Source organism: Gordonia sp. JH63, assembly GCF_009856645.1.
In the GTDB taxonomy this organism is placed as follows: Bacteria; Actinomycetota; Actinomycetes; order Mycobacteriales; family Mycobacteriaceae; genus Gordonia; species Gordonia hongkongensis.
Genome location: NZ_CP047235.1, coordinates 3,449,510 through 4,372,255 on the forward strand (window position 1 = coordinate 3,449,510; position 922,746 = coordinate 4,372,255).

Annotated in this window: 791 protein-coding genes, 4 tRNA genes, 3 rRNA genes, 1 other RNA gene, 13 pseudogenes and 1 riboswitch (2 of these 813 only partly in view); of the genes and pseudogenes, 328 read left to right on the forward strand and 484 right to left on the reverse strand. The window is 68.3% G+C overall.

What is annotated here, in order from left to right:
* The 14 genes from GR168_RS15365 to GR168_RS15430 all read right to left on the reverse strand — a co-directional run.
* Positions 1 to 197: the 5' portion of an FkbM family methyltransferase gene (locus GR168_RS15365; RefSeq protein ID WP_159371125.1), read on the reverse strand. 910 nt of this gene lie to the left of the window's left edge; the window shows 197 of its 1,107 coding nt (coding positions 1-197); its start codon is at positions 195 to 197; its stop codon lies beyond the left edge, outside the window.
* Positions 198 to 271: 74 nt separating this feature from the next.
* A complete protein-coding gene (locus GR168_RS15370; protein ID WP_159371126.1) occupies positions 272 to 1,249 on the reverse strand; it encodes an amidohydrolase family protein in 978 nt (325 codons plus the stop codon).
* A 104-nt stretch (positions 1,250 to 1,353) separates the two neighbouring features.
* Positions 1,354 to 2,598 (reverse strand): radical SAM protein, encoded by a 1,245-nt coding sequence (locus GR168_RS15375; RefSeq protein WP_343213064.1) that lies wholly within the window; start codon positions 2,596 to 2,598, stop codon positions 1,354 to 1,356.
* A 53-nt stretch (positions 2,599 to 2,651) separates the two neighbouring features.
* Entirely contained in the window at positions 2,652 to 3,803 is a 1,152-nt protein-coding gene (locus GR168_RS15380; RefSeq protein ID WP_159371128.1) for a radical SAM protein, read from the reverse strand.
* The gene (locus tag GR168_RS15385) at positions 3,775 to 4,092 is read right to left on the reverse strand and encodes a PqqD family protein (RefSeq protein ID WP_159371129.1); all 318 of its coding nucleotides are present in this window, start codon (positions 4,090 to 4,092) and stop codon (positions 3,775 to 3,777) included. The genes GR168_RS15380 and GR168_RS15385 overlap by 29 nt, the downstream gene beginning before the upstream one ends.
* Positions 4,093 to 4,865: 773 nt before the next feature.
* Entirely contained in the window at positions 4,866 to 5,726 is an 861-nt protein-coding gene (locus tag GR168_RS15390; RefSeq protein WP_159371130.1) for a DegV family protein, read from the reverse strand.
* 4 nt (positions 5,727 to 5,730) lie between these two features.
* Positions 5,731 to 6,555: a diglucosylglycerate octanoyltransferase gene (octT, locus tag GR168_RS15395; protein ID WP_159371131.1), complete on the reverse strand. Its 825-nt coding sequence runs from the start codon at positions 6,553 to 6,555 to the stop codon at positions 5,731 to 5,733.
* A gap of 13 nt (positions 6,556 to 6,568) precedes the next feature.
* The gene (locus tag GR168_RS15400; RefSeq protein ID WP_065632728.1) at positions 6,569 to 7,282 is read right to left on the reverse strand and encodes a histidine phosphatase family protein; all 714 of its coding nucleotides are present in this window, start codon (positions 7,280 to 7,282) and stop codon (positions 6,569 to 6,571) included.
* Complete coding sequence (gene rsfS, locus GR168_RS15405) at positions 7,279 to 7,641, reverse strand: ribosome silencing factor (protein ID WP_004023080.1); 363 nt, start codon at positions 7,639 to 7,641, stop codon at positions 7,279 to 7,281. The genes GR168_RS15400 and rsfS overlap by 4 nt, the downstream gene beginning before the upstream one ends.
* A 10-nt stretch (positions 7,642 to 7,651) precedes the next feature.
* On the reverse strand, positions 7,652 to 8,431 hold the full coding sequence (gene nadD / locus GR168_RS15410) for a nicotinate-nucleotide adenylyltransferase (protein ID WP_058252105.1): 780 nt from the start codon (positions 8,429 to 8,431) through the stop codon (positions 7,652 to 7,654).
* Between the two features lie 48 nt (positions 8,432 to 8,479).
* Positions 8,480 to 9,874 (reverse strand): VWA domain-containing protein, encoded by a 1,395-nt coding sequence (locus GR168_RS15415; RefSeq protein ID WP_065632726.1) that lies wholly within the window; start codon positions 9,872 to 9,874, stop codon positions 8,480 to 8,482.
* Positions 9,874 to 10,818, reverse strand: a complete 945-nt coding sequence (locus tag GR168_RS15420) for a MoxR family ATPase (protein WP_175401209.1) — start codon at positions 10,816 to 10,818, stop codon at positions 9,874 to 9,876. The genes GR168_RS15415 and GR168_RS15420 overlap by 1 nt, the downstream gene beginning before the upstream one ends.
* A complete protein-coding gene (locus GR168_RS15425) occupies positions 10,818 to 12,131 on the reverse strand; it encodes a glutamate-5-semialdehyde dehydrogenase (RefSeq protein ID WP_159371132.1) in 1,314 nt (437 codons plus the stop codon). Before GR168_RS15425 ends, GR168_RS15420 begins: the two co-directional genes overlap by 1 nt.
* A gap of 105 nt (positions 12,132 to 12,236) precedes the next feature.
* Positions 12,237 to 12,503 (reverse strand): metal-sensitive transcriptional regulator, encoded by a 267-nt coding sequence (locus GR168_RS15430; protein WP_137808987.1) that lies wholly within the window; start codon positions 12,501 to 12,503, stop codon positions 12,237 to 12,239.
* A gap of 192 nt (positions 12,504 to 12,695) precedes the next feature.
* On the opposite strand from GR168_RS15430, the gene GR168_RS15435 reads away from it, so the two are divergent.
* The gene (locus GR168_RS15435) at positions 12,696 to 13,100 is read left to right on the forward strand and encodes a DUF302 domain-containing protein (protein WP_159371133.1); all 405 of its coding nucleotides are present in this window, start codon (positions 12,696 to 12,698) and stop codon (positions 13,098 to 13,100) included.
* A 38-nt stretch (positions 13,101 to 13,138) separates the two neighbouring features.
* Positions 13,139 to 13,744, forward strand: coding sequence for a DsbA family protein (locus GR168_RS15440; protein ID WP_159371134.1), 606 nt, complete (start codon positions 13,139 to 13,141; stop codon positions 13,742 to 13,744).
* A gap of 50 nt (positions 13,745 to 13,794) precedes the next feature.
* Here GR168_RS15440 and GR168_RS15445 read toward each other — a convergent pair whose 3' ends face one another.
* From GR168_RS15445 to GR168_RS15455, 3 genes are all read right to left on the reverse strand, one after another.
* The gene (locus GR168_RS15445) at positions 13,795 to 14,565 is read right to left on the reverse strand and encodes an HNH endonuclease family protein (protein WP_159371135.1); all 771 of its coding nucleotides are present in this window, start codon (positions 14,563 to 14,565) and stop codon (positions 13,795 to 13,797) included.
* 117 nt (positions 14,566 to 14,682) lie between these two features.
* Complete coding sequence (gene recG / locus GR168_RS15450) at positions 14,683 to 16,929, reverse strand: ATP-dependent DNA helicase RecG (protein ID WP_159371136.1); 2,247 nt, start codon at positions 16,927 to 16,929, stop codon at positions 14,683 to 14,685.
* Positions 16,926 to 18,575, reverse strand: coding sequence for a DAK2 domain-containing protein (locus GR168_RS15455; RefSeq protein ID WP_065632722.1), 1,650 nt, complete (start codon positions 18,573 to 18,575; stop codon positions 16,926 to 16,928). The genes recG and GR168_RS15455 overlap by 4 nt, the downstream gene beginning before the upstream one ends.
* Positions 18,576 to 18,856: 281 nt before the next feature.
* Between GR168_RS15455 and rpmB the strand changes: the two genes are divergently transcribed.
* Together rpmB and GR168_RS15465 are read left to right on the forward strand one after the other, a co-directional pair.
* A complete protein-coding gene (gene rpmB / locus GR168_RS15460; RefSeq protein ID WP_004023092.1) occupies positions 18,857 to 19,048 on the forward strand; it encodes a 50S ribosomal protein L28 in 192 nt (63 codons plus the stop codon).
* Between the two features lie 107 nt (positions 19,049 to 19,155).
* Positions 19,156 to 19,995: an enoyl-CoA hydratase-related protein gene (locus tag GR168_RS15465; RefSeq protein WP_159371137.1), complete on the forward strand. Its 840-nt coding sequence runs from the start codon at positions 19,156 to 19,158 to the stop codon at positions 19,993 to 19,995.
* A gap of 229 nt (positions 19,996 to 20,224) precedes the next feature.
* On the opposite strand, the gene GR168_RS15470 is transcribed toward GR168_RS15465, so the two are convergent.
* Genes GR168_RS15470 through GR168_RS15480 form a run of 3 tightly spaced genes read right to left on the reverse strand, consistent with a single transcriptional unit; the run spans position 20,225 to position 22,531 of the window.
* A complete protein-coding gene (locus GR168_RS15470) occupies positions 20,225 to 20,908 on the reverse strand; it encodes a uracil-DNA glycosylase (RefSeq protein WP_065632720.1) in 684 nt (227 codons plus the stop codon).
* A gap of 26 nt (positions 20,909 to 20,934) precedes the next feature.
* On the reverse strand, positions 20,935 to 21,456 hold the full coding sequence (locus GR168_RS15475; protein ID WP_159371138.1) for a gamma carbonic anhydrase family protein: 522 nt from the start codon (positions 21,454 to 21,456) through the stop codon (positions 20,935 to 20,937).
* Positions 21,457 to 21,487: 31 nt separating this feature from the next.
* Positions 21,488 to 22,531 (reverse strand): thiamine-phosphate kinase, encoded by a 1,044-nt coding sequence (locus GR168_RS15480; RefSeq protein ID WP_159371139.1) that lies wholly within the window; start codon positions 22,529 to 22,531, stop codon positions 21,488 to 21,490.
* A gap of 225 nt (positions 22,532 to 22,756) precedes the next feature.
* On the opposite strand from GR168_RS15480, the gene GR168_RS15485 reads away from it, so the two are divergent.
* Positions 22,757 to 23,002, forward strand: coding sequence for an Lrp/AsnC ligand binding domain-containing protein (locus GR168_RS15485; protein WP_058252118.1), 246 nt, complete (start codon positions 22,757 to 22,759; stop codon positions 23,000 to 23,002).
* Between the two features lie 84 nt (positions 23,003 to 23,086).
* Entirely contained in the window at positions 23,087 to 23,680 is a 594-nt protein-coding gene (locus GR168_RS15490; protein ID WP_068970242.1) for a DUF3515 domain-containing protein, read from the forward strand.
* A gap of 14 nt (positions 23,681 to 23,694) precedes the next feature.
* On the opposite strand, the gene GR168_RS15495 is transcribed toward GR168_RS15490, so the two are convergent.
* Positions 23,695 to 24,702, reverse strand: a complete 1,008-nt coding sequence (locus tag GR168_RS15495; protein WP_058252120.1) for an NAD(P)H-dependent glycerol-3-phosphate dehydrogenase — start codon at positions 24,700 to 24,702, stop codon at positions 23,695 to 23,697.
* A gap of 144 nt (positions 24,703 to 24,846) precedes the next feature.
* On the opposite strand from GR168_RS15495, the gene cofC reads away from it, so the two are divergent.
* The 3 genes from cofC (at position 24,847) to GR168_RS15510 (ending at position 28,834) form a co-directional block, all read left to right on the forward strand.
* Positions 24,847 to 25,584 carry a 2-phospho-L-lactate guanylyltransferase gene (gene cofC, locus GR168_RS15500; RefSeq protein ID WP_065632753.1) on the forward strand — a complete coding sequence of 246 codons (738 nt, stop codon included), beginning with the start codon at positions 24,847 to 24,849 and terminating at the stop codon, positions 25,582 to 25,584.
* 74 nt (positions 25,585 to 25,658) lie between these two features.
* Positions 25,659 to 27,857 carry an RNA degradosome polyphosphate kinase gene (locus tag GR168_RS15505; RefSeq protein WP_065632752.1) on the forward strand — a complete coding sequence of 733 codons (2,199 nt, stop codon included), beginning with the start codon at positions 25,659 to 25,661 and terminating at the stop codon, positions 27,855 to 27,857.
* Positions 27,858 to 27,901: 44 nt separating this feature from the next.
* A complete protein-coding gene (locus GR168_RS15510) occupies positions 27,902 to 28,834 on the forward strand; it encodes an NUDIX hydrolase (RefSeq protein ID WP_065632716.1) in 933 nt (310 codons plus the stop codon).
* A gap of 103 nt (positions 28,835 to 28,937) precedes the next feature.
* Here the strand turns inward: GR168_RS15510 and GR168_RS15515 are convergent, their stop codons facing one another.
* From GR168_RS15515 to leuC, 3 genes are all read right to left on the reverse strand, one after another.
* Positions 28,938 to 29,567 (reverse strand): HU family DNA-binding protein, encoded by a 630-nt coding sequence (locus GR168_RS15515; protein ID WP_159371140.1) that lies wholly within the window; start codon positions 29,565 to 29,567, stop codon positions 28,938 to 28,940.
* A 173-nt stretch (positions 29,568 to 29,740) separates the two neighbouring features.
* Positions 29,741 to 30,334 carry a 3-isopropylmalate dehydratase small subunit gene (gene leuD / locus GR168_RS15520; protein ID WP_065632714.1) on the reverse strand — a complete coding sequence of 198 codons (594 nt, stop codon included), beginning with the start codon at positions 30,332 to 30,334 and terminating at the stop codon, positions 29,741 to 29,743.
* Positions 30,335 to 30,385: 51 nt separating this feature from the next.
* The gene (gene leuC / locus GR168_RS15525) at positions 30,386 to 31,849 is read right to left on the reverse strand and encodes a 3-isopropylmalate dehydratase large subunit (protein WP_159371141.1); all 1,464 of its coding nucleotides are present in this window, start codon (positions 31,847 to 31,849) and stop codon (positions 30,386 to 30,388) included.
* Between the two features lie 107 nt (positions 31,850 to 31,956).
* Here leuC and GR168_RS15530 point away from each other — a divergent pair, with 107 nt between their 5' ends.
* The gene (locus tag GR168_RS15530; protein WP_058252125.1) at positions 31,957 to 32,691 is read left to right on the forward strand and encodes an IclR family transcriptional regulator; all 735 of its coding nucleotides are present in this window, start codon (positions 31,957 to 31,959) and stop codon (positions 32,689 to 32,691) included.
* A gap of 60 nt (positions 32,692 to 32,751) precedes the next feature.
* On the forward strand, positions 32,752 to 33,249 hold the full coding sequence (locus tag GR168_RS15535; protein WP_058252126.1) for a PPOX class F420-dependent oxidoreductase: 498 nt from the start codon (positions 32,752 to 32,754) through the stop codon (positions 33,247 to 33,249).
* A 130-nt stretch (positions 33,250 to 33,379) separates the two neighbouring features.
* Here GR168_RS15535 and GR168_RS15540 read toward each other — a convergent pair.
* The 5 genes from GR168_RS15540 to GR168_RS15560 all read right to left on the reverse strand — a co-directional run bounded on the left by GR168_RS15540 (position 33,380) and on the right by GR168_RS15560 (position 36,781).
* A tRNA-Glu gene (locus GR168_RS15540) sits at positions 33,380 to 33,452 on the reverse strand.
* Positions 33,453 to 33,506: 54 nt separating this feature from the next.
* A tRNA-Gln gene (locus tag GR168_RS15545) sits at positions 33,507 to 33,578 on the reverse strand.
* An 86-nt stretch (positions 33,579 to 33,664) separates the two neighbouring features.
* Positions 33,665 to 35,143 carry a glutamate--tRNA ligase gene (gene gltX, locus GR168_RS15550; RefSeq protein ID WP_159371142.1) on the reverse strand — a complete coding sequence of 493 codons (1,479 nt, stop codon included), beginning with the start codon at positions 35,141 to 35,143 and terminating at the stop codon, positions 33,665 to 33,667.
* A 46-nt stretch (positions 35,144 to 35,189) separates the two neighbouring features.
* Entirely contained in the window at positions 35,190 to 36,014 is an 825-nt protein-coding gene (locus tag GR168_RS15555; protein ID WP_065632710.1) for an alpha/beta hydrolase, read from the reverse strand.
* Positions 36,011 to 36,781, reverse strand: coding sequence for a fumarylacetoacetate hydrolase family protein (locus tag GR168_RS15560; protein WP_058252129.1), 771 nt, complete (start codon positions 36,779 to 36,781; stop codon positions 36,011 to 36,013). Before GR168_RS15560 ends, GR168_RS15555 begins: the two co-directional genes overlap by 4 nt.
* Before the next feature lie 151 nt (positions 36,782 to 36,932).
* Here GR168_RS15560 and GR168_RS15565 point away from each other — a divergent pair, with 151 nt between their 5' ends.
* A complete protein-coding gene (locus tag GR168_RS15565; RefSeq protein WP_159371143.1) occupies positions 36,933 to 38,162 on the forward strand; it encodes an MFS transporter in 1,230 nt (409 codons plus the stop codon).
* A gap of 74 nt (positions 38,163 to 38,236) precedes the next feature.
* On the opposite strand, the gene GR168_RS15570 is transcribed toward GR168_RS15565, so the two are convergent.
* Positions 38,237 to 39,244, reverse strand: coding sequence for a 3-isopropylmalate dehydrogenase (locus tag GR168_RS15570; RefSeq protein ID WP_159371144.1), 1,008 nt, complete (start codon positions 39,242 to 39,244; stop codon positions 38,237 to 38,239).
* Positions 39,241 to 40,836, reverse strand: a complete 1,596-nt coding sequence (gene serA, locus GR168_RS15575; protein ID WP_159371145.1) for a phosphoglycerate dehydrogenase — start codon at positions 40,834 to 40,836, stop codon at positions 39,241 to 39,243. The genes GR168_RS15570 and serA overlap by 4 nt, the downstream gene beginning before the upstream one ends.
* 340 nt (positions 40,837 to 41,176) lie before the next feature.
* Here serA and GR168_RS15580 point away from each other — a divergent pair, with 340 nt between their 5' ends.
* Positions 41,177 to 41,842 (forward strand): trypsin-like peptidase domain-containing protein, encoded by a 666-nt coding sequence (locus tag GR168_RS15580; RefSeq protein WP_058252132.1) that lies wholly within the window; start codon positions 41,177 to 41,179, stop codon positions 41,840 to 41,842.
* A gap of 137 nt (positions 41,843 to 41,979) precedes the next feature.
* Here the strand turns inward: GR168_RS15580 and GR168_RS15585 are convergent, their stop codons facing one another.
* The 4 genes from GR168_RS15585 to GR168_RS15600 all read right to left on the reverse strand — a co-directional run bounded on the left by GR168_RS15585 (position 41,980) and on the right by GR168_RS15600 (position 46,600).
* A complete protein-coding gene (locus tag GR168_RS15585; RefSeq protein ID WP_203235863.1) occupies positions 41,980 to 42,831 on the reverse strand; it encodes an alpha/beta hydrolase in 852 nt (283 codons plus the stop codon).
* A gap of 172 nt (positions 42,832 to 43,003) precedes the next feature.
* Entirely contained in the window at positions 43,004 to 44,017 is a 1,014-nt protein-coding gene (gene ilvC, locus GR168_RS15590) for a ketol-acid reductoisomerase (protein WP_058252140.1), read from the reverse strand.
* Positions 44,018 to 44,135: 118 nt separating this feature from the next.
* Entirely contained in the window at positions 44,136 to 44,639 is a 504-nt protein-coding gene (gene ilvN / locus GR168_RS15595) for an acetolactate synthase small subunit (RefSeq protein ID WP_058252141.1), read from the reverse strand.
* A complete protein-coding gene (locus tag GR168_RS15600; RefSeq protein WP_058252142.1) occupies positions 44,636 to 46,600 on the reverse strand; it encodes an acetolactate synthase large subunit in 1,965 nt (654 codons plus the stop codon). Before GR168_RS15600 ends, ilvN begins: the two co-directional genes overlap by 4 nt.
* A 347-nt stretch (positions 46,601 to 46,947) precedes the next feature.
* Between GR168_RS15600 and GR168_RS15605 the strand changes: the two genes are divergently transcribed.
* The 3 genes from GR168_RS15605 to ilvD all read left to right on the forward strand — a co-directional run bounded on the left by GR168_RS15605 (position 46,948) and on the right by ilvD (position 50,930).
* Positions 46,948 to 47,403, forward strand: coding sequence for a PH domain-containing protein (locus GR168_RS15605; RefSeq protein ID WP_068972332.1), 456 nt, complete (start codon positions 46,948 to 46,950; stop codon positions 47,401 to 47,403).
* Between the two features lie 66 nt (positions 47,404 to 47,469).
* Positions 47,470 to 48,816 carry a magnesium transporter gene (gene mgtE / locus GR168_RS15610; protein ID WP_065632697.1) on the forward strand — a complete coding sequence of 449 codons (1,347 nt, stop codon included), beginning with the start codon at positions 47,470 to 47,472 and terminating at the stop codon, positions 48,814 to 48,816.
* A gap of 269 nt (positions 48,817 to 49,085) precedes the next feature.
* Positions 49,086 to 50,930: a dihydroxy-acid dehydratase gene (gene ilvD, locus GR168_RS15615; protein ID WP_065632696.1), complete on the forward strand. Its 1,845-nt coding sequence runs from the start codon at positions 49,086 to 49,088 to the stop codon at positions 50,928 to 50,930.
* A gap of 70 nt (positions 50,931 to 51,000) precedes the next feature.
* Here the strand turns inward: ilvD and GR168_RS15620 are convergent, their stop codons facing one another.
* Positions 51,001 to 52,230, reverse strand: a complete 1,230-nt coding sequence (locus tag GR168_RS15620) for a DoxX family protein (RefSeq protein WP_159371146.1) — start codon at positions 52,228 to 52,230, stop codon at positions 51,001 to 51,003.
* A gap of 198 nt (positions 52,231 to 52,428) precedes the next feature.
* Here GR168_RS15620 and GR168_RS15625 point away from each other — a divergent pair, with 198 nt between their 5' ends.
* Complete coding sequence (locus tag GR168_RS15625; protein WP_137809058.1) at positions 52,429 to 53,532, forward strand: PQQ-dependent sugar dehydrogenase; 1,104 nt, start codon at positions 52,429 to 52,431, stop codon at positions 53,530 to 53,532.
* 539 nt (positions 53,533 to 54,071) lie between these two features.
* Positions 54,072 to 55,310 carry an IS110 family transposase gene (locus GR168_RS15630; RefSeq protein WP_137808541.1) on the forward strand — a complete coding sequence of 413 codons (1,239 nt, stop codon included), beginning with the start codon at positions 54,072 to 54,074 and terminating at the stop codon, positions 55,308 to 55,310.
* A 45-nt stretch (positions 55,311 to 55,355) separates the two neighbouring features.
* Here the strand turns inward: GR168_RS15630 and gatB are convergent, their stop codons facing one another.
* Positions 55,356 to 56,861 (reverse strand): Asp-tRNA(Asn)/Glu-tRNA(Gln) amidotransferase subunit GatB, encoded by a 1,506-nt coding sequence (gene gatB, locus GR168_RS15635; protein WP_065632694.1) that lies wholly within the window; start codon positions 56,859 to 56,861, stop codon positions 55,356 to 55,358.
* A gap of 131 nt (positions 56,862 to 56,992) precedes the next feature.
* Between gatB and GR168_RS15640 the strand changes: the two genes are divergently transcribed.
* Complete coding sequence (locus tag GR168_RS15640; RefSeq protein ID WP_065632747.1) at positions 56,993 to 57,226, forward strand: PspC domain-containing protein; 234 nt, start codon at positions 56,993 to 56,995, stop codon at positions 57,224 to 57,226.
* A gap of 14 nt (positions 57,227 to 57,240) precedes the next feature.
* Here GR168_RS15640 and GR168_RS15645 read toward each other — a convergent pair whose 3' ends face one another.
* The 3 genes and pseudogenes from GR168_RS15645 to GR168_RS15655 form a co-directional block, all read right to left on the reverse strand.
* Positions 57,241 to 58,275: a 6-phosphofructokinase gene (locus GR168_RS15645; RefSeq protein ID WP_137809003.1), complete on the reverse strand. Its 1,035-nt coding sequence runs from the start codon at positions 58,273 to 58,275 to the stop codon at positions 57,241 to 57,243.
* An 89-nt stretch (positions 58,276 to 58,364) separates the two neighbouring features.
* Positions 58,365 to 59,015: pseudogene (locus GR168_RS15650) on the reverse strand (response regulator transcription factor).
* Positions 59,016 to 59,024: 9 nt separating this feature from the next.
* The gene (locus tag GR168_RS15655; protein ID WP_159371147.1) at positions 59,025 to 60,317 is read right to left on the reverse strand and encodes a histidine kinase; all 1,293 of its coding nucleotides are present in this window, start codon (positions 60,315 to 60,317) and stop codon (positions 59,025 to 59,027) included.
* 164 nt (positions 60,318 to 60,481) lie between these two features.
* On the opposite strand from GR168_RS15655, the gene GR168_RS15660 reads away from it, so the two are divergent.
* Complete coding sequence (locus GR168_RS15660; RefSeq protein ID WP_238994910.1) at positions 60,482 to 61,183, forward strand: hypothetical protein; 702 nt, start codon at positions 60,482 to 60,484, stop codon at positions 61,181 to 61,183.
* Positions 61,180 to 62,427, forward strand: a complete 1,248-nt coding sequence (locus GR168_RS15665) for an alpha/beta-hydrolase family protein (RefSeq protein WP_159371148.1) — start codon at positions 61,180 to 61,182, stop codon at positions 62,425 to 62,427. The genes GR168_RS15660 and GR168_RS15665 overlap by 4 nt, the downstream gene beginning before the upstream one ends.
* 45 nt (positions 62,428 to 62,472) lie before the next feature.
* On the opposite strand, the gene gatA is transcribed toward GR168_RS15665, so the two are convergent.
* A complete protein-coding gene (gene gatA, locus GR168_RS15670) occupies positions 62,473 to 63,978 on the reverse strand; it encodes an Asp-tRNA(Asn)/Glu-tRNA(Gln) amidotransferase subunit GatA (RefSeq protein ID WP_159371149.1) in 1,506 nt (501 codons plus the stop codon).
* Entirely contained in the window at positions 63,975 to 64,286 is a 312-nt protein-coding gene (gatC, locus tag GR168_RS15675; protein ID WP_065632687.1) for an Asp-tRNA(Asn)/Glu-tRNA(Gln) amidotransferase subunit GatC, read from the reverse strand. The genes gatA and gatC overlap by 4 nt, the downstream gene beginning before the upstream one ends.
* A 179-nt stretch (positions 64,287 to 64,465) precedes the next feature.
* On the opposite strand from gatC, the gene GR168_RS15680 reads away from it, so the two are divergent.
* Positions 64,466 to 65,134 carry an amino acid-binding protein gene (locus GR168_RS15680; RefSeq protein ID WP_159371150.1) on the forward strand — a complete coding sequence of 223 codons (669 nt, stop codon included), beginning with the start codon at positions 64,466 to 64,468 and terminating at the stop codon, positions 65,132 to 65,134.
* A 34-nt stretch (positions 65,135 to 65,168) separates the two neighbouring features.
* Positions 65,169 to 65,684, forward strand: coding sequence for an O-acetyl-ADP-ribose deacetylase (locus GR168_RS15685; protein ID WP_159371151.1), 516 nt, complete (start codon positions 65,169 to 65,171; stop codon positions 65,682 to 65,684).
* A 7-nt stretch (positions 65,685 to 65,691) separates the two neighbouring features.
* Here the strand turns inward: GR168_RS15685 and ligA are convergent, their stop codons facing one another.
* The 10 genes from ligA to GR168_RS15735 form a co-directional block, all read right to left on the reverse strand.
* Entirely contained in the window at positions 65,692 to 67,782 is a 2,091-nt protein-coding gene (ligA, locus tag GR168_RS15690) for an NAD-dependent DNA ligase LigA (protein ID WP_065632684.1), read from the reverse strand.
* Positions 67,783 to 67,919: 137 nt separating this feature from the next.
* Positions 67,920 to 68,306 carry an MmcQ/YjbR family DNA-binding protein gene (locus tag GR168_RS15695; RefSeq protein ID WP_159371152.1) on the reverse strand — a complete coding sequence of 129 codons (387 nt, stop codon included), beginning with the start codon at positions 68,304 to 68,306 and terminating at the stop codon, positions 67,920 to 67,922.
* A gap of 42 nt (positions 68,307 to 68,348) precedes the next feature.
* On the reverse strand, positions 68,349 to 69,365 hold the full coding sequence (locus GR168_RS15700) for a vitamin-B12 independent methionine synthase (RefSeq protein WP_159371949.1): 1,017 nt from the start codon (positions 69,363 to 69,365) through the stop codon (positions 68,349 to 68,351).
* Positions 69,362 to 70,480, reverse strand: coding sequence for a tRNA 2-thiouridine(34) synthase MnmA (gene mnmA, locus GR168_RS15705; RefSeq protein ID WP_159371153.1), 1,119 nt, complete (start codon positions 70,478 to 70,480; stop codon positions 69,362 to 69,364). The genes GR168_RS15700 and mnmA overlap by 4 nt, the downstream gene beginning before the upstream one ends.
* Positions 70,480 to 71,700: a cysteine desulfurase family protein gene (locus tag GR168_RS15710; protein ID WP_203235864.1), complete on the reverse strand. Its 1,221-nt coding sequence runs from the start codon at positions 71,698 to 71,700 to the stop codon at positions 70,480 to 70,482. The genes mnmA and GR168_RS15710 overlap by 1 nt, the downstream gene beginning before the upstream one ends.
* Before the next feature lie 69 nt (positions 71,701 to 71,769).
* A complete protein-coding gene (locus GR168_RS15715; RefSeq protein ID WP_159371154.1) occupies positions 71,770 to 72,249 on the reverse strand; it encodes a DUF4334 domain-containing protein in 480 nt (159 codons plus the stop codon).
* Positions 72,250 to 72,312: 63 nt separating this feature from the next.
* A complete protein-coding gene (locus GR168_RS15720) occupies positions 72,313 to 73,257 on the reverse strand; it encodes a lysophospholipid acyltransferase family protein (RefSeq protein WP_159371155.1) in 945 nt (314 codons plus the stop codon).
* Positions 73,254 to 74,240, reverse strand: a complete 987-nt coding sequence (locus GR168_RS15725; protein ID WP_159371951.1) for a GNAT family N-acyltransferase — start codon at positions 74,238 to 74,240, stop codon at positions 73,254 to 73,256. Before GR168_RS15725 ends, GR168_RS15720 begins: the two co-directional genes overlap by 4 nt.
* 100 nt (positions 74,241 to 74,340) lie before the next feature.
* Complete coding sequence (locus GR168_RS15730) at positions 74,341 to 75,297, reverse strand: electron transfer flavoprotein subunit alpha/FixB family protein (RefSeq protein WP_159371156.1); 957 nt, start codon at positions 75,295 to 75,297, stop codon at positions 74,341 to 74,343.
* A 53-nt stretch (positions 75,298 to 75,350) separates the two neighbouring features.
* Complete coding sequence (locus GR168_RS15735; RefSeq protein WP_004019278.1) at positions 75,351 to 76,136, reverse strand: electron transfer flavoprotein subunit beta/FixA family protein; 786 nt, start codon at positions 76,134 to 76,136, stop codon at positions 75,351 to 75,353.
* 186 nt (positions 76,137 to 76,322) lie between these two features.
* On the opposite strand from GR168_RS15735, the gene GR168_RS15740 reads away from it, so the two are divergent.
* From GR168_RS15740 to GR168_RS15750, 3 genes are read left to right on the forward strand one after another with little or no spacing between them, the layout of a single operon-like run.
* Positions 76,323 to 77,141 carry a class I SAM-dependent methyltransferase gene (locus GR168_RS15740; protein WP_159371157.1) on the forward strand — a complete coding sequence of 273 codons (819 nt, stop codon included), beginning with the start codon at positions 76,323 to 76,325 and terminating at the stop codon, positions 77,139 to 77,141.
* A gap of 2 nt (positions 77,142 to 77,143) precedes the next feature.
* Entirely contained in the window at positions 77,144 to 78,706 is a 1,563-nt protein-coding gene (locus GR168_RS15745) for a glycoside hydrolase family 57 protein (protein WP_159371158.1), read from the forward strand.
* A complete protein-coding gene (locus GR168_RS15750; protein ID WP_159371159.1) occupies positions 78,703 to 79,977 on the forward strand; it encodes a glycosyltransferase family 4 protein in 1,275 nt (424 codons plus the stop codon). Before GR168_RS15745 ends, GR168_RS15750 begins: the two co-directional genes overlap by 4 nt.
* 39 nt (positions 79,978 to 80,016) lie before the next feature.
* Here GR168_RS15750 and GR168_RS15755 read toward each other — a convergent pair whose 3' ends face one another.
* Complete coding sequence (locus GR168_RS15755; protein WP_065632672.1) at positions 80,017 to 80,769, reverse strand: acyltransferase; 753 nt, start codon at positions 80,767 to 80,769, stop codon at positions 80,017 to 80,019.
* A gap of 125 nt (positions 80,770 to 80,894) precedes the next feature.
* Here GR168_RS15755 and GR168_RS15760 point away from each other — a divergent pair, with 125 nt between their 5' ends.
* Positions 80,895 to 82,232, forward strand: a complete 1,338-nt coding sequence (locus GR168_RS15760; protein WP_159371160.1) for a PQQ-binding-like beta-propeller repeat protein — start codon at positions 80,895 to 80,897, stop codon at positions 82,230 to 82,232.
* Between the two features lie 70 nt (positions 82,233 to 82,302).
* Here the strand turns inward: GR168_RS15760 and GR168_RS15765 are convergent, their stop codons facing one another.
* The 3 genes from GR168_RS15765 to GR168_RS15775 form a co-directional block, all read right to left on the reverse strand.
* Complete coding sequence (locus tag GR168_RS15765) at positions 82,303 to 83,502, reverse strand: class I SAM-dependent methyltransferase (RefSeq protein ID WP_159371161.1); 1,200 nt, start codon at positions 83,500 to 83,502, stop codon at positions 82,303 to 82,305.
* Between the two features lie 19 nt (positions 83,503 to 83,521).
* A complete protein-coding gene (locus GR168_RS15770; RefSeq protein ID WP_159371162.1) occupies positions 83,522 to 84,496 on the reverse strand; it encodes a class I SAM-dependent methyltransferase in 975 nt (324 codons plus the stop codon).
* Between the two features lie 62 nt (positions 84,497 to 84,558).
* The gene (locus tag GR168_RS15775) at positions 84,559 to 85,347 is read right to left on the reverse strand and encodes an enoyl-CoA hydratase-related protein (RefSeq protein ID WP_058252172.1); all 789 of its coding nucleotides are present in this window, start codon (positions 85,345 to 85,347) and stop codon (positions 84,559 to 84,561) included.
* Between the two features lie 127 nt (positions 85,348 to 85,474).
* On the opposite strand from GR168_RS15775, the gene ligD reads away from it, so the two are divergent.
* A complete protein-coding gene (gene ligD, locus GR168_RS15780; RefSeq protein ID WP_159371163.1) occupies positions 85,475 to 86,455 on the forward strand; it encodes a non-homologous end-joining DNA ligase in 981 nt (326 codons plus the stop codon).
* On the opposite strand, the gene GR168_RS15785 is transcribed toward ligD, so the two are convergent.
* A complete protein-coding gene (locus GR168_RS15785; protein WP_137809016.1) occupies positions 86,436 to 86,867 on the reverse strand; it encodes a MarR family transcriptional regulator in 432 nt (143 codons plus the stop codon). The two genes, ligD and GR168_RS15785, sit on opposite strands and share 20 nt — an antisense overlap.
* Positions 86,868 to 86,941: 74 nt before the next feature.
* On the opposite strand from GR168_RS15785, the gene GR168_RS15790 reads away from it, so the two are divergent.
* Positions 86,942 to 87,541, forward strand: a complete 600-nt coding sequence (locus tag GR168_RS15790) for a maleylpyruvate isomerase family mycothiol-dependent enzyme (protein WP_159371164.1) — start codon at positions 86,942 to 86,944, stop codon at positions 87,539 to 87,541.
* A gap of 12 nt (positions 87,542 to 87,553) precedes the next feature.
* On the opposite strand, the gene GR168_RS15795 is transcribed toward GR168_RS15790, so the two are convergent.
* Together GR168_RS15795 and GR168_RS15800 are read right to left on the reverse strand one after the other, a co-directional pair.
* Positions 87,554 to 88,381, reverse strand: a complete 828-nt coding sequence (locus GR168_RS15795; protein ID WP_137809018.1) for an NUDIX domain-containing protein — start codon at positions 88,379 to 88,381, stop codon at positions 87,554 to 87,556.
* Positions 88,382 to 89,218 carry an ABC transporter ATP-binding protein gene (locus tag GR168_RS15800; RefSeq protein ID WP_058252176.1) on the reverse strand — a complete coding sequence of 279 codons (837 nt, stop codon included), beginning with the start codon at positions 89,216 to 89,218 and terminating at the stop codon, positions 88,382 to 88,384.
* Positions 89,219 to 89,317: 99 nt separating this feature from the next.
* Here GR168_RS15800 and GR168_RS15805 point away from each other — a divergent pair, with 99 nt between their 5' ends.
* Positions 89,318 to 90,319, forward strand: coding sequence for an LLM class flavin-dependent oxidoreductase (locus tag GR168_RS15805; protein WP_159371165.1), 1,002 nt, complete (start codon positions 89,318 to 89,320; stop codon positions 90,317 to 90,319).
* Positions 90,320 to 90,340: 21 nt separating this feature from the next.
* On the opposite strand, the gene GR168_RS15810 is transcribed toward GR168_RS15805, so the two are convergent.
* Genes GR168_RS15810 through ctaD form a run of 4 tightly spaced genes read right to left on the reverse strand, consistent with a single transcriptional unit; the run spans position 90,341 to position 94,608 of the window.
* A complete protein-coding gene (locus GR168_RS15810; RefSeq protein WP_137809019.1) occupies positions 90,341 to 90,790 on the reverse strand; it encodes a cupin domain-containing protein in 450 nt (149 codons plus the stop codon).
* Positions 90,787 to 91,563 (reverse strand): peptidyl-tRNA hydrolase, encoded by a 777-nt coding sequence (locus GR168_RS15815; protein WP_159371166.1) that lies wholly within the window; start codon positions 91,561 to 91,563, stop codon positions 90,787 to 90,789. Before GR168_RS15815 ends, GR168_RS15810 begins: the two co-directional genes overlap by 4 nt.
* Before the next feature lie 14 nt (positions 91,564 to 91,577).
* Positions 91,578 to 92,819, reverse strand: a complete 1,242-nt coding sequence (gene serB / locus GR168_RS15820; RefSeq protein ID WP_068970709.1) for a phosphoserine phosphatase SerB — start codon at positions 92,817 to 92,819, stop codon at positions 91,578 to 91,580.
* A 4-nt stretch (positions 92,820 to 92,823) separates the two neighbouring features.
* Entirely contained in the window at positions 92,824 to 94,608 is a 1,785-nt protein-coding gene (gene ctaD / locus GR168_RS15825) for a cytochrome c oxidase subunit I (RefSeq protein WP_065632663.1), read from the reverse strand.
* 291 nt (positions 94,609 to 94,899) lie between these two features.
* On the opposite strand from ctaD, the gene GR168_RS15830 reads away from it, so the two are divergent.
* Positions 94,900 to 95,949: an ABC transporter substrate-binding protein gene (locus tag GR168_RS15830; protein WP_159371167.1), complete on the forward strand. Its 1,050-nt coding sequence runs from the start codon at positions 94,900 to 94,902 to the stop codon at positions 95,947 to 95,949.
* A 140-nt stretch (positions 95,950 to 96,089) separates the two neighbouring features.
* Complete coding sequence (locus GR168_RS15835; protein WP_065632744.1) at positions 96,090 to 96,578, forward strand: carbonic anhydrase; 489 nt, start codon at positions 96,090 to 96,092, stop codon at positions 96,576 to 96,578.
* A gap of 33 nt (positions 96,579 to 96,611) precedes the next feature.
* On the opposite strand, the gene GR168_RS23755 is transcribed toward GR168_RS15835, so the two are convergent.
* Positions 96,612 to 96,785, reverse strand: coding sequence for a hypothetical protein (locus GR168_RS23755; RefSeq protein ID WP_091344398.1), 174 nt, complete (start codon positions 96,783 to 96,785; stop codon positions 96,612 to 96,614).
* Positions 96,786 to 96,938: 153 nt separating this feature from the next.
* Here GR168_RS23755 and GR168_RS15840 point away from each other — a divergent pair, with 153 nt between their 5' ends.
* Positions 96,939 to 99,941, forward strand: a complete 3,003-nt coding sequence (locus GR168_RS15840) for a DEAD/DEAH box helicase (protein ID WP_238994911.1) — start codon at positions 96,939 to 96,941, stop codon at positions 99,939 to 99,941.
* Positions 99,938 to 100,747 (forward strand): hypothetical protein, encoded by an 810-nt coding sequence (locus tag GR168_RS15845; RefSeq protein ID WP_159371168.1) that lies wholly within the window; start codon positions 99,938 to 99,940, stop codon positions 100,745 to 100,747. The genes GR168_RS15840 and GR168_RS15845 overlap by 4 nt, the downstream gene beginning before the upstream one ends.
* Positions 100,748 to 100,752: 5 nt before the next feature.
* Here the strand turns inward: GR168_RS15845 and nrdF are convergent, their stop codons facing one another.
* The 6 genes from nrdF to GR168_RS15875 all read right to left on the reverse strand — a co-directional run bounded on the left by nrdF (position 100,753) and on the right by GR168_RS15875 (position 106,680).
* Positions 100,753 to 101,727, reverse strand: coding sequence for a class 1b ribonucleoside-diphosphate reductase subunit beta (gene nrdF / locus GR168_RS15850; RefSeq protein WP_065632743.1), 975 nt, complete (start codon positions 101,725 to 101,727; stop codon positions 100,753 to 100,755).
* Positions 101,728 to 101,744: 17 nt separating this feature from the next.
* Complete coding sequence (locus tag GR168_RS15855) at positions 101,745 to 102,485, reverse strand: NUMOD3 domain-containing DNA-binding protein (RefSeq protein ID WP_238994912.1); 741 nt, start codon at positions 102,483 to 102,485, stop codon at positions 101,745 to 101,747.
* A gap of 51 nt (positions 102,486 to 102,536) precedes the next feature.
* Positions 102,537 to 104,729: a class 1b ribonucleoside-diphosphate reductase subunit alpha gene (nrdE, locus tag GR168_RS15860; RefSeq protein WP_065632658.1), complete on the reverse strand. Its 2,193-nt coding sequence runs from the start codon at positions 104,727 to 104,729 to the stop codon at positions 102,537 to 102,539.
* An 85-nt stretch (positions 104,730 to 104,814) separates the two neighbouring features.
* The gene (gene nrdI, locus GR168_RS15865) at positions 104,815 to 105,279 is read right to left on the reverse strand and encodes a class Ib ribonucleoside-diphosphate reductase assembly flavoprotein NrdI (protein ID WP_159371170.1); all 465 of its coding nucleotides are present in this window, start codon (positions 105,277 to 105,279) and stop codon (positions 104,815 to 104,817) included.
* A gap of 188 nt (positions 105,280 to 105,467) precedes the next feature.
* Entirely contained in the window at positions 105,468 to 105,701 is a 234-nt protein-coding gene (locus GR168_RS15870) for a redoxin NrdH (protein ID WP_004019249.1), read from the reverse strand.
* 421 nt (positions 105,702 to 106,122) lie between these two features.
* Complete coding sequence (locus GR168_RS15875; RefSeq protein WP_078112944.1) at positions 106,123 to 106,680, reverse strand: NAD(P)H-dependent oxidoreductase; 558 nt, start codon at positions 106,678 to 106,680, stop codon at positions 106,123 to 106,125.
* Between the two features lie 118 nt (positions 106,681 to 106,798).
* Between GR168_RS15875 and GR168_RS15880 the strand changes: the two genes are divergently transcribed.
* Both GR168_RS15880 and hpxO read left to right on the forward strand, forming a co-directional pair.
* Positions 106,799 to 107,425 carry a TetR/AcrR family transcriptional regulator gene (locus tag GR168_RS15880; RefSeq protein WP_065632656.1) on the forward strand — a complete coding sequence of 209 codons (627 nt, stop codon included), beginning with the start codon at positions 106,799 to 106,801 and terminating at the stop codon, positions 107,423 to 107,425.
* A gap of 108 nt (positions 107,426 to 107,533) precedes the next feature.
* Positions 107,534 to 108,691 (forward strand): FAD-dependent urate hydroxylase HpxO, encoded by a 1,158-nt coding sequence (gene hpxO / locus GR168_RS15885; protein ID WP_159371171.1) that lies wholly within the window; start codon positions 107,534 to 107,536, stop codon positions 108,689 to 108,691.
* 23 nt (positions 108,692 to 108,714) lie between these two features.
* On the opposite strand, the gene eccB is transcribed toward hpxO, so the two are convergent.
* Positions 108,715 to 110,211 carry a type VII secretion protein EccB gene (eccB, locus tag GR168_RS15890; RefSeq protein ID WP_159371172.1) on the reverse strand — a complete coding sequence of 499 codons (1,497 nt, stop codon included), beginning with the start codon at positions 110,209 to 110,211 and terminating at the stop codon, positions 108,715 to 108,717.
* Positions 110,212 to 110,435: 224 nt separating this feature from the next.
* Between eccB and eccE the strand changes: the two genes are divergently transcribed.
* Positions 110,436 to 112,151 carry a type VII secretion protein EccE gene (gene eccE, locus GR168_RS15895; protein WP_238994913.1) on the forward strand — a complete coding sequence of 572 codons (1,716 nt, stop codon included), beginning with the start codon at positions 110,436 to 110,438 and terminating at the stop codon, positions 112,149 to 112,151.
* 10 nt (positions 112,152 to 112,161) lie between these two features.
* Here the strand turns inward: eccE and manA are convergent, their stop codons facing one another.
* The 3 genes from manA to GR168_RS15910 all read right to left on the reverse strand — a co-directional run bounded on the left by manA (position 112,162) and on the right by GR168_RS15910 (position 115,210).
* The gene (gene manA, locus GR168_RS15900; RefSeq protein ID WP_159371174.1) at positions 112,162 to 113,448 is read right to left on the reverse strand and encodes a mannose-6-phosphate isomerase, class I; all 1,287 of its coding nucleotides are present in this window, start codon (positions 113,446 to 113,448) and stop codon (positions 112,162 to 112,164) included.
* On the reverse strand, positions 113,445 to 114,602 hold the full coding sequence (locus GR168_RS15905; RefSeq protein WP_159371175.1) for a hypothetical protein: 1,158 nt from the start codon (positions 114,600 to 114,602) through the stop codon (positions 113,445 to 113,447). The genes manA and GR168_RS15905 overlap by 4 nt, the downstream gene beginning before the upstream one ends.
* A 98-nt stretch (positions 114,603 to 114,700) precedes the next feature.
* Positions 114,701 to 115,210, reverse strand: coding sequence for a DUF3499 domain-containing protein (locus GR168_RS15910; RefSeq protein ID WP_203235865.1), 510 nt, complete (start codon positions 115,208 to 115,210; stop codon positions 114,701 to 114,703).
* A 142-nt stretch (positions 115,211 to 115,352) separates the two neighbouring features.
* On the opposite strand from GR168_RS15910, the gene GR168_RS15915 reads away from it, so the two are divergent.
* A complete protein-coding gene (locus GR168_RS15915; protein ID WP_058252540.1) occupies positions 115,353 to 115,874 on the forward strand; it encodes a metallopeptidase family protein in 522 nt (173 codons plus the stop codon).
* Between the two features lie 64 nt (positions 115,875 to 115,938).
* On the opposite strand, the gene GR168_RS23760 is transcribed toward GR168_RS15915, so the two are convergent.
* Positions 115,939 to 116,196 carry a WhiB family transcriptional regulator gene (locus GR168_RS23760; RefSeq protein ID WP_171011557.1) on the reverse strand — a complete coding sequence of 86 codons (258 nt, stop codon included), beginning with the start codon at positions 116,194 to 116,196 and terminating at the stop codon, positions 115,939 to 115,941.
* A 689-nt stretch (positions 116,197 to 116,885) separates the two neighbouring features.
* Here GR168_RS23760 and cofD point away from each other — a divergent pair.
* The 3 genes from cofD to GR168_RS15935 are packed head-to-tail and all read left to right on the forward strand — an operon-like array spanning position 116,886 to position 119,868.
* Complete coding sequence (gene cofD / locus GR168_RS15925; RefSeq protein WP_159371176.1) at positions 116,886 to 117,923, forward strand: 2-phospho-L-lactate transferase; 1,038 nt, start codon at positions 116,886 to 116,888, stop codon at positions 117,921 to 117,923.
* On the forward strand, positions 117,920 to 119,269 hold the full coding sequence (locus GR168_RS15930; protein WP_159371177.1) for a coenzyme F420-0:L-glutamate ligase: 1,350 nt from the start codon (positions 117,920 to 117,922) through the stop codon (positions 119,267 to 119,269). The genes cofD and GR168_RS15930 overlap by 4 nt, the downstream gene beginning before the upstream one ends.
* Positions 119,266 to 119,868, forward strand: a complete 603-nt coding sequence (locus GR168_RS15935; RefSeq protein ID WP_159371178.1) for an NUDIX domain-containing protein — start codon at positions 119,266 to 119,268, stop codon at positions 119,866 to 119,868. Before GR168_RS15930 ends, GR168_RS15935 begins: the two co-directional genes overlap by 4 nt.
* A 33-nt stretch (positions 119,869 to 119,901) precedes the next feature.
* Here GR168_RS15935 and glgC read toward each other — a convergent pair whose 3' ends face one another.
* A complete protein-coding gene (gene glgC, locus GR168_RS15940; protein WP_078112951.1) occupies positions 119,902 to 121,116 on the reverse strand; it encodes a glucose-1-phosphate adenylyltransferase in 1,215 nt (404 codons plus the stop codon).
* A gap of 129 nt (positions 121,117 to 121,245) precedes the next feature.
* Here glgC and glgA point away from each other — a divergent pair, with 129 nt between their 5' ends.
* Entirely contained in the window at positions 121,246 to 122,409 is a 1,164-nt protein-coding gene (gene glgA / locus GR168_RS15945) for a glycogen synthase (RefSeq protein ID WP_203235866.1), read from the forward strand.
* On the opposite strand, the gene GR168_RS15950 is transcribed toward glgA, so the two are convergent.
* The 10 genes from GR168_RS15950 to GR168_RS15995 form a co-directional block, all read right to left on the reverse strand.
* Positions 122,388 to 123,359: a putative RNA methyltransferase gene (locus tag GR168_RS15950; protein ID WP_159371179.1), complete on the reverse strand. Its 972-nt coding sequence runs from the start codon at positions 123,357 to 123,359 to the stop codon at positions 122,388 to 122,390. The two genes, glgA and GR168_RS15950, sit on opposite strands and share 22 nt — an antisense overlap.
* Before the next feature lie 2 nt (positions 123,360 to 123,361).
* Positions 123,362 to 123,529, reverse strand: coding sequence for a DUF3117 domain-containing protein (locus GR168_RS15955; RefSeq protein WP_004019232.1), 168 nt, complete (start codon positions 123,527 to 123,529; stop codon positions 123,362 to 123,364).
* A 105-nt stretch (positions 123,530 to 123,634) separates the two neighbouring features.
* The gene (locus tag GR168_RS15960) at positions 123,635 to 124,033 is read right to left on the reverse strand and encodes a DivIVA domain-containing protein (RefSeq protein WP_055475940.1); all 399 of its coding nucleotides are present in this window, start codon (positions 124,031 to 124,033) and stop codon (positions 123,635 to 123,637) included.
* A gap of 138 nt (positions 124,034 to 124,171) precedes the next feature.
* Positions 124,172 to 125,200, reverse strand: coding sequence for a glucosyl-3-phosphoglycerate synthase (locus GR168_RS15965; RefSeq protein WP_055475896.1), 1,029 nt, complete (start codon positions 125,198 to 125,200; stop codon positions 124,172 to 124,174).
* Positions 125,197 to 126,021, reverse strand: coding sequence for a dihydropteroate synthase (gene folP / locus GR168_RS15970; RefSeq protein WP_137809065.1), 825 nt, complete (start codon positions 126,019 to 126,021; stop codon positions 125,197 to 125,199). Before folP (GR168_RS15970) ends, GR168_RS15965 begins: the two co-directional genes overlap by 4 nt.
* A gap of 71 nt (positions 126,022 to 126,092) precedes the next feature.
* Entirely contained in the window at positions 126,093 to 127,898 is a 1,806-nt protein-coding gene (locus GR168_RS15975; protein ID WP_159371180.1) for a long-chain-acyl-CoA synthetase, read from the reverse strand.
* Positions 127,899 to 127,953: 55 nt separating this feature from the next.
* Positions 127,954 to 128,511 (reverse strand): TIGR00730 family Rossman fold protein, encoded by a 558-nt coding sequence (locus tag GR168_RS15980; protein ID WP_159371181.1) that lies wholly within the window; start codon positions 128,509 to 128,511, stop codon positions 127,954 to 127,956.
* 43 nt (positions 128,512 to 128,554) lie between these two features.
* Positions 128,555 to 129,334 (reverse strand): TIGR00730 family Rossman fold protein, encoded by a 780-nt coding sequence (locus GR168_RS15985; protein ID WP_058252572.1) that lies wholly within the window; start codon positions 129,332 to 129,334, stop codon positions 128,555 to 128,557.
* A 46-nt stretch (positions 129,335 to 129,380) separates the two neighbouring features.
* Positions 129,381 to 130,478, reverse strand: coding sequence for a succinyl-diaminopimelate desuccinylase (gene dapE, locus GR168_RS15990; protein ID WP_159371182.1), 1,098 nt, complete (start codon positions 130,476 to 130,478; stop codon positions 129,381 to 129,383).
* Positions 130,479 to 130,482: 4 nt separating this feature from the next.
* The gene (locus GR168_RS15995) at positions 130,483 to 130,998 is read right to left on the reverse strand and encodes a DM13 domain-containing protein (protein WP_159371955.1); all 516 of its coding nucleotides are present in this window, start codon (positions 130,996 to 130,998) and stop codon (positions 130,483 to 130,485) included.
* A gap of 178 nt (positions 130,999 to 131,176) precedes the next feature.
* Here GR168_RS15995 and dapD point away from each other — a divergent pair, with 178 nt between their 5' ends.
* Both dapD and GR168_RS16005 read left to right on the forward strand, forming a co-directional pair.
* Positions 131,177 to 132,142 (forward strand): 2,3,4,5-tetrahydropyridine-2,6-dicarboxylate N-succinyltransferase, encoded by a 966-nt coding sequence (gene dapD, locus GR168_RS16000; RefSeq protein ID WP_159371183.1) that lies wholly within the window; start codon positions 131,177 to 131,179, stop codon positions 132,140 to 132,142.
* A gap of 48 nt (positions 132,143 to 132,190) precedes the next feature.
* Complete coding sequence (locus tag GR168_RS16005) at positions 132,191 to 132,433, forward strand: DUF3072 domain-containing protein (protein ID WP_065632638.1); 243 nt, start codon at positions 132,191 to 132,193, stop codon at positions 132,431 to 132,433.
* Between the two features lie 12 nt (positions 132,434 to 132,445).
* Here the strand turns inward: GR168_RS16005 and dapC are convergent, their stop codons facing one another.
* Positions 132,446 to 133,588, reverse strand: coding sequence for a succinyldiaminopimelate transaminase (gene dapC, locus GR168_RS16010; protein ID WP_159371184.1), 1,143 nt, complete (start codon positions 133,586 to 133,588; stop codon positions 132,446 to 132,448).
* Positions 133,589 to 133,598: 10 nt separating this feature from the next.
* Positions 133,599 to 133,928 carry a ferredoxin gene (gene fdxA / locus GR168_RS16015; RefSeq protein WP_058252527.1) on the reverse strand — a complete coding sequence of 110 codons (330 nt, stop codon included), beginning with the start codon at positions 133,926 to 133,928 and terminating at the stop codon, positions 133,599 to 133,601.
* Positions 133,929 to 134,369: 441 nt separating this feature from the next.
* Here fdxA and GR168_RS16020 point away from each other — a divergent pair, with 441 nt between their 5' ends.
* Positions 134,370 to 135,023, forward strand: a complete 654-nt coding sequence (locus GR168_RS16020; protein WP_159371185.1) for a cysteine dioxygenase family protein — start codon at positions 134,370 to 134,372, stop codon at positions 135,021 to 135,023.
* The gene (locus GR168_RS16025; RefSeq protein WP_159371186.1) at positions 135,020 to 135,394 is read left to right on the forward strand and encodes a rhodanese-like domain-containing protein; all 375 of its coding nucleotides are present in this window, start codon (positions 135,020 to 135,022) and stop codon (positions 135,392 to 135,394) included. The genes GR168_RS16020 and GR168_RS16025 overlap by 4 nt, the downstream gene beginning before the upstream one ends.
* Positions 135,395 to 135,424: 30 nt before the next feature.
* Here the strand turns inward: GR168_RS16025 and cofG are convergent, their stop codons facing one another.
* The 7 genes from cofG to typA all read right to left on the reverse strand — a co-directional run bounded on the left by cofG (position 135,425) and on the right by typA (position 144,663).
* Positions 135,425 to 136,672 carry a 7,8-didemethyl-8-hydroxy-5-deazariboflavin synthase CofG gene (gene cofG, locus GR168_RS16030; RefSeq protein ID WP_159371187.1) on the reverse strand — a complete coding sequence of 416 codons (1,248 nt, stop codon included), beginning with the start codon at positions 136,670 to 136,672 and terminating at the stop codon, positions 135,425 to 135,427.
* Complete coding sequence (locus GR168_RS16035; RefSeq protein WP_159371956.1) at positions 136,669 to 138,174, reverse strand: NAD(P)/FAD-dependent oxidoreductase; 1,506 nt, start codon at positions 138,172 to 138,174, stop codon at positions 136,669 to 136,671. The genes cofG and GR168_RS16035 overlap by 4 nt, the downstream gene beginning before the upstream one ends.
* 53 nt (positions 138,175 to 138,227) lie before the next feature.
* Positions 138,228 to 139,367, reverse strand: a complete 1,140-nt coding sequence (locus GR168_RS16040; RefSeq protein WP_159371188.1) for an FO synthase — start codon at positions 139,365 to 139,367, stop codon at positions 138,228 to 138,230.
* Positions 139,368 to 139,426: 59 nt separating this feature from the next.
* On the reverse strand, positions 139,427 to 139,816 hold the full coding sequence (locus GR168_RS16045) for a facilitated glucose transporter (protein WP_159371189.1): 390 nt from the start codon (positions 139,814 to 139,816) through the stop codon (positions 139,427 to 139,429).
* A gap of 12 nt (positions 139,817 to 139,828) precedes the next feature.
* Positions 139,829 to 140,713 carry an N-acetyl-1-D-myo-inositol-2-amino-2-deoxy-alpha-D-glucopyranoside deacetylase gene (gene mshB / locus GR168_RS16050; RefSeq protein ID WP_137809045.1) on the reverse strand — a complete coding sequence of 295 codons (885 nt, stop codon included), beginning with the start codon at positions 140,711 to 140,713 and terminating at the stop codon, positions 139,829 to 139,831.
* Positions 140,710 to 142,683, reverse strand: a complete 1,974-nt coding sequence (locus GR168_RS16055) for an ABC transporter family substrate-binding protein (protein ID WP_065632737.1) — start codon at positions 142,681 to 142,683, stop codon at positions 140,710 to 140,712. The genes mshB and GR168_RS16055 overlap by 4 nt, the downstream gene beginning before the upstream one ends.
* A 69-nt stretch (positions 142,684 to 142,752) precedes the next feature.
* Positions 142,753 to 144,663 (reverse strand): translational GTPase TypA, encoded by a 1,911-nt coding sequence (gene typA, locus GR168_RS16060; protein WP_058252521.1) that lies wholly within the window; start codon positions 144,661 to 144,663, stop codon positions 142,753 to 142,755.
* Positions 144,664 to 144,872: 209 nt separating this feature from the next.
* Here typA and GR168_RS23765 point away from each other — a divergent pair, with 209 nt between their 5' ends.
* Positions 144,873 to 145,049 carry a hypothetical protein gene (locus GR168_RS23765; protein WP_091344396.1) on the forward strand — a complete coding sequence of 59 codons (177 nt, stop codon included), beginning with the start codon at positions 144,873 to 144,875 and terminating at the stop codon, positions 145,047 to 145,049.
* A 7-nt stretch (positions 145,050 to 145,056) separates the two neighbouring features.
* Here the strand turns inward: GR168_RS23765 and GR168_RS16065 are convergent, their stop codons facing one another.
* The 4 genes from GR168_RS16065 to GR168_RS16080 form a co-directional block, all read right to left on the reverse strand.
* Positions 145,057 to 145,905 (reverse strand): EamA family transporter, encoded by an 849-nt coding sequence (locus GR168_RS16065; RefSeq protein WP_065632736.1) that lies wholly within the window; start codon positions 145,903 to 145,905, stop codon positions 145,057 to 145,059.
* A gap of 70 nt (positions 145,906 to 145,975) precedes the next feature.
* Entirely contained in the window at positions 145,976 to 147,019 is a 1,044-nt protein-coding gene (locus tag GR168_RS16070) for an ABC transporter ATP-binding protein (protein ID WP_137809046.1), read from the reverse strand.
* Positions 147,016 to 148,671, reverse strand: a complete 1,656-nt coding sequence (locus tag GR168_RS16075) for an ABC transporter permease subunit (RefSeq protein WP_159371957.1) — start codon at positions 148,669 to 148,671, stop codon at positions 147,016 to 147,018. The genes GR168_RS16070 and GR168_RS16075 overlap by 4 nt, the downstream gene beginning before the upstream one ends.
* A 7-nt stretch (positions 148,672 to 148,678) precedes the next feature.
* Complete coding sequence (locus GR168_RS16080) at positions 148,679 to 149,746, reverse strand: thiamine ABC transporter substrate-binding protein (RefSeq protein WP_159371190.1); 1,068 nt, start codon at positions 149,744 to 149,746, stop codon at positions 148,679 to 148,681.
* Positions 149,747 to 150,045: 299 nt separating this feature from the next.
* Here GR168_RS16080 and GR168_RS16085 point away from each other — a divergent pair, with 299 nt between their 5' ends.
* The 5 genes and pseudogenes from GR168_RS16085 to GR168_RS16105 all read left to right on the forward strand — a co-directional run bounded on the left by GR168_RS16085 (position 150,046) and on the right by GR168_RS16105 (position 154,909).
* Positions 150,046 to 150,876, forward strand: coding sequence for a hypothetical protein (locus GR168_RS16085; RefSeq protein WP_159371191.1), 831 nt, complete (start codon positions 150,046 to 150,048; stop codon positions 150,874 to 150,876).
* A gap of 243 nt (positions 150,877 to 151,119) precedes the next feature.
* A pseudogene (locus tag GR168_RS16090) lies at positions 151,120 to 151,777 on the forward strand (GAP family protein).
* Between the two features lie 234 nt (positions 151,778 to 152,011).
* A complete protein-coding gene (locus GR168_RS16095) occupies positions 152,012 to 152,914 on the forward strand; it encodes a hypothetical protein (protein WP_065632627.1) in 903 nt (300 codons plus the stop codon).
* 52 nt (positions 152,915 to 152,966) lie between these two features.
* Positions 152,967 to 154,250, forward strand: a complete 1,284-nt coding sequence (locus GR168_RS16100) for a lipase family protein (RefSeq protein WP_159371192.1) — start codon at positions 152,967 to 152,969, stop codon at positions 154,248 to 154,250.
* Positions 154,247 to 154,909, forward strand: a complete 663-nt coding sequence (locus GR168_RS16105) for a lysoplasmalogenase family protein (RefSeq protein ID WP_065632625.1) — start codon at positions 154,247 to 154,249, stop codon at positions 154,907 to 154,909. The genes GR168_RS16100 and GR168_RS16105 overlap by 4 nt, the downstream gene beginning before the upstream one ends.
* Before the next feature lies 1 nt (position 154,910).
* On the opposite strand, the gene GR168_RS16110 is transcribed toward GR168_RS16105, so the two are convergent.
* Positions 154,911 to 155,456 carry a hypothetical protein gene (locus tag GR168_RS16110; RefSeq protein ID WP_159371193.1) on the reverse strand — a complete coding sequence of 182 codons (546 nt, stop codon included), beginning with the start codon at positions 155,454 to 155,456 and terminating at the stop codon, positions 154,911 to 154,913.
* A 49-nt stretch (positions 155,457 to 155,505) separates the two neighbouring features.
* Here GR168_RS16110 and GR168_RS16115 point away from each other — a divergent pair, with 49 nt between their 5' ends.
* A complete protein-coding gene (locus GR168_RS16115; protein WP_159371194.1) occupies positions 155,506 to 156,093 on the forward strand; it encodes an HhH-GPD-type base excision DNA repair protein in 588 nt (195 codons plus the stop codon).
* A 69-nt stretch (positions 156,094 to 156,162) separates the two neighbouring features.
* Positions 156,163 to 157,116: a hypothetical protein gene (locus GR168_RS16120; RefSeq protein ID WP_159371195.1), complete on the forward strand. Its 954-nt coding sequence runs from the start codon at positions 156,163 to 156,165 to the stop codon at positions 157,114 to 157,116.
* A 27-nt stretch (positions 157,117 to 157,143) separates the two neighbouring features.
* Here the strand turns inward: GR168_RS16120 and GR168_RS16125 are convergent.
* The 3 genes and pseudogenes from GR168_RS16125 to GR168_RS16135 form a co-directional block, all read right to left on the reverse strand.
* A pseudogene (locus GR168_RS16125) lies at positions 157,144 to 158,909 on the reverse strand (DUF222 domain-containing protein).
* 434 nt (positions 158,910 to 159,343) lie between these two features.
* A complete protein-coding gene (locus GR168_RS16130; protein WP_159371196.1) occupies positions 159,344 to 160,639 on the reverse strand; it encodes a WS/DGAT domain-containing protein in 1,296 nt (431 codons plus the stop codon).
* A 26-nt stretch (positions 160,640 to 160,665) separates the two neighbouring features.
* Positions 160,666 to 161,907 carry an acyl-CoA dehydrogenase family protein gene (locus GR168_RS16135; protein WP_159371197.1) on the reverse strand — a complete coding sequence of 414 codons (1,242 nt, stop codon included), beginning with the start codon at positions 161,905 to 161,907 and terminating at the stop codon, positions 160,666 to 160,668.
* A 184-nt stretch (positions 161,908 to 162,091) separates the two neighbouring features.
* On the opposite strand from GR168_RS16135, the gene GR168_RS16140 reads away from it, so the two are divergent.
* The 4 genes from GR168_RS16140 to GR168_RS16155 all read left to right on the forward strand — a co-directional run bounded on the left by GR168_RS16140 (position 162,092) and on the right by GR168_RS16155 (position 168,368).
* Positions 162,092 to 164,488: an acetyl-CoA acetyltransferase gene (locus GR168_RS16140; protein WP_159371198.1), complete on the forward strand. Its 2,397-nt coding sequence runs from the start codon at positions 162,092 to 162,094 to the stop codon at positions 164,486 to 164,488.
* A gap of 143 nt (positions 164,489 to 164,631) precedes the next feature.
* Entirely contained in the window at positions 164,632 to 165,873 is a 1,242-nt protein-coding gene (locus tag GR168_RS16145) for an AI-2E family transporter (RefSeq protein ID WP_159371199.1), read from the forward strand.
* A 90-nt stretch (positions 165,874 to 165,963) separates the two neighbouring features.
* The gene (locus GR168_RS16150; protein WP_159371200.1) at positions 165,964 to 167,196 is read left to right on the forward strand and encodes an acyl-CoA dehydrogenase family protein; all 1,233 of its coding nucleotides are present in this window, start codon (positions 165,964 to 165,966) and stop codon (positions 167,194 to 167,196) included.
* 20 nt (positions 167,197 to 167,216) lie between these two features.
* Positions 167,217 to 168,368: an acyl-CoA dehydrogenase family protein gene (locus GR168_RS16155; protein ID WP_159371201.1), complete on the forward strand. Its 1,152-nt coding sequence runs from the start codon at positions 167,217 to 167,219 to the stop codon at positions 168,366 to 168,368.
* A gap of 61 nt (positions 168,369 to 168,429) precedes the next feature.
* Here GR168_RS16155 and GR168_RS16160 read toward each other — a convergent pair whose 3' ends face one another.
* The gene (locus tag GR168_RS16160; RefSeq protein ID WP_159371202.1) at positions 168,430 to 169,218 is read right to left on the reverse strand and encodes an enoyl-CoA hydratase; all 789 of its coding nucleotides are present in this window, start codon (positions 169,216 to 169,218) and stop codon (positions 168,430 to 168,432) included.
* A gap of 59 nt (positions 169,219 to 169,277) precedes the next feature.
* Here GR168_RS16160 and GR168_RS16165 point away from each other — a divergent pair, with 59 nt between their 5' ends.
* Complete coding sequence (locus tag GR168_RS16165) at positions 169,278 to 170,363, forward strand: NADH:flavin oxidoreductase/NADH oxidase (RefSeq protein WP_159371203.1); 1,086 nt, start codon at positions 169,278 to 169,280, stop codon at positions 170,361 to 170,363.
* 62 nt (positions 170,364 to 170,425) lie between these two features.
* Here the strand turns inward: GR168_RS16165 and GR168_RS16170 are convergent, their stop codons facing one another.
* Positions 170,426 to 171,103 carry a TetR/AcrR family transcriptional regulator gene (locus tag GR168_RS16170; RefSeq protein ID WP_159371204.1) on the reverse strand — a complete coding sequence of 226 codons (678 nt, stop codon included), beginning with the start codon at positions 171,101 to 171,103 and terminating at the stop codon, positions 170,426 to 170,428.
* A gap of 82 nt (positions 171,104 to 171,185) precedes the next feature.
* Between GR168_RS16170 and GR168_RS16175 the strand changes: the two genes are divergently transcribed.
* The gene (locus tag GR168_RS16175; RefSeq protein WP_159371205.1) at positions 171,186 to 172,493 is read left to right on the forward strand and encodes a cytochrome P450; all 1,308 of its coding nucleotides are present in this window, start codon (positions 171,186 to 171,188) and stop codon (positions 172,491 to 172,493) included.
* A 277-nt stretch (positions 172,494 to 172,770) separates the two neighbouring features.
* A complete protein-coding gene (locus tag GR168_RS16180; protein ID WP_058252500.1) occupies positions 172,771 to 173,106 on the forward strand; it encodes a transglycosylase family protein in 336 nt (111 codons plus the stop codon).
* A 105-nt stretch (positions 173,107 to 173,211) separates the two neighbouring features.
* On the opposite strand, the gene GR168_RS16185 is transcribed toward GR168_RS16180, so the two are convergent.
* Both GR168_RS16185 and GR168_RS16190 read right to left on the reverse strand, forming a co-directional pair.
* The gene (locus GR168_RS16185) at positions 173,212 to 173,631 is read right to left on the reverse strand and encodes a hypothetical protein (RefSeq protein ID WP_058252499.1); all 420 of its coding nucleotides are present in this window, start codon (positions 173,629 to 173,631) and stop codon (positions 173,212 to 173,214) included.
* A 149-nt stretch (positions 173,632 to 173,780) separates the two neighbouring features.
* Entirely contained in the window at positions 173,781 to 173,960 is a 180-nt protein-coding gene (locus tag GR168_RS16190) for a hypothetical protein (protein ID WP_065631044.1), read from the reverse strand.
* Between the two features lie 58 nt (positions 173,961 to 174,018).
* On the opposite strand from GR168_RS16190, the gene GR168_RS16195 reads away from it, so the two are divergent.
* Entirely contained in the window at positions 174,019 to 174,759 is a 741-nt protein-coding gene (locus GR168_RS16195) for a guanylate cyclase (protein WP_065631045.1), read from the forward strand.
* 24 nt (positions 174,760 to 174,783) lie between these two features.
* On the opposite strand, the gene GR168_RS16200 is transcribed toward GR168_RS16195, so the two are convergent.
* Complete coding sequence (locus tag GR168_RS16200) at positions 174,784 to 175,386, reverse strand: TetR/AcrR family transcriptional regulator (protein WP_065631046.1); 603 nt, start codon at positions 175,384 to 175,386, stop codon at positions 174,784 to 174,786.
* A 106-nt stretch (positions 175,387 to 175,492) separates the two neighbouring features.
* On the opposite strand from GR168_RS16200, the gene GR168_RS16205 reads away from it, so the two are divergent.
* Positions 175,493 to 176,314, forward strand: a complete 822-nt coding sequence (locus tag GR168_RS16205; RefSeq protein WP_065631047.1) for an SDR family NAD(P)-dependent oxidoreductase — start codon at positions 175,493 to 175,495, stop codon at positions 176,312 to 176,314.
* Between the two features lie 18 nt (positions 176,315 to 176,332).
* Here the strand turns inward: GR168_RS16205 and urtE are convergent, their stop codons facing one another.
* From urtE to GR168_RS16235, 6 genes and pseudogenes are all read right to left on the reverse strand, one after another.
* Complete coding sequence (gene urtE, locus GR168_RS16210; protein ID WP_065631048.1) at positions 176,333 to 177,025, reverse strand: urea ABC transporter ATP-binding subunit UrtE; 693 nt, start codon at positions 177,023 to 177,025, stop codon at positions 176,333 to 176,335.
* Between the two features lie 3 nt (positions 177,026 to 177,028).
* Positions 177,029 to 177,925, reverse strand: a complete 897-nt coding sequence (gene urtD / locus GR168_RS16215; RefSeq protein ID WP_238994914.1) for an urea ABC transporter ATP-binding protein UrtD — start codon at positions 177,923 to 177,925, stop codon at positions 177,029 to 177,031.
* Complete coding sequence (gene urtC / locus GR168_RS16220) at positions 177,922 to 179,034, reverse strand: urea ABC transporter permease subunit UrtC (protein ID WP_068970914.1); 1,113 nt, start codon at positions 179,032 to 179,034, stop codon at positions 177,922 to 177,924. Before urtC ends, urtD begins: the two co-directional genes overlap by 4 nt.
* On the reverse strand, positions 179,031 to 179,918 hold the full coding sequence (urtB, locus tag GR168_RS16225) for an urea ABC transporter permease subunit UrtB (RefSeq protein ID WP_058252491.1): 888 nt from the start codon (positions 179,916 to 179,918) through the stop codon (positions 179,031 to 179,033). The genes urtC and urtB overlap by 4 nt, the downstream gene beginning before the upstream one ends.
* A 102-nt stretch (positions 179,919 to 180,020) precedes the next feature.
* Positions 180,021 to 181,334: an urea ABC transporter substrate-binding protein gene (gene urtA, locus GR168_RS16230; RefSeq protein WP_091344393.1), complete on the reverse strand. Its 1,314-nt coding sequence runs from the start codon at positions 181,332 to 181,334 to the stop codon at positions 180,021 to 180,023.
* A 277-nt stretch (positions 181,335 to 181,611) separates the two neighbouring features.
* Positions 181,612 to 181,929 (reverse strand): annotated as a pseudogene (locus GR168_RS16235) (DUF2236 domain-containing protein); the annotation flags it as partial.
* Here GR168_RS16235 and GR168_RS16240 point away from each other — a divergent pair.
* A complete protein-coding gene (locus GR168_RS16240; RefSeq protein ID WP_064571128.1) occupies positions 181,917 to 182,525 on the forward strand; it encodes a TetR/AcrR family transcriptional regulator in 609 nt (202 codons plus the stop codon). The pseudogene GR168_RS16235 and the gene GR168_RS16240 sit on opposite strands and share 13 nt — an antisense overlap.
* Here GR168_RS16240 and GR168_RS16245 read toward each other — a convergent pair.
* Positions 182,506 to 183,744 carry an MFS transporter gene (locus GR168_RS16245; RefSeq protein WP_159371206.1) on the reverse strand — a complete coding sequence of 413 codons (1,239 nt, stop codon included), beginning with the start codon at positions 183,742 to 183,744 and terminating at the stop codon, positions 182,506 to 182,508. The two genes, GR168_RS16240 and GR168_RS16245, sit on opposite strands and share 20 nt — an antisense overlap.
* Positions 183,745 to 183,811: 67 nt before the next feature.
* Entirely contained in the window at positions 183,812 to 184,513 is a 702-nt protein-coding gene (locus tag GR168_RS16250) for a TetR/AcrR family transcriptional regulator (protein ID WP_159371207.1), read from the reverse strand.
* A 105-nt stretch (positions 184,514 to 184,618) separates the two neighbouring features.
* On the opposite strand from GR168_RS16250, the gene GR168_RS16255 reads away from it, so the two are divergent.
* Positions 184,619 to 185,605, forward strand: a complete 987-nt coding sequence (locus GR168_RS16255) for an ATP-binding cassette domain-containing protein (RefSeq protein WP_159371208.1) — start codon at positions 184,619 to 184,621, stop codon at positions 185,603 to 185,605.
* Positions 185,602 to 186,426: an ABC transporter permease gene (locus GR168_RS16260; protein ID WP_159371209.1), complete on the forward strand. Its 825-nt coding sequence runs from the start codon at positions 185,602 to 185,604 to the stop codon at positions 186,424 to 186,426. The genes GR168_RS16255 and GR168_RS16260 overlap by 4 nt, the downstream gene beginning before the upstream one ends.
* A gap of 15 nt (positions 186,427 to 186,441) precedes the next feature.
* On the opposite strand, the gene GR168_RS16265 is transcribed toward GR168_RS16260, so the two are convergent.
* Positions 186,442 to 186,951, reverse strand: coding sequence for a carboxymuconolactone decarboxylase family protein (locus tag GR168_RS16265; protein WP_159371210.1), 510 nt, complete (start codon positions 186,949 to 186,951; stop codon positions 186,442 to 186,444).
* 43 nt (positions 186,952 to 186,994) lie between these two features.
* A complete protein-coding gene (locus GR168_RS16270; protein ID WP_058252485.1) occupies positions 186,995 to 187,327 on the reverse strand; it encodes a hypothetical protein in 333 nt (110 codons plus the stop codon).
* Positions 187,328 to 187,453: 126 nt separating this feature from the next.
* On the opposite strand from GR168_RS16270, the gene GR168_RS16275 reads away from it, so the two are divergent.
* Positions 187,454 to 189,496: a DUF2339 domain-containing protein gene (locus GR168_RS16275; protein WP_065631056.1), complete on the forward strand. Its 2,043-nt coding sequence runs from the start codon at positions 187,454 to 187,456 to the stop codon at positions 189,494 to 189,496.
* 66 nt (positions 189,497 to 189,562) lie between these two features.
* Here GR168_RS16275 and GR168_RS16280 read toward each other — a convergent pair whose 3' ends face one another.
* Positions 189,563 to 190,432, reverse strand: coding sequence for a formate/nitrite transporter family protein (locus GR168_RS16280; protein WP_065631086.1), 870 nt, complete (start codon positions 190,430 to 190,432; stop codon positions 189,563 to 189,565).
* A gap of 253 nt (positions 190,433 to 190,685) precedes the next feature.
* Between GR168_RS16280 and cynS the strand changes: the two genes are divergently transcribed.
* On the forward strand, positions 190,686 to 191,138 hold the full coding sequence (gene cynS / locus GR168_RS16285; protein ID WP_058252560.1) for a cyanase: 453 nt from the start codon (positions 190,686 to 190,688) through the stop codon (positions 191,136 to 191,138).
* Here cynS and GR168_RS16290 read toward each other — a convergent pair.
* Positions 191,126 to 192,718 (reverse strand): PucR family transcriptional regulator, encoded by a 1,593-nt coding sequence (locus GR168_RS16290; RefSeq protein WP_065631057.1) that lies wholly within the window; start codon positions 192,716 to 192,718, stop codon positions 191,126 to 191,128. The two genes, cynS and GR168_RS16290, sit on opposite strands and share 13 nt — an antisense overlap.
* A gap of 88 nt (positions 192,719 to 192,806) precedes the next feature.
* Between GR168_RS16290 and GR168_RS16295 the strand changes: the two genes are divergently transcribed.
* Both GR168_RS16295 and GR168_RS16300 read left to right on the forward strand, forming a co-directional pair.
* Entirely contained in the window at positions 192,807 to 193,304 is a 498-nt protein-coding gene (locus GR168_RS16295) for a nucleoside deaminase (RefSeq protein ID WP_159371211.1), read from the forward strand.
* Positions 193,304 to 194,275: a 2-oxoglutarate and iron-dependent oxygenase domain-containing protein gene (locus GR168_RS16300; protein ID WP_159371212.1), complete on the forward strand. Its 972-nt coding sequence runs from the start codon at positions 193,304 to 193,306 to the stop codon at positions 194,273 to 194,275. Before GR168_RS16295 ends, GR168_RS16300 begins: the two co-directional genes overlap by 1 nt.
* Positions 194,276 to 194,479: 204 nt before the next feature.
* Here GR168_RS16300 and GR168_RS16305 read toward each other — a convergent pair.
* From GR168_RS16305 to GR168_RS16315, 3 genes and pseudogenes are all read right to left on the reverse strand, one after another.
* Positions 194,480 to 195,425: pseudogene (locus tag GR168_RS16305) on the reverse strand (arabinofuranosidase).
* Positions 195,426 to 195,764: 339 nt separating this feature from the next.
* Positions 195,765 to 196,316, reverse strand: coding sequence for a putative immunity protein (locus GR168_RS16310; RefSeq protein ID WP_159371213.1), 552 nt, complete (start codon positions 196,314 to 196,316; stop codon positions 195,765 to 195,767).
* 22 nt (positions 196,317 to 196,338) lie between these two features.
* Positions 196,339 to 196,980: a GNAT family N-acetyltransferase gene (locus GR168_RS16315; RefSeq protein WP_238994915.1), complete on the reverse strand. Its 642-nt coding sequence runs from the start codon at positions 196,978 to 196,980 to the stop codon at positions 196,339 to 196,341.
* A gap of 134 nt (positions 196,981 to 197,114) precedes the next feature.
* Here GR168_RS16315 and GR168_RS16320 point away from each other — a divergent pair, with 134 nt between their 5' ends.
* Entirely contained in the window at positions 197,115 to 198,473 is a 1,359-nt protein-coding gene (locus GR168_RS16320; RefSeq protein ID WP_159371214.1) for a trypsin-like peptidase domain-containing protein, read from the forward strand.
* A gap of 16 nt (positions 198,474 to 198,489) precedes the next feature.
* Here the strand turns inward: GR168_RS16320 and GR168_RS16325 are convergent, their stop codons facing one another.
* The 5 genes from GR168_RS16325 to GR168_RS16345 form a co-directional block, all read right to left on the reverse strand.
* A complete protein-coding gene (locus GR168_RS16325; RefSeq protein WP_078113685.1) occupies positions 198,490 to 198,927 on the reverse strand; it encodes a VOC family protein in 438 nt (145 codons plus the stop codon).
* 140 nt (positions 198,928 to 199,067) lie between these two features.
* On the reverse strand, positions 199,068 to 199,559 hold the full coding sequence (locus tag GR168_RS16330) for a peptide-methionine (S)-S-oxide reductase (protein WP_159371215.1): 492 nt from the start codon (positions 199,557 to 199,559) through the stop codon (positions 199,068 to 199,070).
* Between the two features lie 7 nt (positions 199,560 to 199,566).
* Positions 199,567 to 200,646: a redox-regulated ATPase YchF gene (gene ychF, locus GR168_RS16335; RefSeq protein WP_065631064.1), complete on the reverse strand. Its 1,080-nt coding sequence runs from the start codon at positions 200,644 to 200,646 to the stop codon at positions 199,567 to 199,569.
* A gap of 57 nt (positions 200,647 to 200,703) precedes the next feature.
* On the reverse strand, positions 200,704 to 202,002 hold the full coding sequence (locus GR168_RS16340; RefSeq protein ID WP_065631088.1) for an AI-2E family transporter: 1,299 nt from the start codon (positions 202,000 to 202,002) through the stop codon (positions 200,704 to 200,706).
* Positions 202,003 to 202,086: 84 nt separating this feature from the next.
* A complete protein-coding gene (locus GR168_RS16345; RefSeq protein WP_223258998.1) occupies positions 202,087 to 202,425 on the reverse strand; it encodes a hypothetical protein in 339 nt (112 codons plus the stop codon).
* Positions 202,426 to 202,543: 118 nt separating this feature from the next.
* On the opposite strand from GR168_RS16345, the gene GR168_RS16350 reads away from it, so the two are divergent.
* From GR168_RS16350 to GR168_RS16365, 4 genes are all read left to right on the forward strand, one after another.
* Positions 202,544 to 204,097, forward strand: coding sequence for an AlkA N-terminal domain-containing protein (locus GR168_RS16350; protein WP_159371216.1), 1,554 nt, complete (start codon positions 202,544 to 202,546; stop codon positions 204,095 to 204,097).
* 83 nt (positions 204,098 to 204,180) lie between these two features.
* Entirely contained in the window at positions 204,181 to 204,807 is a 627-nt protein-coding gene (locus tag GR168_RS16355) for a methylated-DNA--[protein]-cysteine S-methyltransferase (protein WP_159371217.1), read from the forward strand.
* A 56-nt stretch (positions 204,808 to 204,863) separates the two neighbouring features.
* On the forward strand, positions 204,864 to 206,117 hold the full coding sequence (locus GR168_RS16360) for a DNA recombination protein RmuC (RefSeq protein ID WP_058252555.1): 1,254 nt from the start codon (positions 204,864 to 204,866) through the stop codon (positions 206,115 to 206,117).
* Positions 206,118 to 206,121: 4 nt separating this feature from the next.
* Positions 206,122 to 207,027, forward strand: coding sequence for a DUF6542 domain-containing protein (locus GR168_RS16365; protein WP_159371218.1), 906 nt, complete (start codon positions 206,122 to 206,124; stop codon positions 207,025 to 207,027).
* 3 nt (positions 207,028 to 207,030) lie between these two features.
* Here the strand turns inward: GR168_RS16365 and GR168_RS16370 are convergent, their stop codons facing one another.
* From GR168_RS16370 to GR168_RS16395, 6 genes are all read right to left on the reverse strand, one after another.
* Positions 207,031 to 207,615, reverse strand: coding sequence for a nucleosidase (locus GR168_RS16370; RefSeq protein WP_159371219.1), 585 nt, complete (start codon positions 207,613 to 207,615; stop codon positions 207,031 to 207,033).
* Positions 207,616 to 207,635: 20 nt separating this feature from the next.
* Positions 207,636 to 208,430, reverse strand: coding sequence for a fructosamine kinase family protein (locus tag GR168_RS16375; protein WP_159371220.1), 795 nt, complete (start codon positions 208,428 to 208,430; stop codon positions 207,636 to 207,638).
* Complete coding sequence (locus GR168_RS16380) at positions 208,427 to 209,350, reverse strand: SDR family oxidoreductase (protein WP_065631070.1); 924 nt, start codon at positions 209,348 to 209,350, stop codon at positions 208,427 to 208,429. Before GR168_RS16380 ends, GR168_RS16375 begins: the two co-directional genes overlap by 4 nt.
* A gap of 83 nt (positions 209,351 to 209,433) precedes the next feature.
* On the reverse strand, positions 209,434 to 210,456 hold the full coding sequence (locus tag GR168_RS16385; protein WP_159371959.1) for an N-acetylmuramoyl-L-alanine amidase: 1,023 nt from the start codon (positions 210,454 to 210,456) through the stop codon (positions 209,434 to 209,436).
* Between the two features lie 197 nt (positions 210,457 to 210,653).
* A complete protein-coding gene (locus tag GR168_RS16390; protein WP_159371221.1) occupies positions 210,654 to 211,712 on the reverse strand; it encodes a GTP-binding protein in 1,059 nt (352 codons plus the stop codon).
* Complete coding sequence (locus GR168_RS16395; RefSeq protein ID WP_159371222.1) at positions 211,712 to 212,569, reverse strand: rhodanese-related sulfurtransferase; 858 nt, start codon at positions 212,567 to 212,569, stop codon at positions 211,712 to 211,714. The genes GR168_RS16390 and GR168_RS16395 overlap by 1 nt, the downstream gene beginning before the upstream one ends.
* Before the next feature lie 196 nt (positions 212,570 to 212,765).
* Between GR168_RS16395 and GR168_RS16400 the strand changes: the two genes are divergently transcribed.
* The 3 genes from GR168_RS16400 to GR168_RS16410 all read left to right on the forward strand — a co-directional run bounded on the left by GR168_RS16400 (position 212,766) and on the right by GR168_RS16410 (position 215,140).
* The gene (locus GR168_RS16400) at positions 212,766 to 213,392 is read left to right on the forward strand and encodes a hypothetical protein (protein ID WP_238994916.1); all 627 of its coding nucleotides are present in this window, start codon (positions 212,766 to 212,768) and stop codon (positions 213,390 to 213,392) included.
* Between the two features lie 265 nt (positions 213,393 to 213,657).
* Entirely contained in the window at positions 213,658 to 214,002 is a 345-nt protein-coding gene (locus tag GR168_RS16405; RefSeq protein ID WP_058252466.1) for an Lsr2 family protein, read from the forward strand.
* 91 nt (positions 214,003 to 214,093) lie between these two features.
* Positions 214,094 to 215,140 (forward strand): PHP domain-containing protein, encoded by a 1,047-nt coding sequence (locus GR168_RS16410; RefSeq protein WP_159371223.1) that lies wholly within the window; start codon positions 214,094 to 214,096, stop codon positions 215,138 to 215,140.
* A 37-nt stretch (positions 215,141 to 215,177) separates the two neighbouring features.
* Here GR168_RS16410 and GR168_RS16415 read toward each other — a convergent pair.
* The 6 genes and pseudogenes from GR168_RS16415 to GR168_RS16440 all read right to left on the reverse strand — a co-directional run bounded on the left by GR168_RS16415 (position 215,178) and on the right by GR168_RS16440 (position 221,268).
* A pseudogene (locus GR168_RS16415) lies at positions 215,178 to 216,271 on the reverse strand (LLM class flavin-dependent oxidoreductase).
* 185 nt (positions 216,272 to 216,456) lie between these two features.
* Positions 216,457 to 217,530: an ABC transporter substrate-binding protein gene (locus GR168_RS16420; protein ID WP_065631076.1), complete on the reverse strand. Its 1,074-nt coding sequence runs from the start codon at positions 217,528 to 217,530 to the stop codon at positions 216,457 to 216,459.
* A 32-nt stretch (positions 217,531 to 217,562) separates the two neighbouring features.
* A complete protein-coding gene (locus GR168_RS16425; RefSeq protein ID WP_159371224.1) occupies positions 217,563 to 218,351 on the reverse strand; it encodes an ABC transporter ATP-binding protein in 789 nt (262 codons plus the stop codon).
* A gap of 40 nt (positions 218,352 to 218,391) precedes the next feature.
* Entirely contained in the window at positions 218,392 to 219,135 is a 744-nt protein-coding gene (locus tag GR168_RS16430) for an ABC transporter permease (protein ID WP_223259000.1), read from the reverse strand.
* Positions 219,136 to 219,364: 229 nt separating this feature from the next.
* Entirely contained in the window at positions 219,365 to 219,964 is a 600-nt protein-coding gene (locus tag GR168_RS16435; RefSeq protein ID WP_065631078.1) for a DUF1707 domain-containing protein, read from the reverse strand.
* Positions 219,965 to 220,032: 68 nt separating this feature from the next.
* On the reverse strand, positions 220,033 to 221,268 hold the full coding sequence (locus GR168_RS16440; protein ID WP_159371225.1) for a serine hydrolase domain-containing protein: 1,236 nt from the start codon (positions 221,266 to 221,268) through the stop codon (positions 220,033 to 220,035).
* A 93-nt stretch (positions 221,269 to 221,361) separates the two neighbouring features.
* Between GR168_RS16440 and ygiD the strand changes: the two genes are divergently transcribed.
* Entirely contained in the window at positions 221,362 to 222,237 is an 876-nt protein-coding gene (gene ygiD / locus GR168_RS16445) for a 4,5-DOPA dioxygenase extradiol (protein WP_159371226.1), read from the forward strand.
* Between the two features lie 3 nt (positions 222,238 to 222,240).
* Here ygiD and GR168_RS16450 read toward each other — a convergent pair whose 3' ends face one another.
* Together GR168_RS16450 and GR168_RS16455 are read right to left on the reverse strand one after the other, a co-directional pair.
* A complete protein-coding gene (locus tag GR168_RS16450; protein WP_058252460.1) occupies positions 222,241 to 222,726 on the reverse strand; it encodes an SRPBCC domain-containing protein in 486 nt (161 codons plus the stop codon).
* Positions 222,727 to 222,729: 3 nt separating this feature from the next.
* Positions 222,730 to 223,101 (reverse strand): metalloregulator ArsR/SmtB family transcription factor, encoded by a 372-nt coding sequence (locus tag GR168_RS16455; RefSeq protein WP_159371227.1) that lies wholly within the window; start codon positions 223,099 to 223,101, stop codon positions 222,730 to 222,732.
* 176 nt (positions 223,102 to 223,277) lie between these two features.
* Here GR168_RS16455 and GR168_RS16460 point away from each other — a divergent pair, with 176 nt between their 5' ends.
* Positions 223,278 to 224,648 carry an LLM class flavin-dependent oxidoreductase gene (locus GR168_RS16460; protein ID WP_159371228.1) on the forward strand — a complete coding sequence of 457 codons (1,371 nt, stop codon included), beginning with the start codon at positions 223,278 to 223,280 and terminating at the stop codon, positions 224,646 to 224,648.
* Between the two features lie 6 nt (positions 224,649 to 224,654).
* On the opposite strand, the gene GR168_RS16465 is transcribed toward GR168_RS16460, so the two are convergent.
* On the reverse strand, positions 224,655 to 226,316 hold the full coding sequence (locus GR168_RS16465; protein ID WP_159371229.1) for an ABC-F family ATP-binding cassette domain-containing protein: 1,662 nt from the start codon (positions 226,314 to 226,316) through the stop codon (positions 224,655 to 224,657).
* Between the two features lie 114 nt (positions 226,317 to 226,430).
* Here GR168_RS16465 and GR168_RS16470 point away from each other — a divergent pair, with 114 nt between their 5' ends.
* From GR168_RS16470 to GR168_RS23955, 5 genes and pseudogenes are all read left to right on the forward strand, one after another.
* Positions 226,431 to 227,630: an FAD/NAD(P)-binding oxidoreductase gene (locus tag GR168_RS16470; protein WP_159371230.1), complete on the forward strand. Its 1,200-nt coding sequence runs from the start codon at positions 226,431 to 226,433 to the stop codon at positions 227,628 to 227,630.
* A gap of 111 nt (positions 227,631 to 227,741) precedes the next feature.
* Positions 227,742 to 228,173 (forward strand): annotated as a pseudogene (locus GR168_RS16475) (DUF1801 domain-containing protein); the annotation flags it as partial.
* Between the two features lie 232 nt (positions 228,174 to 228,405).
* On the forward strand, positions 228,406 to 228,783 hold the full coding sequence (locus tag GR168_RS16480; RefSeq protein WP_159371231.1) for a VOC family protein: 378 nt from the start codon (positions 228,406 to 228,408) through the stop codon (positions 228,781 to 228,783).
* 109 nt (positions 228,784 to 228,892) lie between these two features.
* Complete coding sequence (locus GR168_RS23950; RefSeq protein WP_238994917.1) at positions 228,893 to 229,519, forward strand: hypothetical protein; 627 nt, start codon at positions 228,893 to 228,895, stop codon at positions 229,517 to 229,519.
* Positions 229,516 to 229,869 (forward strand): hypothetical protein, encoded by a 354-nt coding sequence (locus GR168_RS23955; protein ID WP_238994918.1) that lies wholly within the window; start codon positions 229,516 to 229,518, stop codon positions 229,867 to 229,869. Before GR168_RS23950 ends, GR168_RS23955 begins: the two co-directional genes overlap by 4 nt.
* Positions 229,870 to 229,896: 27 nt before the next feature.
* On the opposite strand, the gene GR168_RS16490 is transcribed toward GR168_RS23955, so the two are convergent.
* Positions 229,897 to 230,589: an alpha/beta hydrolase gene (locus tag GR168_RS16490; protein WP_238994919.1), complete on the reverse strand. Its 693-nt coding sequence runs from the start codon at positions 230,587 to 230,589 to the stop codon at positions 229,897 to 229,899.
* A gap of 22 nt (positions 230,590 to 230,611) precedes the next feature.
* Positions 230,612 to 232,330: a CocE/NonD family hydrolase gene (locus tag GR168_RS16495; protein ID WP_159371233.1), complete on the reverse strand. Its 1,719-nt coding sequence runs from the start codon at positions 232,328 to 232,330 to the stop codon at positions 230,612 to 230,614.
* A 144-nt stretch (positions 232,331 to 232,474) separates the two neighbouring features.
* Here GR168_RS16495 and GR168_RS16500 point away from each other — a divergent pair, with 144 nt between their 5' ends.
* From GR168_RS16500 to GR168_RS16515, 4 genes are read left to right on the forward strand one after another with little or no spacing between them, the layout of a single operon-like run.
* Positions 232,475 to 232,831, forward strand: coding sequence for a VOC family protein (locus GR168_RS16500; RefSeq protein WP_159371234.1), 357 nt, complete (start codon positions 232,475 to 232,477; stop codon positions 232,829 to 232,831).
* Positions 232,828 to 233,181 carry a metalloregulator ArsR/SmtB family transcription factor gene (locus GR168_RS16505; protein ID WP_159371235.1) on the forward strand — a complete coding sequence of 118 codons (354 nt, stop codon included), beginning with the start codon at positions 232,828 to 232,830 and terminating at the stop codon, positions 233,179 to 233,181. Before GR168_RS16500 ends, GR168_RS16505 begins: the two co-directional genes overlap by 4 nt.
* On the forward strand, positions 233,171 to 233,704 hold the full coding sequence (locus GR168_RS16510; protein ID WP_159371236.1) for a hypothetical protein: 534 nt from the start codon (positions 233,171 to 233,173) through the stop codon (positions 233,702 to 233,704). The genes GR168_RS16505 and GR168_RS16510 overlap by 11 nt, the downstream gene beginning before the upstream one ends.
* Before the next feature lie 17 nt (positions 233,705 to 233,721).
* Positions 233,722 to 234,021, forward strand: coding sequence for a YciI family protein (locus GR168_RS16515; protein ID WP_159371237.1), 300 nt, complete (start codon positions 233,722 to 233,724; stop codon positions 234,019 to 234,021).
* Positions 234,022 to 234,080: 59 nt separating this feature from the next.
* Here the strand turns inward: GR168_RS16515 and GR168_RS16520 are convergent.
* The 3 genes from GR168_RS16520 to pgm all read right to left on the reverse strand — a co-directional run bounded on the left by GR168_RS16520 (position 234,081) and on the right by pgm (position 236,771).
* A tRNA-Ala gene (locus GR168_RS16520) sits at positions 234,081 to 234,153 on the reverse strand.
* A gap of 129 nt (positions 234,154 to 234,282) precedes the next feature.
* Complete coding sequence (locus tag GR168_RS16525) at positions 234,283 to 235,035, reverse strand: DsbA family protein (RefSeq protein WP_065631552.1); 753 nt, start codon at positions 235,033 to 235,035, stop codon at positions 234,283 to 234,285.
* A 92-nt stretch (positions 235,036 to 235,127) separates the two neighbouring features.
* Entirely contained in the window at positions 235,128 to 236,771 is a 1,644-nt protein-coding gene (gene pgm, locus GR168_RS16530) for a phosphoglucomutase (alpha-D-glucose-1,6-bisphosphate-dependent) (protein ID WP_159371238.1), read from the reverse strand.
* A gap of 121 nt (positions 236,772 to 236,892) precedes the next feature.
* Here pgm and GR168_RS16535 point away from each other — a divergent pair, with 121 nt between their 5' ends.
* Positions 236,893 to 237,528 carry an alpha/beta hydrolase gene (locus GR168_RS16535; protein ID WP_203235952.1) on the forward strand — a complete coding sequence of 212 codons (636 nt, stop codon included), beginning with the start codon at positions 236,893 to 236,895 and terminating at the stop codon, positions 237,526 to 237,528.
* 2 nt (positions 237,529 to 237,530) lie between these two features.
* On the opposite strand, the gene GR168_RS16540 is transcribed toward GR168_RS16535, so the two are convergent.
* A complete protein-coding gene (locus tag GR168_RS16540) occupies positions 237,531 to 239,312 on the reverse strand; it encodes a long-chain-acyl-CoA synthetase (protein WP_159371240.1) in 1,782 nt (593 codons plus the stop codon).
* A gap of 157 nt (positions 239,313 to 239,469) precedes the next feature.
* Between GR168_RS16540 and GR168_RS16545 the strand changes: the two genes are divergently transcribed.
* The 7 genes from GR168_RS16545 (at position 239,470) to GR168_RS16575 (ending at position 246,002) form a co-directional block, all read left to right on the forward strand.
* Positions 239,470 to 240,705, forward strand: a complete 1,236-nt coding sequence (locus tag GR168_RS16545) for a CaiB/BaiF CoA-transferase family protein (RefSeq protein WP_159371241.1) — start codon at positions 239,470 to 239,472, stop codon at positions 240,703 to 240,705.
* Between the two features lie 20 nt (positions 240,706 to 240,725).
* Positions 240,726 to 241,565, forward strand: a complete 840-nt coding sequence (locus GR168_RS16550) for an ABC transporter ATP-binding protein (protein WP_159371242.1) — start codon at positions 240,726 to 240,728, stop codon at positions 241,563 to 241,565.
* A complete protein-coding gene (locus GR168_RS16555; RefSeq protein ID WP_159371243.1) occupies positions 241,562 to 242,698 on the forward strand; it encodes an ABC transporter permease subunit in 1,137 nt (378 codons plus the stop codon). Before GR168_RS16550 ends, GR168_RS16555 begins: the two co-directional genes overlap by 4 nt.
* On the forward strand, positions 242,695 to 243,336 hold the full coding sequence (locus GR168_RS16560; RefSeq protein WP_159371244.1) for a class I SAM-dependent methyltransferase: 642 nt from the start codon (positions 242,695 to 242,697) through the stop codon (positions 243,334 to 243,336). Before GR168_RS16555 ends, GR168_RS16560 begins: the two co-directional genes overlap by 4 nt.
* Before the next feature lie 64 nt (positions 243,337 to 243,400).
* Positions 243,401 to 244,324: a metal ABC transporter substrate-binding protein gene (locus GR168_RS16565; protein WP_159371245.1), complete on the forward strand. Its 924-nt coding sequence runs from the start codon at positions 243,401 to 243,403 to the stop codon at positions 244,322 to 244,324.
* On the forward strand, positions 244,321 to 245,127 hold the full coding sequence (locus tag GR168_RS16570; protein WP_159371246.1) for a metal ABC transporter ATP-binding protein: 807 nt from the start codon (positions 244,321 to 244,323) through the stop codon (positions 245,125 to 245,127). The genes GR168_RS16565 and GR168_RS16570 overlap by 4 nt, the downstream gene beginning before the upstream one ends.
* The gene (locus tag GR168_RS16575; RefSeq protein WP_159371247.1) at positions 245,124 to 246,002 is read left to right on the forward strand and encodes a metal ABC transporter permease; all 879 of its coding nucleotides are present in this window, start codon (positions 245,124 to 245,126) and stop codon (positions 246,000 to 246,002) included. Before GR168_RS16570 ends, GR168_RS16575 begins: the two co-directional genes overlap by 4 nt.
* 55 nt (positions 246,003 to 246,057) lie before the next feature.
* Here GR168_RS16575 and ssrA read toward each other — a convergent pair.
* Positions 246,058 to 246,431, reverse strand: a transfer-messenger RNA (tmRNA) gene (ssrA, locus tag GR168_RS16580).
* Between the two features lie 61 nt (positions 246,432 to 246,492).
* Entirely contained in the window at positions 246,493 to 247,074 is a 582-nt protein-coding gene (locus GR168_RS16585; RefSeq protein ID WP_159371248.1) for a helix-turn-helix domain-containing protein, read from the reverse strand.
* Between the two features lie 145 nt (positions 247,075 to 247,219).
* Here GR168_RS16585 and GR168_RS16590 point away from each other — a divergent pair, with 145 nt between their 5' ends.
* Entirely contained in the window at positions 247,220 to 247,576 is a 357-nt protein-coding gene (locus GR168_RS16590) for a hypothetical protein (protein ID WP_159371249.1), read from the forward strand.
* Positions 247,577 to 247,908: 332 nt separating this feature from the next.
* A complete protein-coding gene (locus tag GR168_RS16595; RefSeq protein ID WP_159371250.1) occupies positions 247,909 to 248,256 on the forward strand; it encodes a hypothetical protein in 348 nt (115 codons plus the stop codon).
* A gap of 1 nt (position 248,257) precedes the next feature.
* Here the strand turns inward: GR168_RS16595 and smpB are convergent, their stop codons facing one another.
* From smpB to GR168_RS16630, 7 genes are all read right to left on the reverse strand, one after another.
* Positions 248,258 to 248,734 (reverse strand): SsrA-binding protein SmpB, encoded by a 477-nt coding sequence (smpB, locus tag GR168_RS16600; RefSeq protein ID WP_159371251.1) that lies wholly within the window; start codon positions 248,732 to 248,734, stop codon positions 248,258 to 248,260.
* A gap of 90 nt (positions 248,735 to 248,824) precedes the next feature.
* Positions 248,825 to 249,733, reverse strand: a complete 909-nt coding sequence (gene ftsX / locus GR168_RS16605) for a permease-like cell division protein FtsX (RefSeq protein ID WP_058253666.1) — start codon at positions 249,731 to 249,733, stop codon at positions 248,825 to 248,827.
* Positions 249,734 to 249,787: 54 nt separating this feature from the next.
* On the reverse strand, positions 249,788 to 250,474 hold the full coding sequence (gene ftsE / locus GR168_RS16610; protein ID WP_058253667.1) for a cell division ATP-binding protein FtsE: 687 nt from the start codon (positions 250,472 to 250,474) through the stop codon (positions 249,788 to 249,790).
* Between the two features lie 91 nt (positions 250,475 to 250,565).
* Positions 250,566 to 251,192 carry a hypothetical protein gene (locus GR168_RS16615; protein WP_159371252.1) on the reverse strand — a complete coding sequence of 209 codons (627 nt, stop codon included), beginning with the start codon at positions 251,190 to 251,192 and terminating at the stop codon, positions 250,566 to 250,568.
* Complete coding sequence (locus GR168_RS16620) at positions 251,192 to 252,148, reverse strand: mechanosensitive ion channel family protein (protein ID WP_159371253.1); 957 nt, start codon at positions 252,146 to 252,148, stop codon at positions 251,192 to 251,194. The genes GR168_RS16615 and GR168_RS16620 overlap by 1 nt, the downstream gene beginning before the upstream one ends.
* Entirely contained in the window at positions 252,145 to 253,260 is a 1,116-nt protein-coding gene (gene prfB / locus GR168_RS16625; RefSeq protein ID WP_068971868.1) for a peptide chain release factor 2, read from the reverse strand. The genes GR168_RS16620 and prfB overlap by 4 nt, the downstream gene beginning before the upstream one ends.
* Positions 253,261 to 253,306: 46 nt before the next feature.
* A complete protein-coding gene (locus tag GR168_RS16630) occupies positions 253,307 to 253,699 on the reverse strand; it encodes a hypothetical protein (RefSeq protein WP_159371254.1) in 393 nt (130 codons plus the stop codon).
* 19 nt (positions 253,700 to 253,718) lie between these two features.
* Between GR168_RS16630 and hisN the strand changes: the two genes are divergently transcribed.
* Positions 253,719 to 254,531: a histidinol-phosphatase gene (gene hisN / locus GR168_RS16635; RefSeq protein WP_159371255.1), complete on the forward strand. Its 813-nt coding sequence runs from the start codon at positions 253,719 to 253,721 to the stop codon at positions 254,529 to 254,531.
* A 116-nt stretch (positions 254,532 to 254,647) separates the two neighbouring features.
* On the opposite strand, the gene GR168_RS16640 is transcribed toward hisN, so the two are convergent.
* Together GR168_RS16640 and GR168_RS16645 are read right to left on the reverse strand one after the other, a co-directional pair.
* Positions 254,648 to 255,307, reverse strand: coding sequence for an MBL fold metallo-hydrolase (locus GR168_RS16640; protein ID WP_159371256.1), 660 nt, complete (start codon positions 255,305 to 255,307; stop codon positions 254,648 to 254,650).
* A 17-nt stretch (positions 255,308 to 255,324) separates the two neighbouring features.
* Positions 255,325 to 255,783 carry a DUF2752 domain-containing protein gene (locus tag GR168_RS16645; RefSeq protein ID WP_159371257.1) on the reverse strand — a complete coding sequence of 153 codons (459 nt, stop codon included), beginning with the start codon at positions 255,781 to 255,783 and terminating at the stop codon, positions 255,325 to 255,327.
* A gap of 179 nt (positions 255,784 to 255,962) precedes the next feature.
* Between GR168_RS16645 and GR168_RS16650 the strand changes: the two genes are divergently transcribed.
* The gene (locus GR168_RS16650; protein ID WP_159371258.1) at positions 255,963 to 257,333 is read left to right on the forward strand and encodes an acyl-CoA dehydrogenase family protein; all 1,371 of its coding nucleotides are present in this window, start codon (positions 255,963 to 255,965) and stop codon (positions 257,331 to 257,333) included.
* Between the two features lie 33 nt (positions 257,334 to 257,366).
* Positions 257,367 to 258,590 carry an acyl-CoA dehydrogenase family protein gene (locus GR168_RS16655; protein ID WP_068971866.1) on the forward strand — a complete coding sequence of 408 codons (1,224 nt, stop codon included), beginning with the start codon at positions 257,367 to 257,369 and terminating at the stop codon, positions 258,588 to 258,590.
* A gap of 73 nt (positions 258,591 to 258,663) precedes the next feature.
* On the opposite strand, the gene crcB is transcribed toward GR168_RS16655, so the two are convergent.
* The 5 genes from crcB to GR168_RS16680 form a co-directional block, all read right to left on the reverse strand.
* Positions 258,664 to 259,032 carry a fluoride efflux transporter CrcB gene (crcB, locus tag GR168_RS16660; protein WP_175404384.1) on the reverse strand — a complete coding sequence of 123 codons (369 nt, stop codon included), beginning with the start codon at positions 259,030 to 259,032 and terminating at the stop codon, positions 258,664 to 258,666.
* The gene (locus GR168_RS16665; protein WP_159371259.1) at positions 259,029 to 259,493 is read right to left on the reverse strand and encodes a CrcB family protein; all 465 of its coding nucleotides are present in this window, start codon (positions 259,491 to 259,493) and stop codon (positions 259,029 to 259,031) included. Before GR168_RS16665 ends, crcB begins: the two co-directional genes overlap by 4 nt.
* A 14-nt stretch (positions 259,494 to 259,507) precedes the next feature.
* Positions 259,508 to 259,990, reverse strand: a complete 483-nt coding sequence (locus GR168_RS16670) for a DUF6790 family protein (protein WP_159371260.1) — start codon at positions 259,988 to 259,990, stop codon at positions 259,508 to 259,510.
* Between the two features lie 4 nt (positions 259,991 to 259,994).
* Positions 259,995 to 261,875 carry a propionyl-CoA synthetase gene (locus GR168_RS16675; RefSeq protein WP_159371261.1) on the reverse strand — a complete coding sequence of 627 codons (1,881 nt, stop codon included), beginning with the start codon at positions 261,873 to 261,875 and terminating at the stop codon, positions 259,995 to 259,997.
* A gap of 109 nt (positions 261,876 to 261,984) precedes the next feature.
* Positions 261,985 to 262,428 carry a MarR family transcriptional regulator gene (locus tag GR168_RS16680; RefSeq protein ID WP_065631567.1) on the reverse strand — a complete coding sequence of 148 codons (444 nt, stop codon included), beginning with the start codon at positions 262,426 to 262,428 and terminating at the stop codon, positions 261,985 to 261,987.
* Positions 262,429 to 262,500: 72 nt separating this feature from the next.
* Between GR168_RS16680 and GR168_RS16685 the strand changes: the two genes are divergently transcribed.
* Positions 262,501 to 263,394 (forward strand): alpha/beta fold hydrolase, encoded by an 894-nt coding sequence (locus tag GR168_RS16685; protein ID WP_159371262.1) that lies wholly within the window; start codon positions 262,501 to 262,503, stop codon positions 263,392 to 263,394.
* A gap of 10 nt (positions 263,395 to 263,404) precedes the next feature.
* Here the strand turns inward: GR168_RS16685 and GR168_RS16690 are convergent, their stop codons facing one another.
* The gene (locus GR168_RS16690) at positions 263,405 to 264,004 is read right to left on the reverse strand and encodes an MSMEG_1061 family FMN-dependent PPOX-type flavoprotein (protein WP_159371263.1); all 600 of its coding nucleotides are present in this window, start codon (positions 264,002 to 264,004) and stop codon (positions 263,405 to 263,407) included.
* A 26-nt stretch (positions 264,005 to 264,030) separates the two neighbouring features.
* A complete protein-coding gene (locus GR168_RS16695) occupies positions 264,031 to 264,672 on the reverse strand; it encodes a universal stress protein (RefSeq protein WP_159371264.1) in 642 nt (213 codons plus the stop codon).
* Between the two features lie 159 nt (positions 264,673 to 264,831).
* Between GR168_RS16695 and GR168_RS16700 the strand changes: the two genes are divergently transcribed.
* Complete coding sequence (locus tag GR168_RS16700; RefSeq protein ID WP_065631570.1) at positions 264,832 to 266,004, forward strand: histidine kinase; 1,173 nt, start codon at positions 264,832 to 264,834, stop codon at positions 266,002 to 266,004.
* A complete protein-coding gene (locus GR168_RS16705) occupies positions 266,001 to 266,687 on the forward strand; it encodes a response regulator transcription factor (RefSeq protein ID WP_159371265.1) in 687 nt (228 codons plus the stop codon). The genes GR168_RS16700 and GR168_RS16705 overlap by 4 nt, the downstream gene beginning before the upstream one ends.
* Before the next feature lie 11 nt (positions 266,688 to 266,698).
* Here the strand turns inward: GR168_RS16705 and GR168_RS16710 are convergent, their stop codons facing one another.
* Positions 266,699 to 267,958: a helix-turn-helix domain-containing protein gene (locus GR168_RS16710; RefSeq protein WP_159371266.1), complete on the reverse strand. Its 1,260-nt coding sequence runs from the start codon at positions 267,956 to 267,958 to the stop codon at positions 266,699 to 266,701.
* A gap of 155 nt (positions 267,959 to 268,113) precedes the next feature.
* Here GR168_RS16710 and GR168_RS16715 point away from each other — a divergent pair, with 155 nt between their 5' ends.
* Positions 268,114 to 269,979: an NAD(P)/FAD-dependent oxidoreductase gene (locus tag GR168_RS16715; protein ID WP_159371267.1), complete on the forward strand. Its 1,866-nt coding sequence runs from the start codon at positions 268,114 to 268,116 to the stop codon at positions 269,977 to 269,979.
* Positions 269,980 to 270,035: 56 nt separating this feature from the next.
* Here GR168_RS16715 and rrf read toward each other — a convergent pair.
* The 4 genes from rrf to GR168_RS16735 form a co-directional block, all read right to left on the reverse strand.
* Positions 270,036 to 270,152, reverse strand: a 5S ribosomal RNA gene (gene rrf / locus GR168_RS16720).
* 114 nt (positions 270,153 to 270,266) lie between these two features.
* Positions 270,267 to 273,395, reverse strand: a 23S ribosomal RNA gene (locus GR168_RS16725).
* Positions 273,396 to 273,849: 454 nt separating this feature from the next.
* Positions 273,850 to 275,372 (reverse strand): 16S ribosomal RNA (locus GR168_RS16730).
* Together the 16S, 23S and 5S rRNA genes form the textbook arrangement of a ribosomal RNA operon.
* Before the next feature lie 791 nt (positions 275,373 to 276,163).
* A tRNA-Met gene (locus tag GR168_RS16735) sits at positions 276,164 to 276,240 on the reverse strand.
* A gap of 218 nt (positions 276,241 to 276,458) precedes the next feature.
* On the opposite strand from GR168_RS16735, the gene GR168_RS16740 reads away from it, so the two are divergent.
* Positions 276,459 to 276,743, forward strand: a complete 285-nt coding sequence (locus GR168_RS16740) for a hypothetical protein (RefSeq protein ID WP_058251883.1) — start codon at positions 276,459 to 276,461, stop codon at positions 276,741 to 276,743.
* Positions 276,744 to 276,786: 43 nt separating this feature from the next.
* Here the strand turns inward: GR168_RS16740 and GR168_RS16745 are convergent, their stop codons facing one another.
* Positions 276,787 to 279,777: a UPF0182 family protein gene (locus GR168_RS16745; RefSeq protein ID WP_068970008.1), complete on the reverse strand. Its 2,991-nt coding sequence runs from the start codon at positions 279,775 to 279,777 to the stop codon at positions 276,787 to 276,789.
* Positions 279,778 to 279,964: 187 nt separating this feature from the next.
* Between GR168_RS16745 and GR168_RS16750 the strand changes: the two genes are divergently transcribed.
* Positions 279,965 to 280,510: a PPA1309 family protein gene (locus GR168_RS16750; protein ID WP_065631883.1), complete on the forward strand. Its 546-nt coding sequence runs from the start codon at positions 279,965 to 279,967 to the stop codon at positions 280,508 to 280,510.
* 20 nt (positions 280,511 to 280,530) lie between these two features.
* On the opposite strand, the gene GR168_RS16755 is transcribed toward GR168_RS16750, so the two are convergent.
* On the reverse strand, positions 280,531 to 281,595 hold the full coding sequence (locus GR168_RS16755) for a PDZ domain-containing protein (RefSeq protein WP_203235867.1): 1,065 nt from the start codon (positions 281,593 to 281,595) through the stop codon (positions 280,531 to 280,533).
* Between the two features lie 147 nt (positions 281,596 to 281,742).
* On the opposite strand from GR168_RS16755, the gene GR168_RS16760 reads away from it, so the two are divergent.
* From GR168_RS16760 to GR168_RS16770, 3 genes are all read left to right on the forward strand, one after another.
* Positions 281,743 to 283,215 (forward strand): zinc-dependent metalloprotease, encoded by a 1,473-nt coding sequence (locus GR168_RS16760; protein ID WP_058251886.1) that lies wholly within the window; start codon positions 281,743 to 281,745, stop codon positions 283,213 to 283,215.
* 88 nt (positions 283,216 to 283,303) lie between these two features.
* Positions 283,304 to 284,245 (forward strand): hypothetical protein, encoded by a 942-nt coding sequence (locus GR168_RS16765; RefSeq protein ID WP_091344360.1) that lies wholly within the window; start codon positions 283,304 to 283,306, stop codon positions 284,243 to 284,245.
* Positions 284,246 to 284,260: 15 nt separating this feature from the next.
* Positions 284,261 to 285,577 carry an AarF/UbiB family protein gene (locus tag GR168_RS16770; RefSeq protein WP_058251887.1) on the forward strand — a complete coding sequence of 439 codons (1,317 nt, stop codon included), beginning with the start codon at positions 284,261 to 284,263 and terminating at the stop codon, positions 285,575 to 285,577.
* Positions 285,578 to 285,640: 63 nt separating this feature from the next.
* Here GR168_RS16770 and GR168_RS16775 read toward each other — a convergent pair whose 3' ends face one another.
* Together GR168_RS16775 and GR168_RS16780 are read right to left on the reverse strand one after the other, a co-directional pair.
* Complete coding sequence (locus tag GR168_RS16775; protein ID WP_058251888.1) at positions 285,641 to 285,931, reverse strand: WhiB family transcriptional regulator; 291 nt, start codon at positions 285,929 to 285,931, stop codon at positions 285,641 to 285,643.
* Positions 285,932 to 286,538: 607 nt separating this feature from the next.
* Positions 286,539 to 288,686, reverse strand: coding sequence for an ATP-dependent DNA helicase UvrD2 (locus GR168_RS16780; protein ID WP_078113374.1), 2,148 nt, complete (start codon positions 288,684 to 288,686; stop codon positions 286,539 to 286,541).
* A gap of 81 nt (positions 288,687 to 288,767) precedes the next feature.
* On the opposite strand from GR168_RS16780, the gene GR168_RS16785 reads away from it, so the two are divergent.
* Positions 288,768 to 289,052, forward strand: a complete 285-nt coding sequence (locus GR168_RS16785; protein ID WP_058251890.1) for a mycoredoxin — start codon at positions 288,768 to 288,770, stop codon at positions 289,050 to 289,052.
* A 42-nt stretch (positions 289,053 to 289,094) separates the two neighbouring features.
* On the opposite strand, the gene nudC is transcribed toward GR168_RS16785, so the two are convergent.
* The 4 genes from nudC to GR168_RS16805 all read right to left on the reverse strand — a co-directional run bounded on the left by nudC (position 289,095) and on the right by GR168_RS16805 (position 298,060).
* Entirely contained in the window at positions 289,095 to 290,030 is a 936-nt protein-coding gene (gene nudC / locus GR168_RS16790) for an NAD(+) diphosphatase (protein ID WP_159371269.1), read from the reverse strand.
* Between the two features lie 31 nt (positions 290,031 to 290,061).
* Positions 290,062 to 291,132: a potassium channel family protein gene (locus GR168_RS16795; RefSeq protein WP_058252009.1), complete on the reverse strand. Its 1,071-nt coding sequence runs from the start codon at positions 291,130 to 291,132 to the stop codon at positions 290,062 to 290,064.
* A 102-nt stretch (positions 291,133 to 291,234) separates the two neighbouring features.
* Complete coding sequence (locus GR168_RS16800; protein ID WP_159371270.1) at positions 291,235 to 294,639, reverse strand: UvrD-helicase domain-containing protein; 3,405 nt, start codon at positions 294,637 to 294,639, stop codon at positions 291,235 to 291,237.
* On the reverse strand, positions 294,632 to 298,060 hold the full coding sequence (locus GR168_RS16805) for an ATP-dependent DNA helicase (protein ID WP_159371271.1): 3,429 nt from the start codon (positions 298,058 to 298,060) through the stop codon (positions 294,632 to 294,634). The genes GR168_RS16800 and GR168_RS16805 overlap by 8 nt, the downstream gene beginning before the upstream one ends.
* Before the next feature lie 108 nt (positions 298,061 to 298,168).
* On the opposite strand from GR168_RS16805, the gene GR168_RS16810 reads away from it, so the two are divergent.
* Together GR168_RS16810 and GR168_RS16815 are read left to right on the forward strand one after the other, a co-directional pair.
* Positions 298,169 to 298,945: an alpha/beta fold hydrolase gene (locus tag GR168_RS16810; RefSeq protein ID WP_159371272.1), complete on the forward strand. Its 777-nt coding sequence runs from the start codon at positions 298,169 to 298,171 to the stop codon at positions 298,943 to 298,945.
* 23 nt (positions 298,946 to 298,968) lie between these two features.
* Positions 298,969 to 299,271, forward strand: coding sequence for an MGMT family protein (locus tag GR168_RS16815; RefSeq protein ID WP_058251895.1), 303 nt, complete (start codon positions 298,969 to 298,971; stop codon positions 299,269 to 299,271).
* An 86-nt stretch (positions 299,272 to 299,357) separates the two neighbouring features.
* Here the strand turns inward: GR168_RS16815 and GR168_RS16820 are convergent, their stop codons facing one another.
* The 8 genes from GR168_RS16820 to GR168_RS16855 all read right to left on the reverse strand — a co-directional run bounded on the left by GR168_RS16820 (position 299,358) and on the right by GR168_RS16855 (position 309,362).
* Complete coding sequence (locus GR168_RS16820; RefSeq protein WP_159371273.1) at positions 299,358 to 300,101, reverse strand: sirohydrochlorin chelatase; 744 nt, start codon at positions 300,099 to 300,101, stop codon at positions 299,358 to 299,360.
* A gap of 17 nt (positions 300,102 to 300,118) precedes the next feature.
* Positions 300,119 to 301,303 carry a uroporphyrinogen-III synthase gene (locus GR168_RS16825; RefSeq protein ID WP_058252010.1) on the reverse strand — a complete coding sequence of 395 codons (1,185 nt, stop codon included), beginning with the start codon at positions 301,301 to 301,303 and terminating at the stop codon, positions 300,119 to 300,121.
* Positions 301,304 to 301,308: 5 nt separating this feature from the next.
* Positions 301,309 to 301,716: a nitrite reductase small subunit NirD gene (nirD, locus tag GR168_RS16830; RefSeq protein ID WP_175404326.1), complete on the reverse strand. Its 408-nt coding sequence runs from the start codon at positions 301,714 to 301,716 to the stop codon at positions 301,309 to 301,311.
* A 26-nt stretch (positions 301,717 to 301,742) separates the two neighbouring features.
* Positions 301,743 to 304,331 carry a nitrite reductase large subunit NirB gene (nirB, locus tag GR168_RS16835; RefSeq protein ID WP_159371275.1) on the reverse strand — a complete coding sequence of 863 codons (2,589 nt, stop codon included), beginning with the start codon at positions 304,329 to 304,331 and terminating at the stop codon, positions 301,743 to 301,745.
* A 37-nt stretch (positions 304,332 to 304,368) separates the two neighbouring features.
* Positions 304,369 to 305,874, reverse strand: a complete 1,506-nt coding sequence (locus GR168_RS16840; RefSeq protein WP_078113367.1) for a nitrate/nitrite transporter — start codon at positions 305,872 to 305,874, stop codon at positions 304,369 to 304,371.
* 237 nt (positions 305,875 to 306,111) lie between these two features.
* Complete coding sequence (locus GR168_RS16845; RefSeq protein WP_055475607.1) at positions 306,112 to 306,966, reverse strand: TIGR02569 family protein; 855 nt, start codon at positions 306,964 to 306,966, stop codon at positions 306,112 to 306,114.
* A gap of 85 nt (positions 306,967 to 307,051) precedes the next feature.
* Positions 307,052 to 308,260 (reverse strand): adenylyltransferase/sulfurtransferase MoeZ, encoded by a 1,209-nt coding sequence (gene moeZ / locus GR168_RS16850; protein WP_055475546.1) that lies wholly within the window; start codon positions 308,258 to 308,260, stop codon positions 307,052 to 307,054.
* Positions 308,261 to 308,318: 58 nt separating this feature from the next.
* Positions 308,319 to 309,362, reverse strand: coding sequence for a DUF3152 domain-containing protein (locus GR168_RS16855; protein WP_159371276.1), 1,044 nt, complete (start codon positions 309,360 to 309,362; stop codon positions 308,319 to 308,321).
* 66 nt (positions 309,363 to 309,428) lie between these two features.
* On the opposite strand from GR168_RS16855, the pseudogene GR168_RS16860 reads away from it, so the two are divergent.
* Positions 309,429 to 310,049: pseudogene (locus GR168_RS16860) on the forward strand (TetR/AcrR family transcriptional regulator); the annotation flags it as partial.
* A gap of 358 nt (positions 310,050 to 310,407) precedes the next feature.
* Here the strand turns inward: GR168_RS16860 and GR168_RS16865 are convergent.
* Both GR168_RS16865 and GR168_RS16870 read right to left on the reverse strand, forming a co-directional pair.
* Positions 310,408 to 310,638 carry a DUF3107 domain-containing protein gene (locus GR168_RS16865; RefSeq protein WP_004023442.1) on the reverse strand — a complete coding sequence of 77 codons (231 nt, stop codon included), beginning with the start codon at positions 310,636 to 310,638 and terminating at the stop codon, positions 310,408 to 310,410.
* Between the two features lie 125 nt (positions 310,639 to 310,763).
* Complete coding sequence (locus GR168_RS16870; RefSeq protein WP_083207443.1) at positions 310,764 to 311,477, reverse strand: ferritin-like fold-containing protein; 714 nt, start codon at positions 311,475 to 311,477, stop codon at positions 310,764 to 310,766.
* Between the two features lie 287 nt (positions 311,478 to 311,764).
* Here GR168_RS16870 and GR168_RS16875 point away from each other — a divergent pair, with 287 nt between their 5' ends.
* Together GR168_RS16875 and GR168_RS16880 are read left to right on the forward strand one after the other, a co-directional pair.
* Positions 311,765 to 313,369, forward strand: a complete 1,605-nt coding sequence (locus GR168_RS16875) for a DEAD/DEAH box helicase (protein ID WP_065631904.1) — start codon at positions 311,765 to 311,767, stop codon at positions 313,367 to 313,369.
* A 16-nt stretch (positions 313,370 to 313,385) separates the two neighbouring features.
* Complete coding sequence (locus GR168_RS16880; RefSeq protein ID WP_159371277.1) at positions 313,386 to 314,660, forward strand: hypothetical protein; 1,275 nt, start codon at positions 313,386 to 313,388, stop codon at positions 314,658 to 314,660.
* A 30-nt stretch (positions 314,661 to 314,690) separates the two neighbouring features.
* Here GR168_RS16880 and GR168_RS16885 read toward each other — a convergent pair whose 3' ends face one another.
* Both GR168_RS16885 and GR168_RS16890 read right to left on the reverse strand, forming a co-directional pair.
* Positions 314,691 to 315,479 (reverse strand): AAA family ATPase, encoded by a 789-nt coding sequence (locus GR168_RS16885; protein WP_159371278.1) that lies wholly within the window; start codon positions 315,477 to 315,479, stop codon positions 314,691 to 314,693.
* 100 nt (positions 315,480 to 315,579) lie between these two features.
* The gene (locus tag GR168_RS16890) at positions 315,580 to 316,011 is read right to left on the reverse strand and encodes a hypothetical protein (protein ID WP_055475551.1); all 432 of its coding nucleotides are present in this window, start codon (positions 316,009 to 316,011) and stop codon (positions 315,580 to 315,582) included.
* Positions 316,012 to 316,140: 129 nt separating this feature from the next.
* Here GR168_RS16890 and GR168_RS16895 point away from each other — a divergent pair, with 129 nt between their 5' ends.
* A complete protein-coding gene (locus GR168_RS16895) occupies positions 316,141 to 317,091 on the forward strand; it encodes a diacylglycerol kinase family protein (protein WP_176455944.1) in 951 nt (316 codons plus the stop codon).
* Here GR168_RS16895 and GR168_RS16900 read toward each other — a convergent pair.
* Positions 317,028 to 318,218: pseudogene (locus GR168_RS16900) on the reverse strand (MFS transporter). The gene GR168_RS16895 and the pseudogene GR168_RS16900 overlap by 64 nt on opposite strands.
* A gap of 414 nt (positions 318,219 to 318,632) precedes the next feature.
* Here GR168_RS16900 and GR168_RS16905 point away from each other — a divergent pair.
* Entirely contained in the window at positions 318,633 to 318,887 is a 255-nt protein-coding gene (locus GR168_RS16905) for a WhiB family transcriptional regulator (protein ID WP_004023450.1), read from the forward strand.
* 121 nt (positions 318,888 to 319,008) lie between these two features.
* On the opposite strand, the gene GR168_RS16910 is transcribed toward GR168_RS16905, so the two are convergent.
* The 4 genes from GR168_RS16910 to GR168_RS16925 all read right to left on the reverse strand — a co-directional run bounded on the left by GR168_RS16910 (position 319,009) and on the right by GR168_RS16925 (position 322,280).
* Positions 319,009 to 320,514 (reverse strand): sensor histidine kinase, encoded by a 1,506-nt coding sequence (locus GR168_RS16910; RefSeq protein ID WP_065631872.1) that lies wholly within the window; start codon positions 320,512 to 320,514, stop codon positions 319,009 to 319,011.
* Positions 320,515 to 320,556: 42 nt separating this feature from the next.
* Positions 320,557 to 320,772: a biotin/lipoyl-binding carrier protein gene (locus tag GR168_RS16915; RefSeq protein ID WP_055475555.1), complete on the reverse strand. Its 216-nt coding sequence runs from the start codon at positions 320,770 to 320,772 to the stop codon at positions 320,557 to 320,559.
* A gap of 414 nt (positions 320,773 to 321,186) precedes the next feature.
* The gene (gene rsrA, locus GR168_RS16920; RefSeq protein ID WP_055475556.1) at positions 321,187 to 321,474 is read right to left on the reverse strand and encodes a mycothiol system anti-sigma-R factor; all 288 of its coding nucleotides are present in this window, start codon (positions 321,472 to 321,474) and stop codon (positions 321,187 to 321,189) included.
* Positions 321,471 to 322,280 carry a sigma-70 family RNA polymerase sigma factor gene (locus GR168_RS16925; protein WP_078113362.1) on the reverse strand — a complete coding sequence of 270 codons (810 nt, stop codon included), beginning with the start codon at positions 322,278 to 322,280 and terminating at the stop codon, positions 321,471 to 321,473. The genes rsrA and GR168_RS16925 overlap by 4 nt, the downstream gene beginning before the upstream one ends.
* 177 nt (positions 322,281 to 322,457) lie before the next feature.
* Between GR168_RS16925 and ybaK the strand changes: the two genes are divergently transcribed.
* The gene (ybaK, locus tag GR168_RS16930) at positions 322,458 to 322,955 is read left to right on the forward strand and encodes a Cys-tRNA(Pro) deacylase (protein ID WP_159371279.1); all 498 of its coding nucleotides are present in this window, start codon (positions 322,458 to 322,460) and stop codon (positions 322,953 to 322,955) included.
* Between the two features lie 64 nt (positions 322,956 to 323,019).
* On the forward strand, positions 323,020 to 323,781 hold the full coding sequence (locus GR168_RS16935; RefSeq protein WP_159371960.1) for an SOS response-associated peptidase: 762 nt from the start codon (positions 323,020 to 323,022) through the stop codon (positions 323,779 to 323,781).
* 102 nt (positions 323,782 to 323,883) lie between these two features.
* On the opposite strand, the gene GR168_RS16940 is transcribed toward GR168_RS16935, so the two are convergent.
* On the reverse strand, positions 323,884 to 325,365 hold the full coding sequence (locus GR168_RS16940) for an NAD(P)/FAD-dependent oxidoreductase (RefSeq protein ID WP_159371280.1): 1,482 nt from the start codon (positions 325,363 to 325,365) through the stop codon (positions 323,884 to 323,886).
* 119 nt (positions 325,366 to 325,484) lie between these two features.
* Between GR168_RS16940 and GR168_RS16945 the strand changes: the two genes are divergently transcribed.
* Positions 325,485 to 326,702 carry an MFS transporter gene (locus GR168_RS16945; protein WP_159371281.1) on the forward strand — a complete coding sequence of 406 codons (1,218 nt, stop codon included), beginning with the start codon at positions 325,485 to 325,487 and terminating at the stop codon, positions 326,700 to 326,702.
* On the opposite strand, the gene malQ is transcribed toward GR168_RS16945, so the two are convergent.
* The 6 genes from malQ to GR168_RS16975 all read right to left on the reverse strand — a co-directional run bounded on the left by malQ (position 326,674) and on the right by GR168_RS16975 (position 332,986).
* Entirely contained in the window at positions 326,674 to 328,806 is a 2,133-nt protein-coding gene (malQ, locus tag GR168_RS16950) for a 4-alpha-glucanotransferase (protein ID WP_159371961.1), read from the reverse strand. The genes GR168_RS16945 and malQ overlap by 29 nt on opposite strands.
* Before the next feature lie 79 nt (positions 328,807 to 328,885).
* Positions 328,886 to 330,292 (reverse strand): FAD-binding oxidoreductase, encoded by a 1,407-nt coding sequence (locus tag GR168_RS16955; RefSeq protein WP_159371282.1) that lies wholly within the window; start codon positions 330,290 to 330,292, stop codon positions 328,886 to 328,888.
* Positions 330,273 to 330,926, reverse strand: coding sequence for an SDR family oxidoreductase (locus GR168_RS16960; RefSeq protein WP_165629752.1), 654 nt, complete (start codon positions 330,924 to 330,926; stop codon positions 330,273 to 330,275). The genes GR168_RS16955 and GR168_RS16960 overlap by 20 nt, the downstream gene beginning before the upstream one ends.
* Before the next feature lie 168 nt (positions 330,927 to 331,094).
* Positions 331,095 to 331,370, reverse strand: a complete 276-nt coding sequence (locus tag GR168_RS16965; RefSeq protein ID WP_004023462.1) for a GlsB/YeaQ/YmgE family stress response membrane protein — start codon at positions 331,368 to 331,370, stop codon at positions 331,095 to 331,097.
* Between the two features lie 180 nt (positions 331,371 to 331,550).
* Complete coding sequence (locus tag GR168_RS16970; RefSeq protein WP_058251911.1) at positions 331,551 to 331,994, reverse strand: lipoprotein LpqH; 444 nt, start codon at positions 331,992 to 331,994, stop codon at positions 331,551 to 331,553.
* A 56-nt stretch (positions 331,995 to 332,050) separates the two neighbouring features.
* On the reverse strand, positions 332,051 to 332,986 hold the full coding sequence (locus tag GR168_RS16975) for a ParA family protein (protein ID WP_159371283.1): 936 nt from the start codon (positions 332,984 to 332,986) through the stop codon (positions 332,051 to 332,053).
* Positions 332,987 to 333,360: 374 nt separating this feature from the next.
* Between GR168_RS16975 and GR168_RS16980 the strand changes: the two genes are divergently transcribed.
* From GR168_RS16980 to GR168_RS16995, 4 genes are all read left to right on the forward strand, one after another.
* On the forward strand, positions 333,361 to 334,002 hold the full coding sequence (locus tag GR168_RS16980; protein ID WP_159371284.1) for a hypothetical protein: 642 nt from the start codon (positions 333,361 to 333,363) through the stop codon (positions 334,000 to 334,002).
* Between the two features lie 84 nt (positions 334,003 to 334,086).
* Complete coding sequence (locus GR168_RS16985; protein WP_159371285.1) at positions 334,087 to 335,922, forward strand: hypothetical protein; 1,836 nt, start codon at positions 334,087 to 334,089, stop codon at positions 335,920 to 335,922.
* Positions 335,919 to 336,209 (forward strand): hypothetical protein, encoded by a 291-nt coding sequence (locus GR168_RS16990; protein ID WP_159371286.1) that lies wholly within the window; start codon positions 335,919 to 335,921, stop codon positions 336,207 to 336,209. The genes GR168_RS16985 and GR168_RS16990 overlap by 4 nt, the downstream gene beginning before the upstream one ends.
* Positions 336,184 to 337,533 (forward strand): hypothetical protein, encoded by a 1,350-nt coding sequence (locus GR168_RS16995; protein ID WP_159371287.1) that lies wholly within the window; start codon positions 336,184 to 336,186, stop codon positions 337,531 to 337,533. The genes GR168_RS16990 and GR168_RS16995 overlap by 26 nt, the downstream gene beginning before the upstream one ends.
* Positions 337,534 to 337,540: 7 nt before the next feature.
* Here GR168_RS16995 and GR168_RS17000 read toward each other — a convergent pair whose 3' ends face one another.
* Together GR168_RS17000 and GR168_RS17005 are read right to left on the reverse strand one after the other, a co-directional pair.
* A complete protein-coding gene (locus tag GR168_RS17000; RefSeq protein ID WP_078113354.1) occupies positions 337,541 to 337,741 on the reverse strand; it encodes a hypothetical protein in 201 nt (66 codons plus the stop codon).
* A 101-nt stretch (positions 337,742 to 337,842) separates the two neighbouring features.
* A complete protein-coding gene (locus tag GR168_RS17005; RefSeq protein WP_159371288.1) occupies positions 337,843 to 338,316 on the reverse strand; it encodes an NUDIX domain-containing protein in 474 nt (157 codons plus the stop codon).
* A gap of 83 nt (positions 338,317 to 338,399) precedes the next feature.
* On the opposite strand from GR168_RS17005, the gene GR168_RS17010 reads away from it, so the two are divergent.
* Positions 338,400 to 339,614 (forward strand): pyridoxal phosphate-dependent aminotransferase, encoded by a 1,215-nt coding sequence (locus GR168_RS17010; protein WP_159371289.1) that lies wholly within the window; start codon positions 338,400 to 338,402, stop codon positions 339,612 to 339,614.
* Complete coding sequence (locus tag GR168_RS17015; RefSeq protein ID WP_159371290.1) at positions 339,611 to 340,816, forward strand: serine hydrolase domain-containing protein; 1,206 nt, start codon at positions 339,611 to 339,613, stop codon at positions 340,814 to 340,816. Before GR168_RS17010 ends, GR168_RS17015 begins: the two co-directional genes overlap by 4 nt.
* A gap of 518 nt (positions 340,817 to 341,334) precedes the next feature.
* On the opposite strand, the gene GR168_RS17020 is transcribed toward GR168_RS17015, so the two are convergent.
* Entirely contained in the window at positions 341,335 to 342,594 is a 1,260-nt protein-coding gene (locus tag GR168_RS17020; RefSeq protein WP_159371291.1) for an HNH endonuclease signature motif containing protein, read from the reverse strand.
* Between the two features lie 698 nt (positions 342,595 to 343,292).
* On the opposite strand from GR168_RS17020, the gene GR168_RS17025 reads away from it, so the two are divergent.
* The 6 genes from GR168_RS17025 to GR168_RS17050 all read left to right on the forward strand — a co-directional run bounded on the left by GR168_RS17025 (position 343,293) and on the right by GR168_RS17050 (position 350,794).
* A complete protein-coding gene (locus GR168_RS17025; RefSeq protein WP_159371292.1) occupies positions 343,293 to 344,675 on the forward strand; it encodes an FAD-binding oxidoreductase in 1,383 nt (460 codons plus the stop codon).
* 32 nt (positions 344,676 to 344,707) lie between these two features.
* Complete coding sequence (locus GR168_RS17030) at positions 344,708 to 345,898, forward strand: helix-turn-helix transcriptional regulator (protein WP_159371293.1); 1,191 nt, start codon at positions 344,708 to 344,710, stop codon at positions 345,896 to 345,898.
* Between the two features lie 201 nt (positions 345,899 to 346,099).
* Positions 346,100 to 347,923 (forward strand): acyl-CoA dehydrogenase, encoded by a 1,824-nt coding sequence (locus GR168_RS17035; RefSeq protein ID WP_159371294.1) that lies wholly within the window; start codon positions 346,100 to 346,102, stop codon positions 347,921 to 347,923.
* Between the two features lie 65 nt (positions 347,924 to 347,988).
* Entirely contained in the window at positions 347,989 to 348,750 is a 762-nt protein-coding gene (locus GR168_RS17040) for an SDR family oxidoreductase (RefSeq protein WP_159371295.1), read from the forward strand.
* A gap of 30 nt (positions 348,751 to 348,780) precedes the next feature.
* Positions 348,781 to 349,299: a PH domain-containing protein gene (locus GR168_RS17045; RefSeq protein WP_159371296.1), complete on the forward strand. Its 519-nt coding sequence runs from the start codon at positions 348,781 to 348,783 to the stop codon at positions 349,297 to 349,299.
* Positions 349,286 to 350,794, forward strand: coding sequence for a PH domain-containing protein (locus GR168_RS17050; protein ID WP_159371297.1), 1,509 nt, complete (start codon positions 349,286 to 349,288; stop codon positions 350,792 to 350,794). Before GR168_RS17045 ends, GR168_RS17050 begins: the two co-directional genes overlap by 14 nt.
* 25 nt (positions 350,795 to 350,819) lie before the next feature.
* Here GR168_RS17050 and chrA read toward each other — a convergent pair whose 3' ends face one another.
* On the reverse strand, positions 350,820 to 352,274 hold the full coding sequence (chrA, locus tag GR168_RS17055; protein ID WP_159371962.1) for a chromate efflux transporter: 1,455 nt from the start codon (positions 352,272 to 352,274) through the stop codon (positions 350,820 to 350,822).
* 172 nt (positions 352,275 to 352,446) lie between these two features.
* Between chrA and GR168_RS17060 the strand changes: the two genes are divergently transcribed.
* From GR168_RS17060 to GR168_RS17075, 4 genes are all read left to right on the forward strand, one after another.
* On the forward strand, positions 352,447 to 352,923 hold the full coding sequence (locus GR168_RS17060) for a Chromate resistance protein ChrB (protein ID WP_065631859.1): 477 nt from the start codon (positions 352,447 to 352,449) through the stop codon (positions 352,921 to 352,923).
* A complete protein-coding gene (locus GR168_RS17065) occupies positions 352,920 to 353,351 on the forward strand; it encodes a chromate resistance protein ChrB domain-containing protein (RefSeq protein WP_004023491.1) in 432 nt (143 codons plus the stop codon). Before GR168_RS17060 ends, GR168_RS17065 begins: the two co-directional genes overlap by 4 nt.
* A gap of 149 nt (positions 353,352 to 353,500) precedes the next feature.
* Positions 353,501 to 355,333, forward strand: coding sequence for an FAD-dependent oxidoreductase (locus GR168_RS17070; RefSeq protein WP_159371298.1), 1,833 nt, complete (start codon positions 353,501 to 353,503; stop codon positions 355,331 to 355,333).
* Positions 355,334 to 355,374: 41 nt separating this feature from the next.
* Positions 355,375 to 356,040 (forward strand): TetR/AcrR family transcriptional regulator, encoded by a 666-nt coding sequence (locus tag GR168_RS17075; protein ID WP_068970092.1) that lies wholly within the window; start codon positions 355,375 to 355,377, stop codon positions 356,038 to 356,040.
* Here the strand turns inward: GR168_RS17075 and GR168_RS17080 are convergent.
* A complete protein-coding gene (locus GR168_RS17080) occupies positions 355,971 to 356,489 on the reverse strand; it encodes an NUDIX domain-containing protein (protein ID WP_159371299.1) in 519 nt (172 codons plus the stop codon). The genes GR168_RS17075 and GR168_RS17080 overlap by 70 nt on opposite strands.
* Before the next feature lie 77 nt (positions 356,490 to 356,566).
* On the opposite strand from GR168_RS17080, the gene GR168_RS17085 reads away from it, so the two are divergent.
* Entirely contained in the window at positions 356,567 to 358,276 is a 1,710-nt protein-coding gene (locus GR168_RS17085; RefSeq protein ID WP_159371300.1) for a nucleobase:cation symporter-2 family protein, read from the forward strand.
* A gap of 28 nt (positions 358,277 to 358,304) precedes the next feature.
* On the opposite strand, the gene GR168_RS17090 is transcribed toward GR168_RS17085, so the two are convergent.
* On the reverse strand, positions 358,305 to 358,682 hold the full coding sequence (locus GR168_RS17090; protein WP_159371301.1) for a cupin domain-containing protein: 378 nt from the start codon (positions 358,680 to 358,682) through the stop codon (positions 358,305 to 358,307).
* A gap of 156 nt (positions 358,683 to 358,838) precedes the next feature.
* On the opposite strand from GR168_RS17090, the gene GR168_RS17095 reads away from it, so the two are divergent.
* The 4 genes from GR168_RS17095 to rsgA all read left to right on the forward strand — a co-directional run bounded on the left by GR168_RS17095 (position 358,839) and on the right by rsgA (position 361,893).
* A complete protein-coding gene (locus tag GR168_RS17095; protein WP_159371302.1) occupies positions 358,839 to 359,078 on the forward strand; it encodes a hypothetical protein in 240 nt (79 codons plus the stop codon).
* Complete coding sequence (locus tag GR168_RS17100; RefSeq protein WP_058251932.1) at positions 359,079 to 359,462, forward strand: VOC family protein; 384 nt, start codon at positions 359,079 to 359,081, stop codon at positions 359,460 to 359,462. It abuts the gene before it with no gap.
* A gap of 72 nt (positions 359,463 to 359,534) precedes the next feature.
* Positions 359,535 to 360,836 (forward strand): 3-phosphoshikimate 1-carboxyvinyltransferase, encoded by a 1,302-nt coding sequence (aroA, locus tag GR168_RS17105; protein ID WP_065631853.1) that lies wholly within the window; start codon positions 359,535 to 359,537, stop codon positions 360,834 to 360,836.
* Between the two features lie 22 nt (positions 360,837 to 360,858).
* The gene (rsgA, locus tag GR168_RS17110) at positions 360,859 to 361,893 is read left to right on the forward strand and encodes a ribosome small subunit-dependent GTPase A (protein ID WP_159371303.1); all 1,035 of its coding nucleotides are present in this window, start codon (positions 360,859 to 360,861) and stop codon (positions 361,891 to 361,893) included.
* 12 nt (positions 361,894 to 361,905) lie between these two features.
* Here rsgA and GR168_RS17115 read toward each other — a convergent pair whose 3' ends face one another.
* From GR168_RS17115 to raiA, 9 genes are all read right to left on the reverse strand, one after another.
* Positions 361,906 to 363,105, reverse strand: coding sequence for a fatty acid desaturase (locus GR168_RS17115; RefSeq protein WP_065631851.1), 1,200 nt, complete (start codon positions 363,103 to 363,105; stop codon positions 361,906 to 361,908).
* 72 nt (positions 363,106 to 363,177) lie between these two features.
* Complete coding sequence (locus tag GR168_RS17120; protein ID WP_159371304.1) at positions 363,178 to 364,521, reverse strand: fatty acid desaturase; 1,344 nt, start codon at positions 364,519 to 364,521, stop codon at positions 363,178 to 363,180.
* A gap of 232 nt (positions 364,522 to 364,753) precedes the next feature.
* Positions 364,754 to 365,872, reverse strand: a complete 1,119-nt coding sequence (locus GR168_RS17125) for a GNAT family N-acetyltransferase (protein ID WP_159371305.1) — start codon at positions 365,870 to 365,872, stop codon at positions 364,754 to 364,756.
* A gap of 106 nt (positions 365,873 to 365,978) precedes the next feature.
* Positions 365,979 to 367,094 carry a ferredoxin reductase gene (locus tag GR168_RS17130; protein WP_159371306.1) on the reverse strand — a complete coding sequence of 372 codons (1,116 nt, stop codon included), beginning with the start codon at positions 367,092 to 367,094 and terminating at the stop codon, positions 365,979 to 365,981.
* Between the two features lie 74 nt (positions 367,095 to 367,168).
* Positions 367,169 to 367,735: a hypothetical protein gene (locus GR168_RS17135; RefSeq protein WP_159371307.1), complete on the reverse strand. Its 567-nt coding sequence runs from the start codon at positions 367,733 to 367,735 to the stop codon at positions 367,169 to 367,171.
* A 38-nt stretch (positions 367,736 to 367,773) separates the two neighbouring features.
* A complete protein-coding gene (locus tag GR168_RS17140) occupies positions 367,774 to 369,264 on the reverse strand; it encodes a wax ester/triacylglycerol synthase domain-containing protein (RefSeq protein ID WP_159371308.1) in 1,491 nt (496 codons plus the stop codon).
* 55 nt (positions 369,265 to 369,319) lie between these two features.
* Positions 369,320 to 369,841 carry an Rv3235 family protein gene (locus GR168_RS17145; RefSeq protein ID WP_319005263.1) on the reverse strand — a complete coding sequence of 174 codons (522 nt, stop codon included), beginning with the start codon at positions 369,839 to 369,841 and terminating at the stop codon, positions 369,320 to 369,322.
* Positions 369,842 to 370,104: 263 nt separating this feature from the next.
* Complete coding sequence (gene secA, locus GR168_RS17150; protein ID WP_058251941.1) at positions 370,105 to 372,933, reverse strand: preprotein translocase subunit SecA; 2,829 nt, start codon at positions 372,931 to 372,933, stop codon at positions 370,105 to 370,107.
* A 152-nt stretch (positions 372,934 to 373,085) separates the two neighbouring features.
* Positions 373,086 to 373,907: a ribosome-associated translation inhibitor RaiA gene (gene raiA, locus GR168_RS17155; protein WP_159371309.1), complete on the reverse strand. Its 822-nt coding sequence runs from the start codon at positions 373,905 to 373,907 to the stop codon at positions 373,086 to 373,088.
* A 395-nt stretch (positions 373,908 to 374,302) separates the two neighbouring features.
* Here raiA and GR168_RS17160 point away from each other — a divergent pair, with 395 nt between their 5' ends.
* Positions 374,303 to 374,932 (forward strand): ComF family protein, encoded by a 630-nt coding sequence (locus tag GR168_RS17160; RefSeq protein ID WP_137810668.1) that lies wholly within the window; start codon positions 374,303 to 374,305, stop codon positions 374,930 to 374,932.
* A gap of 17 nt (positions 374,933 to 374,949) precedes the next feature.
* Here the strand turns inward: GR168_RS17160 and lpqB are convergent, their stop codons facing one another.
* Genes lpqB through mtrA form a run of 3 tightly spaced genes read right to left on the reverse strand, consistent with a single transcriptional unit; the run spans position 374,950 to position 379,051 of the window.
* Positions 374,950 to 376,698 (reverse strand): MtrAB system accessory lipoprotein LpqB, encoded by a 1,749-nt coding sequence (lpqB, locus tag GR168_RS17165; RefSeq protein WP_058251943.1) that lies wholly within the window; start codon positions 376,696 to 376,698, stop codon positions 374,950 to 374,952.
* Entirely contained in the window at positions 376,695 to 378,368 is a 1,674-nt protein-coding gene (gene mtrB / locus GR168_RS17170; protein WP_058251944.1) for an MtrAB system histidine kinase MtrB, read from the reverse strand. Before mtrB ends, lpqB begins: the two co-directional genes overlap by 4 nt.
* On the reverse strand, positions 378,365 to 379,051 hold the full coding sequence (gene mtrA / locus GR168_RS17175) for an MtrAB system response regulator MtrA (RefSeq protein WP_091344371.1): 687 nt from the start codon (positions 379,049 to 379,051) through the stop codon (positions 378,365 to 378,367). The genes mtrB and mtrA overlap by 4 nt, the downstream gene beginning before the upstream one ends.
* 88 nt (positions 379,052 to 379,139) lie before the next feature.
* Here mtrA and GR168_RS17180 point away from each other — a divergent pair, with 88 nt between their 5' ends.
* Positions 379,140 to 379,793, forward strand: coding sequence for a dTMP kinase (locus GR168_RS17180; RefSeq protein ID WP_159371310.1), 654 nt, complete (start codon positions 379,140 to 379,142; stop codon positions 379,791 to 379,793).
* Positions 379,794 to 380,076: 283 nt separating this feature from the next.
* Entirely contained in the window at positions 380,077 to 380,712 is a 636-nt protein-coding gene (locus GR168_RS17185) for a hypothetical protein (protein ID WP_238994921.1), read from the forward strand.
* Between the two features lie 80 nt (positions 380,713 to 380,792).
* On the opposite strand, the gene ahcY is transcribed toward GR168_RS17185, so the two are convergent.
* The 12 genes from ahcY to GR168_RS17245 all read right to left on the reverse strand — a co-directional run bounded on the left by ahcY (position 380,793) and on the right by GR168_RS17245 (position 389,782).
* On the reverse strand, positions 380,793 to 382,262 hold the full coding sequence (gene ahcY, locus GR168_RS17190; RefSeq protein ID WP_159371312.1) for an adenosylhomocysteinase: 1,470 nt from the start codon (positions 382,260 to 382,262) through the stop codon (positions 380,793 to 380,795).
* Positions 382,263 to 382,370: 108 nt separating this feature from the next.
* Positions 382,371 to 382,550 carry a methionine/alanine import family NSS transporter small subunit gene (locus GR168_RS17195; protein ID WP_058251948.1) on the reverse strand — a complete coding sequence of 60 codons (180 nt, stop codon included), beginning with the start codon at positions 382,548 to 382,550 and terminating at the stop codon, positions 382,371 to 382,373.
* Positions 382,547 to 384,124, reverse strand: a complete 1,578-nt coding sequence (locus tag GR168_RS17200) for a sodium-dependent transporter (protein WP_159371313.1) — start codon at positions 384,122 to 384,124, stop codon at positions 382,547 to 382,549. Before GR168_RS17200 ends, GR168_RS17195 begins: the two co-directional genes overlap by 4 nt.
* 188 nt (positions 384,125 to 384,312) lie before the next feature.
* The gene (locus GR168_RS17205) at positions 384,313 to 384,615 is read right to left on the reverse strand and encodes a WXG100 family type VII secretion target (RefSeq protein WP_058251950.1); all 303 of its coding nucleotides are present in this window, start codon (positions 384,613 to 384,615) and stop codon (positions 384,313 to 384,315) included.
* A 46-nt stretch (positions 384,616 to 384,661) separates the two neighbouring features.
* A complete protein-coding gene (locus GR168_RS17210; protein ID WP_065631840.1) occupies positions 384,662 to 384,985 on the reverse strand; it encodes a WXG100 family type VII secretion target in 324 nt (107 codons plus the stop codon).
* A 118-nt stretch (positions 384,986 to 385,103) separates the two neighbouring features.
* Complete coding sequence (locus GR168_RS17215) at positions 385,104 to 385,934, reverse strand: ESX secretion-associated protein EspG (RefSeq protein ID WP_159371314.1); 831 nt, start codon at positions 385,932 to 385,934, stop codon at positions 385,104 to 385,106.
* A complete protein-coding gene (locus GR168_RS17220; protein ID WP_078113321.1) occupies positions 385,931 to 386,989 on the reverse strand; it encodes a PPE domain-containing protein in 1,059 nt (352 codons plus the stop codon). Before GR168_RS17220 ends, GR168_RS17215 begins: the two co-directional genes overlap by 4 nt.
* A 77-nt stretch (positions 386,990 to 387,066) precedes the next feature.
* Positions 387,067 to 387,378: a PE family protein gene (locus GR168_RS17225; RefSeq protein WP_065631837.1), complete on the reverse strand. Its 312-nt coding sequence runs from the start codon at positions 387,376 to 387,378 to the stop codon at positions 387,067 to 387,069.
* Entirely contained in the window at positions 387,375 to 388,667 is a 1,293-nt protein-coding gene (locus tag GR168_RS17230; protein WP_238994922.1) for a hypothetical protein, read from the reverse strand. Before GR168_RS17230 ends, GR168_RS17225 begins: the two co-directional genes overlap by 4 nt.
* A 47-nt stretch (positions 388,668 to 388,714) precedes the next feature.
* Positions 388,715 to 389,023, reverse strand: a complete 309-nt coding sequence (locus tag GR168_RS17235) for a type VII secretion target (RefSeq protein ID WP_058251955.1) — start codon at positions 389,021 to 389,023, stop codon at positions 388,715 to 388,717.
* Positions 389,024 to 389,081: 58 nt separating this feature from the next.
* Positions 389,082 to 389,393 carry a YbaB/EbfC family nucleoid-associated protein gene (locus GR168_RS17240; RefSeq protein WP_159371963.1) on the reverse strand — a complete coding sequence of 104 codons (312 nt, stop codon included), beginning with the start codon at positions 389,391 to 389,393 and terminating at the stop codon, positions 389,082 to 389,084.
* Positions 389,394 to 389,401: 8 nt separating this feature from the next.
* Positions 389,402 to 389,782 carry a hypothetical protein gene (locus tag GR168_RS17245; RefSeq protein WP_065631835.1) on the reverse strand — a complete coding sequence of 127 codons (381 nt, stop codon included), beginning with the start codon at positions 389,780 to 389,782 and terminating at the stop codon, positions 389,402 to 389,404.
* Positions 389,783 to 390,155: 373 nt separating this feature from the next.
* Here GR168_RS17245 and GR168_RS17250 point away from each other — a divergent pair.
* Positions 390,156 to 391,800 (forward strand): annotated as a pseudogene (locus GR168_RS17250) (AAA family ATPase).
* Between the two features lie 251 nt (positions 391,801 to 392,051).
* Here the strand turns inward: GR168_RS17250 and GR168_RS17255 are convergent.
* Positions 392,052 to 392,678 (reverse strand): DedA family protein, encoded by a 627-nt coding sequence (locus tag GR168_RS17255; protein ID WP_065631897.1) that lies wholly within the window; start codon positions 392,676 to 392,678, stop codon positions 392,052 to 392,054.
* Positions 392,679 to 392,919: 241 nt separating this feature from the next.
* Between GR168_RS17255 and GR168_RS17260 the strand changes: the two genes are divergently transcribed.
* From GR168_RS17260 to GR168_RS17270, 3 genes are read left to right on the forward strand one after another with little or no spacing between them, the layout of a single operon-like run.
* Positions 392,920 to 393,996 carry an alpha/beta hydrolase gene (locus GR168_RS17260; protein ID WP_065631833.1) on the forward strand — a complete coding sequence of 359 codons (1,077 nt, stop codon included), beginning with the start codon at positions 392,920 to 392,922 and terminating at the stop codon, positions 393,994 to 393,996.
* Between the two features lie 34 nt (positions 393,997 to 394,030).
* The gene (locus GR168_RS17265; protein ID WP_159371316.1) at positions 394,031 to 394,555 is read left to right on the forward strand and encodes a hypothetical protein; all 525 of its coding nucleotides are present in this window, start codon (positions 394,031 to 394,033) and stop codon (positions 394,553 to 394,555) included.
* Positions 394,556 to 394,614: 59 nt separating this feature from the next.
* Positions 394,615 to 395,280, forward strand: a complete 666-nt coding sequence (locus tag GR168_RS17270; protein WP_159371317.1) for an NINE protein — start codon at positions 394,615 to 394,617, stop codon at positions 395,278 to 395,280.
* Between the two features lie 89 nt (positions 395,281 to 395,369).
* Here GR168_RS17270 and truA read toward each other — a convergent pair whose 3' ends face one another.
* From truA to infA, 8 genes are all read right to left on the reverse strand, one after another.
* Positions 395,370 to 396,308, reverse strand: coding sequence for a tRNA pseudouridine(38-40) synthase TruA (gene truA, locus GR168_RS17275; RefSeq protein WP_083207441.1), 939 nt, complete (start codon positions 396,306 to 396,308; stop codon positions 395,370 to 395,372).
* Entirely contained in the window at positions 396,265 to 396,885 is a 621-nt protein-coding gene (rplQ, locus tag GR168_RS17280; protein WP_065631830.1) for a 50S ribosomal protein L17, read from the reverse strand. Before rplQ ends, truA begins: the two co-directional genes overlap by 44 nt.
* Positions 396,886 to 396,967: 82 nt before the next feature.
* Entirely contained in the window at positions 396,968 to 398,020 is a 1,053-nt protein-coding gene (locus tag GR168_RS17285) for a DNA-directed RNA polymerase subunit alpha (RefSeq protein WP_058251963.1), read from the reverse strand.
* Between the two features lie 91 nt (positions 398,021 to 398,111).
* On the reverse strand, positions 398,112 to 398,717 hold the full coding sequence (gene rpsD / locus GR168_RS17290) for a 30S ribosomal protein S4 (protein ID WP_058251964.1): 606 nt from the start codon (positions 398,715 to 398,717) through the stop codon (positions 398,112 to 398,114).
* Between the two features lie 24 nt (positions 398,718 to 398,741).
* Entirely contained in the window at positions 398,742 to 399,149 is a 408-nt protein-coding gene (rpsK, locus tag GR168_RS17295) for a 30S ribosomal protein S11 (protein ID WP_004023536.1), read from the reverse strand.
* Positions 399,149 to 399,517, reverse strand: a complete 369-nt coding sequence (rpsM, locus tag GR168_RS17300; protein ID WP_004023537.1) for a 30S ribosomal protein S13 — start codon at positions 399,515 to 399,517, stop codon at positions 399,149 to 399,151. The genes rpsK and rpsM overlap by 1 nt, the downstream gene beginning before the upstream one ends.
* A gap of 210 nt (positions 399,518 to 399,727) precedes the next feature.
* Entirely contained in the window at positions 399,728 to 399,841 is a 114-nt protein-coding gene (gene rpmJ, locus GR168_RS17305; protein WP_005207978.1) for a 50S ribosomal protein L36, read from the reverse strand.
* Between the two features lie 117 nt (positions 399,842 to 399,958).
* Entirely contained in the window at positions 399,959 to 400,180 is a 222-nt protein-coding gene (gene infA / locus GR168_RS17310; protein WP_004023539.1) for a translation initiation factor IF-1, read from the reverse strand.
* Positions 400,181 to 400,364: 184 nt separating this feature from the next.
* Here infA and GR168_RS23960 point away from each other — a divergent pair, with 184 nt between their 5' ends.
* The 6 genes from GR168_RS23960 to fdhD are packed head-to-tail and all read left to right on the forward strand — an operon-like array spanning position 400,365 to position 403,336.
* A complete protein-coding gene (locus GR168_RS23960; RefSeq protein WP_238994923.1) occupies positions 400,365 to 400,574 on the forward strand; it encodes a hypothetical protein in 210 nt (69 codons plus the stop codon).
* Between the two features lie 16 nt (positions 400,575 to 400,590).
* A complete protein-coding gene (locus GR168_RS23965; RefSeq protein WP_238994924.1) occupies positions 400,591 to 400,773 on the forward strand; it encodes a hypothetical protein in 183 nt (60 codons plus the stop codon).
* A gap of 27 nt (positions 400,774 to 400,800) precedes the next feature.
* Positions 400,801 to 401,193 (forward strand): phage holin family protein, encoded by a 393-nt coding sequence (locus tag GR168_RS17320; RefSeq protein WP_058251965.1) that lies wholly within the window; start codon positions 400,801 to 400,803, stop codon positions 401,191 to 401,193.
* Positions 401,190 to 401,939, forward strand: a complete 750-nt coding sequence (locus GR168_RS17325; protein WP_137809588.1) for an SIMPL domain-containing protein — start codon at positions 401,190 to 401,192, stop codon at positions 401,937 to 401,939. The genes GR168_RS17320 and GR168_RS17325 overlap by 4 nt, the downstream gene beginning before the upstream one ends.
* A gap of 40 nt (positions 401,940 to 401,979) precedes the next feature.
* Positions 401,980 to 402,429, forward strand: a complete 450-nt coding sequence (dtd, locus tag GR168_RS17330) for a D-aminoacyl-tRNA deacylase (RefSeq protein WP_065631828.1) — start codon at positions 401,980 to 401,982, stop codon at positions 402,427 to 402,429.
* A 40-nt stretch (positions 402,430 to 402,469) separates the two neighbouring features.
* Positions 402,470 to 403,336: a formate dehydrogenase accessory sulfurtransferase FdhD gene (gene fdhD / locus GR168_RS17335; RefSeq protein WP_065631895.1), complete on the forward strand. Its 867-nt coding sequence runs from the start codon at positions 402,470 to 402,472 to the stop codon at positions 403,334 to 403,336.
* Here fdhD and ugpC read toward each other — a convergent pair.
* The 6 genes from ugpC to GR168_RS17365 form a co-directional block, all read right to left on the reverse strand.
* Entirely contained in the window at positions 403,308 to 404,438 is a 1,131-nt protein-coding gene (gene ugpC, locus GR168_RS17340) for a sn-glycerol-3-phosphate ABC transporter ATP-binding protein UgpC (protein ID WP_159371318.1), read from the reverse strand. The genes fdhD and ugpC overlap by 29 nt on opposite strands.
* Positions 404,439 to 404,487: 49 nt before the next feature.
* On the reverse strand, positions 404,488 to 405,801 hold the full coding sequence (locus GR168_RS17345) for an ABC transporter substrate-binding protein (protein WP_137809587.1): 1,314 nt from the start codon (positions 405,799 to 405,801) through the stop codon (positions 404,488 to 404,490).
* 105 nt (positions 405,802 to 405,906) lie between these two features.
* Entirely contained in the window at positions 405,907 to 406,743 is an 837-nt protein-coding gene (locus tag GR168_RS17350; RefSeq protein ID WP_137809586.1) for a carbohydrate ABC transporter permease, read from the reverse strand.
* A 116-nt stretch (positions 406,744 to 406,859) separates the two neighbouring features.
* Entirely contained in the window at positions 406,860 to 407,774 is a 915-nt protein-coding gene (locus GR168_RS17355) for a sugar ABC transporter permease (protein ID WP_171011599.1), read from the reverse strand.
* Positions 407,775 to 407,862: 88 nt separating this feature from the next.
* The gene (locus GR168_RS17360) at positions 407,863 to 409,950 is read right to left on the reverse strand and encodes a phosphatidylglycerol lysyltransferase domain-containing protein (protein WP_137809598.1); all 2,088 of its coding nucleotides are present in this window, start codon (positions 409,948 to 409,950) and stop codon (positions 407,863 to 407,865) included.
* A gap of 147 nt (positions 409,951 to 410,097) precedes the next feature.
* Positions 410,098 to 410,868: a hypothetical protein gene (locus GR168_RS17365; RefSeq protein ID WP_238994925.1), complete on the reverse strand. Its 771-nt coding sequence runs from the start codon at positions 410,866 to 410,868 to the stop codon at positions 410,098 to 410,100.
* Between the two features lie 383 nt (positions 410,869 to 411,251).
* Between GR168_RS17365 and GR168_RS17370 the strand changes: the two genes are divergently transcribed.
* Positions 411,252 to 412,862, forward strand: a complete 1,611-nt coding sequence (locus GR168_RS17370; protein WP_159371319.1) for an HNH endonuclease signature motif containing protein — start codon at positions 411,252 to 411,254, stop codon at positions 412,860 to 412,862.
* Between the two features lie 92 nt (positions 412,863 to 412,954).
* Here the strand turns inward: GR168_RS17370 and map are convergent, their stop codons facing one another.
* The 9 genes from map to rpsH all read right to left on the reverse strand — a co-directional run bounded on the left by map (position 412,955) and on the right by rpsH (position 418,570).
* Positions 412,955 to 413,752 (reverse strand): type I methionyl aminopeptidase, encoded by a 798-nt coding sequence (gene map, locus GR168_RS17375; protein ID WP_058251973.1) that lies wholly within the window; start codon positions 413,750 to 413,752, stop codon positions 412,955 to 412,957.
* A gap of 54 nt (positions 413,753 to 413,806) precedes the next feature.
* Positions 413,807 to 414,361 carry an adenylate kinase gene (locus GR168_RS17380; protein WP_004023564.1) on the reverse strand — a complete coding sequence of 185 codons (555 nt, stop codon included), beginning with the start codon at positions 414,359 to 414,361 and terminating at the stop codon, positions 413,807 to 413,809.
* Positions 414,358 to 415,686, reverse strand: a complete 1,329-nt coding sequence (gene secY / locus GR168_RS17385; RefSeq protein WP_058251974.1) for a preprotein translocase subunit SecY — start codon at positions 415,684 to 415,686, stop codon at positions 414,358 to 414,360. Before secY ends, GR168_RS17380 begins: the two co-directional genes overlap by 4 nt.
* A 206-nt stretch (positions 415,687 to 415,892) precedes the next feature.
* A complete protein-coding gene (gene rplO, locus GR168_RS17390) occupies positions 415,893 to 416,333 on the reverse strand; it encodes a 50S ribosomal protein L15 (RefSeq protein ID WP_004023566.1) in 441 nt (146 codons plus the stop codon).
* Complete coding sequence (rpmD, locus tag GR168_RS17395; protein ID WP_058251976.1) at positions 416,330 to 416,515, reverse strand: 50S ribosomal protein L30; 186 nt, start codon at positions 416,513 to 416,515, stop codon at positions 416,330 to 416,332. The genes rplO and rpmD overlap by 4 nt, the downstream gene beginning before the upstream one ends.
* 2 nt (positions 416,516 to 416,517) lie before the next feature.
* Positions 416,518 to 417,165, reverse strand: coding sequence for a 30S ribosomal protein S5 (gene rpsE / locus GR168_RS17400; RefSeq protein WP_058251977.1), 648 nt, complete (start codon positions 417,163 to 417,165; stop codon positions 416,518 to 416,520).
* A gap of 46 nt (positions 417,166 to 417,211) precedes the next feature.
* Positions 417,212 to 417,616: a 50S ribosomal protein L18 gene (gene rplR / locus GR168_RS17405; RefSeq protein WP_159371320.1), complete on the reverse strand. Its 405-nt coding sequence runs from the start codon at positions 417,614 to 417,616 to the stop codon at positions 417,212 to 417,214.
* A 3-nt stretch (positions 417,617 to 417,619) separates the two neighbouring features.
* Complete coding sequence (rplF, locus tag GR168_RS17410; protein WP_058251979.1) at positions 417,620 to 418,156, reverse strand: 50S ribosomal protein L6; 537 nt, start codon at positions 418,154 to 418,156, stop codon at positions 417,620 to 417,622.
* 15 nt (positions 418,157 to 418,171) lie between these two features.
* Positions 418,172 to 418,570, reverse strand: coding sequence for a 30S ribosomal protein S8 (gene rpsH / locus GR168_RS17415; RefSeq protein ID WP_004023571.1), 399 nt, complete (start codon positions 418,568 to 418,570; stop codon positions 418,172 to 418,174).
* 273 nt (positions 418,571 to 418,843) lie between these two features.
* Between rpsH and GR168_RS17420 the strand changes: the two genes are divergently transcribed.
* From GR168_RS17420 to GR168_RS17510, 19 genes are all read left to right on the forward strand, one after another.
* Positions 418,844 to 419,944, forward strand: a complete 1,101-nt coding sequence (locus GR168_RS17420; RefSeq protein WP_159371321.1) for a PQQ-dependent sugar dehydrogenase — start codon at positions 418,844 to 418,846, stop codon at positions 419,942 to 419,944.
* A gap of 284 nt (positions 419,945 to 420,228) precedes the next feature.
* Positions 420,229 to 420,570: a LuxR family transcriptional regulator gene (locus GR168_RS17425; protein ID WP_137809582.1), complete on the forward strand. Its 342-nt coding sequence runs from the start codon at positions 420,229 to 420,231 to the stop codon at positions 420,568 to 420,570.
* Between the two features lie 124 nt (positions 420,571 to 420,694).
* Positions 420,695 to 424,438 (forward strand): nitrate reductase subunit alpha, encoded by a 3,744-nt coding sequence (locus GR168_RS17430; protein ID WP_159371322.1) that lies wholly within the window; start codon positions 420,695 to 420,697, stop codon positions 424,436 to 424,438.
* Positions 424,438 to 426,126, forward strand: a complete 1,689-nt coding sequence (gene narH, locus GR168_RS17435; RefSeq protein ID WP_159371323.1) for a nitrate reductase subunit beta — start codon at positions 424,438 to 424,440, stop codon at positions 426,124 to 426,126. Before GR168_RS17430 ends, narH begins: the two co-directional genes overlap by 1 nt.
* Positions 426,123 to 426,788, forward strand: coding sequence for a nitrate reductase molybdenum cofactor assembly chaperone (narJ, locus tag GR168_RS17440; RefSeq protein ID WP_159371324.1), 666 nt, complete (start codon positions 426,123 to 426,125; stop codon positions 426,786 to 426,788). Before narH ends, narJ begins: the two co-directional genes overlap by 4 nt.
* An 8-nt stretch (positions 426,789 to 426,796) precedes the next feature.
* A complete protein-coding gene (gene narI / locus GR168_RS17445) occupies positions 426,797 to 427,546 on the forward strand; it encodes a respiratory nitrate reductase subunit gamma (protein WP_058251983.1) in 750 nt (249 codons plus the stop codon).
* Complete coding sequence (locus GR168_RS17450; protein ID WP_159371325.1) at positions 427,543 to 428,751, forward strand: MFS transporter; 1,209 nt, start codon at positions 427,543 to 427,545, stop codon at positions 428,749 to 428,751. Before narI ends, GR168_RS17450 begins: the two co-directional genes overlap by 4 nt.
* A gap of 85 nt (positions 428,752 to 428,836) precedes the next feature.
* Positions 428,837 to 429,448, forward strand: coding sequence for a DUF4262 domain-containing protein (locus tag GR168_RS17455; protein WP_058251985.1), 612 nt, complete (start codon positions 428,837 to 428,839; stop codon positions 429,446 to 429,448).
* A 138-nt stretch (positions 429,449 to 429,586) separates the two neighbouring features.
* Positions 429,587 to 430,987: an O-antigen ligase family protein gene (locus GR168_RS17460; RefSeq protein ID WP_159371326.1), complete on the forward strand. Its 1,401-nt coding sequence runs from the start codon at positions 429,587 to 429,589 to the stop codon at positions 430,985 to 430,987.
* A 32-nt stretch (positions 430,988 to 431,019) separates the two neighbouring features.
* Positions 431,020 to 431,976, forward strand: a complete 957-nt coding sequence (locus GR168_RS17465; protein WP_159371964.1) for a glycosyltransferase family 1 protein — start codon at positions 431,020 to 431,022, stop codon at positions 431,974 to 431,976.
* A complete protein-coding gene (locus GR168_RS17470) occupies positions 431,966 to 433,588 on the forward strand; it encodes a flippase (RefSeq protein WP_159371327.1) in 1,623 nt (540 codons plus the stop codon). The genes GR168_RS17465 and GR168_RS17470 overlap by 11 nt, the downstream gene beginning before the upstream one ends.
* Positions 433,585 to 434,682 carry a glycosyltransferase family 4 protein gene (locus GR168_RS17475; RefSeq protein WP_159371328.1) on the forward strand — a complete coding sequence of 366 codons (1,098 nt, stop codon included), beginning with the start codon at positions 433,585 to 433,587 and terminating at the stop codon, positions 434,680 to 434,682. Before GR168_RS17470 ends, GR168_RS17475 begins: the two co-directional genes overlap by 4 nt.
* 62 nt (positions 434,683 to 434,744) lie before the next feature.
* Positions 434,745 to 435,836, forward strand: a complete 1,092-nt coding sequence (locus tag GR168_RS17480) for a cellulase family glycosylhydrolase (protein ID WP_159371329.1) — start codon at positions 434,745 to 434,747, stop codon at positions 435,834 to 435,836.
* A gap of 144 nt (positions 435,837 to 435,980) precedes the next feature.
* Positions 435,981 to 437,375, forward strand: coding sequence for a hypothetical protein (locus GR168_RS17485; protein ID WP_159371330.1), 1,395 nt, complete (start codon positions 435,981 to 435,983; stop codon positions 437,373 to 437,375).
* Positions 437,365 to 438,471 carry a glycosyltransferase gene (locus GR168_RS17490; protein ID WP_159371331.1) on the forward strand — a complete coding sequence of 369 codons (1,107 nt, stop codon included), beginning with the start codon at positions 437,365 to 437,367 and terminating at the stop codon, positions 438,469 to 438,471. Before GR168_RS17485 ends, GR168_RS17490 begins: the two co-directional genes overlap by 11 nt.
* Positions 438,458 to 439,729, forward strand: a complete 1,272-nt coding sequence (locus GR168_RS17495) for a hypothetical protein (RefSeq protein ID WP_203235868.1) — start codon at positions 438,458 to 438,460, stop codon at positions 439,727 to 439,729. The genes GR168_RS17490 and GR168_RS17495 overlap by 14 nt, the downstream gene beginning before the upstream one ends.
* Positions 439,726 to 440,943, forward strand: coding sequence for a lipase family protein (locus GR168_RS17500; protein WP_137809572.1), 1,218 nt, complete (start codon positions 439,726 to 439,728; stop codon positions 440,941 to 440,943). The genes GR168_RS17495 and GR168_RS17500 overlap by 4 nt, the downstream gene beginning before the upstream one ends.
* A gap of 43 nt (positions 440,944 to 440,986) precedes the next feature.
* Entirely contained in the window at positions 440,987 to 441,655 is a 669-nt protein-coding gene (locus tag GR168_RS17505) for a GAF domain-containing protein (RefSeq protein ID WP_137809571.1), read from the forward strand.
* 131 nt (positions 441,656 to 441,786) lie between these two features.
* Entirely contained in the window at positions 441,787 to 443,280 is a 1,494-nt protein-coding gene (locus GR168_RS17510) for a sugar transferase (protein ID WP_159371332.1), read from the forward strand.
* A 22-nt stretch (positions 443,281 to 443,302) separates the two neighbouring features.
* Here the strand turns inward: GR168_RS17510 and GR168_RS23770 are convergent, their stop codons facing one another.
* Both GR168_RS23770 and GR168_RS17515 read right to left on the reverse strand, forming a co-directional pair.
* Positions 443,303 to 443,443, reverse strand: coding sequence for a hypothetical protein (locus GR168_RS23770; protein WP_165629719.1), 141 nt, complete (start codon positions 443,441 to 443,443; stop codon positions 443,303 to 443,305).
* 257 nt (positions 443,444 to 443,700) lie between these two features.
* The gene (locus tag GR168_RS17515) at positions 443,701 to 445,143 is read right to left on the reverse strand and encodes a PLP-dependent aminotransferase family protein (RefSeq protein WP_238994927.1); all 1,443 of its coding nucleotides are present in this window, start codon (positions 445,141 to 445,143) and stop codon (positions 443,701 to 443,703) included.
* 191 nt (positions 445,144 to 445,334) lie between these two features.
* Between GR168_RS17515 and GR168_RS17520 the strand changes: the two genes are divergently transcribed.
* The 8 genes from GR168_RS17520 (at position 445,335) to GR168_RS17555 (ending at position 455,715) form a co-directional block, all read left to right on the forward strand.
* Positions 445,335 to 446,450, forward strand: coding sequence for a DUF559 domain-containing protein (locus GR168_RS17520; protein ID WP_068972020.1), 1,116 nt, complete (start codon positions 445,335 to 445,337; stop codon positions 446,448 to 446,450).
* Positions 446,432 to 447,112, forward strand: coding sequence for a hypothetical protein (locus GR168_RS17525; protein ID WP_058251995.1), 681 nt, complete (start codon positions 446,432 to 446,434; stop codon positions 447,110 to 447,112). The genes GR168_RS17520 and GR168_RS17525 overlap by 19 nt, the downstream gene beginning before the upstream one ends.
* Positions 447,113 to 447,116: 4 nt before the next feature.
* Positions 447,117 to 450,500, forward strand: a complete 3,384-nt coding sequence (locus GR168_RS17530) for a DUF87 domain-containing protein (protein ID WP_159371333.1) — start codon at positions 447,117 to 447,119, stop codon at positions 450,498 to 450,500.
* Positions 450,501 to 450,546: 46 nt separating this feature from the next.
* Positions 450,547 to 451,974 (forward strand): AIM24 family protein, encoded by a 1,428-nt coding sequence (locus tag GR168_RS17535; RefSeq protein ID WP_159371334.1) that lies wholly within the window; start codon positions 450,547 to 450,549, stop codon positions 451,972 to 451,974.
* 81 nt (positions 451,975 to 452,055) lie between these two features.
* Positions 452,056 to 452,664: a DUF4262 domain-containing protein gene (locus GR168_RS17540; RefSeq protein WP_159371335.1), complete on the forward strand. Its 609-nt coding sequence runs from the start codon at positions 452,056 to 452,058 to the stop codon at positions 452,662 to 452,664.
* A 214-nt stretch (positions 452,665 to 452,878) separates the two neighbouring features.
* Positions 452,879 to 454,171: an HNH endonuclease signature motif containing protein gene (locus GR168_RS17545; RefSeq protein ID WP_137809566.1), complete on the forward strand. Its 1,293-nt coding sequence runs from the start codon at positions 452,879 to 452,881 to the stop codon at positions 454,169 to 454,171.
* 369 nt (positions 454,172 to 454,540) lie between these two features.
* Positions 454,541 to 454,993, forward strand: coding sequence for an SRPBCC family protein (locus GR168_RS17550; RefSeq protein WP_159371336.1), 453 nt, complete (start codon positions 454,541 to 454,543; stop codon positions 454,991 to 454,993).
* Between the two features lie 266 nt (positions 454,994 to 455,259).
* The gene (locus tag GR168_RS17555) at positions 455,260 to 455,715 is read left to right on the forward strand and encodes an SRPBCC family protein (protein WP_065631889.1); all 456 of its coding nucleotides are present in this window, start codon (positions 455,260 to 455,262) and stop codon (positions 455,713 to 455,715) included.
* A gap of 107 nt (positions 455,716 to 455,822) precedes the next feature.
* On the opposite strand, the gene GR168_RS17560 is transcribed toward GR168_RS17555, so the two are convergent.
* From GR168_RS17560 to rplN, 4 genes are read right to left on the reverse strand one after another with little or no spacing between them, the layout of a single operon-like run.
* A complete protein-coding gene (locus GR168_RS17560; protein ID WP_004019490.1) occupies positions 455,823 to 456,008 on the reverse strand; it encodes a type Z 30S ribosomal protein S14 in 186 nt (61 codons plus the stop codon).
* Between the two features lies 1 nt (position 456,009).
* Positions 456,010 to 456,591 carry a 50S ribosomal protein L5 gene (rplE, locus tag GR168_RS17565; RefSeq protein ID WP_055475154.1) on the reverse strand — a complete coding sequence of 194 codons (582 nt, stop codon included), beginning with the start codon at positions 456,589 to 456,591 and terminating at the stop codon, positions 456,010 to 456,012.
* 1 nt (position 456,592) lies between these two features.
* Positions 456,593 to 456,910: a 50S ribosomal protein L24 gene (gene rplX, locus GR168_RS17570; protein WP_065631805.1), complete on the reverse strand. Its 318-nt coding sequence runs from the start codon at positions 456,908 to 456,910 to the stop codon at positions 456,593 to 456,595.
* Position 456,911: 1 nt separating this feature from the next.
* A complete protein-coding gene (gene rplN / locus GR168_RS17575; RefSeq protein WP_004019493.1) occupies positions 456,912 to 457,280 on the reverse strand; it encodes a 50S ribosomal protein L14 in 369 nt (122 codons plus the stop codon).
* 604 nt (positions 457,281 to 457,884) lie between these two features.
* Here rplN and GR168_RS17580 point away from each other — a divergent pair.
* The 7 genes from GR168_RS17580 to GR168_RS17610 all read left to right on the forward strand — a co-directional run bounded on the left by GR168_RS17580 (position 457,885) and on the right by GR168_RS17610 (position 476,847).
* Positions 457,885 to 471,738 (forward strand): non-ribosomal peptide synthetase, encoded by a 13,854-nt coding sequence (locus tag GR168_RS17580; protein ID WP_159371337.1) that lies wholly within the window; start codon positions 457,885 to 457,887, stop codon positions 471,736 to 471,738.
* Positions 471,735 to 471,992, forward strand: a complete 258-nt coding sequence (locus GR168_RS17585) for an MbtH family protein (protein ID WP_159371338.1) — start codon at positions 471,735 to 471,737, stop codon at positions 471,990 to 471,992. The genes GR168_RS17580 and GR168_RS17585 overlap by 4 nt, the downstream gene beginning before the upstream one ends.
* On the forward strand, positions 471,985 to 473,229 hold the full coding sequence (locus tag GR168_RS17590; protein ID WP_238994928.1) for an ATP-binding cassette domain-containing protein: 1,245 nt from the start codon (positions 471,985 to 471,987) through the stop codon (positions 473,227 to 473,229). The genes GR168_RS17585 and GR168_RS17590 overlap by 8 nt, the downstream gene beginning before the upstream one ends.
* The gene (locus tag GR168_RS17595) at positions 473,219 to 474,001 is read left to right on the forward strand and encodes an ABC transporter permease (protein ID WP_058252001.1); all 783 of its coding nucleotides are present in this window, start codon (positions 473,219 to 473,221) and stop codon (positions 473,999 to 474,001) included. The genes GR168_RS17590 and GR168_RS17595 overlap by 11 nt, the downstream gene beginning before the upstream one ends.
* A gap of 91 nt (positions 474,002 to 474,092) precedes the next feature.
* A complete protein-coding gene (sigK, locus tag GR168_RS17600; protein ID WP_058252002.1) occupies positions 474,093 to 474,701 on the forward strand; it encodes an ECF RNA polymerase sigma factor SigK in 609 nt (202 codons plus the stop codon).
* Positions 474,702 to 474,708: 7 nt separating this feature from the next.
* Positions 474,709 to 475,653 (forward strand): anti-sigma factor, encoded by a 945-nt coding sequence (locus GR168_RS17605; protein WP_159371340.1) that lies wholly within the window; start codon positions 474,709 to 474,711, stop codon positions 475,651 to 475,653.
* 231 nt (positions 475,654 to 475,884) lie between these two features.
* A complete protein-coding gene (locus GR168_RS17610) occupies positions 475,885 to 476,847 on the forward strand; it encodes an alpha/beta hydrolase family protein (protein ID WP_238995099.1) in 963 nt (320 codons plus the stop codon).
* A gap of 26 nt (positions 476,848 to 476,873) precedes the next feature.
* Here GR168_RS17610 and GR168_RS17615 read toward each other — a convergent pair whose 3' ends face one another.
* Positions 476,874 to 477,233 (reverse strand): LuxR C-terminal-related transcriptional regulator, encoded by a 360-nt coding sequence (locus GR168_RS17615; RefSeq protein ID WP_159371341.1) that lies wholly within the window; start codon positions 477,231 to 477,233, stop codon positions 476,874 to 476,876.
* A gap of 126 nt (positions 477,234 to 477,359) precedes the next feature.
* A complete protein-coding gene (locus GR168_RS17620) occupies positions 477,360 to 478,034 on the reverse strand; it encodes a LuxR C-terminal-related transcriptional regulator (protein ID WP_159371968.1) in 675 nt (224 codons plus the stop codon).
* A gap of 390 nt (positions 478,035 to 478,424) precedes the next feature.
* Between GR168_RS17620 and GR168_RS17625 the strand changes: the two genes are divergently transcribed.
* Both GR168_RS17625 and GR168_RS17630 read left to right on the forward strand, forming a co-directional pair.
* Positions 478,425 to 479,180 carry an acetoacetate decarboxylase family protein gene (locus GR168_RS17625; RefSeq protein WP_159371342.1) on the forward strand — a complete coding sequence of 252 codons (756 nt, stop codon included), beginning with the start codon at positions 478,425 to 478,427 and terminating at the stop codon, positions 479,178 to 479,180.
* A 55-nt stretch (positions 479,181 to 479,235) separates the two neighbouring features.
* Positions 479,236 to 480,252, forward strand: coding sequence for a pirin family protein (locus tag GR168_RS17630; protein WP_159371343.1), 1,017 nt, complete (start codon positions 479,236 to 479,238; stop codon positions 480,250 to 480,252).
* A 7-nt stretch (positions 480,253 to 480,259) separates the two neighbouring features.
* Here the strand turns inward: GR168_RS17630 and GR168_RS17635 are convergent, their stop codons facing one another.
* The gene (locus GR168_RS17635) at positions 480,260 to 480,931 is read right to left on the reverse strand and encodes a CE1759 family FMN reductase (RefSeq protein ID WP_159371344.1); all 672 of its coding nucleotides are present in this window, start codon (positions 480,929 to 480,931) and stop codon (positions 480,260 to 480,262) included.
* Positions 480,928 to 482,028, reverse strand: a complete 1,101-nt coding sequence (locus GR168_RS17640; protein ID WP_159371345.1) for an LLM class flavin-dependent oxidoreductase — start codon at positions 482,026 to 482,028, stop codon at positions 480,928 to 480,930. The genes GR168_RS17635 and GR168_RS17640 overlap by 4 nt, the downstream gene beginning before the upstream one ends.
* Before the next feature lie 132 nt (positions 482,029 to 482,160).
* On the opposite strand from GR168_RS17640, the gene GR168_RS17645 reads away from it, so the two are divergent.
* Together GR168_RS17645 and GR168_RS17650 are read left to right on the forward strand one after the other, a co-directional pair.
* Complete coding sequence (locus GR168_RS17645; RefSeq protein WP_065631796.1) at positions 482,161 to 482,694, forward strand: DUF4878 domain-containing protein; 534 nt, start codon at positions 482,161 to 482,163, stop codon at positions 482,692 to 482,694.
* 80 nt (positions 482,695 to 482,774) lie between these two features.
* Positions 482,775 to 483,410 (forward strand): DUF4190 domain-containing protein, encoded by a 636-nt coding sequence (locus GR168_RS17650; protein WP_159371346.1) that lies wholly within the window; start codon positions 482,775 to 482,777, stop codon positions 483,408 to 483,410.
* A 120-nt stretch (positions 483,411 to 483,530) separates the two neighbouring features.
* On the opposite strand, the gene GR168_RS17655 is transcribed toward GR168_RS17650, so the two are convergent.
* From GR168_RS17655 to GR168_RS23970, 8 genes are all read right to left on the reverse strand, one after another.
* Positions 483,531 to 483,848 carry a hypothetical protein gene (locus tag GR168_RS17655; protein WP_006360233.1) on the reverse strand — a complete coding sequence of 106 codons (318 nt, stop codon included), beginning with the start codon at positions 483,846 to 483,848 and terminating at the stop codon, positions 483,531 to 483,533.
* Between the two features lie 305 nt (positions 483,849 to 484,153).
* Positions 484,154 to 484,381, reverse strand: a complete 228-nt coding sequence (locus GR168_RS17660; protein ID WP_006360234.1) for an MbtH family protein — start codon at positions 484,379 to 484,381, stop codon at positions 484,154 to 484,156.
* A gap of 121 nt (positions 484,382 to 484,502) precedes the next feature.
* On the reverse strand, positions 484,503 to 498,395 hold the full coding sequence (locus GR168_RS17665; protein WP_159371347.1) for a non-ribosomal peptide synthetase: 13,893 nt from the start codon (positions 498,393 to 498,395) through the stop codon (positions 484,503 to 484,505).
* 75 nt (positions 498,396 to 498,470) lie between these two features.
* The gene (locus tag GR168_RS17670) at positions 498,471 to 538,829 is read right to left on the reverse strand and encodes a non-ribosomal peptide synthase/polyketide synthase (protein WP_238994929.1); all 40,359 of its coding nucleotides are present in this window, start codon (positions 538,827 to 538,829) and stop codon (positions 498,471 to 498,473) included.
* A gap of 58 nt (positions 538,830 to 538,887) precedes the next feature.
* Complete coding sequence (locus GR168_RS17675; protein ID WP_159371348.1) at positions 538,888 to 546,975, reverse strand: non-ribosomal peptide synthetase; 8,088 nt, start codon at positions 546,973 to 546,975, stop codon at positions 538,888 to 538,890.
* Positions 546,976 to 547,347: 372 nt separating this feature from the next.
* Positions 547,348 to 548,214 carry an ABC transporter permease gene (locus tag GR168_RS17680; RefSeq protein ID WP_068970123.1) on the reverse strand — a complete coding sequence of 289 codons (867 nt, stop codon included), beginning with the start codon at positions 548,212 to 548,214 and terminating at the stop codon, positions 547,348 to 547,350.
* Positions 548,211 to 549,038 (reverse strand): ABC transporter permease, encoded by an 828-nt coding sequence (locus GR168_RS17685; protein WP_159371349.1) that lies wholly within the window; start codon positions 549,036 to 549,038, stop codon positions 548,211 to 548,213. Before GR168_RS17685 ends, GR168_RS17680 begins: the two co-directional genes overlap by 4 nt.
* 1 nt (position 549,039) lies before the next feature.
* Positions 549,040 to 550,539 (reverse strand): ATP-binding cassette domain-containing protein, encoded by a 1,500-nt coding sequence (locus tag GR168_RS23970; protein WP_238994930.1) that lies wholly within the window; start codon positions 550,537 to 550,539, stop codon positions 549,040 to 549,042.
* Positions 550,540 to 550,865: 326 nt separating this feature from the next.
* Here GR168_RS23970 and GR168_RS17695 point away from each other — a divergent pair, with 326 nt between their 5' ends.
* On the forward strand, positions 550,866 to 551,363 hold the full coding sequence (locus GR168_RS17695) for a phosphoribosyltransferase (RefSeq protein WP_159371350.1): 498 nt from the start codon (positions 550,866 to 550,868) through the stop codon (positions 551,361 to 551,363).
* Entirely contained in the window at positions 551,360 to 551,731 is a 372-nt protein-coding gene (locus GR168_RS17700; protein ID WP_159371351.1) for a GNAT family N-acetyltransferase, read from the forward strand. Before GR168_RS17695 ends, GR168_RS17700 begins: the two co-directional genes overlap by 4 nt.
* A gap of 25 nt (positions 551,732 to 551,756) precedes the next feature.
* On the opposite strand, the gene GR168_RS17705 is transcribed toward GR168_RS17700, so the two are convergent.
* The 15 genes from GR168_RS17705 to rpsJ form a co-directional block, all read right to left on the reverse strand.
* Positions 551,757 to 552,878: a hypothetical protein gene (locus GR168_RS17705; protein ID WP_159371352.1), complete on the reverse strand. Its 1,122-nt coding sequence runs from the start codon at positions 552,876 to 552,878 to the stop codon at positions 551,757 to 551,759.
* A complete protein-coding gene (locus GR168_RS17710; protein ID WP_238994931.1) occupies positions 552,875 to 554,143 on the reverse strand; it encodes an ATP-binding protein in 1,269 nt (422 codons plus the stop codon). The genes GR168_RS17705 and GR168_RS17710 overlap by 4 nt, the downstream gene beginning before the upstream one ends.
* Positions 554,140 to 555,249, reverse strand: a complete 1,110-nt coding sequence (locus GR168_RS17715) for a hypothetical protein (protein ID WP_159371353.1) — start codon at positions 555,247 to 555,249, stop codon at positions 554,140 to 554,142. Before GR168_RS17715 ends, GR168_RS17710 begins: the two co-directional genes overlap by 4 nt.
* A complete protein-coding gene (locus GR168_RS17720) occupies positions 555,246 to 556,535 on the reverse strand; it encodes an ATP-binding protein (protein WP_159371354.1) in 1,290 nt (429 codons plus the stop codon). The genes GR168_RS17715 and GR168_RS17720 overlap by 4 nt, the downstream gene beginning before the upstream one ends.
* A gap of 123 nt (positions 556,536 to 556,658) precedes the next feature.
* Positions 556,659 to 556,949, reverse strand: coding sequence for a 30S ribosomal protein S17 (rpsQ, locus tag GR168_RS17725; RefSeq protein WP_058252339.1), 291 nt, complete (start codon positions 556,947 to 556,949; stop codon positions 556,659 to 556,661).
* On the reverse strand, positions 556,946 to 557,179 hold the full coding sequence (gene rpmC / locus GR168_RS17730) for a 50S ribosomal protein L29 (protein WP_004020547.1): 234 nt from the start codon (positions 557,177 to 557,179) through the stop codon (positions 556,946 to 556,948). The genes rpsQ and rpmC overlap by 4 nt, the downstream gene beginning before the upstream one ends.
* A complete protein-coding gene (gene rplP / locus GR168_RS17735; RefSeq protein WP_004020548.1) occupies positions 557,179 to 557,595 on the reverse strand; it encodes a 50S ribosomal protein L16 in 417 nt (138 codons plus the stop codon). Before rplP ends, rpmC begins: the two co-directional genes overlap by 1 nt.
* Positions 557,596 to 557,598: 3 nt before the next feature.
* The gene (gene rpsC / locus GR168_RS17740; RefSeq protein WP_004020549.1) at positions 557,599 to 558,405 is read right to left on the reverse strand and encodes a 30S ribosomal protein S3; all 807 of its coding nucleotides are present in this window, start codon (positions 558,403 to 558,405) and stop codon (positions 557,599 to 557,601) included.
* A gap of 2 nt (positions 558,406 to 558,407) precedes the next feature.
* A complete protein-coding gene (gene rplV, locus GR168_RS17745) occupies positions 558,408 to 558,818 on the reverse strand; it encodes a 50S ribosomal protein L22 (RefSeq protein ID WP_004020550.1) in 411 nt (136 codons plus the stop codon).
* Positions 558,818 to 559,099 (reverse strand): 30S ribosomal protein S19, encoded by a 282-nt coding sequence (gene rpsS / locus GR168_RS17750; RefSeq protein WP_004020551.1) that lies wholly within the window; start codon positions 559,097 to 559,099, stop codon positions 558,818 to 558,820. Before rpsS ends, rplV begins: the two co-directional genes overlap by 1 nt.
* A gap of 17 nt (positions 559,100 to 559,116) precedes the next feature.
* Positions 559,117 to 559,953 (reverse strand): 50S ribosomal protein L2, encoded by an 837-nt coding sequence (gene rplB / locus GR168_RS17755; RefSeq protein WP_004020552.1) that lies wholly within the window; start codon positions 559,951 to 559,953, stop codon positions 559,117 to 559,119.
* Between the two features lie 30 nt (positions 559,954 to 559,983).
* Positions 559,984 to 560,289: a 50S ribosomal protein L23 gene (rplW, locus tag GR168_RS17760; protein ID WP_058252341.1), complete on the reverse strand. Its 306-nt coding sequence runs from the start codon at positions 560,287 to 560,289 to the stop codon at positions 559,984 to 559,986.
* 1 nt (position 560,290) lies between these two features.
* The gene (gene rplD, locus GR168_RS17765) at positions 560,291 to 560,980 is read right to left on the reverse strand and encodes a 50S ribosomal protein L4 (RefSeq protein WP_058252342.1); all 690 of its coding nucleotides are present in this window, start codon (positions 560,978 to 560,980) and stop codon (positions 560,291 to 560,293) included.
* Positions 560,977 to 561,633, reverse strand: a complete 657-nt coding sequence (gene rplC, locus GR168_RS17770) for a 50S ribosomal protein L3 (protein WP_159371355.1) — start codon at positions 561,631 to 561,633, stop codon at positions 560,977 to 560,979. The genes rplD and rplC overlap by 4 nt, the downstream gene beginning before the upstream one ends.
* Positions 561,634 to 561,652: 19 nt before the next feature.
* Positions 561,653 to 561,958 (reverse strand): 30S ribosomal protein S10, encoded by a 306-nt coding sequence (rpsJ, locus tag GR168_RS17775; RefSeq protein ID WP_003938093.1) that lies wholly within the window; start codon positions 561,956 to 561,958, stop codon positions 561,653 to 561,655.
* Positions 561,959 to 562,363: 405 nt separating this feature from the next.
* On the opposite strand from rpsJ, the gene GR168_RS17780 reads away from it, so the two are divergent.
* The 10 genes from GR168_RS17780 to GR168_RS17825 all read left to right on the forward strand — a co-directional run bounded on the left by GR168_RS17780 (position 562,364) and on the right by GR168_RS17825 (position 574,433).
* On the forward strand, positions 562,364 to 562,840 hold the full coding sequence (locus GR168_RS17780; protein ID WP_159371356.1) for a hotdog fold domain-containing protein: 477 nt from the start codon (positions 562,364 to 562,366) through the stop codon (positions 562,838 to 562,840).
* Positions 562,841 to 562,961: 121 nt separating this feature from the next.
* Positions 562,962 to 564,761 carry an N-acetylglutaminylglutamine amidotransferase gene (locus tag GR168_RS17785; RefSeq protein ID WP_159371357.1) on the forward strand — a complete coding sequence of 600 codons (1,800 nt, stop codon included), beginning with the start codon at positions 562,962 to 562,964 and terminating at the stop codon, positions 564,759 to 564,761.
* The gene (locus tag GR168_RS17790; protein WP_159371358.1) at positions 564,758 to 566,671 is read left to right on the forward strand and encodes a prolyl oligopeptidase family serine peptidase; all 1,914 of its coding nucleotides are present in this window, start codon (positions 564,758 to 564,760) and stop codon (positions 566,669 to 566,671) included. The genes GR168_RS17785 and GR168_RS17790 overlap by 4 nt, the downstream gene beginning before the upstream one ends.
* An 8-nt stretch (positions 566,672 to 566,679) precedes the next feature.
* Complete coding sequence (locus GR168_RS17795) at positions 566,680 to 567,372, forward strand: GntR family transcriptional regulator (protein ID WP_159371359.1); 693 nt, start codon at positions 566,680 to 566,682, stop codon at positions 567,370 to 567,372.
* Between the two features lie 123 nt (positions 567,373 to 567,495).
* The gene (locus tag GR168_RS17800) at positions 567,496 to 569,139 is read left to right on the forward strand and encodes an NCS1 family nucleobase:cation symporter-1 (protein WP_238994932.1); all 1,644 of its coding nucleotides are present in this window, start codon (positions 567,496 to 567,498) and stop codon (positions 569,137 to 569,139) included.
* A 138-nt stretch (positions 569,140 to 569,277) separates the two neighbouring features.
* Positions 569,278 to 570,285, forward strand: a complete 1,008-nt coding sequence (locus GR168_RS17805; protein ID WP_159371360.1) for an alpha/beta hydrolase — start codon at positions 569,278 to 569,280, stop codon at positions 570,283 to 570,285.
* A complete protein-coding gene (locus tag GR168_RS17810) occupies positions 570,282 to 571,142 on the forward strand; it encodes an SDR family NAD(P)-dependent oxidoreductase (RefSeq protein WP_058252350.1) in 861 nt (286 codons plus the stop codon). The genes GR168_RS17805 and GR168_RS17810 overlap by 4 nt, the downstream gene beginning before the upstream one ends.
* Before the next feature lie 43 nt (positions 571,143 to 571,185).
* Positions 571,186 to 572,109: a hypothetical protein gene (locus GR168_RS17815; protein ID WP_058252351.1), complete on the forward strand. Its 924-nt coding sequence runs from the start codon at positions 571,186 to 571,188 to the stop codon at positions 572,107 to 572,109.
* A gap of 10 nt (positions 572,110 to 572,119) precedes the next feature.
* Positions 572,120 to 573,613, forward strand: coding sequence for an NAD(P)/FAD-dependent oxidoreductase (locus GR168_RS17820; protein WP_058252352.1), 1,494 nt, complete (start codon positions 572,120 to 572,122; stop codon positions 573,611 to 573,613).
* Between the two features lie 4 nt (positions 573,614 to 573,617).
* Positions 573,618 to 574,433, forward strand: coding sequence for a MerR family transcriptional regulator (locus tag GR168_RS17825; protein ID WP_231742456.1), 816 nt, complete (start codon positions 573,618 to 573,620; stop codon positions 574,431 to 574,433).
* On the opposite strand, the gene GR168_RS17830 is transcribed toward GR168_RS17825, so the two are convergent.
* The 5 genes from GR168_RS17830 to mftE are packed head-to-tail and all read right to left on the reverse strand — an operon-like array spanning position 574,392 to position 579,096.
* Entirely contained in the window at positions 574,392 to 575,048 is a 657-nt protein-coding gene (locus GR168_RS17830) for a hypothetical protein (RefSeq protein WP_175404339.1), read from the reverse strand. The genes GR168_RS17825 and GR168_RS17830 overlap by 42 nt on opposite strands.
* Complete coding sequence (locus tag GR168_RS17835) at positions 575,035 to 575,466, reverse strand: PPOX class F420-dependent oxidoreductase (RefSeq protein ID WP_058252353.1); 432 nt, start codon at positions 575,464 to 575,466, stop codon at positions 575,035 to 575,037. Before GR168_RS17835 ends, GR168_RS17830 begins: the two co-directional genes overlap by 14 nt.
* 56 nt (positions 575,467 to 575,522) lie before the next feature.
* Positions 575,523 to 576,863, reverse strand: coding sequence for a mycofactocin system GMC family oxidoreductase MftG (mftG, locus tag GR168_RS17840; RefSeq protein WP_058252354.1), 1,341 nt, complete (start codon positions 576,861 to 576,863; stop codon positions 575,523 to 575,525).
* On the reverse strand, positions 576,860 to 578,389 hold the full coding sequence (mftF, locus tag GR168_RS17845; protein WP_058252355.1) for a mycofactocin biosynthesis glycosyltransferase MftF: 1,530 nt from the start codon (positions 578,387 to 578,389) through the stop codon (positions 576,860 to 576,862). Before mftF ends, mftG begins: the two co-directional genes overlap by 4 nt.
* Positions 578,386 to 579,096: a mycofactocin biosynthesis peptidyl-dipeptidase MftE gene (gene mftE / locus GR168_RS17850; protein WP_058252356.1), complete on the reverse strand. Its 711-nt coding sequence runs from the start codon at positions 579,094 to 579,096 to the stop codon at positions 578,386 to 578,388. The genes mftF and mftE overlap by 4 nt, the downstream gene beginning before the upstream one ends.
* 180 nt (positions 579,097 to 579,276) lie before the next feature.
* Here mftE and GR168_RS17855 point away from each other — a divergent pair, with 180 nt between their 5' ends.
* Positions 579,277 to 580,389 carry a CaiB/BaiF CoA-transferase family protein gene (locus GR168_RS17855; protein WP_058252357.1) on the forward strand — a complete coding sequence of 371 codons (1,113 nt, stop codon included), beginning with the start codon at positions 579,277 to 579,279 and terminating at the stop codon, positions 580,387 to 580,389.
* A 240-nt stretch (positions 580,390 to 580,629) separates the two neighbouring features.
* Here the strand turns inward: GR168_RS17855 and GR168_RS17860 are convergent, their stop codons facing one another.
* From GR168_RS17860 to mftA, 5 genes are all read right to left on the reverse strand, one after another.
* Complete coding sequence (locus GR168_RS17860) at positions 580,630 to 581,442, reverse strand: mycofactocin-coupled SDR family oxidoreductase (protein WP_058252358.1); 813 nt, start codon at positions 581,440 to 581,442, stop codon at positions 580,630 to 580,632.
* A gap of 61 nt (positions 581,443 to 581,503) precedes the next feature.
* Positions 581,504 to 582,703, reverse strand: a complete 1,200-nt coding sequence (mftD, locus tag GR168_RS17865) for a pre-mycofactocin synthase MftD (protein WP_058252359.1) — start codon at positions 582,701 to 582,703, stop codon at positions 581,504 to 581,506.
* A 102-nt stretch (positions 582,704 to 582,805) separates the two neighbouring features.
* Positions 582,806 to 584,101, reverse strand: a complete 1,296-nt coding sequence (gene mftC / locus GR168_RS17870; protein ID WP_058252360.1) for a mycofactocin radical SAM maturase — start codon at positions 584,099 to 584,101, stop codon at positions 582,806 to 582,808.
* Between the two features lie 73 nt (positions 584,102 to 584,174).
* Complete coding sequence (gene mftB, locus GR168_RS17875) at positions 584,175 to 584,525, reverse strand: mycofactocin biosynthesis chaperone MftB (RefSeq protein ID WP_058252361.1); 351 nt, start codon at positions 584,523 to 584,525, stop codon at positions 584,175 to 584,177.
* Positions 584,525 to 584,632, reverse strand: coding sequence for a mycofactocin precursor MftA (mftA, locus tag GR168_RS17880; RefSeq protein WP_058252362.1), 108 nt, complete (start codon positions 584,630 to 584,632; stop codon positions 584,525 to 584,527). The genes mftB and mftA overlap by 1 nt, the downstream gene beginning before the upstream one ends.
* 158 nt (positions 584,633 to 584,790) lie before the next feature.
* On the opposite strand from mftA, the gene mftR reads away from it, so the two are divergent.
* From mftR to GR168_RS17895, 3 genes are all read left to right on the forward strand, one after another.
* On the forward strand, positions 584,791 to 585,408 hold the full coding sequence (gene mftR, locus GR168_RS17885; RefSeq protein WP_058252363.1) for a mycofactocin system transcriptional regulator: 618 nt from the start codon (positions 584,791 to 584,793) through the stop codon (positions 585,406 to 585,408).
* Between the two features lie 131 nt (positions 585,409 to 585,539).
* A complete protein-coding gene (locus GR168_RS17890) occupies positions 585,540 to 586,598 on the forward strand; it encodes a ferredoxin--NADP reductase (protein ID WP_058252364.1) in 1,059 nt (352 codons plus the stop codon).
* Positions 586,599 to 586,650: 52 nt separating this feature from the next.
* On the forward strand, positions 586,651 to 587,040 hold the full coding sequence (locus tag GR168_RS17895; protein WP_058252436.1) for a hypothetical protein: 390 nt from the start codon (positions 586,651 to 586,653) through the stop codon (positions 587,038 to 587,040).
* A gap of 8 nt (positions 587,041 to 587,048) precedes the next feature.
* Here the strand turns inward: GR168_RS17895 and GR168_RS17900 are convergent, their stop codons facing one another.
* The 10 genes from GR168_RS17900 to GR168_RS17945 form a co-directional block, all read right to left on the reverse strand.
* Positions 587,049 to 587,786: a DNA alkylation repair protein gene (locus tag GR168_RS17900; RefSeq protein ID WP_058252365.1), complete on the reverse strand. Its 738-nt coding sequence runs from the start codon at positions 587,784 to 587,786 to the stop codon at positions 587,049 to 587,051.
* Between the two features lie 7 nt (positions 587,787 to 587,793).
* Positions 587,794 to 588,987, reverse strand: a complete 1,194-nt coding sequence (locus GR168_RS17905) for an FAD-dependent oxidoreductase (protein ID WP_058252366.1) — start codon at positions 588,985 to 588,987, stop codon at positions 587,794 to 587,796.
* Positions 588,988 to 589,075: 88 nt separating this feature from the next.
* The gene (locus tag GR168_RS17910; RefSeq protein WP_058252367.1) at positions 589,076 to 589,648 is read right to left on the reverse strand and encodes a hypothetical protein; all 573 of its coding nucleotides are present in this window, start codon (positions 589,646 to 589,648) and stop codon (positions 589,076 to 589,078) included.
* Positions 589,645 to 590,283 carry a hypothetical protein gene (locus tag GR168_RS17915; RefSeq protein WP_058252368.1) on the reverse strand — a complete coding sequence of 213 codons (639 nt, stop codon included), beginning with the start codon at positions 590,281 to 590,283 and terminating at the stop codon, positions 589,645 to 589,647. The genes GR168_RS17910 and GR168_RS17915 overlap by 4 nt, the downstream gene beginning before the upstream one ends.
* A gap of 28 nt (positions 590,284 to 590,311) precedes the next feature.
* Positions 590,312 to 590,851, reverse strand: a complete 540-nt coding sequence (locus tag GR168_RS17920; RefSeq protein WP_058252369.1) for a hypothetical protein — start codon at positions 590,849 to 590,851, stop codon at positions 590,312 to 590,314.
* Positions 590,848 to 591,444 carry a hypothetical protein gene (locus tag GR168_RS17925; RefSeq protein WP_058252370.1) on the reverse strand — a complete coding sequence of 199 codons (597 nt, stop codon included), beginning with the start codon at positions 591,442 to 591,444 and terminating at the stop codon, positions 590,848 to 590,850. The genes GR168_RS17920 and GR168_RS17925 overlap by 4 nt, the downstream gene beginning before the upstream one ends.
* Positions 591,445 to 591,455: 11 nt before the next feature.
* A complete protein-coding gene (locus GR168_RS17930) occupies positions 591,456 to 592,385 on the reverse strand; it encodes an SDR family oxidoreductase (protein WP_058252371.1) in 930 nt (309 codons plus the stop codon).
* Between the two features lie 75 nt (positions 592,386 to 592,460).
* Entirely contained in the window at positions 592,461 to 593,093 is a 633-nt protein-coding gene (locus GR168_RS17935) for a TetR/AcrR family transcriptional regulator (protein WP_058252372.1), read from the reverse strand.
* A complete protein-coding gene (locus tag GR168_RS17940; protein ID WP_058252373.1) occupies positions 593,090 to 593,323 on the reverse strand; it encodes a hypothetical protein in 234 nt (77 codons plus the stop codon). Before GR168_RS17940 ends, GR168_RS17935 begins: the two co-directional genes overlap by 4 nt.
* Before the next feature lie 100 nt (positions 593,324 to 593,423).
* Positions 593,424 to 594,437: an o-succinylbenzoate synthase gene (locus GR168_RS17945; protein ID WP_058252374.1), complete on the reverse strand. Its 1,014-nt coding sequence runs from the start codon at positions 594,435 to 594,437 to the stop codon at positions 593,424 to 593,426.
* 84 nt (positions 594,438 to 594,521) lie between these two features.
* Here GR168_RS17945 and GR168_RS17950 point away from each other — a divergent pair, with 84 nt between their 5' ends.
* Positions 594,522 to 595,457 (forward strand): oxygenase MpaB family protein, encoded by a 936-nt coding sequence (locus GR168_RS17950; protein ID WP_058252375.1) that lies wholly within the window; start codon positions 594,522 to 594,524, stop codon positions 595,455 to 595,457.
* Between the two features lie 321 nt (positions 595,458 to 595,778).
* Here GR168_RS17950 and GR168_RS17955 read toward each other — a convergent pair whose 3' ends face one another.
* The 3 genes from GR168_RS17955 to GR168_RS17965 all read right to left on the reverse strand — a co-directional run bounded on the left by GR168_RS17955 (position 595,779) and on the right by GR168_RS17965 (position 598,627).
* A complete protein-coding gene (locus tag GR168_RS17955) occupies positions 595,779 to 596,525 on the reverse strand; it encodes an alpha/beta fold hydrolase (RefSeq protein WP_058252437.1) in 747 nt (248 codons plus the stop codon).
* 85 nt (positions 596,526 to 596,610) lie between these two features.
* Positions 596,611 to 597,582 (reverse strand): alpha/beta hydrolase family protein, encoded by a 972-nt coding sequence (locus GR168_RS17960; protein ID WP_058252376.1) that lies wholly within the window; start codon positions 597,580 to 597,582, stop codon positions 596,611 to 596,613.
* A 151-nt stretch (positions 597,583 to 597,733) separates the two neighbouring features.
* On the reverse strand, positions 597,734 to 598,627 hold the full coding sequence (locus GR168_RS17965) for an SHOCT domain-containing protein (protein ID WP_231742459.1): 894 nt from the start codon (positions 598,625 to 598,627) through the stop codon (positions 597,734 to 597,736).
* Positions 598,628 to 598,823: 196 nt separating this feature from the next.
* On the opposite strand from GR168_RS17965, the gene GR168_RS23975 reads away from it, so the two are divergent.
* Both GR168_RS23975 and GR168_RS23980 read left to right on the forward strand, forming a co-directional pair.
* The gene (locus GR168_RS23975; protein ID WP_231742461.1) at positions 598,824 to 599,147 is read left to right on the forward strand and encodes a hypothetical protein; all 324 of its coding nucleotides are present in this window, start codon (positions 598,824 to 598,826) and stop codon (positions 599,145 to 599,147) included.
* 45 nt (positions 599,148 to 599,192) lie between these two features.
* Positions 599,193 to 599,717, forward strand: coding sequence for a CDP-diacylglycerol diphosphatase (locus GR168_RS23980; RefSeq protein WP_323055852.1), 525 nt, complete (start codon positions 599,193 to 599,195; stop codon positions 599,715 to 599,717).
* A 102-nt stretch (positions 599,718 to 599,819) separates the two neighbouring features.
* Here the strand turns inward: GR168_RS23980 and tuf are convergent, their stop codons facing one another.
* From tuf to GR168_RS18000, 6 genes are all read right to left on the reverse strand, one after another.
* Positions 599,820 to 601,010 carry an elongation factor Tu gene (gene tuf, locus GR168_RS17975; protein ID WP_058252377.1) on the reverse strand — a complete coding sequence of 397 codons (1,191 nt, stop codon included), beginning with the start codon at positions 601,008 to 601,010 and terminating at the stop codon, positions 599,820 to 599,822.
* 105 nt (positions 601,011 to 601,115) lie between these two features.
* Positions 601,116 to 603,221, reverse strand: coding sequence for an elongation factor G (gene fusA, locus GR168_RS17980; RefSeq protein WP_065629671.1), 2,106 nt, complete (start codon positions 603,219 to 603,221; stop codon positions 601,116 to 601,118).
* Positions 603,222 to 603,368: 147 nt separating this feature from the next.
* Positions 603,369 to 603,839, reverse strand: a complete 471-nt coding sequence (gene rpsG / locus GR168_RS17985; protein WP_004020595.1) for a 30S ribosomal protein S7 — start codon at positions 603,837 to 603,839, stop codon at positions 603,369 to 603,371.
* 6 nt (positions 603,840 to 603,845) lie between these two features.
* Positions 603,846 to 604,217 (reverse strand): 30S ribosomal protein S12, encoded by a 372-nt coding sequence (gene rpsL, locus GR168_RS17990; protein WP_004020596.1) that lies wholly within the window; start codon positions 604,215 to 604,217, stop codon positions 603,846 to 603,848.
* Positions 604,218 to 604,667: 450 nt separating this feature from the next.
* The gene (locus GR168_RS17995; RefSeq protein WP_231742464.1) at positions 604,668 to 605,441 is read right to left on the reverse strand and encodes a hypothetical protein; all 774 of its coding nucleotides are present in this window, start codon (positions 605,439 to 605,441) and stop codon (positions 604,668 to 604,670) included.
* Entirely contained in the window at positions 605,438 to 606,313 is an 876-nt protein-coding gene (locus GR168_RS18000) for an exodeoxyribonuclease III (RefSeq protein WP_058252440.1), read from the reverse strand. The genes GR168_RS17995 and GR168_RS18000 overlap by 4 nt, the downstream gene beginning before the upstream one ends.
* An 88-nt stretch (positions 606,314 to 606,401) precedes the next feature.
* Between GR168_RS18000 and GR168_RS18005 the strand changes: the two genes are divergently transcribed.
* Complete coding sequence (locus tag GR168_RS18005; protein ID WP_139114214.1) at positions 606,402 to 608,039, forward strand: helix-turn-helix domain-containing protein; 1,638 nt, start codon at positions 606,402 to 606,404, stop codon at positions 608,037 to 608,039.
* A gap of 8 nt (positions 608,040 to 608,047) precedes the next feature.
* Here the strand turns inward: GR168_RS18005 and GR168_RS18010 are convergent, their stop codons facing one another.
* Positions 608,048 to 609,166 (reverse strand): HPP family protein, encoded by a 1,119-nt coding sequence (locus GR168_RS18010; RefSeq protein ID WP_159371361.1) that lies wholly within the window; start codon positions 609,164 to 609,166, stop codon positions 608,048 to 608,050.
* A 209-nt stretch (positions 609,167 to 609,375) separates the two neighbouring features.
* On the opposite strand from GR168_RS18010, the gene GR168_RS18015 reads away from it, so the two are divergent.
* The 3 genes from GR168_RS18015 (at position 609,376) to GR168_RS18025 (ending at position 612,785) form a co-directional block, all read left to right on the forward strand.
* Positions 609,376 to 610,878, forward strand: a complete 1,503-nt coding sequence (locus GR168_RS18015) for an aldehyde dehydrogenase family protein (RefSeq protein WP_065629673.1) — start codon at positions 609,376 to 609,378, stop codon at positions 610,876 to 610,878.
* A gap of 40 nt (positions 610,879 to 610,918) precedes the next feature.
* Entirely contained in the window at positions 610,919 to 612,037 is a 1,119-nt protein-coding gene (locus GR168_RS18020) for an NDMA-dependent alcohol dehydrogenase (RefSeq protein ID WP_058252381.1), read from the forward strand.
* 109 nt (positions 612,038 to 612,146) lie between these two features.
* Positions 612,147 to 612,785, forward strand: coding sequence for a Pr6Pr family membrane protein (locus tag GR168_RS18025; protein WP_159371362.1), 639 nt, complete (start codon positions 612,147 to 612,149; stop codon positions 612,783 to 612,785).
* Here the strand turns inward: GR168_RS18025 and GR168_RS18030 are convergent.
* The 5 genes from GR168_RS18030 to GR168_RS18050 form a co-directional block, all read right to left on the reverse strand.
* On the reverse strand, positions 612,782 to 613,435 hold the full coding sequence (locus GR168_RS18030; protein ID WP_058252383.1) for a TetR/AcrR family transcriptional regulator: 654 nt from the start codon (positions 613,433 to 613,435) through the stop codon (positions 612,782 to 612,784). The two genes, GR168_RS18025 and GR168_RS18030, sit on opposite strands and share 4 nt — an antisense overlap.
* Before the next feature lie 8 nt (positions 613,436 to 613,443).
* Entirely contained in the window at positions 613,444 to 614,616 is a 1,173-nt protein-coding gene (locus tag GR168_RS18035; protein ID WP_058252384.1) for an acyl-CoA dehydrogenase family protein, read from the reverse strand.
* Positions 614,617 to 614,676: 60 nt separating this feature from the next.
* A complete protein-coding gene (locus tag GR168_RS18040; protein ID WP_159371363.1) occupies positions 614,677 to 615,837 on the reverse strand; it encodes an acyl-CoA dehydrogenase family protein in 1,161 nt (386 codons plus the stop codon).
* Positions 615,838 to 615,946: 109 nt separating this feature from the next.
* Positions 615,947 to 616,747: a TIGR03084 family metal-binding protein gene (locus GR168_RS18045; RefSeq protein WP_078113130.1), complete on the reverse strand. Its 801-nt coding sequence runs from the start codon at positions 616,745 to 616,747 to the stop codon at positions 615,947 to 615,949.
* A 540-nt stretch (positions 616,748 to 617,287) separates the two neighbouring features.
* Positions 617,288 to 618,199 carry a hotdog domain-containing protein gene (locus GR168_RS18050; RefSeq protein WP_159371364.1) on the reverse strand — a complete coding sequence of 304 codons (912 nt, stop codon included), beginning with the start codon at positions 618,197 to 618,199 and terminating at the stop codon, positions 617,288 to 617,290.
* Between the two features lie 103 nt (positions 618,200 to 618,302).
* On the opposite strand from GR168_RS18050, the gene GR168_RS18055 reads away from it, so the two are divergent.
* The 3 genes from GR168_RS18055 (at position 618,303) to GR168_RS18065 (ending at position 621,691) form a co-directional block, all read left to right on the forward strand.
* Positions 618,303 to 618,764, forward strand: coding sequence for a hypothetical protein (locus GR168_RS18055; protein ID WP_159371365.1), 462 nt, complete (start codon positions 618,303 to 618,305; stop codon positions 618,762 to 618,764).
* A gap of 207 nt (positions 618,765 to 618,971) precedes the next feature.
* Positions 618,972 to 620,561, forward strand: coding sequence for a fatty-acid--CoA ligase FadD1 (fadD1, locus tag GR168_RS18060; protein ID WP_159371366.1), 1,590 nt, complete (start codon positions 618,972 to 618,974; stop codon positions 620,559 to 620,561).
* Positions 620,558 to 621,691: a TIGR03857 family LLM class F420-dependent oxidoreductase gene (locus GR168_RS18065; RefSeq protein WP_068971219.1), complete on the forward strand. Its 1,134-nt coding sequence runs from the start codon at positions 620,558 to 620,560 to the stop codon at positions 621,689 to 621,691. The genes fadD1 and GR168_RS18065 overlap by 4 nt, the downstream gene beginning before the upstream one ends.
* Positions 621,692 to 621,694: 3 nt before the next feature.
* Here GR168_RS18065 and GR168_RS18070 read toward each other — a convergent pair whose 3' ends face one another.
* Positions 621,695 to 622,558 (reverse strand): mycofactocin-coupled SDR family oxidoreductase, encoded by an 864-nt coding sequence (locus tag GR168_RS18070; RefSeq protein WP_159371367.1) that lies wholly within the window; start codon positions 622,556 to 622,558, stop codon positions 621,695 to 621,697.
* A 255-nt stretch (positions 622,559 to 622,813) separates the two neighbouring features.
* Here GR168_RS18070 and GR168_RS18075 point away from each other — a divergent pair, with 255 nt between their 5' ends.
* Complete coding sequence (locus GR168_RS18075) at positions 622,814 to 623,860, forward strand: phosphotransferase (protein ID WP_159371368.1); 1,047 nt, start codon at positions 622,814 to 622,816, stop codon at positions 623,858 to 623,860.
* A gap of 3 nt (positions 623,861 to 623,863) precedes the next feature.
* On the forward strand, positions 623,864 to 624,862 hold the full coding sequence (locus tag GR168_RS18080) for an NAD-dependent epimerase/dehydratase family protein (protein ID WP_159371369.1): 999 nt from the start codon (positions 623,864 to 623,866) through the stop codon (positions 624,860 to 624,862).
* Positions 624,863 to 625,264: 402 nt separating this feature from the next.
* Here GR168_RS18080 and GR168_RS18085 read toward each other — a convergent pair whose 3' ends face one another.
* The 8 genes from GR168_RS18085 to GR168_RS18120 are packed head-to-tail and all read right to left on the reverse strand — an operon-like array spanning position 625,265 to position 632,237.
* Positions 625,265 to 626,173 carry an SDR family oxidoreductase gene (locus GR168_RS18085; RefSeq protein ID WP_078114116.1) on the reverse strand — a complete coding sequence of 303 codons (909 nt, stop codon included), beginning with the start codon at positions 626,171 to 626,173 and terminating at the stop codon, positions 625,265 to 625,267.
* Positions 626,170 to 627,438, reverse strand: coding sequence for a hypothetical protein (locus tag GR168_RS18090; protein ID WP_058252395.1), 1,269 nt, complete (start codon positions 627,436 to 627,438; stop codon positions 626,170 to 626,172). Before GR168_RS18090 ends, GR168_RS18085 begins: the two co-directional genes overlap by 4 nt.
* A gap of 6 nt (positions 627,439 to 627,444) precedes the next feature.
* Positions 627,445 to 627,990 carry a hypothetical protein gene (locus tag GR168_RS18095; protein ID WP_058252396.1) on the reverse strand — a complete coding sequence of 182 codons (546 nt, stop codon included), beginning with the start codon at positions 627,988 to 627,990 and terminating at the stop codon, positions 627,445 to 627,447.
* A 54-nt stretch (positions 627,991 to 628,044) separates the two neighbouring features.
* Positions 628,045 to 628,236: a ferredoxin gene (locus GR168_RS18100; protein WP_058252397.1), complete on the reverse strand. Its 192-nt coding sequence runs from the start codon at positions 628,234 to 628,236 to the stop codon at positions 628,045 to 628,047.
* Positions 628,236 to 629,603, reverse strand: a complete 1,368-nt coding sequence (locus GR168_RS18105) for a cytochrome P450 (RefSeq protein WP_159371370.1) — start codon at positions 629,601 to 629,603, stop codon at positions 628,236 to 628,238. The genes GR168_RS18100 and GR168_RS18105 overlap by 1 nt, the downstream gene beginning before the upstream one ends.
* Positions 629,600 to 630,412, reverse strand: coding sequence for an SDR family oxidoreductase (locus GR168_RS18110; protein WP_159371371.1), 813 nt, complete (start codon positions 630,410 to 630,412; stop codon positions 629,600 to 629,602). The genes GR168_RS18105 and GR168_RS18110 overlap by 4 nt, the downstream gene beginning before the upstream one ends.
* Complete coding sequence (locus GR168_RS18115; protein ID WP_159371372.1) at positions 630,412 to 631,656, reverse strand: cytochrome P450; 1,245 nt, start codon at positions 631,654 to 631,656, stop codon at positions 630,412 to 630,414. Before GR168_RS18115 ends, GR168_RS18110 begins: the two co-directional genes overlap by 1 nt.
* The gene (locus GR168_RS18120; protein ID WP_033206302.1) at positions 631,656 to 632,237 is read right to left on the reverse strand and encodes a TetR/AcrR family transcriptional regulator; all 582 of its coding nucleotides are present in this window, start codon (positions 632,235 to 632,237) and stop codon (positions 631,656 to 631,658) included. The genes GR168_RS18115 and GR168_RS18120 overlap by 1 nt, the downstream gene beginning before the upstream one ends.
* Positions 632,238 to 632,301: 64 nt before the next feature.
* On the opposite strand from GR168_RS18120, the gene GR168_RS18125 reads away from it, so the two are divergent.
* From GR168_RS18125 to GR168_RS18175, 11 genes are all read left to right on the forward strand, one after another.
* A complete protein-coding gene (locus tag GR168_RS18125) occupies positions 632,302 to 633,768 on the forward strand; it encodes an aldehyde dehydrogenase (RefSeq protein WP_159371373.1) in 1,467 nt (488 codons plus the stop codon).
* A gap of 328 nt (positions 633,769 to 634,096) precedes the next feature.
* Complete coding sequence (locus tag GR168_RS18130; RefSeq protein WP_058252401.1) at positions 634,097 to 634,837, forward strand: SDR family oxidoreductase; 741 nt, start codon at positions 634,097 to 634,099, stop codon at positions 634,835 to 634,837.
* A complete protein-coding gene (locus GR168_RS18135) occupies positions 634,834 to 635,715 on the forward strand; it encodes an NAD(P)-dependent oxidoreductase (RefSeq protein WP_058252402.1) in 882 nt (293 codons plus the stop codon). Before GR168_RS18130 ends, GR168_RS18135 begins: the two co-directional genes overlap by 4 nt.
* On the forward strand, positions 635,712 to 636,101 hold the full coding sequence (locus GR168_RS18140) for a carboxymuconolactone decarboxylase family protein (RefSeq protein WP_058252403.1): 390 nt from the start codon (positions 635,712 to 635,714) through the stop codon (positions 636,099 to 636,101). The genes GR168_RS18135 and GR168_RS18140 overlap by 4 nt, the downstream gene beginning before the upstream one ends.
* A gap of 8 nt (positions 636,102 to 636,109) precedes the next feature.
* Entirely contained in the window at positions 636,110 to 637,438 is a 1,329-nt protein-coding gene (locus GR168_RS18145) for an alpha/beta hydrolase domain-containing protein (RefSeq protein ID WP_159371374.1), read from the forward strand.
* A 124-nt stretch (positions 637,439 to 637,562) separates the two neighbouring features.
* The gene (locus GR168_RS18150; RefSeq protein ID WP_159371375.1) at positions 637,563 to 638,438 is read left to right on the forward strand and encodes an ABC transporter permease; all 876 of its coding nucleotides are present in this window, start codon (positions 637,563 to 637,565) and stop codon (positions 638,436 to 638,438) included.
* A gap of 5 nt (positions 638,439 to 638,443) precedes the next feature.
* Positions 638,444 to 639,217: an ABC transporter ATP-binding protein gene (locus GR168_RS18155; protein ID WP_159371376.1), complete on the forward strand. Its 774-nt coding sequence runs from the start codon at positions 638,444 to 638,446 to the stop codon at positions 639,215 to 639,217.
* Positions 639,210 to 640,832, forward strand: coding sequence for an FAD-binding protein (locus GR168_RS18160; RefSeq protein WP_058252407.1), 1,623 nt, complete (start codon positions 639,210 to 639,212; stop codon positions 640,830 to 640,832). The genes GR168_RS18155 and GR168_RS18160 overlap by 8 nt, the downstream gene beginning before the upstream one ends.
* A complete protein-coding gene (locus tag GR168_RS18165) occupies positions 640,829 to 641,179 on the forward strand; it encodes a ferredoxin family protein (RefSeq protein WP_058252408.1) in 351 nt (116 codons plus the stop codon). Before GR168_RS18160 ends, GR168_RS18165 begins: the two co-directional genes overlap by 4 nt.
* A gap of 46 nt (positions 641,180 to 641,225) precedes the next feature.
* Positions 641,226 to 642,260, forward strand: a complete 1,035-nt coding sequence (locus GR168_RS18170; RefSeq protein WP_058252409.1) for an NrtA/SsuA/CpmA family ABC transporter substrate-binding protein — start codon at positions 641,226 to 641,228, stop codon at positions 642,258 to 642,260.
* Positions 642,257 to 642,406 (forward strand): hypothetical protein, encoded by a 150-nt coding sequence (locus GR168_RS18175; protein ID WP_231742467.1) that lies wholly within the window; start codon positions 642,257 to 642,259, stop codon positions 642,404 to 642,406. Before GR168_RS18170 ends, GR168_RS18175 begins: the two co-directional genes overlap by 4 nt.
* Before the next feature lie 212 nt (positions 642,407 to 642,618).
* On the opposite strand, the gene GR168_RS18180 is transcribed toward GR168_RS18175, so the two are convergent.
* The 4 genes from GR168_RS18180 to GR168_RS18195 are packed head-to-tail and all read right to left on the reverse strand — an operon-like array spanning position 642,619 to position 647,715.
* On the reverse strand, positions 642,619 to 643,791 hold the full coding sequence (locus GR168_RS18180; protein ID WP_065629695.1) for an alpha/beta hydrolase family protein: 1,173 nt from the start codon (positions 643,789 to 643,791) through the stop codon (positions 642,619 to 642,621).
* Positions 643,788 to 645,245: a wax ester/triacylglycerol synthase domain-containing protein gene (locus GR168_RS18185; protein WP_058252411.1), complete on the reverse strand. Its 1,458-nt coding sequence runs from the start codon at positions 645,243 to 645,245 to the stop codon at positions 643,788 to 643,790. Before GR168_RS18185 ends, GR168_RS18180 begins: the two co-directional genes overlap by 4 nt.
* Positions 645,246 to 645,248: 3 nt before the next feature.
* Entirely contained in the window at positions 645,249 to 646,901 is a 1,653-nt protein-coding gene (locus GR168_RS18190) for an AMP-binding protein (protein WP_058252412.1), read from the reverse strand.
* 16 nt (positions 646,902 to 646,917) lie between these two features.
* Positions 646,918 to 647,715, reverse strand: coding sequence for a lysophospholipid acyltransferase family protein (locus tag GR168_RS18195; protein WP_058252413.1), 798 nt, complete (start codon positions 647,713 to 647,715; stop codon positions 646,918 to 646,920).
* A gap of 196 nt (positions 647,716 to 647,911) precedes the next feature.
* Between GR168_RS18195 and GR168_RS18200 the strand changes: the two genes are divergently transcribed.
* From GR168_RS18200 to GR168_RS18210, 3 genes are read left to right on the forward strand one after another with little or no spacing between them, the layout of a single operon-like run.
* Complete coding sequence (locus GR168_RS18200) at positions 647,912 to 648,553, forward strand: PaaI family thioesterase (protein ID WP_078114121.1); 642 nt, start codon at positions 647,912 to 647,914, stop codon at positions 648,551 to 648,553.
* Positions 648,553 to 649,608, forward strand: coding sequence for an alcohol dehydrogenase catalytic domain-containing protein (locus GR168_RS18205; protein WP_078114122.1), 1,056 nt, complete (start codon positions 648,553 to 648,555; stop codon positions 649,606 to 649,608). The genes GR168_RS18200 and GR168_RS18205 overlap by 1 nt, the downstream gene beginning before the upstream one ends.
* A gap of 44 nt (positions 649,609 to 649,652) precedes the next feature.
* On the forward strand, positions 649,653 to 650,567 hold the full coding sequence (locus GR168_RS18210) for an amidohydrolase family protein (protein WP_058252415.1): 915 nt from the start codon (positions 649,653 to 649,655) through the stop codon (positions 650,565 to 650,567).
* A 13-nt stretch (positions 650,568 to 650,580) separates the two neighbouring features.
* Here the strand turns inward: GR168_RS18210 and GR168_RS18215 are convergent, their stop codons facing one another.
* The 4 genes from GR168_RS18215 to GR168_RS18230 form a co-directional block, all read right to left on the reverse strand.
* On the reverse strand, positions 650,581 to 651,390 hold the full coding sequence (locus GR168_RS18215) for an amino acid ABC transporter ATP-binding protein (RefSeq protein WP_068971161.1): 810 nt from the start codon (positions 651,388 to 651,390) through the stop codon (positions 650,581 to 650,583).
* A 4-nt stretch (positions 651,391 to 651,394) separates the two neighbouring features.
* Positions 651,395 to 653,224: an ABC transporter substrate-binding protein/permease gene (locus GR168_RS18220; protein WP_176455983.1), complete on the reverse strand. Its 1,830-nt coding sequence runs from the start codon at positions 653,222 to 653,224 to the stop codon at positions 651,395 to 651,397.
* Between the two features lie 576 nt (positions 653,225 to 653,800).
* Positions 653,801 to 654,070, reverse strand: a complete 270-nt coding sequence (locus tag GR168_RS18225; RefSeq protein WP_058252418.1) for a DUF2277 domain-containing protein — start codon at positions 654,068 to 654,070, stop codon at positions 653,801 to 653,803.
* Positions 654,071 to 654,146: 76 nt separating this feature from the next.
* The gene (locus tag GR168_RS18230; RefSeq protein ID WP_078114123.1) at positions 654,147 to 655,121 is read right to left on the reverse strand and encodes an NADPH:quinone oxidoreductase family protein; all 975 of its coding nucleotides are present in this window, start codon (positions 655,119 to 655,121) and stop codon (positions 654,147 to 654,149) included.
* A 50-nt stretch (positions 655,122 to 655,171) separates the two neighbouring features.
* Here GR168_RS18230 and GR168_RS18235 point away from each other — a divergent pair, with 50 nt between their 5' ends.
* Positions 655,172 to 655,870, forward strand: coding sequence for a class I SAM-dependent methyltransferase (locus GR168_RS18235; protein ID WP_078114124.1), 699 nt, complete (start codon positions 655,172 to 655,174; stop codon positions 655,868 to 655,870).
* A 21-nt stretch (positions 655,871 to 655,891) separates the two neighbouring features.
* Here GR168_RS18235 and GR168_RS18240 read toward each other — a convergent pair whose 3' ends face one another.
* From GR168_RS18240 to GR168_RS18250, 3 genes are read right to left on the reverse strand one after another with little or no spacing between them, the layout of a single operon-like run.
* The gene (locus tag GR168_RS18240; RefSeq protein WP_078114125.1) at positions 655,892 to 656,647 is read right to left on the reverse strand and encodes an SDR family oxidoreductase; all 756 of its coding nucleotides are present in this window, start codon (positions 656,645 to 656,647) and stop codon (positions 655,892 to 655,894) included.
* Positions 656,644 to 657,597: an alpha/beta fold hydrolase gene (locus tag GR168_RS18245; protein WP_058252422.1), complete on the reverse strand. Its 954-nt coding sequence runs from the start codon at positions 657,595 to 657,597 to the stop codon at positions 656,644 to 656,646. The genes GR168_RS18240 and GR168_RS18245 overlap by 4 nt, the downstream gene beginning before the upstream one ends.
* Entirely contained in the window at positions 657,594 to 658,970 is a 1,377-nt protein-coding gene (locus tag GR168_RS18250; protein ID WP_058252423.1) for an NAD(P)-binding domain-containing protein, read from the reverse strand. Before GR168_RS18250 ends, GR168_RS18245 begins: the two co-directional genes overlap by 4 nt.
* A gap of 168 nt (positions 658,971 to 659,138) precedes the next feature.
* On the opposite strand from GR168_RS18250, the gene GR168_RS18255 reads away from it, so the two are divergent.
* Together GR168_RS18255 and GR168_RS18260 are read left to right on the forward strand one after the other, a co-directional pair.
* Positions 659,139 to 659,741 carry a TetR/AcrR family transcriptional regulator gene (locus GR168_RS18255; protein WP_171011674.1) on the forward strand — a complete coding sequence of 201 codons (603 nt, stop codon included), beginning with the start codon at positions 659,139 to 659,141 and terminating at the stop codon, positions 659,739 to 659,741.
* Between the two features lie 112 nt (positions 659,742 to 659,853).
* Positions 659,854 to 660,711: an LLM class F420-dependent oxidoreductase gene (locus GR168_RS18260; RefSeq protein ID WP_058252424.1), complete on the forward strand. Its 858-nt coding sequence runs from the start codon at positions 659,854 to 659,856 to the stop codon at positions 660,709 to 660,711.
* A 386-nt stretch (positions 660,712 to 661,097) separates the two neighbouring features.
* On the opposite strand, the gene GR168_RS18265 is transcribed toward GR168_RS18260, so the two are convergent.
* The 4 genes from GR168_RS18265 to GR168_RS18280 are packed head-to-tail and all read right to left on the reverse strand — an operon-like array spanning position 661,098 to position 665,850.
* The gene (locus tag GR168_RS18265; protein ID WP_058252425.1) at positions 661,098 to 662,153 is read right to left on the reverse strand and encodes a prenyltransferase; all 1,056 of its coding nucleotides are present in this window, start codon (positions 662,151 to 662,153) and stop codon (positions 661,098 to 661,100) included.
* A gap of 25 nt (positions 662,154 to 662,178) precedes the next feature.
* Complete coding sequence (locus GR168_RS18270) at positions 662,179 to 662,910, reverse strand: class I SAM-dependent methyltransferase (protein ID WP_078114126.1); 732 nt, start codon at positions 662,908 to 662,910, stop codon at positions 662,179 to 662,181.
* Positions 662,897 to 664,171 (reverse strand): glycosyltransferase family 4 protein, encoded by a 1,275-nt coding sequence (locus GR168_RS18275; protein ID WP_078114133.1) that lies wholly within the window; start codon positions 664,169 to 664,171, stop codon positions 662,897 to 662,899. Before GR168_RS18275 ends, GR168_RS18270 begins: the two co-directional genes overlap by 14 nt.
* Positions 664,172 to 664,173: 2 nt before the next feature.
* The gene (locus GR168_RS18280) at positions 664,174 to 665,850 is read right to left on the reverse strand and encodes an FAD-dependent oxidoreductase (protein ID WP_078114127.1); all 1,677 of its coding nucleotides are present in this window, start codon (positions 665,848 to 665,850) and stop codon (positions 664,174 to 664,176) included.
* Between the two features lie 100 nt (positions 665,851 to 665,950).
* On the opposite strand from GR168_RS18280, the gene GR168_RS18285 reads away from it, so the two are divergent.
* Entirely contained in the window at positions 665,951 to 666,778 is an 828-nt protein-coding gene (locus GR168_RS18285; protein WP_078114128.1) for an acyl-ACP thioesterase domain-containing protein, read from the forward strand.
* A gap of 7 nt (positions 666,779 to 666,785) precedes the next feature.
* Here GR168_RS18285 and GR168_RS18290 read toward each other — a convergent pair whose 3' ends face one another.
* From GR168_RS18290 to GR168_RS18300, 3 genes are all read right to left on the reverse strand, one after another.
* Positions 666,786 to 667,337, reverse strand: coding sequence for a DUF3558 domain-containing protein (locus tag GR168_RS18290; protein WP_078114129.1), 552 nt, complete (start codon positions 667,335 to 667,337; stop codon positions 666,786 to 666,788).
* Positions 667,334 to 668,221, reverse strand: coding sequence for a DUF3558 family protein (locus GR168_RS18295; RefSeq protein WP_078114130.1), 888 nt, complete (start codon positions 668,219 to 668,221; stop codon positions 667,334 to 667,336). Before GR168_RS18295 ends, GR168_RS18290 begins: the two co-directional genes overlap by 4 nt.
* 181 nt (positions 668,222 to 668,402) lie before the next feature.
* The gene (locus GR168_RS18300) at positions 668,403 to 668,597 is read right to left on the reverse strand and encodes a hypothetical protein (RefSeq protein ID WP_058252431.1); all 195 of its coding nucleotides are present in this window, start codon (positions 668,595 to 668,597) and stop codon (positions 668,403 to 668,405) included.
* 525 nt (positions 668,598 to 669,122) lie between these two features.
* Between GR168_RS18300 and GR168_RS23985 the strand changes: the two genes are divergently transcribed.
* A complete protein-coding gene (locus tag GR168_RS23985) occupies positions 669,123 to 669,743 on the forward strand; it encodes a hypothetical protein (RefSeq protein WP_238994933.1) in 621 nt (206 codons plus the stop codon).
* A 428-nt stretch (positions 669,744 to 670,171) separates the two neighbouring features.
* Positions 670,172 to 671,416, forward strand: a complete 1,245-nt coding sequence (locus GR168_RS18315) for an HNH endonuclease signature motif containing protein (RefSeq protein ID WP_159371378.1) — start codon at positions 670,172 to 670,174, stop codon at positions 671,414 to 671,416.
* Between the two features lie 283 nt (positions 671,417 to 671,699).
* On the opposite strand, the gene GR168_RS18320 is transcribed toward GR168_RS18315, so the two are convergent.
* The 6 genes from GR168_RS18320 to GR168_RS18345 form a co-directional block, all read right to left on the reverse strand.
* Positions 671,700 to 673,421 carry a hypothetical protein gene (locus GR168_RS18320; RefSeq protein WP_159371379.1) on the reverse strand — a complete coding sequence of 574 codons (1,722 nt, stop codon included), beginning with the start codon at positions 673,419 to 673,421 and terminating at the stop codon, positions 671,700 to 671,702.
* Positions 673,422 to 673,541: 120 nt separating this feature from the next.
* Positions 673,542 to 675,215: an allophanate hydrolase gene (atzF, locus tag GR168_RS18325; protein ID WP_159371380.1), complete on the reverse strand. Its 1,674-nt coding sequence runs from the start codon at positions 675,213 to 675,215 to the stop codon at positions 673,542 to 673,544.
* Complete coding sequence (locus GR168_RS18330; protein ID WP_159371381.1) at positions 675,212 to 677,281, reverse strand: 5-oxoprolinase/urea amidolyase family protein; 2,070 nt, start codon at positions 677,279 to 677,281, stop codon at positions 675,212 to 675,214. The genes atzF and GR168_RS18330 overlap by 4 nt, the downstream gene beginning before the upstream one ends.
* Positions 677,282 to 677,339: 58 nt before the next feature.
* Positions 677,340 to 678,020, reverse strand: coding sequence for an urea amidolyase associated protein UAAP2 (locus tag GR168_RS18335; protein ID WP_159371382.1), 681 nt, complete (start codon positions 678,018 to 678,020; stop codon positions 677,340 to 677,342).
* A gap of 27 nt (positions 678,021 to 678,047) precedes the next feature.
* Positions 678,048 to 678,899, reverse strand: coding sequence for an urea amidolyase associated protein UAAP1 (locus GR168_RS18340; RefSeq protein ID WP_159371383.1), 852 nt, complete (start codon positions 678,897 to 678,899; stop codon positions 678,048 to 678,050).
* Between the two features lie 330 nt (positions 678,900 to 679,229).
* Positions 679,230 to 680,819: an amino acid permease gene (locus GR168_RS18345; RefSeq protein WP_159371384.1), complete on the reverse strand. Its 1,590-nt coding sequence runs from the start codon at positions 680,817 to 680,819 to the stop codon at positions 679,230 to 679,232.
* Between the two features lie 278 nt (positions 680,820 to 681,097).
* On the opposite strand from GR168_RS18345, the gene GR168_RS18350 reads away from it, so the two are divergent.
* Positions 681,098 to 681,727 (forward strand): TetR/AcrR family transcriptional regulator, encoded by a 630-nt coding sequence (locus GR168_RS18350; RefSeq protein ID WP_159371385.1) that lies wholly within the window; start codon positions 681,098 to 681,100, stop codon positions 681,725 to 681,727.
* A 52-nt stretch (positions 681,728 to 681,779) separates the two neighbouring features.
* Here GR168_RS18350 and GR168_RS18355 read toward each other — a convergent pair whose 3' ends face one another.
* The 3 genes from GR168_RS18355 to GR168_RS18365 form a co-directional block, all read right to left on the reverse strand.
* A complete protein-coding gene (locus GR168_RS18355) occupies positions 681,780 to 682,814 on the reverse strand; it encodes a hypothetical protein (RefSeq protein ID WP_159371386.1) in 1,035 nt (344 codons plus the stop codon).
* A gap of 8 nt (positions 682,815 to 682,822) precedes the next feature.
* Positions 682,823 to 701,242, reverse strand: coding sequence for a non-ribosomal peptide synthetase (locus tag GR168_RS18360; RefSeq protein WP_159371387.1), 18,420 nt, complete (start codon positions 701,240 to 701,242; stop codon positions 682,823 to 682,825).
* 642 nt (positions 701,243 to 701,884) lie between these two features.
* The gene (locus tag GR168_RS18365) at positions 701,885 to 702,376 is read right to left on the reverse strand and encodes a DUF4188 domain-containing protein (RefSeq protein WP_068970986.1); all 492 of its coding nucleotides are present in this window, start codon (positions 702,374 to 702,376) and stop codon (positions 701,885 to 701,887) included.
* Positions 702,377 to 702,427: 51 nt separating this feature from the next.
* Between GR168_RS18365 and GR168_RS18370 the strand changes: the two genes are divergently transcribed.
* Together GR168_RS18370 and GR168_RS18375 are read left to right on the forward strand one after the other, a co-directional pair.
* Complete coding sequence (locus tag GR168_RS18370; protein ID WP_068970985.1) at positions 702,428 to 703,024, forward strand: TetR/AcrR family transcriptional regulator; 597 nt, start codon at positions 702,428 to 702,430, stop codon at positions 703,022 to 703,024.
* 72 nt (positions 703,025 to 703,096) lie between these two features.
* Positions 703,097 to 703,600: a MarR family transcriptional regulator gene (locus GR168_RS18375; protein ID WP_058253826.1), complete on the forward strand. Its 504-nt coding sequence runs from the start codon at positions 703,097 to 703,099 to the stop codon at positions 703,598 to 703,600.
* A gap of 59 nt (positions 703,601 to 703,659) precedes the next feature.
* On the opposite strand, the gene GR168_RS18380 is transcribed toward GR168_RS18375, so the two are convergent.
* The 4 genes from GR168_RS18380 to GR168_RS18395 form a co-directional block, all read right to left on the reverse strand.
* Positions 703,660 to 704,511 (reverse strand): type IV toxin-antitoxin system AbiEi family antitoxin domain-containing protein, encoded by an 852-nt coding sequence (locus tag GR168_RS18380; RefSeq protein WP_238995102.1) that lies wholly within the window; start codon positions 704,509 to 704,511, stop codon positions 703,660 to 703,662.
* A 152-nt stretch (positions 704,512 to 704,663) separates the two neighbouring features.
* Positions 704,664 to 705,533 (reverse strand): 3-hydroxyisobutyrate dehydrogenase, encoded by an 870-nt coding sequence (gene mmsB, locus GR168_RS18385; protein WP_078113642.1) that lies wholly within the window; start codon positions 705,531 to 705,533, stop codon positions 704,664 to 704,666.
* Positions 705,534 to 705,574: 41 nt separating this feature from the next.
* A complete protein-coding gene (locus GR168_RS18390; RefSeq protein WP_159371389.1) occupies positions 705,575 to 706,750 on the reverse strand; it encodes an acyl-CoA dehydrogenase family protein in 1,176 nt (391 codons plus the stop codon).
* A 6-nt stretch (positions 706,751 to 706,756) separates the two neighbouring features.
* The gene (locus GR168_RS18395) at positions 706,757 to 708,289 is read right to left on the reverse strand and encodes a CoA-acylating methylmalonate-semialdehyde dehydrogenase (RefSeq protein ID WP_065629789.1); all 1,533 of its coding nucleotides are present in this window, start codon (positions 708,287 to 708,289) and stop codon (positions 706,757 to 706,759) included.
* 158 nt (positions 708,290 to 708,447) lie between these two features.
* Here GR168_RS18395 and GR168_RS18400 point away from each other — a divergent pair, with 158 nt between their 5' ends.
* Positions 708,448 to 708,888 (forward strand): flavodoxin domain-containing protein, encoded by a 441-nt coding sequence (locus tag GR168_RS18400; protein ID WP_058253830.1) that lies wholly within the window; start codon positions 708,448 to 708,450, stop codon positions 708,886 to 708,888.
* A 25-nt stretch (positions 708,889 to 708,913) separates the two neighbouring features.
* Here the strand turns inward: GR168_RS18400 and GR168_RS18405 are convergent, their stop codons facing one another.
* Positions 708,914 to 709,807, reverse strand: coding sequence for a DMT family transporter (locus tag GR168_RS18405; RefSeq protein WP_159371390.1), 894 nt, complete (start codon positions 709,805 to 709,807; stop codon positions 708,914 to 708,916).
* Positions 709,808 to 709,922: 115 nt separating this feature from the next.
* On the opposite strand from GR168_RS18405, the gene GR168_RS18410 reads away from it, so the two are divergent.
* The 4 genes from GR168_RS18410 (at position 709,923) to GR168_RS18425 (ending at position 713,641) form a co-directional block, all read left to right on the forward strand.
* Positions 709,923 to 710,216, forward strand: coding sequence for a hypothetical protein (locus tag GR168_RS18410; RefSeq protein WP_159371391.1), 294 nt, complete (start codon positions 709,923 to 709,925; stop codon positions 710,214 to 710,216).
* Entirely contained in the window at positions 710,213 to 710,707 is a 495-nt protein-coding gene (locus GR168_RS18415) for a histidine phosphatase family protein (protein WP_159371392.1), read from the forward strand. The genes GR168_RS18410 and GR168_RS18415 overlap by 4 nt, the downstream gene beginning before the upstream one ends.
* Positions 710,708 to 710,728: 21 nt before the next feature.
* Complete coding sequence (gene nadE / locus GR168_RS18420) at positions 710,729 to 711,553, forward strand: ammonia-dependent NAD(+) synthetase (RefSeq protein ID WP_159371393.1); 825 nt, start codon at positions 710,729 to 710,731, stop codon at positions 711,551 to 711,553.
* A gap of 66 nt (positions 711,554 to 711,619) precedes the next feature.
* On the forward strand, positions 711,620 to 713,641 hold the full coding sequence (locus tag GR168_RS18425) for an NAD(+) synthase (protein WP_159371394.1): 2,022 nt from the start codon (positions 711,620 to 711,622) through the stop codon (positions 713,639 to 713,641).
* A gap of 317 nt (positions 713,642 to 713,958) precedes the next feature.
* Here the strand turns inward: GR168_RS18425 and GR168_RS18430 are convergent, their stop codons facing one another.
* The 3 genes from GR168_RS18430 to GR168_RS18440 all read right to left on the reverse strand — a co-directional run bounded on the left by GR168_RS18430 (position 713,959) and on the right by GR168_RS18440 (position 718,196).
* Complete coding sequence (locus GR168_RS18430; RefSeq protein ID WP_065629730.1) at positions 713,959 to 715,359, reverse strand: wax ester/triacylglycerol synthase family O-acyltransferase; 1,401 nt, start codon at positions 715,357 to 715,359, stop codon at positions 713,959 to 713,961.
* Between the two features lie 132 nt (positions 715,360 to 715,491).
* On the reverse strand, positions 715,492 to 716,316 hold the full coding sequence (locus tag GR168_RS18435) for a fibronectin type III domain-containing protein (protein ID WP_159371395.1): 825 nt from the start codon (positions 716,314 to 716,316) through the stop codon (positions 715,492 to 715,494).
* The gene (locus tag GR168_RS18440; RefSeq protein ID WP_159371396.1) at positions 716,316 to 718,196 is read right to left on the reverse strand and encodes a serine/threonine-protein kinase; all 1,881 of its coding nucleotides are present in this window, start codon (positions 718,194 to 718,196) and stop codon (positions 716,316 to 716,318) included. The genes GR168_RS18435 and GR168_RS18440 overlap by 1 nt, the downstream gene beginning before the upstream one ends.
* A 105-nt stretch (positions 718,197 to 718,301) precedes the next feature.
* Between GR168_RS18440 and GR168_RS18445 the strand changes: the two genes are divergently transcribed.
* From GR168_RS18445 to GR168_RS23775, 6 genes are all read left to right on the forward strand, one after another.
* A complete protein-coding gene (locus tag GR168_RS18445; protein WP_065629733.1) occupies positions 718,302 to 718,853 on the forward strand; it encodes a nuclear transport factor 2 family protein in 552 nt (183 codons plus the stop codon).
* A gap of 347 nt (positions 718,854 to 719,200) precedes the next feature.
* Positions 719,201 to 720,193 carry an acyl-ACP desaturase gene (locus GR168_RS18455; RefSeq protein WP_065629734.1) on the forward strand — a complete coding sequence of 331 codons (993 nt, stop codon included), beginning with the start codon at positions 719,201 to 719,203 and terminating at the stop codon, positions 720,191 to 720,193.
* A 59-nt stretch (positions 720,194 to 720,252) separates the two neighbouring features.
* Complete coding sequence (gene dusB / locus GR168_RS18460) at positions 720,253 to 721,419, forward strand: tRNA dihydrouridine synthase DusB (RefSeq protein ID WP_275406227.1); 1,167 nt, start codon at positions 720,253 to 720,255, stop codon at positions 721,417 to 721,419.
* Between the two features lie 177 nt (positions 721,420 to 721,596).
* Positions 721,597 to 723,852 carry an LCP family protein gene (locus GR168_RS18465; RefSeq protein ID WP_159371398.1) on the forward strand — a complete coding sequence of 752 codons (2,256 nt, stop codon included), beginning with the start codon at positions 721,597 to 721,599 and terminating at the stop codon, positions 723,850 to 723,852.
* A 107-nt stretch (positions 723,853 to 723,959) separates the two neighbouring features.
* Complete coding sequence (gene phoU, locus GR168_RS18470; RefSeq protein WP_058253532.1) at positions 723,960 to 724,622, forward strand: phosphate signaling complex protein PhoU; 663 nt, start codon at positions 723,960 to 723,962, stop codon at positions 724,620 to 724,622.
* Between the two features lie 165 nt (positions 724,623 to 724,787).
* On the forward strand, positions 724,788 to 724,937 hold the full coding sequence (locus tag GR168_RS23775) for a hypothetical protein (RefSeq protein ID WP_165629676.1): 150 nt from the start codon (positions 724,788 to 724,790) through the stop codon (positions 724,935 to 724,937).
* Between the two features lie 80 nt (positions 724,938 to 725,017).
* Here the strand turns inward: GR168_RS23775 and pstB are convergent, their stop codons facing one another.
* From pstB to pstS, 4 genes are all read right to left on the reverse strand, one after another.
* A complete protein-coding gene (pstB, locus tag GR168_RS18475; RefSeq protein ID WP_004022008.1) occupies positions 725,018 to 725,794 on the reverse strand; it encodes a phosphate ABC transporter ATP-binding protein PstB in 777 nt (258 codons plus the stop codon).
* Positions 725,795 to 725,839: 45 nt separating this feature from the next.
* Positions 725,840 to 726,739: a phosphate ABC transporter permease PstA gene (gene pstA, locus GR168_RS18480; protein WP_058253533.1), complete on the reverse strand. Its 900-nt coding sequence runs from the start codon at positions 726,737 to 726,739 to the stop codon at positions 725,840 to 725,842.
* A 2-nt stretch (positions 726,740 to 726,741) separates the two neighbouring features.
* Entirely contained in the window at positions 726,742 to 727,770 is a 1,029-nt protein-coding gene (gene pstC, locus GR168_RS18485; RefSeq protein WP_137810317.1) for a phosphate ABC transporter permease subunit PstC, read from the reverse strand.
* A gap of 142 nt (positions 727,771 to 727,912) precedes the next feature.
* The gene (pstS, locus tag GR168_RS18490) at positions 727,913 to 728,992 is read right to left on the reverse strand and encodes a phosphate ABC transporter substrate-binding protein PstS (RefSeq protein WP_159371399.1); all 1,080 of its coding nucleotides are present in this window, start codon (positions 728,990 to 728,992) and stop codon (positions 727,913 to 727,915) included.
* A 232-nt stretch (positions 728,993 to 729,224) separates the two neighbouring features.
* On the opposite strand from pstS, the gene GR168_RS18495 reads away from it, so the two are divergent.
* The 3 genes from GR168_RS18495 (at position 729,225) to GR168_RS23995 (ending at position 731,527) form a co-directional block, all read left to right on the forward strand.
* A complete protein-coding gene (locus GR168_RS18495) occupies positions 729,225 to 730,523 on the forward strand; it encodes a hypothetical protein (protein WP_159371400.1) in 1,299 nt (432 codons plus the stop codon).
* Between the two features lie 105 nt (positions 730,524 to 730,628).
* A complete protein-coding gene (locus GR168_RS23990) occupies positions 730,629 to 731,258 on the forward strand; it encodes an alpha/beta fold hydrolase (protein ID WP_238994935.1) in 630 nt (209 codons plus the stop codon).
* On the forward strand, positions 731,255 to 731,527 hold the full coding sequence (locus tag GR168_RS23995; protein WP_238994936.1) for a hypothetical protein: 273 nt from the start codon (positions 731,255 to 731,257) through the stop codon (positions 731,525 to 731,527). Before GR168_RS23990 ends, GR168_RS23995 begins: the two co-directional genes overlap by 4 nt.
* Here the strand turns inward: GR168_RS23995 and mshD are convergent.
* Both mshD and GR168_RS18510 read right to left on the reverse strand, forming a co-directional pair.
* A complete protein-coding gene (gene mshD, locus GR168_RS18505) occupies positions 731,518 to 732,441 on the reverse strand; it encodes a mycothiol synthase (protein WP_058253538.1) in 924 nt (307 codons plus the stop codon). The genes GR168_RS23995 and mshD overlap by 10 nt on opposite strands.
* Positions 732,422 to 733,228, reverse strand: coding sequence for a response regulator transcription factor (locus tag GR168_RS18510; protein WP_058253539.1), 807 nt, complete (start codon positions 733,226 to 733,228; stop codon positions 732,422 to 732,424). Before GR168_RS18510 ends, mshD begins: the two co-directional genes overlap by 20 nt.
* 211 nt (positions 733,229 to 733,439) lie before the next feature.
* Between GR168_RS18510 and GR168_RS18515 the strand changes: the two genes are divergently transcribed.
* The 4 genes from GR168_RS18515 to GR168_RS18530 all read left to right on the forward strand — a co-directional run bounded on the left by GR168_RS18515 (position 733,440) and on the right by GR168_RS18530 (position 736,814).
* Positions 733,440 to 734,297 (forward strand): DUF2993 domain-containing protein, encoded by an 858-nt coding sequence (locus GR168_RS18515; protein ID WP_058253540.1) that lies wholly within the window; start codon positions 733,440 to 733,442, stop codon positions 734,295 to 734,297.
* 389 nt (positions 734,298 to 734,686) lie between these two features.
* On the forward strand, positions 734,687 to 735,526 hold the full coding sequence (locus GR168_RS18520) for a sulfurtransferase (protein ID WP_078113655.1): 840 nt from the start codon (positions 734,687 to 734,689) through the stop codon (positions 735,524 to 735,526).
* A 5-nt stretch (positions 735,527 to 735,531) separates the two neighbouring features.
* Positions 735,532 to 735,837: a DUF1416 domain-containing protein gene (locus GR168_RS18525; protein WP_010840619.1), complete on the forward strand. Its 306-nt coding sequence runs from the start codon at positions 735,532 to 735,534 to the stop codon at positions 735,835 to 735,837.
* 266 nt (positions 735,838 to 736,103) lie between these two features.
* Positions 736,104 to 736,814, forward strand: a complete 711-nt coding sequence (locus GR168_RS18530) for an FABP family protein (RefSeq protein WP_078113629.1) — start codon at positions 736,104 to 736,106, stop codon at positions 736,812 to 736,814.
* Positions 736,815 to 736,820: 6 nt separating this feature from the next.
* Here GR168_RS18530 and GR168_RS18535 read toward each other — a convergent pair whose 3' ends face one another.
* The 14 genes from GR168_RS18535 to GR168_RS18600 form a co-directional block, all read right to left on the reverse strand.
* The gene (locus GR168_RS18535; RefSeq protein WP_231742640.1) at positions 736,821 to 737,837 is read right to left on the reverse strand and encodes a hypothetical protein; all 1,017 of its coding nucleotides are present in this window, start codon (positions 737,835 to 737,837) and stop codon (positions 736,821 to 736,823) included.
* A 118-nt stretch (positions 737,838 to 737,955) separates the two neighbouring features.
* A complete protein-coding gene (locus GR168_RS18540; protein WP_078113628.1) occupies positions 737,956 to 740,079 on the reverse strand; it encodes a heavy metal translocating P-type ATPase in 2,124 nt (707 codons plus the stop codon).
* A gap of 347 nt (positions 740,080 to 740,426) precedes the next feature.
* Positions 740,427 to 741,122: a hypothetical protein gene (locus GR168_RS18545; protein ID WP_231742641.1), complete on the reverse strand. Its 696-nt coding sequence runs from the start codon at positions 741,120 to 741,122 to the stop codon at positions 740,427 to 740,429.
* Entirely contained in the window at positions 741,122 to 742,027 is a 906-nt protein-coding gene (locus GR168_RS18550) for a hypothetical protein (protein WP_058253544.1), read from the reverse strand. The genes GR168_RS18545 and GR168_RS18550 overlap by 1 nt, the downstream gene beginning before the upstream one ends.
* Positions 741,991 to 743,424: an MlaD family protein gene (locus GR168_RS18555; protein ID WP_058253545.1), complete on the reverse strand. Its 1,434-nt coding sequence runs from the start codon at positions 743,422 to 743,424 to the stop codon at positions 741,991 to 741,993. The genes GR168_RS18550 and GR168_RS18555 overlap by 37 nt, the downstream gene beginning before the upstream one ends.
* On the reverse strand, positions 743,424 to 744,707 hold the full coding sequence (locus GR168_RS18560) for an MCE family protein (protein ID WP_058253546.1): 1,284 nt from the start codon (positions 744,705 to 744,707) through the stop codon (positions 743,424 to 743,426). The genes GR168_RS18555 and GR168_RS18560 overlap by 1 nt, the downstream gene beginning before the upstream one ends.
* Complete coding sequence (locus GR168_RS18565) at positions 744,704 to 745,978, reverse strand: MlaD family protein (RefSeq protein ID WP_078113626.1); 1,275 nt, start codon at positions 745,976 to 745,978, stop codon at positions 744,704 to 744,706. Before GR168_RS18565 ends, GR168_RS18560 begins: the two co-directional genes overlap by 4 nt.
* A gap of 1 nt (position 745,979) precedes the next feature.
* Positions 745,980 to 747,200: an MCE family protein gene (locus GR168_RS18570; protein WP_078113625.1), complete on the reverse strand. Its 1,221-nt coding sequence runs from the start codon at positions 747,198 to 747,200 to the stop codon at positions 745,980 to 745,982.
* Entirely contained in the window at positions 747,197 to 748,255 is a 1,059-nt protein-coding gene (locus GR168_RS18575) for an MCE family protein (RefSeq protein WP_078113624.1), read from the reverse strand. Before GR168_RS18575 ends, GR168_RS18570 begins: the two co-directional genes overlap by 4 nt.
* Positions 748,248 to 749,369, reverse strand: a complete 1,122-nt coding sequence (locus GR168_RS18580; RefSeq protein ID WP_078113654.1) for an MCE family protein — start codon at positions 749,367 to 749,369, stop codon at positions 748,248 to 748,250. The genes GR168_RS18575 and GR168_RS18580 overlap by 8 nt, the downstream gene beginning before the upstream one ends.
* A gap of 57 nt (positions 749,370 to 749,426) precedes the next feature.
* Positions 749,427 to 750,278: an ABC transporter permease gene (locus GR168_RS18585; RefSeq protein WP_004022039.1), complete on the reverse strand. Its 852-nt coding sequence runs from the start codon at positions 750,276 to 750,278 to the stop codon at positions 749,427 to 749,429.
* A 3-nt stretch (positions 750,279 to 750,281) separates the two neighbouring features.
* Positions 750,282 to 751,046, reverse strand: coding sequence for an ABC transporter permease (locus GR168_RS18590; RefSeq protein ID WP_065629749.1), 765 nt, complete (start codon positions 751,044 to 751,046; stop codon positions 750,282 to 750,284).
* Between the two features lie 63 nt (positions 751,047 to 751,109).
* On the reverse strand, positions 751,110 to 752,000 hold the full coding sequence (locus GR168_RS18595) for a 3-oxoacyl-ACP reductase (RefSeq protein WP_078113623.1): 891 nt from the start codon (positions 751,998 to 752,000) through the stop codon (positions 751,110 to 751,112).
* Positions 752,001 to 752,082: 82 nt separating this feature from the next.
* Positions 752,083 to 752,277: a ferredoxin gene (locus GR168_RS18600; protein WP_065629750.1), complete on the reverse strand. Its 195-nt coding sequence runs from the start codon at positions 752,275 to 752,277 to the stop codon at positions 752,083 to 752,085.
* 147 nt (positions 752,278 to 752,424) lie between these two features.
* Here GR168_RS18600 and GR168_RS18605 point away from each other — a divergent pair, with 147 nt between their 5' ends.
* The 6 genes from GR168_RS18605 to GR168_RS18630 all read left to right on the forward strand — a co-directional run bounded on the left by GR168_RS18605 (position 752,425) and on the right by GR168_RS18630 (position 760,235).
* Positions 752,425 to 753,627, forward strand: a complete 1,203-nt coding sequence (locus tag GR168_RS18605) for an acyl-CoA dehydrogenase family protein (RefSeq protein WP_058253575.1) — start codon at positions 752,425 to 752,427, stop codon at positions 753,625 to 753,627.
* 232 nt (positions 753,628 to 753,859) lie between these two features.
* Positions 753,860 to 754,984: an acyl-CoA dehydrogenase family protein gene (locus GR168_RS18610; protein ID WP_159371401.1), complete on the forward strand. Its 1,125-nt coding sequence runs from the start codon at positions 753,860 to 753,862 to the stop codon at positions 754,982 to 754,984.
* Positions 754,981 to 756,513 carry a long-chain-fatty-acid--CoA ligase gene (locus GR168_RS18615; RefSeq protein ID WP_159371402.1) on the forward strand — a complete coding sequence of 511 codons (1,533 nt, stop codon included), beginning with the start codon at positions 754,981 to 754,983 and terminating at the stop codon, positions 756,511 to 756,513. The genes GR168_RS18610 and GR168_RS18615 overlap by 4 nt, the downstream gene beginning before the upstream one ends.
* Positions 756,514 to 756,608: 95 nt before the next feature.
* On the forward strand, positions 756,609 to 758,213 hold the full coding sequence (locus GR168_RS18620) for an IS1182 family transposase (protein ID WP_159371972.1): 1,605 nt from the start codon (positions 756,609 to 756,611) through the stop codon (positions 758,211 to 758,213).
* 806 nt (positions 758,214 to 759,019) lie between these two features.
* Positions 759,020 to 759,406: a hypothetical protein gene (locus GR168_RS18625; RefSeq protein WP_159371403.1), complete on the forward strand. Its 387-nt coding sequence runs from the start codon at positions 759,020 to 759,022 to the stop codon at positions 759,404 to 759,406.
* A gap of 232 nt (positions 759,407 to 759,638) precedes the next feature.
* Positions 759,639 to 760,235 carry a hypothetical protein gene (locus GR168_RS18630; RefSeq protein ID WP_159371404.1) on the forward strand — a complete coding sequence of 199 codons (597 nt, stop codon included), beginning with the start codon at positions 759,639 to 759,641 and terminating at the stop codon, positions 760,233 to 760,235.
* Positions 760,236 to 760,345: 110 nt separating this feature from the next.
* Here the strand turns inward: GR168_RS18630 and GR168_RS18635 are convergent, their stop codons facing one another.
* Positions 760,346 to 761,950, reverse strand: coding sequence for an IS1182 family transposase (locus GR168_RS18635; RefSeq protein WP_159371972.1), 1,605 nt, complete (start codon positions 761,948 to 761,950; stop codon positions 760,346 to 760,348).
* Between the two features lie 557 nt (positions 761,951 to 762,507).
* Here GR168_RS18635 and GR168_RS18640 point away from each other — a divergent pair.
* The gene (locus GR168_RS18640) at positions 762,508 to 763,260 is read left to right on the forward strand and encodes a DUF1275 family protein (protein WP_137810441.1); all 753 of its coding nucleotides are present in this window, start codon (positions 762,508 to 762,510) and stop codon (positions 763,258 to 763,260) included.
* A gap of 63 nt (positions 763,261 to 763,323) precedes the next feature.
* On the opposite strand, the gene GR168_RS18645 is transcribed toward GR168_RS18640, so the two are convergent.
* Complete coding sequence (locus GR168_RS18645) at positions 763,324 to 764,463, reverse strand: nitronate monooxygenase family protein (protein WP_159371405.1); 1,140 nt, start codon at positions 764,461 to 764,463, stop codon at positions 763,324 to 763,326.
* Positions 764,464 to 764,485: 22 nt separating this feature from the next.
* Complete coding sequence (locus GR168_RS18650; protein WP_159371406.1) at positions 764,486 to 766,111, reverse strand: acyl-CoA synthetase; 1,626 nt, start codon at positions 766,109 to 766,111, stop codon at positions 764,486 to 764,488.
* A gap of 102 nt (positions 766,112 to 766,213) precedes the next feature.
* On the opposite strand from GR168_RS18650, the gene GR168_RS18655 reads away from it, so the two are divergent.
* A complete protein-coding gene (locus GR168_RS18655) occupies positions 766,214 to 767,035 on the forward strand; it encodes a crotonase/enoyl-CoA hydratase family protein (protein ID WP_159371407.1) in 822 nt (273 codons plus the stop codon).
* A 47-nt stretch (positions 767,036 to 767,082) separates the two neighbouring features.
* Here the strand turns inward: GR168_RS18655 and GR168_RS18660 are convergent, their stop codons facing one another.
* Together GR168_RS18660 and GR168_RS18665 are read right to left on the reverse strand one after the other, a co-directional pair.
* Positions 767,083 to 767,712 carry a PAS and ANTAR domain-containing protein gene (locus GR168_RS18660; RefSeq protein WP_238994937.1) on the reverse strand — a complete coding sequence of 210 codons (630 nt, stop codon included), beginning with the start codon at positions 767,710 to 767,712 and terminating at the stop codon, positions 767,083 to 767,085.
* Positions 767,713 to 767,949: 237 nt separating this feature from the next.
* Positions 767,950 to 768,987 (reverse strand): LLM class F420-dependent oxidoreductase, encoded by a 1,038-nt coding sequence (locus tag GR168_RS18665; protein WP_159371408.1) that lies wholly within the window; start codon positions 768,985 to 768,987, stop codon positions 767,950 to 767,952.
* Positions 768,988 to 769,078: 91 nt separating this feature from the next.
* On the opposite strand from GR168_RS18665, the gene GR168_RS18670 reads away from it, so the two are divergent.
* Genes GR168_RS18670 through GR168_RS18680 form a run of 3 tightly spaced genes read left to right on the forward strand, consistent with a single transcriptional unit; the run spans position 769,079 to position 772,338 of the window.
* Entirely contained in the window at positions 769,079 to 770,110 is a 1,032-nt protein-coding gene (locus GR168_RS18670; protein WP_058253577.1) for an OB-fold nucleic acid binding domain-containing protein, read from the forward strand.
* Entirely contained in the window at positions 770,110 to 771,153 is a 1,044-nt protein-coding gene (locus tag GR168_RS18675; RefSeq protein WP_058253562.1) for a thiolase domain-containing protein, read from the forward strand. Before GR168_RS18670 ends, GR168_RS18675 begins: the two co-directional genes overlap by 1 nt.
* Positions 771,154 to 771,159: 6 nt before the next feature.
* The gene (locus GR168_RS18680) at positions 771,160 to 772,338 is read left to right on the forward strand and encodes a thiolase domain-containing protein (RefSeq protein ID WP_058253563.1); all 1,179 of its coding nucleotides are present in this window, start codon (positions 771,160 to 771,162) and stop codon (positions 772,336 to 772,338) included.
* Positions 772,339 to 772,381: 43 nt separating this feature from the next.
* Here GR168_RS18680 and GR168_RS18685 read toward each other — a convergent pair whose 3' ends face one another.
* The 5 genes from GR168_RS18685 to GR168_RS18705 all read right to left on the reverse strand — a co-directional run bounded on the left by GR168_RS18685 (position 772,382) and on the right by GR168_RS18705 (position 775,987).
* Positions 772,382 to 772,930, reverse strand: coding sequence for a carboxymuconolactone decarboxylase family protein (locus tag GR168_RS18685; RefSeq protein ID WP_159371409.1), 549 nt, complete (start codon positions 772,928 to 772,930; stop codon positions 772,382 to 772,384).
* The gene (locus tag GR168_RS18690; protein ID WP_238994938.1) at positions 772,927 to 773,505 is read right to left on the reverse strand and encodes a hypothetical protein; all 579 of its coding nucleotides are present in this window, start codon (positions 773,503 to 773,505) and stop codon (positions 772,927 to 772,929) included. The genes GR168_RS18685 and GR168_RS18690 overlap by 4 nt, the downstream gene beginning before the upstream one ends.
* A 32-nt stretch (positions 773,506 to 773,537) precedes the next feature.
* Positions 773,538 to 774,017 carry an RNA polymerase sigma factor gene (locus GR168_RS18695; RefSeq protein ID WP_058253566.1) on the reverse strand — a complete coding sequence of 160 codons (480 nt, stop codon included), beginning with the start codon at positions 774,015 to 774,017 and terminating at the stop codon, positions 773,538 to 773,540.
* A gap of 201 nt (positions 774,018 to 774,218) precedes the next feature.
* Positions 774,219 to 774,671, reverse strand: a complete 453-nt coding sequence (locus GR168_RS18700) for a nuclear transport factor 2 family protein (RefSeq protein ID WP_065629762.1) — start codon at positions 774,669 to 774,671, stop codon at positions 774,219 to 774,221.
* Positions 774,668 to 775,987 carry a cytochrome P450 gene (locus GR168_RS18705; protein WP_058253568.1) on the reverse strand — a complete coding sequence of 440 codons (1,320 nt, stop codon included), beginning with the start codon at positions 775,985 to 775,987 and terminating at the stop codon, positions 774,668 to 774,670. The genes GR168_RS18700 and GR168_RS18705 overlap by 4 nt, the downstream gene beginning before the upstream one ends.
* A 337-nt stretch (positions 775,988 to 776,324) precedes the next feature.
* Between GR168_RS18705 and GR168_RS18710 the strand changes: the two genes are divergently transcribed.
* Entirely contained in the window at positions 776,325 to 777,488 is a 1,164-nt protein-coding gene (locus GR168_RS18710) for a steroid 3-ketoacyl-CoA thiolase (RefSeq protein ID WP_078113652.1), read from the forward strand.
* Positions 777,488 to 777,979 (forward strand): nitroreductase family deazaflavin-dependent oxidoreductase, encoded by a 492-nt coding sequence (locus GR168_RS18715; RefSeq protein ID WP_058253570.1) that lies wholly within the window; start codon positions 777,488 to 777,490, stop codon positions 777,977 to 777,979. The genes GR168_RS18710 and GR168_RS18715 overlap by 1 nt, the downstream gene beginning before the upstream one ends.
* Before the next feature lie 369 nt (positions 777,980 to 778,348).
* Here GR168_RS18715 and GR168_RS18720 read toward each other — a convergent pair whose 3' ends face one another.
* Positions 778,349 to 778,972, reverse strand: coding sequence for a TIGR03086 family metal-binding protein (locus GR168_RS18720; protein ID WP_159371411.1), 624 nt, complete (start codon positions 778,970 to 778,972; stop codon positions 778,349 to 778,351).
* Positions 778,973 to 779,066: 94 nt separating this feature from the next.
* Between GR168_RS18720 and GR168_RS18725 the strand changes: the two genes are divergently transcribed.
* Positions 779,067 to 780,026: a WYL domain-containing protein gene (locus tag GR168_RS18725; RefSeq protein WP_058253578.1), complete on the forward strand. Its 960-nt coding sequence runs from the start codon at positions 779,067 to 779,069 to the stop codon at positions 780,024 to 780,026.
* 76 nt (positions 780,027 to 780,102) lie between these two features.
* Positions 780,103 to 781,221 (forward strand): DUF5685 family protein, encoded by a 1,119-nt coding sequence (locus GR168_RS18730; RefSeq protein ID WP_159371412.1) that lies wholly within the window; start codon positions 780,103 to 780,105, stop codon positions 781,219 to 781,221.
* A 148-nt stretch (positions 781,222 to 781,369) separates the two neighbouring features.
* Here the strand turns inward: GR168_RS18730 and fadD8 are convergent, their stop codons facing one another.
* Complete coding sequence (gene fadD8 / locus GR168_RS18735; protein WP_159371413.1) at positions 781,370 to 783,016, reverse strand: fatty-acid--CoA ligase FadD8; 1,647 nt, start codon at positions 783,014 to 783,016, stop codon at positions 781,370 to 781,372.
* 156 nt (positions 783,017 to 783,172) lie between these two features.
* On the opposite strand from fadD8, the gene GR168_RS18740 reads away from it, so the two are divergent.
* Positions 783,173 to 783,829 carry a GNAT family N-acetyltransferase gene (locus tag GR168_RS18740; RefSeq protein ID WP_078113612.1) on the forward strand — a complete coding sequence of 219 codons (657 nt, stop codon included), beginning with the start codon at positions 783,173 to 783,175 and terminating at the stop codon, positions 783,827 to 783,829.
* 74 nt (positions 783,830 to 783,903) lie between these two features.
* Here the strand turns inward: GR168_RS18740 and GR168_RS18745 are convergent, their stop codons facing one another.
* The 3 genes from GR168_RS18745 to GR168_RS18755 are packed head-to-tail and all read right to left on the reverse strand — an operon-like array spanning position 783,904 to position 786,017.
* Positions 783,904 to 784,284 carry a nuclear transport factor 2 family protein gene (locus GR168_RS18745; RefSeq protein ID WP_058253928.1) on the reverse strand — a complete coding sequence of 127 codons (381 nt, stop codon included), beginning with the start codon at positions 784,282 to 784,284 and terminating at the stop codon, positions 783,904 to 783,906.
* Entirely contained in the window at positions 784,281 to 785,177 is an 897-nt protein-coding gene (locus tag GR168_RS18750) for an SDR family oxidoreductase (RefSeq protein ID WP_159371414.1), read from the reverse strand. Before GR168_RS18750 ends, GR168_RS18745 begins: the two co-directional genes overlap by 4 nt.
* 51 nt (positions 785,178 to 785,228) lie before the next feature.
* Positions 785,229 to 786,017, reverse strand: a complete 789-nt coding sequence (locus GR168_RS18755) for an SDR family oxidoreductase (RefSeq protein WP_058253930.1) — start codon at positions 786,015 to 786,017, stop codon at positions 785,229 to 785,231.
* A 91-nt stretch (positions 786,018 to 786,108) separates the two neighbouring features.
* On the opposite strand from GR168_RS18755, the gene echA20 reads away from it, so the two are divergent.
* From echA20 to GR168_RS18785, 6 genes are all read left to right on the forward strand, one after another.
* Positions 786,109 to 786,894, forward strand: coding sequence for a (7aS)-7a-methyl-1,5-dioxo-2,3,5,6,7,7a-hexahydro-1H-indene-carboxyl-CoA hydrolase (echA20, locus tag GR168_RS18760; protein WP_058253931.1), 786 nt, complete (start codon positions 786,109 to 786,111; stop codon positions 786,892 to 786,894).
* A 1-nt stretch (position 786,895) separates the two neighbouring features.
* On the forward strand, positions 786,896 to 787,789 hold the full coding sequence (locus tag GR168_RS18765) for a CoA-transferase (RefSeq protein WP_058253935.1): 894 nt from the start codon (positions 786,896 to 786,898) through the stop codon (positions 787,787 to 787,789).
* Positions 787,786 to 788,577: a CoA-transferase gene (locus GR168_RS18770; protein WP_159371415.1), complete on the forward strand. Its 792-nt coding sequence runs from the start codon at positions 787,786 to 787,788 to the stop codon at positions 788,575 to 788,577. The genes GR168_RS18765 and GR168_RS18770 overlap by 4 nt, the downstream gene beginning before the upstream one ends.
* The gene (locus GR168_RS18775; RefSeq protein ID WP_058253933.1) at positions 788,574 to 789,686 is read left to right on the forward strand and encodes a nitronate monooxygenase; all 1,113 of its coding nucleotides are present in this window, start codon (positions 788,574 to 788,576) and stop codon (positions 789,684 to 789,686) included. Before GR168_RS18770 ends, GR168_RS18775 begins: the two co-directional genes overlap by 4 nt.
* A gap of 144 nt (positions 789,687 to 789,830) precedes the next feature.
* Entirely contained in the window at positions 789,831 to 790,631 is an 801-nt protein-coding gene (locus GR168_RS18780; RefSeq protein WP_058253934.1) for an ATP-binding cassette domain-containing protein, read from the forward strand.
* A gap of 314 nt (positions 790,632 to 790,945) precedes the next feature.
* Positions 790,946 to 792,190, forward strand: coding sequence for an HNH endonuclease signature motif containing protein (locus GR168_RS18785; protein WP_159371416.1), 1,245 nt, complete (start codon positions 790,946 to 790,948; stop codon positions 792,188 to 792,190).
* Between the two features lie 224 nt (positions 792,191 to 792,414).
* On the opposite strand, the gene GR168_RS18790 is transcribed toward GR168_RS18785, so the two are convergent.
* From GR168_RS18790 to GR168_RS18820, 7 genes are all read right to left on the reverse strand, one after another.
* Positions 792,415 to 794,151 (reverse strand): ABC transporter ATP-binding protein, encoded by a 1,737-nt coding sequence (locus tag GR168_RS18790; protein ID WP_159371417.1) that lies wholly within the window; start codon positions 794,149 to 794,151, stop codon positions 792,415 to 792,417.
* Positions 794,148 to 796,052 carry an ABC transporter ATP-binding protein gene (locus GR168_RS18795; RefSeq protein WP_078112632.1) on the reverse strand — a complete coding sequence of 635 codons (1,905 nt, stop codon included), beginning with the start codon at positions 796,050 to 796,052 and terminating at the stop codon, positions 794,148 to 794,150. Before GR168_RS18795 ends, GR168_RS18790 begins: the two co-directional genes overlap by 4 nt.
* Before the next feature lie 61 nt (positions 796,053 to 796,113).
* Positions 796,114 to 796,761 carry a TetR/AcrR family transcriptional regulator gene (locus GR168_RS18800; RefSeq protein WP_058249973.1) on the reverse strand — a complete coding sequence of 216 codons (648 nt, stop codon included), beginning with the start codon at positions 796,759 to 796,761 and terminating at the stop codon, positions 796,114 to 796,116.
* Between the two features lie 87 nt (positions 796,762 to 796,848).
* The gene (locus tag GR168_RS18805; RefSeq protein WP_078112633.1) at positions 796,849 to 798,378 is read right to left on the reverse strand and encodes an aldehyde dehydrogenase family protein; all 1,530 of its coding nucleotides are present in this window, start codon (positions 798,376 to 798,378) and stop codon (positions 796,849 to 796,851) included.
* A 192-nt stretch (positions 798,379 to 798,570) separates the two neighbouring features.
* Entirely contained in the window at positions 798,571 to 799,728 is a 1,158-nt protein-coding gene (locus GR168_RS18810) for an acetyl-CoA C-acetyltransferase (protein WP_078112634.1), read from the reverse strand.
* A gap of 37 nt (positions 799,729 to 799,765) precedes the next feature.
* Positions 799,766 to 800,605 carry an SDR family oxidoreductase gene (locus GR168_RS18815; RefSeq protein ID WP_058249907.1) on the reverse strand — a complete coding sequence of 280 codons (840 nt, stop codon included), beginning with the start codon at positions 800,603 to 800,605 and terminating at the stop codon, positions 799,766 to 799,768.
* Position 800,606: 1 nt separating this feature from the next.
* Positions 800,607 to 801,866, reverse strand: a complete 1,260-nt coding sequence (locus tag GR168_RS18820; RefSeq protein ID WP_078112635.1) for an acyl-CoA dehydrogenase family protein — start codon at positions 801,864 to 801,866, stop codon at positions 800,607 to 800,609.
* Positions 801,867 to 801,908: 42 nt separating this feature from the next.
* Here GR168_RS18820 and GR168_RS18825 point away from each other — a divergent pair, with 42 nt between their 5' ends.
* Positions 801,909 to 803,495: a FadD3 family acyl-CoA ligase gene (locus tag GR168_RS18825; RefSeq protein WP_159371418.1), complete on the forward strand. Its 1,587-nt coding sequence runs from the start codon at positions 801,909 to 801,911 to the stop codon at positions 803,493 to 803,495.
* Between the two features lie 21 nt (positions 803,496 to 803,516).
* Entirely contained in the window at positions 803,517 to 804,212 is a 696-nt protein-coding gene (locus tag GR168_RS18830) for a hypothetical protein (protein WP_238994939.1), read from the forward strand.
* 43 nt (positions 804,213 to 804,255) lie between these two features.
* Here GR168_RS18830 and lysS read toward each other — a convergent pair whose 3' ends face one another.
* The 3 genes from lysS to GR168_RS18845 all read right to left on the reverse strand — a co-directional run bounded on the left by lysS (position 804,256) and on the right by GR168_RS18845 (position 807,681).
* Positions 804,256 to 805,824, reverse strand: coding sequence for a lysine--tRNA ligase (gene lysS / locus GR168_RS18835; protein ID WP_091344212.1), 1,569 nt, complete (start codon positions 805,822 to 805,824; stop codon positions 804,256 to 804,258).
* A 59-nt stretch (positions 805,825 to 805,883) separates the two neighbouring features.
* Positions 805,884 to 806,366 (reverse strand): hypothetical protein, encoded by a 483-nt coding sequence (locus tag GR168_RS18840; protein WP_058249903.1) that lies wholly within the window; start codon positions 806,364 to 806,366, stop codon positions 805,884 to 805,886.
* 172 nt (positions 806,367 to 806,538) lie between these two features.
* The gene (locus GR168_RS18845) at positions 806,539 to 807,681 is read right to left on the reverse strand and encodes an FAD-dependent oxidoreductase (RefSeq protein WP_058249972.1); all 1,143 of its coding nucleotides are present in this window, start codon (positions 807,679 to 807,681) and stop codon (positions 806,539 to 806,541) included.
* A gap of 48 nt (positions 807,682 to 807,729) precedes the next feature.
* On the opposite strand from GR168_RS18845, the gene GR168_RS18850 reads away from it, so the two are divergent.
* Positions 807,730 to 808,233: a TetR/AcrR family transcriptional regulator gene (locus tag GR168_RS18850; RefSeq protein ID WP_231742215.1), complete on the forward strand. Its 504-nt coding sequence runs from the start codon at positions 807,730 to 807,732 to the stop codon at positions 808,231 to 808,233.
* Between the two features lie 10 nt (positions 808,234 to 808,243).
* Here GR168_RS18850 and GR168_RS18855 read toward each other — a convergent pair whose 3' ends face one another.
* Entirely contained in the window at positions 808,244 to 809,209 is a 966-nt protein-coding gene (locus GR168_RS18855) for an alpha/beta hydrolase (protein ID WP_159371419.1), read from the reverse strand.
* Between the two features lie 60 nt (positions 809,210 to 809,269).
* Here GR168_RS18855 and GR168_RS18860 point away from each other — a divergent pair, with 60 nt between their 5' ends.
* The gene (locus GR168_RS18860; RefSeq protein WP_058249902.1) at positions 809,270 to 809,857 is read left to right on the forward strand and encodes a TetR/AcrR family transcriptional regulator; all 588 of its coding nucleotides are present in this window, start codon (positions 809,270 to 809,272) and stop codon (positions 809,855 to 809,857) included.
* Between the two features lie 201 nt (positions 809,858 to 810,058).
* Here the strand turns inward: GR168_RS18860 and GR168_RS18865 are convergent, their stop codons facing one another.
* From GR168_RS18865 to GR168_RS18880, 4 genes are read right to left on the reverse strand one after another with little or no spacing between them, the layout of a single operon-like run.
* Complete coding sequence (locus GR168_RS18865; RefSeq protein WP_058249901.1) at positions 810,059 to 810,862, reverse strand: type III pantothenate kinase; 804 nt, start codon at positions 810,860 to 810,862, stop codon at positions 810,059 to 810,061.
* Positions 810,863 to 810,879: 17 nt separating this feature from the next.
* Complete coding sequence (gene panD / locus GR168_RS18870) at positions 810,880 to 811,320, reverse strand: aspartate 1-decarboxylase (RefSeq protein ID WP_065629606.1); 441 nt, start codon at positions 811,318 to 811,320, stop codon at positions 810,880 to 810,882.
* A gap of 2 nt (positions 811,321 to 811,322) precedes the next feature.
* Positions 811,323 to 812,270, reverse strand: a complete 948-nt coding sequence (panC, locus tag GR168_RS18875) for a pantoate--beta-alanine ligase (protein ID WP_058249899.1) — start codon at positions 812,268 to 812,270, stop codon at positions 811,323 to 811,325.
* Positions 812,271 to 812,290: 20 nt separating this feature from the next.
* Entirely contained in the window at positions 812,291 to 813,325 is a 1,035-nt protein-coding gene (locus GR168_RS18880; RefSeq protein ID WP_058249898.1) for a DUF2520 domain-containing protein, read from the reverse strand.
* A 312-nt stretch (positions 813,326 to 813,637) separates the two neighbouring features.
* On the opposite strand from GR168_RS18880, the gene GR168_RS18885 reads away from it, so the two are divergent.
* Positions 813,638 to 815,050 carry a serine/threonine-protein kinase gene (locus GR168_RS18885; RefSeq protein ID WP_058249897.1) on the forward strand — a complete coding sequence of 471 codons (1,413 nt, stop codon included), beginning with the start codon at positions 813,638 to 813,640 and terminating at the stop codon, positions 815,048 to 815,050.
* Positions 815,051 to 815,076: 26 nt separating this feature from the next.
* On the opposite strand, the gene GR168_RS18890 is transcribed toward GR168_RS18885, so the two are convergent.
* From GR168_RS18890 to hpt, 9 genes are all read right to left on the reverse strand, one after another.
* Positions 815,077 to 815,862 (reverse strand): hypothetical protein, encoded by a 786-nt coding sequence (locus GR168_RS18890; protein ID WP_058249896.1) that lies wholly within the window; start codon positions 815,860 to 815,862, stop codon positions 815,077 to 815,079.
* A gap of 160 nt (positions 815,863 to 816,022) precedes the next feature.
* Positions 816,023 to 817,378 carry a DUF6779 domain-containing protein gene (locus GR168_RS18895; protein ID WP_058249895.1) on the reverse strand — a complete coding sequence of 452 codons (1,356 nt, stop codon included), beginning with the start codon at positions 817,376 to 817,378 and terminating at the stop codon, positions 816,023 to 816,025.
* Between the two features lie 115 nt (positions 817,379 to 817,493).
* Positions 817,494 to 818,009 carry a DUF3180 domain-containing protein gene (locus tag GR168_RS18900; protein WP_058249894.1) on the reverse strand — a complete coding sequence of 172 codons (516 nt, stop codon included), beginning with the start codon at positions 818,007 to 818,009 and terminating at the stop codon, positions 817,494 to 817,496.
* A complete protein-coding gene (folK, locus tag GR168_RS18905) occupies positions 818,006 to 818,524 on the reverse strand; it encodes a 2-amino-4-hydroxy-6-hydroxymethyldihydropteridine diphosphokinase (protein ID WP_058249893.1) in 519 nt (172 codons plus the stop codon). Before folK ends, GR168_RS18900 begins: the two co-directional genes overlap by 4 nt.
* Positions 818,521 to 818,892 carry a dihydroneopterin aldolase gene (gene folB / locus GR168_RS18910; protein ID WP_058249892.1) on the reverse strand — a complete coding sequence of 124 codons (372 nt, stop codon included), beginning with the start codon at positions 818,890 to 818,892 and terminating at the stop codon, positions 818,521 to 818,523. The genes folK and folB overlap by 4 nt, the downstream gene beginning before the upstream one ends.
* Positions 818,885 to 819,739, reverse strand: coding sequence for a dihydropteroate synthase (gene folP, locus GR168_RS18915; RefSeq protein WP_058249969.1), 855 nt, complete (start codon positions 819,737 to 819,739; stop codon positions 818,885 to 818,887). Before folP (GR168_RS18915) ends, folB begins: the two co-directional genes overlap by 8 nt.
* A gap of 50 nt (positions 819,740 to 819,789) precedes the next feature.
* Positions 819,790 to 820,401 (reverse strand): GTP cyclohydrolase I FolE, encoded by a 612-nt coding sequence (gene folE / locus GR168_RS18920; protein WP_058249891.1) that lies wholly within the window; start codon positions 820,399 to 820,401, stop codon positions 819,790 to 819,792.
* Between the two features lie 9 nt (positions 820,402 to 820,410).
* On the reverse strand, positions 820,411 to 822,801 hold the full coding sequence (gene ftsH / locus GR168_RS18925) for an ATP-dependent zinc metalloprotease FtsH (RefSeq protein WP_058249890.1): 2,391 nt from the start codon (positions 822,799 to 822,801) through the stop codon (positions 820,411 to 820,413).
* A 171-nt stretch (positions 822,802 to 822,972) separates the two neighbouring features.
* Positions 822,973 to 823,536, reverse strand: a complete 564-nt coding sequence (gene hpt, locus GR168_RS18930) for a hypoxanthine phosphoribosyltransferase (protein ID WP_159371420.1) — start codon at positions 823,534 to 823,536, stop codon at positions 822,973 to 822,975.
* A gap of 334 nt (positions 823,537 to 823,870) precedes the next feature.
* Here hpt and GR168_RS18935 point away from each other — a divergent pair, with 334 nt between their 5' ends.
* Positions 823,871 to 824,575, forward strand: a complete 705-nt coding sequence (locus GR168_RS18935; RefSeq protein ID WP_159371421.1) for a glycine zipper family protein — start codon at positions 823,871 to 823,873, stop codon at positions 824,573 to 824,575.
* A gap of 28 nt (positions 824,576 to 824,603) precedes the next feature.
* On the opposite strand, the gene tilS is transcribed toward GR168_RS18935, so the two are convergent.
* Genes tilS through dacB form a run of 3 tightly spaced genes read right to left on the reverse strand, consistent with a single transcriptional unit; the run spans position 824,604 to position 828,069 of the window.
* Positions 824,604 to 825,560, reverse strand: coding sequence for a tRNA lysidine(34) synthetase TilS (gene tilS, locus GR168_RS18940; protein WP_058249887.1), 957 nt, complete (start codon positions 825,558 to 825,560; stop codon positions 824,604 to 824,606).
* Positions 825,539 to 826,669 (reverse strand): zinc-dependent metalloprotease, encoded by a 1,131-nt coding sequence (locus GR168_RS18945; protein WP_058249968.1) that lies wholly within the window; start codon positions 826,667 to 826,669, stop codon positions 825,539 to 825,541. Before GR168_RS18945 ends, tilS begins: the two co-directional genes overlap by 22 nt.
* Positions 826,666 to 828,069, reverse strand: a complete 1,404-nt coding sequence (dacB, locus tag GR168_RS18950; protein WP_078112648.1) for a D-alanyl-D-alanine carboxypeptidase/D-alanyl-D-alanine-endopeptidase — start codon at positions 828,067 to 828,069, stop codon at positions 826,666 to 826,668. The genes GR168_RS18945 and dacB overlap by 4 nt, the downstream gene beginning before the upstream one ends.
* Positions 828,070 to 828,233: 164 nt before the next feature.
* Here dacB and GR168_RS18955 point away from each other — a divergent pair, with 164 nt between their 5' ends.
* Positions 828,234 to 828,746, forward strand: a complete 513-nt coding sequence (locus GR168_RS18955) for an inorganic diphosphatase (RefSeq protein ID WP_058249886.1) — start codon at positions 828,234 to 828,236, stop codon at positions 828,744 to 828,746.
* Between the two features lie 162 nt (positions 828,747 to 828,908).
* Here the strand turns inward: GR168_RS18955 and GR168_RS18960 are convergent, their stop codons facing one another.
* Both GR168_RS18960 and GR168_RS18965 read right to left on the reverse strand, forming a co-directional pair.
* Entirely contained in the window at positions 828,909 to 829,409 is a 501-nt protein-coding gene (locus GR168_RS18960) for a hypothetical protein (RefSeq protein WP_159371422.1), read from the reverse strand.
* Positions 829,406 to 830,278, reverse strand: a pseudogene (locus GR168_RS18965) (aminotransferase class V-fold PLP-dependent enzyme); the annotation flags it as partial. The gene GR168_RS18960 and the pseudogene GR168_RS18965, both read right to left, overlap by 4 nt.
* 73 nt (positions 830,279 to 830,351) lie before the next feature.
* Positions 830,352 to 830,465, reverse strand: a riboswitch (SAM riboswitch).
* Positions 830,466 to 830,572: 107 nt separating this feature from the next.
* On the opposite strand from GR168_RS18965, the gene GR168_RS18970 reads away from it, so the two are divergent.
* Together GR168_RS18970 and GR168_RS18975 are read left to right on the forward strand one after the other, a co-directional pair.
* Positions 830,573 to 831,649: an isochorismate synthase gene (locus tag GR168_RS18970; protein ID WP_137810002.1), complete on the forward strand. Its 1,077-nt coding sequence runs from the start codon at positions 830,573 to 830,575 to the stop codon at positions 831,647 to 831,649.
* A 50-nt stretch (positions 831,650 to 831,699) separates the two neighbouring features.
* Entirely contained in the window at positions 831,700 to 832,644 is a 945-nt protein-coding gene (locus GR168_RS18975; protein WP_058249882.1) for an ERCC4 domain-containing protein, read from the forward strand.
* An 83-nt stretch (positions 832,645 to 832,727) separates the two neighbouring features.
* Here GR168_RS18975 and GR168_RS18980 read toward each other — a convergent pair whose 3' ends face one another.
* The 3 genes from GR168_RS18980 to GR168_RS18990 are packed head-to-tail and all read right to left on the reverse strand — an operon-like array spanning position 832,728 to position 834,822.
* On the reverse strand, positions 832,728 to 833,945 hold the full coding sequence (locus GR168_RS18980) for an O-succinylhomoserine sulfhydrylase (RefSeq protein ID WP_137809956.1): 1,218 nt from the start codon (positions 833,943 to 833,945) through the stop codon (positions 832,728 to 832,730).
* Positions 833,942 to 834,355 (reverse strand): rhodanese-like domain-containing protein, encoded by a 414-nt coding sequence (locus GR168_RS18985; protein ID WP_058249965.1) that lies wholly within the window; start codon positions 834,353 to 834,355, stop codon positions 833,942 to 833,944. The genes GR168_RS18980 and GR168_RS18985 overlap by 4 nt, the downstream gene beginning before the upstream one ends.
* Positions 834,352 to 834,822, reverse strand: a complete 471-nt coding sequence (locus tag GR168_RS18990) for a hypothetical protein (protein ID WP_137809957.1) — start codon at positions 834,820 to 834,822, stop codon at positions 834,352 to 834,354. The genes GR168_RS18985 and GR168_RS18990 overlap by 4 nt, the downstream gene beginning before the upstream one ends.
* Before the next feature lie 170 nt (positions 834,823 to 834,992).
* On the opposite strand from GR168_RS18990, the gene GR168_RS18995 reads away from it, so the two are divergent.
* Together GR168_RS18995 and GR168_RS19000 are read left to right on the forward strand one after the other, a co-directional pair.
* Positions 834,993 to 836,018 carry an ABC transporter substrate-binding protein gene (locus GR168_RS18995; protein WP_137809958.1) on the forward strand — a complete coding sequence of 342 codons (1,026 nt, stop codon included), beginning with the start codon at positions 834,993 to 834,995 and terminating at the stop codon, positions 836,016 to 836,018.
* A 181-nt stretch (positions 836,019 to 836,199) separates the two neighbouring features.
* Complete coding sequence (locus GR168_RS19000; RefSeq protein WP_137809959.1) at positions 836,200 to 837,597, forward strand: FAD-dependent oxidoreductase; 1,398 nt, start codon at positions 836,200 to 836,202, stop codon at positions 837,595 to 837,597.
* Between the two features lie 224 nt (positions 837,598 to 837,821).
* Here the strand turns inward: GR168_RS19000 and GR168_RS19005 are convergent, their stop codons facing one another.
* Positions 837,822 to 838,328, reverse strand: coding sequence for a hypothetical protein (locus tag GR168_RS19005; protein WP_078112747.1), 507 nt, complete (start codon positions 838,326 to 838,328; stop codon positions 837,822 to 837,824).
* A 269-nt stretch (positions 838,329 to 838,597) separates the two neighbouring features.
* On the opposite strand from GR168_RS19005, the gene GR168_RS19010 reads away from it, so the two are divergent.
* Genes GR168_RS19010 through GR168_RS19020 form a run of 3 tightly spaced genes read left to right on the forward strand, consistent with a single transcriptional unit; the run spans position 838,598 to position 841,607 of the window.
* A complete protein-coding gene (locus GR168_RS19010; RefSeq protein WP_137809960.1) occupies positions 838,598 to 839,641 on the forward strand; it encodes an iron ABC transporter permease in 1,044 nt (347 codons plus the stop codon).
* On the forward strand, positions 839,638 to 840,771 hold the full coding sequence (locus GR168_RS19015; RefSeq protein ID WP_137809961.1) for an iron ABC transporter permease: 1,134 nt from the start codon (positions 839,638 to 839,640) through the stop codon (positions 840,769 to 840,771). The genes GR168_RS19010 and GR168_RS19015 overlap by 4 nt, the downstream gene beginning before the upstream one ends.
* Positions 840,768 to 841,607: an ABC transporter ATP-binding protein gene (locus GR168_RS19020; protein WP_065629583.1), complete on the forward strand. Its 840-nt coding sequence runs from the start codon at positions 840,768 to 840,770 to the stop codon at positions 841,605 to 841,607. The genes GR168_RS19015 and GR168_RS19020 overlap by 4 nt, the downstream gene beginning before the upstream one ends.
* 5 nt (positions 841,608 to 841,612) lie before the next feature.
* On the opposite strand, the gene GR168_RS19025 is transcribed toward GR168_RS19020, so the two are convergent.
* Together GR168_RS19025 and GR168_RS19030 are read right to left on the reverse strand one after the other, a co-directional pair.
* The gene (locus tag GR168_RS19025; protein ID WP_159371423.1) at positions 841,613 to 842,941 is read right to left on the reverse strand and encodes a ClC family H(+)/Cl(-) exchange transporter; all 1,329 of its coding nucleotides are present in this window, start codon (positions 842,939 to 842,941) and stop codon (positions 841,613 to 841,615) included.
* A gap of 26 nt (positions 842,942 to 842,967) precedes the next feature.
* Positions 842,968 to 844,005, reverse strand: a complete 1,038-nt coding sequence (locus GR168_RS19030) for an AsnC family transcriptional regulator (protein WP_159371424.1) — start codon at positions 844,003 to 844,005, stop codon at positions 842,968 to 842,970.
* Positions 844,006 to 844,150: 145 nt separating this feature from the next.
* On the opposite strand from GR168_RS19030, the gene GR168_RS19035 reads away from it, so the two are divergent.
* Positions 844,151 to 845,716, forward strand: a complete 1,566-nt coding sequence (locus tag GR168_RS19035; protein ID WP_159371425.1) for an MFS transporter — start codon at positions 844,151 to 844,153, stop codon at positions 845,714 to 845,716.
* Between the two features lie 15 nt (positions 845,717 to 845,731).
* Here GR168_RS19035 and GR168_RS19040 read toward each other — a convergent pair whose 3' ends face one another.
* From GR168_RS19040 to GR168_RS19070, 7 genes are all read right to left on the reverse strand, one after another.
* On the reverse strand, positions 845,732 to 846,211 hold the full coding sequence (locus GR168_RS19040; protein WP_223258887.1) for a hypothetical protein: 480 nt from the start codon (positions 846,209 to 846,211) through the stop codon (positions 845,732 to 845,734).
* Positions 846,212 to 846,243: 32 nt separating this feature from the next.
* Positions 846,244 to 847,125, reverse strand: coding sequence for an LLM class flavin-dependent oxidoreductase (locus GR168_RS19045; protein ID WP_159371426.1), 882 nt, complete (start codon positions 847,123 to 847,125; stop codon positions 846,244 to 846,246).
* Positions 847,126 to 847,233: 108 nt separating this feature from the next.
* Positions 847,234 to 848,517: a fatty acid desaturase gene (locus GR168_RS19050; RefSeq protein ID WP_159371427.1), complete on the reverse strand. Its 1,284-nt coding sequence runs from the start codon at positions 848,515 to 848,517 to the stop codon at positions 847,234 to 847,236.
* A 9-nt stretch (positions 848,518 to 848,526) separates the two neighbouring features.
* On the reverse strand, positions 848,527 to 849,639 hold the full coding sequence (locus tag GR168_RS19055) for a ferredoxin reductase (RefSeq protein ID WP_159371428.1): 1,113 nt from the start codon (positions 849,637 to 849,639) through the stop codon (positions 848,527 to 848,529).
* 142 nt (positions 849,640 to 849,781) lie between these two features.
* On the reverse strand, positions 849,782 to 850,261 hold the full coding sequence (locus tag GR168_RS19060) for a DUF456 domain-containing protein (RefSeq protein WP_058249871.1): 480 nt from the start codon (positions 850,259 to 850,261) through the stop codon (positions 849,782 to 849,784).
* 15 nt (positions 850,262 to 850,276) lie between these two features.
* Entirely contained in the window at positions 850,277 to 851,959 is a 1,683-nt protein-coding gene (gene purT / locus GR168_RS19065) for a formate-dependent phosphoribosylglycinamide formyltransferase (protein ID WP_159371429.1), read from the reverse strand.
* A gap of 79 nt (positions 851,960 to 852,038) precedes the next feature.
* A complete protein-coding gene (locus GR168_RS19070; protein ID WP_159371430.1) occupies positions 852,039 to 852,395 on the reverse strand; it encodes a UBP-type zinc finger domain-containing protein in 357 nt (118 codons plus the stop codon).
* Positions 852,396 to 852,438: 43 nt separating this feature from the next.
* Here GR168_RS19070 and GR168_RS19075 point away from each other — a divergent pair.
* Positions 852,439 to 854,031, forward strand: a pseudogene (locus GR168_RS19075) (Na+/H+ antiporter).
* A gap of 193 nt (positions 854,032 to 854,224) precedes the next feature.
* Positions 854,225 to 854,623, forward strand: a complete 399-nt coding sequence (locus GR168_RS19080; protein WP_159371431.1) for a hypothetical protein — start codon at positions 854,225 to 854,227, stop codon at positions 854,621 to 854,623.
* A 9-nt stretch (positions 854,624 to 854,632) separates the two neighbouring features.
* Here the strand turns inward: GR168_RS19080 and GR168_RS19085 are convergent, their stop codons facing one another.
* Complete coding sequence (locus GR168_RS19085) at positions 854,633 to 856,186, reverse strand: adenylate/guanylate cyclase domain-containing protein (RefSeq protein ID WP_159371432.1); 1,554 nt, start codon at positions 856,184 to 856,186, stop codon at positions 854,633 to 854,635.
* 242 nt (positions 856,187 to 856,428) lie between these two features.
* Here GR168_RS19085 and GR168_RS19090 point away from each other — a divergent pair, with 242 nt between their 5' ends.
* Positions 856,429 to 857,514 carry an IS110 family transposase gene (locus GR168_RS19090; protein ID WP_137808695.1) on the forward strand — a complete coding sequence of 362 codons (1,086 nt, stop codon included), beginning with the start codon at positions 856,429 to 856,431 and terminating at the stop codon, positions 857,512 to 857,514.
* Between the two features lie 463 nt (positions 857,515 to 857,977).
* Here GR168_RS19090 and GR168_RS19095 read toward each other — a convergent pair whose 3' ends face one another.
* A complete protein-coding gene (locus GR168_RS19095) occupies positions 857,978 to 859,264 on the reverse strand; it encodes an adenylosuccinate synthase (protein WP_065629574.1) in 1,287 nt (428 codons plus the stop codon).
* Positions 859,265 to 859,345: 81 nt separating this feature from the next.
* Here GR168_RS19095 and GR168_RS19100 point away from each other — a divergent pair, with 81 nt between their 5' ends.
* Complete coding sequence (locus GR168_RS19100) at positions 859,346 to 860,002, forward strand: hypothetical protein (RefSeq protein ID WP_159371433.1); 657 nt, start codon at positions 859,346 to 859,348, stop codon at positions 860,000 to 860,002.
* Positions 860,003 to 860,010: 8 nt separating this feature from the next.
* On the opposite strand, the pseudogene GR168_RS19105 reads toward GR168_RS19100, so the two are convergent.
* The 5 genes and pseudogenes from GR168_RS19105 to GR168_RS19125 all read right to left on the reverse strand — a co-directional run.
* Positions 860,011 to 861,294: pseudogene (locus GR168_RS19105) on the reverse strand (MFS transporter); the annotation flags it as partial.
* A gap of 61 nt (positions 861,295 to 861,355) precedes the next feature.
* On the reverse strand, positions 861,356 to 862,174 hold the full coding sequence (locus GR168_RS19110; RefSeq protein WP_159371434.1) for a polysaccharide deacetylase family protein: 819 nt from the start codon (positions 862,172 to 862,174) through the stop codon (positions 861,356 to 861,358).
* Between the two features lie 49 nt (positions 862,175 to 862,223).
* Positions 862,224 to 863,138 carry a cation diffusion facilitator family transporter gene (locus GR168_RS19115; protein ID WP_159371435.1) on the reverse strand — a complete coding sequence of 305 codons (915 nt, stop codon included), beginning with the start codon at positions 863,136 to 863,138 and terminating at the stop codon, positions 862,224 to 862,226.
* 48 nt (positions 863,139 to 863,186) lie between these two features.
* Positions 863,187 to 864,311 carry an FUSC family protein gene (locus tag GR168_RS19120; RefSeq protein WP_137809975.1) on the reverse strand — a complete coding sequence of 375 codons (1,125 nt, stop codon included), beginning with the start codon at positions 864,309 to 864,311 and terminating at the stop codon, positions 863,187 to 863,189.
* Between the two features lie 42 nt (positions 864,312 to 864,353).
* A complete protein-coding gene (locus GR168_RS19125) occupies positions 864,354 to 864,806 on the reverse strand; it encodes a DUF3151 domain-containing protein (protein WP_065629570.1) in 453 nt (150 codons plus the stop codon).
* A 379-nt stretch (positions 864,807 to 865,185) separates the two neighbouring features.
* On the opposite strand from GR168_RS19125, the gene GR168_RS19130 reads away from it, so the two are divergent.
* Both GR168_RS19130 and GR168_RS19135 read left to right on the forward strand, forming a co-directional pair.
* The gene (locus GR168_RS19130; RefSeq protein ID WP_137809976.1) at positions 865,186 to 866,976 is read left to right on the forward strand and encodes a hypothetical protein; all 1,791 of its coding nucleotides are present in this window, start codon (positions 865,186 to 865,188) and stop codon (positions 866,974 to 866,976) included.
* Complete coding sequence (locus GR168_RS19135) at positions 866,973 to 867,263, forward strand: hypothetical protein (protein WP_238994940.1); 291 nt, start codon at positions 866,973 to 866,975, stop codon at positions 867,261 to 867,263. The genes GR168_RS19130 and GR168_RS19135 overlap by 4 nt, the downstream gene beginning before the upstream one ends.
* 90 nt (positions 867,264 to 867,353) lie before the next feature.
* Here the strand turns inward: GR168_RS19135 and fbaA are convergent, their stop codons facing one another.
* Positions 867,354 to 868,391, reverse strand: a complete 1,038-nt coding sequence (gene fbaA / locus GR168_RS19140; RefSeq protein WP_068971816.1) for a class II fructose-bisphosphate aldolase — start codon at positions 868,389 to 868,391, stop codon at positions 867,354 to 867,356.
* A gap of 227 nt (positions 868,392 to 868,618) precedes the next feature.
* On the opposite strand from fbaA, the gene GR168_RS19145 reads away from it, so the two are divergent.
* Positions 868,619 to 869,353: a VTT domain-containing protein gene (locus GR168_RS19145; protein WP_068971817.1), complete on the forward strand. Its 735-nt coding sequence runs from the start codon at positions 868,619 to 868,621 to the stop codon at positions 869,351 to 869,353.
* 6 nt (positions 869,354 to 869,359) lie between these two features.
* Here GR168_RS19145 and GR168_RS19150 read toward each other — a convergent pair whose 3' ends face one another.
* From GR168_RS19150 to GR168_RS19175, 6 genes are read right to left on the reverse strand one after another with little or no spacing between them, the layout of a single operon-like run.
* On the reverse strand, positions 869,360 to 870,061 hold the full coding sequence (locus GR168_RS19150; RefSeq protein WP_159371436.1) for an RNA methyltransferase: 702 nt from the start codon (positions 870,059 to 870,061) through the stop codon (positions 869,360 to 869,362).
* On the reverse strand, positions 870,054 to 870,632 hold the full coding sequence (locus GR168_RS19155; RefSeq protein WP_137809980.1) for an orotate phosphoribosyltransferase: 579 nt from the start codon (positions 870,630 to 870,632) through the stop codon (positions 870,054 to 870,056). The genes GR168_RS19150 and GR168_RS19155 overlap by 8 nt, the downstream gene beginning before the upstream one ends.
* Before the next feature lie 38 nt (positions 870,633 to 870,670).
* Positions 870,671 to 871,582 carry a hypothetical protein gene (locus GR168_RS19160; RefSeq protein WP_137809981.1) on the reverse strand — a complete coding sequence of 304 codons (912 nt, stop codon included), beginning with the start codon at positions 871,580 to 871,582 and terminating at the stop codon, positions 870,671 to 870,673.
* A gap of 37 nt (positions 871,583 to 871,619) precedes the next feature.
* Positions 871,620 to 872,621, reverse strand: a complete 1,002-nt coding sequence (locus GR168_RS19165) for a D-2-hydroxyacid dehydrogenase (RefSeq protein ID WP_159371437.1) — start codon at positions 872,619 to 872,621, stop codon at positions 871,620 to 871,622.
* Positions 872,618 to 873,295 carry a YoaK family protein gene (locus GR168_RS19170; RefSeq protein ID WP_137809983.1) on the reverse strand — a complete coding sequence of 226 codons (678 nt, stop codon included), beginning with the start codon at positions 873,293 to 873,295 and terminating at the stop codon, positions 872,618 to 872,620. The genes GR168_RS19165 and GR168_RS19170 overlap by 4 nt, the downstream gene beginning before the upstream one ends.
* Positions 873,292 to 874,278: an Lrp/AsnC family transcriptional regulator gene (locus GR168_RS19175; RefSeq protein WP_159371438.1), complete on the reverse strand. Its 987-nt coding sequence runs from the start codon at positions 874,276 to 874,278 to the stop codon at positions 873,292 to 873,294. Before GR168_RS19175 ends, GR168_RS19170 begins: the two co-directional genes overlap by 4 nt.
* A gap of 134 nt (positions 874,279 to 874,412) precedes the next feature.
* On the opposite strand from GR168_RS19175, the gene GR168_RS19180 reads away from it, so the two are divergent.
* From GR168_RS19180 to GR168_RS19230, 11 genes are all read left to right on the forward strand, one after another.
* Positions 874,413 to 875,522, forward strand: coding sequence for an NAD/NADP-dependent octopine/nopaline dehydrogenase family protein (locus GR168_RS19180; protein WP_137809985.1), 1,110 nt, complete (start codon positions 874,413 to 874,415; stop codon positions 875,520 to 875,522).
* Positions 875,519 to 876,508: a 3-hydroxybutyryl-CoA dehydrogenase gene (locus GR168_RS19185; RefSeq protein WP_137809986.1), complete on the forward strand. Its 990-nt coding sequence runs from the start codon at positions 875,519 to 875,521 to the stop codon at positions 876,506 to 876,508. Before GR168_RS19180 ends, GR168_RS19185 begins: the two co-directional genes overlap by 4 nt.
* Before the next feature lie 204 nt (positions 876,509 to 876,712).
* On the forward strand, positions 876,713 to 878,074 hold the full coding sequence (locus tag GR168_RS19190; RefSeq protein ID WP_065629561.1) for an MFS transporter: 1,362 nt from the start codon (positions 876,713 to 876,715) through the stop codon (positions 878,072 to 878,074).
* A gap of 74 nt (positions 878,075 to 878,148) precedes the next feature.
* Entirely contained in the window at positions 878,149 to 878,754 is a 606-nt protein-coding gene (locus GR168_RS19195) for a DJ-1/PfpI family protein (RefSeq protein ID WP_137809987.1), read from the forward strand.
* Entirely contained in the window at positions 878,751 to 879,197 is a 447-nt protein-coding gene (locus GR168_RS19200) for a helix-turn-helix domain-containing protein (RefSeq protein WP_137809988.1), read from the forward strand. The genes GR168_RS19195 and GR168_RS19200 overlap by 4 nt, the downstream gene beginning before the upstream one ends.
* Positions 879,198 to 879,242: 45 nt before the next feature.
* Positions 879,243 to 880,565, forward strand: a complete 1,323-nt coding sequence (locus GR168_RS19205) for an aminotransferase class III-fold pyridoxal phosphate-dependent enzyme (RefSeq protein WP_159371439.1) — start codon at positions 879,243 to 879,245, stop codon at positions 880,563 to 880,565.
* A 20-nt stretch (positions 880,566 to 880,585) separates the two neighbouring features.
* Positions 880,586 to 883,570, forward strand: coding sequence for an FAD-binding and (Fe-S)-binding domain-containing protein (locus tag GR168_RS19210; RefSeq protein WP_137809990.1), 2,985 nt, complete (start codon positions 880,586 to 880,588; stop codon positions 883,568 to 883,570).
* Positions 883,567 to 885,075: an NAD-dependent succinate-semialdehyde dehydrogenase gene (locus GR168_RS19215; RefSeq protein ID WP_137809991.1), complete on the forward strand. Its 1,509-nt coding sequence runs from the start codon at positions 883,567 to 883,569 to the stop codon at positions 885,073 to 885,075. Before GR168_RS19210 ends, GR168_RS19215 begins: the two co-directional genes overlap by 4 nt.
* A gap of 48 nt (positions 885,076 to 885,123) precedes the next feature.
* Positions 885,124 to 886,317, forward strand: coding sequence for a M24 family metallopeptidase (locus GR168_RS19220; protein WP_159371440.1), 1,194 nt, complete (start codon positions 885,124 to 885,126; stop codon positions 886,315 to 886,317).
* A 394-nt stretch (positions 886,318 to 886,711) separates the two neighbouring features.
* The gene (locus GR168_RS19225; protein WP_159371441.1) at positions 886,712 to 887,950 is read left to right on the forward strand and encodes a PLP-dependent aminotransferase family protein; all 1,239 of its coding nucleotides are present in this window, start codon (positions 886,712 to 886,714) and stop codon (positions 887,948 to 887,950) included.
* Positions 887,947 to 889,155, forward strand: coding sequence for a M20 family metallopeptidase (locus tag GR168_RS19230; protein WP_159371442.1), 1,209 nt, complete (start codon positions 887,947 to 887,949; stop codon positions 889,153 to 889,155). Before GR168_RS19225 ends, GR168_RS19230 begins: the two co-directional genes overlap by 4 nt.
* On the opposite strand, the gene GR168_RS19235 is transcribed toward GR168_RS19230, so the two are convergent.
* The 4 genes from GR168_RS19235 to GR168_RS19250 form a co-directional block, all read right to left on the reverse strand.
* Positions 889,152 to 890,537 carry an MFS transporter gene (locus GR168_RS19235; protein ID WP_159371443.1) on the reverse strand — a complete coding sequence of 462 codons (1,386 nt, stop codon included), beginning with the start codon at positions 890,535 to 890,537 and terminating at the stop codon, positions 889,152 to 889,154. The two genes, GR168_RS19230 and GR168_RS19235, sit on opposite strands and share 4 nt — an antisense overlap.
* Positions 890,538 to 890,612: 75 nt before the next feature.
* A complete protein-coding gene (locus GR168_RS19240) occupies positions 890,613 to 891,401 on the reverse strand; it encodes a GntR family transcriptional regulator (RefSeq protein WP_159371444.1) in 789 nt (262 codons plus the stop codon).
* A 10-nt stretch (positions 891,402 to 891,411) separates the two neighbouring features.
* Positions 891,412 to 891,948 (reverse strand): DUF3830 family protein, encoded by a 537-nt coding sequence (locus tag GR168_RS19245; protein WP_159371445.1) that lies wholly within the window; start codon positions 891,946 to 891,948, stop codon positions 891,412 to 891,414.
* On the reverse strand, positions 891,945 to 893,351 hold the full coding sequence (locus tag GR168_RS19250; RefSeq protein ID WP_159371446.1) for an amidase: 1,407 nt from the start codon (positions 893,349 to 893,351) through the stop codon (positions 891,945 to 891,947). Before GR168_RS19250 ends, GR168_RS19245 begins: the two co-directional genes overlap by 4 nt.
* Before the next feature lie 54 nt (positions 893,352 to 893,405).
* Between GR168_RS19250 and GR168_RS19255 the strand changes: the two genes are divergently transcribed.
* Complete coding sequence (locus tag GR168_RS19255) at positions 893,406 to 894,158, forward strand: maleate cis-trans isomerase (protein WP_159371447.1); 753 nt, start codon at positions 893,406 to 893,408, stop codon at positions 894,156 to 894,158.
* A 686-nt stretch (positions 894,159 to 894,844) separates the two neighbouring features.
* Here the strand turns inward: GR168_RS19255 and GR168_RS19260 are convergent.
* The 10 genes from GR168_RS19260 to GR168_RS19305 all read right to left on the reverse strand — a co-directional run bounded on the left by GR168_RS19260 (position 894,845) and on the right by GR168_RS19305 (position 905,768).
* The gene (locus GR168_RS19260) at positions 894,845 to 895,774 is read right to left on the reverse strand and encodes an aminoglycoside phosphotransferase family protein (protein WP_159371448.1); all 930 of its coding nucleotides are present in this window, start codon (positions 895,772 to 895,774) and stop codon (positions 894,845 to 894,847) included.
* Positions 895,771 to 896,475 (reverse strand): response regulator, encoded by a 705-nt coding sequence (locus GR168_RS19265; RefSeq protein WP_058249833.1) that lies wholly within the window; start codon positions 896,473 to 896,475, stop codon positions 895,771 to 895,773. The genes GR168_RS19260 and GR168_RS19265 overlap by 4 nt, the downstream gene beginning before the upstream one ends.
* Entirely contained in the window at positions 896,472 to 899,021 is a 2,550-nt protein-coding gene (locus GR168_RS19270) for a sensor histidine kinase KdpD (protein ID WP_159371449.1), read from the reverse strand. Before GR168_RS19270 ends, GR168_RS19265 begins: the two co-directional genes overlap by 4 nt.
* 19 nt (positions 899,022 to 899,040) lie before the next feature.
* A complete protein-coding gene (locus GR168_RS19275; protein ID WP_068971212.1) occupies positions 899,041 to 899,676 on the reverse strand; it encodes a potassium-transporting ATPase subunit C in 636 nt (211 codons plus the stop codon).
* Between the two features lie 4 nt (positions 899,677 to 899,680).
* Entirely contained in the window at positions 899,681 to 901,795 is a 2,115-nt protein-coding gene (gene kdpB, locus GR168_RS19280) for a potassium-transporting ATPase subunit KdpB (RefSeq protein WP_238995103.1), read from the reverse strand.
* 44 nt (positions 901,796 to 901,839) lie between these two features.
* The gene (gene kdpA / locus GR168_RS19285; protein WP_159371451.1) at positions 901,840 to 903,645 is read right to left on the reverse strand and encodes a potassium-transporting ATPase subunit KdpA; all 1,806 of its coding nucleotides are present in this window, start codon (positions 903,643 to 903,645) and stop codon (positions 901,840 to 901,842) included.
* Positions 903,646 to 903,649: 4 nt separating this feature from the next.
* Positions 903,650 to 903,748 carry a potassium-transporting ATPase subunit F gene (locus GR168_RS19290; RefSeq protein WP_083229393.1) on the reverse strand — a complete coding sequence of 33 codons (99 nt, stop codon included), beginning with the start codon at positions 903,746 to 903,748 and terminating at the stop codon, positions 903,650 to 903,652.
* A 246-nt stretch (positions 903,749 to 903,994) separates the two neighbouring features.
* Positions 903,995 to 904,390, reverse strand: coding sequence for a PPOX class F420-dependent oxidoreductase (locus tag GR168_RS19295; RefSeq protein WP_068971209.1), 396 nt, complete (start codon positions 904,388 to 904,390; stop codon positions 903,995 to 903,997).
* The gene (locus GR168_RS19300; protein WP_159371452.1) at positions 904,387 to 905,133 is read right to left on the reverse strand and encodes an Asp/Glu/hydantoin racemase; all 747 of its coding nucleotides are present in this window, start codon (positions 905,131 to 905,133) and stop codon (positions 904,387 to 904,389) included. The genes GR168_RS19295 and GR168_RS19300 overlap by 4 nt, the downstream gene beginning before the upstream one ends.
* A 29-nt stretch (positions 905,134 to 905,162) precedes the next feature.
* On the reverse strand, positions 905,163 to 905,768 hold the full coding sequence (locus GR168_RS19305) for a DNA-3-methyladenine glycosylase I (protein WP_159371453.1): 606 nt from the start codon (positions 905,766 to 905,768) through the stop codon (positions 905,163 to 905,165).
* Positions 905,769 to 906,023: 255 nt separating this feature from the next.
* Here GR168_RS19305 and sigK (GR168_RS19310) point away from each other — a divergent pair, with 255 nt between their 5' ends.
* Together sigK (GR168_RS19310) and GR168_RS19315 are read left to right on the forward strand one after the other, a co-directional pair.
* Positions 906,024 to 906,578, forward strand: coding sequence for an ECF RNA polymerase sigma factor SigK (gene sigK, locus GR168_RS19310; RefSeq protein ID WP_159371454.1), 555 nt, complete (start codon positions 906,024 to 906,026; stop codon positions 906,576 to 906,578).
* Between the two features lie 328 nt (positions 906,579 to 906,906).
* The gene (locus tag GR168_RS19315; RefSeq protein WP_159371455.1) at positions 906,907 to 909,144 is read left to right on the forward strand and encodes an NADP-dependent isocitrate dehydrogenase; all 2,238 of its coding nucleotides are present in this window, start codon (positions 906,907 to 906,909) and stop codon (positions 909,142 to 909,144) included.
* 326 nt (positions 909,145 to 909,470) lie between these two features.
* On the opposite strand, the gene GR168_RS19320 is transcribed toward GR168_RS19315, so the two are convergent.
* Positions 909,471 to 910,424 (reverse strand): adenylate/guanylate cyclase domain-containing protein, encoded by a 954-nt coding sequence (locus GR168_RS19320; protein WP_159371456.1) that lies wholly within the window; start codon positions 910,422 to 910,424, stop codon positions 909,471 to 909,473.
* A gap of 511 nt (positions 910,425 to 910,935) precedes the next feature.
* Between GR168_RS19320 and GR168_RS19325 the strand changes: the two genes are divergently transcribed.
* The 3 genes from GR168_RS19325 (at position 910,936) to GR168_RS19335 (ending at position 912,770) form a co-directional block, all read left to right on the forward strand.
* A complete protein-coding gene (locus GR168_RS19325; RefSeq protein ID WP_159371457.1) occupies positions 910,936 to 911,718 on the forward strand; it encodes a hypothetical protein in 783 nt (260 codons plus the stop codon).
* Entirely contained in the window at positions 911,715 to 912,218 is a 504-nt protein-coding gene (locus tag GR168_RS19330; RefSeq protein WP_159371458.1) for a hypothetical protein, read from the forward strand. The genes GR168_RS19325 and GR168_RS19330 overlap by 4 nt, the downstream gene beginning before the upstream one ends.
* Before the next feature lie 225 nt (positions 912,219 to 912,443).
* A complete protein-coding gene (locus GR168_RS19335; RefSeq protein ID WP_159371459.1) occupies positions 912,444 to 912,770 on the forward strand; it encodes a hypothetical protein in 327 nt (108 codons plus the stop codon).
* Positions 912,771 to 912,922: 152 nt separating this feature from the next.
* Here GR168_RS19335 and GR168_RS19340 read toward each other — a convergent pair whose 3' ends face one another.
* From GR168_RS19340 to GR168_RS19350, 3 genes are all read right to left on the reverse strand, one after another.
* A complete protein-coding gene (locus GR168_RS19340; RefSeq protein ID WP_238994941.1) occupies positions 912,923 to 913,393 on the reverse strand; it encodes a hypothetical protein in 471 nt (156 codons plus the stop codon).
* 497 nt (positions 913,394 to 913,890) lie between these two features.
* Positions 913,891 to 914,427 carry a hypothetical protein gene (locus GR168_RS19345; RefSeq protein WP_238994942.1) on the reverse strand — a complete coding sequence of 179 codons (537 nt, stop codon included), beginning with the start codon at positions 914,425 to 914,427 and terminating at the stop codon, positions 913,891 to 913,893.
* 18 nt (positions 914,428 to 914,445) lie between these two features.
* Positions 914,446 to 914,979, reverse strand: a complete 534-nt coding sequence (locus GR168_RS19350; protein ID WP_159371460.1) for a hypothetical protein — start codon at positions 914,977 to 914,979, stop codon at positions 914,446 to 914,448.
* 385 nt (positions 914,980 to 915,364) lie between these two features.
* Here GR168_RS19350 and GR168_RS19355 point away from each other — a divergent pair, with 385 nt between their 5' ends.
* Positions 915,365 to 916,087, forward strand: coding sequence for a hypothetical protein (locus tag GR168_RS19355; protein WP_159371461.1), 723 nt, complete (start codon positions 915,365 to 915,367; stop codon positions 916,085 to 916,087).
* A gap of 12 nt (positions 916,088 to 916,099) precedes the next feature.
* Here GR168_RS19355 and GR168_RS19360 read toward each other — a convergent pair whose 3' ends face one another.
* Together GR168_RS19360 and GR168_RS19365 are read right to left on the reverse strand one after the other, a co-directional pair.
* Positions 916,100 to 916,915 carry an SDR family oxidoreductase gene (locus GR168_RS19360; protein ID WP_159371462.1) on the reverse strand — a complete coding sequence of 272 codons (816 nt, stop codon included), beginning with the start codon at positions 916,913 to 916,915 and terminating at the stop codon, positions 916,100 to 916,102.
* Positions 916,916 to 917,011: 96 nt separating this feature from the next.
* Complete coding sequence (locus GR168_RS19365; RefSeq protein ID WP_159371976.1) at positions 917,012 to 918,109, reverse strand: GIY-YIG nuclease family protein; 1,098 nt, start codon at positions 918,107 to 918,109, stop codon at positions 917,012 to 917,014.
* A gap of 108 nt (positions 918,110 to 918,217) precedes the next feature.
* On the opposite strand from GR168_RS19365, the gene GR168_RS19370 reads away from it, so the two are divergent.
* The gene (locus GR168_RS19370) at positions 918,218 to 918,802 is read left to right on the forward strand and encodes a TetR family transcriptional regulator (protein ID WP_159371463.1); all 585 of its coding nucleotides are present in this window, start codon (positions 918,218 to 918,220) and stop codon (positions 918,800 to 918,802) included.
* Entirely contained in the window at positions 918,799 to 920,346 is a 1,548-nt protein-coding gene (locus GR168_RS19375; protein ID WP_159371464.1) for an MFS transporter, read from the forward strand. Before GR168_RS19370 ends, GR168_RS19375 begins: the two co-directional genes overlap by 4 nt.
* A 6-nt stretch (positions 920,347 to 920,352) precedes the next feature.
* On the opposite strand, the gene GR168_RS19380 is transcribed toward GR168_RS19375, so the two are convergent.
* From GR168_RS19380 to GR168_RS19390, 3 genes are all read right to left on the reverse strand, one after another.
* Complete coding sequence (locus tag GR168_RS19380) at positions 920,353 to 921,279, reverse strand: ABC transporter substrate-binding protein (protein WP_159371465.1); 927 nt, start codon at positions 921,277 to 921,279, stop codon at positions 920,353 to 920,355.
* A gap of 25 nt (positions 921,280 to 921,304) precedes the next feature.
* Complete coding sequence (locus GR168_RS19385; RefSeq protein ID WP_159371466.1) at positions 921,305 to 922,021, reverse strand: class II aldolase/adducin family protein; 717 nt, start codon at positions 922,019 to 922,021, stop codon at positions 921,305 to 921,307.
* A 65-nt stretch (positions 922,022 to 922,086) separates the two neighbouring features.
* Positions 922,087 to 922,746, reverse strand: the 3' portion of a protein-coding gene (locus GR168_RS19390; RefSeq protein ID WP_159371467.1) for an LLM class flavin-dependent oxidoreductase. It continues 513 nt past the right edge of the window; 660 of the gene's 1,173 nt are visible here — the last part of the coding sequence; the start codon falls outside the window, past its right edge; it ends in the stop codon at positions 922,087 to 922,089.

A 922,746-nucleotide genomic window follows, 5' to 3' on the forward strand; every position in this document is an offset into this window, starting at 1 on the left:
CTGTCTACCGCCCGATAGTGAACGGGGTCAATGACCAGACCCGGAGCGTCTACCGCCTCGATTACAGAGAGGCGCTCAACCTGCCTTCCCGACCGTCCGACAGCAGACAGGAAGGCGGTCAAGGACGGATCAGGATTGGAGCGGTCCACCACACAAAGCGTGCTGAATGCGGCGATGACGGGATCGGGCGCAGGCACGGGTAATTTACCGAGTGCATGTAGCCTGTCGTCGATTTCTCGGCGAAGCTCCCCTTCTAGCACCCTAGTATCCTTCATACGCTCCCGTAAAACTCATCTGCGTTCCGTGAACGAATGCGTTCTGCTATCTCGGGCGGCACCGGGCCTAGCTGATCGTCAATAAGGCTTCGCGACGCCGGCCAATTACTGACAGTGTGCGGATAGTCAGATCCCCACATTACGTTCTTCAACAGACCATGATCGACCGTGCGCAAACCGAAACGGTCCTCTTGGATCACAAACAAGAACTGATCTCTTACGTACTCGCTTGGCAGTTTTTTCAACTGCGGGACGGCACCACTCCATCGCAATCGCTCGTAATTGAGGTCCATCTGCTCGCAGAAAAATGGAATCCACCCAACGCCAGTCTCCCCCACCGATATCCTTAGCTCGGGAAAACGGTCGAAAACTCCTGTTCCGATGAACTGCGCGACGACGTACTCAGTGTGTCCCGCAAACGGCGCCAAGAGGTATGCGGTCGACGTGCCACGCGAACCCTGCTCCGCGCCGAGCCCACCCCCGACACCGATGTGAAAGCTGATCGGGACGCCGGACGCCGATGCCCAGCTCCAGAACACGTCGTCCTCGGGCCCGATCCACGGACCCCCCGCCGGCCATTGTTGGAAAGAGATTCCGCGGATACCTGCAAGTCGAGCAGCCCTGGATGCCTCAGAGACGGCTAGTTCAGCACTCGCGTGCGGCAGGACGGCCATCCCCCACAGCCGGTCCGCAAACGTGCTGCAATATCCACTGAGCCAATTGTTATACACCGATGCGAGGTCGACACTTAGCCCTGGATCGATCGTGGATGCGGCGAGCAGGTCAAACGTCAGTGCCGGGTATAACACTTCGGCAGCCACGCCATCGAGATTCATGTCGGAGACTCGATCTTCACTGCTAAAAGATTGCCCGTCTCCCTCGACTTCCCAGTCCGGCAACTCGCCATCGGGACGCCACTCGACTGCGCCCAAGTAGGAGCGCGCAACGCGGCTGTCGAACGTTCCGGAGGCCACGGATCGCCGAAGAGGACCGATAAGATCGTCCGGGCACCAGGTTGCGGTAGGGACCTCTAAGTGGCTGTCAGCCGAGACTAGCCGCGACCCGTTGTCGATTGGTTTCATGTGACGAACTCCGTCGAGCAAAACGCCGTATAACACTCATAGAGCGCGGCTGTGATATCGGCGGCGGACATAGTCGATGTGTAAGCGACGGGTTCGGTCAGCCATCGCGTGTCTTCATACCAGTAAGGGTCATCCATAATGATGCCAAACTTTTTGGCATGCGCGTACATGGGCGTGCCAGGACGCGGTTCGAAAGGATTGAATGTCGCTACAGTCGGATTAATCTCGCGCACGAAATCAAGTGTGTCTCGAATTGTTTGTGGGGTGTCGCCCGGCGCACCCACAATGAACGAGGCATGTAGCTCGAGCCCAGCGGCTTGCACTGTCCGGGCCACTTGGAGACTCCGCTGCAGTTCGCGACCTTTGCCCATCAATTTCAACGAGTCATAGTTGACGCTTTCGAAGCCGGTGAACACTCGATAGGCGCCAGCAGCACGCATCCGCTCTAACAGCTCTGCATCCACATCCATGCCTCGGATGTTGGAAGTCCAGGCTACCGGGAGGCGACGTGATTCGATCGCTTCACAGATCGACAATAGACGTCTTCGGTCGCCAGCAATGGTGTCGTCGCCGAAGTAGATCGAGGTGAACCCAGCATCTAAAACAGCAATGATCTCGTCGATCACATACTGAACACTGTGTGCTCGATATGTGCGCCCGGCTGCCTGTGTCGAGCAAAAGGTGCAGTGACTAGGACACCCACGGGCAGACACAACGACCGTTTCGTAGTCGTTGTCCAAGTAGGTGGCAAGATCAAAGATTGAGCGGTCAGGGTGCCCGAGCGCGTCGAGATTCATGAGCGGCGCAGCCGCAGCAGTCCGAATGATTCCGCTATCAGTTCGCATAGAGAGCCCTGGTATTGAGCGCGGACGTCCGACACTGGGCTCGGCGGCCAGAGAATCAGCCAGATCGACGATCGAAGTCTCAGCATCGAACCTAAGGACGAAATCGACTGACTCGTGCCGGTTCAGGCACTCATCGTCAATGAAAGTGACGTGTGGCCCGCCCAAGACGGTCGGGACACGTCGATCCCAGTCTCTGACCGCCCGTGTCACCTCAAGCGCTTGGCGATAGGACTGAGCCACGCACGAAACCCCGACTAGCTCGGGCGTGAAGTCATCGAGGACTTTGGCCAGCGGCGCGATCTCGTTGCCGATCAGCGGCAGATCAACGTGACACACCTCGTGACCAGCTGCCTTGAGGGTAGTCGACATGTGCCCGTACGCGAGTGTGGGGTGCATGAGATAGCTGCCAGGATCGTACGGCGCGTGTGCACTGACGAATAGGACTTTCACTAGATCCTCTTCGGCGTCAACGGGAGCAAGACGCGACCCTCGGCATCATTGCCGGCAGCAGGCATGGGAACGCCGTCAGCTGGTATGGGGAAGGCTGACACTTCTGGGAACCGCGAGGTCGAGCACCGAGCATCTACGTTCTCATCAGCACGATGAAAGGCTAGACATCCAGTGCTGCACGAAGAAGAAAGATCACATCCCTGGCATGCCCCCGCCCCCGGGCGCTTCACCGGCCGGTAGTGGTTAACAAGACGCTCCCATATCCCCTGGAACGGCTCGTCGCGAACGTTGCCGAAGGACTCACGAAGAAAGTTACAGCCAGTTACGTTCCCAACCGGATCGATGGAGACCATGCTCGTGCCGACGTTGCACACGTTGGCTCCCACGAAAGACTCATACGCAGCTCGATCGTCCCGGAGTCGGTCGTCGATGAGGTGCAGCATGAACGGATCGTGGCTATAGATATCAATGACTCCTCGATACTGCAGAGACAACTCATAAATTTGCCGGCACACGGACTTGTAGACTCCCAAGAACTGCGAGCCGAGCGTATGCCCAGACATATATCGAGTCTGCATGAAGCTGACATCGGTCATTCCCAGCTCAATGGCCAACTCAACGATGTCCTTCAGAGCGCCGTAGTTGTATTCATCCATAGCGACCGAGAAGCCGACGTTCGCGATGCCGGCGTCCTTGAGAAGACGCACAGCTCTAATGGCGACGTCGTAACTGCGAGCGTTCCCGCGATGCTGGTTGTGGACGTTGGGTTCGGCGTGGTCGAGGGACACCAGTGCCTTATTAATCCCGGCGGCCACAAGCGACGCCGCAAAAGAGGGCTCACGTACATAGAACCCATTGTTCATGAGTGTCTGATGGAACCCGCGGTCCGCGAATAGTTGAGCTATGTCCAAGAAGTCACGGCGGATGAGGCTCTCACCGTGCGAGTAAGTCAGCGCCATCGATCCAACCGCTACGAGTTCGTCTGCTAATTGCTCCAACTCACTAAGCGAGAACTCACGGCGGTCTCGAAGGTCCAATGCGTAACAGTGCTCGCAAGTCAAGTTGCATCGGTAGGTCACGCCGAGCTGTACGAGAATTGGTACCGGCTGGGCGTGCTGATAGTCACTGGGATGTTGATCGTGAACCGTCATGTGTCTCGGTCGCTAGCGTAAGGATGCCCAGTTTGAGAAAATCGTTCAAGAATCGGCGAGTCTCTTGTTCGACCTCACCTGAGTTGCCGACAAAAGAAGAACACATCCGATCAACGACCTCGTCTTCACAGATGGGACCATCAGCGATCAACTTGGCTATTTCGGTGGCGGTCTCGTTGAGCTCGTACATGATGCCTGTCACCCTATTGAAGAGCATCACAAGACCGGTGTTCGTCTGACGGAACGACACACCATCGGCCAGGATTATGACCACTTCAGCAGCCTCCACTTCGACGTCCGACAAACTTAACGCGGGGCCGAATCCACGGACGCTTACCGGAGACGACGTGTTTGACCGTCGGAGGCTGACAGGTACGTCGTTGTTCGAACCCCGAATTGTCCGCGGATCGTAGTGCTCGCCCCTTCGACGAGACGCTCACAACAGTCAACAGCCCATCCGCACGTGCCGCGCACGCCACTGCGGCTTCCGCCAACGCCGCGAATCTTCTTCACGATTTGGGAGCCTCTCCGCGTCCGCGGCGTTCTCCGAATTCAGACTGTCTACAACAAGCTCGCGGCTGCGAGCGTCAGGGGTCTCCACGATCAGGCCTCCGTCCTCGGACCCATAGAGTAACAGGACGTGCCACTGCCGTCTTGCTTCGCACGAAGTGGGTGTATTTTGCCCAGTGTTACCTGCTGTCACACTTCTCGACGACCTCAATCTGCGAGGTCCGATACATGCGCAGGTTGCCGCGGTGCCCATCGTGGTGGGCGCCGGCCAGCATGAGTTCCGCGAGACGGGCGCCTCGACGATTCTCGACACACGTAAGAAGTCGACGGGTGGGATTCGTTGTCAGCGCTTATTGTAAAGGTGGCAACTATCGAGTGCCGTCACGAGCGCTTTAGCGACGCGAAATCCGCTGGACAGACTGGCGCCGAGGCCGAGTCATCGGGGCGGCGGACCGGCGTTAATCTGGGTTGCGCATCGCATGAGGCGACCTCCGGCGACCCTCGTCGACTCGCACTCTGCGCGAACTTCTAGGCCACGCGGGACGCCGACCGTCAGTCTTTCTCGAGACCCTCGATCGGTTCGAGGTGCGCGGCGATCACGACGCCCACCGCGCCGGGGCCGACGTGGGTGCCGAGGATGGGACCGAGATCGACGGTCAGCTCGGAGGTCACCACCCGCAACTTGGCGTGGACTGCCGCGCGCAGTTCCTCGGCGACGTCCGGGCTCTGACAGTGCTGGATGCCGACCGTGACCGCACGCCCGCCCGCGGAGTCGGCGGCGGCGTCGACCATCTTGTCCAGCGCCTTGGAGAACGTGCGATGACGTTCCTTCAGCGTCAGGGTCCCGTCGACCATGTGCAGGATCGGTTTGATGGACAGCGCTGATCCGAAGAGTTTGCCCGCGGCGCTGATCCGGCCACTGTTGCGCAGATTGTCGAGCTGCTGCACACACAGCAGCGAGTCGACGGTCGCTGCCTGTCGGATGGCGGACTCGTAGACGCGGTCCCGGTCGGCTCCCCCGGCAGCGGCCTGGGCGGCCGCGACGGCGGTGAAACCGACTGCGAGACCGACAGATCGGGAATCGACGACGCGAACCTGCCCGGAAAACTTCTCCGCGGCCATCCGCGCCGAACTCCAGGTCCCCGACAACCGACGGGACATGTGGACGGCGACGACGCCGGCACCCTGACTCGCCTCGAGCGCGGACTCAAAGTGTTCGGAGAGGTCGTTGGGGTTGGCCCCGGAGGTGGTCACGCCCGGTGTCGTCACGATGTCGGCCGGGATGTCGTCGACACCTTCGCGGTAGTCCTTGTCGCCGACGGCGAGGTGCAGTGGAACCTGCCGTATGCCGTAGTGCTCGGTCACCGACCGCGGCAGTCGGGACGAGGAGTCTGTGACGACGACGACAGGCACGCGTCTACGTTAACGGGTTCACGCGCCGGGCCTCCACGGGCGTCGGGGTCGGGCCCCCGGCGTCGCGATTCGCGCGCCGCCGGACGGCGTCGACGACCGGGGCGACCACGTCGGCGATCCCCCGATGGCACGAGAAACCCCAGTGGATTCCGTCGGGATTCATCTCGGCGGTGTCGTCGTCGAAGGCGTCCCGGGTGACCGGGTAGAAGTCGACACACGGTAGGCCGTGGCTCGACGCCCATCGCGACATCGCCGCGGTCGTCGGGATCCGCCCGGCATGGACGTTGCCGTAATACGGACTGCGGTGGGTGGGCGGCAGGCACACGACAATCGGGAGGTCCGGACGCAACTGGGCGAGCGCCGCGCGGATCTTCTCCAGGTACTCGATCGTGACGTGCGGCGGCAGCGCGAGCGGCCATCCGAGGTGCGACCCCCGCGGTTGTATCCACGCATAGGCCGCGCGTACTCGTTGCCGCAACCCGTCTGGCCTGATGTAGCGGATCTGCTCCCGGAAAGCCGTCGGAAGCGGCGAGGGCAGAGTGTCCATCCCTCCGAATGCGAGCACGACGACGTCGGCGCGGGGCACGGTGGCCCAGATGTTCGGGTCCTGGGTGAGGGCCCACCAGACGTCCCGGCTCGTCCACCCGATCCGGCCGAACAGCCGCACCTCCGAACGCGTCGCAGCGCCCACGAGCATCGGCCAGATCCGAGGGTCATCCGCGGGCAGACCGCCCTGCGGACCGTAGTACGCGAGCGAGTCGGACAACACCAGCACACATCGCTCCCGCGCATCGGCAGCGTATGGACCGGGTCCGGCGGCCTCGGTCATCGGCGGACGTCGCTCACTGCACCGCCGGGTCGGAGTCCTCGGCGGACGCGTTCCACACGTCCAGGCGCCACCGCGGCAGTTCGCCGGGCATGCTGTGCCCCGACAGCTGCACCCAACTCGTGTTCGCGAGCCCCCCGAAGACGGGCCAGTTCTCGACCGGCAGCCCGAGCAGCGCCGCGGTCATCGCCGCGATCACTCCCCCGTGGGCCACCAGCACCACCGGCGCCTCCGGGTTGTCGCCGACGCCCCACTCCGGCAGCAGCTCGATCAACTCGTCGACCAGGGGGGTGGAGCGGCGGGCGACGTCGACGCGGCTCTCCCCACCCGGCGGCGTCCAGGTCGCGTCATCGCGCCAGACGGCGCGCGCGCCCGGCATCGCGGCATCGACGTCGAGGTGCGTCAGACCCTGCCACTCACCGAGGTGTGTCTCCCGTAGGCGCACGTCGGTGGTCACCGGCAGACCGGTTCGATGCGCGAGCGCCTCGGCGGTGTCGCGGGCCCGCCGCAGATCCGACGACCAGATGACCACCGGTTGCCGCTTGGCGAGCTCGACCGCCGCCGAACCAGCTTGCCGGACACCGAGTTCGGACAAGTCGGTGTCGATCTGGCCCTGCATCCGACTCGCCGCGTTGTACTCGGTCTGCCCGTGCCGCAACAGGATCAGGCGCCGCACCACCGGGGTGAGACGTTCGACGGCGGTGTCGTGTGAGTCGGGACCGCCACTCACGACAGCCCGTCCACCTCGACCACCGGGCAGTCCTTCCACAGACTCTCCAGCGCGTAGAAGCGTCGTTCGTCGGTGTGCTGGATGTGCACCACGATGTCGGCGTAATCGAGCAGTGCCCAACGACCTTCGCGCGTGCCCTCGCGCCGCAGCGGCTTGTGGCCGGCCTCCCGCAGCTTCTCCTCGACCTCGTCGACGATCGAGTTCACCTGACGCTCGTTGTCGGCGGAGGCGATCACGAAGGCGTCGGTGATCACCAACTGCTCCGACACGTCGATCACCGTCACCTCGTGGGCGAGCTTCTCGGCCGCGGCCAGGGCGGCCACCTTGGCCATCTCCAGCGCTTCAGCTGACGCAGTCACACTTGTCCTCTCATTCGGTCACGGCCTGTTCGCCCAGGGCGCGGCCCGACCCGTCGGTATCGCCCTGCAACTCCCCGGGAGGAATTTCCTCGGGCGGGAGCCGCTCGGGGCGGTTGGCCCCCGGAAGCGCCGGGGCGGAGACACCGGGCGACGACGCCCGGGGCGCACGATACAGCTTCCGCTTGGCGATGTACTGCACGACGCCGTCGGGCACCAGGTACCAGACGGGCCGACCCTGCAACGCGCGCGTCCGGCACTCGGTGGACGAGATCGCCAGCGCCGGGATCTCCAGCAGATGCAGGGTGTCGGCGGGCATGGCCTCGAGATGGTGGGCCAGGTGCGTGGCGTCGAGCTCGTACCCCGGGCGGCTCACGCCGACGAATCGGGCGAGGCCGAACAGTTCCTCCCAGTCCTGCCACGACAGGATGGATTCCAGCGCGTCGGCACCGGTGATGAAGTACAGCTGGGCTTCCGGGAGCAGCGCTCGCAGGTCGCGGAGCGTGTCCACGGTGTAGGTGTCGCCGTCGCGGTCGATGTCGACACGACTGACGCTGAACTGCGGATTCGACGCGGTCGCGATGACCGTCATGAGGTAGCGGTCCTCCGGCGGGCTCACCGTCGTCGCCTCGCCGATCTTCTGCCAGGGACGGCCGGTCGGGACGAAGATCACCTCGTCCAGCGAGAACCGGTGGGCGACCTCGCTGGCCGCGACGAGGTGCCCGTTGTGGATCGGGTCGAACGTGCCGCCCATCACGCCGATACGGCGCGCACGCGGGCGGTCGGGTGACATGGACGGTCAGTCTACGCGTCGAGCACTGGTGCGAATCGGCAGCGCTGGTCAGATCGGCAGGAGGTCGGCGATGACCGTGCCCAGTTGTGTGGCGTTCCGGCATTCGAACATGTCGATCACGTCCGCGTAATCGGTCGCGACCGAGTCACCCGTGCCCCAGTGCTGCTTGGCCTCCGGGTTGAGCCAGTAGGCGTGCCGGGCCCGTTCCACCAGTTCGGCGAGCGCGTCGGCGTGCGGATCGTGATAGTTGTTCCGCCCGTCCCCCAGGATCAGCAACGCACCCCGGTGGGTCAGCGTATCGCCGTAGTCGGCGACGAACCCGGCCAGCATGTTGCCGTAGTCCGAGTGACCGTCGCGGGTGGAGATCCGCGCGGTGGAGATCATGTGGTGCATCGCCGCACCGAAATCCTCTTCGCCGTGGTCGAAGTAATCGGTCACCTCGTCGACGGTGTCGACGAAGGCGAACACCCGCACCTTCGAGAACTGTTGCCGCAGTGCATACACCAAGCGCAACGTGAACTGACTGAACCCGGCCACCGACCCCGAGACGTCGCAGATGATGATGAGTTCGGGCCGCCCCGGTCGGGGCTTGCGGTGACTGAGTTCGATGGGTACCCCACCGGTGGACATCGAGGCGCGCAGCGTCTTCCGGACGTCGACCGCGCCGCGGTGAGCGCGCCGTCGCCTCGTCTCGAGCTTCGCGGCCAGCAATCTGGCCAGCGGTTCGATGGTCTTGCGGATCTCCACCTGTTCTTTGGCACCCGCCGACAGGAAGTTGACGTTCTCCGGTAACGGGGGCACCGCATAGGCGCCGACCTTCTCGCGGCCGTTGCGGTCGGCCATGCGCCGCTGGGTCTCTCGCTCGATCGCCGCACGCAGATCGTTGGCCTTCTGGCGCGCCGCCTGCCGGTAGAGCGGTTCCGTACCGGCCCGCCCGCCGTCCCCGTCGCCATCCCCGGCCATGGCCGCCGCGATCTTCGCGATCAGTGTCTGCGGACTCACCGCGGTGATGGCCTGATAGGCCGAGAACGCCTCGCCCCGAGTCGATCCGTAACGCCCCAACTCGTCGACGATCATCGCGATGGCCTGGTCGAGCCGGCCGTCGTTCGCCGACGCGTCGTCGGCGAGCATCTCCGCCAGCGCGTCCCGGACCGCCTCGACATCGAGCTCGCCGTCGGGGGTGCGCGGGAGATCCTCGGTCACGGTGCGCATTCCGGCGCCGACCGGGAACCACAGGTCGAAGACCCGGTCGAACACACCGCGATGGGCGTGATCGACGAGCAGTGTCGTCGCGAGCCCCTCGCGTAGACGGGGGCGTTCGAGGAGGTCGAGGACCTCCATGGCACTCGCCGCATCGATCAGCGCCGACGGCCCGACCACGATCCCGCGACGACGCAACTCGTCGACGAAATCGGTGAGGTGCGCGACGAGCGGAGCCGTCATCAGCCCAGCTTGAGTTCTTTGAGAGCCGTCTTGAGGTCCGGCCGGTGCTTCAGCACGACACCGAGAGTCCGTGCGATGAGTCCGTCGTCGAATCCGCCACCGCTCTTGGCCGTGGCCTTCTCCCCGGCTCCCAGCGCCAACAGCGTGTTCGCCCAGTCGATCGTCTCGGCCACCGACGGCTTCTTGCGGATGTCGAGTGTGCGTAGGACACCGACGATCCGCACCAGCTCGGCGCTGAGCGAATCCGACAGGTTCGGCACCCGCGATGCGAGGATCTCCTTCTCGCGCTCGGCATCCGGGAAGTCGATGTAGAGGTACAGACAACGACGCTTGAGTGCCTCGGACAGCTCGCGGGTCGCGTTCGACGTCAGCAAGACGATCGGACGACGCTGAGCGGCAACGGTTCCCATCTCCGGGATGGTGATCGCGAAATCGCTCAACACTTCCAGCAGCAGCCCCTCCATGTCGACGTCGGCCTTGTCGACCTCGTCGATGAGGAGCACGGTGGCACCCTCGCGCGAGATCGCCTTGAGCAGCGGCCGCGGCAGGAGGAACTCGTCGGAGAAAATGTCGGCCTTGGCCTCATCCCACGCGCGGTCCCCCGTCGCCTGGATGTGCAGGATCTGCTTGGCGTGATTCCACTCGTACAGCGCGCGGGCCTCGTCGATGCCCTCGTAGCACTGCAGGCGGATGAGTTCGGCATCCGTGGCCGCCGCGATGGACCGGGCGAGTTCGGTCTTGCCGACACCCGCGGGTCCCTCGACCAGCAACGGCTTGCCGAGACGGTCGGCCAGGAAGGTCGAGGTCGCGGTCGCGTCGTCGGCGAGGTAACCCGTCGCCCGCAGGCGACCGACGACGTCGTCGACACCCTCGAACGACGGCACGACGGCCGGGCCCGAGCCGGTGTATCCCGCGGTCCCCGCGTCCGGGGTCGTCGCGCTCATCAGGCGGGCCGCACGTGGCCGTTGCCCCAGACCACCCATTTGGTCGAGGTCAGTTCCGGCAGACCCATCGGGCCGCGGGCATGGAGCTTCTGGGTGGAGATGCCGATCTCGGCGCCGAAGCCGAACTGCTCGCCGTCGGTGAAGGCGGTCGATGCGTTGACCATGACGGCGGCGGCATCCACGCGCCGGGTGAACTCGTCGGCGGCCGCCAGGTCGGTGGTGATGATCGCCTCCGTGTGGCCGGTTCCGTAGGTGTCGATGTGGGCGACCGCGGCGTCGAGCCCGTCGACCACCTTCATCGCGATGTCCATCGACAGGTATTCCATGGACCAGTCGTCCTCGGTGGCCGGCTCCATACCCGGCTCGTCGCCGTGGATGACCACGCCCTGGGTCTGCAGCACCGAGGTGATCCGCGGCAGCGCGTCGGCCGCGACGGCCTTGTCGATGAGCACGGTCTCCGCGGTGTTGCAGACACTCGGCCGGCGGGTCTTGGAGTTGAGAATGACACGCGCCGCGACATCGAGGTCGGCGAGTGCGTGGACGTAGACGTGGCAGTTGCCGACGCCGGTCTCGATCGTCGGGACCGTCGCATTCGACACCACGGCCTCGATGAGCCCCGCGCCGCCACGGGGGATGACCACGTCCACGAGTCCGCGCGCCCGGATGAGCGCGGTCACGCTGGACCGATCGTCGCTGGGCAGCAGCGACACCGCATCCGCGCTGACCCCCTTGGCCGACAGGGTCTCCCGCAGCACGCGCACGAGTTCGGCGTTCGACGACGCGGCCGACGACGAGCCACGCAGCAGCACCGCGTTCCCGGACTTGAAGGAGATCCCGAACGCATCGACGGTGACGTTGGGGCGCGCTTCGTACACGATGCCCACGACCCCCAGGGGCACGCGCAGCTGACGCAGCTGCAGCCCGTTGGGGAGGGTCTTCCCCGCAACCACCTCACCGATCGGGTCGGGGAGCACGGCGACCTGCCGCAGACCGTTGGCGATACCGGCCACGCGCGAGGCGTCGAGCCGCAGCCGGTCGAGCAGGCTCACCTCGATGTCGGCCGCCTCGGCACGTGCGATGTCCTCCGCGTTCGCGGCGAGGATGGTGTCGGTGGCCGCCTCGATGGCGTCGGCCGCGGCGAGCAGGACCTCGTTCTTGCCCGCGGTCGTCAGACCGCTCAGCAAACGGGACGCCGATTTGGCGGCACGGGCAAGCCCGAGAACGACCTTCTCCGTGTCGGACTTCTCGGTGTCGGACTTCTCGGCGCCGGAGCCGCCTTCGGCAACGGACTGCTCTGCGGTGGGTGCGCTCATCAACATCCTCGACTTCGGTGGTTCCGGGCGCGACCGCCCGGAAAGTGCCGTTCTCAGAGTAACGCCGCAGGTTCGGAGTCCCCAACGAGATCCACGGTCGGCGCCTCAGGCGAGTGTGAGGAAGAGCTTCTCCAGCTCTGCCTCGGTCAACGGCGGTTGCTCACCGTCAACAGTCTCGATGCACTGCCGCATTCCCGAGGCCACGATCTTGAAACCGGCGCGGTCGAGCGCACGGGACACCGCGGCGAGCTGTGTGACGACGTCCTTACAGTCGCGCCCCGCCTCGATCATCGCGATCACACCGGCGAGTTGCCCCTGAGCTCGGCGTAACCGGTTGAGGACCGCGGCCGTCGTCTCGTCGTCACCGGTCATCACTTCTCCTCCAGTTCGCGGGTGGCGGCACCACGTACGGGCGACCCGAGCGGGTCGGCCGTGGTTTGGCCGGCCACGTACATCGGTACCCGACATCGGTGTCGGCGACCAGGATACCCCCAGGGGTATGGTGGTCCCGGGTGCAATACCCCAGGGGGTATCTACCGTGCCATCGAACAGAAAGGAATCGCGATGTCTCTCGCTCTGGCCACCACGCTGCCGGTCCCGTTCGCGGAGGCCGTCGAACGAACCCGCACCGCACTCGCCGACCAGGGATTCGGCGTTCTCACCGAGATCGACGTCCAGGCGACGCTCAAGACGAAACTCGACGAGGACATGGAGCCGTACCTGATACTCGGCGCCTGCAATCCGCCGCTGGCGCATCGGGCGCTCGGCGTCCAGCGGCAGATCGGGTTGCTGTTGCCGTGCAACGTCGTCGTGCGCTCCGACCCGGGCAATCCCGACCACACGCTCGTCGAGGCGATGAACCCCGACCTCATGGTCCAGGTCTCGGGCGAACCCGACCTCGAACCGGTCGCACGTGATGCCGCGGAGAAGTTGCGCGCCGCGATCGATTCCCTGACCGCACAGTCCTGAATCCCCTTGCACATTCGTCCGAGACCAACGGAGTTCTCATGACCCACTTCGATTTCCACTTCGACCCCGTGTGCCCCTTCGCGTGGGCGGCCTCGCGGTGGCTCATCGACCAGGCGCAGGCACACGATGCCTCCGTCGACTGGCACGTGATGAGTCTGGCCATCCTGAACGAGGACCAGGAGCCGGATTCCGACGAGCAGCGGCAGCAACTCGACACCTCGCGGAGGCTCGGACGTGTGTTGATGGCGGCCGTCGACGAGTCCGGGACCGACTCCCTCGAACCGCTCTACTCGGCGATCGGCCGACGGCTGCACCACGCGGGCGACGAGATGACTCCCGCGACGGTGTCGGAAATCCTCGTCGACACCGGCCTCCCCGCCGGCCTGGCCGAGGCCATGGACGACGAATCGTTCGACGACGCCCTGCGCGCGTCGCATCAACGCGGCCAGGATGCTCTGGGCGAGGCCGGCGGCAGCCCCATCACCGGGATCGACGGCAACCATTTCTTCGGTCCCGTCCTCTCCGACATCCCGACCGGCGACGACGCGGAGGCGCTCTTCTCCGCACTCGTGACCCTCGCCGGCACCGAGGCCTTCGCGCAGATCAAGCGTCCCGCCGACGGTCCGCCGTCCTTCTCGCCGTGATCCCCGGGCCCGGCCGGAGTCCGCTCCACCCTGTCATCGGCGCGGCGGCGTCACTCACACCGCAGCGCCTCCGACAGGACGCGTCGGGAGGGTTCGTCGATCGCCAATCCGTATGTAGCCGTGACGATCACGAACTGAATCGCGTACTGGCACCAGAATCCACGGGCCGGTGGCATCCAGCGCGCGGGTTCGGAGTCGCTCTTGTCCTGGTTCGAACGCCCGTCGACGGCAACGAGATTGGCGGGGTCGTTCGCGAAGTCCAACCGCCGGTCGGGCGGCCACGCCCACGCTCCCATGTCCCAGGCATACGACAGCGGGACGATGTGGTCGATCTGCACCGCCGACGCGCTCCGATCGCGCCGGAAGACGACGAAGTCGCCGGTGTACGGGCTCCGCAGTTCGCCCGCCAGTACGGCACGCGGACAACTCGACGTCGGGCCGGCTCGGATGTCGTGGAGATCCCGAGCCAGCACGTCGTTACGGGTGTCGCACCCGTTGCCGCCTCCGGGAACGGACCCGGCGTCCGACCAGGCGCTGCCGAACGCGGCCCGGTCGTAATCCTGTCGGTCGGTACGCCCCGCACTGATCGGGATCGAGGCGAGCGACGACGCCGCCTGCCCCGCCATCGCCCGAATCTTCGGGTCGGTGTCGGGACCGGCCCGAAAGGCGTCGACCCCGACGGCGACCACCACCGCCGTGACGACGGCGGCGACGAGCACCGCCCACTGCCGTGGCGACCAGGACGGCGAGTCCCGCGGCGTCCAGCGCATCCATCGGATTCGCATGCGGAGTCGTCGCAGCGTCGGCGAACGCATCACCATGCATTCTCAGACGCACACGGCGACCTTCTGGTTCCGTGTGTCGATCGGCCCGGCACCGGTGTCGCAGAACGTGGCGCCAGGCGCACGACACACGACAACTGGCGCTCGGGGCGTCGGTCAGGACTTGTCGAGGTACGCGATCTTGTTCGGCACGAGGATTCCGTCGACGAGGTCGGCGAGCGGCCGGTGTTCGAGCAGCGTGATGTCCTCGCTCACCACGTCTTCCGCGAGTTCGCGGGCGTCCTCGATGACCTCGACGTCCTCGAGCAGGGACAGGAACCGCAACGACGTGTTGACGCCCGACTGTAGGGACCCGAGCAGATCACCCTCCCGGCGTTGCTCGAGATCGACTCGCGCGAGCTCGAATCCGTCGTTCGAACCGGCCACGGCGCGGAGGCGGTCCATCGACGGCGAGCCGTCCCGGGCATTCGTCATCAGCAGGCACAGGCCCGCATGCCGCCCGCGTCCCACACGACCGCGCAACTGATGCAGCTGGCTCACGCCGAACCGATCGGCGTCGACGATGACCATCGTGGTCGCATTGGGCACGTCGACACCCACCTCGATGACGGTGGTGGACACCAGCACGTCCACCTCGCCCCGACCGAAGGCATCCATGACGGCGTTCTTCTCGTCGGCGGGTAGGCGGCCGTGCAGGAGCTCCACGCGTCGGTGCGCGAACGGGCCGGCGACGAGGGCCTCGTACTGCTCGAGGACCGAGGTCGTCCGCGGGCCCTTCTCCTCGTTGTCGTCGGGCTCGGGTTCGGGCCCGTCGCCGATACGCGAGCACACGACATAGACCTGACGGCCGGCGTCGATCTCCTCGTTGGCGCGCGACCACACCCGGTCGACCCATGAGGATTTCCCGGTGGGCACCACCGACGTGGTGATCGGCTGCCGGCCGCGCGGCAGCTCCCGGAGGACCGAGGTCTCGAGGTCACCGAAGGCGGTCATGGCGACGGTCCGCGGGATCGGCGTCGCGGTCATCACGAGGAAATGCGGTATCCGCCCGTTGCGGCCCTTGCCGCGCAACACATCTCGCTGCTCCACGCCGAAGCGGTGCTGTTCGTCGATCACGACGAGTCCGAGGTCGAAGAACTCGACCTTGTCCTCGAGGAGCGCGTGGGTCCCGATCACGATCCCGGCCTGGCCCGTCACCACGTCGAGGAGCGTCTCGCGCCGGCCCTTGGTCTTCATCGAACCCGTCAGCAGCGCGAGGCGCGTCGCGCCGTCGGCCGCGGTCAGTTCGCCCGCCTCGGCGAGGTCGCCCAGCATCGTCTTCATCGTCCGGTAGTGCTGTGCGGCAAGCACTTCCGTCGGGGCCAGGATGGCGCACTGGTACCCGTTGTCGACGACCCGCAGCATTGCCAGCAACGACACGAGTGTCTTCCCGGACCCGACCTCGCCCTGCAACAGCCGCGACATCGGCTGCGCGCGGGCCAGATCCTCGGCGAGCTCCTCCCCCACCTCGACCTGACCGTCGGTCAGGGTGAACGGGAGTCGGTCACGCAACTTGTCCTCGAGACCGCCGGGCACGCGTGGACACGGTGGCGCCGACTCGCTCCGCCCCGCCAGCCGGCGCTGCGCCAGCACGGTCTGGATGGCCAGCGCCTCATCGAACTTCAGCCGATGGGCGGCGACCTTCACGTCGTCCTCGGCATCGGGCAGGTGGATCTTGCGGATCGCCTCGTCGGTGCTGACGAGACCCCGCGCGCGGCGTTCGGCTTCGGTAAGTGCGTCGGGAATCGGCGCGCTCTCACTCAGGACCCGACGGACCGCGCCGAGGATGTCCCAGGTCTGAATGTTCTTGTTGGCCGGGTACATCGGCAGGATGTCGCGGTCGAACATGGTGACCAGGGGGTGATCGCCGCGCTCTCCGGTGATCTGCTCCTCGATCGCGTACATCTCGGTCAGCATCTTGGAACCGACGACGTCCTCGATCTCCGGATCGCCGTCGGGAAGGATCATCCATTCCGGATGCGACAACTGGATCTGGTCGCGGAAGTACTTGACCGCGCCGGCCATCATCACCCGTGCACCGGGTCGGAACAGCCCCTTGAGGCGGTGGGCGTTGAAGAAGCTGGCCTCGTAGACGTCGTTGTCGTCGGTGACCTTCACCTTGAGGAACGACCCTTTGCGGCTCCTCATCTTGATGAGATCGGACTTGGTGATCCGTCCGACGATCGTCAGCCACTCACCCGGTTCGGGCCGCTCCTGGTCGACCACGTGGCCGCGTCGGATGTACCGGCGGGGCGTGTACCGCAACAGCTCCCCGACCGTGTGCACGCCGACGGTGGCGAGCTGTTCGGCGGGCTTGGTCCCCAGGACGTCGGACAGCGAATCCGACAGTGCCAGTTCGGTCACTCCACACCCACCTGGACGAGATCGGTGCGCTGTCCGGTGCGGTACACCGCCAATTCGATGCCGGGGTAGCTGCGCCGCATCTGCTCCGCGACGGCCTCGAGGGCGGCCTCGTCGACCTCGACCCCGGCGAGCACCGTGACGAGCTCGCCTCCGGTGGAGAGCATGAGGTCGACGAGGGCGGTGCACGCCGACGTCTGATCCGGCGCCACGACGAGCACGTCGTCGCCGATCAGCCCCAGCACGTCACCGACCTCGCTCATCCCCGCCAGCGTCATCATCCTCGTGGTCGCCGACTGCAGCGATCCCCAGCGTGCCCCGGCGGCGGCCTCGGCCATCGCGTAGGCGTCGACGTCGGGGACCTCGCTCGGATCGTGCACGGCGAGAGCGGCGAGGCACTGGGTCATCGACGACGTCGGCAGCATCAGGACCGAGCGCTGGGTGGACCGCACCTCGGTGGCGACCGTGACGAGATCCTGCGATGTCAATGCGCCGTTGGCCATGACGACGACGTGCGCGCTGTCGGTGTCGCGGATCGCGCGGCCCAGCTCGTGGGCGGAGAGTCCGTCGTCGGCGCGCAGCACGACCGCACCGGCCTCGCCGAACAGTTCGGCCGCGCCGTCACCGGACACGACGACCACCACCGCCCGTTTGTGCCGGGGCGGCGGCTCAGCCGAATCCGCCTGTGCCCGAATGGCATCGAGAGCGAAGCAAGTGATCCGGACATCCGAGAGCTGCCCGAGGCCCGCGCCGGCCTCGACCGCCGCACCCGGGTGGCAGGTGTGGACGTGTACCGAGAAGCGTTCGCCCTCACCGCTGGAACTGTCGCCGACGATCACCACCGCGTCGCCGAGTTCGTCCAGACGTTCGCGCAGTTCGGCGATCTGCTCGCCGGCCGCGCCGTCGAGGAGGTACATGACCTCGAAGTCCTGGTCGCTCCCGTCGAGGCAGCTGTCGTCCGGTCCGTGACCGAGCGTGGTGCTGTCGGTGAGGATGCCCCGGTAACGCCGGCGGCGGTGCGAGACGCCGGTGATGACCTTGACCATGGCGTCCACGATCGCGAGGAAGCCACGCCCGCCCGCGTCCACCACGCCCGCGTTCGCGAGCACCGACAGCTGTTCCGGGGTGCGTTCGAGCGCTTCGGCACAGTCGTCGGCGACGGCGCGCACCTGGTCGGCCGGGGACTCGTGCTCGTGCGCCGCGGCCGATTCGGCGGCGACCCGCACCAGCGTGAGGACCGTACCCTCGCGCGGTTCGCTCACCGCACGGGTCGCCGCGAGCGAACCGAGACGCAGACCCAGCGTCGAGAACTCGGCGAAGGTCAGGGCGTCGGTGTCGCCCAGGATCTCCGCACCGTCCGCGAGTCCGACCAGCACCTGCGAGAGGATGATCCCCGAGTTGCCCCGCGCCTGCGCCACCGCGCCGTCGGCCATCGCGCGGGCGACCTCGGGCAGCGACGCGTCGGGCGGCGTCTTCTCGACCGCCTCGGCCGCGGCCCGCATCGTGAAGAGCATGTTGCTCCCGGTGTCCGAATCGGGGATCGGGAACACGTTGAGGTCGTTGATCTCGCCGCGCAGCGACTCGAGCTGTTCGACCGAGACTCGGGCCCAATCGCGCAGCAACTGCGGGTTGACGGTGCGGGCGATCACACGGTGGCTCTTTCTCGCAGACGCGGCGCGCGACGTACTGTGCTCTCGCGCGCAACGTGACCGGCTGGTGAGGTTGTGGGCAAGGTTACTCGGGGTGTCCGACCGTGCGGCGCGCCCGAGCGGGACCGGGTGGCGGATCGGCTCGGATTTGGTCACGCCACCACGACCTGGTTATCCTTGCAGGGTTGCCTTTCGCCTCGAGCGCGCACACCCACCGGTGGTGCCGATCGATCCGAGCGGCTGAACACCAGACCATGATCATCTACCAAGGGAGTTCGACGATGGCTGCCGTCTGCGATATTTGCGGCAAGGGCCCGGGCTTCGGCAAGTCGGTGTCTCACTCGCACCGCCGTACCAACCGCCGCTGGAACCCGAACATCCAGTCCGTTCGCGTGGAGGTCGCCCCCGGCAACCGCAAGCGCAAGAACGTCTGCACCTCCTGCCTGAAGGCCGGCAAGACCGCAGCTGTCTGACCTCCTCGCCCGTCCGCGGGTGGGAGTTCGAGAGCACGAGACCCGATGCCATGAGCGCAAGCTCCCCGGCATCGGGTTTTTGGTGTGTGCGCGATAGGGTTTCGCGCATGGCCTCATCGAACCCCACCGCCCCCGCTGCCGTAGACGACACCGACGCTCTGGTGCACGAGCGCAACGGCGTCCTCACCATCGCGGTCTCGACGGCGGGCGCGGGCAACTCGCTCGACGACGCCGCCCTCGCCGCGGGAACCCAGGCACTGCGCGAGGTCGCGCGTGGACAGCGTGACGTGGGGGCGGTCCTGCTCGTCGGGCTGGGCAAGAACTTCTGCGCCGGCGGCAACGTCCGCGCCTTCGCCGGTGCGGACGACCGCCCGACCTATCTGCGCGAGATCGCCGACAACTTCCACCAGCTCGTCGGCGCCCTGTACGAGGCGAACCGCCCCGTCGTCGTCGCCGCGAAGGGCTGGGCCGCCGGCGCGGGCATGTCGCTGGTGTTGCACGCCGACGTCGCCGTCGGTGGTCCGTCGACCCGGCTGCGGCCCGCCTACCGCGGTATCGGTCTCACTCCCGACGGGGGTCTCACCTGGACCCTCCCCCGCGCCGTCGGCGCTGCCCGGGCACGCCAGATCATCCTGACCGACCGCGTCATCGGCGCCGACGAGGCCCAGCAGTGGGGGCTGCTGTCGGAGATCGTCGCCGACGACGAGGTCGAGTCCGCCGCGCGCACGGCCGCCGAGGCCATCGCGTCGGGTCCCCGTGACGCCGACGCGATGACCAAGCATCTGTTGGCCGTCTCCGCCGACACCACGTTGGTCGAGCACCTCGCCCTCGAAGCCCGCTCCATCTCCGAACGGTCCGGACTGCCCGAGGGCATCGAGGGAGTTGACGCCTTCGTCGGCAAGCGCGCGCCGGACTTCACCCGGGGCCGTGCCACCACCGCCCCCTGATCCGAAAGAACTACATAACCATTGCTCCCTGAGGTGCGAGGAGCGCCAGCGACGAGCCACGAAGGGCCTGGTGAGACAGGTTGCGGAGCCCTTCGTGGCTCGCTTCGCTCGCACCTCAGGGAGCAGAGATGTGGACGCTCAAACAGTGTTCTTTCGTAGTCCACGACGGCCGCCAGGCCGCAGGTACTGAGGTGCGAGGAGCGCGTCGAGGTCGACGAGCCTCGAAGGGTCACGGCAGACGCCACTCCACCGGTTCGGCGCCGAGGTCCATCAGTTCCTCGTTGGCCCGGCTGAAGGGTCGGGACCCGAAGAACCCGCGCGAGGCCGACAACGGTGACGGATGCGCCGACACGATGGTCGGGACGTCGGGCAGCCACTTCTCCAGTCCCGCGGCGTCCCGGCCCCACAGGATCGCGACGAGCGGCTCGTCGCGGGCGGCAAGCGCCTTGATCGCGCACTCGGTCACCTCTTCCCAGCCCTTCCCCCGGTGAGAGGCCGGCTCGCCGGGGGCCACCGTGAGCACGCGGTTCAACAGAAGCACACCGTTGTCCGCCCAGGGCGTGAGATCCCCGGTGGTCGGCATGGGGTAGCCGAGATCGGCGCAGTACTCGGTGTAGATGTTCGTCAGGGAACGCGGGATCGGGCGCACGTCGGGCGCCACCGAGAAGCTCAGTCCGACGGCGTGTCCGGGCGTCGGGTATGGATCCTGCCCGACGATCAGCACGCGCACGTCGTCGAGGGGGCGCGTGAATGCCCGCAGGACATGTTGTCCCGCAGGCAGATAGCGCCGCCCCTCGGCGATCTCGGTGCGCAGGAACCGGCCCATCTCGGTGATGAGCGGCTCGACCGGGGCGAGCGCCTGCGCCCAGCCCGGGTCGATCAGTTCGGCAAGGGGTTTGGGTGGTGCGGTCACTCGATTGCCTCCGTCGTGGGCGGTCGTCAGTCCAGTCGTTTCAGGGCGGTGCGATAGTGCTGCGCGTTCTGGAAGTACATCTCGCAGTTGAGTTCGGTGTGCCCCTCCGGTACCACGTAGCCGTCGCGGAGCCGGGCCGGTACACCGAGCGCCATCCGTCGCGAGGGAACGTCGAACTTGAACGGGACCACCGCGCCGGCTCCGACGATCGCGCCATCGCCGACCGTGGACCCGTTCAGGACCACCGATCCCGAGGCGATGAGGCAGTCGTTTCCGATCGTCGCGCCCTCGATGTGCGCGTTGTGTCCGACGACGCACCGTTCGCCGATCACGGTCGGGTCGAGAACCGTGCAGTGGATGACGGTGCCGTCCTGGATGTTGCTGCGGGCGCCGACGGTGATGGTCCCGTAGTCGCCGCGGAGTACCGCGCCCGGCCACACCGAGACACCGTCGCCCAGGGTGACCGCGCCGATCACCACCGCGTCCGGGTGCACGTAGGTGTCCTGTCCCAGGACCGGTTCTCGGTCGTCGAGTGCGTAGATCGCCATGAGGCGACTCTAATGGTGCGCCCCGGGGACCTCAGTCACCAGTCGGGTCGGCGAAGGACTGCCACCCGTGCAGTTCGAGACCGTCGGGCCCACCGACCCGGCGGTCGTCGACCCAGACCTCGGGCGCCGACGAGGACTTCTCCCCCACCGAGCCGATGACGGTCCACCCTGGCGGCACCACCGCGGGCCCGCCGAACGCCGCGAGCAGGTGATGGTCCTCGCCGCCGGCCAGTACCCAGCGGTCGACGTCCGCCCCGAGTTCGCTTGCCGCGGCAGCCAGATCCGGGCGCCGCGGTACGGCGTCGCCATGCACGGTCATGGCGACCTGGGCAGCCCTCGACATCGTGAGCAGTTCCTCGACCAGACCGTCGGAGATGTCGGTCATGGCGTGCGCACCTGCCGCCGCGGCGACCGGCCCCTGGGTGAGGTCGGGGTTCGGAACTCGGTGCAGTGCAACCAGTTCCGACCAATCGCTGACCACCGGACGCGGATCGGACAGCACCGCGAGTCCCGCGGCGCTGGCCCCCAGCGGACCGCTCACCGCGAGGACGTCACCAGGCCGGGCACCGCCCAGCGAGACGGGGGGCCGACCCTCGAGCGCGCCGACCGCGGTGACACTCACCACCACCTGACCGGCCGCGACGAGGTCGCCGCCCAGCACCCGGGCCCCCTGTCCGTGTGCCGCGCGGACCACGCCGTCGTTGAGGTCGAGGACGACGCCGACCGGCGTGTCCGACGGACACGCGATGGACACGACGAGACCCGTTGTGCGGCCGCCCATCGCGGCGACGTCGGCGGCACTCTGCACCACCGCGCGGGCGCCGACCTGCTCCGGCGTCGACCAGTCGAATCGGAAGTGGCGCCCCTCGACGACGGTGTCGGTGCTGATCACCGCCGATCCCCCGATGTCGAGAACGGCTGCGTCGTCACCGGATCCGATCACGATGTCGTCGGCGGGCTCACCGGAGGTCGCGGACGCGGTCAACGCGGCGATCACGGCACGCTCACCGATCGCCCCGACCGTGTCGGTCCGGTCGATCGCGCGGTCCTGCCGACCTGTCTCGTCGAAGGTCACTCGTCGGGGCCTTTCCTCTTCCGGTCGCGCGCGCACGGGGTTGTCGGTGACAATGTGTGCCACAGTGTATGGGGCCGCCGGGCGAGAGCGATCCGCAACAGTCCGGCCGCCCGCGGCAGTCGTGCACTGCCCGACGACCGCGCATGCGCCGAGCCGCCGGTACGACAGCCCGTGTCGACGATGTGCCCCATACGATGTGGCCCGGGAACGACACAGACGGAGAGGATGTCCGTGGTTCAGGCATACATACTGATCCAGACCGAGGTCGGCAGGGCCGCCCTCGCAGCCGCGACCATCGCCGAGATCGCCGGGGTCGCCTCGTCGGAAGAGGTCAGTGGGCCGTACGACGTGATCGTCCGGGTCGACGCCTCCGATGCCACCCACCTGACCGAGAACGTGGTTCCGCAGATCCAGAAGGTGGACGGGATCACCCGCACCCTGACCTGCCCGGTGGTCCCCACGACGCGCTGAGGGGCGTCGGCCGGCCGCCCACGACGGGTGATCGTGACGGGTCCCCGTGCGCGGGTTCGGCAGACCGACTCCTACTGTTGTGGGGTGACGTCAGCAGGTTCGGATGACACCCAGCAGGATCCCGTCGACGGCGAATCCGCCGAGGACTCCGCGCGGTATGGCGGCGGCGGACGTCTCAGCCCCGCACTCGTCGCGACCCTGGTAGCCATTCCGGTGATGGTGCTCGCCGGCTTCATCGTGTTCGCCGCGATGCGCCCCGATCCGGTGACCCCGATCGAGTCCTACGACTCCGTCGGCCCGGTCGCCGCGGAGTGCACCCGCTTGCTCACCGAAGCACCGGACACCTTCGAGGGTTTCGGCACCAAAGAGGTCTCCGGCGACCGCGCGACGTGGCCGTCGACCGGCCCGGGCGACGACATGACACTTCGGTGCGGGGTGACCCGACCTGCCGAGCTGTCTCCCACCAGCAATCTCCAGGAGATCCACGCCGCCGGCCAGGCCGGGGTCCAGTGGTTCATCACGGACACGGTCGACGGCTCGGGCCAGGCCTATGTGTGCGTCGACCACCGGCCCTATGTCGCGATGTGGATTCCGACGAACGCCGGCAACGGACCCATCACCGACATCTCGGGACTGATCGACCGCACCCTCGAACGGGGACCGCTCGACTTCGGCTGATCGGCGGCGGGCGCTCAGTCCCGGTAGATCTCCGGCTTGGTGCTGCGGCCCAACAGCGAATTGACCGCGTCGGCCACCGACATGCCGTCGTGACAGACCTGGTGGACCGCGTCGGTGAGCGGCATCGGCACCTGGTGTCGCTCGGCCAGCGCACGCACCGACGAGCACGACTTGACGCCCTCGGCGACCTGCCCGTTGGTGGCCTCCTGAGCCTGCGCCATGGTGGCACCCTCCCCCAGCCGCGCGCCGAACGTGCGGTTGCGCGACAACGGCGACGAACACGTCGCGACGAGATCCCCGATCCCGGCGAGACCCGCCAGCGTCTCGATCTGCGCGCCCACCGCGACGCCCAACCGGATCGTCTCGGCGAGCCCACGAGTGATGATCGTCGCCAGGGTGTTCTGACCGAACCCGATGCCGCTGGCCATCCCGCAGGCCAGCGCGATGACGTTCTTCGCAGAGCCGCCGATCTCACATCCGACGACGTCGGTGTTGGTGTACGGCCGGAAGTATCGCGTACTGAACGCGCTCTGCAGCGTCACCGCCCGCGCCTCGTCGGCACAGGCGATCACGGTCGCCGCCGGTTGACCCTCCGCGATCTCGCGTGCCAGGTTCGGCCCGGTCAGCACCGCGATCCGGTCGTCGGCGACACCGGTCACCTCGGCGATGACCTCACTCATCCGCAGCAGGGTGTTGGATTCGATGCCCTTGGCGAGCGACACCAACGACGCATCCGACCCGATGTAGGGCGTCCACTGCGTCAGGTTGGGGCGCAACGACTGCGACGGGACACCGCAGACGACGACGTCGGCGCCGAGCAGGGCATCGACCGCCGAACTCGTCGCGGTGAGCGCGGCGGGCAGCGCGATGCCGGGTAGATAGTCGGCGTTGACGTGCTCGGTGTTGATCGCCTCGGCGAGTTCGGGTCGCCGCGCCCAGATCACGGTGTCGGTACCGGCATCGACCAGCACCTTCGCCACCGAGGTTCCCCAGGAACCCGCACCCATCACCGCTGCGCGCACCGCAACCTCCCACCGGGCAAGCCCAATTCCGTATTCCCACCGCCGGCGCCGGCCGGACGGCCGACCCTGCTCACCCTAGTGCCTGCCGGGTATGGCCGACCCGGAATGTCACCGACCAGGGGTCGGTGCATCATGATGGTCGGCATGGAACACAGCACCGTCGGCGCGGGCGCCGACTCGACGGTCGTCGACGCGGGGGGCAACGAGCCCGTCGCGACGTCGGTCGCGGCCGTGCTGGCGGTCAAGAATCTGCACCGCGCGAAGTCACGACTGGCGGCGACGCTGTCCACCGCATTCGAGGGTGACGACCCCGTCGCCCGGGGTTCCCTCGTCCTGGCGATGTTCCTCGACACCGTCGACGCCTTGCGCGGCGCCGGGATCTCTCGGCTCGTCGTCGTCAGCCCCGACGACGAGGTGCTCGCCGCGGCGCGGCGCTCGGGCATGCGCGGCCTGAGCGAGTCGCCGCACCGGGCACCCGCGGACGCCGGTCTCAACTCCGCGTTCGTCGAGGGTGCGCGCTGGGCGCGCGAGGCGTGGCCCGAGTCGACGGGCCTGATGTACGTGCAGGCCGATCTGCCGGCGGCGACGAGCACGTCCGTCGCCGCCGTGTTGCGCGCCGCCGGTGAACACCGCTCGAGCTTCGTCACCGACCGGGACGGATCCGGGACGGTGCTGCTGCACGGCACCGGTACCGGCGTCCCCGCTCCCCGTTTCGGTCCCGGTTCGGCGGCCGCCCACCGGGCCGCCGGCGCCGTCGAACTCGACCCGGCCGGCCGGGAGTGGGCCGACCTGCGCACCGACGTCGACACCGCGGCGGACCTGGGCGTCGCCCGCGAGCTCGGCCTCGGACCGCACACCGTCGCTGCGCTGCGTCATCTCTGACCCCGACCCGCAATCGACAAGCGTCCGACCGGCGGGCGTGTACGCCGGGGACGGCGATGGGTCATCATTGGGGGGTGAGCCCCGCCGACGATGACGTATCGCAGACCGCCACGGTCACCACGACACCGATCCCGCATGCCCCGCCGGCCGCCACCCTGGTGCCCGACGAATCCGCCGACCTGCCCGAGGACCGTTACCTCAACCGGGAATTGAGCTGGCTGGACTTCAACTCCCGGGTGCTCGCACTCGCCGAGGACACCTCCCTGCCGCTCCTCGATCGTGCGAAGTTCCTCGCCATCTTCGCCTCGAACCTCGACGAGTTCTTCATGGTGCGGGTGGCCGGACTCAAGCGGCGCGACGAGACCGGCCTGTCGGTCCGGTCCGCCGACGGCCTGTCGCCGCGAGAACAACTCATGCGCATCGCCGGACGCGCGCAGACCGTCGCCGACCGGCACGCGCGCGTCTTCCTCGATTCGGTCCGACCGGCGTTGGCCGACAACGACATCTACGTGGTGTCCTGGTCGCAGCTCACCGCCGAGCAGCAGGCGCGGATGACCGATTATTTCCAGGACGAGGTATTTCCGGTCCTGACGCCCCTGGCGGTCGACCCCGCTCATCCGTTCCCGTACATCAGCGGGTTGTCGCTGAACCTCGCGGTCACGGTCCGCGACGTCAACGAGAGCGGCGAGCACTTCGCGCGGGTCAAGGTACCGGACAACGTGAACCGCTTCATCCGCGTCGACCGGCTGTCGCCCGCTCGGGCGTCCGACGACGACAAGGCCGCCAGGAGCGCGGTGTTCCTACCGTTGGAGAGTCTGATCGCGGCCAACCTCGGGACGTTGTTCCCGGGTATGGAAATCGTTGAGCACCACGTCTTCCGGATCACCCGCAACGCCGACTTCGAGGTCGAAGAGGACCGCGACGAGGACCTCCTCCAGGCGCTCGAGCGAGAACTCGCGCGCCGTCGGTTCGGCTCGCCGGTGCGGCTCGAGGTCGCCGACGACATGAGCGAGCACATGCTCGAGTTGTTGCTGCGCGAGCTCGAGGTGGACCCCGCCGACGTCATCCAGGTGCCCGGACTCCTCGATCTGTCATCACTTTTCGAGATCTACGCGCTCGACCGCCCGCATCTCAAGGACCGTCCGTTCGTCCCCGCCACCCACCCCGCGTTCGGCGAGCGAGAGACACCCAAGAGCGTGTTCTCTACTCTTCGCGACGGTGACGTACTCGTCCACCATCCGTACGACTCGTTCTCGACGAGCGTGCAGCGGTTCATCGAGCAGGCCGCGGCCGACCCGCAGGTCCTGGCCATCAAGCAGACGCTGTACCGCACCTCCGGCGACTCCCCGATCGTCAACGCGCTCATCGACGCCGCCGAGGCCGGGAAGCAGGTCGTCGCGCTGGTGGAGATCAAGGCCCGCTTCGACGAGCAGGCGAACATCAAGTGGGCCCGCAAACTGGAACAGGCCGGCGTCCACGTCGTCTACGGCCTCGTCGGTTTGAAGACCCACTGCAAGACCTGCCTGGTGGTGCGTCGCGAGGGCTCGACGATCAAGCGGTACTGCCACATCGGGACCGGCAACTACAACCCGAAGACCGCGCGGCTCTACGAGGACGTGGGCCTGCTGACCGCCGCCCCCGACATCGGCGCCGACCTGACCGACCTGTTCAACACCTTGACCGGCTACTCCCGCAAGCAGGAATACCGCAACATCCTCGTTGCGCCGCACGGCATCCGGGCGGGCATCATCAAACGGATCCATCGCGAGATCGAGCTGTTCCGCGACGGCGACACGCGCGCGAGAATCCAGCTCAAGGCGAATGCACTGGTCGACGAGCAGGTGATCGATGCGCTGTACCGGGCCTCGCAGAGCGGGGTACCCGTCGACGTCGTCGTCCGTGGCATCAGCGCGCTGCGGCCCGGGGTCGAGGGTTACAGCGACAACATCCACGTGCGGTCGATCCTGGGGCAGTTCCTCGAGCATTCCCGAATCCTGTATTTCGGTGCGCAGAACGAGTACTGGTTCGGCAGCGCGGACATGATGCACCGCAATCTCGATCGGCGCGTGGAGGTCATGGTGAACGTCCGTGACGAGCGTCTGGCCGGTGAACTCGGTGACATCTTCGCCTCCGCCCTCGATCCGCGGACCCGCTGCTGGGTCCTGCAGTCCGACGGGAGCTGGGTGGCCTCACCCGCCGAGGGCGAAGAGGTGCGCGACCATCAGCGACAGATGATGCGGCGCAATCGTCGTCGGCCGGAGACCAGTTCGTGACCGGCACCGACGCGTAACCTTCGACCTCTACGATCACCATCGACATGGCGAAGAAGACGAATGAGGTGTGGGCCGCCGGCGGTGTGGTCTGGCGACCGGTTGTCCCCGGTCCGACCGGGAACGATGCCGCCGAGATCGACGATGTCGAGATCGCGGTCGTCCACCGCCCCAAGTACGACGACTGGACGCTGCCCAAGGGAAAGGCCGAGCCGGGCGAGACCCTCATCGACACGGCGGTGCGCGAGATCGCCGAGGAGACGGGCCAACACGTCGTTCTCGGCCGGCACCTGGACGACGTCCACTACGACCTCGGCAGTACCCGCAAGCATGTGCGCTACTGGTCGGCGCGAGCGTCCGACGGAGAGTTCGTCGCCGGGCACGAGGTCGACGAGCTGCGGTGGCTCTCCGTCGACGAGGCCCGGGAGATGTTGAGCTATCCGCTCGATCGCACGATCCTCGAGGAGTTCGTGCGGCTACCCGCGGACCTGCACACGTTCCTGTTGGTACGGCACGCCAAGGCCGGCCGGCGCTCGACCTACAAGGGCGACGACCGGTTGCGGCCCCTCGACAAACTCGGCCGGGCGCAAGCCGCCGCCCTCGCCCCATTGCTGATCGCGTTCGGGGCGAGCCGGGTGCACTCGGCCGATCGCGTCCGCTGTGAGCAGACCCTGGAACCGCTACGCGACCGGCTGGGGGTCGAGTTGCACAGCGAGCCGGATCTGTCGGAGGAGACGTATCGGACCAATCCGGCAGCGGCGCAACGCCGGATCCTCGAACTCGCCGCCGACACGACGTCGACCCTGGCGGTCTGCAGTCAGGGCAAGGTGATCCCGCCCCTCATGGACTGGTGGTCCGAGCGCGACTCGATCCCGCTTCCCAAGGCCTCCAACCGCAAGGGCAGTGTGTGGGTTCTGTCCCTGTTCGACGGCCGGCTGGTGGCGGCCGATCACATCGCCGGGCCGCTCCCGACAGCCTGAGTTCCCGCGCCCCCCGCCGGTTGACCCCGAACACGATTCAGCCCCCGGCGGGGGAAGTACGCCGGGGGCTGAATAGGGATCGTCGACCGCGGTTGTCCGCAGGTCAGCGACGGGTGGTCTTCTTCGCCGCGGTCTTCTTCGCGGCAGTCTTCTTGGCCGGAGCTTTCTTTGCGGCGGTGGCCTTCTTCGCCGGCGCCGCCTTCTTGGCCGGAGCCTTCTTCGCCGCGGTGGTGGTCTTCTTGGCCGCCGTGGTCTTGGCCGGAGCCTTCTTCGCCGCGGTGGTGGTCTTCTTGGCCGCCGTGGTCTTGGCCGGGGCCTTCTTCGCCGCGGTGGTCTTCTTGGCGGCGGCGGTCGTCTTCTTGGCGGCGGTCTTCTTCGCCGGCGCAGCCTTCTTGGCTGCCGTGGTGGTGGCTCCGCTTCCGCGCTTCACAGCCGGACCGGTCGCGGACAGCTTCTGCTTGCCCGCCACAACGGCTTTGAACTGAGCGCCCGGACGGAACGCCGGCACCGAGGTCGCGCGGACCTTGACGGTCTCGCCGGTGCGCGGGTTACGGGCGACGCGCGGTGCGCGCTTCCGCTTCTCGAATACGCCGAAGCCGGTGATCGTCACGCTCTCGCCCTTGTTGACCGCGCGCACGATCGTGTCGACGACGAGCTCGACGGCTTCAGTCGCAGTCTTGCGATCCGCGTCGAGCTTCTTGGTCAGCTCATCAATGAGCTCCGCCTTGTTCATGAGTACCTCCGCAAGCTGATCTGACCGAGTTTCGGCCAGCTACCAACACACGGTAAACGTCGAATTTGAAAACGTCCATCTTCCACGCCAATTAGGACGCCGTGTTGCGAAATGGCATGGCAGCTCACGATGGTGCCGCCGCGGCGAGATGACCCCGCCGCGGCGGTGCGAAATCAGTCCGCGAGGGTGCGCGGCTTGAATGCCGGACGCGCCGACTCGTACTCGGAAATCGCCTCTACCTGGCGCAACGTGAGTCCGATGTCATCGAGACCCTCCATCAGGCGCCACCGCGTGTAGTCATCAATTGCCAACGGCACCACGAGGTCTCCGGCGGTGACCGTCTTATCGACAAGGCTCACCGTCACTTCGAGGCCCGGAGTCTCCTCGAGGCGCTTCCACAGCAGTTCGACGTCGGACTGCTCGACCTGCGCGGCCACCAGACCCGCCTTGCCCGAGTTGCCGCGGAAGATGTCGGCGAAACGCGACGAGATCACCACGCGGAAGCCGAAATCGGACAGCGCCCAGACCGCGTGCTCACGCGACGACCCGGTGCCGAAGTCGGGACCGGCAACCAGGACCGACCCGCGGCTCCAGGGCTCGTTGTTGAGGATGAAATCGGGATCGGTCCGCCAACCGGCGAACAGACCGTCCTCAAAGCCGGTGCGCGTCACCCGCTTCAGATAGACGGCCGGGATGATCTGGTCGGTGTCGACGTTGCTGCGACGCAGCGGGACACCGATTCCGGTGTGTTCGGTGAACGGTTCCATGAGAAAGCCCCTGTTCGAATGATGTGGCAGGAATGTGGGTCGGACCGTGACTCAACCGAGATCGGCGGGCGCCGGCTGCGAGTCCAGATCGGCGGGCGCGGACAAGGTGCCGCGCAGCGCGGTGGCCGCTGCCACTCCCGGAGACACAAGGTGCGTTCGGCCACCCTTGCCCTGGCGCCCTTCGAAATTGCGGTTGGAGGTCGACGCACACCGCTCCCCCGGGGCGAGCTGGTCCGGGTTCATGCCCAGGCACATCGAGCACCCGGCCTGCCGCCACTCGGCGCCGGCCGCGAGGAAGATCTCTCCGAGTCCCTCGTCCTCGGCCTGTGCACGCACCCGCATCGAACCGGGCACGATGAGCATCCGCATCCCGTCCGCGACCCTGCGCCCCTTGAGGATGCCGGCGACCTCGCGCAGGTCCTCGATCCGGCCGTTCGTGCAGGAGCCGACGAAGACCGTGTCGACCTTGATGTCGCGCAGCGGCGTTCCGGGCTCGAGGCCCATGTACTCGAGCGCCTTGGCCGCGGCACTCGCCTTGACCTCGTCGCCGTACTCCGCCGGGTCGGGTACCGCCGCGCCGAGCGGGGCACCCTGTCCCGGATTGGTCCCCCACGTGACGAACGGGGTCAGCGAGGCGGCGTCGATGTGCACCTCGGCGTCGAAGGTGGCGCCGGGATCGGTGCGCAGACTGTCCCAATAGTCAACGGCAGCATCCCAATCGGCACCCGAGGGGGCATGCGGGCGGCCCTTGAGGAACTCGTAGGTGACCTCGTCGGGTGCGATCATCCCCGCCCGGGCGCCTGCCTCGATCGACATGTTGCACACCGTCATCCGCGCTTCCATGGAGAGCTTGCGGATCGCCTCCCCGCGGTACTCCAGCACGTAACCCTGCCCGCCGCCGGTGCCGATCTTCGCGATGATCGCGAGGATCAGGTCCTTGCTCGTCACGCCGGGCGGGAGCTCGCCGTCGACGTTGATCGCCATCGTCTTGAACGGGCGCAGCGAGAGGGTCTGCGTCGCCAGGACGTGCTCGACCTCACTGGTACCGATACCCATCGCGATCGCTCCGAAGGCACCGTGTGTGGAGGTGTGGCTGTCACCGCACACGACGGTCATGCCGGGTTGGGTCAGGCCCAGCTGCGGCCCGACCACGTGGACGATGCCCTGCTCGGCGTCACCCATGGGGTGAAGGCGGACGCCGAATTCCTCGCAGTTGCTGCGCAGCGTGTCGACCTGGGTCCGCGACACGGGATCGGCGATGGGCTTGTCGATGTCCACCGTCGGGACGTTGTGGTCCTCGGTCGCGATGGTCAGATCCGGTCGGCGGACCGGACGACCGGCGAGGCGCAGGCCCTCGAAGGCCTGGGGACTGGTGACCTCGTGGACGAGGTGGAGGTCGATGTAGATCAAGTCGGGATTGGTGTTGCCGGACGCATCGACGTCACCGGGGACGACGACATGGTCGCGCCACACCTTCTCGGCGAGAGTCAGCGGCTGGGCTGGGCTGTTGCTCATGGCTTCACTCGTTATCTGCTCGGGTTCTTCGGACTCTGCACGCGGTGTTGACGTTCTGGCTGTGTTTCGAACGTGCATCTCACTATTTGGACAGCTAGTATCGTCCTATGGGAAAGGATACCGCATCCGCGGTCAGCAGCGGAATCGGAGTGCTCGACAAGTCCGTGGCGGTGCTGCACGCGATCGCCGAGGCGCCGTGCAATCTCTCCGAGCTCTGCGAGCGCACCGGTCTGCCCCGGGCGACGGCACATCGACTCGCCGTCGGACTCGAGACGCACCGCTTTCTGACCAGGGATGTCACCGGCCGCTGGCAGCCCGGCCCCGTCCTCGGCGAACTCGCCTCCTCGGCACACGATCCCGTCACCGAGTCCGCTCTCATGGTCCTCCCCCGGCTCCGCGACATCACCGGCGAATCGGTTCAGGTCTATCGCCGCGAAGGGGCCGAACGCGTCTGCGTCGCCGCGATGGAACCACCGACCGGCCTGCGTGACACCGTGCCGGTGGGCACCCGGTTCCCCATGAGCGCAGGGTCCGCGGCGAAGGTCCTCCTCGCCTGGGCCGACCCCGCCACCCAGCGCGCGCTCGTGCCGGACAGCGTCTTCAGCGAGCGCGCACTGCACGAGATCCGCCGGCGCGGGTGGGCCCAGAGCGCCGGTGAACGCGCCGCCGGAGTCGCGAGCGTGTCGGCTCCCGTGCGCGACGGCAACGGTGACGTGGTCGCCGCGATCTCGGTGTCCGGGCCGATCGACCGAATGGGCCGGCGACCCGGTGCACGCTGGGCCGCCGATCTGCTCGCCGCCGCCGACGCCATCCACAAACGCCTCCAGGCCGCACGTCCCTGACCCAGAGCCGTTGCACCCGGAGCGGTTCCGATGAACCCGCCGGTGGGCTAGCGTCGGGGAATGGGAGTCAACCAACGCAATCAGATCGTCATGTCCGAGGCCGAGATCGCGGAGTTCGTGGCGCGCAGTCGGACCGCGACCCTCGCCACCACCGGAGCGGACGGGAGCATCCACCTCGTGGCGATGTGGTACGGGATCATCGACGGCGAGATCTGGTTCGAGACCAAATCCAAGTCGCAGAAGGCGGTCAACATCCGTCGCAACAACCGGTGCTCGGTGATGATCGAGGACGGTGACACCTACGACACACTGCGCGGCGTCACCTTCGAGGGCACTGCCGAGATCCTCGACGACCCGGACTCGTGCCTGAAGGTCGGCATCAGCGTCTGGGAACGCTACACAGCGCCCTACACCGAAGAATCGCGACCATTCGTCGAGCAGATGATGAACAAGCGCGTCGCCGTCCGGATCCGTCCGTCCCGCACCCGTTCCTGGGACCACCGCAAGCTCGGCATCCCCGAGATGCCGGCCTCGGGCACCACCGCCGAATTCCTCTGACCGCAGTCCCGGCGCGACACCTTCTGACCCTCGTCCGTGTTTCGGTGTGATCATCGCAACACGGACGAGATGGTCTGTCGCGCAATGAAAAACACCCTCCCCCTGCATCGCAGAGGAAGGGTGTTTCTCGTAGCCCCGACGGGATTCGAACCCGCGCTACCGCCTTGAGAGGGCGGCGTCCTAGGCCGCTAGACGACGGGGCCATGGGAACTTCCGGCGATCAAGACCTTAGCACGGTCTCGATCTCTTTCTGTCCGCTGGGGTACCAGGACTCGAACCTAGAATGGCGGTACCAGAAACCGCTGTGTTGCCAATTACACCATACCCCATTGGCTTGATTCTCCTTGCGGAAAACTGCCGAGAAAGAGAGTATCAAAGGGTCACCGTAAGTCCACAAACGTGCAGCTCAGCGGCACTATTTGGCTGCGATCTCCCGTGCCGAGGCCAGCCGCGCGAGCGTCTTGTCGCGACCCAGGATCTCCATCGATTCGAAGAGCGGCGGACTGACCTGGGAGCCGGTCACCGCCACGCGTACCGGACCGAACGCCTTGCGCGGTTTGAGCCCCAGATCGTCCACCAGCGCAGCATTCAGTGCGTCCTGCAGTGCGGCGGTGGTGAAGGAGCCCAGCGACTCGACCGCGGCGATGGTGGCGTCCAGGACCGGCACCGCGTCGGCGCCCAGGTTCTTGCTCGCCGCCTTCTCGTCGATCGTGAACTCGTCGTCGGAGACGTAGGCGAAGGAGATGAGGTCCCACGCGTCGCCGAGGACCTGGATACGCGTCTGCACCAATTCGGCCAGAGCCGCGAAGGTCTCGTCGTCGGCGCTCTCGGGGAGCTTGCCCTGCGCGACGAGATACGAGCGCAGCCGCGCCGTGAAGTCGGCGACCTCGAGCATCCGGATGTGCTCGGCGTTGATGGCGTCGGCCTTCTTCTGATCGAACCGTGCGGGGTTCGAGTTGACCTGTCGCACATCGAAAGCCGCGATCATCTCGGCCAGGCTGAAGACGTCGACATCGCTCTTGTAACCCCAGCCGAGCAGCGCGAGGTAGTTGAGCAGACCCTCGGGGATGAAACCGCGGTCGCGATGGTGGAAGAGGTTCGACTGGGGGTCGCGCTTGGAGAGCTTCTTGTTGCCCTCACCCATCACGAAGGGCAGGTGCCCGAAGGCCGGCACGGCGTCGGCGACGCCGATACGGATCAGCGCGTCGTACAGCGCGAGCTGCCGCGGAGTCGACGACAGGAGATCCTCGCCGCGCAGCACATGGGTGATCTTCATCATCGCGTCGTCGACCGGGTTGACCAGCGTGTAGAGCGGATCGCCGGTCGCACGGGTCAGCGCGAAGTCGGGAACGGTACCCGCCTTGATCGTCGTCGTGCCGCGCACGAGATCGTCCCAGGTGAGGTCGGTGTCCGGCATCCGCAGGCGGACAACGGGTTTACGTCCTTCGGCGAGGTAGGCCGCACGTTGCTCGGGCGTCAGGTCACGATCGAAGTTGTCGTACCCGAGCTTGGGGTCGCGTCCGGCGGCGCGGTGCCGGGCCTCCACCTCTTCCGGGGTCGAGAACGCCTCGTAGGCCTCGCCGGCCTCGAGAAGGCGGGCGACGACGTCGGCATGGAGTTCCCGCCGCTCGGACTGCCGGTAGGGACCGTAGGGTCCGCCCACCTCCGGCCCCTCGTCCCAGTCGAGACCGAGCCAGCGCAAGGCGTCGAGGATGGCCTCGTAGGATTCTTCGCTGTCTCGCGACGAGTCGGTGTCCTCGATGCGGAAGACGAAGGTGCCACCGTCGTGCCGGGCCTGCGCGAAATTGAAGAGCGCGGTCCGCACGAGTCCCACGTGGGGAGTGCCGGTCGGGGATGGACAGAATCGGACGCGAACGGCCTCACTACTGGTCATGAGGCTCAGCGTATCGAAGCCGACCGCCGCCCCCGCACGCCCGCCGTCAGGCCCGGTGGCGCTCGCAGAACTCCACCAGGACCCGGTTCACCTCGGCCGGCTGTTCGAGATAACCGAAATGACCGGCCCGCTCGATCTCGACGTACTCCGCGCCTGGAATGGCTTCGGCGACTTCGCGCGCCAGCTTCGCCGGCAGGGTCCGGTCGTCGGCGAATCCGACGACCAGCGCGGGCCGGGTGATGCCGCGGTACGCCGCGAGACGGTTGGACTCCTTGTTGTGGAGTTCGAGCTGTGCGCGGACGCCCGGGGTGATCGTCTGCGGGGAGAACCCGATGATGTCGAGCCAGTCTCGCGCGGTGCGGTCGTCGTCGAGCGTGTGCGGCGACAGGTTGAGATGCGCGGTGATGGCGGCCTCGTACTCCGGTGGCAGCTTGATCTTGTTGTCGTAGAGGGCCCGCTCACCGGCCGAGATCGCTTCCTGCAGTGGGGTGTTGCGGCCGTACGTCGCAACCATCACCGCCGCCTTGACCACGTCGGGGCGGGCCAGCGCCAGCTCCTGGGTGATCCGGGCACCCAACGAGGTGCCGATCACGATCGCCGGACCGCGGCCGAGGTGTTCGATCAGGGCCGCGGTGTCGGCGACCATGTCGTCGAGCGTGAAACCCTCGGCGCACTCCGACGACGGTGCGACACCGCGGTTGTCGAACGTCACGACGGTGAAGCCGGCTTTCACCAGCGCGGGTTCCTGATGCGCCTTCCAGACGCGGCCGGGACTTCCGGTTCCCATGACCATGACCACGAGCGGGCCCGACCCGGCGAGGCTGTAGGAGATGTCGATCCCGTTGACACGGGCCGTGCTGGGAGCTGTCACTTGTCCACCACCGGGTTGGAGAGCGTACCGATACCGTCGACGGTCACCGAGATACGTTGACCGGCGACCATGGGCCCGACCCCTTCCGGGGTGCCCGTGAGGATCACGTCGCCGGGCAGCAGGGTCATCACGCGCGAGATCCACTCGACGATCTCACCGACGTCGTGGAGCATCAGCGATGTCCGGGTCCGCTGCTTGACCTCGCCGTCGAGTTCCGTCACGAGTTCGACGTCCGACGGATCGAGCGAGGTGTCGATCCACGGGCCGAGCGGACAGAAGGTGTCGTACCCCTTGCCGCGGGTCCACTGACCGTCGGCCTGCTGGTGGTCGCGGGCGGTTACGTCGTTGGCGACCGTGTATCCGAGGATCACGTCCTTGGCCTGCGCGGCCTTCACGTCCTTGCACGGGCGTCCGATGACGGCCGCGAGCTCCCCCTCGTAATCGACCCGTTGCGACGACGGCGGACGCACGATGGGCACCTCGGGGCCGATGATCGAAGTGTTGGGCTTGAGGAAGATCACCGGGTCGGCGGGCGCCTCGCCGCCCATCTCCGCCGCGTGTGCGGCGTAGTTCTTGCCGATGCAGATCACCTTGCTGGCGAGGATCGGCGCCAACACCCGGACATCCGCCAGCTTCCACGACCGGCCGGTGAACGTCGGCGTACCGAAGGGATGTTCGGCGATCTCCTTGACGACGGCGTCGTCTCCGTCGCCCTCGACGGACACGAAGGCCACGCCGTCAGGACTCGCAATTCGACCTAAGCGCATGTCCAGACCCTATCGCACCGCCGATCCCACACGTTGGGAGACGAGTTGGCGGACGTCGGTGCCGGTTTTACAATGTGGTCACACTGTTTCATATATTGAGATATTCAACCCCGGTTCACCGGGTCCGGACAGACAGCGAGGTGAGTAGACCATGACCGATGTCGACGACATCACCACTGCCCGAAGGTGGATCATCCTCGGGTGCTCGCTGCTCGCCGCGCTCACCACGACTTGTGTGGTCAGCGGTGTCGCCTACCTGATCCCCACGCTGCACACCGACGCCGGACTCACCCTCACCCAGGCCTCGGCGCTTGCCGCGATCCCGACGGTCGGACTGATGGCGGCGACGATCCCGTGGGGAATCCTGTTGGACCGCTACGGCGAACGACGGATCCTCCTGCTGTCGCTGTCGATCTCGCTCGCCGGCGCGACCGGGGCGACCGTCGCCGCGTCAGCCGATGCGTCCTATGCCGTCGTGGGTGCCGCGCTCTTCGTGGGCGGTCTCGGCTCGGGGGCGGCGAACGGGGCCAGCGGTCGCATCGTCGTCGGCTGGTTTCCCGCACGCCAGCGTGGGACTGCGATGGGCATCCGGCAGATGGCACAACCGCTGGGGATCGGCGTCTGCGCTCTCACCATGCCGGTTGTCGCAGCGAGTTCGGGACCCGCTGCGGCACTGGCGATCCCAGCCGTGGTGACTGCTGCAGGACTCGTCGCGGTGGTCGTCGGCATCACCGATCCGCCGCGTCGGCCGGCTCCCGCGTCGACGGTCGGCAACCCTCCCCCGCGCACGAATCCCTACCGCGACAACTCTTTCCTCGCACGCATCCACATCGTCAGCATGCTGCTGGTCATCCCCCAGTCCATGCTGTGGACCTTCGTACCGACCTGGCTGATCGTCGCGCACGGGTGGTCACCGGCCGGCGCCGGAACCCTGATCACCGTGACCCAGATCATCGGTGCACTGGGCCGGATCGTCGCCGGACGGTGGTCGGACGCCTGGATGTCGCGGATGCGACCGGTCCGCGTGATCGCGGTGGCCGGTGTCGCCGCCATGTCCGCGCTCGCGATCGCCGACTGGTTCGACAGCCCACTCGCGCCCGCGCTCATGGCGGTGGCGAGCGTCATCTCGGTGGCCGACAACGGCTTGGCGTTCACCGCCATCGCCGAGTACGTCGGACCGGAATGGAGCGGCCGCGGACTCGCCGTACAGAACACCGGACAGTATCTGGTGACCGCGGCGACCACACCGCTTCTCGGAGCACTCATCGCGACCGTCGGTTTCCCGATCGCCTTCGCCGCGACCGCCCTGGCACCGCTTATCGCGACGCCCCTGGTCCCGCGCGACCGGATGCGAGTACCCGATGAGCTGGTCGACGCCTGAACCCACCACCAAGGGACGAACCCGCCACCGAATTGGTGGCGGGTTCGTCCCTTGCTGGTGAATATGCCTGCGAACTACAGCCGTTCGCGGATACGCGCACCGATCTCGGAGGTGCTGAACGTACCGCTGCGCTCGGCGAGGTCGTCGGCGACTGCCTTCTCGATCCGGGCGGCGGCGTCGTCGTCGCCGAGATGCTGGAGCAGGAGCGCGACCGACAGGATCGCGGCCGTCGGATCGGCCTTGCCCTGCCCGGCGATGTCGGGTGCCGAGCCGTGCACCGGCTCGAACATCGACGGGTTGGCACCGGTGGCGTCGATGTTGCCCGACGCGGCCAGCCCGATACCACCGCTCACCGCGGCGGCGATGTCGGTGATGATGTCGCCGAACAGGTTGTCGGTGACGATCACGTCGAAGCGGCCGGGGTCGGTGACCAGGTAGATGGTCGCCGCGTCCACGTGGCAGTAGTCGGTGGTGACGTCGGGGAACTCGGCACCCACCTCCTCGACCGCGCGACTCCACATCGACCCGGCGAAGGTCAACACGTTTGTCTTGTGGACCAGCGTCAGCTTCTTGCGACGCTGCTGGGCACGCTGAAATGCGTTGCGCACGACGCGTTCCACACCGAACCGGGTGTTGACGCTGACCTCGGTGGCGACCTCGTGCGGGGTTCCGACACGAATCGCGCCACCGTTGCCGGTGTAGGGCCCCTCGGTCCCCTCCCGAACGACCACGAAGTCGATGTCGGGGTCGCCCGCGAGGGGCGAGGAGACACCGGGGAAGCGGCGCGACGGCCGCAGGTTGACGTGGTGGTCGAGTGCGAATCGCATCGTCAGGAGCAGACCGCGCTCCAGCACGCCCGACGGCACGGACGGATCGCCGATGGCGCCCAACAGGATCGCGTCGTGACGACGAAGCGACTCGAGGTCGTCCTCGGTGAGCAGCTCGCCGTTGCGGTGGTAGCGGCGTGCGCCGAGGTCGAACTCGGTGGTGCTCACCGACGGTACGACCGAGTCGAGGACGCCCAGCGCCTCGCCGATGACCTCGGGACCGATGCCGTCGCCGGCGATGACTGCGAGTTTCATGCGAGGTCGACCTGTTCGATGAGGGTTGCGCTGACCGCGTCACCGATCGCGGCGACGACCTCGTCGTCGAGGACGCTGCTCACGCGCAGCATCATGGTCGCGCCGCCGCCCTCGGCGTCCTGCGACAAACCGGCCGCCAGGATGTCGATGCCGGCGTTCCCGAGCAGCGTTCCGATCTTGCCGAGGGAACCCGGCTGGTCGGCGTAGCTGACGATGAGGTTGTGCCCTTCGGCACGCAGGTCGAAGTTGCGGCCGTTGATGTTGACGATCTTCTCCACCAGGCGCGGACCCGACAGGGTGCCCGAGACATTGTGGGTCGAGCCGTCGGCGAACACGGCCTTCACGTCGACCACGCTGCGGTGGTTGGGACTCTCCGGCGCGGTGGTGACCTCGCTGGTCACGCCGCGTCCCTCGGCGACCGCGGGGGCGTTGACGAAGGTGACCGGCTCGTCGAGCACCGCGGAGAACAGGCCGCGCAGCGCGGACAGGCCGAGCACGTCGACGTTGTTCGCGGTGAGTTCGCCCCGTACGTCGACGACGATGGAGGTCGGCGGCTCCTTGCTGATGGCCCCGACGAGCACGCCCGCCTTGCGAGCGACCTCGAGCCACGGTGCGACCTCTTCGTCGACGGCGCCCCCGGTGATGTTGACGGCGTCGGGGACGAAGTGACCGGCCAGCGCCAGTCGGACGCTCTTGGCGACGTCGGTGCCCGCGCGATCCTGCGCCTCGCTGGTCGATGCGCCGAGGTGGGGCGTCACGACGACCTGCGGCAGCTCGAAGAGCGGCGAGTCGGTGCAGGGCTCGGTGGCGAAGACGTCCAGGCCGGCCGCGCGGACCTGACCGGAGTTGATCGCGTCGGCCAGTGCCTGCTCGTCGATGAGGCCACCGCGGGCGGCGTTGACGATGACGACGCCCTTCTTGGTCCGGGCGAGCTGCTCGGCGCCGATGAGGCCCAGGGTCTCCGGGGTCTTCGGCAGGTGGACGGTGATGAAGTCGGCGCGTTCGAGGAGTTCGTCGAGGCTGACCAGCTCGATCCCGAGCTGGGCCGCACGAGCCGGCGACACGTAGGGGTCGTAGGCGATGATGTGGGTTTCGAAGGCTGCCAGCCGCGCGGCCACCAGCTGGCCGATGCGGCCGAGTCCGACGACACCGACGGTCTTGTCGAAGATCTCGACGCCGTTGAACGACGAACGCTTCCAGGTCTTCTCGCGCAAGGTGGCGTCCGCGGCCGGGATCTGGCGCGACGCGGCCATCAGCAGCGCGACGGCGTGTTCGGCCGCGGTGTGGATGTTCGAGGTCGGGGCGTTGACGACCATGACGCCGCGCTCGGTCGCGGCAGGCACGTCGACGTTGTCCAGACCGACACCCGCCCGGGCGATGATCTTCAGCTTCTTGCCCGCGTCGAGGACCTCGGCGTCCACGGTCGTCGCGGAGCGGACCAGGATGGCGTCGGCGTCGACGACCGCCTCGAGCAGCTTGGGACGATCCGGGCCGTCGACCCATCGCACCTCGACACCGTCACCGAGTGCTTCCACGGTGGACGGCGCCAGCTTGTCGGCGATGAGTACAACCGGGCGGCCAGCAGAGCTCACAGTCATTTCTCCAGGTTCGGGGAGTGCGGTTTCACGAACGTCGGTATGGAGTGTCGGTGACGACTCCGTACGACAGCTTAAAGGTGTGGTAGGTCCCGTCGAGCATGCGGTCTACCCCGAAACGAGAGCCCTGTCCCCCGGCACGAGTAGAGTGTGACGCGCATTACGGCAAACTCGCGCGGCGCATCACAGAAGTGTTGCAAACCGACCGCGGCTCGATCCCACGCCGCCGTGCGCGCGTGGGGCGCCCGGTACGGTGTGCTTGCCGCCCATCGCGAAGTTCCCGACGGGCGGCGATGCCCGTGATCGAGAACTGGTAGACCCGAGAAGTGGAGTGCGGATGACGAAGAAGCTGACAGTACTGTTGGCGGTTTTGGCTGCGACGGTGCTGGCCGGCTGGGGAGGGGGCGTCGCGGTCGCCGCACCGGCGAAGATCTTCATGGGAGGCGGGTCCGGAATCCTGGTGCTCAAGGGCGGCAACTCGGCCGCGGCCTGCACCCTGACCACCATCGGCCGCTCGAAGACCAACAAGCTCATCGGGGTCACCGCGGGACACTGTGGCACTCCCGGCCAGAAGGTCTACTCCGAGACGTTCCAGGACCGCGGCCAGGCAGGCACCATCACCTACACCGCGCCGGATCTCGACATGGCGATCATCGAACTCGACGCCTCTCGAGTCGTGCCGCTGCGCACGGTCCGCGGCGTGACGATCCGCTCGGTCGACCAGGCGCCGCTCGCCTTCCCGACCATCGCCTGCAAAGAAGGCCGAACCACCGGCAACACCTGCGGCATCGCCTGGTTCTCCGACGGCGACGTGCACGTCAGCCAGATGTGCGTCATCGAAGGTGACTCCGGTAGCCCCGTGGTCGTCGGCGACCGGCTGGTGGGCATGGTGAACGCCTACTACTTCCTCGGTTGCCTCGGCCCCGAGACCGGCACCAACATCCAGCCGATCCTGAAGCGGATCGCTTCCCTCGACGCTTACAAGGGATTCCGGGTCGCCTGACGACTCTGGGTCCCACCCCCACCGACGCCCCGGATGGTTTCCCTCCGGGGCGTCGTCGTGTGCGGGGTGACGTGCGCAGTGAGGCGCCGGGACGACTGCTCGGGCCGAGCACGACCCGGGTGGTCAGCCGGCTTCGGTCACCGGGTGACCCCGAGCCAGTCCTCGATCTCCCGGGTGACCGCTGCCGTCGCCTCCATAGGTGCGAGATGTCCGACACCGTCGAGGATCACGGGGTCGCGGCGGTCGGGCAGGAGGTCTCGTAGCTGCGTGGCCTGCTCGACGGGAATCCACGGATCGTCGGCGCCCCAGCCGATTCGCGTCGGGCACCGGACCTCCGACAGGCGTTCCGCGACAGGTCTCGTGTGCTCCGGCCGCAATGCCGCGATCTGACGATAGAACCCGGCCTTGCCGTCCCTGCCGAGCCACGGACGAGTCAGCTCGTCGAGGTCATTGTCCGTCAGCCGATGCCGCGCGGCACCGGCGATGTACTCGCGCACCAACGCCGCGTGCAAGGGGTCGGGAAGTTGCTCGAAGACCTCGGTGTTGTCGGCGACCAGTCGAAAGAAGGGCGACCCCCACGGATCCAGAGTCACGATGTCCCAGAGGAACAACGACGCGTACTCGCGACCGTGGAGCAGATGCGCACCCAGTGCCACCGCACCCCCGATGTCGTGTGCGATCACGTGCGGCCGCGTCAAACCCCACTGAGACTGCAGCACAGCGAATCTCGACATCTGGGTCGCCAGATCCACCGGTGCGTCCCTGACCATCGACTGCCCGTATCCAGGCATGTCCCACAGGAAGACTCGGCGACCGAGGCCGATCTGTTGCGCCACGCCGGCCCACACGTACGCCGACCACGGAGTCCCGTGGCACATCACCACATCGATGTCGGTGTGCCCCGCCGGCTCGAGAACATATGTCGCAACACGCTCCCCGTCGACGTCGACATAGACCGGCGGCGGCAGAACGATTCCTTGGCTGTCCACGAGTCAGACATTAAACCCGTCGAGCCGAACCCACCCTTTTTCGGTATTTCCTCACCCCGCGACCCCGGTGGGATTGCCGAAAAGGGGTGGGTCTGCGGAGACGCAAGCGGGTCCGCACCATATCGGTGCGGACCCGCTGTCGGCGCTGCGTTCAGCGCAATACCGCTGCGACTCAGGCGGTCTCGGTGATCGGACGATCAACCCAGCTCATCAGGTCGCGCAGCTTCTTGCCGGTGACCTCGATCGGGTGCTCGGCGTTCTCCTTGCGCAGGCCCTCGAGCTCCTTGTTGCCGCCCTCGACGTTGGCGACGAGGCGCTTGACGAAGGTGCCGTCCTGGATGTCGGTGAGGATGCCGCGCATGCGCTCCTTGGTGTCGGCGTCGATGACCCGCGGGCCCGACACGTAACCGCCGAACTCGGCGGTGTCGGAGACCGAGTAGTTCATGCGCGCGATGCCGCCCTCGTACATGAGGTCGACGATCAGCTTTAGCTCGTGCAGCACCTCGAAGTAGGCCATCTCGGGGGCGTAACCCGCCTCGACCATCACCTCGAAGCCGGTCTTGACCAGTTCCTCGGTGCCGCCGCACAGCACGGCCTGCTCGCCGAAGAGGTCGGTCTCGGTCTCTTCCTTGAACGTGGTCTTGATGATTCCGGCACGACCACCGCCGATGGCGCTGGCGTAGCTCAGCGCAAGCGCCTGGCCCTCGCCCTTGGGGTCCTGGTGGACGGCGATGAGCGCGGGAACGCCCTTGCCGTCGACGAACTGGCGGCGCACGAGGTGGCCGGGGCCCTTCGGGGCGACCATCGCGACGGTCACGTTCTCCGGCGCCTTGATGAGGCCGAAGTGGATGTTGAGACCGTGGCCGAAGAACAGCGCGTTGCCGTCCTGCAGGTTCGGCTCGATGTCCTCGGTGAAGATCTTCGCCTGCGAGGTGTCGGGCGCCAGCACCATGATGACGTCGGCCCAGGCGGCGGCCTCGGATGCGGTGAGCACCTTGAGGCCCTGCTCCTCGGCCTTGGCCTTCGACTTGGAGCCCTCACGCAGACCGATCACGACGTCGACGCCGGAATCGCGCAGCGACAGCGAATGCGCATGGCCCTGGCTGCCGTAACCGATCACCGCGACCTTGCGACCCTGGATGATCGACAGATCCGCGTCGTCGTCGTAGAACAGTTCGATGGCCACTATGTTTCCCTTCGATATGTGGTGTCCCTGGCGGATTCTCGGAATCCGTCGGGATTCGTAATTCCCTTGTCGCTCCTCGCCGATGCTCAGATGAGCGCGAGGACAGCGGGATTCTCTGTCAGCGGTTGGCCGACATGCTCTTCGGTCCCCGACCGAGGGTCACCGCGCCCGATTGCGCGATCTCCCGGATTCCATACGGATCGAGCATCCGCAGAAGTGCTTCGAGTTTTTCCGACGTGCCGGTGGCCTCGATCGTCAGCGACTCGGGCGAGACGTCGATCACCTTGGCGCGGAACAGATTCACCACCTCGATGACCTCGGTGCGCACCGTCGAATCCGACCGCACCTTGACCATCATCAGCTCGCGCGAGACCGAGCTCGCCGGGTCCTGCTCGACGATCTTGATCACGTTGATCAGCTTGTTGAGCTGCTTGGTGACCTGCTCGAGGGGGAAGTCCTCCACCGAGACCATGATGGTCATCCGCGAGATGCCCTTGAGCTCGGTGGGGCCCACGGCGAGTGACTCGATGTTGAATCCGCGCCGCGAGAACAGCGCCGAGATCCGCGCGAGGACGCCGGGTCGGTCTTCGACCAGGACACTGAGGGTATGGGTGGTGCTCACTGCTCGTCCTTCTGGTTTGCGCGATCGGCCGGCGCGTTGTCGACCGTTTGATGGCCATCCATCGCCTGGTGGATCTCCACCGGGCCCGACGCCGACTCGTCGTCGTCGAACAGCGGCCGGATGTCGCGGGCGGCCATGATCTCGTCGTTGCCGGTACCGGCGGCGACCATCGGCCACACCTGGGCGTCCTTGCCGACGATGAAGTCGATGACCACCGGGCGGTCGTTGATCTCCCGCGCCTTCGCGATCACCTCGTCGACGTCCTCCTCGCGCTCGACGCGGAAAGCCACGCAGCCCAGCGCCTCCGAGAGCTTGACGAAGTCCGGGATCATCCGCGAGTGCGTCGACAGATCGGTGTTCGAGTAACGCTCTTCGTAGAACAGCGTCTGCCACTGGCGCACCATACCCAGGTTGCCGTTGTTGATCAGCGCCACCTTGATCGGGATGCCCTCGATCGCGCAGGTGGCGAGTTCCTGGTTGGTCATCTGGAAACAGCCGTCACCGTCGATCGCCCAGACCTCGGCGTCGGGGTCGGCGGCCTTGGCGCCCATGGCGGCGGGCACCGCGTAGCCCATCGTGCCCAGACCACCGGAGTTGAGCCAGGTGCGCGGCTTCTCGTAGGAGATGAACTGTGCGGCCCACATCTGGTGCTGGCCGACACCTGCGCAGTACACCGCGTCCGGGCCGGCGGCCTTGCCGAGGGCCTGGATGACGAACTCCGGCGACATCGAGCCGTCGGTCTGACGGTCGTAGCTCAGCGGATAGGTCCGACGCAGGTTGTCGAGGTAGGACCACCACTGCGAGATGTCGGGAGTCGAGCCGCTGGTCGCCCGCTCCTCGCGCAGCGCCTCGGTGAGCTCGGCGATGACCGCCTTGCAGTCACCGACGATCGGCACGTCGACGGGCCGGTTCTTGCCGATCTCGGCGGGGTCGATGTCGGCATGGATGACCTTGGCGTTCGGCGCGAACGACGACAACTGTCCGGTGACCCGGTCGTCGAAGCGTGCTCCGAGGGTGATCAGCAGATCGCTGCGCTGCAGGCCCGCGACCGCCGCCACCGTGCCGTGCATGCCGGGCATGCCCAGGTGCAGCTGGTGGCTGTCGGGGAACGCGCCGCGTGCCATCAGCGTGGTGACCACCGGGATGCCGGTCAGCTCGGCCAGTTCCAGCAGCTCGGCCGACGCGTTCGCCTTGATGACACCGCCGCCGACGTAGAGCACCGGCGACTTCGCGGCGTTGATCATGCGGGCCGCCTCGCGAACCTGCTTGCCGTGCGGCTTGGTCACCGGACGGTAACCGGGCAGGTCGATCTGCGGCGGCCAGGAGAACGTGGTCTGGGCCTGCAAGATGTCTTTGGGGATGTCGACCAGGACCGCGCCGGGACGACCGCTCTCGGCGATGTGGAACGCCTCGGCGATGGTCTTCGGGATGTCGATCGCCCGGCTGACCAGGAAGTTGTGCTTGGTGACGGGCATCGTGATACCCGAGATGTCGGCCTCCTGGAACGCATCGGTGCCGATGAGCGCGCGACCGACCTGGCCGGTGATCGCGACGACCGGCACCGAGTCCATCTGGGCGTCGGCCAGCGGGGTCACCAGGTTGGTGGCACCGGGACCGGACGTGGCCATCATGACGCCGGCCCGCCCGGCGACCTGGGCGTACCCGGTCGCGGCGTGACCTGCGCCCTGCTCGTGACGGACGAGGACGTGGCGGACCTTCTGCGAGTCCAGCAGCGGGTCGTAGACCGGCAGGACCGCGCCACCCGGAATGCCGAAGACGACCTCGACACCGAGCTCCTCGAGGGAACGAACCACAGACTGGGCGCCGCTGACACGCTCGGGAGCAACGGTGTGCTGGGTTACCGCACGGAGGTTGCCCGCCGCCGGAGACTGCTGCCGCAGTCCTGCGTTGCGCGTCGGCTCGTTGCGGCCGGCGTCGGTGCGTGCTGTTGGTGCGCTCACTGCACGATCCTCATCTTGGTTGTGGAATCCGATATCGGTGATGGAAGTACCTGGCATGAAAAAACCCCCGACAGCTTCCGCTGTTCGAGGGTGGCGCGTCGATGCCGGTTGGGGGTCTGCGAGGTGACCGGTCAGGCGAAGACGCGCCAGCCGATTACTACGAGGATCCCGTTCTGCATCACGGGTTCACGGTAGGACTGTGTTCGGTTCCGAGTCAAACTCCGGACCACACCGTCTCACCATCTGGGAAAACACTGGTCGAGTCGGTTGTCTGCGCACCTCGATTTCGGTCCGGCGCGACGAACCCGTCGGCGAGAGGCCTCGGGGCCGGTTGGCACAATGGAGCGGTGCCGACTGATTCCACCGACCCCGTAGACCCGAAGACCAGCGCGACCCCTGCCGACGACGTCGCATTCGACTATCCGGTGACGTTCCGTATCAACCGGACCGCCTACTTCACGGTCCCGATGGCCGCGCTGGTGGTCGTGCTCCTGGTCGGCGCCTCCCCGTGGTTTGCCTTCGCCCTGATCGTCCCGGTCCTGGTCTGGTTGTGGATCCACCGGTTGCGGACCGTGGTCACCGAGAACGGACTCACCTCGGTGCGGATGTTCTCGACCACCGAGATCGCCTGGTCCGACATCGCCGGACTGCAGTTCCCGAAGTGGAGTTCGGTGCGTGCGGTCCTGACGGATGGCAGTCGAGTTCGTCTGCCCGCCATCGGTTTCCGTGATCTTCCCGCGTTGTCGCTCGTCAGTGGTGGCCGCATTCCGGACCCCTTCGAGGCGGCCCGGTCCGCCGAATAGGCGTCGCGCCCGGACGGCACCCGTCTGGTGACCCCTCGCCTCGCGTCCCGGCGATAGAGTGCGGCCGTGGAGCACACCCGAACATTCGACGCCGGTGAACTCGACGAACTGATCTCGGCAGGTCGCCTCGCAGACGTCGGGACGACGCTGTCCGCGATGCCCGCGGGCGACATCGCCGCCCTGCTCGACCGGCTCCCCCACAAGTCCCGTGGCGTCGCGTTCCGTCTGCTGGCCAAGGACCTCGCGGTGGAGGTGTTCGACGATCTGTCGGCCGGCTCGCAGCGCCGCCTCATCGACGATCTGGGCACCGCGGACGTGGCCGCCGCCTTCGACCACCTCGACCCCGACGATCGCGCCGAGTTGCTGGACGAGTTGCCCGCGGGAGTCGCCAAGTCGCTGATCCAGCAGTTAACCCCGGCCGAACGCGACATGACCGCGGTGGTTCTCGGCTACCCGCGCGGTTCGGTGGGGCGTCGGATGAGTCCCGAGTTCGTCCACGCCCGAGAGGACGAACCGGCCGGCGACGCGTTGGCCCGCGTGCGAGAACGCGGACACGCCGCGGAGACGATCTACACGGTGCCCGTCCTCGACGGCGCTCGCTCGCTGTGCGGTGTGGTCAGCCTGCGCGACCTCCTCCTGGCCGACCCGGCCGAACCCGTCCACGACCTGATGAACAAGCCGATGTTCGCTCATGCCGAGGATGACGCCGAGGCCACCGCACAGAGGTGTGTGGACCGGGGAATCCTCGCCATGCCCGTCGTCGACAGCGACAGCCGCCTGGTCGGCGTCCTGACGATCGACGATGCCGTCGACGTCGTCGAGCAGGCCCGGGACACCGACGAGGCCCGTGCGGGCGCGCGTGAACCCCTCCGCGACCCGTACCTGTTCTCGTCCATCCTGTCGATCACGCGCGCCCGGATCGTGTGGCTGTTCGTGCTCGCGGTGTCGGCGATCCTCACCGTCAACGTGCTGGAGATCTTCGAGGGCACCCTCGAGCAGCGGGTCGCGCTGGCACTGTTCATCCCGCTGCTCACCGGGATCGGCGGGAACACCGGTTCGCAGGCGGCGACGACCGTGACCCGCGCACTCGCCACCGACGAGGTCGCCCCGCGCGACGTCGCCCGCGTCGCCGCCAAGGAGGTCCGCGTCGGACTGACCATGGGCGCGCTACTCGGACTCGCCGGGTTCACCGTCGCCGCACTCGTCTACGGCCTCGAGATCGGTGTGGTGATCGGCCTGACGATCCTGTCGGTGTGCACCCTTGCCGCGACCGTGGGCGGCGTGATGCCGCTGATCGCGAAGTCGATCCGCGTCGATCCCGCGGTGTTCTCCACGCCGTTCATCTCGACGTTCTGCGACGCCACCGGCCTTCTCCTCTACTTCTCGATCGCCAAGACGGTGCTGGGGATCTGACCCCGACCGAGGACGGCACCGGCGCGGCCCGGCCCGCACGCCCGAATGGTTTTGTTACCCATCGTCACAGCGGAGTAGCCTGCTTCTCGGTGCTCCCTCACGCCCACCCTCAGCGAGGCGGCGCCCGTCAACACAGTTTCACCCCCGGCCACAGCCCGTGGGAACACACCCGGGGTCGCGGTGTTGAGCCGAAGAGTCCGGCGCCGGTCCGTCACCGCACGTCCGATCGCGCCGGGCCGCCTGAGCCACACGATCGATTCGAGGAACCCATGCCTGCTCTGAGGTCACGTACCACCACCGTCGGCCGCGAAGCCGCCGGCGCCCGCTCCCTGTGGCGCGCCACCGGGATGACCGACGACGACTTCGGCAAGCCGATCGTGGCCATCGCCAACTCCTACACCCAGTTCGTGCCGGGGCATGTGCACCTGAAGGACGTCGGCGACATCGTGGCCGAGGCCGTGCGGGCCGCCGGTGGCGTGCCGCGGGAGTTCCACACCATCGCCGTCGACGACGGCATCGCGATGGGTCACGGCGGCATGCTCTACTCGCTGCCCAGCCGCGAGATCATCGCCGACTCGGTCGAATACATGGTCAACGCCCACACCGCGGACGCGCTGGTGTGTATCTCCAACTGCGACAAGATCACTCCCGGCATGCTCAACGCCGCGATGCGCCTGAACATCCCGACGGTGTTCGTCTCCGGCGGGCCGATGGAAGCCGGCAAGGCAGTCGTCGTCGGCGATGTCGCACATCCGTCGTCGGACCTGATCACCACGATCTCGGCGTCGGCGAACAGTGCTGTCGACGACGCCGGACTCGACGAGGTCGAGCGGTCGGCGTGCCCCACGTGCGGTTCGTGCTCGGGCATGTTCACGGCCAACTCGATGAACTGTCTGACCGAAGCTCTCGGACTGGCACTGCCCGGCAACGGCTCGACGCTGGCCACCCACGAGGCCCGCCGCGCCCTGTTCGCGCGCGCCGGCACGGTCGTCGTCGATGCGGCGACACGTTGGTATCGCGACGACGACGCATCGGTGCTGCCGCGGAACATCGCCACGCCGACCGCGTTTCGCAACGCGATGGCCCTCGACGTCGCGATGGGCGGTTCGACCAACACCGTCCTGCACATCCTCGCCGCCGCGCAGGAGGGAGAGGTCGCCGATTTCGACCTCGGAGTCATCGACGAGATCAGCCGCAACGTGCCGTGTCTGTCGAAGGTCTCGCCGAATTCGGACTACCACATGGAGGACGTCCACCGGGCCGGCGGAATCCCGGCGATCCTCGGGGAACTGCGCCGCGCGGGCCTGCTCGACGACACCGCGTCGACCGTGCACACCCCGACCATGGCCCAAGCGCTCGACGACTGGGACATCCGCGGCGGCAAGGCTATCGACGAGGCCGTCGAACTCTTCCACGCCGCACCGGGCGGCGTCCGCACCACCACTCCGTTCTCGACGTCGAACCGGTGGAGTTCGCTCGACACCGATGCCGCAGGCGGTTGCATCCGCGACCTCGAGCACGCCTACACCGTCGAAGGCGGTCTGTGCGTGCTGCGCGGCAACCTCGCCCCCGACGGCGCTGTCCTGAAGACCGCGGGCATCGACGAGGACCTGTGGCACTTCGAGGGCCCGGCCCGTGTCGTCGAGAGCCAGGAAGACGCCGTCCAGGTCATCCTCTCCAAGACCATCCAGGCCGGCGAGGTACTCGTCGTGCGGTACGAGGGTCCCGCGGGTGGCCCCGGCATGCAGGAGATGCTGCATCCGACAGCCTTCATGAAGGGCACCGGGATGGGCAAGAAGTGCGCCCTCATCACCGACGGCCGGTTCTCCGGCGGGTCATCGGGCCTGTCGGTCGGTCACATGTCCCCCGAAGCCGCGTCGGGTGGTGCCATCGGACTCGTCGAGGACGGCGACCCGATCCTCATCGACGTCAAGACCCGCCGCCTCGAGGTCCTGGTCGACGACGAGGTGCTCGCCGAGCGCCGCGCCAAGATGGAGGCCTCCGAACGGCCGTGGCAGCCGAAGGACCGTCAGCGCACGGTGACCACCGCACTGCGCGCGTACGCCAAGCTCGCGACGTCGGCCGACCGCGGCGCGGTGCGTCAGGTCGACTGACTACTCAGCACAGAGTGCGGGGGACGTATCGGATTCCGATACGTCCCCCGCGTTCTGTGTCGGTGCCGACTCAGATGAGCGGGTTGCTCCCGTTGGCCAGGACCCAGACCGCGACGGCTGCCGCCACGCCGACGATGAGCCAGAGGAACGAGCCGACGAACGGCCGTCGCGCCCAACCCCGTGGATAGTCGAGTGAGTACAGACCCGGGCCGGTCAGGATGACGACCGCCGCGGCCACCGCGAGGAAGAGCTCGAACTCGACCCCGCCGGCGGCAGCGAAGAACGAGAAGCCATCGGCCATCGACATCTTGTAGGCCGCGGCGACGAGCATGGTGCCGAGGATCGCCGACGCCCCGATCGGGGTCAGCAGCCCGAGGATCACCATCAGTCCACCGATCGTCTCCGACAGCGCACCGACGATCGCGAGGATCTGGGCGTAGTCGGCGGTGAAGCCGGCGTCGACGAGCATGGACTCGAAGCCGCTCAACCGCGGACCGTTCCACAACCCGAAGAGTTTCTGCAGGCCGTGCGCACCGACCAGGCCGCCGAGCGCAACACGCAACAGCAGCAAACCCAGGTCGATGGTGCCGCGCCGCGATTTCGCGAGCGCGTCCTCGAGGTCGTCGTCGGCCCCGGCACCGCGCCGATCATCGGTGTCGTCGTCGGTTCGGCGCCGCCCGAACCGACGTCGACCGCGCGGCTCGTCGTCGAGCACTTCGGTGTCGGACGCGGCGTCGTGCGCTCGGGCACGGGAGATCAGATCGTCGTCGTCATCGACGAAGTCGTAGCGCGCGGTGCCGACCGGCGGCAGGGCGGGCTCCGGGGTGGTGACCGCGTCGTCGGCGGTCTGCACGCGCGCGGGGCCGGGCTGTTTGGCGAACTGTACGGTCTCGAAGTCGTCATCGGACGGTGCACCCGTTCCGGCGGCAGGCCGTGAGGTCGCCGCGACCGGTCGCGTCGGCGCCGGGCCGGGCCGAGGAGTCGCGGCCGGACCAGCGGCGACCGAACGGGTCTCGACGTCGCCGGGATCGAGGTCGTCGAGATCGTCCACCCGGGAGTAGGGGGCCGGCGACCGCCGGGCATGCCGGTTGTAGAAGTCGTCGCGGTCGGTCACCGCGGGTGGCGTCGGCGGCCCGGCGTCGGGACGCGAACTGCCCGCCCCGGGTCCCGTGCCGGGTGCGCCCGGTGCGCCGGCTGCGCCTGCGCCGCCCGGGACCGGGATCTGTCCGGTCGGTTCGTCGTAGGGACTCGTCGCCGGTGTGTCGCGCTCGCTGGTGCCCGACGTGTCGCGTTCGCTCACACGCCCGACTCTAGAGGCTCGCGGACTGCGGTCACCGGACCCCGACGGGGTGAGTCGGGGCACCACGCTCGGGGCACCGCCACCCGGAGCACCATTACTGTGGACGGCATGTGGAAGGGGCGCCCGACGGGCACGCGCGACGATGCCCGGACGAGTTCAGCCGCGACGGCGGACCGCCGGGTGTGGGCCCGGTGGCGAGTGCTGGTGACGTTGCTGACGGCGGTCGTGGTGCTGGTCGGCGGCTGCGCGGACTTCAGCGCCCAGGACAATCAACGCGAGGCGGGTGCGTTCAGCCCCAACAACCGGCCGAGCGGCCAGCCCGAACCGACGCCACCGCCGGAAACCCCGCGCGAGACGCAACCGCCACCGACCGGCCCGTGCGTCGACCCCGACCCCGCGGTGATCGCGACGTGCCTCGCGTCCACCGGCGGTGTGATGCCCGGCGACGAGCAGGGCGAGGTCACCGTCGTCGCCGAACGTACGACCGGCAAGATCATCACAACCAAACGCTACGGGCCTGCCCGGACCCTGGGAGAGACGCCGGTCGATGCGTCCGGTGACGGCGGTCTGATCGATTTCGCCTACTCCCCCACCTATTCTCAGGACCGGTTGATCTACGCCTACATCACGACCCCGTCGGACAACCGCATCGTCCGCCTGGCACCGGGAGACGTGCCCAAGCCGATCCTGACCGGCATCCCCAAGGGCGCCACCGGGAACATGGGCGCGATGTACTTCCGGTCGCCGACCGAACTCGTCGTCGCCACCGGCAATGCGGGGAATCCCGCGGCCGCGGACGATCCGTCGTCCCTCGCCGGCAAGGTACTGCTGGTGACCTCGTTCACCTCTGGCGACGGCCCTCGGCCGGCGATCCTCGCATCCGGCTTCGGGTCGTCGGTGGCGTTGTGTCCCAACGCTTCCACGGGGACGGTCTACGTCGCCGACCAGACGGCCACCGAGGATCGCGTGCAGGTGCTCGAAGAAGGCGGGCCCAAGGTGCTGTGGACGTGGCCGGACCGGCCGCAGATCGCGGGTTGCGGGGTCGCCGGCGGCAGCATCTTCGTCTCGACGACGCGCACCCAACGGATCGAGGCCATCAACGAGCCCACTCGCGAGGAGCCGACGATCACCGCTCCTGCTGTCGTGCTCGACCGGCGGTACGGTGCCCTCGGCCGGATGGCCGCGCTTCCCAACGGACTGCTGCAGGTGGCGACCGTCAACAAGGAGGTGGGTTCAGCGAAGCCCACCGATGATCGCGTGTTCCGCTTCCTGCCCTCCGGCGGTGGCAACGACCGGACGTGACCGGGACGCCTCGCGCCGTCGTGCACAACGAAAGAACCTCCGCTCCCTGAGGAGGCCGGAGCTTGCGGATGGCGCGGCCAACCCCCGCTCCCTGAGGAGCGCCCGGAGCTTGCGGAGGGCGCGTCACGAAGGGTCCTGGCGAGGTGCGTCGCGAACCCTTCGTGGCTCGTCGCTAACGCTCCTCGCACCTCAGGGAGCAAAGGGAGGACATCGCTTGCACCCCTCAGGCCAGCGGTTTGGTCGTTCTTTCGGATCAGGGGGCAGAGGGGGTCGCCCCTGCTCCTCAGTATCTGCGGCCTGGCGGCCGTCGTGGGGGTCGAAGAGTTCGTGCTGGTCACCGGCGCGTGGGGGGTTGATAGTGGAGGGGTGGGATGCGGTGACCTTGAATTCCTCCCTTGTGCCGAAGAGCCAGTACCTCAGTGTGAGGCGCGGGGCCTGCCACGGGAATCGTGGATTGTTGCTACGAGCACGCGGATTAGACTCCTGCATTTGTTTGCCCCGTCCGCAGCCCACTTCCGAGGACTCGAAAGGAAACCGAGATGGAAGTGCTGCATCCCCGATGCGCCGGGATGGATGTCTCCAAAAAGGATGTGAAAGTCTGTGTCCGCCTGGCTAGTCCGGGCCGAAAGACCGTGCAAGATACCACGACCTGGTCGTCGATGAGCGGCGACATTCTGCGGCTGCGGGACTATCTGATCGCCGAGCAGGTGACGTGTGTGGTCATGGAAGCCACCGGCGACTACTGGAAACCGTTCTACTACCTCCTCGAAGACGCCCCGTTCGAGGTGATGCTGGTCAACGCCCACGACGCCAAGAACCTCCCGGGCCGCAAAACCGATGTGTCGGATGCGGCGTGGCTGGCGCAGCTGGCCGCCCACGGGCTGTTGCGGGCCTCGTTCGTGCCGCCCGAACCGATCCGACGGTTACGCGATCTGACCCGCACCCGCACCGCGATCACCCGCGAACGCGGCCGCGAGATTCAACGGTTGGAGAAAGTCCTCGAAGACGCCGGCATCAAACTGTCGGTGGTGGTCTCCGATATCAACGGGGTCTCGTCACGATTCATGTTGCAGGCGCTGGTCAAGGGTGAACGCGATCCCGCCGTGTTGGCGGAGTTGTCGGTGAAACAACTCCGCCGCAAAATCCCCGCGTTGACCCAGGCGTTGCAGGGCCGCTTCACCGACCACCACGCGTTCCTGGTCGAGTTGCATCTGGATTTCATCACCGAACACACCACCCGGATCGACGCGTTGACCGAGCGCATCGAGAAGGTGATGGCGCCGTTTCAAGCCAAACGCGACCTGATCTGCACGATCCCGGGTATCTCCACCACCACCGCCGATGTGATCATCGCCGAGACCGGCGGCCAGATGGCCCAGTTCCCCACACCAGGCCATTTGGCCTCGTGGGCGGGAGTCTGCCCCGGCCAGCACCAATCCGCCGGACGGGTCAAAAACGTCAAAACCCGCCCCGGTAACCGTCACCTCAAAGGTGCTCTCGGGGCTACAGCGTTATCGATCGCCAGCCACAAAGGCACGTTCCTCAACGCCAAGTACCGGCGCCTGGTCCGCTCTCGCGGCAAACCCAAAGCGATCGTCGCCCTCGAGCACACCCTGCTCACCGTGGTCTGGATCATGCTCACCGACAACGTCGTCTACGACGAACCCGGCCCCGACTACCACCAGCAACGCCACCCCGAACGCACCAAGAACCGCGCCATTTACGACCTACACAAACTCGGATACGACGTCACCATCACACCCCACGGAGCGGCCTGAGCAGCCACCTCACCTAACTCTTCGGATTAGGGAGAGGCTGCGCCCTCAGGAACAGGCCGCGATGACGAGTTCTTTGACGCGGGCCGGGTCTGCTTGTCCGCGAGTCGCTTTCATGACATCTCCGACGATCTTGCCGGCGGCCTGGACCTTCCCGCCGCGGATCTTGTCGGCGATGTCGGGGTTGGCGGCGAGCGCGTCGTCGACCGCCTTCTGGAGCGCGGAGTCGTCCCGAACCACCTCGAGGCCGCGGTCGGCGACGATCTGGGCGGGCTCACCCTCACCGTCGAGGACGGCGGTCGCGACCTGCTGCGCCAGCTTGGTCGTGAGTTTGCCCTCGTCGACCAGTCCGATGATCTCGGCGACCTGCGCCGGCGTGATGGACAGGTCGGCGAGTTCGACTCCGCGAGAATTGGCCTGCTGCGCAAGGAAGGACACCCACCAGCCACGCGCCGCCTCGGGTGCTGCCCCGGCGTCGACGGTGGCGATGATGAGATCGACCGCGCCGACGTTGACGAGGTCACGCATGACCTCGTCGGAGACTCCCCAGTCCTCCTGGATGCGAGCGCGACGTAGCCACGGCAGCTCGGGCAGGTTCGCCCGCAACTCCTCGATCCAGGCCGAATCCGGCTGCACCGGAGGAAGATCCGGCTCCGGGAAGTAACGGTAGTCCTCGGCGGTCTCCTTGCGGCGCCCGGCCGACGTGGTGCCGTCGGTCTCGTGGAAGTGCCGCGTCTCCTGGACGATCTCGCCCCCGGCCTTCAGGATGGCGGCCTGACGGCGCATCTCGTAGCGAACCGCCACCTCGACGCTCTTGAGCGAGTTGACGTTCTTGGTCTCGGTGCGCGTACCGAACTCGGTGGCGTCCTTCGTCTTCAGCGACAGGTTGACGTCACAACGCATCGAGCCCTGGTCCATGCGCACGTCCGACACGTCCAGCGACTTGAGCAGATCACGCAGTGCCGACACGTACGCCCGGGCCACCTCGGGCGCGCGTTCCCCCGCGCCCTCGATGGGCCGCGTCACGATCTCGACGAGCGGCACGCCCGCGCGGTTGTAGTCGAGCAGCGAATGACTCGCCCCATGGATTCGACCCGTCGAGCCGCCGATGTGCAGCGACTTGCCGGTGTCCTCCTCCATGTGGGCGCGCTCGATCTCGACCCGCCAGGTGGTGCCGTCGCCGAGCACGACGTCGAGGAAACCGTCGTAGGCGATCGGCTCGTCGTACTGCGAGATCTGGTAGTTCTTCGGCTGATCCGGGTAGAAGTAGTTCTTCCGCGCGAAGACGCTCGACGGCCGGATAGAACAGTTCAGCGCGAGTCCGATGCGGATCGCGGACTCGATGGCCTTGGCGTTGGCAACCGGGAGCGAGCCGGGCAGTCCGATACACACCGGGCACACCTGGGTGTTCGGGTCGGCACCGAACTCGGTGGGGCACCCGCAGAACATCTTGGTCGCGGTGCCCAGCTCGACGTGCACCTCGAGACCCATCACCGGATCGAATGCGGCAAGCACCTCGTCGTAGTCCAACAGGTCGACGGCTGCGGAAGTCATAGCGGCCAGTTTATGCGGCGATATCCCAGGGGCACGTTCAGGGTGATCACCGATGCCGGGAGCCGGACCCGCTCGTAGCGTGGATGTCACCGGCGAACGACGCCGGACCACAATCCACACAGGAGGACGAGATGACCACCCCGCAACCCGCCTACAGCGGCCCCCGCCTGATGCGTTCGCGCAGCAACTCGTGGCTGGGCGGTGTCTGCGGCGGTATCGCCGAGCGTTGGGGCTGGGATCCGACGCTCATCCGCGCGTTGTTCATCCTGTCGATGCTGCTGCCCGGACCCCAGGTCCTGATCTACCTGGCGCTCTGGATCATCATCCCGCGCGAGCCGGCTGCGACGGTCACCCCGGTGGCCTGAGGCCCCGAAGTCACTCAGCCGAAGATGACCCGGATCTCCTTGTACTGATCCAACGGCACCGTCTTCAGTTCACCGAGTGCCTCGTCGAAGGTGATGCGTGCGATCTCGGTGCCGTGCAGAGCGACCATCTGCCCCCAGCCCTTCTCGGCGACGAGGTCGGCGGTCGCCATCCCCATGCGGGTCGCGAGCACCCGGTCGTAGGCCGACGGCACGCCGCCGCGCTGGATGTGGCCGAGGATGGTGGCCCGGGTCTCGATCCCGGTCCGCTCCTCGATGAGCGGGGCGAGCACCTCTCCCACGCCACCGAGACGGGGACGGTTGAACCCGTCGAGACCTTTGGTGGAGTACGCCTCCTTCATCTCCGGGAGCTTGAACCCCTCGGCGACGACGACCATCGGCGAACGCCCGCGCGACTTGACGCTGGTGACCCAGGCACAGATCTGGTCGAGACTCTCGGGGTTCTCCGGGATCAGGATGACGTGGGCGCCGCCGGCGATCCCGGAGTGCAGGGCGATCCAGCCCGCGTGGCGACCCATGACCTCGAGGACCATGCACCGTTTGTGCGAGTTGCCGGTGGTGCGGAGGCGGTCGATGGCCTCGGTCGCGATCTCCACCGCGGTGTTGAACCCGAAGGTGTAGTCGGTGGCGGCGATGTCGTTGTCGATGGTCTTGGGAACCCCGACGATGTTGATGCCGTCGTCGAACAACCGCTTCGACGCCGCCGCAGTGCCCTCGCCGCCGATCGCGATCACGCCGTCGATCTCGAGGTTCTTCAACACCTTCTTGATGTTCTCGGGACCGCCGTCGGGTTCGGAGTAGGGACCGAACCGGCTCGTGCCGAGAATGGTGCCGCCCTGGTTCGACAGGCCGCGGACCGTCGACCGGTTCAGTTCGACGATGTCGCCGTAGACCAGTCCGGCCCAGCCGTCCCGGAAGCCGACGAACTCGTGGCCGTACACGGTCTCACCCTTGAGCACTGCGCCGCGGATGACCGCGTTCAGTCCGGGGCAGTCTCCCCCGGAGGTCAGAATGCCGAACCTCTTGGCCACTGGTGAGACCACCCTCCCTGTCGTCATCGGTCAACCTGCCCGAGCAACCCCAATCTAGTGCCCCGGCGAGCCCGGCGCTGGTCGCGAGATCACTTGATGCCGTTCTCGTAGGCGAACACGACGGCCTGCGCCCGATCCCGGAGCCGGAGTTTGTTCAGGAGACTGCTCACATGGGTCTTCACCGTCTGCTCGGTCACGAACAGGTCCGCGCCGATCTCGGCGTTGGACTTGCCGTCGGCCACCAGGTCGAGCACCTCGCGCTCCCGCGGGGTGAGCGTGTCGAGCTTCTGATCCCGCGCCGGCCGCCGGCGCCTGGCGGTGACCTCGGTGATCAGCCGCCGTGTGATCGACGGTGCCAGCAACGCCTCACCCGCGGCCACGACGCGGACCGCTCGCACCAGCTCATCGGCGGGCGCATCCTTCAGCAAGAATCACGATGCCCCTATGCGCAGCGCCTCGTACACGTAGTCGTCGATGTCGAAGGTCGTCAGCATCAACACGCGCGTGGGTGGTTCGGCAGACGACGCGAGTATCTGCTCCGCGGCCCACAGTCCGTCCTTGCGCGGCATCCGCACATCCATCAGCACGACGTCGGGACGCACCCGATGACACACCTCGACGGCCTCGACCCCGTCGGCGGCATCGCCGAGGACCGAGAGGTCGGGTTGCGCGGCGAGCAGCGCCGAAAAGCCCTGACGCACCATGGCCTGGTCATCTGCGATGACTACGGTGATCGGCACGCCGTCACGCTACCGTCGTCGTGACGACGGTTCACCGGAACCCGTGGAGGTCACGACCGACTCGGGGACTACCACGTCCCGCCGCGGCGTCGCCGGGATGCGAGCCCGCACCGCGAATCCGCCGGTCGGGGTCGGCACGGCGACCAGCGAACCACCCACCGCCTGAGCGCGATCGATCATCCCCGGGATACCCACTCCGCTCCCACCGATCTGCAATGGTTCAGCGGTCGCGGCCGTGTTGACCACGGCGACGTCGACGAGATCGCCCTCCCCGTGCGTCACCTCGACGTCCACGCGCCCGCCGGGGGCGTGCCGGGTGGCATTGGCCAGCGACTCCTGCACGATCCGATAGATCACCAGCGCGGCCGATTCACCGACGTCGTCGGCGTCGATGGCCAGGTCCAGCACGACCTCGGCACCCGCGCGGCGTGTCTCGGTGACCAGCGAATCGAGTTCGGCCAAACCGGGATTGGGTGCCGCCGAAGCATCCGCACCCTCGACGCGCAGGACCCCGAGCAACTGTCGGACCTCGTCGAGGGACGTACGTGCCGCCTCCGCGATGGCGTCGAATTCCGCTGCGGCAGAAGGGCTCACATCCGGCAGGCGATATCTGGCGGTCTGTGACATCACCACCACCATCGACATCCGGTGAGCGACCACATCGTGCAGGTCCCGGGCGATGCGCGCCCGCTCCTGGAGTACGGCCGCCTCGGCTTCGGCGGCCTCGGTCTGCTCGGTGCGCACCGCCAACTGCCGGCGCGAAGCCATCAGTCCGCGCAGCAACGCGACCAGGACCGCGAGCACCGAGATCCCGAAGACCCACCCGACGCGCGCGGTCGGTTGCACGGCGAAGGCGATGACGATCGACGTCGAGACCCAGACCACCGGAATCCATCGCAGCGGGCACTTGAGGAAGGCCATGAACGTGAGGACCAGCAGTTCGATCAGGTGGGTGACCTGGATCGTCAGCTCCCACCCGCCCCGGGTCGGGACGACGATGCCGATGAGTTGGGCGGAGACCACCGAGATCGCCCACCCCAGCAACGGGGCCGACCACGCGAGGGCGATCGGCAGGGCCGCGAAGGCAGCGACCACGGGTAGCACGAACACCGGCATCGAGTGGGTGATCGGCAGCGTCGGCCACGCAACCGAGTACATGACCAGTGCGACGAACAGAAAGAACCAGTTGAGGCGCGACGAGAAGTAGTGGCGCACCGCGGGGTCCTGGGCCACCGGGGCGGTCGAGGCCCATTCGAGTGAGGACGCCCCCACCGCGCGGAGCTTCTTGCGGTATCCGAACATGCCCTCACCCTAGGCTCGCCGACCGCTCGAAGACCTCATACTTCCGAGGGAGACGACCCGATACCGTCGTAGCGTTTCGGCGTCGACGAACCGGCCTGGGGACGACCGCGGCCGGTCCCGCGGAGCGATGTGCCGGCCGGATCCGGACTCATAGCGTCGATGACATGACCGGATCAGAGAACATCCGAAAGCTTCCGTCGGACAACGTCTTACACCAGCACCGCGATCTCTCCGCAACCACTCGCCGACGACGGTCGCGGTGGTGGGCGGCGATGCTCACCCTGGCCGTACTCGTCACCGGCCAGTGGATCTCGACCGCACACGCCGTCGCGGGCCCGCTCCTCGCAGCATCGAGCCCGGCGGTGACGGCGCCGGCGGCCGATGCGACCAATCCCTACGCGGCCGTGGTCGTCGCCCTCGTGGGACCGCACCCGGCCACCGCACTGACGTCCCTTCCGCCGTCCTTCGTCGTGGCGCAGGGGTACTCCCCGCGGATCGTCGACGGATACCCGATCGACCCGGATGGGGACTGCTCGTCGCCGGTTCCGTTGCCACCGCACTTCACCCCGCTGTGCCGCACCCACGATCTCGGCTACGACCTGTTGCGGGCGGCGCAGCGAAACGGCAAACCGCTCGGCGCCTGGGCCCGGATCGCGCTGGACCGCATGCTGATTGACCGGATGTACGCCTCCTGCCGGACAGTTGCCTGCACGACCGCCACGCACGGCGCTCGAATCGGGTTGGCGTGGAACACGTGGCGCCAGTACGGCGGTCCCCCGGCCCGGGGCGAGTCGTTGTCGGCCTTGGTCCACACGACCGTCGAGCGCGCCTTGGTCGATCCCGACGAGCGCGAGGTGCGGCGATGACGAAGTACCGAGACGCCCGTTGGCTGCGTGACGGCCCGTTCCGATCGTGGCCGCATCCCGCGATCAGTGTCGCGGTGACCCTCGGTTACCTCATCGCGGTCTATCCGGGCACCCTGCCCCGGGACGCGACGACGACCGCGATCGTGACCGCGGCATTGAGCGCACTGGGTGCGATCATCGGGATGGTCGCCGCCCGGCGCAGTCGGCGACAGCCGGACGACCAGGCACGGCGCGTCGTGTTCTGCTCTTGCCTGGTGATCCTCGGATGCGCGGTCGGCGTGGCGGTCTGGTGGCAGAACCTCATCCGTGCGGCGGTCGATGTCGCACCCGTCGGGCCCGGATGGGTGGCGGCGGCCACGATCCCGCCCGCCGTCCTCGTCCTGGCGATCGTCGCCGTCCCGCGTAGCTGCGCTCTGCTCGCGGCCGGCGCAGTCGCCCTCACGGCGGGACTGCTGGCACCCGCCGACGCCGGCGCCGACGAACAGCCGGTGCCGGCGTCGTCGACGACGGTGGCGACGCATTCGGACGTCCTGGCCCGCGGGGAGCTGAGCACCGATGGATTCGACCGCGCCGCTGCACAACTCGTGCGGACGTGGACGCGTTCGGGCGGACTGTCGACGCGGGCGGTCGTGGTCGCGGTGCCGACCGGATCGGGATGGATCGACCCGGCAGCTGTCGACGGTTTCGAGAGCCGGTTCGCCGGCGACGTCCGGGTCCTCGCACTCCCCTACGACGACGTGCCGTCGTGGCAGGCCTTCGTGTCCGACCGCTCCCGATCGGCGGACTCGGCGATCGCGGTGGTGTCGGCTCTGACAACCGTCCTCGACGGTGTTCCCGACCGCGAACGTCGGCGGGTGATCCTCTACGGGCAGAGTCTCGGTGCCGTGGGCGCCGACGCCGCCCGGGTATGGCTGGAGAACGAGCGCCCCGCTCTGCTCGACGAGACCGTGCTGGTCGCGCCGCCGGCGGGCACCGTCGCTCCGGATTCCCGCACCTCGCGAACGGTTCTCGCCAATTCCAGCGACCCCGTCGTGCGCTGGTCACCCGCCGGACTGTGGAGGCCGCACCGCGCCACCGAGGACACCCACATCCGCGGTCCGCGGGTCCCGTCGGCGCCGTGGCTACCCGTGGTCAGTTTCGTACAGACGAGCATCGACCTTCTCGGCGCACTCGACGGTGCGGCCGGGGTCGGCCACCGGTACGGGTCGGAACAGTCCGGACCGCCGCAGCCGATGCGGAACTGACGGCCCGCGGCGGCGTGCACCGAAGACGGCACGCCGCCCGGGTCGTCAGACGATCGGCCCCCGAGCCGCTTCGTACGACGCTCCCACGCGGTACAACCGCTCGTCGGCCAGGGCGGGCGCCATGATCTGGAGCCCGACGGGCATGCCGTCGTCGACCGACAGCCCCGACGGCACCGACATCGATCCGATGCCGGCGAGGTTCACCGGCAGCGTGCACAGGTCGAACAGGTACATCGCGAGTGGGTCGTCGACCTTTTCCCCGATCGGGAACGCGGTGGTCGGCGTGGTCGGCGAGATGAGCACGTCGACCTTCTCGAAGGCCGTGGCGAAGTCGCGAGAGATCAGGGTGCGCACCTTCTGCGCCTGGCCGTAGTAGGCGTCGTAGTAGCCCGAGGACAACGCGTAGGTCCCGATCATGATGCGGCGCTTGACCTCTGGACCGAATCCCTGTTCCCGGGACAATGCCATGACCTCGTCGGCCGAATGCGAGCCGTCGTCGCCGACCCGCAGTCCGTAGCGCATCGCGTCGAACCGCGCGAGGTTCGACGACACCTCCGACGGGAGGATCAGGTAGTAGGCACCCAGCGCGTAGGTGAAGTGCGGACAGCTGAACTCGACCACCTCGGCGCCGCGCTCCTCGAGGAGCTTGACGGCCTGGTGGAAGGAGTCGAGCACGCCGGACTGGTAACCCTCGCCCTGCAGCTCGGTGACGACACCGATCCGGACGCCGGCGAGATCCCGCTCGGCCCCTTCGCGGGCCGCCGAGACGACGTCGGGCACCGGCACATCGATCGAGGTCGAGTCCCGCGGGTCGTGCCCGGCGATGATCTCGTGCAGCATCGCGGTGTCGAGGACGGTACGGCCACACGGGCCGCCCTGGTCGAGCGACGAGGCGCACGCCACGAGCCCGTAGCGCGAGACCGTGCCGTACGTGGGCTTGACGCCGACCGTCGCGGTGACCGCGGCCGGCTGGCGGATCGAGCCGCCGGTGTCGGTACCGATCGCCAGCGGGGCCTGGTACGAGGCCAGCGCGGCGGCGCTGCCACCCCCCGAACCACCCGGGATCTTGCTGGGATCCCAGGGGTTCCGGGTGAGCTGGTAGGCGGAGTTCTCGGTCGAGCTGCCCATCGCGAACTCGTCCATGTTGGTCTTGCCCAGGATCGGAATACCCGCGGCGCGCAGGCGTGCGGTGACCGTGGCGTCGTAGGGCGGAACCCAACCCTCGAGGATCTTGGACCCGCACGTGGTCGGTGCGTCGGTGGTGGTGAAGACGTCCTTGAGGGCGATCGGTACACCCGCGAGGGCCGACGGGGCGTCCCCGGCGGCGATCGCGTCGTCGGCGGCCTTCGCGGCGACCAGCGCTTCGGCGCCACTGACGTGGAGGAACGCGCCGAGTTGGTCGTCGATCTCGGCGATACGGTCGAGGTGGGCCTGGGTGACCTCCACCGAGCTGACCTCGCGGGCACCGATCCGGGTGGCGAGTTCGGCGGCGGACAACCCGGTCAGATCACCGTCGGGACGCGGCGCGGCGGCGCTGGAATCGGGACTCACTGCTCTTCTCCCAGGATCTGCGGAACCGCGAAACGGTCCTGCTCGACGGCCGGTGCACCGGACAGCGCGGCGTCGGTCGTCAGCCCCGGGACGACGACATCGGGGCGCAGCACATTCGCCAGTTCGGCCGGGTGGGCCGTGCCGGGCACGTCGTCGGCGGCCACTTCCGACACCGACGCGACGTGGGTCAGGATCGAGTCCAGCTGCTCGGCGTAGACATCGAGTTCGTCCTCGCTCAACGCCAGGCGCGACAGACGCGCCAGATGCGCGACTTCGTTGCGCGATATGGACTTCGGTTCGCCAGCCACCGCAGCGTCCTTCCTTCCATCACTGTTCGTTCGGGTCTCGTCGTCCCCGCCGTGTCGTCGACCGATGTCGTGTCGGCGTCTGGGCGACGTCTCCAGACTATGGGAACCCGCGACGACCGCTTCCCCCAGCCACCGGTTGGCAGCCGTGCGCTGCGCGCCGCCCGCGCGTGGGTGCGAGAATGTCGCACGTGTCCTACCTGTTGCGGGTCTATCTCGAAGACCGGCCGGGCAGCCTCGGCGTGCTCGCCGTGCAGCTCGGCTCGGTCGGCGCAGACATCCTGTCCCTCGAGGTCGTCGAGCGCGGCAACGGTTACGCCGTGGACGACCTCGTCGTCGAGGTGGCGCCCGGGGCGCTGCCCGACAGCCTGATCACCGCGGCCGAGAAGGTCAACGGCGTGCGTGTCGACTCGATCCGCCCTTACTCGGGCGTGCTCGACACCCATCGAGAACTCGAGTTGGTCGATCAGGTGGCCACCGCCCGACGTGATCGGTTGCAGATCCTGGTGGACAACGCACCCCGGGTCCTGCGCGTCTCGTGGGCGATGGTGGTCACGCCCGCCAGCGGCGGCGTGCTGCAGCTCTTCGGTTCGTCCGGCGCCCCGGAGACCCCGCTGACCAGGGCGGACTGGCTACCGCTCGCCAGGGCCATCGAGCTCGACGCCGACGGCGATTGGGTGCCGGGTGCCTGGCAGGACATGGACACCCGTCTCGCCGCGGCCCCCCTGGGCTCGGAGTCGAAGGCGATCCTGCTCGGACGTATCGGCGGACCGGACTTCCGGCCGTCGGAGGTCGCCCGACTCGGCTATCTCGCCGGCATCGTCAGTACCGTGCTGCGCGCCGAGAGTTAGCCACAGCCGGCCGGTCCGGAGGCATCATGGTCTGATGACGTCCATCACGCTGACACAGGGCGACATCACGACACAGTCGGTCGACGCGATCGTGAATGCCGCGAACTCCACACTGCTGGGCGGCGGCGGGGTCGACGGCGCGATCCACCGGCGCGGCGGCCCGGCGATCCTCGCCGAGTGCAAGGAGCTGCGGGCGGGCACCTACGAACGTGGACTACCCGTCGGCGAGGCCGTGGCCACCACCGCGGGAGACCTCGACGCACGCTGGGTCATCCACACCGTCGGACCGGTGCACTCCTACGACGAGGACCGTTCATCTCTGCTCGTCTCCTGCTACCGCGAGTCACTGCGCGTCGCAACCGAACTCGGCGCCACCTCCATCGCCTTCCCGGCGATCTCGACCGGCGTCTACGGCTGGCCGATGGACGACGGCGCCCGCAAGGCGGTCGACACGGTGCGTGCCACGCTGCCGGAGACCTCGATCGAGGAGGTCCGTTTCGTCCTTTTCGACCAGCGTGCCTTCCGCGCGTTCGAGTCCGCTCTGGGCTGATCGACGGTCACTCGGGGCTGCCGGTCTCCAGCAACTTCTTGAACGCGTCCTCGTCGAGCACCGGCACGCCGAGCTGTTCGGCCTTGTCGGCCTTGGTGCCCGGCGAATCCCCCACCACCACGTAGTCGGTCTTCTTCGACACCGAACCCGACGCCTTGCCGCCGCGTTGCAGGATCGCCTCCTTGGCCCCGTCACGGGAGAAGTCCACCAGCGAACCCGTCACGACGATCGTCTTGCCCTCGAGGGTCCGCGGGATCGACTCGTCGCGCTCGTCTTCCATGGAAACGCCTGCGGCGCGCCACTTCTCGACGATGTCTCGATGCCAGTCGACGGTGAACCAGTCGTGGATCGACTGGGCGAGGGTCATTCCCAACCCCTCTACGCCGGCGAGCTGGTCGATGTCGGCGGCCTCGATGGCCTCGAGGGAACCGAATTCGGTGGCGAGGGCGCGGGCGGCGGTGGGCCCGACATGGCGGATCGACAGCCCGACCAGCACGCGCCACAGCGCCACGTCCTTGGCTTTGTCGAGGTTCGCCAGCAACCGCTTGCCGTTGGCCGAGAGCGCCCCCGCCTTGGTGGTGAACAGATCCGTGCGGATCAGGTCCTCGGCCGTCAGCGAGAAGAGGTCACCCTCGTTGGTGAGCACCCCCGCCGACAGCAGGGCCGACGCGGCCTCGTAGCCGAGCGCCTCGATGTCGAAGGAACCCCGACCGGCCAGGTGGAAGAGCCGCTCGCGCAACTGGGCCGGACAACTCTCCTGGTTCGGACAGCGGAGGTCGGCGTCGCTCTCCTTTTCGGGACGCAGCGGCGTCTCGCAGGCCGGGCACAGTTCGGGCATCTCGAACTCCACCTCGGTGCCGTCGCGGAGATCGACGACGGGCCCGAGGACCTCGGGAATCACGTCGCCGGCCTTGCGGATCGTGACGGTGTCCCCGATCAGCACGCCCTTGCGCTTGACCTCCGAACCGTTGTGCAGGGTCGCGCGCGAGACCGTGGACCCGGCGACCAGCACGGGTTCGAGGACTGCGAAGGGTGTGACCCGGCCCGTGCGTCCGACGTTGACCTGGATGTCGGAGAGCTTGGTGGTGGCCTCCTCGGGCGGGTACTTGTAGGCGATCGCCCACCGCGGCGCCCGCGAGGTGGAACCGAGGCGACGCTGCACGGTGACGTCGTCGACCTTGACCACGATGCCGTCGATCTCGTGCTCGACGTCGTGACGGTGTTCGCCCCAGTAGGCGATCTTGTCGATGATCTCGTCGGCGCCGGACACCTTGGTGGTGTGGGTCGACACCGGCAGACCCCAGGCCCCGAGCGCCAGGTAGGCGTCGTGCAACGACTCCGGTCGCCAACCCTCGGTGTGCCCGATCCCGTGACAGATCATCCGCAGCTTGCGACGGGCCGTGACCTGCGGATTCTTCTGCCGCAGCGAGCCGGCGGCCGAGTTGCGCGGGTTCGCGAACGGCGGCTTGCCCTCCGCCACGAGCGAGGCGTTGAGCGCCTCGAAGTCCTCCACCCGGAAGAAGACCTCGCCACGCACCTCGAGGACCTCGGGAATCGGGTACTCCGGGGACTCGGTCAGGCGCATCGGGATGTCGTCGATGGTGCGCGCGTTCAGTGAGACGTCCTCACCGGTGCGTCCGTCGCCACGGGTGACACCTCGCTCGAGAACCCCGTTCCGGTAGACCAGCGCCAGGGCCACGCCGTCGATCTTGAGCTCGCAGAGGAAGTCGGCCCGGGCGCCGGCGTCGGCGACCACGCGGTCGACCCAGGCGCGCATCTCGTCGTGGTCGAAGACGTTGTCCAGCGACATCATTCGCTCGAGGTGGTCCACTGCGGAGAACGCCGTGGAGAAGCCACCCCCGACGAGCTTGGTGGGTGAGTCGGCGGCCGCGAGTTCGGGGTGCGCGTCCTCGAGCGCCTGCAGGCGTCGGAGGAGCAGATCGAACTCGCCGTCGGTGATGACCGGCGCGTCCTTCACGTAGTAGCGGAACTGGTGCTCGCGGATCTCCTCGGCGAGCGCGGTCCACTCCTCACGCAGGTCCGCCTCCGGCCCCGACTGCTCGGTGACCGGCTGACCCGACTCCGTTGTATCTGCCACGTTCCGAGGGTATCGGAGTGGTGGGACAGACCCAGCTCGTCAACCGATGCCTCATTCGCGCGGTACTGCTTCCCTCCCGCTGATCGGATCCGATCAGCGGGACGGAGACGGGACCGCGGGAGTTTCCGCGCCGACGATCACAACGGACCGAGCTTCGCCACCGACCGTTTGGGTGCGATCTGGCGGTAACTCGTGTCGAGGAGTTCGGCGACCTCGTCCCAGTCGGTCTCGGCGTCGAGGATCAGCCCCACCCAGCCGGCCGGCCCGAGGTAGGCCGGCAGGAAGAACCGCGGGTCCGCCAGGAGTGCCGGCCGTTCGGATTCGTCGGCGACGAACAGGATCGACTGGTCATGGCGCACCTTGCTGCCCTTGACGCCACCGCCGTAGTTGCCGAACATCTTGCCGCAGCGGAAGGTCGGGCGACCGTGCGCGACGACCTCGGTCGCGTCGGGCAGCGCGAGCGCGATCTCCCGTATGCGGCCCAGATAGGGATCCGCGTCGTCGAACATGATCGGGTGCGGCATACCGACGAGAATAGGTCCGCGACGCCGGGCCCGCAGGGGTTTTCAGAGCGCGGAGGGATCGCTGCCGAGCAGCTGACCGGCCTCTGCGGTGATCGCCAAGGCCGTCTTGGCCCACTTCGCCGACGCCCCGGCCAGACCACAGGTAGGCGTCACGATCACGTTGTCCGACAACACTTTGCGGTCCAGCCCGATGCGGTCGGTCAGCGCGGCGAGTTCGGTCGCCACGTGTTCGGCGGCCAGCGGACGATCGGGCGCGGTCGACGGCACACGACCTGCGAGCAGGACGCCGCCGCGGTCGACGAGCATCCCGACCCCGTCGAGATCGGTCGCCGACGGTGTGGTGATGTCGATCGAATACGCAACCCCGGGAAGATGTTCGAGGAGGTCCCACCGCGGTGTGCCGCAATCGTGCAAGACCACCGGGACGCCGACGTGGTCGACGAGATCGGTGAGTGCGCGAGCCACCTCGACCGCCGGTATCGCCCGGATGGGGTCGAAGCGGGTCAGTGGCTTCACCGTGCCGTCGATGACCTGGCCGACCATCGGCTCGTCGATCTGGACCACCACGCGCGCACCAAGTCGGCGTTCCACCTCGGCGACGTGCTCGCGCACACCCTCCGCCGTCGACTCGACGATGTCGCGGACGGCTCCGTGGTCTTTCAGGACTCGTTGCCCGTTCGTCAGCTCGACAGATGCCGAGGTGGTGAACGGACCGGCCACCTGCACCTTGAAGATGCGGCCGGTACCGATGAAACCCGCTGTCTCCCAGAGTTCCTCGACGACGTCGAGGTCCTCGGCAAGCAGGTCCGCGGCGCGTCGGGCCAGGCGGGAGTGGCGTTGCGCCAGCCGGTAACCCCATGTCGCGGTGTCCATCGGCAGGTCGACGAGGATCGCCGCCATCCGGCCGATCAGATCCGCACCGATACCTCGCGCGGGCAGTTCGACGAGGTGGGCGAGATCGAGTTCCCCGTTCACCACCGCGGCGGCCGCACGTGCGTCGGTGCCGGGCATCGACCCCACGCCGGTGCCCACTCCGGTGGGCAGTGCCGCTCCGGTCACCGAGATGCGACGACAGTCGGCTGCGATGAGGTGGTGGCGATGCGTCCGCACCCGACGACCTGGTCGCCGCGTCGGGCATCGGGCAGGTACAGCACCGCGGCCTGACCGCGGGCGACGCCGGTGAGCGGCTCCTGCAGCGCGATGTCGATGGCGGGTTCACCGTCGATCGTGGTGGCGGTCGCGCGCACCGGCGCGAGCCCGCCGTGGGCTCGCACCTGCACCATCGCGTCGAAGGGTTCGTCCGGAGTGACCCCGGAGGTCCAGACCGCGCGCGTCGCGGTGATGCCCCAGACCTGCAGATCGGCTGCCGTCCCGACAGTCACCGTTCCCGAATCCGGGTCGATCTCGGTGACGTAGCGGGGCTTGCCGTCGGCGGCCGGCGCCTCGATCCCCAGGCCCTTGCGCTGCCCGATGGTGAAACCGTGGACCCCGTCGTGCTCGGCGAGGCGCTCGCCCGACGTCGCGTCCACGATCGCGCCCGGCCGGACGCCGATGCGGGCGCCGAGGAACGCGCGGGTATCGCCGCTCGGGATGAAGCAGATGTCGTGGGAGTCCGGCTTGTCCGCGACGGCCAGGCCGCGCCGGGCCGCCTCGGCCCGGATCTCGGACTTCGGGGTGTCACCGATCGGGAACATCGCCCGCGACAGCTGATCACGCGTCAGCACGGCCAGCACATACGACTGGTCCTTGTCGGCGTCGACCGCTCGTCGTAACTCGCCGTCGGTCAGTTGCGCGTAGTGACCGGTGGCCAGCGCGTCGAAGCCGAGCGCCATCGCCTTGTCGGCGAGGGCCGCGAACTTGATCTTCTCGTTGCACGTCAGACACGGGTTCGGGGTGCGTCCGGCCGCGTAGGCCTCGACGAACTCGTCGATCACATCGTCCTTGAACCGGTCGGCGAAATCCCACACGTAGAACGGGATTCCGAGGACATCGGCGGCGCGGCGGGCGTCGGAGGCGTCCTCGCGCGAGCAGCATCCGCGCGAACCGGTGCGCAGCGCACCCGGAGCCGTCGACAACGCCAGATGAACTCCGACCACCTCGTGACCGGCCTCGACCGCCCGGGCAGCGGCAACCGCCGAGTCGACGCCGCCGCTCATCGCTGCCAATACGCGCATCAGGAGATCCTTCCGCCGGGGACCGAGACCAGTCCGGCCGCCCGCGCCCGGTCGACGACCTCGTCGATGACCGCGGCGACCGCGTCGATGTCGGCCTCGGTGGTGGTGTGGCCGAGGGAGAACCGCAGCGACGACCGCGCGTCGGCCATGTCCAGGCCCATCGCCAGGAGGACATGGCTGGCCTGGGCGACCCCGGCGGTGCAGGCCGATCCGGTGGAACACTCGACGCCCTTGGCGTCGAGAAGCATGAGCAGCGAGTCACCCTCACAACCGGCGAACGACACGTGCACGTTCCCCGGGAGGCGACGATCGCCGTCGGCACCGTTCCGCACCGTTCCGTCGACGCCGAGGAGAATGTCGGTCAGCCGGGTCTGCAGGGCGCGGACGTGCGCGGTGTTCTCGTCGAGGTGCTCGACGCACCACGACAGTGCGGCGGCCATGCCGGCCGCACCGGCGACGTCCTGGGTTCCCGAGCGCACGTCGCGTTCGTGGCCGCCGCCGTGCAGCAGCGGCACGCACCCGACGTCGCGACCCAGCAGCAGGGCACCGACACCCTGCGGGCCGCCGAACTTGTGGGCGGTCAGGCTGAGCGCCGAGAGGCCGCTCGCGGCGAAATCGACCGGCAGATGGCCGACGGCCTGGATCGCGTCGGAATGCACCGGGACGCCGAATTCGGACCCGACCGCGGCGAGCTCGGCGATCGGCTGGATCGTGCCGACCTCGTTGTTGGCCCACATCAGCGAGATGACAGCTGTCTCGGCAGCGTGCTCCTCGAGCTCCGCGCGCAGGTCGGCGGGCGAGACGACACCGTCGGCGTCGACCGGGAGCAGGACGAGCTCGGCGCCGGCCTGCTCGGCCAGCCATTGCGCGGGGTCGAGGACGGCGTGATGTTCGATCGCCGAGGTGATGATCCGGCGACGGCGGGGGTCGGCGTTCCGCTGTGCCCAGTAGATTCCCTTGACCGCCAGATTGTCGGCCTCGGTGCCGCCGCCGGTGAAGACGACCTCGGAGGGCCGGGCACCGACCGCCGCGGCGATGGCCTCGCGCGCCTCCTCGAGCCGACGACGTGCGGTGCGACCGGATCCGTGCAGCGACGAGGCGTTACCCGGCTGCGCGAAGACGGCCGTCATCGCCTCGACGGCCTCGGGCAGCATCTGCGTCGAAGCGGCGTGGTCGAGGTAGACAGGCGCCTTCACGGGCGGTCGGCTTGGCACGGGCATCGCTAGCAAGGATAAACGCGCGTAGGTCGCCGACAAATTCCGCGATCGGACGCGGAACGACAGCCCGTCTCAGACCCGCTCGAGGTAGAAGTACAAGTGACGGCCGTCGATGACTCCGCCTTTGCCGTTCATGATCCCCATCACCGTGGTGTCGTCGACGCGCTTGAAGTGGTCGATGACCGGCTGACCGTCGTAGACCATCGACGCGGTGATCTCGCCGCGGAACTCGATCGCCCACAGGCTGGCCTCGCCCTTGCCGAGTGTGGTGTTGGAGTAGAGGTTGCCGTTCTCGTCGCGGCACACCAGCGGTTGGACGTCGCTGCGTGAGGTGAACGTCTTACCGAACCAGTTGGCCTTGGCGAGCGCACCGTTGATGGCGTGCCCGGTGGTGAACTCGCCGCCCTTCCATGCGCCGAGCATCTCCTCGGGCCGTAGCGGCGACAGTCCCGCCCACACGGTGTCGAGGTCGGCGTCGTCGACCCGGCCGTCGACGTCCCGGAGTTCGAAGAACTTGGCGCGCGCGGCTTCTCGGGTCTGAGTGGACGTCATCGTCGGCCTCCTGGAGGTACGCGGTTGATCGTCCGCAGAGCTGCGGACGGCTACCGGAGAAACCTATATCAGGGAACGGGTGATGTCACTTTCCGCGGCCGGGAACCGCCCCGCCACGACGCGCTCACACCGACGCGCCAGCTCGCGACGATCTGCGCCGGGTTCCTCGGGCGGGTGGATGACCATCGTCACGACGAGACCACGCGCCCGCAGGACCCGCCGCAGCGTGTCGGCCGGGGTGTCGGCGCCGATGAAACTCGGTGCCGTCGCCGTGGTCCCGTCGCTGCCGACGAAACGCAACCTCACCGGCACGACCGGCACGTCCGCATCGATCGCGGCCTGGAAGAACGCGGGTCGGAATGCACCGGCCGAGCGTCCGCAGTACGTGGTGCCCTCGGGGAACACGATGACCGACGAGTCACGGTGCAGCCGCCCGGCCACGTCGCCGACCGTCCCCGGCAGACCGCGGAGTGTGCCGCGGTCGACGGCGATGACGCCGAACCGGCGCGCGAGGGACGACACCACCGGCATCCCGACGACATCGGATTTGGCCACCACGTCAGCAGGGCTGATCAGCGCGAGCGCCAAGACGTCGAGGAACGAGATGTGGTTGGCAACCACGAGTCCGGCGCGGGCCGGGCCACCGCGCCGGTCCTCGACGCGGACGGCGATGCCCAGGGCCGCCAGCAGTGCACCCGACGCGGGTCGACGCAGGGGGCGCGGCGGACGGCGACGCAACCGCGCCACTGCGCCGGCGGTCAGCGCCGCCCAGACGATCCACACCACGACCACGACGAGTCGGCACAGACGCCACGCGACGATCGTCGCGCCGGTGACCGCGTCGAACCGCCCGGCCCGCGGTGCACCGATGCAACCGTCGCCACAGGTGCTGATCGGGAACCACGGGTGCGCGAGCGCGCCGGCCGGGCGGGCAGGCGGACACGCGGCGTGTCCGCGTCGGGGACGCTCGGAGCGAGGGGCGACCGGACCGACCAGCAGGGCGGTCATCGTGCCGCGCCCCCGGGCTCCGGCGTGGCGTCCGCGCGGGCCGAACCGAGCCGTCGGGCACTCGATCGCAGCCGGTCGAGGTATCGCTTGTTGGCCCCTTCGCGGTCGAGCAGGGTCAGGAAATCCGCGACGTCGAAGACGTCGTCGACCGCCGGCTCGCCACAGATGCGGGCGCCGAGGCGGAGGTATCCACGCATCAGAGCCGGCATCGCGACCGTGTCGGACGGCACGATGTCGTCGAGCAGGCGTCCGCCGATGCGCGCCGGCGCCAGCGGGTGTGCACGGCGCTCGGGGTCCTGGTGGTCGTCGCGCAGACGGTCGCGCAGGGCGCGCAGCGACGACCCCGGCAGCCATTCACCCGGCGTGTGCAGGGGCACCGACACACAGCCCATCAGGTATCGCAGGTCGGCGTCGTCCATGTACTGCAGCAGCGCCGCCCACATCAGCGCGGTGACCGACCCGTCGCGGTACTCGGAGTGGACACACGCCCGACCCAATTCGACGGTGGCGGAGACGATGTCGTTCATCTCGCGGAGGTCGAACTCGGTGGCCGAGTACCAGCCGCCGGCGGCGATCGCCCGCGCCGGGGAGAGCAGGCGCGCACACCCGACGACCCCGTCGTCGGCGTGGCGGACGATGAGGTGCTCGCAGAAGGCGTCGAACCGGTCGGCGTCCCGTCCGGTGACCGCGTCACCGATGCGGTTGGAGAAGCCGGGTTCGTCGGCGAAGACGCGATACCGCAGTTCCTGGGCGGCGACGATGTCGGCGGGATCGTCGGACACGAGGACCCGGATGGGCCCCGCGGTGAGCAGGGTCGTCGGCACGGCCCGCGAGAACCGAGCGCGCGCGACATGGCTGGTGCGGACTGGCGACTGCATGGCGTTCATGACTCGAATGGAAACGAGACCGGGCATCGGCAGGACCACCGCAGCGTGTCGTGTCGGTGCGGGTTCGATGAACTCGGGCCGCCACCGGATGAACAGGCCTCGCCACGGCCACCTGCGGGTGAACGACCCCCGAACGCACGGTGACCCCCGACGGGGAGTCGGGGGTCACCGGGTCCTGCAGTTGATCAGCTCATGATCACTTGCGCTTCTTGACCTCTTCGGTCAGCTGCGGCGCAACGTTGAACAGGTCGCCGACAACGCCGTAGTCGGCGATCTCGAAGATCGGGGCCTCTTCGTCCTTGTTGACGGCCACGATCGTCTTCGAGGTCTGCATGCCGGCGCGGTGCTGGATGGCGCCCGAGATGCCCAGGGCGACGTACAGCTGCGGCGACACGGTCTTACCGGTCTGACCGACCTGGAACTGACCGGGGTAGTAACCGGAGTCGACGGCCGCGCGCGAAGCGCCCACGGCGGCACCGAGCACGTCGGCGAGTTCTTCGACGACGGAGAACTTCTCGGCGCTGCCGACACCGCGACCACCCGAGACGACGATCGACGCCTCGGTCAGTTCGGGACGATCGCCGCCGACGTTCGGCTCGACCTTGGTGATCTTGACCGCGCCCTCTTCCTGAGCCGGGACCTCGACGTCGACACGCTCGCCGGCGCCGGCCTGCGGCGCGGCCTCGACGCCACCGGGGCGGATCGAGAAGACCGGGACCTCGCCCTTGGCCTGGGCGTCGACGGTGTAGGCGCCACCGAAGATGGAGTGGATGCCCACGCCGCCTTCCTTGACGTCGACGATGTCGGCGAGGACGCCAGAGCCGAGGCGCACGGCCAAGCGGCCGGCGATCTCCTTGCCGTCGGCGGTGGCCGCGACGAGGATGCCGGCCGGCGAGGCGGTCTCGGCGATCGCGGCCAGCACGTCGACCTGCGGGGTGATGAGGTAGCTACCCGCATCGTCGGACTCGGCGACGTAGATCTTCTCCGCGCCGGCCTCCTTGAGTCCGTCGAGGATGCCGTCGGCCGAGCCGGGCTTGCCGACGACGACCGCCGACGGGGTGCCGAGTGCGCGGGCGGCGGTGATGAGCTCGCTGGTGACCTTCTTCAGGGCGCCTTCGGCGTCCTGTTCCACGAGAACGAGTACTTCTGCCATGGTGGTTTTCTCCTGAATGTCTGGGGGTTCGCCGGTGGTCTGCGTGGAGAAGGTCAGATGATCTTCTGGCCGACCAGGTACTCGGCGACCTTGGTGCCGCCGTCGCCTTCGTCGGTGACGCGCTCGCCCGCGGTCTTCGGCGGCTTCGGGGTGTTCGCCGTCACGACCGAGCCGGCGTTCTCCAGGCCCACATCGCTTGCCTCGACGTCGATCTCGGCGAGGGTCAGGACGGTGACCTCCTTCTTCTTGGCGGCCATGATGCCCTTGAAGGAGGGGAAGCGCGGTTCGTTGATCTTCTCGTTCACGCTGACGATGGCCGGCAGGCTGGCCTCGACGTGGAAGATGCCGTCGTCGGTCTCCCGCTCGCCCTTGAGGGTCTCGCCCTCCAGGGTCAGCTTGCGCAGGTGGGTCAGGTGCGGGAGCTCGAGGTACTCGGCGATCATGGCCGGGATGGCGCCGACGCGACCGTCGGTGGCCTCGTTGCCGGCGATGACCAGCTCGACACCCTCGACCGTGCCGAGCGCCCGGGCCAGCACGTAGGCGGTCTGGACCGCGTCCGAGCCGTGCATGAGGTCGTCCTTGATGTGGATCGCCTTGTCGGCGCCCATGGACAGGGCCTTGCGGATGGCGTCGGTGGCGCGCTCGGGACCAGCCGTCAGGATGGTGACCTCACCGCCGTCGGCCTCCTTGATCTTCAGCGCTTCCTCGACGGCGCGCTCGTTGATCTCGTCCAGGACGGCGTCGGCGGCCTCACGGTCCAGGGTGTAGTCGTCGTCGGACAACTTGCGCTCGGACCATGTGTCGGGAACCTGCTTGATCAGTACGACAATGTTTGTCATGGGTCTACGTCGACCTCCTGCATCGGGTTCGGCAACTTACCGGCGGGTAAGGCCATGGGTCCCCACCACTTTAGCGTCTCCTATGCTTCCACTAAACATCGACTACCTCACACAATGCACGCTACCGTTCGCTCGCTCGGTACGACGGCCCCGGCGGTCCCCGGGGCATGCCCTACTCTCTGTCAGATGACTGACGCAGACCTCGGATCGTCGCGCGGGACGGCAACCACTGGTCTCGAGGCGCTCGACACCGACCAGCAATTGGCGCTGACCGGCGAGCGGACGGTCCCGGGGATTCCCGCCGAGAACTACTGGTTCCGGCGCCACGAGATCGCCTACCGCCACATCGCCGACCGGTGCGCGGGCCACGACGTCCTCGAAGCCGGCTCCGGCGAGGGGTACGGCGCCGCGATGATCGCCGACGCCGGGGCGTCGTCGGTGGTCTGCGTCGACTACGACGCCGCCGCGGTCGAACACACCCGACGCCGCTATCCCCAGCTCGTCGTCCACCAGGGCAACCTCGTCGACCTCCCCCTCGCCTCCGCCTCGGTCGACATCGTGGTCAACTTCCAGGTCATCGAACACCTCTGGGATCAGCCGCGATTCGTCGCCGAATGCCACCGCGTGCTGCGTCCGGGCGGGGTCCTGCTCATGTCGACGCCCAACCGCATCACCTTCTCCCCCGGTCGCGACACACCGCTCAACCCGTTCCACACCCGTGAGCTCGACGCGGCCGAACTCACCGAACTGCTTCTCGACGGCGGCTTCGTGATCGACGCGATGTGGGGAGTCGTCCACGGACCGCGCCTTCGCGCCCTGGACACCAAATGGGGCGGTTCGCTCATCGACGCCCAGACCGAGCGTGCGCTCGCCGGCGAGCCCTGGCCGGACGAGCTGGCCGCGGATGTCGCCGGCGTGGTCGCCGCGGACTTCGATGTCGTCGATTCCGGCGTGTACGACATCGACGACTCGCTCGACCTGTTCGCCGTCGCGTTGCGGGGCTGAGGGTGACCACCCGCACCGAACCCGTCCCGGGCCAGTTCACGCTGGTCCTGCACTCGCATCTGCCGTGGCTGGCCAATCACGGCCGTTGGCCGGTCGGCGAGGAATGGCTGTATCAGTCGTGGGCCGCGTCGTACCTGCCGCTGTTCGACATGCTCGAGCGGCTGGCCGCCGACGGTTTCACCGACCAGCTCTCCCTCGGGATCACGCCGGTGCTGGCCGCGCAACTCGACGATCCGCACTGTGCGTCGTCGATGTACGAGTGGCTCGCCGACTGGCAGCTCCGGGCCACGCAGGCAGCGATGTCCCGCGACGCCGACCGAGCCGCGGCGGGCCGCCGTGAGTACCTCGACGCCCAGCGCGCGCTGGACACCTTTGCCTCCCGATGGCGTCACGGCGCGTCACCACTGATCCGCGGACTGGCCTCGAGCGGTGTCGTCGAGATCCTGGGCGGCCCCCTGGCCCACCCGTTCGCACCGCTGCTCGACCCGCGACTGCGCCGGTTCTCGCTGACCGAGGGGCTCGCGGACGCCCATGCGCGGTGGGGTGTCGAGCCGACCGGGATCTGGGCACCCGAGTGCGCCTTCGCGCCGGGGATGGAGATGGAGTACGACCGCGCGGGCGTGCGCCACTTCATGGTCGACGGGCCCGCCTTGCACGGCGACACCGCGCTGGGACGCCCCGTCGGCGACAGCGCCGTCGTCGCCTACGGACGTGACCTGACGGTGAGCTATCGCGTCTGGTCGCCGAAGTCGGGCTATCCGGGTCATGGCGCCTATCGGGATTTCCACACCTATGACCACGAGACCGGGCTCAAGCGATTCCGGGTCACCGGCCGGACCGTGTCCGGAAAGGACAAGAAGCCCTACGACCCGGCGCGCGTCGACGCGGTTCTGGGCCGGCACGTCGAGGACTTCGTCGCGCATGTGCGGCAGCGTCTGGTCGACGAGTCCGCGCGGATCGGCCGGCCCGCGCTGGTGGTCGCCGCGTTCGACACCGAATTGTTCGGGCACTGGTGGCATGAGGGCCCGGTCTGGCTGGAACGGGTGCTGCGACGTCTGCCCGAGGTCGGGGTCACCGTCGGGACACTCGCGGGCGCAACGCAGGCCGGGCTCGTCGGCGCGCCCATCGACCTCCCCAGGTCGTCGTGGGGGTCGGGTAAGGACTGGCGGGTGTGGAACGGCCCCGCCGTGCAGCACCTGGTCGACCTGAACGCCGAGGTCACCGAGACGGCGCTCGACGCGATCGCCAAGCTGCGGCAACAAGGAAGTGCACGCAGCCGGGTCGCCGATCAGATCGTGCGCGAGGCGCTGCTGACCGTGTCCTCGGACTGGCCGTTCATGGTGTCGAAGGACACCGCGGCGCAGTACGCTGTGTCGCGAGCTCACACGCATGCGCATGCCACCCGCGAGATCAGCGACGCGGCGATGCGGGGCCGCGACGACGCAGCCGAGACGCTCGCCGCCGCCTGGGCGCGTGCCGACAATCTCTTTCCCGCACTCGATGCGCGCCGGCTGCACACGGCTCTGACCGCCGACCGGGTCGGTGTCGAGGGGGGAATCCGATGAAGGTGTTGTTCGTGTCGTGGGAGTACCCGCCGGTGGTGGTGGGCGGACTCGGCCGGCATGTCCATCACCTCGCCACCGAGATGGCCGCCGCCGGGCACGACGTGGTCGTGCTGACCCGGCGTCCGTCGGGGACCGACGCGGTGACTCATCCGACGACGGACACCGTCGTCGAAGGTGTCCGGGTTCTGGCCGTCGCCGAGGACCCGCCGGAGTTCGAGTTCGGGCAGGACATGATGGCCTGGACGCTGGCCATGGGGCATTCGTTCGTGCGGGCGGGACTTCGGATTCTGCACGGCGGCGCCGGGAGCGGAGCGATCGGGTCGCGATGGGTGCCGGAGGTCGTGCACGCGCATGATTGGCTGGTCGCCCACCCGGCCATCGCGCTGGCCGAGTTCTTCGATGTGCCACTGGTATCCACGATCCACGCGACGGAGGCCGGGCGGCACAGCGGCTGGGTGAGCGGTCGGACGAACCGGCAGGTGCATTCGGTCGAGTGGTGGCTGGTGTCCGAATCCGACGCTCTCATCACGTGTTCGGCGTCGATGCGCGACGAGGTGAACCGACTGTTCGGCTACGACGCCACCGACATCACGGTGATCCACAACGGCATCGACATCCGTACGTGGCCGTTCGCCGAACGCGCTCGGACGAGCGGTCCGGCCGAGCTGCTGTTCGCGGGGCGGCTCGAGTACGAGAAGGGCGTGCAGGATCTGCTCGCGGCGCTCCCCCGGATCCGGCGCAGCCATCCGGGTACGACGCTGACGATCGCCGGTGACGGCACCCAGCGGGACTGGCTGATGGAGCAGGCGCGCAAGCATCGGGTCGGCAAGGCGGTGCGGTTCGTCGGCCCGGTCGACCACACCGAGTTGGTGACGCTGATGCACCGCTGCGACGCCATCGTGCTGCCGAGTCGCTACGAGCCGTTCGGGATCGTGGCGCTGGAGGCGGCGGCAACCGGCGTGCCCTTGATCGTGTCCACGGCCGGGGGTCTGGGTGAGGCGGTTCGCGAGCCGGACACCGGGCTGACGTTCGAGCCCGCGGATGTCGCCGGTCTGGCCGCGGCGGTCCGGGCCACGCTGTCCGATCCGGGCGCGGCCGCGCAACGAGCACTGCGGGCGCGGGCACGACTCACCGCGGAGTTCTCCTGGGCCGAGGTCGCCGAGCGCACCGCGAGCGTGCACCTCGCCGCGAAGCGTCGAGTCCGGCACGCGATCGGACGGCCCGACATCCCGGAACGTCCGCTGCCCGAACGGGACCCGGGCCAGCCATAGCCCCCTGCTCCCTGAGGAGCCCGGAGCCTGCGGAGGGCGTCACGAAGGGTCCCGCTCGGCCGCGGCCTTCTTCCGTTCGATGTCGGCGAGGGCGCGTTCGAGTTCGGCGCGTTCGGCGGCGTTCGACGCCCAGTCGTCCATCCGGTTCTTGACCACCCGGGCGGGTGCGCCGACCGCAATGGCGTAGTCGGGGATGACGCCCTTGACCACCGCGTGCGAGCCCAGCACGCATCCTCGCCCGACGATCGTGTTGCGCAGCACCGACACCTTGGCTGCGACCCACGTGTCCGGCCCGATGCGCACCGGGCCCTTCACGATGCCCTGGTCTTTGATCGGCAGCGTGATGTCGTCCATCTTGTGGTCGAAGTCGCAGATGTAGCACCAGTCGGCGATGAGGGTGGAACCGCCGATCTCGAGGTCGAGGTAGGAGTTCACCACGTTGTTGCAGCCGAAGACGGTCTTGTCGCCGATGCGGAGGCTGCCCTCGTGGCAGCGGATGGAGTTGCCGTCGCCGATGTGGACCCAGCGACCGATCTCCATGCGCGCGAGTTCCGGCGTCGCGTGGATCTCGACGTTGCGCCCGAGGAACACCATGCCCCGCAGCACGATGTGCGGATTGGCGAGGCGGAACCGCGCCAGGCGGTAGTAGCGCACGAGGTACCACGGTGTGTACGCCCGGTTGCGTCTGATCCAGCGCAGCGAGTCCAGCGTGAGAAAACGCGCCTGGTCGGGGTCGCGGCGTCGGCCTGCGCGCCGGCGGGACCGGTACGACGCATTCCACATGGTGGTCATGACCAGAAACCCTAATCGACGCGATTTTCGCGCACGATAGGCTCACTGCTGGCGCGGAGTGCCGTTCGATGGCATGCCCGGCGCCTGGACCCGACGCTGAACAGGGCACGACGACGAGGAGCAGGATGGCTTTGGCACGACCGCAGGTGTCTCGACGCCGCCGATCCGCGCTGACCCGCCTGCTCGTCGCGCTGACGGCCGTGTGCTCGATGGCGCTCGCCGCCTGCTCGGACGGCCACATCGACGTCCGCTCCGTGCCGAGCGTCGGCTGGCCCAGCTACGGAGGTGTCCCGGGCAACGCCAACTTCGCGTATGCCGATGTGCCGGAAGACCTGACGCTGAGCTGGACACGCCCGACCGGCGGCCCGGTCACCGCACCGGTGACGATCTCCGGCAAGGGGAACGTGGGCGTGACGTCGAATGCGGCGCAGGGCTGCAACGTGCTCGTGCTCGACAGCCGCTCCGGACGCAAGAACTTCTGCAAGGACATGCGGGCCGGTGTCGAGATCAACGCGATGCTCGTCGATCAGTACGACCAGCCCTATCTCGGCGAGGAGACGACCTTTCTCGCCTTCAATGCCGGCGGCGCCATCCGCTGGCGGGCCGGCGTGATCGGCGTACCGCTGTCGGCGAAGTTCGCGGCCCCGAACGAGGTGCTGGTCGCCACCACACAGGGTCAGATCCTGCTGATCGACACCCAGCGCAACGAACTCCTCGCGCCTGAGGTGAGACTGCGCGACGACGCCGATCCCGCGCAGCCGCTCCGCGGCTTCGGCGACTGCGTGAGCAACGGGCCGCAGTGCGCGATCCCCGCCCCCGCTGCCGTCGACACCGAACGAGAACGCTTCTTCCTCAACTTCTTTCCCCAAGGCGCAGCGACGTCGCAGATCCGCGCGATGAAGTACGGCGCCGTTGCCGGGAACCGCGAAGTCCGGACCGCGTGGCAGGCCGACGTCCCCAGCGGCGTCATCGGGACCCCGACGCTCTCGGCCGACGGCGCGACCCTCTATGCGTTCTCGCGCGACGGCAAGATCGTCGCCCTGAACGCCGAGGACGGATCGACGCGGTGGACCTACGACATCGGCGGCCACGGATTCGCGACGATGACCGTCTCCCCGGACGGCCTGATCATCCCGACCGGTTCGCTCGGCGCCCCGCTGACCCTGCTGCGTGATCGGGGCGATGGTGCCGAACAGGTCTGGCAGCGCACCGATCTGGCGACGGTGAGCCTGTCCGCCTTGACCCAGCAGCAGACCGCGTGGACGGTCGCCCGCGATCCCGGCAAGGACTCCCTGTCCCTGGTCGAGGTGTCCACGACCGACGGCGCGACGAAACGGACTCTGCCGCTGCCGAATTCGCGCGGTTTCGCGACCGGCGTCTCGGTGTCCTACTCCGGACAGATCGCGACCGCGACCAATCTCGGCGAGGTGTACTTCTTCGACAGCAAGGCCGATCTCGAGTAGGTGTTCGTAGAGTGCGGGATTCGTACCGGAAACCGATACAGATCCCGCACTCTGCGTGGTCGGGTTCGTTTCAGAACCGGACACCCGGCTCACAGATGAACGCGACACCCTTGCGCCCGATCCGGGTCAGCACCACCGACAACGGCCGGGAGCCTCTGAGCTTGAGCTTCTTCCGCAATCGGTCGGGGTCGACGTCGAGTCCGCGGACGAGGATCTCGAGGGGGCCGCAGTCGAGCGCCGCGAGCGCCTTCCGGAGCGCCTTCTCGGTCACGCCCGTCTGCTCGATCACCCGGAATCCGCGGGCGCCGTCGGGGACGGAATCACCCGTGAGATAGGCGATCTGCGGATCGAGTTGCCAGAGCCCGGACCGGTGCGCGTAGTGCTTGACCAGCCCGGCGCGCACGATCGCCCCGTCCGGGTCGACGATCCACTCCCCCGCCTCACCGGCCGGCACCTCGTCGTCTTCGCGGTCGGTGACCTCGACCTCGGCGACTGTTCCGTCGGCGCGGGTGCGGAGCACGGTGGCCCGACGGCCGGGCTCCACACCCGGGCCCGTCCACAGGCACGCCTCGCGCACGCCGCCGTCGAGTGAGGTGACCTGGACCTCGCCGTCGAAGCCATAGCGGTTTCGCAGCATCTGATGATCCAGTCCGGGAGCGCATTTCACGATGAGCGCGCGGCCGGGGTAGGTGGTCAACAGCTCGAAGAGCGGTGGGGTCAGCTGATCGAGTCGGAAGATGCGGCCCGCGTCCGATCGCCGCGCGGGATCGGCGAGGAGCACGTCCGCGGTCGAGGTCGGGGTGAGCGCGTCCGCGACCAGCAGCGTCGCCTCCGGCACGTTGGAACGCGCCATCGCGAGCCGGACCCGGTCGATGTCGCTGCCGATGACACCCGAGATACCGTTGGCGCGCACCAGCTCTCGCAACTCCGCCCCGATCGAACAGGTCAGGTCGTGCACCACCGATTCCGGGAACCGCGCCGCGATTTCGGCCGCACGGTGCGCGGCGACCACCGACGCGGTCGCCTGCTGCAGGGCGTCATCGGTGAACAGGAGACCCTCGGCATCGCGCAGCTTCGAGCGGGCGCGCCTACGACACTGCACCGTCTCGATCAGCGCGGCGTCGTGGGGCGCGTATCGGCTGCGTACCTCGGTGATGTCGGCCAGCATCGTCGACGGGGTGAGCTCGAGGCCGGCCACCGTGTCGAGCGCCTTCTCGCCGTGCCGCGACCGCAGGAACGCGACATCGTCGAGATCGAAGGAGTAGCCCATGGCCTGACGACGGAACCGCCTACTGCGGCTTCGTCCCCGTCACCACGACGTTGTAGAAGAACTTCGGGGGTACGACCTTGCGCAGCACGTTCTCGTCGAGCCAGGTCAGCCGCTTCCAGCCACCGAAGGCAAAGCGGGCCCAGCCCCAGCCGAGCTTCTCCGGCGGCACAGCGGCCTCGAAGGAGCGGACCGGCCAGCCGAGCATCGCGGCGGCCAGTTCCTCGGTGGCGGTGGCCACCTTCTGCGCGCCGGCGGCGCGGGCGATGCCGGCGAGCTCGTCGGGATCGAAGGTGTGGATGTCGACGACGGCCTCGAGCGCGGCCGCACGCGAGGACTCGTCGAGTTCCTCCTGCGGGCGCCGCCACCCCTGCAGCGGACCGAGCTTCGTGACGTTCGTCGTGGCGAACCACGTCGCCCGACTCATCCAGCGCGCGTAGAAGTCACCGATCGTCGACGGCTCACCCGCGAAGATGAACCGCCCGCCGGGCTTGAGGACCCGCAGCACCTCGCGCAGCGCCTGCTCGACATCGGGAATGTGGTGCAGCACAGCATGTCCGACGACGAGGTCGAAGGTGTCGTCGTCGTACGGGATCTTCTCCGCGTCGGCGACCCGGCCGTCGACATCGAGACCGAGGTTCTCCGCATTGCGAAGGGCGACCTTGACCATCCCCGGCGAGAGGTCGGTGACCGACCCCTTCGACGCGACACCCGACTGCATCAGGTTCAGCAGGAAGAAGCCGGTGCCACAACCGAGTTCCATCGCGCGGCCGTACGGCAGGGGCTCCTCGGTGGCCACGGCGTCGAAACGGCCACGCGCGTAGTCGATGCAGCGTTCGTCGAAGCTGATCGACCACTTCTCGTCGTAGGTCTCGGCCTCCCAGTCGTGGTAGAGCACCTGGGCGAGTTTGGTGTCGGTGAGGGCCGCCTTGACCTGTTCCTCGGTGGCGTGCGGATTGGGAGCGGGATCGGTGCCCGGTGTGGCGTCGGTGGTCATGATCGCTTCCTGTGTGCGTGGTGATGGGGTGCTGTGGTCGAGGGGTACGCGGCGACGACGGCTCAGCGGCCGACGAATTCCGCCTTCCCGGGGCCGTTCTCGAGGAACGAAGTCAGACCGATGGCGCGGTCCTCGGTCGCGAATAGCGGGGCGAACAACTGCTCTTCGATCTTGAGCCCGGTGTCGAGGTCGACGCCGAGCCCCTGATCGACGGCCTTCTTGATCGCGGCGAGCGCCACCGAGGCGGCGCCGTCGAACTGTCCGGCCCAGGCGAGCGCGGCGTTGTAGACCTCGTCCGGCGCGACGACCTCGTCGACGAGTCCGATCGCCAGTGCCTCCGCGGCGTCGACGAAGCGGCCGGTGAACATCAGATCCTTGGCCTTCGACGGCCCGATGAGACGTGCCAGCCGCTGCGTGCCGCCGCCGCCGGGGATGAGACCGAGCAGGACCTCGGGCAGCCCGAGCTTCGCGTTGTCGCCCGCGATCCGTCGGTCGGCACCCAACGCGACTTCGAGGCCACCGCCGAGCGCGTACCCGGTGATGGCCGCGACGGTCGGCTTCGGGATGGCGGCGATCGCGCCGAGATCGCTCTGCAGGCGACCCGCCACCCGGCTCATCTCGGCGTAGCCGACGTCCCGCATCTCCTTGACGTCCGCGCCGGCCGCCAGGATCTTCGGGCCGCCGTAGACGACGACGGCCTTGATGTCGGCGCGGACCGTGGCCTCCTCGGCCGCGGCGGCCAGTTCGGCCTGCACCTGCCGGCTCAACGCGTTCATCGGCGGCCGGTGCAGCAGGATGGTGCCGACCCCCGGATGAGCGTCGGAGCACTCGAGGGTCACGAACTCAGGCATGGTCGAAGGCTACCGGTAGGTAAGTCCGATCGATGCCCCAGCCCGACGACCCAGGCCGACGACCCGGCACGCACGACGCGGCCCGGAGTCCGCCGCCCACCGGCATCGGAGCCATACAGTGGCGGTCATGGCGAAAACGTCGGGTTCCGCAGGTGATCCCATCGAGCTCGAGGTCGGCGACCGCACCGTCCGGCTGTCGAGTCCCGACCGCGTCTACTTTCCCGAGCGCGGTGAGACCAAGCGCGATCTCGCCGAGTACTACCTGTCCGTCGGCGACGGGATCGTCCGTGCGCTGCGCGACCGTCCGTGCATGCTGCACCGGTTCCCCAAGGGCGTCAGCGGCAACAAGGTCCACCAGAAGCGCATCCCCGCCGGTGCGCCGGACTGGCTGGAGACCACCGAGATCTACTTCCCGCGGTACGGCCGCACCGCCGACGAACTGTGCGTCACCGAACTGGCATCGGTGATCTGGGCGGTGCAGATGTCGACCGTCGAGTTCCACCCCTGGAACTCACGACGCGACGACCCCGAGTCGCCCGACGAGTGGCGTATCGACCTCGACCCGATGCCCGACTGCACGTTCCCCCGGATCCGGCGCGTGGCGCACGTCGTCGAAGAAGTGCTCGACGAACTGGGTATGCGCGGGTTCCCCAAGACCTCGGGCGGTCGCGGGCTGCACATCTACGTCCGCATCGCGCCGGAGTGGGGCTTCCCGCAGGTCCGGCGTGCGGCTCTCGCGTTCGCCCGGGAGGTCGAACGTCGGGCGCCCGACGACGTGACGACGACCTGGTGGCGCAAGGACCGCGACCCGGCGGCGGTCTTCGTCGACTACAACCAGAACACCCGCGACCACACCATGGCCTCGGCCTACTCGGTGCGTGGCAACGAGCGGGCCACCGTGTCGACGCCGATCACCTGGGCCGAGATCGACGACATCGAACCCGACGATTTCACCATCGCCACCGTGCCGGCCCGGTTCGCCGAACTCGGAGACCTGCACGCGGAGATCGACGACGTCGCGCACCGACTCGACACCCTCATCGACTGGGCCGACCGCGACGACATCGGCACCGACGAGGACGCCGAGATCATCGATATGGATCGGTGACGTCGCGTAACGACCGCAATGCCTCTTCCAGGGCGGCGAACTGAGCGTCGCCGAGATGCTCGCGCCACTCCTGCTGCTGCGCCTCGACCTCACGCGCGGCGACCTCGCACAGGTGAACGCCCCGCTCACTCAGCGTCACCAGCCGGGCGCGACGGTCGGACGGGTCCGGCACCCGGGTCAGGTAGCCAGCCGCCTCGAGCTGGTCGACGATGCCGCCCGCGGTCTGCTTGGTGACACCCGCCTGCTCGGCGAGATCGGTCAGCCGCATGGGTTCGGGTGCCAGCCGCTGTAGCACCCGGGACTGCGCCGGAGTGATGTCGTCGGCCCCTTCCTCGGCGATCCGTGCCAACACCCGGCGCTCGGTCGCGCGATGGGCGATGAACATCAGGACGGCGATCTGCGGGTCGGACACGACGTTGACTTTAGTACGAAACCCTGACTAATATCAGTCAGGGAACCTGACTATCTGTGCGGCGGGAGCGACCGATGGACACCGACCTCATCTGGCAACGCATCGACGAGCAACGACTCGAACTCGCCGGACTGATCGAGACCCTCACGCCCGAGCAACTCGCCACCCCGTCGCTGTGCGACGCGTGGACGGTGCGCGACGTCGCGGTCCACCTCACCCACTCCCACACCTCACCGGCACGAGCGATGATCGCCGCGTGCCGATACGGATTCCGGTTCAACACGATGATCCGCGAACTCGCGCTGCGCGACGACACCACGGCGGATCAGGCCGCCTCGAAGTTGCGCGCCATGGTCGGTTCGCGTCGGCATCCGATCGGGACGACTCCCATGGCGCCGCTGCTGGATTCGCTCCTGCACGGGCAGGACATCGCGGTCCCGCTCGGACTCGACCGGCCGATGCCGACCGACGCCGCGACGGCGTGCGCAGACTACCTGTGGTCGACGGGTTTCCCGTTCCACGCACGTCGCCGAAACGAGGGACGACGCTACGTGGCCACCGACAGCGACTTCGCGGCCGGGACGGGCGCGGTCGTCGAGGCGCCGATCCGCGACATCGTCATGCTGTTCGGCGGACGGACGAACGCCGCCGGGGCACTGGCGCCCTCAACCTGACAGCGCGTCCGGTCAGAGCGTGATCTCGGGCGGCTGCTGATCGCCGAGAGTCCGGAAGTACTCGTCGGAGCCGGGGAAACCGAGGCCGGCCAGCCCGGCGCCGGGTGTCACGTTCGGCAGGATCGGTTCGATGACACGCTCGGCGTCGAGCAGTTCGTCGATGGTCGAGAACTGCGAGACGTAGTTGAGCTGCGACCACGTGGGCGGCATGAGGAAGTGCTGGCCCGCGGCCCAGGAATCGATCGCGACCCGGGCGTTCACCCACCGGGCGACCTCGGCTTCGGTGGTCTCGGCGTCGGCGTGCTGTCCGTCGGGCATCGCGGCCAGGAAGAACCGGGTGTCGTAGCGTCGCTTCTCGTTCACCGGGGTGATCCAGTGCGCGAGCGGACGCAGCAGATCGGCACGCAGCGTCAGTCCGCGCGCGGTGAGGAACTGCGCGAACGACAACGACTTCTCGACGAGGCGTTGCCGATCCTCGGCCAGTCCCTCCGGGTCGGCGAAGGCGCCGTCGGCATCGGTCGCGAGCAGGACGCCGCACTCTTCGAACGTCTCGCGGACGGCCGCGCACACCAGGGCCTGGGCGATCTCGGCGTCGCTGCCGAATTGCCCGGCCCACCAGGTGGCCTCGGGACCCGTCCACGCCAGGTCGGCGTCGGCGTCCCGCTTGTCGACGCCGCCGCCCGGGAACACCGTCATTCCCCCCGCGAAGGCCATCTGCTTGACGCGGCGTTGCAGGAAGACCTCGATGCCGTCGGCAGCGTCGCGGACGAGCACGACGGTCGCGGCATCCCGCAACGGTGCGGACACGATGTCCGGGCCCTGCTGCTGTGTCGACGTCATTCAGTTACCTCCTGCTGCTCGACGGTGGCCACCCGCACGGCGCCGGCGCCGCGCGAAGTACCGGCCGTCGACTTTGTCCAGAACGATCTGCTGGCGGAAGGCGGCGGTGAGGTTCTCACTCGTGAGTACCTCCTCGAGCAGCCCCTGGGCCACCACGCCACCCTCGGACAGGATCATCGCATGTGTGAAACCTTCGGGGATCTCCTCGACGTGGTGGGTGATCAGCACGATGGCCGGGGCGTCGGGGTCGGCGGCCAGACGCGCGAGACGATCGACGAGTTCTTCGCGGCCACCCAGGTCGAGCCCGGCGGCCGGTTCGTCGAGCAAGAGCAGTTCGGGGTCGGTCATCAGCGCGCGCGAGATCACGACACGCTTGCGCTCGCCCTCGGACAGCGTGCCGAAGCGACGGTCCGCGAGGTGCTCGGCGCCCATCGATTCCAGCGATTCGACGGCCTGCGCACGGTCCATGGCGTCGTAGCTCTCGCGCCACCGCCCCAGGACCGCATATCCCGCCGAGATGACGACGTCGCTGACGATCTCCTCCGGCGGCACTCGATCGACCAGCGACGGGCTCGAGACCCCGATCCGGGTCGACAGCTCGCGGATCTCGACCCGGCCGAGCTTCTCGTTGAGCACGAAGGCGGTGCCCGACGTCGGGTGGATCTCCGCCCCGGCCAGTCGGATCAGTGTCGTCTTGCCCGCGCCGTTGGGTCCGATGATCACCCAGCGTTCGTCCAGTTCCACCTGCCACGACAGCGGGCCGACGAGAGTCTTGCCGCCTCGAACGACGGCGACGTCGCGAAAATCGATCAAGAGGTCGGGATCGGATTCGGTCACTCCCCCATCCTGCACCACGAGGGAATGGTCGACCCGTTCGACTCACGGCAGACCGGACGGCGGGAATAGTCCGGGGCGTCGGCCGCATTGAACATCGTCGTGACCCCTTCGAACCTCCCCTTGTCGATCCTGGATCTCGCGCAGATCGGTCGTGACGAGACTGCCGCGCAAAGCCTGTCCGCCAGTGTCGATCTCGCACAGAACGCGGAGAAGTGGGGCTACCGCCGGATCTGGTACGCCGAGCACCACAACATGTCGGCCATCGCGTCGTCGGCGCCGGCGGTGCTCATCGCACACATCGCCGCGCACACCTCGACCATCCGTCTCGGCGCCGGCGGCGTGATGCTGCCGAACCATTCCCCGCTGACCATCGCCGAGCAGTTCGGCACCCTCGCCGAACTCCATCCCGGGCGCATCGACCTCGGGCTCGGGCGCGCGCCCGGCAGCGATCAGCAGACCTTCGCGGCCCTGCGCCGCACCCACGCCTCCGCGGAGCGGTTCCCGCACGACGTCCTGGAGCTGCAGGCCTTCCTCGGCGACGAGTCGCGTATCGAAGGCGTTCGCGCGACCCCGGGCGCGGGCACCCACGTGCCGCTCTACATCCTCGGCTCGTCGCTGTTCGGCGCGCAGCTCGCCGCGGCCCTCGGACTTCCGTACGCCTTCGCCTCCCACTTCGCGCCGCAGGCGCTCACCGAGGCCGTGGCGTTGTACCGCCGCGAGTTCCGGCCGTCGGAGGTCCTCGCCGAGCCCTACGTCATCGCGGGTGTCGGAGCGATCGCCGACGAGGACGCCGACCGTGCGCAGGCGCAGCTGCAGATCGCGAAACGTCAACGCGTGTCGCTGCTCTACGGCCGCGGCCGGACCTTCACCGACGAGGAAGCCGACGCCATCCTCTCGATGCCGCAGGGACGCCAGATCGACGAGATGCTGACGTACTCGGGTGTCGGGACGCCGGGCGAGGTGCGCGACTACCTCTCGTGGTTCGCCGGGCACGCCGACGCAGACGAGCTGATCGTCGCGTCGCTGGCGCCCGATCGTGACGTGTGGCTGGGCACCTTCGGCCACCTCGCGCCGGTGAACTCACCGGTCGCCGCCGGCTGACCGAGATCCGAGGGCAGACCGTCAGGCCAGCCGGAAGTCCTCGAAGTCGAACCCGGGCACGACGATACAGCTGACTAGTGACGGCTCGTCCCCGGCGGGCCGTGCACGCTGCCACACGCCCGGCGGCACGAGCGCCTGGGGTCGGTGACCGGCCTCGATGTCGGGTCCGACGAGAACTGTCGTCGGGTCACCGGGGACATCGGCGTCCCCGCCGAGATCGAGTTCGACCGGCGCTCCTCGATGGTGCAGCCACAGTTCGGCGCCGCGTACCGTGTGCCACGCCGACTCGTCGCCCGGCATGAGGACGAAGTAGATCGCCGTGCCGGCGGCACGGTCGCCGGTATAGCCGTCGGCAAGCGACGCCGACGGCACGACGACGTCGCTCCGCCACGTCTCCCGGAACCAGCCGCCTTCCGGATGGGGTTGCAGATCAAGAGCTTTCACCCATTCCGGCGGTACCGCAGCGCTCACGTGTCCTCCTGGGCCCGGATGACCTCGGCGATGACGGTCACCGAACCGGGCGCGATCTCGGTGAACCCGGCGTCTCGAACGGCCACCGCCCTCCCGGCGGCATCGGCGGAGAGCAGTTCTCGCCACCGCCCGGGCGTGGCCTGACGGACCGCGAGCGGGCAGTCGTCCCGACGCCACTCGATCGCGTCGTCCGCGGAGAGGAGCTTGGCCGCCAGCATCGACGCGTGACCGACCTGCGCGGCCAGTTTGCCGACAGTCATCGGCAGGTCGGGATTGGTCCACAGCACGACGCCCGAGACCGGCGGCTGCTCGGGCAGCTCTCCCTCGACCTCGGTCCCACCGATCTGCAGCTTCGCCACACGCCGGTCGAGGTCACCGACGCGGCCGGGCACGAACGCCCGTGCCGACGCCCCGCCCTCGGTCGCGGTCACACCCCAGACCTCCTGCGCGGCAGCCCATTGCGCGCCACGCGCGCGCCGGGCGATCTTCCGGATTCGTGCGTCGCACCAGGCGTCCATCGCCGCCGACCACGGACCGTCGCCCGCACTTCGTTCGTCGAGGCACAGTAACGCCACCGCTCGCGCTGCCGCGGTCAGCAGTTCGGTGCGGTCGGGCGGATCGTTCTTCTCGATCCGGAGCACCATCGCCATCGCCAGGACGTCGGCGGGGTCAGACGGGTCGTCACCGCCTCCGACGTAGGCGACCAGCCGCCGATGATCGGCCACGATCGCTTCCGGATCGACCTGCGGAGAGACCGTGCGCTCGGATCCCATGGAGCGGTGCGAGGTCAGCCCAGGGGTACCCGGCGATAGACGCCGTCGGCGGCGTCGGCCGCCTCGATCTCGTCGCGGGAGACGCCCAGGATGAACAGGACCCCGTCGAGAAACGGGTGATTCAGCGTGGCGTCGGCGACCTCGCGCAGCGCCGGCTTCGCGTTGAAGGCGATTCCCAGCCCGGCGACGCTGAGCATGTCGATGTCGTTGGCGCCGTCGCCCACCGCGATCGTCTGCTCCATCGGCACCCCGACCTGATCGGCGAACGACCGCAGCGCGTGCGCCTTGCCCATCCGGTCGACGACCTCGCCGACGACCCGGCCGGTCAGTTTCCCGTCGACGATCTCCAGGGTGTTGGCCCGGACGAAGTCGAGTTCGAGTTCGTGCGCGAGTCCGTCGATGACCTGACGGAAACCGCCGGACACGAGACCGCAGTGGAATCCGAGGCGGTGCAGCGTACGGATCGTCGTCCGAGCACCGGGGGTCAGTTCGAGTGACTTGGCGACATCGTCGAGAACACTCGCGTCGAGTCCGGCCAGGGCCTTGACGCGTTCGTGAAGGGACTGCGCGAAATCGAGTTCACCTCGCATCGCCGCCTCGGTCACCGCGGCGACCTCGGCTTCGCGGCCCGCGTGCGCGGCGAGCATCTCGATCACCTCGCCCTGGATGAGGGTCGAGTCGACGTCGAAGACGATCAGGCGCTTGGCGCGCCGAGCGAGTCCGCCGCGCTCCACGGCGATGTCGACCGAATGCTTCGCAGCAACCTCGGCGAGGCCTTTGCGGAGGGCGGCGTCGGCGGCGACACCACCCCGGCCGGCAACGCTGACCATGAGTTCGAGGCCGGTGAGCGGGTAGTCGGCGATTCCGCGGATCGAGTCGATGTTGCCGCCCTGGCTCGCCAGTTTCGCCGCGACGGCGCTGAACGCGGTGGCGGTGACCGGGCTGCCGAGGATGACGACGGCATGCGACGACGGCGAACGGCTACCGGGATCGACCCCGATCTCCACCCGGACGTCGAAACCGATGGACGCCATCGCCTGTTCGACGACTTCCTGCAGCGCCTCGGGGTCGCCGGTGGAGGACACCAGCACGCCGAGGGTCAGCTGTCCGCGGATGACCACCTGCTCGACGTCGAGCAGTGCAACGGCCTGACCGGCCAGGGCACCCATGAGAACAGAGGTGACACCTGGCCGGTCGGGACCGGTGACAGTGACCAGGACGGTCGTACCGGAACTGGCTGTCGAGTCCTTGCTCACCGGGTCAGCGCGGGTCGGGATCCGGGGATCCCTCGTGCGTTCCCACGGTGAACGGCTCGCGACGAGCCTCTTCCATCTGACGGTCCTTGCCCGCGGCGTGACCCGGGCCGACGTGTGCCTCGGCACGCATGCGGTCGATCATGTGCGGGTAGTGCAGCTCGAACGCCGGTCGCTCCGACCGGATGCGGGGCAGCTCGGTGAAGTTGTGGCGCGGCGGCGGGCAGGAGGTGGCCCACTCGAGCGAGTTGCCGAAGCCCCACGGGTCGTCGACGGTCACGACCTCGCCGTAGCGGTAGCTGCGGAAGACGTTCCACAGGAACGGCAGGGTCGACAGGCCGAGGATGAACGCGCCCACGGTCGAGATCATGTTCAGCGTCGTGAAGCCGTCCGACGGGAGGTAGTCGGCGTAGCGACGCGGCATGCCCTCGTTGCCCAGCCAGTGCTGCACCAGGAAGGTCATGTGGAAGCCGATGAACGTCAGCCAGAAGTGGATCTTGCCGAGTCGCTCGTCGAGCATGCGCCCGGTCATCTTCGGGAACCAGAAGTAGATGCCGGCGTAGGTGGCGAACACGATGGTGCCGAAGAGCACGTAGTGGAAGTGCGCGACGACGAAGTAGCTGTCGGACAGGTGGAAGTCCAGCGGCGGGCTCGCGAGCAGCACACCGGTCAGACCACCGAAGAGGAACGTCACGATGAAGCCGACCGAGAACAGCATCGGGGATTCGAACGTGATGTGACCGCGCCACATCGTTCCGATCCAGTTGAAGAACTTCACGCCGGTGGGCACCGCGATCAGGAACGTCATGAAGGCGAAGAACGGGAGCAGCACGGCGCCGGTGACGTACATGTGGTGGGCCCACACCGCGGCCGACAGGGCGGCGATGGCGAGCGTGGCGTAGATCAGACCGGAGTAGCCGAAGATCGGCTTCCGCGAGAAGACCGGGAAGACCTCGGACACGATGCCGAAGAACGGCAGGGCGATGACGTACACCTCGGGATGTCCGAAGAACCAGAACAGGTGCTGCCACAGGATGACGCCGCCGTTGGCCGGGTCGTAGATGTGGGCACCGAACTGGCGGTCGACCTCGAGACCCATCAGCGCCGCGGTCAGCAGCGGGAAGATGAGGAGGATCAGCACGCTGGTCACCAGGATGTTCCAGGTGAAGATCGGCATGCGGAACATCGTCATGCCGGGTGCGCGGAGACAGATCACGGTGGTGACCATGTTGACGCCACCGAGGATGGTGCCGAGACCCGAGACGGCCAGACCCATGATCCACAGGTCGGCGCCGATGCCGGGGCTGTGCACGGCGTCGGTCAGCGGCGTGTACGCGGTCCAGCCGAAGTCGGCGGCGCCACCGGGCGTGATGAAGCCGGCGACGGCGATGGTCGAACCGAAGACGAACAGCCAGAAGCCGAGTGCGTTGAGTCGCGGGAAGGCGACGTCGGGCGAACCGATCTGCAGCGGCAACACGAAGTTGGCGAAGCCGATCACGATCGGCGTCGCGTACATCAGCAGCATCACGGTGCCGTGCATCGTGAAGAGCTGGTTGAACTGCTCGGTGGACAGGAACTGCATGCCCGGCATCGCGAGCTCGCCACGCATCAGCAGGGCCATGAGGCCGCCGATGAGGAAGAACGCGAAGCAGGCGGTGATGTACATCATGCCGATCAACTTGTGATCGGTCGTCGTCAGCAGCTTGTAGATGAACGAACCCTTGGGCTGATAGCGCTCCGGGAACGGACGCACTGGAGCCACTTGCGTGGTGGGTTGGTCTACCGCGGTCACAGATCCTCCTCTTGCCCGAACCCGACGCCGAACCCCTTCGGCCGTCGGTCGGCACATGAACAAACCGAGCGCTGGTTACTGATCCTAAACCCTCACCGGTGCCCGGGCCGAGCGGGTCCTACGATCTGTCGTATTCGATGTCGGAGCCACCGGATCGGCAGTGCTCATCGGCGGTTTCTTCGACGACGCGCCAGGCTCTCGGAGCACCCCTCCGATCACCGGCGTCCGGCGCCCGGGAGTGCGCATCCGAGCCTACGCCGGGTGTCTCGGGACCGGTGCTAGGTTGGGCGGGTGCAACGGAGGGTCACGGTCGCGAACGAGGCCGCCAGAAGTGTCGAGGCAGCCACCGGCGAGACCCGGTGCTCACTCGTCCGACGCATTGGCCTGGCGACCACGATCGGGTTGACCGTGGTCGCGCTGGCCGCCTGTTCGGGCGAGGAGCCGCTGACGACTCCGGACGGCTCCCCCATCTCCACCGTGACGACACGGGTGGCGGAGGTGAACATCGTCTCGGCCGACCGTGATTACGCGAAGACCTGCCTCGCACCCACCGCGCCGGATCCGGATGAGGCCGACGTCGAACGCATCGTCGTGACCGACCCCGCTGTTCTCGACGCGCTGTGCGCCCTCGGGCTCGGCCCCGAGGTCGTCGCGGTGGCTGCCGAGCCCGGTTCCGTGCCCGAGTATCTCGGTCCCCAGCTGACCTCGGTCCCGGCCATCGGACCGATGCCCGACGCCGCGGCGGTCGCCGACGCCGACGCCGGACTCGTCCTCACCACCGCCGACACCGCGGACTCCGCCCGCGCGTTCCCCGGTGTCCGCACCGTCACCGTCCCGACCGACGGCACCTGGCAAGAGCAGTTCCAAGCCGTCGCCGACGCCGTGAACCGCAGCGGGTCGGGTCGGACACGCCTCGCCGAGTACACGACCGAGGCCACCAAGACCGGCCGGCGGATGGACGCCTCGCACACCCAGGTGTCGCTGGTGCGCTTCGGCGACGACTCCGAGACCATCGCCGGGATGAACACCTTCGCCGGCCAGGTGCTCGGGGACATCGGCGTCCAGCGGCCCGGCCCGCAGCGCGTGCCCGACTCCTTCGCCCTCACCGACGACGACCTCCGCGACGCCGACGCCGACCTCATCTATGTGAGCTTCGAGGGCGAGGAGGGCCTCGCCCACGGGGAAGAGGTCCTGCTCAGCGACGAATGGCTCAGCCTGGGCGCACCCGTGTGGAAACGTGTGCTCGCCGTCGACGACGACGTCTGGTACGAGTCCTCGGGACTCGCCGCCGCCTGGCTGGTCCTCAACGACGTCAAGGGCTCACTCGACGGCAACTCCTGACGGTCTCCGATCGGCAGGTGTCGCACATCGTTGCCCCAGGCGCAACGATGCACTACATCTGCCGGGTGCCGTTTCGGTCACTTCCGATCACCGACGTCCAAACCCTCGCCGGGGCGACGTCGACACATCAGGATCGGCGCATGAGTGTCACCGACGAATACCTCGCGAACAACGCCGAATACGCCAAGACCTTCACCGGGCCGTTGCCCCTGCCGCCGGCCAAGCACGTCGCGGTGGTGGCCTGTATGGACGCCCGGCTCGACGTCTACCGCATCCTCGGATTGAACGAGGGCGAGGCCCACGTGATCCGCAACGCCGGCGGGGTGGTGACCGACGACGAGATCCGCTCCCTGGCCATCAGTCAGCGACTGCTCGGCACCACCGAGATCATCCTCATCCACCACACCGACTGCGGCATGCTGACGTTCACCGACGACGACTTCAAGCGCCAGATCCAGGACGAGATCGGGCAGAAGCCCGCGTGGTCGGCGGAGGCGTTCGCCGATCTCGACGAGGACGTCCGCCAATCGATCACCCGGATCCAGAACAGCCCGTTCGTCACGAAGACCACGTCGTTGCGCGGGTTCGTCTTCGACGTCGCGACCGGACTCCTGCGCGAGGTGTCCTGACCCAGGTGTCCTGACCCGGGTAACTCAACCCTCCTACGAGTCGCCGCCCTCGGAGCGCTGGACCGCTTCGGGGGCGTTCTCGCGGGTGGCCATCCCACCCTCGCGTCCGTGGTCCTGCGGGCCGGGCGGATCCTTCTCGACTTCGGTGTCCGGACCCTTGCCGGTATCCCTGTCCCCCGAGGTCGCGGAGCTCTCGGACTGTCCCATCGGTACCTCCTACGATCTTCCGGCCGGTCTGCCGGGCGACGATCGTCGATACCCGGCTCCCCGAGCGGGCAAACCACTGTCGGTGGTCTCGCGCACCGTCCGCCGTCGACGACTGGTGTCGGAGCCCGTCGCTAAACTGGCCGACGATCCTCCATGCCACATGATGCGCCGTCCAGCGGGCAGCCTGCCACCGACTCTGCCCCGAAGCCCAGCCCCGCCGAGCCCCTGCACGCCCTGTGGCGACCGGGCGTCGGCCTGGCGGTGTGGGTCGACGGGGACCCGTCCGATCTCGCCGCGCCCCTTCGCGACCTACTCGACGGCCGTCGCTTCCGCAGCGAGATCCCCGTCGTCGACGCCGACGGCCACCGACGTTTCGTCCGCGCCGCGACGTTGGGCATGACGTCGGCGATCACGCTCCTCGACGCGTCGCGATCCATCGCGGTGACCGGCGATGTCCGCTGGTATCGATATCTCCTCGACGGTGTGCGGGCCTTCGTGCGGTCGGGCACCGTGGCGCCGTCGGTCCAGCAGGTGGCCGGCGAGTGGATGGTGCGCTGGGTCGTCGTCGCGACGCCGACGTGGCGCAGCTGGCATGCCGTCGTCGTGGGAAGCGCGCCGGATGCGCTGCTGCACAACGGGTCCGCACCCGCCCTGGACGACTTCCTCGCCGAACTCGTCGACCACGAATGCCGTTCCGCCATCGCGCGTTCCGCCGTCCGCCTCGGCGAACCACGGCCCGCGTCACCCATCGTGCGGGCACTGCTCCCCGACGCCGATCCCCGCCCGCCCAGCTCCCCCGAACGGCTCGCCGCCGCCGCGGGTGGCTGGTCGCGGTGGAACGCCGGCGCTCCGCGCGACGATCGCTCGCTCATCTTCCGGCTGCACGAACCCGAGTACGACGACCTCGCCGACGTTCCGTGGGCCGACGCATGGGACGACGACACGGTCGACCCGCCGAGCCGCGCCGAGGTGGCCGAGACCTCGCGGTGGCGACTGCAGGTCTGTCGTCGGAGCATCGACGGACAGGTCGAACCCGTCGCGCCGCACCGCCTCGACGCCCACGAACTCGACGAACTGACGACCGAGTTGGCCACGGCAGTCCGCGAATTCCCCGAACTGGGCCGCGCCGACCCCGATCGGGGTTCCCTCGACTTCCTGCTGCCGACCGCGATCGCGGAAGAACTGTTCGCCACGGGCGCGGCGGCGCTCGGCGCCGTCGGCATCCCGGTTCTGTTGCCGAGGACGATCGCCGAGGTCCGTCCGAGTCTGACCTTGCGCGCGCTCGCCCCGCCCGGCGGCGGCGCACCGGCGGCGATGGTCGGCCTGCGGGAGATCCGGGAATTCGAGTGGCGTCTAGCCCTCGGCGACACCCCCGACGCGATCACGCTCACCGATGCCGACCTCGACGAATTGTCCGGCCAGAAAGGCGATCTGGTCCGCGTGCGCGGGGTGTGGATGCGCGCCGAGGGCGCCGCGCTGACCCGGGCAGCCACGTTCGTCGCCACCCAGCGCGCGCTGGCCGCGGCCGAACCGCCGAGCGACTTCGGCGAGCTGTTCAATCTCGTCACAGGCGAGTCGGACCGTCTACCCGTACCGGTGTCACGAGTCGAAGGCCTCTCCTGGCTCGACGACGTCGCCGACACCGGCGTCCTTCGACCTGCATCCGTCGCGCCACCGACGGGGTTGACCGCCACCCTGCGTCCCTACCAGCAGCGCGGCCTGGACTGGCTCGCCCATCTGTCGACTCTCGGTGTGGGCGGCGTGCTGGCCGACGACATGGGCCTGGGCAAGACCCTGCAGGTCATCGCTCTGGAATGCCACGAGCGCAGCGATCCGTCCGCGTCGCCTGCCGATGATCGTCGGAAGCCGACGCTCGTCGTCTGCCCGATGTCCCTGGTCGGCAACTGGGCGCGGGAGTTCGCCCGGTTCGCGCCCGCGCTCCGTGTGGCGATCCACCACGGGCCGTCCCGCGAGTCCGGGGCGGCGTTCGCGGGCATCCGCGAGTCCGTCGACATCGTGGTCACCACCTTCGCGATCGCGGCGCGCGACCACGAGTTGCTGTCCTCGCGACCCTGGCATCGGATCGTGGTCGACGAGGCCCAGCACCTCAAGAACGTGAACACCATTGCGGCCAAGGCGGTTCGGACGGTCCCCGCCGACCATCGCCTCGCTCTCACCGGCACCCCGGTCGAGAACCGCCTGGAGGATCTCCGCGCCGTCATCGACCTGGTCAACCCTGGACTACTCGGCTCCGCGTCGGTGTTCCGTGCACGCTACGCCGAACCGATCGAACGGGATCGTGACCCGGCCGCCCTCCGACGGTTGTCCGCGATCACCCGGCCGTTCATCCTGCGCCGCGAGAAGACTGATCCGGCGATCGCCGCCGACCTCCCGGAGAAGGCGGACTTCGCCGTCCGGGCCAACCTCACCGTCGAGCAGGCGGCGCTGTACCGCGCGGTGATCGACGAACTGATGGCGGCACTGCGCGACAAGCAGCAGCGCACACTACGACGCCGCAACGTGCTGGCCGCACTGACCCGCCTCAAGCAGGTGTGCAATCACCCCGCGCACTATCTGGCCGACGGCACCGACCTCGTCCGCGACGGCGAACACCGCTCCGGCAAGGTCGAACTGCTGGCCGACATCGTCTCCACCGTCGCCGAGGAGGGCGACCGCGCATTGGTCTTCACCCAGTTCGCCGCCTTCGGCGACATGCTGTCGTCGTGGTTGTCCGCGGAGTTCGGCAGCGAGATCCCGCTTCTGCACGGCGGTCTGGGTCGCACCGAGCGCGACCGCCTGGTCGCCGACTTCCAGTCCGACGACGGGCCGCCGGTCCTGCTGGCGACGCTGAAAGCCGGCGGCACCGGGCTCAACCTGACCGCGGCCAACAACGTCATCCACGTCGATCGGTGGTGGAACCCGGCCGTCGAGGACCAGGCCACCGACCGCGCCTACCGGATCGGCCAGGACCAGAAGGTGTCGGTGCATCGGTTCGTCTGTGTCGGCACCATCGAGGAGCGCATCGACGACATGATCGCCAAGAAACGTGAGCTGTCCCGGCTGACGGTCGCGGCCGGCGAGAACTGGGTGTCCGACCTCGCCGACGACGAACTCTTCGAACTCATCCGGCTGCGCGACGAGGCGGTCAGCGAATGACGGTGCGCAAGAAGGGCACGCAGCGACGCGGTGAGCGTGGCACGATCGCGGTCCGCGGCTATGGCCTCACCTCATGGTCACGCGCCTTCGTCGATGTCGTCGAGGGACGCGGCGCCGACGGCGAATCGGTCGCGGACAGCCGGCGTATCACCAAGGCGCGCAGGTATTTCCGCGATCGGCATCTGCGCGGCCTGCGGATCGGCGCCGGCCGGGTGACCGCCTCGGTGGAGGGCACCCAGCTCGAGCCGTTCGACGTCATCCTGACCACCCGCACCGTCGACACACCGACACTTGCGAACCTTCTCCGCGAGCGCAACGCTGTCGATGAACTCATGCTGCTCACCCGCGGCGAACAGCCGCCGGCGCTGGGTGAGCTGCTGGTGCCTACGGAGTCCGCCGACGTCGAGACCGACTGCACGTGCCCCGACGAGGCGCCGCGGTGCATCCATGCTCTCGTCACCTGCTACGAGGTGGCAGCCGAGATCGACCGCACCCCGTTGACCCTGCTGACCGTGATGGGCACCGACCTGCGAGCACTGCTGGCCGAGATCGATTCTCGCCCACCGGTATCACGGACCGCGGACGACGCCCAGTCCGCGGAGTCGTTGCAAGTCGACGACTACTACGGCACCGCCTCGACGTTGCCTCCGCTGCCGTCGCCGTCGCGGATGAACCCGCTGACCGCGCTCGACGGCGGCGAACTACGGGCGGCGTTGCGCGCCACCGGTGTCGCGCCCGCCGACATCGCCGAGGCGATCGACGAGCTCGGCGATCTCTACGACCGCCTCACCGCCGGCGATTCGTAGCGAGACTAGAAGTCCCAGTCCTCGTCCTCGGTGTTGACGGCCTTGCCGATGACGTAGGAACTGCCCGACCCGGAGAAGAAGTCGTGGTTCTCGTCGGCGTTGGGCGACAGCGCCGACAGGATCGCCGGGTTCACGTCGGTCTCGTCGCGCGGGAACATCGCCTCGTAGCCCAGATTCATCAGGGCCTTGTTCGCGTTGTAGCGCAGGAACTTCTTGACGTCCTCGCTCAGCCCGACCTCGTCGTACAGAGCCTCGGTGTAGTCACTCTCGTTGTCGTAGAGCTCGAACAGCAACTCGAAGGTGTAGTCCTTGAGCTCCTGACGACGCTCCGGGGTCTCGACCTCGAGTCCGCGCTGATACTTGTAGCCGATGTAGTACCCGTGCACCGCTTCGTCGCGGATGATGAGGCGGATCAGGTCGGCGGTGTTGGTGAGCTTCGCGCGGCTCGACCAGTACATCGGCAGGTAGAAGCCGGAGTAGAACAGGAACGACTCGAGCAGCGTCGAGGCGACCTTGCGCTTCAGCGGGTCGTCGCCACGGTAGTAGTCCATGACGATCTGCGCCTTGCGCTGCAGCTGCTCGTTCTCCTCCGACCAGCGGAACGCCTCGTCGATCTCCTTGGTGGAGCACAGTGTCGAGAAGATCGAGCTGTAGCTCTTGGCGTGCACCGACTCCATGAAGGCGATGTTGGTGAGCACCGCCTCCTCGTGCGGAGTGGTGGCGTCCGGGATCAGCGACACCGCGCCGACCGTGCCCTGGATGGTGTCGAGCAGGGTGAGACCGGTGAACACCCGCATGGTGAGCTGCTTCTCGTATTCGGTGAGCGTGCCCCACGACGGGATGTCGTTGGACACCGGCACCTTCTCGGGCAACCAGAAGTTGCCGGTGAGGCGATCCCACACCTCGGCATCCTTCTCGTCGGGCACGCGGTTCCAGTTGATCGCCGAGACCCGGCTGACCAGCTTAAGCTTCTCAGACATGGCAGATGTCGCTTTCTTCACTCATCGGGTTTGGCTACATCGTCGATGCAGTACTGACACGTGCTCTTGAACACGCCTTTGTTCGTGTGGTGCCTGGTGTGGGCATTCCGTTTGCTCGAGGGCTTTGGACGCCCCCTCTGAGCGTCGGACATCTTGCGGCGTGTCTCCTCGCTCGCGCGCCGCCCGAAGTTCGGATTTCCCTCGCCTTTTCGTTGCTCCGACAGTCGAGCGCGAGCTTCCTCCGACATGACGCGCCCGTAGCTGGGGTGAGCAGGTCCGAACTTCCCGAAGTTCGGATTTGCTTCTCCGGTGATAGAGCCTCTGCGCTGGACCGACCACTTCTCACGCTGTTCGTCGGAGTGCTTGAGACCATAGAACGGATTGTCATCCGCAAACCGGCTCAGCCCCTTCCGTCCAGTGGAACGAACCCGAGCCGCTTCTCGCATCTCCCCGGTCCAAACCACCCCGGTAGGACCCAATCCGCCCTCTGCCAGGTTCAGCAGCGGTTGGCCGTCGCGCTTGAGGTAGGCGATCCAAGCGATCTCGGCCTCCCCCAACTCGTTGAGTCCTTCGACGAACTGCAACTCGTCCGCCAAAACGTTGTCGCGATCTTGCAATCGGAGCCAGTCATAGAACGGTGTCTTTCTTCCGGCCGCCGCGACTTTGAAGTGTTGCCGCAGCCGCTGCTGCCCAGTTTTTGTGGTGAGCCCGATGTAGCGATAGTCATACGCGGCCCGCAACCGAACCCCGTAGATCACGCCGCCTGTGGCCGGAACCCTGTTCGTATGCAATGGTTCACACTCAACAGGTCACAACATGCAGCTGACGCAATTTTCCACCTCGGTCCCCTCGAGCGCGATCTGGCGCAGGCGGATGTAGTAGAGCGTCTTGATGCCCTTGCGCCATGCGTAGATCTGCGCCTTGTTGACGTCGCGCGTGGTGGCGGTGTCCTTGAAGAAGAGCGTCAGGCTGAGGCCCTGGTCGACATGCTGCGTGGCCGCGGCATAGGTGTCGATGATCTTCTCGTACCCGATCTCGTACGCGTCCTGGTAGTACTCCAGGTTGTCGTTCGTCATGTACGGCGCCGGGTAGTAGACGCGGCCGATCTTGCCTTCCTTGCGGATCTCGATCTTGGCGGCGACCGGGTGGATCGAACTGGTCGAGTGATTGATGTAGCTGATCGAACCGGTCGGCGGGACGGCCTGCAGGTTCTGGTTGTAGATGCCGTCACGCTGGACGGCGGCCTTCAGCTCACGCCAGTCGTCCTGGGTCGGGATGGCGATCCCGGCCTGCCCGAACAGGTCTCGCACCTTCTGGGTCGCCGGCTCCCACACCTTCTCGGTGTACTTGTCGAAGAACTCACCGCTCGCGTACTTCGACTTCTCGAAGCCGGTGAACGCCCGGCCGCGCTCGGCGGCGATCCGGTTCGACGCGCGCAGCGCGTGATAGAGCACCGTGTAGAAGTAGATGTTCGTGAAGTCGATGCCTTCTTCGCTGCCGTAGAAGACCCGCTCACGCGCCAGGTATCCGTGCAGGTTCATCTGCCCCAGGCCGATGGCGTGAGACTGGTTGTTGCCGTGCTCGATTGAGGGCACCGACGTGATCGTGGTCTGGTCGCTCACCGCGGTGAGGCCGCGGATCGCGGTCTCGATGGTCTGGCCGATGTCGGGCGAATCCATCGTCTTGGCGATGTTCAGCGAACCCAGGTTGCACGAGATGTCCTTGCCCACTTCGGCATACGACAGATCGTCGTTGAAGGTCGACGGCGTCGACACCTGCAGGATCTCCGAGCACAGGTTGGAGTGGGTGATCTTGCCGTCGATCGGGTTGGCCCGGTTCACCGTGTCCTCGAACATGATGTACGGGTATCCCGACTCGAACTGCAGCTCGGCGAGGGTCTGGAAGAACTCGCGCGCCTTGATCTTGGTCTTGCGGATGCGACGGTCCTCGACCATCTCGTGGTACTTGTCCGTCACGTTGACGTCCGCGAACGGTACGCCGTAGACACGTTCGACGTCGTACGGACTGAACAGGTACATGTCGTCGTTGGCCTTGGCCAGCTCGAACGTGATGTCCGGGATGACCACACCGAGCGACAGGGTCTTGATACGGATCTTCTCGTCCGCGTTCTCGCGCTTGGTGTCGAGGAAGCGGTAGATGTCGGGGTGGTGTGCGTGCAGGTACACCGCGCCCGCGCCCTGCCGGGCACCGAGCTGGTTGGCGTAGGAGAAGGAGTCCTCGAGCAGCTTCATGATCGGGATGACACCCGAACTCTGGTTCTCGATCTTCTTGATCGGCGCACCGTGCTCACGGATGTTACTGAGCAGCAAGGCAACTCCGCCGCCGCGCTTGGAGAGCTGCAGGGCCGAGTTGATCGACCGGCCGATCGACTCCATGTTGTCCTCGATACGCAGCAGGAAGCACGAGACGGGTTCGCCGCGCTGCTTCTTGCCGGAGTTGAGGAAGGTCGGCGTCGCCGGCTGGAACCGGCCCTCGATGATCTCGTCGGTGAGGTTGCGGGCGAGGGCCGTGTCGCCGTCGGCTAGGGTCAGCGCCACCATGCACACGCGATCCTCGAAACGCTCCAGGTACCGCTTGCCGTCGAACGTCTTGAGCGTGTAGCTCGTGTAGTACTTGAACGCCCCGAGGAAGGTCGGGAAACGGAACTTCTTGCTGTAGGCGTGCCCGAAGAGGCTCTTGACGAACTCGCGGTCGTACTTCGCGAGGACCTCGGGCTCGTAGTAGTTCTCCTCGACGAGGTAGTCGAGCTTCTCGTCGAGATCGTGGAAGAAGACCGTGTTCTGGTTGACGTGCTGCAGGAAGTACTGGTTCGCGGCTTCGCGATCCTTGTCGAACTGGATCTTGCCCTCGGCGTCGTACAGGTTGAGCATCGCATTGAGAGCGTGGTAGTCGAGCTCGCCCGGGTCGTGTCCCGAGGGCCCGGGGTGCACACCCGACTTGCTGGCTGAAGTGGTGTCCGAGACGGCGGCGGTGGGCGACACGACAGATGACTCCTGCGGGTAGTGGGCCGGTGAAGGCAGAGTATCGATGGGGTACGACAGGCCTTGGAAGGCGCGAAGCGCCAAATCAGGCGGGCGAGGCGCTGAGCGACACGCTCGCCGCGAACGCCGGACTCTGGGCGAACTCGGCGAGTCCCGCGCGGACGCGGTCGACATCGTCGGAGGTGCCCATCAATTCGAATCGGTAGAGATAGGGAACGCCGCATTTGCGTGCGATGACGTCGCCGGCATAACAGAACTCCTCGCCGAAGTTCGTGTTACCCGCCGCGATCACCCCTCTGATCGATGATCGATTGTGTTCGTCGTTGAGGAAGCGGATGACCTGCTTGGGAACGTAGCCGCCGGGTTGCCCCGTCGCCTTGCCCCCGCCGTAGGTCGGGCAGACCAGGACATACGGCTCGTCGACACGGAAAACACCGGTCCGATCGAGGACCGGGATGCGCACGGCGCGCATGTCCAGTTTCTCGACGAACCGGTGGGTGTTCTCCGAGACGGAGGAGAAATACACGATCAACGGCGATTCTGCCGCCATGTCTCCTCCAGCCGGTAGTTCTCGTGATCTCGCCGGCCGTGTCCGGCCCGGCACTGTCGGTGTCAACGCCGTGAGCGGCGTGACCATTTCCTCGATGACCTCGCGATGCGATGTGATCCGGCTTCCCCGTCGGATCGCCTCTGCACCGCCGGTCGGGCGGGCGATGTCACCGTGATGGTGACGGCAGATCAGGCAGCGGCGGTGGCGAGTGCCTTGATGCGGTCGGGACGGAAGCCCGACCAGTGCGCGTCACCGGCGACCACGACGGGTGCCTGCAGGTAGCCGAGCGCCATCACGTAGTCACGCGCCTCGGCATCTTCGCTGATGTCGACGATCTCATAGGACAGACCCTGCTTGTCGAGGGCCTTGTAGGTGGCATTGCACTGGACGCAGGCCGGCTTCGTGTAGACGGTGATAGACATTCGGAGGTACTCCTCGGGTCGTAGGAATCGCCAGTGACGTGCGGTTTCCCAGCGTGAAGATGGTGACCTGGATCACCATCGTGGTGGCTTTCTCCGAGGAGTCGAACTGCTTCTCGTCGTCTGCCTGACTGGTAGCTCAAACACTACACCTAGTGGCTGACATTTCTGGTCACCACAAGGGCTTGTGAATAACATTGATGGAAGACATGCAGGTCGGAGCGGTGCACGATCACAAATCCCCCGCGTGTCCTCCGCGTGTCCGGCGTGTCGTTCACAGGCTGTCCCGAGGCGGTCCACAACATGTCCACCGACCATCCACATCCGCCCCCGGTCGCACTCGCGGCCCGACGCCGGCACCCCCGGACACGACGACGCCGCGCCGGGCAAGGGCCGGGCGCGGCGTCGGGACGTCGGTGTGGGGTCAGGCGCTGACAGCGACCTCGTCGACGAGCCGGGTGACGGACGCGACGACCTTCTCGACGACCTCCGGAGAATCCAGGCCGGCCTCGGGCAGTGCCGCGAGCTGCAGACCGAGGTCGGCTTCCGCGATCGCGCGACCGCCGGCGATGCCGACCGACTTACGGGTGTCCTCACGGGTCCACGCGCCGCCGTACTGGCCGAGGGCCGCGCTCAGCACCGCGACGGGCTTGCCCGTGAGCGCGCCGGTGCCGTAGGGCCGAGACAACCAGTCGATGGCGTTCTTGAGTGCGGCGGGGATGGTGCCGTTGTACTCGGGGGTTGCGATCAGCACGCCGTCGGCGGCGCCGACGACCTGGCGCAGGTTCGCCACGGCTGGGTCGAGCTGCTCCTCGATGTCGATGTCCTCGCTGTAGAACGGCAGCGAGCCGAGATTGTCGACGACCGTGATGGAGACTCCCGACGGCGCATTGTCCGCGGCCAGGTGGGCGAGCTGGCGGTTGACCGAGGCCGTACGCAGGCTTCCGACCAGCGCGACCAGTTCGACGACTCGTTCCGACATGTGATTCCTCTCGATGGCACAGAGGTCCGTGAAAGTCCACGTGACCTTGTCTACGACATGCTCTAACCGGACCAGGGTCCGATTCATTCCGCATCTGGTCAAGGGTTACGCTCATCACGTGCCAAACGGGCCCGACCACTCCCCTCTCCACATCTCTCTCAATTCTTCGGGGACCGAACGTGCCGACGCCGCACGTAACCGGCGTCTGTTGCTGGCTGCCGCCAAGAACCTCATCGATCACCACGGTGCGGCCGCGGTGACGATGGAGGCGGTTGCCCGCGAAGCGGGTGTGGGCAAGGGCACAGTGTTCCGGCGCTTCGGCAGCCGGACCGGGCTCATGCTCGCTCTCCTCGACCACAGCGAGTCCGAGATCCAGCAGGCGTATCTGTCCGGTCCGGAGCCGCTGGGTCCCGGCGCTCCCCCGCTCGACCGACTCCTCGCCTACGGTCGCGCTCGCCTCAAGCTCACCGCCGACCACCTCGACATCCTGCTGGAGGCCGGTGCCGGCGCCGAGGACTTCATGAGTCACCCGGTGGCCCGAACGTCCACCCAGCATGTGCAGATCCTGTTGCGCCAGTTGGGTTTCGACGGCGCGCTGGATTTCCTGGCCCTCACTGTCCAGGCGCCGCTCTCGGCGAGTTCGGTCCGCTACCTGTTGGTGGACGTCGGGCTCGACCTCGAGACGATCACCCATCAGTGGCAGGACATGGTCACCGCGCTCGTCACCGGACACGACCGGTCCTGACCCGTCGGTCCATCCCGGTCACGACTTCCTCGCGGCGGCGGTCAGGCGGCGAGGTGTCCGGCGTACTCGCCGCGCGCCGCGGCTCGCGGACACCTAGCCTGGGTTCCTGTGAAAGCTGTGATCATCGGCGCCGGTATGGGCGGGACCTCGGCGGGCATCGCGTTGCGACAGCTCGGGCACGAGGTCGAGATATACGAGCAGGTCACCGAGAACCGCCCCGTCGGCGCGGCGATCTCGGTGTGGTCCAACGGGGTCAAGTGCCTGAACCACCTCGGCCTCGAAGCCGAGACCGCCGCGCTGGGCGGCATCGTCGATTCGATGAGCTACATCGACGCATTCACCGGAGAGACGATGTGCCGCTTCAGCATGGCACCGCTCATCGACGAGGTCGGGCAACGTCCTTACCCGATCGCACGCGCCGAACTCCAGCTCATGCTCATGAACGCCTTCGGCCACGACGAGATCCGGTTCGGCAAGAAGATGGTCGCCGTCCACGACGGTCCGGACGGCGCCACTGTCGAATTCGCCGACGGCACCACTGCCCAGGGTGATGTCGTCATCGCCGCCGACGGTGCGAGATCGCTTGCCCGCGACCATGTGCTCGGTCACGCGGTCGAGCGTCGTTACGCGGGGTACGTGAACTTCAACGGACTCGTCCCGATCGACGAGGACATCGGACCGGCCACCGAATGGACCACCTACGTGGGCGATTCGCGTCGGGTATCGGTGATGCCGGTGGCGGGCAACCGGTTCTACTTCTTCTTCGACGTGACCATGCCCGAAGGGGTTCCGTTCGAACGTGGAACCGCACGCGAGGTGCTCGCCGAGGAGTTCGCCGGATGGGCGCCCGGCGTCCAGAAGCTCATCGAGACACTGGATCCCGCGACCACCAACCGCGTCGAGATCCTCGACATCGATCCGTTCCACACCTGGGTCCGGGGACATGTAGCACTACTCGGCGACGCCGCACACAACACCACCCCCGACATCGGGCAGGGTGGTTGTTCGGCGATGGAAGATGCGATCGCCCTGCAGTTCGCCTTCCGTGATCACCCCGACGACCTGCACGCGGCCCTCACGACCTATGAGGCGTCACGCACCGAACGGGCCGCCGACCTCGTGCTCCGCGCACGCAAGCGCTGCGACGTCACGCACGGCAAGGACCCGGAGGCGACCGCGGCCTGGTACGAGGAACTGCGATCCGAGGACGGCACCAACGTCATCCGCGGGATCGTCGGCAACATCGTCGGCGGCCCGCTCACGTAGGGCCGCGGCGGGAGCGCCGTCGATCATCCGCCGGTCGAGGGTCCTTCGGTGTGCTCCGCGCCGGCGTCGAGTCGTGCGGTCTCCAGGCCGTCGTGCGCGACGAGGGCGTTCTCGCGCGAGAGGGTCGGCCCGGGCGCCAGCAGCGACACCACCGACCACGGCGCGCGGGACGGTGAATCCCCGAGCCCGAGGATGCCGCCGGTCTCGAAGTCCGGTACGCCGAACCGCACACCCGAATCGTTGACATAGAACAGCGATTCGGTACGCGAGCTGTCCGCCTCGTTGCCGGTCACCTGCAGATACTCACCCGAGCCCGGCGGCATGTAGACCGCGTCGAGGTTCGGTCCGGCACCATCGGACGACGTCAGCCGGACCGGCACCGCGTCCGACGCGAGCGGCAGTTCGCGCCCCGCGAGCAACGTCGTCTGTGCGCGGGGCTCCCCCGTCCCGCGGGTCCAGGTGCGGCACAGCGTCGGATCGCCGCTCACGTCCAGCAGCGTCGGCGCGACTTCGGGAAAGTCCGAGACGGGTTCCGACTCCACGGTTCTCAGCGCGGCGAGCTGCCCCGGGGCGACGGTCGTCACCGGCGCTGCGTCGGAGTCGGCCAGCCGCATGAGTTCGGCGGTCGGGGCGCTGATCTCCTGCACCCCGTCGCGCAGGACCAGGTGATAGGACGTCGTGTCGTCGACACCGACCGACTTGACGACACTGCCGACGCTCGCGCCGTCGACTGCCCCGGGCCGGCCGGCGCCCGAGATCTCCGGCACGGCAAGCGGATCGACCAGTGGGAAGGTGTTGAGCAGGCCGGTGGACATCTGCCGGGGCGTGGCCCCCTCGAGACCGAGAGCCCGCATGACGGGCGCGCTCTCGGTGTCGACAGCGGCACGGACCGGACTCCAGACACCGTCCCGGAACAGCTGATACACCAGGAAGGTCTGGTCCCCGCCGTCGACGAGCACGGCGTCGGCGGGGTTCGCCGTCCCGATCGCGTCACCCAGACGCGGCGTCTCGGCGATGACGGTCTGCTCGATCGACTCGACCGGCGCCTCCGACACGGTCGACGAATCGCAGACCGTCCAGGTGGAGGAGTCCGGGTGTGACGACTTCGGCAGTGCCGCCGGCGCACCCGGGATGCCCAACAGGGGTCCGCGCGGGTACGGCTTGAGCTTGTTGTCCCCGACCGAGGTCGGCGACTCCGAGCTACCCGTCACCAGCCGTGCCGAGGCCAGGTTGAGGACGGGATGCAGGGTGTCCTCGATCAGGACGTAGGTGCTGCCGCTGTTCTTGCTGACGATGATCGTGGCGTCGCCGACGGACCCCTGCGGCCGGATCAGGCCCCAGATTCCGCACCCGCCGAGGACCAACAAGCCGAGGACGGTCCCGACCACGAGCGCCTGCAACTGTGAACGCATGGGATCGTGCAACATCCGGACATCGCGTCGTACCAGCGCGTGCTCGAGCCTCTTGATCAGGAAACGGTAGCCGTTGACCTGGGCTTTGGTCGTCAGCTGACGTGCCACGGCTCCCCCTGTCCGCACCCGGGCCGCGGCGTCGGACCTTCTCCGGCGGCGAGCGGGTTGTGATCTCCTGCGGCATACCCCCTGCCGCGCGGTAGTAGCCTAGCCGACAAACATGCCCCTGACGTGTGGGGCTCCACCGCTTGTGCACACTCTCGGTGGACGGCACGCGGCAGTCGGCAGCGGTGATCGAGGGGGTCGCAACCGTGGAGCGGAACAGACGTGGGATGGCACTGCCCACACTCGTCGTGATCGAGGCGGTGCTGGCACTCGGACTCGTCGTCTGGGTGGTGTCCGGCAGCGTCTGGGGTGCAACCGCACTCGGCGTGGCCGCGGTCGTCTCCGCAGGTCTGGTGCGGGTCGGCGGCCGGCCGTCGGTGTTCGGCCGAATCGTGGCGAATCTGTCGTTCTCGTGGTCGCGGATGCGCCGCGACCACGGCGATCTCGCCCCGGCCCCGTTCGACATACCGCTGCCCGCCCCCAGCACCCACGCCACCGCACGGCGGACATCGGCTCCGACGACCATCGGCGCGAGGTGGGTCGGCGACACCCTGGTCACCGTCGTCCGGGTGGACCCGGGCAGCCCGGCCGTCACCTACCTGACCCCGGGCCACAGCGAACTCGGCGACGAATCGGGCCAGGTGGTGCCCCTCGGCGTCCTGGCCGAGTGCATCAGTCCCTACGACATCCGGCTCAGCTCCATCGAGGTCATCAGTCACGGTGTGCGCGTGTGGGGTTCGGGCATCGCGCCGGACACCTACGACCGCACCCTCGGCCCGCTGTCGGCGACGGCCCAACGGTCAGTGTTGGTCGTCCTCCGGCTCAATCCCCTCGACTGCGCCGACGCCGTCGCCCGCCGCGGGGGCGGCGCGACCGGTGCACTGCGCACCGCGACGGTGACCACCCGCCGCGTCGCCAAGAGGCTCGCCGAACACGGCTTGTCGACGACCATCCTGTCGGCGGCACAGATCACCGCCATCACGGCGCAGCTCATCGAGGGCGCGAGCCTCGACTCGCTCGCCGAGGAACGCGACTCGGTCGGCGTCGCCGGTCTGCGGATGCGCAGCGCCGCCGTCGAACCGGCCGCCCTGACCGACGTGCTGCGCGGCATCTGGGTCAACTCCGCGGTCTCGACGACCGTCACCGTGAAGTTGTGCCCACGAGTCACCGAGGGCAGGCGTCGCGGCGATCGCACGACGGTCGAGGTGTCCGGGATCGTCCGCGTCAACGAGTTCCCCGCCGCGAGGCGCGCACTCGGTGGATGGCCCGCGGGTCTGATCCCCCTCGACGGCCGCCAGTTCGACGCTCTCGCAGCGAGTCTCCCCATCTCGACGCCGACCCGGCTCGACCGGGCCGTACCCGCACTCACGGGTTCGGAGGCGGAGGCGTTCCTCGCCTCGGCGCGTATCCCGGCAGGCGGTTGCGGCCAGCTCATCGGCGCCGATCACGCCGGCCGCGCGGTCGCCACCCGGCTCGTCGGACCCGGTATCTCCACGGTCTCGGTCGCCGCGGGCATTCACGTCGTGGCCCAGATCGCTCTCCGCGCAGTGGCGGTCGGTGCCGCGGTGCGCGTGCACACCGACCGCCCGCACCGGTGGACCCCGGTGGTCACCGCCGTGGGCGATCCGAGCGCGCTGTCGCTCTCGGGCGACCGCCCCCCGGCGCGCCCCGGCCCGGGCCTGGTCATCGTCGACGGTGTGGCGCCACCTTCCCCACAGCCCGACACCACGCGGATGATCGTCGTCGCACCGGGCCTCGACGAACCCGCCGACGGCGCCACCGTCGCGCTGCGTCAGAATCCGCGCACGCCACAGGACATCGCACTCGACACCGGCGGGCGGCCGATCCTGGTCACCATGGTCGCGACCCCCGACGAATGGAACCTGATCGGCGGCTACCCCGAACCCGCGGGCACCGCTGCGGCTACTCCGGTTCGGCGCTGACGGACTGACATCATTCGGACGCGGACGCCACCGGTGAGGTCAGGTCGGGTTGCGCCGAGACCGCGGCCGGCACCAGCGCGCGGTAGAAGACCGCACGAGCCGACGCCGCGCGGACGATGACGTCCGGGTCGTCGTCGGTGATCCACACCGCCCGTCCGGCCGTCACGGTGAGCGGGTTCCCACCCGCCGGTCGGACCTCCACCGCGCCGCTGAGCACGGCGAGGATCTGCGGGCCCGGCATGTCGAAGCAGATCGACGAGGCGTGGTGGAGGCCCGTCCCGTCGAGTTCGACACGCGACAGCCGGAATTCGGGAGCGGGGGTGAGGTACACGCGCTCGGCGCCGACGGTCCGGATCTGCGGGGTCAGGTCCGAGACATCGACCGGGGTGAAGTCGAGGACGCGCAACAACTCGGGAACGTCGATGTGTTTGGGCGTCAGTCCGCCCCGCAGCACGTTGTCGGAGTTCGCCATGATCTCCACGCCCGTACCGCGGAGGTAGGCGTGCAGGTTGCCCGCGGACAGATAGAGACCCTGCCCGGGTTCGAGGTGAATGTTGTTGAGCAGCAACGATGCCAGCACACCGGGATCGTTCGGGTAGGCCTCCCCGAGTTCACACACCGTCCGCAGTTCGGCGACGAACTCCGTCTCACCTGTGCTCAGCACGGTGACCGCGCCGGCGAGTACCGCCGGGACCAGCTGACGGAGCAGCGACTCGGGCAGCGTCAGCCACGTCGTGAAGAGCGCCCGCAGCCCCTCCGAGTCCGGCTGCCCCGCGAGCATCCCCAGATAGGGGTCGAGCTCACTGACCTGCAGTGCGCGGAGCAACCGGATGGTGTCCTCCGGTCGACGGAAGCCGGCCAGGGCGTCGAACGGTGTCGTCGCGACGATCAGTTCGGGCTTGTGCCATGGATCGCGGTAGTTGCGGTCGCGGGCTTCGAGCGCGACACCGCGGGCGTTCTCGCGTTCGAATCCTGCCCGGGCCTGTTCGGCGGACGGATGTGCCTGCAGGGACAGCGGTTCCTCGGCGGCGAGCACCTTCAGGAGGAACGGCAGACGCTCGCCGAAGGCCGCCGTGCTCGCCGCGCCGAGCGTGCCGATCGGATCCGCGTCGATCACGTCGACGAGATCCTGCTCGATCCCGGCGACATCGACGCACCGAGCCGACCCCGCGGGATGGGACCCGAACCACAGCTCCGCCTCCGGGTGCGCCGACGGCACGGACCTACCCTGCATGGACGCGATCGCGGTCCGCGACCCCCAGGCGTATGGCCGCACCACTCCGTCGATGATCCTCATTGCAACGCGTTCCCAACCAGGCGGAGGTACACCGCCGCCATCTCGACCCGTAGTGCCACGATCAGGAAATCCAGTACATCCCCCGGGCCGTCGGCCACCGGATCCTCACCCGGCGCCGGACGCCGGTCCTCCCACTCGCGGCCGTCCGCGCCCCCGGCGGCCGAAGTCTCTTGCGCACGATCGATTCCGACGAGGAGATCGACCTCGCCGAGGCCGGTGACCCGCTGACGCGTGAACCATTCCCGCCGCCCGGTCGAGACGACCTGGACACGCGGCGCGGGAGCTGCCGGCGGTCCGTCGAAGTCGGGATCGTAGAAGATCGAGTCCGCACTCGGTGCGACATCCGAGCGCGACCCGAGCAACTGCACCATTCGCGAGACGTCCGTGAGTTCGGCTGCGGCGCTGACGATCCCGGAGAGTCCGACGAGCCCGGCGACCGCATGCCGGGCGATGGCCGCGCCGGCCGGGCTGTCCGCCGTCCAGACGGTGGGGCGGCCCTGGACGCGCAGCGCCAGCGATTTGGCGCGATTGTGGAAGGCGTCGCGGGCCGGGTGTCCGGTCGAGGCCTCGTCGTCGAGTGCGTCGGCGAGGTCGTCGAGTGCGGGCACGCTCCCGGTGAACCGGACCTGGGTCAGCGCGCCGAACACCGCGAGCAGCGCGGCGGCGAACCCCACGAAGCGGAAGCGGGGTTCGATGTCGAACCGCGGCGCGAGGTTGATCCCGTTGCCGCCCAGCGCATCTCGCAGAGGCCCGGCCACGGGTGCGACCACCACGACCTCGGCCCGCCGGCGTAACGCCCGCGCGGCGGCGTCGGCGAGCGCCATGTCCCCGGCATCGTCGCCGGCGACGATCACGACGTCGAGCGGGCCGATCCACCCGGGCAACACCGGACCACTGACCACCGGGACGTCCACCCGGGCCCCGAGCGTGGCCACCGCGAAGTCGGTCGCCCGATGGGAGACGCCGCTGGAACCGTGGACCACGATGACGCTACGGGGACGCAGGTCCGCGAGCGGGGCGAGCACGCCTTCGCGTACCGCTTCGGCGACGGCGCGCACCTGTGCGCCGGCGAGCGCGACCGCTCTCAGCAAACCGTCGACATCGGCCGAGATCAGCTCCTCGGCGTCGTCGAGGTCGGGGGAACCGGTTCGCATGTCACCAGGGTAGCCAGGTCGCGAAGTCGGCGCGCACGTACTCGGCACAGTTGCGGCGATGCCTTCGGGGTCCACGCCCCCCGCGCGGTGGTGACCGGTCAGTCGACCGGGTCCGGCAGTACCCGCAGGTGTCCGCGGCGCCCCGGGCGCGGCCGGGTCTGGTGACGCGGCGTCCCGGCGGTCGGGGCGGGCGCATCGACCGGGCCGGCGCGGTGCCGACCCGTCCGGCGGTCGTCCACGGCATCGCGATGGGCCTCGACGAACGCGGTGTCCTCGAAGGCATCGAGGGCGTCGATCGGACTGCGGTCGACGTACCGCGGGCGTCCACCGCCGGCGACGGCTCCGGCTTCCCGAACCGCCTCGGCGAGCGCGGTCAGCTCTTGATCCTCGGCCGGCGGCGCGGAGAATCCCCGCTCGCTGCGCAGCATCTCCCAACCGCGCGGGACGGTGATCCGGCGGGCGTGATCGTCGCACAGGTCCCACGAGTGCGGCTCCTGCGACGTCGCGAGCGGACCGATCACCGCGGTCGACTCGGCATAGACGAAGGTCAGGGTAGCCACCGCGGATCGGGCGCAGCCGGGTCGGCAGCACAGTCGGGGAAGCTTCACGTGACGAGATTAGCCCTCGTCGCTCGCAACCGCGTCGGCGACACGCTCACCGGGCGGGCGCCCGGCGAAGACCCGGACCGCCGGAGCAGACACGCAGCGACCGGAGGAGACACGGACTCGTCCGACCTCCTACACTCTCGCCATGCGTATCGACCCGAAGCCGACTCCACGTGGCTCCTCCGGCCTGCCGGAGGCGCGCCGCGGTCGTCGGCGGACGGGTCGTCACCGCGATCGTCGCGGACGGGGACTGCGCTCGCCGTTGCTGCCACAGGGCGTGCCCGCCCACAACAGCCGGTCCGATGAATTCGACGCGGTCGCCCTGGAGGCGTTCGCCGAGATCGACGCGCAGTGGCATGACCAGATCGCCGGACTCGACATCGCCGTCGACGAGATCCCCCGGCTCCTGCCCCGTGACCCCGAGACGGTCGAGTGGCCCGACGAGGTGACCGCCGACGGTGCGGTGCCGCTCGCACGGCTGATCCCGGCCGGGATGGATGTGAACGGCGCACCGACGCGGGCGCAGATCATCCTGTTCCGCCGGCCACTGGAGTCCCGGGCCAAGAAGGGCACCGAGTTGCTGGATCTGATCCACGAGGTACTCGTGCAACAGGTGGCGACGCATCTGGGCGTCGACGAAGACACGATCGACCGCGGACCAGAGTGATCCGCGGTCGATGATCGGTGGGGACGACTCCGTCGCGAGCCGTCCGGTCAGATGGTGACGCCGGTCAGATGATGCCGCGCTTGAGACGCCGGCGCTCACGCTCCGACAGGCCACCCCAGATACCGAAGCGTTCGTCGTTGTGCAGTGCGTACTCGAGGCATTCGGACTTGACCTCGCAGCCCTGGCAGATCCGCTTGGCCTCACGTGTCGACCCACCCTTTTCCGGGAAGAACGCCTCGGGGTCGGTCTGCGCACACAGGGCACGGTCCTGCCACTGCTCTTCGACGGCGTCGAAGAGATCGTCGAAGTCGTTGGGCACCAACGAAAGATGACGACGACCCGGGTCGGCGTCGTCGGCGACGGGCCCGTGCGGCGACCCGAAGTCGGTCCCGATGCCGATGGCCGACGCGGCGGCAGTGCCGCCGATCATCGAATCATCAACGGGGCCAAGGGTGTTGAATTCGGCGGTGAATTGCGGGCGGTTCTGTGGTTCAAGCGGATTGCCGATCGGGTTTTCCAAAGCCATCGTCGGCGCCTCCTAGCTCGGGATGTTGGTAGTTTCTGCGTCCTCTGCGAACACGGCCTGTGTGCCGCACCCACCACTGTTGCCACACCACTTGTACTACGGATGTGGAAACACCCACATCAGACGTACACAGCGCCCGAGCGACGGCCCGCGAAGTGCCGGAACCGACCCTCTCCCGAGTTCGAACATACGATCGAATCCGTTGAAGTCCAGCGGTTTTCGATCCGGAGGTTCTCGATCTCAAACTCGGAATGACACTGATGTGATTACACACGCCCAAGGCGGTCCCGGTCAAGTTGAAGTCAAAGATTCTCTGTTTACCACCAGGATCCGACAACCCTGTGACTCGACACGACATTGACCTCAACCCGACGTGAATGTCACACCGAACCCGGCACGGGTCGAAACCATCCGCACCGCACCGACAGCGCCTGACCGCCGACTCGCACCGCGCACTACAGTGGCGGTGTGAAGGAGTACCTGCTGTGAAGGTGACCGTACTCGTCGGGGGCGTCGGAGGGGCACGATTCCTCCTCGGTCTGCGCGAATTGTTCGGCCCGACGGCGTTCCCGGCCCCCCAGGACGACGCGTCCGGCGCCCCGGCGACCGAGCACGAGATCACCGCCATCGTGAACGTGGGCGACGACGCCTGGATGCACGGCGTCCGCATCTGCCCCGACCTCGACACCTGTATGTACACCCTCGGGGGCGGGATCGATCCCGAACGCGGGTGGGGTCGGCGCGACGAATCCTGGCGCGCGAAAGAGGAACTCGCCGCCTACGGGGCCGACCCGGATTGGTTCGGACTCGGCGATCGCGATCTCGCGACCCACCTCATCCGGACCCAGATGCTCGACGCCGGGTACCGGCTGTCCGACGTCACGGCCGCCCTGTGCCGGCGCTGGGTCCCCGGGGTGCGGCTCCTGCCCGTCACCGACGATCGTCACGAAACCCACGTCGTGGTCGCCAAACCCGACGGCGAGGACGGCGAACGGGTCGCGATCCACTTCCAGGAATGGTGGGTACGCCATCGCGCGCAGATCCCCACCTTCGGCTTCGCGCAGGTCGGTTCGGACGACACGGCGCCGGCACCCGGCGTCCTCGACGCGATCGCCGACGCCGACGTCATCCTCCTCGCGCCGTCGAACCCGGTCGTGAGCATCGGCGCCATCGTCAGTGTTCCCGGGATGCGCAGCGCGCTGCGCCAGACCAAGGCCCCGGTGGTCGGGATCTCACCGGTCATCGACAACCGTCCCCTGCGCGGCATGGCCGACGAGTGCCTGTCCGTGATCGAGGTCGAGTCCTCGGCACAGGGGATCGCCGGACACTACGGCGCCCGCAGCGGCAACGGGATTCTCGACGGTTGGCTCATCGCCGAGGGTGACCACGCCGCTGTCGACGGCATCGCCGTCGGCGCCGCACCGCTGCTCATGACCGACCCCGCGGCCACCGCGCAGATGGTGCGTGCGGCCTGCGCGCTCGTCGACGTACCGCTGCCCGAGACCAACAAGGGCGTGCGGTGACCGCTCGCCCCGACCACCGCGCACCGGGACATCTCGAGATCCGGCCGGTGACCGGCCTGCCCGAGTTCACCGCCGACTCCGACGTCGCGGGTAAGATCCTCGGCGCCGCACCCTGGCTCGAGTCCGGCGACGTCCTGGTGGTCACCAGCAAGATCATCTCCAAGGCCGAAGGGCGGATGGTCGACGCGCCCAGCGACCCCGAGGAGCGGGACGCACTGCGTCGTCGCCTCGTCGACGCCGAATCGGTGCGCGTCCTGGCCCGCAAGAACCGAACCCTGATCACCGAGAACCGCCTCGGCCTGGTGCAGGCAGCGGCCGGGATCGACGGCTCGAATGTGCGCAGCGACCAACTGGCACTCCTGCCGGAGAACCCCGACCGCAGTGCGGCGTCACTGCGGCGTGCCATAGCCGACGCCGCCGGCCTCGACGTCGCGGTGATCATCACCGACACGATGGGTCGGGCCTGGCGGACCGGACAGACCGACGTCGCCATCGGCGCGGCCGGCATCGCCGTGACCCATCCCTACGAGGGCGGCGTCGACGACTACGGGAATCCGTTGATCGTCACCGAGATAGCGGTGGCCGACGAACTCGCCGCTGCGGCGGACCTCGTCAAGGGCAAGCTCGCCGCCGTCCCGGTCGCCGTCGTCCGCGGATTCGCTCCGGCCGACGACGGCACCACCGCCGCCGACCTCATCCGTCCCTACGACGAGGACCTGTTCCGTCTCGGGACCGAAGAGGCGATCGCACAGGGCCGCCGAGAGGCCATCCGCACCCGGCGTTCGGTGCGCACCTTCGCCGACCGGCCCGTCGACCCCGCGGAGATGCGCGACGCCCTCGCCGAGGCGCTCACCGCCCCGGCACCCCACCACACACATCCGGTCCGCTTCGTGTGGCTGCGTTCCGCCTCGCGACGCCGCGAACTGCTCGACGCCATGACGCGCGACTGGCGCATCGACCTCGAATCGGACTCCAAGACAGCCGAATCCATCGAGAAGCGACTTCGACGCGGGCAGATCCTCTACGACGCCCCGGAACTGGTGATCCCGTTCCTCGTACCCGAGGGCGCCCACGACTACCCCGATGATCGTCGCAACGCCGCCGAGCACACGATGTTCACCGTGGCCGCGGGCGGGGCGGTCGCGACCCTGCTCACCGCGCTGGCGGTCCGCGACATCGGCAGCTGCTGGGTCGGGTCGACCATCTTCGCCGCGCCGACGGTGCGCCGCGTCCTCGATCTGGATCCGAGTTGGGAACCGCTGGGGGCCGTCGCCATCGGACATCCGCTCGAACCGGCCGGGTTGCGCGACCCCGCCCCCACCGCGGAGTGGGTCGTCGAACTGTGACCGCCGAGTCGCTGCACGCCTCCGCCGTCGAGGCCCTGACACGGTGGGAGACACCCGATCCCGCCCAGGACTCCCTGCGTCACGCATATCTCGCGTTCCTCGCCGCGTCCCCGGACGGGTGTCTTCGGGCCTGCGCACCAGGACATCTGACGGGTTCGGCGATCGTCTTCGACGCGACGCGCCGACACGTTCTGCTGACCCTGCACCCCCGCGTCGGGAAGTGGATACAGCTCGGCGGTCACTGCGAACCCTCCGACGATTCCCTCGCCGGCGCGGCGCTACGCGAGGCGCGAGAAGAGTCGGGCATGCCCGAACTCGTGCTCGACACCGCCGACCCCACGCTCGCCGGTGACGGGATGGTCCACCTCCACACCCACCCGATCACCTGCTCCTTGGGAGTCCCCACCCGCCACCTCGACGTCCGCTACCGGGTGGTCGCCGCCCCGACGCCCGACGGTGAACTCCCCCGCGTCGTATGCAGTGACGAGTCCGTGGACCTCCGCTGGTGGCCGGTCGACGCGCTTCCGCACGACGCCGGAGACGACATCGCGACGCTCATCGACGCGGCCCTACGCGACGGGCCAACCCCCGCTCCCTGAGGTGCGAGCGAAGCGAGCCACGAAGGGCGGTCGTCAGACCTGGATGTTCTTGCCGACGGTGACCACACCGCCGGCGCTCACCGAGAACCGTTCGCGGTCGGCCTCGAGGTCGACACCGAGTTGCTCGCCGTCACCGACCACGACGTTCTTGTCGAGGATGGCCTTGCGGACCACCGCGCCCTTGCCGACGCGCACGCCGGGCATCAGCACGCTGCCCTCGACCACCGCGCCGTCCTCGACGATGACGTTCGACGACAGCACGGAGTTGCGCACCGTGCCGGCGGAGATGATGCATCCGGAACCGACCACGGAGTCCTCCGCGACCCCGCCCTGGACAAACTTGGCGGGCGGCAGGTTGTGGGTCTCGCCGCGGATGGGCCAGCGGCCGTTGTAGAGGTTGAAGATCGGGTGGACCGACACCAGGTCCATGTGTGCCTCGTAGAACGCATCCAGTGTTCCGACGTCGCGCCAGTAACCGGTGTCGCGTTCGGTGGCACCGGGTACCTGATTGTCCTTGAAGTCGTAGACGAAGGCGGTGTCCCGGCGCACGAAGGCCGGGATGATGTCACCGCCCATGTCGTGGTCGGAGTCCGAGTCGGCGGCGTCGGCGCGCAGCGCGTCGACCAGCGCCTCGGTGGTGAACACGTAGTTGCCCATCGACGCGAACGTCACGTCGGGATCGTCCGGCGTGCCGGGCGGATCGGCCGGCTTCTCCAGGAAGCGGGTGATCTTCCCGCTCTCGTCGGAGTCGATGCAGCCGAAGGCCACCGCCTCTGCTCGGGGCACGCGGATCCCGGCCACCGTGACGTCGGCGCCGGATTCGATGTGCGCGGCCACCATCTGCGACGGATCCATCCGGTACACGTGATCGGCTCCGAAGACGACGATGTACTCGGGTCGTTCGTCGGTGATGAGGTTCATCGACTGGAAGATCGCATCGGCACTGCCGGTGTACCAGCGTGGTCCGAGTCGCTGCTGGGCCGGCACCGGGGTGATGTACTCGCCGTGGAATCCCGACGTCCACCAGGTCTGCGAGATGTGCCGGTCCAGCGAATGCGACTTGTACTGTGTCAGCACGCAAATGCGCTCGTAACCGGCATTGACCAGGTTGGACAGCACGAAGTCGATGAGTCGGTAGGCACCGCCGAAGGGCACCGCAGGTTTGGCGCGGTCCATCGTCAGCGGGTACAGACGCTTGCCTTCGCCGCCTGCGAGGACGATGCCGAGGACGTGCGGCTCAGATCTCACTCCCCCAACTTAACCGCGATCGAAGCCGTCGGCCAGATGACCGGGCGGTCAGTATGCGTGGCGTCGGCCGCGACCGGGGTTTGGCAGCACCGATGGCGATCTGCGCGCGTTGGCACTAGCGTCGAGATCATGCGGGTGGCGATGATGACACGGGAATATCCACCTGAGGTCTACGGCGGCGCCGGGGTCCACGTCACCGAATTGGTCCGGTATCTGCGCGATCTCATCACCGTCGACGTGCACTGCATGGGCGCCGAGCGGGAGACTGCCTCGGTGTACACCCCCGACCCGGGGTTGGCCGGGGCGAATGCGGCGATCACGACGCTGTCGGCCGACCTGCGGATGGTGGTGGGTGCGTCCGGTGCCGACGTCGTGCACTCCCACACCTGGTACACCGGCCTTGCCGGGCACCTGGCGGGACGGCTCTACGACGTGCCGCACGTGCTGACCGCCCACTCGCTCGAACCGTCGCGCCCGTGGAAGGCCGAGCAACTCGGCGGCGGGTACCGGGTGTCGAGCTGGGTGGAACGCAACGCGGTGGAGTACGCCGACGCGGTGATCGCGGTGAGCTCGGGGATGCGCACCGAGATCTGTGACACCTACCCGCGTCTGGACCCTGAGCGTGTGCATGTGGTGCGCAACGGGATCGACACATCTCAATGGTTCCCGGTCGACGATCCGTTCGGACCCGACTCGACGCCGACCGCACTCGGGCTCGACCCGGACCGCCCGATCGTGGCGTTCGTCGGCCGGATCACCCGGCAGAAGGGCGTCGCACATCTGGTGGCCGCGGCGCACCGGTTCGATCCGGACATCCAGCTCGTCCTCTGTGCTGGTGCCCCCGACACGCCGGAGATCGGCGCCGAGATCGAGAGCGCGGTGGGCGAACTCTCCGCCTCGCGTCCCGGCGTCCACTGGGTGCGCGAGATGCTCCCACTCCCCCGGATCCGCGAGATCTTGACCGCGGCAACGGTCTTCGTGTGCCCATCGGTGTACGAACCGCTGGGCATCGTCAACCTCGAGGCGATGGCCTGCGGTACCGCGGTGGTGGCCTCGGCGGTCGGCGGCATTCCCGAGGTGGTGCGCGACAACGTCACCGGCCGCCTCGTGCGGTACGACCCCGTCGATCCGGCGACCTTCGAACACGATCTCGCCGACACGGTGAACGCGGTGGCCTCGGATGCGGCGGCGTCGGCGATGGGGGTGGCCGGCCGCGAACGCGCCGAGGCCGAGTTCTCCTGGGCGTCGATCGCCGAACAGACGCTGGGTGTCTACGAGTCCGTACGGCGCTGAGCGGGTGAGCGTCCGCGGACGGGCCGACACGTGGTCACCACGACCGACACCGTGGCCGGCACCCGACCGTCCCCGGCGAAGGCCGCGGCCCGCGAGCGGATGTCGGCCTCGTCGGAGTGAAATGCCGACGGGCCCATGGCGACCAGATCCCCCACGGTCTGCGCGTCGACGTCTGCAGAGTACCGGACAGGTGACTCGTCGACCACTTCGAAGCCCGCGTCGAGCGAGGCACGGAGGCGCTCGGATTTGGCCTCGTCGACACGCAGCATCGCCATCGGCTCGATGAGTTCGCCGAGGTGGTCGGGCCCCGGACTCACGATGATCAGTGCGCCATCAGGGGCCAGTACGCGGGCGAACTCGCTCGCGTTGCGCGGCGCGAACACCGAGAGCACCACCGCGACAGCGTCATCGACGACGGGCAGTCCGCGCCAGACGTCGGCGACGACGGCAGCGAGGGGCCGGGGTCCCCGCGCCATGGCCCGCGCGCAGTACTTCGAGAGGTCCAGGCCGATTCCGGCGGCCGAGGACCGTCCGTCACCGCCGGGCACCCCACTCGCCTCGACCGCGGCGCGAAGATAGTGTCCGCCACCGGCCCCCGCGTCGAGGATCACCGGCCGGTCGTGTCCACCCGTGACCTCGGCCGCGCGGCCGGCGACGAAATCGACCACGGGGAGCAGGAAACCGGAGTCGTGCACGCGGGCTCGGGCGGCCACCATGGCTGCGGTGTCGGCGCGCAGCGCGCCGGACCGGCCGTCGAGCAGTGAGACATAGCCCTGACGGGCGAGGTCGAAAGAATGCGCCTGCGGACAGCGCAGCGACGCGCCGTCGGCCGACAGGCGCCCGGTACACACCGGGCAGCGCAGGATCTCGAGTACCGGAGTGAGGTCATGCGCCCGGTGCGGAGTCGGTGGGTCCGCCCGGGCCTCATGGGAACTGCCCTCGTGGGGCATGTTCAGCCGGTTACCCCGCGGAGTTCCTCGCCCAGCGCGGCTGCTTCGTCGGCGGTCAGCTCGACGACCAGTCGACCTCCACCTTCGATCGGAATCCGGACAACGATTCCACGCCCTTCTTTGGCCGCTTCGAGGGGGCCGTCCCCAGTACGTGGCTTCATTGCCGCCATTCTCAAGCTCCCTTCAAGGTCCCTGCTCCGAACATGATACGTGCCCGGGTCGCACACGATTGTCAGTGCGCGACGCGCGCGCCGCGCGGTCTCGACGTACGGCCCCTACTGGGGGGTGCTCGGCGGGCCGGACCGCCCGGCGTCCACGCCGCCGTTCCCGGTGATACCAGCGGCGGGATCGTCCGGAGCCGCGCCCGCTTCCGCCCCGGGCACCGACTCCCGTTCGCGCAGACGCGTGATCACCGACCGCAGGTCGTCGACCTCACGCGCGAGACGTGCCAGCGCCCAGTCGACTTCGGCCTGCTTGTAACCACGCGGGGTCTGGGCGAAGCGCAACGCACGCACGTCGTCACCGGTGATGCCCACCGACGGCAACCGGGTGAGCGTGGTGTCGGGCTCGACCGGCGGCAGATCTTCTCCGCGTCCGAACACGAACCAGACGACAGCGAACACGATCGCGACGACGAGTCCCATGATCAGCAGGTACAGCAGCAGCGTCTGCATGCGTTCCATCCTGGCAGAAGCGCCCGGACGACGGCCCGGCACAGCACCGACCCGGCGACGGCCACCCGCGTCAGGGCGGGCGGCGTCGCCGGGTCGGGGCCGGGTTCATCAGGTCCGGCCCATCAGGTCCGGAGCCGCCTAGGAGGCCATCTCCTCGGCCTTGGGGGTCAGGGCGCGCACGGTGTTCATCGGCGGACGATCCTCGAGATAGACCTCGGTGGTGTGCGGCGTGAAGGAGCCGTCGGGTTCGGCGGTGAACTGGGTGAGCCCGACGCCCGAGTCCTCGATGCCGCAGCGGCGCATCAGGGTTCCGACGATCTGGCGGCTCATGACCCCCAATTCCACCAGCGGGCGGTTGCGATGGGTTCGGACCCCGAGGTTGACCTGACCGATCCCGGCCAGGCCGTACCGGTCATAGGTGTCGATGAGAAGGCCGATCTCGACCCCGTAGCCCGGCGCGAACGGCACCGACGAGAGCAACTCGCGGGTGCCGGCGTACTCGCCGCCGAGTGGCTGGAGGACCGCGGTGAGATCCGGCTTCTGGGATGCCAGGAGGGGGCGTGCCACGAGCTCGGTCACGCGTCCGCCACCGTTCGCGTCGTGCGTACCGCCCGTGCGCAGCGGGCGCCGGTAGTAGCCCTTCACGAGCTGGATCTCGGGGTTCAGCAGGAGCGGACCGAGCATCTTGGGCACGAACATCGGGTCCGGGTCGATGAGGTCGGAATCGACGAATGCGATGATGTCGCCGGTCGCCACGGCGACCGAACGCCACAGCACCTCACCCTTGCCCTTGACCGGGTCCAGCTCGGGTACCGCCTCCTCGCGGGAGATCACCTGCGCGCCGGCGGCGAGCGCGCGCTCGGCGGTGGCATCGGTGGACCCGGAGTCCAGCACGATGATCTCGTCGACCAGGGTGCCGTACAGCGGCATGATCGTGGCGATGACGTCGGCGACGGTCTCTTCCTCGTTCAGCGCGGGCAGCACCACCGAGATGGTCCGGCCGTTCTTCGCGTCGACGAGGTCGTCGATCGTCCAGTCCGGCTGCTCCCAGGTGTGGGTTGCCGACCAGCGCTGCTCGGTCCCCGGGGTCTGGGCGACCGTCGGCCACATGGCGGCCTTGTCCCGGCTGACGGTGCTGGGCTTACGTCGCTTCTGCTGCTTGGTCATGCGAGTCCCCTGACTGTTCGGGCGGGTGGTTTCGCTCCCGCGATGGCAGCGACCATGTCGACCACGCGACGAGTGGCAGCGACTTCGTGGACGCGGAAGATCCGGGCGCCTTGGGCGGCGGCCAGACTTGTCGCGGCCAGAGTCCCTTCCAATCGGTGCGTTAGGTCTGTACCCAGAGTCTCCCCTACGAAATCCTTGTTGCTCAGCGCCATCAGGACCGGCCAGCCCGTGTTAACAAGATCTTTTACACCGCGTAACAGAGCCAGCCCGTGGTGAGTGTTCTTGCCGAAATCGTGCGTCGGATCGATAACGATCGAGTCTCGACGCACCCCGGCAGCGAGCGCCCGGTCGGCCGCGGAGGTCACCTCCCGGATCACGTCGGCCACCACCGCGTCGACCGAATCCCCGTATGCGACGCGGTGCGGCCGGGTCCGCACCCGCGCGCCACCCGTGTGCGAGCAGACGATCCCGGCCCCGCGTTCGGCGGCGACGTCGACGACGTCGGGGTCGAATCCCGCCCAGGTGTCGTTGATGAGATCCGCGCCGGCGGCGCAGGCCTGGTCGGCGACCTCGCTGCGCCAGGTGTCGACGCTGATCAGCACGTCCGGATGGCGGTCGCGGATCCAGGCGATCATGCCGACGACCCGGGCGGCCTCGGTCGCGGCGTCGACCTCGCGTCCGGGTCCGGCCTTGACCCCACCGACGTCGATGATGTCGGCACCCTCGGCGACGACCCGGTCGACGTGCGCCTGGGCGGCGGCGTCGTCGAAGCTCGCACCTCGGTCGTAGAACGAATCAGGGGTGCGGTTGACGATCGCCATCACCAACGCGCGGTCGGTCGGCACCCGCCGCCCGCACAGCGTGTCCGATGCCGACGTCTCCGGGTCGGAACTCACCCCTTGGGCACCTTGGCGGCGGCGACGTCGTCGGGGTAGTCGTCGTAGAACTCCGTGTAGCCCTTCTCCTTGCCGAGCAACACGTAGAGCCGTTCGGCCTCGGCGTCGGAGTACCCCTCCTTGCGCAGCTCGACCTTGCGGTTCTTGAAGGTCGAGGTCTGCTCGAAATCGTCGACGATCCGAACGAACAGCGGCACCGCGTACGACGGCAGCGCGTCGTAGAGATGGCGGGCGAACGCGCCCGGGTCGAGGTCGGCGCCCTCGCGCAGCTTGATCGCGATCATCCCGGCGCGACCGTCGGTGCCGGGGACCTCGACGCCGTACGCCACCGACTGGGCGACGGCCTGATAGGAGTCGACCGCCCCCTCGACCTGGGTCGTGGCGACGTTCTCGCCCTTCCAGCGGAAGGTGTCACCGAGCCGGTCGACGAAGGCGATGTGCGCGAACCCCTGATCGCGGACAAGGTCACCGGAGTTGAAGTAGGAGTCACCGTCCTTGAAGGCGTCGCGGATGATCTTCTTCTCGGTCTCCTCGGAGTCGGTGTAGCCGTCGACGGGCACCCGGTCACTGATCTGCGCGAGCAGCAGGCCGGTACCGCCCCGGCCGACCTTCACGAGCCGGCCGTCGTCGCCGCGCTTGGGGTTACCCTCCTCGTCGTATTCCACGATCTTGTACGGGAGCGGGCAGAAGCCGGCGGTCTTGTCGACGCTGAACGCGTTGACGAATGCGAGGTTCAGTTCGCTGGCCCCGTAGAACTCGACGACGCGGTCGACCCCGAAACGCTCGCGGAACTCGTCCCAGATGTCCGGGCGCATACCGTTGCCGACCACGGTGTGCACGGAATGCTGGCGATCCGTGGGCTTCTCGGGCTGCGCGAGGAGATAGCGACACAGCTCGCCGATGTAGCAGAACGCCGTCGCACGGTTGAGGATCACGTCGTCCCAGAACTTCGACGCCGAGAACGAGCGTCCGATGGCGATGCACGCACCCGAGGCGAGGACCGAGGACAGTGACACCGACAACGCGTTGTTGTGGTAGAGCGGCAGCGGCACGTACATGGTGTCGCTGTGGCGCAACCGCACCGCGAGACCGCCGATGCCGGACAGGCTCGCCAGCCACCGGTTGTGGCTCATCACGCTGGCCTTCGGCATCCCCGTGGTGCCGGAGGTGAAGATGTAGAACGCCTTGGTCGACGCGGGCAGCTGCTCGGTGACCTCGGGATCGGCTTCCGAGAGTCCCTCGGCCGCGGCGTCGAACGCGGCGAAATCGTAGACGTGTTCAGGAAGAACCGATTCCGGGATCGACTCGAAGGCCTCCGCGCACTCGGGATCGTGGATGAGGACCTTGGCCTCGAGGAGGCCGACGCTGTGCTCGAGCACCTCGCCGCGCTGGTTGTAGTTCAGCATCCCGGCGATCGCGCCGAGTTTGACGGTGGCGAGCATCAGCAGCAGGTCGGTCGTGCAGTTCTTGGAGAGCAGCGCCACCACGTCGCCCTTGCCGACGCCGTCTGCGGAAAGTGCTGCGGCGTAACGGTTCACGCGGCGGTTGGCCTCGCCGTAGGTGGTCGTGCGGCCCTCGAACCGGACGAACGGCCGGTCGGGGTGTTCGGCCGCGTGCTTCTGGAAGACCGAACCGATGGTCCGCTTGGCCTCCGGTGGGCGTCGGATGAGCCCGGGTGCGTGCTTGATCATCCCGGTCGCATGTGGCGCCATCTTCACCACGCCGCGAAGGATGTCGGGGATACCGACGGTCTTCTTCACACTCTGCTGCCGACTGTCCTGCTGCTCGACCCCTTGGGACATCTGCCCTCCGCTCTCCCGCTGGCGTTTCGAGTGCCCCGCGCACTCAGGCGCTACCTTACCGGCCGGTAGCAAGGCCTTCCCGTGCTGTCGCCAACTCCACCGCGTCGGCGACCGACCGCGTGATGAGCAGCCGGTCGAGCGATCGTCGGGCGACGAACCCGGTTGTCGACAACTCTCGCAGCCAGTCGAGCAACGGCGCGTAGAAATCGACAGGATCGAGCAGGACGACCGGTTTGTCGTGCATCCCGAGGTAGCCCCCGGTCCAGGTCTCGAAGAGCTCCTCGAGCGTCCCAATCCCGCCGGGGAGGGTGATGAACCCGTCGGCGCGCTCGTCCATGAGGCGTTTGCGTTCGCGCATGGTCTCGGTGACCACGAGTTCGCCCGACCCGAGGTCGGCGACCTCGTGCTTCATCAGTGCGCGCGGGATGATGCCGACCGTGTGGCCACCGGCCTCGCGAGCGGCGGTGACCAGCGCGCCCATCATGGAGATGTTCCCACCGCCGGAGACGACCACATGCCCCTGTTCGGCGAGCGTCCGACCCACTTCGGCGGCGAGATCGAGGTAGGGCTGGTCGACGGGACCGGAGGCGCAATAGACGCAGACAGCACTCACCGGGCAATCGTGCCATCGTCGGCCGGGAAGGTCATATCGACCCTCAGGGTGTCGCGGCCTCGATCGCGGCGACCACGTCGTCGGGGTCGTCGACGACGGTGAGCAGGTCCAGATCCTCGGGCGAGATCATCCCGCGCGCGGCGAGGACGTCGCGCATCCAGTCCAGCAGGCCGCCCCAGAAGTCGCTGCCCACCAGCACGATCGGGAACCGGACCACCTTCTTGGTCTGCACCAGGGTCAGCGCCTCGAAGAGTTCGTCGAGGGTGCCCATCCCGCCAGGGAGACAGACGAACGCCTGCGCGTACTTCACGAACATCGTCTTGCGCACGAAGAAGTATCGAAAGTTCATGCCGAGATCGACCCAAGGGTTGAGACCCTGCTCGAAGGGCAGCTCGATGTTGAGTCCGATCGACTGCGCCCCGGCCTGATGGGCCCCCTGGTTCGCAGCCTCCATCGCACCGGGTCCGCCACCGGTGATGACCGCGTAACCGGCCTCGCCCAGCGCTCGGCCCACGCGGACACCGAGCGCGTATTCCGGCGACTCCGGATGCAGTCGCGCCGAGCCGAAGACGGTCACGGCCTCGGCGACCTCGCTCATCGCATCGAACCCGGCGACGAACTCGGACTGGATGCGCAGGACCCGCCAGGAGTCGCGCATGGTCCGTTCGGAACGACGCGTGGCGTCGCGCGGGTCGACCCATTCCAGCAGGCGGCGGTCCGTGGTCTTGCCGCGCTGGTCTCGCCGGATCCGGATCGGGCCGACGTAGCAGGTGTCGGGGTTCGTTCCGTCTTCGACGGGTTCCGGTTCGGGCGTGGTCGACATGGCGGTCACGCTAGCAGCGCCGTCCGACTCCGCCGGTCCTGCGAGGTCAGGACAGGTAGGTGCGCAGCAGGTCGGTCACCGCGCGGATCTGCTCCACCGGTACCCGTTCGTCGACGCGATGCGCGAGATTGGGATCGCCGGGGCCCAGGTTCACCGCGGGGATCCCCAGCGCCGAGAACCGCGACACATCGGTCCAGCCGTACTTCGCGCGGAAGCGTCCGCCCGCGGCCGCCACGAGCGCCGCGGCCGCCGGGTGCCCCAGCCCGGGCAGGGCGCCGGCCGCGGAATCGGTGACCTCCAGCCCGATCCTGCCGTCGGCCAGGTCGGCGCCGAACACCTCGCGGACGTGGTCGAGCGCCTGGTCGATCGAACGGTCCGGTGCGAAGCGGAAGTTGACGTCGACGTGCGCGGCGTCGGGGATCACGTTGCCGGCCACCCCGCCGCCGACCGCGACCGCCGACAGGCCCTCGCGGTACTCGCAGCCGTCGATGTCGACCCGACGGGCCTCATACCCCGCCAGCGTGGTCAGGACACCGCCGAGCTTGTGAATGGCGTTGTCGCCCATCCACGATCGGGCCGAGTGCGCTCGGGTTCCCGTCGTCGACAACCGAACCCGCAGCGTCCCCTGGCATCCGGCTTCGATGAGCCCCGCGGTCGGCTCGCCGAGGATCGCCACGTCACCGGCGAGCCACTCGGGGAGTTCGCGTTCGATGTCGTTCAGGCCGTTGAACTCCGCGGCGATCTCCTCGCAGTCGTAGAAGATCAGCGTCAGATCCGAGGCCGGCTCCGGCAGCGTCGCCGCGAGGTGGAGGAACACCGCGTCACCGGACTTCATGTCGACGGTGCCGCATCCGTGCAGCACGTCGCCCTCCGCCGGATCCGTCTCGCGGCGGTGCGGGAGGTTGCCGGCGACCGGCACGGTGTCGAGGTGCCCGGCGAGGATGACCCGCTGGGCGTGCCCCCGGTCGGTCCGTGCGAGGACCCGGTTGCCGTGGCGGAGGATCTCGAATCCGCTCGTCTGCGCGCGCAGGGCGGCCTCGACCGCGTCGGCGATGGCCGACTCGTTGCGCGACTCGCTCTCGATGTCGACGAGCGCGGCGGTCAGTTCGACGGGGTCGGCGGTCAGGTCGAGGTCGGTGCTCACTCCCTCACCGTAGTGAGCCCATCTCGGCGGCGCCGAAGGAGACGCTGAACTTCACGCACCAGAGGAACACCGACGGATAGTCGGCCAGCTCGACGTCGGCGGGGATCTCGTAGACCTGGTTGCCCTTGTTCCCCTTGATCATGCCGAGGTCGACGTGCGGGACGTCCGCGGCCGTTCGCCACCCGGCGAACCCCTCGACCACGTCCCCTTGCGACAGCCACACGTGGACATCAGGGCCGGTGGTCGTGTCCAGGTCCTCGATCGCCAGCACGCGTGAGCCGTCGGGCTGTTCGATGATCGAGACCGTTCCGGATGTCGAGTGCTCGTGGCTGATCAGGCTGCCGCGCGAGATGACCGCCGGCCCGGCGGGCGGCGGCTGCCCCGGCGTCGACGTCGTGGGGGTGGCCGCGACCGGGATGGCGTCGTCGACCTCGGTGTCGACGAAGATCAGCCACGGCTGGAAGACGACGGCCCCGACCGCCAGCGCCGCCACGATCACGACGCCGACCCCGCCCAACACCCACGGCCAGCGGCGTCGGCGGCGCCGGGGCGGTACAGATGGCTGGGGATGACCGGTCATGCTGGCGACCCTACGAGCGGCGCACAGCACGTGACCAGGTCTTTGGGCCGAATGGATGACGCCGGGGCACCGGTGGCGGGGCGGGGGCGCCGGTGTCGATCACCTAGACTCACCTGTCGTGACATCTACTGGCGCACACGCAACTGGCATCGCGACCGTGATCGACGGGGGTTCGACTCCCGGCGTCGTCCTCGACGTCTGGTTCCCCGAACCCGAACTCGACGGGGTCGAGACCGCGGAGACCGTGATCCTCGACGACGAGTCGACACCGGCCCACCTCCGTGAGTTGGTGGGCGTCGATGAGGCCCGCGGGGTCAAGACCGTCGCGGTCCGCACCGGCATCGCCGACATCTCCGCCGCACCCATCGACGCCTACGACGTCTACCTCCGACTCCACCTGCTGTCGCATCGCCTCATCACCCCGCACGGCGCCAACCTCGAGGGCATCTTCGGGATGCTCACCAACGTGGTGTGGACCAATCACGGCCCGTGTGCGGTCGAGAACTTCGAGTCGGTACGGGCGAAGCTGCGCGCCCGCGGACCGGTCACCGTCTACTCGATCGACAAGTTCCCGCGCATGGTCGACTACGTGGTGCCCGGCGGCGTACGGATCGGCGACGCCGACCGCATCCGCCTCGGCGCGCATCTCGCGGCCGGCACCACCGTGATGCACGAGGGCTTCGTCAACTTCAACGCCGGCACCCTCGGGTCGTCGATGGTGGAGGGTCGCATCTCCGCGGGCGTCGTCGTCGGCGACGGCTCCGACATCGGCGGCGGCGCCTCGACGATGGGCACCTTGTCGGGCGGCGGCAAGGAGATCATCGCGCTGGGCAAACGCTGCCTACTCGGCGCGAACTCCGGCTGCGGCATCCCGCTGGGTGACGACTGCGTCATCGAGGCCGGCCTCTACGTCACCGCCGGCACCAAGGTCACCGGACCCGACGGCACGCAGATCAAGGCGCGCGACCTGTCCGGCCAGTCCAATCTGCTCTTCCGTCGCAACAGCCTGACCGGAGCGGTCGAGGTCGTGCCGTGGAAGGGCGACGGCATCGCCCTCAACGAGGCGCTGCACAAGAACGACTGACGCCCTGGCTCACTGGCCGGATCTCCCATCCCGACGTATGGTGGGCACATGAGCACATCGAACAATCGTTCGACGAACGATACCGACGACGTCCTCGGCGCGGGCGCCGGAAACTCCACCGAGAAGGACCCGGACGACTGGGTGACCGGCGACGAGCCGATGACCGGCGCGCAGCGAAGCTATCTCGACACCCTCGCACGGGAGGCCGGCGAGACCCTCTCGGCCGACCTCACCAAGGCCGAGGCGTCCGAGGAGATCGACCGCCTACAACAGAAGAGCGGTCGCGGCTGAGCAGGGCCGGTGTCAGGCCGTCAGACGAGCGACGGCCGCATTGATCCGCTCATCGGTTGCGGTGAGCGCCATCCGAACGTGGCGCTCACCCGCCGGACCGTAGAAATCGCCTGGAGCACAGAGAATTCCGCGGTCGGCGAGCCAGGCGACGGTCTCCCGGCACGGTTCGTCCCGGGTGGCCCAGAGATACAGGCCCGCCTCGGAATGGTCGACCCGGAAGCCCGCACCCTCCACGGCTGCTTTGAGCAGCCGACGACGCTCGGCATAACGCTCGCGCTGCTCGTCGACATGTGCGTCGTCGGCCAGTGCGGCGGTCATCGCTCCCTGGACGGGGAACGGCACGATGAGTCCGGCATGCTTGCGGACTGCGAGCAATTCGGCGATCAGTTCGGGGTCGCCGGCGAAGAATCCGGCGCGATACGACGCCAGGTTCGAGATCTTGGACAGTGAGTGGACCGCGAGCAGTCCGGTGTGGTCGCCGTCGCAGACCCTCGGGTCGAGGATCGACAGCGGCTCGCCCTCCCAGCTCAGACCGAGATAACACTCGTCGGACACGACGACGGTCCCCCGCTCGCGCGCCCATCCCACGACTTTGCGGAGATGATCGAGGCCGAGGACCTTGCCGGTCGGATTCGACGGCGAGTTGATGAACATCAGCGCCGGGTTCATCGGTCCCAGCGCGACGGTCGAATCCGCCCGCACCGCCCGCGCACCGGCGAGCAGGGCGCTCACCTCATAGGTCGGGTAGGCGACCTCGGGGATGACCACGTCGTCGCCGGGTCCGAGCCCGAAGGTCGAGGCCAGGCCGGCGATCGCCTCCTTGGTACCGATGACCGGCAGGATTCCCGTCTCGTCGAGCGACGTGACCCCGTGGCGTCGGATCAGCGACTCCGCGGCCGCCTCCCGCAACTCGCGGGTCCCGATCGTCGTCGGGTAGCCCGGGAACGCCGAGTTCTCGGCGAGTGCGTCGCGGATGAGTGCGGGCACCGGGTCGACGGGCGTCCCGACCGACAGGTCGACGATGCCGTCGGCGTGGGCCTGAGCCGTCGCCTTCGCATCGGCGATCGTGTCCCACGGGAAGTCGGGCAGACGCCCGCTGACGCGGGTCGAGGAGACGCGCAGGGGCGCAGCCGTACGGGAGACAGGACTGCTCATGCGGAGGCGGTCAGTCCTCTTCGTTCATCGGCGGGAGACCCTTGATGAACGCCGGATCGGCCTCGGTCTTGCCGACCTTGCTGGCGCCGCCCGGGGAGCCGAGGTCGTCGAAGAAGTCGGCGTTCGCGCTGACGTAGGGCTCCCATTCGTCGGGAACATCATCCTCGTAGAAGATCGCCTCGACCGGGCACACCGGCTCACACGCACCACAGTCGACGCACTCATCCGGCTGGATGTAGAGCATGCGTCCACCCTCGTAGATGCAGTCGACGGGGCACTCCTCCACGCAAGCCTTGTCCAACACGTCGACGCAAGGCTCCGCGATGATGTAGGTCACCACTCACTCCTTCGCTAGGGAAGATCCGGGTCGGCGCGACGAGAAACGCAGTTCGGCGTCGAACGGCACTCCGGCGTCGGCGCCGGTGCGGCCCGAGGGCTGGTCGAACCGCACCCCACAGTATCCGCCCCGGGAGACGCTGCGACGAAATCGACCCCCGTCCAGAGGCGCCCGAATCCGGGTTTGAGTAACGAGGATCACATCGCCGACCGCGAGACGCCGCTCCGGGTTTCGTTCAGCGTGCCGCCAAACCTCGACGCCGCGACGATCCGCGTGCAGAGTCGGGCGCATGATCGTCGTCGACGAATCCGTCCTCACCGGACACCGACCCGCGGGCGCGTGTGCCCGGGTGCCGCACCGACCCACCGCGCGGTCGATGTCGATGTGCTGTTGCTGAACCGATCGGCCTCACCACATCCTCTTCGACTCTCGCAAGGATTCGCCATGACCTCCACCCTCGCCCGCACCGAACGAGCGCCTCAGTCCGCCTTATCGTCTCTTTCCTCCGCCCGGAATCGTGCTCGGACGTCTTCGCCGCTGCGCGAGCGTCCGGGTACCGCGGCCCCGCGCGCCCTTGGTCACCTGCCGACGCGGCTCCGGCCCGCCGACCTCCTCCGCATCACCGACCAGGGCGTCGCAGACGTCCTCGACGGTCGCCACGACGACCTGCTCCCGGAGGTCTGGGACGAACGGCATCGCTGGGCGACGCGCCTGCACGCCGACGACGACGTCGACGTGTGGCTGATCAGCTGGACGCCGGGCGAGGCCACCGAACTGCACGACCACGCCGGTTCGCTCGGAGCCCTGACGGTGTTGTCGGGCAGCTTGCGCGAGTACCACTGGACGGGAGACGATCTGGCGGTGCGCATCCTCGACGCCGGCGACCAGGCCGCCTTCCCTCTCGGGTGGGTGCACGACGTCGTGCGGAACCCGGTCGTCGCCGCCCCGGAGATCGGTGCGGAGACCAGCCCGCTGGTGACCCCGACGCTCAGCGTGCACGCCTACTCACCGCCGCTGACCGCGATGTCGTACTACGACATCTCCGAGGGCGGCCACCTGCGCCGCAACCGGACCGTTCTCACCGACCAGCCCGAATGAGCACTCCCCGCACCATCGACGACGTGCTCGCCGACGCACGGTCGCGGATCGCGCGGGTCGAGGCCGCGGACGTCCCCGCCGAGCTGGCCGACGGGGCGGTGCTCGTTGACATCCGTCCCGCGGCGCAGCGCGCGGAGGAGGGCGAGGCCCGGGGTGCTCTCGTCATCGAACGGAATGTCCTCGAATGGCGGTGTGACCCGGCGAGCGACGCCCGCATCGACCAGGCCGTCGACCATGACGTCCGCTGGATCATCCTGTGCTCCCAGGGTTATACGTCGAGCCTCGCCGCCGCGGCGCTGCAGGATCTCGGGTTACATCGCGCCACCGACGTCGTCGGCGGATACGAAGCGCTCGCACCGGTTCTCGGCTGACTGCCACGCACCCGACGACAGGTGCTTCCCTCAAGCAACCGCCGGCCACGGACGCGGAGCCGGGCGGGTGTCGACGGCGAGGCCGGTCACCGGGTCGGCGAGCGCGGCGACGTGCTGGGTCAGTGCCGGGTCGATCCAGTCGGCACCGTTCAGCACATACGGCGGCTGCGCGGTGATGCGTTCGGTGAGAACGAAATCCGATTCCGCGGTGCGGGCGGCCAGGGCGTCGAGGTGAGGCCACGGGCGTTCCGGGTTGACGTGGTCGGGAGTCAGCGGCGACACCCCACCCCAGTCGTCGACGCCGGACGCGATCAGCGCGGCACATTCCGCGGGCGACACCAGATTTGGCGGCGCCTGAATCCGCATGTGTGGGCCGAGGACAACCCGGGCGACCGCGACGGCGGCGAGGAACTCGGTCATCTCCGCGTCGGGGGTCGAGCGCATCGCGGTGTCCGGCTTCGCCCGGAAGTTCTGCACGATCACCTCCTGGATGTGCCCGCCTCGGGCGTGCACATCGGCGATGGCCAGCAGCGATTCGGCCCGCTCGGTGAGTGATTCGCCGATCCCGACCAGAATCCCGGTGGTGAACGGGACGCGAGCGGTGCCCGCATCGCGCAGCACCTGCATGCGGACCAGCGGGTCCTTGTCGGGACTTCCGTAGTGTGCCTGGCCTTTCTCGGTGAACAGGCGACGCGACGTCGTCTCCAGCATCATGCCCATCGACGGTGCGACCGGGCGCAGGCGGAGCAGTTCCTCGAGGCTCATCACCCCGGGGTTGAGGTGCGGCAGCAGACCCGTCTCCGACAACACGGCGACCGCGGCGGCACGAACGTAGTCCAGCGTCGAGGAGTAACCCCGTTCGGCCAGCCACTCGCCGGCCTGCGGCCACCTGTCCTCGGGGCGGTCACCCAGCGTGAAAAGCGCCTCCTTGCAGCCGAGTTCGGCACCGCGGCGCGCGAGGTCGACGACCTCGTCGAGTTCCAGATAGAGCCCCTCCCCCGCGCGGGCGAGTTTCCCGGGGACCGTGACGAAGGTGCAGTAGTGGCACCGGTCGCGGCACAGGCGCGTCAGCGGGATGAACACCTTGCGGGAGTAGGTGATCTGCCGGGACCGGCCGACCGCGGCCAGCCCCTCGTCGCGGAGCGCCCCGGCGATCGATTGCAGTTCGACCAGGTCGTCTCCTGCGCAGGACAGGAGCGTCACGGCCTCGTCGAGACCGATCGGCGCCCGGTCGCGCGCGGCGTCCAGGGCCGCGCGGACGGTCAACTTCTCGGTCATTCCTCACCCTCCTCAGGTGTTCCGGTGCCGGCGTCGTCGGGACGGGGTTCGTACGGTTCGGGGTCGAAGGTGCCGTTGCGTTCGCGAAACGACGCCGCAGTGCCCGGCCACAACAGGGTCAGGCGACCGCTGTCGGGGTCGACATACCAACTCTCACAACCGGTCAGCCACACCGTCGACTCGCTGCGAGCGTCGATCTCCCGCGTGTATTCGTCTTCGGCGGCAGGCGAGACCGCCAGCGTCGTGATCCCGCTGCCGGCCATGTACTCCAGCGCGCCCAGGACGTAGTCGAGTTGCGTCTCGATCATGTAGATCGCCGAGTTGTGGCCGAGCGCCGCGTTGGGCCCGTCGAGGACGAACATGTTCGGGAATCCGCTGACCACGGTCGAGGCATAGGACGTCATGCCCGCAGACCAGTGGTCGGACAGCCGCCGACCGGCACGACCGGTGATGCGCGATGCGGCGGGCGGGCGTGCGGATTCGAAACCGGTTGCCATCACCAGGACGTCGAGATCGTAGGTGTGACCACTGTGCGCGGTGGCCTTGGTCTCGGCGACCGACGTCAGAGCACTCGACTCGAACACCACGTTGGAGCGTTGTAGCGCCGGATAGAAGTCGTCGCTGAGCAGGATTCTCTTGCAACCGATCTCGTAGTCGGGGGTCAGCTGTTCACGGAGGTCGGCATCGGCCACCTGCCCGTGGAGGTGATCCCGCGCACGGGAACGGATCTCGTCGATGTCTGGATGCAACCCGAGCCGCTGCCGGAACGCCCCGTCGGCTTCGGTGAGCAGTCGGTCGCGCACCTCCGCCGCGACGACGGGGTCGAGCATGGCGGCCCGCTCGTCGTCGGTGTAGAGCCGGTCCGCGCGCGGCACGACATACGGTGGCGTGCGGCAGAACACGACGAGATCGTCCGCGGCGTCGGCGAGATGCGGGATGAGCTGCACCGCCGACGCACCGGTTCCGACGACCCCGACCCGCGCACCCGCGACGTTGACGTCGTCGTGCCAGGCGGCCGTGTGGACGACCTGTCCCGGGAAGGTGTCGAGTCCGTCGATGTCGGGGATGCGCGCCTCCGACAACCGTCCGACCGCCAGCACCAGCGAGCGAGCGCGGAAGGTGACGTCCCGGCCGTCCGGCGCCGCCGCCGTGATCACCCAGTGCGCCCCCTGCTCGTCCCAGACCGCTTCGCGGAGTTCGCGATTGAGTTCGATGCGGTCGGCGAGTCGTTCGTCGACGACGATCTGTTCGAGATAGCTGCGGATCTCGGCGCCACGAGCGAATCGCGCCGACCAGTCGGCCGGCGGCCGGAACGAGAACGAGTACAGATGGGCGGGGATGTCGCAGGCGATGCCGGGATAGGTGTTGTCGCGCCACGTGCCCCCCACGCCGTCGGCGCGTTCGAGCACGACGAAGGACTCCCGCCCGCGGCGCGCGAGCTGCGTCGCCATCCCGAGCCCGGCGAAGCCCGCGCCGATGATGGCGACATCCACGTCGTCCATCGTCAGCGCGCGCTGCTGCGCTCCGGCCGCCCGCCCGGAAGACATGCTCCGGCTCACGCGGACACCTGTGGCAGCGGGAGTTGCCTGTCGGGCTCCGGCACCCCGTAGCGGGTGGTGCGCTGGCGCGGCCTGCGTCCGGCTCGTGCCGCGATGTCGACGACAGCCGCGGCGTCGAGGACACGACCTGATTCCGGTCCCGCGCCCGGCATCAGGGTGCCGTCGAGCAACAGCCCACCCAGATCATCTGCCCCGCCGCGCAACACCAGATCGACGGTGGCCGCGGGCAGTTTGGTCCACGCCACCTGCAGATGGTCGAGGAGGCCTGCGGTCATGAGGCGGGCGACGGCGTGCAACGCGCGGGTCTCCCGCTCCGACGCGGTCCGCGAGGCGGTGTCCGCCAGGTGGGGCGGCACGTTCTCGGGAAGCAGTGGCATCAGGATGAGTTCGCTGAAACCGCCCGTGCGACGCTGGATCTCGAGTAGCAGTCGAAGATGGGCGATCTGGTGTGCGGGCGTCTCGACGTGCCCGTAGAGCATCGTCGCGGTGGAGAAGAGACCCACGCGGTGGGCGGTCTCGATGACGTCGACCCAGCTGCCGACCGGCGGCGCCGTGCCGGTGGGTGAGAGTGTCGCGCGAACGGTGTCGTCGAGGATCTGGGCGGCGGTCCCCGGCACCGACCCCAGGCCCGCCGACCGCAGCCGCTCGAGGTGTTCGACGATCGTGATCCCGGCACGCTCGGCGCCGTCGACGATCTCCGGGGCCCGATAGGCGTGCAGGTGGAGCCCGTCGGCGGCACCCGTGATGTCCTCCACGAGTCGGACGTAGTCGTCGGCCGGCAGTTCGGCGGGCAGGGGTCCCTGCATGCAGATCTCGGTCGCGCCGAGTGCGACCGCCTCGGCGACCAGTTCGTCGAGACCCGGGTCGTCGGGTCCGAGTCGGCTGACGATCCCGGTGTCGAAGTTGCGGTTGACCACGAAGGTCAGCACATCCGGATCGGTGACGCGACGACGCACGGAGTCGGCGAGGTCGCACAATTCGTCGAGCTGCGCACCCGAGGCACCCAGCAGGGCGACCCAGCCGTCATCGTCGAGGGCGTCGGCCCCGAGAGTCGGGTCGTCACGGACACGGCTCAGTGCGGCCGTGACGCGCTCGATCGGGGCCTTGATGTCTTCGGCCCACGCGCGCAGAAGCATGTCTCTCACTCTAACGCCGCCCGTCACGACACAACGCGGAGCGCCCCTGCGGCCGGTGGTCAGTCGGGTTCGGGCAGCCGCCCCGTCCAGCCCAGCGCGGCGGACGGCCCGACGCCGAGGACCACGAGCAGCAGGGTCTGTACGAGGTAACCACTGCTGATCGAGAGCACGACGTCCCCGCCCGGGCCGGGGAACCCGCCGGCGATCACGACGACGAGCCCCCACGCGGCGAGTGGCCCATACCGCCACGGCGTCGCGGTGAGGCCGGACGCGAGCCAGAGCAGGGCCGCATTGACCACGCCGGCGGCAAGTGCCGCGACGGGCAGCGCGACGCCGCCGAAGCGCTGATAGGTGAACGCGACAGTCAGGAGCCCGACCGCGAACCCGTCGACGACGAGGAATCCCAGGAGCAGTCGGTCGAGGACGGAGCCCGATACGGGCCGAACCATGCGGGCCACGGCTCAGTCGACCCCGGCGAACAGGTCCGACTCACGCTTCCCGTCCGGGGACCCGTGACGCTCCGGCTCGACCAGAATGTAATGCTCCGCACCGGCGATCGGCTGCACGATGTTGTTCGACAGTGCGTACTCCGTCCCGGACGCCGCGACGGTCACCTGTGTGGCGTGGGCGGCCAGGGCGGCCACCTTTCGTGGGAGGTACGCGCTGATGTCGATCTCGGTGGTGATGTCGGCGTCGGGATAGCTCGGCAGCTCACCGTCGCGGGGCATCCGCCAGCCGTCGGGTACCGCGGCGACACCGGCGAGCCCGGAGTCCAGTGCGCTGCGTTCGGTCACCGATTCGTAGATCTTGTCCGGGCCCGGACCGACTTCCCGGGCGCGGGCGACCGCGGCCGTCGTGACCTCGTGCACCAGTTTGTGATCGGGATGGCCGTACGTACCCGAGGCGTCGTAGCTGACGACCACCTGGGGTGCGAAGTCGGTGAGCACGTCGACCAACGCCTCGACGGGCTCGTCGAACGGTGCCCGCACGAGTGCGCGCGGGTGGTTCGCGGACGGGGCGCCGGCCATCCCGGAGTCCCGCCATCGGCCCGCACCGCCGAGGAATCGCGGCCGCAACGCGGGTCGGCCGGCGGGACTGAGCTCGGCCAGTGCCCGCGTGAGTTCGAGGACCCGGAACCCGCCGAGCTGGTCGGCGCCGCCGTCGGCGACCAGCTGCGCCCACTCGTCGCCGATCACCTCGCCCTCCTCCCCGAGCGTGAAGGTCAGCACCCGCACGTCGACGCCCTCGGCGAGATATCGGGCGATGGTGCCGCCGGTCATGATCGTCTCGTCGTCGGGATGAGCGTGGACGAGCAGCAGCCGGCGATCCGCCGGGACACCGGTCACGTCAGCTCCCAATCGACCGCGGTCCCGAAGATCGAGACCTGGATGGGTCCGGTGAGCGGGACGTCGCGCACCGCGGACGTGGTGCCCACGACCATCGAGTCCTGGTACAGCGGCCGGTAGATCGCCTGCGCGGCGAGGAGCGGCTCGGCCTCGTTCAGCGTCGGGATCGGGTCGTCCTCGGAGAGTGCGGTGCGCGCGAGCTCGATGAGCCGCGGGTCACACAACCCGGACACGTTGCTGGCATAGCTGTCCCCGGGATCGCCACCGCTCGGCGCGATGCTGGTGGGCGTCGGCGGCGTCGCGGGCGACGGTTCGGTACCGGGCTTGGGCTGGTTGCAGTCGACCTGCGACGCGAGCGACGACGCCGGCGGCACGCCGAGCCCCGACCACCCGACGACCAGGTCGACGCGCTGGTTGGTGAGCGCCGACCCGTACAGCTCGCTGTTGGGCAGCGTCACGACCTGAGCGCGCACCCCTGCACCTCGGAGCTGGTCGACGATGCTCGACGCGGCCGACGTGGTCCGCGGATCGCCGGCGACCGCACCGACACGGACGATGAGGTCCTGCCCGTCGCGCTGGAACGGCAGGATTCCCTCGGGCAGTTCCGGTACCTCGACCAGACCCTCGGTCGGGGTCTCGCTCACCCCGGGCGTCGCCGACCCGCCGGCGGACGGCGCCTCGGACGCGGGCGTGGACCCGGACGGGGACGACGGCGACACCGAGGAGGGCTCCGACGACGACGCCGACGGCACCGGGGATGCCGAGCCGACGGGCTCGGGCGCGGCGCGGCGGTAACCGGCAGCGCCGAGCAGGGCGTCGACCTCGGCCGCCCCGAGGCGCGGGCGGTCGACCGGTGAATAGCCCGGATCCGACGGCGCGAAGACGGTGTTCGCGAACGGTTCGACGACCCAGTCGCCGGCACCGGCGAAGGTGGTCAGTCGCGGATCGACCAACCCGAGGATCGCGCGCCGGACCTCCACCGAGCTCATCGCGTCGGTGCGGGCGTTCACGCTGACACCGAGTGACCGCGACGTCAGGCTGCGGGCGGTCTCGAGACCGGGCAGCGCGGTCAGTTCCGCGTCGGTGGCCGGCGAGGCGCCGAGGGCCACGATGGCCGAGTCGCCGGATCGTACGGAGTCGAGCATCTGGGCCGATGTGCCGGCGCGGCGGAGGACGATCTGATCCAACCGGGGCGGGGTGACCCAATACCGGTCGTTGCGGGCGAGGCGGACCTCGTCGCGGGTCTTGTCGATCCCCACGATCGCGTAGGGCCCGGCCGAAACCGGCTTGCCGGTGTCCATCCCGGTCTGGAAGCCGGCCGGCGCACCCTTGAGCACGTGACTGGGCAGCAATCCGGTGAACAGCTCTCGCCACGCGGGGTACGGCGACTCGAACCGCACCTCGACGACCTTGCCGCCCTCCCGGGACTGCACCGAGTCGATGAGCCGGTAGCCGGCCGGTGCCACGACGTTGGGCTGCCGGGACATCTGCTGCCACAGGAAGTTGAAGTCGTCGCCCGTCACCGGCAGGCCGTCGGACCACTGGGCGTCGGTGTGGATGCGGTAGGTCACGGTGAACGGCGCCCGCGACGTCACCTCCGCGGAGGTGACGAACGAGCGCTGCAGTTCCCACACCGTCCCGCCCGGGGTCTGGACCGGCGCGAACGCGCTGGGCAGCGTCATCGCCGCGACCGCCGTGGTCACCGGATTCTGGTCGGCGGCGATGTGCGGGTTGAAGCCCGATCCGACCGAGTCGGTGGCGATGTAGATCGTCTTCTCCACCGGGTACTCGGTCGGGGTCGGCGGTGGCCCGGTGTCGCGGACCGGGGGCGGCGGATCCGACATGCAGGCGGTCAGCACCACGAGCAGGGCGACGCTGCACGAGAGCATGCCGAGCAACCGCCCACGGACCCGGTTCGCGGCCTCGCGGCCCGGTCGTGGTCTCGCGCGATTCACCTCGGATACCCCCATGACGAAGAAGCTTCTCGGTCCGTCGGACGCGCCCGCCACCGTAATGCGGCGCCGGAGCGCCATCGACACTCAGCTGACGGCGGCATCCCGGGACTTGGCCCGCGAGCGCTCACGGGCGCGCGTCGTCGAGTCGAGGTGCACCTTACGCACTCGCACGACCTCCGGGGTGACCTCGACACACTCGTCCGCGGCGCAGAATTCCATGGCGCCCTCGAGGTCGAGTTGCATCGGCTTGGCGAGGGTCTCCATCACGTCGGCCGAGGACTGACGCATGTTGGTCAGCTTCTTCTCGCGGGTGACGTTGATGTCGAGATCCTCCTGGCGCGGGTTGATCCCCACGACGTGGCCCTCGTACGAGTCGTCGCCCGGGTTGACGAAGAACGTGCCGCGGTCGGCGAGCTGGATCATCGCGAACGGGGTGACCGTTCCCGACCGGTCGCTGACGAGCGAACCCGTGTGGCGGGCCCGGATCTCGCCCGCCCAGGCGTCGTAACCCTGGAACACCGCGTTGGCGATGCCGGTGCCGCGGGTCTCGGTGAGGAAGTCGGTACGGAACCCGATGAGGCCGCGCGAGGGCACGATGAACTCCATCCGGACCCAGCCGGTGCCGTGGTTGTTCATCTGCTCCATACGGCCCTTGCGGGCGGCGAGCAACTGGGTGACCGCGCCGAGGTACTCCTCGGGCACGTCGACGGTCAGATGCTCGAACGGCTCCTGGACCTTGCCGTCGACCTTGCGAGTGACGACCTGCGGCTTGCCGACGGTCAGCTCGAAGCCCTCACGACGCATCTGCTCGACGAGGATGGCCAGGGCGAGCTCGCCACGTCCCTGCACCTCCCAGGCGTCGGGCCGGCCGATGTCGAGCACGCGCAGCGACACGTTGCCGATCAGCTCGGTGTCCAGACGCTGCTTGACCATGCGGGCGGTCAGTTTGTGGCCCGACACCCGGCCCGCCAGCGGCGACGAGTTGGTGCCGATGGTGACCGAGATCGCCGGCTCGTCGACGGTGATGCGCGGCAGCGGCTGCGGGTTCTCCAGGTCGGCGAGGGTGTCGCCGATCATGATCTCCGGCATACCGGCGACGGCCACGATGTCACCGGCCGATGCGGACTCGGCGGGCGCCCGGTCGACGCCGACGGTGGCGAGGAGCTCGGTGATCTTGGCGCGCTCGACGACGGCTTCACCGTCGACCTCGCGGCACCAGGACACCTGCTGGCCCTTGCGGAGGGTTCCGTTGTGGATGCGGACGAGCGCGAGACGGCCGAGGAAGGCCGACGCGTCGAGGTTGGTGACGTGTGCCTGCAGCGGCGCGTCCGGGTCACCCTTGGGCGCCGGGACGTGTTCGAGCAGGACGTCGAAGAAGGAGTCGAGGTTCTCCCCCGCCGGGATCTCGCCGTCGGCCGGCTGCTCGGTGCTGCAGACACCGGCGCGGCCCGAGGCGTAGAGCACGGGGAGCTCGAGGACGAGTTCGGCGGCCTTCGCGGCCTCCTCGTCCAGGTCGGAGGCGAGGTCGAGGAGCAGATCCTGCGTCTCGTCGACGACCTCCTGGATGCGGGCGTCGGGACGGTCGGTCTTGTTGACGACGACGATCACCGGCAGCTCGGCGGCCAGCGCCTTGCGGAGCACGAAGCGCGTCTGCGGCAGCGGGCCCTCGGAGGCGTCGACGAGCAGGACCACGCCGTCGACCATCGACAGGCCGCGCTCGACCTCACCGCCGAAGTCGGCGTGGCCGGGGGTGTCGATGACGTTGATGACGACCTCGGTGCCGTCCGGCTGGCGCCGGTGGACCGCGGTGTTCTTGGCGAGGATGGTGATGCCCTTTTCACGTTCGAGGTCACCGGAGTCCATCACCCGGTCGACGACCTCGGCGCGCTCGCCGAAGACGCCGGACTGGCGCAGCATGGCGTCGACGAGTGTGGTCTTTCCGTGGTCGACGTGCGCGACGATCGCGACGTTGCGGAAGGTGGGGACAGCGCTCACTGGCTCTCTTTCGTGTGGTTGGGGACCGGCAGCGGCGGCCGGCGTCCGGGTCACTGCCGAACGTCTGGAACGTTCGCAGCCGAACGGCTCTGACCGGCGCGGGGAGCAGATCACCTAGGGATTCAACGTCACAGACTATCGGCTCGGGCGGTGAGACCGCGATCACAGCACCCACAAGAGTTGTAGTTAGGGTCTGCTAACCTCGCCGTATGGGCAAGGTCGACCCGACCAAGGTGGGCTCTCTGAAGCCCAAGAAGAAGTGTTGCAAGAGTTCGACGCGCTGTGTTCGCTGCCCGGTGGTCATTCACCGGATGCGCAAGCTCGACACCTCCGACATGTCGAAGAAAGAGCTGCACAAAGCACTGAAGAAGGCGCGCGCCGCCTGATTCCCGGTCACCCCGGCGGCATCTCCGCCTCGCGATCGTCGGACCGGCTGTCGTCGTCGACCGATCGCACGGCCACCGCCACCGCGACGAGCGCGATCCCTACCGCTTCGAGGGGCCGCGGCACCTGCGCCAGCGCGAGCAACCCGATCACCGACGCCGTCACCGGCAGCAGCGCGAGCAGGATCGCGAACCTTGCCTGGCCGACCCGCCGCAGCACGATCTGGTCGAGTGCGTAGGGCACCGCGGTCGACGCGATGCCGAGCAGCAACCCCTGGGCCAGGACCACCGGCAGCGCGGCCCCCGCGCGTACCGCGTCGGCCACCCACCACGCGAGCGGCGCGGTGAGCAACGCGGCCACCGCGAAGCCGGTCGCCAGATCCTCGACGCCCGTGCCTCGCGCCGCGACCCGTTTGCCCAGGACGATGTACCCCGCCCAGCAGGCGGCCGCGGTCAGCGCCAGGACGACGCCGATCGCCGTTCCCGACCACCGGACATCGGCGATCAGGACCACGCCGACAGCCGCCAGGACGAGTGCGGCGACATCGCGACGCGTCGCAGAACCCAAGGCGGCCACCACGATCGGGCCCAGGAACTCCAGGGCGACGGTCGTGCCCAGGGGCAGATGCGCGAGCGCCTCGTAGAAGGCGATGTTCATCCCGGCGGTGATCAGCCCGAAGCATCCGGCGAGGCGCAATCGCTCCCAACGCCAGGCCGTCCGGGCCGGTCGCACCCACAGCAGCAACACCAGCGCGGCCCCGGCGATCCGCAACCACGCGACGGCGGCCGGGGAGATGACGTCGAACAGGCCGACGGCGACGGCCGCGCCGAGATACATCGACGTCGCTCCGACGACCATCAGTCCCGGCGGGACCAGCAGGTCCCGTCGTGTCACCGGCACGACGACCGCCTCGCCGGCCCACGCGGCGTCACGACCCGATCACCGCGACCCGTTCCGGCACCAGACGCACCCGCATCCGGTCGCCGATCGCGACGAAGGCGTCGGTGACCGCATCGATCTCGCCGACCGGGGTGTCGATGCGCACGCGCGGCCCGGCCGGGAGTTCGGCGACGAGCACGACGGTCGCTGTCGCTGCCGTGTCCTCGTCCGCCCCCGGCGACGCCGGGCCGATCGAGACCGACTCGGGCCGCAGACCGAGCCTGCGACTGCCGTCGGGGAGGTCGAGTGGCATCTCGCCGAGCACGGTGTCGGCAACACCCGACCGGACCTGCGCATCGACGACGGTCGTGGCGCCGAGGAAACGCGCGGTCCACTCGTCGACCGGGTGTCGCCACAGCGCCGCCGGAACGTCGGTCTGGATCATCACCCCGTCCCGCATGACCGCGATCTCGTCGGCCATGGTGGCCGCCTCGGCGTGGTCGTGGGTCACCACCATCGTCGGCACGCCGGCCGCTCGCACGATCTCCGAGATCTCCACGGCCAATTCGTCTCTCAACCGCCGGTCGAGCGCGGCGAGCGGCTCGTCGAGCAACAGCAGACGCGGACGCGGGGCCATGGCACGCGCGAGCGCGACCCGTTGGGCCTGGCCGCCCGACAGGGTTTCCACGAGACGCTTGTCGTAGCCGGTGAGTCCGACGACGTCGAGCATCTCGGCGACGCGATCGGCGATGGCGCGACGCGACCAGCGCCGCACCTTCAGCCCGTACGCGACGTTCGACGCGACACTGCGCCCGCCGAAAAGTTGCCCGTCCTGGAAGACGACCCCGAAGTCCCGCCGATGGACCTCGACGCCGGCGAGGTCGACTCCGCCGAACCGCACCGTTCCACCGACCGGCGACTCGAGTCCGGCGATCGTCCGGATCAGGGTCGACTTGCCGCACCCCGACGGGCCCAGGATCGCGGTTACCAGTGACCCTTCTCCCCCGAGCCGCCACGACAGACCGTCGATGACGGTCTCGCCGCCGTACGCGACCGTGAGGTCGGAGATCTCCAATGAACTCTGCGTGGTCACAGCAGCGGCACCTCCGAGCGGGGGCGGAACGCCTCGACCACGACGACTGCGACGACCGTCGCGATGACGAGGACCACCGAGGCGGCCATGGCGGTGGCCAAGTTCTCGGCGCCTGGGCGGTTCAGGGCGGACCCGATGAGTACCGGAAGGGTGGTCGCGTCCGCGCGGGCGAGGAAGCTCGTCGCGCCGAACTCGCCCAGGGCCATGACGAAGGCGAACCCACCGGCAGCCCCCATCGACCTTCCGACGATCGGCAGGTCGACGGTCGCGAACACGCGAAACGGCGTGGCGCCCAACGTCGCCGCGGCATGCCGCAACCGGACCGGCACCGACTCGAGTGCGGGCATCATGATGCGGATGACCACCGGAATCGCGATGAGGGCCTGGACCAGTGGGATGACCGCGGGCGATGCGGCGATCTCGTACGGCAACGACGCCAGCACGATGAGGTAGCCGAATCCGAGTGTGACAGCACTGATCCCGAGCGGGATGAGCGAGACGGCCGAGCCGATCGCCCCGACGACTCCGTGCGCGCGATGCAGCGCGACGGCGGCGAGCGTACCGACCACCAGGGCGATGGCGGTCGCCGCGGTGGCGGTCACCAGCGAATAGCGCAGGCTCTCCAGGGGTGTCACCCCGTTGACGGGTTCGGCCAGTGCGCGGTAGCCGGCGAGGGTCCAGTCGCCGCGGGCGACCGGTCGGACCGACCGCACCATCAGCACCAGGACCGGTCCGACGAGGAGGACTGCTGTCCACGCCCCCACCACCCAGACCACCGGCCGCGTCCAGCGGCCGCCGGCGACCCTGCGGTTCCGTTCGGCCCGCCGGGCGCCGCCACCCGATCCGCGGCTCGCCGGATCGGCGAACACCCGCGTCAGCAGCAGCGCCGCCATGACCACCACGATCTGCAGCATCGACAGCGCGACCGCCTCGGGAATCCGGAAGTATCCGATGGCCTGCGTGTAGATCTCGGTCTCCAGGGTCCGCAGCTCCCCGGCGCCGAGAATGATCACGACGCCGAAACTGGTGGAACAGAACAGGAAGATCAGCGCGGCCGCCGACGCCGTGGCGGGCACCAGGCGCGGCACGACCACGGTCATGGTCGCCCGAATCCGGCCCGCCCCGAGCGACCGTGCCGCCTCGAGCAGCCGCGGGTCGAGGTTGCGCCAGGCCGCCCCGACGACGCGGACGACGACGGCGATGTTGATGAACATGTGCGCCGCGAGCACGGCCGGCAGCCCGGATTCGATGTGCAGGAACGCCAATGGGCCGGACAGCAGAGAACGGAAGGCGACACCGACGACGACCGTCGGCAGCACGAATGGCACGGTCACCACGACGGCGAGCACGACCGCGGTGGTCCCGCGGACCCGGGCGAACAACAACGCGATGGGTGCGGCGGCGACGAGCGCCAGGACCGTCGAGGCGGCCGCCTGGCCCAGGGTGACGCCCAGAAGCCCCAGGGCGTCGGTACGGTCGAGCAGTTCGATCAGGCCCACCCCGGAGTCACGGGCGATCGTGACGGCGCGCCGGACGAGCGCGATCACCGGCCAGGCGAACAGCACCACGACGAACAGCGCCGGGACCACCCACAGCGCAACCGGTCCGGCGGCCCGGGCCACCCGGGTCACCACTGTCCCGGCCGGGGTCACCGAGTCGTCACCGGCCGACCGCGGCAAGCCACTGGTCGAGCCACATCTCGCGGTTCTCCGCGATCGTGGCGGGCGGCAACGACGACATCCAGGTGGGCACCTCCGCGCGCGCCGGCCATCCCTCGGGCAGCGGGGTGTCGCGCTGCACCGGGTAGACGTACATCGAGTTCGGGAGTTCTTTCTGCACAGTGGGACTCAGCATGAAATCGACGAGCCTGCGGGCGCCGGTCGAGTTCCGGGTGCCCTTCAGGATGCCGATGTACTCCACCTGCGGGAAGCAGCTGTCGAGCAGCGCGCTCGTCCCGGGCGTCGCCGCCGGCGACGAGGCGTAGGACAGCACGATGGGTTTGTCGCCACGGCCCTCTCCGGCGGTGAAAAGCTGGTTGTAGGCGACCTCCCAGCCCGAGACGATGGTCGCGCCGCCGCCGACGACCTGCTTCCAGTAGTCCTGCCAGCCGTTTCCGAGCGCACCGACGGTGGTGAGCAGGAACGCCGTGCCCGGCGAGGAGGTCGCCGGGTCGGTCACCGCGGTGAGCGAGGCGAATTCCGGGCGGGTCAGGTCGCGGAAGCTCGCCGGCGGGGTCAGAGACCTGGATTCGAACCAGCCGTCGTCGATGTTGAGGCACACATCCCCGCGGTCGACGGCCGTGAGCTGCCCCTCCGCGCCGGGCACCGCGAAATCGGCGGCACCGTCGGCCGCGGCGGGTGACTCATAGGACTCCAGGGCGCCGGCGTCGATCGGACGCGAGGCGAAGGTGTTGTCGATGCCGAAGACCGCGTCTCCCTTGGGCGCACCCGGGGTCAGTGACACCGTCGACGCCAATTGCCCGGCGTCCCCGGACTTCACGATCTTCAGGGTCAGTCCGGTCTCCTGGCGGAACTCGTCGATCACCGACTCCGGCAGTTCGAAGGAATCGTGGGTGAGCAGCGTGACCTCGCCGCCCGACGACGAGTCGTCGGCACACGCACTCGCCGACGTCGCGGCGAGAATGACGGCGGCCGCACCGACCACCAGTCGCGTCAGTCGCGACCTTCCGCGTGGGCGACCCGACGCGTCAGCGCGCAGCTCTGTCACTTCAGACTCCTGTTCGACCGTCCCCGATCCCCGATTCTCACCATCCAACCAGGTTGCCGCCTGTCCGTACGATTCAACCGTTCCGACGTCACTTCGATAACAATTGCATCAATTACCTCAACAACCCCACCCGTAACAGGCCGGCGGTCTGGACAGTGGAACCCGCGGGGGGCTTAAAATGACCCGCGACGACCCGGGTGAGAGGATGGGCTGTCCGCTACCCGACACCCGGGCGGATGACACAACCCGCGAGGCGCTGATCGACTGATCGTCGGCGCCACGACCGTTAGGACACACCAGTGCGTTTCTCCCGGCCACTGAGGTTGAGATACGGCCATGCCCCGCGTCGACTCCGGACCCGTCGACTCCTCGTCGCCGTGTCGGCGCTCGCGGCGGCGACCTCACTCGCGATGCCGATGGCCGCGCAGGCCGCGCCGGCCCCGAAGGTCGACCAGCGCGTGCTGGACTCGCTCGGCGCGTTCGCTCCCGCGATCATCGGCTCCGTGGCGACACCCGGACCCGACGGCAAGGTCTCGGTCGACCTGCTCCGCCAGGCCCAGTCGTTCGCCGACACCCCCGGTATGCCGGCTGAGGTCAGCAAGATCTGGCGCTCGATCGCCGACTTCCTCGGCGAACCCGGCCGCAAGCAGGCCGCGCGTCAGCTCGCCGCCGAGCCCAAGCCCGGCGATCCCGAGATCCCGCAGGGCCCGAACGCCCCGAAGATCCAGGAATTCCTCTACCCGACCTTCGGCCTCGGCTGCATCCCCGGCGGCGGTTCGCTCGGTCGGGCCCTGGTCACCGCCGGACCGCAGGAGGCACCGGCCCCCGGCCCCAAGCGCGGCGAGAGCGGTTACGTCTACACCTCGCTCGGCACGGGTCCGGCGATCGACAACAAGGCCGCGCCGCTCACGGTCAGCTGGTTCAACGTCGACACCGGTCGCACGGGTACCACGACGCTCAAGCGGAACCCGAAGATCAATGTGAAGGAGGGCCCCGGCACCTTCACCGGTATCTCGCGAACCGGCAAGGGCCGCGTCATCTCGGCGATCCACGGCAACGTCACCACGAAGACGAAGGGCAAGGTCGTCTCCTGCACCATCGTCCCGGTGATCGGGCTCGCGATCATCTGATCTCTTTCTCCTCTCACGACGAAGGCACCCCGGCTCGCAGACGGGGTGCCTTCGTCGTGAGAGGACCTGCGCTCAGGGCGCCACTATCGGAAGGCGCGGCAGATCACGTGAACATCGGCCGAACAGAACGCGAAATGGCATGCAAGACATATCAAGACCGTCCGTCACGCAAACAGTCCGACATTCGCCACTCTCATGGCGTACAAACGTCATCTGTCGGCACCATGTCGTGAGGAGTTCTCGATGGGACCCGTGCTCGGTGAGTTACTACCCCTTGCGGTGGGGTGTCGCGGTGTCGCCGATCCCGATCATCGCGGCGATCCTCATGCTCCTGGGACGCCATGCGCGCACGACGAGTATCGGTTTCGCGATCGGCTGGCTTGTCGGCATCGTCGTCGCGGTGGCCGTCTTCGTGGCCCTCGGAAGCGCCGTCGACCTCGACGGATCGTCGTCGAGCACCGGTTGGGTGAAGATCGCGCTCGGTGTCGTCCTGCTCGTCGTCGGGTTGCGTCAGTGGCGTTCCCGGCACGCGGAGTCCGCGACGCCGAAGTGGATGTCGGCCATCGACGAGATGCGTCCGGTGACCGCCATGGGTATCGCGTTCGCGCTGGCGGCGATCAATCCGAAGAATCTCGTTCTCTGCGCGGCGGCGGGTGTCTCGATCGCCTCGGGTGCGCTGTCGATGCCGCAGGACGTGATCGCGGTGGCGGTCTTCGCACTCCTGGCCTCGACCTCGGTCGTGGTCCCGGTCGTGGGCTACCAGCTCGCCGCGGCCCGTCTGCGCGAACCACTCGACCGCCTCAAGTCGTGGCTGCAGGCGAACAACGCGACGGTGATGGCGGTGCTGATCCTGGTCATCGGAGTCGTGTTGATCGGCAAGGGAATCGGCGGCGCGAGCTGAGAGTGCCGGTGGTGGTCGGCCTCTGTGCGGCGGTCCGAGGCCGTGCTCAAGGGCACTGAACCCGCAGGTCGTCGCGGGTTCGGTCTCTCGCGGATCGCGCCCATGTCACAGGTCGGTGTCGCGACTTGCCGGGTTCCGAGTCTTCGTGGTCTCTTGTAACTCGAGTCCCATCTGTCACACCCGCCACACGTGGCGGGTGCTCGGCCGTCACAGCCGGTTGCCCCAAGGAGAGCCATGTCCCTCACGTCTCGGTTCACGCGTTCCGACGCTCCGCGTCGCGTCACTCGCAGCCGCGCGATCCAGCGCTGCGGCGCCGGTCTCATGGGTGTGGCGATCGCGGCGGCCACCCTCACCGCCACCTCGGCGCCGGCGACGGCCGAGCCCCTCATCCCCGCCAACCTGCTCGGCGCGCTGTCGATCCCGTTCGACGCCGAGCTGGCCGGAGCGGTCCGCCTGCTCAAGGCCGCGGGTGTCGACCAGATCGCCGTGCAGGCCGCCCAGACGATCATGGGGAGCGCCGGACAACTCTCGGTCGAGGACATCGCCGGGCGTGCGGGAGCTCTCCCGCTCCCCGCGGCCGCCGAGGGCGCGCCCGCGTCGGCCGCCACTCCGGTCGCGGCCCCGACCGACCCCATCGCTCTGCTGCGCACGCTCGGGATCCAGACGCTCACCCCGTCGGTGTCGCCGTTCTGCACCGCCCCCACCGCCGACAACCCGCTCGGACTCGTCACCGCCGGTGCAGGCGCCGTGGCGGGTCCGTGGCCGATGAAGACCGACCCGCTGACCCAGCTCAAGCCGCTGCTCGACATGATCCCCGGCGTGAAGCTGCCCGAGAAGCTCAACCTCGTCGAGAAGGGCGAGACCGCATACGCTTTCGTGCCCGCCTCGCCGACGGCCGGTAGCGGCGGCACAATGCAGGTCGCCTGGTTCAACACCAGCACGCTCCAGGGCGGCTTCGCCGATCTCGACCCGATCACCGACCGCACCGCGCTGACGGCGCTGCCCCTGCTGTCCGGGGTCCGGCTGGCACCGGTGAAGACCGGCAGCGGCACCATCCTGTCGGCAGTCTTCGGCAACGCCAGCAACGGTACCCAGAACTGCTGGTTCCTACCTGCCGTCGGCATCGTCAATGCTTGACGCACAACGCTTTTCGCATCCGGTCACGCCTCACAGAACGAACTGACGACACATGAACCCCCACGGCAACACTTCGAAACCACGGAGTGCCCACCTCGCACGCGCCCTCGCGGCCGCAGCCGCCCTGACGATCGTCGTGGCCCCGGCCGCCGTCGGCATGACGGCGACGGCCGCGGCCGAACCGACTCCGGGAACATCGACGCCAGGCGTGGCCGAGCCGTCGGCGGAACCGTCGTCGACGGACAACAGCGCGCCCGCCGACGACAATGCGGGCACCGTCGACACGCGAGGTCCGGGACAGACGCCGGGCGCCGTCTACGCCAATCGCGAACTCCCCCGGGCACGTACGGTCGCGGGCGCCGGGTCCGGAAATGACTTCACGTACTGGAGCACCGGCGCCGACGGCAAGGCCCATCTGTCCTCGGGCGTGTTGATGGTGCCGGGCGGGCGGGCGCCGGCCGGCGGTTGGCCGATCGTCGCCTGGGCCCACGGTTCGCGCGGCATCGCCGACCGGTGCGCACCGTCGTCGCGGCCCACCGCCGAGGACACCGATGAGCTCAAGCGATGGCTCGGTCGTGGATATGCCGTCGTCAGTACCGATTACGCGGGTGTCGGGACCCCCGGCACGCCGCAGTACTACGATCTCGAGGCCACTGCCCGCAACATCGTCGACGCGGTGCGCGCCTCTCGGGACATCGCCGACAACCTGTCGCGCTCGTGGGCAGTGGTCGGCGAGGGCCAGGGAGCCGCGGCCGCGATCACGCTGGCCCGACTGGCCCCGACCATCCAGGGCGGCAAGCTCGACTTCAAGGGTGCCGCGGCGAGTTCGATTCCCGCCCAGTTCGGTTCGCTCGTGGCCAATCTCGGGCCGTCGTCCGCGGCGATGCCGTCCGGGCTGGCCGCCGACGCGCTGTACACGCTGAGCGCGATCCGCAACGCGCAGTCCGACCTCGATCTCGACGCCTACCTCACCGACACCGGCAAGAAGTGGCTGACCAAGGCCGCCGCGTCGTGTGTCACCGAGTTCGCGCGTGAGGTGGACGGTCTCGCCATCGGCTCGCTGTTCACCAAACCGCTGTCGGGGAACACCGAACTCACCGCCCTGCTGACCAAGGCGACCGAGCTGCCCACTCGCGGCTTCGAGCGTCCGGTCCTGATGACGCAGACCCTACAGGACACCTCCGTCGTCGTACCGCTCACCCTCAAGTACCTCAACGACGCCCGGGTCGGCGACAGCAAGGTGTCGGCGCGTACCTATCTGACGCTCGACGGTGCCCAGTCGAAGCGGTTCTCCGACACCGACATCCGCGCGTTCGTCGCCCGCGTCCTGCGGTGAACCGAACGTTCCGGATCGCCTATGCGGCCACTGCCGCGGCAGCGACGATCGCCGGGTCGGCCGGTGATCGACGCAGCGCCGCGATCACCAAACCGCTGCCGATCGCGCTTCTCGCGGCGCGGGTGGCCGCCGGAGCACGACGCCGCCCGGTCGCCGACACCGTCGCCCTGGCGTCCGTCGTCGGGTTCTCCGCGCTCGGCGACCGGTTCATGTTGCAGGAGGAATTCGAACACGACGACCCGGCCACGAAGGATCGTTTTCTCCGCAGGGGTGCAACGTCTTTCGCGGGCGCACAGTTGAGCTACGCGGTCGCGATGTGGCGTGCCGGCGCACGACCGACGGTTCGGTCCGTCGCGCCGCGGGTGGGCGTTCTCGCCGAGTCGGCGACGGTGCTGAGCCGACACCGCCCTGCCCTGCTGCCGGTTCTGGGGACGTACGGCAACACGCTCGCGACGATGTCGGCGCTGGCGGCGGACGTGCCGACGCCGCAACCGCGCTTGCGGGCGGGCGGGTGGTTCTTCCTGCTCTCCGACCTCGCGATCATCAATCGACGACACCTGGTCACCGACCCTCGACTCCGGGTGGCCGGCGAGGCCTGGGTGCTCGCAAGCTATTTCACCGCGCAGTACCTGCTGATCGGCGGACTCGCCGACCGGTGAGTCAGGCGACCGCGCGGCCCGAGCAGGTCGAGTACTTCGGATTGGTCATCGGGAAGAAGGCCAGCGCACCGATCTTCTGGCGGATCGTGAAGGCGACGGGACCGCTGCCTGGATGGATGTCGACCTGCCATTTGATGGTGTACCCGCGGCCCGGAACAGTGGTGACGCCGGTACGTCCGGTCCGCAGGTTCCGCCACGACACCGACACCTCGTAGGTGTATTCGAGGGCCACTGCTCGGGCACGGTCGGTGCCGATGAGCGCGATGACGGGTCCGGGTAGTCCGTCCGCGGGGTGCCGGATCTGGTTGAACACGTCCACGCGGACCTTGACCGTGCCTGCCGGCCACGGGTTGACGCTGTCGCACCGCAGGGTGGTGACGTAGTTCGCCCCGTCGTCTGCCGGTGCGGCCCCGGCGGCGCCAGTACCGAACAGCGACACGGCCAGCGCCAGCACGGCGCCGGCCACCGTCGCGACCGTTCCCACTCCGACGCGCCCCCGCCGACGTCTGCCGTTCTCGAAGCCGACCGTGTTCTCCCCGCTCATCATGGGGGCAGTCTAGAGCCGCACGCGGGTGCCGTCTGCCAGAATCGACCCCATGCCGAAGATCCAGATCGCGCAGGAACCCGCGGCCGACGAACTCCTGTCGAACGATTCGTTCGCCCTCCTCACGGGAATGCTCCTCGACCAGCAGTTCCCGATGGAACGGGCCTTCGCCGGGCCGGCCAAGATCCGTGACCGGTTCGGCACGATGGATCCGGTCGAGATCGCCGACGCCGACCCCGAGGCGTTCGCCGACCTGTGTGCCACTCCCCCGGCAATCCACCGCTACGGTCGGTCGATGGCCGGCCGGGTCCAGGCGCTCGCGAAAGTCGTCGCCGAGGAGTACGGCGGCGACGCCGCGCGCATCTGGACCGAGGCCGCCGACGGCGCGGACCTGATGAAGCGATTGCGCGCCCTGCCCGGGTTCGGCGACCAGAAGGCCAAGATCTTCGTCGCGCTCGTCGCCAAGCAGCTCGACGTCAAGCCGTCGGGCTGGACCAAGGTCGCCGGCGACTACAGCAAGAAGGGGTTCCGGTCGGTGGCCGACGTGACCGGCCCGGAGTCGCTGCAGAAGGTCCGCGACTTCAAGAAGGCGGCGAAGGCCGCCAAGGCGGCAGAGGCACCGGCGACCGGTGCGCGGTAGCGACACCGCCCTTCGGAATCACCGAACCCTCGCCCCGAACGCCGGTCGGTTGGCCTAGGGTCGGAAAGCATGGAGTCCCTTCCGGATCGGCCGCTACCCGACCGTCGCCGCGCCGACCGTAGACCGGTGGCCACGGCGGACGCGGGCCGTGCGCTCGTCGAGATGCCGTTCCGACTCGGTTTCGCGGTCACCGGGGTGGTGCTCAGTGCAGCCGAGTCCGCAGTCGCCATCGCCCGCATCACGGCCGGGAGCGTGCAGAACGAGATCGCACTGGCAGTGGGCGTCGACGCGGACGAGCTCGGATCACTCCGGACTCCGCTCGCCCTCCTCAACCAGCTGTCCGAACTACTCGGCCCCGAGCGGCCGTTCGGCAGGATCCTGGCCAACGGCGGTCCGCTGGAGCGACTGCTCGATCCCGGGGGTGTCGTCGACCGGCTCACCGCTCCGAACGGTCCGCTCGACAAGCTCACCGCCGAGGGCGGACTCCTCGACCAGGTCGCCGAGGAACGAGGCATCCTGGTGCGCCTCACCGCGAAGGGTGGACCGCTGGACCGGCTGACCCGGCCGGGTGGTGTGGTCGACCAGTTCACCGAGAACGAGGGCATCCTCGAGCGCCTCACCTCCGAGGGCGGGATCGTCGACAAGTTGACCGCGCCCGACGGTGTGCTCGAGAAGGTGACCGCCGCGGGAGGCATCCTGGACCGGCTCGCCGAGGACGACGGCCTGCTCGATCAGCTCCTGGGCGAGAACGGCGCGGTCGAGCGTGCGATCGCACCGGGCGGGCCGCTGGACCGGATCTCCGAGCTCACCGAGGTCATCGGGCAGCTCGGACCCAACCTGCTCGCCATGCAGGAAACGGTCCACGAGCTCGCCGAGACCGTCGACCTGCTGAACCAGACGGTCGCACCGCTCGGCGGTCTCGCCGAGCGGCTTCCCAAACGCCTCACCCGTCCGCCGAAGGGGTCGGGCGGCAATGGACACGGAGACGCTCCGGCGGACACGAACCGGTACCCGCGGGGTTAGCCGCCACAGGCCACGCCGAGCGCCGGGTCAGAATGGCGGGGGCTCGTCGTCGTGGGTTGTCGCTTGATGGTGGGTTGCTTCGCTCCGGGCGCGCCGGTTCGCTTCGCGTTGTGCCTTGTTGCGGGCACGTTCTTCTCGCCGCTTCGCGTGTTTCGCGGCGGTGCATTCGGTGATCGTGCGCGGTTGTCGGCCTTGCTGTTGTCTGCCTTGCCGTTCGGGCACGATGATCCGCGGTGTCGGTGGGGCTTTCGCGGCTTGTTCGAACCGGATGCGACGCAGGTTGGGGAAGAGGTCTTCGAGGGTCTCGGCCTCGCCGGGGATCACAAAGCCCTCGGGCGTGACGTATTCGGTGACCAGGCGGCCCTCGTCGTCGCGGTACTGCACATCGGTCCAGTCACCGTGGGTCTTGTAGAGATGACCGGGACGGCATTTGGCGTTGAGGTTCTCACTCGAGGTCGCACCCCCGCGTGCCGGTCGGGCGTGGTCGTACTCGGCGACGTGATCGACATCGGCGGTGAATGCCGAACGCGTGCAACCCGGCTCGGTGCAGTAGCCGTCGCGCACCCGCACGAACTCCGCACACGCACTCGTCGGACGATACGGGTCACCAGGCAGGGCAGCCGGGTAGACCACCACCATCTCCGACGACGGCGGCTCCGTCGACGCGTCACTCGCGCCGCCGGTGTCATCTGTAGCCTGCTGTGGCGCGGCGATGTTCGACGCCTGCGTAGTGGTGTCGTCGTATCCGTCCTCGCCGGTCACGGCTGGCCCGCCGGCGACGACCTGCGACGGTGGTGTGCGGACCGGGATGACCGGTCTGATCGTCGCGTCGGGCCGGGCGGCGAGGTCACGCACATGCTCGTCGGAGATCACCCCATGCCCGTCGACCCAGCCGGGTCCGGACCCGCCGGCCAGGGTGTCGGCGTCGGTCACCACGTGAATCACGATCTCGGTACCCGCGGTGGCGCCGGCAGGATCGACAAATGTTGCGGTGCAGTCGGACTGACCGCACGCACACGTGAACGCTGTTCGGGTGAGCAACGCGCACATCGCGTCGGACTTGCGTTCCCCGAGGGTGCGGCCATCCCGGTCGCACACTGATGCGGCCAACTCCCGTACCGAGGCGTTGGAAGCCCGGATGTTCTCGGCGGCCATGACCGCGGTGATCTCACCGGTGCCGTCACCGTGGTTCTCGGTCCACACCCCGCGTTTGTCGAGCGCTTCGCGGCGCCGTTCCCGGACGGCGTCGGCGTCGTGGCCGAAGACCAGGCGGTCGATCATGTCGCGCAAACCCGACGTCGACCACGACCCGGACCGAGAGCGCAGCAGGTCGGCGATCGATTCGTCGAGCACCTCGATGATCCGGCGGCTGTCGGGGTCGTCGGGGTGAGAAGGTCATCATCGGACACCAAGTGCGTGCGGCCGATGATCTCCCGGATCTGGTGCGGCCCGATGACACCGTCGCGCAACGTCTCCAACACCCGCGGCAACCGATCACGAAGACACAACGCCTCGTCGACCAGCATCCCCGCCCGGTAGCGGGTGATCCCGGCCTCGCGCGAGACCCGGGCGACGATGTCACCGAAACCGTCGGACACGTAACTGTTGCCGACAGTGGTCAACAGCCGATCGCACAACACCAGGATCGTCTGGTAGCGGCACCACGCCAGATACGACTCGCCCGCGCGGATCGACCCCAAGCGCTGCATATGGGTGGCGGTGTCCGCATCGGCCGGACAGGCAGGATCGACCCCGGCGAGGAACTCGCCCGGCAGATCCGTCCATGCCCCCACAGTGACTCCCCCCGAAGTCGTTGCCACCCGGCCTGGTTGACCGGTCCAACTGATACATCCAAGGTAGACCCGACCACCGACAAGAAATCGCGCCCGACGAGCAGTCCTCGACATCTGGCTATGGTCGGCGGCGCAGTCACGTCGAATTTGATGAGACCGATGGCATTTCGTCGCCAGACCCTTCGTGACGCGGCCCGGCCGCCGTCGTGGATCACGAAAGAACCGTTGTGCGCAGAGCGAGCCCTTCTACTGTTCTCTGAGGAGCGAGCTTGCGAGCGTCACGAAGGGTCATGGTGAGTCGGGTTGCGAAGACCCTTCGTGACGCGCCCTCCGCAAGCTCCGGGCGCTCCTCAGGGAGCAGGCGTAGACGCGCCCTCCGCAACTGGGTCTGGGGTTCTTTCGGTGTAGAGCGGAGGGGCCGCCGCGGCGCGCAGTCAGCCACCCAGCGCTCGCGCGAGCAGTTCCACGTACCGGTCCACATCGTTCACGACATCCGGGCTCGTGGTCACCGAGATCGCGATCCGGTCGCCGATCCCGTGTACGCCGTGAGTCAGTCCCTGAGCCGGCGACAGCGCGGGAAACCCTGTGCTGAAGAGGATCTCGCCTCCATCGAGTTCGAAATCGGCGGCTCCGCGGTTCACCGACGAGACCACGGTGACGCCGGTGACCGTCGCCGGCGGGGTGTCGAGATCGAAGGATCGGATCCCCCATCGGGTCAGGATCGCCGGTGTCGACTCCGACGCCCGACGCTGCGCGACCCGCAGCGGTTCCGCCTCGGCCGCGCGTGCGGCGGCGATCTCGGCGCCGATGAGTCGTGCGCGCTCGCCCAGATCGTCGGTGTCGATGTGCAGATCGATCCCCGCATTGCGAAAGTGATTTCGCGCTCGACGTTCTCCGCCGCGCCCGACCGTCAGCTCCGCGCCGTATCGTCGATTCCCGTCCCCCAGATACTCTGGGAGCGCCACCGAGATCGCGGTGAGTACGGCGACCGTGACCGGTACTCCGGGGCCGCTGAGTTGATCACGCGCGACGACCAGCACACGCAGGGTCCGCCGCGGTCCGGGCGGGACGTTCAACCGAGTCGGCGCATATCCCGCCGTGCCCGGCACGGATGCCGCGGCGAGCCGCGCCGCGCGAACCCCTCGCCACGCTGTCGTGACGAACTCGCCGGGGAATCGAAGCACTCCGCCGAGCGCCGTACCGGCGTCGACCATCAGCTCGCGGAAGGGTGAACGCACCTCGGACAGCGGTCGTCGTGGGGTGGCGGGAGCCGTGAACCAGTCGCGCGCGATCCGCGACATCCGACGCCCGTCACCCAGGGCGTGACAGACCTGGAGCACGACGACGACCACCGGACCCGTCGCTGCCGGGACGTCGGCGACCGGACCGAAGAGGTGCGCCCGCCACGCCTCCCTCGTGGGATCGAGCGGCTGGGCGATGAGCCCGGCGATCTCCGTCAGACACGACGACCACGTGCGGCTCGACGCGTCCACGCGGACCTGGTCGTCGGCGGGCCGGACGGATTCCCAATACGGGCGGTCGGCGGTGCCCGGGACATCTCGTATCCGGAGGCACAGATCGTCGACGTGCGCCGCCCGCAGCCGGAGTCGCGCCGCGCAGTCCTCGATCGAACCGCGCGGCGCGGCAAAGCAATACACCAGGAACTCGTCGTTCGGGATGCGCTGCGACATCCAGTACGACACCGCGTCCGCCGCGGCCATCCGGTGCATGGCCGCCAGCGTAGCGGCACGGCGTGCTACTTCTGTCCGGCGCTCCAGGCGTACGGCAGGTCGGTGCCGTTGAGCACGTGGTCGCCGACCGCCTGCAGCTTGAAGATCAGCGGGTTGTGCACCGAGATCACCCGGGCGTTGCGCCAGTGGCGATCCAGGCGCAGACGCTCGGAGGTGATCGACGCGCCGCCGACCTCGAAGAGCTGCGTGGTCGCGTCGAGCACGGCGGGGATGACGGCGGCCTGGGCACGGGCGACATCGAATTCGACGCGGTCGAGGAGCGCGGCGTCCTCCCAGCCGGCGAGCGCGAGCTCGTCGAGCTCGTCGGCGATGTCGAGGACCAGCGTGCGCGCGGTGTAGGCCGCCGCCGACAACCGGCCGATCACCTGCTGCACCAACGGATCATGGCGCGGCAGGTCGGCGGTCGAATGCGTGAAGGTGCGAGTGCGGTTGCGCACCCACTCCACGACGTCGTCGGTGGCGCGTGCCGCGATACCCGCGAGCACCGAGAGCTGCACGAGTTGCAGATACGACGTCGCGTACGTGCGCCCCTCCCCGCCGTACCCCGGGCCGAGGACACGCTCGGCCGGCACCTCGACATTCGCGAACTCGGTGGTGCCGCTGGCGGTCAGGCGCTGACCGAAGCCGTCCCAGTCGTCGTGCTGGGTGACGCCGTCGGCGTCGGCGTCGACGAGTACCGAGACCCGCTCACCGTCTTGGTCGGCGGCGACGAGGATGTGGTCGGAGTAGAGGCTGCCGGTGCTGTAGTACTTGGTGCCGTCGAGCCGGAACCCGCTGCCGCCGGCGCTCGCCGGATCCGGGGTCAGGCGCGTCTGATACCGGTCGATGGCGCCGACGCCGGGCTCGGTGATCGCGTTGCCGACCAGCGTCCCCTCGCCGACCTTGCGCAACCACTGCTGCGCAGCCTCGTCCGGGAGGGCGGCGAGCTGGTCCTCGACGAACGACCAGTGCACCCGCAGGGCCTGCGGGAGATTGGACTCCGCGGCGGCCAGATCGATGAGCAACCGGAACAGCTGACGGATCGACGCGCCATAACCGCCGAATTCCACCGGCACGCGCAACGCGCCGAACTTCGCCTCCCGTAGCCACGAGACCTCGTCGTATGCAAGCCTGCGGTCGTCCTCGCGCTGCACGGCGCCTTCGGCGATCCGGGCGAAGATCGGTGCGAACACCTCGTCGAGACGCTCGTCCGTCGTTCCGGTGGCGGGCCGGTTAGTTTGCTCGGTGGACGGCACAGTGGACGTCATCGGGGGTCCTTTCGATCGCAGACTGGTCGGCGACAGTCTGGTCGGCCCGGCACCGGCCGACCACGGTTGCAACCGCGCTGACCGCAACGCTGACGTTCTGGGCGCGTGCACCGCACACTGGCGCTCCGACGCTCGTCGGCCACCTCCGATGAGACCCCGGTCACGCCATGTGTCAATGTTTGGTATGCCAACAACGCTCGTTGATATCGATCCGACCACCCCCGTCGTCGTCGGCGTGGGCCAGGCATCGGAACGCCTGACCGATCCCGGATACGAGGCGCTCGGCGAGGCCGACCTCGCCGCCCGGGCGGTGACCGCCGCATTCGCCGACTCCGGAGGCGACGTCGCCGGGTCGATCGACACGATCGCCGCGATCCGCTCGTTCGAGATCTCGAGCCCGTTGTCGTCGTCACCGCTGGGCCGACCGGACAACATGCCGCGCGCGGTCGGCAACCGGATCGGGGTGGACCCACGCCGCGCCGTGCAGGCCGTGACCGGCGGCCAGACCCCGCAGACGATGCTCACCGAACTCGCGGCGGCCATCGCCGCCGGCGACTCCGAGGGGGCCGTGGTGTTCGGCGCCGAGGTGATGTCGACGGTCCGCCACCTCATGTCACAGCCGGAGCACCAGCGCCCGAGCTTCGCCGAGGAGGTCGGTGGACAGCTCGAGGACCGCGGCTTCGGGCTCAAGGGCATCATCTCGGTAGCCGAGATGCGGCACGGCCTCGCGTCGGTGTTGCCGCAGTACGCCCTGCTGGAGAACGCCCGCCGGCACGCCTCCGGCCTGGGCCGCGACGCCTACATCGCCACGATGGGTGAGTTGTTCGCGCCGTTCACCGAGGTCGCCGCCGCCAACCCGCACTCGGCCGCCCCGACGGCGCGCACCGCCGACGAACTCGTCACCGTCACCCCCGAGAACCGGATCGTGTCCGATCCGTTCACCCGGTACATCGTGGCGCGCGATCAGGTCAACCAGGCCGCAGCCGTGGTCGTGATGTCGGTGCGGGCCGCGCAGGCCGCCGGCATCGACCCCGCGAAATGGGTTTTCCTGCACGGTCATTCGTCGACGGTGGAACGCCCGGTCCTGGCTCGCCCCGAATTGTCCTCCGCTCCTGCGGCTCCCGCGGCGGTGCGGCATGCGCTGCAGGTCGCCAGGATCGGGCTCGACGACATCTCCGTGGTCGACATCTACAGCTGCTTCCCGATCGCGGTGTTCAACGTCCTCGACGGGATCGGCATGTCGCCCGACGATCCGCGCGGACTGACCCTGACGGGTGGCCTGCCGTTCTTCGGCGGGCCGGGCAACAACTACTCGCTCCACGCGATCGCCGAAGTCGTCACCCGCGTCCGGCGATCGCCGGGTGACTACGGTCTCGTCGTCGCCAACGGTGGTGTGCTGAGCAAGCATGCCGCGGGTGTCTATTCGACGACGCCGGCACCGTGGCGCCCGGACACCAGCAGTCCGGTCCAGGCCGAGCTCGACGCGGTACCGACCGTTCCCACGATCGCCGACGCCGACGGCGCCGCGATCATCGAGACCTACACGGTCATCCCGCAGAAGAACGGCCGCCGCACCGGTGTGGTCATCGGCCGGCTGGTCGACCCGACCGTTCCGGAGGGACTCGGCGCCCGCTTCGTGGCCAATCTCGATTCCGACGACGACGAACTCTTCGACCTCCTCCTCACCTCCGACGACCCCGTCGGCACGCCGATCGTCGTGCGGTCCTTCGACAAGGGCAATCGGGTGGCCCTGACCGCCGCGGCCATGAACTCCCGGCATCCGGTCGTCGCGCCGGCGTTCCGCGACTCCTACGAGCACGTCGAGATCCGTCGCGACGGCCGGCTGCTCGAGGTGACCATCAACCGGCCCGATGCGCGCAACGCGTTGAACCCCGCCGCGAACGCCGAACTCGATTCGATCTTCGAGGCCTACTTCGCCGATCCCGACCTGTGGGTGGCGATCTTGACGGGCAAGGGCGACAAGGCCTTCTCGGCGGGCAACGATCTCGCGGCGACCGCGGGCCCCGCCGCCCTGTCGGTGCCGAAGAACGGGTTCGCCGGACTCACCTCGCGGCGCAGCCTGCCCAAACCGGTGATCGCGGCGGTCAACGGCTTCGCGCTCGGCGGCGGCTGCGAGATCGCGATGGCCTGTCACATCGTCGTGGCCGACGAGGACGCGTCGTTCGGACTGCCCGAGGTGAAGGTGGGTTTGGCGGCCGCCGCGGGTGGTCTGGTCCGCCTGCCGCGGATGATCCCGCCCGCGCTCGCACGCGACATGATCCTGACCGGGCGTCGGATCTCCGCCGCCGAGGCCGCCTCCGCCGGACTGGTGAGCCGGATCGCCCCGGCCGGAAAGGTTCTCGAGACCGCACGCGGCGTGGCCGAGGAGATCCTGGCCGCCTCTCCGACGTCGGTACGGGCGTCGATCGCCACCATGGAGCAGTCCGACGCCATCACCGACACCGTCGACGCCGTCCACGCCAGCACCTCGGTGCTCGACTCGCTCGTGATCAGCGGCGACACCCTCGAAGGGATCATGGCGTTCGTGATGAAGCGGACGCCGAACTGGAAAGGCCACTAGAGACTCATCGAAGACGAAAGCGCACGGAAGACGCGCGCACGGTCGTCGGATGCTGAACACTTGACGGCGGCCACTCCGCGCGCTCCCGCGTGTGGGTGGCCGCTGTTTCGACGTAACAGTCGTGTCCAGAAAGGCGGCACACCATGTCCGGTAGCAGTGAGGCACGCGGAACCAAGTCCTCCAAACGCACACCCCCACCACCGTCGTACCGGGTCGATCCCCCCGACTGGACACTGCCGCGGGGCACGATCGTGCTCCTCACGATCGCCGGCCTCGTCGTCGCCATCGGCGGCATCAAGTCGGTGGCGTCGCTGGTCGGGCCGGTCTTTCTCGCGCTGATGCTCACCGTCGCCGTCCAGCCGGTCCCGAACTGGTTGCGCAAGAAGGGCTTCCCGCGGTGGGCCGCCTTCGTGACGACGGTGCTCCTCGTCTACGGAATCCTCATCGGGCTGTTCGCGGCGCTGGTGTTCTCCGTCGCGCGCCTGGCATCGATCCTGCCGCAGTACGACGACAAGTTCGACGACCTCGTCACCGGCTTCCAGAACTTCCTCACCAGCCACGGCGTCAGCCACGACAAGGTGCAGGACATGATCTCCCATGTCGACACCAGCAAGGTCGTGGGTGCCGTGACCGACGTGCTGAGCAGCACGTTCAGCGTGGCCTCGGCGCTCGTGCTCGTCCTCGCCCTGCTGCTGTTCATGGCCGCGGACTCGGTCGGCTTCGACGACCGGATGAACATCCTGGACCGGATGCGCCCCGACATCGCATCGGCCTTCCGTTCGTTCTCGCAGGGGACACGCAGCTATCTGTGGGTGTCGACGGTCTTCGGCCTGATCGTCGCCGTGCTCGACAGCGTGGCCCTCGCGTTGCTGTCCATCCCGCTCCCCATCCTCTGGGGCCTGCTGTCGTTCATCACCAACTACATCCCGAACGTCGGCTTCATCATCGGTCTGGTCCCACCCGCGCTGCTCGGGCTCCTCGTCGGGGGGCCCACGAAGATGATCGTCGTCATCGTCGTCTACAGCGCGATCAACGTCATCATCCAGTCGGTCATCCAACCGAAATTCGTCGGCGACGCGGTCGGGTTGTCGACCACCCTGACCTTCCTGTCCCTGCTCTTCTGGGCCTGGGCGATCGGGCCGCTTGGCGCGATCCTCGCGGTGCCGCTGACCCTGCTCGCCAAGGCCTTGCTCATCGACATCGACCCCGCCACCCGCTGGGCAGACGTGCTGCTGTCGTCGGGCGGGCAGCCGAAGAGCCCGGACCCGGCCGAGGCGGGAACCTCCGACGACGACACGAGAGAACCCGCGAAGACCACGGGCACGAAGGGTGAGGATCCGCCACCCGGATCGGCCCCGGGCGTCACACTGGAACCGGAAACGTGAGGCGGGCTACGCACCGCGCCGATCATTGGGTAGATTCCCTTTCGACCCCAATCTGACCACAACCGTTTACAGATAGGTTGCGCACCGCTCATGGACATGAACTGGTCTCCGGACGACGCTGCGTTTCGCGACGAGGTCCGCGCGTTCCTCGACGAGAAACTGACCCCCGAACTACGCGCGGCGGGCACGCTGCGCACCAGCGTCTACTCCGACCACGAGGCCTCGATGGAGTGGCAGGCGATCCTGCACGAGCGTGGCTGGGCCGCTCCCGCGTGGCCGGTGCAGTACGGCGGATGCGACTGGTCGCAATCCCAGCACTACATCTTCAGCCGTGAGTCGATCCTCGCCGGCGCGCCGTCGCTGTCGCCGATGGGCATCCGCATGGTGTCGCACGCGATCATGGCGTTCGGCACCGACGAGCAGAAGAACTTCTTCCTGCCGGGCATCCTCGACGGCAGCGTCTTCTTCTGCCAGGGCTACTCCGAGCCGGAGTCCGGCTCGGACCTCGCGTCGCTGTCGATGGCCGCGGTCGACGACGGCGACGACCTCGTCGTCACCGGTTCCAAGATCTGGACCACCCACGCCTCCGAGGCGAACTGGATCTTCTGCCTCGTGCGGACCTCGCGCCAGGAACGCAAGCAGCAGGGCATCACGTTCGTGCTCATCGACATGAACTCGCCGGGCATCGAGGTGCAGAACCTCGTGTTCGCGTCCGGCGAGCAGGTGCAGGCGCAGGTCTTCTTCGACGGCGTGCGCGTGCCCAAGAAGAACGTCCTCGGCAAGATCGACGAGGGGTGGACCGTCGCGAAGTACCTGCTCGTCTTCGAGCGTGGTGGCGGCGCGGCCGCCCCGGCGCTGCAGGTCATGGCCGAGCAGCTCGGCCGGGACGCGGCGTCGGTGACGGCGCCGAACGGCGGCCCGCTGTCGGAGGATCCGGCCTTCGCGGCCAAGCTCACCGACCTGCAGGTGCGCGCGAAGATCCTCGAGGTCCTCGAGTACCGCGCGCTCGCCGCGATGAGTTCGGGCAAGGACCCCGGTTCCATCGCGTCGATGCTGAAGATCCTCGGCACCGAACTGAGCCAGGAGATCACGACCCTCAGCCTGGAGGCCGCGGGCCCGCACGGACGCGTCTTCCAGCCCCACGCCACGAAGCCGGGCGGACCCATCTTCCAGTACACCCCGCCCACCGACGGCTACGTCAGCGGCGAACCGTGGCAGGCCGTCGCGCCGCTGCACTACTTCAACGACCGCGCGGGCTCGATCTACGCCGGCAGCAACGAAATTCAACGAAACATCCTCGCCAAAGCGGCTCTGGGTCTCTGACGGGTCACAGGAGATAACCAATGGACTTCACACTCACACCCGAACAGCAACTGCTGTCCGACGGTCTCGACAAGTTCCTCGACGCGCGGTACGACCTGCAGGTCAGCCGCGACGCCGCGAAGGTCGGCGAGGGCTGGCAGCCGAAGATCTGGAAGGCCTTCGTCGAGGACCTCGGGGTCGTCGGCGCCTGTCTGCCGGAGGACATCGGCGGATTCGGCGGCGGCCCCGAAGAACTGATGGTCGTCACCGAAGCGCTCGGGCACGCCCTCGTGGTCGAGCCGTTCGTCGACACGGTCGTGCTCGGTGCGGGCCTGCTGCACGCGACCGGCAACCCGGTCGCCCTCGAGGCCGCCGGTCGCATCGCCGAGGGCGAGGCGCTCAGTGCACTCGCCGCGCTCGAGGACGGCTCGGGCGGGGTCCTCTCCCGCATCGAGACCTCCGCCGACCGGGACGGCGACGAGTGGGTGCTCAACGGCACCAAGGCCGTCGTCACCACGGCGCCGCTCGCCGACTACCTGATCGTCAGTGCCCGCACAGCAGGCGAACCCCACGATCCCGCCGGCGTCTCGCTGTTCCTGATCGATCTCGCCGACAGCGGGCCGACGGGTCTCGAGCTGCACAAGCTGCGCACCATCGACGACCGCCAGGCCGCCGACATCACGTTCACCGACGTGCGCCTGCCCGGCGACGCGCTCATCGCCGACGAGAACGCCATCGAGATCCTCGAGAAGGCGTGGGACACCGCAACCGCCGCGGTCGTCTCCGAGGCCGTCGGCCTGATGCGCAAGGTGTTCACCGACACCGTCGAGTACTCCAAGCAGCGCGAGCAGTTCGGGGTCCCGATCGGCAGCTTCCAGGTGCTGCAGCACCGGATGGTCGACATGCATCTCGAGCTCGAACAGTCGGTCGCCGCACAGTATTTCGCGGTCCTGTCCCTCGAGGGCTCCCCGGCGGAACGGGCGGCGGCGGTCTCGGCCGCCAAGGCCACCGTCAGTCGCGCCGCCCGGTTCATCGGACAGAACGCGGTGCAGTTGCACGGCGGGATGGGGATGACCGAAGAGCTGGCCATCGGCCACTACTTCAAGCGTCTCACCGCCATCGAGTACGAATTCGGCACCGCGGACGCCCATCTCGCCCGTTTCGCGACCGCCACCGCGCAGATCGACGCCTGACCGCATCGCCGAATCGCCACCTTCCGGTTCCGGAGGTGGCGATTCGGCGTCCGGGCCTGACTCAGCTGTCGGTCCAGACCGGCTTCCGCTTCTGCAGGAACGCCGACATACCCTCCTGCGCATCGCAGGTCATCGCATTGGTCGCCATCGTCTCACCCATCTCGTCATACGCCGCCGACTCGTCGAGCTCGACCTGCCGGTAGAACGCCTGCTTGCCGATGGCGACGGTCCGCGCACTCGAGCCGGCGATGTGGAGCGCCAGCTCCCGCACCGAGTTCGCGAGCTCGTCGTCGTCGACGACGCCGCTGAGCAGCCCCCAGTCCGCGGCGGTCCCGGCGTCGATGGGTTCGCCGGTGAGCAGCATGTGCATGGCGCGTTTGCGTCCGATCGCGCGGGACAGCGCGACCATCGGAGTCGAGCAGAACAGCCCGATCCGCACACCCGGCGTGCTGAACCGCGCGCTGCGTCCCGCGACCGCCAAGTCACACGTCGCGACCAGTTGACACCCCGCCGCGAAGGCCATGCCGGCGACTTCGGCGATGACGGGCTGTCGCACCTCGTGGACCGTCCGCATCAGTTCCGTGCACGTCGCGAAGACGGCCCGCTCGTCGTCGAGGGTCCGGTCGACGAGTTCACCGAGGTCGTGCCCGGCGGAGAACGCGGGTCCGAGCGCCCGGATCACGATGACCCGCACGCGCGGATCGTCGTCGAAGTCCCGAAGGGCGGCGGTGATGGCGCGCATCGTGCTCGTGGACAACGGGTTACGACGCCGCGCGTCCCCCAGCGTGATCACCCCGAGTGGTTCGGCGATCTCCGTCGACACCGCCTCGTGCAGGATTTGTTCGGTCATGCCCCGACACTATGCAGTGCCGCGGGAATACGACGTCGGATCGATCGTTGTGTCTCGTCGTGACCAGTACCGCGCTCTTCGAACCGATCACCCTCCGCGATGTCGCGATCCCCAACCGGATCTGGCTCGCCCCGATGTGCCAGTACAGCTGCTTCGCCGGCGACGGGGTGCCCACCGACTGGCACCTGACGCATCTCGGTTCCCGAGCTGCCGGCGGCTTCGGACTGATCCTCACCGAGGCGGCGGCCGTGGTGCCCGAAGGTCGGATCAGCGCACACGACGCCGGTCTGTGGAACGACGACCAGGCCGCGGCCTGGGGACGCATCGTCGACTTCGTCCACTCGCAGGGCTCGGTCATCGGCACCCAGCTCGCCCACGCCGGCCGCAAGGCCTCCACCTACGCACCGTTCGACGACCGCTCCGGCGCCATTCCGCTCGACGACGGCGGCTGGACGACATTCGGCCCGTCCGACGACGCCTTCGAGGGACTGCCCGCCCCCACCGCCATGACGACCGAGCAGATCGCCGAGGTCGTGGACGCGTTCGCACAGGCCGCCCGTCGCGCCGACGACGCCGGGTTCGACGTCGTCGAGATCCACGCAGCGCACGGCTACCTGCTGCATCAGTTCCTCTCCCCGTTCTCGAACCGGCGCACCGACGCCTACGGTGGCGACTTCGAGGGACGTACGAGGCTGACCCTCGAGGTCGTGGACGCGGTCCGCGCGGTGTGGCCGTCGTCGAAGCCGCTGTTCGTCCGGGTGTCCGGCACCGAATGGACCGAGGGTGGGTGGGACGTGGACGACTCCGCCCGTCTCGCCGCCCTCCTCGCCGGCCGCGGTGTCGACCTCGTGGACGTCTCCTCGGGTGGCAACGTCCTCGCCGACATCCCCGTCGGACCCGGCTACCAGGTCGACCTCGCCCGGTCGATCCACCGCCAGTCGGGTGTGCCCACCGCTGCCGTCGGCCTCATCACCGAACCCGATCAGGCCGAGAAGGTCGCCGGCGACGACGACATCACCGCCGTCTTCTTCGGACGCGTCGCGCTGCGGGAGCCGTCGTGGCCGCTGCGCGCCGCACACGAGCTGGGCATCGACAAGCGCGAGGCGCCGTATCCGCCGCAGTATCAACGCGGTTCGTGGCACTGAGCCCGGTCCCCGTTCCCTGAGGAGGCCCGGAGCTTGCGGAGGGCCGTCACGAAGGGTCTGCCTCACACCGGCCGCGGCGTCACCAGCGCGAGGGACGCCGCGGTCGCCGGCTCGACGATCGATGCGAGCGGGGCGCCGGACTCGACGGCACCGGCGGTCAGCTCACGGAAGCCACCCCACAGGAAGATCGCGCGCTGACGGTCCATCGGCACCACCCCCGCCGAGGCCATCGTCGGGGTCGAGGTGAGGCCGACGAAGAGTTCGATCCACGCTTCCAGGGCCTCGTCCTTGACCGCCTGGGCGGCGCTGCCGAGCGCGGGCAACTCGCGGATCCAGCTCAGCGTCAGACCCGGATACCGCTCACTCGCTGCAACATATGACGACACCGCTTGTCGCACCTGCTCTTCGATGGAGGCTTCCGCATCCACGCGCCGCGCGATCTCGGCGATCATGAACTCGTTGGTCACCGTCAGCAGCGCGAAGAAGCATGACTGCTTGTCGGCGAACTCTTGGTAGAACGACCGCCTCGAGGTCCGCGCGACCCGCACGATGTCGGCGACCGTGGTGTCGCGGTAACCCGCTTCGACGATGCACTCGAGCATCGCCGCGAGCAGCCGGTCCCGGCTTGATGCCCCCGCCGACGAGGTCAACCAGGGCGCCGGGAGCGAAGCGAGCGGGCCCGACGTCGCAGGCGCCGGGAGCGAAGCGAGCGGGCCCGATCCAGTCACGCCTTCGAGCATAGGCCCTTGTCTCGACCGGTACGTGAGCGTACCGTCGGGTGGTACGTGCACGTACCACCGCTGCGGCGAGAGGACCTCACTCGTGAACACCCCGACCCTGAGCGGTGAGGCGGTTCTGCCGCCCTCCACGTCGATCCCGTCCACCATCCAGGGGCTCGGCGCGGTCGTGTCGCGGCGACATTTCTTTCGATATCTCCACGACCGGCACGGCTCGGCCTTCACCGTGAACCTGCCCGTCTTCGGCCCTTCCGTCGTCATCTCCGATGCCGCGATGGCGCGCGAGCTGTTCACCGCCGGCGACCAGGTCGAGAACGTCCAGCCCAACCTCGGCCGCATACTAGGCACCGGATCGATGTTCGCGCTGGAGGGCGCCCGACACCGCGCCCGGCGCAAACTGCTCACCCCGCCGTTGCACGGCAAGCCGATTCGGTCGTACGAACAGATGGTGGTCGACGAGGTTCGCGCCGAATCAGCGTCCTGGCCCACCGGGGTCGAGTTCGCCTCCATCGAACCGATGATGCGCATCACCCTGAACGTCATCCTCCGCGCGGTTTTCGGCGCCGAGGGCAGCGAGCTGGACCGACTCCGCGACATGATCCCACCGATGGTGACCGTCGGTTCGCGCGCCGCGACGGTACCCCCACTCCCACGCCTTCTCCGGCCGATCGACCCCAATCACCGGTACGCGCGACGCAATGCCGACTACCGAGATTACGTCGGCGGGCTGATCACGAAGGCGCGCAACGATTCTCGCCTGGATGAGCGCACCGACATCCTTGCGATCATGCTGCGCAGCACCTACGACGACGGCAGTCCGATGACCGACGACGAGATCGCCGAGGAACTGGCCACGATGCTCGCCGCCGGACACGAGACCACGGCGACGACCCTCGCGTGGGCGCTCGAGCGGCTGCGCCGGCACCCCGAGGTGGTGCGCGAACTGGTGGCCGAGGTGGACGCCGGTGGCTCCGACTACCGCCACGTCACCATCCTGGAGGTCCAGCGCAGCCGACCCGTCATCGACTTCGCCGGCCGGCATGTCGTCGCCGACCATCTCGACCTCGGCGAGTGGCGGATCCCGAAGGGATACAACGTCCTCGTCTCGATCGCACTCCTCCACGACGACACCAGCGAGTTCGCCCGGCCCGAGGTCTTCGACCCGACCCGTTTCCTGGGCACCAAGCCTCCGTCGGCCTGGCTGCCGTTCGGCGGCGGCACACGGCGGTGCATCGGGGCGGCATTCGCGACCATGGAGATGGACGTGACCCTGCGGACACTGCTGGCGGACTTCGAACTGCTGCCGACCAGCGCCAAGTCCGAACGCTGGTTCTCGCGCGGGGTGGCGTATGCCCCGTCCCGCGGTGGTCGTATCGCTGTCGTTCCGCGCTGACCCCAGCTCGACGCCCGGGGGCCGACGTGACGAGCCCCACATCCACGCTGTGACCTTCGTCATCGAACGCGGCCGAACATCGGCGACGGCGAGCCCCCGCCGAATTGCGGTATGCGCTGCGAATTCGCCGTAAAGCTAACAGCGTTATCTCGGCGTTATCCGAATCGCCCAGGTCACGGACTCGACGTGACCAAGCCGTTACCCAACCCGTATGGTCGCCCACGGTCCGAGATCAACCGCCCTGCCAACCCCGGGGTGGTGAGGAGGAACGAAGACCATGCGAATGACCAAGACCCACATGACCAAGCTCGTCGCCCGCGCCGCCATCGTCGGCGCACTGACTGCCGCCCCCTTCGGGATGCTGGCGTCCACCGCGCACGCAGCAGGCGGCAACTGGGACGCGGTCGCTCAATGCGAGAGCGGCGGCAACTGGGCCATCAACACCGGCAACGGCTACTACGGTGGCCTTCAGTTCTCGATGAGCACCTGGCAGGCCAACGGCGGAACCGGCAATCCGGCGGACGCCTCCCGCGAGGAGCAGATCCGCGTCGCGGAGAACGTGCTCGCCACCCAGGGCCCCGGCGCCTGGCCGGTGTGCGGCGCCAACCTCTGACGCAGGCACCGGCGCAGCACGTGCCGTGAGGCCGTGCAGTCGTCGACACGACGAGGCCGGCGAGTCCTTTCCAGGACTCGCCGGCCTTGTTGCGTCTGCCGCTGTCTACGGCGTGGGCGCGGCGTCGTCGCCGCTGTCCCCGATCGTCGTGTCCAACGCACTCACCGCGATGCCGTACGGCAGGAACCGCACGTTGCGTCGCGGATCGGTGTTGGTCTTGTTGGCGCGTAGGGCCTCGAGTTCGGTGGCGTAGACCTGCTCGACGCGGGCACCGCCGTCGTCGTCGACGACGAACACCGCCCAGACACCCGAGCCGGCCTCACCGGTGGTCTCCTCACGGGGCTTGGTGCGAGTGCGGCCGCGGGCGGCCTCGTCGAAGAACATCGAGAAGGCTGCCGGTCCGGCCTGCCCCTCGAAGAGCTTGCCGAACACGTCACGCAGTCCGTCACCGGCCTCGCGCGCAAATCGGTCGAAGTCCTCGGGGCCGAAATTGAACGGTCCGCCGGAGCCGCTGTTGTCGGTCATGATGTTCCTTCCTCCGGCCACCCTGACGAGCCGCCGGTCAACGCTGTCCAGTGTCCTCAGGAATCAGTGGCTCCGCCACTCCGGTCCTCAGGAATCAGTGGCTCCGCCACTCCGGTCCTCAGGAATCAGTGGCTCCGCCACTCCGGTCCTCAGGAATCAGCGGTTCCGCCACCCGCAGTCTCCGTCTCGTCGAGCCGCTGATGGAGGCGTGCCCGGACATCGTCGGCCGAATAGGACTTCCGCTGCCGCTGGTCACGCGCGACCATCACCCCGCCGGTGGCCACCCCGACCGCGCCCGCCAATCCCAGCCATTTCCACAGGTTCCTCATGCGGGCAGGATAGGTCGCGCGGGCGTCGTGCGTGCTCCGGACGCATTAGCCTGCTCTCGTGCCCACCAGCAGAATTCTCCTCGGCCGAGACCGCGCCGACGCCGGCATCTCGTTGACCGACGCACTCGACGCCACCCGCACCGGCGACATCTGGCTCTTCCGCGGCCATTCCGGACCGGACCGGGCCATCCGCACCCTGACCAACGCTCCCGTGAACCATGTCGCGATGGCGGTCTGCATCGACGATCTGCCACCGCTGCTGTGGCACGCAGAGCTCGGCGATCGGCTGACCGACGTGTGGACCGGATCGAATCATCGCGGCGTGCAGCTACACGACGCTCGAGAAGCCGCGGAGCAGTGGATGATCCGCTACAAGCAGGCGTGCTGGTTCCGACAGCTCACGCCGGAGGTCTCCCCGGATCAGGAGAACGCTCTCCTCAAGGTGATCGCCGAACTCGACGGGACGCCGTTCCCGACCACCGCGCGCCTGGCCGGCCGGTGGTTTCGCGGCCGGGTGCCCAACTCGACCGACCTCGTCCGGGGCATCCCCTACCTCGACCGCAAGGTCCGTCAACGACGCGACGAACGGCAGCAACGGAAAAGCCAGAACACCGAGGGCGTCGGATTAGAAGCCGCCTACTGCGCCGAGGTGGTGGCCATCACCTATCGGGAGATGGGCATCCTCGACGCGTCCAAGGACTCCAACTGGTTCGACCCCGGGCGATTCTGGAGCGGCGACAATCTCCCCCTCCACGCGCCGCACGAACTCACCCCCGAGATCGGAGTCCGGCTGGACTGACGACGGCGCGGACCGGGCCGACCGTCATCTCCCTCCGAAGGCCCGGAGCGTCGCCTCGACGAGTGCGTCGGCGTAGATGTCGGTCAGCGGGCCGCTGCGGTGCAACCACCGCTGGAACAACGGGGCGTAGAGCATCTCCAGAAACAGGTCGAGGTCGGTGTCGGGGGGCAGCTGGCCCGCCCGCTCGGCCGTGCGAAGCCGAGCCTTCTTGGCGTCGTCCAGCGGTCGCGACAGCTTCTCCCGGTACTCCGCCGCAAGGTCGGCGTCATTCGCGATCTCCGTGTTCACCGCCCGGATCAGGCGATCGAAGGACGGATCGGCGAACTCTGCCACCGTCTCCCGCATGACCTGTTTCAGGTCCGCCTCGAGATCTCCGGTATCCGGCAGTTCGACCGACTGCCCGTCGGCCCCCTCGCTCAGTGCGAGCACCGCTGCGAAGACGACCGCGCTCTTCGACGGCCACCGTCGATAGATCGTCTGTTTGCCGACACCGGCCCGGGCCGCGATCGCCTCCACCGTGACCTTGTCGTACGACTGCTCCACGACCAGGGCTCGGGTCGCTTCGAGGATCGCCTGGCGAGACCGCTCTCTGCGGCGTGAGTGATCGGGACCTGCAGCTGTCGTCATGGGTCGAGCCTAGTTCATGAAACGAGACGTTGCGTTTGACAAGCGAGGCGGACTTGGCCATAGCCATTCTGAGACGGACCGTTCCGTTTACTTAGGAGGAAATTCGATGATCGACGCACGGGTCTGGTTCATCACCGGCGCATCCCGCGGACTCGGACGCGCGTTCACCGAAGCGGCACTTGCCGCCGGCGACGAGGTCGTGGCCGTCGCCCGCAACATCGAACCGCTGGCGTCGCTGGCCACGCGACATCCCGATCAACTCCATCCCCTGTCGCTCGACGTCACGGACCGGCAGGCCGTGTTCGACGGCGTCGATGCAGCGGTCACCGCGTTCGGCCGACTCGACATCGTCGTCAACAACGCCGGCGGAATGCTCTACGGGATGGTCGAGGAAGCCACCGAGGCCCAGATCAGGGCGCACCTCGACCTGAACTTCTTCGGTGCCGTCTGGGTCGCGCAAGCCGTGCTGCCCCACCTGCGCGCCGGCGGCGGCGGACGCCTGCTGCAGGTGACGTCGATGGGCAGCGGCGGAGGAATGGCCACCGTCGGCTTCTACGGAGCGGGCAAGGCCGCGCTCGACTCGGTCAGTGAGGCGCTGGCGATGGAGGCCGAGCAATTCGGCGTCAAGGTCACCATCCTGCAGATGGGCGGTTACGACACCGGGTTGTTCACTGCCGGTACGACGAACACCGAACCGATGCCGGAGTATCGGGACCTGCGAGCCGAGATGGAATCGTCGTGGGGTGACGACGCCGGACCTCCGCCGACCACGGCCGCGCCGGTCATCCTGGAACTCGTGGCGCTCCCCGACCCGCCTCGGCGCCTGATCGTCGGCAGCCAGTCGTTCGACCACGTGCTCGAGATGGACCGCGCACGTGACCGGGACTACCACAAGTGGGAACACCTCAGCCGGCAGGCGCCCGGCTGAGGTGGCCCGCGCGTCGTACTAGATCGTCATCGCCTCGCGCACAGCACTTTCGGCGGTCGTGCCGCCCTCACCCGACGACGTCACGCGGCCGCTCTCCAGCACGTAGTACCGCTGCGCCGCCTCGAGGGCGAACCCGATGTGCTGTTCGACGAGGAGTACGCCCAGCCCCCCGCGCTGGGTGAGCGTGGTGATGGTCTGCTCGATCTCGGCGACGACCGACGGCTGGATGCCCTCGGTCGGTTCGTCGAGGATGAGCATCCGCGGCTCGGTGATGAGCGCCCGCGCGATCGCCAGCTGCTGACGCTGGCCGCCGGACAACAGGCCGGCGCGTCGTCCCAGCAGCTCCTTGAGTGCCGGGAACATGTCCAGCATCTCGGCGACCAGCTCCTTGCCGCGTTTGCGGCCGTCGGCCACCACCTGCAGGTTCTCGGCGGTGGTGAGGTGGCCGAAACTCTGCTGCCCCTGGGGCACGTAGGCGATGCCGTGCCCGACCCGTACGCTCGGACGCGCCCGGGTGATGTCGACGCCGTCGAACGTGATGGTGCCCTTGGTGGTCTTCACCAACCCGACGGCCGCGCGCAGCAGGGTCGTCTTGCCGGCCCCGTTGTGTCCCATCACCGCGACGACGCCGTCGGCCGGTACCTCGATGTCGACCCCGTGGATCACCTCGGTCCGACCGTAGCCCGCATGGACTCCGGAGATCTTCAGCATGGTTCAGCCCTTCTCCGTGATCGGTTGCGTTGCAGCCCCGCTCGCCGAAGTCGCGGTCGTGCCGGGATCGACCTCGGCGGCGATCTCCTCGAGTTCCTCACCGCCGGCCGCGGTCCCGAGGTACACCTCCTGGACCTTCGGGTTCGCCTGGACCTCGGCGACCGTGCCCTCGGCGAGCACCCGCCCTCGCGCGAGCACGGTGACCGACGTCGCGAAGGACCTCATGAAGTCCATGTCGTGCTCGACGACCACGACGGTGCGCTCACCGCCGATGCGGCGCAACAGGTTTCCGGTCTCCTCACGCTCTTCGTGGCTCATCCCGGCGACCGGCTCGTCCAGCAGCAGCACCGAGGCGTTCTGCACCAGCAGCATCCCGATCTCGAGCCATTGCTTCTGACCATGGGCCAGTACGCCCGCGGGTGTGTCGGCCAGGTCCTGCAGGCCGATGGTTTCGAGCGCCTCGGCGATCGAGTCGGGGATCTGCGCCGGTCGACGCCGCAGCATCGTCCACACCGAACGCCCGGCGCCCGCGGCGATGTCGAGGTTCTGCAGCACACTCAGTTCCTCGAAGACGCTCGCGGTCTGGAAGGTCCGGCCCACCCCGAGCCGCGCGATCTGGTGCACCTTCTTGCCGACCAGTTCGACACCGGACTTCTGGATCGAACCGGTGGACTTCACCAGGCCGGTGATGGCGTCGATGATGGTGGTCTTGCCGGCACCGTTGGGACCGATCAGGAACCGCAGATCACCCTGCAGCAGTGTGAGATCCACGTCGGAGACGGCGTTGAAACCGTCGAACTCCACGCTGAGACCGCGCACCTGGAGGTAGTCGCTGTCCATCCCGGCGTTGCCGCCGGCGACCGGCGGGTGCCCGACGACCGTCGATTCTGCTTCGGTCATGACGACGCTCCTACCTTGCTGCTGGTGTGTTCGTCGATGTCGCCGGTCGGGGACGAATCCGGTGCTCTCTTCCGGCGCCACTTGACCAGTGCTCCCAGGCCGGCCAGCCCGGCCGGGAAGAACCCGACGACCACGATGAACAGGATTCCCTGCGCGTATGTCCAGCCGGACGGGAAGCTCTCCGACAGACTGGTCTGCGCCCAGGCCACCGCGATGGCGCCGAGGACCGGCCCGAGAAGCGTTGTGCGCCCGCCGATGGCGACGCCGATCAGGAAGGCGATCGACGGCACGATCCCGACGTCGGCGGGCGAGATGATGCCGACGATGGGAACGAACATGGCCCCCGCGATGCTCGCGAACAACGCCGCGATGGCGTAGGCGACGACCTTGGTGTTGGCCGGGTCGTAGCCGAGGAACCGGACCCGCTCCTCCTGGTCGCGGACGGCGACCAGCAGTTCGCCGTACCGGCTGTACATCAGCTGACGGGTGATCGCCACGACGGCGAGCAGGATGGCCGCGGTGATGAAGAACAGCAGCTGCCGGTTCACCGGGTCGTTCAGGGCGAGCCCGAAGAAGCTGCGAAAACGGTTGAGTCCGTTGCTGCCACCGGTGGTCTGCTGACCGATGAGCAGGATCGCGAAGGCGGCGGCCAGCGCCTGGGACAGGATGGCGAAGTAGGCACCCTTGACGCGCCGTTTGAACACGCCGAGACCCAGCAGGATCGCCAGCAACGTCGGTACCAGCAGGATGCCCAGGATCGTCACCACCGGTGAGGCGAAGGGCTTCCAGTACCCGGGCAGTTCGCTGATCCCGGCGATCTGCATGAAGTCGGGCACGTCGTCGCCGCGCAGTTCCGCGTCGGAGATCTTGAGGTGCATTGCCATGATGTACGCACCCAGCCCGAAGTACACACCCTGGCCGAGGGTGAGCATGCCACCACGACCCCAGGCCAGGCCGATGCCCACCGCGACGATGCCGAAGCAGAGGAACTTGCCGAGCAGGTTGAGACGGAAGTCCGAGAGGACGGCGGGCGCAACCGCGAACAACAGGATGGCGGCGACGCCGAAGCCCGCCCAGACCTTCCAGGAACTGCTGAAATAGTCCTTCACACAAGACTCCTCGACTGGACCGTGAACAGCCCCTGCGGCCGGATCTGCAGGAAGATCACGATGATGACGAACACGGCGACCTTCGCCACCGACGCGGTCGTGTTGTATTCGATGAACGAGTTCAGGACGCCGAGCGCGATGGCCGCGATGACCGCGCCCTTGATCTGGCCCAGCCCGCCGATGACGACGACCAGGAATGCGTCGATCAGATAGGTCATCCCGGTGTTCGAGCTGGTGGAGCCGATCAACGTCAGTGCGACCCCGGCGATGCCGGCGAGTCCCGAACCGATGAAGAACGTCGTGATGTCGGTTCGGCGGCTGGAGATCCCGCTCGTCTCGGCGAGATCCCGGTGCTGGACGACGGCGCGGATGCGACGACCCATCGGCGTGTACTTCATGGTCACCGCGATCGCGGTGACCGCGACAATGGCCAGCAGCATGATGAACAGGCGCGTCTTCGGGACGACCGCGCCGAGGATGTCGACGCCGCCGGACAACCACGACGGTGCGACGACGTCGACCGCCGGCGCGCCGAAGATGTCGCGGGCGAGCTGCTGGAGGATCAACCCGACACCGAACGTCACCAGGAGTGTGTCCAGTGGGCGGTCGTACATCCGCTTGATCAGGGTGACCTCGAGGAGAACGCCCATCAGGCCGCCGACGAGGAACCCGATGACGAGCGAGACCAGCAGGGACACCCCGGCATTGGAGATCAGGTATTCCTGCACCGTGTACGCGGTGTAGGACCCGGCCATGATGAACGACCCGTGGGCCATGTTGATCACGCCCATCTGACCGAAGGTCAGGGACAGGCCGAGAGCTGCGAGAAGCAGGATCGAACCGAGACTGAGCCCGGTGAAGAGCTGTCCGATAACGGTTTCCACGTGTCTATCCGTTCGTCGTCGGCGAGTGCCGCGTTCGCCGGGAGGGACCGTGCGCGACCCGTCCCGCGTCGCTGGAGGACGCGGGACGGGTCGTCGACGGTGTCAGTTGCTCAGGCCCTCGGCCCACGGGTACGACTTCAGGTAGGGGTCCGGCTCGATCGGCTGACCCGAATCCCACACCGTGTAGATCAGTCCGTCGCCACGGATCTCACCGATGCGCGCGGTCTTGGTGATGTGGTTGTTCTCGCCGTCGATCGTGACGAGGCCCTCCGGAGCGTCGAAAGTGACTCCGCCGGCAGCCTTCTGGACGTCGGCGACGGCGAACGACTGGGCCTTCTCGACGGTGTTCTTCCACAGGTAGACCGAGACGTAGGCGGCCTCCATCGGGTCGGAGGTCGGCTTGTTGGCGCCGTATGCGGCCTTGTAGTCACGGACGAACGAGGCGTTCACCGGGTTGTCGACGGTCTGGTAGTAGTCCCACGCGACCAGCTGGCCCTCGATGTTGTCCACACCGATACCGCCGACCTCTTCCTCCGCGATGGACACCGAGACGACCGGCATGGCCTGCGGGGTCAGGCCGACGTTCTTGTACTCGCGGAAGAACGCGACGTTGGAATCGCCGTTGAGAGTGTTGAACACGGCGTCGGCGTCGGCGGTACGGACCTTGTTGACGATCGTCGAGAAGTCCGTCGAACCGAGCGGGGTGTAGTCCTCGCCCTTGATCTCGATGCCGTTGGCCTCCGCGTACGCCTTGATGACACGGTTGGCCGTCTGCGGGAAGACATAGTCGCTACCGACGAGGTAGAGCGACTTCACGCCCTCCTCTTTCAGGTACTCCAGGGCCGGCACGATCTGCTGGTTCGTCGTGGCGCCGGTGTAGAAGATGTTCGGCGACGACTCCAGGCCCTCGTACTGCACCGGGTAGTACAGCAGCGAGTTGTTGTCCTCGAAGACCGGCAGCATGGCCTTGCGGCTCGACGACGTCCAACCGCCGAACACCGCTGCGACGCAATCACTCGAGATCAGCTTCTCGGCCTTCTCCGCGAAGATCGTCGGCTCGGAGGCCCCGTCCTCGCCGATGAGCTGAATCTGTTTGCCCAGCACTCCGCCGTTGTCGTTGATCTGATCGACGGCGAGCTTGATCGAGTCACGCACGGTGACCTCGGAGATCGCCATGGTGCCCGACAGCGAGTTCAGCGAGCCGACCTTGATGGTGCTCCCGGAGGTGTCGACACACGATTCGGCGCTCGATGCCGATTCCTCGCTGGCCGAACTGCCACAGGCGCTCAGGACCAGCGCCACCGCGGACAGCGCCGCGGGGACCAGGATGCCGTACCGCCGACGGCGTGACCGGGTCGGGGCGGACGGCGGGATGTCCGCCGGCGGGGGGCCGGGCGGCAACGGAACAGACGGCATCGGCGAAGCCTTTCTCATTACGTCTCAGGTCCACTCAGATGGGGGCACGACGAACACGCGGCCTGTCACCGCGTGACCCCCGATGAGATACGCGTCGCAAGCCTTGCGATCTGGCGTATGGGAGGTAAACGTAAATTGACTTTGTTACACCGGCGTGACGTGAGATGAAATCGATGTTTCCGCTTCCGGACCCGCCGTCACGATCTGATGCCGGCGAATTCCGTTGCCTTCATTGATGTTTCGGAGCGACCCGGTTTGACACGAGCGCCCACAGCGGCTAACGGGCGAACGAGGCCTCGATTTCGGCACGGGTACGCTCGGGGTCGGATCCGAGTTCATAGCGCGGAAGCGTGTGCGGCACCGTCGTCCCGTGCGCCACGCGACGACGAGCGGCTGCGAACTCCGGCGCCTCCCCCATCGTCAGGTGGGCGGAGTTGATCAGGCCCCACACCACACTCCGGCGCGCACGCCGTTCGACCGGATTGGGCGGACGATACATGATGAGCTGCTGGGCCCAGCGGGGCATCGTGTCACGGATCGCCCAGTCCACGACGCCCTGGGCCGGGTTGCGTACGTGAGCAGATGTCCTCACCGACCCGCTGGGCGGGCGTACCGCTCGCGGACCGGCGCGCGGAGCGTAGAGCGGCCCTGATCGCGGCCGCCTTCGACATCTTCGGAGGCGTCGGCGCGGAAGCCGAGCTGTCGGTTCGCTCGGTGTGCCGGTATTGCGGCTACAACACCCGGTACTTCTACGAGAGCTTCTCCGACACCGACGATCTGCTCGGCGCGGTCTACGACACCGCGACGGCGGAACTCGGTGCGGTGGTCGAGGCCGCGATGCGCGAGGCGGGCCCCTCGGTCCGGTCACGCACCCGCGCGGGTATCCGTGCGGTCCTCGGCCACGCGTCGTCGGATCCGCGGCGCGGCCGCGTGTTGTTCACCGCCGGGGTGACCAATCCCGTTCTCGCCGAACGGCGGGCCACCACCCAGGGCATGCTCCGCGACCTCGCGTTCGCCGAGGCCGACGCCCGCGACACCGACCGGCTCACGAGCCGGGTGCGGGCCGCGATCTTCACCGGCGCGATGTCCGAACTGGTGCAACAGTTCTTGGCCGGCAGCCTGGGTGACGACCTCGACCGCGTCGTCGACGAGGCGATGGCGACCCTCCTGCCTACCCGAGACGTTTCATGAGACCGCGATCGAGGGCCCGGATCATGACCAGGCAGCCGAGGCCGGACAGGATCAGGCCGGTCGCGAAGATAGCCGGGAAGCCGAACAGGTCGCCGACGACCCCGGCGGCGAACCCGGCCGCACCCTGCACGCCGACCACGGCGCACGCGAACAAGGTGTAGTCGCTGCCCTCGTAGCCCTTCTGGCACGCATCCATCATCAGGGTGAACACCGCGACGGTCGCCGCGCCACCCAGGATGTGCTCGGCGAGGCTGGCCGTGACCACCAGCGAGAAGCCGCCGACGCCGATCGACGCGACCAGATACAGTCCGAGACTGAGTGTCTGGGTGACACCGCCGACGAGTAGTGCGCGCCGCCGACCGTAGGTGTAGGCGAGCCACCCGCCGAGCGCGGCTCCGCCGAGCGCCCCGGCCGACGACAACGCACCTTCGACGAGCGCGATCTGGCCCAGCGTGAGTCCGATGTCGGACATGAACGGGCCGACGAGCGCCGACGCCATCGAGTTGCCGAACTTGAACGCTCCGACGACGAGGATGAACGCGATCACGCCCGGACGTCGGAGCCGCGACGACCAGCCCGTCAGCAACAACCCGGGCGACACCCGCTTCGACGGTGTCAGTGGCGCATCGCCGGTCGGTCGGCTCGGCTCACGGGCGAGAAACCACACGCCGACGGTGACCGCGAACAGGAGCACCGCCATCACGACGAACAAGGTGCGCCAGCCGGCAAACGAGAACAGCCAGAGGAGCCCGCCGCCGCCGGCGATCATGCCGATTCGGTACGCGCCCACCTGGATTCCGTTGCCCAGACCGCGCTGACGCGGCTCGAGCATCGACACCGCCAGCCCGTCGGTCGCGATGTCCTGCGTCGCCGACAGCAGGTTGATGACCGCGATGCCGATCAGGAGCCAGACCAGGGACCCGGACAGATCGAGCGTCGCCAAGACGAGTGCGACGACCGCCGACGACAACTGCAGGGACACCAGCCATCTGCGCCGGGTGCCGTAGGCGTCGACATAGGGCGCCCACAGGAATTTCAGGCCCCAGGGCGCGAACAACAGTCCGTACACGCTGATCTGGGTCAGTGAGTAACCCTCCTCGCGGAGGATGACCGGCACCGCCTGGCTGAAGAATCCGTAGGGCAGGCCCTGCGCGAAGTAGAGAACGGTGAGCAGCGACAGCGTGCCGACCGCGAGCCGGCCCGAGCGCACAGTCGACATGGGTGACATCATGCCGCACCGATGCGAGTGCGGCGGTGGGCGGCCGGTCAGCGTGCCCGGTGACGCGTCAGGGCGAGCCGGTGGCGCGCGATGCGATGCCGTCGAGAATGAGCTGCAGCCCGAATTCACGGTCGTCGGACTCCCCGCCCGCGCTCTGCATCGCCGCGAACAGGTACGGATACTGCGCGGGATCGGCGAGACCGGTCAGCACCTGCTCGAAGTCCGACTCCACATCGGTACCCGTCGCACGCCGCATCTCGATCTCCAGCCGGGTTGCCGACAGCACATACTGGGCGAGCAGGCCGAGGATCTCGAGTTTGTCGTCACCGGGCAGGTCGAAGTCCTTCAGGATCTCGAAACCCGCCTCCATCCAACGCATTCGACGCGGACCCGGGACCGCGACCGTCAGCGGCAGTTCGAGGAACCAGGGGCGTTCGACCATGCCGTCGATCTGCGCCCGCGTCCACGCCGCCAGATCCTCGCGCCACTCCCCTCGGCGCGGCGGCAACGGGAGCTGACCCGCCACCGCGTCCACCATGAGGCTCAGCAGCTGAGCCTTGCCGGACACGTGGCGATACAGGGCCATGGCCGAACAGCCGAGCGCCTCACCCACGCGCGCCATGGAAACCGCGTCGAGGCCGTCGGTGTCGGCGATCGCGATCGCGGCGTCGACGATGCGGTCGAGATCGAGGGCCGGTTTGGGACCACGGCTGCCCGCCCTGCCACCTGTCCACAGCCGTTGCAGCGTCCCGTCTCCACCCTCTGCCATTCGCGGTCCTCTCGGTCGGCGACCCTTGCCGTCGCGCACAACTGCGTCTACTGTACGCAGTTACTGCCATAAACAGTTTTAGCCATAAACAGATTGGAGTCCGACATGACCGTCCCGGACCGTTCGTCACCCATGCCGGTCGAGGCCGTCGGCCTCACGAAATCGCTGGGCCGCGGGGACTCCCGGGTGCCCGTCCTGCGCGGGCTCGACCTCGACGTCGGCGCCGGGGAGGTCGTCGCCCTGCTCGGCCCCAACGGCGCGGGTAAGACGACCACGGTGCGCATCCTGTCCACCCTCACCCGCCCCGACGGAGGGACCGCCCGCGTCGGCGGCTTCGACGTCGTCGCCGATCGCCGCCGGGTCCGCGAGATCATCAGTCTCACCGGGCAATACGCGGCCGTCGACGACAAACTCACCGGTCGCGAGAACCTGAGGATGATGGGTCGGCTCGCGCACCATCCCCGCCGCACCGTCGATCACCGCGTCGACGAACTCCTGCTCGCCTTCGATCTCACCGACGCCGCCGACCGACTGGTCGCGACGTACTCCGGCGGTATGCGCCGGCGTCTCGATCTCGCCGCGGGACTCCTCGACCGGCCGGTGGTCCTCTTCCTCGACGAGCCGACCACCGGCCTCGACCCGCGCAGCCGTCAGATGCTCTGGCAGGTGATCGACGACGTGGTCGCGCAGGGCACGGCAGTCCTTTTGACCACGCAGTATCTGGAGGAGGCGGACCGCCTCGCCGACCGCGTGGCCCTCATCAGTGGCGGCCGGATCGGGACCGCCGGTACACCGGCCGACCTGAAACGCCGCGTCGGCGAGGCCGCGCTCGAGTTCGTCGTGCCGACCGCGGCCGACGCCACCGCCCTCGCCTCCGACCTGGCGGCTTTCGGGCCGTCGGTCCAGTCGACCATCGTCCGCGTGCCCACCGACCGGTCGGTGGCCCACACACGCGCGGTCCTCGATCTCGTCGATCGGACCGTCGCCACCGTCGATTCCTGGGAATTGCGTTCTCCCACACTGGACGACGTGTTTCTCGCGGCGACCGGACAACCCGCCGAACCGGCCACCGGGAACGAGGTCGCGGCATGAGTCTCACCACTGCCCTCGCCGACGGCTCGTCGTCGAAGCGACTCCGGCACCTGCAGATCGACGCGACCACGATGTTCGGGCGATCGCTGCGCATGATGAGCCGCGATCCGGACGAGTTGATCCTCGCGCTCGTCCTGCCGATCGCCATCATGCTGATGTTCGTCTACGTCTTCGGCGGCGCGATGTCGGTGGGTACCGACTACATCACCTACGCGACTCCGGGAGTCATCCTGCTGTGCGCGGGCTACGGCGCGTCCAATACCGCACTGGCGGTGGCGAATGACATGAGCGGCGGCGTCATCGACCGCTTTCGGTCGATGCCCATCGTGGGCGCGACCATGGTGTTCGGCCATGTCGCGGCCAGCCTGGTGAAGAACTCCGTGTCCACCGCGGTCGTCCTGATCGTCGCGGTCGCCATCGGTTTCCGGCCGTCGGCGTCGCTGTTCGAATGGCTCGGTGCCGCCGGGATGGTCCTCGCCTACATCCTGGCCATCACCTGCCTCGCCGCGTTCATCGGCGTGGCGGTGCGAACACCCGCCGCGGCAGGCGGTTTCGGCTTCGTCATGCTCTTCCTGCCGTATGTCTCGAGTGCGTTCGTGCCACCCGAGACGATGCCGGCCTGGCTGCGCGGCTTCGCCGAGGCACAACCGGTCACACCGGTGATCGAGTCCATTCGAGCCCTGCTGGTCGGCATGGGCACCGGCGGGTCACCGGTGCACGATCTGGCGTCGACAGCGGCGACGGGCCTCGCCTGGTGCGCGGCGATCGCGCTGGTGTCACTCGCGGCGGCCGGCTGGGTGTTCGCGCGCAAAGGGCGGTGAGGCGAGGACGGCCGACTAGCCGTTCGCGCCACCGGTGAACGGAGTTGCCGCCTTCTGCGGCGAGGCGCCGGGCCGGGGGCGGTACCCGCTCACGATGGACATCCGGTTGAACGCGTTGATGGTCACCGCCGCCCAGATCAGCACCGCGGTCTGGTCGGTGTCGAGGATGTCCGTCGCCCGGTCGTAGGCGAGGTCGGCCGCGTCGTGCGCCGGCAGTTCGGTGACGAGCTCGGCGATCTCCAGGGCCGCCTGCTCGACGTCGTCGTAGAGGTCCGGCGCATCCCGCCACCCGGCCATGACGTCGATCTGCTGCGTCGTCAGACCCGCGGTGCGGCCCAGTTGCGCATGGAGATCCATGCAGAAGGCGCAACCGTTGAGCTGCGAACACCGCAGGTTCACCAATTCCACGAGGGACCGACTCAGCCCGATCGATTCGGCGGCCGCGGCGACCTCCGCCGATACCGCGATCAGCTTTCGGTAGACCTGCGGCGTGGTCTTGTCGATTCGCACCCGTTGCGCAGGCATGGCCCCACAGTAGACATCAGCCCGTCACAGTGGGAAACAGGCATCAGCCCGCCATCGCGGGAAACGCCAGCGCCACGAGCATGAGGGCGAACAGGAACCACGCCGCGCCCTGCCACATCGGCCAGGTGCCGCCCCGGCGATAGGTGCGGTAGGCGTTGACCAGTGCACCGATCCCGCCGAGAAGGAACACACCGGGGACGAGCGACGCGAGGGCGATGTTGGCGGGGTCGACGGCGAGGAAGACCGCGCAGGCCACCGCGCCGAGCGCGACGACGGCCACGACATACAGGGCCGCGGACCGGTAGCTTCCGGTGTCCTGCCAGCGCTTCTCGACGTCGGCGCGTCCACGGTCGGCAGCATTGTGCGGATCAGTCATGGTCCAGCGATACCCTGCCGGGCCGTCCGGCAATCACGTCGCCGCGCACCCCGTCACACGAATCCCCCACCCCTGGTGGGTAGGACTACTCATCCATGCCGGGGCGCGACCGGTCATCGTCGACACATGAACTCTCCCAGCAGCACATTCGGCGGCGATCCGAGTACTGCCACCCTGGCGCGGATCTCGACCGAGTTCGACGCGATAGCACGCCAGATGTCCACCGTGTCAGCCGAATTCGCCGAGCTGCGACGTATCGTCGCCGAGCCCGACGAGCCTGCTCGCGACGTCGCCCCCGCACCGCAATCCGCCGTGCAGCCACCCGCCGCCGGCCTCACCCCACCGACGGTGGCGGCAGCTCCTGCGCAGGCCGCGGGACCTCGGCCCACACCCCCGTCCCGGCCCTGGTTGCCGACGGCGCCGCCACCGGTCGGCCACCAACGACCCCCGATCGCTCCGCCGGGCCCGCAAGGTCCTCCGCCGATGCCCCGCCCGGCGAGTGCGCGACCGTATCCGCCGGTCGCGTCGCCTCCGCGGCCGGCCGGGCCGTCGATGTCCGAACGGATCGGCGCGGCCGCCGAACGCGGATTGATCGGCAAGATCCTCGCCACCGCCGGCGTGGGCGTGACCCTCATCGGTGTCGCACTGCTCCTCGTCCTGGCCGCACAGGCCGGATTGCTCCGCCCGGAATTCCGCGTCGCGGGTGGCGCGGTCCTCGCCGCGGCGCTCGTCGCCGGCGGGATCTGGTCGCGCGGCCGGCCCGACGGCCGGATCGGTGCCATCGCGCTGACGGCCACCGGGATCGCGGCGGGTTACCTCGACGTCCTGGCCGCGACCAAGATCTACGACTGGTTGCCCATCGTCGTGGGCCTCGGAGTCGCGGGACTCGTCGCCGCGGCTGGGCTCGCGCTTGCCCATCGGTGGCGCAGCGAACACCTGGGGCTGCTCGTCGTCGTGCCGTTGATCGCTCTGGCACCGGTGCTCACCGGCGGACTGGACACCACCCTCATCGCGTTCATGGTGGTCCTCGCCGCGGCATCGGCGTGGGTCCAGCTCGGTCGCGACTGGATCTGGCTGCATGCCGTGCGGCTCGCCGCGCCCACGATTCCGTTGACCCTGGTCGGTGTCCTCGCGCTGGCCGGCTGGACGTCGGCCGGTGCCGCCGACACCGTCTTCGCGGCCGCGGTCGTCGTGGTCGTCGTGCTGGGGGTCGCCGGCGCCCTGATCGCGATGCCCACCACGCAGTTCCGGGAGACGCTGGCCGGTCTGGCGAGTGCGACGACCATCCCCGCGTTGTTCGCCGGAGCGGTGATGAACATGCCGGGCGCGGTGATCCTGCAGACCTGCATCGCCGGCGCGCTGATCGGAACCGTGTTGATCGGATCGGGGCTTCCCGACTCGCGTACCGGCTCCACCCCGCGCGTGCCCGACGTCGTTGCGCAGATCTGGTCCGCGACCGCCCTTCTGCTGCTGTTCGTCGCCGTTCTGGTGGCCTTCGACGGCACGGTGGCGATCACCGTCCTGCTCGGCCTGGCAACGGTGACCGCGCTTGTCGCCCGGACATGGTCGACGACCTCGCGGGTACTTCTCGCCGGTGGCTCGGTCCTGTGGGCCATCGGTTTCGCGGCGCTACTCGACGCGGCGCCGCCGTATGTGCTCGCCGATGCGGACCTGATGCGACGGGACGCGTCTCTGGGGATCGTCGTGGCGAGTGTATTCGCGGCCGCCGGCGCCCTGGTCCTGGCCGCCGGGTGGGCCCGCCTCACCGACGAGAAGGTCTCGCGCGCAGCCCATATCGCCGCCGGAGTGGTCGTCGTCTACGCACTCACCGCGATCAGTGTGACCGCAGGCGTCCTGGTCGCCGGGTCGGACGGCTTTCTCGCCGGTCACGTGCTGGCGACCACCTGCTGGATGGTCCTCGCGGGGACGGCCCTGGCCTATGCCCGGCGTCGCACCGGTGCCGCACGTACCGCCGCGGTCACCGGGGGTCTCGTCCTCGTCGCGGCCGCGATGGCGAAACTGTTCCTCTTCGACCTGGCCACCCTCGACGGGATCTTCCGCGTGATCGTGTTCATCGTGACCGGACTCATCCTGCTCGGCCTGGGCGCCTGGTACGCCCGCGCCCTCCAGGACGACCCGGCCGAGCCGGATTCGGCGACAGCCGTATGACCCTGCCGAACAGTATGACGTCGTGCCCGGAATGCGGGCACGACGTCATACGGGTCGGCGTCGGGACTAAGCGGTCGTCGTACGGACCGGCGCGGCCACGTCGACCTCGGTCGTCGCGTCGTGGGCGGGGGGTCGACGATCCGGAGCGGTCCGTACATGGGTGAAGTACAGCGTCAGACCGACGAAGGTGAGTCCGCCGACGAGATTGCCGATCACCGTGGGGATCTCGTTCCAGACGAGGTAGTCGGCGATCGAGAAGTCACCGCCGAGCATGAGACCCGAGGGGAAGAGGAACATGTTGACGATCGAGTGCTCGAAGCCCATGTAGAAGAACAGCATGATCGGCATCCACATCCCGATCACCTTGCCGGGCAGGGATGTCGACATCATCGCGGCGACGACACCGGTGGACACCATCCAGTTGCACAGCACGCCGCGGATGAACAGCGTCAGCATGCCGGCCGCCCCGTGCTCGGCGTAACCGACGGTACGGCTGTGGCCGATCTCGCCGAGCCGCTGTCCCACCTCGTCGGGTGCGACGCTGAATCCATAGGTCAGGATGACCGCCATCATCACCGCGACCAGGATGGCGCCGAGGAAGTTCCCGAGGAACACCAGACCCCAGTTGCGCAGCATCGACCGGACCGTGACTCCTCGTCGCTTGTCGAGCAGTGCGAGTGGCACCAGCGTGAACACACCGGTGAGCAGGTCGAATCCCATCAGGTAGAGCAGGATGAAGCCGACCGGGAACAACAGCGCCCCCAGCAGCGGCTGGCCGGTCTGCACGGTGACGGTCACCGCGAAGGCCGCGGCCAGAGCCAGGATCGCGCCGGCCATGAACGCCCTGATCAGGGTGTCGCGGGTGGACATGAACGCCTTGGACTCGCCGGCGTCGACCATCTTCACCGCGAATTCGGACGGTTTCACATAGGACATGTGGTTCTCCTCGAACTCCTCAGTTGATGCGCCCATGGAACCGAGGCCACATGTCCGTTCGGTGTCATCGACGAGTCTCCCTGTTACACCGCCCTCACTCGGTCCAGGTCGCGGTGTGAAGTTCTGGTGTCGCCGCGGTCTGCGGTGGGCGTGTCGATCGTGTGAACACTGCCGAAAGTCGCTGACTCGACTTGGCATCGTGCCCGCCGATGGGCAATGTGGGTGTGGTCCAACACTATCGATGGAGATGACGATGACCACCCCGATCATGCCGAAAACCGATGCCGCAGAGCTGATCAACGCCGCGCGGATTCGCCAGGGACTGACGTGGGCGACAATTGCCGAGAAGATCGACGCCCCGTTGGTCTGGACCGTCGCTGCGCTGCTGGGCAAACATCCGGTCCCGGCCACGAAGGCCACCGCCGTGGTGGAACTGCTCGGCCTCGGCGAGGGCGTCGCCGAGAGTCTGCGGCAACAGCCGACGCGTACACCCGACGAGGCGGCGACGAGCGACCCCACCATCTACCGCTTCTACGAGGCGCTCGACGTCTACGGGCCCGCGCTGAAGGCACTCATCCACGAGGAGTTCGGCGACGGCATCATGAGCGCCATCAACTTCAACATCGACATCCGACGCCGGCCCGACCCGAACGGCGACCGCGTGGTCGTGACCTTCGACGGGAAGTTCCTCGACTACAACTGGTGAGCCACCTGGTGAACCTCGCGGGTCACCGAACGCAGGGCCAGCATCGTCGACGCGTAGACGGCCGGGTCGGTGGGGTCGAAACCGAGCACAGTCCGGATCCGTTCGAGCCGCTGATAGAGGCTCTGCCTGCCGATGTGGAGCGCCGCAGCCGACCGCGTCGCGCTGCAGCCGTGCGCCAGGTGCACCGCCAGGGTCCGGACGAGGTCCGACGAGGAGCGTCCATCGGCCGCGACGAGTGGTTCCACCAGGGACCGCAGCTCCGTCCGAAGAGCGGGATCCAGCGCACCGATCGCCTCGTCGACGAGGAGTTCGCGCGAGGTGAACACCCGTCGTCCCGCCTCGAGACCCGCGGCGGTGGACGCCGCGAGCCCAAGTTGTCGCCCGCATCGACGCAGTGAGGCGGAGAGGGCGGACGCCACATCGGCGCCGGGCCCGACATCGTCGATGACACAGGGGTTTCCGACGACGACCGTGGTGCGTCCGATTCGGTTGCCCTGCCGTGTCAACGAGGACGCCACCCGGTCGACCGGGTCGGTGGCGCCCTCTCCTCCCCCGGCCGGCACCGCGGCCAGTGCGTAGACCGTGGCGTCGACGATGCTGCGTGCCACCGAATCCAGCTCGGCGCCGGCGACCGCGGCATCGGCCATCCGCGGGTCGGGGGCCTCCGCCGCAAGGGGCACCACCACGGTGGGCGCCCCCACGGACACCCCCGCGGCGGCCAGGCGTGCCCGCAGATCCGCGGGTCGCATCGGTCTGGCGTCGACCAGGTCTTCGACGAGCCGCGCGGCCAGGGCCGAACCCCGGACCCCGGTCCGGGTCAGGCCGACCGCCACCGGACCGGCGGCCGCACGCAACAGACTCTGCGCGAACGGGACCGGGCCGTCGTCGGTGCGCTCGCCCACGATCAGCCGGGCGATCGGACGTCCCTTGCTGTGGACCGTGGCGTCCGATACGGCCCGGTCGACGACCCGCCACGCCGCCGAGTCGTCGTCGACGCCGTGCGCGGACAGCAGCGCCCCGGATGTGGACACGAGAACGACAGGCGCATGCAGGGTTTCGGCCACATGGCCGAGCATGGGCGCGACCCCGGCACCGGCCGCCAGGTCGTCGTGGAGTGACTCCACGAGAGTCGAGCGGACTCGTAACTCGTCGACCTCGCGGGCGGCGATCGCGGTGTTGACCGCTCGGCACACGTCGATGAAGGGGACCACCGCCCGGAGTTCGATGATCGGCAGCCGGACCGCCGATCCCGCCCGCACCATCTCCTCGGGTACCGCCTCGAACGTCCGACCCACTTCGATCGCGACCGCCGCGACCCCGCGCTGCGACAGGTCCTGCACATAGTGCTTGCGGGTGCCGGCATCGAGTCCGCGCAGACCGAGCCCCGTCGTGAGCAGCAACTCGCCGCCGGTGAGCAGCGGCCCGATCTCGTAGATCTCGCTCGAATGCACCCACCGCACGGGTGCGTCGAGACGTTCGTGGCCGCTCAGAACCCGCGGCTCGGCGACCGCCAGGTGGTCGTCGAGGATCTCCCGAAGCGTCGGGGTGGCGGTATCCGTCGGGGGTCGATCGAGCGTCATGGACGAAGACAATATGCACCGGCGGCCTCGGCCGCAGTACGACGATCTGTCAGTTGTCACCGTCGGAGCCACCCGGCACTCTCGAAGCATGACGATCTCGCTGCCCGGCCATGCCGGTCTCGACGTGTCCGGGATGCTCGACGTCGCCTACCGGGAGGCACGGACGAGCCTCGACGAGGGCGGCATCCCGATCGGCGCGGCCCTCTTCGCGGCCGACGGCACGCTGCTCGGCGCGGGCCACAATCGGCGCGTGCAGGCCGACGATCCGTCGGCGCACGGCGAGACCGATGCATTCCGCGCCGCGGGGCGGCAACGGGATTACGGGCCGACGATCATGGTGACGACCCTGTCGCCGTGCTGGTACTGCTCCGGCCTCATCCGCCAGTTCGGCATCGGCACGGTCGTCATCGGCGAAAACACCTCGTTCTACGGCGGAGAGGACTGGTTGCGTGAGCACGGTGTCGAGGTCATCGTGCTCGACGACGAGCGGTGCGCGGAGATGATGTCGTCGTACATCGCGGCCAATCCTGCGGTGTGGAACGAGGACATCGGGGTCGCCCCGGCCGACGAGAACGTGGAGATGTAATGACCGACAGCCCGGTACTCACCGTCGACCTTCGGGAGTGGCAGGCCGGAGGTGCTGCCGCGCAACGGGTCTGCGCCGCTGTCGATGAATCCCTGCAGCAGGCCGGGTTCCTGCTCGTCACCGGGCACGGACTCGATCCCGAGTTGCCGAGCTCCCTTCGCGCGGCGGCCCGTCGGTTCTTCGCTCTCCCGGCCGACGTCAAGAGCCGGTACTCCGCCGGTGTCGGCGGCCGCGGTTGGATCGGTCCCGGCAAGGAGGCCAACGGTTTCGCCGAGGGCACCGAGACCCCGCCGGACCTGAAGGAGTCGTTCACCTCCGGTGCGCAGACGCCGGTGGGCATACCCGAGATCGACGGGTACTGGTTCGCCCCCGACGTGTGGCCGGCAGAGACGCCCGAACTCCGAGAACTGTTCACGGCGTGGACGTCTCAGATGCGGCGGCTGTCCGACGACCTGCTGGCGCTGATGGCCGCCGCACTCGGCCTCGTCGGCCCGGACAATCCGTTCCGCGACCTCGCGTCGACGCCGACGTGGTCGTCCAACATCAACCACTACCCGCCGCTGCACGACGTCGGAACCCCCGAACCCGGCCAGTTCCGCATCGGACCGCACACCGACTTCGGCACCGTCACCATCCTCGACCGCGAACCCGGCGCCGGCGGATTGCAGGTCTACAGCGAGCAATCGGGGTGGGCCGACGCACCGTGGAACCCCGACGCCCTGACCGTCAACATCGGGGATATCCTCGAGTACTGGTCGGCCGGGCGCTGGCCCGCGGGCCGGCACCGCGTCCTGCCACCGCAACCCGACGCACCCGCCGAAGACCTCGTCTCGCTGATCTTCTTCTACGAACTCGATCACGACGCCCTCGTCTCCCCCGTCGCCCCACCCGCGGGCCGCCGCGCCGGACTCGAACCGGTGGTGTCCGGGGACTTCATCCGACAGCGCCTCGACGCGATCACCGTCGGCTGAGACCTGGCCCTCCACTAATTCGAATGAAACGCATAACCCCCTGCTCGCTTCGCTCGCACCTCAACCGGCGGCCGGCCGGGGGAAAATTCCATCCCCGTGAGCAGGATCGAAGGGCAATATTCCCTTCGATCCTGTTGAGCGGGACGCGAATCGCGCGTAGCGCCAGACCCCGCCTGCAAAGCGGTGCGTGCGGACCCGTCGCCGTCAGGCGCGCTCGCGCATCACGCCCACGTGGCGGACCGTCCCGGAGATGCCCGGGATCTGTTTCACCGGCGACCAGGTGCGCATCCCATCGGTGCTGTCGGAGTAGAGGTATCGGCCGTTCCGGTAGGCGTCGAGGTACATCCGCCAGGCGCCGTTCGGTAGCTGGACGACGGACGGACCCTCGACGAGACGACCCCAGTTGCCCGGCGGCACGAACCGGTAGGGCCCGAACAGCGAGCCCGAGACCGCGTGCTCGATGAACTTTCGCGTCTCGTTCTTGGTGAACGCATGATAGGTCGGCCCAACCTTGATGACCGTGGTGTCGATGTGGTCGGCGCCGATGCTCAACAGCGGCACGGGCGGACTCCACATCCGCAGCCCGGGATCGAGCGCCGTCATCACATACGGGACGAAACCACCACCGGTCGACATCGACAGGATCACGTTGACCCGGCCACCCTCCACGAACCATTCGGGCGCCCAGGCCTTGGTCGTGAACGGCGACAACGACGGACCGTCACTCGAACCCGCCCGACCCGGACGAGCCGGACGAACCTGATCCGCTCGAGCCGAATCCGTTGCCGTCACCGGTCCCCGGCAAGAACGCACAGCACAGCGGCACCGGCCAGTTGTACAGGAAGTTCCAGTTGACGCGGTCGCGGCTGCGCGCGAACCCGATACTCGCCCCGTCGGCGGTCGTGTACGTCACGTAATACCAGCCGTCGGTGTGCCGGAAGATGCTCGCATCCCGGACGTAGCCCGTCGGCGGCCGGTACGCGGACCTGCGCACCAGGGTGTACTCGAGGCCGTCTGAGGACTCGTACACGTCCATGTCGCGCGCACTCGCATTGCTGAACGCGACCATCGTGTACCGCCAACCCGAGGGCGCGGCGGCACTGCTCGCCGGCGTCGGGACGAGAAGCCCGGCCACCGCGAGCAGGACCACGATGGCCGCGGCGAGCACGGTTCGTCTGGAAGGAGTCACCGATGCAATATCGACGACGAACGGCGCACGATGTGCACTTTCACCCGGAAGGTCGTACCCCTAGCTGCCGTTGGCGTAGAGCGCCAGGAGCGGACCGATGAAGGCGAACAGCATGGTGAGACCGAGTTCAGACGAGGACACTGGAGACCTTTCGACATGTGCCAACTGGAAGGCCGACGAGCTCGACTGCGCACATCGGCCAGGCAACACCATGTCATGCGACATGTCGTTTGTCAGGCGAATGATCAACAAAAACCGTTCCTGCACAGGGGATTTGATGTGCGCGAGCGGCCACTCGTCTCAGTCAGGCGTCCCAGTCGTCCGTCTGCCCGACGCCCGCAACCGGCTGTCGAGTTCGGCCATCAGGCGGGCCGCCCGTGATGCCCCGGCATCCGGTTCCGGGTACCGACACAGCACATCGATGAGCTCGGGTGGTGTCCGTTGGCACACGGCCTCGACCATCTCGTTCCCCACCGCCGGGTCTCCACCGCTCTCTAGTTCGGCGATGTACGCCCGGTTCGCCGCGGCCCGCAGGATGTGACCGACCTGGTGCGCTTTCGCGATCGGATGCAGATATGCCGCCGCCGCCGAGTCGCCTGCGGCTTGGGCGGCCAGTCGGGCAGTCTCCGACGGGGCGTCCTTCGCGGCACGATGCGCCGCAAAGGCGGCCGTCCGCTGGCGCGTCGATCTGCGTGCGCCGGCGGCGAATTCCCGGGCCGCCTCGATGGCCGCGCGGGGACGCGGGTCGTCGGGCCGCGTTCGCTCGAAGACCGGCAGCACTTCCTCGGCCCACTCGGTGGCACAGCGCACGACGACCCGCAGGTCGTCGTCGGTCAACTCGAAGTCCGCCATCGGCCGAACGCTAGCAGTGTCCTCACACGGTCGCCGACAACCCGCCGCCATCCGGATCGCGGAGCATCGAATGGACGACGAGGCCCGTGTCGACCGGAGTCGTTGCGGTGACGACGAACCCGGCACGTTCGTAGATCATCACATTGCGATCGTCGGAGGTCTCGAGCGCGACGCACGCACCCGGAGGAGGAGTCCTGTCGTCGACCGCGGCGAGTCCGGCGCGGACCAGCGCGCTTCCCAGCCCCTTGCCCTGGCGGTCCGGGTGGACTCCGAGTGTCGCCAGGTTCCATGCGCCTGCCGGGTGCGCAGGGGTCTCGGCCCGGGCGACCGCGGCCAGCCGATCGCCGTGCAGGGCGACCGCTTCGGCCTGAAACTGTCCATCCGGCTCCGGCACATCCGGGGGCAGCAGGGCGATCATGCCGCACCGGTCCGTGGTGACCAGCACGACACCGTGGTCGAAGGCGTATCCCAGATACATCCGTTGTAGTCGGTGCAACCGTTCCCGATAGCCGTCCTCGGGAATGGACCATCGAGTCCAGGGATAGGCGTCGAAAGCGGCGGCGAGAGTGCCGGCGGCATCGTCGAGATCCGCGATGATCGCGTGGTCGATGGAAATGTCACTGTCCTCGAGGGTTGAGTCGGATGCGGGTGGTCGGCGGGTCACATTACCGCGGAACCACATTCGGTCGACACTGATATCTCGTGGCGCGGGAAATCCGCAGTGGACAGGTCAGAGACACCTGAGAGTCCGCGTCGAGCTTGTCAGCAAATCCGCAGGATTTCCGTAGCCCTGTTCACATGAGGCGCAGGCATCGTGGTGCCGTGAACACGCCCCAGACCCCCATGCCCGACGACGACCACGACCCGATCACCGAACCCTTTGCGCCGCCGCGCGGACCGGTGCCGCCGCCCGGGCCCTGGGCGATGAACCCGCAGGCCACCCCGCCGCCGTTCGTCTCACCCCCGCCGCCTCCTCCGGTCGCGCGGCAGCGGGCCGGCGTGACGAAGCCGATCATCGTCACCGCGCTCCTCGCGGGACTGCTCGGCGGCGCCGTCGGCATGGGAGGCAGTTCGCTGCTCGGGCACGACGCCGCGTCGGTACCGATCCTCAACTCGCAACCGGCCGCCGCGGCCAATGCCGCCGACGCGCAACCCGGTTCGGTGACGTATGCCGCGAGCGTGGCGTCGAAGTCGACGGCCGACATCAAGGTCCAGACCGCGAACGGAACCGCGGTGGGCAGCGGCATCGTCCTCTCCCCCGACGGTTACGTCCTGACGAACCACCACGTCGTCGCCGGGGCCGGCTCCGGCAGCACGATCGTCGTCACCACCGGCGACGGGCATCAGCACAACGCCACCGTCACCGGGAACGCCCCGTCATACGATCTCGCGGTCATCAAGCTCGAGGGTGCGTCGGGATTGACCCCGGCGACACTCGGTGATTCGGATGCGCTGAAGGTCGGCCAGCAGGTGGTCGCCGTCGGCAGCCCGGACAGCCTGACCAACACGGTGACGTCCGGCATCGTCAGCGCGCTGTCGCGTACGGTGACCGCCGGCGACGCCAGTGGTTCGTCGCTCACCGTGTACAACGGTCTGCAGACCGACACCCCCATCAACCCCGGCAATTCCGGTGGGCCACTGGTGAATCTGCAGGGGCAGGTGATCGCGGTCAATTCGGCGGTGGACACCGGCCAGGCCGCGTCCGGTGGACCGCAGTCCTTCGGGTTGGGTTTCGCGATCCCGATCAACACCGCCAAGCGCATCGCCAATCAACTGTTGCAGGACGGTCAGGCCACCAAACCCGTGATGGGAGTGTCGGGTTCACTGTCGGCGGGCGACCGGACCGAGGGCGCGACCGTCTCGTCGGTGCAGCGTGGCGGGCCCGCGGCAGACGCGGGTATCCGAGAGGGCGACGTCATCACCAAGATCGGGGACACCACCGTCTCCGACTACGCCGACCTCATGGCGCAAATCCTCACCCACGAGCCGGGTGAGACCGTGCCGGTGACCACCGGTTCCGGTTCGGGTGCCTGGACGGTCCAGGTGAAGCTGGGCAGTGCCGTCGACGAGCAGGAGACGACGGTGCCGGAATCCGGCAGCGGATCGGGCGGTTCCCCGTTGCCGTTCGGCGGCAACCCCTTCGGCCAGAACCCCTGACCCGAGCTGCGCCGGATCAGCCCGGCGAGAGTCGTTGGGCGAGCATGACGAGGATGTCGCTCGGCCCGCGCACGTAGGTCAGTTTGTACACGTCCTCGTAGGTGGCGACGCCGCGCACGGGATGACACCCGTGCCGTGCCGCCACCTCGAGGGCCTCGTCGATGTCGTCGACCGAGAACGCCACCCGGTGCATCCCGATGTCGTTGGGCTGCGTGGGTGGCGTCTCGATGGCCTCGGGATGGATGTACTCGAAGAGTTCGAGCCGCCCGTGACCGTCGGGGGTCTGCAGCATCGCCATCTTCACGTGGTTGCCGTCGAGCCCGACCGCCGTGTCGGCCCACTCCCCGCGGACCGTGTCCCGGCCGATGACGTCGAGACCGAGGTCGGTGAAGAAGGCGATCGCGGCGTCGAGGTCACGCACGGCGATGGCGACGTTCTCGAGTGTGATGGACATGGAGGTCACGCTAGCAACGATGGGCGACGGCCATGAGCGTGTCGCGAGACCGTGCACGGCCGGCCGGCCGGGGATGGTCGGGCACTCGGCGCGGAGGGTTCAGCAGCAGGTATCGCTGAGGGATACCCATTGCTGAACCGTCAGCCGCGGTACTTGGTCAGCAGCTCCTGCGGAAGGTGGCACGCGCTCTCCGGATACCGTGCGAGCCGATCCTGGTGCTCGTCGGCGCTTCGCACATAGTTGGTCAGCGGAAGCACCTCGACGGCGATGCGATCCGCGTCGGCCCGCGCACCGATGAAGGCTCGCGCATGTTCGAGGTGCTCCGGCCGGTCGGAATACACACCGGTGCGGTACTTCTCGCCGACGTCGGGCCCCTGTCGGTTCACGCTGTATGGATCGATGATCTCGAAGAGGTGCGAGACCAACTGGTCGACGCTCACGACAGCCGGATCGAACCGAGTCCGCACGCATTCGGCGTAGCCGTCGTACTCACCGTCGAGGGTGTGGCTCATGCCGTTGGCCCGGCCGGCCTCGGTGAAGGTCACCCCCGGCAGCGTCGCGACGAATGCCTGCACACCCCACAGGCAACCGCCCGCGAGGTAGATCTCCTCGTTCGGCGGCACGGACGTCATCGCTTGTCTAGACGTTGAACCGGAACTCGACGACGTCACCGTCTTTCATGACGTAGTCCTTGCCCTCCATGCGCACCTTGCCGGCGGACTTGGCCGCGGCCATCGAGCCGGCGGCGTCGAGGTCGTCGAACGAGACGATCTCGGCCTTGATGAAGCCCTTTTCGAAGTCGGTGTGGATGACACCGGCCGCCTTGGGCGCGGTGTCGCCCTGGTGGATGGTCCAGGCGCGGGATTCCTTGGGGCCGGCCGTGAGGTAGGTCTGCAGGCCCAAGGTGTGAAAACCCGCGCGCGCCAACGAGGTCAGACCCGGCTCGTCCTGCCCGATGGAGTCGAGCAGCTCCTGGGCGTCCTCCTCGTCGAGTTCGAGGAGTTCGCTCTCGACCTTGGCGTCGAGGAACACCGCGTCGGCGGGTGCGACGGCGGCGCGCAGCTCCGCCTTACGGGCGTCGTCGGTGAGCACACCCTCGTCGGAGTTGAAGACGTAGAGGAACGGCTTCGCGGTCATCAGGTGCAGCTCGCGCACCGACGCCAGGTCGAACGAATCCTTCTGCGAGAACAGTGTTTTGCCGGTGTCGAGGATCTCCTGCGCCTTCTTGGCGGCAGCGAGGGTCTCGGCCAGGTCCTTGTTCTTGCGCGCGTCCTTCTCCAGACGCGGGATGGCCTTCTCGAGCGTCTGCATGTCGGCCAGGATCAGCTCGGTCTCGATGACCTCGATGTCGGCGAAAGGATCGACGCGACCGTCGACGTGGACGACGTCACCGTCGTCGAAGACCCGGACCACCTGGCAGATGGCGTCGGCTTCGCGGATGTTGGCGAGGAACTGGTTGCCCATGCCCTCACCTTCCGACGCACCCTTCACGATGCCGGCGATGTCGACGAAGGACACCGTGGCGGGCAGGATCCGCTCGCTGCCGAAGATCTCCGCGAGGCGGCCGAGACGGCTGTCCGGCAGTTCGACCACGCCGACGTTCGGCTCGATCGTCGCGAACGGGTAGTTCGCCGCGAGGACGTCGTTACGGGTCAGGGCATTGAACAGGGTCGACTTACCGACGTTGGGCAGACCGACGATTCCCAGGGTGAGACTCACGGGCGCCCAGTCTATCGGCAGGCAGCGCGACGCCCGGCGGGGCGTCGGTCCGAGGAGTCAGTCCCGGTCGAGCAACCCCTTCACCGGGTTCGGGGGATCCTTCGGCGGGTCATCGTTCGGAACACCGACCTGGGTCGTCACCGGTGTGTTCGCGGGTGGCAACGACTCGCCGGCCCGCTCGGCGATCTGCTCGTTCAGGTAGCGGAGCACCACGGCGAGCGAGGCCACGGCGGGAACCGCGAGGAACGCGCCGGTGATACCGAACAACGTGCCGCCCAAGGTCACCGACAGCAGCACGATCACCGCGTGCAGATCCATCGACTTCGACTGCAACCACGGCTGGAGCACGTTCCCCTCGAGTTGCTGCACCGCGAGGATGATGCCCAGCACGATCAGGGCCGTGGTCAGACCGTTGGACACGAGTGCGATCAACACCGCGAGCGCGCCGGCGACAAAGGCACCCACGATCGGGATGAATCCGCCGAGGAAGGTGATGACCACCAGCACAGACGCCAACGGGACGCCCAGGATGAACAGACCGAGACCGATCAGCGCGGCGTCGACGAAACTCACGATCGCCTGTGTGCGGATGAAGCCGCCGAGGCTGTTCCACATGCGGGTCAGCACCTCACCGAGGTGGTTGCCCGAGGGCTTGCCGACGGTGCGGTCGAGCCACGGCACGAACTTCGGACCGTCCTTGAGGAAGAAGAACACGAGCACGAGCGACGTGAACATCGTGATCAGCAGCGACGTCGCCGTTCCGACGCCGCTGAACACACCGGCCGCGATGGTCGACGCGCTCGACTGCAGTCGGTCGGTGATGGTGCTGACCATGTTGTCGAGCTGCTGGTCGTCGACGTTCAGCGGCGGACCCTGCACCCAGTCCTGCAGACGCTCCACACCATCGGTCGCACGGCTCGCCAGTTCGGGCGCCTGGTCGACGACCGACGGGACGATCAGCCCGATCACACCGGCGAACACACCCAGTCCGATGAGCATCATCAGGAACGACGCCGCGGCGGCCGGCACGCCCTTGTTGCGCATCCACCGCACCGGCGGCCACAGGATCGTGCACGCGATGATGGCCAGGAGGACCGGCAACAGGATCACCCAGAACTTGCCGAGCAACCAGAACAGCACCCACAGCGCGGCGGCCACCAACACGATCTGCGCGCCGACCGTCGCGCACGACCGCAGGCCGGTCATCATCACCTGGAGCCGGGTCGGATACGTCTTCTCACCGCCGCCGAGCACCGCATCGCCGCCGAGGACGGCGTCGGCACCGACCTTGGTGGTGTCTGGTCTTGCGTCGGCGGACGAGTCGTCCGCGCGCTGATCGTCCGAGCTGTCGGTCACCCGAGGATCCTCACACATCGGCATGACAATGCGACATCGACGCGGCGACAGTCGTACGAACATGTGGTCCGTCCGACGACATGATCAGCGGCGGCGGAATTTCCGTCCGAGGTAGCGAACCAGCGAGTTGATGGCCTCGAGTTCGGCGTCGACCTGGTTGAAGACGACCGGGGTGTCGTCGCGCCCGGCTGGCCCGGCGTCCGATCGCGGCGGGGGCTCGGCCGACGACGGAGCGCATCCGGCGGCCGGGGCGACCCGCTCTGCCCGCGCCGTGATGCCGAGCTCGGTTTCCTCGGCGCAGGCACGCCTGATCGTCTCCGGGCCGTAGAGGCCCATCATCATCTCCAGCCCCCACGCGGGGAGTCCGGACAGGGACTGGTCGTCGTGCCGACTTCTGCGGCGGCCATCGAACCGGGTGGTCATGGCGCCATGCTGCCACAGACATGTAACCCAGATCACACTTTTCGTCCGCTCAGTGGGATGCCGTCGCGATGTCCGATTCCCGCCAGACCGGGACGTCGACGGATGACACAGTGGACGGGTGAGCACAGGCACCGCAACAGAACCCGACACCGGGGGTTTCGCGCCGGACTTCGACCGGTGTTATCGCGCAGTGCAGGCCCGCGACGCCCGCTTCGACGGTCAGTTCTTCGTGACGGTCCGCACCACCGGCATCTACTGCCGTCCGTCGTGTCCGGCACAGACCCCCCGGCCCGCCAACGTGGCGTTCGTCCTCACCGCGGCGGCCGCCCAGCAGCAGGGTTTCCGTGCTTGTCGACGCTGCGCACCCGACGCCGTTCCGGGGTCCCCGCTGTGGAACATCAACGCCGACATGTCGGCTCGCGCGATGCGACTCATCGCCGACGGCGTCGTCGAGCGCGAAGGGGTCGACGGACTCGCGGCGCGTCTGAGGTATTCACCCCGGCACCTCACCCGCGTGCTGACCCGGCATCTCGGAGCCGGGCCGCTCGCGCTCGCCCGAGCACATCGCGCCACCAACGCCCGCGTGCTCATCCAGTGCACGACGATGCCGATGACCGACGTCGCGTTCGCCGCCGGATTCGCCAGCGTGCGCCAGTTCAACGACACCGTCCGCGCCGTTTTCGGGCTCACCCCCACCGAGCTTCGACGCCTGCACAGCCGCAGGAAGGATGCGATCGGCACCGATTCCGCCCCGGGAAGCGTCACCCTGCGCCTGCCGTTCCGCGCGCCCTATCGCTGGCCATGGATGCGCTGGTTCCTGGAAACGCACGCCGTGGCCGGGGTCGAATCCGTCGTCGACGCCCCGGACAGTCCGCACGGCTGGCGTTACCGCCGGGTCCTCGCCCTACCCCACCGAACAGCGTCGGCGGAGGTGGAGCCGCAGGACGACCACGCCGTCGTCGCCCTTCACGGACTGGACATGCGTGACGTGGGGGTCGCGGTCAACCGGATCCGGCGTCTGCTCGACCTCGACGCCGACATCACCGCGGCCGAGGACGCACTGGCCGCCGACGCCACGATGCAGCGACTGCTGCGCCGGGCGCCGGGCCTCCGTGCGCCCGGCAGCCTCGACCCGGCCGAGACGATCATCCGGACCATGCTCGGTCAGCAGGTGAGTCTCGCCGCCGCGCGCAACCAGGTGAACCGGCTCGTCGAGGCCCTCGGCGAACCGGTCGGCGACGCCTTCGCCACCCCGTCCGAGACGGCGACGACAGTCGACGGTCCGGCGTCGAAGTCCTTCCCGACGCCGGGTGTCATCGCCGCCCGTGGACACGAGGTCCTCCGCGGCCCGCGGCGGCGGATCGATGCCGTGATCGGCGTCGCGGCGGCACTCGCCGAAGGTCGGGTGGAACCGCATGTGGGGGTCGATGCGTCTGATCTTCGTGCCCAGCTTCTCGAGTTGCCCGGCATCGGCCCCTGGACCGCCGACATCGTCACGATGCGAGTCACCGGCGATCCCGACGTCCTGCTCACGAACGACCTCGTGGTCGTCCGGGCAGCCGCCGACCTCGGGATCGATCTGCGGGACACGCGGCACTGGGCGCCGTGGCGCTCGTACGCGACCATGCACCTGTGGCGACACCGACTCGACGCCGCCGGACAGGCCGTGTGACGAGCGGTGAGCAGACTCCGATGACCGGCATCTCGTAGCGATCCCTTCTCCGATCACATCCCAGCGATCCGCAAGGAGCGACAATGTCCGCACCGACCACCACCCCCGCCACCTCCGGGCCCGACACCCCTGAACCGGGGAGTGCCCAATCCATCGGCCACACAACGACAGTCGGCGGCTACGCCACCGTCACCACTCCCAACGGGGCGTTCACCGTCGTCGCCGATCCCGACCACCGGGTCCTGGCGTCGGGGTGGACCGACGATCCCGCCTACCTGACGGCGCTCGTCCACCGCGCGCTACGACCGGAATCGATCCAGCCGTCCGCCGCGCTCGGCACCATCACCGACGCCGTGTCGGCGTACTACGACGGCGATCTCGCCGCGCCGTCGCGGATTCCGGTCGTCCAACGTTCCGGCGGGACCTTCCTCGGTCCGGCCTGGGACGCCCTGCGCCTGGTCGAGGCCGGGAACCCCGTCACCTACACCCGCTTCGCCGAACTGGCCGGTCAGCCGGCGGCGGTCCGGGCCGCGGCAGCCGCCTGCGCGCGCAACGCGGCTGCCCTGTTCGTGCCCTGCCACCGGGTGAAGCGCAGCGACGGAAGCCTCGGCGGTTTCCGCTACGGCCTGCCCACCAAGCAGTGGCTGCTCGACTTCGAGGCCGGCGCGCGGAGCGGCCCGGACGAGCGGAGCGGTTCCGACGACCGATAGTGCCGTCGCCCGCGGCCCGGCCGAACTTGTCGGGGGTGTCCGACACCATCGTCGACATGACTGCTGCCGCTCTCTCGCTCGTCGTCGGCCTCGCCCTGGGGATCGCCCTGGGCTGGTGGGCGCACGCCGCTCGCAGTGCCGCGACCGTGGCGGCGGCTCGCGCCGAGGTGGAGATGCTGCGCGCCGCCCGCGACGACGTCGCGTCCTCGTTGTCGTGGGCCACCGAGGACGCGGCACGCCGGCAGTCGTCGGCGATCGGCAGCTCGGTTGCGCACATCGTCGAGCCGTTGCGCGCCAACCTCGCCCAGCTCGCCGACGAACTCCGCCGGGTCGAGAACAACCGAATCGGCGCGTACGCCGGACTGACCGAGCAGGTGCGCGGGATCCACTCGGCGTCGATCGCGCTCAACGACCAGACCCGCCAGCTGGCCAACGCGTTGCACAGCCCGCACGCCCGCGGCCGATGGGGTGAGGTCCAGCTCGAGCGCGTGGTCGAGCTCGCCGGCATGACCAAGCATTGCGACTTCAGCACCCAGGTGTCGGTCACCGACCCCTCCGATCCGAACGGTTCGGGAAACGGCCGGGGTGCCACGACGCTGCGGCCGGACCTCGTCGTCCACCTCGCCGGCGGCCGCGACATCGTCGTGGACGCCAAGGTGCCCCTCGACGCCTACCTGCGGGCGGCCGAGGCCACCGACACGTCCGTTCGCGACAAACTCATCCGCGAACATGCTCGCGCCCTGCGCGCGCACATCGCACGACTGTCCGCGAAGTCCTACTGGTCCGCCTTCGACAACACACCGGAGATGGTGGTGCTGTTCGTGCCCGGCGACGTCGTCCTGGAAGCCGCCGCCCGCACCGACCCCGACCTCCTCGAGTTCGGCTTCGCACGCAACGTCGTCATCGCCACCCCGACCACCCTCATCGCGTTGCTACGGACCGTCGCACTGGGATGGCGTCACGATGCGATGGCTCGCGACGCCGCGGTCATCCACGATCTCGGTCTGCAGCTCCATCAGCGGCTCGCCGGGGTGCTCACTCACCTCGGCACCCTCGGCACGTCGCTGCAGCGCACGGTCGACGCCTACAACTCGACGATCGGTTCGGTGGACAGTCGCCTCGGCGTCACCGCACGCCGGTTGGCCGAGCTCGACGCGCTGGGCGATGTCCCGGACGCCCCACGACCACCGGTGATCCACGACACCTGCCGCCCGGCGGGGCCGACCGCCCGGCCTGGGACGGCGCCGGAGGCGGCATCGACGCCCCGGTCCGGGGGTGAAACGATTTCTGTCGAGGACCCGGTACCGTGACCATGTGCCTTCCCCGCAACGTCTCCAAACCGCGGTACCACTGGACCAGCAGTCGGTACTGCCCGCGGTCCGCGGTGTGCCGTGGTGGGGCGCCGTTCTCCTGGCCACCGGGATCACGGGCCTCGGTGCGGCCATCGACGCCGGCAGCAACGATTCGCTGGGCTCGATCTACAAATTCTGCTACCTCGTCGGATGTGTGATCGCCGCGCTGGCGGTGCGTCGTCGTGCCCTGTTCACCGCCGCCGCGCAGCCCCCGCTCATCGCCTTCTTCGTCAGCATCGTCACGCTGTACGGACTCAATTCCGAGCAGGCGTCGTCGGGACTGAAGAGCCTCGTCTTCAATGTCCTGCTCCCCATCGCGGCGGACTTCCCCTGGATGTTGACGACGTTCCTCGTGACCCTGGGGATCGTGCTCGCCCGGTGGTTCCTGACCCGCGAGGCCGCCGAGCCGGCGAAACGCCGGGCCGCGGGTCGCGACAAGGCGGGCCGGACGCCCCCGAGCAGGTCCGCGGCCGGGAGCGGCGACGCCGACCGGCCCTCGGGCCGCGCGGCAACGCATCGTCGCGCCAAGGGGCCCGGCTCGTCCGGAGCCGCTACCGAGGCCCCGTCTGCGTCTCCCGAGAAGAACCGATCGGCAGCGCAGTCTTCGCCCTCCTCGACCAAGGCCGCGCCGCGATCGCGACCGAAACCGCGTTCGACCGGAGCCTCGGACCGGCCGTCCGCGACGTCCCGCTCGGCGACGAAGGGTTCTCGTACCGCAACGGGCGCACCGCGACCTACTGTCGCCGACCTCGCGGCCCCCGACCTCACGCCGTCGGACGCCACGCCCGCGCCGCGACGCCCGGACATCCCGACGTACGAGTCGGCAACCGACATCCCCCCGGCCGGAGTCGCCGACACGCGGTCCTGAGCCTCAGCTCGCGACGTTGCGTTCCAGCCAACGCCCCAGCCGACGCGCTGCGGCGTCGACGAGCGCGGGCCACTCCATCGCACCCTCGTCCGCGTTGTCGGTGACCGCCTTGATCAGGCGGCAGGGCACGCCGAACTCGGCACTCACGTGGGCGACCGCGCATCCCTCCATGTCGACGAGGTGGGCATGCCGGGCGAGTTCGCGCCGACGAACCGGATCCGCGACGAAGGTGTCCCCGGACGCCAGCACCGTTCCGTCGCCGCCGGGTAGCTCCCAGCGGTCGGTCATCTCATAACCCATCGCCCGTAGTTCGGCGCTACTGATGTCGTGCTCGAGCACGGCCGACGGGAGGAACAGACCCAACTCGGCGTCGCCGCTCACACCGTCGCGCAGGGCCCCCGCGGTACCGATGTTGATGACCTCGGAGACCGGCGCCCCGCCGGCGAGTTCCCGGCTCAGCGCCATCGTCGCGCGCACCTTGCCGATGCCCGTCACGAGCACCCGCATCCCCGGCGGCACATGTCTGGCCTCGGCCCGCGTCGCCGAGACGACGAGGACACCGGGTCGGGGCAGCGCGTTGTGAGTCACGCCGACGATTATGGCGTGTGTCAGCGGGCGAGCGCGGCGGACGCCCGCGCCGCGCGGCCCAGCGACGAGCCGTATCCGGGTCCGTGGCCGGCCGCGTGCACGGCGAGCGGATGCAGTTGGTGGACGTCGACGCGGTCCTGCCAGCCGGGGACGAGCGGGTGCTCGTCTCGATATCCGTCGAGGACCGCATCGAGGTGCGGGCACCCGAACAGTGCGAGCATCGCCAGATCGGTCTCCCGATGACCGCCGTGCGCGGCCGGGTCGATCATCACGACGCCCCGCGGAGTCCACATCACATTCCCGTTCCAGAGGTCGCCGTGGATGCGTGCCGGCCCCTCGTCGTCGTCGAACACGCCGTCCGCGATCAGGGCACATGCGTCGCGGACCGCGTCCTCGTCCTCGGTCGTGAGGTTCCCGGCCGCGCGTGCCGGGGCCAGATACGGTTCCACCCGTTCCCGGACATAGAACTCACCCCACGACCGGTATTCGACCGAGCTCAACTCTCGGCGACCGATGAACAGCTGACCGGAGAACGGTGTTCCGTCCGCGTCAGCAGGCGGGGAACCGAACTGCGGGGCGCCCCCGTCGTGCATCCGAGCGAGCGCGACCCCGAACTCCCGTGCCGCTCCGGGCGATGGCCGACCGCGTTCGAGACGTTCGAGTTCGATGGCGTCTTCGCTCACCGAGATCACTTGTACGACAGGCGCTCCCGACGCCGACAGCCAGCGCAACCCGGCGGCTTCGGCCGCGAAGAAGTCGGGATGACCGCCCCGCGGGCCGCTCTCGCGCAGCGTCTTGGTGAAGGCGGGACTCACCGGGAGGAATGCTCGTCGGTCGCCGTCGCCTCGAGACTCTTCGCACTCACTCGCGCGAGCCGGTCGAAACGATCGTTGGCGACTCGCATCGCGATCTCATACGGCAGTGCGAACTTTCGCGCCCACCAGTACCCGAACCGGATGTCGAACGAGGTGTAGACCATGAAGCGGTTCTTGCGAATCCCGGTCAGGATCGCCGCCGCCGCCACGTCGGGCGACACCGCGACCTTGTGAAATCCGTTGATGGCGGCCTTGACCCGCGGGTTCTCGCGGTCGATGCCGACGATCTCCACGGAGTCGACCAGTGGCGTGTCCACCCCGCCGGGGCATACCAGGGACACCCCGATCCCGTGACGCCGCAGATCGAATCGAAGAACCTCCGACACGCCCCGCAGCCCGAACTTGCTGGCGCTGTATGCGGCGTGCCAGGGCAGCGCCAGCAGTCCGGCGGCCGAGGAGACGTTCACGATGTGTCCACCGCGCCCCCGTCGGATCATCTGCGGCACAAAGCTTTCGATGATGTGGATCGGCCCCATCAGGTTGACGTCGACCAGCTTCCGCCAGTGCCGGTGTTCGAGATTCTCCACCGTTCCCCACGCCGAGATCCCGGCGATGTTCATCACCACGTCCATGACGCCGACCTCGGCGTCCACCTGGCGGGCGAACCCGGCCACCCAGTCGAAGTCCGAGACGTCCCCGGCCACGTGGTAGAGGACCGTTCCGTCGGCCGCGGTGATGGCCGCGACGACCTCGTCGAGCTGATCCGCGTGCAGGTCGGTGAGCACCAGTTCGGCGCCCCGGGCGGCGGCGGCCTGGGCGGTGGCCCTGCCGATTCCGCTCGCCGCGCCGGTGATGAGGACCTTGCGGCCACGCAGCGACGGCACCGGGGTGTCCATGAACAGCAGCTCTTTGAGACCCATGACGCGAGGTTAGCCGTCCGCCGCGGCGGACCTCAGCCAATCGACGGATCGCCCACGCCGGATCGGGCCGCGCGCCGGCGACGTCAGCCGATCGGCAGTTTCCCGTCGAAGAGCGCGTAGACGATGGTCAGCATCGCCTTGAGCACTTGTGCGGACACGTCCTGGCCCTGGGTCATCAGCAGCCGCGCCACGGCTTCGGGGTCCTCGGTGGCGAGGAGCTGCTCGACGAAGGGGATGACCGAGGACAGTCCGCTGGCGTCGTCCGTCGGCACCGACGGCGCCGGGCCCGCTCCGGTCGCGGCGTTCCCGTTGACGTAGTTCAGGATTCCGTCGGTGATCGCCATGGCGTACTTGACCTGACCGTCACGGCCGGCGAGCGCCTTGGCCTCACCGGGGTTGGCGAGGTTGCCCATCTCGATGAACACCGCCGGGACCTTGGTCAGGTTCACCGCGGCGATGTCCGGACGGGTCTGGATCCCGTCGCGGACGCCGGCGTAGTTCGCCGAGGGGAACCCGGCCTTGACGAAGGCGTCGCGCATAGTGGTCGAGGCCTTGCGTCCCTCGCCGGACTGCACGCGGTCGACGGTGGCATCCGGGACCGGCAGCGACGGCACGATCATGTGGAAGCCCTTCTTGGACTCGTCGGCTCCCCGCGCCGTCGAGTCGGCGTGCAGGCTGACCGCGACCGCGGCTCCGGAGCGACTGGCCGCGGCGGCGCGTTCGTCCACACAACCGCCCCAGCCGGTGTCGTCCGGCCGGCTCAGGACCACACGAGCCCCCTGGCTCTCGAGGCCGGCCTTCACGAGTTGCCCGATCTGCCAGTTGACCGTGTGCTCCTTGGCGCCGTTCACACCGGTCGCGCCGCTGGTCTGGCAGTCCTTCTTGCCACCGCGCCCGTCCGGCACCTGTGCCCTGAGGTCGTGACCGGCGGCAGAGGCCTGGTGACCGGGGTCGAGGAAGATCGTCTTCCCCGCCAGTGCCGTCCCGCGGGCGGGGGCCGCTTCGGCGGGCGCCGCGACCACATTCGAGGCGACCGCCATCGACGTGGCGGCCACCATGGCGAAGCCGATCGTGGCAAGGCGTTGGGCTGTCGTCTTTCGGAACATTGCGCTGTCGAGGCCGCGACGCGCCGAGGCGCTGGTCACTTGCCTCACTCCCTCCCGTTGAGTACCACTGGTCACACTGGTCACAGACATAACAGTGAAACAAACGAATGCGGGATTCCGAAATGGTCGTCCTGGGACAACGGCATTTCGTTAGGGAGCTGTGACCTCTCCGATCGGCGTGTCGAGCGTGTCGCGGGTCAGTCCGCCAGGTGCCGCAGGATTCCGAGGATGCCGTTCTCGTCCGCAGCGTCCTCCGGTCGGGCGACGGCGGCCTCCAGTTCGGCGCGCACGGCCGCCTCGTCGAGACCGCGCCCGATCGCGACGAGTTCGGTGGCCGGACGCCGCCCTTCCCAGGATTCGCGCATCACGCGCACGAAGCCGCCGACTCCGTGCACGACGAACCGCTGCCGATGCCTCGGTACGTCGAAGTGGACGATTCCCTTGATCCGGAAACAGCCACTGGGCGGACGTTCGAGAAATCGCGCCAGGCGCCGCGGATCCATCGGCCGGTCGCTGGAGAACGACACCGACTCGTATTCAGCGTGCAGATGCTCGTGGTCAGCGTGACCCGCGTCGTCGAGCAGCAACTCGTCGAAGGCCATCTGGCCGGACCGAGCCTGCGCGACGTCGCGCTGAACGACATCGAACAGCAGCGCCGGATCGATCGCGGCATTCCGGGTCGCCACCCGCGGTGCGGTCGCATTGAGTTGTGCGACAAGCTCTTCGACGACGCGCCGGGACTCATCCGGGATCAGGTCGACCTTGTTGACGAGCACGAGGTCGGCGATCGCGACGTGCGAGTCCAGCTCCGGATGCGTACCGCGCACCTCCTCGACATGCGCGGCGTCGACCACGTAGACCAGTCCGCCGTAGCGGAGTCGTGCGTCCGCCACCGACGTCACCATCCGGATGAGCGCTTTGGGTTCGGCGATCCCGCTCGCCTCGATCACGATGGCGTCGATCCCCGCGCTCGGACGAACCAGCGAGGTGAGCGCGTCCGCGAGGCCGTCGGCGTCGACGGTGCAGCACATGCACCCGTTCCCGAGGCTCACCGTGCCGTCCGCCTGCGCCGAGACGAGCAGCGCATCGATGTTCACCTTGCCGAAGTCGTTGACCAGCACGCCCAGCCGGGTGCCGGTGCGCCCGGCAGACCGCAACAGATGATTGAGCAGTGTCGTCTTTCCCGAACCCAGATACCCGGCCACCACGACGACCGGAACCGGACCGCGGCGATCGGGGGTCTTCGCAGCGCTCATCACCGGCGGTCGGGTTCCAGACAGTCCGCACAGATCACGGCGAGGTCGCGGCCGTCTCGATCGGGGTGATTGGCGACATTGCTCGTCGGACGACGGCATTCGACGCAGCGGCCGAGCACCTCCGCGTGGTCGGAGAACTCCACGCCCATGCGGTCGTCGAAGACGTAGAGCGAACCCTGCCAGAGCCCGTCGTCGCCGTACCGCTCGCCGTAACGCACGATGCCGCCGTCGAGTTGGTAGACCTCGGCGAACCCGCGGTTCCGCATCACCGTGCTGAGGACCTCGCAGCGCACGCCGCCCGTGCAGTACGTGACGATCGGCCGGTCCTTGAGGTGATCGAACGCGCCGCTCTCGATCAACGGCACGAAGTCCCGGGTGGTGCGCGCCTTGGTCGTGACCGCGCCGGCGAATCGCCCGACCTCTGCCTCGATCTCGTTGCGCCCGTCGAAGAAGACCACGTCGTCGCCGCGGGCGTCCACGAGCTCGTGCACCTGCTCCGGACTCAGCCGTGTTCCGGTGCCGACGACCCCGTTCTCGTCGACCTCGATCTCGTCCGGAACCCCGAAGGTCACGATCTCGGGCCGGACGCGCACGCTCAACCGCGGGAAGTCCCGGCCCGTGCCGTCGGACCATTTGATGTCCGCCCCCGCGAACCCGGGGTACGCGCGGGTCGTCCTGACGTAGCGTTTGACCGCGGCGATGTCGCCACCGACGGTGCTGTTGATCCCGTGGCGTGACACGATGATCCTGCCCCGGACCCCGAGCGACTCGCACACCGCCAGCTGCCACAACCGGATGGCCTCGGGATCGGGCAGCGGAACGAAGACGTAGAACAGGACGATCTTGGGGGTCGGCACAGTGCAAGGGTACGGAAATCGGCGACCCCGCCCCGAATCCACATCACGGTCCCGCGACCGCCGATTCCTGCGCGTGATCTGCGCAACCGCGGCAATCGGGACTCTGACCGTTTCGGTCGCACTCGCCGGATGCTCCCTGCCGTCGGACTCCGGCCCGTCCCGAATCGTCATTCCGCCCACCGACGAGTTGTCGACGGTGACCGAAATCGAGTCCTCGTCGACGACATCGACCACCGGCGAGGACTCGGCGCGGAATCTGCCCGACTGGACAATCGGGCGAGTCGTCGCAATGGCACCACGCGTCGACAACTCGCGTTTCCACCAGGGCTCGGTGACGGAGGATTCGCCGCTGCAGGACTCGTCCGGTTTCCATTTCTCGACGCCGGATCGGGCGGTGAACTGCTCGACCGGTACCAACGGTTCGTCGGCCCTCGCCTGTCGGATCGATGAGGATGCGGACGAGGATTCCTCGGCGGAACGTCCGTCGTCCGCGTCGGGCGCCTGCGACTGGGCTCGGGATTACGCCGTCCTGGGACCGGATGGACCGCAGCGCGGTGCGTGCGCCAATCGATATCCCGTTCTGTATCGCAGTTCGATTGTCGACTTCGGTCGCACTATTTCGATATCGCGATTTTCTTGTCTCGTTGAGACCGTCGGTATGTTCTGTCTCGAATCGCGTTCTCAATCAGGATTCGCAATCACCCCGAACGGTTACCGAACCATCTATGCAGCGGATCGGGCACCCGAAGCGTTGGTGAGCGTGTCACCGGAGGAATCGGACGAATCGTCCCGGCGGACGACCGGGGCAGTGCCCACGAGCTAGCGCACACCTACTTCGAACCGGACCGCCACTGCGCGTAACCCGCCGTCGAGACCAGCGTGGATCCGACTGGTTAACAAACGGCCGTGTCTCGACTTCCCTAACGCTATTCAATGATTTATGGTCTAGGCGGGGGTTCTCAGCAAGTACTCATGGTTTGGGTCTAAGCTGTGCACAGTTGGAATAGATCAAAACGGGGGGACGCAGGTTTTCGGGCCTTGCACGTCCGTCTTGGTCGGATGACACAATTCGAGGGGACAAGCATTTCATGGCGAAAAAGGAAATCGTTCAGGTCATCGACGATCTCGACGGTAAGGTGCTGGATCAGTACGAAACCGTCCGGTGGTCGCTCGATGGAAAGAACTACGAGTTCGACACTTCGTCGAAGCATGCGCAGCAATTCCGCGATTCGCTGTCGAAGTACCTCGACATCTCCCGCCAGACCGGTCGCGTGACCAAGCGCACCGCAACGGCGTCGACTGCGACCGGGGGCGGACGCAACAAGGAGACCACCAAGGCGATTCGCGAGTGGGCCATCCGCGAAGGTTACGAACTGAGCGATCGCGGTCGCATCCCGCAGAGCATCATCGAGGCCTTCGAAGCCGCACACTGATCGGTCAGACCTGACCGTCATCACACATGAGACCTGTTGCCCGGCCGCCTTTCGCGTGCCGGGCAACAGGCGTTGAAAGGGCTGTTCGCGAATGAGGCCCCTGACCCCGCTGTCGGCTCCGGTGGACCCGATTCGCGCACTCGAGCGCATCTCGTGGCTGCTCGAGCGGCGTCGGGAGAGCACGTACCGCGTGGAGGCCTTCCGCCGCGCCGGGCAGGCGGCCGCCGGACTCGACCCGTCCGAGCTACACGCGCGGGTTGTCGCCGGCACTCTCACCGCGATCAAGGGAATCGGCAAGACCACCGCGGCGGTCATCGCCGAGGCCGCCGACGGTGAGCTACCGGGGTACCTCGCACGTTTGCAGGCCGAAGATCCACCCATCGCCCCCGACGGCGCCGAGGGCCTCGTCGAGGCCGTTGTCGGCGACCTGCACGCCCACACCGACTGGAGCGACGGCGGGGCGCCCATCGAGGAGATGGCCGCGGCTGCGGAGGCCTCCGGCCACGACTGGCTCGCGATCACCGACCACTCGCCGCGCCTCACGGTCGCGAACGGACTGAGCGCGGAACGGCTCGCCGCCCAGATCGAGGCGATCGACAACTGGAACACCGGTCACAGCAGCCACTTTCGTCTCTTCCGTGGAATCGAGATCGACATCCTCGACGACGGCACGCTCGATCAGACCGACGAGATGATCGCCCGACTCGACGTCGTGACCGCATCCGTGCACTCCAATCTGCGCATGGCGCACGACGCCATGACCGACCGGCTCATCGCCGCGGTCTCCGACCCACGGGTGCACGTCCTCGGCCACTGCACCGGCCGGCGAGTGCTGAGCGGCCGGGGCCACCGCCCACCCTCGACCTTCGACGCCGAGGCCGTGTTCGCCGCCTGCGCGGCCCACGACACCATCGTGGAGATCAACTCCCGTCCGGAGCGGGTCGACCCGCCCGACGAACTGATCGAGATCGCCGACGACGCGGGCTGCCTGTTCGCGATCGACTCCGACGCCCACGCACCCGGGCAACTCGACTTCAAGATCCTCGGCGCGCGGCGGGCCGTCGACCACGGCATCGACCCCGACCGGATCGTCACGACATGGTCGTCGGACCGGTTGTCGGAGTGGCTCGCCCGCTGAGCTGTCCCGCCGGGCCCGAGCGGCCCAGAACGTGCTGTCAGCTCAGGGCCTCGACCCGGTCCCGGATCACCGGCAGCACGCCTTCGGCGAACCAGTGCGCTTCCTCGATGTGCGGATAGCCCGACAGGATGAAGTGGGAGAAGCCCTCGGACTCGTACTCGCCGATCAGCGCCGCGACCTCGTCGTAGCTACCGACGAGCGCGGTGCCGGCTCCCCCACGGATGAGCCCGACCCCCGCCCACAAGCCGGGATGGATCTCGAGCGCATCCGACGTCCGCCGTGGAGTTCGGCCATCCGACGCTGACCGGTCGAGTCCGAGACCGAGTGCAGGGCGAAGGCGGTCTCGATCTCCTCATCGGAGATCCCTTGCAGCAGCGTGTCCGCGACCCGCCACGCCTCCTCGGAGGTCTCGCGGGCTATGACATGCAGCCGCACACCGTATTCGAGCGACCGGCCGACCGTCTCGGCGCGTCGCGCCACCTCCGCGATCTTCTCTCCGGCCACCGCCGGCGGCTCGCCCCACGTGAGGTAGACCTGGGCACGCGAGGCCGCAACGGTCAGAGCCGGGTCCGACGACCCGCCGAAGTAGATCCGCGGTGGATCGGTCGGCGGATCCGCGAGGAACGCCCCGGCGATCCGGTAGAACTCTCCGTCGAAGTCGACGGTCTCACCGGACCAGAGCCGGTCGACGATCTGCACGAACTCGTCGGTGCGCGCGTAACGGCGGTCGTGGTCGACTCAGTCACCGAACCGGCGTTGCTCGACCTCGTCACCGCCGGTCACGATGTTGACCGCGATCCGTCCACCCGAGAATCGCTGGAGCGTCGCCGCCTGCTGTGCGGCCAGGGTCGGCGAGATCAGCCCGGGGCGGAACGCGACGAGGAAGGTCAACTGCTCGGTGTGGGTGATCGCGGCGGCCGTGGTCAGCCACGCGTCCTCACACCAGGTTCCGGTCGGGGTCAGGACACTCTCGTAGCCGAGCCGATCGGCGGTGCGTGCGACATCGATCAGGTACGGCAGGTCGGGCGCCCGATAACCCGGTGGGTGCCGTTTCGTCGCCGATGCATGTGAGGCTCCGACAATCCCGCGGCTGTCACCGGCGGTCGGCAGAAACCAGTGGAAATGGCTCATGGGCATGTTCCCTTCTCGCATCACTAGTGGTGTGTCTCGGAAATAGGTGGCCGGTATCCGGTGGAGCGATCGGTGGTCTGGCAAGGCGGAGGAGGGAGGGATAGCGGAGCTATCTCGACCGACGACAACGCAGCCAGGCGCCGATCGAGCGCCGGAGACCAGTCACTTATTCCCGAGACGCACCACTAGGACTGGGGCGTGCCGAACAGCGGTGCCAGGGCCTCGTCGTAGCGGTTGTCGACGAACTTCGCGAAGTCGACCTGCCCTTGGAGTTGCCCGGAGTCGGCGAAGGCGTCGGCGAGCTCCTGCTCCGACGCCACGACGCTGTCGTCGAGTGCGATCGCGGGTCGGAGGCTGCGGCCCTGGGCGATCGCGCCGGCCCGCGGGTCGATCCCGACCTCGGCGGAGTACTGCTCGGCCCACTCTTCCGGGTTGGCCTTGGCCCAGTTGGCGGCCCGCGCGATCCCGAGCGCCAGTTCCCGTACCGCGGTGTTGCGACGCGGGTCGGCGAGCGCCTCGTCGCCCGCGATCCCGAAACCGTAACCGTTCGAGACGCCTTCGGCCGTGACGAGCGTCTTCGGGTTGTTCTCGAGCTGGACGATCGCGGTGTACGGGTCCCAGATCGCCCATGCGTCGACGTTGCCGGAGGTGAACGCGGACAACGCATCCGCGGGCTGCAGGAAGACCGGCTCGACGTCCTTGCCGGGCCCCAGGGTCAGATTCACCTTGTTCAGTTGCAGCAGCAGATGTCCGTGTGCCGAGCTGCCCTTCGCCACGGCGACCTTCTTGCCCTTGAGGTCGGCGACCGACGCCAGCGTCGACGTTCCCGGGATCAGGATCGCGTCGCCGCTGGCGTTGTTCGCGTACCCGGTGACGATCTTGACCTTCGCGTTCGCCGCGGCGCCGAAGATGGGCGGCGTGTTCCCGGTGACCGCGAAGTCGATCTTGCCTGCGGTGGCGGCCTCGATCTGCGGCGGGCCGGAGGTGAAGGTGGAGAATTCGATGGTGAACGGGAGCTTCTCGAGTTCGCCCGAGGCGTGCAGTAGGGCTTCGGTGCCGCCCTTCTGGTCTCCGACTCGGAGGGTCAGGTCCTGCAGTGAGGCGACGTCGACCGTCTCGTTCGCGATCGATTCGGCGGTGTCCTCCCGCTGCACACAGCCCGCGAGGCCCAGGGTCAGGGCGGCGGTGGCCAGCACGGCGGCGAGCACGCGGCGCCGTCGGGGCCGGGATGCGCGCACGGAAAGATGGTGGTGTGTCATCGAGATCGGCTTTCGGTCAGGGAACGGGAGGGTCAGCGCGCCGGATCGGCGACGCCGAGTGCGGTCAGCAATTCGGCTCGCAGGCGCGGGATCTCGGAGTCGGGGTCATCGGCGTCGCCGGTCTGACGTGGACGGGGCACGGCGAGATCTTCGACGATCTCGCCACCGGCCAGGACGGCGACGCGGTCGGCCAGCCGCAACGCCTCGTCGACGTCGTGGGTGACGAGGAGTGCACCGAACCCGTTGTCGCGCCACAGCGAGATGAGCAGTTCGTGCATCGTGCGCCGAGTGAGGGCGTCGAGTGCACCGAACGGCTCGTCGAGCAGCAGCAGTTGCGGACGGGCCACGAGCGCACGGGCGAGCGAGACCCGTTGCGCCTGACCACCCGAGAGTTGCGCGGGCCACGCAGCCGTCTTGTCGCTCAGGCCGACCTCGTCGAGGGTGCGGCGCGCGCGTTCGCGGGCCTGTGACTTGCCGACCTTCTCGCGCACGAGGCCGAAGGCGACGTTCTGTAAGACGGTGCGCCAGGGGAAGAGTCGCGGTTCCTGGAAGGACACCGCCGGGTGACCGGCGGTCCGGACGCTGCCCGACTCGGTCTGCGACAGGCCCGCCAGCAGGCGAAGCAGCGTCGACTTGCCGCTGCCGCTGCGTCCGATGAGCGCGACGATCTCGTGCGCCCCGACCCGTAGGGTGACGTCCCGCAACACGAGATTGTCCCCGTAGCTCAGGCTCGCGTTCTCGACTTCCGCGGCGTATCCGGCGGGGTCGACCAGGTCGTCGGCGGACGGGACCTCGAGATCGCGGGTGGCGATGGCGGTCATGGTAGGGCCTCCTGGACTCGGGATGTGCGGGTTGGGGGCGTCACCGGTTCTGGTATCGGGTCGTGTAGCGCTCCAGCGCACGCACGATGGCGTCGGTGATCAAACCCAGTGCGGCGTAGACGATCAGGCCGAAGAAGATGATGTCGGTGCGCAGGAAGTCGCGCGCGTTGTTGATCAGGTATCCCAGCCCGGACGTGGCCGCGATCTGCTCGGCGACGATGAGGCTGAGCCATGCGATCGCCAGGGCCTGGCGCAGACCGACCAGGATCTGCGGCATGGCACCCGGGATGATGAGATCGCGGATGGTGGTCAGCCGCGAGAAGCCCAGCACGCGAGCGGTTTCCACCAGGCGGCCGTCGATCTGGCGAATCGCGGCGGAGGTGTTCAGGTAGAGGGGGAACAGCGCGCCGAGGGACACGAGCAGCACCTTGGGCATCTCGCCGATGCCGAACCACAGGATGAACAACGGGATCAGACCGAAGAGCGGAAGTGCGCGTATAGCCTGCATGTTCGGGTCGATGGCCGAGTCGGCGAACTTGCTCAGGCCGACCAGCAAGCCCAGACCGATCCCGACCGCGACGCCGATCGTCAGTCCGATCGCGACCCGCTGCGCCGACGCCGCGATGGCGTCGAGGAGTTGTCCGTTGTTCAGGACCTCCCACCCGGCCTCGGCGATCAGCGACGGTGCGGGCAGCTTGTCCTGCGGGATGATCCCCAGTGCGCTGCCCACCTGCCAGAGCACGAGAACGGCGATGGGTGACAGCGCGCGCAGGATGGTGTGCAGCCGGGACGACCGGCCCGCCTTGGCCGATGGGGAGTCGGACGACCCCGGGTCCACCGCCCGCGGATCGCCGGGCGCGCTGATACTGAGTGTTCGGTCGGCCACGTGCGGCAACGTTACGAATCGGGAAACACTCGCGACACCGTTGAGTTCAGCGTGAGCACAAGTAGGCCACCCGCCCAGCGTTCGCGTAACGGCGAGCGGTCAGCCCCGGTCGATACGGTTCGGTGCGTCAGCTCCGTTTGATGACGATGCCGGTCATCCCCGACGCCGAACCCGTCAGCTCGATCACCGGTCCGCCCGGACGCGTCGGTGCGCCGGCCTTGTCCTTCACCTTCGACCATCCGGAGAGTTGCAGGTCGCCGTACCTGATCTCCTGATCGGGGCCGATCCGGAGCTTCACCGTGGTGATGGAGACCTGCAGCTGCAGGATCGTCGACGGCCCGGGGAACGTCGCATGGGTGAAGTCCATGTCGACGGTGCCCATGCTGCCGGTGACCAGCGTCGACGGCGGAACATGCCACGTGCCCTTGCGTCGAACCGTCTCCCACTCGGCCGCGAGGTGCACGGGCCCGGTCGAAGGGACGGCGACGGCCGGGGTCGCGGCTACGGCCTGGCCCGGCTCGTTGAACAGGCGACCGGCGTTCGGCAGGTGTTCCAGGACGGCTCGCAGGTCCGCGCGGGTCTTGGCGGCGTACACCAGACCGGACCGCTCCTCGAACTCCGCGATCTCCAGATATCCGGACGAGAAGGCATCATTGAGGAGAGTCACGGCCCGCTCGCGTTCCGGGTTTCCGACCCGTAGATCGTCGTCGGGGAGGCGGTCGACCATACCTGCCACCATATGGCACCCGCGCTGGGTGGGTTTTCGCAGCACGACGGCCGGGCCTCGCGGCGGCGTCAGTTCCGCGGGATCGGTGGCGCGGAGTCGGGGGCCATCAGGGCGCCGATCTGCGCGAAGATCGGATTGCCGCCGTTGGCGTACGAGCCGTCCGGACCGAACGCCTCGGAGTCGTAGGTCACCGCCACCGCGATGGCGATCTTCTCCGACGGGAGATACCCGACGACCGCCGCGTAGCCGTTGAACAACGGGTTCTGCACGATCCAGCCGCCGGTCAGCACGACTCCCATGCCGTAGGTGTACTCCTCGTTCATCGGCCGGCACGTCGAGCAACCGGCCAGCGGACGCGCCACGCCGCGGAGCCGGGTGGAGACCATGGTGTCGTAGCCCTCGGCCGACAGCGTCTCCCCCGCGAAGAGTTTCCGGGCCGTCGCCTCGACGTCGTAGATGTTCGACGTCTGAATCGCACCGTGGGTGATGCTCCACGACGGGTTCCAGCCGGTCGTCTCCTCATAGAACGGCGTCGTCGGCGGGAGGTTCATAATCCCGCGACGCTCCGACGAGTAGGCATGCAGGGCGGGCTCCGGGATCACCGCCGTCAGATCCGACACCGTGTTGTCGAGGTCGAGCGGCTCGGAGATCCGCTGCCGGAGTAGGTCCGCGACCGATTCACCGGTGATCTTCTCCAGCGCGAGGCCGAGGATCACGTAGTTGGTGTGCGCGTAGTTCCAGTTCGTCCCCGGCGCGTAGAGCAGCGGCTTGTTCACCGCGTAGGACAACATCTCGTCGGTCGTCCACGCCTTGAACGGGTTCGTCAGCTCCTCGATCTCGAACGCGTCGTTACCGAGCACATAGTCCTGATACCCCGACGTCATCGTCGCCAGTTGCCGGAGAGTGACCCGGTCGCTGTTGGGGATCTGGGGCACCCATTTCGCGATGATGTCGTCGAGGGCGACCGCCTTCTCGTCGACGAGTTGCAACAACACCGCCGCGACGTAGGCGATGGCGACCGACCCGTTGCGGAAGTGCATGTCCGCGGTGGCGGGTACACCGGTCTGCGACTCGCCGAACGCCTTGGTGGTCACCTCCTGGCCGTCCTCGGTGACACGCACGATCACCGACTTGAGGTGCTGGGACTCCATCAGACCTTCGACGATCTGCTCGATCTGCGCCGCCTGCTGCGGGCTCGACGACGAGGCCGACGAGGACGCGGGTTCGGAACCGCCCCCGGTGCCGCACGCCGCCAGAGCGATCGCGAGGACCGCGGCAATCAGCATTGACCAGCGCTTATGCATTGTATTGTTCCACGGGCGCCGAACCCCTGTCGGCGACTTCGGCGATTCCGGAGTAGCGTCGACTCCGTCCGCAATCGGCCGGAGGAGGCGACGATGTCAGCGGTAGACGCGACGAGCTCGGGGACGATGCCGGTCGCGTTCATCGGTCACGGCAACCCGATGAACGCCCTGGAGCGCAACAAGTACACCGAGGCCTGGGCCGCTCTGGGTGCATCGGTGCCGAAACCGCGAGCGATCCTGGTGATCTCGGCGCACTGGTACACCAACGCCACCGCCGTGACGGCGATGCCACGGCCGCGGACGATCCACGACTTCTACGGTTTCCCGCAGGACCTCTTCGACGTGGAGTACCCCGCCCCGGGCGACCCGGATGTCGCCGACATGGTCTCCGATGTCGTCAAACCCACGTGGTGCGGTCACGACATCGACAGTTGGGGTATCGACCACGGGACGTGGTCGGTGCTGGTGCACACGTTCCCGGATGCGTCCGTACCCGTACTCCAGTTGTCTCTCAACGCTTTCAAGGACTACGAGCACCACTACGAACTGGGCCGCCGGCTCGCCCCGCTCCGCGACCAGGGTGTGCTGATCATCGGCAGCGGCAACATCGTGCACAACCTACGCGCGGTCGACTTCGCGAAGCCCGACAGCGGATTCGACTGGGCCCACCGGTTCGACGACGCGGCCCGAGAGGTGTTGCTGGACAAGCCGTCGAGTGTGCTGAGTCTGGACGGACATCCCGACTTCGACAAGTCCGTGCCGACCCCGGACCACTATCTACCGATGCTGTACATCGCCGGACTCGCCGGAGACGCCCCGCTGGATCTGCTCGTGGACGGCCATGCCGCCGGGTCGATCTCGATGGCCGCCTACACGCACGGGCTGGACGTCGAGCCCACGGGGTCCGGCGCCGGTGGCCCGGCCGCCGAACTGCCCGAGGGGTTTCCGACGCTCAACTCGAACCTGTGACCCTCAGGCCGCGAGGAACTCGTCGATCTGGTTGATCGCCGACGACGCACCTTCGACGACTCCCATGTCGAGCACCTTCTGCAAGGCCTCGGCCGAGTCGTAGGTGCTGATGAAGGTGGCGACGGTCTTACCGTCCGTCTCGGTGAATGCGTAGGAATTGCGGGATTCGGGCATGTCGGTGATCGGGTTGAGGTCCCCGTCGGCAAAGCCGTCCAGGAAGGTGAAGCCGGTGGGCTCGTCCACCGATTCGACTTTCCAGTAGCCGCCGAACTTCTCGCCCTCGGGACTGGTCATGTAGTACGTGACCTTGCCACCCGGGCGCAGGTCGTGGTCGACGACGGTCGCCGGATAGGTGGGCGGGCCCCAGATCTTCTCGAGCTGACGCGGATCGGCGTAGATCTGCCACACCCGTTCGATCGGGGCCGCGAACTCGGCGTTGATGGTGATCGTCCGGGCGTCCAGGTCGGGTGTCACATCGATGACAGGCATTGTTCATTCCTCCGCTGTGGTTGTGGGTGAGGGTGATTCGAGCGTGAGCAGATCGTCGATGCGGGCGATACGACCACGCCACACCGCTTCGAGCTCGGTGAGCATCGAGGCCACCGAACGCACTGCCGCGACATCGCCGCTGGCCAGCTGCTCGCGTCCGGAACGACGCTTGGTGAGTAGACCGGCCTTCTCCAGGACGGCGACGTGCTTCTGTACCGCCGCGAAGCTCATGTCGTATTTCGCGGCGAGCACCGAGACCGAGTGTTCGCCGGCGAGCACGCGTCGCAGGATGTCACGACGGGTGCGGTCCGACAGCGCGTGGAACAGGGCGTCGGCCCGGTCCTCGTCTGTCGGTTCGCCTGCGTTCTCGGCCACGTCTCAAACATACAACCAATTGGTTGTATGTCAAGGGTCTGTTGCGATCACGGCGGGCTCAACTCTGGCCGCCGGTGGACCCTGCGCCTTGACTTGTCCCGACCGTCTCGCCGCATCCGTCGCGCGTCGCCGCCATCGGACCGACTCCGCGATGCCGAACCCGAAGGACCCCACTCGTGACCCGTCAGCTCCACCTCGGTGGTTTCTTGATCGCCTCCCCCGTCACCCACTCGCACGCCGCATGGCGTCATCCCGGGTCGGAGACCGACTACTTCGGGCCAGACCACTACCACCGGGTCGGCCGCATCCTCGAACGCGGCAAGTTCGATTTCGCCTTCTTCGCCGACCTGCTCGCCGCACCGGTCCGGTTCGGCGGCGACCAGTCCGAACCCTTCCGGCGCGGCACCCAGGCCGCGGCGACGATCGATCCGAGCCTGGTCGCGGCGAGCATCGCCGCCGTCACCACCCGGCTCGGTATCGCGGTCACCAAGTCCACCACCTACTTTCACCCCTACGAACTCGCGCGCGTCTTCGGTTCCCTCGATCACCTCACCCGTGGACGGATCGCGTGGAACATCGTGACGTCGCTGTCACAGGCCGAGGCGCAGAACTTCGGCTTCGACGACCACGTCGGACACGACGAGCGGTACGTGCGCGCCGAGGAGTTCGTCAGCACGGCGATCAAGCTGTGGTCGAGCTGGGATGCCGACGCCGTCACCGCCGACAAGGAGTCCGGCGTCTGGGCGGATCCGTCGAAGATCCACACCGTCGACCACGAGGGCACGCACTACCGCACGCGGGGTCCGCTGAACCAGCCCCGCTCACCGCAGCATCGCCCGGTACTCATCCAGGCGGGGTCGTCGAACACCGGCAAGGACTTCGCCGCGCGGTGGGCGGAGGCGATCTTCGAGATCGACCCGACCCCGGAGGGACGCCGGGCCTACTACGACGACGTGAAGTCGCGGGCGGTGAACTTCGGCCGAAATCCCGACCACGTCAACATCTTCCCGTCGTTCATCCCGTTCATCGGCGAGACCGAGTCGATCGCCCGGGAGAAGCAGGCGTTCCACAACGAACTCGCCGATCCGATCTCCGGCCTGATCACGCTGTCGGTTCACACCGACCACGACTTCTCCGCCTACGATCTCGACGCTCCCGTCGAAGACGTCCAGGTGAGCGGCACACAGGGGCTGTTCGACGTCGCCCGACGCCTCTCCGAGCGGGACAGTCTCACCCTCCGCGACATCGGCAAGCTCTACGCCCAGGGAGTCCTGCTGCCGCAGTTCGTCGGCACGGCCGCCGATGTCGCGGATCAGATCGAGGAGTCCTTCACCGGCGGTGAGGCCGACGGGTTCATCGTGTCGAGTGCGCAGACCCCGGGCACCTTCAACGATTTCGTGGACTACGTGGTGCCGGAGTTGCAGCGCCGCGGCCTGTTCCGCACGGAGTACGAGGGCACGACCCTGCGCGAGCACCTCGGGCTCGGGAGCGCCGAGGAGGATCTGCCCGCGGACGTGCGTGGGGTAGACACCCGGCTCGCGGGCTGAGAGAACTCAGCGCTCGCCGACCCGGCCGCCGTCGACGTCCCAGTGCCGGTCGACGCGCACGTTCTGCAGCATGCGCCGATCGTGGGTCACGAGAAGCACTGCGCCGTCGTAGGAATCGAGGGCGGACTCGAGTTGCTCGATGGCCGGCAGGTCGAGGTGGTTGGTCGGCTCGTCGAGGACGAGGACATTGGTGCCCCGCGCCTGCAGCAGGGCGAGCCCGGCCCGCGTGCGCTCGCCGGGCGACAGCTCTCCGACCGGCCGGTCCACGTGATCGGCCCGCAAGCCGAACTTGGCGAGCAACGTCCGCACGTCCGCGGTGGAGTATTCGGGGACCAGCGCTTCGAACCGTTCGGCCAGCGGCCGGGGACCGGTGAACAGGCCACGCGCCTGGTCGATCTCGCCGATCGCGACGTTGGTCCCGAGTCGCGCGGTCCCCTCGTCGGGTTCGACGCGACCGAGCAGTAGCCGCAGCAGCGTCGTCTTGCCGGCACCGTTGTGGCCCGTGATGCCGATGCGTTCGCCGGCGTTCACCTGTAACGACACCGGGCCCAGCACGAAATCTCCCTGTCGCACAACCGCTTCGTTGAGAGTGGCGACCACCGAGCTGGAGCGCGGCGCGGACCCGATGGTGAACTCGAGGACCCATTCCTTGCGCGGTTCGGCGACCTCGTCGAGCCGTGCGATCCGGCTCTCCATCTGCCGGACCTTCTGCGCCTGCTTCTCACTGGACTCGGTGGCGGCGCGGCGTCGGACCTTGTCGTTGTCCGGCGCTTTCCGGATGGCATTGCGGACACCCTGACTCGACCATTCACGCTGGATCCGAGCCCGGGCGACGAGGTCGGCCTTCTTGGCCGCGAACTCCTCGTACTCCTCGCGACGGTGACGACGCGCAACCGCCCGTTCCTCGAGGTAGCTCTCGTATCCGCCGCCGTACACGGTGTTGGTGTGCTGCGCGAGATCGAGTTCGAGCACCCGGGTGACGCTGCGCGCGAGGAACTCTCGATCGTGACTGACCAGGACGACGCCGCCCCGCATGCCGGCCACGACCTCCTCCAGGCGCGCGAGACCGTCGAGATCGAGGTCGTTGGTCGGTTCGTCGAGGAGCACGATGTCGAACCGCGAGCACAGCAGCGCGGCGAGCCCGACCCGCGCGGCCTGCCCACCGGACAGATCCGCCATCAGGGTGGCATCCGGGTCGATGACGCCGTCACCGAGCCCGAGGTCGGCGAGGACCGCGGGCAACCGCTCGTCGAGATCGGCCGCCCCGGTGGCCAACCAGTGGTCGAGCGCGGCCGCATACGTCTCGGCCGGATCTCCCGGCGCCGCGGCGTCGGGGTCGGCCAACGCGTCCGCCGCCGCGTCCATCGCCGCCGTCGCCGCCGCGCACCCCGTCCGGCGGGCGACGTACGCACGCACCACCTCACCGGGAACCCGTTCGTGCTCCTGCGGCAACCATCCGACGAAAGCGTCGGACGGTGCACGGGTCACCGTCCCCTCCAGGGGCGCGAGATCACCGGCGAGTACCCGCAGCAGCGTGGTCTTCCCGGCGCCGTTCGCGCCGACCACACCGATCACGTCGCCGGGTGCCACCGTCAGATCGAGGTGGTCGAAGAGGACGCGGTGGGCATATCCCCCGGCGACGTCCTTGGCGACGAGCGTGGCGGTCATCGGTCCATGGTCGCACCCAGCACCCGGACCACGAGGACCCGGCCGAGCGGCCCCGGCACGCGGCACAGCCGGCTCCCCCGGTTTTCCCGACCGCCCGGCCGGGTATTGACCCGCATGACCTCATCTCGCGAGACCCGACACTTCGACGTCGTCATCGTCGGCGGCGGGAACGCCGGCCTCAGCGCGGCGGCGCGACTGCTGCGCCTGGGCGTCACCGATGTCGCGGTCATCGAACCGCAGGCCGTCCACACCTACCGCCCCCTGCTCTCCTACGTCGGCGGAGGTCAGGCGACACTGCAGGACGCCGAGCGCACGCAGCGATCGGTGACGCCGGACGGGGTGACGTGGTTGCGAGACACCGCCGTCGTCGTCGACGCGCGAAAGCGGACGATCCGCTGCGCCTCGGGCGCCGACATCGGCTACCGAGACCTCGTCCTGGCCGTCGGACTCGTACCGGATCACGACGCGATGCCGGGGATCGAACTCGCGATCGCCGACCCGGCGGTGTCCAGCAACTATCTCGACCGGGCCGAACAGACCTGGGATCTCGTCACCTCGATGCCGCGGGGTGGACGGGCGGTGTTCACCGTCCCGCGTCCGCCGGTCAGCTGCACCGGGACCACACTCAAACCACTCTTCCTGGCCGCCGCCCACTGGCGGCGTCGAGGCATCCTCGAGTCGCTCGACATCACCTTGATCGTTGACCGGCCCCATCTGCTCGGAGTCGCGGCCCTCGACGCCCGCCTCTCGGAGTGCCTCGACGAACTCGGCGTCCGCGTGCTGCTCGACAGTTCCGTACGACTACATCCGGTCGATCGCCGGGTCACCGTCGTCACCGGCTCGGCCACCCGAGATGTGTACTACGACATGCTGCACCTCGTCCCGCCCTTCCGAGGCGCCGACCTGGTGACCGACTCGGGCCTGGCCGGCGCCCGCGGCCGGGGGCTCGTCGACATCGATCCCCACACGCTGCGTCACCGCACCCATCCGTCCATCTGGGGAGCCGGTGACGGCGCCGCGATCGCGACCGACCCATCGGGCGGCGGGCTGCGCCGGCAAATCTCGGTGCTCGCAGACAACATCGCGGCCGCGCGGGCCGGTGAGGAGCTCACCGCCTACGACGGGTACACCGTCGCTCCGATCGCGACGGACGCACATCATCTGATCGCCGCCGAGTTCGACCGCGACGGGACCGTCACGTCCTCATTGCCGTCGGTCATCGACCCGCTCAAACCGCGCCGGAGTGCGTGGGCCTTCGACCGATATGCCCTCCCGCGCCTGTACTGGAACGCGATCTTGCGTGGGCGGGTGTGAGTCCGCGTCGAGACCTCTGACCGGTTCGGAATCGAGAAGCCCCTCGACCCGCCGCGGACTACCGTGAATGCTGCCTCGGCCCCGAGGCCGTCGACCACGAAGGAAACGCGAATGGGCAGCTCTGGAGGATTCTCCGATCAGGAACGGGCCGCGATGAAGGAGCGCGCCGCGGAGCTCGAGAAGGAGAAGACCCGCGGGCGCGGGAACAAGAAGGCGGCCGAGGAACTGGATCTGCTCGCGAAGCTCGAGAGCATGGACCCGGCCGATCGCGCGCTGGCCGAACGCATCCACGCGATCGTCACCACGACCGCGCCGGACCTCGCGCCGAAGCTCTGGTACGGACAACCGGCCTACGCGCTGAAGGGCAAGGTCGTGTGCTTCTTCCGCAGCGGGCACGACGACAAGGAGCGATACTCCACCTTCGGGTTCACCCAGAACGCCAGCCTCGACGACGGTGGATTCTGGCCGACGTCGTTCGCGGTCAGCACCCTGGACACCGAGGCGGAGAAGACCATCGCGACGCTGGTCGCGAAGGCGGTGAGCTGGCCTTCCCCTTGCTCCCCGAGGTGCGAGGAGCGCAAGCGACGAGCCACGAAGGGTCAGGAACCGGCGAGGGATCGTCTCTTTACCACGAATTTGCGTCCCCCTCAACAGGTTTGAAGGGCATATTGCCCTTCGCGCCGGCTCACGGGGACGGAAATTCTGCGCTGGGGGCCGGTTCCGGCTTCTGCGAACAACACTGGTTCGGCTCCGCGGCCCGACTACCCTGGGCGCCATGATCACCGCGGTGCACACACTGATCTACTGCGACGACCCGGACGCCGCCCGCGCATTCTTCCGCGACGTGTTGCGCTTCCCGCACGTCGACACGGGCGGCGGTTGGCTGATCTTCCAGACCGGTCCCAGCGAACTCGGAGCGCACCCGAATGCCTGGGAGCACGAGGGAAGCGCCGGGCGCACCGATCAGAAGTTCGACGTGTCGTTCATGTGCGACGATCTCGACTCCACCATGCGCGAACTCGCCGGCCGGGGCGCCGAGTTCGCGGGCACCCCGACCGATGAGGGCTGGGGCGTGACTGTCCGGGTCGAGGTCCCCGGCGCCGGGGAGATCACGCTGTACGAACCGAAATACCCACCGCCCGCTCTCCTGTGAACGTCCGGACCCGTCCGCCGGCCGTCCCTCATTCGGTCGCATGAAACCCGGCGATGCCCCCATCGAAGCGCGGTAATCTCCCGAGGTCACCGACCAGGAGGAGCCGACCGTGGGCAGTCCCTACGACCCCAACCAGCCGACCGCCATGGGTCCGCAGGGGCCGCAGCAACCCGGCTGGCCGCCTTCTGGCGGTCACCAACCCGGCGGGCCGCAGCCGGCTCCCGGCCAGCCGCCGAACCCGGGTCCGTACGGTGGGCAGCCGTACGGCCAACAGCCCTATGGCGGGCAGCCGTACGGCCAACAACCGTACGGCCAACAACCGTACGGCCAACAACCGTATGGCCAGCCGTTCGGTCAGCAACCACCCCCGCCGGCCAAGAGCGGGAGCAAGAAGTGGTGGTTCATCGGCGGCGGCGGACTGGTCCTCGTACTGATCGTCGTGGTGGCGGTGGTGCTGGCGTTGACCCTGCGCGGTGGTGGCGACGACGAACCGTCGATCCCGACCGCCTCGGCCCTCCAACTGGTGCTGCCCGAAGACCAGTTCCCGGACATCACGGGCGAATTCAGCACGGAGACGGGCAGTACCGACGACGACGGCAGCACCGTGGACAACGAGAAGTGTGCACGCTGGTCCAGTCTCAGCAGACCGGCAACGAACGCGCGGAGCGCGAGCTCACCGAGACCTCGTCCTCCAGTGAGATACTCTTCGGTCTCGACAACTACAGTGCCGACGTGACCAAGCCGGCCGACAACGGTTACGACGAGTTCGACGAGATCGTCTCCGCCTGTTCGTCTTTCACGCTGACCCTCGAGGACGGCGACGTCCCGGTCACTCTCGCGCTCGAGAAGGTCGAGCTGCCGATCGACGGTGACTACAAAGCGGTCCGGATGACCGGCGAGTACGAGGTCGGTGCGATCGAGGTTCACCTCGCCGGGATCATCGTGGTCGGCGAGGAGCGCGGCGTATCGTTCACGGTCACGCACAACACGGTTGACGACGCACCGCCCGCGATGGACACCACGGTCAGTAACAATCTGGCCGAGATGTTCACGGCCCAGCGGCAGATCATCGCCGACGCGACCTGAAGCCCGACGGTCGAGATTCGTCGGTCGTCAGAGGAGGATTCGCGCCACCGCGGCCGGGTCGTCGAAGATGCTCATATGCCAGGCCCCGGCGCGGACGATGAAGTCCGATCCCGGTATCCGCAGATGCATGGCTTTCATGGAGGCGACGTCGGACACCGTGTCGTGTTCGGCCGCGACCACGGTCACCGGGCACGAGATCGACGCGGTGCGTTGCGAACAGTCGAAGTGGGCGATCGCGCGCAGCGCCGACGCCCAGGACGCGTGGTCCGCGGCGGCCACGGCTTCGCGAGCGTAGCGGACGACCGGTCCATCGTTGCGCAACTCGTCTGCGCTGAACCAGCGTCCGAGTGTGCCGTCGACATCGACGGTGCCGGCCTCGACGGCGGCTGCCGCAGCGTCGAATGCCGGGAAGGGCGTGTCTCGGGTGCAGAGCAGCGTCAGGCGGGAGACGAGCTCGGGGCGCCGGATCGCGAGTTCCAGGGCCACCTGTCCGCCGAAGGAATGTCCCACCACATGCCAGGGCGCCTCGGACGCAACCGATTCCGCGACCCCGGCGGCGAGCCGCGCGGGTAGGTCGTCATCCGCATGACCCGGCGGCGGGCTGATCGCAGGCGTGATCACGTGTCCGTACTCGGCCAGCTCGGCACGCACGCCGTCCCACACCGCCGGCGACAGCGGGGTTCCCGGCAGTAGCAGCCAGGTCGGGGGTTCGGTCGTCACCACGTACTCTCCTCAGCTGTCGTCATGGATTCAGACCGGCCGCCGGATTCGTCGCCTCGATCAGCGGCACCGTCAGCATCGAGGGATGATCTCCGCCCCGATGAATCCGACACGTTCCGCGGGGACCGGTCTGATAGCGAGCGGGGAAATGTCCGGTCAACGGGTTGCCCCGGTCGATGTTCCGCCCCGCGAGCACCAGCCGCAGGCGATCGCCGGGCATGAAAGATGTTGCCGACGATCCGAGTCCGACCTCGATCTCCGCGATCTGACCGGGCTCCAGCAACTGAACGCGGTCGAAGCTGTGCACCGGCCGGGCCACCGACGATGCATCGCGGTCCAGTGCTCGCAGGGACAGCTTCTGCCTACCCGTCACGATGCGGTCCCGACCGTATCCGTACGAACCCTCGAACGGGACCCACTGCGTTCCGGCCCATTTCTCCACTGCGACGAACAGCGTCGCATCTCCACCGCGCGGCAGGCTGACCCATAGTCGAGCACTCATCGGTCCGGAGAGTTCGAGGTGAGAATCGATGGCAAGGTCGTAGGCCAGCCCGGCCCCGCGCAGGTCGAGAACCGACGAACCACTCGCCACGCCTTCCCCGGTGTCCTGGGTCAGACGGTCACCGTCGGCCAGTCGCAGTTCGGTCCACGTGGTCGCCGCCGGCGGCCACTCATGTTCCTCGCGTACATCGGTGACCTCGGCCCGCGACCCCCGGACTTCGAGGCGGACCCGTGGCAGGGTCATGGTCGTGCTTCCGCGCAGGTGTCGCTCGAAGAACGCGTGCTGGGTCGCCACCGCGTCGTCGCTGTAGAACGTCGCCCATTTCGGTCCGCGGTGGGTGTACAGGTACTTGTGGGTCGACCCGGCCCGCTCGAACGCACGCATCGAACCCGCGCTGTGCAGATTGCCGTCGGAGAAGCTGGCGCACACCAGCATCGGCACCTCGATGGCCGCAAGATCCGGTGTCTTGCTCTGCCACCAGTCATCTCGCAGGGGGTGGCGGCGACGTTCGGCATCGATGTCCTCCGACAACCGGGCGGCCTTCCGGGTGACGAGAGCCCAGATGCGGGAGAACCCTCTCTCGTCGACTCCACCGGGCTTCATGAAGTCGCGGTAGAGGTCGGTGAACCCTTCCCACGGACAGATCGCCGCGAGGTGGGGCGGGTGGAGTGCTGCCGCCTTGTACTGCGAGAGTGCGAGATACGACACGCCCAGCATGCCGACCGCGCCGGTCGACCAGGACTGCCGGCCGGCCCACTCGATCAGGTCGTGGACATCGAGGGCCTCGGCGTCGGAGAGCAGCGATCCGGTTCCCTCCGAGGTCCCCGCGCCGCGCAGGTCGGCATTGATGACGACGTAGCCCCGCGAGGTCCAGACCGCGGGGTCGGGCGCCTCCCAGCCGGTCTCACTCGAAACCCGATACGGCGCAGGTTGATTCATGATCCGGTACTGGAAGTTGATCTTCCACCCGAACAGCGTCCGGACCGGCAGCGCGTCCTTGCCGTAGGGGTGCGCCGAGAGCAGGACCGGGAACGGACCATCCCCCGCCGGTCGATACACGTTGACCCGCAGAGTGACCCCGTCGCGCATCACCACCGGGACGTCGGCGTCCTTGATCATGTCGTCGGGTGCCGGATAGATGGTCACCGGCGGACGTACGGCGTTCTGCACCCGCCGCAGGCCATAGCGGAGAGCACCCGGGCGCCGCCACGGCCGGTCGTGGCTCACCGAATCCCCCATACGACCTCCGACGACAGTGCGACACCCATGGCTGGACTCTAGGGCACAGGCGGAGGCCGGTCTTGGCTCTCCACGCCCTTGCGTCTTTCGTCAGCACTCGCTAACGTTAGCAGTTACCGACGCATACCGGCACAAGGAGTCCTCATGGGAGCACCAGTCGCATTCTTCGAGATCACCTCGCACGACCCCACTCGACTCACCGCGTTCTATCGCGATCTGTTCGACTGGACCATCGACGACAGTTCCGGCCCGGAGTACTCGCTCGTCGACACCGGCGCAGGTGACGGCGCCGTCTCCGGCGGCATCGGCGCCGTGTCCGAACCCGGCGGGACCGGCGGGGTGAGTGTCTACATGCGCGTCGACGATCTGCAGGCGTCCCTCGACCGGGCCGAGGCACTCGGCGGCAAGGCACTCGTACCGCCCACGGACCTCCCGGATGGGTACGGCAAATTCGCCATGTTCGCCGACCCCGACGGCAACTCGATCGGACTCTGGGCGTGACCGACAAGTCCCCGGGCGTCGACGAGGCCCTGCGCGCGATGGCGGAGCCCCGCCGCCGCGCCATCCTCGAACTCGTCTCCGGCGAGGAGCTGTCCGCGGGCGACATCGCCGCCCGGTTCGACGTCAGCCGCACCGCGATCTCCCAGCACATCACCGTGCTGAAAGACGCCGGGCTGCTGGCCGAGCGCCGCGAGGGGACCCGACGCATCTACCGCGCCCGACCCGAGGGCATCGACCGACTACGCGACCTGCTCGACAACATGTGGGCGTCATCTCTCGACGTCGCGCGGCAACTGGTCGAGGCCGAACACGGACTGACCGACGCCGACGAGGTGAACCGTGCCGGGTGAACGCGAGGTCGACGACGCCGGGAGTCGCGATGGCGGTGCCGTTCTCCCGCTCCGACGGCCGCCGATTCGTCAATCCACCACCGTCCGTAGCGATCTCGACCATGTCTTCACCACCTTTGTCCGGACCATCGGGGTCTGGTGGCCGCTGCAACCGATGTCGATCGGCGGGGACCGGGCACGGACGGTGACCATCGACGAGTTCACCGGCGGCCGGGTCTATGAGACCTGGGACGACGGCACGACCGCCGAATGGGGGCGACTCGCGGTGTGGGAACCCCCGAGCCGGTTCGTCATGTCGTGGCTGAACACCCCCGAGCCGACCGAGGTCGAGCTGGCCTTCACCTCGCTCGGTCCGGCACTGACTCGGGTGTCCGTGGAACACCGCGGCTGGGAGCATCTGAGCGAGGAACAGCTTCGCGAAGACTGCGCCGCGCCAGGCGGTTACAGCTCCGGCGCGTATTCCGGCGGCTGGGCCGCCGCCCTGGCGGCCTGCGTCGACGTCATCGAATCGACCCACCCCTGAAGAGAGAGCGTCAGAACATGACCCACTTCGTGTACAAACTCGTCCCGCCGCGTCCCACCTTCGGTCCCGGCGACATGTCCGACGACGAGGCCGCCATCATGGGCCGCCACGGCTCGTACTGGTCGGGGCTCCTCGCCGACGGCACCGCCGTGATCTTCGGTCCCGTCGTCGACCCGACCGGGAACTGGGGCCTGGGCGTGGTGCGCGCCGACTCCGAGGACGATGTCCGGGCCATCAGCGCCGCCGACCCGGCCGTCACCACGGGCCTCGCCCGCGTCGAGATCCTCCCCATGCCCGTGGGCATCGGGCGCGACTGACCGGACCCGATTCAACGAGAAAGCCCGTTCCGACATCGGTCGGAACGGGCTTCGTTCGGTGGAGCTAAGGGGACTCGAACCCCTGACCCCCACACTGCCAGTGTGGTGCGCTACCAGCTGCGCCATAGCCCCGTATTTTGTTGTTCCGCCCTGTTCGAGGGCACTGGCGAAGTTACACCATCTCGGTGACGGCAACCAAATCGCCAGGACTCCGGGCGGAGTTACACCGGGCCGGAGTCCCGACGATCAGCTGCGACCCGATCAGGAGTTGCCGCCACCCAGGATGCTGTCGAGCCAACCGGTGCCCTCGAGGACGCCGTTGACGGGTTCGCCGTCGTGCAGCACGGTCGGGGTGCCGACCTGGCCGCCGGTCGCCTTCGACAGTTCGTCGGTCGACTTCTGCGCGTTTTCCTCGGCCTGGGCGACCTTCGCGTTGTCGGTGATGCACGTGGCGGTGGCCGGCGTCGCGCCCTGCTCGGTGGCGAGACGCGCGAGCTCGGGGCTGGTGATGTTGCCGGTGCCGTCCTCGGGCGGCTGGGCGGCGAACAGCGCGCTGTGGAACCGCAGGAACAGATCGGTGTTCTGCTCGTCGGCCACGCAGGTCAGCGCACCGGCAGCCCGCGAGCTGTAGTCACCGGTCGCCGACCGCGAGTTCAGGAAGTGCAGCGTGTGGTAGCGCACGCGGAGTTTGCCCTCGGTGACGGCCTTGGTGATGGCCGGTCCGGACTGCTGCTCGAACACCTTGCACACCGGACACATCGGGTCTTCGAAGACGTCGATGAGCGGAGCGGTCTCGGGACCGACGATCATCGTCGAACTCGACGCCAGCGCGGCTTGATCGGTGTCACCCTGATCGCGTCCGCTCCACCAGATCCCGCCGATCACGAGGCCCGCGATCACCAGGACCGCGATGCCGCCGAGCACGTAGGTCATCGTGTTCGACGGCGCGCTCGGCTGATACTTCGAGTTGGTGGTGCGGGGCACCGATGCTCCCGGCTTGCGCTTCTTGCTCACATTCCGACAATAACGGCGTCGCGCTGAAAATTGTCTGAGGGAACGTCCGGCCGGAACGGGGCGGTGACCACCACCGCCGGCCCGCTAGTCGCTCACGCCCCCAGCGCCGCGTCGACGACCTGCTGCGCCTCGCTCTGTACCTGCGCGAGATGGTCTGCGCCCTTGAAGGATTCGGCGTAGATCTTGTACACGTCCTCGGTCCCCGAGGGGCGAGCCGCGAACCAGGCGTTCTCCGTCGTGACCTTCAGGCCGCCGATCGGTGCGCCGTTGCCCGGTGCGGTCGTCATGATCGCCGAGATGGGTTCGCCCGCCAGTTCCGTGGCCGTCACCTGCTCCGGTGACAACTTCGACAGCACCGCCTTCTGCTCCCGGCTGGCCGGCGCGTCGATCCGCGCGTACGCCGTCGTCCCGTACTCCTCGGCGAGTTCGGCGTAGCGCTGCGACGGCGACTTGCCCGTCACCGCGAGGATCTCCGACGCCAGCAGCGCCATGATGATGCCGTCCTTGTCGGTCGACCACGGGCTGCCGTCGAAGGTCAGGAACGACGCCCCGGCGCTCTCCTCACCACCGAAGGCGACGCGACCGTTCAGCAGGCCGTCGACGAACCACTTGAAGCCGACGGGAACCTCGAGCAGCGGTCGTCCGATCCCTGCGACCACCCGGTCGATCAGCGACGACGACACGAGCGTCTTGCCGACCGCCGCCGACTCCGACCACTGCGGCCGGTGCGTGAACAGGTAGTCGATCGCGACGGCCAGGTAGTGGTTGGGGTTCATCAGGCCGGCGTCGGGCGTGACGATGCCGTGCCGGTCCGAGTCGGCGTCGTTGCCGGTCGCGATGTCGTAGGAATCACGGGCGGAGATGAGTGAGGCCATCGCGTTGGCCGACGAACAGTCCATCCGGATCTTGCCGTCGGTGTCGAGCGTCATGAACGAGAACGTCGGGTCCACCGTCGGATTCACGACCGTCAGGTGCTCGAGGTTGTATCGCAGGCCCAGCAGCGCCCAGTAGCCGACGGACGCGCCGCCGAGCGGGTCGGCGCCGATGTGGATGCCGGCGTCGCGGATCGCCCGCATGTCAACTACATCGCCGAGTCCGTCGATGTAGTTGAGGAGGAACGAGTAGTCGTGCACGAACTCGCTGCCGCGCGCACGCTCGAACGGGATGCGCGCGACACCGTCGAGCTTCTGCTCGAGCAGTTCGTTCGCCCGCGCCGCGACGACCGAGGTGATCGAGGTGTCCGCGGGACCGCCGGTCGGCGGGTTGTACTTGAACCCCCCGTCCCGCGGCGGATTGTGTGACGGCGTCACGACGATGCCGTCGGACAGCACCCCCGGGTTGTCCTGGTTGAACATGAGGATGGCGCGGCTGACCGCCGGCGTGGGTGTGAACGAGTCGCTCTCGGCGGTGTAGACGGTGATCTCGTTGGCCGCGAGCACTTCGAGTGCGGTGCGCCAGGCGGGGACCGAGAGAGCGTGGGTGTCGAACCCGATGAACAGCGGACCAGAGATCCCGGCCGAGCGGCGGTAGTCGACGATCGCCTGCGTCGTCGCGAGGATGTGGGCCTCGTTGAACGCGTTGTCGAAGCTCGATCCGCGATGCCCCGACGTCCCGAACACGACCTGCTGCAACGGGTCCGACGGGTCGGGTGTGTTGTCGTAATAGGCACGCACCAGGGCGTCCACGTCGACGAGGTCTTCGGGCAGGGCCAAGGTACCAGCGCGAGGATGTGCCATGACCGCGATTGTGCCATTCCACACGCCGTTCGCCCGGTCGACGAACCGATCCGTCCGGACCCGGATACCGAATCGCTACGGTGGGACGATCGTCGACGTCGCATCGAAGGGGCCTGCACACATGCTGATCGCCGGATTGTCGGGACTGCTGTCCCCCGGACGCCGATCCCCCGGCCTGCTCGTGCTCGTCCTGCCGGGCGGCACGGACAACAGCCACAAACCGTTCAGTCCCTGGCAGCCGTCCGCCCTGCGCATGTACCCGTTCACCTGGTCGCTGCGACTGCGATTCGGCCGGTCGGTGCGCGTCCACCAGGTCGGCTACCGCGTGTACGGCTGGAACGGCGACGACAACTCGCCTCTGCTCCCCGCCCGTGCGGCACTCGACGAGATCTGCCGACGGCACCCGGGCGTGCCGGTGGTCGCGATCGGACACTCGATGGGCGGACGCGTGGCCGCCCATCTCGCCGCCGACCGCCGGGTCATCGGCGTCCTCGGCCTGGCGCCGTGGTGGCAGTTCGCCGACTGGCGACACATCCAGCCCGGCGCGCGGGTCGTCGCGGTGCACGGCGACGCCGACACCCGCACGCTCGCGAAGCGGACCCGCAAGGGCATCGACGAGCTCTCGGCGCTGGGCGTCGACGCCGAGTTCATCCCGGTCCCCGGCGGCGGTCACGCCATGCTCGATCACATCGGGCTCTGGCATCGCAGCGCGCTCGACTTCGTCGGCGAGCGCCTGTCCGCGCTGCGCGGCGCCTGACCTCAGCGCGTCGGCCGGCCGGCCAACTCCTCGACGAACTCCGGGTAGAACTCGACGTATTTCTCCCCGACGAGCACGTAGAGCGGATCGTCGCCGGTCTGCCCGTAAGCCTGTTTGCGGAGTTCGGTGCGCATGTTCTTGAACGTCGAGGTGTGTTCCAGCGCCTCGACGATCCGGACGAACAACGGCACGGCGTACGCGGGCAGACCGTCGCGAACGTGCCGGGCGAGACCGTCGGCGTCGAAGGTCTCGCCGTCTCGCAGGCTCACCGCCGCCATGCCGGCCTTGCCGTCGACCCCCGGAACGGGCACACCGAACACGACCGCCTCCTCGACGGCGGGGTGCGCGTCGAGCACCGCCTCGACCTCGGTGGTGGCCACGTTCTCACCCTTCCAGCGGAAGGTGTCACCGATGCGGTCGACGAAGCCGATGTGCGAGAAGCCCTGATCGCGGACGACGTCGCCGCTGTTGAACCACCTGTCGCCCTTGCGCTTCGCGTCGCGGACGATCTTTCGTTCGGTCGCGGCCGGGTCGGTGTAACCGTCGAACGGTACCCGTGAATTGATCTGCGCGAGAAGCAATCCGGTACCACCCTTCCCGACCGGCCGCACCCGCCCGTCGGGACCGCGCAGTGGCTCGCCGGTCTCCTCGTCGTATTCGACGATCGTGTACGGCAACGGCGAGAACCCGGCCGTCTTGGACAAGCCGAAGACGTTGATGAAACCGATGTTCGCCTCGCTCGCCGCATACAACTCGACGACGCGGTGGATACCGAACCTCTCGGTGAAGTCATCCCAGATGTCCGGGCGCAGACCGTTGCCGACGGCCAGCCGGAGGCGGTGCGCGCGATCGGTCGACTTCGGCGGCTGCGCGAGGAGATAGCGGCACAGCTCACCGATGTAGGCGAACGCGGTGGCGTTGTTCTCGATGATCTCGTCGATGAACTTCGACGCCGAGAACTGCTTGCCGATGGCCAGGCAGGCGCCCGACGCGAGGACCGACGAGACCGAGATCGTGAGAGCGTTGTTGTGGTAGAAGGGCAACGCCGTGTACATGACGTCGTCGCCGCGCAGACGGATTCCCAGCCCGCCGATGCCGTTCATCGCCACCAGCCAGCGGTAATGACTCATCTTGCTCGCCTTCGGGTAACCCGTTGTGCCCGAGGTGAAGATGTAGATCGCGGTCGACCCGACCTCGATCGAGTCGGTGACCGGCCGGTCGAGCGGTGAGCAGCGCGCGGTCAATGTGGCGAGTTCGGCGAAGGTGAACTCCTTCTCCGGCCGGCATCCGGCCGGCACCGATTTCAGCGCCTCCAGCAGATCATGCTGATAGAGAACCACTTTCGGCTCGATGAGTCCGAGACTGTGTTCCAGCACCGCGCCGCGCTGGTTGAAGTTGAGCATTCCGCAGATCGCCCCGATCTTGACGATCGCGAACATCGCGATGACGACATCGGGGTGGTTTCGCGAGAGCACCGCGACCACGTCACCGCGCCCGACACCCTCGCGAGTGAGGAAATCCGCGAGCCGGTTGGCCCGAGCATTGGCCTCGCGGTAAGTGATCGACGCACCCTCGAACCGGAGGAAGTCCCGGTCGGGGTACTTCTGCGCACTCTGCTGGAACCGCTTGCCGATGGACATCTTCGTGGTCGGCGGTGTGGGCAGCATCGCCGGTAGGGTCCGCAGAATCGTGCCGGCGTCACGACGCAACGACGCGACTCCCGACACCATGTCGGCCAGCCGGATGTCCGGCAGCAGTCCCGTGCCCGACGCGTGATCAACCATGTTCCCCAGCCCTTCGGTGTGTTCGACGACACACACCCTAGCGACAGCTCGTCCCCATTGACACATTGGGGGCTATTTGTTTCAAGCGAACATCGCGATCCGGCGAGCGCAGGGGTCGACCCTTGGCGCACGCCGGGTGACCGGCCACACTGTCTGGATGACCGACACCTCGCCGCGATCGACGAGCGACCGTCCCGCCGGCCCGCTCGACGGCGTCACCGTCCTCGAACTGGGCACGCTCATCGCCGGACCGCACGCGGCACGGCTGTTGGGTGACATGGGCGCGGACGTCATCAAGATCGAACCGCCCGGCAAGCCCGATCCGATCCGCACCTGGGGACAGGCGGAGGTCGACGGTCACCGCTTCTATTGGACGGTGCACGGCCGCAACAAGAAAGCGGTGACCCTCGATCTGCGGGCGGACCGAGGGCGCGAGCTGTTCCTCGATCTCGTCGAACGGGCCGACATCATCGTCGAGAATTTCCGTCCCGGGACGCTCGAGCGGCTCGGTATCGGCCCGGATGTACTGTCCGCTCGCAACCCGGGCATCGTCGTGGTGCGCGTCTCGGGCTACGGCCAGACCGGCCCGGATTCGACACGAGCCGGGTACGCCTCCGTCGCCGAGGCTGCCAGCGGTCTGCGGTATCTCAACGGCTACCCCGGACAGCTCCCGCCCCGGCTGGCGCTGTCACTCGGCGACACCCTGGCCGGCATGTTCGCCGCGCAGGGCGCCCTCGCGGCACTGTACCGGCGTGCGGTGACCGGCAAGGGGCAGGTCGTCGACACATCCCTCATCGAATCGTGTGTCGCCGTGCAGGAATCGGCCATCGCGGACTACGACGCAGGTGGCGTCGTCCGCGGCCCGTCGGGCACCCGGCTCGACGGCATCGCTCCGTCGAACCTCTACCCGACCAGTGCGGGCACGCACGTCATCATCGCCGCCAACCAGGATTCGGTGTTCGCCCGGCTGTGCGCGGCGATGGGACAACCCGAGCTCGCGACCGACGACCGCTTCGTCGATCACGCCGCGCGCGGACGCAACCAGGACGAGCTCGACGAATTGATCGGCGAATGGTCGCGGCAGTACACACCGGAGAAGCTGACCGAGGTACTCGGCGCCGCGGGAGTCGTTGTCGGACCGGTGAACTCGGTCGCCGAGATGGTCGCCGATCCGCACCTGCAGGCACGGGGGATGATCGCCGAACACTACGACGAACGTGCGCACCGCACCGTCCTCGGTCCCGGCGTCGTGCCACAGTTCAGCGACACCCCCGGTGGCATCCGCAACGCCGGTCCCCCCGCCCCCGGTTGCGACAACGAGGCCGTCTACGGCGGATTGCTCGGGCTGCCCGAAGACGAGATCGCGGCGTTGCGGGAGGCCGGGGTCATCTGACACTCGGCTACGGTCGAGCCATGTCACTGGTCGCGACCGGGCTCTCGCGCACCTTCGGCCGGCACACAGCCGTCGCCGATGCGAGCCTCGAACTCAAATCCGGCAGGATCACCGGGCTCGTCGGCCCCAACGGGGCGGGCAAGACCACCCTGCTCCTGCTTCTCGCGGGCCTACTCGCCCCCGATACCGGCGCGATCCTGGTCGACGACGCGCCGGTGAAGCCGGCGGACATGCGTCGACTGACGGGGTGGATGCCGGACATCTTCGGCACCTGGGAGAGCCTCACGGCGCACGAGATCCTGACGACGTTCGCCAAGCTCTATGGGATGCCCACCACCCAGGCCCGGCAACGCGCCGCTCAACTGCTCGAGTCGGTCCATCTGACCGACTTCGCGACACGGCCGGCGCACGAGCTGTCGCGCGGCCAGAAACAGCGCCTCGGCTTCGCCCGAGCCCTGGTGCACCGACCCCGGATTCTGCTGCTCGACGAGCCGGCATCCGGAATGGACCCGCGGTCACGGATGGAGTTGCGCGGCCACTTGCGCCGCCTCGCCGACGACGGGTGCGCCATCCTGGTGTCCTCGCACATCCTCTCCGAACTGGAAGAGATGGTCGACGACGTCGTGCTGATGACCGAGGGCCGGACCCGCACACCGCAGGGCGCGGCCGGCGGGGTGTGGCGGATCCGGCTCGTCGGCCAGCCGCCCGGGCAGGCGCGGGAAGTTCGCTTCGACGACGAGTCCGCTGCCGCGCGGCACCTCGCGCAGGTGGTGTCCTCCGGTGCGGCGGTCAGCGAATTCGCTCCCGTGTCCTCCGGCATCGAAGATGCCTACCTCGCACTCGACCCGGAGCGCCGATGACCACCAAGACGCACGAAGCAGATGTCTCGCCGCGGGCCCGCTTCTCGTCGTGGTGGCGGATGGTCGGGGTCATCGTCGAACTCGAACTCCGCCAACGGCTACGGACGACGAGATGGAAGGCCACGCTCGTCGTCGCGTTCGTCGTGACCTCCCTCGCCGTCTTCGGATCGATGTACCTGGCCGTCGGAGCATTCGGCGGCACCTACGCCGGGTGGGCGTCGAATCTGTACGGGCTCCTGATCGGATTCCTGTTGCTACTCGGGATCATCGTGGCCCCGACCCTGGCGGCGACCACGATCAACGGTGACCGCAAGGACGCGACCCTGGCCGTGGTGCAGGACACCGCGATCAGCAATTGGCAACTCGCACTCGGCAAGCTCATCGGCAGTTGGGTGGCGGGGATGGCCTTGGTCGCCGTCGCCGCACCGTACGTGATCTGGGGACTGATCGAAGCGCCCCAGTCGATCTGGCGCGGAGTGCTCGGCGCGGTCGTCCTTGCGCTCGTCTTCGCGTGCTACGCGGGGATCGGACTCGGGTTCTCCGCGGTGACGGCGCGACCGGCAGGGTCCGCGGTGCTGACGCAAGCCGCCGTCTTCTTCCTCCTGCTCGGCCTACCGGTGGTGTTCGGCCTGCTGTATCCGACAGTCGCGCAGACGCATTCGGTGGTCCGCACCGAAACGGCGGTGACCGATCCATCGAGCCCGACGCCCACCTGGACGTGTCGCGAGGTCACCCGAGGAGAGGAATTCCACCACCACGAACGCATCTGGTGGCTCCTCGCCCCGAACCCGTTCTTCATCGTGGCCGACGCCGTCTCCTCGCCGCCGCAGAACCCGATGAGGACCTCCGACAGCACGGCAGCCCAGGAGATCGCACGGACTCTGTCGGCAGTCCGGGCGGGTCCGTACATCGGCCCGCGGACATGTGCCGACATCTCCTACGGTTACAGCGACGGGAGCGACCCCATCGGCCATCGCGCCCGTGAAGCAGCACATGAGACGTCCGAGATGGGCCACTCGTGGTACGTCGGCCTGGGGATCTATCTGGCGCTCGGCGGCCTCGGGTACGTTGCCGCGGCGCGTCGTCTGCGGATCCCGGCGGGCAAGCTGCCGCGCGGAGTCCGGATCGCATGAGTGCCGGCGACGACTCTGCCGGGTACCAGCCCGGTTACGACGCCCTCGCCGACTTGTACGCCGCGACATTCCCCTCGCCGTTCTCGAACGCGCTGCAGCGCCGCGTGATCGAGTCCTTCGTCGACCACGTTCCCGGGAGCAGGATCCCCGGGACCGTGCTGGACGTGGGTTGCGGACCGGGCGGTGTGACGGCGGAATTGGCCTCCGCCGGTCTCGGTGTCATCGGCGTCGACCCGAGCGCCGAGATGCTGCGGATCGCGAGATCGTCGCATGCCGACCTACGCTTCGTTCTCGACGACGCACGGTTGACCTCGACGGAGCTCGAGGACATCGACGTCGCCGCAATCGTGGCGCGCTTCAGCCTGATCCATGTGCCACCCGCATCCGTTCCCGGCATTCTCGACGGCTGGGCCGCGCGGATGAGCTCCGGGGGCATCGTGCTGGTGGCGGGACAGACCACCGACGTGGACGAGATCGTCGAATTCGATCATCGGGTGGCGCCCGCCTGGCGTTGGCACCCGGATCGGATGGCGGCGGCCCTGGCCGATGCCGGTTTCGACGAGGAGTGGCGCACCGTCAAGCGTGCCGATGACGCCCATCGCTTCGCCGAGTTCCATCTCCTCGCGATACGCCGATGACGCTGTTCCAGGGCACGTACCCCCCGAACTAGAAAGTTCGGCGAACCGAAACTATAGTGTCGGCATGCCCAAGCTCGTGCGTCGCCGGTTCGTCACCGTCGGGGCACTGCTTGCTGCCGTGTGCACGATCCTCGCGGGATGCACGCTGTCGAGTCGGCTACCCGACGAGAAGGTCGTGCTCACCACGTTCACCGTGCTCGCCGACATCGCCTCGGAGGTCGCCGGCGACCGTCTGCAGGTGGAGTCGATCACCAAGCCGGGAGCCGAGATCCACGGCTACGAGCCGACTCCCGGCGACATCCGCCGGGCCGCGACCGCGTCGCTCGTCCTCGACAACGGTCTCAACCTCGAAGCCTGGTTCGCCCAGTTCGTCGACGGCCTCGATGTCCGGCACGTCGTTGTCAGCGAGGGTGTCGAACCGATCGACATCGCGTCGGATGCCTATGCGGGCAAGCCGAATCCGCATGCGTGGATGAGTCCGGTGAATGTGCAGATCTACGTCGACAACATGGTGCGCGCGTTCACGGAGCTCGATCCCGACGGCGCCGCCACCTTCGAGTCCAATGCGGCGGCGTACAAGCGGCAGCTCCAGCAGGTACAGACCGATCTCACCTCATCGCTGGCCGGACTACCCGCCAACGAGCGGGCCCTCGTCACCTGCGAGGGCGCGTTCTCGTATCTCGCCCGCGACGCCGGACTCGTCGAGCGCTACATCTGGCCGGTCAACGCCGAACAGCAGGCGACGCCGCAACAGGTCGCCGAGACGATCGACTTCGTCCGGGCGAACCGCGTTCCGGGCGTGTTCTGCGAGTCCACGGTCTCCGACGCCCCGATGCGACAGGTCGTGAACGCGACCGACGCCCGGTTCGGCGGCACCCTGTACGTCGACTCGCTCTCCGAGGCCGACGGCCCCGTACCCACCTATCTCGACCTCATCCGCCACGACGTCGCGACCATCGTGTCGGGCCTGACCGGGAGCAACACGTGAACGTCTCAGCGACAACCGGTTCCGCCATCGAGGTGACGGACGTGACCGTGCGATACGGCGACATCCTCGCGCTCGACCACGCGTCGGTACGAGTACCGTCCGGCCAGGTGTGCGGCCTCGTCGGCATGAACGGGTCGGGTAAGTCGACGCTGTTTAAAACGATCGCGGGGTCGGTGACCCCGACGACCGGTACGGTCCGGCTCGGCGGCCGGACCCCCACCGCGGCGCGTCGAGCCGGCGCGCTCGGTTACGTACCGCAGTCCGAGGACATCGACTGGAGCTTCCCGGTGTCGGTCCGTGACGTGGTGATGACGGGTCGCTACGGCCATCTCGGGTTCACGCGCCGCCCCAAGCGGGCCGACCACGACGCCGTCGACGAAGCCCTCGCACGCGTCGAGCTCACCGACTTCGCCGACCGCCAGATCGGCCAGTTGTCCGGCGGGCAGCGCAAGCGGGCCTTCGTGGCCCGCGGCATCGCACAGGAGGCCGAGATCCTGCTGCTCGACGAACCGTTCGCCGGCGTCGACAAACGCACCGAGGGGACCATCACCGCACTGCTACGCGAACTCGCCGATGCCGGGACGACGATCCTGGTGTCCACGCACGATCTCCAGGTCCTGCCCGAGCTGGCCGACGAGGCGATCCTGCTGATGCGCCGCGTGATCGCGCAGGGCGCGCCGGCCGAGGTGATCACCACCGACAACCTCGTCCGCGCGTTCGGGCTCGATCCACTGGCCCGGCCGACGTCGGAACGCGTCGGGTCCGAACGCCTCACCACCGACCGCCACGAGGAGGTCTCGTGAACATCGTCGACATCCTTCTCGACCCGTTCGCCTACGCGTTCATGACGCGTGCCCTGTGGGCGACGCTGATCGCCTCGGTCGTGTGTGCGCTGTTGTCGTGCTGGCTCGTGCTGATCGGCTGGTCGCTGATGGGTGACGCGGTCTCGCACGCGGTGCTGCCGGGCGTGGTCCTCGCCTACATCGTCGGCGTGCCGTTCGCCATCGGCGCGGTGATCTTCGGCTTCCTGGCGGTGGCACTGATCGGCGCTGTCCGCGACGGCGGCCGGGTCAAGGAGGACGCCGCCATCGGCATCGTCTTCACGACCCTGTTCGCGTTCGGCCTGGTGCTGATCTCGGTGACGCCGAGCCAGACCGACCTGAACCACATCATCTTCGGCAACCTCTTGGGCGTCTCGACGTCGGATCTCGTGCAGATCGCGATCCTGGGTGCGATCGTGGCGACCTTGCTGCTGCTCAAGAGACGCGACTTCACCCTCTACGCCTTCGACCGCACGCACGCTTTCGCGATCGGACTCAGCCCGAAACTGCTCGGCGCGGCCCTTCTCGCGCTGCTCGCCCTCACCGCGGTGACCGCGCTGCAGGTGGTCGGCATCGTGCTCGTGGTCGCGATGCTCATCATCCCCGGCGCGACGGCCCGACTGCTCACCGATCGCTTCGGCCGGATGCTCGTCATCGCGCCCGCGATCTCGGCGATCTGCGGGGTCATCGGCCTCTACGTCTCCTACTACCAGGACACCTCCCCCGGCGGGATGGTCGTCCTCGTCCAGGGCATCGCGTTCTTCGGTGTCTACCTGTTCAGCCCGACCCACGGCGTCGTCACCAGACGACGCAAGCATCGCGCGAGCGCGACGCTCGATGCGCTGAGTACCGGTTAGCGAACCGGCCGGCGCGAAACGAAAGGCGCCCCACCGAATCCGGTGGGGCGCCTTCTCGTGGAGCTGCCGGGAATTGAACCCGGGTCCTCCGTCGTGTTGTTAGGGCTTCTCCGTGTGCAGTCCGCTATGTCTCTACTCGGATCTCCCGGTCACGCGAACAAGCCGAGATGACGATCCCAGTCGCTGTTTGATGTTCCGACCTCACCCGCGACCGGCGAGGACGGTGAGCTCCCATGGATGATGCCGGCAACCGGGTCTGGGAGCATAACCCGGGCCGACAGACTAGCCGGCGCTACTTAGGCAGCGAGGGCGTAGTCGCGCTGATTGGAATCGGCGCTTAATTGGTTGCTGCGACGCTCACGGTGGTCTCCAGCCTGCACCGACACGCTTCCCCTATCTCGACGCACGAAGTCGAAACCGATCAGCCCCGAGTAGGACCCGCCGACCGAAGTCAGCGAGCACTTCAGTCTAACAACTCGTTCCGCAGAGTTCATTCCCGTTTCCCCGAAGCCGTCTGACGGCGGTCACTGTCCGCCGCGAAGACCATGGGTGAGAAGGCGCTGACAGTTCGGCCCTCCCAGTCGTCGGCGACAAGTCCGGTGCGGGCGCGCTCGGCGACAAGCGCCCCGACGATGCCGTCGACCAGCGTGTCCGGCTCCATCGACGCCGCGAACTGACCTTGCCGCTTCCCCGCGTCGAGGACCTCCCGGAGTTCTGCACGGTGCCGCGCCAGGACCTGCCGGAAGAGCACGCCGAACTCGGGATCGGAATCGGTCAGCAAAGCCGCCATGCCACCGAAACCGATTCCGTCGAGCACCATCGACGCCGCATGGCTCACCACCCAGCGCAGCCGGGCCTCTGCGGGAAGGTCCGCATCAGGCGGCTCGACGACGGCGACGTCGAGCAGAGCTGCGCCGAGCATCTCGTTCCGGTTGCGGTAGCGGCGATAGATCGTCGTACGCGCCACCCCGGAATGCGCTGCCACGCTCTCGATCGTGACCCCGGCCGGTCCGCGGGTCCGGAGCAGCTCCAGGGTCGAACGGACGATCTTCGGGCCGCTGCCGCCTGCCACGTCGTGGTCACCTCACGTTTCCCTCGCCGATCCCGATTCCGACCGTTGGCAGGAATACTACCGCGCCACGAAACGCTACACGTAGCGTAGCGATACACTCACTGTAGCGATCTGGGTCGGGACCACCCAGCGAAAGGACTCTTCTATGCGGAACACAACTCGATCGACATCTGTGGCTTTCACCGGATATCTGATCCTGCTTCTCGGATTTCTGTTCCTCGGGTTGTTCGTGATGGCAGTGGCCGGCGGCATCGCCGCGCCCGCATGGCCGTTCGGCGCCGCCATGGCCGTCTTCCTGATCACGTCTGTCGCGTGCTTCCGGCATCAATCAAAGCTCAGCCGCCGGTCGCGGATCTCCGGCGGCGACATCGTGTCCGCCGATCCACTGACACCACTCCTCCGACGAACCGACATCGAGCGCTACGAGTACACCTATCGACCCAGAGCCGACGTGTCGACCATGCACCGGACGGAGTTGACCGGTTCAGACCGCGCCGCGTGACCCCGACGACCCGCGCGAACGGCGGAGTCGCCGAGCTGCCAGCTCATTCACAGCCCACCGCCAGGCCTGGCCAAGACACCGCCGGGATCGTGGAGACCTCGTGAGCCGAGGACGGACTCGGCCGACCGACGAGAGCGAGACCGCATGACGCCCCCGACCCCTGGCGGACACGACCCCGACCGCACCTCCCCGGCCCCGCCGGCACCACGACATCCGACGACGCCGCGACCACGCCCATCGGCCCGGCGCCGACCCCGGGAGCGAACTCCCACGAGTCCATCGGCGCGGGCAACTCACCCGATTCACGCGGCCCGGTCGGCGAACCGAGCCCGGTGGCCCCGAAGACCGCACCGGCCCGGTCGGCCCTGATCGCCGGTGCAGCCGGGCTGGCCATCGTCGCGGGCGCACTCGGCTTCGGCGCCGGCTACATCACCGGGGACAACACGACGCCCGAGCGGCCGTCGCCGGCAGCGGTCTGGCAGCAGAGCGGCAACGGGCCCGGAATGGGCGGTGGTCCTCAGATGGGTGGACCGCAGATGGGTGGGCCCGGGATGGGCGGCCTGCCGGGCCGACAGAACCAGGACGGCGAGAGCGGCTCCGAGTCCGACGACCAAAACGGACCGAACACGTCGCCGGGAACGCCGACTGAGCAACAGGGTCAGGCCGACACCGGCGCGTGAGTCAGCCCATGCCCTTCACGCGGCGGCCGACCTCACGTTCGACCTCACGCTGGGCGGTCCGCTTGGCGATGTCCTGGCGCTTGTCGTGCGCCTGCTTGCCGCGGGCCAGCGCGAGCTCGACCTTCACCTTGCCGTCGTTGAAGTACATCGACAGCGGCACCAGCGTGAGGTTGCCGTCGCGGATCTTGCCGACGAGGTTGTCGATCTCGCGTCGGTGCATCAGCAGTTTGCGCTTGCGGCGGACCGAGTGGTTGGTCCAGGAGCCGTTGCCGTACTCGGCGATGTGCAGGGCATGAAGCCACACCTCGCCGTCGTCGATCGTCGCGAACGCGTCGACCAGCGAGGCCTTGCCCGCCCGCAGGCTTTTCACCTCGGTTCCGACCAGGACGACGCCGGCCTCGTAGACGTCGAGGATGGCGTAGTTGTGCCGCGCCTTGCGGTTGGACGCGATCACATTGCGTCCCATTTCCTTCGGCATGCACTCACCTCCTCGTAGTGTGGTCGATCGCCCTGTTGGTGACCGACCGGTTGCTGATCGCCGACAATCCGAACCGCCCGGACGGACCGATCATTCCCGGACATAGACACGAAGCGTGACATACGCGGTCGCACCCGCCAACACAATTCCGCCGAGCACCAGCCACGGTGCGACGAACAGTACGTCGGTCAGCTCGATCCGGGCGAAGAAGCTGACCCCGTACAACTCGCGTAACGCGTTGTCGAAGAAGAACTTCTTGGCCAGCAGCAGACCGCCGATGGCCAGCATCGAGCCGACAAAGGCCGACACCACCGCCTCGAGTAGGAACGGTAACTGGGTGTACCAGCGGGTCGCGCCGACGAGGCGCATGATCGACACCTCGGTCCGTCTGGTGAACGCCGCGACCTGAACCGTGTTGATGATCAACAGGATGGCGGCGATCGCCAGGACCGAAGCGATGGCGAAGGTCGCGTTGCGGACGCCGTCGAGGACGCTGAAGATCCGCTGCACGAGCTTACGGTCGTCCTTGAAGGCGTCCACCCCCAGATCTTTCCGCGTCGCGTACTTGGTGAGCACCGCGTCGAACTGGCCGGGATCGGACACCCGCACACGCAGCGAGGCCGGCAACGTGCCCTCGACGATGTTCTCGGCGAGATCGGGGTTGTTCGCGAAGATCTCCTTCGCGCGTTTGAAGGCCTCGTCCTTGTCGAGGTAGGTCACCGAGGTGACGCCGGGTTCGTTCTCGAGCCCGCGGCGAAGTTGGGCGCACGGGTCGGACTCGCACTGCGGATCACGTTCGGTCACCTCGGGATTGAGATAGAACTCCATCTCCACCCGGTCGAGGAAGATCTGCTGACTCTTGTCCGCCATCTGGATCACCAGGAGCCCACCGCCGAACATTCCCAGCGTGATCGCGGTGGTGATGATCATCGCGATGGTCATGGTCGCGTTGCGGCGGAGTCCGTGGAGAACCTCGCTGATGATGAAATTCGCTCGCATGTCTGCTCAGACAGTCCTTGGGTCTCGGGGAAGTGTGTCGGGTCGGGCTGCGCGTCAGCCGATTCCGTACACACCCTGCGGGTCGTTGCGGACGAGTTGGCCGCTGTCGAACTCGAGAACCCGTCGTCGCATTGCGTCGACGATGTGGCGGTCGTGGGTGGCCATCACCACCGTGGTGCCGCGGCGGTTGACCCGGTCGAGGACGTCGACGATCTCCTCGCTGGTCTCGGGATCGAGGTTGCCGGTGGGCTCGTCGGCCAGGAGCACCAGCGGACGGTTCACGATGGCGCGGGCGATGGCCACGCGCTGCATCTCGCCGCCGGACAACTCGTTCGGCATGCGATCGTGCTTGCCTTCGAGGCCGACGTACTCGAGCACCTCCGGCACCACCCGCTGGATGGTGGAGCGAGGCCGGCCGATCACCTCGAGCGCGAACGCGACATTCTCGGCCACCGTCTTCTTCTGGAGCAGACGAAAGTCCTGGAACACACACCCGATCGACTGCCGCAGCTTCGGCACGCTGCGCGCCTTCAGTCGGTTGACGTGGAACTCCCCGAGGTACACCTCGCCGCTCGTCGGGCGGTCCTCCTTGAGGAGCAGACGGAAGAACGTCGACTTACCCGATCCCGACGGACCGATCAGGAACGCGAACTCCCCCTTGTCGACCTCGAAGCTCAGATCTCGCAGAGCGGGTCGACTGGACGCCTTGTACTGCATCGTGACGTTCTCCAGCTTGATCACGATGTGCCAGTGTAACGACGACTCCTGAGAGTGCGTTCAGGCGCGACGCCCCAGCTCAGCCACCCGCCTGACCAGGGAGTTCCCCGCCGGGTCAGCGTGTCGGGACCGTGGTGGTCGGCGTCTGTCCGCCGAAATTCGGGAACGGGAGGCCCGGCAGTCCCGGGATGGTGTCGCGGCTGGTGCTCGGGGTCTGCGTCTGTGTCCCGTCCGTCGACGAGCCCTCGGTTCCGTCGACGCCACCGGTGGTGTCGGTGGTCGACGATTCGGTGGTGGTCGTCGTCGACGACGTGGAAGGCGGCGCCTCGTACGTCGGCTCCACCGTCTGCGATGTCGTCGGGGCGGGCCGAGCTGGTGCCGGTGCGACGACGCCGTAGCGCTGCGAGGTGTACCCGTAGAGCACGCAACACGCCAGGAACACGGCGACGAGAATCGCGGTGCTGGTCCGGATCCGGGTCCGCGCCACGTGCCCCCAGTCGAACCGCCGCCGCCTGTCGTCGGAGCGGTCCGGCGACTCCTGCGGTGGCGGGTCCTGCGGGGGGATGCTCTGGGTGGGATCACCCTGAATGGGGTCGCTCTGCGTGGGAGCCCCCTGCGCGGGAATCCCCTGCGTCGGGATGATCTGTGTCGGGTCGTCCGCGCCGGGGACGGGTCGGCCGGAGTGTTTGCCGGGCCCGTCGCGGCCAGGCGTGTTGTGTCCCGGGATGTTCGAGTCCGCCATCAGTCTCCCCCGTCCCGATTGCCCTGGTCGGCGTGCGTCGCGGGTGGTCCGCCCGCGGAACGGACCTCGCGGGCGGGCACGTTGATCCCCTCCCGCGCCAACGCCCGGATGATGTGGACGCGCAGCGCACGCCCGACCTCGAACTGCTTGCCCGGCAGTGTCCGGGTCACCATGCGCACGGTGATCGCGTCGAGCTCGAGGCTGATGACCCCGAGCGACGACGGCGCGTCGAGCAGCAGGTCATGCCATCGCGGCAGCGCGTAGAACTCTCGGCCGACCCGGTCGAGTGTGTCGTTGACGAGCCCGATGTCGGCCTCGGACGGGACCGGCACGTCGACGACGGCGCGCGCCCAGTCCTTGGACAGGTTGGTCGCCTTGACGATCTGACCGTTCGGAACGGTGATGACCTCACCTTCCGCGGTACGCAGCTTGGTCACCCGCAGGGTCACGTCTTCCACGGTCCCCTCGGCCGGCGCATTGCCCGTGACGGTCAGATTGACCACGTCGCCGTAGCCGTACTGCTTCTCGGCGACCACGAAGAACCCGGCGAGGATGTCCTGCACGATGCGCTGCGCGCCGAAGCCGAGGGCGGCACCGATCACGGCGGTCGGACCGGTCAACCCGCTCAACGGGATTCCGAACACCGACAGCGTGTGGATGATCACGATGATCGCGATCACCACGATCAGCGTCCAGGCGACGACGTCGACCAGCGCCCGACGATGCTTGGCGTCTTCGGTCTGCACGATGAGATCGCTGGTCGAGAACCGCGAATCCACGCGCGAGGCGTATTTGTCGGCGAACCAGCGGATCAGGCGGGCCAGCAGGACCGCGCCCAGAATCCAGATCACGATCTCCAGGCCGCTGGTGACCAGCCAGACGTAGACCCGACCGAGGAGCAGTTCGGTCGGGCTCGGCTCAGCGGCCAGCACGAGGGCGGCGGGTGAGGCGATCACGCTTCGGCGGTCGCCATCCGCCAGCGGATCCCGGCCTCGATGAACTTGTCCAGCTCCCCGTCGAGCACCGACGTCGGATTGTTGTCCTCGACGCCGGTCCGCAGGTCTTTCACCATCTGATACGGGTGCAGCACGTAGGAGCGCATCTGGTTGCCCCAGCTCGAACCACCGTCACCCTTCAGTGCGTCGAGTTCGGCGCGCTCCTCCTGGCGCTTGCGGTCGAGCAGCTTGGCCTGCAGCACGCGCATGGCCGACGCCTTGTTCTGTAGCTGACTCTTCTCGTTCTGACAGGTCACGACGATGCCGGTGGGGATGTGGGTCAGCCGGACCGCGGAGTCGGTCGTGTTGACCGACTGCCCGCCGGGGCCCGACGAGCGGTACACGTCGACCTTGATGTCGTTCTCGTCGACGTCGATGTGGTCGGTGGTCTCCACCACTGGCAACACCTCGACCTCGGCGAACGATGTCTGACGGCGGCTCTGGTTGTCGAACGGGCTGATACGCACGAGCCGGTGGGTGCCCTGCTCGACCGACAGCGTGCCGTACATGTACGGGGCCTTCACCGCGAAGGTCGCGCTCTTGAGGCCCGCTTCTTCGGCGTAGGAGGTGTCGTAGACCTCGACGCCGTAGCCCTTCTGCTCGGCCCAGCGGATGTACATGCGCATCAGCATCTGCGCCCAGTCCGCCGCGTCGACGCCGCCCGCGCCGGAGCGGATGTTCACGACGGCGTCGCGCGAGTCGTACTCGCCGGCGAGCATCGTCTTGACCTCCATCGCCTCGATGTCGGTCCGCAGGCTCTCACGTTCGGCATCGGCGTCGGCCAGCGCAGCCGTCTTGTCGTCACCCTCTTCGGCCTCGGCGAGCTCGTAGAGCACGGGTAGATCCTCGAGGCGCTGGCGCAACTCGGAGACCTTGCGGAACTCCGACTGCGCGTGCGAGAGCTCGCTGGTCACCTTCTGGGCGTGGTCCTGGTCGTTCCACAGGTCCGGGTCCGACGCCTGCATCTCGAGTTCGTCGATGCGACGACGCAGCTCCTCGAGATCGAGCACCTTCTCCACGGTGGTCAAGGTGGCGTCGAGGGAGTCGAGGTCTGCGGTCACGTCGGGATGCACGGTTATCCAGAGTACCGACAGTCGGGCGCGTCAGCGGCCGGCGGATCTACAGAGGGCCGGGACCGGCTTCGGGCATCACCCCGAACCGCCACGACGTCGCGGCCTTCTGCGGTTTGTAGAGGACCGGCAGATCGTCGCCGACCTGCGGCCAGGGGTCGCCCGCGCCCAGTACGAGCGTCCCGTACACCTCGGTCGGACTGGTCTCGGGACCGACGATCGTCCCGGAGATGGTGCAGAACCGGTTTCCGTCCTTGTCGGCCGCGCTCTTGGTCGGCTCGTCGTCGCGGTCGGAGACCCCGACGACCGTGAACGTGCCCTGCACGAACTGGGAGGCCTTGGCCGCCGACATCGGCTGCGGGTTGCGGCCGCGCTGCCACTGCACCACCAGCACCACCACGAGAGCCGCGATCAACAGGGTGAACGTCACGGTCAGCAACATGACAGCTACCCTACCGGGCATGTCCGTCCCTCCCGGTCCGACGACGTTCAGCGATGACCTCGAGCTCGCGCTCTCCCTCGCCGACTCCGCCGACGCGCTCACCATGGACCGCTTCGGCGCCGTGGATCTGAAGGTGGACGACAAGCCGGATCTCACACCGGTGTCCGATGCCGACCTGGCGTGCGAAACCCTGATCCGCGAACGCCTTTCGGCCCGTCGCCCTGCCGACACCGTGCTCGGTGAGGAGTTCGGCGGCGACGCCGTGCTCTCCGGGCGGCAGTGGGTCGTCGATCCCATCGACGGGACCAAGAACTTCGTCCGCGGCGTCCCGGTATGGGCCACGCTGATCGCACTCCTCATCGACGGCGTACCCACGGTCGGGGTTGTCTCGGCACCGGCACTTCGCCGACGCTGGTGGGCGGCAACAGGTCTCGGTGCGCACGTGCGTTTCAACGACGAGGACGTCCGACGCCTGTCGGTGTCGGGAGTGGCCGACCTCGGGTCGGCGAGCCTCGCATTCTCGAGCCTGTCCGGCTGGGCCGATCGCGGCATCCGGGGAGAGTTCATCGACCTCACCGACCGGGTGTGGCGCGTACGCGGCTACGGCGACTTCTTCAACTACTGCCTCGTCGCCGAGGGCGCGGTCGACGTGACCGCCGAACCCGAGGTCTCGCTGTGGGACCTGGCGCCGCTCGACATCCTGGTCCGCGAGGCGGGCGGACGCTTCACCGCCCTCGACGGCACGCCCGGACCCACCGGCGGCAGTGCGATCGCCAGCAACGGACTGCTGCACGACGAGGTGCTGGGGACGCTGCGCGTCGACCCTTCGTGACGCTCGCAAGCTCGCTCCTCAGGGACCGGAGGGAGCCCGCTCGCACGCCCCCCCCCCGCTGGTTGAGCCGGTGAGGAGCGCAGCGACGAACCGAGTCGAAGCCACCTCCCGGCCACTCACACTTGTGTGGCGCTCTCCTTCTCCAGCACCGTGAACTCGGTCGCGTCGTCCTTCATGTCCGCGAGTCGCCCGTAGTGGATACCGCTGCCGGCGTCGGACAGGACCGCCTGATGGATGGGGACGGCGACGCGCGGCGCCATCGCCCGCAGGTAGTCGACCGACTCGCTGAGTTTCATCCACGGCGCGGCCGACGGCAGCGCCAGGACGTCGACATGCTCGAACGGGATGTAGAACGAGTCCCCCGGATGCATGAATTGGCCCGGCCGGTCGGCGGTCCCGAGGACATAGGCGACGTTGTCGATGACCGGGATCTCGGGATGGATGACGGCATGCCGGCCGCCGGTGAAACGCGCGGTGAGCGAACCGATCTCGATCTGGTCGCCGCTGCGGGCGGCCGTCCACGCGCCGGCCACGTCGTCGTCGTTGAGCTGCTTGGTCGTCTGGGGATCGGCGTAGAGGATCGCGTCGGGGTTCGCGGCGACGAGGTCAGGCAGCTTCGCGACGTCGCAGTGGTCGGGATGCTGGTGGGTGATCAGGATCGCGTCGAGATCGTCGATGCCGTCGAACCCGTGCGAGAAGTTCCCCGGGTCGAAGAGCACCTTCGTCCCGTCGATCTCGACGAGCAGACAGGAATGGCCGAAGTGGGTGATCTGCATGACTCCACTCTGCCCGTTCAGACGACGACCGGGAAGAAGCCCCACCCGAACGCGGCGTCGAGGATTCGCACGAAACCGTAGGTCAGCCACACCCCCAGCAGGACGGCACCGACGGGTCCGAGCACGCGGTCGCGCCAACCGGCGAGCGGCGCCCCGCGACGGCGCACCAGGGTGACCGTCGCCGCGACGACGGTCACCGCGGTCAGCAGCAGGAACACCGGACCGAAGGCATTGAACGTGAACGCGGACCCGACGTCGCCGTGCATGAACGCAACCCAGCTCCGGGTGAGTCCGCAGCCGGGACACGGAAGGCCGGTCATCACCGCGAACGGACACAGCGGCGGTCCGCTCTCCACACCACTCGGACTGAACACACACGCGGCGCCGAGCGCGGCGGCACCGACCACCGCGACGGTCGTCGCGCCCACCACCTGAGTGCCTGATAAGCCCTGTTCGCGGCGGTGATCGAGGGTCATGCGGCCAGCCTAGCGGGTATGCGGAACGGTGGTGGCGGGCAAGTGCGTGACAAACTTCTTACTCCGAAGTAAGGTATGGACTTACTACCGAGTAAGATAGGTCGCATCGACCCTCCACCCACACGTGGATCCACGCACAGACCCCCACCGGGGCGACTGGAAAGAAACGGCTGGTGATCATGACAACCCACACCGAACCGCGCGACACCTCCGCAGTCGGCCGCAACCCGCACCCGCGCAACTTCATCGGCACCGCGATGCGCGTCCTGACCACGGTGACGGGTTCCGAGTTCGCCGAGAAGTACAAGATCCGCGAACCCATCAACCGCATCGCCTACCAGGGCACCAAGACCGGTTTCCAGACCCTCGGGGCGGCGAACCGCGCGTTCAAGGCCGCTCAGGACGGCGGCTCCGGCCAGGCCAAGCGTCTCACCAGCACGCCCAAGGACTACTTCAACCTCACCCCCGACGACGAACAGCAGATGATCGCCGAGACGGTGAAGGAGTTCGCCACCGAGCTCCTGCGTCCGGCCGCACACGACGCCGACGCCGCCGCGGCGGCCCCCGAAGACCTGGTCAAGCGGTCCGCCGAGCTCGGCATCACCATGATCAACGTCCCCGAGGAGTTCGAGGGCGCCGCCTCCGAGCGCGGGGTCGTCACCAACGCGCTCGTCGCCGAGGCGATGGCCTACGGCGACATGGGCCTGGCACTTCCGCTCCTCGCGCCGAGTGGCGTGGCCACCACCCTGACCAACTTCGGTACCGACGAGCAGCAGCGCACCTACCTGCCCGACTTCGCCGGGGAGAACGTGCCCCAGTCGGCGGTCGTCATCGCCGAGCCGCGTCCGCTGTTCGACGCCTTCTCGTTGAGCACCAAGGCAACTCGCGTGCCGAGCGGGTTCCGTCTCAATGGTGTCAAGTCCTTCGTCCCGGCTGCCGGCTCGTCGGAACTGTTCATCGTCGGCGCCCAGCTCGACGGCAAGCCGGCCCTCTTCATCGTCGAATCCGACAGCAAGGGTCTGATCGTCGAGGCCGACCCGGGCATGGGCGTGCGCGCCGCGGGCATGGGTCGTCTGCTGTTGCAGGACGTCGCCGTACCGGCGACCGCCATCATCGGCGGCGAGGCCGACGCCGCGACGTCGGCGTACCGCGACGTCGTTCGCCTGTCCCGGCTGGGCTGGTCGGCGCTGGCCGCGGGCACCGCGCGCGCCGTCCTCGACTACGTAATCCCGTATGTGAACGAGCGCGAGGCGTTCGGCGAGCCGATCTCCAACCGTCAGGCGGTGGCCTTCATGGTCGCCACGATGGCGACCGAGGTCGACTCGATCCGCCTCGTCACGCTGCGCGGTGCCGCGCGTGCCGAGCAGGGTCTGTCCTTCGCCCGCGAAGCCGCGCTGGCGCGCAAGCTGACCATCGACAAGGGGCTGCAGATCGGCCTCGACGGCGTCCAGCTGCTCGGCGGCCACGGCTTCACCAAGGAACACCCCGTCGAGCGTTGGTACCGCGATCTCCGCGGTGCCGGCATCGGCGAAGGCATCGTCGTCCTCTGACCGCGTTGTGCGAACGTAGCGAAAGAACCTCTGATGAGCATCAATCTCGAACTCCCGAAGAAGCTGCGCGTCACCGTCGACCAGGCCCATCAGGCGGCCGCGGAGATCTTCCGGCCCATCTCGCGCAAGTACGACCTGCGCGAGCACGACTACCCCGTCGAGCTCGACACCCTCGCCAGCCTGTACGACGGTCTGTCCGAGACCGGGCAGGCCGGTGCGGGCGCCGACGGCGGACGTAGCCAACAGAAGAAAGACAAGCCCAAGGCCGAGGGCGCCGTGGTCAACGGCGGCAACATGCAGTCCGTCGTCAACGTGATGGAGACCTCCTGGGGCGATGTCGGCCTCATGCTCTCGATTCCCTATCAGGGACTGGGGAACTCGGCGATCGCCGCGGTGGCGACCGATGAGCAGCTCGAGCGCTTCGGCAAGGTGTGGGCGGCCATGGCCATCACCGAGCCCGGCTTCGGCTCCGATTCGGCCGCCGTGTCGACCACCGCCACCCTCGACGGCGACGAGTACGTCATCAACGGCGAGAAGATCTACGTGACAGCGGGATCGCGCGCCACCCACATCGTCGTCTGGGCGACCGTCGACAAGAGCGCCGGCCGCGCCGCCATCAAGAGCTTCGTGGTGCCGCGTACCCATCCGGGTGTCACCGTCGAACGCCTCGAGCACAAGCTGGGTATCAAGGTCTCCGACACTGCGGCGATCCGCTTCGAGAACTGCCGGATCCCGAAGGAGAACCTGCTCGGCTCACCCGAGGTCGACACCAAGAAGGGCTTCGGCGGGGTCATGCAGACCTTCGACAACACCCGCCCGCTGGTGGCCGGCATGGCCGTCGGCGTGACCCGTGCCGCGCTCGAGGAACTGCGCGCGATTCTCGACGAGGCCGGCATCGAGGTCGACTATGATCGGCCTGCCGCCGACCAGCACGCCGCCGCTGCCGAATTCCTGCGCATGGAGGCTGATTTCGAGGCCGCATACCTGCACACCATGCGGGCCGCCTGGATGGCCGACAACAAGCAGCCGAACTCGACCGAGGCGTCGATGTCGAAGGCGAAGGCGGGCCGCACCGCCACCGACGTCACCAACAAGGTCGTCGAACTCACCGGCACCCTCGGCTACTCGGAGCGGTTGCTGGTGGAGAAATGGGCACGCGACTCCAAGATCCTCGACATCTTCGAGGGGACCCAGCAGATCCAGAATCTGATCATCGCCCGGCGGGTGCTGAACAAGAGCAGCGCCGAACTCAAGTGATCATCTGACACAACGCCTCTCGGCCCCGCGACGGAGCTTCCGTTGCGGGGCCGAGTCGTTCGTGGGCCGGCGATCAGACGAGCCACACCACCCACACGGCGGCCGCGCACGCGAACACCGACGCGACGAGCGTTCCGACGGCGTACGCGGCGGACCGCCACCTGTCCTCCTGCTGCCCCAGCCGCACCGTCTCGAACGCAGCCGTGCTGAAAGTCGTGTAGCCACCGCAGAATCCGGTCCCGAGGACCAGCTGCCAGTCGTGCGGCGCCCCGTGGAAGACGACGAGACCGGCGAGCACACCCAACAGTGCCGACCCGCTGACGTTGATCGCGAAGGTGCCCCAGGGCGTCGTCGACGGCCATCGGTGTCGAATCGCTCCGTCGACGACGAACCGGGTGACGGCACCGAGCGCTCCCGCCACCATCACGGCGAACGCGATCACGACCGTTCCCTCCGCCCGGCGATCGTCGATGCGACTGCGATCCCGCAACCCGCCGCGAGAACCCCCAGCACCACGCTCAGCACCGCATACATGGTTGCGGTCACGACCGCCGAAGCCCGTGTCAGTTCGGTGATCTCCAGCGCGAAGGTGCTGTAGGTGGTCAGCGCCCCGCAGATGCCGGTGCCGCCGAAGAGACGGATGCGCTGGCGCCATCCGTCGTCGGGTCCCGAACGCATCAGCAACTCGAGCAACGCTCCCAGCACGAACGCGCCGGCGACGTTCACCCCGAAAGTGGCCCAGGGCCACTGCCCTTCGACGGCCGGGAACGAGTTCTCGGCCCACAGCCGGAGCCCGGTGCCGAGAATCCCGCCGGCGAACACCCAGGCGACGGCCTGCACACGCAGGTGCACAGGGCGTTCGTCCGGATCGACCGGGAGTTCGCGGTGCTCGTCTCGGTGCACGCGCCAAGTCTCCGCTACGTGACCGACGCGTACAACACGATCAGGTAGATCGGTACCAGCACGTCGAAGAAGAAGATGGGACCGGCGTTGCCCGCCTTGAAATTACGCCGGGTCACCATCTCCCGTACGTGCCCGACCGCGGCGCCCAGGTAGAACACCGAGAACGCGATGATGGTGGCAAGGGTGAATTCGTCACCGAAACCCGATGCGATCACGCCCAAGACACCCGTCGCCAGGCTGGCGAGCCCGACCTCCCATTGCCACGGCGTCTTCGGGGGCCACCCGATCGACTCGGCGATCGGCTCGCCGAAGAACATGTGGCCGCACCCGGTCATCCATCCCTGGACACCGATCATCCACAACACGGAGTTCTCGAGCAGATCCCGGCCCAGGTCACCACCCGGGGTCGACACGTCGACGATCGTGGTGATGATCGCGCCGACCAGCCCGACGAACGGCACCAGCCGGATCGCGGTGCGAAGCACACCATCGAGCATCGACTCAGCCCTCGAGTTGTGCGGCCAGCGCGGTCAGGACATCGGGGTCCTCGATGGTGGAGGGCACGGTGTACTCCTCGTGGTCGGCGATCTGTCGCATGGTCTTCCGGAGGATCTTGCCCGACCGTGTCTTCGGCAGCGCCGGCACCACCGTCACGTCGCGGAACGTCGCGACGGCCCCGATCTCGTCGCGCACCATGGCCACGAGTTCGGTGCGCAGAGTCTCGGCGTCGATGTCGACGCCGGACTTGAGCACCACGTACCCGCTGGGACGCTGGCCCTTCAGTTCGTCGTGGATGCCGATGACCGCGCACTCGGCCACCGCCGGGTGCGACGCCACCACCGCCTCGATACTGCCCGTCGAGAGCCGGTGTCCGGCAACGTTGATCACGTCGTCGGACCGGCCGAGAACGAACACGTAACCGTCGGCATCGACGTAGCCGGAGTCACCGGTCAGGTAGAAGCCGTCGAACGCCGACAGATACGACTTGCGGTACCGCTCCTCGTCGCGCCACAACCCTGCGAGGGTTCCGGGCGGCAGCGGCAGACCGATGACGATGTTGCCCTCCTCGCCCGGGTCCAGCGAATTGCCCTCGGCGTCGACGACGCCCACGCGGTAGCCGGGAACGGCGACCGTCGGCGAGCCCGCCTTGATCGGCATCGGCTCCAGCCCACGGAGATTCGCCGCGATCGCCCAACCGGTCTCGGTCTGCCACCAGTGGTCCACGACCGGGACACCGAGCACCTCCGAGGCCCACGTGAACGTGTCCGGGTCGAGTCGCTCGCCCGCCGCGAACAACGTCTCGAGCGAGGACACGTCGTACTTGCTCAGTTCGGTGGCGTCCGGGTCCGCCTTGCGGATGGCGCGGATCGCGGTGGGTGCGGTGAACAACGCCTTCACCCCGTGTTCACCGATGACACGCCAGAACGCGCCCGCGTCCGGGGTACCGACCGGCTTTCCCTCGTACATCACCGATGTCGCTCCGACGAGGAGGGGCCCGTACACGATGTAGGAGTGTCCGACGACCCACCCCACATCCGAGGCGGTCCACCACACGTCGCCGGCAGAGATGTCGTAGATGTTCGCCATCGACCATGTCAGGGCCACCGCATGCCCGCCGTTGTCGCGGACGACGCCCTTGGGCTTCCCGGTGGTCCCCGAGGTGTAGAGGATGTACAGCGGGTCCGTGGCCTCGACCGGAACCGGCTCGACCGGATCGGCACCGGCGAGCACGTCGTCCCAGTCGAGCCAACCCTCGTGATCCGCTGCGACACCGCCGATCTCGGGACGGTCCTTGACGATGACGACGCGCGGGGGCGTCGCCGACAACTCGATGGCCTTGGCCACCATCGGCAGATACTCGACGACCCGGCCCGGTTCCAGACCGCCTGAGGCGGTGAGGACGGCGACGGGCTCGGCGTCGTCGATACGGGTCGCGAGCTCACGGGCGGCGAACCCACCGAACACCACCGAGTGCACCGCGCCGATCCGCGCGCACGCCAGCATCGCGACGGCCGCCTCGGGGATCATCGGCATGTAGATCACAACGCGATCGCCGTAACCGATCCCCTGCTCGGAGAGGACACCGGCGAATCGCGAGACCTCGTCGAGCAGTTCGGCGTAGGAGTACCGACGGACCTCGCCCACCATCGCCGAATCCCAGATCAACGCGGTCCGGTCGCCGTGTCCCGCCGACACATGGCGATCAAGGGCGTTGGCGCAGGTGTTCAGCGTCGCGTCCGGGAACCAGCGGTAGAGCGGGGCGGCCGAGTCGTCGAGTGCGGAGGTGGGTGGGGTGATCCATTCGACGCCGGTGGCGGCGTCGAGCCAGAACGCCTCCCGATCGTCGGCTGCCCGTGTGAACGCTTCGATGTACCGGCCCATGGCCATCCCTTCGCCGTCGTCGGTGAGGGCACCGGTGTCGTCGGTGCCGCATCGCCCTTCGAGGGTATCGGTGTGACCGTCACCACGAAAATGAGATGCCCGGTCTCGGTCAGCGGCTGCGAGCGTCGGCCACCGCAGTCGTGACCCGATCGAGGAAGGTGCGGATGGCGGCAAGTTCATCGTCGGAGAATCCGTCGGCCACGGCGATGACCTGCTCGATGAGCGGTCCGAAGAACGACCACCCCATCTGCTGAGCCGCGTCGGTGACGTGCAGCGCCACCTTCCGACGGTCGGTGCCGTCCCGCGAGCGCGAAACCAGGCCCTTCGTCTCCAGGCGATCTATCAGGGCCGTCGTCGATGCGCTGTTGAGGCCGAGATGACCGGCCAGCCAACCCGGCGACGCGACGTCGCCTGACCGCTGCCGGTCCAACAGCGCGACGAGGGCTCGGAGATCGGTGGCGTGCAATTCGTTTCGGGCGGCGAAAGCGGAGCCGAACACATCGAGCTCTAAGGTCAACGATCGCAACCGGTGCACGAGGTCGTCGTTGTTCACACGGTTACTGTACTCGTCACCACTCGACAGTCTAGTATCTCGATGATCGAGTAATTTGCCGGAGGGAGTCCGATGTTCGCCAAGGTCCGCCCGACGATCGACACCTTTGCCGCCACGCCCGACGGCGCCACGTTCTTCGCCCACTACGACGCCCTCGTGCAGAGGTCGTCCGCCACACCACTCGACATCGGCAGTCGGTTCGGCACCACGCGAGTCAACAGTTTCGGACCGGCCGGGACCAGACCGGTGATTTTGCTGCCAGGCGGCGGGGCGACCTCGATGGCCTGGGTGAACGTCGCCGGCTCCCTCGCACGAACACGCCGGGTACACGCAGTCGACCTCATCAACGACGTCGGCCGTTCCCACGTGACCCGGCCCCCGGACACCGCAGGCGACCTACTCGACTGGCTGTCGTCCGTCCTCGACGGGCTCGGCGCCGCACACGTCGACCTCGCCGGCCACTCCTACGGTGCCATGCTCGCGCTGGCCTACGCGGTCGGTCCCGGCAAGGACCGGGTGGACCGGCTCGCGCTCGTCGACCCCACCTCGTCCTTCACCGGCCTGCGCACGACCTATCTCCTGCGGGCTCTGCCAGTCTTGTTGTCTCCCAACCCCGGGCGGCTCCGGCGTTTCCTCCGATGGGAGACCGGTGGGGCCGCGTTGAACCCCGACTGGCGTGACATGTACTGCGCCGGAGCCCGGTTCCCCACCGCGCCGACCGTGGTTCCGAAACGGCCCACCGATGAAGCACTCTCGGCACTGGGAGACGGCGGGTCGGTGACCGTGATAGTCGCCCCCGACAGCCGGGCGCACGATCCGAGGGTCGTCTCACGGCGTGCACGGGCATTGTTGCCCTCGGCGCGGGTGACGATGCTGCACAGCGGCAGTCATCACACTGTTCCCCTCGAACCCGCGGACGAGATCGCTGATGCACTCGTCGGCGCTTTCGACGACACCTCGGCGTAGCTCGCCGCCCTCAGTAGAGGTAGGGACGGAAGCTGTCCTCGGTGAACCGTTCGTTGCCCGCTTCGGGCATCACGCGCCGGGTGATCTCCGCGACCGAGGGCAGCGCGTCGGGTCGCCATGAGTCCGGCTTCCACAGATCGGATCGGAGAAACGCCTTGGGACAGTGATAGAACACCTCGTCGACGGTGATCTCCACCGCGAGGATCGGCCGCTTACCGCTGACCGTGAGGTCGTCGAAGTAGTCGGCGTCGTCGACGATGCGGGCGCGGCCGTTGATCCGCAGCGTGTCCCCGCGACCGGGTACGACGAAGATGGTGCCCGCGTTGGGGTTCCGGAGTATGTTCACGTAGCCGTCGACACGACGGTTGCCCGGCCGCTCGGGTATCGCGATGTGCCGGTCGTCGATGACGTGGACGACCTTGCCGGCCGGGTCGCCCTTGGGCGACACGTCGATCCGTCCGAGTTCGTCGGCGGTCGCCAGGAACACCATCGGCGACTCCGCGAGCCATTCCCGGTCGACGTCGGCGAGTGAGTTCCGCGCCTTGTCGCGGATGAGCTCCATCGGATGGCCGACGATGTCCCGCAGCCTCGACTCGTCGGTGATGTGCATCTGCACATCGTGTCACGCGGCCGTTGCTACACGGGTCGCGGTGCGGGCGCCGGCCAGGGGAAGGTCCAGGTGGTGTCGCGGACATCGTCGACCCGCGCCGCCCGTCGGCGCAGATGGACCGACCCGTCGGTGACGATCAGCGTGACGTCGGCGTCGAGGCGTCCGGCGAGACGTCGGGCGATCCAGCCCGGTCGTGTCCCACCGGTTCCGATGACGACGGCGCCGGCCTCCACACGTCGGGCTGCCCGGTGCAGGACCGACGTCGGGTCGCCGACCTCGCTCATGGTCGACACCGTCCGTGCACCGTGCCACCTCGCGAGTTCGGCGGCGGTCCGCAGGGTCTCGTCGACTCCCGCCTGACCGGAAAGCAGATAGGACTCGTCCTTGAGGGCGTCGTGGAGCGTGGTGCTCGCTTCTTTCCGACGACGCCGCGTGGCGCAGATCAGGATCAGGTCGCCGGAATCGCCGAGCAGTCGAAAGGCGACCTTCACCGCACGCAACGAGGCGTCGGTCCCGTCGACTCCGACGACGACCGGACGGCCGAACCCCGCGTGGCCCGGCACCGGTACGCCGCGCGCGTCGATCGGCGGGGCCAGGGCGGGATCTGTCGGCCCTGGTCGGGTCTCGAGGCGCTCCCAGCGCCGGGGTCGTGTCCGCAGCGTGCTCATGATGTCCTCCTCGGTCGGCGATTTCGCTGCTCACAACGTTATGGAGGCCATCGTCCCGAGTCGCCATCCCGCGGGTTGACCGGTTCTCCACCCCAGGGTGGACAGCGGAATCCACCGTGAGGCGGACGTTCGGCAGTTCTGCGGAACTATCCTGGAACGGTGACGGTCTTCACAGCGGAGATGGGCGCGGGGCTGCGCCGGCGGATCGAACGGGCGGGCGGCGACTACCCGCCGCTGTACCCCGCGGTGATCCTGTCGTCGAGCGTCGTGGTCACACTGGTGTCGACGGCACAACGTTTCCCGTTCGATCAGATCGGGTGGGTGATCGCGGCTCTGGTCCTCGCCGTGCTCTCGCTGGTGCTCGACCTGACCCTGCCGCCGACCGCGTACCCGTGCTCTGCGGTGATCACCAGTACGGTCTGCTTCCTCATGGTCCCGACGCCCACCGACGCCGCCCCACTCCAACTCGTCCTGGTGGCGGCGATCGCCGCCGCGATGTATCCCCTTCCCGGCGGACTGATCGTGACGGCGGCCTGCCTCGCCGTCATCGTGTGGTTCGGCGCCGTCGGCGGTCTCGAGTCACCGGCCATCTACGCGCTCGGCGTCGCGTGCGGTTGGCTGATCGGCTACATGATGCTGATCCAGAAGCGTCTGGCCGACAACCGGGCCCGGGTGCTCGCCGAGCGTGCCGACCGCGCCGCGAGCGACGAACGACAGCGGATCGCCCGCGAGATCCACGATGTCATCGCGCATTCCCTGTCGATCACCATGCTCAACGTCACCGGCGCCCGTCGCGTGCTCGAACAGGATCGTGACATCGAGGAGGCACTGGAGGCACTCTCCGACGCCGAACGCCAAGGCCGACAGGCGATGACCGAGATCCGCACCATCGTCCACGTACTGGGGACGACCGAGCCGACGGGAACGACGGCCCCGTCACCGGGCGCCGGAGACCTCGTCCGGCTCGTCGAGGACTACCGCAAGGCCGGCGTCGACATCGACTTCAGCCTCGTCGGCGACCTCACCGAGCTGCCACGTCCGGTCGGTGCGGCGCTGTATCGGATCACCCAGGAGTCCCTGGCCAACGTCGTCAAACACTCGGTGGCCAAGCAGGCCTCGGTCTCGGTGTCGGTGGCCGATGCAGTGGCTCTCACGGTCGAGAACCCGGCGACCGAGGATCGGCCTCGAGAATGCGACGGCACCGGTATCGAGGGAATGACCCAGCGCGCGGCACTGCTCGGCGGCACGCTCCACACATCACATCGCGCAGGCTCCTGGTCGGTACACGCGACGCTGCCGTCGCGACCGATCACCGCGGGGGCGCCCGTATGACGACGACCGCACCCACCGATCCCGCGACCGACCCGATCCGGGTTCTCCTCGTCGACGACCAGGAGCTCATCCGTACGGGCCTGCGTCGCATCCTGCGCCTGCGCGACGGCTTCGACATCGTGGGTGAGTGCGCGGACGGCTCCGGAGTCCTCGCGGGGATCGCCGAACACCGGCCCGACATCGTCCTGATGGATCTGCGGATGCGCGACGTCGACGGCATCACCGCCACCACGATGGTGCGCACCCTGCGGGTGCCGCCGCCGGTGCTGATCCTGACGACCTTCGACGACGACGCCCTGTTGTCCCGTGCCCTGCGCGCCGGAGCTGCCGGATTCGTCCTCAAGGATTCGCCGGCCGAGGCGCTGATCTGGGCGGTCCGCGCGGTGGTTCGCGACGGCGCGTTCCTCGATCCGGCGGTGACCGAACGCGTTCTCCACGGCTTCCGACGGTCGGGTCGCGAGCAGGTGAGCACCGTACCCGGGCTCACCGATCGCGAGACCGATGTCCTCCGCCTGATCGCGCGGGGCCGCACGAACGCGGAAATCGGTGCGGCGCTCGGCATCTCGCAGGTGACCGTGAAGAGCCACATCAATCACATCTTCACGAAGCTCGACCTCCGCGACCGGGCGGCGGCGATCGTGTACGCCTTCGACCGTGGGCTCGTGGTCGCCGAGTACGACTGAGCCCGTGTAGATCAGTCGTGCACGGTGGTGATCTCGGGGGCGAGCACCTCGACGTCGACCCCGTCGACGAACCGGTACGGGCCCGCCACGAGCAGACCACCGAAGTGCTTGCGCAGCCGGGACATCTCGGCCCGCACTGTGACCGTCCGGTCGTCGACGCCGAACAGGTGCATCGACATCTGGGCCGCGGTGACGCCGCCGGGCCGTCGCGCCAGGAGGGTGAGGATCTCGCCGTGCCGGGGCGAACAGCGATGGGTCCAGGCACCGCTCGCGCCTTCGACAGTGACCTCGACATTTCGGAGACCCGACGCGTCCGGCGGTACCCGCACGATCACCCGTGTGGTGGATGCGTCCGAGGTCTCCGCGACGCGCACCAACCATCCGCCGGGCAACGCCTCGACGTCGCACTCCCCCAGCGCATTCACGAAGATCCGGCCGGGGCCGAGCCGCGGCGGCAGGATCAGTCGCGATCGCGGAGACACGGTGTCCACGGCGGCGACCCACCCGTCGGTGTCGACCGCCAACGCTGGGCCGGGCATGCGGGCGAGGATCGGCGCGGCCACCGCCCGCAACGAATCGAGTCGTCGGTGGTGGCTCTCGCGTAGTTGTGATTCGGCCAGCCGGGCGACCGCATGCACCAGCGCCAAGGTGGTCGGATGGATGGTGGCGGCCGGACCACTCACATCGACCACCCCCAACATCTCACCGGTCCGCGGGTCCTTGATCGGTGCACCGGTACAGGTCCACGAATGATGACTGCGCACGAAGTGCTCGGCCGAGAACACCTGCACCGAACGACCGGACATCAGTGCCGTACCGATCGCGTTGGTCCCCACCGAGCCCTCGGCCCAGTCGGCACCCTCGACGAATCCGAGAGTGTCCGCGCGCGTGAGCACCTTCGACGACCCGCTCCGCCACAGCACGTGCCCGTCGGCATCCGAGACGACCAGGATGTTGTCACCGTCGGCGATCAGCGAGTCGAGGCCACGTGCCAACTCGTCCACGACCTCCGCCAGGCCGGAGCGTCGGCGGCGTTCTTCGAGCTCCTCGAGCTGAAGCGTCCGTTCCCCGGCGCAGTCCACGTCCGGGTCGAGACCGGCACGTCGGAGTCGCTGCCACGAGTCGTCGATGACGCTGCGCGGACGCGCCGGCATGCGCCCGCCCGACATCGCCGCGTCGTGAACCGCGCTGAGAACGGACGCGAACTCGCGCGGATCGTCGCCGGCGTGCACCGCGGGCTCCAGCTCGGAGGCCGACTCGTAAGCGTTCATCTCTTCGATTGTGCGTCACGTCACAGACGACGACAACGTACCCCGCCCCTCGCAACCCCCTGCAACCCTTGCCGCCACCCGGCGCCGGGGCGTCTGCTGTCCACAACCCGCTGTGTTCCACATCACGTTCGCGGGGCACATCTCGAGGAGGCATCATGACTCAGACATTGGAACCGCTGGTCCATCTCGACCGCACCCCGCAGGAGCGGATGGACGCCTGGCTGCGTGAGTTCGAATCCGCACTCGCCGCAGACGACATCGCCCGCGCGACGAACGCGTTTCTGACCGACAGCTACTGGCGCGACCTGACCGCATTCACCTGGAACATCAAGACGGTGGAGGGCCACGAGCAGATCGCCGACATGCTGACCGCGCGTCTCGCGGACACCCGCCCGTCGAACTTCACCACCACTGAACCGGCCACCGACGACGGGGACGGCGTCGTCTCGGCGTTCATCGCGTTCGAGACCGCCGTCGGACGGTGTGAGGGACACCTGCGCATCCGTCGCGACGACGCCGGCACCGACGGTGGCGGGCGCGACGCCGGGGAGGACAAGGCCTGGACGCTGCTGACGACGATGCAGGAACTCAAGGGACACGAGGAGTCGGCCGGCCCGAATCGACCGCTCGGGGCGGTGCACGGTTCCGACCCCGACACCCGTTCCTGGGCGGAGAAGAAGGCCGACGAGGAACTGTCGCTCGGACGGTCGGCGCAACCGTACGTGCTCGTGATCGGCGGCGGGCAGGGCGGTATCGCGCTCGGCGCACGACTCCGCCAGCTCGGCGTGCCGTCGGTCGTCGTCGATCGCCATGACCGTCCCGGGGACCAGTGGCGCAAACGCTACAAGTCGCTGTGCCTGCACGACCCGGTTTGGTACGACCATCTCCCGTACCTGCCGTTCCCCGACAACTGGCCGGTCTTCGCACCCAAGGACAAGATCGGCGACTGGCTCGAGTTTTACACCAAGGTCATGGAGGTTCCGTACTGGAGTAAGACGACGTGTCTGTCCGCTGAGTACGACGAGGCCGAGTCACGGTGGACGGTTGAGGTCGACCGGGACGGTGAGCGCCTCACGCTCCATCCGACGCAGCTGGTCCTCGCGACCGGGATGTCCGGCAAACCTGCCGTCCCTTCGGTCCCCGGGCAGGATGTGTTCGCCGGCGAGCAACACCACTCGAGCGCACATCCCGGACCGGACGGCTACCTCGGCAAGAAGGTCGTCGTCATCGGCTCCAACAACTCCGCGCACGACATCTGCAAGGCGCTGGTGGACAACGGCGTCGACGCCACGATGGTGCAGCGCTCCTCGACCCACATCGTGAAATCCGACTCGCTGCGGTCCATCGCCCTCGGTTCCCTGTACAGCGAGGAGGCGGTCGCCTCCGGGATGACGACCAAGAAGGCTGATCTCACCTTCGCTTCGTTGCCCTACCGGATCATGCACCAGTTCCAGATACCCGTGTATGACCAGATCCGCCAACAGGACAAGGAATTCTACGAACGACTCGAGGCGGCCGGCTTCGAGCTCGACTTCGGCGACGACGACTCCGGACTCTTCATGAAGTACCTACGCCGCGGGTCCGGCTACTACATCGACGTGGGCGCGAGCGAACTCATCGCCGACGGAACGATCAAGCTGGTCCACGGTCAACTGGACCACCTCACCGAGAATTCGGTGGTGCTCGCCGACGGGACCGAGATCGACGCCGACGTGGTCGTCTACGCCACGGGGTACGGATCGATGAACGGCTGGGCCGCCGACCTCATGGGACAGGAGGTCGCCGACCGTGTCGGAAAGGTGTGGGGACTCGGTTCCGAGACGACCAAGGACCCGGGCCCCTGGGAGGGCGAACAGCGGAACATGTGGAAGCCCACCCAGCAACCGGGCCTGTGGTTCCACGGCGGAAATCTGCACCAGTCGCGCCACTATTCGCTGTATCTCGCCCTACAGCTGAAGGCGCGATATGAAGGAATCCCCACGCCCGTATACGGCTTGGCGGACGTCCACCACCTGAGCTGATCACCAATGAGAAAGGCCCCGCAACCACGAGGGTTGCGGGGCCTTTCTGAAATTGTGTTCGGCGGTGTCCTACTCTCCCACACTGATTAGGGTGCAGTACCATTGGCGCTGGAGGGCTTAGCTTCCGGGTTCGGAATGGGGCCGGGCGTTTCCCCTCCGCTATAGCCGCCGTAACTCTGTGAAACAACTGTCACACAACAGTGTTTATTTGTTTGTTGTGTGTTGTTTCAGAAGTACATAGTGGATGCGAACACACCAAAACCGTGTTTGGTGATGTTGTGGGTGTTGTTGGTAAGTCCTCGGCCGATTAGTACCAGTCACCTGAACACATTGCTGTGCGTACAGTTCTGGCCTATCAACCCCATGGTCTGTGGGGGGCCTTAACCCCGCGAAGGGGGTGAGAAACCTCATCTTGGAACAGGCTTCCCGCTTAGATGCTTTCAGCGGTTATCCCTTCCGAACGTAGCTAACCAGCAGTGCCCCTGGCGGGACAACTGGCACACCAGAGGTTCGTCCGTCCCGGTCCTCTCGTACTAGGGACAGGTTTCCTCAAGTTTCTTACGCGCGCGGCGGATAGAGACCGAACTGTCTCACGACGTTCTAAACCCAGCTCGCGTGCCGCTTTAATGGGCGAACAGCCCAACCCTTGGGACCTACTCCAGCCCCAGGATGCGACGAGCCGACATCGAGGTGCCAAACCATCCCGTCGATATGGACTCTTGGGGAAGATCAGCCTGTTATCCCCGGGGTACCTTTTATCCGTTGAGCGACACCGCTTCCACTTGCCGGTGCCGGATCACTAGTCCCGACTTTCGTCCCTGCTCGACATGTACGTCTCACAGTCAAGCTCCCTTGTGCACTTACACTCAACACCTGATTGCCAACCAGGCTGAGGGAACCTTTGGGCGCCTCCGTTACCTTTTAGGAGGCAACCGCCCCAGTTAAACTACCCACCAGGCACTGTCCCTGAACCCGATCAGGGTCCGAGGTTAGAAGTCCAATACGATCAGAGTGGTATTTCAACAACGACTCCATGAACACTGGCGTGCCCACTTCACAGTCTCCCACCTATCCTACACAAACCGAACCGAACACCAATACCAAGCTATAGTGAAGGTCCCGGGGTCTTTTCGTCCTGCCGCGCGTAACGAGCATCTTTACTCGTACTGCAATTTCGCCGAGTCTGTGGTTGAGACAGCAGAGAAGTCGTTACGCCATTCGTGCAGGTCGGAACTTACCCGACAAGGAATTTCGCTACCTTAGGATGGTTATAGTTACCACCGCCGTTTACTGGGGCTTAAATTCTCAGCTTCACCACCGAAGTGATTAACCGGTCCTCTTAACCTTCCAGCACCGGGCAGGCGTCAGTCCGTATACATCGTCTTACGACTTCGCACGGACCTGTGTTTTTAGTAAACAGTCGCTTCTCTCTGGTCTCTGCGACCCACACCAGCTCAGACCGAAAAGATCGTCACCAGGATGGGTCCCCCTTCTCCCGAAGTTACGGGGGCATTTTGCCGAGTTCCTTAACCACAGTTCTCTCGATCGCCTTAGTATTCTCTACCTGACCACCTGTGTTGGTTTGGGGTACGGGCCGTGTACCAACTCACTAGAGGCTTTTCTCGGCAGCATAGGATCATGGAATTCGCCACAACGGCTACGCATCACCTCTCAGGCTATGTGAGTGACGGATTTGCCTATCACTCGCCCTACAGGCTTACACCAGTACAACCACTGACTGGCCCCACTACCTTCCTGCGTCACCCCATCGCTTGCCTACTACCAGCCAAGGTCCCATGCATCACCCCACTCGGCACCCGAAGGTGCTCCCGGGGGATCAGGATGGTTAGTACAACTGATTCAGCATGGGCGCGGATACACGGGTACGGGAATATCAACCCGTTGTCCATCGACTACGCCTGTCGGCCTCGCCTTAGGTCCCGACTCACCCTGGGCGGATTAGCCTGGCCCAGGAACCCTTGGTCATTCGGCGGCAGAGTTTCTCACTCTGCTTTCGCTACTCATGCCTGCATTCTCACTCCCACACCCTCCACACCTGGATCACTCCGGCGCTTCCACGGATGCAGGACGCTCCCCTACCCACCCACACACCTGGTCGACCCTCCATAGAAGATCGACGGGCTAACGTGTGAGTGCCGCGGCTTCGGCGGTGTACTTGAGCCCCGCTACATTGTCGGCGCAGGATCACTTGACCAGTGAGCTATTACGCACTCTTTCAAGGGTGGCTGCTTCTAAGCCAACCTCCTGGTTGTCTTCGCGACCCCACATCCTTTTCCACTTAGTACACGCTTAGGGGCCTTAGCCGGCGATCTGGGCTGTTTCCCTCTCGACTACGAACCTTATCGCCCGCAGTCTCACTGCCACACTCTCACTTACCGGCATTCGGAGTTTGGCTGACGTCAGTAACCCTGTGGGGCCCATCGGCCATCCAGTAGCTCTACCTCCAGTAAGAAACATGTGACGCTGCACCTAAATGCATTTCGGGGAGAACCAGCTATCACGGAGTTTGATTGGCCTTTCACCCCTACCCACAACTCATCCCCTCCATTTTCAACTGAAGTGGGTTCGGGCCTCCACGACGTCTTACCGACGCTTCACCCTGGCCATGGGTAGATCACTCCGCTTCGGGTCTAGACCCGGCGACTCTATCGCCCTATTCAGACTCGCTTTCGCTACGGCTACCCCACACGGGTTAACCTCGCCACCGAGCACTAACTCGCAGGCTCATTCTTCAAAAGGCACGCCATCACCCGCCCCGAAGGCACAGGCTTTGACGGATTGTAAGCGTCCGGTTTCAGGTACTATTTCACTCCCCTCCCGGGGTACTTTTCACCTTTCCCTCACGGTACTAGTCCGCTATCGGTCACCAGGAAGTATTCAGGCTTACCGGGTGGTCCCGGCAGATTCACAGCAGATTCCACGAGCCCGCTGCTACTTGGGGACACCGTCACGCAAGACCATGTGTTTTCAGCTACCGGACTCTCACCGACTACGGCAGACCATTCCAGGCCACTTCACCTAACACACAGCTTTTTGACTCACGCTTCCACAGGCAGATGGAAGAAGACGAACCCCACAACCCCACACACACAACCCCTACCCGGTATCACATGCGCATGGTTTAGCCTCCTCCGCTTTCGCTCGCCACTACTCACGGAATCACAATTGTTTTCTCTTCCTATGGGTACTGAGATGTTTCACTTCCCCACGTTCCCCCCACACAGCCTATACATTCAGCTGGTGGTAACACGACATCACTCGTGCTGGGTTTCCCCATTCGGACACCCTCGGATCACAGCTCGTTTGACAACTCCCCGAGGACTATCGCGGCCTACCACGTCCTTCATCGGCTCCTGGTACCAAGGCATCCACCGAACGCCCTTACACACTTACAACAACACCTACAAACAACCCCCCACCCACAACCAGCACAAGGCCAGCCATGAACGAGGATCGAATGTAGACACCACAAAACACTACAATTTCTGCTAAATCACAGACCAGCACTCCAACAACAGTCGAAGCATTGGTTTGAAATAAAGATGCTCGCATCCACTATGCACTTCTCAAACAACACACACCCACCACCGTGCACGCGCTCCCGCGACCATCACAGTCACGATCACCACCCGCACCCCAGTCATGAGCTAGGTCAGAGACAACACGCGTGTGTTCTCTCAGAACCCCGATAGCGTGACAATGAACCCGCCAGCCCTCACGGACCCGCGGTGACCCCCGATCCCTCTACCGGTGTAGAAGAAGTGAGCCTGTCTGATGTTTCACCCTCGAACACACACCCACCGCACAGACATACGCCGGCAGAAATGGGTGATGTTGTGTGCTCCTTAGAAAGGAGGTGATCCAGCCGCACCTTCCGGTACGGCTACCTTGTTACGACTTCGTCCCAATCGCCGATCCCACCTTCGACAGCTCCCTCCCACAAGGGGTTAGGCCACCGGCTTCGGGTGTTACCGACTTTCATGACGTGACGGGCGGTGTGTACAAGGCCCGGGAACGTATTCACCGCAGCGTTGCTGATCTGCGATTACTAGCGACTCCGACTTCATGGGGTCGAGTTGCAGACCCCAATCCGAACTGAGACTGGCTTTAAGGGATTCGCTCCACCTCACGGTATCGCAGCCCTCTGTACCAGCCATTGTAGCATGTGTGAAGCCCTGGACATAAGGGGCATGATGACTTGACGTCATCCCCACCTTCCTCCGAGTTGACCCCGGCAGTCTCCTGCAAGTCCCCGGCATAACCCGCTGGCAATACAGGACAAGGGTTGCGCTCGTTGCGGGACTTAACCCAACATCTCACGACACGAGCTGACGACAGCCATGCACCACCTGTACACCAACCACAAGGGAACGACTATCTCTAGCCGCGTCTGGTGTATGTCAAACCCAGGTAAGGTTCTTCGCGTTGCATCGAATTAATCCACATGCTCCGCCGCTTGTGCGGGCCCCCGTCAATTCCTTTGAGTTTTAGCCTTGCGGCCGTACTCCCCAGGCGGGGTACTTAATGCGTTAGCTACGGCACGGATCCCGTGAAAAGGAACCCACACCTAGTACCCACCGTTTACGGCGTGGACTACCAGGGTATCTAATCCTGTTCGCTACCCACGCTTTCGCTCCTCAGCGTCAGTTACTACCCAGAGACCCGCCTTCGCCACCGGTGTTCCTCCTGATATCTGCGCATTTCACCGCTACACCAGGAATTCCAGTCTCCCCTGTAGTACTCAAGTCTGCCCGTATCGCCTGCACGCCTGCAATTGAGTTGCAGAATTTCACAGACGACGCGACAAACCGCCTACGAGCTCTTTACGCCCAGTAATTCCGGACAACGCTCGCACCCTACGTATTACCGCGGCTGCTGGCACGTAGTTGGCCGGTGCTTCTTCTCCAGGTACCGTCACTTCCGCTTCGTCCCTGGTGAAAGAGGTTTACAACCCGAAGGCCGTCATCCCTCACGCGGCGTCGCTGCATCAGGCTTGCGCCCATTGTGCAATATTCCCCACTGCTGCCTCCCGTAGGAGTCTGGGCCGTGTCTCAGTCCCAGTGTGGCCGATCACCCTCTCAGGTCGGCTACCCGTCGTCGCCTTGGTAGGCCATTACCCCACCAACAAGCTGATAGGCCGCGGGCCCATCCCACACCGCAAAAGCTTTCCACCAACCACCATGCGACAGTTGGTCATATCCGGTATTAGACCCAGTTTCCCAGGCTTATCCCAGAGTGCAGGGCAGATCACCCACGTGTTACTCACCCGTTCGCCACTCGAGTACCCAGCAAGCTGGGCCTTTCCGTTCGACTTGCATGTGTTAAGCACGCCGCCAGCGTTCGTCCTGAGCCAGGATCAAACTCTCCATGAAAAAACAGTGAAACAAAACCAACCCCACAAGGGCCGGCGTTTCAACACAATCAGGAAAGCACAACCTGACCAAAATAAACCTAGCAAAATGTGACACCCAGGACGGGGCCCGGACGTCACACAAAAACAAACATCTACATCCACAAAAGATGCACGATGCCAAAAATTGGCATCAGACAATTCATCATCACACTATCGAGTTCTCAAAGAACACACACCCACCAGCTACCCACCCCAAATCAGGGCTCTCACCAGCAGACTTCGTATTCAACCTTGCCAGCCACCCCGTCTCCGGGGCAACTCTTCCAGCCTACCAGACCCCACCCGCAGCCCGCAACCCCGAAGAATTCCGAACCACTGAAAGACCCAGCAACCCCAAACACTCTACCCGAGCCACAACGACTCAAGCCAAAACATTCAGGGGCGGCCAGCCAAGAAACCCGGTCTCCACTCCCCACCATCAGACCCTTCCAGGTCTTCCGGGGCGGCGCCGTGGCTCGCTGACTCGACATAAGTTACGCACCGCCGTACCCGTCGTCAAATCGCCTGGTCAGAGTGGGTACAACGCTCGATGCGACGACCTGGGAGTGCAGATTTCGCAGACTGTTCGGTCGGCAAGCCGGCCGCGACGGTGCCACGGGGACCGACCAGAGCGGATGATCCGCCCGCCGATGCGGCCGCATCCGGGCCTGCCCGGTTGGGTTCCCGAAGCGTCGGGCTTGTCCCGCCTACGACAGGACCGCACATAGCAAGAACCCCCGCCCGGGCGTCCCGGGCGGGGGTTCTTGGTGTTGGTAGCGGGGACAGGATTTGAACCTGCGACCTCTGGGTTATGAGCCCAGCGAGCTACCGAGCTGCTCCACCCCGCGTTGGTGAACACAACGTTACACACCGGTTTGTCAGCGATGCAAATCGGTACTCCAACCCCATCCGACCTGGGAAAACGTCAGTGACGGCAGTCACTCGCACCTCTATAGCCCCAGGTGACGTGACGACTCGAATCGCCCGCCCGTCGCCGCGGTGCAATGTGATGCCAGTCACATCAGGCGTACACTCGGCTCACGAGACGCCCCGCCGAGGAGGAACCATGAACACCCACCGCTTCCACCACGAGAGCCACGGGAACCATCCGATGAGTTTCGTCGGGTTCGTCTTGGCACTGACCGGATTCGCCATGGCCGCGCTCTGGCTGGTCCACATGGCGGTCGGGAATGTCGGCCCCGCGATCATCTGCGGCCTGCTGATGGTCGCGGCTTTCACGACGGCGGTGTCGATCTTTTTCTCGCTGGGCCACCGGCACCACCACAGCCCGGTGCTCCCCGACAACACCCCCAACGAAACCGAGCGCTACCTGCGGAAATACCGCGGATAGCGGTATGACTCGCAGATAGCGCCCGGCCTGGGTCGTCGTTCGACTAGTTGGGAGCCGCCAGCGACTCGTAGCGGGCAACCGCCTGACTCAGCTGGTCGAGCGCCTCGCCGTACGCTGCGAAGTCGCCACTCTGCTGAGCCTGGCGTAGCGCCGTGATCGCGTCACTGATGGCGTTTGCCGCGTCGTCCCGCTCGGGCGAATCACCCTGCTGCGGAGGTTGATTCGGTGCCGGCGTGGCCGGTGCGGGCGTTCCGGCCTGGTCCGGCGCGGGCGGTGCCTGCTGATCGCCGGGGACCACTCCGGCAGCGGGCGTGATGCCGACCTGCCGCAGAGCCTCGCGGGTCGTGGGTGCATAACCGATCCCGGATACCCGGTCTGCCGATTCGAACCTCGTGATCACACGGAACAGACGGGGGAAGGCCTCTTCGCCCTGGGCCTGTGCGTACAACGGGACGACGTACAGGATGCCGTTGTCGCCCACCGGAAGCGTGAGGAGATTACCGAAGGTCACCGTCGCCGTGTTCTCGAGCGACTTCAGTGATTCCGCCACCGTTCGGTCGGTGCGCATCGGGTTGAACGCCTGCTGCGGACCGGACCGTTGGGAGTTGCTGGGCAACTGCTTGACCGTCATCTGACCGTAGTTCTCGGGATTCGACGACACGGTCACATAGGCGCCCAGGATCGGTCGGTTGAGTCGCGTCAGCACCGAGGTCAGCTGGAACGTCGGCTCACCGCTCTCCGGATCCGAGGCCACGAAGTAGTACGGGGGCTGGTCCAGTCCGCGCTGCTCGGCGTCCGGGTCCGTCGGATCGGAGGGCACCGACCAGAAGTCGCTCGCCTGGAAGAACGTCTGGGGCGAATCGACGTGGTAGCGGGTCAGCAGCGACCGCTGGATCTTGAAGATGTCCTCGGGGTAGCGGACGTGATCCCGCAGGGAGGTCTGCGCGTCGAAGTCGGCGCGGGACTTGACCGTGTCGGGAAAGACCTCCATCCACGTCTTCAGCACCGGGTCATCGGTGTCGAACTGATACAGCTCGACCTCGCCGGTGTAGGCATCGACGGTCGCCTTCACCGAGTTGCGCACGTAGGACACGGTCTTGTTGATCTGCGTCCGACCGGTCTGCCCCGGGTTGAGGTCCTGGGCGTCGGCGGTCGCGCTCTGCAACGACGTGGGCTGCGAGTACGGGTAGTCGTCGAGGGTGGTGTAACCGTCGACGATCCACTTGATCGAGCCGTCCTCCATCACCGCGGGGTACGTCTTCGAATCGACCGTCAGCCACGGTGCGACCTGTTCGACGCGGTCCCGGGGATCGCGGTTGTAGATGATCTTCGATGCCGAGTTGATCTCGCCCGACAGCAGGAAGTTCCGCTCGGCGTACTTGCCGGCATAGAGGACTCGGGAGAACCAGTTGCCGAGCGAGACTCCCGCCGGCCCCTGGTAGGTGTACTTGTCGTCCCCGATGTCGTGTTCCCGAGCCTGCCCGTCGTCGGAACCGACGATCGCGTAGTCCGGGTCGATCTTCGCGAGCAGTTCGCCGAAGTAGATCCGCGGCTGTGACACCTTGATCGGGGCGTCTCGCTTGTACTCCTCGGTCTGGTAGTTCGAGGTGTCGCTGACGTAGTAGAACGGATCGCCGCCACCGTCGACGTTGTTGACGTCCGTCGACTCCTTCACCCGGTTGGCCGGGGCGGCGACGAACCCGTCGCCGTGGGTGTACACCAGGTGCTTGTTCAGCCAGTTCTGCTGGTTTTCGAGATAGCGGCTCGGATCGAGCTCGCGCACCGACACCACGAAGTCACGGAGCTCGCCGTCGATGCGATAGCGGTCAACCGCCAGCTGCGTCGGGAATCCGTAGAAGTTCTGCCGCTGCTGCTGCTGGATGAACGTCGGGGACACCACATTCGGGTCCAGGATCCGGACGTTCGACAGCGTCGGTTCATCGCTGTTCACCAGCGCCGGGTTTGCCGGCCCGGCGGTCCAGCCCGGCTGGGTGATGACCTTGTCCGGCCCGATCCCGTACGCCTCGCGGGTCGAGGTGATCGCGCGTTCTATGTACTCGGCTTCCTTCTGCGCGGCATTCGGCTTGACCGAGAACTGCTCCATCGTCAGCGGCCAGCCGACCCCGATGAGCAACGCGGAGAACAACATCAAGACGGTGGCCAGTGCCGGCACCCGCAGGTCGCGGAGCACGATCCCGGCGAAGAACGCCACCGCACAGATGATCGCGATCGCCATCAGGATGAGCTTCGACGGCAGCACCGCGTTGATGTCCGTGTAACTCGCCCCCGGGAAGATCTCGGCCTTCCGCTGACTGGACAGCAGGGTGTACCGGTCGAGCCAGTAGGCGGCCGCTTTCAGCAGTAGGAAGGTGCCCGCCAGCACCGCGAGCTGAATGCGTGCCGCGGTCGTGACCGAACCACCGCCTTGCCCCAGGCGGATACCTCCGAACAGGTAGTGCGTGACCAGGTTCGCCAGGAACGCCACCACGACCACGACGAACAGCAGGTTGAGCACGAAGCGGAAGAACGGCAGGTCGAAGGCATAGAACCCGATGTCGAGATTGAACTGAGGGTCTGTCCGACCGAACGACTGACCATGCAGGAACATCTGGACGGTCGCCCAGGACCCTTGCGCGACCAGGCCGGCCAGGGCGCCGATGATCACCGCCGGGACGATGGCGAACCAGCGGACCTTGCCCATGATGGCCGTGCGGTACCGGGCGAGCGGATCGTTCGGGCCCGCGGTCGGTACGAACACCGGGCGACTGCGGTACGCCAGGGAGACCGCCCCGAAGATGATGAGTCCGACGACGATCGTCGTGATCAGGAAGAGGATCACGCGCGTCCAGATCACCTTGGTGAAGACGCTCGAATACCCGACGTCGGAGAACCAGAGCCAGTCGGTCGCGAGACCGATCAGGCGTGGCCCGACGAGCAACAGCACCAGGACGGCCACGCCGAGCCCGATGATGATCTTGCTCCTGCGTGACAGTGTCGGCATTCCCGCCGGCCCTCGGACGCCCACCAGACCCACTCTCCAAAGCTCTCAATCCGGACACCACCCGCGCACACGTGCCTGCTGGGCGTGGTGCCCACTGTACTGGCACCACCCGGGTGACCAACTCACTCGGGGCGCCCGCTCAACGATCGCCACACCTCAGCGGTTCCCTGGCGGCGTCGCAGACTCGCGGTCGCACCGCGATCCGGGGCAGGATGAGCACGTGCCCGACCTCCCGACGACCCCACGCGCCTTCTCCACCGACGATCTCGGCAGCGCGTTGAACGAGATCATGGAACACCTCGACTCCCGTGGCTGGGGTCAGTCACCGTCCGTGTTCGCGCTGGCGCCGACCGCCCTCCTCCACGCACAGCTTCCCGAGGTGATCGCCGACGACGGTTCGGTGTTCACCCCGGTGGAGGAAGACGTCGACGACCTCGACGAGTTCCTCGCCTCGGCGGTCTGGCCAGAGGAGGTCGCCGGGGCGGCGGTGAGTATGGAGATCGTCATCGCCGATCCCGAAGACGACGACGACCGGACGCCCCGCTTCGAGGTCACCGACACCGGCGATCACCATCCGGGCGAGGAGGTTGCGCGGCTGGTGGTCGGGGTGCTGCGCACCGGCGCCGATCTCGCGCTCATGCGCCTTCGACCCGAACCCGACGGGGAACCCGAACTGCTGACCCACCCGCAACTGGCACTCGAACTGCGGGCCGCGCTGCGCGACACCTTCGCTCCCGATCTACCGGAGTCGTCCGACCGGGGCTGACGCGGCAGTCCTGGCAAGCCTCAGCAGCTCGGCGCCGGACGGCCCGCGCCGACCGCGTTCAGCGCGTCGACAGCGCCCTCGAGGGTGTCGACCTTCACCAGCTCCAATCCGTCCGGTCGCTCCGAGACCGCCTCGGCACAGTTGCGGGCCGGGACCAGGAAGACCGTCGCGCCGGCGTCGCGGGCGGCCCGGGTCTTGTGCGTGATCCCACCGATGGGACCCACAACCCCCTCGTCGGTGATCGTGCCGGTGCCCGCGATGAACTTGCCGGAGGTCAGCTCGCCGGGACTCAGCTGGTCGATGACCGCGAGTGCCAGCATCATCCCCGCCGACGGTCCCCCGATGTCCCCCACGTTGTAGGTGACCTCGAGGCGCGGATCGGCATCGACCACCTCCGGAACGACGCCCAAGTATCCGGCCTCGGAGTCGGCCGGATGCGTGCCGAGGGTCACCGACACGGTCTGCCGGGCACCGGCGCGGACGATCTCGATGGGCAGGACGGTCCCCGGCGGATTGTCGCCGACGACCTTCCGCAGCTGCTCACCCGTTTCCACCGGCACGCCGCCGGCCGCCACGACCTCGTCGCCGGCGCGCAGCACGTCGACCGCGGGCCCGTCGGGTGCGACGCTCGCGATGCGCAACGCGGTGGGACGATCGAGGTAACGGAGCGCGGCGACCGTCGCGTTCTCCTCTGACCCCGCCATCTGCTGCGCGTTCTCCTCCTGAACCTGCTCGGTGGTGCGGTCGGGCGGATAGACCTGGTCGCGCGGCGTCAGCGAGTAGGTGCCCGACACCCACATGCCCAGGGCGTCGAACAGCGAGATCCCGTCCCGCACCGAGACGGTGGTGAGGTTGAGGTGGCCGGTCGTCGGATCGGTCGGCGCACCGTCGATCTGCACGACCTTGCGCTCCACCACCGCCCCGTCGTCCTCCACCTTCGTCGTACCGAGGGTGTTGAGCGTGGGTCCGGGCCCGAGCGCGGCGTAGGGCACCTGCACCTGCGTGCCGAGCACCAGCAACGCCAGCAGGACCACGGTGGAGACCGCGGCCGCGGCGATTCTCCGGAATCGGGGGCTCGAACTCATTCCGCACACGATAGTGCCCCGCAGCGACCACGAGTCGGATGCGCGGAGGCAACCAGTCGGCTGCGCCGAGGCGACCATGAGCCGACTACGCGCAGGGCGAACAGTCGTCGCCGTTTGCGGGCCTCACCGGGCGGTACGGTGGAACCCATGAGTGATCTGCCCTTCGGCTTCTCGTCGTCCGGTGACGGCGATGACGACCGCGACAAGAACAGCGGTGACAAGAACAAGCCGGGCGACAATCCCGGTGGCAACCCGTTCGGCGGGGCCAACCCGTTCGGATTCGGGGGCGGGCAGGGGTTCGGCGGCGGTCCCGGCGGCGACTTCGACCCCTCGAAGTTCGATCCCAACATGATCGGCCAGATGTTCTCGCAACTGGGCAACATGTTCAGCGGTATGGGCGCGGGCATGGCGGGCGGCGGAAACGGTCCGGTGAACTACTCGGTCGCGACCAATCTCGCCCGGCAGCAGATCGGTTCGTTCACCCCGATCCTCGAGAAGGAGATCTCGGCCTCGGCCGACGCGGTCCGGCTCGCCGACGTCTGGCTCGACGACGCGACGAATTTCCCCAGCGGCGTCACCCAGACGGTGGCGTGGACACCGGTCCAATGGCTCGAGGAGTCGATGGACACGTGGAAGGGTTTGTGCGACCCGGTCGCCGAGCAGCTGGCCCGAACCTGGCAGGACAACCTCCCCGCCGAGGCGGCCCAGTTCGCCGGCCCGATGATCGGGATGCTGACCCAGATGAGCGGCATGGCGTTCGGCACCCAGCTCGGACAGGGGCTCGGTCAGCTCGCCAAGGAGGTGCTGACGTCGACCGACGTCGGGCTGCCGCTGGCGCCCGAGGGGATCGCCGTCCTGCTCCCCGAGGCGATCGCCAAGTTCGCCGAGGGTCTGGAGCAGCCGGCGCAGGAGATCATCGTCTTCCTCGCCGCGCGCGAGGCCGCCCATGTGCGCCTGTTCACCCACGTCGGCTGGCTGCGTCAGCGGTTGCTGACCACCGTCGAGGAATACGCCCGCGGCATCAGTATCGATTTCAGCGGCATCACCGACGCCACCGCCGGGATCGACCCGACCCAATTGCTCTCCGACCCTTCGAAACTCGAGGAGATCATCAGTTCATCGACGTCGTTCGAGCCGACCACGACACCTGAGCAGAAAGCGGCCCTCGGCCGTCTCGAGACCCTCCTCGCCCTGATCGAGGGCTGGGTGGAGCAGGTCGTGACCCGAGCGCTCGGCGACCGGATCCCGAGTACCGGGGCACTCACCGAGACCATGCGGCGTCGGCGCGCGTCGGGCGGGCCGGCCGAGCAGACATTCGCAACCCTCGTCGGTCTCGAGCTTCGGCCCCGCAAGGTCCGCGAGGCGTCGGAGCTGTGGCGCCGCGCGCTGGAGGCCACCGACGTCGCGACCAGGGACGGCGTGTGGGCACACCCTGATCTGCTGCCGGATGCCGACGACCTCGACAACCCTGCGGGTTTCATCGACCGGCTCCTGGGCGGCGACGACCTCGACGACCCGATCGCCCAGCTCGAGAAGACCATCGCCGAGGAGAAGGCGCGCGACGCCACCGACGAGTCCCGTAACGATGACGGCGGCGAATCGGCACGAGGCGGATCGTAGGAATCCACACCACCGGTGGAACACGCCATGCTGTGGATAACCTGCTCGCCGAGCGCCCGCGACGGCGTTCGGCTGGCAGAGTTGCCGCATGTCGCCAGCCCGGACGAGTTCCAGCGCCATCTCGGTGTCCCCCTGCGCTGTTCCGCCCGCGGTCCCGCGGCTGCTCCCGGGGACGCCCGTCATCGTCCAGCCGGGCAACTCGGTCCGCGTGGGCATCGATCCGGCCGACAGCCTGCTCCTCGACTTCGACGCCTCGGTGTCGGCGTATTCCGTCGCCGGGCTGCTTCGATCGTTGGAGGATCCGTGCACGGCGGACACCTTCGCTCGCCGCGCCCGACGGGCCGGCCTCCACGACGACGACCTCGATCTGGTCCTGAGCAGTCTGGTGTCGGCCGGCCGAGCGGTTGTCGACCGCCCGCCCACGGCCGCGGAGTTCCACATCCTGATCCATGGCCAGGGGCCGATCAGCGAACAGCTGTCGAACTCGTTGCGCAGCATGGGTTTGTCAGCTCGACGGACGATGCGGCGGCTACCCGACGGGACGCTCGATGCCGTCGACACCGACCTGGTGATCCTGACCGACTTCGTCGTCCACGATCCGCGGGTGGTGTTCGCACTGACCCGGGCCCGGATCCCCCATCTGCTGGTCCGGGTCCGCGACGGGGTGGGCATCGTCGGCCCGCTGGTGCTCCCCGGACTGTCGAGTTGCCTCATGTGCGCGGACCGTCACCGGTCCGACGCGGACCCGGACTGGCCGGCCCTGGCCGTCCAGCTGATCCGGACGTCGGGTCAGGCGAGCCCGGCCGTGGTGGCGATGACCGCCGCGATGGCCCACTCGCAGATCGAGCAATTGGTGGAGGCCGTACGCGACCGGCCGCATGTGGAGCCACGACCCGATCCGCAGCTGCTCGACCATGTGTTGGAATTCCGAGATGACCCGACGCGGCTGGACATCAGACAATGGTCGCCGCACCCGGCCTGCGATTGTCGTCCCGCACCGGATCAGCAAGCCAGGTCGTCTATTGTGTGACGCGGAAAGGATGCTATGACCGACATCACCAAAGGACAGGGTCGCCGCAACGCGAAACTGGCCTCTCTTCCGATCGGTATGGCCGGGCGGGCTGCTGCCGGTTTCGGCAAGCGCATGGTCGGAAGGGACAAGGACGAGGTCAACCAGGAGCTCCTGGAGAAGTCCGCCGAACAACTGTTCGCCGTTCTCGGCGAACTCAAGGGCGGCGCCATGAAGGTCGGGCAGGCGCTCTCGATCATGGAAGCCGCGATCCCCGACGAGTTCGGCGAGCCGTTCCGCGAAGCGCTCACCAAGTTGCAGGCCGACGCCCCGCCCATGCCGGCCGCGAAGGTCCACAAGGTGCTCGACCAGCAGCTCGGCACCCGGTGGCGCGAGCGTTTCCGGGAATTCTCCGACGAGCCCGCGGCATCGGCGTCGATCGGACAAGTACACAAAGGAATTTGGTCGGACGGCCGTGAGGTCGCGGTCAAGGTCCAGTACCCCGGGGCCGACCACGCACTGAAGGCCGATCTGAAGACCCTGTCCCGCATGTCCGGACTCCTGCAGCGCCTGTCCCCCGGCACCGACGTCAAGGCGATGATGGACGAACTCATCGACCGGACCGAGGCCGAACTCGATTATCTCGGCGAGGCCGACAATCAGCGCGCCTTCGCCAAGGCCTACGACGGCCATCCCGACTTCCTCATCCCCAAGGTCGTCGCGAGTGCACCCAAGGTCGTCGTCTCGGAGTGGGTCGACGGCGTCCCGCTGTCGAAGATCATCACCACCGGGGACCAGCAGACCCGCGACGACGCCGCCGCGAAAATGGCCGAATTCGAGGTCAGCTCGCCGTACCGGGTCGGACTCCTCCACGGCGATCCGCATCCGGGCAACTTCTTCCGGGCCACCGACGGGCGGTTCGGCGTACTCGACTTCGGTGCGGTCGGCCACTATCCGGAAGGCCTCCCGCCCGAGACCGGACCGATTCTCCGTCTGGCGCGGGACAAGAAGTACGACGAACTCAAAGAACTCATGATCTCCGCCGAGTTCATCCGCCCGTCCCACGCGAACAAGGTGACGAGTGCCGACCTCGAGGCCTACCTGCGTCCCTACGTCGATCCGCTCTACAGCGAGTCGTTCCACTTCACCCGGAAGTGGATGCAGCGGGCCGCGGGCAAGGCCACCGATGTTCGCGGCGAGGTGTACAAGACGTCACGAAACCTGAACGTGCCCAAGCGTTTCGTGATGGTCTTCCGCGTGCTCGGGGGCTGCGTCGGCATCGCCTCGCAGCTCGAGGCGCATGCCCCGTACCGGGCCATCATGGAGGAGTGGGTCCCCGGCCTGGGCGACTGACCCCACCCCGCAGACACGACACCGACGCCGCGAGCATTTCTGCTCGCGGCGTCGGTTTTGTTGTCATGCAACGTTCTTACGCGGGCGACCGCGGGGACGCTTGCGCGCGATGACGGCTCCGCGCTCGAAGATCTCGCCTCCCCAGACCCCCCAGGGCTCGGATCGATCGAGTGCGGCCTGCAGGCACTGGGCCCGCAACGGGCATTCGGCGCACATGGCCTTGGCACGCTCGAGGTCACGGGGGTCTTCGGCGAACCACAGATCTGCGTCGGCGACCTGGCAGGGCAGGTCGAGCCGGGCGGTCGCTGCGCGGTCCGCCGACATACAGGACTCGAGGACGCATTCGACAGTCATTGGTTTCTCCACATCTGCTCGTTTGGGGTGTTGAACCCGAGTCCTCGATGTGGCTCTGTGTCCGAGACCCCTGGATCGGGGTGGAGATTCGGTGACAGAAAAAGAGGGCCACGGGTGTCGCCTCTGCGATTCGCCCGTGGCCCGGAATGTCTCGGAGATCTAACTCCGGGAACTTCGGAACAGAACGGGGAACCGACGCGGCGCGGCTGCTACTGCTGCGGGCGGTGCGATTCGCGCGACGCGCGCTTCGGCTGTCAGGTGCAGAGCCGCCGGCGGAACGGCGACCGGGCGTGCAAAGCTCGTGCACGCTCGGGCGACCGGCATCCAGGAGCGGGTGCGACCGGTACGCGCGATGGCGGGCTGATTCGGCTTCAGCGCATGCAATTTCGGCGCATACGTGTCGGCTGCTCTCAGGTTCGCCGCAGACTGGCAGATGCCGGCCTGGCTCACGGTGATTCCGTTCACTGATCCACTCCCTTCTGGTCTCGTGGCTTTCCGCGTTCGTGTCGGTCGTCGGTGACTGTGGCGGGCCGGTGTGACGGACGCACACAACCCATCCCCGTACTGACGGGACTCAGAGTAGACGCTGGGCCGAAACCCGCACAACCTATTTTTGACCTGCGGTTTTGACGAGTTCGATGATGTCGGCGCCGTACTCGTCGACCTTCTTCGCCCCGATTCCCGAGATCGCCACCAGCGCAGCGGTATCGGTCGGTCGTTGCTCGGCGATCGCGGTGAGCGTCTTGTCGGAGAAGACGACGAAGGCCGGCACCTTTTTCTCCTGGGCCCGCTCGCGACGCCACTCCTTGAGCGAGACCAGCAGTCCTTCGTCCAGATCCGACGGGCACCCGGCGCAGCGACCGAGCAGCGTCGCGGTCGAATCCATCAACCGGGAACCGCAGACCCGGCAGGTCGGTCCGCGGCGGGGCGCGCGCTCCTTCGCGATCGGCGACGCGGGTGAGTCGTCGGGCACGAGGTCGGCGAGGAACCGCGAGCGACGCCGGGCACGGCCGCCCTCGTTGCGGGCCAGGGCCCACGACAGGTGCAGGTGCTCGCGGGCACGCGTCACTCCGACATAGAACAGTCGCCGCTCTTCCTCGACCTCTTCCCAGGACCCCTTGATCGCCTGGCTGATGGGCAGCGACCCGTCGGTGAGTCCGACGAGGAACACCGCATCCCACTCGAGTCCCTTGGCCGCATGCAGCGACGACAGCGTCACGCCCTGCACCGTCGGGGGATGGCGCGCCTCGGCGCGGGCGGCGAGTTCTGCCGACAGCTGCGGCAGCGTCAGTTCCGGGTTCTCGGCGACCATGTCCTCGGTCAGCTGAACCAGCGCTTTCAGTGATTCCCACCGGCTACGCGCCTGCGCACCGGACGGCTGCTCCTCGCTGAGACCCAGCTCGCCCAGCACCGCGCGTACGACGTCGAGGAGCTCCACGTCGGGTCTGACCTCGCGGCCAGCGACCGTCGCGAGCTGCCGCATGGCCTGCCGGACCTCGGTGCGCGCGAAGAACGCCTCGCCGCCGCGCACCTGGTACGGGATGCCCACCTCGGTCAGGGCCTGCTCGTAGTTCTCGGACTGTGCGTTGACGCGGTACAGGATCGCGATCTCGGCGGGCGCGACCCCCGATCTGATGAGGTGTTTGATCTCGATGGCGATCGCCGTCGCGGCGGCGGGCTCGTCGTCGTACTCGGCGAACTGCGGCGCCGGCCCGGGCGGGCGCTGTCCGATGAGCTGCAGGCGGGTTCCCGCGATGCGCCCCCGGGCGGCGCCGATGACGCGGTTCGCCAGATCGACGACCTGCGGGGTGGACCGGTAGTCGCGCTCGAGACGGACGACCGTGGCCTCCGGGAACCGGCGACTGAAATCCAAGAGATGGTTCGGCGAGGCACCGGTGAACGTGTAGATCGTCTGGTTGGCGTCACCGACGACCGTCAGGTCGTCGCGTTCCCCGAGCCAGGCGTCCAGCAGACCCTGCTGCACCGGCGTCACGTCCTGGTACTCGTCGACGACGAAACACCGGTACCGCGAACGGAATTCGTCCGCGGCGCCCGGTTCGACGGTGAGGATCTGGGTCATGTAGATGAGCATGTCGTCGAAATCGAGCAACCGGTCCCCGTCGGGCGAGACCTTGGCGTCCTCGTAGTGCCCGTACACGGCCGCGACCTTCGGCGGCGGTGCCGGGGACTCGCGGCCGAGCCGGCCGACCGCCTCGACGTAGTTCTCCGGTGAGATCAGCGAGGCCTTGGCCCACTCGATCTCCGACGACAGGTCTCGCAGCGTGTCGGTCGAGGTGTCGAGGCCGGAGCGGCGAGCCGCCCGCGAGATGAGCGGGAACTTGTTGTCCAGGAGCTCCCACCGGGCGTCACCGAAGGCACGCGGCCAGAAGTACCGCAGCTGACGCATGGCGGCCGCGTGGAAGGTCTGGGCCGCGACGCTGCCCCCCGTACCGCCGACACCGAGACTGCGCAGGCGGGTGCGCATCTCGCCGGCGGCGCGGGCGGTGAAGGTGACCGCCAGGACCTGGCCGGGATTGACCTGGCCGGTGTCGACGAGGTGGGCGATGCGCCTGGTGATGGTCCGGGTCTTGCCCGTGCCCGCCCCGGCCAGCACGCACACCGGTCCGCGCGGCGCCAGGACTGCGGCGCTCTGCTCGGGGTCGAGTCCCTCGACCGCGCCACCACTCGCCGACACCGCGGCACGACGCGGGGACTCGGGTTTCGCGGCAGAAGTCGGATGAGGCACGGCGTCCACTATGTCACCAACCACCGACGCCGCCGGCAGGCGAACAACGCGGACGGGAACAGCAGGCCCGGACATGGTGTTATGGGACCCATGAGCAACGTGATCGACGACGAGGCCGGCGCCCGCACCTCCGACTCCGGTGAGCTGACCATGTACACCACGTCGTGGTGCGGCTTCTGCGCGCGCCTCAAGCGCGGCCTCAAGAGCAGCGGTATCAGCTGGCAGGAGATCGACATCGAGCTGAACCCGGACGCCGCCGAGTTCGTGGGCAGCGTGAACGGCGGCAACCATGTCGTCCCGACAGTCCTCTACGCCGACGGCACCACCGCCACCAACCCGTCGATCGCCGACGTGAAGGCGAAGCTGGGCGTCTGAGTCCGGTCGGCCGGCGATGAGTCCAGCGCGACGGCGGCCCGTCTATCCGGCCGCCCAGGCCTCGATCATCGAACGAGCGATCGAGATCGATCCGGGGAGGCGCAGACGGTCGGCGTCGTCGGAACCCGGCGCCTCGGCGCGGGACCAGCCGTCGCCCCGGGTCAGCGCCGCCCGGACCTCGTCGCGATGGAACCACTGCGCATCGCCGATCTCGCCGTCGAGGAACGCCAACTCGTCGGCCGGGTCGCCGAGTGCGGCGAATCCCAGCATCAGCGACCTCGGGAACGGCCACGGCTGACTGCCGAGGTAGCGCGGTTCCCGCACCACGATCCCGACCTCTTCGTACACCTCGCGCAGGACGCACTGTTCGAGCGACTCCCCCGGCTCGACGAAGCCGGCCAGCGTCGAATACCAACCCTGCGGCCACACCGACTGGCGGCCGAGCAGGATGCGATCGGCGCCGTCGTGGACGACGGTGATGATCGCCGGGTCGGTCCGCGGGAACTCGTCGCGACCGGAATCCACACTGCGCCGGACCCACCCACCGCGGGCCGGCCGGGTGACGGAACCGTCGACCGGTGAATGACTCGCGGTCGCATGCCAGTTCAGGATTCCCAGGGCGGTCGCGAGGAGCCCCGCCTCGTCGGCGGACAGTCGCGTCGCACCGCGCCGGGCGTCATCGGTCGGCCCGTCGATGTGGTCCACCCGGCGCGTCCACAGGTCGGCTCCACCGGCGCCGCCCGACCCATCGAATCCGAGGATCACCGCATCCCCCGGTGGCGCCTCGGCCACGGTCGGAGCCGCAACCCAGTGCAGCGCACCGGAATCGGTGACCGGGTAGCGGCCGGCCGCGTCGATCAACAGCACCTTGGCCGTCGGCCAGCCGGCGGCCATCCGCTCGGCGTCGTCGCGGATCGCGTCCGCCCGGTCGAACACCGCCCGCGACAGCAGCGGCGGCTGGGGCATGTCGAAATGCACGGTGACACGGCCTTTCTCGATGACGGAACGATCAGTCGTCGTTGGGGTTGGTGCGGACGTACAGCAGCCGGTCACCGACTTCGATCTGTTCGACCTCGCTGTCGTCGACGCGGTGCAGCACACCGTTCCGCACGACACCCAGGACGATGTCGCGGGTGTGGGCGGGCGATCCGCCGGTCTCGGTCGGGTCGACCTCGCGCTCGGCGATGGCGTAGCCGGCATCCGGGGTGAGGAGGTCCTCGATCACCTCGACCACCGACGGGGTCATCGTCGCGATCCCGAGGAGGCGGCCGGCGGTCTCCGACGACACCACCACCGAGTTGGCGCCGGACTGGCGCATCAGGTGGGTGTTCTCCGACTCCCGGATCGACGCGACGATCTTCGCCCGCGGATTGAGTTCGCGGGCGGTGAGCGTGGCGAGGACCGCGGTGTCGTCGCGGCTGGTGGCGACGACGATGCTGGCGGCGTGCGCGACACCGGCGAGGCGGAGCACATCCGACTTGGTGGCGTCGCCGCGCACGGTGACCAGCCCGTCGGAGGCGGCCGCCTCGAGCACGGTGGCGTCCGCGTCGACGACGACGATCTCGGAGGGCTTGATGCCGTCGCCCCGCATGGCGTCCACCGCGGTGCGGCCCTTGGTGCCGTAGCCGATGACCACGGTGTGATTGCGCACGGTATTCCTCCAACGCTGGATCTTGAGCGCCTGGCGCGACCGTTCGGTGAGCACCTCGAGGGTGGTACCGATCAGCACGATCAGGAACAGCACGCGCAACGGCGTGATGATGACGAGGTTGATGAAACGGGCGAACGGGGTGATCGGTGTGATGTCGCCGTAGCCGGTCGTGGAAAGGGTCACCGCGGAGTAGTAGAGCGCGTCCAGGTACGACAACTCGTTGTCCTGGGCATCGCGATAGCCGGCGCGATCCAGCCAGACCACGACCGAGGTGAACAGCAGGGCCAGGGTCGCCCAGAAGACGCGCCGACCGATCGCCCGGCTCGGGCTCTGCTGGAGTTCGGGGATGCGGACGACGCCGACCAGTGCGTGGTCGGGCCGGTTGGCCAGCTCGGTACCGCCGAAGCGTCGGCGCAGACGGTTAGCCACCGGCACGCACGCGCACGTCGAGTTCGCTCACACGCTGCAATGTAGCCCACCTCGGGGCATCACAAGGCATGTGGCGGGAGCTGTCCCGGGGCACCGGCGCGCTCAGCGGGCCAGCTTCGCGGCGAGGGTCGCCTCGTCGGGCAGGTCGTCGGCCTCCAGGGTGTGCCCGTCGCGCACATAGTGGAACGCGGCGCGAACCTTGGTCGGCTCCACCCCGGCCAGCTGCGCCCACGCCAGGCGGTACGCGGCGAGCTGGATGAAGAGTGATTCCCGGCGGGCGGGTTCGGGGATCACACCGGTCTTCCAGTCCACGACCGTCCACGAACCGTCCTTCTCGGCGAAGACCGCGTCGATCCGTCCGCGCACGACGATCCCGCCGATGACGGTCTCGAAGGGCACCTCCACCTCGGTCGGGCTGCGATTCGCCCACGGCGAGGAGAGGAACGCGGCCCGCAGTTCCTCGAGATCGGCGTCCGGGCTCGCGGTCGCGTCGGCGGCGCCGGGCAGTTCGTCGATGTCGAGGAGCCGTGTCGCCCCGAACCAGCGTTCCACCCAGGCGTGGAACGCGGTGCCGCGCCGGGCCATCGGGTTGGGCCGGAACGGGGTGGGCCGGCGGAGCCGGCGAGCGAACTCGGCCTCGTCGGCGTCGAGTTCGACCAGCTGGCTGACGGACAGATGGGTCGGCAACGACACCTCGACGAGCGCCTGGTTGGCCTGATGGTGCTCGGCGAGCAGGGCCGACACCTCGGCCTCCCACGCCCCGATCTCGTCCGCGGGGTCGGCCGGTGGCGTTGCGGGGGTCTCGGCGTCGGCGGGGCCGGACTGGGCAGCAGGTGTGTCGAACAGCGCGGGCGCCGCGCGGCCGGCGATGGCGTCGGCGACCAGATCGGCCGCCCGCTGTACCGAGTCGCGGCGGCCGGCGAGCGGATCGCGCGGCCACGGTGCCGCGATCGCGCGTTCGGCCAGCGGATTCGGGCTGTCCGGCTCGCGCGGTGGCGTACGCACCGCGATCGACAGACCGGTCGAGTCGGCGCTCGGGTCGGCGATCGCCTCATCGATGCCGGTCATCAACTCGTCGAAGAAATCCGAACCGCCGCGCGGCTTGTCGCCGGTCTCCGACCAGTGATGGGCCGAGATCAGCAGGTCGTGCCGGGCGCGGGTGAGCGCCACATAGAGCAGCCGCCGATCTTCCTCGAGTCGCCGTTCGCCGATCGCGGCCTTGTGGTCGGTCAGGGCGTCCTCGAGCTGCTTGCGGTCGGCGACGGTGTCGATCTTCAGGATCGGGAACCCCTCCGGCGCACCGTCGGCCGCCTCGGCCGGGATGGCCAGATCGCCGCGGAGGTCGGCCGGGAGTTCGCGCGCACTGCCCAGCCACGTGGTGTCGGCCTTGGCGCTGGGGAAGATCCCCTTCGCCAGGTGCGGGATCGCGACGACATCCCATTCCAGGCCCTTGGCCGCGTGCACGGTGAGGATCTGCACCCGCTGTTCGGCCACCTCGATGCGGCCCGGTTCGAGCCCCTTCTCGATGGTCTCGGCAGCATCCAGGAAGGCGAGCAGCCCAGGCAGATTCGCTCCCGGACGATCGGCGTAATGACTGACGTAGTCGGCGAAGGCGTCGAGATGTTCGCGTCCCGTGATCGCACCCCGCATGCGGCGTGCCCGGATCTGCGCCTCGACGCCGACCCCGATCGTGTTCTCCACGTCGGCGACGAGTTCGGGCAGCGGTTGTCCGATGCGACGGCGCAGTGACTCCAACTGCGCACCGAACGCCCGGATGCGGGCGTAACCCTCGGGGCTGTAGTCGGTGGCCTCGCCCGGGTCGACGACGGCGTCGGCGATGCCCGCCCGGTCGACGATCTCGGTGGGCAGCACCGCGTCGAGTGCGGCGTCGAGCGCTTCCCTGCTGGTGACCACCCCGCCCGCCTCGGCGAAACTCTCCGCCGCCAGGTTGGTGGCCCGACGCCACAGCGCGGCGAGGTCCTTGGCGCCGAGCCGCCAGCGGGCCCCGGTGAGCAGACGCATGACCGCGGTCCCGGCCATCGGGTCGGCCATCACGCGCAGGGTCGCGACGATGTCCTCGATCTCCGGGACGTGCAGCAGCCCGCCGATGCCGACCACCTCGGTGGGGATGCCCCGACTCTCGAGCTCGGCGGCCAGCGGCGCCGAATCCTCGTTGCGGCGCACCAGGATCGCAGTCGTCGGCGGCGCCACGTCTGCGGCCTCGGCCGCCCGGTAGCGTTCCTCGATGGCGTCGGCGATCCAGTTCCGTTCGTCCAGAACCGTTTCGGTCAGGGCGATCGACGCCGTTCCGTGCGGGGCATCGGGACGCGGCCGGAGCACACTGACCGGGATACCGCGGCGTCGGAGCTCCTCGGAGATCTGATTGGCCAACCGCAACCCCTGGGCCGAGTTGCGCCAGCTGGTGAGCAGTTCGAGGCGCCGGGCCGGGGTCCCGTCGGGTCGTGGGAAGTCGCGCGCGAACCGCGGCAGGTTGGCCGCCGAGGCGCCACGCCACCCGTAGATGGACTGGATGGGGTCGCCGACCGCGGTGACCGCGACCGGCGCGCGGCCGTGCCCGCCGAACAGGGTCGACAGCAACACCCGTTGCGAGTGGCCGGTGTCCTGGTACTCGTCGAGGAGAACCGCGCGGAAGGCGGTGCGCTCGGCGGTCACGACCTCGGAATTGGACACCACCAGCCGTGCCGCCAGCGACATCTGGCTGCCGAAGTCGAGCGCGGACTGGGCGCGCATCGTCTCGCCCAGCGCGATGACCATCGGGATCAGCTCGCGACGTTCGTCGATGACCTCCTGGACCTTCAGCAGCGCCTGGGTCGGTTTGTCGCGCTGCTTGGGGCCCTTCGGCAGGGTGTCGACGAGCTCGTACAGCGTCGAACCCGCTTGCGCGAGGTCGGCGATGTCGACGAGGTGCTCGGACATCTCGCCGTACAGCTTGAGCACCGCCTCGGTGACACTCGCCGGCACCTTCTTGGTGTTCAGCTCGCCCGGCCACGCGGAGACGAGGGAGAACGCGAGCTGCCAGAGCTCGGTCTCGGTGAGCAGCGTCGACGACGGTTCCACCGGCAGCAGCAGCCCGTAGTCGGCGATCAGCCGGCCGGCGTAGGCGTGATAGGTGCTCACCTCGGGGTCGGCGCCGCGCAGGCGGGCGGCCAACGCGCCGTCGGGATCCCAGTTCCGCAGCGCCGGCGACCCGGCGAGCATCGAGAGCCGACGCCGGATGCGGGCGCCGAGTTCGCTCGCGGCCTTGCGCGTGAAGGTGAGTCCGAGGATCTCGTCGGGGGCCACGAGCTGGTTGGCCACCAGCCACACCACGCGTGAGGCCATCGTCTCGGTCTTGCCGGCCCCGGCTCCGGCGACGACGAGCATCGGCTCCATGGGTGCCTCGATCACCGCCACCTGCTCGGGCGTGGGATCGGGCAGACCCAGCGCCGCGGCCAGCGACTTCGCCCCGACCAGCGGCCGTTCGGTCCGATCCTGCAGGTCAGTCATCGGTCACCGCCTTCCCCGGGATCTGGGCCGGACAGCTGGTGGTGAGGTTGCAGTGCACACAGCCCGGGTTGGGCGTCGCGCTGTACGTCGGACCGATACTCGCCCGGGCCGCGCGACGCACCACCCCGATCCACTCGTCCAGCAACTCCGGCGTGAGCGGCGACTGAACACGTTCGGCCGCACCGGAATTGCGGTTCGCGGTCGACACGTAGACGAGTCGGGCGCCGCCCGGCGCAACGTCGCCGAACTGGGGCACCCCGCCGTGCGCCAGCGCCACCTGATAGGCCGCCATCTGCGCGTGCTCATCGGAATCGGCCTTGGTGATGGGGTTCTTCGAGGTCTTCACGTCGACGACGACCGGCCGGCCGGCGCCATCGGTCTCGAGACGGTCGACACGTCCGCGCAGACGGACCGCGGGCTCATCGGAATCCGGCCCGGTCGCCGCGGGAATGGTTGCGTCGATCGGCAATTCGACGCCCACCTCCTCGAGATCGGCACGCGAGATGCGCAGCCACTCCCGGAAGTGCCCGAGCATGCCCTCAGCCCGTTCGAGTTCGCGAGCCGAGTACCAGCCCGCCCCGGTGTCGACGCGTTCCCAGATGCCGCGCAGCGCCGCCGTCACCTCGTCCGGATCGAGCTGGCCGGCGACCGCCTGGACGAGCGTGTGCACGAGACTGCCGGTCAGCGCGGGAGTGCCGTCGCCGTCGCGGCCGCCGTTGCGTTCGAGCACCCACCGCAGCGAACAGCGGGTCAGTGCATCGACATTCGACGGCGAGAGCGTCAGCGCCCCCGACTCCGGCGTCCACAGCGGATCGTCGGTGCTGGGTGCGGCGAGCCCGAACCAGTCGCGCGGGTGCGCACCCGGGATGTCGGAGTCGGCGAGCTCGGCCAGCAGACGCGCCGCGGCCTTCGTCCGGGGTGCATCGGGTTCATCGACGCCGGCGATCACCGCCGACCGCAGTGTCGCGACGAGGGACGGCAACGAGAGCACCCGGTCGACGCCTGGATCGAGCCGTACCTCGGCGCGGGCCGACTCGGCCGGATCGTCGGTGTCCCCCAACAGATCTGCGAGCTCGGTGATGAACCGCGACGGCGAGGCGTCCCCGCTGCCGTCCTCGACCGCGGTCACGAGCAGCCGGTTGCGGGCCCTGGTGCAGGCGACGAGGAAGAGCCGACGCTCGTCGGCGAGTGCCGTCGCCCCACGGGCGACGGTGTCCACGGCGTCGGCGGCCATGCCGTCGAGGAGGTCGACGAGTTGCCCGGTGGCGAGAACGCCACCCCGGCTGCGCAGCGACGGCCACAGTCCGTCCTGGACCCCGGCGACGGCGACGACCTCCCATTCCCGCCCCACCGCGGCGTGCGCGGACAGCACGGTCACCGACTCGGTTGCGGCGGTGGCTGTTCGGCTGTCGCGCGGGATCTGCAACTGGGACAGGTAGTGCACGAATCCGGCGGGCCCGGCCGCGGGCAGCGTGTCGGTGAAATCCGCGGCGGATTCGAACATCGCCATGACCGCGTCCAGATCGCGGTCGGCCTGTTCACCGGCCGGGCCGCCGCGGACAGCCGATGCCGCCCACCGCCGCTCGAGTCCCGTGGCCTGCCACGCCGACCACAGGGTCTCCTCGATCCCGCGGCGCGCGTCATGGACCCGCTGGGCCGCACCGACGACGTCCAGCACGCGGGCCAGCGGCGCCGCCTCGGTCTCGGTGAGCCGTCGGCGATAGCGCGCGCCGACCTCGGGGTCGAGGATGGCGCGGGTCAGCGACGTGAGCGAATCCGGTTGTCCCGCTGGGTCGTCGGCATCGTCGAGACGCCGCACACCGCGTCGGAGACGGCGCATCGAGCCCGGGTCGGCCGCCCCGATCGGACCGGACAGCAACGTGAGCGTGTCCTCGGTGGTGAAAAGGTCGGTGGTGGCAGAGTCGGTGGGGTCGGGGTCGGACAGGTCGGTACCTGTTTCCGCGGCCGCCCGCGCGGCGACGGCGCGCAGCACCAGCATCAGTCCGATGACGGCTCGTTGCCGATGCAGGGGCAGGTCGCTCGCGGGCGTCGTCAGGGGTACGCCCGCGGACCGGAAGGCGCGTCGGAGCGGCGGCAGGGCCAGGGACACCGACCGGACGACGACCGCCATCTGCGACCACGGGACCCCGTCGAACAGATGCGCACGCCGCAGGAGGTCGGCGATGGCGGTGGCCTCTTTCGCGGCAGACCCGTACACGCGCACCGCGGCCGCGCCTTCAACATCGGCCGCGCCCGGGTCGGCGTCGGCCGAATCCGTCACCGGGTCGGGATACGGGTGCGGGCGAGCGCCGGGCAGCCGGGCGGCGATCGCGCGCCCGAGGCGGGACAGCTCGGGACGGGCGCGGTGATCGTGTTCCAGCAGGATGTCGAACGGGCTGCCCGGTTCGGCCAGCCCGTTCGCGAATCGCGGACTCGCACCCCGGAATCCGAACACGGACTGGTCGGTGTCGGCGGCGATGATCGTCGAGAGGGTTCCGGTGCCGACCAGCGTGATGAGCTGCGCCGCCTGCGGGTCGAGATGCTGTGCGTCATCGACCAGCAGATGCCGGATACGACGGCGCTCGCCGCTCAGCAGGTCGGGATCGGTGGCGAAGGCCGACAGGGCCGACCCGATCAATTCGGCCGCGTCGACCGCGGGCGCCGAGGCCCCCGGGGTCTCGAGCCCGACCGCCCCGCGCAGCAGCATGTTCTGCTCGTACTGCGCGTAGGCCCGGGCGGCCGCGGACCACTCCGGCCGTTTGTGCGTACGCCCCAGCGCGGCAAGCTGTTCCGGACCCACTCCGCGTTCGGCGGCGCGCATAATCAGGTCCCGCAACGCCTGGGCGAACCCGTCGGTGCCCAGCGCGGGCCGTAGGTGGACAGGCCAGTACCCGGCGCCGTCCTCGATGTCACCGGCGAGCAGTTCACGCAGGACGACATCCTGTTCGGACCCCGTGATGAGGCGCGGCGGCGGATTGTTGTGGGCCTGCGCCTGTAAGCGGAGGATCGCGAAGGCGTAGGAGTGCACGGTCCGCACCAGCGGCTCGCGCAGCGCACCGCCGAGCACCCGGCGACCGCCCGAGCCCGCGGACAGGACGCGCCGGGTGATCTCCTCCCGGAGCGCGACGGCGGCGCGCCGGCTCGACGCCAGGACGAGGACCGACTCCGGGTCGGTGGCGGGATCGAGCAGGCGGGCGACCGCGGCGTCGACGATCAGCGCGGTCTTCCCGCTCCCTGGGCCGCCGTGCACCCGCACCGGGCGCCACGCCTGCTCCTCGTCCGCCGGCCGACTCGTGGGCGGGTCGATCACCTGCGCCACCGACGGTGGCCAGTGCCGGGGCCGGTCCGTCGGGTCGGGGGCCGCGACGAGTCGCGCACGCAGCGCGCTCCGCGGGGTCTGGGCACCCGGTTTCCGACTCATGCACCCATCGAATCACGGCCCACCGACGACCACGTCGGCCGTGCCCGCAACCTGTGTCCCCGCGACCTGTGTCGGAGTCCGCCGCGCGGCGTACGGCAGGATGGACGGGTGACAGCTCTCAACACGCATGTCTTCGGCAGCGGTCCTGCGGTTCTCGCGATCCACGGACTCACCGGGCACGGCCGCCGCTGGGCAGCGCTGACCGATCACCTCCCCGGCGTGCGCCTCGTCGCGCCGGATCTGATCGGTCACGGCCGGTCCCCGTGGCGACCGCCGTGGAGCATCGAGCACCAGGTGCGGGCGTTGTCCGCGGTGATCGACGAACACATCCCCGCCGGTGAGCAGCCGGTGGTCGTCGTGGGTCACTCGTTCGGTGGCGCGCTGGCGTTGCACCTGGCCAACCGCCGCCCGGATGCGGTGAAGGGGCTGGTGCTGCTCGACCCCGCGCAGGGCCTCGACCCCGAATTCGCGCTCGACGTGGCCACCGACAGTCTCGACAACTGGGACTACGCGGATGCCGACACCGCCCGCGCCGCGAAACGTGCGGAGGGCTGGGCCGCCGTTCCCGACGAGCTCATGGAGGCCGAACTCGCCGAACACCTCGTCCCCCGGCCGCGCGGCCGGGTCGGCTGGCGGGTGAGCGCACCCGCCGCAGCGGCGTCGTGGAGCGAGATGGCAAGGCCCGCAGTACTTCCGCCGCCAGGTGTGCCCACCCACGTGGTGGTCGCCGACCAGGTCCAGCCCCCGTTCGTGCGGCCGGCCTTCCTCGATGCGTGCGCGAGCGAGCGCGGCGCCGAGGTCACCGTCCACCACGCCGACTGCGGCCACATGGTGCCGTTCCTCGAGCCCGGGCTCGCGGCCGCGCTGGTCCGATCGCTGTTGTAGCGACGACATCTGTCGAGGCGACGATGGCAGCCATCACCGAGGAGCAGGTCGAACGGGTCCGCGCACTCGTGTCGGCGATCCCGGCCGGCCAGGTGAGCACCTACGGCGACCTGGCCGCCGCGGCCGGGTTGTCGAGCCCGCGGATCGTCGGCTGGATCATGCGGACCGATTCGGCCGACCTGCCCTGGCACCGTGTGGTGCCCGCCGGCGGCCGGCCGGCGCCTCATCTCGCGACACGTCAGCTGGAACGGCTACGGGCGGAGGGTGTTCCGATCACCGACGGGCGAATCCGACTGCGCGAGTGCCGGTGGGACCCCGCCACGTGACCGACCCGCAAACCCACCTGTTCTCGGCATACCCACCCCTTGGAGGGTGCTGGATATGCCGAAAAAGGATGGGTTTGCAGGGCAGCTCAGACGTGGCGCGGGACCGGCACACGTCGGTACGGACTGATGGCCGCACGCATCCGTGTGACGATCAGGTCGACGATCCTGGGGTCCGGCCCCAGGGGTGCGGCGACCGCGTCCGCGCCGTAGGTGCTCAGGCGCTGATGGAACAGGCCCGGGGCGAGGAGGTGGCTGGCGATCACGACCCGCCGTCCCGTGCGCCGGGCCCGCTCGACGGCCTCGGGCACAGTGGGGGTCGCGGTCGTGATGAACCCGACCTCGACCCGTCCGCCGATCAGCGATTCCAGCTGCCGGGCGGCCAGATGAACCTGCCCGCAGGCACTCTCGTCCGATGACCCGGCGGCGGCGAGCACGACCGCGTCGCCCGGTTCCCAGCCCGCTTCGGCCAGACGGAGTCGGGCGACCGAGGCGATGGCCGGATCGGGTCCCAGCGCCCGGGTGACGACGGTGTCCGCCCGTCCCGCGGCCTCGACGTGTTCGGGCAGGTCCTTGCGGACGTGGTAGCCCGAGGCGAGGAACGCGGGCACCAGCACCGCCGGACGTTCCAGGTCGGCGATGACCTCGCTCGGCGTCGGTCCGAGGACGTCGACGAATGCGGTGCGGGTGAGCCCGATGCGGTCGCTGACGGCTTCGGCGATCTGGGCGATCACGTTGACCCCGTGCGGGTTGCGGGTCCCGTGCGCGACCAGGACGGGGCTGTACCCCTGCAACCGGTCACCGTGCGGAAGCCGTACATGGTTGTCGTGCATGTGTTCTCGCTTCCTTCTCACTCGTCTTCGGCGTCGTACTCGAGGTCGACCGCGAGCCGGTAACCACGCTTGACGACGGTTTGTACCATCTTCGAATCCCCCAGTGCGGCACGGAGTCGCGCGACGGCGACCTCGACCGCATGGGTGTCGGAGCTGTCGCCGGGCAGACCGGCGAGCAACTCCTGCCGCGAGACCACGCGACCGGGGTTGCGGGCCAACAGTTTGAGCAGGAGCAGACTCGTCGCCGACATCTCGCGGAGCTCACCGTCGACCACGACGGCCTGGCCGCGGATGGCGGTGTCGTGCCCGGCGACCCGCAGCAGGTGGCTCCGCCGCGGCAGTTCGTCGGTGATCAGGCGCGCGAGCGCGCCGAGACGGAACCGGCGCGGGTAGATCGTCGGGATCTGCAGCGCCTCCAGCGGACTGGCGGTCACCGAACCCACGCACATCACCGGTACCGCGGTCCGCAGTGCGTGGATGAACTGCTGCAGCTTGCCGAGTTCTTTGGCACGGGTCAGGATCGACGCCGCCGCCGGGGCGCTGGTGAAGGTGATCGCGTCGAGATCGCCGCGGAGCACCGCACCGATCATCTTGTCGATGCGCGCCACGTCGGGGTGCATGTGCCAGCGGTACACCGGGATCGGCACCACCTCGGCACCGGCGGCGCGCAGCACCGTGCAGAAGTCCGGCAGCGGTTCCCACTCGCTGGTGGCACCGTGCAACTGGACCGCGATCCGAACGCCGTCGACGCCCTCTTCCAGCAGCCGGTCGAGGACTTCCGAGGAGGACTCGCTCTCCGGCGACCACTCCTCGCGCAGCCCCGCCGCCCGGATCGCGCCCTTGGCCTTCGGGCCGCGTGCGATCAGCCGGCTCTCGGACAGCGCCCGTAGGACGGCCTCGGCGTTGCCCCATCCGTCGGCGGCCTCGACCCACCCGCGGAAGCCGATACCGGTCGTGGCGACCATCACCTCAGGCGGGTGGGCGATGAGTTCCTCGGTCACCCGCTCGAGTTCGGTGTCGTCGACCAGCGGCAGGATGCGGATGGTCGGCGCCTGCATCACCTCGGCACCGCGTCGTTCCAGCAGTACCGCGAACTCCTCGGCGCGACGCGCGGCGGTGATCCCGATCGTGAAACCGGCGAGCGGCAACGGGTCGGGGTCCGGTGAGGTTGCGCCGGCAGGGTCTGCACCGGCGGGGGTCATGGTGTTCACGCCGGGAAGAACACCTCGACGATGCGGTTGACCACCCGCACACCGTAGCTGGGGACCGACACCGTCTCGTCGTCCAGGCAGATCCCGGTGCGCAGCGCGAAGACCTGTTTACCCAGCGGCGAGGCGACGGTGGGTTCGCCCCCGCGGTCGCCGGTGAGTCCCCGGGAGAGGACCGCGGCGCGACCGAACGGATCGATGTTGCCGATCGCGTACAGGCGGGAGCGCCCGGGCGCCGCCTCGCGATCGGACTCGGCGGCGGGCAGACGGAACAGCGCGGCCTGCACACCCTCGGGACCCAGCACGGCGACGCCGCGACCGACGATCAGGTCGTCGATCGAACAAGCGCGCACCCAGCTCCCCTCACACACCGTGGCGGCGCCGGTGGGTGTCGTCTCTGCGGACATGGTGTCGGCCTCCCCTGTCGCGATGGTCATGTGGGCACTCCTTCTCTCACCGGTCGCTCGCTCACTCCATCGGGGCCCGACGGAGCGGTCGCACCCGGACGGACCGCCGGCATGTCGAGCAGCACCGGCGCCTTGCGCTCGTACTCGGAGAACCGGATCGTCGGGTCGACGACATCGGGCGCATTCACGAACGAGACGAACCGCTTCAGCTTGTCCTCGTCCGCGAGCACCGCGGCCCACTCGTCCTGGTAACCGCCGACGTGGCGGGCCATCGCCTCCTCGAGTTCGGCGGCGAGCCCCAGGCTGTCCTCACACACCACGTCCTTCAGATGGTCGAGACCACCTTCGAGCGACTCCAGCCACGGCGCCGTGCGCTGCAGTCGATCGGCTGTTCGGATGTAGAACATGAGGTACCGATCAATGTAGGCGACGAGGGTCTCGTCATCCACTCCGCTGGCGAGCAGCACCGCATGCTTCGGGCTCTGGCCGCCGTTGCCGCCGACGTAGAGGTTCCAGCCGTGCTCGGTGGCGATGACACCGACGTCCTTGCCCCTCGCCTCGGCGCACTCGCGGGCACATCCCGAGACCCCGAACTTGATCTTGTGGGGTGAGCGCAGTCCGCGGTACCGCTTCTCCAGGAGCACGGCCATGCCGACCGAGTCCTGCACGCCGTACCGGCACCACGTCGAACCGACGCAACTCTTCACCGTCCGCAGGCTCTTGCCGTACGCCTGCCCCGACTCCATCCCGGCGTCGACGAGGCGCCGCCAGATCTCGGGCAACTGGTCGACGCGCGCACCGAACAGGTCGATCCGCTGGCCGCCGGTGACCTTGGTGTACAGCCCGAAGTCGCGCGCGATCTCACCGATCACGATCAGCTGCTCGGGCGTGACCTCGCCACCGGGCATCCGCGGCACGACCGAGTACGAGCCGTTCTTCTGCATGTTCGCCAGGAAGTGGTCGTTGGTGTCCTGCAGCGCGGCCTGCTCGCCCTCGAGGATGTGGTCGCTGGAGGTCGACGCGAGGATCGACGCGACCGTCGGCTTGCAGATCTCGCAACCCTGCCCGGTGCCGTATCGCTCGACGAGTTCGGAGAACGTCCGGATACCGGTCACAGCGACGATCTCGAACAGCTCGGCGCGCGACTGGGTGAAGTGGTCGCACAGCGACTTGCTCAGTTCGACCCCGGACGCGGCGAGCAGCTGCTTGATGCTGGGCAGGCAGCCACCGCAGGTGGTGCCGGCCGAGGTGCAGCCCTTGACCGCGGCGATGTCGCACGCGCCGTCGGCGATCGCCGAGCAGATGGCACCCTTCGAGACGCCGTTGCACGAGCAGATCTCCGCGTCGTCGGGCAGTGCGTCCATACCCACCGCGGCGCCGCCCTCGGGCGCGATGAGGGCAGCGGGGTCGCCCGGGATCTCCCGGCCGACCATCGGCTTGAGCATCGCGTAGGCCGATGCGTCGCCGACCAGGATTCCGCCGAGCAGCGTCTTCGCGTCGTCGCTGACGACGATCTTCGCGTACCGGCCGGCGACCGCGTCGTGGTAGGTGATCTCCAGCGCGTTCTCGGTGGTGCCGAACGCATCCCCGAAGCTGGCCACGTCGACGCCGAGGAGCTTCAGCTTCGTGGACAGGTCGGCACCGGGGAACTCCGACGTCCCGCCGAGCAGACGGTCGGCGACCACCTCGGCGGTCGAGTAACCGGGGGCGACGAGGCCGTAGCAGCGGCCTTCGACGGCGGCGACCTCGCCGATGGCGTAGACGTTCTCGTCGTCGGTTCCACAACCGGCGTCGACGAGCACGCCGCCGCGCTCGCCGACGGCCAGTCCCGCGTCCCGAGCGAGCTGATCGCGCGGTCGGACGCCGGCGGAGAACACCACGAGCGAGGCGTCGATCGTCGACTCGTCGGACAGCGTGACCCGCAGGCCGCCGTCCTCGGCGTCGGCGATCTCCGACGTCCCGACCCCGGTGTGGACCTCGAGTCCGAGCTCGGTCACCAGGTTCTTCAGGATCGCGCCGCCGCCCTCGTCGACCTGCATCGGCATCAGACGCGGGGCGAACTCCACCACGTGCGGGGTCATCCCCATGAGCTTGAGTGCGTTGGCGGCCTCGAGTCCGAGCAGGCCGCCACCGACGACCACACCCGTCGCACCCGGACCGGCGGCCTCGGCCGCGGCCCGGATGTCGTCGAGGTCGTCGAGGGTGCGGTAGACGAAGCACCGGTCGTTGTCGTGACCGGGGACCGGCGGGACGAAAGCGTAGGAACCGGTGGCCAGAACGACTGCGTCGTAGTCAATCTCGCGACCGCTCGAGGTGACGACCCGGCGGGCGTCTCGATCGATGCCGGTGACGGTCTCGCCCAGATGCGTGACGACCCGATCGTCCCCGGCGTACGTGTTCCCCTCGAGTGCGAGAGAATCCCGAAGCCAGGCACCGACATACGAGGACAGCCCCACCCGGTCGTAGGCCGGGTCGATCTCCTCGCTGACGATCTCGATACGCCACAGGTCGGTCGCGTCACGCTCGCGGAGCGCCTGGACGAAGCGGTGACCGACCATGCCATGGCCCACCACCACCACTGTCTTGGTTGTGCGCGTTGCGGTTTCGCTGTTCACTGCTCTTTGCTCCCTTGCCTCGCCGGTCCCGTGAGGATCAGGCCAGCGCTTCCTTGGTTGCCTGCTTGTCGGTGCCCTCGGCGGCAGCACCGGTCGATGCGGTCCCGTCGACAGTCGATGCCGGTTCGTCATGGGCACCGGTGATCGCGAGATCGGTGGTCTCCGCGATGACGATCGGGCGCCGGGCGTAGAACCACCAGGTCACGACCGCTGCCAGGACGTAGAAGAGCATGAACACCCAGAAGGCCATCGTCGCCGACTTGTTGGACTGGTAGCTGGCGCGCAGCACCAGGTTGATGCCCACACCGCCGAGACCGCCTGCGGCACCGGCGATCCCGATGAGCGCGCCGGACATGCTCCGCGACCACTTCGTCTTCCCGAGCGAATTCAGTCCGCTCCGCGCCTGCGCCTTGTGCTCCCAGATGGTCGGGATGATCTTGTAGACCGACCCGTTGGCCAGGCCCGAGAGCAGGAACAGCAGGATGAAGCCGATGATGAAGGCCGTCAACGTGGCGCCGGTGATCGTCTTGCCGTTGTTGTCGGCGATCGTGCCGGCGACCACGAGGATCGCCGCGGAGAAGACCATTGCGATGAAGGTGTACAGCGTCACCTTGCCACCGCCGACGCGATCGGCCAGTTTTCCGCCGTAGGGACGGATGACCGACCCCAGCAGCGGACCGATCCAGACGATCTGCGCTGCTGCCAGCGCCGGCTTCGCGACTCCGGCCTCGGTGAAACTGATGTTGAGGACCTGGCCGAACGCGAACCCGAAGCCGATGAAGGAACCGAACGTACCGATGTAGAGCAGGCAGATCAGCCACGTGTCGCGGTACTTCAGGCAGTCGAGCATCGCCCGGCCGCTGGCCGTCTGGTGGTCCAGGTTGTCCATGTAGAGGGCGGCACCGATACCGGCGACGGCCAGGGCGACCAGGTAGATGGCGCACACGATCTCGGGTTGGTCGGCGGCGAGCCAGATGACCAGCAGACCGATGACCTGCACGACCGGCACGCCGATGTTGCCGCCGCCGGCGTTGAGTCCGAGCGCCCAGCCCTTCAGCCGTTGCGGGTAGAACGCGTTGATGTTGGTCATCGACGACGCGAAGTTGCCGCCACCGAAACCGGTGATGGCCGCGACGGCGAGGAACCAGCCGAACCCGAACTCGCCCGGGTTCATCATCAGCATCATCGTCAGCCCGGTCGGGATGAGCAGCACGACGGCGGAGAAGATCGCCCAGTTGCGGCCGCCGAACTTGGCGGTGGCCTGCGTGTACGGGATACGCAGGCAAGAACCGACCAGCGTCGCGGTGGCGGCGATGACGAACTTCTGGTCCATGCTGATGCCGTACTCGGGGCCCATGAACAGGGCCATCACCGAGAACAGGGACCAGATCGAGAATCCGACATGCTCACAGATGACCGACCAGATCAGATTGCGCTTGGCGATCGCGGCATTGCCGTTGTCCCAGGCGACCCGGTCCTCCGGGTCCCAGTCGGTGATCGTGTGGTCCCGTGTCAGTTGTGCTCTGAGATCTGCGAATGCCAAGGCTCCGCCTCCGATGGTTGCTGGTCTACGTGGTGTCACTGCCGTGCACAGGGCTGCGTGCAGTGGTGGCTGTCGTGGAAGACGCCGACACCGGTGTCGTGCGACTCGAGACCAAGTGTGGAGGGGGCGTGTTGCGCGGATTTTCCGCGAGGTGACCGCATCGTCACGTTGTCCTCACTCCGTCACGCGGGCGTTGTGAGAACCCTGTCAGCGGTCAGTCAGGGCTGTGAGCTGCGGTTATACGAGTAAACGTACATGTTCGACGACTCGCTGCAACCCGGGCAGTGCGCCCGAGGTCGACCGCGGGTGCAGCGCGTGGACTGCCAACCGGAACATCGTCGCCCGCAGCATCATCTGCGGCCACTCGGGCTGATCCGACCATCGCTGGATGAGTTCGGTGTCGGCACCACCCCACGCCAGGGCGTCGACCACCGCGACCGCCGCCGCCCACGGGGCGGGCCGCCAATACGGGACGATGTCGGTGATCCCCGGGGCCGCGGCACCGGCGAACAGCACCGTGCCGAAGAGGTCACCGTGCACGACCTGAGACGGCAGATCCACCGGCTTACGAAGCTTCGCAAGGGTTTTCAGCATGTCGACGCTCTGCACACCGTCGGGTGCGGTCGGCTCGGCCATACCGGCGGCCCGGGCCGAGCGCAGCGGGACGTCCTCCCAGGCGGCACGATCGGCCGCGGTGAACACGTCGACGTCGGTGTGCGGCGGAGCAGGCGGCTGCAGCAGGAACCGGGGCCGTTCGAGCGAGGCGGTCGCCTCGTGCAGCCGGTCGGCGACCAGGACGACCTCGTCGTGCCGTGGTTCGGGCGTCCCGGCGATGTAGGTGTCGGCGCGCCAGCCCGACACCACGTACCGGCCGTCGGTGGCGCGGAACGGACGCGCGATGCGCATCCCCTCCACGAACAGGGATTCGCGCACCGACGCCGACCACGCGGCGCGCGCGTGGTCGGGGACCAGTGAGAGCACGACTTCGCCGACACGCCACCCGCCGACCCACGATTCCCCCATCGCGATGGGCGGGTGGGCGGTGAGCCCGAACGTGTTCAACACGTGTCCGGGCGGCTCGACGGTGTTCACGTCGGCCAGATTACCGAGCGCGGTAGTCCGTTTCGGGAAGGCACGCGGCAACCACCCGCACCGACGTGCGGATCGATGACCGGGCTCAGTAGACCGGCAACGTCTTGTCGACCTGGTTCGCCCACGCGGTCACGCCGCCCTGCAGGTGCGTGGCGTCGGCGAAACCGGCTCGCTTCAGCGCAGCGAGCGCCTCGGCGGACCGGATGCCGGTCTTGCAGTAGAGCACGGTGGGCCGGTCCTGCGGCACCTTGGCGAGACCCTCGCCGGAGAGGATGTCGCCCTTCGGGATGAGGGTCGCGCCGTCGATGCGGACGATGTCCCATTCGACGGGCTCCCGGACGTCGATGATCGCCAGCTTCTCGCCCGCGTCGATCTTCTGCTTGAGTTCGACGGCGGTCAGCGTCGACCCCGCGGCGGCGTCGGACGCCTCCGAGGAGACGACACCGCAGAAGTCGTCGTAGTCGATGAGGCCGGCGATCCGCTCACCCTCCGGATCCTTGCGGATCTTGATGGTCCGGTAGGTCATGTCGAGGGCGTCGTACACCATGAGACGACCGAGGAGGGGCTCGCCGATCCCACAGATCAGCTTGATGGCCTCGGTGCCCATGATCGATCCGATCGAGGCGCAGAGGATGCCGAGTACACCGCCTTCGGCGCAGGACGGCACCATCCCGGGCGGCGGTGCCTGCGGGTAGAGGTCGCGGTAGTTGAGCCCGCGGCCGTCGGGGGCGTCCTCCCAGAAGACCGAGGCCTGACCCTCGAAACGGTAGATCGACCCCCACACGTAGGGCTTGTGCGCGAGGACCGCGGCGTCGTTGACCAGGTACCGGGTCGCGAAGTTGTCGGTGCCGTCGAGGATGAGGTCGTACTGCGAGAACAGTTCGATCGCACCCTCGGGCTCGAGCCGCTGGTCATGCAGGTTGACGGTGACGAAGGGGTTGATCTCCAGGATGGAGTCCCGCGCGCTCTCGGCCTTGGGCCGGCCTATGTCGGACTGGCCGTGGATGACCTGGCGCTGCAGGTTGGATTCGTCGACGATGTCGAACTCGACGATGCCGATCGTCCCGACCCCCGCCGCAGCGAGGTACAGCAGCGTCGGCGAACCCAGTCCGCCGGCGCCGATCACCAGCACCTTGGCGTTCTTCAGACGCTTCTGACCGTCCATCCCCACGTCCGGGATGATCAGGTGACGGCTGTAGCGGGCCACCTCTTCGTTGCTCAGTTCCGCGGCCGGTTCCACCAGCGGCGGCAGCGACCCTGTGGGCGACCCTTGCGATGACACGAACGCCTCCATTGTTCGGGCTGACTACGTACCCCCGGCACAACGGATGAGTCCGCGGCGGCATTCCCGGTCAGCGGGTGGGGAACGGCCAGGGATTGGGACGGCACACGAAGGTCCGGTTGGCCTTCATCTGCGGGTCCAGAGCCATGATCTCGGAGTTCGCGACGCCGAAGGACTGCTGCATCATGATCGGCGCGAGCGCGCCGTCCTCGCGGCACGCCTCGTGCGCCTCGTAGCCGATGCCGTGACCGACCTCGTGGTTGATGAGGTACTGCCGGTAGGCGACGTCGTCACCCTGATAGGACAGCGCACCGCGCACCCATCGGGCTTCGTTCAGCGTTACCCGCGCCTGCGGCGGGTAATAGCACGAGGTCTCCAGGCGGATCTGGTAGCCGCACAACTCGCGGGTGGTGCCGGCCGAGGTGAGCGAGATGCGGAGGTCGGGTTCGCCGCGGTCGACACGGCGGAAGGACACGCGGCCGTCGCCGATCCAGCTGCGCGGGTTGGCGAGCGTCGTGTCCACCATCTTCGCGAAGGTCGGGTCACCGCCGTAGTCCTGCGGGTTGAGGCCGTTCTCCACCTCCACCGTGTAGGTGTACACCTGCCCGCCGGTGCCGACGGGCGGACCGCCGCCGCGCAGGACCCGGAACGTCTTGCGGGCCCGGTCGGTGAACGGGCCGCCCTGGGGCAGCGTCCCGGCGGGCAGCGCGGCCGCCTGGATGTCGCCGGTGGGGGCACCGATCGGGCGGGTCTCCTTGCTGATGTCGGTGTTGCGCGCCGCGGAGTCGGGGCTGGCGGCCGCCGCCGGCTCGAGCGCATCGGTCCGGCCGTCCCGGATGGTGACGACGATCAGCGCGATCGTCAGGATCGTGAGCACCGGGATCGCATAGGCACGCCACCCATAGGTCGAGACGAACCGCCCGAGCGCCGACTGCTTCTTGTATTCCGGCTGGGCATCGCGGTCGACGCGGGGACGTCCGCTGTCGTCGGTCGGGTCCCAGCGCGCTCGTAGCGGCTGGTCCGGTCTGGGGCGTCCCGACGATCTCGGGCCGACATCCTTGGCACGCACCCGGCCACGCTCGGACCCGGGGCCACCGTCCTCTGTGCGGCTCACCGGTCAACTTTCTCACAGCAGACCACCGATACTGCGCAGGAAGCTCCGCCGAGTACTCTCTTGGGCATGTCGACCGCAACCAACGCGTCCGCCGTGCCCGGCCGCAGCACTCGCCTGCCGCGCAGCGCACGACGTATGCAGTTGCTCGACGCGGCCAGTGAGATCTTCGTCGAACGCGGCTACCACGCGGCCGGCATGGATGAGATCGCGGTGCACGCGGGAGTGAGCAAACCCGTTCTGTATCAACACTTCCCGTCGAAGCTCGACCTCTACATCGCGGTCGTGGACAGCCACGCCGAGAAGCTGGTCAGCGACGTCAACACCGCCCTGCGGACGACCACCGACAACCGCAAGCGCGTCCGTGCCGCGGTCCAGGCCTTCTTCGACTTCATCGATCAGGACAACTCGGGCTACCGGTTGATCTTCTCCTCCGACGCCTCCGATCCCGCCGTCATCCGCCGGGTGGAGGGCGCGACCGAGGCGTGCGTCGACGCCGTGTACGGCTTGGTCATGCACGATTCCGGTCTCGATCCGTACCGTTCGCGGATGCTCGCGTCGGGGCTCGTCGGTGCCAGCCAGGTCAACGCCCGCTACTGGCTCGAGGCCAAGCGCCCGGTCGACAAGCAGACCGCCGTGGACACCACGGTCGCCCTCCTCTGGGGCGGGTTGTCGCACTTCCCGCGACAGACGGCGTCGGTCGACGCGCAGCCGGTCGTCGAGCCGGACACCGAAATCAACGATGCCGGAAGCGAGCCGAGCGGGCCGACTGTCACCGGCGCCGGGAGCGAAGCGAGCGGGCCGACTGTCACCGGCGCCGGGAGCGAAGCGAGCGGGCCGACTGTCACCGGCGCCGGGAGCGAAGCGAGCGGGCCGACTGTCACCGGCGCCGGGAGCGGAGCGAGCGGGCCGACTGTCACCGGCGCCGGGAGCGGAGCGAGCGGGCCGACTGTCAACGGCACCGCCTGAACCCACGCCCGACACGAGAAGGGGCCTGCACGCCATCCGGCGTACAGGCCCCTTCTCGTCGATCTGGTTATGCCGCCCGTCAGGAACCGAATCCGACGCGGCGGTTCTCCGACGCACCCACCTCGACATAGGCGATCTTGGTGACCGGGATGAGGTAGCGGGCGCCCTTGTCGTCCACGAGGGACAACAGCTGCTGCTTGCCACCCAGTGCCGCCTCGACCTCGGCGAAGGCCTTGTCGCTGGTCAGGGTCGACGCGATGGTCAGCTCCCGCGGGCTGTCGGTGATGCCGATCTTCACTTCCACGGCCATGTGCCGCCCTCCTCGGTGTCTGTCAACGCTTGCCGCACAAGGCTAGTGCAGCCGGGGTGCGGCGGGACAGCCACTCCGCTCAGAGCGAAACACCGTCGGCCGACTCCGCCGTGGTCAGGTCCGACTCAGGCGAGGCCGAGGTCGGCCATCCGCTCGGCGTGTTTGCCGGCGACGACGTCGAAGAACCCGGCGACGCCGGTCAGCGAACTGGCCCCGGCGAAGAGCAGATCGGTGACCTCTTCCTCGGCGGCGAGAACCCACTGCGCATGGGTGATGGCCTCGCCGAGTAGCCGGCGGCCCCACAGCACCAGGGCCGATTTGATCGACGGGTCGGCCTCGACGGCCGCCCGGACCTGGTCACGGGCGAACTGGGAGTTGGCGGTTTCCGACATCACCTCGGCCATCACGGCCTGCGAGTCCGGCGGCAGCATGTCGGAGAGCTCGGCGTAGAAGTCGGCCGCGAGTCCGTCGCCGACATACGCCTTGACCAGCGCCTCGTACCAGGTCTTCGGCGTCGTCGCGCGGTGATACTGATCGAACACCGAACGGTAGCGCTCGACGGCTTCCGCGGCGCCGAGGCCGGTCATCGCCTCCACCCGCTCGGCGAGCCGGTCGAAGTGGCCGACCTCGGAGGCCGCCATCCGGGCGATCGCGATGCGGCTGGGCACATCCGGCGCCATCGCCGACTCCTCGATGAGCCGGTGGAACGCGGCGAACTCGCCGGCGAGCAGCACGGCGAACAGCTTCCCGATCGCCGAATCCCGCATCTCGGCCGACGCCACCGAGGTGGACGTCGCAGGTGACGGGGTCGACTCGGACGGGTCGGATGCAGGCGCCATGAGGTGATGGTAGCGGGCCGCCGCGGGGCACCAAGTACACTCGACGGCGGTGCACTCCGACGGGACCCCCCGTCGCTTGCCCGCTGAGCTGCGCGTGGAGCGCGTGCCCGCCGGCGCGAGCGTGTGGATGTGACGACGGCGTTGCTCGCCGAACTGCGAGTTCCTCGCGATACCCGGTCACATCCCCGGTGCCACTACGACATATGCGCGTGCACTTTCGAGCCTTCTCCGTGCGCGCACCGAAACACATCGCGCGCAGACCGGCCCAGAAAGGCACACAACCGCACATGAGCGATTCCGCCGTGCAGACGACCATCGTCGACGACACCCACACCGCCCCCACCTTCGCCGAGCTCGGCGTCGACGACCGTATCGTCTCGGCCCTCGCCGCAGACGGCAAGACCCACACCTTCGCGATCCAGGAACTGACCCTGCCGCTGGCGCTCGAAGGCCACGACCTCATCGGCCAGGCCCGCACCGGCATGGGCAAGACCTTCGGTTTCGGCATCCCGCTGCTGCACCGGCTCGCCCATGCCGAGGAGTCCGGGGTCCGTCCGCTGGACACCACGCCCCGCGCGCTGATCATCGTGCCCACGCGCGAGCTGTGCGTGCAGGTGACCGGCGATCTCCAGGTGGCGGCGCCGTCGCTCGAGGTCACCCTGGCCGATGGCACGAAGCGTCCCCTGAAGGTCACTTCGATCTATGGTGGCCGTCCGTACGAGTCGCAGATCGCCGAGCTGCAGTCCGGCGTCGACGTCGTGGTGGGCACCCCGGGCCGGCTCCTCGACCTCGCCCAGCAGGGCCACCTCGTCCTCGGCAAAGTGTCGATCCTGGTTCTCGACGAGGCCGACGAGATGCTCGACCTCGGCTTCCTGCCCGACATCGAGCGCATCATGTCCGCATTGCCGACGCCTCGTCAGACGATGCTGTTCTCGGCGACCATGCCCGGTCCGATCGTCACCCTGGCCCGCACGTTCCTGAACCGGCCGACCCACATCCGGGCCGAGAACGCCAACGACTCCGCGGTCCACGACCGCACCAAGCAGTACGCCTACCGGGCGCACGCGCTGGACAAGGCCGAACTCGTCGCCCGCATCCTGCAGGCCGAGGGTCGCGGCGCCACGATGATCTTCACCCGCACCAAGCGCACCGCGCAGAAGGTCGCCGACGACCTCGCCGAGCGCGGCTTCAAGGTCGGCGCGGTCCACGGCGATCTCGGCCAGGTCGCCCGCGAGAAGGCGCTCAAGCGGTTCCGCGACGGCACCATCGATGTGCTGGTCGCCACCGACGTGGCCGCCCGCGGCATCGACATCGACGACGTCACCCATGTCATCAACTACCAGTGCCCCGAAGACGACAAGACCTACGTGCACCGCATCGGCCGTACCGGTCGCGCCGGGCGCACAGGCATCGCGGTGACCCTCGTCGACTGGGACGAGCTGCACCGCTGGGAGCTCATCGACAAGGCGCTGAGTCTCGGTATCCCCGATCCGCCGGAGACCTACTCGACGTCGGAACACCTCCGGTCGGACCTGTCGATCGACGAGTCGAAGACGGGGCGGATCGCCGCCGCCAAGCCGCCGCGCGACCCCGACGAGACGCGGGAGACGCGCGCGGACCGCGAGCCGCGCAAGCGCTCGACCCGCACTCGCCGTCGCACCCGGGGCGGGCAGACGGACGCCAATGGGACGTCCACCGAATCGGCCGCCGAGACCACGACAACCGAGACCACGACGACCGAGTCCGGCAGCGACACCTCCGCCGGTGACGGCACCGCGAAGCCGCGTCGCCGTCGTCGCCGTCGGGGTGGCGCCAACCGCAAGCCCGCCGGCGAGCAGACCGCCGCGTCCGACGCCGGCGCGTCGGAGTCCACAGCAGCTGTCGCCGACTGACCACCGGCTGACCCGCGTGGCACGAGTCAGGCCCGAACGGCGCCGCCCGATCGATCTCGCGGTCACCGCGGCCATCGTGGTCGTCGTCGCGGCCCTGTGCGTCACCGCCTGGGCCCTCAGCCCGGTTCGCCACACCGTGAGCGTGCCGGCCGCGGCCGAACCCGCCGCGGTGCAGCCGGCACAGTCCGTGCCCGCGAGTTTCGTCGCGCGCTGGCGGGCCGACTCCGACGCCACCCGCGCCCCCGCGATCGGCACCTCCGCCGTCGTCACCGGGAACGGCGGACGGGTGGTCGGGCACGACCCGGCCACCGGACGCGAACTCTGGTCGTACAGCCGCGATCTCGACCTGTGTGCGGTCGGTACCGCCTGGACCGGGAGCGCCGATCTGGCGCTGGCCGTGTACCGCAACAGCCGCGGCTGCTCGGAGGTGACCGCTCTCGATGCGGGCACCGGCAGCCGGAAGGGCGCCCGCACCAGCGACGCCGACCCGGAGGTCCGGCTCGCGACCGACTCGGGGTACGTCGTCGCGCAGGGCCCCCGCCGGATGGAGACCTGGGGTTCCAATCTCGTTCGCGGAATCGAATACGGCCGGGTCGAGGCGCCGGTCCGACCGGAGGACGCGCCCGATCGCGTCGACTGCGAGCTGTTCTCGTCGGTGGTGTCGGGAGATCGCGTGGCCGTCGTCGAACGCTGCGCCGACGACCCCGGGTATCGGCTCACGGTCCTCGGCGCGGTACTCGGCGACGACGAGAAGGTCGAACAGTACGGGTCGACCCTCATCACCGGCGACGTGAGCGGACCGCCGCCCGTGGTCATCGCGATGTCGTCGTCGGGGATCGCCGTGTACGACGGTGGCGCCGCACCGGCCGAACCGCCCACGTTCGACGCCGAGAGCGGGCCGGCGATCCGCCGGTTCGACACCGACGCGAACGCGGCGGGGACCAACACCGTCGCCGGCGACTCGACGCCACCCGCCGGCAGCGCCCCGATCTCCTCCGACGGGATCGTCACCTACTGGACCGGGAAGGCGACCGTCGTCCTGAATGCCCAGACACTGAATCCGATCTACCAGGTCCCCGGCACATTGGGACCCGGCCAGATGATGGCGGGACAACTCCTGCTGCCGAGTACCACCGGGATCAGCGTCCGCGATGTCGCGACCGGCCGGGAGATCCGGTCCATCCCGCTCGCCCGGAGCGAACCGGCCGCGCCCGTGGTGAGTCTGCGTGTCCTCGGCGACATCGTCGTCGAACAGCACGGACCCCGGATCGAGGCCTTCGGTCCGGGCTGACCCCCACGGCCCCCGGACCTCAGACCCGACTCAGACCTCGAAGGTGCCGACCTCGGCGCCCGCCTCCCAGTGCTTCCACAGATTCTCGGCGAGCGCGCGATATGCCGTCGCGCCCTTGTTCTTTCGGCCCCGCATGACCGACGTCCCGGAGGCGGAGGCCTCGGCGAAACGTACTGTGCGCGGGATGGGCGGCTCGAGCACCGGCAGGTCGTACCGATCGGCGACGTCGGCGAGAACGTCGCGGCTGTGCGTGGTCCGGGCGTCGAAGAGGGTGGCCACCGCACCCAACATCGTGAGGTTCGGGTTGGTGATCTGCTGGACCTCCCGGACCGTGCGCAACAACTGCCCGACCCCACGATGGGCGAGCGTCTCACATTGCAGCGGCACGATCACCTCGTCCGCCGCGGTGAGACCGTTCAGCGTGAGGACGCCGAGCGACGGCGGGCAGTCGACGATCACGACGTCGAAGTCCTCGCTCACCTCCGCAAGTGCACGCTTGAGGGCATACTCCCGCCCCGGGCGCATCAACAGCAGCGCCTCGGCGCCGGCCAGGTCGATGGTCGCCGGCAGCAGGGTGACCTTGTCCTCGGTGTCGAGCAGGACATCGGCGATCTCCTCGTCACCGAGCAACACGTCGTGGACCGAGGAGGTGAGCTGATCGGGATCGTGCCCGAGCGAGAAGGTGAGACACCCTTGCGGGTCGAGATCGACGACGAGGACCGAGACGTCGAGATCGGCGAGGGCGGCACCGAGGGACTCCACCGTGGTGGTCTTGGCGACCCCACCCTTCTGATTGGCAATCGCGAGGATGCGCGTCATGCGCCCTACTGTACGACCGCCCGGGCGTCGATCGTCGGATGAGAGTCCACCTCGGCTGCGCGGCGTACCCGGACGGAGGAGAGCCCGCCGGAGGAGGATGTCAGCGCTCGGGTTCGAGTTCGTCGGCGAGCCACCTCATGGACGCCGGACTGAACAGCATCACCAGGACCGCGAGCGCCGCGAGCGCCAGCGGCACGCCGAACACCGGCCATCCGCTCGTGAACAGGTAATACGCCACCGGCAGCAGCAGGATCTGCGCCACCATGGCGATCGAGCGTCCCCACCGCCGCCCCGAGAGCAGCGCCAGACCGCCGACCAGTACTCCCCCGCCGATGATGCCGAACCAGGCCGCGGTGCCGTAGCCGCTGATGGTGGTCTCCTCGTGCCCGGCCAGGCCGCGCACCACCAGGATCACCGCGACCGCAACACCGGCCAGCCCCTGCAGCGTGGTCACCGCACCCGCGATCTTGATCTGGCGCGGGGTCACCGACGGATCGGTGTCGGACTCCGGACGGCCGTTCTCGGTGCTCACCGTCCCAGGATATTTGGTCCTCTCGCGCGGACCTCCGCGGGTGTGCGCACCGGAGCGATGGCGCCGTACACATCCGCGCGATTACGCGCGGGCGGCGACGACCCCATATCCTCGGGTGTCGTGCGTGTCATGCTGATCGTCAACCCGTTCGCCACCGCGACCAGTCCGGCCGGCCGCGACGCGCTGGCGCACACCCTGAGCGCGCATTTCCACCTCGACGTCGAACTCACCACGCACCGCGGGCATGCGTTCGAGCTCGCCGCGCGCGCCGCGGCCGAGGACTTCGACACCGTCATCGTGCACGGCGGCGACGGATCGGTGAACGAGGCCGCCAACGGACTGCTCGACCCGCCGTCGAGCAGCGATCCCGACCGGCGGCGGCCCGCCCTGGCCGTGATCCCCGGCGGTAGCGCCAACGTCTTCGCGCGCACGCTGGGGATCGATCCCGACCCGCTGCTCGCGACACAGCAGATCATCACCCTCCTCGACGCGGGACAGAGTCGCCGGATCGGACTCGGCCACACCGATGACCGCTGGTTCCTGTTCAACACGGGCATGGGCATGGACGCGGTCGTCATCCACGCGATGGAGGACAAGCGGCACGCGGGCAAGACCGCGACGCCGGCCCGATACCTGTGGACCACGATCACCAGCTTCCTGAAGCAGTCCGGTTCGTCGGCCACGTTCGACGTCGAGATCCCCGGCCGGGACCGGATCGTCGGCGCGCGTTACGGTTTCGTGTCCAACACCAGCCCGTGGACCTATCTCGGACCGCGCGAGATCCGCACCAACCCCGGCACCGGTTTCCACACCGGCCTCGGGGTGTTCGTGGCGACCTCCACCGGCGTGTTCCGTAACCTCCCACTGGCGACGCGACTCCTGTCACAGGCAGATCCCAAGGCACGCCACCTCTTTCGGGATGACGACGTCGACGAGGTGTGCTTCCGCGCGGAGGCCCCGATCGACGTACAGATGGACGGCGATTACATCGGGGCGTTCCGCGACATACGTTTTCGTCATCGCCGCGACGCCCTCACGGTCATCGCACCGCCGATCAGCACCGCCGACATCACGACGTAGGGCAGCGCCGCCGCCGCGAAGAGCCCGGCCGGACCCAGCCATGTCGACCCCAGCGCCCAGCCGGCGAAGGCCAGGATCGCGACCACCTCCTCGCCCATCCCGGCTAGCGAGGTGACGGTGGCCCGCGATGCCGAACTCAGATGGTCCTGCAGCTCGGCGTCGGCCACGACCCGCGCCCACCCCAGGATCCCCTACGCCGTCGCGACGCCCGCGGCGCCCACCGGGTGCCCCCACAGCGCCGACCCGATGAGCACGACCGCGCCCACCCCCACCGCCGGCCCGATCGCGTCGACCGACCGGAACCGCCCCGCCGCGAGCGCGCCGCCGATGTCACCGGCCGACACCACGATCATGAGCAGCGCGACCGCCGCCGGATCGGGCTCGGCGGCGGCGTCGACCACGAACGACGCGATCAGCAACGGGAGATACTCGTCGAGCGCCGCGACCCAGGTCAGCGCCACACCCAGCAGCAACATGCGCCGTGCGACCGGCTGCGTCCGCACCGAGCCCCAGCCGTGGCGGACGATCTCCCGCCAACCGAGGTCGAGGTCCGCGTCCTCGGGTTCCGGTGGATCGGCGGCGGCCTCTCGACCCTCGGGCAGCATCGCCGACATCACCGAACACAACACGCAGGCGACGACGCTGGCGGCGCCCGCGGCGTCGTAACCGCCCCACGCGAACAACGGTGCGGCCGCCGCGGTGCCGCCGATCACTCCGATGGCCCCGGCCGCCCGCATGAGCCCGGTCAGTCGGGCGTAGTCATGCGAGCGCCCCAGCCGGTTCAGCTCGTCGTAGACCAGCGCCTGTGTCGTGCCGGACCGCAACGCTCCACCGAGGGCCCACAGGACGAATCCGGCAGCGAAGGCGACGAACGACGGCGCCACCGTCCACAGCGCGAAACCCGACGCGGTGATCAGCGGACCGGCGACCAGCAGCTTCCGTCGGGACACGCGGTCGGCCAGCACACCGGTGGGGACCTCGACGATCACCGACGACACCGACCAGATCACGAACAGCGCCGAGATCTCGGCGGGCCCGAGCCCGGCGCCCGGAATCCCGGGGTCGGCGAAGAGGACGGCGTACAGCGGGTAGAGCGGGATGAGGTCTTCGAGGAGGGCGGAGCCCACCGCCGCGGCTGTCAGCCTGCGGTGGGGCCGCCGGGGCGGTGTGGATCAACATCGTCGACGCATGTGGTGAACAATACCCTCGGCGTCCGGCCACGTCACGAGCGTTTTTCACCGGCGACGGGGTCGCGACCTGCAGAAAGTCGTCGACAGTACCGCCGCGAGACGCGTAGGCTACAACAAGGCCGTGAGACAAAGTGCCCGGACCCCCCTTCGGGAGTCCGCGACCGGAGTGCTAGGCGGGTGACGTGATGTTGCCCACGTGTGAAGCAAACCCATTGACTTCGGCCCGATTCGTGAAAGTATTCACAAGCAACAACGCGGAAACATTTGGTGCGCCGCGTGAACTGAGAGTTACAGCCGACAATCACCAGCAAGACGATCGAGTGGTGCGAACGCGCCCGAAGGAGTAGTGGAATGGACTGGCGTCACAAGGCCATCTGTCGCGACGAGGATCCGGAACTGTTCTTCCCCGTGGGGACCAGCGGCCCGGCCATCGCACAGGTCGCCGACGCGAAGCTCGTCTGCGCGCGGTGCCCCGTCACCGCCGACTGCCTGTCGTGGGCCCTCGAGTCCGGCCAGGATGCCGGAGTGTGGGGCGGCATGAGCGAGGACGAGCGACGCGCACTCAAGCGCCGTACCGCACGTACGCGTACCCGGAGCAGCGTCTAGGCCTCGACGGCCGGCGTCGTCCCGGACTCGAAGAAACCCGGCCACGGCCGGGTTTTTTCGTGCACTCGTCCCCACTGTCCGGCGGAAACCGCGGTCAGACAATGCGGTCCGCGACCACGGCTCACGAGCGTAGCGGAATGTAGACACCCACTTCGGTTCCCGGGCCACCCGGATTGGACCGGACATCGAGTTCACCGCCCAGTTCGATGGACACCAAGGTCTTGACGATCTGCAGGCCGAGATGGTCGGACGTGGCCAGATCGAAATGCTCCGGAAGACCGGAACCGTTGTCGCGGACCGCTATTCGAAGGCCGCGCACATCCCGTTCGGCGACGACCGCGATCTCGGCGTCATCGTGCGGCGCGCCGTCGAAGCCGTGTTCGATCGCGTTCTGGATGAGTTCGGTGAGGACCATCACCAGCGGCATCGCGAGTTCGGCGGTCAGCACGCCGAGCCGATCGCGATGGCGCACAGCCACCCTCGCCTCCCCCGACGCGACATCGACCAGGATCGGGACCAGACGATCGACGACCTCGTCGAGGTCGACCTCCTCGTCCACGCTGCCCGACAACAACTCGTGGACGAGCGCGATGGAGGCCACTCGGCGCACCGCCTCGTTGAGCGCCTCGCGGGCATCGGAGTTCGACGTGCGCCGCGCCTGTAGTCGCAACAGCGCCGAGACCGACTGCAGGTTGTTCTTCACCCGGTGGTGGATCTCGCGGATGGTGGCGTCTTTGCTGATGAGTGCGCGGTCGCGTCGCTTGACCTCGGTGACGTCCCGGATCAGGACGACGGTTCCGGTCGTCTCGCCCCGCGGACGGAGCGGCACGGCGCGGATCAGGGCCGTCGCGCGGCGGGCGTCTGCCTCCACGCGCATCCCGATGTCGCGGTAGGGGCCGGTCGGGATCTCGGCGACGCCGGCCGCGATGTCGAGCATCAGTGCGACGTCGTCGGCCTCGAACGGTTCGGTGATGAGTTGCTTGACGACGTCGGACAAGCGCGTGTGATTGAGTTCGGCGGTCCACCCCATCCGGTGGAAGGCCGACAGCGCGTTCGGGCTGGTGTAGGTGACGAGGCCCTGTCCGTCGAGACGGACGAAGCCGTCGCCGGCGCGGGGCGTCGACAGCCCGCGCGGATTCCCCTCCTCGTGCGGAAACGTGCCGTCGGCGACCATCTGGCACAGATCGTCGGCCGAGTCCTGATAGGCGAGTTCGAGCGGCGACGGCAGGCGCGGGTGGGTGAGGTCGACAGCTCGGGTCGCCACGGCGATCACCTCGCCGTCGAAGCCGACCGGAACCGCTTCCTGCCGCATGGCCGTCGCGCCGAACCAGGTGGGGTCCTCGTCGCGCAGGATGCGGGCGGAGGTGAAGGCGCGCAACACCTGTGGATGTGCTTCGGTGTCGATGACGCGGCCGACCTCGTCCGTCGGGAAGACCGTCGAGGCCGTGTTGGGACGGCATTGCGCGACCGTGACGACCGCGCCCGCCTCCGTGCGCACCGACAACAGGAGGTCGGCGAACGAGAGGTCGGCGAGCAGTTGCCATTCGGCGACGAGTCGCTGCAGATGCGCGGCTGCCGAGTCGGACAGCGTGGTGTGTTCGGCGAGCAGGTCGGAGAGGGTGGACATCTCAGGACACGGGGGCGACGACGGGCCGGGGCCGGTTCACTACTACTCGTAGACGGCGATCACATCGCCGGCCTGGATGACGTCCCCGACCTCGACCTTGACCTCGGCGAGCGTGCCCGGCTCCTCGGCCAGCACGGGGATCTCCATCTTCATCGACTCCAGCAGGACCAGGGTGTCGCCGACCTCGATCTGCTCCCCCGCGGCGACGCGCACCTCGAGGACACTCGCGACGATCTCTGCCACAACGTCTTCTGCCATGCACCCAAATTAGCCCACGGCGTCGTACCCGGAGGTCCCGGTGCCGGGGGCGTCAGCAGAGGTGTTTTTGGTACGTGGGAGAATCCCTGAGACACTGTGATGTCCCGATCACCAGGGATGTCTTCCCCGGATGACACCAGGGATGTCCTCCCCGGCCGATGCCAGGGTTGTCTCAGCACAGCTGAACCAGTACACGGCGGGCCCGGTCCCACGGCGCCCGCCCCGCAATGAAGGAGATGCGTCATGGGAAAGCGCGGACGCAAGAAGCGTGCTCGTAAGAAGAACGCTGCCAACCACGGCAAGCGCCCCAACGCCTGATCACCGCACCACGCGGTCTCGGCGAGCGAGCAAGCCAAAAAGCCCGGGTACGGCCTTCACGGGCCGCCCGGGCTTTTTGGTGTGTTCTCGACGCGATCAGCGATCGGATTCGGAGACCTCGTGCACGATCACGGTCTTGCGGATCTCGATGCGCAGACGGTCGCGCAGGCTCTGCGGTGCCTGGTCGCCGCCGCACTTCCGGTTGACGAGCGCCTTGAGCTGCTGCTCGATGCCGTAGTGCGCCAGGCACGACGGGCAGGAGTCGAGATGGCCCTGGAGTCGTTCCCGGGCGTTCTGGTCACACTCGTTGTCCAGCAGGAGCCAGACATCGGCGATGACGGCCGAGCAGTCGAGCTGGGTCAGCTCCGGATCGACGTCGCTCATCGCGCCACCTCCGCATCCGCCGCCGCCCGTGCGGAACGATTGAACCCGCGCTCACGCGCGACGTCGGCCAGCAACTCGCGCAGCTGACGGCGACCGCGGTGCAGTCGGGACATGACGGTACCGATCGGGGTGTCCATGATCTCGGCGATCTCCTTGTACGGCAGGCCTTCCACATCGGCGTAGTAGACGGCCATCCGGAAGTCTTCCGGCAATTCCTGCAGCGCGGCCTTGATCTCGTCGTCGGGGAGGGCGTCGAGCGCCTCGATCTCCGCCGACCGCAGCCCCTGCGAGGTGTGCTCGGCGGTCGCCGCGATCTGCCAGTCGGTGATCTCGTCGGTCGGGTACTGCGCGGGCTGACGCTGCTTCTTGCGGTAGCCGTTGATGTAGGTGTTGGTGAGAATCCGGTAGAGCCAGGCCTTGAGGTTGGTGCCCTCCCGGAACGACGCGAACGCGGTGAACGCCTTGATGTAGGTCTCCTGGACCAGGTCCTCGGCGTCGGCGGGATTGCGGGTCATCCGCAGCGCGGCACCGTACATCTGGTCGAGCAGCGGCAGTGCGTCGCGCTCGAACCGCTCGGTCAGCTGTTCCGGCGACTCGTTCGGATCGGCCCGGCGAGGCGCCTTGGCGGTCCCGGTACGGCCGGCATCGGGTGACTCTGTGTCGGATGCTTCTGTGTCGGACACTACGATCCCTTCGATGGGAGGCATCACGGAGATGTTGTCGATCAAGCTTACCGACCCGTCCCCCACCGAGAGAGGCCTCGGTTCGACGCGCTGCGGGAGCTCCATCACGGCCGCTGTGCTCATATGCCTCTGACCTCCTTCGTGTCCGTCTTCATACGTCCGTTGTCCGATCAGTCCCAACAGAGCGCACCGCGCGGTTTGTTCCCGGCCCGCCCCCGCGATCGTCTCGGCGCGGATCACCGCGGCCTCGTGCGCACGCGCGCAGCCGCAACCCCGCTCACGACCAGGAGGTAACCGACCATGGCGTCCACCCCGGCGATCGCCGCGCTCGAACGCGCCCGGATCGACCACTCGGTGCACCGGTACGCGCACGACCCCCGATCGGAGGCCTACGGCGCGGAGGCGGTCGCCGCTCTCGCCGAAACCCTCGGTGTCCGTGCCGAGCAGATCTTCAAGACGCTGGTCATCGAACTCTCCGGCGGGGACCGGCCCGGCCTGGCGGTGGCGGTGGTCCCGGTGCCGGCCAAGCTGTCGCTCAAATCGGCGGCCGCCGCACTCGGCGCGTCGAAGGCGAAGATGGCCGACGCCAAGGCGGTCACCCGGACCACCGGCTACGTTCTCGGCGGCGTGTCCCCGGTCGGCCAGCGGACCCGGTTGCCGACCGTCGTCGACTCGTCGGCCACGCACTTCGACCGGGTGCTGTGCAGCGCCGGCAAGCGCGGGCTCGAGATCGAGCTGGCCCCGGCCGATCTGGTGTCCGTCACCGAGGCCGTCGTCGCCGACATCGCCGTCGCCTGATCGTCGGCTGTCGGAACGGACACTCATCACGAGGCCGGGCAACCATTAGGGCAGCATGGACACCATGTGCGGACGCTATGCGGTGACCACCGACCCGGCGAAGCTGGCAGCCGAGATCGATGCGGTCAACGAGGTACCCGAGCCGGCGGGTGCGGACTCCACCGATCTCGATGCGGCGCCCCGGTCACCGGGCGTGAACTACAACGTCGCGCCGACCACGACCGTGATGACCGTCGTCAAGCGACACTCGCCCGACGATCCCGACGACGATCCGCTGCTCCGCGTCCGCGCGATGCGCTGGGGGCTGGTGCCGCCGTGGGCGAAGGAGGTCGGGAAGGGGCCGCTGCTGTTCAACGCGCGCGCCGAGAGCGCCGCGGAGAAGAGTTCGTTCCGTTCGTCGGTCAAGTCGCGGCGTTGCCTCGTGCCGATGGACGGCTGGTACGAGTGGAAGAAGGGTCCGGCCGACAGCAAGGGCAAACCCACCAAGATCCCGTTCTTCATGTCGCCGCAGGACGGGACCCGGCTCTTCATGGCCGGGCTGTGGTCGGTCTGGCACCCCAAGACCGATGACGCCGCTAAGCCGCTGCTCAGTTGTTCCATTCTCACCACCGACGCGGTCGGGGAGCTGCGCGACGTCCACGACCGGATGCCGCTGATCATGCCGTACGAGCACTGGGATGCCTGGCTCGACCCGGACGGCCGGGCACCCGACGAGCTGTTCGCCCCGCCGGCCGAATCGCTGGTCGACGCGATCGCGATCCGCGAGGTCGCCCCGCTGGTCAACCGCGTCGCCAACAACGGGCCGGAGTTGCTGAACCCTTCGTGACGCGCCCTCCGCAAGCTCCGGGCGCTCCTCAGGGAGCAAGGGGTGAGGGCGGGCCCGCCGCAAACTCCGGGCGCTCCTCAGGGAGCTGTCGGAGAGGAGCGCTCAGCTGAACTCGTAGTCGCGCAACGGGAACGAGTCCATCTCGCGGAGAGTCCGCAGCGTCGAGGCCGGGCGGAGCAGCGTCGCCTCGCCGTGCTGGTTGAAGTAGTAACTGCGTGACGTCGCGCAGTCCCCGTTGTAGAACACCGAGGACTGCAGACGATCGGTCACCTCGTCGAGGAAGGCGTCGTTGGCCTCCTCGGTCACCTCGAACGTCCGATGCCCGCGGCGGCGCAGTTCTCCGAAGAGGCGGGCGATGTGCTTCATCTGCCCTTCGATGGTCGTGAAGTACGACAGGCCGCTGTAGGAGTAAGGACTGTTGAGGGACAACAGGTTCGGGAACTTCGGGACGGTGACGCCCTCGTAGGCCTGGAAGCGGTTCTCGCGCCAGAACTCGCCGAGGTTGCGCCCGTCCCGGCCGACGATGTCGAAGGCCGGGAAGTTGGTGTCCCAGAGATTGAACCCGGTGGCGAGAACGAGGGTGTCGATCTCGGTCCGGGTGCCGTCCGCGGCGAGGATCGCATCGGCTTCGAGGCGGGCGATGCCACTGGTCTGCAGGCTCACGTTCGGCTGGGCGAAGCTGGCGAAGTAGGTGTTGGAGAAGGTGGGGCGTTTGCAGCCGAAGTCGTAGTCCGGGGTGAGCTTCCGCCGTAGTTCCGGGTCGGCGATCTGGCGCCGCAGGTGCGCCTGGGCCAGTCGGGCGGCGAGTTTGTTGCCGGGCTTCACCTGCTTGTAGTGCAGGACGCCGAACACCATCAGCAGTTCGAGAAGCGACGAGTTCACCAGTCGCGCAGCACGCTGGGTGAGCGGGAACCGGCCGAACAGTTGCTGGACGAGCGACGGGATCGCGAAGTCGATCTTGGGCACCACCCAGATCGCGGTGCGCTGGAAGACGGTCAGGGCCTCGGCGCGGGCGGCGATCTCGGGGATGAGCTGCACCGCGGTCGCGCCGGTACCGATCACGGCGACCTTCTTACCGGTGAAGTCGAACCCGTCCTGCCAGTCCGCGGTGTGCAGGATCGTGCCCGCGAAGTTCTTGATGCCCGGGAACTCCGGGACGTGCGGCTGGGACAGAAACCCGGTCGCGGTCACCAGATAACGCGCCGTGCGTTCGGTGCCGGACGCGGTGCGGACGCGCCACAGCTGCTCGTCGGGGTCCCAGGTCGCGGACTCGACGACCGTTCCGAATTCCATGTGCCGCTTGAGGTCGTACCTGTCGGCGACGTGGTGGGCGTAACGCTTCAGCTCTGCTCCGGGGGCGAACAGCCGGGACCAGTACGGGTTGGGCTCGAAGGAATAGGAGTAGGTGACCGACGCGATGTCGACGGCGAGTCCCGGGTAGTGGTTCACGTGCCACGTCCCGCCCAGGTCGTCCTCCCGCTCGAGGATCGCGATGTTGTCCAAGCCCTGTCGCTTCAGTTCGATCGCGGCGCCCATCCCGCCGAAGCCGGCACCCACGATCACGACGTCGAGTTCTGGTTGCATCCGACACCCCCCTCTTCGCTCACCCTGAATTACCGTTACCGACAGTTACCGTAACCCAGCACACAGCCGGGAGACCAGGGCCGGACCCTCCCGGACGCGGCGGTACCGTGTCAGCTGCCATGTCTGACCGTTCGCATACCCCCGCCTCCCCTGCGCCGACCGGCGCACCCTTCGCCGCGGCGGTCTACGCCTTCGCCGTGATCATGCTGGGCACCACGCTGCCCACACCGCTCTACGCGATCTACGGCGAGGAACTCGATTTCGGCGTGACCACCACGACCGTGATCTTCGCCGTGTACGCGGCCGGCGTCATCGCCGCGCTGATCGGCTTCGGACGCTGGTCCGACGTCATCGGCCGGCGCAAGATGCTCATCGCCGGCGCGATCCTGTCGGCGGTCAGCGCCGTCGTCTTCCTCACGGCGGGCCCGGTCTGGCAGTTGCTGCTGGGCCGGGTGCTGTCGGGTCTGTCCGCGGGTATCTACGCCGGCGCCGCCACCACCGCGGTCATCGAACTGGCCCCCGCGTCGTGGCGGGGACGCGCTCCGGCCGTGGCGACCGCGGCCAACATCGGCGGCCTGGGGCTCGGACCGCTGATCGCCGGGCTTCTCGCGGAGTACGCCCCGTCCCCGCTGCACACCCCGTTCGTACTCGATCTGGCGCTACTGGTGCTGGTCTTCATCGGCATCTGGCGTCTGCCCGAGACGGTGGAGGTCGTCCCCGGCGCCCGGTTGAGCATCCAGCGACTGTCGGTCCCCGCCGACATCCGCGGCGTGTTCGTCCGGGCGTCGATCGCGGCCTTCGCGGGGTTCGCGGTGATGGGCACCTTCACCGGCGTGATGCCGTCTTTCGTCACGAACATCCTCGGCATCAACGACCACGCATTCACCGGTTTCCTGGTGTTCGTACTGTTCGCGTCCTCGGCGGTCACCCAGATCGTCGTGCGCCGGATACCGACCGAACCGGCCCTGATCGCCGGCTGCGCCATCCTCATCCTCGGGACCGGCCTGTCGATCCTGGGACTGGTCGCCGCATCGACCCCGGCGTTGCTCGGCGGAGCGGTGATCTGCGGTGTGGGGCAGGGCATGTCGTTCAGCAAGGGACTGGCGTCGGTGGTGGCGGCGACCCCGGCGGGACGCAAGGCCGAGGTCACCTCGACCTACTTCGTCGTCGCCTACGTCGCGATCTCGATCCCGATCGTCGGCCAGGGAATCACCGCGCAGCACTGGGGTCTCCGGCCCGCCGGGATCGCCTTCAACATCGGGGTCGCCGTGCTGGCCCTCATCGCACTCGTACTGACCATCGTCTCGGTCAGGAACCTGGCACGCCCGACTCGTTGAGCACCGAGATGAGGCGGCGGAAGCGCACGCTGCTGACGAGGTCCTCGACGAGCACGACGTCGCCCTCCGAATTGGCCAGCGGGACACACCAGTTCGGGTACTGACTGCTGTCGGTACCCGGCTGGTTCTGGATTCGCCGCTCCCCCACCGCATCCACGAGGGCCACGCTCAGCAGTACCGACGGGCTGCGGGCGATCACCGCATACAACGCATCGACGACCTTCGGGTCGGTCAGCGGGGTATCCCGGGACAGCAGGCCGCGTTCGTAGGCGAGTTCGAGGACGGCGTCGCGTTCACGCGCATCGCGCGCCCGCTCCGCGTCCTCCCCGGAGGCGAGCAGGCCCAGCCGCGATCGCAGCGTGATGTGGTCGCCCGCCAGATATCCCACGGTCGGGGGCAGATCGTGGGTCGTCACCGAGGTCAGACACAGCTCGCGGTAGTCCTCGGGCGGGGTCGCGGCGTCGGGCCCCTGTTCGAACCACAGGATCGACGTGCCGAGGATTCCGCGTTCGCGGAGTGAGTCCTGCACCGACGGTTCGAACACCCCGAGATCCTCGCCGACGACCACCGCGTCGGCGCGCTGCGCCTCGAGCGCCAGGATGCCGATCAGCGCCTCGCTGTCGTAGTGCACGTAGGTGCCCTGGGCCGGGCTGCTGCCGTCGGGTATCCACCAGAGCCGGAACAATCCCAGGATGTGGTCGACGCGCACACCGCCCGCGTGTCGGAGGACGGTGCGGATCATGTCGCGGTAGGGCTCGTAACCGGCCTCGGCGAGGCGTCGTGGATGCCACGGCGGTTGGTCCCAGTCCTGGCCCTGCTGGTTGAAACCGTCGGGCGGCGCCCCCACCCTCGCACCGGAGGCGAGCACGTCACCGAGGGCCCACGCATCGGCGCTGTGCCGTGCGACCCCGACCGCGAGGTCGGCCATCACACCGATCTCCATGCCGGCCGATTGCGCCGCGTGCGCGGCGGTGGCCAGTTGTTCGTCGCAGATCCACTGCAGCCACATGTGGAAGTCGATGCGTCGGGCCATCTTCCGACGCTTCTTCTTCATGTACGCGGGGTCTGCGAACTTGCCCTGCCAGCGCGGGTCGTCGGCGTCGTACCGCTCGGCCAGCGCGCACCACGTCGCGAAACGCTTGAGGCCCTTGCCCTCCCGGCGCCGGAATGCGCGGTAGGCGTGCGCACGAGCCGGGGCGAGCGGGACGCCGTAGATGAGTTCGAGCGCTTCCAGCTTGGCTCGGAATGCCTTGTTGCGCCGGATCTTGTCGGTCGCGGTGTTCTCGTCGAGGAAGCTGCGCTTCAACGCCTTGACCCACTTGCGCTGCGACTTCGACAGCCCGTCCAGCTCGGGGATGTCGGTGATCCGGATGTAGAGCGGATTGACGAATCGTCTCGTCACCGGCAGGTACGGCGACGCCTCGATCGGCGCCTTCGGCTGGGCGGCGTGAAGTGGATTGACCTGGACGAAGTCGGCGCCGTACGCGCTGGCGGCCACCTCGCAGATCCCGGCGAGATCGGCGAAGTCGCCCACGCCCCACGAGTCAGCCGATCGGATCGAGTACAGCTGCGCGGCGAGTCCCCATCGCTTCCGGCCGATCAGCCGGTCCGCGGTGTGCAGTCGGCGCGGCGTCACGATCAGGGGCGCGCTCGAGGCCGATGAATCGTCGAGATCGATCGCCTTGATCTGGTGATATCCGGTGGGGAGGTCGTCGGGCACGGCGAACGTCGCACGGCCGATCAGCACGCCGTCGACCTCGCGCGGCTCGACCCAGACATCGAGTTGGGGGGCCGCGACGTCGTCACCGGTTTCGCTGACCACCCACACCTTCACCAGGTGCCCGTGCGGAACATGCACGGCGAACGTGGCCCCCGAGCCCTCGGTCACGACGGTCACGGCGGGGACGAACTCACGCCACGGTTGTTCGTCGATCTCGCGAATCGAGTTCTCGATCTCCTCGGGCGAACCCGCGGGGACGTCTAGCGCCCGGAGCACCGCGACCAATGTGTCCTGGTCCACCTCGTGCCGCTCGTCACCCCAGCCGACATAGCTGGAAGCGACGCCGTAGCGATCCGCCAGTGCGCTCAACCCATCGAGGTTCACATCAGCCACCCGTGCATGATCGCAGGATTTCCGTGCGCCCGCCGCCCGCGCCGCCGGGTTCGGTCCACCGGTTCGGTCCTCACGGAAAGATCACCCCCGGGTTCAGGGTTCCCCGCGGGTCCAGCGCGTCCTTGATCGCGCGCATGGTCGCAAGGTCGGTGGCGTCGCGGCCGAGGTGCGTCCAGGCCGACTTCGCGCGGCCGATACCGTGCTCGGCACTGATGCTCCCGCCGTTGGCGGCCACGATCCCGAACACGTGGTCGGTGACCGCGCCGGCCTGCGCCGGCGGGACGTCGAGCAGGTTGACGTGGATGTTGCCGTCACCGACGTGTCCGAAAAGAATCGGCCGACAGGAAAATTCGTTTTCGACACCCACACGGGACAGTTCGGCGAATGCCTCGGGCAGTGCCCGGATCGGAACCGAGATGTCGAGCTTGACGACCGGTGTCGCGCTCGACCGGGCGATGGCCTCGGTGTGGCCCTCGCGACCGGACCACAGGGCGCGAGCCGGCGCCGGCGCGAGCACGGCGTCGATGATCCCGGTCGCATCACCGAGGAGTTCGGTGGTGGCGGTCTCGATGTCCCCGGTCCCCGACGCCTCGAGAAGGACATAGAACGGTCTCGGCGTCGTCGTCGGGCGCCGGTGCCCGTACTCGGCGACGAGCGCAACCCCGGCCTCGGTCATCAGTTCGGCGGCCTCGACGGTCAGTCCCGCCGCCGACGCGGCGCCGATCAGCCCGATGGCGTTCTCGACGCGCTCGATCGAGGCGACCGCGACGGTCGCGGCCGAGGGCGGCGCGACGAGTCGGAACAGGACCCGGGTGATCACCGCGAGGGTTCCATCGCTGCCGGCCAGGAGAGCTGGAAGGTCGTATCCCACATTGTCTTTGACGAGGGATGTCCACCGGCGGAGGACCCGGCCGTCGGCCAGGACGGCCTCGATCCCCGCGATCTGCGACCTCGCGTTGCCCCGCCGGATCATCCGCGTCCCACCGGCATTGGTCGACACGACCCCGCCCGCGGTCGCGCTCTGGCGGGAGGCGAGGTCGATACCGAACGACAGGCCGTGCGCCGCGGCGCGGAGGTCGATGGATTCGACGGTCGCGCCGGCCTGGGCGCCGACACAACGACCGACGGTGTCCACCTCGTCGATGTCGGTCATCCGCACCGTCGACAGCACGATCCAGCGCTCGCCGACGGCGGCGGCCGGTGGCACCGAGCCGCCGACGAGTCCGGTGTTGCCGCCCTGCGCGCAGACCCGGATGCCCGACCGGTCGCATTCGGTGAGCACGCGCGAGACCTCGTCGGTGGTGCGGGGCCGGACCACCGCCTCCGCCGCTCCGCGATGCCGCCCGGTCCAGTCGGTCAGGAACCCTGCCGTGGCGTCCGGGTCGGTGAGGACATGCGCGTCGCCGACGATCGCGCGACAAGCCGCGATAACGGCGGCAAGAGGGGAATCCGGCTCCTCAGGACCGTGGGAAGGCATCGAGGATCGGGGTGTCGCCGTCGTTGAACTCGATCACCTCGTGCACCGCCGCCGGATGGTCGAGAACGGCCGCCGCGACCTGGGCGACGTTGTCCCGGCTGACCTGGTCACCCTCGACCCGGTCGCCGCCGAGCGTGATGCTGCCGGTGCCGTTCTCGTCGGTCAGCTTGCTGGGTCCGAGGATCGTCCAGTCGAGTTCCGTGGACTTCAGGTACGTGTCCGCAGCCGCCTTGGCCTCGGCGTAGGCGTGGAAAGAGTTGTCCTCGGGCACACCGTGATCGGGTCCGGCGCCGAAGTAGGACACCATCACGTACCTGCGGACTCCGGCCCGCACGGCGGCGTCCATGGACCGGATCGCGGCATCGCGGTCCACGGCGTACGTCCGCTTCGGATCGCCGCCGCCGGCCCCCGCGGTCCACACCACCGCGTCGTGGCCGGAGATCGCGGTGGCGATGCCGGTGGTGTCGAGGGTCTCGACGTCGGCGACCACGGGAACGGCCCCGGTGTCCGCGACGTCTTCGGCGTGTTCGGGATTGCGGATGATCGAGGTCACCTCGTCGCCGCGTTCCGACAGAATCCGCGCCAGCCGCAGCGCTATCTTGCCGTGTCCGCCGATGATCGCCACTCGAGTCACTGGATGCTCACTTTCGGTTGCTCACTTGTGCGGTCGCCACTCTCGTACCCAATCCAACGTACGCACATGCGCGCACCGGACACGGCCGAGACACGACTCCGCCCCGGCCCGACGTTCGATGCGAACGTCGAGCCGGGGCGGAGTTGAGTCGGACGAATCCGGTGGACCTCAGACGCGGGTACGACCGCGGCCGGTCACCAGCTTCACGAGGAACAGCAGGATGCATGCGCCCGCCAGGCAGGTGATGAAGCTGAAGATCCAGCCCCCGCCCTCGACGTCGACGCCGAACAACGTCAGCAGCCAGCCGCCGAGAAGGCCGCCGATGACACCGACGACGATGTTGAGGATGATGCCCTGCTGCGCATCTGTCTTCATGATCTTGCTGGCGATCCAGCCGGCCAGGCCGCCGATGATGATCCACGCGATGATGCCAATTCCCAGCATGTCTGCCTCCTATGGTCGTCGTGATCCGTTGTGCAAATCGTTAGAGATCGCGAAGACCTCTCGAATCGCTACGAATCGGAACGTACCCAGACCGACAGAGCGTCAAACAGTGTCCGCGGAAAATGTGTACACATCGAGACCGGACCGGTCACCGGACCGAGACCAAGCGGGGAAACGGGATCAGGGGCAGGTCACCTTGATCTCGTAGGACTTGGTCACGGGCTCGGTCGGATTGGCGGGATCGATCCCGGATGCGTCACCGGTGACCGTGTAGGTGTCCCCGTCCTTGGTGACCTCGCCGCTGCCGCCGCCGGCACCCTTCTGATAGGCCAGCACCACACCGTCGAGCGAGCCCAGCCCCACGGACTCCACCTCGGGCGAGTCACCCGACGTCAGGACGACGCCGATACCCGAGCCCCCACCCGATCCGATCCCGATGGTCACCTTGCCCGCGGCGTCGGTGCACCCGACCGTCTTGTCCGCCAGTTCCAGTTCCTGACCGTCGACGGTCACGGTGGCCTCCGCGTCGGTGCCACCCGACGCCGAGTCATCGGAACCGCACGCCGTGAGGGCGACGGCCAGTGCTGCGGCGCCGAGAACCGAGGTGATGTGCACTTTGCGCATGATGGGAGCTCCTGAGGAGTCGAACGAGGCGCCACCGGTCGGCGGCTGAGATGAACTTAGACGCCTGAGCTGCGGTTCGGCGTCGGTCGATCGAATGGGCCGCGGGAACTCGGAACCGCCCCCGAGAGTTCGGCCCGAGCGAGTTTGGCGTCGGCCTCGACCATCACGGCGCGGGTCAGATCGCGGAACTGTTCGTAGTGGCCGTGGTAGCCGTACTTCGCATGTAGGCTCGGCCAGGTTGCGAAGTCGGCGGCGGCACCGATCGCGTTGCCCTCGTGCAGGTAGGTCGGCAGGACGTTCTGGATCGAGGTGTCCCGTCTCAGTCGCCGCACCGTGTCCTGATGGAGGGTCGACGCCGCCCGGTACTTGGTGATCACGACCCCCAATTCGACGATTTCCCGCCCCAATTCGGTGCCGAAATCGGCGACCTGACGCTGGATGTGCGGAATCGCATATGTGGACAGGACATCCGGGATGGTCGGGATCAGATATGCGGCGGCCATCGCCAGCCCGTTGAGGCTGAACGGTCCGACGTTGGGCGGGCAGTCGACGAGGATGTAGTCGTATTGCCCGGCGATCGGGGCCAACGCGTTCGTCAGTACCTCCACGGCCGCCAGATGGTCGTCCGCAGCAACCCGGTGAGCACTGAGCTCCTCGGCCAGTTCGATGAGGTCCAGGGACGACGGCAGCAGGTCGATCCCGGTGAGCCCGGCCACGGTCGAGACATCGCGCTGCACGCTGCCCTCGAGGTCGAACGATTCCGTGCCGTCGAGCAGGTCGGTGAAGAGTGTCGCGACGGTGTGCCGCCGGGCGTTGCACGTCAGCCAGTGTTCCTGCCCGATCATCATCGTCGTCAGGTTGGTCTGGGCGTCCAGGTCGACGAGCAGCACCTTCTTGCCGAAGACGCCGGCGAGGAAGTCGGCGAGGCCTCCCGTGAGCGTGGTTTTCCCGACCCCGCCCTTGAGACTGATGGTCGCGATCACCGTCGGCATGGCGTCCCCGGTCTGTTCGGTCGCCCTGCTGTTCGGGCGTCCTGCGTCGCGAGTAGATTACCGAGCCGACGCGTAGGCCACCGGGTGTTCGGTGGCGCCGCGACGGCCGCCCGGCCTCTCGAACCTGCGAATCCGACGCCGAATGTCTGTTCCACCCTCATTCTGCGGGCATTACCCATATCTGTAAGAATGACCGGGTCGAGCATTGACCGGATATTTCTGTCGATTCGGTCGTGTGATTCAGAGTCAGGTGAGAACGACTTGACAATCGTTGACGAGAATCGAACGGGATGCGAAATCCCGCATATTTTCGACGACCGTGCGACTTGCTTTTTCCTGGTCGGTACTGAAAACCCATGTGGAAGGACACCCGTATGAGCAACCGAGTCCGGACAGCCACCGTCGGCCTGGCGGTGTGCGCCGCGGCGGCATTCGGAGCCGCCCTCGCGCCCGTCGCCACCGCAGCGCCGAGCGATGTGACCGCGACACCCTCGGTGTCCGGCAACACCGTCACCCTGACGGTGACGAACAACGCCGCGAAGCGCATCGGCTGCGAGATCGTCGGCGTCCCGGCCGGCGGAGCCCCGACCAATGTCGTCTTCGGATACCAGACACCGGAGGAGCTCGGTGCGCTCATCTCCCCCGGCTCGTCGAAGTCGTTGCCGCTGCGGATCTCTCAGGGCACGCCGCCGACACCCAGTGGGACGACGACGATCCCGGACGGCACGTACGACATCTACTGGGGATGCACCACGATCACGCTGCCACCGGGCACCGGGGCAGCCGAGGAGTTCTGGGGCACCAACCCACCGGTGACAGGGACGACCCCGACGGTCGCCGCACCGCTGCGGGTAACCGTGCCGGGCGGAGCGGCAACGGCACCGGCCCCGGAATCGGAGACCCCGGCGGCGCCCGGATTGCCGAGCATCCCGGGCCTGCCCGACATCCCCGGACTCCCGGGGATCGAGCTGCCGGAGGAGATCTGCACGACGTCGTCGTGCGTCCCCGTCGGATGAGCTGAGCGGGCCGTTCACCGCGCGTGATCGCCGTTTTGCCCAATGCACTCCCGGGACCCGGGTGCGGTTGTGCATACTTCGACCATGTCAACAAGCGATGTCACGCGCGTCCATCTCGCCGCCGAGGGTGGTGGAGCGGCACTCGACCAGGTCTTCCTGATGTCGGCGGTGGCGGCCGTCGTGTCGGTCGGACTGCTCTGGATCGGTTATCTGCATCGCACGCGCAAGATCACGTGGCTGACCACGCTGTCCGAATGGGCCGCGCGCCGGGTGAACCGCCCACCGTGGGCGGCGCTGCCGATCTTCCTGTTCACCAGCACGATCATCTGCGCGCTGTTCGGCTTCCTCTGGGACGTGAGCCTGCACATCGGCGACGGTCGCGACGAGGGGCCGCTGGCGAACCCGGCGCACTACTTCATCCTGGTAGGCCTGTTCCTGCTGTTCATCTCCGGCATGCTGTCGGTGTTCCTCCCCTTCGACAAGCCCGGCCGCTCGGCGATCCGGATCACGCGTCACTGGTACGCACCGGTGGGCGGAATCCTGTTGGCAGGCTGCGGTTTCTACGCACTGCTGGGGTTCCCGCTCGACGACGTCTGGCATCGGATCTTCGGCCAGGACGTCACCCTCTGGGGCCCGACCCACCTGATGCTCATCGGCGGCGCGGGCCTGTCGCTCATCGCCGTCGTGATCCTCGATCGTGAGGGCCGGGCCGCGATGGGTCCCGACGCCCCGGACGACGGCCGAAGCCAGTGGCTCGTGCGCTGCCTGGCCTTCGGCGGGCTCGTGATCGGCGTGTCGGTGTTCCAGATCGAGTACGACTTCGGCGTCGAGCAGTTCCGGCTCGTGCTGCAGCCGATGATGATCGCCGGGGCCGGGGCGTTCGCCCTCGTCGCCGCGCGGATCTGTCTCGGGCCGGGCGCCGCGCTCGTCGCGGCCGTCTTCGCGATCCTGCTGCGTGGTGTCGTCGCGGTCGTCGTCGGGCCGGCGCTGGGCGCGCCGATCAACGTCTTCCCGCTCTACCTGGGCGCGGCCGTGGTCATCGAACTGCTCGCGCTGACCCCGCTGCTCAAGCGCCGCGTGCTCTTCGGCGCGGTGGCCGGGCTCGGAGTCGCGACCCTCGGTCTCTGGATCGAGTCCTGGTGGATCGCCGCGGCCTACCCGTTCCCGTGGGTCACCGGCATGTGGGGTGAGGCGTTGGCGATGGCGATCCCCGTGGGCATCGCGGCCGGTGTGTGCGGCGGGCTGCTGGGTCTCGTCAGCGTCGGCGAGCGGCTCCCGACCCGTTGGGTCAGCATCACCGCGGTCGTGCTCTCCGTCCTGGTGATCGGCGGGGCCGTCGCCAACGGCCTGCGGGTCTCGGTCCCCGCGGATGTCACGGCGCGCGTCGTCCTCACCCCGGCCGGGCCGAACGAGGCTGCCGACGAGAACGTGACGGCCGAGGTCTTCCTCGACCCGGCCGACGCGCTCAGCGACGACCCCGAGTGGGTCACGCTGATGTCGTGGCAGGGCGGGATCGACAATGACCGAGGCATCGTCATCGACCGGCTGGAGCGCGTCGGCCCCAACCACTTCCGGTCCACCGAACCGATGCCGGTGTCGGGATCATGGAAGACCATCCTGCGCGTACAGGACGGCACCACGATGGCGGGCGTGCCGGTGTATCTGCCGGCCGACCCGGCGATCGGCGCGGAGGGCGAGCCGGCTCAGCTGACGTCGACGAAACCGTTCGTCGCGGAGATATCGATCCTGCAGCGCGAGCGCACCTTCGACTACCCGTCGTGGCTGTTCGGCGCCGCCTCCCTGGTGGTGCTCGTGTGTTCGCTGCTGCTCATCGCGGCGCTGTCGTGGGGAGCCGGCCGGGTGAACGCCCGGGAGGCGACATCGGGCGCGCGGGAGCCTGAACTCCAGCCGCAGCCGTGATCGCTCTCGCTGCCGACCCCGGCGTCCACCACCTGGCGACGCACCCGCTGGTGCTGGCGCTGCCGGCCGTGATCCCCGCGTTCCTGGTGGTGGGCGTCATCGTCGCGATCGCGATCATCGACCGTCGACGCGGGGACGACGAGGACGACGAAGGCGACGCCGACGACGTGGCGGGCCGCCAAGGCGAGGCCGGCCGCACTGCCGCCGAGCCGGCAGGCGGCGACCCCGATTCCACCGCTCCCCCGACCAGAGACGAGGCCGATGACCCCGCCCGCGAGGCCGACTGACGTTCTGCTCGCCCACGGACTGGGTGGTTCGGAGTACCTGCCCGTCCCGCTGACCGCGGTGTTGATCGGCGGCGCCTGGGCGCTGACCATCTCGTTCGCGGTCATCGCGTTCGCTTGGCGTACACCACGATTCGGTCGGCCGGACGCCGGCCGAGAGCTCCCGAGATGGGTGACGGCGACCGTCGACAACCGTTGGTTGCGCGGCGTGATCAGCGGCGCCGCAGTGGTTCTCACCGCATGGCTGATCGTGGCCGCCGTCGGCCCCGACAACGAAGAGAACCCTCTACCGGGCGCGTTCTATGTGCTGCTCTGGGTCGGCATGACCGTGCTGTCGGTGCTCCTCGGACCGGTGTGGCGACTGCTGTCGCCGGTCCGCACCCTGCTGCGGGCCGCCCGAGGTGTCGGGGGTCCGCGGGTCGTCGGCCTGCGGGAGTATCCCCGTCGGCTGGGCTGGTGGCCCGCGGCGTTGGGTCTGTTCGCGTTCGTCTGGCTCGAATTGGCGTCTCCCGACCCGAGTTCGGTGTCGTCGGTGCGGATCTGGCTGCTCTGCTACCTGGTCGTCACCCTCGTCGGCGGCGTGGTCTACGGATTGCGGTGGACCGCGGACGCCGACCCGTTCGCGGTGTACAGCACCGTGGCCTCGCGCCTGTCCCCGTTCGCGCGCAACAGCGCCGGCCGGGTGATCCTTCGCAGCCCGATGAACTCGCTGCCCACGCTCCCGGTGCTCCCGGGTACCGTCACAATTCTCGCGATCCTGCTCGGCTCCACCGCGTTCGACAGCTTCTCGGCGATCGGGTTCTGGCAGGACCTCGTCGCCGACGGTGACGGTGACAGCCGGGCGGCCGCCACCGTGTACTCGACCGCCGGACTGCTGGTTTTCATCGGCGTCGTCGCGGTGACGTTCTGGACGGCGGCCCGCGCGGTCGGCGGTGTGCAACCCAACCTCCGGCGACGCCTCCCCGGCCTGATGGCGCACTCGCTGGTCCCGATCGTGATCGGTTACATCCTCGCCCACTACCTGCAGTCACTCGTCGAACAGGGACAAGAGGCCGTGCTCGCGCTCGGCGATCCGCTGGGACGCGGCTGGAATGTGTTGTGGCTCAGCGATGCTCATCCGGTGTACGTGATGAGTGACCACCCGACGGTCACGGTGACCCTGAAGGTGGCGTTCGTACTCGGCGGCCACATGTTGGGAGTGGCCGCGGCGCACGACGCATCGTTGCGTCTCCTGCCCCGCCGGCACCAGCTGACCGGGCAGCTCACCATGATGGTGCTGATGGTCTTCTACACGTTCCTCGGGCTCTGGCTGCTGTTCGGCGGGTGATGCCCGGTCAGTAGGTGGTCGGGGGCGTGTTCTTCTTGTTCGAACGGAACAGCATGTAGCCGCCGTAGAGGGCGAGTGCGACGAGGGCGATCCAGAAGAGTCCCTCGAGTAGCGGGCCGAGGACGGCCAGTGCGATCAGCGCGACCGCGATGACGCCCAGGACCTTCCAGAAGGTCATGCCGGTGGTGTTGTTCGTCGATGTGCTCATGAGCCCAGTCTGCGCCCGCCGAAGCCGGAAAGCGATGCTCGACGGCACTTCTGGGGCGAACTTCAGGGACTTCCCTGAGGGACCCCCTACCGCTGGAACCCCTACCGTCGGAACCACGCCTCGGCGTTGCCGGCCAGCGCCTTCTCGATCCGCAGTGCCGACGTGTCGGTCAGGTCGGACGGCAATGCGTCGGGCGCGAACCACGCGACGTCGGAGTTCTCGTCGTCGGCGGCCCGGGGATCGCCGTCGACGTGGCGCGCGAGGAAGCAGACGTCGAGATAGCGGGTCCGGTCGCCGTTCGGGTAGGTGATCAGCGGGGTGACGTCGATGCTGGTCAGTCTGACGATCTCGGCGCTGACATCGGTTTCTTCGCGGACCTCGCGCAGGGCCGCCCGCGCCGGCTCCTCTCCCGGTTCGAGGACGCCGGACACGACGGCCCACTGTCCGTTGTCGACGCGGCGCGTGAGCAGCACCCGCCCGGCGTCGTCGCAGACGACGACGCTGACGCCGGACAACCAGAGTTCGCGGGTCCCGACCTGGGCACGCAGATCGCGGATGAATTCGGGAATGGGCACCCCCACATCCTGCCTGCCGGTGCGCGTCGCCGCCGGAGAGGTGGGGTCGGGTGCCAGATATCCCGACGCGCACAATGTCACCCATGAGGATCTCCCGACGGGCCGAAGGGATCGCCCCGTTCCAGGCGATGGAGTTCGCGAAGCGCGCCGCCGAACTCGAGGCGGCTGGTCATTCCGTCGTCAAGCTGAACATCGGCGAACCCGATTTCGGGGCACCGCCGGCGGTCCTCGCCGCGGCCCGCGAGGCGACCGGACGTCCCCTCGCCTACACCGGCGCCCTCGGCCTCCCGGAGTTGCGCGAGGCGATCGCGGACTTCTACGGCCACCATTTCGGGGCGTCGGTGGATCCGGCGCGGGTGGCGGTCACCGCCGGCGCGTCGGCGGCACTCCTGATGGCCTGCGCGGCACTGATCGACCCGGGCGACGAAGTCCTCATCGGAGACCCGTCCTATCCGTGCAACCGCCAGTTCGCGCACGCCTTCGGCGCACAGGTCCGGCTCCTGCCGACCAGCCCCGCCAACCGATTCCAGCTCACCGCCGCCGAAATCGACGACGCGTGGACGGACGCGACCCGCGGCGTCATCGTGGCGACCCCGTCGAACCCGACCGGCACCTCGATGCCGGGTGAGGAACTCGTCGCCATGTGCGAGCTCGCGGCGACCCGGGACGGCTGGTCGATCGTCGACGAGATCTACCTCGGCCTGTCCGACCCCGGACCGGACGGTCGGCCGCCGCGCAGCATCCTGGCCGCCGATTCGCCGGGCGTCGCGGAGACGGTGGTGATCAACAGCTTCTCCAAGTACTTCGGGATGACGGGTTGGCGGCTGGGATGGTGCATCGTGCCCGCGGAACTCGTGGGGGTGCTGGAGCGGCTGGCGCAGAACTTCTACGTGTGCCCGCCCACGCCGTCGCAGTACGCGGCGCTGGCCTGCTTCACGCCGGATTCCCTGGCGGTGGCCGAACAGAACCGTCGTGAGTTCGCGCGACGCCGGCAACTCGTCGTGGACGGGCTCGCGGACATCGGACTCGACGTGCCGGTCGTCCCCGACGGCGCGTTCTACGTCTACCTCGACGTCGGCTCCACGGGCCTGACGTCGGCCGAGTTCTGCGACCGGGCGCTCGCCGAAGCCCATGTCGCCTTGACCCCGGGCCACGACTTCGGGGTCGCGGGCGCGGACCGGTACGTCCGTCTGTCCTACGCCGCATCCACCGACGACCTCACCCTCGCCATCGAACGACTCCGGACGTTCGTCGGGGCCGGTCACGTTCCACTTCGATCAGGAGAGACCATTCCATGAGCTCTGCGGGACCAGTCCGATCCGAACGCCTCGCCGAGGAGGTGACCCCGATCCTGACCGCCCGGACCGAGGGCGCACCTCGGGTGCCGGGTGTGGTCGCGGGCGTCACGACCGACGAGGAGACGGTCTTCCTCGGTGCCGCCGGGGTGCGTGCGCTCGACGACGAGCAGCCGATGACCGTCGACTCCGTCTTCGCTCTGTTCTCGGCGACGAAGGCGGTGACCGCGACGGTCGCGCTGCAGCTCGTCGAGGAGGGCGCCTTGGACCTGCACGCACCGGCCCGCACTTACGTCCCGGCGCTCGGCGAACTGCAGGTGATCGAAGGCTTCGACGACGACGGGCGGCCGCGTCTGCGGCCACCCGCCTCCGATGTCACGACTCACCAATTGCTCACGCACACCGCCGGTTTCGGTTACGACTTCTTCAACGAGAACTACCGTCGACTGACCGCGGACCACGGTGTGCCCGCCGTCGCCACGGCGACGAGGGCGTCGTTGCGAACCCCGCTGCTGTTCGATCCCGGCACTGAGTGGGAGTACGGCTCCGGGGTGGACTGGGCCGGCCAGGTCATCGAGGCCGTCACCGGACGCCGTCTCCGCGAGGTGATGGCCGAGCGGGTCCTCGACCCACTCGGCATGTCCGACACCGGTTTCGCGCTGTCCGACGACGCCCGGCGTCGGCGAGCGGTACTGCACATGCGCAAGCGGGGCGAGCTAGTCCCCAACCACCGTTGGGAACAGCCTGCCGATCCCGAGATCGACATGGGCGGGCAGGGCCTCTGGTCCACCGTCCCCGACTATCTGACCTTCCTGCGAATGTGGTTGCGCGAAGGCCGCTCCGACCGCGGTGAGCAGATCCTGCACCCGGACACGGTCGCGACGGCGTTGCGCAACCAGATCGGCGATCTCGCAGTGCGGCGGCTGCCCGGTGTGATCCCGCCGCTGAGCCACGATGTCGAATTCGATCCGGGGACACCGAAATCCTGGTCGTATCCGTTCATGGTGAACGACTGCGACACCCCCACCGGCCGCAAGGCGGGTTCGCAGTCGTGGGCCGGGCTGGCCAACCTCTACTACTGGATCGATCCCCACACCCGGATCGGCGGCTTCTGGGCCACCCAGATCTTCCCCTTCGTCGACCCCGCATCGATCGACGGGTACCGCGACTTCGAGGCGGCGACGTACCGAGCGTTGGTGGACTGACCTACGGCGCGTTCAGCACGAGATGTCGCTGAGCGACACCCGGTTGCCCGACCCAGGCGAGATTGCGAAGACGTTGGATCGGTACCAACATCGCGCGGCTGTCTCTACCCGCACCACGCCGCCGACGACCACTCCTGCCCGGCGCACTCCGAGATCGTCACCGACGAACGCAGCCGGCTGTGGATGCGGCCGACCCAGGCTGCTGTCAGGCGAGCCACGAATCGCAGCGCGCCGACTCGACGTTTGCCATGAACCCGAACCCGGTTGGGTGATCGGCGGGGCGGCCAGGTGGTCGCGGTCGAGCAGTGAACCGCTACGGAGCGTGTCTCGCGGGTCGATTGCCGGTGAGCGGGGCCGTTCTTGCGTTGTCCGTAACCCCCGTTCCCGAAGGTGATCGCAGCGGGAACAGGGCATGGAGGGACATCACTGTGGAGTTGTCAAGGTACGGTTGCGATCCCGGACGGATTCCGGGTGCGGAAGGTGCTACGCGAAAGTCTGGTGGTCTGTGACGGCAGCGGTCAGGCGGCGTCGTCGAGTCGCATGGTGCGGCGGTTGTAGGCGGGTAGAGGCCGGCGCTGTGGGTCGATGGTCGCGGGTGGGACGAGCCAGGGGTGTCGGTCGAAACCCATCATGATGTCCCAGCCGTGGTGGTGGACCTGGGTGTGGCAGCGCTGGCAGAGCAGGCAACCGTTGTCGAGGTCGGTGGGTCCGCCGTCGGCCCACGACTTGATGTGATGGACCTGGGTATGTGACGGTGGTGCACCGCATTTGATGCAGCAGGCGTCGCGGACGATGATCGCCTTGCGGAGGTGTGCCGGATACAACCGGTGGGTGTGACCCATCTGCAGCGGTACGCCCTCACCGTTGAGAATGATCTCTGTCAGAGCTCCGTCGCACGACACCTGTTTCGCCGTCGCTTGGCTGACCGATCCGGTCCACGGCAGCGTTGCCAGGTCTCCGGTCGCGGGGATCGTCAGCATCAACTGGGTGCGTGGGCTTCCGACGGTGTCGATGCTCGCGCCGATCGCGGCTTGGTCGAGGATCAACTCGAAAGCGTCGGCGCGGCGTTGCTCGGCGGTGCGACGGTCCTCGGCGCCGTCGGGTTCGGGCCGCGGACAGGACCGTTCGTCGATCATCGCCAGGAACTTCTCACCCACCACCTGGGTGAGGTCGGCGCGCACCTCGACGCGGCCGGCGTCGGTGGTGTGGGCGTTCACTGAGTTCAAGCTTGCATCGTCCGACGCTGCGGTTCCGGCAGCAGAAGCATCGGCGAGAGCGTTGCCGATGGCGTGAGCATGCTTGAGCACTTCAGTCGGTGTTGCACCGGAGAGTGCTTGGGCGATGAGTTCGATCTCATACCGGGAGCGTTCTCCCTCGGAAAGAGCGTCACCACACCGTTTTTCGATCTCGTTCATGCCGCGGACGATGGCATCGACGACCTCGCCGGACAGCCGCCCGTCAGCGGCATGACGGGCAAGTGCGGGCAGCGCGGGTAGGGCGTCGACGCTTCGCATGGTGCGGTGCGCGGCGGCCGGTGCGTGGCCGGACTCGATCAGCAGTTTCTTGGTGGTGTTGCCGGCTTTCTGTGCGACCCCGAGAGCATCGAGTTGTGCTGCGTGCGAGACGATCTGATGATCGGCAAGGTTGCGGATCAGGCGCCACGTGTCGAGGGCGTCGAATGTCGCTCTGCCCGTGGGATCGTCGGCGGGCGGGGTGGTCTCGATGAGCTGATCGAGGAGAGTGGCTAGCTCTGGCATGACTCCAAGGTACCGGAACATTCGTTCGACTACGAGGAGTTTCCACAGGCTCAGAGATCGCGAAACTGTAGACTGTGCAGCGTTTTTCGTCGACTGTGCGTCGACTCCCGTCGACTGTGCGTGAATCGTTGACAGTGGTGAACTTCAGTCACATCCGTTACGTATTCTGGGTGGAAAGTTGCGAGTCTGAAGTGGACCGAAGATCCCGCGCGAACTCGCTTCCCCGGTCCGAATCCGCAACCTGCCGTGCGTGGGGCGCTGGGTCTGCAGGGGGTTGTACAGCGGCGTCGGGTCACCAAGTGGCTTCGACTCGGCGCCTCGCTCCGCTCGGTGCCGGCTCAACCAGCGGAGGTTCAACGCCGGCTCAACCAGGGGGTCGCTTCGCTCGGTGCCGGCTCAACGAGCGGGGTCAGGTCGCCAAGTGGCTTCGACTCGGCGCCTCGACCTCGACGCGCTCCTTCGTCGCTTGCTCGGCACGGCGGCTCCGCTCGGTGCCGGCTCAACCAGCGAGCGAGGGTCGGTCGACTGACCGCCCCCAGACTTCTGGGACGCACACGAACCCAGAACTCTGGCGCGAGCATTTCCCGCGTTCGAGGGATGGCGGGAACAAAAGGGCGTCGGCCACTCTGAGTCCCATGGAGCTGCCGAGTCCGGCGGCCCACCACAGCAGCACCGACGCTCGAACCCGTTCATCCGCAGATCATTACGAAGGAAGCATCGTGTCCATCACCTCCGAACCCATCGACTTCACCGACTTCGACGCCCTGCTCTCCGCGGTCAGCGGTCCCGTCCTGACCCCGGCCGACGAGGGCTACACCGCCGAACTGACCGGCTTCAACCTCGCGGCGATACCCGCCGCTGACGTGGTCGTCGGGGCGACGAACGCTGCCGACGTCGCCGCCGCCGTGCGATATGCGCGCTCGAACGGGATGCGGGTCGGTGCGCGGGCGACCGGGCACGGATCGCCGATCGAGGGGCGCGGCACGGTCGTCGTCACCACGTCTCGGATGGCGGGGGTGAGTGTCGATCCGGTGACCAGGACCGCGCGCGTCGAAGCCGGTGCGCGGTGGCGCGATGTGGTCGCCGCGACCGCGCCGCACGGCCTCACCGGGCTCGTCGGCTCGTCGTCGTCGGTGGGTGTCGTCGGGTACACACTCGGCGGCGGACTGAGTCCGTTGGGTCGTCAGTTCGGTTATGCCGCGGATCATGTCCGGTCGATCGAGCTCGTCACCGCCGACGGTTTCGTCCGCACGGTCGACGCATCCGCGGGTTCGGACCTGTTCTGGGCACTGCTCGGCGGACGGGACGGCTTCGGCATCGTCACCGCACTCGAGTTCGAGCTCTTCGATCTGCCCACGGTCTACGGCGGCGGGATCTTCTTCGCCGGCTCGGCGGCCGCCGACGTCCTGCACGCCTGGCGCGAATGGGCGCCCTCCCTGCCCGAGGAGGCCGGGACCTCGGTGGCGATCCTCCGCCTCCCGCCGGACCCCAACCTGCCCCCGCCCCTGCAGGGTCAGCTCGCCGTGCACGTCCGCTACACCCACACCGGGGACCCGGCCACCGCCGCCGCGTTGCTCGCACCGATGCGGTCGGCGGGTCCGATCCTCCTGGAGAACATCGACGTCCTCCCGACCGCTGCGCTCGACGCGGTACACATGGACCCGCCCGGGCCGATGCCGAGTGCCGAACGCGGCTGCGTACTCGCCGACTTCCCGGCGTCTGCTGTGGACGCGCTGCTCGCGGTAGCCGGGCCGCAGGTCGCGAGCCCGCTGGCCATCGTCGAGGTCCGTCTCCTGGGTGGCCGGTTGCGGTCGCCGCAGCGCGTACCCAACGCTGTCGTGGGACGCGACGGCGCGTTCTCCGTCCTCGCCATCGGCGTACCCGCCGGCCCGCTGGGCGAACAGGTCGGTGAGCATCTCGCGGCCGTCACCGACGCGGTGGCCGCCCACTCCTGTGGAGCGCTGCTCAACTTCTCCGGGCGGACGGCAACCCAACGCGACGCGCTGTGGTCGACCGACCAGCGGACACGCCTGGAGACCATCCGACGACGCCACGATCCGACCGGTGTCCTCCGTCCGGGGGACCCCACTATTGTGGGATAGACATCCGCGCAGCTCACGCCCACAATTGTCGAATGACATCGAGTCTGACCGCCGAGCGTGTGCGCCGCGACATCGAGGTCGTGGCCCACGCCGGCCTCGGTCTCGACGATTTCTTCGCCGAGACCGTTGCCTCGCTGGGTCGCGCGATACCGGTGGACGCGGTGTGCATCGGCACCTTCGATCCCAACACCGTCCTGCTGACCAGCGCCCGCAAGTACGGGTCACTGCTCGGCGAGGATCACCGGGACCCGGACTGGGGTCTCCTCGAATACGGGCAGGTCGAGCCGACGGCATACCGCGAGATGGTCGCCGCCAAACGCGATGCGGTCGGACTCAACCTCCTCAACCGGGGCGCCACCGAACGGTCCAATCGGATGTCGCAGTTGATGATTCCCGAATACTGCTTCCACGACGAGGCCCGCTTGGTGCTGCGTGACGGGGACCGGGCGTGGGCCGGGATCGCGATGTTCCGCAGCGGGGCCGGATGCCGGCCCTTCGACGCCGACGAGATCGACTTCCTGGGTTCGCTGTCGCGCACTCTCGCCTACGGCGTGCGCGTGGGGTTGCTGAGCAGTGTGGTCGCCGGCGGGGCGAGTGCCGCCGCCCCTGCCACCGTCGACGCGCCGAGTCCGCCACCGCCGACCGGCCACGGCCCGGCGGTGCTGATCATCGACCGCAGCAACGAGATCGTGCAGATGAGCGCCGGCAGCCAGGAGCGCATCGCCGACCTCGCGTCGGGTCCGAACGGCGCGGCGGTGATGAACCCGATCTACGGCCTGATCGGAGCCGCGCGTCGTTACGGCTCGGGTGAGTCCTCCGTCCCGCCGCGCCTGCGGGTGCGCGGGGCGTCGGGCATGTGGCTCGTCATCCACGCGTCGCCGCTGTCGTCGGCCGACGGCCGGGTCGGCGAGGTCGTTGTGACCATCGAGGAGGCCCGCCCGCCGGAGATCATCCCGCTGGTCGTCGAGGCGTTCGGGCTCACCGCCCGTGAGCGCGACGTCACCCAGATGGTGCTGCAAAGCGTGGCCACCAAGGACATCGCCACCGCCCTGCACGTTTCCGCCTACACCGTGCAGGACCACCTGAAATCGATCTTCGACAAGGCCGGCGTCCGCAGCCGCCGCGAGCTGATCGCGCGGATCTACTTCGACCAGTACGCACAACGTCTGAACGATCCGCTGTTGCCGTCCGGATCGTTCGCCGCCGCCGACGGCGAGCTGTAGCAGCCCCTCCCCCGTACCCGCCCAGTGCGCGTATCGCACCGGGCGGGTTCGTCGTCGTCTCACTGTGAGACGTACGCCCTGCCACACCGTGTGACGAACGGGCCGGGGTCTCGCACGCGGCCGCGGCGTGCCGGGGCATGATGGACGGGCGACGGACATCCGCGTACCAGCGTCCGCCCACCTGAACGACGAGGAAGTGCGATGACCACACCCATGTCCCGGCGGGACCTCGAGTTCCTGCTCTACGAATGGCTCGATGTCGAGGCGCTGACCTCGCGGGAGCGCTTCTCGGCACACTCGCGGGAGACCTTCGACGCCGTGCTCGAACTCAGCGCCGACATCGCGATGAAGTGCTTCGCACCCGCCAACAAGATCGGCGACGCCAACGAGCCCTACATCGGCGACGACGGCAAGGTCGTCCTGCCCGACGAGATCGTCGCCGGCCTCACCGAGTACCGCAAGGCCGGTCTCATCTCGGCCTCCTTCGACGACGAACTCGGCGGCATGCAACTGCCCACCGTCATCCGCCAGGCCTCCGCCGTGTGGTTCCAGGCCGCCAACGCCGCGATGTCGTCGTACAACTTCCTCACCGTCGGCAACGCGAACCTGCTGGCCGAGTACGCCACCCCCGAGCAGCGCGACACCTGGGTCCGTCCCCTCGTCGAAGGCCGCTTCTCCGGCACGATGTGCCTGTCCGAGCCACAGGCCGGCTCGTCGCTGGCCGACATCACCACCAAGGCCGAACCCGCCGGCGACGGCACCTACCGCATCACCGGCACCAAGATGTGGATCTCGGGCGGAGACCACGAGCTCACCGAGAACATCGTCCATCTCGTCCTGGCGAAGATCCCCGGCGGCGGCCCCGGCGTCAAGGGCATCTCGCTGTTCATCGTGCCCAAATACCTCGCCGACGGAACACGCAACGACGTCGCGCTCGTCGGCCTCAACCACAAGATGGGCAACCGCGCCACCACCAACACCCTGCTCAACTTCGGCGACGGCACCTTCCCCGTCGACTCCACCCAGACGGCTCCCGGCGCTGTGGACGATCAGCCCGCTCGCTCCGCTCCCGGCGCTGTCGGCTACCTCGTCGGCGACGAACACCGCGGCCTGTCCTACATGTTCCACATGATGAACGAAGCGCGCATCGGCGTCGGATTCCTCGCCACCGCACTGGGTTACGCCGGGTACCGGGCCTCCCTCGACTACGCGAAGGTGCGTACGCAGGGCCGACCCGTCGACCACAAGGACCCGTCGACCAAACCGGTCCCGATCATCGAACACGCCGACGTGCGTCGCATGCTGCTCGCCCAGAAGTCCTACGTCGAAGGCTCTCTCGCGTTCGGGTTGTACTGCAGCACCCTCGTCGACGAGGCGGCCACCACGACCGACCCCGCCGAACGCGACCGGTTGAACCTGTTGCTCGAGGTGCTCACCCCGATCGCGAAGAGCTGGCCCTCCCAGTGGTGTCTCGAGGCGAACAGCCTCGCGATCCAGGTCCACGGCGGATACGGTTACACCCGCGAATTCGACGTCGAGCAGTACTACCGGGACAACCGGCTCAACCCGATCCACGAAGGCGCCCACGGCATCCACGGCCTGGACCTGCTCGGGCGCAAGGTGATCATGGAGGGCGGGGCCGGTCTCGCCGCGCTGGCCGAGACGATCGAGGCCACCGTCGCCCGCGCACGGACTGTCGACGGACTCGACACCCTTGCCGACACGCTGCACGCGGTGGTGGACCGGCTGGTGAAGGTGACCGCGCACATCTGGTCGGCGGGCGACCCGAAGCTGTCGCTGGCCAACGCGACCGTCTACCTGGAGACGGCCGGACACATCGTGATCGCCTGGATCTGGCTCGAACAACTCCTCGCCGCCGACGGCCGGACCGGTGACTTCTACGACGGCAAACGCGCTGCGGCACAGTACTTCTTCCGGTATGAACTACCCAAAACCGGCCCACAGCTCGACTTACTGACCGCACTCGACCGCACCACCCTCGACGTCGAACCGTCCTGGTTCTGACACCGATTCCGACTCGACCGGCGCCCCGCGTCGGTCACCGTGCTGAGTACTCAAGGGAGACAACGATGTCCGTGATGGATCTGTTCGACACCACCGGCAAGGTGGTCATCGTGACCGGCGCCTCGTCCGGGCTGGGGGTCTCGTTCGCCCGCGGTTTCGCCGAGGCGGGCGCGGACGTCGTACTCGCCGCGCGCCGGGCGGAGAAGCTCGCCGACACCGCTGCCGCCGTCGAGGAACTGGGCCGCAAGGCGCTGGTGGTCCTCGCCGATGTCGCCGACCCCGAGCAGTGTCAGCGGGTCGTCGACGCCGCGATGGAGACCTTCGGCAAGGTCGACGTGCTCATCAACAACGCCGGCGTCGGGACCGCGTACCCGGCAACCCGCGAGACCCCCGAGCAGTTCCGCGGCGTCATCGATGTGAACCTGAACGGCTCCTACTGGATGGCCCAGGCCTGCGGGCGGGTGATGCAACCGGGTAGCTCGATCATCAACATCTCGTCGATCCTCGGCATCACCACCGCCGGGTTGCCGCAGGCGGCGTACGCCGCGAGCAAGGCCGGCGTCATCGGCCTCACCCGCGACCTGGCCCAGCAGTGGGGCGCGCGCAAGGGCATTCGCGTCAACGCCATCGCCCCCGGGTTCTTCGAGAGCGAGATGACCGACACCTACCAACCGGGATATCTCGACTCCCAGATGCCCCGGGTACTCCTCGGCCGGACCGGACACGGCGAGGAACTCGCCGCCACCGCGATCTGGTTGTCCTCGGCCGCAGCCGGATACGTCACCGGCCAGACGCTGCCCGTCGACGGCGGCATCACCGTCACCTAGGGCGGGGAACCCACCCCTAGACTGACGGCAATGGAGCCCTCATCTGATCCGACCGTGCCGGTGCACCCGACCCTGCGTGACCCGGTCAACAGTGTCGATCCACGCGCCAAGACCCTGTGGCGCATCGGCCCGCTCGTTCTCGGGGTCCTGGGCGTGGTCGCCGCCGTCCTGGTGGCCGTCGTCGTCGACCAGACGCGATGGATCGCGGTGCTCGCCGCTGTCGCGGTGGTCGTCGTGACCGTCGCCTGGGTCGCGATTGTCCCGCAGTGGCGCTACCGCTTTCACCGCTGGGAGGTCAGCGACGACGCGGTGTACTCGCAATCGGGCTGGTTCGTCCGGCACCGCGTGATCATCCCGATCGCCCGGATCCAGGTGGTCGACACCGAGGCCGGGCCGATCGAACAGTTCCTCGGGCTGGCGACCCTCACCGTGACCACGGCGTCGTCGGCCGGGACGATCCACATCGCCGGTCTCGACGCGGAGGTCGCACGGACTACCGCCGCCGATCTGACCATTCGCACACAGGCTTTCACCGATGACGCGACCTGAGCCGTTCGCCGTCGACGGGCCGGAGGACTGGCACCGGTTGTCGCCGTGGATGATGGCCGTCAAACCCGTCGAGCTCCTGCCCTCACTGATCCCGGTCGTGATCGCGCTGGTCTTCGCCGGCTCGGGCGCGCCGTTGTTCACCCTGATCGCCACCGCGGTCATCGTGCCCTTCGTGACGGTGGTGCCCTGGCTGACCACGCGCTACCAGGTCACCGATGAGCACGTCCGGGTGCGCAGCGGGCTCGTCACACGTAAGGTCGCGACCGCGCGCCGGGACCGCATCCGCAGCGTCGACCTCACCGCGTCCCCTGTTCACCGCGTGCTGAAACTGCAGAAGGTCAAGATCGGCACCGGAGGGGACGACGAGTCGTCGGCGGTCGTCCTCACCGCACTCACCGTCGACGAGGCGCGGGCGCTGCACGACAATCTGATGGCCACGCGCACCCTGCGGGGACCGTCGGCGCCCGCCGGCACCGACCCCGACGACCCGACCGCCCCGGTGGCGGCCGAGGACCCCACGGTCCTGGCGCGGTTCCAGACCTCGTGGCTGCGCTACTCCCCCTTCTCCGTCGCCGGGCTCGCACTGGCCGCGGGCGCCGCCGGCCTCGCCGCGCAGATCGCCAACGACGCCGGGGTATTCGCGGAGGGGATCGGATTCGCGCGCGATGCCGTCGACTCCATCCGCGAGACCGCAATCGGACTCGTCGTGCTGGGTGCCTGTCTGCTCGTGATCGTCGTCGGCGGAATCCTGTCCGTCCTGGGGTACGTCCTGAACTACTGGAACTTCCGGCTCCTCCGCTCCCCCGACGGGACCCTGCGCACCGAACGCGGACTGCTGACCACCAACGCGATCAGCTTCGACGAACGGCGCATCCGCGGCAGTCACCTCACCGAGCCGGTCCTCATGCGCCCACTCAAAGGCGCTCGCCTGCAGGCGATCGCCACCGGCAGCACCAAGCACCCGCTACTGCTCCCACCGGCACCGATCGACGAGGCGATGCGCGTCGCCGGTCTGGTCACCGACGAACGCACCGAGCTCACCACGCCGCTCGTCGGACACGGCGTCACCGCCGGGCGGCGTCGGATCAACCGCGGATTCCTGTCCGGCGCAGTGGTGTTCATCGTCATCGGCGTCGCGGTACTCACGCGCGCCCTGCCGGCGCCATGGCTGGCGGTGGGGGTCGTCGCCGTTCTCGGCTCGACGGCGCTCGGTGTCGTCCGCGCCCGGCACCTCGGGCATCGGCTGACCTCTCGTTCGGTGGTCATCGCACCGCCGAGCGTCGCGCGGCAACGCATCGTCGTCGACCGGGACGGTGTGATCGGCTGGGCCAGCCGTACGTCGCTCTTCCAGCGCCGGGCGGGCGTCACCACACTCATCCTCGCCACCGCGGCGGGCGCCGAGCACTACCCTCTCGTCGACGTCGACGAGGAGACCGCGGCCGGCGTCGCCCGTGATGTCTCGCCCGACTGGATCCGCCCGTTCCTCGTGCCCTGACGACACCCGTTCAGGTCAGGGTCGTTCAGGTCAGGGGCAGGCCGACGGCGGCGGCGAGCAGGCCGAGCACCGCGCAGATGCCGAGGGTCCGGAGCACCGACTGCTTGAGCGGATAGATCAGGACGAAGGCGATCACGGTGATCACCACGGCCAACGGACGCAGGGTGTCGAGATGCGGGACCGCGAGGTGCAACGGCCCGGCGGTGACGACCGTGGTGTCCCGGAACAGCGTGTGCAGTGCGAAATACAGTGCGAGATTGGCGATCACGCCGACCACCGCGGCGGTGACGCCGTTCAGCGCGGACGTCAGATGCCGGTTGCTGCGGAGCTTCTCGATGAACGGCGCGCCGAGGAAGATGAACACGAAACTCGGCACGAACGTGACCCAGGTGGTCAGGAGTGCGCCGATGGTCGCCGCGACCCAGGGGTCGAGACCGCCCGGATCGCGATAGGCGCCGAGGAACGCGACGAACTGGACGACCATGATGAGAGGGCCGGGGGTCGTCTCGGCGAGTCCGAGTCCGCGCACCATCTCACCCGGCGTGACCCAGCCGTAGACCTCGACCGCCTGCTGGGCGATGTAGGCCAGGACGGCGTAGGCGCCGCCGAAGGTGATGAGGGCGGTCCACGTGAAGAACGTGCCCTGCTGGGTGAACACACTGCCCGTCCCCGTGGTCGCCACGACGATGCCCATCGGGATGATCCAGGCCAGCGCACCGACACCGAGCACCAACCCGGCGCGACGCCAGCTCGGGGATGCCGTGTGGATCGCGTCGTCGGCGATGATCGGCGCGGGCCCGTCGTCGGCGACCTCCTTCTGGGCAGCGACGACACGGCGGCCGGTCAGCCAGCCCAGGACGCCGGCCACAGCGATGACTATCGGGAATGGGACAGCGAAGACCGCCAGGGCGATGAACGCAGCGACCGCGATCGCGATCTGCACCGGCCCGGTGAGCGCCCGTGTGCTCACCCGCGTGACCGCCTGGGCGACGATGGCGAGCACCGCGGGGCCGATGCCGGCGAACAGGGCCGCCACGATGGTCGTCGCGCCGAAGGCGACGTAGATCGCCGACAGCCCGAGTATCGCGATCACCCCGGGCAGGACGAACAGGATGCCCGCAATCAGCCCACCGGCGGTTCCGTTGAGCAGCCAACCCACGTAGATGGCCAATTGCTGGGCTTCGGGCCCGGGCAGCAGCATGCAGTAGTTGAGGGCGTGGAGAAACCGGCGCTGGCCGATCCAGCGCCGGTCGTCGACCAGTGCTCGCTGCATCACCGCTATCTGACCCGCGGGACCCCCGAAGGTCTGCAGCGAGATCAGGAACCACGCGCGGGTCGCGGTCCGCAGCGAGACCCCCGCGGTCGGGTCGACGTGGTCACCCGACTCGACGGCCGCCGACCCTTCGGCCTCCGGCGGACTGTCCGCACGTCTCGACGCATCCGAACTCCCGGGTCGACCGGATCTCTCCGACATCGCCACTCGCACCCCTTCCACCACGCACCAACGTGCCCGCGTCGCCGCGATCGTGCGGCTCCCAGCAGATGCAACCACGGTTACAATCAGATTGTCCAGGGTTGAACGCGCGGTGAGCGGCGGGTCACGACATCGACCGCTGGTGCATGATCGGATGGCATGCCGAGGAGGTGCTGGAGTGTCCGAAGACTGGGTGATGCTCGTGTATCGGGTTCCCCGAGAGCCGTCGACGCCGCGGATCGCGATCTGGCGCAAACTCCGGAAGTACGGCGCCTATCAGCTGACCGATGGGGTGGTACTGCTTCCCGCGAGCGCCCGGACCCGCGAACAGCTCGAGTGGGTGGCCGAGGATGCGGTCAGCGCAGGCGGATCCGGCGAGGTCTGGTCGGCCGCGCCCACCAACCCGCGCGAATTCGAACGCATCCGCGCCGAACTCCAGTCGGCCCGCGGAGCCGAGTATGCGGAGATAGTCGTCGAGGCGCAGCAGGCGGAAGACCATGCCGACCCCGCGAAACAGCTCGGCGTCCTGCGTCGCAGGTTCCGTGAGATCACCCGACGGGATCATTTTCCGACCGAGTCGCGCGAGACCGCCCGACAAGCACTTCGCACCCTGGCCGACCGACTCCTCGAGACCGAACCGGCGAGGCCGTCGTGAGGTGGGCGACCCGGGCCGGCGTGCACATCGACCGGGCGGCGTGCGCGTGGCTGATCCGCCGGTACGTCGATCCCGCCGCCGAGTTCGTCTTCGTCACCAGCGCAGACGAAATCCCCTCGGACGCAACGCCGTTCGACATGCGCGGGGTCGAACTGGGCCATCATGACGGCGACTGCACGTTCGAAACTATCCTGAAACGGTACGAACTCACCGACCCGGTCCTGTGGGCGATCGCAGAGATCATCCACGAAGCCGACATCGAAGACGACCGCTACGACGCTCCGGAAGCGCCGGGCCTCGATGTCGTGTTGCGCGGCCTCTCCCTCATCGGCGACGACGAACACACGCTGTCGGTCTCGGATGCCGTTTTCGACGGTTTGCACGAGTACTTTCGCCAACGCACCCTCACCGGCCGCGAACCGTCGTAGTCAGCCGCAGGGCGCGTGGGAGCACCCCGTGAGACGATTCGCCAAAACCGTCCGACCCACTTCGACGCTGTGGTAGACATCACAGCAGATAAGTCAACGCTGACTGTTCTCTACCGTCGCGGACAGTCGTCGACAAAGGGGTCATGGGGATGTCGGACGCCACTTTCACTTCGAAAAGCAACTCGCCGAACAGCTTTCCGCGTCGGTCCATGCTGCGCGGATCGGCTGCCGCCGCAGTCCTGGCGGGTACCGCAGTGGCCCTACCGGGCGTCACGGTCCCCTCGGCGCGGGCGGTGCCCCGCTCCGGTGCCGGTCGCGGCCGCGACGTCGCGATCTTCGGCGGCGGGATGGCCGGCTTGTCCGCGGCGCATGAACTCGTCGAGCGCGGCTTCGGGGTCACGGTCTACGAGCCGTCGCGCCTCGGCGGCAAGGCCTACAGCCACGACGTCCCCGGCACCGCACGGGGTGGTCGCCTCGCTCTCCCCGGCGAGCACGGTTTCCGGTTCTTCCCGGGTTGCTACCAGCACGTGCCGGACACCATGGAGCGAATCCCCGTCGGCAACAGCAACGTTCGTGACCGTCACCTCATCGACGTCGAGTCGGCGGTCATCGCCTTCGACGACGCCGGGTATGCCCCGACCACCGCCCCGGCATCGATCATGGGTTTCGTCAAACACGCGAACGAGATCGTGACGCTGGACAACCTGCGCAACGCGTTCATGAGCGGACTCAAGTTCGTCGTCGATGTGCCGCCTCCCGAACTCGCGTTCTTCGTCACCCGCGAGCTGATCATCGCGACCAGTTGCACCGAACGTCGAATCGGCCAGTGGGAGAACCAGTCCTGGATGCAGTTCGTGAAGTCCAAGGGCAAGTCACGGGCGTATCAGCGATATCTCGTGGGCGCCCTCACGCGAGCGCTTGTGGCCGCCAAACCCGACACCGCGTCGGCACGGACGATCGGCCAGATCGGACTGGCACTGGCCACCTCGGCGACCGGATTGATCAGCGGATACGACGCCGGGCTCGTACACGGCGGCGTCGACCGGATCCTCAACCGCCCCACCAATCATGCGTGGATCGACCCGTGGGTGGCCCACCTCCGCGGTCGCGGCGTCCGCTTCGAGATGGGGACCGGCCTGGCGCGACTGAATCTGACGCGCGGCCGGATCAGTGGAGCGCAACTCACCTCCGGCGCCCCGGTCGATGCCGATTGGTATGTCGCCGCGATGCCCATCGATCGCCTCCGTCCGTTGTTGTCGCCCGAGTTGGTCACGGCCGACCCGTCGCTGGCCGGTATCCACGCTCTCAAGGACGACTGGATGGTCGGCATCCAGTACTTCCTGTCCCGGCGCGCCGACATGCCGCCGAGCCACATCGCCGCGCTGGGTACCCCCTGGGCTCTGACCGGCCTGTTCCAGGCCCGCCCCTGGAACGTCGACTTCGCGCGCACCTACGGTGACGGGCGAGTGAAAGATTGTCTGTCCATTGACATCTCGGAGTGGGAGAAGCCAGGCATCCTCTACGGCAAACCCGCCAAACAGTGCACCCGGCAAGAGATCGCGCGGGAAGTGTGGGCCCAGATGAGCCGAGCGATGAACTCGGGGGCCCGGAAGCTCCTGCGTTCGGAGGAGATCGTCACCTGGTCCCTCGACCCCGGGATCACCTGGTCGCCGTCCATCGCCAACGCCACACCGCTCATGGTCAACACCGCCGGCTCGTACAAGAACCGGCCGAACGCCTACACGTCGATTCCGAATCTGTTCATCGGCGGCGACCACGTCCGGAGCAACATCGATCTCGCGACGATGGAGGGCGCCAACGAATCCGGCCGCCGGGTGACCAACGCGATCATCGCCGCGGCCGACAGCCCCGCCCGCGCGGCGACCGTCTTCCCGCTCTGGGAACTGCCGATGCTCGAGCCGCTGAAACAGATCGACCGCGATCGTTACCGCGCGGGCCTCCCGCACATCCTCGACGTGTGAGGCCGCGGGTCATCCGCGCCGTGCCGAACTACGATCCTCGTGTGACCACCTCTCCCGGCGCCCCGCGCGCGCGGCAGCAACGCAGCGGGGTCACGCAGACCCGCATCCTCGATGCCGCGATCCGAGTCCTCGTCGATCGCGGATACGCCGCCGCGAGCACGGTCGCCATCCAGAACGAGGCGGGCGTGAGCCGGGGCCGGTTGTTGCACCACTACCCGTCGCGGGACGTCCTGCTGATGGCGGCCGTCGGACACCTCGCCCGCACCCGCATCGCCGAACTGCCCAGCCACGTCGAATGGCCGGCCGATCCGGTCCAGCGCATCGCGCTGGCCACCGACGTCGGGTGGTCGACGTTCCACCAGCCGTACTTCGTCGCGTCGATGGAGTTGTGGGTCGCGGCGCGGACGAATGCCAATCTGCGGACGGCATTGCTCCCCACCGAACGCGAGATCGGCCAGACCGTCCGGCGCGCGGTCGCCGGGTTCCTCGGTCCCGAGTTGACCGCGTCGCCGCGCTACGCCGCCCTCTACCCGCTGCTCCTGACGAGCATGCGCGGCGCGGCGACCACCTACCTCATCGACCGGCGCGACCCGCTGACCGACCCGCATCTCCCGCTGTGGCGAGACCTGACGCGCACCTACCTCCTCGGTGACGCCGGGTCCGCGGACCCCAGCGCCTCGAGCAGACGGTCGACGAACGGAACCTGAGCGGGGTTGAGCCGGGTCCGCGCGAGATCGACGGAACACCATTCGGCGCGGTCGATCTCGGGGAACGCCTGTATCCGTCCCGACCGCGGTGGCCACATCAGCTCGAACGTGTTGCTGACGACCGACACGACGTCGAGGTCGCCTTCCACGGCGAATCCGATCACCCTCTTGCCGCTCTTCAACCTGACCTCGCCGAGTTCGATCGGCGGGGCGTCGGGCACCGGGCTCCCGATCTCCTCGGCGTACTCGCGTCGCGCGGCGGCCCACTCGTCCTCGCCCGGTTCGACGAGCCCCTTGGGCACCGACCACGACCCCGCGTCCGGTTTACGCGCCCAGATCGGACCCCCGGGGAACACGAGGAGAACTTCGACGGCAGCGGCACCGTCGGCCGACGTCGTCCGGCGATAGAGCAGGATTCCCGCGCTGCGGCGGGAGGCGGTGGCCATCACGGATATATCTTGGCGGAAACGTCGCGGATACACGCTCGCGCCTTCACGGAAACGTGCGAACCGTAGAACTGACGACCATGTCGGTTCTCGATGTCGTCAAGAACGGAAGGTCCGCCGCACATCCGGTGGACGAGATCCCGCCGTTCATCAAGCTGTTCCCGCTCGGCCTCCAGCACGTCCTGGCCATGTACGCCGGGGCCGTCGCGGTACCCCTCATCGTCGGCGGCGCGATGGTCGGCGCCGGCCAACTCGAGCAGGGTGACATCGTCCACCTGATCATGGCGGACCTGTTCGTGGCGGGCATCGCGACGATCTTGCAGGCCGTGGGGTTCTGGCGGTTCGGGGTCCGACTCCCGCTGATGCAGGGCGTCACCTTCGCCGCGGTCGGCCCGATGATCACCATCGGGACCTCGTACGGCATCACCGCCATCTACGGGTCGGTCATCGCGTGCGGGTTGTTCATGATCGCCGTCGCACCGATCGTCGGGAGACTGATCCGCTTCTTCCCGCCGCTGGTCACCGGGACGATCATCCTCATCATCGGGGTGTCCCTGATGCGGGTGGCGGCCGGCTGGTTCGGCGGCGGCACCGCCGCGGGCCCCGACTTCGGCGACCCGAAGAACATCGCCTTCGGATTCCTCACCCTGGCCGTCATCATCGGCATCGAACGATTCGCCCCCGCGGCGATCCGCCGGGTGTCGATCCTGCTCGGCCTGGCGGTCGGCACCCTGATCGCGATCCCGTTCGGCATGACGCACTGGGATCAGGTCGGCGAGTACCCGTGGGTCGGCATCCCGCAGCCGTTCCAGTTCGGCGCACCCACCTTCGAGGTCAGCGCCATCATCGCGATGATCATCGTCGGCGTCGTGATCATGACCGAAACCACCGGCGACATCGTCGCCGTCGGCGAGATCGTCGACAAGAAGATCACCCCGCGCAAGCTGGCCGACGGGATGCGCGCCGACGGCCTGGGCACCGCCCTTGGCGGTGTGTTCAACACGTTCCCCTACACGGCCTTCGCGCAGAACGTCGGCCTCGTCGCGATCACCGGGGTCAAGACCCGCCACGTCGCGACCTGCGCCGGCGTGATCCTGGTGGTCCTCGGCCTGCTGCCCAAGATGGCCGCCATCGTCGAGGGCATACCGCTGCCAGTGCTCGGCGGGGCCGGAGTCGCTCTGTTCGGGATGGTCGCGGCCAGCGGCATCCGGACGCTCGCGAAGGCGAAGCTGAACAACACCAACATCCTGGTCGTCGCGATCTCCGTCGGTGTCGCCATGCTGACCGAAGCCAAGATCTACTACACCGACCGCGAACTCGGCGAAGCGCCGGTCAACGTGGTCCTGGATCTCTACGCCCAGTTCCCCGACTGGTTCCAGACCATCTTCCATTCGGGGATCTCCGCGGGTGCGCTCACCGCGATCGTGTTGAACCTCCTGCTGAACACGCGCAGCGTTTCCGCCGATCCGGTCGACTACCACAACACCGGCGACATCGCAGTGGTCGGTGCACCCGACGGTTCAACCGACCTCTCCGGCGCCGACGGCGTCCGCGCCGCCGCCTTCGACCCGCGCGACGCGTTGGCGGCCGCCGACCCCGACACCCCGGCCGACACGCTCCGCTATCTGGCCGACCACGACTCGTCGCTGCACCCGTTCATCGTCACCAATCCGGCTGCGCCCAAGGACCTGGCCGACCACATCAAGAGCCTCGGCGACCCGAAGGTGTTGCGGCTCTTCGACACCTGGGACGGTTACACCTCGGGCGGGTTCTCGCGGCGCGGTTCGTGACGGGTTCGGTTCGGACCGTGGTCGGTCGTCACCCGGCCTGCTGTTTGGCGTAGTTGCTGGCACCGTAGAAGTCCACGAGGACCACGGGTTCGTCGCCGACCACCCAGGCGTCGTGCCCGGAGGGCAGGGACGTGATCTCTCCGGGACCGGCGTCGAACTCGGTGCCGTCGGCCATCACGACGTGGATGACCCCGGACACGTGGTACTGGAAGTGCGGTGCCTCGCACAGTTCGGTACCGGCGATCGGTTTGACGTCGACCGACCATCGCCAGCCCGGTTCCAGGGTCAGCCGGCCGATGTCCGACGTCCCAACGGTGAGTAGCTCCACCTGCCCGTGCCCGAAGGTGCGTACCTCGTCGGGTTCGGCGAAGTCTCGGTGCTCGGTCCGGTGCTCGATGCTGGTCATGATCCCTCCCGGTGATCGCGTACGAAACGCCCGACCCCGACGACAACGGTAGGCCGCCGACCTTGCGTTTGTACTGCGACGACCGCACGATCGCGCAACGGTCGGGCCGCTCCCGAATCCCGCGCACCGCGCCCGGTTCGGCCTATCGTGGAACCCATGTCCCCCAGTTCTGATCCCGAGCCGATCGACGACGACGGGCGCATCGTCGACCCCGACCTCCCGCACGAGTGGCCGCACGGCTCCGCGTTCGCGTTCGCGTTCGGCGATTCGACGCCCATCGGCGAGACGGAACGGCTGGCCCGCGAACGGGCCGCGTACGAGGCCGCGAGCCACGGGAGCGACCTCAACCGCGGACACGCCCTGGGCGGCTCCGCCGGCACCACCGAGGGGCAGTAGATGGAGGTCCTGGCCAGCCGGGTGCTCCTGCTCTCGGCCGATCCCGAACGCCTGCAGTCGTTCTACCGCGAGCGGCTCGGTCTGCCGGTCCACCGCGAGTATCCGGGTGGTGTCGTGTTCTTCGCCGGCAACGGGCTCATCGAGATCTCGTCGCACATGAAGACCGACGAGCCGGCCCCGTCCAGCGATTCGGTTCTCTGGCTTCAGGTCCGGGATGCCGAGGCCGTCGCCGACGAGTTCCGCGACCGCGGCGTTCCCGTGACCCGCGAGCCGCGCACCGAGCCGTGGGGTCTCATCGAGATGCACGCGACCGATCCCGACGGCCGGACCCTGATCGTCGTCCAGATCCCCGCCGATCACCCGCTGCGCAAGGACACGCGATAGATCGGGATCCCATCGCCGTGGACGGCCCGTCGGCGCCGGGGAACGTGGGCACCCCATGACAGACTGGACGCCATGAGTTCCTGGAACGCGCCGACGATCACCAAGGGCGGCTTGGATGCAACCGCCGGAGGCGGCCTGGATGCAACCGTGGAGTTGCCGGGTTCCAAGTCGATCACCAACCGCGCTCTCGTCCTCGCCGCCCTCGCCGAGGGGCCGTCGACAGTCCGTGGAACCCTCCGGAGCCGCGACACGAACCTGATGCTCGCCGCGCTCGAGGCCCTGGGCGCCGAGATCCGCATCGACCCCGCGAGCGAGACCACGGTCTCGATCGTGCCCGGACCCCTGCGGGGTGCCGCGATCGACTGCGGCCTCGCCGGGACCGTGATGCGGTTCCTGCCGCCGGCCGCGGCCCTGGCCACCGGGCGCGTGGTCTTCGACGGCGATCCCCACGCGCGCGAACGGCCGCAGACCACCATCCTCGACGCGTTGCGCGGGCTGGGTGTCGCCGTCGACGGCGATCGATTGCCGTTCACCATCGACGCCACCGGCACCGTGCCCGGCGGCGAGGTCACCATCGACGCATCCGGGTCATCGCAGTTCGTGTCGGGGCTCCTGTTGTCGGCGGCCCGGTTCGAGGCCGGCGTCGTCGTCCGGCACGTCGGCGCGGCCGTCCCGTCGACCCCGCACATCGACATGACCGTGGAGATGCTGGCGACGGCCGGCGTCGTCGTCGACACCTCCGAACCGAATGTCTGGCGCGTTGCACCCGGACCGATCGCGGCCGTCGACTGGACGGTCGAGCCCGACCTGTCGAACGCCGCCGCGTTCCTCGCCGCGGCAGCCGTCACCGGCGGTACCGTGCGGGTGCCGTACTGGCCCGCCGTGACCACCCAGCCCGGTGCACGGATCGCGGACGTCCTCGCCGCGATGGGTTGCGCCGTCGAGCACCTCGACGGCACGCTGTCGGTGCGCGGCCCCGAGGTGCTCAAGGCCGTCGACCTCGACCTCCGGGACATCGGCGAGCTCACCCCCACCATCGCCGCGCTGTGCGCGCTCGCCGACGGCGAGTCGGTACTGTCCGGGATCGCCCATCTCCGCGGCCACGAGACCGACCGGCTCGCCGCGCTCACCACCGAGATCACCCGCCTTGGTGGGACATGCGCCGAAACCGGCGACGGACTGCGCATCACCGGCACCGCCGGCTCCCCGTTACGCGGGGGTACCTGGGAGTCCTACGCCGACCACCGGATGGCCACCGCCGGAGCCATTGTCGGCCTGGTGACACCCGGTGTGGTGGTCGCCGACATCGAGACGACGAGCAAGACGCTGCCTGACTTCCCGGGGATGTGGCAGCAGATGCTGGGGCGCGCATGAGCTCTCGAGGACAGGCGCGCCGTTGAGTCGCCGCGCGGCGAGCTACGACGAATCCGACGTCCGGGTCCGTCCCGGGAAGGGCACCCGACCGCGCACCAAGACGCGACCGTCCCACGACGACGCCGAGCAGGGCATGGTGGTCTCGGTCGATCGCGGTCGCTGGGGCGTGGTGCTCGACGGCGACCCGGATCGGCGCGTCGTCGCGATGCGCGCCCGCGAACTGGGTCGCACCCCGATCGTCGTCGGCGACGACGTGTCGGTGGTCGGCGACCTGTCCGGCCGGCCCGACACGCTGGCGCGCATCGTCCGGGTGGCCGATCGTCGAACGGTGTTGCGCCGCACCGCCGATGACTCCGATCCCTACGAGCGGATCGTCGTGGCGAATGCCGATGCGCTCCTCATCGTGACCGCCATGGCGGATCCGCCGCCGCGCACCGGATTCGTCGAACGCGCACTGGCCGCGGCCTATGTGGGCGGCCTGTCCCCCATTCTGTGCCTGACGAAATCGGATCTCGCCGATCCCGCCGAATTCACCGCGGCCTTTGCCGATCTCGACCTGCCGGTGGTGTGCGCGGGCCGCGACGACCCGCTCGACGAGATCCTGTCGACGTTGCGCGGTCGGATCACCGCGTTCATCGGCCACTCCGGGGTGGGCAAGTCCACTCTGGTCAATCGTCTCGTCCCGGACGCATATCGGGCGACCGGCGTGGTGTCGGGAGTGGGCAAGGGCCGGCACACGTCCACCCAGTCGGTGGCGTTGGCCCTGCCCGATGACGCCGGCCCGCGTGGCTGGGTCATCGACACCCCCGGCATCCGGTCGTTCGGACTCGCGCACGTCGGACCCGACGACATCGTCGCCGCCTTCGACGATCTGCACGCCGCGATCGAGGAATGTCCCCGCGGCTGTACACATCTGGGCCCACCGGCGGATCCCGAGTGCAAGCTCGACGAGCTGACCGGTCACTCGTATCGTCGCGCGATGGCCGTGCGCCACCTCCTGGTGGCGGTCAGCGGCGGCGAGGGCGACGCGGCCGAGGAGCTACGGACGGCGGAGTGACCGAGTGGCGTGCTACCGCCGGCGACGCCGGGCGCGCAGCTCGCGGATCGCGGTCTTGAGGCCGGCGGCGCGGGGGGTCATCCCGGCGAAACGCCGCTCCGACGCGGTTTCCGGGGCATCATCGGCGGTGTCGCGCAGAAACGAGTCGGGTAGGGCCAGCTTGTTGATCGTGCGCAGCGTCTGAAGATACTGCACCACAATCGATCCCGTGGTGTAGGGCAGATCGTACTTGTCGCACAGCGCGCGCACCCGCACCGCGATCTCCGCGTACCGGTTGCTCGGCAGGTCCGGGTACAGATGGTGTTCGATCTGGTAGCAGAGATTCCCGCTGAAGAAGGCCATCGCGGGTCCGGCGTCGAAGTTCGCCGTCCCCAACATCTGGCGCAGATACCACTGGCCCTGCGTCTCGTTCTCGAGTGACTCTGCGGTGAACTTCTCCGCGCCGTCCGGGAAATGACCACAGAAGATGACGACGTAGGCCCACACGTTGCGGATCAGATTGGCACTGAGGTTCGCGGTCAGCGTGTGCTTGAAATTCGGTCCCGACAGCGCGGGGAACAGGACATAGTCCTTGGCCAACTGCTTGCCGACCTTGCGCGCGAACACCTTCAGCTGCGGGATCGCGACCTCTTTGGGCTTCTTCCCCGAGATCGCGTCCTTGATGTCGAGGTCGTGCAAACCGATGCCCCACTCGAACAGCGCCGCGAGCAGGATGTTGGTGACCGGCTGGAGGAGCTGCTTGGGCTTCCACGGTTCGTCCCGCGTGACCCGCAACGTCTTGTAACCGACGTCGTGGTCCATGTCGAGGACGTTGGTGTACTTGTGATGGATGTAGTTGTGGGAGTGCTTCCAGTGCGGCGCCGCGCACACCATGTCCCACTCCCAGGTGGTCGAGTGGACCTCCGGGTCGTTCATCCAGTCCCACTGCCCGTGCATCACATTGTGCCCGAGCTCCATGTTCTCGATGATCTTCGACAGCGCGAGCGCTCCGGTGCCCAGCAGCCAGAGCGGCCGGGAACGGCTGCCCATGAGAGCCGCGCGGCCCGCGACCTCGAGAGCACGGTGCGCCAAGATGGTGCGCCGCAGATACCGGACGTCGCGCATGCCGCGGTCCGCCTCGATCTCACGGCGGAGCGCGTCGAGCTCGGCACCGAGTGCTTCCACGTCGGCGTCGGTCAGGTGCGCGTACTCGTTGATATCAGTGATTGCCATTGCGCCTCATTATGCCCCTGTCGGGGCCACTGCCTTGGTCTCGATGTGTGCCGGCCGTCTGACCTGCGCCGATCAGGCGGCCTGCTCGTCGGAGCGGGCGGCCGACGCATCGACACCGATTCGGGAACGAAGCGAGCGGAGCGAACCCTGGTCTCGCCGCCGGGAGCGGAGCGATGCAATGGCCGAACGCAACCCACGACGCGTGCCGGTCGTCTCGTCGATCGTCGCCCGCAGACGCGCACCCTCGGGCAGGCCCTGTTTGAAGCGGCGTTCGGAGGCGGTCTCGGGTGCGTCGTCCGCGGTCGCCGACAGGTACTTGTCCGGCAGCGAGAGCTTGGCGATGGTCCGCCACGCCTTCGCGTACTGCACCGGGAACGGACCCGAGGTGTACGGGAGGTCGTACTTGTCGCACAGCGCGCGCACACGTACCGCGATCTCGGCGTACCGGTTGCTGGGGAGATCGGGGAAGATATGGTGCTCGATCTGGTACGACAGGTTCCCGCTCATGAAGGCCAGCGGGAATCCGGCGTCGAAGTTGGCGCTGCCGAGCATCTGGCGCAGGTACCACTCCGCCTGCGTCTCGTTGTCGATGTCCTGCTTGGTGAACTTCTCCGCGCCGTCCGGGAAGTGACCGCAGAAGATGACTGCGTTGCTCCACACGTTGCGGATGACGTTGCCGAGCGCGGTCGCGGTCGCAGCCTTGGCGTACGCGCGGCCGTACCCGACCTTGTGCCCGGTGGCGGCACTGACCAGCGCCGGGTACGCGAGGTAGTCCTTGGCGACCTGCTTGCCGATCTTCGACAGGACCTCGTTGCGATTGCGCCGGAACTCTTCCTGGGCCTCCGGGGTCTTGCGCTTCTTGCCCAGCTCGAGATGCTGCACGGCGACCCCGTATTGGAAGGCGAGCGCGAGAATCGTGTTGTAGACGAGATTTCCGTAGTTGAACGGACGCCACCGCTGATCGCGCGTGACGCGCAGCAGTCCGTAGCCCACATCGTCGTCCATGCCCAGCACGTTCGTGTACTTGTGATGGATGTAGTTGTGGGTGTGCTTCCAGTGCGCCGACGGGTCGGTGTTGTCCCACTCCCAGGTGGTGCTGTGCACCTCCGGGTCGTTCATCCAGTCCCACTGCCCGTGCATCACGTTGTGCCCGAGCTCCATGTTCTCGACGATCTTCGCGACGCCGAGGGCGCACGCACCCGCCCACCAGGCCGACTTCCGAGTCGAACCGAACAGCAGGGCGCGGCCGGTGACCTCCAGCCCGCGCTGGAACCGGATCGTGTTGCGCAGGTACCGCGCATCCCGCTCACCACGGTCGGCTTCGATGTCGGCGCGGATCGCGTCGAGTTCGGCTCCCAATGCGGCCAGGTCGGACTCGGTCAGGTGCGCGTATTCGGGGATGTCAGAGATCGCCATACGTGTGGTTCCCTTCGCCGGTGGTCGGTCGATGGCGCGACTTCGAGGTGCGCGTGTCGACCGCTGCCTACGCCTACGTTTCCGTAACTTACGCAAGCGTAGGTTGGCGACGGCGTCGTGTCCAGTGAGTGTGACGAACCGGGACTCAACCGATCAACGGAACGGGTTCCGTGCCGGCGAGGAAGCTGCACAATCGACGCGAGACACAGGATGGTCGACGGGGCGGGACCAGTCAGTCCTTGCGGTCGGCCTCGTAGTCGTCGCGGAACAGCTCGAATCCCACGAGGTCCTCGAAGACGCCGTCGGACCGGGCGGCGAGTTTCTGTGTGCCGAACTCGCGGAAGCCGGCGATGCGGGCGAGCTTCTTGCTGCCCTCGTTGCTGTCGGCGGCGAAGAGGGTGAGGCGGCGGAACCCCAGCTTGTCGAAGGCGTACCGGACCGCAGCCGGAAATGCTTCGCCCAGAACGCCTTTGCCGCGGGCCTCGGGGTGCGTGTAGAAACCCGCCTCGGCGCCGGTGACCTCGTCGATGTGCAGCAGGGTGATGTCGCCCAGGTAGTCGTCGGTCTCGCGATCCGCCACCGCCCAGGTGCATGTCGTGCCCTGCGCGGCCGTCCACCACTTGCGGAGGCGTTCGGCCGCAGCGTGTTCGAGTTCCAGCGGATCGGGGCGCGCGAACAGGTACTTGCGCGACACCGGGTCGTCGAGCGTCTCCCGGATGCGCGGGTCGTCGGTCTCCGCGAGCGGCCGCAGGCGGAACCGCTCGGTCTCGAAAACGTCTGTCCGCCAATCGGTCTTGGGATGCTGAGGATCGCCTGCGTGCAGCGATCCGACCCAGGCGTCGCGGATGTGACCGCGGACCTCGATGCCGTTGGGAACCGCGGCGTCAAGACGGAAACCGCAGGAGTGGGCCACCCGCAGCGCGTCGATGTTGCCGGCGACGGTCGTCCATCGGACGACCTCTTTGTCCGCTTCGGAGAATGCGTAGTTGACGGCCAGCAGGACGGCGCGCTTCATCACGCCCCACCCGCGGGCGTCGGGGTGCAGGTCGTAGCTGAGTCGGGTGAGCGGTCCCTCGCCCTCGATGTCGACGGTGCCGACGAACCGGCCGTCGAATTCGACGGCCCACAACATCCGGGTGCCCTTCGCCCAGCTGCGCGGCGCGTAGTCGAGGGCGAAGCGCTCGGCTGCCGCACGACTGTACGGTGCCGGGATCGGGGTCCATCGCATCATGGCCGGATCCGCCGCGAGTTCGACCATCCGGTCGAGGTCGTGGGGCTCATGCGGCCGTAGGGTGACGCCTCCGTCACTCAGGACGGGGATCTCGCTGGGGACCGGGGCCTCAGCGGTCACTGGTGCCTTCGCCGGCGTTTCCACAGAACAGATTCCTCTCGCCACGCACGTCGTTCACCCTACCGGCTCACCGATGCGCGCGAGCCACACGAGACGAAGACGCTGCTCAGACGGCGAGGGTGCAGTCCCCCGCCGCGGCGGAAACACAGGTCTGGATGCGCTCGCCCTCGACGTGTTCGACGCCCGAACGCAGGTCGCGAACGCATCCCTTGTCGAGCATCACCACGCAGCTCTGGCAGATCCCCATCCGGCATCCGAACGGCATCATCGCGCCCGCGGTCTCCCCCGCCTCGAGCAACGTGGTCGCACCGTCGACGACCGCCGACTTCCCGGACCGCGAGAACGTGACGGTGCCGCCCTGGGCCCCGACGACGCCGCGTTCGAGGGCGAACCGCTCGATGTGCAACTGCTCGGTCAGGTGCGCCTCCGCGTAGAGGCGCTGCAGGCCGTCGAGGAACCCGGCGGGTCCGCACGCCCAGGTCTGACGTTCGCGCCAGTCGGCGCAGAGGGACGGCAGCACGTCGGGAGTGATCTGCCCGTCGGTTCGCGTGTACTGGACATGCAGGTCGACGACGCCGCTGTCCGCCAGGTCCCGGAGTTCGTCGGCGAAGAGCAGATCGGCCGGCGTGGGCGTCGAGTGCACGAGTGTGATGTCGGTGCGCTGGTCGCGGTGTCGTGCGGTGCGCAGCATCGAGATGATGGGCGTGAGTCCGCTTCCGGCGGTCACGAAGAGAACCTTCGCCGGCAACGGGTCCGGCAGCACGAACTCCCCGCGCGGTGCGGCGAGACGGACGACAGTGCCGGGCTGGAGACCGTTCACCAGATGACTGGACAAGAAGCCCTCGGGCATCGCCTTGACCGTGATCGAGATCGTCTTGTCGTTGGCCGACGAGTCGGGGGTCGAGGTCAGCGAATAGGAACGCCACGCCCAGCGGCCCTCCATCAGGACACCGATGCCGATGTACTGACCCGGGGCGTAGTCGAACGAGAAGCCCCAACCGGGCCGGATGCGGATCGTCGCGGTGTCCTCGGTCTCCTTGGTCACCGAGACGACCTTGCCCCGCAGCTCGCGGGCCGACCACAACGGATTCGCCAGATGCAGATAGTCGTCGGGCAGGAGCGGCGTCGTGATCCGGGTGAGCGCGGCGCGGGCCCACTGCGAGCCGCGGCTGCGGGCCGCGATGCCGGAAACCGGTTCCTCGAACCTCTCGAGCAAACCCATCTCACTTACCGCCTTCGACGTCGGAACGTGTCTGAGCAACCATAACCTACGCAACCGTAGGTTAGTGGTCCGGTTCAGAGGAGCTCGAGGAGCAACGGAAGTTCCTGAGTCGCGTACCACGCCAGATCGAAGTCCTCGACGTCGCCGACCGCGAGTTCGGCATCGAGATCACCCATGTCGGCGGCGTCGATGACCACCACGGCCGCACGCACCTTTGGCTCCGCCTCGGCGACGTCGACATGCACGGACGCGATCGCCGACACCGGGACGGGCCCGGAGATCTTGACCACCGCGTCGTCCAGGTCGGGACGCATTGTCACGTCCGCCACGTCGGCCGCGACGACCACGCGCCGGGGCGGCAGACGCGGGGTGTCCGCGGGGTCGGTGACCGCCTCGTCGGCGACCAGTTCGGACTCGGACTCGCGGTCGCCGGCCTCCGGGGCCTCCCCGGCTAGCAGGCGCAGCGACGCACGCGCGGCCTCGCGCAGCGCGACCTCGGACAGCTCCTCGTCATCCCCGGAGACGAAGGCCTCACGCAGCGCGGGCGTCAGGGCGAAGCCCGTGCCACCCAGAGGACGGAACTCGCCGTCGGCATCGAGCCGCAACAGCATCGCCAATGTCGCCGGCAGGTACACCCTCATTCGTCAACTACTCCCGTTCGGCCAGCGGTAGGGCTGGGTCAGCTCTTCTGGGTCAGCTCTTCGTGGGACTCGAAGACGTAGTCGGCCATCGCGGGCAGATCGGCGATGACCCCGCGGTCGGCGACGAAGGCGAAGTGCAGATGGTCACGGTACTCGACGACGCTGATCGCCAGCGCACGCTGCGACACGAGGGTGGGAATCGAGAAGACCTGGCGCACCGGTGCGCCGAGGACGAAACGGTCCGGCACCGGCGACGTGCTCATCGCCACCGGCACGTTGTACGCACGGCTGTTCAGCGACCGGAACGCCCGAGAGCTGATCTCCGGGAACGGCACCACACCCAGTTCGGGGAAGAACGGACTGGGACCGAGAGTCATCCGGCGCGACGACTGCGCATATCGGTCGGCCAGGCCGGCCACCTGCGCCAGCCGAACGGCCGGATTGCTCTCACCCACCGGCAGATCGGTGACGAAACTCGGTTTACCGACCCCGATCCACCCGGGTTCCGGCTCGGCCGTGCGCTCGACACCAGGGTCGCGTGCCGACAGCGGCACGACCACCCGCACGGTGTCGGCGGGGACCTCGGCCGGATCGAACGAGAGCATCCACTTGCGCATGACGCCGGAGATGATGGCCAGCTCGACGTCGTTGATGGTGCAACCGTGATGCTCGGCGACCTTTGCGCAGCCCCGTCGCGGCAGCGCGACGGTGGTGAAGGACCGGGTGGTGGTGCCCGCGTTGTTCAACGGACTGCGTGGCGCCGAATCGGTCAGTTGCGACACCACGTCCCCCACGCGCCGCACGGTCGTGCCGACGGCGGACCGCATCTCGGACACGATTCCGTTGCCGTGGAGCACCGTGTCCACGAGGTCGCCCGGACGCGCGAGCGCCTCGGCGAGGGCACCGGCGACGAGATGGGTGCCGCCCGGCGGCCTGCCCGGCATCCACAACTCCTCCGGCAGCGGTTCCGCTGTCTCGGTGTCGTCGCAGATGACCTCACTGATCTCCCGGCTGCCCGCATCATCGATGAGGCATCGGTGCGACTTGGTCAGGATCGCGAGTCGGCCGTCGGCGAGACCCTCGATGAGATACATCTCCCAGAGCGGTCGCGTGCGGTCGAGCGGCCGCGACATCACCCGGGCGACGAGTTCGTCGACGTCGACGGCTCCACCGGGCCGCGGCAGACCCGCGCGACGGATGTGGAAGTTGATGTCGAAGTCGGGGTCGTCGACCCAGACCGGGCGCGCGAGCCCGAGCGTCACCTCGCGGACGACCTGGCGATACCGCGGGATGAGTTGAAGGCGGTTCTCGACCAGCGAGACCAGACCCGCGTAGTCGAGCGTCGACTGCCGGGACGCTCGCCTGGCCGCGTCGGACGCTTCGGATCCGGTGTCGCCCGATTCGGCGTTCTCCGAGGTCGCCTGCGCGGCCGCGGGATCGACGATCAGCAACGCCCCGAGGTGGGTCGTGGACCGCGAATCGTCGAGGAAGTAGTACATCGCGTCGCGGGGCGACAGACGGGTGACCACGACGCCGATCGTAGCCGTCGACGCGGATTTCCGTGGTCTGCGCAGGAGCTACCCGTCAGCCGAACTCGAGGGCCACCAGCTGCCACCGGTATTCCACTCGACCCAACGATCGCCGGCCTGGGTCCGCGGCGCCACGGACCCGGATCGGCTTGCGCTCGATGCGGCCCGCGAACGCCCGGGTCCGCCCACCCCCCTCGTACGAGCCGAACACTTCTGCGGCGCTGGGATCGCACACCTGGACGTGCACGCGCCGCAGCACATTCCCGGTCGACATCTGCGCCACCGGCGTCGATACGGTCCCCGGCGTCCCGGTTCCGGTCGACTCCGGAATCCGAAAGGCGTCGTGCCGGACGAGGGCTGCGACCTGGTCGGCGATCGCCGGCGACACGACGTCGCCGAGGTGCGCGACCGAGCGACGCCGATCGACCACCTCGAACAGCAGCCGGGACACCGCAACGGTGAAGCGGCGGGCCTCGGCCGCGGCGACCGCGGTCTTGCGCGCCGAACCGGCACCCGGAGCCGACCCCGGGAACGGCCGGATGGCCGTCGGAGTCGCGAGGCCGTGCGGTGCTGCCACCACCGGACCGGCGGGCTCGTACGGCGGCGCCGGACGAACCCGGACCCGCGGTGTCTGCTGCGACGGCCGCGATCCGTGCGGCCGCGACGTGCTCGTGGGTGCGAGTTCAGGACCCGCCAGGAGTGGACGCATGGGATTTGGACGCACGGGGCGGCGTCCCGGTTCCATCGAATCCGAGAAAAACGTCGACGGTCGGTCCCGGACATCTCCGGGACCGACCGTCGGCGGTCACTGCTGGTGGCGGCACCCGCTTGGGGCGCCGGTCAGCGGCGCTGCTTCTTGGACTTCGGCGGCTTCGGCCGGGACCCCTTGGTGGTGGCGCGGGCCGCGGCGCGGCGCTCGCGACGGCTGGCGGATTCCGCGGCGCCCGAGAGCTCCTCCTCCTCGGAGTGCACGACCGTACCGCCGCCCTCGCCCGGGCCCGAGTACGTGACCGCCGCGTCCGCCGACTGAGTCGGGGCCCGCAGGGCGGCCGGGGCCTGAGCACCGGAGTCGGCGGCCGGAGCGGGAGCGGGCACCGGTGCCGGGGCACCCGCGCCCACGGCCGCGCGCAGGTCGGCAGCACTCGGGAGCGGTTGCTCGGCCGCCGGCTGCTGTGTCTGCACCTGCGCGTTGAACAGGATGCTCAGCGTCTCTTCCTTCAAGCCCTCGAGCATGCCGTGGAACATGTCGAAGCCCTCGCGCTGGTACTCGACGACCGGGTCACGCTGGGCCATCGAACGCAGGTGGATGCCCTCGCGCAGGTAGTCCATCTCGTACAGGTGGTCGCGCCACTTGCGGTCGAGCACGCTCAGCAACACGCTCCGTTCGAGCTGTCGCATCGCGCCCTCGCCGGCGATCGCGTCGATCTGCTTCTCACGGGTGTCGTACGCGGCGCGCGCGTCGGCGACGAGCTTCTCGCGCAGCTCGTCGGCCGAGATGTCATCGCGCTCACCGTATTCGGACTCACCGACGACATCCTTCGGATCGAGCTCGATCGGGTACAGCGCACGCAGTGCGGTCCACAGCTCGTCGAGATCCCAGTCCTCGGCGTAACCCTCGGCGGTCGCACCGTCGACGTAGGCCCCGACGACGTCGTCGACCATCTGCTTGACCTGCTCGTGGTGATCCTCGCCCTCGAGGATGGTGCGGCGCTCGGCGTAGATGACCTTGCGCTGCTCGTTCATCACCTCGTCGTACTTGAGCACGTTCTTGCGCATCTCGAAGTTCTGCTGCTCGACCTGCGTCTGCGCGCTGCGGATCGCCTTGGTCACCATCTTCGCCTCGATGGGGACGTCGTCGGGCAGCCGGTTCATGATCGCCTCGAGCGCACCGCCGTTGAATCGACGCATGAGCTCGTCGGCGACCGACAGGTAGAACCGCGACTCACCCGGGTCGCCCTGGCGGCCGGAACGGCCGCGCAGCTGGTTGTCGATACGGCGTGACTCGTGGCGTTCGGTGCCCAGCACGTACAGACCGCCGGCCGCGCGGACCTCCTCGGCCTCCTTCGCGGCGTCGGTGCGGGCGACCTCGATGGCCTCGTCCCACGCGGCCTCGTACTCGTCGGGGGTCTGCACCGGGTCGAGACCGGCCTTGCGAAGCCGGGTGTCGGCGATGATGTCGGGGTTGCCGCCGAGCACGACGTCGGTACCGCGACCGGCCATGTTGGTGGCCACGGTGACCGCGCCGAGCCGACCCGCCTCGGCGATGATCTGCGCTTCCTGCTCGTGGAACTTCGCGTTCAGGACGCTGTGCGGGATCTCGCGCTTCTTGAGCTGGCGGGAGAGGTATTCCGAACGCTCGACGCTGGTCGTACCGATCAGGACAGGCTGACCCGTCGCATGGCGCTCGGTGACGTCGTCGACGACCGCGGCGAACTTCGCCTCCTCGGTCTTGTAGATCAGGTCACCCTGGTCCTTGCGGATCATCGGCTTATTGGTCGGGATCGGCAGCACCCCGAGCTTGTAGATCTGGTCGAACTCGGCGGCCTCGGTCTCGGCGGTACCGGTCATCCCGGACAGCTTCTCGTAGAGGCGGAAGTAGTTCTGCAGCGTGATCGTGGCGAGCGTTTGGTTCTCGGCCTTGATCTCGACGCCCTCTTTCGCCTCGATGGCCTGGTGCAGGCCCTCGTTGAAGCGACGCCCGTCGAGCACGCGGCCGGTGAACTCGTCGACGATCATGACGTTGCCGTTGCGGACGATGTAGTCCTTGTCGCGCTGGAACAGCTCCTTGACCTTGATCGCGTTGTTCAGGTAGCTGACCAGGGGCGAGTTGGCGGCCTCGTAGAGGTTGTCGATGCCGAGGCGGTCCTCGACGAACTCGACGCCGGCCTCGTGGACACCGACGGTCTTCTTCTTGATGTCGACCTCGTAGTGCACGTCGCGCTCGAGCAGCGGGGCGATCCGCGCGAACTCGGTGTACCACTTGCTCGACCCCTCGGCGGGGCCGGAGATGATCAACGGGGTACGGGCCTCGTCGACGAGGATCGAGTCGACCTCGTCGACGATCGCGTACGAGTGGCCGCGCTGGACGAGGTCCTCGAGCGAGTGCGCCATGTTGTCGCGCAGGTAGTCGAAGCCGAATTCGTTGTTCGTGCCGTAGGTGATGTCGGCGGCGTAGGCCTCGCGCCGCGCGGCCGAGCTCATGCCGGTGAGGATGACGGCGGTGTCGAGACCGAGGAACCGGTGCACGCGGCCCATCCACTCGGAGTCGCGCTTGGCCAGGTAGTCGTTGACGGTGACCACGTGCACGCCGTCGCCGGAGAGCGCGTTGAGGTAGGCCGGGAGCACACAGGTGAGCGTCTTGCCCTCACCGGTCTTCATCTCGGCGATGTTCCCGTAGTGCAGCGCCGCCCCGCCCATGATCTGCACGTGGAAGTGCTTCTGGTCGAGCACTCGCCACGCCGCCTCGCGGGCGACCGCGAAGGCCTCGGGCAGCAGCTCGTCGAGCGACGCCCCGTCGGCGATGCGCTCTTTGAACTCGTCTGTCTTGGCACGCAACTCGGCGTCGGTCAACGCCTCGACGTCATCGGACAGCGTCTCGACGTGCGATGCGATCGCATCGAGTCGCTTGACCATGCGGCCTTCGCCGACACGCAACAGCTTGTTCAGCACCGTGGATCGAGTCCCTCACCTGTAGAAAACACACGGAATCCGGCCCGCGCGAACGCACAGACCGGATCCCATGGTACCGAGGTGAGCTGAGCAGACCCTGATCGGATCGTCGGACATCGACCGGATGACCGCCTGCGGGGCCCGCTCGGGCGTCAGGTCAACCTGATGAGCCCGTAGTCGAAGGCGTGCCGGCGATAGACGACGGACGCCTTGTCGGTCTCCTTGTCGTGGAACAGGAAGAAGTCGTGGCCGACCAGTTCCATCTCGTAGAGCGCGTCGTCGACGGTCATCGGCACGGCCGTGTGCTCCTTCACGCGGACGATCTGACCGGGTGTGTATTCCTCCACGCCGTCGTCCCACTGTTCGGCGGAGTCGGCCGCCGTCGAGTTCGGATCACCGACGAAACCGTCCACGGAGAGCTGGTTGTCGCGGAGGGGCGGCGCACCGATCTCGGTGGCTTCGGCGACCGAGAGCGGCCGACGGTTGCCGTGATGGACACGGCGGCGGTCCTTGACGCGGCGCAGCCGGGACTCGACCTTGTCGAGCGCGTGTTCGAGGGCGGCGTAGAAGTTCTCGCCGCAGGCCTGCGCCCGGACGATCGGCCCCTTGCCCGTCGCGGTGATCTCCACCTGTTGACAGACCTTGGACTGTCTCCGGTTGCGCTCGTGGTTCAGCTCGACGTCGAATCGGTAGATGGTCGGATCGAATCGCTCGAGACGAGCGAGTTTGTCGCCGACGTAGATGCGGTAGTGGTCGGGGATCTCGACGTTGCGGCCGCTGAACACGACCTTCGCGGTGGGTTCGGCCGGCTCGTCGGCGTCCACCGTTCCCGGTGGGCGGACGAAGGCGAATTCCGGATCGTAGGAATCGCTCTCGGTTGATCGGCGGTCGGGCGCGGGACCCTCCTCCACGGTCGGCCGTGGGTCGGCGGTCTTCGGTTCGCGCTGGCCTTTGCGGTGGATGACTGTGGACATTCAACTACCTCCTGAATTGTCCCGAAGCCGGTTGAATCGCCGTGATCTGTTGTCGCACTGGCGATTCGAACGGCACCGAGGATGTGTCCATGTCAGCTGACAGCTGACACTCAAAGACAGGGGCATCACCTCCCGGCAAAAGCGGTCGTGGCCGGCACACCTCGACGGCCTCCGGCAACCTGCTGTACCCCCGACCGTAGCCGCAAGTTCCGGTATCGGCCACGTTTTGCGGCGCGGCGTCGGCATGTCGGGACGAACGGGCACGAGATCCTCCCGCGAGCACCCGTGCCCCGGTTGTGCACACCCTCGCCCACCGCCCCGCACACCTGTGCGAGGTGCACTACCGTCGGCGCGTGACGTGGCGCCGGGAGGTCTTCGAGGCGGGAGCCGATCTGATGTTCCCGATGGTCTGCGGCGGGTGCGGTCGCCCAGGTACCCGGTGGTGCCGACGATGCGAGCGCGCGTTGTCCGACGCCCCCATCGCGGCCCACCCTCGGGTCGCGCCCGGCGTCCCGGTCTGGGCGCTGGGCCGGTACCGCGGTCCGCATCGGCAGGCGATCATCGCGCTCAAGGAACACGACCGTCGCGATCTCGCCCGGCCCCTCGGCACCGCCCTCGCGCTCGGTGTCCGCGTGCTGGCCCGGTGGGGTGAGCTCCCCGACGCCGAACGGCTGCTCCTGATCCCGGCACCGACCCGCCGGATGACGGCGCGGCGGCGCGGCGGGGACCCCGTCACGGCGGTGGCGGCGAACGCGGCGCCCGCACTGGGCCGACGGGTACGGGTCGCACCGCTGCTGGTGACGTCGGCGACGGCACGGGACTCCGCCGGACTCGACGCCCGGGCCCGCGCCCGGAATCTACGCGGCGCCGTCCGGCTGCGCTCCGGCGCCGTCCCGGCCCCCGGGGCGAGCGCGATCCTGGTCGACGACGTGCTGACGACCGGCGCAACCGTGACCGAATCGGTGCGCGTGCTCGCCGAGAACGGCGTCGACGTCGCGGCGGTCGTCGTGCTCGCAGCTGCCTGACGGTAGCGGCTCGGATTTCAGGGCAGGACCGGGATCGCGCCCTCGATCATCGCCGGCTCGACCTCGGTCCAGTACTGGTCGGGTTGGCCGTTGCTGCTGCCGAGTCGCAGCACACCGCGCTGATCGCCCACGTAGATCGTCGAGGCGTTGGCGACCACCGCCCGCACCGGCGGTGACACGTTGCCGCTCAGCAGGCCAACCGCCGGGGTGCCGTCGATCGACAGTTGCACGACCGGCGACTCGGGTGCCTCGCGCGCGATCATCAGCGTCGTCGGCGACGCCCAGTCCACCGAGACCGCGCGGTTGCCGATGTTGTAGGCCGCGATCCGCGGGCTGGTCAGCGACACCTGGCCCTCGGTGTTGGTCGACAGCACCGCAAAGACGATCTGTCCGCCGACCACCAGTGCGGTGCGCACACCGTCCGGGGCCACCTGCATCTCGGTGATCGCGCCTCGCGCGACCGTAGGGATCGCCGAAGCCTCGACGGGCACGGTGGCGGTGCCGTCGTCGTCGCGTTGCCATTGGATCGGTTTGCCGTCGACGACGACCCACACGGTGTTCTCGTCGGAGCCGAACGACGGCCGGGTGATCGACGACCCGCCGACGATCGGTCCGACGTCGCCGCCGTAGTCGCCGATCACCAGTTCGAGCCTGCGCTCGGGTCCGGACAGACTCCGGACCGCGGCCACCCGCGCCCCGTTGTCGGAGATGGTCGCCGACCGCAGATCGCGCGCCGACCCGAGCGGCCCCTGCACCGGCACGGTCGCGGTGTCGGTCACCGCTCGCAACGCGCCGCCCGTGACGATGTTGAGCCCGACATCGGTGGTGGGCACAGAGTTCGGATCGAAGGCCCGCACGTCGGTGGTCTGCCATCCGGAGGCGCGTTCGGCGGCCAGCGGCGCGCCGTCGGCGTCGATGACGTAGGGCCCGGATATGTCGGCGCCGTCGAGCGTCCAGATAATCTGCGCCGCCAGCAGGTTGCGATCCCGCGCGGGGGCGCTCCCGATGCCGTCGAGATCCACACGTACGCCGCCGCCGGCGAGGCCGACGACCGGACCCCGCAGTGCGGCTCCGTTGGGGAAGCCGCTGTCCACTGCGGCCGCGAGGTCCGACGCGGGTCCCGCGATCAACCGGTTCACCAGCACGGTCGGGTCGGTCGCCTGTCCCGCGTAGAGCCAGCGCGGGTCGGGGACGAGCCGGCGCCCGGTGCGGTCGCTGTAGTACAGCGAGACCGGCCGGTAGGTGCTGTCGAACTGGTCCCGGTCGATCATCGTGCCGTTCGGCAGGGGCCCGTCGATGCGCCACTGGTCTCCCGAGCGGGTGAGGCTGATGCTGGTCTCGACCCGTCCCGAGGCCGGCAGCAGCTGACCGTCGGACTTGAGGGTCCCGACGTTGTCGCCGATGAGCCGCATCCGCACCGAGTCCTCGTTGCGCTGATCGACGAAGGTGTTGATCTCGTCGACGATCAGCGCGTCGCCGCGGTCGTCCCACTGCTGCGAGGCGACCGAGGTCAGGAATGCGCGCGCCGAGCGATGCGCCGAGTCGGGATCGACGGTGGACTTGAGGAAGGCCCGCACCAGGGCCTCGGGATCCATGTCGGCCTGGGGCACCGGGACGGCGTTGGTCGCGCCCTCCCGTTCGAACGATTTGATCGGCTGGGGCGACGAGTCGTTGGGGATCGCCCCGCACGCGGTGACCAGCAGCAGCGCCGCGATGCCGAGCGCCAGCGCCAGGACGGCGCGGCCGGACCGGGATGACCGCGTCATTCGGCACCCGCTCCCGGGCCCGCGGCGCGCCCACCCGTCCTGGGCGCGGAGGTGCGCTGCAGGGTACCCACCGATTTCAGGGGCAGCGGCGAACCGAGGACCTTGTGCCCGCGCACGAGCGGCAACGTCAACCGGAAGCACGCGCCCTTGCCCGGTTCACCCCACGCCTCGAGGCGCCCCTGGTGCAGGCGGGCGTCCTCGATGCTGATGGCGAGGCCGAGGCCGGTACCGCCCGAACGCCGGAATCGCGACGGGTCGGATCGCCAGAACCGGTTGAACACCAGCTTCTCCTCCCCCGGCCGCAGTCCGATGCCCTGATCGCGCACGGTGATGGCCACCGCGTCACCATCCGAACGCATGGTGAGCGTCACCGGTTTCCGTTCGCCGTGATCGATGGCGTTGGCGAGCAGGTTCCGCAGGATGCGTTCGACGCGACGCGGATCGATCTCGGCCAGGACGGGTTCGGCCGGGAGATCGAGGACGAGCTCGGTGCCGGTCTCCTCCGCGAGGTGACCGACGGTGGCCAGGGCACCGTCGATCGGGATGGCCATGTCCATCCGCTCGGCGGCCAGCTCGGCCATGCCGGCGTCGTGACGCGAGATCTCCAGGAGCTCGTTGAGCAACGTCTCGAAGCGGTCGAGTTCCTTGTCCAGCAACTCCACCGACCGCTTGCGGACCGGGTCGAGATCCTCGCGGCCCTCGTAGAGCACGTCGGAGGCCATCCGCACGGTGGTCAGCGGCGTGCGCAGTTCGTGGCTGACGTCGGAGGTGAACTGCCGCTGCAGTCCGCCGAACTCCTCGAGATGGGTGATCTGCTTGGACAGGCTCTCGGCCATGTCGTTGAAGGACATCGCGAGCCGGGCCATGTCGTCCTCACCGCGGACCGGCATTCGCTCCTTCAGTCGGCCGTCGGCGAACCGCACCGCGATCCGCGACGCCGACCGCACCGGGATGACGACCTGACGCGACACGAGCCACGCGATCGCGGCCAGCAGGCCGAGCAGCACGATGCTGCCCGTCAGCAGCGTGCCGCGGACGAGGTCGAGCGTGTTCTGTTCCGCGGTCAACGGGAACACGAGATACAGCTCGAGGCCGGGCACCGAGGCGTTCGTGGGACTGCCGACGATCAGCGCCGGCGCCCGACCCCCCGTCCCGTCGGGGACCTGGGTGTACTGGTAGGCCACCTGACCGCCGCGGACCATGTCCCGCAGGTTCGACGGCACCTCGGCCGTCGGCCCGACGCCGCTCGCGACCCCGTTGTCGGAGCCGCCCGGTACCAGCAGGACGGTGTCGAAGGCACCGACGGCACCCGACGCCTGCCCGGTGTCGGCGTCCCGGTCGGTGAGCAGGGACCGCGTCTGACGCAAACGGTTCTGGACGGACATGTTGCCCGCGCCGCTCGACAGATCGCGCTCCACCGAGATGCGGGCGCGATCGATCTCCTCGGTCGCCGCCGCCAGCTTGACATCGAGCAACCGGTCGGTGATCTGGGTGACGAGGACGAAGCCGAGAATGAGGAGAACGACGACCGACAGCACCAACGTGGACACCACGACCCGCAACTGCAGCGAGCGCCGCCAGATGTGCCCGAAGGCACGTCCGACAGCGCCGGCGGTGCGGGTGAAGCGTCCGAGAGTGCTGTTGACCCGTCGTCGAGATCGACCGATCACGGCGGGCCGGCCTTGTAGCCGACCCCCCTCACCGTCAGGACGACCTCGGGATTCTCCGGGTCGGTTTCGACCTTGGCGCGTAACCGCTGGACATGCACGTTGACGAGTCTAGTGTCCGCCGGGTGCCGGTATCCCCACACCTGTTCGAGGAGGACATCGCGGGTGAACACCTGACGGGGCTTGCGCGCGAGCGCGACGAGCAGGTCGAACTCGAGCGGGGTCAGCGAGATCGGCACGCCATCGCGGGTGACCTTGTGGGCGGGCACGTCAATCTCCACCGGGCCGATCGACAGCAGCTCGGCCGGTTCCTCGTCGGTCCGGCGCAGGCGCGCACGCACCCGGGCGACCAGCTCCTTCGGCTTGAACGGTTTGACCATGTAGTCATCGGCGCCGGATTCCAGGCCCAGCACCACATCGACGGTGTCGGACTTCGCCGTCAGCATCACGATGGGCACACCCGAATCGGCACGCAGCACACGGCAGACGTCGATGCCGTTCATGCCGGGCAGCATGAGGTCGAGAAGCACCAGATCGGGACGGATCTCCCGGACCGCGGTCAGAGCCTGTGTGCCGTCGCCCACCACGAAGGGCTCGAAACCCTCGCCGCGCAACACGATCGTCAGCATCTCGGCGAGTGCGGCGTCGTCGTCGACGACGAGGATGCGGGGCTTCATGTTGTCAATGGTGACATCACCGTGATGAAACCGTGGTGATCGACGCGCCGGGACGGACGTTCTGACCCGTTTGGTCCCACCACCTAGACTCCCCGGCGTGGGTCAATTGATAGCCGTGGAAGGACTCGACGGCGCCGGCAAGAACACCTTGGTCACCGGTCTGATCGACCGATGGTCAGCGGCCGGACTCCGGGTCGCGACGTTCACCTTCCCCCGCTACGGCCGGTCGGCAACGGCTGACATCGCGGCCGAAGCGCTGCACGGTTCGCACGGTGACCTACGCGACAGCGTGTACGCGATGGCACTGCTGTTCGCGCTCGACCGGGCCGGAGCGGCGGAGGACATCCACGCCGCCACCAAAGCCCACGACATCGTGATCCTGGACCGCTATGTCGCGTCCAACGCCGCCTACAACGCCGCACGTCTGGAGCAGGGCGCCGGCGGTGAGATGGTGCGGTGGGTCGTCGACCTGGAGTTCGGCCGATTCGACATGCCGGTCCCCGACCGCCATGTCCTGCTCGGGGTGTCACCGGAGGTCGCGATGCAGCGTGCGGCGTCGCGCGCCGACCAGGACGCGGCGCGAGCCCGGGACGCCTACGAACGCGACGACGCCCTGCAGCGCCGGGTCGACGCCGTCTACCGCGAACTCGCGGGGGGCGGCTGGATGTCGCCCTGGTACCTGTTCGACGGCGAGGATGTCGCGGGCCTGGCCGACGACCTCCGTACCGACCGAACAGCACCGACCGAATGACGCGTCCGATGACCTCGCGGCACCCTTTCGATAGCCTGGGACCACCGATTCTGAAGGGCGTTTCATGACCTATCAGCCACCGCCACCAGGTGGTGGACCGCCGCCGTACGGTCCGCCGGGCCCCGGCCGGCCGGGCTCGGGTCCACAGGGTTCGGGCCCGCCGGGTCCCGGCAGGCAGGGCCCCGGTCAACAGGGTCCCGGTCAGCAGTACGGCCCGGGTCGGCAACCAGTGCCCGGTCCGCATCGCCCGGGGGGATACGGCCCTCCGCCCGACCGGGGGCCGGTGCCGCCGCCCGCCCCGTACGGCCGCCCCCCGTTCGCCCCGGGACAGTATGGTCCCCCCGGGGCCGGGGCTCCCGGATTCGGGGGCCCGCCCGGCCCGCCGCCGCGCGGCAACACCGGGGTGATCGTCGCCTGGGTGCTCGGCGGCGTCGCGGTCGTCGCGGTGATCGCCCTGGTGCTCACGGTGGTGGTGACCAGATCGTCGTCGGACGACACCGTGGTCGCCGGTTCGTCCAGCGCGACGTCGGGCCCGACCTCCGCCTCCGACGACCCGTCGCCGAGCGAGAGCGGGTCGGAGCCGGGATCGACCGACTACACCGCCCTCTCCGAGATCCGGGCGGCGTTGCTCGCCTACATCACCGCCCGCAATGGGCGCGACGTCGCGCGCATGCGCGCCGCGGTCTGCACCCAGTCCCGCGACCGGATCACCGGCGTACCCCCTGCCGACGGCGGAGACATCGTTCTCGACGGCTTTCTCGACACGGTCTTCGACGGGAACGTCGCCCAGTCCGAGGTCGTGTCCCACCTCGAGAAGGGCACGGAGAGAACGGCATCGGAGAAGTCGAACGAGCGCTTCCTCAAGGAGGAGGGTTCGTGGATCTACTGCCCCGACGCCGAACCCGACATCGGGACCTGACCTCGGGGACCCGGCTTTCGAACCCCCGGTCATAGACAAGGAGCCCCACCGAGGTGGGGCTCCTTGTCTATGCCGACCGATCAGTAGCGGTAGTGCTCGGGCTTGTACGGCCCCTCGACATCGACGTTGATGTACTCGGCCTGCTCCTTGGTGAGCTTGGTGAGCTTGCCGCCGAGCGCCTCCACGTGGATGCGGGCCACCTTCTCGTCGAGGTGCTTGGGCAGGCGGTAGACCTCGTTGTCGTACTCGTCGTTCTTCGTCCACAGTTCGATCTGCGCGATGACCTGGTTCGAGAAGCTGTTGCTCATGACGAACGAGGGGTGACCTGTCGCGTTCCCGAGGTTGAGCAGACGCCCCTCGGAGAGCACGATGATCGACTTGCCGTTCTCGAAGATCCACTGGTCGACCTGCGGCTTGACGGTGATGCGCTTGGCACCCGACCGCTCGAGGCCGGCCATGTCGATCTCGTTGTCGAAGTGGCCGATGTTGCCCAGGATCGCCTGGTGCTTCATCGCCCGCATGTGCTCGAGGGTGATGATGCCGAGGTTGCCGGTCGACGTGATGACGATGTCGGCGTTGCCGATCGCGTCCTCGACGGTGACGACGTCGAAGCCGTCCATCAGCGCCTGCAGCGCGTTGATCGGGTCGATCTCGGTGACCTGGACGCGGGCGCCCTGCCCGGCCAGCGATTCGGCGCACCCCTTGCCCACGTCGCCGTACCCGCAGATCAGCACCTTCTTGCCGCCGATGAGGACATCGGTGCCGCGGTTGATGCCGTCGATCAGGGAGTGGCGGGTCCCGTACTTGTTGTCGAACTTCGACTTGGTGACCGAGTCGTTGACGTTGATCGCCGGGAACGCGAGGTCGCCGGCGGCGGCGAACTGGTACAGCCGCAGCACACCGGTGGTGGTCTCCTCGGTGACGCCCTGGACCGACTCGGCGATCGCGGTCCACTTGCCCTTGTCCGTCTCGAACCGGTTGCGCAGCAGTTCGAGGAACACCTTGTACTCGGCGGGGTGATCGTCCTCCGCGGGCGGGACCACGCCGGCCTTCTCGAACTCGGCGCCGCGGAGCACCAGCATCGTGGCGTCGCCACCGTCGTCAAGGATCATGTTGGCCGGTTCACCGGGCCAGGTGAGCATCTCCTCGGCCGCCCACCAGTACTCCTCCAGGGTCTCGCCCTTCCAGGCGAAGACCGGCACACCCTTCGGCTCGTCCGGCGTGCCGTTGGGCCCGACGACGATCGCCGCGGCCGCGTGATCCTGGGTGGAGAAGATGTTGCACGACGCCCATCGCACCTCGGCGCCGAGCGCGGTGAGGGTCTCGATGAGGACCGCGGTCTGCACGGTCATGTGCAGCGAGCCGGAGATACGAGCTCCCTTGAGCGGCAACACGTCCGCGTATTCGCGTCGAAGCGCCATGAGTCCGGGCATCTCGTGCTCGGCGAGCTCGATCTCCTTGCGGCCGAAGTCCGCGAGGGACAGGTCGGCCACCTTGTAGTCGATTCCGTTGCGGCTGTCGGCCTTCAGCTCGTCCTGAGCAGTCGTCACTTGATCCCCTTGTCGTTCGCGTCGGGCGCCCGTCGATGCAGGCGCGAATGCGTTCGATCCAGGCTAACCGAACGACCGGGCGGTTCCGAGGGGCAGGTGCTCCGAGCCTCAGGTGTCGCGCGAAGGGTGGGGCCGGGCCGCGCGGTCGGCGTCCTCCCGGACCAGGTCCGGATCCTCTGCCAAGTCCTCCACCTCGGGCCGACGGCGGAGGAACACGATGCTCGCGACGAGCCCACCCCACACGATGGTGATCGACACGATGAGCATGACGATGGCGATACCGCTCATCGGACGGTCTCCTTCGTGGACGGGCCGGAGGTGCGGCCGGTGTCGGCCAGCGGTGGCCACGGTAGGAAGTCCGGTTGATCCCGGCCCTTCCAGGACGACAGGGTGAGCAGCACCGCAGCCACGACGACCAGCGCGATCGTGCCCCAGCCGAAGACGCCGAGGTACCACGTCGGGTATCCCTCGTATCCCTCGTCGATGACCGACCACACCTTCTGCACCAGCATGATCGTGAGGAAGATCGGCGCCACGACCCCGACGAGCGCCAGCCAGATCTTGCCGACCTTGAACGTCGAGACGGCGTTCAGGTGCTGGCGCAGCATGTCTCCGCGGCGGAGCACCCAGATGAGGATGACCGTCATCATGATCGCCGACGCGACGACGCCGACGTTGTTGGCGAACATGTCCACCGTGTCGAGGGCGATCAGGCCGGAGGTCGTGGAGAACAGGGCGATCGAGATCAGGCCACAGATACCGGAGACGCCGACCGCCGCCTTGGTGCGGCTGATGCCCCACTTGTCCTGGAGCGCACCGGACACACCGATCATCAGCGAGATGAGCGAGGTGAAGCCCGCGATCACGAGCGAGCCGAAGAACAGCGCTCCGAAGAACGCGGCGCCCGGCATCTCCGAGATGACGGCCGGGAAGGTGACGAACGACAGGATCGGACCGGTCAGACCCTCTAGATCCGAGACGGCCACCTGTTGCTGGTAGGCCAGGAATCCGAGCGCCGAGAACACGCCGATGCCGGCGAGGATCTCGAACGAGGAGTTGGCGAACGCGACGACCAGACCCGAGCTGGTCATGTTGGCCCGGCGTCGCTGGAACGAGGCATACGCGATCATGATGCCGAACGCGATCGACAGCGAGAAGAAGATCTGGCTGTAGGCCGCGATCCAGACATCGAGGTCCTTCAGAGCGGCCCATTGCGGGGTGAAGAGGGCGTTGAGTCCGTCAGCAGCACCGGGCAGGGTGATCGCCCGGATGACCAGACCTGCGAACCCGACGAACAGGAGCGGGATGAAGACGATGTTGACCTTCTCGATGCCGTTGGCGACACCGAGGGCCAGGACGGCCAGCACCGCGAGCCACACGATGACCAGGGGCAGTGCGACGCCGCCGACGATGGTCGTCGACACACCCGGATCACCGACCTGGAGGTAGTCCTGGGTGAAGAAGGTAGCCGGGTCGTCGCCCCAGCTCTGGTTGAACGAGAAGACGAAGTAGCTGGCGGCCCAGGCGATGACCGCCGCGTAGTAGACGCCGATGACGAACAGCAGACCGGTCTGGAACCAGCCCAGCGCCTCGACCGGCTTCTTGATGCGTCGGAACGACAGTGGTGCGGTGCCGCGGAAGCGGTGCCCGACCGCGTAGTCGAGGAACAGCACGGGAATGCCCGCGGTCAGCAGGGCGACCAGATACGGGATGAGGAACGCACCACCGCCGCTCTCGTACGCGACGCCCGGGAAGCGCCAGATGTTGCCGAGGCCCACTGCGGAACCGATTGCGGCGAAGATGAAGCCGGAGTTCCGGGTGAACTGCTCCCGACCACCTCCGACGGTCTTGGCAGATGCCACCGCTTACCTCCTCGTCGAGATCTGCGCCCTCGGGGCACGGGTGCCGCGAGGTCTGTAGACGTCGACGCTATCGCACGAAGCGGGACTCCCGCGGGCGTTGGCAGACGGCGCGCCCGAACGCGAACGGGGACCCCGGCGCACGGCCGTGGGGTCCCCGTCCTGACGTCGGGCTACGTATCGGTCGGCGGTCAGACGAGACCGCGGAAACCCGTTCCGATCGCTGCGTCGGTGTCCTGCATGACGCGGCTGGCGTTGCTGACACCCTGCTCCAGCGCGGTCAGCGAGTCACGGGACTGGGTGAAGATCCGATCGAAGGCACCCTGCGCGTCGACGTAGGCGGCCTTGGCCTGCTGGGAGTTCCAGTTCCCGTCGAGGGCGGCGACCTGCGCCTTGAGCTGCGAGTTCAGGTCCTCGAGCCGGGTGAAGGCAGCCCGGAGGCCGCCGCTGAGATCGCCGAGAGCGGCGAAGTCGTAATTGATCGAGCCGTTCATGGTGGGTTCCTTTCGCAGAACGTGAGGTTCGGGATGCGGACCGGTGTCAGACGCTGGTGTTGAGTCCGCGCGCGGCAGCCGCGTCCTGGTCCTCGTAGCCGGCGAAGCCGTTGGTGAGCTGGGTCTTGATCTGCTCCAGCAGCTGGTTCATGGTCAGCGCGGCCTTGTTCCAGTCGGTGTGCGTGCCGTCGAACGCGACACCGGCCGAGCCCTGCCACGTGGGTGTGGCGTTTCCGGCGTGCTGGGCGATCTGGTTGATGACAGTCTTCATGTCCTCGACGAGACTGCCGACCTTGGCTGCGGTGGCCTGTCCGTCCGCGACGTTCACGGTGACGCCGGCGCCGCCGCCTGCTCCGGGCAAGTTCAGCATGAGTGCTCCTCCTGTGTAACGGCACCGTTTGGCGATGCCCCCGTTGGTATCCGTGACACAGATACCCCTGACAGTTGATTCCCGCGGCGGTCTGTTCCGCGGAATCCCCCGATGCGGATCATGGCATCCATTTCCCGTCGGGCAGGGTCTCTATCAACAGGCTGACGGCCTGTGCGATTCGATGACCCGTTCCCGGCGAGAAGGTGGTCCACACCCGACCGTCCGGGGACTTGCTGGGACTGGACACGATTCGACCCCGTTCGGTGTCGAAAATCGCGACAGCTCCAGAAGATTGAGCGAATCGTCCGTCCTCGTTCATCGAGGCGACGACCTCGGTGCGGGTCCGGCACGACGCGAACCCTGCCGAGACGACGACGGCATCGGCCGGTGCGGCGCCGAGCGCGTGCAGGGCGTCGGTCGTCTCGGTGCCGGCCCGACAACGGCCGAGCCGGTCGACGACCTCGTCGGACGGAGCCGCGAAGGCCGTGAATTCCGCCGGCTCCGCGGCGGATTCGAGAGCGTCGAACTGCGCCCGCACGACCGCGGCGAGGGCCTCGACGTCGGCGACATCGACGACCGTGACGTCGACGCGACGGCCCGTCCGCGTCACGAGTACGTGGTCGTGGCCGTTGCGCGCCACACAGATTCGGCGAGCCACGTCGTCAGTGTAGGAGCGGATCTCGATCTCACGCTGCGGTTGCGCCAGCACCCGTAGCACCGTCGACGCCCACGGTGTGGGCTCACCGTGCTCGACGAGTTCGAGCGCCGCGATCACCGCGTCGGGGTCGGCTTGGGTGACGTTGGCGGAGTCATTCCCGGTGTCGGACTCCGCGGCAACGTTCCCGAGGTCGAGGACGACCGGCCAGGTCTGGACTCCGAAACGTTCGCCGAGCCGGCACAGGACTGCGGCATCGAACGTCATCCCGGCGTCGTGCACGATCGGCATCATCGGCGTTCACCCGGGTTGCCGAGCATCAGCGTCTCCGACAGGTAGCGCGGATCGACGTCGGGCATTCCGTGCCCGTCTGGCGCCGAGACATAATGCGCAGCAGGACGATCCGACGTGGCCAGCTCGGCCCAGGTCGTCTGTTCCGTGGATTCGGTCGCCACCGAGGGCGGAGGGTCGGACGAGTCCAGTTCGGCGGCGTCGGCGCCGACGGTGCGGACGACCGAACCGCGGTCCGCCGTGGCGACACCCGGGGCCACCGGCGGCGGTACGCCGGGGCCGGTGCCGGGGGCCGACGCCCCCGGAGCGCCGCCGGACGTCGTGGCGGGGACCTGCGATGGTCCGCTCGCGACGATCGTCGGTGCGTACTTCAGCTTCTCGGGCGGCGGCAGGAACACTCCCCCGATGCCCGCGGGCATCGCCGCACCCAGAGGCGCGGCCGGCGCCGGGGTCGGAGGTGGCGCGGCGGCCGCGCGGGCCGCCGCCGCCCGCTCGGCGGCGAGCGCGTCACCGGACACGAGCCCCGGTGCGGGTTTCGCCGATTCCCACGGCGCGGCAACAGGTTCGGTGGCATTCTCGTACGTCTGCATCACACGGGCAGCCCGCATTCGCTGGTGCGCGACCGCACGCTCGGCATGGGCGGCCGCACCGGCGATGATCGGTGCGACCGCGGTGGCGGTGGTTGCGATCTCGTGCAGTTTCTCGACGACGTCGACCTCGGCGAGGTCGGGCATGTTCAACCGCGCGACCGTGATCGCCGCGGCCTGGGCTTCGGCGCGTGTGGCATTCTCGGCCGCCTCGGTCGCGACTTCGGCGAACCACGGGGCCAGCCGGGTCAGCTTCTCGAAAGCCGCACTGGTGTGGGCGGACTGCCAATGTGCCCCCAGGCGTGCCAGCACGGCGGCGTACTCGACACCGGCTTCCCCGACCTCCGCGGCGAGAGCGGCCCAGGCCAGGCCAGCTTCCGCCAGCGGCGCGGGCCCGGGACCGGCGCCGAGGTCGGCGGCGAGCTGTTCGGTCGGGCGGGTGTCCCAGTTGACTCCGGTGAAGCCGATCACGAGCGCCTCCCTTCGATGCCGGCGGATTGTGGATGTGTGAGCGGAATGATGTTGCTACGCAGGCGGTTCGCGCTCTGCTACAGCGCCACCCGGAAGGCGTCCGACGCCTCGGCATCGCCCTCGATGAAGCCGGCGGCCTGCGCGCGGAGTACGGCGGCGATCTTCCGCATCTCCAGAACTCCCGTCGCCGCGTCGGTTTCGAACTTCTCGGCCACCGTCGTGAAACTCTCGGCAGCTGCGGTCGAGACCTCATCGCGACCCTGCGCGGCCACGGGCAACGCCCGACCGGCGGCGGTGAGCGCGTGCTCCAGGCGATCGGCGATCCGGTCGAGGTCGCTTGCCGCCGAGACCAGTTCGGCGGGTTCGACGCGGAGTTGCGAGTTGCTCATACTTCCTCGTTTCGTTTCGGACCGGGCACGCCCAGTCGCAGTTCGATGTCCGGGCTGGGATCGGGTTCTGCGGCTTCCTCATGGCCGATGACCGCTGGCGCGACCTCGGGCGACTCACCGACCACGCGACGGCCGTTGTCCTCGGTGACGAGATAGTCGGGTACCGAGTGCTGGTCGTCCGCGGCGCCCGCGCCCCGCGCGCCTGCGGCACCCATCGGGGCACCGCCCATCGGTGCGCCACCCATCGGCATCGCGGCAGGCGCCGTCACAGGCCTGGCGGTCGTCGATGCACCGAGCGCGGGTTCGCCGAGGTTGAAGTTCGTCGGGACGGTCGGCCGGGAAGCGCCCAGCGGCGTCGCTATTCCGCCCACGCCTCCGATACCACCGCCACCGCCTCCTCCCCCGCCACCACCACCGCCGCCCGCGCCCTTCGACTTCGGCGACAGCGCAGCCGGGACGACGGCGGGAGAACCGTGTTCGACGTTCAGCATCTTGCTGATCGGTTGCATCAGCGAGGTGGGCAGTTCGGTGGCCGTCGACATCGCCGGCGACACGACGTCGAGGATCGAACTGGCCAGCGTGAACGGCGATTGTCCCGCGCCCGCGGTGGGTGCACCGGTGACGGCGACCGGGGCACCGTTCACGGCCATCGCCGTCGTCGGGCCGAGTAGTTCGGCCCGGGTCACCGCGACCGCGGCGGTCGCCTGCGACAGTCCGACGGAGGCGAACCCGGCCGCAGCTGCGAAGCCTGCGCCGACCGCCGGTCCCATCATCATCGGTACCGCGAAGCCGGTGATCTTCGCGACCGTCGCCGCGATGATCCCCTGCACGACTGCGAGTCCCTTTGCCACGATCGCGGCCGCCGTCTTGGTATCCAACGAGATCCCCGACCCCTGCGTGGCCAGAGCCGAACTGTTCGCCCCCGCCTCGGCGGTCTTGGCGCCGGCGCTCACCGCGCCCTGCCCTGCCCACAGCTGGTCGGCGAGTTTGAGTGCGCTCTGCCCCATCGTCATCGACGTCTCGAGCACCTTGGTGAGGCTCTCGAAGATGACGGTCGGGTCGAAGCCGCCACCCGAGAGGTCACCGGTGCCGAAACCGCCCAGCAGGTCGGTCATCGGTTTGATGAACATGTCCAGGTTCGGTGGCTGCAGCGGTGGCAGTCCCGGCATCGGCGGCAACGGGGGCAGCACCGGCAGCGGAGGCAGACCCAGTCCGCCCAGGACGTCGGCGACCGTGCGGTCGAGGATAGGGCCGAGCGGGGTCGACTCGATCATCTCCTGCACCGTCATGTGGTTCAGGGCAGGCACATCCGGGATGCCCGGTAGCGGTGGAACCGTCACAGCACCGAACGGATGGCTGCGGCGCTGGCAGCGTCGGTGCCCTCGAACTCGGCGAGACCCGCCGCAGTCGACGCCGCGGTGGCGGCATGCACGGCCGCGAGTTGCCCCACGGACATGAGGTGACTGGCCTGCGCAGCGATGAAGGCGGCGAGGAATTCCTGCCCGATGAGCCCGAAGACGGGGACCATCGCCGCGGTGTTGGCCGCGGCGTCGATCGACCCGGCGGTGCCGACGGCGGTCGCCATCGCGGCGTTCGTGGCGGCGAAGCCCTCGAGCACCTCCGGCGTCACCTTGACGTTCGTCATTCTCGAACCCCCTCGTGGGTGTCAGTCTGATGGATCGGTGTCATGTCGGCCGGGTCCGTCATTCGGCCGGACGAGCGGCCAGCATGTCGCCGAACGACTCGTTGAACTCCTCGGTCACCGCGGCGATCCGGGCGTAGACCTTCTGTGCGGCCAGCGCGGCGGTCGTCACGACCTGTTCGGCCAGCCGGCTCGCGCCGAGTTCGTTGGCGCCGTACGCGAATTCGAGGTCGATGAGCGCGCCCTTGCCGTCCACCTCGGCGGTGACCAGCCCGTCGGACGACGTCTCCCGGACCGAGATCGCGCGTAGCTTCTCCTGAAACCCGTGCAGGCCGTCGAGCTGCCGTTGCGCGCGCGCCTCGAGTTCGTCCATCCCCCAGGTCATCGCTGCAACCACGACGCGGGCGCGTCGGCTTCCTCGTCGTCGCGCCATTCGGCTCGTGCGAGATCGTCCGGGCGGGGCAACTGCATCTCCTGCACGAGGTCTCGGTCGATGCCGGCGGCGAGCAGGTTCTCGCGGAGCCGGATACCGGCGGACATCGCCGCCTGCTGACAGAGTCGGAGGATGTCGCTGGCGAGCAGAGCCGGATCCTTGTCGAGTTCGGACGCCTCGATACGAACCGCCACCGGAAGACCTTGCGCGGTGGTCCGGACGCCGAGCCCGCCCGACCGTGACCGCGCGGTCACGAACTCGTGCAACACCGCCCACGGGTCGTCGGGATCACCGTCGACGAGATCCCGAGGATCGTCGGAGTAGGTCATGGAAAGCTGCACCCCCTTCACGCCGAATATGACGCAGCCGGGGTCCCTTCCGGTTCCATCGAATTTTCGTTCGACGGAACCAGACCTCCCACATACGGATCCGTGAAGAACCGCGCACCCCGCTGCGCACATGTGTTGAGTGCCTGCATAGTGCCATACTCGGTTCGGCCCCACCACACCAGAGATGCACTATGCCGAACGCGTGTCTTCGAGGCGGCCCTGTGGACGTCGTCCGGACCAGGTCGAGGACCTTGGGTAGACTGCCGCAGGACGCAGCCGGGGTCGATCGACAAAACGGGGTGGATCGCTGCACGCCTCGCCGAACTCGCCGCAACGCGATCGGCGCCCGGCCGCTTGACCAGAGGATTCCCCGATGACGTACGAGAACCCGACGAGACCGGACGGAACCGGGCCCGGCGCTCCTGATGCCGACGCCCCGGCGCCGCCGCCCTGGCTGCAGTTCGCCCCGCCGACCGCCGCTCCACAACAGCCGCCGGCTGCAGCGCCCGCGCCGCCCGCACCCCGGGGACCGTCCGCACGTCCGGACAGCGCATCACCGGCCCGCGAGACGATGCCCCCGCGGCCGGACTTCGAAAGCCGGTCGGCGCCACCGCCCGACCATCCCGCCGCCGTTCGTCCGTCCGCCGACCATCCCGGCGCCGCCGACCGCCCGGGGCCCGCGCCCGCCGATCCCCGTCCTCACGGCGGGCCCGTTCCGCCGGAGCCGCGTCCCGAGATCTCATCGACCGAGAACCCGGTCGCTCCCCCGTGGCCGCCGCAGGCTCCTCCCGTCCCGGGGCCGGACCACTTCGGACCCGACAACCTCGGACCCGGGCACGTCACCGGCCCGGCACCGGCATCCGGAATGCCGCCGCACCCCGCCTCGCCGCAGATCGTGCCGCCCGCCCCGCCGGCTCCCCAGTCCGCTCCCGCGTGGTCCGCCCAGCCGGGGATGCCACCGACTCCGGTCGCCGGCCATCAACCTCCGCCGTACGCGGGCCCCGCTCCGATGGGCCCCGGTCCCGCCCCCGCCTTTCCCGGGCAGCCGATGCAGCACGGGTACGGGCCACCGTCGGGAGGCCCCTCGCTCGACGAGGTGGCCCTCATCCGAAAGGCCCGTCGCGCACCGAGTCGCGGCTGGCGTCGTGCGGTGCACACGCTGTCGGCCGGCGCGATCAATCCCGGTGAGTCGCAGGGCGACATCGAATATCAGCAGCTGCTCGAACGGGTGAACCGGCCGGTCCGGGGCGACTATCGGATCGCCGTGCTGTCGCTGAAGGGCGGAGTCGGCAAGACGACGACCACCGTCGGCCTCGGCTCGACGTTCGCCTCCCTGCGGGGCGACCGCGTCATCGCCGTCGATGCCAATCCCGACCTCGGTACGCTCGCACAGCGCATTCCGCAGCAGACCCGGTCGACCGTCCGCGACCTGCTCGCCGATGAGAACGTCTACCGCTACTCAGACGTCCGGGCCCACACGTCGCAGGCGCCGAGTCGCCTCAGTCCTTGCCTCCGAACGAGATCCGGCGATGGCCGAGGCGTTCAACGAGGAGGAATACCGCGGCGTCATCACCGTGCTGCAGCGCTTCTACAACATCATCATCACCGACTGCGGCACCGGTCTGAGCCACTCGGCGATGAACGGGGTCCTCGACCTCGCGAACACGATCATCCTCGTCAGTTCCCCGGCTCTCGACGGCGCCCGCAGCGCCGGCGCGACCCTGGACTGGCTGGAGGCGCACGGTTTCGGACACCTCGTCTCGCGCGCCGTGGTCGTCCTGAGTTCGTCGCGACCCGGGTCGTCGACCATCGACACCGACCAGCTGGGTCAGCACTTCCTCACGCGGTGCCGCGCCGTGCACAAGATCCCGTTCGACGACCATCTCGCCGAAGGCGCGGACGTCGACCTCGAACTGATGTCGAAGCCGACGAAGCGATCGTTCATCGAACTCGCCGCGACCATCGCCGACGATTTCTCGGGTGCCCCCGGACAACGGGAGGAGCCGTTCCTCCGCTGACCGACCCCTGATCCCGCGCGGCCGACGGGACCTGGTGAGACGCGGGGCCGACCCTTCGTGACGCGCCCTCCGCAGGCTCCGGGCGCTCCTCAGGGACCGGTGGTTGGTCGCGCCTTTCCGCAGGCTCCGGGCGCTCCTCAGGGAGCGTGGGTTGGTCGCGCCCTCCGCAAGCTCCGGGCGCTCCTCAGGGACCGGGGGCTGGTCACGCCCTCCGCAAGCTCCGTGCGCTCCTCAGGGACCGGTGATTCGCCTCAAGGCGTCTCGGCGCGCCGATCCCGGCGCGCGATCCGCCAGCGCCGACCGAAGTGGATGAACGTCGGTATGACGATCGTGCACACGGAGGCGATGATGAAGATCTCGATGTTGTCGCGGATGACCGGGATGTTGCCGAGGAAGTAGCCGAGCAGGATGATCCCGGCCGCCCAGGTGAAACTGCCGAGCACACTGAACAGGGTGAAAGTCCGATGTGGCATGCCGCTGAAGCCGGCGACCAGCGGGGTCAGGGTGCGGACGATCCCGATGAACCGGCCGAAGAACACGGTGAGCGGCCCGAAGCGGTCGAAGTAGTGGTTCGTCTTGGCGAGATACTCGGGTCCGATGGTGCGCATCAGTTTGCCCTCGACCACCCCGCGCCCCACACGGCGGCCGATGAAGTAGCCGCACTGGTCGCCGATGATCGCCGCCAGCGGCACAGCCAGGCACAACAGCCACAGCGGTGCGAAGGGATCGGGTTGCGCAGCGAACACGCCGGCGGTGAAGAGCACCGAGTCGCCGGGAAAGATGAACCCGACCAGGATGCCGGTCTCCACGAAGATCAGCACGCAGAGTCCGATGAGGCCACCGGTGGCCACGAAGGACTCGATGTCGAAGGGGTTCATCGAATCCAACACTAGTGGCGCAGCGACCCGCCGGGGCCCGGTGACCGTCGCGACGTGGCAAAGCGTCGGCAACCATTCAGATCCCGGCAACCCAGGTCCGGCCGGCACCCCGGCACCCGACGCGCACGACGACCGGTGATGCGGTTTACTCGACGACTAGCGGGACAACGCCCGTTGCCATCCACCGCTCCGTCGCGAGGACGCGACCGACACCGCCCGAGCGACACCGAGGGGAGAGACAGTGCCCACCAAGCACCGGGATCCGTCCCCGACCACGACGTCCGGTCCGACGCTGCGTCCGGTCTCCGACACCGACGTCCGCATCGAGTACCACACCATCCACGGCTACCGGCGCGCCTACCGGATCGCCGGCAGCGGTCCGGCGCTGCTGCTCATCCACGGCATCGGTGACAACTCGTCGACGTGGGACGAGGTCATCCCGATCCTCGCGCAGCACTACACCGTCATCGCACCCGACCTGCTCGGCCACGGGGAATCGGACAAGCCACGCGCCGACTACTCGGTGCCGGCCTTCGCCAACGGCATGCGCGACCTCCTCGTCGTCCTGGGGATCAGCAAGGTGACGGTCGTCGGCCACTCCCTGGGCGGCGGCGTCGCGATGCAGTTCTGCTATCAGTTCCCGCGCTTCGTCGAGCGCCTGGTGCTGGTCGCGGCCGGCGGGGTCACCCGCGACGTCAACCCCGCCCTGCGGTTGTTCTCGCTGCCCGTCGTCCCGCAGGTGCTGTCGGTACTCCGCGTCCCCGGCGTGATCCCTGGTCTCACGACGCTCGCGAAAGCGATCGTCGCCGCGCCGGTGCCGCCCCTGTTCCCGTCCTCGGCCACGCCCGAACATCTACTGGCCGACCACGAGGACCTCATGCGGGTCCTCGGTGGGCTCGCCGACCCCACCGCGTCGGCCGCCTTCCTCCGCACCCTGCGCGCCGTCGTCGACTGGCGCGGCCAGTCCGTCACGATGCTCGACCGCTGCTACCTCACCGAACGCCTGCCGGTCCTGCTCGTGTGGGGCGACCGGGACATCGTGATCCCCCATCACCACGGCGAACTGGCGCACTCGGCGATCCCACACTCGGAGTTCGAGACCTTCTCCGGCTCAGGACATTTCCCGTTCCACGACGACCCCGAACGGTTCTGCCGGATCGTCATCGACTTCATCGCGCGCCACGCGCCGGTGGAATTCGATCCGCTCAACTGGCGGCATCTGATGTCCGAGGGCGCCCATCCGGAGCAGTTCGTCGGCGACGACGAGACCGTCGACGAGGTGCTCGAGGCCTTCGGAGACGAGCGCAACGCCACCTGACCCGAAACACACTCGCGTATGCCACCATTGCGGGATGACGTACCCGGGGAATGGCAATGACGGCACCCGTCCGTTGCCGCATCAGCCGAACGCCTACGACTCCAGTCCCGGCTTCGTGCCCACTCCCGCCCAATTCCCGGGCCCCGGCATGGGTTACGCGCCGCCCGGGCCGTTCTTCGACGCGGGTGCCGCAGCATTACCCGAGCCGCCGCTCGTGGTCATCGGTGACATCACGTGCACACAGCACCACGTGATCACGCCGTCGGGCACGTTCCCGCTCGCGGGTTCGCAGTGGGAGGTCACCGACATGTCCGTGTCCTCCGAACAGATGTCGCAGACGGGCCTGGTGCTGGCGCTGGTCGGGTTCTTTCTGATCTGCTTTCTGAGTCTGCTGTTCTTGCTGATGAAAGAACGGCGCACAACGGGCTTCATCCAGGTACGGGTCCGGGGCGCGGGCGGCGCGATGCACGTCACCAACATCCCCGCCACGTCGCCCTGGACGATGAGCGATGTGTCCGGTCGCGTGTACTACGCACGCGAACTGGCCACCGTCGCCTGAGCCGCCCGCACGTTCGAGATGAGCACGCCGCTCCATCCAGTCACGAGGAGGACCACCCGATGACCACACCAGACAACCCGGGCGACAAGCCCCACGACCCGTTCGTCAAGCAGCCACCGGCCGACGCCTCGCCGTCGTACGGCACCGACCCCGGCCAGCAGCCGGGGGGTTCGGAGTTCGGCACCGCGGGGACCTCGCAGCCCGGCGTCGGCAATCCCCAGTACGGCGACCAGCAGTACGGGAGCCAGCGGTACGGCGACCAGCAATACGGGAGCCAGCAGTACGGGGCACCCCAGCAGTACGGCGACCAGCAGTACGGGGACCAGCAGTTCGGGGCACCGCAGCAGTACGGCGCACCCCAGCAGTACGGAGCCCCGCAGGGCGGGTATCCCGCGGCGCCCGGTTACGGCTACGGCGGCGCTCCCGACCCCACTGCTCCCTACGGCCGCGACCCGGCCACCGGCGAACCGCTGTCCGACAAGTCGAAGCTGGTTGCCGGCCTGCTGCAGATCTTCCTGGGCAGCCTGGGCGTCGGCCGCTTCTACATCGGCGACAACACCACCGGCGCGATTCAACTCGGCCTGACGATCCTCGGCTACATCACCGCGATCTTCCTGATCGGGTTCGTCATCATCTTCGGTGTCGCCATCTGGGCGCTGGTCGACGGCATCATGATGCTGACCGGCAGTGTTCGGGACAAGAACGGCCTCAAGCTGGGCAACTGACCGCTGCGCTCGAGGAGGCCCCGGGGATCGGTCCCCGGGGCCTCCTTGTGTCACAACAACTCCGGGGTCGCCGTCGAGACGGCGGGTGGTCACCCACCGCAGCAACCGGTCGACCCGCGCACGTCGCGGGTCACCGTGTTGCGTGCGGCGAGTTCGTCGTCGGCGGGATAGTCGACGCCGACCAGGCACAGACCCCGGGCCTCGGCGACGGGTACCTGGCTACTGCGTTCCCGCTCCTCGAGAAGCCCACGGCACCAGTCGATGTCGCGCCTGCCGTCGCCCACACTCGCGACCGCGCCGACCAGCGACCGCACCATCGACCAGCAGAACGCGTCCGCGCTCACCTCGCCGACGAGGACTCCTTCGGCGTCCCGAGTCCAAGAGAACCGCTGCAATTCCCGGATCGTGGTCGCACCCTCCCGCCGACGGCAGAACGCCGCGAAGTCGTTCAGGCCGAGCAACTCCGACGATGCCGCGTTCAACGCGTCGACGTCGAGCGGCCGACGCCATGTCGCGGTCGTCCGCGCGACCACCGGTTCGGCACCCCACCGTGCATCGGTCAACCGGTAGCGGTAATGCCGGCGCAGCGCCGAGAACCGAGCGTCGAACTCCTCCGGGACGACGCGCACGGCCGTCACCCGGACGTCATCGGGACACATCTTCGCGAGACGCCCGACGAGCGTCGCGGGGTCGCCGGCGATCGATCGGGTCTCCAGCACCGACCGCGGAACCGCGGCGTGTGCGACCTGCCCGGTCGCATGCACACCGGCGTCGGTGCGCCCCGCCACGGTCAGCCGCACCGGCACCCGTAGGACCGTCGACAACCTCGTCTCGAGTTCCTCGCACACGCTCCGCTGGCCGACCTGCCGTGCCCATCCGGCGAAGTCGGTGCCGTCGTACGAGATGTCGAAGCGGAGACGACAGAACCCGCCGGCACCGGAATCGGCGCCGACGGGTTCGGTCTGCGGTTCTCGACTCAGTCGACTACTTCTTCTCACCGTCGACGTCGGCTCCGGCTGCCTCGGCATCGGGAGCGGTCGCGGCGGTGGACTCGTCGTCGACGGCCTCGGCGACAGCCTCGGCGTTGGCGACCTCGGCATCGGTGGCGTCGGCCTCGACGGCCTCCACCACGTTCGCGTCAGCCGAATCGGTATCAGCGACAACCTCTTCGGTGGCGTCGAGCTTGTCCTCGGCGGCCTTCTTGGAGGCGGCGACGCGGGTCGCGCGGCTGGCCTCGCTCGACGCGGTGGACTCGCGCACCAGCTCGATCACGGCCATCGGGGCGTTGTCACCCTTGCGCGGCAGCGTCTTGATGATGCGGGTGTAGCCACCCGGACGATCGGCGAAGAACGGGCCGATCTCGTCGAACAGCGTGTGCACGACGTCCTTGTCACGGATGTCCTTCAGCACCTCACGACGGTTGGCCAGCTTGCCGGCCTTGGCGTGGGTGATGATCTTCTCCGCGTACGGACGCAGGCGCTTGGCCTTGGCTTCCGTGGTGGTGATGCGGCCGTGCTCGAAGAGCGAGGTGGCGAGATTCGCCAGCATCGCCTTCTGGTGGCTGGCCGACCCGCCGAGGCGGGCACCCTTGGTGGGCTTGGGCATTGTCTTCTCCTAGGAGGACTCCACATCACTCGATGCGGAAGTCAGGGTTTGGGCAGTGACAGCTACCGCCGCGTCGTAGCGACTACAGCTGCTCGGTCTCCGCGAAATCCTCACCGGAATCGGCGTCGAAGGACGCGTCTTCCGACCACGTGCCGGTGGCCGGGTCGTAACCCGCGACCTGCGACGGATCGAAGCTGGCCGGGCTGTCCTTAAGAGACAGACCGAGCGCGTGCAGCTTGACCTTGACCTCGTCGATCGACTTCTGACCGAAGTTGCGGATGTCGAGCAGATCCGACTCGGTCCGTGCAACCAGCTCGCCGACGGTGTGCACACCCTCGCGCTTGAGGCAGTTGTAGGAACGAACGGTCAGCTCGAGATCCTCGATCGGCAGGCTGAACGAGGCGATGTGGTCGGCCTCGGCCGGCGACGGCCCGATCTCGATGCCCTCGGCCTCGACGTTCAGCTCCCGGGCGAGCCCGAACAGCTCCACCAGGGTCTTGCCCGCCGATGCCAGCGCGTCACGCGCACTGATCGAGTTCTTGGTCTCCACATCGAGCACCAGTCGATCGAAGTCGGTGCGCTGTTCGACACGCGTGGCCTCGACCTTGTAGGTCACCTTGAGCACCGGCGAGTAGATCGAGTCGACCGGGATGCGGCCGATCTCGGCACCCGACGCCTTGTTCTGCACGGCCGGGACGTAGCCGCGGCCCCGCTCGACGACGAGCTCGATCTCGAGCTTGCCCTTGTCGTTCAGGGTGGCGATGTGCAGATCGGGGTTGTGCACGGTGACACCGGCCGGCGGCACGATGTCGGCACCGGTGACGGTGCCCGGACCCTGCTTGCGCACGTACATGGTGACCGGCTCGTCCTCGTCCGAGCTGACCACGAGGCCCTTGAGGTTCAGGATGATGTCGGTGACATCCTCCTTGACCCCGGCCACGGTGGTGAACTCGTGGAGGACACCGTCGATGCGGATGCTGGTGATGGCTGCACCCGGGATCGAGCTGAGCAGGGTACGACGCAGCGAGTTGCCGAGGGTGTAGCCGAAGCCCGGCTCGAGCGGCTCGATGACGAACTTCGAGCGGTTCTCGGCGAGGACTTCCTCGGTGAGGGTGGGTCGCTGTGAGATGAGCATTCTGTGGATCTCTCCTTTGGCCGCCCGCTATATGACGGCCTCGAGGGTGTACCGAACAGCTGTTGCTGTCGGGCGGGTGTTGCTCGAAGGACTACTTGGAGTAGAACTCGACGATGAGCTGCTCGGTCAGCGGGACATCGATCTGGGCACGCTCGGGCACGCTGTGCACGAGAACACGCAGGGTCGACGGCACGACCTGGAGCCAACCCGGAACCGGACGATCGCCGACGAGCTCCTTGGCGATCTGGAACGGGACGGTCTGCAGCGACTTCGGGCGGACATCGATGATGTCGTACTGGCTGACGCGGTAGCTGGGCACGTCGACCTTCACACCGTTGACGGTGAAGTGGCCGTGGCTGACCAGCTGGCGGGCCTGACGACGGGTACGCGCGATGCCGGAGCGGTAGATCACGTTGTCGAGACGGGTCTCGAGGATCTTCAGCAGTTCGTCACCGGTCTTGCCGGTGCGACGGTTCGCCTCTTCGTAGTAGCGACGGAACTGCTTCTCCAGGACGCCGTAGGTGAAGCGCGCCTTCTGCTTCTCCTGTAGCTGGAGCAGGTACTCGCTCTCCTTGATCCGCGAGCGGCCGTGCTGGCCGGGCGGGTAGGGGCGACGCTCGAATGCAGCGTCTCCACCGATCAGGTCGACGCGAAGACGACGAGACTTCTTGGTTGCGGGGCCGGTATAACGAGCCATGTTTCTCTGTTCCTCCCTTTCCCGCTAGACCCGACGCCGCTTGGGCGGACGGCAACCGTTGTGCGGCTGCGGGGTGACATCGGAAATGGTGCCGACCTCGAGGCCGGCTGCCTGCAGGGAGCGGATGGCGGTCTCGCGACCCGAACCCGGTCCCTTGACGAACACGTCGACCTTCTTGACGCCGTGCTCCTGGGCCTTGCGCGCAGCGTTCTCGGCCGCGAGCTGAGCCGCGAACGGGGTGCTCTTGCGCGAGCCCTTGAAACCGACGTGGCCCGACGACGCCCAGCTGATGATGTTGCCGCTGGGATCGCTGATCGACACGATGGTGTTGTTGAACGTCGACTTGATGTGTGCGTGGCCGTGCGGGACGTTCTTCTTATCGCGACGGCGGGTGCCCTTCTTGGGGCCTGCGCTACGTGACTTCGGAGGCATTACTTCTTCTTCCCGGCGATGGTCTTCTTCGGGCCCTTGCGAGTGCGGGCATTGGTCTTGGTGCGCTGTCCACGAACGGGCAGGCCACGACGGTGGCGCAGACCCTGGTAGCAGCCGATCTCGATCTTGCGACGGATGTCGGCCTGCACCTCGCGACGGAGGTCACCCTCGACCTTCACCGAGGCTTCGATGTACTCACGCAGCTTCGAGACGTCTGCGTCGGTGAGATCCTTCGCTCGGAGGTCGGGGCTCAGGCCCGTTCCCTCGAGGATCTCCTTGGAGGTGGTACGCCCAACTCCGTAGATGTAGGTCAGTGCGATCTCCAGCCGCTTCTCGCGGGGGAGATCCACACCAGCAACACGTGCCATGTGGCGGATTTCCTTTTCGATTCTCAGAGGTCTGCTCCCAGTCCGTCCCGCGAGCTGGTGCCGAACCGTGTGTCCGGCCTCGTGGGCTCCGGCCTCTGATCCGGAGGTAGGCGGTGACGCGTCTGTCGCCGCTGGTGTTGGGAGGTCCTGTTGTATTCAGTTGTCGATCTTCAGTTGTTCTGACTCAAGCGACCCGGAGGGTGCGCGTGATCAGCCCTGACGCTGCTTGTGACGCAGGTTCTCGCAGATCACCATGACCCGACCGTTACGACGGATCACCTTGCACTTCTCGCAGATCGGCTTGACGCTCGGCTGAACCTTCACGTCAATCTCTCCTGCTCGGCTCGCCCGCGCGCACGCCGAAACGGCCGTACACGTGGGTGTCGGTCTCCTCCCGAACGGATGTCCGGGAAGTCTGTCCCCGGCGACGCCGGGAAAGTCCTACTTGTAGCGGTACACGATTCGCCCACGAGCCAGGTCGTAGGGCGAGAGTTCCACGACGACCCGGTCCTCGGGCAGGATGCGGATGTAGTGCTGCCGCATCTTGCCGCTGATGTGGGCGAGAACCTTGTGTCCGTTCTCCAGCTCAATACGAAACATCGCATTGGGCAGGGGTTCGATCACTCGACCCTCGACCTCGATGGCCCCGTCTTTCTTCGCCATGTCCTCCGCGATCCTGGCCGTGACCACGACATCCGGGCGACGTCGCGGCCCATTGGCCGGGTTGAATCAGTGTTTGTCCGTTAGGGTGTGGGCACCGGTCCGCGAGGACCTGCACCCGGTGTGCGCCGACCGGACCCACGTGCTGACACGCCGAGGCCCGGCGCGCGATGCGCACCGACGGTCCATGCTACGCGAACAGGCAGGCCAGGCCAAATGCGTGCGCGGCGTCGCAAGGAGGTCCAAGCGGATGGGGACGGTCGACGACTATCTCGACGGGCTCGACCCGGACGACCGCGCGGTCATCTCCCGGATCTATGACGTCTCCCGCCACACGGTCCCCGGCACCGCGCAGGGCAAGGGCTACGGGATGGGAGGCCCTGACGTATCGCGGTAGCCCGCTCCTGTCGGTGATGCGCACCAAGAAGCACATCGGGCTGTACCCGTTCAGCCCCGACGCGGTCGACGCCGGGCGGCCGTTCCTCGCGGGTTTCGACGTCCAGAAGGGCACCGTACGTTTCCAGCCCGACGCCCCTCCGTCGGACGACGCGATCCGCGCCATGATGACGTTCCGTCGCGATCAGATCGATGGTTGAGGCGAGGGGTGCTGGCACACTGTCGCCATGCTTGCCTTCCTTGTCCGCACCGTACTGACCGCGGTGGCGTTGTGGGTCGCGACGCTGATCGTGCCGGGCATCGACTTCGTGGGCGGTTCGACGACCGCCGAGAAAGTCGGTATCGCCCTGGTGGTCGCCGTGATCTTCGGTGTTCTGAACGCGATCATCAAGCCGATCGTGCAGATCATCGCGATCCCCTTCTACATCCTCACGCTCGGTCTGATCCACATCGTCATCAACGCGTTGATGCTGGAGCTCACCGCATGGATCACCCGTAACACGACGCACTGGGGGCTCGAGGTCGACGATTTCTTCTGGTCGGCGATCTTCGGCGCGATCGTCGTGTCGGTCGTCGGCTGGCTGCTCGCGCTGCTGATGCGGGACCCGGTCGACCGATGACGAGAACACGCGGCGCCGACACACGGCGCCCCGCACTCCGGACGACGTCGGTCCTCGCGGCGCTCGCCGCCGTGGTCCTGGTGGTGGCCGGGTGCGGCAGCGACACCGGCGGGGAGCCACGGTCGGTGACCGTCGTCGGGTCGGGCCAGGTCAGCGGCACCCCGGACACCCTGCGCGCCGACATCGGCGTGGAGGCGACCGCGTCCGATGTGACGACCGCGCTGAACGAGACGAGCGCCAAGGTCACCGCGGTCACCGACGCGGTCGTCGCGGCCGGAGTGGAGCGCAAGGACGTCGCCACGCAGCAGGTGTCGGTGAACCCGCAGTATTCGAGTCCGGCACCCGGCGGTTCGAGCCGGATCAGCGGATACACCGCGACCAACACCATCCGCGTGACCATCCGCGACATCTCGACGGCGTCGACCGTGCTGAGCGCCGCCGCGACCGCCGGTGGGGACAACACGCGCATCAACAACGTCGCCTTCGCCATCGACGACGACTCGGAACTCCTCGAGAAGGCGCGCGAAGCCGCGTTCACCGACGCCCGGGGCCGCGCGCAGCAGTACGCCGGTCTCGCCGGCGACTCACTCGGCGACGTGCTGACCATCAAGGAGAGCACCAGCGGCCAGGAACAGCCGGTCTCGCCCGGTACCTTCGAACGCGACGTGGCGGCCGCGCCCGTACCGGTCGAGCCCGGCCAGCAGGAACTCACCTTCACCGTCACGGTCACGTTCGCGCTCGACTGAACACCCCGTCCGTGCACCGCACCCGGAGATCGGAGGACCGATGCGCGCCGTGCTCCAGCGCGTCAGCCGAGCGAGTGTGAGCGTCGACGGCGAGGTCGTCGGCGAGCTCGACATCCCGCCCGGCGGCGCGGGTCTCGTCGCGCTCGTCGGTGTCACGCACGACGACACCACCGACCACGCGGTCCGGCTCGCCGACAAGATCTGGCGCCTGCGGATCTTCGACGGCGGGGACGGTCCCGAACGCGCGGCCGCCGACCTCGACGCCCCGATCCTGGTGATCAGCCAGTTCACGCTCTATGCCAACACCGCGAAGGGCCGGCGCCCGTCGTGGAATGCCGCCGCGCCCGGGCCCGTCGCCGAACCGCTGGTCGACGCGGTGGTCGACGCGCTCCGGGCCGCCGGCGCCACCGTGGCCACCGGCCGTTTCGGGGCGCACATGGAAGTCGGTCTCGTCAACGACGGCCCGGTCACCCTGGTGCTCGACGTCTGAGACCGCAGCCACGAACAGTCGCAGGACTACCGTGGTGCCGGTGGGACGAATCACCGCACGCCGCCGCGTCACCCGTATCCGACGCGATGCGGAACCGACGCAGCGCGCGGACACCCTGGCCGTCGAGGAGCCGCTCGAGATCCGGGTCGGCGGGCGCACACTCGCGGTCACCATGCGCACTCCCGGCCACGACTTCGAACTGGTCGCCGGCTACCTGGTCTCCGAAGGTGTGGTGACCACCGGCGCGGATTACTCGACGGCCCGTTACTGCGCAGGCACCGACGCGCAGGGCGCCAACACCTACAACGTCATCGACGCGACGCTCGCCCCGCATGTGCCGCCACCCGGTTCCGAGATGGTCCGCGCCAACCCCGTCACGAGTGCATGCGGCATCTGCGGCAAGGACAGCATCGCCGCGGTCCACACCGCGTCGGTCCATGATCCCGCCGCCGACACCATGACCGTGGCCGCCGGGACGGTCCTGGACCTCCCCGACCGGTTGCGCGCCGAACAGAGCGTCTTCGACAAGACCGGTGGCCTGCACGCCGCCGCGCTGTTCGACGCGGATGGTCGCATGCTCGCCGTCCGGGAGGACGTCGGTCGGCACAACGCCGTGGACAAGGTGATCGGGTGGGCGGTTCTCGCCGACCGACTACCCCTGTCGGGCACCGTCCTCCAGGTCTCCGGCCGCGCGAGCTTCGAACTCGTCCAGAAAGCCGCGATGGCGGGAATCTCGATGCTGTGCGCGGTCTCCGCGCCGTCGTCACTGGCGGCCGACGCCGCCGACGACCTCGGCATCACGCTCGTCGGCTTCTCTCGCGGCGAGTCGATGGTGATCTACAGCCGTCCCGATCGGATCTCCCTGTCCGAAGCCGCGATCACCGAAGAGGTTTCGGTCCCGCGCTGAGGTCGTGACGACGCGGGTCGTCGAGGGCGACCCCGCTGATCGGATCGAACCAGTACGTCTCGTCGACCTCCGGGGTCAGCCCGATCACGTCACCGACCTCGATCGTCCGGCGATGATCGACACGGATGACGATGCGACTCCCGCGCAGCCGGACGTCCGCGCTGCAGTAGACGAACTGTTCGGCCCCCAGTTCCTCGACGAGATCGACCGTTGCGGTGAGGTTCCCGCACTGCGGTGCAGCCGACACCTGCCACGACTCGGCACGCAGACCGACGACGACGTCGCTCGCGGACGCCGACGACAGCACCGACGGCGGAACCCGGACCTCGGCGCCACCGAGGCGTACGATGCCCGCGTCCACCCGGGCGTCGATCAGACACATCTGCGGTGAGCCCATGAACGACGCCACGAACAGGTTCGCGGGCCGCGAGTAGATCTCGCGCGGACTCCCGACCTGTTGCAGCACACCGTGATCGAGCACGGCGACCCGGTGCCCCATGGTCATCGCCTCGACCTGGTCGTGGGTCACATAGAGCGTCGTGATGCCGAGTTCCCGCTGCATGGCCGCGATCTGGGCACGCGTGCTCACCCGCAACTTGGCGTCGAGGTTCGACAACGGCTCGTCCATGCAGAACACCTTGGGCCGTCGCACGATCGCCCGCCCCATCGCCACCCGCTGCCGTTGCCCACCGGACAGCTTCGCCGGCTTGCGGTCGAGAAGCGGTGTGAGTTCCAGCATCTCGGCGACCTCACCGACCCGGGACGCGGTGTCCGCCTTGCTCATCCCGGCATTGCGGAGCGCGAATCCCATGTTGTCGGCGACCGTCATGTTCGGGTAGAGCGCGTAGTTCTGGAAGACCATCGCCACGTCCCTGGCCTTCGGCGCCCTTCCGACGACGTCGACGTCGTCGATCAGGATCGCCCCCGACTCGACGGACTCCAGACCCGCGACCATCCGCAGACTCGTCGACTTCCCGCATCCCGACGGCCCGACGAGGACCATGAACTCGCCGTCGTCGACGGCCAGGTCGAGCGAGTCGACGGCGGGCTTCTGGCCGTCGGCGAAGCACCGGGTCGCGCCGTCGAAGGTCACTGACGCCACGACCGGCCCCCTCGTCGCCGGCCCACGACCGGCCCCGCCACGTCGCCCGTCATGACGGGAGCTTCGGCGCGATCTGCGCCTCGTAGATCTGCGCGATCTGGCGCTGGGTGTCGGCGAGGGTCGCGGCGACATCGGCGTTCTGCAGGCCGATGCGCTCGTAACCGGTGCCGATGATCTTGTCGCCGCCGGGGACGAAGACCCGCGCGTTGTTCTGCGGTTGTGTCCGGGGAAGCTGCTCGATGGCGGTGGCGAAGTTCGGGTTCTTCTCCAGGAACGCGACCATCGACGGGTCGTCCTGCGCGGATTTCCGCACCGGCATGTAGCCGACATTCTGCGCGAAGTAGGCGGTGTTCTCGGTGTTGGTGATGAACTCGATGAACTTCAGCGCGTTGACCTTGCGGTCGTCGGACAGTTTGGCCGGGACCGCGAGACCGGCACCACCCGTCGGGCAACCCGAAACCCCCTGCGGCGCGGGCAGGAAGGCCGTACCGAAGTCGAAGGCGGCGTTCTCCGTGATGCCCGACAGGTCGCCGGTCGAGGCGATGGTCGAGGCGATGATGCCGGCGCTGAAGTCGCCCGCGATGTCGTTCGAGATCTTCGCGTACCGCTTCGTGTTGATCGAGTCGCTCAGATATTGCGCGGCCGCAACGGTCTTCGGGTCGGTGAACTTCAGCTCCCAGTCGTTCGAGTAGGCGCCGCCGAATGTCCAGGTCGGCCCCTGGAAGGTCCATCCGAGGTAGTCGGTCGCGTTGCCCCAGCCGTGCGCGCGCTTGTCGCCGCCGACCACGGTCTGGATCCGCGGGCCCCAGTCGTCGAACTCGTCCCAGGTCTGCGGGCCGCGGTCGGGCAGGCCGGCCCGGCGCCACACGTCTTTGTTGTAGTAGAACAGCGGAGTCGACCGCGCGTACGGCAACGCCCACGTCTGGTTGTTCCACTTGTAGTCGCCGACAAGCGAATCGACGTAGTCGGCGGTGTTCACGTTCGCACGGCCGAAGAGGTCGTCGAGGGGGCTGATCGCGCCGATGAGCGCGAAGTTGAACCACCAGACGTCGGACAGGATCATGATGTCGGGCACGGCGCCGCCGGACAGCGCGGCGTTGAACTTCTGGGCCGCCTCCTCGTAGTTCTTGCCGGCGTCGACCAACTGGACGGTGATACCCGGGTTGGCCGCCTCGAAGCGCGAGATGAGTTCTCGTTCGACCTCGACCGACTTGCCGGGGTGGTTCGACCAGAAGCTCAGCTTCGAGGCGTCGCCCGACGACGAACCGCCGTCACCCGAGGTTCCGGCGCATGCGGCCACCAGAGCACCGGCCGCGGCCGTCGCGGACGCGGCGAGGAACCCGCGCCGGGACATGTTCATCATCTGTCGTCTCCTTCGATCGTCTGTGTGTGAGTCGTTCTCGTGCATGGTGGTTCTCGTGCTGGGCGTTCTCGTGCCTGGTGTTCTGGCTTGTGGGGTGCCGGCCGGTCAGCCCTTGACGGCCCCGGAGGTCAGACCCTTGATCATGTGCCGTTGCAGGGCCAGGAAGAGGACGAGCATCGGCAGCATCGCGAGCACGGTTGCCGCCATGACCGGGCCCCAGTTGGTGAGACCGTCGCTGTTCTGCAGGAGGGTCAATCCCACGGGTAGCGTGGCGACCGAGGCGTCGTCGGCCATCAGGAACGGCCACAGGTACTCGTTCCACTCGTTGACGAGGGTGATCGTCGCGAAGGCGACCATCGTCGGGATCGACAGCGGCAGCACCACTCTGGTGAGCAGGCGGAAGTGACCCGCCCCGTCCATCCGCGCCGCCTCGATGATCTCGGGTGGGATGGACAGGAAGTGATTGCGCATCAGGAAGGTCCCGAATGCGACACCGGCGAGCGGCAGGATGATGCCGATGAAGGTGTTCCGCAGTCCCAGTTGGGCCACCAGGGCGTAGTTGGTGACGACGGTGATCTGGTTGGGCACCATGAGCGCGGCGATGATGACGACGAACACGATGTTCTTGCCCGGGAAGCGCAGGAACACCAGCCCGTACGCGCTCAGCACGCCCAGCAGGAATTTCGCCACGCCGAGGATCGAGGTCACGATGACCGAGTTGCGCAGGTAGTCCCAGAACGGTACCGACGTCGTGGCCTCGACGTAGTTCTCGGGACGCCACGTCGACGGCCACCACACGGCCGGTTGCACGTAGATCTCGGTGCGATCCTTGAACGACGCCAACAGGATCCACACCAGGGGCAGCGCAATGATCACCAGCACGACCGTCATCGCCGCGTACCCGCACGCATCCGCCAGTCGTCGGCGGGTGGCCGGCGTCATCGCCTCACCGCCGGGGCGCCGTCGCTTCTGCCCGGGACCCGCCGGCGGACGTCCGGACTCCTCTGTGTGGCCCGGCTCGGCAACCCGTCTGGACGCCGGACTCGTGGTGACGGGCCTCATCGCGCTCCCCTGTCCATCATGCGCACCTGGATCACCGTGATGGCCAGCAGGACGACGAACATGACGGTCGCGACGGTGGCGCCGTAGCCGGCACGGAAGTTGACGAAACTCTCTTCGTAGACCTGGTAGACCATCGTGGTGGTGCCATTGCCCAACGGGCCGCCCCGGGTCATCACGTTGATGATGTCGAACACCTGTAACGAGTTGAGCAGCACGGTGATCGACAGGAAGAAGGTCGTGGGCCGCAGTTGCGGCAACAGCACCTTGCGAAAGTAGGTCCACCAGCCGGCTCCGTCGATCGCGGCCGCTTCGTCCAGGTCGGTCCGTTTACCCTGCAGCGCAGCCAGATAGATGACGAAGGCGTAGCCGAGGTTCTTCCAGATGTAGGTCACCGTGATCATGAACAGTGCCCATGACGGCTGCTGGTAGAAGTCAGGTGCAGAGCCCAGTCCGAGGCGCACCATCACGTCGTTGACGAGGCCGAAACTGGGGTCGAAGACGAACTGAAAAGCGATGCCGACCGCCGCCCCGGACAGCACGAACGGAGCAAAAGCTGCCGATCGCACCAGATTTCGGCCGCGCAGTTTACGGTCGAGCAACAGTGCGAGCGCCAGGCCGATGACCATGCTGCCGACGACAGCGGCGACCGTGAAGATGACGGTGTTGGCGACGATCACCCGGGTATCGGCACGGGTGAACCATTCGAGGTAGTTGTCGATCCCGACGAACGTCGCTCCCGCCTCGGCGATGTTCCAGTCGTAGAACGACATCCGGATGTTCTCGACGAGCGGTCGATACGTGAACACGCCGAGGAGGACGAGGTTCGGCACGACGAGCAGGAGGAACAGCCCATGGCTTCGCCAGGGACGCCGCCCCGTTGCGGGCAGCACATGTTCGTCGACCGATGACACTGGCGAAGTCTCGCCGTAGGAGACGACCGGATGGTGAACTCAGGCGGCGATTCCCGTGAACGATGCCTTCACAGCCGGGGCGGGCGGGTCAGTCCCCTCGTGACGCCGCCAGCCGGACCAGCTGACCGGTAGTGGCATCCGGCAGGTACGCCCTGGAGATGGCCACACCGATACGCGGAAGGTCGGATTCGTCGCGGAACGCCAGGTAGACGGGCTCGTAGCGGGGATTGAACTTCTTCTTGAAGGTGTGCAGCGAGCGGAATCCGTAATAGGGCTCGAGCGCGGCGCCCAGCGTGTCGAGCAGTTTGTCGAGCGGCTCGGCGTCGAAGTCGCCCGTTCGCGCCAGCGGCGCTCCGGACAGCGAGATGAACTGCGCACCCTCGTCTTTGAAGGCGACTGCCGACGAGGCGATGAGATACTCGACGACCGGCCCGAACCCGTCCGTACGGCGTCGCATGATGTCGAGCGTCCATCCCGCGACGTCGCCACCCGGCGCGTACACCGGTAGCCACGAGAGCACGCCGTGCACGTTGCCCGTCGGATCCACCGCGAGTGCCACCCGGACCGCGGGGTCCATCGCCTCCTCGACACTGCCCAGGGTGAACCCCATCTCGGGAAGGCCCTTGTCCCCCACCCACTCCTCCGAGATCGCGCGCACCTGGGTCTTGACGGCGAACGACTCGTCGGCCAGCGAGACCATCCGCATCGAGATGTCCTGCTTGGTGGCCTTGTTCATCGCCGATCGCACGTGCTGCCAAGGCTTGCCCTTGAACTCCAGACCCGGCAGGTCGACGATCGTGTCCTCGGCGATCTGCACACTGAGCCATCCGCGTCCGGTGACGATCTCCGAGGTCGCCGAGCCGATCGAGAACCAGCACGGAGTCGCGCCGGCGCTCTCCGCGAGGTCGACGAAGGCGTCGACGGCGTCGGCCAACCGCTCGGGTGCGCACACCGGGTCGGCCAGGGCCACCATGGTCCCGACGTGCTTTCGGTAGGTCACGACGGACTGGTCGTCGAGATCGCCCGCAGCGCCGGTGAACTGGTAGCTGTTGCCCGGCCAGGTCGTCATCCACGACATCGTGCCGCCGCCGTGCACCCGCAGCAGTTCCTTGACGCGGCCGACCGGATCGTCGTCCGAACCGGACGCACCGACCTGACGCACGCGCCACGGCACCGCGAACGCGAACCGGCCGGGGATCAGGATGGCCAGGACCAGCACCCAGAGCAACGTGGTTCCGAGCGTCACGGCGCCCTCGGACGACACGTCGGTGAAGACCACCAGGATCACCGCCAGGAGGGTCGCGATGACGTTGAGTGCACCGAGGACGACGGCCACCCACCACGCCCACCGCTTACCCCGCCGCAGTTGATCGGCGATGAGCACGTTGACGACGAGGCCGATGAGCATCGTGAACACCGAGTCGTCCCCGGCGTCGGTCGGCCCGAGCGGCCCGCTGCCCGGGAACAGGAACACCAGGAGGTTCGCACCCGCGATGACCAGCAGGGCAGCGCAACCCAGCATGCGGACCTCACGCCGGGTACGCGGCACCCAGCCATGTTCGTTGGTGGCGAAGAACTTCTCCCCCACGATCAGCATGATGATCGCGGCGAGAACGTACTCGACCGAGGCGAGGGTCCCCTCGAACAAGAAGGCCACCGAGACGACCGCCCCCAACAGGACCCGGACACGTAGCCGCCAGGGCGAACGCACGGTCGCCGAGGCCACCGCGACCGCCGAGACCACCAACGCCCCCACCCCGGTGGCGCGCGACTCGGCGAGTTGTTCCGCCCACCGCCACGACGTCACCTCGGAGGACAGCAACCACAGCAGCAACACCGTCAGCAGGGATGCGATCAGGTGGCCGCCCACACCGACCAGAACAGCCTTCACGGTGCCCAATTGCCACTCGGCCCAACCCATTCCGACGACGACCGCCACCAGCGCCAGCAGGTACAGCCAGGGCCCGGGTTCGACGAACGCGGAGCTGACCGGCGTCCACCACTTGCCCTCTCGGAGCGCCGGAAGCCCGAACGCCACCTCGTGATACCACGACTTGTCGTTCGCCCTACCCCACAGCGATCCGGTCGTCGCGCCGACGATCAGCAGGGCCGCCGCGAGGGCGACAGTGAACGGAAGCCGCCGCACGACGGTGAGCCAGGAGACGTCGGAATGCATGGTCAACGGTACGACGACACGACCCGCCGCACACGGTCATCTGGTTGATCGGTCACGCGCCGGACGCTGGAACCCACCGTTCGTCGTCACGACGCCACAGGACGGGCACATCGCCGATGCAGATGGAACCTGGGTCGAGCCACCACGTCACGTCCGGGCCCATCCGGCCAGCACCGTGGCCCCGTCCCGCTCCTGGAGTGGGATCTCGATCCCCGCGCTCGTCAGATAACCGTTGACGCTCACATGGACGGCATCGAGGTCGGCGGCGACGGCTCGCCAGTCGGGCATGAACCAGCGGCGATGCCGCCCGATGGTGTTGTACCAGTCCCATCTCCTCGACGCGGTCACCTCGAGTGGGTAACGGTCGACCAGCCGAGCACAGTCCGCGGGTGCCGCGATTTCGTACACCCGCGCGAATTCGCTGACGGACACCGTGCAGACTCGGGCCTCATCGCCGATCGAAGTGTCTTCCTCGGCGATGAGCTGCAATGCGCCGAGGCCCGGGCGGGCACGCGTCGTCTGCACCGTCCCCGCGGCATACGGCGTCGACCACCACTCGTCACTGAACGTGCGGTGAGGATTGCGCTCGTACTCCCGTCCCGAGCGCGCCTCGCCGGCTTCGACGTGGGCCCGCCACTCATCCCACCGCACGCGCTCGCTCCGGTACGGCAGGGCGGACTCCGGGAGTGCCTCGTTTCCGAACGGGTAGGCGATCACACGCTGGAGCGCGAGATCGACCGGGTCGTCCCACCACGCACAGACCGGATGGCGGAGCAGCACCCCCGCTATCGGCTCGAGGAGCGCAACGACTTCTGGTGCGGCATAGCGGATGTCCTCCTCGTCGGGAGGCTGCCAGTACCGAGCGAAGTCCACCGCGTACCCGAGTGCACCCAGGAGCTCCCATTCATCCGCCGCCACGAGTCCTTCAACGTCGACGCTCCGAATCGCGGCCTGAACGTCTGGAGATGTCCGAGGTCGCCGATACTGATCGACCCGTTCACCTGTGGCGTAACGGAATGCCATGTTCGCGCAGAGGAATCGTCCGCGTGGCGTAGCGAGGATCTCTTGGGTGCGGGCCATCTCGCCGACGGTATCGGTGACGGATGCCGCACGCCATGGGATCACTGCTCGCGGCCTACCAAACCGCTGAGATGATGCACTCCGCGCTGTGGCGCGAACCGCCTTACCATCCCCCACCGACAACCGTCCGTCACCCACGAGAAGACGAAACTCGTTGCACACCAACCGAATAGCCGGTAGAGTTGGACCCACATTCGATTCACCACAGGGGGGGTGAGGTCGTGTTCGATTCCCGACGAGACGTCGGCACCGACGCGCCGACCCCTCGTGCGGTCGAATTGGTTGCCGATCTCCACCGCACCCTCGACAAGTTGCAGACCGTGGATCTGTCGCCGTGTACCGATGCCGAACTCGCCGACGTGACCGCGGAAACCGAACGCGCCATCGCACGGTTGACCGTCGCCGGTGACCGGCAGATCGATCAGGTCGAGGCCCGCGACCTGCCCCGCAAAGCAGGGTGCCGCACCCTCATGCAGTACATGACCCACCGGCTACGCGTCTCCAACCCGATGCGACGCCGTAAGCAGATGGACGCCACCGCCCACCGCACCAGCCTCGGCGGCGAGGTACTCCCACCCGAATACCCCTACCTCGCCGAAGCTTTCGCACAAGGCGCGGTCGGCACCGCCCACGTACAAGCCACCCTCGACGTCCTCGACCGCATCCCGGGCACCATCGACCACGACATCAAGGTCGCCGCCGAACGACAGATGGCCGAGATCGCCACCGACCACACCCCCGCCGAGATCACCCAACTCGGCGCGCGGCTGCTTGCCCACCTCGACCCCGACGGCACCCTGTCAGACGACACCGACCAGAAACGACGCCGCGGCCTGTGGATAGGACGGCAACGAGCTGACGGCACCGCCAAGATCTCCGGCACCCTGACACCCGCACTCGCCGCCCGACTCACCATGATGTTCGCCGTCTGGGGCAAACCCGGACTCAACAACCCCGACGACCCCGCCTCACCCAGCGGACCGGCCGGAGCCGCCGACCCCGAAGCCCTCACAGCCGCAGCCGACCGCGACGGCCGCACCCTCGCCCAGACGAATCACGACGCCCTCGACGCCGCCCTGGCCGCAGGCTTCGCCGACGGGACTCTCGGCACCTCGCACCGAGGCCTGCCCGTGCAACTGATCGTCAAAGCCGACCTCGGGGACCTGATCCGAGAAGCCGGACTCGCGACCACCGCCACCGGCACCCTGCTGCCCATCCGGGACTTGATCGCGATAGCCGCCGACATGCAACCGTGGCTCGCGATCTTCAAAGACGCCACCACCGTTCCGCTGCACTTCGGACGGGGCAAACGCCTCGCCACCCGCGAACAACGCCTCGTCTCCTTCGCCCGCCCCGACGGGGAAGTGTGCTCGGCACCAGGCTGCGACCAACCCGCCACCCACGTCGACATGCATCACGCCCACAAGGACTGGGCCAAAGGCGGCCTCACCGACATCGACGACCTCGCACCCGCCTGTCCCCGTCATAACCGGATGGTCGGCGACGCACCCGGCCAATACACCACCCGGATCGTCCGATCCGGACCCGACGAAGGCCGCTGCCTCTGGCGACTCAACGCCGAACCCGGCGCACCGCCCAACCCCGAACACATCAACCGCCGACCCGACATACCCAAGCGGTTGCAGGCACACCTCGAACAAGTGCGGCGAGAGATCCACGGACGAAACACGTCCGGCGATCAGACACGCCCCCAGCAACAACCCGTATGGCCGATCGTCGACTACTGGCCAGCGGCCCTCCCGCCACTGCGCCCGGGCCAGACTTATACGCCGGTCGAGGCGTGTCTCGCCGAACTCCTGGTACGAAACTGACCGCGCAACAACAGGACAGCACCCAACAACTTCAAGCCCTACAGTGCGCGATTCGTATCGGTTCCCGGTACGAATCCCGCACTGGCGTGGAGTCAGACTGGGCGCGGGGTGAGGATGCGGGGTCCGTCGGCGGTCACCGCGACGGTATGTTCCCAATGGGCGGAACGCGACCCGTCGTCGGTGACGACTGTCCAATCGTCGTCGAGGACGGTGGTGTCCGTTGTGCCCAGCGTCAGCATCGGCTCGATGGCCAGGGTGGAGCCGATCACGAGCGTCGGCCCCTTGCCGGGTTCACCCTCGTTCGCCAGGAACGGTTCCATGTGCATCTCGCGGCCGATGCCGTGTCCGCCGTAACCGTCGACGATGCCGAAGGGCCGGCCGAACTTCTTCTCCGCGGCGCGCGTACCGAGTTCGATGGCGTGGGAGATGTCGGTGAGGCGAGCGCCGTCGACCATGGCCGCGATCCCCGCCTCCATCGACAACCGCGTCGCCTCGGAGAGTTCCTCGTCGGCGGTGGACAGTTCCCCGACCCCGAAGGTCCAGGCCGAGTCCCCGTGCCAGCCGTCGAGGATGGCGCCGCAATCGATCGACACCAGATCGCCGTCGGCGAGAACGACGTCCGCGGACGGGATGCCGTGGACGACGACGTCGTTCACCGAGCTGCAGATGGATCCGGGAAAGCCGTGGTAGCCCTTGAACGAGGGCACCGCCCCGGCCCCCCGGATCACGGATTCGGCGACCTCGTCGAGATCGAGGGTGCTGACCCCCGGCTTCGCCGCATCGCGCACCGCGACGAGCGCGGCCCCGACAACCGCGCCCGCCGCGGCCATGGCATCGAGCTCGCCCGCACTGCGGAAGGGGACGACGCGCTTGCGCTTACGAAAACCCATGCCCTACAGCGATTCCTCGGTTGTCGGAGACTGTGCGGTCAGAACGCAGCGGGGTCAGGAGACGCCGGCGCCGAGCGCGCTCAGGACGCGCTGATGGACGCCCTGGATGTCACCGACCGCGTCGATCGTCTTGACCTGGTCGCCGTAGTACGCGAGCAGCGGCGCGGTCTCCCGGGTGTAGACGTCCATCCGGTTGCGGATGACCTCTTCGGTGTCGTCGGCGCGGCCACGCGCCAGCATGCGCTCCACGACGACGTCGGTGTCGACGACGAACGAGAGCACGGCGTCGAGCGAGGCGTCGAGATTCGCCAGGATGTCGTTCAGCGCGTCGGCCTGCTCGGTCGAGCGCGGGAAACCGTCGAGGATGAAACCCTTCGACGCATCCGGCTCGCCGACGCGGGCGCGGACCATGTCCACCGTGATCTCGGACGGGACGAGGTTGCCGGCGTCGAGGTACTTCTTGGCCTCCACACCCACGGCGGTGCCCTGGGAGATGTTGGCGCGGAAGAGGTCACCGGTCGAGATGTGGGGGATCCCGAGTGCTTCGCTCAAAAGCTCCGCCTGGGTGCCTTTACCTGCTCCGGGCGGGCCGAGAATGACAAGTCTCACTTCAAGAATCCTTCGTACTTGCGTTGCATCAACTGACTGTTGATCTGCTTCATCGTGTCCAGACCCACGCCGACCATGATCAGAACGGCCGTACCACCGAACGGCAGGTTCTGGACGTTGCCGCTGTTACCGATCTCGAGGAACAGGTTCGGGAGTACCGCGATGATACCGAGGTAGATCGAGCCCGGCAGAGTGATGCGACTGAGCACATACCCGAGGTATTCGGCCGTGGGCGCTCCCGGACGGATGCCCGGGATGAATCCACCGTACTTCTTCATCTCGTCGGCGCGCTCCTCCGGATTGAACGTCACCGCCACGTAGAAGTACGTGAAGAAGATGATCATCAGGAAGTAGACGGCGATGTAGACGCCGTTGCTCGGATCGGTCAGGTACCTGGTGACGTATTCCTGCCAGGTCGACTGCGTCCCATCGGGATTGCGCGTGAGTTCGACGATCAGCTGCGGCAGATACAGCAGCGACGAGGCGAAGATCACCGGGATGACGCCGGCCTGGTTGACCTTCAGCGGCAGGTAGGTCGACGACCCGCCGTACATCTTGCGGCCCACCATGCGCTTGGCGTACTGCACCGGGATGCGGCGCTGACCCTGCTCGATGAACACTACGCCGGCGACGATGATCAGCGCGGCGACACAGACCAGGGCGAAGACGAGTCCGCCGCGGCTGTTGAGAATGGTGCGACCTTCGGCGGGGATACGCGCGGCGATACCGGCGAAGATCAGCAGCGACATGCCGTTGCCGATGCCGCGCTCGGTGATGAGCTCACCGAACCACATGACGACACAGGCGCCGGCGGTCATGACGAGCACGATGATCGACAGACCGAAGATGCTCTGGTCGTTGAGGACTTCGCCGCTCTGCGCACAGGACTGCGGAAGGAGCTGGCCACGATCGGCGAGGGCCACGATGCCCGTCGACTGCAGGAGTGCGAGGGCCACGGCCAGGTAGCGCGTGTACTGCGTCATCTTGGCCTGGCCGGCCTGGCCCTCCTTGCGGAGTTGCTCGAAGCGCGGGATGACCACGGTCAGCAGCTGCACGATGATGGCCGCCGTGATGTACGGCATGATGCCGATCGCGAACACCGACAGCTGCAGCAGCGCGCCGCCGGAGAACAGGTTGATCAGGGAGTAGACCGAGCTCGACTCACCGGACGAGACCTCGTCGAGACACGCCTGCACGGCCTGGTAGTCGACACCCGGCGACGGGACGGTCGCTCCCAGCCGATACAGGATGATGATGCCGAGAACGAAGAGGATCTTCTTCCTCAGATCCGGCGTCCGAATGGCCGCGAAGAGGGGGGAAAGCACTAACTCCTCCTAGTAACGACCACGCGAGGTCTACGTTCCGGGTCGGTGCGACCCGACCCCCGTGTGCTCGGCAATCGACGATGATCTTTCGGGATGCGGCAGTCTTGGGCGTGTCCGGCAGGACAACCTCTGAGACTCTAACAGTCACACCGAAACGCCCCGGTCGGGCGGCAGCGATGCTGCCGCCCGACCGCGGTGTGTGTCCGTCAGAGTTCGGTGACGCTGCCACCGGCAGCGGCGATCTTCTCCTTGGCGGAGGCGGTGAACTTGTCGGCGGTGATGTCGACCTTGACCGACAGGTCACCGTCGCCGAGAACCTTCACCAGCTTGTTCTTGCGAACGGCCCCGGCCGCGACGAGCTCGTCGACGCCGATGGTGCCGCCCTGCGGGAACAGGCGGGCGATGTCGCCGACGTTGACGACCTGGTACTCGATCCGGTTGCGGTTGGTGAAGCCCTTGAGCTTCGGCAGCCGCATGTGGATCGGCATCTGGCCACCCTCGAAGCCGGCGGGCACGTTCTTGCGTGCCTTGGTGCCCTTGGTGCCGCGACCGGCGGTCTTACCCTTGGACCCCTCACCGCGACCTACGCGGGTCTTGTCGGTCTTCGACCCCGGAGCGGGGCGAAGGTGATGGAGTTTGATGGTCATGCTTGAACCTCTTCGACTGTCACGAGGTGACGAACCGCGTTGATGAGGCCGCGGTTGATCGGCGTGTCCTCGCGGGTGACGGTCTGGCGGATGCCCTTGAGTCCGAGGGTCCGCAGGCTGTCACGCTGGTTGCTCTTGGTACCGATGGTGCCCTTGACCTGAGTGATCTTCAGCTGAGCCATGATCAGACCCCCTGTCCTGCGCGAGCGCGGAGCATACCGGCCGGAGCGACATCCTCGATCGGCAGACCGCGGCGGGCCGCGACCTCTTCGGGACGCTGCAGCATCTTGAGTGCCGCGACGGTGGCGTGCACGACGTTGATGGCGTTGTCCGAGCCGAGGCTCTTGGCGAGGACGTCGTGGACGCCCGCGCACTCGAGCACGGCACGCACCGCGCCACCGGCGATCACACCGGTACCGGGGCTGGCCGGGCGGAGCATGACGACACCGGCGGCGGCCTCACCCTGGACCGGGTGGGTCACGGTGCCGGCGATCAGGGGCACGCGGAAGAAGTTCTTGCGAGCTTCCTCGACACCCTTCTGGATCGCGGCCGGGACTTCCTTGGCCTTGCCGTAGCCGACGCCGACCATGCCCTGGCCGTCGCCGACGACCACGAGAGCGGTGAACGAGAAACGACGTCCACCCTTGACCACCTTCGAGACGCGGTTGATGGTCACCACGCGCTCGAGCTGGTTGCGGTCCTGGTCGCGGCCGCCACGATCGCGGCGGTCGCCGCGGCCACCGCCGCGACGGTCGTTGCCGCCGCCCTGGTTGTTCTGGTTGTTGTCGTTACCGGCGGGTCCGTTTCCGCCGTCACGCTGACGTCCGGGCATCAGAGGTTCCCTCCGGTCATGTGGGTGTAGCTGTTCGAGATGGTCATCAGAAGCTCAGGCCTCCCTCGCGGGCGGCGTCGGCGAGCGCGGCGATCCGGCCGTGGTAGTCCTTGCCACCACGGTCGAACACGACGGCGCCGACGCCGGCAGCCTTGGCGCGGGCGGCGATGAGCTCGCCGACTTTGCGGGCCTGCGCGGACTTGTCGCCGCCGGCCGCACGCACATCGGCCTCGATCGTCGATGCCGCGGCCAGCGTCTTGCCGGCCGAGTCGTCGATCAACTGGACGTGGATGTGGCGCGAACTGCGCTTGACCGCGAGACGCGGACGGGCCGGGGTTCCGCTGACCTTCTTGCGGAGGCGGAAGTGACGGTTGCCGGTCGCCTTGCGACGACGCGTCGAGACGTCCTTGCCGATCGGCTTGCGCACTGTCTTGGTAGCTGAATCACTCATGGCTTACTTACCCGTCTTTCCGACCTTGCGACGGATCTGCTCACCCTCGTAGCGAATGCCCTTGCCCTTGTAGGGGTCCGGACGACGCAGGCGGCGGATGACCGCCGAGATCTCGCCGACTTGCTGCTTGTCGATACCCGAGACCGAGAACTTCGTCGGGGACTCCACGGCGAACGTGATGCCCGCCGGGGCCTCGATCGGCACGGGATGGCTGTAACCGAGCGCGAACTCGAGGTCGCTGCCCTTGGCCTGCACGCGGTAACCGACACCGAAGATCTCCATCTTCTTGGTGTAGCCCTGCGTGACGCCCACGACGAGGTTGTTCACGAGCGAACGGCTCAGGCCGTGCAGCGCGCGGCTGCGACGCTCGTCGTTGGGGCGGGTCACGACGATGGAGTTGTCCTCCTTGGCGACCGAGATGGGCTCGGAGACGGTGAGCGAGAGCTCACCCTTGGGGCCCTTCACGGTGACGTTCTGGCCGTCGATGGTGACGTCCACGCCCGCGGGGATCTCGATGGGGTTCTTTCCGATACGCGACATGTGTTGTTACCTCCCCTACCAGACGTAGGCGAGGACTTCGCCGCCCACGCCCTGGTTGGCTGCCTGGCGATCGGTGAGCAGGCCCGACGACGTGGAGATGATGGCCACGCCGAGGCCGCCCAGAACCTTGGGCAGGTTGGTGGACTTTGCATAGACCCGGAGGCCGGGCTTGGAGACGCGGCGCAGACCGGCGATGGAGCGCTCGCGACTCGGGCCGTACTTCAGGGAGACGACGAGGTTCTTCCCGACCTCCGCGTCTTCGGTGCGGTAGTCGGTGATGTAGCCCTCGCGCTTGAGGATCTCGGCGATGTTCACCTTGATCTTCGACGAGGGCAGTGTCACCTCGTCGTGGTACGCCGAGTTGGCGTTACGCAGACGCGTCAAGAAGTCTGCGATCGGGTCAGTCATGGTCATGGGTGACCGTCAACCTTTCTCGTAGCGGTTCCCATACAGCGCCGGTGGCCGGAAAAATCCCGGTGACCTGCGGTGGGCCTTCCACGAAGTGGATAGTTGTTTGGAGAAGGTTCTCGCCGCCGATGCCCTTGGCTTTTCGCCGGCACCGGAGACTATTCAGTTGTGTCCCGGACACCTGAGGTGCACAGGCAACCGGTCTAGTGTAGGGAATCCGCAGCGTAGACCCAAATCGGTACCGGTCGGCAGTGGCGACCATCAGGCACCATCGAGGGTATGGATCGACGCAAACTCCTCAAAACGGGCCTGCTCGGGGCCGGGCTGCTCGGCATCACCGGTACGTCGCTGGTGACCGGGTGCGCCACCGACGATCCGCCGACGCGGGATCGATCCGGCTCGGGTCCGACGGGCACGTCCGCGGACGCCGCGTCGGTCGAGACCGTCGCATCCGGGCTGGACGTGCCGTGGGCGCTGGCCTTCCTCGGTGACGGCGATGCCCTCGTCACCCAGCGTGACGACGCCACGGTCGTGCGGGTGTCCCCTGGGGGCGAGGTCCGGACCGTCGGCGAGTTCGCTGACGCCGCTCCGCGCGGCGAAGGCGGGTTGCAGGGCATCGCGGTGGCGCCGGGCGACGAGAGCGCGGTGTTCGTCTACTACACGACCGCCACCGACAACCGGCTGGTGCGCCTGGACTTCGACGGCGACCGGCTCACCCGTCCCCGACCGCTGATCGCCGGACTCGACGCGGCCTACAACCATCACGGCGGCGCCCTCGCCTTCGGCCCGGACGGAAGCCTGTTCGTCTCGGTCGGCGATGCCGCGGTACCCGAGGTCGCCCAGGACGTCACCGCGTTGAACGGCAAGATCCTGCGGGTGGACCGGGATGGCCGCCCGTGGCCGGGCAACCCGTTCGGCAACGAGGTCCACTCGTACGGGCACCGCAACGTCGAGGGCCTGGCCTTCGACGGCGCAGGCCGGCTGTGGGCCAGTGAGTTCGGACAGAACCGTCGTGACGAGCTCAATCTGATCCGACCGGGTGGCAACTACGGGTGGCCGGAGGTCGAAGGCGATTCCGATGATCCGCGGTTCGTCGCGCCGGCCGCCACCTGGACCACGCAGGAGGCGTCCCCGGCCGGGCTGGCGATCATCGGCGACCGCGCCTACATGGCCGCGCTCCGCGGCCGGCGGCTGTGGGAGATACCGCTCACGGGGTCGGCCGCCGGCGAGCCGGTGAGCAGGTACGCCGACGAGTTCGGCCGGCTGCGCGTCGTGGCCGCCGCGCCCGACGGCTCACTGTGGTTCGGCACGAGCAACACCGACGGACGCGGCCGGCCGGCCGACGGCGACGATCGTCTGCTCCGGATGCGGCTCGGCTGACCCCAGTTCGGCGCGCGGACCCGAAGCCATCCGACGGGCGCCGATCGGTTCTGTACGGAATCGACAGTTCGATTCTCGAATCATTTCGCGGAACCATTTTCCGAAATCGTCTCATCGCCGGACTCTCATGGGTGCGAGCCCGTCATCACCGGGTGTTTTCGCAACGATTGTGTGGCCTATTCCAGGCGGCAGGATCACCGCGTCGGTCGACAGCGTAACAACGAACTGGCCTCGATCCGCCGAACATCACCTCGTCGCCGCGCCGCGATGTCATGGTGGAACACGTGGATTCGACTCATCTGCCCGAGCTCGTCGACGAGCTCCTGTCCTCGGCCCGCGAAGCGTCGAGCCGACGGGCCTCTCATACGTTGCACGGCAAATCTTCTCGCCATCTTCGACAAACGGTGATCGCACTGGTCGCGGGCGCGGCACTGTCGGATCACGACAGTCCCACCGAGGCCACGCTGCAGGTCCTGCGCGGGCGTGTCGTCCTGACCTCGGCGGACGGCGACCCGGCCGGCCGGTGGGAGGGCGCCACCGGCGATCTGGTGACCATTCCGTCGACGCGTCACGGCCTGACCGCACAAGAGGACTCGGCGATCCTGTTGACGGTTGCCACGCGTTGACCTAAGCGACCAAATTGTTTCCCGAATGACCGACGGGTGTATTCCCCACAAACGTTTTCGGCATATCTGATCGACTTTGCGATTCGGGAAGAAACAATTGCCGACCCTCCGTATGGTGTCGCTCATGGCCCGGTCAGAAGATGTACAGGGTTCTGCAGCCACCGCACTGTTGGACATCGGCAGGTTCTTCACCCGATGGGACGAGACCGACGATCGTCGTGTCGTCTTCCGGGACGGCGGTCGGGCGGGTGACGTCTTCTACCGGGATCGATGGAGCCACGACAAGATCGTGCGCTCGACACACGGCGTGAACTGCACGGGCTCCTGCTCGTGGAAGGTCTACGTCAAAGACGGGATCATCACCTGGGAGACCCAGGAGACCGACTACCCCTCGGTGGGCCCGGACCGGCCCGAGTACGAACCCCGCGGGTGCCCGCGGGGCGCGGCCTTCTCCTGGTACACCTACTCCCCCACCCGGGTCCGACACCCGTACGCCCGGGGTGTGCTGGTGGAGATGTTCCGCGAGGCGAAGCGCCGGCTCGGCGATCCCGTGCTGGCGTGGGCCGACGTCGTCGGAGACCCGCTGCGCCGACGCTCCTACCAGCGCGCACGGGGCAAGGGCGGGCTCGTTCGCGTCTCCTGGGACGAGGCCGTCGAGATGGCCGCGGCAGCGCACGTTCACACGATCAAGACCCACGGTCCGGACCGGTGCGCGGGTTTCTCCCCGATCCCGGCCATGTCGATGGTCAGCCACTGCGTCGGCACCCGGTTCATCCAGTTGATCGGCGGGGTGATGACCTCGTTCTACGACTGGTACGCCGATCTTCCGGTGGCCAGTCCCCAGGTGTTCGGCGACCAGACCGACGTCCCGGAGTCCGGGGACTGGTGGGACGCGACGTACCTGATGATGTGGGGTTCCAACGTCCCGGTGACGCGGACCCCGGACGCGCACTGGATGGCCGAGGTGCGCTACCGCGGCACCAAGGTGGTCTCGGTCAGCCCCGACTACGCCGACAACACCAAGTTCGCCGACGAATGGCTGCCCGCGCAGGCCGGCACCGACGGGGCGCTCGCGATGGCGATGGGACACGTCATCCTCACCGAGTTCTTCGTCCGGCGCTCGACCCGTTTCTTCGACGACTACGTGCGCCGCTACACCGACCTGCCGTTCCTGATCCACTTGGACGAGGAACCGGGCGGGCCGGACGGTGACTCGACCGGCACCTGCGTCCCCGGAAAATTCGTCCCCGGGAAGTTCGTGACCGCCGACGAGTTGCCCGGCGCGGAACATGTTGCCTCCGAGGATGTCTGGAAGACGGTGTGCTGGGACGAGGCACGCGATGAGCCGGTGGTGCCCAACGGCTCGATGGGGTTCCGGTACGCCGACTCCGGAGCGGGGCGATGGAATCTCGATCTCGACGGCGCGCAACCCGCGCTGACACTCATGAGCGATGCGGCCGAATTCGTCGAAGTCGCGTTCCCGGTCTTCGACGCCCCCGACGGCAGCGGCGCCGTGGTCCGCCGAGGTGTCCCCGCGCGGCGGATCGGGGGACGGCTCGTCACGACCGTCTTCGATCTGATGCTCGCGCAGTACGGCGTCACCCGGGACGGGCTCCCCGGCGAGTGGCCCACCGGCTACGACGACGCATCGGCGCCGTACACACCGGCGTGGCAGGCCGAGATCACCGGCGTGCCGGCCGCGGCGGCGATTCGCGTCGCGCGCGAATTCGCCGCCAACGCCGAGGAATCCGGCGGCCGCTCGATGATCATCATGGGCGCCGGGATCTGCCAGTGGTTCCACGGCGACGCGACCTATCGGGCGATCCTGTCCCTGCTCATCCTCACCGGATGCATGGGCCGCAACGGCGGCGGTTGGGCGCACTACGTCGGGCAGGAGAAGTGTCGTCCGATCACGGGCTGGATCTCGCTGGCGAACGCGCTGGACTGGACGCGCCCGCCGCGGACCATGACCGGGACCTCGTACTGGTACATGCACACCGGGCAATGGCGCAACGACGGGTACTCGACATCCTCACTCGCCTCCCCGCTGTCGCGCGGCACGATGGACCACGAGCACACCGCCGACGCCATCGCCCAGTCGGCGCGGCTCGGCTGGATGCCCTTCTATCCCCAGTTCTCCACCAACCCTCTCGACGTCGCCGACGAGGCGACCGCCGCCGTGGATCGCGGTGACGCCGCCGATCCGGCGTCCTACGTCGCCGAGCGTCTGCAGAACGGCCAACTGACATCCGCCATCACCGACGTCGACGCACCCGAGAACTGGCCCCGGACCCTCGTGCTGTGGCGGTCCAACCTGCTCGGTTCCTCGGCGAAGGGCAACGAGTACTTCCTCCGGACCCTGCTCGGCACCCACCACAACGTGCTCGGCGCCGAGAAACCCGAGACCCCGAGGCCTGCCGAGATCCGTTGGCACGACGACATTCCGGAGGGGAAGCTCGACCTGCTGCTGTCGGCGGATTTCCGGATGACCTCGACCACGCTGCTGTCGGACATCGTCCTGCCTGCTGCGACCTGGTACGAGAAGCACGACCTGTCCTCCACGGACATGCACCCGTTCGTCCACGCGTTCACGCCGGCGATCGACCCGCCGTGGGAGGCGAAGTCCGACTTCGACCTGTTCCACCGGCTCGCGCGCAAGCTGTCGGACCTGGCACGCACCCACCTCGGTACACGGCGCGATCTCGTCAGCGTCCCCCTGCAGCACGACACCCCGGGCGAGGTTGCACAACCGCACGGCCGGGTTCTGGACTGGCGACACGACGGCGTTGTCGGACAGCCAGGCCGGAACATGCCCAACTTCACGGTGGTGGAACGGGATTACACCGCGATCGCGGACAAGCTGGCGTCCATCGGACCGCTCGCGGACACCCTCGGCTTCACCGTCAAGAATGTGACCTACCCGCTGGCGGAGCAGACGCGTAAACTCGCCGAATCCAACGGCGTGATGCTCGGCGGCGCCGGCGACGGACGACCGGCCATCGACACCGACGAGAAACTCGCCGAGGCGATCCTGACGTTGTCGGGGACCACGAACGGCGAACTCGCAGTTGCCGGCTTCGAACAACTCCAGCAACGCGTCGGTTTCCGCCTCGACGACCTCGCGCGCGGTTCGGAGGAGAAGCGCATCCGCTTCGCCGACACCCAGAAGGCACCCGTGCCGGTGATCACGTCGCCGGAGTGGTCCGGATCGGAGACCGGCGGCCGCCGGTACGCACCGTTCACGGTGAACATCGAGCGGCTCAAGCCGTTTCACACGCTCACCGGACGGATGCACTTCTATCAGGACCACGACTGGATGATCGACATGGGCGAGTCGCTCCCGATCTACCGGCCGCCGCTGGACATGCACCGCCTGTTCGGCGAACCGAAGCTCGGCGCCGACGGGTCGCGGGAGATCACGGTGCGGTACCTGACGCCGCATTCCAAGTGGTCGATCCATTCCGAGTATCAGGACAACCTATTCATGTTGTCGCTCTCCCGCGGCGGGCCGATCGCCTGGCTGAGTCCCCAGGACGCCGCCTCGATCGACGTCGCCGACAACGACTGGATCGAATGCACCAACGCCAACGGCGTTTTCGTGTGCCGTGCAATCGTCAGCCATCGCATGCCGGCCGGGGTCTGCTACGTCCACCACGCCCAGGAACGCACGATCGACGTCCCGAAGTCGGAGGCGACGGGCCGCCGGGGCGGCATCCACAACTCGCCGACGCGGCTGCTGGTGAAACCGACCCACCTCATCGGCGGTTACGCCCAGTTGTCCTACGCCTTCAACTATCTCGGACCGACCGGCAATCAACGCGACATGGTCTCGACCATCCGCAAACGCAGCCAGGAGGTGACGTACTGATGCGGGTCATGGCCCAGGTCGGGATGGTGATGAACCTCGACAAGTGCATCGGGTGCCACACCTGCTCGGTGACCTGCAAGCAGGCGTGGACCAATCGGTCCGGCACCGAGTACGTGTGGTTCAACAACGTCGAAACCCGTCCCGGACAGGGGTATCCGCGACGGTACGACGACCAGGAGACCTGGCAGGGCGGCTGGGTCCTCAACCGCAACGGCAGGCTGCGCCTGCGCGCCGGCGGCCGCGTGCGGAAGCTGTTGACCCTGTTCGCGAGTCCGGTCCAGCCGACCATCGAGGACTATTACGAACCCTGGACCTACGACTACCAGACCCTCATCGACGCCCCGCTCGGCGACGATTTCCCGGTCGCCCGTCCCAAGTCCCTGCTCACCGGCAAGGACACCAAGGTCACCTGGTCGGCGAACTGGGACGACAACCTCGGCGGTGCACCGGAACTCGCCGAGCGCGACCCCATCGTCGAGAAGCTCCGGCGCGAGTCCGAGGACGCGGTGAAGTTCGGCTTCGAGCAGACCTTCATGTTCTATCTGCCGCGGATCTGCGAACACTGCCTCAATCCGTCATGCATGGCGTCGTGCCCCTCCGGTGCGATCTACAAACGCAGCGAGGACGGCATCGTGCTCGTCGACCAGGACCGCTGCCGCGGCTGGCGGCAGTGCATCACGGGCTGCCCGTACAAGAAGATCTACTTCAACCACAAATCCGGCAAGGCCGAGAAATGCACGCTGTGTTACCCGCGCATCGAGGTCGGGCAGCCGACGGTGTGTTCCGAGACGTGCGTCGGCCGGCTTCGCTACCTGGGCATCTTCCTCTACGACGCCGACGCCGTGACTGCGGCCGCCTCGGTCCCCGATGATCGCGATCTGTATGAGGCGCAACTCGATCTGATGCTCGACCCCGAGGATCCGGCGGTGATCGCCGCCGCTCGACGCGACGGCATCCCGGACGACTGGCTCGAGGCCGCGCGCCGATCGCCGGTCTACGCGCTGGCGAAGAAGTACCGTGTCGCGCTCCCGCTGCACCCGGAATACCGCACGATGCCGATGGTCTGGTACGTCCCACCGCTGTCGCCGATCGTCGACCTGCTCGCCGAGCAGGGTCACGACGCCGAGGGCGCGGAAACGCTGTTCGGCGCGATCGAGGCCCTTCGGATTCCGGTGGAGTACCTGGCCGAATTGTTCACCGCCGGTGACACGGTCGTCATCGACACGGTGTTGCGCCGCTTGGCCGCCATGCGCTCGTACATGCGCGACGTGACCCTGGGCCGTGAACCCGACGCCGGAATACCGGCCGCGGTGGGGATGACCGAGGAAGAGGTGTACGAGATGTACCGCCTGATGGCGATCGCGAAATATGAAGAGCGATACGTGATCCCCACGGCTCATCTCGAACAGGCCGAGAAACTGGACGAGATGGGGTGTTCGCTCGACTACGACGACGGGCCCGGCATGTTCGACTCGTCGCCGTTCGGCGAGGCCAGCGGTCGTCCCGCGCCGGTGTCGGTGGAGACGTTCCATGCGCTGCGTCAGCGTCAGACCACTGACACGGCGGCCGGCGAGCACACGATGGCGGGCCGGACCAACCTGCTCAACTGGGACGGCAACGGGGCCCCGCCGGGCCTGTTCCCCGAACGCGTACCCGGGCCGTCGACTCCCGACGAGGAAGCACGATGAGGGGACCACGGTTGTTCGCGCGTCGCTCGCGGGCGACCGACGAGGGCACCGTCATACGGTTGATCGCGTCCTGGTGTCTGAGCTATCCCGACGACGAGGTCCTCGGCCGCGTCGATCTGATGCGGGCCGCCCTCGCCGAGATGGATGACCCACAGACCCCACACCTGCTGCGGCAGATCACCGATCACCTCGCCAACGGCGATCCGGCAGCGCTGCGCCGCGAGTACATCGAGCTCTTCGATCTCTCGAAACGGCACACGCTCTACCTGTCGTACTGGTCCGATGGCGACACCCGGCGTCGGGGCGCGTCGCTGGGCGAGTTCAAGCGGGCCTACCGCGACAGTGGATTTCTCGTGGACCTGCGCGGTGAACTGCCCGACCATCTGCCGATCGTGCTCGAGTTCAGCGCGCGGGCCGATCCGGGCCGCGGCGTCGAGCTGCTCGAGAAGCACCGTGCAGCACTGGAATTGATCCGGTTCGCCCTGCTCGGCGCGGAGTCGCCGTACGCCGGGGCGGTGGCGGCGGTGTGCGCCACCCTGCCCAGTCCCTCCCCACCCGACCGGGCCACGGCGCTCGCGATGTGCGCACCCGCACCGACGGAGACCGTGGGCCTGGAACCCTTCGACCCCCGCCTGCTGCCGATCAACCCGACCCGAGCGTGAGGTGACCCGTGGACATCTTCCTGTGGGGCGTGGTGCCCTACGCGACGCTAGGACTGCTCATCGGTGGAACCATCTGGCGCTATCGCTACGACAAGTTCGGGTGGACGACGCGGTCATCGGAGCTCTACGAGTCCCGCCTCCTGCGGATAGCGTCGCCGCTCTTCCACTACGGCGTGCTCGTGGTGATCATCGGCCACGCGATCGGATTGCTGATCCCGGAGTCGTGGACGGAGGCCATCGGCGTCTCGGAGACGCTGTACCACTGGGGTGCCGGGGGTTTCGGGATCCTGGCGGCCGTCGCCACCCTCGTCGGGGTCGCGATGCTGGTGTACCGCAGGCGGACCGTCGGCCCGGTGTTCATGGCCACCACGCGTAACGACAAGGCGATGTACCTGGTGCTGGTCACGGCGCTGGTGGCAGGCACCTACATCACGCTGATCGGCACGCTCGACCCGCACGCGCCCGGCGTGAACTACCGCGAGACCGTCTCGCCCTGGTTCCGTTCACTGTTCGTGTTGCAACCAGACGTCACGGCGATGGCGGCGGCGCCCTTGCGTTTCCACGTGCACATCCTGATCGGGATGCTCCTCTTCGCGATGGTCCCCTTCACCCGGCTGGTGCACATCTTCACCGCGCCGGTGCACTACCTTTTCCGTCCCTACATCGTGTACCGAAGCCGCGACCGACGTGTCGCGCCGGGTAACCAGCCCCATCGGCCGGGGTGGGCGCCCGTCGGAGTGAAGGATCGTGATCGATGAGCACCGACACCACGACGCCCGCCATCAGCTCGCGTGCGCAGACCACGAACCTCGCTCTCGCGACACTCGCGTTCACGATCAGCTTCTGGGCCTGGAACCTCATCGGTCCGCTCGGGGTCGTCTACACCGACCAACTCGACCTGAGCGCCACCCAGAAGTCGATCCTCGTCGCCATCCCGATCCTGGTCGGCTCGCTCGGGCGAATCCTGACCGGCGCACTGACCGACCGCTTCGGCGGCCGCCTCATGTTCACCGTTCTGCTGGTCGCCACCATTCCGTTCGTCCTGCTGGTCGCCGCCGCCGGACATTTCGACAGCTACGCGTTGCTGCTCGTCGCCGGCTTCTTCCTCGGCGTCGGCGGGACGACGTTCGCCGTGGGCATCCCCTTCGTGAACGCCTGGTACGACAAGTCCCGGCGCGGGTTCGCGACCGGCGTCTTCGGAGCCGGGATGGGCGGGACGGCGTTGTCGGCCTTCTTCACCCCGCGGTTCGTGTCGTGGTTCGGATACATCGCGACGCACATCATCATCGCCGTCGCGCTCGCGATGGTCGCCGTGGTCTGTTGGTTGTTCATGCGCGACTCACCCAGGTGGGCCGCGTCCCACGACTCGGTGGTCCCCAAACTGATCGGTGCGGCCAAACTGCCGATCACCTGGCAGCTCGGTTTTCTCTACGCTGCGGCGTTCGGCGGCTTCGTCGCCTTCAGCACCTACCTGCCGACCTACCTCAAGGACGTCTACGACTTCGACCTCCAGGCGGCCGGCACACGCACCGCCGGTTTCGCGATCGCGGCCGTCATCGCCCGGCCCGTCGGCGGTGTCCTGTCCGATCGCTTAGGACCGCGCATCATCACCGTGATCTCCTGTGGCGGTGCCGCCGTGCTCGCCGTGTGGATGATCACCAAGCCGCCCCTCGAGATACCCGCCGGTCTCGACTTCGTCCTGATGGCGGTCTGCATGGGACTCGGTTCGGGGTCGGTCTTCAGCTGGGTCGCGCAGGCCGCGCCCGCCGAGCGGGTCGGTTCGGTCACCGGGATCGTGGGTGCCCTCGGCGGGCTCGGCGGCTTCTTCCCGCCCATGGTCATGGGGGCCACCTACGACGCGACCACCCACAGCTACACGATCGGGCTCGCGCTGCTGGTCGTCTTCGCCACGTGCGCGGCCCTGTTCACCGTGTTCGGCATCCGACGCACGGCGAACACCTGACGCCCGCCTCCCCGGCTGCGGCGTCGGGAGAATTGTCGGGGCCTCGTGTTCTGATGTTCGCACCCGTCGAACAAAGGAGCGATCCATGTCAGACCACGCTGCCGCGATCCGAGGTCTGCCCCGGTGGCATCCCAATCCGCTCATCCGTTCCACCATCGAGACCATCCGGCGCTGCGGCTGGCAGGTGACCTCGGTCGGCGAGGCGGACGCCGAGTTCGACGCACCGCCTGCGGGTGCTCGAACCGAGTGCGGGTTCTCCTACACCTCCGGACTCTCGCTGCACTCGATCCCGGAGCTCTCGATCTACGGCGTCGATCCCCTGACCGCGACGCACGTGCTGAACGAACTGGGCGCCCTGCTCCACCAGGAGGACTGGCGTGATCTCGTCGCCGCGCAGTCCGACATCCCGTTGCAGACGGTCGCCGTGACCGTCCGACTCATCGAGCAACTCGACCACGACGAGCTGCTCCTGGCGAACCTGTTGTTCCCCGACCACCCGAAACTGCAGGTGGTCTGGCCCGACGACCACGGCCACCTCCCGTGGGAAGACGGCTACACCCTGCTCCCGATGCACCAGCCGGTGAAGGGGATGCCGCAACTCCTGGATCCCCCGCGCCCGCAACCACGCCTTCTCACAACCGAATCCGGGCCCGACCGAACCCGCCCGCGACGGGCACGTCGCATCTCGGGTCACTGACCTGCGGCCGGCGGCCTCCCGGCGTGTCCGGGGCGACATGTGTCCGTGTTGCCCCGGACAAACGGAGCCCGGAGATGCCACCATGGTTGGCCTGGGGGCTCGAACAGACCACGGGGGCACGTGGAAAGGCAGGTCGGCGTGGCGCACCTCCCGGTCGTGGTCGCTGCACTCGTCGCCCTCGTCCTCGCGGTCGCCTTCGTCGCCGTCATCTATCGGCGTCCGCAACGCGGTCTCCTGGTCTTGGCCGCGCTCACCCCCCTCGACGGTCTCCTCGACATCGCCCCGTTGCCCGGCGTCGCCTCGGCGTGGAAGGAGGGCGTCCTCGCGCTGACGCTGATCTGCGCGGCCAATCGCCGGGTCCGGCCCGCCGACCGGACGGACCCGCCGGTGCAGCTGCCGTGGTGGCCGGCCGCGGCCGTGCTGGTCGCGTTCGGGGTCGTGTCGGCGCTCTACGTCTACGGCCCCATCGGGCTGTACGGCGTCAAGGTCACCTTCTTCTACCTCTTCGTGGTCCTCGCGCTCTGGCTGACGCCGTTCGACGCGCTCGACCGCGACCGACTGGTCTCGATCATCATGGCGCTCGGGGTGCTCACCACCCTCGTGGGCATCGGCCAGCAGCTCCTGGGTCCGGCGCGGCTGGTCGAACTCGGCTACACCTTCGGCGAGCAGGTGCGGACGAGCGGTCCGCTGTTCCGGACGTTCAGCACGTTCAATCAGCCCTTCGGTTTCGGACTCTTCGTCATGCTGGCCCTGCTCGTCGGCGGAGCAGTGGCGCTGTCGGACACCGCCCGCCGGCGCAACCGGTTGTTCCTCGTCTGCTGGCCGGTCATGGCGATCACGATGGCCACGTCGGTGGTGCGGGCGGCGATCCTCGGCCTCATCGTCGGTGTGATCTGGCTTGCGGCCCTTCGCTTCCGCCGCCTCATCGCCCCGCTGCTCGCAGTCGGGGTCGTCGCCGTCATCTCGCTGCCGTTCCTGCCGTCGAACATCACCAAGGTGTTCTTCTCGTCGAGCAGCCTGAGTCAGCGCGGCTCCGGGTGGGGTGAGATCTTCGCGAGCATCTGGGTGCACCCGCTCGGGACCGGCCTGGCGTCGAGCGGATCGGCGGCCGACGCGATGTCGGCAGCCCAGGGCGACACGACGCGGACGATCACCGCCGGCGCCGGCGGTACCGTGCAGCAGTTGTCGAAGAACTACCAGCCGGACAACTACTACGTGAAGCTGCTCATCGAACTCGGGCCGATCGGGTTGTGGTTGTTCCTGGCCCTGATCGTGACCGCGATCATCTGGTGCGTGCAGTACTCGCGCCGGATGCCCGACCCGGATGGAGCCCTCGTCCTGGGTGTCAGTGCGTCGATGGTCGCGGCGATGGTGGCCTGCCTGGTCGCCACCTACTTCGAGATCTTCCCGCTCGACTTCTACTTCTGGTTACTGTTGGGAGCTGCTGGATGCGCGACGGCACAACACGAATCACGTACGGTGCGCTTGCACTTCGTCCCGGAGGAAGCGGCGTCCAGACCTACATCCGCGAACTCCTGAGGGCACTGCCCGGCCACGTCGACGGCACCGCCCTGTCCGCAGTCGTGCAGACCGACGCGGTCGGCGAACTGCCCCCGGCGATCACCCCGTTGGAGCGTCCCGTCGCCGACGGTGTCCGACGGGCGGTATTCGGCGTACTCCCCACCCGCTCGGGCGGCGTGTTCCACGGTCTCGACGTCGATTTACCAGTCGCCGGCCCCGCCACCACAGTCGCGACCGTGCACGACCTGTCGGTGCTCGACATGCCGTCCGCGTCGAGCCGGTTTCGCGCCGCGGGCGAATCCGTACTCGTCCGCACGACCCTCCGTCGGGCCGACGTGCTGATCGCCGTCTCCGAGTTCACCGCCGAACGAATCCGCGAGACCTGCGGACGGGATGCCCACGTCACCGAACTCGCGCCCGCCGACTGGGCCCGCCCACCCGCGCCGGCCGATGTCGAACGGGTTCGGGCGAAATACGATCTGCCGGAACGCTTCGTGATGCAGATCGGCACCGTCGAACCCCGCAAGAACGTCGAACTCGTCGCGGCGGTCGCCCGGCGCCTCGACATTCCGTGCGTGCTCGGCGGCGCGGGTTCGACCGGCCCGGATGCCCCGTCGTCGGCGGTCGGGCTCGGTTACGTCGATGTCGGGGACCTGCCGGCGCTCTACGCCGCGGCGACCGTGACCGCCTACGCCTCGTTCTACGAGGGTTACGGCCTTCCGCCCGTCGAGGCGATGGCCTGTGGCGGTGCCGTCGTCGCCAGTGCGGTGGGCGCGCTTCCCCAGGTCGTGGGTGACGGCGCGACACTGATGCAGGGCCACGACGAGGACGACTGGGTCCGTGCCCTGGAACCCCTCGTGCGCGACGACTCGGCGCGCACCGAACTCGTCGCCGCCGGCACCTCGGTGGCGTCAGCCCTCAGCTGGGACACCACGGCCCGCCGGACGGTCGAGGCCTACCGGGCCGGCGGCATCGACATACCCGGTGCGGGGCGCCATGAGCCCTGACGTCACCGGCCCGCTGCCGTCCGATGCGCTGGTCGACCAGCAGGCCGAAGCCGAGCTGCTGGCCCGCGCGACCGGCGCCGGGAGCGTAGCGAGCGGGCCGAACACCACCGGCGCCGGGAGCGCAGCGAGCGGGCCGACGACTGCGCCGGCCGCCGAGCCCAGCGCGCACCCCGCCTCGGATGCGCGGGCCGCCACCCGTGCCACCATCGCGATGCTGACCAGTCGCGTGGTCATCGCCGCCCTCGGCTGGGCCGGGAGCGTCCTCATCGCGCGCACCCTGTCCCCGGAGGACTGGGGCACCTACTCCTTCGTGTTCGCGCTGCTCGGTCTGACCGCGATCTTCACCGACCTCGGGGTCGGCCGGGCGGTGATGGCCCGGCTCATCTCCGACGACCCCGACGATGTCGCGAAGACGTCCTCGGCGTTCATCGCCCTGAGGGTGGTGCTCGGCCTTCTCGGCTACCTGATCGCCGTCGCCTACGTGATCGTGCTGCAGTATCCCGGCGACGTGATCCGCGCGACCGCGATCGCCGGACTCGTCGTCGTGTTCGCCACGCCCGCACAGGCACTCACGGTCATCTTCCAGAGCCGGCACCGCCTCCTGCTCACCGCGATCGCCGAGAGCCTGGGCCAGGTTCTGCAGCTGGCGCTGACCATCGCCGCCGTGCTCGTAGCGCCGGCACTGCTGGTGTTCGTGCTCGCCCCGGTCGCGAACGAGATCCTGTCGCTGATCATCAAGGTCGTCGGGATCGCGCGCCGGTCGTCGGGACTGCGGCCGTCGCGGGTCGTCGAATGGTCGCGCTGGAAACCGATGCTCTCCGATGCCCTTCCGCTCGCACTGGGCCTCGCCCTGACCATCGCGCTGCAGAAGGTCGACGTCCTGCTGCTGAGTCTGCTCGATTCGCTCGACGCGGTCGGCATCTACAGCATCGGGTACAAGTTCTCCGACATCATGGACACCTTCATCCTGGCCGCGATCGGACCCGTCAGCACCCTGCTGGTCGCCGCCTGGCCCGGCCAGTCGGCGGTCCTGCGCCAGCGGTGCCGGAGTGCGGCGGTGGTGTTCGCCGCGGGCGGTGCCGTGGCCGTGGCCGCCTTCTGGCCGAGCGCCGGCCCGATCATCGGACTCCTGTACGGCGACCGGTTCGTCGTCGGGGCCGACGCCGCCCGGCTGCTCGTTCTGGGCGCGGCGCTCACCGCCTTCATCGTGCTCGGCATCTTCCTGCTCGCGGCGACCGGTCGGGCGAATCGCTACCCGTGGATCGCGGTCGGCGGCCTGGCACTCAACGTGGTACTCAACCTGATCCTGATCCCGCGGTACTCCTATGACGGGGCCGCCTTCTCCACCGTCATCACCTTCGCCCTCGCGGTGGTGGCACTGTGGGTCGTCATCGGTCGGACGCTGCCCATCACGGGTCTGCTCCCACTCGGCGCACTCACCACGTTGACCCTGTTGACGGTGGCGGCGTGCGCCATCGGGGTCTGGCTCGCGGATTCGGTTCCCTGGCCGGTCATCTCGGCCGGTACCGCACTGATCGTCGCCGGACCCGCGGTACTGCTCACCCGGGCGGTGACCACGCCGCCCGGACGACACACGAAGGTGGTCCGATGACCGATTCCGAGCACCCGTGCACGATCGTCTTCGTCGCGCACACCGGCCAGGTCTCCGGGGCGGAGAAGGTGATGCTCGATCTGATCGACGTCGCGCTCGAGCGCGGCCACCCGGTGCGGGTCGTCAGTCCCGACGGCCCCCTGGTGGGACGACTCCCGGTCCCGGTCGACCATGTGTCCATCCCGCCGCTCGGCCTGAGCGGCGAGCGCGGTGTGGCGCGCCTCGCGGGTGCCGGACGCCTCCTGCTCGACTGGGTACGCGCCGGTCGCACCCTGCGCCGGGTGACACGTCGGTCCGACACCTCGACGATCGTCAACTCCCTGTTCGCACTCCCCGCCGCACGCGTCGCGCAACCGACGGGCCGCGTCTCCTGGCTCGTGCACGACACCCTGACGTCGGGGCGGCAGCGCGCCGTCATCCGCGTCAGCGCACCCGTGATCCGGCGCGCCGTGGCGGTGTCGGAGGCGACGTCGGTCCCCCTCGCGGACCTCGGTCTGCCGGTCGTCGTGGCCCACAACGGAGTCACCTGGCCGGTCCGCGCCCTGCCCACCGAACTCCACGACCCACCGGTCGTCGGGATGCTGGCTCTGCTCACCCCCTGGAAGGGGCACACCGTCGCGCTCGACGCGGTCGCCGGGTTGCCGGACGTCGAACTGGAGTTCGCCGGGGGCTCGTTTCCCGGGGACGCCGATCACGTTGCCGCACTGCATGCCCGGGCCGCCAGACCGGATCTCGCCGGACGCGTCCGGTTCCTCGGGCACACCGATCTCCGCGCCGCCCTGGAGCGGTGGGATGTCGTGCTCTCGGCGAGTGTGACGCCCGAGGCCGGACCGCTCTCGGTCCTCGAGGCGATGGCCTACGGCACACCGGTCATCGGCACGGATCACGGCGGCACCACCGAGTTCCTACGGGACGGCGCCGGAGTCCTCGTCCCGCCGTCGGATCCCGCCGCGCTGACCGCGGCGATCAGCCGCGTCCTCGACGACGCCGACCTGCGCCGTTCGCTGACCGCGGAGGCGCGTCGTCGGATCGCGGACGGACACGACAAGTCGGAGACCCTACCGCGTATGCTCGACGAGTTGTTGTCCGGCTGAGGAGAAGTCCACCGCCGGCACCTGCCGCGCGCGATGCGCGTCTCGTCAGATAGGCACCATCCATGACACGGTCCCTGCACGGTCGGGCCACCCGGTCGGCACTCGCATACGTGTGCATCCTCGTCGCAACCCTCGCCGCCATCGTGTGGGTACGCAGCGACGCCCATTCGGCGCCGGCCGCATGCTCGCTCGCCGCCGGTGACCACAAGGTCGCAGCGTCGCCGGGTGCCTCGCTGCTCGGGGCGTCCGATGAGGACCTCAATCGGGAGTTGTCGGTCGCCCAGGACCTCGGTATGTGGGCAGTGCGACTCGACGTGGACTGGTCGGTCGTCGAACCCCGGCGCGGACAACGGAACTGGGCGCCCATCGACCGGGTGGTCAACGCCGTGGTCGCCCACGGGATGTGTCCGCTGGGGCTGGTGACCTACACACCGCTGTGGGCGGCACGCGCGTCCGACTTCCCGCGCAACAGCCACTACCGGCCCGCCGACCCCAACGTCTTCGCATCCTTTGCCGCGGCCGCGGCGCAACGGTACGCCGAATCGATCGCGGTCTGGGAGATCTGGAACGAGCCCAATCTGGCGAACTACTGGCTGCCGAGGGCGAACTCGGCCGAGTACGGCCGCCTGCTCGCTGCGTCCTACGCGGCCGTCAAACGCGCGGTCCCCGGCGCCGCGGTGATCTCCGGAGGGCTCGCACCCGGCACCGACAACGGCCGCGACATCGCACCGCTGACCTTCGTGCGCACTCTGTATCAGGGCGGATTCAACCGCTCGCTGGACGCACTCGGCGTGCATCCCTACACCTATCCGGCTCTGCCCAACGACCCCGCCGCGGCATCGTGGAGCACCGCGGCACGGATGTGGGACATGCGCGACGTGATGGTCGCCGCGGGCGACGGCGACAAGAAGATCTGGATGACCGAGTTCGGCGCACCGACCGGAACCGGCACGAACGCCGTCACCGAGGAGGTCCAGGCACAGAGCATCGCGATAGCCATCGGCGCCCAGAGCGACGCGCCCTGGCTCGGACCGCTGTTCGTGTACTCGCTGCGAGACGCCGGCACCGACCCGAACAATCTCGAGCACAACTTCGGCCTGGTGCGCCGCGACTGGTCACCGAAGCAGGGGTACTCGATGCTCGCCGCGCGGTGACCTCCGAAATCGTTTCTCGCACACGCCACGCCCGCCGGTGCCGACCACGATTGCCCGCTTCCTTCGTTATGGTGAACTGACAGCTGATCGACACTGCAATGTCCGGGGATGGTCGGGGGGCATCCGACACCACAGGAGTTAGGCGTGACCTCCAGCTTCGATGCCGCCGGGCGACGTGATGCGCCGCCCTCGGTCGACCTGTTCGGGCACTTCCGTGATCTCGTCCGTGTCGCCGTCCCCGCGATCCTGATCGGCATCCTCGTCGGCGCCTCGGTGTTCGCGCTGCGGACCGCGTTGGTCCCGAAGGAGTACTCGGCCACGGTCGTCACCGAGATCACGCCGGCCGGCACGATCATTCCGGGCGACGCCTTCGTCGAACAGTTGCGTGCCCCGTTCGTGGCGCTGTCCACCGACGAGAACGTCCTGCAACAGGTGCTCACCCAGGTCGACACCGGATGGACGACAAGCGAGTTGAGCTCGCACGTCACCACGACTCCGGGAACGGCTCCCACACTGATGGACTTCACCGCCGCGGCGCCGACGAGTACCCAGGCCGAAGACGTCGCCCGCGCGATGGTCACCGCCATCTCCGCCGCGTCGCTGTCCAACCATGCCCGCGCCATCACCCGGCAGATCGATCAACTGCGTGCGCAGGTGACCGCCGAGCGCGTCCGCAACCGCGCACTGCCCGACCGCAGCGAGGCGAAGGTCGAATCCGATGCGACCCTTGCCGATCTCGACTCCCAGCTCACCCGGTTGCAGAACTCGTCGTCGGACACGCTCACCATCCTCGCGGCACCGTCGGCGAGCGAGGTGCCTGTCAGCCCCAAACCGGCCCAGGAGGGCGCGGTCGCCGGCATCGCCGCGACGATCATCGCGGCGGAGCTGCTCGCACTGTTCCGTGGGCGGGTCGGCCGGAAACCGAACCCGATCTGGGCCCGCCGCGCGGCGCACCGGTACGGCGCGGAGCTCACCTACGGACAGCGGGGCGAGCCGGCGCTGCCGGCGACTCTGCTGCCCGCGTTCGCGCAACGCCACCGCCGCGCCCAGGTCGCGCTGATCCTCACCGGCGACCACATCGACGCCGCTCGCGTGATCGACGACATCCGTCACCCGGAGGACGACGCGACGACCGGGCACCGTCTGCGCATCGTCCGGTTCCCTCTCACCGAGCCCTGGTGGCAGAGCGTCGATCCCGGGGACGTCGCGCTCGCGGCTGTGGTCGTCTCGTCTTCGGGACGTGATCGCAAGCCGGCCGACCGGGCGCTGTCCCAGCTCGCGACCATCGGGTCGACCCGTCATCTGATCGTGCAGCGCACGGGAAAGCAGCCTCCCGCGCAAGTTCTGTCCACCACCAGCGCCGATCCGGTCTCCGGCGACCGCACCGAGGTCGAGAGTGCCGGGGACACAGCCGCATCGAGAGCCGAGGCCACCACACCCATGACACCGCAACCGCCGTCTGACGATCCGCGCGGCACGACCCTCGATTCCGACCGGTTCCGCACCGCGCCGGGAGATGTGGGCAGCAATGCCCGGTGACCGCGTCGCCGTCGTCCACGAACGACTCACGGAGATCGCCGGGTCCGAGCACGTCGTCGAACAACTCGCCGCGACGTGGCCACGCGTTGAGGTGCACGCGCCGATCGCGCGGCCCGCGGGTGTCCCGGCCGGGTTGGCCGAGCCGCCGATCACCTCGCCGCTCAATCGCGCCTACCGCCTGCTCGGCGAACGCAGCTATGCCCCGTTGCTCCCGCTGATGCCGCTGGCGTTCCGGCGGATGCCGCTGCGGGATGCCGACGCGGTCGTCACCAGCCATCACGCCTTCGCCACCCAGGCGGTGCACGCGACCGACGCGCCGGTCATCGCCTACGTACACAGTCCGGCCCGCTGGGCATGGGATCCGTCGCTGCGCGCGGGCGAGGGCGGCGGGGCAGCCGGCGCCGCGATCCTGTCGGCGCTGTCGGTGGTCGCCCGGCGCTGCGAAGTCGGCGCCGCGCCCCGTCTGCACACCGTCGTCGCGAACTCCTCGGCCGTCGCCGAGCGCATCCGCGAGCACTGGGGACGTGAGTCGGTCGTCGTGCACCCGCCGGTGGACCTCGACGGCTTCACACCGGATCCCGCGGTGCCCCGTGAGGACTTCTACCTCCTCGCCGGACGACTCGTCCCGTACAAGCGACCCGACCTCGCGATCGCGGCGGCCGCCCGCGCCGACGTCCGGCTCGTGGTCGCCGGAGACGGACGGGCCATGCCGCAGTGTCGCGAGCTCGCCGGGCAGAAGACGACGTTCCTCGGCCGCGTCCCCCACGACACCCTGCTGAACCTGCATCGCAGCGCCCGCGCGGTCCTGATGCCCGGAATCGAGGACTTCGGCATCGTGCCCGTCGAGGCGATGGCCACCGGCACGCCCGTCATCGCGCTCGGTGAAGGGGGCGCCCTCGACACCGTCGTACCCGGGTCGACCGGTCTGCTGATCGAACCGGGGACCGACGACGAGATCGTCGAGCGGCTGGCCGCGTCGTTGCGCGACTTCGCCGTCGACGACTACGACCGATCCGAGATCCGCGCCTGGGCCGAGCGCTTCCGGCGCGAACGGTTCCGCGACGAGATGCGCGAGGTCGTCGATGCCGCGCTCTGACAACGCCGCAACCGCCGGGGCGCAGCGTGCCTCCGTCCTCGACCGTGCACTGGCCACGTCCCGCACGATCTCGGTGACCGGCCCGATGACGGCCCCGGATCTCGACCTCATCCGGGCTCGCCTGACCCGGGCGTGGACACCGACGTCGAGACTGAGTCTCGTCCCCGATCCGGCGTCGGCGAGCTGGGCCCACGACGTGGCGACCCTGCCGCGGGTCGTCGAGCGGCCCGACCTCGCCGACCTGCCGATCGGCGACATCATGACGCGCCTGCGGAACCGTCCCGAGCCGCTGCCCCGACTCGAGGTGCTCGTGTGTGGTCAGTGGCTGGTCATCGACCACACCCACGGCATGGGCGACGGCCGCCTCGGCGTCGAGCAGATCGCCGGTCTGGCCAGCCACCACGAGTTCCCGATGACCGAGCGGTTCGAACGCTCGCTGCCGCCGGACGCCGCCTGGCAGGCGTTGCGTCGTCACGTCCTGCGACACCCCAGACGTTTGCGCGACATCATGCGCCTGCGCGCTGCGAACGTCTCGCCGCCGACCCACGGACCAACGCGCGTCATCGAGGACTGGCATGCCACCCGCTGCGCCCTCACCGCCGCGATGCGCCCGGGGCAGACCGACGAACTCAAGCGTGCGATCGCCGACACCGGTGTCCGGATGTCCTCGGCGGCGGTGACCGTCGCGCTGTGGCGCGCCGCCCTGTCCGCGCAGGGCGTTCCCCTCGACGAGCGCACGCAGATCCTCTTCGACTGCCGCCGCTATCTCGACGCCGGGCACGCCGAGGACCATGGCAACTTCGCCGTGGGCATACCACTGCGCTTTCCACGCGACGCGACGCCGATGGAGATCGGGGACCGCATCCGTGCGGTCGCCGAATCCGGTTGGCCCGCGGCCGTTCTGGCCGCGGGAGAACTCCGGGCGCGCCTGCGTCGATCGTCACCCGAGGAGCCGCCCGTCCCGCGCCGGGTCGAGGTGCCCGACCGGTTACGACTGTCGGTCAGCGACCTCGGGCGGATCGGGATCTTCGGTGATCTGCCGTGGGATCTGGCGGCGGCCTCGCATCACCTGTTCGCCTATGTCGAGCCCGATGGCCCGGATGCGGCGAGCATGCTCGTCAGCGAGATCGACGGTTCGCGCAGTTTCACCGCGACATTCTGCAGCGATTTCGTCGGTCGCCCGGTCATCGAGGCGGCCCTCGACCACCTCTGCGAAGATCCGGTGTCCCTGCTGGATCGGCTGCTCACGCGCTCATGAGGACGGTGTCGCGGCGCGTCGGGCGCCCGCCTGCGACCGTGCTCGTGGCCGTCCTGCTCGTCACAGCACTGCTGACCGCCGCATGTTCGGCCTCCGCCGGCCCGGCGTCTGACGATGCATCGCAGAGCTTTTCGGCACCGCCAGGGGCGGCGGCCGGCGATCTGGTGGGATCACCCATACCGACCGACGCCTACATCTCCCTGCGGCGCATCGTCGACCGCGCCGTACGGCTCCGCTACCTGTCCACCGACCCGGTCAGCGGTGAGCTGGTTCCCGTCTCGGCCGCGGTGTTCGTGCCGCGCGGCCGGGCTCCGGCGGGCGGATGGCAGATCCTGGCGGTCGGTCACCCGACGACCGGCATCGCGGGCAACTGTGCCCCGTCGCTGTACGGCAACCTGCTGGGCACCGTCGGGCTCATCGCGTCGCTGCTCGAGCAGGGGTTCGTCGTCGTACAGACCGACTATCGAGGACTCGGCACACCAGGACCCCACCGGTATCTCGACCCCGCGCCCGCCGCGAACGACATCATCGACTCGGTGCGTGCGACGCGGATGATCGTCGACGGCACCAGCGATCAGTGGTGGGGCTTCGGGGTGTCACAGGGCGGACACGCGGTGTTCCACGCCAACGAGATCGCGGCGACCTACGGTCGCGATCTGCGACTGCGCGGGACGGTGAGCATGAGTCCCGCGCTCGACGTCGCGCCGCTGGCTGATGCGATGGATGCCGGCACCCTCACCCCGGAGCAGATCGCGTTTCTTCCGCTGGTCCTGACGGGATTGAAGGCGATCCATCCCGAACTCGTCATCGACGACTACGTGCACGGACCGCTGCGCGAGGCGTTCGGCGTGCTCCTGGAGTGCAACGACGCCGCGATGGTCCAGAAGCAGGCCATCGTCGAGGAGGTGCGACCGGAGGACTATCGCCCGGTCGACGACGCGGCCACCGACCGCCTCCGGACGTGGCTGCGCGAGGTGAGTCTGCCCCAGGGGCGGGCTTCGGCCCCGATGCTCGTCGCCTACAGCGACGCCGACGACGTCATCCCGGCCCCGTGGACCGCGGGAGCCATCGATCGGGGATGCCGGCTGGGTGATGCGATCACCGCGATCGAGGTCCGCGGTCAGCCGCACGGCATACTCGACATCGGCTCCGCGGCGACCGACTGGGTCCGGGCCGTGCGGTCAGGACAGCGTCCGCCGAACACCTGCGCGTGAGCTGTGTGCCGACCGGGTCGACCCGGCAGCGAGAGGAGTGACGATGAGTTCGAACACCGAGGACGGTGCGAACACCGCGAACCCCGTCGACGACCCCACTCCGGATGGCGAGGCGACCACGGACCCCGCCCAGCTCGCCGCACTCTTCGACACGTCACCCGAGGCCGGCGTACACGCCGTCCTCGAAGCGGTGCGCGGGCGCAACCCCGACATGGCCCGGTCGCTCCGCGCGATCCTGTCCGATCCGGAGCGGATGCGCGCGCTGAAGGACAGCGGCCTGCTCGACGACCCGCCGACCCACAGCCTCGACGAGACGATCCGGCTCACGATCGATGCCGTGGGCGTCCCGCACGTCGCCGTCAACCTCATCACACCGGACGAGCAGGCGACCGCCGCAATCGCCTTCCGGTCCGGGAGTCCCGACGGTCCCAGCACCCGGTCGCTGGTCAACTCCCTCTGCGTCCTCCCGGTGGTCAGCGGTTCACCCCTCATCATCGACGACATCGCCGACCACGCGCTCCTCGCCGACCACCCGACCGCCGTCAGCGGGGAGGTGACCGCCTACCTCGGCCTCCCGCTCGCCGACGACGACGGACATGTCATCGGCACGTTCTGCGCCTGGGACTCGGAGGCGCATCACTGGTCCACCGCGGAGGTCCAGCTCATGTCCGATCTCTCGATCCTGGTCCAGGAGCTCATCTTCGGGCGTTGACACGGGCGCGTGCCCTCGTGACCTGGCGGTGAGCATTCGGTACCCAACACGTGGCCGGTAGGCGCACGCGGGACCGCCGCGTACACCTACAATCGTCGGGACGGGGGGCTGTTCTTTCGGATGGAGTGGACTTGTCGACCCGTGTATCGCAGGCCGAGTTCCCGCAGACCACGAGGCGCACCCCGGTGTACTCGTCGCCCAACGGTCGGCGCACCTTTCACGAGCTGATCCGCGACGATCCCCTGAGCACGATCGTGACCGTGTCGATCGACGTGTTGTCCGCGACGATCGCGGTGGCCGCCGGGATCTGGTGGGTGAGGAGTGGCAGCGGCGCGAACCCGCCGTTGTGGACACTCGCCACCTTCGTGCCGATCCTCGTGATCGTCTTCTCCTTGCGCGGGGTCTACCGTCGGGGGCTCAATCGCCGGTTCCTCGACGAGGTCGGCCGGGTCATGACCGGATGCACGATCACCGCGATGATCCTGCTGTGCTCCCTGCTCCTCTCCTACTCCGACGACAGACCCGGCGCCGCGGTCACCAAGGTGTGGGTGTCGGCGCTGTTCTGGGTTCCGTTCGGTCGTCTCATCCGCGACATCATCCAGCGGAGCCTGCGCAAGAACGGTCATCTGCTGTCCCCCACGCTGATCATCGGCGACGGGCCGATCACCGCACAGGTGGTCGGCCGCATGGTGGCCGCGCCGGAGCACGGCCTCCGGCCGGTCGGCATCCTGGCCGCCGGCGCGCCACCCCGCGCCGATCGGGACGAGGGACCCACCAACGAGATCGCGCAGCTCGGCGGGGTGGACGAACTCGACGACGCGATCCGGGCGACGAAGGCCGAGGTCCTGGTCGTGGCCTTCGCGGTCACCAATGTCGAAAGGCTCACCGCCGCCGTCCGTATCGCCCACCGGCATGGGGTGAAGGTGTGGATCGTGCCGCGCATGTTCGACGTCGTCGGACGCCGCAGCCGGGTCGACCACATCGGCGGGCTGCCCCTGATGTCGGTCCCGCACACCAACCCGCGGGGGTGGCAGTTCCGGACCAAGCACATCGGGGACCGGGTGGCCGGGGCCCTGATCCTGGCGGCGATCTCACCGCTGTTCCTCACGCTCATGCTGCTGGTGCGGTTGAGTTCGCCCGGGCCGATCTTCTTCGCCCAGCCGCGAGTGGGTCGCGACGCGCGGGTGTTCAACTGCCTGAAGTTCCGCTCGATGCGGCCCGAGGACCCCGCCGCGGAGAAGTTCCGGCCGACCGAGGGCAGCGCACCCGGCGGCGTCGAGGGCGTCGACCGCCGCACCAGGATCGGCAAGATCATGCGCTCGACGTCGATGGACGAACTACCCCAGCTGCTCAACGTGATCCGCGGGGACATGAGTCTCGTGGGTCCACGCCCGGAGCGTCCCGAGTACGTCTCGCTGTTCGAGGTGCAGATCCGGCGATACGGCGAACGCCACCGGGTGAAGGCCGGGGTCACCGGCTGGGCGCAGGTGCACGGCCTGCGCGGTCAGACCTCCATCGCCGACCGCGCCGAGTGGGACAACTACTACATCGAGAACTGGTCACTCTGGCTCGACGTCAAGATCCTGCTCCTGACCGTGCTCGCGGTGCTCAAACGGGCGGAGTAGCCGCGGCCACCCACCCGCGTCGTCACATCGTCGGACGTCGGGTGTCGTACGCGGGGCGATACGGCACCCGTCCCCGTTCGTCGCGGATGGTGACGATCAACGTGCGGGCGACGACGACGAGCAGGATGATGCCGCTGACGATCGCGAGGAGCAGTGCGGTCATGACGACCTCCTGACGCCGGAACATGGTGTGCCGGTATTCAATCGCCGATCACGACCTGGTGGTAGATGCCAACCGCGCATCCGTGGACTCAATTGCCCGCCCATGGTGACGCGACTCCGCCGGTCGGCGCCACTGATTTTCTCCGGCCGGCCGGTGCCGGGGTCCGGCGACGGCATCGCCGACGGACAGCATCATCCGGCACACCGCCGAGAAGTCCGGTGCGGCAACGACACGCAGTCCTCGACGGTCGGTACCTCTCACGCCGGGCGCGTCAACGCGTCCGGCGCCCCCGGGCGATCAAGTGATGTCCATACGTCCCGCAACACGTCGACGCCGGCGGCGAGGTCGTCGGCATCCTCGGTGAACGGAACGCGGATGTAGCGTTCGTGCGCCCCGTCGACGCCGAACTTCGGTCCGGCGCTGATCCGCACACCTCGGTTCAGGGCGGCGGCCGCGAGCGCGGAACTCAGCGGCGCCCCGAGCCCGACCCACATCGCCAACCCACCGTTGACGTCGGGAATCTCCCACTCCGGCAGATGATTTCGTAGAAGTCCGGTGAGCGTGTCCCGGCCGATACGAAGCTGCGCGGAACGAACCGCGAGCAGGTCGTCGTAACCGGCCAAGACCTCGGCGGCGATCTGCTGGTCGATGATCGGAGAACCGAGGTCACCGGCGGGTCGCCGTCGGACGATCCGGTCGACGATGTCCTCGTCGGCACGAATCCATCCCACCCGCAATCCACTCCACACCGTCTTGCCCAGCGATCCGATCGTCACCACCGGCACCGAGGACCTCACCGGCGCATGCGCGGCGAACGGGAAATGGTCCGTCCGACGATCGATGTCGAGCTCGGCAGTCGTCTCGTCGACGAGCAGCGCGGTCCCGGCCCGGCGCGCCGCGTCGGCGAGCCGCTCTCGGTGGGCGGACGGCATCGAGGCACCCGTCGGGTTCTGGAAATCCGGTATGCAATAGGCCATCTCGGGTCGCAACCGGCTGAGGACCTCGACGAAGTGGTCCATGTCCCAGCCGGCCGCGGTGACCGGCGTCGACACGAGCCGTCCGCCGGCCTCGGCGATCGCCTCGTAGGCGTGCGGATAGGTCGGGGTCTCGACGACCACCCGGTCGGCTCGTCGGAGCAGGGTCCGCGCGACGAGTGCGATGGCGTGTTGCCCACCGAGGGTCACCACGATCTGCGCCGGGGTCGTGGGCAGTCCGCGGTCGGTGTATCGATCGGCGATTCGTCGGCGTAGCAGCGGATCGCCCACCAGGTCGAGTCCGGGCCGGCGCAGCAGGTCGGGCACATTGCCCGTGACCCGCTCGATGATCGCCTCGAGACCGGGCACCGGTTCGGGAACGGCGTGCGCGAAGTCGATCTCGGCAACCGCGCCCGGACCCCTCCGCGGGAGCATCGCGACGGAGCCGGATCCCCGGACGCTGACCAGATAGCCGGCCTCGCGCAGCGCTCCGTACGCCGACACCACCGTGGTCCGACTCCGCCCGAGCGCATCGGCGAGGATTCGCTCGGCGGGCAACCGCGTGTATGTCGCGATCCGGCCGTCGTCGATGAGGAGTCGGATGCGGGCGGCGAGGGCCGCGTAGGCCGCGTCGCCGCTCTCCCACTCACCGAGCAGCGTGACGAGTTGCTTCACCCCGAGGTTCGAGCGAGCCACCGGCCGGCCGATGGCTCGCGGTGCACCCACAGAATCCTCCTCACCGGTCGCCAGGGTCCAACGACGCCCTGCGGCCGTCGACGTCCAGTCAAACGCAGTGCCCGCGGGCACCACAAGGTCCAATCCGCGGTCGGTGGACTGCCGTCGAGCGGTGGTGGCGGTCCGCAGATCACCCGTGACCACCGGGCGGCTGTCGGGTTCGGGCGATATCGTCGGCGTCGATGAACATCCGCCCGTCAGCTCTCGACGCGGCCGTGCGTCCCGGGCATGTGCTACGTGTCGATGACGTCGACGGCCTCGCCCTGGCCGACCTCGTCGACTCGGTCTCGGCTGACCTACCGGTGTTCCTGGACCATCGCGGACCCGGCGATCGCACCGCCCGGGAGGTCGTCCGGGAGGTCCTCGACGCGCTCGAGGACATCGTCGTCGCCCTCTTCCCGGTCTGGCTCCCGGGCCATGAGCCGGGCCTGCCGGTCGACGCCGACGACGCCGAGGCCACGGCGCGCCTGCTGTGCCGGGACGCCGGCTTCCCCTCGCCCGCCGTCATCCATCTGGCCCGTGCGGCCGCCGGCGCGCGACGTCCCGGCCCCGGCCCCGCCGACGACGCCCGGGCGGCCGCGCTGACGTTTCTCTTACGACGGGGATACGGACGTGGTTCCGTGGTCCTGGCCGTGCGCGCCGACACCGCATTGGGCGAGCGGGCCCAGCACGCGGCCGCCGCCGCGTACGAATGGCTGGCCGACCACGCCGACCTCACCGTGTGGCTCACCGCCGACGCCCTGCCCGCGGTCACGAGGGTGCCGGCCATCCGGATCGGAGTACCCGCGGGGCGGCGATTCCCGCCGCCCGGTCCGGTGGAGGCGCTGCACGATCCGTCGTCGGCCTCGGCGAGGCCCGTCCTCGTCGCCTCCCGTCCGTCGGGGAGACCGGCACCGCACAGCGATGCCGAGCAAACCCTCGAACGCGCCCTCGCGCGTGCACCGTGGGCTCGCGACCGACAGTGGAACCGGAGTCCGCGCGACCTCGATCCGCTCCACCCCGCGGTCATCGTCGACCTGCTGTGGCCGAGTGAACGCGTGGTCGTGGAGGTCGACGGCGCGGATCATCGCGGCCCGGTAAAGTACGCGCGAGATCGACGTCGCGACAACATGCTTCAGCGTGCCGGGTACCTCGTTCTGCGTTACACGAACGACCACGTTCTCGACGACACGTCCCTTGTCGTCGCAGAGCTGGCCGCCGTGATCGCCGAGCGCTCCCGACCACCGGCATCGTCCCGACCGACGCCCGCCCGACCCCCTTCGACCCGCGAGGAGCATCCGTGGACCACGCCCAGCTGACGCCGATCCAGAGTGCGGCGCTGTTCGTCCTGCTGGCCGAGTCCCGAGAGCTCTCCAACCCGGAACTGAAGGAGTTCGGTGCCGCACTGGACAAGCCGGCCCGCAACCATCTCAACGCCCTCGGCCTCGTCGACTCGCGACTCGGCGCACGCCGCGCGTACTTCCACACCCTGACCGACCGCGGGTGGGCCTGGTGCGCGGCCGAACTGACATCCGAGCCACCGAAGAGATCGACTGCACCGACGAAGGCCATGTACGCGGTCCTCGCCGGCCTCGCCCGGTACCTCGACGACGAGGACCTCCGTCTCCACGAGGTGTTCGGCCGTCCCCGACGCCCCACCCACGAGGAGCCCGGGACCCCGATCGCAACGGCTGCGTCCGACCCGGCGTCGTCCACCGTCGATCCCCGGGACCAGATCGCGGCCGCCTACCGCACCCGAGCCGTCACGGCGGGCGACTTCGTCCTCGTCACCGATCTGCGCGCCGACCTGCCCGGGATGAGCGACGAGGTCTTCGACGCCACGATGGTGGAGTTCCAGCGCGCACCCGGGGTCAGCCTCATCCCGCAGGAAGACCAGGCGTTGCTGACCCCGGCCGACCGGGCGGCCGCGGTGACGGTGGGCACGCAACCGTGCCATCTGTTTGCGATCGAGGAGAGCTGATCCGATGGACGCCGACGCCCGTCACGCACTGGAATCGATCCGCCTCAACTGGGCCGACACCCCCGACGACGTGTGGGGCACCGCCGACCCCTTCCACGTCGGGGGCCTGCACGAGGACACCATCGTCGACATCATCCGTTCCTTCGACGACGCCCGTCGTTCGCCGTCGGGGAGTCCGATCGGGGTCACGGTGCGCGGCCCGGCCGGATCCGGCAAGACCCATCTCCTGGGCCGGGTCCGGCATCGTGTCCAAGAGGAGGGCGGGTACTTCTTCCTCGTCAAACTGCTCGACGCCACCGACTTCTGGCGTTCGGTGCTCGTGGCGATCATCGAGGACCTCGGCCGACCGACGCCCCGCCACCGCTCGCAGTTGAATCAGCTCCTCCACCGCCTCGCGATCGACGCCGGGGTCGCGGACGGGACACGTGACGCCGTGACCGGCGGCGCGCCGCTGACACCCGCCGCCCTCGATGACTTCGTCCACGGCGTCTACACCCGCCACTCGCGGCACCGGCGCCGGTCGCAGCACATCCTGCGTGCGCTCGTACTGCTGGAGTCCGACGACTTCGCGGCCAAAGACCTCGGCGAGGCGTTTCTGCACCTGGACATCGACGACGCGGAGGAACTGGCCGCCTGGGGCATCCGCAATGCGCGCCTCGGTTATCAGGAGATCGTCGAGAACATCTCGCGGATCATCGCCTTCGACGATGCGGCGGTGCTCGCGATCGACCAGATCGACACCCTGATCGAGGCCGGCAAGACCGCCGAGCCGGGCGAGGAATCACAGGTGGAGAAACTGGCGCACGGCCTGATGTCGGTGCGCGACACCATGAGTCGGACCACATGTGTGGTCTCCTCGATCACCGCCGCGTGGGAGTACCTCGCCGGACACGTCATGCGATCAGCGGTTGATCGGTTCCGGTTGCCACCCACCCTGCAACGGCCCACGAGTGCGGACTTCGGCCGGCTCCTGCTCGCCCGGCGTTTCGCACCGGGTTTCGCCGGCGTCGGATTCACGCCGCCCCATCCCACCTGGCCGGTCACCGACACCGCACTGACGGCGGCCACGGATTACACCCCGCGCGAGCTGATGGTGACCGTGGACCGCCAGATCGCCGCGATGCTCCGCAGCGACACGTTCGCCGAGATCACCGACCTCTCCGGCGCCACGTCCAAGACCTCCGCCGGCCAGGGCACACTCCCCCTGATCACCCAATCCCGCACCACGACAGACGTTCCTGACACGGGAGCGACCGCTCGGGGGCGCTCGTCGTCTGCTGAATCGTCGTCTGCGGGATCGTCGTCAACCGACTCGTCGTCGACGACCACCTCGGACGATCCCGCGTTCGCGAAGCTCGACCAGCGGTACACGGAGTTGATCCGGCGTGCCGACCCGCTACCCGCATTGGTACCCGACACCGAGGACCGGATCGTCCCCTCGCTGCTCCATGCCGGATTGGCGACGTGGATCCAGGCACTGTCCCGCGACGCCGACCGCTGGCAGCTCGATGCCCGGCCGGGACCGAAGAGTCCGCTGCACGGGCGGATCCGACAACTCGTCGACCCGAACCGGGACATCGAGCAGTCCTGGAGCTTCCGTGCCATCGCGGCATCGAACGCGCGTGCCGTCCAGACGCGCCTGTCGAGCGCGACGACGACCTCCGGTTTCACCCTCGGCGACATCGAACGCACCCTGGTGATCCTGCGGCGGGATCCCTGGCCCACGGGACCCAAGACCCGGCAGATGGTCGAGGAGCTGCACGATCGGGGCGGACGGGTCGTCGCCTGGACCGAACAGGACATCAAGCGGCTGAGCGCGCTGGCACAGCTGCGGGCCGAACGGCCCTCGCATCTCCGGGAGTGGATCTCCGACCGCAACCCGGCTGCCGAGATCGCCTTCCTCACCGACATCCTGGGCCCCGCACTCGAGGCGCCGGCGCCAGGCGTGCAGTCAACGGATTCCGCGGGAACCACTTCGGACACGCCTGCCAAACGCCACGAGCCCGGCACCGCGGACGAACGCTCGACCACGACGCCACCCCGCGAGCCGACGACGGACGAGTTCCGGTCGACCGACCCTCGGTCGGGGACGTCGGGGTCCGACACCGCCGAATCGTCGTCGCGAACCACCCCCGCCAGCGAACAGTCGATCACCCTCGGGCGAAGTGTCGCCACCGGCGAGGCGGTGACCGTCTCGCTGTTCGCCCTGCGCAAGCATGTGGCGCTGTTCGCCGGATCCGGTTCGGGGAAGACGGTGTTGATTCGGCGCATCGTCGAAGAGGCTGCCTTGCAAGGAGTTTCGTCGATCATCCTCGACGTGAACAACGACCTCGCACGCCTGGGGACACCGTGGCCGGACGCCGACCCGCGTCCGTGGACGCCCGACGACCGCGAGCACGCCAAGCGCTACCTGCACGACACCGAGGTCGCGGTCTTCACCCCGGGTCGGGCATCGGGGCGGCCATTGAGTTTCCAGCCGCTACCCGACTTCAGCACGGTGGTCGGCAACCCCGACGAGTTCCGTGCCGCGGTCGACTCCGCCGTCGGCGCCCTGATCCCGCATGCCCGGGCCATCGGGACCAGCGCGAAAGCCTATCGGCAGCAAGCAGTCCTGCAGCAGTCCATGGAGGCCTTCGGACGACGCGGCGGCGGCGCCCTGCAGGCTTACGTCGGACTGCTGACCGAACTGCCCGACGACGCGAGCACCCTCGCCGACGCCCCGAAGCTCGCCGCCGAACTCGCGGAGAACCTCAAGGCCTCGATGGCGATCGATCCCGTCTTCGGGGGTGACGCCGCCCCGGCCGACCCCGGGTACCTGCTCACTCCCTCACCGGGTTTCCGGGCCCGGGTGTCGGTCGTGAACCTCGCCGGCCTCGGCACCGACGACCGGCGGGCCGGTTTCGTCAATCAGCTCCAGATGGCCCTGTTCGCCTGGATCAAGAAGAATCCGGCCGCCGACCGGCCACTCGGAGGACTGCTCGTCATGGACGAGGCGCAGAACTTCGCCCCGTCCGTCCGGATGACCGCGGCGTCGAAGAGCACGAGCGCATTGGCGTCGCAGGCTCGCAAGTACGGCCTCGGGCTCATCTTCGCGACCCAGTCGCCCACCGGCATCGACAACAAGATCTCGGCCAACTCCTCGACCCAGATCTTCGGACTGCTCAATCATCCGACGCAGATCGAACGCGCCAAGGAACTCGCCGCCAACAAGGGCAGCAGGATTCCCGACATCGGCAAGCTCCCGGCGGGGACGTTCTACATCGCGAGCGAGGGCGGGCGGTTCACCAAGGCCGAGACGCCGCTCTGTCTCACCTACCACCCGGCGAGTCCGCCGACCGAGGACGAGGTCGTCGAGCTGGCGCGCTCCACGACACCGCGTCCACGGTGACGGCCGGGCCCGACTTCGCCGACGACCGAAGACGATGGTTGGCACAATGGACACCGTGCTCACGCTGACCGCCGGGGAGAACCGTCCGCTGCCGTCGACGGCCGTGACCGTCTCGGTGCGCTCGGCATCGCCGGTCAACACCTCGGCGATCCTGCTCACCGATGCCGGTCGCGTCCGCTCCGACGGGGACCTCGTCTTCTACAACCAGCCCAGCGGCCCCGGCGTCGGATACCGTTCTGCCGGCTCGGCCGACATCATCTCGGTCGACACCGCCGCGCTGCCTCGGGAGATCGCGACGGTCGTCGTCGCGGCGAGCCTCGACGGGACCGGACCCGCGAGTTTCGCGACCGCCGGCGCCCTCACCGCGACGCTGACCGGCGGCGGTACGGAACTCGTCTTCAGCCCCTCCGGTCTCACCAGCGAGGCGGCCGTCGTGTGCCTCGAGATCTACCGGCGCAACGACGTCTGGAAGGTTCGTGCCGTCGGCCAGGGATACGACGCCGGTCTCGCGGGCCTCGCCACCGCCTTCGGCATCGAGGTCGACGACGAGCCCGCGACGCCGCCTCCTGGTCGGCCTCCGCGAGTCACCGATCCGCAGCCCTGGCCGCCGGCCGCGTCGACGCCAACCGCGCCGCCGTCGACACCCGAACCACCGGCCCCGCAATGGAATACACCGTCCGCACCGCCGCCTCCGCCCCGGCCCCCGGTCACCGCCCAACCACAGGGAGTTCCCATGCACAGCGATCTGTTCGCGCCGTCCCACGCCGAGGTCACCGGGCAGGGCATCCAGAAGCAGGGCAGCAAGATGTGCCGGGTCGGGCTCGCCGGTGAGGTCATGGCCCGCACCGGCTCGATGGTGGCCTACCAGGGCAACCTGAAGTTCGAGGCGCTCGGCTCCGGAGGTCTCGGACGGATGATGCGTCAGGCGATGACCGGCGAGGGCGTCCCGCTGATGAAGGTCACCGGACAGGGCGACCTGTTCCTCGCCGATGCGGCATCGGACGTGCACCTCATCGACCTCGACGGTTCCGACGGCCTCACCATCAACGGCGCCAACGTCCTTGCCTTCGACTCCTCGCTGTCCTACGACATCGCCCGTGTGCAGGGTGCCGGCGCGATGAGCAACGCCGGACTGTTCAACTGCGTCTTCACCGGGCGCGGCCGGATCGCCATCACCACCGACGGCACCCCGGTCGTCCTCAACGTCGACGCCGCGACCTATGCCGACCCCCAGGCCGCGGTCGCGTGGTCGTCGAGCCTGCGCACCTCGGTGAAGTCCAACGACTCGTTCAACCTCGGCACCCTGATGGGACGCAGCACCGGCGAGCGGTTCACCCTCGAGTTCTCCGGCCGCGGGTTCGTCGTCGTGCAGCCGTCCGAACTCCCGCCCGGCGGGTTCGTCGGCGGGACCGGTGGCGGCGGGTCGGCCGGGTCAGGGGCCGGCGGCGTGTTGGGTGGCATCCTCGGGCGCTGACGAGGCGGAACTCGGACGTCGCCCGAAGTTGTCGGTGCCGACTGCTCTACTACGCTCCACCTTCGAACACCAGGAGCGAGCATGACCCACCACTTCTCCGATCTGCGGGGTCTGCCCCGCTGGCACCCCGACCCGCTGGTACGCGAGACGCTCGACCGCATCCGGCGCTACGGTTGGGCGGTGACGGCCGTCAGTGACGAGTGCACGTGTCACTCTCCCGAATGCGAAGCACCTGACTGCTCTTTCGCGTACACCACCGGCCTGCGCTTACACGACCTCCCCGAGTTGGCGGTGTACGGACTGGATGCACGAACGAGTGCATCGGTTCTCAACGAGCTGGGCAGCGTGTTTCACACCTATGACTGGCACTCGATCGTGTCGAATTCGGTTCTCATACAACTGGATTCGCTTGAGGTTCCGGTCACCGTCATCGAACTGGTGGACAAATCCGATCTTATCGTCACCAACGTCCTCTACCCCGACGCTCCGGTCTTGCAGGCGGTGTGGCCTGACGATCTGGGCAGCTATCCGTGGGAAGAGGGTTACACCCTTGCACCGGAACACCAATTCGTGATGGGCGTGCACGACCAGCGAGCGACCGGTGGCGACAGTCCGCGCGTCATCTACCCGCACCCCGGAATGAACCGGGCCCAGCGGCGCAAGGCGGCCCGACGCCGACGCCGACGCTGAGCAGGCGAGCGGCCAGGTGATCAGCCTGAGTTGCGGGGGCCATCGACCGTTCTCTCCTTGTCGGTGCCCCCGGATACAGTGATTTCTACAGGCCACAGATGAAAGACGCATATCGGTAAACGGTTACGCCGGTGTCGAACCTACGATGACGAGAAGCCCTACCTCCAGTTCTGTCCTGTGATGTGGAAGGTCCGTCATGACAACACTCTCCAGCATGCCGAGCCCAGAAACCGGACGTGTCGAACACCTCGACGGTGACGGTTATCTTGCTGTGCTGACCGCGATTCGCGAGTCGCTGTGGGATCTCGCACCTGGTGGCGCAGAGCCAACCGCTCGTCAAGCGCACACCGCGATGACCCTGCTGATCGAACTCCGCGCCATCGTGGACCACCATGCCGCCGTCGGCGCCGCCACTCTCGACCGCCTCGGAGTCGCCCGAGAATCGACCGGCAAGACATCCATCCTCTTGATCGCCATGGGCGCGGCCCCCACAATCGCACACCGCTGGTTACGGATTGGCAATTGCCACCCCCGGCTTACGCAGCTACCCGGCTACACCGCCGACGGCGCCATCCCCGGCGAACATGCCGACGCCATCGTCACCGGTATCGCGCACGTCGAGCGTCGAGCACCCGAGGGTGTCTGCATCGAGGAACGAGCAGAAGTCGAGCAGGCATTGATCGCCCAGGCGATGTCCGGAGCCACCCCTGCGCAGATCGCGAAGAGAGCCCGCGAACTGGGCAACGAGTATGCGGCCATCACCGGCGGGCTACCGCCTGGCGAAGACCGCACCATCAACGAGTTCACATTCACACCGACCGGCGACGGCAGGCTCCGCGTACGTGGCGACCTCGACACGGTCATCGCCGAAAAGCTGACCGCTGCAATCGAATCCCTGAACAGTCCGCGACCGGAGCCCGACGGATCCGACGATTCTCGGACGCCCGGCGCCCGAAACTCGGACGCCCTGGAACTCATCCTCGATGCCGCGGCCGTGGCCGACACCAGCCTCGCCACACCACCGAAGACCCACGTCAGCGTGCTGCTGCCGGCGACCGCTCCGGACAAGGCGAGCCTGTTGTGGATGGGCTCTATCAGTCTCACCACCGCGAGGTTGCTGGCGTGCGACTCCACGATCACCGATGTCGTGATCGACGGCGACAACGTCCCCTTGCAGATGGGCACCAGCAAGCGACTGTTTCCGGCGCACCTGCGGCGAGCGATCATCATCCGCGATCAAGGCTGCATCAAATGCGGGGCGCCGGCCGGGCGTACCCAGGTCCACCACATCGAGTTCTGGAGCAGGGGCGGACCCACAGACCTCGACAACGGGTGCCTGCTCTGCGCGTCCTGCCATGCCCACATCCATGCCGGCGAATGGGACATCGTCATGGGCACCGACCGCCACCCCTGGTTGATCCCACCCGCATCGATCGACCGGCTGCGAACGCCACTCCCGGCGTACAACCGCCGCACCATGACTCTCGATGACCGGGCCGCAGCCTGATCGATCCACCTCGGTGATCGATGACCGGCTCGCATACGCGAGCGGCCCGAGAAGACCCGGGCGTCAACACTGCTGAAGCCGAATCCCGACGAGGGCGACGCCCTGCTCGGCACCTTCGCGCACCGATCCGTCGGACCGCGCATGCCCTTTGAGAACTCCATAGTGTTCACGCCCGGCCTGTGGTGCGGGCGAAAAGCGTGAGGCCCCACCTCCTTGGTGGGAGGTGGGGCCTCACAGCGGCCGGGCTCGGCACCGGTGGTGTGCTGGGCGGGATCCTCGGGCGCTGTGGCCCACCGGGTCTCGTAGCGAAAAGCGATGTCATAGAACATACTTGGCTACCGAATCCGGCGGGCGGGTAACGTCGAGGCCATGCCCGAAGCCAGTGCGACCGTCCTCGTCCGACAACCCCTCACCACGGTGTGGGAGTACTGCCTCACCCCGGAGCACGTCGCGGCACTGACGCCCGGCGTGATCGGCGTCGAGACCGTCACCGACGGGCCGGTCTCGGTCGGGACCGTCTGGCGCGGCCAGATGAAGGGGCTCGGCCGCGCCGTCGACTGGACCGGCGAGTTCACGCGGGTGGATGCGCACACCGCCACCGAGTTCTCCTCCACGGAGTCACCGCTCGAGTTCGCCATCTCGGCCACGTTCGCGGAGGTTGGTCGCGGCGTCGAACTCACCTATCGCATCCGCAACGCCGGCGTCGGCGGGGCGGTCGGGAAGCTCGCCGACGCGCTGGCGATCCGCGCGTATCAGCGGTCGCTCGCCGCGAACGCGAAGAAGCTGCCGCGCCTGGTCGACGAATGGGCCGCCACCCGCTGACGACGACGCGGTCCGAGGAGTGCGATGTCGGCATCAGCCACGAGCGATCGATCTCCGACGGAGAAATCCATGAGGACGACGGTCATGAAAGTCTTTGTTAGACATACGAATCGGGGACAATTCGGACGTAGCCTTTCGCGGCCGACGGGGAGTACTCTGACCGGCGGATGCATCTCGTTCGGACCGTGCACCACCCGCCCCGAGACGGTGTGCGGCGTGGCTCCGGCCTGCCGACCCACAATCGTTCGCACACAAAGGGTTCCGTCATGCCCGAATCCAGCGCATCCGTCACAGTCCAGCAACCACTCGACATCGTCTGGGAGTACATGTCCGCTCCCGAACACACCACCGCCTACCTACCGGGAACCGTCGAGGTCACTCCGCTGTCCGATGGGCCACTCGCCGTCGGCTCACAGTGGAAGGGTAAGACGGCCGTCCTCGGTCGGACGGTGGACTGGCGGGGAGAGTTCACCCGCGTCGACACCTGTAAGGAGACGGAGTTCCAGACCGTCGAAGCGCCGTTCCCGTTCACCACGCACATCTCTTTGGAGGAGACCTCCGACGGCGTCCGGGTGACGTGTCGGATCACGTCCTCGACCGGTTTCGGCGGGGTGTTCGGCAAGATGGCCGACCCCATCGTCAACCGCATCTATCAGCGTTCGCTCACCGCGTCGATCGAGAGCATCCCCGACCTCATCGACGAGTGGCTCACCCAGCAGTGACACGACAACGGCCCCACCTCGCCGAAGCGAGATGGGGCCGCTGGGGAATCGGTAGCACGAATGCGCTCCATGAGCGCATTCGTGCTACGAAATCCGTGAGGTGAGAGTCACCAGCTGGACTTCTGCACGCCCGGCAGCTCGCCGGCGTGCGCCATGTCGCGCAGGCAGATTCGGCACAGGCCGAACTTGCGGAACACCGAGTGCGGGCGGCCGCACTTGTTGCACCGGGTGTAGGCCCGCACGGCGAACTTGGGCTTCTTGTTGGCCTTGTTGACCAGAGCCTTCTTTGCCATGTCAGTTGTCCTTAACGTTGTTGTCCTTGAACGGGAAGCCCAGGGCACGCAGCAGCGCCCGGCCTTCGTCGTCCGTGGTGGCCGACGTCACGACGGTGATGTCCATACCGCGGGGCCGGTCGATGTTGTCGATGTTGATCTCGTGGAACATCGACTGCTCGTTCAGGCCGAACGTGTAGTTGCCGTTGCCGTCGAACTGACGGTCCGACAGGCCGCGGAAGTCGCGGATACGCGGGAGAGCGATGGACACGAGACGGTCCAGGAACTCCCACATGCGGTCGCCACGGAGGGTGACGCGCGCACCGATCGGCATGCCCTCGCGCAGCTTGAACTGTGCGATGGACTTGCGAGCGCGACGGATCTCCGGCTTCTGGCCGGTGATCTTGGCCAGATCCTCGACGGCGCCGTTGATCAGCTTCGCGTCACGGGCGGCGTCGCCGACGCCCATGTTCACGACGACCTTCACGACGCCCGGGATCAGCATCACGTTGGGGTATTCGAACTCTTTGTTCAGCGTGTCCTTGATCTCCTCGCGGTAGCGAGTCTTCAGGCGCGGCTGGATCTTGGGTTCAGTAGAGGTCATGTCAGATGTCCTTCCCGCTCTTGCGCGAGATCCGGACCTTCTTGCCCGTTTCCTCGTCGACGCGGTAGCCGACGCGAGTCGGGTTGCCGTCGGAGTCCACGACCATCACGTTCGAGACGTGGATCGAGGCTTCCTGGGTCACGATGCCGCCGGAGGAGGCACCGCGCTCGTTGGCCGACGCGGCGGTGTGCTTCTTGATTCGGTTGACGCCCTCGACGAGGACACGCTGGGTCTTCGGGAAGGCCTGGATGACCTTGCCCTTGGCGCCCTTGTCCTTGCCCGAGATGACGATCACGGTGTCGCCCTTGTGGATCTTCATGTCAGATCACCTCCGGTGCCAGCGACACGATCTTCATGAACTTCTTCTCACGCAGCTCGCGGCCGACCGGGCCGAAGATGCGGGTTCCGCGGGGGTCGCTCTCACCCTTGAGGATGACGGCGGCGTTCTCGTCGAAGCGGATGTAGCTTCCGTCCGCACGACGGCGCTCCTTGGTGGTGCGCACGATGACGGCCTTGACGACCTCACCCTTCTTGACGTTGCCGCCCGGGATGGCGTCCTTGACAGTGGCGACGATGACGTCGCCAATGCCGGCGTAGCGCCGCGAGGAACCGCCGAGCACGCGGATGCACAAGATCTCCTTGGCACCGGTGTTGTCGGCGACTCGCAGGCGGGATTCCTGCTGAATCACTCGTTAGTCTCCTTGACCTGGCTTCTTATGTACGGCGGATTTCCGACCCGACGCACACGGTCTGTTGCCATCGAACACACGCCTGCCTGGGGTTTTGACCAGGTTGTGACACCCGGGCCGTCCGCCCCAGTGGGTTCGTGAGCCGATTCGCGACACAGCGGTGCCGCAGGCAACCCCACAAGTGTAGGGGAATGCCCAGGTCCCGGCCAAATCGATGGTCCCGGCGACCGCGCGGGGGTTTCGGATGACGCCGGGCCGGCAAAGTTTTCCGCGCACTGACCCATCTGGGGTGCACCGCCACGCGAAGCACCCATGACACGAGATCGACCAGACACAAGCCCGTCCGGCGAGCGATCAGTGCGAGCCGGAAGGGAGCTCAACACGGGGGGCGTGTCAGCGCCGGGGGTAATTCTCGGCTGCCGATCGTGAGCCGAACGGTCACCATGCTCCCCGGGCTCCGCAGTTCAGTCCGACAACTGCGGCCTGACGGCAAGTCCTCGACTCGGGGCCACCAGCCCCGTGAGCGATGACCGGAGTTCGAATCCCCCAGTCCGAGCCGGGTTCGACGCTGCCGTGCGGGCACGCACTCACAGGGGAGGCACGCGTGACCACAGACGACGCGGTCCGGAACACCGTTGCTACCGACATCGACACCGACCTGACGATCCCGATGACCGCCGCTCAGCGCGGCATCTTCTACGCCCAGCAGCTCGAGCCGGACGTGCCGATGACCATCGACGCGTTCGTCGAATTCCGCGGCGACACATCGGGTCCGCAGGGCGAGAGCGACGACCCACTCGTCGACGTCGATCCGGACATCATGCAGCGTGCTGTCACCCTCACCGAGAGTGAGACCGAGGCCCCGCTGCTGCGGCTGATCCCGACCGACGACGGCGAACCGATGATGGTTCTCGACCGGTCGCAGCACGTGGTGCTGGGTCGAAAGGACTTCTCTGACGCCGAGGACCCGCGCGCGGCCGCACTGGCCTGGATCGACCGCCGGCGCAGTGCCAGCTCAGACGTCTTCGCCGACAACATCCTCGAGACACACCTGCTCAAAGTGGGTCCCGGACACTCGATCTGGTATTGCCACGGTCACCACATCGGCTTCGACGGCTATGCCGCGATGTACATGATGCTGCGTGTCGCCTCACATTACACGGCGATCGTGAACGGAACGCCGCCGCCGATCGCGGACACCGCGTCGATGGTCGACATCGCCGAGTTCGACCGCGAGTACCGTGCCTCCGCCAAGTTCGCCGAGGACCGCGAGCACTGGGCGTCCCATCTGGCCGATATGCCCGAGATGACCACTCTCACCAGCCTTTCCGCTCCGGCCGCGCCGTTGTCGGTCGTCCGATCGGCGGTCCTCGACGACACCCTCGTCGCCCGGATCCGCGAGCTCGGACACAGCCACCGGGTCCGGCCGGCGTCGGTCATCACCGCTGCGGTGGCCGCCTACGTCGCGCGCTACACCGACCGCGACGAGGCCATGCTGAGCCTGCCGGTCGCGGCCCGGGACCGCGACGTGCTGCGCACCTCGGCGGGCCTGACCTCGAACGTCGTCCCGTTGCGTATCGCGCTCCACGACGATTCCGCCACCGTGACCGATCTGCTGAAGTCGGTCAACTCGGAGATCAAGGCCGCCGTCCGGCACCAGAAGTTCCGGCACGAGGACATCACCTCCCAGATCCTCGGGGCAGCGGGGGCGCGGCGTGGCTTCTTCGGCCCGCTCGTCAACGTCATGCTGTTCTTCCAGCACATCGACTTCGGCCCGCTCAAGGGCGAATTGCACGTCCTGTCCACCGGACCGATCGAGGACCTGTCGGTCAACGTGTACGACAGCCTCGACGGCGGGATGACCCTGGACCTCGAGGCGAATCCGAACATCTACCCGGACGACGACATCACCACCCACCACCGTCGTCTCGTCGACTTCGTGACCGCCTTCGTCGGTGCGCCCGGCGACACGAGGATGTCGGACCTGCACCTCCTGACCGACGCCGAACGCGAAGCGCTACCCGAGCGCATGACCGGGGAACGGGTCGACCACGGCACCACCACCCTCGTCGACCTGCTCGACGACGCGACCCGGGCCCACCCCGACGACACCGCGCTCACCGACGCGCAGGACGGGCGATCACTCACCCATCGCGAATTCACCGACGCGGCAACACAGCTCGCGGCGGCACTCACCCGGCGCGGGATCGGTCCGGAGAGCGTCGTCGGCGTTCAGCTGCCCCGCAGCACGGACCAGATCCTGGCGCTGCACTCGGTGATCCGTGCCGGCGGCGCATTCCTGCCGATCGACCCGGCCGAGCCGGCGGACCGGCTCGGGCACATCCTCGAGGTGGCCGCCCCCGACCTCGTCATCACCGACACGGTGCTGGCCGAACTGCGTGCCGACGAAGGGGTCGCCGCGGCGACAACGCCCCCGGGCCCCGACACGGCCGCGTACGTGCTGTTCACCTCCGGTTCCACCGGCAAGCCGAAGGGCGTGGTCATCACCCACCGCGCCATCGTCAACCGCCTCGCGTGGATGCAGGCCCGCTACGAGCTCGCACCGGACGACCGGGTGCTGCAGAAGACCCCGTCCACCTTCGACGTGTCGGTCTGGGAGTTCTTCTGGCCGTTCACCACCGGCGCGGCACTGGTCGTACCGACTGCCGACGGTCATCGCGACCCCTGGTATCTGCGTGACGTGATCGCCGAACACCGCGTCACGACACTGCATTTCGTGCCCTCGATGCTCGCCGCCTTCACCGCGGCACTCGACGCCGACGATGCATCGGAGCTGACGAGCCTGCGCCGCATCTTCACCAGCGGTGAGGCTCTGACTCCCGCGACGGTCGGTGCCGCCGCGATGCTGACGTCCGCTCCGATCCACAACCTCTACGGCCCCACCGAGGCCGCGATCGACGTCACCCACCACGACCACTGCCGCGCCGACGTCCCGGTGATCCCGATCGGCTCCCCGGTGTGGAACACCGGTGTCCACGTGCTCGACCACCGCCTGCGGCCGCAACCGCCCGGCGCGATCGGCGAACTCTATCTCGGCGGCATCCAGCTGGCCCGCGGCTATCGCTCCCGCGCGGACCTGACCGCATCACGGTTCGTCGCCTCGCCGGCCGTGCCGGGCGAACGGCTCTACCGCACCGGCGATCTCGTCCGTCTGAACGCCTCCGGCGAGCTGGAGTACCTCGGTCGCACCGACTCACAGGTCAAGATCCGCGGCCAGCGGGTCGAACTCGGCGAGATCGAGTCGACCCTCAGCCGGCTGCACGGCGTGACCGCCGCGGGCGTGGTCATCCGGGACGATCTGGTCGCCGGTGAGCCCACGATCGTCGGTTACGTCACCGGCACCGGACTCACCGACAAGGACCTGCGCGCCGAACTCCGAACCGCGCTACCGGATCACATGATCCCCACCGCGATCATGGTCCTCGACGCACTGCCCACCACTGCCAACGGCAAGCTCGACCGCCGTGCGCTGCCGCGGCCCGACCTGCGGACCCACCGCGAGTTCGTCCCCGCGCGTACCGCGCTCGAGCGCTTCGTCGTGGCGACCGTCGCCGATGTGCTCGACCTGCGCGACGGCATGTCCGACGAGGTGGCGAACGAGGCTCCCGCCACGGCTCCGGCGTCGGTGTCGCTGAGCGACAACTTCTTCGAGATCGGCGGGACGTCACTGTCGGCGACACGGATGGCCTCGCGGCTGTCTCGCGCCACCGGCCATCGGATCGGGATCCGTACGGTGTTCGACGCCGACGACCTCGCCGGCCTAGTAGCGGCCCTCTCCGACCTGGGCGTCGACACTGATGAGCCGGCCGTCGGCTCCGCCTCGGTCCCCTCCGACGACACCGCCGGGCGGACCGTCTCCGGAGCCGTGCCGCTGTCCCCGGCCCAGCATCGGCTGTGGCTCGCGACACGGTTGGACTCCGCGTCCTCGGCGACCTACAACATGCCGTTCACCGTCCGCTTCGTCGGCGCACTCGACACCGACGCACTCCGGACGGCCCTGATCGACGTCGTCCGCCGACACGAGCCGCTGCGCAGCGTCGTCGCCGAGATCGACGGTGTGGCATGCATCTCCGCGATCGACCCGGACGCGGTCGACGTCGACCTGCCGGTCCTCGCGACCGGTGACGTCGCCCAGTGCCCAGACCGCGACTTCGCCTCGCTCCCCTTCGATCTGGCCGCCGAGATCCCCGTCCGTGCGCGCCTCGTCCGAACCGCCGACGACGATCATCGACTCACGATGGTCGTCCATCACATCGCGGCCGACGGCTGGTCGCTGGCCCCCCTCGCCGGCGACCTGGCCACGGCCTACCGCGCCCGCCGCGACGGCGCCGAGCCCGAATGGTCGCAGCTGCCGGTCTCCTACTCGCAGACCAGCGCCGCACGTCACGCATGGCTCGACGAGAGTCCGCATGCCGCGGCCGAACTCGAGTTCTGGCGGGACACCCTCGACGGGGCGCCGGGCGAGACCGAGCTGCCCCTGGACCGTCCCCGAGGCCGGGATTCGGAGGTGACCGGTCGGTCCGGATCGTCGGTGACCTCGACCATCGACCCGGACACCTACGGCGCGATCCGGACCATCGCGACCGAGGCCGACGCCACGGTCTTCATGGTGCTCCACGCCTCGGTGTCGCTCCTGCTCCGTTCCCTCGCGCAGTCCTCGGACGTCATCATCGGCACACCGGTGTCCGGACGCGGCGACGCCGACCTCGACGACCTCGTGGGCATGTTCGTCAACACGCTGGCGTTGCGCACCGTCGTCGACAAGGACCTGCCGTTCGCCGACCTGGTGGCACATGTCCGGGACACCGATCTGAACGCGTTCGACAACGCCGACATGCCGTTCGACCGACTGGTGACCGAACTGAACCCGGCCCGTTCGGGCAATGTCCACCCGTACTTCCAGGTGTCGATGGCCCTGGAGGACCGTTCCGCCATCCGGCTCGACTTCGCCGGGCTCTCGGCGACCGCATCCCGCGTGGACACCGGTCGCACCACCTTCGATCTGCAGTTCACGTTCACCGAGGTGCGCGGGGCGACCGGCGAGCCCGCCGGCCTCACCCTCGAGATCGGTTACGCCACCGCTCTCTTCGACCGGGACACGGTGGCCGGACTGGGTTCGCGCCTGGTCCGCATGCTGGAGGCGGCGACCGCGGACCCGAGCGCCCCGATCGGCGACCTGCCGGTGCTCGACCTGCACGAGCGTCTCGATCTCGTCCCGGCAGTCGGCGAAGGCCGCCGTCCGGTCGAACACCTCACCCGGCTGCTGTCGGCGGCCGCGGAGTCCTCGCCGCACCGCGTGGCGGTCACCGACGGCACCCGGTCGCTGACCTACCGCGAACTCGACGCGGCGTCGAACCAGCTGGCGCGGGCGCTCATCGACGGTGGCGCCGGACCTGAAAACCATGTGGCCGTGGCACTTCCGCGCAGTGTCGAGTGGATTGTCGCGATGTGGGCGATCGCCCGCACCGGAGCCGCCTGGCTCCCGGTCGATCCCGCGTATCCGTCCGGCCGCATCGAACACATGCTGACCGACTCGGGCGCACGACTGCTCGTCACCGATCGGTCGTCCGATCCCGGCGCCGGGCCCGCTCTGAGCACAGTCGTCCTCGACGACCCCGCGATCCGCGACTGGATCGAAGCAGAATCAACGGAGCCCATCGCGGACTCGGAGCGCCGAGGCGTCCTCGACGTCGACCAGCCCGCCTACCTGATCTACACATCGGGGACCACCGGCACGCCCAAGGGCGTCGTCGTCAGCCACCGCGGACTCGCCGACTTCGGCGCGCAACAGGTCACGCAGTACGGGATCACGCCCACCAGTCGGACGATGCACATGGCGTCGCCGAGTTTCGATGCGTCGGTACTCGAGATCCTGATGGCGATCTCCGCCGGGTCGACCATGCACATCGTGCCGCCGGGCATCGTCGGCGGCACCGAGCTCGCCGAGCTGATGCGCGATGCGCGGATCACGCATGCCTTCCTCACCCCGTCGGTACTGACCACCATGACGCCGGACGACGTCCCCGATCTCGAGGTTCTCGTCATCGGCGGCGAGCACCCGAACTCCGAGGTGGTCCGCACCTGGTCGACCGGCCCGAAGCTGTTCAACGCCTACGGTCCCACCGAGACCACCGTGGTGGCCGCGGTGTCGCCGCCGATCAGTCCCGACTACACGACGCTGACCATCGGCCGGCCCATCCGCGGCATCTCCGCGCTGGTCCTGGACGAGCGCCTGCGTCCGGTCGCCCCCGGCGCGATCGGCGAGTTGTACATCGCCGGTGAGCATCTCGCCCGCGGGTACCACGGCGTCCGACCGCTGACATCCAAGCGCTTCATCGCCAACCCCTACGGCGATCCCGGCGAGCGCATGTACCGAACCGGCGACCTGGTCCGGTGGACCTCCGATCACGAACTCGAGTTCCGCGGGCGGGCCGACCATCAGACCAAGATCCGTGGGCACCGCATCGAACTCGGTGAGATCGACGCCGCCCTGGTCGCTGACGAGTCGGTGCGGGCGGCGGTCACCACCACGCATGGCGAGGGCGACCGCGCCCATCTCGTGTCCTACGTGACCGTGACCGCGGGCGCCCACGGGCAGGCCGCCGCGGTGCGAGACCGATTGGCGCAGCGCCTGCCCCGGCACATGATCCCGTCGACGATCATCGAGCTCGACGAGATCCCCACGACCCCGATCGGCAAGGTCGACCTCCGGGCACTGCCCGCGCCGGAGCCGGGATCGGTGGACGGCGACGTGGCGTTCGTCGCGCCGCGCAACCCCCTGGAGCAGGCGGTCGCCGATCTGATCGCCGAGCGTCTCGAGCTGGAACGCGGCACCATCGGCCGCGATCACGACTTCTTCGACCTCGGCGGCAACTCGTTGCTGGCGACCCAGATCGTCGGCGCACTCGAGAATCTCACCGGGCGACGAGTCCCCGTCCGCGAGGTCTTCGACCACTCGACCGTCGCCGGCATCGCCCGGCTCGGCGGCGCCGACGAGGGTGACACCGCCCTCGTCGAGGCGCGGACGCTCGCCGACCTCCGGCACGATCCGGACAGCCCCGCGCAACCGGGACCCGCGCAGCAGCAGCTCTGGTTCCTCAACCAGCTCGCGGGCGGTGCTGACGCCGATCCGGGTCGAGCCGACAACGACAACGGTTCGTCGACAGCCGATTACGCCATCGCCTTCGCGCTGGATCTCCGTGGCGATCTCGACGTGGACGCCCTCTCCGGCGCGCTCCGATACGCCGTCGACCGACACGAGATGCTGCGCACCGTCTACCCCGAGCACGACGGGCGCCCCGACCTGGACGTACGTTCCACCGACGAGGTGCAGACCGAACTCACCGTCGTCGAGACGACTTCGGCGGAGTGGCCGGCCCAGGCGCAGGCGCTGGCGCGTCGCCCGTTCGACCTGACCGTCGACGTACCGCTGCGCGTCGCACTGCACCGGATCGACAGTGACACCGCGCATCACAAGCTGACCCTTGTCATCCACCACATCGCTGCCGACGGTTGGTCCATGGTGCCGCTGCACCGCGACATCACCACCGCCTACGCCGAACTGCGGACGGCGGCCGAGAACGGTACCGAAGCCGCGGTCACCGCCGCTCCGCCGGCCCTGGACTATCGCGACTACCTGCGCTGGCAGGCCGATCACCTCGAGACCCGAACCGATCTGGCCGACCGGTGGCGACTGGACCTGGACGGGATCGATGTCGGTCCGATCCTCGTGCCCGACGCGCCGAGCGGGTCCGCCCGCACCGCGGGCGTGGTCGAGGTCGACTTCGACGCCGAACTACGCAGCCGCCTGTCCGCACTGGGCGGCGGCCGGGCGACCGAATTCATGTGCGTGCATGCGGTGTTCGCCGCGCTGCTGCATCGGCTGAACGCCGACCCGCAGGTTCATGTCGCCGGTTCGGCGTCGGACATCGTGATCGGCACACCCGTCGCCGGACGCGCCGATCCCCGGCTCGCCGACATCGTCGGCATGTTCGTGAACTCGGTCGTCCTCCGGACCCCGGTCGACGGGAGCCAGGGGTTCGCGGCCCTGCTCGACTCCGTCCGCAGCCGCGATCTGGACGCGCTGGCGGGCGCCGACATGCCGTTCGAGCAGATCGTCTCGATGCTCAATCCGCCTCGCACGGACCGGCATCCGATATTCCAGATCGCGCTGGCGTTCGACGCCGGGGTCTCCGACACCCTCGAACCGGACCACACCAGGGTGGATCTGCCCGGCCTGCAGGTCGTCGCCGAGGAGATCGAGACCGGGGCCGCCCGGTTCGACCTCGAACTGCGAATCCGCGACGGGCGCGCGCGGTTCACCTATGCGACCGATGTCCACACGCATGACCGCGTCAGCGAACTGGCCCGGATGTTCGTCGATCTCACACGCGAGGTCGCCGCGGATCCGTCGACACCTCTCGACGACCTCACCGGGGCGGCCGATCTCGCGGCCGCCGCCGAACCCAAGGTCCGCGACCACGGCTCGATCGAGCCGAGGCATCTTGCCGACATCCTCGCCGACACCGTCATCGACCACTCCGATCGCGTGGCGGTCGAGGACGGAGACCGCACGCTGACCTACGCCGAGATCGATCGGATCTCCGCGCGCTGGGCACTCACGCTGCGCGAGCTCGGGGTCGGCACCGAGGACGTGGTCGCGATCGCCGTCGATCGCAGCCTGGAATCGGTGGTCGCCACATGGGCCGTGACGAAGGCGGGCGCGGCCGCACTGCCGGTCGACATGCGTTACCCGGCCGAGCGGATCGCCCACATGATCGCCGATTCGGGCGCCATCCTCGGCATCAGCAGCGCCGACCACCGTCGCGATGTGCCGCACGACATCTGGTGGCTGACCCCGGAGGATCTGCGCACCGGCGAGCGCGCTGGCTTCCGGCCCCCGGCCCGGCACCCGGATTCGATCGCCTACATCGTCTACACCTCCGGCTCCACCGGAAAACCGAAGGGCGTCAGCGTGTCCCACCGCGGCCTGGCCGCATTCGCCCAGACCCAGCGGGAGCGGTACGAGGTCGGCCCCGGCGATCGCACCCTGCTGTTCGCCTCCCCCTCGTTCGACGCATCGATGCTGGAGTTCCTCCTCGCGGTCGAGTCCGGCGCGACGATGGTGGTGGCACCGACGACGATCTACGGCGGCGACGAACTCGTCGAGTTCCTCGACGAGCGCGAGGTCACCCACGCGTTCATCACGCCGTCGGCCCTCGCCGCCGCGGCACCCCATCCGCTCCCCCACCTGAAGACCCTCGGCGTGGGCGGCGAGGCCAGCACCCCGGAACTCGTGGCGCGCTGGGGAACCGGCCGTCGCTACATCAACTCCTACGGACCGACCGAGACGACCATCGTCGCGACGATGTCGGCGCCGCTGCGCCCGGGTGAGCCGATCACCATCGGCACGCCGGTCCACGAATGCACCGCTCTCGTCCTCGACCATCGGTTGCGCCCGCTGCCCGACCACGTTCCCGGCGAGCTCTACCTCAGCGGGCCGGGAGTGGCACGGGGCTACCTGGGGCGCCGCAGTCTGACCGCCGGCCGGTTCGTGGCCTCCCCCGACGGAAACGGCGCCGTCATGTACCGCACCGGTGACATCGTGCACCGCGACGCCGACGGCGCGCTGACCTACCACGGTCGCAGTGACAACCAGGTGAAGGTCCGCGGTTTCCGCATCGAACTCGACGAGGTGAGTGCGGCACTGGCGGCCGTGGACGGCATCGACTTCGCCACCACCGTCGTCCGCGGCGAGAGCGCATCGGCCACCCTGGTCGGTTACGTGACGCGGTCGGGCGGGGCGGCCGGCACTGCAGACGCCCCGGAAACACTGGACAGCGCACAGGTGTTGGAATCGGTCCGCAGCCGCCTGCCGCGCCACATGGTCCCGTCCGCGATCGTCGTGCTGGACGAGATCCCGCTGACCGGCAACGGCAAGCTCGACCATCGGGCACTGCCGGAGCCGTCGTCGAGCAGCATGTCGTCCGTCGGTCGCGCACCGCGCGGTGATGCCGAGACCGCGCTGGTCGGCATCATCGCCGACGTGCTCGGCCTCGCCCGCGAGGAGATCGGTGCCACCGACGACTTCTTCCTGCTGGGTGGCACCTCGCTGCAGGCGACCACCCTGGTCAGTCGGATCAACCGCGTGTCGGCCGACGGCCGCCTCCGCGTCCGGGACGTCTTCGACCACCCGACCGCCGAAGCCCTCGCGGACCTGATCAGCCTGCCGGCCGACTGGGCGCCGACCGCGGAGTCCGACGAGTCGTCGGGTCGCCCGGTCCGACGGGAGACATTCCCGCTCGCGCCGGTCCAGCGCCGCCTGTGGTCGCTGGCGGCGGCCGACCCCGCGTCGACCGAGTACCTGATGCCCTTCGTCCTGCGACTGACCGGGGACATCGATCTCGAGGCCCTCCGCGGCGCACTCACCGATGTCGTCGCCCGGCACACCAGCCTGCGGACGGTCTTCGAGGCGGTCGACGGGACACCGACGGGCCGGGTGCTCGACGATCCCGCGGCCGTCGTCGGCTCGCTGACCCCCGTCGTCCCCGCGGACCCCGACGCACTGATGAGCGAGATCGCGCGCCTCGCGTCGACGCCCATCGACCCGACCACCGAGGCGCCGCTGCGTGCCACGGTCGTCGCGGACCCCGGTGCGCGTGGCGAGACCGCGACGCACATCCTCCTGCTCGTCGTGCATCACATCGCCGCCGACGGCGCTTCCTTGCCGACCCTCGTCGGCGACCTGGCGCAGGCCTACCGAGAACGACGCGCCGGCCGCGCCGACACCTGGGATGCGGCCGCTCTCGACTACCGCGACCACGCCGTCGAAAGTGCGACAGCGCCCGCGGCGACCGACGAGCTGGGATTCTGGACCGAACACCTCGCGGGTGCGCCCGCCGAGAGCACGGTCGAACCGGTCGGCGGCGGCAGACGCGGTTCCGGTGCCCGGTCGGTGAGTCTGCCGCTCCCGGCACACACCCGGGCGGGACTGACCGCCTTCGCCCGCGAACAGTCGACGACGCCGTTCTCCGTCCTGCACACCGCACTGGCGATCCTGCTGCACCGTCTGGGCGTCGGCGATGACCTGGTCATCGGCAGTCCGGTCGACAACCGCACCGGTATGACCGGCGTCGACCGCGACTACAGCGGCGTGGTCGGCATGTTCGTCAACATGGTGCCGCTGCGCAGCCACCTGCGCAGCGCGGAGACCGTCGCCGCACTCGTCCGCCGGACCCGCGACACCGACATCGACGCCCTCGATCACCGCGGAGTGCCCTTCGACGACATCGTGACCGCGCTCAATCCCGAACGCGCGCACGGTCGACACCCGCTCTTCCAGGTGGCGTTGTCGGTGCACGACTTCGCCGGTGGCGCGCCGACCCCGGTGGGCGGTGCGGATTCCCTCGCCGGGACCGCCGTTCCGATGGACGACGACCTGATGGCCGAGGTGGCCGAATTCGAGTCCCTCGCCGCCAAGTTCGACCTGCAATTCACCGTCACCGGCCTGGGCGCGACCGACTCCGACACCGACGCCGCCGTCCAGATCACCTACGACGCGGCGCGATACGGACATGACGACGCCCAGATGCTGGGAACGCGGCTCATGCGCGTGTTGCGCGGCATGCTCGGCGACCCCGGACGCGCGATCGGCGACATACGCATCACCGACCCCCTCGAGGTGGCCGAGCGCACCCCCGCTATCGGACCGCGCGGCAACGCACCGACGACGCTGGACGAGCTGATCGCCGATGCGGTGCGGCGGCACCCCGACGGGCTCGCCGCGATCGGGCAGCCCACCGCGGACGGCGAGGGCCCCGAGACGCTCACCTACGCCGAACTCGACGCACGCTCGAACCGGCTGGCCCGGGTCCTCCTGGGCCGCGGGGTGGGGGCCTACTCGCGCTCGGCCGACGAGCCGGGGACAGAGGGTCCCGACGTCCGGTCGTCCCGCGAACCGGTGGTCGCGATGGCGATCAGCCGTTCCATCGACTCCCTGGTGGCGATCTGGGCGATCGTGAAGGCCGGCGCCGCATACGTTCCCATCGACCCCGAGTATCCCGCCGACCGCATCGCGCACATGCTCGGCGACAGCGGCGCGCATCTGGTCGTGACGACCTCGTCGTCGTGGGAACGCATCGCGGAGAGCTCGGCCGGGAGCGAGGTACCGACCCTCGTCCTGGACGCCGCGTCGACCCGGACCCGCATGAAGCACTCCTCGCCGGCGCCGATCACCGACGCCGAGCGGGCGTCGACGATCCGCCCGGATCAGTTGGCGTACATCATCTACACGTCGGGATCGACCGGTAAGCCCAAGGGCGTCCTGGTCCCGCACAGCGGGTTGCGCGCAGTGCACGACGAACTCGCGGAACGGATGAACCCCGGACCCACGTCCCGCGTGTTGCACTTCGCCTCACCGAGTTTCGACGCCTCGGTGCTGGAGATGCTGCTCGCGCTGGCCGGTTCGTCGGCACTGACCATCGTCGAACCCCACGTCTACGGCGGCACCGCGCTCAGCGATGTGATCAGGACGCGTCAGGCGACGCATGCGTTCATCACCCCCGCCGCGGTTGCCAGCATGGACCCCGCCGCCGTGCCGTCACTGCGCGCACTCGCGGTCGGTGGCGAGGCCTACGGAACCGACCTCGTGCGGCGCTGGTCGCCCGGTCGCACGATGATCAACGTCTACGGACCCACCGAGACGACGATCATCACGACCGGCAGCCGGTCGCTGACCCCGAACACGCCGCTGACGATCGGCACGCCGAACAACGGCGTCGGCGCGCTCGTCCTCGACGATCGGCTGCACCCGGTACCGCCCGGCGTCACCGGCGACCTGTACCTGACGGGCGTGCAGCTCACGCGCGGTTATCACCGTCGGCCCGGCCTCACCGCGGTCCGGTTCGTCCCGGCTCCGATGGTCACCGGGCCCAGGTTCGCCGGCCAACGGATGTACCGCACCGGCGACCTGGTCCGCTGGACCGGCGACGGGCAGCTCGTCTACGTCGGCCGCAGCGATTCCCAGGTGCAGGTCCGCGGATTCCGCATCGAACTGGGTGAGATCGACGACGCGCTCGCCGCCGAACCCGACGTCGACTTCGCCGTGACACTCGTGGACGGCACCGGGGCCCAGGCGATCCTGCGCAGCTACGTGACCGCGACGCGCGGGCACGAACCCGATCCCGCCGACCTGCGGCGCCGGGTGGGACGACGGCTGCCGCGGCACATGGTGCCGGTGTCCGTCTCCGTGCTCGAGAACATTCCGCTGACCCCCACCGGCAAACTCGACCGCGCGGCGCTGCCGACCCCGGCCGTCTCCGCCTCGGGCCGAGCGCCGGCGCCCGGGACCGAGACGACCATCGCCCGCGTCTTCGCGGAGGTACTCGAGGTCGACCTCGATGCCATCGGTGCCGACGACGGATTCTTCGACCTGGGTGGCAACTCCCTGATGGCCACCGCCGTGACCGGCAAGCTGAGCGAGCTCACCGGACAGAACCTGGCGGCGCAATCGCTGTTCGGGGCCCCGAGTCCTGCCGAACTCGCCGAGCTGCTCGACGGAGGGGCGCACTCCGACGGGGACACCGGACCGTCGGCCTCCGGTCTCGACACCCTCCTGCCGTTGCGCCGCACCAGCAGCGACGCCGGAAGCGATGCTCCCGCACCGCTCTTCGTGGTCCACCCGGCGATCGGACTGTCCTGGAGCTTCACCTCCCTGCTGCCCCACCTGCCTGCCGACCGCGCGGTCTACGGCCTACAGCACCCGGCGTTCGCCGGTGATCCATGCCCGCAGACGATCGCCGACCTCGCCCAGGTGTACGTGGCGAAGCTGCGCACGGTGTCACCGGAGGGGCCGTACCACCTGCTCGGGTGGTCGCTGGGCGGGTTGATCGCCCACGAGATGGCCGTGCAACTCCAGGAGGCCGGCGAGACCGTCGAGCAACTCGTCGTGCTCGACAGTTACGTCGTCGCCGAACGGCCCGACCTCGACACCGAGGCGTCGATCGCAGAACTCATGCGCGAGTTCGGACTCGACGTCCCCGAGGGTGGCGAAGAGGGCACCGAGCCCTCGGTCGCGGACGCGTTCCGTGTCATCTCCGCGGCGGGCGGCGCGCTCGGCGGCTTGTCCGAGGAGACGCTCACGACCGTCCACGAGGTGTTCCGCCACGCGTCCCCACTCGCCCGGAACTGGCGACCCCGGGTCTTCGACGGCGACCTCACCTTCGTCACCGCGACCGTGGACGCGCACGACGGTCCGCCGGCGATCGCCGACTGGCGCTCCAAGGTCACCGGTCGCGTCGTCGAGGTCCAGGCGACCAGCACCCACGCACGCATGTTGCTGCCGGAGAACGTCTCCGAGTGGCTGACCGCAATCGAATCAGGCCCGATCGAATCAGACCCGGGCACACCGGGAATCGCAGCACAGGAGGAGGAATCATGACGAACCCGTTCGACGACACCGAGGGGACCTTCCGCGTCCTCGTCAATCACGAGAACCAGCATTCCTTGTGGCCGGACTTCGCCCCCGTCCCCGACGGTTGGACCGTCGTGTTCGGCCCGTCGGGTCACGACGAGTGCCTCGAGTACGTCGAGGAGAACTGGCGAGACATGCGGCCCGCCAGCCTGATCCGCGCGATGGAACGTTCGCAGAACAGTGAAAGGGAGGTCACACATGGGGCGGCACAGTATGGCTGACACCACGTCGGCCGAAACCACTCCGGGGACCACGGCGTCGCCATCCGGTCCGGTCACGACTCCCGGCGCGACATCCACCGATGGCGTCTCCCCCGCCCGCAACGCCCTCGAGCTGCGCGGCCTGCGAAAGACGTTCCGCACCGGTCTGTTCGGCCGGGGTCGCCGCGTCCATGCCCTCAACGGCCTGGACCTGACCGTGCCCGCCGGCACCGTGCACGCGCTGCTCGGCCCCAACGGAGCCGGCAAGACCACCACCGTCCGCGCGGTGGCGACGCTGATGAAACCCGACGAGGGCAGCGTCGTGGTCGACGGTGTCGACGCACTCGCCGATCCCGGCGCAGCCCGCAAGATCATCGGCGTGTCCGGGCAGTACGCCGCCGTCGACGGGAACCTGACCGGTTTCGAGAACCTGCGGATGGTCGGTCAGCTGTACGGACTCTCCCGGGGCGAGGCCTCGGCACGGGCGCGCGAACTGATCGCCGACCTCGCCCTGCAGGACGCCGCCGACCGCCCGATGCGTACCTACTCCGGCGGCATGCGCCGGCGGCTCGATCTCGCCGGCGCCCTGATCAACCGACCGTCCCTGGTCATCCTCGACGAACCGACGACCGGGCTGGATCCCCGTGGGCGCCGCCAGATGTGGGAGGTCATCACCGAACAGGTCGCGAACGGCGCGACGGTCCTGCTCACGACGCAGTACCTGGAAGAGGCCGACGCCCTGGCCGACGAGATCACCGTCATCGACCACGGGACGATCCGGGCCCAGGGCAGTGCCGCCGACCTCAAGGCCTCCACCGGTGCGTCGATCCTCACCATCGAGGTGCGTTCGGACGGGACCGCTCACGACGAGCTGGTCGCCACGACCCTCGCCGAGGTCGGACTCGGCATGCCCGAACGACTCGACGAGTCGGATCGCCCCGACCCGGCACACACCGACAACTCACGGTGGTCCCTGCCGGTCAGCGACGGGAGCCGCAGCGCGGTCGCCGCCGTCCGGGCGCTCGACGCCGCCGGGATCGTCGTCGTCGACGCCACCGTCGCGACGCCGACCCTCGACGATGTGTTCCTGGCCCTCACGGAGCGGGACACGCCGGACAACGATGGCGGCAGTGACCACGGCGGCGAGACATCGGCCACGGCCGATGCCGAGACCACCGTCATCCCGACGGTGGCCGACGCCGATCCCGATCTCTCCCACGCCCCGACGACCCGAACGGATCGACTCCATGCTCACTGACACCGCAGTGCTGGTCGAGCGAAACCTGCTCACCGTCAAGCGAATTCCCACCCTGCTGATCAGTGCCACCATCCAGCCACTGATGTTCGTGTTCCTGTTCGCCTACGTCTTCGGCGCGACCTTCGGCGGGGGTTCCTACCGGGAATTCCTGATGGCCGGCATCTTCACGCAGACCGTCGTCTTCAACGCGGCCTTCACCACGGTCGGCCTGGCCAACGACACCTCCGACGGCATCGTCGACCGGCTGCGGTCGCTACCGATGTCCCGGTTGGGCGTCATCAGCGGCCGTGTCACCTCGGACATGCTCCTGGGCGTCGTCGGCCTCGCGGTGATGGTCGCGTGCGGGCTCGCCATCGGCTGGCGGGTCCAGGGCAGTGCCGGCGACGCCGCCCTCGCCTTCGGCATCATCGGACTGTTCGCGCTCGCCATGGCGTGGGTGGGTGCGGTGACCGGTCTCGCCGCGCCGAATGTCGAAGCCGCACAGAGCATCGGGTTCTTGTGGATGTTCCCGGTCACGTTCCTGTCGAGCGCGTTCATCTCCGCCCAGAGCCTGCCGGGTCCGCTGCGCGCGATCGCCGAGTGGAATCCGGTGACGGCAGTGGCGACCGCGTCCCGGCAGCTCTTCGGCAACGAGGCACCGCCGACCTTCCCCGAGGCCACCGGATGGGTCGCCGACCACGCGGTCGGATACTCGGTGGGATCGGCGCTGGTCATACTGGCGGTGTGCATACCCGCCTCGCTCATCCTGTACCGCCGCGCCGCCAACCGGTGATCTGCAGGTCAGTGATCCATGGATTCGCGATCGGTAGCCCCGGGATCGACGATCACCCGAGAAATCCCTACGTCTTCGTTACCGTGGAACCGTGACACCGGACGATGGCAGCGCGGCCACCGACGCGCACCACGGACGCGGGGGCGAAGCACAGATGCTGCGGGAGTTGCTGGCCGCAGCCGCGACAGGCGACCGGACCGCGTTCTCCACGCTGTACGACCGCACGAGTTCACGGATCTACGGACTCGCGTTCCGCGTCGTGCGGGACCGTCAGTACGCGGAGGAGATCGTCCAGGAGGCGTACCTGCAGTACTGGCAGAAGGCCGGCGAGTACCAGCCCGGGCGCGGTTCGGTCATCACATGGATGATGACCATCGCCCACCGGCGGGCCGTCGACCGCGTCCGATCCGAGGAGCTCCAGCAACAGCGCATGTCGCAGTACGGCGCGGTCTCGGTGGAGACACCGCGGAACATACCGCTCGAGGTCGTTGTGCAGACCGACGAGGCGCGTACGCTACGAACATGTCTCGGCACGCTCACGGAACTGCAACGGAGCTGCATCGAGATGTCGTATTTCGGGGGCCTGACCTATCCCGAGGTCGCCCGGCACACCGATACCCCCTTGCCCACCATCAAATCTCGGATTCGAGATGGCCTGCGTCGGTTGAGAACCTGCCTGAGGACGCACGAGGACGCCTGATCCCACAATGACCACATCCGATACGACCGGGGACCGCGGGGCCACCTGGCTCGACGACCACGTCGAATTGTTCGCCGTCGGCGCGCTGACCCCCGACGAGACCAGACGCGTCGAGTCAGAACTCGCCGCACTTCCACCGCACGAGCGGGCCGAACACGACGCCCAGATCGCCGACATCCAGGCGGCCATGGCGGGTTTCGCGACGACCTATGCGCTCGACGCACCGCCCGAACTCCGGGACCGGGTGCTGCAGCACGTCTTCGAGGGTGCGGCGCTGACCCCGGAGGCCTACGTACCCTCAGGCATCGAGCCGGGTCCGCAGAACCCGGCCGCCGCGGTCGATCCCGTCCCGCCGGTCGCACCCGCGGGAACGGGCCGATCCGGCGAGAGCGACCTCGCGCCGCCACCGCCGCCGGTCGAATTGCGGCCCCGCGACTCCCGCCACGGACAGCATCGATCGGGTGGGACCGCGCGGCGCCCGGCACGCGCAACGGCGATCCTGGCGGCCGCGGCGGTGACCGTGGCCGTGGCGCTCGGGGCAGGCGTGCTCATCGGTCGCACCACCGCCCCCGAGTCGTCCACCTCGTCGACGGCGCTCAGCGACTCCCAGCGTGAGGTGCTCGGGGTACTCACCGCCGCGGACGCGTCCGTGAGCGTCGAGCCATTGGCCGACGACCGGGGCACCATCGCGGTGGTGACGTCCGAATCGGCCGACCAGGCGGTCGCGCTCCTGCGGGACCTGCGCACGCCCATCCCGGCCGACAGCACCTATCAGTTGTGGCTGGTGGGCGGCGCACCGCAGCCGGTGCCGGCCGGACTGATCCCCGGAGACGACACCGCCCCGGTGGTGGTGGACGACGTGCGCGGGTCGAGCGTGCTCGCGGTCACCATCGAACCGGCCGGCGGTTCGCCGCAGCCGACGACGCCGATCCTCGCCCAGGTCGCCCTCTAGGCCGGCGAGAATTCGATCCTTCGGGTGACAGCCCTGGCGATCTCCGCTCGTATCGTTCTTCTGTGTGCGGGCGATCCATAGACTGTGGGGCCGTCATGTCGGCGCGTCCGATCCGACGGGATCTCGAGAACGAGTGGGTGTGATGTGAACGGAATCGGTCGTCGGGAACAGCGGCAGCGACATCCCGGCGGGTGGAGAGTCCTCGCCGGGTTGCTGTCGGTGGCTGCGGTCATCGCGGGCCTCGCGACCGCTCCCGGGGCCCCGGCGATCGCCGCGCCGTCGTCCCCCGACGGTTCCCGCATCGTCGACTCCTACACCGATGACCCGCAGCAGGTGACGCTGCTCGTCCACTCCGCCTCGATGAACCGCACGGTCCCGGTCACGGTGCTCACGCCGCGGGATCGGACCCGGCCGGCGCCCACCCTGTACCTGCTCAACGGCGCCGGTGGCGGGGAGGACTCCGCGACCTGGGACGCACGGACCACCTACAAGCGGTACTTCGCCGACCGGCACGCTTATGTCGTCACCCCGATCGGTGGCGCCTACTCGTACTACACCGACTGGCAGCGCGACGATCCCGCTCTCGGCCGCAACAAATGGCAGACCTTCCTCACAAAGGAACTGCCGCCCCTGATCGACGACGAGTTCGACACCACCGGCGTCAACGCGATCGCGGGGATCTCGATGGCGGGGACCTCGGTGCTCAATCTCGCCATCGCCGCCCCCGGGTTGTACCGATCCGTCGCCGCCTTCAGCGGGTGCGCTCGGACCAGCGACCCGGCCGGCCAGCAGTACATCCGGCTGGTCGTCGAGGACCGCGGTCAAGCGAACATGACCAACATGTGGGGCCCGCTCGACGGTCCCGGCTGGCGAGCCAACGATCCCTACCTGAACGCGGCGAAGCTGCGCGGCAGCAAGGTCTACATGACGACCGGGACGGGAGCACCGGGTGTCCACGAGCAGCTGACCGACCCGAGTATCGCGGGCGACGGTTTCACGCTGGCGAACCAGGCGATCGTGGGCGGCGGGATCGAGGTCGCCATCGACATCTGCACGCGGCAGATGGTCGGGCGTATGCGTGCGCTCGACGTCCCGGTTCAGGTGAACTTCCGCCCGACCGGTACCCACTCATGGGGTTACTGGCAGGACGACCTGTACCAGACCTGGCCGCGTATCGAACGCGACCTGCGCTGAGCGCTCACTATTTCGAGGATCACGCCTCACCACTGGTCGAGACCCGTGTAACCGTCCTGGAGTGCTCGCGCGAAAAGGTGGGTTTTCGTCGGCGCACTTCGCCCGACAGCGGTGTACTTCGCCCGGATGCGCGCAAGGTGCGTGCTCACCGTGGACGCCGAGATGAAGAGTCGTGCGGCGGCATCTTCTTTGGACTCGGCGGCTAGCCAGGCGAGCAGAACCTCGACCTCCCGGTCCGACAGACTCGGACGTGTCACTGCCGTTGAGCGTTCGACGGGAACCAGGTAATCAACCGGCTTGGAACGTTGCCGTGGCACGACTCCGTGCCGCGGTGCGGCCGCCGTCCTGGCTCGGAAGATATCTGAAGTGACCGTCATTGTTCCCATCCCCTGTTCAGACCGGCGCTATCTCGTGTGTCCCCGACGCCCCAAATCAATCTGTTCCAACGTTAAGACGGCGTAGTAACTGTCGGTAGACCCAGAAATGGGGACTCGACTCCCGCTGCCATGCCGTCAGCCATGTTTCGTTCGCCCCCAGGCCCCGTCAGGTGTTGCCCGTCCCTCGTGCCGGTACCGCTGCGGCACCGGGAGCCATCCGTCTTCGACGGCACGCTTGAAGAGATCCACCTTGGTGCGCGTCGGCCGCCCGGCGTCCGCATACTTCTGGCGAATCCGCTTGAGGTACTCGTTGACCGTCTCCGCGGAGACCCCGAGAGCAGCCCCGACCCGGGCCGACGTCTCGCCGGACGCGTACAGCGCCAACACTTTCTGCAACTGAGGCGACAGGTCGACAGTCGCCAGTTCGGGGTCGCCGTCTATGGCGGCAGCCCATTCTGTGGTGAGGACCGCCCGGCCGTCGGCGGCCGCCCGGATGGCATCGATGATGACCGACTCGTCCGCCGACTTGAGCACCACGCCGAGCGCTCCGGCGCGCGCCGCCGATCTCAACAGCGCCGGATGCTCTCCAGAGGTGTACACGACGGTGGCCACTCCGGCCGCCGACAATGCGTTGACGTTCTCGCGAGGCGTGGTGCCGTCGTCGAGACGGAGGTCCAGCAGGACCACGTCGAGCTGCATGACACTGAGCACGCCGGCAACCGTCGTCGCCGAGCAGACCAACGAGATGTCCGAAACTGTGTCCAACACTCGTTCGATTCCCCAGATCGGGGACCGATGGTCGTCGACCATCCCAACCCGGATCGCCGCATGACCCTCCGACGAATCCTCGTCGATCGAGGTCGTCTGCTCGTCGTTCACCAACACCCCCACGAGGCACATGCGAGACTCTCAGCCTTTACTCAGCTTCACGTTACTGAAACCTCGATCAAAGCTACGTGTCGAGTCGGACATATCACCCGTCGGAGCGCGAAACTGCACCAACTGGTCCCGATCTGACAGCTGGCGTGTCCACATTCTTGGGGACACCACCCGGATGGGTCCCGCCGGGAGCGAAGGCATGCAAGACTAGAACATGTTCTAAAAAGGGTGATCGTGCCGGCGTCGGCCGGCGACAAACCGACCAGCCCCCGACCAGACCCGACCCGATCCGACCCGATCCGACCCGCAGGAGCAGAACAGGTGAGCGCACCTTCGACGCACGATGTACTCGGTACCCCGGTGACCATGCCGGTCGAGGTCCGGCACGCACGGTGCTTCGTCGCCGGTTTCACCGCCGACACCCGGGCCGTGGCACGGGCCATCGACGCCGAATCGGCACAGCCCGGGACGCTTCGCCCGTTGCGCATCCGACCGGGTCGCACCATGTGCATGCTCGTGTTCGTCGACTACGTCGACGGCGACCTCGGACCGTACAACGAGTTCGGCGTGTGCTTCCTCCTCGAGGATCCGACCACCCCACCCGCCTCACCGATCCGCGCATTGCGCTCACTGCTGAAGGGGGACGCGCGTGCGCTGGTGCACCGGCTCCCCGTCGACGGCGACTTCACCCTGGCCGCCGGGCGCGGAATCTGGGGATTTCCGAAGACACTCGCCGAGTTCGAGGTCGATCACTCCTCCGCCACCAGACGCGGCCGCCTCGTGTCCGACGGCGCACTCGTCGCCGACCTGAGTGTGAAGCCGGGGCTCAAGGTCCCGGACTCCACCGCCGACACCGTGTTGCACGCCTATTCGCAGCTGGACGGGATCACGCGGATGACACCGTGGCGGCTCACCTCGACCACCGGGACCCGCACCCGGATCGGCGGCGCGCGCCTGACCCTCGGCGACCACCCCATCGCCGACGAACTCCGATCCCTGCAGCTGGGGCGGCATGCCCTGATGTCGAGCTCGGCCGATCGGATCTCGATGCGTTTCGAGAACCCCACGCTGGTCTGACCGCGATCTCCGCCGGTTCGCGGACGTCCGTGCCGTCGTCGCGGACAATGGTTCCATGAGCAATCTCGAGACCGACCCGGTCGAGGTCGAGTGCCATGCCGATGCCGGCGTCGCCGCGGGTTCGGGCCTCCTCCACATGGACGGCCTGACCGCGCGCGACGTACCGCTCGGCGGCCCACGCGCGATGACGGTGCACCGGACCCTCCCGCAGCGGTCACGTTCGCTGATCGGAGCCTGGTGCTTCATCGACCACTACGGCCCCGATGACGTCGCGAGCAGCGGCGGGATGGACGTGCCTCCACACCCGCACACCGGACTCCAGACGGTCAGCTGGCTGTTCACCGGCGAGGTCGAGCACCGCGACACGATGGGCAACCACGCGATGGTCCGCCCCGGCGAGATCAACCTCATGACCGCCGGGCACGGCATCGCGCACACCGAGGTCTCGACACCCGACACCACCACCCTGCACGGGGTGCAGCTGTGGGTCGCGTTGCCGGCCGAGAATGCCGACACCGCACGCGACTTCGCACACCACCGGCCCGATGCTCTCGACCTCGGCGGGGTCACCGCCAGGGTCTTTCTCGGCGAACTGTTCGGCACCCGCTCGCCGGTGCACACGTTCACGCCGTTGACCGGCGCCCAGCTCGACTTCGCACCCGGCGTGGCCGTCGACATCGACGTCGACCCGGAACACGAGCACGGCATTCTCGTCGACACCGGAAGCGTCGAGGTCGCCGGCGCCGACGCCGCACCGCTGGCCCGCACCGAGCTGGGCTACATCGGGTTGGGCGCTAGGCGGATCACGCTCACCAACGTCGCCGAGACCGACGCCCGGGTGATATTCCTCGGCGGCGCACCGCTGGCGGAGGACATCGTCATGTGGTGGAACTTCATCGGGCGCACACACGACGACATCGTCGGCTTCCGGGACCAGTGGGAGGCGCGCAGCGAACGCTTCGGGCAGGTGCAGGGTTACGTCGGTGCGACGCAGCACCTGCCCGCGCCGCCGCTGCCGCACTCACGGCTGCGCGCCCGGGCCAACACCCCGGGGCGCGCCGCCCCCGAGTGAGAGCGCATCACGCCGTTCCGAGCAACCTCGCGAAGTTCGCGATCCCCGCGGCCTCGACCGCCTGCTGCCTGCCGTCGGCCACGGGCGCGCGCGGCGGTTCCCCGTTGCCGCCGGCATTCCCCGGGCCCGTGCCACCCCTCGGTCCGAGGAGCGAGACGAGTTCGGCTGCGGCACGGCCGATCCGGTCGTTCAACGACGCGGTGTCCCCACCGGCGCCCGCCCAGTCCGCCGACGCGGCGTAGACGCCGGTCGGCAGGACGACGGCACGTAGGTAGGCGAACAACGGTCGCAGCGCGTGGTCGAGCACCATCGAGTGGCGCGGGCTGCCGCCGGTAGCCCCGATCAGCACCGGTTTGCCCGACATGGCGTCAATGTCGACGAGATCGAAGAACATCTTGAACAGTCCGCTGTACGACGCGTTGAAGACCGGGGTCGCCACGATCAAGGCATCGGCCCCCTCGACCGCGTCGAGTGCCGCGCGCGCCCGGCCCGAGGCGAAGCCGACCGTCATCGCCTGCCCCAGGTCGGCGACGAGGTCACGCAGGTCGACGATCTCGACGTCCGCGCGGCCCGCCCCGAGTCCTTCGGTGACGGCGGCGACCATCCGGTCGACGAGCAGTCGCGTCGACGACGGTTCGGAGAGACCGGCATTCACCGCGACGATCCGCAGGGCGGTCACGAGGACACCTCCACATCCTGATCGGCTTCCTGGCGGGCGGCGACGAGCGAGGCGTGCGTCGGCGCGTCGGGAACGTCGTCGGGACGTCCCTCCGCGAACCCGGCGCGCAGGTCCGGCAGCACCTCGCCCAGCAGGTCGAGCTGCTCCAGCACGGTCTTGAGCGGCAGGCCCGCATGATCGACGAGGAACAGCTGACGCTGGTGGTCGCCGAAGGTCTCCCGGAAGGTCAGCGTCTTGTCGACGAACTCGGCCGGGCTGCCGACGGTCAGCGGCGTCTGCGAGGTGAAGTCCTCGAGCGACGGACCGTGTCCGTACACCGGCGCGTTGTCGAAGTACGGGCGGAACTCGCGCACCGCGTCCTGCGACTTCGGCCGGATGAAGAACTGTCCGCCGAGCCCGACAACGGCCTGGTGGGCCTTGCCGTGGCCGTAGTGCTCGTACCGTTCGCGGTAGAAGTTGATCAGCCGCTGGAAGTGCTCGTTGGGCCAGAAGATGTTGTTCGCGAAGAACCCGTCCCCGTAGTAGGCCGCCTGCTCGGCGATCTCGGGACTGCGGATCGAACCGTGCCAGACGAACGGTGCCACGCCGTCGAGCGGGCGCGGCGTCGAGGTGAAGGACGTCAGCGGGGTCCGGAACTGTCCTTCCCAATCCACCACATGCTCGGTCCACAACCTATGCAGGAGGTGGTAGTTCTCGATCGCCAGCGGGATCCCCTGGCGGATGTCCTGGCCGAACCACGGATAGACCGGACCGGTGTTGCCGCGCCCGAGCATCAGGTCGACACGCCCGTCCGCCAGATGCTGCAGCATCGCGAAGTCCTCGGCGATCTTGACCGGGTCGTTGGTCGTGATCAGCGTGGTCGCGGTACTCAGTTGCAGGCGCTCGGTCTGCGCCGCGATGTAGGCCAGGGTCGTGGTGGGCGACGACGAGAAGAAGGGCTCGTTGTGGTGCTCACCGAGCGCGAACACGTCGAGCCCGATGTCCTCGGCCTTCTTGGCGATCTGCACGATCGCCTTGATCCGCTCGTGTTCTGTGGGCGTCGTGCCCGTGGTCGGGTCGGTGGTGATGTCACTGACGCTGAAGAGTCCGAACTGCATGTCGCGCCTCCTTGTGATGGTTACACCGAGCATAACCGGACCGCGGTCCGATTAATTCCGGTGGCCGGTGAGTTAGTGTTGGCTCACTGCGGAGAAGCGCCGCGGATAGACAACTGCATCGAGGAGAGTCGCATGAAGATCCGGAAGTCCGTCGCTGCCGTCGCCCTCGCCGGGGCCGCTTTGTTCGTCGCCACCGGTTGTTCGGAGTCCACCGACACCGTCGACGAGGCGACGAGCGCGGTGTCCACCGCCGTCGAGTCCGCGGCGAGCCAGGTCGAGACCGCCGCCAGCGACGCGGTCGACGAGGTCACCGGGCTCAGCAATGACGACGCACAGGAAACCCTGCGCCAGGCCATCGACCCGAACACTTCCTCCGAGGAGCTCGACCAGGTCATCGACGTCACCAACCCGGCCACCAAACCGGCCGCGATGGCTTTCGCCAAGGGCGCCTCCGCCGCGGGATACACCCCGGACGCGTTCTCGGTGAAAGAGGTCACCGAGGACGGCGACAAGGCCACCGCGACCGTCGCGGTGAAGAGCCCGCATTCTTCGACGCCGGTCGACATCCAGCTCGGCTTCGTCAAGGTCGACGGCGACTGGAAGCTCAGTGGTGACGCCATTCAGCAGCTGATCAGCATGGGCAGCGGCCAGCAAGAGGGCAACTAGACCCACGGCGTACGTCGCCTCCTCGCCTACACTCGGACAGGTGCGGTTCCGACCCGGAGCCGGGCGGCGAGGAGGTGTACATGCGTACCGATCAACCCACCCATCCGTTCGCTGCGCCGGCGACCGAGCGCCATGACCGCTGGCCGCTTGTCAACGATCTCGACGACACCGAGTTGCCAGCTGCGGCCGAACCGACCGGCACGCGGGTCGACGTGCACGTTGCGGTACCCGCGTCGCCGAAGCTGCCGACCAGGGTCGAGCCCGCGGCGGAATCGTCACCGCGGATGGTGACGCGCGCCGCCGGCCGGCTGCCGGCACGGGAACATGCCGCATTACCACCGGTGGGCGACTTCTGGGACCTGGAGAACGCCGGCCGGGCGCCCCTGGCCGCGATGCCGCTGCCCGCGCGGACCTTTCCGGCGCGCCCGGCGCCGTACCTGACCCGGCCCGTCGGCGGCCGTTCCGTCGCACCGGCGGCCTCGCTGGCGCTCACCACCGGGCTGATCTCCATACCCCTGACCCTCCTGCTGGGACTGGGCGCGATCCTCGGACTGATCGCCGTCGTCGCCGGCGCGGTCGGAGTCAGACAGGTTCGACGCGCCCCCGCGGAGCGCAAGGGCACCGGGCGCGCGATCACGGGCATCGTGACCGGCGCCGGCAGTGTGATCGTCGGCGGCCCGATCCTCTTCCTCGTTCTGCTCCTCGCCGGACTGTAGCCGCAGGCGCACTCTTCGAGGCCTGTCGCCGCCACGCTTGTCGCCGCCACAGTCGCACGACCGCAGAAACAACGAGACCCGCCTGTCGGCGGGTCTCGTCGGGTATGTCGGTGCGGGCCTCTAGCTGACCGCGCGGAGTCGGGGCCGGACCGAGGCGACCTCGCCGCGCTCGCGGCCGAGCCAGGCCTGGATCTCGCCGATGACCTGCAACCGGGAATCAACCGGGTCGATGTCCACGAGAGACGGCATGCAGTGCATCAGGGCGGCGTAGAACGCCGAGGTCGGCGACATCCCGTACTCGGCCAGCACGCTGCCGTAGTCCTCGACGCGATCGGCGAGTTCACCGTAGGTGAGAGCGTCATCGCCCAGCCGAACAGCGGTCAGGTGGGGCGTGATCGCCCCTCGTGTCTGGATGTCATCCAGTAGTAGCTGGTCCATGATTACTGCCTTCCCGCCCGTGGAGCGTCAATCGCTGTGTCCCCGCCTCCCCTGACGTTGGTACTCATGCGATCCTTCAACCAAGTGTGCCCTACCTCATTCAACTAGTAGAACACTGACTCAACATGTGTGGGATATTCCACAACAATTTCGGTAACTGTGCTGCAATCCGATGTTACGGCTGTGACTGCAGTTGCGACAGGTCACCACTGGGTTGATTCTTTACCTGTTATCCACGTGCAACTGTCCCGAGATTCGAGCACGACCGACTTTCGCGATCGCGAGTGTCGGGGCCCGTCACCGACTCAGGCGTCGCCGCTCTTGTCCGCCTCCATCGCCTCGATGAGGCTCTTGGGCCGGAGGTCGGTCCAGTTCTGCTCCACGTACTCCAGGCACGCGGCGCGGCTGTCCTCGCCGAAGACCTTGGTCCACCCGGCGGGGATGTCGGCGAACGTCGGCCACAGCGAGTGCTGGTTCTCGTCGTTCACGAGCACGTAGAAGCGGCCGTCCTCGTCGTCGAATGGGTTCGTCATGGGTGTCCTTTCTCCATCGGCACGGCGACTGTCGTCACCGGCCTGCTTTGTTGTTGTCGAACGTAGTGGCTCGCCACCCGGATTCACGCGAGGTCAGGTCGATGATGTCACGCAAATCCCCTCATTCCGGTGTCCGCTCGCCGGCGCCGTCGACCTGCGACAGCTGAGCATCGAGCGCCGGGCCGACGACCGCGAGGGCGTCGGCGTTCGCCATCCCCAGGTGGTGGGTGGCCACGTCGACGTTGTCGACGGCGCCGGTGACGAACGGCCGCCAGGCCGCGGCGAGGGCCGACGGGTCGTCCTTGTCCTCGGTCGCCGTGAACACGTGCATGTCGCCGGCGAAGACATCGGGCCGGTAGTCGAGGACAACCTGGGTCGAGGACTCGAAGCTGTCCATGATGCGTTCCACCTGATCCGCCGCGAGCAGGCCCATGCCGGAGATCTGCTCCCGGATGATCGCGGTGACCTCCTCGGAGGTGGACGCCTGCACGTCGTCGCCGAGATCGAACAGATCCCGCCAACCGCCGAGGACGTCGACCACAGTGGACGCGTCCGGCTCGATCGCCGGCCCGGGCTCCGCCGCGGCCGCGTCGATCGGCTCCCCGTGCTGCGGGCCGTCGTGGACGATCACCGGTTCGTCCTCCGGTCGGGAGTCCATGATCCCCAGGTAGGCGACCTGCTCCCCGAGTTCCCCGAGGTGGACGGCCATCGCGTGGGCGATCACGCCGCCGACCGACCAGCCGAGCAGATGGTAGGGGCCATACGGCTGGACCCGCCGGATCTCTTCGACATAGCGCCGGGCCAGCACCCGCGCGTCGGTCACGCTCGGCTCTCCGGTCACGACATGCGGGTCCTGCAGGCCGTAGATGGGCCGGTCCGACAGGTGCGGCGCCAGCCCGCCGTAGAACCACGCCAGGCCGCCGGCCGGGTGCACGCAGAACAGCGGCGGCCGCGAACCCTCGCCGCGAAGGCTGATGACCACGTCGTTGCTCACCGCGTTGTCCTCGACCAGTCGCCGGGCCAGACCACGCACCGTCGGATCGCTGAACAACCACGCGAGTTCGACACTGAAGCCATGACGCTCCCGGAGGCGGGCGACGACCCGAGTCGCGGACAACGAATTGCCACCGAGATCGAAGAAGGCCTCGGTCGCGCCCACTCGCTCGACACCGAGCACCGCCGCGAACACGTCGGCGATTGCCTGCTCGACCGGCCCTTCCGGCGCACTGTACTCGCCAGCAATGAACTCCGGTTCCGGGAGCGACTTCCGGTCGATCTTGCCCGCGCTGTTGAGCGCGATGTCGTCGACCAGCATCCATACCCCTGGACGCATGTACTCCGGGAGCGATTCGGCGACAACGCTTCTGACCGCGTCGAGATCGACCGACTCCCCCGGCGCGCCGGACACGTACCCGATCAGGTGTTCGCCACCGCCTGGCGCGGCCACCACTGCAGCGGCTGCGTGAACCACCCCGGGCACAGCAGCGATGACCGACTCGATCTCACCGAGTTCGATTCGCTGCCCACGCAACTTCACCTGAAAGTCCGTGCGGCCAAGATACTCCAGCACACCGTCGCCACGCCGTCGGACGAGGTCGCCGGTCCGGTACAACCGGCCCCCGCCCGTCCCGAACGGGTCGGCGACGAATCGTTCGGCCGTCAGATCGGGACGCGCCGCATACCCACGCGCCAATTGCACCCCACCGAGGTACAACTCGCCGGCGACACCGACCGGCACCCGCTGCAGCCGCGAGTCCAGCACCACCGCAGACGAATTCCACACCGGAATGCCGATCGGCACCGTTGCGTCGCGCTTCGAGACGTGGGCGATCTTCTCATAGGTGATCTCGACCGCCGCCTCGGTCGGTCCGTACAAATTGAAGAACAAGACGTCAGGCCACCAGGCCCGCACCGTCTCCGCGGCTGCCGGCGGCAAGGCCTCGCCCGTGGTCGACACGATGCGCACGGAGTCGAGCGCACGAACCCGGTGCTCTCCGGCCACCTCGAGAAAGACCGACAGCATCGATGGCACGAAGTGCACCATCGTTGCCCTGGTGCGGGCGATCTCCGCCGCCACGTACACCGGGTCCAGGTGGCCGTCAGCTCTGAACACGACCATCGTTGCGCCGATCATCAAAGGCGCGAACAACTCTGGCACCGAGACGTCGAATGTGTACGGAGTCTTCAACACCACGCGATCGGTCTGGTCGATCGGCAGGGCGTCGAGACCCCACCAGAGACGGTTCAGCACCGCGGCATGCGACAGAGTAACCCCCTTCGGCCGGCCGGTGGAACCAGAGGTGAACAAGGTGTAGACGGCGTCGTCGGGACGGATGGGCCGGTCCCGTTCGGCGTCGATGATCGGCCCGGCGAACCTAGCGTCCGCGGCGATCTCCTCGGAGGCATCCACAGGCACCACCGTCACCGCGTCGCCGAGTTCCTCGACCGCGGCTGGCACCGGCCCGCCCGCGACAAGCACAATGCGAACGTCTGCGGTGGTCACCATGTACGAGACCCGCTCCGCTGGCGCCGCAGTGTCGAAGGGGACGTACTGCCCTCCCGCGGCGACGATCGCATGGATGGCGACGACCATCTCGATCGACCGGTGCATACACAGTCCGACGGCCACATCGGGGCCGACACCGAGCGAGAAAAGGTCACGCGCGAGAGTGTTCACCCGGGCACCGAACTCCCTATAGCTGACCGTCCGGTCCCCCAACAACAGGGCCGGCGCATCGGGTGTGGCCGCCACCTGAGCGGCCACCGCAGCCGCCACCGATTCGACCGCCGGCAGCTCGATCGCGGCACCGTGCTCGACAGCGATGACGCGACCGATCTCAGACGAGTCCATCATCGCCACATCACCCGTCGGTACAACCGGGTCGGCGACCAGTGCGTCGAGCAGACGAACGAGTTTGTCTGCGAAGGAGGCGATCGTGGCCTCGTCGAAGAGATCGGTGGCGTAGATGACCGAACCACTCCACGGTGCTCGGTTCGATCCGGTGTGCACGGTGATGGTCAGATCGAGCTGGGCCGGGACTTCCGGCGGCGTGACCGGCTCGATCGACAATGCCTCGCCGATCTCGTGGACCGTGCTTCCCGACAGGATCCCCGCCGCCGCCTGGTCGAAGGTCAACATCACCTGCGCCAGCGGCGAAAATGCCTCGGAGCGGGTCGGATTGAGCCTTTCGACGAGCGTCTCAAACGGAACGTCCGCATGGCCGAACGCATCGAGGACCGCCGTGCGGACCTGGTCGAGTAGTTCGGCGAACGACGCGCCCGGATCGTATTGCGTGCGCAATACGAGGGTGTTGACGAACATCCCGACAAGGGGGTCGAGCACGCTCTGGCCCCGCCCGGCGATCGGTGTCGCCACCGCGATGTCGTCGGTCGCCGACAACCGGGCGAGCAGTGTCGACAGCGCTGCGTGCATCACCATGAACGGTGTCACGCGATATTCGCGGGCGAGCCGGTCCATCCGACCCACGATCTCGGCGGGGAGCTCGAACTGAACCTGGGCGCCGCGATGTGTCGCCACCTGGGGGCGCGGACGATCGGCGGGGAGTTCAAGCACGTCGGGCAGTCCGGCCAGCCGGTCGATCCAGTGTTCCACTTCGCCGGCGACCACCGACGACGGATTCTCCACCGACCCCAGGACGACGTGCTGCCAAATCGCATAGTCGGCGAACTGTACGGCCAGCGGGTCGAATTGCGGTGTGGCACCGGAGGACCGAGCGTCGTAGGCCGTCACGAGATCGGTGACGAGCGGACGCAGAGATTCACCGTCGGCGCCGATATGGTGGGCCACCAGTGTGAACACGTACTCGTCGTCCGCGACGGTCCACAACCTGGCCCGCAGCGGCCACTGCCGTGAGACGTCAAAGCCGGTCGTGACGGCCGCCTCGAGCTCGTCTTGCGAGTTCACGATCTTCCAATCGAGCCCCTCGGCAACGGTATCGGCGGGGTCGACGGACTGATACGGGGTGCCGTCGACCGACGGGAAGGTCGTGCGCAGGACCTCGTGACGCACCACCACGTCCACAAGCGCCTGCCGCAGCGCGTCGACGTCGAGTCGTCCATACAATCGCAGAACCGCTGGGATGTTGTAGGCGGGTACACGCGGATCGAGCTGGTTGATAAACCACATCCGCTGTTGAGCGAAGGACAACGGAATCCGCTCCGGCCGCGGCGACACCGCGACAATGGGCGGGAGTCCGCCGGTACGGTCGCCGAGGCGTTCGGCCAGCAGACGCGGGGTCGGCGCCTCGAAGACGTCACGGACCGTCACGTCGACACCGAGAGCGTCTCCGAGCCGGGCCGCCGCCCGCATCGCCGACAACGAGTTGCCGCCGATGTCGAAGAAGTTCGTGGTGGCACCGACATTCTCCGGCGACATCGACAGCAGTTCGGCGAAGACCGTCGCGGCCGCCGCTTCCCGCGGGCCGGCGACCGGCGTGATCGCGGCGGTGTCGACGGTCGGCGCGGGCAACTGCTGTCGCACGATCTTGCCCGCGCTGCTCAGCGGCATCTCGTCGAGCAGCGTCCACATCCCGGGACGCATGAACTCCGGGAGCGCTTGCGCCACCGAGTGCTTGACCGCATCGAGGTCCACCGAGGCCGGCGTCAGGTAGGCCACGAGTTGCTGGCCCGCAGGGGTCTCGACGACAGCTGCCGCCGCATACACGACGCCCGGCGCCGACGTGAGCGCCGATTCGATCTCGCCGAGCTCGATCCGCTGTCCCCGGAGCTTCACCTGGAAATCGGTGCGCCCCTGATATTCCAGCTCACCGTCGGCTCGCCAGCGGACCAGGTCACCGGTCCGGTACAGGCGAGACCCCGGCGCGCCGTACGGGTTCGGCACGAAGCGTTCGGCCGTCAGCGCGGGTCGCGAGGTGTATCCGCGGGCCAACTGAACACCGCCGAGGTACAGCTCGCCTGTGAATCCCGGTGCCACCTGTCGCAACCGGTGGTCGAGCACCAACGCGCTGGTGTTCGCGACGGGACGCCCGATGGAGACCGAGTCGCCCGCGACCTGTGCGACGGTCGCGTAGATCGTCGCCTCGGTCGGTCCGTACTGGTTGTGGATCGGCGCGTGCGGGATCAGCTCACGCACGGTCTCGGCGACGCTCTGCGGGAGCGCCTCGCCGCCGGTGTGCAGGAAGCGTAGCCGTGAGAGTCCGCGCAGCTGTTGGGGATCGGCGACCTCGGTGAGCACCGCGAGCATCGAGGGCACCAGCGTCGCCGACGTCACGCCGAAGTCGGCGAGATGGCGCAGGACGGCGACGGGGTCACGATGCGCACCCGGCTCCATGACGACCAGGCGGCCACCCGACAGAGGCGGGCGGAGGATCTCGCCGACGGACGGATCGAAGGTCAGCTCGAGCACCTGCAGGAAGACGTCGTCGGGGCCGAAGTCGTAGGCGTCGCGGTCGTAGTCGAGGTGGGCGCGCAGGGTTTCGTGACTGACCGTGACGCCCTTGGGACGACCGGTCGAACCCGACGTGAAGATGGTATAGGCCGGATTGGCGCCGACGACTGCCGACGAGCGCTCCGCGGGCGCGAAGAGCGGCGTCGGCTCACCGGCGTCGTCGGCGCCACCGACGGTCACCACGGGCACACCGGGGTCGATCGCGTCGATGCCCGCCGGGACCTGTCCCGGACCGACCATCACCGCGGCGACGTCGACGGTTCGCGCCAGGTAGTCGATGCGGTCGGCCGGTGCGGCGGGGTCCATCGGCACGAACTGCCCGCCGGCGGCGAGTATCGCGTGGACGGCGACGATCATCTCCGTCGACCGCGGGATGCACACGCCGACCGCGACTTCCGGCCCGACACCCAGACCCACCAGCCGCCGGGCGAGCACGCTCACCCTGCTCGCCAGTTCCGCGTAGGTCGACTCCCCTTCCGGACTCACCACCGCGATCGTGGCGGGTGATGCGGCGGCGCGTTCGAGGAGGAGGTCGGCGACGTGGGTGCCGGTCGGGATCAGCTCCGGGCCGGCCGACCACGTGTCGAGGCGGGTCTGGTCGACCTCCGACATCGGCGGGATGTCGCCGATCCGAGTCCGAGCGTCGCCCGCGATGGCCCACAGGATGCGGTCGAGGGACCGTGCGAAGACGGCGACCTCGTCGTCGGCGAAGGCGTCGGGGAGATAGGTCAACCGGACCGCGATGCCCGACGCGGTCGGCGAAGTCGCCAGGTTGAGCGGATAATGCGTGGCGTCGGAGACCTCGACGTCCCGGATCGACAGTCCCACTGCGGCACTGGCGGCGCCGCCGGCCAGGGAGTCGTTGTCGACGGGATAGGACTCATGCACGGTCAGGGTGTCGAACAGCTGTGGCCGCCCGACGGCGGTGAGGATCTCGGGCAGGCCGATGTGCTGATGATCGAGGACGGCGGTCTTGTCCGCCTGCAACCGACCGAGGACCTCCGCGATCGTGGCGTCTGGATCCACGTCGACGACGGCGGGCAGGGTGTTGATGAACAGCCCGACCATCGACTCGACGCCGTCGAGTCCGGCCGGACGGCCGGACACCGTCTCGCCGAAGGTGACCACCCGGTTGTCGGTGAGCCGGGACAGCAGTACCGCCCAGGCGAGCTGGAGTGCGGTCGCCATCGTCGACCCCGACTGCCGGGCCGTGCGCTCGAGCCCGGCGACCAGGTCGGGATCCAGGACCCAGCGGTGTTCGCGGGGCAGATGGGCTGCCGCGGTGTCGCTTCCGTGGTCCTCGACGGAGGCGCCGGTGAGACCGGGGGCGACCAGGGTGGGCTCGTCGACCGGCTCGAGGACGCGCCGCCAGGCAGCGAGACCGGCGTCGAGGTCGGCGTCGGCGATGCGTGCGAGGTAGTCCGCGAAGTCGGTGCGCTCGCCGGTTCCCTGTCCGGTGAACGGGGTGCCGGTGGCGTACAGCGCGAGCAGGTCGGCCAGCACGAGTGGCCCCGACCAGCCGTCGAAGAGGATGTGGTGGTTGGTGATGACGACGCTCGTCCCCCGGGCGTGGCGCACGACCACCGCACGCAGCAGCGGCGGGTCGGCCAGGTCGAACGGTTCGGTGCGCTCGGCCGCCGACACCTCGCCGACCGCGGCCCGCAGATCGTCCTCGCCGACGGCCGGGACGTCGATCACACGCCAGCGCAGCGGCACCGTCGCCGGCACCACGGTCACCACGTGCCCGCTGGGCACCCGGACGAATCCCGATTTGAGGGTGCGGTGGTGGTCGAGCAGTGCGACGACGGCGGTCCGCAGCCGGTCCAGGTCGACCTCGCCGTCGAGATGCAGAACCGCCTGTGTCACATACACATCGAGCTGGTCCGTGCCGGCGAGCTGGGACTGGAAATAGAGTCCGCGCTGCAGCGGTGACAGCGCCCAGACGTCCGCGCCGGGGAATCGTTGCGCCACCGTGTCGAGGTCGTGCTGTGTCACCCCGGCGCCCGGGACGTCTGCCGGTGACCGGCCGATGTCGGCGCCCTCGGCGACGAGGCGGACCACGTCGGCGAGTTCGGCCGTCCAGCGTCCCGCGATGTCGCGGACGTCCTCCGGCGACAGCATCGCCTCGGGGAACTGCAGATCTGCCGAGAGCACGCGACCCTCGGGTGAGGCGCCGGTGCTCGCGTTGACCGTCAGCACACTCATGGCGGCCACCCCGTCGGACACGGCGGCGGGCAGGAACGGCGCTCCGGGTGCCGGCAGGAACGCCGCTGCAGCGGGTGCCGCGGCCTCGTCTCGACCGGACACCGACGGCGCGTCCTCGTTGCGCCCGGTCGCGCCGCGGGTACCGAGGTAGTTGAACGCGATGGTGGGAAGCGGACGCGAACGAAGTTCTGCCGCAGCATCACCCGCGGCGTCGCCGGACTGTCCGGCGTAACGCAGCAGACCGAATCCGATCCCGGAGTCGGGCATGCCGAGTCGTTCTTCCTTGGCCGCCTTGACCGCGTGGACGACGTCGTCGGCCGGGTCGATGGCGAGCGGGGCGATCGAGGTGAACCAGCCGACCGTGCGCGACAGGTCCGCTCGTCGCGGGTCCTCGCCCGCGAGCAGGACGTCCTCGTAGCGGCCGTGACCCTCGGTGAGCACGGTGACAGCGGCGTCGTCGGCGATGCCCCGATCTCGCTGCCAGGACCGGACCGCCCGCGCCAGGGTGCCGAGCAGGACGTCGACGACCGACGACGAGAACGCCTCCGGCACAGTCGTCGTCAGCGGATCGACGATGGCGGGATCGACGCGGTGGACGATCGAGGTCAGCGTGCCGTACCGGTCGCGTTCGGGGTCGAGCGGCGCACCGAAGTCGGTCGGGGCGGCCGGTGATCGCTCGAGCCAGTACCCGGCTTCGGCGCGACGGGAGTCGAGCTGACGGGTGAGCGCACGCTGCCACGCACGTTGTGAGGTCTCCTCGGCACGGACCGCCACCGGGTGCCCGGCGGTCAGTTGGGCATGCACGGTGAGCAGATCCTCGATCAGGATCGGCCACGACACCGCGTCGACGCCGAGGTGATGGATCACCAGCACGATTCGTGCGGACCGGCTCGCATCTTCCTGGGACGGTGCCACGTCGGCGGCCTCGGGTACGGCGCCGTGAACGATCGTCGCGGCCACCAGTCGGCCCGCGGCCGGGTCGAGGCGGCGCGCGGCCTCGGCATGCGCCTCGACGAGCACGTCGGCGAACGCGGTCTCTCCCGCGACCGCATCGGTCTCGACCGCGAGGATCGAGGCGTCGGGATCGAATGGTGTTCCGGCGGTGAGGGTCCACTCGCCCCCGGCCCGGGTGTCCCCGGTCTGGGAGTCCCCGGTCTGGGTGGCACCGACGAACTCCAGGCGGGCACCGAGCGTCGGATGCCCGTCGACGACCGCGCGGAGGACCGCGCCGAGGTGCTCGGCGGTCAGTCCGGCGGGCGCGGTGAGCACCATCGACTGGTTGAAGTCGGCGAGGTCGGCCGGGGTTCGCGCGGCGTCGACGAGCCAGGAGACGATCGGCGGGAGGTCGACCTCGCCGGCGGGGCCACCGGCGGGTTCGGTGAGCATCGGGACGCAGCCTCCGCCCGCCGACGCGACCCGCGCCATCGCGCGGATGGTCTTCTGCTCGAAGATCTCTCGCGGCGACAGCGGGAGCCCGGCCGCCTTCGCGGCGGAGGCGAGCTGGATGGACATGATCGAGTCGCCGCCGAGCGCGAAGAACGACTCGGTCACCGAGACGGTGTCGAGACCCAGCAGTCCGGCGACGATCGCGGCGAGGGTCTCCTCGGCGGTCGTCGCGGGTGCGACGTACCCGTCGGCGGGTCTGGTGAACTCGGGCACCGGGAGTGCACGACGGTCGAGCTTGCCGCCCGGCGTCACGGGCAGTTCGTCGAGCACCATCGCCGAGTGCGGGATCATGTGTCCGGCAAGGCGATCCGCCGCTCCGGCGAGAACCGCGTCGGCATCGAGCCGCTGGTCACCGACAGTGTCGTCGGCCACCAGGTACGCGACGAGGCGCGTGCGTCCGTGCTCGTCGTCGACGCCGGTGACGACGACCGATCCGACCCCCGGCTGATCACCGAGAACGGATTCGATCTCGCCGAGCTCGACGCGCTGCCCGTTGATCTTGACCTGATGGTCGGCGCGCCCGGCGAACTCGATCTCGCCGTCGGCGGTGATCCGCACCAGGTCGCCGGTGGCGTACATCCGCCGGCCCGGTTCGCGGGCGAACGGGTCGGCCACGAAGGACGACGCGGTGAGCCCGGGCCGGCCGAGGTAACCGCGCGCCAGCGACTCGGCGGTCGACAGGTAGAGCTCACCCACCACACCCTGCGGGACCGGATGAAGGCGTCCGTCCAGGACGTAGGCGGCGAAGCCGCGGACCGGGCGCCCGATGGTGACCGGCGCGCCGGGTTCCGACCGGCCGGTGGTCGCCCAGACGGTGGCCTCCGACGGGCCGTAGAAGTTGAACATCCGGCGCGTCGAATCCGGTGTGGCCCAACGGGCGATCAGATCGGGAGGGCAGGCCTCACCACCGGTCACGAGATTGCGGACGAAGCGGCCCCGCCGCGGGTCGACGGTCGCCAGCACCGTCGGGGTGATGAGGGTGTCGGTGACCCGGTCACGTTCGAGGATGCGCCCGAGTGCATCGCCGGCGTACTCCGAGGCGGGCGCCACGACGAGCGTGTGCCCGACCCCGATCGACCACATCATCTCCAGCACCGAGGCGTCGAAGCTCGGGGAGGCGACGTGCAGGACGCGGGTGTCGGGGGCCTGCACGGGTGTTCCGGTGACCTCGGTCAGCGCGTCGACAAAGTTCGCGATGCCGCGGTGGGACACCCCGACGGCCTTCGGGCGACCGGTGGAACCGGAGGTGTAGACGAGGTAGGCCAGGTCGTCGAGGCGCACGGGGCCGCGTCGTTCGGCGTCGGTGACGGGTCCGGCCGCGACCGCCGGATCGTCGAGCTCGTCGAGCTCGTCGAGCTCGAGCCATTCACAGGACGATTCGCCCAGTCGAGTGCGCGTCGACGCGTCGGTGATGCCGAGTCGTACGCCGGAATCGGCCACCATGAACGCGATGCGGTCGCTCGGGTAGGCCGGGTCGATCGGTACGTAGGCGGCCCCCGCCTTGATGACGCCGAACACCGCGACCACCGATCCGATGGACCGCTCGAGGCCGACGGCCACCACGTCGCCGGGACCGACCCCGCGTGAGATCAGTTGACGCGCAAGACGATTGGTTCGTTCCTCGAACTCCGCGTAGGAGATGTCCGCGCCGTCGTAGACCAGTGCAGGGCGACGCGGGTCGAGCTCTCGTCGCGCGAGGAGCTCGGTGAGGGTCACCGGTTCGGTCACCCCGCCGTCGGCGGCGGGCGAGGTCTCGCCGACCGAGTTCCGACTCGGCGCGCTGAGCGTGGCGGCGTCGATGCCGACAATGTCGATGTCGCCGACGGGCAGCGCGGGATCGGTGGCCATCGCGGCGATCACCTGCAGCCAGACCTCGGCGAAGCGGCGGATGGTCGCGGCGTCGAACAGCGATGTCGCATAGAGGAAGTCGGCCCTCATCGGCGACGAGCCGGTACGTTCGGACACCGAGACGGTGAGGTCGAACTTGGCGATCGGTGCGGCGACCCCGAGCGGCTCGGCGCTCAGGCCCGACAGCTCCACCCGGTCGATCTCCTCCGGCCGGCCGCCCGCGGCGACGAGGGTGTAGGCGATCTGTACGAGCGGCGGGTAGGACGTCGACCGTTCCGGCGCCAGCTCCTCGATCAGATCGTCGAACTGCACATCGGCGTGGGCGAAGGCGTCCAGGTCCACGGCGCGGATCGTGGCGATCAGATCGTCCATCGACGACGCCGGGTCGACCGCGGTCCGCAGTACCAGCGTGTTGACGAACATGCCGACGAGGTCGTGGAGCGCGGCGTCCGGCCGGCCCGCGACCGGCGTGCCGATGACGACGTCCCGAGTGGCGGCCAGCCGGGCGACCGTGACGGCGAGGGCGGCGTGCAGGACCATGAACGGCGTGACGTCGCGGCTACGCGCGAGATCTTCGAGTGCAGTGGCGAGTGCGTCGTCCACGGTGACCGACTCGACCGCGGCCGCGGTGTCGAGGACGGCCGGCCGCGGGCGGTCCATGGGCAGGTCGGTGACCGCCGGGAGATCGGCGAGGACGGAGCGCCAGTGTGTGAGCTGGCGACCCATCGGCGTGCCCGGATCGTCGGCGGCACCGAGGTATTCGCGCTGCCAGAGGGCGAAGTCCGCATACTGGACCGCGGGCGCGGCGACCGGCGGCGCGCCGTCCGTCCGGCTCAGGTAGGAGCCGAGCAGGTCGCGCACGAACACCGGGGTCGACTCGCCGTCGAAAGCGATGTGGTGCACGGTGACCACCACGTCCACCGCGTTCTCGTCCCGGCGGAGGACCCGGACCCGGAGCGGATATTCGGCGGAGACGTCGAAGCCGCTCGTCGCCGAGACGAACAGTTCTTCCTCGGCGTCGACGAGCCGCCAGTCGAGGCGGGCGCGGGCCGTCTCGGGGTCGGTGACGACCTGGACCGGACCGTGCTCGTCGCTGGGATAGGTGGTGCGCAGGATCTCGTGGTTGGCCACCACGTCACCGACCGCGGCCTCGAGAGCGTCGAGATCGAGGGTTCCGGTCAGGCGCAGCGCCATCGGGATGTTGTAGGCCGCCGAGGTGGTGTCGAACTGGTTGATGAACCACATCCGACTCTGTGCCGTCGACAGCGGCAGCCGGTCGGGTCGCGGCATGGCGGTGACGCGCGGGACACTCCTCCCCCGTCCGGACACCAGGGCGGCCAGGTCGCGCACCGACGGCGCGTCGAACAGGTCGCCGACGGACACGTCGACGTCGAGCAGGTCGGCGACGCGCGCCGCCACCCGGGCCGCGGACAGCGAGTTGCCGCCGAGGTCGAAGAACGACTGCGTGATGCTGACGCGGTCGGTGCCCAGCACGTCGGCGACGATGGCCGCGATCGAGGTCTCGGCGTCGGACTCGGGCGCCGCGAATTCCTCGACCGTGAGTTCGGGGACCGGCAGCTTCCGGCGGGCGACCTTGCCCGCACTGTTCAGCGGCAACCGTTCGAGGGTCATCCACACCGTGGGCCGCATGTAGGCGGGCAGCGCCTGCGCGACCGCCGATTTCACCGCGTCGACGTCGACGGATGCGGGCGAGACGTAGGCGACGAGATGGGATTGTCCGGAGACCTTCGACACGGTGGCGGCCGCGTGGAGGACACCCGGCGCCGACATCAGAACGGACTCGACCTCCCCGAGCTCGAGCCGCTGTCCGCGCAGCTTCACCTGGAAGTCGGTGCGGCCCAGGTATTCCAGCTGGCCGCGCGCGTTCCAGCGCACGAGGTCACCGGTGCGGTACAACCGCTCACCGGGATCGGCGAAGCCCTCGGCACCGCCCGCGACCTCGTCGCGCGCCGGAGCGGCGAAGGGGCTGGCGACGAACCGTTCGGCGGTCAGGGCGGGTTGCGAGGCGTAACCGCGGGCGAGCTGCACGCCGCCCAGATACAGTTCCCCGGGCACGCCCGACGGCACGAGCTGCAGGCGCGAGTCGAGGACGAAGGTCGTGGTGCTCGGGACCGGGACCCCGATCGGCACCGATGTCTCCCCGGCCCGCACCTGGTGGGCGGTCACGTCCACCGCCGCCTCGGTCGGGCCGTAGAGGTTGTGGACCTCGGTGTGCGGCAGGGCCGCGACCAGCGCCTGCGCCACCGGCGCGGTCAGCGCCTCACCCGAGGTGAAGGTCAGCCGCAGCGACGACAGGTCGCCCACGCGATCGCCGAGCACATCCAGGAACACCGACAGCATCGACGGCACGAAGTGGATGACCGACACCTTCTCGGCCGTGATCAACTCCGCCAGATAGCGCGGATCCCCGTGCCGATCGGGCTCGGCGACCACGAGCGTCGCCCCCACGGCGAACGGCAGGAACAACTCCCAGACGGACACGTCGAAGGTGACCGGTGTCTTCTGCACGAAGACGTCCGAGTCCTTGATCGAGTACCAGTCCCGCATCCACTCCAGGCGGTTCACGATCGCCGAATGCGACACCGTCACGCCCTTCGGCCGCCCCGTGGACCCCGAGGTGAACAGCGTGTACGCCGCGTCGTCGGGACGCAACGGCGCCCGGCGTTCGGCATCGGTGACTGGTGCGGTGGCGAGGTCGATCTCCACGCTGGTGTCGAGGACGACGACCGTGACGTCCGCGGGCAGCTCGACGGACTCATCGGGGCCGACGAGGACCAGCCGCGCCTCCGCCGTCTCGAGCATGTACCGGGTGCGGTCCTGCGGTGCGTCGATGTCCAGCGGCACGTAGTGGCCGCCGGCGGCGACGATCCCGTGTATGGCGACGAGCAACTCGACCGAGCGCGGGATGGCGACCGCCACGGCGACGTCGGGCCCGACCCCGATCGAGATCAGGTGACGAGCGAGTGAGTCGACGCGCGCCCCGAACTCGGCGTAGCTGACGCGACGCGAACCGAACACGATGGCCGGTACGTCGGACCTCGTCGCCACATGCACCACATCGGTCACCGTTGGGCCTCCATCTCGCCTCGTCGCCTACCGTCTCGTCCTACGTTCCCCATTCCCCCCGAGTGTTCTCTGCGCTCAGTCATCCCCACCGAGACCGTTGCCACCCAAGACATCGTTCCCGGAACCGGCGTCACCGGAACCATCGTCACCGTAGCGGCCATCGTCACCGTAGCGGCCATCGTCACCGTAGCGGCCATCGTCACCGTAGCGGCCGTCGTGTCCGTCGTGTCCGTCGTGTCCGTTGTACCCGACCCCGGTGTCGACGACACCGTTCCCGACGACACCGTCGCCGGCTGCCGGCTCCCCCGTGCCGAGCTGCCGGGAGCCGATGATGCCGGGCAGTGTGCCGCCGGCCGGCCGCGTCGCGGCACCCGACGACCACGCCAGGACGCGGTCCCGTTCGGCCGGTGTCACCAGCGGGCATTCCCCGACGGCGGCGTCCGGCCGGGCGGTGAGCCCGTCGAGGAGCGTAACGAGGCGCTGCGCGAGCAACTCGACGGTCCCCTCGTCGAACAGATCCGTCGCGTACACCATCGACGCCGACCAGGACCGGTCCGGCCGCGCGAGGACCGCGACCGTCAGGTCGAGCTGCGACGACGTGACCGGCGACTCGAGTGCCGCGACCCGCAGCCCCTCGGCCTCGAGCACCGGCGACCCGCTGCCCGCGTTGGTCAGCGTGAGCATGACCTGTGCGAGCGGCGAGAACGCCCTCGACCGCGTCGGGTTCAGACGTTCGACGAGCGTCTCGAACGGCACGTCGGCGTTCGTGAACGCATCGAGGTCGACGACCCGGGTCTCCTCGAGCAGTTCCGCGAAACTCATCGACGGGTCGACCTCGGCACGCAGGACGAGGGTGTTGACGAACATGCCGATCAGCTGGTCGATCTCGGCTCGTCCCCGGCCCGCGATCGGCGTCGCCACCGCGATGTCGTCGGTCGCGGTGACACGTGCCAGCAGTACTGCCAGGCCCGCGTGCACCACCATGAACGGCGTCATCCCGCGCTCACGCGCCAGGACCGAGATCCGCGTCGCGACCTCGTGCGGGATCTCGAAGTCCACCCGCGCGCCCCGCATCGAGGCCACGGTCGGGCGAGGCCGGTCGGCGGGTAGCTCCAGCACGTCGGGCACCCCGGCGAGCTGTCGCAGCCAGTACGACAGCTGCCGGCCGACCACCGAGGTGGGATCGTCGACCGCCCCGAGCTCGCGTTGCTGCCACAGCGCGTAGTCGGCGAACTGGACCGGCAGCGGCGGCAGGTCCGGTGTCCGGCCCGCGGCCCGGTCACGGTAGGCGGTCACGACGTCGGTCATCAGCGGTCGCATCGACTCACCGTCACCGACGATGTGATGCAACACCGCGACCAGCATCCACGACTGCTCGCCGCGCCGCCACAGCCGGATTCGCACCGGCACCTCGGTCGCCACGTCGAAACCGGTGGACAGGGCGTCGAGTAGCTCTGCCTCTTCGGCACATTCGACGAGTCGGGGCAGTGCCGCGGGCCCGTCGGCGTCGTGGACGACCTGGGTGGGCCGGCCGTCGACGGCCGGGAAGGTCGTCCGCAGGATCTCGTGCCGCGCGACGACGTCGCCGATCGCCGCGCCGAGAGCCTCGACGTCGAGGTCCCCGGTGAGTTCGACACCGATCGGGAGGTTGTACGCCCCCGACGCGGGGTCCAGGCGGTTGATGAACCAGATGCGCTGCTGCGCGAACGACAGCGGGATCAGGTCCGGCCTCGGCTCGACCCGGGTGACCGGTGCGCGCAACCCGCCGCGGTGTTCACCGAGGGCGGCCAGCGCCCGCGGGGTGGGCGACTCGAACACGTCCCGCACACCGATGTCGGCGTCGAGGGCGTCGCCGACGCGCGCCGCGAGGCGGGTCGCCGACAGCGAGTTGCCACCGAGAGCGAAGAAGTCCCCGGTCACCGACACCACGTCGACGTCCAGCAGCTCGGCGAAGACGGCCACCACGCGCGCCTCCGCCGCGGTCTCCGGCGCCACGAGGTCGTCGGACCCGGTGACCGGCGTCGGCAGGGCACGCTTGTCCAGCTTCCCGGTCGGGGTGAGCGGCAGAGCGTCGAGCACCGTGATCGTCGACGGGACCATGTACGACGGCAACCGGTCCGCGAGATGGTCGCGGAGGCCAGCGGTGTCCACGGTGTCCCCGGCGGCCGGATCGCCGGCCGGTACGACGTAGGCGGCGAGCGCGGTCGCGACCGACCCGCCGACCCCGAGCACCACCGCGGCCTTCACCGCGGGATGCGAGGTCAGCGCGTTCTCGATCTCGCCGAGTTCGATGCGCAGCCCGCGCAGCTTCACCTGGTCGTCGGCACGTCCGAGGTACTCGAGCACGAGCTCACCGTGTGCCGTGCGCACCCACCGGACCCGGTCGCCCGTGCGATACATGCGATCACCGGGCGCCCCGAACCCAGACGCGACGAAGCGTTCGGCGGTCAGCTGCGGGCGCCGCAGGTAGCCGCGGGCCAGCGAGACACCGGTGGCGTACAGCTCACCGGCCATGCCGACCGGTACCGGGGCCAGCCGCTCGTCGAGGACCAGCAGGCCGGTACCCGCGACCGGGGCGCCGATCGTCACCGGCTCGTCGGGATCGAGCGGAGCGCTGATGGTGAGAGCCACCGAGGTCTCGGTCGGGCCGTACGCGTTGTGGAACCGGACGCGGTGCGCCCACCCGCGGACGAGGGCGGCCGAGACCGCTTCGCCGCCGGAGGCGAGCATCTGCAGTGCGGGCAGGTCGTCGGGTTCGACGGTCGCCAGCACGCTCGGTGTCAGGAACACGTGCGTCAGCTCGTGCTCGCGGAGGAAGCCGGTCAGCACCTCGCCGCCGACGACCTCGTCCGGCCGGTAGACCAGGGTCGACCCGGACGTCGAGGCGAGCAGCCATTCGAGCACCGAGGCATCGAAACTCGGTGAGGCGTAACCGAGTACACGCGCACCCGGATGGATGCCGAACCGCTGCGACTCGGCGACCGCGAAGGCGTGCGCACCACGATGGGTCACCGCGACACCCTTGGGCACACCGGTCGACCCGGACGTGTAGATGACGTAGGCCAGCGCGTCGAGCCGCGGGGTGCCCACCATCTCACCCGGGGTGAGCGGACTGCCGTCGAGTCCGCGCACGGCCTCGGTCAGGCCGAGCACGTCGATCGTCTCGACGTCACCCGGGACGGCGGCCGCCTGCCCCGAGCCCTCGTCCGACGTGATCACCAGTCGGACACCGGAATCGGTGACCATGTGCGCGATGCGGTCCGCGGGCAGCGTCGGGTCGACGGACAGATACGCCGCACCCAGCTTCGCCAGCGCCCACTGCGCCACCAGACGGTCGGCGGTGCGGCCGACGGCCAGCCCCACGACGGTGTCCACACCGATCCCGCGGCCGGTCATCCACCGTGCGAGGCGGTTCGACCGCTCGTCGAGCCCGGCGTAGGTGAGGGACGTCCCGCTGCCGTCGGTGACCGCGACGATTCCCGCGTGCTCGGCCGCGACCGCGGCGAACAACTCGCCCAGCAGCCGCGGTTCCGGCGCCGCCGGACCGTGGACCGGGGCGAGCTCGGCAGCCGCATCCGCGTCGAGCAGTGCGATCGACGAGGTCGGCTGGTCCGCATCGGCGACGGCCGCCCGCAGGATCTCGCGCAGCGCCGCCCCGAAGACCCGCACCTGGTCGTCGGCGAAGGCCGACGGGAGGTACTTGAGCTTCAGCAGCAACCGATCGCCGGATGGCGAGGACGCGAGGTTGAGCGGATAGTGCGTCGAGTCGTCGGCGTCCACACCGACGATCTGCAGCCCGCCGGCCAGCGACGTGTCCGCCGTCGACAGCGATTCGGAGTCCACCGGGAACGACTCGAACACCGTCAGGGTGTCGAAGAGGGCGCCCATCCCGGCCAGCGCGGTGAGGTCGGCCAGGCCGACGTGCTGATGGTCGAGGACCGCGACCTTGTCGGCCTGCATCGCGGCGAGCACGTCCGCGATCGGGGCGCCCGGGTCGACGTCGACGACGCTGGGCAGCGTGTTGATGAACAGTCCGACCATGCCCTCAGCGCCGTCGAGGTCCGACGGGCGTCCCGACACGGTCTCGCCGAACGCGACGATCCGGTTCCCGGTCATGCGGGACAGCAGCACGGCCCAGGCGAACTGGAGGATCGTGCTGACGGTGACGCCCCGTTCGCGGGCGAGCCGGCTGATCGCCGCCGTCGTCGCCGCGTCGATCCACTCCTCGTGGTTGCGCGGGAGCGACGCGGTCGTGGCCTCGTCGGCGCCGGACACCAGCGTCGGTTCCTCGAGTGGCTCGAGGACCTTCCGCCAGGCGGCGAGACCCGCCGCCGGATCGGCGGACGCCAGACGCCGGACGTGGTCACCGAAGTCGGTGTCCGCGGCGATCGTGGCCGTGTACGGACCCACCCCTGCGTAGAGGGCGAGCAGGTCGGCGAGGACCAGCGGCCCGGACCAGCCGTCGAGCAGGATGTGGTGATTGGTCACGACCAGGCTCAGCGTCGTGTCGGACCCGGTGCCGTGCTCGACGCTCACGAACCGCACGAGCGGCGGCACCTCGAGGTCGAATGGCGCGATCCGCTCGGCATCGGCGATCTCGCGGACCCGCTGCGCGGCATCGTCCGGGTCGAGACCCGGTTCCAGGGACACCTCGGCCCACGGCAGGTCGACCCGCGGCGGCACCACGGCCACCAGGGCGCCCCCGGCGGTGCGCACGTAGCCGCTGCGCAGAACGCGGTGGTGGGCCACGAGTTCCTCGGCCGCCGAACGCAGTCGCGCCCGGTCGACGTCCCCGCCGAGATGCAGGACCGCCTGGGTGACATAGACGTCCACACCGCCGGCCCCCGCCGAGCCGGCCAGGTCGGCCATCTGCGACTGGAAGTACAGACCGGCCTGCAGCGGGGTCAGCGGCCACACGTCCGCACCCGGGTACCGCACCGCGAGGGTGTCGAGTTCATCCTGCGTGATCGACGTGCCCGGCACATCCGCCGGCGACCGGCCCGGGTCGCCGACCGTGGCGACGTGCTCTGCGACAGCGGCGAGTTCGGCCGCCCACAGTTCGGCGAGTGCGGTGATGTCGTCGGCGCCGAACAGTGCCGACGGGAACGTGAAGTTGGCCTGCAGGCGCCGGTTCTCACCGTCGCTGCGCGTTCCGACGTTGACGCTCAACGGGTTCAGCGCAACCATCGCGCCCGTCACCGACGGTGACATACCCGGTGCGCCCGGCGCGCCGGTGAACGGGATGACGTCGTGTGCGGGTTCGGCCGCGGGGCGTCCAGCGCGTCCGGCGCCGAAGAAATTGAACCCGATGGTCGGCAACGGACGCCGCGACAATTCGGTGTCCTCGCCGTAGCGCAGCACCCCGAAGCCGAGTCCGCCGTCGGGCTGCCCGAGGCGTTCCTCCTTGGCCGACTTCACCGCGTGGGTGACGTCGGTCGACGGGTCGACCGACACCGGCGCGATCGTGGTGAACCAGCCGACGGTGCGGGACAGGTCGACGGCGCGCTCGCCGTCGGCCGTGGCGATCTCGTCCTTGCGACCGTGGCCCTCGACCAGGACCGTCACCGGTGCGACGTCGGCGATGCCGCGCGCGGCCTGCCACGACCGGACCGCCCGGGCGAACGTGCCCAGCAGGACGTCGTTCGCGTTGCCGCGGAACGCTTCCGGCACGGAGGTCAGCGCCGCTTCGGTCACCTCGGCGTCGAAGGCGTGGATCACCGACACCTCGGTGGCGAACCGGTCCCGCGACGGGTCGAAGGCGACCCCGAGATCGGTGGGTCGGGACGGCAGCCGCTCGAGCCAGTACGGCAGCTCGGCACGTCGGCGGTCCGCCTGTGCGCCGACCGCATGTGCCCACGCCCGCTCGGACGTCGCCTCGGCACGCAGGGCGATCGGCTGTCCCGCCGCGCGCTGCGCCCACCCGGTCACCAGGTCCTCGACGAGGATCGGCCAGGACACCGCGTCGACACCGAGGTGGTGGATCGCCAGGACGATCCGCCCGACGCCGGCGACGTCGGTGACGATCCCGGCCGCCACCAGCACCCCGGTCGACGGATCGAGGTGGGCCAGCGCCTCGGCGTGCGCGCCACGCAGATCGGCGTCGTGATCGGGACTGCCGACCGGCGCGGCCGACGGTCGTGCGAACACGTACGGCGCCGGAGACGGAACCTCATCGCCCTCGGCCGATCCGGCGATCAGCTGCCACCGATCACCGTTCCGGGTGAGCCGCGCGGACAGCATCGGGTGCGCCGCGACGAGCTCGGACAACAACTCCGACAACGCATCCACGGTGACACCCGCAGGCGCATGGAGCACCCGGTACTGCGAGAAGTCCGCGAAATCGGATGGCGCCGTGGAATGTTCGATCATCCACGACATCACCGGCAACAACGGCAACTCGCCGCTCGCGCCGCCGGCGGGTTCGTCGAGTGCGGGCAGGCGGTGCGCCTCCCCGGCGACGACGCGGGCCATGGCCCGGACGGTGCGCTGCTCGAAGATGTCTCGCGGCGTCAGCGTGAATCCGGCGGCCCGGACGGCCGATGCCAGCTGGATCGACATGATCGAGTCGCCGCCGAGTGCGAAGAACGACTCGGTGACCGACACCCGCTCCAGGCCGAGGAGTCCGGACACGATGGTCGCCAGGGTCTCCTCCGTCGCGTTGGCCGGCGCGACGTAGTCGGCGTCGAGCCCGGCGAAGTCGTGGGCCGGCAGCGCACGGCGGTCGAGCTTGCCCGCGCTGTTGAGCACCACGTCATCGATCGGCATCCACAGGGTCGGACGCATGTACTCCGGAAGCGCCTGTGCCACCGCGTCTCGCAGGACGCCGAGGTCCACGGTCGACGGCGCGACATAGGCGACGAGATGCTGCCCGCCGCCAGGCGCGTCGGCAACGGTCACCGCGGCGTGCACGACGCCGGGTGCCGCGGCCACGACGGACTCGATCTCGCCGAGTTCGATGCGCTGGCCGCGTAGCTTCACCTGGAAGTCGGTGCGACCGAGGTATTCGATCTCCCCGTCGGTGTTCCATCGCACGAGGTCGCCGGTTCGGTAGAGCCGCGAGCCGGGCCGGCCGAACGGGTCGGCCACGAAGCGCTCGGCGGACAGTCCCGGTTGCGCGGCGTACCCGCGGGCCACCTGGTCGCCACCGAGATACAGCTCGCCCGGGACACCCGTCGGGACGGGGTTCAGTCGCGCGTCGAGCACATGCGTGGTCGTGTTCCACACCGGCACGCCGATCGGCACGATCGACGGTGCCCTGGTCACGTCGGCGTAGGCCACCTCGACCGCCGCCTCGGTCGGTCCGAACAGGTTCACGATCCGGACGTGCGGCAACAGTTCGTGAGCACGGGCCACCACCGCGGGCGGTAGTGCCTCCCCGGAGGCGAAGAGCCACCGGAGGGTCCCCAGGCGCGAGATCGTCTCGGGCGGCACGACATCGAGGAACACCGACAGCATCGACGGCACGAAGTGCACCGAGGTGGCTCCGCTGCGCGCGATCAGGTCGGCGATGTAGAGCGGGTCGGCGTGGCCGCCGGGTTCGGCGATCACCATCGTCGCCCCGGTCAGCAACGGCGCGAACAGTTCCGGCACCGAGACGTCGAAGGTGTACGGCGTCTTCTGGATGATCCGGTCCCCCGCGGTCCACGGGTACTCGTCGAGTCCCCACCACAACCGGTTGGCCACCGCGGCGTGGGAGACGGTCACGCCCTTCGGCCGCCCGGTCGAACCGGAGGTGAACAGCGTGTACAGCGCGTCGTCACCGCGGATCGGCCGGACGCGTTCGGCGTCGGTGACCGGCGGGGTCGCCGGGTCCACCTCACGGGTGGAGTCGACGGTGACACGACGGATCCCGTCGTCGAGGCCGGACAGGTCGGCCGCGACAGACCGCGGTCCGACGAGCAGAACCCGGGCGCCGGCCGTGTCCACCATGTAGCGCACCCGATCCCCCGGGGCCGCGGTGTCGATGGGCACGTAACGGCCACCTGCTGCGGCCACGGCGTGGACGGCCACGACCATCTCGACGCCACGATCGATGCACACCGCGACCGCGACGTCGGGCCCGACGCCCAGACCGAGGAGTTCGCGGGCGAGATCGGCGACGCGAGCGCCGAATTCGCGGTAGGTCAGTTCACGGTCGGCGAAAGTCAGCGCGATCGAGTCGAGCGACCGCGCCCCGCGAAACGAGAGCGCATCGGCCACCGATCCCGCCGGGACGGCGATCTCCGTGCCCCGGGATCGCCGGAGTATCTCCTCGACCTCGGCGGGTTCGAGGAGCGCGGCGTCGGCCACCGGGTCGTCGGTCTGCCTGGTCAGCTGATCGAGTAGCCCGACGAACCTGCGGGCCAGCTGGACGACGGTGTCCTCGTCGAAGAGGTCCCGCGCGAACACCAGCGACAGCGGCCAGTCCTCGTCGCCGTCCGGAACGGACACACCGACGGTCAGATCCAGTTTCGCCGGCGGATCGGCCGGCGGCATCGGTTCGATCTCGAGACCCGCGACCGAGGCCGGCGCGGTGTCCGCACCCATCTCGGGCAGCGCTGTCTGGCCGAACGTCAGCATCACCTGGGCCAGTGGGGCGAACGCCTCCGAACGGACCGGGTTGAGCTTCTCGACGAGCATCTCGAAGGCGACGTCGGCGTTGGCGAACGCTTCGAGATCGGTGTCGCGTGTCTGCTCCAGCAACTCGGCGAACGACATCGCCGGATCCACCTGCGCCCGCAGGACGAGGGTGTTGACGAACATGCCCACGAGTGGGTCCAGTACGCGCTGACCGCGTCCGGCGACCGGGGTGGCGATCGCCACGTCCTCGCCGGCGGACAACCGCGCGAGCAGTACGGCGAGCGCCGCGTGCACGACGATGAACGGGGTCGCGTCGACCTCGCGTGCGAGTTCGCGGACGCGGTTCCCGATCTCGGCGGGGATGGCTGCGCCGACGCGGCCGCCGCGCTGCGACGCCACGAGCGGCCGGGGCCGGTCGAACGGGAGGTTCAGCACCTCGGGCAGGTCGGCGAGTTTCGCTGTCCAGTAGGACAACTGGGAGCCGATGACCGAGGTCGGATCGGATCCGTCGCCCAGGACCTCGTGTTGCCAGAGCGCGAAATCGGCGAACTGGACCTCGAGGGGCTCGAAGTCGGGTTCGGTCCCCGACACCCGGGCGTCGTAGGCAGCGAGTACGTCGGCGAGCAACGGGTTCATCGACTCGCCGTCGGCGGCGATGTGGTGGACGATCACCGCGACCACCGCATGTCCGGGCTCGACGTGCCAGACCCGCACGCGGATCGGCCAGTCGACGGCCACGTCGAATCCGGACACCACGGCATTCTCGAGTCCGCGCTGGTCGGCGACGACGTCCCAGTCCAGGCGGCCGGCGATCTGCTCGCGCGGATGGATCAGTTGATGCGCCACCCCCTCGACGGACGGGAAGGTGGTCCGCAGGACCTCATGACGTTCGACGACGTCGCCGATCGCCAGGCGCAGCGCCTCGGTGTCGAGTTCCCCGCGCACCTGCAGCACGAACGGGATGTTGTAGGTCGGCAACGACGGATCGAACTGGTTGATGAACCACATCCGCTGCTGCGCGAACGACAGCGGTACCAGGTCCGGTCGGTCCGCATACGCCTCGACCGGCGGCAACGCCTCGGCATGTCCGGACACCTCGGCAACCAGCGCACGCACCGTCGGCGCCTCGAACAGGTCGCGCACCGAGGTCTCGACACCGAGCACCTCGCCCACCCGGGCGGCGACACGTGTCGCCGACAGCGAGTTCCCGCCGAGGTCGAAGAACGACTCGGTCACACTGACCCGGTCGATCCCGAGGACGTCGGCGAACACCGCGGCGACCGCGGCCTCCTGTTCGGTCTCCGGCTCGACGATCTCGCCGACCTCGATCACCGGCTCGGGTAGTGCGGCCTTGTCGAGCTTGCCGACCGGGGTGAGCGGGAGCTCGTCCAGGACCGCGACCGACGCCGGCACCATGTGCGACGGGAGTCGTTCGCCGACAAACGATCTCAGCTCCGCCGTGTCGATCTCGACTCCGCCGCCGACCACATAGGCGGCCAGGGCGGTGGCGACCGAACCACCCACGCCGACGACCACGGCCGAACGCACGGCCGGGTGCTCGGCCAGAACGGCCTCGATCTCACCGAGTTCGATGCGCAGACCACGCAGCTTCACCTGGTCGTCACTGCGCCCGGAGTACTCGATGACCGGCGCGCCGCCGGCGTCCTGCTTCCAGCGCACGATGTCGCCGGTGCGATACATCCGGTCACCGGGATGGCCGTGCGGATTCGACACGAACTTCTCGGCGGTCAGGCCCGGACGGTCGAGGTAACCGCGGGACAGCGCGCCACCGGTGACGTACAGCTCACCCGCGACCCCGACGGGAACCGGACGCAACTGCGCGTCGAGCACCATCAGGCCCACGCCGGCGAGCGGGCCGCCCAGCGAGACCGGCTCGCCCACGGCCATCGGGGCACTGATGGTGACGCCGATGGTGGTCTCGGTGGGGCCGTACAGGTTCTGGATCCGTCGGAACGGGGCCCAGCTGTCCTTCAGTGCCTGCGGCACGGCTTCGCCGCCCGCGTAGACGACCCGGAGGGCCGGGATGGCCTGCGGTTCGATGGTGGCGAGCACCGTCGGCGTCAGGAACGTGTGGGTGATCGCCTGCCGCATCATCAGGTCCTGCAGCGGCGGGCCGCCGACGGCATCGGCGGGCCGGTAGATCAGCACGCCACCCGACACGGTCGCGAGCAGGTACTCGAGCACCGACGCGTCGAAGCTGGGCGAGGCGAATCCGAGCACCCGCGAGTACTCGTCGGCACCCGACCGGCGGATCTCCTCGGCGGCGAAGTTCGCCAGACCCGAGTGGGTCACGGCGACGCCCTTCGGCCGTCCGGTCGACCCGGAGGTGTAGATGACGTAGGCGACGTTGCCGACCCGTACCGGCGCACGACGATCAGCCTCGGTGATCGGCGCGTCGGACAACGCCTCGATCTCGGCGGACAGCGCGGTGTCGTCGAGGCGGAGCCACGAGAAGCGTTCGCCGGGAAGCGATCCCGAGGCGTCCACGGCCAGTCCCAGGATCGCTCCCGAGTCCTCGACCATGTTCGCCACCCGCTCGGCGGGGTAGTCCGGGTCGATGGGCACGTACCCACCGCCGGTCTTGGCGACCGCCCAGATCGCGGTGAGCAGCTGCGCCGACCGGCCGATCGCCAGCGCGACGAGCTTCTCCGGGCCGATGCCCTGCCCGATCAGCCAGCGCGCCAGGCGGTTCGACCGCGCGTCGAGGTCCGCATAGGACAGCCACGCGTTGTCGGCGTCGACGACGGCCTGACGCGGTCCCCACTTCGCGGCGGCCCGGGCGAACAGGTCGCCCAGGATGACCGGCTCGGTTCCCGGTCCCCCGGTCACGACCGCGTCGGAGTCGGCGATCGACACCGTCTGCCGTTGCGGCTCGGGTTGTGCTGCGGCGCGGGCCAGATCGGCCAGCGACACGGTGTCGCCGAGCGAGATCCGGGCCAGCGGGGTCTCCAGGTCGGCCAGCGCCGCGTCCAGCAGGGCGGTGAGCTGGTCGGCCATCCGCGACACCGACGACTCGTCGAACAGATCGGCAGCGTAGGTGATGGTGCCCGACCAGTCCGTGCCCGACCTTCCTGGGCCTGCCCCTTCGGGCTGGGAGATCCCGACGAGCAGGTCGACCCGCGCCGGGATGCGCTCGGTGGTCACCGGGCTCACCTGCAGGCCGGCGATCTCGCCCACCGACAGATCGGACCCGGCGAGTTCGGGCAGGGTGGACCGGTCGAAGGTCAGCCACACCTGGGTGAACGGGGCGAAGGCGGCGGATCGCTGCGCGCCGGCGGCGTCGGCGACCACCTCGAAGGGGACGTCGGCGTGGGCGAAGGCCTCGAGGTCGGCGTCCTTCGCCGCCTCGAGCAGGTCGGCGAAGCCGCGGTCGCGGTCGACGTGGGTCCGCAGCACGAGGGTGTTGACGAACATGCCGATCAGCGGATCCAGCACGCGCTGACCGCGTCCCGCGATCGGGGTGCCGATCGCGATGTCCTCGGTCGCCGACAACCGCGCCAGCAGTGCGGCCAGCGCCGCGTGCACGACCATGAACGGCGTCGTTCCGGTCTCCTGGGCGACGCCTGCTATCCGGTCACCGACCTCGGCGGGCACGCTGAAGGCGACCCGGCCACCGCGCTGGCTGGCCCGGGCGGGGCGCGGCCGGTCGGTCGGCAGCTCGATCACGTCGGGCAGGCCGGCGAGACGGTCGGTCCAATAGGCGAGCTGGCGGCCGACGACGGACTCGGGATCGTCCGGCGAGCCGAGCACCTCGTGCTGCCAGATCGCGAAGTCGGCGAACTGGACCTCCAGATCGGCGAATTCGGGATCGGTGTCGGCCGATTCGGCGAGGTAGGCGGTGACCACGTCGCGGACCAGCGGCATCATCGACTGACCGTCCGAGGCGATGTGGTGGGTGATGACCGCGAAGACGTGCTCGTCGGGGGCCACCTCCCAGATCCGCGCGCGGATGGGCCACTCGGAGGAGACGTCGAAGCCCGCGGACACCGCGGCCTCGATCTCCGCCTGCGAGGACACCTCTCGCCAGTCGAGACGTGCGGCGACCGACGATGCCCGGTTGATCTTCTGGTACGGCGTGCCGTCGGCCGACGGGAACGTCGTCCGCAGCGATTCGTGACGGGAGACCACGTCGATCAGCGCGGCATGCAGCGCCTCGGTGTCGAGGGAGCCCGACAGCCGCAGCACGACCGGGAGGTTGTACGCCGACGAGCTGGTGTCGGCCTGGTTGACGAACCACATCCGCTGCTGGGCGAATGCGAGCGGAACCCGGTCCGGCCGCGGCGAGACCGGGACGATCGGCGCTCGTGCGGCGCCGAGATCGGTGCTCGCACGGAGGAGTTCGCGCACGCTCGGGGCGTTGAACAGGTCGCGCACCGAGATCTCGGCGCCGGTGACCTCGCCGACGCGTGCCACGAGTCGCATCGCCGCCAGCGAGTTGCCGCCGAGGTCGAAGAACGAGTCGGTGACGCTGACCCGGTCGACACCGAGGATGTCGGCGAACACCTCCGCGACCGCGGTCTCCGCCTCGTCGGCGGGCGCGACGTACTCGCCCGCGGTGAACACGGGTTCGGGCAGCGCGCGACGGTCGATCTTGCCCGCCGTGTTGAGTGCGATGCCCTCTACGGGCATCCACACCGTCGGACGCATGTAACCCGGAAGCGACTCGGCGACAACGGCCTTCACCTCATCGAGGTCGATGCGCTCACCCGGGGCGCCGGCGAGGTAGCCGACGAGGTGTTCGCCGCCGCCGGGCACTGTCGCCACGGTCGCGGCGGCGTGCACCACACCCGGGGCGGAGGCGATGACCGCCTCGATCTCGCCGAGCTCGATGCGCTGGCCGCGCAGCTTCACCTGGAAGTCGGTGCGGCCCAGGTATTCCAGCACGCCGTCGGGGCGACGGCGCACCAGGTCACCGGTGCGGTACAGACGCGAACCGGGCTCACCGTGGGGATCGGCGACGAACCTCTCGGCCGTCAGATCCGGGCGGGCGGCGTAACCGCGGGCCAGCTGCACACCGCCGAGGTAGAGCTCGCCGGGCACACCGGGCGGTACCCGGCGCAACCGCGAGTCCAGCACCACCGCAGAGGAATTCCACACCGGGATGCCGATCGGCACGGTGGGGTCGTCGGCGGCGACCGAGTGGATGCGTTCGAAGGTGATCTCCACCGCGGCCTCGGTCGGGCCGTACAGGTTGAAGAACCACGCGTCGGGCCACAGCTCGCGCACCGGTGCCGCGACCGCGGGCGGCAGGGCCTCACCGGTGGTGGACACGATGCGGATGGTGTCGAGGGCGGCGAGCTGCTCGCGGTCGACGACCTCGAGGAACACCGAGAGCATCGACGGCACGAAGTGCACCATCGTCGTACCCGTGCGGGCGATCTCGTCGGCGACCTGTCGCGGGTTGAGGTGACCGCCGTCGGCGAGGACCACCACGCGCGCACCGATCGCCAACGGCGCGAACAGTTCCGGCACCGAACAGTCGAAGGTGTACGGCGTCTTCTGCATGACGACGTCGTCGGGCCCGATCGGCAGCGCGTCGAGGCCCCACCACAGGCGGTTCAGCACCGCCGCATGCGACAGGGTCACACCCTTCGGACGTCCGGTGGACCCGGAGGTGAACAACGTGTACGCGGCGTCGTCCGGGCGCAACGGCGCGCGCCGCTCGTCGTCGGACACCGGTGCCGCGGCCGCCGAGTCGACGTCCAGGAGCGCCGAGGCGTCCAGGGTCATGACCTGCACGCCGGCCTCGTTCGCGGCGTCCACCGCGTCGGGGACCCCGTCCGCGTCGGCGACCAGCAGAACCCGGGCACCCGCGGTCTCGTACATGTACCGCACGCGGTCTGCGGGCGCGGCCACGTCGACGGGTACGTACTGGCCACCGGCGGCGACGACGGCATGGATGGCCACCATCATCTCCACCGACCGCGGGACGCACAGGGCGACAGCGACATCGGGGCCGACCCCGGCGGCGATCAGGTCGCGGGCGAGCGTGTTGACCCGCGCGGCGAACTCGGCGTAGGTCACCTCGCGGTCGCCGAAGACGAGCGCGGTCGCATCCGGCGTGCGCTGTGCCTGCGCGGCGACGGCGTCACTGACGGTCTGCACCGGCGGCAGGTCGACCCGCTCGCCCCACTCGGCGGTCTCGATCGCGGCCGTCGTCTCGGCGGCCACGAACGGCGCGTCACCCACGGCCCGGTCGGGAGCCGAGGTCAGCACGTCGAGCAGGCGGATGAAGCGTTCGCCGAATTCGAGCACCGACGACTCGTCGAACAGATCGGTCGCGTAGTCGAGGTTGACCGGCCACTCCTGCCCGGCCGGCCGGGACGACACCGTGATCCAGAGATCGATCTGCGAGGAGACCATCACGTCCGCGTACGGCTCCACCGTGATCCCGGCGGCGTCGCCGAGGGCTTCGGCGGCGGTGGCCGACGGACTGAACGAGAACATGACCTGGGCGAGCGGGGCGAAGGCCTCCGAGCGCACCGGACTGAGCCGGTCGACCACCGTCTCGAACGGGACATCGGCGTGGGCGAATGCGTTGAGGTCGACGTCGCGAACGGCCGACAGGAGCTGTTCGAACGGCTCGGCGGGATCGATCAGCGTGCGCAGCACGAGGGTGTTGACGAACATGCCGACCAGCGGGTCGAGCTCGGCCTGACCGCGACCCGCGATCGGGGTGCTGACCGCGATGTCGTCGGTGGCCGACAGGCGTGCGAGCAGGACCGCGACCGCGGCGTGGAGCACCATGAACGGCGTGACGTCGGCTCCGCGCGCCACCTCGGTGATGCGCTCGCCGATCTCGGCCGGGATGTCGACTCGCGCGCGGGCTCCGCGGCCGGAGGCGACCGGCGGACGCGGACGGTCCGACGGCAACTCGAGTACGTCGGGAACGCCGGCGAGCTGCTCGGCCCAATATGTCAGCTGGCGTCCGACAACCGATTCCGGATCGTCGACCGAGCCGAGGACGGTGTGCTGCCAGATCGCGTAGTCCGCGAATTGCACCGCGAACGGCGCGAATTCGGGTTCGTGTCCGGCGACCCGGGCACTGTAGGCGGTGACGAGGTCGGCGACGAGCGGCGCCATGGACTCGCCGTCGGCGCCGATGTGGTGGAACACCACGGCGAGGACGAACTCGCCCGGTTCGACCGGCCACAGGCGCGTGCGGAACGGCCATTCCTCGGTGACGTCGAATCCCCGTGTCACCGCGGCGAACACGTCGCTCTCGGAGTCGACGACCTGCCAGTCGAGCCGGTCGACGACCGAGTCCTCCGGATGCACGAGCTGGTAGGGCACGCCCTCGACGTCTGGGAACGTCGTACGGAGCACCTCGTGCCGGCGCACGACGTCGGCGAGCGCGGTGCGCAGCGCCTCGACGTCGAGGTCGCCGGACAGCCGCAGCACGATGGTCATGTTGTGCGTGGGAGCACTCGGGTGCAGGCGGTTGAGGAACCACATGCGCTGCTGTGCGAAGGACAGCGGGATCCGTTCCGGCCGTGGGGACACCGCCACCACGGGCTCGATCCGGGAACCGCGGCCCGTCAGGGCCGCCACCAGCTCACGGACCGACGGCGCCTCGAAGACGTCCCGGACCGAGACCTCGACCCCCAGCGCGTCGCCGACACGGGCGCTCACCCGCATCGCCGACAGGGAGTTGCCGCCCAGCTCGAAGAAGCTGTCGGTGACACCGACGCGGTCGACCTGCAGCAGCTCCGCGAAGACGTCGGCGACCGCGGTCTCCTCGGGCGACTCGGGGGCCACGTACTCCCCCGCGGCGAACTCGGGCTGCGGCAGCGCCCGCCGGTCCACCTTGCCCGAGGTGGTGCGGGGCATCTCGGGCAGCGCCATCCACACCGTCGGACGCATGAACTCCGGCAGTCCGCGCACCGCCGCGTTCCGGACGGCGTCGAGGTCGACGTCGTCACCGGGGCGACCCGCGACATAGGCGACGAGTTGCTCACCCCCACCGGGCGCGGTCGCGACGACCACGGCCACGTGTACGACGCCGGGAGCGGAGGCCAGCACCGACTCGATCTCGCCGAGCTCGATCCGCTGTCCGCGGAGTTTCACCTGGAAGTCCGCGCGTCCCAGGTACTCCAGGACACCATCGGTGTTCCACCGTGCCCGGTCGCCGGTGCGGTAGAGCCGGCCGCCGTTCGGATCGAAGGGATCGGCGACGAAGGTCTCGGCGGTGAGTCCCGGGCGGGAGGCATAACCCCGCGCCAATTGCGGTCCGCCCAGATACATCTCACCGGGCACGCCGGCCGGAACCGGCCGCAGGCGGTCGTCGAGGACATGGACGGTCGAGTTCCACACCGGCAAACCGATGGGGATGTTCGGCGTCGGCGCGTCCACGCGTCCGTACGTGATGTCCACGGTCGCCTCGGTGGGACCGTACTGGTTGTACAACCCCAGCTCCGGGAGCAGCCGGAGCAGGCCGCCGGCCAGGGCGGGACTCAGTGCCTCGCCGCCGGAGAAGATCCGGCGCATCGAGCCGAGGTCCGCGTCGCCCGCGCCGGTCGCGCCGTCGAGGAACGCGGCCAGCATCGAGGGGACGAACTTGGCGGTCGTCACCCGGTGGCGTTCGATGAGACGCGCCATGTAGACGGGGTCCCGGTGGCCACCGGGTTCGGCGACGACCACCGGCGATGCGGCGTGGATGCCGCCGAAGTAGTCCCACACCGACGCGTCGAAGGTGTACGGCGTCTTCAGCAGGAAGACGTGCTCGCCCGGCCCGTTCGACTCGCTGAACCACTCCAGGGTGTTGCGGAGGGCACCGTGGGTGACGGTGACGCCCTTCGGACGTCCCGTCGAACCGGACGTGAAGATCGTGTAGACGGCGTGACCCGGCAGCACCCGCTGCCCCCGGTCGTCGTCCCCGACCGGCGTGACCGCGGTGTCGACGGGCTCCGAGGCGTCGACGACGACCGCCGGCAGCTCGATGTCCGCGAGCGCTTCCGGTCGCTCCCGGCCGATCAGGACCAGGGCGACCCCGGCCGTGTCGAGCATGTACCGGGTCCGCTCGACCGGCGACTCGGTGTCGATGGGTACGTACTGTCCGCCGGCGGCGACGATCGCGTGGACGGCGACCATCACCTCGACCGAACGCTCGATGCAGACGCCGACCGCGACATCCGGACCCACGCCGAGCGAGATCAGCTCGCGCGCAAGGGTGCTCACGCGTGCCGAGAACTCGGTGTAGTCGACGACGCGATCGCCGAACAGGATCGCGGGGCGGTCGTCCGCACGCGCCCGGGCATCTGCGACCAGGTCGACCACGGTGTGGTCGCCGGCGATCTCGACATCGGTCCCGCGAGACCACGCCGCCACGTCGAGACCCTCGGCCTCGGACACCAGCGCGATGTCGGCGGTGAGCTCGCGCGGCCGGCGCGACACCGTCTCCAGGATGTGCACCAGCACCTCGCCGAAGACCCGGATCTGGTCGTCGGAGAACGCCGCGGGCAGGTACTTCAGCTGCAACGAGACGCGCCCGCCCGGAGCCGCGGTGATCAGGTTGATCGGATAGTGGGTCGTGCTGCGCGAGTCGACATCCGCGACGACCAGGCCATCGGCGGTGGTCTCCTGCGACGACAGCGCGTCGGTGTCGATGGGGAACGACTCGTGGACGGTCAACGTGTCGAACAGCTGGGCCGTCCCGGTGAGGGCGGTGAGCTCCGACAGACCCAGATGCTGGTGGTCCATGACCGCCACCTTCGACGCCTGCAGCCGGCGGAGCACTTCGACGATCGTCGACGCCGGGTCGACGTCGACGACGCCGGGCAGCGTGTTGATGAACAGACCGACCATCGTCTCGACGCCGGGCAGATCCGCCGGACGTCCGGAGACGGTCTCGCCGAACACGACGACGCGATTGCCGGTGATCCGCGAGAGGAGCACCGCCCACGCGAACTGCATCACCGTGGCGACGGTGACGCCCTCGGTCCGGGTCAGTTCCTCCAGCCCCGCGGTCGTCTCCTCGTCGAGCATGACCCGGTACTGGCGCGGGAGTTCGTCGTCGGTCGCCTCGAGGCCGGGCGCCACCAGGGTGGGCCCCTCGATGGGTGCGAGCACCTCCCGCCAGGCGGCGAGACCGGCCTCGCGGTCCGAGGCCCCGAGCCGCTGGACGTGAGCGGCGAAGTCGAGTCCGGACGCACCGGTCTGACCGGTGTAGGTCTCGCCGGTGGCGTAGAGCGCGAGGAGGTCGGCCAGGACCAGCGGGCCCGACCAGCCGTCCATCAGGATGTGGTGGTTGGTCACCACGAGGTGTGCCTGCTCGCCGTGCCACACCAGCACGAAGCGCACCAGCGGCGGACGTCCGAGGTCGAAGCGGGTGAGGCGTTCGGCGTCGACGATCCGCTGGATCGCGGCCGCCGCCGAATCCCCCGTCCCGTCGAGCTCGTCGGCGGCGAGATCGACCACCCGCCAAGGGATCTCGACCCGTTCCGGAATGACAGCGACGACGGCGCCGCTGCCCGTGCGGAGATAGGCCGACCGCATCACGCGGTGCCGGGCGAACAGCTGCTCGGCCGATTCGCGCAGGCGTTCGCCGTCGACCCGGCCGCCCAGCGTCAGGACGACCTGGGTCACGTAGACGTCGACCGCTCCGGAGTCCTGGCCGGCCGCCGCCAGCTGAGCCTGGAAGTACAGGCCCTGCTGCAACGGCGTCAGCGGCCACACCGACGAGCCCGGATACAACCGGGCCAGGTCGTCGAGGTCGCGTTGCGTCACATGGGCGCCGCGGACGTCAGCCGGGGACAGGCCGACCGGGGAGCCCGAGTTCACCAGATCGGTGAGAGCCGACAGTTCCGCTGCCCACAGGTCCAGCAGGTCGGCGACCTCGTCGGCCGCGAACAGCGCCTGCGGGAAGCTCGCGCCGGCGACGAGCCGGCGATCGCCGTTCTCGTCGTGCGCGGTGGTCACGCTGACCCCCAGAGCGCTCAGCGCGACCATCCGTCCGGACGCCGAGGATCCGAGGATCGGGGCGTCGGGCGCGTGCGTGAACGGAAGGGGCTCGGATTCCGGAGCGGCAGCGCCGCCGCCGGCCCCGAAGTAGTTGAAGGAGATGCTCGGGAGCGGACGTGCGGCCAGTTCGGCAGACTGCCCGTACCGGAGCCAGCCGAAGCCGATGCCGTTGTCCGGCTGCGCGAGTCGCTCCTCCTTCGCCGCCTTCACCGCGTGCACGACGTCGACGCCGGGATCGAGGCGCACCGGGACGAGGGCGGTGAACCAGCCGACCGTCCGGGACAGGTCCGCCCGTCGCGCCGACTCGCCGGTGGCCAGCACCTCTTCGTATCGGCCATGTCCCTCGGTGAGGACGGTGATCGGCGCGGTGTCGGTGATCTCGCGGCGCGACTGCCATGATCGGACCGCGCGGGCGAAGGCGCCGAGCAGCACGTCGTTGACGTTGCCGCCGAAGGCTTCCGGCACCGTGGTCAGCACCGACCGGGTGACCGTCGGCGAGATCTCGTGCGAGATGTGGCGCTCGGTGGACATCCGGTCCTGCGCGGGGTCGAGCTCGACGCCCAGCGGGGTGGGTCGCGACGGCAACCGGTCCAGCCAGTGATCCACCTGGTCGGCCCAGGACGCGGACTTCGCGGCGAGCGTGTTCGTCCACGCCTGCGCGCTGGTCTGTTCGGCGCGCAGCTCGATCTCGCGGCCGTCGGAGCGCTGCGCCCATCCGGTGATCAGGTCCTCGATGAGGATCGGCCACGACACGGCGTCGACACCGAGGTGGTGGATGACCAGCAGGACGCGACCGACTCCGTCGCGATCGTGGATCAGCGCGGCACGTACGAGTCGCCCGGACGCCGGATCCAGAGTGGCCGAGACGGTCTGGAACGCGGTGCGGACGTCGGTGTCGAACGCGTCGGTGCCGGTTGCGGCGGTGCTCGTGACCTCGATGACCGCTTCCGCGGCGTCGAACCGGCCGCCGGCCGACGATCGCCACTCACCGTCGACGAGTTCCAGGGTGGCGCCGAGCATCGGGTGGCGCTCCACGACGGCCGAGAGCAGACCGGCCAGCGAGGCGACGTCGAGTCCGTCCGGCGCCCGCAGAACCGCGGCCTGGACGAAGTCGGCGAAGTCGGACGGGTCCTGCGCGTGTTCGATCATCCAGTGCACGACCGGCGACACCGCGAGCGGACCGACGCCCGCCGGCGTGGACTCCTCGAGCATCGGCAGCCGGGCGGCGTCGTCGTCGGCAGCGGCCGCCATGGCGCGGATCGTGCGGTGTTCGAAGATCTCTCGCGGGGACAGGTCGAGTCCGGCGGCGCGGGCCGCGGACGCGAGCTGGATCGACATGATCGAGTCGCCGCCGAGTGCGAAGAACGACTCGGTGACCGACACCCGGTCGAGCCCGATCAGGTGGGCGACGATGGAGGCCAGGACTTCCTCGGTCGCGGTGGCGGGGGCCACGTGGACGTCGGTGTGGACGCCGAAGTCGGGCTCGGGCAGCGCCTTCCGGTCGATCTTGCCCGCCGTGTTCAGCTCGAGACGCGGCAGTCGCACCCAGATGGTGGGCCGCATGTACTCGGGCAGTTCGGCGGCCACCGTCGACTTGATCCCGTCGAGGTCGACGTCCTCCGGTGCGACGTAGCCGACGAGGTGGTCGGCGCCGGTGGGCGCCTTGGCCACCGTCACCGCGGTGTGCACGACGCCGGGCACGGTGGCGATCACCGACTCGATCTCGCCGAGCTCGATGCGCTGACCGCGCAGCTTGACCTGGAAGTCGGTGCGGCCCAGGTACTCCAGAGTGCCGTCGGCACGCCAGCGCACGAGGTCGCCGGTGCGGTACAGACGTGAGCCGGGCTCACCGTAGGGATCCGCGACGAACCGCTCGGCGGACAGGTCGGGGCGTGCGGCGTAGCCGCGCGCCAGCTGGACGCCACCCAGATAGAGCTCACCCGGCACACCGGCGGGAACCGGCCGCAGACGGGCATCGAGAACCCAGGTGGACGTGTTCGCCACGGGTGTCCCGATCGGGATGAGCGCGGGCGCCGATGACACGTCGGCCACGGCCACCTCGACCGCCGCCTCGGTGGGGCCGAAGAGGTTGACGATGGCGACGCCGGGAAGCCGGGCGGCGACCTTTGCGACCACTGCCGGCGGCAGGGCCTCGCCGGACGCGAAAACCCATCGCAGCGAGGTCATCTCGGCGAAGCGCACGGCCGGGACGAGGTCGAGGAAGATCGACATCATCGACGGAACGAAGTGCACCGAGGTGGCGCGGGTGGACACGATCAGGTCGGCGAGATAGTCCGGGTCGGTGTGACCACCCGGACGGGCGACGACCATCGACGCCCCGGTCAGCAGCGGACCGAAGAGTTCCGGCACCGAGACGTCGAAGGTGTACGGCGTCTTCTGCACGACCCGGTCACCCACGGTCCACGGGAACTCACCGAGCCCCCACCAGAGGCGGTTCATCACCGCGGCGTGCGAGACGGTCACACCCTTCGGACGACCGGTGGAACCGGAGGTGAACAGCGTGTAGGCGGCGTGGTCTCCGCGCAGCGGGGCGATCCGCTCGGCATCGGTGACCGGCTCGACGTCGCCGACCGCCTTCGAGGCGTCGACGTCCAGGACGGTGACCTGATCGTCGAGACCCTCGAGGGCCGGCGGGCGGGCACCCGCCGCGGAGAGCACGAGCCGCACGTGCGCGGTGTCGGCCATGTACTGCACGCGGTCGGCGGGGGCGGCGGTGTCGATCGGCACATACTGTCCGCCGGCGGCGTGTACGGCGTGCACCGCGACGACCATCTCGACCGACCGGTCGATACAGATGCCGACGGCCACCTCGGGCCCGACACCGAACCCGATGAGTGTGCGCGCGAGATCGGCCACGCGCGAACCGAATTCGCCGTAGGTGAGCCGACGGCCCTCGAATTCGATCGCGACGGTGGTGGGATCGGCGGCGATCCGGGCGGCGACGGCCGCGGGGATGACGGGTTCGCCGAACTCCCGGGACACACCGACCGACCAGTCGTCGACCCGGGCGCGGTCGGCACCCGAGACGAGTGCGAGATCGCCGACGGCCCGCGACGCCCGCGAAGAATCGGTCATGTCCCGCAGCACCGAGACCAGGCGGTTCGCCAGCTCGGTCACCGTGTCCGCCTCAAAGAGGTCGAGCGCGTAGATCACCGTTCCCGTCCACGGCCGGCCCGGCCCGTCGGCGGCTACCGCGACGGCCAGGTCCAGCTGCGCCGACACCTCGGGCGGCTCGACCGGCGAGATCGTGAGTCCGGGCAACACCGCGGACTGCGCACCGGTGCCCTCACCGGGCGCACCGCCCCCGGCGGGGCGGGACTGATCGAGTGTGAAGAGGACCTGCGCGAGCGGCGCGAAGGCCTCCGAACGGGTCGGGTCGAGGTGTTCGACCAGGGTCTCGAACGGCAGGTCGGCGTTGGTGAACGCGTCGAGATCGGTCGCGCGCACCTGTGCGAGCACCTCGTCGACCGTCATGTCCGGCACGATGGCCGAACGCAGCACCAGGGTGTTGACGAACATGCCCACGACCGGGTCGAGCACGCGCGATCCGCGGCCCGCCACGGGAGTGGCGATCGCGATGTCGTCGGTGGCCGACAACCGCGCCAGCAGCACGGCCAGCGCGGCGTGCACGACCATGAAGGGCGTGACGCCGTGGGCGCGTGCGGTGGTGGTGACCGCATCGGCGACCTCGGCGGGGATCTCGAAGGCGATCCGTGCGCCCCGGGTCGAGGCGACCGCCGGACGGTCGTGATCCGTCGGCAGTTCCAGGACGTCGGGCAGTCCGGCCAGGCGCCCGGTCCAGTGCGCGAGCTGGCGGCCGAGGACCGACTCGGGGTCGTCGGCGGAGCCGAGCACCTCGTGCTGCCAGATCGCGTAGTCCGCGAACTGGATCTCCAGCGGAGCGAAAGCCGGTGTCTCCCCCGCTGTCCGGGCGACGTAGGCGGCCACCATGTCGGCGACCAGAGGTTTGCGGGACTCGCCGTCGGAGGCGATGTGGTGGGCCACGACGCCCAGCACGTGGGTCTCGGCGTCGACCTGCCACAGGCAGGCCCGTACCGGCCACTCCCGCGACACGTCGAACCCGCGGGTGACCGTGCGCTCGAAGTCCTCGGCCGTGGTGGCGAGGGAGAAGTCCAGTCGCGACTCGACCTCGTCCGCGGCCGAGATCCGCTGGAACGGGCCGTTCTCGTCCTGCGCGAACGTCGTTCGCAACACCTCGTGGCGGACCACCACGTCGGCGATCGCCGCGCGCAGTGCCGGTACGTCGAGGTCGCCGACCATCCGCACGACGGTCGGGATGTTGTAGGTCGGCAGCGTCGGATCGAACTGGTTGATGAACCACATCCGTTGCTGCGCAAAGGACAACGGGATCCGGCCCGGCCGCGGCGACGCCGCGACGACCGGCGGCAGCGCGTGGCCGCGCTCGCGGGTACGCGCCACCAGCTCACGCACGGTCGGGGCGTCGAAGATGTCCCGAACCGAGACCTCGACCCCGAGCGCGTCGGAGATCCGCGCGGCGAGGCGCATCGCCGACAGCGAGGTGCCGCCGATGGCGAAGAAGTCGTCGGTCGCACCGACACGATCGACGTCGAGCAACCCGGCGAAGATCTCGGCGACCTCGGTCTCCTGGCCGTAGGCCGGCGCCACGTACTCACCCGCGGTGAACTGCGGCGCGGGGAGCGCGCGACGATCGACCTTGCCCGAGGTGGTCAGCGGCATCTGGTCCAGGACCATCCACGTGGTCGGGACCATGAACTCCGGGAGCCCGCGCCGCGCAACGTCTTTCACCGTGTCGGCGTCGAGATCGACGCCCGGCCCGGCGGCCAGGTAGGCCACCAGCCGCTCGCCTCCCCCGGCGGGGGCGGCGACCACCACGGCGGTGTGCACGACACCGGGGGCCGATCCGAGCACCGACTCGATCTCGCCGAGTTCGATGCGCTGGCCGCGCAGCTTCACCTGGAAGTCGTTGCGACCCAGGTATTCGAGTTCACCGGCGGCATTCCAGCGTCCGCGGTCACCGGTGCGGTACAACCGCGCACCGGCCGGCCCGAACGGGTCGGCGACGAAGGTCTGGGCGGTCAGGCCGGGCCTGGAGGCGTACCCGCGTGCCAGCTGGGCTCCGCCGAGGTACAGCTCACCGGCCACGCCGACGGGCACCGGACGCAGCCGCGCGTCGAGCACGCGCACCGACGAGTTCCAGACCGGGGTTCCGATCGGGATATTCTGCGGCGGCGGCCCGGTAACGGCACCGTAGGTGATGTCGACGACGGCCTCGGTGGGACCGTACTGGTTGACCAACAGCGCATTCGGAAGTGCGGCCGCCAGTCCCGACGCGAGGCCGGGCAGCAGCGCCTCGCCGCCGGAGAAGATCCGGCGCAGGCTGGCGAGCCGCTCGATGCCGACACCGGTGGCCCCGTCGAGGAAGGCGGCGAGCATCGAGGGGACGAACTTCACCGTGGTCACGCCGTGGCGCTCGATGAGCCCGGCGAGATGACGCGGATCGCGGTGGCCGCCCGGTTCGGCGACGACGACCGGCGAGGCATTGAACACCGGCCCGAAGAACTCCCAGACCGAGGCGTCGAAGGTGTACGGCGTCTTCAGCAGGAAGCAATGCGGCCCTTCGCCGTTCGATTCGCTGAACCACGCGAGGGTGTTGCGCAGCGCACCGTGGGTGACGGTGACACCCTTCGGGCGTCCCGTCGATCCGGAGGTGAAGATCGTGTAGACGGCGTTGTCCGGATGGACGACCCCGAGACGGTCGGCCTCGGTCACCGGAGGTACGTGCGCGTCCGGGAGCGGAGTCGAGGCGTCGACACGCACGATCCGGCCACCGAACTCGTCGAGGACGGACGGGATCGCTCCGGGACCGACGACGACGGTCGCCACCTGCGCGGTGTCGAGGATGTACTGCCCGCGTTCGGCCGGGCTCTCCGGGTCGACGGGAACGTAATGCCCACCGGCGGCGACGATTCCGTGTACCGCGACCATGATCTCGACCGACCGGTCGAGACAGACGCCGACCGCGACATCCGGACCCACACCCGCGTCGATGAGTTCGCGCGCCAGGAGTGACACGCGGGCGGCGAACTCGGCCTGATCGACCACGCGGTCGTCGAAGATGACCGCAGGCGCATCGGGAGCCGAGGCGGCGTTCAACGCCACGAGGTCGGCCACGATGTGCGGTGATCCCACCTCGACCCGGGCGCCGGTCGCGAAGTCGTCGAGACGCGATGACTCGTCCGGCAGCACGAGCCCGGCGTCACCGACAGGACGCGACGGCGCGCTCAGGACTCCGGTCAGCACGGCGACGAGTCGACGGGTCAGGGTGTCGATCGAGGACTCGTCGAACAGGTCGGTGGCGTAGATGACCGATCCGGACCACCGGCGCCCGTCGTCTCCCCGGTCGATCGCGAAGTTCAGGTCGACCTTCGCACCCGGCGCGGCCGGCGGAAGGGGCTCGAAACCCAGATCGCCGATGGAACCACTCTGTTCGGCGTCGATCGCGAAGTCGGCGGAGGCCGACTGGTCGAACGTGAGATTCACCTGGGCGAGCGGGGCGAACGCCTCCGTGCGGACCGGGTTGAGTTTCTCCACCAGCGTCTCGAACGGGACGTCCGCGTTCGCGAAGGCATCCAGGTCGGTGGTCCGGACCCGGTCCAGCAGGGTCTCGAAGGACTCGCCCGCGTCGACCGGGACCCGGAGCACCAGCGTGTTGACGAACATGCCGACGAGCGGGTCGAGAGCGGCCCGCCCACGGCCGGCGATCGGGGTACCGACCACGATGTCATCACCGGCCGAGAGCCGCGCCAGCAGCACGGCGAGTGCTGCGTGGACGACCATGAACGGGGTGACGCCCCGCTCGGCGGCCACGCGTTCGATCGCGGTCCCGATCTCGGCCGGGATGTCGAAGTCGAACCGGGCGCCGCGCTGCGACGCCACCGCCGGACGCGGCCGGTCGGTGGGCAGTTCGAGCACGTCCGGCGCTCCCGCGAGGCGCTGGACCCAGTGGTCCAGTTGCGCGGCGATGCGCGAGTCCGGGTCGCCGGCGGAGCCGAAGACGTCGTGCTGCCAGATCGCGTAGTCGGCGAACTCGACCTCGAGCGGCGCGAAGACCGGGTCCCGGCCGGCGGCTCGTGCGCCGTAGGCGGTGATGAGGTCGGCGAGCATCGGTCTCATCGACTCGCCGTCGGCGGCGATGTGGTGGACGACCACCACGAAGACGAACTCTCCCGCGCTCACCGGCCACAGGCGTGCGCGGATGGGCCACTCGGCGGTCACGTCGAAGCCGTCGGTGACCGCGGACTCGATCTCGGCCTGGGAGCCGACGACCGCCCAGTCCAGTCGGTCGACCTGGTCCGGGCCGTCGATGCGCTGGTGGGGAACGCCGTCGACCTCGGGGAAGGTGGTGCGCAACACCGCTTGTCGTGCGACGAGGTCGGTCACCGCAGCGCGCAGCGCGTCGGTGTCGAGGTCGCCGCGCAAGCGCAGACCGATCGGGATGTTGTAGGTCGACGACGCGGGCTCGAACCGGTTGATGAACCACAGGCGCTGCTGAGCGAACGACAGCGGGATGCGCTCCGGGCGGGGCGACACCGCCACCACGGGTGGCAGAGTGCTTCCGCGGCCGGACACGGCGTCCACCAGATCCCGGACGGACGGTGCCTCGAAGACGTCTCGCACCGACACCTCGGTACCGAGTGCGTCGGCGACGCGCGAGGCGAGGCGGGTCGCGGACAGCGAGTTGCCGCCGAGGTCGAAGAAGCTCGTCGTGACCCCGATCTCGTCGACACCGAGCACCTCGGCGAAGACCTGCGCGACCGCGGTCTCCTGCGGGCCGGTGGGCGCGACGATCTCCTCGACGACGGTGGCCGAGTCGGGTACCGGAAGGGCGTCGCGGTCGAGTTTGCCGTTCGCGGTGAGCGGCAGCGTCTCGACGTCGATGATCTGGTCCGGGACCATGTACGACGGCACCGCACGGCCGGCGATGCGCCGGACCTCGGTCGCGTCGACCGCATCGTCGGCGTCGCGGACGAGATAACCGATGAGTTGCTCACCGCGACCGGGGATGTCGACGACACGCGCCGCGGCCGCGCTCACACCCGGCACCGCCAGGAGTGCCGCCTCGATCTCACCGAACTCGATCCGGTAGCCGCGCAACTGCACCTGTGCGTCGCCGCGGCCGAGGTACTCGATGTCGTCGCCCACGCGGCGGGCGAGGTCGCCGGTGCGGTACATGCGGGTCCCGGGCTCGCCGTAGGGTGACGCGACGAAACGCGTCGACGACAGCCCGGCGCGCTTCAGGTAACCCTGCGCCAGTTGCCCACCGGTGACGTACATCTCGCCCACGACACCCTCGGGGACCGGCCGCAGCCGGTCGTCGAGCACGTGGATGGCCAGCGACGACAGCGGCCGGCCGATGAAGCTCGCGTCGTCGGCCGCCACCGAGTGCGGGTCGAGCGGCCGGAAACTGACGTGCACGGTCGTCTCGGTGATGCCGTACATGTTGACCAGCGTCGTGGTCTCGTCCGGATGGTCGTCGAACCAGCGCCGCACCTGCTCGAAGCTGAGCGCCTCGCCGCCGAACACGATATAGCGCAATGACAGCGGGGTGTCGCGGCGTCGTCGGGTCTCGGCGAGCTGGTAGAACGCCGACGGCGTCTGGCTCAGCACGGTGACCCGTTCGCGGGCGAGCAGATCGAGGAACTCCTCCGGCGCCCGCGCGAGATCCCGGTCGACCAGGACCAAGCGGCCACCGGTCAGCAGCGGTCCCCACAGCTCCCAGACCGAGAAGTCGAACGCGTACGAGTGGAACATCGTCCACACGTCCGTCTCGTCGATGTCGAAATCATCTGCGGCGGTGTCCATCAGGGTCACCACGTCGCGGTGGGTGACCTCGACACCCTTGGGCCGGCCCGTGGAACCCGACGTGTAGATCACGTAGGCACGCGAATCGGGATGAACCGTAATCGGTTCCGAAGTCGCAGCGGCACCTTCAGCGATCAGCTGCGCGACCGGCACCACCGGCGTGGTGCCCAATTGGGACCACAGTTCGAAGTCCGCGGTCGTGTCGTCGATGATCACCGCGCTCGGCGCGGCATCGGAGACGATGAAACGCAGGCGGTCGACCGGATTGGTGGTGTCCAGCGGCAGATAGCCGGCGCCGGAACGCAACACACCCAGGATCGAGGAGACGAGATCGACGCCGCGGGAGGTCGCCACGGCGACGAGATCGCCGGTGGAGACTCCTCGCGCACTCAGGGCCGCGGCGACCGCGGCGGAACGTTCGTCGATCTCGCGGTAGTCGAGTGTGGACGTGGTGTCGGTGACGGCCGGACGATCGGCGTGGGTGCGCGCTGCCCGCGCGAACAACTCGGCGAGCGAGACGTCGGTGTTGCGGGTCCGGGTGACCGGCGGCGTGAGCTCGCTGCGGTACTCGGCGTCGTCGAGCAGGGAGATGGCCCTGACCTCGGTGGCCGGGTCGGCGACGAGGGTCGTGAGGATGCGGATCAACGCATCCGAGTACACCTCCACCTGTCGCTCGTCGAAGGCGGCGGGCAGATACTTCAGTTTCAGCTCGATCTGGTCGCCGACCACGCCGGTCACCAGATTCAGCGGGTAGTGGGTCGAGTCGGTGGCGTCGAGGTCCTCGATCCCGATGCCGCCGGCGTCGGCCCCTCGCTTCAGCGACTGGGCGTCGACCGGATAGGACTCGTGCACCGCGAGGGTGTCGAACAGCTGTCCGCGACCGACGAGTGCGGTCAGCTCGGGCAGTCCGAGGTGCTGGTGGTCGAGCACCGCGACCTTCGAGGCCTGCAGCGCGTCGAGGACGTCGGTGGCGCGGGCGCCCGGGTCGACGTCCGCGACCGCGGGCAAGGTGTTGATGAAGAGGCCGACCATCGTCTCGACGCCGTCCAGATCGGCCGGACGTCCGGAGACGGTCTCGCCGAAGACGACCGTGCGCTGGCCGGTGATGCGCGAGAGCAGCACCGCCCAGGCGAACTGCATCACCGTCGAGACGGTGACTCCCCGTGCGCGCGTGAGGTCGTCGACGGCGGAGGTGATCTCGGCCGGGAGCAGCACGCTGTGATCGCGCGGAAGCTGATCGGAGGTCGCCTCGCGGCCGGAGCCGACGAGGGTCGGCTCGTCGACGGCGGACAGCACCGACCGCCAGGCCGCCAGTCCCGCTTCGGTGTCGGAGGCGGCGATGTACCGCAGGTAGTCGAAGTAGTCTCCCCGAGCCCCGGATTCGGCGGCGACGGTGCCGGTGTAGGTCTGACCGGTGGCGTACAGCGCGAACAGGTCGGCCATGATCAGCGGGCTCGACCAGCCGTCGATCAGGATGTGGTGGCTGGTGACGACCAACGTCGAGCGTGTGCCACTGCGGACGAGGACGAACCGCATGAGCGGGCCGGACTCGAGGTCGAACGGCGTCGCGCGTTCGACCTGCGCGACCGCGTCTATCGCGTCGTCGCCGTTATCGGCGTCCACTGTCCGCCAGGGGATCTCGACCGTCTCCGGAACCACCGCGACGACCTCGCCGCTGGGTACCCGGACGAAACTGGAGCGGAGTACCCGATGGCGGGCGAAGACCTCGCGCACGGCCTCGGCGAGACGGGTGGCGTCGACCTCGCCCTTGAGCGTGAGAACCGCCTGCGCGGTGTAGACGTCGACGGCCCCGGCTTCGCGGCCCGCCGCGGCGAGTTCGGCCTGGAACTGCAGGCCGCGCTGCAGCGGCGACAGCGGCCACACGTCGGCGCCCGGATACCGCCGGGCCAGGTGATCGAGATCGTCCTGGGTGACGCGCGCACCGAGGACATCCGACGGGGAGAGTCCCGGATCGCCGACGCGGGCGACCTCGTCGACGATGGTCGCGAGCTCGGCGTCCCAGCGCCGCGCGAGGTCGTCGACCGCCTCGGTGTCGATCGCGCCGCGCGGGAACGTGAATCCCGCGACGAACTCGCGACCGCTGTCGCCGATCGCGATTCCCGCGTTGATGCTCAGCAGGTTCGGCACGACCATGGCGCCGGTGACCGTGCCGGGCAGGCGCGGTGCGGCGGGGTCGGGCAGGAACGGCATGCCCGCCTCGCCCACGGCCGAGGCGTTCTCGCCGCCGGCCCCGGTTCCCGCGACGTTGCCGAGGTAGTTGAAGCCGATGCTCGGCAACGGTCGCCGGGACAGCTCGGTGTCGCCGTAGCGGAGGAGTCCGTAACCGATCCCGTTGTCGGGCTGGCCGACCCGCTCCTCCTTGGCGAGCTTGACCGTGTGGACGGCGTCACCGCGGACGTCGACGGCCATCGGCGCGATGGTCGTGAACCACCCGACGGTCCGGGACAGATCCACGGTCCGCGGATCGGTTCCGCGTAGCAGGGTTTCCTCGTATCGGCCGTGACCCTCGAGCAGGATGGTCACCGGCCGGTCGTCGGAGATGCCCCGGGCCTGCTGCCACGACCGGACAGCGCGCGCCAGAGCAGCCACGAGAGCGTCGTTGACGTTGCCGCGGAAGGCGGTCGGCACCGACGTCAGCAGCGCCTCGGTCACCGACGAGCCGACCGTGTGCACCACGGTCTCGGTGGTCGACATGCGGTCACGCGTGCGGTCGACCTCCGCCCCGAGGTCGGTGACCCGTTCCGGCGACCGTTCGAGCCAGTAGCGCAGCTCGTCGGATCGCCCGGCCCGCTGGGCGTCGAGCGCGGCGGTGAAGGCGCGCGCCGAGGTGACCTCCGGTCGCAACGAATACGCCTGACCGCCTTGATGTTGCGCCCACGCGGTCAGCAGGTCCTCGATGATGACCCGCCACGAGACGGCGTCGACGCCCAGGTGGTGGATGACGACGACGAGCCGTGCGGCGGCGTCGGGGTCGGTGACCAGAACGGCCGCGACGAGCTGCCCGGTGGTCGGGTCGAGACGCCGCGAGGCGTCCTCGAAGGCCGCGACGACGGTGTCCGAGAAGCCGAGGTCGGCGGTCCGTACCGGACTCGCGAGGGCGGTGACGGCGCCGGGATGCAGTGGCGCGACGCCGGTGCGCATGAGCCATTCGCCATCGGCCTGCCCGGGTTCGACCGCCGCGCTGAGCATCGGATGCACGGACACGACCTGCGCGAGGAGTTCCTGCGCGATCTCGACGGTGAGTCCGGCCGGCGCGGTCAGCACCATGGACTGGGAGAAATCGGCGAAGTCGGTGACCACGTCGGTCTGATCGAGGATCCACGAGACCACCGGCGGCACGGCCATCGGGCCGATCCCGCCGCCGGCCGGTTCCTCGAGGGCCGGCACCCGCTCGCCACGGGCGCCGACGGCGCGGGCAATCGCCCGAACGGTCTTGTGCTCGAAGATGTCTCGAGGCGACACATCGATCCCGACGGCCCGCGCGGCCGAAGCGACCTGAATGGACATGATGGAATCGCCGCCGAGGGCGAAGAAGGAGTCGGTGACGCTGACGCGTTCGAGACCCAGGAGTCCGGCGATGATCGTGGCGAGCTGCTGCTCGACCGGCGTCTCGGCGTCGACGTGATCGGAGTCGACCTCGATGGTCGGCGCGGGGAGAGCCCGACGATCGAGCTTGCCCACCGGGGTCAGCGGCAGTGCGTCGAGCACGACGATCCCGGCCGGCACCATGAACAACGGCAACCGGTCGGCGAGATGTTCACGCAGCGTGGCGATGTCGACTGCGTCGCGCAACACCACGTAGGCGGCGAGCGCCGCGACGACCGACTGTCCACTCGCGGCGAGCCCGCCGTCGGAGTCGACGCCGACGACGACCGCGGAGGCCACCGCGGGGTGATCGCCGAGCGCACTCTCGATCTCGCCGAGTTCGATACGCAGACCGCGAAGCTTGATCTGGTCGTCGCTACGACCGACATAGTCCACCGAGAGCGACCCGTCGCGGTCACGGGCCCAGCGGACGATGTCCCCGGTGCGATAGATCCGGTCGCCCGGCGCGCCGAAGGGGTTGGCGACGAAGCGCTCCGCGGTCAGACCGCGGCGCGCGAGGTAGCCGCGCGCCAGGGCCGGGCCGCTCACGTACAGTTCGCCCGCCACCCCGACCGGAACTGGGCGGAGCCGGGAGTCGAGCACCAGCAGGTCGACGCCGCCGATCGGCGGTCCGACGAGGACCGGTTCCTCGACCCGCATGGGCGGGCCGATCGCGACACCGATCGTGGTCTCGGTGGGTCCGTAGAGGTTCTGGAAGCGCACCAGTGGTGCCCAGCGGTCACGCAAGGTGTCCGGGACCGCCTCACCGCCCGCGTAGACGGTGTGCAGATCCGGGAGGTCGGCCGGATCGAGGGAGGCGAGCACTGTCGGGGTGAGGAATGTATGGGTCACGCGGTGCTCGCGCATGAAGTCCGCGAGCGGTGCACCGGCCACCGCGTCGCGGTGCCGGTACACGACGGAGGCACCCACGGTGAAGGCGAGCAGATACTCGAGTACGAAGGCGTCGAAACTGGGTGAGGCGAAACCCAGGACGCGTGAGTCCGGGGTGATTCCGGATTTCTCCGCGGCCTCGACGCCGAAGTTGCGCAGGCCGCCCGCGGTGACCTCGACGCCCTTGGGCGTACCGGTCGATCCGGACGTGTAGATCACGTAGGCCGTGTCGTCGGCCCCGACCGCGCTCGGCCGGTCGGCGTCGGTCACAGGCGAATCACTGGCCGCCGCAACGGCTTCGATGAGCTCCGGCGCGTCCAGTTCCAGCCACTCGCTGCCGGGAATCCCGGGCCCGGCCACGTCGCCGAGCGTGAGCCCGAGCCGCGCACCGGAATCGGTGATCATGTGCGACACGCGATCCGCCGGGTAATCCGGGTCGATCGGTACGTACCCGGCCCCGGTCTTGGCCACCGCCCAGATCGCGACCATCAGTTCCGCCGACCGCGGGATGAGCAGCGCGACCAGGGTGCCGCGGCCGATGCCCCGATCCAGCAGGTGACGAGCCAGCCGGTTCGACGCGGCATCGAGCTCGGCGTACGTCAATGACCGCTCGGGGTCGACGACCGCGGTCCGGTCCGCTCCGCCGCGCCGGACCGCGGCGGCGAACAGCTCGGCCAGCGGCACGGCCGGCGTCGCGGGCTGACGGCCCACGGGGGTCAGCAGCTCGCGCTCGTCGGTGTCGAACAGGTCGGCGTCACCCACCGGCACGGTCGCGTCGGTGACCAGCTCGTGCAGCAACCGCGCGAATCGATCCATCATCCGCGCGACCGTCGCCTCGTCGAACAGGTCCGTGGCGTAGTTGACGCGGCCGATCCAGGACCCGGCGCGACCCCCGCGGAGTCCGACCGTCAGGTCCACCTTGGCCGAGTTCTCCTCGGTCTCCACCACTTCCACCGCGAGCTCGTCGATGTCGGCGACGAGAGTGGACGGATCCGCGGGAGTGGGGTCGACGGTCAGCAGGATCTGCGTCAGCGGCGCGAAGGCCTCCGAACGTGACGGCGCGAGTGCGTCCACGACCGCCTCGAAGGGGGCATCGGCGTGGGCGAAGGCGTCGAGATCGGTGACCCGCACGGCGTCGAGAAGGTCGGTGAACCGCTGCGCCGGGTCGACCACGGTCCGCAGCACGAGCGTGTTCACGAACATGCCGACCAGCGGATCCAGCGCGGCGTCGCCGCGTCCGGCGATCGGGGTGCCGATGGCGATGTCGTCGGTGGCCGAGAGTCGCGACAGCAGCACCGCCAGTGCCGCATGGATGACCATGAACTCGGTGACACCACGCTCGGTGGCGAGATTTCGGACGAGATCTGCTGTCGCCGAGTCGATCTCGAAACCGACTTCGGCGCCGGCCATCGACGCGACCTTCGGACGCGGACGGTCGGCGGGGAGTTCGAGCACCTCGGGAAGCCCGGCCAGCGCGGTGCGCCAGTAGTCGACCTGCGCCGAGACCCGCGAATCCGGGTCGTCGATCGAGCCGAGCTCACGACGTTGCCAGAGCGCGACGTCGGCGAACTGCACCTCCAGCTCGGCGAAGTCGGGCGAACGACCTTGGGAGCGCGCGACATACGCGGTCACCACGTCGGTGACGAGCGGGCGCATCGATTCGCCGTCGCCGGCGATGTGGTGGATCACGATGAGGACGATGTGCTCGAGGTCGTCGACGCGATGCACGCGGATGCGGATCGGTCGCTGCACGGCGACGTCGAAACCCGCACCGGCGGCGGCGAACAGGTCGGATTCCTCGTCGACGACAGCCCAGTCGAGTTCGGCGTCCACACCGGTCGCGTCCCCGATGACCTGTCGCGGTGCGCCGTCGATCGACGGGAACACCGTGCGGAGCACTTCCTGACGCTCGACGACGTCGACCATCGCGGCACGCAGCGCGGCGAGGTCGAGCTTGCCACGCAGGCGCAGGGCAATCGGGATGTTGTAGGCCGCCGAGCTGGTGTCGAACTGGTTGATGAACCAGATGCGTTGCTGCGCATAGGACAGCGGGATCTCATCCGGGCGCGGGCGCACCGCGGTGACCGGCGGGAGGCCGGGTACGCGGTCGGCGACGCGCTGCGCGAGCTCACGCACGCTCGGTGCGTCGAAGAGGTCGCGGACGCTGACCTCGACGCCGAGCGCCGCACCGGCGCGGGCCGCGACCCGCATCGCGGCCAGGGAGTTGCCGCCGAGATCGAAGAAGGAGTCGACGACCGAGACCCGCTCGACCCCGAGGACCTCGGCGACGACAGCGGCCAGGGCCTGCTCGGCCGGCGTCGTCGGCTCGACGATCTCGGACTCGGACACGGTGGGCGCCGGCAGCGCGCGCCGGTCGACCTTGCCGGAGGCGTTACGGGGCATCTCGTCGAGGACGACCCACAGTGTCGGGCGCAGGTGGGTGAGCAACCGTTCCGCGGCGAAGGCGCGGACCGTGTCGACGTCCACGGTGTCGCCCGGATGGCCCGTCAGGTAGGCGACGAGCGCATCACCCGCGGAGGTGGTGGTCACCGCGGCAGCAGCGGCGACCACGCCCGGCGCGGCGGACAGGACTGCCTCGGTCTCGCCGAGTTCGATGCGCTGTCCGTGGATCTTGACCTGGAAGTCGGCGCGGCCGAGATACTCGAGTTCACCGTCGGCGCGCCAGCGTGCGAGGTCGCCGGTCCGGTACAGCCGCGAGCCCGCTGGGCCGGCCAGGTCGGCGACGAACGCCTGGGCGGTCAGCGCCGGCGCGCCGGCATACCCGCGGGCCATCTGCGCGCCACCCAGGTACAGCTCGCCGGGAACGCCGGGCGGCACCGGGCGGAGGCGGTTGTCGAGGACCCGGGCCGTCACGCCCGGTGCCGGGCGGCCGATGGTGACGACCTCGGCCGGTTCGACCAGGGGCCGGATCGTCGCGTCCACCGTCATCTCGGTCGGCCCGTACTGGTTGACGACCACCGCGTGCGGGGCGGCCGCAAGCGTCTGCTGCGTCACCGCGGGGGTGAGTGACTCACCGCCGGTGAAGATCTGACGCACCGAGGACAGACCGGTGGCGGGATCGAAGCTCTCGTCGAGGAACACCGCGAGCAGCGATGGCACGAACTGGACGGAGGTGACCCGCTCGTCGGCGATGACGCGGGCGAGATGCGCCGGATCACGGTGGCCGTCGGGTGTTGCGACCACGGCGGTGGCGCCCGCGACGAACGGCCAGAACAGCTCCCAGACCGAGGCGTCGAAGGTGTAGGGGGTCTTCACCAGCACCCGTTCGTCCGCCGGGTCACCGGTGTAGGCCCCGAACCAGGACAGCATGTCGTGCAGGCCCCGGTGGGTGACGGTCACACCCTTGGGCTGTCCGGTCGAGCCCGAGGTGAACAGCGTGTAGACCGGGTGCCCGGCGCGCAGCGCCACCGGACGATCCGCGGGGGTGAGGGGAGCCGACGCAGCGGTCGCGAGCGCGTCGAGATCGACGGTGACGAAGGTTTCCGGAACGGTGGACGCGGCCTCGGCCCAGCTCGGACGTGCCCCGGCGACGACCACCGTCGACGCACCGGACAGCGCCAGCTGCCGGCGGACGACCTCGGCCGGCGCCTCCGGGTCGATCGGCACGTAGGTTCCGCCGGCGAGCACGATCCCGTGGATCGCGACGAGCATCTCGACCGACCGCGGAACGGCAACCGCGACCGCCACATCCGGCCCGACACCCTGCTCGAGTAGTCGTCGTGCGAACGCGTGGACCAGCGCACCGTACTCGGCATGGTCGTAGGTGCGCCCGCCCGCGCGAACGGCGGGGCGGGACGCGTTGCGGGCGAACGAGTCCGCCAGCGCATCCGCGACCGTCACGACCTGCCCGGGACCGGCGTCGGTGTCAGCCGCACCGACCCATCGTTCGATCGCCTCGTGCTCGGCCGAGGTCATCAGCTCGGCGTCGCCGACAGGCGCACCCGGGTCCGCGGTCAAAGCGTCGAGGAGGCGCACGAACCGATCGGCGAAGAGGCGCACCGATTCGGCGTCGTACAGGTCGGTCGCATAGAGCACCGAGCCCTGCCAGTTGTCGCCGTTGTCGGCGATGCCGACGGTCAGGTCGACGCGCGCGGAGAGTTCGTCCGGTTCGGCCGGGGTCACGGCCAGGCCGCCGGCCTCGCCGATCGTCCCCCCGCCGATCGTCAACGTCTGCGAGGCCAGGTCGGCGATGGCCGACTGGTCGAAGGCGAGCCACACCTGCGCGAGGGGCGCGTAGGCCTCGGTGCGCAGCGGGTTCACCCGTTCGACGACCGCCTCGAAGGGGATGTCCGCGTTCGCGAAGGCCTCGAGATCGGTGCGGCGGACGTCGTCGAGCAGTTGGTCGAAGCCGGCCGAGGAGTCGACGCCGGTCCGAAGGACCAACGTGTTGACGAACATCCCGACCATCGGGTCGAGGATCGACTGGCCACGACCGGCGATCGGCGTCCCGACGGCGATGTCCTCGGTCGCGGACAGACGCGACAGCAGGACCGCGAGCGCCGCATGCGCGACCATGAACGGGGTCAGCCCGCGATCGCGGGCCAGGCGCGCAACACGCTCCGAGACCTCCTGCGGCACACTGAATTCGACGCGTGCACCGCGCTGTGAGGCCACGGCCGGACGTGGGCGGTCGGTGGGCAGCTCGAGCACGTCGGGCGCGCCGTCGAGTTGCCGCGCCCAGTACTGGAGCTGTGCCCCGATGAGCGAGGAGTCGTCGGTGGCGGCGCCGAACACCCGACGCTGCCACAGCGCGACGTCGGCCATCTGGACCGGCAGCGGCTCGAACGCGGGCGCACGCCCGGCGACCCGTGCGGTGTACGCGGTGATCAGGTCGGTCACCAGCGGCGCCAGGGATTCGCCGTCGCACGAGATGTGGTGCACCACCATCCCGAGGACCGCCTCGGTGCTTGAGATCCGGGAGAAGCCGACGCGCACCGGCAGTTCCGCGACCAGGTCGAACCCGCCGAGCATCACCTGCGGCAGCGCCGCTTGCGGCACCTCGCGCCAGTCGAGCATCGCAGCCGCTGCCGACGGCTCGTGGACGAGCTGATAGGCGTCGCCGTCGGCTTCGGGATAGGTGGTCCGCAGGACCTCGTGGCGCGTCATGACGTCGAGCAACGCCGCACGCAGCGCGTCGGCGTCCACGTCGCCCGACAGCCGCAGGACCATCGGGATGTTGTAGGCGGGCGAGGCCGGGTCGAACCGGTTGATGAACCACATGCGCTGCTGTGCAAGCGACAGCGGGATGCGGTCCGGACGGTCGGCGACGGGCTCGATCGGGGGCAACCCCGGGCGCTTCGACGCCGCGGCCAGTGCGAGGTCGCGAACCGTCGGGGCGTCGAAGAGATCACGGACGGTGAGGTCCACACCGAGCGTCTCCGCGGCGCGGCCGACGATGCGGGCGGCCAGCAGCGAGTTGCCACCGACGTCGAACACCGACTCGACGACGCTGATGTCCTCGAGACCCAGTACCTCCGCGAAGATGTCCCGCAGGGCCGTCTCGGTGTCGTTCTCGGGCGAGACGAATTCGGTCGTCGATGCCAGCACCGGCCGCGGCAGTGCACCGCGATCGAGTTTGCCGTTCTGGGTCAGCGGCAGCCGCTCGACCGTCATGACGACGTCGGGGACCATGTACTCCGGCACAGCGGTCGCAACACGCCGGCGGACGAGTTGTTCGTCGACCTCGACGCCCTCCTCGGGAACCACGTAGGCGGCGAGAATCTCGCCACGGTCGGGCAGGTCCACGACGTTCGCCGCACCCGCCGCGATCCCGTCGACACCGACGAGTGCGGCCTCGATCTCGCCGTACTCGATACGGAATCCGCGGAGCTGGACCTGGGCGTCCGAGCGCCCGAGATACTCGATGTCGTCGCCGACGCGGCGCGCCAGATCGCCGGTCCGGTACATCCGGTCACCGGAACCGTTCAGCGCGAACGGGTTCGCGACGAAACGCGTGGCACTGAGGCCGGCCCGGCGGAGATAACCTTGCGCGAGTTGCGTTCCGGTGACGTACATCTCACCGATGACGCCCTCGGGCACTGGCCGCAGCCGCGAGTCGAGGATGTGGATGTCCAGCGACGACAGCGGCCGTCCGATGAACGACGCGTCACCCGCCGACACCGCGTCGCGGTCCAGCGCGCGATAGCTGACGTGCACCGTGGTCTCGGTGATGCCGTACATGTTGACCAGCTGCGCACCGTCGGCCGGGTTGTCGTCGAACCACCGCCGGACCTGTTCGAAACTCAGCGCCTCACCGCCGAACACGATGTAGCGCAGCGCAAACGAGGCCTGCTTCTGCCGCTGGGCGGTGATGAGCTGGTAGAAGGCCGACGGCGTCTGGCTCAGCACCGTGACCCGCTCGGACTCGAGCAGCTCGACGAAGGCGTCCGGATCGCGCGTGGTGTCCTGGTCGACCACGACGACGCGCCCGCCGGTGACCAGCGGTCCCCAGATCTCCCAGACCGAGAAGTCGAACGCGTAGGAGTGGAACAGCGTCCACACGTCGTCCGGACCGAACGAGAACTCCTCCGCCGCGGCCTTCATCAGCGCGACGACCTCGTGATGCGAGACGACGACGCCCTTCGGCCGGCCCGTCGAACCCGAGGTGTAGATCAGGTAGGCCGGCAGCCGCTCGTCGAGGGCCTCCCCCGCTCCCTGAGGAGCCCCGGAGCTTGCGGAGGGGCGTGCCTCCTCTGCTCCCTGAGGAGCCCCGGAGCTTGCGGAGGGGCGTCTCGAAGGGTCCGCCCCCGCTGCCGGGAACTCCCCGGCTGCCAACTCCTCGGGCGCCGCGAACCGCACGTCGATGACGTCCCACGCCGCGGCGAGTTCCGCGTCGGCGAGCACCAGCAGCGGCGCGGCGTCGTCGATGATCGACTGCGCGCGCGCAACCGGCTGGGAGCGGTCGAGAGGCAGGTACGCCGCCCCGGTCTTGAGGACGGCGAGCAGGGCCACGATCAGCTCGGCACGGCGCGCGAGCGCGACACCTACGAGGCGACCCGGACCTGCGCCGATGGCGCGGAGCGCGCCGGCCAGCACCTCGGACCGCTCGTCGAGCTCGCGATACGACAGTACGGTTCCGGTCGCGTCGCTGACCGCGGGCCGGTCGGCGTGGCGGGCCACCGCGGAACGGACGAGACCGGGCAGTGAGCCGAGGTCGGTGCTGCCGATCAGCTCCAGGGCCCGCTCTCGGATCAGCCCGATCGCGCGCCGGGTGGCGTCGGCGATCTCCGCGGGCGCGCGACCGGCGGCGGCCTCGGTCTGGGTGACCCCGGCGCCGACGGCTGCCTCGGTGTCGAGCCCCTGCGCGATGAAGATCTGGGCCGTTGCCGAGACCCGTGCGTACAGCTCACCGAAGGTGACCGGACCGGACGCCGCCTCGTAGGCGGTCTCGGAGGGTGCGACGCCGGCCGAGAAGGCGATCAGGTGCAGTGTCGAAGGCCGCGAGCCCCAGGTGAGAGAGATGTTGGAGGCCGTTGAATCGACATCGGTCACGTCTGAGTCATTCCTTTGGTCGACTGCACTGCTTCGTTCCCGCGGGACCTGCCTCCGGTCACGGCGCGCCATCCAGAACCCGGAGGGCGTTGGTGCGGAGCTCTCCCAGCACGTCGCCGAGGGCGTCGGGCCCCGACACCGCGAGGCCGGGCAACAAGCTCATCAGCGCGGTGGTGAGGGCAGAGTCCGGGTCAGGGAGTGCGGCAGCCATCGCATCACTGATCGACGACAGCACCGCGAACGTTACCTGCGCATCCTGATGTGCGGCCGCCACCGCATCCGGCTCTGCGGCGGTGGCACGGGCCACCAGATCGGGGAGCGAGACGGCGCGTTCGGCGTCGGCGATGTCACCGGCCGCCGCCTGTTCGGCCGCGGTGACGATGTCGATGTCGCCCACCAGCACCTGCGGGTTCTCCGACACCTCCTCGAGTACTCGCAGGTACCGCTGCGCATAGCTCTCGACCGTGTTCTTGGTGAAGATGTCGGTGGCATAGATCAACTGGCCCGTCATTGAATCAGCGTCCTTTGCTGCCGGTGCACCGAAGTCGTTCGGGAACAACGTGAGCTGGAGATCCACCTTGGCTGGGGTCAACTGCTCGGATACCGGTGCGATCGTCATCGAGTCCATGTCGAGCGAGGGGATGGTGAAGTTCTGGTAGGCGAACATCACCTGATAGATGGGGTTGTAACTGGTGGGCGGCGAGGAGAGAACAGATGACACGATCGTATCGAACGGGATCTCGGCGTTCGCCATGTCCGCCAGGTCCTCGTCGCGGACCCGCTGGAGGAGCTCGGCGAACTTCTCTTCGTCCTGGAGCCGCGACCGCAGGGCCAGGGTGTTGACGAACATGCCGACCATGCCGTCGAGTTCTGGCTGACCCCGCCCGGCGAACGGGGTGCCGATCACGATGTCGCGCTGGGTGGTCAGCCGGCTCAGGAGCACCACCAGTGCGGTCTGCATCACCATGAACAGTGTCGCGTTGTGCTGGCGCGCGACCGCCTCGAGCTTGTGCACCAGGCCGCCGTCGATGTCGAAGCGCACCTCCTCGCCGACGAAGGACGGCGTCCGCGGGCGGGGACGGTCGGTCGGCAACTCCAGCCGGGCCGGCGCGTTGTGGAGCCGGTCGGCCCAATAGGCGAGCTGTCGGTCCGCCTCGGTCGTCCCGTCGGGCCCGGGGACGGCGAGTGCCTCCTGCTGCCACAGCGTGTAGTCCAGGTACTGGACCGCGAGCGGCTGCCACTCCGGCCGGCGGCCGGCCACCCTAGCCGAATAGGCGGTCATGACATCGGTGGCCAGTGGCAGCATCGAGGCGCCGTCCGCGGTGATGTGGTGGACGACGAAGACCAGGATGTGCTCGGTCTCGGTGAGTCGCAGCAACATCATCCGCAGCGGCGGGGCGATCGTGACGTCGAAGCCACGGCCGGTGAACTCCGCGATCACCGGCACGGGGTCGCCATCGACGTCGACGACGCTGCGCTCGAGCAATTCGAGTGCCGCGTCTCGGTCGAGCACGAGTTGGATCGGCTCGCCGTCGATCAGCGGATAGCGCGTCCGCATCGACTCGTGGCGGTCGATGAGGTCCTCGATGGCGCCTCCGATCGCGTCGGTGTCCAACTGTCCCGACAGGCGCAGCGCCATCGCGACGTTGTAGGCCGGCGACGCCGGATCGGCCCGGTTGATCAGCCACATACCGCGCTGTACCGCAGAGAGCGGTGCAGTCGTCCCCCGCTGCCCGGCGACCAGGCGCGGTCGCCGCGACGGGGCGTCATGCGCGTGGTCGTGTGTGAACGCAGCCAGCTCGCGCACCGACGGGGCGGCGAAGACCGTGGCCACCGGGATGTCGATGCCGAGTTCGGCAGACAGGCGTGCCGCGACCTTCGTCGCGCCCAGCGAGTTCCCGCCGAGATCGAAGAAGGACTCGACCACACTGACCTCGTCCATGCCGAGCACGTCGGCGAACACGACCGCGATCGCGGCTTCGGTGTCGCCTGCGGCGGGAACGAAGTCCGCGGTCTCGATCACCGGCGCGGGCAATGCCTTTCGATCGACCTTCCCGGCCGGGTTGAGCGGCATGGAGGGAAGCGGCATCCAGATCGACGGGACCATGTACTCGGGAACGGTGCCGGCCAGATGCGTCTGGGCGTCTGCCGGGGCGACGGTGTCGGGAGAGTAGTACGCCACCAGACTCTGCCCGGCCGACAGATCGGCGACCGTCACCGCCGCATGCACGATGTCGGGGACCGACATCAGGGCCGCCTCGATCTCGCCCAGCTCGAGCCGCTGTCCGCGCAGCTTGACCTGGAAGTCGTTACGACCGAGGTACTCGATCTCACCCGCCGCGGTCCATCTGGCAAGGTCGCCCGTCCGGTACAGACGCGCACCCGGCGGCCCGAACGGGTCGGCCACGAACCGCTCGGCGGTGAGGCGTCCCTGCGAGGCGTATCCGCGCGCGAGCTGGATGCCACCGAGGTACAGCTCGCCGGGAACGCCCACCGGTAGCGGGCGCAGGCGGCCGTCGAGGACGTGGGTGGTGCTGTTCGGTACCGGACGCCCAATGGGCACCGTCACCTCACCCGCTCGCACCCGGTGCGTGGTGATGTCCACCGCCGCCTCGGTCGGTCCGTAGAGGTTGTGGAGTTCGGTACCGGGCATGTTCGTCACGACGACGTCCGCGACAGCCGCCGACAACGCCTCACCTGACGTGAACATCAAACGCATCGAGGTCAGCTCGCGAATCCCCCTGGTACCCAGGACATCGACGAACGCCGACAGCATGGACGGCACGAAGTGAACCGTCGAGATCCGGTGATTGTCGATCAGATCGGCGAGGTAGAGGGGTTCGCCGTGCCTCCCGGCCTCGGCGATGACCAAACGCGCGCCGACCATCAGCGGCCAGAACAGCTCCCACACCGAGACATCGAAGGTCACCGGGGTCTTCTGCAGCACGACGTCGGACGCGTCGAGTCGATGGTCGGCCTGCATCCAGGCGAGCCTGTTCACGATGGCTGCGTGGGAGACGGTCACGCCCTTGGGCCGCCCCGTCGATCCCGAGGTGAAGAGTGTGTAAGCGGCATGATCGCGACCGATCAGACCGTGCCGCTCCTCCGCCGTCACCGGCGGAGTCGTCACGTCGACGTCGCCGCTGCAGTCGACGGTCTCCACGGCGACGGACTCATCGAGCAGGCTGATCGCCGCGGGGGTCTCGCCCGGTCCCACGAGCACCATGCCGACGCCGGCCGTGGCGATCATGTACTCGGCTCGCTCAGCGGGCGCCTCCACATCGAGCGGCACGTACTGGCCACCGGCGGTGACAACGGCATGAATGGCGACCAGCAGTTCGATCGACCGCGGAATACACACGGCCACAGCTGTATCCGGGCCGACGCCAGAAGCGATGAGCGATCGCGCAAAGGTGCTGACCCGCGCCGAGAACTCGTCATAGGCGACCACTCGATCGCCGAACACCAGGGCGGGCGCGTGAGGTGTCTGAACCGCTTGAGCTGCGACCGCATCCGGTATCAGGCGGGGTTCGACGTCAACGACCATCCCAGACGACCATCCGCGCACGGTCTCGAGCTCAGCCGCGGGGAAGCGGAACACATCGTCGACGCGGGTGACACCGGTCGCGCCGTGCGCGTCACCGATGACCCGGAGAATCTCGAGGTAGTAACCGGCCAGTCGCTCGACGGTGGTGCGATCGAAGAGATCTCGGGCGAAATTGAACGCGATCGACACCTGTCCCGCGTAGGGCCCCGACTCGTCGTACTCGATGACGCTCAGCGAGAGATCGTATTTGGCGAACGACGTGCGCGCGTCGAGAAGATCGAGCCCCGATTCGGCGTCCAGGAGGTGGACCACCTGATCGTGCTGGAGCACGAGTTCGACCTGGAACAGCGGCGAGTGCGCCCGGGACCTGCGAGCCCCCACTGAGTCGACGACGAGCTCGAACGGGACATCGGCGTTGCTCAGGGCCTGCGCGCGGGTGTGGTGGACGGAGTGCAGCAGCGACGCGATCGTATCTCTCGGATGCACGCGGGTGCGAAGTACGACCGTGTTGACGAACATGCCGATCAGGTCGGCCAGTTCCGGCTCGTCCCGTCCGGCGACCGCGGTGCCGATCGCGATGTCGTCGGAATCGGCGAGCCGTGACAACATCACAGCCAGCGCCGACTGGAAGACCGCGAAGATGGTGACACCCGACTCCGCCGCAATAGCACGCAGCTTCCTCACCGTCGGGGCGTCGAGCCAGGTGTCGAGATGCCCGCCCGCGCCGCTGGGCGCGACCGGCCGCGGCCGGTCGGTCGGGAGGTTCAGCACCTCCGGCATACCGTCGAGTTCGTTGCGCCAGAACGAGATCTGACGTCCCGCGAGAGTCGAGGCGTCCCGCTCGTCCCCAAGCAACTCCCGCTGCCACAGCGCGAAATCCGCATACTGGACCGGCAGCGCCGACCATGAGGGCACCGCACCGTGGAGCCGCGCGAAGTAGGCGGTGAGGACATCCCTGATCAGCGGACCGAGGGAAGCGCCGTCACCGATGATGTGGTGCATCACCAGGACCAGCACGTGCTCCGCGCCCGCGGCGGCCCCCGCAACTCGCAGCAATCGTGCACGGATAGGGTATTCAGCGGCGAGATCGAAACCTGCGGAGGCGAATTCCGCGACCGCATGGTCGACGTCGGCAGGCGTGACGTCGACAACAGACACGCCGGTGGCTTCGGCGGCCTCCCCCGGGGGGTGGATCAGCTGGAACGCTTCGCCGTCGTGATCAGGGAAGGTGGTGCGCAACGGTTCGTGCCGGGTGACCACATCGGCGATGGCGGTCGCCAGAGCATCGATGTCGACCTCAGCGCCCAGGCGCACCGCCCCGGGGATGTTGTACGCGCCGCTGGCCGAGTCCAACCGGTTGAGAATCCACACGCGTGTCTGCGGATGAGACAGCGGGATTCGATCCGGACGGACGACCTCGGACAGCCGCGGCCGGATAGCCTGATCACCTTCCGGCACCCGGGCCGACGAGATGAGTTCGCCGATGTCCCGGCTCTCGAAGATGTCGGTCAACCCGACCTCGATGCCGCCTGCCGTGCGCAGGCGCGACGCCAGGCCGGCCGCCACGAGGGAGTCGGCACCGAGCGCGAAGATGTTGTCGCGCAAGCCGAGCCGTTCGACCCCGAGCAGTTCCTCGATCAGTGCGACGATCCTGATCTCGAGCGGTGTCGACGGCGCCACATACGGGGTCTCCTCGTCGCGACCCACCACCGGCGCCGGGAGCGCTTTCCGGTCGAGCTTGCCCGAGCTGTTGACGGGAAACTCTTCGAGAACCATGATCGCGGTCGGCACCATGTGTGAAGGCAGCCGTCGGCGGCACCAGTCGAGCGCTTCCCGCTGGTCGAACCGATCGTCCGCGGCCACCAAGTACGCCACGAGCATCGGTGACGCAGACAGGTCGGTCCGCGCCACAACCACGGCACCTTCGACAGCGGGGATGTCACCCAGAACGGATTCGATCTCGCCGAGTTCTACGCGCTGGCCGCGGATCTTCACCTGGAAATCGGACCGGCCGAGATACTCGAGCTCACCGGTGTCGTTCCAGCGCACCAGATCTCCAGTCCGGTACATACGTCGCGGTGAGTCGGCGTATGGGTCGGCGATGAACGTACCTGCGGTCAGGCCAGGACGTCGGACGTATCCAGTGGCGATCTGGGCCCCGGCCAGATAGAGCTCGCCGGCGACACCCGTGGGCACGAGTCGCAGTGCAGTGTCCAGCACGTACACATCGGAATTGGCCACCGGACGACCGATCGGAACCGGTCCCCGCCTGCGGTCGACCACGTGTCCGATGATCTCCACCGCAGCTTCCGTGGGACCGTACAAATTCACCAGTTCCGCGTCGGAGTGCTCGTACACACGATCGGCGAGCTGCCTCCCCAACGCCTCACCCGAGGTGAACACCCGACGCACGGACTCACCAAAAATCTGGGTTCGGCCCGATGCGGTCACCACTTCGACGAACGTATGCAGCATAGAGGGGACGAAGTGCAGCACGCTGATGCGCTCATCCTCAATCAAACGTGACAGATACTCGGGGTCGCGATGACCTCCGCCCCGGGCGATCACCATCGACGCGCCGGTCTGCAACGGCCAGAACAGTTCCCACACGGACACGTCGAATGTGAAAGGAGTCTTGTAGAGAACAGCGTCGTCCGGAGTGGCAGGAAAGTCTCGCTGCATCCACTCCAACCGGTTGATGACCGCGGCCGCGCCGACCTCTACGCCCTTGGGAGTGCCGGTGGACCCGGAGGTGAAGATCACGTATACGGGGAGGTCGGCCTCGCTGTCTATCAGCACTTCGGCGCCCGATCGTCCGGGTATCCCGGAGCGCTGATCGAAACCGACATCCGACAGGTACCCCTCGTCGATCACAAGACGCGGAGCGGCGGTGTCAAGGATGTGCGTGCGCCGTTCGGCGGGTTGCAACGGGTCCACGGGGACGTACGCGGCACCTGCCGTGAGCACCGCGTAGATCGAAACTACCTGAGGAACACCACGATCTAGGGCGACGACGACCCGATCACCGGTCCGGACGCCGTCGTCGACGAGCTGCTGTGCCAGTTGGTGCCGCAGTGCGTCGAATTGTTGGTATGTCCACGTCTTCCCGTCCGCTACCAGCGCAACCGAATCCGGCGTCTGGCGAACCTGCGAAGTGAAATCGTCGAGCAGCCGTCGGCCGCGAAGACGCCAGCGGCGCCGCACTCCGGCACCAAGCTGGATCAAGGAGGAATTCTCCTCGGGTTGAAGTAACTCGATGTCGGCGACATCCACATCGACGTCTTCGACGAAACGTCCGAGGAACTCGACGAACCGCGCATGGTGCGCTTCCATCTGCGACGGGGTGTACAGATGCGGATTGCCGTGCAGGTCAACCACGAGAGGCGCACCGGGACTGGACTGGTACAGGTTGATCAGCAGGTCTTCGAGGATCCCGGACGTCAGGATCCGATACTCCATTGTGGTGCCGTCGATGGCGACCTCGTCGTCGAAAAAGACCATGTTGATGGTCGGACCGAAGGACACCGAACCGGCGTCGAGTCCCGCGTCGCGCCTGATGTCGTCCGAGCGGTAGCGCTGATGGCGCAGGGCGCCGGTGAGTTCGAGCTGTGCGGCGCGGATCAGATCGCGGCCGGAGTGCGTCGAGACATCGCGCAGCCGGATCGGCAGCACGTTGGACAGCATCCCGCCGGCGGCCTTGATCTTCGCCGTGGAGCGGCCGGTCACCGGCAGGCTCATTACGATGTCGTCGGTTCCGGCCATCCTTGAAAGGAAAGCGCCGAATGACGCGGTCAACACCACGGCCATCGAGCTGTTCAGTTCGGCCGCGAGTTGCTCGAGGCGTAGCTGTAGGCCGGGGGCGAGTTCACCGCCGGCGACGACATTGTCGAATGACAGAGGCGCCGACGGGATCGCCGTGGACAGCGTGACCCGCTCGGGTAGGTCACCGACACGTTCCATCCAGTGCTGGCGGTCGGTCTCCCGGCGCGAGCTCGAACGGTAGGACTCCTCATAGGCCACGATCTCTGCCATCGTGGCCGGCGCCTTGTCACGAGGCTCGTCGCCGCGACGCAGGGCGTTGTAACGGTCGACGGTGCGGCGCATGATCGTCAGCGCGGCGTAGCCGTCGATGATGATGTGATGGGCGCGGTTGTACCAGAACGTGCGGTCGTCCGCGACCTTGACGATTGCTATGACGATGAACTGGTCGCTCAGGAGATCGACGGGGCGGCGATACTCCTGTTGCATCCACTCGAGCGCGGCGCCCACCGGGTCTGGTCGGTCCCGGAGATCGATGATGTCGACGTGCTGATCGAAGTCGATGTCGACATACTGCATGGGGATGCCGTCGACTTCGGTGAGTCGAACGTAAGGCGATTCGACCAACTTGCCCACCTCGACGCAGCAGCGCGCCAGCAGGTCGACATCCAGCCCACCCGGCTCGTGCCGGATGTCGACGTACTGAGCGATGTTGACCGAGTAGTCCGGTGACAGCGACTCGGCAAACCACATGCCGCGCTGCGCCGCGGTGAGCGGAAGCACCTGATCGGTCCCGTCTACGTCACCCGGCGTATCAGCACGGTAGTCGGCGATTGCCACGTCCTCTGAACACTCCCTCGCTAGTCCTGCAGTCGATCAGACCTCACGACACTGCCGTTGGTAATCGTTCAGACCCTCCACACCGGACGTCGACACAGAATATCCATCCTATTTCACGCGAGGGGGCCTCATGAAATCGGGACGCAGGGTCAGCCTCTGAGAATGCCATCGCCGTACCCACCTTCCTTGTTACGCCCCTCGGCCTCGCCGCGCGCGTCGAGATTATGGTGTCCCGACCGCGTCGCATGCTACTCACGGCCCGCTGACCAGCGGCGATCTGTTGTCGGCGAAAGGTACCAGGTCGGGCGACCTTTCTGCCGGAGCCATTCCTGGTGTCATTCGTTACCCCGACGGTATGGGATCGATTCCTGGTCATCGGTCCCTCGCGGCTTTCCTATAACCGCGAAGAGCCGGATAGATGGAAATGCCCAGGATCACCACAGTCCACACCGTGACCTTGATCAAATTCTCGGCGATGGGGCCACCTGCCGCGAGTGCCCGCATGAGTTCGATGGCCGGAGTCATCGGTTGATTCGCCACGATGGGTTGCAGCCAGGTGGGATAGGCGCTGACGGGTGAGAAACCGGAGTTGAAGAACATCAGCAGACTCGACGCGAGTCCGAGATACGGAACGATCGGGGCACCGGGGCGCGCGCTGACGGCCAGCGCAAGAGTGAAGGTCGCGAACGCCGCACCATAGGCGAGCGCGACCAGCACCAGTCCGATAGCCGGACCCAATCCCTGCGTAAATCGGAAGCCTATGAGGTGGCCGGCGGCGAGGAGGATGAGCGTCGTCACGAGGATGCGCACCAGTTCGGACATCACCCGTGACGTCAGATCCGCTGCTCGGTGGATCGGCAGGACATACAGCCGGGCGAGCAACCCGGTGGCCCGTTCCCGGTTCAAGCGAGTCGCCGAGGCGATGGAACCGAACATGGCGCCGACCAGGATGACCAGCGGCACCGTGCCGTAGGCGCTGTTCTGCCCGGTCGCCGACCCGATCGCGTCGCCGAGCACCACCTTGAACATGAGCATGCTGAGCGCCGGGAACAGCAACGCCTGCAGCAGCGTCGGGAAGTCGCGGGCGAACACCAGGATCTGCCGGCCCGCGAGCGGGAGACTCTGCCGCCACCACGCCCGGAACGACGACTCGGGCGGAACCTCGGTCGGCGCGGTTGTCAGGAAGTGCCGGCGTGCTGCCGAGGTGGAGACGGAGCCATTGACATCGACGCCCGTCATCCGCGCGTCCTCCGCGTGCTGATCGCCAAAAAGACCAGCGCGACCGCGGCCAGGCCAGCACACCACCACAACGACGGTTGCAGCTGATGCCAGGTCGCCGTCCCGGCGTCGAGCGCCCGCATCGAGTCGGCGAACTGCGAGATGGGCTGGTTGCGCACGAACGGCTGGATCCACTCCGGGAACTGCTCCAGCGGCACGAAGCCGGTGGACATCATCCCGAGAATCAGTGTCGGCAGAGCGAGTGCCTGGCTGGTGGCCTCCGGGCTGCCTGCGACGAGCCCAAGCCCGTCGGCCGCCCACGAGAACAGGGCGCCGATCAGGAACGCCAGCCCGAACAGCCCGACGGTTCCCCACAACCCTCCGCCGGGACGCCACTCGATGATCAAGCAGGCGACGGCTGCACAGGTCAGCGAGATCACCAGAAGGACGGCGTTGGTGGCCGTCCTCGCCAACATGGGAATCACCGGCGACATCGGCATCACCCGAAAACGGGTGTTGATCCCCTGCACTCCGTCGAAGGCCGCGCGCATCGCCGCCGACGAGGCGGCGAAGTTCACCGACTGCAGCACGATGATGGGCATCAGGAACTGTCCGTAGTTGATCCCGGGCGCAACCTCGACGATGCTCCGCAACGGCAGATAGAAGCAGATCGCGAGGAAGGCCGGGGAGACGAAGGCAAAGATGACCTCGCCGCCCCTGAACACCTTCGAGATCCCCCGGCCGGACAGCGCCCACCACTGTTGGACCGGTCGCACCCGCGGCTCGAGCAGCGTGGCCGATCCAGACGACGCCGCCCCCGATCGCAGTACGTCAGAAGTCGTCATGTCAGGTGGAGCTCCGGTCCCGCCGCGGGTCGGTCAACGCCAGGAACACCTCGTCCAGCGATGGCCGCCGAATCGCGACGTCGGACAGTTGTATGTCGGCGGACGCTGTTCGCCGGATGACCTCCACCAGGGTGTCAGGACCACCGGGCGCCGGTACGGCGACGAAATGGTCGTCGTCGTTCTGCACGTGTCCGCCGATGAGGTCGGCCAACGTGTTGCGCAACCGGGCGAGGTCGGCGGGGTCGGCCGGGGTGACCTCGCAGTACGCCGGTCCCGTCGACGCCTTCAGCTCGTCAGAAGTGCCCTCGGCGATCACTCGTCCCTTGTCGATGACGACGATGTTGTCTGACAACACATCGGCCTCTTCGAGGTACTGGGTGGTCAGCAGGATCGTGACACCGGAATCCCGGAGCTTCTCCACGAGGCCCCACACCTCTTGCCTGCTGCGCGGGTCCAGTCCAGTGGTTGGTTCGTCGAGGAACACGATCTTCGGCGCGGTGACCAGCCCGCAGGCGATGTCGATCCGACGTCGCATACCGCCCGAGTACTCGCGGACACGCTTGCTACCGACATCTGTCAACGAGAACGCGTCGAGCAATTCATCGGCACGCGCACGTGCGGCCGACTTGTCGAGGCCGAGCAGCCTGCCGAACAGAACCAGGTTTTCGCGGCCGGACAACGCCTCGTCCAGCGCGGCGAACTGCCCGGTCAGCATGATCGACTTCCGGACCGAGGCCGCGTCGTGTGAGACGTCATGACCGTTGACGGTGGCGGTGCCGCCGTCGGGTCTGAGCAAGGTGCAGAGCATGTTCACCGTGGTGGTCTTGCCCGCCCCATTGGGCCCGAGCAACGCGACGATGCTGCCCGCCGGGACGGTGAAACTCACGTCCTCCACGGCGACCATGTCCTTGAACTTCTTGTGCAGGTTCCTGGCTTCGATGGCGACGGCCGCGGAGCCGCCGGGCGCCTGTTGTCGTACGGGTTCGGGAACCGGGATCGCGACGGTCTGCGACTCCAACCCGTCCACCGGTGCCGTCTGCCACTCGGGTACCACGCGGGCAGCGGAGCCGTTCGGTGCCGGTGGGACAACGTGTCCGTTACGTTCGACAGGCGCAGGCGCGGACGGGACCGAGTACTCGTGCTTGGTGAGTGGCGGAACCTGCGCCGCGTCGATGGGGCCCGTGGTCACCAGAGCCGCGGGCTCATCCTCGATCGGCCCAGAACCGGTGAGCCCCGAATCGGTGGGCGTCGGGTCAGCGGCCGGGATGTCGGCGGGCGGAGCCGACACATGGCCGTTGGGCGAGAACTCACCCGTCGCGGCGTCCTCGACCGTGGCGGCGGAGGGGTTCCGGCGCTCGGTGCGCCAGCGTCGCAACTGTTCCTCGACGGGGTCCGGAAGCGCGAACGGGTCTTCGGGCAACGGCGGAAGCGGCGGGTCCTCCCGTTGGTGGCGCGGCGCGTAGGACGCGACAGAGGGTCGCTGACCATTGGCCTCGGACATGACTTCCTCTACTCGTCGGGAACAGGAGTACTACGGGATGAGTGGTGGCCATTCTGCATTCAGCCACGAGTGGCGGTCACCGCGCGATCTAGCGCCGAGCATCCATGACAACAAACTTACGCACGAATTGGCACCAGAGCCGTCATTCGCATGCTCTGTCGCGTCGGATTCGCAAAAAGTTACGGAGCTCACTCGACCGTTCAGAATGCGCTCCGGGGACCTACCCCTACCACCCACGGGGCCACCGGGCGGGCACCGCGACCCCAGAGCGATCGCTGATCACGGCCACCCACCATCCACAGCCCTTGCTCTGGAAGAGTGTTCCCATGACCACCACATCCCCGGAGCGCGAGGCCCTCACCTGGCAGCTCCACGGAGTGGCCTGCCGCGAGCTCGCCCAGCAGGTCGCCGACGACGCGTTCGTCCCGGACATCATCCTCGGCATCGCCCGCGGCGGCCTGATCCCGGCCGGCGCGCTTGCCTACGCCCTGGACTGCAAGCTGATGATCTCGCTGAACGTCGAGTTCTACACCGGCGTCGGCGAGACGCTGTCCGAACCGGTGATGCTGCCGTCGCTCCTCGAGTCGAGCGGCCTCACCGACCAGCGGGTTCTCGTCGTCGACGACGTGGCCGACACCGGCAAGACCCTCAAGCTCGTCAACGACTTCTGCCAGGAGCAGGGCCGGGTCGCCGAGGTCCGCAACGCCGTGCTCTACAAGAAGCCGCACACCATCACGATCCCCGACTACACCTGGCGGACCACCGACAAGTGGATCGACTTCCCCTGGTCCGTGCAGGGACCGATCGCGGCGGCCCAGCGATGACCGCGGACAAGACCGGCGCCGAGAGCACGGTGCGCGACAATCCCGCCGAACGTCGCTACGACATCGTTGTCGAGACTCCCGGCAGTGAGACGTTGGCCGGCTTCGCCGAGTACCGCGACCGCGTCTCCGGCACTCAGGACGCTGGGACCGCGCGGGTCTTCTTCCACACCGAGGTCGATCCGGCATTCGGCGGACGCGGTCTCGCCACGATCCTGGTGACCGAAGCCCTCGACGATGCCCGGGCCCGCGGTCTCACGATCGTGGGAGTGTGCCCGCTGGTGGCCTCGTTTCTCAGAAAGCACCCGGAATACGACGATGCGACCGCTCCGGTGACACCCGCCGTCCTCGACTGGCTACGCAGCACCTGACGGCCCCGTCCACGCGATACGGCGTTCACGACTGCAGACGCATCTCGACAGGCTCGGTCGCCTGATCCGAGTGGTCTGTCGCTGCCACGACGCCGTCGTGGCCGATGTCCACTCGCCGCGACCAAGATCCCGCGTTGATCACGACCGAGCCGAGGAATGTTCGTCCAGGCGGGAGAATTCGCGCGGTCACCGTGGCCGGCCCGGGCTCGATGCTGTTCAGCAACTCCACGAGAACTGCGCGCACGTGCCCGATCGCGCGGTCGCTCTCGTCCAGGACACCGTCATCGAGCAGTCGCACCGACACGCCGTGCCGGCGTGCGGTCCACACCACTTCTCGCACTTCGTCGCAGTCCCAAGCCGGGGCGCGGATGGCGTCGCGCAACTGGGCCTCGGTCAGCCGCGCATCCACGACGTCCGCGGGCGCGAAGTCGTCTCCGTCGGCGATCCGTTCGAGTATCGGTCTGGCCCGGGCGTCGAGTCCTCGCATCTGCCGGTCGTGCTCAACCGCGGCCGCATCCGCCGCAGCCTTTTCCGCTGCTCGGGCGAACGCCTGCTCCCGGATGTTGCGGATACGCTCGGGCATCGGGGTCGCCATGAGGGCGAACAGGGTCGCGATCATGAGGACCGGGTACCAGTAGACCGTGCTCGAAGCGCCCACCCCGGGGCTGATCCCCGTGACCGCCCCGCCGAGCGCGGCAAGCGCCGTCCCACAGGCTGCTCCCAGCCACGCCACGACAGGACGCCCGTGCAACGCGACGAGCACGAGGATGATGGCGAGAGCCGATGTCACCGGCGTCGTCTGGATGGTCATGTAGGTGTCGCGCGGCAGACTCACGAGCGAGATGCCGAGGCCGCCGACACCCAGCACAGTGACGAGTGCTGCCTGCGCGATCGGCAGTTTCGATCTTCGGTAGCGCATGAGCAGTATCGCGGCGCTCACCATCATGGCGAACCCGGCGGCGAGCGCGAACCATGTCGTCGACATCCTGACCGTCCAGCACGCCGCGACCGTCACCGCGACATGGACACCGGCGTACAGGCCGAGCGCGCGCTGCAGGAGAGGGGAACCGAGACCGAACAGGTTCACCGCCGTGTCGTCCAGGTCAGCCGAGGCCCCCGTGACAGATGACGGGTGATCACTTGTCATGGTCGCCGCCACTCGAGACTCACGACGGTCCCCTGCCCGGGTGCGGAGTGGACGTGGGCGACGCCACCGGGCAGTCTGTCCATCCGGCCCCGGATCCCACCCGCGATACCGAATCGCCGTGCGTCGACGGACTCGGGATCGAAACCCGCGCCGTCGTCGATCACGTCAATGCAGACGGACAGTTCATCGATGACCATGCGCACGTCGCATCGGGAACCCGCGCCCGCATGTCGATACCAGTTGCGGGTCGCCTCTCCGACACAGTCGGACAGGACATCGGCCAGATCCGTGGAATAGTCCCCTCCGCCCGAGACCTCGTCGATGAAGCAGACCTCCTCGCTCGTCGCGGTCGCGGAGCTCCTGATTCGCGCGACAAACCCCTCTGCGTCCAGTGTTGCGGGCTCGGCGATACTGCGGTCGAGTTCGTGTAGCGCAGATCGCGCCTGCGTCGCGAGTCGCGAATCCGCCGGTCCCGCGCGCACAGCGAGGAGGGTGGCGATCACCCGATCGTGGATGAGAGCCGCAAATCGTGCGCGCTCGGCTTCCTGAGCTGCGTTCGCGGCAGACGCCGCTGTCTGTTCCAAGACCACCGGATGCCGATCGTCGAGCCACTTCACATTCTGAACAGTCGCGATCGCGATCGTGAGGAACACCCCGGCGAGGGCGATCGAAAGCGGTGCACTGAGCAGTTCGACCGGCCTGATCTCGCCATGTCGAGCGACCTGGTTCGCGGAATGCACGAGAAAGGTGTTGGTCACCAGAGCGGCAAGCGCCAGGCGAGTCTGCGACATGATGACGAGCGCGAAGCTCGGCACCGATGGAAACTGCAGCATCCACACGGCCCATCGCGCATCGTCGTCGGGCTCGCCCCTCCACGCCGCGAACCAGAGCATCGTCGCCAACATGAACCCGGTTGCGCAGCCGGTGGCGAGCATCTCGAGATGTTTCGGCTTGTCGAGGAGTGTGGACATCACCATCGCAACAGCCGGCCCGGCGACCAATGCCACGCTCACCGGGGTCCACCACACTGCGGCGAGATCGGCCCGCGCAAGAGCGACCGGGGCCATCAACGCGCAGAACAGGAGAAGTCCGCACCCGATGAAGCGGCACCCGATCCGCTGCAGGCGGGCAAGGTCGGAGTCGTCCTCGCGCTCGCCACTGAACAGGTCGCGGAGGAACCGTGCGCGCCTTCTCCAGTCGGTCTTCCTGACCGATGGTGTCCCAGCCCCGGCACGACCCTTGGCACTCGAGAATAATCCCGTCACCGGATGTCCCCAGCGGTCATCGCGCCGGAAGCGTCGACACCCCCCGTTCCGCCATCGAAGTCGAGTCTGATCAGACCGATTCGAAGTCTCGCGTCCACTCCGACCGACGCGAGCGCGTCGCGACCCGGTGGTTGGATGCGTACCGTCACGCGGCCGTCCTCGACCTCGTCCAGCAGCTCGGCGACCGCGTTCGCCAGCCGTTCGCGCGCCACGGCCGCGTGCGCGTCGTCGAGCGCGGCCAGCCCGCCGTCGTCGAGCAGAACGACGCGCACACCCCGCTGACGCGCCCGCCACGCCGCGTCCCGGACCATCGGGAGGTCGAGCCCGGAGGCACGGATGCCGTCGCGTAATTGCGCCTCGAGCAGCCGGGCCGTGGCCACCTCGTCGGCGGTGAGGGTCTCGCGGCGCGCCATGCGTGTGAGGACGGGGCGTGCGCGTTCGTCGAGAGCGGCGAGACGTCGGTCCCGCACCTCGGTGGCCGCAGCGGCGGCGGCGTCGAGCGCCGCCTGGCGTTCGTTGGCCTCGCGTAGTTCGTAGATGTTGCGGGCCATCGGGCGCAGCATGACGGAGAACAGCGACCCCATGATCATGATCGCGTATCCCGGCAGGGTGATCGACAGTCCCCAGACCGCTCCCGCGGTCGAGACGGCGCCCCACACGCCCGCGATGACGCTGATGCAACCGCTCGCGAGCCACGCCGCCAGGGGACGACCGCGCACCGCGACGAAGGCCAGGATGATCACCGAGGCCCCCATCGGCGGCCCGGTCTGCATCACGTGCGACGGCGGCGACGGCAACGAGAACAGCGTCACGGCCACGGCCGAGACGGTCATCGCGGCGATGACGGAGGTCGTCGATCCGGGCAGCGGATCACCGGGCGAATCGAGGATCGTCATCCCGGCCACGACGAACAACACGAAACCGGCGAACACCCCGGTCCACTGCCACCACCCGGTGATGGACGAGTCGGCATAGAGCGTCACGGCGAAGTAGCCGCATGCGAACGCGCCCATCATCAGCCACAGGGGCCGCGACCCGATGCCGAACGCATTGACGACCTCGCCGCGTTCGGCGTCGTCGACGCCGCGAGAACACTCTCGTCTCACGGCCGCTCCCATCGGATCTGAACCGTGGTCCCCCGCCCGGCGCGACTGTGCACCCGCGCGTGGCCACCGGGCAGCCTCGCGAGACGACCGCGGATGCTCACCGCGATTCCCAGCCGGCCGACCGCCACCGACTCCGGATCGAACCCGACGCCGTCGTCGACGACCGCCATGCTCAGGGCGTCGGATGCCAACTGCACGATGACGGCGCATTCGGCATCGTCCCCGGCGTGGCGCAGCACGTTCCGCAACGACTCCGACATCGCCTCGACGACCGCATCGAGGACCTCGACGGGATACGAGGCCGGCTCGGCACGCCGAACCTCCACGGCGTCCTGGTCACCGGGGTCCTGGTCATCGGCGTTCTGGCCACCCACGACCTCCACGTCGAATCGTTCGGAGATGTCGGCGGCGGCCAGCCTGATGCGCCGGACCACCTCGACATCCGTCACGGTGTCCGCATCCCCGGGTCCCGGCACCCGGGCGAGTTCGTCGAGGGCCGACGCGGCCTGGGCGGCGAGCCGCTCGTCGGGACGCCCCGGCCGGACGGCCAGGAGTGAGGCGATGACCCGGTCGTGCACGATGGCGTCGAACCGCTCTTTCTCCACCTCGCGGGCCGACGCCGCGGCCACGTTGGCCGCGGTGCGGTAGGTCTCCTCACGCGTCTCGTCGAGCTCTCGGCCGGTGCGGGTCGCGACCAGCACGACCGCGAGGAAGACACCGGTGAACACCAGCGACCACAGGATCTCCACGGGCGCATCGGAAGTCACCTCACCGAATCGGCCGAGCTGCTGGGAGATGTGCGCGAGGGTCGACGACACGAGCAGACCCGCCACTGCGAGACGCGGCCGCACGAGCATCAGCACCATGCTCGGCATACCGCAGAAGGCGACCATCCACTGCGCCGAGTCGTCGGGATTCGTCAGGGTCGTCCCGTTCCAGGCCACGAACCACAGACCCAGGCCGAGGATGTACCCGGCCCAGGTCGTCAGGGCGAGCGGGGTGAGCCACGCCGTGCCCGGTCGAAAGGTCGCCGCGATCACCAGGATTCCTGGTCCGACCGACAGCAGGATGCTCAGCGGTGGCCACCAGGCGTCGGTCAGCGGCGCCGAGGCGAGGATCGACGCCGCGGAGACCACGGGGTAACCGATGAAACCCAGGCCCAGGAAGCGGGCGCCCACCCGGCGGACGCGGTCCAGATCCGGCTCCGCCGAATCCGATTCGAATGCGCGCCGCACCCACGCGGGTCGTGCGGGGGTGTCGCCGCTCGCGAGATCGGTGGTGGGCATCGCGTCTCAGCCTCACACCGTCCGGCTCGACCGGTCAATCCCCTGTTGAGACCAAATACGACGAAACCGGCCCGCTCCCTGTGGGGAACGGGCCGGTGACGGTAGAACTCGTTGGGAGAGGGCTTACTTGGCCTTCTCCAGCACCTCGACGAGACGCCAGTGCTTGGTCGCCGACAGCGGGCGGGTCTCCATGATCCGCACGCGGTCACCGACGCCGGCATCGCCGTTCTCGTCGTGGGCCTTGACCTTGCTCGTGGTCCGGATGATCTTGCCGTAGAGCGGGTGGCTCTTACGATCTTCCAGCTCGACCACGATGGTCTTCTGCATCTTGTCGCTGACCACGTAGCCGATGCGCTCCTTGCGGCGTGCGCGCACCTCGGTCTGGGTTTCGGTCACCTTCTGGTCCTCACTCACGCGTCATCACCATCCGGTCCGGACGCCAGGCCCAGCTCCCGTTCGCGCATCACGGTGTAGATACGCGCGATCTCGCGACGCACGGTCCGCAGGCGACGGTTGTTGTCGAGCTGGCCGGTGGCCATCTGGAACCGAAGGTTGAACAGTTCTTCCTTCGACTCTTTCAGGCGATCGACCAGATCAGCGTCGTTGAGCTCACGAAGCTCGTTCGCAGCAACTCCGAGTGCCATCAGAACTGCTCCTCTCTGGTCACGATCCTGGTCTTGATGGGGAGCTTGTGCTGCGCGCGACGCAGGGCCTCGCGAGCGATCTCCTCATTCGGGTAGGTCATCTCGAACAGCACGCGACCCGGCTTGACCGGGGCAACCCACCACTCGGGCGAACCCTTACCCGAACCCATGCGGGTCTCGGCCGGCTTCTTGGTCAGCGGGCGGTCCGGGAAGATGTTGATCCAGACCTTGCCGCCACGCTTGATGTGCCGGTTGATCGCGATACGAGCGGACTCGATCTGACGGTTGGTGATGTACGCGCCTTCCAGAGCCTGGATGCCGTAATCGCCGAACGTCACCTTGGTGCCGCCCTTGGCCTGCCCCTTGAGGCTGGGGTGGTGCTGCTTGCGGTGCTTGACCCGACGTGGGATCAACATGGCCTAGCCCTCCTGCTTCTCAGCCGCACCAGCGGTGGCCTCGGCGGGAGCGGCTTCGGCCGCGCGAGCGGCGTCGGTGCTCGTCGCAGTGGTGCCCGAGGCACCGCTACGCCGGGGCCGGCTGGGCCGGCGCGGACGGCGATCCTCGGCTGCCGGAGCGGCCGCGGCCAGCTCACGACGTCCACCGACGATGTCGCCCTTGTAGATCCACACCTTCACGCCGATCCGGCCGAAGGTGGTCTTGGCTTCGTAGAGTCCGTAGTCGATGTCGGCGCGCAGCGTGTGCAGCGGCACGCGACCCTCGCGGTAGAACTCGCTGCGGCTCATCTCAGCGCCGCCCAGACGACCCGAGCACTGGACCCGGATGCCCTTCACGTTCGGCTGACGCATCGCCGACTGGATCGCCTTGCGCATCGCGCGGCGGAACGCCACACGGTTGCTCAGCTGCTCGGCGACGCCCTGGGCCACCAGCTGGGCCTCGGACTCGGCGTTCTTGACCTCGAGGATGTTCAGCTGGACCTGCTTACCGGTCAGCTTCTCCAGGTCGCCGCGGATGCGATCGGCCTCGGCGCCGCGGCGACCGATGACGATGCCCGGACGCGCGGTGTGGATGTCGACGCGAACCCGGTCACGGGTGCGCTCGATCTCCACCTTGGCGATGCCGGCCCGCTCGAGCCCCGTGGAGAGGAGCTTGCGGATGGCGACATCCTCTTTGACGTAGTCCGCGTACTGCTTGTCGGCGTACCACCGCGACTTCCAGTCGGTGGTGATGCCCAGACGGAAGCCGTGCGGGTTGATTTTCTGGCCCACTACTAGGCTCCCTTCTTCTTCGGCTGACGCGAACGGCCACGGCCGCCGGCTGCCTTCTCCGGCAGGCTCTCCACGACCACGGTGATGTGGCTGGTGCGCTTGCGGATACGGAACGCACGACCCTGCGCGCGCGGCTGGAAGCGCTTGAGGGTCGGGCCCTCGTCGGCGAACGCGGTGGCGACGACCAGGGTCCGGCGATCCAGATCCAGGTTGTTCTCCGCGTTGGCCACGGCACTCGCCAGGACCTTGTACACGGGCTCGGACGCCGACTGCGGTGCGAACCGCAGGATGTCGAGCGCCTCGTCCACGTTCTTGCCGCGGACCAGGTCCAGGACACGACGCGCCTTCATCGGCGTGACGCGCACGAACTTGGCGGTCGCCTTTGCTGTCGGATTATCGGTCTGCGTAGTCATTACCGGCGCTTCGCTTTCCGGTCATCCTTGATGTGACCCTTGAAGGTACGGGTGGGGGCGAACTCGCCCAGCTTGTGCCCGACCATCGAATCCGAGATGAACACCGGCACGTGCTTGCGGCCGTCGTGGACGGCAAAGGTGTGACCGATGAAGTCGGGAATGATGGTCGAACGACGGGACCAGGTCTTGATGACCTGCTTGGTGCCCTTCTCGTTCTGGACATCCACCTTCTTCAGGAGGTGGTCGTCGACGAACGGGCCCTTCTTGAGGCTGCGTGGCATTCTCTTACCTCCTCCTGTTATCGCTTGTTCTTGCCGGTACGACGGCGGCGGACGATCAGCTTGTCGCTGGCCTTGTTCTTGCGGGTACGGCCCTCGGGCTTGCCCCACGGGCTGACCGGGTGGCGACCACCGGAGGTCTTGCCCTCACCACCACCGTGCGGGTGGTCGACCGGGTTCATGACGACACCACGGACGGTCGGGCGCTTGCCCTTCCAGCGCATACGGCCGGCCTTGCCCCAGTTGATGTTGCTCTGCTCGGCGTTGCCCACCTCGCCGACGGTGGCGCGGCAGCGCACGTCGACGCGACGGATCTCGCCGGAGGGCATACGCAGGGTGGCGTAGGTGCCTTCCTTGCCCAGCAGCTGGATCGACGATCCCGCGCTGCGGGCCATCTTCGCGCCGCCACCCGGACGCAGCTCCACGGCGTGGACCTGGGTACCGGTCGGGATGTTGCGCAGCGGCAGGTTGTTGCCGGGCTTGATGTCGGCGGTCGAACCGCTCTCGACGACGTCGCCCTGCTTCAGGCCCTTGGGCGCGATGATGTAGCGCTTCTCGCCGTCGACGTAGTGCAGCAACGCGATCCGCGCGGTGCGGTTCGGGTCGTACTCGATGTGAGCGACCTTGGCGTTGATGCCGTCCTTGTCGTTGCGACGGAAGTCGATCAGACGGTAGGCGCGCTTGTGGCCGCCACCCTTGTGACGAGTGGTGATACGGCCGTGAGCGTTTCGGCCACCACGCCCGTGCAGCGGACGCACCAGCGACTTCTCCGGGTGGTCACGGGTGACCTCGGCGAAGTCGGAGCCGCTGGCCCCACGACGACCCGGGGTCGTCGGCTTGTACTTACGAATAGCCATGAGTCTCTAGTCCTTCTCTGGGCGCCCCGGTCAGCTGACCGAGCCCCCGAAGATCTCGATGGGCTTGCTGTCTGCGGTCAGCGACACGATGGCGCGCTTGGTGGACTTGCGCTGGCCGTAGCCGGTGCGGGTCCGCTTGCGCTTGCCCTGTCGGTTCGCGGTGTTGACGCTGGCAACGCTGACACCGAAGATCTTCTCGATCGCGATCTTGATCTCGGTCTTGTTGGACTCCGGGTGCACCAGGAAGGTGTACACGTTGTCCTCCATGAGCCCGTAGGACTTCTCCGAGATCACGGGCGCCAGGATGATGTCGCGCGGGTCGGCAACGGTCGCCATGTCAGGCCTCCTCTGCTGTCTTCTCGACGGCAGCCTTGGCATCCGCCGTGTTCTGCTCGATGAAGGCATTGAGCGTCTCGACGCTGAACACCACCTCGTCCGAATCCAGGACGTCGTAGGTGTTGAGCTGATCCGGCGCGATCGGCAGCACGTTCTGCAGGTTCGCGACACTCAGCCACGCCGTCAGGTCCTCGCGGCCGAGGACGACCAGGAACTTGCGGCGATCGGAGAGGCTCTCCAGGAACTGACGCGCCGACTTGGTCGAGGGCTTCTGCCCGGAGACCAGTTCGGTGATCACGTGGATGCGCTCGTTACGAGCGCGATCGCTCAGCGCACCGCGCAGTGCGGCCGCCTTCATCTTCTTGGGGGTGCGCTGGCTGTAGTCGCGCGGCTGCGGGCCGTGGACGGTGCCACCGCCGGCGAACTGCGGGGCGCGGGTCGAACCCTGACGCGCACGGCCGGTGCCCTTCTGGCGGTACGGCTTGGCGCCACCGCCGCGGACCTCGCCGCGGGTCTTGGTGGAGTGCGTGCCCTGGCGTGCCGCTGCCTGCTGGGCCACGACGACCTGATGCATCAGCGCGATGTTGGCCGGGGCGTCGAAGAGCGCGGCGGGCAGGTCAACGGTTCCGTTGGTCTTGCCGTCGGCGGTCTTGACGTCCAGCGTCAGCTTGGTAGCCGTCTCGGTGCTCATTTGGCACCACCCTTCACTGCGTCGCGAACCATCACGATGCCGCCCTTGCGACCCGGGATCGCTCCCTTGATCAGCAGGAGACCGGCCTCGGCGTCCACCTTGTGGACGGTGAGGTTCTGCGTGGTCACCTTGTCGTTACCCATGCGGCCTGCCATGCGCATGCCCTTGAACACGCGACCCGGCGTGGCGCAGCCACCGATCGAACCCGGAGCGCGGTGTACGCGGTGGGCACCGTGGCTGGCGCCCAGACCGGCGAAGCCGTGACGCTTCATGACGCCGGCGAAGCCCTTGCCCTTGGAGGTGCCGGTGACGTCGACCAGCGCGCCGTCGGCGAAGATCTCGGCGGTCAGTTCCTGACCGACCTCGAACTCGGCGACGTCGTTGACGCGGATCTCGGCCAGGTGGCGGCGCGGGGTGACCCCGGCCTTGCCGAACTGACCGGCGACCGGCTTGGTCACCTTGCGGGGATCGACGGCGCCGTAGGCGAGCTGGACGGCCGTGTAGCCGTCACGGTCCGCGGTGCGGAGCTGGGTGATCACGTTCGGGCCGGCCTTAATGACAGTCACCGGGACGACGCGGTTGTTCTCGTCGAAGACCTGGGTCATGCCGAGCTTGGTGCCCAGGATGCCCTTGGTCGAACTCTGATTGCTCATGTGTTATCTCGCCCCCGTCCTACTGGATGTTGACGTCGACGCTGGCCGGCAGGTCGATGCGCATGAGCGCGTCGACCGTCTTCGGTGTCGGGTCGAGGATGTCGATGAGTCGCTTGTGGGTACGCATCTCGAAGTGTTCGCGGCTGTCCTTGTACTTGTGCGGCGAACGGATGACGCAGTACACGTTCTTCTCGGTGGGCAATGGCACCGGGCCGACGACGCGTGCCCCGGTACGGGTCACGGTCTCCACGATCTTGCGCGCCGAAGCGTCGATCGCCTCGTGGTCGTAGGCCTTGAGCCTGATGCGGATCTTTTGTCCCGCCACGCTGTGTCCTCTTCCGTCAGTTGTTCTCGACAGACAAACACCGCGTGATCTGGACCGACCTCTCGCCGGCTGAGCACATGACCACCGTGTGAGATACGGCAATCGACGCTGTTCATCTGTCGTTGTACGTTGGCTCGCACCTGGTACGAGCCGGTTTGCTCCGGCACCCGCGGTCGGGCGTGTCGGGACCGTGAACCGAAATCGGGGCACGCGTTACACGCCCAGTCCCCGTAGACCGGGCCTGGGAGTCATTCACCTGATCGCGACCGCGGGTCTGGCACATGGCACAACCTGCGTCCGCCGGTCAAGGCAACCCGAACAGTATGCATCAGGTCGGGAGCACGATCAAATCAGTGCCGGCGACCGTCGGCCGAACCTTACCTGACCGATGAGTAAGATACCGCCATGAGTTCCACGAACCCCACCTTCGCCCTGCGCAAGAAGCTGCCCGCCAATCCGCTGGGCAACGTCCTCTTCTCCCTCGGCATGGTCGCGAAGGTCCCGTACTTCGGCACCGTCCTGCCTCTCGTGCAGGAGATGGAGCCCGGCTACTGCAAGGTCACCGCGCCCAACTGGTTCGGCGTCCACAACCACATCGGCACCTTCCACGCGATCGCGGCGTGCAACCTCGCCGAGGCCGCGATGGGGATGCTGATGGAGGCCACCACGCCCACCACCCACCGTTGGATTCCCAAGGCGATGCAGTCCAGCTATCTGACGAAGGCCACGACGCGCCTGACCGCCGAGGCGCGACTGGCCGACCCCGTCGACTTCGACGCGATCACCACCGGCACCGACGTCACCGTGTCGGTGAGCATCGTCGACACCGAGGGCGTCGAGGTCGTGCACTGCGACATCACCACCTGGGTGACGCCGAAGTAGTCGCCCCGCCCGGGGTGCCGTCCCGACCGGCTGCTCCTAGGGTGGGAGGATGCCTCCGCCCGGGGCACCAGGGCACCAGCGGCACCGGAGTACGACAGCTAACGAGGAGGACCCCCGACCCATGTGCGGAATCTGCGGCGAGATCCGGTTCGACGGGACGGCTCCGGATGTCTCGGCGGTCGACGCCATGACCTGCGAGATGACACGTCGCGGCCCTGACGGCTCGGGCGTCTTCTCGAAAGGCGCTGTGGCGCTGGGTCATCGGCGCCTGAAGATAATCGACCTGACCGAGAAGGGCAGTCAGCCGATGATCGACCCGGCACTCGGCCTGGCGTTGGTCTTCAACGGCTGCATCTACAACCACCACGAACTGCGCGCCGAACTCGAGGGCAAGGGCTACACGTTCTTCTCCCACGCCGACAGCGAGGTCATCCTCAAGGCGTTCCATGCCTGGGGCCCCGACTGCGTCGACCACTTCATGGGCATGTTCGCGTTCGCCGTCGTCGACACCGACACCGGCGTGGTCACCCTCGGACGGGACCGGCTCGGCATCAAGCCGCTCTATCTCGCCGACACCCCCGGTCGACTCCGGTTCGCCTCGTCGGTGCAGGCGCTCCTGCGCGCCGGCGACGTCGACACCTCGATCGATCGGGTGGCGTTGCACCACTACTTCAGCTTCCATGCCGTCGTCCCGGCACCCCACACCATCTACAACGGCATCCGGAAGCTGCCGCCGGCCACCGTCATGACCATCCAGCCCGACGGACGCCGCACCGAACGCCGTTACTGGGAACCGGCTTTCGAACCGCATCCCGACCGCCGGGACTGGGACGAGAAGCGATGGCAGCACGAGCTGCTCGACTCGCTGCGGACGTCCGTGCGCCGGCGCATGGTCGCCGACGTCCCGGTCGGCGTGCTGCTGTCCGGGGGCGTCGACTCCTCCCTGGTCGTCGCGCTGCTCGCCGAGCAGGGTCAGACCGACCTCGCGACCTTCAGCATCGGATTCGATTCCGCGGCCGGGGAATCGGGGGACGAGTACGCCTACTCCGACCTCATCGCCGACACCTTCGGCACCGACCATCACAAGATCCACATCGGGACCGACCGGTTGCTGCCCGCGATCCCGGATACGGTCGCGGCGATGGGCGAACCGATGGTCAGCCACGACTGCGTCGCGTTCTATCTCCTGTCGCAGGAGGTCAGCAAGTCGATCAAGGTGGTCCAGTCCGGTCAGGGCGCCGACGAGATCCTCGGCGGGTACAGCTGGTATCCCCCGCTGCTGGACGTGACCCGGGAGAAGACGACGCGCGCGTACGCCGACGTGTTCTTCGACCGCGACGATGTCGACATCCGCGGCATCCTCGCAGACGACTACCTCACCGAGGCCGGGTACGACCCGAGCTTCGAGTTCGCCTGGGCCCACCAGTCCGCACCGGGCGCGGCCACCGCCGTCGACGCCGCCCTCCGCCTGGACACGACCGTCATGCTCGTCGACGACCCGGTCAAACGCGTCGACACCATGACGATGGCCTGGGGCCTGGAGGCCCGCGTCCCGTTCCTCGACCACGAGTTCGTCGAACTGGCCGCCACGTGTCCCCCCGATCTCAAACTCGCACATGGCGGCAAGGGCGTCCTCAAGGAGGCGAGCCGGGCGTTGCTGCCGTCGGCAGTCATCGATCGCACGAAGGGGTACTTTCCGGTGCCGCATATCCGCCATCTGACCGGCGGCGTCCTCGATCTCGTGTCGGACACCCTACGGTCGAAGGCGGCCCGAGATCGCGGCCTGTACCGTCCCGAGGCCCTCGACCGACTGTTCGCCGATCCGAACGGGATTCGCACGAGACTCGACGGCAACGAACTGTGGCAGGTCGCCGTGCTGGAGATGTGGTTGCAGACGATGGAAGCGAACGCCCGACGGTGACCGCTCTGCGTTTCGACGACCGCGGCTGGAAGACCTACGGCGCCTCGCTCTCTCCCGACGGGAGCGCCTTCGCCTACATCGTCGACGAGGGCACCGGTTATCCGCGGGCCGCGCAGCGGTCGCTCTCGCGGGACGGCGTCGGCGAGTTGCGCTGGGTGCAGCTACGATCCACCGGGCCCGTCCGAAAGGTGGTGCACTCCACCGACGGTCGCTGGCTGGCGGCCGAGATCGCGCCGAGCGGCGGTGAGCATCACCAGGTGTGGGTCGTCACCACCGATCCCGACGACGACACCGCCCATCGCATCGCCGCGACCCGCCCCGACGGGCGATCGTTCGGCACGGTGGGCCTGGTCGGCTGGGACACCGACTGGGTCCTGATCACCGCCATCGATCAGGACGGCACCTCCCACGCGCTCCGCGTGCATCCGGGGACCGGGACGACACTCACCCTCGATCAGCGCGTCGGCAGCGTGCTGATCGACTCGTGGAAGGGCGCCACCCTCGTCCGAGTGGGCCCGCGGGGCTATCACGACATGCTGCTGTTGCGCCGCCGCCCGGAGTCGGGTGACGACGAGATCACGATGACCCCGCTGCTGCCGCAGGATCCGGGCGCGATCACCGACCAGGGTTATCTCCTCGACCAGGGTTTCGATCACTCATCCCTGGTGTTCGTCCCCGCCCCGAACGAACCGGCCCGCGACCTCGACAGTGTCCAGGCGCTGGTGCGCAGCGATTTCGACGCCAAGTTCCCGCGGCTCCTGGGAGTCGAGGTCAGCAAGTTCGGCGTGCGCTTCCGGGTGATGGCCCAGCGCGTCGACATCGGGCTCGACGAGTTCGCGGTCAGCCACGACCAGTCGACCGTCGCCCTGCTGTGGAATGTACGGGGCTGCAGCGAGTTGCAGATCCTGACTCTGCCCGATCAGACCCTGCACCCGCCCATCGACCTGCCCGGCGAGGTGGCCTCCGATCTCTCGATCAGTGCCGCCGGGTCGGTGGTGACAGTGACGGTGTCGAGCCCGCAGCACTCCCCCCTCGTCCATCTCGTGGATGTCGCCAACCGGCAGGTGTTCCCGGTCCGCGACGACGTCGTCGCCGGCGAGGGGCCCTCGTGTCTGCTCCGGCCCGAACTGATGGAGTTCTCGGCGCGCGACGGTATGCCGTTGTCCGGCTTCCTATTCCGCGCCAAGCGAGCCGCCGGCACGGCCGTGCCCGGCCCCACCCTGCTCTACTTCCACGGCGGACCGGAGGGACAGTCGCGCCCGGACTACCAGTTCCTGTTCGGTCCCCTCGTCGACGCCGGGATCACGGTCTTCGCCGCGAACGTCCGCGGGTCGTCGGGATACGGCCGGTTGTTCGCGCACGCCGACGACCGTTACGGACGGTATGCCGGGATCGACGACGCCGCGGACTGTGCCGAGTTCCTGTGTCGACAGGGCATCGCCGACCCCGACGCGGTCTACTGCTCCGGCCGTTCGTACGGCGGATATCTGACCCTGGCATGCCTGACCTTCCATCCCGACCTGTTCGCCGCCGGGATCGCCATCTGCGGCATGAGCGACCTGGAGTCGTTCTTCCGCAACACCGAACCGTGGATCGCGGTGGCGGCCTACACCAAGTACGGACATCCGGAGTTCGACCGTGAACTCCTCGCCGACCTGTCGCCGATCCACCGGATCGACGCGGTGCGCGCGCCGCTGCTCGTCGTCCACGGAGCGCACGACACCAACGTGCCGGTGAGCGAGTCGCAACAGATCGTCGCCGAACTCCAGGCACGCGGCGCCGTGGCCGAGATGCTGATGTTCGACGACGAGGGTCACGAGATCGTCAAGCGGCACAACCAACATCGGCTCACCGAGGCGGTCGCCGGCTGGATCGCGCGTCACCCGTCCCGGAACCGGTCATCTCGATGAACAGGCGGATGACCGACCGCCTGCTCGCCCAGCTCACCGAGACGCGTTCGCCCAACACACGTGCGAATGTGCTCGAGGAACTACGTCGACTGATCCTGTCCGGTGGCGCGCCCCCGGGGACCCAACTCCCGCCGGGCGAGATCGCCGACGCATTCGACGTGAGTCCGATCCCGGTCCGCGAAGCCCTGAAGACACTGGTCGGCGAAGGCCTGGTGGTGCACCGCCCCGGAGCGGGGTACCGGGTGAGTCAGCTGTCCACCGAGGAGCTACGCGAGATCTACTTCGTCCGAGGCACTCTCGAACAAGCAGCACTCGCCCGGTCGGTCGGCCTGATCGACGAGTCCTCCCTGGAGACCGCACGCGCACACCACATCGAGCTACTCACGGCGGTGAAGTACAACGACGGCAAGGCTTTTCACGACATCTCCCGCGAGTTCCATCGCGCTCTCACCGAGCCGTGCGCGATGCCGCGGCTGCTCAACATGTTCGAGGCGACCTGGAATCTCACCGAGCCGTTCCAGGTGATGAGATCGGTGACCGCCGAGACCCAGCAGGCACTCAACACCGACCACGCCGACCTGCTCGCGGCGTTCGGCGACCGAGACACCGCATCGGTCCTCGACGTCGCACACCGTCACCACCAGCGCCTCGAGAGCGCCGTCATCGAGACCACCGCACTCCTCGACGTCCGCCACGACTGAGCCCCGGCGAAATATATCTGCCCGTTCATCGCGGGGTAACAATCCGTTCTTACATTTCTCCCATCAGCGTGCGCCCCGTACGACTTCCGACCCCGGCCGCTGACCAGGACCAGGAGAACGCCAATGTCCACACCACCCTCCGGGACGCCCGGACCGCAGGTACCCGCGGCCACGTCCCACACCGGCGCCGCCGGTGAGAGCGTCATCAAGTCCACCTACGACGATCGGCTCACCAACACCGATCTCGCGCCACTGAAGGAACAGAAGTGGACGTGGTACAACATCTTCGCCTTCTGGATGTCCGACGTGCACAGCGTCGGCGGCTACGTGTTCGCGGGCAGCCTCTTCGCGCTGGGCATCGCGGCCTGGCAGGTGCTGGTGGCGCTCGTGGTGGGCATCGTGGCCGTCAACATCCTGTGCAATCTGGTCGCGAAGCCCTCCCAGATGGCGGGCGTCCCCTACCCGGTGACGACCCGGGTCTCCTTCGGCGTCAAGGGCGCCAACATCCCGGCGATCATCCGCGGCGTGATCGCGGTCGTCTGGTACGGCATCCAGACCTACCTCGCCTCAGTCGCTTTCGGCCTCCTGGCGCTGAAGTTCTGGCCCGGACTCGAACCCTGGGGCGATGTCGAACAGCATGGTTTCCTCGGCCTGTCCGCGCTCGGCTGGGCGGGTTTCATCCTGATGTGGATCCTGCAGGCGTTCGTGTTCTGGAACGGCATGGAAACCATCCGGAAGTTCATCGACTTCTGCGGTCCCGCAGTGTATGTCGTCATGATCGCGCTGGCGGCCTACCTGGTCGTCGAGGCCGGTTGGGACAACGTGAGTCTCGACCTGTCGGTCGGCGACGGGCTCTCCGGTTGGTCGTCGTTCACGATGATGATCAGCGCGATCGCACTCGTGATCTCCTATTTCTCCGGTCCGATGCTCAACTTCGGTGACTTCTCGCGGTACGGGCGCACTTTCGGCGAGGTCAAGAAGGGCAACTTCTGGGGCCTGCCGGTCAACTTCCTCTTCTTCTCACTCCTCGTGGTGTGCACGGTCTCCGCGGCGGTCACGGTCATCGGCACCGACGAGGACGGCAACATCATCACCGATCCGGTGCACATCGTCGATCGCATCGACAACACGACCGCCGCGGTGCTGGGCGTGCTCACCTTCGCCATCGCCACGATCGGGATCAACATCGTCGCGAACTTCGTCTCGCCGGCGTTCGACTTCTCGAATGTCGCGCCCACCAAGATCAGCTGGCGAACCGGCGGCATGATCGCGGCGGTCGGCTCGGTGCTCATCACGCCGTGGAACCTCTTCAACAATCCGACCGCGATCCACTACACAATGGACACCCTCAGCGCGGTCATCGGTCCGCTGTTCGGCATCCTCATCGCCGATTTCTACCTCGTCAAGAAGCAGAAGATCGAGGTGGACGAGCTCTTCACCATGAGGCCCGAGGGCGCCTACTGGTACCGCAACGGCTGGAACCCGGTTGCCGTCGGCGCCACCGCCATCGCGTCGATCCTCCCGATCGGTGTCGTCATCTTCGGCACCGTGTATCAGGCCAGCTTCACATGGTTCATCGGCGCGGGCATGGGCATGCTCCTCTACTGGCTCGGGATGAAGTTCGTGCCGACCCGCCTGATCTACGGACCCGCGGCGCTCGCACGGATGACCGATGACATCGAAGTGATGTCGGCGGAGCCCGAGACCGCGGGAACGCCGACCACAGAAGCCGCATCCACCGTGCCCGGGGGCAGCACCCGGAACTGACGGGCGGTGAACCACCGGGCCGCGCGAGCATCTCGCGCGGCCCGGTCTGCTGTGTGTGCGGCTTCCGAACCCACCGCCCACCCCTGACGCATCCATTGTGCCATTGGAAAATGGCACGGTTGCTGATGGTGTGAGTTGATGCACACCAGGACGACTCCGACCCCGCTGCCGACCCGCGCGTCGGCACGGGCCACCGCGACCGCCCATGCGACGAGGTGGGGGCTCGGCACGTTCACCGGCGCGATTCCACTGAATCCGCTGGGCATCCGACTCTCGCGCGGTCTCATCGCCGCGATCATGCGCACGCTCGGACGTACGCCATCCGGAACAACCGTGTATCCGGTCCGCGAGAACGGCATTCGCGGCGAGTGGGTTCTCGGACCGGATGTCCGACGGGGGCGCCGCGCGATCTACTACGTCCACGGCAGCGCGTACAGCATCTGCTCGGCTCGCACACATCGGTCGCTGGCCGCGCGGCTCTCTTTCGCGACCGGGATACCGGTGTTCGTCGTCGACTACCGTCTGGCTCCCGAGCACCGATTCCCCACCGCCGCCGAGGACGTCGCCGACGGCTTCGACTGGCTGCTCCGCCAGGGCTTCCTCCCTGCCAACATCGTGGTCGCCGGCGACTCCGCCGGCGGTCATCTGGCCTGCGATCTGACCCTCCGACGCGCGGACGGCGGCGCTGCCCAACCCGCCGCGGTCGTCCTGTTCTCCCCGCTCATCGACCTCACCTTCAAGCTGGCGCGCACCCAGGAACGCATCCGGCGCGACCCGGCGATCACGGCTGCGGCTGCCGCCCGCCTGGTGGCGCTCTACACCCGCGACGTTGCCGCCGACGACCCGCGTCTCGCGCTGGATTTCGCGGCGGCACGGCACCTTCCACCGTTCCTCATCCAGGCGGGCGGCGCCGAGATGCTCAGCGCCGACGCCCGCCACCTGCACGAGCAACTCCGCGCGCACGGCGGTGACAGCCGGCTGGAGATCTGGCCGGGCCTGATGCACGTCTTCCAGGCCCTCCCTCGACTCGGCCCCGAGGCCGACGCCGCACTGCGGCGGGTGGCGCAGTTCCTGGGCGACCAGGCGGCGAACCGGCCGTCTCCGGCGACGGCCCCGGCTTCGCCCACCGAGGCGGACGCGTCATGATCACCGCGGTCGACGGAATCCGGCGCCGGTTCCTCCGGAATCCGTTGTCGCAGAATGCCCGCGCCCTCGTCACCGGTGCCGGCAGCGGGATCGGTCGCGCATTCGCGCTCGAACTCGGCCGACGCGGCGGCGAGGTGATCTGCGCGGACATCGACGAGACACGCGCCGACGAGACCGCGTCGCTGGTCACCTCCCGGACCGGGCGGGTGGCCCATGCGTTCACCTGCGATGTCGCCGACCGTGCCGCGATGACCTCGCTCGCGGCGTTCACCCGCGACACCTTCGACGGTCCACCGACCCTCGTCGTCAACAACGCCGGGGTCGGCATCGGGGGCCGCCCGGTCGGCGACATCGGGTTCGACGACTGGGACTGGACGCTCGGGATCAACCTCTGGGGTGTGGTGCACGGGTGCGAACTCTTCGCGCCGATGCTGCGCGAAGCGGGCCGCGGGGGGATCATCAACGTCGCGTCGGCCGCAGGTTTCGCCGCGGCGCCGGTGATGGCGCCCTACAACGTGTCGAAGGCCGGCGTGGTCTCGCTGAGCGAGACACTCGCCGCCGAGCTGGCCTCCGCCGGCGTCGGTGTCACGGTTCTGTGCCCCACGTTCGTCAAGACCAACGTGGCCCGCGACGGTCGGATCACCTCGGACGCACAGGATCTCGCCGGGACGCTGATGCGCTGGACCGGGGTGTCCCCGGCCGGCGTGGCCGCATCGACACTCGACGCCCACGATCTGGGACGTCTCTACGTCCTGCCGCAACTGGACGCCCGCGTGATCTGGCATCTCAAACGACACTTCCCGGCGTCCTACGTCCGCGGACTCGGACTCCTCAACCGCCTCCTGCCGTCGTCCTGACCCGGCGACCTCAGCGCACCGACCACACGAAAGGACCACTCTCATGGCCATCGACCTCGACAACATGCTGCAGAAGATCAAGGACCGTCAATGGGCCCTGATCGACATCGATTGGGACGCACCGGGCGCCGAGCTCATCGACCCCGACCTCCACGCCAAGCTCAAACCCTTCATGAGTGACCTGATGTGGATCGAGAACGTCGGCGCACGGGGCTTCGCGGCCATGGCCAAGAAGGCGCCGACCCCGACGCTGAAGAGCATCTACGAACACTTCCACGCCGAGGAACAGAAGCATGCCAATGCCGAACTGGCACTGATGCGCAGGTGGGGCATGCTCGACGGCGACGAGATCCCGTCACCGAATGTCAACGTGCAGCTGGTGATCAACTGGCTCGACCGACACTCCGACGACATGTCCCTGTCCTTTCTGGGAACCGTGATCCCGATGCTCGAGGTCGCGCTCGACGGCGCGCTGATCAAGTTCATCACCGACGAGGTCAAGGACCCGGTGGCCCAGGAGGTGTTCAGACGGATCAACTCCGATGAATCGCGGCACCTCGCAGTCGACTTCGAGGTGATGGAGATCCTCGGACACGCGGGGTTGCGCAAACGGACGATCGATTTCGTCGGCGGGTGGGTCAAGCCGACCTTCCTGATCGGAGCTCTCAGTTATGTACCGCTCCTGAACAAGATGCGCGACAACATCGTCGCGATGGGGGTCGACGAGGAACGGCTGTACAGCGCGATGAAGCGCTACCGGGCGGTGGGAGATCGAAGTGAGTACGTGCGGCGCCTGCCCATGTTCCAGGTGGTCGCGTACCACGGTGCGGCGGTGATCAATCGAGGCAACGTGCCCTACCACCTGTTCGCCGACTCGATGGTGAAGCTCACCGATCGCATCCCGTTCGGGCTGGTCCACCGAACACCCACGTGGTCGCAGGAACTCACCTACGAGCCGACGGCCTGAGGCGGCGGTGATGCACACCTCGGTGGCCATCATCGGAGCCGGATTCGCCGGTATCGGCGCGGCGATCCGTCTCCGGGAGCACGGAATCGACGACCTCGCGATCTTCGAACGCGACGACCGGGTCGGCGGCACGTGGCGCGACAACACCTATCCGGGTGCCGCGTGCGACATCCCGTCGCGCCTGTACTCCTACAGCTTCGCGCCCAACCCGGACTGGTCGCACACCTACTCGCGCAGTGCCGAGATCCTCGACTACATCCGGTCGATGGTCGACGACTCCGGGATCGGACCGCACATCCGGTTCGGCCACACGGTGACCGGGATGGAGTACAACGCCGACGACGGTCTGTGGACCATCACCTTCGACGAAGGGCACGAACCGGTACGGGCGCGCGCCGTCGTCCTGGCCTCGGGTCCGCTCGCGAACGCCTCCTTCCCCGACATCCCCGGCATCGAGGACTACGAGGGGCACAAGATCCACAGCGCACGTTGGGATCACGACTACGACTTCACCGGCAAGAAGGTCGCTGTCGTGGGCACCGGGGCGAGCGCGGTCCAGATCGTGCCGGAGCTGGTCGAGACCGCCGCGTCGGTGAAGGTCTTCCAGCGCACGCCCGGCTGGGTCCTGCCCCGCGCGAACGTGCGGACCCGTGCGACGACCAAGCGGCTCTATCGGGCGGTGCCCGGCACCCAGCGACTGGCGCGTTCACTCTGGTTCTGGGGTCACGAGACGGTGGCGCTGGGCGTCGTCTGGAACACTCCCCTGACCCGCGTCGTCGAGGCGGTCAGCAAAATGCACCTGCGGTCACAGGTCGACGACCCGTGGCTGCGCCGGCAGCTCACCCCCGACTTCGCCGCGGGATGCAAACGACTGCTCATGACCAGTGACTACTACCCCGCGCTCCAGCGACCGAACTGCACACTGGTGACCTGGCCGATCGCCCGCATCGCCGAACGCGGCATCCGCACCGTCGAAGGTGTTGAGCACCAGTTCGATTGCATCGTGTTCGCGACCGGGTTCGACGTGTCCAAGACCGGGACGCCGATCCCGATCACCGGCCTCGACGGCCGCGACCTCGCGTCCGAGTGGGGCCGGGGCGCGTTCGCGTACCGCAGCGTCGCCGTGTCCGGCTATCCCAATCTGTTCTTCACGTTCGGACCCAACTCCGGCCCGGGCCACAGCTCCGCGCTGGTCTACATGGAGGCCCAGATCGACTACATCACCGAAGCGGTCACCCAGCTGCTCGAGAACGACTGGAAGGCTCTCGACGTGCGCGCCGAGGCGCAGGAGCGATACAACCAGGACATCCAGTGTCGACTGACCTCGACCACCTGGAACTCCGGATGCCAGAGCTGGTACCTGACCGACGACGGGTTCAACGCGACGATGTACCCCGGCTTCGCGACCCAGTACGTCAATCAGCTGCGCCGCGTCGAACTGCGCGACTACCGGATCCTCGTTCACCGGGACGCTCGGACTCCGGCCACCGCAGCGTTACAGTGAGGGGATGACCGAGTACCGGATCGACGACCTGGCGCGCGTGTCCGGAACCACGACCCGGAACATCCGCGGCTATCAGGAACGCGGGCTGCTCCCCCAGCCGCTGCGGCGCGGACGCGTCGCGATCTACACCGAGAAGCACCTGCGTAACCTCCGGGCCATCAACAAACTGCTCGGGAGCGGGTTCACCCTCAAGCACATCGCCACCTTCATGACGAATCCCGGCGCTCGCATCGGGGATGCGTTGGAGCTCAACGAGATCCTCGACGAGCATTGGTCGAGCACGTCACGCCCGGAGATCACCCGCGACGAGCTCGACGAGCGATTCGGTCCGCTGGACGATGCCCAGGTCGCGGCTCTCGTGCGAGCCGGTGTGATCTCGGAGACCCCGCGCGATGGGGTGTACGAGGCCATCGACCCGCGCATCATCGGAAACCTGGCGAAACTCGTGCGACGGGGCGTGCAGATCACCGCGCTGGCAGATGTCCACGAACGGTTCACCGCAAAGATCAACGAGGCCGCCGAGATCCTGCTCGCTGCCGCGCATGACGAGGTGGACCGACGCAAGGGCCCGGGCTGGCTGCCGGAGAACGACGACGACGTCGCCTGGGCGGTGAACCTCCTGGGGATGATGCGCCGCGTCGGAACCGAGAACGCCCACGCCGCACTCGACCGCGCCCTCGACACGGCGCTGGACCGGGAACTCTCGGCCCACCAGAGCGCCGTCGACGAGCGCGCGGACGCCGACGCGCCGCAGCCCGGCCGGGAATCCGTCGAGCCCTCAGCCGGACCCGTTGTGCCGCTTCGGCAGAACGACCAATGAGGCGAGGAAGAAGCAGATCGCTCCCACGAACGTACCGACCGTCGCGGCCACCGCGTCGGCGGTGACGCCACCCCTGGTCACGAATGCTCCGACGGCCGACACCCCGAATGCGACACACCCGATCCAGTTGATCAGCACCGACCACCAGTCCCGATCGCGGAGATCCCACCGGCGTCCGGTGGCGCGGGTGTAGCCGGCGAAGGCGACCGCGCCACTGATGAGGAAGGCGATGGACCCGCCCGCGTCCGGGGTCCAGACCAGGTGCCGGTCGCCCCAGATCGTATGCGCGACCAGAGCTCCCGTGGTCGACACGTTGAACAGGATCGTACCCACCGATTGCGTGGCTGCTGTGAGCCATTCGGCACGGATGACCGAACCGGGCGCCGACGACCGCAGTTCGGCCACGGTACCGCTGCGGATCAGCTGGATGAATCCGGCTGCGGTGAAGAACCAGGCGCCGACAAAGTAGCAGCTGTTGGCGAACCCGGCGCCCATCAAGTGGGCCAGCCCGGGGGCCGACCCCAGCGCGAACAGCGCCGACCCGATCATGAACCCCCAGCACTGCTTGGGCAGCGTCGGCGTCAGGAATGCATGTGTGCGGTCATGCGGTGACATCAAGGCTCGCGATGACCTTGCTCGGCTCGATCCAGATCCCCAGCTCGCCGGGGACCCCGTTTCGGGCTCCGAACTCTTCGGCCCGCTCGGCACCCATGTAGCGCGCCCCGCACATCGTCGCGATGCGACGCACCTCGTCGAGGTCGTCGGTGACCCGCGCGATGCCTTGCACCTGCACGAAACCGAACGGCGGTGCGGGCAGGTCGACCGCCATCACGACACGTGGATCACGCAACAGCGCACGGCCTTTGGCAGTCGTGGCCCCGGTGTTGAACGCGATCCGGTCGCCGTCGAGGACGAACCACACCGGGACGACGAGCGGTCGACCGTCGGCGGCGGTGTATCCGAGGTGCCCGGTCTTCGTGCCGCTGGTGAGGAAGTCGCGGATGGCCGGATCGGACAGCGTGGGCTCAGACATGCCTCTCACCCTAGAGAGACCCGGCCACAACCGCGAGGTGTTCGGACTCGACCGCCTCACCGTTGCGCGAGTACATCACCGATCCGGCACGCCATCATCATGATCGTCGCGTGCGGGCCACTGCGCCCGCTGGTGGGCAGAATGGACCCGTCGACGATCCGGAGTCCGCGAACCCCGTGCACCCCGCCGAGCCAATCGGTCCGGACGCCCATCGGCATCGTCCCCCACGCGTGCTGGGAGAACCCCGCCCGATCGGCGATCCGCACGCTCCCCGGAACGACGACGTCGGCGAACTCGGGCGCGCGCAGCATCACCACGACCTCCGCGGCCGCCGTCCGCAGCGCGACGGCGGTGGCCGGGTCGGGCTCGTCGAACGCCAGCCGTACAGCGGCGCCGTCGGCGACGATCCGTACCGCCGAATGCCTCATCGCGGTCACCTCGACGATCGGACCCCAGGCGCGCAGGCCGCGTATGTACGAGGCGAAATCATCTCGATAACAGCGTATTTCGAGACCGCTGTCGGTGTGCACCACCGTCGGCAACACCATGCCCGGCCCCGCCGGTGCCCGCCTGGCGTACGACACCGCCAGGCCTCGATGCTCCCCGGCACCCAGCGAACGGGCATCCGCACGACCCCCGATGTCGAGTGCGGGCAACTCCGAACGCAACAGGATCCCCGCGGTGCCGAGGGTGCCCGCGGCGAGGATCACCTCGCCCGCGCCGACCGTGAGCGAGCCCGCGTGCACGCCCGTCACCGTCGTACCCCCGGCCGACGCCACACGGTCCACCGTGCAACCGGTCACGACCCGGAGGTTGGGTCGCGACAGCGCCGGGACGAGGTACGCGTCGGCCGCCGAGCGGCGCGCGAGCCCGCTCCGATTGATCGGCACCCGGTTGAGCCCGACCACCGGCCACCGCAGCGCGAGCGGACGGACCGGCACCCGCGCCGTCCAGTAGCGCTCGAAAGCGGTTCCGGCGTCTCCGAGTTCGTCGTCGGCGACGGGTTCGACACCCATGGTGCCGCCGGGCGCGTCCAGTTCGTCGTACGCATCGGCGATGGCGTCGAGCCCCCACCCGGCCGGCCACGTTCCGAAGTCGTCGCGATGCCACCTGAGGAAGTACCCGCCGTTCACCGCCGACGAACCGCCGAGAGCCGACCCGCGGGCCGCCGAGACCCCGAGGTTCGTGTCGTGGCGGACCGCGTGCGGCGCGGCGTCGTCGATCGGCAGCCGAGACAGCTGGAGGTCCGCCGGGGTCGGCAGGCCTTCCGGCCCGCGTTCGAGCAGCACGACCGCACGGTCGGGGTTCCGCGAGAGCCGCTCGGCGAGCACGCATCCGGCGCTGCCGCCGCCGACGATGACGACGTCGGCGGTGAGCGACCGGTAGGTCGTCGTCATCGAGAGATGACCGGGCGCAACGCTTCCGGGTCTCGATGGGTGATGACCCCCTGCCACAGGCCCGCACCGTAGGCCAGGTCGTCGAGCCGGTGCATGAGGATGTAGCGCAGCGGACCGAGCGTGGGCGGACTGGTCGGATCGGCGAGCAGATCCCGGACCCAGGACACCACCCCCTCGACGATCGCCACCTGCACGGCGAGGGTGCGGAAACGCTTGGATACGAGGGCGAGCAACACCGCCACCGGCCAGTAGTGACGGCAGATGGCGTCCGCCGCCTGTAGCAGTCCGAACGCGGCCGCTCGTCCGGTCATCTGCGCCGACACCAGCGGGGCCGACGGCAGGTCGCCCAGTCGGCGCCGCATCCGAACCGCCAGATGGGTGAGGATGATCATCGCCAGGGCGGCACCGAACCGCGTCCGCGACAGCAACGCGACCACCGCGGCGGCCATCGGAACCGACATCTTCATCGGCGCCGCCCGGTCACCGTGCCGGGAGGCCAGGTGCGCGGCGCCGGTGCCGTAGAAACAGCGACGCGAGAGCACCGAGCGCAGGTCGGCGCGGTGCTCATGGGCCACACGAGCCACCGGGTCGTAACGGATCCGCCACCCCTCCGCGTGCATCCGCCAGCACGCGTCGACGTCCTCGGCCACCCGCAGCGACTCGTCGAAACCGCAGAAAGCGCTGCGCCGCACCACCATCGCGGCGCTGGGCACATACGGGGTCCGGGTCGAGGGCGCCACCGCGGACTCCTCGGGTCCCATGTCCAGGGAGGACCACCCGTTCTCGTACCGCTCGGCCAGCGATGAGGCCACCGCCGCGTCGGACTGCAATCCGACGATGCGCGGCGCGACGAGCCCGACCGTGGGGTCGGAGAAGTGCGTCAGCAGGATGGTGAGCCAATCCGGGTCGGGCACGACGTCGGAGTCGAGGAATGCGACGAAGTCGGTCGTCGCGGCCTCCGCCCCCGCGTTGCGCGCCGCGGACGGACCACGGTTGTCGTCGAAGCGCAGGACCCGCGCCGTGGGCCGGTCCGCCACGATCGGGGTCGCGGAGCCGTCGTCCACGACGATGACCGTCAGCCCGTCGAGGGCATCGAGCAGGCGATCGATGCCAACCTGGTTGTCCCGGACCGGGACGACCACGGTCACGTCCTGCGGCTGCGGCCCGAACATGGGCCGGGGATTGGCGATCCCCGCGTCCAGCAGTGCGCGCGCCAGTCGTCGGGTCACGTTGTCGCACACCTCGATCCGACCGTCCTCGGAGGTCATCCCGAGTGCGGTGTCGGACATGCGCAGCAGCCGCGTCGGCGAACCGCCGACCAGATACCGGAAGTCGCCCGCCTTGGCACAGCGCAGGTCGATCTGCACCTGGAAGCCGTCGGGCAGATCGGTGCGCGGCCCCGGAGGCGCGTCGGCGTCCGAGTGCGCTCCGGGTTCGACGGACTCCGAGTCGTCCCGGGCGGAGGCGTCGTCCGCGTCCTGGTTCCCGGCCCAGCGTCGTGGGGCCGAGTCGTCGAGGGCCGTCATCCCAGGCGCCCCAGATCGTCGATCTGCCACGACTCCAGGGCGGCCCACAGGCGGTCGGTCACCCCGTCGACCAGACCCGCCCCCGTCTCGGCGCTCGCGCCCTCCGGGTCGCCGAGGACACCGTTGGGACTCACGGCGGCGACACCGCCCGACCGCATCGCCCCCATCAGCGCCCCCACCGGCTCCCGGTTGCCCGCCACGGCACGGTCGGGATCCACGACGGACGGCGAAACATGCAGCAGCACAGATGTTTCGGTGAATCCCGCGTGGGCGTCGGCGCCTTCGAAAGCGCACGGGAACCAGGCGACGTCCCGGCCCTCGTAGCGGAGTCGGGTCACCGCCTCGATCAGCGTCCGGGTGTTCCCGCCATGTCCGTTGACGAACACCACGCGCGCCGCCCATCGGCACGCACTGCGGCCGTACTCGACGAGGAGGCCGCGCAACGCCTCGTGTCCGATCGAGATGGTCCCGGCGAAGCCCTCGTGTTCGCCGCTGGCGCCGTAGTTCAGATCCGGTGCGCACAGGAGTCCGGAGGCCTTCGATCGCCCGCAGACGCGCTCGGCGATCGCCGACGCGATACGCGTGTCGGTGTCGAGCGGGAGGTGGGGCCCGTGCTGCTCGACCGAACCGAGGGGCACCAGCAGGGTGATCACCTGCCCATCGAGGTCTGGCCAGTTGCACTGCCCCAACGCCGATGGCACCGTCATTCGACCAATGCTAGCGATGGTGCCTGCGAGTGTGTCGGTCTCGCCCGAAAAACGGAGCGAAAAACGCGTCCAGATGTCGCGAACCACCACTCTGACGAGCGTTCGATCGGTTGTGGAATGCTGAGAGCATCCAGTGACACCTGACACAGTGCGCGAACAACGATCGGGAGGACGACACCCATGAGCAGTGCCACACCACACGACAGCGGCAAGCCCGGCCCTCTGAGTTCGATCCGGGTCATCGAGTTCGCCGGTATCGGCCCCGGTCCGCATGCCGCCATGCTGCTGGCCGATCTCGGCGCCGACGTCGTGCGCGTTCAGCGCCCGGGGTCGCTGCCCAAGCCCGGCCGCAATGCCGATGCTCTGCTCCGCGGCCGACGCGTCGTCGAGGCCAACCTCAAGGACGACAACGACCGGGAGACCATTCTCGGCCTCGTCGCCAAGGCCGATGTGATCCTCGAGGGTTTCCGTCCCGGCGTGATGGAACGGCTCGGACTCGGACCCGACGACCTCGAGAAGGTCAATCCCGGCCTCGTCTACGGGCGCATGACCGGCTGGGGACAGGACGGACCCCGTGCCAACCTCGCCGGCCACGACATCAACTACATCTCGCTCACGGGCATGCTGCACGCCATCGGACGCAAGGACGATCGTCCCGTGCCCCCGCTCAACCTGGCCGGTGACTTCGGCGGCGGTTCGATGTTCCTCGTCGTCGGTGTGCTCGCGGCACTGCTCGAGCGCGGGGTGTCCGGCCGGGGGCAGGTCGTCGACGCGGCCATGGTCGACGGCGCTTCCGTTCTCGGACAGATGATGTGGGCGTTCCGCGGCACCGGACTGTGGAGCGACACCCGGGGTGTGAACATGCTCGACACCGGCGCTCCGTACTACGAGGTCTACGAGACCTCGGACGGCAAGTACATGGCGGTCGGCGCGATCGAACCGCAGTTCTACGCCGAGCTGCTCAAGGGCCTCGAACTCACCGACGCCGACCTGCCGGACCAGAACGACATCGCCCAGTGGGGGAAGCTGAAGGAGATCTTCACCGAGACCTTCAAGTCGCGCACCCGCGACGAATGGGCCGCGGTCTTCGAGGGCACCGACGCCTGCACCTCGCCGGTCCTCACCTTCGCCGAGGCACCTGCCGACGCCCACATGGCCGCCCGCGCCAACCTCGTCGACATCGACGGCGTGACCCAGGCCCAGGTGGCACCGCGCTTCTCGCGCACCAAGCCGGAGACCCCCACGGGCCCGACCACCGAGGCGACCGATCCGTCGACGCTCTGGGCCGACTGAGGGTCCCGCCACCGCTTCTCCGTGCGGGAGAAGCGGTGGCGACCCGCCCATTGCTCCCCGAGGTTCCAGGAGCGAAAGCCGCCGGGCCGAGCAAGCGACGAAGGAGCGCGTCGAGGTCGACGAGCCACGAAGGGCGACAACTCACGTCGCCCTTCGTGGCTCGCTTCGCTCGCACCTCAGGGAGCAGATGAATCGGCCACTCGCCCTCGAACGCAAGGGTTCTTCCGCGGCCGCGCGGCGTCAGACCTTCGAATGCCCCATGTCGATCTGGAACTCGGCCGCGGTGATCCCCTTGGCACTGTCGGACGCGAGGTAGAGGACGGCGTCGGAGATCTCGTCGAGCGCGGCGACCGGATGGTAGTCGAGGATCGACGTGAAATGCGGGTTGACCCAGGGGATTCCGAAGATCCGGTGGGCCTCGGTGTCAGCCACACCCATCGGGGTGTCGACCGCGTACGGGTGCACGCTGTTCACCCGGATGCGATGGTGACCGAGCTCTTTCGCGGTCGTCTGGGTCAGTCCGACGAGTCCGTACTTCGACGCCGAGTACGACGCCTGCAGCGGCATCGCCTTCAGCCCCGCGACGGAACTGATGACGGTGATCGAGCCCCCGTTGCCCGCCTCGAGCATCGCCGGAATGGTGGCCTTCAGCGTCTTCCACGCGCCGACGAGGTTGATGTCGACGACGTCGGTGAACTGCTCTTCGCTGAGCTCCCAGACCTTGCCCCAGGTCAGCACCCCGGCGTTGGCGACGACGTGGTCGAGCCGACCGAACTGCTCGACGGCGTCGGCCACGAGCTGCTGCTGGAAAGCAAGATCGCGCGTATCTCCCTGCCGTGCAAGGATCTTGCCGCCGACGCCCTCGACGAGACGAATCGTCTCGGCGAGGTCGTCGGCCGTGGCCGCGGGGTAGGTCGCGTGGTCGATGATCGGACCCGCGATGTCGAGGCCGACGATCGCGGCCCCCTCACGGGCGAACCGGATCGCATGATTGCGACCTTGACCTCGGGCGATGCCGGTGATGTAGACGACCTTGCCGTCGAACTGTCCCATGGCAGAACTGTAACACGTTCTAGTTCTGCTCCCCAGTGTTCGCCGGGGCCCGACGAACGGTTCAGGCGTGCCCGAACGCGCGGGTGAAGCCGTCGGGTACGACGAGGTCGGCGGCCGAGAGCTCGTGCACGCTCTTGTGGCCGAGACCCATCAGCACGCCGTCGAGTCCCATGCGCATGAGGTCCAGCACGTTCTCGACACCGGCCTGGCCGTTGGCGGCTAGACCCCAGAGGTAGGCACGGCCGATCATGACCGCGCGGGCCCCGAGCGCCAGCGCTTTGGCCACATCGCTGCCGCGTCGGATACCACCGTCGAGCAGGACCTCGATGTCGTTGCCCACCGCGGCCGCGATGTCGGGAAGGAGGCGGATCGTCGCCGGCGTGCCGTCGAGATTGTTGCCCCCGTGGTTGGACACCGACAGTGCCGTCGCGCCGATGTCCACTGCCCGCTTCGCGTCGTCGAGACGGGTGATGCCCTTGACCATGAAGGGGCCATCCCACTGCTCGCGCAACCACTTCAGGTCCTCCCAGGTGGGCGGCGGCGTGTTCATCCAGGACCCGTAGGCCCCGAAGAACGTCGGCCCGGGCACCCCCTGCGGTGTGAGGTTCGGCGCGGTCAGGTCGGGGATGTTGATCTTCCCGCCCTTGACCCAATCGAGTGCGTACCTCGGCTTGACCGCGATCTCCGGCCCCAGACGGAGAAGCGCCTTGAGGTCGACCTTCTCGGGGATCTCGGGGCTGCCCCAGTCGCGTCCGACGTTGAAGACCCAGTCGGTCGTGACGATCAGCCCCTTCGCGCCGGCCGCCTTCGCGCGCTCGGCTCGCGCGAGGATCTCCTCGCGGCTGCCCAGCCAGTAGATCTGGAAGAACACCTTGTCATTGACCGCGGTGACCTCCTCGACCGCGTGCGAGGCGAAGCTCGACAGCCCCATCGCCGTTCCGCGGGCCGCGGCGGCGCGGGCGACGGCGACTTCACCCTCCGGGTCGACGGCCTGCACGCCGGTCGGCGAGATCATCACCGGGAACGAGATCTCTTGCCCCATCACCGTTGTCGTCATCTCGCGGTCGGACTGCACACCGACGACGTGCGGCGCCCAGCCCAGTTCGGAGAACGCGCGGACGTTGTCGTCGACGGTGACACCGGCCTGCGTACCGGCGACCAGCGACGAGTACACCGATTTGGGCAGCCGCTTCTTGGCCCGGCGCTGCGCCTCGGTGACGGTCTCGAACCAGGGATTTCGGGCCCAGGGGTTGGCAGACATGTTCTTCCTACTCATTGATCCATCCATGGAGACCGGTTGGCTCTCATGGAGACGGGGCGCCGGTTCCGACGACGGCGCGCCCCGTGGTGTACCGCGGGCGATCTACCGCGCGGCGGGGGTGAACCCGGCGAGCGGGTTCTCGTCACAGGACTTGGTGGGACGCGAGGCCACCGGGGTCAGGTCGCCGTCGGGCCGCCGGGTCATCAGGGTCAGCGGCGTGCCGCGTGAATGGTCCTTGTTGGCGGTCGGTTTCGTGCGGTCGCCGGCGAGGAGTTCCTCACCGTAACCCTGCACGCACTCCGGGTCCGGGCCGGCGAGCGGGAGGCCGGTGAAGAACTTCGCGGCCATGCACCCGCCGCGGCAGGCGTCGAAATGCGCACACTTCGTGCAGGCGCCGGCGTTCTGCGGTTCGCGCAATTCGGTGAACAGGTCCGACCGCTGCCAGATCTCCTGGAAACCGCCGTCGGACAGGATGTTCCCGGCGAGGAAGTTCTCGTGGATCGCGAACGGGCACGCGTACACGTCACCGACCGGGTCGATGAGGCAGACCACGCGTCCCGCACCACACAGATTGAGGCCGGGGAGGCCGCCGCCGGAATCGGAACCGAACGCCGACAGATGGAAGAACGAGTCACCCGTCAGCACTCGATCACCGTGTGCGACAAGCCAGTCGTAGAGTTCGCGCTGCTGGTGCGGCAACGGATGCAGGTCATCCCACACGTCGGCGCCCCGGCCGGAGGGACGCAACCGGGTGATGCGCAGCGTGGCGTTGTAGCGGTCGGCGAGCGCCTTGAACTCGTCGAGTTGCGCGACGTTCTGTCGCGTCATGACGACGCTGATCTTGGCGTCGGCGAAACCCGCCTCTGCCAGGTTCTCCAGCGCACGGACGGCCATGTCGAACGAACCCGGACCGCGGACCGCGTCGTTGACCTCCGCGGTCGCCCCGTCCAGCGAGATCTGGACGTCGACATAATCCGACGCCGCGAGTCTCGCGGCCACCTTCTTGTCGATGCGCAGGCCGTTGGTGGAGAACTTCACCCCCACCTGATGGCTGGTGGCGTAGTCGACGAGCTCCCAGAAGTCCGGGCGAACGGTCGGTTCGCCGCCGCCGATGTTGACGTAGAAGACCTGCATCCGCTGCAACTCGTCGATGATCGCCTTGCACTGTTCGGTGGACAGCTCGCGGGGATCGCGTTTGCCCGACGACGACAGGCAGTGCACGCACGCGAGGTTGCACGCATAGGTCAGTTCCCAGGTGAGGCAGATGGGCGCGTCGAGACCCTTCTCGAACTGGTCGACGAGCCGGCCGACCTTCGGCACCTCGCCGGCGGTCGGTGCGGGCGCCCGGAGTGCACTCGCGAATTCGGTTGCTGTGGGCGGCATCTCGATGGTCGTCATCGTTGAGGTCCTTGCATTCGGGGCTGTCGGTTCGGGACTGGGACGTCCGGGCCGGGACGTCGGGCCTGATCGCTCAGGAGCGGGGCACGATCATGCCGCTGTCGGCGAGGGCGGTGAGCGCCTGCAGGTACAGGGGACGTTGGGCGGGCGAGATCCCGGCGGCGAGGAGGGCGGCCTCCGCCGAGTCGTGGTCGGCGAGTGATTGCACGATGCCGACGACGGTGAGGTTCTTGAGGAACGACAGCTTGCGCGTACCGAAGTGGTACAGCAGCGCGCCGAACGGTTCCGGCCGCAGAGCGACCTTCGGATTGAGCCGCCACGGCTCGAGCGTGTCGAAACCGGGCGCCTCGGCTGGGGTGTCGAACCGGACCCCGGCGACCGCGGAACGGTCGCCGGAGATCGGATTCGATGTCGGGGCTGACATCAGTAGACCCCGCACATCCCGTCGATCGAGACCTCTTCGACGAGTGACTCGGCGAGGAGTTCGGTGTCGTTCGAGCTGTGACTGGTCGCAGCGGACTGATCTGCCATGATCCATACCTCCTGGTTGGTGGGTTAGTGATGTGGATCACGACAGACTCTAGTGGCACTCGGTGCAGAAATCCAGCGTTCGCGAGCGAACTGCCCGAATGGCCAGGTGGACGGTTCTGTCGATCCGGACGACACCGGTCCCATAGGCTGAGGTCCCGATGACCACGAAGATGCGCGGTGACGAGCCCGCACGTACCCCGCCGGGCCGGCGCCCCATCACGTCGCGTGCGCAGATCAGCGCACTCGCGATCCGCCTCTTCACCACCCAGGGCTTCGAGGACACCAGCGTCGACGACATCGCCGAGGCGGCCGGGATAGCCCGGCGCACACTGTTCCGGTATTACTCGTCGAAGAACGAGATCCCCTGGGGCGAGTTCGACGACCATCTCCTCGAACTACGCACTCTCCTCGCCGGCATCCCGCCCGAGACGCCGATGGCGCAGGCCCTCGTCGACGCCCTCGTCTCGTTCAACCGGGTGCCCGCCGAGGAACTCGACAACCATCGCCGACGTATGTCCCTCCTCCTCGGGGTGCCTGCGCTGCAGGCACATTCGATGATCGTCTATGCCGACTGGCGTCAGGTCATCGCCGAGTTCTGCGCGACCCGGCTGGGCGTCGATGTCCGCGATCACCTGCCGCAGACCATCGGCTGGCTGTGCCTCGGTGCCGCCCTCGCCGCGTACGAGAAATGGCTCGACGACCCCGATGCCGACCTGGAGACGCTCATCGAGTCCGGCGCGCGCACCGTGGCCGACGGCGTGGCCGCCCTGGCGTGACTACGCTGGCAACGGCCGCAAGTGATCGACCGCAAGCCCCTCGTGGGAACACCGGTCGTTGCGCTAGGCTGAAGTAGAACGTGTTCTAATTTGGGCCGGGGTGCCGGTCCTCGACGGCGGAGACTGCGCACATGTCTGACCTGACCCCTCACGGTTCACGCAGCGTGATCCTCACGGTGTCCGAGGTGATCGACGAGACGGCCGAGGCCAAGTCCATCGCCTTCGAACTACCCGAGGCCTCGCCGAAGCCGTTCACCGATTACAAACCGGGGCAGTTCCTCACGCTACGGATTCCGAGCGAGCAGACTGGTTCGGTCGCGCGCTGCTACTCCCTCGCGTCGTCGCCGTTCACCGACCCGCAGCCCAAGGTGACCGTGAAGCGCACCGCCGACGGCTACGGATCCAACTGGGTGTGCGACAACCTCTCCCCCGGCACCCAGGTCGAGGTGCTGCCGCCATCGGGCGTGTTCACCCCGAAGTCCTATGACACCCCATTGCTGCTCATCGCGGCCGGCAGCGGTGTCACGCCGGTGATGTCGATCCTCAAGGCGGCCCTCGAGAAGGGCGACGCACCGATCGTCTTCTTCTATGCCAACCGGGACGTCGCCGACGTGATCTTCGCCGCCGAACTCCGAGAACTCCTGGCCGCCCACCCAAATCGGCTCACCCTCGTCCACTGGCTCGAATCACTCCAGGGTCTGCCGAGTGCGGCCGCTCTGGCAACGGCTTTCGCGCCCTACGCGACGTCGCACGTCGCCTACATGTGCGGACCGGGCCCGTTCATGGATGCCGTCCACAAGGGTCTGTCGGACGCGAACTTCCCGCACCACAACGTCCACACCGAGGTCTACAACTCGCTGTCCGGCGACCCGTTCGCCGACGTCGAACTCGGCGAGGTGAGTGAGGAGGAGCAGGCGGGTGCCGCCACCGTCGAGGTGGAGCTCGACGGTGAGACCCACACCCTGACCTGGCCTCGCTCACGAACTCTCGTCGACATCATGCTCGCCGCCGGACTCGATGCCCCGTATTCCTGCCAGGAGGGTGAGTGCGGTTCGTGCGCCTGCACTCTCACCGAGGGCAGCGTCGACATGGACAACGCCGGCGCGCTCGACCCCGAGGACATCGAGGACGGGTACATCCTCGGCTGTCAGGCGCATCCGACATCGGACACGCTGAAGGTCGAATTCTGAGAGAGTGGTTCGAGTTCGTGCAGTCACCGGTCCATCGAAGGAGAACGACGACGTGAGCACCATCCGCGGTTCCCGGCTCGACCCCGTCCAGCTCGCCCGTGGCCTCGCCGCGATGCTCATCAGCATCGGAGTGCTCCACTTCGTGGCACCCAAACCGTTCGACGAGATCATCCCGGAGGAGATCCCCGGCGACCCCCGCACGCTGACCTACGCTTCCGGTGTTGCCGAGATCGGTTTGGGCGCGGCACTTCTCGCTCCGAAGACCCGACGCGCCGCCGGCGCGGCGTCGGTGCTGCTGTTCCTCGCCGTCTACCCCGCCAACATCAACATGGTCCGGCTGTGGTGGGACCGGCCGCTGCCCTACAAGATCGTCGCGCTGGCCCGGTTGCCGTTCCAGTTCCCGATGATCTGGGCCGCTGCGAAGGTCGCACGCGAGGGCTGACCCTGTCGTCACAGATCCCGGAGGGCGCGGTAGTGGGCACGCTCCTCCGGGGTCCGGTGTTCGAGCGCGTATGACAGTGCGGTGCGGCCCATCCGGGCAGCGTTGTCGTCCAGGTAGCCGAGCAGGACGCTCTCGTCGACTCGTTTGCCGACCTCCCGCAGCATCCAGCCGAATGCCTTCTGGATGAGACCCCGTCGGTCGTCGCGGACGAGCGGCGCCACCGCGAGCAGTGCCGCCGGGTCGCCGTGCTTGATGAAGGCGAAGGTCGCGATCACCCCCACCCGGCGCCGCCACAGATCGTCGTCCCGCGCGTGTTGCAGGACGAGATCGAGTTCGCCGCTGCGCCAGCAGTATTCGCCGAGGACGGGATCGGCGGACGAGTCGACGAGATCCCAGTTGTTCACCCGGCCGCGGCGCACGGCGTCGAGGTAGAGGTCGACCCAACCCTTGCCGTCGCCGCCGCGGCGTAGCTCGCGTTCGAACTCCTCACGCAGGAGGAACAATGCGATCAGGCGATGCTCGTGGATCGGTGAGTCGAGCAAGTCGACGACCTGATCCGACGCGATGCCGCGGAACCCCTTCGCGAGCTTCCGTTGTACCGGTACACGGATTCCGAGGAATTCGTCACCCTCCCCGTATCCCCCCGGTCGGGCCTGGAAGAACGCAGCCTGGCCGAGCGCGAGCTGCGGGTCGGCCACCTCGGCCGCGGCGTCGCGCACCCGCGTAGCGGTGGGCGTATCCGTCACTGCGTCACTACAGCAGATCCGCCACGGGAGTGGGGGTCTGCAGCTTCGGCCGGGTCTTCATCACGGCACCCACCTTGCCGGCGCCCACCACCCCGGTGAGCACGCCGTCCCGGCTGTAGTAGGCAACGAACTTCTTCCCGTCGTCGTCGACGACGTGGACCTCGTCATCGGCGCGCGGGGAGCCGAGTACCTGGATCTTGACGTCGAACTGGTCGCTCCAGAAATAGGCGACCGACGCGGTGACCGCGTCGCCACCGGTGATCTGGTGCGCGACGACCGAGGCCTGCTCGACCGTGTGGTTCCAGTGCTCGACGCGTTTCGGCCGCCCGTCCTCGTCGAGCCAGTTCGCCACGTCACCGAGGGCGTAGACGCTCTCAGCGCTGGTGTGTCCGGTTGCATCACAGGCGATTCCGCCCCCCACCTCGCGTGCGGCGAACTCGATACCCGACCCGTCCAGGTACCCGGTCACCGGGGTCGAACCGATACCGACGACGACGATGTCGGCGGGCAGGGTGGTGCCGTCGGTGAGTTCGACCGCGCTGACCCGCCCGTCGGACACGTCGATCTTCGCGACCCCGACCCCGGTCCGCAGATCGATGCCGTTGGCCACGTGCAACCGCGACACCAGGGCGCCGATCCGCTCCCCCAGCGCCACGGCGAGCGGCGTCGGAGCCGGTTCGACGAGGCTGACCGCCAGTCCGCGGGCCGCGAGGCCGGCCGCCACCTCGCATCCGATGAAGCCGGCGCCGATGACGACTGCGGTGCTCGCGGAATCGATCTCGCGACGCAGCGCCACCGCGTCGTCGTAGGTGCGGAGCACGTGCGCGCCACGGACGTTCTCTGCGAGACCGGGAAACGGCCGCGGATCGAGCCCGGTCGCCAGTACGAGAGTGTCGTAGGCGACGGTGGCGCCGGAGGCCAGTGTGATCGTCCGGTCCGTCGGTGACACCGCGGTCACCGCTTCACCGAGTCGCAGCGTGATGTCGGAGTCCTCGTAGAACTCCGCGGGTTTGAGATCGACGCGGTCGTCCTTGCCCAGCAGCACCGACTTCGACAGCGGCGGACGGTCGTACGGTGGATGCGCTTCGGCTCCGACGAGGGTGATCGGATCGGTGAAGCCGTTGTTCCGCAGGTTCTCCGCGACCCGGATTCCGCCGAGTCCGGCTCCGACGATCACCACACCCGCGCTCGATGCACTCATCTCTGGTCCCCTTTTCGTCATCCCACCCCGCGAGCACCCGTCTGCGCCGGCGGTCACGCGGACCGCCCGGGGCCGGGCATCTCGTGTCTCAACGGGTCACGTCGCCGACCGGTTGCAGGTCGGACAGCAGCCAATTCCCGTCGACCTTACGCATAAGTGCCCACCGGGCGATAGAGGTCGTCTCGGCCGGTGGACGACTCGCGGCACCCGGTGCCGGTGAACCGGACCCGGCTGTCACCCGCTGGTCGGCGAAGACGAGCACCCGGGCGCGTTCCGAGTCGCCCTCCTGCAGTCCGGCACCGACGACCTCGCCGGTCACCGACAACGCTGATGCACGGACGCCGGGAACCACGACGTCGGTACCGCGGTTCCGGTACTCCAGGCGTAGCGGGTCGGTCAGCAACGCGTCGGTCGCCTGCCGCCGGTCGGCGGGGTCGTCGGGCGAGTAGGTCAGAAGCGCACTCACGGCAGCCGCAGCCGCGCTGAGGATCTCGCTGCGTTGCGCCTCGGTCGGGTCGGGATCGGGGCGCAGGGTCGCGGCGCCCGCGATCGCCGCGACCACCAGGGATACCGCCGATGCGGCGATGAGAAGCCGCATGCGGATGCGTTGGGTTCGGGTCGGCCGTGCCGGTAGCAGGACCCGGTCGTGAGCGGTGGTCATGGACGCCTCGCCTCGGCGATCTTCCAGCCGCCGTCGGTGCGCGTCATGGTGATCAGCGCCGTGATCCGCTCCCCGGTGGTGTCGATCTCCGAACCGTCCCCCGACCCGCCCAGGAGCGCCGGGTTCGTCGCGTCGGCGACGACGAGCACGTCCACGCTTCCACCGATGTCGTCGGACGACGGATCGGTGACGAGCCCGGCCGAGATCACTTGCCCGACACTCGAACCCCGTTTCCCGCCCACCTCTGTCATCAGTGCCTCCCGGGCGGCGTCGATCCGTTTCAGCTGCGGTCCGGTGCTCACCTCCGCCACGCGTGTCACGTAGCCTTCGGGGTCGGCCGGGTCGGCGGTCAGCATGACGGTGACGGCGCCGCGGGCGGATGCGAGCACGTCGTCCTGCAACTCGGTCGCCGCCTGCTGGCCGCGGATCTGCCAGGCAAGAAAGCCGGCGACGCCAACGAGGACGACCACCGCGATCGCTGCTCCGACGAGAGTCCGGCGCACCGTCTGTGTCCGGCGTGCCGCACGCGCCCGGAGCGCCGGCGCGGCGACGATCCGGGCGGTGCGCGCCCGTCGGGTCGCCGCGTCGACCCGGGCGCGGGCGAGTTCGATTCGCGTGGTGATGGTCTCGGTCATCGTCGCACCCGCAGATTCCGATGGACGGTCATCCGATCACATCCGCCGCCGCGAGGAGCCATGTGTCGTCCGACCGCGCGTAGCGGGCCAGGACCGTGCGTTGAACGGTCGTCGCCGGCCCCGCGGCCGGACGTACTGTCACCACGACACGCAGCAGCGCCTCCCCCTCCGCGGCGTCGACCGCGACGATGCTGACGACCTCGGGGCGCCAGGTCACCGACGACGTCCCCTCGGGCGGGGGCCGATCGAGCTGGGCCCCGTAGCTGTCGGTGAACTCGTCGGCGACCCGCTCCCGCGCCCGCGTCCGGTCCTGCTGCCAGCGGTCCGCATCGACCGAGAAGACGTCCGCGACGATCGTTCCCGCCTGTGCTCGCAACTGGTCTCGGCTCTCCGTGACGTCGGAGCCCGTGCGGTGCGAATTCCACAGGGTGAGCACCACGACGAGCGTCGCGACCAGGACAACCGCCGCGATCGCGAGGCGGATGGTGGCACCTCGCACCCCGATCGGCCGGGTAGTTCCGCGTCCCGGGACCGGCTCGACGCCCGGGGTGTGAGTCGGTGGCGTCATGGAAGGTACTGCACCGCACTCAGTTTCAGCGTGTCGTCGGCCGGTGTGATGAGCACCCGCAACCGGAATCTGCGCGCCTGGTCGCCGGTCTCGGCCGCCGCCGCCCCACCGGTGAAGACGACGGTGGCCGCGACGAGGACCGTGGCGGTGTCGCCGGTCCGGACGGAGATCCCCGTGCCGTCGACGGAGGACTGCGCGACGGTGCCGTTGGCCCGGATGAATTCGGTGTAGCTGTCGGCGGATTGGGCGAACTCGTCGTAGAAGGTGCCGGTGGCGCCGGCCAGGATGCGCTGGGCGCGCCGATCGTCTCGGCTGTCCGGGGCGATGAGCACCGCAACCCGGTCGGCCGCCGCGGACTGGAGTTCGGCATCGGAGTACCGCTCACGGTCTCGCTGCCACGCGGTCACCGCCACCCCCGCGAGCACGAGCGCGACGACGAGGACCACGACCGCGACGACCCACCGGAGCCGCGACAGGCGCCGACGGAGTCCGGCCTCGAACTCGAGGGTGTGCAGATCGTCCAGTGCCTCGCGCAGCTCGCGCCTCGCGGCCCGGTCGGCGGACACCTCCTGCGCCCCCGACCGAGCACCCATGCCGTCCCTCTTCACGACGACAGGGGCGTGCTCTCCTGGGGCTGCGTCAGACTGTCGCCCGGCGCCCGGGTCTCGACCTTCTCACCGCGGATCCGGCTGGAGTATGCCGCGCGCGCCTGCTGGTCGGGGCTCAGGAAGATCGAGTCCAGCTTGGTCAACCGGCGCGACCACCGCTTCATCGCCTGTGGGAACAGCGCGCCCGACTCCGCCCACCGCATCGACCGGGGCGCGTAGACGCGGACCACCGGCCGCGCGATCGTCTGCACGACGATCGACGCCACCTCGCCGGGCTCGACGGTCTGGATGAACTTGTTGGTCTGCAGGCCGGAGATCAGGGCGGTTCGCGTGAACGTGGGGAGTACCGCGCTGACGGCGACGCCCTGCGGCTCCAGCTCGGCGCCCAGCGCCTCGGAGAACTCGATGACGGCTGCCTTGGCGCCGTTGTAGATGGTGAGGCCGGGGGTGGGTATGCGCCCGGCCGTCGATGCGATGTTCACGATGTGGCCGGTCCGGCGGGGCGCCATCCGACGGGCCGCCTCCTGGCATCCGATGATCACGCCCAGGACGTCGATCTCGTAGGTCCGGCGGATGATCGTGTCGTCGTAGGAGAGGAACGGTCCGACCGGCATGATCCCGGCGTTGTTCACGAGCACGTCGATCGGTCCGAGCCGGTTTTCGACCTCGGTCAGGAACGCATCGAAGGACTCGCGTTTGGTCACGTCCACCTCGATGCCCTCGCAACCGAGGTCGGCGGCGGCCTTGCCCACCGCCTCGGAATCCACATCACCGATCGCGACCCTGGCCCCCGCCTCGGACAGCTGGGTCGCGGTCTCGAATCCGATGCCACGCGCGCCGCCGGTGATGACCACGACCTTGTCCCGTAGCGCGGCGCGGATCGCGTCGTGGTCGGGTGTGCGGGACAGCTTGTCACGCAGACTCATTGGATCTCCTTCGGTGGATGCGGACTTCAGACGAGAGGAACGGGGCCGGCGTGGCCCGTCATCTCCGGTGGGGTTTCACCAGATCATCGGTGCGAGGAACTTGGCGGCGAAATCCCGAACGCGCTGGGGTTCGTTGCGAGCAGGGTCCGACGGCGGCGTCTCCAGCAGTGAGATCACCAGTCGCACATGGATCTCGACGGCTTCCAGCAGATCCTCGACGGGCATCTGCGCACCCTCGTCGCGGAGTGTGGCCGCGACCCGGTCGGTGACCATGTCGATGAACAACGACGTCATCGTCGACGTGACGCTCTTGATCTCGGAGTCGGTGAGGACGATCCGGCTCAGCAGCGGATCGGAGTTGACCCACTCGGCGCCGACAGCGAACGCCTCCACCAGTGCGGCCTTGGGTCCGAGCCCCTTCACCGAGGCCTCGAGCTTCTGCATGCCCGTCTCGTAGGCGTCGTTGGCCACCGCGTAGAGCAGCGCATCCTTGTTCGGGAAGCGCCGGTACAAGGTGCTGCGGCTCACTCCAGCCCGCGCGGCGACCTCGTCGATGTTCGCGCGGCGGACACCGACCTCGGCGAACTCCGCCCCGGCGGCCGCGAGGATCGCGGCTTCCTGGTCGGCCGGGCTGGCGGTGTTGCGGACCTTACGCGTCGAGGTCCGATTCCTGCTGTCGGCCTTGGTTCCGGTGCCTGCCACGGTCATCGCCGCCGACGGGTGGCGGGCTGCGAGTCCTCGGGTGCCGACCAGTGGTTTTCGTGCAGCCGGCGATGTCTGATCTCCGTGATCTCCATCTGGTCAAAATACAGCCCGGCGGTCCGGCGTCCGCGGACACCGCGACCCCGGCCGACGTGCAACGGGGTTCCGTTGCGGCCGGGAGACGGGACGCCGACCGAATCGGCTGCTGCCGGCACTGTCGCCAGAACCGAGGCCATGATTGTCTCCCTCCCGCAACGGCCGCCCCGGGTACGGACGGTCGGCATGTGACCCACATCGCATGATAGACCACGTTGAGACAGATCGGAAAATGCGTTCCTATCCTCGCCCGCGACCCGTGGGCGACCCGTCCATCGTCAGCAGGCGGTGACACCGCCGCAGACGCTCGCGCCACCAGTACTGACGCTCTTCTTCGACCGCGGGTTCCCGCACGTCGACCGCGGCGTCGGGGCCGAACCATCGCGTTCCCACCGCGCCGTCGACCATCTGGAACGACGCGGCGACATCCGTGGCGAGCAACGACCCGGTGCCCAGCCCGCACGCGAGTTCCAGGCGCGGTAGCGCGGCCGCGGCAGCCACGCCGGCGGCCATCCCGATCGCGCTGTCGAGGGCACTCGAGACCACGATGTCGAGTCCCAGGTTCTCGGCGAGCTGGAGGGTTGCGCGCATGCCGCCGAGCGGCGCGACCTTGACCACCGCCACGTCAGCGGCGTCGGCCGCGACGACACGGTACGGGTCCTCGGCCTTCCTGATGGATTCGTCGGCCGCGATCGGCACCTCGACCGCCCGACGCACGGCCGCCAGTTCTTCGACTGTGCGACAGGGCTGTTCGGCATACTCGACCTCACCGATGGCGCGCAGGGCGGCGATGGCCTCGTCGACGGTCCAGCCGCCGTTCGCATCGATGCGCACCCTGCCGATGAGCGCCCGCGTCGCCGCGACCCGGGCGACGTCGTCGTCGAGGGTCTGCCCCGGCTCGGCGACCTTGACCTTCGCGGTTCCCGCGCCGGGGTATCGCTGCAGCAATGCGCCGACCTCGTCGGCGGGGATGGCGGGCACGGTCGCGTTGACCGGGACGGTGTCGCGGACCGCGGTGGGAGGACCGACCCAGGCGGCCTCGATGCCGGCCCGTAGCCACGAGGCCGCCTCCGGGTCGTCGTACTCGACGAACGGACCGAACTCCCCCCAACCCGCCGGCCCCGCGAAGACCATCGTCTCGCGCGTGGTCAGGCCGCGGAATCTCGTACGCATCGGCAGGCGCACCGCGACAGCGGAAGCGAGGACCTCCTCGACGTCGGGAAGCGCCCAGTCCGGTTGCCTGCCCCGCATCATCCGTCCTCCCTCTCCGCACACAGATCACCCCGCGTCGTTGGAACAACCTTCCAAGTTTGTTCCAAGTGCGATATTCTCGCCGCCATGTCAGTCAACCAGGGATTCGACGCCGGTATCCGCGAGGCAGAGCCGATGATCGTCGACGACACTCCGGACACCGCGGGCGAGGTCGCCTCGCCACGTCTCGGCGCCGACTCGCTCGTGTGGAAGTTCTACGGCGACAACCGCGGACTGCTGGGCTTCCAGCGTCTGGCCGGCACCGAGAACTGCATCGAACAACTCGGCCAGGCCGTGCTCGATCACTCGATCATCTTCAGCGACTTCCTCGGCCGGGCCAAGCGGACCGGCCCCCCGGTCATGCGGACCGTGTACAGCACCGAGCCGGAGAAGTGGGGGCGCACGGTGCGCGACTTCCACCGCGACATCAAGGGCACCATCAGCGACGGATCGCGGTACCACGCACTCAATCCGGAGTTGTTCTACTGGGCGCACGCGACGTTCGTCGACCAGGTCCTCTACATCACCGACACCTTCATCCGACGCCTGAGTTACGCCGAGAAGGTCCAGATCTTCGAGGAGAGCAAGGTCTGGTATCAGCTCTACGGGGTGAGCGATCGCGGGCAGCCGCAGACCTACGAGGAGTTCGTCCAGTACTGGGACGACATGCTCGACCGGTTCGTGCCGCACAAGACGATCGTCTACGCCACCGGCTACATCCGGCAGGGGCTCCCCCGCCCCAAGAAGATCCCCGCACCCGTGTGGAAGATCGTGTCGCTTCCGTTGAACGCCTTCATCCGCACCGTTGTCGTCGGAACGCTGCCCCAGCAGATGCGGGACGTGTGCGACCTCGAGTGGAACGACAGGCGCGAGAGGAACTTCCAGCGTTTCGCCGCCCTCATGCGGGCTGCCAACCCGTTGATCAACCGCCTGCCGCTCAAGTACCTCTACGTCCCGTGGGCCTACGAGGCGTGGCGCAAGGTCGGGATCGACCCGCGACCGCTGCACAACAAGCCCGCCTGACCCGCTCCGCTCTCTGAGCTGAGGAGCACCATCCCGCCCCGGACGAGCGCCATCCCGCCCCCGGAGGAGCGCCATCCCGCCCCCGGACGAGCGCCATCCCGCCCCCGGAGGAGCGCCATCCCGCCCCGGACGAGCGCCATCCCCCGCTCCCTGAGGAGCGAGCTTGCGAGCGTCACGAAGGGTCTTGGTGACATTCGTGGCAGACCCTTCGTGACGCGCCCTCCGCAAGCTCCGGGCGCTCCTCAGGGAGCAGTGGTGGGCCAGTGGTTTCGCGGTTCTCTCGATCAGGAACCAGCGAGCCGGAGATGACGCCGGCAGGCGTCAGTGCCCGAGGAACCCGTCGACGTGGGTGACGAACTCCTCGGCGCGGTCGCGGTGAACGCTGTGCCCCGCCTCGATGGTGACGAACCGCGAGTTCGGCAGGGCGTCGCTGAGGGTCCGCAGGTGGCGCGGCGGCAGGAAGCTCTTCTCGCCACCGGAGATGACCATGGCGGTGGCCTGCACATCCGGCAGCTCCGACCACCAGTGCGGCGCGCAGACGTCGAATTCGGCGACGATCTGGTCGCCCATCCGGCCGTCGTAGCGGATGACCGGAAAGGGGTTGCGCGCGAGCGCGATCAGCCCACGAATCTGCTCGCCCAGGGTGGCGCGCATGGCGATGCCCTCGGACAGATCGGCCTCGTCGCGGGGCATCGGCGGCACCTCTTCGAGCACCAGGCGTCGGATCCTCGTCGGCTCACGCATGGCCACTCGCAGCGCGGTGTGGGCACCGAGCGAATGGCCGACCACGTCGGCGACCGCGATCCCGAGGGTGTCGAGGACATAGGCCAGGTCGTCGCGGAAGTCGTCGAGCCGGTAGACCTCACGGGCCCGGCCGCTGCGACCGTGTCCACGGAGGTCCACGCTGATCACCGCACGCCCGCGGGCGCGGAGTGCCGTCGCGAGCCGGCGCCAGGTCGAATGGTCCGATGCCATCCCGTGCACGAGGACGACCGGTACGCCCCGGTCGGCCTCCCCCGCGATCCGGACCGCGAGGTCGGGGTCGCCGCTTCGACGCAGAACACGCATGACCGTCAGCTTACGAACGTCGGCCGTGCGGGCGCCGTCACACTCCACCCGGCCGTCCGCGCAGACCGCACCTCACCGGTCGTCGTCACCGGTCGCGGAACCAGCCGCTGTTCTTGGCGCGCCACACCATGTCCTCCCAGTACCCCCAGGCGTGTGTCCCGACGGACGGAAAGTCCGTCGTGACCGGGATGCCCTGCAAAGCGGCCGCGACTTCGAACGACCGGGTCTGCGCGAGCGACACCACCTCCAGCGGTGTGCCCTTGACCGAGGCCACGGCGTCGGCGTTGTGCGGACCCCACGTCGCCGAACCGGACCCGATGCGGATCTTCATCCCCCGCATCCGCGGCAGCTGGACGAGTGCATCGTTGCGCGTCCACCGGTCACTCCAGGGCGGTCCCCACATGGCGTCCGCGCTGAACGGACCGACCCCCGCCCCGACACCGGCGTCGATCAACGCGAGCCGAACAGCCTCTCGCATCGTGGGCGCGGACAGGTTCAGGTAGCCGGACATCGAGAAGACGTGCGAGATGCGCTTGCGGTGGTACGCCCCGTAGACCATCGCAGCGTTACCGCCCATGGAGATGCCCATGATCGCGTATTTGCCCAGCGGGCCGACGGCGAGTCCGCGCGCGTCGAGTTCGCGCACGATGGTGTCGAGTCGGCACGTCCACCGATAGCGGTATCCGACCTTGTTGGCCGGGCTCGCCGCTTCCCAATCGGTGTAGAAGCTCGCGAGACCTCCGACCGGTTGGATCACGTTGACGCCGGAGTCGGCGATGCGGTGGACACGCGTGTCGCGACGCCAGCCACTGATGTCACCGGTCGCGCGAAGACCGTCGAGAGCGATGACGGTTTTGCTGTTGCCCCACCGAGTCCAGGTGTCGACCGGGGTGCTCGGCATGCCGCAGCCGGACACATGGAACCTGCCGAACGCGGCCGACGCGGATGCGTTACCCGACCCGATGGTGACCACGCCGACCACCGCGAGGAGCGCGAGGGCGAACGCGAGGGCTCGACGTCGGCGGGCAAGCCGACGCGGCCGTAGTGAAAGCTGCACCGACGAACTGTAATTCGACGACCATCAGCAATGCCACGGCTGTGACCCTAGGGCATCGACATCGATATCGAGTGGTGACCAGAGTGACTAGAGTGAATCAAGTGGCGTATGTGGCAGAGGATTCATTTTGTTACAGACGATCCACGCAGCGTCAGAGATCGTCGACGATGCGCTGACGCGCCCGCGCGTACTCCTCCTCGGTGACCGCGCCGGTGCGGCGCAGTTCGTCCAGCGACGCGAGCCGTTCGGCCGGCGAACGGCCCGGGTCACCACCCCGGCCCGACCCGCCACCGGCCTTGGTGAACGACGGGGGGTCCATCCGAGACGAGCTCGCCGAATCCGCCCGGACTCCCGCCCAGCCGCGCACGACCTCCATGACCTCCGCTCGGGCCGCGGGATTGGACCGCAGATCGATCACGCCACTGCCCGCCACCCCGTGACGCCCCAGGATCTGCAGGATCTCCCCCAACGGTTCCGCCTGACCGGTGAGATCGTAGGTCCGGCCGTCCTCTTCGGAGGTGAACCTGGCCGGCACCGAACCGGCGAGCAAAGCGGTTGCCTGCCAGTCGATCTCGAAGTCCTGGGACTCGGGATCGACCATCACGGCCAACCGACGGGCGTGAAGCAGCGGCTGCTGGTAATGCGGCACGACCTTCCTCGTCGACACCTCGAACGGAGCGAGTCCCTCGGCGTGGATCCGGAGCCCCAGCTTCATCAGCGGCTGGTCGTTGATCTCGACATTCGTCTGACCGATCGAGGTGATCTCGGCGATGCCGAACACTCCGGCGGCGCGCAGGCGTTCCAGCTTGGCGCCACCCCGATAGTTGAACCACGCGATGGCAACGCCGAGAACGATATCCAGCACGGTGATGCCGATCCCGGTCCACAGCATCCACTCCGTGTCGGGTGCATCGATCACGAAGTAGGCGACGAGGAAGATCGGACCGACGATCCCGCACAGCATGACAAACGCGAAAGTGCCCACGGCACTCCACACATGGGCAGGAACACGTGGCCCGGTCCCCGACTCTCCGAACATGGTCATGCGCGAACTCTATGCGCGGACCTGCGGCGACGGAAGTTCGAAGGCCGAGGCGTCCCACCTTGGAACGACATGGAAGCGCCACCGTTCGCAGTCGGCGCCGGATACGAGTAGTTCGCCGCACTTTCCCGGGTCAAAGTTGCCTGATCTGCGGTTTCGGCACGACCCGGAGAGTCTCGGTGGCACACTCTGCGCTCAGATGAGCACGCCGAGGCTCACCACCGAGAGGTTCCCCATGGACGACACCCGCTCGCATCGGTTCACCCGGCTCCTCTCGACGATGGCCGTCACCGCCGCCATCGTCGCGAGCTCCGCCCTGAGTGGAGGCGGGGTCGCCTCGGCCGCACCACCGACGCCGACCCAAAAACTCTGCGGCCAGAGCACCGACGATCCCGCCACCGATAAGTCCCTGCTTCTCTGGGGAAAGGTGAAGGGCACCAAGCCCGGTCAGATCGGCGACAACATCGACGTCATTCAGCCGGGTCCCCAGTACCAGCCGAACCCGAAGTACGTGAAGTACTAAGCAATCCGTCGAGGTGGTGACCACAAAGGTCACAACGATGACTTCCTGCTCCTACCCACCAACCGGATCAGGGGCATCGAATGCCCCTATCTGTACAACGGTTCCGAGTTGAACCTGTGGAGCGCGGCGTGGCTGCAGGCGGGCAAATTGGTCGCCAAGAATCCCACTCGACCGATTGCGATAGGGGTGAACTCCGCCACGGCGCGCTCGCAAAACCAGCTGCACATTCATCTGGCGCAGGTGAATCCCACCACGCTGGCCGACCTGAGGGCGATCCCCAACCCGGAGACGCATCTGGACAACTGGACGAAGACCGACGTCGTCTTGAGGCTCAACAAGACCAAATCGAAGATCCCCCGGCACTTCCGCGTCGTCAAGTACACCGGCGGTCTGCCCGATCTGTTTCGTGTCCTGAAACGTCAGCTGCCCGCCACCGAGGACATGGCGGACCAATCGATCGGCGTGGTCGATGCCGGCCAGCCCAACACCTACTTCGTCCTCACCAGCAATCCGAAACTGGGTGGTGCCGGGACGGGTCTGATGGACATGATCTACGGCTGGGGCGTCTGACCCTCGGCAGGATCAACGACAAAGGCGCCCGGCCACTTTCGTGACCGGGCGCCTTCGACTCAGTGAGTCAGTGAGTCAGTGAGTCAGTGAGTCAGAACGAGATCACTTGGTGATCTTGGTGACTCGACCCGCACCGACGGTGCGGCCACCCTCGCGGATGGCGAAACGCAGGCCCTCGTCCATGGCGACCGGCTGGATGAGCTTGACGCTCATCTCGGTGTTGTCGCCCGGCATGACCATCTCGGTGCCCTCGGGGAGGGTCACGACGCCGGTCACGTCCGTGGTACGGAAGTAGAACTGCGGACGGTAGTTGTTGAAGAACGGGGTGTGACGGCCGCCCTCGTCCTTGGACAGGATGTACGCCTGGCCCTCGAACTCGGTGTGCGGGGTCGTGGTGCCCGGCTTCACGATGACCTGACCGCGCTCGACGTCCTCACGCTTGAGGCCGCGGAGCAGCAGACCGGCGTTGTCGCCTGCCTGTGCGGAATCGAGGAGCTTGTGGAACATCTCGATACCGGTGACGGTGGTCTTGGTGCTCTTCTCGCGGATGCCGACGATCTCGACTTCCTCGTTCACGTTGACCTCGCCGCGCTCCACACGACCGGTGACCACGGTGCCGCGGCCGGTGATGGTGAAAACGTCCTCGACGGGCATGAGGAACGGCTTCTCGGTCTCGCGGACCGGGTCCGGGATCGACTCGTCGACGGCAGCCATGAGCTCTTCGACCGACTTGGTCCACTCGGGGTCACCCTCGAGGGCCTTGAGCGCCGAGACCTTGACGACCGGGGCTTCCTCGTCGAACTCCTGGGCGGCCAGCAGTTCGCGGACCTCCATCTCGACGAGCTCGATGATCTCGTCGTCGTCGACCATGTCGGCCTTGTTCAGGGCGACCAGGATGTAGGGCACACCGACCTGGCGGGCCAGCAGCACGTGCTCGCGGGTCTGCGGCATCGGGCCGTCGGTGGCGGCGACCACGAGGATCGCGCCGTCCATCTGGGCAGCACCGGTGATCATGTTCTTGATGTAGTCGGCGTGACCGGGGGCGTCGACGTGGGCGTAGTGACGCTTATCGGTCTCGTACTCGACGTGCGAGATGTTGATCGTGATACCGCGAGCTTTTTCCTCGGGAGCCTTGTCGATCTGATCGAACGCGAAGCTCTTGTTGAGTTCCGGGTACTTGTCGTGCAGCACCTTGGTGATGGCCGCGGTCAGCGTGGTCTTGCCGTGGTCGACGTGACCGATGGTGCCGATGTTCACGTGCGGCTTGGTCCGCTCGAACTTCGCCTTCGCCACTTGATTGTCCTCCTGGACTTGTTGCTCTACTGGGCGGATCCCAGCAGGGGTTTTCTTCTTACGTTGGTGCGCAGAACTGGTCGGCGCATGTCGCTAGGACCGGGTTTACTCGCCGGTGGCCTTCGCGATGATTTCCTTCGACACGTTCGCGGGAACCTCCGCGTACGAATCGAACACCATGGAGTAGTTTGCCCGGCCCTGGGTCTTCGACCGGAGGTCTCCGATGTAGCCGAACATCTCCGACAGCGGCACCTGTGCCTTCACGACACGCGCACCACTGCGCTCCTCCATGGCCTGGATCTGGCCACGGCGGGAGTTCAGGTCGCCGATCACGTCACCCATGTAGTCCTCGGGAGTCGTGACCTCGACGGCCATCAGGGGCTCGAGGATGACCGGACCGGCCATCCGCGCAGCTTCCTTCAGGGCCTGCGAGCCGGCGATCTTGAACGCCATCTCCGAGGAGTCGACGTCGTGGTACTGACCGTCGAGCAGGGTGACCTTCAGGTTCACCAGCGGGTATCCGGCGAGGACACCGTACTGCATGGCGTCCTGGGCACCGGCGTCCACCGACGGGATGTACTCGCGCGGGACGCGACCACCGGTGACGGCGTTGGCGAACTCGTAGGTCGCACCGTCCTCGGCGTCCACCAGGGGCTCGAGCTTGATGATGACCTTCGCGAACTGGCCCGATCCACCGGTCTGCTTCTTGTGGGTGAACTCGTGCTTCTCGACCGTCTTGCGGATGGTCTCGCGGTAGGCCACCTGCGGCTTGCCGACGTTGGCCTCGACCTTGAACTCGCGCTTCATGCGGTCGACGAGGATGTCGAGGTGGAGCTCGCCCATACCGCCGATGACGGTCTGGCCGGTCTCCTCGTCGAGCTGGACCGAGAAGGTCGGGTCCTCTTCGGCGAGCTTCTGGATCGCGGTGCCCAGCTTCTCCTGGTCGGACTTGGTCTTCGGCTCGATCGAGACGTTGATGACCGGGTCCGGGAAGCTCATGGACTCGAGCACGATCGGCGACGCCGAATCGCACAGGGTGTCACCGGTGGTGGTGTCCTTGAGACCGATCATCGCGTAGATGTGGCCCGCGGTGGCGTCCTCGACCGGGTTCTCCTTGTTGGCATGCATCTGGAAGAGCTTGCCGACGCGCTCCTTCTTGCCCTTGGTGGCGTTGAGCACCTGGGTTCCGGCGTTGATCTTGCCGGAGTACACGCGCACGAAGGTGAGCTTGCCGAAGAACGGGTGAGCCGCGATCTTGAACGCGAGAGCCGAGAACGGCTCGTCCGCGGACGGCTTGCGCGAGAGGATCTCCTCCTCGTCGCCCACGGCGTGACCCTCGACCGACGGCACGTCCAGCGGGGACGGCAGGTAGTCGATGATCGCGTCGAGCATGGGCTGCACGCCCTTGTTCTTGAACGCAGAGCCACAGATCACCGGGTAGAACTCACGGGCGATCGTGAGCTTGCGGATCGCGCCCTTGATCTCCTCGGTGGTCAGTTCTTCGCCGCCGAAGTACTTCTCGAGCAGTGCCTCGTCGGTCTCGGCGACCGTCTCGAGGAGCTTCTCGCGGTACTCCGCAGCCTGGTCGACCAGATCGGCGGGGATCTCCTCGATGGTCGGCGCAGCGCCGATCTCGACGGTTCCGCGCCAGGTGATCGCCTTCTGCTCGATGAGGTCGACGACGCCGTCGAAGTTGTCCTCGGCGCCGATCGGCAGCTGCAGGACCAGCGGCTTGGCGCCGAGGCGCTCCTCGATGGTGCGCACGGTGAAGAAGAAGTCCGCACCGAGCTTGTCCATCTTGTTGACGAAGCAGATACGCGGGACGTCGTACTTCTCCGCCTGACGCCAGACCTGCTCGGACTGCGGCTCGACGCCTTCCTTGCCGTCGAACACGGCGACCGCGCCGTCGAGCACGCGGAGGCTGCGCTCCACCTCGACGGTGAAGTCGACGTGGCCGGGGGTGTCGATGATGTTGATCTGGTTCTTGTTCCAGAAACACGTCACCGCCGCGGAGGTGATGGTGATCCCCCGCTCCTTCTCCTGCTCCATCCAGTCGGTGGTCGAGGCACCGTCGTGGGTTTCACCGATCTTGTAGTTCACACCGGTGTAGAAGAGGATTCGCTCGGTGGCGGTGGTCTTGCCGGCATCGATGTGGGCCATGATGCCGATGTTGCGAACCTTGTTCAGGTCGCTGAGCACTTCCTGTGCCATCAAGTTCCCTTCGGGAAGATTTCGGACTAAAGGCTGTCTTCACTTATCAGCCCCGGGCTCGCTGCGCTCGCCCCCACCCGAACGAGTTCGGGTGGACTGGGCGGTCGTCGCTTCGCGCCGAGCGCCCAGTACCCGGTTTGGGGTCGATTACCAGCGGTAGTGCGCGAACGCCCGGTTGGCCTCGGCCATCTTGTGGGTGTCCTCGCGGCGCTTCACCGAAGCACCGAGACCGTTGGACGCGTCCAGCAACTCGTTGGCGAGACGCTCGACCATGGTCTTCTCACGACGCTGACGGCTGAAGCTGACGAGCCAGCGGAGCGCGAGGGTGTTGGCGCGGTTCGGCTTGACCTCGATCGGCACCTGGTAGGTGGCACCACCGACGCGGCGGCTCTTCACCTCGAGGGTGGGCTTCACGTTGTCGAGAGCGCGCTTGAGGGTGACGACCGGATCGGTGCCGGTCTTGTCGCGAGCCTGCTCGAGGGCGCCGTAGACGATGCGCTCGGCGGTCGACTTCTTGCCGTCCAGCAGGATCTTGTTGACCAGCTGGGTGACCAGCGGCGAACCGTAGACGGGATCGTTGATGAGGGGGCGCTTGGGAGCGGGTCCTTTACGTGGCATGACTTATCAGTTCCCCTTCTTGGCGCCGTAGCGGCTGCGAGCCTGCTTGCGGTCCTTGACACCCTGGGTGTCGAGCGAGCCGCGGATGATCTTGTAGCGCACACCCGGGAGGTCCTTCACACGACCGCCGCGGACGAGCACCATCGAGTGCTCCTGCAGGTTGTGGCCTTCGCCGGGGATGTAGGCGGTGACCTCGACCGAGCTGGTCAGGCGCACACGGGCGACCTTGCGCAGTGCCGAGTTCGGCTTCTTGGGGGTGGTGGTGTAGACGCGGGTGCACACGCCACGACGCTGCGGGCTTCCCTTGAGGGCCGCGGTCTTGGTCTTGGCAGCCTTGTCGTGACGGCCCTTGCGGACCAGCTGATTGATGGTTGGCACTAGGTGTTCGTTCCTCTTTGTCATCGGTTGTGGTTGGTGCTCCGGGCAAGCACGAAGTGGCTCGCAGGCCTGTTTTCGCGGCTTCCACAACTCGCCCCACCAGCACGTATGTGCTGGTCAGTACATTTTCGCTACCCCGAGGTCGGGCGTGTCATACACTCGACAGCGGATTCGCCTGTCAGCCCCTCTGCCGGCCGTACCCCGAGATGCTCGGCGGCTCGAGAGCCGTAGGGCAGGCATGCGGACTGGCCCAGCATGGGCCGGGCACCGACGATCCACTCTACCGATCGGGTTTACACAGGTCAAAAAACGGATCCTGCACGCAACCGGCAGGTGAACGGGTCGTGCGCGATCGGCTCCGGGCCACGCTCGTGCTCGGCGTGACCCTCCCACTTCTACACCGTCAAACCGCATGCGTCGAGGGCGCGAGTCGCCGGTGCGACCATTCCGTCATCCGCGCTGCACGGGTCGCCTGAGCTGCTCGATCACGGGTGCGGACGGGCTCTCGGGGTCGCACGGTCGACGCGTCGGCGAGGACTGACCGCCGAACCACCGGTCGACGATCGTCGCCTGCCGTTCCACCTCGCCCCGGCGCGGCATGTGGTGGTTCTCACCGGCATCGCGCACGCCGTACACGTCCTCACCCAGTTCGTACCGGGCCTGGTCGGCCAGCGCATCGGCGAGGAACCCGGCAGGGGAACGGGCAGCGGCGATCTGCCAGGCGTGGACCAGTTCGTGGATGAGCAGCTGACCCGGCACCGGATATGCCCTGCTCCCCGGCCCCAGGGTCGCGTCGAGGTGCGACCCGAGATTGCAGAGGATGCGTCCGTCGACCGCGGGCACCGTGAAGGCGCGCCCGCCCCGACCGGCGAGATCGGTGAGGACGACGTCATCGAGCCACCCCACGTCCCCGAAGACCGCCACGGCCACGCTTCGCTCGGCCGGGGTCAACCCGCGATGACGCACGCGACGGCGGATGACGCTCGACGTGACGAGGCCCGCGCCCAGCACGACGACGAACCCGAGCGGGCCGAGCCAGATCGTCACCGGCACCAGGTGCACCGCAAGGAGCACACCCGCCGTGGCCGCCGGGGCGTCGCCGAGTCGTCCCGCCTCGAGCCGGCGGGCGACGGAGAGCACCGTGCCGAGCAGGCGCCCATAGGCCCGGGCGGCCGCGATGACCGAACGGCGCAGGCGCGTCGCGGACGCCGGGCGGGGCATCATTCCGGCGTCTGCGGCAGTTTCACCTTCGTCGCACCGGGTTTCGCCGGATTCGACGGCGGCGGGACCACCGGTCCGATGTCGCCATCGGGAGCCTCGTCGAGGTCGACGATGACCGGCGCGTGGTCACTCGGCTTGCTGCCCTTGCGTGCTTTCCGGTCGATCCAGGCGGCCGCGACGCGATCGGCAGCGGACGCTCCGGCGAGGATCAGGTCGATGCGCATCCCGAGGTCTTTGTGGAACATGCCGGCGCGGTAGTCCCAGTAGCTGAACACACGCTCGCCCGGCCACCGGTCCCGGACGACGTCGCGCAGGCCCATCGATTCGAAGGTGGCCAGCGCGGCCCGTTCCGCCGGAGTGACGTGGGTGTGTCCCACATACGCGGCGGGGTCGAACAGGTCGGCGTCGGCCGGCGCGATGTTCATGTCGCCGCACAGGAGTGTCGTGGTCGGGTCCTCCACGGCACGGGCCAGCGCCGCGAGCCACTCGAGTTTGTAGGTGTAGTGGTCCGAGTCCGGGGTCCGGCCGTTGGGCACGTACAGCGAGTGGATGCGGAGTCCGCCGCACACCGCCGACACCGCCCGTGCCTCCAGGGTCGACGGGTCGGGGTATCCGGGCATGCCGTCGAACCCGATCCGGACGTCGTCGAGTCCGACCCGCGACAACAGCGCCACCCCGTTCCACTGACCCTGTCCGGCGTGCGCGACCTCGTATCCGCGGTCGGTGAGATCGGTGCCGAGTGACTCGTCGAACGCGGCGTCGGAGAGTTTGGTCTCCTGCAGGCACACCACGTCGGGTCGGCGCTCGTCGAGCCAGGGCAACAGGCGCGGGATGCGCTGCTTCACGGAGTTCACGTTCCAGGTCGCCACGCGCATGCGACCACGGTAGTACCCCGCCATCAGGGCCCGGCCACCGCCGATCGCGGACCCGGCCTTTCGTTGCACGGTGACATGTGTCACGTTGGTGGGTATCGACACGTTGCACCGCACCTCCGATTCGTCGCCCCGACGGCCCGTCATCGAGTCGTCGTGGCGTCGTTCGGAGCTGTCCGGGGTCCGCCCCGAGGACCGGACGCCGACGCAGGTCCAGGACATCGCTGCCGCCGACCCGCTGCTCGACGCCGCCCGCCCGGTCCTCGATGACGCCGCCGCCCGACTCGCCGACACCGATGTCTCGCTGCTGCTCGTCGACCACGAGTGCCGGATGGTGACGCGGGTGGCGTTCGGCACGACCGTGGAGCGCCGTCTCGACGCGATCGGCGCCTCGCCGGGCGTGCCGTTCGGCGAGGACGTCGTCGGGACGACGGCCCTCGGTACCCCGGCGGAGACCCGGGGCGGGATCGTCGTGAACAGCTCCGAGCACTACCTGGACCAGTTCAAGTCGATCAGTTGCTTCGGACAGCCGATCATCCATCCCGCGACCCGCAGGCTGGCCGGGATCATCTGCATGTCCGAGATCGCCGATCGCATCAACCCCTTGGCGATCCCGGTCGTCAACGGGATCGTCGCCGACATCGCCGACCGCCTGCTGGACCGGTCGCGAGCGCACCAGCGACGCGTCCTCGACGCGTTCCAGCGCGCCGCACCGCGTCGCGACCTCGCCGTCGCGGCCATCGGCGACGACCTCCAGCTCACGAATGCCCTTGCTGCCGAACTGCTCTCCCCCACCGACATCGGCGCGATGCGGATCGTCGCGACCGATCCCGCACTGCGCGCGACAGTACTGCCGCTGACCCTGGTGTCGGGCGCCGAGGTCGAGGTCGCCGTCGAACCCGTGCCGGGCGCCTGCGGCGCGGCCCTGTTCCGCTTCCGGCCGGTCAGCGAGCCGCCGCCGAGGCGGTCCGCGCCACCGACCGCCCCGTCCCGCACCAGCGTCGCGATCACCGGCGAACCGGGGACCGGACGCAGCACCCACGCCGCTGCGCTCGCCGCCGAGACCGACTCGCCACCGGTGATCGTCGATGTCGCCGACGAGATCATCAGCGGTCGTCGCCCCGACATCCCCGCGTTCGTCGGACGCGCCCGGTCGATGAGCACGACCCTGGTGATCGACGGCGTCGATCTCCTCGACGCGCAGTCGGTCGCCCTACTCGGGCGCGTGGCGGTGTCGAGCTCGCCGGAGTCGCCGCTGATCGTCGTCGGCGGGCCGCGCGACCAGGCGAGTCCGGGAGTCGCCGCACTCCTCGCCCGGTGCGCCACACGGGTCGATCTCGCTCCTCTACGTCATCGGACCTCGGAGCTGGCGTCGATCGCGAGCAGCGCACTGACAGACATCGACCCGGAGCTCACGCTGTCCGGACTGGCGACGGACGCCTTGCTGTGCGACGACTGGCCCGGGAACCTCACCGAGCTCAACTCGGTGCTCCGGCAGGCCGCTCTGACGTGCCGAGCGCGCGCCGCGCGGGTCGTCGAACCCGCCGACCTGCCACCCGCCTATCGGACGACCAGCCGGGCCGCGCACCTGTCCGGCCGGGAACAGGCCGAGCGCACCGCGATCGTCGAGGCGCTGGACCGCGCCCGCGGCAACAAGGTGCATGCCGCAAGGGATCTCGGCATCAGCCGGACGACGCTGTACTCGCGGATGCGCGCACTGGACATCTGAGCGCGCGGCTACTCCGGCACCGCGGTGCGGGGCACCGGGTCCCGCAGCATCTGCCGTGCGAGCGTCGCGATGAGGTCGGTCCGGGTCACGATGCCGACCAGGGTGTGCCCCTCCAACACCGGGACCGCGTCGCATCCGCTCTCGGCGAGCAGCGGCAAAAGCGCCCCGACCGGCGTGCCCGGGGTCGCGACGGCCGGTTCCGCCGACATCACGTCCGCGGCGCGCAACTCGACGTCGTTCGAGCGCATCAACCGCCGCACGAGATGGATCTGGAACACCACACCGACGAACATGCCGTCGTCCGACGTCACCGGCAGCGAGGTGAAGCCGTACTCGTCGAAGAGGACGGCGACGTCTCGCAGCGGCGTCTCGGGGTTCACGGTCACCAGGTCTCGGGACATCACGTCCGTCGCGGCGAGCGGGCCCGCGCGGTGACCGGCAGCCTGCAGTTCGGCGGCCCCGATCAGTCGCGCGAGGTCGGCGACACCGAGGTTGAGCGACTGCTCGTACCGGTCGAGGATGCCGGTCAGTTCGTCCTCGTCCAGACCGAGCCGCGCAGCGGGCGGGGGCGCCGCGTCGAACCGGCGATACGGATAACGTCGTCCGGTCAACCGGGCGTACCCGGCGGCGAGGACCACCAGCAGGAGCGTGCCCACTAGGACGGGTGCGAGGACGAACCGGAACCCCAGCGACTGGATCGTCTCCGGACTGAGCGCGGCTGTCATCGCCACCGCGCCGGCAGGCGGATGGACCGCGTGGCACCCGATCATCAAGGCCACGGACAGACCGACCGCGAGCGCCGCCCGAAGCGCGGGCTGGCCGATGGTGAGGGTGGTCGCCACCCCCACGACCGCCGACACCGCGTTGCCGACGGTCGCGGGCCACGGCTGCGCCAACGGACTGTTCGGCGCGGCGAAGACGAGCACGGCGGTCGCCCCGAACGGCGCGATCAGGAAGAGTCCGAGCCGCAGGTCGACCCCCGACGCGGCGAGCACCAGACCGACGAGTCCGAGCGCCACCCCGGCCCCTGCTCCCGCCCGGAGGGCCTCACGGATCGAGATACCCCCGGTCACCGGGCCGAGGCCACGCAGGGCGGCGCCGACCCTGCCCGCTGGGCGCACGTTCACTCTGCTCCTCCGAAGGTCTCTGACTTGTCCGGCGTCTCACGGTAGCCACGCGGTGACGGCCGGTCGCCGCGACCCCTGTACAGCCCAGGTGTTCAGTTTCTGGACACGGCGACACGTCGGAACGGTGAGAGAAATAAGTCAGGTCGAATATGACCGAGATCACTCCACCGACCACATCACCGCCGGCACCACGCCGACCAGGAGGCCACATGACCGCCGTCGTTCCCGACACCGCCCTGCATGAGCGCGTTCGCGATTTCATCTCCGCCGACCGTCCGATGCTGATCGGCGGCGAGTGGGTGTGGTCGGCCTCGGGCCGCACCTTCGAGACCATCGATCCCGCGACGGCGCGTCCGCTCACCTCGGTCGCCCACGGCGACGCGGCCGACATCGACCGCGCGGTCCGCGCCGCGCGCCAGGCCTTCGACGACGGCCCGTGGACCCGGATGAAGCCGAATGAACGCGAACGCCTGCTCTGGCGGGTCGGCGACATCCTCACCGAACGCGCCGAGGAGTTCGGCCAGCTGGAGGCGCTCGACAACGGCAAGGCGGCCACCATCGCCGCCGCGGTCGACACCAACTGGTCGGCCGACATCTTCCGCTACAACGCGGGCCTCGCCACCAAGATCACCGGGTCGACGGTCGACGTCTCGATGCCGTTCGTGCCCGGCGGCGAGTTCCACGCGTACACCCTGCGCGAGCCGGTCGGAGTCTGCGGCCTGATCGTGCCGTGGAACTTCCCGCTCCTGATGGCCGCGTTCAAGCTGGCCCCCGCATTGGCGGCCGGCAACACCGTCATCCTCAAGCCGGCCGAACAGACCCCGCTGACGGCCCTGCTCCTCGGCGAGGTGTTCCAAGAGGCCGGCTTCCCACCGGGCGTGGTCAACATCGTCACCGGTTACGGCGAGGCCGGCGCGGCGCTCGCCGCGCACGACGACGTCGACAAGATCGCGTTCACCGGCTCGACGGAGGTCGGCAAGAAGATCGTCGACGCCGCGAAGGGCAACCTCAAGAAGGTGTCGCTGGAACTCGGCGGCAAGAGCCCCAACATCGTTTTCGCCGACGCCGACTTCGAGAAGGCGGTCGCCGGGTCGGTCGCGGCCTGGATGTTCAACCACGGACAGTGCTGTGTCGCCGGAACACGTCTCTTCGTCGAGCGGCCGATCTTCGACGACTTCACCGCGGCCGTCGCCGAGGCGGCCTCGCAGGCCAAGATCGGACCCGGCCTCGACCCGTCGACCGAACTCGGACCGCTGGTCAGCCAAGAGCAGTTCGATCGCGTCTCGGGATACCTGGCGGCGGGCCTCGCCGACGGCGCACGGGCGCTGACGGGTGGAAAGCGTTGGGGCGACGAGGGATTCTTCATCGAACCGACCGTCTTCGTCGACGTCGACCCGAGTTTCTCGATCGTGCAGGAGGAGATCTTCGGTCCCGTCGTCGCCGCCATGCCCTTCGATGCCGACACCGGGGTCGCGGCCGCGGCCAACGACTCCATCTACGGTCTCGCAGCAGGCATCTGGACCACGGATCTGTCCAAGGCGCACCGGACAGCTCGACAGATCAAGGCCGGCTCGGTCTGGGTGAACCAGTACAACGGCTTCGACACCGCCATGCCGTTCGGTGGTTACAAGCAGTCGGGATGGGGGCGCGAACTCGGCTCGTCGGCCATCGAGCTCTACACCCAGACCAAGGCCGTCAACATCTCGCTCTGACCCCCATCCGCCCTCGAGTACACCCAAGGAGCACGATTTCATGTCTCTCACCACCAAGGCAGCCGTCCTCACCGGACCCGGAAAGCCGTTCGAGATCGTCGAACTCGACCTCGACGAGCCCCGCGAAGGCGAGGTGCTGATCAAGTACACCGCGGCCGGCCTGTGCCACTCCGACCTTCACCTGACCGACGGCGACCTTCCGCCCCGCTATCCGATCGTGGGCGGCCACGAGGGTTCGGGGATCATCGAGGCGGTCGGCCCGGGCGTCACCAAGGTCAAGCCCGGCGACCACGTGGTCTGCAGCTTCATCCCGAACTGCGGCACCTGCCGCTACTGCTCCACCGGCCGGCAGAACCTCTGCGACATGGGCGCCACCATCCTCGAGGGATCGATGCCCGATGGCACATTCCGATTCCACGGTGGCGGTGACGATTTCGGAGCCATGTGCATGCTCGGCACCTTCGCCGAACGCGCGACGATCTCGCAGCACTCGGTCGTCAAGGTCGACGAGTGGTTGCCGCTCGACAAGGCAGTGCTCGTAGGTTGCGGCGTGCCCTCGGGCTGGGGCACCTCGGTGTACGCGGGCGGCGTGCGTGCCGGCGACACGGTGGTGATCTACGGCATCGGCGGCCTGGGCATCAACGCGGTGCAGGGCGCGGTGTCGGCCGGGGCCAAATACGTCGTGGTGGTCGACCCGGTCGCGCTCAAGCGCGACACGGCGCTCAAATTCGGTGCAACACATGCCTTCGCCGATGCCGCCGAGGCCGCGGAGAAGGTCAACGAACTGACCTGGGGGCAGGGTGCCGACCAGGCCCTCATCCTCGTCGGCACGGTCGACGCGGAGGTCGTGGCCAACGCGACCGCCGTCGTGGGCAAGGGCGGGACGGTCGTCATCACCGGTCTCGCCGATCCGACGAAGCTGACCGTGCAGGTCTCCGGAACCGATCTGACCCTGAACCAGAAAACCATCAAGGGCAGTCTGTTCGGCTCGGCCAATCCGCAGTACGACATCGTCAAACTGCTGCGCCTGTACGACGCGGGGCAGCTCAAGCTCGACGAACTGGTCACGCAGACCTACACCCTCGACCAGGTCAACGAGGGCTACCAGGATCTGCGGGACGGCAAAAACATCCGCGGGGTCATCATCCACGCGGAGTGAATACCCGGTCGGTTCGCCCGAGGTGCCGTCTCCCTCGGGCGAACCGGCCACCCACGTCGCCGGGCGGACTTTCCGGTCCGCGCCCGCACGAGGTGCTTGAATCACACATGTGACCGTGACCTGGTGGATACGTCTGCTCCGCATCGCCTTTGCCGCCCTGGGCGTCACCGCGCTCGTGTATCAGGCGGTGCTGCGCTCCGGCGACGCCGGCTTCACGCTCGCGAACTTCTTCAGCTACTTCACGGTGCTGAGCAATATCTTCGCCGCGCTCATCCTGCTCGTCGGCGGACTGCTGGCCCCGGCAAGCCCGGCCTGGGAGTGGTGCCGCGGGGCGGCGACCACCTGCATGGTCATCACCGGGATCGTCTATGCGCTTCTGCTGCAGGGCATCGACGTCGATGTCACCTACGCCTGGGTGAACGACGTGCTGCATCGCGTCATCCCGCTCGTCATGCTCCTGGACTGGATCGTGGTGCGCGCCCGGCGACTACCCGAACGGGCGTGGCTGTCCTGGCTCACGATCCCGCTCGTGTACGGCGTCTACACGTTGATCCGCGGGCCGATCGCGGACTGGTATCCCTACCCGTTCATCGATCCGCGCGGGCAGGGTTATCTGTCGATGACGATCTCGCTCGTCGTCGTGTTCGTCGGCATGGCCTTCATGTCGTTCGGCGTCTACCGGGTCGGCACCCGCGGTCGGCGACCCGATGCGCCGGAGCCCGGACAGCCCGCCGCCGAACGCGGTTAGTCCGCGCCCGGCCGGTCCGCGGGCGCGCTCCCGAACGCCGCGACGAGCTGCGCCGACCAGGTGTCGACGACCAGCGCACGCCGGGCGGAGTCATCGGACAGCGTGTCCGCCAGGCCGAGTCCGCGCGCCATGTCCAGAGTCGCCTGCACCAGCCGGTAACCGGTCTCGTCGTCCGGGGCCACCCCCATCGCGGCCATCGTCCGCTGATGGGCCGCGCGGGCGAACTTCGCTTCGAGTGGCAGGATGAGCCGCCGCAGCGCCGGGTCGGACGCGGCGGCGGCCCAGACCTGGAGTGCTGCCTTGAATTCGGTGCCGGTGTAGACGTCGACGGCCCGCTGGACGGCGCGGATGACCCGGTCCGGGGGCACTTCGTCGGCCGCCTCCGGCGATGCGTGCGGATCCCCGACGGCAGCGCGGGTCATGTCCTCGAAGACCTGCTCGAGTGCCGCGGTGATGAGGGCTTCGCGCGTCGGGAAGTGATGTTGCGCCGCACCGCGGGACACGCCGGCACGTTCGGCGACCGCGGCCACGGTCGCGGCGGCCCAGCCGTCCGCGGCCAGCGCGTCGACCGTGGACCGCAACAGGCGCTCGCGGGTCAACCGCGAGCGTTCCTGTTGCGGGGAGCGGGTGTTCGCCGACGACGTGGTCACCGCGAGCCTCAGTAGGACTTCGGCAGCCCGAGGCTGGTCTGCGCGACGAAGTTGAGGATCATCTCCCGGCTCACCGGGGCGATGCGGGCGATCCGGGCGAGGCTCAGCATCGGCGCCAGTCCGTACTCGGTGGTCAGACCGTTGCCGCCCAGGGAGTGCACGGCCTGGTCCACGACCTTCACACAGGCCTCGGCGGCCGCGTACTTCGCCATGTTGGCCGGCTCGGCGGCGCCCCAGTCGTCGCCGGCGTCGTAGAGGGTCGCGGCCTTCTGCATCATCAGCTTGGCCATCTCGAGCTCGACCTTGCCCTGGGCGAGCGGGTGCGCGATCGCCTGGTGCGCACCGATCGGCGTCTTCCACACCGTGCGCTCCTTCACGTACGACACCGCCTTGTCGAGCGCGAACCGGCCCATCCCGACGGCCGACGCCGCGGCCATGATGCGTTCCGGATTGAGCCCGGCGAACAGTTGACTCAGGGCAGCGTCCTCGGAGCCGACGAGCGCGTCGGCGGGCAATCGCACATCGTCGAGGTAGAGCTGAAACTGCTTCTCTGGGTTCTGCAGTTCCATGTCGATCATCGTGTACGAGAAGTTCTCGGAGTCGGTGGGGACGATGAAGAGCGCGGGCTTGAGGTTGCCGGTCTTCGCGTCTTCGGTGCGGGCGACGATCAACACGGCCTGCGCCTGGTCGACGCCGGAGATGTAGACCTTCTGGCCGGTGAGCAACCAGTCCGAGCCGTCCCGACGGGCCGTGGTGGTGATCTGGTGGGAATTGGAGCCGGCATCGGGTTCGGTGATACCGAACGCCATCGTGATCGACCCGTCGGCGAGACCCGGCAGCCACCGCTGCTTCTGCTCGTCGGTGCCGAAACGGGCGATGACGTTGCCGCAGATGGCCGGTGAGACGACGAGCATCAGCAGTCCGGTGCCCGACGCGGCGATCTCCTCCATCACGATGGCGAGCTCGTACATCCCGGCACCGCCGCCGCCGTACTCCTCGGGGAGATTGACCCCGATGAAGCCGAGCTTGCCCGCCTCGGCCCACAACTCGTCGGTCTTGCGGCCGGTGCGCGCGCACTCGCGGAAGTACTCCTGTCCGTACTTCGCGGCGAGTCCGGCGACCGCCGCGCGCAGCTCGGCGCGTTCGGTGGTCTCCACGAACGGATTGGTGTCCACGGTCATGTCGATGCTCCCTGTCTCGGTCTTCGATGTGGTTCGGCGGCGGACGGTTTCGGCGGCCGGTCAGGCCTGGTAACCGAGCCATTTGGCGGCCAGTCCGTTGAGGATCTCGGTGGTGCCGCCACCGATCCCGATGATGCGCATGTCGCGGTATTGCCGTTCGACCTCGGTGCCGGTCATGTAACCGAGGCCGCCGTGCAGCTGAACGGCTTTGTTGGCCACCCACTCCCCCGCCTCGACCGCGGTGTTCTTGGCGAAGCACACCTCGGCGATGAGGTCGTCGGTGGAGCTGACCTTCCGTTCGACGAGGGCCCGCGTGTAGGTGCGGGCGATGTCGATGCGGCGTGCCATCTCGATCAGGGTGTCCTGCACCGACTGCCGGGCGATGATGGGTTTGCCGAAGGTCTCACGGTCGCGCGCCCACTGTAGGGTGAGGTCGAGGCAGCGTTGCGCACTGGCGTACGCCTGCACCGCCAGACCGGACCGTTCGGTGACGAAAGCGGTTGCTATCTGCGAGAATCCGGAGTTCTCCGGTCCGACCAGGTTGGTGACCGGCACCCGCGCATCGACGAAGGACAGTTCCGCGGTGTCGGAACTGCGCCACCCCATCTTGTCCAGCTTCCGCGTGACCTCGAAGCCGGGTGTGCCCTTCTCGACGACGAGCAGTGAGACGCCCGCGGCTCCCGGTCCTCCGGTGCGGACGGCGACGACGACGAAGTCGGCGCGGACCGCGGAGGTGATGTAGGTCTTGGAACCGTTGACGACGTAGTGGTCCCCGTCGCGCTCGGCCTTCGTCGTCAGGTGGCCGACGTCGCTTCCGCCGCCGGGTTCGGTGATCGCGAGGCTCCCGATCTTCTCGCCCGCGAGCGTGGGCCGCACCCACCGGTCGATCTGGTCGTGGTCGCCGGCCGCGATCAGGTGCGGCAGGGCGATGCCATGGGTGAACAGCGACGCGAAGACGCCACCGGCCGCGCCGGCGTAGTGGAGTTCCTCGCCGAGGATCGTGCTGTCGATCAGATCACCGCCGGAACCACCCACCTCCTCGGGGACCCCGAGCCCGAACAGACCCAGTTTGGCCGCCTCGATGTGCAGTTCACGGGGGATGGCACCCTCGCGCTCCCAGTCGTCCTGGAACGGGAGGATGTGTTTGTCGACGAATCGGCGCACGGTGGAACGCAATTCGAGGCGTTCGGGCGTCTCCCAGATCGGACTGGCGATGGGCATCGTGTTCTCCTGTCGGACTGCGTGCGACTGCGTGCTGCTGCGATCGGACGATTCGGCGGCGTAAGGGGGCGGTGGACCTCAGCGGCGGACGGCGACGACGACGGGCGTCTCAGCTCGCCCGCGGTTCGCGACCCGGCCCGGGCGGACCTGCGAAACACTGTGCGATACCCGACCATTCGACCGCGTCGGGTCCGGTGAGCTCGAGTGCGAGGTCGGCGAGTGCGCGTCGCTGGGTCACCAGGAAGCAGAAGTCGAGTGCTGGCCCGCGCACGCTGTTCGACGCGTCGTCCGGGCCCCAGGTCCAGATCTCGCCCGACGGCGCGGTGAGCGCGTAGTGGAACGGCTCGGCCGGGGGCGTGCGGCCGTTGACGATGTAGGCGAAGTCGCGTGTGCGGACGCCGATGTGGGCGACGCTGCGGATCCGATCGGTCGGCACGACGGGAACACCGAGGGCGTCGGCGACATCGAGGCCGTGCGCCCATGTCTCCATCAGGCGCGCGGTCGCCATCGACGCCGCGGACATCGGTGGTCCGAACCACGGGATCTTGACGCCGGCCGGTACCTCGCGCAGCGCGTCGGCGAGACGGTCGCGCGCCGCCCGCCACCCGGCCAGGATCTCGTCGGCCGGCGCGGCGGCCCCCGCTTCGGCGGCGTCGTCGACGTAGGTCGCCACGCTGCTCGCCGCCTCCGAGAGCAGTGCGCCGAACCGGTCCGGGTCGGTGGCCGCGACCGCCGCCACCTCGTCGGTCCACGCCAGATGCGCGATCTGGTGCGCGATCGTCCACCCCGGCGCCGGCGTGGGGGTGGCCCAGCCCGCATCGTCGAGACCCGCGACGAGCGTGTCGAGCTGCGCGGATTCGGCTTCGAGGTCGGCGACGACGCCGATCACGGCTGCTTGTCCCTCAGGCATGCGATCACCCTCACACACGGCCTCAGAAGAATCAAGCGCGCTTGATTGTTTTTCCCGCAGGGACGACCCGGCGCCTTCACCGCCGGTGGTTGAGCCGGCACCGGGCGGAGCGAGGCGCCGAGTCGAAGCCACTCGGCGACCTGCCCCCACCGCCGGTGGTTGAGCCGGCACCGAGCGGAGCCGCCGGGCCGAGCAAGCGACGAAGGAGCGCGTCGAGGTCGAGGCGCCGAGTCGAAGCCACTCGGCGACCCGAGCCCCCACCGCTGGTTGAGCCGGCACCGAGCGGAGCGAGGCGCCGAGTCGAAGCCACTCGGCGACCCGAGCCCCACCGCTGGTTGAGCCGGCACCGAGCGGAGCGAGGCGCCGAGTCGAAGCCACTCGGCGACCCGAGCCCCACCGCTGGTTGAGCCGGCACCGAGCGGAGCGAGGCGCCGAGTCGAAGCCACTCGGCGACCCGAGCACAAGAGGTGACCTCGACGGACGCGGCAACCTCGCCACGCCCGATAGACGCTGCTCGGCCGGCTGACGACCCAACTGCGGTCAGCGGTAGTGGATGTCGACCGTGGCTCGGCTCAGCAGGATGTCGTCGTAGGAGGTCATCGTCGCCTCGAAGGACGAGATGCGGCGGCCGAGCTTGATCGGCGTCACCTCGACCACCACTTCACTGCCGTCGACAGCAGGTGAGCGGTAGAAGCCGATCGCCATGTCCCCGATCGAGTACCCCTGCCCGGCACCGACATGCAGATGCCCGGCGAACGATGCCGCCTGGCCGGCGATGGTGGCGATGACGCCGCCGTGCATGGTGCCGAACATGTTGCCCATCCACGGTTCGGTGGCGCTGCGAAAGCGGATGCCGGACTCGCGGTCGGTGGTGCCGTCGATCACCTCGACGCGGCCGTTGAGCATGTCGGTGAGCGGGCCGGGTTCCCGCATCTTCGACGCGATCTCCTCGACCACGGCCCGCCCGGACAACGCGGCGGGTATGGGCTCGGGCAGGACGGACCCGTCATCGTCGCTGCATCGCGGTGTCGCGAGACCGATCTCGGCGGACGGGGTGGCGCCGGTCGGGGCACGGCCGACACGGACGTTGCGCGCGGTCCCGACGCAGCACAGGTCCCCGGTACCGGTGCGGATCTCGACCGACGTCGAGCCCCAGGCGTCGTCGTGCATGACCACCTCGGCCCGTGCGGTAACCAGGTCGCCCACTTCTGCGCGGCCGTGCGTGGACATCGTCAGGCGTGCCTGGAGGGTCGCCGCGGCGGGGTCGTCGTGGATGCGATGGAACGGGATACCACCGCAGTGATCGAACAGCACGGCGAACGCCGGCAACTCGATCACGCCGCGATGGTCGGCAAACCGCGGGCACAGCCGCTGCGAGGCCCGCACCCCCGACTCCGACACCGAGATGTCGCCGAGGTGGAACGCGGACAGGGGATCGTGCGGCTGGCTCATGAAATCCCTTCTATCAGCGATGTACCGCCGATCTCGCATTGGAGAGTCCAATCTCACTCCCGTAGTCTGGCTGCGTACGTGTCCAAAGTGACGGGAGATACAAATGCGACGCACAACTGTGGCGACGATCGGGGCGATTGCGGCAGTGGGAGCGTTCGGCGTAGGAGCAGGCACCGCCTCCGCCGCACCCGCGGAACGACCCCTCAGCGTGGAGCAGGTCCCCAACGCCGGAGTCACCGTCGGCGCCAACGGCATCACGGGCGGTTTCGTGGCGAGCATCCTCGCCTCGGCCACCGAACCCGGGGTCACGCAGATCACGCTCAACACGACGCCCACCGAGTCCTGCGCCACCAACCTGAAGGATGCGCGCGTCGGGATCACCTGGAAGAACACCTCGACCGGGGCGTCCGGCGACGAGGTCTTCGCCGCATGTGCGGACGGACGTCCGTCCGACGGGGTCGCCGTTGCGACCGGAGCGGGATCGGTCGAGTTCACCACGACGATCCTCGGCCAGGGCGACCAGACCTTCACGGTCGTCCCGGGCAGCGGATCGTTCACGCGCTGACGCCGAGCCGACCACAACCTACTCTTCGCTGAGGTGCGGGACGTCCACGACGGACCGACAGACGTCAACTCGACCCCCAGACCTCGATCGAAGTCTGCCGGTCGAGTTGACGTCTGCCTGTTGCCCAGCCCACGCCCTCCGGCACACGCAGTAGACAATCTCGCAAATCTGTATACACGTGCGGTGAACACGTTCTAGATTTGCCGCATGGCCGAGACAGTCACCCAGCTCCTGCAGGCACGCGCCGACGACGACAACCTCGCGATCACCTACGAGGGTCGGCAATGGACGTGGCGCGAGTACATTCGCGACGCCGAACGCGCCGCGTCGGCGATTCTCGGCATCGCCGACACCGAGCGTCCGCTACATGTGGGCGTGCTGCTCGGGAACACGCCGGACATGCTGATCGCCCTGGCCGCCGGCGCGCTGGGCGGTTACGTGACGGCGGGGATCAACAACACTCGCCGCGGTGAGGGTCTGGCGGCCGACATCGTGCGCGCGGACTGTCAGATCCTGCTCACCGACGCCGAGCACCGCCCTCTCCTCGATGGCTTGGAGCTACCCAGCGTGACGGTGCTGGACACCTCTACTCCGCAGTGGGCCGAGATGCTCTCCGGCGCCGCGGAGTTGACCCCGCATTCGGTACCCGGGGCGATGGACACGTTCATGCTGATCTTCACCTCGGGGACCAGTGGAAACCCCAAGCCGGTCCAGTTCGCGCACATGATGATGCCGTTCGCGGGTCCGGTGCTCGCCGACAAATACGACATCGGCCCCGGCGACGTCTGCTACCTGTCGATGCCCCTGTTCCACAGTGCCGCGCTCATGGGGGGTTACTGCGTCGCACTGTGCGGCGGTGCCGCGATCGCGCCCGCCAAGTTCTCCGCCTCGACCTTCCTGGCCGACATCCGCCGCTACAACGCGACGTACATGAACTACGTGGGCAAACCGCTCGCCTACATCCTGGCCACCGAGGAGAGGCCCGACGACGCCGACAATCCGCTCCGGGTGGCGTTCGGCAACGAGGCCACCGACCGCGACATCGACGATTTCTCGCGCCGGTTCGGTTGCACCGTCTGGGACGGCTTCGGTTCCACCGAGCTGGCGATCATCATCACCCGTGAGCCCGGCACGCCGCACGGTTCGATCGGCAAGGGTTTCCCGAACGTCGCCGTGTACAACTCGTCGACACTGACCGAATGCCCGCGTGCCGAATTCGACTCCAGCGGAGCGCTTATCAATGCCGACGACGCGATCGGCGAGCTGGTGAACATCGAGGGCGGCGGGATGTTCATGGGCTACTACAACGATTCCGACGCCACCAGCGAGCGTCTCCGCCACGGGATGTACTGGTCGGGCGACCTCGCGTACAAGGACGCCGACGACTGGATCTACCTCGCCGGCCGGACCGGCGACTGGATGCGCGTCGACGGCGAGAACCTCGCCGCCGGACCGATCGAACGGGTGCTGTTGCGCGTTCCCGAGATCAATCGCGTTGCCGTGTATGCCGTTCCGGACGACCACGTCGGCGATGCGGTGATGGCCGCCGTTGTCCTGCAGGACGGCGTCGAGCTGACCCCGGAGTCCTTCGCCGAACAGCTTGCCGCACAGGCCGACCTGTCGCCGAAAGCGTGGCCGACGTATGTCCGGATCGAGGACGACCTGCCCACGACCGCAACGAACAAGATCCTCAAGCGCACCCTGAAATCCGAGGGAGCCGTCCCCGGCACGGGCACACTCTGGGTGCGCGAGCCGCGGTCCCGCGTGTATCGACAAGCCGTCGCCGCACAGGCATGACCTCGACCGCGGCCACCATACCGACACCGGAATCCGTCCCTCAGCAAACGCTTCCGGAGATCGGCTACTACGCACTCTCGCGCCATCCGGTCGATCCCGCCGAACTCGCCGACGAAGCGGGGCTCGCCGACCGCGCGGGCTTCGGTGCCGCCTTCGTCTCCGAGCGGTTCAACGTGAAGGACGCGGCCGTACTCGCGGGCGGTCTCGCGGCGGCGAGTCGCCGGATGGGCGTCGCCACGGCCGCGACCAACCACAACACCCGTCACCCCATCATCACCGCGTCCATGGCCGCCACGTTGTCGACCATGACGGGTGGTCGCTTCGCGCTCGGCCTAGGTCGTGGATTCGCCGCACAGTGGCAGGTTCTCGGGGTTCCCGATGTCACGAGCGCCCAGCTCACCGACGCCGCCTCGGTGTTGCGCACCCTTTGGCGCGGCGAGATGATCCTGGGCCACGACGGCCCGCTCGGCACCTACGACTACCTCAACCTCGGTGTCGCGGTTCCACCGGTCCCCATCCTGCTCGTGACGATGTCGCCCAACACCTTACGTCTTGCCGGGCGCATCGCCGACGGTGTCGTCCTGCACACGTTCTTCTCCGACGAGGCCACCATCGCCGCGGTCGAGACCGTCCGGGCGGCGGCCGCCGAGGCCGGTCGGGACCCCGCTTCGGTGCGCATCTGGTCGGTACTGGCCACCGTGCCCGACCATCTCGATGATGACGACCGGTTGCGACGTCTGTACGGCCGGCTCGCGACCTATCTCCAGGGGTATCCGGACGTCCTGATGCGTGCCAACGGATGGCGTGGGGATGATCTCGAACGAATCAGAGACAGTCCGGCTTTCGCCGGCGCCCGCGGACCCATCGACGCCACCGCCACGGCCGACGAACTGGCCCGGCTCGCCGAGGTCATCCCGGCGTCGTGGGTCGCCGACAGCGCGGTCGGCAGTGCCGAACAGTGCGCGGCCGCCGTGGCGCGCCAGTTCGACCTGGGAGTCGACTCGGTCATCATGCACGGCGCCGCGCCGTCGGAACTGTTGTCGGTGCTGACGGCGTACCGGTCGATACGACCCGCCTTGCCGGCTCTGCCAGTGAACCCGGGTTCGGTTGCGGGACCACCGGTTCAGTGACCGTCAGTCGGGCACGCCGGGTGGCACCGAGTTCAGCAACGCGCCCGCCTCGACCCGGAGCTGTTGACCGGTCACGTACCGGGCAGCATCGGACACCAGGTAGAGGACCGCCTCGGTGACATCCTCCGGCGCGAGCAGGTCCACCGGCATCGCGTGCAACGACGCGAAGACGTCCTTGACGTCGTCGTAGACCGGCTTCTCGAGATCGGGTCGGAACAGCCGGTAGATCTCGTCGTGATGCACCATCGCGGTGTCGACGTTGCCGGGATGAATCGCGTTGACGCGAATACCTTTCGGCGCCAGGTGCCGGGCGAGGTCGTTGACGAGTCGCGCCACCGCTCGTTTCGAGTGGCCGTAACCGCCTGCACCCGGCCCGGCCTGCGCGGACTCGAACGACGGCATGAACGCGGCCATCGAACCGATGCAGACGATCGATGCACCCGCTTCGAGGTGCGGCAGAGACAACTCGAGGGTGTTGATCACCCCACCGAGATTCACCGACACCGTGTTCAGCCAGGTGACCGAGGGACTCTCGGGCCCGAGCGGGCTGATACCGGCGTTGGCCACGACGATGTCGAGTCTGCCGAACTGCGCCACCGCGTCGTCGATCGCGGCCTGCAGGGCGTCCCGGCTGCGGACGTCGGCGATCTTCGCGATCACCCAACTGTCCGTCGCGTCGACCATCTTCGCGGTCTGCTGCAGGTCGTCCGGCGTGCTCATGGCGTAATTGACCGTCGTGATCTGATCGCAGATGTCGATGGCGATGATGTCGGCGCCCTGCTCGGCCATCCGCACGGCGTGGCTGCGCCCCTGACCCCGTGCCGCGCCCGTCACGAGTGCGACCTTCCCGTCGAGTCTGGTACTCACTCGCGCTCTCCTCGTCCCGGCGGCCACGAGTCCGGACGCCGCGTCTCCGCGCAGCCTAGCCGACGGCCATCCTTCGTGTGGCGGAATGGATTTGCTGTTCGCAAGGTCGCCCGGCGTGGCCGGCCTGCACAGCTGCACACCGCCGCGCCGGTTCCCTGGACACCAGTCCAATTCCTCGGTAGTGTCCGATCAGCGGCCTGGGTGAGCCCGGTCACATCGGCCCGGCCCGCGCAGCTCGATCGAAAGGGCGTGCCCGTGCCGGACACCGTCGGAATCCCGACTTGCATAGACGAACTCACCCCGACGTGGTTGACCTCATTCCTCCGCTCTCACGGTCACGACGTCAGCGTAGAGTCGGTCAGTGCCGAACCGGTGGGAACCGGGCAGATGGCGGGTTCCTATCGCCTCCACCTCGGGCACGACAGCCCAGCGACGTTGCCCGACACCATGATCGCGAAGCTCGCGACCGGCTCACCGGACCAGCGCGAGTTCGGATCGGGGGTGTTCCGCAACGAGGTGCGCTTCTACCGCGACCTCGCCGGGTCGTTCACGGTGCCGATGCCAGACTGCTTCGCCGCGACCATCTCCGACCGCGGCACCGAGTTCGTACTCCTGCTGGAGGACATGGGCGCGGCCGTGCAGGGCGATCAGATCGCCGGCTGCACACCCGCGCAGGCCGAGGCGGTAGCCGTGGCGACTGCCGGTCTGCACGCTCCCCGGTGGAACGATACGACCCTGCTGGCCGAGATGCCGTTGCCCACCGACGCCGACCGGGAAGTGATGGAGTCGATCCTCGCTCCGATGGCCGAGGTCTATCGCGAGCGCTTCTCCCCTATCGGTCCGTCATCGGCAGCGGTCGATTGGCTCGTCCGTGAGGCCGGCCAGTGGCTGGTCGCCCCGCTGGACAATGCCACCCTGATCCACGGCGACCTCCGGGTCGACAACGTCCTGTTCGGCCCGTCCGGTGAGGTCACGGTGATCGACTGGCAGACCATCACCACCGGTAACCCGCTGCGCGACATCGCCTTCCTGCTGAGTACCAGTCTGACCACCGCCGACCGGCGCCGGCACGAGCGCGGCATCGTCGCCTCGTACCATCGGGCGCTGGTCACCGCGGGCGTCGGCGACTACACGCTCGACGACTGCTGGGACGACTACGTCGGCAACCTGATCCAGGCACCGCTGATCATCGTGTTCGGCTCCGCTGCTGCACAACCCACCGAGCGCGGCAATGCGATGTTCGATGCGATGCTGTCCCGCAGCGCAGCCGCGATCGACGATCTCGCACCCGGAGGGCTGTGAACCGTGCCGTCACTGGTCATCGGGGGCAACGGGTTTCTCGGTTCTCATCTCGTTCGGCAGCTCGTGGACGCGGGCGCGGAGGTGCGGGTGTTCACCCGGCCCACGAGTGACCTCCGGACCCTGGCCGGTCTCGGCGTCGATCACGTGACGGGCGATCTCTTCGACGCCGACGCCGTCGCGCGGGCGATGACCGGTTGCGACGTGGTGTTCCACTGCGCGGTCGACACGCGCGCGTGGTTGCGCGATCCGGCACCGCTGTACCGGACGAACGTCGAGGCCCTGCGTTCGGTGCTCGACGTCGCAGCCCGGATGCCACTGCGGAAGTTCGTGTTCACCAGCACCGCGGCGACCATCGGGCGGGTGAACGGCCGTCGGGCGACGGAGGACGATGTGTTCAACTGGGCCGCGCGGGCTCCCGCCTATGTGCGCAGTCGCGTGGCCGCCGAGGACCTGGTGCTGCGTCGAGCGCAGGACGACGCGGTACCCGCCCTCGCGATGTGCGTCGCCAACACCTACGGACCCGGCGACTGGCAACCAACTCCCCACGGCGCATTCGTTGCCGGTGCGGCGCTGGGCAAGTTACCGTTCACCGTCCGCGGCTGTCGCGCCGAGTCGGTCGGCATCGACGACGCCGCGCAGGCGCTGCTCCTCGCGGCGGACCGCGGCGAGGTCGGCGAACGCTACATCGTCTCCGAGCGGTCCATCGACACCGGTGAGATCGTGGCCATCGCCGCCGCGACCGCCGGTCGTCAGCCCCCGCGCGTCGTTCTCAACCGCGCTGCGCTGTACACCTTCGGGGCGGTGGGTTCCGCCCGAGCGACGCTGACGCGCAAGCCGGTGCAGTTGACGATCCCCTCGGTCCGGTTGATGCACTTCATGTCCGAGATGGACCACGGCAAGGCCGAACGCGACCTCGGATGGCATCCACGCCCGGTGACCGAGGCCATCGCCGACGGTGCCCGCTTCTGGCTCGAACGACGCGCCGTCCGCCGCGCTGGTTGAGCCGACACAACCACCTCGCTGGTTGAGCCGGCACCGAGCGAAGCCGCCGGGCCGAGCAAGCGACGAAGGAGCGCGTCGAGGTCGAGGCGCCGAGTCGAAGCCACTTGATGACCTCGACGAGCTCGGTCAGCGGGCGAGTCAACCCGCCCTGCTCCCCAATCCCCAAGAACCGCAAAAGCACTGGTCCCTGAGGTGCGACGAGCGCAAGCCGCCGGGCCGAGCAAGCGACGTAGGAGCGCGTCGAGGTCGACGAGCCACGAAGGGCCTGGTGGGGCACCTTGCGAGCCCTTCGTGGCTCGCTTCGCTCGCACCTCAGGGAGCAGTGATTTGGCCGCTTCGCTCGCACCTCAGCTCAGGGAGCAAGAATTTGACCACTCACGCTCGTGGGCGGGTCCTCTCGGTTCAGGGAGCCGCCGGCCCGGCCAGGATGCCGGCGAGTTCGTCAAGGCTGTAGGGCGAGGTGCCCTTGTGGTCGCGGTAAGCGACGAAACTCGCCTGCTGCGACTCGAACCGGCCGATGAATCCACCGGCAGCGCTGAAGATCTCGCCGGTGATGTGCTCGGCCGCGTCACTGGCCAGGAACACGTACAGCGGGGCGACGTACTCGGGCGGGGCGGGATCGAGCGCCGCGTCGCGCGTGGGGTCGTCGAGGATTCCGCGACGATGGAGTCCTTCGATGTGGGCGACGTAGTCGTCGCCGGAGGACAACCTCGACTTCGCTCCCGGCATCACCACGTTGACGCGTACGTGATGATCCCGGAGGTCCGCGGCCGCGGCGAGGGCGAGTGCGTTGACGCCGCCCTTCGCCGCGGGATAGCCGCTGCCACCGAACATTCCGAGCGAGGCCGCCGAACCCGTGAGCACGACCGACCCCGATCCTTGTTCGACGAACACCCTCCCCGCGGCCTGTAGGAGATGGAAGGCGCTCATCAGGTGGGCGTCGATCTGCTCGCGGAACTCGTCGGAAGCGATCGTCAGCACCGTCGAACCGGGAGGTTCGGCGATGCCGGCGCAGTTGATGGCGATGTCGAGGGCACCGAACTCCGCCAGCGCCGCCTCGACCATCGCCTGCGCCACTCCGTCGTCACCCGCGGACCCGCGAACGCCCACGGCATATCCGCCGCCGCCGCGGATCTCGGCGACGGTGTCGTCGACGGCCTGTCCGTCGCGACCGTTGACGACGACCGAGACTCCCTGTCCGGCCAGCGCATACGAGACGGCCAGTCCGATACCGCGGGTCGCGCCTGCGACAACGGCGACCCGGCCCCCCAGTCCCGCGCCGCCAGGTGACCAACCGCCGCCCGACGTCACGCCGAGCTGCCCACCGGCGTGATCGGGATCGACCGCCCGCGGTCGACGAATTCGAAACTCGCGCCCCCGCTGAAGCGTGCGACGGCCACCTCACCGTACTCCTTCTGCGGCGTGTCCGCCTTGGTGATCCGGACGACGAGATCGCCGTCGGCCTCGGTCGCGTCCGCGACGACGAGATACGGATCGACGGCGGTCGCCGCCGCCTGCAACGGTTCGACGTGGTCGACATCGAGTATCGACGTCCAACCGCCGTCGGTCATCGCATAGGACTCCCGGGGGATTCGGACGGTGACCGTGTCCCCGTCGGCCTCTGCGGTGAGTCCCGTGTACTGGGTCGGACCGAAACACGGATGCAGTGCCAGTACCTGGGCGAGACCTGCGGCGTCGGCGGACAGATCGAGCGCGACGCGAATCCGGTCGGCAGCGAGTCCGGCGATGCCGATCAGCTGCTTGCGGAAGATCTCGGTGGTCTGCGCCTCGCTCTCGGCATACCTGCGCAGGCTGACGAGGAAGCCCAGCGACAGCAACTGGTGTTGCAGCGCAACCTCTTCGGCGACCCGCACCAGAGCCGACGTCGACCACTCCGCGAACTGCAGATCCTCGACGAGCGGGCCGCGGTAGTCGACCCAGCCGTCGGTCTCCGTGGTGTCGATGGCCGACAGGACGAGTTGACCGGCCCTCGTCTCGAACATGTCGACCGAATCCGGTGGGAGCGGCAGCTCGTCTCGATCCGGTTCGATCGTGACCGTCCACTCACAGTGCGGCGTGCGATCGACCGGTCGACGCGGGGGGCGATGAACCGGACGGATTCGTGCGCGCCGGTTGGTCGCGATCGCCGTCGCATCGAAGGTGGGGTCCTCGATGTCGTGGCACATGGTTGTCACGTAGTCGTCGCCGAGGGGTTCGACGTCGAGCAGCGCGCCGCAGTGATCGAGCACGAACGACCCGTGGTACTCGTCGTCGATGCGGTATCGGAAGTCCATGAACTGGGGTGGCGCACCGATGTCGAGTTGCAGACACTTGAACATGTCCTCGACACCGTCGCCGTCGATACCCAGGGCCGTACGCATGCGATGCGTGTAGACCGGACTCGCGGCCATCCACTCCTCGATGGCGACCTTGCCCATCACGTCCCTGCCGAAGGCGCTGATGAGATGCGCCATGCCGCTGCGGTCGATCATCTGACCCGACAGCAGCAGTTCCGGTACGAGCACGGCGAGCTGATCCTGACTCAGACCTTGGTAGGTCGGGGCTGTGGAAGTCATGTCAGTTCACCAGAACGCGACCGGGGCCTTGCCGAAGTCGTACCAACCCGGCAGATCACCCGGCGCCGACTTCTCCACACGCTTGAGCATCGGCTCACTCATCGCGTTGTTCTTCATCATTTCGATGAAGAGAGCCGAGACGTTGCCGTAGTCGAAGAAGTCACGCTGCCAACGGAACTGGAAGTTTCCTCCGTACTTGAACCAGCTACCCTGGATGCCCTCGAGGGCGTAGTGGCTGCCGTCGTCGCGTGTGCCCTCGTAGATCTGCTTCCACAGTCCGATCATGTCGCCGGTCTGGTCATCGATGACCCACGCCTGGTACGGGTACTCCCACCCCTGCAGACCCTCCATCTCCTGTCCGAGGGCGAGCTCGCGGATCTCCTCGCGGCCGACGGCCATGAAATCCTTGTTGGGGCCGTAGTTCCACCCGTAGGTGGCATCCTCGGTGTAGAAGTCGGCCAGGGGCTTCCAGTCCCCCGCCTTTTCGGCCTCGATGTTGGCGGCGAGCCACCGCTCCTTCATCTCGTCGAGTTCGGCACGGTCAAAAGACATGTGTTTCACCTTTATTCGATCGTTCGGGTATTGCGTGGGCGACGTGGTCGGAGCTCAGTCCTCGATGATCCGAAGGGCCTGAGTCGGGCAGTAGTGCACGCCGGCCTCGACCTCGGCGCGCTGGGATTCGTCGGGGGTCGCGTCGAGGATCTCCACATGATCGGTGTGCGCGGCGAAGACCTCGGGCGCCTCGAGCTCACACATCCCATGTCCCTGGCAGAGGTCCAGGTCCACCTCGACGCGCATCACGCGTCCTGACGCTTGCGGTAAGCGACGCGGCAGGGTTGCTGCAGCTGGACCACCATCTTCGAGTGGTCGTTGCGGTAGCTCTCCGGCGGCTGCAACATCTCGAACTCGTAGTTCTGGAAGAGCACCGAGAAGATGGCCTTCAGTTGCATGATCGCGAATTGCGCACCGACGCAACGGTGACGACCGGCGCCGAAGGGGATCCAGGTCCAGCGATTGACCAGATCCTCCTGCCGCGGTTTGTCGTAACGGTCGGGGTCGAAGGTGTCCGCCTCGGGGAAGTCCTCGGGCAGCCGGTTGGAGATCGCCGGCGAGACGGCGATCGACTGCCCGGCCTTCACCTCGAAGTCCTCGACGTGAAAGTCGTTCTGCACCACGCGCATGAGGATGATGAGCGGCGGGTGCAGCCGCAGCGCTTCTTTGAGCGCGTTCTCGAGCTGTGGCATCTGACGGGTGTGCGCAAAGGTGTATTCCGGGCGCTCGCCGGGCGGGGTCTCGCCGTAGATCTCGTCGAGCTCCTCGTACACGCGTTGCATGTAGTCGGGGTTGCGCAGCAGTTCGATGAGGGTCCACGCGGCGGTGCCCGACGTCGTGTGGTGGCCCGCGAACATCATCGAGATGAACATGCCGGTGATGGTGTTGGCGTCGAAGCCGACCTGGACGAGGACGTCCATCAGGTCGCGATCTTCCTTGTCCTCGGTCGGATTCGCGATCCGTTCGTCCATCACGCCCTGGATGAACTCGACCAGTTCGGCCCGGGCCTCGTCGCGCTTGCGGAAGCTCTCGATGTCGGCGTTGTAGTCAACGTAGGCGATCGGGTCCGTGCCCTTCTCGAGATCGTGGAACAGGTGGGCGATGTGCCCGTTGAGCCGCTCCCGGAACTTCCGCCCGATGAGGCACGACGACGACGTGTAGAGGGTCAGCTCGGCGAAGAAGTCCAGCAGATCGATCTCGCCCTCGTCGCCCCACTCGGCGATGATCCGTTCGACCTCGTTGGGAATGGTCACCGCGTGCTGCTTCATGTGTGCGCCCTTGAGCGCCGAGTTGTGGATCGCCTTGGATCGTTCCTCGGGACTGGTGTCGAACACGACGCCCTCGCCGAAGACCGGTGTCATGAAAGGGTAGGCGGCGGCCTGGTCGAGGTCCTCCTCGGGGGCGCGGAAGAATTCCTCGTTCGCGGCCGATCCGGAGACGAGAACAACCTCACGGTCGGCGAGTTGGAACATGCCGACGTCCCCGCATTCCTCCCGCACGCGCCAGAACAGTGCGAGCGGATCGGTGGCGAGTTCGTCGAGATGTCCGTGTTCGCCCTCGCCACCCGAGACGCGATTCGGTTGTTTCAGGCCTGATTCGGTGATGGCGGTCATCCATCCGTCCCCTTCTCCTGTGCTGCCTGTCGTTTCTTGTCGCTGACTGCGCCTTCGGCCTCCAACTCGACCGACCGCATGTGCGCACCGCGCGGCATGGTCACCATGGCGGCGACGGCCTGCGCGATGTGTTCGGGCGAGAGGAAGTTGCCATGACGGGCCAGACCGTGTGTGATCCAGTCGTTCAGCATGTTCTCGGTCGTCTTCGGGTCGAGGTTCATCCCCATGCCGGTGAGTGTCTGCCCGGGCCGCACGACTCCCGCACGGACACCGGTTCCCTCGAGCTCGAGCTGAATGGTCGCCACCAGCCCATCGATGCCGGACTTGGCTGCGACGTACGCCGACGACCAGGGCCGCGGATGTATCGCCACATCGGAGCCGATGAACACGAAATCTCCTCGGGCGCGGTCGATCATGCCGGCGATCACGGCGCGGTAGATGCGGTAGGCGCCGGTGAGATGGATGTTGATCTGATCCGCGAAATGGTCGGTACCGGTCTCATAGGATAGTCCGACTGCGAGATCGCCCGCACCGGCGACGACGATCTCCAACGGCCCGAGAGCAGCTTCGGCCTTCGCCACGCAGTCGAGCACGGATTGCTCGTCGGTGACGTCAAGCGGAACTGCGACGGCCTCGCCACCGGCAGCGGTGATCTTGTCGGCGAGTTCCTGCAACTTCTCCACCCGGCGGGCGGCGAGCGCGACGGGATGGCCGGCAGCGGAGAGAAATTCGGCGGTGGCGGCGCCGATGCCCGACGACGCGCCCGCGACGAGGACCGGTCGGCGCTCGGGATGAGGACGGAAAGCCATCAGCGCACCGTCACCTTCACCGGGAGCTCGGCGAAGCCGCGCACGTTCACCGAGTGGACCCGTACCGCCTTGTCGGCATCGACCTCCACTGCCCGGATCGACTTGATCACCTCGGTCAGGCCGATGTTGGCCTCGAGGCGCGCGAGGTGCGCCCCGAGGCAGAAGTGGGCGCCCAGGCCGAAACTCATCAGGGACTGGGCGCAGTCGCGGCCGATCTCGTACCGGTCGGCGTCGGCGCCGAACACCTCGACGTCGCGGTTCGCCGAACCGACGAGCAGGAGTACGCGCTCGCCCGCCGGGATCACGAAGTCGCCATAAGGGGCATCCTCGATCACCCGCCGCACGACGATCTGCGTCGAGTTGTCGTAGCGCAGCGTCTCCTCGGTCCAGTCCGGGACGACGACTTCCGGGTCGGCGAAGACCTTGGCGAGCTCGTCCGGATTGCGCCAGCCCCAATACAGGGCGTTGGCAAGCAGTTTGGTGGTGGTCTCGTTGCCCGCCACCACCATCAGAACCATGAACCCGACGATCTCGTCCTCGGTGAGCTTCGTCTTCTCACCGGTCTCGTCGTCGTCGATCTCGGCCGCGATGAGGGCCGAGACCAGATCCTCGCCGGGGTTCTTGCGACGGTCGGCGATGAGCTCCGAATAGTACTTGTGCAGTTCGATGTACGCGTACACCGCCGCCTCGGGAAGGTCGAGGTCGCCGTCCTCGCGATGCAACAGCAGGTCGGACTGGTGGCGCAGCCGGGTGCGATCGGCTTCGGGCACTCCCAGCAGTTCGGACACGACGTCCATCGGGAGCAAGGCGGCGAAGTCGTGCACGAAGTCGAACTCGCCCTTGTCGAGACATCTGCTCCAATGCTGATGGGTGAGGGCGGTGATCCTGCCGGTGAGTTCGTTGACGCGGCGAGGCGTGAAGCCCTTGGAGACCAGTTTGCGGATACGCATGTGCTTGGGGTCGTCCATGGCGAGGAACGACATCGACTTGTGCGCGTCGGGACCGTACGCCGACGGGTCCATCGACACGCCCCAGCTGTTCGAGAGTCGTTGTGTGTCACGGAATGCGGCACGGACGTCGGCGTGTCCGGCGAGCGCCCAGAAGTTCATCCCGCCGTGGTAGTAGACCGGCGCCTCCGCGCGGAGACGGGAATAGGTCGGGTAGGGATCCTCGTGGAAATCATAGGCATACGGGTCGAAGGGGAGCTCGTGCTCCATCCCCGACACCGCCGTCGTTTCGGTCATCACTTCTCCATCAGTAGATGTGCGGCTGCGACAAGACGTTCGGAGGTCTGCTCGTAGGTCATGTGCCCCATACCGGCATAGACCAGGCCGCCGGAGTAGATCATCTCCAGGGCGTCGAGCAGCGGGCCCGGGTTTTCCGGGTCCTCTTCGAGGGCGGCGGCGAGACGACGCCGGATGAATGCGCCGATCCGCACGCGCAGGTGTTCGACGTCGGGGTCACTGCCCAGCAGGGCCACCGTGACCGCACCACCCAGCTGCCCCTCGCCGGCCACGACCAGCGCGACCTCGCGGAGCACCTGCGCGACGCGCTCACTCCGCGGTGCACCGGGATCCGGTTCGAGCACCCCGGCCGAGAGGCGACGCCAGAACACCTCGGCGACGAGGTGACTCTTCGACGAGAAGTAGGTGTAGGCGGTAGCCGGCGCGACCCCGGCGATCTTGGCCACCGACCGCACGGTCAGACCGTCGAAACCCTCGGCGTTCAGCACGTCGACCGCGGCATCGGTGAGACGTGTGACCGTCTCCGCCTGCTGCTGGGTCAGCCTGCGACGAGTGGATTCCTGAGACACGGGGCTGGACATGTGAGCCACGCTACACTAGGTTTGAACGCGAGTCCAGACACCTGTCCAGATGGAGTTCCAGCTCATGCCTCTTCGCCCCGAATCCGCGTCGGATCTGTTGATCGACGGCAAGCTCACCCCCGGGAGCGGTGGCGTCTTCGACGTCGTCAATCCCGCGACCGAGGAGGTCATCGGGCAGGCGGCCGACGCCACCGCGGCCGACATGGATGCCGCCATCGCCGCCGCTCGCACCGCCTTCGACACCACCGACTGGTCGCGCGATCACGCCTTCCGCGCTCGCTGCCTGCGTCAACTGCGCGACGCACTGCTCGCCCACGGCGACGAGTTCCGAGAGCTCACCATCGCCGAGGTCGGGTGCCCGTCGTTCCTCACCCACGGCCCGCAGTTCGAGGGACCCGTCACCGATCTCGGCTACTTCGCCGACCTCGCCGAGAGCTATGAGTGGACTCGCGACCTCGGCACCGCGAAACCCATGGGACTGAAGAACCAACGTGAGCTGCGCTCGGAGGCGGTCGGCGTCGTCGGCGCGATCACCCCGTGGAACTTCCCGCACCAGATCAATTTCGCCAAGATCGGACCCGCCCTCGCCGCCGGGTGCACGGTGGTGCTCAAGCCCGCGCCCGACACCCCGTGGTGTGCGGCGCTCGTCGGCAAGGTGGTCGCCGAGGAGACGGACTTCCCGCCGGGCGTCCTCAACATCGTCACCTCGACCGACCATCAGCTCGGCGCCCAGCTCAGCACCGACCCTCGCGTCGACCTGGTCTCGTTCACCGGCTCCACCGCGACGGGCAAGAAGGTGATGGCGGCCGCCTCCGAGTCGCTGAAGAAGGTGTTCCTGGAGCTGGGCGGCAAGTCGGCCTTCATCGTCCTCGACGACGCCGACATCGGATCCGCCTGCGCCATGGCCGCGTTCAACGTCGTCACCCATGCCGGCCAGGGGTGCGCGATCACGACGCGTCTCGTGGTTCCGCGCGGCAGCCTCGATGAGGCGATCACCGCCACCCGCGACGCGATGGCGGGCCTGCCCGCCGGGGACCCGACCGACGGCGGCACCATCTGCGGACCGGTCATCTCGGCCCGGCAGCGCCAGCGCATCGAGTCCTACATCGAACTCGCCACCAACGAGGGCGGCACGATCGAGATCGGCGGCGGCCGTCCCGCCGACAAGCCCGCCGGCTTCTTCGTCGAACCGACCCTGATCTCGGGTCTGGACAACTCGGCGCGGGTGGCGCAGGAGGAGATCTTCGGCCCGGTGCTCGTGATCATCCCCCACGACGGCGACGACGACGCGATCCGCATCGCCAACGACTCGCCGTACGGGTTGTCGGGCATGGTCTACGGGACCGACGAGGACCGGATCGACAAGGTCGTCAACGGAGTTCGCACCGGGACGATGGGCGTCAACGGCGGCATCTGGTATTCCGCCGACGTCCCGTTCGGCGGTTTCAAACAGTCGGGCATCGGCCGCGAGATGGGTGTCGCCGGTTTCGAGGAGTACCTGGAGACCAAGGCCGTCGCCCGCCCGGCGTGACCCTTCGAGGCTCGTCGACCTCGACGCGCTCCTTCGTCGCTTGCTCGGCCCGGCGGCTATCGCTCCTCGCACCTCAGGGAGCAGAGAACGCCCCCTGAGGAGGCCCGGAGCTTGCGGAGGGCCGTCACCCACCCCGCCCCCTGCGGAGGCCCGGAGCTTGCGGAGGGCCGTCACCCACCCCGCCCCCTGAGGAGGCCCGGAGCTTGCGGAGGGCCGTCACCCACCCCGCCCCCTGAGGAGGCCCGGAGCTTGCGGAGGGCCGTCACGAAGGGTCCACCCGAACGAAGACCACCCGAAGCCCACACGACACCACACAGAAAGCAGGACAATGAGTTCCAAGCGTTTCGAGAACAAGACCATCATCGTCACCGGCGCCGCCGGCGGGATCGGCGAGGCCTATGCGCGTGCCCTCGCCGCGGAGGGCGCGAACGTCGTGGTCGCCGACCTCGCCGACGAGAAGGGCAAGCAGGTCGCGGCCGACATCGGCGGACTGTACGTCAGCACCGATGTCGCGGAAGAGGATTCGGCGAAGGCGCTCGCCGCCGCCACCGTCGACGCCTACGGTTCGATCGACGGTCTGGTGAACAACGCCGCGATCTACGGCGGGATGAAACTCGACTTCCTCATCACGGTGCCCTGGGACTATTACAAGAAGTTCATGAGCGTGAACCTCGATGGTGCACTCAACGTGACCCGGGCGGTCTACCCGCACATGACCAACGGCGGCGGCGCCATCGTCAACCAGTCCTCGACCGCCGCATGGCTGTACAGCGGCTTCTACGGGCTGGCCAAGGTCGGCGTCAACGGGCTGACCCAGCAGCTCGCCACCGAGCTCGGCGGGCAGAACATCCGTGTCAACGCGATCGCCCCGGGACCCATCGACACCGAGGCGACCCGGAGCACGACGCCCAAGGAGATGGTCGCCGACATCGTGGACCGGCTGCCGCTGAAGCGTTTCGGCACTCCCGAGGATCTCGTCGGAATGTGCCTGTTCCTGCTGTCCGACGAAGCCGGGTGGATCACCGGGCAGATCTTCAACGTCGACGGCGGCCAGGTCATCCGCTCATGAGCGAGTCGTCCCCCATCCGTCTGGGGTATGTCGGACTCGGCAACATCGGTGGGCCGATGGCCGGGAGCCTCGCCGCCTGGGCGGGTGGGCTGACGGTGTTCGACCTGTCGTCCGACGCCGTCGCGAAGGTCGTGGAGAAGGGCGCCACCGCTGCGGAATCGCTCGCCGATCTCGCCGCGTCGGCCGACATCATCGGCATCTGCGTGCTCGACGACGCGCAGGTCCGAACCGTGGTCGCGGGTCCGGACGGCCTGCTGTCGGCAGCTCGCCCGGGCACCGTCATCACCGTCCACTCGACCATCGCGCCGGAGACCGCCGTCGAACTGGCGGATCTGTGCGCGGCGCGCGAGGTGACACTGCTCGACGCACCGATCTCCGGTGGTGCGATGGGCGCGGCGTCGGGCCGCCTCGCGATCATGGTCGGTGGACCGCGGGACGCGTACGAGAAGCTGAAGGAACCGTTCGCGCTGACCGCCGACATGCTGGTCCACGCGGGGCCCGAGGTCGGCGCGGGTACCCGGATGAAGCTGGCGCGCAACCTCCTCCACTTCATCTCGTTCACCGCGACCACCGAGGCCGCGCGACTGGCCGAGGCCGCCGGCATCGACATCACCAAGCTCGGCAAGGTGGTCCGGCACTCCGACGCCGTGACCGGTGGGGCCGGGGCGATCATGTTGCGCGACACCACCGCTCCCGTCGAGCGCGACGATCCCTGGTACGGAATCCTCGCCGGCGTCCGTACCCTGGGCGAGAAGGACCTGACGCTCGCACTCGCACTCGGTGAGGAACTCGGCGTCGACCTGCCCCTCGGGCAGCTCGCGTTGCGGAACCTGGCCACCGGGCTCGGTGTCCCCCACCTCGAAGGAGAACCAGCATGACCCGTTCCAACATCTCCGACGACACACCCGACGAGGCACGCAAGCGCGGCCTCGCCAAGATGTCAGAGGTCTACGGCTGGGAGGTGAGCGACGGCCCGGGCGACTACTTCGCACACACCGCCGACCAGGTGTTCGGCAATGTGTGGGCGCGAGACGGTCTGTCCAACCGTGATCGTCGGCTGCTCCTGCTCGGCGCGCTCGCCGCGAGCAACAACATCGACGTCGCCGAGATCCAGGCCGGTGCCGCACTCGGGAACGGAGAGCTCACCCCAGAGCAGCTCGAGGAGATCAGCCTCTTCCTCTGCTACTACGTAGGCTGGCCGCAGGGCACCAAGATGCACTTCATGTTCGGTGAGGTGATCAAGCAGCACCGGAAGAAGAAGTGAGTCGACCCATGCGGTTTCGAGTCCTACAGGGCGGCGACGGGTGTTCGTTGCTCAGCGCCTCTCCCCTCCCCGACCTCGCCGCGGCCGGATACACCGACATCGAGTACGCGGCGTCGGGGGTGGCCGAGAAGATCGTCGGGGACCCGCCCGCGCCCGCCGCCGAGTTCACGACCCGGGTCGTCGTCCGACGCCCAGCGGAGCCCGCGACGTTCAGCGGCTGCGTTGTCGTCGAGTGGCTGAACGTCAGCAGTGGCGCCGACGCCGCCCCCGAATACTCCTATGTGGCTGCTGAACTGGTCCGTTCCGGGCACGCCTGGATCGGGGTCTCGGCCCAGTTCGTCGGAGTGGAGGGCGGCACGGGCTCGGTCGGCGTCGCGACCGGTGCGCCGCAGAGTCTCGCCGCCAAGGACCCGGAACGGTATGCCGGACTCCACCATCCTGGTGATGCGTACTGTTACGACATCTTCAGCTCGATCGGACGGGCCGCCCGGGACACCGCTGGGGCCGACCATCCCCTCGCGGGCCTGACGGTCGCCACCGTGCTCGCGATCGGCGAATCACAGTCGGCGATGGCCCTGACGACCTACGTGAACGCCATCGGCCCGGATGCGGCGCCGTTCGACGGATACCTCATCCACAGCCGCGCGGCCGCCGGGTTGCCCGCAGGCGAGGTCGGTTCGGGCATCGACGTGGCGACCGTCTTCGGGCGCGAGCCCACCACGATCCGCACCGACCTCGACGCACCGGTGTTCGTGGTGCAGACCGAGACCGACGTCCTGACCAACTTCCGTTATCACACTGCGCGGCAACCGGATTCCGACCGGTTACGCGTGTGGGAAATGGCGGGCACGTCCCACGCCGACCTGCACCAGGTCGGCGACTTCGAGGAGTTCCTCGGCTGCCCCGACCCCGTCAACCGGGGTCAGCAGCGTTTCGTCCTGCGGGCTGCGTTGCGGCACCTGCGATCCTGGGCCGACGGTGGCGATCCGCCGCCGGCAGCCGACCCGCTGGCCCTCCGGGACATCGACGGCGCCGACCCCGTGTTCGAGCTGGACGGCATCGGCAACGTCCGGGGCGGGGTCCGGACGCCGTGCGTCGACGCACCGACCCAGGTCCTCAGCGGGATCGTCGCCGACCCCGTCTCCCGCATCTGCCTGCTGTTCGGCACGACATTCCCTGTCCCCGCCGACGCGTTGGCGGCCCGGTACGGAACGCGCGACGAATACGAGAAGCACTACCGGAACGCCGCCGACGCCGCCATCGCGGGCGGATTCGTCCTCGCCGAGGACCGTGACGAGCTGCTCGCCGACGCCAATCCGGACCTGATCCCGAACTGACCGTCCGCCGATTCGTCTCGGCGCGCGGCGGTTTGAAAATCACCATGACTCCAACGGTGCCGGTGGAGTCGAGTTCTCAGTAGCGTCCCAGAAGTCCTGCCAGCCCTCTCCCAGGCGGATTTCGATGACTCTAGAACTCACGACACCGGTTGGTGTCGCCCCCGCCCCGTCCGCGGCCGGGCCCGTCGACGTGCCGTCCGACGGCCCGGCGGCCCGAGTACGTCGGCGACGGCTCTCCCGTCACGCCGCCACACGCACGCTCCGTCAGTCCATCGGCCTGATCCTGGTCGTCGTCATCTGGCAGGTCGGCGCGCGGGGATGGCTCGGCGCGACCACCCCCGCACCCACCGAGGTGGTCGAGGCGGGCTGGGAACTGATCAGCACCGGTGAACTCTGGACCCATCTGGCCGCGTCGGGGCGGCGCGTCGCGATCGGACTGGCGATCGGGATCGCCATCGGCGCGGTGCTCGGCGCGGCCGCCGGCCTCTTCAAGGTCGCCGAAGACCTGGTCAACGCACCGGTCCAGGTGCTGCGGATGATGCCCGCCGTGGCCCTCGTCCCGGTCTTCATCATCTGGTTCGGGATCGGCGACTCGTTCAAGATCGCCCTGATCATCGTCGCCCCGATCTTCCCCATCTATCTCAACTTCCTCGCCGGCATCCGGGGCGTGGACCAGAAGCTCATCGAAGCCGCCGAATCGCTGGAGCTGACGCGTTTCGAACTCGTACGATACGTGGTCCTGCCGGGCGCACTACCGCAGATCTTCGTCGGGCTACGACAGGCGCTGGGCATCGGTTGGCTCGTCCTGGTCGTCGCGGAGATGCAGACCACCCCGGTCGGTCTGGGCTTCCTGATGAACGACGCCAAGGAGTACCTACGCACCGATCAGATCTTCCTGGTCCTGGTGATCTACGCGGTACTCGGACTGCTCACCGACATCGGCGTGCGATTACTCGAGCGTCGGTTCCTGTCGTGGCGCAACGGATTCGAAGGTAGGTGAGTGGAATGTCCGCAGATCGAATCGACGGTGTCCGCGTCCTCGGCGCCGGGCGCGAGTTCGACGGCCGGCGGGTTCTCGACCGCGTGGATCTGACCATCGCCCGGGGCGAGTTCGTCGCGCTGCTCGGAGCGAGTGGTTCCGGGAAGAGCACCCTGCTCCGGGGGATCGGCGGGCTCGACCGCGGTTTCACCGGCACGATCGAGGCACCCTCGGCCAAGGCCATCGTGTTCCAGGAGCACCGACTCATGCCCTGGATGTCGGTGTGGCGCAACGTCGCGCTCGGGTTGCGCGGCGGTGACACCGAGGCCCGCGCGCTCCGCGCACTCGACGAGGTGGGGCTGGCGGCCAAGTCCGGCGCCTGGCCGTCCACGCTCTCGGGTGGCGAGGCCCAGCGCACCGCGCTGGCACGCGCACTCGTCCGGGAGCCCGACCTGCTGTTGCTCGACGAACCGTTCGGCGCGCTCGACGCCCTGACCCGGATCAATGCCCAACGCCTGGTGGCCCGGTTGTGGGAAGCGCACCGTCCGGCAACACTGCTGGTGACGCACGACGTCGAGGAAGCCCTTCTGCTCGCGGATCGCGCGCTGATCCTGCGGGCCGGCCGGATCGCACAGGAGATCGTCGTGGATCTACCTCGCCCACGCCAGGTCACCGATCCCGAATTCGTCGCCCTCCGTTCACAACTGCTCGCCGGGCTCGGCGTCGGCGGAACCGACGCCGAATCCACCGGCCCCACAACGACACCGACAACGACAACCCGGGAGTTCACCCATGTCTGACGTACTGACCCTGTCCACGGACGTGCTGGTGATCGGCGGTGGTCCCGCCGCGACCTGGGCCGCCATCCACGCTCGCGACGCCGGAGCCGAGGTGATCGTCGTGGACAAGGGTTACTGCGGTGCGTCGGGTACGACGGCCCCGGCCGGGACCGGGGTCTGGTACGTCGTCCCGGACCCGGACAAGCGCTCGGCGGCGAAGGCGAGTCGCGAAGCGCTCGGTGGGTATCTCGCGGACCACGCCTGGATGGACCGGGTTCTCGACAGGACCTACGCGAACATGCACCGGCTGGGCACCGAGGGTCGCTACCCGTTCCCGATCGACGAGCACACCGGGGAGCCCATCCGCACCGGTGTCCAGGGCCCGGAGTACATGCGTCGCATGCGCGCGTGGGTCCGGCGCCGCGGTGTACAGATCCTCGATCACTCCCCTGTCCTGCAACTCCTCACCGACAGCCAGGGCGCCGTGCGGGGCGCCGCCGGACACCAGCGGCAGACAGGCCGGGACTTCCGGATCTCGGCCGGCGCCGTCGTCGTGGCGACGGGCGGATGTGCGTTCCTGTCCAAGGCACTGGGCAGCAACGTCGACACCGGCGACGGCGCACTGATGGCGGCGGAGGTGGGTGCCTCGTTCTCCGGGATGGAGTTCGCCAACGCGTACGCGATCGTGCCGAAGGGCTCCACGGTGACCAAGACCGCGTACTACGGCTACGCCACCTTCTTCCACGCCGACGGACGCATCGTCGAGGGTGCGGGATCGACGAAGGGGCGGTCGGTGATCGCACGGACTCTGCTGCAGGAGAAGGTCTACGCACAGCTGGACCGGGCCGATGAGCGAGTGGCGGCACAGATGCGCCAGGGTCAACCCAACTTCTTCCTCCAGTTCGACCGCCGGGGCATCAACCCGTTCACCGACCGGTTCGAGGTCGATCTCCTCGCCGAGGGCACCGTTCGCGGAACCGGTGGCATCGACATCGTCGACGCGGACTGCTGGACCGGCGTCCCGGGTCTCTACGCGGCCGGCGACGCCGCCACCCGCGAGCGGATCTGCGGTGGCTTCACCGGCGGCGGCAGCCACAACTCCGCCTGGGCGATGTCGTCGGGCGGTTTCGCAGGCACTGCAGCGGCACGAGCGGCCCGCGACGCGGGCGGGGCATCCCCACTCGATCGGCTCTCGGGCGCCGGCACCGTCGGATTGGACTCCGCCCGGAGCGGGATCACACCCGACGAGGTGGTGACCGCCGCACAGGGCGAACTGATCCCCTTCGAGAAGAACTACCTGCGTCACGGCGACCGTATGGGTCCGGCGCTGAACGCCCTGGACTCGCTGTGGGATGAGGTCTCCGGCCCGGCCTACGGCGCCCGCACACCGGCGGGGCGCGTCCGCGCGCGGGAGGCGGCTGCGATCACCGCGGTCGGACGGTGGATCTACCGATCCGCACTCGCCCGCACCGAATCCCGCGGGATGAGCAAGCGCGCCGACCACCCCGAGCTCGACCCGGCGCTGGGCGATCACGTCCGCACCGGCGGACTCGGCGATGTCTGGGTCGCCGCACCCGGATCGGCTGTCCGCCGGCCAGACCCGGCCCCTCGGCTCGCCGTCAGGATTCCCGCGTGATCGAGCTCGTCGTCGCGTCGGCGTGTATCGCCTGCGACAAATGCGTGAATGCCTGTCCCACCAACGTCTTCGACACCGGACCCGACGGCGTACCGGTCATCGCACGGCAGTCCGACTGCCAGACCTGCTTCATGTGCGAGGCGTACTGCCCCACCGACGCTCTCTACGTCAGCCCGGAGTCGTCCCCACTCGGCACCCGAGAATCGTTGCCGCTCGAGCTGATCGGCAGCTACCGGGAGCGGCTCGGCTGGGGCAAGGGGCGCGCACCAGGAAGCCTCACCGCGGTCGGGCCCCCGATCCCGCATGGAGACCCGCCACCCCGGCTCGTCGAGCAACACGCCGACTGACCGGCTCACCCCGTTCATCCCTTCAGATCGCCAGAACAGAGAAATCATGCCCACCACATCATCTTTCGGATCACCGCTGCGCCGGATCAGACGCGCCCTCGCCCTCTTGTCGGCGGGCGTGGCAATCGCAGCGGTGGCCGCGTGCGGTTCCGACGACGCGTCGTCGGCGCAGCGCGAGGTCATCGACACACTCCGGATCGGCGTCATCGGCTCGAGCAACGTGATCGCCGGTCCGGTCGGCTTCGCCCACAGTCGCGGGGAACTCCTCGAGGCCTTCGCCCCGCTCGGTGTCAACAACGTCGAGGTCTTCAACTTCCCGAACGGGCCCGATCTCAATCAAGCGCTCATCGGCGGACGCCTCGACGTGGCGAGCTACGGTGACACCCCGGCGCTGGTCGCCCGCGGCTCGGGACTACAAACCCGCCTGCTGTCGATCAACCAGTTCGACAACGATGCCGGCGTGGTGGCCAAAGACCCGTCGATCCGCTCGCTGGCCGACCTGGCGGGCAAGAACATCGGTGTGCCGAAGGGGTCCTACATCGACCGCTATCTGCAAGGCGCACTGGCCGAACAGGGCATCACCGCCAACCTGATCCACCTGTATCCGGCCGATCAGGAGGCACCGTTGAACTCCGGTGAGATCGACGGAGCGGCGCTGCCCGGCGTCATCCCGTCGGTGGCGCTGCAGACCTTCGAAGGCAAGGGATTTCACCTGGTCGACTCGGTCTACCGGGACCATCCCGATCTGGCCGGCACCAGCGTGACGGTCAGCAGTGACCAGTTCCTGGAGAAGAACCCGGACTTCGCCGCGACGTGGCAGCAATTGCACGCGTCGTCGGTCCGCTACGCGAAGGCGAACTGGGAGGAGTACCTCCAGTTCGAGCTCGGCAACTCCAAGGCACCCGAAGCCGCCGTCCGTGCCGCCGCCAACCCCGAGGGCTACTCCGAGGAGCCGTTCCCGGCCCGCGCCGTCGAATTGCTCACCGGCACCAAGGCTTTCCTGGTCGAGCAGGGCAGCATCGAAGAAGACTTCGAACTCGACTCCTGGCTGCAGCGTCCCGCGACGGGAGCGAACTCGTGACCGGGCCCCGGTTCGGGGTGTGGACCAATGTGTACGGCACCTGGGCGTCGGCACACCATCCCGACGACCCGGTCGACGCATCCTGGGAACGCAATCTCGCACTGGTTCGACGCGCGGAGGAACTGGGGTATCACAGCACCCCGTGAGATGCGAGCGAAACGAACCCACCCCCCTGAGGTGCGAGCCCAACTACTGCTCCCTGAGGAGGCCGGAGCTTGCGGAGGCCGTCACGAAGGGTCCTGGTGAGTCGGGTTGCGAAGACCCTTCGTGACGCGCCCTCCGCAAGCTCCGGGCGCTGCTCAGGGAGCAGGGACAGGGCGTTCTTTCGGATTAGGGAGCAGAAGAGGTCAGCGCTGCCTCACATCAGCGACCGCAGGCCCGGTTCGCTGTCGAACCGCGGGGGCGGGGCGGCGCGGAGGAATTCGTCGGTGGCCTGTCGGATACTGCCCGAGATGGCGTGTCCGACATGGCTACCGGAGTACCAATGGACTTTCCCACCCCAGTGATTGTGTAGCTGCTGGGCGGCGGTCACGGAGGTCACCCGGTCGTTGAGCGCCGCGACCACCATTCGCCGCTCAGGCGTCGGAAAGGGTTCCACCGCCAGCGGGTTGATGACCGACGAGACCGCACGAACCGGATCGCTCCGCATCAACGACGCGAGATGGCGCCCCTTGGACCCGCCGCGCTCCATGTGATGAGCCAGGGTGGCATGCATCTGCAGCATCGGCACGACGGCGAGCACCGAGCTGATACGGGGGTCCATCGAGGCGACCATCGCGGCGATCGGTCCGCCGAGCGACGTGCCCGCGATCGCGATGTCGGCGGGTTCCTGACTCTCGATCCACGTGATGAGCGAACGGATCTCGGCGATCGCCCGGATGGTGATGACGGTGTTGACCAGTGGATCGAACCCCGGATAGGCCACCTTCTCGACTCGCCGCGAGCCGTGGGCCGGAAGAACGGGGAAGACCACGTCGTAACCGAGCTTGTTGTACAGGTTGGCCGCGCGGAACGCGTAGAGATCGTCGGCCCGACCCTGAGCCGCCCCGTGGACCCAGATCAACCAACGGCGACCGGCGCGTCGTCGTGACAGCACCCGCACCGAGGCGATCCCGTCGGCGTAGGGGTCGGCCGCGGCGATCGATTCCGGGAGCGGCACCGCCACCGAGTAGTCGATGTGATCGAACGAGGTGGTCCCGAAGGTCTTCCGGTTGCGGGAGACGATGCCGGGTGGGCCGGGGTCGAGGTGGACTCGCGACGGACCGAGGGCAGCCAGTTCATCTGCGACACCGACACATCGGTCGACGCAGTCTTCCACGAAGTCGATCGGCGGGATGTCCCGGATCACCGAGTTGACCGCGATGAACAGCTCGTCGACGGCGGTCTCCCCGACCATCCGCGGACCGCAGTCCGCCGGCGGGACGCCCGTCGCGGGATCCCCGCGGCCGGCCGCACGCGAACTGCCGATCGCACGGGGCAGCACTTTCGCGAACAACCCCAGTCGTGCTGCTCCCGACTCCCAGTCGATCAACTCGCCTCCTGCGCCATCGCGGTACTGTTCTCGTCCTCGTCGGCGGTCGTCCGTCCGAGCGCATCGGCGGCCTCGGCGACCGCGTCGGCCACCCGCCGCAAGAAGCCGGCCGGGTCGGGCATCGACTCCGGTGTCGCGATGAGGCCCATGCTGAGCCTGCCGGCATAGCTGTAGGTGGTGAGGTTGACGTCGGCGGGTGCGATGGCCAGCGCGAACGAGATCCAGTCGACGACCTCGATGTCCCCGACCCACCGCGTGGTGCGCGGACCCGGCATGTTGGCGGTGGTGATGTTGTTCATCACCAGCGGCGCGCGATTCGCGGCCAGACCGCGGAAGGTCGGGCCGAGCCGTCCGGTGTAGGTGGCCAGCGCGTCGGTGAGATCGAAGCCGACCTCGCGCCGGCATCGAACAGTCGCCGCGCAGCTCTCACCGGTGGCCGCGATCCGCTCGATCGGGTCGGCCAGATCCGACCTGAGATAGGCCATCGCGGTGGCGATCTCGTTGCCGTGCACACGGGTGGAGGCCAGGTCCTTGCATACCCCGAAGATCGAGACCGACACTCCCGGCTCCTCGCCGCGAGCGATGAGTTCCGCCCGGATCGCACCGGCGATGACACCGTGCAGAGCCCCGTTCACGGTGTTTCCGGTGGCCAGCGCGAGTCGCTGGACGGCGGCGAGCGGGATGTCGCCGGACGCACACACGCGTTCGGCGCCGCTGCGGGCGTTGAAACTCGTCCGACGGACCGTCAGGGGTTTCGGGATGAGTTCGGCATCGCCGGCCCGGCGTTTCGCGACAACCGCACGCGCCAGTGCCGACGCTGCCGACGGCAGGCGACGAACCATACGCCAGGATTCCGAACGCGCTGCGCGCGTGAGCTCGTCGTCGTCGTGCTCGATGCGGGTCGCGGAGATCGGCGCCTGCTCGACCCGCTCATCCGGACCGGCGGTCGCGGCCATGAACGTGTTGAGTGCGGCGAGACCGTCGGCGACGGCGTGATGGACGCGGACGACGACCGCCTGCCGCCCACCGGCGAGACCGTGCACGAGGGTCAGTCCCCAGAGCGGCCGACTCCGATCGAGTTGCCGGACGGCGAGCTCGGACAGGATCGCGTCCAGCTCGGCACGTCCCCCCGGTGCGGCGGCGGAACGCTCGTCCAGGTGCCGGCGCACGTCGAAGTCGTTGTCGTGCACCCAGAAGGGACGGGCGCCGTGTCCGCGAGCCCACGCGAGCCGCTGGGTCGCGCGCGGGAACATGCCGAGGTAGTCGGGCAGGACGTCGGCGATCTCGGTGAGATCGAGGGGCCGGCCACGACGGGAGGTGTCGAGCACCGCGACCTTCAGTGTGTGCATCGGGGTCGACGCCGATTCCATGTTCAGCATCAGCGCGTCGGGACCGGACATCCGTTCGGCGTCCAGAACACCGGTGGAGCGGTCGATCTGCTTGACAGCGTGCATGATTCAGCTCACCTTTCGTTCGGTCGACGGGGCGGACGGGAGTTCGCGTTTGAGGATCTTGCCGGTGGCATTGCGCGGCAGTTCGTCGAGGAAGTGGACGTCGCGGGGGACCTTGAACCCGGCGAGCTGTTCTCGCACGTGCCGCTGGATGTCCTCGGCGCCGATCTCGGCCTCCGGTGCTCGCACCACATGGGCGACGAGACGCTGGCCGAACCTGTCGTCGTCGACCCCGGTCACCGCGACCTCGACCACCTCGTCGAGAGCCCCGATGACCAACTCGACCTCGAGGGGATACACGTTCTCCCCACCGGAGACGATCATCTCGTCGTCGCGGCCGACGACGAACAGCAGCCCGTTCTCGTCGAAGCGGCCGACATCGCCCGACACCATGTGTCCGTCGCTGAATGCCTTGGTGTCCGAGCTGGTGTAACCGTCGAACCCGGAGTTGTTCGCGACCACGATGCGCCCGACCTCGCCGACGGGGACCTCGCGGTCGTCGTCGTCCAGGATGCGAACACTCGTACCCGCGAGCGGCCGCCCGGCGGTCTCCGGCGCGGTGCGCAGATCGGTTGGGGTGGCGGTGGTGATGAGACCCGCCTCGGTGGCGTTGTAGCTGTTGTAGACCACGTCGCCGTACCGGTCCAGGAATGCGACGAGAGCGTCGGAGCGCATCCGCGATCCGCTCGCGGTGGCGAAGCGCAGTGTCGGCATCGGGTGGTCGTCGAGGACGTCGTCGGGGAGGTCCGTGATGCGTTCGAGCATCACCGGAACCACGGCGAGGCCGGTGGCCCCGTGGTCGCGGACCATGTCGAGCGTCGCCACGGGATCGAAGCGACGGCGCATGATCATAGTGCACGTCATCGTCGCCGCGATGGCCACCTGCCCGAAACCCCATGCGTGGAAGACCGGGGCCGCGATGACGATGGACTCGCCTGCGCGCCAGGGAATCCGGTCGAGCATCGCGGCGAGGGACGCCACGTCGGTGCTTCCGCCTCGGCGCGCACCCTTGGGCGTTCCGGTGGTTCCCGAGGTCAGCAACACGATCCGGCCGGCACGATCGGGCCGCGCGGGTCGCGCGCCGCGATTCGCGCCGATCAGTCCGTTGACGGTGACACCTTGCGACGACTCGTACTCCGTCCATGCACGGATGCGCCGCAGTTCCGGAAGTCGTTGCGCCGCGGCCTCGACGACGGTGTCGAACTCGTCGTCGGCGATGAGCACGTCTGCCTGTTCACGTTCGAGGACGTCGGCGAGCTGGGGTCCGGCGAACCCGGTGTTGAGGAGTACCGCGTCGGCACCGAGCCGGGACGTCGCGGCGAGCGCCTCGATGAGACCGCGGTGGTTGCGGCAAAGGATGGCGACGGTGCCGACGGTCGTGCCGGGTAGATCGCGCAGACCGACGGCGAGCGCGTCACAGCGGGCATCGAGCTCGCGCCAGGTGAGTTGTCCCGCCTCGTCGATGAGGGCGAGTCCGTCGGGATCGCGCGCCGCGGCGAGGCCGATCCCGCTCACCGGCGAGGCACCGCCGTGCCGACGGAGGTTGAGCCCCATGCGGACATAGCGATCGACCCGAAGCGAACCGAGAAAGCCGCTGCGGACGAGGGTGCGAACGAGCCACATCTGTGTGGTGACGCGATCGCGGAGTTGCGAGATCATCGTCGTCTCCTGGTGATCAGCCGATGACCGGGAATCGGCGCTTGCGGGCGAGGTCGTCCAGTGCGTGCTGCATGCGTTTGCGGACCATCTGGTCCACCTCGTCGTGTTCGGGGTTGTTGCCGAACTCGGCGGTGATGTCGATCGGGTCGAGAACCTCGGTGACCAGCTTCGACGGCAACGGGATGTTCGGCGGGAGGTGCGCGGTCAGACCGAACGGGAAGCCGAGCGCGAACGGAGCGGTGTCGGTGCGGATCAGCTTGTCGAGCCGCAGTATCCGGGCCAGCGTGTCACCGCGGTTGAGGAACAGCTGCGTCTCCTGGCCCCCGATGGTGACGATCGGGACGATCGGGACGCCCGCCTCGAGTGCGGTGCGGATGTACCCGGTCCGACCGTGGAAGTCGATCGTCGCGCTCTGGCTGCTCGGCCGCAGCGCCTCCCACTCCCCGCCGGGGAACACGATGGTGGCCGCGCCGGACCGCAGGGCGGCGACCGCGTTCTTCGGGTGAGCCGGCAGGAACCCGACCTTTCCGAAGATCTGTTTGCCCGATCCGGTGAAGATGAGGTCGTGGGCCAGGGTGTACAACGGCCGGTCCGCCCCGAACTCGTCGGCAAAGGCCACGCTGATCACCGGGACGTCGAAGGCCATCAGACCGCCCGAGTGGTTGGACACGAGGAGGGCACCGCCGTCGGGCACCTTGTCCATGCCCCGGACCTCGGAGCGGAAGTAGGTCTTGGCCACGAGCTTGAGCACGGGCAGCACCCGCTTCACCCAGGTCTCGTCGCGTGCGGTGAGGTCGAAGGTCTCGGCACTCATCGGTCCATCTCCTGTGGGATCGATTTCGCGGTTCGCGCGGATCACCGCTGGATCGGTCGGAGCCAGATGTCCGACCGGGGTCGATGTCCTCGGAACCGCAAAATGAGAACACGTTCTAGTGGTTAAATTAGAACACGTTCTACTTTGCGTCGCCACACTTCGTTACCCATGCCACAACTGACTGATCGGTAGCCTTATGGACTTCATCCTGGAGGACATCTCCGAAGCGGAGGTCGCGCGTCGCCGCGCGGTCTACACCCCTCTCACCGACACCGTCCGGGACCTCGTCGACGCGGTGATCCGCACCGAGGTCGCCGAGGACGACCTCGAAGAAGCACGCCGACGGATTGCCGAGGTGGTGGCCGACTTGCGGAGAAGCCAGATGGACGGGGCCTTCGGGGTGCGACACACGCGCGAGAACACCGGAATGGCCTGGGGAAATGCGGTCATCGGCGTGCGCAACGCGCTCGCGCCACCGCTCGACGTCGTGCATGACGCCGACGGGGTCCGCAGTGAGTTCACGCTGGGAGCGGCCTACGAGGGGCCGCCCGGTCAGGTGCACGGCGGGGTGTGCGCGATGGTCCTCGATCACGTCCTCGGCAACGCGGCCAGTGTCGAGGGGCCGTGCTACACCGGCACCCTCACCGTCCGGTACGGGCGACCGACGCCCCTGGGCGCACTGGTCGCGCAGGCGTCGGTGACCGAGCACAGCGGACGCAAACGCATCGTCCGGGGCACGATCTCCGACGCCGACGGGGTCACCTGCGACGCCGAAGGGGTGTTCATCGTGCCCCGCTCCGCGGTCGATGTCCCGTCGGTGCGCTGGTCGGCGGGCTGATGCGAGCCGCGGTGACCGCCCCCGGAGAGCTTGGCCCCGGAGAGTCCGGCCCAGGAGAGTTCGGCCCAGGCGGATTCGTCGTCGAGCACCGTCCGGATCCGACACCGGGGCCCGGCGAACTCGTTCTGCGGGTCGCGGCGAACGGGATCTGCGGTTCCGACCTGTCGACCGCGCCGCTGCTCCCGGCCGGCACGATCATGGGCCACGAGTTCGCCGGCGAGGTCGTCGGCATCGGGCCCGCGGACCCGGACGTCCCCCACGCCTTCCGGGTCGGCGATGCCGTGGCCGCCATGCCGGTCATCGGATGCCACCGGTGCCGCGCCTGTCTCACCGGTGACGTCGCCCGCTGCCCGTCGGCGCGCACCCTGGGACTCGGCGTCCTGCCCGGCGGACTCGCCGAGTTCGCAGTGGTCGGCGCCGCCGAGAGTGTCCTGCTCGACGACATCGACCCGGTCGACGGCGCGCTGGTCGAGCCGCTGGCGGTGGGTCTGCACGCTGTCACCCGCGCGTCCGTCCGGCCCGGCGACCGGGTGCTGGTCCTCGGCGCCGGTCCCGTCGGCCTCGCGGCGTTGCACTGGCTCTCCCGCGGCGTGGCCACCGAACTCGTGTGTTCGGACCCGTCGCCGGGCAGGCGCGCGGCCGCACTCGATCTCGGCGCGTCCGCGGCGTGCGCTCCGGACGAACTCCCCGCCCAGGTCGAATCGGGCTTCGACGTGGTCGTCGAGTGCGTGGGCAAGCCGGGGATGATCGCGTCCGCCCTCGACGCGGTCGCGACCCACGGCACAGTGGTCATCGCGGGCGTCTGCTTGAGCCCGGACACGTTCATGCCGGTGGCCGGAGTCGTCAAGGAGATCACCATGCACTTCGTCTCCTACTACACCAAGCGCGAGTTCGACACCGCCGCAGCGGAGTTGAACAAGGGCGTGATCGGGTCGTCGACGCTGGTCAGCGGGATCGTGGGGCTCGACGAGACCGATCGCGTCGTCCGCGAGCTCTCGGCGCCCAATGACCACCGCAAGGTGCTGATCGCGCCCGGGGTGTCCACGGTCGGCTGAACGGCACTCGCGGACGCCCGCGCAACCGGCGTACGGTCACTCGGGTGAACAGTGCCGTCCCCGAAGCCCCCGAGCCGTTCAGCACCGACGAGGCGCGGCAGGTGCGCGCGATCTCTGCCGAGCTGGGCCTGCCGGGCATCGTCGACGTCCACACCCACTTCATGCCGCGACCGGTGATGGACAAGGTGTGGGCTTATTTCGATTCCGTCGGGCCGTTGGTCGGACGGGAGTGGCCGATCACCTACCGCGCCGACGAGGACGTCCGCGTCGCCACCCTGCGCGACTTCGGGGTGCGGGCCTACTCGTCCCTGGTCTATCCACACAAACCGAACATGGCCGAGTGGCTGAACGGCTGGGCGCACGACTTCGCCGCCAACCACGACGACTGTCTGCACACGGCGACGTTCTATCCCGAGGAGTCCGCCCACACCTACGTCTCCCGCGCCATCCAAGCCGGCACGCAGGTCTTCAAATGCCACATCCAGGTCGGCGACTTCGCCCCGACGGATTCGCTGCTCGACGGGGTGTGGTCGCAGATCGCCGACTCCCAGGTCCCGGTCATCATCCACTGCGGTTCCGGGCCCGCCCCGGGGACGTACACCGGACCCGACCCCATCCGCGAACTGCTGCACCGGTTTCCGTCGTTGCCGCTGATCGTCGCGCACATGGGGATGCCCGAGTACACCGCGTTCCTCGACCTCGCGTTGGAGTACCCCAACGTGCGCCTGGACACCACGATGGCGTTCACCGACTTCGCCGAAGAGGACGCCCCGTTCCCGTCGGACTACCTGCCGCGACTGGCCGACGCCGGCGACAAGATCCTGTTCGGCAGCGACTTCCCGAACATCCCCTACGGCTACACCCACGCCCTCGAGGCGATCATCCGCCTCGACCTCGGGGCCGAGTGGCTCCGAGACGTGTTCTACCGCAACGGCTCCAGACTCTTCGGGATCGGCTGACCGGGGCGAGCGCCTACAGCACCTGGGACAGGAAGGCCCGCAGCCGATCCGACGTCGCGTCGTCGAAGACCTGTTCCGGACGCCCGGTCTCCACGACCGCACCGTGATCCATGAACAGCACGTTGTCGGAGACGTTGCGCGCGAAGCCCATCTCGTGGGTGACGACCACCATGGTCATCCCCTCGCTGGCGAGGTCGGCCATGAGCGCGAGGATCCCCTTGACCAGTTCCGGGTCGAGCGCGGAGGTCGCCTCGTCGAAGAACATGACCTCGGGGGTCATGGCGAGCGCACGGGCGATGGCCACCCGCTGCTGCTGGCCGCCGGACAGGCGTGCCGGGCGCACATCGGCCTTGTTGGTCAGCCCGACGATCTCGAGCTGACGGAGCGCGACCTCGCGGGCCTCGTCCTTGCTCAGCCCCTTCAACTTGCGCGGTCCGAGCGCGACGTTGTCGACGACGCTCTTGTGCGGGAACAGGTTGAAGTGCTGGAACACCATGCCGATCCGGCGTCGGAGTTCGTCCGGGTTGTCCTTCAGAACCGACCGGCCGTCGAGCAGGATGTCGCCCTGGTCGGGTTCGTGCAGCCGGTTCAGCACTCGCAGGAGAGTGGACTTGCCCGAGCCCGACGGTCCGATGACCGTCGTCGTGGTGCCGGCGTCGACCTGGATGTCGACGCCCCGCAACACGTGGTGCTTGCCGAAGGACAGGTGCAGGTCGGTGCCGGTGAGCGAGACGGCCGTCCGGGTGGCGGTCGCACTCGGCGTCCGGGAGCCCGGCGTCTGGGAGCCCTCGGTGTCGGTCTCGGACTTGTTGAGATCAGGCATGGACCTATCCCTTCTCGACGACGGTCGGGGGCAGCGGGTCGTCCTGGACGTCGGTGGGACGTCCGGTGCGCAGGCGCCGGTCGATGTAGTTGACCAGGTGCGTCAGCGGGATCGTGAGGATCAGGTACATGATTCCCGCGGCGACGAGGGGCGAGAGGTTGCCCGTCTGCGCGTTCAGGTCGCGGCCGACCGCGAACAGCTCCCGCTGGCTGGCCAGCAACCCGAGGAAGTACACCAGCGAGCTGTCCTTGATCAGGCTGATGAACTGGTTCATCAGCGCCGGGAGCACCCGCCGCACGCCCTGCGGCACCACCACCAGACGCATCGACTGCCGATAGCTGAACCCGATGGCCCGCGAGGCCTCGAGTTGCCCGTCGTCGACGCTCTGGATTCCGGACCGGAAGATCTCGCCGATGTAGGCCGCGGCGAGCAGGGCCAGGGCGACCGCCCCGAGCCAGTACGGGTTGTTGCCGGTGATGCCCTTGACCACCGGGCCCACACCGAGTCCGACGATCAGGATGACGACGACGGCGGGCAGTCCGCGGAAGATATCGGTGTAGACGCGCGCCGGCCAGCGCAGCCACCGCGACCGGGAGATGCCGCAGAGCGCCAGGATCATGCCCAGGATGGTGCCGAGCACCCCGGACACCACGGACAGGATCAAGGTGTTCACGAGCCCGGTCTTGATCAGCTCCGGGAACGACTCCTTGTAGAGATCCCAGTTGAAGAAGGTGTCGCCGAGCTGTTCCAGGGTGCTCTTGGGCGCGGTCTCCTCGGCCGGGCCCGCCTTCTCCGCGTTCTCGGCGGCGATGGCGGCGATGTCGGGGAGTTCGGGCGCGGGCGCGGCCTTGCTGCCCGGCTTCCACCCCTCGGGTAGCTCGCGCGGCACCCAGTCGACGTAGAGGTCGGCATACGTGCCGTCGGCGATGATGGCGTCGAGTCCGGAGTTCAGGGCCTCGGTGAGCCGCGGCTTGTTCTTGCCGACGGCCCACGCGACGAAGTTGTTGACGCTGAAGGTGTTCTCGACGATCGCGGTGCCGTCGCCCTCTCGGACCGCACCCTCCGCCTGCTGCGACGGTGCGACCCAGGCGTCGACCTGACCGCTCCGGAGGTTGGCGTAGGCGGTGGCGTAGTCCGGAAACTTCACCGGGTCGAGGCCCAGGGTGTTGACGACGTAGTCGTCCTGGACGGTGCCCTGGACCACGGCGATGCGCGTCGAGTCGGAGAGGTCGCCGAAGCCCTTGATCGCCCCGTCGGTCGGCGCCACGAGTGAGAAGTAGCCGAAGTCGTAGCCGTTGGTGAAGTCGACGGTCTTGCGCCGGTCGTCGGTGGTGGTGATCGACGACGACCCGACGTCGAAGCGGTTGTTGGCCACCTGGGACAGCAGGCCGGCGAACTCGGTGCCGTTGAACTCGATCTGCAGACCCAGCTTCGCGGCGACGGCCTTGAGGAGTTCGTTGTCGAAGCCGGTGAAGTCGCCCGCGCCGTTGACGCAGATGCTCGGTCCGGCGTCCGACAGCGTGCCGACGGAGATCTTGCCGGGCGACAGCAACTCGAGACGACTCACGTCGATCTGGTCGAGCGGCGTGGTGGACTCGGTGGTGTAGCGGTCCTCACCGCCCTGATCGGCTGCGGCGAGGTTGACCGGCGCGGCCGAGGCCGACGCGAGTCCAGCGGGCGCACAGCTCTCGGCGGGAGCCGCCTGGGCTCGTGGCGCAGGTCCGCCGAGGATGGTCAGCAGGCCGACGATGGCGACCGTCAGTGCCAGCGCGACGACGCGCACGGCGCGCGGCGCGGCCCGTCGGGCGCGATGGGATCGGTGGTTGGACACCATGTCGACACTATCCCCACGCGCAGGAGGTGTCCCAAATTTTTGCTCGCCGGTGGGTTTAACCCGGTTGAGCTGGGGATCGTCGTCGTCACGGGGCGCCTGCGAGGCGCGCTGCGGAGGCCACCGTCGGCCTGGCCATCTCACGCCGATCATCGGGGACACTTGCGTGGGGTCGACGCCGATACTTCTCTATCGGAATTTGCCAATTGCTTGTCGGAAAACGATTCGCGTGCTACCAATGATACAGGGATTCGGGATTTGTAACATCATTTCTTCACCGCGCCAGAAATCAACCCCCTCTTGATCATCTGGCACCCATCCCGCTATCCCACAGGCCGCCGACGTGCGCCTTTGTTGCGGCCTGCGTCCACTGTCGAATTCGAAGTGAAAGCGGGAAATATCATGCTGTCTGCAATCTTCTACGCAATCGAGGCTTTCGACAATCTGTTGTGGGACTTCGCGGAAACGATCTTCACCGGCAGTGACGAAGCCGCCGGCTCGTAGGCTCCACCACCTCAGGACGAGTTCAGCAGTAGGTATCGCCTCGCGGTACCTACTGCTGAACCTGTGTGGGACTCCTCAGCCCCGAGCGGCAATCCGCGCCTGCACCTCGGGGCGCCGGAGCGGGGGCACCGTCTTCGGCGGCTGACGACGCTCGGGCAAGACGTCGAGCAGCGTGCGGGTAGCCGCGGTGACGGCGACCACCGCGGCCTCGAAGGCCTCCGCATTCGCCGGCGACGGATGCCGCACGCCGCTCACCTTGCGCACGTACTGCCGTGCGGCCGCCTCGATCTCGTCCTCGGTGGCCGGCGGTTCGAGCCCGCGGAGTTCGGTGATGTTGCGGCACATGGCAGATCCCTTCGATGACGGATGCGCTGGGCGGAAGGCGATGCGACGTCGCAAACCGGGCCGACCCGCCGAGGGCCTACTCGCCGATCTTGACGACCGCTTTCCCCAGAATCCGCCCTTCGGCGAGATCGGTCAACGCTTCCGGCAGCTGATCGAGCGTGTAGGTGACGTTGACCTGAGGTTCCATCCCGTCGGCGATCATCTGCGTCAGCTCTTCATGCAGCTTCGCGGGCAGATTCAGTTCCGGATGGGTGCGCACGTACTCGCCCCACGCGGCCCCGACGACGGCGATGTTGCGGAACAGGACTCGATTGAGTTTGACGGTCGGGATGCCGCCGGCCGCGAAGCCCACCACGACGTAGCGGCCGTCGGGGGCGACCTGGCGGAGCGCCTCGTCGAACACCTCGCCGCCCGACGGGTCGATCATCACGTCGACGCCCTTGGGGACGATCTCCTTGAGCTTGGTACCCCAGCCCTCCTCGAGCTGGACGATCTCGTCGGCCCCGGCGCTGCGCAGCAGGTCCTCGGCACCCTTCCGGTGGACGATGGCGACGACCTTCGCGCCCATCGCCTTGGCAACCATGATCGACGCGGTTCCGACGCCACCGGCGGCGCCGAGCACGCCGACCACCTCACCGGGCTGGGTGTGCGCGCGGGTCTTCAGCGCGAACAGAGCGGTCTGATAGTTGATGCCCATCGCCGACCCCTGCTCGAAGGTCAGTCCCTCGGGAAGCGGCAGGAGCTGTTCGGGCGCGGCCGCGACCTGTTCGGCGAATCCGCCGACGATCGACGCCACGAGCACCTTGTCCCCGACCTTCACCGACGCCCCGTCGGGAGCCGAGCGCACCACGCCGGCGACCTCGGTGCCCGGCGTGAACGGCGTCGGCACGCGCAGCTGGTACTTGCCCTGACTCATCAGCACGTCGGGGAAGCACACGCCGCACGACTTCACGTCGACGACGACCTGGCCGTCGGCCGGGGTGGGATCGGGAACGTCCTGCAACTCGAGTCCGGACGGGCCTGTCTCTGCGGTGAGTACCTGAGCTTTCATACGGCTCACCCTACGCGGCGACCGTCACACACCCGATAGGATCTGATGCCATGTCACAACCTGCGGCACAGTCGCCGAACGCACCCTCCCCCGACCGCCTCCGCGTCGCGGACGAGGCACCCGGATTCATGCCGCTCGACGAGGCCCAGACGCTCTTCAAGATCGCCGGAGAATATCTGTCCCAACCTGATTCGACGAAGGTCGGCGTGGAGATCGGTACCTACTGCGGGAAATCCACCGTCTTCCTGGGATCGGCCGGCGAAGCGAACGACGCCGTCATCGTGACCGTCGACCATCACCGCGGTTCCGAGGAACACCAGCCCGGTTGGGAGTACCACGACGAATCCCTCGTCGACGCACACACCGGGACGCTCGACACCTCGGCACGCTTCCGCCGCACCATGTTCGACGCCAGGCTCGACAACACCGTCGTCGGGTTGCTCGCCCCGTCGGCCGTCGCCGCTAAGGTCTGGGGCCGACCGGCGGATTTCGTCTTCATCGACGGCGGCCACAGCATGGAGGCGGCGCAGACCGACCTCGACGGCTGGGCGCCGTGGGTGCGCATCGGCGGGGCCCTGCTCATCCACGACGTCTTCCCCGACCCCGCCGACGGCGGCCGCCCGCCGTACGAGATCTATTGCCAGGCACTGGAAACCGGACAGTTCACCGAGGTGCGGGCGGAGGGATCGCTGCGTGTCCTCCGCCGCGACTCGGGCGAGGTGGGCGCGCCGCTACCGCGGAAGTCCTGACCACGTCGGAGGCCGTCAGCGTCAGGCCTCGCCGGCCAGCGCCCGCACCTTGCCGAGCACGTCGGGATAGCGCTTCAGGTGCGCACCGCCGTTGACGTCGAAGGCGGCACCGGTGATCCAGCGCGCCTTGTCGGAGGCGAGAAAGGCTACGGTGTCGGCGATCTCGGCGGGTTCTCCGCTCCGGCCCAGTGGGGTGTTGTCGAGGTAGTCCTCGGTGAGGCCCGGTACGAAGCCGATGCCCTCGGTCAGCGGGGTCATCACAAGCCCCGGCGACACCGCGTTGACCCGCACCCGACGGTCGGCGAGTTCGAGTGCGGCCACCTCGACGAGCATCAGCACGCCGGCTTTCGACGCGCAGTACGCCCCCATCCCGGCGCCCGGTTGGCGGCCGTTGAGTGAGGCGATGCAGGTGATCGATCCGCCCTCGGCGATCCGGGCGCCGGCGTGTTTGATCACGAGGAACGTTCCGGTCAGACAGATGTCGACGGTGTTGCGCCAGGCGTCGAGTTCGAGTTCGGTCAGCGCACCCGGATTCGACAGTCCGGCACAGTTCACCACCGTGTCGAAGTCGCCGATGCCGGCGAAAGTCGCTGCGACCGAGTCCTCGTCGGTCACGTCCATGTGCACCGCCCGCGCCCCGTCGCGCGTCGCCGCCACCTGCTCGGCACGTTTGACGTCGCGGTCGGCCACCACCACCTGCATCCCCTCGCCGACGAACGCGTCGACGGTGGCCAGTCCGATCCCCGAGGCACCCCCGATCACGACCGCCCGGTTCATCGCGTAGCCGCTTCCACAACGTCGGCGTTCGATGCCAGATGACGGCGCAGGAAACCGATCTCGTGCGTGACGCAGGGCTCGAAGAAGTCGTTGCCCGCGAAGATGTCGAAATGGTCGCACGGGTAGTGGCGCACTTCGGCGTGAGCTTTGAACGCGGTCTTCGACGCCGCGTACGGCGGTGCGGCGGAATCGAAGTCGGCGATCTGGAACAGCACCGGGGCATCGACGCGCGCGGCGTGCTTGTCGACTCGGAACGAGCCGATCTCGAGACCGACCGAGGCGTCGACCTCGTTGCGCCACGACGGCCCCGCGATCGCGCGGTAGCTCTCCAGAAACCCTGGTGCGGTCAGCGCGGCGCCCACGTCGCCGGGTTCGCCGACGACCCGCAACATCTTCGGACCCCGGCCCAGCCGTCGACCCACCGAACTGGCCACTGCCGTGGCGGTCGAGCGGGCGATCGCCGCCCCGCCGACCTGGGCGTAGGCGACGCGACCGGCGGCGAGCCCATTGACCAGTGGCACCACCGCGATCACCGCGGCCACGTCGGTCCGGTCGGCCGCCACGGTCAGCGCATGCCCGCCGGATTGCGACACTCCCCAGAGGATGATCCGTTCCGGGTCCACTCCCGGCTGTTTCTTGGCGGCGCCGATCGCGGCGCGGTAGTCGTCGGCCTGCCGTTCCAGCGAAATCGACTGTCGCGGTTCGCCACCGGACAGCCCGAAGCCGCGGTAGTCGAACGCGAACACGGCCAACCCCGCGTCGGCGAACCGTTGCGCATAGGGCGCCAGACCCGAGTCCTTGGTCCCCGCGAAACCGTGCGCCATCACGACGACGGGGCGCTTGCCGTCGATCTCGAACGGCGAAGACTCCGCGCCCGGAAAGAACCAGGCGTCGCAGTCGGCGTCGGACGATCGGAAGCGTACGGTGGTCGCACCATTTGAAATGGTCATGCGGATGCTCCCTTCGAGACCAGATCGTCGGCCACCCCGGCCCACGTCGGCGGCCCCTGCTGGTGGGCCCGCCGGATCCCCGCCGGAATCTCCTTGGTCCGCATGTTGTGTTCGTAGAGATAGTGATCGAGTTGCTGCGTGTGCCGCGGGCGGTCGAGCATGTGTCCGGTGTAGTACTGCATGTCCGCCTCGATCGTCTGCCGCATCTCCGGTACCGACGGGAGCCGGTAGTGACCCGTGGCGTAGGCCCCGATCAGCCGCGCCTGGCATTCCACGAAGGGAAACAGCGTCGGAACCGCCTGCGCGAAACCGGCGAAGACGAGGTCGTCGATTCCCGGGTAGAACATGCGCTTGTAGAGGTCGATCCGATTGTCGGGCGCACTGATGAAGTTCGGGTCGAAGAACGGGAACGTGATGTTGTAACCCGTTGCGTAGATGATGATGTCGAAGTCGTCGGCGGTCCCGTCGTCGAAGTGGACCGTGGACCCGTCGAACCGGCTGATGTTGGGCTTGGGGGTCACGTCGCCCGAGCCCAGTCGCAGTGGCAGTTCCACCGACTGCGTCGGATGTGCCTCAAAGAACTTGTGATTCGGTGTCGGCAGACCGTAATCCTCCGGCCGGCCGGCGGTCACGGGTTGCATGACCTGGACGAACTTGCGCTGCCACGACGTCGGCAGATACGGCGTCGACCGGTAGTACTTGTCGGCGGGCTTGCCCCCGAAGTATTTCGGCACGATCCACGCTCCCGACCGCGTGGAGAGGGTCAGCTTGTTGTCCAGCGCCTTCGACGACAGTTCGACGGCGATGTCGGCGGCACTGTTACCCAGGCCGACGACGAGGATGCGCTTACCCGTGAAATCGTGCGGGGTACGCGGATCGATGTAGTGGTGGGCGTGCATCTCGATTCCGTCGAACTCGCCCGGGAAATCGGGCCAGCGCGGATCCCAGTGATGGCCGTTCGCCACCACCAGCAGGTCGAACCGCCTGCGCTCACCGCCCTGGGTCTCCAGTTCCCAGCCGCCCCCGTCCAGTCGGGTCGCATGCTCGATTCCGTTGGTGAACTCGATCGAGGAGTAGAGGTCGAAGGCCTCGGCGTAGGAGTCCAGGTAGGCCTTGACCTGGGTGTGGTGCGGGAAGTCGGGATACTCGTCGGGCATCGGGAAGTCGCGGAACGACAACTGGTGTTTCGAGGTGTCGATGTGCAGCGACCGGTAGGCACTGCTGTGACCGTTCGGGTTGCCGAAGGCCCAGTTGCCCCCGACCCGGTCCGAACTCTCGAAGCAGGTGTACGGCACGCCGTAGTCGGTGAGCATCTTGCCGGCGGTCAGCCCGCTGATACCGGCGCCGATGATCGCGGTGGTTGGTAAAGGCACACTGCCCCCTCGGTGGACCCGTTGGATGTAGACACAATCTGATTTGTGTCTACACGATGAGACGTATCGTGTACACAGAATCCGCGAACTGTCTACGCAGCGCCCTCCTGAGCAGACATGTGGATGTGGGGACGCGGCGCGCACCGACCACGACCACAGGAGGAGTCAGTGACCGAGGCCTCGACCACGACGGTCCACGAACGACTGCTCGACGCCACGCAGAAGCTGCTCGCCGACAAGGGAATCCGGGCGACCACCATGCAGCAGGTCGCGGAGTCGGCAGGCGTGTCCCGCGCGTGGCTGTATCGGCACTATCCGGACAAACCGTCCATGATCGGCGCGACCATCGTCCGTCTCACCGAGTCGTTCTGGCGCGACGCCCGGGCCGAACTCGACGCCATCCCCGACCTGGTCGGGCAACTCACCGCCGGCGTCCGGATCGGCCGGGGTGCCTACGACGACCCGGGCACGCTGCTGCTCCGACTCCGCACGGAGGAACCCACGGAGTTCGCCGAATGCGCCGGTGTCGGTGTCGTCAAGCTGGTTCCCGACCTGGCAGCGTTCTGGTTTCCGTTCGTCGAACAGGCCGCCGCCCGCGGGGAGATACACCCCGCGCACGATCCGTACGAGGTGTCCGAATGGGTTGCGCGCGTCCTGATCAGCCTCGGCACCTCCCCGGGTGAGGCCCTCGACATCGACGACGCGCGGCAGGTCCGACGCCATCTCGAGCGGTTCGTCATGCCGGGTCTGGCCACCGACCCGCAGGGATGAGTCGGTGAGGCCCCCGATGCCCTCTGGCCTGGGTGACGCCGATCACCTAGACTAGTGTCCAGTCAACCGTCCGGAAAACGCGGACGACCGAACGACGCCGTCGGAGGGCCCCATGGATTTCGGGATCGTGCAGTTCACCAGCGACCGCGGGCTCAAGCCCCACGTCCTGGCCCCGCTCATCGAGGACGCAGGTTTCGCGTCGTACTACGTTCCCGAGCACGGCCACATCCCGACTCGACGCGACGCCGCGCATCCCCGCACCGGTGACGAGACCCTGCCCGACGAGCGCTACATGCGCACCCTCGATCCCTGGACGTCACTCGCCGCCGCCGCGGCCGTCACCGAACGCATCCGGCTCGCCACCGCGGTCGCACTGCCGGTGCAGTCCGACCCCATCACGCTCGCCAAGACCATTGCGACGCTCGACCACATCTCGAACGGAAGGGTCACCCTCGGCGTCGGATTCGGTTGGAATCTGGACGAACTCGCCGACCACAACGTCCCGCCGAAGCGCAGGCGGACGATGCTGCGCGAGTACCTCGAGGCGATGACCGCGCTCTGGACTAAGGAAGAGGCCGAGTTCGCGGGCGAGTTCGTGAATTTCGGCCCCAGCTGGGCGTGGCCCAAATCGACGCAGTCGCACATCCCGGTCCAGGTGGGCGCGGCAGGCAACGAGAAGAACTTCAAGTGGATCGCGCGCAGCGCCGACGGCTGGATCACCACACCCGGCGAGGAGGACATCGAGGGGTCGGTGTCGTTGCTCAAGCAGATCTGGTCCGACGCCGGTCGTGCGGGCGACCCCGAGATCGTCGTCCTCGACTTCCGGCCGGTACCCGAGAAGCTCGAGAAGTGGCGCGAGATCGGGGTCACGACAGTGCTGTACGGCCTCCCCGACGACTCGGTCGAGCGCGCGAGCGGCTACCTCGCCAAGCTGGCCGGCAAGCTCGGCATCACCCCGGCGGTCGTGTAGGCCGTTGTGGGAGGTGCGAGCGAAGCGACCCACCCCCGCTCCCTGAGTCGAAAGAACCACCTGGCTCTTGTTCCCTGAGGAGGCCGGAGCTTGCGGAGGGCGCGTCAACCCCTGCTCCCTGAGGAGCCGGAGCTTGCGGAGGGCGCGTCAACCCCTGCTCCCTGAGGAGCCGGAGCTTGCGGAGGGCGCGTCAACCCCTGCTCCCTGAGGAGCGCCCGGAGCTTGCGGAGGGCGCGTCACCCCCTGCTCCCTGAGGAGCGCCCGGAGCTTGCGGAGGGCACGTCACGAAGGGTCCTGGTGAGATGACGTCGCCACCCCTTCGTGGCTCTCGTCGACCTCGACGCGCTCCTCAGGGAGCGCGGATGGCCGCGCCCTCCGCAGCCGGCTCAGGGAGTCGGTGCGACGAGCCGCTGGCGGACGTCCCGGAAGATCCCGTTGGCCACGCTGGTGCGGCTCACCGCATCGGCCGCCAGGATCACAGCCGCCGAGGTCCAGCAGCTCTTCTCCACGGGCCAGCGTTTGCCATCGGCGAAAACCAGTCCGGTCCAATACGATCCGTCCGGATCGCGCAGATGCTGAATCGACGCGATGAGCTCGATGGCATCGGCGGTGTCACCGAGGGCATCGAGTGCCAGTGCCAGCTCACAGGTCTCGGCGCCGGTGACCCAGGGACGATGGTCGACGCAGCGAACACCCTTGCCGGGCACCACGAACTGTTCCCACCGCCGCGCGATGAGTTCCTGCCCGTCGCGTCCGCGGACGGCGCCGCCGAGGATCGGGTAGTACCAGTCCATGGAGTGTTCGGACGGCGGGGTGAAGGTCTGCCACTCGTCACGCGTGACGTCGGCACGGATCGCGTCGCCGAGCACACTGTGCGCCGCGATCCAGTCGGCGTCGGGCTGATCCATCTCACCGGCGATCCGGATCGCGCAGTCCAGCGCTTGGAAGATGCTGGCGTTCCCGGTGATCAGCGCTTCACCGAACATCGCTCCGGTCCGGTGGTCGCCGCCCCAGCGGAACGCACCGTCCTCACGCTGGAAGCGCAGCACGCAGTCGATCGCCGACCAGACCACCGGCCACATCTTCTGCAAGAAGGCGTCGTCACCGGTGATCAGATAGTGATGCCAGACCCCGACCGCGATGTAGGCGCAGAAGTTGCTGTCGGTGCCGGCGTCCTCCACCTTTCCTACGACGGTGCGGATCGGCCACGACCCGTCGTCGCGCTGTTTACGCCGCGACCACTCGTAAGCCGCCTCTGCCTCGGAGTGAAACCCGGTCACGGACAACGCCATCGCCGATTCGATGTGGTCCCATGGGTCGGTCTGCCCGCCCGGGAACCACGGCAACGCACCGTCGGCCTCCTGCATGCCGACGATCGCGGCACCGGTGGCCCGCATCTGCTCGGCCGTGACCACACTGGGGATCGCCGGGACGGCCGTCATGGGGCTCCCGTCCTGGAGGCCCCCGTCATGAAGACGCGGTGGCGGTCTCGGGCTTGCGCAGGTAGAGGGCCACCGACTTGCCGATGAGCGGGTTGAGCACCTGCTCGCCGACCCGGGTCAGCCACGGCTTGCTCATCATGTCCCAGACCAACAGCTGGTGGTAGCCCTTCACCAGGACATTGTCGTTGTTCTCGACTCCCACAGCGCATTTCAGCCACCAGTAGGGGGCGTGCAGGGCATGGGCGTGGTCGGTGCCGGTGACCTCGAGTCCGGCTCGCTGCAACTTGCCCGCGAGCTCGGAGGCCTTGTAGATGCGGACGTGTCCGCCCTCGACCTCGTGGTACTCGTCCGACAGGGCCCAGCACACCTTCTCCGGCCAGTACCGGGGCACGGTGACCGCGGCGACGCCACCCGGCTTCAGCACGCGCACCATCTCATTGATCGCGCCCTCGTCGGTCGGGATGTGCTCGAGGATCTCGCTCATCAGGACGACGTCGAAGCTGTTGTCCGCGTACGGGAGTCGAAGCGCATCCCCGACCTCGGCGCGCGCCTTGGCCGACGCGGGCACGTGACCCTCCGCCATCATGGCGTCGAACATCTCACCGACGTCGGACATGTCGCTCTCGGACATGTCGAAGGCGATGACCTCCGCGCCACGACGGAACATCTCGAACGAGTGCCTACCCTGCCCCGCCCCGATGTCGATCGCCTTGGTGCCCGGTCCAACGCCAAGCCGGTCGAAATCAACTGTGAGCACTCGATGTCCCTTCTGTTGCCCGCCGATGTCCGGCGAGCACGGTTTCGTAGTGAGCCGCAGTCTTCGCGGCCACTGCTGCCCAGCTGTAGTGCTCCTCGGCGCGTCGACGACCACCGTCGCCGAGACGCGTCCGCAGATCGGCATCGTCCAGCAGCCGGCCGATCGCCTGCGCCAGGCATCCGGAATCCCGCGGCGGCACCAGCAACGCCGCCTCCTCAGCGGTGCCGACGACCTCGGGGATCGCACCGGCCCGGGTTGCCACCAGCGGCGTTCCGCAACTCATGGCCTCGACCGCCGGCAGCGAGAACCCCTCGTACAACGAGGGCACACACGCCACCTCGGCGGAGGCGAGCAGGCCGGCGATCTCGGAGTCCTCGAGGCCGGACACCACCGAGACGCGATCGCCGATCGCCAGATCCTCGATCATCTTGGCGGACGGACCGTTCGGGTCCAACTTAGACACCAGTACCAATTCGACATCCCGCTCGGAGGACAGCTTCGCGACCGCCTCGAGCAGGTACGAGACACCCTTCAGCGGCGCGTCGGCACTGGCGACACACACGATACGTCCGGGAACGCGCGTGGCGGCCGGCGTGAAGATCTCGGTGTCCACCCCCAGCGGGATGGTGGTGATCCGACCCGACGGGATGTCGAAGGCCTTGCGGATGTCGACCTCGCTGCTGCGGGAAACGGTGAGCAGCTCGGGGATACGGCGTGAGACGCGCCCCTGCATGCGCAGGAACGAATGCCACCGCCAGGCACTGATCTTGCGCCACCCCTTGGCCGCCTTCACCGCCAGTGTGCGGTCGCGGGTGATGGGGTGGTGGATCGTCGCGATCAGCGGGAACCCGGCCTTCTGGATGTCGAGCAGTCCGTAACCGAGGCACTGGTTGTCGTGCACGATGTCGAAGTCGTCGCGGCGCTCTTTGAGAAGGCGCGCCACCCGGAGGCTGAACGTGAGCGGTTCGCCGAAGCTCGCCGTCCACATCGAGCCGACCTCGAGCACGTCGATCCAATCGCGGTACTCGCCCGGACGAGGCGTCCGGAACGGGTCCGGCTCGTCGTAGAGACCGAGGCTCGGCACTTTGGTGACGGTGACCCCGGCGTCGATGGCCACCTGGTCCAGTTCGGGGTAGGGCTGCCCCGAGAAGATCTCGACGCTGTGCCCCAGCAGTGCCAGTTCGCGGGAGAGGTGGCGGACGTAGACGCCCTGGCCACCGCAGTGCGGCTTGCTTCGGTACGAGAGCAGTGCGATGCGCACGGTCACTGCGCCCCGGCGGTGGCAGCCGCCTCGAACTCGGAGATTCTGACGAACTTCGTGCGGACCCGGCCGGTGGCCCTGCCCGCGGACTTCTCGGCGGCGTCGATCGCCTTCCAGCCCGTGAGGTCGATGCGGTTGGCGCCGCGGTCGGCCACGAGTGCGGCGACGTCGTCCCGCGAGGTCGAGGGGTCGTCGAACGCGGCGGCGACGAAGTCCGCGATGACCGCCTGCGCGGTCTCCTGACCGCAGATGCGGTTCATGCCGATACCCCCTGTCGCTCCTCGCTTGATCCAACCCGTGACGTACAGGCCGGGCATCACATCGCCGTCGGCCGCGGTCTGGACCCGCCCCTCGGTGTTGGGGACGACGCCGTGCCCCTCGTCGAACGGTAGGTCGGTGACCGGCACGCCCCGGTAACCGATGGCCCGCAGGACCAGTCCGGTCTCGAGGTCGAACCGATCCTCGGTGGGTGTCACCGCGACTGTCCCGGTCGCGTCGGCGTAGGCGTTGCGCACGCACGTAAGCGTAGCCACTTCCCCGTCACCGGCAATTTCGACGGGAGACGTGAGGAACCGGAACACGATGCGCTTGTTGCCCGGCGTCTGCGGACGCTCGGCGAATTCTCGGGCGAGACGCACCTTGGTGGCGATCGTCGAGTCGAGCGTGTCGTCGGACTGCGCCGCCTCCGAGGCCGGGTCGAGGACCAGCTCGTCGGGGTCGATGACGACGTCGACACCGTCGACGTCACCGAGTGCCAGGAACTCGCTGTTGGTGTATGCCGCCTGCGCCACGCCGCGGCGGCCCAGGAGCACCACCTCGGAGATGTTGGATTCACGCAGCTTCGCGAGGGCGTGGTCGGCGATGTCGGTCTTGGCGAGCTCGTCCGGGTCGGTGACGAGGATGCGCGCGACGTCGAGTGCCACGTTGCCGTTGCCGACCACGACGGCCCGCTCGCCCGACAGATCGACGTCGAGGTCGGCGAAGTCCGGGTGACCGTTGTACCAGGCGACGAACTGGGTCGCGGCGACCGAATTGCGCAGATCCTCGCCTTCGATTCCCAGCCGCTTGTCGGTCGCGGCGCCGACCGCGTAGATCACCGCGTGGTAGCGGGCGACCAGCTCGTCGTGGCTGATGTGCTTGCCGACCTCGACATTGAGGTAGTAGCTGAAGTTCTTCTTCGCCGCGACCGAGGCGAAGGTCTTCTCCACGCCCTTGGTGGCGCTGTGGTCCGGTGCGACCCCGGCGCGCACGAGTCCGTAGGGCGTCGGCAGCCGGTCAAACATGTCGACCTTGATGGCCGGTTTGCGGACGAGCTCCTCCGCGGCATAGAAGGCCGCCGGCCCGGCACCCACGATGGCCACGTGCAGTTCCTTCTCGGGCAGCTTGGGTGCCTTGCGCGGTGGCACGAGGCCGCCCTCGACGTCGTGGTCCTTGTAGTAGTCCGCGTTGATCTGGAGGTACGGCTCGTCACGCTCGTCCAGCTGATCGTCGGGGATGATCGCCTCCACCGGGCACTCGTCGATGCAGGCGCCGCAATCGATGCAGGTCTCCGGATCGATGTAGAGGGCCTCCGCCGTGAGGAACTCCGGCTCGTCGGGCGTGGGGTGAATGCAGTTCACCGGACACACGCTGACGCAACTGGCATCGTTGCAACATGGGCGGGTAATCACATGCGCCATCTGCTGTTTCCTCGTGATCCGACACGTAGAACGTGTTCTATTTTTCCGATTGAATGTATCTTAGCCGCAAAGATACCGGCGACCTATCGGAGGGACTCGAGTGAGCCAGGTTACGCCAGCAGTGTCGGTTGCATCACTCCCGGATCGCAAGCCTGGTGCCCAGTTCTACGAGGTGGGCTATCGCGTCCGCACCGGCGACGTCGATCAGGACATGCGTGTGCGCCTCGATGCGGTGGCCCGCTACCTGCAGGACGTCGCCAACGACAACCTCGAGGCAACCGAGTTCAGCGCGACCGACCCGTTCTGGATCGTTCGGCGGACCATCATCGATGTCATCGAGCCCATCACCTGGCCGGGTACGGTGACCGCGCAGCGCTGGTGCGGTGCCCTGTCGACGCGCTGGACCAACATGCGCGTGCGCCTCACCGCCGAGCACGAGACAAACCGGTTCAACCCCCGACCGCGTCCCGCGGGCCTGATCGAGACCGAGGCGTTCTGGATCAACGTCAACGAGCAGGGCGTGCCGTCACGCCTGTCCGACGACGCCTTCGCGATGCTGTCGGCGATGACCGACGAGCACCGCCTTCGCTGGCGGTCGATGAACCCCGAGAAGGCCCCCGACGCCGCCGACATCGACTTCCCCGACCGTGAACACGTTCTCCGGATCACCGACTTCGACCCGTTCAAGCACCTCAACAATGCCGCCTACCTCGAGGCGATCGAGGACGAACTGGTCGAGCATCCCGACCTGGTCGACGCTCCGCACCGGGTGGTCATCGAGTATCTCCGGCCCATCGTGCCGGGCACGCGGCTGGTCCTGCGCCGGGTGCGCGAGGGCGACCGGCTCACCGTGTGGTTGCTGATGCCGGGCACCGGCGACGAACTCGTGGTCGCGGCCAGCGTCGTCGTCGGGCCGCTCCCGGGGTGAGCAACTTCTACTGACCGCCCTGGAGCAGCAACTCCATCAGCTTGATCGGCGCCGCGCACGGATCGCCCTGGGGCGCGCTGCGAGGTTCGACGAACCAGGTGAAGATGCCGCGGCTCGGCGCGCGGGCGGTCACACCGCAGACGCCCGGCCGGTCGGGACTGCGCTGGGTGAACGCCGACTGGCTGGCGACCTTGATGTTCTCGGTCTGGAACCCGAGCTTCTTGGCCGTCTCCTTCTCCACGTTGACGTTGCCCCACTCGAACCAGTTGAACGTCACACTCACCACGTCGGTGGTGCCGGAGACCAACCATCGGCAGATGGCCCCGCTGAACGACCGTTCGGCGAACCCGCCGCCGGCGACGACATCGGCGATCATCGCGTCGGGTAGCACATCGCATTCCAGCAAGAGCCGGTCGAACTGGTCGGTGTCGATGTCGCTGCTGCCGGACTGGTCCGCGGCCCCCAACGGCACCGCCTCACCGTCGACGGTGCGCGCACACCCAGCCAGGGCGGTCAGTCCCAGCAGCAGCGCGGCGATCACGATGAGGGCGCGCTTCACGACGCACGCTCTATCGACAGCGTCGCCAGCTCGCGTGCGGCGTCACAGATCTCTTCGATCGGCCGTGGTGTCGCCGCGTCGCCGCGGATCGACCATTCGAAGAAGTCCGCGCCGAAACCGACGCCGACCTCACAGATCTGCCCTGATTGCGTGTAACCGATGAATCCCTCGTGGCCGTCGATCTCGAGTCTGTTGGTGACGTCGCGCGACAATTTCACGTTCGCCTCCTCACGACCGATCGGCGATCCGCGATACCAATTGAACGAGGCGACGGCACCCGTCCGCGAACCGGTCGTGTCCCATTCGCACACCGAAGTGTTGTTCACGGTCTCGGTGAGTCCACCGAACCCGGTGATGCGGACCACCTCGTCGAGGGACACGCCGCCGCATTCGCCGAAGAACGGTCCGGAACCGGCCTGGGCGGGCGCCTCGGGCGTGTTCGGAGAGTTTGGATCTGACGTCGGCTCGTCGTCCGAGCAGGCGCCGACGAGAAGCGTGATCGCTGCCAGAACCGCGATGAGGAAGGTGCCGTCGCGCAGCCGATCCAGTTGACGCCGTTCACGTTTCGTCGGCCGACCGGCACCGCGGTCGCGACGCGGCTGACTCGCGAGGATCTCCTTCGGCGGCGGCGGCGGAGACCGGTCGATGAAGCACTCGGCGGCCATCGGCGCCGACACCCGCTTACTGATCGTCCTGGTGACCTCGACGATGCGCTCCCGTCCGGCGAGCCGTACGCGGACCTCGTCACCCGGCACCACCGGCTGGGCCGGTTTGGCGGTCACCCCGTTCACGCGGACGTGCCCGCCCCGACACGCGGCGCCCGCCGCCGATCGGGTCTTGGTCAGACGGATGGCCCAGATGTAGGCATCGACGCGGGTGGACATGGTCAGCCGCCCAGCCGACTCGTCCGCAACCCGGGAGTCCGTCCGGCGCAGGCGCCCCGACCCGGTTCAGTGCCCACGACGCCGACTCCCTTCACCGCGCTTTCAACCCTGCCGGGTGCTCGTTGGGCACCACTGTAGCGGGGTCGCCCAGCTCGCCGCGGGTGCTGAACAGGCGACACCGTCAGCGCTTGCGCGTCAGCAGGTATGCGCCCCCGCCGACGGCCAGGACGAGGAACAAGATCGCCAAGAAGGTCTGGTCGAGCAGCAGCAACGTCACGAACACCGCGATGCCCGGTGACACCGCGACCAGGCTCATCGCCGGGTGCTGACGCACGACCTCCGACACCGCTCTGCTCTTGTCCCGATCGATGGCCATGATGCCCTCCCTGGTCGGTTGCACCCGGATCGGCCCGTGAACGGCCCGGGGTCGTGTGCCCAGGGTAGCCGCGTGTCGCGACAGGCCCGGAAAATCGCCCCCGTTCCGGTCAGGGACTCTGCGGTCTGACCCCTGCTCTCAGCTCATCGAACTGCCCGCGAAGCGAATAGCCATATCGTCAGCCACACGGTCCGATGTCGGCAGATGTATCTGCCCGAGGAGTCGGCCGGGACGTCCAACGCGAACATGTGCGGGTCGGCGAGGATGTCGGTGACCGCGGCGGAGCCGGCACCGATGTCGGGTCCACCCGATCATGTCTACTCCGACTGACATGTCTATGCCGTTCAGCGGCTTCCATTCTGGTGGAATGTGGAGGGCCGCGGTTTCTACTTCTTGCTTCGCTCCGAAGTCTGGTCTGACCTGGTTCACCTGGTAAGTAATCGACTGCATATTGCATCAGATGAGACGCCCCGGCGTTCTCACAAAGGATGGCCGCGGCAACCCCGTCCGGCGCATAGTCGTGGCATGCTGCGTTTCTGTGCTGACGTCTCAGCCGCGGACTGGATCACACGAAGTCGTGACGCGACCGACAACGTCGCGTCGGGCCAGGCTTGGAAAGCTCTAGCGCTGTTCGGCCCTCCTGAGTTCGAGGCCTACGCACGGGTCCGTTTCATACCGGATCCAGACCGTCCTCACCAGAGCGTTCCGAACAAGGACTTCACAGAGCCCGCCTATGAGGGCTACGAGCACGCCATCGTCGCCAGGACGTGTAGAGCCCTGGCTGCGGCGACGCGCAGCTCGGACGAGTGCTACTTCGCGATCTGGGCCGGCTATTCAGGTGTCGTGTCTCCTGTACCGGGTGGCCCTCGGATGTACATCCCCAACCGCGGCTACCACCTCTACGTCGGCACACTGTCCGACCTCAAGGCGTGGGAGGAGCCCTTGACGCACGAAACGCCTGCGATGTTTCACGACCCGCCGGCCTTTGTATGGCCCGCTGACCATGCCTGGTGCCTGGCAAGCGACACCGATCCTCACTGGGCCGGGATCGGGGCGAACACAGCCACCATCCGCGACCTCACATTGCGAAACGACATCGATGTCGTGACCGCAGACCGCTACGGTCGCCAGCCGTTCTACGACTGACCCACGGAACCGAGGACGGATGAAACGTCGCGGATTCCGATTACTGACCGTAGGTGTATGGCAGGTTGGCGTTGATCAGGTTGCCGATCCGATTGCACAGATGACGGAGCCGGCGGTCTTCCGGGTCGCGACCCGCTTTCGTCTGCCGATGCGGTGCGACTCGGCTGGGCTCAGGGAAAATGCGCGGGCAGTCGGCTGTTTCGTTGCACATCCTCGGCGTCGCACCCGCTCCTGTTGTCGGCTGCGTAGTGGCGATGACAACCCTGTTCGATCAACAGCCTGTGACTGCTGGGGTTTCTGTTCACCACGGTTCACTGCGGTTCACCACTGATGTTAGTGTGACATAGATTGCCGCACAGCTTGATTCGACGGCAGATAGGTTGTGGACAAACCTCGTCGTCGAACGTCTTGGCGAGTACATTGGTCTCATGTCCTCGATCACCGAGCTCCGCGACACCCTCATTGGTCTGCAACCCCCGCCCGACGACGGGAGTGGTCGCCTGGTAGTCGAGCGACTCGACGGACTACGCGTGCTGCGCAACGTCCTCGATCACCAGATCGCCGTCCACATCGCCCTGTTGGAGGATTCGGGGGCACCGGCGCGAGCTGGGTCGACGACCCGATCCTGGCTGATCGAGATGGGCCTACCCCCGACGGCCGCGCACCGCGGTGCACGGATCGCCGCCGGACTGGGATCGTTGCCGAAAGTCGCCGACTGCGCCGCCGACGGGTATCTCGCGGCCGAGTGTGTCGATGCCGTGGTCCGCGGCATCGCGTCCATCGACAAACAGGCAGCGCCCGCGCTGACCGACGACGACCTGTCGGCGTTCGAAAGCGAACTACTGGCGCAGGCCTTCTCCGGTGCCACCCCCGCCGAGATCAACACTCACGCCCGGAGCATCGCCATGCGGGTCGCCGATGACGATCCGCACGCGGTCGCGCCGGCCGATGATGCGTCGCTGAACACCTTGCACACCAGGGTGACCGACGAAGGCCGGGTCGCGATCAGCGCAGACGTCACCGCAGTGATCGGGGAAAAATTCTTGACGATGATCGACGAACGCTCCTGCCCACGCCCCGAACCCGACGGCGCCGACGACCGCCGCGATGCCGGCCAACGCCGCGCCGACGGTCTGGAACTCCTGCTCGATCAGGCCGCGATCGGCGCGGCCATGACCACCGCAGGAGCACCACGCACCCAACTACTGGTCACCATCCCTGCTGACGCTGCCGATCCGGCGCGTCTGCCGTGGGTGGGCGTGGTGTCGGCGTCGACGGCGCGCCGGTTGTCGTGTGACGGCGCGGTCGCCGAGATCGTCCTCGACGCCGAAGGCGTGCCGCTACGGATGGGAACGACGAAACGACTGTTTCCGCATCACTTACGTCAGGCGATCGTCGTGCGGGATGCGTGTTGTGTGAAATGCGGTGCCCCAGCAGCACATACCCAAGTGCATCATCTGGTCCACTGGGCCGACGGCGGACCGACGGATCTGGACAACGGCTGCCTACTCTGCCAGCGCTGCCACACCCAGGTCCATCACCACGGCTGGGAGGTGGTGATGGGCCCGGACCGGCATCCCTGGTTGATCCCACCCGCCGACATCGACCCGAAACGCCTCCCCCGACCCGCCTACAATCGGCGCACCATGCGACTCGACGACGCACTCGTCTAACCGTCCCCGCCGCACCAGACCCTCGGGCATCGACCCCGATGCCACACGATCTTTGACAACTCCACAGTGTGAAACCGAACCCCACCCACCGGGATGCTGCAGCGAAAGGCAATCACTTGCAATCACTTTCGGTACACATCCCGGTTGGGTCGGGGGCGACCTTGCAATGAAATCCACCGATCTCGCCCTCGACAGCAACCGTTGGCCACGCGGGTAGGTCAGCCATGGTCGGCCAACACCCACCCCTCAGCTCAGGAAGCACGGAACTTGCGGCTCTGCCGGATCAGGCCGCGGCATCTCCGGAGTCAGTGCCGGAATCTGAATCGACGCTAGAGTCCGACCCGCTCCCGGGGTCGGTGTCGTCGGAATCCGAGGTGTCGGCATCGGCTCCGTCGGAATCCGAGCTGTCGGGAGCCGAGACGTCGGGATCGACGCTGTCCGAATCCGGGTTCCCGGAATCCTCGCTGTCGGAGTCCGAGCCGCCCGACTCGGCTGCATCGGCGTCGCCGGCATCCGAGCCCTCGACGCCGCTGTAGTCGGTGGGCTCTGGCGTCCGGTGCTTGCCGACGTAGGAGTTCTCCGCCGAGCGGTGCTTGCCGACGTAGCTATCGGCCTCGTCGGTCTCATCGTCGGTGGCGGCCGAATCCGCCGATGTGTCGACGACCGACATGCTCGCGCGCGCCAAAGTGTTCGACGCGCCGGTGTCTATTGGATCGGTGGCGGGCAGGCCGAACGGGAACTCGTAACTCGGGATGCGGATCACGGGGACGAGTTCGCCGGTGTCGAGTTGCCCGAATTCGATGACCGGCAGGCCCAGTCGATTCGGCCGGAGCTCGCCGTTGACCTCGACCAGCGGTCGGAAGGTGACGGTCGAACCCAGCCAGTCGACGGTGATCGGAGCCGTGAATCCGTAATCGCTCGTCAGCCGGAGGAAGTTCCCGCTGAACAGGTCGTAGTCGCCCCCGATGCTCAGGCGGGCGAAGTCCTTGGAAAGCGACATCCAGTCGCCGTCGAAGTCGATTCCGGAACCACTCAGGGCGCCGGCGAGCAGACCCTCGAGAACGTCGGCGCCGAGTCCGCCGAGAACCCCTCCCGGATCGGCGATCAGCGCTGTCGGGTCAGTGAGCGCGAACTGGAGTTCGCCGTTCGGTTGCTGCCACCGGAAGTCGAAGGTGCCCAGCACGTTCGCGCAGGCTCCGACGCCGTCGGCATAGGCACCGGTGAGGCCGCCATAGCAACCCACGCCCTGGACGCCGGGGATCGTCGTGATCGTCTCGCCGAGGACCGTGACGTCGAGCGGCCCGGTGTTCCACGCGTGTGCCATCCCGATCAGTGCGAACGACCTCGCCGTCCGTCCGTCACTCGCCCCCGCGGTCGCGATGCTCAGCGGCAGATACGATGTCGCAGTTGCGTCGCCGCCACGGTATGCGAGCGCGAACTGGAAGCCGTTCCCGGCGACCGTCGCCGAACCCTCGGTGGCGGGGCCGTCGGTCATCGTCGGCGGCAGGTCGATGCCGAGAAAGCGGAGGATGTCGCCGAGGACCGAACCGGACACGGTGTCGAACACCTGCTTGACCGGATCGTAGATCGCGACCGGCACCACCTCGATGCGGTCGGGCAGGACGACGGCGAGTCCGATGCCGCCGAGCTCGGTGCTCGACTGAGAGCAGTCGGCCCCGTCCCGGACGCCGCCGGACAGGCAGCTCTGGATGCGCCACTGCTCCGCGATGTCGGCGAGCGCGCCGTTCCCGATCTCGGAGATCAGACTGCCGAGCGGGTTTCCGCTGTTGAAACCGTTCAGCCAGTCGTCGAGTTCGCCGATCGCCGGTGGTATCACCGCGGCCTCGGCCACCGTCGGCTCCGCGACCTGCCCCGCTCCGATCGCGGCTACGGTCGCCAACGCGGCCGCCCCCGCGATCGCACGATGCTGCCGCCGCTGCTTCCGGTTCTCGCGTCGAGCGACCTTCTCCGATCGCTGAATTCCGCTGCGCCCCAACCTGGTCATCCGTCCCACCCTCTTCTCCCCGACCGCCCGAGCTGAGTAAGTGAATCATCACGCTCGGTGAACAGATGGTCGATCGGAGGAAATGGCACGAATCGGCGGTTCTGGTCAGACGTCCCACCCCTACCAGCGGTCGCGATCGAGACCCTGACCGGTGGCACCGGCGTCGGCGGCGCACCCGAATCCCACGAGCCAGCGGGCAGGACCGCTCTCTCCCGCGGCGATCTCGACCTTGCCCAGCATCATCGGCTCGGGCAGGGCGGCCAGGAACTCCCCCAGCGCCGACGGGGCGAGCGTCCACACCTCGCCGCGAATCGCACGGCCGGCCTCGGGATCGCGGATCAGTCCCGGTTTGGGCGGGGTCGTATCAAGTGCGACCAGACGGTACGACTGGGTCGTGGTGACCTCGCCGGCCCACCGGGCACCCCGTTCGCTGAGCTCGTGCGTCAGAGGCCCACCCCGCATGTGCGCCCCGAAGACCGCGAGTTCGATCGCATCGTCGGGCTCCGCCCAGGAGGACGCCACCGAGTCGTCACCGACGAAGCGACGTGCCACGTCGACGAGCACGGCGTCGGCATGCGCGACGCCCAGGAACGTGACGCCGAACTGTGCTGTGCTGCCGTCGTCTTCGACGACCGTCCCGGCCGGCACCGCGAGTCCGCAGAGGTCGAAGAGGTTGCAGAAGTTGGTGTACGTGCCCATCCGCGAGTTCACGCCCACCGGATCGGCGGCCACCTCGGCGAGCGTCGGGTGCGCCGGCGCGGTCGGGACCATCAGGACCGTCGCATCGCCCCACTGGTCCATCGCCGCCGCACGAAGGTCCGCCAGCCGACGACGGGCGCGCAACAGGTCGACCGCCGAGAAACGGTCCGCCGCACCGATGATGGCCGACACCGTCGGATCGAGGCCGGCGGCGCCGGGATCGGCAACGGAATCGAGGTACTCCCCCACCGCCTCGTATCGCTCGGCGACGAGCGCGTCGTCGTAGAGGAGCCGGGCGGCCTCGAGGAACGGCGACAGGTCGATGGTCTTGATCATGAGCCCCGCCGCCTCGGCACGATGCACCGCGTCGTCGAACGCGGCGCGCCATCTGTCGTCCAGACCGGGCAGCTCGGTGGGCACGGCGACGACCGGGCGTTCGGGCGCGGCGTAGGGCATAGACTTCGGGAAGGGGCGTGTCCCAGCGGCTTTCGCCATCACCGCAACCGATCGGTCGGCCAGCGCGAGGTCGGCGGCGAAGATGGTGAGGACATCGTAGCTCCGACAGGCGGGTACGACTCCGTCGGTGGAGACGACACCGAGGGTCGGCTTGACACCGACGATGCCCTGCAGGCCCGCCGGCACCCGACCCGACCCGGCGGTGTCGGTCCCGATGGCGATGTCGGCGAATCCGAGGGCGACCGCCACCGCCGATCCCGAGCTCGATCCACCCGAGATGCGGTCGAGGCGTCGGGAATCCCGCACCGCGCCATAGGGGCTGCGCGTTCCCACCAGTCCGGTCGCGAACTGGTCGAGGTTGGTCTTGCCCAGCACCACCGCGCCGGCCGCACGCAGGGCGGCGACCGCGGGCGCATCGGCCTCGGGGGTGAAAGCGAAACCGGGACACCCGGCGGTGGTCGGCAGACCGCCGACGTCGACGTTGTCCTTGACCGCGAGAAGAACGCCCGCCAGCGGTCCGCCGGTCGCGACGGACCGCTCGTATTCGGCACGCACCTCGGCCTCGGGCCGGAGCGTGATGAACACCTCCGGACGATTCGCCTCGGCGATCCGCGCGTACACCTCGTCGATCCTGCTCATGCCACCCGCTCCTCGTCGTCCGCGTTCTCCGACGCTCCGCCGTCGGCCACGCTCACACCGGCCGCTCGCGCAGCGAATTCACCTTGTAACGACCATCTCTCGCGCTCCTCCGCACGGGCGATCTCCATCGTCTCCCGGCGAGCGGCGATGTCGCCGGCGTGCTCGTCGAGGAAGCGCTGATGCGCGGCCAGCGAGAACTCGCCGTCGACGATCTTCGTGCTGTCGCCGCGCCCGGCGGCGACGTCGGCCCGCATGTCGAGCAGCTCCTCCGAGCTGACCGGATACCAGTGAATACGGTCGAAGAACCGCAGCAGCCACGGATGTTCGGGATCGAAACCCGGGGCCGGCAACGGATGCCGGTGGTTCCACACCTGGGTTGTCCGTCCGACGAACTGATAACCGCCCGGGCCTTCCATGCCGTAGATGCACAGGTAGGCGCCGCCGATACCCACCGCGTTCTCCGGGGTCCAGGTGCGGGCCGGGTTGTACTTGGTCGTGACCAGGCGGTGGCGGGGATCCAGCGGAACAGCCACCGGCGCACCGAGATAGACGTCGCCGAGACCGAGGACGAGGTAACTGGCGTCGAAGACCGTGCGGTACACGTCGTCGACGGAGTCCAGGCCGTTCATCCGGCGGATGAACTCGATGTTCCACGGACACCACGGGGCGTCGGACCGCACGCCGAGCATGTACCGTTCGATTGCTTCGCGAGTGGCCGGGTCGTCCCATGAGAGCGGCAGGTGCACCGTACGGCTCGGCACCACGAGGTCTTCGGCGGCCGGCAGTTGGCTCTCGCATTCGGTCAGCCACTCCAGCATCTGCGCCTGCGACCACACGTCCGGGTCCGCCTTCACCTGCAGGGAGCGGATTCCTGGCGTGAGATCGATGAGCCCGCGCGGCTTCTCGGCGGCGATCCGCTCGGCCAGCGCATGTACCCGGGCCCGCAGGGCCAGGTCGAGGTGCATCTCGCCGTACTCGACGAGCACGTTGTCGTCGCCGGACCGGCGGTAGGTGACGGTGGTCGATCCGTCGGCGGTCGTCGTGGTGCCCAGGATTCCGTTGTCGGCGTCGCCGCCCGACGACAGGACGTCGACGAAGCACGCTCGCCGGCCCAGCCCCACCTCTGCGGGCGAGGCCGCACGGTCACCGCGCACCGCGACGAACCGGATCGTGTCACCCGGCTTCAGCTGCCCGAGCTTCCAGCGCTGCGCGGTCGTGACCGTCACCGGGCACACGAATCCACCGAGACTCGGGCCGTCCGGGCCGAGCAGAATCGGTGTGTCCCCGGTGAAGTCGAGGGCACCGACAGAATAGGCGGTGTCATGGATGTTCGACGGGTGCAGACCGGCCTCGCCACCGTCGTCGCGCGCCCACCGGGGTTTGGGGCCGATCAACCGGATACCGGTCCGGTCGGAGTTGAAGTGCACCTCGTAGTCGGTCGCGAACAGATCGGCGATGTCGTCCTCGGTGAAGAACTCCGGGGCGCCGTGGGGTCCGACGGTCACCGCCAATTGCCAGCTGTTGGTGAACGCCGGCTGCTCGTCGGACAGGATGCGCCGAGGCGCGCCGACCGGCGCACCCAGCAACGCGAGATCGTCGCCGGCCACCAGCGCCCGCCCGTCGAGCCCGCCGAACTTCCCCATGGTGAAGGTGGACCGGCTCCCGAGGTGATCGGCGGCGTCGAACCCGCCCCCCACCGCCAGATACGCCCGCATGCCGAGGGTGCCGATCGATCCGATGTCGAGCACGTCACCTGGTTCGAGAGTCAGCGGAACCCATTGCGGTGCAACTGTTCCGTTGATCGTCACCGGGACCGGCGCCCCGGTGACGGCCACGACCGCGGACCGGTCGAACCGCAGGGCCGGCCCCATCAGCGTGATCTCGAGACCGGCTGCCGTCCCCGGATTGCCGACAGCGATGTTGGCGAGCCGGAAGGACAGGTCGTCCATCGGACCGGAGGGGGGTACGCCGACCTTCCAGTACCCGACCCGGCCGGGCCAGTCCTGGATGGTGGTGAGCGAACCGGACCGCAGTACGGTCACCGCGCCCGTGGTGGTGGCAGACATGATGGTGGGATCCTCGTCGGAGTCAGGCGACGCCCGGGGGCGTGGGGGTGAACGGAGGTCAGGACGGCCGGGTGACGATGACGCGCACCGCCGTCGGATCGAATCCGTTGCAGGGGTTGTTGATCTGCGGGCAATTCGAGATGAGTACCAGGATGTCGACCTCGGCGCGCAGCGCCAGTCGCTTGCCGGGGGCGGACAACCCGTCGACGATCCCCAGCGAGCCGTCGGGATCGACGGGGACGTTCATGAAGAAGTTGACGTTGCCGACGAGGTCGGCCTTGCCGAGGCCGTGCCGGCTGCCCTCGATGAGGAAGTTCTCGACGCATGCGTGCTGGTGCTTGGTGTGGTGGCCGTAGCGCAGCGTGTTGGATTCCTGCGAGCAGGCGCCGCCGAGGGTGTCGTGGTTGCCGACCTCGTCGGCGACGATCGTCATCAGCGGAGTGGAGTCGTGGTCACGGATCACGCTGCCGGTGGTGAGGAAGATGTTGCCCTGCGCGGCGATCGTCGCCTGGGCCGAATACCGCTGGGCAGTGTCGGCGGCGGCGTAGAACAGCGTGTCGACGGCCTGGTTGCCGTGCAGGTCGACGATGGTCAGCACGTCGCCGGCGGGGACGACGCCCGACCACGGAGCCCGGTCGCCCACATGCGCGTCGTCGACGACGGCGCCGGGGACGAGAGCGAGTTCGGCGGCGGGCGCCGAGGCGAAATCGGTGATGAGTGCGGTGTTTGTCTCGTTCACGATGGGTGGTCCTCTCTGTGGGTCGGCTCAGTGATGAGCCGCGGCCCAGACGTCTTCGGAGTTGGCGACCGCGCGCTGGTACTCGGGGTCGGTGCCGGCGACCTCGGCCAGCAGCGTGTCGAGGTCGCTCTTCGCCTGCCACGCCAGCACTTCCAGCGAGGTGGTGTCGAAATGCGGCGACGGGTCGAGCGGATGCGCGGTGTTGGCGATCGCGAACGTGCACGGCAGATGCAGGATCAGATCGACCGAACGCCCGGGGCCCGCGCTGCCGGTCGAGCGCAGTGTCCCGTCGGCGTCGACGGTGACGCCGTGGAAGAACGACAGCGACGGCGCCACATCCGTGGGTGTCAGACCGTGCTTCGCGGCCGCGAGCGTGAACAGCTCACGTCCGGCCGGACTACCCGAATGCACCTCCCCGGCTCCATATCTCGCGGTGTTGCCCGCGAGGGTCGAGGTACCGCACAGGGCGTCGTGGTGACCGGAATCGTCGGCGACCACGGTTGCCAGCACGCGGCCCTGATCGCTGAGGAGCGGATGACCCGCACCCAGGTACGCCTGCCACGGGACCTTCACGGTGTCGGCGACGTTGAGACGCTCCCACGGCGCGTCGGCGCGCCAGAGCAGCAGATGTGCGCAGGCCGCGCCGGCCACATCGGTGAGCCGCAACCGGGTCCCCCGTGCCAGGACCTTGCTGGTGTAGCGGCCACCGGGCACCGCCTCCGCCCAGGTCAGCGAGGTGGGCGGGACGTCGGCGGGCGGGTTGGGCCAGGCCGATGCCGGCACCACCGGCATGCTGTCGGTGATGGCACCGGCCTGCGCGCGGGCGTGTTCGCGGGCGCCGGTGGTGGTGCCGGTACCCGGCGCGGTGATCGTACTCATTCGGAACTCCTTGTTGTAGAGGGTGTTCGGGTGCCACCCTGCTCCCCGAAAAGCGAGCTAGCGAACGTCTCCCCTGCTCCCTGAGGAGCGAGCTTCCGAGCGTCTCCCCCTGCTCCCTGAGGAGCGAGCTTGCGAGGGTCTCCCCTGCTCCCTGAGGAGCGAGCTTTCGAGCGTCTCCCCCTGCTCCCTGAGGAGCGAGCTTGCGAGCGTCACGAAGGGTCTTCGCAACTCGTCTCGCCAGACCCTTCGTGACGCGCCCTCCGCAAGCTCCGGGCGCTCCTCAGGGAGCAGTGGTTGTGCGGTTCTTTCGGATTAGGGAGCAAGGGGGCATCAGGCGGACGGGGAGGTCGTCACCGGTCGCGGGTGTTCTTTTCCGCGGGGGTAGCAGGCGATGCCGACGAGGACGGTCGCCACGATGCAGATGGGGCCGGCCCAGCGGAGGATCGGCATCTCACCGGACGGGTCGAAGACCTCGGCCCGCGGCCACGCCAGATTGATCACCATCAGGACGCCGTAGAGCACCGCGAGGGCGTTCACCACGATCCCGAAACGGCCGAGGCTGAACAGCTTTCGTCCGCCGGCGTCGACGGCCGGTGTGTCCCGGCCGCTGCCGTGCGGCCAGCCCTGGAACCGCCGGTAGAGCATCGGGCCGGTGACGGCGAGGTAGGCGAGGTAGATCAGGATGATGCACACGCTGGCGAGGGTCGCGAAGATCGCCGAGTTGCCGACGTTCACGAGCAGGATGCCGATGCAGAGCACACCGATCAGGATCGACGGCAGGATCGGCGTGCCGGTGCGGCTGTTGACGTGTGCCAGTTGCGCCGAGAACGGGAGCCGGCCGTCGCGAGCCATGGAGAACATCAGACGCGAGCAGGCGGTCTGGATGGCGAGGGTGCAGATGAAGATGGCCACCGCCACGTCGGCGAGCAGGACCTTGCCCCAGAAGCTGCCGAGCACGGAATCGAGGACGTACGGCAGACCGCCGGTCGCGAGTTGCTCATCGAGGGTGGGTGCCGCCATCAAGGTGCCGAGCAGCATCAGTCCGCCGCCGATGGCCGAGACGGTCAGCGCCATCCGGATGGTGCGCGGTGCGACGCGGCGCGGGTCCCTCGTCTCTTCGGCCAGCTCGCCCGCCGACCCGAAACCGACCATGACGTACGCGGCCATCAGACCGGAGACGATGAACGCCCAGATGTAACCGGGCTGCTGACCGGGAACGCCGGTGTCGAAGACGACGTCGGGACCGCGCTGGGCGTGGGTGAACAGTGCCAGGATCACCGCGACGACACCGACGAGCTCGCAGACGACGCCGATGCTGTTGACCCGGCTCATCCACCGGACACCGATGCAGTTGATCGCGGTCACGATGACCAGCAGGACCGAGCCGAGGAGGACGGCGTTGGCCGCACCGCTCGTGGTGGTGAGGGTTGGGTCGTCGCCGATGATCTGAAAGCCGATCCAGATCGACGGCAGAACGACCTGCAGGGCGATCGCGGCCGCGGCAGCGGTGACGACCTGCGCGATCATCATGAACCAGCCGCCGAACCAACCGACGACCTCGCCGCCCATTCGGCGGGACCACTGGTAGATCGCGCCCGAGATCGGGTATCGCGCCGCGATTTCGGCGAAGCACAGCGCCACCAGGAACTGGCCGGCGTAGACGATCGGCCAGGTCCAGAAGAAGGCCGGGCCGCCGAAACCGAAACCCAGACCGAACAACTGGAAGATGGTGGTCAGGATCGAGACGAACGAGAACCCCGCGGCGAAGGACGCGAACTTGCCGAGCGAACGATGGAGTTGCTGGTCGTAGCCGAGTGCCGAGAGGTCGTGTGCGTCGGCATTTCCGGCGCCCGGGCCGGACGATGATCCAGCGGCCGAGGAGGGCGATGCCGCGGGAGCCACTTCGGGGGTGGAGGTCATGCGCGGTCTTCCTTTCCGAGAGAAAGCTCCACGTTGAGCACGGTTGAGGCAGGCACTGTTTCCTGTCACCTGATAGGTAAGCCCTCGCTGATTTCTATCGATTGACAGAATTGTTCCGGTCGTGAAAACTCCCGTTACGTCCGCGTAACGCGCCTGGGATTTCCCCGGTCGGCGGGTCCGCGAACGGCCGAAGCACGCGGCCTGTCGGCTAGGGTCGAGAAATCCGGGTCACAAGATGCCCGGGTTGCGAGATCTGTTGACGCAATTGAGGAGACGACATGCCGTCCGGCTCGAGTACGGCCCCGACGCCGACCGGCCGCGGCCGCCCGCGCCTGGTACAGGCCCGACGCCGCGGGCAGACCGCGCGCGAGGAAATCCTCGACGCCGCTGCCGAATTGTTCACCCGCCACGGGTACACCGGGACGTCGACACGCATGATCGCCGAGGCGGTCGGCATCCGACAGGCGTCGATGTACCACTACTTCGGCACCAAAGACGACATTCTCGCGACCCTGCTGGAGACGACAGTCGTCGCCTCACTCGACCGCGCGCGGGTACTCCTCGACGGGGATGGACCCGCGCTCACGCGGCTGCTGGAGCTCGCGCGCTTCGACGTCGATCAGCTGGCACAGTCGCGCTGGAACCTCGGCGCCCTGTACCTGCTACCCGAGGTCGCCGACCAGCGGTTCGTCGAATTCCGTTCGGCACGGCAGGAATTGGCCGACTCCTATGCCGCCCTGGCGGCCGCGGCACTCGGCGACTCCACCGACAAGCGGACGCTGCTCCCTTTCCGGCTGGTGGAGTCGGTCATCATGATGCGCGCCGACGAACAGCGCGGCGAGCTCGGCGAACACACGGCCGCCGGTCTCGCCGCCACCGTCGTCGACGCGATCTCGCGAATCCTGTAGCAACAGAGCGCACATGGCCGACGTCGCTACGGAGTTCCCGCGAGCGTGACGGCTAGCAGGTTCCGATCACGCCACCCTGCAGCGCCACCTCCATCTTGCGCACGATGGAGCAGTCCGCCGGACCACTCCCGACACTCCGCATGGGTTCGACCTGCTTCACCGCGGGGGTCGGGGCGAGCTGCCGGCCGACCGGCCCGGTGACCTGCGGTACGACCGGCTCCGGGGCGGCATGCCGCGGCTGATGCGGGACGACGACCCGCTCGGCCGACACCTCGGTGGCGTCCGCGCGCAGGTGTCGCGGCTTGTCGACCGGCACCTTCCAGCCCTTGTCGTAGCCGTGCGCCGCACCGATCGCGACACCGGCCGCGACCGCGGGCAGCGCAACGAGGGTGGCGACCAGAGCCGTCCCCACCACGGGTCCGACGACGAGTCCGGTGGGCAAGAACGGGATTCCGAACAGCAGACCCAGTCCGCCGCCCACCACACCGCCGACCGCGAGGGCGAGGGGTGCTGCCACCCCGGCTCCGATGACGCCACCGACCGCGGCGTCACCGACCATCTGCTCGGCCACCCGGTCGGCCCGCGAGACCGGTACCCCGTTGCTCTGCAACACATCCGAGATTCCTTGGACGATCTCGCCGGCTCCCGCCGAGATCTGCGCGGCCAGTTGCGGGGACACCGCTCGCGGACGGGTCAGGTCCAGGTTGCCGACCCGAACCCGGTCCCCGACATCGGCGACCGGCACCGCCACCGAACCGAGTGGCCGTAGGTGCCGCGGCCCCGGCGTCGGGACGACCGACGTCACGTCCGGCCACGACCCGACCACCACCGGCGCCGCATCCGAGACCAGCGCGGCGTCGATCTGCGCGATGCGGAAAGCGTTGCCGGGCAGTGTTTGTGCTCCCGACGTCGATGAGGAGGGTACCACCGGGACGGGCAGGGCCACCCCGGGTGAGACCGCCTGGGCCACGGCCGGGGCCGTCACCGTGAGCGACGCGGCCATTGCGCAGCCAAGCAAGGCGCCCGCCGGGCGGCGACCGCGCGGACGTGGGCAACGGTGTGCGCCGGATTTGCCGTTCTTGTCCATGGACGACCTCATCTCTTGTTGGTGAACCGATCATCGTGAGAAAACGCTAACCCCGAAGCGGCTTTCCGCGAGGCACTTTCGCGCGTCAGATGATCGTCGAGGACGGTCGCGATCTGTCTGATCGCCTCGTCCTCGGTCATCCCGAGGTGGTGGGTGTCGATGTCGACATTCGTTATGCTCCCCCGGACGTACCGACCCCATCCGTTGGCGCCCAACGCATCCGGTCGCCGATCGCGCACTGCGGTGAAGTAGAGCACGTCGGTGTCGACGACCGGCGGGTGCCAGTCACCGGTGGCCCGGATCAACAGGTTGTAGGCGTCGGTCAGCCGCTCGATCGTCGCGGCGTCGATGCCGAACCCGGCGCCGAGGCGCTCGGCGATCTGCTCGGCGGCTTGTTCGGCGGTCGCGTCCGCACTGACGTAGTCGATGCCGAGGACCGGGCCGAGGTTGCTGATCAGCTCGCCGGCGGTGACGGTGGTGATCGCCGACGAATCGACACCGTCGGCCTCGGTGTCGAGCATGGCGAGCAGCGCGACCTCGGAACCGGCCGCCCGCATCTCGGCGGCGACCGCGTGCGCGATCACCCCGCCCAGCGACCATCCCAGCAGGTGATACGGCCCCTCGGGCTGTACCGTCCGGATCTCGTCGGCGTACCGGCGTGCGATTTCGGAGATCGTGGTGGGGCCGGGTGCCTCGCCACCGATCTGTGGCGCCTGCAGGCCGTACACCGGCCGGCCGGGCGGGACCTGCCGGCTCAGCGTCTGGTAGCACCAGGCCAGTCCGGAGGCGGGGTGGACGCAGAACAGCGGCGGCAGTTCGCCTTCCGGCCGGATGGGGAGCAAGACGTCGAAGCCCACCCCGCCCGGCGACTCGTCCCCCGGCCCGCTCGCAACGTCGAACCCGTTACGCATCCCGTCCTCGATCCGCCGGGCCAGGTCGGCCGGGCTCGAATCGGACAGCATCCACCGGACCGGGATCTCGACGTGCAACTCGGTCTCGAGGTCGTTGACGACCTGGACCGACCGCAGCGAATTGCCGCCGAGCGCGTAGAAGTCGTCGTCGGCACCGACCCGCGGGACACCGAGCACGTGCTCGAAGGTCCGGGCGATCTCGGTCTCCAGCCACGACGACGGTGCGCGGAACGCCGAGGCGTCACGTGTCGGCTGCGGCAGCCTCGCCCGGTCGAGCTTGCCCGACGCGGTGATCGGCAGCGAGTCGATCACCATCACCGCCGTCGGCATCATGTATCCCGGGAGCGCCGCCGACGCGAACGCGGTGACCTCGGCGGTGTTCACCGACCTCTCCCCGACGTCCCTCACGCCGACGCCGCGGTCGGCCCCCGCCGGCACCAGGTAGACGGTGAGATAGTCGACCGTGTCGGTGGAGGTGACCGCGGCCGCCGCGCGGGCGATGTCCGGGTGCGCGGCGAAGACCGCCTCGATCTCACCGAGTTCGATGCGCAACCCGCGGAGCTTGACCTGGAAGTCGCTGCGTCCCAGATACTCGAGCACACCGCTTCGGCGACGCCGCACCAGATCACCGGTGCGGTACATCCGGGCGCCGGCGGTGAAGGGATCGGCCACGAAGCGGTCGGCGGTCAGAGCCGGTCGTCCGTGATAACCCCGCGCCACCTGCGTCCCGGACAGGTAGAGATCGCCGGTCACCCCCGCCGGCACCGGACGCAGCCGCGAGTCCAGCACGTACGCACAGGCATTCCACACCGGCGCACCCATCGGCACCGCGCCGTCGTCGGCCGTCCCCACCGCGGAGGAGGTCGCGTGCACCGTGAACTCGGTCGGCCCGTACAGGTTGTACAACTCCACTTCCGGCAGCGCACGGCGGGCGGCGTCCACCACGTCGGGCCCGAAGGCCTCACCCGCGACGAGCAGGGCCCGCAACGACAGCGCCGCGCCGGTGGGCAGGGCATCGGCGAACACCGCCAGCATCGACGGCACGAACGAGGTGATGGTCACCCGATGGGTGGACATGGCCTCGGCCAGGTAGCGCGGATCGGTGTGGCCGTCCGGTCGCGCGATCACCAGTCGGGCACCGACGGAGAGGGTCGCGAACAGTTCCCACACCGACACGTCGAAGGTCGCGGGAGTCTTCTGCAGCACCACGTCCGATCGGTTCAGCCCATACTCGGCGCTGATCCAGCGAAGCTGGTTGACCACCGAACGATGCGACACGGCAACGCCTTTGGGTCGACCCGTGGAGCCGGAGGTGAACAGCACGTACGCGAGGGCGTCCGGGGTCAGCGGCGTGATCCGGTCATCGTCGGTCAGCGGCGAGTCGTCGAACCCCGAGAGGTCGACAGAGTCGAGCGCGGACAGCACCAGCACCGGCTCGGCGCACTCGACCATGTAGTCGATCCGCTCGGCCGGATGGTCCGGGTCGATCGGCACGTAACCACCGCCGGCGGCGTGCACCGCGTACATCGCCGTGAGCTGGTCGAGCGAGCGTCGCATACGGAGCGCGACCAGCGAGTCCGGCCCCACCCCCTGTGCGACCATCCAGCGGGCCAGCCGGTTCACCCGACCGGAGAACTCGGCGTAGGTCTGCGAGACCGTCCCGCAGATCACCGCGGTGTCCTCGGCGTACGCGACCGCGGCCGCGGCGAACATCGAGACGAGGGTAACGGCGGAGTCCACCTCATGCATCGTCGCGTTCGGACCCTGGAGGGCGGCAGACCGTTCGGCGTCATCGAGCAGGTCCACGTCGTGGACAGCGCGGTCGGCGTCGATCGTCATCGCCTCGAGCATCGCCACCAACCGTTCGACGAACCGCTCCACGGTCGACGCGTCGAAGAGGTCGGACGCGAAGGTGACACCACCGGTGATGCCGGCCGGCGCCCCGTGCGCGTCGTAGGAATCGGCGACCGTCACCTGCAGGTCGAACAGGGCGAGTCCGGTGTCCGGTTCGACGGCCCGCACCGACAGATCGGGCAGTTTGATGTCGGTGCTCGAGATGTTCTGGAACGCCAGCATCACCTGGAACAGCGGGTTGTGGGCGTCGGAGCGGACCGGGTTGAGTTCGGAGACGAGCCGTTCGAACGGGACGTCGGCGTGACCGAACGCCGCGAGGTCGGTGGCGCGCACGTCGTCGATCAACTCGGCGAACGACATCCCGCTCCGCACCCGGGTGCGCAGGACGAGCGTGTTGACGAACATCCCGACCAGATCGTCGAGAGCACGTTCCCCGCGTCCGGCGTACGGGGTCCCGACGGCGACGTCGTCGGTCGCGGCGAGTCGCGCGAGCAGGGCGGCCAGCGCGGCATGGAAGACCATGAACAGTGTCGTGTTGTGGGCGCGGGCGACCCGTTGCAACCCGGCGTGCAGATCGGCGTCGACGGTCAGGCCGACGGACTCCCCGGCGTAGGACTGGGTGGCCGGGCGCGGCCGATCGGTGGGCAGTTCGAGCAGCGGCGGTGTGCCGGCCAGTTGCTCGGCCCAGTAGTCGATCTGCGCGCGCAGCAACGAGTTCGGGTCCGATTCGGAGCCCAGGACCGCCCGCTGCCAGATCGCGTAGTCGGCGTACTGCACCGGCAACGGCACCCATCCGGGGGCCTCGCCCTGCAGACGCGCGACGTAGGCCGTCATGATGTCCCGCGCGAGGGGCCCCAACGAGGAGCCGTCACCGCCGATGTGATGCAGGATCACGGCGAGCACCCACTCGTCGCCGCCGAGCTCGAAGAGCACGATCCGGGTCGACGCCCCGGCGGTGAGGTCGAACGGTGCCGCGATCAACTCCGCGATCGCCTGATCGACATCGGATTCCGCAACCTGGACGACCTCCATCGGGACGGTGTCAGCGGGCAGGATCACCTGGGCCGGTTCGCCTTCGACGAAGGGGTAGACGGTACGCAGGATCTCGTGGCGGGCGACGACGTCACCGATCGCCCGGTGGAGGACGTCGACATCGAGACTTCCGGACAGCCGCACCACGACCGGGATGCTGTACGCCGGCGACTCGGGTTCGATCCGGTTGAGGAACCACATGCGTTGCTGCGCGTAGGACAGCGGGATCCGCTCCGGGCGTTCGTGTGCCACCAGGTCGACGCGCCCGGTGTCCGTGTGCGACTCGGCGCGAGCGGCCAGCCGCGTCACCGTGGACGCCTCGAAGATCACCGACACCGGGATCGTGGTGTCAAGCGCCGCACCGATTCTCGCCACCACCCGCGTTGCGGCGAGACTGTTGCCGCCGAGGTCGAAGAAGTCGTCGTCGGCGCCGACCGCGGCATCGACGGACAGGATGTCGGCGAACACCCCCGCGACGATCTCCTCGACCGGCGTGGCCGGGGCTCGGAAACTCCGGGTGGTGACGACCGGCGCGGGAAGGGCACGCCGGTCGAGCTTCCCACTGGGTGTCAGGGGGATCTCGTCGAGGACCACGACCGCCGCCGGGACCATGTACGTCGGCAACACCTCGCCGAGTTCGGCACGAAGTTTCTCACCGACGAGGGCGACGCCCGGCGCGGGTACTACGTAGGACACCAGGCGCACACCGATGCCGGAGTCGTGCCGCGGGACGGTGACGGCGTAGGCCACCCGAGCGAGTTCTGCCAGCGCGGCGTCGATCTCCCCGAGCTCGACCCGGAAGCCGTGGACCTTCACCTGGAAGTCGTTGCGTCCGATGAACTCCAGGTCGCCCGAGTGGTTGCGGCGCACGATGTCCCCCGTGCGGTACGCGCGTTCTCCGGCATCGCCGAAGGGGTGGGCGACGAATCGGGCGGCGGACACCCCGGACCTGTTCAGGTAGCCGCGCGCGAGCGCGGGTCCGGACAGATACAGCTCCCCCGCGACCCCGTCCGGCACGGGCTGCAGACGGGTGTCGAGCACGAGCGTCTGCATCCCGGCGAGCGCCGTGCCGATTGTCGACCGTTCTCCCACCCGCAGCGGAGTAGTGGCGGTGGCGACGATGGTGGTCTCGGTGGGGCCGTACAGCACCCGGAATTCCCGGCCAGTAGCCGGATCGGCACCCACCCACCGGCTCACCAGGTCGGTCGGTACCTCGTCACCGCCCGACATGACGACCCGCAGGTCGTCGAGCCCGTCCGGGTCCACCGAGGCCAGCGCGGCCGGGGTGACGAACGCATGGGAGACGCGGTGATCGCGGAGGAAGTCGGCCAGCTCGCGACCACCCCGCATCCCGGTGGGCGCCACGACGAGGGTGGCCGCGGCGCTCACGGCGAGCAGGATCTCCAGCAGCGACGCGTCGAACGAGGGAGAGGCGAAATGCAGTACCCGCGGACTGGTTCCGGGCTCACGGTCGACGTGCAGCGTGGCGAGGTAATCGGCGACGCCGGCATGCGTGACGGCGACGCCCTTCGGCACGCCGGTGGAGCCAGAGGTGAAGACCACCCAGGCGGTGTTCGCGGGCCGGACCGGGCACACCCGATCGGTCTGTCGGATCGGCGACGGCGACAGTTCGGCGACCTCGGCGACGGTGGCGGGGTCGTCGAGCACGATCCACTCAAGCGCCCCGGACAGTGCCGGCCGCGAGCCAATAGTCGTGATCCCGAGTGGCGCAGCCGAATCGGACACCATCTGGTCGATGCGCGCGGCCGGGTAGTGCGGGTCCACCGGGACATAGGGGGCACCCGATTTCACGACGGCCCACCACGCGACCAGCGATTGCGCCGACCGCTCCACGGCCACCGCCACCGGCCGCTCCGGTGCCGCCCCGTTGTCGATGAGATACCGCGCCAGCCGATTCGCTCGGCGATCGAGCTCGCCGTAGGACAGCTCGACGTCGCCGCTGATCACCGCCGCACCGTCCGGGTCGGCCACGACGGCCGCCGCGAAGATCTCCGGCAGCAGCACGGGCTCCGCGACCGCACCCGGTCCCACCACCGACACCAGTTCGGCGCGCTCGGCTCCGCCGAGCCAGTCGATGTCACCGACGGGGGTTGTCGCGTCGTCGACGATCGCATCGAGCACACGGTGCAACCGACTGGCGATGCCGGCCACCGTCTCCGGATCGAACAGGTCGCGGGCGAACATCATGGTTCCCGAAAGACCCTGCGGCGTGCCCTCTTCGGTGTAGGACTCGGCGAAGACCACCTGGAGGTCGAACTGGCAGATGCCGGTGTCGGCCTGCGCGCGGGAGACGCGCAGGTCCGGCAGGTCGAGATGGACGTCGGACAGATTCTGAAAAGCCAGCGCGACCTGGAACAGCGGATGATGCGCGGTGGACCGATCCGGGTTGAGTTCGGAGACGATCCGCTCGAACGGGACGTCGGAGTGCCCGAAGGCGTCCAGGTCGACCTCGCGCACGCGGCCGAGCAATCCGGCGAACGACTCCGCGGCGTCGAGGTCGGTCCGGAGCGCGAGGGTGTTGACGAACATGCCGACGAGCGGTTCCAGGCCCGGTTCGCCGCGCCCGGCGACCGGGGTGCCGATCACGACGTCGTCGGCGCCGCTCAACCGGCCGAGCACCGCGGCGAGCGCGGCGTGCACGACCATGAACAACGACGCTCCGTGTGCGCGCGCGAGGGCCAGGAGTTGCCCGTGCAGGCGGGCGTCGATCGCCACCGGCACCTGCCCGCCCGCCAGGGTCGCCACCGGCGGACGCGGGCGGTCGGTGGGCAGATCGAGGACGTCCGGGGCACCCGACATGGTCGACCGCCAGAAATCCAGTTGGGCGTGCATCAACGAGGTCGGATCGCCTTCGCTCCCCAGCATGTTTCGCTGCCACAGCGCGTAATCGGCGTAGTGGACCGCGAGCGGTTCCCAGGTCGGTTCCGCGCCGGCGATGCGGGCGGCGTACGACGTCATCACATCGCGGGCGAGCGGCGCCATGGACTGGCCGTCACCGGCGATGTGATGGACCACGAGGACGAGCAGGAAACGCCCGTCGGTCCCCTCCCGGTCGTCGTGTGCGTCGCGGTTGTCCGGGCCATCGGGATCGTCCACGCCGTCCGGGTCCATCGCGACCACGGCCACACGCATCGGTACCGACGCGGTCACGTCGAAGCCGCGGCGTACGAATACGGCGACGACGTCCTCGACCTCGGTGGCCGATGCCCGCATCGACTCGAGGAGCACCGGGGCGTGGTCGAGGACGAGTTGCCACGGCTCGCCGTCGGTGTCGGGGTAGATCGTCCGCAGCACCTCGTGCCGCCCGACCACGTCGTCGAGGGCCTGCCCGAGCGCCGCGAGGTCCAGGTGCCCCGTGAGTTCGAGGACCACCGGGATGTTGTAGGCCGGCGACTCCGGCTCCATCCGATTGAGGAACCACATCCGCTGCTGCGCCAGCGACAACGGGATGCGCTCCGGGCGAACGGCTGCCGTCAACGCGGTGCGCCGGTCGTCGCCCAGCGACCCAACCAGCTCCGCCAGTGCCGCGACGCCGGGCGCGTCGAACACCGACCGCAGCGGAACCCGTACTCCCAGTTCCGCACCCAGCCGCGCCGTCACCACCGAGGCGGTCAGCGAGTCGCCACCCAGGGCGAAGAAGTCATCGTCGGCGCCCACGCGCGGCACGCCGAGGACGTCCTGGAAGACGTGCGCCACGGCGGACTCGGCCGGGCCGGACGGTGCACGGAACCCACGCGGGGCGATCACCGGTTCGGGCAGGCGACTCCGATCCAGCTTGCCGGTCGGCGTGAGGGGTATCTCGTCCAGCACGACCACCGCGGCCGGGACCATGTACGCGGGCAGCGATCGCTCCAGCGACGCACGTAGTTCGTCACCGGAGAGCGACGCCCCCGCGGTGGCGGTCACGTAGGAGACCAGACAGTGCGGCGTTCCGTTCCCGCCACGCGGGACGGTCACGGCGTAGGCGACGTCGGCGCGCGATCCGAGGCGCGCGTCGATCTCGCCCACCTCTACCCGGGTGCCGCGCACCTTCACCTGGAAGTCGTTGCGTCCCACGTACTCCAGTGCACCTGACCGGGAGACCCGGACGAGGTCGCCCGTCCGGTACATCCGGGTTCCGGGCGCATCGGCGGGGCAGGCCACGAACCGCGCCGCCGTCGTCGCGGGCCGGCCGACATAACCGTCGGCCAGGCCGGGGCCGACGAGGTACAACTCGCCGACGACGCCCTGCGGAACCGGACGCATCCACGTGTCGAGCACCATCGTGCCCACCGGTCCCACCGCCGTCCCGATCGTGATCGGATCACCCGCCCGCAGCGGCGTGCCGGCGGTGGCCCAGATGGTCGATTCGGTCGGCCCGTACAGGTTGATCATGTTCCGGCCGTCGGCCCACCGTGAGACCAACTCGGGCCCGACCGGTTCACCCGCGGTCGCCAGTACGCGCAGCGTGTCGAGACCGTCGGCCGGCACGGTGGCCAGTGCCGACGGCGTCAGGACGGCATGCGAGACCTGCTCGCGCCGAATCAGTTTCGCGAGCGCGGGGCCGCCGTAGACATCGGGTGGCGCCACCACCAGACGTCCTCCGGTCCCGTGGGCCATCAGGAGTTCGAACACGAAGGCGTCGAAGCTCGGTGAGGCCACCTGCAACACAGTCGACGACTGGTCGACGCCGAGGACCGCGCGCTGCGCCGCGACCACCGGCGCGAGGCCGCGGTGGGAGACGACGACGCCCTTGGGCGTGCCGGTGGAACCGGACGTGTAGATCACGTAGGCGGTGTCCCCGAGCCGGATCGGGCCGCCTTGTTCGACGTCGCTGACCGGATTGCTGGAGCGACCCTTCGAGACGCTCGCAAGCTCGCTCCTCAGGGAGCGGGGGGAGCCGCCGCCTTCGTTCGACTGGGGGCCGTCCGTCCGCAGTTCGTCGACGAGGAGCCAATCGATGCTGTCGGGCAGTGCGGCCCGGCGCGCGCCGACGGTGATCCCCAACCCGGCGCCGGCGTCGGCCAGCACGAACTCGATGCGTTCGGCGGGCAGGTTCGGATCCAGCGGCAGGAACGGCACTCCCGCCTTGGCCGCCGCCCAGATCGCGATCGCCGCCTCGACGGACCGCGGCAGTGCGCATGCCACGACGCCGGACCGCGCCTGCCGCGAGATCTGTCGCGCCAGGCGATCGGACTCGGCGTCCAGCTGCCGGTACGACAGCGACCGCTCGCCGCAGGTCACCGCGATCGCATCGGGCGCCTGACCGGCTGCGGCGGTGAGGATGTCGAGCAGGGTGGCCGGTTCCGTCTTCGCGTCGATCCGACCGGCGCCTGCCTCGTGCCCGATGTGACGGAGTGCGCCGAGGCGCGAACCCGGCTCATCGGCGATGCGGGCGAGACATTCCACGAAGTGGTCGACGATCTCTCGTGCGCGGCTCTCGTCGAACTCGTCCCGATGGAACCGCACGGTGATGCCGAGTCCCGGTTCCCCCTCGCCGCCGTCGATCTTCGGCGCCACGACGACGCTCAACGGGTAGGGCGTGGCGTCGAGCCCGGTGACGCTGTCGACGTGCAAGCCCGCCGCGGTGACCAGTTGTTGCAGTGCGTCCTCGCGCAGCGGGAACGACTGGAAGGCCAGTGCGGTGTCGAACAGATCCGACCGGCCCACCGCGCGGTGGATGGCCGGGAGTCCGACGTAGTGGTGGTCCAGGACCAGCGCGTTCGCGTCCTGCACATGAACCAGCAACTCGCGCAATGACATCGACGGTTCGAGACGGACCCGGATCGGTACCGTGCTGAGGAACATCCCCAGCGCCCGGTCGACGCCGGGCAGCTCCGGTGGCCGTCCGGCGACCGCGGAGCCCAGGACCACATCGGTGTCGCCGGTGAGGGTTCGCAGGACGAGGGCCCACGCCGCGGACAACGCGGTCCCGACCGTCACCGCGGACTCCGCGGCGGCCGACCGCAGACGCGCATACTCCTGCCCGGGCAGCTCGGCGATGACCTCACCGGCGTCGAACACGGTGGTCGCGGCGCCGAGTCGGGTCACGCGGGTGGGTCCGTCGACGTCGGCGTAGGCCTGCGCCCACGCGGCCGTCGAGGCGTCCTGATCCTGTTCGCCGAGCCACGCGAGGTAGTCCCGGTATGAGGCTGCCGGCCGGCATGCGCCGATCTGCCCCGGGTCGCCGTAATAGTGGAGCAGTTCGCCGAGCAGCAGGGGCATCGACCAGCCGTCGAGGATCACGTGATGGTTGGTGACGTGCAGGGCGAAGTGGTCGCTGTCGAGCCGCACGAGGGTGAAGCGGATCAGCGAGGGTTCGGTCAGATCGAAACCGGCGGCGGCGTCGTCGGCGGCGACCCGCCGGGCGGCCCCGCGGTCCGCGGCAACGGTGAGATCGACTGTCCGGAAGCGCACCTCGACGCCGTCGACGACGACCTGTCGCGGGCCACGCGACGTCTCGACGAAGGCCGTCCGCAAGACGTCGTGGCGGTCCACGAGCGCCTGCGCGGCGCGGCGCAGCAGGCCGGCGTCGACCGGACCGGAGAGGGCGATCGTCGACTGCACGGTGTAGGTGTCCACCGCATCGGGATCGAGGGTCGAGTGGAAGTGGATACCCGACTGCGTCGGCGACAACGGCCAGACGTCCGACAGCCTGGGGTAGTCGTTGCGCAGCCGGTCGAGATCGGCATCGGGAAGATCGACGAGTGGCGAATCCTGCTCGGTGACAGCCTGTTCGACGGCCGAACCGGTGGCAGGGTCGCCGGTCGCGGATGCGGTGGTGGCGATGGCGGCGAGCGCGGCGACGGTCTTCGCCTCGAAGATCGCCCGCGGAGTGAGGGACAGTCCGGCGGCCTTCGCCGCCGCGACCAGTTGCATCGAGACGATGCTGTCACCCCCGAGGGTGAAGAAGTTGTCGTCGGCGGTGACGTCGTCGAGTTCCAGCACCTCGGCGAACAGCGCGGCGATGATGCGCTCGGCCGGTGTCTCCGGCGGGCGGCCGCCCCCGCTCTCGGCACGGAACTCGCACTGCCGCAGCGCCTTCGTGTCGACCTTCCCCGACCGGGTGACCGGCATCGACTCCAGCTCGACGATCGCTGCGGGAACCATGTAATGCGGCAGGGTGTTCGCGAGGTCGTCGTGCAACGCATGCACGTCCATCGGCTCGTCCGGCGTCCCCACGACGTAGGACACGATGACCGGACGACCCGCCGGTCCGCGCTGGAGCACGGTCGCCGCCTGCGCGACGCCGGCGATGCGCGCGAGATGGGCGTCGATGTCCCCGGTCTCGATGCGCAGTCCGTGGACCTTCACCTGCTGGTCGTTGCGCCCCAGGTAATCCAGCCGCAAGGCGCCGTCTGTGCGCACCCAGCGCACGGCATCGCCGGTGCGGTAGAGGCGTTCGCCGGCGGAGCGTACGGGATCGGCCACGAACCTCGTCGCGGTGACGCCTGGGCGGTCGAAATAGCCACGCGCCAGGCCGGGTCCACCGAGGTAGAGTTCGCCGACGACTCCGACCGGCACCGGCCGCAACCAGGTGTCGAGCACGAACGCCGACACGCCCCGGATCGGCTCGCCGATCGTCACCGGCTCCCCGGGCCGGAGATCGTCGGCGCCGGTCGCCCAGATCGTGGTCTCGGTGGGTCCGTAGTGATTCATCAGCCGACGACCCGGCGACCAGCGAGTGACGATGTCCGCGCCCGTCGCCTCGCCGACCACCGCGACGATCCGCAGCTCCGGCAGACGCGACGGGTCCATCGTGTTGAGCACCGTCGGCGTGATGATGGCGTGGGACACCCGCTCGGTCCGCAGCAGGTCCTCGAGGTCGGAACCGCCGTAGATCTCCGGCGGCGCGACGGCCAGGCAGGCGCCGGCGCTGTGCGCGACCAACACTTCCGACACGCAGGCGTCGAAGCCGGGGGACGCGACCTGCAGGACCGTCGAATCCGGTTTCACCGCAAAGGATTCTGCGTACTCGACCACCAGGTCGGCGAGGCCGCGATGGGTGACGTGGACGGCCTTCGGCCGGCCGGTGGAGCCGGACGTGAAGATCAGATAGGCCGCGTTGTCCGGCCGGAGCGGGTCCCCGGTACCGAGCGGGAGCGAGTCGTCGGTACCGAGCGGGAGCGAGCCGGGTCCGGTGAGGGTCAGCCACTCGACCGTGTCCGGGAGGTTCGGGACGACGGCGTCGACGGTCACCCCGATCGTGGACCGCGCGTCGGCGAGCAGTTCGGCGATGCGGTAGGCCGGATTGCCCGGGTCGACAGCGACAAAGGCCGCTCCGGTCCGGGCGACCGCCCAGATCGCCACGATGAGCGCGGCCGACCGCGGGATCGCCAGGGCCACCGAGGTCTCCGGTCCGGCGCCGCGGGCGGCGAGCTCGTCGGCGAGCCGGTTGCTGCGGCGCACGAGTTCGCTATATGTCATCGTGACGCCGTCGGCGCGCACCGCCGGTGCCTCGGGGTGTCGTCGCGCGGTGTCGGCGAGGATGTCCCGGAGTAGGCGGGGCGACACGGCGGGCGGCCCCTCGATCGGACAGAGGGCGGATCGTTCGGTGTCCCAACAGGATGCGAGCGTGGCGACCTTGCGGCCCGGTTCGGCGGCGATCTGGCGCAGCAGCAGCACGAACCGCTCGAGCAGGACCTCGGCGGACTCCCGGTCGAGGCGGTCGACGGCGTACTTCACCACCAGTTCGTAGGTGCCGGGCCGATCGGCGGCCGGTTGGTCGGCCCGTCCGGGCCGGGGTGGCGTGACCTGGAGGCTGACCGGGTACGGGGTCGCGTCGTGGGCGGCCAGGCCGTTCCATCGCAGTCCCGCGTCGCCGAGCATGCGGTTGATCTCGTCCGGGTCGACCGGGTACGACTCCAGCACCGTGGCGGTGTCGAACATGTCGGCCACCCCGGTCACCCGCTGAAGTTCGGCGAGGCCGATGTCGCGGTGGCCGAGCATCGCCGCCTGCTCGGATTGCGCCCTGGCGAGCAGGTCGATCACCCGCTCGTCCGGGTCGAGCCGGATGCGCACCGGAAGGGTGTTGATGAACAGACCGATCATCCGCTCGATGCCCGGGATGGAGGCGGGACGGTCGGACACCGTGTTGCCGAAGACCACGTCGGACCGGCCCGTCATGATCGAGAGCAGCAACGCCCACGCCACCTGGATCGACGTGTTCGCGGTCACCCCGTGGGCGCGCCCGAGACCCGCGATCGCCTCCGTCGTCGCGATGTCGAGATCGAGCGCCGTCTCGTCGACCTCGGCCGTGGCGTCGCGCTCCGCGGCGCCGGTGAGTCGCGTCGGACTCTCGATGCCGGCGAGGGTCTCCTGCCACGCACGTGTCGTCGCGTCGTGATCGCGGGTGTGCAGCCACTGCAGATAGTCCCGGAACGACCGGGGTGCGGGAAGTCCGGCGTCCCCGTTCTCGTCACCGTCGGCCAGGTACAGCTGCAGCAGTTCGGAGATGACGACGGGCATCGACCACCCGTCGAGGACGATGTGGTGGTTGGTGATCGACAGGAGGAACTCGTCACCACCCGGGTTCTCGGTGTCGCGCGTCAACCGGATGAGGTGGAAACGGAGCAGCGGCGGCCGAGCCAGGTCGAAGGGGGCCGCCGACCCGGCGATGAGATGACGCAGTGCACGGTCCCGGTCGTCGGCGTCGGCGATTCCGGTGAGGTCGGAGTCCGACCAGTCGACGGTCACATCGTCGAGCAGGATCTGCCGCGGCCCCGCGCCGGTCTCGACGAATGCGACGCGGAGACTGTCGTGCCGGGCGATCAGCGCCTGCGCCGCCCGACGCATCCGGTCCGGTTCGAGCCGTCCGCCGAGTCGCAGTTCGGCCTGCACCGTGTAACCGTCGACGGCGGCGTCGTCGTAGGTCGCGTGGAACAGCAGTCCGGACTGCAGCGCGGTCAGCGGCCACACGTCGACCATCGACGGATGGGCGGCGGTCCAGTGATCGATGTCGGCCTGGGTGGTCGAGACCAGCGGGAAGTCCGACGGCGTGTGGCCGCCGGCCGTCCCGGACCGGACGTGCTGGGCGAGACCCTTCAGGGCCTGCACCCACAGGCCGGCCAGCTCCTCGACGTCGACCCGGTCGAGTACCAGCGCGGCGTACTCCCAGCCGACGTCGAGTTCGACGCCGGCCGAACCCGGTTCGGCGATCGCATTGATGTCGATGATGGCGGGCAATGCCATCCACGGGTGCCCGGTCCCGACCAACGCGTCGAAATCGCGCGCCGGCATCCATGGACCGGTGTGATCGCCGGTCCCCATCCGGCCCAGGTAGTTGAGGCTGATCTGGGGTTCGGGTCGGTCGCCCAGTTCGTCGCGGCCGGTCGGGTCGAGATATCGGATCATGCCGTAGCCGATCCCGTGGTCGGGAGCCGCCCGCAGCTGTTCCTTGATCTGTTTGATCGCCAGTCCGGCCGACGGGCCACCGGTGAGGGCGTCCTCGACGTCGACGCCGTGCAACTCGAGCCGGACCGGGAAGCGAGAGGTGAACCACCCCACCGTCGAGGTGAGGTCCGCGCCGGGTACCGCGGCCTCCTCGCGACCGTGGCCTTCCAGGGCGATCAACTCGCTGCCGTCGGCCTGCCCGCGCCGACGTCGCCAGTGCGCGAGCGCCAGGGCCAGCGCGGCCAGCAAGGAATCGTTGGCACCGCCGTGGAAGCGCGCGGGGATGGTGGTGAGCGCCGCCTCGGTCACATCCGCCGGAATCCGCATCCGGATGCGTCCGGCGGTGGCGACGATGTCCCTATCCGGGTCGAGCGCGCGGCGCCCGAGCAACCGGTCGCCGGGCTCGAGGATCTCCGTCCATCGGTCGAGTTCGGCCGCGGCGCGCACGGGTGCCTCCTCGACGAGGCCGTGGACCCAGCGCCGGACCGACGTCGTCGGCAGGCCGAGGTCCGGCACCGCGCCCCCGCGGATCTGGTGCCAGGCGGTGACGAGGTCGGCGAGGAGGATGCGCCAGGAGACCCCGTCGACGGCCAGATGGTGGATGACCAGCCACATCAGGTCGGGCGCGGTGCGGTCGGGGTGCTGCATCCACACGAACCGCACGAGTACGCCGGCGCGTGGGTCGAGGCGATCGGCCGCGGCCTGGAGGTGGCGGTCGATCTCGTCGCCGTCCCGACGGTCGAGCCACACGTGCTCGAGCGCCTCGTCGGCGTCGACCGCACCGGGTGGGCGGACCACCACGTGGGGTTGGTCGGCGAGATCGTCGACCAGCGTGGCCCGGAGGATGTCGTGCCGGTCGAGCACCGCGCGCAGTGTGCGCACCAGTTCGTCGCGCCCGGCGGCATCCGGGAGTTCGACCAGCGCGGCCTGTCCGAACCGGTCGACGGGACCGCGTTCGAGCATGGCGTGCATGATCGGTGACAACGGGATGGAGCCGACGGCGCCGCCGGGCAACTCGCGCAGTCCGCCGTCGTCGGAGACGTCGGAAGCCATCGCGGCCAGCGCGGCGACGGTCTTGTGCTCGAACACATCCTGGGTCGTGAACGCGAGCCCACTCGCCTTCGCCCGCGCCACGAGCTGGATGGACAGGATGCTGTCGCCGCCGAGGACGAAAAAGCTGTCGTCGGCACCCACCTCGACGACCCCGAGTACCTCGGAGAAGAGTTGCGCCAGTCGGTATTCCCGGGGAGTCGACGGCGGCCGCCCCGATCGCGCGGATGCGAACACCGGCGCGGGCAGTGCTCGTCGGTCGACCTTGCCGAACGCATTCAGCGGCAGGGCGTCGAGGATCGTGATGACGGACGGCACCAGGTGCGGCGGCAGGCACTCGCGTGCGAATCGCTCCAGCTCCGCCGGTTCGACCCGCTGTCCCGTCGCCGGCACCACGTACGACGCCAGGACGGTCGCGCCGGCGAGGTTGAGCGCGGGCACGGTGACGGACTGGTCCACCTGGGCGTGCCCGGTGAGAGCGGCGTCGATCTCACCGGGCTCGATCCGGTACCCACGGATCTTCAGCTGGAAGTCGGTGCGGCCCAACAGCTCCAGCGACGGCGCGGTCCCCGCCCCGACCCAGCGGGCGAGATCGCCGGTCCGGTACATCCGTTCGCCCGGCGCGCCGTGCGGGTGAGCCACGAAACGTGCCGCGGTCTGACCGGGCAGGCGCGCGTAGCCGCGAGCCAGCCCCGGGCCGGCGAGGTACAGCTCGCCTGCGGTTCCCATCGGCACCGGTTGCAGTGCGTGGTCGAGGACCATCACCGACGTCCCGCGGATGGGGCCGCCCACGGTGACGTCTGCATCGGGCTCGACCACCGCACTCGCCGCCGTGATCGTCGACTCGGTCGGCCCGTACTCGTTGATCATCGTCGCCGACCGGGTCCACCGTTCGACCACGTGCGGGGCGCATCGGTCGCCGCCGACGACGACGGTCTGCATCCGGGTCAGCGATTCCGGCTCGATGGTCGCCAGCATCGCGGGCGTGAGGGTCAGGTGGGTGACCTCCTCCTCGGCGAGCAACTGGGTGAGCCGCTCGCCGCCGATCACCTCCGGAGGCACAATCACCAGGGCGGATCCGGTTGCGAAGCAGGTCAGCAGCTGTTCCATCGACGCATCGAAGCTCGGGGAGAGCGCGTAGGAGACCCGGGACGCCGGCGCGAGGCCATAGGCGCGGGTGCGATCGGCGATGAGACTCGCCAACCCGGAGTGGGTGACCTGCACGCCCTTCGGCACGCCGGTCGAACCGGACGTGTAGGTCATGTACGCGACGTTCTCGAGCCGGGCCCGCGACGGAGCCGGCGAGTCGTCGAAGCCGCCGCCCGAGGCGTCGTCGGTGTTCCCGTCGGACGAGAGGTCGTCGAGGCCGATCCGGACCGCCGACGGGGGCACCCGCTCGGCGAACTCGTCGACGGTGATCGCCGCACGGGCACCGCTGTCGGCGAAGATGTGCTCGATGCGCTTTCGCGGGTATTCCGGATCCACCTGCACGATCGCGGCACCGGTCTTCGCCACCGCCCAGACGGCCACGACGGTGCCCAGGGACCGTCGCAGCAGGATGGCGACCGACTCCTCCGGCGCGCAGCCCGCGGCGAGCAGGCGCCGCGCGAGTCGCGACGAGGCGGCGTCGAGTTCGCGATACGTCATCGAACGCCCGGACGCGCACACTGCCGTCGACTCTCCGTGCCGTGCAACGGTTTCGGCGAGAATGTCGGCGAGTACCCGCGGCGGGGCGCAACGCGCGCCCCGCACGGGGAGCAATGTCGCCCGCTCATGCTCGTCGAGCAACGAGATCTGTCCCACGCGATCGTCGGACGCCCCGCCGAGGAAGGCGTGCAGGAACATCAGGAAGCGACGGTGGTGCCCGGTGAGCTCGTCCGGGGTGTAGATGTTCGGGTTGCCCTGGAAGTCGATGTGCGTGCTGCTCTTTCCCGCGCCCGGGTAGATGTTGACGAACAGATCGGACGTCGGACCCGAGGTCAATACGTGCAGCCGCCCGGTGACCTCACCCAGCACGACCTCGCTGTCGACCATCATGAGGTTCACCGCCGGCCCGAAGGACGCCGACTCGTCTCGGGCCATCCCCATGTCGGCGAAGATGTCCTCCTGCCGGTACCGCTGCCGCCGCAGAGCACTCAGCAACTCCCCCTGCACGGAGGTCACCACGTCGCCGAGCGTGCGGCCGGCGACCGGCACACGCAGCGGCACGACGTTGGCCACCATCCCGCCCGACCGGCGCAGCACGGCGGAGTGGCGACCCGAGACCGGAAGGCTGAGAAGGACTTCGGCACTGCCGGTCATCCGCGCGAGGTACGCGGCGAACGCCGCGACGATCACCGGGGTCACGCCACCTCCCTCCTGCGCGGCCGCATCGAGGAGCGCGGCCGTCTCCGCGGGAATCGGCGCGCTCACGAGGATCGGGTGCAGCGTCGGCTTGCCGTGCCGGCCGGCCAGGGTGACGACCGGCGGGGCGCCGTCGAGATGGTCGCTCCAGTACCTGCGGTCGTTGTCGTGACGAGTCGACCCGGGGTAGGACGCGTCCTGGGCGATGATGTCGGCGATGTCGCTCGCCTTCGACGGCGGCGCGGGATCGCCGCGAACGGCCGCGTTGTACAGCTCGGTGATCCGCCGGACCATCGTCACCGCGGCGAATCCGTCGAGCGCGATGTGGTGCGCCCGCAGGTACCACATGTAGTGCGCGTCCCCGACGCGGTAGACGATGCTCGTCATCAGGTCGTCGGTGAGCAGGTCGAGCGGTCTCGTGTAGTCGAGCAGCATCAGCCGGTGCGCTGTCGCGGTCGGATCGGCCTCGCCGCGCAGATCCACGGTGCTCACCGGAGCGCTCTGGGAGGCGACGTATTGCCGCGGTTCGCCATCGACGACGACCAGGCGCAGGTGCCCCGAGCCGAACTCCCGCCCGGTGATCAGGCAGACCTCCGTCAGCAACTCGGTGTCCAGTTCGCCGTCGATGTCGACGTACTGTGCCACCGAGATCGGCAGGTCACCGGCCACATGCTGGGCGAACCAGATGCCGCGCTGCGCGGCGGACAACGGAAGTGAGTCCACACCGGGATCCGGTCTCGCCGACGTGGCGGCTCCGGTCGTCTCCGTGGGATGGTCATCGGCCGGCATCCGGGTCGACGAGGAGTGCGCGGACGGGGTGACGAGATCCTTGTCTGAGATGGTCACGTGGCCTCCATGCGTTCGTATCGATCGCACTCGTCCGGGTATCAGGACCACCCGGGCGCCCCCCGCAGACCACGGGATGGACAATTCACAACCCGCGCGAGATCAAGCCAGATAAGCCCCCCTGGAGAGCTGTCGCCCCGTCGACAAATCGGACCATACTCCCGATTAACATTCGCCGACATCCCTTTTCGGCAAAGGTAAAACGTCAGTAAAGGCGAAGTAAAGACCAGCGAAAAAACGTCTCAGAATGGTCACGGAGAATTCGATGGTTCATTCGGATGAGTTTTCCGAAAGGCGTGGATTTTCGCCCGTGTCTCTGATTTTCAGATCAACTCATTCGGAAAGCGAATGTGGATTCATTACTCACACGGAGGCTGTCAAACCACAAGCAGCAGTTGTTCTTTGGGGCGACCGATCAATCGGTCCATCACGCCCTTCTCACGCAAATCGCCCAGAATGGACGGATCATCTTTAGGTGTCATTGCTAACGAATCGTTTATCCATGTTCAGCGTTTGGCGCCGAACTGGACTCATCGGAAAATCGACGCCGATGTCGACGACTCGGGACCAGATGATCGTCGACGTCATTCGCTGAGACGACACGACTGATGAATGAGAAAGAGCGAACGCAACTGCCCTGGGTCAGCCACGTTGCGGGGCCGGCCGGTTGCGCGTCAACCGAGCCGAGGCGGTTGCGGTTCCCGGCCCCACGGGGTGCCACCCGACCGCCCGGGCCAGGCCCTGCGGGGGCATCCCGCTCGAGATGGTCTCGTGTTCGCCGATGACGTAGGTCTCGTGCCAGATCCCGACCGAGTCGGTGTCGGCGAGCTCGCGATTGAACCACCGCCACATGGACAGATGCGGGGCGTCGGGGTCGGACGCGAACCGTCGGAGATCCTCGGCGCTGCGCCAGTACGACAACACCATCGGCGAACCGCCCAGATAGAGGCGCGCGTCGAGCATGCCCGCATCCGGTCGGCGCCGGAGGTGGATCAGCATCCGGGACATCGACGTAAGCACCGGTAACCAGGCGCGTACCCGCCAGGGTCGCGTCACCCGCATCCCGATCAAGAACACCGTCGTGCCCGGCGGCGGGGCGTCGTTGGTCATGCGGGCGGCTCGGCGAGCGGACATGAGACCTCCAGGACATTTTGTAACGTTGTTACGAAACGATGTTATGAAACGATTGCGGACATGGCAAGACCCCGATCCCACACCGAAGACGTCCGTGTCCGGCTCCTCGACGAGGCGGTTCGCATGGTGGCCGCCGACGGCATCGGTGCGCTGTCGGTGCGGGAGGTCGCTCGCGCCGCCGACACTTCCACCACCGCCGTCTACTCGCTGTTCGGCAACAAGGAGGGCCTGTCCCGCGCGATCCTGGTGCGGGCCTTCGATTCGTTCGCGCGGGCCCAGCGCTCCGCGAGCGTCGCCGCAACCGACCCGGCGACGCTCGCCGGCCTGGGGGTCGCCTACGTCGGGTGGGCGCTCGAGAATCCGCGCCTCTACGAGCTGATGTTCGGGGACGTGCTCGCCGGGGTCGAGCGCACCGAGGAGACCCGCTCGGCCGCGACCCGTGCGATCACGCCGTTGCGCGAGGGAGTCGAGCGAGCCATCTCCTCGGGCGCACTCCGCACCGCGGACATCGACACCGTCGTCGCATCGTTGTGGGCACAGGTGCACGGGACCGCGACGCTGCTCCTGTCCGGCAACTACCCGGCCGGCGCCGACCCGATGGCCGCGGCGACGGCCATCATCGACGGATGGCGAACTCCTGGTGCCTGACCGGCCGGACGAGGGCACGCGCACCGTCGGTACGTCTCGCCTCCTTCGGAGACACCCCACTAGGGTGTCGGTATGGCAGGGCGCAGCATGGATTTCGACCCCATCGCCGAAGCACGGGAGAACTGGACCCAGGCGGGGTGGGGCGAGGTGGCCGACGGCATGGTCGCGGTGACGTCGGTGATGCGCGCCCATCAGATCCTGCTCGCCCGTGTCGAGGCCGCCCTGCGTCCGTTCGATCTCAGCTTCTCCCGCTTCGAACTGCTCCGCCTGCTGGCGTTCTCGCGTCAGGGGTCCCTGCCGATCACCAAGGCCAGTGATCGGCTCCAGGTCCACGTGACCAGCGTGACCCACGCGATCCGTCGCCTCGAGGAGGGCGGGCTCGTCCGCCGCGTCCCGCACCCCACCGATGGACGTACCACGCTCGTCGAGATCACCGACCTCGGCCGCAAGACGGTGGGCGACGCCACGGAGACCCTCAACCGCGAGGTGTTCGGCAACGTCGGCATGTCCGACGACGAGATGACCGGCCTCGTCGGCGCCATCCAGTCGCTTCGCAAGCACAACGGGGACTTCTGACGTTTCATCCCCGATCGGGTTGCGGTTGATCCCGGAAAGCGGGACACAACGCAATCCGATCAGCTCGCGAGTCGCGACAGGGCATCAGTGACCGCGCTGACGAACTGTTCAGGACGCTCGATGAGGTCCGCCCAGGTGAAGTTCAGAACGGTCCAGCCGGCAGCGACGAGCGCGTTGCGTTTCGTGCGGTCTCGCTGAAACGTCTCGACGTCCCGATGGAATCCGAACCCGTCGATCTCGACCGCGAGCCTCGCTGCCGTGAAGGCGAAATCGATGACGTAGCCACACATCGCGAGGTTGGCCGTCCAGCCGTCGACACCCGCCTCGCGGAACAGCCCCACCACGACCCGCTCAGCTTCCGACCGCGCACCATCGTCGACGAGCTCGAGGTAGTGCGCCACCGCGGGCGCGCCGTGTCGCTTCGGATACCGCGCATGCGCGTCGCCGAGGTCGGCCCGCTTCACCGCGCCCGACAACAGCGCCGCATCGATCACGGTGACGCCCAGGTCGGCGGACGCATCGAGGACGGTCAGCCCGGCAGTCGTGACACGCAAACCGTCGTGTGTCGTCACATCTACCTCTGCCAGATCGCGATGGCGCACCACCGCCGTCGCCGACGACCGGGCATGACGCCCGCGCGACGCCGTGAACACCAGGTGCTTTCGCGGTTCCTTCGGATGAAGACCCAGCCACCACGCCGCGGCCACTCCACCGAGAACAGCCTCACGACCCACCGAAAGCACCGCAATCCGTGCCTGTGCCCGCGCCGATCGGTGGTGTCCCGCAACCAGGTACACGCCGCGAGCCACCGCGACCCACGCACCAGAATCCAGCCTGCGGCCGATCGCCGACCGGCTCACACCCTTCGCGGTCGCCTCGTGCGTGGAGACGACGCCGTCATGGGTACTGATCAACACATCGAGTTCGTTCACCCGACTTGGACGCACGGGCGCCCGCTACGGTTGCACCCTGCCGTACTGCTCGCTGCTAGCAGAAATCCCGTTGCGTTCCGTCCCGGAAACCGGGAACCAACGCAACGGGATCTCGTGAGGTCGGCGAACGACTAGTGCAGCGACGTGATGATCGCGCTGAAGTCGAGGTCCGCGTGCTGTTCGGCGAAGCCGCGGTAGAGCTGTGCGGCGTGGGTGCCCAACGGCGCACGGGCGCCGGTGCTGGCGACGGCGTCCATCGCAAGACCGAGGTCCTTGTTCATCAGGGCGGTCGCGAAGCCCGGCTTGAAGTCGTTGTTCGCCGGCGAGGTCGGGACCGGCCCGGGAACGGGGCAGTTGGTCTCGACAGCCCAGCAGTTGCCGGTGGCGCCGGTGATCACGTCGTAGAGCGCCTGGTCGTCGAGGCCCAGCTTCTGGGCGAGCACGAAGGCCTCCCCCACCGCGATCTGCTGGACGGCGAGCACCATGTTGTTGCACACCTTGGCGGCCTGGCCGGCACCCGCGGCACCGCAGTGGATGATCTTGCCCGCCATCGGATCCAGGGTCGTGCGCGCTGCGGCGAAGGCCTCGTCCTCGCCGCCGACCATGAACGCCAGGGTGCCGGCGACGGCACCCTTCACCCCGCCCGAGACCGGGGCGTCGACCTGTGCGAAGCCGTGCTCGGTGGCGCGCTGGTGGATGTCCCGCGCGTCGTCGACCGAGATCGTCGACGAGTCGATGAACAGGGCTCCGGTTGGTGTTGCCGGCAGGATCTCGTCATACAGCTTCTTCACGATGCCGCCGTTGGGCAGCATCGTCACCACGACCTCGGCGGCGGACACGGCCTCGATGGCGGCCGGGAAGGTCGCGATGCCGTTGTCCTGCGCGGTCTTCACCGCCTCGGGTACCGGATCGAAACCGCGGACGGTGTGACCGGCTTTCACTAGATTGGCGGCCATCGGGCCACCCATGTTGCCGAGGCCGAGGAAGGCGATCGTCGTCATTGTCTCTGCTTCCTACGAAAGTGGTTGTCTAAAGCGAAGTGTCAGCTGTCCCGGTAGCGGGTCGCGATCGAGCGGCCGAGCACGACCCGCATGATCTCGTTGGTCCCCTCCAGGATGCGGTGCACACGGAGGTCGCGGACGATTTTCTCGATTCCGTACTCGGTGAGATACCCGTATCCGCCGTGCAGCTGTAGCGCCTGGTCGGCGACCTCGTAGCAGGTGTCGGTGACGAAACGCTTCGCCATCGCGCACTGTTCGACCTTGTCGGACGCGCCATCGTCGAGCGCCGTCGCCGCCTGCCACAACATGAGCCGGGACGCCTGCAGCGAGGTGGCCATGTCGGCGAGGGTGAACCGGATGGTCGGCTCGTCGATGAGCGCGTTGCCGAACGCGCGGCGACTCGCGACATAGGCCGCCGCCTTGTCGAAGGCGGCTTGCGCCCCACCGAGCGACGACGCCGCGATGTTGATGCGGCCGCCGTTCAGGCCGTTCATCGCGATGCCGAACCCGATGCCCTCGGTGCCGCCGAGGAGGTTGCCCGCGGGCACCCGCACCTCGTCGAGGATGACCTGGGCGGTGGGCTGCGCATGCCAGCCCATCTTGTGCTCCTGCGCACCGAAACTCAGTCCGGGCGAATCCTTCTCGACCAAGAACGTGGAGATGCCCTTGGGTCCGGCGTCACCGGTGCGCGCCATGATGACGTAGAGGTCCGACGACCCGGCCCCGGAGATGAACTGTTTGACCCCGGTGAGCACGTACTCGTCGCCGGACCGCTCGGCACGCGTGGCGAGCGCCGCCGCGTCGGAGCCGGCACCCGGCTCGGTCAGGCAGTAACTCGCGACCGTCTCCATCGTCGCCAGGCGCGGCACCCACGTCGAACGTTGTTCGTCGGTGCCGTACTCGTCGACCATCCACGTGCACATGTTGTGGATGGACAGGAACGACGCGACGGCCGGATCGGCGTACGCCAGTTGCTCGAAGATGCGCACCCCGTCGAGGCGCCGCAGGCCACTGCCGCCGGCGTCCTCCGAACAGTAGATGGCACCCATCCCGAGTTCCGACGCCTCACGCAACTCGTCGACCGGGAAGTGGTTCGTGGCATCCCATTCGAGCGCGAACGGCGCCAGTTTCTTGGCCGCGAAACCCGCCGCGGTCTCGACGATGACACGTTCGTCACCGTCGAGCCGGGCGAGTGCGGCGTCGGCGAAAGTCGTCAACGCCGATCAGTCCATCGTCGGGATGACGAACTCGGCGCCGTCCTTGATGCCCGACGGCCACCGCGTCGTGACCGTCTTGGTCTTGGTGTAGAACTGGATCGACGCCGGGCCGTGCTGGTTGAGGTCGCCGAAGCCCGAGCGCTTCCATCCGCCGAAGGTGTAGTACGCCACCGGAACCGGGATCGGCACGTTCACGCCGACCATGCCGACGTCGACGCGGGCCGTGAAGTCGCGGGCGGCGTCGCCGTCCTGGGTGAAGATCGCGACACCGTTGCCGTACTGGTGGTCCGACGCCAGCGCGAGGGCCTCCTCGTAGTCGCCGGCACGCACGATCGACAGGACCGGTCCGAAGATCTCCTCGGTGTAGATGGTCATGTCCTTGGTGACGTGGTCGAACAGGGTCGGGCCGATGAAGAAGCCCTTCGAGATGTCCTCGTCGCCGAAGGTCTGCTCGTTGTTGGCGCGCTCACGTCCGTCGATGACGACCTCGGCACCCTCCTCGGCACCCTTGTCGATGAACCCGCGGACCCGCTCGAGGGCGGCGGCGGTGACCAGGGGGCCGTAGTCGGCCTTGGGGTCCAGGCTGTGACCGACGCGCAGTGCGTTGACCCGGTCGATCAGCTTGGCGCGCAACCGGTCTGCGGTCTGCTCGCCGACCGGGACCGCGACGCTGATCGCCATGCAGCGCTCACCGGCGCTGCCGTAGCCCGCACCGATCAGCGCGTCGACGACCTGGTCGAGGTTGGCGTCGGGCATGATGATCGCGTGGTTCTTGGCGCCACCGAAGCACTGTGAGCGCTTCCCGTGGGCGGCCGCAGTCGAGTAGATGTACTGCGCGATGTCGGAGCTGCCGACGAAGCCGAGCGCCTTGACGTCCGGGTGGGTCAGCAGCGCGTCGACCGCTTCCTTGTCGCCGTGGACGACCTGGAACACGCCGTCGGGCAGGCCGGCTTCGGTGAACAGCTCGGCGAGACGCACCGGCACGGACGGATCGCGCTCGCTGGGCTTGAGGATGAAGGCGTTGCCGCACGCGAGCGCGGGCCCGGCCTTCCAGAGCGGGATCATCGCCGGGAAGTTGAACGGGGTGATGCCCGCGACGACCCCGAGCGGCTGACGGATGGAGTGCACGTCGATGCCGCCGCCGGCACCCGCGGTGAACTCACCCTTGATGAGGTGCGGGATGCCGATCGCGAACTCGATCACCTCGACGCCGCGCTGGATGTCGCCGAGCGCGTCGGCGTGGGTCTTGCCGTGCTCGAGCGACAGCGTGGTCGCGAGCTCGTCGGCGTTCTTGTTCACCAGGTCGACGAACCGCATGAGGACACGGGCGCGGCGCTGCGGGTTCCAGGCGGCCCACTCCTTCTGCGCGGCCGATGCGGTCGCGATTGCGGCGGCGACCTCGTCGGTGGACGCCAGCGGAACCTGGGACTGCACGGCGCCGGTGCTCGGATTGAAGACGTCGGCGAAGCGACCGCCCTCGGCGGTGACGCGCTTGCCGTTCAGGTAGTGCGGGATCGAGGAGACAGCAGGAGCGGACACGGAGATCACCTTCGACTTCGTTGGGGGTATGGCCGGTATCACCATATAGTAGGACATCCAAGTATTTCTTCCAACCCCTCGCCACCAGCGATTTCGCGCCGACGAGCCGGTTAGGCTACCCTCGCTTAGCGAAAACGCCGACGTCGAGAGGAGTTCACATGTCGGTCGTCATCCTCTACGGAACCGAAACCGGGAACGGTGAGCTCGTCGCCGACGCCATCGCCGACACGCTGGCCGCCGACCACGATCCGTCGATCTACGACATGAGCGAGTACGCGGTCGAGGACCTCGACCCCGAGGACTTCCTCGTCATCGTGTGCTCGACCTACGGCGAAGGCGAGCTGCCGACCGGTGCCGAGCCCTTCGCCGACGAACTCGAGAGCGTGAACCCGGACCTCACCGGTCTCCGCTTCGCGGTCTTCGGTCTCGGGGACTCGATCTACGACACGTTCAACCGCGGCGGCGAGATCGTCGCCGAGATGCTCACCAAGCGCGGCGCGGTCCAGGTCGGCGAGCACGCCCGCCACGACAACTCCTCGCCCATCAAGCCGGCGAAACAGGCCGCCGAGTGGGCCGAGGGAATCTCCCAGGAGATCTGAGCACGCCTGACGTCGACGCGGCCGGTCAACCCGCTGGTCGCGACGTCGCGCCCGCCGCCGGGCCCGCGTCGGCTGCGGCGGACTCCTCCGCCGCCACGGCCTGCTCGTATCCGCGCACGGCCGACAGCTTCGCGAGTTCGCATACGGCGCGCACCATGATCGCGAGCACGATCCCCAGGAACAGCGCGGTCGGTACCGACACCTTCAGGTTCTCACCGAGCAGCAGCACACCGAGCACCATCGCGACGGCGGGCTCGGCGACGGTCATCGATGGGAACGACGTCTGCAGATCACCGGCCCCGAACCCCATCTGCTGGGCGAGGATGGCGCAGACCACCACCAGCACGAAGAGATAGATCTCGGGGTGGACGAAGGTACGCCAGAAGTGGTGCGTGATCTGGTAGATCACGGTCTTCACCAGCAACGCCGACACGCCGAACAGGATGCCGGCGACGAGCCCGTAGAACAGTGCCTTGTAGTGCGGACTCGAGCGGTGGGCGAGGATCACCAGCGCGACCACGACGCCGATGACCGCTCCCACGGTGCCCCACAGCAGGAGAGCATCGGGGCGTCGCATCGACGGTTCGGGACGCGCCACGATCAGGAACGTCACCACGCACGCGACGAGAACCCCGCCCCAGGCCCACTCGATGCGGGCCGGATGTCGGTGATCGGCCCACGCCTCGAGCGGAAGGGCGAACAGCACGGCGAGGACGACGAGGGGTTGCACGAGGAGGATCGAGCCGAGTCCGAGTGCCGAGGCCTGCAAACCGAAGCCGCACAGCGCGATCGCCGCTCCGGCCCACCATCCCGGGGTGATCGCACCGTTGACCCGGGAGGCGCGCTGACGCAACACGGTACCGGCGGCGATCATCAACGCGGCCAGCACCGCGAGGAGCGCGGGTACCCAGGTGTGCACGATCCCCAGGGTAACGGCGGTGAGCCGCGGTCGCGGTCCCGGCCGGGGTCGTCCCGGGCGACATCGACGGTGTCGTAACACCTACTGCCTGCCCGGACAACGTAGATTCGAACCCATGCGTTATCGGTCAGATCTGGAACGACTGGCCACCCTCGACGCCGCCGCGATCGAGGTGGCCTGCACCGACTGCACCTCGGTGGGTGAGCTCATCGACTGTGCCGTGGACGAGTACCTGGAGTTCGATGTCGCCGCCGACGAGGCCGAGGCCCGCGGTCACGACGAGCACGCGGCCTACCTCCGCCAGGAGGCCGCAGCCTGGCGCGCGACCGTGCGCGTCCTGCGGATGATCGAGTCCGAGTCGGGGTCCGAATCTCACGCCCGGGGCCGCGGCCGGCACGGCGCCGCATGAGCCGGACCCGCACGCTGGTCCTGATGCGGCACGGCAAGTCGGGTTATCCGCCCGCGACGCCCGACCACGACCGTCCGCTGGCCGAGCGCGGCGATCGGCAGGCCGCCCTCGCCGGGCGCTGGATGGCCGATGAGGGCCTGCGGATCGCCGCGGTGCTGTGCTCGACTTCGACGCGAACGCGTCAGACGCTCGCCCGAACCGGCATCGATGCACCCGTGACCTTCGTCGAGGACATCTACGGCGGCGCGCCCGAGGAGATCCTGGAGGCCATCCGCATCCACGCGCCCGCCGACGCGCGGACGATCCTCGTCGTCGGCCACGAGCCCGGGATGCCGTCGACCGCACTGGCGCTCGATCCGCACGGGTACATCGAACGCTTTCCCACCTCGGCTTATGCGGTCGTCGGCATCTCCCACGAGTGGGACCGGATCGGGATGGCCCCGGACCCCGAAGCCCACCTCGTCGGCGTGCGGATCCCACGCGAGGGGTGACCGATGGCGCACACTGGGACCATGCGTGAGATCCAGCGAACCATCATCGACGCCCTCGCCGTGAAGCCCTCGATCGATCCCGGCGAGGAGGCGGAGCGGCGGGTCGGATTCCTCGTCGACTACCTCCGCGCCACGGGTGCCAAGGGTTACGTACTCGGCATCTCCGGCGGCGTCGACTCCAGCCTGGCCGGGAAGCTCGCCCAGCTCGCCGCCGAACGCATCCGGTCCGACGGCGGTGACGCGACCTTCATGGGCGTGCGGCTGCCCTACCGCGTACAGCACGACGAGGACGACGCGGCCGCGGCCCTCGAGTTCATCGGCGCCGACGAGGTCGTGACAATCAACGTGGCACCCGGCGTGGATGCCCTCGACGACGAGATCGAACAGGCCACCGGCACCCGGCTCACCGACTTCACCAAGGGCAACGCCAAGGCGCGGCACCGCATGGTCGCGCAGTACGCCCTCGCCGGTGACCGCGGGTTGCTGGTGATCGGCTCCGACCATGCGTCCGAGAACGTCACCGGCTTCTTCACCAAACACGGCGACGGTGCGGCCGACGTGCTGCCGCTCTCCGGCCTGAACAAGCGGCAGGGGCGTGCCCTCCTGCGCCACCTGGATGCACCGCAGCAGCTGTGGGAAAAGGTCCCGACCGCCGACCTGCTGGACGAGAAGGCCGGACAGACCGACGAGGACGAACTCGGCCTGCGCTACGACGACATCGACGACTACCTCGAGGGGCGCGAGATCCCCGAGGACGCGGCGGAGAAGATCGAGGCCGCCTGGCACCGCAACCGGCACAAGCGCACCACCCCCGTCGAGGTCGACGACACGTGGTGGCGGTCCTAGCGCTGCACCCGGCCGGCGCGTTCGGCGGACCCCGCACGACGGCCTGTCCGCGATTAGGGTGTCGGAGTGTCTGTCTACGCAAACGGATTCGCCCGCGTCGCCGGAGCCGTACCCGTCCTGACGCTCGCCGAACCCGCGGTCAACGCCGCGCGCACCGTCGAACTCGCGACGCAGGCCGCTGACGACGGCGTCTGCCTGGTCGTCTTCCCCGAACTCGGGCTGTGCGGGTACAGCGTCGACGACCTCTTCCACCAGGACGCCCTCCTCGACGGTTGCCGCGCCGCACTCGACGACATCGTGGCCGCCAGTGCCGGACTCAAGCCGGTTCTCTGCGTCGGACTGCCGATGCGCGTGGGTGACGGCCTGTACAACTGCGCCGCCGTGATCCACGACGGCGCGGTCCTGGGGGTGGTCCCGAAGTCGTACCTGCCGAACTACCGCGAGTTCTACGAGCAGCGCTTCTTCGCCGCGGCGCGCGACGCGGTCCCCACGACCGTGCGGATCGGCGACGACGAGGTCCCGTTCGGTGCCGATCTCGTCTTCGAGGCCCGCGATCTGCCGGGTTTCGCACTGTTCGTCGAGATCTGCGAAGACGGCTGGGTGGCGATCCCACCGAGTACGTGGGCGGCTCTCGGCGGCGCGACCGTGCTGGCCAACCTGTCGGGCAGCCCGGTCACCATCGGCAAGGAGAGCTACCGCACCAACCTGTGCACCGGGCATTCCGCGCGGACCATCTCGGCCCACGTGTACGTCGCTGCCGGGTACGGAGAGTCGACCACCGACCTCGCCTGGGACGGCGATGCCCTCATCACCGAAAACGGTTCGCTCCTCGCCCGCAGTGAACAGTTCGCGACGACCGACCAGATCATCACCGCCGACATCGATCTCGACCGCCTGCGGCAGGAACGCATGCGGATGATCAGCCTCCGGGACCAGGTCGGCGATCACTCCGACCGGTTGAAGTCGTTGCGTCGCATAGGTTTCGACTTCGGAGACCTGCCCGACGACGATGTCGTCCGGCGGGTGGTCCCCCGATTCCCCTATGTCCCAGCGGATTCCGCCGACCGCGACGAACGCTGCGCGGAGGTCCGCTCCATCCAGGTGCAGGGCTTGGCCCAGCGACTACGCTCGACGGGTCTGGAGAAGATCGTCATCGGGGTGTCCGGCGGCCTGGACTCGACACTCGCGCTCCTGGTCGCAGTCGACACCTTCGACCGGCTCGGGTTGCCGCGCACCAACATCCTCGGTTACACGATGCCCGGCTTCGCGACCGGCGGCCCGACGCTGCGGCGCGCCCACGCACTCATGAACTCGCTCGGGGTGAGCGGCGCGGAGATCGACATCCGGCCGTCCTGCGAGCAGATGCTCGCCGACCTCGACCATCCGTACGCGCGCGGCGAGAAGGTCTACGACGTCACCTTCGAGAACGTGCAGGCCGGTGAGCGGACCTCACACCTGTTCCGGCTCGCGAACGCCAACGGCGCCATCGTGCTCGGGACCGGCGACCTCTCCGAACTCGCGCTCGGATGGTGCACCTACGGCGTCGGCGACCAGATGTCGCACTACAACGTCAACGGGTCGGTGCCGAAAACCCTGATCCAGCACCTGATCCGGTGGATGATCACCAGCGGGCACCACACCGCCGAGACCACCGAGACGCTGGTCGAGATCCTCGACGACGTCATCTCCCCCGAACTCGTGCCCGCCGGCGACGACGGCCGGATCCAGAGCACCGAGGACACCGTCGGCCCCTACGAGCTGCACGATTTCTTCCTCTATCACCTGACGCGCTTCGGCTACCGCCCGAGCAAGATCGCCTATCTCGCGCGCCAGGCGTGGGGCGACCGCAGCCGTGGCCCGTGGTCGGATCTGCTGACCGAGGACAAGCGCAACGAGTACGACACCGCGACCATCGAGCACTGGCTCGCGGTGTTCCTGAAGCGGTTCATGGGCAACCAGTTCAAGCGCTCGGCGATGCCCAACGGCCCCAAGATCGGATCGGGCGGGTCGCTGTCCCCGCGCGGCGACTGGCGTTCACCCTCGGATGCGTCGGCGCGGGTCTGGCTGGACCAGCTCGCCGGGGGCTAGTGCGGCGGGTGGTCGCGCCCTGCGCAAGCTCCGGCCGCTCCTCAGTACCTGCGGCCAGGCGGCCGTCGTGGACTACGACAGAACACTCTTGAGCGTCCACATCTCTGCTCCCTGAGGTGCGAGCGAAGCGAGCCACGAAGGGCTCCGCAACCTGTCTCACCAGGCCCTTCGTGGCTCGTCGCTGGCGCTCCTCGCACCTCAGGGAGCAATGGTTATGTCGTTCTTTCGGGTTAGCGAGCAGGGTGGTCGCGCCCTCCGCAAGCTCCGGCCGCTCCTCGGAGAACACACGTGACCAGGGGTCATGCGGTTCTCTCGCCTCAGTCGCAGGCGGCCAGCAGCTGCTTGATCTCGTCGTCGAAGGCGTTCGCGATGGCCCACGGGTCCGGGGTCTGATCGGTGCAGCCGACGATGCCGATGTTGAGGTTGCCGTCGGCGGAAAAGACCGTGATGTTCAGTCCCAGGCCGTGCATGATCGGGCCCAGCGGGTACACGCCGGTCACGCGCGCGCCGAGGAAGTACAGCGGGAAATCCGGGCCGGCGACGTTGGACACCAGGACGTTGAACACCGGCGGATGCGCCGACGCCCAGTTGCGGTCGCCGTAGATCTTCATCGCGGTGGACAGAGTCGTACCGGGAGCGAACTGCGCCCAGGACCGCAGGATGTTCGCGTCGATCTCGGCGTGGTGCTCCTTCGAGGTCCGGCTCAGCTCGGCCTGCTTGCGCAGCCGCGCGACCGGGTCGGGCTCGTCGGAGGACAGCAGGGTGAACATGCCGGTCACCTTGTTGGTGCCCTCGACGACGAGGTCCTTCTCGTCGGCGCCGTGCACCGAGACGGGGACCATCCCCACCAGCGGACGATCGGGGAGCTCGTCGTGGCCGAGCAGGTAGGTGCGCAGTGCCCCGCCGACCATCGCGAGCACGACGTCGTTGAGCTTTACCTCGAAGTGGTCTTTCACTCGCTTCACATCGTCGAGCGAGAGCTGGGTGACGGCGATGCTGCGGTGCGGTGTGATGGGCGCGTTGAACCGGGTCCGTGGGGCACGGAAGGGTGCGGGCATCGCCGAATCCTGTTGTGCCCGACGGAACCAGCCGACGGGCACGCTCAACGTGCGGGGGAGCAGTTTGGCCATGGCGAGGGGCCGCTGCACGAAGTAGTTGACCGCGCCGCCCGCGGCCATCGCGACGCGCGACGACGGGCCGGCCGACTCCCCCACCTTCTCGGCGTCGAGATCCGGCGGTTCGGGCGTGAGCGTGCACATCTGGGCGAGCATCTCGGCGCCGGTCACACCGTCGGTCCCGGCGTGGTGCATGCGCAGCATCGCGCAGACCCGGCCGTCGGCGAGCCCCTCGATGATCCACAGCTCCCACAGCGGCTTGCCGCGGTCGAGCGTCTGTCCGGCCAGGTGACCGCACAGTTCGGCGACCTCACCGGCGCCGCCGGGGGCCGGCACGCCGACCCGGTGCACGTGCCGCTCGATGTCGAAGTCGTCATCCTCGATCCACACCGGGTGGTCGATGTTGAACAACGAGTTGTCGAGTTTCCGCCGGAACGCGGGTATGGCAGCGATGCGTCGCTCCATCTCGGCGCGGAGCTTGTCGAAGCGGTAGCCGCCCGGCATGGTGCTCGGATCGATCTCGAACAGACCGATGACATGCATCAGTTGCGAGCGTGTCTCGAGGTAGAGAAACGATGCGTCCAGTCCGCTCAAGCGCTGCATGGGATTCGCCTTCCCTCGACGTCGGGCACCCGACCCCGTGGGCGCCCCACGCCATCATGCCGCACGCGACGACCCCGGCGGGGTCGGTTCCGGCACAGCCGTGACGGCGTCGAGATGCCAGATGATCCCGGCTCAGAGCGGCAGCGAGTCGACCATGTCCAGAATGTCCTGTCCATCCGTTTCGAGAACGACGATCATGGCCAGCTCGCGCGACGGGTCGTCGGTGATCTTGAAGACCCCGCGTCCGTTCTCGTCGATCAATCCAGTTCCGTGCCGCCACCGCACCGGCCGCGACGTCTCCGAGGAACGTGAGTACTCCGCGTTCAGCGCATCTCGGGACGCGAACCAGAACACCCCGAAGGGGCGATCGACCGAGCCCGCGGCACATCGGACGACGAACACGGTGCGCACCTGACCCGCTCCGGTCTCCGACGGCCCGACCTCGTCCCGTCCGCCCGAGTATCGGCGGATGCACTCGGTGTTCATCCACTGCGCCGCGGTGTCGGGGGCCTGCGGGAGCAACTCGGGGAACTGCGCCACCAGCGGCGCGAACTCCCCCCAGCTCGCGCCCGTCCGGACCCGCTGCACGGGCCCGGGCTCGGAGTACACACCCGCGCGGATCGCGATGACCCGGTAATCATGTTCTCCGGCAGGCACACTCACGTCCTCGGCGGAGGTCTCGGGTCCCTGGTGGACGACGTAGCCGTCGCCGCGAAGCAGCTGATAGGCCGACGCCCCGGCGACCGGGTCCCACGACGCGACCACCCGTCCCGGTCGCGCCTGCAGGGTCAGGCCGCCGGGGGTGTCCGGCGCGTCGGGCGCGGTCACCGACCGGACCACGACGAAGCCGCCGACAGCGACCACTGCGGCGACGAGCACGATCAGCCCGATCAGCCACGGCCCCGACTCGAAACGGCGTGTCGTGATGGGGGATGTCGAGGGTGTCGGCGAGGTCATCAGATCGGCAGCCTTCTCAGCACGTCGCCGGCTGCGGCGGCGGGCTCACCCGGGACGACCACCCACACCACCGAGCGGGCATGGTCGCCGTCGTCGAAGGTGAGAATCGCCTGCCCCTGATCCCGCTGCTTGTCCGACAGGTACAGGGTGCCGGTATGCCCCTGCGCGGTGGTGTAGTCGACGCCGCGCAGGTCGTGGGCGGTCACCTTCGCCGCCGCGACCGCTTCCTCCGGGGTCTCGTAGGTGTCGACGATCACCTGATACGCCGCCACACCCGGGTCCGACGGCCGCCCGCTGTCGTCGCCGGTCGCGGCGTCGGCGTCGCGGGTACACGACACGGTGCGTTTGCTCGACGAGAACGCGAGATCGCCGTCCTCGCCCCAGCAGCGCATCGCGTCGAAGCCGTTGGTGCTCAACGGCGTGGCCGGGATCAGGTCGTGGTACAGGTCGGCGATGGGCTGCAACTCGCCCCATGTCATGAAGACATCGACCTGTTCGGAGTTCCGGGAGAAGTCCGACACCCGGCCGCCGTCATGCGCGGCGACCTGATACGTGTACATGCCGGGCACCGGCCGGGGCGCCGTGAACTCGGTGGCGGGCCCGGAATAGATCACGTCCTCGTTCTGGGTGACCACGTAGTCGGTGGCCCCGGCCACGCCGTTCCAGGTCAGTTCGACAGCGGTGGTCGTGACCTTCACGTCCGGGGGGTCGGGGGTGTCCAGGGAGGTGGCCGACATGCGTGCGAAACCGATTCCGGTGCCGAGGATCCCGGCGACGAGCACCGCCACGATGCCGATCGCGGCGAGGTGGCGAGGCCGACGGACCGAAGTGGGTTGCGTCGCATCGTCATCGGGTGGCCAGGTCTGCAACGGTCCCGATTGCACGGGCGGTGGCGTGTACCCCGCGCTCCCCGCGACGCCGGCGCCGACGCGCCCGAACCCCGGGCTCGGTTTTGGACCGGCCGGTGCGGGCCCGGTGGGGGTCCCGGCCGGGGGCTCGGGCCTGATCGCCGGGCCGATGAGCGTTGCGCGGGAATCGAAGACATCGGCGAGCGCGGCGGCGAACTCCCCCGCCGTCGGGTGACGACGACCCGGCTCCTTGGCGATCGCCCGCGCGAGCACGGCGTCGACCCCGGCGGGCAACGCCCGGTTGCGAGCGCTCGCCGACGGGGGTTCGTGATGCATGTGCGCGGTCATCAGTCCGTGCAGCGACGGCGAATCGAACGGCGGTGCACCGGTGAGGAGTTCGTACGCGGTGGCAGCGAGAGAATAGATGTCGCTCCGGCCGTCGACGCGCAACCCCTCGATCTGCTCCGGCGAGGCGTAGCGCATGGTCCCGATGGTGATCCCGGTACCGGTCAGGTGGGTCACCTCGTCGAGGACCTGGGCGATGCCGAAGTCGGTGAGTTTGACGGCCTCCGGGGCGCTGTCGGTGGCGCCGTCCGCGCCCGGCGTGATGAGGATGTTGGCCGGCTTGATGTCCCGGTGCATGACGCCGCGCCGGTGCGCCGCGTCCAGACCCGCCGCCGCTCCGGCGATGATCGTGCACGCGAGACCGGGGTCGAGGGGCGACTCCCGGGCGAGCATCCGGGCCGCGTCGGTACCCGGCACGTACTCCATCGCGATCCACAGCAACTCGTCGAACACACCACGGTCGTAGACGGCCACGATGTTGGGATGGTGCAGCGGCGCGACGATGTCGGCTTCGCGTTCGAACCGCGCGCGGAAGACCGGGTCCGCGGCATGGACCGAGCGGAGCACCTTCAGGGCGTCGGCGCGCGGCAGCCGGGGGTGCGCGGCTTGGTAGACCTCGCCCATGCCGCCGCGTCCGAGCACGTCGAGGACGCGGTACCCCGCGATCAGGTCCCCTACCTGGTACATGACGTCCTCACCGATCCGTGTGCGGTGGCTGTGCTGGGGACGAATGGTACCGATTGTCGCGAAACGCGGTGGACCACACCGGTGCGGACTCTACGATCGGCGGCGATGGAAACCACCGAGAACCCGACCCCGACGACCGCCGACTTCACCCCGGCAGAGCTCGACGAGGCCTTCGCACAGTTCCAGCGCACGGTCGCCGAGATCGCCGTGAGCCGGGACTGGGATCGCTATGCCGAACTGTTCACCGAAGACGCCGACTACATCGAGCACGCCTTGGGCACCATGCGCGGCCGCGAGGAGATCCGGACCTGGATCTGGCGGACGATGACGTCGTTCCCCGGCAGTCACATGACCGGGTTCCCCTCGCTGTGGCATGTGGTCGACGCGCCGACCGGCCGGGTCATCTGCGAAGTCGACAACCCGATGCGCGATCCGGGCGACTCGACACACATCACCGCCACCAACATCACCATCCTCACCTACGCCGGCGACGGCCGGTGGAGTCGCGAGGAGGACGTCTACAACCCGATGGAGTTCGGGCGCGCGGCGATGCGCTGGTGTGAGAAGGCACGCGAACTGGGCACCATCGACGAGCCGGCCACGGCGTGGATGGAGACGACGGGCGCGATGTTCGCCTCGCGTCCACGTTCCGGTTGAGGGCCTGCCGACCTGCGCGAACACCGGTTCCGGCGTCGCCCGCACCGACGTGACCGACACCACCGGCCGGACGCGTAACGCGGCGCGCGGGCGTGAACGACACCCAGGCGACGGACTTGGGACACCGGTGTGCGTGCCGTACGCTAGAACTTTGACCAGTGGCGACGGGGCGGCGCGGGGGACCCGGCCCGACACCCCACGGTTCGGTGGGCGGGGTGCGCGCCTCCCCACGACGACGTCGCGAACCACGGTCGTGGCCGCCGGCCACGCACGCGGATCGATCGACACGACGCACGACGACGACACGCAATGACTACACACGCGGACACCGTTCGGAGGACATCTATATGGCACGCGACCTGACGCAACTCGAGCTACTCAAGGAGCTGGCCCCGGTTGCCGAGGACAACGTCAACCGCCACCTCAAGATCGCCAAGGACTGGAACCCGCACGACTACGTGCCGTGGGACGAGGGCCGTAACTTCGCCGCCCTGGGTGGCGTCGACTACGACCCCGAGCAGTCGCAGCTCGACGAGGTCGCCAAGGCCGCGATGATCACGAACCTCCTCACCGAGGACAACCTGCCGTCGTACCACCGTGTCATCGCCGACAACTTCTCGATGGACTCCGCCTGGGGCCACTGGGTCGGTCGCTGGACCGCCGAGGAGAACCGCCACGGCATCGTCATGCGCGACTACCTCGTGGTCACCCGCGGCGTCGATCCCGTCGCCCTCGAAGAGGCGCGGATGATCCACATGACCAATGGTTACGACCCGATGCTGGCCGCCGCCGGACGCGTGGACGAGCTCGAGGAGCACGCCGACGAGCTCGGTCTGCTGCATTCAGTGGCGTACGTGACCTTCCAGGAACTCGCGACCCGCGTCAGCCACCGCAACACCGGCAAGGCGTGCAACGACCCGATCGCCGACAAAATGCTGCAGCGCATCGCGGCCGACGAGAACCTGCACATGATCTTCTACCGCAACATCTGCGGTGCGGGCTTCGACATCTCCCCCGACCAGACGCTGCGCGCCGTCACCGACATCGTGACCAACTTCCAGATGCCCGGCGCCGGTATGCCCAACTTCCGTCGCCACGGCGTGCTCATGGCCAAGCACGGCATCTACGACCTGCGCCAGCACCTCGAAGAGGTCGTCATGCCGGTCCTGCGTAAGTGGAACGTCTTCGAACGCGACGACTTCACCAGCGAGGGCGAGAAGACCCGCGAGGAGCTCGCCGCCTTCCTCGAGCAGCTCGAGAAGGACACCATCCGCTTCGAGGAGATGCGCGACCGTTCGCTCGCCCGCGAGGCCAAGAAGCGGGAGCAGCAGGCATCCTGAGCACCCTCATCGACAGCCACCCGGCGCCCTCGACCACCGAAGGCTCGCTTCCCAGCTCCCTGAGGAGCGAGCTTGCGAGCGTCTCGAAGGGACTACGTATCGGGTCCATCGAACTGGCCAGCCCGGTCGTGCTGGCCCCGATGGCCGGTGTCACCAACGTCGCGTTCCGGACGCTGTGCCGCGAACTCGAGCTCGCCCGTACCGGTACCGTCTCCGGGCTGTACGTCTGTGAGATGGTCACGGCCCGCGCGCTCGTGGAACGGCACCCGGTCACGATGCACATGACGACCTTCGGACCCGACGAGAACCCGCGGTCGATGCAGCTCTACACCGTCGACCCGGAGTACACCTACCAGGCCGCGAAGATGATCGTCGACGAGAACCTCGCCGATCACATCGACATGAACTTCGGCTGTCCGGTCCCCAAGGTGACCCGCAAGGGCGGGGGGTCGGCGATCCCCTACAAGCGCACCCTGTTCCGCAAGATCGTCGCGGCGGCCGTCCGTGCCACCGACGGCACCGACATCCCGGTGACGGTCAAGTTCCGGATCGGTATCGACGACGATCACCGCACCCATCTCGACGCCGGCCGGATCGCCGCCGAAGAAGGTGCCGCCGCCGTCGCCCTCCACGCACGCACCGCATCGCAGCGGTACTCCGGTGAGGCCGACTGGGACGAGATCGCCCGCCTCAAGGAGCACGTCACCACCGTGCCGGTGCTCGGCAACGGCGACATCTTCGAACCCGCCGATGCGGTCGCGATGATGCGCCGGACCGGCTGCGACGGCGTCGTCGTCGGCCGCGGTTGCCTCGGCCGGCCCTGGCTGTTCGCCGAACTCGCCGCCGAACTCGGCGGATTCGACGCTCCGGCGCCGCCGAACCTGGGCGTGGTCGCCGACATCATGGTGCGGCACTGCCAGCTCCTCGTCGATCACCACGGCGAGATGAAGGGTTGCCGCGAGATCCGCAAGCACGTCGCCTGGTACCTTCGCGGCTTCCCGGCCGGCTCGGAGATCCGGCGGCGGATGGCGCTGGTCGGCAGCGTCGACGAACTGCGTGAACTGCTCGCCGAGCTGCCGGCCGACGCGCCGTTCCCCTCCGACGGTCACGGCCCGCGCGGCCGGCAGGGTTCGCCGGCGAAGGTCGCGCTTCCGGACGGCTGGCTCGACGACCCCGACGAGGACGTGATCCCCGCAGGCGCCGAGATCATGCACTCCGGCGGTTGAACCGGATTGCGAAAACCGTCACAACCGGCGCCTGGCTGAGACGCTTTCTCAGGTGGGATCAGTACAATTGCGCTTCAGGTCCCGGCCGCCGGGGCCTGAATTCTGTGCGCACCGCGCTGGTCGAGCCCCGATCTGCGGTGACTCCGCGACACGACCACGGGGCATGAGGAACGTGCATTGAGTCGTAGGACACCGGGCCCGGACGACCCCGAGGTGGGCGACGCCGATCGCTCGCGTCGTGGTCGCCGCGCCGGACGCTCCCGCGACGACTTCGAGCCCGTCCCCGGTCCGGACGCGCCCGGTTCCACCGACCAGGGCTCCCCTCCCCCGGCGCACCCCAGCCTCCGCGAGCCACGCTCGGCAGATCGGTTCGTGCGGGGACGCACTCGCCTGACGGTCCGCCAGCTCATGGAGCAGATGAACGCGGAGGAGTCGTCGCCGTCGGAGCCGCCCGCCGGCTCCGGCCGGTCCGGCGCCCGCCGCGCGACGCCGCCGCGCCCGGAGTCGCGGACGGGCGAGCCCCCGTCGTCGACCCGCGGGCGGTCCCGACGCCCCGGGCCACCGTTCGGTGGGAATGCCGCGCCACCGTCGGCCCCGGGCGGGCGGGTCCCCGCCGCTCCGCAGCCGGCGCCCGACGACCGCCCGACCACCGTCCATCGTTTCGACAACGACGTCACCCAGAAGATCCCCACCGTCGGCGACGCCGCGCCCGACCTGTCCGATCGCGCGACCGAGAAGCGGGTGATCGAGGAATCCCGCGCCCAGGAGCCGGTCGCCGGCGGCCCGGCCGGACCGTCGGCCCCGCAGCCTCCGCTGGAACGCACACCCGACCTCACCGAGCCCCTCGCCCTGCGTTCGGCGCCTCGTCGCCACCCCGGGCGTGACGAGGACCGGCAGGGCGCGATGCTGCGCAAGACCGCCGCGACCGGACGGATACTGGTCGCCATCGCGTGCGTGCTCGCACTCGTCGGCACCGGCTTCGTCTGGGGTTACCTGCAGTCGTGGAACGGCAACTGGCGCAACGTCACCGCCGTCGACCCCGACGACCAGAACATCCGGAACAAGGACGCCCAGTACGGCGACGAGACCTACCTCATCGTCGGTACCGACACCCGCGGTGGCCAGAACTCCAGGGTTGGCGCCGGCACCACCGCCGACGCCGAGGGCGCCCGTTCGGACACCGTCATCCTGGTGAACATCCCGGCCAACCGCAGTCGCGTCGTCGCGGTGTCGTTCCCGCGCGACCTGCAGGTGGATCAGCCGGCGTGCAACGCGTGGGACAACGAGACCGGTGAGTACGGCGCCGAGATGCCGGCCCAGTCCGGCGTCAAGCTCAACAGCGTCTACTTCTACGGCGGTCCGCAGTGTCTCGTTCGCGTGATCACCGCGATGAGCGGGCTCAACATCAACCACTTCATCGGGATGGACTTCTACGGCTTCGAGAAGGTCGTCCGCGCGATCGGCGGCGTCGAGGTCTGCTCGACGGTCCCGCTCTACGACTACGAGATCGGCCAGATCCTGCGTAAGCCGGGCAAGCAGAAGCTGACCGGCCGGCGCGCACTGAATTACGTTCGTGCCCGCAACATCAGCACGGAGGGCAACGGCGACTACGGCCGGATCAAACGCCAGCAGCTCTTCATGTCGTCGCTGTTGCGGTCGAGCCTGTCGGGCAATGTGCTGTCGAACCCCAACAAACTCAACGGGATCGTCAACACGTTCATCGAATACAGCTACGTCGACGGCGTCGACACCCAGTCGCTCATCAACCTGGCCGAGTCGATGCAGGGCATCGAGGCCGGCCGCGTCTCGTTCCTGACGATCCCGACGTCGGGTACCTCCACCGACGGCGCCAACAACGAGATCCCGCGCACCAGCGACATCGACGCGATCTTCGACGCCATCATCGACGACCTGCCACTCCCCGGCGAGCAGGCGCGCAAGAAGCCGCCGTCGTCGTCGAAGGCGCCGACGAGTCCCGGCGCACCGAGCACCGACTCGAACGCCAGTGCTCCCGGACCCGTGACCGCGACCGCCCAGAACCCCGGCAATGTCGGCGTCCGGGTTCTCAACGGCACGGGCCAGACGGGCCTCGCCACCGAGGTGTCCGAGCAGCTCACGCCGTACGGTTTCGACGTTCGGGGTGTCGCCGATGCCTCGGAGAACCGCGACGACACCGTCGTGCGCTACGGGCCGGGACAGCGCGACGCCGCCGCGACGCTGGCCGAGATGTTCCCGAACGCGAGCATCCAGCTCGACCGCACGGTCAAGTCAGGTGTCGAGCTCATCGTCGGTGCGGATTTCACCGGCTCCCTGGAGTCGGTACCGGCCTCCGGGGCGACCCTGACGGCGAACCAGCTCGCACCCGCGGAGAACACCGGCAATCTGCCCAACGACCTGGCCATCACGAACGCGGGCGACACCACCTGCACGTGATCTCAGGGTGTCGGTGCACTCGCAGGTGGACGGATCTGCACCCGACGTTCACTGGACGTTCATCGGTCGGAGTCGGCCTGGAGTGATCACGCACGTATCCTGGGACCATGCGTACCGCCTATCAAGAGCAACTCGAGGCGCTGACCTCGGTATTGGGTGAGATGTGCGAGCTCGCCGGCACCGCGATGGCGCGCGCCACGCAGGCACTGCTGCAGGCCGATCTCGCCATCGCCGAAGAGGTCATCGGGGACACCGACCGGATGAGCCGGCTGACGGCTCGCGCGGAGGAACAGTCCTTCGCGCTCCTCGCCCTGCAGGCCCCGGTCGCCGGTGACCTGCGTGGAGTCGTGAGTGGGTTCCAGATCGTCGCCGACGCCGATCGGATGGGTGCACTGGCGCTGCACGTCGCCAAGGTCGCCCGCCGCCGGCATCCCGCCAAGGCACTGCCGGAGGAGGTCAACGGCTACTTCGCCGAGATGGGCCGCCTGGCCGTCACCCTGGCCAAGAACGCACATGAGGTCCTCGTGACCAGTGACCCGCAGGCCGCCCTTCGTCTCCAGGAAGACGACGACGCCATGGACGACCTCCACCGCCACCTGTTCACCGTCCTGATGGACCGCGAATGGAAGCACGGCGTCGCCGCCGCGGTGGACGTGACCCTGCTCGGCCGCTACTACGAGCGGTTCGCCGACCACGCCGTACTCATCGGGCGCCGCGTGGTGTTCACCGCGACGGGCAAGACCCCGGAGCAGTTCCAGAGCGTGGGGTGATTTCTCTCGCTCGGTGCTGATCGTCGAGCGAGGGCCACACCGAAAGAGGCCGAGAATTCAGTTTCCAACACTGAATCTCGGCCTTTTTTCATGTCGGTGAATATCTGAGCCCCAACGACGTCGGGGAGATTTCACACGCGCCGAGGTCGTCGTTAGGGTGGCGACATGGCCCAGCACTATCCGACCGAGCCCGATTTCAATGCGGTGACCGACGAGGACGCAGAGGCTGCCGCCCACCGCCGCAAGATCCTGGCGTACCTGGGTGTGACCGCTTCGCTGGTCGCTCTGCTGGTGATCCTGCTGCTCAACATGTGACACCCGACACGACGACCCCCGGCACGACGAGGCCCGCTCCCCCGGACGGGTGAGCGGGCCTATTCGTGTCCTGCGGAACCTCAGCCGAAGCGGCCCGAGATGTAGTCCTCGGTCTCCTTCTTCGTCGGGTTCGAGAACATCGTCTCGGTGTCGTTGATCTCGACGAGCTGTCCCGGCTGGCCGACCGCCTCGAGGTTGAAGAACGCGGTCTGATCGCTGACGCGGGCGGCCTGCTGCATGTTGTGGGTCACGATGACGATGGTGTACTCCTTCTTGAGTTCACCCATCAGGTCCTCGATGGCCAGCGTCGAGATCGGGTCGAGCGCCGAACACGGCTCGTCCATGAGCAGGACGTCGGGAGAGACCGCGATGGCGCGGGCGATGCACAGACGCTGCTGCTGACCACCCGACAGTCCGCCGCCCGGCTTGTCCAGGCGATCCTTGACCTCTTCCCAGAGGTTGGCGCCGCGCAGGCTCTTCTCGGCGACGTCGTCGAGCTGTGAGCGGTTCCGCACACCCTGCAGACGCAGGCCGGCGACGACGTTGTCGCGGATCGACATCGTCGGGAACGGGTTCGGCCGCTGGAACACCATGCCGATGGTCGCGCGCACGCTCACCGGGTCCACGGTCTTGCCGTAGATGTCCTCGCCGTCGAGCAGCACGCTGCCCTTGGCGTAGGCACCCGGGGTGACCTCGTGCATGCGGTTGAGGGTTCGGAGCACGGTCGACTTACCGCAGCCCGACGGGCCGATGAAGGCGGTGATGCAGCGCGGCGGCACCTCGAGGGTGACGTCCTTGACCGCGTGGAAGTCGCCGTAATAGATGTTCAGGTCTTTGATGTCGAGGCGCTTGGCCATGGCATTGGTCCGTTCTGGAAAAGATGACCCGAGAAGGGTGGGAGGTCAGGAGGTCTTGGGGGCGAAGATCTTCGACACCGCCTTGGCGCCGAAGTAGACGATGGCCACGAGGATGACCAGCGTCAGCGCCGCTCCCCACACCTGGTCGAAGGCGCCCGGTCCGTTGTTGTACTGCTGCACCATCATCAGCGGCAACGACTGCTGGTTGCCGTCGAAGGGATTCCAGTTCATCGCGCGCGTCGCACCGACGAGGATCAGCACTGGTGCCGACTCGCCCATCACTCGGGCGATGGCCAGCATGACGCCGGTGACGATGCCCGACAGAGCCGTCGGCAGGACGATCTTCACGATCGTCTTCCACTTCGGGATACCCAGGGCGTACGACGCCTCGCGCAAATCCTGCGGGACGATCTTCAGCATCTCTTCGGTGGCGCGCACCACGAGCGGGACCATCAGCAGCACCAGCGCGATCGCGACCACGAATCCCGAGCGGGGCAATCCGAGGGTGGTGCGCCACACCGCGTAGACGAACAGCGCGGCGACGATCGAGGGCACACCCGACAGGATGTCGACCATGAAGGTGGTGACACGCGCGAGCAGCGATTTCTTGGTCGCGTACTCCACCAGATAGATGGCGACGAAGATGCCGAGCGGGATGGAGATGACCGCCGCGAGGGCGGTCTGCATCAGCGTGCCGACGATCGCGTTGGCGGCGCCGCCGCGTCGCTCGGCCTGGGTCCACCAGTCGATGTCGATGATCGTCTCGATACCCCGCGACACCAGCGTGAAGACCAACCAGAGCAGGGGAACCAGCGCCAGCAGCAGGGCGGCCATGACGGCGACACGGACGGTCCCGTCGGTGAAACGTCGACGCCCGGACATCGGGGTGAAGCCGGAGGGCTTCTTGACCGGATCGGCCGCGGAAGTAGTCGTGGTCACAGACATGGTCACTTCTTTCCGGCGACGACCGCGCGGGCGGCGGCGTTGACGATGAAGGTCAGGACGAACAGGGTCAGGCCGGCCGAGATGTAGGCGCCGGTCTTGGCGGGCGAGTCGAATTCGGCCGCGTTGTTGGCGATCTTCGTCGCGAAGGTCTCGCCGCTCTCCATGAGGTTGAAGTTCATGGGACCGGCGGTCGAGATGATGAGCAGCAGCGCCATCGTCTCGCCGAGCGCGCGACCCAGGCCGAGCATCGAACCGGAGATGTAGCCGGAGAACCCGAAGGGCAGCACGGCGACCTTCACGACCTCGAACTTGGTGGCGCCCAGGGCGAGCGCGGCCTCACGATGACCCTTGGGGGTCTGCATGAAGACCTCGCGCGTGACCGCGGTGATGATCGGCAGGATCATGACCGCAAGAACGATGCCTGCGGTCAGCAGCGTGCCGCCGGTGCTCATGTTCGCGATCTGCGTGGGCTCCTGGAAGAACGGCAGGAAGCCGAGATTGCCGACCAGCCACTCGTTCACCGGCACCAGCGCCGGGCCGAGCACGAGGATGCCCCAGAGGCCGTAGACGATGGACGGCACCGCGGCGAGGAGGTCGACGGTGTAGGTGATCGGGCCGACGAACCGCTTCGGCGCGTACTCGGTGAGGAAGATCGAGATACCCAGCGCCACCGGCATGGCGATCAGCAACGCGATGACCGACACCACGACCGTTGCATAGAACAGCTGGGGGATACCGAAGGCGAGCTGATCTCCGCTGGTGATCCACTGCCCGGTGTAGGTGAAGAAGTTCTCCTCGTTCTGCGCCAGCGACGGAATCGCCTGTGCGAGAAGGAAGAGTGCGATCAGCGCGATGACGATCGAGACCACGAATCCCGAGCCGACGGCCAGGGTGCGGAACACCCGGTCGGCGACGCGGTGATGCGCGGCCGCGTGGAGCGAGGATCCGGGTTGGTCGGGCGATGACCCGGGGGCCTGGAATTCGCCGGTGTCCGGCGGGATCGCGCCACCCTCTTTGCTCAGCGAGGTCATGCGTCCTTCTTGTGATTCGGCTCTGGTCATTGGGGCCACTTCCCGCCGTCTCGTGGACACGCGAAATGTCGTGTCAGTGTGTCAACCACACGCGCGGGGCCGCAACCGAGGCGGCCCCGCGCACGTGATCAGAGGGGATTGATCAGGCGTTTCCGGACCCACCGGACAGCGAGTCGATGGTCCCCTGCAGCTTGGTCTTGAAGGCGTCGGGCACCGGCACGTAGCCGATCTCCTCGAGGCCGGCCTGGCCGTCGTTCAGGACCGCGGTGAACGCGTCCTTCAGCGTCTGGCTGGTGGCCTCGTCCTCGTAGCCCGCCGAGCAGACGATCGAGTACGGGGTGAGCAGCAGCGGGTAGGCGCCCGGAGCTTTCGAAGCGAACAGGGCGTCGGTATCGACGACGAGGTCCTTGCTGGCCGGGTCGGCGAAGGCCAGCGACTCGAGGGCGTTGCCCGCGCTCTCCGCGTTCAGCGTGACCGGGCCGGCGCCGAAGTCGATCTGAGCGACACCGAGGTCGTTCTCGGTGGCGAAGCCCCACTCGACATAGGTGATCGAGCCGGGGGTCTTGCTGACGGTGTCGCCGACGCCGGTCGACTTCGAGGCACCGGAACCGACACCCTTGGGCGCGAATTCCTTGCTGTGCTCGTACGGCCAGTCAGCCGGAGCCGCGTTCTCCAGGAAGCGCTGGAAGTTGTCGGTGGTACCCGAGCTGTCCGAGCGGTAGACCGGGACGATGTCGGTGGTGGGCAGCGACACACCGGGGTTCAGCGCGGCGATCTTGGGATCGTTCCAGGTGGTGATCTTGCCGTTGAAGATCTGCGCGATGACGCTGGAGTTGAGCTTGAGGTCCTCGACACCGTCGAGGTTGTAGGCGACCGCGACGGGCCCGACGACCAGCGGGAGGTGCCAGGGGGCGTTGCCGTTGCAACGCGCGGTGGCGTCGGTGACCTCGTCGTCCTTGAGGGCCGAGTCCGAGCCGGCGAAGTCGACGTCGCCCGCGATGAATTTCTTGATGCCGTCGCCCGAGCCGCTGCCGGTGTAGTCGAGCACGATGTCGCTGTTGTCGGTGAGGACCTGGCTGAAGTGCTCCATGGCCTTCTGCTGCGCGGTCGAGCCCTCGCCGCTGACAGCCTGTTCGCTTCCCCCACCGCCGCACGCCGTGACGAGTGTCAGTGCCGCGATCGCCGACACCGACGCCAGGGCGCCGTTCCGATTGATTTTCACCGCTGGTGTTGCCTTTCCGTTCGCGTTCCCCGCACCGACTGGCGTCGGCTCCGGAGTGTCCGAGTGGAAAGCTATGGGGGCGTGGTGGACTGATCCCCTCCAAAAGATGAACGACAGGTGAACTGGCCAAGGCAGACGGGGTGCGACCTGCCCAGGCGTGATCGTACGTGATCTGCGTAACCCGACATTCGAGACTTAGGCAAGCCTTGCTATAGTTCTGCGGATCGCACTCATGGCAACGCCTTCACCAACCCCGGATTCGACCCCCCGGCACGTCGACCCCCCGGCACCCCGACCCGGCGGGCTCCGGCGTATCCGAAGCGCGGCGATCGACCGGTTGCACGGACACAACCGGGCGGCGCTCGTCATCGGCCCCCTGGCTCTACCGTCCCGAGCGGTCGCCGCCGAACGGATCGTCCGGCTCGCGCGAATCGGTCCACACACCCGGGTCGGGCTCCTGCCCTCGCCGCACCGGCGACACTGGGTCTTCGATCCGGACGCGGCGGCCGACGCGGTCATCGCCGCACCACCCCCGGCGGCGGGTGCCGATCCGGCCCGCCTGTTCGAGGCCCTGTACTCGCTGCCACACCGGCCGCTTCGGATCGTGCTGGCCGGTGATCACCTCGCGCTGGACTACGACCACGGACTCGGCGACCTCACGCTGCTGAATCTGATCGTCGACGTGATCGTCGGCGCGGTCGACCCGTCGGGATTGCCGCCCCGGGGCCCCGCCGTCCCCCCACTGCTCGTCGCGGCCGCGGCCACCGTGGCAGATCCACGACGAACCCTGGCGCTTTTACGTTTCCGGCGACACCGCGAAACCGTCCAGCCGGTGCGAGCGCGGCGGCCGGTGCCTCCCCGACGACCGGCGGCCGCGAATGTCCACATCCCGGCCGACGATGTCGAGGCGATCCGGTCCGGCCGGGCGGCGTCGATGCCGGGAACCGGCCTGTTCGCCGTCTACACGGTCGCCCTGGTCGCCGCACTGACCGAGGCCGGCGTGCCGCTCGACCCGATGGTCACGCTGCCCTTCGACGCGCGCCATCACCTGCCGACGTCGATGCGGACCTACGCCAATTTCTCTGCAGGACTGAGCTTTCCGGTGTCCGACACCACGTCGGCGGCCGCCCTGCAACGGGAGATGACCGCGTCGGCCCGGATGGGCCGGCCGGCTGCCAACCTGGCGCTCGCCACCGTCAAGACCCTGCGCCGTGCCCGCACGGGCGGATCGGCTTCGCCGGCCCCGTGCGTCCCCGCCGAGGGCCCGGTCCATGCAGAGCTGCTCCATTCGAGTGTCGGTCACCTGCCCGGCCGCCGACGCGGCTGGCAGTGGTCCGACCCGGCGCGTGCCACCGTCATCGCCGTGGCCACGCCACCGTCGGCGGCCGGTATCACGGTCACGACCGGATTCGTGGACGGCGGGATCTCCATGACCGCCGCATTCCGCGACGACGTCTTCGACCCGGCCCGTATCCGCGCGGCCATGGATGCCGTCGCGGGGCACGCCGCCCGGATCGTCGGGGTGCCCTGACGCCCTCCGGTCCCCCGCCTCATCAGCGAACCCCATCCGACCCCGAGCTATCGAAGGCCGAAAAACGTGCTGTCCTCCCATCCTGTCGAGCCACTGGCCGACCCGGTGACCCCAGTCCCCGTCGCGGCCGTGCACGCTGATCCGGTCCCCGACGATGCAGTCCGGACAGAGCCGACCCTCTCGGTGATCGTCTGCTGCTACACGGAGCGTCGACGTCGGCTGCTCGACGCCGCGATCGCCGAGGTCCGCGCGCAACTGGGTCCCGCCGACGAACTGCGCGAGGGCGCCGGGCGACCGGTGTTCTGTTTCACCGGCGCGGGCGCATCCGCGCTCACCTTCGTGCCATTCGCCGATCGCATCGGCGAACTCGACGCCATCGGTTCGGTTTTCGCGTTCGCGCCACATGGCCTGGACACCCGCGGCATCCCCGACTGGACGGTCGACGCCGCCGTCCGGCGTCACCTCCGCGACCTACGTCGCATCCAGCCGGAGGGGCCTTACATCCTCGTGGGCCACTCTCTGGGCGGGTTCATCGCCCTGGAGACCGCGCGACGCCTCGAGGCCGACGGGCACCATGTCGATCTGGTCGTCGTGGTGGACACGTTCGTCCCACCGCGGGTGCTGCATCGCGCCAAGCGCGCCGACCCGTCCCTCACGACGGCCACCACATATGAACCGCTCCCCGGAAAGAATCGTGGCGCCGACGAATTCGGGTTCCGCTCGCCGGTGTGGTGAGAACCTCGCCGACCGCCGACGCGCAGGCGCTCGAGGAACTCGGTGTCCGGGTGGCGCGGCTGCACCGCCCCCGCCCGTACACCGGTCGCGCGCTCGTGGTGCAGGGCAGCGAGAATCGTGACGACCCTTCGGTGTGGCGGCGGCACATCGTGACCGGGGACGTCGACGTCCTCCGTCTCGAGTGCAATCACCTGTCCGTGGTTCGCGAGCCCCACATCGGCGACGTCGTCGACGCCATCGGCGCCGCACTCGGGCAGCCTCAGCCGTAGGCGACGTCGACGGCGTATCGGGTGAACCCGAGGCGCTCGTAGGTGTGCAGCGCGGCGACGTTGTCACCCTCCACGTAGAGGTTGATCTCCGAGACGCCCTCGCGCGCAAGGTGATGCAGGCCGGCGAGCGTCAACAACCGACCCAGTCCGCGACCCTGCGCCGCAGGATCGACGCCGACGATGTACACCTCGCCGAGGTCCGCGTCGTGCCGCTTCGTCCAGTGGAACCCGAGGAGCTTGCCATCTCCCCCGCCCGATCCGTCGCCGGCACGGTCGAAGGCGAGGAACAAACCCGCCGGATCGAACCAGTCGGCGGCAACCCGTTCACGGATCTGCTCCGGCGACCAGCCACCCTGCTCGGGATGCCAGTCGAAGGCCGCGTTGTTCACCCGCAGGATCTCGGCGTCATCGGCCGGTCCGGCATAGGTCCGCAGGTCGACCGTCGGGTCGACGACGAGTTCGGGGAGTTCGTGGCCGGGTCCGACCGGGCGGCGCAGCTGCAGCAGTTCGCGACGTTTCGTCAGCCCCATCGCCGCGGCGAGCGCCACCGCACCAGGCAGATTTCCATGAGCCCACACCCGGACCCCCGACCCCGATTCGGGCGCGGCCCCGAACGCCGCGTCGAGCAGCGCCCGGCCATGTCCCTCCCGTCGGTGCGCCGGGTCGACAACCGCCTCGATCATCGCCGGCTCGCCGTCGCGACCGGGGACGATGACGGCGTACCCCGCCTTCGACCTGACGTGCACGATCGGCGAGCCCTCGGGGGCGTCGATCGCGGCGACCGCCCCCTCCGAGAGCGGGGCGACACCATCGGCGTCGTTCGCCTCGCGCACCAAACGGTGAGCGAATTCAGCGACGTCGTCGGGCAGTGCGCCTCGACGCACCTGCGGGTCCTCAGTTCCCGGCACTGGCACTGAACTCCTCGTCGAACGGATCGGGACCGTCGAGCGCGTCGTCGAAGTCATCGGTGCCGACCGCATCGGGGCCAGAGGCGTCCTCGGACAGGTCGGCGTCGGCCGCGGGCGCCCGGCCACGCGTCGGACGGACTGCCTTGTATCCGACGTTGCGGACGGTCCCGATCAGCGACTCGTGCTCGCTGCCGAGTTTGGCGCGGAGTCGACGGACATGGACGTCGACGGTGCGGGTGCCGCCGAAGAAGTCGTACCCCCACACCTCCTGGAGCAGCTGGGCGCGCGTGAACACGCGACCCGCATTCTGCGCCAAGTACTTCAGGAGCTCGAACTCCTTGTAGGTCAGGTCGAGCGGACGTCCGCGCAGGCGTGCGGTGTAGGTCCCCTCGTCGATGACGAGTTCCCCCAGCGTGACCTTGCCCGAGGACTCCTCCGCAGCAACCCCCCGGGTTCGAACCACGAGCAGGCGCAACCGGGCATCGAGTTCGGCCGGACCGGTACCCGGCAGCAGGAATTCGTCGATGCCCCAGTCCGCGTTGACCGCGACCAGCCCGCCCTCGGTCAGCACCGCCGCGACCGGCACCGAGGAGCCGGTGCTGCCCAACAGGCGGCACAGCCCGCGGGCCGCCGCCAGGTCGGCGCGGGCATCGACCAGCGCCACATCGGCGTTCCCCGCCTCCATGAGTGACGACACCTCGGTCGGAGCGGTCCGCACCGTGTGCGCGAGCAGCGACAACGACGGCAAGACCGACTCCGGATTCGGGTCGGCCGTCAACAACAAGAGATCCACCCAGCACTCCGATCTCGTTCGTCCCCGTCCCGGACCATCCAGATCGCTCACCACGACGTGAACGCCACCCGCGCGTGGCTCGGCGATTGTTTACGCCGCCTTACCAACGTGTGCGAGATAGGTGACAGAATAGCGCCACCGGCGCGCTCACCTGTTAACAAGGCGACCACGACCGCCGGATGACCACGACGGGGAGGGTGATCGGCCGAGCATGCCGCGCATCCGGAAAGTGCTCGTCATCGGTGTGGTCGCCGCCCTGGCCGCCGCGGGGGTCGCGCTCGGCGTCGACGTCGGGGCCGCCGTTCGCGGGGAGCATCAGTTCTCCCGCGCCCTCGCCCAATCCCCCCGCGTGACTTTCGATCCCGAGGTCACCATCGCGGGTTTCCCGTTCACCCCGCAGTCGTCCGCCGGTCACTTCGACGGGGCCACGATCGCCGCCCGCGGCGTCGAACTACCCGGGTGTCCGCCCGCCCGCGGAGTCTGCCGCGGTGAGCTGGGTGCTTCTCTCGGCCCGTTCGACGTGGCCGACGGCAGCGGATTCTCGGCGAGTGATGTTCTCCACACCGGCTCGATCTCGGCGTACACCCGCCTCGATGCCGTCACCCTGGCCCGGTATCTGCGCATCATCGACCTGACCGTCAGCACCCCGGGACCGGACGACACGGCGGGCGCAGGCGGGCCCCAGGACGGCATCGTCAGTCGCGAGACCGGCGTCGTGCTCACCGGCACGGTCGCACTGCCGCCGGGCGACGGGCTCGATCCCGCCGACCCGCCGTCGGCGTCGTCCTACGACCGCCCCAAGGTGCGGGTGAGTGTGTCCGTCGACCTCTCCGTCGTCGACGGCGCACTGGACATCCGGGCGACCGGCTTCTACACCGGCCCCGAACGCCACGTCGACGCCGAGGTCCCGGCGGAATTCCGCGCCGCCGTGCTCGATCGGTTCAGCCTGACGCTCCCGCGCCTGCCGATGGCCTGGGATGTCGAACCCGATCGCGCGGAGAGTTTCGGCGGGGACGTCCAACTGGTCGGCGACTCCGGTCCGGCATCGGTGCGCCTCGACCGCTTCTGAGCAGTTCAGACCGTGTTCTCCCGGTCTCGGCGGCAAAGCACCCCGGCCGTTGGGGGCTCGATCGGCTCTGTTGTACCCTCGTGGGCATGCAGCAGCGCCGTGAGTACTTGCTCACACGACGCCGGGCGATCGACTTCTGTCGTGTCGCCGACTGCTGTTGTCGCACTCGCCGTTGACGGTGTGACCAACCCGTGCTGCGTTGAGCAGCCGGTCCGCCCACACCGTCGATGAGAACGGGGGCGTCTCCACCGAGGTCTGCGACCTCGTTCCCATGCGCCGTCACCCGTGCTCATCTCCCCGAGACGCGGGCATCCTTCTCGCGCCTCACCGTCTCCACCATCTCCATCTGTTCGATGACCATCACCGATCCACTCCGAAAGGACACCGCCATGGCACGTTCCGACGTCCTGGTCAGCACCGAATGGGCTGAGCAGAACCTCAAGGCCGACAAGACCGTCTTCGTCGAGGTCGACGAGGACACCTCGGCCTACGACGGCGGGCACATCGCCGGCGCCGTCAAGCTCGACTGGAAGACCGACCTGCAGGATCCGGTCCGCCGCGACTTCGTCGATGCCGAACAGTTCGGCAAGTTGCTCTCCGAGCGCGGGATCGCGAACGACGACACCGTGATCCTCTACGGCGGCAACAACAACTGGTTCGCTGCATACGCCTACTGGTACTTCAAGCTGTACGGCCACAACGACGTCAAGCTCCTCGACGGCGGCCGCAAGAAGTGGGAGCTCGACGGTCGCCCGCTGTCCAGCGACGCCGTCAGCCGTCCCGCCACGACCTACAAGGCCGGCGAGCCGGATGTCAGTATCCGCGCGTTCCGCGATGAGGTCGTCGACGCCATCGGCACCAAGAACCTCGTCGACGTGCGCAGCCCGGACGAGTTCTCCGGCAAGATCCTCGCGCCGGCCCACCTCCCGCAGGAGCAGAGCCAGCGTCCCGGTCACATCCCGAGCGCGATCAACGTGCCGTGGAGCAAGGCCGCCAACGAGGACGGCACCTTCAAGTCCGACGAGGAGCTCAAGGAGCTCTACGGCGAGGCGGGACTCGACGGCTCGAAGGACACCATCGCGTACTGCCGCATCGGCGAGCGGTCGAGCCACACCTGGTTCGTGCTGAAGGAACTGCTCGGCCAGCAGAACGTCAAGAACTACGACGGCAGCTGGACCGAGTACGGCTCGCTGATCGGCGTCCCGATCGAACTCGGAGAAGGAAAGTAAGAGATATGTGTGCTGCACCCAAGCAGGGACAGAAGCTGCCCGCTGGCGTCGACGTGGAGAAGGAGACCGTCCTGACCGGACAGGTCACCGACGGCTCGGGTTCGCCCGTCGCCGGCGCCTTCGTGCGTCTGCTCGACTCGACCGGTGAGTTCACCGCCGAGGTCGTGGCATCGCCCACCGGCGACTTCCGTTTCTTCGCCGCCCCCGGCACCTGGACGCTGCGCGCCCTGTCCGCGGTGGGCAACGGCGACGTGACGATCAGCCCCGAGGGCCCCGGCATCCACGAGAAGGACATCACCGTCTCGAAGTGACGCCACGCTCGACCCGGCAGCCCGGTCACCGCACCCGCGGTGACCGGGCTGTCTCGTTCTCTCCGCCCTCTAATCCCACTGGTCCCTGAGGTGCGAGGAGCGTAAGCGACGAGCCACGAAGGGCCCACCCCTCGACGGCGCCCTGACCACGGCGGGGTTAGAATTCCCCTCGTGGTCCTCTTCTTCGAAATCCTGCTGATCCTGGCCGCCGTGCTGATCACCTGGTTCGGTGTCTACACCCTGTACCGCCTGGTGACCGACGAGTCGTGACGCCCCCACCCGGCGGCACGACGGCCGACGGCCCTGCCGACCCGGACCCGTCCGAGGACGGTTCTGCCGACGCACTCTCGCAACCGCGTCGGTCCGGTGACGAGGCGATCAGTCAGGCCGAGGCCCGGGCGGTGGAGTCCGGCAGCCGTGAACGCAACGTCCCCACATGGGATGATCTGCCGCTCCCGGCCGACACCGCGAACCTCCGCCTCGGCGCGGACCTGCATCCCGGCCTCCTCGCACTCCTGCCGCTCGTCGGCGTGTGGCGTGGCGAGGGCGAAGGCCACGATCCCCAGACGGACACCGACTATCACTTCGCTCAGCAGATCGTCGTGTCCCACGACGGCCAGAACTTCCTCACCTGGGAGTCCCGCTCGTGGGTGATCGACGACGATGCTGCCTACCAGCGGCCCGACCTCCGCGAGTCCGGGTTCTGGCGGATCGGTGAGGACGACACCATCGAATTGCTCCTCGCCCACGCCGAGGGCTCGATCGAACTCTTCTACGGCACTCCCCTGAATCAGACCACCTGGGAACTCGCCACCGACGTCGTCATCAAGGCAGAATCAGGTCAACGCACCGGCGGCGCCAAACGGCTGTACGGACTCGTCGCCGACGGCGACCTCGCCTACGTCGAGGAGCGCGTCGACGCCGACGGGGACCTCACCCCGCGGCTCTCCGCCAAGCTGCGCCGCCACGTCGGCTGATCCACCTCATCGACGGAACCCGCGGCAGGGACGCGCGCCCTGCTCCCGGCGGCTCGCACATTCGCCCCGCTCGCTTCGCTCCCGGCGGCTCGGCCCCCTGCTCCCTGAGGTGCGAGCGAAGCGAGCCTCGAAGGGCCGCCGATCCGAGAACGCAAGGTACAGATTGCGTTTCGGCAGCGCGCTGTACACCGGCGCGCCGAGCATGACGACGACCGAACCGTAGGCGGTGACTTCCCCCGGCCGACCCGCCCAACCGGGATGCACGGTTCCCGACCTCGACATGTACGGGGCGTGCCCGGCCGTGCCGCCGCCCCGGCGACCGACGACCGAGAACACCTCAGCGCGGGCGGACTGCGGGGAGAGTTCGAAGACGGCACGCCCACCCGGTGGGCATTCGACGAAGGTGAACTCCGTGCCGGACCGATGGACCACCCCGATCCAGTCGCTGCCCGCGTTGCGTACGACGAACGTCGAACCGCCCGTCCGGTACTGGTACGAGACACCGGCCGCCGCGGCATCGAGCATGTGCCGACCGGAGACACCGCCGTTCCACTCCGCGCTCCACGGGGTGAGATATCGCTGGTCGAGGAACTCGCGGCGGGTGGGGATCGGAACCGTCACCGGCATCACCCGCCCGTCGCGCACCCACACCGCGCCGTACAGAACCGGCCGGCCGTCAGCGGTGCGGGGGGCCTGGAGGTAGGTGAGCGAATCCGCCTCCGGCAGAGCGATTTCCGAACCGGGAGGCAAGAGTTCGACATACGACCGGCCATCCTCGAGCAGGACCACGGCAGCCACGTCGTGCACACCACGGTTGTGGACGGCGATGCGGTCACCGGCCTCCCGCGACAGGTCCTCGGCGTGGAACAGGCCGGCGGCGTGCGGGTCGGCGAACGCGAATCGGGGTGCCGACGCCGTCCCGAAGTCCGGGTCGCCCGGGGTCCAGTAGTTCTCGCCCACCACGGGTTCGATGCGATCGCGATCCTGCGTCCCGACCGCCGCGGCGACATGCATGGTCACCATCTCTTCTTCTCCCTCTCGGCGCCCCGGCGGGCGCCGTGGACTGTGCTGTGCTCCCAGTCCAGCGGTTTCACGCCGCGGTTTCGCGAGTACTGCGCTACGCGAATCTTGTAGCGCTGCCCTACCTGCGCCCGGATCGGTTTCGGATGGAACCGGGACGCAGATCGAGTCGACGCAGCAGCTGTGCGTTCAACGCCACGACCACCGTCGAGGCGGACATCAGGATCGCGCCGACACTCATGGGCAGGACGAACCCGATCGGCGCCAGGATCCCGGCCGCCAACGGCACCGAGATGAGGTTGTAACCTGCTGCCCACCAGAGGTTCTGCGCCATCTTCCGATAGCCGGCACGCGACAGCTCGATGACCGACAGGACCGATCGCGGATCAGAGGAGGCGAGGATGACGCCGGCCGAGCCGATGGCCACGTCGGTGCCGGCACCGATCGCGATCCCGACGTCGGCCTGCGCGAGTGCGGGGGCGTCGTTGACGCCGTCGCCGACCATCGCGACGCGACGACCTTCGTGCTGCAGGTCCGCGACGATGGCGGCCTTGTCCTCGGGTCGGACCCCGGCGTACACCCGGTCGATGCCCAACCGGCCGGCGACATCGTCGGCCACCGCCTGCGCGTCGCCGGTGATCATCACGACCTGCACGTCGAGAGCGTGGAGTTCGTCCACGGCCACACGCGACTCCGGACGCACCTCGTCGGCGAGCCGGAACGCCCCCACGACACGATCGTCGACGAGCACGTGCAGGATGATCGCCCCCTGCTCCCGCCACGACGACGCGACGGGCAGTTCGTCGAGGCCGCGCTCGGCGAGCAGGTTGGGTCCACCCACCCGGACCCCGTGGCCGTCGACGGATGCAGACACCCCCACCGCAGGCGACGAGGAGAAGTCCTGTGCGACGGGCAGATCGATTCCCTCATCTCGAGCGGCCCGCACGATCGCCGAGGCCAGCGGATGCTCACTGCCCGCCTCCGCGGCGGCCGCGAGGGTCAGCACTCGACGCCGGTCCTGCCCGGGAGCCGGTTCGAGCTCGAGGACGGTCGGTTCTCCCTTCGTCAGGGTGCCGGTCTTGTCGAAGAGCACGGCGTCGACGTTGCGCATCGACTCGAGGGCGAGCCTGTCCTTGATCAGGACCCCGGCGCGCGCGGCCCGCTCTGTGGCGATGGAGACGACGAGCGGGATCGCGAGTCCCAACGCGTGGGGGCATGCGATGACCAGCACCGTGATCACGCGAACGACCGCCTCGTCGGGCGATCCGACCGCGGTCCAGGCGATCGCGGTGAGGACCGCGGCGCCGAGTGCGAACCAGAACAGCCACCCGGCCGCGGTATCGGCGAGTCGTTGGGCCCGTGACGACGATGCCTGCGCATCGGCGACGAGGCGTCCGATCCCGGCCAGCGCGGTGTCGTCGCCGGTCGCGGTCACGCGGACCCGCAGTCCGGAATCGGTCGCGACGGTGCCGGCGACCACGACGTCACCGACCTCCCGCCGAACGGGTGCCGACTCCCCGGTGACCATCGACTCGTCCATGCTCGCCGAACCGTCGACGATGGCGCCGTCGGCGGGCACGGACCCGCCGGGCCGGACGACGACCACGTCGCCGACGACCAGTTCCTCGGGAGATACCGAGATGATGTCGCTGCCCACGACCTTCTCGGCCTCGTCCGGAAGGAGCGCGGCGAGTGAGTCGAGAGCCGATGTCGTCCGGGCCAGCGAGCGCATCTCGATCCAGTGGCCGAGCAGCATGATCACGACGAGCAGTGCCAGCTCCCACCAGAAATTCAGGTGGTGGTCGAACAGGTGCAGCGTCGAACCCCAGGAGGCGACGAAGGCGACGGTGAGCGCGAGCGAGATCAGAAGCATCATCCCCGGGCGACGAGCTCGGAGCTCGGCGGCCGCGCCGACGAGGAACGGGCGCCCGCCCCACACGAAGAGAACTGTGCCGAGCAGCGGTGACACCCACCGGACCCACTCCGCGTCGGGCAGACCGTAGCCGAGTATGTCGGCGAACATGTCGTTGAAGGCCACGGTCGGGACCGCCAGCACGAGCATGATCCAGAACAGTCGCCGGAATTGCGCCACGTGGTCGCCGTGGCCCGCATGGCCGGCATGTCCGCCGTGGCCGGTGTGATCGGCGTGCCCCTCGTGGCCGTCGGGCCCGGGATCGAACTGGGGGCGGTGCGCGTGGTCGGCCGGTGCCGGCGTTGTCGGTGGATGGTCGTGGTGCGTGTTCATGAGGTCGAGGGTATACCCCCCTAGGGTATATACGCCAGGGGTACTTCTACCCTGTAGGGGTATTCACCGAACAAAACCGTCAGCAGACATGGAACGGCCCCCGCACCGCCCACGAAGGGCCTGCGCCGACCGGACCGGGTCGGGATGCGGGGGCCGGGTGACCACCTGGTATTCGCTTGCGCCGACCGGCGGGAATCCCGCCTCGGTGCGACACGAATGCCACACGGTCAACTGCTAACGGATGGTCACCTCACATGTCCGATGAGAAATCACTATCAGACCACCTCCTTCCTTGTGTACCCGCGAACGTACGCCCGATTCGGGCGGGCCGCAACGGATTAAGGCGGTCAGGGAGTCGGCACCGGCGCCACGGACGGGCCGGGAGCCGGGGACGGCGCACCGGAGGGTGCCGAACTCGGGCCGGGCAGCGGCTTCGCGTCGGGCGGCAATGACTCGACGACCTCGATCTTCGATCGGAACGTGTCGTCGGTGATCACCTCGATCGAGTTGATCATCCAGCGGTCGCCCTCGCGTTTCATGTCGAAGGTCAGCCGCGACGGGTTGATGCTCACGAGTTCCTTGTTGCCGCGGGTCACCGACTGATTCATGAAGATCAGGACCTGCGAGGTGTCCGCGGTGTTGGTCACCACACCCGCGTCCTGGATCGTCACCTCGGACACCACCGACTGCTTGCGCACCTCGGCGGCGAGATTGTTGTCGGTGATCAGCTTCGTGTACTCCGGCTTCGCCGGCCCGGTGAGCACACTCATCGACTGGTCGATGTGCTCGGTGACGTTCTCGGCGTTGTACCCGAACATCGTCGTCGCATAGTCCCGGGCCGCCGCCAGCGACGATGCGCGGGCGTCCTCGACCCCGCGGCCCTGGGTGAAGCGAAAACCGAGAAATGCGGTCACGGCGATCGCGGCGACCAGCACCACGCCGAGTGCGATCAGACCCAGGCGCCCCTTGCGCAGGGCGAATCGAGATCCGGTCGACTTCGGCGCGGGCTCGGATCGGGGCGCGGACTCGGAGCGGGCCGACATCACGCCACCCACTCGAAGTCGGTCATCTTGAGGTCGCCGTTGATCCGCGTCATGTCCACCCGCCAGCGGAACACCTTCTCCTGTGACGGCACCTCGCCGTCGAGCGATCGCTGATGCCAGCCGAACACCATGATGACCGAGCCTTCGTCGGGTTCGGCCTTGGTCACCGCGGACGAGAGGATGAGCGAGCGGGTCTCGAGCTTGCCGTCCCGGACAAGGGCCGCCACCTGCTGGATGTTGTTCTCGACCTCTTGCTTGACCTTGCCGCTCGTGTCCTCCTGGACCGACGTCAGCGTCTGGTCGACGGTGTCGGGATTCATGCTGGTCAGGTTCACGAGAACCTGCGAAGCGAACGCGGAATACTCGGCCCGCAGGTCGTCGGTCCGGTCCTGACGCGCGATGCCGAGCGCGAACACCACCGATGCGATGGCGCACACGACGATGACCACGAGCGCCACCACGACGCCCACGATCGCCTTCGCCGACCGACGACGATCGGACCCGCGATAACGGACGCGACGCTTGCCTTTCCGCGTCACCGCCGCCGACGACGCCGCGGCCGTCCGGGCGCGTCGACGCTCCCGGTAACCGACGGTCTTCTCGACCTCGGACGGGTCGGGCGAGATCGACTGCTCCGCAGTGACTTTCTCCTCGTGCTCGGCGGTGGTCATCGGCTGCGCGGCGGCCACATCCGAGGACTCGGGTTCCACGGGCGCGGGGACCGGGGCGGCCGGCGTCGACGGCTTCTTCCCCGTCGGACGCCCACGCCGGATCGGCGCCGACCGCACCGGCCGCTTCACGTTGCGGCGATCACCTGCACGCTCCGAGCCGGACCGTTCCGGGGACGTCGTGCGAGGACCGTCCGGCGTCACGGGGTGACCGTCCCGCTGATCATCGTCTGCCATGTACTGCTCTGTTCCTGCTCATCACTGCCGGCCCCGGCGTTGTAGGTCTTCCCGTCGGGCCCGATGAAGTCACCCGAGTCCGGGTCGTAGGTCGTCGCATACACCGCGGGCTCCGCGTCGAAGTCCTTCGGTGTGCCGGGTGTCACGGTACCGGAGGACGCCGGCTGCCATTTCAGGCCGAACGGCAGCCCACTCTGGAACGGGTCGACCGAGCCCGGTTTCGGTACGTAGCCTGTGGCACACTCTGCGGGGGTGGGTGCGCGACGGCCCGGAAACTCCGCGCACGGATAGTTACGCGCACCGCGGACGGCGATGTTGGAGTTCTGCGGCACCCGGCACAGCATTCCCGGCGGGAGCTCCCGGGCGGTCTGCACCGACGGCCAACGCCAGTCCTCCTTGGGGAGGAAACCGATGTTGCACGGCGGCCGGTCCTGGAAACCGAGCGAGAAGTTCACGTTCGGACCGAACCGGTTGGTGCCGGTGTTCACGGCCGTGATCAACGAACTGACCAGTCGCGGATAGAGAACGAGCACCTGCTTCCAGTTCGGCAGGTACACCACCTGGGTCTTGGCGATCGTACCGAGGTTCGACACGAGCAACGGGTACGACGCACCGAGGGATTCGAAGAGTTCCTGACTCTTCGACGCGGTCGACGGCCCCTTGCGCAGGATGTCGCCGATCTCGGGCCGGTTCGCCCGCAACTGATCGGTGAACGCGGTGACGTTTCTTGTCCAGGAACGGATGTCGTCGGCCGTACGTGACTGGGTTGCCAGCAGTGGTGCGCCCTGTTCGACGAGTTGGATTGTCGTGTCGGTGTTCTTGTTCGCCTCGTCGACGAACAGCACCATCGAGTCCAGCAGGCGCTGCAACGCCTCCCCGGTGCCGTTGAACGCGATGAACGCCTCGTCCATCAGCGACCGCAAACGGGTGTCACCGATCTCGGCCAGCAGGCGGTCGGCCTGGTCGAGCATCGCCGAGATCTCCACCGGGACCTCGTCGGTCGACACCGTCGCGCCGTCCTGCAGGTATTCGCCGGACTCGCCCGCCTCGGGATCCGGCGTGAACTCGACGAACTGCTCACCGATCGCGGAGACGCTGCGCACCGACGCGGTCGACGAAGCCGGGATCTCCGCGCTGTTCTCGATCGTCAGCACCGCTTCGACGCCGGTGTCGGTCAGCTGCACGGAGTCGACCTTGCCGACGTACACGCCGCGGTAGCTGACGTTCGCGTTCTGGTACAGCCCACCGCTGGTGGGCAGCAGCAGCTGCACCTGGTAACTGCCGACCCCGAACATCGACGGGATGCGGATGTAGAACAGCGCCATCACCACCATCGCGACCACGGTCACGATGGCGAAGATCATCAGCTGCATCCGGACGAATCTCGTGATCTTCATCAGCGGCCACCTCCCGCGGCCGGGACTGCCGCCGGCGTGGTCGGCGAGACCCGCGGGACCATGTTCGCCGGAATCGGTTCGGCCGAGTCGGGCACGCGTTCGCCGCCCGGTTGCAGGGGCGCGATGAACGGGTTCAGTCCGCGCGCGGCGGCGCCTGCGGGCCGTCCGAAGACGCCCTCGGGGCCGGTGACGCCGAGGCTGGCGAACATGCTCTTGCTCAGTCGTTCGACGGTGAGGTCGAGCACCAGATCGGAGTTCACGTAGTCACCCTTGACGATCTGTCGGATCGTCGGCTCGTAGAACGGGAAGGTCAGCAGGATGTTCAGCGATTGAGTCATCGCGGGACCCGCGGCCTGGAGCTGATCGAGGGCCGGTTCGATCCCCTCCACGATCGTCACGATGTCCTCGGAGTTGGCGTCGAGGATGTCGTTGGCGGTCTTCGACAGCGTCGCGACCGAACCGAGAGTGTCGAGGAACTGCTGACGCTGGTCGACGAGCAACTGCAGGATCTGCGGGGCGTCGGCGAGCGCCCGCTCGATGGTGCCCTTCTGCTCGTTCATGGTGCGCGACAACCGGTCGAGTCCCTCGGTCGCGCGGATGATGTTGCCCTTCTGCGCATCCAGATCGGCGACGAGGGTGTTCAACCGCGGGATGAGCTCCTTGATCTGCTCCTCGCGTCCGCCGAAGACGTCGCTCATCTCGTGCACGATGTCGCCGATCTGCGACAACCCACCGCCGTTGAGGACCACCGACAGCGAACTCAGCACCTGCTCGGTACTGGGGTAGGTACACGCCGACACCTGTTGTGCCGCATTAATGTCGGGCACCGCGGGCACCGACGGGTCGGTCACGATGTTGGACTGCTCGGGACACTTGGTCAGGGGGATCTGGTCGCCGGGTTCGAGCCGGCCGCCCTCGGGCTCGGCCGGTTGCACGATCTCGAGGTGCGTCGAACCCAGCACACTGGTCAGCCCGACCATGACATGCGAACCGCGCGGGACGATCACCCCGTCGTTGAGCCGCATCGTGACGAGCGCGTTCCAGTCCTGGACCTCGATGTCGCCGATGCTGCCGACCGTCGCGTCGTCGATGAGCACCGGCGCGTTGTTGACCAGTCCGGCCGCCGACGGGATGACCGCGGTGATCTCGTAGGATTCACCGCCGGTACCTTCGGCTCCAGGGACCGGGAGCGAGTTGGGGCCGTCGAAGGAACATCCGGCGAGGACGAGCGCGAGGCTCGCCGCGCCCACGATGAGCGAACCACGGGGTCGTACCGACCTCATCGCTCACCCCCGAACGGCACCAGCAGATCCTCGAGCGGGCTGCCCCGGTTGTCACGACGGGTCTCGTTGTCGAGCCGGGTGACCCCGGCATTCGCACGAGCCCGGACGCTCGCGTTCTGGTACTCGAGCTGGCTCGGCGTGGCGTTGCGACCCTGCACCGGATTGGTCAGGAACGGTGGGTAGTTCATCGAGATCGACGACAGGACCGGAGCCAGGATCTCCACACACTTGTCGACATCCGCCATCGTCGATCCCGGCCGCTTGGTGGATTCCATGGTTCCGCACAACAGAGTGATGAGATTTGTTCCCATCCCCAAACCGAAGACACCCGACAGGGATCCCGAAAGCGGGTTGTAGATGTTGTAGAAGTTCGCGAGCTGGTTGGGCGCCGAATGCAACACGCCACGCACCTGTTCGTCCTTGTCCGCCACGATCTTCGTACTCGCGGCCAGACGCTCCACCGATGACGACAGCGCCGTCTGATTGGTGTCGATGAAGGTCTGCACATCGGTCATCGCCGCGTCGAGACCTTTGAGCGCCTCATCGAGCTCGGTCGTGTTGTCCGCGAGCACGGAACTGACCGAGGCGATCCGGCCGTTGAACTGCACGAGTTGCTCGTGGCTTCCCGACAATGCATCGGTGAGTTTCTGAAGACTCTGGATGGTGGCGAACAGGTCGCCGCTGCCGGCCGCCAGGGTGCCGATCACGTCGGACACCTCCCGGATCGACGCGTTGATCGCCTCGCCGTTGCCCTCGAGATTCTCGTCGAAGACGTTCACCGCCTTGGCCGCCGAGCCCGGATCGGCCCCTTGCGGACCGATGGCCTCGGTGAGTCGGGTGAGCTGGGCCTTGATGTCGTCCCACTCCATCGGCGCCGCGGTGCGGTCCATCGGGATGTCGGCGCCGTCGGACATCTCCGGCCCACCGGAGTAGACCGGCGTCAGCTGTACGAACCGACCGGAGACCAGGCTCTGCGCGACGATGACGGCCTTCGCGTCCTGCGGGATGTCGACGCTCTTGTCCACGCGCAGTTCGACTTTCACGTCGTTCTCGCGCGGGGTGATCGCGGAGACGCTACCCACGTTCACACCGAGCACCCGGACCGGGTCCCCCTTGTACAGACTGGCGACCCCGGCGAAGTAGGCGGTGAACGTATTCGTCGTCGACTTGGTGAACACCTTCCAGCCCACGAGGACCAGGGCGACCGCGAGAATCACGGCGAGTACCCCGAAGAGCACCTTGCGTCCGATGGACATACTTCCGACGGTCATGTCACCTCCCCCTCGTGGTCGGCGCGGGCGTGGGATAGGTCGGGCTGGGCAGTGGTCCGCGCGGCGTATCGCTACCCGCTGGAGGTCCCAGGCTCCAGCCCTGTGGAAGCAGCGGGTTGCCCGTGTACATCAGCGACTGCCACAGCTGCGGGTACCGACCGCGCAGGGCGTTGAGGAACACCGCGGTGTAGTCGCCGAAGGTGTTCACGCCGACGAGGGAATCGAAGTTCGGGCCCGACGCCACTGCTTCGCCGAGGGTGTTCGCGAACGGTCCGAGACGGTCGATCGTCTCCTTCAGCTCTTTCTCGTTGTCGGTGAGGATCGTCGCGACGCGGTCGAACTTCTGCAGCACGGGCGTCAGCTGCGCGTTGTTCTCGGCGATGAAGCCCCGCAGCTGAGCGGTGACGTCACCGATCCCCTTGATCAGCTGGTTGAGCGCGTAGCGCCGCATCTCGATCTCCCCGACGAGCGCGTTGGCGTCGATGAGCAACCGGTTGATCTGTTCGTTGCGGTCGCCGACGATCTTGCTCACCTGGTTGGCCTTGGCGAGCAGCGCCCGCAGTTCCTTGTCGCGGTCGGCGACCGCTTTCGACAGCCGGGCCACCCCGTCGACCGCGCCCTGGACCTGATCGGGGGTCTCGGAGAAGGTGATGGTCAGGGTGTTCAGTGCCTCGTTGAGTTGGTCGGTGTCGGTCTCGGCCACGGTGTCGGTCGCACCTTCGAGCGCATCCTGCAGCGAGTACGGCGAGATCGTGTTGCCGACCGGGATCGAGCCACCGGGCTTGATCCGGTCGCCACCGTGCGGGATGACGGTGAGGTTGCGCCGGCCCAGCACGGTCTCGGTCCGGATCGCGGCCTGGGAGTCCGCACCCATCTCGACGGTGTCGTCCATGCGGAATCCGACCTTGACCTTGGTCCCGTCGTCGGTGCCGGCCAGTTCGATCGACTCGACGGTGCCCACCTGGACGCCGGAGACGGACACGATGTCGCCCGTGGTCAGCCCGCCCGCGTCGTCGAAGTAGGCGCTGTAGGTGCTGATCGGCGAGATGTAGGGCAACTTGTCCATCTGCATGGCGGTGATGACCACCAGGCCGATGACCACGATGCCGATGACGCCGACCTGGGCACGGCTGCGTTGCCCGCGCTTCTCCTCACGGGCGACGTCGGCCTCGTCGGACTCGGATCTGCGGCTCGAGAACATGCCGCCGAAGGGAAGACTCATGAGCCGTCACACCTTCCGCCGGCCGTCGTGGAGTTGCCCATCACGTTGTTCGATGTGTACAGGATGGTCTGGCCACCGGGCGCCGGGAGCATCAACCGGATGCGGCAGAAGTAGATCTGCAGCCAGGCACCGTAGGAACCCAGGTTCGACAGCGTCTTGTAGTCCTCGGGGAGTCGGGAGATCAGGTTGCGGATGAAGGGTTCCGCGGCCAGCAACTCCTCCGAGACCCGGCCGGTGTTGGTCACCATCGACTGCAGGGTGGGCCGTGTGGTCCCCAGGAGGTCCGCGAGGCCGTTGGTCACCCGCGAGGTCTGCGTCAGTGCGTTGCCGACGGTGCTCTTCTGTTCCGCCAGTCCGGTGACCAACTGCTGCAGCAGGTCGACGCTGGTGTCGAGGCCTTCGCGATCGCCGTCGAGCGTGGCGAGGGTCGTGTTGAGGTTGTCGATGACGTCACCGATCAACTGGTCGCGGTCGGCGAGGGAGTCGGTGAACGACGCGGTGTTGCCCAGCAGGGTGTTCAACGCCCCGCCCTGGCCCTGGAACACGGCGATCAGCGAACTGGTGAGCGCGTTGGCGTCGTCGGCGTCCAGAGTTCGGAACAGCGGCTTGAAGCCGCCGACGAGCTTGTCGAGATCGAGTGCGGGCTCGGTCTGTCCGACCGGGATCTGCGCGCCGTCGGCGAGGAAGGTCGACGTGTTGCCGGTCCCCTGCTGCAGCTCGAGATACCGGTCGCCGGTGAGGTTCTCGTACCGGATGAGTGCGCGGACCGATTCGGGGAGCGGGTACTGCTGGTCGACGCTGAAGGTGATCACGGCCTCGTTGGCGCGGTTCAGTTCGACGCCGCCGACGGATCCGACCTCGACGCCGGCGATCTTGACCTTGCTGCCGGACTTCATCGCCGACGCGCTGGTGAAGACGGCGCTGTACTCGTTCGACGAGCCGGAACGATAGCGGCTGAAGACGACGACCAGCGCGACGAACACCAGGACCATCACCACGGTGAAGGCGCCCAGCTTGATCAGGGTCGCGCGGAACGCGCGAGCGCGGTTATCCACGGGGCGGTTCTCCGAACAATATCTGGAACAGCTTCTGCGAGTTCGCCTTCGCCTTGGTTCTGGGCTGGTAGGGCTGCGGCGCGTTGTCGCCGACGTAGAACGGGGCGGGCACCGTCGTGGCGGGATCGCTGAGCCCACCGTCGCACGTCGGGGGGCCTTCGACGCCGACCCGGGGGAGGTCGTACGGGTAGGCGTAGGGGTCCCTACCGGGCAGCAGACCGGCGTCGAGCATCAGCATACCGTTGCGGCCGCCCATGAACGGCGCGGCGACCTCGGAGGCGATGGCGCCCGCGGTGAGGAAGCACTTGATGCCCGGCGAGTTGTAACCGAGCAGCGCCGCAATGGGATTCAGATCCGACAGCGCACCGATGAGGGTCTTCTTCGTCGGTGCGATGACGCCGTCGATGGTGTTGGCCATCCCGGTGGCGTTGATCAGCAGCGCGTCGAGGTTGGAGGTGTTGTCCACCAACGTGTTCCCGACGGTGGTGAAGTTGTCGACGGTGCGCATCAGGTCGGGCATCGAGTCGGCGTAGACGTTGGTGACCGTCGCGCCCTTGCGGAACAGCCGGTTCAGCGCCGGCAGATGCGGATTGGTCTTGCCGAGCAGCGCCGTCAGCTGTTCGAGCGCGACACCGATCTCCTCGCCCTGCCCCTGCAGTGCGGTGTTGATCGCACCGAGCGTCGCGTTGAGCTTCTCCGGCTGCAGCTGGGCGAGCACCGAGACGAGTTGCTGGTACACGGTGTTCAGCTCGACGACCACCCGGTCGGCGGGGATCTCCGCACCCGCGGTCAGCGTGCCCTCCGGCTCGCCCGGCACCACGAAGTTCACCGCCTTCGCACCGAAGATGGTGTTCGACTTGATGTCGGCGGCCACGTTGGCGGGAATCTTCGCCATGTCGGCGTCGGCGATGTCGAGGGTCAGGATCGCATCGCCGCCGCGCTCGGTGATCTCGGCGACGCGGCCCACCTCGACACCGCGCAGTTTGACCTTGGCGTCGGGGTTCATCACCAGTCCCGCGCGGGGGGCCACGAGGGTCACCTGCTGGGTGCCCTTGAAGGCACCGAGGAACGACGCGCTCGCCCCGATGATCAGGGCCAGCAGCACCGCGACCATGACCACCGCCGCCGTCCGGCGGGTGGCCCGTGAACGTTCTTGTCTCCTGCTCATCTGTCAGCCCGCCAGGTTGAACTTGCCGTCGGCGCCATAGATGGCGAGGGAGGTCAGCAGTGTGATCACGACCACAACAACGAGGGACGCGCGGACCGCGTTCCCGACGGCGACGCCGACGCCGACCGGCCCGCCCGAGGCGTTGTAGCCGTAGTAGGTGTGGATGAGCATGACGGCCACCGCCATGCAGATCGCCTGCACGAACGACCACAAGATGTCCGACGGGATGAGGAACGTGTCGAAGTAGTGGTCGTACACACCGGGTGACTGCCCGTACAGGAAGACCGTCGCCGATCGGCTGGCGAGGAACGACGCGAGCGACGCCAGCGCGTACAGCGGGATGATGGCGATCAGGCCGGCGATGATGCGCGTGGACACCAGATACGGGATGGACGAGATCGCCATCGTCTCGAGCGCGTCGATCTCCTCCGACACCCGCATCGCACCGAGTTGCGCGGTCGCGCCCGCACCGATGGTCGCGGCGAGCGCGATCCCGGAGATCACCGGCACGGCTATGCGCACGTTGATGAACGCCGAGAAGAAGCCGGTGAGCGCCTCGACGCCGATGTTGGCCAGCGAGCTGTACCCCTGGACCGCGATCGTCCCGCCGGTGAACAGGGTCAGGAACCCGACGACCACGACGGTGCCACCGATCATCGCCAATGCGCCGGTGCCCATGGAGATCTCGGCGATGAGCCGCAGGGTCTCCTTCTTGTAGTGCTTGATCGCGCGCGGGATCGACACGACGCTGTCCCAGTAGAACAGCGCCTGATCGCCGATCTGATCCCAATCCTCGCCGGCGCGCTTGACCGCGACCCGCGCGGTCCGGAACCGGGTGGTGAACGGAAGTACCATCACTCAGCCCGCCGTTGCCTTGAGACCGACCGCGGTGACCACGACGTTGACGACGAACAGCGCCATGAACGAGTACACGACGGTCTCGTTGACGGCATCGCCGACGCCCTTCGCGCCACCCTTGACGTTGAGGCCCTGATAACAGCCCACCATTCCGGCGAAGAGGCCGAACAGTGCTGCCTTGACCATCGAGATCATCAACTCGCCGAATCCGGTGAGGAGGGTCAGGTTGGCCACGAACGCACCGGGATTCACGTCCTGGAGATAGACGGAGAAGATGAACCCGCCGCCGATGCCGATCGTGCAGACGAGGCTGTTCAGCAGCAGCGCCACCCCGGTGGAGGCCACGATCCGCGGCACCACCAGACGATGGATCGGGTTGATGCCGAGCACCTTCATCGCGTCGATCTCTTCGCGGATGGTCCGGGCGCCGAGGTCGGCGCAGATCGCGGTGGCGCCGGCACCGGCGACGATCAGCACGGTGACGATCGGGCCGATCTGGGTGACGGTGCCGAGAGCGGCGCCAGCGCCGGACAGGTCCTGCGCGCCGATCTCGCGCAACAGGATGTTCAGGGTGAAGCTGACGAGAACCGTGAACGGGATGGCGACCAGGAGGGTGGGCACCATCGACACGCGGGCGATCGCCCAGGACTGTTCGACGGTCTCCCGCCACTGGAACGGACGGTGGAACAGCTCGCGCGCCGACTCGACGCCGAGCGCCACGAAATCACCGATTCCACTGAGGGGTGTGGCCAGTTTGCTCAGCATCGCCCAACCCCCTTCACCCTCGCACCATCGCGAAACCTATCACGCACAATCGAGCAGAATTGGTCAGTTGACCAGAGCGCTTGCCGAGAATGTGCGTCCCGGATCGCGGTCGGCGAAGTGTCCCGTCAGGGTCTTCGCGAGGTCCTCGGCGGACCACGCATCACCCTCGGCGACGAAGACCTCGTCGACGGTCGGCGCGGCCATCAGGGTGACCTTGGGACCGTAGACGACGAACACCTGGCCGGTGACGGCGTCGGAGTCGGGGCCGGCGAGGTAGGTGACCAGCCGCACGACATGCTCGGGATCGAGAGGGTCCACTCCGTCGGTGGGTGCGTCGCCGAAGACGGCGGCGGTCATCGCGGTCCGCGCCCGCGGGCAGATCGCGTTGGCGCGCACGCCGTATCGCTTGAGGGCACGCGAGGCCGACAGCGTGAGTGCGGTGATACCCGCCTTCGCGGCGCCGTAGTTGGCCTGCCCTTCGGGACCCAGCAGCCCGGCCTCCGAGGCGGTGTTGATGATCCGGCCGTACACCGGGCCGCCCGCCTCCTTGGAGGCCGCGCGCCAGTGGGCCGCCGCATTGCGGGTGAGCAGGAAGTGTCCGCGCAGGTGTACGCGGATCACCAGGTCCCACTCGTCGTCGGTCATGTTGAACAGCATCTTGTCGCGCACCACGCCGGCGTTGTTCAGGACGATGTCGAGCGAGCCGAGCTGGTCGGTCGCCGTCGTCATGATGGCGGCGGCAGTGGCCGAGTCGCCGATGTCGCCGGGCACCGCGACCGCGCGGCCGCCGGCGGCGGTGATCGTGTCGATCACGTCGCTCTGATCGAGCGCCGCGGGGAGGTCGTTCACGACGACCGTGGCCCCCTCGGCGGCCAATCCGATGGCTTCCGCGCGACCGAGACCAGCACCTGCACCGGTGACGACCGCGACGCGACCGTCCAACGTGTAACCCACCCGATTTCCTCCTGAGCTAAAATTAGAACCTGTTCTAGCATGATTCACGGATGGATGGAACATATCGGCGTTTTCGCTCGGGTCAGTCCTCGACGACGGTCAGCGCCGACTTCGGACAGTTGGCGGCGACCTGACGCAGTTCCTCGACACGGTCCGCGGGGATGTCTTCTTGGAGAATCACCAGGTAGTCGTTGTCATCCAGATCGAAGAAGTCCGGAGCCATCCCCACGCAGATGGCGTTGGACTCGCAGAGGTCGAAATCTGCCTTGATACGCATCGGAACCGTCTCCTCGTCGATAAGTCACCTGTTGACTGGGCTGTGAGAACAGGTTAGAACGTGTTTCAGAAGTGCACGAGCACTTCGTCTGTCAACTTGACCATAAGTGGGGACCGGACGCTAGCCGATCCACCCCTTGGAGTGTCGATGCGCATCGCCTATACCGACCAACAAGCCGAGCTCCGAAGGGAACTCCGCGACTACTTCTCCGGCCTCATGACCGAGGAACGTCGTGCCGCTCTGTCCGGCGGCGACGGTGAACTCGGCGAGGGCGACGCGTACCGTGACGTCGTCGCGCAGATGGGCGCCGACGGCTGGCTCGCCCTGGGCTGGCCCACCGAGTTCGGTGGCCAGAACAGGTCGATGATGGACCAGCTGATCTTCACCGACGAGGCGGCGATCGCGGGTGCACCCGTCCCGTTCCTCACCATCAACTCCGTGGCGCCGACGATCATGAACTACGGGTCGGACGAGCAGAAGGCGTACTTCCTCCCCCGGATCGCGGCGGGCAAACTGCACTTCTCCATCGGGTACTCCGAGCCGGGCGCCGGCACCGACCTCGCCGCACTGCGGACCACCGCGGTCCGCGACGGCGACGACTACGTCATCAACGGCCAGAAGATGTGGACCAGTCTGGTCGCCTACGCCGACTACATCTGGTTGGCCTGCCGCACCGATCCGTCGACGCTGGAACCGGGCGGCAAGAAGCACAAGGGCATCTCGATGCTCATCGTGCCCACCACCGCCGAGGGCTTCAGTTACACGCCGGTGCACACCATGTCGGGGGTGGACACCAGCGCGACCTACTACCAGGACGTCCGGGTCCCCACGTCGTCGATCGTCGGCGAGGAGGGCGGCGGGTGGCCGCTGGTCACCAACCAGCTCAACCACGAGCGGGTCGCGCTCTGCAGCGCGGCGCCGATCCAGACCGCCCTGCGCGAGACGATCGCGTGGGCTCAGCAGACCAAGACCGGTGACGGTCATCGGGTGATCGACGCCCCATGGGTGCAGCAGAACCTGGCCCGTGTCCACGCCAAGGTCGAGTTCCTCAAGCTGATCAACTGGAAGATCGCCTCGGTCGCGAGTTCCGGCGGATCGCCGAGCCCGGCCGACGCCTCCGCGACGAAGGTCTACGGCACCGAGTTCGCCACCGAGGCCTACCGACTACTCATGGAGGTCGTCGGACCGGCCGCGACGCTGCGAACCGGAAGCACCGGCGCGCACCTGAACGGTCGCCTGGAGCGGTTCCAGCGCACGTCGCTGATCCTCACGTTCGGCGGCGGCACCAACGAGATCCAGCGCGACATCATTGCGATGCTCGCCCTCGGCCTGCCGCACCAGCGCAGATAACCCCGACCGCTGGGTGAGTAGCCCCGAGCGAGCGCAGCGAGCACCCGCCCCACCCGCTGGTTGAGTAGCCCCGAGCGAGCGCAGCGAGCACCCGCCCCACCCGCTGGTTGAGTAGCCCCGAGCGAGCGCAGCGAGCACCCGCCCCACCCGCTGGTTGAGTAGCCCCGAGCGAGCGCAGCGAGCACGCGGCGTATCGAAACCACCAACCGCACCCCGAACCTGGAGACCCACCATGGACTTCTCGCTTTCCGAATCCGGCGCCGACGTCCGCGGGCTGGCCCGCGACATCGCGTCGTCGATCAGCACCCCCGAGCGGGTCGCCGAGTTGGAGACGGCTCGTGCCGCGCTCGACTCGAACCTGTGGCGCGAACTCGGCGGCGCCGGACTCCTGGGCCTCGAGTTGTCCTCCGAGACCGCCGGGGATGCCGGCGGCGACCTCGGGGTCGTCGAGAATGCGCTCGTCGCAACCGAACTCGGCCGCGTGCTGGCCCGCGTACCGTTCGGTCCGCACGCGATCGCCGCCCTTCCGGTGATCGCCACGCACGGCTCGTCGGCACTCCGGGAACGGATCCTGGGGTCCGGGGCCACCGGCGACTCGGTGCTCACGGTCGCCGTCGAGGAGGACCTGGCCACCGACTTCAGCTCGCCCGCAACCACCTTCTCGTCCGACGGCGGCCTGACCGGCGTGAAGGTCGACGTCCCCTACGCCGAGGCCGCGGACATGTTCGTGGTCACCGCGTCCGGACCCGACGGTGTCGTCGCGGTGGTCGTGGCCGCCGATGCCCCGGGCGTCGTCGTCACCCCGACCCCCGCCACCGGGCTGATCCCGTCGGCGCAGGTCGAATTCGACGGCACGCCGGTGTCCGACGACGCCGTTCTCGACGGCGGCGCCGACACGGCCGCGACGCTCATCGCGCGTGCGACCCTGGCGTGCTGCGCCGAACAGACCGGCATCGTCGAACGCGGCCTCGAGCTCACCGCCGAGTACGCGCGCGAGCGCGAACAATTCGGCCGCGCCATCGGATCGTTCCAGGCGGTCGCCCAGCGTCTTGCCGACGGGTACATCGATGCCCAGGGGCTGGCACTCACGACGACGCAGGCGGCCTGGTTGCTCGACCATTCGACCGGCCACACCCCGGAACTGCAGAATGCGGTCGCCACCGCCAAGTTCTGGGCCGCCGAGGCCGGGCACCGGGTGGCGCACACAGCGGTGCATGTGCACGGTGGTGTCGGCCTCGACACCAGTCACCCGGTCCATCGTTACTTCCTGCGCGCCAAGCACAACGAGTTCGCATTCGGTTCCGCGACCGCCTCGGTGCGGGCCATCGGAGCCGAACTGGCCGCCACGCCGGCGTGAACCGGCCGGTCGCGGCGACGCACGCCTCGACGGTCGCCGATCTGCTCGATCCGCTGATCGAGATCGACGACCGCGGGGTCTGGTTCGAAGGCGAATTTCGCACCTGGACCGATCATCTCGTCGATGGGGCGCTGCTGGCCGGGGTGTTGCGCGGCCGGTTGTCGGATGACCGCCCGCGTCACGTGGGCGTGCTGCTGGCGAATACGCCGGTGTTCAGCGCGCTCTTCGCCGCGGCGGCACGTCACGGATTCGTGCTGGTGGGCCTGAACACCACCCGGCGTGGCGACGCGCTCGCCGCCGACATCGCCCGTGCCGAATGCCAGATCGTGCTGTGCGGCGACGACACCCGGCATCTGCTGGACGGCCTCGACCTGGGCGGAACCCGCGTTGTCGATGTCGATTCGCCCGAATGGGCGGCCGCGGTGATCGCGGGTAAGCCGGCACCCCTTGCCGACGCGGCGCCGGACGACCTGCTGATGCTGATCTTCACGTCGGGGACGACCGGCGACCCGAAGGCCGTGCGATGTACGCACCGGACCTTCGCGACCAGCGGTCCGATGCTGGCCGAGCGCTTCGATATCGGGCCGGACGATGTCGCGTATCTCTCGATGCCGATGTTCCATTCGAACGCGATGATCGCCGGGTGGTGCGTCGCGGTGGCGGGCGGGGCGTCGATCGCGTTGCGGCGCAGCTTCTCCGCGCGTGGGTTCGTCGAGGACGTCCACCGGTACGGCGTGACATATGCCAACTACGTAGGCAAACCGATGCACTACATCCTCGCGACCGATCCGCGCCCCGACGACGCCGCGAGTCCGCTGCGGATCATGTACGGCAACGAGGCATCCGGCCGCGACCGCCTCCGGTTCTCCGAACGCTTCGGCTGCCGCGTCGTCGACGGATTCGGATCCACCGAGGGCGGCGTGGCCATCACGCGCACCCCTGACACACCCGATGATGCCCTGGGCCCACTGCGCGAACCGACCGCGGTCGTCGACGTCGACACCGCCGAGCCCGTTCCGGCCGGCGTGGTCGGTGAGATCGTGAACCTCTCGGGGCCCGGCCTTTTCGCCGGCTACCACAACGATCCCGACGCCACCGCGGACCGCATGCGCGGCGGGATCTACCACACCGGCGACCTCGCCTGGGTCGACGACGCCGGTTACCTGCACTTCGCCGGACGTCTCGGCGACTGGTTGCGCGTCGACGGCGAGAACATCGGCACCGGACCCATCGAGCGAATCCTGCTGCGCCACCCGGCGATACGGCAGGTCGCCGTGCACGGCGTGCCGGTCGAGATCGGTGACGAGATCGAGGCGGTCCTCGTCGCCGACGTGCTCACGGCCGACGACTTGAGCCAGTTCCTCTCCGCGCAAGAAGATCTCGGCCCGAAACAGTGGCCGCACCGGGTGCGGCTCGTCGACGAACTCCCCGAGACCGCGACCTTCAAGACCGTCAAGCGGCTCCTGGCCTCCGATGCCACCCCACCGACGTGGGTTCGGGACGGTCGGGCCTACCGTGCGTCGACGTAGGACCCCCTCCGCTCCCTAAGAGACTGCTGAAATAGTCGGTGTCGTTTCGGTGTGGGGTGAGCGGGTTTGCCTGGTGGGCTGGGATCCTGGTGGGTATGCAGGGTGAGCCGGATCGTCAGGGTGAGTTTCTGGATGTGAACTCGGTCGTCGGGCATTTGCTGGCCGAGGGCAGTGTGTTCGCGTTTTTGGCTGCTCATCGCGAGCAGTTGTTCCCTGCGGAGATGTTCGCGGACCTGTTTCCCAGCGGCCGGGGCCGTCCGTCGATCCCGCCGGCCACGATGGCGTCGGTGATCGTGCTGCAAACGCTGCAGGGTTTGTCCGATCGCGAAGCCGCTGATGCGGTCACTTTTGATCTGCGGTGGAAAGCGGCGTGTGGATTCGTGTTGGGTAACAAAGGTTTTCATCCGTCGACTCTGACGTACTGGCGTCGGCGACTGGCAGCCAGCGACCGGCCGCACCGCATTTTCGAGGTGGTACGCGAGGTCATCACCACCACCGGGGTGCTCGCGGGTAAGAGCCGTCGAGCGCTGGATTCGACGATCTTCGATGACGCGGTGGCCCGCCAGGACGCCATCACCCAGGTGATCGCGGCGATCCGGCGGGTCGCCCGAGAGGTCGACGGTGGTGCGGTGGTGGTCGAGCAGCACGCGACTCGTCTGGCCGCGTTGACCGGCGGCGGCTATGACCGGCCCGGCAAGCCGCGGATCGCCTGGGATGATGAGTGTGCTCAACAGGACCTGATCAGCGCCCTTGTCGAAGATGGGTTGGCCGTGCTCGACGGTCTGGACCTCGAGGCCATCGACAAGGAACCGAGTAACCAGGCCCAGGCGCAGGCGGTGGCATTGCTGGCATTGGTGACCGGCCAGGATGTGGAACCGGCACCAGGTTCTGATGGCACCGACGGACGCTGGCGCATCGCGCCCCGGACCGCCCCGGACCGGGTGATCTCCACCGTCGATACCGACACCCGGCACGCCCACAAAACCCGGGCACGCCAGCAGGACGGGTTCAAGGGCCACATCGTCAATGAACCGGAGACCGGGTTAGTCACCGCGATCGAGATGACCAAAGCCGCTGGTCCGGACACTTCCGACGGAGCAGTCGGGGCACGGTTGTTGCTGAGCGATCCGACCGTCGCCGACGACGCCGACGATCGTGAGGTGCTGGGTGATTCAGCGTATGCCTCCGGTGACATGCTGGCCACGCTGGCGCGGACACGATGGAACGCGGTGATCAAACCCAAGCCACACATGCCGGCGGTTGCTGGTGGTTTCGTCGTCGACGATTTCACCTTCGACGCCGACGCGAACACATTGACCTGCCCCAACAACCTGACCCGACCGGTCAGCGCGAAAGGCCACGTCACCTACGGTGCGGCCTGCCAAGACTGCCCACTTCGGGCACGGTGCACCACCGCGGTTCGTGGACGCAAAATCAGTTTCGGCGAACACCACCAACTCCAGCGCGAACACCGACAACACTTCTCTGACAACACTATTGCCGACACCTACCGCCAGCATCGACCCATGGTCGAACGGACGATTGCCTGGCTCACCCGCGGTAACCGGCGGGTGCCCTACCGTGGAATCGAACGCAACAACAACTGGCTGCACCACCGCGCCGCCGCGATCAACCTACGCCGCCTGATCACCCTCGGACTGACTACCACCAACGGCACCTGGACACTGGCCACCGCCTGAACCGCGGCACCGCCGCCCCACCTAGATCGATCACCACGACCACACCCCGGAACCGACACATCCCCGCAGCAGGAACCTCAACCCAGGCTGGACCCTAATTCAGCAGGCTCCTAAACCGAAGTAACCGCAAAACACTTGGTCCCTGAGGTGCGAGGAGCGCAAGCGACGAGCCACGAAGGGCCCCGTTTGGATCCGTATGACGTTGTGCCCGGTTTCCGGGCACAACGTCATACGGATCTGCTGCCCCCTGTGGACGGCGTTCCGCGTTCGCGATCGTCACGCACTACGTTGACACTGCACAGTTCTGGTATGCGCCGACCATGCCAGCTTCGACGCACACTCTCGGGGGGAGACGATGGCAGATCTGACCTTAGATCCGGCGGCGCTGGTCACAGCCGCTATGGAGATTCAACAGTGCGCCTCGAACATCGGGGGGTTGCACCTCAGTGCAGGACTGGGGACCACCTACGCGACCCAGACGTTCAGTGGACTCGCCGGCTCCTTCCGAGGAGCGACCGTGAATGCACGCGGAAATGACTCATGATGGACGACCAGACCGACGGCGTCGCAGCCCAGGGCACCAGTCAGATAACGTACGCCGCCCAGTCGGTCGCTGCAGTCGCGGTCGCTGTTTCCACTTACGTCTGCCTACTCCTGTTCGATGAGAACCGACGTGTAGTCATACTCATAGCGGCTACCGCGACACTAGTTTCCGGATGCCTACTTGCTATTTTCCCGCGCACTCGATCATGGGGAGGCGTCGTGGTCGCTGCCGCCCTCGCAATCTATTCAGTCGCGGCACTGAGTTGACCACCTCGCGTAGCCGTCCGCAGGTCACACCCCTTTTTGGGCCCGTCACCCCGTACGCCACAATCGCCTCACTGTTTCTCGCACTGACCGCCTGCGCTTACCTATGGGCCCTGGGTATTGTGCTGAACGTCGTGCTTCTTTTTGTCGGTATCGCCCTCACGGCCAATCGCGACAAGGTACGCCAGGTCGGGACCGGAATGACCATCGGTTATCTGGTGTTCGTGGTCGGTTTCGCACTTTTCATCTTCGTGGACTACCTCAAGACAAAAGACCTGTCCGCAGAATCATCCTCTGATGGCACGTCAATCTCGCGGGTCGTAGACGATCGTCGGGCTTCTTCATCGGCCGACACCGTCACCACATCTCGTCCCGAGTCGAATTGAGTCGACGCTTGGATTGTGGTGCTTCCAGCCGAGCTGTCAATGATCGCTCCGACCCCGTGCCGCAGGGGCCCGCCACCCGACATCGTCAACGATTTGAGGGCGAGTACACATCTCCGTGGGCGCACATCAACCACACGAACCCGATCAAGCGATGGCGAATGTGTCCATCAGTGGTGGGTTCACAGAGGTTCGGGGACACTGACACCACCCACTTGACGAGAGGCTCGAAACGATGACCGGTAGGTACCTGCTCCGCACCCTGGGCATCGCACTCGGATGCGCAACCGCGGCAATCCTCTCCCCCACGATCGCGAACGCCGCACCGAACGACGTGACGATCACACCTTCTGTGTCGGGCAACCTAGTCACCGTGACCGTCACGAACCGGTCCACTGCGGTGATCGGGTGCAAGATGTTCGGGCTCCCGGCCGGGTCTGTGGCCGACAGCGACTCGCGACCACCCTTCGGATACGTCAACCCGGTCGACCCGCGCGCACTGATCGCGCCGGGCGGCACGCGCACCGTGGCGCTCGAGGTGTTCACCGACGAGGACCCGAGCGGGTCTACCGTCCTGCCCGACGGCGCCTACGACCTGTACTGGGGATGCACGACGGTGCCGGGGTTCGACGGCGTCGAACAGTGGGGCACGCTGGGCCCGACCGGAAAGCCGTCGACCGCACGAACCACGCGGCTGACACTTCCCGCCGAAGTCGGCACCCTGATCGCACCGACCCCCATGCCGCCAGGGCCGTGCCCCGACGCGAGTTGCCTCCCGCCCGACGTCGCCGACATCGTCGACGACCTGTGGGGCGAGTACACCTCGCCTTAGGAGCCTGCTGAATTAGGGTCCAGCCTGGGTTGAGGTTCCTGCTGCGGGGATGTGTCGGTTCCGGGGTGTGGTCGTGGTGATCGATCTAGGTGGGGCGGCGGTGCCGCGGTTCAGGCGGTGGCCAGTGTCCAGGTGCCGTTGGTGGTAGTCAGTCCGAGGGTGATCAGGCGGCGTAGGTTGATCGCGGCGGCGCGGTGGTGCAGCCAGTTGTTGTTGCGTTCGATTCCACGGTAGGGCACCCGCCGGTTACCGCGGGTGAGCCAGGCAATCGTCCGTTCGACCATGGGTCGATGCTGGCGGTAGGTGTCGGCAATAGTGTTGTCAGAGAAGTGTTGTCGGTGTTCGCGCTGGAGTTGGTGGTGTTCGCCGAAACTGATTTTGCGTCCACGAACCGCGGTGGTGCACCGTGCCCGAAGTGGGCAGTCTTGGCAGGCCGCACCGTAGGTGACGTGGCCTTTCGCGCTGACCGGTCGGGTCAGGTTGTTGGGGCAGGTCAATGTGTTCGCGTCGGCGTCGAAGGTGAAATCGTCGACGACGAAACCACCAGCAACCGCCGGCATGTGTGGCTTGGGTTTGATCACCGCGTTCCATCGTGTCCGCGCCAGCGTGGCCAGCATGTCACCGGAGGCATACGCTGAATCACCCAGCACCTCACGATCGTCGGCGTCGTCGGCGACGGTCGGATCGCTCAGCAACAACCGTGCCCCGACTGCTCCGTCGGAAGTGTCCGGACCAGCGGCTTTGGTCATCTCGATCGCGGTGACTAACCCGGTCTCCGGTTCATTGACGATGTGGCCCTTGAACCCGTCCTGCTGGCGTGCCCGGGTTTTGTGGGCGTGCCGGGTGTCGGTATCGACGGTGGAGATCACCCGGTCCGGGGCGGTCCGGGGCGCGATGCGCCAGCGTCCGTCGGTGCCATCAGAACCTGGTGCCGGTTCCACATCCTGGCCGGTCACCAATGCCAGCAATGCCACCGCCTGCGCCTGGGCCTGGTTACTCGGTTCCTTGTCGATGGCCTCGAGGTCCAGACCGTCGAGCACGGCCAACCCATCTTCGACAAGGGCGCTGATCAGGTCCTGTTGAGCACACTCATCATCCCAGGCGATCCGCGGCTTGCCGGGCCGGTCATAGCCGCCGCCGGTCAACGCGGCCAGACGAGTCGCGTGCTGCTCGACCACCACCGCACCACCGTCGACCTCTCGGGCGACCCGCCGGATCGCCGCGATCACCTGGGTGATGGCGTCCTGGCGGGCCACCGCGTCATCGAAGATCGTCGAATCCAGCGCTCGACGGCTCTTACCCGCGAGCACCCCGGTGGTGGTGATGACCTCGCGTACCACCTCGAAAATGCGGTGCGGCCGGTCGCTGGCTGCCAGTCGCCGACGCCAGTACGTCAGAGTCGACGGATGAAAACCTTTGTTACCCAACACGAATCCACACGCCGCTTTCCACCGCAGATCAAAAGTGACCGCATCAGCGGCTTCGCGATCGGACAAACCCTGCAGCGTTTGCAGCACGATCACCGACGCCATCGTGGCCGGCGGGATCGACGGACGGCCCCGGCCGCTGGGAAACAGGTCCGCGAACATCTCCGCAGGGAACAACTGCTCGCGATGAGCAGCCAAAAACGCGAACACACTGCCCTCGGCCAGCAAATGCCCGACGACCGAGTTCACATCCAGAAACTCACCCTGACGATCCGGCTCACCCTGCATACCCACCAGGATCCCAGCCCACCAGGCAAACCCGCTCACCCCACACCGAAACGACACCGACTATTTCAGCAGTCTCCTAGCCTGAGCGAAGCGGCGAGGCCGTTTCGAGATCCCTTACCCTGTCGCCCAGTGGCTTCGACTCGGCTCCTCGCTCCGCTCGGTGCCGGCTCAACCAGCGCGGGGTGGCCGACCGCGCGGGCACCAGCCTGCCGGCTCAACCAGCGCGGGGTGGCCGACCGCGCGGGCACCTGCCTGCCGGCTCAACCAGCGCGGGGTGGCCGCTGGCGCGGGATCAAGACGACTGGCGGCCACGACGCAACGGTCGTGCCACCGCGTTGGTTCCGAAGACGGGTCGATTGGTGACCGATTGCCCGGCTGGTCCCGCATGTGGTCGGACTCACGTGGCGCCGACGGCCGACTTCCGGTGCTCTGGGAGATAGGGAACCGCTCAATTCGGGCTTCCCCGACGGGACAGACCGCCGATGCCGCCGGGACGCACTCCCCCGTTCGAAAGCCGATCACGACCACAGCCCTATCGACAGGACTGGAGCCGACCGATGACCGTAGCCGAACGCACCGCACCCGAATCCGACTCCCGCAGACAGTCAACCCGAACGGAGCTGCTGGGCCCCTTCCACGACGGGCGGGAAATGATTCTCGCCGCCGTCCTCGCCGCGTTGGCCGGGGCCACCGGCGCGGCGGCGTGGCTGTACTCCTCCGGGTGGTACGTGACCTTCATGACGGGCAACAGCGAGCGACTGGTGCTCGAACACGTCAAGGGGGCCCATCAGCTCGGCTTCACCGCTCTGCTCACCGTGGTGGTGTTCGTTCTCGGCGTGTTCGTGGCCACCCTGGCCAGGATGTACGTCTGGCGCAAGGCCCGGCACGGGGCGACGATGCTGACCGCGGGCTCGACGATCGCCGCGTGGCTGATCGACATCAACCTCGACAACGGCAACCGAGAATTCGGCGCCGGCCCGGTCCTTTGCCTGGCCTTCGGTCTCGGTGCACTCAACACCTCGATCAGCCGCAAGGGCGAGGTCGTCATGCCCCTGTCCTATGTGACCGGCACCCTGGTGAAAATCGGCCAGGGTGCCGGGTTGCACGTATCCGGCGCCAAGCGATGGGGGTGGGTCGCTCACCTGAGCACCTACGCGGGATTCCTCGCCGGTGCAGGATTCGGCGGCCTGCTGTTCAACGCTTTCGACGAACGGAACTCGCTGCTGACCCTGGCCGTGGTCGCGGTGGTCGCGGCGGCGATCACCTGGCGTCTGGATCATCCCAAGTTCTTGCGTGCCGACGTCCGCTGACCAGACTGGCCGGTCGCGTCGCCGGCCGGTCGCGTCGCCTCGGGAGCGTCCCGGGCGGGCCGGTCAGCCGCCCAGCGTCTTGTTCATCCTCCCTACGGCCTCGTCGTACTCGCTGACGAGATCGGCGATGAGGTCGGCGACGGGCGTGATCGCGTTGCAGCGTCCGACGATCTGACCGGCCGGCATGGCTACGACGTCGGGGTTGTCGGCCTGTGAGATCCGTGCGTGCGCCTCGGCGACGAGGAGGTTCTGCAGGGGCATCGGCAACGGTTCGGGCGCGGACTCGGCGTCCCAGGCATCGGTCCAGGCCGTCTTCAGCAGTCGCGCAGGCTTTCCCGAGTAGATGCGGCGGCGCACGGTGTCCCGCGACGTCGCCTTCAGCAGCGCCTGCTGGACGGTCGACGGCTTGTCGGAACCCTCCGGCACGCCGAGCTTGTACTCCGCCGCCGTCAGCCAGTACGTGCCCATCCAGACGCCCTGCGCACCGAGCGCGATCGCCGCGGCGATCTGGCGGCCACTGCCCACGCCACCGGCCGCGAGGACCGGCGCGGTGTCGCCGACGGCGTCGACGAGATCCGGCCACAGGATCATCGAGGTGACCTCACCGGTGTGCCCGCCGCCCTCGTACCCCTGGGCGATGACGATGTCGACGCCCGCCTCGACGTGGTGCAGCGCATGCTCTTTCGCGCCCGCGAGGGCGGCGACCTGCACGCCGTTGTCGTGCGCGGTCTGGATGACGTCGGCCGGCGGCGAGCCGAGCGCGTTGGCGATCAGCTTGATCTGCCCGTACTTTCGACGATGCTCCATCGCGACGTCGACGTGCGAGCGTGCGACCGAGTGCAGCCAGCCGAGAACACCTGCGTTCACCCGGTCGCCGCCCGGCAGCGGGGGCACACCCAGATCGTCGAGCGTGCGTTCGACGAACGCCCGGTGCTCCGGCGGGATCATCGAGTCGAGGTCGACCTTGGAACCCTCCGTGGGGATCTTGGCGGGCATCACGACGTCGACGCCGAACGGCTTGCCGTCGGTGTTCTCGTGCATCCACTCCAGGACCTCGTCGAGCTCCTCGGCCTCGTTGAAGCGGACACAGCCCAGCACACCGAGGCCACCGGCGCGGCTGATCGCCGCCGCCACGTCCTGGCTGGGGGTGAATCCGAAAATCGGGTACTCGATGCCGAACTTCTCGGCCAGTTCAGTACGCATGATGTCAGCTCGCTTCCGGCGCTTACAGCGCCTCGTCGGCGGGACGCTCGGCCGTGACCGACGCTCCCCAGCGGTAGTCGGGTTTGCCTGCGGGAGAACGCTTGATCTCGTCGACGAACCACACGCTGCGCGGACACTTGTAGCCCGCCAACTCTTTTCGGACAACGTCGTTGAGACTCGTGAGCGACGGACGCGCACCGTCCCGAGTGGCGATGACCGCTGCGACGCGCTGACCCCACCGGTCGTCGGCCACACCCACCACGACGGTGTCGAACACGTCCGGGTGGGCCTTGAGCGCCCCCTCCACCTCCTCGGGGAAGACCTTCTCGCCGCCGGTGTTGATCGACACCGACCCACGGCCGAGCATGGTGATCGTGCCGTCGGCCTCGAGGACGGCGTTGTCGCCGGGCAGCGAGTAGCGCACGCCGTCGAAGACCTTGAACGTCTTCGCCGACTTCTCCGGGTCGTTGTGGTAGCGCAGCGGTATGTGGCCTGATCGCGCCAGCACACCGACCTCGCCGCTGCCCGGCTCGACCGGCGTACCGTCCTCCCGCAGGACGTGGGTCTCCTTGTCCGCCTTCACCCGCGGACCGCCGGTGTGCGGTGTGTCCTTCGCGACGACGCCCATCCCGCCGAAGCCGGTCTCCGACGATCCGATCGCGTCGATGATGACCGAATTCGGGAACCGGTCGAGGAACTGTTCCTTGACGCTCGGTGAGAACAGGCAGGCCGACGACGCGATCGACAGCACGCTCGACAGGTCACGGTCCCCACCGCTCTCCAGCGCCTCGATCATGGGGCGCCCCATCGCATCTCCGGTGATGAACACGACGTTGACCTTGTGTCGTTCGACGATGTCCCACGCCGACGATCCGCTGAACTCGGGGTACACCACCGCTTTTCCGCCGGCGAAGAGGGACTGGAAGATCGCCCACTGCGAGCCGCCGTGGATGAACGGCGGAATCGGGTACCGGACGAGCTGCCCGCCCTCGGCACCGGTCTTGGCGAGATGCCACTCGTCGGGTACGGGTTCGCTGGTGTACCAGTCGATTCCACCACCGAGGACGCGCCACACGTCTTCCTGCCGCCACACCACGCCCTTCGGCTTCCCGGTGGTGCCGCCGGTGTAGAGCATGTACAGGTCGTCGTCGCTGCGTTCCTCGAAGTCGCGTTCGGTCGACGACGCCGCGATCGCCTCCTCGAAACGGATCGCATCGCTGTGGCCCGCGCAGCACAGGTCCTCGTCCGACCCGTCCTCGATGACGACGCGGTACTCGAGATCGGGCGCTTTCGGCAACGTGTTGCACACGCGACCGGCGAAGCTCCGCTCGTGGATCAGCACCTTCATCCCGGAGTCGGTGAAGATGTGTTCCAACTCGGCTTCGACGTAGCGGTAGTTGACGTTGACCATCACCGCGCGCGCCTTGAAGATGGCGACCATCGCCTCGACCGACTCGATGGTGTTCCTGCTGTACAGACCCACTCGATCGCCCGGTTGTACGCCCAGTTCCCGGAGTTTGTGGGCGAGGGCGTTGGCACGCGCCTCCAGGTCGGCGTAGGAGCGCAAGCGGTCGCCCGACTCGAGCGCGACGCGCTCGGGAACCAGGTCGACGGCATGCTCGATGAGGTCGGCGATCGTGTAGGCCATGGGTTCAAAATTAGAACGTGTTATCGTTCTGGGCAAGCGGCAAAACGCGCCCGCCGCCATCACCTGATCACCACCCGAGCACAGCGACACCGGAGTGCAGCGATGACCACAGCAACCCCCGCCGAGTCCGTCACCGAGAAGGCACCCGAGTGCCTCGTCGAGAAGCGCGGGCACATCCTTATTGTGACGATGAACCGCCCGGAGGCGCGCAACGCGTTGTCGACGGAGATGATGCGGATCATGACCGAGGCGTGGGACCAGGTCGATGCCGATCCCGACGTCCGGGTGGCCATCCTCACCGGCGCCGGCGGGTACTTCTGCGCGGGTGCCGACCTGAAGAGCATGAACAAGAACGCTCCCGGCGACACCGTCGACTCCGGTGCGTGGAATCCGGCCTCGTTGCCGGCCCTGCTGAAGGGACGCCGTCTCACCAAGCCGCTCATCGCCGCAGTCGAGGGACCCGCCATCGCCGGCGGTACCGAGATCCTGCAGGGCACCGACATCCGGGTCGCCGGCGAGAGCGCGAAGTTCGGTGTCTCCGAGGCCCGTTGGGGCCTGTACCCGATGGGTGGCAGCGCGGTTCGCCTCGTCCGGCAGATCCCGTACACCGTGGCGTGCGACATCCTGCTGACCGGCCGCCACGTCACCGCGCGCGAGGCGCTCGAATACGGACTGATCGGCCATGTCGTCGACGACGGGACCGCTCTCGACAAGGCACTCGAACTCGCCGGGAAAATCGCGGCCAACGGTCCGCTCGCGGTGCAGGGCATCCTCAAGACCATCCGCGACACCGAGGGCCTACACGAACTCGACGCCTTCGAGATCGATGCGAAGATCGGCATCTCGGTCTTCAAGTCGAAGGATGCGAAGGTCGGACCCCGCGCGTTCGCCGAGAAGCGCACGCCGGAATTCACCGGGGAGTAGCAGCACCCGACAGTTCAGCCGCGCAGCGACTTCCGCGACGCCCCCGGTCAGCGGACGGCGTCCGACGTATCCCCCGACGACCTGCGTGGGCGCAGCACGATCTCGTCGAGACGCCGACGATGATGCTCTTCGATGGTCATGCCCGCCTGGATCTCGTCGACGAGGGCTGCAGCGACGTCGCGGATCTTCACGTTCTCCTGCTGTGAGCGCCACCGGAGCACATCGAACGCCCGGTCGGCGTTGACTCCGTAGACCAGCATGAGCATGCCCTTAGCCTGCTCGATCACGCCGCTGCTGTCGCGGAAGGCTCGTACCTGGTCGTCGACCCGCCGTTGCACCACGGCCATCTCGGCGTCGGTCAGGTCGAGGTAGAAGCCCTCGGTGCCGATGGCGCGCCCCGCGGCGTCGGTGATGGAATGCGCGATGACCGCAACCGGGCGGACCCGCCCGGACGTGTCGACGATGCGGTGCCGACTCGAGAACGGCGCGTGATTGGTGAGCATCTCGGCCAGCACGGCGTCGAAGTGGGCTCGATCGTCGGGGTGCTTGTGGCGGCGCATGAGTTCGGTGGTCGGTTCGACCTCCTCTGGCGCATAACCGTGCAGGGCGGCGACCTCATCGGACCATTCCCACTTCTCGCCCTCGTAGAAGAAGCGGAAGTCGCCGATACGTTGCATGCCCGCCGGCATTCGGTCGGGCACTTTGTTCTCTCGCCCCGTCGGCAGGCCGCCCCGTTCGTGGTCGGCGTCCCCGCAACGAGGACCGTGCTGACTTGGCTGCACGCGAGAAATTCTATGGTTCGATGTCGGGTCACGGCCGGAGTTCGCCGGTTACGGCTGTCGCCGGAGACGGTCGCACGCGGCGGATGACCGATACCGTGTCCCCTCCGGCACACACCGACACCGGGTGCGTCGTCACACCAACGTCGCGAGTTCCCGGATCGTCTCGGTGTCGCGGGCGGTGACCATGAGCATGGTGACGCCGGCCGCCTCCCACTCCTTGATCTGAGAGCGCACCTCGTCGGCCGTGCCGACGAGCATCGTCTCGCGGACCATCTCGTCGGGCACCGCGGCGATCGCCTCGGCCTTCTTGCCGCTGAGGAACAGGCTCACGATCTCGTCGACGGCGTCGGCGTAACCCATCCGCTTGTACAGCTCGGCATGGAAGTTCTTCTCCTTGGCGCCCATTCCGCCGACGTAGAGCGCCGTCGACGGCCGGTAGCGATCGATGGCCGCGGACACATCGTCGGTGATGACGACCTGAACCGTCGCGGCCACCTCGAAGTCGTCCCGGGAACGACGCGCACCCGGCCGCGCGAAACCCTCGTCGAGCCACGCGTTGTACTGGTCGGCGAGACCGAGACTGAAGAAGATGGCCAGCCAGCCGTCGGCGATCTCTGCGGTCTGCGCGACGTTCTTCGGGCCCTCGGCACCCAGCCAGATCGGGACGTCGGCGCGAAGCGGATGAGTGATCGGCTTGAGTGGTTTTCCGAGTCCGGTCGCCCCGGGTGCGTCGCCCGGGTACGGCAGCGGATAGTGCGGACCCGCGCTGGTCACCTTGTCCTCTCGGGCCAGCACGTCCCGCACGACGCGCACGTATTCGCGGGTGCGTGCCAACGGTTTTGCGAACGGTTCGCCGTACCAGCCCTCCACCACCTGCGGACCCGACACCCCGAGTCCGACGATGTGCCGGCCGCCGGAGAGATGGTCGAGGGTCAGCGCGTGCATGGCGAGGGAGGTCGGCGGCCGCGCCGACAGCTGGGCCACCGCCGTGCCCAGACGGATGCGCGAGGTCGCCGCGCCCCACCAGGCGAGCGGCGTGTACGCGTCGGAGCCCCACGACTCGGCGGTGAAGACCGCGTCGAACCCGCATTCCTCCGCGGTGGCGATCAACTCCGGCGCTTCGCGAATCGGATCGGCACCCCAGTACCCCAGTTGCAGACCGAACTTCACAACCACTCCCCTTCTCGCCGGGCCGCGCCTCCCACGGCCTGACATGCATCTTGTGCCCAATACTAGAACGTGTTCTACTCGAGATGTGAGCATGAGCGTAACGTCTCCGGCCGCCCCGAATCCCGTCGCCGAGGTGCCCGAGCCGAAGTCCCCCATCCTGACCGCTCCCCTGACCAACTCCTTCGACTACACACGGTCGCTGGGCCCGGTCCTGAGCCAGTTCGCGCTCGCGTTGCGCGATGGCCGGATCATCGGGTCCAAGGGCAGCGACGGCAAGGTGTCGGTTCCCCCGGTCGAGTTCGACCCCGTCACCGGCACCCAGTCCGCCGAGTTCGTCGAGGTGTCGACCGTCGGCACGGTGACCACGTGGACGTGGAACCCCGAGCCAGTGCCGGGCCAACCGTTGGACACGCCGTTCGCGTGGGCGCTGATCCGTCTCGACGGCGCGGACACCACACTGCTGCACGCGGTTTCGACCGACTCGCCCGACGACCTGTCGACCGGCCTGCGGGTCCACGCCGTCTTCGGCGCCGCGCGCATCGGCCGGATCGACGACATCGCGTACTTCGCCCCCGGCGAGAAACCCGCCACCGCTCCGGCCAACACCGCCGACGCCCCCCAGGGCGCGGAGGCGGGGCTGCTCGTCATCCCCACCCCGGTCAGCACCGCGATCACGCACTCGGCCAACGAGGAAGAGTCCGTGTACCTCGAAGGACTGAAGGCGGGCAAGCTGATCGGCACCCGCATCGGTTCGGGAGTCGATGCCGGGCGCGTGTACTTCCCGCCCCGCGGCGTCAGCCCCGCCGACGGTTCACCCGCATCCGAGCGCGTCGAGCTGGCCCACACCGGCATCGTCACCACGTTCTGCATCGTCAACGTGCCCTTCCAGGGACAGCGGATCAAGCCGCCCTACGTGGCGGCCTACGTGCTCCTCGACGGGGCGAACATCCCGTTCCTGCACCTGATCCTGGACTGCGAGGCCTCTGAGGTCCGGATGGGCATGCGCGTCAAGGCCGTCTGGCTCCCCGAGGACGAATGGGAGTACTCGATCGGCAACATCAGCCACTTCGCGCCCACCGGAGAGCCCGACGCCGAGTACGAGACCTATAAGGACCACCTCTGATGACACTGCCACCGATCGCGATCATCGGCTTCGCGCACAGCCCGAACATCGCCGGCTCCCACGGCACCACCAACGGCGTCGAGATGCTGATCCCCTGCTTCGACAAGCTCTACGCCGAACTCGGCATCGCCCGCACCGACATCGAGTTCTGGTGCAGCGGTTCCTCCGATTACCTTGCCGGACGGGCATTCTCGTTCATCTCCGCGATCGACTCGATCGGTGCGATGCCGCCGATCAACGAGTCCCACGTCGAGATGGACGGCGCCTGGGCGCTGTACGAGGCGTGGGTGAAGATCGCGACGGGCGAGGTCGATCTCGCCCTCGCCTACGGATTCGGCAAGGCCACCGCGGGCAACGCCGACCAGACGCTCACCCTGCAGACCGATCCGTACACCGTCGCCCCGCTGCATCCGGATGCCCGGTCGCTCGGCGCCCTGCAGGCTCGCGCCGGCCTCGACGCGGGTGTGTGGACCGAGGCCGACATGGCCGCGGTCGGTGCGCGGACCTTCGGCGGTTCCGTCGACGAGCTGCTCGGTCGTGAGTACGTCGCGAACCCGCTGCGACAGCACGACATCGCGCCGTACACCGATGCCGCCGCAGCGGTCGTCATCGCCAGCGAGCGCAAGGCCCGCGAGCTGGTGGCCAACCCCGCGTTCGTCACCGGGTGGGATCACCGCATCGACACACCCAACTTCGGGGCGCGCGATCTCACCGTCTCACCGTCGACGAAGCTGGCCGGCGACACCGCCTTCGGCGACCGCAGCCGCGCGGTCGACGTCGCCGAGATCAACGCGTCGTACACGCACCAGGAGATCATCGTCCGCAACGCGCTCGGACTCCCCGACTCGGTGCGGATCAATCCGTCCGGCGGTTCGCTGGCCGGCAACTCGCTGTTCTCCGCGGGTCTCCAGCGGATCGGGTACGCGGCCAACGAGATCCTCGGCGGCAACGCCGGCACCGCGGTCGCCCACGCCTCGAGCGGCCCGCTGCTGCAACAGAACATGGTGGTCACCCTGAGTGCCCAGAACAACGAGGGGGCCTGAGAACTGATGGGACACAACAATCGTGCCGCGGTGCTGGGCACCGGGCAGACACGGTACGTCGCGAAGCGGTCCGACGTCACGATGGCGGGCATGGTCCGCGAGGCCATCGACGCCGCGCTGATCGACTCCAAGGTCTCGCTCGACGACATCGACGCGATCGTCATCGGCAAGGCCCCGGACCTCTTCGAGGGGTCGATGATGCCGGAGCTCGCGATGGCCGAGGCCATCGGCGCGGTCGGCAAACGCCTCATCCGCGTACACACCGCGGGTTCGGTCGGCGGTTCGACGGCCAATGTGGCCGCGTCGCTGGTCTTCGCGGGCGTGCACAAGCGGGTCCTGGCCGTCGCCTGGGAGAAGCAGTCCGAGTCCAACGCGATGTGGGCCCTGTCGATCCCGGTGCCGTTCACCAAGCCGGTGGGCGCCGGCGCGGGTGGCTTCTTCGCCCCGCACGTCCGCGCCTACATCCGGCAGTCCGGCGCGCCCGAGCACATCGGGGCGATGGTCGCCGCCAAGGATCGCCGTAACGGCGCGCTGAATCCGCTTGCGCACCTGCACCAACCGGATCAGACGGTCGAGAAGGTCATGAGCTCGCAGATGCTCTGGGACCCGATCCGTTACGACGAGACCTGCCCGTCGTCGGACGGGGCCTGCGCGGTCGTCATCGGCAGCGAGGACGTCGCCGATGCCGCGATCGCCGCAGGCGATCCGGTGGCGTGGATCCATGCCACCGCGATGCGCACCGAGCCGCTGTCCTACGCGCACCGCAACGTCGTCAGCCCGCAGGCCGGTCGCGACGCCGCGGCCGCGTTGTGGAAGGCCGGCGGCATCAGCAACCCGCTGGAGGAGATCGACGCCGCCGAGATCTACGTGCCCTTCTCCTGGTTCGAGCCGATGTGGCTGGAGAACCTGGGATTCGTGGCCGAGGGCGAGGGGTGGAAGCTCACCGAATCCGGCGACACCGAGATCGGCGGGCGCATCCCGCTCAACGCGTCCGGCGGTGTGTTGTCGTCGAACCCGATCGGGGCGTCGGGCATGATCCGGTTCGCCGAGGCCGCCATCCAGGTCATGGGCAAAGCCGGAGACCACCAGGTCCCGGACGCCCGGAAGGCACTGGGCCACGCCTATGGCGGTGGCTCGCAGTACTTCTCGATGTGGCTCGTCGGCGCCGACAAGCCCCTGCACTGAGCGGAACTTCGTGGCATTCATGCGCCATATGTGCGCATGAATGCTACGAAGTGCGTTCGGGGACAGCGCAGGCGAGGCCGTCGGCCATTCCCGTGGGTCGCACACCCAGCGACTGGTTGAGACGCGCCCGCTGATTCTCCCAGGCCACGGTCATCGCGAGTTCGACGATCTGGGTCTCCGACAGGTGTTCGGCCAACCGGCGGCGCAGGTCCGCGAGATCGTCGCCGACAGCCGGCGTACGGGTCATCGCCTCGGCGTAGCCGATGACGAGTTTCTCCAGATCGGTGTAGGCCGTCGACTCCTGGTAGCGCGGCAGATCGCGGAGTTGCTGCTCGGTGATTCCGGCGCCCGACGCCAGCGCGGAGCCGATGTCGAGGCAGAACTCGCAACTGACCATGCCGGCGGCCTTGAGTTCGGCCAGTTCTTTGAGTTTCGGATCCATCCGGTTGGACAGCAGCATCGCGCTCTCCATCCCGGCGATCCCGCCCGCCACCAGCGGCCGACGAACGAGGTGGCCGACGAGTTCGGTGCGATGACGCCGGGCCCGCCGCATCGCGCGTACATAATTCCGGATTCGATGCAGTGCTCTCATACCCGTCCTTCCCGATCCGGCCGAAAACTGTAACGCCGCCCCAGCGCATATGTGACCAGCAGCACCAGGGCAGCCACACCGACCGCACCGTGGGCGACCGCACCCCAGGCGAAGACGCCGATCTCGTGGAGACCGCGTCCGCCCATCACCAGTCCGAGCGGCACGCCCGCGATGACGGCGACGGGTAGCCACTGGCGACGCGTCGAGGCGACCGCGATCGCCGCGCCGACGGCGATGAACGCCAATCCGCCGTCGACCATCGCGTGTTGTTTGAACGGCTCGCCGAGCGACGCCGAGATCCACTCGCCGGCAATCATGTTCCCGACGCCATGGATGATCAGGATCGCGCCGAGCGCGGCCGCGGCCACCTGCGCCGCCGACCACCGTCTTCTCCGACGACCGGCAGGCGCAGGATGCAGTATCCGGTCGACCGAAACGTAGGTCGACGCGGGCGGGTCGGGCCGCAAGCCACCGGCGAGCAACTCGAGTTCCGGGTCCGGAGCATTCGGGACGTCGCGCCCGTCGAGAACTGCCGATATCGCGTCATCGAGTCGTTCGGCCGCAGCGATGTCCACGGGGTCGAACTGTTCACTCGGATCGTGAGGCGTCACCTCGGCATCACCTCCCTCAACTTCGCCACCCCGCGATAGACGAGCATCCGTGCGGCCGTCGCCGAGATCCCCATCGCCGCGCCGATCTCGTCGGAGGTGAGTTCGGTGGCGAATCGCAGGGTCACGGCTTCCCGCTCGCGCGCCGTCAGAACCCACAACCGGCTGCGCACGTCGTCGGCCGCGGCGGCCCGCAGCATCGCGGTCTCGGGATCGCCGTCGTAAACGGACACCCCGGCGTCGCCGAGGTCGACCTCGGCGACCGGCACCTCGCGGGATCGCCGGGCCCACCAGTCCGCGACGACATGCCGCGCGATCCCGATCAGCCAGGCGCCGACGCTGTCGCGCCGGTCGTCGAACCGGTCCCACGAGCGCATCGCCTTCACGAAGACCTCCGCGGTCACGTCGTCGGCGTCGGCGGCCCCGGGCACACGGGTCCGCACGTAGCGCCAGACCCCCGCAACGTGTTCGCGGTACACCGCGTCGAACTGATCAACCGCGCCGGACTCCGAGTCGCTCCCCCTCCGTCGACGACGCCGTGGGGGCGTCGGTGAACCTGTCACCCCATCTTCGGGCCCGGCCGACGCGCTGTAACGACGGATGGGAGAACCCGGCCCACAAACGACCGCGGGCGGGACAGGGTGAGCACCCTGTCCCGCCCGTGGCGGCTCGTGTTGCGACTATCCGGCCTTGCGCACCGAGTTGATCGTCTTCTCGACTTCCCAGAAGGCGCGCAGTGCCGACAGCTTGCCGTCGGCGTCGGCGCGATAGGTGAACACCCCGCGCGCCTCGGAGACATGGCCGGCGATGTGGGTGACGATGCTGCCGATGTAGGCTACCTCGTTCCCGCAGATGATCTCCTCGTCGAAGCGGAACTCGATGCTCTCGGTCGTCCCGATCGATTTGTCCCAGAACTCCGAGATCTGCTCGTGCCCGCGGAATCCGACGCCGTCCGGGTCGAACATCGACGGGCCGACCGGGTCCTCGACCGTGGCGTCTGCCGCGAAGTTGTCGATCCAGGCCTGTTTGTCCCTGGATTCCACGAACTCACGCGAACGACGCCCCGCCACGACTGCGGGATGGTTCTCCCGGTCGATGCCGAGGTAGGCCGGTGTCTGCTCTGCTGCGGTCACTTGGTGCCGTAGTCGACGCGGAGTTCCTTGACGCCGTTGATCCAGCCGTGGCGCAGACGGCGCGGTGCGTCGAGTTTGGTGATGTCGGGCACCATGTCGGCGAGCGCGTTGAACATCAGGTTGATCTCCATCCGCGCGAGGTTCGCACCGACGCAGAAGTGCGCACCGTTGCCGCCGAACCCGACGTGCGGGTTGGGATCGCGCATGATGTTGAACGAGAACGGATCGTCGAAAACGTCCTCGTCGTAGTTCGCCGAACCGTAGAACATGCCGACGCGCTCACCCTTGGCGATGTCGACGCCGCCGATCTGCGTGTCGCGCTTGGCCGTCCGCTGGAAGCAGTTGACCGGGGTCGCCCACCGCACGATCTCGTCGACCGCGGTCGCCGGGCGCTCCTTCTTGAACAGTTCCCACTGATCGGGGTTGTCCAGGAAGGCATTCATCCCGTGGCTGATGGCGTTGCGGGTGGTCTCGTTGCCGGCGACGGTCAGCAGGATGAAGAAGAACCCGAACTCGGTCTCGTCGAGCGACTGCCCGTCGATGTCGGCGTTCACCAGCGTGGTGACGATGTCCTCGCCGGGATTCTTACGCTTCTCCTCGGCCATCGTGTAGCCGTAGCCGAGGATCTCGGCGTTGGCCTGCTGCGGATCCGTCGTGTAATCCGGGTCGTCGGCGTTCATCATCGAGTTCGACCAGTCGAACAGCTTCTCCCGATCCACCTCCGGCACGCCGAGGAGGTCGGCGATGGCCAGCAGCGGCAGGTCGACGGCCACGTCTTTGACGAAGTCACCGCTGCCCTTCTCCGCGGCCTTGGCGACGATGTCGCGGGCGGCGTCGTCGAGCTTCTCCTCGAGTGAATGCACGGCGCGCGGCGTGAACAACTTGGAGACCAGCTTGCGCAGGCGGGTGTGCTCCGGCGGATCGTGGTTGATCAGCAACGCCTTGGTGATCTCGATCTGATCGGCGGTCATGTCGTCTTCGAAACGCATGATGACGCCGTTGGCGTTGGTTTCCCAGTCCTCGTTGTTCTTGGAGATCTCGCGGACATGGGCGTGCTTGGAGATCACCCAGTACCCGCCGTCGTGGAAACCACCGCCCTTGCCGGGCGCCTGGGCATTCCACCAGACCGGCGCGGTCTTGCGCAGTTGCGCGAACTCCTTCACGGGGATTCCCTGCTCGAGCAGATCGGGGTTGGTGAAGTCCCACCCCTCCTGCTCCATGAACGGGCACTTCGCGACTACGTCGGAAGGGCTCGTGCGCGCAGAATCCGCCGGGGTCGGCTCGCTGCCGATCGGGGCGCTCTGGGCCTGGGTCACGTCACACCACCTCGCTGTGAGATTTAGAACCTGTTTCAATCACATTGAAGCACACTGTGACGCATACGACACTCTCAGACGAGAACTTGTTCTAGTTTTGTTCCCGACCCGGTATCCCGACCTGCGATCTTCCCTCACAGATTCATTCGCGTTCGTCGCCGTGCAGCGTCGACGCATGGCGTCGAACACCCGTCGAGTGGGCTGCCCTGCCCGCATCATCCACCCCAGCGTAGATGCAAACATAGAACGTGTTCTAGCGTGATCACAGCGGCCTCGACGGACCGTCGGGCCTCATCCGTGGACATCCGGGTTCACCGGTACGAACGAAGGAGTGGCGATGGGCGTTCCCGTCATCGTAGAAGCGGCGCGCACGCCGATCGGCAAGCGCAACGGTTGGCTCTCGGGCCTGCACGCCGAGGAGTTGCTCGGCATCACCCAACGCGGCCTCCTCGAGAAAGCGGGCCTCGACCCCGCCCTCGTCGAGCAGGCGATCGGCGGCTGCGTGACCCAGGCAGGCGCCCAGGCCGGCAACATCACGCGCAAGGCCTGGCTGTCCGCGGGTCTGCCGGAGGCGACCGGAGCCACCACCATCGACGCGCAGTGCGGTTCGGCGCAGCAGGCCAACCATCTGATCGCCGGGCTCATCGCCTCCGACGCGATCGACATCGGCGTCGCCTGCGGAGTGGAGACGATGTCGGTCGTTCCGCTCGGCGCGAACGTCGGCACCAATGCCGGTCCGTATCACGCGGATTCGTGGGACGTCGACATGCCGAACCAGTTCGAGGCCGCCGAACGGATCGCCAAACGCCGCGGTATCACGCGCGCCGACATCGACGCGCTCGGCGAGCGCAGTCAACGCAACGCCCGTAAGGCATGGGACGAGGGTCGATTCGACCGCGAGGTCCTGAGCCTCAAGGCGCCCGAGCGCACCAAAGAAGGCGAACTGACCGGGAACATCCTCGACGTCAGCCGTGACCAGGGTCTGCGCGACACCACGCTCGAATCCCTGTCCGCGCTCAAACCCGTTCTCGAGGGCGGTATCCACACCGCTGGAACGTCGTCACAGATCTCCGACGGCGCGGCCGCCGTGCTCATCATGGACGAGTCCCGGGCACGCGAGCTGGGCCTGACACCGCGCGCACGCATCAAGGCGCAGGCGCTCGTCGGCGCGGAGCCGTCCTTCCACCTCGACGGTCCGGTCCAGGCGACCGAGCGCGTCCTGGCCAAGTCGGGAATGTCGTTGTCCGACATCGACATCGTCGAGATCAACGAGGCGTTCGCGTCCGTGGTACTCAGCTGGGCCCAGGTCCACGGCGCCGACCTGGACAAGGTCAACGTGAACGGCGGTGCCATCGCCCTGGGACACCCCGTGGGCAGCACCGGCTCTCGCCTGATCACCACCGCGCTGCACGAACTGGAGCGTCGGGACGGTCAGACCGCGCTGGTCACGATGTGCGCCGGCGGCGCCATGGCCACCGGCACCATCATCGAGCGCATCTGATGCCCGCACTCGACCCGAACAACAAGCCCGCGCAACTGGATTCGCCGATCGTCAGCAAGATCATCAAACTGGGGTCGAAGGCGAACACCGCGCTGTACAAGGCCACCGGTGGTCGTGTCGGGGGCACCTGGCGGGTCGGTGCGGGTCTGCGCAAGCCCGCGCCGGTGTGCTTGCTGACCACCATCGGGCGCAAGTCGGGACAGCCGCGCACCGCGCCGCTTATCTACCTGCGGCGCGGGGACTCCTTCGTCGTGGTCGCCTCCCAGGGCGGCTCGGCGAAGAACCCCGCCTGGTACCTCAATCTCCGGGACAACCCGCAGGTCACCATCCAGATCGGCAAGGAGAAGCACGACCTCGTGGCGCGCACCGCCACCGATGCCGAGCGCGCCGAGCTCTGGCCCGATCTCGTCGACACCTACGCCGACTACGACACCTACGCCGCCTGGACGGAACGAACGATCCCGGTGGTCATCTGCGAGCCGGCCCGCTGATCGCTCAACACCTTCTGCTCTCCCGAGGTGCAACATCCTCCGCTCCCTGAGGTGCGAGGAGCGCAAGATCCTCCGCTCCCTGAGGTGCGAGGAGCGCAAGATCCTCCGCTCCCTGAGGTGTGAGGAGCGATAGCGACGAGCCACGAAGGGCGGCAGGGCATCTCACCAGACCCTTCGTGGCTCGCTTCGCTCGCACCTCAGGGAGCAGGGGGCCGTCACGCTCGCACCCTCGGTCGCAGACCCTTCGTGACGCGCCCTCCGCAAGCTCCGGACGCTCCTCAGGGAGCAGGAAGACGCGCCCTCCGCAAGCTCCGGACGCTCCTCAGGGAGAAGGGGGCTCAGGGAACCATGGGGTTCGCTTCTTTCGGATCACGAAGCCGGGGACCAGCCCGCGGGGTCCCGGCCGGTCCAGTTGGCCAGTCGCTCAGTGGGTCCGGCGCCGGGCCGGGGTTCGACGACGACGCCGAACGGCACGTTGGGGTCGGCGCGGATCTCGGCCGGGATGAACTGCTGCGCGACCGCGAGCGTCGCCTCGGCCGTCGCGGGATCTGCTTCCGCGGGTTGCCCGGTGGCAACGGCGAGGTCCCAGCCGTGCACGAGGGTCTCGCTGACATAGCCCCAGAGCGCGCCCGCGCCGGGTACCTCACCCCACGGCACCTGGACCATGCGGGTCAGCGACGCATCATCGGACCATCCCTCCAGGGCGGCCTCGACCAGTGCGGAGTAGGTGGCAGCGTCGTGCTGCTCGGCGATCGTCCGCATCGTTCGGACGTCGAGTCCGTCGGCGAGTGCCCGGGCACGCTCGGCGGTCGCCACGACGTGCGCCGAGAGTGTCCGGACGTCGAAGTCCTCGCAGGGAGTGGGCGCATCCAGCTGATCGTCGGCGATCCCGGTCAGCAGTGCGGTGACCCAACCAGTTGCCACTCGGAATGCGGGACGGGGGTCGACGGGTGCGGCTGGGGCGGGAACGGCCTCTGGTGTGGTTGCGGTCATGATGACGTCCTCTCCTGGTGGTTGGTCGGTCTGCCACCAGTGAATCCGCGATACACGACATCTTCTGTCATGTATTCGGGAGAGAATCATGATCGTGCGCGCCGAACGTCTCATCGCCCTGCTGATGGTGCTGAAGAAGCACGAGCGGGTGACCGCCGCCGTATTGGCCGCCGAGCTCGGGGTCTCCGAACGAACCGTGCTCCGCGACATCGACGCGCTGTCGCTGTCCGGCGTGCCGGTCTACGCCGAGCGCGGCCGACACGGCGGCTTCGCGTTGTTACCGGGGTATCGCACCGATCTCACCGGACTGACCGTCGACGAGGCCACGTCGTTGCTCGCCGGTACCGGACGGGTCGACTCCCCCGCGTTCACCAGCGCCATGCGCAAGGTGACCGCCGCCCTGCCCGAGGCGCATCGGAGTCATGCCGTGCGCGCCGCGCAGCGGATTCTGGTCCGTCCGGAGGGTTTCGTCAGAACCCCGGAGATCCTCGACGGCCTCCAGGCCGTACAACTCGCCGTGTTCGAGGGCCGACGGATCCGTGTGAGTTACCGCAGCCGGGGTGCGCACACCCCGCGCGAGCACGTCCTCGACCCGATCGGACTCATCGTGGCGGGCGAGACCTGGTACCTCGTCGCCACCTCGTCGCGCGGCAGCACGTCGCACGACGGCGCCGGCTCGGCGGAACGCATGTACCGCGTCTCCCGGATGAGCGACGTGGACGTCCTCGACGAACCGGCGCACCGGTCCGAGGACGTCGACCTCGGCGAGATCTGGGAGCGGCATCGTGACGCGTTCCGACGCTCCTTCGAACCCGTCGACGTGGTGATCGACTGCTCGGTCGACGATGCCGAGCAGATCGAGTCGATCGCCGCCGCAACATATCTCGACCGGCCACCAGAAGGACGATGCCGGCTCGGACTCCGGTTCGCCGACCGTCGCCACGCCACGCGCGCGTTATGGGCGTCGATGTTCGACCACGACTTCGTGGTCTGCGAGCCGGAATGGCTCCGAACCACGCTCGTAGCCCGCGCCCGCGTTGTCGGCGGCGACTAGGCGAGCACATCGGGCCGCCTGCACCGAACGAATGAATCCCCTGGCGAGGTCCCCCCGCCTGTGGTCTGATTCTCGAATGTTCGGGGTTCTCACTCCATGTCGGCACGCACTCGACGACGACCTGATGGACCAGTGGCGCTCCCACCTGTGCGGGGTCTGTCTGTCGCTACGCGACAACCACGGCCAGTCGAGCAGGTTGACGGTCAACACCGATGCGGTGATGGTCTCGATCCTCACCGCGGCCCAGTCGGCGGCGGAGTGCGCCTCCACCGAGGCCGGTCGGTGTCCCCTACGCGGAATGCGCACGGCGACAGTCGTGTCCGCCGACGAACCGGGTGTCCGCCTCGCCGCGACCGCCTCCCTCACCCTCGCCGCAGCGAAGGCGGCCGACGTCGGCAACGAGCAGCGACACGCGCTGGCGCCCCGTCGGCCGGTACGCGCGAAGCTCGCCGACTATGCCGGGAGCCACCTGCGCCGGAATGCCGCGGCCGACACCGAGGTCGCCCGACGTCTCGATGTGGACGGCATGATGACGACGCTCTCGCGTCAAGCCGAGATCGAGTCGACGAGCGTCGTCCTCGACGACCTCACCCAGGCGTCGGCAGTGGCTGCGGCACAGGTCTTCTCCGCGTCGGCGATACTCGCCGACGCACCCCGCAACGAGGCCGCGCTCTCCGACATCGGTGCCGATTTCGGCCGGATAGCGCACCTCTTGGACGCGGTCGACGACTATGACTCCGACGCCGAGCAGGGACGGTACAACCCACTCCGGTCCACCGGAACGTCGCCGGAGACCGCGCTCGAGCAGTGCCGGCGACTCGCCTCCGCGATCCGGGCCCGCTACGCCGACCTCGAACTCGTCGACGACCGACTCCTACGGGTGGTGTTGCTCGACGGACTGCGCCACGCGATCCACAAGCGCATGCACCCGCACGCGGAGGCCCCTTCGGTGGTCGCCGACTCGCGCACCCAGTGGCCGCCGCACCGGCCGTTCGGCTATCCGACCGAGTGGCCGTACCCGCCACCCTTCAAACCGAATCGATCGTTCCACGAACGGATTCTGCCGTTCATCGGTGTCTCGTGCTTCGGCAAGGCCTGCTGCGTCGACCACTGGAATCACTTCACCGACAAGTACAAGGACGCGGTCTGCGACGACTGCGACTGCTGCGATTGTTGCGACTGCTGCGACCTGTGACCCGCCCGGGCGGGCGGGTCGGTTGAGGCGCGAGCAATGCGCTCCCCCTGTGCTCCCTGAGCTGAGGTGCGAGCGAAGCGTCAACGCTCCTCGCACCTCAGGGGGCAATGGTTATGTCGTTCTTTCGGATCAGGGAGCAGAGGGGAATCTAGCCGACGCCGCGGTCGGAGTCGGCCCAGTACTGGGACCGCAGCGCCTTCTTGTCCGGCTTGCCGAGCGCGGTCAGTGGCAGGGCATCGGCGAAGATCACCCGCTTGGGTGACTGCACCGCACCCTTGCGGTCTTTCACGGACTGCTGGATCTCGGCGGTGATCCGGTCCTTCGCCGCGTCGTCGGCGTCGGCATCGTTGCGCAGCACCACGATCGCGGTGACCGCCTCGCCCCACTTGTCGTCCGGGACACCGATCACGCCGACCTGACCCACTGCCGGGTGTTCGGCGACGACGTCCTCGACCTCGCGCGGGAACACATTGAAGCCACCGGTGACGATCATGTCCTTGGTGCGGTCGACGATGAACCAGAATCCGTCCTCGTCCTCGCGGGCCACGTCGCCGGTGCGCAGCCAGCCGTCGCGGAAGGTGTCCGCGGTCTGTTCGGGGAGGCCCAGGTACCCGCCGGCGAGAAGTGTTCCCGCGACGCAGATCTCGCCGGGTTCGCCCTGCGGGACGGGCTTGTCGTCGGGCCCGAGCAGGGCGGTACGCAGGAAGGCCGACGGCCGTCCGCAGCTGCTCAGCCGACGCTGGTCCTCACCGGGACCCGGATGGTCACCCTTCGCCAGGTAACTGATGACCATCGGCGCCTCGGACTGACCGTAGTACTGCGCGAAGATCGGACCGAAGCGTTCGATGGCCTCGGCCAGCCGGACCGGATTGATCGGCGACGCACCGTAATACACGGTCTCCAGCGAGGACAGATCGCGCGTCTTGGAGTCCGGATGATCCATCAGTGCGTACAGCATCGAGGGCACCAGCATGGTCGCGGTGATCTTCTGCTCCTCGATCGTGCGGAGCACCTCGGCCGGGTCGAATTTGGACAGGACCACCATCGACCCGCCCTTCATGAGGGTGGGGACGAAGAAGGCGGCGCCGGCGTGCGAGAGGGGCGTGCAGAGCAGGAACCGCGGGTGTTCGGGCCATTCCCATTCGGCGAGCTGGATCTGCGTCATCGTCGACATCGCGCGGGCTGTCCCGATGACGCCCTTCGGCTTGCCGGTGGTGCCGCCGGTGTAGGTGATGGAGACGACGTGGTCGGGTGAGAGATGCGCGGCGACAAGGGGCTTCGGCTCGAAATTGTCGGCTTCGGCGATCACGTCCCGCGCGTGGGCGGCGAGTTGCTCCGGCACCGGTCCGAGCGTCAGCACCTGCTTGAGACCGGGAACCCGTTCGAGCAGTGCCGCGGCCCGCTCGACGAACATGGGCACCGGGTCGATGATGAGAGTCGACACGCCGGCGTCGGAGAGCACGTACGCGTGGTCGTCGAGTGAGCCCAGGGGATGCAGTGCGGTGCGGCGCCATCCCTGCGTCTGGCCGGCGCCGATCACGAACAGCACCTCGGGCCGATTCAGCGCGAGCAGGCCGACCGCGGTTCCCGTACCAGCCCCCAACCCCTCGAACGCCTGGATGTACCGACTGATCGACGCGGCCATCTCACCGCCGGTCATCTCCGTGTCGCCGAGCGACAGTACGGTGCGGTCGGCGTGCCGCCGCAGCGCCGCGACCATCAGGTCGCCCATGTGCGTGCCCCCGCGCAGGTGATCGAAGTCGGCCGGTGCTGTCGTCGTACCCTCGTTCGTCATGACCACCAGACTAGGACGTGTTACAGCTCTAGGGAAGAATCTCCACCAAAACCGCACTATGAGACACGAGAACGTGTTCTAACATTCCCTTGCGGATGCGCCTTCCGCGAATCTGAAGTCCGCCACCGGCGAGGGGTGGTGACCTAGGATCGAACCATGACTGATCTCGACCTCGCCACCACCCGGCGTGACATCGCCGACGCCCTGCTGACCGCCCTCGAGCACCGCCACGAGGTCCTCGATGCCATCGTCGACGCCGAGAATCATGACGAGGCCGTCACCGCGATCGTCGACCTGCTCGGCAAATCCAAGCTCGGCGCCGAGGCCATCCTCGACATGAAGCTCGACCAGCTCACCAAGGACGACCGCCGCAAGAACCAGGCCGAACTCGACGACCTCAACAGCGCCCTCACCTTCACGCTCGCCGAACGTCCGGCCAGCAGTGGGGACACCCTTGATCTCCGTCCGTTCGACCCGTCCGCCGACGCCGAACTGTTCTCGGCGCGCACCAACGAGATCGGCACCGCCGGCGACGGTTCGGGCGCTCCCGCCGGCGATGTCGCGGCCGAGATCGATGCCGCCACCGCCCGGGTCGACGCCGAGGAAGCCGTCTGGCTGGTCGCCGTCGAAGGCGAGTCGAAGGTCGGCTTCGTGTTCGGCGAACTGAAGGACGGCGAGATCGACCTGCGCATCTGGATCCACCCGCAGTTCCGCAAGTCGGGGTACGGCACCGCAGCGCTACGCAAGTCCCGTTCGGAGATGGCGGCGTACTTCCCCGGCGTGCCGATGGTCGTCCGCGCGCCCAGCGCCTGACGGTCCACCTACAGTCGACGAACCCACCGCCCGTTCGGGGTGGTGGGTTCGTCTGTTGGTGGCGTGCCGGACAGTCAGGCCCGTTGGGGCCGCGGGAGGCCGAAGTGGGCGACGATCGCGCGGATCCGGTTGTCCTCGTCGACCACGAAGGTCTCGGACACGGTGGCACCCAGGCGAAGGGTCTTGGGTCGGACGTGGACGATGTAGCGCGTGGTGACGCTGTGCCCGTCCACCGTGGCGGTGAAGTCCGAGATCCGGTGGATGAGGCGGAATTGCGGGCCACGCGCGAGGCTGCGGGCGATGTGGTCGCCGTCGCGCCCGGTCCGCACACCGAACTCCACGCGGGTGCAGTCCGGGTGCAGGACGACCGCGGACGGATCGTGACTCACCAAGGCGTCCACATAAGCGCGCGCCGCGGCGATCCGCTCGGCCGAGGGATCTCGGGGCGAGGTCATCGCGCGCCGTACACCGGCATCGGTACCGGCGCCTTGGCCAGGATCTCCTCGATCACCGGGCCGAGCTCGCCGGCCTCCCACCGAGAGCCCTTGTCCCGCTCGATGCTTCGCTGCCATCCATCGGTGATCGAGATCTTGCCGCCCTCGACTTCGAACACCCGGCCGGTCACCGAGCCCGCCGCGGGCGAACCCAGCCAGACCACGAGGGGCGAGACGTTCGCCGGATTCATCGTGTCGAAGGAACCGTCGGCGGGCGCCGCCATCTGAGCGGCCATCGCCTCACCGGCACCCATGGTCATCTGGGTACGGGCGGCCGGAGCGATCGCGTTCACGGTCACACCATACGACCCCAGTTCCGCGGCCGCCTGGATCGTCAGAGCCGCGATGCCGGCCTTCGCCGCTACGTAGTTGCCCTGCCCCACCGAACCGTACAGTCCCGCACCGGAACTCGTGTTGATGATGCGCGCCTGCGGAACGTCGCCGGCCTTCGCCTGGGCACGCCAGTACGCGGCTGCGTGCCGCAGACCGACGAAGTGCCCTTTGAGATGTACGCGGACGACCGCATCCCACTCGTCCTCCGACAGCGAGACCAGCATCCGGTCACGCACGAAACCCGCGTTGTTGACCAGTACGTCGAGGCGTCCGAACGCGGAGAGTGCGGTCTCGACCATGGCCGCACCCGAATCCCAGTCCGCGACGTCGCCCACCGACGCGACTGCCTGCCCGCCGGCGGCGACGATTTCGTCGACGACCTCACTCGCGGGGTCCTCGGCGTAGTCGTTGACGACGACCTTCGCGCCGTCGGCGGCGAACGCGAGGGCGTGGGCGCGTCCGATGCCCTGGCCGGCACCGGTCACGATGACGACACGACCCTCATTCAACTTGCTGGTCACTGATGTTCTTCCTTTCCGAAGTGTCTGCGGCCCCGAACCGCACACCGGGTCTCAGACTGCGTTACCGGCCGTGGCGGCGTCGAGGAATGCCGGCTTCTCGCCACCGCCGTGGACGGTCAGCGTCGACCCGGTGATGTAGCCGGCAAGCGGTGACAAGAGAAAGGCGACCGCGTTGCCGACATCGGCGGGCGTGGCCATCCGCCCCATCGGGATGGTCTCGCCGACGGCTGCCACACCGGCGTCGTCGCCGTAGTGCAGGTGGGACTGTTCGGTGACGACCGGGCCGGCCACGACCGAGTTCACCCGCACCCGCGGCGCCCACTCGACGGCGAGCGAGCTCATCAGGTTGTCGAGTCCGGCCTTCGCCGCACCGTAGGCCGAGGTGCCGGGTGACGGCCGGTGGCCGCTCACGCTCGAGATGTTCACGATGCCACCGCCATCCGGCTGCGTCTGCATCACCGCGTTGGCCGCGCGGGCCACGGCGAGCGGGGCGAGCAGATTGAGGTCGACGATCTTGCTCGCGAACCGGACCGACGCGTCGGCGGCCAGCGCGAACGGGGAGCCGCCGGCATTGTTCACGACACCGTCGATGCGTCCGGCCCGCCCGATGATGTCGTCCATCATCGCCACGACCGCATCCGCGTCGCGGACATCGCAGGACACGAAATCGAGATCGCGGAGGTCGTCGGCGAGATTGTCGGCGTTGCGACCACAGATCACCGGACGGGCGCCGAGCGAACCCAGGACGCGGGTGATCCCGGCACCCACCCCGCGCGCCCCGCCCGTGACCAGGATGACCTTCCCGACCAGGCCCAGCTCGACCTGTGACTGCGTCTGCATGGGTGCTACCCTACCAAACAACCAAGCACTTGCTTGGTGCGCTTCCGCAGTCCCCTCGGACTGTCCGGACCGCCCCATGAGAGGAGCCCGCGTGCCGATCACCACGACACGTTCCGATACCGGGATCGTGACCGTCACCGTCGACTATCCGCCGGTCAACGCGCTGCCATCGGCCGCATGGTTCGAACTCGGCGACGCCATCACCGCCGCCGGCCGGGACCCCTCCACCCACGTGGTGGTGCTCCGCGCAGAAGGTCGGGGCTTCAACGCGGGCGTCGACATCAAGGAGATGCAGGCGACCGACGGCTTCGACGCCCTGATCGGCGCCAACCGCGGATGCGCCGCCGCCTTCAGTGCCGTCTACGACTGCGCCGTCCCCGTCGTCGTCGCCGTCAACGGGTTCTGCGTGGGCGGCGGCATCGGCCTCGTCGGCAATGCCGACGTCATCGTGGCCTCCGACGACGCCGTCTTCGGACTACCCGAGGTGGACCGCGGAGCACTCGGCGCCGCAACCCATCTCGCGCGGCTCGTGCCACAACACATGATGCGCACCCTCTACTTCACCGCCAAGAACGTCACCGCCCAGCAACTCGAGCACTTCGGTTCGGTCTACCGGGTCGTGCCCCGCGAGGAACTGCTCGACGCGGCACTCGAGGTCGCAGAGGCCATCGCCGCCAAGGACACTCGCGTGATCCGCGCAGCCAAGGAGGCGATCAACAACATCGACCCCGTCGACGTCAAGGCGAGTTACCGCCTCGAGCAGGGGTACACCTTCGAGTTGAACCTGGCCGGCGTCGCCGATGAGCACCGCGACGCGTTCGTGTCGACCGGCAAACCACTTGCCGCGAATTCCGCCTCGGATGGAGGACGTGCCTGACATGCCCACCGACAAGACAAGCACTTTCGACGACGTCATCGCCGAGCTACGCGACGGCATGACCATCGGCATCGGCGGATGGGGTTCGCGCCGCAAGCCGATGGCGTTGGTCCGTGCGCTCGCCCGCTCCGAAGTCAAGGACCTCACCGTGGTGACCTACGGTGGCCCCGACCTCGGATTGCTCTGCGCGGCAGGGAAGGTGCGCCGCGCGTACTACGGCTTCGTCTCGCTCGACTCGGCTCCGTTCTACGATCCGTGGTTCGCCAAGGCGCGCACCAACGGCGAGATCGAGGTACGCGAGATGGACGAGGGCATGGTGAAATGCGGCCTCGAAGCAGCCGCCGCACGCGTGCCGTTCCTGCCCATTCGTGCCGGCCTCGGCTCCGACGTCCTCAACTTCTGGGAGGGTGAGCTGAAGACCGTCACCTCGCCCTATCCCGACGCCGACGGCCGGACGCAGACGCTGGTGGCCATGCCGGCACTGAAGCTCGACGCCGCCTTCGTGCACCTGGATCTGGCCGATGCCCACGGCAATGCCGCCTACACCGGGGTCGACCCGTACTTCGACGACCTCTACTGCGCGGCCGCCGAACGTCGCTATCTCGAGGCCGATCAGATCGTCTCCACCGAGGTGCTCGTCAAAACCGTCCCACACCAACGTCTTCTGCTGAACCGAATGGCCGTCGACCGCGTCGTCCACGCGCCCAACGGCGCTCACTTCACGTTTGCCGGGGAGTACGGCCGGGACGAGAAGTTCCAGCAGTTCTATGTGGCGTCGGCGAAGGAGCCCGAGACCTGGGACGCGTTCTCGCGCCGATTCCTCCAGGTCGACGAACAGACCTACCAGCGAGAAGTGACCGCCTGGCAGGACGAGCAGAAGGAGACCGGACAGTGAGCACCGCCGAAACCGCGACCAAGCCCGGTGAATCGTCCGGTACGGATGAACCCACCCGCGCCGAGTACTGCGTGATCTCCTGCGCCGACATCTTCGCCGGCGCCGGCGAGATCATGGCCTCGCCGATGGCGCCCACTCCCCTGCTCGGCGCCCGGCTCGCGCGTCTCACCACCGAACCCGACCTGCTGATCACCGACGGCGAGGCGCTGATCCTCGCCGACACCCCGCCGATCGGGAAGACCGGGCCGATCGAGGGGTGGATGCCGTTCCGCAAGGTGTTCGACGTCGTGGCATCGGGTCGGCGCCATGTTGTCATGGGCGCCAACCAGATCGACCGGCACGGCAACCAGAACCTGTCGGCGTTCGGTCCGTTGCAGCACCCCACTCGTCAGATGTTCGGTGTGCGTGGCGCGCCCGGCAACACCATCAACCACCCCACCAGCTACTGGGTGGCCCGCCACACCGCGCGCGTCTTCGGCGAGTCCGTCGACATCGTGTCGGGCGTCGGTTTCGACAAGGTCGATCCGGAGAACCCGGCCTTCGACGACCTGAACATCCATCGCGTGGTCACCAACCTCGGCGTCTTCGACTTCGGCGGACCAGGCCACACCATGCGGGCCCTGTCCCTGCATCCCGGGGTCGGCGCCGACGAGGTCGCCGAGAACACCGGCTTCGAGGTCGAAGGCGTTGCCGACGCACCCGAAACGCGCCGGCCGACGGCAGAGGAGCTCGGTCTGATCCGGGACGTCCTCGACCCGAAGGGCATCCGCAACAAGGAAGTCCGATGAGCAGTCCCACCAGCGCACAACCGAGTCCCGCGCGCGCCGCCGGACTGTCGACGTCGTTCACCGAGCTCGTCGGCATCGAGTACCCGATCGTCCAGACCGGCATGGGATGGGTGTCCGGACCGTCGCTGACCTCGGCAACCTCGAACGCCGGCGGGCTGGGCATCCTGGCGTCGGCCACGATGACGTTCGCGGAACTCGAGGCGGCCATCGCGAAGACGAAATCGTTGACGGACAAGCCATTCGGTGTGAACATGCGTGCCGACGCGACCGATGCCCCCGAACGCATCGACCTGTTGATCCGAGAGGGCGTCAAGGTCGCCTCCTTCGCGCTGGCCCCGAAACCCGAACTGATCGCGAAGCTCAAGGACAACGGCATCGTCGTGATCCCGTCGATCGGTGCGGCCAAACATGCCGTCAAGGTCGCCTCGTGGGGTGCCGACGCAGTGATCGTCCAGGGCGGCGAGGGCGGTGGTCACACCGGACCGGTCGCCACCACCCTGCTGCTGCCGTCGGTGCTGGATGCGCTGTCCGCCAAAGGTATCGACATGCCGGTGGTCGCCGCGGGCGGGTTCTTCGACGGCCGTGGGCTCGCCGCCGCACTCGCCTACGGGGCTCAGGGCGTGGCCATGGGCACCCGGTTCCTGCTGACGTCGGACAGTGCCGTGCCCGACTCCGTCAAGCAGGAGTACCTCGCCCGCGGTCTCGGCGACACCGTTGTCTCGGTCAAGGTCGACGGCATGCCGCACCGCGTGTTGCGTACCCCGCTGGTGGAGGCGCTCGAGAGCGGGAGCCCGGCCCGGGCCCTCGTCGCCGCGGCCCGCAATGCCAACGAGTTCAAGCAGATGACCGGCATGCGCTGGACGACGATGCTCAAAGACGGGCGCACGATGAAGAAGTCGGGCGAACGCACGTGGCAGCAGGTCATCATGGCGGGCAACACCCCCATGCTGCTCAAGGCCGGCCTCGTCGAAGGTGACACCCGCGCCGGCGTGCTCGCCTCCGGCCAGGTCGTCGGCATGATCGACGACCTGCCCAGCTGTGACGAGTTGATCCAGTCGATCATGACCCAGGCGCACGAACGGCTGAAGGCTCTCGGGTCGTTGGGCTAGGGGCCGCGGCCGCCGGGCCTTCGAGGCTCGTCGCTGGCGCTCCTCACACCTCAGGCAGCGCAGGGCGGCCCGTCACCCCCCCGCCCCCTGAGGAGGCCCGGAGCTTGCGGAGGGCCGTCACGAAGGGTCCGGTACCTTCGGACCGTGACGACTCCGGAAGTCCTGCGCCTGAATTCGGTCGACTTCGTGCGGCAGTCCCGCGCGATCCTCGCGGACATCGACCTCACCGTCCACGCCGGCGAGCGGTGGGCGCTCATCGGCCCGAACGGCGCCGGCAAGTCGACGATCCTGAGCCTATGTGGCGCGGAACAGCATCCGACGCGGGGGACCGTCCATGTCCTCGGACACCAACTGGGGCGCGTCGAGACCCGGAAGCTGCGCGAGTCCATCGGCCACGTCAATCCGCGGCATCCGCTGCGGTCGCCGCTGTCGATCCGCGAGGTGGTGCTGACCGGTGCGACCGGCACGACCGAGCTGATGGACCACCGGGAACCCGCATCGGAGACACTGGCCCGCGCCGACGAACTGATCGAGATGCTCGGCTTGAGCGCGCTCGCGTCGGCGCCGTGGACGAACCTGTCGCAGGGCGAACGCGGCCGGACCCTGATCGCCCGCGCGCTGCTCTCCGATCCTCGACTCCTGCTGCTCGACGAACCGTCGACCGGCCTCGATGTGGCTGCCCGCGAGCGTCTTCTGCAGACCGTCGACCGGCTGCACCGGACACATCCCGATCTCGCGACGGTGCTCGTCACCCATCACCTCGAGGAACTTCCCGAGACGACCACGCATGCCGTGCTGGTGACCGGCGGCCGGATCCTCGCCGCGGGGCCGGTTCACGACATTCTCACCACGGCCCTGGTGACCGAGTGCTTCGATTACCCGATCGAGATCGCCCACCAGGAAGGGCGGTGGTCGGCGCGGGGGGTCGCGACCACTGCTCCCTGAACTCGAGCACCGCGAGTACGGGCCCCGCCAATCCCCGAGCAGTTGGCAGAGCGGACAGGCTCCTCAGGTCCCCAGCGCGAAGGCCGCCGGCGACGAGATGGCACTGCAGATTTCGTGCGCTCCGAGGTCGGTGGTGAACCCGGGCCCTATGCTCGGCTAGCCACCGTGTGACTGGTGGGGTTTCTGTTCACCACGGTTCACTGCGGTTCACCACTGATGTTCGTGTGACATAGACTGCCGCACAGCTTGATTCGACGGCAGATAGGTTGTGGACAAACCTCGTCGTCGAACGTTTTGGCGAGTACATTGGTCTCATGTCCTCGATCACCGAGCTCCGCGACACCCTCATTGGTCTACAACCCCCGCCCGACGACGGGAGTGGTCGCCTGGTAGTCGAGCGACTCGACGAACTACGCGTGCTGCGCAACGTCCTCGATCACCAGATCGCCGTCCACATCGCCCTGTTGGAGGATTCGGGGGCACCGGCGCGAGCAGGGTCGACGACCCGATCCTGGCTGATCGAGATCGGCCTACCCCCGACGGCCGCGCACCGCGGTGCACGGATCGCCGCCGGACTGGGATCGTTGCCGAAAGTCGCTGACTGCGCCGCCGACGGGTATCTGTCTGCCGAGTGTGTTGATGCAGTGGTCCGCGGTATCGCGTCCATCGACAAACAGGCAGCGACTGCGTTGTCCGACGATGACCGGTCGGTGTTCGAGAGCGAACTACTGGCGCAGGCGTTCTCCGGGGCCACCCCCGCCGAGATCAACACTCACGCCCGGAGCATCGCCACGCGGGTCGCCGATGACGATCCGCACGCGGTCGCGCCGGCCGATGATGCGTCGCTGAACACCTTGCACACCAGAGTGACCGACGAAGGCCGGGTCGCGATCACCGGCGATGTGACGGCGGTGATCGGCGAGAAGTTCCTGGCGATGATCGACGAACGCTCCTGTCCGCGTCCCGAACCCGACGGGGCCGACGACCGCCGTGATGTCGGGCAGCGTCGTGCGGACGGGTTGGAGCTACTGCTCGATCAGGCCGCGATCGGTGCGGCGATGACCACCGCAGGTGCACCCCGCACTCAGGTAGTGGTGACCATCCCCGCTGATGGTGTGGGCCCGGCGATTCTGCCGTGGGTGGGCGCGGTCACGGCATCGACGGCACGTCGGTTGTCGTGTGACGGCGGGGTCGCCGAGATCGTCCTCGACGACGAGGGGGTGCCGCTGCGGATGGGGACGACGAAGCGGTTGTTCCCGCATCATCTGCGTCAGGCGATCGTCGTGCGGGATGTGTGTTGCGTGAAATGCGGTGCACCAGCGGCGCATACGCAGGTGCATCATCTGGTGCCATGGGCTGACGGCGGACCGACTGATCTGGACAACGGGTGTCTACTGTGTCAGCGCTGTCATACCCAGGTGCATCATCATGGGTGGGAGGTGGTGATGGGCCCTGATCGTCATCCGTGGTTGATCCCACCGGCCGATATCGACCCGCGGCGTCTACCTCGGCCGGCTTACAACCGGCGCACCATGCGCCTGGACGACGCCCTCGTCTGACCTCACCCCGCCCCCACCAGACCCTCCGGCGTCGTCACCGACCGACGCCACACGACCTTTGACAACTCCACAGTGTTCAACAAGCCCTGGCCGCCGGGGTCTGGTGGCAAAAATCTCTTGCGCGTTGCGCAATTTCGCTCCGAGATCCCGGTGGGCGGGGGGCGATCGGTCTCGGAACGAGGTCGACAGGTCCAGCCCGCTCTCACCGCCTCGGAAGGGCGCGCCTAAGCCGACGGCGTCAGCGTCCAGCCGGCAGCTGCGGTCCGCTGGTTCCAGAACTCGGTGTATCGCCCACCGCGGGTGAGCAGTTCGTCGTGGGTGCCGATGTCGTCGACGCCGCCCTGATCGTCGAGTACGACGATCTGGTCGGCGGCGATCACGGTGGACAGCTTGTGCGCGATGACCAGCACCGTGCTGCGGTCGGCGAGGCGGCGGATGGATTCCGCGACGTGGGACTCGTTCTCGGGGTCGAGAGCGCTTGTCGCCTCGTCGAACAGCACGATCGGCGCGTCCTTCAGCAGGGCGCGTGCGATCGAGACTCGTTGGCGCTCACCGCCGGACAGGGCCGACCCGCCCTCACCGACGACGGTCTGCCAGCCATCGGGCAGCCGGTCGACGATCGAGGTGACCCCCGCGGTCTCGGCGGCGGCCCGGATCTCGTCGTCGGTCGCATCGGGCCGTCCGAGTTTGATGTTCTCCCACAGGGTGTCGTCGAAGAGATAGACGTCCTGGAACACCTGGGACAACTGGCCCATGAGTGCACCGGTCTCCTGCTCCCGCACGTCGACGCCGCCGACCCTCACGACGCCGCCGTCGACGTCGTAGAACCGTGCGATGAGACGGAAGATCGTCGACTTACCCGACCCCGACGGGCCGACGAGTGCAGTCATCGTGCCGGGGCGGGCTCGCAGGGACACATCGCGCAGGACCTGCGCGCCGGTCTCGTACCCGAAAGCGACACCGTCGAGTTCGACAGCACCCGGTTCGGTGATCGGCGTGGGTTGATCGGGGGTGGGCATCCGGTCGGTGTCGAGCACCCCGGTGATGCGGTTGATCTCGTCGGTGGACATGCGCAGCGTCGAACCGAGTTCGGCGAGTTCGCCGATCGGGCCGAAGAAGCGGGCCGCGAGGCCGAAGACGGCGATCAGCAGGGCCGGCTCGATGTGGCCCGCCACGGCCAGCCCCGCGCCGAGCGCGAGCACGGCACTGAAGACGACCTGCACCGACAACCCGTTCAGCAGGATGCCGAGGATCGAGCGCCAGAGCATCGACTTGCCCACGCGTGCTTGTTGTCCGAGTGCGTCGGCGAGCGGCTTGTGCGCGGAGTCCGAGTCGCCGAAGGCCCGCAGCACCGCCTGGCAGCGGGCGAACTCCAGGACCCGGTTGTTGACCTTGACGGCCTCGGCACGCTTACGGCCCTCGGACTTCGCGAGGAACGAACTCGACAGCTTGCCGACGTACATCAGCAGCAGCGTCCCGGCGACCATCAGAAGACCGATGCGCCAGTCGAAGAAGCAGATACCGATGACGACCACGACGGAGCTCACCATGTTGACGACGACCGGGGTGATGTAGTGCGCGCCGGTACTGCCCACGAACATCGTTCCCTTGACCGCGATCTGGGAGACGTCACCGACGCGGTCGCGGGTGAACCAGCCGAGCGGCAGCGTGACCATGTGATCGCCGAGACGGTGGTGCAGCATGCGCATCGCGTAGAGCGCCATCGTCATGCCCTTGAGCGACTGCACGTAGGCACTGACCGCACAGATGACGACCAGAACGGCCAACGGCCACAACCACATCGCGGCGGCGGAGAGGTCACCGGTCAGCAGGTGTTCGACGATCGGGACCAGGGTCAGCATCGCCAGCCCCTGCGCGACGCCGTAGACGACCACCCAGGTCAGGAAGACGACCATCCGGGACCGTTCGGAACCCAGGATCGTGTAGAAACCGCGGATCATCGTGCCGCCTCGCTGCTCGTGACCGCGCCCCGCGCGATCTCCTCGTCCTGCCTGGTGGTCCCGGCCTCGTAGGAGGCCCACATCGACGCGTACAACCCGCCGCGGGCGACCAGTTCGTCCTGCCGACCCTGTTCGACGACCCGACCCCGATCCAGGACGACGATGTTGTCCGCGTGCGTGATCGAGCCCAGACGGTGCGCGATGACGAGCACCGTGCGCCCGACCATCAACGCGCCGATGGCCTGCTGGATCTGCGCCTCCGACTCCGGGTCGGCGAAGGCGGTGGCCTCGTCGAGGACGAGGATCGGGGTGTCGGCGAGCAGGGCCCGCGCGATCGAGACACGTTGCGCCTCACCGCCGGAGAAGTGTGCCCCGTCGCCGACCACGGTGTCGTAGCCGTCGGGCAGCTCGAGGATGCGGTCGTGGATCTGGGCGGCGCGGGCGGCGTCGTAGACCTGCTCGTCACTCGCGTCCGGACGGCCCAGGCGGATGTTGTCGCGCACCGACATCGTCAGTAATTGCACGTCCTGGAGCACGAACCCGACGTGGCGATAGAGCTCGGTGGGCGCGATGTCGCGGACATCGACCCCACCGATGCGCACCGCACCGGAGTCGGGATCGCCAAAGCGGGGCAGCAGCGTCGCAAGCGTCGACTTGCCGCTTCCCGACGGCCCGACGAGAGCGGTCACGGTTCCCTCGGCCAGTTCGACACTGACCCCGTCGAGGGCCTTCACCCCGGACGGGACACCGAGGCGCGGCGGGTAGGTGAAGTGCACGTTCTCGACCCGCACATCGTGCCCGGCGGGCACCTGGGGGTTCTCCGGAACCGTCAGCTCCGGTTCGGCGAGCAGCGAGGCGATACGCAGGGCGGCGGCCGAGGCCTGCTGACGGGTGTGGACCGCGGTCGAGACCGTGAGCAGCGCGGTCGGCAACACCATCGCGATCAGCGTCGACCCGACGAGCTCGATCGGCTGGACCCACCCGTTGTCGACGAGCCAGTACCCGACGCCGAGGTTGACCAGCAGGATCAGCGGCGCGCTGATCAGGACGGTGGTGACCGCCTGTACGCGGAGCATCGGCCCCATGTAGCCGGCGAAGTCGTCGTTGAACTCGTCGGCGGCATCGACGAACCGCCGGTGTGCCTTGCCGGTCTGCCCGAAGGTCTTCACGACGGCGACGCCCGAGATGAACTCGACGATCGTGGCGCTGATCCGCGCGACGCCCTTGTCCATCTTCTCCATCTCGGTCGTGAGGTCCCGAGCCATGTAGGAGTAGGTCAGCGCGTACAGCGGCACCGTCGCGATCGCGAGCAGCCCCAGGCGCCAGTCCAGGTAGAAGCAGTAGATCAGCGCGAAGATCGGCGACAGCATCGCGGCTGTGGCCTCGACGGTCGCGTGCGCGACGAGATAGTGCAGGTCGGCGACATCGTTCTGCACCGACTTGCGGACCGCACCCGAGCTGGTCCGGCTGAACCACCCCAGCGGCAGCCGACCCAGCTTGTCCGCGATGCGGATTCGAAGTTGCGCCTGGAGATCGAGATCGGCGAAGTGGGTGATCGCCAGTGCGAGGAAGCTGAAGGCGGCGCGAGCGCCGAGCCCACCGACCACCAGCCACACGACCAGCCAGACGCGCCCGGAGTCGACCGGTCCCGGTTCGAGCAGGATGCGCCCGAGTTCGACGATCCCGATGAACGGCACCACCGTGGCGGCGGAGGCGAAGATCTGGACGAACTGGGCCAGCAGCGTGCGCTTCTTCACCGGGGCCAGGACGTCGGCGAGGGCAGCGGCTTTCGCCTTGGACTCGGATCTGGCCTGAGCGCGCGCGGCTTTCGGATCGTCGGGTTCGACGTCGACGTCGGAGACTGGTGCCGGCGCGGCCACATCGGTTCCGCCAATTGTCATACGCGCACAATAACGGCCAGACGTTGGGAAAGGAAAGCTACCCTAACTTCGACGCGCGTGGTTAGCGCGGCAGGATGCCGTCGAGCACCACCGACAGGTACTGATCAGCGATCGAGTCGACCGTCATCGAGCCCCCGGGCCGATACCACCGCACTGCGACCCACACGGTGTCGCGCATGAAGCGGTAGACGAGTTCGACGTCGAGATCGGCCCGGAATTCCCCGTTTTCTACGCCGCGCTGCAGCACCGACTGCCACAGCTGCCTGAATTCGACGTTCAGTTCGGAGATGTAGGCGAAACGTTCCTGGCCGGAAAGACGCTTTGCCTCGTCCTGGTAGATCGCCACCGCGTTGCGTTCGGCATCGATGGACTCGAACGACGCGATGACGAGGCCCCGCAGGGTCTCGGTCGCCGACTTGCTCGACGCCGCGATCTGCCGGTAGCGAGCGAACAGGTCGTCGAGGAAACCCCGCAGGATCTCGTCGACCATCGACTCCTTCGAGTCGAAATGGTGATACAGACTCCCAGAGAGGATTCCGGCCGCGTCGGCGATGTCCCGGACCGTCGTCGAGCGCAGCCCTTGCTCGGCGAACATGCGCCCGGCGGTCGCCAACAACTCGTCCCGGCGCGACGAACGAGTCGGCGCGTCGGCGGTACTCGCAGCGGTCCGGCCGTTCGCGTCGATCCTGGTCTGACCTCGTGGTGACAAGCGCATCCTCCTGGAAGAGTGTGCGCTCACCCTAGCAAGCGCTTGGCCGGGACCGTCGGACGACGATCCCGGCCAAGACGACCGATGTTATGCGCCGAGGCGCTTCCGCACCTTCTTCATGGCGCGGTTGTTGAAGAACTTCCACAGCTTCAGCTGGTTGTTGGTCAGCCTGGCGTCCTTGGGCAGGAACGGTGGCGACATCATCTCGGCAACGCTGACCGGCAGCGTCGAGAACGCGACGGCCCGAGCATGGCTGAAGGTCTCGAAACCGGTGCGGCCGTGATACCCGCCCATTCCGCTGTTACCGACGCCGGCGAACGGCAGTTCGCCACTGAACAGGTGGATGGCGAAGTCGTTGCCGTTGATCGAACCACTGCGGGTGTTGTCGGCCAGCTTCTGGAACCGCTCGTTCTGATCGCCGCACCAGTACATGGTCAGCGGATGCGGGTGCGAGCCGATCTGGCTGATGACCTCGGACAGGTCGCGGTAGGGGTACACGGTCAGCACCGGACCGAAGACCTCGTCCTCCTCGATCTTCATGCCCGCCTTGACGCCGGTGAGCAGCGTCGGCGGAATCTTGCGGCGTTCGGCGTCCGGCAGCGGTTCGCCGCCGGGGATCACCTGACGCTTGGTGGCGCCGAGCTGCTCGGCGTCGTCGATGAGCCCGAGGATCCGCTCGTAGTTCTTCTGGTTGATCGTCGACGTGAACTGCTCGTTGTCGATGATCGTCGGGAAGTTCTCGGTCCACCGCGCGACGACCTTGTCGGTGAACTCGCCGAGCTTGGCCTCGGGGACGAAGACGTAGTCCGGGCATAGGCACACCTGGCCGCCGTTGACCATGCGGGCGTCGGCGAGCATCGTCGCGGCTTTGTCGATGTCGGCGTCGACGTCGACGACGGCCGGGTTCTTGCCGCCGAGTTCGAGGGTGACCGGGATCAGGTTCTTCGCGGCCTCCTGGGCCACCGAAGCACCCACGCCGGGCGAGCCGGTGAAGAACATGTGGTCGACCTTGAGCTTGGCGAAGTCCGATCCCGAGCCGTGCTTGGAGGTGGCGATCGCCAGCTCCTCGATCGAAAAGTAGTTCGGTGCGTGCTTCGCGATCACGTCGGTGGTCTTCGCGGTCACCGACGACGGTCGCATGATGACCCGGTTACCGGCGGCGAACGCCGAACCCGCGGGCACGACCGTCAGCTGCAGCGGGAAGTTCCACGGCCCCATGATGCCGACGACGCCCAGCGGGTCGTGGCGGATGCTCTGCTTGTACCCGAGCAGGCCCTGCACCTTCGCGACCTTCGACTCGGCCATCCACTCCTTGACCCCGCGACGCTGGTGGGCGAGGTCGATCATGCAGCCGGCCACATCGGCGGCGAGCGAGAGCTCGCGCGGGCGGGCACCGAAGTCCTCGGCCAGCGCGGCGGCGATCTCGTCGGCGTTGTCGAGGAGCAGGGCTGCAAGCCGCGTGATGCGGTCGATGCGCGTGTCGGCGTCGGGGATCCCGTCGCGCAGGAACGCCGCGCGCTGGATCTCGACCAGTTCGGTCAAACTATGCGCTTCCGACGAGACGCCACGCGTCGCGCCGGTGGCGCCGGTGCTGGTGTGCTCAGCAGGCTTGGTCATCGAGATCCCCTCAGCTAGGTCGTGCTGCACCTGACGTGCGGCGGTTGGAACGAAATGGTCCGCGTGTGCCACACAATAGTATGCGCCAGATCACACCCGTATGTGGGCACGCCTGTTGTCAGAATGGTACGGCCTCGAGAGGGGAACGTCGAGGGGCGAACTGTGGCCCTCAGGCAGCAGAGGTGGTGACTCTCAGCCGAGCCGCTCGATGATCGTGACGTTGGCGGTCCCGCCGCCCTCGCACATCGTCTGGAGTCCGTAGCGGCCGCCGGTGCGCTCGAGTTCGTTGAGGAGGGTCGCGAACAGCTTGGCGCCGGTGGCGCCGAGGGGGTGACCGAGTGCGATGGCGCCACCGTTGGGGTTGACCTTCGCCGGGTCCGCGCCGGTCTCCTTGAGCCACGCGAGCACGACCGGCGCGAACGCCTCGTTGATCTCGACGACGTCGATGTCGTCGATGGACATGCCGGTCTTGTCGAGGGCGTACTTGGTGGCCGGGATCGGCGCGGAGAGCATCATCACGGGGTCGTCGCCGCGCACGGACAGGTGGTGGATGCGGGCTCGCGGTGTCAGATTGTGTTCCTTCAGCGCGCGTTCGGAGACGACGAGGGTCGCCGACGACCCGTCGGCGATCTGCGAGGCGACGGCCGCGGTGAGCCGGGAACCATCGGCGAGGACCTGCAGGCCGGCCATCTTCTCCATCGAGGTCTCGCGCGGGCATTCGTCGACGACGCAGTCACCGAGGGCGACGTTCTCGTTGTCGAACTTGCCGTCGGCGATCGCGGCCCGGGCCCGCTCGTGCGACTGCAGCGCCCAGCGCTCCATGTCCTCGCGACTGATGTCCCACTTCTTCGCCATCATGTCGGCGCCGAGGAACTGCGAGATCTGCGCGTCGCCGAAACGTTCCTGCCAGCCGGCGGATTCAGCGGTGGGCGTGGTGAATCCGAACTCCTTGCCCGAGATCATCGCCTGCGAGATCGGGATGGCGCTCATGTTCTGCAGGCCGCCGGCGACGACGATGTCCTGGGTTCCGCTCATGATGCCCTGCGCTGCGAAGTGGATGGCCTGCTGGCTGGACCCGCACTGCCGGTCGACGGTGGTGCCGGGCACCTCGAGCGGGAGACCGGCTGCGAGCCAGGCGGTCCGGGCGACGTTGCCCGCCTGGCCACCGATGGCGTCGAGGCAGCCGAACACCACGTCGTCGACGGCCGCGGGGTCGATGCCGGTGCGCTCGACGAGTGCGGAGATGATGTGGGCGCCGAGATCGGCGGGGTGGGTCTTGGCGAGCGAGCCGTTGCGCTTGCCGACCGGGGTGCGGACGGCGTCGACGATGTAGGCCTGGGGTGTGGTCATGGTCGGTGCTCCTTGAATCGGTAGAAGTCGTTGGCGGTCAAGCACGCTGGCTGGAGATCGAGACGACCTCGCCGGTGAGGTAGGTGGTGTAGTCGCTGGCCAGCATCGCAACGGTCGCGGCGACCTCCCAGACCTCGGCCGCGCGCCCGTAGGCCTCTCGGGAGGCGAGTTCGTCGAGGAGGTCGTCGCTCGTGACCTTGGCCAGGAACGGGTGTTTCGCGATCGACGGTGCGATCGCGTTGATGCGCACCCCGACGTCGGCGGCTTCAAGTGCCGAACAGCGGGTCAGGGCCATCACCCCGGCCTTCGCCGCGGCGTAGTGCGCCTGTCCGCGCTGGGCCCGCCAGCCGAGGACAGAGGCGTTGTTGACGATCACGCCGTTGTGCTCGACCGAGCCGAAATACCGCAGGGCTGCGCGGGTGGCGCGGAATGTACCGGTGAGCGTGATGTCGAGGACACGATCCCATTCCTCGTCGGTCATCTCGGCGACCGGGGTCTCGCCGCCGAGCCCGGCATTGTTGACCAGTACGTCGATACGTCCGAGTTCGGTTGCGGCATCGGCGATCAGCGCGTCGACCTCCGCGGTGACCTGCACATTGCAGGTGCGCTGGGTGACCGTGCGCTCCGGGAATTCCGCCGACAGCTTCTCGGCGGCCTCACCGAGGCGTCGTTCATGCCAGTCGCTGATGAGCACATCCGCGCCTTCGAGCAACGCACGCCGGGCCGACGCGAAGCCGATTCCCGTTCCGGCGGCGGCGGTCACCACGACCTTCTTGCCCAGCAGCAGGCCGTGCCCGGCGATCTCGGCAGGCGGTGTGGCCAGCGGCGAGACCGCTCGGCCGGCCGCCCGGGCCCCGTTGACGTCGACTCCGGTCATCTCAGCGTGCCTCTCGGGGTAGGCCGAGCACGCGCTCGGCGATGATGTTGCGCTGCACCTCGTTCGAGCCGCCGTAGATGGTGTCGGCGCGGGTGAACAGGTAGAGCCGTTGCCATTCGTCGAGTTCGACGTTCTCCGGGTCGGCGATGTCGTTGGCCTTGCCTTCGGCGGTCGCGGCCGGCCCGATCAGCGACGGTGCGCCCACGACGTCCATCGCGAGCTCACCGAGGTCGCGATGCCAGTTGGCCCACAACAACTTCGAGACCGAGGCCGCACCCGCTTGCGAGGTCACGTCCCCGTCCAGCGTCCGCTGGGCGTGGGCGCGCATGACCATCAACCCGATATCCGCCCGAGCCAGCCGCGACGCGATCTCCGGGTCGTCCAGCGCCCCGTTGGCTCGCGCGAGATCGGTGAGATTGCCCAGCTCGCGCGCGAATCCGACCTGCTGACCCAGCGTCGACACCCCGCGCTCGAACTGCAGCAGCCCCATCGCCACCTTCCAGCCGTCGCCCGGGTCACCGACGATGAGATCGGCATCGGTTTCCGCGTCGTCGAAGAACACCTCGTTGAATTCTGAAGTGCCGGTGAGCTGTTGGATCGGGCGGACGGTGACGCCCGGTTGGTCGAGCGGCACCAGCAGGAAACTCAGTCCGGCATGGCGCGACGATCCCTTCTCGGTACGCGCGATCACGAACACCCACTGCGCCACGTGGGCGAGCGAGGTCCAGATCTTCTGGCCGTTGATGATCCACTTGCCGTCTTCGAGCCGCGCCGACGTGGACACGCCCGCGAGGTCCGATCCGGCGCCCGGCTCGGAATAACCCTGCGACCACAACTCGGTGACATCGACGATGCCGGGCAGGAAACGCCGCTTCTGCTCGTCGGTCCCGTAGGCGATGAGCGTGGGGCCCAACAGTTCCTCGCCCAGATGATTCACGCGCGCAGGTGCGTTTGCACGTGCGTACTCGCGATGGAAGATGATGCGCTGTTCGAGCGTCGCACCACGACCGCCGTACTCGACCGGCCAGCCGATGCAGGTCCACCCGGCGCGCGCGAGGTGACGATCCCATTCGAGGCGCTCGGCGAAGAACTCGTGTTCGCTGCCCGGCCCCCCACGACCCTTCAGATCGGCGAAGTCGCCGGCGAGGTTCTCGTCGAGCCACGCACGCACCGCGGCCGCGAACTCGGTGGTGGCGTTCGGTGTCGATTTCGCCCATTCACCCAGGTCGACGGCACGATCGGCGAGATTCGTCGTGGTCATGGGCGCTAGCATAACGCACCAAGCAAGTGCTAGGTTGGGCGCATGGCGCAGACCCCACTGCACGAGGTCCTCCCCACGCCCACGACCCCGGCCGCACTGCGCCGGGCGGCGCAGACCTGGCCCGACCGTATCGCTCTCGTCGACGGTCAGTGGCAGTCTTCGACGCATCCGCGGATCGAGTCGACCTGGACCCGTCTCCACGAGTCCGTCCGGGATTTCGCGGCAGCGTTGGTGGCCTCGGGTATCGAGGCCGGCGACCGGGTCGCCATCTGGTCGCCGAACAGCTTCCACTGGCCGATTGCGGCGCTCGGGATCCACTACGCCGGTGCGACGCTCGTCCCCTTGAACACGCGCTACACCGCGGGCGAGGCGATCGAGATCATCGAACGGTCCGGGGCCCGGGCCGTCGTCGTGTCCGGCGAGTTCCTCGGTGCCGATCATGCGGCCGAGTTGTTGCGCGATCACCGCGCCACGATGCCCGACGTCGTGATCCGGGTGTCGCTCACGGACGACGCCGCCCCGCTCGACGGTGCCGTCGACTGGGATGAGTTCCTCAGTCGGGCGGCAACCCCCGACGCACTCGCCGAAGCCGACCGACGCGCCGATGCCGTCTCACCCGACGATCTCTCCGACATCCTCTTCACCTCCGGCACGACCGGAAAGTCGAAGGGTGTGCTGGCCACCCACCGGCAGACCCTGACCGGCTCGTACGGCTGGGGCGCGAACGCCGGCCTGGGCCCGGACGACCGCTACCTGATGGTCAATCCCTACTTCCACACCTTCGGCTACAAGGCGGGCATCCTGCCGAGCGTGCTGTTCGGCGTGACCATGCTGCCGCTCGCCGTCTATTCACCGGACCAGGCGATGAAACTCGTGTCCGACGAACGCGCGACGGTCTTCCCGGGCGCGCCCACCATCTTCCAGACCATCCTCGACGACCCGAAGCGGGCCGACCACGACCTCTCCAGCCTGCGGATCGTCATCACCGGTGCCGCGATCGTGCCCGTCGTCCTCGTCGAACGCCTGCAACACGACCTGGGCGTCGACACCGTCATCACCGCCTACGGCCTGACCGAGGCGAGCGGCTTCGTCTCGACGTGCACCCCCGACGACGACGATGCGACGGTTGCCAACACCTGCGGACGTGCGTTCCCGGGTATGGAGATCACGCTCTCCGACGACGGTGAGGTGCTGGCGCGCGGAGACATGGTGATGGTCGGCTACCTCGACGACCCGGAGGCCACCGCCGCGACGATCGACGCCGACGGGTGGCTGCACACCGGCGACATCGGGACCCTCGACGAGCGCGGCAACCTCAAGATCACCGACCGGCTCAAAGACATGTACATCTGCGGCGGGTTCAACGTCTACCCCGCGGAGATCGAGCAGACCCTCGCGCGGCTCGACGGTGTCACCGAGTCCGCGGTCGTCGGCGTGCCCGACGACCGGCTCGGCGAGGTCGGCCGCGCCTACCTGACGGTCCGGGCGGACGCCGACCTCGACGAGGCGCAGGTCATCGCGTTCGCCAAGGAGCAACTCGCCAACTTCAAGATCCCCCGGTCGGTGGTCTTCGTCGACGAGTTCCCCCGCAACGCGTCGGGCAAGATCCTCAAGCGCAACCTCACCTGACCCCAGGATTTCGTAGCGCCAATGCGCGCTATTCACCTACTGACGCTACGAAATTCGGGGCTGGGAACCGACCGGACGGTCGACGATCGGATGCGGATGCGGCTCGCCGTACTCCAGACCGGACCGGGCGCAGCCCTGGCCGGCGCCGCAGCCGCGTGGTGGCACGGCCTCGTCAGCCGGGTTCCGGATGTCCCGGTCGTGGTGGCACCGCACGGCCGGCACGGGACCCGCGTCGAGGATGCGACCGTGTGGCACCGTACCGTCGCGCCTCGCGATCTGACCGAGGTCGACGGGCTGACGGTGACCGGCCTCGAGTTGACGGTGCTCGACGCCTCGGTGGCGCTGGGGGTGAAGGTGATGGACTCCGCGCTGCCGAACAAGAAGGTGACCGTCGCGGCCCTCGACACGGTCCAGCGCCGCAACGCGGGTCGTCGGGGTTCGCCACGCGCGCGGGCGATGCTGGAGGCGATGTCGTCGGGCGCGAGGTCGGAGGCGGAGCGGATCACCGCGAAGCTACTCGAGGGCAGCGGGTTCACGGGGTGGTCGGCCAACACGCCGGCGTGTGGCTACGTCCTCGACTTCGCGTTCGAGGCGTCGAAGATCGCCATCGAGATCGATGGGATGGCTTTCCATAGTGACGCCGTCGCATTCCAGCGAGACCGCACCCGACAGAACGACCTCGTCAGATCCGTACAGCCCTACGACGGAAATCCGTAGCGTAGATGCGGATTTAGCGCGTATCCGCGCTACGAAATCCCGGTCAGGAGCGGGGCTTCACCAGCGGGAACAGGATGGTGTCGCGGATGCCGAGGCCGGTGAGGGCCATCAGCAGGCGGTCGATGCCCATGCCGGTGCCGGTGGTCGGGGGCATGCCGTACTCCATCGCGGCGAGGAACTCCTCGTCGAGGACCATCGCCTCGTCGTCGCCGGCGGCGGCGAGGCGGGCCTGGTCGGCGAAGCGCTCACGCTGGATGACGGGGTCGACGAGTTCGGAGTATCCGGTCGCCAGCTCGAAGCCGCGTACGTAGAGGTCCCACTTCTCCACGACGCCAATCCGCGACCGATGTGCGCGGACGAGCGGCGAGGTCTCGACCGGGAAGTCGCGTACGAAGACCGGGCGGTCCAGCTTCTCGCCGACCATGTGCTCCCAGAGTTCCTCGACGAGCTTGCCGTGCCCGTATCCCTTGTCCTTCGGGATCTCGAGGCCGACGCGCGCCGCGATGGCCAGCAGCTGCTCGACGGTGGTCTCCCCGTCGGCGCCGGCCGGGACGATCTGCTCGCCCAGCGCCTCCGACAGCGACGGGTACATCTCGAGTGCGGTCCACTCGCCCGAGAGGTCGTAGGTGGAACCGTCCGGCATGGTCGGGGTCTGGGTGCCGAGCGCCGCCTGCGAAACCTCTTGCACCAGTTCGCGGATCATGACAGCGGAGTCGTCGTAGGTGCCGTAGGCCTGATAGGTCTCGAGCATCGCGAACTCCGGCGAGTGCGTGGAGTCGGCACCCTCGTTGCGGAAGTTGCGGTTGATCTCGAAGACGCGCTCGATGCCGCCGACCACACAGCGCTTGAGGAACAGCTCCGGTGCGATGCGCAGGAACAGATCGATGTCGAAGGCGTTGGAGTGCGTGACGAACGGTCGCGCGGCCGCCCCACCGTGCAGGGTCTGCAGCATCGGGGTCTCGACCTCGAGGAAACCCCGACGGCCCAGCGCCGCACGGAGTTCGGCGATCACCGAGATCCGGGTGCGGGCGATGCTGCGGGCCTCCGGGCGCATGATGAGGTCGACGTAGCGCTGCCGGACGCGAGTCTCCTCGTTCATGTCCTTGTGCGCGACGGGCAACGGCCGCAACGACTTCGACGCCATCTGCCAGCCGTCGGCCATCACCGAGAGTTCGCCGGTGCGCGAGCTGATGACCTCGCCCGAGATGAACACGATGTCCCCGAGATCCACCTCGGACTTCCACCGCGCCAGCGCTTCCTCGCCGACGCCGTTGAAGCTGACCATCGCCTGCAGCTGCGTGCCGTCGCCCTCCTGCAGCGTGGCGAAGCACAGCTTGCCTTTGTTGCGCAGGAAGATCACGCGTCCGCTCACGCCGACGTGCTGTCCGGTCTCGGTACCGGCCTCGAGGTCGGGGTAGGCGGCGCGGATCTCACCGAGGCTGTGGGTGCGCGGGATGGCGACCGGGTAGGCCTCGCGACCCTCGGCCAGGATCCGCTCACGCTTCTCGCGGCGGATGCGCAACTGCTCGGGCGTCTGCTCGTCGGTCGCTTCGGGGGTGGCGGTGCTGGTCGGGCTGTCACTCACCCCACGCACCCTATCGGGGCCGGTCATCGACTCCAACTCACTGCCTCGCGGTGACCGCGGACACAACCGGGTCGCGCTGGGCGGGTTCAGCTCTCGTGGGCGGAGATGACAGCGAGGTCGTCGGGCCGAATCCGACCGTTGACCCGTGCCGACCGCATCCGACGGTGCCCGCCGACGACGAACACCGCGCCGTGCACCCCGCGCGCCTGCAGGTGCCAGGCGAGCCATTCGGCCTCGTGCCCGTCCTCGCTGACGAGGATCCATCGTGATTCCGGCCGGGCGACGCGCAGTGAGTCCGGGGTGTCCGGCGTGAGCCGGTCGAGAACCTCGACGGCGTCGATGGCCAGGGCCCCGAACAGTGCGCCGTCGAGCTGACGGCGCCGGTGGGAGCGGACGTCGACGGGGGTGGCACCGGCGGCGACGGCGAACGCGTAGTCCTCGACCCGCAACGACAGCGGCGCAGACGGGGCCGGGGCGACGGTCGGCGGTACAGCGGCAAACACCGAAGCAGGGGCAAACACCGAACCGGTGGAAGAAGGACGAACGGAAGAAGCAACCGAAGCGGTCATGAGAGGGGGTCCTCAGGTGATCGAGATCGAGCGGGGAGCGCGAAGGAGGGCAGCCGCAGACGCGGTACTAGCCCTGACAACACTCCCGACAGCTCGTGATCACGGCGACGAGTATGCCACAGCACACCCGCACCGGCCAGGCCCCGACCCGACCGAGGTCGTCACACCGACGTCACACTTCCGGCGGCTGCCACCGCTGCACGCGTCGCATCTGCGCGTTCAGGACGGCGTCGGGCGTCATGCGCAGTGCGAGGTCGCGCGCCCAGACCGCGGGGCCGGCACGCAGTTGCCCGACCCTGCCGATCATCGACGCCTGCCGCACGATCCGCTGGGTCCGCGGGCGTCGGAGCCGGTCGTAGGTGCGCAACGCCTCGTCGAGGTCACCGCGGCCGTGCCGGCGTACCAGCGCCGTCAGGGTGGCCGCGTCCTCCATCGCCTGGTTGGCACCTTGACCCAGGTTCGGGGTCATCGCGTGCGCGGCGTCGCCGATGAGAACACTCGCGCACCCCCGGCCCGCTCTGACGAACGTGGGCAGCGGCTTGGCGAGCTCCTCGATCGGCAGGTATCCGACGGTCGCCGGATCGGTGGCGTCGAGCAACTCCCCGATCGGTCGATGCCACCCCGAAAACCGTTGCCGCACTGCATCGAGCCCGCCCGCCGAGTCGCCCCCGTCGTCCGACACCGAGGCGAACCAGTAGACATGCCCGTCGGGCAGGGGCGCGATCCCGAAACGCGCCCCACGTCCGGTCGTCTCCCCGGCCGCGTCGACCGACACCGGGGTCGTCGTGATGGCCCGCCACGCGGAGTAGCCACATCGCCGGACGCCCGGGTCCTCGACGACCGCGGCACGCACCCGGCTGCGCAGACCGTCGGCGCCGACGATCAGGTCGCAGTCACCGATCTCGGTGCCGTCGGACAGTCGCACGAGACCGCGGTCGGGCACGGCGTCATCGACGCCGGAACCCGTCCTGATGTCCACGACGTCGGCCGCGGCGGCGAGGAGGGCCGCGTGGAGATCGGTGCGGCGCACGACGCGCATGTCGGTCAGCGACGCCGGATCGAACCGGCTGAGCCATCGCCCGTCCGGTGTCCGGGTTCCGCTGGTCGGCGGGGTCGGCGCCGCGGCGCCGCCGAGGACCGACCGCATACCCAGCGCCTCGAGTGCGCGGACCCCGTTGCCGAAGATGCTCAGGCCGGCACCCCCGCCGCGTACCTCCGGCGCCCGCTCGACGACCGTCACCCGGGCGCCCGTCGACGCCAGTCCGACCGCGGTACACAGGCCGGCGATCCCGGCTCCCACCACGACGACCTTCATCAGCTTCTTCTCCACATGGAGAAGAAGCTAGCAAATAAACTTCTCCACGTGGAGAAATCAGCCAACGGGTCGACGCGTGATCTGCTGCTCGACACCGGCATCACCCTCATCGGCACCGTCGGGAGCCGGCAGGCGTCGGCACGCGCGGTCGAAGACGCGTCCGGGGTGCCACACGGGAGCGTTCGGCATCATTTCGGCGGTCAGAGCGGTTTTCTCGCGGCTCTCGTCGAGCATGTGTTCAGCGCCGACCGCGCTGCGGAGGGCGAGTCGACCCAGGAGGTGATCGTCCGCTGGTTGGGCACCGACCGCGTCCGCACCAGGGCGCGGTACGAGCTCATGCTCCTGGCGACGCGCGACGAGGACCTGCGACACGTGATTGTCGGGCATCGGGAGCGCTACGTCGACGGACTCGTCTACGGCGGGTTGACCCGTACCGAGGCCCGGCAACTGGTCGCCGCGCTCGACGGCCTCGTTCTCGACGCCCTCCTGCGGAACTCCGACGGCACCGACTCCGACCACGATCCCACTACCCTGCTGCGCGCGTTCCGCTGACGATCCGGGGTCACGTCGTCCCGATGAGATCGGCGGCCAGCGCACGGAGGTGTGCCGCGAGCTCGTCGACACCGGGCTGTTCGACCGGGAAGTGCCCGCAGCCGGTCAGCAGATGGATGTCGGCGCGCGCCGCGATCCGTCCCGCGAAGCGCACGCTGACCTCCGGCGGCGTCCAGGAGTCGGCCGCCGGATGGACCAGCAGCACCCGTGGACCCCGGTACTCCTCAGGGGGCGGCACCTCGTGCGTCATCAGGTCCGCCAGGAATCCCAGCGATACCGACGACCCGGCCCCGAGACGGTCGCCGACACAGGCCCGGGACAGGTCCGGGTCGAGACTCATCGCCGACATCGGCGCCACCCAGCGGATCGGGAACCGCATCCGGGCGAGCACCCCGACGCGGGCGAGCACCGGCATCAGCGGGGTGAGGCGACCGAGCGCCGGCGTGCGCGCGACCGCTCGACGCGCATCGGGATCCCCGGCCAGATCGAGCAGGCAGGTCGCGACGACCGCGGCCACCCGTCCGGTCCGGCTCGCGACGTCGTAGGCGAGCATCCCGCCGAGACTCGCCCCCAGCACGATGAGCGGACGCGGATCGTCCTCGGTCTCGGTCGTCACGAGATCGCAGATCAGATCGACCCAGTCCTGGTAGCGGACCCTCCCCGGATCGGCCACCCGCGTGCGTCCGTACTGCGGCAGATCGGGGGCGAGGACCTCGAACCCCTCGTTCGCGAGGATCGCGCCCAGCGGCCAGACCAGGGCACTGTGTCCGCCACCGCCGTGCAGCAGCAACACGCGCAGCGGTGCCGCGCTCGGGCGCGCCCGCAGGATGTGGACGTCGACCTCCCCGCAGGCCCGGCCGGAGCTCGACGGCCAGGTCCACCAGGTGGATTCGGCCGCGACCCCGGCGGCGACGGACCGCCACGGCTCGGGCAGGAACCGAAGGTAGGATTCGGGGGTTCCGGATCGGCGGATCATCTATCCATCGTCGAACCGGCGGCGGGACTCCACAACTCGTATTCCCCGAGGATCGATCAGATGCGCAAAAGGCCACGGCAGCAACGCTCTTCGTTCACCGTCGACACGATTCTCGAGGCGGCCACTCAGCTTCTCGACACCGAGGGCGCGGAGATGACGACCAACCGCATCGCCGAGAAGGCCGGGGTGTCGGTGGGCTCGATCTATCAGTACTTCGGCGACAAGCAGGCGATCTTCGACGAACTGGCGCTCCGCCATCTCGACGCGGCCGCCGGGGCGATGACGGCCGTCCTCGACGACCACCCGCCCGGTTCGTGCCCGTGGCCGGAGGTGCTGCATGCGGTGATCGCGGTCGCGGTCCGCGAGAACTCGACGCACGGCCGCGCCCACGGGCGTCTGCGCGAACTGGCCGACCCGACACGCCTGGCCACGGAGTACACCACCCTGATCGATTCGCTGATCGACCGGTTGAGCGCTCATCTCCTCGCCGACGGCTGGACGGCGCAGTCCGCGGCCGCCGACCTACGGCTCGCCTTCGCGGCCGTCGACGCCCAGATCCACCAGCTGGCCGGTACCGACGTGACCGCCGGCGAACTGACCGACCGCATCACGGCCTACACCGAGGCAGCACTCCGCGCGCACCGATGACACGCCGAATCCCCGTGCCGCCGTTCGGTTCGCCTAGTGTCCCGGGTCGGAAATTCGTTTCATGAGTTCGGCGGTCCAGGTGGATGCATCGCGAGGCGGCGGAGGACGCAGCTACTGGATGTACCTGCGACGACGCCAACGAAGCGAGGCGCCGCCTGGGCGTCGCAATCATCAACGAATTTCCGGCGCGGGACACTAGATCTACTTCCCGCGACGGGGATTCGCCTTGGCCCGCTCGTGAACCAGACGCAGGCCATCCAGGGTCAGGTGCGGGTGATGATCGGTGAGGGAACGACATTCGTCGAACATCAGCGGCGCGAGAAATCCCGTCGCGACCACCGTCACGTCGTCGCCGTCGAATCCCGGGACGGTGTCGCAGACGCGGTCGACCAACCCGTCCACCTGGCCGGCGAAGCCGTACAGGATGCCGGACTGCAACGCTTCGACGGTGTTCTTGCCGAGCACGCTGCGAGGCGGCATCAGCTCGACCTTCCGCATGGTCACGGTGTGCTCCGACAGCGCCTCGACCGCGAGGTTGACGCCCGGTGCGATGGCCCCGCCGAGGAATTCGCCCGTCGCGGAGACAGCGTCGACGACCGTTGCGGTACCGAACGCGACCACGATGCAGGGTCCGCCGAATTCCGTGTGCGCGGCAAGGCAATTGGCGACCCGGTCGGTGCCGACCTCTTTCGGGTTGTCGACCAGGAGGGGAACCCCGGTCCGCACCCCGGGTTCGAGCAGCACGTGTGGCCCGTTGCCGAAGTAGCGCGGCACCATCACGCGCAGTTCGCGCAGGAGCGACGGAACCGTCGACAGCGCACTCACCCCGGTCACCTGCTCGATGTCGTCGCCGAGCATGCCGCGGAACGCCCACGCCAGTTCGTCGGCGGTGTAATGCGGGTCGGTGTGGATTCGCCAATCACGCACCAGGCGCGCGTGATCCCCGACCCCGGCGTACACGCCGAGATGGATGTTGGTGTTGCCGACGTCGACGGTGAGCAGCATCGAAGGTCGTCGCCGCGTCAGAGCGAGGCGTCGGCGAAGATCGGACCGTCGAGGTGACGCGGGTCGAGCAGGCCCGACCCCGCGGGCACGTCGGCCGGATCGTCGCCCGTGGTCACGATGCGGTTCTGCGCGTCGACGAACACCACGTTCGGCGAGTACTCACGCAGCTCGGCCGCATCGAGCATGCTGTAGGCGATGATGATGACCAGGTCGCCGGGGTGAACGAGATGCGCTGCCGCACCGTTGATCCCGATGACACCACTGCCGCGCTCACCGGCGATCGCGTAGGTCACCAGCCGGGCACCGTTGTCGATGTCGACGATCGTGACCTGCTCACCCTCGAGCAGGCCCGCGGCGTCGAGCAGGTCGGAGTCGATGGTCACCGAGCCGACGTAGTGCAGGTCGGCCTGGGTCACGGTGGCGCGGTGGATCTTCGAGGTCATCATGGTGCGCAACATGGTCATCGTCCCTCTGTCGTGGTTGTGGTGGCATTGGTCCAGGCGATTTCTTCTTCGAGCGCGGCGATCCCGCCGACCGTCACGCCGACGTTGTCGATCAGGCGTGCGCCGCCGAGCCGGGCGGCGACGAGCAGCCGTCCCGCGCCCTTCTCCGGTGGTTCCTCGAGCTGACGCCCGCGCAGGTCCAGGTAGTCGACCTCGATCTCCGGGACCGTGGCGAGCACCGACCGTGCGGCGGCGAGGATGGCTTCGCGTCCGCCTTCGGCCGCGTGGGCCCCCGCGACGAGCGACGCCGAGAGCGTCGTCGCCAGCTCCCGCTGCTCCGGGGTGAGGTAGCGGTTGCGTGACGACATCGCCAGCCCGTCGGACTCGCGGACGGTCGGGACGCCGACGATGTCGACGTCGAGGTTCAGGTCGGTCACCATCTGCTTGATGAGCACCAGCTGCTGATAGTCCTTCTCACCGAAGAACGCCGCATTGGGTCCGACGATGTTGAGCAGCTTGAGGACCACCGTCAGCATCCCGGCGAAGTGTGTCGGCCGCGAGATCCCGTCGAGGATTCGGCCCACCTCGCCCGGGTGCACCGTCGTCTGCGGACCGTTCGGGTACATCGACGACGCGGACGGCGCGAACACCAGCTCGACGCCCAGCGGCTCGAGGAGCGCGAGGTCGGCGTCGAGGGTGCGCGGGTAGGCGTCGAGGTCCTCGCCGGCGCCGAACTGCAACGGGTTGACGAAGATGGACACCACCACCACGGTGTTGCCCTTGGCCTTGGCGGCCCGGACGAGCTGCAGATGGCCGGCGTGCAGGGCACCCATGGTCGGGACGAGCACGACACGTTTGCCCGCGGCCCGCAGCGCGCGGGTGACGCGGCTCAGGGACGCCGGCTCTCGATGCACGGTCATCGTGCCGGCCGAGTAGGTGGGCTGTGCGTCGGACGGGCCGCTCACGCCGTCTCCTCCGCTTGATGTCATCGGTCCTCCAATGCGTCGATCAACGCCTGCGGTGCGTGGCTGTGGTCCGCGGCGCGCCGGGCGAGTGTGCGATATGCCTCGGCGATGCCGTGCGGTCCCGGGCCGGCGGGGACGGTGCGCAGCGCCGCCAGGTGTCGGGCGACCGCGGGCGCGTCACCGCGGGCGACGGGCCCGGTCAGCGCCGATGGGCCGAGTTCCAGCACGTTTCGCAGCGACGCCGCGGCCAACGGCCCGAGGATGCGTTCGGCGAGGCGGTTACCGTGTCCGTCGACGGTCGCGGTGTCACGGCCGGAGTGGTCGATGGCGGCGTTGAGTGCGAGGACCGCGTCGGAGATCAAGGCGATCAGGTGGTTGGCGCCGTGGGCCAGTGCGGCGTGGTAGAGCGTGCGCTCGGCTTCGGCGATCCGCACCGGGTCACCGCCCATTTCCAGCACCAGCGACGACGCGATGGCCTCGCCGACCGCATCGGCGGCGGTGATGGCGAAACAGGCGTTGGTGAGGCGCGCGGTGTCGTCCTCCGAACCCACGAACGTCATCGCCGGATGCAGTGCGATCCCCAGTGCACCGCGGTCGGTCAGCGGTTGCAGCACGGCCACCCCGTGCGCGCCCGCGGTGTGCGCGACGATCGTCCCCGGACGGAGCGAGTCGGACGCCGCGATCTCGTCGACCACGGCGGCGAGCTCGGAGTCGGGCACGCTGACCAGCAGCAACTCGGATCGCGCGACGACCGCGTCGAGGTCGAGGACCTCGGAATCGGGGAGTCGACTCACCGCGCGGGCCCGGGACTCGGGCGACCGCGCCACCACGGCTCCGACCACATGCCCGGCCTTCTCGAGCGCCTCGCCCAGAGCGGTCCCGACGCGGCCGGCGGACACGAGGCCGACGGTGAGGCGAGCGGGCGTCGGCAGATTCGTCATGCCGGGAAACTGGTCGGTGAGACCGGAACGGAGGTGCGAGCCATCGACGAAGGCGTCATCGCCACCGGTTCGCCGTGCCGATGGCATACCGGCATCACCGCTCGGTGAGGTCACCGCTGTCCTCCAGAGTGTCGTTCCAGTCCCGCATCTGCCGAGACGTCCGTCGGATGAGCGGACTCATCGCGGCGGCGTCGGCACGGGTACCAGACGTTGCAGAGCAAGAGTAGGTCCGACACCGCGGCCGGTGCCAACGTCTGTGACAGGTGTCACCTCGAGGTTGTCCGGTCGATCCGCCGGTCGTGCCGACCGATCCACCGAACCACCGGTGACCTGCGCCGACGCGGCGTAGTCTGAGACAGCCGCAGTCCGCCAAGGTTTGCCGGCCCGGACGACATCGACACACCCGCGCACACGAAGGTCCCGCCCATGAGCTTGGAACCGGGCACAGAGTTCGCCGGTTACCGGGTCGTGCGCAGGATCGGTGCGGGCGGGATGGGTGAGGTGTACCTCGTCCGCCATCCCCGGCTCCCGCGCCATGACGTGATCAAGGTCCTCGCCGAGCAGGTGTCGAACGATCCGATCTTCCGAGCCCGGTTCACCCGCGAGGCCGACCTCGCCGCCCAGCTGGACCACCCGTGCATCGTCAGTGTCTACGACCGGGGCGAAGTGGACGGACGACTCTGGATCTCGATGCAGTACGTGCCCGGCACGGACGCCGCGGCATTGCTCGCCACCAGCCCCGGCGGGCTCCCGCTCGCCGACGTCGCGGCCGTGGGCGACGCGATCGGCGCGGCGCTCGATCACGCGCACCGCTCCGGACTGCTCCACCGCGACGTCAAACCGGCGAACATCCTGATCAGCCCCGAGGAGTCCGATCCGCGACTCCCCCAGCACGTCACGCGCCGGCGTATCCGGCTGGCGGACTTCGGGATAGCGCGTCCGACCGACGGTGGTGCCACCTCGCTCACCTCGACGGATCTCGTCATCGGCTCATTCCCCTATTCGTCACCCGAACAGCTCTCGGCCGAGACCCTCGATGCCCGCAGCGACGTCTACTCACTGGCCTGCAGCGTCTTCGAATTGATCGCGGGCACAGTGCCGTTCGCCGCACGGACGCCCGCCATGATGATCCACCACCACCTCAGCACCCCGCCCCCGGAGCTGTCCGACCTCCGGCCCGACGTGCCGCCGGCGGTGTCCGACGTGGTGCGCTCCGGTCTCGCAAAGAACCGGACGGACCGTCCGTCGTCGGCGGGGGCCTTTGCCGCCGAACTCCGTTCGGCGATCGACTCGACGGTGTTCGCCCCGGCGCCACCGCGGCCGGAGCGCACCGTGCGCGGCCACGCCGCGGCGGCACCGATGTCCGGTCCACCGATGTCCCGACCCGCACCGCCGGCGCTGCCCCCGACCGCCTTCGCACCCACTGTTGCGATCCCGGTCACCGGTGCCACCCGGCCGGGGGACGACGAGTCTCGGCCCACCATCGCACGGGGCGCGACGGCGTACTCCGGACTCCCCGGACACGCTGTCCCCCAGCATGATCCCGGGTCGTCGACGGTCCGCGCCTCGCGCGATCTACCGGTGCTGGACCCACCTCGGCCCGGCCCGGGTGCGACCCGGCGGACCACCGCGTCGCTCGCATGCGGTGTGGCGGCGATCCCGTTGAGCGTCGTCGGTGGACTGGGCCTGCCGGTAGGCGTGGCCGGCTGGTATCTCGCCGGCCGTGGTCAGCCGGGTTCGGCCGGGCGGTTCGCCCGTGTGCTGTGCGTCCTGGGCGTCGTGCTGAGCCTGGGGTTCATCGCGTTCACCGTCGGACGCGCCGTGGCGATGCAGTTCTGACTTCGACGTCGTGGCAACGGATTTCGTCAGCGCCAGCTCCCCGGCCGGGACTTCTGCGGCTCACGCGCCTGCCTGGACAACGCGCCGAACACGGCGTCGACCACCCACAGGGTCAGGATCCCCGCCACGATGTCGACCACGTCGTCGAACGGCGAACGGAATCTCGGCGAGAACGGGTCCAGTACCTGCGAGGCCGGGACGTCGAGGAGTCTCCCGGTGCCGTCGACGATCGCGTCGACCGGGTTCGACGCCCAGCCCTCATAGGCGTTGATCGCCAGCAGCATGATCACCGGAATCGCCAGCACCCACCAGAATCCACGTCGACGCGCGACCGACCACGCCACGATCAGCATCACGACGAAGGCGGGCATGTGCTCCGAACAGAACGTGAGCACGGGGTAGTCTCCCGATCGCACCAGGACCGGGACCTGACCACCCCAGAATCCGAGTGCCCCGACCGCGCCGATCACCACCGCGATCCCCGACCGCATCGGATTACGAGCCCAGATCCCCAGCACGAGAACCATGTACAGCGGCATCAGAGCCGTCAGCGACCAGATGAGCAACAGGCTCGCCTCGGGACCGTTGGCCTGGAGGTTCGCGTGGTACTCGGGGAACGGGGTGCCGTCGAGCGGGTCGAAGGTGAAGAGCCACAACACCGTCGGCCACCACACGATGACCGGCAGGAACACCGCGGTGCTCACCAGCGACTGCTTGACCGCGTTCCCGCGCTCGGTGTGGCGGATCGCGGCCATCGACGGATCGGACCCCGGCCCGAGACCGAACTCCCCACCCGCGAGCGTCTCGCTCATACGGGAATACTAGGGCGATCGTCCAACTCGTATCGGCGAATCCGCGGCAACGCCGCAGATGCACCCGGACGGATGACAGGGGCATCGGACCGCGACCCGGCAGTGTCGCAAGCAGCCGGGCCCGCCCGGGGTCGCAAGCGGCCGGGCCCGCCCGGGCGGATCAGCCGTTCCGTCGGCGCCGTCCGCCGCCGGTGGACTCGGTCTGTGACCGCAGCTGGCTCAGGAGTTCGGAGACGGGCAACCCCGCCGAGTGTGCCGATTCCGCGTCGTCGGCGACCGCACGGCGTCGACGACCACCGCCGAAGGACTCCGCGGGCCGACCGCCCGGCTGATTCTCGTGTCGTCCAGCGGACCCGAGGAAGGGCGGGGGCTCCACGTCGTCGGAAGCATCCGCGACGCCCGGGGTCTCATCGCTCTCGGGTGCTTCGCCCGACGCCGCCCGGGTCGACCATTCGTCGGTCGGGGTGTCGTCGGTGTAGAGCGGTTGATTCGCGTCCGCGACCGGCGACTGCGATCCCGGGCCTCGGGTATCCGACGCGTCGGCATCGCTTCCGAGGTAGAAGCCCCCGGAGAACGGCACGGACGCGGACTCTCCGGCGCCGGTTGACGCACCACTGTCCGCACCCGAGGTCTCGCCGCCGGCGGTGGCTTCCGTGCCGCCGGGGTGATCGGTGTCGACGATCTCGGCGTCGGAGACGTCTGAGTCGGACGTCCTCCCGGACGTCCCCGTCGCGGCAGCGGGTTCGGCCGGCGCGCTCGTCGCCGCGGGCTCATCGGGCGATACCTCGGTGGCGATCCGGCCCGAGATCGGATCGTCGGTGACGACCGGGATCACCTCGGTCATCTCGTTGGGATCGACCGGTCCCGTATGCCTGCCGTCGTCCGCGGTCGGAGCCGTCGCCGCGAAGTCGCGCGCGGCGAGCACCCCGTCGTCGGCGTAGGTGGCGCCGTAGGACGACACGCCACCGAGATCACCGGAGAAGCCACCGCCGTAGGGTGCACCGGATCGACGACCCGCGCGTGATTCGTCGTTCAGGCCCGAGGCCAGTTCGCGCATCTTCTCACTCGACAGGGCGACCCGCTGATCCGGCAGCGGTTCACCGAGGAGCATCTCCAGGCTGGAACGCAACGCCAGCACCTGGGCCTTGAGCTCGGAGAGTTCTTCGTTCGACTCGGCGGTGACCTCTTTGCGGATGGTCGTCTCGACATCGAGTTCGTACTGCCGACGCGCGGCGATCTCGCGTTCCAGCTGCAGTTCGTAGACCAACCGGAGGTCACGGCTCTTCGCCTCGGCGCTCTCGGCCTGTCGACGGAACTTCGTCACCAGGATCGCGCCGATGACGGCCGCCCACAACGCCGCGATGACTGCCAGCGAGCCGGTGATCGACAGCCTGTCGGTGAAGACCATCAGGATGCTGGCGATCAATGCGAGCACGATCAAGAGGCCGAGCAACCACTGAGCCGTCGACCGACTCGAGCGGCGCGAGTCGGCGGCACGGCCGTTCGAGGTCGTCATGATCGTGAATTTACCCGCTGTGAGTGCATTCGGACCGCAGGCGGGTGCGGAGTTTCTCCGATAGTCGACATGTTAGGCGACGAGTGCGCGGGGCGTCCGAGACTTGCCCCGACCCTCACGGACCGCCGACGGCGGACGGATCGTCGGGTGCTCGGCAGCAGTACTCGAGCCACAGCGCGGCACCGACGAGGACCACCCCGCCGATCAGTCCGACGATCGCGCCTGGCCGGTCGTGGTCGGCAGCGGCCAGATCGTGTTGGCCGAGCAGGAAGGCCAGCAGACCCAGCCACACCCCGAAGGCGATCGCGCCGAGGATCGCAGAAGCCTTGGCCAGGGCCAGCACCCGCGCGGCCGTGAGTGGATGGAGCTGCCCCCGCGCGCGACCGACATCCCGCGAATCGACCCGGGAACGGACGACGAAGGCGATGACGATCTCGAGTGCGGCAAGCACATACAGCACCACACCGGCGAGCAACGGCAGCGGCGGGAAATCGGAGTAGTTGTACCGCACCAGGATCCACGCGACGATCGCCGTGACCGCCGCGATGACGGCGAGATCGCGGACCCGGGTGGGACCGAGACCGGTCTCCTCGTCGTCCTGATCCGGCCGGCGCGGATCCGGCGCGGTCACGACTCGACCCCGGTCAGGCGGCCGACCGGAAGCACCGCGTCCCGCTCTGCGTCGTCGAGCCCGGCCACGAGATCGGACACCGCGCGCGTACCGTCCGGGGTCCAGAGGATGGCATCGGGTTCGATCTCGAGCCACGGGACGAGGACGAAAGCCCGTTGCGCGGCACGGGGATGGGGCAGTGTCAGGTCCGGGTCCCCGGACACGACGACCTGGCCGGACTCGGACACGGTGACGACGTCGACGTCGAGAGTTCGCGGCCCCCAGCGGATCTCGCGCGTCCGTTCGGCGGCCCGCTCGAGTTCGAATCCGCGCTCGAGCCACCCGCGCGCATCATGCGGGCCGTCGACGACGAGCGTGATGTTGCGGAAGTCCTCCTGCTCGACCCCGCCCCACGGCGGCGTCGAATAGACCGCGGACACCGCGACCAGGTCGTCGGCGAAAGCCTCGACGACCGAACGCAGGTGCGCGGTCGGGTCACCGATGTTGGAACCGGCCGAGAGCACCGCGCGGCTCATCGCGTCCCCTTGCGGGAACGTCTGGTCACCACCGCGACGTCGTCGAAGGTCAGTGGGATCGGCGCCGACGGCTTGTGCACGGTCACCTCGCAGGCATCGATGCGCTCGTCGGTCATGATCGACTCCGCGACCTCGGCCCCCACCTTCTCGATGAGGTTGCGCGGTTCGCCCCCGACGATGCCGGCGACCTGCTGCGCGAGCGTGCCGTAGTCGACGGTGTCGGCGAGGTCGTCGGACTCGCCGGCGGCCCGTAGGTCCAGCCAGAGCACGACGTCGATGTAGAAGTCCTGGCCGTCGGCCCGTTCATGGTCGAACACACCGTGATTGCCGCGCACCTTGAGGCCGCGCAGTTCGATCCGGTCAGCCATTCGAGTCTCCTACCGAGGACGAGGTTCGGGAACCGCCGGTGCGCCAGGCCGCCGCGACCGCGACCGCGTCGCGACTGCTCGCGACGTCGTGGACGCGCACCCCCCACGCGCCCGCGGCGGCGGACAGCGCCGAGACCGACGCGGTGGCGACATCACGTCCGGCGGGCGGCCGATCCGCACCGTCGCGACGCAGCAGCGACCCGAGGAAGCGTTTGCGGGAGGCTCCGACCAGCACCGGGAAGCCGAGCCCGGTGATGGTGGGCAATGCGTTGAGCAGGGCCCAGTTGTGCTCGGCGGTCTTGGCGAAGCCCAGCCCCGGATCCAGGATGAGGCGGTCGGCGTCGACGCCGGCCGACACCGCCGCGTCGACCTGGGCCAGCAGTTCCCCACTCACCTCGGCGACCACGTCCCGGTACCCGTCGACGTCTCCACTGCGGTGCGTGAACCGCCGGTCCGTGCTGTCCCCGGCCGGGCGCCAGTGCATCAGGATCCACGGCAATCCCGCGTCCGCGACGACCCGCGCCATGTCGGCGTCGGCACGCCCGCCGGACACGTCATTGACGATCGCGGCGCCGGCCCGGATCGCGGCGGCCGCGACCGGGGCGCGCATCGTGTCGACCGACACGGTCACCCCGCGCGCGGCGAGTTCGCCGATCACCGGGACCACGCGCTCCGCCTCGAGACCGGGGTCGACCCGGACCGCGCCGGGCCGGGTCGATTCGCCACCCACGTCGATGAGGTCGGCACCCTGCTCGATGAGTTCGAGCCCATGCGCGATGGCCGCATCGGCGTCGAGGTAGCGACCGCCGTCGGAGAAGGAGTCGGCGGTGACGTTGAGGACGCCCATCACGAGAGTCCGGTGCACACCGCCGCCGGCGGGGACTGCGTGCGCCTGCGTCACCGGGTGATCAGGTCGAGGGCTTCGCCGCGGGACACCGCACTGGTCTTGAAGATGCCGCGCACCGCCGACGTGGTGGTCGTCGCGCCGGGTTTGCGGATACCGCGCATGGCCATGCACAGGTGCTCGGCCTCGATCACCACGATCACCCCGCGGGGCTCGAGTCTGCGCATCATCGCGTCGGCGATCTGGCTGGTGAGCCGCTCCTGGACCTGCGGACGCTTCGCGTACAGGTCGACCAGGCGCGCCAACTTGGACAGCCCGGTCACCCGGCCCGAGGTGCCGGGGATGTAGCCGACGTGGGCGACACCGTGGAACGACACCAGGTGATGCTCGCAGGTGGAGTACATCGGGATGTCCTTCACCAGCACCAGCTCGTCGTGGTCCTCGTCGAACGTCGTGGCGAGGACCTCATCGGGCTCGGTGTACAAGCCGGCGAACATCTCCCGGTAGGCGTTCGCCACCCGCGTGGGCGTCCGGATCAGACCTTCCCGATCCGGGTCCTCGCCGACGGCGAGCAGCAACTCGCGGACCGCAGCTTCGGCGCGTGCCTGGTCGAAGTCGGACCGGGGTCCCTCGAGTACGGCGTCCCGCCGCTCGCTGATACTCATCCGGCCACTTTACGAACTCGGACGCGAGTCGTCGTCACCGGCGCGATGACCCCAGCCGTTCGTGTCGCCGTTGCGACCCGACCGCGGGTCGGGCTCGGGTGGCCAACCGGGTGCGGACCAATCGCGCGGCGCGCCGTAATCCGGACGCGTGCCGCCCCCGTACGGCCCACCCGACCCGGGTGCCGCCGTCCGGCCGTTGCCCGGGTCCGGATACTGCGGGTTGGGGTAGTTCGGGTTCGGATACTGGGGGTTCGGATATTGGGGATTCGGATAGTGGGGGCCGGGATCGGCCGGCGGATATCCGTGGTCGGGGAACCGCGGTTCCGGATTGCCCTGCGTCGGGGGTGTCGGACCACCCGGCTCGGGATACATCGGCGGGTAGTTCGGCACTTGGCCGGGGACCTGCGGCCCACCGGGATAACCGGCACCCACCGGCTCGGGGATCTTGGCCTGCTCCGGCGGCGGCCACGGCTCACCGCGTTCGATCGCCAGCTCTCCCGGCGTCTTCACCGGCGGTTTGTCACTCGGAGTGCGTTCGCCGAAGTCGTTGAACGCGGTGATCCGCGGACGCTTGTCGACGTCGGCGAAGATCTTCTCGAGGTCCTTGCGGGTCAGCGTCTCCTTCTCGAGGAGCTGCGTCGCGAGCACGTCCAGGGTGTCCCGGTACTCGGTCAGGATGGCCCAAGCCTCGGTGTGCGCGGCCTCGATGAGCCGGCGCACCTCGTCGTCGATCTCGCTCGCGATTTCCGCGGAGTAGTCGGTGTGCGAGCCCATGGACCGGCCGAGGAACGGATCGCCCTGGTCCTGGCCGTAGCGCACTGCACCCAACTTCGAACTCATGCCGTACTCGGTGACCATCGCACGCGCGATCTTCGTCGCCTGGTCGATGTCCGACGACGCGCCGGTCGTCGGCTCGTGGAAGACCAGTTCCTCGGCGGCACGGCCGCCCATCGCCATCACCAGCCGCGCGATCATCTCCGAGCGGGTCATCAGGTCCTTGTCCTGCTCGGGGACGGCGAGCGCGTGGCCGCCGGTGCGCCCGCGCGCCAGGATCGTGACCTTGTAGATCGGGTCGAGATCGGGCATCGCCCAGGCAGCAAGAGTATGGCCGCCCTCGTGATAGGCGACGACCTTGCGCTCGTGTTCGCTGATGATCCGGGACTTGCGGCGCGGACCGCCGATGACCCGGTCGACCGCCTCTTCGAGGGCCTCGGCGGTGATCGTCTGCTTGTTCTCCCGTGCGGTGAGCAGCGCCGCCTCGTTGACGACGTTGGCCAGATCCGCTCCGGACATGCCGGGCGTGCGCTTGGCCAGACCGTCGAGATCGGCGTCGGAGTCGATCGGCTTGCCCTTGGCGTGGACCTTGAGGATGGCCCGGCGACCGGCCATGTCGGGGTTGCCGACCGGGATCTGCCGGTCGAATCGGCCGGGGCGCAGCAGAGCCGGGTCGAGGATGTCGGGGCGGTTGGTGGCCGCGATCAGGATGATGCCCGAGCGGTCGCCGAAACCGTCCATCTCGACGAGGAGCTGGTTGAGCGTCTGCTCACGCTCGTCGTGGCCACCGCCGAGACCCGCGCCGCGCTGCCGGCCGACGGCGTCGATCTCGTCGACGAAGATGATGCACGGACTGTTGTTCTTGGCCTGCTCGAACAGGTCACGCACGCGCGACGCGCCGACGCCGACGAACATCTCGACGAAGTCCGAACCGGAGATCGTGAAGAACGGGACGCCCGCCTCGCCGGCCACCGCGCGGGCCAGTAGCGTCTTGCCGGTTCCGGGAGGGCCGAAGAGCAGCACACCGCGCGGGATCTTGGCGCCCAGCGCCTGGTACCGCGTCGGGTTCTGTAGGAAGTCCTTGATCTCGTAGAGCTCTTCGACGGCCTCGTCGGCGCCCGCGACGTCGGCGAAGGTCGTCTTCGGCATGTCCTTGGTGAGCTGCTTGGCCTTCGACTTGCCGAAGCCCATCACGCCGCCGCGGCCACCGCCCTGCATACGGCTCATCACGAAAAAGAACAGACCGAACAGCAGGATCATCGGCAGCACGAAGATGAGGATCTGCCACAGGACGGACTGCTCGTTGACGTTGGTCGTGTACGGGGCGCCGGTGCCCTGGACGGCCTCGAAGACCTGGTCCCCCGCCTGCGCCGGGTACTTGGCGCTGATCTTGTCGGCGTCGGCGTCGTTGACCTTGATCGGGGTGTTCAGCTCGATGCGCAGCTGCTGCTCGCGGTCGTCGATGCTGATGAACTTGGTGTTCTTGTCGTTGAGTTGCTGCAGTGCGACAGAGGTGTCGACGCCGCGGTACTCCCGACCGGAGTCGCTCATCACGCTCCAGCCCCACAGGGCGAGCAGGATGAGCGCCAGGATGGCGAGGTTGCGGAAGACTGTCTTACGGTTCATGCCAGTTGGTGGGGGTCGTGCGGGCTCACGGGATCGAGTCCCGGTGCCGACGCCGTTCCCATGTCCTTCCCGTCGACGTACACATTGAGGCTACCGGTCAACGATCGCGCTGGTGAAACCGTTCCCTCGCAGGTCGGACACGCGGGCGCCGCGTCATGCGCCGGCGATGGATCAGTGCGTGTACACCGACGGCTTCAGTCGTCCGATGTAGGGAAGGTCGCGGTATCGCTCCGCGTAGTCGAGGCCGTATCCGACGACGAACTCGTTGGGGATGTCGAATCCGACATCGGCGACGCGGACCGGGGACCGCACGGCCTCGGGCTTGCGCAGCAGGGCGCACACCTCCAGGCTGCGTGGCGACCGTGTGGCGAGATTCTTCATGAGCCAGGACAGCGTCAGACCGGAGTCGATGATGTCCTCGACGATCAGGACGTCGCGTCCCTCGATGTCGCGGTCGAGGTCCTTGAGGATGCGGACCACACCCGAGGACGAGGTCGACGACCCGTAACTGGAGACCGCCATGAACTCCATCTGCGACGGGATCGGAAGCGACCGGGCGAAGTCGGTCATGAACATGATCGCGCCCTTGAGGACACCGATGAGAACCAGATCCTCTTCGATGTCGGCGTAGCGCGACGCCACGGACTGGGCGAGTTCGGCGGTGCGCTCCTTGATCTCGTCCTCGGTGATCAGGACAGCGTCGATGTCGGCGGCATACGGATCGGCAAACTGCACGGTCCCAGCTTCGCATGTTTCGGCCGCACCGCGATGAACGGGGGCCGCACCGGGGTCGTCGCCATAGGCCGAAGAAATGACCGACCGTCCACCTGGGGGTTTTCCGAGAAATTCCTGCTCAAATCATTGTCGCCCTTTCATATCGATATTTCGCCGAATTGCCGTGCAGATAACGGTCGCATAACAAGTCGCCACACCGGCACCAATCCGAGTGGTTGCGTTTCGGAGTGGATCAAGCGTCTGACATTCTCGAGAACAGAGATCTGAGTAACCAGGCCTCGAAATTCCCCTCCCTTCTCACGCCCTGTCCCCGTGTGGACAAGAAGGAGCGCTCGTGTTCCCCACTTCGCGTTCTCCCCTGCGCAAAATACGTTTCAGCGCAATTCTCTGCCTGGTCACCGCGGTCGTCACCGTCTTCGCCGCGACCGCCGAAGCTGCACCTCAGCGGGCCTCCGCCGCGACCTACGATGCGTCGTGGAATGCCTCGGCGCTCACTCTCACGGTGCACAACGCGTCGGTCAGCACGGCGAACGGAAATCTGACGATCCGGGACACCGCCGGCGCGGAACTCTTTCGCATGCCGCTCATGTATCGCAGCGAGTATCGGCAGTTCCCGATCGACACGCGGACCACGGGAAACAAGGTGACCCTCATTCCGTCCCGTGAGGTCGCACGTTCGACGACACTCAATCCGACCGCGGTCGATCAATTACGCGGGGCGGCCCGACACAATGTCGCGGCGCCGCAAACGCGCCAGGAGCGCGACGACCAGGCGCTCGAACGTTTCCGTTCGCAGCTCGCCGCGGGAACGTCGATCGGGACATTGGTCGGGACCATCGTCGGTGGAATCGTCGGCGGAATCATCGGGTGCGTCATCGGACTCGCCGCTGCGGTGGTGGGCTGCCTGGTGGGCGTCGCGCCGGCCGCTGCGATCGGCGGCATCGTCGGCCTCGCCCTCGGCGGCGGGGGCACCCTGATCGGGGCCGGGATCCACTACTTCCAGACGATCAACTCGCCGTTCGTTCCGCCGCGACGCTGATCGCGGAGTCTGTCCTCGACGGTCCGTCTCACCTCTCGGTGAGGCGGACCGTCAGTGTCTCGCCGCGGCGGACGACGACGCGGCGGACCGCGGGGTCGCCGCCGACGGCGACCTGGGTCCGGTCGCCCGCGGCGCCGGTCCGGTCCAGCAGAGCCGCCACCGCGGAGATGACCCGATGGGTCGGCTCGGTCGCACCGACGTCGAGCAGCCAGGCGCGCAGGGCACGGGTCCGGACCGCGGGCGGCGCGTCGCGCAGCGGGGCGATCTCCAGTACGTCACCGCGGCCGGCCTCGGCCAGGACCCGGGCCGCCCACTCGTCGAGCGCGTCGTTGTCTGCTCGCAAACCGTCGGCGGTGCGACCCAGCGCGTCGACGACACCCCCCTGGAGCACGTCGTCGAGCAGCGGTAGCACCTCGGCCCGCAGACGAACCCGGGTGAAACGCGGATCGCGGTTGTGCGGGTCGTGGTGGGGCTCGAGGCCCATCTCCGTACAGGCCGCCAGGGTCTGATGTCGCCGGACCCCGAGGAACGGTCTGCCCCAGGGTCGATTCCACGGGCGCATACCCGCGATCGACCGGGACCCGGATCCGCGTGCCAGTCCCAACAGCACGGTCTCTGCCTGGTCGTCCGCGGTGTGGCCGAGCAGGACCGGCCGGCCGTCGCGGGCCTGCTCGAGCGCCGCATATCGCGCGTCACGTGCGGCGGCCTCGAGACCGCCCCGCCACCCGACCCGCACCGGGAGAATTCGCACGCGGGCACCGAGGGACTCCGCCGTGCGCGCCGCCGCCGCGGCCACCTGCGTCGAACCCGGTTGGAGGCCGTGATCGACGATCAGCGCGGTGACGTCGAGTCCGGCACCGACCGCGCCGGCGGTCAGCGCGAGCGAGTCAGCTCCACCGGAGAGTCCCACGCAGACGTCCGGCCCGGCGAGATGAGCGGCCGCGAAGTCCGCGACCGCCCGCCTCACAACACCCGCTGAATCCATGCCTGCGGGTCGTCGATCTCGCTCGGCAGCGGCATCGTGTCCGGCGAGGTCCACACGACGTTGAACCGCTCCATCCCGACGGCCTCGACCACCGCGTCGACGAAGGCCTTGCCGCGGATGTACTGCGCGAGCTTGGCGTCCATCCCGATGAGCGCCCGGATGAGCCGCTGGACCGGGTTCTGGGGTGCGGTGCGTCGTTTGTCGAAGGCGGCTCGGATGCTCGCCACCGACGGCACATGCGCCGGTCCCACGGCGTCCATGACATGGTCGGCGTGACCCTCGAGCAGCGTGCCCAGGACCATCATGCGTTGGAAGGCGGCGTGCTGCTCCGGGCTCTGCAGCAGTTGCATCGCCCCGATCACACCCTTTTCGCGCGGACCGTCGGAGCCCTTGAGCGCCTTGGTCATCCGCGTGACGATCTCGGTGGTGGACTCGCCGGCGTCGGAGGTCAGCACGGCCACGTTGTCCTGCATGTAGTCGCGCAGCCACGGGTTGGCCGAGAACTGCACCCGGTGGGTGACCTCGTGTAGGCACACCCACAGGCGGAAGTCCGACGGGATCACCTTGAGCTGACGTTCGACGTTGATGATGTTCGGCGTCACCACCATCAGCACACCCGGTTCGCCGGTCTCCGGGTCGGGGGTGAACGGGTCGTACTGGCCGAGGATCGCGGTGGAGAGGAAGGCGAGCAACCCGCCGGCCTGGAGGCCGCCGAATCGGGCCCCGAGTCCGGGCGATCCCGCATCGATCGACTCGTCGGAGCCGAGCATCGAGCGCATCGACCGGGATGCGGCGTCGATCCACCCGGCCCGGTCGAGGACCCGGGTGGTCGGTACGCGAAGGCCGTCGGCGAGCCCGGTGACCTCACGGACCGGGGCTTCGGCCCGGGTCGCGGCGTCGGCCAGTTCCGTACGGGCCGCCTCGTAGGTGTAGGCCGTGGTCTTGGGACCGGGACGGGTGAGACGTTTCGCGGTCGACGCCGCGAGCGACCAGTCGATCTGCGACCCGATGCCCGGTTGACGGTCGGCGGTCTCGGCGACCTCGGTGGTCCCGGTTCCGGTGATCCCGGCGTCGGTGACGTCCGATCCGGCGATTCCTGAAGTGGTCATCGGCACCCGCACTCTCTCAGTTGACCCACCACGGCGTCGAGGGCGGGTCGCGCGTCCGCCGGCGAGGTGCCGCCGGACATCAGGGCGAACGACAGCACGCGGCCGTCGACTGTCTGCACTATGCCGGTCAACGAACTGACCCCGGTGAGTGTTCCGGTCTTGGCGCGTGCCCAGCCCGCGCCCGGGTTGCCCGGGGCGTCGAACCGGTCCGCGAGCGTACCGGTGCCACCGGCGATCGGCAGCCCGTCGAGCATCGGGCGCAGCGCCGGCCGGCTGGGCCCGCTGGCGGCCGTCATCACGGCGTCGAGCAGTTCCGGCGTGGTGCGGTTGGCGTAGGAGATCCCCGACGCATCGTGCAGGGTGGTGCCCGCCCACTGGTCCGGGAACATCGACGACAGGACTTGTTCGATCGCCTCCACGCCGCCGGCGTGCGTGGGCGGCCCGCCCCGGTGCACCGACAGTTCGATGGCCAGGGTCTCGGCGAGCACGTTGTCGCTGTAGCGCAGCATGTCGTTGACCCGGGTGACCAGCGGCGCCGACTGGACCTTCGCGATGACGCGGTCGTTCCCCGATGCGGCTGCGCCGGAACCGGTCACCTCCGTGACGGGACCCTCCACGCCGAGAGCCGCGGCCAGCGCCTCGCCGGCCATGATGCCCGGTTCCGCGGTGCGCGGCGAGTACTCGTCGAGCGGTTCGAGCCGGGCGCCGTCGACCATCAGCGATTCGATCGGCGCGATGTCGCCACCCTGGATGTCCCGGCGGTCCCAGGTGGTGTCCATCGTCGGACCCGAGAACGCGCTCAGGTCGACTGCCACCGACGTCACCGGGATCTCGGTGTCCTCGATCTGCCGCGCGAGGTCGGCGATGCGACCGGGGTCGGTGTAGAAGGTGTCGGTGCCGGCGGGCTGTGCGGACAGGGTCGGGTCACCCGCACCTCGGAGGATGATCTGCCCGTTGCTGCCGGCCACCACCGTCGTGGTCAGTCGCTGATCGTGCGGCACGGCTTCGAGGACGGCCGCGGCCGAGAGGACCTTGGCGTTCGACGCGGGGATCCGCGGACGCTCGGGGTTGCTGGTCCACAGGACGGTGCCGGTCAGCGAGTCGCTGATCATGCCGGTGAGTTCGCCGAGCGCCGGATCCCGCAGTGCCGGCGCGATGGCCCGCGACACACCGCTCGGCGTGGGCTCCGGCGCGGAGGCGACCACCGGGTCGATCCGGGGGTCGACGGCGATCGCGGCGGGCTGCGGGGGAACCCCCGGCGGCAGTTCGGGTTCCCGGTCGAGCCGGAGCGCGATGACCACCGAGGCCGTCGCGACGAGGGCCAGGATCACCACCGCGGTGATCGTCCACCACAGAAGTCTCCGACCGGAACGACCGCCGTTTCGGGTGGATGCGCCCACAAAGCCTCCGGGTCTCTCGCGGTTGACGGTCGATGGAACGGCCCGGACATACGCACAACGAGGGGTACGAACATCGAGGTCGCCGGACCAACAGTATCGTTGGGGCAGCGTGCGGGCGTTTCGGCCCGACGCGGCATCCCCGATCAAGACTGCCAGGAGGAACTGTGGAATTCGATGTGACCATCGAGATCCCCAAAGGTGGCCGCAACAAGTACGAGGTCGACCACGAGACGGGCAAGGTCTACCTCGACCGCTACCTGTACACCTCGATGGGCTACCCGGCCGACTACGGCTACATCGACGGCACCCTCGGTGAGGACGGCGACCCGCTCGACGCGATGGTCCTGCTCCCCGAGTCGGTGTTCCCCGGCATCATCGTGCGCGCACGGGTCGTCGGCATGTACACCATGACCGACGAGGCCGGTGGCGACGACAAGCTGCTCTGCGTCCCCGCCAAGGACGTGCGCTGGGACCACATCAAGGACATCTCCGACGTGTCCGAATACGAGCTGGGACCCATCGCCCACTTCTTCGAGCACTACAAGGACCTCGAGCCGGGCAAGGAGGTCGACCCGGGCGGGTGGGTCGGCCGCGACCAGGCCGAGAAGATCGCACAGGAGGCCATCGATCGCCTCGCTGCGCACCCCGACGCGGCCAACGAGCCCTCGCGCGGCTGATCTCTCCCACACACGAGACCGCCGGCACCATCATCCGAGATGGTGTCGGCGGTCTTGTCTGGTCACCAGGTGGCTTCGACTCGGCGCCTCGACCTCCACGCGCTCCTTCGTCGCTTGCTCGGCCCGGCGGCTACGCTCGGTGCCGGCTCAACCAGCAGTGGGTCAGGCCACGCGGTACCGCTGCTCGGCGAGCACCGGCAGGATCTGTTCGCGGATGCGGCGTTCGGTGGCCGCGCCGTCGATCGGGATGAGGATCACGGCGTCGGCGACCTCGGCTGCGTAGATGTCGCGGACCAGCGTGATCAGTCCGTGTGTCGTCCCGATGTAGCGGATGGTCCCCGAGCCCGTCTCCGACGACGCGTCCACCGCCGCAGCAGCGGCCGTGCGCGCCGACGCGGCGTCCGGGGCGACGGCCACCTCCACCTCGAGTGCGACCACGAACTTGGCCTGATCGTGGCTGCCGGCCCGCAGCAGGGAGCGGGCGCGCTGCGCCTCGCGGAGGGTCTCACGCCGCACGACGATCGGAAACGTCTGTGCGAGATCGTCTCCCGCGAGCGCGATCTGGAATCCCGGACGTCCGATGCTGATCGGGGCCGTCGGGGTGGCAGTCGGTGCGGCGATCACGGTGCCGCGGTCAGCACGTGCGTCGAGTTCGATGGTCATCTATTCACCCCTGGTCGAGTTCGGTCGGTCTGTTCGGTTCGCGCCCGGAAGGCATCGAGAATCCGGTCGATGTCGTCGACGGTGGTGCCCGCTCCGAAACTCGCGCGCACCTTGTCGGCCGGCGGTGCGAGGCCGTCGACGGTGTAGCCCGCGATCCCCGCGCGGTCCGTGGAATCGGTGAAGATCCGCAGCGGCGTGAAGCCGCCGATCGCGGCCAGGCCGGCGTCGAGACGTTCGGCGAGGCGGCGTTCGTGCAGCCCGATCGTCTCGGGTCCGAGATCGGCGAGCACCCGACACGCCTCGGCGACCGCGATCGCCCCGGAAACGCCGTCGGCGTCGGGCGAGACGTCGACGTCGGCGGCGTCGAACCAGTCACGACGGCCGATGAGGACGCCGGCGCCGTCCGTCTTCCGACCCGGTGCACCGAACGCCAGGTAGTCGATGCCGTGGCTGACGACGGAGACGGGCCGGTGCCCGACGAGTTGCGCGGCGTCGACCAGGATGCGGGCCCCGGACCGGTGCGCGAGCGAGGCGAGCCGGCCGATCGGCAGCACCTCGCCGGTGATGTCCGATACTGCGGCCACGACCAGGAGCGATGCCGGCGCCGAGGCGAGCTCGGTCTCCAGCGCGACCAAGGTGTCCTCGATGGTCTCGCAGGCCGGGACGAACCGCGCCCGGTCGCGCCCCTGCCGTGGTGAGCACCACCGCAGCAGGTCGGCGCCCTGCCCGACGTCGAGGACGACGACGTCGCCGGGAGTGATGCGCGCCGCGAGGTCGAGGGCAACGGCGGCATCGCGGGTGAAGACGACGGTGTCGTCGACCCGCGCACGGACGAACTGCCGCACCGATTCCCGGGCGGCGTCGAAGCGGACGTCGACTGCGGGCGACAGGCGACCGGCGGGTGCGGACAGGACAGCGGTCACGGCAGGAAACTCCTCAGACAATTCGCGCTTGCCGCGTCCGGTCGGTACGCGGCCGGGTCGTCACCCGGAGCACCCCACCGCGAAGGAGGGTTGCCGACCAGCGAGCCGGGGCTTGTCACTGGCACTCATGACCTACGACCAAGGGTCGTCGATCTCGCGCGGACGTGTCAATTTTCACTCAACGTGATCGGAAGTTAGGGCACACTTACCTGTAGCGTGTCAGGGGTGTCAGCGACTGATGTGTTCGTGTTGTCCCGCCCGCACGGCACCGTGCGGGGCATGGGCGCGGTCCGTGCGTTCACCGACGTCGACGCCGCCTCGGCCGCCCTGCGCGCCGGGACCGTCGACGGTCTGACCGGCGCGATCCCCTTCGACCTCGCCGACCCCGCCGCGCTGGTGGTGCCCGAAGTCCTGCACGTCGACGCGGCGCCGCTGGCGGGCGGGCCGCCACTGACGCGCACGCCGGTGTCGACGACCCTGTACCCCACGGCCGACGAGCACCGCGAACGGGTCGCGCACGCGGTGAAGCGGATCGTCGCCGGCGACGTCGGCAAGGTTGTCCTCGCCCGCAGCGTCGACATCGTGCTCGACGCCGAGGTCGAGCCTCTGCGACTTCTCGACGCATTGGCGGGCGGCAATGCCGGACACAACGCATTCATTGTCGATCTCGGCGCGGCCACCGGCTCGGGTTCGTGGCTGTTGGGCGCGAGTCCCGAAGTGCTGCTGCGCAAGTCGGGTTCCGTCGTCACCTGCCACCCGTACGCGGGATCGGCGCCGCGGTCACCCGACCCGGTCGTCGACCGCGCCGCTGCCGACGGATTGTTCTCCTCGGCGAAGGATCTCGCCGAGCACGCCTTCGTCGTCGACCACCTGCGAGACCGGCTGGGACACCTCTGCGACGACGTCGACGCGCCGTCGACCCCGCAATTGCAGTCGACCGGGGAGGTCTGGCATCTGGCCACCCCGATCCGCGCGCGGCTTCGGGACCCGGCGACCACTGCGCTCGATCTCGCACTCCTGCTCGGCCCCACCCCGGCGGTCTGCGGCACGCCGAGTGATGTTGCTGCGCAGATCATCCGCGAGGTCGAGGGTGAGCGCGGCTTCTATGCGGGGGCGGTCGGCTGGTGCGACGCCGCCGGCGACGGGGAGTGGATGGTCACCATCCGGTGCCTCGAACTCGAGGCCGATCGTCGCAGCCTCCGGACGTGGGCCGGCGGCGGTATCGTCGAACACTCCGACCCGCAGGGCGAACTCGAGGAGACGGCGTTCAAGCTGCGGACGGTCCTGAACGCGTTGGGCATCGCCGCACTCGACTGAGCGGATCAATTGCGGACGCGCGCGATCTTCGCCCGTTACGCTCGTCGATGATGCCCGACGACCTGATCATCGCCCGAAATCCGGAACAGGGCTCCTCACTGCCCTTTCTGGTCCGGATTCCGCTCGGCAGTGACGGGATCGTCTTGAAGGTGAGGGAGACCTGGCCGCGAACCAGCAAGGTCTATTGTCATCGCGCCGACGAATGGCCGACCACACCGCAGATCGTCGAACGTCTTCCGGTTCGGTCGGTGACGCGGCGCGGGGCGGCGATCGATCTGGTGCTCGACCGCGCTCGCGAGAATCGGTCACAGTTCGTCGTCACGCGGGCTCGCGGACGCGAGATGATCTTCTGGCAGACGCGCAAAACCACCAAGCAGGCGCGTCCAAACGTCACGCTTCCCAAGGCTCGGGCACACGGCCAGGCGCTCGAGATCGTCGTCGACACAGGCGAGAAGTACGCCTACTCCTTCGGTCATCAACAGGCGACCACCACTCGACACCGCCTCGATGCCGGCGATTACGCGATCGTCGAGGACGACCAGGTGGTCGCCGCCGTCGAACGCAAGTCGATCGACGACCTCGGCAACGGTCTCATGAAGGGAACTCTCACCTACCAGTTGGCAGGTCTCGCGGGACTCCGACGCGCCGCGGTGGTCGTCGAAGCCTCATACAGCAAGGTGTTCACGCGCGAATACGTCAGCGGCGCCGCGCTGGCCGAGGCGGTCGCCGAGGCGCAGGTCCGGTTTCCGACCGTGCCGATCGTCTTTTGCGACAACCGCAAACTCGCCGAGGAATGGACCTACCGCTGGCTCGGTGCCGCGCTACACGAATGGCGGCTCACCGTCGGCAGCGAGCCCATCGTGCAGGGCCTGCACGGTCCACCGGCGACACCGTCGGAGATCAGGGCGTGGGCTCGCGCCCAAGGGATCGAGGTGCCCTCCAAGGGACGGATCCCGAGTACGGTGCGAGCGGCCTGGGATCGCCGGAACGACTGAATGGCACCACCCTCCGGGGACTCGGCCCCGCTCACCGAGGCGGATTCGCGCTGTGCCGCAACGGAATACGTCAGCGCGTACCCTCAGCCCAGCGCGTGGTCCAGGTCGCCCAACAGGTCGTCGACCCCTTCGAGGCCGACCGACAGCCGCACCACCGAGTCACTCAGACCGATCGCCGCGCGTCCCTCGGGACCCATCGCACGATGAGTGGTGGTCGCCGGATGCGTGATCAGCGACTTCGAATCTCCGAGATTGTTGGAGATGTCGACGATCCGCAGGCCGTTGAGGACCTCGAAGGCGCGTTTCTTGCCGTCGATGCCATCGTGGTCGTTGAGCTCGAAGGTCACCACCGTGCCGCCGCCGGACATCTGCGACTTCGCCAAGTCGTACTGCGGGTGTGACTGCAGGAAGGGGTATTTGACCCAGCGCACGCGCGGATCGCTCTCGAGGAACTCGGCGATCCGCAGCGCCGACGACACCGAGGCGTCGACGCGCAGACGCATCGTCTCCAGCCCCTTCACGAGGGTCCAGGCGTTGAACGGACTGAGTGCCGGACCGGTGTGTCGCATGAGTTGCTGCACCGGACCGTCGACGTACTCCTTGGTTCCGAGTACCGCGCCACCCATGACGCGCCCCTGGCCGTCGATGTGCTTGGTGCCCGAGTACACGATGACGTCGGCGCCGAGTTCGAGACCCCGCTGCAGCAGCGGGGTGGCGAAGACGTTGTCCAGCACCACCTGTGCGCCCGCGGCGTGCGCCAGTTCCGAGACCTTCACGACGTCGACGAGACTCTGCATCGGGTTCGACGGTGTCTCGAAGAACACCGCGTCGGTGGGCTTGGACAGGGCCCGCTCCCACTGCTCGAGGTCTTCACCGTCGACGAACTCGGTCTCGATCCCCCAGCGCGGGAGGATCTCGTTGCAGACCACGAAGCAGGAACCGAACAGGCTGCGGGCGGCGACGAGACGGTCGCCGGCCTTCAACAGTGCACCGAGCGCGACGAACACCGCGGCCATGCCGCTCGCGGTGGCGAAACACGCCTCCGCGCCCTCGAGCCGGCGCAACCGCTCCTGGAACATCTCGACGGTCGGATTTCCGTAGCGCGAGTAGACAAATCGTTCGTCCTCGCCGGTGAAGGCTCGCTCGGCGGCCTCGGCGGAGTCGTAGACGTAACCGCTCGTGAGATAGAGCGCCTCGGCCGTCTCGTGGAAACCCGAACGCGCCAGCCCGCCGCGAACCGCGATCGTGTCAGCCGAGAGCCCTTCAGGCAGTTCACGACTGACGGGCAGATCAGAACTCACGATTGCCTCCACGGCAGGTTCTCGGCACGCCAGCCCGACGTCCCGCGGTGGTCGTTCTCGTCGAGGGCGCCTTCGAACCCGTCGATCACGTTGTATGCCTTCGCGATACCGTCGGCGGTCGCGGCTTCCGCAGCGCCGATCGACCGGTGCCCCGAACGGCAGATGAAGATGACCTCCTGGTCGTCGGAGACACCGGAATCACGCAGCTGTGCCACGAAGTCGTCGTTGCGACGCCCCTCGGGGAAGGTGGTCCACTCGGCGAAGATCGCGCGCTTGCCCAGGACCTCGAGGTCGGGCACGCCGACGAACGACCACTCCGCCTGCGTGCGACAGTCGACCAGCACCGCATCCGGGTTGTTCTCGAGCTTCTCCCACGCCTCGCGCGGGGTCAGGTCACCGGCATAGCTCATGAGGAACACACCTTCCACTCGCCGTTCTCGCGCACCACGATCGTGTCCACGACGTTCACGTCATCGGGGGTCTTGTCATAGTGCCAATGAACCTTCGCAGTCGCGCGGTCACCGTCGACCACCAGCTCGGTGATCTCCGGGATCTCGATGTGACCGTTGGCGAGCAGCGACTCCCGGTTGTCGGCGAGGAACTGTTCCTCGGAGACGAAGTCGGCCGCCTCGACGTCGGCCGCGCAGGTGTTCGCCCGGTATTCGCCGAAGTTCGGACCGTTGCGCGCGGTGTAGATGTCGTTGATCGCGTACTGGACCTGAGCCGAGTCGCCGGCCCGGTCCTCGGCCGGACGGGTCACATTCGACAGCACGACGCCGAGCACCACGATTCCCACGACGCCGGCCGCGACGAAGAACGGCCAGGCGTTCTTCCACGACGGGGGCTTCTGGTCGCCCTCACCTGCAGCTTCGGCCATGGCGGGCAGTCTATCGAGCGTCCCGGCGGCGGTTGAGACCGGCGTCGTCGGAGCCCGGACGCACCGGGCGGAGCGCCGAACGACGTCGACATCGAACACGTCCTGCGTAAGGTGGCCCTAAGTTCCGCGGCGAACGACGTCGCCGACCGCAACGACCAGCGAGGACCCGGATGCGCGCTTCCACCCACCGTTCACTCACCCTTCTCGTCGGGCTGCTCGCGGCAGCCCTGGTGGTGACCTCGTGTTCGCCGCCGGACGAGACGGTCGACTCCGGCACGGCCCAGGTCCCCGCGCCCGAGGCCGGCGCGATCCCGGTCACCGTGCAGCAGGCCTACGCCCCCGCGACCGTCGACCAGGCACCCAAGCGCGTCGCCGCGATGGGCGTGGGTGACGGCGACACCCTTCTCGCACTCGGCGTCACCCCCACCACGATCGCCCCGTTCGCCGACCCCGACCAGGCGTCGGCGCCGTGGAACGCCGAACTCCTTGCGGACTCCGACCCGGTGGTGCTGCCGAACGCGTCCGGCGCGTTCGGCGATGAGATCCCCAAGGCGCTGGCCACCGAGCCCGACCTCATCACCGCCGTCGGCGCCGATCCCACCCGCGACCAGTTCGATCTGCTGAGCAAGACCGCCCCGACGATCCTGCGGCCCGCCCAGTTCCAGCCGTGGCAGGTGCCGTGGGACGCGCAGACCCGCCAGATCGGTACCGCCGTCGGCCTGCCCGAACTCGCCGATCGCAAGGTGACCGAGACCGAGCAGTTCCTCGCGAACGTGCGGGAGCAGAACCCGCAGCTGGCCGGGAAGACGGCGGTCGTGGTCACCGCCAGCCCCACCGGCGGCGTGTCGATCTACGGCCCCGGCGACGGGCGCGGACAGACCCTCACCGGTTACGGACTCACCTTCCCGCCCGCGCTGCAACCCTCGGTGACCAGCGGTTTCTATGGTGACCTGCCGGCCGAGAGCCTGAACCTGCTGGACTCGGCCGACGTCGTCGTCGCCGTCGACTGGCAGGGGTCCAACGACCAGCTCAAGTCCAACGCGGCGTTCAACCGGCTGGCGGTCGCGCAGTCGGGCCGGGTCGTCTATCTGCCCCAGGAGGTCGGCAGCGCGATGTCGGTGCCGACGGTCCTGACGATCCCGTGGGTCGCCGAGCAGGCCGTCGGACCGATCGCGGCCGCCGCGGCGAAGTCGTGAACCGGCCCGGGACCGCGGCGGTCGATCACCCGTTCAGGTGAGGGTTACCTCACAGACGGATTTTGGTCGGGGACAGCGAGCGCCTACCGTAGAAGGGATAGGCCTTATCCATACGCGCGGACATGGGGGTCACCGAGATTTGCTTGTCCTCGCGTGCTGAGCAACGGAAGACACCTACTCCATGAGCGACAACAGCCGCCCGCTGCGGGTTGCGATCGTCGGTGCCGGTCCCGCCGGGATCTACGCCGCCGACGCGTTGATGAAGTCCGACACCGCCAAGGACCGCGGGGTCAGCATCGATCTGTATGAGCGCATGCCCGCTCCGTTCGGTCTGATCCGGTACGGCGTCGCACCCGACCACCCGCGCATCAAGGGCATCATCACCGCCCTGCACAAGGTCCTCGACAAGCCCCAGGTCCGCCTGCTCGGCAACGTCGACTACGGCACCGACATCACCATCGACGAACTACGCGCCCACTACGACGCGGTGATCTTCTCCACCGGCGCCACCGATGACCGCGCCCTCGACATCCCCGGCATCGACCTCGACGGCAGCTACGGCGCCGCCCAGTTCGTCGCCTGGTACGACGGCCACCCCGACTTCCCCCGCACCTGGCCCCTCGAGGCCGAGAAGGTCGCGGTCATCGGCGTCGGCAACGTCGCCCTCGACGTCGCCCGCGTGCTCGCCAAGACCGGCGACGAACTGCTGCCCACCGAGATCCCGGCCAACGTCTACGAGGGACTCAAGGCCAACAAGGCCGTCGAGGTCCACGTGTTCGGCCGCCGCGGTCCCGCCCAGGCGAAGTTCACCCCGCTGGAACTGAAGGAACTCGACCACTCCCCCAACATCGAGGTCATCGTCAACCCCGAGGACATCGACTACGACGAGGGTTCGGCCGTCGCGCGCCGCGGGTCGAAGATCACCGACCAGGTCGCCACGATCATCGAGAACTACGCGATCCGCGAACCCAAGCAGGGCGCGATCCACAAGTTGTTCCTGCACTTCTTCGAAAGCCCCACCGAGATCCTCGGCACCGACGGCAAGGTCGTCGGTCTGCGCACCGAACGTACCCAGCTCGACGGCACCGGCAACGTCAAGCCCACCGGCAAGACCACCGACTGGGAGGTCGGCGCGGTCTACCGTGCGGTCGGGTATCTCTCGGACAACCTGCCGCAGATCCCGTTCGACTCCCAGGCCGGGGTCATCCCGAACGAGGCCGGACGCGTCTTCGACGAAGGGCAGCAGCTGACCGGTATCTACACCACCGGTTGGGTCAAACGCGGCCCGGTCGGCCTCATCGGCCACACCAAGGGCGACGCCAACGAGACCGTCGACTGCATCCTCAAAGACATGGAAGCCGGCACGCTGCTCGAACCGGCCCACCCCGGTGAGGACGCCATCGTCGAACTCCTCGAGTCCAAGAACATCCCGTTCACCACCTGGGACGGCTGGTACCGCCTCGACGAACACGAACGCGCCCTCGGCGCCGCCGAAGGCCGCGAACGCGTCAAAGTCGTCGAACGCGAGGACATGCTCGCCGCATCGGAGCCGGACAAGGTGTCCCGCCCGTCCGCATGACCCCGCTTCCCGCCGGCTGAGTCCACCCCCGCCGGCTGAGTCCACCCCCGCCGGCTGAGTCCACCCCCGCCGGCTGAGCCTGTCGAAGCCATAAGAGCGGCGGCCGAGTTCTCTCGGTCGCCGCTCTTTCGCATGCGCCCGGCGGGTGCGGGGGCGTCCTCCCCGCACGCCGCCCGGCGCGAATGGCTCAGTTGTGGTGCATTCTCAACTGTCGTCGGATGAGGTCAGCGACCCGGAATCGCCGGCACGCCGGCGACGTCGGTGCCACCGCCGGTCAGGGCGGCCGCTGAAGCGGAGGAGCCCGTACCGAATCGGTCCAACGGGTTGTCGATGCGCCGGACGTTCCACCAGAAACCGGCGTTGTCGGTCAGGTTCTCGGCGTAATCGGAGATCGCGTACCCCGCGATGGAGGACGGGAAGCAGCCGAACCAGGTGGTCTTGATGGTGAGCGACTCGTTCTTCTTCAGCAGCGACTTGAACTTCGTCGCGCCGTTGATCTCCTGCAGCGTGACGTTGCGGAAATCGCCGTCACGCGCGGTGACGCGCATGAACCGGGTCATGCTCCACGCCTGATTCCACGGCGTTCCAGGGGCTGCGAACTGGCAGTAGACCCCGCCCGTCATCTGGAGGTTGGGAACGGCGGCCTGTGCCGGCGCGGCACCCACCAGCGATCCACCGGCGATTCCTGCAGCGACCAGAACCCCTGTGAGAGCCCGTTTCAGCGATTTCATCGATCCTCCTCGTTCGTAGGCGACACTGTGTTTCCCGACGTCGCCGTCGTGGGAGCGGTTCACGCCACCCCACCGACGACCGGTCTTGCTGCGGTCGGCCCGAGATGCCCACCGACACCGGGACTATCGACCCAGCCTGAGCGAAGTGTTACCGCGCGCACAGCGATCCCTCAGGTTTCGTCGGCAATTCGTTATACGAACGACACCCGCCGAGGCGCTCGACGCTGCGCGCGACGCCGCGTCGAAGAAGGTTGGTAAGGTTTACCTTCGTGCGCCGATCCCTCCGACTTCTCGGAATCCCGCTGCTCCTGGCGGTCCTCGCAGCGCTGGTCGTCGCGTCGGTTCTCTTCGGCACCCGACCGGTCCCGGTCGACGAGATCTGGCCCAGCTTCACCGCTGGTGTCGAAGAGATCTGGAACGCGCTGATCAACCTACGGATGCCGCAGGTGCCCAAGGATTCCGATGTCGACGGCATCGTGTGGGATCTGCGCGTGCCGCGCACTCTGCTCGGCCTCGCCGCCGGACTCGCGATCGGCGCGGCCGGTGCCATCACCCAGGGCCACACCCGCAACCCGATCGCCGATCCCGGCATGCTCGGCGTCAACGCGGGTGCCGCCTGCGCGGTCGTCGGCGGCATCTACCTGCTGGGCATCACCAGTCCGATCGCGTTCATGTTCTTTGGTCTCGTCGGGGCGATCATCGCCGCCACCGTGGTGTTCGGACTGTCGTCGCTGAGCGGCTCGAGCCCACTGACCCTGGTCCTCGCCGGCACCGGCCTGACCGCGATGCTGACCGCCATCACGTCCGCGATCGTGCTCGTCGACACCAATTCGCTGGACCAGTGGCGCTTCTGGAGCGTCGGCTCCACCGCGGGTCGGGGCATCGACGTGTTCTGGGCGAGCCTGCCGTTCATCACGGTGGGCCTCGTCCTCGCGCTGGCGAGCGGCTTCTTCCTGAACGTCCTGAGCCTGGGCGACGACATGACCAAGGCCCTCGGTTCCCGTGTCGTGCTCATCCGCGCCCTCGGCGTCCTGACCATCACGCTGCTCATCGGCGCGGCGACCGCGGCGTGCGGGCCGATCGTGTTCCTGGGCCTGGTCGTACCGCATATCGCCCGCGCCTTCGTGGGCGCCGACTATCGGTGGATCATCCCGTATTCCGCTCTGCTGGGCGCCATCCTGCTCGTCGGATGCGACATCCTCGGCCGGATCGTCGCCCGTCCCGGCGAAGTGCAGGTCGGCGTCATGCTGGCACTGGTGGGCGCACCCTTCCTCATCGTCATGGTCCGCCGACAGAGATTGGGGACCGTGTGAATCCGCCGACCTCCATCAAGACCGACATCACGTCCAGAACCACGACGAAGGGCCGGATCGCACCGCACCCCGGCGGTTATCGGATCGCCGTCGAACCGCTGTCGATGGTGGTGCGACCACGGATGCTCACCGTCGCGGTCGTGTCCACGGCCGTCACGGTCGTCCTGTTCCTCACGAGCGTCGGTGTCAGCGACTTCCCGCTGACCCCCGTCGACGTCGCCCGCATCCTGCTCGGCGGCGGCACCCGCGTCGAGAACGTGGTGGTCTTCGACGTCGCGCTGCCCCGTGCGCTGGTCGCCCTGCTCGTGGGATTCGGTCTGGGCCTTGCGGGTTCGATGACCCAGCTGATCGCCCAGAATCCCCTGGCCACACCGGACATGCTCGGCATCACCGCCGGCGCGAGCGTGGCGGCGGTGACCGCCATCGCGTTCTCGACCACCAGCTGGGGTGCCTGGCTGGGCGATCTCGGCGTCCCGGCGGCGGCGATGATCGGCGGGTTGCTCACCGCGGTCGCGATGTACGTCCTCGCCTGGCCGGGTCGCAAGGCCAACAGCGGCATCAACCCGTTCCGGCTCGTGCTGATCGGCGTCGGGATGACGTGGTTGCTGCAGGCGCTCACCCAGTTCCTCCTCTCGCGCGCCGACATCCGGGATGTGGCTCGTGCGCAGGTGTGGATCGTCGGGTCGGTGTCCAACGTCGGCTGGTCCAACGTGTGGCCGGTCGCCGCCGGTGTCGTCGCGAGCATCATCGTGGTGGTCGTCCTGGCCCGCCAGATCGGAATGCTCAGCCTCGGACCCGATCTCGCCCGCGGACTCGGAGTCCGGACCGGCGCGGTGTCGACGACGCTGCTCCTGACCGCGGTTCTGGTGAGCGCGCTGAGCGTGTCCGCGGCCGGGCCGATCGCTTTCGTCGCGCTGCTGGCCCCGCAGATCGCGCTGCGGCTGGCCGGTACCGCCGTGCCCACGCCGCTCGTGTCCGGTGTCATCGGTGCGTCGTTGGTACTGGGCGGCGACCTGCTGGTGCGTACGGTTCTGCCGGGCGGCCTCCCGGTCGGCATCGTCACCGCGGCGATCGGCGGCCCGTTCCTGATCTACCTGATGATCGTCATGTCCCGAAAGGCGAGCGTATGACCGCGTCATCCCTCGAATCCCCTGCCACCACCGCCCGATTGCGGGGCGTCGGACTGACCGTCGGTTACGACGAACGGATCGTCATCGACGGCCTCGACATCGACATCCCCGATGGTCAGGTCACGACGATCATCGGTTCCAACGGATGTGGCAAGTCGACACTGTTGCGTTGTCTCGCACGGCTGTTGCCACCCCGGGCCGGTGCGGTCTACCTCGACGGCGACGACATCTCCTCGGTCCGGCCCAAACAGGTCGCCCGCACCCTGGCGATCCTGCCGCAGAATCCCATCGCGCCCGAAGGGCTCACCGTCGCCGATCTGGTGGGGCGGGGACGTCATCCGCACCAGCGCTGGTTCGCGCAGGCCAGCGCGGCCGACGAGGCGGCGGTAGCGCTGGCGATGGAGATGACCGACACCCTCGACCTCGCCGACCGCACCCTCGACGCCCTGTCCGGCGGTCAGCGGCAACGGGTCTGGATCGCGCTGACGCTCGCGCAGGACACCGATCTCATCCTGCTCGACGAGCCCACCACCTACCTCGACCTCGCGCACTCCATCGACGTCCTCGACCTGGTCCGCCGGCTCCGCGACGAGCACGGCAAGACCGTCGTAATGGTGCTGCACGACCTCAATCTGGCCGCGCGCTACAGCGATTCGCTGTTCGTCATGCGCAACGGAGCCATCGTCACCACCGGCTCGCCCACCGAGGTCATCGACGCCGAGACCCTCGACGCGGCGTTCGGCCTCCGGGCGCACGTCATGACCGATCCGATCACCGGTGGCCCGCTCATCGTGCCGCTGGACTCCCGGACCCGCGCTACCCCCACCGCGCCCTGATCCGATCAGGGAGCGGGGGGAGGCTCTTCTCGTCCAGCCGGTTTCGCGAGCATCCGCTCGCGAAGAGAGTCGTAGACCGGCGGCGACCCGGACAGATGGGCGACGAGCACCGCGGCGGCCGTCGCGGCCAGCATGGGGAGGGCGACCGTCGTCGTCGCGGTCATCTCCATCACGACGACCATCCCGGTGAGCGGGGCCCGGACGACCGCGCCGAACAGCGCCGCCATCCCGGCGAGGATCATCGCGCCCCGAAATCCCGATGCTCCTGAATCCGGTTGTTGCACAATGATGTCGGCGACCTCGGCGAAGGCGGCACCCCACAGGGCGCCGAGCGCGAGCAGCGGTGCGAACAGGCCACCCGGTGTGCCCGCGGCATAGGAGAGCGGACCCGCGACGAACCGGACGAGGAAGAGCGCGACGAGTGCGGGGAGTACGACACCGCCGTCGACGACCGCCTGGGTGAGGCCGTCCCCGCCGCCCGCGGTGCGAGCGTCGAGGGCGAGAAGCGCACCGATCACCGCGCCGATCAGGGCAGCGCGACCGATCGGCGGCACCCGCGAGAACCGGCCGACCCAGCCGAGGGCGCCGAGAACCATTCGGCTGTAGGCGATCCCGATGACGCCGGACACGAGCCCGAAGACCACGAAGACGGGCAGCACCGTCACCGACGGCACGTCGAGCGAGGGCACGTCGAACTCCGGGCGGTCTCCCAGGATGACCCGTCCGGCGGCGACGGCGGCCACCACGGCGAACACCGTCGGCACCACGAGGCGCAGCCGGACCGAGCGGCCGACCTCCTCGAGTGCGAAGAGCGCGCCGCCGATCGGAGCCGTGAACGCCACTGCCAGTCCGGCCCCGCTGAGCGACGTCTGCATCACCCGGACGTCGGCGTCGTCGAGACCGCCGCGCCGGCCGGTTTCCGCACCGACGACCGAACCGATGTGCACCGTCGGGCCTTCCCGGCCCAGCACGAGTCCGGAACCGATCGCGGCGAGCGCGCCGACGAACTTGGCCGGGATGAGGCGCAGGGGCGCCGGTGACGCCTCCCCGCGCTCGACGGCCTCCACGTGTTGGATACCGCTTCCCGCCGCGGTCGGCACCAACCGGACTGCGAGCGCGCCGAGCGCCGCACCGGTCGCGGTGACCGCGATCGGGATGAGCCACCCGGGGACACCGAGTCCCGCCGACCAGTCGAGCATCTCGACCCGCCAGCGGTCCAGGTGGTTCAGGCACCAGCGGAAGGCGCCGCCCAGCACACCGGTCACGAGCCCCGCCACGACGGCCAGCACGCACAATCGCACCAGGCCCCGATCGGCAGGCTGAGGCGAGGTCACACGTGGACGCTACCCCGCGTCGGGCATCACACCGGCTGAATCAAACGCCCCTGCACCACAAGCGAGGCGTTCTGCTTCAGCCGGCGCATCCGGATGCTGACCGAGTACCCGGTGACGCCGCCGATCGCGGCGACCCGGGTGCGCAGATAGTCGTGGAAATGCGCGGTGTCCCGGCAGATCACCGACACCATGAGGTTCCACTCGCCGCTGATCGCCGCCGCGAACGCCACCTCGTCGTGAGCCGCAAGTTCGGTGCCCACCTGATCGAGAGCCGAGGGGGTCACCGTCAACCACAGCGTGGCGCTCAGGTCGAAGCCGAGCCGGTCGGGGAGGATCTCGACGTCGTAGAAGAGCGCACCCCCGCGCTCGAGCGTGCGCAGCCGGCGGCGCACTCGTCCGACCGTCCATCCGCAGATCCGAGCCAGTTCGCGGTGCGCTCGCCGACCGTCCTGGGTCAGCGCGTCGATCAGCACGGCATCGTCGGCCGTCAACCGCGCGCCACCCGCCGGGGCATCCGACGACGGATCGTCCTGCTCGGAGTCCTCCGGCATGTCGTCGACCACGGCAGCCGCAGCGGAAGCGAGGAGGTCGCGGTCCCGATCAGAGAGGTGGCCACCGAATCCGGTCCACCTCGACGCGGGGTGACCGGGATCGAAGGCGTGCAGGACGAGATCGATGCGGACGTCGGTCACCGAGGCTCGGGCGGGGAACGTCTTGGCGATGGCCTCCTCACCGGCCATGCCGAGCGGCGCCCGGATGAGACAGATAATCTCCGCACCACCGGACGCGACATACGCGAAGGCGACATCACGTCGGCGGGCGAGCGAGGACGCGAGCGGTTCCAGCCGGTCCGGACGGCACCGCACCCGCGCCACCCACTCCGACTGGCCGCGGACGGACGGCTTGATGATCCCGACGACCTTCATCACGCCGGCCCGCCGCATCGCCTGGTAGCGGCGCGCCGCGGTCTGCTCCGAGATCCCGGCCACCTCACCCAGCTGGCGGAACGTCGCACGCGGCGACACCTGCAGCGCACGGAGGATCGTGCCGTCGATGTCGTCCATGGTGGAGGAAGTGTATCGCCGCGCGACCCACAGTGCAGTATCGATACCGGCACTCGGGATCTGTGCGTGGTTTCGTAGACGCGGACCAGACAATGAACTCCTGCGCCGTTCGGCGACCCTTCATCGACCTGCGAAAGCGAGCGCGTTGACCGCGACCATCTCCCCCGTTCCCACCGGCGTACCGACTCCCCCGGCACGTCGGACGGCCACCGTCGTGATGGCCTGCCTCGGCGTCTTCGTCGCCTACCTGCCCATCACGAGCGTCGCCGTCACCCTGCCGGCGATCGGCACCGCTTTTGGCGCCTCGACCGCCCAGTTGTCCTGGGTACAAGACGCGTTCGTCCTGCCGATGGCCGCATTCATCCTCACCGCCGGAGTGTTCGGCGACGTGCACGGCCGTCGCAAGGTCTATCTGGTGGGCCTCTGCCTCACGGCGTCGGGCGCGTTGGTGGCGCTGTGTGCGCAATCGATCAGCATGGTGTGGATCGGACAGGCGCTCGCCGGAACGGGCGCGGCCGCCCTCCTGCCCACGACCCTGGCACTGATCAGTCACGCGGTCCCCGACTTCCGGGAACGGGGCAAGTTCATCGGCATCTGGGCGTCGGCGCTCATGCTCTCGCTGACCGTCGGGCCGCTGGTCGCGGGTCCGGTCGCCGAGTCCGCCGGCTGGCGATGGATCTACCTGCTGCCGATCCCGATCGCCCTCATCGCGCTGGCGGTGGCCGCGACGATGCTCCCGGAATCCCGCGCACCCCATGCCCGTCGCCTCGACTGGTCCGGCCAGATCTCGGCCGCGATCGCCGTCACGGCACTCGTCTTCGGCGTCATCGAGGCCGGCGTCTACGGCTTCGGCGACCCCCGCGTCGTCGTCGCGCTGCTGGCCGCCGCGGTCGCCGCAGTCGGGTTCGTCGTCATCGAAAAGCGTTCGGCGAGTCCGATGCTCGACCTCGACCTCTTCCGGAGCCGCGCCTTCACCGCCACCACCCTGGTCGCGATGATCGCCTTCCTGGCTCTGATCGGGTTCATCTTCGTGCTGAGCATGTATTTCGCGCTGGTGCAGCAACTCGGCACCGTCGAGGCCGGTTGGCGGCTGGCCCTCATGAACGGCGCCTCGATGCTGGTCGGCGGGCTCGCCGGCAAGATGATGCATCGGATTCACGCCCGGTTCCTGATCGGCGGCGGACTCCTGATGGTCGCCGGCGCCCAGTTCGCGCTGCTGACCCTCGACGCCCACACCTCCTTCGCCGCCATCTCGTGGCGTCTGGTCGTGCTCGGGCTCGGAATGGGACTGGTGATGGCGCCGATGACCGCGACCGCGGTGTCGGCGGTGCCCTACCACCTGTCGGGGATGGCCGCAGCCGGGAACAACGCCTTCCGTCAGGTCGGCGGCGCGCTCGGCCCGGCCGTGCTCGGCGCCCTCTTGACCGCCGGTGCGGTGAACTCGTTGCCGCAGAAGCTGATCGATGCCGGTGTCGCCGAGCCGGTACGTGACCGGGTGATCGGCGCGGTCGACACCGAGGGCCTGGCCGCCGCGAGCGGCCTGAACCTCGGCGCCGACGCCCCGGCCGTGATGAACGCCGTCGGCGACGCCTTCCTCGACGGAATGCGTCTGTGCCTCACGTTCTCCGGCGTGCTCACCGCGGCCGCTGCGATCCTCGCACTCGTGATGCTGCGCCCCGGGCGGGCCGTCGAGGAGCAGCCGGCGGGCTGACCGCCGGTCGGTCCGTCAGCTCCGGCGGCCCCCGACGAGTGAGGTGACGTAGCGCGCCGGGACGTCGAACCACACCTCGCGCACCGGGGCCTGCTGGAGCACCGAGCCGGGCAGCTCGGTCAAGTAGGTCAGACTCAATGTTCCGCTGAAGTCGGGGTTCACGCGCTCGAGCGCCGGGATCTCGATGACGAGCCCGCCGTCGTCGATGACCGCGCGGACCATCGAACCGCGCGGGGTCGTCCACTCGTGGTCGATGGCACGACCCGCCCGACCGGGCACGCTCGACATCGTCGCGAGGACGCGTCGGGGCGTCAGGACTACAGCACCGGTGAAGGGCCGGACGTTGCCCTGCGCCGATCGACCGGGCACTTGCCCGCTGAATCTCAGTGTCACGGGCACGAATTCGACGATGAGGTACGCGCCGTCGGAGACGACCTGCGCACGGAGGTCGTCTGGGAGCTTGCCGATGCCGAGCATCCGGCGCAGGGAGGCCACCGCCACACCCTAGATCTCGGGACGCCGCGTCGTCAGGAGAACGCCGCCGCCACGTCCGCGGCGCGCCGGAGCTGATCGGGGTCGGTACTCGTCGGGATGAGTTGCACCTCGTCGGTACCGATGTCGGCGAACCGCCGCAGCACCTCGGCGAGCTCGGTCTCGGTGCCCGCCCACCCGGTGGTGGGCGCGATCGCGTCGACGAACTCCGACGGGATCCAGTTCATGTAGTGATGCAGGTGCCGGGTCACCTGCGCTCGGGGACCGTCGCCCTCACCGATCGCGAACCAGAACGACGTCGCGAGATGCGGCGCCGCCCGACCGGCATCCGCCCACGCCGACCGCGCGACGTCGAAGAGTTCGTTCTGCTTGCCGGCATCGAGATCGAGGGTGACCCCGGCGATTCCGTCCGCCCACTCGACCGCACTGCGGATGGTCTTCGGCCCGGTGGTCCCGACGTGCAGTACCGGACCGCCCTTACGATGCGGCGGCGGACCGACCGGCAGGACCGACTCGGTGAGTTTCTCCCCGGCCCACACCCGTTTCATCGTCGCGGCGCGTTCGGCCAGTTGGCGCATGGTCTGCGTCGACGGGTCCGCGCCGACGGCCCGGTAGTCCTCGTGTCGCCCGCCGACCCCGAGTGCCACGGTGAGGCGTCCTCCCGACAGCATGTCGCCGGTCGCCAGCGACTTGGCGAGCATCACCGGGTCGTGCAACTGCGGCACGACGACCGTCATCACGAGCGGCACCCGTCGCGTCCACGCCGCCAGCGCGCCGAGGAACGTCAAGCATTCCGGATTGTCGAACGCGATGCGTTCACCCCAGCACAGCGAGCTGAACGGACCGTCGTCGATGGTGGTGGCCCACGAGTGGAGCATCTCGGCGTCGAGATCCGGCTCCATCACAGGCATGGTCATCCCGATGCGCACGTGCGTCATTCTGACACGGACACACCACGCCCGGGCGCGATTCGCAGATGTCGCGCATCGTCGCGGGATACGCAACGATGCGCGACATCTGTTGTGTCAGTGCTGGTTCCGCCCCGGACTCCCGGACGCGGCCCGCCCCACGTGCGCCGACCGCACCGGCGAGTTCTTCAGTTCACGCAACGCCGTCCGCAGACCCCGTCGCTTCCCGGTCTCCGGGTCGACGCCGAAGTGGTCGCTCATCCCCTCCCGGATCGCGAAGCGCAACTCCGACGCGGTCTCGGGCGCATCATCCGACGTCGCCTTCAACAACGAGTTCGGCAGTGCCAGCTTCGCGATGGTCCGGAACGACTGGGCATACTGACCCAGGAGGGTCCCCGTCGTGTACGGCAGGTCGTATTTGTCACACAACTCGCGGACACGCACACCGATTTCCTCGTACCTGTTGCTCGGCAGGTCGGGGAACAGGTGGTGTTCGATCTGATGACTGAGGTTCCCGCTCATGAACCGCATCAGCGGTCCGGCCTTGAAGTTGGCCGATCCCAGCATCTGACGCAGATACCAGCGCGGCTGGTCCTCGTTCTCGAACTCGTCGACCGTGAACTTCTCGGCTCCGTCGGGGAAGTGACCACAGAAGATCACCATGTACGCCCAGTAGTTCCGGATGATGTTCGACGTGAAGTTCGCGGTGAGCGTCGTCTTCCAGTTCGGACCCGCCAGAGCGGGGAAGATCAGATAGTCCTTGGCCGCCTGTTTGCCGACCTTGGTGCCGATCACCCGGAGATCCTTGGCCGCCTGACGGTAGGTCTTCTCCTTGTTGCGCAGCTTCTCCGTCTCCAGATGATGAAGCGCCACACCGTATTCGAAGAACGTGCCGAGCGTCAGGTTGTAGATCGGGTTACCGACGTTCCACCACTCCCAGGGCTGGTCCCGGGTGACGCGCAGGATTCCGTAGCCCACGTCGTCGTCCATCCCGACGACGTTCGTGTACTTGTGATGGACGAAGTTGTGCGAGTGCTTCCACTGCACGCTCGGGCAGGTGGTGTCCCACTCCCACGATGCCGAGTGCACCTCCGGATCGTTCATCCAGTCCCACTGACCGTGCATCACGTTGTGGCCCAGTTCCATGTTCTCGATGATCTTGGCCAGCGAGAGCATCGCGGTTCCGGCCGCCCAGGCGACCTTCTTGTCGCTGAACATCAGGGCGAGCCGGCCACCGGCAGCCAGACTGCGCTGCAGGGTGATGGCCCGCCGGATGTACTTGGCGTCGGCCTCGCCGCGCGACTCCTCGATGTCCCGGCGGATGGCGTCGAGTTCGGCGCCCAGGGCCTCGACGTCGGCCTCGGTGAGATGTGCGTACTGATCGATGTCGGTGATGGCCATGAAGCCCTCCTAGATATCGAGAGTGCATTCACCAGACACGGCGCTGATGCATGTCTGGATTCGTTCTCCTTCGCGACGTTCCTCGCCGGTGCGCAGGTCGCGCACGTAACCTCCGGCGAGGGGGACGACGCAGGTCTGACAGATACCCATCCGGCAACCGAAGGCCATCTGGATACCCAGGTTCTCGCCCGCCTCGAGTAGCGTTGTGGCGCCGTCGATCTCGGCCTCCTTGTCCGAGATCGCGAACTTCACGGTGCCGCCCTCACCACCGTGGTCGGTGCGGGCGATGGCGAACCGCTCCACGTGCAACCGCCCGCGCAGGCCACCGTCCTCGTAGTGGGACTCCATCGCGTCGAGCAGCGCCACCGGACCACAGGCCCAACACTCGCGTTCGCGCCAGTCCGGCGCCCACTCGTCCATGCGAGAGACGTCGAACTTGCCCATCTCCTTGGTCAGCTGGAGATTGAGGTCGTAGTCGTCGGCCTCGTCGGCCAGCTTCTCCATCTCGTCGAGAAAGATCACGTCGTCGCGGGTGGGCGCGGAGTGGATGTGCACGATGTCCGGTGTCTGACCGTGCGAACTCAGCTGTCGCAGCATCGCCATGACGGGAGTGATCCCGCTTCCGGCGGTCACGAACAGGATCTTGCCCGGAACCGGCTCGGGCAGATGGAAGTCGCCCTTGGGCGACTGCAGCCGGATGATCGTCCCCGGGCTGACGCCGTCGACCAGGTGCGACGACAGGAATCCGTCGGGGTTCGCCTTGACCGTGATCGCGATGGTCTTGTTCTCGTTGGCGCCGATGGACGTCAGCGAGTACGACCGCCAGTGCCACTTGCCCTCGACCTGCAGCCCGATACCGACGTACTGGCCCGGTTTGTACGACTCGGGGAACCCCCAGCCCGTCCGGATGGTGACGGTCGCGGTGTCGTCGGTCTCCTTGGACACGTCGAGCACTTTGCCGCGGAGCTCGCGCGCGCTCCAGAGCGGATTGATCAGGTGCAGATAGTCGTCGGGCAGCAGCGGGGTGGTCGCTCGGGCCACCAGACCCCGGATGATGTTGACCTCCGGTTTCCGGGCCTCGACCCCGGCCGCCGGCCGCTTGCTCCACTTCAACAGGTTCACTCAGACTCCTCCCCTAGAAATCCCCACGGCTGGAGTTACTGACCGGTATTACCCTTCGGTGCACGACTGTACACATCAAACGGTGACCGCGATCACAAGATTTGATACTGGCAGGTCACGACCGGTGCCGCGACCCGTTCGGTCACCAGGTGAAGGCGCCGCCGGTCCAGATGCCCGTCGCGATCAGCGCGAAGAGGAGTTCGATGCCAATCGTCTTCACCGCCGCCTTCAGCGCCGAGAACGCGCCCCGCCACGCGCCGTCGAAGCTGCGCGTGCGGACGAGTTCCGATGCCAGCGCACCCACGATGAAGCCGAGCAGCAGGCCGATGACGGGGACGACGAAGAAGCCGACGATGCCGACCAGGCCGCCGACCACGATCGTGCGGTTCGGGATCGCGTCCGCGCGCAGCGACCGGCCCGCGATCAGATACTTGAGCACCTCGCCGATGCCGATGACGACGATGGCCAGAGCGAACACCGACCAGGCCCAACCACCCACGACGAGGGCCCAGACGAACAGTGCGCCGACGATGAGCAAGGTGCCGGGCAGGATCGGCACGACGATGCCCACCAGGCCCACCAAGATCACCGCTGCGACCAGCAGCTCACCCCAGAACGGCACCCGGACCTCGTCCGATCACTCGCCGGGCTTCGACGACGCACCGGGGCGCGCGTCGGCGGGCCGGTCGTCGGTCTTGACCATCGAGGTCATCGCCGGGGCCTGATCGTGCGGGGCCTGTTCCTGCGGGGCCGGCCGTGGCGGCGGGCCCGCCGGACGCGGCGGGATCCCCGACGGGGGAATCGGTGCGGGCGGTACGGGGCGCGGCCCCCCGGCCGGCCGCGGTGCGGGTGGCCGGGGCCCGGGCGGCGGTCCCGGACGACCGGGCGGCGGTCCCAGCGGCGCACCCGGCGGTTTCGAGACACCGGGAGGCGGACCCACGGGTCCGCGCGGCGGGCCGACCGGGCCGGGCGGTGGCCCGGGGCGTCGCGGAGGCGCCGGGGACGGGGTCGGCGGAAGGGTGGCGGCCTTGCGAACGGCTGGACGGCCCGGCACGGGTGTGACGAGCGACGCGGCGCGGACGGCACGCTCACGCGCGACCGGCACGTCGTCGGCTGTCGCGGTGACCACGCCCATGCGCCGGCGGTGGAAGCTCTCGGGCTTGCCGAACAGCCGGATGTCGGTCTCGGGTACGGCAAGTGCGGCGGCGACGTTCTCGAAACCGATCGCCGGCTCGTCGAGTTGCCCGTAGATGACGGCCGAGGCACCCGGGGACGCGAGCGTGACGTCGACCGGGAGACCGAGGATCGCGCGGGCATGCATCTCGAACTCGGACAGTCGCTGGGTCGCCATCGTGACGAGGCCGGTGTCATGGGGCCGCGGACTGACCTCGGAGAAGTAGACGTCGTCGCCCTTGACGAACAGTTCGACGCCGAAAACGCCGCGCCCGGCCAGCTTTCCGTCACCGAGGGCGGTGGCGATGCGCGCCGCGATCGAGGTCGCCGAGGCGTGCGCGTCGGTGCTCATCTCATGGGGCTGCCAGCTCTCCACGTAGTCGCCGTTGATCTGCCGGTGGCCGATGGGCGCACAGAAGTGGGACGTGAGCCGGCCGGTGGCCGGATCGATCGCACGAACCGTGAGAAGGGTGATCTCATAATCGAATTCGACGAAGCCCTCGACGATGACGCGACTGCCCTGCACCCGACCGCCGGTGTTCGCGGTCTCCCAGGCCGAGGCCAGCTCCTCGGGGCCCCGCACGACCGACTGTCCCTTGCCCGACGACGACATGACGGGCTTGATCACACACGGGAACCCGACCTGGCGGGCCGCGACGGTGACCTCCTCTAGAGTGTCGGCGAAGAGATACGGCGACGTCGGCAGCCCGAGTTCCTCATCGGCGAGACGTCGGATTCCTTCGCGGTTCATGGTGGCGACGACCGCGCTCGCGGTGGGGATGACCTCGGCTATACCGCGTTCGGCGACGTCGACGAGGGCCTCGGTGGCGATCGCCTCGATCTCGGGCACCACGTACGCGGGACGATGCTTGTCGATGACCGCGTGCAGGGCGGCGGGATCGGTCATGTCGATGACCTCGGCATGGTGGGCGACCTGGTGGCCGGGCGCGTCGGCGTAGCGATCGACGGCGACGACCTCGACGCCCAGTCGCTGGAACGCGATCACGACCTCTTTGCCGAGTTCACCTGCCCCGAGGACCATCACCTTGGTCGCGGTCGGACTCAGCGGCGTGCCTATGACGTCCGGCGGCCCGGTCGTCGGCGCCGGCTGGGCTGCGCTGGGCGCACTCTCGCTGTTCGACGTCATCCTCAAATCCTACTTGCCGCCAGCACAGATCTCGGCGCACTCCTCCACCTCGTCGAACGCACCGGGAACCGTCGCGTGGTCATCCCGTCACCTCGTGCACGTAGCACCAGCGCCACACCTCGTCCGGTTCGGCCGAACGCATGACCGGGTGTCCGGTCTCGTGGAAGTGACCGGTCGCGTGCCGTCGCGGGCTCGAATCGCAACAACCGATGTGCCCGCACGTCAGGCACTTCCGAAGATGTGCCCAGTGGGTCTCGCCGATCGCGACACAGTCCTGGCAACTGCGGTCGTCGCCCGATGCGGGCGCCGGGTCGGCGGCCGGCGCGGCGTCGAACGACTCCAGTTCGACGCAGCGCGCCGTGGTCGAGGCGTCGGAACCAGACCCCGCCGGCCCGGACGCGGCCGCGGACGATGACTTCCGCCGAAAGATCTTCATGCCCGACATTATCCATCGGGCCGGCGCGATTAGAGTCGCTCGAATGGGCGCATCGCTACTGCTGGTCGCGGTCATCGCCGTGGCGGTCGCCGCGTTGTCTCGTCGCTATGGCTGGTCCTCGCCGCTGGTGCTGGTCACCGTCGGTCTCGGGATCGCATGGATTCCCGAGTTGCCCTCGGTGGCCCTGGAACCCGAGCTCGTGCTCTTCCTCATCCTGCCGCCGCTGCTGTACTCGGCCGCGCAGGAGAGTTCATATCAGGCGTTCCGCGCCAACTGGCGTGCGATCGGATTCCTGGCGGTCGGCCTGCCGCTGGTGACGACCCTGGTGGTCGGATACGTCGCATACCTCGTCGTCCCCAATCTCCCGCTCGCCGCGGCACTGGTCCTCGGCGCGGTCGTCGCGCCGCCGGACGCGGTGTCGGCGCAGGCGATCGGCCGCCGGCTCGGTCTGCCGCGCCGGATGATGACGCTGCTCGGCGGCGAGAGCCTGCTCAACGACGCGACGGCCCTCACCGCGTTCCGGATCGCGCTCGCCGCGGCGGTGGGGGCCACCGCGACGGTCGGCGAAGGGGTCCTGACGTTCGCGGTGGCCGCCCTCGGCGGCCTGATCGTGGGCCTCCTCGTCGGGGTGGTCGTGTCCTGGGTGCGTGTCTGGCTCACCGACCCGCCGATGGAGACCGCCATCGGCATCATCGTCCCGTTCGCCACGTACTACGCGGCCGAGGAACTGCACGGTTCGGGTGTCATCGCGGTGGTCACCGCCGGTCTCTACCTCGGCCACCGATCGGTACGGCTGGGCTATGCGACGCGCCTGCAGGACGAGGCGGTGCGCAAGTCGATCGACACCATCCTCGAGTCGTTCGTCTTCTTGCTCATCGGGCTCCAGCTGCCCATGCTCATCGAGGGTGTCGAGAACGAGTCGTGGACGCAGATCGCCATCGACGCCGCGGCGGTCCTGGCAGCGACGATCCTCGTGCGCATCGTCTGGGTCTACCCGGCGACCTATCTGCCCCGGCTGCTCTCGCGACGGATCCGCGACCGCGAGCCGCCGCCGAGTCCGGCGTCGGTGTTCGTCGTCTCCTGGGCCGGGATGCGCGGCGTGGTGTCACTGGCCGCCGCGTTCGCCATCCCCGTCTACACCGAGACGAACGAACCGTTCCCCGCCCGCGCCGAGATCCTGTTCCTGACCTTCGTGGTCGTGGTGGGCACACTGCTGATCCAGGGCACCACCCTGCCCTGGGTCATCCGCTTCCTCGGGGTGAGCGGCGACGAGCGCGCCCAGGACCGGCTGGCGTATGCGGCCGCGCAGGACCGTGCGTCCCGGGAATCCGAACGACGCCTCGACGATTACGCCACCGAACTGTCCGACGACGATCCGCGCCGGCTCCAGGTGGCGATGCTGCGCAAGTGGATCACCACGTAGCGCAACGTGGCCTGGGAAGAACTCGGCCGCGGTCCCGAGGACCTCGGCGAGAGTCCGACGTCCGCCGGGGCACGACTCCGGACGGAGATCCTGCAGATCCAGCGCGCGGTCTTCATCGCCGAACGCGACGCCGGACGCATCGACGACGAGGTGCTGCGAATCGCGTTGCGCCGGCTCGACTTCGCCGAGGGACAGGGCGACCGGGATCCCTAGCTCCCTGAGGAGCCCGGAGCTTGCGGGCGACACCCCCCTCGCTCCCTGAGGAGCCCGGAGCTTGCGGGCGACCCCCCTCGCTCCCTGAGGAGCCCGGAGCTTGCGGAGGGCGTCTCGAAGGGTCCCCCATCCGAACGAACCCGGGGAGTTCTGCCCATTCCCACTCGACAAGCCCTGTCCTACCTTCGCTCTCATGAACACGACCATCACCCGCCTGGCCACTGCCGGCGCTTCCCTCGTCCTCACCGCCGGCGCGCTCACCGTCGGCACCTCGACCGCGGTCGCCGCGCCCTCGGCACCGTCCTGCGATGCCGGACAACGGACCGTCACCTCCGTCGTCACCGACCGGTCGGCGGCGTCGATCTGTCAGTGGCGCGCCGACGGCACCCTCGAATACCGGGGTGTCGCGCGTTCGAGTGGGAACACCCTGTGCATCCCGGTGTCCGAGGTGCACGTGCAGGAGAACGGCAGCGGCCGTCACTACTACGTCGCCTACAACAACGGGTACAAGTACTCGGTCTTCGACGGACTGGGCCTGAGCATCGTCGGCCCGGACGGGCGGTTGATCAGCTCCGAAGACGCGATCGGCTGAGCGAGGCCCTCACTCGTCGTCGACGAATGCGGCGAACACGGTCGTCTCCTCGGTCCGGCCGCGCAGCGAGGTGGTCTCCTGCTCCTCCCACCGCTCGGCCTCGTCCCGCTGCGCGGCCTTGACCGCGCGTCCGGAGGCCAACGGCCGCCGCGGATCCCGTTTGGCCAGTTCCGACAGGCGGGCACTCTCGTTGACCGGGTCGCCGATGACGGTGTACTCGAATCTCTCGATGGCACCGACGTTCCCGGCGACCACGGCCCCGTGGCTGACCCCGATACCGGCCGACAGGTCGGGCACCTCCTCGGCCAGGCCGCGGGCGATGTCGCGCGCGGCGGCGAGCGCGCTGCCCGCGGCGTCGTCGAGATCGATGGGTGCGCCGAAGATGGCGAGCACCGCGTCGCCCTCGAATTTGTTCACCAGGCCGTCGTGTTCCTCGACCGCCCGCACGATGACCGCGAAGAACTTGTTGAGGATCTCGACCACCTCGGTCGGGCGTCGTTGCGCGGCAAGCGTCGTCGAACCGATGACGTCGACGAACAGCGTGGCGGCGAGGCGTTCGGTCCCACCGAGTTCCGGGTTCGACGACATGGCCGCCTCGGCGACTTCGTGGCCCACGTGGCGTCCGAAGAGATCTCTGATGCGTTCTCGCTCAAGGAGTCCCGCGACCATCGAGTTGAAACCCACCTGGAGGTCGCCGAGTTCGGTGCCGTCGTAGACGACGAGGTCGGCGTTGTCGAGGTCACCGTCGCTGACTCGGTTCATCCCGGCGCGCACGCTGCGGATGGGGCCGGTGACGCTCATGCTCGACAGCAGCGTCAGCAGCAGGCCGGTGAAGAGTGCGGTGACCCCGAGGACCGTGGCACCGACGAACAGGTCGAGCTTGGAGGTCTCGTCCCGCGCGAGCCCGAAGGCCAGCACCAGCAGGATGCCGATGATCGGGATCGCCGAACCCACCATCCACGAGACGACCGAGCGCGCCTTCACACCGGTGCGTTTGCGTCGACGGTGTCCGGCCGAGATCAGTTCCGCCGCAACGGGACGCAGCGTGAAGTCGATGAACAGATACGAGATCGCCACCACCACGACGCCACTGAGGCTCACCACGAACAGCGTCTTCGGGATCAGCTGCGGATCGACGATCCCGTACATGATGGTGAGCATCACGGTGGCGATGCCCCACAGGAATCCCTGCACCAGTGACAACCGCCACGGCAGCCGCATCGTCCGACGGGCATCGCGCTTGGTCGGCGCGACGTCGCGGATCGCCCAGCGCAGATCACGGACGCCGACGTAGGTGCCCCATCCGATTCCCACGACGAAGGCTGCGGTGATGTAGACGGGCACCACGATGAAGTTGACCCACCACAGTTCGGCGGTGAAGATGGTCGGCTGCGGGATGCCGACCGCGGTGAGCGCGACCGCGACGATCGCCCCGAACAGGTTGGCCACCACGATCGACGCGGTCAGCAGCGTCTGGATGCGGACCCGCTGTTTGACCGAGCTCTCGCCGACGGAGCCGAGCAGGATGGACCCGTAGTCGCGACTCCCCCGCTTGGCACGCATGGGCACTAGCTAATCACGAGCCGACCGCGATTCCGCGACGAGCTCGCCGAGCGGAGCATCACCCCGCCCCAACCCTGCTCCCTAATCCGAAAAAGCGACCCCATTGCTCCCTGAGGTGTGAGGAGCGATAGACGGTATGAGGGCCTTGGGGCCGAAGGCCTCAAGCTGCAAACACATCGTGGGTTGCTGCTGCTGAGTTCACACTCGGCGGTAGCACCACATTGCAGATCAGGAGGCCTCCGGTGATTGTTCAGGGTACAAGTGTCGGATTGGATGTTCACGCACGCTCGGTGGTCGCTCACGCCATCGATGAAGACACCGGGCAGGTGATTCGGGAGACCTTGGTCCCTGATGCGGCGACCATCGTCAGCTGGCTACAAGGCCTGGCCCCGCCGGTGCGGGTGGCCTATGAGGCCGGTCCGACCGGCTTTGGATTGGCGCGGGCGATCACGGCGGCCGGGATGGAGTGTGTGGTTGCCGCGCCCTCGAAGCTGCAGCGGCCAGCCGGGGACCGCGTCAAGACCGATGCCCGAGACGCTGCACACTTGGCGAAGTTGCTGCGCCTGGGCGAAGTGGTGGCGGTCAGTGTTCCTGAGGTGGGCACCGAAGCCGCACGGGATCTGGTCCGCGCCCGCGAGGACGCCCGCAGCGACTTGATGCGCGCTCGGCATCGATTGTCCAAACTGCTTCTGCGACAGGGGATCGTCTACTCCGGCGGGAAACCCTGGACCGGTGTTCATCAGCGGTGGCTGCAGCGTCAACGTTTCGAGCTGCCGCTGCTGCAAGCCGCCTTCGACAACGACCTGGACGCGGTGTTGAGCGTGACCGCCCGCCGTGACCGCCTCGATGAGCTGATCGAGCAGACCGCGGCCACCGATCCGTGGCGGGCGGTGGTCACCCGGCTGTCGTGTCTGCGGGGCGTGTCGACGCTGACCGCGTTCGCTTTGGCGGTCGAGATCGGCGACTGGTCACGGTTTAGTGGCGCCACGATCGGCTCCTACGCCGGGTTGGTGCCCTCGGAATACTCGACCGGCGGGACCCGCAGTCAGGGATCGATCACCAAGGCCGGTAACGCCCACGTGCGGCGGCTATTGGTCGAGGCGGCCTGGCAACACCGACGCCCCTACGCCACACCCGGACAGACCATGCGCCGCCGGTGGGAGGCTGCTACACCGGCTGCCCGCGCCCGTGGCCATGCCGGCAATCGTCGGCTACACAAGCGCTGGCAACAATTCGACCGCCGCAGCAAACATCCCTGCGTGGCCAACACCGCGATCGCTCGTGAGCTCGCCGGCTGGTGCTGGTCGCTGGCGGTGCTCGACGACTAACCAGCACTGACACACAATCTTGGCCACCCGTCGCGGGACTCCCGCTGTGGTGAACAGGGAACGAATCCACGGCGTCGCTATGTGCGCCAGCACTTTTGGGTGCACGGTACGCACGTTTACATAGACCCGTCGGCCAGCGTTTTCATCTCCTGTCGAACACCGTTGAGCGGTAACCAACCCGCGTATATCAGTCCGACAACACCGTCGCGAGTAACGACCACCACACACCGCGGCGGGTGGCCAACCCCACAACAGCCCCTGAGAAGGAGGCAATTTCGCCATGGGACTTGACAGAGCAGCACTACATATCAGCGACGAGCCACGAAGGGCCTGGTGAGACACGTTGCGAGCCCTTCGTGGCTCGCTTCGCTCGCACCTCAGGGAGCATGAAATCAGACGCTCACGGGTGTTCTTTCGTAGACCTCGACGGCCGCCAAGCCGCCGAAACCCCAGGAGCGAAGGGTCAGACGATCTCGCGCCGCACGATCGTCTGGTCCCGTCCCGGACCCACGCCCACGCACGAGATGTGCGCACCCGAGAGCTCCTCGAGCCGCAGGATGTAGTTCTGCGCGTTCTGGGGCAGTTCGTCGAAGGTCTTGCACTGGGAGATGTCCTCCCACCAGCCGGGCATCTCCTCGTAGATCGGCTTCGCGTGGTGGAAGCCGGTCTGGGTCATCGGCATCTCCTCGACGCGCTCACCGTCGACCTCGTAGGCCACGCAGATCGGCACGGTGTCGAGGCTGGAGAGGACGTCGAGCTTGGTGAGGAAGTAGTCGGTGATGCCGTTGACGCGGGTCGCGTAGCGGGCGATCACGGCGTCGAACCAGCCGCAGCGGCGGGCGCGACCGGTGGTGACACCCACCTCGCCGCCGGTCTTGGCGAGGTAGGCGCCCCACTCGTCGAAGAGTTCGGTGGGGAACGGTCCCGAGCCCACGCGGGTGGTGTAGGCCTTCAGGATGCCCAGGACGGTGGTGATCTTGTTGGGTCCGATGCCGGCGCCGACCGCGGCGCCGCCGGCGGTCGGATTCGACGACGTCACATACGGATAGGTGCCGTGGTCGACATCGAGCAGGGTGCCCTGGGAGCCCTCGAGCAGCACCGTCTCGCCGTTCTCCAGGGCCTGGTTGAGCAGCAGCCGGGTGTCGGCGATGCGGTGCTTGAATCCTTCGGCCTGCCCGAGGACCTCGTCGACGACCTGCGCCGGGTCGAGGGCCTTGCGGTTGTAGATCTTGACCAGGATCTGGTTCTTCAGCTCGAGCGCCGCCTCGACCTTCTGGGTGAGGATCTTCTCGTCGAGGACGTCGGCGACGCGCACGCCGACGCGGGCGATCTTGTCCTGATAGCAAGGGCCGATGCCGCGGCCCGTGGTCCCGATCTTCTTGTTGCCCAGGAAACGCTCGGTGACCTTGTCGATCGCGACGTGGTACGGCATGAGCAGATGCGCGTCGGCGGAGATCAGCAGGCCGGAGGTGTCGACGTCGCGGTCCTCGAGGCCACCGAGCTCGGTGAGCAGCACGCCGGGGTCGACGACCACGCCGTTGCCGATCACGTTCTGCACGCCCGGCGTCAGGATGCCGGACGGGATGAGGTGCAGCGCGAAGGATTCCCCGGTGGGCAGTACGACGGTGTGCCCGGCGTTGTTGCCACCCTGGTAGCGGACAACCCAGTTGATCCGCCCTCCGAGGAGGTCGGTCGCTTTGCCTTTGCCCTCGTCACCCCACTGGGCTCCGATAAGCACGATCGCGGCCATGTCCGCTACTCCTTTGTGTGGCGCGCTTGGGACCAAACCTGACCAACACTACTGGGTCGACGCGCTCGATACGCTATCCGCGTGCCGTTTGCCCTTCTGAGCCAGACCAGCCGCGCCGACGACAAGAAGGCCGTCCGCGCCGCGGTCGCCGACGCCCTCGCCGATCCCGACGTCACCCGACTCGTCGTCGAGCCGCGCGTCGCGGAGCGCTTCGCACCGACCGTGGCGCACGAGAACGACATCTTCCTGTCCCAGGTGCTGGCCGCATTGATGGTCACCGAACGACTCGACGTCGAGATCGCATACGTCTCCGCCGAGGCCACGCCCGCGACGCGTCGCTACCGGTTGCCGCACGGGCCGGCGGCGCGCGAGCTCGCCGAACACGGCACCGCGGTCGCGGTGCCGCTCATCCGCGACGACGCCGCGACCGTCATGGTCGGCAGCGCGCGTCACCTGGGCGCCGAGGGCGCGAAGCTGCACGGTGAGACCTACGTCGACAACGAGCGACTTTTCGACGGCGAGGTGCGTTCGATCCTCATCGAACCGACCGTGACCGCACCCGGCCTCCGCGCGCAGGTGGAGCGGATGTTGTTGCCGGGCAGGTGGTTCACCGGGCGCGCGTGCCAGACGGGAGGCACCAACGTCGTCGTCGAGCGCGAGGGCGTCGTGAACCCGCGCGTGCTCAAGCGGTCGACGTTCTACCGCCACGTCACCGATCTCCTGCTGGTGCGCCCCTGATCCGCGACTCAGCCGACCGGCCACGCCTGCGGGCCCGTCGTGAGGTGGAGATCGTCGCGCCGGATGAGCGTCGTGGCCACGACACTGATGACCGCGGTCAGCACGAGGTAGCCGGCGGCGAGCCACGGTGACCCACCGGCCGCCCCGATCAGCGCGGTGAGGATCAGCGGCGTCAGACCCGAGGCGTAGATGCCGGAGAACTGGTAGACGACCGACAGGCCGGTGTAGCGCACCGGGGTCGGGTACAGGCTCGCGAACAAGGTGCCCTGCGCGCCGTAGAAGAGTGCGTGGATCACCCCGAAGACGATCACCAGTCCCACGGCGAACCACAGCAGGTTCGAGGTCCCGAACAGCGCGAAGACCGGATAGACGGCCACGCCGTAGGCGGTGATCCCGATCAGGTAGATCGTCTTGGCGCCGTACCTGTCGGTGAGCAGTCCGGAGAACGGGAGCAGGGCCGCCATCACGAGCGAGGCGATGGTCACGGCGACCAGCACCGGGACCTTCTCCATGTCCAGTTCGGTGGTCGCGTAGGCGATCGCGAAGACGCCCCAGGTGTTGAAGGCCGACCCCTCACCCCACCGGGCGAGGAGGCCGAGGACGGTGTTGCGCGTGTTCGGCGGGACCACGACGTCGCGCAGTGGTGCCGTGGACTTCTTGGCGAGCTCGGCCACTTCGGCGAACGCCGGCGTCTCGTCGACCTTCAACCGCACGACGAACCCGATGACCACCAGGACGATGCTCACCAGGAACGCGATGCGCCAGCCGTAGGTCAGGAACGCCTGCTCGTCGAGGGCCACCTGCAGCAGCGCGAACACTCCGGTGCCCAAGGCGAGTCCGAGGGCAAGGCCGATCTGCGGGATGCTCCCGAACAGACCGCGCTTGCCGTCCGGGCTGTGCTCGACCGACAGCAGCACCGCACCTGCCCACTCCCCGCCCAGCGCGAAACCCTGCGCGATGCGCAGGAGAAGCAGGAGGATCGGGGCGAGCACACCGACCGTCTCGGCGGTGGGCAGCACACCCATCAGGGCGGTCGCGACGCCCATCATCACCATGGTGATCGCGAGCGTGCGCTTGCGGCCGATGCGATCACCGATGTGCCCGAAGACGACTCCGCCGATCGGGCGCACGACGAAGCCCACCGCGAACGTCGCGAAGGACAGCAGGGTGCCGACGAACGAACTCTGGTCGGGGAAGAACAACTGGTTGAACACGAGGCTCGCCGCGGTCGCGTAGAGGAAGAAGTCGTACCACTCGACCGTGGTGCCGAGAAGGCTTGCGGCGATCAGCGTGAACGAAAAGTTGCGGTCGGCGTCCGCACCTCGCCGTCGCCACGGGAGGGGCGGTCGGACCTCAGCGGCCCGCGGCGAAGTAGTCGTCGAGTGTCACCATGCGCAGCTTGCGATTTCGGATGATCTCGACGAGTTCCGGATACACCTTGGTCACCGGTTCGTGATTGGCGTGGCCGATGACGATGCTCTGCGGACGGAAGTACTTGCGCGCGCAACGGATGAGGTACTTCTCGGTGATCAGGCCGGAGTCGGACAACGAGCCGTACCAGAGGGTCGGCACCGTGTAACCGAGGTCGGCGGCCACCGCGTCGACGCCAGCGTCGTGGTACCCGAACGGCGGGCGATAGTACGGCGTCCCGTCGACACCGAACTGGTTGCGGAGGAACCGTTTGGTCCGCCGCAGTTCGTCGGCCACCCCGCGCGAGGACAGCTCGGTGAGCGCAGGATGACTCCACGTGTGGTTGCCCAGCTGGATCTGGCCGGACTCGACGAGCGGCCGCAGGGTGCTGCGGTGGTCGGTCCAGCCGTCGAATGAGCCGGTGACGAAGAAGGTGAACCGGGCACCGGTGTCCCGGGCGAACTTCACATAGGCGCCGATCACCTCCGAGCTCGCGCCGTCGTCGACCGTGAGCGCGAGACACCGGCCGGGACCGGGCAGTGCGGTGATGGCCCCGTCGGGCAGCGGTCGGCGGGTTCCGACCGCCGGCGGCAACAGTCCCGACGACGGGACGGGCGTCGTACCGGTCGGCCGCGGGGTGGACGGCTCGGCCGGGTCGATCTCGGCCGCCGGGACCGGCGTCGCGCAGCCCACAAGGGCGCTCGAGGTCAGAGCCCCCACGGTGCCGGCGGCGAGCGCCGCGAGAAAATCGCGTCGTTCCATTCGCCGCAATGTAGGGCATAACCGACATTCACGGCGCCACGACGCACGGTCACCAGGTCATCTCGTCACGACATCGCCGCTGGTGGTCGTCGGGATCGATCTGCACCGTCGCATGCTCGAGGCCGTGACGGGCCAGGACGGCCTGCGCGGCGGGCAACACCTCACCGTTGGGCCGACTGCTGCCGAGGTGGACGGTGGCCACGTCCATCCCGGTCGTGAGCGTCCAGACATGGAGGTCGTGCACGTCGTCGACGACGGGGATGTCGGCCAGGTCGGCCCGCAGCGCCTCGACGTCGACGTGGGCCGGCGCCTGCTGGTTGAGGATCCGCAGCGCGTCGAGCGCGAGCCGCACTGCCCGCGGGACCACCCACAGCGCGATCAGCACCGCGACGACGATGTCGGCGTACCCCCAACCGGTCGTCATGGCGACGACGCCGGCGATCAGCACGCCGACGCTGCCCACGGCGTCGGCCAACACCTCCAGGTAGGCGCCGCGAACCGCGATCGACTCCTTGGCGTCCGCCCGCAACAGCAGCATGACCCCGAGATTCACCAGCAGGCCGATCAAGGCCACCACGATCAAAGTGAGGCCCGGGACCTGCGGGTCGCTACCGATACGCTCGACCGCCTCGTACAACACGAAGACCGCGACGCCCATCAGCAGGACGGCGTTGGCGACGGCGGTGAACACCTCGGCGCGATGCCATCCGAAACTTCGGGTGTCGGTGATCCGCCCGTGCCGGCCGAGCAACAGCGCGATCAGACCCATGACGAGTGCGACGACATCGGTCAGCATGTGCCCGGCGTCGGCGATCAGCGCGAGCGAGTTCACCAGGATGCCGGTGACGAGCTCGACGACGAAGTAGCTGCCGATCAGCCCGACCGCCAGCACCATCGGCCAGAGCCGACGCTGCCCCGCGGTCCCGGCGGCGGGCGCGTGCGAGTGCGAATGTGAGTGCCCCATGATGCCGGTCAATATATGCAGAAGTTCGCATATGTGGCAACAGGCTGGTCAGCTCCGCAGCGTCGCCAACGCGGAGGACCGGCGCAGACCCGCGGTCATCAGCAGGTCGACGAGCAGCGAACGGATCTCGGCGAGCAGCGCGGCCTCCGACAGTTCGCTGTTGGTCACCAGATCGGCACGCGCCTTGCGCACGATGCTGCGGATCACCCGCGCGGCATCGGCCTGATCGGGTTCGTCGCCGGGGTCGGCCATCATCATCGCGCGTAACACCTCGAACGCCCCGGCGAGATCGTCGATGATCTCGATCAGCTCCGGCTGCACCGCGACACCCCGCTGGGTGAGGCCGAGGGAACGCCGGGCGATGATCCGGAAGTTGCGGACCGCGTTGTCGATGGGGTCGGCCGTTGCCGAGATCCGGTCCAGCCGCATCCTCGATCCCCAGTACAGGGGCGAGATGCGGGTGACCTCGCGGCCGCCGGTCATGTCCGATCGCATCTTGTTGATCTCGGCCTGCGTCCCGCGACCGGATTCCAGGGCGGCCGCGATGAGCTCCTCGTCGCGTTCGCGGAGTCCGGTGGCCAGCTGGCGTGCCGCGTCACGAACGGTCGCCAGGACGCCCGCCGCGTCGCGTCGCGCCCGGCTGGCCGGGTTCACCGGCAGCAACGCACCCACGAGAATGCCCACCAGCCCGCCGATGAGGGCGTCGATCGCGCGATGGAAACCCGCCACCCCACCGGGCGGGAGGAGCGTCGCGACCAGCGCGGCCGACGAGGCGGCCTGCATGGGGACGAGCGGTCCGTCGTCGAGGAAGACCGCCACCGTCATCGCCAGTGCGACGACGACCATGATCTGCCAGGCGCCTTCGCCGACGAGACTGATGAAGAGGTCGCCGACGAGGATGCCGATCGCGACGCCGCCCACGAGTTCGGCGGCCCGGCGCCAGCGCTGTCCCAGAGAGAGGCCGAGCGAGATCACCGCGGCGATCGGCGCGAAGAACGGATCGGGATGATCGAAGATCTCCACCGCGATCCACCACGACGCCCCCGCCGCCAGCGCGCACTGGACGATCGGGACCAGCGACACGCGCAGCCGGCGCAGGCGGCTCTTCAGAGGCGCGGGCATCGCGTTGAACACCCGGCGCGGGTACGACGGGTTCGCGGCACTCGGAGCCATCAGGCGGACGTCATCCGCAGGTGACCGATCGACTCGGTGCGATCACACGAGGCCGAGTTCGGCGGCCGCGCGCGGGTCGCTGTCGTTGAGCAGGTCGAGGCAGCGCAGGTGCTCGTCCTCCTCGCCGATCAATTCGGCGGCCCGGGCCAGTGCCCCGACGCAGCGGAGGAAGCCGCGGTTGGGTTCGTGACTCCACGGCACCGGCCCGAAACCCTTCCAACCGTGGCGTCGGAGCTGGTCGAGGCCGCGGTGGTAACCGGTCCGGGCGTAGGCATAGGCCGCGATGACCGCGGCGGTGTCGATGTCGTCGCCGGCGGAGGCCGTCTTCGACGACTCGAGAGCCGCCTCGGCCAGGTAGGCCCAGGCGATCGAGGCGGTCGGGTGTGCGGCTGCGACCGCGGCCGGCGCGGCGCCGTTGAGCAGGTCCGATTCGGCGTCGTCGTCCCCGGTGAGCAGAACGGGTTGCGGGCCGAGTAGATCTCCGAAAGACGTCATGTCCTCTATTCAAGCACCGCCTGCGGACTCCGACGCCGTTCGCTCGCGGCGGCCGGCGCCCATTCGATCAAATGCCCTAGTGCTGGACCGCCGGGCCGTTCGCTAGGGTGAATGGCGCAATCGGTCCTGCTGCCCGCCGCTGAACGGCGACGCCGGGCGGCCGGGCCGTAGTCGTGCACAGGCGAGATGCGGGGTGATTCAGTCGATGGCGCGATCCGACAGGCCGAGAGCCGCTGTCACCAAGGCTCTGTCGACGCTCAAGCAGGTGCGGGACGAGCGCCGGGCTCGTCAGACGGACACGCGGCCGACCCCCGATACTGTTCCGACCGGCACCGACGCCGCTCCACCCAGCACCAGCAGAGAGGGTCACGAGCCACCCGTGGACGATCCCACCGAGAACGAGACCGCCGACGACACGGCCGCCCCGACCGAGGCGACCCCAGCGGAGTCCACGACAGACGCGTCCACGTCCGAGGAGACCACCACGCGCAAGGCAGCGACCGACAAGGACGCGACGGACAAGGACGCGCCGGACAAGGATGCGAAGCAACCCGCGGCACCCACCCCGAGAGGTGGGCGTGGGATCGACGGCGCCACCCAGATCATCAACCGCGACAACCTCCCGTCCGCCGAGGACCTCGAAGACCTGGACGACATCGACCCGCTCAGCGAGGCGCCCGACGCCGCGGAGACCGACGGAACCGAGCCCGGCGACGCCGAGGCCGCCCCGCCGGCACCGGCCCGGCTCGGCCCGAGCGACTCCGCGACCACCGTCATCCGTCGCTCTGATCTCCCGGACGCCGCCGAGCTCGAGGACCTCGACGACATCGACCCGACGGCCCCGGAGCCCGAGGCAGCGTCCGCCGGAGAAGAGAGCGCCGACTCCACGACCGAGGGCTCCGACGCCGAGACCGCGTCCACCGAGTCCGGCTCCGCACCCGAACCCGAGTCGGACCAGGACACCGGTGCGGACGCCGAACCGGTGCTCGCCGACGACGACACGGACCCGTCGACGGGCACCGCGGTCAGCGCCGGTGTGGCCGCGGCGGGCGCTGCGGCCGTGGCAGCCGGAACGACTCGTGACTCCGACGACGAGGCCGAGTCCGAGTCCGTGGATACCGACGTGGCGCCAGACGAGGCAGCGACGGACGAGGCGGCAGCAGACGAGGCAGAGGCGCACCAGGACCCCGTAGCCGACTCGGACGCCGAGAACGAGCCGGCCGAAGCCGAGGGCGTCGAGGCAGAGGGCGCAGAGGCCGAGGGCGTCGAGACCGAACCAGCACCGGGGGAGCCGGTCGCGGAACAGCCTGTCCAGGATGAGACCCCCGCGGACGCGGCGACAGCAGACGCCTCGACAGCAGACGACTCGGCCGTGACGGAGGTCGACTCGCCGACCGAGACCGACGCTGCCGCCGACGTTGACTCCGACGCCGACTCCCCCACCGAGGCGATCGCCGTCCCGACCGGCGAGAACACCGACGCCACCGAGCCGGACAACGCCGACACCGACACCGAGGACGAGGACGACTCCGGTTCGGACGCGGCGACGGCCGTCATCCCGGCGGCAGTAGCGGCATCCGCCGCCGCCAAAGCCCGGACCGAGCCCGACGCGCCGGCCGACGACGACGCGCGGACGACCCCGGAGCCGGCCGTGGCCGCGTCGACCGCCGGATGGACGACCACCGACCGCGAGCCCCAGGTCATCCCGGGCAGTGACCCCAAGGCACCGCGCAAGAAGCGCGGCAAGGGTCTGCTGATCGCCGCGGCAGCGATCGTGGTGGCCATCGTGGCCGTCGTCGGCGGTATCTTCGCCTACAGCAGCCTGCAGGCACCGGCGCCCGCGGACGAAGCCGCGACCGTGGCCATGGACTACACCACCGCGCTCTACGAGGGCGACCTCGAGACCCTGCGATCGGTCACCTGCGGTGAACTCAATGCGTTCTACACCGACTTCGACGACGCCGCGTACGAGCGGACCTACGAGGCCCAGCGGTCTCGCAACGAGCTCGTACAGACGCAGGGAATCAACGCGGTCCGGGTCGTCGAGGGCGGAGATCAGGCCGTCGTCGAAGTCGTCGCGGTGCACACCAACGCCCCGGACCAGCCCGAAACCGTCACGCTGAACCTGCAGCGCGACGGCGACGACTGGAAGGTGTGCAACCCCACGTGACGAGCGGACACCGGCCGGGCCCGCCGCCCGGACCGGGTGGCCGCTCCACGCCGGGTTTCTACACCCCGCCGTCCCGTCCGGTGGCACCCGCCGCATCGGCGCCGCGGCCGCGTCCCGCCGCGGACAACCGTCTCGAGGAGAACCGGGTACCGAGCACCCGGATCCGGCCCTATCCGGTCGAACCGCCGCGGCGATCGCGGTCGCGTGTCGACCCGGCCGTCGTGATCGCGGCGCTCGTGATGGTCGCACTCGCGGCTGCGGTCGTCGTCGGACTCGCCATCACCTGAACCCGGCCGCCGCGGGGACCGGGCCTTCCAAGCCTGAAAACAGTTCTGCCCGCACCCCTTTCAGGGCGCGGGCAGAGTGCTGTGCGTCTGTCAGGCAGTCAGGGACTTGCCGTTGGACTTGAGGTCGTTGCACGCCTCGACGACGCGCTCGCTCATGTTGGTCTCGGCCTTCTTGGACCAGCTGCGCGGGTCGTAGACCTTCTTGTTGCCGACGTCGCCGTCGACCTTCAGCACACCGTCGTAGTTGCTGAACATGTGGCCGGCGACCGGGCGGCTGTAGGCGTACTGCGTGTCGGTGTCGACGTTCATCTTCACGACGCCGTAGCTCAGGGCCTCGTCGATCTCGCTCTTCAGCGAGCCCGAACCGCCGTGGAACACGAAGTCGAAGGGCTTGGCGGCATCGCCGAGGCCGAGCTTCTTGGCCGCGACCTCCTGGCCGGTGTTGAGGACGTCGGGACGCAGCTTGACGTTGCCCGGCTTGTAGACGCCGTGCACGTTGCCGAAGGTCGCCGCGAGCAGGTAACGGTTGCCGGAGTCGCTGGCACCGAGCGCCTCGATGGTCTTCTCGAAGTCCTCGGGGGTGGTGAACAACTTGTCGTTGATCTCGTTCTCGACGCCGTCTTCCTCACCGCCGACCACGCCGATCTCGATCTCCAGGATGATGTTGGCCGCGCCCGCCTTGGCCAGCAGTTCCTTGGCGATCTCCAGGTTCTCGTCGAGCGGTACGGCGCTGCCGTCCCACATGTGCGACTGGAAAAGCGGGTTGCGACCGGCGTCGACGCGCTCCTGCGAGATCTGCAGCAGCGGCCGGACGTAGGTGTCGAGCTTGTCCTTGGGGCAGTGATCGGTGTGCAGACCGATCAGGACGTCGTACTTGGCCGCGACGACGTGCGCGAACTCGGCGAGGGCGACCGCTCCGGTCACCATGTCTTTGACACCCTGGCCGGACCCGAACTCGGCGCCACCGGTCGAGAACTGGATGATCCCGTCACTGCCGGCATCGGCGAAACCCTTGATCGCGGCGTTGATCGTCGACGACGAGGTGCAGTTGATCGCGGGGAATGCGTAACCGCCCTTCTTCGCCTTGTCGAACATCTCGGCGTACTGCTCCGGGGTTGCAATGGGCATCGACGAATCCTCCAGGGTGTTGATGTGCTCTGGTGTTCGGGTTCTCTCGCCGTCGACTGATGTTTCGGTGGCGAGCAGCCGGACTTCCCGCGGCCGGACTTCTCCCAGTATGGCAGGTGCCACATCGCCCGGCGCGGGCACCATTCGTGCCCGGACCTGCTGGAAAACGGCGGTGGCGGACCCGTGAGATTCTGTCCTCGACGGACGCGCAGGTACTCTGGCTCCCCGTGATCGACTCCGCACTTGCCACCACGACCACCAACCTGGCGCTGCTACCGGGATTCCTGGATCCGGTGAACCTGCTGAATTCGTTCGGCACGTGGATGCTGGCCGGTCTGCTGCTGGTCGTGTTCATCGAGTCGGGTCTGCTGTTCCCGCTGCTCCCCGGCGACTCGCTGCTCTTCACCGCGGGCCTCATCGTCGCGGCGAAGTCGGCGGAGATCGAGCCCTTCGCCCCGCTGTGGGTGCTGCTCGTCCTGATCCCCATCGCGGCGTTCCTGGGCGACCAGGTCGGCTACTGGATCGGCAAGAAGGCGGGGTACTCGCTGTTCCGGCCGGACGCGAAGATCCTGAAGCAGGTCTACATCGAGGAAGCGCACGAGTTCTTCGAGAAGCACGGCCCGGTGACGATCATCCTCGCGCGTTTCGTCCCGATCGTGCGCACCTATGCGCCGCTCGTCGCCGGCGCCGCGAAGATGCGGTACCCGATCTTCCTCACGTACAACATCGTCGGTGCGATCGCCTGGGGTGCGGGTGTCACCCTGCTCGGCTACTTCCTGGGCCAGATCGAGTTCATCCGCGACAACATCGACTACATCTTCCTGTTCATCGTCTTCATCTCGGTGCTGCCGATCATCTCCGAGATCGTCAAGCGCATCCTGCGCTCGCGGAAGAAGGTCGTCGAGGAGGAGCCCCTGCCCGCCTCCGACGAGGCCAACAACTCCGCCCCTCCCGCTGGTTGAGCTCCGTCACCACGCGGCGTCGAGGTCCGCGTGCTGACGGACCCACGCGTGCATGGCGATCCCGGCCGCGACGCCCGCGTTGATACTGCGCGTCGAACCGAATTGCGCAATCGACACGGTGAGGTCGGCCTCGCGCTGCGCATCGTCACTGACCCCCGGACCCTCCTGCCCGAAGACCAGCACGCAGTCGCGCGGTAGATCCGCCGTCTCGAGCGGCAGGGCTCCCGGCGTGTTGTCGACCGCCACGACGGTCAGTCCCGCGTCACGAGCCCAGTCGATGAGATCTGCCACCGTCTCGTGGTGCATCAGGTGTTGATAGCGGTCGGTCACCATCGCGCCGCGACGATTCCAACGACGTCGTCCGACGATGTGGACGGCGGCCACCGCGAAGGCGTTGGCGGTGCGCACCACGGTGCCGATGTTGGCGTCGTGGGCGAAGTTCTCGATGGCGACGTGCAGCGGATGTCGTCGGGCATCGATGTCGGCGACGATCGCCTCGCGCGACCAATACCGATAGGCGTCGGCGACGTTGCGGGTGTCGCCGTGGGCGAGCAACTCGGCGTCGAGGCGCGGGTCGGCGGGTGCGGGTTCACCGGGATGTTCGACGGCCCAGGGCCCGACTCCCACGGCCGGCCCGGTCTGCCATTCGGTGGGACCGGGTACCGCGCCGGACTCGTCGGCGGAACCCGCCGGGCCGGCCTCAGGCAAGCCCGAGGTCGCCGAGACCGAGGAGCGAGCGGTACGGCACGCCGAGACCGGTGATGACCGCGTCCGCGCCGGTTGCGCGGTCGACGACAGTGGCCACCCCGACGACGTTGCCGCCGATACCGCGCACGGCTTCGACAGCCGTGGACGGTGAGGCGCCGGTCGTGCTGGTGTCCTCGACGACGAGCACGTCGCGACCGACGACGTCGGGGCCCTCGATCTGGCGTTGCATGCCGTGTGCCTTGGCGGCCTTGCGGACGACGAAAGCGTCGATCGGCCGCCCGTCGGCGTGCATGATCGACGTCGCCACCGGGTCCGCCCCGAGGGTGAGACCGCCCACGGCGACGTAGTCCCAGTCCGCGGTCAGTTCCCGCATCAGCCGGCCGATGAGGCGGGACGCCTCGTGGTGCAGCGTCGCGCGGCGCAGGTCGACGTAGTAGTCGGCCTCCTTGCCCGACGACAGCGTCACCTTGCCGTGGACCACGGCGAGGTCGCGGACGAGCTCGGCGAGCCGCGCCTTCGCGGTCGGATCGACCTGCGGGGTCTCGGCGGGAACCGGGGCGGACGAGGACATGCGGCTTCCCTCTCGGTCGAACATGGAGCGTCAGGCGATCAGTTGCGGTGCCGGTTGGGCCGCTCGCCGGTGTCGCGGCGGGGTGCGTCGTCGGAGGTCCCGGCGGACCCGCGGACGGGCATCGGCGACATCCGGCGGCCCCCGGTTGAAGGGGCCGGGGGCTTGCGGGCCGCAGCCGGGCTCTCGGGATCTGCGGACGCGCCGGTCTGGGACGCCGGTGCCGTCGAGGTGCCGGCGGCCTGCCGACGGCGCTTGTCGCGGAGGGACTCGGTCTTCTCGTCGGCGAGCTCGGCCCGCGTGGGTCCGTGCGGGTCGCGCGGATCGGGTGAATCCTCCGGCTCTCGCATCGGCGGCAGCACCCGGAGCAGATCGGCGAACCGGCGGACGACCTCCAGGCCGGTGTTCAGCTTGGCCGGGTCGTTGGTCACCGGCATCGAGCCGAGCGCCCAGTTGCCCTCGTTCCACAGGACCTCGACGAACGCGGGCGCCTTGTTGGCGAGGGCCACCATGCGGCGGTCGCAGACCCGGCGGGCGACGTCGAGGTTGTTGGAGAACATGACGCGCGGGCCCATCGCGCCCAGCAGTTCCACGTCTTCCTCGGCGGGCGCGAGGACGTCCTCGTGCCGGAGGTCGACGACGACGTGCGAGGGTGAGGAGCGTCGGACGGCGATCACGGTCGCGGTCTCGGCCAGGTCGAAGACCACGGCCTCCACCCCGGCGTAGTGGCCGTAGGCGACGTCCTGGACCGGGATGTGGTCGCCGACGTTCATCGTGGCGCGCCGAAAGACCTTGCGCAGCTTGGTGTCCGACTCGCGGAACTTGAACTCGTGCTCATCGCCCCAGACCGCACGCTGGTGCCGTGCGATGCTCGACCGCTGGCGGTCGAGCCACAACAGGACACCCGCACCCAGTAGGGCCACGGCGGCGATCAGGAAATAGACGGTGGTCATCGCGCTACAGCCTACTATCGGCGGTCCCGCGGTGAGGTCATCCGCCTACCCGGATGTACCCGCGTTCCTTGTCGACGACGTTGACCAGCATCTCGGCCGGGTCCGCGGTACCCGCCGCGACATAGCGCCGCAGGTTGTCGAGGACCTGCTCGGCCAGCGCCTCGCGCCATCCGACGGCATCTCCGCTCATGTGAGCCGAGATCGCGACCCCGGGCAGATCCCACAGCGGGCTGTCGGCGGGCAGCGGCTCGGTCACGAAGACGTCGAGCGTGGCCGCGCCGAGGTGGCCCGAGCGGAGCGACTCGACGAGGGCCGCCTCGTCGACGAGTTCGCCGCGGCCGACGTTGACGAGGTGGGCGCCGGGTTTCATCGCCGCCAGCACCGTCGCGTCGATCATCCCGGCGGTCTGCTCGGTCAGCGGCGCGATTGCGACTACGGTGTCGAATCCGCCGACCTGTGCGGCGAGATCGTCGGTGGCCACGACATGCCCGAAGTCCGGATCCGAGTCGCGAGCGGTCCGGCCGGCCCCGACCACCCGGACACCCACCGCGCGAAGCAGTTTCGCGATCGCGCGGCCGATCCCGCCGGTCCCGATCACCAGAGCGGAGGTGCGGTGGGTCGCCACGGTCTCGCGGTGTCGCCATTCATGATCGCGCTGCAGCGCCATCGATTCGTGTAAACCCTTGTGCCGCGCGAGGACTGCGGCGAGGACGAACTCCGCGATCGGCCGGTCGAAGACGCCGTGGGCGTTGGTCACCACGACGTCGGAGGCCCGTAGCCCGTCGAAGAGCAACGAGTCGACGCCCGCCGCACACACATGAACCCAGCGCAACGATGCCGTGGCCGCGCCCCAGTGGTCGGCGAGGCCACGGGAGAAGAAGTCCCACAACACGAGAACGTCCGCACCCGGCAGGGCCGCGCCGAGATCGTCGGCCGTGCAGAGCCGTACCGTCGCGAGCTTCTCGAGCTCGGCGAGGTTGCCCGGCGGGGGATCGTCGGGCGAGATCAGCAGGGCGACCACGGGCGCGTGTGGGGTCATGACCCCACCGTAGGTGACGGGTCGGTGCGTTCGTCGATGACGAAGAGCAGCAGCGTCACCGCAAGGAAACCCGCCGGCACCCAGGCGGCGCGGCCACCCATCACCTGGGTGCAGACCGCCCCGACGAGTGCGCCGCCGGCGAACACCCCGACCACGCGGCCGTAGACCGTCAGGGCCTTGCGCGCGTCCGGGGCCCGGTCGACGGTGACGCCGTACCCGGCCTCCACGAGGCGCATCAGATTCCCGGTCGTGGCCACCGCGATGTAGTTGAGATCGCCGATGTTGCGGAACAACTCGATCTGCATGGCGGTGATGAACGAGATGGGGATGGTGACGAACGAGTGCGGGACGGAGGTGGGGACGAAGCCGATCACGACGAGGATGGTCACCTGCAGCGCCATCGTCACGCGGATCGGGTAGACGAGGAGATGGTCGAAGCGGCCGGCCTTCACGTGCACCGCCAGCACGACGCCGACGAGGAACGCGAGGATCGGCCAGAGATGACCGGAGGCCTGATACCAGTGCTGCTCCGCCAGATTCAACGCGAGCAGGATGACGTTCCCGGTCTGGGCGTTGGCGAACACCCCGCCCCGGGACAGATACGTGTAGCTGTCGAGGAAACCGCACGCCGCGGTGATCAGCAGGGCGAAGCGCAGCGACGTCGACGTGGTCACAGGACCACCGGGATCGAACCGGTCCGGCACCCCGACCGGTCGAGCAGCGAACCCAGTCGCTTCGGGGTCTCCAGCGTGACCGAGCGGTCGGCGACGACGAGTCCCGGCACCCGGCTCTCGAGCTGCTGCTCGAACTCGGACAGTTCGCCGACGGTGTGCAGCCAGACAGCCATCAGGATGTTCGCGGTACCGGTGACCTCACAGCAGACCCGTACCTGGGGTAGTTCGTCGAGCGCGTCGACGAGCGCCGAGATCGACCTCGACGACGCCCGCGCCCAGACGTTCGCCGTGACGGGCCATCCGCTGATCACGTGCGACACCTCGCATCGGATCGACAGGACGCGTTCGGCGACGAGTGCGGTCAGCCGACGCCGGACGGTCGGCGCGCTCAGACCACTCGCGGCGGCCAGGTCGACCGCCGAACGCCGGCCGTCCTGCGCCAGGGCGGCGATGAGTCGCAGATCCATCTCATCGGGTTCGTGCGCCAGCGGGCGGTGCTCGGGTCGGTGCTCGGCGAGCACCGACTCCTCGGCGTCGGACAGTGTGTGCACCCGCCAGCGTTCGCTTTCGCCGAAGACACGCATCACCACCCTCGTCCGGGTCCGGGCGACCCCCTCGAGGTCGGCGAGTCGCTGCACCCAGTCGCCGAGGAAGCCGAGATCCGGGACCATCACGGTCAGCAGCAGGTCGCCGTCGCCCGCGGTGCGCTGGATGGTGGCCACGTGCCGGTCCGCCGACAACCGCTCGACGAGCGCCGCACGCCGTGACGAGGTCTGGACCTCGACGAACGCGCTGCAGCGGGTGTTCAGGTACGCGGCCCCGGGATAGGTCACGATCCAGGCGAGACCGCCGTCGACGAGCCGCTCCCAGCGTCGGGCCGCGGTCGCCGCGCTCACGCCCACGACGTCGCCGACGACGCCCCACGGCGCCCTCGGCGCGACCTGCAGAGCGTGAACGATCTGATAATCGAGGTCGTCCGGCACGCAACAATCCTGCATCACGAGGTGAACTTTTTTCGGTTTCGGCAGACGCCGGGACAGTCCGCGGCAGCGCTCCTACGTTTCCTCCCAACACCCCAGTGGCCGCTCGAGCGGCCCGAGATCGAGGAGGACGATTCGTGAAGGTCTGCGTCATCGGCGGAGGTCACGGCTCTTATGCGGCCGCGGCCGAGCTCAGCGAGAAGGACCACCATGTCACCTGGTGGCGACGGGACGGCGCAGCGTTCTCGTCGCTGGTCGAGCGCGGCACGCTCGAGATCGACGACCACCGCGGCCGGCGGCAGATCGGCGTCGACGGCGGAGCGGGCGGCGGGATCTCGATCGTCGCCGACCTCGCCGAGGCGGTGTCCAACGCCGAGGTCATCGTCGCGCCGGTTCCGGCCTTCGCCCACGAGTCGCTCGCGCGGCAACTCGCGCCGCACCTGCGGGATGGCCAGGTCGTCTACCTGCCGCCGGGCAGCTTCGGGTCGTTCGTCCTCGCGCGGGCGGTGCGAGCGGCCGGCAATCCCGCGGACGTCGCGTTCGCCGAGACCGGGACCCTGCCCTACCTCGCACGCAAGCACGGCGACACCCGGGTCGTCGTCAGCGGGTACGCCACCCGTCTGCCCACCGGAGTGTTCCCGGCCCGGCACACCGATCGGGCGCTGGCGGTCCTCGGTGAGGTCTATCCCGCCGTCGAACGCAGCGAGGACGCCCTCAGCGGCGCGCTCATGAACGCCGGCCCGATCATCCACCCGCCACTGATCTTGATGAATGCCGGTCCGCTGGAACACTTCCCGTCGTGGGATATCCACAACGAGGGCACCCAGGACGCCATCCGGCGGGTCACCTCCGCGCTCGACGCCGAGCGCATCGCGGTCCGGGAGGCGCTCGGCTACGGCGCACCGCACTTCCCGCTCGCCGACCACTACACCGCCGACGGCGACGAGTGGATGTACGGCAACGCCGCCCACGAGAAGCTCACCGACAGCGGCGACTGGCGCGAGAACATCGACCTGCACACCCACCGCTACATGACCGAGGACGTCGAGATCGGGCTGGCGCTGCTGAGCTCGGTGGGGCGGTGGGCGTCGGTACCGACGCCGGTGGCCGACGGCTTGCTCGCCCTCGCCGGCGCGGTCACCGGACGTCCGGCCGCAACCGGCGGCCGGACCCTGGAGAACCTGGGACTGGCCGACCTCGACCGGTCCGGCATGCAGGCACTGCTCCACGACGGACCGGCGCAGTGACGGGTCGCCACGTCGCCGTCGTCGGCGCCGGCCGGATGGGTCAGGGCATCGCCGCCGCGCTGGCCTTCGGGAACGTGTCGGTCACGGTCGTCGACCTCCGCGACCGCGGTGCCGACGCCGCGGCCTACCTCGACGGGGTTCGCACCGCGGTCCGTCAGGCACTGGCGCACAAGGTCACGCTCGGCCTGCTGGCGGTCGAGGACCTCGACGACGTCGCGGCGCTGGTCACCGTCGTCGGCGAGGTCGACGCCCTGGGTCCGATGGCCGGCGCCGATCTGGTGTTCGAGGCGGTACCCGAGGTCGCCGAGATCAAGCGCGACGCGCTCACGTGGATCGAGGCGATGGTCGGCGACACCGTCCCCATCGCGTCGACCACCTCGAGCTTCCTCGTCGACGAGCTCGCCGGGGCGTTGTCGGCCCCGGAGCGATTCCTCAACGCGCACTGGCTGAATCCGGCTGACCTCATGCCGCTCGTCGAGGTCGCGCCGGGCACCGCCACCGGCCGCGGGGTCGTCGACGCCACCCGCGACCTGCTCGTCGCGGTTGGCAAGGTACCCGTGGTGTGCGCCCCGTCGCCCGGGTACATCGTGCCCCGGCTGCAGGCGCTCGTGATGAACGAGGCGGCCCGGATGGTCGACGAGGGGGTGGCCAGCGCCGAGGACATCGACACCGCGGTGCGCATCGGATTCGGCTCGCGCTTCGCGGTTCTCGGCCTGCTCGAGTTCATCGACTGGGGTGGTTGCGACACCTTGTACCACGCGTCGAATTACCTGCGTGGTGAACTCGGCGAGCGGTTCGCGCCCGCCCCGCTGGTCGAGTCCAACATGACCTCCGGGCGTCGTGGGATATCCGACGGCGCAGGCTTTTACGAGTTCGACCCGGCCACCGTGGCCGACTACCGCGCCCAGCGGATCGCCGACTTCGCCCGCGTACTCGACGCGGTCGGGCGTCTCGCCCGCCACGAGGAGTTCAGCACGGCCGACTGACGGATCGGGCGACGACCTCACCCGCCACCGGACCCGGTTCCGGTGGCGCGGTGAAGCGTGCCCGAACGCGGCCAATAGCTCGGCGCGGTAAAGCTTTTCCCGATTCCCCCCGCCTCGCGGGTTCGACACAATCGATCCATCCACGAGTACAGCCAACGAACGACGGCCTCGAGGGTCCGTTCGCCCACCGATGAGGAGTGATCCGTGGTAACTCTCGACAATTCTGCACCACCCGACCCCTCGGCCACCGGCACCGGCCGGCCGCGCCGGGAACGGACCACCCGCGTCGCCGTCGCGTCCGGTGTCGGCACGATCATGGAGTTCTACGACTTCGCGATCTACGGCACCGCGACGGCACTGGTCTTCAACAAGATCTTCTTTAACGTCGACGATCCCTGGTTCGGCACCTTCCTGGGCTTCGCGACCTTCGCGGTCGGTTTCGTGATGGCGCCGATCGGCGCCCTGATCTTCGGACACTTCGGGGACAAATTCGGCCGACGCAAGGCGCTGACCGCCGCCTTCCTGCTCATGGGCGGATCGACCCTGGCCATGGGCGTCCTCCCCGACTACCAGGCCATCGGGATCGTGGCACCGATCATCCTGGTCTTCCTGCGCATGGTGCACGGCATCTCGCGCGGCGGTGAGATCGGCGGCGCCGCCCTGCTCGCCGCCGAACACGCGCCGACGCACCGGCGCGGTCTGTACGGCTGCTTCGTCACCCTCGGTTCGCCGGTCGGCGGCATCCTGGCCAACCTGTCGTTCGCCCTCGTCCTGCTGATGCCGATGGAACAGGTCCTGGCCTGGGGCTGGCGGATCCCGTTCCTCATCGGCGGTGTCGTGCTGGCGATCGGGGTGTGGACCCGGTCCCGCGTCAGTGAGACACCGGACTTCGTCGAGTCCAAGCAGGCCGAGGAGAAGTCGCCGCCGGCCTTCGCCGTGCTCCGCCAGAACTGGCGTCGCGTCGCGCTGGCCGCCGGTATCAACGTCGGACAGAACTGTTACGCCTTCCTGCTGTTCACGTTCATGCTCTCCTTCCTGACCGAGACCGATCCGGGACGCGGCTTCGACCGGTCCCCGGTGGTCTTCGGCAGCACGCTGGCGCTCGCCTGCCACGCCGCGACGGTCGTGCTGGGCAGCTACCTGTCCGACCGGCTGGGCCGCAAGACGGTGATCGGCTTCGGGATGATCACGTCGCTGCTGTTCGCTCCGATCCTGTTCTCCGTCACCGCATCCGGGTCGTTGGCCGCCTGCATCACGGTCATCTCCATCGGCTTCGCACTGACCGGGTTCGTCTATGGTCCGATGCTCACCACCTTCGCCGAGCTGTTCCCGATCACGCAGCGCTACAGCGGCATCGGGATCGGTTTCCAGGTCGGCGCGGTGCTGGGCGGCGGCCTGGCGCCGATGATCGCGAACCGGATCGTCAGCGCCACCGGCAGCGTGATCCCCGTCGGCTTCTATGCGGCGGCCCTGATGGCGATCAGCCTCTGCTGCCTGATGGTCATCCGCGAGACGGCTCCCGCGCTCGCCGGGCGACCCACGTTGCGACAACGTCTGCGCAGCTGACCTCGCGGGCCAACTATTGACAGCATCCTGTCATTAATGACAGGATGCTGTCATAGTCGTCCGAAGGAGGCACCATGAAGACCGTCCATCTCGCCCTGTACCCGACGCTCGCCGATTGGGAGTTCGGGTACGTCGCGTCCGGCATCAACAATCCCGAGTACCAGGCCGAGCCGGGAACGTTCCGGATCGTGGCCGTCGGCGCGACGACCGAGCCGGTCCGCACCATCGGCGGGGTCACGATGGTGCCCGACACGACGCTCGACGCGATCACGCCCGAGGACAGCGCGATGCTCGTCCTGCCCGGCGCCCAGATCTGGGAGACCAACGACGCCTTCGTCGACGCCGCGCGGCGCTGGTCCGAAGCCGGCACCCCGGTAGCCGGGATCTGCGGCGCGACAATGGGTCTCGCGCGCGCCGGACTGCTCGACGACCGACGCCACACCAGCAACGCGCCGGAGCAGTTGTCGCCCACCGGTTATGCCGGGGCCGCCCACTACGTCGACGCCCCCGCCGTCACCGACCGCGGCGTCATCACCGCGGCGGCGATCGCCCCGGTCGACTTCGCACGGGAGGTCTTCGCGCTGCTCGGCGTCTACACGCCGCCGGTGCTCGACGCCTGGTACCAGCTCTACGGCCACCAGGACCCCAGCGGCTTCTACGCGCTGGCCGGCGAGCAGTGAGAGACCCGCAGGACCTGCTGTCGGCCTCCGCGCTGACAGCGTTCCGGCTGAACGGCCAGTTCCTCGGCCTCGCCGAGCGTCTCGCCGAACCCGCCGGGCTGACCGCCACGCGGTGGCAGGTGCTCGGCGCGGTGCTCGACGAACCGCTGCCGGTCGCGGGCATCGCACGGGCGATGGGGATCACGCGGCAGAGCGTGCAACGCACCGCCGACCTCCTCGTCGCCGACGGACTGGCCGAGTACCGCGACAATCCGGCCCACCGTCGCGCCAAGCTCGTCGCCCCCACAGCGGACGGCCTCGCGGCCGTCCGCGCGATCAACCCGGGACATCGCGCGGCGGCCATCCGATTGGCGACCGCGCTCGACCCGGCCCGGTGGGAGCACGCCTTGACCGCACTCCGCGATCTCAGCGCCGCCCTTGACGAACTCGACGACCAGCGCTGATGTCTAATTGTTGACAATCGTACGATCGAGCGTCACCGTGTAGCCATGACTGCCGGCGTCGAGTCCCAGATCCACAGTTCCCAGGTCCGCACCGACCAGACCGCGTCGTTGAGCCCCGCCCTGAAACAGGCGACTCCCGTCGTCGTCGACACTGCGGCCGGTTCGTGGATCCGGGGCACCGACGGTCGCGACTACCTCGACTTCACCACCGGTATCGGCGTGACCAGTACCGGCCACTGCCACCCGCACGTCGTCGCGGCCGCGCAGGCGCAGTGCGCCAAGATCATCCACGCGCAGTACACCACCGTGATGCACACCCCGCTCCTCGAGCTCACCACCCGACTCGGGGCGGTACTGCCCATGGGCCTCGACTCCGTCTTCTACGCGAACTCCGGTTCCGAAGCCGTGGAGGCCGCCGTCCGTCTCGCCCGGATGGCCACCGCGAAGCCCAACATCATCGTGTTCCAGGGCGGCTTCCACGGCCGGACCGTCGCCGCGGCCAGCCTGACGACGGCCGGCACCCGCTTCTCCGCCGGCTTCTCGCCCCTGATGAGTGGCGTGCACATGGCTCCGTTCCCCTACGCCTACCGCTATGGCTGGGACACCGACACCGCGGTCGACTTCGTACTCCGTGAACTCGACTACCTGCTGCAGTCGCGCGTCGCACCCAACGACACAGCGGCCTTCCTCATCGAGCCGGTGCTGGGCGACGGCGGCTATCTGCCCACCCCGCCGCGCTTCCTGCAGGGCCTGCGCGAGCGCGCCGACCGCCACGGCATCCTCCTCGTCCTCGACGAGGTACAGGCGGGGTTCGGTCGCACCGGCAGGTTCTGGGGTCACCAGCACGCGGCGGGCCTGACCCCCGACATCCTGATCACCGCCAAGGGCCTGGCGTCGGGATTCCCGATCTCGGCGATCGCGGCGCCGACGGAACTGATGAGCAAGGCGTGGCCGGGGTCGCAGGGCGGCACGTACGGCGGCAACGCCGTCGCGGCCGCCGCCGCGATCGCGACCCTCGATGTGATCGAGTCAGAGGGCCTCGTCGAGAACGCGCGCGTCCGCGGTGAGCAGCTGCTCGCCGGTCTGCGGCAGGTATGTGCACCGTTCCCGGGCGTCGGCGACGTCCGCGGGCTGGGGCTGATGGCCGGCATCGAGTTCATCACGACCGATGCCGCCGGGAACACGACGCCCGACGCGGCGGCCGCGCTCGCCGTTCAGCAGGCCACCACCACCCAGGGGTTGCTCTCGCTCACGTGCGGGCCGTCGGCCAACGTCGTGCGCCTCATCCCCGCCCTGGTCGTCACCGCCGAGGAGATCGACCTCGGCGTCACCCGCTTCGGTGCCGCGCTCGCCGCGGCCCTGGGCTAGACCTGACAACCCGGCCTCATATGCCACGGGTGGACATCGCAGCCGAACTCACCGCTCTCGGTGTCGATGCGGACGCCTCGACACGTCGCCTGGCCGAATACTCCTACGACGCCTCGAATTACCGTGTCCCGCCCCTGGCGGTCACCTTCCCGCGTACCGCCCGCGACGTCGCGACGGTGGTCGGGTGGTGTCATGACCACCGCGTCCCGGTGGTTCCCCGCGGCGGCGGGACCGCCATGGGCGGCAACGCGATCGGGCCCGGCGTCGTGCTCGACCTGTCCCGGCATCTCGACCACGTCCTATCCGTCGACTCCGATTCCGCGACCGCGGTCGCGGGCGCCGGGATCGTCCTGACCACACTGGCCGCCGACGCACGAGCCGCCACCGGCGGCAGGCTCACCTTTGCGCCGGACCCGTCCTCGGCCTCGCGCGCGACCCTCGGCGGCGCGATCGGCAACGACGCCTGCGGCAATCACTCGGTTCGGTACGGCCGTACCAGCGACCACATCGTCGAACTGCACCTCGTCACCGCCGACGGCCTGATGCTCACCGCAACTCGTGACGGGCTCCGCGCCACCGAGGCCGCCGATGCCGCGGCAACGGAGCGGGCGGCCGAGATCACCGCGTCGCTGCGGGAGCTGACCACCGCGAACCTGGCTATCCTGCGCACCCAGCTCGAGACCATCCCGCGGCAGGTCTCCGGTTACCATCTCGCGAAGCTGCTGCCGGAGAACGGTTTCGACGTGGCTCGCGCACTCGTCGGCAGCGAGGGGACCTGCGCGATCGTCGTGTCAGCACGCGTCACGCTGGTACCGGTCCCGACGTCTCAGCTCCTGCTGTGCGTCGGCTACCACTCCCCCGCCGACGCCGCCCGGGACGTACCGGCGATCCTTCCGTTCGCACCGTCGGCCATCGAGGGCATCGACCGCAAGATCGTCGCCACGATGGCGGCGCGGCGTGGCCACGACGCCGTCGCCGGCCTGCCCGACGGATCCGCGTGGTTGTTCATCGACGTCGACGAGGACAGCGCTGCCGCGCAATCCGAGTCGGATGTGCCGGCGACCGCCAAGCGGTTGCTCGACCACCTGCGCGCGCAGGGACGGATGACCGACGCCACGGTGGTCGACGACCCCGTCCGCCGCCGGGCGCTGTGGCGGGTCCGCGAGGACGGTGCGGGTCTGTCGTCCCGACTGGCCGACCCCGACGACGAGAGCATCGGCGCGGGCTACGAGTCGTGGCCCGGATGGGAGGACGCGGCCGTCGCACCCGAGCGCCTCGCCGACTACCTCGACGACTTCGCCGACCTGCTCGACCGGCACGGCCTCACCGGGGTCATGTACGGGCACTTCGGCGCCGGGTGCATGCACGTCCGCATCACGTTCGACCTGCGCTCTCCCGAGGGCCGCGAGGTGATGGCACGCTTCTGCACCGAGGCCGCCGAACTCGTGGTGCGACACGGCGGTTCACTGTCCGGTGAGCACGGCGACGGGCGAGCCCGGTCGGCGCTGCTGCCGCTCATGTACAGCCCGGCGATGATGTCGGCCTTCACCCGCTTCAAGGCGATCTGGGACCCGCACGGAACCCTCAACCCGGGCAGCATCGTCGATCCGCCCCCGATCACCGCCGACCTCGCCCTCGCCGACGTGCCGCGTCGCCACTGGCCCACCGCCTTCGATCTGGGGCACGAACTCCCGCTCGTCGACCCGTTCGTCCACGCGGTACAGGGATGCATCGGCGTCGGACGGTGCCGGGCGGACTCGGGCGGGGTGATGTGTCCGAGCTACAAGGCCACCCGCGACGAGAAGGACTCCACCCGCGGGCGCGCCCGTGTGCTGCAAGACATGGTCCGCACCGCGCCGAGCGTCGACGAGGGATGGCGGTCCACCGATGTCGCCGAGGCGCTCGAACTGTGCCTGTCGTGCAAGGCGTGTTCCACCGATTGCCCGACCGGCGTCGACATGGCCACCTACAAGTCGGAGTTCCTCGACCACCACTATCGACGCCGGCTCCGCCCGCTGTCGCACTACTCCCTCGGCTGGATGCCCGCGTGGCTGTCGGCGGCGGGGCTCGCGGCACCGGTGCTCAACCGAGCACTGCGATCCAGGCTGAGCGGTCTCGCCGCGCGCGCCGGCGGACTCGACCCCCGGCGCACGATGCCCGCCTTTGCGACACGACGTGCGCGACGCACCCATCTCCGGCCACTCTCCCCGGTCGACGCGTCGTCCACGGTCGTGCTGTTCGTCGACTCCTTCACCCGCGCCTTCCGGCCGCAGGTGGCCACCGCGGTCGCCGAGATCCTCCGAGCCGCCGACCCCGTCGACCGTGCGTCGGATCCCGTCGACCGTGCATCAGCTTCCGTCGGCTGTGCGGCCGACAACTGCTGCGGTCTCACGTGGATCTCGACGGGACAGCTTGACCGCGCCCGAAAGGTGCTGCGCCGTACCGTCGCCGACCTCGACGACGGTACGGACCGGCCGATCGTCGTTGTCGAACCCAGTTGCGCCGCGGCGCTCGCGAAGGACCTGCCCGAACTCGTGCCGACCGACGCCGCCCGTCGCGTGGCTGCACGCGTGCGAAGTTTCGCCGCCCATGTGCCCACTCTGCTCGATGCCGGCTGGCGACCACCACCACTGCCCGACGAGGTGACGTTGCAGACCCATTGCCACGAGTACGCGGTGTTCGGCGCCCGGGTCGGCATCACCGCCCTGGACGCCCTGGGGGTCACCGTGCACACCGCGGACGGTTGTTGCGGCGTGGCAGGCAACTTCGGTTTCGAGAAGGGTCACTACGAGGTGAGCATGGCCGTCGCCGAGAACGGACTCGCACCGGCGCTGCGGAACGCGCCGCAGCGGGCCGTCGTCACCGACGGGTTCAGCTGCGCGATGGCCGTCGAACACCTCGCCGCCGTCGACGACGCCCTCGCCCCCGCGCGCGTACGCGGAATCCATCTCGCCGAACTGCTCAGGGCATCACCCGATACCGATACTCCAGGAGTACAACCATGACGACCATCGCGCCCCAGACCGCTCCCGAAGCAGTGTCCCGCGTCCACACCGACCTGTTCGTCGACGGCGAGTGGGCTCCGGCCGCGTCGGGCAAGCGCTTCGACGTCGTGAACCCGGCCACGGAAGAGGTACTCGCCCAGGTGGCCGACGCCGACGCCGTCGACGCTCGGCGCGCGCTCGAGACCGCGGCCGCGCACCAGGCCGAGTGGGCCACGACCTCACCGCGGTTCCGCAGTGAGATCCTCTATCACGCACATCAACTCATCATGACGCGCGCGGACGAGATCGCCGCGGTGATGACCGCGGAGATGGGCAAGCCCCTCGCTGAGGCCAAGGGCGAGGTCGCCTACGGCGCCGAGTTCTTCCGCTGGTTCGCCGAGGAAGCCGTGCGCATCGGTGGCGACTCCACCACCACCGGCGACGGATCGCACCGGGTCGTGGTGACCAGGCAGCCCGTCGGCCCGTGCATCCTCATCACGCCGTGGAACTTCCCGCTGGCCATGGCGACCCGCAAGATCGGGCCGGCCGTCGCGGCCGGTTGCACCATGGTCTTCAAGCCCGCCGAACTCACCCCGCTCACCTCCCTGCTGCTGGCCGACATCCTCGTCGAGGCCGGTCTGCCCGCGGGGGTGCTGAACATCGTCACGACCAGCGACCCGTCGACCGTCGTCACCGAGTGGATGGAGAGCGGACTCGCCCGCAAGGTCAGCTTCACCGGGTCGACCGAGGTCGGGAAACTACTCCTGCGTCAGGCGGCGGGCGCGGTCATGCGGACGTCGATGGAGCTGGGCGGCAACGCGCCGTTCATCGTCTGCGCCGACGCGGACATCCCGCGGGCCGTCGACGGCCTGATGTTCGCCAAGATGCGCAACATCGGTCAGGCCTGCACGGCCGCTAATCGAGTCTTCGTGCACCGCAGCGTGATCGACGAGTTCACCGACGCCTTCGCCGCGAGAATGTCCAGTTTGCGCGTCGGTGACGGTGCGGCCGAGGGCGTCCAGGTCGGGCCCCTCGTCGAACGCAAGGCCGTCGAGAAGGTCTCGGCGCTCGTCTCCGACGCCGTGGCCAAAGGCGCGACGGTGATCTGCGGCGGCGAGAAGACCAGCGGCCCAGGATTCTTCTACCCGCCGACTGTGTTGTCCGGCGTCGGGCTCGACGCAGACCTCATGCGCACCGAGATATTCGGGCCCGTCGCCGCGATCATCCCGTTCGGGAATGCTGACAGGCCAGACGATCCTGCCGCCGACGACGAAGTGCTCGCGCTGGCCAACGACACTCCCTGGGGCCTGGTCGGTTACCTCTTCAGTCAGGATGTCGACCGCTGCGCCAGGCTGTCGGCCGCGCTGGAAACCGGTATGGTCGGGGTCAACACCGGCGCCGTGTCCAATCCGGCGGCTCCCTTCGGGGGTGTCAAGGAATCCGGGCTCGGCCGCGAGGGTGGACGCGTGGGCATCGAGGAGTTCCTCGACATGAAGTACACGGCGACGCCGATTCATCGTCGCTGACAGCGGTTTTCCGGAACACATCAGCGTTCAGACAGGAGCGAGGAGACCATGTACCTGGGTGCTCAGCTGTTCAGTGACAGCGAGTACGAGCAGCGCCTGAGACGTGTCCGTGAGCTCATGGACCGTCAGGGTCTGTCGGCGATCATCGTCACCGATCCGGCCAACATCTTCTATCTGATCGGTTACAACGCCTGGTCGTTCTACACCCCGCAGATGCTGTTCGTGCCGATCGACGGAGAGATGGTCTTCTACGCTCGCGAGATGGATGCGCATGGCGCACATCGCACGACGTGGTTGCCCGCCGATCAGATCGTCGGTTACCCGGAGAGTTATGTGCACCGCCCGCACCTCCATCCGTTCGACTGGGTCGCGTGGTCGCTGCGTCAGCGGCACCTCATCGCCCCGGCGTCGAACACCGGGTCCGTGGGCCTGGAGATGGACTCACACTTCTTCTCGCCGAAGGCGTATCGCGCGCTGTTCAACGCGATTCCGGAGTGGAAGCTCGTCGACAGCTTCGAGCTCGTCAACTGGGTGCGCTCGGTCAAGTCCGACGCCGAGGTGCAACTGATGCGCCAGGCCGGCATGGTGTGCTCGAAGGCCATGCGCGCCGCGATCGACACCATCGACATCGGGGTGCGGCAATGCGATGCGGCCGCGGCCATCTCGCAGGCGCAGATCACGGGCACCCCGGAGTACGGCGGCGACTACCCGGCGATCGTCCCGATGATGCCCACCGGCGCGGCGGCCGATACCCCGCATCTCACTTGGCACCAGGGCACTTTCGTCGAGGACGAGGCGGTCGTCATCGAATTGACCGGTGCGCACAACCGATATCACTGTCCCCTTGCCCGGACGGTGTCCCTCGGCACCCCGAGCAAGGACCTCGACTACGTCGCCAAGGCAACCGCCGAGGGCCTGAACAACGTGCTGGAGGCCATCAAACCGGGTGTGGCCACGCGCGAACTCGCCTCGACGTGGAACTGGACGCTCGCGAAGTACGGCCTCGAGAAGCCCTCGCGCCTGGGCTATTCGATCGGCATCGGCTACCCGCCCGACTGGGGCGAGCGCACGATCAGCATCCGCAGCGAGGACGAGTCGGTACTGGAGACCAACATGACCTTCCACATCGTCTGCGGAATGTGGATGGACAACTACGGTTTCGAGCTGTCCGAGTCGGTCCGGGTCAGCCCGACCGGCGTCGAGTGCTTCACGTCGTTTCCGCGGGAACTGATCCAGAAGTAGCCACACAACCTGATCGACACCAGCACGACGACCACACAATCTGATCCCTGAGGTCCGAAACCAACACGACGACCACACCACCTGATCCCTGAGGTCCGAAACCAACACGACGACCACACCACCTGATCCCTGAGGTGCGAAACCAACACGACGACCACACCACCTGATCCCTGAGGTCCGAAACCAACACGACGACCACACCACCTGATCCCTGAGGTCCGAAACCAACACGACGACCACACCACCTGATCCCTGAGGTGCGAAACCAGCACGACGACCACACCACCTGATCCCTGAGGTGCGAAACCAGCACGACGACCACACAATCTGATCCCTGAGGTGCGAGGAGCGCAGGCGACGAGCCACGAAGGGCTGCCGAGACGAGGTGAAGAAAGTGACCACAACCGAAACCGCCTATCAGAACCGACATTCGGCACCGACACTGCCGTTGGCGGGCCGCGCCAAGGACCTCGTCGGTTCGATGATCGACTCGTCGACCTCGCTGCTCGCCGCGCAGTCCCACGACATCGTGCGGTTCGCGATGGGCTCCCCCGCGGACGAGGCCGTACCGGCCGACGAGTTCCGTCAGATCGCCGGTGAGATCCTCGATCACACCTCGTTCACCTACGGTGCCACGGAAGGCGAGCCCCGGCTGCTGCAACTGCTCGTCGACTATCTCGCCACGACCCCCGACCCGTCGTCCCTCGACCGGTTGGTCATCACCACCGGCGGGATGCAGGGACTCGACCTCGCCTGCAAGCTGTTCGTCGATCCCGGGGATCTGGTCATCGTCGAATCCCCCACGTACACCAACGGCAGTGCGACCGCGCTGTCCTACGGCGCGCAGTTGCTCGAGGTTCCCGTCGACGACGACGGCATGCAGGTCGATCAGCTCGAGGCACTCGTCGCACGCACCCGTCAGACGCCGAAGGCGATCTACACGATCCCGACATTCCAGAATCCGTCCGGCGTCACCATGTCCGAGGAGCGCCGCCGCGAACTGCTGCGGCTGGCGCACACCTGGGGGTCGGTCATCATCGACGACGACCCGTACGGGCTGTTGCGGTTCGCCGGCACCGACATCCCGACCTTCCAGACGCTCAGCCCCGGCGACCCGCTGATCTTCTCGGTCCGTACGTTCTCCAAGATCCTCGCGCCGGGCTGGCGTGTCGGCTGGGTCGACGCCGATCCCTCCCTACGCCAGCTGCTGATCAACGGCAAGCAGGCGATGGACACCTGCACCAACGTGCCCAACCAGCACATCGTCGCCGAGTACATCGCCCGCGGCGGACTCGAGGACCATCTCGCCGGGATTCGCCTGCTGTACCGCGAGCGCAAAGAGGCCATGCTCGACGCCATCAGACGTCGTCTCGGCGATCGGGTGGTGACCACGGACCCCGAGGGCGGCTTCTTCCTGTGGGTCACGTTGCGCGACGAGTTCGCCGAGATCGACACGCGAGAACTCTTCGAGGTCGCGCTCGCGGACGGGGTGGCGTTCATTCCCGGCCCCGCGCTGTCGCCCGGTAAACGCTTCCGCAACTCGATGCGTCTCTGCTTCGCATCGAGCACCCCGGAACGGATCGACGAGGGTGTCCGACGTCTCACGGCCAGTCTTGAGAAGATGGCCGGGTGAGTCGTGAACCAGACCTGACCGCCGCCGAGACAGCGGTGCTCGGCTTCATCGACGAGGCCGCGATCATCTCGCTCACCTCGGCACTGGTCGAGGCGTCCAGCGAGAACCCGGGCGGTACCGAAGAAGCCGCGGTCGAAGTGCTCGAGAGTGCCTGCCGCGCGCTCGGTTTCGACGTCGTGACCCACGAAGTGGCACCGGGGCGGCCCAATCTCGTCGCCACCGTGCCTGCCGGCACCGGAGCGGGACTGATGTTCCTCGGACATTCGGACGTGGTACCGGCCGGTCCCGGCTGGTCAGCGGACCCGTACACGGTCCGCATCCGCGACGGCCGCATCTACGGCCGCGGTGCCACCGACATGAAAGGCGGACTCGCCGCCGTCGTCGCGGCGATGACCGCGCTGCGCCGGGCCGCCGAGGTCGGGGTCGAACTCTCCGGACCGGTCCGCCTGGTGTGCACCGTCGACGAGGAGGAACACGGGATCGGGGTGCGGGACTTCGTGGGCCGCCCCGCCGACCTCGAGTTCCGCGGCTGCGTGGTCGCCGAACCCACCGACATGCAGGTGGTCCGGGGTTGCCGCGGTGCGTCGTACATCGAGATCGAGGTGACCGGTCGCGCGGCTCATTCCGGACGTCCCACCGATGGTCGCAGCGCCATCGACGCCGCGGCCGCCGTCGTCGACATCATCCGCGCCGACGGTGGACGGTTGGCCGAGACGGCCGACGAACTGCTCGGTCACGGCACCTGGAATGTCGGCACCATCTCAGGCGGACAGGGCATCTCGGTGGTGGCACCGGGTTGTTCGCTCGGCATCGACCGGCGCCTGATGCCCGATGAGGACCCGCATCGGATCGCCGACGATCTGCGAAGAGCGATCAGCGACAGAAGAATCGACACCGACGGCATCAGCGTCGACGTCCGGGTGACCATGGAGATGCCCGGTTTCGCGACGGAAGCCACGCACCCGCTCGTCACCACAGCGGTCGGTGCGGTCACCGATGCCGGGGCGGACACCTCGGTCGGCGGCTGGACTGCCGCCTGCGACGGTGGCTTCGTCAGCCGCGACCTCGGTGTCCCGTCGATCGTTCTCGGTCCGGGCAACATCAACACCGACGCCCACCAACCGGACGAGTCGGTGGCCATCGCCGACCTGGTCATCGCGGCGAGAGCCTACGCCCTCGCCGCGATGCGGCTGCTGGGCCCCTAGTTCACCTTCTGCTTCTGCAGCGCCGTGAAATCGTTCTCGAGACTGGGGATCTCGGTACCGCGCAGCGAGGCACCGGCGGTCTCCTTCAGGAAGCAAAGGGCGACCATGCCGATGGCGCAGGCGCCCATCATGTAGACCGCGGGGAAGAGACTCCACTCGGTCTTCTCGACAACCGCATCGTTGACGAGCGGCGCGGTTCCGCCGAATGCCGCGGTCGCGACGTTGTAGGAGATCGCGAACCCGGCGTATCGGACCTGGGTCGGAAACATCGCCGGGAAGGTGGCCGAGATGGTCGCCAGCTGAGGGATGTACAGCACACCCAGGATGACGAATGCCACGATGGCCCAGGCGAATCCCTGCCCCATCAGCCAGTAGAGCGGCAGCGCGAGGACGAACAGGCCGATCAGCGAACCCCACCACATGGGTTTGCGGCCGGTCGAGTCCGACCACCACCCAAAGAACGGGATCAGCAGCATCATCACGAGTTGGCCGATGAGGTTGACGACGCTGGCCGAGGTCTCGGACAGATCGATGGTGTTCTGCAGGTAGGTCGGTTGGTAGGCCAGCAGGGTGTAGTTGGCCACGTTGAGCGCGATCACCAGACCGAACATGGTGATGATCGGGCGCCGGTAGTTGATCAGCAGATCCTTGAAGCGGGTCCAGGCGGACCCCTTGATCTCGTTGTCCTGCTCGAGTTCCTGGAAGACCGGTGTGTCTTCCATCTGCGACCGCAGGTACAGCCCGATCAGGCCCATCGGCAGCGCGAGCAGGAACGGGATGCGCCAACCCCACTGATCCATCTGGCTGTCGGACAACGCCAGTTGCAGCAGGAGGACGAAGAGTGTCCCGCCGCAGAAACCGGCCAGGGTGCCGAATTCGAGGAACGAGCCGTACTTTCCGCGCTTGTTGTCGGGCGCGTACTCGGCCATGAACGTTGCGGCACCGCCGTATTCGCCGCCGGTCGAGAACCCCTGGATGACACGGAGCAGGATGAGCAGGACGGGTGCCCAGAACCCGATCGACGCATGCGTGGGCAGCAGGCCGATCAGTGCGGTCGCGCCGGAGATGAGCAGGATCGTCATCGCCAGAACCGATTTGCGGCCGATGCGGTCGCCGATCGGTCCCCAGACCATACCGCCGAGGGGCCTCAGGACGAAGGAGATCGCGAAACCCAGCATGGTGCCGACGGTTCCGAACTCCCCCGGGAAGAACGCCTGCGTCAGGTAGACCGAGGCCGCGGCGTAGACGCCGTAGTCATACCACTCGGTCGCGTTGCCGATCGCCGAGGCGCCGATGGCCTTGCGGAGAAGTCTCTTGCCCTCTCGTGAATTCGGGTCTGGTGCGAGCTGCTCGTAACTGTCTGCTGTCGTCGTGTCGCTCATCTGCGCTTCCTGAGTCGTGGGGCCGCTGAGGGTCGATCTCGTTGCTGCGATCGGTGGACCCGGGGCCGCGGGCGATCAGCCCATCGCCACCTGCAGGTTCGCGGCGTCCTCGCCGTCCCCGAGCAGGCGACGCAACCCGTCGGCCATGTGCTCGATCATCAGAGCATCGGCCGCCGCGGCGTCTCCCGCGGCAATGGCGTCCACCAACGCCTGGTGTTCGTCGATCCGGTCCTTTCCCGAGGAGTACGTCCCTCGCATGGCTCGCAGACACATTCGCGTTTCCACGAGGATCGTCTCGTGCAACCGCGAAAGTCGTTGACTTCCGGCATATTCCACCAAGGTCTGGTGAAAGGCCATGTCGGCCTCGGCCATCCCCGCGCCGTTCGGCTCGTCGACGAACACGCGCATCGCGTCGACCGCGCCGCCCAGTGCCTCCACCGCCTCCTGCTCGCGGTGCGCGATCACCTGTTGCACAGCAGCGCGTTCCACCGCAGTGCGCGCGACGTACATGTCCCGGATGTCGTCCTCTTCCATCGAGACGACGAACAAGCCGCGGTTACGGTGGCTGACCAGCAGTCCTTCCGCGGTCAGGCGCTGCATGGCCTCGCGCAGCGGACCACGACTGACGCCCAGATCGGCCGCCAGCCCCGACTCCGTCAACTGCGAGCCGGGTGCGAAGTCCCCGTTTGCGATCGCATCGTGCAACTTACGCGCGATGATCGCCGGTGTCGATTCCTGAACCAGCGGCGACAGCACCCGCCGACGTGGCGATTTGTCCTGTTTCGCCTGGTCGACGACGGTTCGATTCGTCCCCGGATCCTGTGGACCCGGCGTCTTCGCCCCCACCTTCATGGTCACCGTCATTCCCTCTTTCTTACCGTGAATGGCGCGCGTAAGTCAGTGTTTCCCCGCGCGCGCCGCCCATCCAGACGTCATTGCAGGCCGCGGCGAAGTCGTCCAGACCCTCGATGATCGTGGCGAACACATTGCCCGGCACCCATCCGACGTCACCGTTGACCAGCAGATTGTTGCGGCCGTAGAACACTGCGAGGTCGATGAGGAGCCGGTGCTCGGCGGGGGCCGAACCGAGCTCGTAGCCATACGCCGGGTTCTCGAGCACCCCGTCGAAGGTGAAGTAACACAGGTCGCCCGGGATGGGCGTGATGGTGGTGTTCTCCATGCCCGGTTCGGTCGCGGAGAAGGCCGGCAGTAGGGTGTAGATCTCGTTGCGGGCGAACTTTCCGTGAAACACCTGGCCGCCCAGCGGCAATGCGTTCCAGACCGCAGCTGCGGTGCGAGGCGCCTCGGCATCGAGCATCCGGGCGACCGCGGTGACCCCGCGCTTCTCCAATGTCACGGTGATGAACCGGTCATGTCGGGCCGCGGGGCCGGTCCGCTGTTCGTCGGTCACGCGCGGTCCCCCAACATCGTGAAGCCGGCGGCCGCCTCGTACGCTGCCGCGACACGCAACACCGTTGCGTCGTGATGCCGGGCACCGACGAACTGCGCGCCGGTCGGCAGACCATCGGCGAATCCACTCGGTACGGTGATCGCCGGCTGGCCGGTGAGATTGAACGGGTAGCTGTAGGGAGTCCAGGATGTCCAGTCCGGCGACGCCGCCCCGTCCGGGACGATGCGACCGGCCTCGAACGCCACCGTCGGCATCGACGGCGTCAACAGGACGTCGAATTCCTCATGGAGCAGGCTCATCTGGGTACCCATCTCCATCCGTAGCGCGGTTGCGCTGACGAAATCGGTTGCAGTGAAACCGGAATGCCGTTCCACCGCGTCGATCAGCAGCGGGTCCACGTGTTCGGCCGCGTGCGGTCCGAGCCCGCGGACGACGACGTCGGCACCCGCGAACCAGATGACGTGGTAGGCCCAGGCCGGGTCCTCCCATCCGAGATCGACCTTCTCCACGGTCGCCCCGAGCTGTTCCAGTACCGACGCCACCCGGTCGGTGTTGGCCTGTACGCCTGGGTCGTTGGTGCCGAAGCCGAGATCGGCGCTGTAGCCGACACGCAGATCGGCGAGGTCGCGAACGTCGGCGACCGCGGTGACCGCACTGGTTGTCGGCGACGGCAGTGCGGACCAGTCACGGGGATCGAACCCGCTCAGGACATCCAGCAGCGCAGCGCAATCCGACACCGTCCGCGTCATCGGACCGACGTGGGCCACCGGCGCGAACGGGCTCGGCGGATACATGGGCACCCGGCCGAGTGTCGGCTTGAACCCGACGACGCCGCAGTAGGCGGCCGGTATCCGGATGGAACCGCCACCATCGGTGCCGACCGACAGCGGACCCAAGCCGGCCGCGAGCGCCGCGGCACTGCCTCCGCTCGACCCGCCCGACGTACGCGAGGTGTCCCACGGATTGCGGGTGACGCCCGTGCGCGGACTGTCGGTGACGCCTTTCCATCCGAATTCCGGTGTGGTGACCTTTCCGAGCAGGACCGCACCAGCCTCACGCAGACGTGCCACCGCGGGAGCGTCGATGTCCCACACCATCTGATCGGGCTCGATCATCAGCGAGCCGCGCAACGTCGGCCATCCGGCGGTCAGCAACAGGTCCTTGATCGAGACCGGAACGCCGTCGAGCGGGCCACGGGGTGTCCCGGCGGCGAATCGCTCAGTGGACTCCCGGGCCTCGGCGCACGTGCGTTCGCGGTCGATGAGGCAGAACGCATTGATGGACGGGTCGACTTCGTCAATGGCGTCGAGCAGTTCCGCCGCCACCGAATCCGGCGTCAGCTCGCCGGTACGGTAGGCCTCGGCCAGTTCCGTGGCGCTGAGCCACCGCGTGGCGTCCGTCATGCGCCCCCTCGGAAGATTGGTAGATTGTTGACAATCTACCTTGGAGGTGTGGGCGTGACAACCACCGTCGCAATGCTCTACCCCGGCCACGCAGCCGAGGACGATTTCGAACTGATCGAGGCCGCGATCGGCGCTGCCGAGCCCCACTCCGAGGTCCGATTGCCGGTCGTGATCACCGAGGTGGACTCCGACGACCACACCGTCGAGGCCATGGCTGCGGTCGGCGAGCAGGACCGCCTCTTCGACGGCGTGCGGCGAGCGCAGGCCCACCACCCATCGGCGCTGATGTGGGCGTGCACCTCGGGCAGCTTCGTCTACGGTTTCGACGGTGCCCGACGCCAGGCCGCCGATGTGGCCGGAAAGTCCGGCCGTCCGGCGTCGTCGACGTCACTGGCCTTCGTCGCGGCCTGCCGGCATCTCGGGCTGTCACGGGTCGCGGTCGCCGCCACCTATCCGGAACCACTGGCTAGTCGCTTCACCGGGTTCCTCGCCGACGCGGGTGTCGAGGTGGTGGCCCTGCGCGCCAACGACACCGGGACGGCAACCGAGGCAGGGATGTTCGACGGCGACGGATTGTTCGAGATGCTGTCGGCCGCCGATTCCGGCTCGGCACAAGCAATCCTGGTCCCCGACACCGCATTGCACACCGCGATGTGGGTCGTCGACCTCGAGGCCAAGTTCGGCAAACCCGTGCTGACCGCGAATCAGGTCACCGCGTGGGAGGGGCTCCGACTCACCGGGCTCACGGTCGACGTTCCCCGGCTCGGGAGCTTGTTCACCTCTCCGCCCGGCCGACCCGCTGGTTGAGGGGTGTCCCTACCCGCTGGTTGAGGGGTGCCCCCACCCGCTAATTGAGGGGTGTCCCCACTCGCTGGTTGAGCCGGCCCCGAGCGGAGCGAGGCGCCGAGTCGAAACCACCTGGTAACCAGACAAACCCGTAACGACCTCAGCCCTCAACCGACCAACCCGAAAGCGCCGCAAATGCGTACGTCGAGTCGATGTCGTCGCGGAGGCGTAGCCAGGCAAGCTGGCGTGTCACGCCGGCAGGCCGAAATCCAGAGACAGTCCGGAATGGCGCCGGCCTGATTGTCGGTAGTTGAGTTTCTCGGGTCGCCAGGTGGTTTCGACACGGCGACTCGCCTAGCGGCTCGTTGCCGGCTCAACCAGCGGAGGGGGGTGCCGCCTCAACCAGCGGAGGGGGGGTGCCGCCTCAACCAGCGGAGGGGGGTGCCGCCTCAACCAGCGGAGGGAGGTGCCGGCTCAACCAGCGGAGGGGGGGTGCCGCCTCAACCAGCGGAGGGAGGTGCCGGCTCAACCAGCGGAGGGGGGTGCCGGCTCAACCAGCGGAGGGGGGTGCCGGCTCAACCAGCGGGGGGGTGCCGGCTCAACCAGCGGAGGGGGGTGCCGGCTCAACCAGCGGGGGGGTGCCGGCTCAACCAGCGGGGGCTCGCGACCGACGCACAGTCAACGAGATTCGGCGCACGGTCGACGGGTCAGTCGATGACCGCTTTCGCGACGGTGATGCAGGTGGTGATCCACTCTCGGTCGGCCGGTCGGAGCGGGCGCGACGCGCGGTCGGCGTCCTCGATCGCCCAGTGCGCGTTGAGGATCATCCGGACGATGACCCAGTCGCGGGCCCGGTCCGGATCGAGGTCCGCCGCATCGGTGATGGTGTAGAAGCGGCGGCGGATGTCGTACCGGACGTCGGATACGCGCGGGCCGAGGCGATTCCACAGCATGGGGGCGAGTTCGTAGTGCGCATCCCCCGACATCGGGCTCGGGTCGATGGCGACCCAGCGGCCGTCGGCATCGGCGAGGACGTTCTCGTGGTGCAGGTCGCCGTGCACGATGAGACCCACGGTGGCCGTGTCGGCCACGAAGTCCCGGCCGACCGACAGCGCCTGCTCGACAAACCGTCGCGGTACCGGAGCGTCCCGCGGGATGCGGGCCAGGTTGTCCAGCCAGCGCTCGAGATGTGTGGTGAGGAGCGCCAGACGCCCCGGCGCGGGGACGTGCAACCGGCCGTAGAGACCGGCGACCACCAGGCATGCTTCGTCATCGTCGACGGTGGTCAGATCCCGTCGCGTCAGTCGTTCGAGGAGGATCGCGCGACGACGCGGATCGGCGCGCAGCATGCGTACCGCTCCGCGACCGTGCCAATGTTGCAGTCCCAGTGCCTCTTGCGCGCCTTCGTCGTCACCGTCGAACGCCACCTTGAGGACCGCCCGCGCACCCTGCCGATCGAGCACGGGAACGACGAGTGACTCGAACCCGTGCCACAGCTCGTCGCCGTCACGACGCAATCCCCACTCGTCCAGGAGGGCCGAGACCGCGCCCGGTAGACGCGACAGCCAGTCCAGCCACAGCGGACCGAGCGCGGCCTGCTCCGACAGACCGACCGGGATCTCCGACGCCGTGATCACGGTGCGCCACGGACGAACCGGTAGCCCATCCCGGCCTCGGTCAGGAGGTGCCGCGGGTGCGCCGGGTCCTCCTCGAGTTTGCGTCGAAGACTCGCCAGGTAGACGCGCAGGTAATTACTCTGTCCCAGGTACCCCGGGCCCCACACCGTGGTCAGGATGTCACTCTGCGACACCAGTTTTCCCTCGTGACGCACGAGCATCTCCAGGATGCCCCACTCGGTCGGCGTCAGGTGGACCGGAACCTCCCCGCGCGTCACCTGTTTGGCGGCCAGATCCACGACGAAGGCACCCGCGTCCACGACCGGTGCTTTCGACGTCGCGTTCGACACGGCTCCGCGCCGTAGCGCGGCTCGCAGCCGGGCCAGGAACTCCTCCATGCCAAAGGGTTTGGTGACGTAGTCGTCGGCCCCCGAGTCCAGCGCGACGACCTTGTCGGCAGCGTCGGTGCGGGCCGACAGGACGATGACGGGCACCGTCGTCCATCCGCGCAGTCCCTCGAGAACCGTCAGACCGTCGATGTCGGGCAGGCCGAGATCGAGCACCACGACGTGCGGGTTCTCCCGCGCGGCCGCTGTCAGCGCGGCGGCCCCGGTCGCCGCGGTCGTCACCGCGAAGCCACGCGCGTTGAGGTTGATCCGTAAGGCTCGCAACAACTGCGGTTCGTCGTCGACGACCAGGACCCGCGTCTTCTCGGCGCTCATCGAGTCGGCCCTTCGGTCTCGGCGTGCGTATCCTCGTCGGTCGCGGGCAGGTCGACGACCATGGTGGCGCCACCACCCGGCGTGTCCTCGACGCTCAGCACGCCCCCGATTGCCGTGACGAATCCCCGCGCCACCGACAGCCCCAGACCCACTCCCGACGACGCGCCGCTGGTGTCACCACCCTGATGGAAGGGTACGAAGATCTGGTCTCGATCCACCATCGGGAGACCGGTTCCGTGGTCGACGACCCGGATCACGCATCGCGGCGGGTCGGCGGGGGTCAACCGGGCGGTGATCTCGACCTGCCCGCCGCCGTGTCGGCGCGCGTTGTCGATGAGGTTCGCCAGCGCACGCTCCAGCAGTCCGGGATCGGTATACGCCCAAGCATGTTCGAGATCGAAGACCGGGCCCGGTTGCCGGTCGGGTCGCCCCGCCGTCACCGCGGCGCGATGCACGACCTCGGGGAGGAAGGTCCGCTGCCGCTGCGGCCGGACCGCCCCTGCCGCGAGCCGCGAGGAGTCCAGCAGGTTCCCCACCAGCGAGGTGAGGTGGTCGACCGACTCGTCGACGGTCGCCAGCAGTTCCGCGGTGTCCTCGTCGCTGAAGGTGACGTCGTCACTGCGCAGGCTCGACACCGCCGCCTTCGCCGCGGCCAACGGCGTCCGCAGGTCGTGTCCGACCGCCGACAGTAGGGCCCGCCGTAGCTCGTCGGTGCGCGCGAGCGCGTCGGCCGTCGCCGCCTCGGCTTCGAGGGCGTGACGCTGCACGGCGCCCGCCGCCTGCCCGGCCACGGCCGACAGGACGCGACGATCCCGCGCCCCGAGCTTCGGCCCGCGCAGGAGCAGTTCGAACTCGTCACCCGGCACGACGCAGACGGTGTCGGCGTCCTCCGGGGTCGTCGGCGGTGAGTCGCCCACCGCGGCCTCGACCGTCCGGCCGACCCGTGAGGTCCGCCGCACGACCGACACAGCCGACTGGTCGTAGGTCTCCCGGAACCGTTCCAGCAGGACCGGTACGTCGGCGCCACCGAGTACGACGCTGGAGAACAGCGCCAGGAGTTCGGCCTCACGCGCCGCGTCCTGCGCCTGCGCGCGCCGCACCGTCGCCGAATCCACCAGCGCGGCAACCGCAATCGCGATCAACAACATGACCAGGATGGTGATCAGGTTGTCGGGCTGGCTGATCGTGAACGTGAACCTGGGGTCGGTGAAGAAGAAATTCAGCAGCAACCCCGAGATCACCGCTGACAGGGCGGCCGGCAGGATGCCGCCGAGCATCGACACCGCGAGCACCGCAACGAAATACAGCGCCGACTGGCTGGCGAAGCCGAGCCATGGATCGAGCAGCTGCAGCAGACCGGTCAACGCGACCGGGACGACCCCGGCGAACACCCAACTCAACGGCCGATGGAAGCGGGTGTCCCGGATGTCGAGACGGGACCGTCGCGACGTCTCGTCGTGCGTCACCATGTGCACGTCGATGCGGCCGCTCGCACTGACCACGGCAGCCCCGACACCCTCGTCGAAGATCCGCTGCCACCTGGGTCGCCGTGAGGTGCCGAGTACGAGCTGGGTGGCGTTGACGCCACGTGCGAAGTCCAGCAGCGTGTCCGGGATGTCGTCGCCGACGACGGTGTGGATTCGCGCCCCGAATCCCGTCGCGAGCTCCTTGAGTGCGGCGAGGTCCACGCCCGCACCGGTCAGCCCGTCGCCCCGGACCACATGGACGGCCAGCAGTTCGGCGCTCGACCGCGATGCGATCCGGCTCGCGCGTCGGAGCAGGGTAGGCGATTCGGCGCCACCGGTGACGGCCACCACGACCCGTTCACGCGCTTCCCAGGTCTCGGTGATGGAGTGCGCCGCACGATAATCCGCGAGCTTGTCGTCGACCTGGTCGGCGAGCCACAACAGCGCGAGCTCGCGCAGCGCGGTGAGATTGCCCTGTCGGAAGTAGTTGGCCAGGGCACCGTCGACCCGCCCGTTCGGGTAGACCTTGCCCGCGGACAGGCGCTGGCGCAACGCTTGCGGATCGATGTCGACGAGTTCGATCTCGTCGGCACCACGCACGATGTCGTCGGGCACGGTCTCCCGTTGCACCACTCCGGTGATCTGGGCGACGACGTCGTTCAGACTCTCCAGGTGCTGGATGTTGATCGTCGAGTAGACGTCGATCCCGGCGGCGAGCAACTCCTCGATGTCCTCCCACCGCTTGCGGTTTCGGAGCCCGGGGACATTCGTGTGTGCGAGCTCGTCGACCAGCACCACCTGCGGCCGGCGAGCCAGCACCGCCTCGAGATCCATGTCCTCCAGCGGTGTCCCGCGGTAGGGCCGTCTGGTGCGCGGGACGACCTCCACACCTTCCGCGAGAGCGGCAGTCGCGACCCGACCGTGGGATTCGACGACCCCGATCACGACGTCCGTGCCCTCGTCGACAAGGGTTCTGGCCTGCGCGAGCATCTCGTAGGTCTTGCCGACGCCGGGCGCACAACCGAGGAACACCCGCAGTTTGCCGCGACCATCGTGGTGCCCGGTCGCCGCTGACGTCATCGGCCGAGTCTAACCGCGCTCACGGGGCGCGACAGCCGGGCGGCGCGTGCCCCAGCGCGAGGTTCACCTCGAGGACGTTCACGCGGGGCTCACCGAGGAATCCGAACTGTCTACCCTCGGTGTGCGCGTCGATGACCGCCTCGATCTCCGCGGGTGACCGACGGTTCTCGCGCGCGAGCCGGGCGACCTGTAGCCCGGCATAGGCGGGACTGATGTGCGGGTCGAGTCCCGACCCCGACCCGGTCACCGCGTCGGCGGGCACCTGCGCGGGTGTCACTCCCTCCCGTGCGGCGATCAGCGCGCGACGCGCGGTGACGTTGGTCAGCAGGGCCTCGCTGTTGGGCCCCTGATTGGTCGCCGCGGACGCTGCCGGGTCCCCGGTCGCCATCGGCTCACCCGGGGCGCCCACGACCCGAGCATGCAGATACGGATCGGGCGCACCCGCTTCGACCTGCGGGTCGACACCGATCAGCGTCGAGCCGACCGCACATCCCGCGGTATCGAACACCCGCGAGCCCTCCGCCCCGTCGGTGTTCACCCGCGAGATCGCCCACACGGCAGCCGGATAGGCGAGGCCCAGGATCAGCGTGAGACCGAGGATCATGCCCGCGGCGGCGACGCATTGCCGGACGAAGCCGGACCAGACTGTGTTCATGACGTCATCCCATTCCCGGAAGAAGACGAACGAGGAGATCGATCAGCCAGATGCCGACGAACGGCGTGACCACCCCACCGATTCCGTAGACGAGTAGGTTGCGGCCCAACAACTTCGACGCCGAGTCCGGCCGGTAGCGCACGCCGCGCAACGACAGCGGGATGAGCGCCACGATGATCAGTGCGTTGAAGATCACCGCGGACACGATCGCCGACTGCGCCGAATGCAGGCCCATGATGTTCAGGGCGTCGAGTTGTGGATAGACGGCGGTGAACATCGCGGGCAGGATCGCGAAGTACTTCGCGAGGTCGTTGGCGAGCGAGAACGTCGTCAGGGCACCTCGGGTGATCAGCAACTGCTTGCCGATGCCGACGACCTCGATGAGTTTCGTCGGGTCGGAGTCGAGATCCACCATGTTGCCGGCTTCCTTGGCCGCCGAGGTCCCGGTGTTCATCGCCAGCCCCACGTCGGCCTGCGCCAGCGCCGGTGCATCGTTGGTACCGTCGCCGGTCATCGCGACCAGACGCCCGGCGGCCTGCTCCGAGCGGATGAGATCCAGCTTCTGCTCGGGTGTGGCCTCGGCGACGAAGTCGTCGACACCGGCCTCGGTCGCGATGGCCCGGGCGGTGAGCGGGTTGTCGCCGGTGACCATCACGGTGCGGATGCCCATCGCGCGGAGCTGCGCGAACCGCGCTGTCATGCCGGGCTTCACCACGTCGGACAAGGCGATCACGCCCATGACCCGGGCCGGTTGCCCGTGGGCACGGACGCCGACCACCAGGGGTGTGCCACCCGCCGACGAGATCCGTTCCACGTCGGCGGCGACCGTGTCGTCGACAACGCCCTCTCCGGCCGTGACCCACCGGGTGACCGCATCGGCGGCGCCCTTGCGGTATTCGACCGTGGCCCCGCCGTTTGTCACACCATCGGCCCGGGAGTCCACACCACTCATCCGGGTCTGCGCGGTGAACGGGATGATCGTGTCGCTGACCGGACGGTCTGCGCCCGTCTCCGCGTCGGCGGCCACCCCGTATGCGGTCCGGCAGAGTTCGACGATGCTGCGTCCCTCGGGGGTGTCGTCGGCGAGACTGCAGCGGTGGGCGATTCGTGCCAGTTCGTCGACGGACACCCCGGGGGCCGCGTACAGATCGGTGGCGCGCCGGTTGCCGTAGGTGATGGTCCCGGTTTTGTCCATCAGGAGTGTGTCGATGTCGCCGGCCGCCTCGACCGCGCGCCCCGACATGGCCAGGACGTTGCGCTGCACCAGCCGATCCATGCCGGCGATGCCGATCGAGCTGAGCAGGGCGCCGATGGTCGTCGGTATGAGGCACACCAGCAGCGCGATCAGTTTCACCGGGTCGGGGGACTGCCCGGCGTACTCCTGCATCGGCGAGACAGCGACGACCGCGAGGAGGAAGATCACCGTCAGGCTCGTCAGCAGGATGTCAAGCGCGATCTCGTTGGGGGTCTTCGTCCGCGCGGCGCCCTCGACGAGCGCGATCATCCGGTCGACGAAGGTCTCCCCCGGCGCCGTGGTGATCCGGACGACGATGCGGTCGGAGAGCACCACGGTTCCGCCGGTGACCGCCGAGCGATCGCCACCGGATTCGCGGACGACCGGCGCCGACTCGCCGGTGATCGCCGACTCGTCCACGGTGGCGATCCCGTCGACGACGTCGCCGTCACCGGCGATGACCTCCCCCGCCTCGACCACGACAAGGTCGCCGATCCGCAGGTCGCTGCCGGCGACCTCCTCGGTCGCCCCGACCCCGGTGACGTCGTCGTCGGCGCGGAGCCGACGAGCGACCGTGTCCCGCTTCACCTTTCGCAGACTGTCGGCCTGCGCCCGGCCACGTCCCTCGGCGACGGCTTCGGCGAGGTTGGCGAACAGGACGGTGAACCACAGCCAGGCGGCGACGGTCCAGCTGAACCAGGATGGCCGCAGCATCGCGAGCAGGGTGGTGACGACGGCTCCGAGGAACACGACGAACATCACCGGGTTCCGGGCCTGATCGCGCGGGCTGAGCTTCCGCAGTGCCAGCGGCATCGACGTCACCAGCGAACGCACGTCGAAGGCGCCGCGCGACACCAGCGTCGGCTCGGCGTCGATGGGATCCACGACGCTCGTCTTGTCAGGATCGTCGGAGGTGACGAGTTGTGTGGTCACAGCAGTGCCTCGGCAATCGGTCCCAGCGCCATGGCCGGGAAGAAGGTGAGACCGGCGACGAGCACGATGGTCGCGGTCAGAAGGAATCCGAACAGGAGTCCGGAGGTGGGCAGGGTCGAACGCGTCTCCGCCGCAACGTCATCGGTGGCGGTCTCGGCAGGGACGGTGAGAACCGCGGTCGACGCGCCGCCGACTCGGTCCCCGGTGGCGGCCGACGGTCGCGCGGGGTCCCCGGACCGGGCGTCACCACCGCGCGGCGTCTGCCGGGCGAGCAGCCCGGCCAGCGCGAGCACCAGCACGATGGGCAGGAAACGGCCCACGAGCATGGCCATGCCGAGCGAGGCCTGGAACCAGTCACCGGTCACCGTGAGCCCGCCGAACGCACTGCCGTTGTTGTTCGCCGCCGACGCGTACGCGTACAGGACTTCGCTGAACCCGTGGATCGAGCCCGGAGTGCCCGGCTCTCCGCTGTTGCCCTGCGCCTGCGTCGTCGATCCCAGGATCATGGAGATCCCGGTGCCGATCAACACGAGCGCCGGCATCACCAGCACGTACAGCGCGGCCATCGTGATCTCGTGCTGTCCGATGCGTTTACCGAGAAAGGTGGGCGAGCGCCCGACGAGCAGACCACCGATGAAGACGGTGATCATCGCCATCACGAGGATGCCGTACAGACCCGATCCCACACCGCCGGGTGCGACCTCACCGAGCAGCATGTTCCACAGGACGGCGCCGCCGCCGACCGCCGAGAAACTGTCGTGCGCGGAGTTCACCGCGCCGGTCGACGTGCCGGTGGTCGACACCGCGAACAGCGCCGATCCGGGGATGCCGAACCGGACCTCCTTGCCTTCCATCATCCCCCCGGCGGCCGCGGAAGCGCTTCCGGGGGTGCGGCTCTCGAAGATCCACACGAGCGTGAGCATCAGCGACCAGATCGCGGCCATCACGCCGAGCAGCGTCAGTCCCTGCTGGCGGTCGCCGACCATCCTTCCGTAGGTGCGCGTCAGGCAGACCGGGATCAACAGGAGTGCGGCGATCTCCAGCAGGTTCGACAAAGGCGTCGGGTTGGAGAACGGGTGTGCCGAGTTCGCCGCCAGTGTCCCGCCGCCGTTGGTGCCGAGTTCCTTGATGGCCTCCTGCGAGGCGAACGGGCCGAGCATGCTCCGCGCGTCGGCACCGTCGAGGGTGGTCCACCCGAACCCGGTGTGCCAGGACTGCACCAGCCCCTGGGTGATCAGCAGTGTCGCGAGGACGAGACTGAGCGGCAACAGGATTCGGACCGATCCGCGCACCAGGTCCACCCAGAAGTTCCCGATCTCGCCGGTTCCGCGGCGGCTCACGATCCCGCGGATGACCGCGATCGCGACCGCCAGTCCCACCGCTGCCGAGACGAAGTTCTGGACGGCGAGGCCGAGCATCTGTGTCAGGTTGCTCATCACCACTTCGGGCGAGAAGGACTGCCAGTTGGTGTTGCTGACGAAGGAGATCGCGGTATTGAACGCCATCGACGGGGCCACACCGGATTTACCGTCGGACCACGGCAACACCCCCTGCAGACGCTGCAGCAGGTAGACGACGAGGAACGAGATCAGCGAAAAGGCCAGCACTGCAAGGGCGTAACCCACCCAGGTCTGCTGGCGGCGGGGGTCCACCCGCGCCATCCGGTAGAGGACGCGCTCGACGAGAAGGTCCTTCTCACCGGTGTAGACGCGTGCCATGTAATCGCCCAGGGGGACGTAGGCAACGGCAAGGATGACGACCAGCGCGGCCACCTGCAGCAGTCCCGCAACAGTTGTGTTCACGGCGTCAGAACCTCTCCGGGAACACCAGCGCGACGAGCAGGAACACCACGGTCGCGGCGGCGAGGGCCAGCAGCACGACGTTGGTCACCCCGTCGGCGGTCACGACTTGGTCCGCACATCGAGGGCTCGCACCGCCAGCACGCACAGGGCGAACCCTGCGAGGGCCGGCAGCACGTACACGAGGTCCGCCACGCAGTCACTCTCCGATCACATCGACGTCCACCACTCGGTGGCCACGTCGAAGGATCACGCAGCCCGACGGGCCGCGAAAGAGCTCTTAACACTTTCCATACGCGGGCCACGCCGTTATTGATGCGGCGTTGACATCCGCGCGGAGCGGCGCGGGTTGCTACGCCGTAGGCGTGATGACGATCCCCACGCTGCCGTGATCGCCCCGGCGGAGCTTGCTGCCGAGCATGGTGATCTTGCCGAGGAGTCCGTACTTGTCGGCGATGGCCTTCTTGACGCGGCCGCTGTCCGCGGCGTCGAGCACCTCGGCGGTGCCGCTGACGGGTGCACCGAAAGTCTTGTGGCCCCGGACGTCACAGGCCTGCACGACGACGCGCGGATCGCGTCGCAGGCGCTTGACCTTCCACGAATCCGCGACGGTCCACATGACGAGTTGGTCGCCGTCGAGCGCCGCCCACAGCGGCGAGGTCACCGCGGTGCCGTCCTTGCGGTAGGTCGTCAGATTCACGTACTTGGCGGTGCCTGCTTCGCCGAATGTCGCCGCGCTCGAGGTCATGCGGCAATGCTACGGGCAAACAGTGTCTGCGCATGGCCGTCCGACGAGCCGGCGGGCCCGTTGATCTCACCGAGAACCCCGGCGTCGCACAGGGTCGCCCAGGCGGTGACCTGATTCGCCGAGAGGACCGGTTTGCCGAGCTCGGCTTCGAGGCCGGCGAGGATGTCGTAGGTCCACAGGTTGGTGCAGGACACGAAAATCGCGTCGGCATCGGGATGGTCCGCGGCGCGGATCAGGTCGGCGGTCACGTGGTAGGGAATCGTCCAGATCTCGTGGTCGCGGCCGAGCCCGGCCTGCGCCACGACGCTCCGGCCTGATTCGGCGAGGAAGTCGCACAGCAGAGCGGTGAGGTTCGCCGTGTAGGGCGTCGCGACCGAAAGCGTACCGATGCCCAGTACATCGAGCGCACGGATCAGTGCCTCCGACGTCGTCACCGCCCGGTCGGCACCGGCCGCGACCATGCAGTTCGAGATCTCGAGGGCGCCCGCCATCCCGTAGACGAAGCTGCCCGACGCGCAGGCGTAGCCGAACGCACGCGGTCCGACCGAGGAGACGGCGCGCACCGCGGCGGCGATCTCGGCGTGATTGTTCAGGTCCCAACACAGTTCGACGTCGACCGGCGCGTCGATGAAGCCGGTGCGGGTGAAGTACAGCGACACGGAGTCCGGCATCCACCGCCACAGCTCACGATCGAGAGCCATGTCGAACGGGCACACCATCCCGATACCGATCTGGGCCGTCATGCACGGATGATGGCACATTGTCGGATTGTCTACAATTTGTGCGGGCTCGCCTTGCGCAGCGCCGCATCCACGTCCTCGCGGACCACGCAGCCGTAGGCGTGGTCGTTGACCATGCCCGTCGCCTGCATGAGGGCGAACATCGTGGTCGGACCGACGAACCGCCAGCCGCGCTTCTTCAGGTCCTTGGACAGAGCGAGCGACTCGGGCGAGGTCGTCATCGAACCCGGCACGTGGTCCCCGGCGGGGGCGTATTTCCAGAAATAGGACTCCAGCGACCCCTGCTCGTCGATCAGTTCGACGGCCCGGCGAGCATTGTTGATCGATGCCTCGATCTTGCCGCGGTGTCGGATGATGCCGGCGTCGGCGAGCAGCCTGGCGACGTCGGCGTCGGTAAAGCGTGCCACTCGCTCGATGTCGAACCCCGCGAACGCGGCCCGGAAGTTCTCCCGCTTGATCAGAATCGTCCGCCAGCTCAGCCCGGACTGGAAACCCTCGAGGCAGACACGCTCGAACAGCGCCGTGTCGCCGGCGATCGGGAATCCCCACTCCGTGTCGTGGTAGGTGGTCTCCGGCTCACGCGCCGCCCACAGGCAACGCGCTCGACCGTCGGCGATCGTTATGGTGTCGTCAGGCATGCACGCCCCTCTCGTCGCGAGGAGGCTACTCCGCGACACCGACATCCCAGCTCACCGGCGGTTCGGAGGGCGCCTGCGCCGCCGTTATCTCCCCGTTACCAAGTATTGCGAAAGCGTCCCGTTGTGTGTCGCGATGATCACTTTGCGCAGCGCGGGGCCTAGCGTTGGACACATCGCAACTCGGCCACCCGGCGCAGTGCCGCCCGACGTGAGCCCCGAGAGCGGGACAATCCATCTGCGGCAAGGAGCTTCGTGATGAAAGACACCGAACTGAGCACTCTCCTCGCCCGGGTGGCCACCGGCGACGTGGACGCGTTCGCGCAGTTCTACGACGCGACGTGTGACCGGGTCTACGGCATGACGCTGCGGGTCCTCCGCGATCCGGGCTACAGCGAGGAGGCCACCCAGGAGACGTTCCTGGCGGTCTGGCGCAATGCCGACGCCTACGATCCCGCGTCCGGCTCCGCACTGTCGTGGATTCTCACTCTCGCGCATCGTCGCGCGGTCGATCGCGTGCGCTCCGAGTCGGCGGCGACCCGCCGGACCGTCGCCTACGGCATCGCCGACACCGGTCGCGAGGTCGACGAGGTCAGCGAATCGGTGGAGCGACGCGAGATCGCCCGCCTGATCCACACCGGCCTGGAAACCCTCACCCCGCTGCAGCGCCAGGCGATCGAGCTCGCCTACTTCCATGGGCTCACCTACCGCGAGGTCGCCGAACATCTCGACGTCGCCCTGCCGACCGTCAAGTCCCGCATCCGGGACGGCCTGATCAGGCTCCGGCAGACCGTGCCGGTTCGCGTCGCCTGACTTCACCCGCACCAAGCTCCACCGTCCCGACCGGCCCCGCTCGACGGCGATCACCCGCCAACCGAGTGGGGTCGACTCATGTCGGCACCCCGAGCGAACCGACTGTGGCGTCGACCACACAAATTTTGGGACGCAGGCCAGGTCACAGCCGTTACCACCTGGCGTTCGACGCGAATCCACCGACCACGTCTCCCGCTGCCCGGCCCGGGCAGGCAAAATCATGGGTGGATGTCACGCGAGTCCATCCCCGTCGTGATATCGGTAAAACCGGACCCACAAGGCCGCACACACAAACGCGTCGACCAAGACAGAATCGAGAACACATCGCATGAGTGCCGAACAGCCGACCATCATCTATACGCTGACCGACGAGGCACCCATGCTCGCCACTCACGCGTTTCTGCCGGTCGTGCGCACGTTCGCCGGGGCGGCCGGGATCGCCGTCGAGACCAGCGACATCTCCGTCGCGGCTCGCATCCTCGCCGAGTTCTCCGACCTCCTGCCCGATGACCAGAAGGTCACCGACAACCTGGGCGAGCTCGGCAAGCTGACCCAGAAGTCCGACACCAACATCATCAAGCTCCCCAACATCTCCGCGTCGGTCCCCCAGCTGCTCGCCGCCATCAAGGAGCTCCAGGGCAAGGGTTACGACCTGCCCGACTTCCCGGGCAACCCGAAGACCGACGAGGAGCGCGCGATTCGCGACCGGTACACCAAGTGCCTCGGTAGCGCCGTGAACCCCGTTCTGCGCGAAGGTAACTCGGACCGTCGAGCACCGAAGGCGGTCAAGGAGTACGCGAAGAAGCACCCGCACAGCATGGGTGAGTGGTCGATGGCTTCGCGCACCCACGTCGCCCACATGCGCGAAGGCGACTTCTACCACGGCGAGAAGTCGATGACCGTCTCCGGCGACCGCAAGGTCAAGATGGAGCTGATCACCGACTCCGGCGAGACCCTCGTGCTCAAGCCCGAGGTCACGCTGACCGACGGTGACGTCATCGACAGCATGTTCATGAGCAAGAAGGCCCTGATCAAGTTCTACGAGGAACAGATCGACGACGCCTACAAGACCGGCGTGATGTTCTCGCTGCACGTCAAGGCCACCATGATGCGGGTCTCGCACCCGATCGTCTTCGGGCACGCGGTCAAGGTCTTCTACCGCGAGGCCTTCGAGAAGCACGGCGAACTCTTCGACGAGCTCGGCGTCAACGTCAACAACGGGCTGTCGGATCTCTACAGCAAGATCGAGTCGCTGCCCAGCGCGCAGCGCGAGGAGATCATCGACGACCTGCACAAGTGCCACGAGCATCGCCCCGAGCTGGCGATGGTCGACTCGGCCCGCGGCATCACCAACTTCCACTCCCCCAGCGACGTCATCGTCGACGCCTCGATGCCGGCCATGATCCGCGCGGGCGGCAAGATGTACGGCGCCGATGGCCGGCTCAAGGACACCAAGGCCGTCAACCCGGAGTCGACCTTCTCCCGCATCTACCAGGAGATGATCAACTTCTGTAAGACCAACGGACAGTTCGATCCCACGACGATGGGCACGGTGCCCAACGTCGGTCTGATGGCGCAGAAGGCCGAGGAGTACGGCTCGCACGACAAGACCTTCGAGGTCCCCGCGGGCGGCACCGCCAACATCACCGATCTGGAGACCGGCGAGGTGCTGCTCACCCAGACCGTCGAAGAGGGCGACATCTGGCGTCTGTGCATCGTCAAGGACGCGCCCGTCCAGGACTGGATCAAGCTGGCCGTGAACCGGTGCCGCGATTCCGGGATGCCGGTGCTCTTCTGGCTCGACCCGTACCGCCCGCATGAGAACGAGCTGATCAAGAAGGTCCACAAGTATCTTCCCGATCACGACACCGAGGGCCTCGACATCCAGATCATGTCGCAGGTCCGCGCCATGCGGTACACCCTCGAGCGCGTCGTCCGCGGCCTGGACACCATCTCGGCCACGGGCAACATCCTGCGCGACTACCTGACCGACCTGTTCCCGATCCTGGAACTCGGCACCAGCGCCAAGATGCTGTCGATCGTCCCGCTGATGGCCGGCGGCGGACTCTACGAGACCGGCGCGGGCGGCTCGGCACCGAAGCACGTCAAGCAGCTCATCGAGGAGAACCACCTCCGGTGGGATTCGCTCGGCGAGTTCCTCGCGCTCGCGGTGAGCCTCGAGGACGTGGGCAAGAAGTTCGACGACAAGCGCGCCGTCATCCTGGCGAAGGCCCTCGACACCGCCACCGGCAAGTTGCTCGAGAACGACAAGGGACCGTCGCGTAAGACCGGCGAACTCGACAACCGCGGCAGCCAGTTCTACCTGGCGCTCTACTGGGCTCAGGAACTCGCCGCGCAGACCGAGGACGACGAGCTCGCGAAGCACTTCTCGTCGCTGGCCGAAACCCTCGCGGCCAACGAGGACAAGATCGTCGAGGAGCTCAACGCGGTGCAGGGCGAGCAGGTCGACATCGGCGGCTACTACTACCCCGACTGGGACAAGACCGCCGCCGTCATGCGTCCGAGCACGACGTTCAACGAGGCACTCGCGAACGCGCAGCGCTGATTTGGAAGTCGGCGTGGGTCTCGAGTGAGGCCCACGCCGACTCATCAGACCCATTCGAACTGGATCAGACGCTGGCCGCAGATGCCCGTCGCGTCAACAACATTCGGACCGTGGAGTAGTGCGTGCGATCGACAAGACCCTCGAGGGGCGGGAGCCGCAGCCGGGGTTGACCAGTCGTGCGGTGGTCACGGCCCGTCGTGCGCCCATCGTGCGTGTCGGCGGGCACAGGCAACGCGTCATCGGCCCGTAAAGCTCGGCGCGGCCGCACGTAGTCCTCTCGATCTCTTCGGCGTACACACGCTGCTAGCAAACAGGTCGGGGATCGATCAGTCGGAGTAGCGGGGCACGACGGAGAACACCTCGATGTCGCGCGGTACCCCCTTGGCGCGGAATCGCCGACGACGAGTGGCGTACCGATCGGCGCCGGCGGCCTCGACGGTCGCTCCGCTGGCCAACAGCTCACCGGCTCCCGCCGCTGCCGCGACCCGAGCGGCGACGTTCACATCGACACCGAGGAAATCGTCACCGACCGCCCGCGGTTCGCCGGTGTGGAGACCGGCTCGCAGCTGTGGCCGGTAGTCCCCGACCGTCAGGGCACTCACGGCGACGATCACCTCGTGACCGGCCTCGATCGCTTTGACACCGTCGATGAACACGGCCATCGTCCCGTCGCCGAGATGTTTGACGATGCGTCCGCCGCGGCTGCGCACGATGTTCTCGGTGACGCCGTTGACGTCGCGCAGGAGTTGGAGGACCTGGTCGTCTCCGGCATGCAGGGCCCACGTCGAGAATCCGACGAGATCGGTGAACAAGATGGTGGCGGGGACTGGGGTGCGTTCGGATCGATGACGTCGTGTGGTCACCAACGCCTGCCACACCTGGATCGATGCGAGGCCGAGCTCTCGTATGGCACTGGGTTTCTCGGGCCGGGACTCGCTGATGAGGCGTGCCACGCGGTCGGATGCACGCGGCCCGGTGATCGGGTTCTCGTCGTGCGGGATCAGATCTCGTGCGGCGCGAGCCGCCTTGACGACCCCGGCTCTGGAGTCGGTGCGGGCCAGCAGGTCGGCCATCCGGCGCCCGGGTCCGGGACGGTCGGGATCGTCGCGTCGGACGGGAAGCCGGTCGCCCCGACGACGGGTCGACCCACCGGTCCTATCGTTCGCTGCGGAGGGTTCGTCCGGGCCGTCCGCGTCGGATGTCGCATCGTCGTCGGTCGGACCGGGATCCGGGAGACCGTCGCGGTCGCGGTCACGTGTCGAATCGTCGGCTCCGGTCACGCCTCGAGTCTAGTGGCCCCGCTCATCGCGAGACCGACACCGCCGCGGCCTCGGTGACACCGTTCCGCAAACGCTGATGTAACGGCCTTTGTACCATCCGTAGTGCGTTCTGAGCAGGTAGCGTGCGGCCCATGAAGTTGGTGCGGGCGGCATGGGTGGCCTTGGGGGTGCTTGCCCTGGCGTTCGCGCTGTGGAACGCTTTCGAGCCTGCTGGGTGGTCGTCGATGTCGTGCGGCAAGATCGGCGAATTGGACGAGCCTGGCGTTCGCCCAGGCGCGACCTGCGATGACCCGGTGTGGTCGGCCTACGGCGTGTGGCCCCCTGTGACTCTCGGTGTCTTGCTCAGTGCCGCACCACTTGTCGCCGCGCTGGTGATGCGCTGGTGGGTGTCGTGGAATGGACGACGCCGGGTGTGGGGACGTACAGTTAGTGCTCAGGTGCACTGGGACCCGCCGCCGTCGTGCTGCGGATCGCCTAACTCCCGGTGACTATGGTGATTACACCCCCGCCGGTGACTGTTCGGATCGACGCGTTCGAGTACGGATGCTGTCGTACACCTCCCGCGGTCGGAGAGACAATCAACGGAACGCTCGCTGCCTACCCCACCCTGGCCGACCGGTCGCCGGTGAATGTGACCAGGTGGGACCGCGACCGCGGCCTCATAGCGTTCGTTGGCGGTGTCGCGCAGTGGACTTCGACCGACGCCGGCCCGCTCGACCAGCCGGTCGGGTTGTGGCTGTCCTGGCACCCCGTCGGGGCACCCGGTGTCGAGGCCACCGGGACCGTCACGAGTGTCAGCCAGATCTACCTCGGCTCAGCCGCCGATCCCACGGCCGGTGAAACCCTCCAACCGGTCGAGCGGGTCGAGAGGTTTCCCGAAGCCCTGGTCACCCCGGCGGGCGCATTCGAACCCGGCGGGGCCGTGGTGACTCTGACCGACCTCGTCCTGGTCGAACCCACCCCGCAACAGATCGCCGACTACCGAGCAGAACAGGCAATCGCCCGGCGCACAGTCAACATCACCGCACCCCCGGAGTTCTTCGGACCCACAGTTCCCGACTGCGGGGAACGGATCACCGTCGACCTCGACGACCCCACCGCACAGATCGCCAACCGGCCGCCCGGATCAGGCGGACTCGTCACCGGGGTCACGCGCCAGGTCAAGGAAGCGGTCTTCGACCGACGGATCGGCCCGGCCGGAATCATCGCCTTCCGGCGGGCACCAGCCGGTGCCTCCACGTCGGCCATCACCAACGACATGTTCATCGTCCTGGTCCTCGACGAGTCGTCATGACCCAACTGTGGCTTCTCGAAGACCTTGAGCCGTTCCCCGACAGCCCCGAGCCTGGCGACGTCTTCGCACCCACCACATACTGGGTCGACGCAGCCGCCGGCATCATCGAGCACCATCCGGTACCCGTCTCGGTGTGCTCATACGTCCCAGCCACTGTTCGTCGCAGCGATGGGTCCGGCGACCAGATTGAATGGGTCGCCGAACTGGGCGGTGGATTCACCACCCTTCTGCGTGGCGACCACACCCCCGGCCGCACGCTGCTACACGGCTGCCTGATGTGGGACCGATACCTCTGGCTCGACTACCGCACCAGTCCCAGCGGACACCTGCGCCTTCTAGACCGAGCCGGTCACCTCACCCAGCGTCGCCACCTCGCACCGACACTGCACCCCGGATGGTTCGACGTACGTTACGTGGGACCGCCGCATCACGCCCCGACCGGTGACATCCCGGATGAACACCATTCGCGCTTCAATACCTTGAAAGTCGGTTTTGCATAACCAGTTCGACATGCACAAGTTGTCAGTAGATGAGTTTCGGAGCTGCACAGGCATGTTGGGGTGCGTAGTGACATAGCCATCCGCCACATGACGAATTGCTCTGCCGGAAGGACCCATTGCGACTCTGGGGTCGTGAACCGATGCGCGACCTCATGTGATGGGTGTCTGTGGTCGCCGTGTTGTTCGCGGGCGGAATCACCTGGTGGATGGAGTTCAAGGCGCTCGATGCTTCTTTCGTCGGCAGAGGACTTGACGGACGGACGATCTACACCCACCACCGGTGCAGGCTTTGTCGACATCGTTGGGCCACCTGCTCCGCCGTGGTGGCTGGACCCGGCGGTCTACGCGCTCGTAGCGTTCGTCGCCTTTGCTGCGGTGGTCGATGCGTGTGCAGTCCGACGTCTGATCCCCGGCATCGTCACCGTGGTAGCGCCTTTCGTGGCGCTGGCCCTGTTTGTGCTGGCCACTCCGGGTGGGATCGAGTGGGTGGTCCCGGACAACGCAGTCTCCCTCATGTTGGTTCTGGTTGGCGTCGCGGTCCGTGAGGTGTGAATGCGCGTTGGCGCGCCCAAGATCGGCGCTCAGCGGGCGGAGTGAGTTGCAGTTCAGTGCAACTGCGAGACGTCCCGTCTCGGCGCACTCGCCGAGTGGTGGTGACAGTTGAGGGCGATTGCGATCAGTAGGTCAGCGGGTCCCACACGGTTTCACAACCTACGGTCCTTGAAGTACCGCCTGGGCGCGGCGTATTGGGCGGGGGCACCACAGTCGGGGTCGGCGGTGACGATGTCGAGGTCTGATTCGGCCAGTAGGCCGGCGATCGTCTTTGTGTTCGCGCCGATACCCGCCCAGTGGTCGTCAACGTCGGAGGCGATGCACCACGCGTGATCAGCTGGCCACACAAATGCTGCCGGATTGTGCCCCGTCTCTCGCACACCCCAGCGTCCGAAGTCCGACAGCGGGCCGTGCAGGAGGTAGTAGGTCCGGTTCGGGATGCGCAATCGAGCGCTCTGGCGCATAACCGCGGAAGTATCTGGCCAGCCCTCCCAGATCGCAAAATAGCAGTCGTCCGGCGTGCCAGTTGCAGAGTGCAAGAGTTCGCACAGACTGCCGGCTTTGGCCTGGTCAGTGGGCTCGTCCGGGTCACCAGGGTTGTCTTGCCCGTCGGGGTCAGGCATGAACCGCAATCGTGCGTACGCCTCGAACCCTGGAGTGCCGAACCCGACGAGATCCTGCCAGGGCTCTTCCGAGTTCGCGATCCAGGCAGCAGCTCGAGAGGTCTCGCACGGTTTCAGCACCACGGGTCAATCACACCATGGCGTGGGGTCTTTGGTGGGTCGAGTGTCCAGTGCAAGGTGCCGGTGCCGGTGCCGAGGTCGGGTCGTCAGTGGTTGAAAGGGCGTCAACCCTCGATGGCGGTAGCGAGTTGATGTAGAAGCACGCGGAGGCTTCGCCACGACGTGGTCTCGTCGTCGGCCTCGACTGTGTCGAACTCCGGGCTCTAGCCGCGTTTCTCGCCTGGGCGCATGTCGTCGGCGACCAAGAGGTACCGGTCGCGCTCAGCGAGGCGCAGCTACTCGGGGATGAAGGTGTAAGCCGGAGTGCCTGCCCGGCCAGTTACTGGATGTCCAGGCGACGAGACGTTGTTGACGACAGGCGTGCTGCACCCGTGCGATCAGAATGGGGCGGCAAAAATGTAGAGCCAAGTGCTGCGGTCACCCGCCTGGGGGTCGAACCAGACGGTGAGATGACCGCCCCACTCCCCCGCTGACGCCGGGTCGTTGTAGTCGCCAGCCGGCCGGCCACATGCCATCAGAGTCGGTGAGGGCGGCGGGCCGTGCCTCGACGGTGAGCGCATCGACGCCATATTCGGCGGATCGGTGGTCGCACAGTGCAGCCGTGACTGCCGAATGATCCTGTCGCGCAACATCGCACCGTCCGCTTTCACGACGAGGTAAGCACTCGGTTTGCCTTGCAACTGCGATGTCACTTCCCCGTAGTTGATGGCGCTGTCGTTCAGGTGAACACCCATGGCTTCGGCGATCCGTTCAGCCCCGTCGGCGTCTTCTGTGACCGACACCTTGGACAGGCTGTCCTCGAACCACGACGAGCGAAGAGTGAGCCAACCAGCGGCACCGATGAGCACGATCGCGGCGGCGAAGGCGGTGATGATTCCACCGAGCACCCAGAAAAACAACACCTTGGTACGCACTCATCAACTGTGGCACGCCTACATCTGCCCGCCATCACCTGCACGCGCTGGCCGCGGCGGCGCACCGCGTCTGAGCAGGTCGGGATTGACGACTCGGATGGCCTGGACGAAGGCAACGACGAGCGCTCCGTAGCTGCACACCGAGTACGGCCAGGGGCTGTGGGTGCTCATTGTGATGCGGGGGTCGTCTCGAATCCAGTAGGTGCAGCGCACGCCGAGGGGAAGGAGCTCGAATCGGTGAGACCAGTCGAGGCTGGGATGGAATGTGCTCACCACGTCTGGAGGCGGCGGTGGTAGCTGCTCAGGGGGAAAGCCGACGGGTACAAACCCATCACGCACCGAACACGTGTGACCGGGGTAGTCGTTGTAATCGTCGAGACTGGTCAACGCGAGGAAAGCAATTGCCCCGCAGATCGCCAGCACCGCAGAAACTGCGGCCGAAGATCGTTGGATGTTTCGGCCAGCGGCTCTGAAGGATAGCCAGATGGTCCACGCCCAGAACATGAGCGCGAGGGCGACCGGTGGCGTGAGCAGCACGAAGAACCCTTCCACCGTCACTCCTTCTCTCGCAGACCGCTACTACTCCGCAATCGTTCCACCTGACCCGTACTCCGATTGACCTCGATATCCGCGCCGGCTCCGGTCCTGCCGGAGGTGAACGAATGAGATTGGTCTCGCAGTGGTCCGCCTGAACCATTCTTCTTCAGCTTCGGCTTCGCCCACCCCGGCTGATTACGGGGCGTGTATGACTTGGGCACTCGAGCTCTACACCGGTCCACTCGAGCGGCCGTCGCTCGCTACTGTGCAGCACCTCCTCCCCGCCAACGAGCCCGTCACAGGCTCACCAGACACTCAGTCGAGCGGTACCGGTTAGGCGACCGGTTGTTCGCGGCTTCTGCCGACACCTAGGACTGTCCCGCCGTCTACCGTCGAGATCATGGCCGACGTCAACTTCTACTTCGATCCCGTGTGCCCCTTCGCGTGGATGACGAGCAGATGGGTGCGAAAGGTACAGGCCCAGCGGGACTACACGGTGGAATGGCGGTTCATCTCGCTACGTCTGCTGAACGCACACGTCGATTACGACGCGCAGTTCCCGCCGGAGTACGAGGCCGGGCACACCGCCGGACTCCGCCTCCTGCGCGCGGCGGCGAGCATCCGCCGCGAACACGGACCGGCCGCCATCGGCCCGCTCTACGAGGCGCTGGGTACACAAATCTTCGACGCGCACACCGGTTCCTACACCGTCGACGCCACCGACTTCCGCGGTACCGCGGAGTTCCTCGGGCCCGTGCTGGATGAGCTCGGGCTACCCGCGCACCACCTGGACGCCCTCGACGATGCCGAGTTCGACGCGGAGATCCAAACCGAGACCGACGAGGCCCTGTCGCTGACCGGTCGCGACGTCGGCACGCCGATCATCCACTTCCAGCCGCCCGAGGGAGTTGCATTCTTCGGGCCCGTCATCAGCCGTCTACCCGGTGACGACGACGCGGTCGTCCTGTGGGACCACGTGATCGGCCTGGCGAGTTTCCCCGGTTTCGCCGAGCTCAAGCGGAGCCTGCGGGAGAAGCCACAACTGCGGGCCTTCGGAGTGACCGACGGCGAGGCGGGTGTCGAGGAGGACTGGCACGGCGGGAGTCGGCGCACCAAGAAGTGAGCCGCCCGGCGTCTACTTGAACGGATTGAGCGTCCGGCCGAGGAAGTACTGGATACCCGGCGGAATGGGACGCACGGCCGTCGTGACCAGCTTGTTCACCATGCCGGTCACGCACACCGCGTCGCCCTTCATCACCGCGTTCCACCCCTCGCGCACGACGTCCTCGGGCTCCTGCCACAACACACCGGGCAGGCGATCGGCGGTCTCGCGGGTCTCCGCCCCCATCGCATCGTGGAATTCACTCCTGGTGAAACCGGGACAGAGCGCCGTCACGTGGATGCCGTGCGGTTTCAGTTCCATGTCCAGGGACTGGGACATCAACAGCACATACGACTTGATCGCGGAGTAGAGCAGGCCCTCCGCGGGAGGCAGCAGAGCCGTGATGGACGAGACGTTCACGATCCGCCCCCACCGGCGCTTCTTCATCCCCGGGAGCACGCGGTGGGACAGCTCGGTCAACGAGGTCAGCATCAACTGCAGCTGCCCTCCGACCTCCTCCCACGGCGTCTCGGCGAACTTGGTGCTCAGCGACATACCGGCGTTGTTGATCAGCACGTCGATGTCCAGCCCGAGTTCATCGGCGCGCTCGATGATCGCGGCCGGCGTGCCGGGTTCGGACAGATCCCCGGCGAACACCTCACAGCGAACGCCGTGCTCGCGATGTAGTCGCTCGGACAACTCGTCGAGCCGTTCGGCCCGACGGGCGACCAGCAGTAGGTCGTACCCTTCCGCGGCGAGTTGTTCCGCGAACGTCTTGCCGATCCCGGCGGAGGCGCCGGTGATCAGGGCGGTGCGGTGGTCGAATGAACTGCGTCGATCCGAGGACATGCGCCGGCTTTCTGTCGATGGACGATGCCGCGAGTAGTACCAGACCGCGCGTCCCTCGTCGGATCACGACAGGCGATTTTGTTTCAACGAACAGGCTCAGGGAACGTGTCCGTACGGGTGCCAGCCGGACGGATTCCACTTTCCGCCGCGTTCTTGCCGGACCTCGCGCAAGCTGGTACCCACATATCGGGCCTCGAGTTCGGCGTCGGGTTTCCCGGTGTACACCCACCGCTTCGGATCCAGGTTTCCCTCGGCGTCGCGGTAGGACTCCCAGTAGTCGACACGGTGGACGGCCCGGACGAGATCGTCGGCGAACACCAGCACCGGTAGATCGGGGACGGTCCGGTGCGGCCCCGCACGCCAAGCGCTGCGAGCGGATTCGTAGACCACCTCGGCAGTGGCGTCGCTGCGGGCGGACTCGTCGACCTTCACCAGCACGCACACGTCGGGCAACGGCGGCGACACCGGCGCCGCATGTCGCAGGATCAGCTCCTCGATGCGCCACGGCCCCTGTGCATCCGGCGTCTCCGGAAGTTCCGATTTGGCCAGAGCGACGACGTCGACTACCGTGCGTCGTAGCGAAAGCGCGTGCGCTGCAGCCGAATCGACGGAACCGACGTCGTACCGCAGAATCCAGTGTTCGACGCCGAACCCGTCGGCGTCGATGTCGCGGATGCGCTCGGAGATGGCAGCCGCGACCTCGGCCGGATCGTCGTCGCCGACGATGTCGGCGGGGTCGGGTGCGTCGCCCGCCAGCGCGGCGGCGGTGTGGCGGTACACGCGGTTCCCGCGGCCGGCGTCGACGTGGAACACCGTGGCGTCACGCGGATCGACCAGTGCATAGACGTAGCTACCGAGCACCGTTTGCGCTTCGTGGGGAACAGGTTTCGGGGCACCGGGCGCGGGGACACCGACCGGCCGCAGCAGGGCGAGGACCTCGTCGACCACCGAAGGGCGGACCCCGAGCCCCCCGGCGGTGATCCCGCCGAAGACGACCTCGCCGGCGCGCTCCCGGTCGACGAATCGCCGGCCGGCGAAACGGTCGACGGCGCGCACCACATCGGCGACCTCGGCGCGTCGGGCCGCAGCACCGCGGGAGGACGTGCGCTCGTCGTCCGGGTCGAGCATCTCCGCGAACGCCGACGACGCCAAGAAGTCGCCGAGCGCCGTCCGGGGCAGCTCGACCGCATCGATCCTGTTCACCGCCATGGTCGCATGATGCCAGCACTCGACAGGCAAACCCGCGAAGCGCTAGTGTACGTTTGTACATGTACATCCGTACATTAGCTTGAGAGGACAGTCATGACGGAGGCAGCGCCCCGCCGCCGACGAGATCCCGAGGAACGGCGACGCACCATTGTCGAGGCCGCCGCCACGCTCATCACCGAGGTGGGCTCCGAGGGGCTCACCCACCGGCTCGTCGCTAAACGTGCCGGTGTGCCGCTCGGTTCGACAACGCAGTACTTCGCCACGCTCGACGATCTGCGCGAGGCAGCGCTCGCCCGCCTGGCCGACGACATCGACTCCGGCCTGGCCGAGGTGGCCGAGACCCTCGCCGAACACGGCCCGGCCGCGGCGGTCTTCGCCGAGACGCTCCACGACTATCTGTCCGACGAGCGGTTGATCCGCGCCGACCTCGCGCTCGTGTCGGCCGCCGTCCTCGATCCCGCGCTCCGCCCGCTCGCGGTTCGCTGGCCCGACGGGGTGGTCGAGATCCTCATCCCGCACGTCGGGCAGACGGCCGCTCGCGCGATCGCCGCGTACACCGACGGCGTGGCCATGCACGCACTCCTCTACGGGACGCCGCTGTCCCTCGACGACCTGACCGCCACCCTGACGGCCCTGACCGGGCTGCCCTCCCCCGAGCACGACCGGAGCCGACGATGACCCAGCGATCCGCCACCGAGACCACCAGCGCAGACGGCTTGTCCTTCCGGCGCCGATGGGCGTCGGCCGCCGTGTTGTCGGCCAGCCTGCTGGTCATCACCGTCGACCTCACGATCCTCAACGTCGCACTCCCCGACCTGGCCGGCGACCTGCGCCCGACCGCCGATCAGCAGCTGTGGATCATCGACGCCTACTCGCTCGTCCTGGCCGGCCTGCTGCTCTCCATGAGTTCACTGGCCGACCGGTGGGGCCGAAAACGGATGCTGGTCATCGGCTTCGCGGTGTTCGGCGGGGCCTCGGCACTGGTCCTGCTGGCCGAGTCACCCGAGGCAGTGATCGCGGTGCGGGTGCTGCTGGGCGTCGGCGGCGCGATGATCATGCCGACCACGTTGTCCCTGCTGCGCAGCATCTTCACCGACCCGGCCGAGCGTGCGACCGCCCTCGGGCTCTGGGCCGCGGTGTCGGGCCTCGGCGCGGCCGTCGGCCCGATCGTCGGCGGGGTTCTGCTCGAGTACTTCTCGTGGCGCGCCGCGTTCCTCGTCAACGTCCCGCTGATGGCGGTCGCCATCGTGGCCGCCGTGCTGATCCTGCCGGAGTCGAAGCACCCGCAGCCGGGCCGGTGGGACGCCGTCGGTGCGCTGATGTCGATCGCCGGCATGGTCGCCCTGGTCTGGGCCATCAAGCGGTTCGCCAAGGAGGAGAGCCTCCTCGCACCGGCCGCCTGGGTGGCCCTGATCGGCGCGGTCCTCATCCTGGCCCTGTTCGTCCGACGCTGCATGCGACGCACCGAGCCGCTGCTCGACGTCTCGTTGTTCCGCAGCCGGCCGTTCAGTGCGGGTGTTCTCGCCGCGCTCGGCTCGATGTTCGGACTCGCGGCGGCGCTGTTGCTGCTGGCACAGTGGCTCCAGTTGGTCGAGGGCCACTCCCCGATCGCGGCCGGTGTGCGGCTGTTGCCGGTGGCGGGAGCGGCGATCGTGTCCTCGATGATCGCCGCCCCGCTCTCCCGGATGATCGGAGCCCGAGCCGTCGTGGCCGGCGGCATCGGCATCGCCGGCGTCGGGATGGCGCTGATGTTCCTCGGTTCCGACGGACTCGACTACGGCACCGTCGCGACCGCTCAGGTGCTTGTCGGATTCGGCATCGGATCACTGGCCATCGCGTCGGCGATGATCATGGCCGGCACCCCGGATGCCAAGGCGGGCAACGCCGCCGCGCTGGAAGAGACCGCCTACGACCTGGGCAATGTGCTCGGTGTCGCGATCCTCGGCAGCGTGGCGTCGATCCTCTATCGGACCACGCTGACGGCCGAGTCCGTCCCCGGCGTGCCCGCCGAGGTGACCGACGCGGCCGCCGAATCCCTCGGCGCCGCCATGGGTCTCGCCGAAGCCGCCGGGGCACCGGGCCTCGCGGAGCGGGCGGCGGCCGCGTTCACCGACGCCATGCAGCAGACGAGCCTGGTCGGCGGGGTCACGCTCGTCGCCGTCGCCGTGGCCGTCTTCGCGCTCGTGCCGCGCGGCACTGATGTGACGGCCGCGCAGCACTGACGCCTGTCACGGGGCGGTGACCACCGCCTCGACGGACGGGAGGACTGCGTCCCGCACCTGGACCGGTCGCGGCAGCAGACCGTTGGCGTGCAGGAGGTCGGCGGCGCGCTGCTGCTCGTTGAGGAAATCGTCTGTGACGGGCCCGATTCCGTAGGGCCGGTTGCGGATGGCGGCTTCCCAGGCGTCGAGGCTGGCGTCCCCGCCGCGGTCGACGACGTCACGGACGAAGTACTCGGCGGCCTCGCGGGGATGGTCGACGATGCACTGATCCGACTCGTGCAGCGCGTCGACGATGGCGGCCAGTTCCGCAGGGTGCTGTTCGGCGAAGTCGCGTCGTGTGAACCACAGCGACGGGTGGCTGAACAGTCCCTCGGTGTCGATGAGGGTCCGGAGTTCGAGGTCGCGTTCGACGGCGGTGAGGCCCGGGTAGGCGCCCACCCAGGCGTCGATCTCACCGCTGCGGAACGAGTCGGCGCCGTCGGTGACCGACGTGTTGACGGGCACGATGTCGCGCCAGGTCAGTCCGACCGAGTCGAGTGCGAACAGCAGCAGGGTCGTCTGCCACGAACCGTGGGCGATGCCCACCCGTTTGCCCTTCAGTGCGGCCACCGAGTCGATGTCGGAGTCGGCCTTCACGACGAGGCGCCCGTTCTCGGTGCGCGGCCCGGACACCCCGACGTACACGAGGTCACGGCCCTGCGCCAGGCCGGTGATCGGCGGCGTGAAACCCGTGCCGATGAAGTCGTACCCGCCCTCGGTGAACAGCCAGTCCGAGTGCAGGGTGGGCAGACCCGTGGTCGGGTCCGGCTCCGGACTCGCGGGCAGCTTTCGCAGGTCGACCCATTCGACGTCGATGCGCTGTTCGAGGATGCCCCGGTGCCGGAGCACGAACAGGGAGTTGTTGTGCGGGAAGTAACCAACGCGGATGGTCATGCGTTCTCCTTGTGGAAGTGGGTGATCAGAGTTCGGCGATGAGACCGCGTTCGCGCGCCTCGGCGAGCAGGCCGCTGCGCTTCCACTGCACCTCGAGGTTGGTGGGGTGGAACTCCACCGATCCGCCCAGCCCTTCGGCGATCGCCTGGAACTGCGCGCCCTCCTCCAGCAGCACGATGAACTTCGCGGTGTCCAGCAGACCCCGTCGTCCGATCACGTTGGACCCGCCGTTGGCCTCGAAGATGGCGGCGAGATGCGGATCCTCCTGCAGCCGTTCGAGGATGAACTCCGACGCCGGCTGGTGGCGGTTGATGTGCGGCGGGATCTCGCGGGACAGCGTGAGCCGCTGCGAGGCGGCGTACCGGATCGGTAGGGTCCGGTGGGTCTGCGCCCAAGCCCCGAGCCACGGCGTGTGGATGTGCACGACGGTCGTGATGTCCTCGTGGGCCCGGAACACCGCGGCGTACGAGGTGACGAAACCCGCTGCGCCCGAACCGGACAGGATCTCACCGTCGAAGGTCGCCACCACGGGGTGGACGGTCAGGTCGTCGGCCCAGGGGCCGGGGTCGTTCAGCGCGACGGCGATCTCGCGACCGGGTACACGCTCGACGAAGTTGGCGGTCCCGTTCGCCGACACCGTTCCGGTGGTCCGGAAGACATCGAATGCCTTCTGCGCGTGCTCGGTCACCTCGGCGACGAAGTCGGCGACCTCGCGATCGAGTCCGGTTTCTACGGTGGTCATGTCTCTCCTTACGATGAAATGGGTTGTCTGTCTTCGACGATGGGTGTGATGGCGGCGTGGGTTCCTCAGGCCACACCCAGGGCGGAACCGGTGGTGGTCTCGGCGCGGCCGAGCCGCGACCGTCCCAGGAGCGGGAGGACCTCCTCGCCCACGCGATAGGCCTCCTCGAGATGAGGGTTGCCCGCCAGGATGAAGGCGTCGACGCCGAGATCGATCAGTTCGTCGAGCCGTTCGGCGACCTGCTCGTAGCTGCCGACCAGTCCGAAGGCCGGGCCACCGCGCATGAGGCTGAAGCCGCACCACACATTGGGCTGGACCTCGAGATCGGTGTAGTCGGTGATGTTCTCGGGCACCCAGCCCTTGATCCGGCCGGCTCCGACGGAGTCGCCCTGCGCCTGGCGGTTCGCTGCGGCGCGGTCGACGTGCTGCCAGCCCTCGGCGATCTCGGCCCACGCCGCCTCGGCGGTGTGCCGGGCGAGGATGTCGATGCGGACCGCGAAGCGCGGACGCCGTCCCAGCCGCGCGGCGTGCTCCCGCACCCCGTCGAACTTGGCGCGCAGGTCGGCGAAGGGTTCGAGCCAGGACAGGTAGTAGTCGGCGTGATTGCCCGCGGCGTTGACCGCGGCACCGGACGACCCGGAGAAGTAGATCTCCGGGAACGGCGTCTCGGCGAGTTGCGGTGGCAGGACCGCACCCTCGGTGGAGAAGATGTCGCCGTCGTAGTC

What these genes read in the sequence shown, in the direction of transcription:
- GR168_RS17795 (WP_159371359.1), top strand. Translation starts at nt 566,680, where the DNA reads ATGACCGACCGCCTGCTCGCCCAGCTCACCGAGACGCGTTCGCCCAAC.
- GR168_RS16065 (WP_065632736.1), bottom strand. Translation starts at nt 145,905, where the DNA reads ATGGTCGTCGGAGCGACGTCGATGTATCTCGGCGCGGCCGTCGCCGTC.
- GR168_RS15760 (WP_159371160.1), top strand. Translation starts at nt 80,895, where the DNA reads ATGGCTTTGGCACGACCGCAGGTGTCTCGACGCCGCCGATCCGCGCTG.
- GR168_RS16170 (WP_159371204.1), bottom strand. Translation starts at nt 171,103, where the DNA reads ATGCTCGAAGGCGTGACTGGATCGGGCCCGCTCGCTTCGCTCCCGGCG.
- GR168_RS16615 (WP_159371252.1), bottom strand. Translation starts at nt 251,192, where the DNA reads ATGGCGGACTCGAACATCCCGGGACACAACACGCCTGGCCGCGACGGG.
- GR168_RS16755 (WP_203235867.1), bottom strand. Translation starts at nt 281,595, where the DNA reads ATGAGTTCGAGCCCCCGATTCCGGAGAATCGCCGCGGCCGCGGTCTCC.
- GR168_RS18225 (WP_058252418.1), bottom strand. Translation starts at nt 654,070, where the DNA reads ATGTGCCGCAACATCACCGAACTCCGCGGGCTCGAACCGCCGGCCACC.
- ligD (WP_159371163.1), top strand. Translation starts at nt 85,475, where the DNA reads ATGGCGAAAACGTCGGGTTCCGCAGGTGATCCCATCGAGCTCGAGGTC.
- GR168_RS17855 (WP_058252357.1), top strand. Translation starts at nt 579,277, where the DNA reads ATGAGCAGTGCCACACCACACGACAGCGGCAAGCCCGGCCCTCTGAGT.
- GR168_RS18525 (WP_010840619.1), top strand. Translation starts at nt 735,532, where the DNA reads ATGTGTGCTGCACCCAAGCAGGGACAGAAGCTGCCCGCTGGCGTCGAC.
- rplD (WP_058252342.1), bottom strand. Translation starts at nt 560,980, where the DNA reads ATGAGCACCGAGACGGCTACCAAGCTGACGCTGGACGTCAAGACCGCC.
- GR168_RS15510 (WP_065632716.1), top strand. Translation starts at nt 27,902, where the DNA reads ATGGCGAAGAAGACGAATGAGGTGTGGGCCGCCGGCGGTGTGGTCTGG.
- GR168_RS16820 (WP_159371273.1), bottom strand. Translation starts at nt 300,101, where the DNA reads ATGCACGACAACCATGTACGGCTTCCGCACGGTGACCGGTTGCAGGGG.
- phoU (WP_058253532.1), top strand. Translation starts at nt 723,960, where the DNA reads ATGCGTACCGCCTATCAAGAGCAACTCGAGGCGCTGACCTCGGTATTG.
- fbaA (WP_068971816.1), bottom strand. Translation starts at nt 868,391, where the DNA reads ATGCCCATTGCAACCCCGGAGCAGTACGCCGAGATGTTCGACAAGGCG.
- GR168_RS18730 (WP_159371412.1), top strand. Translation starts at nt 780,103, where the DNA reads ATGTTCGGGGTTCTCACTCCATGTCGGCACGCACTCGACGACGACCTG.
- GR168_RS17915 (WP_058252368.1), bottom strand. Translation starts at nt 590,283, where the DNA reads ATGACCGAGACCATCACCACGCGAATCGAACTCGCCCGCGCCCGGGTC.
- GR168_RS18765 (WP_058253935.1), top strand. Translation starts at nt 786,896, where the DNA reads ATGCCCACCGACAAGACAAGCACTTTCGACGACGTCATCGCCGAGCTA.
- GR168_RS17585 (WP_159371338.1), top strand. Translation starts at nt 471,735, where the DNA reads ATGACGAACCCGTTCGACGACACCGAGGGGACCTTCCGCGTCCTCGTC.
- mftD (WP_058252359.1), bottom strand. Translation starts at nt 582,703, where the DNA reads ATGTCTGCCAACCCCTGGGCCCGAAATCCCTGGTTCGAGACCGTCACC.
- GR168_RS16260 (WP_159371209.1), top strand. Translation starts at nt 185,602, where the DNA reads ATGAGTCTCACCACTGCCCTCGCCGACGGCTCGTCGTCGAAGCGACTC.
- pstB (WP_004022008.1), bottom strand. Translation starts at nt 725,794, where the DNA reads ATGGCCAAGCGCCTCGACATCAAAGACCTGAACATCTATTACGGCGAC.
- GR168_RS15750 (WP_159371159.1), top strand. Translation starts at nt 78,703, where the DNA reads ATGAAGGTGTTGTTCGTGTCGTGGGAGTACCCGCCGGTGGTGGTGGGC.
- GR168_RS16110 (WP_159371193.1), bottom strand. Translation starts at nt 155,456, where the DNA reads ATGATGAGCGGGGAGAACACGGTCGGCTTCGAGAACGGCAGACGTCGG.
- GR168_RS16020 (WP_159371185.1), top strand. Translation starts at nt 134,370, where the DNA reads ATGACCTCCACCCTCGCCCGCACCGAACGAGCGCCTCAGTCCGCCTTA.
- GR168_RS16310 (WP_159371213.1), bottom strand. Translation starts at nt 196,316, where the DNA reads ATGGCGGACTTCGAGTTGACCGACGACGACCTGCGGGTCGTCGTGCGC.
- urtE (WP_065631048.1), bottom strand. Translation starts at nt 177,025, where the DNA reads ATGCTGAAGATCTCCGGAGTCCATGCGGGCTACGGTCGGACCGAGGTG.
- GR168_RS19120 (WP_137809975.1), bottom strand. Translation starts at nt 864,311, where the DNA reads ATGGCTCCGAGTGCCGCGAACCCGTCGTACCCGCGCCGGGTGTTCAAC.
- GR168_RS17800 (WP_238994932.1), top strand. Translation starts at nt 567,496, where the DNA reads ATGTCCACACCACCCTCCGGGACGCCCGGACCGCAGGTACCCGCGGCC.
- GR168_RS16240 (WP_064571128.1), top strand. Translation starts at nt 181,917, where the DNA reads ATGTCCTCACCGACCCGCTGGGCGGGCGTACCGCTCGCGGACCGGCGC.
- GR168_RS18155 (WP_159371376.1), top strand. Translation starts at nt 638,444, where the DNA reads ATGTCCGCAGATCGAATCGACGGTGTCCGCGTCCTCGGCGCCGGGCGC.
- GR168_RS16970 (WP_058251911.1), bottom strand. Translation starts at nt 331,994, where the DNA reads ATGCGCAAAGTGCACATCACCTCGGTTCTCGGCGCCGCAGCACTGGCC.
- GR168_RS16325 (WP_078113685.1), bottom strand. Translation starts at nt 198,927, where the DNA reads ATGTCCATCACACTCGAGAACGTCGCCATCGCCGTGCGTGACCTCGAC.
- GR168_RS19270 (WP_159371449.1), bottom strand. Translation starts at nt 899,021, where the DNA reads ATGACGTCAGCGGCGACCGGGCACCACGATGGTCGCGGCAAACTGCGG.
- mftC (WP_058252360.1), bottom strand. Translation starts at nt 584,101, where the DNA reads ATGACGACCATCGAGATGCCGCCCACAGCAACCGAATTCGCGAGTGCA.
- GR168_RS18720 (WP_159371411.1), bottom strand. Translation starts at nt 778,972, where the DNA reads ATGACCGCAACCACACCAGAGGCCGTTCCCGCCCCAGCCGCACCCGTC.
- GR168_RS19335 (WP_159371459.1), top strand. Translation starts at nt 912,444, where the DNA reads ATGCTTCTTTCGTCGGCAGAGGACTTGACGGACGGACGATCTACACCC.
- GR168_RS16785 (WP_058251890.1), top strand. Translation starts at nt 288,768, where the DNA reads ATGAGCAACGTGATCGACGACGAGGCCGGCGCCCGCACCTCCGACTCC.
- GR168_RS19020 (WP_065629583.1), top strand. Translation starts at nt 840,768, where the DNA reads ATGACCGCGTCATCCCTCGAATCCCCTGCCACCACCGCCCGATTGCGG.
- GR168_RS18790 (WP_159371417.1), bottom strand. Translation starts at nt 794,151, where the DNA reads ATGATCCGCGGTTTCTACACGATCCTGGGTTCCGAACGGTCCCGGATG.
- GR168_RS18150 (WP_159371375.1), top strand. Translation starts at nt 637,563, where the DNA reads ATGACTCTAGAACTCACGACACCGGTTGGTGTCGCCCCCGCCCCGTCC.
- GR168_RS17070 (WP_159371298.1), top strand. Translation starts at nt 353,501, where the DNA reads ATGTCGGACGCCACTTTCACTTCGAAAAGCAACTCGCCGAACAGCTTT.
- dapC (WP_159371184.1), bottom strand. Translation starts at nt 133,588, where the DNA reads ATGAGCAGTCCTGTCTCCCGTACGGCTGCGCCCCTGCGCGTCTCCTCG.
- GR168_RS17560 (WP_004019490.1), bottom strand. Translation starts at nt 456,008, where the DNA reads ATGGCAAAGAAGGCTCTGGTCAACAAGGCCAACAAGAAGCCCAAGTTC.
- GR168_RS19080 (WP_159371431.1), top strand. Translation starts at nt 854,225, where the DNA reads ATGAACACGACCATCACCCGCCTGGCCACTGCCGGCGCTTCCCTCGTC.
- GR168_RS17720 (WP_159371354.1), bottom strand. Translation starts at nt 556,535, where the DNA reads ATGCCCACCACCGATCTCGCGAGCGGCGACACCCCCGCACGACCCGCG.
- GR168_RS18990 (WP_137809957.1), bottom strand. Translation starts at nt 834,822, where the DNA reads ATGGCCGAAGCTGCAGGTGAGGGCGACCAGAAGCCCCCGTCGTGGAAG.
- GR168_RS16630 (WP_159371254.1), bottom strand. Translation starts at nt 253,699, where the DNA reads ATGTTGCTGACCGTGACGTTCACCCTGTTGATCGCGGCTCTCGTGGTG.
- GR168_RS19210 (WP_137809990.1), top strand. Translation starts at nt 880,586, where the DNA reads ATGCCACGGGTGGACATCGCAGCCGAACTCACCGCTCTCGGTGTCGAT.
- GR168_RS18200 (WP_078114121.1), top strand. Translation starts at nt 647,912, where the DNA reads ATGGACTTCATCCTGGAGGACATCTCCGAAGCGGAGGTCGCGCGTCGC.
- GR168_RS16435 (WP_065631078.1), bottom strand. Translation starts at nt 219,964, where the DNA reads ATGGTCGACCGCCTCCCCGACGACGATCTACGGGTCGGAAACCCGGAA.
- GR168_RS18115 (WP_159371372.1), bottom strand. Translation starts at nt 631,656, where the DNA reads ATGACCGAAACGACGGCGGTGTCGGGGATGGAGCACGAGCTCCCCTTC.
- GR168_RS18350 (WP_159371385.1), top strand. Translation starts at nt 681,098, where the DNA reads ATGCCGTCCGGCTCGAGTACGGCCCCGACGCCGACCGGCCGCGGCCGC.
- GR168_RS18065 (WP_068971219.1), top strand. Translation starts at nt 620,558, where the DNA reads ATGACCTCGACCGCGGCCACCATACCGACACCGGAATCCGTCCCTCAG.
- nadD (WP_058252105.1), bottom strand. Translation starts at nt 8,431, where the DNA reads ATGTCACCCGACCGCCCGCGTGCGCGCCGTATCGGCGTGATGGGCGGC.
- GR168_RS23965 (WP_238994924.1), top strand. Translation starts at nt 400,591, where the DNA reads ATGCGCACCAAGAAGCACATCGGGCTGTACCCGTTCAGCCCCGACGCG.
- rsrA (WP_055475556.1), bottom strand. Translation starts at nt 321,474, where the DNA reads ATGAGCGACGTCGATCCGGAGCTGACCCAGCTCGACTGCTCGGCCGTC.
- gltX (WP_159371142.1), bottom strand. Translation starts at nt 35,143, where the DNA reads ATGACCAGTAGTGAGGCCGTTCGCGTCCGATTCTGTCCATCCCCGACC.
- GR168_RS18215 (WP_068971161.1), bottom strand. Translation starts at nt 651,390, where the DNA reads ATGCCTGATCTCAACAAGTCCGAGACCGACACCGAGGGCTCCCAGACG.
- GR168_RS16180 (WP_058252500.1), top strand. Translation starts at nt 172,771, where the DNA reads ATGCGAATGACCAAGACCCACATGACCAAGCTCGTCGCCCGCGCCGCC.
- GR168_RS16280 (WP_065631086.1), bottom strand. Translation starts at nt 190,432, where the DNA reads ATGTCCTATGTGAAACCGTCCGAATTCGCGGTGAAGATGGTCGACGCC.
- GR168_RS19155 (WP_137809980.1), bottom strand. Translation starts at nt 870,632, where the DNA reads ATGTCCTCGTCCGCCCCGGTTCCCGCCGAGACCCCGCAGGTCGATCCG.
- GR168_RS15965 (WP_055475896.1), bottom strand. Translation starts at nt 125,200, where the DNA reads ATGACCAAGCAGCAGAAGCGACGTAAGCCCAGCACCGTCAGCCGGGAC.
- GR168_RS18315 (WP_159371378.1), top strand. Translation starts at nt 670,172, where the DNA reads ATGTCCTCGATCACCGAGCTCCGCGACACCCTCATTGGTCTGCAACCC.
- GR168_RS17015 (WP_159371290.1), top strand. Translation starts at nt 339,611, where the DNA reads ATGAGCTCTGCGGGACCAGTCCGATCCGAACGCCTCGCCGAGGAGGTG.
- GR168_RS16295 (WP_159371211.1), top strand. Translation starts at nt 192,807, where the DNA reads ATGACGATCTCGCTGCCCGGCCATGCCGGTCTCGACGTGTCCGGGATG.
- GR168_RS18105 (WP_159371370.1), bottom strand. Translation starts at nt 629,603, where the DNA reads ATGACCGCCATCACCGAATCAGGCCTGAAACAACCGAATCGCGTCTCG.
- GR168_RS16300 (WP_159371212.1), top strand. Translation starts at nt 193,304, where the DNA reads ATGACCGACAGCCCGGTACTCACCGTCGACCTTCGGGAGTGGCAGGCC.
- GR168_RS17545 (WP_137809566.1), top strand. Translation starts at nt 452,879, where the DNA reads ATGCCGAGCCCAGAAACCGGACGTGTCGAACACCTCGACGGTGACGGT.
- GR168_RS18245 (WP_058252422.1), bottom strand. Translation starts at nt 657,597, where the DNA reads ATGACCATTTCAAATGGTGCGACCACCGTACGCTTCCGATCGTCCGAC.
- GR168_RS17045 (WP_159371296.1), top strand. Translation starts at nt 348,781, where the DNA reads ATGGAGCCCTCATCTGATCCGACCGTGCCGGTGCACCCGACCCTGCGT.
- GR168_RS19005 (WP_078112747.1), bottom strand. Translation starts at nt 838,328, where the DNA reads ATGAAATCGCTGAAACGGGCTCTCACAGGGGTTCTGGTCGCTGCAGGA.
- GR168_RS15415 (WP_065632726.1), bottom strand. Translation starts at nt 9,874, where the DNA reads ATGACGGCTCCGCTCGTCGCGCACCTCACCGATTTCGTCGACGAGTTG.
- GR168_RS18160 (WP_058252407.1), top strand. Translation starts at nt 639,210, where the DNA reads ATGTCTGACGTACTGACCCTGTCCACGGACGTGCTGGTGATCGGCGGT.
- GR168_RS19220 (WP_159371440.1), top strand. Translation starts at nt 885,124, where the DNA reads ATGTACCTGGGTGCTCAGCTGTTCAGTGACAGCGAGTACGAGCAGCGC.
- GR168_RS19165 (WP_159371437.1), bottom strand. Translation starts at nt 872,621, where the DNA reads ATGACCCCACACGCGCCCGTGGTCGCCCTGCTGATCTCGCCCGACGAT.
- GR168_RS16565 (WP_159371245.1), top strand. Translation starts at nt 243,401, where the DNA reads ATGCCCAAGCTCGTGCGTCGCCGGTTCGTCACCGTCGGGGCACTGCTT.
- GR168_RS16135 (WP_159371197.1), bottom strand. Translation starts at nt 161,907, where the DNA reads ATGACGTCCACTGTGCCGTCCACCGAGCAAACTAACCGGCCCGCCACC.
- cofG (WP_159371187.1), bottom strand. Translation starts at nt 136,672, where the DNA reads ATGACCGAGAAGTTGACCGTCCGCGCGGCCCTGGACGCCGCGCGCGAC.
- GR168_RS17230 (WP_238994922.1), bottom strand. Translation starts at nt 388,667, where the DNA reads ATGACGGTGCAGGAGATGATCGAGTCGACCCCGCTCGGCCCTATCCTC.
- raiA (WP_159371309.1), bottom strand. Translation starts at nt 373,907, where the DNA reads ATGTCCACAGTCATCCACCGCAAAGGCCAGCGCGAACCGAAGACCGCC.
- GR168_RS18680 (WP_058253563.1), top strand. Translation starts at nt 771,160, where the DNA reads ATGGGACACAACAATCGTGCCGCGGTGCTGGGCACCGGGCAGACACGG.
- GR168_RS15440 (WP_159371134.1), top strand. Translation starts at nt 13,139, where the DNA reads ATGACCCACTTCGATTTCCACTTCGACCCCGTGTGCCCCTTCGCGTGG.
- GR168_RS15795 (WP_137809018.1), bottom strand. Translation starts at nt 88,381, where the DNA reads ATGACGTCGACACAGCAGCAGGGCCCGGACATCGTGTCCGCACCGTTG.
- GR168_RS16905 (WP_004023450.1), top strand. Translation starts at nt 318,633, where the DNA reads ATGGACTGGCGTCACAAGGCCATCTGTCGCGACGAGGATCCGGAACTG.
- rpmD (WP_058251976.1), bottom strand. Translation starts at nt 416,515, where the DNA reads ATGGCTCAGCTGAAGATCACTCAGGTCAAGGGCACCATCGGTACCAAG.
- mmsB (WP_078113642.1), bottom strand. Translation starts at nt 705,533, where the DNA reads ATGACGACGATCGCCTTCCTCGGCCTCGGCAACATGGGTGGCCCGATG.
- eccE (WP_238994913.1), top strand. Translation starts at nt 110,436, where the DNA reads ATGGCACTGCCCACACTCGTCGTGATCGAGGCGGTGCTGGCACTCGGA.
- GR168_RS18110 (WP_159371371.1), bottom strand. Translation starts at nt 630,412, where the DNA reads ATGGCTTTCCGTCCTCATCCCGAGCGCCGACCGGTCCTCGTCGCGGGC.
- GR168_RS15720 (WP_159371155.1), bottom strand. Translation starts at nt 73,257, where the DNA reads ATGACCGCCCTGCTGGTCGGTCCGGTCGCCCCTCGCTCCGAGCGTCCC.
- GR168_RS19160 (WP_137809981.1), bottom strand. Translation starts at nt 871,582, where the DNA reads ATGACCACCGTCTATTTCCTGATCGCCGCCGTGGCCCTACTGGGTGCG.
- GR168_RS18855 (WP_159371419.1), bottom strand. Translation starts at nt 809,209, where the DNA reads ATGATCCGCCGATCCGGAACCCCCGAATCCTACCTTCGGTTCCTGCCC.
- GR168_RS19275 (WP_068971212.1), bottom strand. Translation starts at nt 899,676, where the DNA reads ATGAACACAGTCTGGTCCGGCTTCGTCCGGCAATGCGTCGCCGCCGCG.
- rpsH (WP_004023571.1), bottom strand. Translation starts at nt 418,570, where the DNA reads ATGACCATGACTGACCCGATCGCAGACTTCTTGACGCGTCTGCGTAAC.
- GR168_RS17520 (WP_068972020.1), top strand. Translation starts at nt 445,335, where the DNA reads ATGAACATCCGCCCGTCAGCTCTCGACGCGGCCGTGCGTCCCGGGCAT.
- GR168_RS16440 (WP_159371225.1), bottom strand. Translation starts at nt 221,268, where the DNA reads ATGCATAAGCGCTGGTCAATGCTGATTGCCGCGGTCCTCGCGATCGCT.
- GR168_RS16465 (WP_159371229.1), bottom strand. Translation starts at nt 226,316, where the DNA reads ATGACCGCCACGCTCGTCGCCAAGGACGTCGCCGGGGGATATGCCCAC.
- GR168_RS18805 (WP_078112633.1), bottom strand. Translation starts at nt 798,378, where the DNA reads ATGACCAAGCCTGCTGAGCACACCAGCACCGGCGCCACCGGCGCGACG.
- GR168_RS18345 (WP_159371384.1), bottom strand. Translation starts at nt 680,819, where the DNA reads ATGACCTCCACCCCCGAAGTGGCTCCCGCGGCATCGCCCTCCTCGGCC.
- GR168_RS17265 (WP_159371316.1), top strand. Translation starts at nt 394,031, where the DNA reads ATGACGTACCCGGGGAATGGCAATGACGGCACCCGTCCGTTGCCGCAT.
- GR168_RS18320 (WP_159371379.1), bottom strand. Translation starts at nt 673,421, where the DNA reads ATGACCAGGTTGGGGCGCAGCGGAATTCAGCGATCGGAGAAGGTCGCT.
- GR168_RS16915 (WP_055475555.1), bottom strand. Translation starts at nt 320,772, where the DNA reads ATGGCAGAAGACGTTGTGGCAGAGATCGTCGCGAGTGTCCTCGAGGTG.
- folK (WP_058249893.1), bottom strand. Translation starts at nt 818,524, where the DNA reads ATGAGCCGCGCGGTGCTCTCGGCCGGTTCCAACATCGGTGACCCGACC.
- GR168_RS16355 (WP_159371217.1), top strand. Translation starts at nt 204,181, where the DNA reads ATGTCCGCACCGACCACCACCCCCGCCACCTCCGGGCCCGACACCCCT.
- GR168_RS18240 (WP_078114125.1), bottom strand. Translation starts at nt 656,647, where the DNA reads ATGAACCGGGCGGTCGTGATCGGGGGTGCCTCGGGGATCGGACTGGCC.
- GR168_RS18550 (WP_058253544.1), bottom strand. Translation starts at nt 742,027, where the DNA reads ATGGCAGACGATGATCAGCGGGACGGTCACCCCGTGACGCCGGACGGT.
- GR168_RS18890 (WP_058249896.1), bottom strand. Translation starts at nt 815,862, where the DNA reads ATGAGCGAGACGCTCGCGGGTGGGGAGTTCGGTCTCGGGCCGGGGTCC.
- GR168_RS16100 (WP_159371192.1), top strand. Translation starts at nt 152,967, where the DNA reads ATGAACCCCCACGGCAACACTTCGAAACCACGGAGTGCCCACCTCGCA.
- GR168_RS18745 (WP_058253928.1), bottom strand. Translation starts at nt 784,284, where the DNA reads ATGACCTCGCCCCGAGATCCCTCGGCCGAGCGGATCGCCGCGGCGCGC.
- GR168_RS19085 (WP_159371432.1), bottom strand. Translation starts at nt 856,186, where the DNA reads ATGCGTGCCAAGCGGGGGAGTCGCGACTACGGGTCCATCCTGCTCGGC.
- GR168_RS16005 (WP_065632638.1), top strand. Translation starts at nt 132,191, where the DNA reads ATGAGCACATCGAACAATCGTTCGACGAACGATACCGACGACGTCCTC.
- GR168_RS16645 (WP_159371257.1), bottom strand. Translation starts at nt 255,783, where the DNA reads ATGACCCTCGATCACCGCCGCGAACAGGGCTTATCAGGCACTCAGGTG.
- GR168_RS16885 (WP_159371278.1), bottom strand. Translation starts at nt 315,479, where the DNA reads ATGACGCGCATCCTCGCGATTGCCAATCAGAAGGGTGGGGTCGCCAAG.
- GR168_RS16380 (WP_065631070.1), bottom strand. Translation starts at nt 209,350, where the DNA reads ATGGGTCTCAAAGAGCTGCTGTTCATGGACACCCCGGTGCCGTCGCTG.
- GR168_RS19315 (WP_159371455.1), top strand. Translation starts at nt 906,907, where the DNA reads ATGAGTGCCGAACAGCCGACCATCATCTATACGCTGACCGACGAGGCA.
- GR168_RS17245 (WP_065631835.1), bottom strand. Translation starts at nt 389,782, where the DNA reads ATGACCTACTCCGACGATCCTCGGGATCTCGTCGACGGTGATCCCGAC.
- GR168_RS17910 (WP_058252367.1), bottom strand. Translation starts at nt 589,648, where the DNA reads ATGACCACCGCTCACGACCGGGTCCTGCTACCGGCACGGCCGACCCGA.
- GR168_RS17620 (WP_159371968.1), bottom strand. Translation starts at nt 478,034, where the DNA reads ATGGTCGACGACCATCGGTCCCCGATCTGGGGAATCGAACGAGTGTTG.
- GR168_RS15870 (WP_004019249.1), bottom strand. Translation starts at nt 105,701, where the DNA reads ATGTCTATCACCGTCTACACGAAGCCGGCCTGCGTCCAGTGCAATGCC.
- GR168_RS15640 (WP_065632747.1), top strand. Translation starts at nt 56,993, where the DNA reads ATGACCACCCCGCAACCCGCCTACAGCGGCCCCCGCCTGATGCGTTCG.
- GR168_RS15815 (WP_159371166.1), bottom strand. Translation starts at nt 91,563, where the DNA reads ATGGGATCCGAGCGCACGGTCTCTCCGCAGGTCGATCCGGAAGCGATC.
- GR168_RS17655 (WP_006360233.1), bottom strand. Translation starts at nt 483,848, where the DNA reads ATGGACCAGCTACTACTGGATGACATCCAGACACGAGGGGCGATCACG.
- nrdF (WP_065632743.1), bottom strand. Translation starts at nt 101,727, where the DNA reads ATGTCTGAGAAGCTTAAGCTGGTCAGCCGGGTCTCGGCGATCAACTGG.
- GR168_RS18230 (WP_078114123.1), bottom strand. Translation starts at nt 655,121, where the DNA reads ATGAAAGCTCAGGTACTCACCGCAGAGACAGGCCCGTCCGGACTCGAG.
- GR168_RS15430 (WP_137808987.1), bottom strand. Translation starts at nt 12,503, where the DNA reads ATGACCGGTGACGACGAGACGACGGCCGCGGTCCTCAACCGGTTACGC.
- GR168_RS19125 (WP_065629570.1), bottom strand. Translation starts at nt 864,806, where the DNA reads ATGACGTCTTTCGGAGATCTACTCGGCCCGCAACCCGTTCTGCTCACC.
- GR168_RS15710 (WP_203235864.1), bottom strand. Translation starts at nt 71,700, where the DNA reads ATGCCCGTGCCAAGCCGACCGCCCGTGAAGGCGCCTGTCTACCTCGAC.
- ilvD (WP_065632696.1), top strand. Translation starts at nt 49,086, where the DNA reads ATGCCTGCTCTGAGGTCACGTACCACCACCGTCGGCCGCGAAGCCGCC.
- GR168_RS18330 (WP_159371381.1), bottom strand. Translation starts at nt 677,281, where the DNA reads ATGTCTGCCACCACCACGGGCGCGGTGACCGTACTGCGGTCCGGTTCG.
- GR168_RS16705 (WP_159371265.1), top strand. Translation starts at nt 266,001, where the DNA reads ATGACGACGACCGCACCCACCGATCCCGCGACCGACCCGATCCGGGTT.
- GR168_RS17000 (WP_078113354.1), bottom strand. Translation starts at nt 337,741, where the DNA reads ATGAGCACATCGACGAACAACACCACCGGCATGACCTTCTGGAAGGTC.
- GR168_RS16690 (WP_159371263.1), bottom strand. Translation starts at nt 264,004, where the DNA reads ATGCACATCACCGACGAGTCGAGGCTGCGGGACATCGTCGGCCATCCG.
- GR168_RS19250 (WP_159371446.1), bottom strand. Translation starts at nt 893,351, where the DNA reads ATGACGGACGCCACGCGGTGGCTCAGCGCCACGGAACTGGCCGAGGCC.
- manA (WP_159371174.1), bottom strand. Translation starts at nt 113,448, where the DNA reads ATGAGGATCATCGACGGAGTGGTGCGGCCATACGCCTGGGGGTCGCGG.
- GR168_RS17680 (WP_068970123.1), bottom strand. Translation starts at nt 548,214, where the DNA reads ATGACGGGCGTCGATGTCAATGGCTCCGTCTCCACCTCGGCAGCACGC.
- fadD1 (WP_159371366.1), top strand. Translation starts at nt 618,972, where the DNA reads ATGGCCGAGACAGTCACCCAGCTCCTGCAGGCACGCGCCGACGACGAC.
- GR168_RS18675 (WP_058253562.1), top strand. Translation starts at nt 770,110, where the DNA reads ATGACACTGCCACCGATCGCGATCATCGGCTTCGCGCACAGCCCGAAC.
- GR168_RS16470 (WP_159371230.1), top strand. Translation starts at nt 226,431, where the DNA reads ATGACCTCATCTCGCGAGACCCGACACTTCGACGTCGTCATCGTCGGC.
- GR168_RS16815 (WP_058251895.1), top strand. Translation starts at nt 298,969, where the DNA reads ATGGCAGCCATCACCGAGGAGCAGGTCGAACGGGTCCGCGCACTCGTG.
- mftA (WP_058252362.1), bottom strand. Translation starts at nt 584,632, where the DNA reads ATGGCAGATCAGTCCGCTGCGACCAGTCACAGCTCGAACGACACCGAA.
- GR168_RS16040 (WP_159371188.1), bottom strand. Translation starts at nt 139,367, where the DNA reads ATGCTTCTGCGCGCGTGGGCCGAAGACATCAAGGCCCCGATCGAGCGC.
- urtA (WP_091344393.1), bottom strand. Translation starts at nt 181,334, where the DNA reads ATGCCGTCTGTTCCGTTGCCGCCCGGCCCCCCGCCGGCGGACATCCCG.
- GR168_RS19355 (WP_159371461.1), top strand. Translation starts at nt 915,365, where the DNA reads ATGGCCGACGTCAACTTCTACTTCGATCCCGTGTGCCCCTTCGCGTGG.
- GR168_RS16805 (WP_159371271.1), bottom strand. Translation starts at nt 298,060, where the DNA reads ATGAGTCGGAAACCGGGTGCCCAGACCCCGCGGAGCGCGCTGCGTGCG.
- truA (WP_083207441.1), bottom strand. Translation starts at nt 396,308, where the DNA reads ATGCCGAGGCAGCCGGAGCCGACGTCGACGGTGAGAAGAAGTAGTCGA.
- GR168_RS18125 (WP_159371373.1), top strand. Translation starts at nt 632,302, where the DNA reads ATGCCTCTTCGCCCCGAATCCGCGTCGGATCTGTTGATCGACGGCAAG.
- GR168_RS17480 (WP_159371329.1), top strand. Translation starts at nt 434,745, where the DNA reads ATGACACGGTCCCTGCACGGTCGGGCCACCCGGTCGGCACTCGCATAC.
- GR168_RS18640 (WP_137810441.1), top strand. Translation starts at nt 762,508, where the DNA reads ATGACCGTAGCCGAACGCACCGCACCCGAATCCGACTCCCGCAGACAG.
- GR168_RS17010 (WP_159371289.1), top strand. Translation starts at nt 338,400, where the DNA reads ATGAGGATCTCCCGACGGGCCGAAGGGATCGCCCCGTTCCAGGCGATG.
- GR168_RS19300 (WP_159371452.1), bottom strand. Translation starts at nt 905,133, where the DNA reads ATGACGGCCCAGATCGGTATCGGGATGGTGTGCCCGTTCGACATGGCT.
- GR168_RS16385 (WP_159371959.1), bottom strand. Translation starts at nt 210,456, where the DNA reads ATGTTCCGAAAGACGACAGCCCAACGCCTTGCCACGATCGGCTTCGCC.
- GR168_RS15445 (WP_159371135.1), bottom strand. Translation starts at nt 14,565, where the DNA reads ATGGTGATGCGTTCGCCGACGCTGCGACGACTCCGCATGCGAATCCGA.
- rpsM (WP_004023537.1), bottom strand. Translation starts at nt 399,517, where the DNA reads ATGGCACGTGTTGCTGGTGTGGATCTCCCCCGCGAGAAGCGGCTGGAG.
- GR168_RS17595 (WP_058252001.1), top strand. Translation starts at nt 473,219, where the DNA reads ATGCTCACTGACACCGCAGTGCTGGTCGAGCGAAACCTGCTCACCGTC.
- GR168_RS16390 (WP_159371221.1), bottom strand. Translation starts at nt 211,712, where the DNA reads ATGAGCGCTGCGAAGACCCCCGATCGCCGCGGTCCGGTTCCGGTCGTC.
- GR168_RS18945 (WP_058249968.1), bottom strand. Translation starts at nt 826,669, where the DNA reads ATGACCACTTCAGGAATCGCCGGATCGGACGTCACCGACGCCGGGATC.
- GR168_RS18400 (WP_058253830.1), top strand. Translation starts at nt 708,448, where the DNA reads ATGTCGGTCGTCATCCTCTACGGAACCGAAACCGGGAACGGTGAGCTC.
- GR168_RS16055 (WP_065632737.1), bottom strand. Translation starts at nt 142,683, where the DNA reads ATGGGGGTATCCGAGGTGAATCGCGCGAGACCACGACCGGGCCGCGAG.
- GR168_RS16130 (WP_159371196.1), bottom strand. Translation starts at nt 160,639, where the DNA reads ATGCACCGGATGGCCGCGGCGGACGCGGTGTCGTACTGGATGTCGCAG.
- GR168_RS18140 (WP_058252403.1), top strand. Translation starts at nt 635,712, where the DNA reads ATGACCCGTTCCAACATCTCCGACGACACACCCGACGAGGCACGCAAG.
- GR168_RS17090 (WP_159371301.1), bottom strand. Translation starts at nt 358,682, where the DNA reads ATGACCAGCATCGAGCACCGGACCGAGCACCGAGACTTCGCCGAACCC.
- GR168_RS15655 (WP_159371147.1), bottom strand. Translation starts at nt 60,317, where the DNA reads ATGTTCGGATACCGCAAGAAGCTCCGCGCGGTGGGGGCGTCCTCACTC.
- GR168_RS18300 (WP_058252431.1), bottom strand. Translation starts at nt 668,597, where the DNA reads ATGGCCATCGATCGGGACAAGAGCAGAGCGGTGTCGGAGGTCGTGCGT.
- GR168_RS18455 (WP_065629734.1), top strand. Translation starts at nt 719,201, where the DNA reads ATGGCACGCGACCTGACGCAACTCGAGCTACTCAAGGAGCTGGCCCCG.
- nadE (WP_159371393.1), top strand. Translation starts at nt 710,729, where the DNA reads ATGCGTGAGATCCAGCGAACCATCATCGACGCCCTCGCCGTGAAGCCC.
- GR168_RS19050 (WP_159371427.1), bottom strand. Translation starts at nt 848,517, where the DNA reads ATGGCCATCACCGACATCGATCAGTACGCACATCTCACCGAGGCCGAC.
- GR168_RS15730 (WP_159371156.1), bottom strand. Translation starts at nt 75,297, where the DNA reads ATGGCAGAAGTACTCGTTCTCGTGGAACAGGACGCCGAAGGCGCCCTG.
- GR168_RS16480 (WP_159371231.1), top strand. Translation starts at nt 228,406, where the DNA reads ATGATCACCGCGGTGCACACACTGATCTACTGCGACGACCCGGACGCC.
- GR168_RS18135 (WP_058252402.1), top strand. Translation starts at nt 634,834, where the DNA reads ATGAGCGAGTCGTCCCCCATCCGTCTGGGGTATGTCGGACTCGGCAAC.
- GR168_RS16865 (WP_004023442.1), bottom strand. Translation starts at nt 310,638, where the DNA reads ATGGCCGTGGAAGTGAAGATCGGCATCACCGACAGCCCGCGGGAGCTG.
- GR168_RS16710 (WP_159371266.1), bottom strand. Translation starts at nt 267,958, where the DNA reads ATGAACGCTTACGAGTCGGCCTCCGAGCTGGAGCCCGCGGTGCACGCC.
- GR168_RS15765 (WP_159371161.1), bottom strand. Translation starts at nt 83,502, where the DNA reads ATGGGCTACTCCTTCGATCTCGACGATGTCGCGTTCCTGCGGTCGCGG.
- GR168_RS15755 (WP_065632672.1), bottom strand. Translation starts at nt 80,769, where the DNA reads ATGACCACCATGTGGAATGCGTCGTACCGGTCCCGCCGGCGCGCAGGC.
- GR168_RS16895 (WP_176455944.1), top strand. Translation starts at nt 316,141, where the DNA reads ATGCTGATCGTCAACCCGTTCGCCACCGCGACCAGTCCGGCCGGCCGC.
- GR168_RS16715 (WP_159371267.1), top strand. Translation starts at nt 268,114, where the DNA reads ATGACTCAGACATTGGAACCGCTGGTCCATCTCGACCGCACCCCGCAG.
- GR168_RS18280 (WP_078114127.1), bottom strand. Translation starts at nt 665,850, where the DNA reads ATGGCGCATGTGATTACCCGCCCATGTTGCAACGATGCCAGTTGCGTC.
- GR168_RS15425 (WP_159371132.1), bottom strand. Translation starts at nt 12,131, where the DNA reads ATGAGCGCACCCACCGCAGAGCAGTCCGTTGCCGAAGGCGGCTCCGGC.
- GR168_RS17430 (WP_159371322.1), top strand. Translation starts at nt 420,695, where the DNA reads ATGGCCCGGTCAGAAGATGTACAGGGTTCTGCAGCCACCGCACTGTTG.
- GR168_RS19375 (WP_159371464.1), top strand. Translation starts at nt 918,799, where the DNA reads ATGACCCAGCGATCCGCCACCGAGACCACCAGCGCAGACGGCTTGTCC.
- GR168_RS18195 (WP_058252413.1), bottom strand. Translation starts at nt 647,715, where the DNA reads ATGAGTGCCGAGACCTTCGACCTCACCGCACGCGACGAGACCTGGGTG.
- GR168_RS17205 (WP_058251950.1), bottom strand. Translation starts at nt 384,615, where the DNA reads ATGAACGGCTCGATCAATTACGACTTCGCCGCTCTCGGCGATCTCAGC.
- GR168_RS18985 (WP_058249965.1), bottom strand. Translation starts at nt 834,355, where the DNA reads ATGAGCTATGCCGGTGACCTGACCCCGCGCGAGGCGTGGGAGAAGCTC.
- GR168_RS16290 (WP_065631057.1), bottom strand. Translation starts at nt 192,718, where the DNA reads ATGACGCTCGATCGACCCCCGACGGATACCGCCACCCCGACGCTTCGG.
- GR168_RS16045 (WP_159371189.1), bottom strand. Translation starts at nt 139,816, where the DNA reads ATGGTTCGGCCCGTATCGGGCTCCGTCCTCGACCGACTGCTCCTGGGA.
- GR168_RS18960 (WP_159371422.1), bottom strand. Translation starts at nt 829,409, where the DNA reads ATGACCATCGAACTCGACGCACGTGCTGACCGCGGCACCGTGATCGCC.
- GR168_RS17955 (WP_058252437.1), bottom strand. Translation starts at nt 596,525, where the DNA reads ATGCGTGTTCTGCGTCGAAGCGGCGACCCCGACCTCGCGGTCCGGATC.
- GR168_RS18000 (WP_058252440.1), bottom strand. Translation starts at nt 606,313, where the DNA reads ATGCGCGTGGCGACCTGGAACGTGAACTCCGTGAAGCAGCGCATCCCG.
- narH (WP_159371323.1), top strand. Translation starts at nt 424,438, where the DNA reads ATGCGGGTCATGGCCCAGGTCGGGATGGTGATGAACCTCGACAAGTGC.
- GR168_RS17540 (WP_159371335.1), top strand. Translation starts at nt 452,056, where the DNA reads ATGACCCACCACTTCTCCGATCTGCGGGGTCTGCCCCGCTGGCACCCC.
- rplC (WP_159371355.1), bottom strand. Translation starts at nt 561,633, where the DNA reads ATGAGCAATCAGAGTTCGACCAAGGGCATCCTGGGCACCAAGCTCGGC.
- map (WP_058251973.1), bottom strand. Translation starts at nt 413,752, where the DNA reads ATGGGTTTTCGTAAGCGCAAGCGCGTCGTCCCCTTCCGCAGTGCGGGC.
- GR168_RS16360 (WP_058252555.1), top strand. Translation starts at nt 204,864, where the DNA reads ATGACTGCTGCCGCTCTCTCGCTCGTCGTCGGCCTCGCCCTGGGGATC.
- GR168_RS18865 (WP_058249901.1), bottom strand. Translation starts at nt 810,862, where the DNA reads ATGCTGCTCACCGTCGACGTCGGCAACACCAACATCCATCTCGGCGTG.
- GR168_RS17350 (WP_137809586.1), bottom strand. Translation starts at nt 406,743, where the DNA reads ATGACGCCGGCCACCCGCCGACGACTGGCGGATGCGTGCGGGTACGCG.
- GR168_RS18185 (WP_058252411.1), bottom strand. Translation starts at nt 645,245, where the DNA reads ATGCACGCTGTCAAGCAGATCGACCGCTCCACCGGTGTTCTGGACGCC.
- leuD (WP_065632714.1), bottom strand. Translation starts at nt 30,334, where the DNA reads ATGGAACCGTTCACCGAACACACCGGAATCGGTGTCCCGCTGCGTCGC.
- glgA (WP_203235866.1), top strand. Translation starts at nt 121,246, where the DNA reads ATGCGGGTGGCGATGATGACACGGGAATATCCACCTGAGGTCTACGGC.
- GR168_RS15475 (WP_159371138.1), bottom strand. Translation starts at nt 21,456, where the DNA reads ATGGCGATCTACGCACTCGACGACCGAGAACCGGTCCTGGGACAGGAC.
- GR168_RS19115 (WP_159371435.1), bottom strand. Translation starts at nt 863,138, where the DNA reads ATGGGGCACTCACATTCGCACTCGCACGCGCCCGCCGCCGGGACCGCG.
- GR168_RS17805 (WP_159371360.1), top strand. Translation starts at nt 569,278, where the DNA reads ATGCACACCAGGACGACTCCGACCCCGCTGCCGACCCGCGCGTCGGCA.
- GR168_RS19195 (WP_137809987.1), top strand. Translation starts at nt 878,149, where the DNA reads ATGAAGACCGTCCATCTCGCCCTGTACCCGACGCTCGCCGATTGGGAG.
- GR168_RS17100 (WP_058251932.1), top strand. Translation starts at nt 359,079, where the DNA reads ATGGAGGTCCTGGCCAGCCGGGTGCTCCTGCTCTCGGCCGATCCCGAA.
- GR168_RS17030 (WP_159371293.1), top strand. Translation starts at nt 344,708, where the DNA reads ATGACATCGAGTCTGACCGCCGAGCGTGTGCGCCGCGACATCGAGGTC.
- GR168_RS19360 (WP_159371462.1), bottom strand. Translation starts at nt 916,915, where the DNA reads ATGTCCTCGGATCGACGCAGTTCATTCGACCACCGCACCGCCCTGATC.
- GR168_RS17255 (WP_065631897.1), bottom strand. Translation starts at nt 392,678, where the DNA reads ATGAACCCCTTCGACATCGAGTCCTTCGTGGCCACCGGTGGCCTCATC.
- GR168_RS17555 (WP_065631889.1), top strand. Translation starts at nt 455,260, where the DNA reads ATGCCCGAATCCAGCGCATCCGTCACAGTCCAGCAACCACTCGACATC.
- GR168_RS17095 (WP_159371302.1), top strand. Translation starts at nt 358,839, where the DNA reads ATGTCCCCCAGTTCTGATCCCGAGCCGATCGACGACGACGGGCGCATC.
- rplR (WP_159371320.1), bottom strand. Translation starts at nt 417,616, where the DNA reads ATGAGTGATTCAGCTACCAAGACAGTGCGCAAGCCGATCGGCAAGGAC.
- GR168_RS19370 (WP_159371463.1), top strand. Translation starts at nt 918,218, where the DNA reads ATGACGGAGGCAGCGCCCCGCCGCCGACGAGATCCCGAGGAACGGCGA.
- GR168_RS17420 (WP_159371321.1), top strand. Translation starts at nt 418,844, where the DNA reads ATGGATCGACGCAAACTCCTCAAAACGGGCCTGCTCGGGGCCGGGCTG.
- GR168_RS18340 (WP_159371383.1), bottom strand. Translation starts at nt 678,899, where the DNA reads ATGAGTACGATCACCGCGCCGGGTACCGGCACCACCACCGGCGCCCGC.
- smpB (WP_159371251.1), bottom strand. Translation starts at nt 248,734, where the DNA reads ATGCCGAAGGAAATGGGACGCAATGTGATCGCGTCCAACCGCAAGGCG.
- GR168_RS16955 (WP_159371282.1), bottom strand. Translation starts at nt 330,292, where the DNA reads ATGCCTTCCCACGGTCCTGAGGAGCCGGATTCCCCTCTTGCCGCCGTT.
- GR168_RS18540 (WP_078113628.1), bottom strand. Translation starts at nt 740,079, where the DNA reads ATGAACACGCACCACGACCATCCACCGACAACGCCGGCACCGGCCGAC.
- GR168_RS19215 (WP_137809991.1), top strand. Translation starts at nt 883,567, where the DNA reads ATGACGACCATCGCGCCCCAGACCGCTCCCGAAGCAGTGTCCCGCGTC.
- sigK (WP_159371454.1), top strand. Translation starts at nt 906,024, where the DNA reads ATGAAAGACACCGAACTGAGCACTCTCCTCGCCCGGGTGGCCACCGGC.
- GR168_RS17630 (WP_159371343.1), top strand. Translation starts at nt 479,236, where the DNA reads ATGAGCAATCTCGAGACCGACCCGGTCGAGGTCGAGTGCCATGCCGAT.
- GR168_RS17825 (WP_231742456.1), top strand. Translation starts at nt 573,618, where the DNA reads ATGACCGAGTACCGGATCGACGACCTGGCGCGCGTGTCCGGAACCACG.
- GR168_RS18585 (WP_004022039.1), bottom strand. Translation starts at nt 750,278, where the DNA reads ATGGTACTTCCGTTCACCACCCGGTTCCGGACCGCGCGGGTCGCGGTC.
- GR168_RS18435 (WP_159371395.1), bottom strand. Translation starts at nt 716,316, where the DNA reads ATGACCTCGCCGACACCCTCGACATCCCCCATCACGACACGCCGTTTC.
- GR168_RS18090 (WP_058252395.1), bottom strand. Translation starts at nt 627,438, where the DNA reads ATGACTTCCACAGCCCCGACCTACCAAGGTCTGAGTCAGGATCAGCTC.
- GR168_RS15570 (WP_159371144.1), bottom strand. Translation starts at nt 39,244, where the DNA reads ATGAAACTCGCAGTCATCGCCGGCGACGGCATCGGTCCCGAGGTCATC.
- GR168_RS17360 (WP_137809598.1), bottom strand. Translation starts at nt 409,950, where the DNA reads ATGCATTCCGACGTCTCCTGGCTCACCGTCGTGCGGCGGCTTCCGTTC.
- rplW (WP_058252341.1), bottom strand. Translation starts at nt 560,289, where the DNA reads ATGGCGACCGTTGCCGACCCGCGCGACATCATCCTGGCGCCCGTGATC.
- GR168_RS19045 (WP_159371426.1), bottom strand. Translation starts at nt 847,125, where the DNA reads ATGACCATGCCTGTGATGGAGCCGGATCTCGACGCCGAGATGCTCCAC.
- GR168_RS17475 (WP_159371328.1), top strand. Translation starts at nt 433,585, where the DNA reads ATGACCGATTCCGAGCACCCGTGCACGATCGTCTTCGTCGCGCACACC.
- rpsG (WP_004020595.1), bottom strand. Translation starts at nt 603,839, where the DNA reads ATGCCACGTAAAGGACCCGCTCCCAAGCGCCCCCTCATCAACGATCCC.
- GR168_RS15685 (WP_159371151.1), top strand. Translation starts at nt 65,169, where the DNA reads ATGACGTCCATCACGCTGACACAGGGCGACATCACGACACAGTCGGTC.
- GR168_RS18710 (WP_078113652.1), top strand. Translation starts at nt 776,325, where the DNA reads ATGGGCGTTCCCGTCATCGTAGAAGCGGCGCGCACGCCGATCGGCAAG.
- mftG (WP_058252354.1), bottom strand. Translation starts at nt 576,863, where the DNA reads ATGACGACGACCTACCGGTCGCTCACCGCCGACGTCGTCATCGTCGGC.
- rplO (WP_004023566.1), bottom strand. Translation starts at nt 416,333, where the DNA reads ATGACCATCAAACTCCATCACCTTCGCCCCGCTCCGGGGTCGAAGACC.
- GR168_RS18205 (WP_078114122.1), top strand. Translation starts at nt 648,553, where the DNA reads ATGCGAGCCGCGGTGACCGCCCCCGGAGAGCTTGGCCCCGGAGAGTCC.
- GR168_RS17450 (WP_159371325.1), top strand. Translation starts at nt 427,543, where the DNA reads ATGAGCACCGACACCACGACGCCCGCCATCAGCTCGCGTGCGCAGACC.
- GR168_RS17500 (WP_137809572.1), top strand. Translation starts at nt 439,726, where the DNA reads ATGAGGACGGTGTCGCGGCGCGTCGGGCGCCCGCCTGCGACCGTGCTC.
- GR168_RS17235 (WP_058251955.1), bottom strand. Translation starts at nt 389,023, where the DNA reads ATGACGAACGTCAAGGTGACGCCGGAGGTGCTCGAGGGCTTCGCCGCC.
- GR168_RS18820 (WP_078112635.1), bottom strand. Translation starts at nt 801,866, where the DNA reads ATGACCACGACGAATCTCGCCGATCGTGCCGTCGACCTGGGTGAATGG.
- GR168_RS18740 (WP_078113612.1), top strand. Translation starts at nt 783,173, where the DNA reads ATGACTGATCTCGACCTCGCCACCACCCGGCGTGACATCGCCGACGCC.
- GR168_RS16410 (WP_159371223.1), top strand. Translation starts at nt 214,094, where the DNA reads ATGAGGCCCCTGACCCCGCTGTCGGCTCCGGTGGACCCGATTCGCGCA.
- GR168_RS16265 (WP_159371210.1), bottom strand. Translation starts at nt 186,951, where the DNA reads ATGCCTGCGCAACGGGTGCGAATCGACAAGACCACGCCGCAGGTCTAC.
- GR168_RS17135 (WP_159371307.1), bottom strand. Translation starts at nt 367,735, where the DNA reads ATGAGGGTGTACCTGCCGGCGACATTGGCGATGCTGTTGCGGCTCGAT.
- GR168_RS18555 (WP_058253545.1), bottom strand. Translation starts at nt 743,424, where the DNA reads ATGAAGATCACGAGATTCGTCCGGATGCAGCTGATGATCTTCGCCATC.
- rpmB (WP_004023092.1), top strand. Translation starts at nt 18,857, where the DNA reads ATGGCTGCCGTCTGCGATATTTGCGGCAAGGGCCCGGGCTTCGGCAAG.
- GR168_RS19235 (WP_159371443.1), bottom strand. Translation starts at nt 890,537, where the DNA reads ATGAGCGACACGACGACAGCAGACAGTTACGAGCAGCTCGCACCAGAC.
- GR168_RS15840 (WP_238994911.1), top strand. Translation starts at nt 96,939, where the DNA reads ATGCCACATGATGCGCCGTCCAGCGGGCAGCCTGCCACCGACTCTGCC.
- GR168_RS23765 (WP_091344396.1), top strand. Translation starts at nt 144,873, where the DNA reads ATGGGCAAGGTCGACCCGACCAAGGTGGGCTCTCTGAAGCCCAAGAAG.
- GR168_RS17240 (WP_159371963.1), bottom strand. Translation starts at nt 389,393, where the DNA reads ATGGACGAACTCGAGGCGCGCGCGCAACGGCAGCTCGACGGCCTGCAC.
- GR168_RS15485 (WP_058252118.1), top strand. Translation starts at nt 22,757, where the DNA reads ATGTCCGTGGTTCAGGCATACATACTGATCCAGACCGAGGTCGGCAGG.
- GR168_RS16925 (WP_078113362.1), bottom strand. Translation starts at nt 322,280, where the DNA reads ATGAGCACAGCGGCCGTGATGGAGCTCCCGCAGCGCGTCGAACCGAGG.
- GR168_RS17695 (WP_159371350.1), top strand. Translation starts at nt 550,866, where the DNA reads ATGACCACCACATCCCCGGAGCGCGAGGCCCTCACCTGGCAGCTCCAC.
- GR168_RS16760 (WP_058251886.1), top strand. Translation starts at nt 281,743, where the DNA reads ATGAGTGATCTGCCCTTCGGCTTCTCGTCGTCCGGTGACGGCGATGAC.
- GR168_RS18605 (WP_058253575.1), top strand. Translation starts at nt 752,425, where the DNA reads ATGCGCATCGCCTATACCGACCAACAAGCCGAGCTCCGAAGGGAACTC.
- GR168_RS16940 (WP_159371280.1), bottom strand. Translation starts at nt 325,365, where the DNA reads ATGCAACCAGAACTCGACGTCGTGATCGTGGGTGCCGGCTTCGGCGGG.
- GR168_RS15435 (WP_159371133.1), top strand. Translation starts at nt 12,696, where the DNA reads ATGTCTCTCGCTCTGGCCACCACGCTGCCGGTCCCGTTCGCGGAGGCC.
- GR168_RS15905 (WP_159371175.1), bottom strand. Translation starts at nt 114,602, where the DNA reads ATGCGAACCGGTTCCCCCGACCTCGACGACGCCGAGGAGCTGATCTCG.
- mftB (WP_058252361.1), bottom strand. Translation starts at nt 584,525, where the DNA reads ATGTCAGCCCCGACATCGAATCCGATCTCCGGCGACCGTTCCGCGGTC.
- GR168_RS16025 (WP_159371186.1), top strand. Translation starts at nt 135,020, where the DNA reads ATGAGCACTCCCCGCACCATCGACGACGTGCTCGCCGACGCACGGTCG.
- GR168_RS16910 (WP_065631872.1), bottom strand. Translation starts at nt 320,514, where the DNA reads ATGTCCACCCTCTCCGACCTGCTCGCCGAACACACCACGCTGTCCGAC.
- GR168_RS19205 (WP_159371439.1), top strand. Translation starts at nt 879,243, where the DNA reads ATGACTGCCGGCGTCGAGTCCCAGATCCACAGTTCCCAGGTCCGCACC.
- GR168_RS17810 (WP_058252350.1), top strand. Translation starts at nt 570,282, where the DNA reads ATGATCACCGCGGTCGACGGAATCCGGCGCCGGTTCCTCCGGAATCCG.
- GR168_RS17860 (WP_058252358.1), bottom strand. Translation starts at nt 581,442, where the DNA reads ATGGGACAGTTCGACGGCAAGGTCGTCTACATCACCGGCATCGCCCGA.
- rpsK (WP_004023536.1), bottom strand. Translation starts at nt 399,149, where the DNA reads ATGCCTCCGAAGTCACGTAGCGCAGGCCCCAAGAAGGGCACCCGCCGT.
- GR168_RS16095 (WP_065632627.1), top strand. Translation starts at nt 152,012, where the DNA reads ATGTCCCTCACGTCTCGGTTCACGCGTTCCGACGCTCCGCGTCGCGTC.
- GR168_RS17925 (WP_058252370.1), bottom strand. Translation starts at nt 591,444, where the DNA reads ATGGGTGCTCGGTCGGGGGCGCAGGAGGTGTCCGCCGACCGGGCCGCG.
- GR168_RS17685 (WP_159371349.1), bottom strand. Translation starts at nt 549,038, where the DNA reads ATGACGACTTCTGACGTACTGCGATCGGGGGCGGCGTCGTCTGGATCG.
- GR168_RS16980 (WP_159371284.1), top strand. Translation starts at nt 333,361, where the DNA reads ATGAGCAACCGAGTCCGGACAGCCACCGTCGGCCTGGCGGTGTGCGCC.
- GR168_RS19295 (WP_068971209.1), bottom strand. Translation starts at nt 904,390, where the DNA reads ATGACCTCGAGCGCGGCGACATTCGGCGAAGCAGGCACCGCCAAGTAC.
- GR168_RS16140 (WP_159371198.1), top strand. Translation starts at nt 162,092, where the DNA reads ATGCCAACAACGCTCGTTGATATCGATCCGACCACCCCCGTCGTCGTC.
- GR168_RS16650 (WP_159371258.1), top strand. Translation starts at nt 255,963, where the DNA reads ATGACAACCCACACCGAACCGCGCGACACCTCCGCAGTCGGCCGCAAC.
- GR168_RS17820 (WP_058252352.1), top strand. Translation starts at nt 572,120, where the DNA reads ATGCACACCTCGGTGGCCATCATCGGAGCCGGATTCGCCGGTATCGGC.
- GR168_RS17535 (WP_159371334.1), top strand. Translation starts at nt 450,547, where the DNA reads ATGGACACCGTGCTCACGCTGACCGCCGGGGAGAACCGTCCGCTGCCG.
- GR168_RS17085 (WP_159371300.1), top strand. Translation starts at nt 356,567, where the DNA reads ATGTCGGTTCTCGATGTCGTCAAGAACGGAAGGTCCGCCGCACATCCG.
- GR168_RS16640 (WP_159371256.1), bottom strand. Translation starts at nt 255,307, where the DNA reads ATGCAGATCACCCACTTCGGCCATTCCTGTCTGCTCGTCGAGATCGAC.
- hisN (WP_159371255.1), top strand. Translation starts at nt 253,719, where the DNA reads ATGTCCGTCCCTCCCGGTCCGACGACGTTCAGCGATGACCTCGAGCTC.
- GR168_RS17285 (WP_058251963.1), bottom strand. Translation starts at nt 398,020, where the DNA reads ATGCTCATCTCACAGCGACCCACCCTCACCGAGGAAGTCCTCGCCGAG.
- leuC (WP_159371141.1), bottom strand. Translation starts at nt 31,849, where the DNA reads ATGAGCAACAGCCCAGCCCAGCCGCTGACTCTCGCCGAGAAGGTGTGG.
- moeZ (WP_055475546.1), bottom strand. Translation starts at nt 308,260, where the DNA reads ATGGAGGCGTTCGTGTCATCGCAAGGGTCGCCCACAGGGTCGCTGCCG.
- GR168_RS19265 (WP_058249833.1), bottom strand. Translation starts at nt 896,475, where the DNA reads ATGAGCGCCGAGAAGACGCGGGTCCTGGTCGTCGACGACGAACCGCAG.
- GR168_RS16515 (WP_159371237.1), top strand. Translation starts at nt 233,722, where the DNA reads ATGACCCACTTCGTGTACAAACTCGTCCCGCCGCGTCCCACCTTCGGT.
- GR168_RS15955 (WP_004019232.1), bottom strand. Translation starts at nt 123,529, where the DNA reads ATGGCGGCAATGAAGCCACGTACTGGGGACGGCCCCCTCGAAGCGGCC.
- GR168_RS16320 (WP_159371214.1), top strand. Translation starts at nt 197,115, where the DNA reads ATGAGGCGCAGGCATCGTGGTGCCGTGAACACGCCCCAGACCCCCATG.
- GR168_RS15535 (WP_058252126.1), top strand. Translation starts at nt 32,752, where the DNA reads ATGGGAGTCAACCAACGCAATCAGATCGTCATGTCCGAGGCCGAGATC.
- GR168_RS15565 (WP_159371143.1), top strand. Translation starts at nt 36,933, where the DNA reads ATGACCGATGTCGACGACATCACCACTGCCCGAAGGTGGATCATCCTC.
- GR168_RS17835 (WP_058252353.1), bottom strand. Translation starts at nt 575,466, where the DNA reads ATGTCTGAGCCCACGCTGTCCGATCCGGCCATCCGCGACTTCCTCACC.
- ygiD (WP_159371226.1), top strand. Translation starts at nt 221,362, where the DNA reads ATGTCAGCGGTAGACGCGACGAGCTCGGGGACGATGCCGGTCGCGTTC.
- GR168_RS18560 (WP_058253546.1), bottom strand. Translation starts at nt 744,707, where the DNA reads ATGAGGTCGGTACGACCCCGTGGTTCGCTCATCGTGGGCGCGGCGAGC.
- GR168_RS16155 (WP_159371201.1), top strand. Translation starts at nt 167,217, where the DNA reads ATGGACTTCACACTCACACCCGAACAGCAACTGCTGTCCGACGGTCTC.
- GR168_RS23770 (WP_165629719.1), bottom strand. Translation starts at nt 443,443, where the DNA reads ATGACCGCACTGCTCCTCGCGATCGTCAGCGGCATCATCCTGCTCGTC.
- GR168_RS16330 (WP_159371215.1), bottom strand. Translation starts at nt 199,559, where the DNA reads ATGACGTCCGTGCCGCCGAACGAGGAGATCTACCTCGCGGGCGGTTGC.
- GR168_RS17640 (WP_159371345.1), bottom strand. Translation starts at nt 482,028, where the DNA reads ATGCAGTTCGGACTCTTCAGCGTCAGTGACATCACCACCGACCCGACC.
- rplF (WP_058251979.1), bottom strand. Translation starts at nt 418,156, where the DNA reads ATGTCGCGTATCGGAAAGAACCCCATCGAGATCCCCGCGGGCGTGGAC.
- GR168_RS19030 (WP_159371424.1), bottom strand. Translation starts at nt 844,005, where the DNA reads ATGGACGACATCGACGGCACGATCCTCCGTGCGCTGCAGGTGTCGCCG.
- tilS (WP_058249887.1), bottom strand. Translation starts at nt 825,560, where the DNA reads ATGGATTCAGCGGGTGTTGTGAGGCGGGCGGTCGCGGACTTCGCGGCC.
- GR168_RS18035 (WP_058252384.1), bottom strand. Translation starts at nt 614,616, where the DNA reads ATGACCGTGGACACCAATCCGTTCGTGGAGACCACCGAACGCGCCGAG.
- GR168_RS19110 (WP_159371434.1), bottom strand. Translation starts at nt 862,174, where the DNA reads ATGGAACGACGCGATTTTCTCGCGGCGCTCGCCGCCGGCACCGTGGGG.
- GR168_RS18825 (WP_159371418.1), top strand. Translation starts at nt 801,909, where the DNA reads ATGGCGCAGACCCCACTGCACGAGGTCCTCCCCACGCCCACGACCCCG.
- GR168_RS23775 (WP_165629676.1), top strand. Translation starts at nt 724,788, where the DNA reads ATGGCCCAGCACTATCCGACCGAGCCCGATTTCAATGCGGTGACCGAC.
- GR168_RS17120 (WP_159371304.1), bottom strand. Translation starts at nt 364,521, where the DNA reads ATGGCGATCTCTGACATCCCCGAATACGCGCACCTGACCGAGTCCGAC.
- GR168_RS18840 (WP_058249903.1), bottom strand. Translation starts at nt 806,366, where the DNA reads ATGACCGCTTCGGTTGCTTCTTCCGTTCGTCCTTCTTCCACCGGTTCG.
- GR168_RS17320 (WP_058251965.1), top strand. Translation starts at nt 400,801, where the DNA reads ATGCTTGCCTTCCTTGTCCGCACCGTACTGACCGCGGTGGCGTTGTGG.
- aroA (WP_065631853.1), top strand. Translation starts at nt 359,535, where the DNA reads ATGAGTTCCTGGAACGCGCCGACGATCACCAAGGGCGGCTTGGATGCA.
- GR168_RS17930 (WP_058252371.1), bottom strand. Translation starts at nt 592,385, where the DNA reads ATGAGTCTGCGTGACAAGCTGTCCCGCACACCCGACCACGACGCGATC.
- GR168_RS17040 (WP_159371295.1), top strand. Translation starts at nt 347,989, where the DNA reads ATGTCCGTGATGGATCTGTTCGACACCACCGGCAAGGTGGTCATCGTG.
- GR168_RS17455 (WP_058251985.1), top strand. Translation starts at nt 428,837, where the DNA reads ATGTCAGACCACGCTGCCGCGATCCGAGGTCTGCCCCGGTGGCATCCC.
- GR168_RS18845 (WP_058249972.1), bottom strand. Translation starts at nt 807,681, where the DNA reads ATGAAGGTCGTCGTGGTGGGAGCCGGGATCGCCGGCCTGTGTACCGCG.
- GR168_RS16205 (WP_065631047.1), top strand. Translation starts at nt 175,493, where the DNA reads ATGATCGACGCACGGGTCTGGTTCATCACCGGCGCATCCCGCGGACTC.
- GR168_RS16190 (WP_065631044.1), bottom strand. Translation starts at nt 173,960, where the DNA reads ATGAGGAACCTGTGGAAATGGCTGGGATTGGCGGGCGCGGTCGGGGTG.
- GR168_RS16825 (WP_058252010.1), bottom strand. Translation starts at nt 301,303, where the DNA reads ATGACCCCCGCCGGTGCAGACCCTGCCGGCGCAACCTCACCGGACCCC.
- GR168_RS18545 (WP_231742641.1), bottom strand. Translation starts at nt 741,122, where the DNA reads ATGTCGGCCCGCTCCGAGTCCGCGCCCCGATCCGAGCCCGCGCCGAAG.
- GR168_RS17345 (WP_137809587.1), bottom strand. Translation starts at nt 405,801, where the DNA reads ATGATGAACATGTCCCGGCGCGGGTTCCTCGCCGCGTCCGCGACGGCC.
- gatB (WP_065632694.1), bottom strand. Translation starts at nt 56,861, where the DNA reads ATGACTTCCGCAGCCGTCGACCTGTTGGACTACGACGAGGTGCTTGCC.
- GR168_RS18590 (WP_065629749.1), bottom strand. Translation starts at nt 751,046, where the DNA reads ATGCTGAGCAAACTGGCCACACCCCTCAGTGGAATCGGTGATTTCGTG.
- rplX (WP_065631805.1), bottom strand. Translation starts at nt 456,910, where the DNA reads ATGAAGATCCACAAGGGCGACACCGTGATCGTCATCTCGGGCAAGGAC.
- GR168_RS18995 (WP_137809958.1), top strand. Translation starts at nt 834,993, where the DNA reads ATGCGCGCTTCCACCCACCGTTCACTCACCCTTCTCGTCGGGCTGCTC.
- GR168_RS15960 (WP_055475940.1), bottom strand. Translation starts at nt 124,033, where the DNA reads ATGCAGACGCTGCTGCTGTACCTGCTGATCATGGGACTCGTCGTCGCG.
- ybaK (WP_159371279.1), top strand. Translation starts at nt 322,458, where the DNA reads ATGGCGTCCACCCCGGCGATCGCCGCGCTCGAACGCGCCCGGATCGAC.
- GR168_RS16935 (WP_159371960.1), top strand. Translation starts at nt 323,020, where the DNA reads ATGTGCGGACGCTATGCGGTGACCACCGACCCGGCGAAGCTGGCAGCC.
- rpmC (WP_004020547.1), bottom strand. Translation starts at nt 557,179, where the DNA reads ATGGCACTCGGAGTTGCTGCGAACGAGCTTCGTGAGCTCAACGACGCT.
- GR168_RS19070 (WP_159371430.1), bottom strand. Translation starts at nt 852,395, where the DNA reads ATGAAGATCTTTCGGCGGAAGTCATCGTCCGCGGCCGCGTCCGGGCCG.
- GR168_RS16345 (WP_223258998.1), bottom strand. Translation starts at nt 202,425, where the DNA reads ATGACCACCCGGTTCGATGGCCGCCGCAGAAGTCGGCACGACGACCAG.
- GR168_RS17705 (WP_159371352.1), bottom strand. Translation starts at nt 552,878, where the DNA reads ATGACAAGTGATCACCCGTCATCTGTCACGGGGGCCTCGGCTGACCTG.
- GR168_RS18860 (WP_058249902.1), top strand. Translation starts at nt 809,270, where the DNA reads ATGCGCAAAAGGCCACGGCAGCAACGCTCTTCGTTCACCGTCGACACG.
- GR168_RS18515 (WP_058253540.1), top strand. Translation starts at nt 733,440, where the DNA reads ATGCCGCGCATCCGGAAAGTGCTCGTCATCGGTGTGGTCGCCGCCCTG.
- GR168_RS18410 (WP_159371391.1), top strand. Translation starts at nt 709,923, where the DNA reads ATGCGTTATCGGTCAGATCTGGAACGACTGGCCACCCTCGACGCCGCC.
- GR168_RS17050 (WP_159371297.1), top strand. Translation starts at nt 349,286, where the DNA reads ATGACGCGACCTGAGCCGTTCGCCGTCGACGGGCCGGAGGACTGGCAC.
- GR168_RS17650 (WP_159371346.1), top strand. Translation starts at nt 482,775, where the DNA reads ATGCGTACCGATCAACCCACCCATCCGTTCGCTGCGCCGGCGACCGAG.
- GR168_RS17830 (WP_175404339.1), bottom strand. Translation starts at nt 575,048, where the DNA reads ATGTCACCGCATGACCGCACACATGCATTCCTGACGCCGACGCTGCCC.
- rpsD (WP_058251964.1), bottom strand. Translation starts at nt 398,717, where the DNA reads ATGGCTCGTTATACCGGCCCCGCAACCAAGAAGTCTCGTCGTCTTCGC.
- GR168_RS18440 (WP_159371396.1), bottom strand. Translation starts at nt 718,196, where the DNA reads ATGTACCAGGTAGGGGACCTGATCGCGGGGTACCGCGTCCTCGACGTG.
- GR168_RS17210 (WP_065631840.1), bottom strand. Translation starts at nt 384,985, where the DNA reads ATGCTGAACTTGCCCGGAGCAGGCGGCGGCGCCGGCGTCACCGTGAAC.
- GR168_RS15950 (WP_159371179.1), bottom strand. Translation starts at nt 123,359, where the DNA reads ATGCCCCACGAGGGCAGTTCCCATGAGGCCCGGGCGGACCCACCGACT.
- GR168_RS17890 (WP_058252364.1), top strand. Translation starts at nt 585,540, where the DNA reads ATGTCTGACCTGACCCCTCACGGTTCACGCAGCGTGATCCTCACGGTG.
- GR168_RS17965 (WP_231742459.1), bottom strand. Translation starts at nt 598,627, where the DNA reads ATGACCATGTTCGGAGAGTCGGGGACCGGGCCACGTGTTCCTGCCCAT.
- GR168_RS18655 (WP_159371407.1), top strand. Translation starts at nt 766,214, where the DNA reads ATGACCACAGCAACCCCCGCCGAGTCCGTCACCGAGAAGGCACCCGAG.
- GR168_RS18375 (WP_058253826.1), top strand. Translation starts at nt 703,097, where the DNA reads ATGGCAGGGCGCAGCATGGATTTCGACCCCATCGCCGAAGCACGGGAG.
- GR168_RS18130 (WP_058252401.1), top strand. Translation starts at nt 634,097, where the DNA reads ATGAGTTCCAAGCGTTTCGAGAACAAGACCATCATCGTCACCGGCGCC.
- GR168_RS17325 (WP_137809588.1), top strand. Translation starts at nt 401,190, where the DNA reads ATGACGAGAACACGCGGCGCCGACACACGGCGCCCCGCACTCCGGACG.
- pstA (WP_058253533.1), bottom strand. Translation starts at nt 726,739, where the DNA reads ATGTCTGTGACCACGACTACTTCCGCGGCCGATCCGGTCAAGAAGCCC.
- GR168_RS18600 (WP_065629750.1), bottom strand. Translation starts at nt 752,277, where the DNA reads ATGCGTATCAAGGCAGATTTCGACCTCTGCGAGTCCAACGCCATCTGC.
- GR168_RS17215 (WP_159371314.1), bottom strand. Translation starts at nt 385,934, where the DNA reads ATGATGCCGATCGTGCACGACGCCGGGATGACGTTCGATGCCGCAGTC.
- GR168_RS16120 (WP_159371195.1), top strand. Translation starts at nt 156,163, where the DNA reads ATGGAGTCCCTTCCGGATCGGCCGCTACCCGACCGTCGCCGCGCCGAC.
- GR168_RS18565 (WP_078113626.1), bottom strand. Translation starts at nt 745,978, where the DNA reads ATGACCGTCGGAAGTATGTCCATCGGACGCAAGGTGCTCTTCGGGGTA.
- GR168_RS18645 (WP_159371405.1), bottom strand. Translation starts at nt 764,463, where the DNA reads ATGCGTACTGAACTGGCCGAGAAGTTCGGCATCGAGTACCCGATTTTC.
- GR168_RS16560 (WP_159371244.1), top strand. Translation starts at nt 242,695, where the DNA reads ATGAGTGCCGGCGACGACTCTGCCGGGTACCAGCCCGGTTACGACGCC.
- GR168_RS18095 (WP_058252396.1), bottom strand. Translation starts at nt 627,990, where the DNA reads ATGTCTTTTGACCGTGCCGAACTCGACGAGATGAAGGAGCGGTGGCTC.
- GR168_RS15775 (WP_058252172.1), bottom strand. Translation starts at nt 85,347, where the DNA reads ATGCCTGAGTTCGTGACCCTCGAGTGCTCCGACGCTCATCCGGGGGTC.
- GR168_RS23975 (WP_231742461.1), top strand. Translation starts at nt 598,824, where the DNA reads ATGAGCACGCCGAGGCTCACCACCGAGAGGTTCCCCATGGACGACACC.
- folP (WP_137809065.1), bottom strand. Translation starts at nt 126,021, where the DNA reads ATGGCGATCGTCAACCGCACCCCTGATTCGTTCTACGACCGAGGTGCG.
- GR168_RS15790 (WP_159371164.1), top strand. Translation starts at nt 86,942, where the DNA reads ATGGACACCGACCTCATCTGGCAACGCATCGACGAGCAACGACTCGAA.
- GR168_RS16765 (WP_091344360.1), top strand. Translation starts at nt 283,304, where the DNA reads ATGTCGCCAGCCCGGACGAGTTCCAGCGCCATCTCGGTGTCCCCCTGC.
- GR168_RS18100 (WP_058252397.1), bottom strand. Translation starts at nt 628,236, where the DNA reads ATGCGCGTCGAGGTGGACCTGGACCTCTGCCAGGGACATGGGATGTGT.
- GR168_RS16740 (WP_058251883.1), top strand. Translation starts at nt 276,459, where the DNA reads ATGAACACCCACCGCTTCCACCACGAGAGCCACGGGAACCATCCGATG.
- GR168_RS15715 (WP_159371154.1), bottom strand. Translation starts at nt 72,249, where the DNA reads ATGACGTCCACTCAGACCCGAGAAGCCGCGCGCGCCAAGTTCTTCGAA.
- GR168_RS16425 (WP_159371224.1), bottom strand. Translation starts at nt 218,351, where the DNA reads ATGACCGCCATCGCCACCCGCGATCTCGAGGTCCCGTCCGCCGACGAC.
- GR168_RS16555 (WP_159371243.1), top strand. Translation starts at nt 241,562, where the DNA reads ATGACCACCAAGACGCACGAAGCAGATGTCTCGCCGCGGGCCCGCTTC.
- GR168_RS17035 (WP_159371294.1), top strand. Translation starts at nt 346,100, where the DNA reads ATGACCACACCCATGTCCCGGCGGGACCTCGAGTTCCTGCTCTACGAA.
- ftsX (WP_058253666.1), bottom strand. Translation starts at nt 249,733, where the DNA reads ATGCGAGCGAATTTCATCATCAGCGAGGTTCTCCACGGACTCCGCCGC.
- GR168_RS19305 (WP_159371453.1), bottom strand. Translation starts at nt 905,768, where the DNA reads ATGCCTGACGACACCATAACGATCGCCGACGGTCGAGCGCGTTGCCTG.
- GR168_RS17470 (WP_159371327.1), top strand. Translation starts at nt 431,966, where the DNA reads ATGAGCCCTGACGTCACCGGCCCGCTGCCGTCCGATGCGCTGGTCGAC.
- GR168_RS16160 (WP_159371202.1), bottom strand. Translation starts at nt 169,218, where the DNA reads ATGACCGAACAAATCCTGCACGAGGCGGTGTCGACGGAGATCGCCGAA.
- nrdI (WP_159371170.1), bottom strand. Translation starts at nt 105,279, where the DNA reads ATGGCGGCAGAATCGCCGTTGATCGTGTATTTCTCCTCCGTCTCGGAG.
- GR168_RS15695 (WP_159371152.1), bottom strand. Translation starts at nt 68,306, where the DNA reads ATGCCGCACCCGATCATGTTCGACGACGCGGATCCCTATCTGGGCCGC.
- panD (WP_065629606.1), bottom strand. Translation starts at nt 811,320, where the DNA reads ATGTTGCGCACCATGATGACCTCGAAGATCCACCGCGCCACCGTGACC.
- GR168_RS18520 (WP_078113655.1), top strand. Translation starts at nt 734,687, where the DNA reads ATGGCACGTTCCGACGTCCTGGTCAGCACCGAATGGGCTGAGCAGAAC.
- GR168_RS18355 (WP_159371386.1), bottom strand. Translation starts at nt 682,814, where the DNA reads ATGGACAAGAACGGCAAATCCGGCGCACACCGTTGCCCACGTCCGCGC.
- GR168_RS18975 (WP_058249882.1), top strand. Translation starts at nt 831,700, where the DNA reads ATGCCCGACGACCTGATCATCGCCCGAAATCCGGAACAGGGCTCCTCA.
- GR168_RS18235 (WP_078114124.1), top strand. Translation starts at nt 655,172, where the DNA reads ATGTCACAACCTGCGGCACAGTCGCCGAACGCACCCTCCCCCGACCGC.
- fadD8 (WP_159371413.1), bottom strand. Translation starts at nt 783,016, where the DNA reads ATGACGAACGAGGGTACGACGACAGCACCGGCCGACTTCGATCACCTG.
- GR168_RS18580 (WP_078113654.1), bottom strand. Translation starts at nt 749,369, where the DNA reads ATGGTCGCGGTGCTGCTGGCCCTGATCATCGGGGCGAGCGCGTCGTTC.
- GR168_RS15665 (WP_159371148.1), top strand. Translation starts at nt 61,180, where the DNA reads ATGACGAAGTACCGAGACGCCCGTTGGCTGCGTGACGGCCCGTTCCGA.
- GR168_RS19240 (WP_159371444.1), bottom strand. Translation starts at nt 891,401, where the DNA reads ATGACGGTGACCATGAAGGTGGGGGCGAAGACGCCGGGTCCACAGGAT.
- GR168_RS16695 (WP_159371264.1), bottom strand. Translation starts at nt 264,672, where the DNA reads ATGAGCACGCTGCGGACACGACCCCGGCGCTGGGAGCGCCTCGAGACC.
- GR168_RS16550 (WP_159371242.1), top strand. Translation starts at nt 240,726, where the DNA reads ATGTCACTGGTCGCGACCGGGCTCTCGCGCACCTTCGGCCGGCACACA.
- GR168_RS16150 (WP_159371200.1), top strand. Translation starts at nt 165,964, where the DNA reads ATGGACATGAACTGGTCTCCGGACGACGCTGCGTTTCGCGACGAGGTC.
- GR168_RS16420 (WP_065631076.1), bottom strand. Translation starts at nt 217,530, where the DNA reads ATGACACACCACCATCTTTCCGTGCGCGCATCCCGGCCCCGACGGCGC.
- GR168_RS17615 (WP_159371341.1), bottom strand. Translation starts at nt 477,233, where the DNA reads ATGGGAACAATGACGGTCACTTCAGATATCTTCCGAGCCAGGACGGCG.
- GR168_RS15770 (WP_159371162.1), bottom strand. Translation starts at nt 84,496, where the DNA reads ATGACCACCGACGCCACACCGGGCACCGATCCCGCTCCCAATCCGCAC.
- GR168_RS16185 (WP_058252499.1), bottom strand. Translation starts at nt 173,631, where the DNA reads ATGACCGACAACAGCGGCTCCGGCGGACCGTTCAATTTCGGCCCCGAG.
- GR168_RS16985 (WP_159371285.1), top strand. Translation starts at nt 334,087, where the DNA reads ATGTCAACAAGCGATGTCACGCGCGTCCATCTCGCCGCCGAGGGTGGT.
- GR168_RS16655 (WP_068971866.1), top strand. Translation starts at nt 257,367, where the DNA reads ATGAGCATCAATCTCGAACTCCCGAAGAAGCTGCGCGTCACCGTCGAC.
- fusA (WP_065629671.1), bottom strand. Translation starts at nt 603,221, where the DNA reads ATGGCACAGGAAGTGCTCAGCGACCTGAACAAGGTTCGCAACATCGGC.
- GR168_RS18830 (WP_238994939.1), top strand. Translation starts at nt 803,517, where the DNA reads ATGCGCGCTATTCACCTACTGACGCTACGAAATTCGGGGCTGGGAACC.
- GR168_RS18715 (WP_058253570.1), top strand. Translation starts at nt 777,488, where the DNA reads ATGCCCGCACTCGACCCGAACAACAAGCCCGCGCAACTGGATTCGCCG.
- GR168_RS16535 (WP_203235952.1), top strand. Translation starts at nt 236,893, where the DNA reads ATGCTGATCGCCGGATTGTCGGGACTGCTGTCCCCCGGACGCCGATCC.
- GR168_RS16775 (WP_058251888.1), bottom strand. Translation starts at nt 285,931, where the DNA reads ATGACTGTCGAATGCGTCCTCGAGTCCTGTATGTCGGCGGACCGCGCA.
- GR168_RS18755 (WP_058253930.1), bottom strand. Translation starts at nt 786,017, where the DNA reads ATGCAGACGCAGTCACAGGTCGAGCTGGGCCTGGTCGGGAAGGTCATC.
- GR168_RS17020 (WP_159371291.1), bottom strand. Translation starts at nt 342,594, where the DNA reads ATGTTCCGGTACCTTGGAGTCATGCCAGAGCTAGCCACTCTCCTCGAT.
- mnmA (WP_159371153.1), bottom strand. Translation starts at nt 70,480, where the DNA reads ATGCGCGTATTGGCAGCGATGAGCGGCGGCGTCGACTCGGCGGTTGCC.
- GR168_RS15375 (WP_343213064.1), bottom strand. Translation starts at nt 2,598, where the DNA reads ATGCACCCCACACTCGCGTACGGGCACATGTCGACTACCCTCAAGGCA.
- octT (WP_159371131.1), bottom strand. Translation starts at nt 6,555, where the DNA reads ATGACCGAGGCCGCCGGACCCGGTCCATACGCTGCCGATGCGCGGGAG.
- GR168_RS16405 (WP_058252466.1), top strand. Translation starts at nt 213,658, where the DNA reads ATGGCGAAAAAGGAAATCGTTCAGGTCATCGACGATCTCGACGGTAAG.
- GR168_RS16250 (WP_159371207.1), bottom strand. Translation starts at nt 184,513, where the DNA reads ATGGCAGAGGGTGGAGACGGGACGCTGCAACGGCTGTGGACAGGTGGC.
- GR168_RS15985 (WP_058252572.1), bottom strand. Translation starts at nt 129,334, where the DNA reads ATGTCGACCACGCCCGAACCGGAACCCGTCGAAGACGGAACGAACCCC.
- GR168_RS15630 (WP_137808541.1), top strand. Translation starts at nt 54,072, where the DNA reads ATGGAAGTGCTGCATCCCCGATGCGCCGGGATGGATGTCTCCAAAAAG.
- GR168_RS23970 (WP_238994930.1), bottom strand. Translation starts at nt 550,539, where the DNA reads ATGTCCGAGGCCAATGGTCAGCGACCCTCTGTCGCGTCCTACGCGCCG.
- GR168_RS19340 (WP_238994941.1), bottom strand. Translation starts at nt 913,393, where the DNA reads ATGCCTGACCCCGACGGGCAAGACAACCCTGGTGACCCGGACGAGCCC.
- GR168_RS19385 (WP_159371466.1), bottom strand. Translation starts at nt 922,021, where the DNA reads ATGACCACCGTAGAAACCGGACTCGATCGCGAGGTCGCCGACTTCGTC.
- dtd (WP_065631828.1), top strand. Translation starts at nt 401,980, where the DNA reads ATGCGCGCCGTGCTCCAGCGCGTCAGCCGAGCGAGTGTGAGCGTCGAC.
- GR168_RS17495 (WP_203235868.1), top strand. Translation starts at nt 438,458, where the DNA reads ATGCCGCGCTCTGACAACGCCGCAACCGCCGGGGCGCAGCGTGCCTCC.
- GR168_RS15915 (WP_058252540.1), top strand. Translation starts at nt 115,353, where the DNA reads ATGCGTATCGACCCGAAGCCGACTCCACGTGGCTCCTCCGGCCTGCCG.
- GR168_RS15835 (WP_065632744.1), top strand. Translation starts at nt 96,090, where the DNA reads ATGAGTGTCACCGACGAATACCTCGCGAACAACGCCGAATACGCCAAG.
- mftE (WP_058252356.1), bottom strand. Translation starts at nt 579,096, where the DNA reads ATGACGGTGCCATCGGCGTTGGGGCAGTGCAACTGGCCAGACCTCGAT.
- GR168_RS19330 (WP_159371458.1), top strand. Translation starts at nt 911,715, where the DNA reads ATGACCCAACTGTGGCTTCTCGAAGACCTTGAGCCGTTCCCCGACAGC.
- GR168_RS18685 (WP_159371409.1), bottom strand. Translation starts at nt 772,930, where the DNA reads ATGAGAGCACTGCATCGAATCCGGAATTATGTACGCGCGATGCGGCGG.
- GR168_RS18660 (WP_238994937.1), bottom strand. Translation starts at nt 767,712, where the DNA reads ATGCAACGTATCGGCGACTTCCGCTTCTTCTACGAGGGCGAGAAGTGG.
- cofC (WP_065632753.1), top strand. Translation starts at nt 24,847, where the DNA reads ATGGAACACAGCACCGTCGGCGCGGGCGCCGACTCGACGGTCGTCGAC.
- GR168_RS15380 (WP_159371128.1), bottom strand. Translation starts at nt 3,803, where the DNA reads ATGACGGTTCACGATCAACATCCCAGTGACTATCAGCACGCCCAGCCG.
- GR168_RS16875 (WP_065631904.1), top strand. Translation starts at nt 311,765, where the DNA reads ATGAGCGATTCCGCCGTGCAGACGACCATCGTCGACGACACCCACACC.
- GR168_RS18040 (WP_159371363.1), bottom strand. Translation starts at nt 615,837, where the DNA reads ATGCCCATCGCCAGTCCGATCTGGGAGACGCCCGAACGCCTCGAATTG.
- GR168_RS16540 (WP_159371240.1), bottom strand. Translation starts at nt 239,312, where the DNA reads ATGGTTGATCACGCGTCGGGCACGGGACTGCTGCCGGACATCCGGCTG.
- GR168_RS15740 (WP_159371157.1), top strand. Translation starts at nt 76,323, where the DNA reads ATGACTGACGCAGACCTCGGATCGTCGCGCGGGACGGCAACCACTGGT.
- GR168_RS18260 (WP_058252424.1), top strand. Translation starts at nt 659,854, where the DNA reads ATGGATTTCGGGATCGTGCAGTTCACCAGCGACCGCGGGCTCAAGCCC.
- GR168_RS18815 (WP_058249907.1), bottom strand. Translation starts at nt 800,605, where the DNA reads ATGACCGGAGTCGACGTCAACGGGGCCCGGGCGGCCGGCCGAGCGGTC.
- GR168_RS17780 (WP_159371356.1), top strand. Translation starts at nt 562,364, where the DNA reads ATGAGTTCCACGAACCCCACCTTCGCCCTGCGCAAGAAGCTGCCCGCC.
- GR168_RS18670 (WP_058253577.1), top strand. Translation starts at nt 769,079, where the DNA reads ATGAGCGTAACGTCTCCGGCCGCCCCGAATCCCGTCGCCGAGGTGCCC.
- GR168_RS16590 (WP_159371249.1), top strand. Translation starts at nt 247,220, where the DNA reads ATGCGGAACACAACTCGATCGACATCTGTGGCTTTCACCGGATATCTG.
- GR168_RS18120 (WP_033206302.1), bottom strand. Translation starts at nt 632,237, where the DNA reads ATGTCCAGCCCCGTGTCTCAGGAATCCACTCGTCGCAGGCTGACCCAG.
- GR168_RS16115 (WP_159371194.1), top strand. Translation starts at nt 155,506, where the DNA reads ATGCCGAAGATCCAGATCGCGCAGGAACCCGCGGCCGACGAACTCCTG.
- GR168_RS16545 (WP_159371241.1), top strand. Translation starts at nt 239,470, where the DNA reads ATGACCGACACCTCGCCGCGATCGACGAGCGACCGTCCCGCCGGCCCG.
- GR168_RS16945 (WP_159371281.1), top strand. Translation starts at nt 325,485, where the DNA reads ATGTCTGACCGTTCGCATACCCCCGCCTCCCCTGCGCCGACCGGCGCA.
- GR168_RS18190 (WP_058252412.1), bottom strand. Translation starts at nt 646,901, where the DNA reads ATGATCTCGCAACTCCGCGATCGCGTCACCACACAGATGTGGCTCGTT.
- GR168_RS18445 (WP_065629733.1), top strand. Translation starts at nt 718,302, where the DNA reads ATGGAAACCACCGAGAACCCGACCCCGACGACCGCCGACTTCACCCCG.
- GR168_RS18650 (WP_159371406.1), bottom strand. Translation starts at nt 766,111, where the DNA reads ATGGCCTACACGATCGCCGACCTCATCGAGCATGCCGTCGACCTGGTT.
- infA (WP_004023539.1), bottom strand. Translation starts at nt 400,180, where the DNA reads ATGGCGAAGAAAGACGGGGCCATCGAGGTCGAGGGTCGAGTGATCGAA.
- GR168_RS18495 (WP_159371400.1), top strand. Translation starts at nt 729,225, where the DNA reads ATGGCAACGCCTTCACCAACCCCGGATTCGACCCCCCGGCACGTCGAC.
- mftR (WP_058252363.1), top strand. Translation starts at nt 584,791, where the DNA reads ATGACCACGAAGATGCGCGGTGACGAGCCCGCACGTACCCCGCCGGGC.
- GR168_RS18015 (WP_065629673.1), top strand. Translation starts at nt 609,376, where the DNA reads ATGACCGCCGTCGTTCCCGACACCGCCCTGCATGAGCGCGTTCGCGAT.
- GR168_RS15845 (WP_159371168.1), top strand. Translation starts at nt 99,938, where the DNA reads ATGACGGTGCGCAAGAAGGGCACGCAGCGACGCGGTGAGCGTGGCACG.
- GR168_RS18635 (WP_159371972.1), bottom strand. Translation starts at nt 761,950, where the DNA reads ATGCAGGGTGAGCCGGATCGTCAGGGTGAGTTTCTGGATGTGAACTCG.
- GR168_RS16870 (WP_083207443.1), bottom strand. Translation starts at nt 311,477, where the DNA reads ATGGCGCCTGCATCCGACCCGTCCGAGTCGACCCCGTCACCTGCGACG.
- atzF (WP_159371380.1), bottom strand. Translation starts at nt 675,215, where the DNA reads ATGAGCAGGATCGACGAGGTGTACGCGCGGATCGCCGAGGCGAATCGT.
- GR168_RS18610 (WP_159371401.1), top strand. Translation starts at nt 753,860, where the DNA reads ATGGACTTCTCGCTTTCCGAATCCGGCGCCGACGTCCGCGGGCTGGCC.
- lpqB (WP_058251943.1), bottom strand. Translation starts at nt 376,698, where the DNA reads ATGACGCGGTCATCCCGGTCCGGCCGCGCCGTCCTGGCGCTGGCGCTC.
- GR168_RS18415 (WP_159371392.1), top strand. Translation starts at nt 710,213, where the DNA reads ATGAGCCGGACCCGCACGCTGGTCCTGATGCGGCACGGCAAGTCGGGT.
- GR168_RS16035 (WP_159371956.1), bottom strand. Translation starts at nt 138,174, where the DNA reads ATGGACGACGTGGATGTCGCCATCATCGGCGCGGGCTTCGCCGGGCTC.
- GR168_RS17225 (WP_065631837.1), bottom strand. Translation starts at nt 387,378, where the DNA reads ATGAGCAACTCGCAACTCCGCGTCGAACCCGCCGAACTGGTCTCGGCG.
- lysS (WP_091344212.1), bottom strand. Translation starts at nt 805,824, where the DNA reads ATGACCGGCCCCGATAGGGTGCGTGGGGTGAGTGACAGCCCGACCAGC.
- cynS (WP_058252560.1), top strand. Translation starts at nt 190,686, where the DNA reads ATGACCACCCCGATCATGCCGAAAACCGATGCCGCAGAGCTGATCAAC.
- rpsE (WP_058251977.1), bottom strand. Translation starts at nt 417,165, where the DNA reads ATGCCCGGACGTCAGCGTGACGGCGGAAACGGACCCGCCGGTAACGAC.
- GR168_RS17785 (WP_159371357.1), top strand. Translation starts at nt 562,962, where the DNA reads ATGTGCGGAATCTGCGGCGAGATCCGGTTCGACGGGACGGCTCCGGAT.
- GR168_RS18775 (WP_058253933.1), top strand. Translation starts at nt 788,574, where the DNA reads ATGAGCAGTCCCACCAGCGCACAACCGAGTCCCGCGCGCGCCGCCGGA.
- GR168_RS18810 (WP_078112634.1), bottom strand. Translation starts at nt 799,728, where the DNA reads ATGACCACACCCCAGGCCTACATCGTCGACGCCGTCCGCACCCCGGTC.
- GR168_RS16495 (WP_159371233.1), bottom strand. Translation starts at nt 232,330, where the DNA reads ATGGGGGATTCGGTGAGCCACGACCGGCCGTGGCGGCGCCCGGGTGCT.
- GR168_RS16975 (WP_159371283.1), bottom strand. Translation starts at nt 332,986, where the DNA reads ATGCCGACGGTGATCGCGACCATCAGTCTCAAGGGCGGGGTCGGGAAA.
- GR168_RS18620 (WP_159371972.1), top strand. Translation starts at nt 756,609, where the DNA reads ATGCAGGGTGAGCCGGATCGTCAGGGTGAGTTTCTGGATGTGAACTCG.
- GR168_RS17935 (WP_058252372.1), bottom strand. Translation starts at nt 593,093, where the DNA reads ATGACCGTGGCAGGCACCGGAACCAAGGCCGACAGCAGGAATCGGACC.
- GR168_RS17530 (WP_159371333.1), top strand. Translation starts at nt 447,117, where the DNA reads ATGGACGCCGACGCCCGTCACGCACTGGAATCGATCCGCCTCAACTGG.
- rplQ (WP_065631830.1), bottom strand. Translation starts at nt 396,885, where the DNA reads ATGCCCAAGCCCACCAAGGGTGCCCGCCTCGGCGGGTCGGCCAGCCAC.
- GR168_RS17270 (WP_159371317.1), top strand. Translation starts at nt 394,615, where the DNA reads ATGACCACACCAGACAACCCGGGCGACAAGCCCCACGACCCGTTCGTC.
- GR168_RS18785 (WP_159371416.1), top strand. Translation starts at nt 790,946, where the DNA reads ATGTCCTCGATCACCGAGCTCCGCGACACCCTCATTGGTCTACAACCC.
- GR168_RS17815 (WP_058252351.1), top strand. Translation starts at nt 571,186, where the DNA reads ATGGCCATCGACCTCGACAACATGCTGCAGAAGATCAAGGACCGTCAA.
- GR168_RS23960 (WP_238994923.1), top strand. Translation starts at nt 400,365, where the DNA reads ATGCTACGCGAACAGGCAGGCCAGGCCAAATGCGTGCGCGGCGTCGCA.
- GR168_RS15875 (WP_078112944.1), bottom strand. Translation starts at nt 106,680, where the DNA reads ATGTCGGAACGAGTCGTCGAACTGGTCGCGCTGGTCGGAAGCCTGCGT.
- GR168_RS17590 (WP_238994928.1), top strand. Translation starts at nt 471,985, where the DNA reads ATGGCTGACACCACGTCGGCCGAAACCACTCCGGGGACCACGGCGTCG.
- GR168_RS19000 (WP_137809959.1), top strand. Translation starts at nt 836,200, where the DNA reads ATGAGCGACAACAGCCGCCCGCTGCGGGTTGCGATCGTCGGTGCCGGT.
- GR168_RS15465 (WP_159371137.1), top strand. Translation starts at nt 19,156, where the DNA reads ATGGCCTCATCGAACCCCACCGCCCCCGCTGCCGTAGACGACACCGAC.
- GR168_RS16800 (WP_159371270.1), bottom strand. Translation starts at nt 294,639, where the DNA reads ATGACTGACCTGCAGGATCGGACCGAACGGCCGCTGGTCGGGGCGAAG.
- GR168_RS18630 (WP_159371404.1), top strand. Translation starts at nt 759,639, where the DNA reads ATGACCGGTAGGTACCTGCTCCGCACCCTGGGCATCGCACTCGGATGC.
- GR168_RS16145 (WP_159371199.1), top strand. Translation starts at nt 164,632, where the DNA reads ATGTCCGGTAGCAGTGAGGCACGCGGAACCAAGTCCTCCAAACGCACA.
- GR168_RS18895 (WP_058249895.1), bottom strand. Translation starts at nt 817,378, where the DNA reads ATGACGACCTCGAACGGCCGTGCCGCCGACTCGCGCCGCTCGAGTCGG.
- GR168_RS15560 (WP_058252129.1), bottom strand. Translation starts at nt 36,781, where the DNA reads ATGCGCTTAGGTCGAATTGCGAGTCCTGACGGCGTGGCCTTCGTGTCC.
- rplV (WP_004020550.1), bottom strand. Translation starts at nt 558,818, where the DNA reads ATGACTACGCAGACCGATAATCCGACAGCAAAGGCGACCGCCAAGTTC.
- GR168_RS18365 (WP_068970986.1), bottom strand. Translation starts at nt 702,376, where the DNA reads ATGTCCGCTCGCCGAGCCGCCCGCATGACCAACGACGCCCCGCCGCCG.
- narJ (WP_159371324.1), top strand. Translation starts at nt 426,123, where the DNA reads ATGAGGGGACCACGGTTGTTCGCGCGTCGCTCGCGGGCGACCGACGAG.
- GR168_RS16770 (WP_058251887.1), top strand. Translation starts at nt 284,261, where the DNA reads ATGACCGACATCACCAAAGGACAGGGTCGCCGCAACGCGAAACTGGCC.
- GR168_RS17995 (WP_231742464.1), bottom strand. Translation starts at nt 605,441, where the DNA reads ATGATGCCCCGCCCGGCGTCCGCGACGCGCCTGCGCCGTTCGGTCATC.
- GR168_RS18170 (WP_058252409.1), top strand. Translation starts at nt 641,226, where the DNA reads ATGCCCACCACATCATCTTTCGGATCACCGCTGCGCCGGATCAGACGC.
- GR168_RS17550 (WP_159371336.1), top strand. Translation starts at nt 454,541, where the DNA reads ATGCCCGAAGCCAGTGCGACCGTCCTCGTCCGACAACCCCTCACCACG.
- GR168_RS19380 (WP_159371465.1), bottom strand. Translation starts at nt 921,279, where the DNA reads ATGACCATCCGCGTTGGTTACTTCCCGCACAACAACTCCCTGTTCGTG.
- GR168_RS23985 (WP_238994933.1), top strand. Translation starts at nt 669,123, where the DNA reads ATGCTGCGTTTCTGTGCTGACGTCTCAGCCGCGGACTGGATCACACGA.
- GR168_RS17660 (WP_006360234.1), bottom strand. Translation starts at nt 484,381, where the DNA reads ATGACGAACCCATTCGACGACGAGGACGGCCGCTTCTACGTGCTCGTG.
- GR168_RS18570 (WP_078113625.1), bottom strand. Translation starts at nt 747,200, where the DNA reads ATGAGTCTTCCCTTCGGCGGCATGTTCTCGAGCCGCAGATCCGAGTCC.
- GR168_RS18885 (WP_058249897.1), top strand. Translation starts at nt 813,638, where the DNA reads ATGAGCTTGGAACCGGGCACAGAGTTCGCCGGTTACCGGGTCGTGCGC.
- mftF (WP_058252355.1), bottom strand. Translation starts at nt 578,389, where the DNA reads ATGACGGCCCTCGACGACTCGGCCCCACGACGCTGGGCCGGGAACCAG.
- GR168_RS18220 (WP_176455983.1), bottom strand. Translation starts at nt 653,224, where the DNA reads ATGGTGTCCAACCACCGATCCCATCGCGCCCGACGGGCCGCGCCGCGC.
- GR168_RS16255 (WP_159371208.1), top strand. Translation starts at nt 184,619, where the DNA reads ATGACCGTCCCGGACCGTTCGTCACCCATGCCGGTCGAGGCCGTCGGC.
- GR168_RS17700 (WP_159371351.1), top strand. Translation starts at nt 551,360, where the DNA reads ATGACCGCGGACAAGACCGGCGCCGAGAGCACGGTGCGCGACAATCCC.
- GR168_RS15660 (WP_238994910.1), top strand. Translation starts at nt 60,482, where the DNA reads ATGACCGGATCAGAGAACATCCGAAAGCTTCCGTCGGACAACGTCTTA.
- GR168_RS17645 (WP_065631796.1), top strand. Translation starts at nt 482,161, where the DNA reads ATGAAGATCCGGAAGTCCGTCGCTGCCGTCGCCCTCGCCGGGGCCGCT.
- GR168_RS16500 (WP_159371234.1), top strand. Translation starts at nt 232,475, where the DNA reads ATGGGAGCACCAGTCGCATTCTTCGAGATCACCTCGCACGACCCCACT.
- GR168_RS16200 (WP_065631046.1), bottom strand. Translation starts at nt 175,386, where the DNA reads ATGACGACAGCTGCAGGTCCCGATCACTCACGCCGCAGAGAGCGGTCT.
- rplE (WP_055475154.1), bottom strand. Translation starts at nt 456,591, where the DNA reads ATGACCTCTACTGAACCCAAGATCCAGCCGCGCCTGAAGACTCGCTAC.
- GR168_RS15975 (WP_159371180.1), bottom strand. Translation starts at nt 127,898, where the DNA reads ATGTCCCAAGGGGTCGAGCAGCAGGACAGTCGGCAGCAGAGTGTGAAG.
- purT (WP_159371429.1), bottom strand. Translation starts at nt 851,959, where the DNA reads ATGACGTCGAACAGCGAGAGTGCGCCCAGCGCAGCCCAGCCGGCGCCG.
- GR168_RS15680 (WP_159371150.1), top strand. Translation starts at nt 64,466, where the DNA reads ATGTCGCACGTGTCCTACCTGTTGCGGGTCTATCTCGAAGACCGGCCG.
- rpsS (WP_004020551.1), bottom strand. Translation starts at nt 559,099, where the DNA reads ATGCCACGCAGCCTCAAGAAGGGCCCGTTCGTCGACGACCACCTCCTG.
- GR168_RS17950 (WP_058252375.1), top strand. Translation starts at nt 594,522, where the DNA reads ATGTCAGTCAACCAGGGATTCGACGCCGGTATCCGCGAGGCAGAGCCG.
- GR168_RS18265 (WP_058252425.1), bottom strand. Translation starts at nt 662,153, where the DNA reads ATGACGGCCGTCCCGGCGATCCCCAGTGTGGTCACGGCCGAGCAGATG.
- pstC (WP_137810317.1), bottom strand. Translation starts at nt 727,770, where the DNA reads ATGACCTCGCTGAGCAAAGAGGGTGGCGCGATCCCGCCGGACACCGGC.
- GR168_RS16965 (WP_004023462.1), bottom strand. Translation starts at nt 331,370, where the DNA reads ATGCTGGGAATTGGCATCATCGCGTGGATCATCATCGGCGGCCTGGCC.
- GR168_RS15530 (WP_058252125.1), top strand. Translation starts at nt 31,957, where the DNA reads ATGGGAAAGGATACCGCATCCGCGGTCAGCAGCGGAATCGGAGTGCTC.
- GR168_RS18020 (WP_058252381.1), top strand. Translation starts at nt 610,919, where the DNA reads ATGTCTCTCACCACCAAGGCAGCCGTCCTCACCGGACCCGGAAAGCCG.
- GR168_RS17920 (WP_058252369.1), bottom strand. Translation starts at nt 590,851, where the DNA reads ATGACGCCACCGACTCACACCCCGGGCGTCGAGCCGGTCCCGGGACGC.
- GR168_RS17490 (WP_159371331.1), top strand. Translation starts at nt 437,365, where the DNA reads ATGCCCGGTGACCGCGTCGCCGTCGTCCACGAACGACTCACGGAGATC.
- rplP (WP_004020548.1), bottom strand. Translation starts at nt 557,595, where the DNA reads ATGTTGATCCCACGTCGGGTCAAGCACCGCAAGCAGCACCACCCCAGC.
- GR168_RS23755 (WP_091344398.1), bottom strand. Translation starts at nt 96,785, where the DNA reads ATGGGACAGTCCGAGAGCTCCGCGACCTCGGGGGACAGGGATACCGGC.
- GR168_RS16245 (WP_159371206.1), bottom strand. Translation starts at nt 183,744, where the DNA reads ATGTCGACTGTGCGCTCGGGCCGGCTCGCGGTCGGCACGCTGTCGCTG.
- GR168_RS17605 (WP_159371340.1), top strand. Translation starts at nt 474,709, where the DNA reads ATGACCACATCCGATACGACCGGGGACCGCGGGGCCACCTGGCTCGAC.
- GR168_RS19095 (WP_065629574.1), bottom strand. Translation starts at nt 859,264, where the DNA reads ATGGCCGCGATCGTGCTTATCGGAGCCCAGTGGGGTGACGAGGGCAAA.
- GR168_RS18295 (WP_078114130.1), bottom strand. Translation starts at nt 668,221, where the DNA reads ATGTCCACCCGCGTCGATGCCTACATCTGGGCCATCCGTCTGACCAAG.
- urtD (WP_238994914.1), bottom strand. Translation starts at nt 177,925, where the DNA reads ATGACCGAAGCAGAATCGACGGTCGTCGGGCACCCGCCGGTCGCCGGC.
- GR168_RS16270 (WP_058252485.1), bottom strand. Translation starts at nt 187,327, where the DNA reads ATGACTGATCCGCACAATGCTGCCGACCGTGGACGCGCCGACGTCGAG.
- GR168_RS16995 (WP_159371287.1), top strand. Translation starts at nt 336,184, where the DNA reads ATGACCCCGCCCGCGAGGCCGACTGACGTTCTGCTCGCCCACGGACTG.
- GR168_RS18535 (WP_231742640.1), bottom strand. Translation starts at nt 737,837, where the DNA reads ATGGTGACCATGCATGTCGCCGCGGCGGTCGGGACGCAGGATCGCGAT.
- GR168_RS17940 (WP_058252373.1), bottom strand. Translation starts at nt 593,323, where the DNA reads ATGGCCTCGGTTCTGGCGACAGTGCCGGCAGCAGCCGATTCGGTCGGC.
- GR168_RS18055 (WP_159371365.1), top strand. Translation starts at nt 618,303, where the DNA reads ATGCGACGCACAACTGTGGCGACGATCGGGGCGATTGCGGCAGTGGGA.
- GR168_RS16675 (WP_159371261.1), bottom strand. Translation starts at nt 261,875, where the DNA reads ATGGGCCGGTACATCGAAGCGTTCACACGGGCAGCCGACGATCGGGAG.
- GR168_RS17160 (WP_137810668.1), top strand. Translation starts at nt 374,303, where the DNA reads ATGTTCCCGATGGTCTGCGGCGGGTGCGGTCGCCCAGGTACCCGGTGG.
- folB (WP_058249892.1), bottom strand. Translation starts at nt 818,892, where the DNA reads ATGGCTGACCGGATCGAACTGCGCGGCCTCAAGGTGCGCGGCAATCAC.
- GR168_RS18050 (WP_159371364.1), bottom strand. Translation starts at nt 618,199, where the DNA reads ATGAGCCAGCCGCACGATCCCCTGTCCGCGTTCCACCTCGGCGACATC.
- GR168_RS18430 (WP_065629730.1), bottom strand. Translation starts at nt 715,359, where the DNA reads ATGCAGCGCTTGAGCGGACTGGACGCATCGTTTCTCTACCTCGAGACA.
- GR168_RS18795 (WP_078112632.1), bottom strand. Translation starts at nt 796,052, where the DNA reads ATGACAATTGGCGGAACCGATGTGGCCGCGCCGGCACCAGTCTCCGAC.
- GR168_RS17505 (WP_137809571.1), top strand. Translation starts at nt 440,987, where the DNA reads ATGAGTTCGAACACCGAGGACGGTGCGAACACCGCGAACCCCGTCGAC.
- GR168_RS17130 (WP_159371306.1), bottom strand. Translation starts at nt 367,094, where the DNA reads ATGGGTTTGCTCGAGAGGTTCGAGGAACCGGTTTCCGGCATCGCGGCC.
- rplB (WP_004020552.1), bottom strand. Translation starts at nt 559,953, where the DNA reads ATGGCTATTCGTAAGTACAAGCCGACGACCCCGGGTCGTCGTGGGGCC.
- GR168_RS17195 (WP_058251948.1), bottom strand. Translation starts at nt 382,550, where the DNA reads ATGAGCGGTATCGCCATCGTCATGCTCATCGTGTCGATCACCATCGTG.
- GR168_RS17945 (WP_058252374.1), bottom strand. Translation starts at nt 594,437, where the DNA reads ATGATGCGGGGCAGGCAACCGGACTGGGCGCTTCCCGACGTCGAGGAG.
- GR168_RS15420 (WP_175401209.1), bottom strand. Translation starts at nt 10,818, where the DNA reads ATGAGCGCGACGACCCCGGACGCGGGGACCGCGGGATACACCGGCTCG.
- GR168_RS17115 (WP_065631851.1), bottom strand. Translation starts at nt 363,105, where the DNA reads ATGGCAATCACTGATATCAACGAGTACGCGCACCTGACCGACGCCGAC.
- GR168_RS16685 (WP_159371262.1), top strand. Translation starts at nt 262,501, where the DNA reads ATGTTCGCCAAGGTCCGCCCGACGATCGACACCTTTGCCGCCACGCCC.
- GR168_RS15580 (WP_058252132.1), top strand. Translation starts at nt 41,177, where the DNA reads ATGACGAAGAAGCTGACAGTACTGTTGGCGGTTTTGGCTGCGACGGTG.
- GR168_RS15735 (WP_004019278.1), bottom strand. Translation starts at nt 76,136, where the DNA reads ATGACAAACATTGTCGTACTGATCAAGCAGGTTCCCGACACATGGTCC.
- folP (WP_058249969.1), bottom strand. Translation starts at nt 819,739, where the DNA reads ATGGGCGTCCTCAACGTCACCGCCGACTCCTTCTCCGACGGCGGTCGC.
- ftsH (WP_058249890.1), bottom strand. Translation starts at nt 822,801, where the DNA reads ATGAACCGTAAGACAGTCTTCCGCAACCTCGCCATCCTGGCGCTCATC.
- GR168_RS16275 (WP_065631056.1), top strand. Translation starts at nt 187,454, where the DNA reads ATGAACTCTCCCAGCAGCACATTCGGCGGCGATCCGAGTACTGCCACC.
- GR168_RS16670 (WP_159371260.1), bottom strand. Translation starts at nt 259,990, where the DNA reads ATGCTCGATGGTGTGCTTCGCACCGCGATCCGGCTGGTGCCGTTCGTC.
- GR168_RS17905 (WP_058252366.1), bottom strand. Translation starts at nt 588,987, where the DNA reads ATGAGTGCATCGAGCGCGGGTGTGGTGATCGTCGGAGCCGGACTCGGC.
- pgm (WP_159371238.1), bottom strand. Translation starts at nt 236,771, where the DNA reads ATGGCACATCCTCGCGCTGGTACCTTGGCCCTGCCCGAAGACCTCGTC.
- nirD (WP_175404326.1), bottom strand. Translation starts at nt 301,716, where the DNA reads ATGTCCGCAGAGACGACACCCACCGGCGCCGCCACGGTGTGTGAGGGG.
- GR168_RS16450 (WP_058252460.1), bottom strand. Translation starts at nt 222,726, where the DNA reads ATGCCTGTCATCGATGTGACACCCGACCTGGACGCCCGGACGATCACC.
- folE (WP_058249891.1), bottom strand. Translation starts at nt 820,401, where the DNA reads ATGAGTATCAGCGAGCGGCGGGACGCCGTACTCGAGGGACCCCGGTCC.
- GR168_RS18145 (WP_159371374.1), top strand. Translation starts at nt 636,110, where the DNA reads ATGCGGTTTCGAGTCCTACAGGGCGGCGACGGGTGTTCGTTGCTCAGC.
- GR168_RS15515 (WP_159371140.1), bottom strand. Translation starts at nt 29,567, where the DNA reads ATGAACAAGGCGGAGCTCATTGATGAGCTGACCAAGAAGCTCGACGCG.
- GR168_RS18045 (WP_078113130.1), bottom strand. Translation starts at nt 616,747, where the DNA reads ATGCCTGAGGGACAAGCAGCCGTGATCGGCGTCGTCGCCGACCTCGAA.